This is a genomic window from Microbacterium sp. NPDC006705, assembly GCF_044903545.1.
GTDB classification, from domain to species: Bacteria; Actinomycetota; Actinomycetes; order Actinomycetales; family Microbacteriaceae; genus Microbacterium; species Microbacterium plantarum.
On the sequence record NZ_JBJDQQ010000001.1, the window covers coordinates 1,297,668 to 2,186,845 of the forward strand.

Here is an 889,178-nt window from a genome sequence, read left to right on the forward strand (position 1 = left end):
GGACCCGGCCGATCGCGTCGCGCACGCGGCTGCGCGCGCCGTCGCATCCCGCGACGTACTTCGCGCGGATCGTGCGCTCCTCACCCGCCCGGGCGCCCCCGACATGACGCACCCGCACCTCGACCGGGAACTCGCCCTCCTCGCCGACGGTCAGCCCGAGGAACTCGACGCCGTAGTCGGGCACGACGCGCCCCGGTCCCTGCGCCGCGGCCTCGGCGAAGTAGTCGAGCACGCGCGCCTGGTTGACGATCAGGTGCGGGAACTCGCTCATCCGCAGCGCATAGTCCTCCGTGCGCATGGTGCGCACGATGCGCGTCGGATCCTCCGGGTCGGGTGCCCAGAAGTTCATCCAGCCGATGTTGTAGGCCTCCGCCATGATGCGCTCGGCGAATCCGAACGCCTGGAAGGTTTCCACGCTCCGCGGCTGGATGCCGTCTGCCTGCCCCAGCTCGAGACGCCCCTCGCGGCGCTCGATCAACCTCACGTCGACATCGGGGAACTGCGACAGCTGCGCCGCCAGCAGCATCCCCGCCGGTCCCGAGCCGACGATGAGGACGTCGGTCTCGTCGGGCAGCTCGGCGGGGCGGTGCAGCCCGCGACCGGCCGCGGGCTGCACGCGCGGATCTCCCGAGACGTAGCCGTGATGATGGAACTGCATCGTGCCCTCCTCGCCGCCGCGGTCAGCGCCGGCCGGTGCCGACGATCGGGCTGACCGACTGCTCGGCCTCGTGGTCGGGGTCGAGCGGGATGCCGCTGCGGTCGCGCAGCAGCAGCGTCGCGACGAGCCCGAGCACCGTCATCCCCGCCAGGTACCAGGTCACCGACATGGTCGATCCCGTCGCCTGCACGAGCGCGGTGGCGATCGTCGGCGCGAACGCGCCGCCGAGGATGGCGCCGATGGCGTAGGAGATCGAGACGCCCGAGAACCGGATGGATGCCGGGAAGAGCTCGGCGTACAGGGCGGCCTGCGGACCGTACGTCAGGCCCAGGCCGATCGTCAGGATCGCCAGCCCGGCGAAGAGGAGGCCGATGCTTCCGGTGTTCACGAGCGGGAAGAGAGCGAACACGCCCGCGAGCTGGAGGATCCAGCCGGCGATGTAGGTCGTGCGGCGCCCGATGCGGTCGGAGAGGAACCCGGCGATGAGCGTCGTGACGAGCCAGGTGACCGCCGAACCGGCGACCGCCCACAGGACCGGTTCGCGGTCGAACCCGAGCGGTCCGTCGGGGTTGGTGGCGTAGTTCTGGATGTAGCCGCCGGTGGTCATGTAGCCGACGGCGTTGTTCCCCGCGAAGACGAACGCGGCGATGATCACGAGAGCGGCGTGCTTGCGGAAGAGCTGCACGATCGGCATGTGGGCCTTCTCGCGCCGCTCGGCGAGCTCGGTGAACACGGGGCTCTCCTCCACGCGGCGACGCACGTACCAGCCGACGAGGATGAGCACGACGCTCAGGAGGAACGGGACCCGCCAGCCCCAGGCCAGGAACGCCTCGCCGGGAGCGATCATGGCCATGAGCGCCATCACTCCGGACGCGAGGAGGAGGCCGAGCGGTACGCCGATCTGCGGCGACGCGCCGAATGCGCCACGGCGCGTCTTCGGGGCGTGCTCGACGGCCATGAGCACGGCACCGCCCCATTCGCCGCCGGCCGAGATGCCCTGGACGATGCGCAGCAGCACGAGGATGACCGGCGCGGCGAGGCCGATCGTCTCGTACGTGGGCAACAGGCCGATCAGTGCCGTCGCGACGCCCATGAGGATGAGCGTCCACATCAGCACGAGCTTGCGCCCGAGCCGGTCGCCGAGATGGCCGGCGAGGAAGGCGCCGAGGGGCCGGAAGAGGAAGCTCACCCCGACGGTGGCGAAACCGATCAACGCGCTGTTGGCGCCGAGCGGAGCGAAGAAGAGCTGGCCGAAGACCAGCCCGACCGCCGTGGCGTAGATGAAGAAGTCGTACCACTCGACCGTCGTCCCGACGACGGTGGCGAAGACCACGCGGCGGCGGTCGGCGGCGGTGGCGATGGTCCCGGTCGGAGTGAAGCCGCTGCGTGCGGCCGGACCGGGGGTGGATGTGGGGGTGCTCATCTTCGTGCTCCCGAGGTGTCGACGACGTTGTCTGCAGACGTTGTTCTGCTGGCAATGATCATATACGATTTCGAATATGAGACAAGAGCGAGGAAGCTCCGGTCGACCGGGCAAGATCATCGCGGTCCACCTGAGCTATGCATCCCGGGCCGCGCAGCGCGGGCGCACGCCCGCCGCCCCCTCATACTTCCTGAAGGCGTCGAGCTCGATCGCCGGGAGCGGCGACACGGTCGAACGCCCGGCGGGTACCGAGCTGCTGGCGTTCGAGGGCGAGATCGCGCTCGTCATCGGGCGCGACGCGCACCGGGTCGGCCTCGCCGAGGCCTGGGACCACGTCGCCGCCGTCACCGCGGCCAACGACCTCGGCGTCTACGACCTGCGCGCCGCCGACAAGGGATCGAACCTCCGCTCGAAGAGCCGCGACGGCTTTACTCCCCTCGGCCCCGACCTCATCGACGCCCGGACCGTCGACCCGCACCGTCTCCGCGTCCGCGCCTGGGTCAACGGCGACCTCGTGCAGGACGACACCACCGGCGGCCTGCTGTTCCCGCTGGCGCAGATCGTCGCCGACCTCTCGCAGCACCTGACCCTCGAGACCGGCGACGTCATCCTGACCGGCACGCCGGCCGGATCGTCGGTCATCGTCCCCGGCGACGTCGTCGAGATCGAGGTCGACGCGCTCGACACCGGCGCCACGTCGGGACGACTCGTGACGACCGTCGTCGCCGACGAGGGCGCCGCGTTCGATCCCGCGCTCGGCTCGCTTCCCACGGTCGACGACATCCAGCGCGAGGAGGCCTGGGGATCGCGCGAAGCTGCCGGGCTGCCGGACGAGCCGGCATCCGGCCTTACCGACGATCTCCGGGCCAAGCTCGAGCGCGTGCCCGTCGCGGCACTGTCGCAGCAGCTGCGCAAGCGCGGGCTCGACGACGTGACGATCGACGGCGTGCGGCCGATGCACCCCGCCAGCAAGCTCGTCGGAACGGCCGCCACGCTGCGGTTCGTGCCGTTCCGCCCCGACCTCTTCGCCCGGCACGGCGGCGGCTTCAACGCGCAGAAGCAGGTGTTCGACGCGGTCTCGCCCGGCGAGGTCATCGTCATCGAGGCGCGCGGCGAGACCGGATCGGGCACGCTCGGCGACATCCTGGCCCTCCGCGCCCGGACCCGGGGAGCCGCCGGCGTCGTCACCGACGGCGGCGTGCGTGACTACGCCGCCGTCGCCGAGATCGGGCTGCCCGTCTATGCCGCGGGCGCGCATCCGGCCGTGCTCGGGCGCAAGCACGTCCCGTGGGAGGCGGGCGGAACCATCGCCTGCGGCGGCGCGACCGTCCAGCCCGGAGACGTCATCGTGGGCGACGCCGACGGGGTCATCGTCGTCCCGCCGCCTCTCGTCGCCGAGGTCGTCGATGCGGCCCTCGCTCAGGAGGACGAGGACGCCTGGATCGCCGCGCGCGTGGCGGAGGGCGCCTCGGTCGACGGGCTGTTCCCGATGAACGCGGCCTGGCGCGCCCGGTACGACGGCGAGCGCGGCGCATGACCTCCCCGACGCCTCCCCTGCCCGAGACGCAGAGCAAGTCGCAGCGCGCGTATCACTGGATCCGCGAGCGCATCGCCGAGCAGGAGTTCACCCCGGGGTACCGGCTCGTGCTCGGGACGATCGCCGGCGAGCTCGACATGAGCGTCGTCCCGGTGCGCGAGGCGATCCGCCAGCTCGAGGCCGAGGGCCTCGTGACCTTCGAGCGCAACATCGGCGCCCGCGTGGCGATGGTCGACGACTCGCAGTACCGCTTCAGCATGCAGGCGCTGTCGATCCTCGAGGGCGCCGCGACGGCGCTCGCGGCGCGCGCGCTGAGCGTCGACGACATCCGGCGTGCGCGCGAGATCAACGCGCTGATGACCGAGTCTCTCGATCACTTCGATCCGCGCTCGTTCACCCGGTTGAACCAGGAGTTCCACGCGACGCTGTTCGAGCAGTGCGCCAACCCTCGAATGCTCGAACTCGTGCAGGCCGAATGGGCACGGCTCGGACACCTGCGCGACTCGACCTTCAGCTTCGTCCCGGGCCGCGCGCAGGAGTCGGTGCGGGAGCACGAGCACATCCTGGCGCTGATCGAACGAGGGGCGCCCCTCACCGAGATCGAGCACGCCGCGCGGCGCCACCGCTCGGCCACCCTCGACGCCTACATGACGCACGAGCACCCCGATCAGGCGCTCGGCCTGCCCAACTTCTGACCGCCCCCTGCTGCAAGGACGCACGAGATGACCGACACGACGCTCACCGCCCCCCACACGCCCGCGGACCTGCCCGGCGCCATCCGTCACTACATCGACGGGTCGCTCGTCGACTCGGTCGACGGCGCGACGTTCGACGTGCTCGACCCCGTCACCGGACGCGTGTACCTGCAGGCGGCCGCCGGCAAGAAGGCCGACGTCGATGCGGCCGTCGCGGCAGCCCGCCGCGCGTTCGCCGAGGGGCCGTGGCCGCGGATGCTCCCGCGCGAGCGCTCGCGCGTGCTGCACCGCATCGCCGACCTGGTCGAGTCTCGCGACGCCCGCCTCGCCGAGCTCGAGTCGTTCGACTCCGGACTCCCCATCACGCAGGCGCTCGGCCAGGCCCGGCGGGCCGCCGAGAACTTCCGGTTCTTCGCCGACCTGATCGTCGCCCAGGCCGACGACACCTACAAGGTGCCCGGCCGTCAGATCAACTACGTCAACCGCAAGCCCATCGGCGTCGCCGGCCTCATCACGCCGTGGAACACCCCGTTCATGCTCGAGTCGTGGAAGCTCGCCCCGGCGCTCGCCACCGGCAACACGGTCGTGCTGAAGCCCGCCGAGTTCACGCCCCTGTCCGCGTCGCTGTGGGCGGGCATCTTCGAGGAGGCCGGACTGCCGCCGGGGGTCTTCAACCTGGTCAACGGCCTCGGCGAGGACGCGGGCGACGCGCTCGTGAAGCACCCCGACGTGCCGCTCATCTCGTTCACGGGCGAGAGCTCGACGGGGCAGCTGATCTTCGCCAACGCGGCGCCGCACCTCAAGGGACTGTCGATGGAGCTGGGCGGGAAGAGCCCGGCGATCGTCTTCGCCGACGCGGATCTCGACGCGGCGATCGACGCCACGATCTTCGGTGTGTTCTCTCTCAACGGCGAGCGCTGCACGGCCGGCAGCCGCATCCTCGTCGAGCGCGCGGTGTACGACGAGTTCGTCGAACGCTACGCCGCGCAGGCCCAGCGGGTGCGAGTCGGCTTCCCCCACGACCCGGCGACCGAGGTGGGCGCGCTCGTGCATCCCGAGCACTTCGAGAAGGTCATGTCGTACGTCGAGCTCGGAAAGAGCGAGGGCCGCCTCGTCGCCGGCGGCGGACGCCCCGAGGGGTTCGAGAGCGGCACCTTCGTCGCCCCGACCGTGTTCGCCGACGTCGCTCCGACGGCGCGGATCTTCCAGGAGGAGATCTTCGGCCCGGTCGTCGCGATCACCCCGTTCGACACGGATGCCGAGGCGCTGGACCTCGCCAACGACACGAAATACGGGCTCGCCGCCTACGTCTGGACCAACGACCTGAAGCGGGCGCACAACTTCTCGCAGGCCGTGGAGGCGGGGATGGTCTGGCTCAACTCCAACAACGTGCGCGACCTGCGCACCCCGTTCGGCGGGGTCAAGGCGTCCGGCCTCGGCCACGAGGGCGGCTACCGGTCGATCGACTTCTACACGCACCAGCAGGCGGTGCACATCACCCTCGGCGCGGTCCACAACCCGACTTTCGGCAAGAGCTGACCCGCCGCCCGGAACCGCCGGACCCACCCGACATCGAGAGCAAGGACGCTGTCATGACCCACCGCGACCAGATGACCCGGACCTCCTCGGGCTACTTCGTCAGCCAGGAGGCGCCGATCACCTGCGACGACCCGATCCCGACGCCGACGGCGCCGGCGCCCGACATCCTCCGCTGCGCCTACATGGAGCTGGTCGTCACCGACCTCGCCGCCTCACGGGAGTTCTACGTCGACGTGCTCGGGCTCTACGTCACAGAGGAGGACGACGAGGCGATCTACCTCCGTTCGACCGAGGAGTTCATCCACCACAACCTGATCCTGCGTCAGGGACCGGTCGCCGCCGTCGCGGCGTTCTCGTACCGCGTCCGGTCGGCCGACGACCTCGACCGCGCCGTCGCGTTCTACACCGAGCTGGGCTGCCGGGTGGAGCGGCGGCCGGGTGGCTTCGTGCGAGGCATCGGCGACTCTGTCCGCGTCGAGGATCCGCTCGGCTTCCCGTACGAGTTCTTCTTCCAGACCGAGCACGTCGAGCGCCTCTCGTGGCGCTACGACCTCCACACGCCCGGCGAGCTCGTGCGTCTGGATCACTTCAACCAGGTGACCCCGGACGTCCCGCGCGCCGTGCAGTTCATGCAGTCGCTCGGGTTCCGGGTGACCGAGGACATCCAGGATGACGCGGGCACGGTGTACGCGGCATGGATGCGGCGGAAACCGACCGTCCACGACACCGCGATGACCGGCGGTGACGGCCCCCGGATGCACCACGTGGCCTTCGCGACGCACGAGAAGCACAACATCCTCGCGATCTGCGACAAGCTCGGCGCGCTCCGCCGATCGGACGCGATCGAGCGGGGGCCGGGGCGCCACGGCGTCTCGAACGCGTTCTATCTCTACCTGCGCGACCCCGACGGACACCGCGTCGAGATCTACACGCAGGACTACTACACCGGCGACCCCGACAATCCCGTCATCACGTGGGACGTGCACGACAACCAGCGCCGCGACTGGTGGGGCAACCCCGTCGTGCCCTCCTGGTACACCGAGGCCTCCCTCGTCCTCGACCTCGACGGGAAGCCCCAGCCGCTCCGCGCCCGCACCGACGACTCGGAGATGGCCGTCACGATCGGCGCCGACGGGTTCTCGTACACCCGACCGGGCGACGACGGGTTGCCCGAGTACAAACAGGGCGAGTACAAGCTCGGCAACCAGCTCTGACCTCCAACCAACTCTGAGAGGACGCTCATGCTCTCCCCCGACGACATCGCCGCCATCGCGGACGACCTGGCCGAGGCCGATCGCACCCACGGCGTCATCCCGCGCATCACGGCACGGTATCCCGGCGCCACCGTCGAGGACTCGTACGCCATCCAGGGCGTGTGGCGCGACCGGATGATCGCCTCGGGCCGCCGGCTCGTGGGACGCAAGATCGGTCTGACCTCCCGAGCGATGCAACAGGCGACCGGAATCACCGAGCCCGACTACGGCGTCATGTTCGACGACACGGTCTACGGCTCGGGCGCCGAGATCGCCACCGAGCGGTTCTCGAACGTGCGCGTCGAGGTCGAGCTCGCCTTCGCGCTCGCCCGTCCCCTCGCCGGGCCGGACTGCACGCTCGACGACGCGCTCGACGCGATCGACTATGCCGTCCCGGCCCTCGAGATCCTCAACTCGCACATCGAGCTCGAGGGGCGCACGATCGTCGACACGATCGCCGACAACGCCGCTTACGGTGCGATGGTGCTCGGCACCGAGCGGCGACGTCCCGACGAGATCGACCTGCGGTGGGTGCCGGCGCTGCTCTCGCGCAACGGCGAGATCGAGGAGACCGGGGTGGCGGCGGGTGTCCTCGGCCATCCCGCGACGGGGGTCGCCTGGCTCGCCAACAAGGTGTCGCAGCACGGCGCGCGCCTGGAGGCGGGTGAGCTGATCCTCGCCGGGTCGTTCACGCGGCCGATGTGGGTGTCGCGCGGCGACGAGGTCCGCTGCGACTATGGCCCGATGGGAGTGATCGCATGCCGTTTCGTCTGACACCGACCTTCCGCGACGCCCTCGCTCGCGCGGACCGCCCGCTCGCGGGGATGTGGGTGTGCTCCGGGTCGCCGCTGGTCGCCGAGATCTGCGCCGGCGCCGGACTCGACTGGCTGCTCATCGACATGGAGCACTCTCCCAACGGAATCGAGTCCGTGCTCGCCCAGTTGCAGGCCGCCGCCGCGACACCGGTCACGACGATGGTGCGGGTTCCGACCGCTGACCCCGTCGTGATCAAGCAGGTGCTCGACCTCGGTGCGCAGAACCTGCTCGTGCCGATGGTGTCGTCGGTCGCCGAGGCCGAGGCGGTCGTGCGCGCGGTGCACTATCCGCCCCGCGGCATCCGGGGCGTCGGTTCCGCCCTCGCCCGTTCGGCCCGCTGGAACCGCGTCGACGACTACCTGGCCGAGGCCGAGCAGCACGTGTCGCTCGTCGTGCAGATCGAGACCGCCGCGGGGGTCGACGCCGCCGCGGGCATCGCTGCGGTCGACGGGATCGACGGCGTGTTCGTCGGCCCGAGCGATCTCGCCGCCTCGATGGGGCTGCTCGGACAGCAGTCCCACCCCGACGTGGTCGCCGCCGTCCGTCGCGTCTTCGCCGACGCCCGGTCCGCCGGCACACCGGCGGGCGCGAACGCCTTCGACCCCGCGCTCGCGCGCGGCTACGCCGAGGCCGGGGCGGACTTCCTGCTCGTCGGCGCCGACGTCGCGCTGCTGGCCCGCGGCTCGGAAGCGCTCGCGGCGGCCTGGGTGCCCGAGGCCGACCGCACCACCCGCGCCGGATACTGACGCGGGATCACCCCGGCACGGCGCGTGCGATGTGGAGAGCGAGGTAGGCGACCTCCTCGTCGGTGATCTCGATGTCGTGCTGCGTCCGCACGAGCGCACGCACGCGTTCGGCCGTCGCCGTCGCCCGAGGATGCCGCCGGCTCATGCTCTCGAAGAGGAAGCCGTCGTCGCTGTCGAGCATGCGCCCCGAGAACACCCGCTCGGCGAAGAACTGCAGGTGCACGAGGAAACGCGACGAATGCAGGTCGTCGCCGAAGGCGATCCCCGTGGTGTTCGACACGATCGTGGTCGCCGCCGAGATGAGCCGTACGACATGCATCGTGTCGGCACCGGCCCGCCCGTTGGCGGCGTTCGCGAGGTGGAACGCGATGTTGGCGGCCTCTTCGTCCGGCACATCCACGCGCATGCGCGCCCGCAGCAGCTCGACACCGCGGGATCCGACGGCGTACTCGTCGGGGTAGACGGTGCGTAGTTCCCATGCGAGCCGGTTCACGACGACGAGACCGCGACGGTGACGCTCGACGGCGAAGTGAAGGTGGTCGGTGAGCGTGAGGTAGATGTGCGGATCGAGATCGAGCCCCGAGGCCACGGCGTCACGGACGATCTCCCGGGTGAGCTCGACGAACTCACCCGGGATCTGCGCGAGCAGCTCGACGAGGTTCCGCTGATCGGCGTCGTCGAGCGCGACGAACACCCGATCGGTCGCGCCCTCGTCGACGACGTCGCCGGGTTTGGCACCGAATCCGATGCCCTTGCCCAGCAGCACCCGCTCGACGCCGCGCTCGTCATCGACGAGCACGACGCTCGAGTTGAGCACCTTCTTGATGATCTGCATGCCCGTCCTCATCGACCCGGCCTCACGCTCGTGGAGCAGGAGGGTCACCCGAGATCTGCGCCGTTCGTGGCGATCACCCGCTGGTACCACCAGAACGAATCCTTGCGCCGACGCTCACCGCTGCCCTGACCGAGATCGTCGAGGTCGACGTGAATGAAACCGTATCGCTTCGAGATCTGCGACGACGACGCACTGATGATGTCGATCGGCGCCCAGCTGGTGTAGCCCATCAGCTCGACGCCCTCGTCGACGGCCCGGATCATCTCGCGGAAGTGCGCCCGGAAATAGTCGATGCGGTAGGGGTCGTGGACGCGCCCGTCGGCGGTCAGCTCATCGCGCATGCCCAGCCCGTTCTCGACGATGAACAGCGGCTTGCCGTAGCGGTCGTACAGATCGATGAGCGAGATCCGCAGCCCGACCGGGTCGATCTGCCAGCCCCACTCGCTGGACTCGAGGTAGGGGTTCTTGACCCCGAGCACCGTGTTCCCCGGGGTCCGCTCGGCATCCGGGTCGACGGACTCGGCGAGGGTCATGTAATACGACAGCGAGATGAAATCGACGGGGTGCTCGCGCAGCAGCTCGGCATCCCCCTCGGCGAACGGGATCTCGACGCCCTGTCGCGCGAGCGCGTTCAGGGCGAGGCGGGGGTAGGCGCCGCCGGCCTGGACATCCGTGCAGAGGTAGAGCAGCCGGTCCTTCGCCTGGGTCGCGGCGATGTCGTCGGGGTGGCACGTCAGCGGGTAGGTCTTCAGCATGGTCAGCATGCAGCCCATCTGCGACTCGGGCCACATCTCGTGCAGCATCCGCGTCACCGAGGCCGAGGCCACGAACTGGTGATGGAGGGCGGTGTAGCAGGCCTGCAGGATGCTGCCTTCGACGGTCTCCTCGATGATGCCGCCCGAAGTGAGCGGATGCCGCACGATGCCGTCGATTTCGTTGAACGACAGCCACAGCTTGACCAGGTGCCCGAAGCGCTCGAAGCACGTGCGGGCGAAGCGCTCGAACAGGGCGATCGTGCCGCGATCGACCCAGCAGTTGTTCTTCAGGGCGAGGGCGAGCGGCGGGTCGTAGTGCGAGAGCGTGACGAGCGGTTCGATGCCCAGCCGCCGCATCTCGGTGAACAGCCCCTCGTAGAAGGCGATGCCGTCCTCGTTGGGTTCGGTCTCCTCGCCCGTCGGGTACAGCCGCGTCCACGCGATCGACACGCGCAGCACCGTGAACCCCATCTCGGCGAACAGGGCGAGATCCTCGGGATACCGGTGGTAGAAGTCGATGCCGCGGCGCTTGGGGTAGTACGTCTCGTCGTCATCGGCCATGGCGGCGGTGATGCTCTCGACCGTGTGCGCGTGATGGATCGCGTATTCGCGGGGGTCGACGTTCGGACGATACTTCGCGATGTCCGAGACGGCCGGACCGCGGCCGCCCTCGCGCCACGCGCCCTCGGCTTGATTGGCGGCGAGCGCGCCGCCCCACAGGAACGAATCAGACAGTGCCACGAGCGGCCTCCTTGGTACGAGCGGTGAAGATGCCGGTGCCCGCCTCGACGGGCCCGGTGAGGGCTTCGACGACCTCGAACGCGTCGCCGTTGAGGACGACGACCGGGGTGATCGTGTCGAAGCCGGCGAGGTGGATCGCCTCGAGGTCGGCCTCGAGGATCAGCTGCCCGCGTTCGACGCGATCGCCCTGCGCGACGTGGGCGACGAAGGGAGCTCCGTCGAGCTTGACCGTGTCGAGCCCGACGTGGACGAGGATCTCGACGCCGTCGTCGCCGGTGATGCCGAAGGCGTGCTTCGAGGGCAGCAGGCTCGAGACCACTCCCGACAGCGGCGCGTACACGGCGCCCGCACTGGGGCGGATCGCGACGCCGTCGCCGAGGATGCCGCCGCCGAAGACCGGGTCGTCGACGCGGTCGAGCGGGACGACCTCGCCCGCGACGGGGGCGACGAGGCGGCCGTCGCCGACCGGGTCGGGCGCGATCCCGCCCGCCGGGCCGGTCTGAGCCTCGAGGGCGCGGATCGTGCCCGAGTCGGAGTCCTTCCAGATGACGAGCGCGACGACGAAGGCGGTCGCGAAGGCGACGAGCGCCCCGATGACGGCATGGATGAGGTTCCACGGGTTGAGCACGTCGATGAACATCGAGATGCTCGCAGCCCCCGGGCTGACGAGCGCGAAGGCGCCCACGGCGGCGATGCCCAGGTAGACGCCGCCGGTCAGCGAGCCGGCGATCACCGCGAACAGCGCACGGCGGTTCTGCAGCGTCACGCCGTAGAGCGCGGGCTCGGTGATGCCGAAGAACGCGGAGATGCCCGACGAGATGGCCGTGCCGCGCAGAGTCTTGTTGCGGGTGCGGATAGCGACGGCCAGGCTCGAGCCCGATTCGGCGATGTTGTGGGCGAGCGAGGCCACGAGGTAGAAGGGGTCACGCCCCTGCTGTGCGACGGTGGCGATCGTGGGGGGGATGAACGCCTTGTGCATGCCCACCGAGATGATGAAGGGGAGCACGGCTGCCAGCAGCGCGATAGCGACCCAGCCGAGCGTGCCGTACAGCCAGAGCATGCCGCCGGTGAGCAGCGATCCGAGGCCGTAACCGAGGGGCCCGAGGGCGAAGATCATGATCGGCGAGACCACGATGAAGCACAGCAGCGGCACGAAGAAGGTGCGGATGGGCCCGGGCGTGATCTTCGTCGCCAGCTTCTCGACGGGCCACAGCAGCAGCACCGCGAGGATCGGCGGGAAGACCTGGGCGTTGTAGGAGATCGCGGGGATGGCGAGGCCGAAGAGCGCGACACCGCCCTCCTGCGTCAGCAGACCGGAGAACGTCGGGAACACCAAGAGCCCGACGATGCCGAGAGCCAGCGGGATGTTGACGCCCAGCTTCTTCGCGGCAGTGTAGGTCACCAGCAGCGGCAGGAAGAAGAACACCGCGTCGGGGATCGCCGAGAGCACCTGGTAGCTGGGGTCGGTCGTCTGCATCCACCCGAGCGCCGAGGCGAGGATCAGGAACGACTTGAAGATGCCCGCGCCGGCGATGGCCGGGATGATCGGGGTGAACACCGCGACGACGAAGTCCATGATCGCCGAGCCCGCGCGCTTCCATGTCAGCTTCGGACGGGTCTCCCCCGCCGCACGTGCCGCCGCACGCCCGCCGCGCAGCTTCTCGATCTCGGTGAAGTAGTCGCCCACCTTCGACCCGACGATGATCTGGGTCTGCGGACCGCGCACGACGCCGATGACGCCGGGCACCGCCTTCAGAGCCGCCTCATCGGCGCGGGCGTCGTCGACGAGATTGAATCGGAGCCGCGTCGAGCAGTGCTGCAGGGCGGCGATGTTCTCGGGTCCGCCGACGTGCTCGAGGATCGCGCCCGCGGCGTCCTTCGTGGTGGTCATCTTCGTTTTCCTCCTGTGGAATCCCGGACCGTACCGCCGGAGCGGCTCCGCTCCGGCCCCGGTCGGAGGCAATAAAAAAAGGACCCGACCGCCGTGCGATGCACGTACGTTCGGATCCTGCCTGCATGACCAGTCACATGTCCGAGATGATCGTCGCACGTTCCACGGCGGCACGCAAACGAGCACGGCGGGGCCGTCGCGCGGATGCGACGATGGGTGCATGACGCAGACGCATCTCATCACGGGCGCGGGCTCGGGCATCGGACTCGCGATCGCGCGCCGGCTCGCCGACCGTGGCGACCGGCTCGTGCTCCTCGGCCGGAACGAGGCCCGCGCGGCCGAGCTCACGGAGCTCCTCCCGGACGCCGTCGGCGTCGCCGCGGACCTGCGCGAGCCCGCGGCCCTCGCCGGCGCGCTCGCGGACCGGCTGCCGGAGGCGATCGACACCGTCATCCACGGCGCGGGCGTCGTCGAGCTGGGTCCTGTTGCCGAGCTGCCCGTCGCCGCATGGACCGATCAGCTCACCGTCAACCTCATCGCCGCCGCCGAGCTCACCCGCCTCGCTCTGCCCGCGGTACGGGCCGCGCGCGGTCAGATCCTGTTCGTCAACTCCGGCGCCGGCCTCACGGCGCACCCGGCGTGGAGCGCCTACGCCGCGTCGAAGCACGGACTCAAGGCCCTCGCCGACGCGCTGCGCGGCGAGGAGGCCGCCCACGGCGTCCGCGTGACGACGGTATACCCGGGGCGGACCGCCACGCCGATGCAGGCGGAGGTGCACCGCCAGGAGGGCCGCGACTACGACCCCGCCGCCTTCATCGATCCCGAGTCGGTCGCGACGACCGTGCTCGCCGCCCTCGACCTGCCACGAGACGCCCTGGTCCCGGACGTGTCCGTGCGTCCCGGCCCCCGGTGACGTCGACGTGGCCGGCTCCGACCTTCCTCCCGGGCGTCACCTCGCACTGACCTGGGGCATCGCCGTTCCCTACGGGGGCATGACCACCGCCCTGCTCGATCGCAGCCGCCTCTTCGCCGAGGCCGGAACTCCGGTCGACGTGCTCACCCTCGACGACCGCGCGTTCCCCCTGCCGCCGGTCACCGACCCCGACGCCACGACGCCCGTGACGATTCGCAACCTCTACGACTGGCCACGGACCGGCGGCGTGCATCCCGGCACGGGGCTCCCCGACGCACCGCCCGCGCTCGATCCCGCGGACGACGGCGTCATCATCGATGAGGCGAACGACGTCATCCTCCGCCGCCTGCGGCTCGGCGCCGACGGCAAACCGGTGGACATCGACCACCTCCGCCCCGATGGCACGATCGCGCTGTCGGAACGACGGGTCGGCGCCCGGGGCCGCCTCCTCCTGGCCCGCGACGCCGACGGCCGACCGGTCCGCGCCTGGCGCCGACGCTACGACTTCTACGCCGACTGGCTCGACCACCTCGTGGGCGACGGCGAGGCGTTCCTCATCGTCGACAGCAAAACCGTTGCGCCCTTCGCGGCGGGATACCGGCGACGCCGGGTCACGACCGTGCACGTCATCCATGGCTCGCACCGGGGGCCGAAACCGGGCTCGGTGCGAGCATCGCGCCAGGCGGTGTTCTCGCGACTGACCGATTTCGACGCCGTCGCATTCGCCACCGACGCCCAGGCCGCCGACGTGAGGGCGATCGTGGGGCCGCGTCCGTTCCTGACGAGCGTCGCCCACCCGGTCTCGCTCATCGACGCCGCGACCCTGCCGACGGAGGCCGCACGAACCGGCGCCGTCGTCATCGCCCGGCTCGAAGCGATCAAGCGGGTGGAGGATGCCGTCGCGGCCATGCGCCTCGTGCACAGCGACGACGGACCGCGCGTCCCCCTCGACATCTACGGCACGGGTTCTCGCGCCGCCGAGCTCGCCGTCCTCGCCGAGGACGACGACGCGATCCGCTTCCACGGGCACACCGATGAGCCGGCAGCGGCCATGGCCACCGCCAGCGTCCTCCTGCTCACGAGCAGATCGGAGGCGTTCGGTCTGGTCCTCCTCGAGGCGATGGCCGCGGGCTGCCTCCCCATCGCCTACGACATCGCCTACGGACCGGCCGAGCTGATCCGCCACGGCGAGAACGGATGGCTCGTCGCGGACGGCGACGTCGGCGCCCTCGCGGACGCCGTGCGAGCCGCGGCCGAGCTCGACCCCGCCCGGCGGGCCGCGATGCGGGAGAACGCCCGAGCGACCGCATCCGAGTACAGCGACGCGCGCATCCGCCGCCGCTGGGCGAGCATCTTGCGCGCGGCTCGCCGCCGGGGGCGCACCCGCGGCGGACTGCGCCGGTTGTCGGCGGCGGCGCGTCGCGTCGTCGGCGACGTGCGGCGACGACTGCACCGCCCCGCCCGTTAGCCCGCTCTCCACCGGCTCGTCAAGGGGCACTCGGAAAAGCGGACGGCTGTTGCACCCTGTCGTGGCACGAGGGGAGGCGAGCGCCGCGATGGGAGAACTGAGATACGGATCGGACCTCATCGCCGTTGCCATGCCCGACGACATCCTCGCCCACCTCCAGCTCGTGGTCGCCGCCAAGCTCGGCGCGGGCGAAGGGTTCACGGTGAGCTGGAGACACAGCGACGGACAGGGGCGCAGCACGCTGTGGCTCGAGCGGTCGATCCCCCTCCGGTTCGACTTCGCGTCGCCTCATCCCGTCGCCACCGATCCGCGGCGGGTGCGGGCGATGCTCACCGAGGCCGCCGCGGTCACCGGGGTCTCCCTCGGCACGCTGCCGCTCGAGGCCCCATGACCGGCCTGCTCACCTCGCGGACCGGAACGCGCTGGCTCGTTGCGACTCCCGAGTACGCCGGCGTCACCGCCTACACCGGCGGGATCGGTCGCCACTACGCCGCGCTGCTCCCGGCCCTGGCTCGCCAGGGGGTCGCCGTCGACCTCGCGCTCGGGCTGAGGGACGATCTCGTGTCCGACGACCCGGGCGACGGGGTCAGGCTGGTCGATGGCGGCGTGCGTCGCGCCTACCGCGCTCATCACCATGACGTCGTCTTCGCTCCCGAGTGGGGTGGCCTGGCCGCGCCGCTCCCCCGCACGGCACCCCTGCTGACGAATCTGGCGACCGGCGTCCGCCTCGCCGACCAGGTGTCCGGGCTCACGCCGGGAGACCTGCCGATCGGGCAGCGGCTCGCCCGCCTGCGGCAAGCGTCGGCGGAACGGCATCAGCTGTACCGGTCCGCCGGTCTCATCGCCATCTCGCGGGCGATGCTCGAGCGCACCAGCGACCTGTACCCGGGCCTGCCGCCGGCTCGCGTTGTCCGCAACTGCATCGACGTCGACGCGGTCGCGGCCGCAGCGACGCGCGCGGCCGCACCCGACGGCTGGCCCGACGATGACGCGCCGGTCGTGCTCTTCCTCGGCCGTTCCGAGCGACGGAAGGGCGTCGAGGACGCTTTCGCGGCGTTCCGGCTCGTGCATGACGACGTGCCGGGCGCGCGCCTCGTCCTCGCCGGCGCGGGTGGGGATGCCCGGTACGAGCCGACGCGCGCCGCACTCCTCGAGATGCTGCCGCCGACGGCGCGCGACCGCGTGATCTGGCTCGGGCACGTGCCGGGCGAGGAGCTCTACGGAGCGATCTCACGAGCGGATGTCGTCATCTGCCCCTCTCGCTGGGAAGGCTTCGGCAACGTCGCCCTCGAGGTCAAGGCGATCGGCACGCCGCTCGTGGTGACTTCCGGCAGCGGATACGACGACTTCTGCACCGACGGCCAGGACTGCCAGAGCGTGCCGGCCGCCGACCCGGGACGTCTTGCCGCCGCGATCACCGTCGCCGTGCGGCATCCCGCCTGGGCACGGACACTCGCCGAGCATGCGCGCGCGCAGGTCGCCGATTTCGCCCCCGACCCCGTGGCCCGCGACCTGCTCGCTGCCGCGGCCGAGTTGCTCGCCGGCGCGGTCAGACCGAGGCTCGACGCCAGCCGTCGTCCTCGCGGGTGATCGCTCCGGCTCGCTCGAAGGCCTCCAGCCAGCCCGTCATGGGCCACTCGCCCCACTTCTCAGCGAAGAGGGCGCCGTTGCGCAGGATGTCGTCGAGGTGCTGCCAGGGCGGCGACGAGGTCTCGTGATGCTGGTGATAGGCGTCGGCGCCGCCGACCCAGATCATCGGGACGCCGGCGCGACGCAGGGAGAACGCGAAGTCGGTGTCTTCTCCCCCGTAGCCCTCGTACCGCTCGTCGAACCCGCCGACGGACCGCCACACGGCGATCGTGGTCGCGAACGAGAGCGACCAGAACAGCGGGTACTCCGCGGGCTCGGCACGTTGCAGGGTGCCGGCGGGCGGAGCCGGGCGCGCCGCGTGGGGCGCAGTGGCCGCGCGGAGGGACGCCGCGTCGAGCGCGGCCCTCGCGGGCAGATACGTCACCGGCCCGCACAGGACCGCATCGGGGTGCTGGGTCGCCGCGTCACGGTAGCGATCGACGAGCTCGGGCCCGGGGACGCAATCGGCGTCGAGAAAGACAAGCAGGCGCGCCCCGAGCGCCTCGGCTGCACGGGCGCCGGCGTTTCGCGCCGCCGCGAGCCGCAGACCGGCCGCCCCCGGGGGAACGCGCACCACGGACTCGGCGTCGAGGAGGGGCGCATCGTCGTCGCCGATCCAGACGACGACCCGCGGCACACCCGCCGTCGCGCGCAGCTGATTGCGCAGGTGCTCGAGGCGCGGTGCCGAGCAGAGCGTCACGATCGCCATGTCGCTCATGCACCGGCTCCCGCCGCCGCTTCGGCACGGACGATCTCCGCCGCGCGCTGCGCCGCTCCGTCGGCGCGCCACGCGGTCCATCCCTCGCCGCAGGCCGAGGCCTGGTCGAGCAGATCCGGCCAGCGCGCCGGCTCGGGCCACCGGGGCACGGCGACGGCGAGGCCCGACCGCCCGAGCGCCAGGGCGGTCGCCCGCTGCTCGGAGAACGGACGTTCCTGCGGGATGACGATCGCAGGTGCGCCCGCGGCGGCGAGATCGGCGACCGCGTTCTGACCGCACCACGACACGACGACGGCTGCCGTCGTCAACGCATCCCAGGGGTCGGCGGCCCACGCTCCGGAACCGGCGCCGAGCACACGCCACGGACGCCCCGACGCGCGCTCCGCGGCCGCGATGTCGTCGGCCGAGACGTCGGCGCCACCGCCGCCGCCGAGCAGGACGACCTCGTCGCCGCGCGGCTGCGCGGGCCGACGACGACCGGCGAACCGCGAGATCCCGCCGACGAACGCGACGCGGTCACCGAGCGAGGTCAGGTGCTCGGGAGCATAGATCTCCTCCGGCCAGGGCGCGATGACCCGCCGCGCCGCGGCATAAGCCAGCCGGTGCGGCTCGTCCGTGCGGTCACCGGGCTGCGTGATGATCACCACGGGCACGCCGAGGAGCCGGACGAACAACGTCACCTCGGCCGAGACGTCGACGACGAACGCGTCGATGTCGCCCGCCCCGACCGCTGCGGCGATGACCGCGAGCCGCGAACGGTGGCCGACGTGGTGCAACGGAGCCCAGTGGAGCAGGCCGCCCGCCGTCGGGTCATCGGCGGGGACGGCCGGTGCGGGCACGTCATCGCGGGCGAGCTCGACCCACGAGACGTTCGCGGGCAGCTCGGAGGGAGCCAGCATCGAGCTGAAACAGACGACGTCGACATCGAGGTGGGGCGCGATGGCGAGCATACGGGTCAGGTGGCCGCGACCATGATGGTGCACGTACCAGCCGATGCGCCCCGTCATGCCGGCAGCTCGGCTGGCGCCGCGCGCGTGCTCAGCGACGCGAAGATCTCCTCGAGCGCACTCGTTCGCGCGTCGAGCGAGAACCGCTCCACCGCCCGCCCCCGGACCGCGCGACGGAAGCGCGGATCACGGGCCTGCGGCCAGATCTCCGCCACGGCATCCGCCATCGCGGCGACGTCTCCGGCGCCCACGAGGCGCATCCCGACGGAGGCCGCCGCGATCTCGGGCACGCCGCCCACCGCGAAGCCGACGACGGGCGTCCCGCACATGAGGGCTTCCGGACCGACGAGCCCGAACGGCTCGGCCCACGCGGGAGTCGCGAGCGCGACGGCCGACCGACCGACGAGCGCGGCGAGTTCGTGAGGGGTGAGCTCACCGGCCAGCGTGACGTCGTCGCCGAGCAGCGGGCCGAGCACGTCGTCGGCGTACGCGCGGTCGCCGACACGACCGGCGATCGTGAGCCGTCGCCCGAGCGATCGGGCGACGGCCACGGCCAGGTGCGGGGCCTTCTCGGGAACGATGCGGCCGAACCAGACGAGGTCGTCGCCGCCCGGCCCTGCGGTCCAGACGCGGGGGTCGACGCCGTTGGCAAGCAGGGTCGAGGCGACACCCGCGTGCTGCCACTCCCGACGCGTGTGCTCGCTGACCGAGAGGAACGTGCTGCCCCGGCCCGCCGCGGCACGGTGGGCCCGCACGAAGTCATCGTCGACGGGCGTGTGCAGGGTCGTCACCATCGGCACGTCCAGCTGCGGTGCGAGCTGCAGCGGGAGGGCGTGCAGGCAGTGGTTCGAGATCACGTCGAAGTCCGCGGCCCGCGCGCCGATCGTCTCGAGGGCACGCCGGAGCATCGGCACGCTGAGGGTTTCGTAGGCGGGCGGATACGTCTTGTCGGTGCGCACCGCGTCGGCGTCCCAGCCCAGCTCGGGCATCTCCCAGATGCTGCCGGGCTCGACGTGGTCCGACCCGGTCACCGCGACGACGGTCACCTCGTGGCCTCGGGCGCGCAGAGCCTCGACCTCCGACCACACGGCGGCCTCGAGCCCGCCGGCGTGAGGCCTCCGGATCGGAAACCGGAGCGGCGCGATGACCGCGATGCGCAGCGGACGCCCCGTCACGAGGCACGCTCGCTGCGAAGACGGCGGTACAGCGCGGCATGCGCTTGCGCCGTCCCGGCATCCTGCTCGCGGCGACTGTCGCGACGCGCCTCGATGAGATCAGCCCGCGCGACCGAACCGGGACGGGCCGCCTCGTCGCACGACAGCAGCGTGCGCAATGAAGCGGTGAGCGTCTCCACATCGCCCGGGTGGAAGCTCGCGATCGAGTCGTCGTCATGCTGATCGGCGAAGTGGCCGACATCGGGGACGGCGACGGGGACGCCGAGGTCCCAGCAGAGCTCGAGCCAGCCGGAATGACTGCCGAAGCGGTAGGGCAGCACGCAGACGTCGAGTCCGCCGAGCGCCGTGTTCAGCGCGGCGTCGGGAAGTCGGCCCTGCTCGACGAGGACCGCGTAAGGGTGGCCGGCCACGGCCGCCCGCACCTCGTCGCGGGCGTCGTGATCGCGGACCGACCGGTGCATGCGGATCTCGGCGACAGCGTGATGGCCCTCATCGCGGAGGCGCTCGACCGCGGCGATCAGCGTTCGCGCGCTGGTCGGCCCATCGGTGCCGGGGCGGAGGTCCTTCAGGTGCATTCCGATCCGCAGCTCTTCGCTCACCGCGACGACCGACGGGGTCTCGCCCTCGCGCAGGATGGCGGGATGCGGCAGCACGACCGCCTCGCGTCCCCAGCGCTCGCGCACCTCGGCTGCGGCGCCTGCGGTGAGCGTCACGAGAGCGTCGACGCGCGGAATGAGCTCGTCGAGCTGGGCGGCGTACGGACCCTGGTCCGCGAGCTGGGGGTGAGTCAGATCGTGGACGGTGAAGACGACCGCCCAACCGGCGGCATGGGCCGCGTCGATGCACGCCGTCAGATGGCCCGCGGGGAAAGACTCGGTGCCGAAGTGCACGTGCAGGATGTCGGCACGATCGGCGTGCTGAAGAATCCAGTCGGGGTCGAGGGCGACGGGGGGCCACCACACGCCTTCGGCCGCGCCAGCCACCGGCGGGTCGGGCAGAAGCTCGATGCCCGCGGCGTGCGTGACACGCTGCACGTAGGGATGCCCGGCGGGCACCGCGACGACGCGCACGTCGGGCGCACCGGACATCTCGTCCAGGGGCGCACTGGCGGTGACGATGGTCACGGTCCTCCTTGCTGAAACCGCCGAAACGGGGGCGATCCGAGTCGGACGCTAGCCGAGCGGGACGCCCGGCGCCTCGCACTTGCGCGAACCACAGGCGACCGGTAACGATGACCGGATGCCCGTCGACACCCCTCCCCTGTGCCTCGTCTGGGGTCCTGCCGGACACGGAGTGACCGACTACGGCTCTGACGTCGCCGCCGCCGCGCACCGTCTCGACCCGGCCGTGCGCGCCACCGCCGTGACCGACCTCAGCGCCGTGCTGACAGCGGTCGCTCCCGACGAGCCCGTGCATCTGCACGCGACCGACCGCCTGCTCGGAGCGAGCCTGGAGGATGCCGCCGACGCGGTCGAAACGCTCTCGCGCGCCTGCCGGCTGACCCTGACACTGCACGATCTGCCGCAGCCGTCAGACGGCACGAAGTACGACCGCCGGGTCGCCGCCTATCGCCGTTTCTTCGCCGCCGCCGACGCCGTGGCCGTCAACAGCGAGCACGAGCGGCTGCTCGTGTCGGAGCACCTCGGCGACGACCTGCGGCCCGAGGTGATCCCGCTCGGAACCCGGCTCGCTCGCGCTCCTGAGCCGGGTCCCGCCGACGCCCCGGACCGACCCGGCGCCTCCGCCGACCTCATCGTGCTCATCGCGGGGTTCGTGTACCCCGGAAAGGGGCACGAGCCGGCCCTGCGCGCCGCCACCGCGGCAGTGAACGCGCTGCGTGCGTCGGGCCGACCGGTCGGCGAAGCGGTCGTCCGCGCTCTGGGTGCCGCCTCGCCGGGCCACGAGGGCGACGTCGCGACGCTCGAACGCTTGGCCGCCGACCTCGGCGGCCGCTTCGAGATCACCGGATTCCTCGACGACGCCGAGTTCGCCCGGCGGCTGCGCGAGCCCGGCATCCCGGTCGCCGCGCACGAGCACGTGTCGGCTTCGCGATCGATGCTCGACTGGATCGAAGCCGGACGTCGTCCGCTCGTCGTCCGGTCGCGCTACAGCGACGAGATGGACGGCCTGCGCCCCGGGACGACGGTTCTCTTCGACCCGGCGGAGCTGACCGGCCGCCTCGCGGAGGCGTGGGAGAACCCGGCCTCGACTCGTCTGGCCCCCGGGCATCCCCTGCGTCCCGACCTGGCCGACGTCGCTGGGTCGTACCTGAACTGGTGGCGCGGGATGTCGCGATGAGCTCGGGCCCACTGCCCGGCGAAGCCCTACCCGGCAACCGGTGGGACCTTCTCGACGGCCGATGGCCCGAACAGCCGCCGACCGTCTCGGTGATCGTCGCCCACTACCGCCAGCCCGAACAGCTCGCTCGGACGCTCGCCGCGCTGCGGTCGCAGGATCACCCGGCCGACCGGCTGCAGATCATCGTCGCGGACGATGGCTCGCCCGAGCCGCCCTCCGTTCCGGACGGGGTCGAGCTCGTCCGCCACGAGGACCGGGGCTTCCGGCTCGCGGCCGTCCGCAACCTCGGTGCCGCGGCGGCTCGCGGAGATGTCCTCGTGTTCCTCGATGCCGATACGGCCCCCGAGCCCGCCTTCATCCGCGAGCTGACCCGGCTGCCCGCACTCGCGCCGGACTGCGTCACGGTCGGGCGGCGCCGGCACGCAGACCTGCGCGGCGTCGACGCCGCCCGGCTCGCCGAAGAGGCGGCGCACACGGCCCTGCCCGAGCCGGAATGGCTCGCGGCGGAGTATCGCCGAACCGCGAACCTGCTCCGCGCTGACGACCGCAGCTATCGCCACGTCATCGGGGCTGTCATCGCGTGCTCGCGGGTGCTGTTCGACGCGACGGGAGGCTTCGACGAGTCGTTCACGTCGTATGGCGGGGAGGACTGGGAATGGACCTATCGCGCGTGGCTGCGCGGCGCGCTGCTCGCCCACGTGCCCGCAGCCGTGGCGTGGCACGACGGACCGGATGCCGCCGGACGCGATGAAGGCGCGGTGGCGCGCCGCAACGCGGAGACCATCCGGCTCAGCGACCTCATTCCCGTCGCCGGTTCCGCCGGCCGGGGCCTGCGGCCCACCCACCCCGACATCGCGATCACCGCGCCGCCGCGCGCGAGCGACGGGCAGCGGTTCCTCGCCATCGACAGCGTGCTCGCGGCTCTGGGGCCGGCTGCGGGGCGCGCCGCCGTGCTTCCGGAGGAATCCGAGCCGGATCCCGCGTTCGATCGCGTCCGGATCATCATCGAGCTGCTCCGCCCGGTCCGCATCGACGCCGACGACGACGTCCTCACCGCCGCACTGGCTCGCGTCGACGGCGAAGGCCTCGGCGAGCTGACCCTGTGCTCCCCCGACAGCGAGCCCCTCCTGCGGGTCATCTCGGTGCGCGCCCGCGCGCGGAGCGACCGCTGGCGCCGTGGGGATCTCTTCCCGACCGCGTCGGTGACGACGCGTGCGATCCGCGTCGTCACCGACGAGCCCGATCTCGCCGCCTACCTGGGCGGCTGGGGCTGACCCGGGCTCACTCCGCCGGGTAGCGGGCGGCGCGCAGCACGCGCGCGAGATGCGCCGCATTGCGTGCGAGAGTGGCGGTCGTCGAGGCGACCGGGTCGGGGGTCTTCTCCAGATCCTTGAAGTCGACGGTCTGCATCGCCTCGCCGTTCCAATACGTGCCGCCCTGTGCGGGGATCGTGAACCCGACGTCGTTCAGCCCCTGGAAGAGGTCGGCGGTGGCCTTGTGCGCGCCGTCCTCGTTGCCGACCACGGCCACCACGGCGACGCGGTCGAAGAGGATCGGCCGACCGGCGTCGTCCGTCTCGGAGAGTTCGGCGTCGAGGCGCTCGAGCACGCGCTGCGCGAGGCTCGAGGCGTGTCCCATCCAGATGGGCGTCCCGACGACGAGGATGTCGGCGGCGAGGATCTGCTCTCGAACGGAGGGCCACTCGTCTCCGTCCCCCATGTCGGTCTCGACGCCCGGCGCGATGTTCAGGTCGGCGATGCGCACCTGCGTGCCCGAGGCGCCGTGCTCGGCGAGGGCGTCGAGCACCTGCTGCAGCATGAGCTGCGTGCTCGACTCCGCAGGCGCGGGCTTCAGCGTGCAGTTGAGGGCGACGACCCGGAGCGGGGCGTCGGAAGCGGGCATGTCTGTCGTCATGGCGAGTCCTTTCGTCTGCCGCCATCGTCGGCGACGCCCCGCGGTGGGCGACAGGCTGTTGACAGCGCGACGTCAGGCCGGAACAGCGGCATCCCACCACCGCAGCACGCGCAGGGCGACCATCGTCAGCCAGGGCGACGGCTCGCCCGCGGCGACATCGATGTCGAACCAGATGCGTCCCGCGAGCGGCGTCCCCTGATGCCAGGTGCCGTCGGCGGCGCGCGCATTCCGCACCATGTCGATCGCCTCCGCCAGCCGCGGATCGGGTGCGGCGTTTTCGAGAAGCGCGGCGGCGCGGAAATGATCGAGGGCGACGAGCGCGCTGTAGCGGTGGCGATTGGGATAGACGAACTCCGTCACGAAGTCGCCGACGGGCTCGCCGGTCGAGGCGCGGAAGGCGAGCCGGCGCGACAGCAGGTACTCCTCCCCGCGGTGCCGGCTCTCGCGGAGGGCCGGGTCGCCCGTGATCTGCTCCAACGCGAGCATGCCGCGCAGAGCGTTGAGCGTCGAGTGGAATGACCCGCGCACCGATCGCCCCTCCTCCGCCTCGCAGTTCCACCCGCCGTCGGCCAGCTGGTGCTCGCGGAACCACCGCGCCAGGCCGCTCATGTCGACGCCGAGCCAGGCGCCCGTCGCGAGCGTGAAGGAATTGATGCAGACGTCGATCTCGCCGTCCCAGTACGGCAGGTCGTCGTACTCCCACCGGCTGTTACGTCGCAGCCGTTCCGCGGTGTCGCCGAGGACGGCGGCATCCAGACCCCACTCCCGCAGATCCTTCAGGGTCCAGGTGGTCGCCGTCCAGGGCTGTCCCGGCGCGCGGGCCTCCGGACTGTCGAAGAACCCCGCGGGGAAGTACGCGCCGCCCTCCCACTGACCGTCGTCGCCCTGCTCCCGCAGGAGGCGTGCGCCGTTGCCCTCTGTCGCGACGCGAGCCCGCGTGGCCTGCCACACGGATGGCGGAGCGTCGGCGAGATCACGCTCCACCTGCCAGCGCAGCGACGGGTCGGTGTCCAGAAGCCACGCCAGCGTGCCGTCCGTGTCGGTCATGCGGTCATTGTCGCGCGGCTCAGCCCTCCTGCGCGAGCACCGCGACACCGCGCGGGGCGATCGCGACGGCATCCGCGGAACCTCGCTCGGCGGCACCCGCGATCAGGTCACCCGCTGCGGCCACCACCACCTCGGCGTCGGTGCGGTTCGCGAGGAACACGAAGCGCCCACCCTCGTGGCGGCGGATGATCACGTCGACGTCGCCGTCGGCCGCGAGGGGGTCTGCCGCGAGCGCCGGGATGTCGCTGGCCAGGCGCCGCACGACGTCCGCGGCACCGGCGCGACCGATCGCAGCCGACACGTACGTCGCGCTGCCTCCGCTGCCCTGGCCGCTTCGGCGTCGGGTCACGGCCGGGGCGCCGTCGAGGTCGCCGCTGGCATAGGCGTCGAGCACCTCGACATCGGGTTCGACGCGCGCGATGCGCTCGCTCCAGTCGCGGACGACCGTGCCGGAGGCGAGGGATGCCGTCTCCCCCGGCAGCATCGGCACGAACTCCTCGATCGTGATGCCGAGCAGGTCGCGCAGCGCGCCAGGGTACCCGCCGAGCCACACCCGGTCGTTCTCGTCGACCACACCCGAGAAGTACGTCGTCACGAGGTGCCCGCCACCGGCGACGAAGGCGGTCAGGCGCTCGCGCAGCGCCGCCGGCACGACGTGGAGCATCGGCGCGACGACCACCTCGTAGTCACCGAGGTCGGCCGCGACGGGCACGACGTCGACGCGCACGCCGAGGTCGAGGAGCGCTCGGTACCACAGCAGCGTCTCGTCGTCGTAGGCGGGCGACTCGGAGGGGTGCGAGTCGCGTCCGCTGACCCACCACGACTCGTAGTCGAACACGAGCGCCACGCGCGCCCGCTCGCGCCGGCTGCCGGTGACCGGCGCCAGGTCGCGCAGCTGCGAGCCGAGGTCGACCACATCGCGGAACACCCGGCTCTCGGCGCCGGCGTGCGGGACCATGCCGGAGTGGTAGCGCTCACCCCCGGCGCGGGACTGCCGCCACTGGAAGTAGCAGACCGCGTCTGCCCCGTGCCCGACGTGGGTCAGAGCGTCGCGGACCAGCTCGCCGGGCCGCTTGGGCGGATTCACGGCGCGCCAGTTCACCGCGCTCGGCGCGTGCTCCATGAGGAACCACGGCCGGCCGCCGGCGATGTTGCCCGTGAGGTTCGACCAGAACGACAGGTCGTCGCGCCCGAGCTCGCTCGGGCGCAGGTAGTGGTCGTTCGACACGAAGTCGACGTCGCCGACCCACGAGGGGTAGTCGATGTCGCGGACGTTCTGGGCGACCATGAAGTTCGTCGTGCGCGGGATGCCGGGCGTCACCTCGGCGAGCACCGCGTTCTCGGCGCGCAGGTGGTCGCGCACGGCATCCGACGAGAAGCGCTCGAAGTCGAGCTGCTGTCCGGGGTTGCGCTGCGTCGGCGCGGCACGCGGGGGCAGGATCTCGTCCCACTCCTCGTAGTGCTGCGACCAGAACGCCGTGCCCCAGGCCTCGTTGAGCGCGTCGAGGGTCGTGTAGCGCGCCTGCAGCCACACCCGGAAGGCCCGGGCGGCGTCATCCGAGAAGTCGTAGAGGTTGTGGCAGCCGAGCTCGTTCGAGATGTGCCAGGCGACGAGAGCAGGGTGATCGGCGTAGCGCTCGGCGAGCGCACGCGTCAGCCGCAGCGCGTACTCGCGGAAGACCGGCGACGTCGGCCGCCAGTGCTGACGCGACCCCGGCCAGAGGGTCGTTCCGTCGATCGTCTGCGGCAGGATCTCGGGATGCCGCTTCGCGAGCCACGGCGGCGGGGACGCGGTCGCCGTGGCGAGGTCGACGTCGATGCCGTTGGCGTGCAGCAGATCGATGATCTCGTCGAGCCAGCCGAAGTCCCACTCGCCCGGGCGCGGCTCGAGCAGCGCCCAGGAGAAGATGCCGAGCGAGACGATGTTGACGCCGGCCTCGCGCATGAGCCGGACGTCCTCGTCCCACACCTCGCGGGGCCACTGCTCGGGGTTGTAGTCGGCGCCGTAGCGCATCCGTCCCGGGCCGAGCGCCCCGTCCTTCACCCAGCGGTAGGTCGTGTCATCCGTTGCCATGCGATCAGCGTAGACCGAAACACGTGCAGATGCACGGGATTGATGTGTTCTACGCTCGGGTCATGCCATCCGACGCCCCTCACCCCCGTGGGCCGTACGCGAAGAGCGCGGCCCGGCGTGCGGAGATCGTGGCGTCGGCGACCGTCGTGTTCGGCACCCACGGCTACCGCGGCGGGTCGCTCCGGCAGATCGCCAAGCAGCTCGATCTGAGTCTCACCACCGTGATGCACCACTTCCCCACGAAGGTCTCGCTGCTGGCGGCCGTCCTCGAGCAGGAGGATGCCGCCGACACCGACTTCCCCGCGCGCGCAGCCCGCGACGGGTTCATCCCGAGCGTGCTGGCGATCGTCGAGCGCAACCTCGCCCGGCGCGAGCTCGTGCGCATGTTCTCGATCGTGTCGGCCGAGGCGACGCACCCCGAGCACGAGGCGCACGCGTGGCTGCTCGAGCGCTACCGCGCGGTCACCGAGACGTACGCCGCGGCCATCGCCGACGATCGCGCCCGCGGCCGACTCGATGCGGACGACGACCCTCGAGCCCTGGCCGACCTCGTGATCAGCGGGTGGGAGGGCATCCAGATCCGCTGGCTGACCGACGACACCGACCCCGTCGCCGCGATGCGCCTGCTGCTCGTCGGCCTGCTGCGGCCCCGCGCCTGAGCCGATACATTCGTCGGACTGGCGGGGCTGATGTGGCCTCGGCGCCCGCTGCAGGCGACACCAGCACCACCGGTCCGACGGCTGTATCGCCGCTTCTGGGTTCGGCGATCAGCCTCGATCGGCGATCATGCGCCCGTAGCCCTCGACGAACGTCGGGAACGTCAAGTCGAGCATCGCCGCGAGGCGCGAGCCGTCGAGCACCTTGCCGCGGTCAGCGTCGGGTTCGACCTCCGCGCGCGGCGGAGCGTCGACCCCGAGGCGATCCGCGATGAACTCGACCACCTCGCCGAGGGTCGCGGGTCGCCGGTCGACGCCGTGCAGAAGCGCAGGCGGCGCGTCCGCGTCGAGCAGCTGCGCGATCGCGCGCACGAGGTCGACCTCGTGGATGCGGTTGGTGCGACGCTCGTAGTCGACCGGCTCACCCGCGAGCACCTGCCGGATCAGCCGCTCACGTCCGGGGCCGTAGATCCCGGCGGGCCGCACGACGATCGCGTCGAACATCTCGCGGGCCGCATGCTCGCCGTCGACGAGCTGTTCGCCGCGCGTGCTCGTCGGCCGGGGCTCGTCGTCCTCGTCGAGGGGACGCTCCGGACCCCACCCCTCGAAGACCCGCGTCGACGACACGAATACGGTGCGCTCGGGCGGCTTCGGCAGCGCTCGCGCGATGCGCTCCAGCGCGGCGCGGTAGAAGCCGGGGTCATCCCCCGGTGGAAGGGTGACGACCATCGCGTCGACCGCGGGCAACGTCGTGTCGAGGGGCGCTGCGAGGTCGGCGACGATCGGCGTGAACGCAGGCCGGATGCCGCCGGCGCTCCGCCGGATCGCGACGACCTCCTGCCCCGCATCGACGAGACTCTCGCCGAGGCGAGTGGCGACCTTGCCGGATCCGACCAGGAGCGTACGTCGAGCAGTCATGCCCCCCATCCTCCCAGGGTGCGCCGGGGCCGGGGCCGGGGCCGGCTCGGGCTGGGGCCTCACAGATCCACGCCTCGCGACCCGAGGTCGCGGGTCAGGATCCCGACCCCCGCGGCGGAATCAGATCTCATCCCGCGGTTCGCTAGTCTGCGAGCGTGGCACAGAGCGCATCCCGAAACGAAATCGGATATATCGACCTTCCCCTGGACCCGTCGAGCGGCAGCGACCAACTCGGAATCGGTCATTACTACGATGGGCTCGCGGATTTTGTTCGACGCTGCCAAACCCCGATGACGATCGCCGTTCAAGGAGACTGGGGAACCGGCAAGACGACGGCGCTCAATTTCATCAGCAACCGCCTCGCCGGTTCCCGCGACGCCGCCGCCGGTGCCGTGAAGGTCATCGAATTCAACACGTGGCTCTACTCTCAGTTCGATCTCGGCGACTCGCTCGTCTTCTCGCTCGCACACGAGATCCTCCGCCCTATCGCCACGGCGTCTCAGAAGGCCAAAAAGCTCTTGCCGTTCCTGGGCGCCCTCGCCACCGGTGTGGCTGTCGGCGGCGCGAAGTCCATGGCGAAGTTCGCTCAGGTGGAGGGCGTGATGGATGCCGCCCTAACGGTACTCACCGACGCCGCAACTCCTGACGGGGAACCCGACTACATCTCTCGGCTCAAGCGCATCCGCGCGGATTTCGGAGACGCCGTCGAGCAGTACTGCAAGAGCGAGAAGGTCGATCGCATTGTGATCCTGATCGACGATCTGGATCGCGTGGAGCCGGGGCGCGCCATCGAGATCCTGGAGAGTCTGAAGCTCTTCTTCGAGGTCAAGCAGTGCGTTTTCGTGCTCGCCGTCGACTTCGAGGTGGTTGTCCGGGGAGTCCGCGTCAAGTACGGAAACGACGTCGATCCTCGCAAAGCGCGACAGTACTTCGACAAGATCATCCAGGTGCCCTTCTCGATGCCTGTCGGGTCGTATGACGTCCGCGGTCTGATTGGAGACGCACTTCAGCTCGAACCCGGCGCATCCGAAGAGGTCGTGCAGATCGTGCGGGCCACCATGGGCACAAACCCTCGTGCGATCAAACGACTACTCAACTCCTTCGAACTCTTGAAGCTCGTCTCGCCCGCACATCGTACGCACGAGCTGGAGCAGACGATGGTGGTCATGCTGTGCGCTCAAACCGCGTATCCGAAGCTGCACGATCGCATCGTCGACGCGGTGTACTCGACAAACATCGAGATCGACACGGAGGAATCCGTTCAGCTCGACATCCTCAGCGAGAGCCTGCTGTCAGACCTGGACGACGAGCAACGCGCGCGCCTCTTCGAGGACCTCGAGATCTCGCTGCGAGAACAAGCCGCCTTCATTCATTTCCATGCTCTGCTCGCGCGGCACCTGAGCGACACCGACGGCTTCACCGACTTCGTCCAGCTCCGAGACGCGGTGCAACTGACGCAGGTGACGGCGGTCGAGACGCCGCGGCGGGTCGACCGCGCCGACGGGGCGGCCCTACGCCCGGCGTCCATGGAGGAGATCGAGGCGCTCGTGAAGAAGCGCTCGCGCGCCACGACCGCCACCGCGGTAACCGACATCCTCGCGAACCTCGAACAACGCCTACAGCAGGCCGAGAAGCCGGTCTGCTGGCTCGTCCAGCCGGAGCTCCGCTACCTCGTGCTCTACGCGTCCGGTGACGCTTCGGAGATCATGAGTGCCGCACCTCGCGTGCGGCCCCGTGTGGCGGCACTGAGCTACAGCCGCAAGGGCTTCAGGCTGAGCTTCGGACGTCGTGTCGCGCTGAGGGACGGCGGTGCGACACACGGAGCCGAATGGGACGCGTTGGTCCGCGGGCTCGGGCCGGCACACGTCCGTGATGCGGGAATGGTCCTGCGCGAATCTCCGTCAGGGTACCCACTGAACGTTGAAGTGACCGCGCTGGCATCGTCCGACTCCGTCGTCGAACTGTTGACCGAGATCTACGACATCTCGCGATCGCTGCGGTGATTCCGACACCCGATTCGCTGCGCGAACGAAGAAGCCCCGGCGGACCGGGGCTTCTTTCGTGGCGGAGACGGAGGGATTTGAACCCTCGGTCCCCTTACGGGGACTCCACCTTAGCAGGGTGGTGCACTAGGCCTGACTATGCGACGTCTCCACGGCATCCGACGCGAGACGGCGCGGATGCACCCGGCAATCATAGCCCGGACTGCCTCAGGCTCCGAATCGAGGGCCGGAGAGCACCCCGGCTCACCGGGAGCTGACGGTACAGGTGACCTGCGCCGCCGTCTGGCCCGTGACCGACTCCGGCAGCACGACCGGTCCGCCCGCCTCGGGCGCGTCCGTCGCGGGCGCGTCCGGCGTCGCCGCCGGGTCGGCGGGCGCTGCGGAATCGGTCGGAGCGGGCGTGGGAGGAGCCGCCTCGCCGACGACCTCGGTGCCGTAGCCGTCACTCGTCGACCCGCTCAGCTGCACCGGCTGGTTCGCGGCGAGCGCGTCGAACAGCACCTTGGCGGCGCTCTCGACCGGCTGCACACGTGATCCGCCGTTGACGTAGGCCGTGGGGTACTGCACGAACACGATGTCCTCGTAGGGCACGCTGCGCATGGCGAGGGCGATCTGTACCATCCGCTGCGGGCTCGACAGCGACGAGCTCAGCTTGATCTGCCCGCTGGCGACCTGGTCGACGGCGGTGGTGGCGAGATTGAGCAGCGCCGTGGGGTTTCCGAGCACCCCGTCGGACTGCAGCTTGCGCACCATCGAGCTCATGAACTGCTGCTGGTTCGAGATCCGGCCGAGGTCGGATCCGTCGCCGATCGCGTACCGCGTGCGGAGGAACTGCAGCGCTTCCGTGCCCTGGAGGGTGTGGTTGCCCTTAGTCAGGCTCAGCCCCGTGTGAGAGTCGTTGACGTCATCCGACACGCAGACGTCGACGCCGCCGATCGCGTCGGACATGTTGATGACGCCGGTCCAGCGGGTCGCGGCGGCGAATTGGATGTCGATCCCGGTCAGCTCTTCGATCGTGCTGACGGAGCACGCGAGACCGCCGTACATGTACGAGACGTTGAGCATCTGCGCACTCATCGCCGAGTACTGGGTGCCGTCCTCACCGGTGCAGGCGGGGATGGGAACGATCATGTCGCGCGGGAACGAGATGACCGTCACGCGCCGCGGCTCGTCGCTGATGTGCACGAGCATCGTCACATCGTTGCGCTCACCGTCGGTGTCCTTCGCCTGGCAGGCGGACGAGAGCTCGGCGTTCGCGCCCTCGCACGAGTCGGTGCCGACCACGAGCATGTTCACGCCGCCCTCGATCTCGCCGATCGTCGGGGGGAGCTGCGAGTCGTCGTCGCCGATCGAGACGCCGGCATCGGCCACGACCTGCGTGGCGTTCCACACGTAGAAGCCGCCGACGGCGACACCGCTCACGACCACGACGGCGACCATGACGCCGAGCACCGCCAGGATCTGGGTCAGCGGGTTCGGCGACCGCAGCTGGCCGTGCCGGGCGACGGGACGACGACGGCGCCGCGACGCCTTCGCATCGGAACGTGCGCTCACGGGTGTCCTCTCGACGAGCCGGCGAGGAGTGCGTTCGGGTGCGCGCTCTTCGCGTCGCGCAGGCACTCCCGGTGACCGACTCATCATAGGGACGGATGTCTGGAAAGTCCGTGAGCGCCCCGGACATGCGAGGCGGTGACGCCCCCCATTCAGCCGCCACCGCCCGACATGTCGCCGTGCTCACCTGCACGCTAACCAGCCGCGAGCGGGCAACCGGCCGGAACGGGACGAGACTGGTAACCGCTCCCAGGGGCGAGTCGCGACCGGCGGTCAGGCGGGTTCGAGCAGACCGCGCTCGGCGACGAGCTCCGTGGCGAGCACCTTGTACCCCTGCGATTCGAAGAACACGGTGACACGGTCGTCCTCGACGGCCATCACGGTTCCCTCACCCCACTCGTGGTGGCGCACGACGTCGTCGACGCGGAAGGGACCGTCGGCGTGATCACCCCGTTCCTCCGAGGTTTCCTCGCGCGCCGCTCGGTCGTTCGCGGATGCCGCGCACGTGTCGCAGTTCTCGCACGGCTCGACGTAGTCCTGCCCGAAGTATCCGAGCAGCGTCGCCCGCCGGCACCGACGGGTCTCGGCATAGCTGCGGAGCATCTCGATACGGGAGGCGTCGATGCGTTCCCGCTCGGCCGACCTCTCCAACGCAGCGTCGACGGCGCGCTCCACGGTCATCCCCCGCCGCAGCGCGACCCCGGCGCGACTCGTCCGCATCGCGCCCGCATCGACGAGAACCGTCAGCAGCGCGGTCACGCGACGGGTCGACAGCCCGCCGGCCGCGGCGATCTCGGCGCGCGACCGCGTCGCGCCGGCGATGGCGTCGACGAGTCGCTTGAGCTCGCCCCGCTTCGGTGCCGACGCCGCGAAGAAACGTCGCAGCGACAGGTCTTCGGGCCGATAGTGAAGCGTCGCCGTCGCGGGCTCGCCGTCGCGGCCGGCGCGACCGAGCTCCTGGTAGTAGGCGTCGATGGAGTCGGGGATGTCGGCGTGGACGACGAAGCGCACGTCGGCCTTATCGATCCCCATCCCGAACGCGGAGGTGGCGACCACGACCTCGACCTCGCCGTCGTGGAACGCCTCGTGCACCCCGTGCCGCTCCTTCGCCGACAGGCCGGCGTGGTACGCGACGGCGTTGATCCCTCGTTCCTGCAGCGCCTCGGCGTACTCCTCGGTGCCGCGCCGGGTGGCGGTGTACAGCAGCCCCGGCTTGGGCAGCTCCACTACCTCGTCGATCACGGCGTCGCGCTTGCCCGACTTCTCGGAGTGACGGCGGACGTTCAGCTCGATGTTCGGCCGGTCGACGTCGCCCACGAGGATGGCCGGGTCGTCCATGCCGAGCCGCTCGATGATCTCGGTGCGGACGGGGCTGGTGGCCGTCGCCGTCATCGCGAGGATCGGCGGTCGCCCCAGACGCTCGGAGACCTCGCCGAGCATCAGGTAGTCCGGGCGGAAGTCGTGTCCCCAGGCTGCGATGCAGTGCGCCTCGTCCACGACCAGCAGCGAGACCCCGGCCTTGGCGAGCTCGGCGACGACGTCATCCTTCGCGAGCTGTTCGGGCGCGAGCAGGACGTACGAGGCCTCTCCCGACCGGATCGCGTCCCAGGCCTCGCGCTGGGCGCGCGCGCCACGGCTCGAGTTCAGGGCGACGCCGTCGGGCGCATCGGGTGCCTCCTCGATGCGCGCGAGCTGGTCCTCCTGCAGCGCGATGAGGGGCGAGACGATCGCGGTCAGGCCGGGCCGGAGAGCCGCAGCGACCTGGTAGACGGCCGACTTCCCCGCACCCGTCGCCCAGACGACCAGCACGTCTCGCCCGGCGACCGCCGCCTCGATCGCATCGAGCTGCTGCGGGCGCAGCTCCTCGATGCCGAAGGACTCTCGGGCGACACGGGCGATCTCGTCGGGCTGCACCGATTCAGTCCATCGCGCCCGCTGCCACAGCGCACGCCGGTTGCGCCGGCGCTTCCGGTGTGGAAGGCGCGTCGTCGGCGGGCAGCCCGCGCCGCTGCACACGGTCATAGGACGGCTGGCGCAGCGCGCGCACCCAGGGGTAGACCCGCGCGCCGGGCAGCACCCGCCGTCCGGCGTCGAATCGAGGCTGATCGCCGGGCCATGCAGCGCGCGTCAGCCGCAGGAGCACGAACGGACGCCACGGGCCGAGCGGTGAGGCGAACGAGAGCACGAGCCGCCAGTCCGCGGCATCCGGGCCGCCGTCCACGGTCGTCGCCGAGAGCAGCACCGGACCGCGACGACCGCGGTAGGGCAGCAGGATGCCGAAGCGTGCGCGCTCGGGCCGGCGCAGGGGCAGCAGCGCGTAGCGCAGCGGCACGCCCCGTCCTGTCGAGGCGAACTCGATGTCGCCGGCGTCGACCTCCGGTGATGCGGATTCGCCCGAGAGGCGCAGAGCGAGCCCGAAGATGTCGGGCAGGGCGTCCGGCAGCCCCACGGAACGCGACAGTCGGGCGACGACCCTCGCCTCACCCGACTGCGGTGGCTCGTCGATCCACGAGATGCCCGACCGGCGCTCGGGCCCGACCCAGCGGACCGTGCCCGTCAGCATCGTGCCGCGCACGTGGATCGGGCGCGGTCGACGCAGCATCAGCAGAGCGCCGAAGAACCCGCGGAGCAGCATTCCGGCGCCGCGGGCGAGAGGTGCTCGAGGAAGAGCTGTCATAGCACCACCGAACCCGATTTCCCGCATCTTGCGCACAGGGGTTGCGTTCGGACGTCGATGCGCTATGAGATCGCTCCCACTACACTCGGGGACGCCCTTCCGGACGCCATGTGAACAGCCCCACGCTCTCCCACCCGACGCCGCGACGCGACATCCAGGGCCTCCGGGCCCTCGCCGTCCTCGCGGTCATCGGCGCGCACGCGGTCGGCTGGTCACGTGGCGGATTCGTCGGGGTCGACGTGTTCTTCGTCGTCTCCGGCTTCCTCATCACCGGCGCGCTGCTGCGCGAGGCGCAGCTGACGGGCGGCATCCGCCTCGCCGCCTTCGCCGGTCGGCGCGCCCGCCGCATCCTGCCCCTCGCGGTCGTCGTACTCATCGCCACAGCGGCGAGCGCCTTCGTCGTCTTCAATCGCCCGCGCGCCGAGCAGACGCTCCTCGACGCCCTCTGGTCGGCGGGGCTCGCCGCGAACTGGCGATTCACCGCGGTCGGCACCGATTACTTCCACGCCGACGACGCGGTCTCGCCGCTTCAGCACTTCTGGTCGCTCGCGGTCGAGGAGCAGTTCTACCTCGCCTGGCCGCTGCTCCTCCTACTGACCGTCTCGCTCCTGCCTGCCGCCCGCCGTCGCGGTGCGGCGGCGACCGGGGCCGTGGCCGTGCTCGCAGCGGTCGTCGTCGCCGCATCGTTCGCGTGGGCGCTGCTGCAGAGCGCGGATGCCGCCGTCCCGGCCTACTTCTCCACCTTCACCCGCGCGTGGGAGCTGGCCGTCGGGGCGCTCATCGCCGCGGCGGTGCCGCTGCTGCGCCGCATCCCGCCCGTCGTCGGCGGACTCGTGTCGTGGATCGGTGTCGGGGGCCTCATCGTGGCCTTCGCCGTCATCGATCCCGAGGCGGGCGGATTCCCGGCTCCGTGGGCCGCCCTTCCCGTCGCCGCGACGGCGCTCGTTCTCGCCGGCGGCGTGCCGGGCGACCCGCGGCACCGGCATCTCTTTCCGCTGACGAACCCGGTGAGCGTCTTCGCGGGCGACGTGTCGTACTCGCTGTATCTGTGGCACTTCCCGGTCATCGTGTTCGCCGCGGTGCTGCTGCCCGCCCGAGAGGCCACGACGGCGCTCGTGCTGGCGATCACCCTCGTCCTGGCCGTGGCGTCGTACCACCTCGTCGAACGGCCGTTCCGGTTCGCGCCGTACGGCCGGCCGGTCGGCGGCGAATCGGCCGAGACGCCGCCCGAGGATGCCGCCGCCGCGCTGGTGCCCACAGCGGTGCGCGCTGCCGAGCTGGTTCGGGATGCCGCTCCAGCACCGGCTCCACGCGCGCTCAGCACCCGCCCCGCGGGCTGGACTCCCGGGACGCGGTACTACCCCGGGGCGCCCTCGGCCACGTCTACGAGCCCGTCGAGCGGCGCTCCTGAGTTGAGCCGCGCGGACCTCGGCGACGGCCCGGGCGTTCCGGAGGTTCCAGCGCCGCGCGCCATCGCAAGCCCCGAACCCGCCCCCGCCGCCGCGCCCGAGCCGGTGCCCGCTTCTGCGCCCTGGGCCGCGTGGCGCGCCCGCTTCGGCCCGCCGGCGCTGCTCGCGGCATCCGGGCTCGGCATCGCCGCCCTGGCCGTCGTGCTCGTCGTCCAGAACGTCTTCGGCGGCCTCACGGCATCGCTCGTCGCCTTCCCGCCCGCGGGCGCCGCCGACGCCGCGAGCGACGCGGCGGACGCGGACCCCGGCGACCCGATCGCCGCCCTGCAGGCCGAGCTCGCCTCGGCCGCGACCGCGACCGAGTGGCCCCAGCTGCATCCCTCGCTCGACGAGGTCATGACCCGGTCGTCGGCGAGCAACCCGGCTCGCGACTGCTTCTCGCCCGAGGTGTCGCCGACCGCCGCGGGCTGCTCCACGGGCAGCTCCGACGCCCCGGTCCACGTCTATCTCGTCGGCGATTCGACCGCGATGGCCTACGCCCCGGCGTTCCGCAAGCTCGCCGACGACAGCGACGGCGGCATCCGCGTGACGACCGTCGGCCTCTACGGATGCCGTTTCACCGACGTCGCGGTGCAGAACGACGGCGCCGGCGTCATGACGGCATGCCCGCAGCGCAAGGCCGATGTCCGCGCCATGATCCTCGCCGACGCGCCCACCCTCGTCGTGATGTCGAACGCGTACACGCTCGGCCACACCCCCGACGGCGCCGACCTCTCGGCCGATGCGCTGCTCGCCGCCCAGGAGGCCGAAGCCGACACCTACGGGATGCCGGGCCGCATCGTGCACCTCGCGCCGCCGCCGGAGGGCGCCGATCTCGGGCGCTGTTACTCCCCCGCCGCCTCGCCGTACGGATGCGCGGCCGGCGTCTCGAGCACGTGGGGCCAGATGGAGTCGGCGGCCGAGCAGGTGGCGGCCGCATCCGGCAACCACGCGGTGAGCTCACTGCCCTTCACCTGCTGGGAGCTCGTCTGCCCCGCTTTCGCGGGCGACATCCCGACGCGGTACGACCGCACGCACCTGACCGTCGCGTACGCGGAGCACATCGTGCCCGCGCTGCGCGCCGAACTCGCCGCTCGCGGGCTGCTCTAGCCCGCGGAGCGAGACGCGGACGGGAGCCTTCATCCGTTTGGATGAACTTCGGGCCGTAATGCGCGGGGCACGTGCCACGGACGGCAGATCCTTCGCCCGACGCCGGTCGTGGTTTCGCCCGCGTTTCCGGGCGTCGGCAGCACCGGATCGTCGCGTCGGAGGCGGCCGCCAGCGACTCGCGCGTCCAGAGCAGCGCGAGCGGAGGACTAGCTTGAGGTGCCCGCTCGACGTGGCTGCTCTGGGGGCGCCACCTGACGACGCTCGTCGTGTCTGCGTGGCATCACACCGTTCAATCTGGAGATCCGCATGACCACCACTCCGCCGCCCTTCGGCGCGCCCGAAGCGCAGCCCGCCCCTTACTACCCGCCTCAGCCCGCGGGGGTGATGCCGACGAAGCAGCGCAACATCGTCGGCATCGTCGCGCTCGCGATCTCCGCCGTCGGATTCATCTTCGCGTGCGTGCCCGCTGCACTGATCCTGGGCTGGATCCTCCTGCCGGCCGGCTTCATCCTGGGCATCGTCGCCGTCTGCCTGTCGGGCCGCGTCAAGTGGCAGGGGCTGACGGCGATCATCGTCTCGGTCGTGGGAACCATCGTCGGCTTCCTCGTCTTCACCTTCGTCGTCGCCACCGCGCTCTCGGACGCTGTCGATGAGGCGACGGGCGGAAGCACGACCGTGAACGAGGCCCCGGCAGGTGCCGCGCCGCAGGACGAAACGGCCGACGAGGCCACGAGCGACGCCCCTACCGGCACGCGCGAGGACCCCCTGCCGTTCAGCGCCTCGATCAGCAACAACGACTGGGACGTGATCCTCAACTCGTTCGAGCGCAACGGAAACGACGCTGTGATGGCCGGGAACTCGTTCAACACGGAACCCGGCGAGGGCACCCAGTACGTCATCCTCGACATGACAGCCACCTACAAGGGGAGCGGCGACGGTAGTTCTGCACTTGTCCAGGTCGAGTACGTCGCGGCGGACGGCACCGTCATCTCGACCTGGGACAACTTCGTCTCCGGTGTCGAGCCCACCTTCGGCACGGCGAGCTTGCTGGCAGGCGCCTCAGACACCGGCAAGCAGGTGTACCTCGTACCGTCCTCGCTCGATGGCCTCATCCGCGTGACGCCGGGAATCCTCGCCGACGAGGTCTACTTCCAGCTTCCGTGACCGTCAGCTGTTCGGCTGGGTACGTCGCCGTGCCCGGCCGAACGGGGCTATCCGCGGGCAGAGCCCCAGCTCTCACGCGAGGGGGAATCCGGCGGCGGCCGCGTCCCGCTCAATTCACGCGTTCGTCTCGCCGTGTCGACAACGAGCGACAGCCTGTCCAGCCCCGCCGATCCGGCCTCCACATGTCGCCAGGTTCGCGGGTCGGCGCGCGCATGCCCGATAGCGTTCATCATCAGCTCGAGCTCGCGCTTGTCCAACCCGGGGTGGCCGTCAACGTCATCCGGTCCCAGCAGCGTCGCGAGGAGAGCGAAGTCGCCGAGATGTCGGGCGCGGTTCCGGTCGAGCGGGACGGTGTAGGCGGCCGCCTTCGCGATCAAGGCGCCGAGAAGAGACGGCCGCGGCGCGCTTCCCACACGGTCTCCGATTCGCACCTGCACCGTTTCTGTTCGATTTACGGCCTTCTGTGCGCCAGGCGTTTCGATCGTCCGGCCGCCACCAACGCCAGTTCTGTTTGCCGCAACCGGCCCGAGATGCCGAGGGATGAGCACGTCGACAGCCGCTGCACCCTTGCGCCACCGGTGCTGAACTCCTGAACCGGTTGTCTCTGCTTCGAAACCGCGTCGGCTCAACGCGGCGGTGAAGACGCGAAGGATTTCCGGCTCCGACCGCACATCGAGGACAGTGTCTGCGTCGTCTGTAGGTCGCGCCATCGCAACACCTCGTTCGGCGCACCAGAGGTGCACCATTTGGCCTCCGACGATGGTCCAACCCGTCGCGAGCTCCTCATAGATGTCGAGCAAGGTCAGCCACGCTTGCTCCTGCGCCACAGTCATTGTCGGCAAGTCGATCATGTCAACCGTCGCCCACCTGTTTCCTGAAAAGCACGAGAGCTTGCTGCGCTTCCCGCGCTCCGCCTTCAGATAGGTCGGCCACGACGGCGAGCCAGGGCAGAGGGCGAGGCACTGGACCATCTACTGCTCGAAGAACGACATTCTCCGGGCCGACTGCAGGCAGCAGCAGGTGCTTCCTCTTGACGCTTTCAAGATCGAGCGAGTGAACGTACCCTTCTGCGAACTGGGCCGTGGACATCCCCGCCCGCGGATCGCTCGCCCCCGTCGCGATGACACGAGGGTCACCACCCACTCGGCTGGGCTCGGGGCCGGACAACCGCGACCGAACCGCCCGTCGCGCGAGGCTGGAGCGTATGACCGGCAGCGGGTCGGGGCTGTCCCGCAACTTTCGCCATCGCGATCGCAGACGGGAGAGTTCGGAAGGCGAGACCCAGTCCGGAGTCTTGCCTTCTGCCACAGCGATGAAGGCCCACGCCACCCGTGGACTGAAAGGCTGTCCCGCGCGGCGTCCGAACGAGGGAAGGCTCGCTGATTCCACCATCCACTGCGTACCGATGCGCTCGCCGCTGATGTCCTGAGAAGCGAGCATCGCGCGGACACGCCGCGGCGAGACGCCGAGTTGTGAGGCGGCATCAGCCACGCTGATCAAGCCCATGAACAGTATTATTCCACCGCCGGAATAATACTGTCAACGCGGCCTGGTCTGGCATGGCGGAGGGTGTGGGATTCGAACCCACGGGACATTGCTGCCCACCAGTTTTCAAGACTGGATCCTTCGGCCGCTCGGACAACCCTCCCAGCGGCGTGAACCGCTGAGCTTCGATCCTAGCCGCCCGCGGCCCCGGTCAGAGCGAGCGGAGGATGGCCGCGACGCCGCCCTCCTGAACCGACACGGTGGTCTCGGATGCCTCGGCCAGCAGTTCGGTCGCGCCCTGCGCCATCGCGATCGCCCGCCCGCCGCGCTCGCGCGCCCAGCGGAACATCCCGATGTCGTTGCGGCCGTCGCCCATGACGAGGACGTCGGCCGGCTCGATGTCGAGCCACGTGCGCACCCGCTCGAGCGCCGTGGACTTGTCGACGCCCTGCGGCGCGATGTCGAGCCAGGCCGACCAGCCCACCGCGTACGACACCTTGTTCAGGCCGATGCGGTCGACCAGCTCGACGAAGTCGGAGTCGGTCTCATCAGGAGAGACCACGACGACGCGGCACACCTCCTGCTCCGACAGCTCGGCGAAAGCGACCTTGTCGGCGTCGTGCAGGTTCCAGTCGTGGAGCTCCTCGGTGTAGAGGCGGCGCCCGTCGGGCAGCTCGACCATGTAGCGGGCGTGCGGCAGGTGCTGACGCAGCAGGCCGAGCACCTCGCTCGGGTCGAACGTCTCGATGAAGAAGCGCTCGTAGGCGAGCACGTCGGCGAAGTCGTCGTCGATCCGCTTGAGGATCACGGCACCGTTCGAGCACACGACGTAGTCGGGGTTCAGCGCGAGCGAGCCGAGGATGCCATGCGTCCCCTCCCACGAGCGTCCTGTCGCGAGCATCACCTCGTGACCGGCCGCGTGCGCGTCGGCGACCGCCTCCACCACGCCGGGACTGAGCGTCTCGTCCTCGAGCAGCACGGTGCCGTCGATGTCGAGCACGATCATCAGGCGCGAGGCGCCGGCGACCGCCGGCATGACCTCGGCGACGTCCTCGACGATCTCGGCCGCATCGCGCGGCGCGACGACCTCGATGCCGCCCTCGTCGGGAAGCGCGTCGGGCGCCTGCGTCATCCCGCCGTCGGCGCCGGTCATGCGATCGGCTCCGCGACCTCGAGGCCGCCGAGATAAGGCCGCAGCACCTCGGGGATCACGACCGAGCCGTCCTCCCGCTGATGGGTCTCGAGAAGAGCGACGATCCACCGGGTCGTGGCGAGCGTGCCGTTGAGGGTCGCCACCGGCTCGGTCTTGCCGCCGTCGGGGCGGTGACGGATGTCGAGGCGACGCGCCTGGTACGTCGTGCAGTTCGAGGTCGACGTGAGCTCGCGGTACGCGCCCTGCGTGGGCACCCACGCCTCGATGTCGTACTTGCGCGCCGCGCTCGAGCCGAGGTCGCCGGCAGCGACGTCGATGACGCGGTACGACAGCCCCAGGTCCTGCAGCATCCGCTCCTGCATCTCGACGAGGCGCAGGTGCTCGGCCGCCGCGTCGGCGGGCGTCGTGTAGACGAACATCTCCAGCTTGTTGAACTGGTGCACCCGGATGATGCCGCGCGTGTCCTTGCCGTACGAGCCGGCCTCGCGCCGGTAACAGGTCGACCATCCGGCGTAGCGCTTGGCGCCGCGCTCGAGGTCGAGGATCTCGTCCATGTGGTACCCGGCGAGGGGGACCTCGCTCGTGCCGACGAGGTAGGCGTCGTCCTCCTCGAGGTGGTACACCTCGGCGGCGTGCTCACCGAGGAACCCGGTGCCCCGCATGACCTCGGGACGCACGAGCGTCGGCGGGATCAGCGGCGTGAACCCGGCGGCGAGGGCACGGTCGAGGCCGAGCATCATGAGCGCGATCTCGAGGCGCGCGCCGATGCCGCTGAGGAAGTAGAAGCGGCTGCCGGCGACCTTCGAGCCGCGCTCCATGTCGATGGCGCCGAGCTTCTCGCCGAGGGCGAGGTGGTCGAGCGGCTCGAAGTCGAACGACGGCGGCTCACCGTGCGTGCGAAGCGTGACGAAGTCGGCCTCGCCGCCCGCGGGCACATCATCGATGACGATGTTCTCGATGCGGGCGAGCGCGGCGTCGGCGGCCTCCTCGGCGGCGGTGACGGCCTGCTGGGCCTGCTTGACCCGTTCGCTGAGCTGCTTGGCCTCGGCGACGAGCGCGGCCTTCTCGTCCTTCGGCGCTTGCGCGACCTTCTTGCCGTGGGCGTTCTGCTCGGCACGGAGCCGCTCGAACGTCGTGATGGCCTCGCGGCGCTCGCGATCGGCGGCAATGGCGTCATCCACGCTCTCCGACGAGTTCCCGCGCTTCACCTGCGAGAGTTTCACCAGGTCGGGCTGTTCACGGAGCAATGCGAGGTCGATCACGCGTCAAGTCTAGGGTCGCCCGCATCCGCGCAGCCGGATCAGCGCACCCCGTACCGCCGCGGCCGTCCGGCGCAAGGGGCAATCCGCCACGGGCGGCCACCCCTAGGGTGTAGCCATGGCGACCGAGTCCGACGACACCTCCTCGCGGGAGCGCTCCGACGATCCCACCTCCCAGACCCCCGACCCGGAACAGGCGGCGGCTCCCGACGACGTCATCCGCGAGCCCGAGGACGTCGCGCCCGACACGACCGACGGTGAGACCGGCGAGGCACGCCGCGTCGGCCCCGAGGGCGAGACGGAGCCGATGTCGGGCGGCTCGGAGAAGCCCAATCCCAAGGCGGCCCTCGTCTACAACCCCATCAAGGTCGACGGCGACGCTCTGCGCGAGCAGGTGCTCCGCGCCGCCGAGGCGGCCGGGTGGGAGGAGCCCCTCTTCTACGAGACGACGGTCGACGACCTCGGCGACGACGTCACGCGTCAGGCGCTCGAGTCGGGCGTCAACGTCGTGCTCGTGGCCGGCGGCGACGGTACGGTGCGTGCCGTGTCGGGAGAGATGAGCGGCAGCGGCATCCCGCTCGCCATCGTCCCCAGCGGAACGGGGAACCTGCTCGCCCGCAACCTCGGTCTGCCCCTCACCGAGCCCGAGACCATGATCGAAGCGGCCTTCAGCGGCGACCGGACCGCGATCGACGTCGGCTGGGCGCGGATCACCCGCGAGAGCGGCGAGGTCGAGAAGCACGCGTTCGTCGTCATGGGCGGCATGGGGCTCGACGCGGCGATGATCGCCAACACCAACCCGCAGCTGAAGAAGTCGGTGGGCTGGGTCGCATACGTCGACGGCGCGACGCGCTCGCTCGTCAACGCCAAGCCGTTCCGCGTCGTCTACCAGCTCGACGGGCACCGCATGCACGCGGCTCGCGTGCAGAGCGTGCTCTTCGCGAACTGCGGGTCGCTGCAGGCCGGCATCGCCCTCATTCCCGAGGCTTCGATCACCGACGGCCAGCTCGATGTCGTCATCATGCAGCCGAAGGGCTTCTGGGGCTGGCTGCTCGTGTGGCGCCGCGTCGCGTGGGATAACAGCTTCCTGCGGAAGTTCCGGGCCGGACGCCGTGTGCTCGCGCTGCGGACGAAGGACAACGCGGTCGTCTACTCGCGAGGCCGCGGCGTCGCTCTCGCCCCGCAGGAGCCGCACCCGGTGCAGCTCGACGGCGACGAGTTCGGCGAGGCGAAGCACGTGCAGACCCGCATCGACCCGCGCGGTCTCGTTGTCGCCGTGCCGGCCGGGCATAAGCTGCCCGGCGGCTGAGCCCCCGCGCGTCCGCGCTGTCAACCGCTCGCTGACGCCGGGGTGGCCCGACAGGATGACGGGATGAGCTCGCCTTCGATCGTCTGGTTCCGCGACGACCTGCGCCTGGCCGACCACCCCGCGCTGCGCGCCGCCCTCGACCGCGGGGAGCCCGTCGTCGGCCTGTACGTGCTCGACGAGGAGTCTGCGGGCATCCGCCCGCTCGGCGGCGCCGCACGGTGGTGGTTGCACCACTCGCTCGCATCGCTCGCCGACGATCTGCGCGCTGGCGGGTCGCATCTCGTGCTGCGCCGCGGAGCTGCGGCATCCGTCGTCCGGTCACTCGTCGACGACATCGGTGCCGGAGCCGTCTACTGGAACCGCCGGTACGGCGGAGCCGAGCGTGCTGTCGACACCGACCTGAAGGACGGTCTGCGCGCCGACGGCGTCGAGGTCGAGTCGTTCGCGGCGAACGTGCTGTTCGAGCCGTGGACGGTGAAGACCGGGAGCGGCACTCCGTTCTCGGTGTTCACCCCGTTCTGGAACGCGGCACGCAACCTGCCCGCCCCGCGTGAGCCGCTCCCCCGGCCGGACGAGGTCCCCGGCCTGCGCTCATCGCCCGCCGGCGACGACCTCGACGATTGGGAGCTGCTGCCCACCCGGCCCGACTGGGCGGGCGGTCTGCGCGAGCGCTGGCAGCCCGGCGAGGCGGCGGCGCGCGCACGCCTGCGCGAGTTCCTCGACGACGACCTCGGCACCTACGACGCGGCCCGCGACGAACCCAGCGCGGGAGCGACCTCGCTGCTCTCGCCGCGCCTGCGATGGGGCGAGCTGAGCCCGCACACCGTCTGGCACGCAGGAGTCGAAACCGGCGGCGGCACCGGCGCCCATGCGACCTCCGCCTCGCGCTTCCTCTCCGAGCTCGGCTGGCGCGAGTTTGCGTCGCACACGCTCTACCACTTCCCCGATCTCGCGACGAAGAACTGGCGGAGAGGCTTCGACGCCTTCGCCTGGCCGGCCCTCGACCCCGCACACCTGACGGCGTGGGAGAAGGGCGAGACCGGCGTGCCGATGGTGGATGCCGGGATGCGCGAGCTCTGGCACACCGGATACATGCACAACCGGGTGCGGATGGTCACGGCATCCTTTCTCACCAAGAACCTGCTCATCGACTGGCGACTCGGTGAGCAGTGGTTCTGGGACACCCTCGTCGATGCCGACGGTGCCAGCAACGCCTTCAACTGGCAGTGGGTCGCGGGGTCGGGCGCGGACGCGTCGCCGTACTTCCGCATCTTCAACCCCGAGCGCCAGGCCGAGAAATTCGACCCGAGAGGGCTCTACATCGGCCAGTGGGCACCCGACAGCGCCGCGCGCGAGCCGATCGTCGACCTCGCGGCGACCCGCAAGGCGGCGCTGCAGGCGTACGAGGCGGTGAAGCGGGCGCGGTGAGGCGGGCGCGGGAATGCCCGCGGCGGCCGCACGGTTGACAGAGGCGATATGACTGATGCATCCCGCCCCGCCCTGTCCGTGCTCGACCTCGTGCCCGTGCGCACGGGACAGACCAGCGCGCAGGCCATCGCGGCGTCGCTGACCGTCGCGCAGCGGGCGGACGAGCTCGGCTACCGCCGCTACTGGTTCGCCGAGCACCACAACATGCCCGCCGTCGCCTCGACGACCCCGCCGGTGCTCATCGCAGCCGCGGCAGCGCGCACTTCCCGCATCCGGGTCGGCTCCGGCGGCGTCATGCTTCCCAACCACTCGCCCCTCGTCGTCGCCGAGCAGTTCGCGGCGCTCGAGGCGATCGCCCCCGGACGCGTCGACCTGGGCATCGGGCGCGCCCCCGGCAGCGATCCCGTCATCACGCAGCTGCTGCGTCAGTCGGGCACGACGAGCGACGTCGACCGGTTCCCCGACAACGTCCGCGACATCCTGGCCCTCGTGACCGGCGACGGCGCGACGGTGCGGTTCACGTCGGGCGGGACGTACGACGTCCACGCGACGCCCGCCGCCACGACGACGCCGGATGTCTGGCTGCTCGGATCGAGCGACTACTCGGCGCAGCTCGCCGCCGCCCTCGGCCTGCCGTACGTGTTCGCGAACCACTTCTCGGGTGAAGGCCTCGACCGTGCGCTCGGGCTCTACCGCGACCAGTTCCGACCGTCCGAGACCCTCGATGCGCCGCGGACGTTCCTCACCGCGAACGCCGTCGTCGCCGACAGCGATGCGGAGGCCGAAGCCCTCATGCTGCCGCAGGCCCGCATGATGGCACGCCTGCGGGGAAACCGTCCGCTCATCGCCCTCGAGACCGTCGAGGAGGCCGCCGCCGCCGAGGCGACCGACCACCTCGCCGCACCGCTGCTGGATGCCCTGCGCTCGCGCTGGTTCGTCGGCACCGGCCCCGAGGCCCAGGCCGCCCTCGCCGCGTTCGCCGCGCAGCACGGCGTCGACGAGGTCATGGTCTCGCCGGTGTCGGCCGCGCACGACGGCGAGCAGCCGGATGCCGCTCCCGCCCGCATCCGCACCCTCGAGCTCCTCGCCGCCTGACCCTGACCCGGCCCCGGCCCCGGCGGTCGTGGGGAGGCGGTGGGTCAGGCCTCGGGCTCGCCGGAGATCAGGGCCCGCAGCCAGTCGCGCGCCTCGACGAAGACGTCGTCGGAGTACCGCTGCGGGTAGCGGACGATCGCCCGGTCCGCGCGCGGGTACGACCCGAGGAACAGCACCTTCGGGCTGAAACGCCGCACGCCCATGAGGGCGTCGGCCATGCGCTCGTCGGCGACGTGGCCGTCGGCGTCGATGACGAACCGGTACCGTCCGAGCGCGTCGCCGATCGGCCGCGACTCGATCAGCGAGAGGTTGATGCCGCGGGTCGAGAACTGCTCGAGCAGCTCGAGCAGCGCACCCGGGTGGTCATCGGGCAGCTCCGCGATGAGCGAGGTCTTGTCGGCCCCCGTCGGCGACGGCGGGGCGACCGTGCGGCTCACGAGGACGAACCGGGTGACCGCGTGCTCGTTGTCGCCGATGTCGGATGCGAGCAGCTCGAGGTCGTGATGCTCGAGGATGCCGGGGGGCGCGATCGCCGCGTCGGCGTCGCTGACCCCGTCGATGAGGCCGACCGCGGCGGCGACATTGCTCGCGGCGGGCAGGTGCGCGTGCTCGGGGAGCGTCTTGAGCAGCCACTGCAGGCACTGTGCGTAGGCGACCGGGTGCGCCGCGATGAGCGACACGTCCTCGATTCGAGTGCCGGGCCGCGCCACGAGCACGAAGTTCACGGGCACGAGGTACTCGCCGACGATCCGCAGACCCGGCATCGTGGCCAGCGCGTCCTGCGCCGTCGAGACTCCGCCGTCGACGGAGTTCTCGATCGCGATCATCGCGGCATCCGAGCGTCCGTCCACGACATCCGCGAGCGCTTCGCCGACGTTGCGCACCGACCGCCAGATCTGGTCCCGCGCCTCGGGCACCTGGGCGAGGGCGGCCTCGGTGAAGGTCCCCGCCGGCCCGAGATAGCTGTAGGTGCGGCGGGCGGGCTGGTCGTCGTGCTCGGGCGTCACGCAACGAGCCTAGACCGGCGCGCCCACGGCACGCGCACGCTGGTCACGAGCACGCCGAGCACGAGCACCGCTCCGCCGACGATCTCGGCGGGGGCGGGGATCTGTCCGAGCAGTGCCGCGGCCGCCGCCATCGCCACGACGGGGGCCAGCAGCACCCACGGCACGACGGCGGCTGACGGATTGCGCGCCAGCAGACCGTTGAAGATCGCGTAGCCGACGAGGGTGCAGAGCCCCGCGGTGTAGACCGTCGAGACGAGGGCGCGGATGCCGAACCCGGCAAGACCCGCGCCGATCGCTTCCGGGCCCTCGAACACCAGCGCCAGCACGAGCGCGGGCACCGGCACGACGAGGGCGGACCAGACGGTGAGCGAGAGCGCCCCGAGCGGACCGCGCCCGGTGACCACGCCGGCGCGGCGGGCGATCACGTTGCCGACGGCCCACGACAGGGCGGCGCCGAGCGCGAGCACGACGGCGAGCGCCGGAGCGTCTCCCCCACGGCCGGCGGCGACGGTCGCGAGCCCGGCGATCCCGAGGCCCACGCCGATCACCTGCCCCGGTGTGGGGCGCTCGCGCAGCACTCCGGCCGCGATGACGACGGTGAACACCGCCTGGGCCTGCATGAACAGCGCGGCGAGACCCGGCTGCAGCCCGAGCCCGAGAGACAGGTACAGCAGCGCGAACTGGCCGAGGCTCATGAACAGCCCGACCCCGATCACCGACCCCCAGCCGGCCCGAGGGCGCGGCACCACGAGCGCGAAGACGGCGACGGCGGCGAACCGGATCGCCACGAACAGCAGAGGCGGGATGCCGGCCATGCCCCAGTCGATGACGAGGAAGTTGAACCCCCACAGGGCCGCCACCGCAGCCGCCAGGATCATGTCGCGTCGAGTCACGAGGCTCAGTCCACCGCGCCGGACCATCAACGACAAGCGATGCTTTCTCCACTCGAATCGGTAGCATCACTTCATGATCGATCTGGATGCCGTCCACTCGCTGCGAACCGTCGCACGGGAAGGCAGCGTCGCGGCCGCGGCATCCGCTCTGGGATTCACACCCTCGGCGGTATCGCAGCAGATCAAGCGTCTCGAGCGCGAGACCGGTGTCGCGCTGCTCGAACGCGTCGGCCGCGGTGTGGCCCTCACGGCCGCCGGAACGCAGCTCGTGGTCGGGTCGACCCCGATCCTCGCCGACCTCGAGCGACTGCGCGCCGACCTGCACGCCGGCGTCGGTGCGGACGGAGACGGCCGCGTCACCGGCGAGCTGCGCCTCGCCGCGTTCTCGACCGTCGTGCGCGGGCTGCTCGCTCCCGTGCTCGTGGGTCTGGCCGCCGCCCACCCCGACCTGCGGCTGCCGGTGCGCGAGAGCGAGCCCTGGGAGACGGTGGCGCTCGTCGCCTCGGGCCAACGCGACCTCGGCATCGTCCACCAGTGGGGCGGCGTCGCCCTCGCGATCCCCGAGAACCTGGTCGTCACGCCGCTGTTCACGGATGTCGCCGACGTCATCCTCCATCGCGACCATCCGCTCGCCGGCCGCGACGTCCTGCACCCGGCCGACCTCGCGCGTGAGCAATGGGTCGCCACCTTCGACACGACCATCTGCCGGCAGTGGCTGCGGCGGCTGTTCGACGGCATCGGCGGCGCCCCCCGCGTGCTGTACGAGTCGATGGAGTTCGAGAACCACATCGAGCTCGCCCGAACCGGAGCGGTCGTCGCGCTCGTTCCGCGCCTGGGACGCGGCGATCTCGGCCCGGATCTCGTCGCGGTGCCGACCGAGGCTCCCGCGTCGACGCGCGATATCTCCGCGGTGCATCGGCGCTCGCAGGCCGACTCCCCCGCGCTCAGAGCAGTCCTCGCCGCGCTGCTCGCCGCGACGAACGCGCACGATCGGCCGTGAGTGCCGTGTCAATCCGTCACCGCCGCGCCCGGAAACGGGCAGACTAAGCACTATGAGCCGTGCAGGAGCGCCCGCAGAAGCATCCGACCTCATCGACATCGATGAGCTGATCGCCGCCTACTACGACCGGAAGCCGGATGCCGCGGTCCCCGGGCAGCGCGTCGCGTTCGGAACGAGCGGCCACCGCGGTTCGTCGCTGTCGACGAGCTTCAACGAAGACCACATCCTCGCCACAACCCAGGCGATCGTCGACTATCGGCGCGCTCAGGGCATCGAGGGCCCGCTCTTCCTCGGGCGCGACACGCACGGCCTCTCCCTTCCCGCAGAGCGCAGCGCCATCGAGGTTCTCGTGGCCAACGGAGTCGACGTACGCGTCGACTCCCGCGACTCGTGGGTGCCGACGCCCGCGCTCAGCCACGCGATCCTGACCTACAACCGGGGCCGCGCGCTCGACGACGCGGGCCGCGCCGACGGCATCGTCGTGACGCCCTCGCACAACCCGCCGCGCGACGGCGGCTTCAAGTACAACCCCCCGCACGGCGGACCCGCCGACACCGACGCGACCTCGTGGATCGCCGACCGCGCGAACGAGCTCATCGCCGCAGGTCTCGAGGGCGTGCACCGCACCCGTCACGCCGACATCGACCTCGACGCGCTCGGCCAGTACGACTTCCGCGACGCGTACGTGCGCGACCTCGCCACGATCATCGACGTCGACGCGATCAAGGCGTCGGGCGTGCGCATCGGGGCCGACCCGCTCGGCGGCGCCTCGGTCGAGTACTGGGCGCTCATCGCCGAGGTCTACGGCCTCGACCTGACCGTCGTGAACCCCGAGGTCGACCCGACCTGGAAATTCATGACGCTCGACTGGGACGAGAAGATCCGCATGGACCCGTCGTCGCCGTCGGCGATGGCCGCGCTCGTGGCGCGCCGCGACGAGTACGACATCCTCACAGGCAACGATGCCGACGCCGACCGCCACGGCATCGTGACGCCCGACGCGGGTCTGATGAACCCGAACCACTACCTCGCCGTCGCGATCGACTACCTCTTCGCGAACCGCCCCGGCTGGCCGGCGGATGCCGCGGTCGGCAAGACCCTCGTCTCGTCGATGATCATCGACCGCGTGGCCGAGTCGCTCGGCCGCGAGCTGCTCGAGGTCCCCGTGGGCTTCAAGTGGTTCGTTCCCGGCCTGCTCGACGGCTCCGTCGCCTTCGGCGGCGAGGAGTCGGCGGGGGCCTCGTTCCTCCGCAAGGACGGCAGCGTGTGGACCACCGACAAGGACGGCATCCTGCTGTGCCTGCTCGCCGCCGAGATCCTCGCGGTCACGGGCAAGACTCCGTCGCAGCGCTACGCCGAGCTCGAGGCCCAGTTCGGGTCGTCGGCCTACCAGCGCGTCGACGCCGCGGCGACGCCGGAGCAGAAGGCCGCGCTCGGCAGGCTGTCGGGCGACGCCGTGACCGCCACGGAGCTCGCTGGCGAGCCGATCACCGCGAAGCTCTCGCACGCGCCGGGCAACGGTGCAGCGATCGGCGGCCTGAAGGTGCAAACCGAGCACGCGTGGTTCGCCGCGCGCCCGTCGGGCACCGAGGACGTCTACAAGCTCTACGCCGAGAGCCTGCGCGGACCCGAGCACCTCGCCGAGGTGCAGGCCGAAGCGCGCGCCGTGGTCTCGGCCGCGCTCGGCGCCTGACCCCGCGGCATCCTCGCATCACACGCCCAATGCACGGCTGAGCGCCGGTTGCACGACCTTCGAGCGTGAGCGGGCCGTGCGCTCGCGGCGAAGCCGTGCGCTCGGGCGCGTACCGCGGTCAGGACGGGCGGCGCCGGGATGCCGAACGGGGCGGCGCCGAGCGCAGGTGCGTCGTCACGCTGCCGAGGATGCGCGCGAGGTCGGCGGCGTCCGCGTCCGACAGCCGCGCGAACAGCAGCCGATGCACGGTCTCGATGTGACCGGGGAACACGGCGGCGAGCACCTCGCGCCCCGCGTCAGTCAGCACGACCACGGTGCTGCGCTCGTCCTCCGGAGACGGTGAGCGCGTGACGTATCCGCGCTGCTCGAGCAGCGTGGCCTGATAGGTCAGCCCGCTGCGGCTGTACACCACGCCGTCGGCGAGGTCGGTCATGCGCAGCGTGCCGCCCGGGGCGTCATTCAACCGCGCCAGCAGCTGGAACTGGACGTAGCTGAGACCTCCGGCATCCTTCAGCTGCGCCTCGACGGCGGGACGCAACAGGCTGCCCACCTCTGTGAAGGCGAGGTAGGCCGCGAGCTGCGTCGACGTCAGGGAGCGTGGCGCGTTCGTCATGGTTTCGATCATACCTATTGCTTCACATTCGAAGCAGTGCTACGTTCTCCATATCGCTTCGAATTCGAAGCACTTGAGCGTAAAGGATCACATCATGAAGGCAGTGCAGTTCTCTCGGACCGGTGGCCCCGACGTCCTGGAGGTCGTCGACATCGACCGCCCCGAGCCGGCCGCGGGGCAGGTCCGCATCCGAGTAGCCGCATCCGCGTACAACGCGGCAGACGGCGGGATGCGCGCGGGCTTCCTCCCCATCCCGATCGAGTTGCCCCACGTGCCCGGGTACGACGTCTCCGGGCACGTCGACGCGGTCGGCGCGGGCGTGAGCGACCTTGCCGTGGGCGACGCCGTCATCGCGTTCCTCCCCATGGAGCACGACGGCGGAGCGGCGGAGTTCGTGCTGGCTCCCGCCGACGCCGTGGTCGCCGCGCCCACGAGCATTCCCCCCGCCGATGCCGCCGCGCTGCCCTCCGTCGCGCTGACCGCATGGCAGGCCCTCTTCGACGACGGTCGCCTCGAACCCGGCCAGCGGGTGCTGATCGTCGGCGCCGGCGGCGTCGTCGGAAAGTACGCCGTCCAGCTCGCCAAGCGCGCCGACATCCACGTCATCGCCACCGCGAGCCCCCGCAGCGTCGACGCCGTCCGCGCTGCCGGAGCCGACCAGATCATCGACCACACTACGACCGACGTGCTGGGCGCGATCGACGGACGAGTCGACGTGCTGCTGAACCTCGCCCCGATCGAACCCGAGCTGTTCGAGGCCTACGTCGGGGCCGTCGCCGACGGCGGCGCGGTCGTCAGCACGACGGCGTTCATGGCCACGCCGAGCGACGAGGCGCGCGGCGTCCGTGCCGCGACGGTGTTCGTCCGCCGCGATAGCGACCGCCTGGCCGAGCTGGTCCGCCTCGTCGACGAGGGCGCGCTCACCGTCGAGGTCACGCGGCGCATCCCCCTCGCCGAGCTCCCCGCGCTGCACGCCGAGGCGGCTGAGAGCGGCATCGCGGGCAAGGTCATCGTCCTGCCCTGAGCGGCGCCATCCTCGCATCACCCCCCATGCACGGCTGCGCGCCGAGTGCACGACCTTCGAGCGTGAGCAGGCCGTGCGCTCGGGGCGAAGCCGTACGCTCGGGCGAGTCAGCGGGCGAGGAGCTCGGCCAAGCGGGGCAGCTGCGACTCGTCTTCCAGCGCTGAGCCGACGGCCACCACGCGTACGCCGGCGTCGAGGAAAGTCGCGGCGTTCGCGGCATCCATCCCGCCGGTCGCGACGAAACGCACACCCGGGAACGGCCCGCGGATGTGCTTGAACCAGTCCGCGCCGAGCCACTGGGCGGGGAACGCCTTGAGCCACGTGAGGCCGAGTGCCACCGCCCGCTGCACCTCACCCGGGGTCGCGACGCCGGGCAGGATCGGGATGCCGTGTCGCTGCGCCGCCCGCACGACCTCGGGATCGAGCCCCGGCGAGACGACGTAGGCCGCGCCCGCGTCGACGGCGAGAGCGACCTGGTCGACGGTGACGACGGTTCCGGCGCCGACGGCCTTGCCGCGCTCAGCGCCGAGACGCACGACCTCGCGCAGCGCGCGTTCGTCCTCCGCGGTCTGCAACGGCACCTCGACCGAGTCGATACCCAGGTCCCACGCGGTGGTCGCGAGACGCACGGAGCGTTCGAGACCCATCCCCCGCAGGATCGCCATGAGCGGGGCGCCGGCGAAGATGTCGTCGAGCGCCGTGTTCGCGTCGGTGTGCAGGGTGGTCATGAGACAGTCCTCTCGAGGGGTGGTTCGTTCTGGTCGGGCGCCGGGGCGGGGTCGGGGAAGTCGCCCGTCGTGGCCATCGTGAGCGCCGCACGCTCGTGCCCCGACCGCAGCCGGTCGTAGGGCGGGGCGCCAGCGAGCAGCGCCGCGAGGTACCCCCCGGCGAAGGCGTCGCCGGCCCCCACGGGCTCGACGACGTCGACGACGAGAGCAGGCTCGAAGACCGCGCCGTCGCGCGTGAACAGCGTGGCACCGACGGCACCGTCCTTGACGACGAGCTGCGGGACGTCCGGCAGCAAGGCGCGGGCGGCGTCCGCTGTCGCGGCATCCCACAGCGTCTCGGCCTCGTCGCGACCGACGAAGACGATGTCCGCGCGGCGTGCCAGGTCGAGCAGCGGGTCGGCAGCCGCAGCCGCGGCCCACAGCGGCGCCCGGTGATTGACGTCGACGCTCACGGACACGCCCGCCGCGCGCGCCCGATCGACGATCCGACGCAGGAACGCCGGGGCCGTTCCGCCCAGCGCGGCCGTGATCCCCGAGACGTGCAGCACCGCGACGCCGTCCCACGAAAGCGCGTCGGCGTCGGCTTCCGAGAGCTGCGCGGCCGCCGACCCGGCCCGGTAGTAAGTGACGCCGTGACCGGGGTCCTTCAGGTAGAGGCCGGTCGGGTAATCGGCGTCGATGACGACCCGCGAGACGTCGACTCCGCGGGCACCGACCCGCGACAGGACCCGTCGACCGAGGGCATCGTCGCCGACGCGGGAGAACCACGCGGCGGGCTGACCGAGCGCGGCCGCGTGCGCGGCGACGTTCGACTCCGCTCCCCCGGCGTCGATGCGGAACACCTCGGCGTGCTCGAGGCGCTCCGCCGCAGCGGGCGCGACCATCGCCATGGTTTCGCCCGCCGTCAGCAGCGCCCCACGCAGCTCCCCCCGCATGGCCACGCTCACTTCAAGGTCGTGACGGGTGCGGCATCCATGTCGTCGAACGTCTGGTTCTCGCCCGCCATCGCCCAGATGAACGAGTACGCCGCAGTACCCACTCCGGAGTGCAACGACCAGCTCGGCGAGATGATCGCCTGCCGGTCGGCGACGACGAGGTGCCGGGTCTCCTCGCGCTCACCGAGCAGGTGGATGATGCGGGCGTCCTCGGGGACGTCGAAGTACAGGTAGCACTCGGTGCGACGGTCATGGGTATGGGCGGGCATCGTGTTCCACATCGAGCCCTCGTGCAGCGTCGTCACGCCCATGACGATCTGACAGCTCTGCACGCCGTTCTCGTGGATGTACTGGTTGAGCGTGCGGCGGTTGCTCGTGGCCTGGTCGCCGAGCTCGCGCACGGTGCCCTCGCCGGGCGACACGAGCGCCGCCGGGTAGGCGGTGTGCGCGGGCGCCGAGAACAGGTAGAACTGCGCGCCCCCCTGGCCATCGGCCGCGTCCGCGTCGGCGAAGACGACGTCGCGGATGCCGCGGCCGAGGTACAGGCACGCGCCCGTCACGAGCGTGTAGACCTCGCCGTCGGCGGTGACCGTGCCGGTGCCACCGACGTTGATGATGCCGACCTCGCGGTGCTCCAGGAAGTAGTCGCTGCGGATCTCGGGGTAGCCCGGAAGCACCAGCTCGCGTCCGGCCGGCACGGCGCCGCCGAGGACGATGCGGTCGTGGTGGGTGTAGACGACGGTGATCTCACCCGGCACGAACACCTCGGGCACGAGGTACTGCTCGCGCAGGTCGGCGGTGGTCATGCCGGGGATCTGCGCGGGGTTGGTCGCGTAACGCTGCTGCATGGGGGTTCCCTTCTGGGGCGGTTCGGCGGGATGCCGGTGATGGAACGGGGAGGACCGGGGCCGGCTCAGCGGACGAGCCAGCCGCCGTCGACGGGCACGATCGCGCCGGTGACGTACGCCGCGGCATCCGAGGCGAGGAAGACGAAGGCACCCTGCAGGTCGCCGGGGGTGCCCCACCGGCCGGCGGGGATGCGGGCCAGGATCGATGCCTCGCGGTCGGCGTCGGCCCGGATCGGCGCGGTGTTGTCGGTCGCCATGTACCCGGGCGCGACCGCGTTGACGGTCACCCCCGACGCGGCCCACTCGTTCGCGAGCGCCTTGGTGAGGCCGGCGACCGCGTGCTTCGACGCCGCGTAGCCGGGCACGAGGATGCCGCCCTGGAACGACAGCATCGACGCGACGTTGATGATGCGCCCCGAGCCCTGCGCGATCATGCGGCGCCCGGCGGCCTGCGACAGATGGAACACGGCGTCGAGGTTGACCGCGAGCACGTCGTCCCAGTCGGCGGCCGGGTGGTCGGCGGCCGGGGCACGACGGATGATTCCGGCGTTGTTGACGAGGATGTCGATGCCGCCGAGCTCGGCGACCGTCTCGGCGACCGCTTCGGCGAGCTGCTCCGGCGTCGCGGTACCGAGATCGAGGCGGATGCGGTGCGCGCGGCGACCGAGCGCGGTGATCGCCTCCGCCGTCTCGGCCGCGTCGCCGCGGTCGAGTAGCGCGACATCCGCGCCTGCCTCGGCGAGAGCGACGGCGGCGCCCTGGCCGAGGCCGCGAGTGGAACCGGTGACGAGGGCGACGCGGCCGTCCAGCCGGAAGGAGTCGAGGATCATGCGGGGCCTCCGATGAAGGTGGTGGTCAGTTCGCCGAGACGCTCGATGCGCACGGTGACCGTGTCGCCGGGACGCAGCGGGCGGTGGCTGGCCTGCGCGTCCGGCAGCTTCTGCGGCGTGCCGGTCGAGATGACGTCGCCGGGTTCGAGCGTCATGACGCTGCTGAGGTACGACACGACGCGCGCGACCGAGAAGATCGTGGTGGCGGTGGACTGCGAGACGGTCACGACGCCGTCGCGGACGACCTCGACGAGCATGTCCTGCGGGTCGCCCGCCTCGTCGGGTGTGACGAGCCACGGCCCGAGCGGCGCGAAGCCGTCGAAGCACTTGCCCATCGCCCACTGGCTCTGCCGCCGCTGCCACGAGCGGTCCGACACGTCGTTGAGAATCGTGTAGCCGGCGACGTGCGAGAGCGCCGTCGCCTCATCGACATCCTTGGCCCGCCGCCCGATGACGACGGCGATCTCGCCTTCGTAGTCGACGTCGTCCGCGACCGCGGGCACCACGACGGGGTCGGCCGGTCCGGCGAGGGTGTTGGGGGTCTTCACGAAGATATCGGGGAACGCGGGGTCGTCGGCGGTCGGGTCGGCGCCGTCGGGCACATGCCCCCGGTAGTTGTAGCCGAGGCACAGGATCTTCCCCGGACGCACCGGCGCCTCGAGCCGCGCTGCCGACAGCTCGAGGTCGGCGACATCCGCACGCGCTGCGGCGCGGTCGAGCGCGTCGCGGTCGGCCGCGAGCAGGTCGGTCAGCGCCGCGGGTCCGAGGTCGACGACGCGGTCGACGCCGTCGACCGTCACGACGACGCCCGACCGGACGGCCCCCTCGGCATCGGCCGCGCGGACCGCGCGGTAACGGACGAGCCTCACCAGTACGGCTTCCAGTCGGGGCGCGCCGCGCGAACCAGAGCCTCGAGGTAGAAGTAGTCGCCCCACAGCGTGCCCTCGTCGACGCCGACGGACTTCGGCAGGTCGTAGACGCTGTGCAGCAGCACCGCGTCGGCGGCTTCGGGGCTCTCGGGCGTGTAGTTCTCGATGAGCGACGCGAGGATCTCGTGAGCCGCCGCACGATAGCGCGAGGCGGCCTCGGTATCGGCATCCGTCCCCGCTTCGAGCACGCCGGCGAGTTCGAACAGCCCCGACACCGCGATCGCGGCCGACGAGCTGTCGCGCGGAGCGTCGGCGCCGTCGGTGTAGACCATGTCCCAGAAGGGCACGCGGTCGCTCGGGAGGTGCGAGAGGAAGCGTTCGGCGCAGCGACGCGACGCGTCGAGCAGCGCCGGGTCGCCGGTCGCGCGGTGGTTCATCGCGAAGCCGTAGATTCCCCACGCCTGACCGCGCGCCCAGCACGAGTCGTCGAATGCACCCTGCTCGGTCGCTCCGCGCAGCGGCTCACCGGTCTCGGGGTCCCAGTAGAAGGTGTGGAAGGTCGTGTCGTCGTCGCGCAGGATGTGCGTGCGCAGCTGCGTCGTGTGGCGCCGCACCGCGTCGGCGAAGCGCTCCTGCCCGGTCTGCTCGCCCGCCCAGGTGAGCAACGGCATGTTCATGAGGCTGTCGACGATCGTGCGTCCGCGCTGCGCGGGGTCGGAGAGATCTCCCCATGCCTGGATGATGCCGGCGGGCTCGAGGAAGCGGCGCATGAGGTGATCGGCGGCCGCCAGGGCCGTCTCACGCGCGTCCTCGTCGCCGAGCAGCCGGTAGGGCGCGACCGAGGCGAGGCTGTACAGGAACCCCAGGTCGTGCGTGTCGAGGTCGTCCTCGTCGCGGATCCGTCGCGCGAAGTCCGCGGCGTGGGCCAGCCCGGCGTCGCGGAAGAAGGCGTCGCCGGTGATCTCCCACGCGATCCACATCATCCCCGGCCAGAAGCTGGTCGTCCAGCCGCGGTTGGCGCCGGCCGGGAACCCGTTCGCCGCGGGGCGGATCGGGTACCGGTCATCGTGCGTCGTGTCGTCGGGGTAGCTCAGCCCGAAGGTCTCGATGTTGCGGCGGAGCGTGCTCAGGGCGTCGGCGATCGCCGCCTCGATGGCGCCGCTGTCGCGCGCGAGGGCCGCGTCCGCGGGTACGCCGAGGTCGGTGCCGGGGAGGGATGTCATGTCGAGGGGTTCCTTCGGGGTTCAGACGGTCTGAGGCTCGGGATCACCGAGCGCCGGACGGAGGATGTATCGGGCGTTGGCCCAGGCGAGGTAGAGCGCCGGCGCCGAGGTGAGACCGATCGCGATGGCCGGCATCGAGACGAACAGCCCCGCCTGCAGCGCGATGACGGCGAGCGAGACGAGGCTCAGCCACCACCGGCGCACGCTCAGGAGCACCGCCGCTCGGGCGATCGAGCGCAGCGAGGCGTCGGGCTCTTCGGCGAGGGCAGCGAACGCGACGAGACCCGATGCGAGCAGGAGCACGGTCAGCACGCCGAGCACGGGGACGACCGCGACCCCCGCCTGCATCGGTGCGAAGAAGCGGACGTCGACCAGCACGACGACGAGGGCCGCCACGACGATCCCGCCCAGCACGATGGCCTTGCGCCACGAGCGCTTCCAGCTGCGGACGAAGGTCCGGACGACCTGGTTCTCACCCTCGCCGTGGGCGCGGAAGGTCGCGAACGCCGCCGTGATGCCCGGTGCGCACACCGGTGCCACGACGGCGAGCATCGGCCACGACAGCGCGGGGTCGGTGATCACCAGCAGCACGACGAGCGGCAGGCACGATGCCAGCAGCAGCAGGTTCGTCATGAGCCCGAGGTAGACGACGCCGAAGACGGTCGCGTAGGTGTTGTGCGAGATGCGCTTCACGGCCTCAGCCCTTCATCCCGCTGGTCGCGATGCCCTCGACGAAGTACTTCTGCCCGACGAGGAAGATGATCGCGATCGGCACCACCGAGATGACGAGTCCGGCGAACAGCAGGGCGTAGTTGGTGTCGTAGAGGTTGCTCACGAAGCTCTTGAGTCCGAGCTGGATGGTCCACAGGTCGGGGTTGCGCAGGTAGATGAGCGGCCCCAGGTAGTCGTTCCAGGTGTTCACGAACGTGAGCAGCGTGAGGCTCGCGAGGGCGGGCACCGAGAGGGGCAGCATGATGCGGCGCCAGATGCCGTACTCGCTCAGGCCGTCGAGGCGCGCGGCCTCCGAGAGCTCCTCGGGGATGGTCTCGTAGAACTGCTTCATGAGGAACACCCCGAAGGCGCCGAACGCCTGGATGAGGATGATGGCCCACAGCGTGTTCGAGACCTTGACGTTGGAGAGCAGGATGAACTGCGGGATCATGTACGACTGCCACGGCACGGCGATCGTGCCGATGTAGGCGAGGAACAGCACGTCGCGGCCGGGGAAGCGGATGCGGGCGAAGCCGTAGGCCGCGAACGACCCGGTCAGCACCTGCAGGAAGGTGACGACGACCGCGAGCACGAGCGTGTTGCGGATCCAGGTCAGCATCCCCGACTGGTTCCAGATGTCGACGTAGTTCTGCCAGACGAACACCTCGGGGATCCACTGGATCGGCACCGAGAAGACCTCGTTCGCCGTCTTGAGCGAGCTCATGATCATCCAGAAGAACGGCAGCAGCAGTGCCGCCGCGGCGATGATGAGCGCGACGTAGCCGGCGAGGCGTCCGACGCGGCGCAGCGGCGACACGGTGTCGGGGCGGTGTCCCTCGGGCAGGCCGTCGGCTGCGATCTTGCGCAGCGCCCGGCGGTCGTCCTGGGGTACGAGAAGATTCGTCATCAGACGTTCCTCCGCTTGTTCCAGATGAACTGGAGGATGGTCACGAGGATGCAGAGGAAGAAGAGCGCCACGGCGGCCGCGGAGGCGTAGCCGAACTGGTTCTCCTCGAACCCCTTGCGGTAGATGAACTGCGAGATCACGAGCGTCGACTGACCCGGCCCGCCCTCGGTCATGACGAGGATCAGGTCGAAGATCTTGAACGAGTTGATCGTGAGCATCACGGTGACGAAGAACATCGTCGGCCGCAGGCACGGCAGGGTGACGTTCACGAAGCGCTCCCACGCGTTCGCGCCGTCCATGCGGGCAGCTTCGTAGAGCTCGCGGGGCACGGTCTGGAGCCCCGCGAGGAACAGGATCATGTAGTAGCCCATGTCTCGCCAGGTGCTGACGATGACGACGGCGGGCATCGCCCACTCCGACGAGGTGAGCCAGCCGGGCGGGTTGGCGATGCCCACGGCGCGGAGGATCTCGTTGATCGGGCCGTACTCGGGGCTGAAGAGCAGGTTCCACACGACCGCGATCGCGACGATCGAGGTGATGTAGGGGAAGAACGCGGCGGTGCGGAAGAACGCGACGCCGCGCAGCTTGTTGTTCAGCAGCAGCGCGAGACCGAGCGACGCGATGATCGTCAGCGGGATGTGCAGCGCGGCGTAGTACAGAGTGTTGACGAACGAGATGCGGAAGCTGCCGTCACCGAGCAGCCGCTCGAAGTTGGCGAGGCCCACCCAGTTCGCCGTGCCGAAGATGTTCCAGTTCGTCAGCGACATGTAGAACAGGGTGATGACCGGCACGAGGGTCAGCAGGGCGAAGCCGACGAAGTTCGGCAGGATGAAGCTCCACCCCAGCAGCGTGTTGCGCAGGGTCAGCTTCGATCGCCTGCGGCGCTGCGCCGGCTCGGGGCGGCGCGCCTTCGGTGAGGCGGCAGTGGTGGTCATGGTGTCTCCTGGGGAGGACGGCGGGGGATGCGGCCGGCGCGGGGTGCCGCGCCGGCCGCGGGGTGCCGTCGGCGAAGCGACGGCGCGCGGGATCAGTCGAGACCGACCTCGTTGGCGACACGGTCCTCGGCCTCGGTGATGGCCCGCTCGACCGGGGTCGAGCCCGACAGGATCGCGCTGTGCATGTCGTTGAGGATGTTCTGGATCGCCGCCGTCTTGTTCGACGTCGGGTTCTCGGGGTGGACGTCGCCGGTCGACCACGCGAACTTCGACAGCTCGTCGGTCGGAGCGCCCTCGACGGCGAAGTACGCCTCGGTGACGGCGTCGTTCGACGCGGCCGGGGTGATGCCGATCTTCGCCAGCTCCTCGGCGGCCTCCAGGCTCGCGGCATAGGCGAGGAAGTCCTTCGCCGCCTGCACCTTGGCGCCGTCGATGTTGGCGTTGATCGAGAAGCCGGTCGGGTCGCCGAACGTCACGGGCGTGTTGTCCATGCCGGTCGTCGACGCGTCGAGCTGCGGGATCGGCGCGATGCCCCACTCGAAGTCGTTGGCCTCACCGGAGGCCTGCTGCGAGATCAGGGTCGCGACGTACCACGTGCCCATCGGCAGCATGGCGGCCTTCTGCGTGCCGAACTCGCCCTGGTAGGTGAGCTGGTTGGCCGTCGAGGTGTTGAAGTCGACCTGCGCGCCGGCACCCTGGAGCGCGAGCACCCGGTTGTAGTAGTCGGCGAAGTAGCCGTAGTCGCCCGAAAGCACGTCGGTGTCCTCCTGTGCCGAGGCGAAGCCCTGCACGGTCGACTGCCAGCGGTGCTGGTAGGTGCCCTTCGCGACTCCCGCGGTGTTGATCGCCTCGGCGGCCGCGTCGTAGTCCTCCCACGTCCACGAGCCGTCGGGGTACTCCTGGCCCGCGGCGTCGAAGAGCGTCTTGTTGTAGAACAGCACCCAGCGGTCCTGGCGGTAGGGCACGCCGTAGGCGGTGCCGTCGACCTCGTACGACGAGGCGCCGCCGACGCCGTCGGGCAGCTCGACGTCGGAGACGTCCATGAGCTGGCCGCCCTCCTGGAACGTCGTGACGAACTTCACCTCTTTCTGGGTGATGATGTCGGGTCCGACGCCCGCGGCGAGGTCGGCGGTGACCAGCGTGTTGTACTCAGCCGCGTCGTACTGCTTGAGCTCGACCGTGACGTCGGGGTTCTTCTCGTGGAAGGCGTCGGCGAGCACCTGGAACTCGGGGGTGGTGTCGAGGCTCCACCCCGACAGGGTCAGGGTGACGGGGCCGTCGGCGGTCTGGGCGGGCTCGGATCCCCCGCCGCAGGCGGCGAGCGACAGGGTGGCGACGACCGCCATTCCTGCTGCGGCTGCGAATTTGCGCTTCATGCGTGCTGCTCCTTTGCGATTGCGTGCGAGGTCCCACGTCGGACCTCGTGATGCCGAAGCGCCGGGGCAGGCGATTCGGAGTCGATGAGACGGCTCACGGTCCGGGCCCCGTCGGGCCAGGTGACCGTGACCGAGGCGCCGTCGACGGCGACGGCCGCGTGCGGTGCGCTGCGCTCGCCACCGGCGAGATCGAGCAGGGCGACGACGGGCTCGCCGACGCGCACCGCGTGCTCGATGACGGGCACGAGCGTGCGGACGCCGAGCGGATCGGCGTCTGCACGAGACACGAGTCCCGCGACCCCGCCGGTGGTCAGGGCGCGGATGCCGCTGCTGCGGCCCCGCGATGACACCCACGCTCCGGTGTCGTCGGTACCGCCGACCACCTCGTCACCCGAGAGCGGCCAGCCGCCGAGGCGGAGTCGCAGCGATGCGGCATCCTGCCCGGGCGCGAGTGCGTCGACGACGATGACACGCACCTCCGACGATCCGCGGACGATCGAGGTGGTCGTGACGGTGCCCACGGACGTGGCATGTCCGACCAGCCCGGATCCGTGACGATGCGCGCTGGGGACCGGGTCGACGAGGTGCGCGTCCCAGCGGGATGCCGCGATCCCGACCCGCCCGTCCGCGTCATCCTGCACGCGCACGTCGCGCAGGGTCATCGCCGTGCGGTGCGTCGCACGTCCGTCCGAGTCGACGAGTGCGACCGACTGCTCGAGCGGCTCGAGCCAGCCACGCTCGTCGACGATCGGCGAGGTGGCCGTGGAGTAGCCCAGTCGCGCATAGAGCGGTGAATCGGTCGTGCGGTCGCCCGGGAACGCGTGGTCGGTGCCGTGGTTGACGATGCGGACGATTCCGTCGGCGACCGTGCCCGACACGATCCAGCCGGGCGATGCGATCGCGCGCAGGTCGTCCCCCGCCTCGATCGGCAACGGCTCGGCCGGGGCCGTCCAGGCCGGGTGGTCGGCGGGCAGCAGCAGACCGAGGAAGCCCTTGACGGCCCAGTACGGCGAACCCGGGCCGGAGTACGACTGTGCGAGCCCGCGCCAGGTGCCGTGCCAGCCCATCGTGAGCAGGCCGTCGGCATCGGGGGCGCCGTGTTCGGCGAAGTGCGTCACGATCCGGTCGGCGGCGTGGCGGAGGCGGCCGGGGCTGTGTGAGGGCACATTCGCGATGGCGCCGGCCCAGAACGGCGCGGCGGCGGCGAAGCGGTAGATGAGGCTGCGCCCCTGGATGAGGGGCGAGCCGTCGCCGCCGACGAGCGCGAAGGCGTCGTGGAGGAACGCGTCGAGTCGGGCGACGTCGGCGCCCGTCCGGCCCCCGGCGAGATCGGTGGCCCCCGTCATGCGCGCCCACAGGATCGGATAGACATGCAGAGCCCACCCCACGTAGTGGTCGTAGGAGCGCTGGGCACCGTCGGAGAGCCAGCCGCCCTCGCGGACGAACGAGTCGTGACGGGCGAGGTCGGCGGCGATGTCGTCGGCCGACCAGGGGCCGCCGACCGAGCGCAGGAAGGTCTGCACGACGATGCGGAACCAGACCCAGTTGGTCTGCGGATAGGTGTCGTCGCCGACGACGGGAGCGAGGTAGTCGACGACGCGCTGCTGCGTGAGGTTGTCGAGACGCTCCCAGATCCAGGGGCGGGTCAGATCGAGGACGAGGGCGAGGGATGCCGCCTCGACCTTGGCCTGCGCGTGCTCCTCCATCCGAACCCACCGGTCGGGTGCGTTCGGGTCGACGCCCGAGACGATTCCGCGCGAGTAGTGCGCGATGAGCTCGTCTACCCCCTCGCCTCGTGCGCCCGCGATCCGGAATCCTGCGAGCAGGAAGGTGCGCGCGAAGCCCTCGAGCCCATCGACGGCGTGACCGTAGCCACCCTCGGCGCCCGGGAAGTGGATGCGGCCCGCGCCGGGCGTCGCGTGACGGAGCGCGGCATCGAGCAGAACGTCGGCGCGGGCGACCCAGGTGTCACGCTCGGTCGCGCCGTGTGGCGGGTTCGGGTGCTCAGAAGTCACCGGTTCTCCTTCGAAGGGCTTCATGGTCGTCATCGTTGATCGCGACCGATTCGGAGATTAGCAACCCGATTCGATCATTGCAAGATCTTCTTCGTTTTCTTATGATCGATACTGATCGATTTATTCGTCTGGACTGGTGACACCGCCGTCACCCGAAGGAGCAGCCGTGCTGTGGAACACCGAGGGATTCGCCGGCCCGCTCGCGGCCGTCTGCGGCGATGTCCCGGCTCGCCTCCGCCCGCCCGCCGACGCCCTGCCCGTGCCCGACGCCGACCACTGGGCCCGACTGGTCCCGTCATCCGCCGTGCGCCCGCTCGTCGACCGGGCACGCGCGGACCTCGACGCACCGTGGCCGCAGCCCCGCGCGAGCGCGGCAGCGCGCGTGCATCGCGACGGCGACCGCGACGGCTACGAGCAGCAGGTCTTCACGCGGCAGCGGCGGCTGAGTCGGGCGGTGGTCGCAGCACTGTCGGACCCCGACCCCCGATACCTCGATGAGGTCGCGGACGGCGTCTGGCTGCTGTGCGAGCAGTCGACGTGGTGCTGGCCCGCCCACGACGACACCTTCTCGCGGCACGGGTCGGTGCTGGCGACCGTCACCGACCCGTTCCTCGATCTCGGCGCGGGCGAAGTCGTCGGACAGCTCGCGTGGATCGACCACGTGCTCGGGCGACGACTCGACGACCGGTACCCGGGACTGCGGCAGCGCATACGTCACGAAGCCCGAGCGCGCGTCATCGACCCGTTCCTCCGGCGACGCGACTGGCACTGGCTCGGACTCGACGGTCACGTCCACAACTGGAACCCGTGGATCCACGGAAACGTCCTGGTCGCCGCGCTCGTGCTCTGCGACGACGGCCGCGAACGCGACGAGCTCGTCGCCCTCGTGGCGCAGGGTCTCGACCGCTACGTCGCGGCTCTGCCCGCCGACGGCGCGATCGACGAAGGCTACGCGTACTGGTGGAACGGCGCGTGCCGGGCGCTCGAGGCCCTCGACCTGCTCGCCTACGCCACCGACGGCGCGTGGGATCCCGTGCCCGAGGTGGACTCCTTGCGTGAAACGATCGCGTTCCCGCATCGCTCGCATCTCGGCGGCCCCTGGTACGTCAATCTCGCCGATGGCCCCGCCCGTCCGCCGGCGGACCAGCCGTGGCACGCCCTGCACCGGGCGGCTCTCGCCGTCGGCGACGACGACGCCCGCCGACATGCCGCCGCGCATCGCGCCGACGACGCGCCCGCCACCGAGGACGCCGGGCTCGGTCGCCTGCTGCGCGCCCTGTCCGACGACGCGTGGCTCGCGGAGCCGCGCGAATCCAGCCCGTTGCCCCCTGGGGTCTGGCTTCCGTCCACGCAGGTCTGGCTCGCCCGCGGCCACGCGGGCAGCGCCGCCGGACTCACCATCGTGATGAAGGGCGGCCACAACGACGAGAACCACAACCACAACGACGTCGGCTCGATCATCGTCGCGTCCGACGGCGTGCCGGTGATCGTCGACGCCGGCCGGCCGACCTACACGGCGCAGACCTTCGGCCCCGGCCGATACGACATCTGGACCATGCAGAGCGACTGGCACAGCGTGCCCCGCATCTCGGGCTCGGCGCAGCCGCATGGCGCGGCGTTCGCGGCATCCGATCCGGTCATCGTCCGAACGGATGAGATGGAGGCGCTGGATCTCGAGATCGGCGGCGCCTACCCCGCCGGCTCGGTACGCTCGTGGCGACGCCGGGCTGCGCTTCACCGCTCGGGACACGTCACGATCGACGACCGCTGGGAAGCCGCCGGACCGGATACCGAGGTGCGCCTGCTCCTCGCGGGCTCGGTGACGACGGGCGACGGATGGGCTCGCGTGACACCGCTGGACGGCGCGACCCCGGTGCGCATCACGTGGCCCGCCGGGGCACCGCACACCCTCGTCGTTCGCGAACTCGACGATCCGATGCTGACCGACGTCTGGGGCGACCGCCTGAGCCGCCTCGCGATCAGCGCCGGTGGTCGTACCGAGCTGCGTGTCACGGTAGAACAGGAACGGAACGAGGACGAGCGACCATGACCGACCCCACACCGGCGCTGCTGGCGGCCGAGCGCCGCGCGCACATCCTGGCGACGATGGAGCGCGAGGGCGCCGTGCGCATCTCGCAGCTGACCGACGAGCTGGGCGCCGCCACGGTGACCCTGCGACGCGACCTCGCGCAGATGGAGCAGGAGGGGCTGCTGCAGCGCGTGCACGGGGGCGCCATCCCCGCCACCGGTCAGCACACGCACCCGCCGGTCGCGGGCAGCGGCCCCGAGTCTGCCGCCGGCTCGATCGCCGTGCTCGTCCCCTCGCTGAACTTCTACTGGCCCGGGGTCGTGCGAGGCATGGAGGCCGCCGCACGCCGCCACGGACTCAAGGTCCACCTCCGGGGAGCGTCGTACGAGCTTCAGGACGAGCGTCCCGTGCTCGAGCGTCTCGTCGCGAGCGGCGACATCCGCGGCCTGATCGTCGCGCCGAACACCGACACCCCGCATTCGCAGGACGTCGTTCAGTGGCTCGCCGACTGCGGCACACCGAGCGTTCTCGTCGAGCGCGACGCGATCGTCCAGCCCGCCGGGGTCCCCGTCGAGGCGGTGACGACCGACCACGCGCTCGGCGCGGTCCTCGCGGCGCGCCACCTCGCCTCGCTCGGACACCGCAAGGTCGGGCTGGTGCTCTCACGCAACTCACCCACCTCGCGCAAGATCGCCGCCGGCTGGCAGGCCGCGTGCGAGGAGCTCGGGCTCACGCCCGCCCAGCACATCGAGACGACCCTGCCCGACCGGGCGAGCGCGGAGTTCTCCGCCGCGGTCGACACGACCCTCGACCGGGCGCTCGGAAGCGGTGTCACCGCCCTTCTGGTGCACTCCGATCCCGAGGCGATGGCGTTCGTCGACCTCGCGCTCAACCGCGGCATCTCCGTGCCCGACGACCTGTCGATCATCGCTTACGACGACGAGGTGGCGGAGCTGTTCACGCCCGCGCTCACCGCCGTCGCACCGCCCCGCGTCAGCGTCGGCGAGACGGCGGTCGAGCTGCTCGTCTCGCGGATGGCCGACCCCGGCCGGCCCACCCGTCGCGTGATGCTCAACCCCACCCTCGTCGTGCGCGAGTCCACCGTCGCACCGCGGGCGGACGGCCCGGCGTGATCGACCGTCACGACTACTCGCCGTGGGACTTCTGGTCCACGGCATCCGCGGAGAGCCGGCGCCGCCAGCGCGAGCATCAGGCGGCGCTGGCGAACCAGCACGCGGACTGGTCGTTCGGCGATGACTGCTTCGTCTCGGAGCTCGCGGCGCTCGACGCCGACACCCTCGACCTGGGCGATCGCTCGTACATCGCCGCGGGCGCATATCTCACCGGCACCCTGCGCATCGGCGCGGACTGCTCCGTGAATCCGTCGACCGTGGTCCGCGGCGACGTCGTCTTCGGCGACGGCGTCAGGATGGGCGCGCACAGCTCGGTGCTCGGCTTCAACCACTCGATGGAGCCCGGGACGCCTGTCTTCCGGCAGCCGCTGACCAGCCGCGGCATCCGCATCGCCGACGACGTCTGGATCGGCTCGCACGTCGTCGTCCTCGACGGGGTCACCGTGGGCGCCTCGGCGGTGCTCGCAGCCGGTGCCGTCGTGACGAAGGACGTGCCCGCCGGCGCGATCGTCGGCGGCAACCCCGCTCGTCTGCTGCGGTGGCGCGTACCGCCCGGGGACGAGGCCGCGGCGCCGAACCGTCTGCGGGTGCGTCTGACCGACTTCGCCGACCGGGCTCGCGCCGAGGCCGGCGAGGTGCTCCGGCGTTCGCTCGACCCGGATACCGGGCTGTACGCCGACCGGCCGGGCGCCCCGCCGACGGTGCGGGCGCAGGGCGATGCCGTCGAGATCGCCGACCTCCTGTTGGGGTCGACGCCGCCGGACAGCGACCGGTCCGAGCTCATCGCCCGGCTGCGCGGCTGGCAGGATCCGGAGACGGGCGCGGTGCCGCCGCTCGGCGCGGTCGGCGTCCCCGGCTGGGATGACGGCGACACGGCCTATCACGTGCTCTCGACCGGCTACGCGCTCGACCTGTTGGGGTCGGAGTTCGCCCACCCCATCGGACTGATCCGCGACGCCACGGCCGATTCCGTGATCGCACGGCTCGATGCATTGCCCTGGGACACCGATCCTTGGAACGCCGGACATCACGTCGACGCGATCGGGACGGCTCTGCTCTGGGCCCGGCGCCGGGGCGACCGGATCGCGCCGGGCTTGGCCGAGGCCCTCTTCGGATGGCTCGTGACGCATGCGGATGCCGCGAGCGGCATGTGGGGCCGGCCTTCCGCCGACCGCGGCCTGCTGCTCGTCGTCAACGGCTTCTACCGGGCATCGCGCGGGACCTTCGCGCAGCACGGCATCCCCGTGCCGCATCCGGAGGCCGTCATCGACACGGTGCTCCGCCACGCCCGTGACGACCGCTGGTTCGACCCGGCACGGCTGGATGCCTGCAACGTGCTCGACGTCGCCCATCCCCTCTGGCTCACGCGGGCAGCCGGATACCGCCGCGCCGAGGTCGAGAACCTCGCGGCGCGCCTGCTCGACCATGTGCTCGACGAATGGCGAGCGGGGTCGGGCATGAGCTTCCACCTCGCCGGTGCAGAGCCGGGACTCCAGGGCACCGAGATGTGGCTCGCGATCGTCTGGTACCTCGCTGACCTGCTCGGCCTCTCGGACGCGCTGGGGTATCGACCACGGGGCGTCCACCGCCCCGAGCCCCCGGCATCCTCGCATCAGTCACTCAATGCACGGCCAAGCGCCCAGTGAACGACCTTCCTACGTGAGCAAGCCGTGCGCTCGCGGCGAAGCCGTTCACTCGGGCGAGTCAACGCGCGGGCAGGCTAGATACGGGCCAGCGCGGCGCCGGCGGCGCGGAGCCAGCGAGCGGGGTCGGCGAGTGAGGCCGCGGCGGATCCCGCGAGGTCGGTGAGCGAGACGGATGACGCGAACGCTGCGATGTCGGCGTCAGCGGCGATCCGCCCCGCGACGAGGGCGACCGGCACCCCGGCGCCCGCGGCGAGCTCGGCGACGAACGCGGGGACCTTGCCTGCCGCGGACTGCCCGTCGAACGAGCCTTCGCCCGTGATGACGAGGTCGGCTCGGGCGATGGCGTCGGCGAGGCCGATGAGCGCGGCGACCTCGCGGGCGCCCGGGCTCAGGCGCGCGCCCCACGCGAGCAACCCGAACCCGGTGCCGCCGGCGGCTCCGGCCCCCGGCGTGGCAGCAAGCGACGCCCCATCCGGCACGAGGTCGGCGAGCCCGCTCAGCGCCGCGTCGGCTGCGGCGACCTGAGCCGTGTCGAGCCCCTTCTGCGGTCCGAACACGGCGGCAGCGCCACGCGCACCGAGCAGCGGGTTCGACACGTCACTGAGCACGTCGACGCCGCCCGGGGGAAGCGGTCGGAGCTCCGACAGGTCGACGTGCGCGATGTCGGCGAGGCCGCGCGCGCCGGGCACGACGTCTCGTCCGGCGGCATCCGTGAACCGGGCGCCCAGCGCGCGCAGCATCCCGGCTCCGCCGTCGGTCGACGAGCTCGATCCGATGCCGAGCACGAGGCGGTCGACTCCGGCGTCGAGCGCGGCGGCGATCGCCTCGCCGAATCCGGTGGTGTCGGCGTCGAGGCCGCGTCGCTCGTCGCCCAGCAGCTCGATCCCCGAGGTCGAGGCCAGCTCGACGACTCCCACGGAGCCGCGACCCGACGGCGCGGACCGGTCGCCGGATGTCGGGGGAAGCAGCAGCCAGGACGCATCGACGGCTGTCCTCGCGGGGCCCGTGACGGTCACGGGCATCGGGCGCGCCTCGGGGATCGCCGCGGCGAACGCGTCGAGCGTGCCCTCGCCGCCGTCCGCCATCGGGCGCAGTTCGAGAACCGCGTCGGCGTCGGCGGATGCCCACCCCGCGGCGAGCTCACGCGCAGCCTCAGCGGCCGCGATGGACCCCTTGAAGCTGTCGATCGCGACGACGACGCGCGTCACGTCACGCGCTCCGCGGCGGGGTGCTCTCGCGCACGAGCACCTCGAGGGGCAGCGCAGCCGCGGCCCCGTCAGCATCCGTGTCGACGGCGGCGCGGAGCGCGCTGTACCCGACATCGGGGAGCGGCACCCGCACGGTCGTCAGGGGCGGTGTCACGTCGCGACCGGTCGGGATGTCGTCGAAGCCGGCGAGCGCGATGTCGGTGCCGGGCTCGCGTCCTGCGGCACGCACCGCGGTGAGGGCTCCGATGGCGACGACGTCGCTGATGCCGAACACGACGGTTCCCGGCTCGACGCCGTCGGCGAGGGCCGCTGACATCGCCTCGGCACCGGACTCACGGCTGAAACCACCGCGGTACACGCGGGGCTCGGCTCCCCCGCCGCTCGTGAAGCCGTCGGCGAAGCCGGCGAGACGGTCGTCGCTCGTCACGACGCCCTCGGCGGCGGCGAGCACGATGGCCGAGCGGTAGCCGCGCGCGGCGAGTGCGGCCCCGAGCTCGCGGGCGCCGCCGCGGTTGTCGATGGCGACGCTGCGGATGCCGGGGGCGCCCGGGCCCAACGCGACGACGGTTCCCCCGCTCGCGGTGATGAGGTCGAGCTCGGTTCTCAGCTCGTCGGACATCTCGCGCGACGTGCGCGAGGCGGCGAGGATGATGCCGCGAGGGCGCTGTCCGCGCAGCGCACGGACGAGCCGCAGCTCACGCGCGGGATCGCGCTCGGTGATGGCGACCGTGACGACGAGCCCGGCTTCGTCGGCGCCGCGCGCGACGCCTGCCGCGAGCTGCCCGAAGTACGGGTCGGCGATGTCGGCCACCAGCAGCGCGACGATCGCGGACGTGCCGCGCGCGGTCGCCTGCGCCGACAGGTTGGCCGTGTAGCCGAGCCGGGCCGCGGCCTGCTCGACGCGTTCGCGATAGGCGTCGGCGACCTTGCGGGTCGAGCCGTTCAGCGCCCGCGAGGCGGTCGCGAGCGACACCCCGGCTTCTCTCGCCACATCGTGCAGCGTGGCCGAGCCACGCGGCGACATCCCCGTCTGTCCCACGAGCCGAGTCTATGCGGTGGGGGTGCGCGCGCCCGAGAGGTGCGGCGTCACAGCGGCACCGAACGCCTCGGCGGTGCGGCGCACGACCTCGGCGGGATCGGCGGCCCAGATGTCGGCGTTGAAGATCTCCACCTCGATGTCGCGGTCGTACCCCGTCGCCTCGACGGCCCGGGTCAGCGATGCGAAGTCGATGACCCCGTCGCCCGGATAGTGGCGGCTGAGCAGGACGTCCGCGGGCAGCGGCGTTCGCCAGTCGCACACCTGGTAGGTCGCGATGCGCCCCTCGCGCCCGGCCCGATCGATGGCGGGCAGGACGTCGGGGTCCCAGAAGATGTGGAACGTGTCGACCGTGGCGCCGACGACCTCGGGCTCGAAGTCGGCCGCGATGTCGAGGGCCTGGCCGAGCGTGGAGACGACGCAGCGGTCGGAGGCGAACATCGGATGCAGCGGCTCGATCGCCAGCGTCACCCCCGCCGCCTTCGCGTGGGGGGCGAGCTCGCCGATCGCGTCGCGCACCCGCTCCCGCGCGCCGACGATGTCGCGCGACCCCTCGGGCAGTCCGCCGGCGACCAGCACGAGGATCGCGGTGGAGCCGGGCGCACCGGCGGCGGCGAGCGCGGCGGCCTCATCGATCGCGACCCGGTTGTCATCGATCGAGGAGCGCCGGGCGGGACCCTCCGGCATCGTGAAGAAGCCCGCCCGGCAGTGCGTAGTGAACCGCAGGCCCGAGTCCGTCAGCATGGCGGCGGCGGTGGCGAGACCGACCTCCTGCACGGGCTCGCGCCACAGTCCGATCGCCTCGATTCCGGCATCCGCGGTGACCCGCAGCGCGGTCGCGAGGTCGGCGTACTTGATCGTGGCCTGGTTGATCGACAGGCGCGGGTCGACGACGCTCATGCCCGGACTCCGTTCAGGCGCAGCATCGCGTGCCAGCGGTCCGCGGTCAGTTCCGGCTGTTCGAGCGCGTACGACGCGTTCGCGAGCTCGACGATCCGCGAGAGGTGCGGCAGGCTGCGCGCCGAGTGCAGTCCGCCGACCATCTGGAACGCAGCCTGATGGCCGTTGAGCCACGACAGGAACGCGACGCCGGTCTTGTAGTAGAACGTCGGTGCCGCGAAGATCTGCCGGCTGAGCTCCTCCGTCGGTCCGAGGATCGCGAGATACCGGTCGGCATCCCCGGCGTCCAGAGCCTGGATGGCGGCGGAGGCGACCGGAGTGATCGCCGCAAAGGCGCCGAGCAGCGCGTCGGAGTGCTGCCGCGGCGAGGCGAGGTCGCGCTCGGGCTGGGTCGCCTGGGGCACGTCTGCGCCGCCGATGAGGCCGACGTAGTTGAAGTCGTCGCCGGTGAACATGCGCACGCCCTCGGGCAGCCGCTCGCGCACCGACACCTCGGACGCGGCGTCGAGCAGGCTCATCTTCACGCCCGCGACCCTGTCGGCGTTCTCGCCGATGATCTCGACGAGGACGTCCGATGCCGCGCGCCAATCGGGCGAGCCGAAGTAGCCCGCGAGGATCGGGTCGAAGGCGGTGCCGAGCCAGTGCAGGACGACGGGACCGGATGCCGCGGCGAGCACCTCGCGGTACACCCGGCGGTAGTCGTCGGCCGATGACGCCGCACGGGCGAGGTGCCGCGACGCCATGAGCACCGGACCCGCACCCTGGTCCTCCGTGAACGCGAGCTGGCTCTTGTAGGCGTCGATGACCTGATCGAGCGAGATGTGCTCGTCGTCGACGTGATCGGTGTTGACGCCGACGACGACCGAGCCCCCCTCCTCGCGCGCGACCTCGGCGGAGCGAGCGATGAGCTCGCGCGTCGCGGCGGCGTCGAGCCCCATGTTCCGCTGCGCGGTGTCCATGGCGTCGGCCACGCCGAGACCCCAGGAGTACACGGCGCGGCGGAAGCCGAGGGTCGCGTCCCAGTCGATCTGCGCCGGCTGGCCCGGGGTGTTGTCGGCCGAGACGACGGGAACGACATGGGCCGCCGCGTAGGCGACCCGGCTGCGCAGCGCGCTCGTCGGCCGGGCGAAGCCAGGCGCGTCGTTCAGCGGGACGGAGGTGAGGGCGCCGTCGGCGCCGAGGAGGGTGAGGTCGGTCATCGTGCGGCGCTCAGATGCTCAGCGCCGGAAGCTCGACCTTGCGGCCCTCGCGGCTCGACTGCAGGCCCGCCTCGGCGAGCTGCACTCCGCGGGCCCCTGCGAGGAGGTCGAACTCGTACGGGGTCTCGGTCACGTACGAGGTGAGGAACTCCTCCCACTGCTGACGGAAGCCATTGAGGAAGACGTCGTTGGTGGGCACGTTCTGCCAGTCGGCGTCGTAGTCGTGCGTGTCCTCGAGGTCGGGGTTCCACACCGGCTTGGGGGTCGCGTTGCGGGGCTGGATCTTCGCACCGAACAGCCCCACGACGGCGGAGCCGTGCGTGCCGTCGACGTGGAACTCGACGAGCTCGTCGCGGTTGACGCGCACGGTCCACGACGAGTTGATCTGCGCGACGACCCCGCCCTCGAGCTCGAAGACGCCGTAGGCGGCATCCTCGGCCGTGGCGGTGTAGTGCTCGCCCTTCTCGTCCCAGCGGTCGGCGATGTGCACGGCGGCCTGGGCGTAGACGGTCTTGACGTCGCCGAAGAGGTTCTCGAGCACGTAGTTCCAGTGCGGGAACATGTCGACGATGATGCCGCCGCCGTCTTCGGCGCGGTAGTTCCAGCTCGGGCGCTGCGCGGGCTGCCAGTCGCCCTCGAACACCCAGTAGCCGAACTCGCCGCGCACCGAGAGGATGCGGCCGAAGAAGCCCGAGTCGATGAGGCGCTTCAGCTTCTGCAGGCCCGGGAGGTAGAGCTTGTCGTGCACGACACCGGTCTTCACCCCCGCCTCGGCGGCGAGCTTCGCGAGTTCGAGCGCCTCGTCGACCGACTCTGCGGTGGGCTTCTCGGTGTAGATCGTCTTGCCGGCGGCGATCGCCTTGCGCAGCGCCGACGCGCGGGCCTTCGTGACGAGGAAGTCGGCGTAGATCTCCCAGCGCGGGTCGGCGAGAGCGGCGTCGAGGTCGGTCGTGTAGTCCTCGATGCCGTGCTTGGCGGCGAGGTCGGCGAGCTTCGCCTCGCTGCGACCGACGAGGAGCGGCTTGACCGTGACCTTGGTCCCGTCCGGAAGCTCGATGCCGCCCTGGTCGCGGATCGCGAGGATCGAGCGGACGAGGTGCTGGCGGTAGCCCATCCGGCCCGAGACGCCGTTCATGATGATGCCGATCTCGCGGACCTGCGGGGCGGTCGCCGTCTCCGGCGCGGGGCTGAGGGTGGTCGTCTCTGACACGGGCGTTCCTTTGCTTCGTCCGCTCACCGGTGGGGTGGTAAGCGCTTTCCCATACTGTAGATGGCTGTCACCCGCGGGCGCAACCCTGTGCTCGCGGGGTGCCGGAGCGGCTCAGCCCAGGCGGATGGCCGCCCACGAGATCGGGGGCAGCGACAGCGACAGAACGTCGTCGTCGAGCGCGATCCCGGGCACCGGAACCACGCCGACCCGGTCGGGGTCGTCGAGCGTGTTCGCGGCATATCGGTCGTCGTCGTGGAGGAGGTGCGATTCAACGATCGACACCGCTGCACCGGGATCGGTCGCGAGAGCCGACACGTCGATGCGCAGGTCCTCCGCGTCGGTTGTCGAACGGTTCACGACGAACAGTGTCGCGCCGTCGTCGTCCACGGTGGCGACGGCGTTGACGTTCGGCACCGCACCGAAGCGCTCGCTCTCGAACGTCCCGGACTCGACGGCGACCGAGATCGCGCGCTCCCCCGCGAGGCGCGACGTGAGCGAGAACGGGAAGAACGTCGTCTGTCGCCATGCCGGGCCGCCGGGCTCGGTCATGACCGGGGCGATGACGTTGACGAGCTGCGCGAGAGATGCCGACCGCACGCGGTCGCTGTGCTGAAGGAGCGTGATGAGCAGGTCACCGAAGACGACGGCATCCAACGCGTGGTACTGGTCTTCGAGCAGCCGCGGCGCGACCGGCCAGCCCGGCTCGCGCGGCTTGTCGTCCTGGCCGCCGTCGTCGTTGTGGAGGTACCAGACGTTCCACTCGTCGAAGGAGATCATGATGCGCTTGTCGCTCTTCTTCGTCGCCGCGACCGCGTCGGCGATGGCGACCACCGACTCGATGAAACGCGACATGTCGACGCCCGACGCGAGGAACTCCCGCGCGTCGCCGAAGCGCTCCTGGTAGTAGGAGTGGCACGAGATGAAGTCGACGTCGTCGAACGTGTGCTCGAGCACCGTGCGCTCCCACGATCCGAACGTCGGCATGCCGCTGCCCGACGAGCCGCAGACCACGAGCTCGACGTCGGGGTCGAGCATCCGCATCGCCTTGGCCGTGCGCGAGGCGAGCTTGCCGTAGTCGTCGGCGTTGCGGTGACCCAGCTGCCAGGGGCCGTCCATCTCGTTGCCGAGACACCACATCCGCACACCGAACGGGTCGCGCCGCCCGTTCGCGACGCGCTTTCGGGTCCACGCGGTGTCGGCGTCGGCGTTGACGTACTCGAGCAGGTCGATCGCCTCCTGCGTGCCCCGCGTTCCGAGATTGACGGCGAGCATGAGATCGCTGCCCACGAGCTCGAGCCAGCGCGCGAACTCGTGCAGGCCCACCTCGTTGGTCTCCGTGGAGTGCCAGGCGAGGTCGAGACGTCGCGGCCGCTCCTCGCGCGGCCCGACACCGTCCTCCCACCGGTATCCCGAGACGAAGTTGCCGCCGGGATAGCGGATGGTCGACACCCCGAGCTCGCGGACGAGCTCGACGACATCCGACCGGAAACCGTCGGCGTCCGCGGACGGATGACCGGGTTCGTGGATGCCGTCGTAGATGTGACGGCCGAGATGCTCGACGAAGCCGCCGAAGATACGGCGATCGATGCGGGAGATCTCGAAACGGGGGTCGATGGCGGCGTTCGTCGGCGTCATGTCATTCCTTGGGTCAGCGGGGATGCCGCGCTTCCGCGCGCGGCATCCCCGACGTGGCGGTCTTCCTCAGCCGAGCACGACCTCGGCTTCGGAGAAGAACTGGTCGACAGCCTGGTCCACCGACGTGGTTCCGAGCCCGAGCGACTTGCCGAGCTCCCAGAACGTCTGCTCGAGCGATCCGTATCCGGCCACCGGCACCGGCGGCGCATCGCCGATGCGGTCCGCGGCCGACTCGATGTAGTCGGCGACCTGCTTGTCGGCGCCCTCGAGGGTCGCGCCGGCGAGTTTCGAGGTCGACGCGGGGAAGCCGAGCGTCGTCCCGAAGACCTGACCGGCGGCCTCGGAGTTCACGACGAAGTCGAGGAACAGGGCGGCCGCCTGCGGGTGCTCGGTCTTGGCCGAGATCGCGACCTGCAGGCCGGCCTGGCGGTAGAGGTCCTTCGAGCCCTCCTTCGCCGTCGGCGGTGCGACGATCGAGATCGACGAGGCGCCCGAGTCGGCGAGGTAGCCGCCGAGGAAGTTGCTCCAGCTCATCTCGCTGGCGGTCAGCGCGGCCCCGAAGCCCGACTTGGGCGACAGCTCTTCGAGCCGCTGCTGCGGCACGGCCGCACCGTCGCGCAGGCCGGCGCCGCTCTCCCAGAACTCGCGCAGCTGGTCCTTGGTGAACCCGAGCTCGCCGTCGTCGGTGTAGAGGTTGCCGCCGTCTGCGCGGAGCACCAGCTCGAAGGCCTGGATGCGCTGGGTGTAGTCCGTGCCTCCGTAGACGGCGCCTCCTGTCTTCTCGGTGACCTCGGCCATCCATTCGTCGAACTCGGCGAAGTCGGTGCCCCCTTCGGGCGCCGCGACCCCGGCCTGCGCGACGAGGTCGTCGTTGACGAAGTTCGCCCACAGGCTGTACCCGGTCGGCAGCGAGTACTGCGTGCCGCCCAGCGCGCCGGTGCCCAGGAGCCCGTCGTCGAAGGTGGTCATGTCGATCTGGTCGGCGACCTCCGCGAGATCGAGCAGATTGCCCGACTCGCCGTACTGACGCAGGTAGCTGTCGGAGAACTGGAAGACATCCGGCAGTCCCCCGCCCGCCGCCTCCGTCTGCCGCTTCTCCCAGTAGCTCGGGAAGTCGGTGAAGCTGACGTTGACGGTGATGTTCGGGTATTCCTCGTTGAATGCCGCGATCAGCTCGTCATAGCGCTTCGCCCGGTCGTCGTTGCCCCAGAACGCGTAGGTCAGCGTGACCTTCTCGTCGGGGTCGAATGCGGCTGCGGGAGGCGTCTGCGCGCCGCCGCATCCGGTCAGTGCCAGCGCACCGGCGGCGACGATGCCGACGGTGGCGAGCAGGCGGTGTGCCTTCATGGGAGTCCTTTCATCGGGAGCGGGCCCGGGGGGACGGGTCTCAGGTGCGGCGGGGCCGGGCGGGGATCGCCACGACCGCGAGCGCGGCGCAGCCGATGCCGGCGACGAAGAGGGGCGGCAGCGCCCACGTCACGATCACGACGAAGGCCGCCGTGGCGAGGAGGTAGAGGCTTCCGACGACGTCGCCGCGCGCGGCATCCGGGATCGCTCGGACCGCTCCGCGCCACCCGAGCTCGGGGCTCCAGGAGCCGGCCGCGGTGAGGAGGGCGACGGCGAGCGCGGCGAGGCCCGCCCAGCCGACCGCTTCGATCACGACGCCGCCCGGGAGGAATCCCGATCGGGCCAGGTCGATGTCGAGCAGCAGGATGAGCGCCACGACCAGGGCCGCGAGACCGACGACCGCCCCCGGCAGCAGCCCTGCGCGGACATCCGCCCAGAACAGCGACAGCCGCGAGTCGTCGGCGGCGACGTAGCGGCGCAGATGCCGCACCCCCGCCGCGAGCGCGACCGGAAGAGTGACGACGGCGAGCGAGACGGCGCCGATGAGGAGTCCGATCAGCAGCACTTCGCCGAGCAGCGCGAACGCCCCCGCCGCACCGGGATGCCGCAGCTGCGGACGGCCCTCGAGTGTCGGTCCGCTGCCGGAGCGGTCGGCCCGCACCGCGGCGCGCTCCTCGCGCCGCGTGCGGGGACGCTCGTCGGTCGGCATCGCTAGCCCTTCAGACCCTGGGTGGCGACGCCGTCGACCAGGAACTTCTGGAAGACGATGAAGAACAGCAGGATCGGGACCAGGGCGATGAAGGATGCCGTCACCGTCGCGCCGTAGTCACTCGACGAGGTCTGGTCGTTGTAGAGGCGCAGCGCGATCGGCAGCGGGTAGTTCTCGGGGCTCGTCAGGTAGAGGAGTGGGCCGAGGAAGTCGTTCCACGCCCAGATGAAGCTGAAGATGGCGCACGTGATGAGCGCCGGCTTGATCAGGGGCAGGATGATCGACCAGAAGATGCGGAGGTGTCCCGCGCCGTCGATCTTCGCGGCCTCGTCCATGTCGCGGGGCATCTGCCGGATGAACTGCACGAGGAGGAAGACGAAGAACGCCTCGGTCGCGAGGAACTTCGGCAGCAGCAGCGGCCAGTACGTGTCCACCATCCCGAGATTGTTGAAGATGATGTACTGCGGGATGATCACGACGTGGAACGGCAGCAGCAGCGTGCCGATCATCGCGGCGAACAGGATGCCGAGCCCTTTGAACTGCAGGCGGGCGAAGGCATAGGCCGCGAGAGCCGACGACAACACGGTTCCGATCACCGAGACGCCGGCGATGAGCAGCGAGTTGGCGAAGAACCGCCACATCGGGACGCCCGCGATGCCCTCGGCGACCTTGATGTAGTTCTCGATCGTCGGCGCGTTCGGCAGCAGGCCCATGTTCTGGCCGAACTCGCTGTTGGGCTTGAACGTCGACAGCAGCAGCCAGACCAGCGGGTAGAGCACGACCGCGGTGATGACGATCAGCACGGCGAACCAGATGATCGTCTGCCAGGTCTTGCGCTTTACGCGGCGCCGGGCAGGCGGCATCGGCGTGGTCTGCTGCTCGGCGAAGATGGCCTCGCTCGTCAGCGGTGAGGTGGGTGACGTGGTCATCGGTTGTCTCCCGAGTAGTGCACCCACGACTTCTGGGTGCGGAAGAGGATGAGGGCGATGATGGCGACGACGACGAGGAGGACCCAGGCGATCGCGGCGGCGTAACCCATGCGTCCGTCGGCGAATCCGGTCTTGTAGAGGTACACCGTGATGAAGTTCGTCATGCCGGCGGGGCCGCCGGTGCCGTTGGAGATGATGTAGGCCGATCCGAAGACCTGGAACGCCCCGATGAGCCCGAGCAACAGGTTGAAGAAGATCACGGGCGAGAGCATCGGCACCGTGACCGCGCGGAAGCGGCGGAGGGCGTTGGCTCCGTCCATCTCGGCCGCCTCGTACAGCTCCTTCGGGATCTGCTTGAGGCCGGCGAGGAAGATGACCATCGTGGCACCGAACTGCCAGACCGCGAGCAGGATCATCATCGGCAGGATGAGGCCGGGGTTGCCGATCCAGCCGCCGAGCTCGATGCCGAACACGTTCAGGCCGTTGTCGACGGGACCGTCCGTGGCGAACATCGCGCGCCACACGATCGCGACCGAGACCGACGCCCCGATGAGCGACGGGGCGTAGAACGCCGACCGGAAGAAGGCCGCGCCCTTGTCGCGGTAGTTCAGCAGCAGCGCGATCAGAAGTGCGGCGATGAGCGAGATCGGGGTGCCCACGAGCACGTAGATCAGGGTGATCTGCGCCGACTGCATGAAGCTCGGGTCGTTGGTGAAGAGTCGGATGTAGTTGTCGATGCCGACCCACTTGGGCGGCGAGAAGATGTTGTAGCTCGTGAACGACAGGTACAGCGAATACGCCATCGGCACGAGCGTGAGTCCGAAGAATCCGACGAGCCACGGCAGGAGGAAGCCGTAGCCCGCGATGTTCTCGCGGACGGCGCGCTTGCGAGCGCCGGGGCGATCGAGATGTTCGGGCCGCTGCTTCCGGACCAGGCCGCGACGCGACGAGTCCTTGGTGACGATCACCCGTGTGGCGGTAGTGGTCACGATGCTCCTGAGGATGCGGGGAGGATGCGGGGCCCGCGGGCCGGCGCCGTGCGCCGGCCCGCGGGATCGGGTCATCCGTTGAGGGTGATGTCCATCTGCGAGAAGAAGCGTTCGACGGCCTCATCCACGGTGATGGTGCCGAAGGCGAGCTCGGTGCCGAGCTTGCGGAACTCCTCCTCGATCGTGCCGTAGCCGACGATCGGGACCGGCGGGGCGTCGCCGAGGCGGTCGGCGATCGACTCCTCGTACTCCTTCACCTGCTGGCTCAGCGGGTCGAGGTCGGCCGCGTCGAGGGCGGTCTGCGAGGCGGGAAGGCCACGGTTGGTGCCGAAGATCTCACCCGACTGCGGCGAGTTCACGAGGAAGTTGACGAGCGTCGCCGCGGCCGCGGGGTGCTCGGTCTTCGCCGAGATCGTGTGGAGCATCGAGGGCTTGAGGTAGAGGTCCTTCGCGCCCTCCTTCGTCACGGGCGGCGCGACGAGACCGAGCTCGGTGTAGCCCTCGCCCAGGTTGCCCAGGTAGCCGCCGCCGAAGTTGTCCCACGTGAGCTCGCTCGCCGTCAGCGCGGCGTCGAAGCCCGAGAGCGGCAGGGCCTCTTCGAGGCGCTGCTGGCCGATCACGGCTCCGCTCTCGCGGAGCTCGGCGCCGTCCTCCCAGAACTGCGTCAGCCGCTCCTCGTCGAACCCGGGCTCGCCGTCCTCGTCGAACAGCTGCGACCCCTCGGCTCGCAGCTGCAGCTCGAAGTTCTGGATGCGTCCGGTGTAGTCGGTGCCACCCCAGTAGGCGCCGCCCGACGCGTCCGTGACGCTCGCCATCCACTCGGAGTAGTCGTCCCACGAGCCGCCGGCGAAGTCCTCCACGCCCGCCTGCTCGAGCAGCTTCGGGTTGGTGAACATGCCCCACGCGTTCGTCGAGGTCGCGATGCCGTAAGTCGTGTCGCCGACGACACCGATGTCGAGGATGTTCTGCGGCAGGGCATCGGTCTCGATGATCTCGCCGAGGTAGGGGTCGAGGTCGAGCAGGAGGTTGTTCTCGGAGTACTGGCGCAGGTACGAGTAGTCGAACTGCATGACATCCGGCAGCCCGCCGCCCGCGGCCTCCGTCTGACGCTTCTCCCAGAACTCCGGGAAAGTCAGGAACGTCGCGTTGACCGTGATGTTCGGGTACTCCTCGTTGAACGCGGCGATCGCCTCGTTGTAGAGCTGTGCGCGAACGTCGTTGCCCCAGAACGCCAGGTTCAGGGTGACCTTCTCATCCGGGTCGAATGTGGCATCCGCGGCCGGGGTCTCTCCGCCGGCGCAGCCCGCCAGGGTGAGCGCGGCGCCTGTCGCGATGGCGACCGTGGCCAGTGCCCGCTTTCTGTTGAACATCGTTGTCCTCTCTGCCGAACGTCGTCGTCTCGGTGCGCGCGAACGTCCATTGTCCGTGTGTGCAGGTGCGCGCCTCCGATGGTTGGGAAAGCGCTTGCCGGCAACGGTACTACGCGATGAAACGTTTCGCAAGGAAGTCGGGTCAACCGATTCCGACCCGTGATCTCGCGACTGTTACCGGTCTCAGTGCGTCGACTCAGCCTCGCACACCAACCGACCCGCGTCGACACGCAGCCGCACTCGGTAGACGGCGCACCGGCGGGCCTCGACGTCGTACGCACCGGCCCCGTCGCCACCGGCATCCGGGGTCGTGGCCGGCTGTGCGAAGAAGTAGTACCAGAGGGAGTCGTCGTCGCGAACGGGGGCGCCGTGGTGCCCGAACCCTCGGCCGGGCACGGCCCCCGCGCCGAGGACGATGTCGTCGGGACCGCCTTGGCGCACCCAGTGGACGGTGTCGTCCGAGACGAAGACACCCATCCCCCGCCACTCGTCGACGATCATCCACCAGCGGCCGTCGAGCTCGAAGACGCTCGGCCCCTCGTGCGGGCGTCCGCCGATCGCGACCCCGCCGTCACTCCACGACTCGAGGTCCTCCGACACCGCTACGCGGGTGACGGAATCGGCGGCTTCATCCTTGTACCAAAGCCGCCACTTCTCGTCGGGACCGCGGGCCACACCGGCGTCGATGACGCGGTCGCTCGCGAGATCGAGCGGTCCGAGCCGGTGCCACGACACGAGGTCGGTCGAGCGGTAGGCGACGATCGTGCGGGCATGACCCGGCCAGCGATCGGGCACACCGTCGATCTCGGTCAGATACATCCGCCATCCGGTGCCGTCGAAGACGACCTCGGGGGCCCAGTGGGTGCGGTCGACGTCGGCCGGAGGCTGCCCGGCGGTCAGTTCGAGCCCGCCGACATCCGGTTCGAGGGTGCCCGCGTACTGCCAATCGACGCCGTCTCGCGAGCGCGCCACCCCGATGCGCGAGCCGTGCACCCAGGAGACGCCCGGCCCCGGGTCGGGATGCGTCGCCCGCCGCTGCGTGTAGAACATCCACCATCCGCCGTCGCCCGGCTCGATGACGACCACCGGATCGGTCGCCCCGTCGTACACCGGGTCGCGATAGATCTCCCTGAGCATGAGTTCTCCTGTCTTATACCCGTCGACTCGCCATGAAATGCGGATCCGGGGGCACCGGCATCCGCACCTTCTGGCGAGTCGACGGAGGGGTGAGGGGGGAGGGTCAGGACTGGGTGGCGTGGAGGTGGGCGTAGCGGCCGGCGGCGGCCAGCAGGTCGTCGTGCGAACCCTGCTCGACGATCCGCCCGCGCTCGAGCACGATGATGCGGTCGGCACGCCGGATCGTCGACAGCCGGTGAGCGACCACGAGGGTCGTGCGGCCGGCCATGAGGCGCGCGAGCGCGTCCTTCACGAGCTCCTCCGACTCGGGATCGAGCGCCGAGGTCGCCTCATCCAGCAGCAGGATGCGGGGATTGCGCACCAGCGCCCGCGCGATCGCGAGCCGCTGCCGCTGCCCTCCCGACAGGCGCGCGCCCCGCTCGCCGACCACGGTGTCCCACCCGGCCGGCTGGTCGCTGACGAACTCCCACGCGTTGGCGTCGCGCAGCGCCCGCTCGATGCGCTCGTCGGAGACGTCGGGCAGCCCGTAGGCGACGTTCTCGCGGATCGTGCCCTCGAAGAGCACCGACTCCTGCGGCACGACCGACACCGCGCGGCGCACGGTCCGCAGGTCGAGCTCCTGCACGTCGGCCCCGTCGATCGTCAGCCGCCCGCTCGTCGCGCGAACGAACCCGAGGACGAGGTTCAGCAGCGTGGACTTTCCTGATCCGGACGAGCCGACGAACGCGTAGGTACGGCCCGCGGGGATGTGCAGATCGATCTCGTGCAGCGCGTCGTCGCTCGCCCCCGCGTACCGATGGCTGGCGCGCTCGAGCCGGATGTCGCCGACGACGCGATCCACGCGGCGCTTGCCCTCGTTCTGCTCGAGGTCGGGTTCCTGCAGCACCTCGGCGATGGAGCGCACCGACTCGAGCCCGCGCGCTCCGACCGGGATCAGCATGAGGAGCTGGGTGAGCCCCTGCGTGAGCAGCGTGAAGTAGGTCGAGAGCAGCACGACCTCGCCGGGCGATATCGGCAGGATGCCGGTGAGCGAGAAGATCGCGGCGAGCACGAGGCATCCGACGCCGAGCAGCTGCATCGCCACCCACGAGATCGAGGCGACGTGACCGTTGAGCATGTCGAGGTGAAGACCCGCGCGTCGCACTCCCTCGGCGCCGCGCGAGACGCGCGTGACGGCCGTCTCCTCGAGGCCGTGGGCGCGGGTGACCGGGATGAGCGAGGCCATCTCACCCACGCGTGCCGAGAACACCTCGACCTCGCGGCGGAAGACCGCGTTGCGCTCGCGCGAGCGGTTGCGCATGCCGTACCGGATGCCGATCGCGATCGGTACGGCGAGCGCGTAGACCGGCAGGAACTGGGGCACCGCGATCGCGGTCATGGTGAGGGCGCCGATCATCACCATCGTCGCCGACAGCAGCGGATGCGTGACCTGCTGCAGCATGAGCTCGACGTTCTCGACATCGCGCACCACCTTGGTCTGCACGATCGAGGAGCTCACCCGCGAGTGGTATCCGATCGACAGGCTCTGCAGCCGCGCGGCGAGCGCGTTGCGCAGGTCGGCCCCGGTGTCGCGCACGACGGTCATGAAGCTGCGCGTGTAGAGGATGTGGTTCGGGTAGTTCTGCAGCAGCAGGGCCGCGGCCAGCAGGAACCAGCCGATGACCGCCGAGACCTCACCCCCGCCCGCGACGATGTCGATGATCGCCGCGGTGATCACCGGGAGGAACCACATCGGGATCTCCTTCAGCGCGAAAGCGCCGACGGCGACGCTCATGCGCCCCGGGCGACGGGCGAGCAGCCGCAGGACGGATCGCGCCGGATGAGCGCCGTCGATCAGGCCCGCGGGATGGGAAAGCGGTTTCCGTGCCACGCGACCATGCTAGGCGCCCGTCGCGACCGTGCACACCCCCTCGGCGCGAATCAGCCGGCCGCCTGCGCGATGCGGTCGACGAAGAGCTGCGTCGCCTGCGGCACGTAGTCCGCGCTCGCCTCGGGATCCCAGCCCACGAGCGCGAGGACGTTCTGACCCGTGCGGACCGTCGCGCCGACGAGCGCGAACGGAGAGCCGCCCACGTCGCCGGTCACCCGCCACCCCTGGACATCGTCCGCGCCGCTGACGGGGAGATCGAACGGCTCGACCGAGGTCGTGACCGGCACCCCCTGCATGGCGAACAGCTCCTGCCCGTCCGCGCAGCGCGCGATGGCATCCTCAGCCTGAGCCACCAGCGCCTCGGCGGCTGCGTCGTCGGCCGCGGAGGCCACGACCGCCGTCATCGATCGGTCGTTGCTCGTGCCCCATTCGACAGCATCGCCGGCCGATTCCCACCCGGCGCCGAAGGGAGCGAGGCACCCGGCGTCCGAGACCGTCAACCCGGGATAGATCGACTCGAGCATCGCGGCGATCGTGTCGTACTGGGCGGGGCGGAACTGGATGCCGCTGAACAGGTCGGCGAGCTCGGTGCGGTCGAGCGCACCGGATGCCGCAGCGGGCGCCGACGCCGAGGGCGACGCCGCGGTCGTCTCGGGCGCAGCGCTCGAGGCCGCTCCGCTCGGTCCACCCGCCGGCGTGCAGCCCGTCAGCGCCGCCAGGCCGAGGGCCGCGACGACGAGCCCGGCGTTCAGTCGCGTGCGCGGGGTGCGGGATGCGGGTGATGCCATGGCGGTTCTCCTCGGATCGATGTGCCTCGACGCTAATGCCTGGCACCCGGGCCCGTCGCGGGCAGCGCTCCCCATCGACGGCCGGTGGCGCCTGCCGTAGGGTGTCGCTTCACCGCTCCCACCCGAAGACGTCAGCGCGCGTCGCGAGACCCATGGGAAAGCGCTTGCTGGCATGATGGGAGCGACGTCAGGAGAATCGGATGCCACGCACCACCACCATCGCCCTCGTCGGCGTCCACGGCTACGGAACCGTGCACCTCGACAATCTCCGCCGTCTGGGCGATCGCGTGCGGCTCGTCGCGGCGGCCGACCCCCGCCCGCCGGCACCGGGCACCCTGCCGGAACACACCCGCGTCTTCCCCGACCTGCCGACCCTGCTCGCCGCGACCGACGACGTCGATGTCGTCATCGTCGCCACGCCGCTGCATACCCACCTCGAGCTCGCGCGCACCGTCGTGGACCGCGGTATCGACCTGTACCTCGAGAAGCCGCCGGTGCTGACCCTCGCCGACCTGCGCGTGCTCGAGGACGCCGCCGCGCGGTCGGGCGCGCGGGTGCAGGTGGGCTTCCAGAGCCTCGGGTCGCGGGCGCTTCGAGCCTTCGCCGACGACCAGTTCGACCTGGGCCCGGTCCGCGCGATCGGAGCCGTGGGACTCTGGGCGCGCGACCGCGCGTACTGGGAGCGCAGCCGCTGGGCCGGGCGCCGCGAACTCGACGGTGTCGCCGTCGTCGACGGGGTCACGACCAACCCGCTCGCCCACGCGACCGCCACCGCTCTCGCGATCGCCGGCACGACAGCCGTCGCCGACATCACGCAGGTCACCGCCGATCTCTACCGCGCCAACGCCATCGAGGGCGACGACACGAGCCTGCTGCGCGTGTCGACGACGCGCGGCATCCGCGTCACCGCGGGGCTGACGCTGTGCGCCGACGAGCAGGTCGACCCGTACGTCGAGGTGCATGGCCGCCGCCGCTCGGCACGCTTCTTCTACACGGAGGACATCGTCGAGGTCGACGGGCGCAGCGAACGCTTCGAGCGTGACGACCTGCTCGAGAACCTCCTCGATCATCGCGACGAGGGTGTCGCGCTGCTGTCGCCCCTGTCAGCCTCGGGCGCGTTCGTCGCGGTCATCGATGCCGTGGGACGCACCGCGCCGCACGAGATCGACCCCGCGTTCGTCACTGCGCGCGGCGAGGGCCCCGCCCGGCGGCTCATCGTGGACGGCATCGAAGACGCCGTGGTCCGCGCCGTCGACGCCGAGGCGACCTTCGCCGAGCTGCACCTTCCCTGGGCTCGGCGCACGGCTCGCGACATCGTGCTGACCCTGCCGGGCGACGGCTCGCCCCTGGCGGAGCTCGTCGACGGCGCTGGCACCGCGCGGTCGTCGAGCCCGCGCCCGTACCTGCATCCGCTCCGCACCCCCGGCGGCGTGACCGTGACCGACCACCATCCCGCCGACCACGACTGGCACCTCGGTGTCAGCGTCGCCCTGCAGGATGTCGACGGCACGAACTTCTGGGGTGGTCGCACCTACACCCCGGGCGAGGACTACATCTGGCGCGACGATCACGGGCGCATCGAGATCGCCGGCGTCGAGCGGATCGCCGACGGCGCGGTTCTCGATCTGCGCTGGATCGGCCCCGACGGCAGCGTCGTCATGCGCGAGCGCCGCGAGGTGCGGCTGATCCATCGCGACGAGCGCGCCGCTGTCATCACCCTGTCGTTCGAGCTGTCGTCATCGACCGACCGCACCGTGATGCTCGGGGGTCCGGGCAGCAACGGTCGCGTGGGCGGCGGCTACGGCGGGCTCGCGTGGCGCCTCCCCGCCTGCGTCGGCGTCGACGTGCGCACGTTCTCGGCCCGTGGCGAGGAGGCGGTGCACGGAACGGTCGCGCCGTGGCTCGCATGGTCGGCGGCCTTCGCAGGCCCGACCGGCGGCGCTGCTGCGGAGGCCACCGTCGCACTCGCTGCGGCAGACGAGTCGTCTGCCGGCGATCCGTGGTTCGTCCGGGTCGCGGACTATCCCGGCATCGGAGCCGCGCTGGCCTGGGACCGCGCGGTCGCGGCATCCCCGGGCGCTCCAGTACGGCGCGCCTATCGGCTCCTCGTCGCCGACGGCCGGCTGACCGACGCGGAGGTCGCGGCGCTCCTCGCCTGACCCGAACGCGTCAGCACGCGTCGTTCCAGCGGCGCTCGAACTCGTCGGCGGTGATGGGCGTCGTGAGCTCATCGTCGTCGAGTTCCGACGCGGTCGAGGGCTGATCGGAGAGCATCCCCCAATCGTCGACGACGACCGCACCGGCGCCGTATCGCCGGGCACCCGCGGGGTGCTCATCGATCTGCCGCACGACCCACCAGAGCCCATCGGCATCCGCCTCAAGCTGCTGATATTGCGCGAAACCCGCCAGGTCCGCGTCGACGACAAGGTATCGAGGCATGGCTCCATCATCCCGAGTCGCGATGGCGATGCGGCGCGGGGCGTGGGATGGGGGCTGTGGAGAGCCGCGGGGTGATGTCGGAGGTTCGTGACAGTGTTCGAACATGCATTCGAATGGCGGGCTCGGTAGCCGGGCGGGCGGTGGGATGGGCAGCGACGGCGACGTCGACGCGCTCGCCGTTCTCGTTGCGGATGCTGAGCGGGTTTCGGATGCCGCACGGGCCGTGCAGGTTCGGGAGGTTCGGGTGCTCGCCGCGGCTGGGGTTCTGGCCGAGAGGCAGGCGGCTGGCGCGTCCGAGCGCGTGAAGGCCCGGGAGATGGCGTTACGTGGCATCGCCGCCGAGCTGGCCGGGGTGTTCGTGGCGACCGACCGGACGTTGCAACGCCGGATCGACGAGGCCCGAGACCTGGTCGAGAACTATCCGGTGACGATGGCCGCCTGGGAGGACGGACGCATCGTCCGGGGGCACGTGCGGGTGATCCAGGAGATCGGATGCCTCGTCCCCGCGGCCGAACGGGCTGAGTTCGAGCGGGTCGCGATCGAGCGGTGCGAGGGCGAGACCCCGAACCGCGTGCGGGACGCGCTGCGGATGCTGGCCGAGCGGACGCACCCGCGCTCGTTCACCGAACGACACGCGGAGGCCGCGGCGGGGCGGTGCGTGCGGGTGCAGGCCGGGCCGGACGGGATGTCCGACCTGATCGCGACGCTCCCGACCGTCATCGCCGACGGAATCGTCGACGACCGGCTCACCCGACAGGCGCGCGAGATCATCAACGCGCGCGCGCACGCCGATGCCGCCGGTGCCATGCCGGACGGTGCTCGAACCGACGCGAACGGCGGCATAACCGACGCCGATACGACCCTTTGCGACGGGTCGACGTTCAACGACGATGTGCGAACCATCGACCAGGTCCGCGCCGACGTGTTCAGCGACCTCCTCCTCGCCGGCGCGCCCGCCCTCGACCCCACCGCGACCGGTGACGGCGACGGAACCCTCGGCAAGATCCGGGCGCACGTGCAGGTCGCCGTGTCCGCCCTCACCCTCATCGGGCAAGACGACGGGCCTGCCGGTCTGGCGGGGCGCTCGCCCATCGACGCGGCCACCGCGCGAGAGCTCGCGGGCAACGCGACCTCCTGGGACCGGCTGCTGACCCACCCGGTCACCGGCACCGTCCTCCAATGCGACAGCTACCGGCCCACCGCCGCCATGATCCGGCTGCTGCGCGCGCGGGACCGGCACTGCCGATTCCCCGGATGCCGGCAACCCGCCATCCGCTGCGAACTCGACCACACCATCGCCGCATCCGACGACGGGCAGACGCACGTGCGTAACCTCGCCCACCTCTGCAAGAGACACCACGACGTCAAACACCACACCCGATGGCACGTCCGACAACTCCCCGGCGGGAAGCTGGTGTGGAGCTCACCGACCGGACGGATCTACCGCGAAGACGCACCACCACCACTCGTCGCGTTCACGGTCGCCGTCACGACCGATCGACCACCGGGTAGGCGGGACGATGGACGATCGCCCGGCGCTTTGTCCCCGGCACAGCGGCGAGAGCGGCGATTCCATACCTTCCTCGGGTCAGAGCCGCCGTTCTGACGTGTTCATCCCCTTGCCGCACCCCGTGCGGAGGCCCCTCCGCGCCTGCCCGAACGACACACGCGCACATGCGCACGCGCGAACCCACGCTCAGGTTCGAGCGGAGCACAGGTCGGCACGGCGCGCTTCAGAAGAACGGGCGCGCGACGGGCCGGGCGATTCCGCCGACCGTGGTCGTAGGCCACCTCGGGTCGACCGTGAGCACCTCGACGCCCGCGTCCGTGACGACTACGGTGTCTTCGACCTTCGCCCCGGGCGCGCTCGGATTCCACGCGAATGCGTGCGGCGAGCGCACGAGATCACGGGTCCCTGCCGTCGCCCGCGGATCGCGCCCGGCATATCCGGTCGGCCCTCCCTGATGGTGGCGCTCCCACTCGTCCGGATCGAACCCCGCATCGGCGTAGCCTCGACACCCCGCAGCGAACACTCCGTCCAGGTGGGCGCCGGGCCGAGTCGCCGCGAAGAACGCCGCTTCGACCTCGAGGATGCGTGCGTCATCGCCACCGGCCGCACCCACCCAGCGGGTCGCGTTGGCGATGAGCCCGCGGCGACGTCCGCAGACGACGAGCATCGCACGTGCGCCGAGCGGCGACTCCGTCGGAAGGGGATGCCGGTGGGCCAACCGCCCCTCTCCCGCCACCAGCACCACCAGAGGATCGATACCGCGTGCCACGAGTCCGGCAGCCAGCCCGGCAGCCGCGGCACGCTCGGGTATGAGGGGAGAGAGTTCCGCGGCGACATCCGTCAACACCTCGGCCACCTCACGACCGAGCGTCCGATAGCGATCGACTTCCTCCGGCACCAGCGCGGCACGCGCCGCCCGAAGATGGGCGCCGACCTCCGCCTCGCCGACCACGAGTTCCCCGCGCGCCTCCGAGGCCCCGCCGGGAGCACCGGCCCGGGCGTGCGCGACGACCGACTCGAACCACGGAACCCGGACGACGCGCGTGGCATCCGCCGGCGCGAGCTCCTCCGCGATCAGCCGGTCGGCCTCGTTCGCCGAGACGAAGAGAGTGTCGCCGCCCTCAGCGACGCGGACGGCCAGCACGGGCGGACCCGCGAACGAGACGTGCGTCCGAATACCGCCGAGGTACCACGAGAGCGCCTCATGCGACGAGAGCACGAGCGCATCGGCGCCGGCATCCTCACGAACGGCTGCCAGGCGACGGCGCTTGACGTCGCGCTCCGTCGTCGCGGTCGTGATCGCAGACATCGTCGTCTCCCGTCATAAAACGTTTCCTCGCATAGTATGGCCGGACGAAGGGCGGGGGAACGATGGCCGGAGCGAAGCAGACCACGATCACCGACGTCGCCGCGCACGCCGGCGTCTCACTCGCCACCGTCTCGCGCGTCATGAACGGCAACGCCACCGTCGATCCGGCTCTCGCCGAGCGGGTGCGCGCTTCGGCCGCGCAGCTCGGTTACTCGGCGAATCCGCTCGCGCGCAGCCTCGTGCTCGGCCGCACTCAGACCATCTCGGTCGTCGTGCCCGACCTGGCGAACCCCACCTTCCAGGGGATGCTGCGCGGCCTCAGCCGGGCCGCGGTCGCCGACGGCTACCACGTGCTCATCGCCGACTCCGACGAGAACGTCGACGAGGAGCGCCTGCTCGCGCTGGAGTCGCGGCGGCGCTCGGACGGACTGATCCTGTGCGCGCCACGCATGAGCGACGACCAGCTCGCCGACGTCGTCGCCGACGTCGCCCCCGTGGTCCTGGTCAACCGCACGGGCGACGCTCCGAGCGTGGCGGCCGACTATCGCACGCCTCTGCGCGCCATCATCGACCACCTCTACGCGCAGGGACACCGCCGATTCGCGTACCTCGCCGGCGCGGCGCGCAGCGCCTCGAGCGGGCAGCGACTGTCTGCACTCGAAGACGCGCGACGCGAGCTGGCGGACTGCGAGATCGCCGAGATCCCCGCCGGGGTCGACTTCGCCAGCGGCGCCGGCGCTCTCGACGATGTTCTCGCGTCAGGGGCGACGGGGGTGCTGGCATTCAACGATCTGTCGGCGATGGGGCTGCTGAGCGCGGCGACCGAACGCGGCATTCCGGTGCCCGGCCGACTCTCGATCGCGGGGTTCGACGACATCCCCTTCGCGCGGTACACCTCCCCCGCACTCACGACCGCCGCCGTGCCGATGGGCGAGCTCGGCGCGCGAGCGTGGTCGGCGCTGCACGACCTGCTGACGGGCCGCACGCCCGAGCCCGCCGTGACGGTCTCGCCCGACGTCATCGTCCGCGGCAGCACCGGCGCTCCCGCGGCCTGAGCCGCTCACCTTCGGCCTGAGCCTCGCGTCCGGAGGAGGGCTCGTGCTAGGCTGAGAAAACGTTTCCTGAGAGCGCTTTCCCACATAGACGGCCTCTCAGCTCTTGGCACGAAGGAGAGCCATGACCCGCACGCGGTACGCCCTGGTGGGCGCGGGACACCGCGCCCAGATGTACGTCGACGCCATCACCGGGACCCACGCCGATCGGGCGGAGCTCGTCGCGATCTGCGAGCCGAACCCGGTACGCGCCGAGCACTACCGCGATCAGCTGGTCGAGCGCGGCGTGCCCGCCCCGACGCTGTGGTCGCCGGACGACCTCGAGCAGATGATCCGCGATTCTCGCGCCGAACGCGTCATCATCACCGCGCGTGACGACCTGCACGCATCCCTCATCGTGCGCTCGCTCGATGCCGGCGCGGACGTGGTGGTCGAGAAGCCCCTGACGATCGACGCGCCGAGCGCGGCGGCGATCGAGGACGCCGTCGAGCGCACCGGTCGATCGGTCGTGCTGACCTTCAACTACCGCTACTCGCCGCGCAACAGCGCCCTCCGCCAGGTGATCCAGGACGGCCGCATCGGGCGGGTGACCTCGATCGACTTCTCGTGGATGCTCGACACGAAGCACGGCGCCGACTACTTCCGCCGCTGGCACCGCGAGAAGGAGCACTCGGGCGGCCTCCTCGTCCACAAGGCGAGTCATCACTTCGACCTCGTCAACTGGTGGATCCGCGACGAGCCGCGCCGCGTGTTCGCCTCGGGCGGCCTGCGGTTCTACGGGGCGGAGAACGCCCGGGCCCGCGATCTCGGCGAGCGGCCGCAGCGCGGCACGCACGACGGCCGCCACGACCCGTTCGAGCTCGACCTCCGCGACGACGAACGCCTGCGCGCGCTCTACCTCGAAGCGGAGAGCCACGACGGCTACCTTCGCGATCGCGACGTGTTCGGCGAGGGCATCACCATCGAGGACAACCTCGCGCTCGTCGTCGACTACGCCGGCGGGGCGACGATGTCGTATTCGCTGAACGCCCACGCCCCGTGGGAGGGCTACCGCGTCGCCGTCAACGGCACCGAGGGCCGCGCCGAGCTCGAGGTGGTCGAGCGCGGCGCCGTCCTCGAGGACGAGGGTCTGCACCCGGTGCTCGACCCCTCGGCCGTCGACTCCGCCGGCCCCGCCTCCCTCCGCCCGCAGGGCGAACGACTGATCGTCCAGCGCCACTGGGAGGACGCCGTCGAGATCCCGATCGAGGCGGGCGAGGGCGGCCACGGCGGCGGAGACGACCTGCTGCTCGCCGACGTCTTCGTCGGCCCCGGCGATGACCCGCTGGCTCGACCCGCCGGCTGGGCCGACGGCGTCCGCTCGATCGCGGTGGGCATCGCGGGCAACCTGTCGCTGGCGTCGGGTCTTCCCGTGCACACCTCCGAGCTCCGCATCCGACTGCTCGACGGCCGGCGATGAGCCGGGTCGTCGTCACCGGCGGCTCCGGCCGCCTCGGTCGCAGCCTCGTCGGCGGCCTCGTCGCCGCGGGGCATCGGGTGGTCTCCTTCGACCGGACGGTCTCGGACGCCCCCGAGCTGCAGGGCGCCGACCAACTCGCCATCGACCTGCTCGACGCCGAGGCCACCGCCGCGGCGCTCCGCGCGCAGCGGGCGACCGCCGTCATCCACCTGGCCGCGATCGCCGTCCCCTTCAGCGCCCCCGAAGACGTCATCATGCGCACGAATGCGGCCCTGGCCGTCTCGGTGCTCGGCGGTGCCGTGACCGCAGGGATCCCGCGGATCGTCGCCGCCTCCAGCCCCACCGTGCTGGGCTACGGGGCGCCGCGCGGCTGGGTGCCCGACCGCTTCCCGCTCGATGAGGACACGCCGCCACGGCCGTGGAACAGCTACGCCCTGTCGAAGCTCGTGATCGAGCAGACGATGCGGATGCTGCACCGACAGACCGGCGACGCCGTACGCTTCGCCGCCTTCCGCCCGTGTTACGTGATCGCACCCGAGGAGTGGCGCGGAGCCCCCACGCAGCAGGGCCACACCGTTCGCGAGCGCCTCGACGATCCGAGCCTCGCCGCTCCCGCGCTGTTCAACTACGTCGACGCGCGCGACGTCGCCTCCTTCGCCGACGCTCTCCTGTCCGCTCTGCCCACGATCCCGAACGCCGAGACCTTCTTCGTCGGAGCCGACGACGCCCTCGCCCGCCGCCCGCTCGCCGAGCTCATCCCCAGCTTCCACCCCGGCACGGAGAAGGCTTCCGCCGTCCTCACCGGCACGGCGCCCGCGTTCTCGAACGCGAAGGCGCGTCGCCTGCTGGACTGGGCGCCCCGCTACTCGTGGCGCGACGCCCTGACCGAAGAACCCTCCCGCACCGACACCCGAAAGGACGTGCCGGTATGAACTTCGACGGCATCCTCTTCTTCCCCGTCACCCCGTTCGACGCCTCCGGCGCCGTCGACCACGAACTGCTCGCATCGCACGTGAGCCGCGGTGTCGAGGAAGGAGCCGGCGGTGTCTTCCCCGCGTGCGGCACGGGCGAGTTCCACGCGCTCTCGACCGCCGAAGCGGCCGCGGTCGTCCGCACCGCCGTCTCGAGCGTCGCGGGCGCCGTGCCCGTCGTCGCCGGGACCGGGGGTCCGCTCGGCCACGCCCTCGAGACCGCCCGCGCTGCCGCGGATGCCGGGGCCGACGCCCTGCTCGCCCTGCCGCCCTACCTCGTCGGCGGGCCGCAGGAGGGACTCGTCGCCTACGTCGAGGCGATCGCCGCGGCATCCGATCTGCCCGTGATCGTCTACCACCGCGCCAACGCGCAGTTCACGCCCGAGTCGATGCGCCGTCTCGCCGAGAACCCGCGGATCGTCGGGTTCAAGGACGGCACCGGCGACATCGGCACAACGCAGCTCATCGTCCGCGCGATCGCCGACGCCGGTCGCGACGACTTCGCGTTCTTCAATGGGCTCCTCACCGCCGAGCTCACGCAGGCCGCATATCGCGGCATCGGCGTGCCGCTGTATTCGTCCGCAGCCTTCGCCATGGCGCCCGAGGTCGCGAACGCGTACTACCGGGCCTACGTCGAGCACGACGAGGAGCGTCGCCTGGCACTGCTCGACGCGTTCTACACACCTCTTGTCGCGCTCCGCGACGAGACGCCCGGGTTCGGCGTCTCGCTCATCAAGGCGGGCCTGCGCCTGAGCGGGCAGGCCGTCGGCGGGGTTCGCGCCCCGCTCGTCGACCCCACCGCCGACCAGGAACGCCGCCTCGCGGCGATCCTCGATGCCGGGCGCGCCCTGCTGTGACGACGATCGCCGCGCTCGCAGCGCGCCTGATCCGGGTCCCGCTCACCCGCCCGTGGGCCGCCGACGTCACCTCGGTCGGCGTCATCGCGACGCACGTGCAGCGCAGTGACGGCGCCGAGGGGTGGGGCTTCTCGTGGACCCCGCAGATCGGGGCGAACGCTGTGCTCGCCCTGCTGCGACACGACGTCGCACCGGCCGCCGTGGGACGTTCCGCCGAGCCGGGCGGCGCATGGCAGGGCCTCTGGGAGCACCTGCACGAGGCGGGCGGTGGTGGCGTGACGACGATCGCCCTCGCGGGCCTCGACCTGGCGCTCTGGGATGCCGCGGCTCGCGCGGCCGGCTCGTCGGTCTCGACGCTGATCGGACGGCGCCGCGAGAGCGCCCGCGTGTACGGAAGCGGCGTGAACCTCCACTACTCACTCGATGAGCTCGTCGCTCAGGTCGAGCGGTGGGTCACGCGCGGGTTCACCGCCGTCAAGGTCAAGGTCGGCAAGCCCGACGTCGCGGAGGACCTCGACCGCCTTCGCGCCGTCCGCTCGGTGCTGGGCCCGGACCGGGGCCTGATGATCGACGCGAACCAGCGCTGGGACCTGGCCCGCGCGACGCGGTCGCTCGAGGTCCTCGCCGAGGTCCGACCCGACTGGATCGAGGAGCCCCTGCGCGCCGACGACCTCGACGGACACGCCGAGCTCGCACGGCGCCTCGGCGGCGGACCGCGCATTCCGATCGCCGTGGGCGAGAACCTGCACACCGCGTACCGCTTCGCCGAGGTGCTGCGACGCGGCGCCGCGCAGATCGTCCAGCCCAACATCGTGCGCGTCGGGGGGATCACGCCGCTGCAACGCATCGCCGCGATCGCCGAGGACGCCGGCGCCGAGCTGCACCCGCATCTGCTGCCCGAGCTGTCGGGCCAGCTCGCACTGACCCTCCCCGGCGGCGCGGCCGAACCCTGGGTCGAGGACGTGGAGGATGCCGGCTTCGCCGAGCTGGGCGCCCTCCGCGGCCCCTCCCCCGTCGTGATCCGCGACGGACGGCTCCGCGAGACCGACCACCTCGGCCTGGGCCTGCGCTTCACCGACGGACACTTCACCACTGACGACCGCGAGGAACACCGATGACCACCACCCCTGATCGCATCGACGAGCTGGCCGCCGCGGCGTCCGCCGCAGCCCCGATCTGGCGCGATTCGGATGCCGCGACGCGCGCCACCTGGCTGCGCGCTCTCGCCGACGCCCTCGACGGCGCTGCTGACGAGCTCGTCGCGATCGCCGATCGCGAGACGCGACTCGGCGAGGCGCGCCTGCGCGGCGAAGTCGCCCGCACCACGGGACAGCTGCGACTCTTCGCCGACGTCGTGACGGAGGGCTCGTTCCGAGAGATCACGATCGACGAGGCCGATGCCGCGGCGACGCCGCCCCGGCCCGAGCTGCGTCGCCTGCTGGTGGGCGTCGGACCCGTCGCGGTGTTCTCCGCCTCGAACTTCCCCTTCGCGTTCTCGGTGTGCGGCGGCGACACGGCGTCCGCTCTCGCCGCCGGCAACCCGGTGATCGTCAAGGCGCATTCCGGGCACCCGGAGCTCTCTCGCCGCACGGCCGAGATCGCCGTCGCCGCGCTCGACGGCGCCGGAGCGCCGGAAGGCTCCTTCGCGCTCGTCGAAGGTCGCGAGGCGGGCAACGCCCTCGTGCAGCATCCCCTCGTTCGGGCGGCGGGCTTCACCGGCTCGGTGTCGGGCGGCCGCGCCCTGTTCGACCTCGCTTCCGGGCGACCGGACCCGATCCCCTTCTACGGCGAGCTGGGCAGCGTGAATCCCGTGGTCGTGACGCCCGCGGCGGCCGAGGCCCGCGGCGACGAGCTCGCCCGCGGACTCGTGACATCGTTCACCCTGGGGGCGGGTCAGTTCTGCACCAAGCCCGGCGTCGTCTTCGTTCCCCGGGGCAGCGGATTCGTCGAGTCCGTCGCCGCCGCCGCCCACGGCGCGACCGGCGGCCCGCTGCTGACCGACCGCATCACCGAGGCCTTCCCGGCAGGGATCGCCGCGCTCGAGGCCGACGCGTCGGTGCGGGTGGCGGCAGAAGGCGTCCCGGGCGACGGCGCGCGACCCGTCGTCCTCGTGTCGGACGCGTCCGCGGTCGCCGCCCGTCCGGAGGTCCTGCTCGAGGAGTGCTTCGGCCCCGTCACCCTCCTCGTCGAGTACGGCGACGAGGGCGACGTGCACGCGGCCCTCGCCGCCGTGCCCGGCAGCCTCACCGCCACCCTGCACTCCGAGCCGGGCGACGACGTCGCCGCGACCCTCGCGCTCCTGCAGGAGCGCGCCGGACGCGTGCTGTTCGCGGGCTGGCCGACCGGCGTCGCGGTGACCTGGTCGCAGCACCACGGCGGGCCCTGGCCTGCGACGACCTCGCTGCACACCTCCGTCGGGGCCACCGCCATCCGCCGATTTCTCCGGCCGCTCGTCTTCCAGGACGCGCCGGCCGCGCTGCTGCCGCGCGAACTGCGTGACGAGTCGCTCGAGAGAACCCCGCACCGACGTAACGGCGTGCTCGTGCTGCCGTAACGGCCGGATGCCGGCGCGAACGGAAAACGCTTCCCGTAGGCTGGGGCGATGACATCGAGCTTCACCGCTGCGTTCGACTGGGCCCGCCGGCATGTGGCGGACGGCCGCCTGCCGTCCGCGGTCGTCGGGGTCGCCGATGCGAACGGCGTCCTCGCCCTCGACGCCGTCGCGGCGGACATCGACGATCGGTACGCGCTCTTCTCGATCACGAAGCCGCTGCTGGGCATCTCCGCTGCCCGCGCCATCCAGCGCGGCGAGCTCACGCTGCAGACTCCGCTGACCCGCGCCCTGCCCGAGTTCGGCCGCGACCGGGACGACATCGTGCGGCTCTCGCATCTTGTGAGCCACACGAGCGGCATCAGCGAGCCGCCACTCGACACCCGACTCCCGCTCCGTACCGAGCTGCTCACCCGCGGCCGTGACTTCGTCGCCGGCACGGCCTCGCGGTACTCCACGCTCGCCTTCGAGGGCGTCGCCGCACTCGTCGAGAGCGTGAGCGGCCGCATCTGGCACGACGACATCGCCGACTGGGCATCGGGCATCGGCGCCGGCGGCCTGTCGGCCGACCTCGACGGCACGGCGCCGATCGCGGATGCCGCCGCCGCGGGCGCCGACATGGCGGCCTTCGCCGCGCAGCGCAACCCCGGGGCCGGCCTCGCCGGGAAGGCGCACGACCTGCTCGCGCTCGGGACCGAACTGCTGCGGATCCACGCCGGCGCCCGCGACGGCATCCTCGCCCCGGCGACGCTCGCGATGATGCGGCGACCCCTGACCGGCGACATCCCCCGATTGGAGCCGTACCCTGCCGAGCGCGGGCAGGACTGGGGTCTCGCCTGGAACCTCCGCACCCGAGCGCCGGGCCTGATCGACCGCGACGTCTACGGCCACGGCGGCTGGGCGGGAACGGAGTTCTGGGTGCACCCGACCGCGGGCATCGCGTGGGTGCTGCTGACCAACCGGGCGTTGCGCTCCGGCGTCGACATCGACGAACTCGACAACGCGATCGTCGGCGCGCTGTGAGCGAGCTGCTCCGCGTCGAGCATTCCGCGTGGCCGCAGCCCGAACGGCCCGCACCGCTGCCCGCTCCCCACGAGCGCGCCCGCGGCATCTCGGTCACCGACCGCGCCCTGTACCGGCACGGTGAAGGCTGGGTGCCGGTGTCGGGCGAGGTGCACTACAGCCGACTGCCGCGCGATCGCTGGTCCGAGCGGATGCGGCAGCTGCGCGCCGCCGGCGTCACGGTCGCATCGACCTACGCCTTCTGGAACCACCACGTCGCCGAGCGCGGGCACCCGCTCTTCGACGGGAACCTCGACATCGGGGCCTTCGTCGACGAGGCGGCTGCGGCGGGACTCGATGTCGTGCTGCGCATCGGACCGTGGGCGCATGGCGAGTCCCGCAACGGCGGCTTCCCCGATTGGGTTCAGGCTCTGCCGGTCATCCTCCGCAGCGATGACCCCGGCTACCTCGACCTCGTCCGGGAGTGGTTCGGCCAGCTCGCCGCGTCCCTGGGCGGCCGCGCGCGACCAGGCGGGCCGGTCATCGGCATCCAGCTCGAGAACGAGTTGTACGACCGTCCGGAGCACCTGGTCACGCTCAAGCGCCTCGCCCGCGAAGCGGGCATGGCGGCACCCCTGTGGACGGCGACGGCCTGGGGCGGGGCGCAGCTGCCCGACGGTGAGGTCATGCCGCTCTTCGGCGGGTATGCGGACGGATTCTGGGTCGACCCGGGCGCACCCTGGGACCCGACGTTCCGCGCGCATTACTTCCCCTCACACGACTGGGACGACCCGGGGGTCGGGGCGGACGTGCGCGCGAGCCAGGGCTTCGCGGCGGCGAGCGCGACGGCCGACCTGCACGGCTTCCCCCCGGCGACCTGCGAGCTGGGCGGGGGGATGGCCACCGCGTACCACCGTCGCCCGGTGCTCGGGGGACGCGATGTCGCCGCGCTCGCCCACATCAAGATCGGCAACGGGTCGGCCTGGCAGGGCTACTACATGTTCGTCGGCGGCCGGAACCCCGGACCCGATCTGCAGGAGACGATCGACACCGGGTATCCCAACGACCTCCCCGAGTTCGGCTACGACTTCCACGCCCCGATCGGGCAGTCGGGCGACCTCGGCGACTCCGCTCCGCTGCTGCGCGCGCAGCACGCCTTCCTCACCGCGTTCGGCGACCGCCTGTCCGGCATGTCGTCTGCTCTTCCCGACGTCCGCGCCGCGTCGCTCGACGACCGGACCACCCTCCGGTGGGCGCTGCGTTCCGACGGAGCGGAGGGCGTCGTCGTGATCTCGCACCACCAGCCGTACGAACAGGTGGAGGACGTCGCCGACGTCCAGCTGCGCGTCGTCGTCGGCGACACCGAGACCGTGCTCCCGTCACGTCCGGTCACGGTCCCCGCGGGGACGCTCGCTCGATGGCCGGTCGGGCTCACCGTGGGTCGGGCACGGGTCGCCTGGGCGACGGCCACCCTGATCACGGTCCTCTCGGGCGGCCCGCGTCCGACGCTGGTGCTGCTCGAAGATCGCGGCATCCCCGCCGAGATCGCGATCGGCCAGGCCGGACCGCAGGTCGCCCGGCCGGGACGCGCTCCGCTCCGCTTCGACGACCTCGATGTCGTGGTGTTGCCGGCCGCCGACGCCGACCGGCTCTGGGTGCGCCCCGGGTCGCGCCCGGAGCTGTGGCTGACCGATGGCGAGCTGGCGTGGGATGCCGACATCGCGATGCTCCGTGGCGCTCGGGAGGCTCACCGCTACGACCCGCACACCGGCGAGTGGTCGATCGTCACGGGCGCGCCCGGCGCGCCCGGCGGGCCCGGCCGCGTTACCGCGATGGGCAGCGCGCCGGTGGGAGTCGAGCTCGTCCGCCCGCCGGCCGCTCCGGCGACGGACTACGGCTTCGGCGGCCCGCGTCACCGCGCGCCGTCGGACGAGACGTTCGCCGAGCGGGCCGCCCGGTACCGGGTGCAGCTCCCCGCGACCTCGCTGGACCCCGAGGCGGACGCGGTGCTCGACCTCGACTGGGCGGGCGACGTGGGACGGTTCCTGGTCGACGGCCGCATCGTCGACGACCGCTTCTGGGACGGCACGCGCTGGTCGCTGTCGCTTCGGGACGCCGGTGCGACACCGACGAGCGAGATCACCGTCGAGGTGCTGGCGTTGTCTCCGGCCTCGACGATCGCGCTCGCGACGGATGCGGAGTCGCGGCGAGCCGATGCCGTGGCGACATCCCTACGCGCGTCGCTCCGGCTGCGCGGTCCCTGGCAGCGCCTCGCGTGATGCTGCACACGGCGCGCGGCGCGCGGCGCCAGCGAACTCGGAGAATGACGCGTAGATCGGATGCCGCGCGGGCTGAAGCTCCGAGAAGCGTGGGATTCTCCGAAGACGGCGAGGCCGTGCCGATCGTCACATCGATCGGCACGGCCTGCGTCGTCGGGCGCTCAGGTCCTCAGGCGCTCAGGCCTGCGCGCGTCGGCGACGCAGCACGAGCGCTCCGGCGCCGAGCATGAGCAGCGCGAGCGCGCCCATCACCGTCGCGGTGATGCCGCCGGCATCCCCTCCCGTGCGTGCGAGATCGCGCGCGTCCGTCGAGGCAGCCGAGCCGTTCGCTCCGGCCCCCGTCGCCGAGCCGCTACCCGAACCCGAACCCGAGCCAGCGCCCGAACCCGGAGTGCCGGTGCCACCGTCGGTGCCACCATCGGTGCCGCCGCCCGTTCCCGGGTCGACGACGGCGGCGGTCGGGACGATCGCCGCTGAGCGGGCGGTGCCGTCGATGAAGCCGGCCGCCTCGGCGGCCACCTCGACCGAGATCTCCCGGCCTTCGTCGGCGGCGGTCAGCGCGTAGGTGTCGGCGGTGGCGCCATCGATCGCCGCCCCGTCGCGCAGCCAGACGAACGCGCGTGCCGCGTCCGCGGGATCGGTGACGGCCACCGCGCGCACGGTCGCGCCGACGCGCGGCTCGCCCGACACGACCGGCGTCTCGACGCCGACGGCGCGGTTCACGGTCACCGAGTAGGTGCGCGAGGCGCCGTCGGGAGCCGTGACCGTCACGGTTCCGGTGCTGCTGATCACGTCGTCGGCCGCAGGCGCGGCATCCGCCGCCATGCGCTGCACGTCGCCAGCCTGGTCCTCGCCAGGCTGGGTCACGACGACCGTGGCATCGTCGTCGACCGCGAGCGCGTGGAGCATCGGCCACGCGGACCCCGTCGTCGTGACGGTGTACTCCAGCGTGTCGGGCGCGAACCCGTCGACGGGCTCGTCGCCGACCGTGAGGCGCGCGAGATCCGCGATCCCGGCCGGCGCCGGTGCTGCGGCGAAGATCTCGACCTCCGACACGATCATGTGCGTGTCGGGACGGGCGTTCAGCACGACGCGCACCTCGTCGGCGGCGCCGGTGACCGGCACCTCGACGCGCGGCGCACCCGCGGTGGGCTCCGGCACCGGAACGAGGTCGCCCTCGACCCAGTCGCCGCCGCTCACGCGGTGGTCGACCCGCATGGTCGCGGGCCAGCTCAGCGAGCTGCCGTCGCGGTAGAACTGCACGGCGACACGCGTCAGGGTCTCGCGCTGCGCCAGGGCGTAGCTCAGGGTGTCCTGCGCGTTCTTCGTGCCCGAGCGCCAGTTCGACCAGCCCTTGTCGGTCGAGCTTCCGTTGATCGTGTTGCTCACCGCGTACTGCGCGCTCTCGGTGAAGGTCGCGCTCGGGCGGCTCTCGGGGGCGACGTTGCGCTCGGACGCGGCCGTGACGATCACGGTCAGCCGCGCGTCGAGCTTCTCGCCGCTCGGGCCCGTGGCCACTCCGGGCACCGAGACCGTGCCGGGCTCGGCGAACGCACCATCGGCGATGCCGTCCCACGCCCACTCGACCGGGACCGGGAAGCCCGCTCCCGAGGGTCGCAGCTCGGCCTCCACGGTGTCGTCGGCCTGGCTCCTGACGGCGTCGAGGGCGCTTCCGGCCGGGACGGTGACGGATGCCGGCCGCGTCGCGGTGTAGGCGCCGATCTCGACGGTCGCAGTCGCTTCGAACGAGCCGCCGAACAGCTCGGTGCCCGTGCCGGTGACCTCCACCGCACCGGGGCGCGAGAAGTCGACACCGTCGAGCTGCCACGTCACCGGCGCCTGTCGCACCGTCCCTCCGACGTAGCGCACGCTCACGGACGCGGGCAGCGTCGGGGCGACGCCGACAGCGGTCGCGACCGTGACGGGCTCGGTGCCCGCGACGCTCGTGCTCGCGATGCGCCACTGCTGGTTCCCGCCGCCGTTCGAGGTCCACAGGCCCACCGCAGCGCCGGACGTCGTGCTGCCGCCGTTCACGTCGAGCACGCGCTCCGCGGCGACGTTGAGCACCGAGTAGTACGTGCCGTCCGTCGTCGAGGCCATCCACTGCAGGGCGGGATCGGCCGCGGCTGCCCCGGGGTCGGCATCCACGAGCGCCGTGGCCGTGCCGCGCGAAGCGAGGAACTGCCCGGAACCGTTCTGCAGCGTGAAGCGATGGCGGTTGGTGCCCGCGCCCTCGATCGTGCGGACGGTCCAGGCCTGTCCGCGGGCGGCCTCGGCCGTGGTGGCGAGTGAACGGACCGCGAGGCTCGAGCTGCCGTCGAGGGCGAGTCCGCTCTGAAGGCCCGTGAGCTGCACCGTCTCGCCGTCGCGGAAGGCCGCGGCATCCGATGACACGCCCGAGACACCGTCGATGACGAAGGTCACGACCGACTTGGCGGGCACCGTCAGCGTCGCGGTGCGGGATGCCGCGTCCACGGCGACCGGCTGCCCCTGCCGGAGCGCGTTGACCGAGGGCTCCGCGGCGGTCGACTGCGTCGTCACGATGGGGGCCACGGTCGCCCCGGGGGCCACCGTGCCGAAGTCGCTCAGGTCGATCTCCACCGTGCGTTCGGCGGCCTCGGCGTTGACGTGCACGATCGTTGCGCCCTCGCCGTCGGCGTCGATCGCCGCCGTCGACTGCGCGTTGTCGGTCGCGATCAAGCGGTCGCCGGGGGTGATGTAGTGCGTGAAGTTGCGCACGGTGTTGAACTTCTCGTTCGTCAGCACCTTGCAGGATGGGTCGGCGTCACCGTCGCGGAGCCGGCGCTCGGACTGCCCCTCGTCGTTGCAGTCGAAGTCGATGAAGACGCTGCCCCAGTTCAGCTTCTCGACCTTCTCCATGTTGTAGAGGTCCTCGACCGGCTGCCAGAACACCCAGGCGTCGGGCTCGAGCTCGCGCAGGTCACCGACGATGTGCTGGGCCATGCCGAGGCCGTTGTCGATGTCGTCGGTGACGAACCCCTTGCTCTGATCGGTCCAGTTGCCCTCGACCTCGCTCATCCACAGCGGCTTGTCGGCGGCCTTGGCGATGTCGCGGACGACCTGGCGCCCGCCGGTGCCGTACGTGTGGACGTTCAGCTGGTCGACGAGGCCCTTCGCCTCCGCAGACCACGTGTTCCAGTTGGTGGCGAAGATGCCGGGGTTGGTCTCGTCCATCGCCGAGATGACCGCGTCGGTGGTCGTCCCCGGCTGCGCGAGGCGGTCGGCGAGGGCGGCGATCATCGCGTCCTGCGCCTCCGGCCCGATGTGCGCACCCTCCTGGCGTCCGCCGGTGGGCCACGTGGCACCGTCGGGGATCTGCGTCGACCAGTAGTTCGTGTTGGGCTCGTTGAACGGGTCGATCGTGTCGAACGAGATGCCGTGAACCCGCTCGAGCTCGTCGACGACGTTCACCAGATAGCCGGCGAACTTGTCCATGTCCGCCGGGGCGAGCTGCTCGCTCGTGGCGTTGTTGATCCCGCCCGAGACGTAGCCGCTCTGGGTGAGGAAGTAGGGCGGGGAGTTGCTGAACGCCTCCCAGTGCGTGACCTTGTCCTTCAGCGCGTCGAGCCACCAGCGCTGAGCGGAATCCTGGGAGAAGTCGAAGGCGTCGGGATCGTCGGGGTCCCAGGCATCCCGGTACCGGTCGCGGTCAGCGAAGGTCGAGGTGATCGCCCCTTCGTCATCGGTCGCCGGCAGGTTCGGATTCCAGAAGCCGGGAACCGCGCCGCCCGGCCGCAGGTACGGCGGGACGTCGGAGGCGTTGCCGCCGCCGATGTTGTAGCGCGCGATGTTGAGGTTCAGGCCTTCGTCGCCGAAGACGGCGTCGAAGAGGTCCTGCCGGACGTCGTCGGGATAGTCGCCGGTCGCGTTGGCGAACCAGACGAGGCTCGTGCCCCATCCCTCGAACGGCTTCTCCGAGGCGGTGGCGGGATTCGGAGTGATCCGCACGGCAGCGGCGTCGGCGGCATGCACCGGCGGGGGCGCGACGGCGGTCGCAGCGGTGAGCCCACCGGACGCGAGCGCCACCGCGCAGGTCATCGACATCAGTCGAGCTGACTTCATCGTCATTCCTATCCGGTCGCAACGATGCGACCTCAGGGGGGGTGATGTTGACGTAAACATGTTGACGTCAACATCGAGCCTACGGGACGCCTCTGTCCCGGTGCAACGGTTGATCAGCGGCGCGGGCCGGAACTCGCACGCACGACGAGCTCGGTGGGGACGAGCGTGCGCTCGGCCGGCACCTCTCCCCCGTCGATCTCGGTGAGCAGCGACCGCACGGCGGCCGCGCCGATCCGGTCGAAGTGCTGACGTACGGTCGTCAGCGGGGGCCAGAAGTTCGCCGACTCGGGAGCATCGTCGTACCCGACGACGCTGACGCTCGCCGGCACAGGGCGATCGGCCTCGTGCAGCGCGCGCAGCAGCCCGAGCGCCATGCGGTCGTTGGCGACGAAGACCGCCGTCACGCGGTGGTCGCCGGCGAGCGCCCGACCGATCTCGTAACCCGACTCCGCGGTCCAGTCCCCGACGTGCACCTCGGGCACAGCCGCACCGCGGGCGACGAGCGTGTCGTGCCAGGCGGCTCGCCTGCGCTCGGCGGCGAACGACTCCCGCGGCCCTGAGATGTGGCTCACCGTCTCGTGCCCGAGGTCGAGCAGATGCTCCGTCGCGAGACGGGCACCCAGCGTCTGGTCGTTGTCGACGACGGGATACGGGTAATCGGCGCTCGAGTCGACCACGACGACGGGGAGTCCGGTCGGCAGCGCCAGCTCGCGTTCGCCGAGACGATGCGTCTCGATCAGGATGATGACACCGTCGACGGCATGCTCGGCGAGGCGCACGAATGCCCCCGAGACGTCGGACTGCGTCGCCGACTGCGCCGTGATGACGGTGAGGGAGTACCCCGCCTCGGCGGCGACGGATGCCACGGCGTCGAGCGTGCGCGTGTTGCCGTAGCTCGCGAGCGAGAACATGATCACGCCGATGCTGCGGAAGCGCCCCGAACGCAGTGCACGCGCGGCACTGTTGGGTCGATAGCCGAGCTGCGCCATCGCATCCTGGACGCGCGCCCGGGTCTCGGGGTCGACGTTCTCGCGGCCGTTCGCGACCCGCGAGACGGTCTGACCCGACACGCCGGCCATCGCCGCCACGTCGGCCATCGACACTTCCCGACGCCGCGGTCGAGCGTCCGGGCGTACGGCTGGCCCTGCTTCACCCATGCCCGGATCCTCCTTGATGTTGACGTTGACATGCTAGCGTCTCCGAGTTATGTTTACGTCAACATCCGCGCTCAATCGGCGAGCGCCTGCATCACAGAAGAGGCACGGACGATGACGACCACAACGGCACCCCCTCCCGCCGTGCGCACCGCGCGGAAGCGGCGGCGCGTCAGCGTCGAACAGCGCGGATGGCTCTTCGTGGGGCCCTTCGCGATCGTGTTCGCCCTCGTCTTCCTCGCACCCCTCGCCTACGCGCTCTACCTCAGCTTCTTCCGTGAGCAGATCGTCGGCGGCAACGCGTTCGTCGGCTTCGAGAACTACCTGACGGCCTTCGCCGACCCGAAGCTGTGGGACGGCTTCCTCCGCGTGCTGCTGTTCCTGCTGATCCAGGTGCCGATCATGCTCGTGCTCGCCCTCGCTGCGGCCCTCGCGATCGACAGCGCGCGCCTGCACGCCTCGGGCTTCTACCGGATCATCATCTTCCTGCCCTACGCCGTGCCCGCCGTCGTCGCGGTCCTCATGTGGGGCTACATCTACGGCGACCAGTTCGGCCTCGCCGGCAACATCAACGATCTGCTCGGTGCCCAGGTCCTGCGACCCTTCCTCCCCGAGTGGATGATGGTCTCGATCGGCAACATCGTGACGTGGCAGTTCGTCGGCTACAACATGCTGATCTTCTACTCGTCGCTCAAGACCATCCCCGGTGAGCTGTACGAGGCGGCATCCCTCGACGGCGCCGGCGCCTGGCGCACGATCCTCTCGATCAAGATCCCCGCTCTGCGCGGCTCGATCGTCATCGCCACGATCTTCTCGATCATCGGCAGCTTCCAGCTCTTCAACGAGCCGAACATCCTCAAGCCCCTGGCCCCGAACACGATCACGACGTTCTTCACGCCGAACATGTACGCGTACAACCTCTCGTTCGCCGGCCAGCAGTACAACTACGCCGCCACCGTCGCGATCATCATGGGCGTCATCACGGCGGTCATCGCCTACGTCGTCCAGTTGCGCGGATCCCGTCAGGAGATGCGATGACCGCTCCCGCCCTCGCCCGCAGCACGCCGTTCGCCCGGCGGAAGTCCGTCGTGCTCACCGTCGTGATGAGCCTGTTCATCCTCTACACGCTGCTCCCGCTGTTCTGGCTGATCATCAACGCGACGAAGACCCAGGGCGACCTGTTCACGACCTTCGGCCTCTGGTTCGGCGACAGCTTCAACCTGTGGAACAACATCGTCGACACCTTCACCTACCGCGACGGCATCTTCCTCCGGTGGCTCGGCAACACGCTCCTCTACGTCGTCGTCGGCGCGGGCGGTGCAACGGTGCTCGCGACGATGGCGGGCTACGGCCTGGCGAAGTACAACTTCCGGGGGCGGAAGGCGGTCTTCGCGGTCGTCATCGGCGCCGTCGCCGTTCCCGGCACCGCCCTCGCGGTCCCCACGTTCCTCATGTTCAGCCAGCTGGGCCTGACGAACACCCCGTGGGCGATCATCATCCCCTCGCTCATCAGCCCCTTCGGCCTGTACCTGATGTGGGTGTTCGCCAGCGACGCCGTTCCCACCGAGCTGCTCGAGGCCGCTCGGATGGACGGCGCCAGCGAGATGCGCACGTTCTTCACCATCTCGACCAAGCTCCTCATGCCCGGCATCGTCACCGTGCTGCTGTTCGCGGTCGTCGCCACGTGGAACAACTACTTCCTCCCGCTCATCATGCTCAGCGACCCCGCCTGGTACCCGCTCACCGTCGGGCTCAACCAGTGGAACGCCCAGGCCACCGGAGCCGCGGCGCAGCCGATCTACAACCTGGTGATCACCGGATCGCTGCTGTCGATCATCCCGATCGTGGTGGCCTTCCTCATGCTGCAGCGCTTCTGGCAGTCCGGTCTGAGCGCCGGCAGCGTCAAGCAGTGAGCACACCCCCGAAGACCCTGTATTCCGCACCACCTGAATCCACAACAACCCGAATCCACAACAACGAAGTGAAGGAACTCCCATGACACCCATGCGCAAGGGATCGGCGCTGCGTCGCGCCGCATCCGTCGTGGCCCTGACCGCAGCCGCCGGCCTCGTGCTGGCCGCCTGCTCGTCCTCCGGCCCCGCCGCGGGCAGCGGCAACCCCGACGACCTCGACGCGGCCCTGAAGGCCGGCGGTGAGATCACCTACTGGTCGTGGACCCCGTCCGCCGAGGCGCAGGCCGAGGCGTTCATGAAGAAGTACCCCGAGGTCAAGGTCAACGTCGTCAACGCGGGCACCAACACGGAGGAGTACACCAAGCTCCAGAACGCGATCAAGGCCGGCTCGGGCGCCCCCGACGTCGTGCAGATCGAGTACTACGCCTTCCCGCAGTTCGCCCTCACCGACGGGCTGCTCGATCTCGCGCCCTACGGCTTCGGCGACCTCGAGAGCGACTACACCGCCTCGACGTGGAACTCCGTCGACTTCGACGGCAAGATCTACGGCCTCCCGCAGGACTCGGGTCCCATGGCGCTGTTCTACAACAAGGCGGTCTTCGACCAGTACGGCCTGACGGTCCCGACGACGTGGGACGAGTACATCGCCACCGCGCGTCAGCTCACCGCCGCCGACCCGACGAAGAAGATCACGAACGACACCGGTGACGCCGGCTTCGCCACCAGCATGATCTGGCAGGCGGGCGGCCAGCCGTTCTCCGCCGATGGCACCGACGTGACGATCAACGTCGCCGACGAGGGCTCGAAGAAGTGGGCCGACACCTGGAACACGCTCGTCGAGGACGACCTGATCGCCAGCACCCCGAGCTGGAGCGACGAGTGGTTCAAGGGCCTCGGCGACGGCTCGATCGCGACCCTCGTCATCGGCGCCTGGATGCCCGGCAACCTCGAGTCGTCGGTGGCCGACGCGGCGGGCGACTGGCGCGTGGCTCCCATGCCGACCTACGACGGCACCCCGGTCTCGGCCGAGAACGGCGGCGGCGGCCAGGCGGTCACGAAGCAGAGCGAGAACCCGGCCCTCGCCGCCGCGTTCCTGAAGTGGCTGAACAACGACGAGGAGAGCCTGACGATCTTCGCCGAGAGCGGCGGCTTCCCCTCGACGACCGCGCAGCTCGAGTCGGATGAGTTCCTGAACAAGGCGCCCGAGTACTTCGGCGGCCAGAAGATCAACGAGGTGCTCGTGCAGGCGGCCAAGGACGTGCGTCCGGGCTGGCAGTACCTGCCCTTCCAGGTCTACGCGAACAGCATCTTCAGCGACACCGTCGGGCAGTCCTACGCCTCGAAGTCCGACCTGAACGAGGGCCTCGCCACGTGGCAGGACCAGCTCGTGCAGTACGGCAACGACCAGGGCTTCACCGTCAACAAGTGACGCCCGACGAGGGGCGGGTCGCATCGAGCTTCGGTCCGGCCCGCCCCTCGCCATGTCCCCCCAGGAGAAGAGCAATGACCTCCCCCACCCGCATCTCGCTCGACACGGCCGCACCCGGGCCCGTTGTCCCGCGCCGACTCTTCGGCACCTTCGTCGAGCACATGGGCCGCTGCGTCTACGACGGCATCTTCGAGCCGGGTCACGCCACGGCCGACGACGCCGGCTTCCGCGCCGACGTCCTCGAGCTCGTGCGCGAGCTGGGCGCGACCGTCGTGCGCTATCCCGGGGGCAACTTCGTCTCGGGCTACCGGTGGGAGGACGGCGTCGGCCCGCGCGGCCAGCGCCCCGTGCGCCTGGATGCCGCATGGCACAGCACCGAGACCAACCAGGTCGGGCTGCACGAGTTCGCCGCGTGGGCCGAGCAGGCGGGGCTCGAGCTCATGGAGGCCGTGAACCTCGGCACGCGCGGCGTCGCCGAGGCCGCCGACCTGCTCGAGTACGCCAATCACCCGGGCGGCACCGCCCTGTCGGAGCGCCGCCGCGAGAACGGGCGCGCCGAGCCCTTCGGCATCCGGCTCTGGTGCCTGGGCAACGAGATGGACGGCCCCTGGCAGATCGGCCACAAGACCGCCGACGAGTACGGCCGCCTCGCCGCCGAGAGCGCCCGGCTCATGCGGTTCATTCATCCCGACATCGAGCTCGTCGCCGCGGGCAGCTCGAACCACGAGATGCCGACCTTCGGCGAGTGGGAGCGCACCGTGCTCCGTCACACCGCGGGGCTCGTCGACCACATCTCCGTGCACGCCTACTACGAGGAGACCCCGGGCGACCCCGCGAGCTTCCTCGCCTCCGGCGCCGCCCTCGACGCCTACATCGGCGAGGTCGCCGGCATCATCGACGAGGTGCGCGCCGAGCGCGGCATCACCGACCCCATCGGCATCAGCGTCGACGAGTGGAACGTCTGGAACCAGACCCGCTGGAACGAGGTCGACAAGCCCGAGGTGTTCACGGGCGACTGGCCCGTCGCCCCGCGCCTCATCGAGGACGACTACACCGTCACGGATGCCGTCGTCGTCGGGTCCCTCCTCATCACGATGCTCCGCCGCGCCGACCGCGTCTCGATGGCGAATCTCGCGCAGCTCGTCAACGTCATCGCGCCGATCCGCACCGAGCCTGGCGGCGCGGCCTGGCGGCAGACCACCTTCTTCCCCTTCCAGCTGACCGCGTCCGCGGCATCCGGCCACGTCGTGGTGCCGGTCATCGACACTGGCGTCATCCCGACCGCGCGCTACGGCGACGTGGGCGCCGTCGACGCCGTTGCGACGATCGCCGGCGACGAGCTGTCGATCTTCCTCGTGCACCGCGGACTCGACGCCGAGACACCCGTCACGATCGATCTCGACCGCTCGGCCGCGAGCGCGGAGGCGCTCGTGCTGACCGTCCCCGCCGACGGCGACCGGCACACCGTCAACAGCGCGTCGTCGCAGCCCGTCGCGCCGGCATCCCTCGCCGTCGACATCCGCGACAGCGCCGTGACCCTGACCCTTCCCCCGCTCTCCTGGGCGCGCGTGACCGTGCGCCTGAACCCCGGAACGAATCGAGTGACCGCGTGACGACCTTCAGCATCGGCGAGACCGACTTCCTCCTCGACGGGCGCCCCCACCGGGTCATCGCGGGAGCCCTGCACTACTTCCGCATCCACCCGGACCACTGGGCCGACCGCATCCGCAAGGCGCGGCTCATGGGGCTCAACACCATCGAGACCTACGTCGCCTGGAACGCCCATGAGCCGGTGCGCGGCGAATGGGATGCCACGGGCTGGAACGACCTGGGGCGCTTCCTCGACCTCATCGCGGCCGAGGGCATGCACGCGATCGTCCGCCCCGGCCCGTACATCTGCGCCGAGTGGCACAACGGCGGACTTCCGGTGTGGCTCACCAGCACGCCCGGCATCGGGCTGCGCCGTTCCGAGCCGCAGTACCTCGAGGCGGTGAGCACCTACCTGCGCCGGGTCTACGAGATCGTCGCCCCGCGTCAGATCGATCGCGGCGGCAACGTCGTGCTCGTGCAGATCGAGAACGAGTACGGCGCCTACGGCTCGGACCACGACTATCTCGGCACGCTCACCGAGCTCACCCGCGCCTGCGACATCACCGTGCCGCTGACGACCGTCGACCAGCCCGAGCCTCACATGCTCGCGGCCGGAACGCTGCCCGACCTGCACACGACCGGATCGTTCGGCTCGCGCGCCACCGAGCGCCTCGCGACGCTGCGCGAGCATCAGCCGACCGGGCCGCTCATGTGCTCGGAGTTCTGGGACGGCTGGTTCGACTGGTGGGGCGGGGTGCACCACACCACGGATGCCGCGGCTTCGGCATCCGAGCTCGACGCGTTGCTCGCCGCCGGAGCGTCGGTGAACATCTACATGCTCCACGGCGGCACGAACTTCGGCACCACGAACGGCGCGAACGACAAGGGCCGCTACGCCCCCATCGTCACCTCGTACGACTACGACGCTCCGCTGGACGAATCGGGCCACCCGACCGAGAAGTACCACGCGTTCCGCGAGGTCATCGCCCGGTACGCCCCGGTGCCCGACGAGGTGCCGCCCGCGCGGCCTGCGGCTCCCGTCCTGTCGGTCCCGCTGCGGACCACGGCTGACTGGCTGCCCGCGGCGGATGCTGACGGCGGCGCGGTCGACCTTCCTCCCACGTTCGAAGAGCTCGGACAGCTCGGACCTCTCGTGCGTTACGACATCGCGCTGCCCGCCGAGCCGTTCGGTGATTCCGACAGCGCCGTGCTCGCCTTCGCCGAGGTCCGCGACCTCGCCTGGGTCGCGGTCGACGGCGCTCCGATCGGCCGTCTGCAACGCGCGCTGCACGAACGGTCGCTGCCGATCCCGCGCGGGTCGCAGCTCACGGTCCTCGTCGAGGACCAGGGCCGCGTCAACTACGACGTCCGGCTCGGCGAGTCCAAGGGGCTCGTCGGCCCCGTGACCCTCGCCGGTCACGAGCTGACCGGCTGGTCGGCGCAGCCCGTCGACCTCGCGGCCGTCGCCGCCGGCATCCCGGGCGCCTCCGAGCAGCCGACCGCGGGCCGCACCGGCCTCGTGGGCACGTTCGACCTCGACGCACCCGCCGACCTCTTCCTCGACACGGATGCCTGGAGCAAGGGCTTCGCGTTCGTGAACGGCTTCTTCCTCGGCCGGTACTGGCGCAACGGCCCGCAGCGCACGTTGTACGTGCCCGCACCCGCCACCCGCGCCGGGGCGAACGAGATCGTCGTCGTCGAGCTCGAGCACGTCGTCGAGCCCGTCGCCGCGTTCGTCGCCGCGCCCGACCTCGGCCACCGCGAGGAGTGAGCGTGAGGGAGCCCCGCCGCGATCGGGCAGGATGGATGTCATGAGCTGGATGGTCACCGGTGGTGCTGGATACATCGGCGCGCATGTCGTGCGCGCCCTCGCCGCGGCGGGTCTCGACCCCGTCGTCCTCGACGATCTGTCGAGCGGGCACGCGGGGTTCGTCCCCGAGGGCGTGCCGTTCGTCCGCGGCTCGATCCTCGACCGTCCGCTCGTCGAGGGCGCGCTGCGCGAGCACGGCGTCGAGGGCGTCATCCACGTCGCCGGCTACAAGTACGCCGGAGTCTCGGTGACCCGCCCCCTGCACACCTACGCGCAGAACGTCGAGGGCACGCGGATCGTGCTCGAGGCGATGGAGACCGCGGGCGTCGACAAGATCGTCTTCTCCTCCAGCGCCGCCGTCTACGGCACCCCCGACGTGCCGCTCGTCACGGAGGACCTGCCCAAGCGTCCCGCGTCGCCCTACGGCGAGTCGAAGCTCATCGGCGAGTGGCTCCTGCGCGATCAGGCCGTCGCGACCGTGGACTCCCCCGCACCCCTGCGCCACACCTCGCTGCGCTACTTCAACGTCGTGGGCTCGGGCGACCCGTCCGTCTACGACACGAGCCCCCACAACCTCTTCCCCATCGTCTTCGAGAAGCTGATCGCCGGTGAGACCCCGCAGATCAACGGCGACGACTACGACACCGAAGACGGCACGAACGTGCGCGACTACGTCCACGTCGCCGACATCGCCGCGGCCCACGTCGTCGCCGCCCAGCGCCTCGCCGCCGGTGAGAGCGTCGAGCCGGCCTACAACCTCGGGTCGCAGAACGGCCTCTCGGTCCGCGAGATCATGGACGCGATGGCCCGGGTGACCGGCATCGACTTCACGCCGAGAGTCGGCCCCCGCCGGCCCGGCGACCCCGACCGCATCGTCGCCACCGGAGAGCTCGCCGCCCGCGACCTCGAATGGGCGAATCGCTACTCGGTCGACGAGATGGTCCGCACCGGCTGGGAGGCCCGCCGCGCGGCATCCGTCTGACCCGCTCGCCGAGCGCGGGGATCAGGCGCGGTTCCGGGGATGACGCGCGGTTCGAACCGCGTCGGACACCCGAAACTGCGCCTCATTCCGCCGCGAAACCGCGTACCGAGCTCGCGCGGACCACGAGTTCCGTGGGAACGGTGCGCAACGCGGCCGTTGAGCCCGACTCGATGACCTCCACGAGCGCCTCGACGGCGCGGGCGCCGAGGGCGTCGAAGTCCTGGCGGACGGTCGTCAGCGGAGGCCGGTACTCCGCGGCATCCACGACGTCGTCGAACCCGACGATCGCGACGTCGTCCGGCACAGCGCGACCGGCGTCGCTGAACGCCCGCAGCAGGCCGAGCGCCATCTGGTCGTTGGCGGCGAACACCGCCGTGGCGCCCGCGAGCCCCGCTCCCGCCGCGTGACCGCCGCGCGAGGTCCAGTCGCCGCGGACGACCTCGGGCGCGACGGCATCCGCGTCGATCAGCGCCTCGCGCCAGCCGCGTTCGCGCTCTTGCGCCGCGAACGACGCCTCGGGCCCCGCGAGGTGGTGCACCGTCGCGTGCCCCAGCTCGAGCAGATGCCGCGTCGCCAACCGGGCGCCGCCCGCGTGATCGGTCTGCACGATCGCGAAGCGCTCGTCGGGCGGCGAGTCGACGACGACGAGACGCAGGTCGGCGGGCGGTGCGGTGTCACGAGCGAGCCGCGTCGCCTCGTTGAGCACGACCGCCCCGTCGACGCCCTGGTCGCGCAGCTGCGCGAAGGCCTCCGCGATGTCACGCGCCCCGGCGACCGTCACCACGGCGAGGGCGTAGTCGCGCTCGCTCGCCGCGTCGGCGATGGCCTGCAGCATGCGGGAGTTGCCGACCGAGGCGAGCGTCGAGACGACGAGGCCGATCGTGCGGGTCTGGCCGGTGCGCAGGGCCCGGGCGGCGCGATGCATGCGGTAGCCGAGCGCCGCCATGGACGCCTCGACGCGGGCCCGCGTCGCGGGGTCGACGCGCGGGCTGCCGTTGGCCACGCGCGAGACGGTCTGCGCCGAGACGCCCGCGTGGGCCGCCACCTGGGCCATCGACACGCGCATGCCGGTCCTTTCGTCGGGTGTGTTGACGATAGCACGGCCGGAATGTAGCGTGTTATCGTGAACATCAGCGCTCCTCCCGCCGTGCCGCTCGGCGCGGGCGTCGTCAAACGCTCCACGCGACTCGACGACGGCCGCGAGCTCATCTACTACGACGACCCCGAGACAACGCTCGGCCCCGAGCGAGCGGTCGACGCCCGCACCCTCGACCCGCGCCCCGAGACCGCGACGATGCGGCAGGACGTCCTGACGGGTGACTGGATCTCGATCGCCGCATCACGGCAGAACCGCGCCTTCCTGCCCCCGGCCGAGCTCGACCCGCTCGCCCCGCAGACACCCACCAACCCTTCCGAGATCCCGTCGCGCTACGACGTCGCCGTCTTCGAGAACAAGTCGCCATCGTTCGGTCCCGCCCTCGCCGAGGCGTTCGGCGGCGCGCCCGCGGCATCCGATCCTCCCCGCGGCATCGATGACCTCGCCCACCTCGGCCTCGGCCGCACCCGCACGAGCGTCGGACGCACCGAGGTCGTGTGCTTCTCTCCCGAGCACGCCGGATCGTTCGGCACCCAGACGGTCACCCGCGCCCGCACCGTCATCGAGGCGTGGGCCGACCGCACGGCCGCGCTCTCGACGCTCCCCGGCATCGAGCAGGTGTTCCCGTTCGAGAACCGCGGCGAGGCGATCGGCGTCACCCTGCCGCATCCGCACGGGCAGATCTACGCCTACCCGTACATCACGCCCCGCACGACCCGCTTGCTCGACTCGATCGACCGCACGGCTCCCGACCTGTTCCAGCGCATCCTCGAGTTCGAGCAGGCCGGCCCGCGGGTCGTGCTCCGCGGCGAGCACTGGACGGCGTTCGTCCCGTTCGCCGCGCGCTGGCCGATCGAGGTGCACCTGCTCCCCCACCGGCACGTCGCCGACTTCGCCGAGACGAACGACGCCGAGCGAGACGAACTCGCCCCGCTCTACCTGCGCCTGCTGCGCGGCATCGACGCGCTGTACGACACCCCGACGCCATACATCGCCGCGTGGCACCAGGCTCCGGTCCGCCATGCGCGCGACACCGCGCGTCTGCACCTGCAGCTCACGAGCCCGCGCCGCGCCGCCGACAAGCTCAAGTTCCTCGCCGGTTCCGAGGCGGCCATGGGCGCCTGGATCGGCGACATCCCGCCCGAGACCGCGGCCGCGCGTATCCGCGAGGCCGTAGAAGGAGTGACCCTGTGACCGACACCGATCCGCGCACCGATGCGCGCGACCTCCTGACCTCGCTCGGCGCGACCGCGACGAGCGAGTGGTCGGCGCCCGGCCGCGTCAACCTCATCGGCGAGCACACCGACTACAACGACGGCTTCGTGTTCCCGTTCGCCACGCCCCACCGCACGCACGTGGCGCTCGCTACCCGCGACGACGGCCGGCTGCGCGTCATCTCGACGTTCGACACGGTGCCGGTAGAGGTGGCGATCGCCGACCTCGACGCGATCTTCCCGACCACAGGTGGCGAGCACGCCGTGCCCGAGTGGTCCGCATACCCGCTCGGCGTCGCCTGGGCATTGATCCAGGCCGCCGGCGCAGACCCGACCGCGCTGACCGGCGCCGATCTCGCGTTCGCGTCGAACGTGCCGGTCGGCGCAGGCCTGTCGTCGTCCGCGGCGATCGAGGGCGCCACCGCCTCAGCACTCAACGAGCTGTGGAACCTCGGACTCGACTCCGTCGCGCTCGCGCAGGTGGGCCGTCGCGCCGAGAACGAGGCCGTCGGCGCTCCCACCGGAATCATGGACCAGATGGCGTCGATGCTCGGCGAGCCGGATGCCGCCACCTTCCTCGACTGCCGTTCGCTCGAGACCGATGAGGTCGAGCTCGGCTTCGCCGCCACGGGGCTCACGCTGCTGGTCATGGACACCAACGTCAAGCACGCGCACTCCACCGGTGGCTACGGCGAGCGCCGCGCTTCGTGCGAGAAGGGCGCGCGGGTCATGGGCGTCCCGATGCTGCGCGACCTGTCGGTCGGCGACCTCGACCGTGCCGCCGAGCTGCTCGACGACGTCACTTTCCGCCGGGTCCGCCACATCGTCACCGAGAACCAGCGTGTGCTCGACACGGTGCAGACCCTCCGGGAGCAGGGGCCACGAGCGATCGGGTCGCTGCTGGACGCCTCGCACGCCTCGATGCGCGACGACTTCGAGATCTCCGTCCCCGAGCTCGACCTCGCCGTCGAGACCGCCCGCGCGGCCGGCGCCATCGGCGCGCGCATGACCGGCGGCGGCTTCGGCGGTGCGGCGATCGCACTCGTCGAGACCGCCGCCGTCGACGACGTGGCTGATGCCGTCGAGAAGGCGTTCGCTGCCGCCGGGTACGCGACCCCGACGATCTTCCCCGTCAGCCCGTCGGCCGGCGCGCGCCGCGACAGCTGACGCGACGAGACCACAAGAGGGGGATGCCGACACGGCATCCCCCTCTGCAGTCACGCGGCTTACTTGAAGGCGTCCTTGACGTCTTCGCCCGTCTTCTTCGCCTCGGCCTTGACCTGATCGGCCTTGCCCTCGGCTTCGAGCTTGTCGTTGTCTGTCGCCTTGCCGATGGCTTCCTTCGCCTTGCCGGCGATGTCCTGGGCGGCGTTCTTGATCTTGTCGTCGAGACCCATGATGGGCTCCTCTCTTTCGGTGGTGGCGCCCCGCGGGCGGGGCTGTGGACGTGCGCGATTCAGGACAGGCGGCGCTGGTCGTGCGCCAGCTTCGCGCGCAGCCCGGTGTGGATGGAGATGTAGGTCGTGAGCTGCTGACCCGTCAGCGTGCCGAGGTTGCCGACGAGACGTTCGACGGTCTCGGCCACGTGCAGCGGCGAGGTGTTCTGCCGCGGGGTCACGCTGACGTGCAGCACGGGCTGCTTCTTGATGTCGTTCGCGGTGACGCGGGCACTGAGGATCTCGTCGCGGTCGGCCAGCGCGTTCTTCAGCGCATCCGCCGCGAAGCCCTCCGTGACCGTGATGCGGCCGAGGTCGCTCTCCGCCCCGGTCGCCCGGAGCGCGGTCCGGCGGCGGCCGTGGATGCTGCGCACGACCAGCACGATCAGCAGCACGACCAGCAGCGCGAGCGCGGCGAGCACGCCGACGGCGAGCCAGGTGAGGCTCGTGGCCGCGATGACGGTGGCATCCCACGCCTGCTTCGCCCAGTCCTCGGCCCCGGATCCGACCGAGGTCCAGGTGTCGGCGGCCGCCGGCCACACCGCGCCGGCGATGATTCCGCCGCCGACGACGACGAGCACCAGTCCCAGGATCAGGAGGATCGTGCGGTTGACCGCGCGATTGGTGTTGTTCATGCGTTCTCCTCCTGTTCGCGGGGCCGCTCGATCCGCACCGCCGTGCGCAGCTTCGACGCGAGTCGATACGACTCCAGCTCCGCATCCGCGAGGGCGCGGACCTGCGTCTCGTCGACGGGGACTCCCACCGCAGGGGTGAGGGTCACGTCGACCGAGCGGTGTCCGACACCGACCCGCACCTGGTCGCGGGGCAGTCCGCTCTCGTCGCTGACCCGCTGCGCGATCGCCGAGGCGATCACGCCGTTGTCGGCGACGACGGCGCTCTCGCCGACGACGAGCTGGTGCTTCGACAGGCGGCCCGGGGCGACGGCGAGCACCACGAGGACCACGCCGAGCACCGCGATGACGGCGCCGATGGCGACGCTGACGCCGACCGGTACCTCCGTCGGGAGACCGACGACCCACCCGAAGGCAGCGGCGGGTCCGAGGAGAAGCGCCGGCTGACCCGCGAGGTTCAGCACGATCTCCGTGCCGACGTAGATCAGCGCGAGGATGACGAGGACGACGGCGACGATCATCGCGACGGTGCGCGGCGAGTGCGTCTCACGTCGCACGACGCGGCGCAGCACGGGACTGCTCATCGGACTCTCCTCCTTGCGGGTGTCGTGGCACCGGTGACGGTGATGTCGACGCGGGTGACGGGTTTACCCAGCACGCGGCCGAGCTCTTCCTGCACGCGGTGCTGGGCCTCACGGGCGATGTCGACGACGACTCCGGCGGCTCGTACCGCTTCGGTGTCGTCGAGCGACGGGACGGGGAACGGCGCCTGGATGCGGACGGCCACCCCACCCCGGTGATCGGATGCCGTGACCGACACGCGGTCGACGTCCACTCCGATGACCTGGGATGCGATCTGTTCCGAGACCTTCCGCACCACGCGCTCGCGCACAACGACCCGTCCGGCGAGACCGGACGCCCCGCCGGCGGCGGCCGTGACGCCGCCACCGGGACGGATGGCCTCTGCAACGGTCATGACGAGGTGCGCCGACCTGTCAGCACGTCGGCCAGCCCGCGGACGTCGAGCTTGCCGGACGCGATGCGACCGACCGCCGCGCCGATCGCCATGAAGAGGGCGACGAGGAGGAATCCCCAGAAGCCGAACAACAGGGCGGCGGCGGCGAGGATGGCGCCGATCAGCGCACCCGAGACGGTGGCACTCATGCGACGCGCGACTCGGACTCGTTGTCGTCGTCGTCAGCGCCGGCGATGTGCACGTCGTTGACCTCGACGTTGACCTCGACGACCTCGAGGCCCACGAGACGGCTGATGGCACCGGCGACGGCGGCGCGGACGTTGTCGGCGACCTCCTGGATCGGCGCCGGGTACTCGACGACGATCGTGAGGTCGGCGGCGGCCTGGGTCTCGCCGACCTCCACCTTCACGCCCTGCGACAGGTCGGTGGCGTTGATGGCGTCGCGGATCGCACCGAAGGCGCGTGCTCCGCCGCCACCGAGCGCGTAGACACCGGCGACCTCACGCGCCGCGATGCCGGCGACCTTCGCCACGACGCCGTCGGCGATCGTCGTCTTGCCCGCGGCGTCGGTGTCGGCCGGGACGCGCGACGACGAGAACGTGCGGTCGACGCGCGAAGCCTGCGGCGCGGCAGCCTGCGACTTCGTGGTCTCAGCAGCGGGGGCGGTGTTCTTCTGGTCCTCAGCCATGACGTTTCCTTATCTGTCTGCGTTGTCCGATGCAAGCTCTCGGCTCGTCATTCGGTGAGCGTTACGTTCGCTCTACAGATAAGAGGGCGGCTCATCCGGATTCGTCACAAAAAAGTTCGAGAAGTTTTCTAGGGGAACGATGCGAGCCGAAGACAGCGGGTCGGACACCGACCTGCAGGCCGCGCCCGACGGCATCCTGGCTGCCCGCGCGGCATCCGGCGACGCCGACGCGTTCGATGTCCTCCTCCACCGTCACTCCCGCCTCGTGCGCGCCTACGTGTACCGCATCGTCGGCACCCTCTCGGAGACGGACGACGTCGTGCAGGAGGCGTTCCTCACCGCGTGGCGGCAGCTGTCCACCCTGCGTGACCCGAACGCCGTGAAGGCGTGGCTCATGAAGATCGCGAGCCGCGAGGCGTACGCGCATCTCAGGAAGCGCCCCGACCATGACACACTGGACGGATTCGACAGAGCCGCGGAGGCGAGCCTCCTCCCCGAGGCGGCCGCCATCCGCAACGCACAGTTGCAAGCGCTCTCTCTTGCACTCGATGCGCTGCCGGAAGCCCAACGCCGCTGCTGGCTGCTCCGAGAAGTCGGGTCGCTCAGCTATACCGAGATCGCAGAAGAGATGAACCTCCCTCTCAGCACCGTTCGAGGAAACCTGTCCCGCGCCCGCGCCAGCATCACGATCCAGATGGCGGGGTGGCGTTGATGGATGCCGCCGACGTGACTCTCGAGTGCGGCAAGACGATCGACGAGATCAGTGACTACCTCGACAGCGGTCGCTCGCCGTACGACCCCGAGATCGAGACCTGTCCCGACTGCCTCAACGCCCTCGATGCCCTCGAACGGGCGGGGCGGTTGTCACGTGATCTCATCGCGGCGGATGCCGCCGAGATGCCCGAGCCCTCGGAGAACTGGTTCCACGGTGTGATGGACGCCGTACGCGCCGAGCTGCGAGCCGGTCGCTCGATCCCGCTGTCGCATCCCGATCCGCGGGTCTCGATGACCGTCACCGAGGGAGCCGTGCAAGCGCTCATCCGAGCCAGCGGCGACGCGATCGACGGCGTCTTCATCGGCCATTCGCGCATCGTCGGCGACGTCGAGGTGCCCGATGCGCCGATCGCCGTCGACATCACCGCGTCGGTCGCCTGGGGCGAGTCGCTGCCGACCGCCGCCGGAGCGGTCCGCCGAGCGGTGTCCGAGGCGCTCGCCCAGCACACCGAGCTGAACATCACCGCCATCGACGTCACCGTCGAAGACCTCCACCGTCCCTTCCCGCCCAAGGACATCGCATGATCGAGCCCGTCTCCGTCGTCGGCCCGTCGGCTCCGCGCCCCCTCGTCGAGGTGCCCGGGGTCAGCGCCGTGCACGATCCGCGCCCGCCGCTGACCCGCGTGCTCGGAGCGGCGGCCACGGCGCTCCGCCGAGAAGCGGCGGCTCCGACGAACGACATCCTCGTCTCGGCCGACGGCGAGGTGGTGACCGCGGCAGCCGCCATCTCCGTCGCCGCATCCGCGCGCACTCCCGAGGTGGCCCGCGCCGTCGCCGACGAACTCCGCGTGCAGTATCCGACCGTCGACCGGATCACGGTGCAGGTCCGCCGCATTGCCTGACCCGCAGCCGCCTCACCGAGGCGCCGCCGAGTCCGCTAGCTTCGGATCGTGACAGCGAGCGTCTCGGCATCCCTCTCCAGCGGTGAGGTGCGCGGCACGCGTCGCCCCGACGGCACTCTCGCGTTCCTCGGCATCCCGTACGCGAAGGCCCCGACCGGCACGCTGCGGTTCGCCGAGCCCGCGCCCGTCGAGCCGTGGGACGGCGTCCGCGACGCGACCGCCTACGGACCGACGCCGCAGCGCGGGAACGACGCCGACACCCTCATCCCCGAGCCGTCGATCCCGGGCGACGACACCCTGTCGGTCAACGTCTTCGCGCCCGACTCGCCCGCGCGGGCGGGCGGCGCACGGCATCCGGTGCTCGTCTACATCCACGGCGGAGCCTTCGTGCAGGGTTCGCCCGCGAGCCCCTGGTACGACGGCGGCTCGTTCGCGCGGGCGGGCATCGTCGTGGTGACGGTCTCGTACCGGCTGGGCTTCGACGGCTTCGGCCTCCTTCCCGGAGCCCCGACGAACCGCGCGGTGCGCGACTGGATCGCCGCCCTCGAATGGGTGCGGGCGAACGTGTCCGCCTTCGGCGGGGATCCGGATGATGTCACGATCGCCGGGCAGTCCGCGGGCGGCGGCGCGGTGCTCACCCTGCTCGGGATGCCGGATGCTCAACACCTGTTCCGCCGTGTGCTGGCGATCTCGGCGGCCCTGACGAACGTGCCGCCCGCCCGGGCCGCGACGGCGACAGGCCGGCTCGCCGCGCGCCTCGGCATCGCCCCGACACGCGAGGCGTTCGCCGGCGTCGACGAGCTCACGGTGCTCACGGCGCAGCAAGCTCTCGAGTCGGAGCGGCACGGCAGCATCATCGCCTCGGTGCGCTCGCGGCTCGCCGAAGGGCTCACGTGGGGTCCGGTCGTCGACGGCGAGCTCATCCCGCGCCCCACCCTCGACGCACTCGCGGCCGGCGTCGGCGCGGACAAGACGCTCGTGCTCGGCACCACCGACGACGAGTTCACGATGATCACCGACGGGGTCGCCGGCCCGTTGCGTTTCGTCCCGCCGGCGCTCGCGCTGGCTGCCCTCGGGGTCGGCCACGCGATGCGCTGGCGCTACATCCGCGACAACCGCGCGCAGCGACGACTCGGCACCGCCGCGTTCCTCGGCCGTTACGCCACCGACCGCATCTTCCGCGACACCGTGCCGCTCGTCGCCCGGGCACGAAGCGGCTCGCCGACGTGGGCCTACCGGTTCAGCTGGCCCTCCCCGACCAAGCGCTGGGCGCTGCACTGCCTCGATGTGCCGTTCTGGTGGGACGTCCTCGACGCCGACGGCGTCGCGAGGCTCGCGGGGCCGCACCCGCCGCAGGAGCTGGCCGATGCGATGCACGGCGCCGCCGTGTCGTTCGTGCGGACCGGCGACCCGGGCTGGCCGCGATGGACGCCGGACGAGCGGGCGACCCGCATGTTCGGCGCCGCGCCGTCGGTGCCGACGGTCGCGGCCGACGGCTACGCGTCGGTGCGGGCGCTCGTCGACTGACGGGGTACGGGTGAGAGCAGAAGACGATGCGTGAGAGCTCCGCCGCCTCCGCGGCCCGCGAACTCGTGGAGTCCGGGCGCGGATTCGACGCCGCGCTGATCGAGCGCGCCGCCTTCGCCGACGAACCGGCGGTCCAGGATCTGCTGGACGCGTCGGACGAAGAGCGCCGCCGCCCGGTCGGCCGCGGGTCGATGTTCCGCTCACTGGGCGTCGCACTGCTGGAGTTCCTGCCGATCATCGCCGCCGGGGTCGTCGTGATCCCCGCCCGAACGGCATCCGACCTGACCGTGCCGACCCTCGTCGCCGCTGCGCTGGCGATCGTGGCGGCGGCATCGCGTCCGGTGCTGTGGCGGCAGCTGGCGAGCGGGCGCGCCGAGGCGAACGGTTCCCAGCTGTCCATCAATGCCATCTCGGTGCTCTTCGCCGCGTTCGCGATCCTCATCGTCGCGCTGCGCTCCGATGACGCCGGTGCCCCCGGCCTCACCATCGGCGCCTTCGCCGTGCAGGGCATCGCGTCCGCCGTCACCGTCGCCACCATCGTCCGAGCCGGGCGTCGCGCCGGAGGGTCTTCGACTCCGCGCACGGGAGTCGAGGCCCTGCGCGCCGCCGTCGGCGCGCTGCCGGCCGCGCGACAGGAGCGGGCACGGGAAGACATCGCCACCGCATTGCGCGTGGCGGTCGACGGCGGCATCCTGAGCGAATCGGATGCCGCCATCCTGACGCGAGCGCCGCTCGGCGGTCTCACCCGAGCCCACTGGGCCCTGTCGCAGACGCGCCGCTGACGACGCCGCGGCTCAGGGAACGCGCTTGAGCCAGGCGTCCGTCGCGAACTTGGACTCGACGAGCGCTTCGGCCTCGGCGTACTCCTCGTCGGAGATCGTGCCGGGCACGGCGCCGTAGCGCTTCGAGAACACCTCGATGAACCGCTCGATGATCGCGTCGCGAGGCAGACCCGTCTGGCTGCGCAGCGGGTCGACGCGCTTGGCGGCCGAGACGGTTCCCTTGTCGCTGAGCTTTTCGCGGCCGATGCGCAGCACCTCGGTGAGGACCTGACCATCCATGTCGTACGACAGGGTGGCGTGGTGGAGCACCCCGCCGTTCGCGAGACGCTTCTGCGCGGCGCCGCCGATCTTGCCCGACGGTGAGGCGATGTCGTTGAGCGGCTGATACGTCGCCTCGATGCCGAGTGAGCGGAGTGCCTCGAGCACCCAATCGTCGAGGAAGGCGTACGAGTCGGCGAAGGTCAGCCCCGCAACGAGGGATGCCGGCACGTACAGCGAGTACGTCACGATCGAGTTGGCCGCCATCATCATCGCTCCCCCGCCGGAGATGCGGCGCACGACGTCGAACCCGTGCTTCGCGGCACCCTCGGGGTCGACCTCGTTGCGGTACGACTGGAACGACCCGATCACGACGGCCGATTCGTTCCACTCCCAGATGCGCAGGGTGGGGTTCCGCCGGCCGTCGCCGACGCGGGTGGTCAGCACCTCGTCGAGCGCGAGGTTCATGCTGGGCGACACGGCTCGGTCGTGGACGACCTCCCAGTCGAACTCGCGCCAGCCCGGGGCCGTGATCATGGCGCGCCGCACCGCAGTGCCCACCGACTCGGGCGTGAAGCCGAGCAGCTGGGCGCCGTCGGGCAGCGCCGAACGGACGGCGGCGGCAATGGTGGCGACATCAGACTCCTCGGGCAGGCCCGTCACTGCCGCATCGATGTCGGCGAGCGCGTCGTCGGGCTCGAGGAAGAAGTCGCCCGCCAGGTGGAAATCGGCGATGCGGCCGTCGCGCACCTCGAGGTCGACGACGACCAGCTTTCCTCCGGGGACCTTGTATTCGCCGTGCATGCGTCCAGCCTAGGACCGGGCGGAGGATCGGTCGCCCGACGGATGCCGTTACACCTCGCGACGGACGACGGCGCGGGCCCCGCTCGGAAAAGTGGATGACATGAACCCCACCATCGATTCCGCCCCCGTCCTCGAAGCCCGCGGGCTCGTGAAGCGCTACGGGGCGCTCACCGCGCTCGACCGCGTCGACCTGACCGTGCGCGCCGGCGAGGCCGTCGCGATCATGGGCGCCTCGGGGTCGGGCAAGACGACGCTTCTGCACTGCCTCGCCGCAATCATCTCGCCCGATGCCGGCTCCGTCCGCCTCGCCGCTCCCGGCGCCCCGGCGCAGGAGCTCGTCGGCATGCCCGACGCCGACCGCTCCGCCGTACGTCGCAGCAGCCTCGGCTTCGTCTTCCAGGACCACCTGCTGCTGCCCGAGCTCACCGCCGTCGAGAACGCCGCCCTTCCGCTGCTCCTCGTCGGCACGGCGCGAGCTGCTGCCGAAGCGCACGCCGCCGCCTGGCTCGGCGCCCTGGGCCTCGCCGGCATGGAGAACCGGCGCATCGGCGAGCTCTCCGGCGGGCAGGCGCAGCGCGTCGCCATCGCGCGCGCCCAGGTGACCGGAGCCCCCGTGGTGTTCGCCGACGAGCCGACCGGCGCCCTCGACTCCACCACCTCCGCGGAGGTCCTCGATGCGCTGCTGCACGCCACCACCGGCCAGGGCCGCAGCCTCGTCGTCGTGACCCACGATGCGGAGGTCGCGCGCCGCTGCGACCGCGTCCTCCGGATGCGCGACGGACGCATCGTCGATTCGTCCGTCGCGCCCGCGCGTGGGGCCGCAGCCGCCGAGGTGACCCGATGAGCGTCGTCGCGACCGGTTCGCTCCCGCAGCCTCCGACCCCGCTGGCCCGAGCGACGGAGACACCGGGCAGTGTGCGCCGCGTCGCGGCTCTCACGGTCCTGCTCTCCCGGCCGGCGCGGCAAGGGTCTGCGGCCATCGTCCTGCCACTGGTCGCCTTCGCGGTGACGACGATGCTCATGCTGATCGTCGCGGGCGGCACCCGCATGTTCCTCACCGACCCGCGCACGGGCCAGATGGCTTTCCTCTACGGCGTGCTCAGCGTCCTCGCGCTCATCCTTCTCGCCGTTCCGACAGCAACCCTCGGGGCTGCCGCCGCGCGCCTGTCGAGCCGGCGCCGCAACGACCGGCTCTCGACGCTGCGCCTCCTCGGCGCCACCAACACCGAGGTCGGAGCGATGGCGGTGGGTGAGGCATCCGCCGTCGCGTTCGCGGGAGCACTGGTCGGCGCCGCCGCCTACGGCATCGCCCTGCCGCTGGTCGGGCTGCTCCCCTTCTTCGGTGGCCCCGTCGGTGCCGCCGCCGTGTGGGCCGGATGGCCGATCGTCCTGGCCGTCATCCTGGGCGTCGGGCTCATCGCGACGGTGAGCGCGGCAGCGAGCCTGCGACGCGTGCGGCTCACTCCACTGGGCGTGCGCCGCCGCACCGAGGCGCCGCCGCGACGCACCCGCACCCTCGTGATCTCCGGGATCGCGATCGTCGCCGTCGGCACGATCGTGGCCCAGTTCAGCAGCGTGAGCGCGGTCCTCGCCCCCGCAGCGTCGATCGCCCTCCTGCTGGCTCTGTTCGCCGGGGCCCTCGCTCTGGTGAACCTCATCGGTACGCCCATCGTCGCCGCACGCGGCCGCTCGATGGCACGCCGCGCCCGGACGGCTGCTCAGCTCATCGCCGGCCGGGAGCTCGCCGCACATGCCCCCACCGCCTGGCGTCGAGTCTCGAGCATCGCGATGATCTCGTTCATCGCCGTCGTCGGGGGCAGCGGCATCGCGCTCACCGAGATCGCCGGCGACGAGCCTGGAATGACGCTGTTCGCCGACATCCGCACCGGCGTCCTCGTCACCCTCGGGGCGGGCTTCGTCCTGCTCGCCGCCTCGGTGGGCGTCAGTCAGGCGGCGTCGGTGCTCGACGACCGCGAGCTCATCGTGGGCCTCGACCGGCTCGGCATGGAGCCCGCGGAACTCGCTCGGGCACGTCGCATCACGGTGATGCTGCCCCTGCGCTGGGCTGCCGCCGGCGGAGCGGTCGTCGGCGTGGCGCTGGCTCTCCCGGTCGTGGGGATCAGCCTGGTCGTCGCGCCGCTGACGATGGCCGTCATCGCGGCGACCTTCGTCGCGGGCTTCGGGGCGGTCGCGCTGGCGCTCCTCGCGTCACGCCCGCTCGTCACGGCAATCCGACGCGGTCTCGCCGGGTGACACCGACGCTGCTTCCCGCGATTCAGTCCCGCGGGAAGCGGGCGTCGAGCCAGGCGAGCAGATCGGCCTGCACGTCGCCCCGGACCGCCTCGTTGAAGATCTCGTGACGAGCACCGGGGTAGACGAGCGTCGTCACATCCGTCAGGCCCGATCGCGTGCGGTAGGCGTCGGCGAGGCGATGGACGCTGCGAGGCCCGCCGACGGTGTCGTCCCGGCCGACCATGAGCAGCACCGGGACGTCGACACCGAGGTCGCGTCGGGGTCGGCCGATGAGCTTGAGCGTCTCGACCGGCCCGAACAGGCGGGGCAGCGCGGTCGTCGTCGTGAGCGGGTCGTCCAGGAAGCTCTGCTGGACGGCGGCATCCGTGCTCAGCCACTCGACGCCGTTCGCGCCGGGCGCCTTCCACGGCGCGTTCAGGTCGCCCGAGTTGAGCGATCCGGGCCAGCGCAGCGCCGACCCCGACAGCACGAGTGCCGCGTATGCCTCGGGCCGGTCGTCGAACAGCATCTGCGCGAGGAATGATCCCCACGAGTGGCCGAGGAGCACGATCGGCGCCCCGGGATGGTCGCGCTCGATGATGCGGGTCAGCTCGGCGCAGGCGTCGCGCGCGGCATGCAGCCCTCCCCGACCGAGCTTGCCGAGCTTGCTCGGATCACCGTGCTGCCGGATGCCGGTGCGGCCATGACCCCGGTGGTCATCGGCGTAGACGGTGAAGCCCGCTGCGGTGAGGATCCCGGCGAGTTCGGCATACCGGCCCGCGTGCTCGCCGACACCGTGCAGCAGCTGCACGACGGCCCGCTGCTCGCCATGCGCGGGATGGATGTCGTAGACGATCGCGACCCCGTGCGCGTCGATGAACTCGGGCATGCGGCGAGTCTACGTTTCCGGCCGTCGCATTCCGGACACCACAGACCGTTAGCAAGACTAATGAGCTAAGCTAAACATCACAGATGAGCACCTCTTCCCCCGCTTCCGCCCCACCGACCGCCATCGATCTCGCGCACGACGCGACCGACCTCCGCATGGCGACCTTCCGCCTCGCACGGCGGCTCCGCGCGCAGCGTGCCGTCGATTCGATGAGCGACGGGCAGTACGCCGTGCTCGCGAACCTGCACGTGCACGGTCCGCACACGCTCGGCGAGCTGGCCGACCGCGAGCGCGTATCGGCACCGTCGATGAACCGCACCGTCAACCACCTCGAAGAGCTCGGGTACCTGACCCGGACACCCGACGACGGCGACCGCCGCAAGGTGAACATCGCCCTCACCGACGAGGGCCGCACCGTCGTGATCGAGACGACCCGCCGTCGCGACTCCTGGCTCGAGCACGCGCTGGAAGAGCTCGAACCGGCCGACCGTGAGACTCTCGCGGCCGCCGCCGTCATCATGCGGGCGGTGGCCGACCGATGAGCTCCGCAATGTTCCGCTCCTTCTCGGTGTTCAACTACCGGGTGTGGTTCTTCGGCGCCCTCGTGTCGAACGTCGGCGCGTGGATGCAGGCCACAGCGCTCAGCTGGGTCGTCCTCACCGGCCTCACCGACAACGACGCGGGAGCGATGGGCGTCACGATGGCGCTGCAGTTCGCCCCGCCGCTCCTGCTCGTGGGCGTCACCGGGTGGGTCGCCGACCGTTTCGACCGGCGCCGTCTGCTCGTGGTCACGCAGAGCTCGCTCATGCTCGTCGGGCTGGTCATCGGCACGCTGCTGCTCACGGGCGTCATGACGCTCCCGCTCATGTACGTCTTCGCGTTCACGCTCGGCATGATCTCGGCCTTCGACAATCCGGCGCGCCAGGCGTTCGTCTCCGACATCGTCGCGCGCGAGATCGCGGCCAATGCGGTCGCGCTCAACGCGGCATCCTTCAACGGAGCGCGCATGATCGGCCCCGCTGCCGCGGGAATCGTCATCGTCGCGGTCGGCACCGGCTGGGTGTTCTTCATCAACGCGGCGACGTTCCTCGCGATGATCGTGGCGCTGTTCCTCATCCGACCCGGCGAGCTCATCCCGCGGGTCACCTCTCCCGGCGCGGCGCGCCTCGCCGACGGCTTCCGGTACGTGCGCGGACGCCCCGACCTCATGGTGACGTTCGCGATGGTGTTCCTCCTCGGCGCCTTCGGTATGAACTTCCCGATCTTCGCCTCGACGATGGCGATCGAGTTCGGACGCGATGCCGACGGGTACGGCCTCCTCAGCTCGATCCTGGCGATCGGATCGCTCGCGGGCGCCCTGATGGCAGCACGTCGCGATCGCGCCCGCATCCGCGTCGTGATCTTCGGCGCCGGACTCTTCGCGCTCGCCGCAGCGGTGTCGGCCTTCATGCCGGACTACTGGCTGTACGCGGTGACCCTGATGTTCACCGGGTTCGCGGTCGTGACCACCCTCACGACGGCCAACGGGTACGTGCAGACCACGACCGACCCGGCGCTGCGCGGCCGCGTGCTCGCGCTGTACATGGCGATCCTCATGGGCGGCACGCCCATCGGCGCGCCGATCGTCGGGTGGGTCGCCGACCAGTTCGGGCCGCGCGCGGCCATCGGCCTCGGTGCCGTCGCCGCCTTCGTCGCGTTCGGGGTCGGGGTGACGTGGATGCTCGTCTCCGGACGCGTGCACCGCTCGAGCTCGCGCCGGTTCGCCCTCTCGCTCGACGAGACGCGTCCGATCTCGGTCGTCGCCCCGGAGGAGTTCAGCGACGAGGTCGCGGGCACGACGCCCATCTCCCTGCCCGACGCCACGTCCGACCGCCCCCGCCGCTCCCGCTGACGCCCGCGCCCGCGCCCGATACATCCGTCGGACGGGTGGGGCCGGTGAGCATTCGCACTGCCTCACCGGCCCCACCCGTCACTCCGGCCCTGCAGATGTATCAGGGCATCAGGCCTGAGCGGGACGCCTCAGCACATCCGGGCGAAGTAGGGCACGTCGTAGGTGGCGTGGTAGCCGACACCGTCGACCCACTGATACGCCGTGACGGTCGCCGACCCGGGCACGAGCGAGTCGCGGCCCGAGTCGAAGAGCCGGTACGCCGCGTCGGCCGCCGCGACCTTCCGCTGCGCGTGCTCGCCGCCGACCGCGGCCAGCCGCACGTCGACCGGCGCCCCCGCCTGATTCGCGGCATGGACCGCGACGTGCACCGCGCCGTTGACGCACTGCGACCGCGCGCTGACTCGGAGTGGCACCGGCTGCCCCTCTCGCACTGTGGCCGTCGCCGACGGCTGCGACTGCGCCGCCGAGCCGAAGGTGCCCGCAGGCGTGACGGTCGCGGTCCACTCCCCCGGCGGGACCGTCGCGAACCGCGCAGAGCGAGCCTCGGTCCCGACCTGCTGCTCGATCATGTCGCCCGCCTCCGAGCGGAGGATGACGGTGAAGCCGGTGACCTCGGCGCCGGCATCCGTCGTCTTCCAAGTGACGTTGACGCCGGTCGAGTCGACCCCGATGCCGGGCGTCGCGACGGGCGCGGGAGCAGGCCGCAGCGGCACACCGGCGAAGTCCATGCCCGAGGCGAGGTGGAAGCCGGTGTAGCTCGGCTGGTTGTAGGTCGTCTGCTGACGGGCGACCTCGGCGCGGTACTGCGGATCGTGCATGAGCGTGTACAGCTTGTGCTCGGTCACCTCGGTCGAGACGTACACCCGCAGCGCCGACGAGTCGGCCGTGCGCACGACCAGCTCTTCGCGCCAGTCTCCCAGCACGTCGGCGACGAGTCCGGGGTTGCCCTTCGTGCCGTTGTTGGCGAGGGTTCCGGATGCCGTCAGTACGGTGCCGCGCGCCCAGTCATCGATCGTCGGGGTGACGTCACCGCTGCCGTTCACGATCTGCGTCGTGAGGTCGCCGCCCCAGCGGATCGAGGCGTTGGTGCCGGGCGTCGCCGCCGAGAGCACCTCGCCCTGGGCGGTCAGCAGGCCCGAGGCATCCGTTCCGCCGGGCATGCTCGACCAGACCTCCATGCCGGGCACATCGGGGCGGACGTCGCCGATCATCCCGCGCCCGGTGTCACGGCCCGAGTAGGCGCCGAAGATGACCTCGCCGGTGGCGGCATCCCGCAGTGCCGTACCGTACGGCGCGTACGCTCCGCCCTCGTGCACGGTGAAGATCTCCAGACCCGGGCGGGACGGGTCGATGTCGGCGACGTGCATCGCGTCGCCGTGACCGAGGCGCGCCATCTCGCCCGGCGTCGCCGATCCCTCGGGCATCTCGGCGAACGAGCTGTAGAGCAGGCTGCCGTCGTCGTCGAGCGTCGCCGATCCGTAGACGATCTCGTGGCGGCCGTCTCCGTCGACATCCGCCGCCGACAGACTGTGGAAGCCCTGCGTCGTGATCGAGCCGTACACGGGATCGGTGCCGTCGACCCCGTGGGGACCGTCGTTGAACGGGTTGGTCATCGGGGCATGCCCACTGTCGACGAACCACCGTTTCGAGAGGTTCTCGCCGTCCCAGTCGTAGGTCGCGATCGTCGTGCGGGTGTAGTAACCGCGAGCGAACACCGCCGACGGGCGCTCACCGTCGAGATAGGCGACGCCCGCCAGGAACCGGTCGACCCGGTTGCCGGGCTCGATGCGCGACATCGCGTAGTCGCCCCACAGCAGGCCGTCGTCGCCGCGGTCCGGCTCGTAGCGCACGGTCTGCAGTTCGGCTCCGCTCTCGCCGTCGAAGACGGTGAGGTACTCGGGCCCGTCGAGGATGAAGCCCTCGAAGTTCCGCAGGACGTTGCGGGCGCTGCGGCTCGGCGCGTACACGTCGATGAAGTGATCGACGAGGGCGCGGGCGTCGGCATCCGACAGCGGGTAGTCGTAGCGCGGCTCGATGCCGAAGGCCTCTTCCAGGGTGGCCGGCCACTGGCCCGAGACGACTTCGTCGCGCGTCGACCATCCGCGGAACATCTCCTCGAGGTGGTCGGCGTAGTCGGCGGCGCTCATGCGGTAGTCATCGGTGTGGGCGTAGCCCGCCGCGACATCCTCGTCCGGCATCGTGACGTACTGCTCCGAGGCCACCGAGCCGTCGTCGGCGTAGGTGATCGACTTCGTCCCGGGCGCGGTCTTGAGCATCGTCTCCGACCGGCCGTCACCGTCGAAGTCGTAGACGAGGAACTGCGTGTAGTGCGCGCCGGCACGGATGTTCGGACCGAGGTCGAGCCGGTTCAGCAGGCGCCCCTCGAGGCTGTAGGTGTCGATGTAGACCCCGCCGGTGTACCCGACCTGCGAGACATCCTTGGAGTTCGAGGGATCCCACTTCACGATGAACTCGTAGCGCCCGTCACCGTCGACGTCACCGACGGAGACGTCGTTGGCCGAGTAGGTGTACTCCTCGCCCGCCGGGGTCACGCCGCCTTCGGGCCGCTGCAGCGCGATGTCGAGGAAGCCGGCATCCATCGCGATCGCGGCCTCGCTCGCCGCCGCCTCGACGCCCGCCGTGACCGGCGCCACGCGATAGACGGATGCCGCCGTCCCGGCGTCGTCGCGGTAGTTCGTGCTGTCGGTGACGGTGGCGATCGGAACGTCGTCGCGGTAGACGACGAAGTCGGTGCCCGAGAGGCCGGTCTCGCCGGCACCGCTGGCCTCGCCCGCGAGCAGACGCCAGCTGAGGAAGACGCCCTCGTCCGTCGGCACGGCGACCAGGCCGCGATCGAGGGTCTCGAGCCGCGGTATCGGCGCGGACGGCGGCGCCTCGACCCCTGCCGCGGGAAGCGTTGCGACGCCCCCGACCGTGAGGGTCGCCGTGGCGAGCGTGCCCGCGGCGAGGCCGGCGAGCAGCGAGGAGCGGAGTCTGTTCTTCATTGAATGGATCCCATCGGAATGCGCTTTCCTGCGTTCCGATGAGCCTAGGCGCACCTCCCCCGCGCGCCGATGAGTCTTCTCTCATCCGGTCCGCGCGGCCTCCACCCGATGGTGCCGAGGTCCCACTTGGGCCGGTAAAGCGGCGCGCAGAACCGGCCGAACGGGGACCTCGCGGGGCGACAGGGCCCCGCGAGGCGACGGTGCCTCGCGGGGCGACAGGATGCCGCGGTCAGCCGGTCGAGTCGCGGACGACGAGCTCGGGGCGGAAGCGCACGCGGCGCTCGTGCTCGCCGGCGGGATCGTCGAGGCCGCGCAGCAGGAGGTCGACGGCGCGGTATCCGATCTCGTGGGCGGGCTGGCGGATCGAGCTGAGCGGCACGACGGTGGCCGACGCGAAGTCGATGTCGTCGTAGCCGATGAGCGCGACCTCCTCGGGCACGCGAAGCTGCCCGAGGACCGCGAAGGCCTGCAGCACTCCGACGGCGAGCAGGTCGTTCGCCGCGAACACGGCATCGACGCGGTCCTCTCCGCGGCGGTCGCGCAGCTGCTCGCCGGCAGCACGGCCGTGCAGCACCGACAGGGCGGGCACGGCGAGCTCTTCCAGGTGGGCACCGGCGACTTCGGCCACCGCGCGCCGCGCACCCTCGAGACGATCGGCGACCTGACGGATCGACACCGGTCCGCGGACGAACGCGATGCGCCGACGCCCGCGGGCCAGCAGGTGCGACACGGCGAGATAGCCGCCCTCGACGTCGTCGACCGACACCGAGGCGAAGACGTCGTCGGGCACCTCGCGGTCGACGAGGACGACCGGGACCCCCGCCGCCTGCAGCCCACGCAACCGGTCCAGGCCGTCGCTCGCGGGGGTCACGAGCACGCCGTTGACGCGCTGCTCGCGGAAGAGGTCGAGATACGCCGACTCGCGCTCGGGCTTCTCGTCGCTCGTGCTGAGCAGGACCGCCATGCCGCTCTCGGCAGCACGCTCCTCCGCGCCCCGCGCGACCTCGGCGAAGAACGGGTTGCCGATGTCGAGCACCACGAGGCCGATCGACCGGCTGCGTCCGGCCCGCAGCTGTCGGGCCGCATCGTTGCGGACGAACCCCAGATCGGCGATGGCCTGCTGCACGCGCGCGACCATCTCCGGCGACACGCGCGTCGGGTTGTTGAGGACGTTCGAGACGGTCCCCACCGAAACGGATGCCGCGACCGCGACATCCCGCACGCTCACTGCCATGCACACCACCGTAGCGCGAGCACGACGGCAACGGCAGGATGTGGGTAAGCGCTTGCCGTTTGTGCCCGCGCGCACAACCCGCTACGCTCGTGAAACGATTCACACCAGCTCACCAAGGAGCCTCGACGATGAGTGCATCTACCCACCGGGTCTGCTTCTCGCTGCAGATCCATCCGGACCTGCTCGACGAGTACGTCGCCCGGCACACCCCCGTCTGGCCCGAGATGCTGGCGGAGATCGCCGCGTCCGGCCGCCGCAACTACTCCCTGTTCCTCGGTGAGGGCGGCCGGTTGATCGGCTACTACGAGGTCGACGACGACACCGCGGCTCAGGCGTACCTCGCCGCGTCGCCCGTCGCAGCCCGCTGGGAAGCCGAGATGGCCCGCTTCTTCGTCGGACTCGAGGGGCGTCCCGATCAGGCCGCCACGCCCCTCACCGAGGTCTTCAACCTGCACGACCAACTCGCGGCGACCGCCATCGGCGCGGCGACCGCCACCGGCACGGCCCCGACGACATCCACCGAAAACCCCGACGAAAGCGACGACGCATCGTGAGCACCCTTTCCCCCGACCACTTCGCCCTGCTCGAGCGCCAGGGCATCGAGCTGCCCAGCTGGGCGTTCGGCAACTCGGGCACGCGCTTCCGCGTGTTCCCCACCGCGGGCACGCCGCGCGATCCGTTCGAGAAGATCGCGGATGCCGCCGAGGTGAACCGTGTCACCGGGCTCGCCCCGGCCGTCGCGCTTCACATCCCGTGGGACAAGGTCCACGACTTCGGCGCCCTGCGCCGCCACGCCGAGGATCTGGGCGTTGCGCTCGGCACGATCAACTCGAACACGTTCCAGGACGAGGACTACAAGTTCGGGGCGCTGACCCACGAGGATGACGCGATCCGCCGCAAGGCCATCGACCACCACCTCGAGTGCATCGACGTGATGGATGCCACGGGCTCCCGCGACCTGAAGATCTGGCTGGCCGAGGGGTCGAACTACCCCGGGCAGAACGACATGCGCGCGCGTCAGGACCGCCTGGCCGATTCGCTGCAGCGGATCTACGACCGCCTGTCGGGCGAGCAGCGCCTGGTGCTGGAGTACAAGTTCTTCGAGCCGTCGTTCTACCACACCGACGTCCCCGACTGGGGGACGAGCTACGTGCAGGTGGCGGCGCTCGGCGAGCGCGCGATGGTCTGCCTCGACACCGGGCACCACGCCCCCGGCACGAACATCGAGTTCATCGTCATGCAGCTGCTGCGCCTCGGCAAGCTCGGCTCGTTCGACTTCAACTCCCGCTTCTACGCCGACGACGACCTCATCGTGGGCGCGGCCGACCCGTTCCAGCTGTTCCGCATCCTCGTCGAGGTGCTGCGCGGCGGCGGCTTCGACAACCCCGATGTCGTCTTCATGCTCGACCAGTGCCACAACATCGAGGCGAAGATCCCGGGCCAGATCCGCTCGGTGCTCAACGTCCAGGAGATGACCGCCCGCGCGCTGCTCATCGACGCCGACGCCCTCGCCGCCGCCCGCACCGCGAACGACGTCCTCGGGGCGCAGGCGGTGTTCATGGACGCGTTCTACACCGACGTCCGCCCGGCCCTGGCCGAGTGGCGCGAGTCGCGGGGTCTTCCCGCCGACCCGATGGCCGCCTACGCGGCATCCGGCTACCAGGAGAAGATCGAAGCCGACCGCGTCGGCGGCACCCAGGCCGGGTGGGGCGCATGAGCACGACCCGCACCCGCCGCCCGCTGAGCGCCTGGAAGGCGACGATCGCCGTCGCCATGTCGAACTACATCGAGGCCGGCGCGATCATCGCGCTCGCCACGAGTCTGACGCTGTGGCAGGAGGCCTTCGGCTTCGACGACGGGGTCGTCGGCATCGTGGCCGCCCTGTCGGCCAACGCCTTCGGCGCCGCGATCGGCGCTGCGATCGGCGGTCCCCTCTGCGACCGCCTGGGCCGCAAGTTCATCTACACCTACGACCTGATCGTGTTCATGCTCGGAGCTCTCGCCGTCACGTTCGCACCGAACCTCGGGGTCCTGCTCGTCGGCGTCATCCTCATGGGCATCGCGGTCGGCGCGGGCGTTCCGGCGTCATGGACCTACATCGCCGAGGAGGCACCCAACGAGCACCGTGCCGCACACGTGGGCACGGCGCAACTCGCCTGGTCCATCGGCCCGGCGGTCGGGTTCCTGCTCGCGGTCATCGTCGGCCCGCTGGGTCTGCTCGGTTCGCGCCTGATCTTCTTCCACCTCTTCGTCATCGCCGCCGTGACGTGGTGGGTGCGCCGCGGACTCCCCGAGTCGCGCCGGTGGAAGAGCCAGCGCGAGGCCGCGCTCGTCGCGGGCGAACGCCCGTCGTTCTTCTCCGGCATCGTGGGCTTGCTCAAGGAACCGAATAACTGGGGCGCCCTCGCCTTCCTCATCGGCGTCTACGGCCTCTGGAACACCGTCGCGGGCCAGGCCGGCATCTTCCAGCCGCGTGTGTACGACGCCGCGGGCCTCCACGACCCGATGCAGCAGAACCTGCTGCAGGTGCTCGTCTGGAGCCTCACGGCAGCCGCGACTTTCTTCGGCTTCATGCGCTTCGGCGACCGGGTGCGCCGCAAGTGGCTGTACCTCGGCGGTGCGGCGCTCGGCGTCGTGGCGTGGGCGGTGCTGATCTACGCTCCCCCGGGCCTGTTCTCGCTGCTGTTCTTCGCCGTCGCGTGGGGTGTCTCCGCCGGCGTCGGGGCGCAGGCGTTCTACGGTCTGTGGACCGCCGAGCTGTTCGCCACCCGCTACCGCGCGAGCGCGCAGGGCGTGCTCTTCATGCTCGCCCGGGTCATGGTCGGGCTCCTGAGCCTCGTCTTCCCCGTCCTGCTGTCGGGACTGGGACTCGCCGGACTCGGCGTGATCATCCTCGGGCTGCTCGTCGCCGCGCTGCTGATCGGAACCATCTGGGCGCCGAACACCGAGGGCAAGTCACTCGAGGACATCGAGCTCGAGCGCTACGGCCGGCATGTCCCGACTCCCGCGGAAGAGCGGGTCGCCCGGTGAGCGCCCCCTCCCCGGCCGCGCCCTCGCCCACGTCCGAGGCGGGCGGGCTCATCCGGCTCTACCGCGCGGCCGAACCCGACGGCACCGGATTGGTATGGATGCACGGCGGCGGCTTCGCGTTCGGCGACCTCGACATGCCCGAAGCGGATGCCGTCGCTCGCGGGCTCGCCGCGGCGGGGACGACGGTCTTCTCCGTCGACTACCGCCTCGCCCCGGTGCCGCCCGCGTGGGACGGCGCCGACCAGCAGACGGACGACCGCAGCGGCAACCGCTACCCGGCGGCATCCGACGACGTCCTGCGGGCTTGGCAGTGGGCGGCGTCTCACGCCGAGGAGCTCGGTGTGACGCGCCTGGCGATCGGAGGCGCGAGCGCGGGCGCGAACCTCGCGACGGGCGCGACTCTGCGCCTGCTCGGCGAGGGCGGCATCCTGCCCCGCCTCGTCGTGCTGGCCTACCCCACCCTCCTCGCCGTGCAGCCCGCCCCCGGGCCCGCGCTGCGCGCCGCTCTCGCCGCTCACCCCGAGCACGACCGGTTCGGGGCCGACATCGTCCGTGAGATGTACGAGAACTACCTCGGCCACTCGGTGATCGGCGCGCCGATCGCGGCCGTTCCGGGCCTCGCGTCGACCGACGAGCTGCGTGGCTTCCCTCCGACGCTCATGATCAACAGCGAGATCGACGAGCTGAGCGTCTCGGGCGACGTGTTCGCCGCGACGCTGCGGGCCGCCGGCGGCGATGTCGACGTCGTCGTCGAGCCGGGCACCGATCACGGCCACCTCAACCGGCCCGAGCATCCGGGTTTCGCCGCATCGATGGCACGCATCGTGCAGCGATTCGCTGCCCTCGCCGCATCCTGACCTCCCCTCCCTACCCCGAAGGAAAGCCATGACCTCCGCCGCAGCCGCCGACCTCATCGCGCGCAGCAACCGCCTGGGCTCCGACCCGAAGAACACCAACTACGCCGGGGGCAACACCTCCGCCAAGGGCACCGACATCGACCCCGTCACCGGTGAGCCCGTCGAGCTGCTGTGGGTCAAGGGATCGGGCGGTGACCTCGGCACGCTGACCGAGTCGGGGCTCGCGGTGCTGCGCCTCGACCGGATGCGGGCGCTGGTGAACGTGTACCCCGGTGTCGAGCGCGAGGACGAGATGGTCGCCGCGTTCGACTACTGCCTGCACGGCAAGGGCGGGGCGGCTCCCTCGATCGACACCGCGATGCACGGGCTGGTGGATGCCGCGCACGTCGACCACCTGCACCCCGACGCCGGCATCGCCATCGCGACCGCCGCGGACGGCGAAGAGCTGACCGCGAGGATCTTCGGCGACGGCACCGGTTCACAGCGCGTGGTCTGGGTGCCGTGGCGGCGACCGGGCTTCCAGCTCGGCCTCGACATCGCAGAGATCAAGGCGCAGAACCCGCAGGCGATCGGCTGCATCCTCGGCGGGCACGGCATCACGGCGTGGGGCGACACCTCGGATGAAGCCGAGGCGAACAGCCTCTGGATCATCGAGACCGCGCAGGCATACATCGACGAGCACGGCGCGGCCGAGCCCTTCGGCGGCGTGCGCGCCGGGTTCGAGGCGCTGCCCGAGACTGAGCGCCGAGCCCGCGCAGCCGCCCTCGCGCCCACGATCCGCGGCATCGCCTCGACCGACAAGCCCATGGTCGGCCACTACACCGATGCCGACGTCGTGCTCGACTTCCTGGCATCCGAGAAGGCTCCCGCCCTCGCTGCTTTGGGCACGAGCTGCCCCGACCACTTCCTGCGCACGAAGGTCAAGCCCCTCATCCTCGACGTTCCCGCGACGGCAACGGCCGAGGAGCAGATCGCCCGCCTGCACGAGCTGCACGCCGAGTACCGCGCCGACTACCAGGCGTACTACGACGCACATGCCGACGCGGACTCGCCGGCGATCCGCGGCGCCGACCCGCTCATCGTGCTGGTTCCGGGCGTGGGCATGTTCTCGTACGGGGCGAACAAGCAGACCGCACGCGTTGCGGGTGAGTTCTACATCAACGCGGTCAACGTCATGCGCGGCGCCGAGGCCCTCTCAACCTACGCGCCGATCTCGGACGCGGAGAAGTTCCGCATCGAGTACTGGGCCCTCGAAGAGGCCAAGCTCCAGCGGATGCCCAAGCCCAAGACCCACCAGGGACGCATCGCGTTCGTCACGGGAGCGGCATCCGGCATCGGCAAGGCCATCGCCACCCGGCTCGCCGCTGAAGGTGCATGCGTCGTCGTCGCCGACCTCGACCTCGAGAAGGCGCAGGCCGCGGCCGCGGAGCTCGGCGGCACCGACGTGGCGATCGGCGTCGCAGCCAACGTCGCCGACGCGGACGGCGTGCAGGCGGCGATCGACGCGACGCTGCTGGCGTTCGGGGGCATCGACCTCGTCGTCAACAACGCCGGTCTGTCGCTGTCGAAGCCGCTGCTGGAGACGACCGAGAAGGACTGGGACCTTCAGCACGACGTCATGGCCAAGGGCTCGTTCCTCGTCTCGAAGGCCGCGGCGAAGGCGCTCATCGAGCAGAGGATGGGCGGCGACGTCATCTACATCTCCTCGAAGAACTCCGTCTTCGCCGGGCCCAACAACATCGCGTACTCGGCGACGAAGGCCGACCAGGCCCACCAGGTGCGGCTGCTGGCGGTCGAGCTCGGCGAGCACGGCGTGCGCGTCAACGGCATCAACCCCGACGGCGTCGTGCGCGGCTCGGGCATCTTCGCCTCCGGCTGGGGCGCCAACCGCGCCGCAACCTACGGCGTCAACGAGGAGGACCTCGGCCAGTTCTACGCCAACCGCACGATCCTCAAGCGCGAGGTCGTCCCCGAGAACGTCGCCGATGCTGTGTTCGTGCTCACCGGCCCCGAGCTCTCCCGCACGACCGGCCTGCACATCCCCGTGGACTCCGGCGTCGCCGCCGCCTTCCTCCGATGAGGGCAGGCATTCGAATGCACGGCTTCGCGCCGAGTGCACGGCATCCGCACGCCTCGAAGTCGTGCGCTCGGCGACAGGCCGTGCACTCGCGGGAAGGATGCCGCGGATGAGAGCATCAGGGAATGTGGTGGCGGTTGACCTCGGGGCCACCAGCGGGCGGGTCATCGTCGGGCATGTGGGGGCTGACGCGCTCCGCACCGAGACGGTGGCGCGGTTCGCCAACGATCCGGTGCACGCGGGCGACGGCCTCCACTGGAACCTCGTGGGGATGTACGGATCGGTGCTGGGCGGTCTGCGCGAGGCCTTCCGCGCGACGCCCGAGATCGCCTCGATCGGGGTCGACTCGTGGGCCGTCGACTACGCGTTGCTGCGCGGCGGGCGGATGCTGGGCGAACCGTTCCACTATCGCGACGAGCGCACCGCCCGCGGGGTCGAGAGCGTGCACGCGCGGTTTCCGCACGCCGAGCTCTTCGAGCGGAACGGCCTACAGTTCCTGCCGTTCAACACGCTGTACCAGCTCGCCGCTGAGGACCCGAAGGTGCTGGCGTTCGCCGACACCGCCCTCCTCGTACCCGACCTCGTCGGGTACTGGCTGACCGGCGAAGCCCGTGCAGAGCAGACCAACGCGTCGACGACCGGACTCCTGCGGGTGCTGCGGGCCTCGTGGGACGGCGCCCTCGTCTCGGCGCTCGGCATCCCCCGCGGCATCCTCCCTCCGCTCATCGCGCCGGGCGATCGGCTGGGCCCGCTGCGTGCGGACGTCGCAGCGTCGATCGGGGCGCCGAGCGACACGCCCGTGACTGCCGTCGGATCGCACGACACCGCCTCGGCCGTCGTCGCCGTGCCGATGCAGCCGGATGCCGCGGCCTACATCTCGTGCGGCACGTGGGGTCTCGTGGGCGTCGAGGTCGACCACCTCGTGCTGACCCGCGCCGCTCTCGAGGCGAACTTCACGAACGAGGGCGGCGTCGACGGCCGCGTGCGCCTCCTGCACAACGTCATGGGCCTGTGGGTCCTGAGCGAGGCCGTGCGGCAGTGGGAGCGCCGCGAGGGACACCGCATCGATCTGCCGACCCTGCTCGACGCCGCACGCGAGGCGGACGGCGTCGTCTTCGACGTCAACGACCCGCGTTTCCTCGCGCCCGGCGAGATGACCTCGCGCATCGACGCCTGGTGCGCCGAGCACGACGTCGCGCCGCCGCGCACGCGAGCGGAGTACACCCGGTCGATCGTCGAGTCGCTCGCGCAGGCGTTCGCCGACGCCGTGGCCGATGCCGCGCGCCTCGGCCGCGTCGACGTACGGACGATCCACATCGTCGGCGGCGGGGCGCTCAACGAGCTGCTGTGCCAGCGCACTGCCGACCGCGCCGGGATGCCGGTGCTCGCCGGCCCCGTCGAGGCGACGGCACTCGGCAACGTCCTGGTGCAGGCCCGCGCCGCGGGGTTCGTCTCGGGCTCGCTCGAGGCGCTGCGTGACCTCGTCGCCCGCACGCACGCGCCGCGTCGCTACGAGCCCCGCGCCTAGCCGCGGAGCCCGTTCGCGATACATTCGCCGGACCGGCGGTGCGGGAGTGGCCTCAGGCGGCCGCCGACACCACTCCTGCCACGCCGATCCGACGGATGTATCGGCACCACGGCCGGATCGCGTGTCAAGGGGTGCCGCGCGCGGCGACCGCGCGCGTAACGTCGCGGCCATGAGCAGCCACGACACCCCGGCCGGCGGCGCCGGCGACAGCGCGATCCCCTCCGAAGAGCCCACCGGCGACCGTCACCTCGACGATCCCAGCGCCGAGCAGTCGATCACCGATGACGCGCCCCGAGGCGGCGACGAGACCACCGAGGACGAGCTCACGGCCGACAACGCCGCCGAAGAGGACATGCTGAAGACCCTCGACCCGGGCGACCCGCCCGCCTGATCCACTTCTCCATCGAGACGGCCGGTTCCCCGCGGGACCGGCCGTTTTCGCGCTGCGCGAACCTCATCTTGTGTCCGCAATTTTGCTAGCTATTCTAGCAATCATGGAAACTTCGGCACGCCGCCGGTGGGCGGGACTCGTCTTCATCAGCATCGCCGTCGCACTCATCATCGTGGACTCGACGATCGTCAACGTCGCCGTCCCCTCGATCGTCGACGACCTCGGCATCACCTCCACTCAGGTGCAGTGGGTCCAGGAGGCGTACACCCTCGTGTTCGCCTCCCTGCTGCTCGTCTTCGGCAGCGTCGCCGATCGGGTGGGTCGACGACGGATGCTGCTGACCGGCGTCGTCGTCTTCGCGCTGGCCTCGGTCGGCGCGGCGCTCGCGTCGAGCGGTGACCTGCTCATCCTCGCCCGCTTCGTTCAGGGCGTCGGCGGCGCGATGATCCTCCCGACCACCCTCTCGCTCCTGAACGCGACGTTCCGCGGCCGCGAGCGCGGCATCGCCTTCGCCGTCTGGGGCTCGACGATCGGCGGCATGGCCGCCGTCGGGCCGCTGCTCGGCGGCTGGCTGACCACGACGTTCTCGTGGCACTGGGCCTTCGGCATCAACATCCCCCTCGGCATCCTCATCGTCGTGGGCGTCCTGCTGACGGTCGCGGAATCGCGCGGCGGCGCCGCAGGCGTCGACGTCGTCGGAGCCGTCCTGTCGGTCATCGCCATGGGCACCCTCGTGTTCGGCCTCATCGAGGGACGCACCTACGGCTGGTGGACGGTCGACCAGCGGCCCGAGCTCTTCGGTGCGTCGTGGCCATGGGACCTCTCCCCGGTCCCGATCGCGTTCGCCGTCTCCGCCGTGACGATCGCGGTCTTCATCGCCTGGGGCGTGCGCCGTCGCCGGGTCGGCAAGCCCACTCTTCTGGCCTTCGGGCTCTTCGGCATCCCGTCGTTCCGCAACGGCAATCTCGCCGCCCTCGTCGTCGCGCTCGGCGAGTTCGGCATCATCCTGGCCCTTCCCCTGTGGCTGCAGTTCGCGCTCGGATTTGAGGCGGTCCAGACGGGCCTCGTGCTGCTCGCCCTGGCCGCGGGCTCGTTCGTCGCCAGCGGGCTCGCCGGCGCCCTGTCGGGCAAGGTCTCGCCGGTCTGGATCGTTCGCGCGGGCCTGGCCGCCGAGATCGTCGGCGTCGTCGGCGTGGCCCTCGTCATCGCCCCCGATGCGACGTGGGGCCCGCTCGTCCCGGCGCTGTTCGTCTACGGGATCGGCGTCGGCCTCGCGACGGCGCAGCTCACCGGCGTCGTCCTCGCCGATGTCCCCGTCGCCGAGGGAGGGCAGGCGTCCGGAACCCAGTCCACCGCACGCCAGCTCGGCGCCGCGCTCGGCATCGCGATCCTCGGGACCATCCTGTTCTCGACGACCTCCGGCGCCCTCACCGCCAAGCTCGACGATCGCGGCATCCCCGCCGAGCAGCGCGATCAGGTCGTCAGCGCGGTCGTCGAGAGCGCGGGCGGCGCGATCGCGGGCCTCGAGGCCTCGCCGCAGACCGCCGACGTCGCGACCGACGCGAAGGCTGCCCTCTCCGACGGTACGCGCGCCGCGAGCTTCGCCGCGGCCGGCTTCCTCGTGCTGGGCCTCGCGGCGACGGCATCCCTCGGCCGGGGCGCCCGCCGCGAGCCGGTCGAAGCGGATGCCGCGGAGGTCACGCCTCGCGCGTGATCGTCACCGTGACGTGCAGAGCGCTCTTGTACGGGCCCGCGAAGACCCCGCGCAGCGGCGGGACGTCGTTGTAGTCTCGGCCGCGCCCGACCAGCACGTGCCGGTCGCTGATCTCGACGTTGTTGGTGGGGTCGAAGCCCTGCCAGTCACCGGCGAACCACTCGATCCACGCGTGCGACTCGCCCGTCACCGGCACGCCGACCTGAGCGTCGGGATCGGGATGCAGATAGCCCGAGACGTACCGCGCCGGGATGCCGACGCTCCGCAGAGCGCCGAGCGTGATGTGCGCGATGTCCTGGCACACGCCCGTGCGCTGGGGCCACGACTCCGCGGCGGTGGAGTGCACCCCGGTGACGCCGGGCATGTACTCGACGGCATCCCCGATCGCGATCGCGATCGCGTGGGCCGCCGGCCCCGGCTCGTCGTGCGACGCCGCGATCTCGCGCGCCAGCGCCACCACCTCCGGATGCGGCGCCGTGCGCGCCGTCTGCCCGAGTTGTTCAACCGTGTGGATCGAGCGCTCCGTCTCCGCGGCGAGCTCCTCCCACGAGATCTGCCGGTGCTCGATGGGGCGCGGCCGAACCTCGACCAGCGAGCGGGCCGTGATCGACAGCGCGTGATGCGCGGCGAGCACGTCGAACGCGGCGACCCGGGTGCCGAAGTAGTCCACGTAGTGGTTGACGGCCGTCGTCGGGTCGATGTCGAGCTGCGAACTCAGCACGAACTGGCTGTCGGTCGAGCCCGGCAGCATCCGCGCCTCGTTGTACGACGCGGCGACGTCGCCGGGATAGGTGAATCCGGTCGCGTGCTCGATGCGCAGACGCTTCACGAGGTCTCTCCGATCCAGTTCGGTTCCGCCGCCGTGGGGAAGAATCGACCGCGGATCGCTTCGGAGGCCTCGCGGGTCACCTTCTGCACGTTGTCCATGTGCTCGGGCAGCTCGGAGAGGATCTCGCCGAGCGGCCGGTACTCGAGGTCGTTGCGGATACGGCCGAGGGCCCGCAGCACCGCATTGGAGTGCCCCACCCGGTCGGCGACGGGGTCGATCGCGCTCATGCACTCCTCGGCACGTTGGATCGAGTGGATGATCGAACGCGGGAAGAGACGGTCGAGCAACAGGAACTCCGCCGCGTTGCGCGCGCTCGGCATCCCGCGATACGTGCGCAGGTACGCCTCGTACGCACCGCAGGAGCGGAGGATCGTCGTCCACGAGGGGCCGGACTCCTCCGTCAGCGAGCGGGTCGCGAGCAGCCGCGCGGTCATGTCGGTGCGCTCGATCGAGCGGCCCAGCGTGAAGAACTGCCAGGCCTCGTCGCGACTCGTCGACGAGTCGGTGACCCCGACGGCGAGCGCCGCGCGCTCGCGCACCCAGTGGAAGAACTCGTGCACCTTCTCGGCGTTGAGTCGCCGCGGCATCCGCGAGTAGGTGGTGTTGAGGGTCTCCCACAGCTCGGTCGAGACGATCTCGCGCGCGCGGCGGGCGTTCTCGCGCGCCGACTGCAGCGAGTACGCGATGCTGGACGGATTGGTGCGGTCGACCGCGAGCCGGGTCAGCACGTCCTGACGGGTGACGGTATCGAGCCCCTCGGGCGGGAACGACCCCATGACCGACAGGAGCGACCGGCAGGCGGTGTCCTCGTCGATCCAGGGGTCCTCGAGCAGCAGCTGCAGGTGGACGTCGAGGATGCGGGCGGTGCCGTCGCTCCGCTCGATGTAGCGTCCGATCCAGAAGAGGCTCTCGGCGATGCGGCTCAGCACGTCGCACCTCCGGTCTGCTGCTGCTGCTCCTGCTGCTCGCTCAGGCCGCCGGGGTGGTCCTGCGGCGAATGGGCCGGCTCGTCCTGCTCGTCGTAGATAATCGGGATCGCCTGCGTCGACGCCTGATCGGCGACGAGGCCGGCGAGGTTGCCCTGGCTGTACTCGACCGTGCGCGGCGCCTCACCGCCGACGACCCACGTGTCCTTCGATCCGCCGCCCTGACTGGAGTTGACGACGAGCTGCCCCTCCGGCAGCGCGACGCGCGTGAGGCCGCCCGGCAGCACCCACACCTCTTCGCCGTTGTTGACCGCGAACGGGCGCAGGTCGGCGTGGCGGGGGCGCATGCCGTCCTCGACGAGCGTGGGGATCGTCGAGAGCATGACGACGGGCTGCGCGATCCACCCGCGCGGATCGGCCAGCAGCTTCTTGCGCAGCTTCTCGAGCTCGGCGGGCGAAGCGTCCGGGCCCACGACGAGTCCTTTGCCGCCCGACCCGTCGACGGGCTTCACGACGAGCTCGTCGAGCCGGTCGAGCACCTCTTCGAGCGCGCCCGGGTCCTCGAGCCGCCAGGTGTCGACGTTCTTGAGGATGGGCTCCTCCGCGAGGTAGTACCGGATGAGGTCGGGCACGTAGGTGTAGAGCAGCTTGTCGTCGGCGACGCCGTTGCCCACGGCGTTGGCGATCGTGACGTTGCCCAGGCGTGCGGCGAGCATGAGGCCCGGGGCGCCGAGCATGGAGTCGGCACGGAACTGCAGCGGGTCGAGGAAGTCGTCGTCGACTCGGCGGTAGATGACGTCGACGCGCTGCGGACCCCGGGTCGTGCGCATGAACACCTTGCCACCCGAGCAGACCAGGTCGCGGCCTTCGACGAGCTCGACGCCCATGAGACGCGCGAGCAGCGTGTGCTCGAAGTACGCGGAGTTGTAGACGCCCGGCGTCAGCACGACGACGTTGGGGTCGTCGACTCCGGGGGGCGAGGAGGCCCGCAGGGCCTGGAGGAGCTTGTTCGGGTAGTCGCCGACGGGTCGGACCCGCATCGAGACGAACAGCTCGGGCAGGGTCTGCGCCATGACGCGGCGGTTCGAGATGACGTAGCTGACCCCCGAGGGGACGCGCACGTTGTCCTCGAGCACGCGCATCTCGCCGTGCTCGTCGCGGATGAGGTCGATGCCCGAGACCTGGATGCGCACGCCGTTGGCGGAGCGGATGCCGGCCGCCTGACGGTAGTAGTACTGCGACGAGGCGATGAGCTTCGCGGGCAGCACGCCGTCGCGGACGCAGAACTGATGTCCGTAGGCGTCGTCGAGGAAGGCCTCCAGCGCACGCACGCGCTGCTTCACGCCCGACTCGACGTGCGACCACTCGTCGTAGTCGATGACGCGGGGAACGGCATCGAGCGGGAAGGGGCGCTCCTCCCCCGCGAAGTCGAACGTGACGCCCTGCGCGAGGTACGAGCTCGCGAGCGATTCGGTGCGGCCGCGGAGCTCCTCCTGGGTCATCTGCGCGAGCGCCTGATACAGCTCGCGGTACGCCGCGCGCGAGCTGCCGGGGGCGGGCATCGTGCCCGAGACCTCGAACATCTCGTCGTACGGCGGCACCCCCGATACGGTCTTGCGCGGCGTCAGCGTCGAGCCGTATCCGTCGAAGAGGTCACCCATGGATGCGAGCCTAATCCGGGCTGTGTTGCGTCAGTATTTCCCGACCTGTTTCCCCCGCCGTGTTGACATCCGGCGCGCGGGCCGGGCCGGCGGGATCAGGCCGCGAGCACGACGCGCAGCTGCTCGATCGCCCAGTCGAGCTCGGTCGCCCGGATGACCAGCGGCGGAACCAGCACGATCGTCGCGTCGCCGACGACATCGACGAGGACGCCGCGCGCGACGAGGCGCCGGGCGACCTCGGCTGCGGTGACGACCGTCGGGTCGACGTCGACGCCCGCCCAGACCCCCGCGGTCCGGACGGCCACCGCGCCCGCCCCGACGAGGGCCTCAATGCGTCCGGCGAGATGTTCGGCGAGAGCACGGGCCCGGTTCTGCACCTCGCCCGCCTCGATCATCTCGACCACGCGGTGCGCGATGGCGCTCGCGAGCGGAGACACGGATGCCGGGTCGGCGGCCTCACCGAGCAGCGTGCGACTCCCGACGACGGCGGCGACGGGGACGATGCCGCCGCCGAGCGCCGGGCCGATCACACGGAGGTCGGGCGCCGCTCCCGTCCCCGCGAGCGCGACGGTGTCGCCGAGCCTGCCGAGGCCGCTGCGCGTCTCGTCGAGGATCAGGGCGATCCCGCGATCGGCGGTCGCCTGCCGTGCGGCTTCCAGGTATCCCGCGGGCGCGCCGACCACCCCCGCCGCGGCCTGCACGGGTTCGAGGACGACGGCGGCGACCGTGTCGTCGAGCGCCGCGGCGAGCGCGTCGATGTCGCCGAACGGCACCGTGACAGCACCCGACGCCGCAAGCTCGGGGTGGGAGCCCGCCGCGACCACGACGGTCGTCCGGAGCGCTGCGCCGAGCGCCGCCTCGACGGCGGCGCGCAGTGCGTCCCGTCCGGTGGCGGCCGGCAGCACCGCCTCAGCCCCCAGCAGCGCAGCCAGCGCGTCGGCGAATCCGTCGGCGCGGTCGTCGGCGACGACGGTGCTCGTGCTGGTCAATCGGCCCAGCTGCTCGGTGGCGACGGCGAGCAGAGCGGGATGGCGGTGCCCGAAGGTGAGCGCCGGATCGGCGGTCAGGTCGAGGTATCGGCGCCCCTCGACGTCGGTCACCCACGCTCCCTCGCCCGTCGCGACCATGACCGGCAGGAGCGGCGGCGCTCCCGCGAGAGCGCGCTTCGCGCTGTCCATGTTGTTCGCGTCCGGCGTCGGGTGGTGGTCGGCGATCGTCATTCGGACTCCTGGCTTCGGCGGTCGCGCACGCGGCGGCGGGTCGCCGCGCGGCCGGCATCCATTCTCCCCCGGCACGCTCTGGGGCCGCTGAGGACTGCGACGACGACCCGCGGTAGCCCCCTGACCCGATTGCGCAAGGTCCTGCCCGTTCGTCGTCGCGCCTGACAGGCTGGAGCCACACCACCGCGAATCGTCGAAGGAGACCCATGCAGCAGCGCACCCTCGGACCGTTCACCGTCTCGGCCATCGGCCTGGGCGGGATGCCCGTCTCGATGAACAACGACAAGCAGATCCCCGACCGGAAGGATGCCGTCGCGACGGTGCACGCCGCGCTCGACGCGGGCATCACCCTGCTCGACACCGCCGACATCTATGCCCCGAGCTGGGACACGATGGGGCACAACGAGGAGATCATGGCCGAGGCTCTGGCCACGTGGGGCGGCGACCGCTCTCAGATCGTGGTGGCGACGAAGGGCGGCATCACCCGCAGCGACGGCGAGAAGTGGGGCCGGGACGGCTCGCTCGACTACCTCCGGAAGGCGGTCGAGGCCTCGCTCCGGGCGCTCCGAGTCGACGTGATCGACCTCTACCAGTACCACCGCCCCGACCGCTGGATGGTCTACGGCGAGGTCATGGAGAACTTCAAGACCTTGCAGCAGGAGGGCAAGATCCGCGCGATCGGCATCTCCAACGCCAGCGTCGAGGAGATCGAGATCGCCCAGCAGGTGCTCGGCGAGGGCAACCTCGCGAGCGTGCAGAACGAGTTCTCGCCGCGGCATCCGGGCAGCTACGACGAGCTGCGCTACTGCGCCGACCGCGGCATCGCATTCCTCCCGTGGAGCCCCCTGGGCGGAACGGGCGGTGGCGCACGGTCGATCGGTGATCGCTTCGCGGTCTTCGGCGAGGTCGCCCGCGCCCACGACGTGAGCCCGCAGCAGGTCGTGCTCGCGTGGGAGCTGGGGCTCAGCGACACCGTCATCCCGATTCCGGGAGCGCGCCGCGCCGCGTCGATCGTCGACAGCGCGAAGGCCGTGCACCTCGAGCTCTCGGGCGACGAGCGCGCACGCCTGTCGCACTCGGTCGGCATCGACGCCTGATCCGGCGCACGCCGCTCACGGCCCGAGGCGATCTCAGGCCGTGAGCGGATGCTCGCCGACGACGGCATCCGGGTTCATGGGAATCGGCCCGTGGATGCGGGGCCGCCCGTCGACCCGCGTCACCTCGACGCCGTGGCGCGCGAGGCCCGCGACGCTGCAGTCGATCCGCAGGAGCGGCAGCCGCACGTCGGCGTAGACGGTTGCGACGACGTCGGCGACGTCGGCGGGGTCGCAGGCCCGGATGTACTCGCCCGGTTCCCACGGCACGCCCCGCGTCGCGACCTCGTACTCGCCGAACTTGCGGCTCATGCCCCAGTCATCGGCGATCGCGATGTGGCAGACGATCTCGTCCATGGCGCCTCCTTAATGAAACGCCACCGTATCATTCTGCTAGCCTGTCGTCATGCCCTCGACCGGAGATCGACGCCGCGGCCGCCCGCCCGCCCATGAACAGGCCGCGCGCGACGCCCGCATCGTCGCGGTGGCGGCAGACGTCTTCGTCGAGGTCGGCTTCCACGCCGCCTCGCTCGACGCGATCGCGCAGCAGGCGGGCGTGACCAAACGCACGATCTACGAACGCATCGGCGACAAGTCGGCGCTGCTGGGCGCCGCGGTGACCGATGTGCACGGCTACCTCGATGTCGCGGCCCGCGACCTCCGGCACGCCTGCACACTCATCGCGACGGCGCTGTTCGCCGACCGTGCGATCGGCCTGCACCGCGCGGCCGTCGCGGTCGCGCTCGACGACCCCGCGGTCTCGCGTGCGTTCTACGACGCCGGCCCGATCGCGGCGCAGCGTTACCTCGCGTCCCACCTGGACGGCGACGACCGTCGCGCCGAGCATCTGTTCGGTGCCCTGCTCGGCGAACCGCACCGTCGACGCCTCCTCGGCCTCGACCCCGAGCCGGCGGCCGCGTCGCTCGACGCCCACGTCGACGCCGTACTCGCCGCCTTCGTCTGAGGCGCCGAGCAGCGCTCAGCTCGGCTCGGCTCGGCTCGGCTCAGCGAGAGACGGAGGCCGGAGCGGACTCGAGCCGGTCGAGGGCGGCCGCGGCACGGGCGGCAGCCGAGCGGCGCAGGATGCCGTGGACGAGCAGCACCGTTCCCGCGCCGACACCAACGAGCACGGGCAGGTTGAGCCCCGGCGAGAGCGCCAGCGCGATGACGGTGATCGCGAGCGCCACCGCCCCGAGCCCGATGAACAGGCCACCGAGGAGCGACTCGCGCTCGACCGACAGGCGGGCGAGGATCAGCGTGGGTGCAGCGGCTGCGTCATCCGTCATCCCGCCACGCTACCGAGACGGCACCGCGGCCGCACGTCAGATGACCGCCTCGGACCAGTCGTCGGGATTGCCGAAACGGTGCGCGGTGATCGTGATGGACTGCTCGTGCACGAAGGGCAGCAGCTCGATCCGCGCCGCGGTCGTGACCTCGTCGGCGTAGACGGCGACATCCGGGTCTCCCTCGGTCGCTGCCGCGATGGCCGTCCGCAGCTCGGCCACCGTCTCACGCGAGCCGACCAGGCGGATGCGTCCCGGTCGACGCTCGGGGGCGGCGATGCGCTGCAGCCATTCGCCGTCGGTCTCGACCGAGACCGCGATGTCGACCTCGCCGAGCGCCCGCCGCACGTCGGCGGGAAGACCGACCGGCGAGCTCAGCGTCACGGCCGATCCGGCCCGCACGCCCGCGACGAGCACGCGGAGCACCGCCTGCCAGGTCGCGTCCGACGACGCTCGCACCGCCACGTCGACCGGGCGATACCGGAACAGGTTCCGCTCGACGCCGAGGCCGGACACGTCGCGCACCTGGCCGAACTCGCGGTCCCAGGCGACGGCATCCGAGAGCGCGCCGCGCCGCAGCCATTCGAACGATTCGTAGTCGAGGGTGGGCTGGGCCGACTCGATGATGGTCGTGATGCGCGAGTCGAGACCGCGCAGATGCAGCGTGCTGGATGCCGAGCCGTTCGACGCACGCCAGGAACCGAGCCCGACGAGGTAGTTCGGTCCGCCGGCCTTCGTGCCTGCGCCCACCGACGACCGCTTCCAGCCGCCGAAGGGCTGACGCTGGACGATGGCCCCCGTGATGCCGCGGTTGACGTAGAGGTTGCCGGCCTCGACCCGGTCGAGCCAGGTCGCCAGGTCGGCGGCGTCCTGGGTGTGCAGGCCCGCGGTCAAACCGTAGGCGACCGCGTTCTGCAGTTCGATCGCCTCGTCGAGAGTGCGCGCGTGCATGACGCCGAGCACGGGTCCGAAGAACTCCTCGAGGTGCGTGCGCGACCCGGCGCTCACCCCCACCTTCACGCCCGGAGACCAGAAGCGCCCAGCGGTCGCGTCACCGAAATCGAGGGGACGAGGCTCGACGAGCCAGCGCTCACCCTCCTCGAGTGAGGTGAGAGCCCATTCGAGCTTGCCCTGCGGCGGCTCGATCACGGGCCCGACCTCGCTGCGGGGATCGGTGGGCGGTCCGACCCGCAGCGACCGCGTGGCGTCGACGAGTTGACGCGCGAACCGCTTCGACCGCCCGACCGGCCCCACCAGGATCGCGAGCGACGCGGCGGAGCACTTCTGACCCGCATGACCGAAGGCGCTCTTGATCAGGTCGGACGCCGCCAGATCGAGGTCGGCGGAGGGCATGACGATGATCGCGTTCTTGCCGCTGGTCTCGGCAAGCAGCGGCAGCTCGGGCCGCCACGACCGGAACAGCGCCGCCGTCTCCCACGAGCCGGTGAGGATGACGCGGTCGACCGACGGGTGGGTGATGAGCCGGCGGCCGAGATCGCCCTCGTCGATGTCCACGAGCGCGAGGAGATCGCGGGGCACCCCGGCATCCCACAGCGCCTCGGCGACGACCGCCGCACAGCGACGGGCCTGCGGAGCGGGCTTGAAGACGACGCCCGATCCGGCGGCGAGGGCCGCGAGCACGCCGCCGGCGGGGATGGCGAGCGGGAAGTTCCACGGCGGAGCGACCACCGTGACCGACGCCGGCTCGAAGACGGCGCCGCTGACCCGATCGAGCTCGCGCGCCGTCGCGGCGTAATAGGCGGCGAAGTCGACCGCTTCGCTGACCTCGACGTCGGCTTCGGCCAGCACCTTGCCGGTCTCGGATGCGGCGACCTCGATGAGCTCGGCCCGACGTGATTCGAGTGCGCGCGAGGCGGCGAGCAGCACCGCACTGCGGTCGGCCGCGGCCATCGAGCCCCAGGCGGATGCCGCCGATCCCACACGCGCCACGATTCCATCGAGCTCTCCCGCGTCATCGACCCGGGCGGCGGCGATCGTCTCGTCACCGGCCGTGCTGCCCTCGATCCGCGACAGGATGCCGCGGGCCCACTCCCGGTTGACGGCGAGCGCGGGGTCGGAGTCGGGAGTGTTGGCGAACCCGGGCGCTCCGAGCGCCGGGGCCCGGCGCGTCTCGCGCGGGGCGTAGACGGCGGTCTCGACGAAGTGCTCACCGCCGAACAGGACATCGTCGGGCTCGCCCAGAGCCGTGGTCTCGTCGGACCGGCCCGCGGCGTCGGCGATGCCGAGCACCGCCTGCGTCAGCCCGTCGTCGCCCTCGGCGGGGTCGCGCGTGATGCGTTGCGGCGCGATGGGCCGCAACGACATCGTGCGGTCCTGCGTGCGGTTCGGCCCGCTGGGCAGAGCCGGGTCGGCCGCGCGCTCGAGGGAGGCGAGGAACCGGTCGCGTTCGCGCTCGAACAGGCTCGCCTCGGTCGCGAGGTCGAACGCCGCCGAGAGGAAGTTCTCGCTCGAGGCGTTCTCCTCGAGCCGCCGCACGAGGTAGCTGATGGCGACGTCGAACTCGTCGGGGCGGACGACCGGGACGTACAGCAGCACGTGGCCCACGTCGGCCGTGACCGCGGCGACCTGACCCTGCGCCATGCCGAGGAGCATCTCGATCTCGATGTCATCGCGCACACCGCGCTCGCCGGCGAGCAGCCAGGCGTAGGCGATGTCGAAGAGGTTGTGCCCGGCGACGCCGAGCCGCACCGCGGCGCTCCGCTCGGGGCGCAGGGCACGGTCGAGGCATCGCAGGTACATCGCGTCGGCGTCGAGCTTGCTCGCGTGGGTCGCCAGCGGCCAGCCGTGGATCGTGGCGTCCACGCGCTCCATCGCGAGGTTCGCGCCCTTGACCAGCCGCACCTTGATGCGGCTTCCACCGGCCGCGACGCGGGCCTGCGCCCAGGCGGTCAGCTCGTCGAGGGCGTCGGCGGCGTCGGGCAGATAGGCCTGCAGCACGATCCCGGCCTCGAGCCCCCGCAGCCGCTCATCTTCGAGGATGCGGGTGAAGACGGCGATCGTGAGATCGAGGTCGCGGTACTCCTCCATGTCGAGGTTGATGAAGGTGCCGTCCTCAGCCGCGCTCAGGTAGAGCGGCAGCAGCCGCTCGACGACATCGGCGACGACCTCGTCGAACGCCCACATCGAGATGCGGCTGACGATCGCCGAGACCTTCACCGAGACGTAGTCGACGTCGGGCCGGCGGATCAGCTCGTGGATGCCTTCGAGCCGGCGGCGTGCTTCTTCCTCGCCGAGCACCGCCTCGCCGAGGAGATTGAGGTTGAGGCGGGCTCCGGACTCGCGGATGCGGGCGATGGCGGGGCCGAGCTTGTGCGGTCGCGCGTCGACGACCAGGTGCCCGACCATCTCGCGCAGTGCCGTGCGCGCGATCGGCACGACCGGGGTCGGCAGCACGGGGGCCACGGCGCCGCCGATGCGCACGGCACCGCGGAGATACCAGGGCAGGAACTCCGGGACCAGCGGGGCGACGTGGTGCAGTCGGGTCGCGGCGGCGGTCACGCTCTCGGGGCGCATGACCCCGTCGACGAAACCGATCGTGAACGGCAGGCCGTTCGGGTCGCGAAGGACTCCCGCGAGGCGCTGCGCTGCGGCATCCGCGGGGAAATCGGCCGACGTGTGCACCCATTTCTGGGCCAGGTCCACCGCCTGATGGGCGAGGGAATCGTCGGCGGGGAAGCCCGGCGGGGTGGTGCCGGACGAAACGGTGTCGGACATGCCGTCAGCCTATGTCGCAAGCGCTCTCGAAGGGCGGCGCCTCGCCCGGGGATCACTCCCAGACGCTGGGCGCCTCGGCACGCGTCGACGGCAGAGCGGTCGCCGCAGCCCACTCGGTCATCCACGGCTCGAGCTCGGGCAGATCGTCGCGCCGGCCGAGCACCGCGAACAGCTCGTCGAGCGGCACGATGCCGCCCGTGCGACGCAGGAACCGCGAACGCACCAGCATCTCGGCGTAGACCTCGCCGCGGACGACCGCACGATGCACCATGTACACCGACTTGTCGTCGTGTCCGTGCAGGCGCGTCTCGATCGTGAAGCGCTGCCAGAGGTTCAGCGACTTCCGGAAGGTGATCGTGCTGCTCGCGACGACGCCGTACCAGCCCTTCTCCTGGAAGGTGTCCCAGATGCCGTTGCGCACCAGCAGGTCGAACCGGCCGAGGTCGAACAGCGAGGCGTACCGCCCGTTGTTCATGTGCCCGAGCAGATCGATGTCGGTGGGCAGCGTCCGGAGCTTCACCCGGCCGACCGCCATAAGCGGCCGCGGGCCGTTCCTGCGCAGCTGTCGCTTCGCTCGCCAGATCGTCAGCAGGGTCCGGAGCCACACGTTCACGAGGGCCGACGCTATCGGATGCCCCATGCCCCCACCCGCATCCGTTGTGCGCCTTCCACAACTCCGCGCCCGCCGCCCCGCGCGCAGGAACGGAGAATCGCGCGAACATCGGAGGATCTCGCGGGATCCGTCCGACGTACGCGCGATTCTCCGACGTACGCGACGCGCGGTCAGGCGCGGGCGGTGTCGAGCACGATCACCGCCCACGACAGCGCGGGCAGGGTCGCCCGCAGCGTGCCCTCGTCGAGTCCGACGCCGCGCAGGGGCACGAGGCCGACGGCATCCTGGTCGTGCTCGGTGTTGGCCGACCGCCGGTCGCCGCCCTCGGGCACCGTCAGCACCTCGGCCGAGACGACGCCCGACGCCCCGAGTCCGCGCAGCTCGAGCGACACCTCGGTCTCGGACTCGAGCGAGCGATTGGCGACGAACAGTGCGACGCGGCCGGTCGCCTCGTCCCACGTCGCGGCCGCGTCGACGACATCCACGTCGCCGAACTTCGCCGTCGGCGTCTGATCGGAGTCGATCGCGAGCCGCAGCACGCGCCCCTGCGCCAGCTGCGACATGCGGGCGAACGGCCAGAAGATCGACTGCCGCCAGGCCGGCCCGCCCTCCTCCGAGCGGATGGGTGCGATCACGTTGACCAGCTGCGCCTGGTTGGCGATGCGCACGCGGTCGCCGTGGCGCAGCAGGCTGTGCAGGAAGGTCCCGACCACGACGGCGTCGGTGACGTTGTAGGTGTCCTCGATGAGGCGCGGGTGGGCGCGCCACTCCTTCGCCGCCGAGACGATGTGCGGCTGGTCCTCGGTGTCGAGGCCCCGCTGGTACCAGACGTTCCACTCGTCGAACGAGATGTCGACCTGCTTGCGATGCTTGCCCGCAGCCTTGACCGCGTCGATCGTCGAGACGACGCCGTCGATGAAGGCGTCCATGTCGACGGCCTCGGCGAGGAAGGATGCCGCGTCCCCGCCGTCCTCCTGGTAGTAGGCGTGCATCGAGATGTAGTCGACCTCGTCGTACGCGTGCGTGAGGACCGTGTGCTCCCACGAGCCGAAGGTCGGCATCTGCCGGTTCGACGATCCCACCGCCACGAGCTCGATGTCGGGGTCGACCAGGCGCATCGCCTTCGCCGTCTCCTGCGCGAGCCGGCCGTACTCGTGCGCGGTCTTGTGGCCGATCTGCCACGGGCCGTCGAGCTCGTTGCCGAGGCACCAGAGGCGGATGTCGAAGGGTGCTGCGGCCCCGTTGCGGCGACGCAGGTCCGACCAGTACGTGCCGCCGGCGTGGTTCGCGTACTCGACGAGCGCGCGGGCCTCGTCGACACCGCGCGTGCCGAGGTTGACCGCCTCCATGACCTCGACCTCGGCCTCGCGCGCCCAGTCGACGAACTCGTGGAGCCCGAACGCGTTGGTCTCGACCGTGTGCCAGGCGCCGTCGAGCCGGTGCGGACGGTCGGCGACCGGCCCGACGCCGTCCTCCCAGTTGTAGCCCGAGACGAAGTTGCCGCCGGGGTAGCGGATCACGGTGGCGCCCAGCTCCTTCACGAGCGAGAGGACGTCGCGACGGAAGCCGCGTTCGTCGGCCTGCGGGTGACCCGGCTCGTAGATGCCGGTGTAGACGCAGCGGCCCATGTGCTCGACGAACGAGCCGAAGAGGCGGCGCGGCACGTCGGCCACGGTGAAGTCGCGATCGAGGACGATGCGGGCGCGGGGCATGATGCTCCTGTTCTTTCGGGGTGAGGGGATGCGGACGACGCGTGCCGGGCGGCGCCGGTCACTGACCGCCGAAGCCGGTCGTGGCGACGCCGCGGACGATCTGCTTCTGGAACACCAGGAAGACGATGATCAGCGGCACCGAGGCGAGGACGGCCTGAGCCATGACCTGCGCGTACTGCACGCCGTAGGCGCTGATCACGGTCTGGAGTCCCACCGGCAGGGTCATGAGGGTCGTGTCGTTGATGATGAGGAACGGCCAGAGGAAGTTGTTCCACGCGCCGATGAACACGAAGATCGCGACGGCACCGAGGATGGGCCGCGACAGCGGCAGCACGATCGACCAGAACACCCGGAAGCGTCCGGCGCCGTCGACCCGCGCGGCATCCTCGAGCTCGATGGGCACCTGGTCGAAGAACTTCTTGAGGATGAACACCATCGCCGGCGCGACGACCTGCGGCAGGATCAGGCCCCACGGGGTGTCGACGAGGTTGAAGGCGAGCATCTCGTAGAACAGCGGGATGATCAGCACCTGCGGCGGAATGACGATCGAGGCGATGACCGCGCCGTAGAGGAACTTCTTGCCGCGGAACTCGAGCCGTGAGAACGCGTACGCGGCCACGGCCGAGATCGCGACGGTGAGCAGGGTGATCACGGCGGAGGTCCAGAGGCTGTTGCCGGCCCAGACCCACACGTTGCCCTGCGAGAGGATCGAAGTGAAGGCCTCCGTCGTGGGCCCGCTCTCGCCGATCCAGCCGCCGGCGCCGGAGGCGGCATCCGTCTCGGTCTTGAAGGCGGTCGCGACCGCCCAGAGGAACGGCAGCAGCCACCCGATCGCCAGGAGGGCGAGGGCGACGAACGCGACGATGTTGAGCGCGCTCAACCGGCGCTGACCGGGTTTGCGGCTCCGCGGATCGGGGGCGACCCCCGGGGCGACGACGGCGCGCGTGGCCGTGGAGCTGGCGGTGGCGGCGCTCATGAGTGCTCCTTCCGGCGACGGGTGGCGAGGGCCTGGATGACGCCGATCAGCACGATCACGGCGAAGAAGACGTACGAGATCGCCGCCGAGTAGCCGAAGCGGTACCCGACGAAGCCGGACTCGTAGATGTACTGGACGATCGAGCGGGTGGTCTCGCTCGCGATTCCTCCGAGCATCTGGTACGCCTGGTCGAACAGCTTCAGCGACGCCAGCACCTGCAGGATGACGATGAGCACGGTGACCTGGCCCAGCTGCGGGATCGTGATCGAGAAGAGCTTGCGCCACTCCCCCGCGCCGTCGATGGACGCCGCTTCGTACTGCGTCTCGGGGATGTTCTGGAGGGCCGCGAGGTAGAGCAGGAAGTTGAAGCCGATCGTCCACCACACCGTCGCGACGACGATCGCGAGCATGTTGGTGTCGGGGTTCTGCAGCCACGCGATCGGCTCGAGACCGAACGCCTCCAGGATGCCGTTGGCCGCGCCGATCTGCGGGTTGAAGATCCACACCCAGATCTGCGAGATCACCGTGGAGGCGAGCAGATAGGGCATGAAGAACGACAGCCGCCAGAGCCACTGTCCGGGCAGTCCGCGCTGCACGAGCAGAGCCATGACCAGGGCGAGGACGACCAGCGGCACGGTCGAGAGCACCGTGAACCAGGCGGTGTTGCCGAGCGATCGCCACATGACGGGGTCGCCGAGCGCTTCGACGTAGTTCGCGATGCCGATGAACGATCCGCCGGCGCCCGTCAGCGACTGATCGGTGAAGCTCAGATAGAGCCCGTGCAGGAGCGGCCAGACGAGGAAGAGCAGGAAGGCGGCGAGGAACGGCGCGAGGAAGGTCCAGGCGATGCGCTGCTCGCCGCGGTCGCCGGCGTGCCGGCGTCGCCCCGCGCGGTCGCCGGTGACGATCGTGCGCGTCGCGGCGGTGTCGGCGAGTCCGGCGCGGCCGGATCCGGTGTCGAGGGTCATGCGCGGGCTCCGTCCGGTGCGGCGGGGTTCGGCGTCTGCAGGCGCAGGTCGACGCCCGCGCGGAAGCGGGAGACCGCGGCGGCCGGATCGGCGCCCTGCAGCAGGACGTTCTGCACCGCGGCGCCGAAGTCGGCCTGGAAGCGTGAGCCCGAGCCAGTGAACCAGGCCGGCGGGTCGTACCGGACGAGCTCGGCGGCCTCGGCGTAGTGCGCCTGCGGCAGCAGATCGGCGTAGGCGGGCGACTGCGTCACGGGAAGATACGCGGGGATGTGGCCGGCCCCGGCCCAGTCGAACGACCCCTTCAGGATGTCGGCGACGAAGCGGTAGACGAGGTCGCGGGTCTCCTCGTCGGGCGCGCTCTGGTGCGGCAGGGTGAACGAGTGCGAGTCGGCGTAGACCGACGGGGTGCCGAACACGGGCGGGATGATCGCGGCGTCGATCGGCAGGTTCTGCTGCTGCATCGAGCGCAGCTCCCAGACACCGGTGAGGAAGAGCCCGCTGCGCCCGGTGGCGAACTCGGCGATCGCGCTCTGGTAGTCGGCGCTGCGCGACGCGATCTCGTCGTCGAGGAGCTGCTGCATGAAGGTCAGCGCCGCGACCGCGGCATCCTCGTCGATCTCCGCCTTGCCGCCCTCGGGAAGCTCGATCTCTAGCCCGTGCTGCGTGTAAAGCGTGTAGAAGAGGCGCCACATCTGCGCGCCGTCGCCGAGATAGCCGAAGGACAGCCCGTGAGACTCCGACACGGCCGCCACGGCTCGCCCGAGCTCGAGGAAGTCCTCGGGCGAGGTGATCGGCGGCAGCTTGCCGTCGCTGTCGAGCACACCCGCCTCGGCGCAGATGTCGGTGTTGTACATCAGGATGAACGGGTGCGCGTCGAGCGCGACGCTGTAGAGGTCGTCGTTGATGAAGCCCTTGCGCCAGATCGCGTCGGTGAAGGTGCTCGCGTCGACGCCGAGGTCGGCCAGGCGCGCGGTGTCCCACGTGTCGAGCAGCCCGCCCGGCGCATAGCCGACGACGCGCGAGGCGTGCATGACCGAGACGTCCGGCGCCCGCCCGCCCGCGGCCGCCATCGCGAGCTTGGTGTAGTACGGCTCACCCCAGGCGAGCACGGTCGGACGCACGCGATAGTCGGACTGCGCCGCGTTCACGCCGTCGATGAGCCCGGACATCGTCACGCCGTCGGCACCGGAGAGCAGGTGCCAGAACTGGAGGGTGCGGGCGCCCGTGCCGCCGGGGAGACCGGCGCACGAGGCGAGGAAGGCGGTTCCGGCGAGGGCTGCGGCTCCCGTGAGGAATCGCCGTCTGCTGAGTTCTATGGGTGGGGCCATCGGTCACTCCTTTGTGACGGCACGACATCGTGACAACCAGGGACCCTCATACTTTTACATCGATGTAATCAATGCGCAAGGAAAATCCGGATGTCGTCGATGCCGACGGTCAGCGGCCGGGCGATACGCCTCGCGGCACCGCGTCCGTGCTCGCTCGAGCGACCACCCGGTGCTCGATCGCCACCGCTCGCACCGGAACGTCGCGCGCCGCGATGCGCTCCTCGAGGAGCGCGATCGTCGCACGCGCGAACTCGTTCCGGTCGAAGGACACGGTCGTCAGCTGCGGTGTCGTGAAGCGCGACTGCTCGATGTCGTCGAAGCCGCACACGAGCACGTCCTCCGGCACCCGGATGCCCGCACGCGCCAGTTCGTGCAGCGCGCCGACGGCGATCGAGTCGGTGAAGCAGAGGAGGGCGTCGACCTCGACCCCGCGATCGAGCAGTGTCCGCACGCCCAGCGCGCCCGCCTCCATGTTCCAGGGCAGCAGGTTGACCTCCCGGCGGCGGTCGTGCTCGAGCCCGGCCGCGGCGAGCCCGTCGCGCACGCCCGCGAGGCGCAGGCGACTGGTCGCCGTGGCGAGCTCGGGCTGATCGTCGCCGCCGATCGCGGCGATCCGCCGCGCCCCGCGCGCCACGAGGTGAGCCACGGCATCGCGCGCGCCACCCCGGCTGTCGACGAGCACCCGGTCGGTGACGTGCTGCTCGACCTCGCCGATCAGCACGACAGGCGGCAGCCGTTCGTCGCGATCGACGACGCTGTCCTCGATGCGGATCGGGTTGAGCACGACACCGTCGACGAGATGCTGACGCGCCCGCGAGACGAGGTCGCGCTCACGCTCCGGCTCGAGCGCGGTCTCCTCGATCTGGACCGCGTAGCCGCGCTGGTGAGCCGCGTCGACGAGGTGATGCAGCATCTCAGCGGAGAACGCCGTCGCGAGGTCGGGGAGCGCGATGGCGATCACACCGGAGCGGCCGTTCCGCAGGCCCCGGGCGCTGAGGTTCGGCACGAAGTCGAGCTCGCGCATCGCCGACTCCACGCGCTGCTGCGTCTGCGGCCGGACCGCGGCAGTGCCCGTCAGCACGTTGGAGACCGTCTTCGCCGATACCCCGGCGAGCGCCGCCACATCCTTCATCGTGGCTCGGCCGGCTCTCTCCTTCGGCATGAGCACAGACTAGGCCCCGCGCGCAGGCCCTCTCGCCCGTGTTGCGCCGGCCAGCGCTGCGATGGGCGCCTCGAAGAAGGCGAGCTCGTGGCGCATCGATCGCGCGAACGCGACGCTCATCCGCGCGCGCTCTGCCGCCGACGCGTCCGCCGCCGCCCGCTCGACGATCTCGATCGCGGCGCGGGTCGATGCGGCGAAAGCGGGGTCGGCGTAGGTCGAAAGCCAGTCCCGATACGGATGGTGCGGGTGCGACGCCGCCGCGAATCGCTCGCCCACATCGGAGTACAGCCAGAAGCACGGCAGGAGGGCGGCGACCAGCTCACCGTACGAGCCGCGAGCGGATGCGGCGTGGAGGTGATCGGTGTAGGCGAGCGTCGCGGCGGCAGGGTCCGCGGCGTCCGCGCCGACCCGCGAGCGGTGGAGCTCGGATTCGACCGCGATCGCCGAGGCGGCGGCCTCCGCCCAGAACACCTGTTCCTCGCCTCGCGGGGCGAGCGCGCTGGCTCGGGCGAGGACACGGGCGTACTCCGAGAGGTACAGCGCGTCCTGCTGGAGGTACCAGGCGAAGACCGGCTCATCGAGCTCTCCCGTGCGCAGCCCCTCGACGAAGGCGCAGGAGTCGACGGCGGCGCGGAGCGGAGCGGCGCCGGCCCAGGCGCGCTCTGTCCACGACACGGGCGACGGGAGGTGCGGGCGCAGCTCGTGCAGGTGGTCGACGGGGCCGTTGCCTCGCCCGACGCCGAGCGCCGCGCCCGCTGTGATCGAACCGGCCAACCATTCGGTCGCACGCGCGAGGGCAACGGTCCAGCCGATGCCACTCGCGCCGAGCGTCGCCATCGCCGACGACAGGGAGCACCCGGTGCCGTGGGTGTTGGTCGAGGCGATGCGGCGGCGCGACACCTCCGCCGCGACCCCGTCCGGCGTCACGATCGCGTCGGGGCAGTCGTCGCCGTCGAGATGCCCGCCTTTGACGAGCACCGCCGCACCCGATGTGCGCGCGAACCGCTGTGCCTGGGCGAGGGCGGCGAGCCACGTGCGTGCGACCGGCTCCTCCGCGAGCACGGCCAGCTCGGGGAGGTTCGGCGTCACGAGGGCGGCGCGCCCGCAGAGGGCGCGGATCGCGTCCTCTGCGGCGGGATCGAGCAGGCGATCGCCGCTCGTGGCCACCATGACGGGGTCCAGCACGACGAGGTCATGGCCCCGCCGAGCCAGCCAGTCGTCGACGACCGCGACGAGCGGCTCGGAATGCAGCATCCCGATCTTGATCGCATCGATCTCGACGTCATCGCCGACCGCGTCGAGCTGCGTACGCAAGAACTCCGGCGGAGGCACGTGCACGGCCCGCACACCACGAGTGTTCTGCGCCACGAGGGCCGTGACGACGGCCATGCCGTAGCCGCCCATCGCCGCGATCGACTTGAGGTCGGCTTGAATGCCCGCGCCGCCCGACGGGTCGGTGCCCGCGATGCTCAGCACCCGCGGCACGCGCGGCGCCCGCGCCTCCGCGGTCACCGGACCGCTCCGTCCGCAGTGTCGGAACCGCGCCCGCTCGCTGCGACGGCGAAGGCGCGCGCGGCCGCGGCGGGGTCCGCGGCACCGCTGATCGCCGAGACGACGGCGACCCCGGCCGCCCCCGCTCGGCGGAGGGCGGCGACGTCATCGGGACCCACGCCCCCGATCGCGACGCACGCGAGCGGCGTCGCCGCGGCCCGTTCCGCGAATCCCTCGATGCCCAGCGCGGGCGGGTGATCGGCCTTCGTGATCGTCGGCCGGATCACACCGACCCCGAGATAGTCGAGGGTGCCGTCCGGCATCGCGTGGGCGGCCTGCAGATGCGCCGCCGTGTTCGCCGTCCACCCGATGACGGCGTCCGGCCCGAGGACTCGCCGCGCAGTCGTGGGCGGGATGTCGTTCTGACCGAGATGCACGCCGTCCACGCGGGCCCCCGCATCGATGGCGGCGAGGGCGACGTCGACCCGGTCGTCGATGAGCAGCGGAACCCGCCCCGCGATCACATCCGACAGCATCCGGGCGCGGCGGATCAGCTCGGCCGCGGTCACTCTCTTGTCGCGCAGCTGCACCACCGTCACGCCCCCGTCGACGGCGGCGTCGACGATCGACAGCAGCGTGTCGGCGTTCAGCCGGTCATCGGTGACGAGGTGCAGGGCGAGGTCGACCCGGCGGGTCACCGGACGCCCTCCGCCGCCATCGCGCGGGTCGCGACGCGTGCGGCATCGAGGTCGCCGGGAGCGAGCGTCGCGAGCGCGTCGAGGAAGGCGACGGCGAACGAGCCGGGACCGGACGACACGGATGCCGCAGCCTCGGCGGCCTGCTTGTGCACGAGCGACGCTGCGACGGCTGCCGAGAAGGGCTCGACGACGCCGAGGAAGGCCGCCATCGTCGCGCCCAGCGAGCAGCCTCCGCCGGTCACCCGGGTCAGCAGCGGGTCTCCCCCGGGAACCCGCGCGACCCGTTCTCCGTCGGTGACGAGGTCCGTCGCGCCCGACACCGCGACGACCGCGCCGGACCGGCGGGCCAGGGCCGCCGCGGCCGCGTGCACCGAGTCCGGGTCGTCGATGCTGTCGACGCCGCGGCCGCCCGCGCCGGTTCCGGCGACCGCCGCGATCTCCGAGGCGTTGCCGCGGATGATCGCGGGGCGAGCAGCGACGAGCTCCGCGGCGAGGGCCGTGCGGATCGGCAGCATCCCGACCGCGACGGGGTCGAGCACCCAGCGCCGCGTCGCCGCCACGATCTCGCGGGCGCTGGCCTGCTGCTGCGGATTCGGGGTGCCGAGGTTGATCAGGGCACCGTCGGCGACGCCGGCGAAGATGCCCGCCTCACCCTCGATGTCGACCATCGCCGGACTCGCCCCGAGCGAGAGCAGCGCGTTCGCGGTGAACCCGGTGACGACGGCGTTGGTCACGCAGTGGGTGAGCGGAGCGGCATCCCGCAGCGCTCGGAGCGCCGCTTCCGGTCCTCGGACGGTGGGCACGACATCGCGCATTTTCGACATCCCTTCGCCAGCATTGCACTGGAGCAGGTTCGACGGGTCTGATCTCAGCTCGCGGTCGCGGGCACCCCGTGTCGGAACACGACCATAGCAGGCCGGTTTGCACGCTCTGGGCCGCTGTGCTTTTCTCCCGGCCCCCGAAGCGCGTAGGTTGCGAGTGAGCGCGCTTCACGGGCCGGCGCGCGAGGGGGTGGGGCCGTGCTGACAGCGGGATGCGCGCTGGTCTTCGCGTGCCTCATGACGATCATCGGTCTCGTCGTGCTGTTCACGCTGCGCCCGAGCTGGCGTCGGCGCGGCGCGCTCCTGCGCTTCGGGATCGTCGGCGCGCTCTCGGCCACCACGTCCAGCCTGCTGTACCTCGTCCACACCCAGACCGGCGATCCGGCATCGCTCGTCATCAGCGACATCGCCATGGTCCTCGGCCCGGGACTGATCTTCGCCGGGCTCGGCTCGCTCGGCGGCGGCGTCCTCGCCCGCGGCGGCATCGCCGTCTCGCTCGCTGCTGTCGTCGGCGTCGTGTCCGCGGCGATCGGGCTGCCCGTCTCGCTCGCGGTGAAGGTCCTGATCATGGCGGTCATCTGCGGGTTGACCAGCGTCGCCGCGAGGCACCCGGCCATCGCGGCGCGACGCGGGTCGTGGCTCCTCGCAGCGACCATGGCGGTCTACGCGCTCTTCTCCGTGTGCCGCGCCGGCGTGGGGCTCACGCTCGGATGGGATTCAGCGCTCTACCGCCTCGGGTTCTCGGTCGTGCCGACGACCATCGCGGGGGCCGTGCTCGTCCTCCTGAGCGGCGCTGCCCTCCTGATGATCCTGTCGGACCGCAGCGCCGCGCTGGCCGCGCAGCGCTCGCGCGGGGCCTCGGGCGACGACCGGGGGCCGGCGTGGACGGTCACGCTGGGTTCGTACGAGATCGTCCGAACCGCCCTCGGGGCCGCGCGCGCCGATCGGATGCGGGAGGACCTGATCGCCGCGGCGCGGACTATCGATCCCGGCGCCGTCGTCGAACCCGCGGGGGCCGGTGCACGGCTGCACAGCCCCAGCGAGCAGAGGGTCATCGAACGAGCGCTGCGGGCTCGACTGGTCGCGGCGGGCTGGAGCCCGGGCGAGGTCGGCCTGGTCTCGGTCGAGGTCGCCGTGGTGGACGGTGTCGGCGCATGACGGCAGGCGGCGCAACCCCGACTCCCCGATTTCACGCCGTCGCCGGCCGCGCGTAGAGTCTGGCCATGGAAGCCGAACTGCAGACCGACATCGTCGTCCGTCCGGTGCGGGATGTCGACGCCGAAGCCCTCGGGCGGGTGCACGCCACCTGCTGGCACGAGACCTACGACCACCTCATCAGCACCGCCGCTCTACAGAGCGTCTCGCCGCGACGACTCGCCGAGCTGTGGACCCACTGGGCCGCGCAGGGCGAGGACTTCCGGATGTACGCCGCGCTCGTCCGCGGCGAGATCGTCGGCTTCGTCGGGTCGGGCCCGGCGCGCGATCGCGACGCCCCCCGGATGCGCGAGCTGTACTTCATCTACCTGCTCGACGCCTGGCACGGCACCGGCATCGGTCAGCGGCTCTTCGACGCGGCCGTCGAGAAGGACGAGGGCGTCTACCTGTGGGTCGCGGAGGACAACCCCCGCGCGCACCGCTTCTACGAGCGAAATGGCTTCACGCTCGACGGGCAGACCCACACCGAGCCGTTCCTCGGCGAGACGCTGACCGAGGTCCGCTTCGTCCGCTGACCCGGCGCCGGCCGGGTGACGGCGGCGGAGCGATCGGCGCCGCTCCTCCCCCGCCGGTCTTCTTAGCGAGTTGCCCACATTCGCACCTCTGTTCGACTTCGATGTCGTACTCCACTGCCATCATGGGAACATGACAGCGAATGGCGCGGGTGGCGAGGTGGGACGCGAGGCACCCACGCCGTCGCAAGCGCTTGTTTTCTCGCGTTACGCCGAGGCGCTCGACCTCTCTCACGCCGCCGATATCGCCCGCACCCGGGCGCTGGCGGACCTGGGCCACGCTGCACTGCACGACGCGCGGCGCGACGGGGTTCGTGGGATGGCGTCGGACATGGAGCTGCGGTCGGTCGCAGCCGAGGCGGCCGGGATGGCGCGGCTCACCGATCGGCGCCTGCAGGGCGAGATCGACCACGCGATGACCGTCATCGACGACTACCCGGCCGTGTTCCAGGCGTGGGTGCAGCGGCGGATCGAACGCGGACACGTCGATGTGGTCGTGCGGGTCGGCGCGAGGGTTCCTGACGAGGTGCGGTCGGCGTACGAGGCAGCCGCGATCACGGTGTGCGAGCGGGATGTGCCGTCGCGGGTGCGGGGTGCGCTGGATGCGTTGGCGGCCCGGTTGCATACGCAGACGTTCGCCGACCGACACAAGGCTGCCGCGGCGGAGCGGTGCGTGCGGGTGTTCCACGGGTCGGATGGGATGTCGAACCTCGTCGCGAACCTCCCGACGGTCATCGCCGCGGGGATGCTCGACCGGCTCACGCAGATGGGGCAGTCGGTGAAGGACGCGCGGGCGGAGAGTAACGGGGCGGAGAGCGATGGGGCGGATGCCGCTGGGTCGGGGGAGCCCGCCGACACCAGGACGATGGATCAGCTGCGCGCCGACATCCTGGGCGACCTGGTGCTCGGCGGGGCGCCGGTCGTTGACCCGACGTATGGGATCGACCGGGCTGGTGGGCTCGGGGCGATCCGCGCGCGGGTTCAGGTGGCGGTCACCGCCGAGACGTTGATGGGGCGTGACGAGAACCCGGCCGAAGCCGTCGGGGGCGCGCTGATCGATGCGGATACGGCGCGCGAGCTCGCCGGGCAGGTCAGCGAGTGGGACCGGCTGTTCATCGACCCCGTCACCCGCACCCCGGTCGAGATCGACACCTACCGGCCGACCGCTTCGATGAAGAAACTTCTGATGGCACGGGACCAGCACTGCCGATTCCCCGGATGCCGCAGAGCCGCGATCCGCTGCGAGATCGACCACACGATCGACTACGCCCTCGGCGGGCACACCCACATCTTCAGCCTCGCCCACCTCTGCCAACGACACCACTCGATGAAGCAATTCACGAAGTGGGAGGTCAGGCAGATCGGCGGCGGCGTTCTCGAATGGACCTCACCCCTCGGCCGGGTCTACCGCGAAGACGTACCCATACCCGCGGTCTGCTTCACCATCGACACCACGGATCCGCCACCGGATGCGACACGCGGCGGACCACCGCCGGACGAACCGCCACCCTTCTGACACCGCCTGATCGCGCGGGCGTGATCTCCGACCGGCCGACGACGGTCAACGGGTGATGGTCGTGCCGAACAAACGCGCGATCGGTACGAGGACAGCGGGGCGAGCGGCGACGCACGCCCCGACGATGACGGCGAGCGACAGGACGAACAGCCAGAAGCCGGTCCAGTTGTCGGCGTAGGCCGTCGGGTCCGCCGATCCTTGTGCGGCGTACATGTGGTTGAGGTTGCGGAGCGCTCCCGTAGCCAGGACGAGAGCGACATGGGTCACGATGAAGACGACGAAGAAAAGCATCACCAGCACGTGCAGGCGTCGTGCCCACTCGAGCGGGTACAGACGGTTGATCCGCCCGTCGCCCCGCGGCCAGACCGTGCTGAGCCGCGCGCCGGTGACGACCGCGAGCGGTGCCGCGACGAACACGGTCGTGGCGTACGCGAGCTGCTGCAGGCTGTTGTAATTCACCCAGCCGTTCTCCGTCGGCCAGTCGAGCGACACGTACTGCAACGCCGCCGAGGCAGCATTCGGCAGCACGTCCCAGCTCGTCGGCACGATCCGCATCCACTGTCCGGTCGCGAAGAGCAGGATGACGAACACGATGCCGTTGCCGATCCAGATGACGTCGAGCGCCTGATGGAACCAGATCGTGAGGCTCGTCCGGCGCTTCGGCCTGCCCCGCGGTGACCAGAACACCCTCGGACGCTTCTCCTTCCGCGCCTGCAGACCCGTGCGAATGATCAGCACCATCAGGAAGGCATTGAAGAAGTGCTGCCAGGCGAGCCACGGCGGAATCCCGACCGGCGCCCCCGCCGGCAGCGGGTATGCGCCCGGGTACCGCTCGACGAACCCACGCATCGCATCGAGGCTCAGCACCCAGCGGGCGAACGCGACGGCACCCGCCGCCGCGAGCACCAGTGCGACGCCGACGGCCACGATCACCGTCACCCGTCGGCGTGCGGCGGCCCCGCGTTCGACCAACACCGCGGCAGGTCAGCGGTGGCGGAACTCGGGGGCGCGCTTCTCGGCAAAGGCGGCCATGCCTTCCTTCTGGTCCTCGAGCGCGAACAACGACGCGAAGAGCGTGCGCTCGAGGCGCAGCCCCTCCGCGGCACTCGTCTCCTGCGAGGCGCGTAGCGCCTGCTTCGCCGCATAGGCGACCGGCAGCGATCGCGACGCGATCCGCTCGGCGACGGCACCGGCTTCGTCGAGCAGCTGCGCCGCCGGAACCACACGAGACACGAGCCCCGCACGCTCCGCCTCCTCCGCCGGCATCCGCCGTCCGGTCAGCACGAGCTCCGCGGCCTTGTAGTAGCCGACCGCGCGCGTCAGCCGCTGCGTCCCGCCGATGCCCGGAATGACGCCGAGGTCGATCTCCGGCTGCCCGAACACCGCGGTGTCGGCGGCCAGCACGATGTCGCACATCATCGCCAGCTCGCACCCGCCGCCGAGCGCGAACCCGGCAACCGCGGCGACAACGGGGGTACGCACCCGCGCGAAGTCCTCCAACGCGGCGAAAGGGTTCTCCATCGACATGTCGCGGGCACTCTTGCCCGCCATCTCTTTGATGTCCGCGCCGGCCGCGAACGCCCGCTCCGAGCCGGTCACGACGATCGCGCCGATCGCCTCGTCGCGGTCGAACGCCATGGCCGCGTCGGCGAGCTCGGCGACGAGCGTCGAGTTCAGGGCGTTCAACGCCTCCGGTCGGTTCAGTGTCAGCCAGCCGACGCGCCCTCGCGTCTCGCTGACGATGGTCGTGTAGTCGCTCATCCCCTCATCGTGCCACGCGCCTCTCCGCGCGTCTCCGATCGGTTGCCGGGCATTCACATGCCGGACACGTGCGGAGAGTACTCACGACCTGCACCCGTTCACCCGACCAGAGGACACCTATGCCTTCGCCTGCCCGGAGCCGCACGGTTCCCCGCGCGCTCGCCGCCGTCGCGACGGCCGCACTCACCTGCACGCTGGCACTGACGCCGCTCACCACGGCATCCGCCGCGATCGTCAGCGAACCGATCACCGACTCCGCTCCCGGCGCGACGCTCGCGCTCACACCCATCGGCACCCACGAGACCGGCGTCTTCGATGAGTCCGCCGCCGAGATCGTGCAGTCGTACCGCGACCGCCTCTACGTCGTCAACGCGCAGGCCGGCTCGGTGACGGTGCTCGACAACAGCGACCCGACGGCTCCCGTCGAGCTGTTCACCATCGCCGATGCCGGCACGGCGAACTCCCTTGCGATCCGCGACGACGGTCTGGGCATCGTGGCGTTCGAGGCCGAGGACAAGACCGCGAACGGGTCACTGGTCTTCTTCGACGCGAACGCCGGCGACGCGGCAGCCGCTCGCCTCGGCTCGGTCACCGTCGGCGCCCTGCCCGATATGGTCACGATCTCGAAGGACGGCGCGTACGCGGTCGTCGCGAACGAGGGCGAGCCCGCCGACGACTTCTCGGTCGACCCGGAAGGATCCGTCGGCGTCGTCGCGCTCCCCAAGACCGTCTCGGCCCCCGCGCCGGCGGCCGTGCGCATCGCGGGCTTCGGCGCGTTCGAGCCCGGCGGCTCGAAGACGCTTCCGGCCGGCGTGCGCGTGTTCGGACCGGACGTCGCGGCACCGGACCAGGGAGACAAGCCCCTCACCGCCAATCGTGTGAGCCGCAACCTCGAGCCCGAGTACATCACCGTCGACGGCACGACCGCTTACGCGGCGCTCCAGGAGGCGAACGCGATCGCCGTCGTCGACCTCGCCAAGGCCGAGGTCACCAAGGTCGTCCCGCTCGGGTTCAAGGATCACGGCGCGGTCGGCAACGGGCTCGACGCGAGCGATAAGGACGGCGCGATCAACATCGCCGAGTACGCCGGGCTGAAGGGCATGTACATGCCCGACGGCATCCAGTCGTACTCGGCCACGGCGGGCGGCAAGGCCACGACCTACCTCGTCACCGCCAACGAGGGCGACGCCCGCGAGTGGGGCGACTACGCGGAGGCCGTCCGCGTGAAGGACCTCGGCAAGAAGGGGCTCCCGGCCGTCTGCGCCGATTCTCCCCTCGCGGCGCAGCTCGGCGATGCAGCCCTCGGACGTCTGAACGTCACGACCGAGAACGGTCTGCGCGCGGACGGCAGCTGCTACGACGAGCTGTACTCCTTCGGCGGTCGCTCGTTCTCGATCTGGGGCACCGACGGCTCGCTGGTGTTCGACTCGGGCGACCAGTTCGAGCAGATCCTCGCGCGCGTCGCGCCCGAGTACTTCAACTCGAACCACACCGAGGCCAACCTCGAGGGACGCAGCGACGACAAGGGCCCCGAGCCCGAGAACCTGTCGATCGGGACGGTCGGCGGCCGCACGTACGCCTTCATCGGCTTCGAGCGCGTCGGCGGCGTCATCGTCTACGACATCACGGATCCGAAGGCGGCGACGTACGTGACGTACGTCAACAACCGCGACTTCAGCGCCGCTGCCGACTCCCCCGCCGCGGGCGACCTCGGCCCCGAGGGCATCCAGTTCATCGGGGCGCACCGCTCCCCCACGGGCCAGCCGCTGCTCGCGGTCGGCAACGAGGTGTCGGGAACGACGACGCTGTACAGCATCGAGCAGCTCGTCGGCGGCGCTCCCGTCGCGCAGCCCGACATCCGCGTGCTGACGATCAACGACTTCCACGGGCGGCTCGTACAGGAATCCAGCGGCGTCGCGGGTGCCGCTGTCCTCGCGGGCGCGGTCGACACGTTCCGCCAGCAGAACCCGAACACCCTGCTCGTCTCGGCCGGTGACAACATCGGCGCGTCGGCGTTCGAGTCGTTCATCGATCAGGACACCCCCACGATCGACGCACTGAAGACGGCCGGCCTCGACGTCAGCGCAGTCGGCAACCACGAATTCGACCGTGGTTTCGACGACCTGACCGGTCGCGTCATCCCTCGATTCGAGGAGGACGCGGATGCCGACGCCTTCAGCGACTTCGCACTCGGTGCGAACGTCTTCGTGAAGGGCACCGACGAGCACGCGCTCAAGCCGTACACGATCAAGGAGGTCGACGGCACGCAGATCGCGTTCGTCGGCACCGTGACCGAGCAGACCGCGGGCATGGTGAGCCCACAGGGCATCGCGGGCATCGAGTTCCGCGACCAGGTCGCATCGGCCAACGATGCAGCGACCGACGCGGTCGCCGAGGGCGCGGACGTCGTGGTGCTGCTCGCGCACGAGGGCTCCGCGGGCTCCGACTGCACCGCGATCGCCACCGAGACCGGCGACTTCGGCGACCTCGTCCGTGGCGCGTCCGACGACATCGACGCGATCGTCTCCGCTCACACGCACCAGAAGTACGCGTGCGAGATCGGCGGGCGCCCGGTGCTCCAGGCGCACCAGTACGGCACGACGCTCGGCGCGCTCGACATCGAGCTGACCGACGCGGGCGAACTCGAGTCGATCACCCCCAGCACGGTGTCGCTGTACAACGCCACGCTGGGGCAGTACATCGCCTATCCCGACACCGAGACGGCCCAGGTCGTCGCGAACGCGGTGCGCATCGCGGACGAGAAGGGCCGCGTGCAGGTCGGCTCGATCACCGCCGACATCCTGCGCGGCAAGACCGCGTCGGGCTCGGAGGACCGCGGCGTGCACTCGACGCTCGGCAACACCGTCGCCGACGTCTACCTGTGGGCCACGTCGCAGAACCCGGCCTACGGTGGGCGCGACGCCGAGGTGGCGTTCATGAACCCGGGCGGCCTGCGCGCCGACCTGCTGTTCGGCGACGACAACGGCGCTGTGTCATACCGTGAGGTCGCCAACGTCCAGCCGTTCGCGAACACCCTGGTCACGCTCGAGCTCACCCCGGCACAGATCAAGCAGGTTCTCGAGGAGCAGTGGCAGCCCGACGGAGCGTCGCGTCCCAAGCTCGCGATGGGCGTGTCGAAGGGCTTCACCTTCGAGTACGCACCCGAGGGAACGAGGGGCTCGCACATCCGCTCGATGCAGCTGAACGGTGGACAGCTCGCGCTCGACGACACCACCACGAAGATCCGCGTCGTCACCAACTCGTTCCTCGCGGGCGGCGGCGACAACTTCGGCACCTTCGCGACGGGCACCGGCGCGGCGGACTCCGGCCAGGTCGACCTGCAGGCGACGGTGGAGTTCTTCGCCGCCGTGGGCCCGGTCTCACCGGCGCCGGCGAACCGTGCCTACGTCGCCGGCGAGCAGCCGCCGGTCGAGCAGCCCGGCTTCCCCGGCCCCGGCGCGCCCGGTGACGGCGAGCCCACGGAGCCCGGCGAGCCCGGCGAGCCCGCCGAGCCCGCACAGCCGTGGGCGACGGTCGAGCTCGGCGGCAGCACGGTCGCGCAGGGCGGCACGCTCGATGTCACGGTGACCGGCCTTGAGCCGGGCCAGCGGATCGCCGCGACGCTGTTCAGCGAGCCGATCGTCGTCAGCGGCATCCCCGCGGCCGACGCATCCGGCCGCACGGCGTTCTCGATCGCGATCCCGCGTGACTTCGAGGTCGGCGCGCACCGCCTCGTCGTGACGTCGGGGACGCTCACGCCGATCGAGGTCGCCGTGACGGTGACGGCCGCCGCGCCGGCGAGCACGATCGCCGTCACCGGCGGGACGGCTCCGATCGGGTTCGCGGTGGCGGGCATCCTCGCCCTCGCGCTGGGCGGCCTCCTGGTCGCCGCGCGTCGCCGCCGGACCGCCTGACCCGTCCGAGTCCGCCCCGAGGGAGCCGTCAGCCGGCGGCTTCCTCGGGGCGCTCTGCTGCCTCGACCTCGGCCTCGTCGGCGACATATCCGTCGACGTGGCGCTCATCCGGCCCGTCGTACGCCGACAGCGGCCGGATGAGCGCATTGGCGGCGTACTGCTCCACGATGTGCGCCGTCCATCCGACCACGCGGGCCGCGACGAACAGCGGCGTGAAAGTGACGGTGTCGAAGCCCATGAGGTTGTACGCGGGGCCCGACGGATAGTCGAGGTTCGGGTAGATGCCCTTGCGCTGGGTGAACTCGCGCTCGAGGGCGTCGTAGAGCTCCGCGACATCCGGCCGGTCGTAGTGGGCGACCAACGCGTCGAGCGCCGCCTTCATCGTCGGAACCCGCGAATCGCCGCGCTTGTAGACGCGGTGACCGAACCCCGTGATCTTTCGCTTCTCGGCGAGCGCCCGGTCGAGCCAGGCCTCGACGGCGGCGGCATCCCCGATCTCGTCGAAGACGTGCATCACCGCCTCGTTCGCTCCGCCGTGGAGCGGCCCCTTGAGGGCTCCGATCGCCCCGACGACAGCCGAGTACAGGTCGCTCAGGGTCGAAGCGATGACCCGAGCCGTGAAGGTCGAGGCGTTGAACGAGTGCTCGGCGTAGAGGATCAGCGACCGGTTGAACGCGTCGGCGACGACCGGATCGGGCTCCTCGCCGAAGGTCATCCACAGGAAGTTCGCCGCGTCGTCGAGGTCGTCGCGCGGCTCGATGGGGCCGAGCCCGCGGCGGCGACGCTGCCCGTAGGCGACGACCGCCGGCAGCACCGCGAACAGGCGCAGGCTTCGCTCCAGGTTGCGCTCGGGCGTCCCGACGGCGTCGAGCACGGATGCCGCGCCGGCGGTGTCGAGCGCGCCGAGAACGCTCACGGCGGTCCGCACCTCGTCCATCGGGTGCGCGTCCACCGGCATCCGGTCGATCGCCTCCCGCAGCTCCGGCGGCAGCGCCCGCTGCGGCCGAGCCCGCCGGCGCTGCTCGGCGAGCTGGTCGTCGGTCGGCAGTTCGCCGTGCCACAGCAGATGCGCCACGGCGTCGACCGGCTGCGTCGCGGCGAGCTCCTGCACCGGGTAGCCCCGGTAGAGCAGTGAGTTCGTCTCGGGGTTCACCTTCGAGATCGCCGTCACATCGGCGACAACCCCCACGAGCCCCTTACGGATGTCTTGCTCGGTCATGTTCTGTTCCCTCTCCGTCGAGTAGCCAGAATCCGCGGGTCTCAGCCCCGGTCGATCGACTCATTCTGGCGAGTCGACAGGGTGAAGTCGAAGACCGACGAGTCGAAGCGCGTGTAGCCCTCGTAGTCGACGAGGTCGTACAGGTCGGCGCGGTGCTGCATCTCACCGAGCTTCGCGGTCAGGTTCCCGGCCGCCGTGAGCTCGTCGAGCGCGCGGCCCGCCGCCCCCATCGCGATGCGCAACAACGAGACGGGCCAGATCACGATCCGCACACCCGCGTCTCGTAGCTGGTCCACCGTGAACAGCTCCGACTTCCCGAACTCGGTCATGTTCGCCAGGATCGGCACGTCGATGGCCGACGCCATCGCCTCGAACTCCGCGAGGTCGCGCATCGCCTCGGGGAAGATCGCGTCGGCCCCCGCGTCGACAAGCGCGCGGGCGCGGTCGACGGCGGCATCCATCCCCTCGATCGCCCGCACATCGGTGCGCGCCATGATGAGGAAGTTCGCGTCGCGCCGGGCGTCGACGGCAGCCCGGATGCGGCCCACGGCCGTGTTCTCGTCGACGACGCTCTTTCCGTCGAGGTGCCCGCAGCGCTTGGGGTTGACCTGGTCCTCGATGTGGCATCCGGCGAGGCCGGCATCCTCGAGCGTCTGGATCGTGCGGGCGACGTTCATCGGCTCGCCGAAGCCCGTGTCGGCGTCGATGATCGCCGGAAGCTCCGTCATCCGCGCGATCTGCTGGCCGCGCCCGGCGACCTCGCTCAGCGTCGTGAGGCCCACATCGGGCAGCCCGAGGTCAGCCGCGATGACCGCACCCGAGACGTACACGCCGTCGAAGCCGTGCCGCTCGATGAGCCGGGCCGAGAGCGGGTTGAACGCTCCCGGAAAGCGCAGCGTCTCTCCGCTGGCGAGTCGTTCCCGGAGGATGCGGCGCTTGTCGGCGGCGGTGGTCTGCGAATACAGCATCAGAACAGCCCTCGCGGGTTCGGCGCGGACGCGATGACGCCGTCACGTGCGACGATGTTCAGCTCGCGCACCTCGTCTGCCGTGAGATCGGGCAGACGCTGCGCGAGGTCGAGGAAGCGCTCGATCTGGGCCGGTTCGAGCACGGGCTCGGCGAGGATCCGGAACTTGCGGATGTAGTCCTCGCGCGCGAACGGGCGAGCACCGAGCGGGTGGGCGTCGGCGACGGCGATCTCGTCGACGATCGTCGAGCCGTCGGCCATCCGGATCTCGACGCGCCCGCCGAAGGCCTTCTCCGCCGGATCCTCCGAGTGGTAGCGCCGCGTCCATTCGGCATCCTCGGCCGTCGTGATTCGCTGCCACAGGGCGACCGTGTCGGGGCGGGCGGCGCGCTCGGGCGTGTACGAGTCGACGTGGTGCCAGCCGCCGTCCTGCAGTGCGACCGCGAAGATGTACGGGATCGAGTGGTCGAGCGTCTCGCGCGACGCGGTCGGGTCGTACTTCTGCGGGTCGTTCGCCCCCGAGCCGATGACGTAGTGCGTGTGGTGGCTGGTGTGGAGCACGATGCTCTCGACGTTCGCGGAGTCGAGCAGCTCGGGGTGCTCGCCGTGCAGCTTGCGCGCGAGGTCGATCCACGCCTGCGCCTGATACTCGGCCGAGTGCTCCTTCGTGTACGAGTCGAGGATGCCGCGCTTGGGCTCTCCCGGCGCCGGCAGCGGCACCGTGTAGGCGGCATCCGGTCCGTCGAGCAGCCACGCGATGACACCGTCCTCACCCTCGTAGATCGGGTTCGGGCTCGTCTCGCCGCGCATCGCGCGGTCGACGGCCTCGACCGCGAGCTTGCCGGCGAAGGCGGGGGCGTGGGCCTTCCAGGTCGAGATCTCGCCCTTGCGCGACTGGCGCGTCGCGGTGGTCGTGTGCAGCGCCTGGCCGACCGCCTGGTAGATCGTCGCGGTGTCGAGGCCGAGCAGCGTGCCGATGCCGGCGGCGGCCGAAGGCCCGAGGTGGGCGACGTGGTCGATCTTGTGCTTGTGCAGGCAGATGGCCCGCACGAGGTCGATCTGGATCTCGTACCCGGTCGCGAGGCCCCGCACGAGCGCCGCACCGTCGGCACCGACGTGCTGAGCGACCGCGAGGATCGGCGGGATGTTGTCGCCGGGATGCGAGTAGTCGGCGGCGAGGAAGGTGTCGTGGTAATCGAGCTCGCGCACCGCGACGCCGTTCGCCCACGCGGCCCACTCGGGGCTCGTGCGGTCAGTCACGCCGAACACGCTCGCCCCCGCGCCGCCCCGCGAGACCGGGTGGTCGAGCGCCTGCGCGCGGGCCGAGCTGACGGGCGCCCGGGTGAGGGATGCCGCCGCGACGGCGGCGTTGTCGATGATGCGGTTCACGATCATGTCGACCACGGCGGGCTCGACCGCCACGGGGTCGACGGCGACCTCGGCGATCTTCCACGCGAGCTGGTCCTCGCGCGCGAGCTCCTCGTCGCTGCGGTGGACGCGGACGTGATGGCTGACGGTCATGCGGATGCCTCCAGGGAGTCGAGGATGCTGGTCAGGGCGTTGTGCAGGTGCACATGGGTCGCGTGGGCGGCGAGGTCGGCGTCGCGGGCGGCGATGGCGCTCGCGATGAGCCGGTGCTCCTCGATCGACGCCGCGAGCCGCGCCGGGTTGTCGCGTGCGAGGCGGCGAACCCGCACGAGGTGAGCGCGGACCTTCGTCAGCGCCGACGTCAGATAGGCGTTGCCTGCGGCGTCGTCGAGCGCCGCGTCGAAGCGAGCGATGAGCGCGTAGTACGCGTCGGGGTCACCCGCTGCGGGCGCATCGGCCTGCGCGGTGCGGTCGAACGCCGCGGCGAGCTCGGCGAAGAGCGCGGCGTCGCCCCGGGATGCCGCGAGCCGTGCGGCGGTCTCCTCGAGCGCTCGCCGCACCTCGAACAGCGAGCGGATGTCGTCGCGATCGATGTCGGCGACGACAGTCACCCGCGGCGAGGCCTGGCGCACGAGGCCGTCGGCCGCGAGTCGCCGGAGAGCCTCGCGCAGCGGAGTACGGCTGACGCCCAGTCGCGTCGCCTGCTCCACCTCGCCGAGCACCGCCCCGGGAGCGAGGTCGCCCTTCTGGATCTCGGCCAGCAGAGCGGCGTAGGCGCGCTCTCCCGCCCGTGCTCCGCCCTCGGCCACCATGCGACGATTGTATACACAGAGCCCGCTTCGGCGGGCCAAAACCGCGGAATCGGACTCCAACGTATACAGAAACCGCATCGCACGACTCCCCGGGTACCCTTGCCCGAGTGAGTTCCGACCGATACACCGTGGCCACCGACGGCGCCTGCAAGGGCAATCCCGGACCGACCGGCTGGGCCTGGGTCGGCGAGGACGGCCACTGGGCCGCCGGAGCGATCCCGCAGGGCACGAACAACATCGGCGAGCTGCTCGGGCTGCTGAAGGCGATCGAGGACCACCCCGACGTCCGCGAGCTCGTCGTTCAGGCCGATTCCAAGTACGCGATCGACACGTACGCATCGTGGATGGACGGCCATCGCCGCCGCGGCTGGAAGACCTCGACCGGCGCGCCGACGAAGAACCGCGACATCCTCGAGCAGCTCATCGCCGCCCGCGACGCCCGCCGTGCGCGCGGCCTGCCCGACGTCATCCTCGAGCACGTCCGCGGGCACCGCGGCCACGTCCTGAACGAGTGGGCCGACGAGCGAGCGGTTCGCGGCGCCGAGCACGCGGCGAAGGGAACGGCGAGCGCCTGGTCATCGCTGGGTGGGCTGCACGACAAGCTCGACGTGGCGGAGGCCCCGAAGAAGAAGCGCTGACGGGACGGCGAGACCGGTCAGCCGTCCCGATTGTCGGGATGCCGCGGATCGTCCGTGGTGTACGCCGACCGCGCGAGCGCCTCCGGCATCCAGGTGAGCGGATCGGCGAAATCCGCGATGATGACACCGCCCGCGCCGTGCGCGTCCCCGTGCCGCGCGAGCCTTCTCCGCGCCCGCTCGGGCACGCGCTCGTCGGCCCGCACTCGTTCGAACACGGCGGCGCGGACGCGTTCGACGAACCGGGCTCGCTCCGGCGGCAGTGCAGCGCTCGTCTCGCGCTCGAGACGCTCGACATGAGCGGGAAGGTCCGCGATGACCGCCCGGTAAGCGGCGGTCAGACTGTCATCCACCTCGCGGGCCTGCTGCGGCTTGGCGCCCCGGATGATCATGCCTGCGACCAGGGAGGTGACGACGATGACCGGGGCAGCCACCAGCACGGCCATCGCGGAGGCGGTGGCACCGTTGCCGACGAGGACGGCGGCAACCGCCGTCCCGACGAGGGCGACAGCCTGCGGCCGCCACAGCGCACGATCGAGCGGGCGTCCTCGCGCGCCCGCGGCCGCCACCAGCACCGCCATCGCCGTCGCGGCGGAGAACGCGGCTGTGAGCACCACGTCCTTCGTCTGCAGCGCGACGGCGAATGCGAGTCCGGCGGTGAGGGCGGCGAGCACCAGCACCCACCCGATCCAGCCAATGCTGGATGCGCGACCGCCGAAGCGAAGCCGAGCCGACGACCGGGCGCGTGCGTTCGCTGACTCGCCGAGCCATCGGGCTGCATGCCAGATGCGCACGCCGTCCGCGCTCATGCCGCACGCGTCGAAGATCACCATCTCCGCTTGCCGCGGCGCGAAGTCCGCGGCGGCCGAGGCCCGGACGATGCGATCCGTGGCGACGGGGATGACGCGCGCCAGGTGCTCATCGGAGAACGGCTCCCACCGGTCGGCGGGAAGCATGCGATGCTGCGCCACCCTCGACTACCTCCCGCTCGCTTGAACGAGTTCATCGAGCCGGTCGAGGGCCGGTCGCTGACCCTTGACGAGCAGCTCGCGAGCGCGCCCCACCTCGACCCACTCGACCCGGTCGACCTCGGGGAACGACGCCGTGCGCCCCGACCGCGGCGGCCACTCCATCTCGAACTCGCCGAATGCCGCGTTCGAGGCATCGAACCCGCTGCCGTCGACGACGAACACCGTGATGCGCTTGCCCGACGAGTACGAGAAGGTGCCGAGCTCGGCGTACTCGCCGTCGGGCGGCTCGAGCCCGAGCTCTTCGCGGAACTCGCGCCGCGCGGCATCCAGGGCCGCCTCGTCGTCGGGGTCGTACTCGCCCTTGACGATCGACCACGCCCCGGCGTCCTTGGCCGCCCAGAACGGTCCGCCCATGTGGGCGACGAGCGCCGACACCGTGCCGTCCGCAGCGATGCGGTAGGGCAGGATGCCGGCGCTCGTTACCGCCACGATCAGGCCGGGCGGGTCTTCGGCGAGACCGTGTCGGTCTCGGCCGGGTCGGTCACCGCGACCCCGCCGAGGGCATCGTTGATCGCGTCGTACGCCGACTGCTCGAGCTTCACACCCGAGGCCTTCACGGTGTCCTCGAGCTGCTCGGGACGCGAGGCGCCGACGAGCGCCGCAGCGATGTTCTCGTTGTGCAGCACCCACGCGAGCGAGAGCTGCGCGACGGTGAGGCCCGCCTCATCGGCGATCGGCTTCAGCTTCTGAACGGCCGTGAGCACCTCGTCGTTCAAGAAGCGCTTGATGAAGTTCGCGCCGCTCTTCTCGTCGGTCGCGCGCGATCCCTCGGGTACGGGCTGGCCCGGCTGGTACTTGCCCGTCAGCACGCCCTGCGCGAGCGGCGACCAGACGATCTGCGAGATGCCGAGCTCCTGCGAGGCGGGAATGACCTTGCCCTCGATGACGCGCCACAGCGCCGAGTACTGCGGCTGGTTCGACACGAGCTGGAACCCGAGCTTCGTCGCGAGGGCGTGCCCCTTGCGCAACTGCTCGGCGGTCCACTCGCTGACGCCGATGTAGAGCGCCTTGCCCTGGCGGACGATGTCGGCGAAAGCCTGCATCGTCTCTTCCAGCGGCGTCTCGTAGTCGTAGCGGTGCGCCTGGTAGAGGTCGACGTAGTCGACACCGAGACGGCGGAGCGACCCGTTGATGCTGTCGAAGATGTGCTTGCGCGAGAGGCCCTGGTCGTTCGGCCCCTTGCGGCCGGTCGGCCAATACACCTTCGTGAAGATCTCGAGCGTCTCGCGCGGCTGACCCTTCAGCGCCTCGCCGAGCACGACCTCCGCGGCCGTGTTGGCGTACGCGTCTGCGGTGTCGAACGAGGTGATGCCGAGGTCCAGCGCCTTGTGGACGGTCGCGATGGCCGCGTCGTTCTCCACCTGCGACGCATGCGTCACCCAGTTGCCGTACGTGATCTCCGAGACCTTGAATCCACTGTTGCCGAGGTAGCGATACTCAACCATGGGAAAACGCTACCTCGCGGTGGGCCCCGGCGGGCCGGAGTTGCGTCTTATGACCTCAACCCGCGGGAACCGTGTCGGCCGCGCGCTGGTCGTCCTCGGTCGCGACGAGCTGACCGCACGCCCCGTCGATCTCCTTGCCGCGCGTGTCGCGAAGGGTCGTCGGGATGCCGGCCTCGTTCAGCCGTCGCACGAACTCGTCCTGCACCTCGGGCTCGGACGAGGTCCAGATGGAGCCGGGCGTCGGATTGAGCGGGATGGGGTTGACGTGCACCCAGCCGCGTCCGCGGGCGTTCAGCTTCTCGGCGAGGAGGTCCGCGCGCCACGCGTGGTCGTTCATGTCCTTGATGAGGGCGTACTCGATCGACACCCGCCGGCCCGTCTCGTCGAAGTAGGCCTTCGCCGCGTCGAGCGCCTCGTCGACCTTCCACCGCGAGTTGACGGGGATGAGCTCGTCACGCAGCTGGTCGTCGGGGGCGTGCAGCGAGAGTGCGAAGGTGACGGGAATGTCCTCCTTCGTCAGCTTCTGGATCGCCGGCACGAGACCGACCGTGGAGACGGTGATGCCCCGCGCGCTCATGCCGATGCCGTGATCCTTGTCGACCATCGTGCGCACCGCCTGCATGACGCGGGCGTAGTTCGCCAGCGGCTCGCCCATGCCCATGAAGACGATGTTCGTGACGCGCTCGCCCTCGTGCCCGACCTTGCGCGGGTCGCCGAGGCCGCCGTCGGCGATGAGACGGTTCGCCCGGACGACCTGCTCGATGATCTCGGCGGCCGACATGTTGCGGGTCAGGCCCGCCTGGCCGGTCGCGCAGAACGGGCAGTTCATGCCGCATCCGGCCTGGCTCGACACGCACAGCGTGATGCGGCCCGTGTAGCGCATCAGCACCGACTCGACGAGGGCGCCGTCGTGGAGCTTCCACAGGAACTTGATCGTGTCGCCGCGGTCGGTCTCGAGCCGGCGCACCTCGGTCAGGAGCGGCGGGAGCAGACCGGCGACGAGCTCGTCGCGCCCCGCGGCGGGCAGGTCGGTCATCTCCGCGGCATCCGAGGTGAAGTGCCGAAAGTAGTGCTTCTCGAGCTGCTTCGCCCGAAAGCCCGGCATGCCGAGCTCCTTGACCTTCTCGACGCGCTGCTCGGGCGTGAGGTCGGCGAGGTGGACGGGCGGCTTGCCGCGCTTCGGGCTCGCGAACTGCAGCAGCGGACGACCGGACTCGTCCTTCTGCTGCGACCAGCCCTCGGTCGCCGGGCGCACCTGACGCGGCTTGGTGGAGCGCACGGGCGACGAGGTCTCGCGCACGGACGACGCGGTCTCGCGCACGGGATCTGAATCGGTCATATGATCCAGGGTACCGGCGCCGCCTGCGCGAAGGCTGGCCGCCGGCGTTCGCCGCGCCCGGCGGCCCCCGCCCTGCTCCGCCCTAGACTGCAGCCATGAACCTCGACGACGTCGCTCCGCCCCCGCGGGGCACCGTCGTGCACAAGGTGCTGAACAACAACGTCGTCATCACTCTCGACGAGCATGGCCGCGAACGCGTGCTCATGGGACGCGGGCTCGGGTTCCAGCTGAAGCCGTCCGACACCCTCGACCCCGACAAGGTCGAGAAGACCTTCATCCTCGATGCGGGGGATGCCGGCGACCGCGAACGCCAGCTCCTCACCGACGTGCCCTACCCGGTGGTGGAAGCCGTCACTCGCGCCGTCGACGAGGCCGAGCGCCGTCTCGGCCACCACCTCGACCGGTTCTTCACGATGGCCGTCATCGATCACATCCAGTTCGTGCTCGAGCGGCTCGACAACGGCATCCAGATCCCCGCGACCAACATGCCCGAACTGCGCGTGCTGCATCCCCACGAGTTCTCCGCGGCGCAGCGCATGGCCACCGCGATCTCCGAGTCCCTCGATCGCGAGCTGCCCGCCGAGGAGGCGGTGTTCCTCACGATGCACCTGCTCAACGCGACCCGCGACGAGCCCAACGGCACGGCGGCGCTCCTCTTCCGCCGCCTGCAGCACGTCGTCATGACGGTCGAGAACGGCCTCGGCGTCAAGCTCGACACCGACAGCCCCGATTACGCCCGATTCATCCTGCACATCCAGTTCCTGCTGCAGCGCCTCGTCTCGAAGACGATGCTGCGCAGCGCCGACACCTCGTTCTTCGAGTTCGCCAAGCACAGCTACCCGCGCTCGTACGCGATCGCGGAGGAGGTGAAGGCCTACGTCCGTGCGGCGACGGAGTCGGAGCTGACCGACGAGGAGCTCCTGTACGTCATCGTGCACGTCGAGCGCCTCGCGACGCAGGTCGGTGCGAACGAAGCTGGCCAGAACCCCGGTCCCGTGCTACCGTGACCCTCGCAGGGCGTCGCTGCCCTGCGGAAGTCTCCGGATTGTTACCGCGGCAGCGGGCAAAACCTGAACTCACATCGTCTTGATCGGCGGTGAACGAGTTCAGGTTTTTTTGTTGCCCGGAAACAGGGATGCGGCGGCTTCCTCCACCCGAGTGCCGCGATGCTGCGGCAGAAAGCGAGCAGTCCCGATGGATTACTCGAAGACCGCGGCCGGCGTCCTGGCGGGCGTCGGCGGCGAGGAGAACGTCACCTCCCTCGTCCACTGCGCGACGCGTCTGCGTTTCGTGCTGAAGGATGAGTCCAAGGCGAACACCGCCGCCGTCAAGGCCGTGCCCGGTGTCGTCACCGTCGCCCAGGCCGGCGGCCAGTACCAGGTCGTCATCGGCAACGACGTCCCCGACGTGTTCGCCGAGATCGGCAAGATCTCGAAGTTCGGCGCCGGCTCCGACGCCGCGGCATCCGAGGGCCCGAAGGGCAACCTCTTCAACCGCTTCATCTCGATGATCTCGGCGATCTTCACGCCGCTGCTGTGGGCCCTCGCGGGCACCGGTCTGCTGAAGGCCTTCCTCGCAGCCGCGGTCACCTTCGGCTGGATCGGCACCGACAACTCGACCTACGCGGTGCTGAACGCCCTGTCGGACGGTCTCATCAACTTCCTGCCGATGGCGCTCGCGTTCACCGCGGCGCGCTACTTCAAGGCCAACGAGTTCACCGCGTTCGCGATCGCGGCCGCGCTGCTCTACCCGACCATCACCCCGCTCGTCGGGGTCGAGGGGCTGACGTTCTTCGGCATCCCCTTCACGATGGTCACCTACGTCTCGAGCGTCATCCCGATCATCGTGATCGTGTGGCTGCAGAGCCACGCCGAGAAGTTCCTCTACGCGAAGCTCCCGGGCGCGGTACGGCGCTTCGTCACCCCGATGATCGTCGTGCTCATCGCCGTCCCGATCGTCTTCGTCGTCATCGGCCCGATCTCCGCGATCCTCAGCGGCGCGCTCGGCAACGGCATCGGCTGGGTCTTCGAGAACGCCCCGTGGGCCGGCGGCGCCATCATGGGCGGCTTCTGGCAGGTCTTCGTCATCTTCGGTCTGCACTGGGGCCTCGTGCCGCTGTTCACGCTGGAGTACCAGACCACCGGTCAGATCCTGCTCATCGGCCCCGTGTTCGCAGCCGTCCTCGCGCAGGCTGCCGCCGTCGCCGGTGTCTGGGTGCGCGCCCGCAACAAGAACCTCAAGTCGCTCGCGGCTCCCGCGACGCTGTCGGGCTTCCTCGCCGGCATCACCGAGCCCGCCATCTACGGCATCAACCTGCCGCTCAAGCGCCCCTTCGCCTTCGGCATCGTCGGCGGTGTGGTCGGCGGCGCGATCATCGCGATGGGCGGCGTCTTCTCGACCGCCTTCGTCGTCCCCTCCGGACTGGCGCTTCCGGCCCTGTTCGGCAACGGGAACATGGTCATGCTCATCATCGGCCTCGCTGCCGCGATCGCCATCCCGTTCCTGCTGACCGCGATCGTCGGCTTCAAGGAGCCCGAAGAGGATGCCGCACCGGCGGCCACCCCGGCGGCATCCGGCAACGACGTCGTCGTTCTCAGCCCGGTCGACGGCACGGTCGTGCCGCTCAGCGAGACCCCCGACGCGGCCTTCGCCGAGGGCAGCCTCGGTGACGGCGTCGCGATCAAGCCGCGTTCCGGCGCCGTCTACGCCCCGTTCGACGCGACCGTCGCAGCTGCGTTCCCGACCGGACACGCGATCGGCCTGCGCCACGCCGACGGCGCCGAGGTGCTCATCCACATCGGCATCGACACGGTCAAGCTCGCCGGCGCTCACTTCGACGTCAAGGTCACCACCGGCCAGGAGGTCAAGGCCGGCGATCTGCTCGTCGAGTTCGACGGCGACGCGATCGAGCGGGCGGGCTACGACCTGACGACGCCCGTCATCGTCACCAACGGCGAGCTGTACCCCGCTCTGACCGACCAGGCGTCCGGCCCGATCGCGCACGGCGAGCCGCTGTTCACGGCGGTCTCGGTCGAGTCCGCGCTCGCGAGCTGACCGACGCACCCGAACGGAGGGGGCGGGCAACCCGAACCCCGCCCCCTCCCCCACCCGTCCCGCCATCCGCGGGACCAGCGATACACAGTCCCGTCACCATCGGGACAAGCGATACGAAACGAGAGAGTCATGAGCACCATCACCTTCCCCGACGGATTCCTCTGGGGCGGCGCGACCGCCGCGAACCAGCTCGAGGGCGCCTACGACGAAGGCGGCAAGGGCCTCTCGGTGCAGGACGTCATGCCCCGCGGCATCGTCGGCGCCCGCACCGACGCACCGACCCCCGACAACCTCAAGCTCGTCGGCATCGACTTCTACCACCGCTACGCCGAAGACATCGCCCTGTTCGCCAAGATGGGCTTCAAGACCTTCCGCTTCTCCATCGCGTGGAGCCGCATCTTCCCGAAGGGCGACGAGACCGAGCCGAACGAAGAGGGCCTCGCCTTCTACGACCGCGTGCTCGACGAGCTCGAGAAGCACGGCATCGAGCCGCTCGTCACGATCTCGCACTACGAGACGCCGCTCCACCTCGCCGAGACCTACGACGGATGGACCGACCGCCGGCTCATCGGCTTCTACGAGAACTACGCGCGCACCCTCTTCGAGCGCTACGGCGCACGGGTGAAGTACTGGCTGACCTTCAACGAGATCAACTCGCTCCTGCACGCCCCCTTCATGTCGGGGGGCATCAACACCCCGAAGGACGAGCTGACGGAGCAGCAGCTGTACCAGGCGATGCACCACGAGCTCGTGGCATCCGCCCGCGCGACGCGCATCGCGCGCGAGGTCGCCCCGAACGCGCAGATCGGCTGCATGGTGCTGTCGATGCCCGTGTACCCGCTCTCGCCCTCTCCCGCCGACGCACTCGAGGTCATGTCGTTCGATCACTCGAACCTCGTCTACGGCGACGTGCACACCCGCGGCGCCTACCCCGGGTACTTCCTGCGCACGCTCGCCGAGAAGGGCATCGAGCTCGACATCACCGACGAGGACCGCGACGACCTCACCAACACGGTCGACTTCGTGTCGTTCAGCTACTACATGTCGGTCGCCGCGACCGCCGACCCGGCGAAGAAGGTCACCGGCGAGGGCAACATCATGGGCGGCGTGCCGAACCCGACCCTCGAGGCGAGCGAGTGGGGCTGGCAGATCGATCCCGTCGGCCTGCGACTGGTGCTCAACCAGTTCTGGGATCGCTGGCAGAAGCCGCTGTTCATCGTCGAGAACGGCCTGGGCGCGAAGGACCAGCTCGTCGAGGTCGACGGCGTCAAGACGGTCGTCGACGACTACCGCATCGCCTACCTCAACGACCACCTCGTGCAGGTCGGCGAGGCGATCGCCGACGGCGTCGAGGTGCTCGGCTACACCTCGTGGGGCTGCATCGACCTCGTCAGCGCCTCGACCGCTCAGCTGAGCAAGCGGTACGGCTTCATCTACGTCGACCGCAACGACGACGGCTCGGGCACGCTCGAGCGCTTCGAGAAGAAGTCGTTCGGCTGGTACGCCGAAGTCATCCGCACCAACGGCGCCTCGCTGACCCGCTGAGACGCTGACCCGACCGGGCGCGGTCGCGGGGCCCTCCTTCTGGCCCGCGGCCGCGCCCTTCTCCGCATCCGAGAGGGGATCCGCATGACCTCGTCCGACTTCCGCCGCCGCGCCGTCTTCCTCGACGTCGACGGCACGCTTTTGCAGGACGGCACCCACCTGCCCGAATCCGCCGTCGCCGCCGTCCGCCGTGCCCGCGAGAACGGTCACCTCGTGCTGCTGAGCACCGGACGCGGCATGGCCGAGCTCCGCGGCCGCATCCTCGACATCGGCTTCGACGGTGCCGTCACCAACGGCGGCGCGTTCGCCGGGGTCGGCGACGAGCTGATCGTCTCGCGACTCATGACCGCCGCCGAGGTCGCGCGCCTCAGCGCCGCGTTCGAGGCCCGCGGCATCCACTGGTACTACCAGTCGTTCGACCGCATGTTCGCGAGCCCGGGACTGCCGGCTCTGCTCGCGGACCGTCTCGAGCGCGACCGCGCCCGCCACATCGAGGACGCGCGGGCCGCCGGGGCCGACCCGGAGGAGCTCGAGTTCTTCAGCGTCGGGATGAAGACCTTCGACGACGAGGTCCACTTCTCGGATGCCGAGGTCGCCAAGGCCGTCATCCTCGGGCACGACGCGGACGCGGTCGCCGACCTGCTCGCGGAGCTCGCCCCCGACTTCGCCGTCGTCTCGGGCACGATCCCCCTGCCCGAGGGCAGCTCGGGCGAAGTGGCGCCGCGCGGCGTGAACAAGGGCGCCGCGATCCTCGAGGTGCTCGCCCACCTGGGCGTCGACCCCGCCGACGCGATCGGCATCGGCGACAACTGGAACGACGCCGAGATGTTCGAGGTCTGCGGCACCGCGATCGCGATGGGCAACGCCGCGCCCGAGGTGCAGGCCCTCGCCGACGAGGTCACGACCGCGATCGACGACGACGGCATCCACAACGCCTTCGTCCGCCACGGCCTGCTGTGAGCCACCCGCATTACGCTGGAGGGGTGACGTCGGATTCTCGCATCATCTTCCTCGACGTCGACGGCACCATCCTCGCGCACGGCGAGACGATCGCCCCCTCGACGATCGCAGCGGTTCGCGCCGCCCGCGAACGCGGGCATCTCGTCTACCTGTGCACGGGACGCGCCGCCGGCGACATCAACCCCCGCGTGCTCGACATCGGCTTCGACGGCGCCATCTCCAACGGCGGGGCCCTCGCGGTCTCCGGCGACGAGACGGTGCTCGCCGAGCTGATGCCCCGCGCCGCCGTCGAGCGGGTCATGGCCTACTTCGACGAGCAGGGCACGAGGTACTTCATCCAGTCGCACGACGGGGTGTACGCGAGCGAGGGCGTGCGGTCCTTCATCGCCGAGTTCATCAGCGAACGCCGACGCCGCCACGCCGAGGACCTCTCGACCGTCGCCCTCGCCGAAGACGTCGTGGCCGCGCCGCGCTTCGCTCCCGTCGAAGAGGCCGATCTCGACCACATCGCGAAGGCGGTGTTCGTCAGTTCCGATCCCGACGCCGTCGAGAAGACCCAGCGCGCGCTCGGCGACGAGTTCCACGTCATCCCGGGCAGCATGCCCCTGCCCACCGGGGCGAACGGCGAGGTCGGGATGCGCGGCACGAACAAGGGAACCGGCATCCAGGCGATGCTGACGCACCTCGGCCGTGACGCCGCCGACGCCGTCGGAATCGGCGACAGCTGGAACGACGTCGAGATGTTCGAGGTCTGCGGCACCGCCATCGCGATGGCCGAGGCCGACCCCCAGCTGCAGCGCATCGCCGGCGAGGTCACCACCGGTGTCCTCGACGACGGCATCTGGAACGCCTTCGTCCGCCACGGCATCATCGACCCCGAGACGGCCGTCTGATGTCCCGCGAGGCCGGCGACCGCGACATCCGCCCCATCGACCCCGCTGACGCGGGCGAGGTGCTGACCCTGCAGCGCGCGGCATTCGTGTCCGAGGCCCTCATCTACGACGCCGCCGACATGCCGCCCCTCACGCAGACCCTCGATGAGCTCCGTGCGGAGCTGCAGGAGAACCTCGGCTGCGTCGCCGTCGACGACGGTCGCATCGTCGGAGCGGCGCGCGCCCGCCTCGACGGCGAGCTGCTGCTGATCGGCCGCATCGCGATCGCCCCCGACCAGCAGGGGTCCGGACTCGGCACGGCACTGCTCGCCGCTGTCGAGGCCCGCGGACGGGCGGCCGGAGCGCACGAGGCCGAGCTGTTCACCGGCTCGCTCAGCGAGGCCAACCTGCGCCTCTACGAACGCGAAGGCTACAGCGAGTCCGAGCGCGTGCCGCAGGGCGACGGCACCTTCCAGATCTTCCTGCGCAAGCCTCTCTGATCCCGACCCGTCAGTCGAGGAAGACGTCGGGGAACAGCTCGGCGTCGGGCGTTCCCGGGACGGCGGCGTAGCTCGAGAAGTCGGTCACGCCGGCGGCTTCGAGCACATCCTCGACGATGAGGGTCTGCCCCGTGTACTCGCGCGAGGGCTGGACGAGCACGTGGTAGGCGGCATCCGCGTAGATCTCCGGAGTGCGGCTCGCGGCCATCATGCGGTCGCCGCCGAGGGAGTACTTCACCGCCGCCGTCGCGATCGTCGTCCGCGGCCACAGGGTGTTGGCGGCGATGCCGTCGCCGGCGAACTCCGCGGCGACGCCGAGGGTCGCCATCGTCATGCCGTACTTCGCGAGGGTGTAGCCGGTGTGCGCGCCGAGCCACTTCGGCGAGAGGTTGAGCGGGGGCGACAGCGAGAGGATGTGCGGGTTCTCGGCCTCTCGCAGGATCGGGATGGCGGCCCGCGAGAGCAGGAACGTGCCGCGCACGTTGACCCCCTGCATGAGGTCGAAACGCTTCGTGGCGAGCTCCAGCGTGCCCGAGAGATCGATCGCCGATGCGTTGTTGACGACGATATCGATCCCGCCGAACTCGCCCTGCGTCTTCAGCACCGCCTCGGTGATCGAGTCCTCGTCGCGGACGTCGCCGACGATCGGCAGGGCCTGGCCGCCGGCCGCGACGATCTCGGCGGCGGCAGTGTGGACGGTGCCCTCGAGCTTCGGATGCGGCTGGTCGGTCTTGGCGAGCAAGGCTATGTTCGCACCGTCGCGCGCAGCGCGCAGCGCGATGGCCAGACCGATGCCGCGGCTCCCGCCCGACATCAGCAGCGTCTTGCCCGCCAGGGGCTTCGGGTCGGTCATGACTTCTCCTCGGGTCGGGTCCGGCGGGCGGATGCTGCGGCGAACGCGTCGATGCGGACACGCGCCTCGTCGCTGTCGAAACGCGCGCCGATCGTCCGCGCCTCGTCGTCGAGGTTCTGCGCGAAGGTGCGCCCGGCGCCCTCGCGCACGAGGCGCTTGGCCTGACCGAACGCGGTCGTCGCGCCGTGCAGCCACGATTCGGCGAGCGCCTGCGCGCGGGCGGCCGGGTCGTCGATGACCTCGGCGATCAGGCCCCAGTCGCGTGCGGTCGCGGCGTCGAGCGCCGTGTCGTCGAGCAGCAGCTGCAGCGCCCGGCGCTGGCCGATGGCGGCCGGCAGCAGAGTCGACACACCGAGATCGGGAGTGAGCCCGATGTTGGCATACTTGCTGACGAAGACCGCCGACGGCGACGCGACGATGTAGTCGGCGACCAGCATGATCCCGAGCCCTCCCCCAGCGACCGCGCCCTGGACCGCCGCGACGATCGGCACCGCCGCCTCGGTCAGCGAGGTGATGCCGTCGTGGATGACGCGGGCCGTCTCGGTGACCGCGGTGCCGCCCATGCCCGACGTAGACATCGACACGACGTCGCCGCCCGCGCAGAAGGCACGGCCCGCAGCATCCAGGATCACGGCCCCGATCGACGCGTCGGCCGCGACCTCGGCGGCGACCTCGCGCCAACGGGCGGCCATCTCGGCGTCGACCGCGTTGAGGGATGCCGGACGGTTCAGGGTGATGCGCGCGAGCGCGCCCTCGCGCCGCAGCAGAACGGTGTCGGATGCAGTGTCGGGTGCGATGTCGGATGCAGTGTCGGTCATCGTGGTGCCATTCTGATCGCGCCGTCGAGACGGATCGTCTCGCCGTTGAGGTAGTCGTTGTCGACGATGTGGGCGGCGAGCGCGGCGAACTCCTCCGGCGCCCCCAGCCGCTGCGGATACGGCACCTGCTCACCGAGCGAGCGCTGCGCAGCATCCGGCAGCCCCGCCATCATCGGCGTATGCATGATCCCGGGGGCGATGGTGCAGACGCGGATGCCGTAGCGCGCGAGCTCGCGCGCGATCGGCAGGGTCATCGCGTGCACTCCCCCCTTCGATGCGGCGTAGGCGGGCTGGCCGATCTGGCCGTCGAAGGCGGCGACGGAGGCGGTGTTGACGATCACGCCGCGGGCTCCCGAGTCGGTCGGCTCGGTCCGCGCGATCGCCGCCGACGCCTGAGCGACGACGTTGTAGGTGCCGACGAGGTTGATGCGTATGATCCGCTCGAAGTCCGGGAGCGGCGTGGGCGCGCCCTCGCGGTCGAGCACCTTGGCGGGCGGTGCGATTCCGGCGCAATTGACGACGATCCGCAGCGGCGCGGCACGGCCGGCTGTCTCGACGGCATCGGTGACCTCGTCCGGGTCGGTGACGTCGGCGGGGGCGAACCGCCCGCCGAGCTCGGCGGCGACCTCCCGGCCGGGCGACCCCGGCAGGTCGACGATCGTGACGTGCGCACCGTCGGCGGCGAGGCGCCGCGCCGTGGCCGCGCCCAGTCCGCTGGCGCCGCCCGTGATGAGGGCGGAGACTCCCGCGATCTGCATGTGTTCTCCTTCGAACTCGCCCCTCCACCCTAGAACGCCCGCGGCCGGCTTCCCGCCGGTCGTCGCGCGTGCCGTCGACAGGCTGAGCTGCAGGGGCAGGATGGGGCTGTGACCCTGCTGCCGCCGGATGCGCCGATCCCGCCCGACATCGCCGCACGGCTGCGCCGACTCACCCGCGGCGCGAGCTCGACGCCGCTGTGGCGCAACGCGATCGGTGGCCTCACGTTCCGCACCGACGACGGCCGCGTCGTCAAGATCGGCCCGCGGAATCTCGAGACCTCGATGCACGACGAGTCGGGGCGCCTGCGATGGGCCGCACAATTCACACCGGTGCCCGAGGTCATCGAGACCGGTGAGGACGGCGACATCGAATGGCTCGTGACCCGCGCGCTGCCCGGCCGGTCGGCGGTCGATCCTCGCTGGGTCGCGGATCCCGCCACCGCCGTGCGCGCCGTCGGCGAGGGGCTCCGCGCCCTCCACGACGCCCTGCCCGTCGCCGGCTGCCCGTTCGACTGGGGCGTCGAGCACCGGCTGCGCACCGCAGCGGCCCGCGGCATCGCCGTTCCGACATCCCTCCACGAGGCGCCCGAGCCCGATCTCCTCGTCGTCTGCCACGGCGACGCCTGCTGCCCGAACACCCTCATCGACGACGGCGGACGGTGGCTCGCGCACGTCGACCTCGGCGCGCTCGGCGTCGCCGACCGCTGGGCCGACATCGCCATCGCCTCGATGAGCACCGAGTGGAACTACGGTCCCGGCTGGGAAGACACGCTCATCGCGGCCTACGGTGTCGACCCCGACCCCGAGCGACTGGCCTACTATCGGTCGCTGTGGAACGAGACCTGACCTGGCGGATCGTCGACGTCGCCTACGACGATGCCCGCGCCCGCGACCTGCGCCGCCAGCTCGACGACGACCTCGGCGCGCGTTACGACGGCTTCCACGGCGACGAGCCGGACGAGCGACGCCGCGCCCGCGCCCGTGCACTCGCGACGCACCCCGACGAGATCGTCGCGACGCTGATCGCCCTCGCCGCCGAAGCCGGCGCCGACGAGGCCCCCGCGGGGCACGTCATCCTGCGCCGGCTCGGCGACGAGTGGGAGATCAAGCGCCTCATCGTGGCACCGGGCTTCCGAGGGCTCGGCATCGCCCGCGGACTCATGTCGGCCGCGCTCGAGGCCGCCCGCGCGGACGGCGCGGAGCGCGTGATCCTGCAGACCGGACTCCAGCAGCCCGAGTCCATGGCGCTCTACGCGTCGATGGGCTTCAGCCGCATCCCCGTCTACGAGCCCTATGTCGAGACGATGCCGCGCTCGGTCTGCTTCGCCCTCTCCCTCTGACCTCAGCGGACGTCGTCGTCGACCCAGTCCATCGACTTCGTCACGGCCTTCTTCCACAGCCGCAGCTGGCGCTCGCGCTCCTCGACGTCGTCGTTCGGCGTCCAGCGCTTGTCTTCCTGCCAGTTGGCCCGCAGCTCGTCGAGGTCGCTCCAGAAGCCGACCGCGAGGCCGGCTGCGTAGGCGGCACCGAGCGCCGTCGTCTCGGCGACGACCGGCCGCACGACGGGAACGCCCAGGATGTCGGCCTGGAACTGCATCAGCGTGTCGTTGGCGATCATGCCGCCGTCGACCTTCAGCTCGGCCAGGTCGACCCCGGAGTCGGCGTTGACGGCATCCAGCACCTCGCGGGTCTGGAAGGCCGTGGCCTCGAGCGCTGCGCGGGAGAGGTGGCCGCGGTTGGCGTAGCGCGTGAGCCCGACGATCGCGCCGCGGGCATCCGGCCGCCAGTACGGTGCGTACAGACCCGAGAAGGCGGGGACGAAGTACACGCCGCCGTTGTCTTCGACCGACAGCGCGAGCTGCTCGACCTCGGGAGCGGTCGAGATGATCCCGAGCTGGTCGCGCAGCCACTGGATGAGCGACCCGGTGACGGCGATCGAGCCCTCGAGCGCGTAGTGGGTGGGTCCGTCGCCCAGCTTGTAGCCGACTGTCGTGAGCAGGCCGTTCTCGGACTTCACGATCTCGGTGCCGGTCTGGAAGATCAGGAAGTTACCGGTGCCGTAGGTGTTCTTGCTCTCTCCGGCGTCGAAGGCCGCCTGGCCGAAGGTCGCGGCCTGCTGGTCGCCGAGGATGCCGGCCACCGGCGTCTCGCGCAGCAGAGACGTGTCGCGCGCCTCGCCGTAGACCTCGCTGGACGAGCGGATCTCGGGCATCATCGAGCGCGGCACACCGAAGTCGGCCAGGATGTCGTCCCGCCATTCGAGGGTCTCGAGGTCCATGAAGAGCGTGCGCGACGCGTTCGTGACGTCGGTGGCGTGGATGCCGCCCGACGGGCCTCCGGTGAGGTTCCACAGCACCCACGTGTCGGTCGTGCCGAAGATGAGGTCGCCGGCCTCGGCCTTCGCGCGTGCACCCTCGACGTTCTCGAGGATCCAGACGATCTTCGTGCCCGAGAAGTACGTCGCCAGCGGCAGCCCGACGATGTCCTTGTACCGCTCGACGCCCTCGTCGCCCGCCAGACGGTTGACGATCGACTGCGTGCGGGTGTCCTGCCACACGATGGCGTTGTAGACGGGGATGCCGGTGTTCTTGTCCCAGACGACGGCGGTCTCGCGCTGATTGGTGATGCCGATCGCGGCGATGTCGTGACGGGTCAGGTTCGCCCGGCCGAGCGCGATGCCGATGACCTCGCGCATGTTGTCGCGGATCTCGATCGGGTCGTGCTCGACCCAGCCGGCCCGGGGCATGATCTGCTCATGCTCCTTCTGCCCGACGGAGATGATCGACCCCTTCTTGTCGAAGATGATGGCGCGGCTCGAGGTCGTGCCCTGGTCGAGGGCGATGATGTAGTCGGTCATGATGTGACGTCCTTGTCTGTCAGCGTTGTCGGTTCGGGGGTGGACGGATCAGGCGAAGCCGAGCAGGGCGCCGGCAGCGAGTGCCGCGAGCGTACCGCCGATGAGGGGTCCCACGACGGGAACCCACGCGTACGACCAGTCGCTCGAGCCCTTGCCCTTGATGGGGAGCACGGCGTGAGCGATGCGGGGTCCGAGGTCGCGGGCCGGGTTGATCGCGTAGCCCGTCGGTCCGCCGAGCGAGGCGCCGATGCCGACCACGAGGAGGGCGACCGGGACGGCGGTCAGGGGTCCGAGCGAGCCCGGGGTGCCGATCTCGATGTCGCCGTAGTCGGCGAAGCCGAAGATCACGAACACGAGCACGAAGGTCGCGATGATCTCGGTCACGAGGTTCCAGCCGTAGGCGCGGATGCCGGGGCCGGTCGAGAACACCCCGAGCTTGTTGGCCGGGTCGGGCTCGGCGTCGAAGTGGTCGTGGTAGGCCAGCCAGCAGAGCACGGCGCCGAGGAAGGCGCCGACGAACTGGGCGGCGATCGCGACGAGGAACTGGACGAACTCGATCTTCCCGCCCACCAGGAGCCCGATCGACACGGCGGGGTTCAGCTGCGCGCCGGAGTACGACGACACGAGCACACCGGCGAAGACCGCGAGGCCCCAGCCCCAGTTGATCATCAGCGTCCCGCCGCCGAGACCCTTCGACTTGGCGAGGATGACGTTGGCGACCACGCCACCGCCGAGCAGGAGCAGCATCGCTGTTCCCACGAGCTCTGACACGAAGTAGAGCCCGAGATTGATGTCGTGCATGTCAGCGTCGACCTTTCTGCAGAATCATCGCGGGCGACGTCGCCGCGCGAGAGGGTGACCCGAGGGTGATCCGGCGTCGGGCCTCGCCGGGTCTGCGAGCGTCAGGCGTCGAGCGGCGCCAGGTGCGAGGTCCGCACGTCGATGCGGTGCGCCTCCTCGAGGGCCTGCGCCGCCTCCTCGACCTGGGCGCGCACGGCGTCATCGTCCCAGTCCAGCGCCGACGCAGCCGCCTCGGCGACCTCGGAGAGCGTCTCCATCGAGACGCCGCCGACGAACGCGATCGACGTGCGACGCAGCAGCAGGTCCATCAGCGACACGACCTCCTCGCGCTCCGCGAGGAAGGCGATCTCCTCGACCGAGTAGCCGGGCGCGTGCGCGAGCTCCTGCTGAGCGACAGGGAGGGCAGCGAGCACCTCCTGGGCGTAGGTGCCGTAGCGCTCCAGCATCCGATCGGCGAACTCCGCCGAGTGCGCACCGCGATGGGCGTCGATCCAGCGACGGCGCTGCGCGACGCTGCGGGGGTACCCGGCACCGCCGCCGATCGCGAGGTCGGTGGTGGCGACCCGGCGCGGACGCCGCATCAGACCGAGCACGTCGGTGGCGAGGTGCTCGGCGAGCGCCCGGAACGTCGTCCACTTGCCGCCGACGAGGCTCAGGACGGGCACATCGCCCAGACGGTCCTTCTCGATGCGGTAGTCGCGCGAGACGAAGCCCGGGGCGAGGTCGTCGTGCCGCGGGAGGGGACGGATGCCGGAGAAGGTGTAGACGATCTGCGATCGATCGACCGAGATGTCGGGGAAGACCTGCCCGATCAGATCGAAGAAGTAGTCGATCTCGTCGTCGGTGCAGACCGTCGCGCTCGCGGGGTCGGCGTCGATGTCGGTCGTGCCGACCATGACCCGGCCCTTGAGCGGGTAGATGAGGACGATGCGGCCGTCCGCGGCCTCGAAGAAGATCTCGTTGCCGCCCGTGGCCTCCAGCAGCGACGTGTTGTCGAGGACGATGTGCGAGCCCTTCGTGCCACCCATGAAGCGCGTCGGGGTGCCGAGTGCGGTGTTGGTCAGGTCGGTCCAGGGTCCGCTCGTGTTCACGATGACGTCCGCCGAGAAGGGGAACTCCTCGCCGGCGACGGCGTCGCGGATGATGACCGACGATCCGTCGGCACCGACCACCGGGGCGTAGTTCGCGGCCCGAGCGGAGTCCTCGCGCGCTCCGTCGCGCAACACGTCCAGCGCGAGGCGCTCGGGGTCGTGCATCGAGGCGTCGTAATACGTTGCGGTGTACCGGAAACGCTCGTCGAGTTCGGGGAACTGCGTCCGCGAGCTGCGGCGGCCGCGGAACCGGTGACGAGGCACCGATCCGCCGTCGCGCGAGAAGGTGTCGTACATGATCAGACCGACCTTGATCAGCAGAGCGCCGCGCTCGCGGGGCTTGCCGCGGCCGTGCGTCACGAGCAGCCGGAACGGGGCCGCGAGGATGCCCGAGAAGGTGCGGTGGATCGGGATCGTCGTCGGCAGCGGCTTGACGAAGTGGGGGGCGTTGCGCACGAGGCGGTTGCGCTCGGTCACCGACTCTTTCACGAGGCGGAACTCGCCGTTCTCGAGGTAGCGCACGCCGCCGTGGATCATGTGGCTCGATGCCGACGAGGCGCCGCTGACGTAGTCGCCGCGCTCGACGAGGGCGACGTCGACGCCCTGGAGCGCGAGATCGCGGAACGTCGCGATGCCGTTGATACCGCCGCCGATCACGAGGACCTCGGCATGGGGGCGCTCACGCAGGGCTCGGATGTTCGCTCGGGTGGTCGGCGTCGACTCGGTCATACATGCATCCTTTTCCACGGCTGTCCCGATCTACACTGGGGTCCACCGCACGGATGCGCAACGGTCGTGCACAGATGTGCACCGGCGCCGCGGCTATGCACGAACGTGCAGAACGGACGACGATGAGCGCGGATGCCGAAGCCGAAGCCCGGACGCGCGACGCATTGCGCGCCGCGCAGCTCTACTACGTGCAGGACCGGACCATGGATCAGATCGCGGCCGAGATGAGCCTGTCGCGGTCATCGGTGTCGCGTCTGCTCTCGCACGCCCGCGACATCGGTCTCGTGGAGATCACGGTTCACTCCCCGCACGAGGCGAACTCGGTGGTGGCACGGCGGCTCTCCGAGCGCTTCGGCATCTCGGTGCACGTCGTGAGCACACCGCCGCGCACGAATGACGCCGAACGGCTCGAGCGCACCGCACGGACGGCGGCCCACGTCCTGTCGTCGACGCTCGATCCCGACGCCAGCATAGGCATCGCCTGGGGAGCCACGGTGTCGGCGATCGCCCGCCACCTGCCGACGAAACGGCTGCACGACTCGCAGATCGTGCAGATGAACGGTGCGGCGAACGAGTCGACGTCGGGCATCTCGTACTCCGGCGCGATCCTCGAGCGGTTCGGGCAGGCGTTCGGCACCGACGTCCAGCAGTTCCCCGTGCCGGCGCTGTTCGACGACCCGCTGACCAAACAGCTGCTGTGGCGCGAGCGGTCGATCCGGCGCGTCCTCGACGCGCAGTCGCGCGTGCAGGTGTTCGTCTTCGGGCTCGGCTCCCCGCACGCCGACGTCCCGTCCCATGTGTACGCGGGCGGCTACCTCACCGGCGAGGACCTGCGCTCGCTTCTCCGCGACGGCGTCGTCGGCGACTGCGCGACGGTGTTCTACCGCATCGACGGCTCGGCGACCGGCATCGAGCTCAACGCCCGCTCGAGCGGACCCTCGCTCGAAGCGATCCGGCGCATCCCCCGCCGCCTGTGCGCGGTCTCCAGCCTGACCAAGCTCGACGCGCTGCGCGGGGCTCTCGCCGCCGGGCTGATCACCGAGCTCGTCGTCGAGGAGGCGCTCGCCCGGCGCCTGGCGGAGACGACGGTCGGGAGCCTCTGAGCCCCGATCTCGTGTCCTGATCTCAGGACGGGCCGAAGATCGGGTGAAAGGCTCCCACCGCGACCGACACGGCCACTGCCGTGACCGAGATCGCGAGCCCGCCCGCCATGACCGCGACATCGGATGCCGCGAGCCGCGACTCCCGCGCCCACGTGCGGCGCACCGGCGCACCGAAGGCCCGAGCCTCCATCGCGGTCGCGAGCGCCGAGCCCCGTCGAATGGCCAGCACGAGAAGCGCGAAGGCCATCCCCAGCGTGCGCCGCAGCCGGCCGGCGTCGGCCACGCCACGGGCCCGCCGCGCGAGGGCGAGCGCGCGCCAATCCTCCGCGAGCAGACCGAGCATCCGCATCCCGGCGAGTCCCCCGATGACGAAACGGGCCGGAAGGCGCAGGATCTGCGCCAGCCCGTCGGCGAGGTCGGTCGGGTCCACCGTGATGAACAGCACGACGGCCGGCAGCCCGATCGCGAGGACGCGGAGCGCAGCCGCCAGCCCCAGCGCGAGCGAACCCTCGCTGACGTGGACGAATGCCCAGGAGAAGACCTCGGCGCCGCTTCGCTCGCCGTAGAGCGAGATCGTCACCGCGGCCGCCGGCGCGGCGATCCACAGCGGCAGTGTCCGCATCCAGAACCGGCGCCACCCGACGCCCGACGCGAGCAGGAGCGGCAGCTCGAGGAGCAGGGCCACGCCGGCCGAGACCGGGTCGATCGTGATGACCAGCGGAAGTGCAATGAGGAGCGCCGCCAGCAGCTTCGCCACGGGGTTGAGCGTCGCGACGCCGCGCGGCGCAGCTTCGAGATGCACGGGAGCGCTCACGCCCGCACCCCCGCCGGCGCGAGCGCGAACCGGCGCGCCGCGAGCGCGTCGAGCACGGCATCGTCGTGGGTGATCGTGACGACGCCGAGCGGGCCGCGGTCGTCGACACCGTCGCGCAGGGAAGCGATGATCGCGACCAGCTCCGACCAGGTGCGCGCATCCTGGCCGAAAGTCGGCTCGTCGAGGACCACGACCCGGGGACGCGCCGCCAGCATCGCCGCGACAGTGAGGCGACGCTTCTCGCCGCCCGACAGTGTGTACGGGTTGGCCCCGGCGAGCGGGGCGAGCCGAAGCCGCTCGAGCAGTTCGTCGACGCGAGCAGTGATCTCCGTCTCCTCGAGACCCAGAGCGCGGGGCCCGACCTCGAGCTCGTCGCGCACCGATGCGCGCAGGATCTGGTGCTCGGGCTCCTGCAGGACCGTCCCGATCCGCGTCAGCAACGCCGTCGACGTCCACGCCGCGGGGTCGGCGGGGGCCGCGGCGACACGTCGCCGCGGCCGGCGGACGAGCGCAGCCCCGGCAGCGAGTCCGTCCGCCGCGCGCACGGCGCCGCCCTGCGCCCGGAGCAGTCCCGCAAGAGTGAGCCCGAGAGTCGACTTGCCGACGCCGTTCGGCCCGACGACACCGAGCACCTCGCCCGCGCGCACGTCGAGGTCGAGTGGCCCGGCGGCCGTCGAGCCGGCGGCACGTCCGACGACGAGATCCGCGGCCGACAGCAGCACATCGCCGGGCGCAGTGGCGGGCCGCGGCGGGAAGGAGGGGCGGATGCCGGGCACCCACACGCCCGCCGCAGCGAGCTCCTCGCCCCGTTCGGTCAGCACCATTCGAGGATCGCCGTCAGCGATGACCTCGCCGCCGGGCGCCAGCACGATGACCCGATCGACGACGGGAAGCCACGCCTCGATCCGGTGCTCGATCACGACGAGCGTGGCCCCGGTCGCATCGAGCGCGCGGGCGACGGCATCCCGGACGTCGACGACGCCCGCAGGATCGAGGTTCGCGGTCGGCTCGTCGAGCAGCACCGCACCCGGCTGCATCGCGACGATGCCCGCGAGGGCGAGGCGCTGCTTCTGCCCGCCCGACAACGCCGCGGTCGAACGATCCAGCGGGACGTCGAGTCCGACCGCATCCAACGCAGCCCGTACCCGGCGCCAGATCTCGTCGCGGGGCACGCCCAGGTTCTCGCAGCCGAACGCGACGTCGTCGCCCACCCGCGCGAGGATCGTCTGGCTGTCGGGGTCTTGCAGAACGAGCCCTGCTCGGCCACGGGCCTCCGCGGCCGGCTGCCCGTCCACGAGCAGCGTCCCCTCCTGCTCGCCTTCGTCGGCTCCGCCGAGGACCCCTGCGAGGCCTTGCAGCAGCGTCGATTTGCCCGACCCCGAAGCGCCGAGCAGCAGCACGCGCTCGCCGGCATCGATGCGGAACGTCGTCTCTCGTGCAGCCCACGCGCGTCGCGTCGCGTAGCGCCACCCCCACCCGCGGGCCTCGAGGGTCGCGGGCCGCGGAGCCCCGGCGTCGCCCACCGTCAGACGCGGGCGGTGGCTTCGCGCCCGGCCGCGAACCGGCCGAGGGCTCCCGTCCGCGCCAGCGCGCGCGTGATGAGCCATCCGCCGAGACCGGCGATGACGGCGCCCGAGATCGTCGTCGAGGCGATGTAGACCGACGTGAAGAGAGTGTCGGCACCGGGGTACCAGAGGATGCGGTCGTTGATGCCGCCGGCGAGACCCGCCCCCGCACCCGCGAGGAGCGCGACCGGAAGACGCCACGATGCGTAGAGGAACACCAGGAAGATCAGTTCCGCGCCCAATCCCTGGACGAGACCGGAGACGATCGTGAGGGGGCCCCACTGGTTGCCGACCAGCGCCGAGATCACAGCCGCGAGCAGCTCGGTGTAGAGCGCGGCGCCCGGCTTGCGGATGATGAGGCCGCCGAGAACGCCGGCGATGAGCCAGGGCCCGGCGAGCAGGCCCTGCAGTCCAGGAAGCAACGGCGTGAGCGCGGCGGACGGGCCCTGATAGGCGACGTTCCACAGCAGGAACACCGCGGCGCAGGCGACGCCGATGACGCTGGCGATGACGATGTCGACGACGCGCCAGCGGAAACGGCCGGGCGTGCGGCCAGTACGACGATCGGACTCGGTGGTGGACGCAGCAGCGTGCATTCTCTCTCCTCCCTGCGCCGGCATGATCCGGATCAGGTTCGACGGTCGAAGCGTGGATCGCTTCCTCTCAGCCCGGCTCACCGGACTCCCGTGGTTGTCGCTGAAGTATAACGTCGCGCGGGCGATGTACGTTGGGCGGGTGAGTTCTCCCGACGCGCGCGTCGCCCTCGCGTGGGTCGACGAGGACGCCGTCGCGCGCGGCGGCAGGCGAAACGAAGCGGCTGCCTCAGCAGGCCCGTACACGGTCGCGCACGCCGACCTGCTCACCGAGCCGCCGCGACGCTCCGCGGCGCCGGCCGCCCTGTCGACGCTGGGAATCGCCGCCCTCACCGTGGGCGGCTACGCGGCGGCGACGCTTCTCTGGCCGCTCGACGCCGTCGCGCCCGACATCCTCCCCGCCGCCGTAACCGCCCCCGCCGCAGCCGTCGCACAGCCGGCGTGGCCCCTCGAAGGCGCCGGCGCGACCGGCGTCGAGGGCTTCGCGAACGTCTCGACCTCGTCGAGCGAGCCCGAGTCCATCGCGAGCATCACCAAGCTCGTCACGGCCCTCGTCGTCCTCGACCGGATGCCGCTCGCCGACGGCGAGCAGGGTCCGGAATTCGCTTTCACCTCCGCCGACCGCCGGGAATACCGCGCCTACCTCGCCGACGACCAGTCGGCTCTCGACGTCCCCGTCGACGGCGTACTGACGCAGTATCAGCTGCTGCAGGGCGTGCTGATCGGATCGGCGAACAACTACGCCGACCGTCTCGTGTTCGACCTCTGGCCCGATGAAGACGCCTACGTCGAGGCGGCGAACGCCTGGCTGCAGGCCCATGATCTCGGCGGCGTCACCGTCGTCGATTCGAGCGGGATCGATCCGGAGAACACGGCGGCACCGGCATCCGTCATCGCCCTCGCCGAGACCGCGATGACGAACCCGGTCATCGCCGGTATCGTGGCGCAGCGCTCCGTCGAGCTGCCCGGCGCCGGTTTCGTCGAGAACACCAATGCTCTGCTGGCCGACCCCGCGGTCGTCGGCGTCAAGACGGGCAGCCTGTTCGGGTCGTACAACCTCGTCGCCGCGAAAGACACCGCCATCGACGGGGTGAACGTCCGCGTGTACGCGACCGCTCTCGATCAGCCCGACGACGAGACCCGCCACTCGGCGACGGCCGAGCTGCTCGATCGCACGATCACCGAGATCGGCGCCTCACCGGCCCTGCCCGCGGGAACCGTCGCGGGCACCGCGACCACCGCGTGGGGTGCGACAGCCGAGATCGTCACCGACGCCGACGTCCGGGTCGCGCTCTGGAACACGCAGTCGTCTCAGGCTGCGGCGAACGTCGAGCTCGGCGATTCCCGCGACGCCGGCGACGAGGCGGGCGAGCTGACGCTCACCGGCCCGCTCGGCTCGGCGACCACGACCCTGCGCCTGACCGCGGACATCCCCGACCCGGACATCTGGTGGCGCCTCAGCCACCCGCTGCAGCTGTGGGGTCTCGCGGACTGACCTCGCGACGCGCGAGCACGAACCCCTGCGCATGGCGCTCTCCGTCTCGCGCGGGACGCTCGAACTGCTCGAGCACCTCGAATCCGAGAGCCGCGAACGTCGCCGCGACGTCGCGCGGTTCGTGCAGGACGGCGTCCAGGGAGACATCGTGACCGTAGGCGCGCTCGATCCGGCGGGTTCCGCTCCCGCTCTGGAACCCGAGGAGGACGAGGCCGCCCGGCATCGAGACGCGGGCGAACTCGGCGGCGATCACCGCGAGCTCGTCCGGCGTCGCGTGGATCACGGAGTACCAGGCGAGCAGGCCGGCCGCGGACCGCTCAGGCAGCGGCAGCTCGCCGAGGTCACCTACGGCGAGGTCGGCGATCGGACAGCCCGCGCGCGCCTGTTCGATCATCCGCGGCGAGAGGTCGATGCCGGCCGTGCGCAGATCCGGGCGGCGGTCGTGCATGAGGCGAAGCATCCGACCGGCACCGCACCCGGCGTCGACCACCCGGGCGCCGCTCGGGAGCAGGTCGAGGAACCGATCGATCAGGGCGACATCATCCGGGGCCTCGAACGACGCATCAGGCAGGAGGGCCGCGTAGTCGGCCGCGACGGTGTCGTACGCCGCGCGCGTCGCACCTCGCGAGATCATACGAAGCGGACGGTCTGCTGCAGGCGGGTGCGGACGTCGAAGAGCTCGTTCCCGCCGATCTCACGCGCACCGGCGACCCCGCGACGGAGCACCGTGGCCAGCGCCGAACGTCCCACCACCGCGACCGCGAGACCGCGCACACGGCCGAGTTCCTCGATGGCCTGCACCACATCGTCGTCGGGGAGCACCACGATCGCGCCGCTGAACTTCACCCGCGCGGCGCGGCTGAGTGCTCGCGCTCGATGCACGAGCGTCGCGATCGGCGAGTCGACGCCCTCGCCGATCAGCTCGCCGCGCCGAGTGCGCACCGGAGCGCCGAAGTCCTCCGACAGCACGGCGTAGAGCCCGGAGGGCCCGAGCACCACGTGGTCGAGCTTCACGTCGGGATCGCGGGGGTCGGCCGCCACGTCATGCCAGACGGTGTACCCCATTCCGAGGTCCGCGACCACGCGAGCTGTCGCCTCCTCAGCGAGGGCGTCGGCCAGCAGCCGCCGGATCTCGTGGGGCGCGGTCCGGACGAGCGCGGGGTCGTACGGGTCGTCGACCGCTGCGCCACGTCCGACCCACTCCCGGATGAGGGTCAGGTAGCGCTCACGGCGCCAGCCGCCGGGCTGCCCGAACGACCGCGCCCGCGGGCGGGTGTCGGTCGGGCGCTGCGGCGGCCGCCACGTCGGGGCGTCGGGAGAGAAGGTCGGGGCGTCCGCGAAACCGTGTCCGCGGTCGTAGGCGGCGCGGGCGGCGGACGTGCCGACCAGGTCCCAGGCACGCTGCACCTGCACGAACTTCACGGCGTCGCCCCCGGTGTCGGGATGCGTCTGCCGCAACCGGAGTCGGTAGGCGCGGCGAAGCTCCTCGTCGTCGACGTCGGGCGCGACCCCGAGCACGTCGTACGCCGAGGCGGACAGCGGACTGTCGAACACGAACCCTCCCTCGCGCGGCGCAGCCCCGGGACGGCGCGGACGCACAGCATCCCGAGACTATTACCTCGCGGCCGGGCGGAGCCCGGGCGTCCGACGGAACTCAGTCAGTCCATAGGGCCGGGACGGGCTCGAACCCGAACGCCCGCGCGACGACATCGGGAGCGAGGTCGTCTCGAGACCCGGGCGACCACGACGGCGCCCCGTCCTTGTCGACGAGGCGGGCTCGGATGCCCTCGACGAGGTCGGGCTGCGTCGTGGCGAACCACAGCACCAGGCCGTACTCCTGCGCCAGGACCGTTCGCAGCTCGTCCTGCTCGCGCGCTGCGCGGACGGCCGCGAGGGTGACGGCAAGAGCGGTCGGCGGAAGCGTCTCGAGCAGCTCAGCGGTGGCGTGGGCCTCCTGCTCGGCGCGCCCCCGCAACCGGCCGATGATCTCGTCGACGGAGTCGGCGGCGAAGGCGCCGTCGATCCAGGGCCGGGCGGCCTCGAGGCGGGCAGGACCGGCCGTCTCGTCGAACAGGAGGACGAGCTCGGTCGCGGTCTGGGGGTCGGCGCGACTGACGAGGGCGTCGCGTAGATCATCGAGCCGCTCGGAGGGAACGAGGTGGTCGGCGAACCCGGCGTAGATCGCGTCAGCGGCATCCATCGACTCACCGGTCAACGCGAGGTACTCCCCCACGCGCCCCGGCGCCCGGGCCAGCAGCAGGCTGCCGCCGACGTCGGGAGTGAAGCCGATCCGCACCTCGGGCATCGCCAGGCGCGACCGTTCGGTGACCACCCGCACCGCCGCGTGACCGGCGAGCCCGATCCCGCCGCCCATCGTCACACCGTCGGCGAACACGACCACGGGCTTGGGGTACGCGGCGATCCGTGCGTTGAGGGCGTACTCGGCCCGGAAGAAGTGCGCCGTCTCGGCGACATCGCCCGCGACGATCTGGTCGTACAGCCCGCGGACGTCGCCCCCCGCGCACAGCCCGCGGTCGCCCGCGCCATCGAGGAGGACGGCGTCCACACCCGGGTCGTCCTCCCACGTGTCGAGCGCTGCGGCGAGGCGCTGGATCATGCCGAGGTCGAGGGCGTTGATGGCGCGCGGCCGGTCGAGAGTGAGATGTCCGAGTGCGCGATCGACACGGACTCGGACACGCGGATCGGATGCAGCGGCGTCGGTCACCCTCGCCACGCTACCGCTCGGAGTTCGCGGTGAACGCGGCGTGTCGGGCAGGATGGGAGCGGAACCACCCGGCGAGAGGGGGCGCGATGGCGGACGGACAGGTGCTGGAGTTCACCGACGTGGCCAAACGTTTCGGCACCGTCGCGGCGGTCGACGGCCTGACGGCGCGGGTCGAACCGGGCGCCGTCACCGGCTTCCTCGGACCGAACGGTGCGGGCAAGACCACGACGCTGCGCATGCTCCTCGGGCTCATCTCCCCCACGTCGGGCTCCGCCACGATCGGTGGCCGCCGCTACCGCGACCTGAAGCACCCGCTGCAGACCGTCGGCGCCGTCCTCGAGTCGTCCAGCTTCCACCCGGGCCGATCGGCCGCCGCACATCTCCGGGTCTACGCCCATGCGGCGGGGATCCCGACGTCGCGCGTCGACGACGCCCTGGGCATCGTCGGTCTCGGCGATGTCGCCGGCCGCAAGGTGGGCGGGTTCTCACTCGGGATGCGGCAGCGCCTCGGTCTCGCCTACGCCCTGCTGGGCGACCCCGGCGTCCTGGTCCTCGACGAGCCGACGAACGGGCTCGACCCCGAAGGCATCCGCTGGATCCGCCGCTTCCTCCGCGACCTCGCCGCGGAAGGACGCACCGTCCTGGTCTCGTCGCACCTGCTGGCAGAGGTGCAGCAGTCCGTCGATTCGCTCATGATCATCACGCGCGGGCGCCTCGTTTACCAGGGCGGCATCGAGCATGTCGTGCCGCAGGACGAGATCGCGACCGTCGTCGACGCCGAAGATCGCGACGCGCTCCGCCGCGCCCTCTCGGCCGCCGGCTTCGAGAGCGACGAACGCCGCACGGGCCTTGCCGTACGCGGTGCCGACGCCCCGACGGTCGGACGCATCGCCGCCGACGCCGGCATCGCCCTGACCGCGTTGCAGCGGAAGGGTCCGGCTTTCGAGGAGGTCTTCCTGGAGCTCGTCAGCGGCACCCGCGTGCACCCGTCGGCCGTGACCGGGGAGGAGACGCGATGAACCTCGTGAACGCGACCCGATCGGAACTGACGAAGCAGTTCTCCACCTCGGTCTGGTGGATCCTCCTGATCGTCCTCGTCCTGTACATCGGCGGAACGGCCGGCGGCATGGCCGCCGTCTTCGCGGCGGGCGAGAACGGCTCGCTCCCGGGCACCACGTCGCTGCCGACGGGGCTCGGCGATCGGCTGCCGAGCCTCATCTACGGGCTCGCCACGGCGATGGGATACGTGTTCCCGCTCGTCGTGGGTTCACTGCTCGTGACCGGCGAGTACCGCCACAAGACCCTGACGCCGACCTTCCTGGCCACCCCTCGACGTGGCGTCGCGTTGTCGGCGAAGATGCTCGCGGGCGTCGTCATGGGTCTCGTCTTCGGCGTCGCCGCCGTCGGCTCGACGGTCGCCGCAGGCGGTGGGATGCTGGCGCTGTTCGGCGTCGACCCGCAGCTCGGACGCCCCGAGACCTGGGCGTTCCTTGGACGGATGCTGCTCGCCCTCGTGCTCTGGGTGCTCGTGGGCATCGCGCTCGGCACCCTCATCCGCAACCAGATCGCCGCCGTCGTCGGCATCCTCGCTTTCACCCAGTTCGTCGAGCCGATCGCCCGCGTGGGCGCGAGCATGGTCGACGGGCTCGCCGACGTGGTGCGCTTCCTCCCGGGTGCGGCCTCGGATGCGCTCGCGGGCGACAGCGTCTACGCCGCCATGGGCGGGAGCGCCGGCCAGCCCCTGGAGTGGTGGGCGGGCGGGCTCGTGCTCGTCGGCTACGCCGTCGTGTTCGCCGTGATCGGCTACGCGGTGTCGTGGCGGCGCGACGTCGCCTGATCGACCAGATCCGCCACGTCAGCCGGCTCGTCCTCGACGTCGAGGCGCAGGGCGCGCACGAGCGCCACCCCGTGCCGCGTCGTGAGGATCAGACGCTGGAACTCGTCGTCGCCCTCGAGGTCGACGACGACCGACGGGCGGCGACGCCGGACCAGGACGAAATCGGTGCCTCCCGCTGACTCGAAGGAACCGGCCGCGATGACCGCAGGAACCAGCAGTCCGGGGCGCGGCACGCCGCGGAGCCACGACCACGCGTCATCCGTCAGCTGCACCCGCGCGATGTGCTCGCGAGACACCAGGACATTCCGCTGACGGAATGCTGCGGCGCGCTCGGTCGCCGAGAGCACGACTTCGAGCTGCGCGGAGTCGAGCAGAAGCGTCACCATGCGTCTCAGTCTGCCAGTCGGACACTCACGAAATGCTCACAGACCGGCAACGATCACCGCCGCGATCGCGTCAGGACGCCGATGCTCCCGATGCCGGGGCAGGCTGGCGGGCGATCGCATCGAGGAGGGACGAGATCGTGGTCTCAGCGGCCACCACATCGACGGTGAGACCGAGCTTGCGTGCGTCGCGGGCCGTCCGCGGGCCGATCGCCGCGATCAGGGTCGACGCCGGGAGATCGGGGAACTGCTCACTGACCTGCTCGGCGACCGAGCCGCTGGTCACGAGCACCGCGTTGATGCGCCCGCTGGCCACGTCGGCTGCGATGCGTTCGGTCACCGGGACGCCGACGGTGCGGTACGCCACGACGCTGCGGACGTCGTGACCGGCCTCGACGAGCATCCTGGTGAGGACGGGCTTGGCGACCTCGCTGCGCAGCGCCAGGACGCGTGTCGGCTCGGGCTCGATGGCGAGGATCTGCTCGGCGAGCCCGGCCGCCGAATCGTCCTCGTCGGGAACCAGGTCGACGCGGTACCCGACCGCCGTCAGTGCCGCAGCCGTCGTCTCACCGACCGCAGCGACGCGCGTGCGCGCAGGGATCTCCGCGCGATAGGCGTACAGGACATCGACGGTCGTGGCACTCGTCAACGTGATCCAGTCGAAGGCCCCGGCCGCGAGCTCGGAGAGCGCGCCCTCGAGATCGGCGACGTCCGTCGTGGGGGCGAAGTTCACCAGCGGTGCGATGACGGGCGTGGCACCGTGCGATCGCAGGAGCGCCGCCACCTGGTCGCCCCAGGGACCGCCGCGCGGCACGAGCACGCGCCACCCCCGAAGGGGCTTCTGCGGCTCTGGGTGGCCGGGCTCGACATGCATATGGTGGCTCTCATGAGGCGCGGCCACCCCCGGAAGAGCGGCCGACGCACGTTCCTTCTCCGGGCGGTGCAGACCCGGATGCGCAACATCGGCAGCATTCGCTCCATCGCCGCTGCCTCGTTTCCGAGCATACTCCGATGCGGGCGCGAGGCGAGGGCGGGAGGTATCGATCCGGACTCGGTTGGCCGAGAACGGACGGGTCAGCGGGCGATCAGCCGGGCGATGCCCCAGACCGCGGCGCCCACGGCGACCGCGACGCCTACTGCTGCCGCAGCAGCTCCGGCCGGGTTGCGCTGCGCATAGGCGCGCGCCTCGCGGCTGGCGCGGTCGGTGGCGATCACGGCCCTCTTGGGCAGGTTCGCCTTGTGCTCGATGGCCGCGAGCGCGGCCTTCAGCTCGGCGCGCGCCTTCTCGACCGGGTCGGAGATGCCCAGCGGGACAGCGGTGTCAGGGAGCTCAGAACTCATCGGCCACTTCCTTCACGATCTTGGCGTCGGTGGAGATCGCCTGGGCGGGGTTCTGCCGTGAGCTCAGACGCTTGAAGCGGAGGAGCCCCAGCACCGCGAACACGGCGGCGATCACCAGGAGGATTCCGATCACGATCAGCGACGCGGCCCACGCGGGCAGCCAGGACGACAGCCCGATGATCGCGAAAGCACCGATGGCGGGGATCGTCCAGAAGAGGAAGAACAGCGCGACGATGAACCAGACACCGCCGAGGCCGGCATCCTTTCCCGTCTTCTTGGCCCAGGCCTTCGCCGACTCGATCTCGGCGACGACGAGGTTGCGGACCAGCTCGGGGATCTCGCCGATCAGAGTGAACAGGCTGTCGTCGGCGCGATCGCGGAATCCGCGGGGCGTGCTCATCTCAGCTGTCCGCCACGGCGCTCGCGTCGGCGACCTTGCGCGCGTCGCGCTCGGCGGCCTTGCGCACGTCGCCGGCGGCCTTCTCGCCCTCGGCCACGGCCGCGTCGAGCTTCTCGCCGGGGGTGCCGCTCTTGCTCGCGGCCTTGACGACCTTCTTCGCGCTGTCCCAGACGACGCTGGGGACGGCGAGGGCAGCGGACTTGCCGAGCTCGGTCACCTTGCCGACCTGCTTCTGCACGGGGTCGAGCTCCCAGACCTGCTGGGCCTTCTCTTTGATCTGCTCGTAGCGCTGACGCCCGGCGCGTGCCCCGAGCACGTAGCCCGCGGCGAGTCCGACGGCGATGCCAATCTTGCCCCTCATGGGGTCTCCTCACGTTCGACGTTGCTGCGTGGTCCCAGGCTATCGCCGTATGCCGCCTCAGGTATCCACTCCCGAAACCCGGCTGAGCCGACTATCATGCCGGATCGACCCCTCGCCAGAGCACCGCGCGGCGAGCGGCGTCCGCCTCGGCGATCGCGTCGGCGGCGACCCGATCGAGGCTGTTGCCCGACAGCCACCCGCCCACGAGCGCCAGGGCGGGCAACTCACGCGCCCGCACCCGGACAGCCCGGACCGCCTCGTCATGACCCAGCAGCGACGCCGGAGCCGCGCGGGAGTACCCGACGCGGGCCGCCGCGCGTACGGCGCCCGCCGGGATCTCCACGCCGCACAGATCGGATGCCGCCGCGCGCGCGGCCGCGACGACGTCCGCGTCCGACCCGGCGGTGTGCGGCAGGGTCACCCGGATGACGTGCTCGTCCTCGGCCAGCGCTTCGCCGATCCATGGCCAGGTCCGCGAGATCGGACGCACGGTGGCCGGCTCGGACCCGGGCCCGATCACGAGCGACCCCCGCTCGGGCAGGTCGACCCCCTCGATGCGGAGCAGCACCACGTCGAGCGGCGCTGGCCGGGGCTCGGCGCTCGCGGGAAGCTCCACGTGCGGGGACAGCAATCGGCGGGCGGTGTCTTCGTCCGCGGCGACGATCAGCAGATCGGAAGGTACCGGCTCTTCGACGCTGTCGGCACGCACGAGCCACGTGTCGCGCTCGCGACGGATCTCCGTCACGTCCGCGCCGGTGCGGATGTCGACGTCGAAGTCCCGCAGGCGCGCCTCGAGCGCATCGATCAGGCGGAACAGCCCGCCGCGCGGCGCGCGGCGCTGCGCGGAACCGGGGCGCACGGTCTGCGCGACCGCGCCGCTGAGCGAGCCGGTCCGCGTGAGCGCGGGGTTGAGCGACGGCGCCGCGGCGTCGACGTCGATGAACTCGGGAGCGACGCCGTGGACGGCGAGCACATACGGGGCTACGAGCCGGTCGCGCACCCGCTCGCCCATGCGCGACGAGACCAGCTCGCCGAGACTGCGGTGACGCCCGACCGTCAGCGGCGGGCGCACGCGGTCGAGATAGGCACGCCAGGCGCCACGCCCCTCGATGTGTCGTCGCACATCCTCGGCCCAGGGGTTGGCGGGGATGCCCAGCACCGTCCCCGCGGGCGCGGGAGCAGGTCCGGCCGGACCGGCGCCGAGCCACAGCTCGTCGTCGCGGGCGGTCTCGAGTTCATCGCTCAGCCCGACCTCGTCGATGAGCTTCGCGAGCGTCTTCGCGGACGCCGGGATGCCGTCGGCCGCGGCATCCACCGTCAGGTCGCCCAGCGTCGCCCGGTCGAGGGAGCCGCCGAGCTGCGGCCCGGCCTCGATCAGGGTGACCTGCAGTCCGAGGCGCGCACATTCGAGCGCCGCGACGATGCCCGCCATACCGCCGCCGACGACGACGACCCGGGTGTCGTGGGCATGCGTCACGAGATCCGTCATGCCCCCATCCTGCCGTCTCGCCGATGAGAACATGGAGAGCATGAGCCTGCACATCACCGACGACTCCGCCGCCGACCAGCTGCTGACCGAGAATCCGCTCGCGCTGCTGATCGGGATGCTGCTCGACCAGCAGATCGCCATGGAGACGGCGTTCACCGGGCCGCTGAAGATCCGCGAGCGCGCGGGGTCGGTCGACGCGGCGACGATCGCGGGCTACGACCCCGACGAGTTCGTCGAGGTCTTCCGCCAGACGCCGGCCGTGCACCGCTTTCCCGGGTCGATGGCGGGCCGGGTGCAGACGCTCTGCCAGACGATCGTGGACGACTGGGACGGCGACGCGTCGGCGATCTGGACCGCCGGCGACCCGGACGGCCTCACCGTCTTGAAGCGGCTCAAGGCGCTGCCGGGGTTCGGTGAGCAGAAGGCGAAGATCTTCCTCGCGCTTCTGGGCAAGCAGTACGGCTTCACCGGCGACGGTTGGCGGGAGGCCGCTGGCTCGTACGGCGACGAGGGCTCGTTCCGCTCGGTGGCCGACATCGTCTCACCCGAGTCGCTGACGAAGGTCCGCGAATACAAGCGCGCGGCGAAGGCGGCAGCGAAGGACGCCTCTGCCTCCTGAGTCGCGGTTTTCGAAAAGACTGGCGGACGACACCGAATATGTTTGAGTAGTCGACATTCCGTACCCCCGGTCTGCGCAAAGGAGCGCTCGAACCATGCGAATTCGTCGACCCCGTTTACTGGCAGCCGCGGCGACCGCGGCGCTCGCCGCACCGTTACTCGTCGCGACGGGAGCCGCCGCGGCCCCCGGGGCGACTACCCCCGTCGTCGCCAACGACTTCTCGAGCCCGACGCTCGGTGACGCGCTGACGCAGAGCGGAGGCGACGGCTCCACGCTCGACTACGTCGACGGCGCTCTCGTCGTGCGGGACCGCGACGCCGACTACGTCGGCATCCAGACGGCGCTGGGCATCCTCGAGCCCGAGACCGAGTACACCGTCAGCGCCCGCGTCCGGCTGGCCGCGGGCACGCCCGACACGCAGGCGCGCTGGGTCGGCGTCCCGGGATACACCTGGATCGGGAACACGACCATCACGGCCGGCGACTGGACGACGGTCACCGGCACCTGGACGTCGCCGCAGACCACCGAGGACGTCCGGCTCTACCTCGGCACCGGCGACATCGCCGGCACGGCCGCGTACACCTACCTCGTCGACGACGTCACCGTCACGGCGACGGACGGCGATCCGGGCACGAATCCGGGTACCGGCCCCGACGCCCCGGGCACCGTCCTGATCGAGAGCACGTTCGACGACGGCGCCCTCGGCGCCTGGCAGCCGCGGGCCGGGTCGAGCGGTGCCGGCCCGACCGTGGAGGTCGTGCCCGGCGGAGCCGACGAGTCGTCGCACGCGGCTCTCGTCACCGATCGGACGCACGAAGGCGACGGCATCCTCCTCGATGTCACCGACACCCTTCTCGCGGGACAGACCTATGCATTCTCCGCGGCGCTGCGCTTCGCGCCCGGCGCGGACCCCGGCCAGGGCCTCACCGTCTCGATGCGCACCGACGACGGCGGCACGGTCGCCTATACCAACCTCCTGCAGGCCGAGAGCGTCTCGGCGACCGGATGGACGACCGTCGCCGGCGACATCACCATCCCCGGGTACGACGCCGCGGCCGAGCTCTACATCGAGGCGCGGTACAACTCCGGCAACACCTCGCCGTTCCTCGTCGACCAGGTGCGGGTCGCGGTGCCCGAAGCCGGCCAAGGCGACCTCGATCTCACTCCGCTGAAGGACACGACCGACTTCCCCGTCGGCGTCGCGATCGATCAGCGCGAGACCAGCGGCGCGGCATCCGATCTGCTCCGGCACCACTTCGACCAGATCACACCCGAGAACCACATGAAGGTCGAGGCCTGGTACGACCACCAGCAGCAGTTCCAGCGCCACCCGCAGGCCACCGCGCTGCTCGACTACGCGGCCGCGAACGGCCTGCGGCTCTACGGGCACGTGCTGCTGTGGCACGCCCAGACCCCCGACTGGTTCTTCCAGGATGCTTCCGGGCGAGAGCTCACCGACTCGGAGGCCGACAAGCAACTGCTGCGCGACCGGCTCGCGACGCACATCGACGACGTCGCCCGGTCGATCGCCGACGACTACGGCCTGTTCGGGTCCGAGACCAATCCCCTCGTCGCGTGGGACGTCGTCAACGAGGTCATCTCCGACCAGGCGACGCCCGACGGCCTGCGAACCAGCCGGTGGCACGACGTCCTCGGTGAGGAGTTCATCCACCTCGCTTTCCGGCTCGCCGACCAGGCGTTCAACCGCGACTACGCGGCCCCGGACTCGGACCGCCCCGTGAAGCTGTTCATCAACGACTACAACACCGAGCAGGACGCCAAGGGAACGCAGTACGAGGCCCTCGTCGGCCGGATGGTCGCCGCCGGAACGCCCCTCGACGGCGTCGGCCACCAGTTCCACGTCTCGATCAACACCCCTGTCAGCGCTCTCGCGAGCACGCTCGACCGGTTCGCCGGCCTCGGCCTCATGCAGGCGGTCACCGAGCTCGACGTCACCGTCAACCCCGCCACCGCGGCGAACCTCGCGCGTCAGGGGTACTACTACCGCGACGCGTTCGAGGTGTTCCGCGACTACCACGCCGGGGCGCCGGCATCCGAGGACCTCTACTCGGTCACCGTGTGGGGTCTCACCGACGCCCGCTCGTGGCGCTCGGAGCAGGTTCCGCTGCTGTTCGCGGGCGACCTGAGCGCGAAGTCGGCGTTCTTCGGTGCGATCGGCCAGGACGACGGTCTGCCGCCGCTGGTGACGACCGCCGATGTGTTCCGCGGCGATGTGGGGCTCGACGGCGCGATCGCCGATGCCGCCGAATGGCGCAACCTGCCCGAGCACCCGCTCACCGGCGACGCGGGCGGTTTCCAGACGCGCTGGAGCGACGATCACCTCACGGTGCTCGTTCGCTCGAACGTGCGGCCCAAGCGGATCGAGTTCACCTACCGTGACGAGCAGGCCGCTTTCGGCACCGGCGGCGACCTCGCCGGCCGGACCGTCGAGGCCGACGGCGCGTTCTACTCCGTCGTTCAGCTGCCGCACGAAGCCCCGGCCGTAGGCGCGACCGCCGCCTTCGACGTGCGCGTCTTCGGTGCCGACGGGCTCGTGGGATCGTGGAACTCGGCGGGTGCCATGGGTCAGCTGACCTTCTACGAGGAGCTGTCGTACCTCGAGATCCCCCGCGCTGACACGATCACGGTCGACGCGGTCGTGGATGACGCGTGGGCCGACGCTCCGCGGATCGAGACGGCCAAGCGCGTCGAGGGCGACGCGACCGGCGCCACGGCGACGGTCCGGACGCTCTGGCGCGACAACGTGCTCTACACCCTTTTCGAGGTCGTCGATCCCGAGATCGACACGTCGAACAGCGATCCCTGGAACCGCGACGGCGTCGAGATCTTCCTCGATCTCGGCAACACCAAGAGCGGCGCGTACGGTCCCAACGACACGCAGATCCGCATCACGGTCGACGGCGACGTCACCTTCGGCACCGGCAACGAGGCGCTCCAGCGGTCACGACTGCTCGAGAGCGCGACCGCGCGCACCGCGAACGGGTACATCGTCGAGGCGGCCATGGACCTCGTCGGTCAGTCCGGCGGGCAGAGCGACGTTCCGCTCGGTGGTCCCGGCACCTTCCAAGGCTTCGACGCGCAGGTCAACGACGCTCGCGGCGGCTCGCGCTTCGCCGTGCACACGTGGGCCGAGCCGACCGGCACCGGCTACCAGACCACCTCGCGGTGGGGCGTCGTGCACCTCGTCGACTCGCTGACCACGCCGGGCGAACCGGGCGGTCCGGGTGAGCCCGGCGAGCCCGACGCGTGGGCGACCGTCGACATCGGCGACGGCCGCGTGGCCCAGGGCGGATCGCTGCCCGTGCGGGTCTCGGGCCTCGAGCCGCAGCAGCAGATCGGCGCCACGCTGTACAGCGATCCGATCGTCGTCAGCGGCATCCCCGCGGCCGATGCGTCAGGCGAGGTGCGCTTCGCCGTCGCCGTCCCCCGTGACCTCCCGACCGGAGAGCACACGCTCGTCATCACGTCGCCCGGGTTCGACGACATCCGCGTGGCCGTGACGGTCGTGAGCGGCGCCTCGAGCGGCAGCGGCGCCGCGGGCGGCACGGCCAGCGGGAGCGGCAGCCTCAGCGCGACCGGGGGCGAACTGCCGTGGGGCGCGGCACTCGCGGCGGCGGCGCTGCTCACCGCGGGCGGACTGTTCCTGGCGCTGCGGCGACGCCGCACCCCCTGACCCGCGGGTCTGCTCTCGGGCGCGAACGTCGGAGAAAAGCGCGAACCTCGGAGTCCATCGCAGGATGGCTCCGAGGTTCGCGTCGTTCTCCGCCCGAAGGTGCGTCAGGCGCCGCGCAGGCGCTCGGCGAGATAGCCCTCGAGCGCGTCGAGCGCGATGCGCTCCTGCGCCATCGTGTCGCGGTCGCGCACGGTGACGGCCCGGTCGTCGAGCGAGTCGAAGTCGACGGTGACGCAGAACGGCGTGCCGACCTCGTCCTGACGGCGGTAGCGGCGCCCGATCGCACCGGCGTCATCGAAGTCGATGTTCCAGCCGCGGCCGCGCAGCGTGTCGGCGACCTCGCGCGCCAGCGGCGAGAGACGCTCGTTGCGGCTGAGGGGCAGCACGGCCACCTTGACGGGCGCCAGGCGCGGGTCGAGGCGCAGCACGGTGCGGGTGTCGACGCCGCCCTTCGCGTTGGGCACCTCTTCTTCGTCGTACGCGTCGACGAGGAAGGCCATCATGGCCCGCGTCAGGCCGAACGAGGGCTCGATCACGTACGGCGTGTACTTCTCGCCGGATGCCTGGTCGAAGTAGGTCAGTGACTGGCCGGATGCCTCGGAGTGGCTGCCCAGGTCGTAGTCGGTGCGGTTCGCGACGCCCATGAGCTCGCCCCACTCCTTGCCCGGGAACCCGAAGCGGTACTCGACGTCGATCGTGCCGGCGGAGTAGTGGGCGCGGTCGTCCTCGGGGACGTCGAAGCGCCGCATGTTGTCGGCGTCGATGCCCAGCTCGATGAACCAGTTCCAGCACGCCTCGACCCAGTGCTCGAACCACTGCTGCGCCTCGGCGGGCGGCGTGAAGAACTCGATCTCCATCTGCTCGAACTCGCGCGTGCGGAAGATGAAGTTACCCGGCGTGATCTCGTTGCGGAACGCCTTGCCGACCTGGCCGATGCCGAACGGCGGCTTCTTGCGGCTCGCCGTGAGGACGTTCGAGAAGTTCACGAAGATGCCCTGCGCGGTCTCGGGGCGCAGGAAGTACAGGCCGGTCTCGTCGTCGACGACGCCGAGGTAGGTCTTCACGAGGCCCGAGAACGACTTGGGCTCGGTGTACTGGCCCTTGGTGCCGCAGTTCGGGCACGGGACGTCGGCGAGGCCGTTCTCGGCCTTGCGGCCCTTGCGCGCCTCGAAGTCCTCGATGAGGGTGTCTTCGCGGAAGCGCTTGTGGCACTGCAGGCACTCGACCAGGGGGTCGGTGAAGGTCGCGACGTGGCCGGAGGCCTCCCAGACGCGCTTGGGCAGGATGATCGACGAGTCGAGGCCGACCATGTCGCCGCGACCGCGCACGAAGGTCTGCCACCACTGGCGGCGGATGTTCTCCTTGAGCTCCGTGCCGAGGGGGCCGTAGTCCCACGCGGAGCGCGAACCGCCGTAGATCTCCCCCGCCTGGAAGACGAACCCGCGGTGACGGGCGAGGGCGATGACTTTGTCGAGGCGGGACTGCTCGGCCACAGGTGGCTCCTCATGGTCGTTTTCGGGATGCGCCGGCGGCGCGGATGCCGCAGACAACGGCATCCTCGATTCTAGTCGCGCCGCGCAGGTCGACCCCGATACGGTCGAAGGACACATCGTTACGCACGGGAAAGGTCAGCATGGAAGCTCTATTCGCCGGAGGCGCGCTCGTGATCGGCGGCATCGCCGTGATCGCCGTCATCATCCTTCTGATCTTCCTGCTGATCATGGTGCGGGCCTGGTACAAGGTCGCCAAGGCCGACCAGGCACTCGTCGTCGTCGGTCGCAGCCAGAAGAACGCGGCGGGAGACTCCTCGCGCATCTCGGTGATCACCGGCGGCGGCGCCCTCGTCAACCCGCTGACCCAGCGCGCCGAGATGATCTCGCTGCGCGCACGTCAGATCAAGATGGAGCCCACGGCTCAGGCATCCAACGGCGTCACCGTGTCGGTGGCAGGCGTGGCCCTCGTGAAGATCGGCTCGGACCCCGAGTTCGTGCGTCGTGCCGCCGAGCGCTTCCTGTCGCAGGACGGCGCGATCGAGCAGTTCACGACCGAACAGCTCGAGGGCGCGCTCCGCGGCGTCGTCGCAACGCTGACCGTCGAGCAGCTCATGAAGGACCGCCAGAAACTGTCGGACCAGATCGCCGAGGGCATCAAGAGCGACCTGCTGGCCCAGGGCCTCATCCTCGACTCGTTCCAGATCCAGGGCATCACCGACAAGAACGGCTACATCGACGCCCTCGGCGCGACCGAGGTCGAGCGCGTTCGCCGCGAGGCCGAGGTCGCCCGCATCAACGCCGCCCGCGAGGTCAAGGCGCGTCAGCTCGCGACCGACGAGGCGAACCTCATCGAGCAGACCGCGTACGACAAGAACTCCGCCGCCGCCTCCGCCGAGGTCGGCCGCGCCCGCGCCGAGGCAGAGCAGGCCGAGGCTCTCGCCCGCGCGCAGCGCGAGCAGGACGTGCTGCTGCAGGCCGCCGAGAACCGGCAGGCCCAGCTCGACGCCGACATCAAGAAGGTCGCCGACGCCTCGCTCTACGAGCGCCAGCGCAAGGCCGACGCCGATGCGTACGCCGAGGTCAAGGCCGCCGAGGCCCGCGCACAGATCGCTGCCCAGGAGGCCGAGGCCACGCGCCTGCGCGCCCAGGCCGAGGCCGACGCCGTGCGCCTGGCCGGTGAGGCCCGCGCCGAGGCGATCGAGGCCGAGGCCGCCGCCATCGCCCAGAACCAGGAGGCCCTGCTCGCCCAGCGTGCGATCGAGGCCCTCGTGCCGCTGATGACCGAGTTCGCCCGCGGCTTCGACAAGGTCGGCTCCATCACGGTGCTCGGCGGCGACGGCGCATCGAGCCACATCGCCTCCGAGAGCGCGTCGAGCATGCGCGCCACCTTCGACGCCGTGCAGGCCACGACCGGCATCGACCTGCGCCAGATCATCCAGGGCCAGGCCACCGGCCGCGGTGTCGCCCAGGGCCTGCGCGAGGACGACGCCGCCGCGGCTTCGGCGCCGGCTCCGGCTCCGGCTCCGGCTTCGGAGGAGACCTCGGCGGAGTGACCCCGCGCTGACTCCTCAGATCCGACGACGCCCCGTCTCACCTCTCGCGTGATGACGGGGCTTCGTCGTTTCCGGGCGCCGGGATCTGAGGAGTTCCCGCGCGGGATTGTCAACCGGGTGCGACACCGCGCCGGGGGTTCGTAGCGTCGGGGCATGACGTTCACTCCTCGCCGTGCCATCGTGACCGCTTCCGACTCGGGGATCGGCCGTGCGACCGCCCTCGCCCTCGCCGACGTGGGGATGGACGTCGGGGTCACCTGGCACTCCGACGAGGAGGGCGCGAACGAGACCGCAGCGGGCGTTCGGGCCCGGGGCCGCAAGGCCGTCGTCGCCCAGTTCGACGCGACCGAGTTCGAGAAGGTCCCCGGTGTCATCGAGCACCTCGCCGAGGAGCTCGGCGGCCTCGACGTCTTCGTCAACAACGCCGGCGGCGGCACCGGCGGGCCCGTGCTCGACCTCGACCTCGACGGGTGGCGGACGGTCGTCGCGCTCAACCTCGACGGCGCCTTCCTCGGAATGCAGACCGCCGCGAAGCTCATGGCGGATGCCGGTGACGGCGGGCGCATCATCGCGGTGACGAGCGTCCACGGCTCGCAGCCGCGGGTCGGCTCGGCCGCCTACGTCGCCTCGAAGCACGGCCTCGAGGGCCTCGTGAAGACGATGGCGCAGGAGCTCGGCCCCCGAGACATCACCGTCAACTCGGTCGCGCCCGGCGAGATCGCGACCCCCATCAACGACATGGAGGGCGACGAGGCCGAGAAGACCCACCGCCCCGGCATCCCGATCCCGCGCCCGGGCAAGCCCGAGGAGATCGCCGCGGTCGTCGCGTTCCTGGCGTCGCCGGCGTCGTCGTATGTCACCGGTGCGACGTGGGTCGTCGACGGCGGGATGCTGCAGATGGGCCCGCAGGCCGGCTCTCACCTCGAGTCCGACGACTGGCGCGACGCCGGCGCGGAGTAACCACGCCGCGCGCGGCGCAGGTCAGGGTCGGACGAGGAGGTAGCCGCGCTCGTCGTCGAAGCCGCCGACGGTGAGCCCGGCCGCGAAGTGCTCGAGGAACTGCGCGCGCACGCGGTCGCGCCAGGCGGCGGCGTCCGCGGGAGAGGCGGCGCGGATGGCGTGGATGTCGGCGGGCACCTCGATCGTCGCGACGATCCGGTCGTCGGACGGACGCTCCTGCGGCGGCGCCGCGAGCGGCCACGTCACCATGAGCCGGTCGGTGACCTCGCCGCGATTGATGCCGTCGTCCATGAGCCCGTACTGGTCGACGAGGTAGTCGCTGATGCGGGCTCCGAGTACCTGCAGGTTGAAGTGCGCGTTGCGCGCGAAGAGCGGGTCGAACGTCCACGTGATGGTGCCGACCTCACGGGCGAAGGCCCACGCGCGCTGGTGCTGCTTGAGCACGCGCCCAAGTCCCTGCTGCTGGTACTCCGGCAGCACACCGGTCACGTGCGAGTGCATCGACCGCGCACCCGGCTCGGCGAAGAACGCCACCGACGCACCGACGACCCGGTCGCCGTCGAAGAGTCCGACCACGTAGTTGCCGGAGTAGGCGAGGGCGCGCATGAGGTTCGTGGGCACCGAATCGCGGTCGCCGCCCCACACCTCGCGCAGCACCGCGGCGCCGGCGAAGATGTCGGCGACGGTCTCGAGGGGGCGGATGTCGATCCCCGCGGGCACGTCGGCTGGGGTCGGGGGAACGCTCTCGCTCATGAGCCCACCCTACGCCGCCGCGGATAGCCTGAAGGGATGGCATCGGGTGAGAGCGGACGACGACGACTCACCCGGATGCCGCGACAGGGCGCGATCGTCACGGTGCTGGCGATCGCGGGACTGGCCTCGTCGTTCATGTTCACCCTCGTCGTCCCCATTCAGTCGAAACTGCCCGAGCTGCTCGACGCGAGCCGCGAAGACACGGCGTGGGTCGTCACCGCCACCCTCCTCGCCGCCGCGGTGTTCACCCCCATCGCGGGGCGCCTCGGCGACATGTACGGCAAGCGCCGCATCGTGCTCGTACTGCTCGGCCTGCTCATCGCCGGGTCGGTCGTCGCGGCGCTGTCCACGGACATCGTCGGGGTGATCGTGGGGCGCGCGCTGCAGGGTGCGGTGACCGGCGTCGTGCCGCTCGGGATCTCGATCATGCGCGACGTGCTGCACGAGAACCGCGTCGACGCGGCGATCGCACTGATGTCGGCGACCCTCGGCGTCGGGGGCGCCGTCGGCATGCCCGTGAGCGCGCTCATCACCGAGACGAGCGACTGGCACGTGCTGTTCTGGATGTCGGCGGGCCTGGGCGCGATCGTGCTCGTGCTGGTCGTGCTCGTCGTTCCCCCGAGCGTGCTGCGGACGCCGGGGCGCTTCGACCTCATCGGGGCGATCGGCCTCGCGGTCGGTCTGACCGGAGTGCTCCTCGCGGTCTCGCGCGGGAACACTTGGGGCTGGACGTCAGCGGCGACCCTCGCGTGCGGCCTCGGCGGCATCCTCGTCCTGCTGGTGTGGGGCCGGTTCGAGCTGCGCATCGCCGACCCGTTGCTCGACCTGCGCGTCGCCGCCCGCCCGGCAGTGCTGCTGACAAACCTCGCGTCGGTCGCGATCGGCTTCTCGCTCTTCGCCTCGAACGTGTCGTACCCGCAGATGCTCGAGCTTCCCGAGACGGTCGGCGGCTTCGGACTGACGCTGCTGCAGGCGAGCCTCATCATCATGCCGGCGGGTCTGGTGATGATGATCCTCTCGCCGTTCTCGGGGCGACTGGCCCGAACGGTGGGGCCGCGCCTGCTGCTCGTCCTCGGCTCGATAGCCCTGATCCTCGCCTACGGCTTCTCGCTGCTGTGGGCCTCCGAGGTCTGGCACCTGCTCGTGGCGAACCTCCTCATCGGCGTGGGCATCGGATTCGGCTACGCCGGCATGCCGATGCTCATCATGCGCTCGGTCCCGCCGACCGAGACCGGCGCGTCGAACGGCCTGAACGCCCTCTTCCGCTCCCTCGGGACGAGCACCGCGGCCGCTCTCGTCGGCGCCGTGCTGGCTGCCCTGTCGATCGAGCGCGACGGCGTCGCCGTGCCGACACCGGCCGCGTTCCAGGTCTCGTTCGCCCTCGGCCTGGGCGCCGCCGTGATCGCCCTGGCCGTGGCGCTGTGCATACCGCAGCGCCGCGATCCGCACGAGTCGCGCCCGTCGCTGCCCTGAGCGGCGTATCGTCGGCATCCATGAGCCACGAGGACGCAGACACCACCGCATCCCGCCCCCACTCCCCCGACGACAGCCGGAACGACCGCCGCTTCTTCGGGCAGCCGTGGGCGCTCACACACATCTTCGGTGTCGAGCTGTGGGAGCGGTTCAGCTTCTACGGCATGCAGATCGTCCTGGTCTACTACCTCTACTTCTCGGTCTCGGAGGGCGGGGCGGGCCTGCCCGAGGCCACAGCCGTCGGCATCGTCGGCGCCTACGGCGGAGCGGTCTACCTCTCCACGATCCTCGGAGCCTGGATCGCCGATCGCCTGCTCGGCTCCGAGCGCGTGCTCTTCTTCAGCGCGATCATCATCGTCGCGGGCCACGTCGCGCTCGCCGTGCTCCCGGGGCTGCTGTCTGTCGCGGTCGGACTCGTGCTGGTCGCGCTCGGCTCGGGCGGGCTGAAGGCGAACGCCACGGCGGTCGTCGGATCCCTCTACTCGGAGCACGACCCCCGCCGCGACGCCGGATTCTCGCTGTTCTACCTCGGCATCAACCTCGGCGCCTTCGCGGGGCCGCTGCTCACCGGCTTCCTGCGCACGAGCCTCGGTTTCCACTGGGCGTTCGGAGCCGCGGCGGTCGGCATGACCATCGGCCTGATCCAGTACGCGATCGGACGCCGGTCGCTGCCCGAGGCCGCACGTCGCGTTCCCAACCCGCTGCCCCGGTCGCGCTACCCGCTGGTCATCGGCATCGCGGTCGCAGCCGTCGCGGCCATCGCGCTCCTGATCGCCCTCGGCGTCATCCGGGCCGACAACCTGTCGCTCGTCGTCGTCATCGTCGTCATCGTCGCGACGATCGCCTACTTCACCGTGATCATCTCGAGCTCGCGGATCACCTCGACCGAGCGGTCGCGCGTGTACGGCTTCATCCCGCTCTTCATCGTCAGCGTCGCCTTCTGGTCGCTGTATCAGCAGCAGTTCACCGTCATCCCGATCTACGCCGAGAAGCGGCTGGACCGGAACGTCCTCGGGTGGGAGATGCCGCCGGACTGGGTCAATTCCATCAACCCCGTGTTCATCATCATCCTCTCGGGGGTCTTCGCGGCCCTGTGGACGAAGCTCGGAACACGTCAGCCCTCGACGCCGATCAAATTCGCCGCGGGCGTCATCGTCATGGGACTGGCGTTCCTGCTGTTCCTGCCATTCGCCGGCGGCGGCCCGGCCGCGACCCCGCTGCTCGGCATCGTCGGCATCCTGTTCGTCTTCACCGTCGCCGAGCTGCTGATCTCGCCCGTCGGGCTGTCGGCCGCGACGAAGCTCGCGCCGGCGAGGTTCCAGACGCAGATGGTCGCGCTGTTCTTCCTCTCGGTCTCGCTGGGAACGGCGATCTCGGGACTGCTCGCGCCGCTCTACAATCCCGAGAACGAGGTGCCCTACTTCTCGATCCTCGCCGCCATCGCGATCGGCCTCGGCCTCGCGCTCGCAGCGGCCCGCAAGCCCGTGCTCGCTCTCATGCGCGACGTCCGCTGACACACGCGAGAGGATGGACACATGTCCTCTTCCGTCGCGCGTCGTTCCAACCCCACCGCCTGGGCCGCCTTCTGGGTCGGCCTCCTCGGGCTCATCCTCATGCCGATCCCGCTGTTCATCGGCTTCGTGCTCGGGGGCGGTCTCTCGCTCGTGGCCGCCGTGCTGGTGGTGATCGCCCTGCTCAAGGGCCTCGCGCGCAGCGGCGCGGGTATCGCTCCGGTCGTCTTCGCGGGCATCTTCGTGCTGCTCACCTGGGGCGGCATCTCGCTCGGCGGCGGCATCGTCTGGTGACCCACCCCCGCGGGCTGTCGGGCCGCGATGCACCCGCGACCGCGGGCGCCCAGCTGATTCGGCTAGCGTGAATGGTCGCAGGACACCGCGAGAGGGAGCCATGACCGACACACAGCCGCAGATCTTCGAGCCCGAGGGCCGCGCCATCCCCTACGTCGAGGATGCCGGCAGCGAGCCGGTCCTGGTGCTGATCCCGGGCTACAGCAACATCGCGGCGCTCGGAACGCTCGCCCACGTGCTGGCCGAGGAGGACTTCCGCATCCTGCGGGTCGGCTACCGCACGGCGCAGACCGAGGGCGTCACGCTGCACGACCTGGCACAGGATGTCGTCGACGTCATGGACCACGTCGGACTCGGCGACGCCTGGGTCGGCGGTCACGCCTTCGGCGGCGCCGTCGCGCGCACCGTCTCGATCGACCACACCGACCGCGTCGACGGCGTGCTGCTGCTCGGCGCCGAGGGCGACGAGCCCCGCACCGACCTCGAGCCGCTGCAGGCGGCGGCCGCGACGTCCGTGTCGCTCGACGAATGGCGCGCGCTCGCCCCGACGGTTCCGGTCATGCTCATCCAGGGCGCCGACGACGAGGTGCTGCCGCCCGCGAACGGCGAGCGCCTGCAGGCCGCCGCTCCCGGCCTCGTCAGCCTCGTGACCCTCGAGGGTGGCGGGCACCTCTTCCCGGCGACGCACGCCGGCGAGGCCGCCTTCGTCATCGAGGACTACCTCGACGTCGACTGACCCGGGTGCCGAACCGGGGGCTGGGACAGGGCAGAATCGAAGGATGACCGATTCGTCGACTGCGCTCCACCCCGCCCACGCCTGCCTCATCGTGCACGGGCAGGACCAGCCGGGCATCATCGCCGCCCTGTCGGCGATGGTCACCCGCGTGGGCGGCAACATCGTCGCGTTCGACCAGTACTCCGACGACCCGACCGGTGGCGCCTACTTCTGCCGCGTGGTCTTCCACCGCCCGAACTTCGCCGTCGACCGCCCGTCGATCGAAGCCGAGATCGGCGAGACGCTCGCCGGGTTCGATCTGCAGTGGTCGCTGACCGACCAGTCGGTGCCCAAGCGCATGGCGATCCTGTCGTCGAAGCAGGACCACTGCCTGCTCGACCTGCTGTGGCGCCACCGCCGCGGCGATCTGCCCGTGACGGTACCGATGGTCGTGTCGAACCACACCACCTCGGCCGAGGACGTCCGCTCGTTCAACGTCCCGTTCTTCCACGTCCCGTCGACGCCCGGCCCCGACAAGTCGGCGTCCGAGGCCGAGATCCTGAAGCTGCTCGTCGGCAACGTCGACTTCGTCGTCCTGGCCCGCTACATGCAGATCCTGTCGTCGGACTTCCTCGAGAAGCTCGGCGTGCCCGTCATCAACATCCACCACTCGTTCCTCCCCGCCTTCATCGGCGCCGAGCCCTACAAGAAGGCCAAGGAACGCGGCGTCAAGCTCATCGGCGCGACGAGCCACTACGTCACGACCGACCTCGACGAGGGGCCGATCATCGAGCAGGACACGATCCGGGTCACCCACGCCGAGACGGCGGCCGAGCTCGCCCGCCGCGGCGCCGACGTCGAGCGTCAGGTGCTCTCGCGCGCGGTGCTGTGGCACGCGCAGGACCGCGTCATCCGACACGGCAACCACACGATCGTCTTCTGACCGCGGGCCGCGCGAGCTCGCGGGCCGGGTCTCAGCTCGCGGGCTGCACCGGCTCGAAGTCGTCGGGGCCCGTCGCGCCGGTCGGCGACAGGAAGATGCGCGTCGTGTCGCCGGGATCGGCGGGATCGAATACGAGCGGACGCGTGTCACCGATCGCCGGCACCTCGCGCGGCGCGATGAGCACCATGGTCGTGACCCAACGATCCGTGCCCACGGCGTCGGTGAACTTCGCCACCAGCGACGCGGCCATCCGCGACGCGTCATGCGCGGGAAGGGGTGCCTCGACGATCTCCGCGTCGACGCGCGAGCCGGAGGCCAGGAGGCGTGAGATGACCGCGTTGTTGCGGCGGCGCGTCGCGAGGGAGCGCACCCGCGCGATGTAGCTCAGCACGGCGAGGAGCGTGAAGAGCCCGGGCAGCCACCATTGTCCGGCGTACAGGATCCACTCGCCGACACCCCAGGTCTCGTTGCCGCCGAATGTCGGGTCGACGGCGACGCCGACGGCGTCGGGCTCGATCCACATCGTCGTCGCGATCCACGTGCCGATCGCCAGCCCGGCCAGGATCATCGTGAGCGGGCCGATCGCCGCGTAGCCCTTCTCGCGGGCGCTGAACCGGTGGTTCCACTTGCCGTACTGGCCGATGCAGACGATCAGCAGAAGGATGCCGACGGGCAGGCCCCACCCGCGCGCAGCCATGGGGACGCCGGTGTCGCGCGTGCCGAACACACTGTTGATGTTCACGACCCGGAGCTGCTCGAAGATGCCGCCGATAGCGAACCCGACGACCGCCGCAGCGGCGACCGACAGGATGCCCCAGATCAGGCTCGCGGCCAAGGCGGAGGTGGTCCCCCGATACTTGGCCTGTTCACGTCGTGCGGCTTCTCGGGGATCCAGCAAACTCACTCCCCCAGGCTAGCGCTGCCCGCGCCGGCGCTCAGGACACGGGCTGCTGCAGGTCGATGACCCATCGGTCGCCGTCACAGGGCGTCTGCAGGTAGATCTCGCGGCACGCGCCGTCGGATCGCAGTCCGCGCCGCTCCGCTTCGGCGACCAGCGCCTGCCACGCGCTCTGGATGCCAGCGAGATCGTCGGCCTCGTAGCGAAGGGTGAGCGCTCGCGGTTCGGCCGAGACGACCGCCCGCTCGAGGCCGTCGGGCACCGGAGCGTCACCGATCTGCTCAGCCGCGGCGGCGATCATGCCGTCGCTTGTTGTCATGTAGACCGCGACGCCGGGGCCCAGCCGTCGCGCACCGGCGGCATCGATGCTGTCGTTCACGCGTTGGAACATGACGCTGATCTCGTCTTCGATCTGCGCCATCTCGTCGATGCGGACCGACAGCTGAGTCAGAGTCAGCTCGGGCAGTGCGGTCTCGATGAATGTGGACACGGGTATCTCCTTCTCGATCGATCGGAGCCTCGCCTCGACCTCGTGCAGCCGCTGTACGTCCGCGGTGATCTGACCGCTCAGCTCAGCCCTCCGCTCCCGCAGGAGCGCGGCCACCGATGCCGACGACATACCGTCGTCGAGCAGCCGGCCGACCTGTTCGAGGGTGAAGCCGAGGTCCTTCAGCGCGATCAGCCGGTTGGCTCGATCGAGCTGCGACGCGGAGTATGAGCGGTAGCCCGAGGCCGGATCGACGCGATGCGGATGCAGCAGACCGAGTTGGTCGTAATGGCGCAGCATCCGCACCGACACGCCGGCCAGCCGGGCGAACTCTCCGATACTCAACATGGTGATCCCACTCGACAGCCTGACACGGTGTGAGAGTCAAGCGAACAGCGGGATCGGATCAGAAGACGTACTCCATGAGATCGAGCCCGAACGCGCGGAACGCCTCATGAGCGCGCAGGCGGTCGCTCATCGACAGGTCGTCGAACGCGACCAGGAGCGCGTACGACACCCCGGCACGGGGGCCGGCGAGCACGCCGGCCTCGGCGCGGATGCCGTCGGCGCGGCCGGTCTTGTTCACGAACAGCAGCTCGTGCTTGTCGTCGTCGTGCGCGAAGGGGTCGAGTCCCGTCACCGAGCCGACGAGCGACAGGTCGTGGTTCAGGCTCAGCCACTCCGACACCTGGGCGCTGACGCCGGGCGAGACGACGTCGGTGTTGACGAGGGCCGCGAACATCGCGGCGAGCTCGCGTGCCGTGCCGAGCGCGTAGTGCGGGGCATCGTCGGGCCCACGGGTGTCACGGAACCGGTCGAGCAGCGCCGTGCGCGGCATCCCCAGGCTCCCAATCCGGGCGCGCACCGCATCGAGACCGACCCGCTCGAGCAGGGCGTTGGCCGCGAGGGCGTCGCCCGTCGAAGCCGCGAGCACGGCGAGGTCGCCGAGCGGGAGGGCCGGTGCCACGAGGTGTCGCCAGAGTCCCGCGACGGCGACGTCGCCCACTGTCGAACGATCGACGATCTCGAGCGGGTCGAGGGTCCCGGCGTCGAACCGCGTGGCCACCTCGATCAGCAGCGGGACGATCCCCATCCCCGCGACGGGCAGCGTGACGAAGTCGTCGCCCGCGAGCACCGGTGTGCCGCGGTCGAGGTCGCTGACCCGCACGGACACCCGTGCTCCTGAAGCCGCCAGCGTGTCGAGCGCCTTCTCGGTCGACGCGAACCCCCGGCGCGGCACGCTCGAGCGACGTCGCGGACGCGCGGCGCCCCGTCGCTCCGCGCGCGAGCGGGCGGTCCCGGAGGAGGACTCGGATCCATCCACCGTCATGTTCTCGTCTCCGTCGGAGTCAGTCTGAGCGATTCGGTTCGGGTGATCACCAGATCGTGACGCGGCGATCAGGGGCGAGCCACAGCTCGTCTCCCTCGGTGACGCCGAATGCGTCGTAGAACGCATCGATGTTACGGACGATCTGGTTGCAACGGAACTCGTTCGGAGCATGAGGGTCGATCGTGAGCAGTCGAATGGTCTCGGCGTCGCGGCCCTTCTGCTGCCAGATCTGACCCCAGCTCAGGAGCAGCCGCTGCACACCCGTGAAGCCGTCGATCACGGGACCGTCGGGCGCTTCGGCCAGCTCCTCCGGCGACATCGTCGCGGCGAGGTGGAGCCGGTAGGCCTTGAGGGCGATGCCGAGGCCACCGAGGTCGCCGATGTTCTCCCCGATGGTCAGCGCCCCGTTCACGGTGTGCTCGTCGCCGAGGCCCCGCGGCACGAGGGCGTTGTACTGCTCGATCAGGGCGCCCGTGCGCTCCTCGAAGGCAGCACGATCAGCGTCGGTCCACCAGTCGTTGAGCGCGCCGGTGCCGTCGTAGGCGCTGCCCTGGTCGTCGAACCCGTGCCCGATCTCGTGACCGATGACCGCCCCGATGCCGCCGTAGTTCGCCGCGGCATCGCGCTCGGACGAGAAGAAGGGCAGCTGCAGGATCGCCGCGGGGAACACGATCTCGTTCATCAGCGGGTTGTAGTACGCGTTGACCGTCTGCGGCGTCATGTGCCACTCGTCGCGGTCGATCGGCTGACCGAGCTTCGCCAGCTGACGCTCGTACTCCCACTCGGTGGAACGCAGCACGTTGCCCAGGAGGTCGGTGGGGTCGATCTCGAGCGCGGAATAGTCCTTCCAGCGGTCGGGGTAGCCGATCTTCGGAGTGAAGGCGGCGAGCTTCTCGAGCGCGCGCTCGCGGGTGGCCGGCGTCATCCACTCGAGCCCCGTGATCGACTGCCGGTACGCCTCGATAAGGTTGTCGACGAGGGCATCCATCTCGACTTTGGCCTGCGGCGGGAAATGCCGCTCGACGTAGATCTCGCCGACAGCCTCGCCGAGCGCCGCCTGCACGATGCTCACGCCGCGCTTCCAGCGCTCGCGGTTGACGGGCACGCCGGTGAGCTGGGTGCCGTAGAAGTCGAAGTTCTCGGCGACGAAAGCGTCGGGCAGGAACGGCGCCGAGGCGCGAACGACCTGCAAACGCAGCCAGGCCTTCCAGTCCTCGAGGTGCTCGTCGGTCAAGAGCGTGCCGAGCCCGGAGAGGAAGCTCGGCTGATTGACGTTGATCTCGGCGAAACCGTCACGGTGCCGCGGCGCGAGCCCCTCCAGCCACGGGTCGAGGTCGACGCCGGCGAGGGCCGTCACCTCGTCCCACGTGTGCAGGTTGTAGGTCGCGACGGCGTCGCGGTTTCGCACGTTGTCCCAGTGGTGCGCGGCGAGCTCCGTCTCGAGCCGTGCGATGCGCTCGGCCTGCTCCGCGGCGTCTGCGACCCCGGCGAGCTCGAGCATGCGCTCGGCGTATCCGCGGAAGGCCGTGCGCGTCGCGGCGAAGCCGTCGAGGCGGTAGTAGCTCTCGTCGGGGAGCGACAGCCCGCCCTGCACGAAGAACACGACGTAGCGCTCGGGATTGCCCGGGTCGGGCTCGATGAAGGTACCGATCATGCCGCCGATGCCCTCGCGCTCGAGCTCGCCGACGGTGCGCAGCAGCGCCGGGATCGAGTCGACCGCGTCGACGCGCGCCAGCTGCGGTCGGAGCGGCTCGGCACCGAGCTCGTCGATGCGAGCCGTGTCCATGAAGCTCGTGAACAGGTCGCCGATCTTCCGCTGCACCGTGCCCGGCTCGGCGGTCGTCGCCTCGTCGATGATGGCGCGGACGTCGCTCTCGGCCTGCTCGGCGATGACGTGGAACGATCCCCAGCGGGCCTTGTCGTCGGGGATCTCGGTGCGCTCGAGCCAGCTGCCGTTGACGTGCCGGAACAGGTCGTCCTGCGGTCGGATCTCGGGACTCAGCTCGGCGATGTCGATGCCGGAGGGAAGGACGGGGTCGGTCATGGCACCCATGCTAGGCCGACCGGACGACACGAACTTCTGAGACCATTCAGCGTTCCGTGGTGGTACACCCCTCGGCAACCGGGATGCCGGCGAAACGATCCCTCGTCCAGTCGAACAGCTCGTCGATGAGGGGCGACGGTCGCTCGACGACCCCCGCATGCTCGAACCCCGCGTACGTGCGGAAGTCGACGTCCTGACCGGCTGCGCACATGCGGTCGACGAATGCGGCCTGGGTCTGCACCGGGATGACGCTGTCGGCCCCGCCGTGCGCCAGCAGCACGGGCGCGGTGGAGCGCAGCGGCGCCGTGTTCTCGCGCAGGTGCCGCCCGAGCACTCCGGATGCCGGCGACCGCGAGAACAGCGCCGGGTCGCGGCTCATCCCGAGAGCCGCGGCGACGGAGAGCACGATCGTCGGGTCGGACAGGCACCGCTCCGACATCTGCCGCAGCACGGTCTCCGCGCCGGGACGCACATAGTCGCGGTACTCGATCTCGGGATAGATCGACGAGAACGAGGCGAAGGCGTAGGACGCGAAGATGCTGCCGCCGGTGACACTCGAGATGCCCTGCACGAGAGCTGCGGGGTCGCTCGCCGGCGCGAGGGCGGCGACGCCCTGCACCCAGACCTCGGGAGCGTACTCACGGGCGACCGCGCCCGTCCACAGCGCCGCCGCACCGCCCTGCGAATGCCCCCACACGACGGTGCGGGCGCCGAGGTCGGCCTCCTCGAGCTCGCGCGCAGCCCGAACGGCGTCGAGCGAGGCGTGGGCGCTCGGCAGCCCGACGAGATAGGGATGCGGCCCCTCGGTGCCGAGTCCGATGTAGTCGGTGCCGACGACGGCCCAGCCCTCTTTGATGGCTCGCGGCAGCATGTAGAAAGCGCCCGCCCACAGTCCGCGCGGCTGCAGCGAGGGGGCGCAGTGCTGCGCGAACCCGGTGGTCCCGTGGTTCCAGTCGATCACCGGCCATTGCCCGTCGCCCTCGCGCGGCACCGCGACGATGGCGCTCGCGACGCGGACATCTCCGTCGACGCCGGTCGTCGTGTAGAGGATCCGCCACCCTTCCGCGCTGGCCGGGATGCCGGCGTCGAACGGCTCCGCCCGCACGAGACGCCCGGGCTCGTCGGGCAGGTCACGCGGCGCCGCATAGAAGTCGTCGACGACGGTCGAGCCGTCGCGCAACGGCGCTGTCACGATCGTCGTGGTCACGGCCAGCGCGACGGAGGCGATGGCGACCACCGTCCGTCCCCAGCGCCGGCGGGGCCTGCCGTCCGGCCCCACGCGTTCGGCCACGCGGTCGTCGCGACGGCGGCGGAGCCGCGTCCAGAGGTCGACGACGCCGCTCATGATCAGCCGGGCGCCGAAGACGACGGCGGTCACGAGCAGGGTGATGTCGGGCCAGAACAGTGCGAGCGCGCCGAAGATGACGCCCGACGCGCCGAAAGCGGCGTCGGCGATGCGCGCGTCCCAGGTACGGCCACGCCCGAAGGCTGCGATGACGCCGAGGATGCCGCCACCGAGGAGAAGGATGCCGACGACGACCGCGACGACACGCACCGTCAATCCCGGCGCGAGGAGGACGATCGCGCCGCCGAGAAGCCAGGCGACCCCCGTTGCCGTGCGCCAGCGCGGGCGGTGCGCCTCGCCCTCGCGCCCGGTGAGCTCGAGGAGGCCTGTCAGCGCCATTCCGCCGCCGATCAACCAGGCGAGGACGTCGAGAGCCGTCGTCGGACGGATGACGATGACGACGCCGAGCACGACGGCCGCTGCGGCCACGACGACGCGGACCCACGTCGGCAGCCGAGCGTGCAGGCGCGCAATCGCCAGGCGTTCGAGCAGCCGCATCCGGCGTCCTCTCCCTCGGTCGATGATCAACGGTAACCGTCGTTGCGGTGGCGTTCCGCGCGCTCGACAGCGACCCGGCGGTCGTGCAAAGGCGGGTCCGCCGGCGTCACGCCTCTAGGCTCGAGTCATGGCGCCCACGCTCAACCGCGAGATCCTGCGGCTGGCCGTTCCCGCCCTCGGCGCCCTCATCGCCGAGCCGATGTTCCTCATCGTCGACGCCGCGCTCATCGGCCACCTCGGCGTCGTGCCGCTCGCGGCGCTCGGCATCGCCGGCGCCGTGCTGCAGACGATCGTGGGGCTGATGGTGTTCCTCGCCTACGCCACGACCCCGGCGGTGGCCCGTCGCTTCGGAGCGGGCGATTCGACCAGCGCCGTCAGCGCGGGGATCGACGGGCTGTGGCTCGCGCTCGGCCTCGGCGCCGTGCTCGCGGCCGCGGGCTCGCTCGCCACGCCGCTGCTGGTCGGCATGTTCGGAGCCGGCGAGGCCGTCGCGACGGATGCCGAGACCTACCTCCGCCTGTCGATGTGGGGTCTTCCGGCGATGCTCATCGTCTTCGCCGCGACCGGGCTGCTGCGCGGCATGCAGGACACCGTCACCCCGCTGTGGATCGCCGGCCTCGGCTTCGGCGCCAACGCGGTGCTGAACGTCCTCTTCATCTACGGGTTCGGCTGGGGCATCGCCGGGTCGGCGATGGGCACCGTGATCGCCCAGTGGGGCATGGTCGGAGCCTACGTGGTCGTGATCGGCCGCCTCGCTCGCCGGCACTCGGCGTCGCTCCGGCCCCGCGCCGACGGCATGCGCGGGTCGGCGCGTCTCGGCGGCTGGCTGTTCCTCCGGACGGTCTCGCTGCGCGCGGCGCTGCTCGCGACCGTCGCCGTCGCGACCGGCCTGGGCACGAGCGAACTCGCCGGCTGGCAGGTCGCCTTCACGATCTTCTCCACCGCGGCCTTCGCGCTCGACGCGCTCGCGATCGCCGCGCAGGCGCTCATCGGGCGTGGCCTGGGTGCCGGCGACGAGGCCTTCGTCCAGCGCGTCCTCGGTCGCACCGTCGCCTGGGGCGCCTGGTTCGGCGTACTCGTCGGGGGCGTCATCGCCGCGACGTCGGGGGCCATCGGGTTGCTGTTCACCGGCGACCCGGCCGTGGCCGCCCTGATCCAGCCGGCGCTGCTCGTCCTCGCGATCGCGCAGCCCGTCTGCGGCATCGTCTTCGTCCTCGACGGGGTGCTGATGGGCGCCGGCGACGCGCGCTATCTCGCGATCGCCGGAGGCCTGAACCTCATCCCCTTCATCCCCGCTCTCCTGGTGATCGGAGCGCTGCACCCGGGCGGCGCGGCAGGCCTCGCCTGGCTCGCCGTGGCGTTCTTCGGCGTCTACATGATCGCCCGGCTGGTCACGCTGGGGTGGCGCGTGCGGCGCGGCGCGTGGCTGCGCATCGCCGTCTGAACCCCGGAGACGCGAAGCCGAACTGTGATCGGGTCGAAACCCCATTCACGTGCGAACCTCAGATTCCGCGCTTAGCGTGGCGGCATGCCGAAGCTCACCTCTGCCGCCGCCGCCGGTGCCGCCGTGCTCGTGGTCGGGATGCTCGCCTCCGGCTGCGCGCAGGAGACAGCGCCGGTCGAGATCCCGACGCGCTCCGACGACCCCCGGACGCTGCCCCGCCCCACCGCCGACGACGCCCGGCAGTGGGCTGACACCGTGATCCCCGAGAACGGGCTCGGCGGGGCGTCTTGGACCCAGCGCGAGGCCGGTGTTCTCGAGCCCGGCAGAGAGCCGATCATCACCGTCACCGCCGGCGAGGCTCCCGCCGTCGTGACGATCGCCTGCGTCACCGGATCGGGAAGCGAGCTGACCTACACCGTCACCGTCGACGGCACGAGCACCGAGAGCGGAAAGGTGCCGTGCGCCGCCGTCGACGGGAACGCCGAGCCGCACGGCATCCAGGATGTCCCGGCCGGTGCGACGGTCGAGCTCAGCGCCTCGGCGACGGGCCTGTTCGTCTACGCCGTCACCCCGGACCGCCACCCGGAGCGGTGACCTCTCGCCGGTCGGGTCTCATCGAGCCCAGCGACGGCACCACTCGTACATCACGACGGCGCCCGCGGCCGATGCGTTGATGGAACGGGTCGAACCGTACTGCGTGATCTCGACGACGACGGATGCCGCAGCCACGGCCTCGGGCGACAGCCCCGGCCCCTCCTGACCGAACATCAGGACGGCCCGCTCGGGCAGGTCGGCGCGGTCCACCGGCACCGACCCCGCGACGTTGTCGACGGCGACGATCGGGAGGTCGTTCTCCTGCGCCCACGCGGCGAAGGAGGCGACATCCTCGTGGTGGCGGACGTGCTGGTAGCGGTCGGTCACCATCGCGCCCCGGCGGTTCCACCGCCGGCGTCCCACGATGTGTACCTCCGCCGCGCCGAAGGCGTTGGCGCTGCGCACGATCGAGCCGATGTTCATGTCGTGCTGCCAGTTCTCGATCGCGACGTGGAAGGGATGCCGATGCTCGTCGAGGTCGGCCACGATCGCCTCGAGCCGCCAATAGCGGTAGTGGTCGACGACGTTCCGGCGGTCACCGTCGGCCAGCAGCTGCGGGTCGTACCGGGGGTCGTCAGGCCACGCGTCCGGACCGCCCGGCCACGGCCCCACGCCGACCGGCAGCTGCGGTTCCGCGTCGACGCCGTCGCGGTCGCCGCTCGTGTCGGCGGGGTCGGGGCGGGTCACCGGGACAGGCTATCCCGCCGCCGCGGATAATCTGGAGTGTGCCCTCCCCCGCCGTCGACGACTACCTGAAGACGATCTACCACCACACCGAGTGGCAGCCGGCGCCGATCACCCCCTCGCAGCTCGCGGCGACGCTCGGGCTCGCACCATCGACGGTCACGGAGATGGTCCGCAAGCTCGCCGCTCAGGACCTCGTGTCGCATCGCCCGTACGGACCGGTGGCCCTGACCGAAGCCGGCCGGCGGCGTGCGGCATCCATCATCCGGCGTCACCGCCTCATCGAGACCTGGCTCGTCCGCGAGTTCGGCTACGCCTGGGACGAGGTCCACGACGAGGCCGAGGTGCTCGAGCACACCATCAGCGACCGGCTGCTCTCGGGCATCGCCGAACGGCTCGGCGATCCCCGGTTCGATCCGCACGGCGACGCGATCCCGGACGCCGACGGCGAGGTCCATCGCGAACCGTTCGTGCTGCTCGCCGAAGCGGCGATCGGCCACGAGGGCCGCATCCTTCGCGTGAGCGACCGTGATCCCGCCCTGTTGCGCACGCTCGAGGGCCACGGCGTCGACGTGGGCCACACCCTGACGGTCAGCGGACGCGACAGCGTGCGGCTCGACGGCGGCGGTTCCGTCGTGCTGCCACCCGGTGCCGCCGCGGCCATCTGGGTCACCGCCTGAGCGCGATCAGCTCTTCGCGCGCGTCCGGCTCGCCTTCAGATACGGCCACGGCGTGCGCGTCGTGTGCTCGCAGTACGACCACAGGCGCGCGGCGATGTCCGGATCGCGCGTGATCGCCGCGGGCGTCGCGACGCGCGGCTCGCCCCGAAGCACACCGGCCGGCCCGTAATACTCGCCGCCCGCGGCATCCGGGTCGACGAGTGCGCGCACGAGCGCCCACGCCCCCCGTTCCTTGGACTGCGTCACGGCGACCTGCAGGTTGTCGGTGAAACGCGTCATGCGCGAGGGCTCGTTGATGCCGGCGATGCCACGGGTGCGCCCGCTCGTGGAATAGCCGGGGTGGGCGACCAGGCTCGAGACCGGCACGCTCGCCGCCCGCAGGCGCTCGTCGGCCTCGAGGCCGAGTGAGGTCGTGGCGACCTTCGACTGCACGTATGCGCGCCAGGGCGAGTAGTCGCTCTCGAGCTCGATGTCGGTCGGGTCGTACTTCCAGATCGATGTCGACACGGAGCCGACCCAGACCATGCGGCCGCGGCCGGCGGCGAGCGCGATGAGCAGCTCCCCCGCGAGCGCGTAGTGGCCGAGGACGTTGGTGGCGAACACCAGCTCGTGACCGTCGGGCGTCGTGCGGCGCTGACGCGGCGGATGCACCACCCCGGCGTTCAGGAGCAGGCCGTGGAGGGGCTTTCGGCCGCGAGCGGTCGCCGCCGCTGCCCGCACGGAGCCCAGGTTGCTCGTATCGAGCAGCAGCGTCTCGACCGATCCCACCCCGTCGGGCAGGGCTCGCACGACCGAGGCGCGCGCCGTCGCGAGCCGCTGCGGGCTGCGGCCGGTCATGATGACGTGGGCCCCGGCCGAAGCGAGCTGCAGACTGGCGAAATACCCGAGTCCCGCGTTGGAGCCCGTGACGAGATACCGCTTGCCCGACAGGTCGGGCAGCTTGCGGGGATTCCAGTCGTCGTGGGCCACGAGTGAAGACTACGGCCGGATCGCCACAGCTAGGCTGGGGCCATGCGGACACGCGCCGATATCGAGTGCTGGCTCACGGACATGGACGGCGTTCTCGTCCACGAGAACCACCCCATCCCGGGGGCGGCGGAACTGCTCGCGCAGTGGCGCGAGACGGGCACGCCGTTCCTCGTGCTGACCAACAACCCCTTCTTCACGCCCCGAGACCTCAGCGCGCGTCTCGCGCGGTCGGGGCTGGAGGTGCCGGAGGACCGCATCTGGACGTCGGCGCTCGCGACGGCGGACTTCCTGCGTTCGCAGCATCCGGGCGGCTCGGCGTTCGTGATCGGCGAGGCGGGCCTCACCACCGCCCTCCACGAGGCCGGCTACATCATGACCGAGACCGACCCCGACTACGTCGTGGTGGGCGAGACGCGCAACTACTCCTTCGACGCCATCACGAAGGCGATCCGGTTCATCAACGCCGGCGCGCGGTTCATCATCACCAACCCGGATGCCACGGGCCCGACCCCGGAGGGCGTCGTTCCGGCGACCGGTTCGTTCGCGGCCCTGATCTCGCACGCGACCGGGAAGAGCCCGTACGTCGTCGGCAAGCCGAACCCCATGATGTTCCGTTCGGCGATGAACCGCATCGGAGCGCACTCCGAGAACACCGGCATGATCGGCGACCGCATGGACACCGACGTCGTGGCGGGCATCGAAGCGGGTCTGCACACCGTGCTCGTGCGCACCGGCATCTCGGACGACGCCGAGATCGAGCGGTACCCGTTCCGCCCCGACGAGATCCTCGACTCCGTCGCCGATCTGCTTGAGACGGAGCCGTACGAGACCGAGGATCCGGGCATCCTGTGAACGAGTTCGAGCAGAACCTCCTGCTGATCAGCGTCGCGCTCATGCTCACGACGACCCTCGTGGTCGTCATCGTGCAGTTCGTCCGGCGGCGCCGCGACGGGGACGACGACTGATGTCGATCGTCCTCGCGCTCACCGGTCTCGCGATCCTGCTGATCGCGCTGATCATCTTCGTGCGCAACCAGCAGATCGGCACCGACGGCACCAATCGCGGGTCGACCCGTCGCGGCATCATCCTGCTCATGTTCTTCGGCCTGCTGCTCGGCCTCGCGTCGCAGCTGCCCGTCTTCCAGAGCTGAGCCCGGATCGGCCGCCGGGAGTCAATCGAGGACCGCGGTCGCCTCCACCTCGACGAGGACGTCGGGCTCGAAGAGGTAGTCCACCCCGATGAGCGAGGCCGGCGGCATCGGTGTGGGCAGCCCGATCTCCGCGGCCACATCGTGGACGCCCGCCATGAAGTCGGCGATGCGGTCGGGCGCCCACCCCGTGACGTAGAAGGTCAAGCGGACCACATCGGCGAACCCCGCGCCGGCGCTCTCCAGCGCGGCGTGGGTGTTGCGGAGGGCGTGCGCGACCTGACCGGTGAGATCGCCGGGAGCCACCGACCTGCCGTCGGCGGTCCGGGCGATCTGGCCGGCGACGTGGACCTGGCGCGCGCCGGTGGCAACGGCGACGTGGTGGTACGGAACGGGCTGCATCAGCGAGTCGGGCGACGACAGGTGAACGGTCATGGTGAAGCTCCTTGCATCGTTATGGGTATCTCATGGATACCTGGTGCTCGGAAGTCACTTCAACGAGACTGGGTAGCGTGACCGATACCACCCCCGCCGACGCAGACCGATTCGAGATCGCGGCCCCGCATCGCGACCTGCTCGACCAGGTACTCGACAGGTGGTCGCTCGCGGTGCTGAACGAGCTGTGCGACGCGCCCGCCCGGTTCAGCACCCTCAGGCGCGCGATCCCCGCCGTCACGCAGAAGTCGCTGACCGCGACTCTGCGGCGGCTCGAGCGCAACGGCATCGTGGAACGCGTCGTGCTCAGCACCCGGCCGGTCGCCGTGGAGTACCGGATCACAGCGCTCGGCAAGACCCTGCGCCCGCCCGTCGACGTCATCCTCGCGTGGGCGCAGGAGCATATGCCGCGCATCGAGGACGCACGTCGCCGCTTCGACGAGGCGATGGATGCGACGCTCGGGTTCGGGTCCGGGGTCGCTCAGACCGCGCCGGCTGGCACCTCGTCGAGGAACGGGTAGTCGATGTAGCCCTCGGCGGTCGAGCCGTAGAAGAATTCGGGGCGCGCCTCGTTGAGCTCCGCCCGCTGCTCCCACCGGGCCGCCAGATCGGGGTTGGCGATCACGGGGCGACCGACGGCGACGGCATCCGCCCAGTCCGACGTCACGAGCGTCTCGGCCTCTTCGCGGGTCGTGGGCGACCCGAAGCCCGAGTTGAGGATGAAGGGGGCGGCGGCCGTGCGACGGATGTGCTGCACGAGCTCGCCCGTCGGGTCGGCGCTGAGCACATCGACGAACGCGAGCCCGAGGGGGGCGAGCCCCTCGGCGACAGCCGTGTAGGTCGCGCGGGCGTCGGCGTCGTCGTGCTCGAGCACACCCTGGATGTTGTGCTGCGGCGAGAGCCGGATGCCGGTGCGGTCGGCGCCCACGGCAGCGGCTACGGCCCGGGTGACCTCGACCGCGAAGCGCGCGCGGTTCGCGGGCGATCCGCCGTACTCGTCGTCGCGCACGTTCGAGACGGGCGAGAGGAACTCGTGCACGAGGTATCCGTTCGCGCCGTGGACCTCGACACCGTCGAGCCCCGCCGCGAGCGCGTTGCGCGCGGCCTGCGCGAACTGCTCGACGACCTCGAGCACCTCCGCCGCGGTCAGCGCGTGCGCGATCGGCATGTCGGCCTTGCCCTTCGGGGTGCGGGTCTGCCCGGGCGCGGCCAGCGCGCTCGGGCCCACGACCCGGTCGGCGCCGGTGATGTCGGGGTGCGACACGCGTCCGCCGTGCATCAGCTGCATGACCATGGTGCCGCCGGCCTCATGGACGGCGTCGGCGATGCGTCGCCAGCCCGCGATCTGTTCCTCGGTCTGGATGCCGGGTTGCCCGGGGTACGACTTGCCCTCCACGACAGGCCACGTGCCCTCGGTGATGATGAGGCCCTGCCCCGCGCGCTGGCGGTAGTACTCGACCATGACGTCGGTGGGAACACCGTCCTCGCCCGCGCGGGTGCGCGTGAGCGGCGCCATGACGACGCGGTTCGACAGGTTCAGGGCACCGAAGACGGCGGGCTCGTACAGGCTCATACTGAACCGCAACCGCCCAGGCCCCGCGCGCTATTCCTCGGCGGCTGCGGTTCACCTGGCAGTTCATGCCCCCTCACGCAGCCCGAAGCGGCGGATGCTGCCAGGTGAAGCGCCTTACTGCGGGGCGAGGCCCAGGTCGTCGAGGTCGATCGCGGCGAGCCACTGCAGCCCGGCCTCCTCGACCGCTGCCTGGGCGCCGGTCTTGCGGTCGACGATGACGGCCACCGCGACGGGCTCAGCGCCCTCGCGCCGCAGCGCCTCGACGGCCTTGAGTGCGGACTGGCCGGTGGTCGAGGTGTCCTCGACGACGACGACGCGCTTGCCTGCGACATCCGCGCCCTCGACCTGCCGACCGCGGCCGTGGTCCTTGGGCTCCTTGCGCACGACGAACGCATCGAGGGGGCGGCCCGCGCGCACCGACTCGTGCATGACGGCGTTCGCGATCGGGTCGGCGCCGAGGGTGAGGCCGCCGACCGCGACGACGCCGTCGACGTCCGAGATGAGGTCGAGCATGATGCGGCCGATCGCCGGCGCGGCGCGGTGGTCGAGCGTCAGCCGACGCATGTCGACGTAGTACGTCGCCTTCTTGCCGCTCGAGAGGGTGAAGTCGCCGTGGAACACCGCCTCGTCCTGGATCAGCCGGATGAGATCCTGGCGGTCGGCTTCGAGCTCGGGCGTGCCTGCGACGGTCATGACCCCGATTCTACGAGCGGGTCGCCCCGGCCCGACGCCGTCGCTCAGACCACGACGAGGTCGACATCGCGCAGCTCGCCCGCGTCGACCGTGAGCGTGAGGAACGTCTTGTGAGGCTGGCGACGCCGGTCGGTGGGCGAGCCCGGGTTGAGCAGCCGGAGTCCGCGCGGGGTCGTCGTGTCCCACGGGATGTGGCTGTGGCCGAAGACGAGCACGTCGTCATCGGGGTAGACGGCGTCCATCCGTCGCTCGCGCCCCGCCGCGGCGCCGGTCTCGTGCACGACGGCGAACCGCACCCCCTCGATCGTTCGACGCGCCACCTCGGGCAGTCGCGACCGCAGGTCGGCTCCGTCGTTGTTGCCCCACACCCCCAGCACCTCGCCGTGCCGCTCGAGCTCGTCGAGGACGGATGCCGCGACCCAGTCCCCCGCGTGCACGATGAGGTCGGCCGCGTCGGCCGCGGCGAGCACGGCATCCGGCAGGGCCCGCGCCCGCCCGGGGACATGCGTATCGGCGATGAGCAGCAATGTTGTGGCCATCCCCCGACGGTATCCGGATGCCGCGCAGCGGGCGAGGTCCGAGCCGCCGAATAGGCTGGGGGCATGCGTCTTGCCACCTGGAACGTGAACTCGATCCGCGCTCGCGTCGACCGGATCGTCGGCTTCGCGGTGAACGAAGACATCGACGTCCTGGCGATGCAGGAGATCAAGTGCAAGCCCGAGCAGTTCCCGATGGAGCAGTTCGAGGCGGCCGGCTACCACGTCGAGCTCCACGGCCTGAACCAGTGGAACGGCGTCGCGATCGCCAGCCGCGAGCCGATGACCGACGTGCAGATCGGGTTTCCCGGGATGCCGGGATTCCTCAAGGGCCACGAGGGCCCCGACGCGCCGCAGGAGGCGCGGGCCATCGCCGCGACCGTCGGCGGCGTCCGCGTCTGGAGCCTCTACGTCCCGAACGGCCGGTCGCTCGATGACCCGCACTACGTCTACAAGCTCCACTGGTTGCAGGCGCTCGAGCAGTACACGCGCGACACCCTGGCCGCATCCCCCGGCCTCCCCCTGGCGCTCACCGGCGACTTCAACATCTGCCCCACCCCCGAGGATGTCGGCGACCCGACCCTCGTCGAGGGCGTGACGACCCATGTCTCGCCGCCCGAGCGCGCCGCGTTCCAGGCGCTGCTCGACGCCGGCCTCTCCGACACCGTGCGCCCGCTGGTGCCGACCGGCTTCACCTACTGGGACTACAAGCAGCTGCGCTTCCCCCGCAACGAGGGCCTGCGCATCGACTTCATCCTCGGCTCGTCCGCGTTCGCCGATGCCGTCACCGGCGCCGCGATCCACCGCGATCAGCGCAAGGGCGAAGCGCCGAGCGATCACGTCCCCGTCGTCGTCGACCTCGACCTCGACGGCGACGACGATGACGACCGTCCGATGATCTTCTGATCGTCGCGATGACCGTCCGGCTCCCCCGCTCGGGGGATGTCGCACCCCTGCGCGCACCGTAGCGTGGAGGTCATGTCCGTGGCCTCCCCCGTACCCGACGAGCGTCTCGCCGCGACCCCCGAGCAACTGCGCAACGACCTGTGGCTCGCCGCCGCGCTGCTCGTGAGCGCGATCCTCAGCACCTGGCTCGGCAGTGTCGCGCAGGTCTGGGGCGACGACTCACCGCACCTCGGCTGGGGCCTGCTCTACAGCGTGGCGCTGACGGCACCGCTCGCGCTGCGTCGCCGCATCCCCGAGGTCGCGCTGATCGTCGTCGCGGTCGTCTACTTCGTCGGCATGTCGGCGCACATCCCCGAGATGTACGTCGGCAGCATCGCCCTCTTCATCGCGATGTACTCGGTCGGCGCGTGGGTGGTCGACCGGCGGCGGGCCCTGATCGTCCGCGTCGTGGTCATCATCGGCATGTTCTTCTGGCTGCTCGCGGCGATGTTCCAGGCGGCCAGCGAACAGGGCAGCGACAGCGCCGCGGAGTTCTCGCTGTTCTCCCCCGTCGCGGCGATGATGATGCTGCAGTTCCTCTTCAACGTCGTCTTCTTCGCCGGCGCCTTCGCGTTCGGCGAGCGCGCCTACGCGGGCGCGCTCAGCCGCGAGGAGCTCGAACAGCGCACGCGTGAGCTCGAGCACGAGCGCGAGATCACCGCGGCGCAGGCGGTGGCGCTCGACCGCGTCCGCATCGCACGCGAGCTCCATGACGTCGTGGCGCACCACGTCTCGGCGATGGGCGTGCAGGCCGGCGCCGCGCGCACGGTGCTCGATCGCGATCCCGAGGCGGCGCGACGCGCGCTCACCGTGGTCGAGGAATCGGCACGGGCGTCGCTGACGGAGCTCCGCCAGCTGCTCGAGACGCTGCGGACCCCGGATGCCGCGGCACCGCATGATTCGACGCTGCGGCTCGACGCGATCGCCGAGCTGGCCCGGTACTCGGAGGAGAACGGGATGCCGACCACCTTCACCGTCGTCGGCGAACCGGTCACGGCGTCCGAGGTCGCTCAGGTGAACCTCTACCGCATCGCCCAGGAGGCGCTCACGAACGCGCGCCGCCATGGCGGGCCCGACGCGCGCGCCGACGTGCGGCTGCGCTTCGACGGCGACGAGATCGAGCTCGAGATCGCCAATGACGGCCGCGTGCGCTTCGGGGCGACGCCGGGCCTCGGCCTCGTGGGCATGCGCGAGCGCGCGGCGGCATCGGGCGGCTGGCTCGAGGCGGCACCCCGTCCTCGCGGCGGCTTCCTCGTCCGGGCCCGTGTTCCCGCGAGCGCGCGGTCGTCCCACCCGAGCACCCAGGGGGTTCTCGCGTGAGCACGCCCACCTCGCCCGCGCCCTCCACGCCCACCTCGGTGGTGCTCGTCGACGACCATGCCGTCATGCGGGCCGGTTTCCGCATGATCCTCGAGGCGAGCGGCGACATCGCCGTCGTGGGCGAGGCCGGCGACGGCGCGGAGGCCGTCGAGACGGTCGCACGCCTGCAGCCGGACGTCGTCTTCATGGATGTCCAGATGCCCGTCCTCGACGGACTCGAGGCGACCCGCCGCATCGTCGCCGACCCTCGCAATTCCAGCGCGGTCGTCGTCGTGACGACCTTCGACCGCGACGACTACCTGTTCCAGGCGTTGCAGGCCGGAGCCAGCGGCTTCCTGTTGAAGAACGCGGGACCCGAGGAGCTCGCCGCCGCCGTGCGGGTGGCTGCCGCCGGTGACGCCCTCCTCGCTCCGGAGGTCACCCGACGGGTCATCGAGCGCTTCGCGGGCGGCCCACCCGACGCGACCTCCGCGGCCACCGAAGCACCCGCCGCGCCGCAGGCGTCGACTCCCGCCGATCACGGCCTCACCGAGCGGGAGGCGGAGGTGCTGCGCCTCCTCGCGCGGGCGCTCAGCAACGCCGAGATCGCGCGAGAGCTCTTCATCGGCGACGCCACGGTGAAGACGCACGTGTCGAACATCCTCATCAAGCTCGGCGCACGCGACCGCGTGGCCGCCGTCGTCCTGGCCCACCGCAACGGCTGGGCCTGACCAGCCGCGAGCTCAGGCCGGGTCGGAGACGGGCGAGAGCGAGGGGCGCGGCACGGGCATCGAGAGGGGCCGCACCGCGCGCGGCATCGCGATGCGCCAGAGCGCCTGGATGCTCCAGATGAACAGTGCGACCAGGAGCACGTTCCGGGCGAGAAGCAGGCTCGCCGCGAACGGGTCGGCGTGCACGAGCGGCATGTAGAAGATCGGGAAGACGAGCGTCGTCAGGAAGCTCGTCACGGCCATCCACTTCGCGGGCGTCCGCCACCGCTCGGGGTCGATGAGCAGCCCCACGACGACGATCGGGGCGAGCCACAGCATGTACTGCGGAGAGCCGACCTTGTTGAAGACGATCAGCGCGGCGGTGAGGGCGAAGGCGCCCAGCACCATGAGGCGACCCTCCGCGCGCTCGACGCGCTGGGCGCCGGCGACCCAGGTCATCCGGGCTCGCACGAGCAGCAACGCGATCGCGGCGAACGCGGCGATCATGAGCCAGCCGACGACCTCGCCGGCAGCCATCGCCCCGTGCCCGATCACCTCGCGGGTGGCGAGCTCGTAATTCTGCTGGATGCGGGCTCCGGGCAGCTCCCAGATCGTCGCCCACACCCACGGCGTCGCGACGGGCGCTTCGAGCTGCGGGGCACGAGTCCCTTGGATCGTGAGGAAGCTGAAGAGGTTCGATGCGCCCCCGGCGAGAACCACCGCGATCATGATGACGACGCTCGCCACGCCACCGCCCACGGCGATCCACCAGCGGCTCCGGCACACCGCGACCACCGCAGCCGCGATGGCGGCCGGCCACACCTTGATCCAGGTGGCGAGCGCGATGAGCGCTCCGGCGACGACGGGGCGCCGCGAGACCCAGACGAGCCCGGCGATGGCGAGCGGTGCGGCGAACCCCTCCAGGCGCAGCATCGACACGGGGGCGAGAAGGAGGATACTGAGCAGCCAGTACCAGGCTGCGGGGTAAGCCGAACGCCGCTGCAGCCGCGCGCCGGCGATCGCGACGAGTGCGAGCCAGTTGGCCCCGGCGAGCATGAGCAGCCAGACGAGCTGGTACAGGTAGGGGCCGAGCGCGATCGGCGCGACGATCGGCAGCAGCGCGCCCGCCGGATACACCCACTCGAAGTCGATGATGGGCCAGGTTCCCTGCACGGCATCCTGCGCCCACTGCCGGTACAGCGGGAGGTCGCCCTCCGTGCCGCCCGCGATGATCAGCGGCAGGAGGGCGAGGATGTAGGCCGCGTGGAAGGCCACGAAACCGGTGACGAGACCCCGACGGGTTCGGCCGAATGCCGCCAGTCGCTGGCGGCGCGTCGGGCGGCGGGGGGATGCCGGAAGAGACGTCACCCGGGCATCATAGGCCCCGCGCATATCTGCCCGATGAACGCCGAGGTGGCCGCTGTGGCGTACCGCCGGCCGGCTCAGCGCCGGTGCGCCGCGCGCCCGCCGTGCCCCGCCAGCGCATCGGCTGCGCCCACCAGCGCGAGGTGCGACAGCGCCTGCGGCGTGTTTCCCGCCTGGCGCCCGTCGGTGACGTCGTACTCCTCCGACAGGAGCCCGACGTCGTTGGCGAGTCCGCACAAGCGGTCCATGAGCCGGGTGGCGTCGTCGATGCGTCCGGTCGCCGCGTACTGCTCGACGAGCCAGAACGAGCAGGCGAGGAAGGGATGCTCGGTGCCGGCGAGACCGTCGACGCCGGCCTCGGTGCGGTAGCGCATCACCAGGCCCTCTCGCAGCAGCGTGCTCTCGATGCGCGCGACGGTCGCGAGCATGCGCGGATCGTCGGGAGCGCAGAACCCGACGGCCGGAAGCAGCAGCAGCGACGCGTCGACCTCGTCGGTGCGGAAGTGCTGCGTGAAGTGCCCGCCCGCGGCATCCACGCCCTGCTCGTCGATCTCGGCGCGGACGCGATCGCGCAGGGCCCGCCAGCGATCGGGATCCCCGTTCAACCCGTGCTCCTCGACGGCACGGACGCCCCGATCGAGGGCAGCCCAGACCATCGCCCGCGAGTGGGTGAACATCTGCGGTTCACCCCGGATCTCCCAGATACCGTGATCGGGCCGGTCGAGCCAGGCGACGACCTGATCGAGCAGCGCCCGCTGCAACGCCCACGAGAACGAGGTCTCGGTGACGCCGGCGAGCCGGGCGGCCTCGAGGGCGACCATCACCTCGCCGATGACGTCGGCCTGATACTGGTCGACCGCGCCGTTGCCGACGCGCACCGGCGCGGATCCCGCGTAGCCGGGCAGGCTCTCCAGCTCGCGCTCGGGCAGGTCGCGCTCGCCCGCGATGCCGTACATGATCTGCACGTCGGCGGGATCGCCCGCGACCGCCCGCAGCAGCCAGTCGCGCCAGCGCGCGGCCGCCTCGAGATAGCCGTGCGAGATGTAGGCCTCGAGAGTCAGGGCAGCGTCACGCAGCCATACGTACCGGTAGTCCCAGTTGCGCGAACCACCGAAATCCTCCGGCAGAGAGGTCGTCGCGGCGGCGACGATGCCGCCCGTCTCGGCGTGGGTGAGCGCCCGCAGCACGAGCATGGAACGCAGCACCCGGTCGCCCCACCGCCCGCCGTCGCGGATACGCCGCGCCCAAGTCGTCCACCACCCGCGCGTGCGCTCGAGGGCGCCGTCGACGTCGAAGGGCTGCGGGATGTCGCGGTACGAGGCCTCCCAGCGCAGCACCGAGTCGACGGTGCGCCCCGCCTCGACACGGAACTCGCCCCGGTGCATCGTGTCCCGGGCGACGAGCCGGGGCCCGCGCAGCGTGACGGCATCCGGCCCGGCCACCGCGAGCAGGACGCCCATCGGGCGGGCATCCGACGTGTCGGCCGCACCGATCTGCCGCACCCAGGGCACCGCCCGCGCATAGTCGAACCGCAGCCGCACCTCGCTCACGAAGTCGACTTCGCCCGCGACACCGACGACGCGCCGGACGACCGCATCGACCCCGTCGAGGACCGGCATGAACTCGTGCACCTCGGCGACACCGGCGGCGCACTCCCACCGGGTCACGAGCACGAACGTGTCGCCGTCGTAGCGCCGCGTCGCGGTCGCGTCCGGGTCGCGTGGCCGCAGGCTCCAGCATCCGTGCGAGCTGTCGCCGAGCAGGGCGCCGAAGATGGAGCCGGAGTCATAGCGGGGAAGGCACAGCCAGTCGAGGTCGCCCCGGTCGGACACGAGCGCCGCACTGCGGCAGTTGCTGAGGAGGGCGTAGCGCTCGATCGGTGCGGGCATGCTCGCATCATCGCGGTCGGGGGTCGGATCCGCCAACACGGCGATTCGCGGATGCTGGTTAGGCGAGGCTATCCTTCTGCGGTGCGTCATCGTCTCCTCGCCAGTCTCGCCATCGTTCCGCTGGCCGCTCTCGCTCTCGCGGGCTGCGGCGCATCGGAGGTCGTCCCGGCCGGCGCGGCCGCCCCGGCCGGCAACGGAGAGACGTCCTACCCCCTGACGATCGAGAACTGCGGCCGCTCCATCACGGTCGACGCGGCGCCCCAGCGCATCGTCTCGCTGGACCAGAACTCCACCGAGATCCTGCTCTCGCTCGGGCTGGAGGACCGCATCGTGGGCACGGCGTCGTGGACCGACCCGATCCTTCCCTCGCTCGCCGAGGCGAACCAGAACGTGCCCCGCCTGGCCGACAACGCCCCCACCTACGAGGTCACGCTCGGCGCCGACCCCGACTTCGTCACTGCCTCGTTCGGACGACACTTCGCGCAGGGCGGCGTCGCGACGCGCGACCGGTTCGACGAGACCGGGATCGGCAGCTACCTCTCGCCGACCGACTGCGACACCGGCGTCAGCATCAACGGCGGTGGCACCCGCACCACCCCGCTCACCGTCGACGCGCTCTATCAGGAGATCACCGAGCTGGGTCGGATCTTCGACGTCTCCGATCGGGCCGAGAAGCTCGTCGACGATCTGCGCTCGCGCGCTGCGGCCGCGACGGAGGGCATCGACGCCTCGGGCGCCACCGTCGCCTTCTGGTTCGCCGACACCAAGACCCCGTACGTCGCCGGCGGGCTCGGTTCGGCTGCGCTGCTCGCGGCGACCATCGGGTTCACCAACGTGTACGCCGATGCCGCCGACGACTGGCCCGCGACCACCTGGGAGGACCTCGTCGACCGCGATCCGCAGGTGCTCGTCCTCGGCGATCTGCAACGCGATCGCTTCCCCGGCGACCGGCTCGACGACAAGATCGCGTTCCTCGAGTCGGATCCCGTAACGCGCACGATCGATGCCGTGCGCAACAAGCGCTACATCGCGCTGCATGGCGCCGAGCTCAACCCTTCGATCCGCTTCGTCGACGGGCTCGAGAAGATCGAGAGCTGGATGGACGAGCACCGGGACGAGCTCTGAGCGTGCGCACCCGCGGCCCCGTCGCCACGGCCGGGTTGCTCGGGGGCGGCATCCTGCTGCTCGTCGTGTCGGTCGGCGTCGCGATCACCCTCGGCCCGGCCGACATCCTGCTCGTCAACGTCCGCGACATCGTCACCAACCACCTGGGCCTCACCGACATCCCCGTCAAGACCGCGAAAGACGCGATCGTCTGGGAGGAGCGACTGCCCCGCGCGCTGGTCGCCGCGGCGTGCGGTGCGGGGCTCGGGCTCTGCGGCGTCATCATGCAGTCGCTGCTGCGGAACCCCCTCGCCGAGCCGTTCATCCTCGGCATCTCGTCCGGCGCCTCGACCGGTGCCGTCGCGATCGGCGTGCTCGGCCTCGGCGGCGCCGCGCTCGGCCTCTCCGGCGGGGCCTTCATCGGAGCGCTCGTCGCTTTCGCGGTGGTGCTGCTGCTCGCACGCCTCGCCGGGGGCGGGAACGACCGTGTCGTCCTGGCCGGAGTCGCGAGCACGCAGCTGTTCTCGGCACTCACCTCTCTCGTGATCTTCGCGTTCGCCGACGCCGATGAGACGCGCGGGGTCATGTTCTGGCTCCTCGGCTCGCTCGAAGGCATCCGCTGGGACGACGTCGTGCTGTGCACCGTCGTCGTGGCGCTGGGCTCCCTGCTGTGCCTGCGCTACGCCTCGGCCCTCGACGCCTTCGTCTTCGGCGATGAGGTCGCGGCCTCCCTGGGCATCCACATCGCACGCACGCGCGGCATCCTGCTCGTCACGACCGCGCTGATCACGGCCACCCTCGTGAGCGTCGCCGGCGCGATCGGCTTCGTCGGCCTCGTCCTGCCCCACATGGCACGCCTGCTCGTCGGGTCGCGCCACGGGCGCCTCATCCCCACCACGATCGTCGCGGGGGCGATCTTCATGGTGTGGGTGGATGCCGGCTCGCGCGTCGCCTTCTCGCCTACCCCGCTGCCCGTCGGCGTCGGGACCGCCCTGGTCGGCGTGCCCGTCTTCATCGTTCTGCTCGCCCGCCGGAGGAACCGCGCATGACCCTCGCCGCACGCGACGTGTCGTGGACGCGCTCGGGCACGCTCGTCGTCGACGGCGTGAGCGTGCGCCCCGATCCGGGGCAGACCCTGGGCCTGCTCGGGCCCAACGGATCGGGCAAGTCGTCGCTTCTCCGGCTGCTGCACGGGCTCGTCCGCCCGACCGCGGGACTCGTGACCCTCGACGATGAAGACCTCGCCTCCCTCGGTCGGCGCCGAGTAGCGCGCACCGTGGCCGCCGTCACGCAGCACGCCGACACGGAGGTCGACATCACCGTGCGCGAGATCGTGCGCCTCGGGCGCATCCCGCACCGGACGACCTTCGGCGGCGACCCGGCGGCCGATGCCGCGGCGGTCGATCGCGCCCTGGAGCACGTCGGCCTCGCCGATCGGGCCGACCGCATGTGGCACACGCTCTCGGGCGGCGAGCGCCAGCGCGCGCAGATCGCCCGCGCGCTGGCGCAGGAGCCCCGCGAGCTGCTGCTCGACGAGCCCACCAACCACCTCGACATCCGTCATCAGCTCGACCTGCTCGAACTCGTCTGCGACCTGCCGGTGACGTGCATCGTCGCGATCCACGATCTGAACCTCGCCGCGATGTACTGCGACGCCGTGATGGTGCTGCAGTCGGGCCGGGTCGTCGCCGCGGGCGCCCCCGCCGAGGTGCTGACCGCCGAGCTCATCGCCGACGTCTACGGCGTGGCCGCCGAGGTGCGCCCGGACGCCCGCGACGGGCATCCGGTCATCACGTTCCTGCGCCGCTGACGGGGCCCACCCACCCCGCTCCCCCCGCGCGGCTCCCCCGCCGGGCGGGGCGTACTCCGCCACGATCCGCCGTACGGGGGATCCGCCCGACCCCGCCCGCTCCCTAGCGTGGAGTCATCGGCTAAGGAGGCGGAATGCTCGAACTGAGCGGCATCACCAAGAACTACGGCACGCACCGCGTGCTCGACGACGTGGGGTTCCGGGTGCCCGATGGGCGCCTGACCGGTTTCGTCGGCGGCAACGGGGCGGGCAAGACCACCACGATGCGCATCATGCTCGGTGTCCTCTCGCGCGACCGGGGCGAGGTCACCCTCGACGGATCACCGGTGACCGCCGCCGACCGCCGCCGCTTCGGGTACATGCCCGAGGAGCGCGGGCTGTATCCCAAGATGAAGGTGCTCGAGCAGATCGTCTACCTCGCCCGGCTGCACGGCTTCTCGAAGCCCGAGGCCACGTCGCGGGCCCGCGGCCTGCTCGAGGAGCTCGGTCTCGGCGAGCGCCTCAACGACAACATCGAGACGCTGTCGCTCGGCAACCAGCAGCGCGCGCAGATCGCCGCCGCCCTCGTGCACGATCCCGAGGTCCTGATCCTCGACGAGCCGTTCTCGGGGCTCGACCCCCTCGCCGTCGACGTCGTGGCCGGTGTCCTGCAGACCCGTGCCGCTCAGGGCGTCGGCGTGCTGTTCTCGTCGCACCAGCTCGACGTCGTCGAGCGTCTCTGCGACGACCTCGTCATCATCGCCGGCGGCACCATCCGCGCCGCCGGCACCCGCGAGGGGCTCCGCCGCCAGCACCAGGGTCACCGCTACGAGCTCGTCTCGACCGGAGATGCCGGCTGGATCCGCACCGAACCGGGGGTCGAGGTCGTCGAGTTCGACGGCGGCTACGCCCTGTTCGACGTCGATGCCGACGAGACGGCTCAGCGTGTGCTGCGCCGGGCCGTCGAGCACGGCGACGTCGCGAGCTTCACGCCGCGGCATCCGTCCCTCGCCCAGATCTTCACCGAAGTCATCCAGGAGGTCGCCCCGTGAGCGCCGCATCCCCCTCATTCGCCCAGAGCACCTGGCTCGTCGCCGAACGCGAGATCGGCTCGAAGCTCCGCAGCAAGTCGTTCGTGATCTCGTTCGCCATCCTCTTCCTCGGCGCGCTCGCGCTCGTGATCTGGGGCGGCTTCTCGGCGGGGAACGACAGCGGCTCGCCCGTCGCGGTGACCCCGGACGCGGCCTCGTACGTCCAGAACGCGCCCGGCCTCGACGTGAAGGATGTCGCCGACCGGGCGGCCGCCGAGAGCGCCGTGCGCGACGGCGACGTCGACGCCGCGGTCGTCGCCGACGCGTCCGCGCCGAGCGGATACGTCGTCATCGGCGACACGTCGGTGTCGAACACCATCCTCCTGTCGCTCGCGCAGCTGCCGAAGGTCGAGCTGCTCGACCCCTCCGGCGACGCCGGCTTCCTCGGCTACATCGTCGCGATCGGGTTCGGCGCGATCTTCTTCATCTCGGCGCAGACCTTCGGTGCCACGATCGCCCAGTCGGTCGTCGAGGAGAAGCAGACGCGCGTCGTCGAACTGCTGATCTCGGCCGTACCGGTCCGGGCGCTGCTCGCGGGCAAGGTGATCGGCAACACGGTATTGGCGATGGGGCAGATCCTCATCCTCGCCGCGGTAGCGGTGATCGGGCTGACGGTCACGGATCAGACGGCGCTGCTGACGGGCATCGGCGCCCCCATCGCCTGGTTCGCAGTGTTCTTCCTGTTCGGCTTCGTGCTGCTCGCCGCGCTCTTCGCCGCCGCCGCCGCGATGGTCTCGCGGCAGGAGGACATCGGAGCGACGACGACGCCCCTCATCCTGCTCGTCATGGCGCCGTACTTCCTGGTCATCTTCGCGTGGAACAACCCGCTGATCCTCGGGATCATGTCGTACGTGCCCTTCTCGGCACCGGTCGGCATGCCGATGCGCCTGTTCCTCGGCGACGCGCTGTGGTGGGAGCCGCTGCTGTCGCTCGCGATCCTGCTCCTGACCTGCGTCGGGGCGATCCTCGTCGGCGCCAAGATCTACGAGAACTCGCTCCTGCGCATGGGAGCCCGCGTCAAGCTCGGCGAGGCCCTGCGCCGCTGACCCGGCCGCTGCGGGGCCGCCCGCCCTCCCGCCGCATCGCCGTCCTCCGGGTTCACGCCCGGAGGACGGCGATGAGTTTCTCGTGACGGGGAATGCCGGCGAACGCGCCGTCGTTCGCACGTGGCGGGACGATGGAGTCCGACGCTGTCCGCACGAACCCGGGAGAATCCCATGTCCCTCATCGAAGAGCGCGTCGCCGAGACCGACGCCCCCGTCCTCGACATCCTCGCCGCCCGCTGGAGCACGCGCCTGTACGACGAGGTCTCCCCCGTCGACGAGGACGCCCTCGCCAGCGCCCTCGAGGCGGCACGCTGGGCCCCGTCGGCCTTCAACGCACAGCCCTGGCGCTTCGTCGTCGCTCGTCGCGGCACCCAGACCCACGAGAAGGTCGTGTCGACGCTCGTCGAGTTCAACCAGGCCTGGGCCGGCCCCGCGGGCGCCCTCATCGTCTTCATCGCGCAGACCGAGAACGACGGCAAGCCCGTGCCCACCGCGCTCTACGACCTCGGCCAGGCCGCCGCGCACTTCACCGTCCAGGCCCACGCCGACGGCCTGTACACCCACCAGATGACCGGGTTCGATGCCGCAGCCCTCGCCGAAAAGCTCGGCATCGAGGCCCCGTTCACGCCCGTCACCGTCATGGCCGTCGGCGACCTCGGCGACATCGACGCCGCCCCCGCCGCCGTGCGCGAGCGCGAGCTCTCGCCCCGCACCCGCCGGCCCGTGGCCGAGTCGGTCGTCATCGACGACTGAGCCCGCCGGCAGCGGTTCGCACGGCGGCGGCCGCACCATAGACGAGGTCTGTGAGGTGCGACACCCCGGCGCCGCGGCGGTGCCGCACCGGTTATCGTCAAGCATGACCGCCCGCATCCTGTCGATCGGCACCGCCGTGCCGCCGGCCGTGCTTCACCAGAACTCCGTGCGCGACCTGTTCGCCGCACAGCCCGGCATCGGACGGCTGTCGCAGCGTCTGGTCCGCGCGGCGTTCGACGCCTCGGCCATCGAGACCCGGCACACCGTGCTGACCGATCTCGCCGAGGCGCTCGAGCCCGGTGGCGCGCGATCGGATGCCGCGGCCTCGGCTCCCGGCGACCCGGCATCCCTTCCCGTGATCTCCGGCGACGGAGCGCTGCTCTCGCCCTCGACGGGCACGCGCAACGACACCTATATCGCCCTCGCCCCCGAGCTGTCGGCGCGCGCGGCGCGGGAGGCCCTGTCTGCGGCATCCGTCGCGCCGGCGGAGATCACTCACGTCGTGACCGTCTCGTGCACCGGCATGTACGCGCCGGGTCCCGACTACCGGCTGGTGCGCGACCTCGGCCTTCCCACGACCGTCGAGCGCTACCACCTGGGGTTCATCGGCTGCGCGGCCGCCGTCCCGGCCCTTCGGGCAGCGGCACGCATGTGCGCCGCCCAGCCCGACGCCATCGTGCTCGTGGTCTGCGCCGAGCTGTGCACCCTGCACTTCCGGGTCGCCGACGACCCCGACCAGATCCTCGCGGCATCGCTGTTCGCCGACGGCGCCGCGGCGGCGGTCGTCAGCGCAGACCCGGCGCGTCGCGGAGAGCGGTGGCTCGACCTCGATCGGTTCGCGACCGCGGTGACCGGCGACGGTGAGCGCGACATGACCTGGACGATCGGGGACGCCGGCTTCGAGATGGTGCTGACGGCCGAGGTGCCGCGCATCATCGGGCGCGAGATCCGCGCCGCGGTGGCCGAGGTGATCGGCGACGGCCGGGTCGACACGTGGGCCGTCCACCCGGGCGGCCGAGCCGTCCTCGACCGCGTCGAATCGGGCCTCGACCTGCCGTCGGATGCCCTCGCGGCATCGCGTGCCGTGCTGAGGGACTACGGGAACATGTCGAGCGCGACGATCCTCTTCATCCTCCGCTCGCTCCTCGACGCAGACACCCTGCGCGACGGCGAGACGATCGCGACGCTCGCGTTCGGCCCCGGACTCACGATGGAGGCCGCGCTCCTCACGGCCGGAGTGGCCGCTGGAGCCGAGACCGGCGCTGCGGAGACCGCGTCGACGGATGCCGTGCGGGCGGAACCCGTCGCATCGTGGACCTGAGTCGTCGCGACGTCGAGCTGCGCGAGCTGATGGACGACCCGGACTGCGATCCGGAGGCCCTCGCGCAGACGCTCCGCCGCTTCGACCTCGTCAATCGCGCCGTGAGCGGCTGGGGAACGGTGTGGCGGCGGCATCTGCGGCCCGCCCTGGCGCGTCTGGATCGACCCGCCCGCGTGCTCGACATCGGGTCAGGCGGTGGCGACGTCACCGCGCGGCTCGCGCGGCTCGCGGAACGGGATGGCCTGGACGTCGGCTGGGTCGGGATCGACCCGGATCCCCGCGCCCTCGCCGTCGCGCGCGAGCGCAGCCGGCCCGACCTGGAGTTCCGCAGCACCGACTCGACGGCGCTGCGGGCGAGCGGCGAGCGCTTCGACGCCGTCATCTCGAACCATGTGCTGCATCACCTCGGCGAGACCGAGCTCGACGCCTTCATCGCCGACTCGCTGGCGCTGTCGCGCGGCATCGTGCTCCACGCCGACATCGAGCGGGGGCGCGCCGCCTACGCGCTCTACGCGGCGGCCATCCTGCCGGTCCAGCACGGGACCTTCCTGCGCACCGACGGGCTGCGCTCGATCCGCCGCAGCTACCGTGCCCGAGAGCTGCGGACGACGCTCGCGAGTCGCGGCGAGTGGCACGTCGTCCGCCCCGCGCCGTTCCGCGTGCTCGCCGTGGGAGCGGGGCGTGGCTGACGTCATCGTCGTCGGCGCCGGCCCGGTGGGGATGCTGCTGGCGGCCGAGCTCACGCGGCGGGGGGTCGACGTCACGGTGCTCGAGCGCCGCGAACGCAGCGGCGACGGGTCGCGGGCGATCGGGCTGCACGCTCCCGTCCTCGCCGCGCTCGAGGAGGGCGGTGCGACCGACCGCATCCTCGAGGACGCGGTCCGTGTCTCGCGCGGCGAGGCCCGCAGCGACGGAACACTGCTCGGCGTCGTCCGATTCGATCGCCTGTCGGTGCGGCATCCGTATGTCGCCACCCTCCCGCAGGCCCTCACCGAGCGCGCTCTCGCCTTCGGTGCACCGTCGCCGCTGCGTGGGGTCGCCGTCACCCGCGTGACACCGGGGCCGGCCGACGTACGGATCGAGACGTCCGGTGCTCGCGGGGCCGGCGAACTGTCGGCGCCGCTCGTCGTGGTCGCCGGAGGCGTCGGCGCACGCGAGCTCGTGTTCCGGCCGAACGCCGTGAGACGCACGAGCTACCCCGACCGGTACCTCATGAGCGACGCCGACGTCCCCGGGAGACCCGATGCCGACGTCGCGGTGGTTCACCTCGCGCGAGCGGGGGTGCTCGAGTCCTTCCCCCTGCCGGGAGGCCGACGCCGCTTCGTCGCCTGGGACGAGCCGCCCGGGCAGGATGACGGCGGGTTCGACGAGCCGGATGCGCGGCTGCGGCGGCTGCGCACGGCGATACGGGAACGGGGCGAAACGGATGCCGCAGAGGCACTGACCGGCGCGACGGGGTTCCGCGTGCGACGTGTGCTCGCACCGGCCCTGCGTCGCGGCCGGGTGACGGTGATCGGCGACACCGCACACGAGATCAGCCCGATCGGAGGACAGGGGATGAACCTCGGCCTCCTCGACGCGGCGACCCTCGCGCCGCTGCTCGCTGCCTGGGTCCGCAGCGGCACCGAGCCCGCTGCTGCCCTCGCACGATGGGAGCACGATCGGCTGCGTTCGGCCCGCACGGCGGGACGGCTGGCGGCGGTCAACATGCGTCTCGGCCGCCCGGTGAGTGCGGGCGCGGACGCCGTGCGCACTCGGATGCTCGGGCGCGTGCTCGCCGCGACCGGCTCCCTGGTCCCGAACGCCTATGCGATGGGGCTCGACGCCGCTGCTCGCTGAGTTCTCAGCGCAACGAGCCCGCAGCCACCACCAGCTGCGCGGCGAGCACGAGAGCCGCGGCCATGACGAGGCGGAAGCCGGTGCGGTCGGGACCGCGGAGCCGCATCCGCACCACCACCGCGACCGCGAGCACCAGCACCACGCCGAAGAACAGCCACGGCAGGACTCCCTCGCTCCGCCCGCCGATGAGCACGGCGATCGCGGCGACGACGATCCCGGCGACAGCGATGATGATCGATACCGGCGCTCCGAGGCGATGCGGCAGCCCCCGCACACCGGTGTCGCGGTCGTCGTCGAGGTCGGGCAGGACGTTGGTCAGGTGCACCGCCGCCCCGAGCGCAGCACCCGCCACAGCAGCGAAGGGCGCCGCGAGCGTCGGATCGGGTGACGAGAGCGTCGCCAGCGAGGGGAAGAGACCGAAGCTCACGAGGAAGGGCACGACCGACACCGGCGTCGACTTCAGCCCGAGGTTGTACGACCAGGCCGACACGATCGTCACGGCGTGCGCGAGCAGCATCCCCCATCCGAGCGCCGCCGAGAGAGCGAGCGCGATGACGGCGGAGCCCCCGGCCGCGATCCAGGCCGCACGATTCGAGACCTCACCGCGGACGAGAGGCTTGTCGGTGCGGCCGACGGCGCGGTCGCGTTCACGGTCGATCGCGTCGTTGGAGATGCCGATCGAGAGCTGACCGAAAAGCACGGATGCCACCAGCACCGCGAGCCGCCAGGGCTCGAGCCCGGCCGCGAGTCCGAGCGCCAGAGCCAGAGCCGTCACGACGACCGAGGGCCCCGGGTGTGAGGCGCCCCACAGGGCCCGGATCGCACGCATGCGTCCACACTCTCACGTCAGGGTCATCGGCTCCGACGGGGTTGCGCGCCTCGGCGTCGTGGGCAGGCCGCCGCCGCGATCAGTCGTCGAGCAGCTCGGCCTCGATCACGTCGTCGTCCCCTCCGGCGGCTGCCGGCGCGGCAGGCTCCGCCGCGGGACCGGCACTCGTCAGCACGAGCGCCGAGCCGTCGGCGGCCACGTCGACCCGGACGATGTCGCCGTCGCGCACCCCGCCCGACAGGATGGCCATGGCGAGGCGGTCCTGGATCTCGGACTGGATGAGGCGGCGCAGCGGCCGGGCTCCGAACACCGGGTCGTAGCCGCGCTCGGCCAGCCACGCGCGCGCATCGGGGGTGACCGCGAGCGAGAGACGCCGGTCCTTGAGGCGCCGCTGCAGCGCGTCGACGGAGAGCTCGACGATCTGTGCGAGGTCGTCCTGGCTCAGCGCCTCGAACATCACGGTGTCATCGAGACGGTTCAGGAACTCGGGCCGGAACGCCTGGCGCAGCAGGATCTGCACCTGCTCGCGCTTCTGCTCGAGGCTCAGCGTCGGGTCGATGAGGATCGGCGATCCGAGGTTCGAGGTGAGGATCAGGATGACGTTGCGGAAGTCGACCGTCCGGCCCTGGCCGTCGGTGAGGCGGCCGTCGTCCATGACCTGCAGCAGCACGTCGAAGACCTCGGGGTGCGCCTTCTCGACCTCGTCGAGCAGCACGACGGAGTACGGGCGGCGGCGCACGGCCTCGGTGAGCTGGCCGCCCTGCTCGTAGCCGATGTACCCGGGAGGGGCACCGACGAGCCGCGACACGGAGTGCTTCTCGCCGTACTCCGACATGTCGATGCGCACCATGGCGTGTTCGTCGTCGAAGAGGAACTCGGCCAAAGCCTTGGCGAGCTCGGTCTTGCCGACACCGGTCGGCCCCAGGAACAGGAACGAGCCCGTGGGCCGGTTCGGGTCGCTGATGCCCGCTCGCGAGCGACGCACGGCGTCGGCGACGGCCTTGACGGCGGTCTTCTGCCCGATGAGGCGCTTGCCGAGCTCGGACTCGAGGCGCACAAGCTTCTCGGTCTCCCCCTGCAGCAGGCGCCCGACGGGGATGCCGGTCCAGGCGGCGATCACGGCGGCGATGTCCTCGTCGGTGACCTGTTCGTTGACCATCCGCTCGGGCCCGTCGACGGCGGTCTCGGCGCGCTCCGCTTCGACGACCTCGCGTTCGAGCGCCGGGATCTCGGCGTACAGAAGCCGCGATGCCTTCTCGAGGTTGCCCTCGCGCTGCGCGCGCTCGGCTTCGACACGAGCCGCGTCGAGACGCGTCTTGAGGTCGCCGACGCGGTTCAGCGACGCCCGCTCGCGCTCCCAGCGCGCCTGCAACTCGTCGAGCTTCTGCTGCTCGTCCTTCAGCGTCGCACGCAAGGCGTCGAGACGCTCGCGCGAGGCGGCATCCTTCTCCTTCTTGAGCGCGAGCTCCTCGAGCTTCAGCCGGTCGACGTGCCGGCGCAGCTCGTCGATCTCGAGCGGCGCCGAGTCGATCTCCATGCGCAGGCGCGACGCGGCCTCATCGATCAGGTCGATCGCCTTGTCGGGCAGCTGGCGGGCCGGGATGTAGCGGTTCGAGAGGGATGCCGCGGCCACGAGCGCACCGTCCGAGATGGCGACCTTGTGGTGGGCCTCGTAGCGCTCCTTGAGCCCGCGGAGGATGGCGATGGTGTCCTCGACGCTCGGCTCGCCGACGTAGACCTGCTGGAAGCGGCGCTCGAGCGCGGCATCCTTCTCGATGAACTCGCGGTACTCGTCGAGGGTGGTCGCACCGATGAGGCGGAGCTCACCGCGGGCGAGCATGGGCTTGAGCATGTTGGATGCCGCGACCGAGCCTTCGCCGCCGCCCGCGCCCATGAGCACGTGCAGCTCGTCGATGAAGGTGATGATGCGGCCGTCGGACTCGGTGATCTCCTTGAGCACGCTCTTCAGGCGCTCCTCGAACTGACCGCGGTACATGGCGCCGGCCACGAGCGCGGAGATGTCGAGCGAGACGAGCTCTTTGTTCTTGAGGCTCTCGGCGACGTCGCCCGCGACGATGCGCTGAGCGAGGCCCTCGACGACGGCGGTCTTGCCGACGCCGGGCTCGCCGATGAGGACGGGGTTGTTCTTCGTGCGGCGGGTGAGCACCTGGCTGACGCGGCGGATCTCGCTGTCGCGCCCGATGACCGGGTCGAGCTTGCCCTGCCGGGCACGGTCGGTGAGGTTGATGCCGAACTGCTCGAGGGCGCTCTGCGCCTCCTCCTGTCCGGGCTGCTGTGTGGCGTTCATATCTCTCCTGAAATCTCTCGGCTCAAACTTGAGCCTGTGTGACTCAAGTTTATCACCGTGTCGTTCAGGACGCTACGGCCTCTGCCGCAGCCCCGGCCACCGACGCCGCCTCGGGCGTACAGGCGAAGCGGGCGCGGTACGCCGAGGGGCTGAGCCCGAGGGCGCGCGCGAAGTTCTGCCGCAGGACGGAGGCCGAGCCGAATCCGCTGTCGGCCGCGATCTGGTCGAGCCCGAGGTCGGTCCGCTCGAGCAGCCGCTGCGCCCGCAGGATCCGCTGCCGCCCGAGCCACGCCGCCGGGGTCGTCCCGTAATCGGCCTTGAATCGGCGCGCGAACGTCCGCGGTGACATGTGCGCGCGCGACGCGAGCAGATCGACGGACAGATCGAGGTCGAGGTTCGCGATCATCCAGTCGGTGATGGGCGCGAGCGACAGCGATGCCGCCTCGGGGAGCGGACGCGCGATGAACTGGGCCTGCCCGCCGTCGCGGAGGGGCGGCACGACCATCCGCCGGGCGATCGTGTTCGCCGCCTCGGCCCCGAGCTCGATGCGCAGCAGGTGCAGGCAGGCGTCGAGCCCCGCCGCGGTACCCGCAGACGTGATGATCCGGTCCGACTGCACGTACAGCACGTCGGGGTCGACCTCGATGCGCGGGTACATCTGCGCCATGGTCTCGGCGTAGCGCCAGTGCGTCGTGGCGCGCTTGCCGTCGAGCACACCGGATGCCGCGACCACGAAGGCTCCGCTGCAGACGGTGAGCACCCATGCGCCGCGCTCGACCGCACGTCGGACGACGGCTGTGACGCGGTTATCCACGGAGTCCCAGGCCTCGCGCGGGATGGGAGTGATGACGACCAGATCGGCCTCGTCGGCGAACTGGAGTCCCGCGTCGACGTTGAGTGAGAACGGGAGATTGGCGGGGACCGCCCCCGGATCGGGTGCCACCACCCGGAAGTCGAAGTTCGGGATGCCCTCGTCACTGCGGTCGAGACCGAACGCCTCGCACGCGAGACCGAACTCGAAGGGCGCGAACCCGGGCTGGATGACGCAAGCGACCGTGTGCATGGCAGGATTCCTCCGAATACCGTCTCATCCGCCAGTATCGGCAGGATAACGCTCATCGTAGCGTTTCTGCCATGCCTTCCGACATCCTTCTTCTCGCACTCGTCCTCCTCGTGATCGCCGCCGTGACAGGCACGCTCGCGGTGGTCGCACGCGACGGCTACCGCCGCGTCCCCACCGACCCGACACGCGTGCCGCCGGCAGAGGAATCGGCGCCCACACACCGCGAGCGCGAGCGGTCACCGCGCCGGAGCGCGGTCGCCGTCAGCGGTCGCGGCGCGCGCGGGCGCGACGGGATGCCGCGAGCAGTCGCGACGCCGATTCCGCCCAGGTGAATCGGGAGATGTGCGCACGACCCGCCGCGACGAGCGCCGCGCGGGCGGCATCGTCATCGAGTGACTCGACGGCCGCGGCGAAGGCTCGCGGGTCGCGCGGCGGCACGTAGAGCGCGCCGTCGCCGCCGACCTCATGGAAGATCGCCATGTCGCTGACCACCGCGGGCACCCCGAGCGCCAGGGCTTCCGCGATCGGCAGCCCGTACCCCTCGTCGAGGCTGAGTGTCGCGAGCATTCCCGCATCGGCGAGGAGCGCGGCGTACTCGGCATCCGTCACTCCGCCGTGGAAGATGATGCGGGCACCGCCGGGCGCGAGCTCCTCGAGCTCGGCGCGTCGACCGTCGGAGATCCGACTCAGCAGGTGCAGCGTGCGGCCGGGCAGCCACTGCATCGCCCGGACGAGCGTCTCGACGTTCTTGTAGGGCATGAACGAGCCCATGTAGACGATGTTCTGCGGCTTCGCAGCCCCGGGCATGGCCGTCGCGGGCGCCAGCTCGGCGAGACGCTGCGGGGCGTTGGGCAGCACCACCACCTCGCGCTTGGTCAGCTTGACGTCGGCGAACTGACGCTTGCTCGTCTCGCTGACCGTCGCGACGACGTCTGCGGCGTTCAGCGTCGCCCGCTGCGGCGCATACGAGAGGTGGAAGAGCCGCCAGCCCAAGCGCACGAACCACGGCAGATCGCGGGGCGGTGTGCGGTGCCGGTAGTAGATCGTGTCGTGCAGCGTGAGGATCAGCGCGAACCGCCGACCGAGGGCCCCGATCGTCTGCATCGGCGAGTAGACGACGTCGGGTCGGTGCCGGTTCAGCCGCAGCGCCGCGAACGGCTCGAGCATGGAGGTCGGCGCGTGCAGCGTGACGTGCGGCGCCCCTGCCGGGAGGAACGGCAGCTGCGCGGGGTCGTGCACGATGAACGTGACCTCGACACCCTCGGCGGGCGCCGCCGCGAACAGCGCGTGGGCGAGCTCATGGGAGAAGCGGCTGATGCCGTCGTGGAAGTCGGTGCGGATGTAGCGCGCGTCGAAGAAGAGCCGCATCGTCACGCGTCGAGCGGCTCGCCGCGGTAGAGCTTCTCGAACGTGTCGAGGGTGCGCTCGATGTCGTGGATCTCGACGCCGTCGAGTGAGGCCTGCTGCATCCGCAGGTACTCCGCGGGAGAGGCGGTCAGCACGCGCCGCAGCTTGTCTGCGAGGTCGTCGACGTTGCCGGGCTCGAAGAGGTAGCCATTCCCACCCGATTGGACGAGGTGCGGCAGGGCGACGGCATCCGCCGCCACGACGGGCAGGCCCGAGGCCATGGCCTCCATCGTCGCGATCGACTGCAGCTCGGCGATCGAGGCGATCGCGAAGACGTCGGCCCGCGTGTATGCCGCGCGGAGGTCGGCCTCGTCGGTGCGCCCGTAGAACGTGACGCGGTCGGTGATGCCGAGCTGCTGCGCGGTCTGCTCGAGGTTCCGACGCTGGTCGCCGCCGCCGACGATGTCGAAATGGACGTCCAGCTCGGGGGCGAGCTTGGCGACGGCCTTCAGGGTGACCTCGACGTGCTTCTCGGTCGTGAGGCGCCCGACGAACAGGATGCGGCGGTGCTCGCGCGGAGTCAGGTCGGGGGTGTAGTTGCGCTTGTCGATGCCGCAGCTGATCGGGATGACGCCCGAGATGTCGATCGTGTCCTCGAGGAACTGCGCGGCCTTGCGCGTCGGGGTGGTCACGGCGCGCGACATCAGGAACGTGCGCTTGGCGTCGTCCCAGCAGAGCTTGATGATGATCTTGTCGAGGAACGGCGGCAGCGTCGTGAAGTCGATGACGTTCTCGGCCATGACGTGGTTGGTCGCGACGACGGGGATGCCGCGCTTCTTCGCCTCGCGCGTGAGTCCGCGGCCGATGACGATGTGCGACTGGCTGTGGACGACGTCGGGCTTGACCGAGTCGAGCACGCGCCGGGCGTAGTGCTTCGAGCGCCAGGGCAGCACGAAACGCAGCCAGTCGTGCGGGTACCAGCGCCACCCGGGGAGGCGGTGGACGGTGAGGTCGGCACCCTCGATGTTCTCGGTGAAGACTCCCGACTGGGAGTGCTTCACGCTGGGGGTCACGACGTGCACGTCGTGACCGCGGGCGGCGAGGCCGGCGGAGAGGCGTTCGGCGAAACGGGCGGCTCCGTTGACATCGGGGGCGAACGTGTCGGCGCCCATCACGATGGTCAGGGGCGCGCGAGAACTCTCGGCGGGAACACCCTCGGTCGTCGTGGATTCGGTCACGGGTCAGGCCCAATCTGTACGGCGGCGTGCCGCCGGCTGTGGCCGACGCGGCGGCCCCGAGCTTACCCGAGCGGTATAGGGGCTCCCGGGAGGCGGCACGGCGTTGGGGGAAACCGACTCGGGCCGCGTCGGACGCTGCGCGCGACGCCCCGCGCGCACCCAGGCGGCATCCCTAGGCTGGGGTCATGGCCCGACTCGAAGCCGATGCCGATCCCGCCCGCTGGGTTGCCGTCACCGAATCGTTCGGATTCTCCGGACGCCGCGCTCGCAAGCGCGCGATCGGGATGCTGCTGAGCCAGGCGAACGCCGCGATAGGAGCGGCGCCCCGCCCCGGTGGACGCTTCGCCGCGTGGGCGGCGAGCCAGGCGGTGCCGATGCTCATGCGCCGAGCCGACGGGCGCGTGCGAGCGTGGATGTGGAAGGCCGACCCCGAGCTGCTCGTCGTCCTCGCGCAGATGCAGGAGGCGACCCCGAAGGTGCGCACCGCGCGAGCGATGATGCCGATGGAGTACGACGACACCGAGGACTTCCGCTCCCCCTACCTCGGGGCGGGCGAGAAGCTCGTCATGACGCTGCCGCCTGACCCGCGGACTCCCCCGTTCGTCTCGTACACCTGGGACACGGGAACCCATCTCGTCACGCTGTCGGCCGTGTGCAGCGACCGCGAGCGCGTGGGGACGGTTCTGGAGGAGCTCGATCACCTCGCCCGCTCGCTCCGCGTCGTCGACGACCTGACCCTCGACGAGTCCGCCAACACGCTGCGCCTCCCACCCGCCTGACCGCGCCCACTTGCCCCCGCCGACTTGCCCCCCCCCCCCCCGCCTGATCGGCGGCCGTACTGCGCGTCGTCGAGCCGGTGCTGCTGACCGTCGTACTCCAGGAGCACGCGCCGCTCGACGTCGACGAGGTCGCCATAGGCCACGAAGCGCCCGGCCTCATCGCGGATGACCGCGTTGACCTCGAAGGTGGTCATTCCGAGGTCTTCGGCGTCGAGACGCAGCTCCGTCTCCGCAACCGAGTCGGTGCGTTCCCGGCAGCGTTCGTACGCGAGTCGGAGCGCGCGTACGCCGCGCCGACCGGACCACTCCGCCACCGCTCCACGGAGCTGCTCGATCGACAAGACAGGAGCATGCCTGCGCATAAGGGAGTCTGCCGAGATGACGAGCTCGCGTTCGTCCATGAGCTCGGCCGATTGGCACCAGGCGACGGCCGGGTGCGCGATCGGAACGGGTCCGAATCGCCACAGACTCGCCGCGGCAGCTTCGTGCCCGCGCACCCCGACACCACGGGCACGCCCGAGCGGTCGCGGCGCTGCGACATCCACCTGCGCGCGCAGCCGCCCGGGGATCCAGCCGCCGACGAGAGCCACTGCCGTGGCATGACTGATGTGCTCGCCCGCGCGCAGTTTCGGCAGATAAGCGGTCACCAGCGCGCGCACGTCCGTCACGGGCGCACGCGAGCGGATGCCGTGGAAGGGCGCGGCCAGGTCGGCTGAACGGAGTCTGCCGCGCGTCACTCCGGTCGCGCGCGCCCTCCCGACCGTGAAGGCACCCGGCAGCGCCTCGGGGAGTTCAGCAGGAGTGCGTGCCACCCGTCCAGGCTGTCGGCCCTCCGCACCCACCCCGAGATCTCCCCAGCCCGTTCGACATCCGACCTCCGTCGCGCCGCCTGTGCAGGACCCCTGCCCACATCCCCGCCCCACGCTCGAACCGACCCGAATGGTCGGTGCGCGCGTCGGATAACGCCCCTTCGCGTCGGGTCGGCTACGACTGCGCGGGCGGGTCGGAGGGGCGGCGGTAGAGCACGACCTCGGTCGCCCGGCGCACGCGCGCACCGTGACGCAGGGTCACGACGGCACCCGTGGCGCCGGCGGCGAACACTCGCGCGCCGGGGCGCTGCTGCATCTCGTCGCGCAGACGCTGCTCGAGGTCTCGCACCTCGCGGCGGAGTCCCGCGACCTCGTTCTCGAGCTCCAGGATGCGTGCGATGGCGGGCAGGCTGATGCCTTCCGCCGACATCCGCGCCACTTCTCGCAGCTGCCGGATGTGACGCAGCGAGTATCGACGCGACCCTCCCTGCGTGCGCCCAGGCACCACGAGGCCCAGCCGGTCGTACTGCCGGAGGGTCTGCGCGTGCATGGCCGCGAGCTCCGCCGCGGCCGCGATCGCGAAGATCGGGGCGTCCTCGTCGATGTCGTCATCAGCCATGGTTGGTCACCTCCTGGGCGTCGAGAGTGTCGTCGGGCGACCCGCCGCGTCCGCCCGTGGGGATCGGATGCGACGGGTCGAGACGAATGTGTCAGCCGCGCGCCTTGTTCATCAGGTCGGCGCGGGGGTTCTCGCGGGGCTCGACCTCCGCGAATCGTTCGAGGGCCGCTCGGGCCTCTTCGTCGAGGTGCGCGGGAACGGCGACCTGGACCTCGGCCAGCAGATCGCCCGTGCCCTTCGACGTGCTCACGCCGCGCCCCTTGACCCGCAGGACGCGGCCCGACGGGGTGCCGGGCGCGACCCGGAGCTTGACGGGGTCGCCGCCCAGCGTCGGCACCTCGATCGTGGCGCCGAGGGCCGCCTCGGTGAAGGTCACCGGGACCACCACGCGAAGGTTGAGTCCGTCGCGCGTGAAGACCGGGTGCGGCCGGACCGTGACGCTCACGACGATGTCACCCGATTCACCGCCGTCCGGCGAGGGACGCCCGCGACCGCGGAGCCGGATCTTCTGCCCGTCCTTCACACCCGCCGGGATCTTCACCTTGAACGGCTTGCCGTCCTCGCCCTGGAGCGTGACGGTGTCACCGCGGACCGCGGTGGCGAAGTCGAGCGTCGTCCGTGCGGTGACGTCCGCACCGCGCTGCGGGCCGCCGAAGCCCTGGAAGCCCCCGGTCGAGCGGCCGAAGCCGCCCGACCCGAAGCGGCTCGACCGCCCCGTCTGCTGGTTGAACATCGCGAAGATGTCGTCGAAGTCCGCGCCGCGAGCTCCGGCACCGCCTCGCGCACCCTGGTTGAAGGCGCTGAAGACGTCCTCGAAGCCACCGGCGCCCTGGCCACCCGCGGTGAAGCGGGCACTGCCCGACCCCATCGCCCGGATCTGGTCGTACTCCGCGCGCTGCTCCTTGTCGGAGAGCACGGAGTACGCCTCGCTGATCTCCTTGAACTTCGCCTCGGCCGCGGGGTCTCCCTGCGTCGAGTCGGGGTGGTACTTGCGCGCGAGCTTGCGGTAGGTCTTCTTCAGGTCGGTGTCGGAGACGTCTTTGGAGACGCCCAGCACCTTGTAGAAGTCCTTGTCGAACCAGTCCTGACTGGCCATGTCGTTGCCTCCTATTCGGCCGGCACCGCGACGACGACCTTCGCCGGACGCAGCTCGATGCCGCCGAGGCGGTAGCCGACCTCGACGACCTCGAGGATCGTCGGCTCGGCCGTGCCCGGGGTGGGCGCCTGGAAGATCGCCTCGTGCTGCTGCGGGTCGAACGCGTCGCCGGCGGCGCCGTAGGACTCGACGCCCAGTCGTGCCACCACCCCGCGGAGCTTGTCCGCGATCACCGCGAGCGGCGATCCCTCGACGAGGTCGCCGTGCTTGTCGGCACGGTCGAGGTCGTCGAGCACGGGCAGCAGGCCCTTCGCGACCGAGCCCTTGGCGCGCTCGATCTCAGCCTCGCGCTGGTCCTCGGTACGCCGACGGTAGTTGGCGTACTCGGCCTGCACGCGCTTGAGGTCGAGCAGCAGGTCGTGCTCTTCGGCGGGTGCTTCCGCGACGGCGGCCTCGTCGGACTGCGTCGCGCCGAGGATGTCGTCGATGGTCAGTTCGTCGTCCGCAGCCGCGGCATCCGATGCTCCGGGGGCCCCGTGCGCGTCGGGGCCGGACGCCTGGGCGTCCGACCCCTCCTCGCCGAGGACCTCGTCATCGCCGTGCGGCTCTTCGAAGTCCTTGTCGGTCATGATTACTTCTTGTCTTCCTCGTCTTCGACGACCTCGGCGTCGACGACGTCCTCATCGGATGCCGTCGCGCCGGCGTCGCCGGTCGGAGCGTCGGTCGGGGCGCCCTGCGCCTGGTCGGCCTGACCCTGCGCGTAGATGGCCTCGCCGAGCTTGCCCTGCGATGCGTTGAGCTTGTCGAACGCGGTCTTCACCGCTTCGTCGTCGTCGCCCGCGAGTGCGGTCTTCAGCGCGTCGACGTCGCCCTGGACCTCGGACTTGACGTCCTCGGGGAGCTTGTCGGCGTTGTCGGCGATCAGCTTCTCGATCGAGTACGAGAGGGTCTCGGCCTGGTTGCGGACCTCGGCGGCCTCGCGGCGCTTCTTGTCCTCGGCCGCGTGCTCCTCGGCCTCGCGCACCATGCGCTCGATGTCGTCCTTGGGCAGCGACGAGCCGCCGGTGATCGTCATCGACTGCTCCTTGCCGGTGCCCTTGTCCTTCGCCGAGACGTGCACGATGCCGTTCGCGTCGATGTCGAAGGTGACCTCGACCTGCGGGATGCCGCGGGGCGCCGGTGCGATGCCGGTGAGCTCGAACGTGCCGAGCGGCTTGTTGTCGCGCGTGAAGTCGCGCTCACCCTGGAAGACCTGGATCGCGACCGACGGCTGGTTGTCGTCGGCGGTCGTGAAGGTCTCGCTGCGCTTGGTCGGGATGGCGGTGTTGCGCTCGATGAGCTTCGTCATGATGCCGCCCTTGGTCTCGATGCCGAGGCTCAGGGGGGTGACGTCGATGAGGAGGACATCCTTGCGCTCGCCCTTGAGGACACCGGCCTGCAGGGCGGCGCCGACGGCGACGACCTCGTCCGGGTTCACGCCCTTGTTGGGCTCCTTGCCGGCTTCCTTCTTCACGAGCTCCGAGACGGCGGGCATGCGGGTGGAACCACCCACGAGCACGACGTGGTCGATGTCGCCGACCTTGATGCCGGCCTCACGGATGACGTCCTCGAAGGGCTTCTTCGTGCGGTCGAGCAGGTCCTTGGTGAGGTCCTCGAACTTGGCACGCGAGAGCGTCTCGGACAGCGAGACGGGGCCCGAGTCGGTCAGCGAGAGGTACGGCAGGTTGATCGACGTCGACTGCGAGCTCGAGAGCTCCTTCTTCGCCTGCTCCGCAGCCTCCTTGAGGCGCTGCAGGGCGATCTTGTCACCGGAGACGTCGACACCGGTCGTGTCCTTGAACTGCTTGATCAGGTACTCGACGATGCGCTGGTCCCAGTCGTCACCGCCGAGGCGGTTGTCACCGGCGGTGGCGCGCACCTGGATGGTCGAGAAGTCGTCGTCCTTGCCCACTTCGAGGAGCGAGACGTCGAAGGTTCCGCCACCGAGGTCGAAGACGAGGATGAGCTCGTCCTCCTTGCCCTTGTCGAGGCCGTAGGCCAGGGCGGCTGCGGTGGGCTCGTTGATGATGCGCAGGACGTTCAGGCCCGCGATCTCGCCGGCCTCCTTGGTCGCCTGACGCTCGGCGTCGTTGAAGTACGCGGGGACCGTGATGACGGCGTCGGTCACTGTGTCGCCCAGGTACTGCTCGGCGTCGCGCTTGAGCTTCTGGAGGATGCGGGCCGAGATCTCCTGCGGCGTGTACGCCTTGCCGTCGATCGCCTGGGTCTTCCAGTCGGTGCCCATGTGACGCTTGACCGAGGTCAGCGTGCGGTCGACGTTGGTGACGGCCTGGCGCTTCGCGGTCTCACCGACGAGCACCTCGCCGTCCTTGGTGAACGCGACGACCGAGGGGGTCGTACGGAGCCCTTCGGCGTTGGCGATGACCTTGGGCTCGCCGCCCTCGAGGACGGCCACGACGGAGTTCGTCGTGCCCAGGTCGATACCCACTGCACGTGCCATGAGTTGTCTCCTTACTTGCGGTTCTATGGGATCGGAAGTCTGCGGCGGCCCAACCTGAGCCGCGATGACTCAACTGTACTCCCGGCCCGAAATGGTGTCAAGCGAACTTGAGTCAAGGCGTATCAAGTTCCGCATCGCGCCGCGCTGCACAATTTCGTGCGCCTGAGCCAAACCTGAGAAAGACTGAGGCACGATCATCGGTTCCTCCCAGGGGCGCGCTATATGTTGAGTCCACCCATGACAAGAAGCGTGATCCCGAACTCGCCTCTCGTCGACCTCGGACCCGCAATGGGCGGTCGTCGAGCGTTGCGTCGCGCCCGGAGACGACCATGACCCGCACCGCTGTCGTGATCGAGGATGACGACGACCTTCGCAGCCTGCTCACCCAGACCCTCGAGCAGCACGGCTTCGCCGTTCACGCTTTCGCAGACGGGCATGCCGGCGTCAACGCGGTGCGCGCCGTGCGTCCAGACCTGACCACCGTCGATGTCAAGCTCGACGGCATCGACGGGTTCGAGGCGGTCCGCCGCATCCGCGCCTTCTACGACGGATACGTGCTGATCATCAGTGCCGTCGACGACGAGACGGCGACCGTCGAGGGATTCCGCAGCGGCGCCGACGACTACGTCATCAAGCCCTGGCGCCCGTACGAGCTCCGGGCCCGCATCGACGCCCTCATGCGGCGCCCGCGGACGCTCCAGGCGAACGAGGCGGCACCGGGCGCATGGCTCGAAGCCGGCGGCCTGCGACTGAGCCCCGGCTCGCGCCGCGTCGAGCTCGACGGACGCTCCCTCGATCTGACGCGTTCCGAGTTCGATGTCCTGCAGGCCCTGATGCAGCGTCCCGGTGACGTCGTCGAGAAAGCGTGGATCGCGCTCATGCTCCGACGGCAGAGCGGCGCGCACGGCGAGCACGTCAGCCCCCACGACCTTCACGCGGTCGAGGTCCACCTGATGAACCTGCGCCGCAAGCTCGGCGACGACGGCCGGACCGGCCGCTGGATCGAGACGGTGCGCGGCATCGGCTATCGGTTCGCGCGTCGCGACTGAAAAGGGCGTCGACCCCCTTCCCGACGGATACGCTGGCCCCGTCGCGATGACGCGACGTGACGCCGCCGGCCGGCGGCACCGAGTGTTCACGGAGAGGTTCTAGCGTGCCCGGCATGTCACCCGAGACCGATCCGCCCCGTGGGCCCAGCTCCCCGATGTCTTCCGCGCGCGGCGTGCCCGCGCCGCCGACCGCAGCCGACACGCAGGCGCTCGGACGCATCGCCGCCATGCAGGGTCGCGATGTCGACGAGCAGCCGGTCCCCCGCAAGGCCGTCATCTCGTGGGCGCTGTGGGACTGGGCGACGCAGCCGTTCAACTCCGTCATCCTCACGTTCGTGTTCGCGTCGCTGTTCCTCGTGTCGGACTCGTTCCTTCCCGCCGACATCGCGGCACTGCCCGACACCGACCCGGTCAAGGAGGCGGCACTCGCCGAGTTGGCGAGCGGCTACGGCGTCGCCTCGACGGCCGCCGGCATCCTGATCCTGCTGCTGGCCCCGGTGCTCGGCCAGACCGCCGACCGGTCGGGACGCAAGAAGCGCTGGCTCGGGGTCTTCACCGTCGTCCTCGCGCTGCTGCAGTTCGCCCTGTTCTTCACCTTCGCCGACCCGGCCTTCTTCTGGTACGGCGCGATCGTCCTCTCCCTCGGCGCCGTCGTCTCCGAGATCGCGGGCGTCAACTATAACGCCATGCTCGTGGAGGTCTCGACGCCCCGCACGATCGGCCGGGTCAGCGGCCTGGGCTGGGGGCTCGGTTACATCGGCGGCATCATCGCCCTCGCACTGGTGGTCGCCCTCACCTTCGCCGATTGGTTCGGGATGGACACCAGCAACGGTCTCGCCTACCGGCTCATCGCCGTGGGCTGCGGCGTATGGACGATCGTCTTCGCCATCCCCCTGCTGCTGAACGTGCCCGAGCGCACCGCGCCGCACGACACCGAGAAGGTCGGCTTCCTCGCCGCGTACGCTCACCTCGTCACGGACATCGTCCGCCTCTACCGGACCGAGCGCCCGACATTCTGGTTCCTGCTCGCGAGCGCGGTCTACCGCGACGGGCTCGCAGGCGTCTTCGCCTTCGGCGGCGTCCTCGCCGCACGCGCCTTCGGGTTCTCCGCGACCGAGGTCATGGTCTTCGGCATCGCCGCGAACCTCGTCGCCGGCGCCTCGACCATCGTCGCGGGACGATTCGACGATCGCTTCGGCGCGCGCTCCGTGATCGTGGCCACCCTGTCGGGCCTCATCGCCGTCGCGGTGCTGCTGTTCGTCCTGCGAGATGCCGGCTCGATCGTCTTCTGGATCGCCGGGCTCATCCTCTCGGGCTGCGTGGGGCCGGCCCAGGCCGCGAGCCGCTCGCTACTCGCCCGGGTGACGCCGCCGGGGATGCAGGGCGAGATCTTCGGCCTCTACGCCACGACGGGACGCGTCGCGAGCTTCCTGTCGCCCGCCATGTGGTCGTTGTTCATCGCCTGGTTCGGCAGCATCATCTGGGGCGTGCTGGGCATCGCCGTCGTGTTGCTCTTCGGGCTCGTGCTGCTGCTCTTCGTTCGACTGCCGAAGCAGGCCGGCATCCGCTGACCGGGCTCAGGCGGGGCGGCGCATGGGGACGTGCGGGATGTCGTCCTCGGAGAACTCGGGTCCGTTGACCTCGAACCCGAAGCGCCCGTACCACCCGGCGAGGTGCTTCTGCGCGTCGAGGTCGATCGCGGTGCCGGGCCACCGCTCGACGGCGCGCTCGACCGCCGCGCGCATGAGCTGGGCAGACAGACCGCGGCCTCGCGCGTCGGCCGCGGTCGCCACTCGGCCGATGCGGGCGTTTCCCGAGACGTCGCGAAGCAGCCGGAGCGTCGCGAGCACGCGTCCGCCGTCTTCGATCCAGAAGAGTTCGGTGTCGGGCTCGAGGTCGCGGCCGTCGAGCTCGGGGTAGGCCGCGGCCTGCTCGACGACGAAGACGCTCACGCGCAGCCAGAGGAGGCGGTAGAGCGTCTCGGCGGGGACATCGGTCAGACGGGCGGAAGACACCGGAGGCATCCGCCCAGCGTACGACGAAGGCGCCGGACGGTCGTGCCCGGCGCCTTCGCGACGATTCGCTGCAGCGGTATCAGCCGCGCCTGCCGCCGATCCACGGGAAACGCACTCCCCGTTCGTTCGGCTCTTCGACCTCGAGCCCGTAGTGGTCGCCGATCCGCTCGATGAACTGAGCCCGCTCCGCGCGGGCGTACGCACGACGTTCGCGCTGGAAGGCCAGAACCGTCGACCAGCACATCAGCAGCATCACGATCGAGAACGGCAGGGCGATGAGGATCGCCGCCGTCTGCAGCGCCTGCAGGCCTCCGGCCAGCAGGAGCGCGCTCGCGAGGGCGGCGGTGATGACGACGAAGAAGGTGCGCACCCAGCGCGGCGGCTCGGGATTTCCGCCCGTCGCGATCATGCCCATGACGAGCGCACCCGAGTCAGCCGAGGTGATGAAGAAGACGGCGATCAGGACGATGGCACCGATGGTCAGCACACCACCGGCGGGCAGCCCCTCGAGCAGCTGGAACAGGGCGCCCTGCAGGTTCACCGACCCGTCGGCGGCGAGCATCGATCCGGGCTGCTCGAGCTCGCGGTACAGCGCCGAGCCGCCGAGGACGGCGAACCACAGGATGCCGATCAGCGTCGGGACGAGCAGCACGCCCGCCACGAACTGGCGCACCGTCCGCCCCTTGCTGACGCGCGCGATGAAGATGCCGACGAAGGGCGCCCACGAGATCCACCAGCCCCAGTAGAACGACGTCCACTGCGCCTGCCAGGCCTCGCCGGCCGCCCCCTGAAGCGCGCTGACGGTGAAGGAGAGACCGATGAAGTCCTGGATGTATGCGCCGATCGACTGCACCCACTCGCGCAGCAGGAACTGCGTGGGTCCGACGAAGAGCAGGAACAGCAGCAGCAAGCCGGCGACGATGAGGTTGAAGTTGGAGAGCCACTTCATCCCCTTCGTCACTCCCGACAGTACGGAGAAGAGGACGAAGACGGAGACGATCGCGATGAGCCCGATGAGCATCGCGTCGTTCATGGGCGGGAGGCCGATGAACTCGAGCCCGGATCCCATCTGCATGACACCGAGCCCGAGCGAGGTCGCGACGCCGAACAGGGTGCCGACGAGGGCGACCGCGTCGATGACGTTGCCCGCAGCACCGCGAACCCGGTTCCCCAGCAGCGGCTCGAGCGCCCAGCGGATCGAGATCGGGCGGCGGCGGCGATGGATCGCGTAGGCGAGGGCGAGGCCGACGACGACGTACATCGCCCAGGCGTGCACGCCCCAGTGCAGGTAGGTCTGGGTCAGAGCGCTCTGCGCCAGCTGCTGCTCGGTGCCCGTGACGCCGGGACGCGGGTCCACGAAGTGGCTGAGCGGCTCACTCACGCCGTAGAAGACGAGGCCGATGCCCATGCCCGCGGCGAAGAGCAGCGAGAACCACGATCCCGTCGAGAACTCGGGCTCGTCGTCGTCGCGTCCGAGCTTGATGTCGCCGAAGCGGCTGAAGCCGACGAAGATCGCGAAGCCGACGAAGAAGGCGGCGATGAGGACGTAGTACCAGTTGAACGAGTCGACGATCGACGTCTGGATGGCGCCGAAGAACGACTCGGCTGTGGTGGGGAAGATGATCGCGAAGGCGCTGAACCCGACGATGACGACCGCAGCCGGCCAGAACACCCAGCGGGCGATCGTGCCCGGGGTGGACACCGCGGCTATGCGTTCTGCGGGAGAGGGCTGATTCTCGGTGCTCACCGATACAGGGTGTCAGGATACCGACGCGACGCAAAGCGGGGAAGGGCAGTTGCCTGCCGCGATGACACCGGGTATGGCTCAGCCGCGCGGCCAGGCGTCGGCGAGTTTGGTGAGCAGCCGAGCCAGCTCGGCCCGCTCGTCATCGGTGAATCCGCCCAGCGCGCTGCCGAGGGCCGCCCGACGCTCGCCCCGCACGCTCTGTGCGAAGCTGCGCCCCTCGCCGGTCAGCGCGATGCGCGTGCGGCGGGCGTCGTCGGGGTCGGCCTCCCGACGCACCAGGTCGAGCTCGACCGCCTGCTGCACCAGCCGCGAGGCGCGTGGCTGATCGACGCCGATCGCCTCACCGATCTCGCTGACGCTGAGCGGATGGGATGCCGCGGCGAGCGCCTCGAGCATGCGGAGGCGGGCGAGCCCCGCCATCCTGCCGCGTCCCTCGGCGAACGGGCCGCCGTGATGGCCGTGCGGGCCGTGTCCGCCGTGAACGCCGAACGGTTCGTGCGCCTGCGGTCCGCGCTCGACGCCCGGCGCGGGCCGCCGCCGTCCGCGCAGGCGCCCCAGGGCGTCCGCGATGGCATCGATCCGCGGGTCGTCGTCGGCCGTCATGCTTCGAGAATACATGCGACTTGACATGCACCCGCGGTACATGTCATAGTGCATACACATGACAGATGACATGCATCAGAGGCCGGATAGGCCGGCCCACGAAGGGAACACCATGAACAACCACGACAGCACCCCCGAGACGCCCGACACCCGCCCGCGGTCGCTGCCCTTCTGGATGCGCGCGGCCGGAACCGCCCTCGCCGGCGAGATGAATCGGACGCTCGCCGCCGAGGGACTCGACCGCCGAGACTGGGCCGTGCTCGACGTCCTCGCGGGCGAGCGCGACATCCCCGGCCTCGCCGAGCGCGTGCAACGCGGCGGCAAGCGCGTCCACTCCCTCGCGGCTCGCGGCTGGGCCGTCGAGCGCGACGGCGCCTGGACCATCACCGAGGACGGACGTCGCGAGCGCGACCGCATCCACGGTCTCGTGAGCGGTGTCCGCGATCGCGTGCGCGGCGCCGTGACGGACGCGGACTACGCGACGACCCTCGCCTCGCTCGAGGCGATCGCCCGTGAGCTCGGCTGGGACGAGAGCTCACCGCGCCGATTCGGCCCTCGCGGCCGGCACGGTTTCGGGCGCGGCTTCGGTCACGGTCACGGCTGCGGCCCTCGCTTCGGCGAGCACCCGCACCACGGCGACCACCCGCACCGCGGTGAGCACCCGCGCCGCGGTGAGCGAGCCTTCGAGCGCGGCTTCACCGCGGGCTTCGCGGCCGGGCGCAACGCCGCCTGACCCGCGACATCCCGAACGGCGGCCCCGAGGTTCTCCACCTCGGGGCCGCTGTGCATCCCGGAACGGGCGTCAGGCGCCGCGCGATCCGGCGTCGATGGTGCCGACGTCGGTGCGGTGGAAGTTCTGGAAGGAGCGGGATGCCGTCGGCCCGCGCTGTCCCTGGTAGCGGTTGCCGTAGGGGCCCGACCCGTAGGAGTTTTCGCTCGGCGAGCTGAGCTGGAAGAAGCAGAGCTGCCCGATCTTCATGCCCGGCCACAGCTTGATGGGCAGAGTGGCCACATTGGCGAGCTCGAGCGTCACGTGACCCGAGAACCCCGGGTCGATGAATCCTGCCGTCGAATGAGTGATCAGGCCGAGGCGTCCGAGCGACGACTTGCCCTCCAGACGCGCGGCGACGTCGTCGCCCAGGCGCACCTGCTCGAAGGTCGACCCGAGCGCGAACTCCCCGGGATGCAGGATGAACGGCTGATCCGGCTCGACCTCGATCAGACGGGTCAGTTCGGGTTGGTCCTGGGCGGGATCGATGAAGGGGTACTTGTGGTTGTCGAACAGCCGGAAGTACCGGTCGAGGCGCACGTCGACGCTCGACGGCTGCACCATCGAGGCATCCCAGGGATCGAGGCCGATGCGGCCCTGGTCGATTCCGGCACGGATGTCGCGATCACTCAGCAGCACGGACACAGCCTAGAGCGCGACGCCGCCGCTGCCGGCATCCGCGACAGCGTCATCCGGCCCGACGCCCCGCGGGCGGTGCCGTGGTCTGCCGGGCGACCAGCTTCGTCGGAAGCCGCAGGTGCGTGGCCGGCGGCGTCTCGCCGCGCATGAGGGCCAGCAGCATCTGGACCGCGGCCGCCCCCAACCGCCCCATCGGCTGACGCACCGTCGTGAGGGGAACCGGGAGCCGCGTCGCCTCGGGGATGTCGTCGAACCCGACGATCGACAGATCGCGCGGCACCTCGAGCCCGAGCTCGGCGGCGACCTGCAGGATCGCGATGGCCGACACGTCGTTCGCCGCGAACACCGCGGTGGGGCGATTGTCAGCGGAGAGCATCTCGATCGCGACCTCGCGCACCGTCGCCTCGCGATACCGGCCGGCGCCGACGTAGGTCGCATCGAACGGGATGCCGGCGTCGGCGAGCGCTCGGCGGTATCCGGCGTCGCGCGCGATCGACGATCGCAGGTCGGCGCGCCCCGCGATATAGCCGATGCGCGTGTGGCCCATGCCGATGAGATAGGCCGTCGCCTCACGGGCGCCGCCGTAGCTGTCGCTCTCGACGATCGGCACGTCGGCCGGACCCGTGTGCGGGTCGATCGCGACGAGCGGCACGTCGGCGCTCGCCCTGACGACGGTCGGGGTGACCATGATGGCGCCGTCGATGAGCGTTCCACTCAGCCGCGAGAGCGATCGGCGCTCCCACCCCTCTTCGTCACCGCGCGAGCCCGAGTACGCGAGCAGGTCGTAACTGGTGTCACGCAGCGCCTCCCCCACGCCCTTCAAGATCTCGGCGCTGAACGGCTCGAAATCGGCGACGAGCACACCGATGACACCCGTCGAGCGCGAACGCATGCTGCTGGCGATGAGACTCGACTCGTAGCCGAGCTCGGCGACTGCCGCCATGACGGCATCCACGGTCGCCGTCGCGACGCCGTAACGCCCGTTGACGGCCTTCGACACGGTCGACACGGAGACGCCGGCACGCTCCGCAACGTCGTGGATGGTGGGTCGTCGTCGGTCCATGACCGCATGCTAGCCCGAAATGGAAACCGTTTTCGAAAACGTTTGACACCTCTTTGTTGCCCGCGCAAACTTTCGGTGTCCGACAGCACCAGCGAATGTCCGACGACTCCGAGCATCGCCGCTCGGCGGTTCGAGCAGCCCAGCCCGGGCCCGACGCGGCGCGCTCGGCAGATGTCCACTCAACGAAGAGAGAAGGAATCACATGGCACGCACCATCACGGCTCGCCGCAAGGCTGCCGTCACGGCTGCCGTCCTGGCGGTGGGGGCGCTCGCGCTCACCTCCTGCAGCGGCAACGGCGACGGAGGCAGCGCCGACGGCACCGTCGAGATGACCCTGTGGCAGAACTCCACGACCGGCCCCGGCCAGGAGTTCTGGAAGGACGCGATCGCCGCGTTCGAGGCCGAGAACGAGAACGTGAAGATCTCGATGCAGTCCGTGCAGAACGAAGACATGGACGGCAAGCTCCAGACGGCGCTCAACGCGGGCGACCCGCCGGACATCTTCCTGCAGCGCGGTGGCGGCAAGATGGCCGCCATGGTGCAGGCCGGGCAACTGATGGACCTCACCGACCTCATCGGCGACACCGCCAAGGAAGAGATCTCCGAGGGCTCGTTCAAGGCCGAGACCTATCAGGACAAGGTGTGGGCGATGCCGCTCGCAGTGCTCCCCAGCGGGTTCTGGTACAGCTCCGACCTGTTCACCCAGGCCGGCATCACCGAGGCCCCCGCGACGGTCGAGGATCTCGAGGGCGTCGTCGACCAGCTCAAGGCCGCCGGCATCGCGCCCATCGCGCTCGGCGCGAAGGACGCCTGGCCCGCCGCGCACTGGTTCTACAACTTCGCCCTGCGCGAGTGCAGCCCGGAGACGATCGAGAAGACCGGCGACTCGAAGGATTTCAGCGATGAGTGCTGGCTGAAGTCCGCCGAGGACCTCGCCGACTTCGCCGAGCTGCAGCCGTTCAACGAGGGCTACCTCACGACCTCGGCTCAGCAGGGCGCGGGCAGCAGCGCGGGCCTCATCGCCAACCACCAGGCGGGCATGGAGCTCATGGGCGCCTGGAACCCGGGCGTCATCGCGTCGCTCACGCCGGACGAGCAGCCTCTCCCCGACCTGGCGTGGTTCCCCTTCCCCGAGTTGTCGGGTGGCGAGGGTGAGCCCGGCTCGATCATGGGCGGCGTCGACGGATACTCCTGCTCGGCGAAGGCCCCGAAGGAGTGCGCCGACTTCCTGAACTTCCTCGCCAGCGCCGAGCAGCAGGAGGCCTACTACCAGGCCTTCAACGCACCGCCGGTGAACTCGGTCGCGCAGGAGGCGGTCGAGGAGGAGTACCTCCAGGAGGTTCTCGCCGCATACAACAAGGCGCCCTTCGTCTCGCAGTGGCTCGACACCGTCCTCGGACAGAACGTCGGCAACGCGCTGAACGTCGCCGTCGTCGATCTGCTGGCGGGCAAGAGCACGCCCGAGCAGATGATCAAGTCGGTCTCCGACGCAGCGAAGAAGGGCTGATCCGCATCATGTCGCTCAGCGAGACAGCCGTGGCGGACTCCGCCGGCGGCGTGGATCTCGCGGCCCGGGGCGAGGGCGTCACCACGACGCCCTCGCCCTCCCGGCGCCGCCGAGGCCTGGGCTGGTCGGGTCGCCTCGAGATCGCGGTGCTCGTCGGCCCCGCCCTGGTGATGTTCGTCGGGTTCGTCATCTTCCCCGTCGTGATGGCGGCCTACTACGGCTTCTTCCGGTGGCAGGGCTACGGGCCGCCCACCGAGTTCGTCGGCCTGCAGAACTACATCACGATCCTCACCGATCCGACCTTCGTCGAGGCCCTCGGCCACAACGCGATCATCGTCGTGGCATCCCTCGTCCTGCAGGGGCCGGTCGCGATCCTCCTCGCCCTGCTGCTCAACCGCCGCATGCGGGGGCAGTCGCTCATCCGGGTGCTGATCTTCGTGCCCTACGTCATCGCCGAGGTCGTCGTCGGCACGGGCTTCGGGCTCATGCTGCAGACGCAGGGCGCGCTCAACGGGGCCCTCGAGCAGCTCGGGCTGGGCGCGCTCACGCGCGACTGGATCGCCGATCCCTCGATCGCGATCTGGACGCTCATGGCCATCCTGACCTGGAAGTACGTCGGCTTCGCCGTCATCCTCTTCCTCGCGGGCCTCCAGGGAATCCCCGACGAGCTCTACGAGGCCGCCGCCCTCGATGGTGCGGGCTACTGGCAGATGCACTGGCGGATCACCCTGCCGCTGCTCGCCCCCACCCTGCGCATCTGGGCGTTCCTGTCGATCATCGGCGCACTGCAGCTGTTCGACCTCGTGTACATCATCTGGGGTCAGTACGTCGCGTCGACCGCGGGCACCTCGACGATGGCCACCTACATGGTCGTCAACGGCCGCAACGCCGGCAGCTACGGCTTCGGAAACGCCGTCGCCGTCGTCATCTTCCTCATCTCCCTCGTCGTCGCGATCGTCTACCAGCGCTACGTGCTGCGTCGTGACACCGCCGGGGCCATCACCGAAGGGAAGCAGGAGCGATGACCGCCCTCACCTCCCCCGCCACGCGCGCGATCGTCGCGCCGGCACCCACCGGCCGTCGCGGCCGCCGCACGGAGCGCCTGCCCTGGGGCAGCCCCGTCGTGTATTTCGTCGCCCTCGTGGTGATCGCGCTGATGCTCGCGCCGGTGCTGTACATCATCATCGGCGGCTTCCGCAGCAACGCCCAGATCACCGTGGACCCGGCCGGCTGGCCGTCGCCGTGGAACATCGAGAACTACCTGGCGGTGCTGACCGGCTCGCAGTTCTGGCAGCAGGTGCTCAACTCGACCATCGCCGCCGGCGCGACGACGATCGGTGCCGTGCTGCTCGGCCTCATGGCGAGCTACATCCTCGCCCGGTACCGGTTCCGCGGCCGCGGAGTGCTGTACGCCGTCTTCGCCTCGGGCCTGATGTTCCCCATCACCGTCGCGATCACGCCGCTGTACATCGTCATCCGCGACCTCGGCCTGATGAACTCGCTCGCGGGCATCATCCTGCCGCAGATCGCCTTCGCGCTGCCGATGACGATCATCATCCTGGTGCCGTTCCTGCGGGCGATCCCCGACGAGATCCAGGAGGCGGCGTTCATCGACGGATGCGGGCGCCTGTCGTTCTTCTGGCGGATGGTGCTTCCCCTGTCGGTGCCCGGCGTCATCACGGTCGGCATCCTCGCCTTCATCGGCAGCTGGAACAGCTACCTGCTTCCCCTGTTCATCCTCAACAACGAGGCGACCTTCACCCTGCCGCTCGGCGTGCAGGCGTTCTCGTCGCAGTACTCGGTCGACACGGCGAAGGTGCTCGCCTTCACATCCCTGTCGATGCTTCCCGCCCTGGCGTTCTTCAGCCTGTTCGAGCGCCGCATCGTCGGCGGTCTGACCGGCGCCGTCAAGGGCTGATCCCCCGTAGAGAAAGCACGAACTGTGACCCTCACCGATATCTCCGTCTCGACGCGCGTCTCCGACCTGATCGCGCGCATGACCCTCGACGAGAAGCTCGCCCAGCTGGTCGGCTTCTGGGTCGATCAGGGCGACGAGGTCGTCGCGCCGATGGCCGGCGAGATGGCGTCGTCGACCGCGTACGCCGATGCGACCGTCCACGGCCTGGGGCAGCTGACCCGCGTCTACGGCACGCGGCCCGTCGACCCGATCGAGCGGGCGGCATGGCTGTGGGAGGAGCAGCGCCGACTCATTCGCGAGACGCGCCTGGGCATCCCCGCCCTCGTGCACGAGGAGTGCCTGACCGGCCTGGCGGCGTGGCAGGCGGCGACCTTCCCCACTCCCCTCGCGTGGGGCGCGGCGTTCGACCCGGAGCTCGTCGAGGAGATGGGAGCGCTGATCGGCGAGTCGATGCGCGAGCTCGGCATCCACCAGGGGCTCGCGCCGGTGCTCGACGTCATCCGCGACCCCCGCTGGGGACGCGTCGACGAGTGCATCGCCGAGGACCCGTACGTCGTGGGCGTCATCGGCACCGCGTATGTGCGGGGCCTGCAGAGCACGGGCGTCCACGCGACGCTGAAGCACTTCGTCGGGTACTCGGGCTCGCAGGCGGGCCGCAACCACGCGCCGGTCCACGCGGGACCGCGCGAGATCGCCGACGTGTTCCTGCCGCCGTTCGAGATGGCAGTCCGCGACGGCGGCGTGCGGTCGGTGATGAACTCGTACGCCGAGATCGACGGGATGCCGGTCGCGGCGACGCCCGCCTACCTCACCGACCTCCTGCGCGAGACGTGGGGCTTCGACGGCACCGTCGTGTCGGACTACTTCGCCGTCGCCTTCCTCCACACGATGCACGCCGTCGCCCGCGACCGCGGCGAGGCCGCGCAGCTCGCCCTCGAGGCCGGCATCGACGTAGAGCTGCCCACGGGCGACGCCTACGTCGGGCCGCTCGCCGAGCGCGTCCGCGCGGGCCAGGTCGACGAGGCGCTCATCGACCGCGCCGTTCGTCGGGTGCTGATCCAGAAGGAGGAGCTCGGGCTCCTCGACGAGACCTTCGAGGAGCCGCCGACGAGCATCGACCTCGACTCGCCCGCGCACCGCGCGGTCGCCCGGCGCCTGGCCGAGGAATCGGTCGTGCTGCTGACCAACGACGGCGTGCTGCCGCTCGCATCGCCCCGCCGCGTCGCCGTGATCGGACCGAACGGCGACAGCTCGGAAGCCCTCATGGGCTGCTACTCGTTCGCCAACCACGTGCTCGCCCACCACCCGGGCGTGCCGATGGGATTCGAGATCCCGACGCTCGCGGCATCCGTCATCGACGCCATGCCGGACGCCGAGGTCACCGTCGTGCGCGGCTGCGAGGCCGAGGGCGACGAGCGGTCGGGCTTCGCCGAGGCGGAGGATGCCGCACGCGCGGCCGACGTCGCGATCGTCGCCGTCGGCGACCGGGCCGGACTGTTCGGCCGGGGCACCGTCGGCGAGGGGAACGACGCCGACTCGCTCGAGCTGCCGGGCGTGCAGCGCGAGCTCGTCGAGCGTCTCGTTGCGACGGGGACGCCGGTCGTGCTCGTCGTCCTGTCGGGGCGGCCGTACGCGATCGACTGGGCGCTCTCGGGCGAGGGGGCCGTCGCGGCAGCGCTGCAGACGTTCTTCCCGGGCGAAGAGGGCGGACCGGCGATCGCGGCGGTTCTGTGCGGCGAGGTCTCGCCGTCGGGCCACCTGCCCGTCTCGCTCCCCCGGTCGTCGGGCTCGCAGCCCTACAGCTACCTGCATCCGATTCTCGGCGGTCCGAACGAGATCACGAGTGCCGACAGCACCCCCGCGCTGCCTTTCGGGCACGGGCTCAGCTACACGTCGTTCGAGCGCTCCGGCCTGTCGGTGACCGCGTCGGTGGCGACGGGCGGCTCCTTCACGGCGAGCGTGCGGGTGCGGAACACCGGCGAGCGCGCCGGCACCGATCTCGTGCAGCTCTACGCCCGCGACGTGCACGCGAGCGCCACCCGCCCCGTCGCGCAGCTGCTCGGCTTCGCCCGCGTGCAGCTGGATGCCGGAGCCGAGGCGACCGTCTCGTTCGACGTGCCGACCGCGCGGCTGGCCTTCACCGGGCGCGAGGGGGTGCGCATCGTCGAGCCCGGCGACATCGAGCTGTGGGTTGGACCCTCGTGCGCGGAGCACGAGACCGAGGCGGCGACCGAGATCGTCGGCGACGTGCACCGCATCACGGCATCCGACCGGCGGATCGTAGAGGTCTCGATCGAGCGGTGATCGGGGGTCGTGCGCGGAGGGCGCGAGCGATAGTGTGCGGGCCATGTACAACGACTACGCAGGGCCCGCGGCGGCCTTCGGCATCGGCTTCGTCGTCCTCGGTATCGCGATCTACCTCGGGACGATCGCACTCGTCCTCTGGGTGAGCTACCTGCTGATGCGCACGGCGGTGAAGAACGGGATGCTGCTCGCGATGCGCGAGAGCGGCGGGCAGTTCCCGGGTGGGGGTGTCGGTGGTTATGGTGCCGGTCCGCGTCCGGCGGCGCCGCCGTACCCGCAGGCTCCGCCCGCGCCGGGCGGGCACGGGCCGGCTGCGCCGGGCGGGCCGGGCACCCACGGTGGGCCTGCTGCTCCTGGTGCACCAGGTGGTCCGGCTTCGGGCGGTCCGGGCCCCGTGGGGTAAGCTGACCGAGCACCTCCGGGTGCGTGGGGCTGTAGTTCAATGGCAGAACATCTGCTTCCCAAGCAGATAGCGCGGGTTCGATTCCCGTCAGCCCCTCCACAGCCCCGACGGGCGGCCACCGGCCGCGCGGCGGGGCTTTCCCGATGTTGCCGTCGGAACCACCCCGCCCCGCCCGCGCCGCGATGCAAGGGTTCTGGCCCGACACCCCGCTCAGCGGCATCCGGCCCGGGGTGTCGTGTCGGATCCCTTGCATCCCGGTCCACGCCGCCCGAGGCTCCGCAGAAGAGGCGCACCCGTCATCCGGGTGCGCCTCTGAGCTGATGCCGCGATTACTTCTGGATGAAGGCCAGCAGGTCGGGGTTGATGACGTCCGCGTGAGTGGTCAGCATGCCGTGCGGGTAGCCGGCGTAGATCTTCAGCTCGGAGTTCTGCAGCAGCTCGTGCTGCAGCAACGCGGCGGCCTTGTAGGGGACGACCTGGTCGTCGTCGCCCTGCATGACGAGGACGGGAACCGTGATGGCCTTGAGGTCCTCGGTCTGGTCGGTCTCAGAGAACGCCTTGATGCCCTCGTAGTGGGCGAGGGCGCTGCCCGTCATGCCCTGACGCCACCAGTTGGCGACGACCGGCTCGGACACCTCGACACCGTCACGGTTGAAGCCGTAGAACGGCCCCGAGGCGACCGCCTGGAAGAACTCGGCGCGGTTGGCGGCGAGAGCGGAGCGGAAGCCGTCGAAGACCTCGATGGGCGTTCCCTCGGGGTTGCTGTCGGACTTGAGCATGATCGGCGGAACCGACGAGACCAGGACGGCCTTCGCGACGCGCCCCTGCGGCTGACCGTACCGAGCGACGTAGCGGGCGACCTGGCCACCGCCGGTGGAGTGGCCGATGTGGATCGCGTTCTTCAGGTCGAGGTGCTCGACGACCGCGTTCACGTCGCTGGCGTAGTGGTCCATGTCGTGGCCGGTGCTGATCTGCGAGGAGCGACCGTGGCCGCGCCGGTCGCTGGCGACGACACGAAAGCCCTTGGCGAGGAAATACAGCATCTGCGCGTCCCAGTCGTCGGACGACAGCGGCCATCCGTGGTGGAACACGATGGGCTGGGCGTCCTCGTCACCCCAGTCCTTGAAGTAGATCTCGGCGCCGTCTTCAGTGGTGATGTATCCCATAATGAGTCCTTTGTCATGTCGTCGAACGAGTGGGCCCGACCGACGGGTGAATGGTGCGCGCCTCGACGATGTGGCGACGGGATTCACGGTAACTTTCGGGTCTGCGCGACGCCTCCGACAATTGCCGACTCCCGTTGCTACGTCTATCCAAGCCGGGTACGTCGCCGCGAAGAGGGGATACGGATCCCCCGGAGAGGTGATGTGAGCACACCCTCGTTCTCCTTACGGTGAAGTCTCTCCCCCGGCTCGGCACGAGTCGGGAGGACGGTTCGTGACAGTCAGGGAGCTCGGTGAGCGATAACAAGAGTGTTCTCGGGAGCTTTCTGCGTGCGCGGCGCTCGCGCGTCCGCCCGACGGACGTCGGCCTCCGTCCGACTGACGGCAGACGAGTCTCCGGGCTGAAGCGCGACGAAGTCGCGATGCTCGCAGGCATCAGCATCGAGTACTACACCAGGCTCGAGCAGGGACGGGGAGCCGACCCCTCCACCACGGTGGTCCGCGCTCTCGCGCGCGCTCTGAATCTGGACGACGTGAGCGTCGAGTACGTCAACCGTCTCACCGGAAGAGTCGACGAGCAGCGACGCATGATCCCGCCCGAGAAGAGCTACATCATGCGCGAACTGCTCGACACGTGGGCGCACATTCCGGCGTACATCACCAATGGCAACCTCGACATCGTCGCGGTCAACGAACTCATGCGTTCCCTGAGCTCCGGCACCATCCGCCCCGGCGCCAACGCCCTCATCGCGCACTTCGCGGCCGGGAACAAGCGCCAGATCGTGAACTGGGAGGAACTGGCGGCACGCGGTGTCGCGACCCTGCGGTTCCTCGGAGATCGAACGTCCACGCGGTATAACGAGATCATCCGTGAGTTGTCGACGGATCAGGACTTCGTGAGGCTGTGGGAGCTGCACGAAGTCGCTCGCCCGTCGGACTTCGATTCTCACCTGCGGTTGGACGGGATCGGCGAGATCCAGATGCGGGTACATAATTTCGAGGTCCCCTCCCTGCCGTTCCACACGTTGACGACCCAGTCCCCGAAACCCGGGTTCACCGCTCTCGCCGACACCCCCGTCAGCCGCGAAACGAGCTTCGCCTGAGCCCTCGAACGAAAGGCCGCCCATGCCGAGCATCCGCATCAAGCGCGCATATGACGCAGCTGCCGCAGACGACGGTTACCGGATCCTCGTGGACCGCCTCTGGCCACGGGGCGTGTCGAAAGAACGCGCTGCTGTCGACGAGTGGTTGAAGGACATCGCGCCCTCGCCCGATCTGCGCACCTGGTGGGACCATGACTCCGCGCGAATGACGGAATTCACCCATCGGTACGAGGCGGAATTGGAAGCGAATCCCACGGCCGTTCAGCACCTGCTCGAGGTCGCCCACGCGCAGGGCACGGTCACCTTGATCTACGCGGCGCACGACCCGGCGGTGAATCATGCCGTGGTCCTCCAGCGTTTCGTCCAAGAGCGGCTCGCCCGCACCGGGTCATAGCGGCAACTGCTCGCCGAGCCTCACCCCGTAACGCGCGATGCTCGTCGCCACCGGGAGCCGCTGCTCGTCGTACGAGGCGAGGGCTGCGTCCACGGTCGACGAACGCAGGAGGCGGGCGAGAGCGAGCGCGTCGCCCGCCGCTTTCGCGGCCCCCATCGCGGTGTGCGGACGGACCACCGCTGCCGCATCCCCGAGGAGCAGTGCGCGCGTCCGGGTGAGCCGAGGGGCGACGTAGTCGAGCACACCCTGGAGGAATGGCCGAGGCTCCATCGCGATCACGTCGGCGAACGGGGGCGGGAGGCGATGCTGGGCCGCCTCGATCAGGTGCGTCCTGACGTCCTCCGGCGTCTGCCCGGGCGCGAGGGACGTCGACAGGGGGAGGCGTCCCGCGGCGGTCATCAGCGCCGACAGGTCGCCGGAGCTCATCGACCGGTACCAGACCCAGTTGTATCGCCGACGCCCCGGCTGGGTCTGTCCGTCCGCCCCGGGGACGAGATAGCCGAGCGCGTGCTCCCCCGGTCCCGTGAAGAAGGTCATCCGACGAAACAGGGTGTCGGCGGATGCCCCGGGGACGAGGTCTTCGGGGATGAGGCCGCGCCAGATGGCGTAACCGGCGTAGCTGGGTTCGCCGCCGTCGGGTGCGACGAAGCGGCGCACGTGCGAGTGGGCTCCATCCGCTCCCACGAGGAGCGAAGCCTCCTCTCGTTCCTCGCCCGCAGTGAAGGAGAGGACGCCGGCTCGCGCGTCGACATCGGTGACCGGACTGTTCACGACATATCGAGAGTCGGGGATCGCATCGCGGAGACCGTCGTATAGGCGGTCCCACGACAACTGCGTCTGCTCGGCCCGCTCTCGGTAGCGAACGGCACCTCGCAGGTCGAGCGCGATCCGCTCGACGGATGTCACCCCGGGGACAGCGCCCGCCGGGACTCCGGCGACATCGAGTGCGGCGAAGACCTCGTCCTGGGCGACCAAGCCGGCGCCGCGCGCTCGGAGACCGTGCACCGACTTCTCGTACACCGTGACGTCGTGTCCCAGCCGGTGCAGCATGGCCGCCGCGAACAGCCCGCCGATGGAACCGCCGGCCACCGCGATGCGGTGCGCGGACGACGCGAAGCCGCTCATGCGGTCAGCGGCACGGCGTTGGCAGCGTCGACGATAAAACGTGCGATGTCGCCGGGGTGCGTGTGCAGGACGAGGTGCGGGCCCGGCAGCTCGAGCACCATGCGGGCCGAGGCTCGCTCGAGACCGAAACGGACGGCGTCCGGGTTCACGATCTGATCCGCCGTGGCGACGATTCCCCAGGTCGGGCGGGTATGCCACGCTGCGTGCGTGGCTCGGTCGCTGAGCACCGCGGCGTCCAGCGGGCGCTGGGTGACGGCGATGACGGCCGCCTCGTCGGAGGGAATCCCCAGGGCGGCGAGGAAGGGGAACTCGTCGATGGCGACGGATACCTCCTGCCGGGTCGCGCCGTCGGCGGTGGCGTATCGCCGGTAGTCGAAGTAGTCGGCGGCGTCGGATGCGGGGAAGCGCTGACTCAGGTCGTCTGCACTCTCGTCCACGTCGAGCACGAATCCCGCCACGAAGACGAGCCCGCGAACGTTCTGCGCCGTTCCTGCACCGGAGGCCACGGTGGCTCCATAGGAGTGGCCGACCAGGAGCACCGGTCCGTCGATGTTCTCGACGAACGATCGCACATACGCGACATCCTCCGCGAGACTTCGATTGGAGATGGCGGGAACGCGCACCTCGATACCCGCACCCATCACGCGCATCGCCACCGGTGACCAGCTCGCTCCATCAGAGAACGCGCCGTGCACCATCACAACGGTCGGCGTCTCGCGCATATCCCACTCCCTCGTTCCCGGAGATGACCCGGCCACGTCTCACGGTAGGAGCAGTGTCCGCGCCCTCCCTCCGAAGGTTGTCGCTACCTGACTGGACGGATGTCGGAAACCGCGTTCGCATCGAGGAACACTCGGACGACCTCGTTGAACGCCTCCGGATTCTCCAGGAACGGGAAATGCGAGCTGGCGACATCGCGCGGGAAGATGTGCACGAGCGCTCCGGGGATGCGCGAGGCGACGTAGCGTTGCGACTCGGCCGACACATGGCTGCCGTCGCACCCCAGCACGAGGGTGGGCTTGGCGATGGTCGGCAGGAGTTCCCGCCAGTCCTGCGCGCCGTGGTCGAACAGCAATGGCGCGGCGACACGGCGCGGTGTCTGAGCGACCTCCGATGACACGAACGACCAGAGGCCGTCGTCGACGGGCCCGGTGAACATGCTCCGCACGAAGGCGCGCACCGTGGCGTCTCCGCCAGTATCGTCGGCGATGGCGTTCGCGAGGGTACCGAGCCCATCCGCGGGCAGGATGCAGCCTGCGGACTGCTGCTCGATCGCACTCATCCACAGCTGCGCGGCGACCGCGGCGGGCTGGTCCACCAGCACGAGGCTTCGCACTCTCCTGTCGCCGAAGAGTTCGAGATACGACCAGATGACCGAGACCCCCATCGACCAGCCGAGGAGATGGACATCCCGGATGTCGAGATCTTCCAGGATGTCGCGGACGTCGGCTGCGAGACGAGCGATGCGGTGGCCCCGCCCAGGCTTCTCCGACCTGCCGTGTCCACGCATGTCGTACGTGATGACACGGCGTTCTCCGAGTCCGTCACGCTGGTGCCGGAACATCTCCTGCGATTGCGACCACCCATGGAGCATCAGGACCGGGGCGCCGTTCCCGCCCGTGTCGTACACCTCGAGGGTTACGCCGTCGCTGGTCTGGACCTGCCGGCTTTGCGCCCTCATTGGATGTGTCCCGCGTTCTCCCAGTACGAGGCGAGTTTCAAACCGAGGTGCAGTGCACTGCGCTTCATCCCGTCATCCATCGCGTCTTTGACCACCTGTGGCATGTTTTCCAATCGGTAGTACAGCGTCGTGCGGTGAATGTGCAGTTCTTCGCATACGACTTTGATCTGGTGGGCATGGTCGAGGAGGGTCTCGATGGTCTGGCGGCGCAGCGGGTCCGCATCGTGGATCAGGGCGTATGCGGCGGGTGAGTACCACTGCAGTCGGTTCGGATCCGAGACGACGTCGGCGATGAGCAACCACGGGCCGACGTCTTCGGCGCGCAGGCTCGTGCCCAGATCCGGCAAGAGCTCCGCGACCGCTGCCGTCGCGACAGCTCGCTCGGCGACCGGTCGCACGTCGATGTCGGTTCCGGTGAGATAGGCGGACCCGATTGCGCGCAGCGGCACACCCGCGCGCGCCGCCGTGGCCGCGATGAGGTCATCCGTTCGCGTGTTCTCATGTGAACGCTCCAGGAACAGCAAGGCAGCTCCGATCTCGCCCATGAACATGAACGTCGCTGTGGCCAGGCTCTCCACAGCCCGACCGAGCGAAGCGCGCTGGACCACGGAGGTGTCGTGCCCGACGGCCACGGCGCGAACGACGGTCGCCGAGCTGCGAGACACGCCGTAGGCGCGGACAGCAGTGCTCAGCGCATCCCGTCTGACGATCGGATCCGGGGCGAGGAGTCCTCGGAGGACCATGTCGCGCGTCGATCGGCCCGGTATCTCGTCCTGCGCGGCGGCGAGATACTCGCGTGCGATCTCCACCGCGGCGTCGACTGCACGAAACTGCGATGACGTCAGCGGGGGGAGCCCGCCCGTGATCAGCCACAGGACCCCGAGCAGTGCGTCACGGGAGCGGATCGGCACCGCCAGGCGTTCCCGTGCGCCGAATCGATCGAGGTTCACGGTCTGCGGTCGTTTGGCGGAGGACAGGTGGATGCTCTCCAGATACGCGCGCTCACGCGGAGGTGTCGCGCGTCCCAACAGTCCACGGGCGCGGAGCTCATCGATCTCCTCGCCCTGTGCGCTGGAAACGATGGGGCGGTACTGGGCGTCGTTGATGACGACGGAACGGCCGAGGTCTTCCGCGAGGTCATCCACGAGTGTCTGCAGGTTCATCCCCGTCCGCTCCCTTCTCGGCCGCACCCGCGCCCTCGGCTTGAGCGTAAGAACGGCCCTCCCGGGCGAGGAGGCCCAACTTGTACTACTCAGGCGGCGGCGACCTCCGCGGCATACGTCGCCGCGGAATAATGAGGGGATGCACGACCGGCACTCCGGCTTCGCCGTTGCGTCAGACCGCGCCTTCCTGGCCGGGTCTTCCACCGCTGCCAGCACCCCCCTGCGCGGGCGCGGCGACATCATCTCGTCCCTCACCGCGTCCATCGAGCGGTCTCTCTCGGGCGAGCCCACGCCCGCGCTCATCCGCGGGCGCGCGGGCATGGGAAAGACCCGCCTGCTCGCGGAGGTTCTCGCCGTCGCCGAGCAACGAGGCTGGCCCACCCTCACCATCACCCCGGACGTCGACTCCGGAGCAGTCCCCTTGGGGGCACTGACCGAGGCGATGCTGCGCGGCACACCGCGCCTGGTGACGGAGGAGGAGCTGCGGCCGGCCCTGGGCGCGGGAGAACCGCAGTACTGGATCGCGCGCCTCCTGACCGACCGATTGGAGTCGACGGCTACGACGGCGGGCGGTGCGATCGTCGTCGTCGACGACCTGCAGTGGTTGGACGCCGCGTCCGTCGGGATCCTGTTACGGTCAGCGGCCGCCCTGGCGGATCAGCCTGTCGCCTGGGTGCTTGCCAGCCGCTCCGGACAGTTCCGGGCGGCCCATGCTCGAGTCGCCGAGTATGTCGAGCGCACCGGCACGGTCCTCGATCTCGAGCCTGTCGCGGCGGATGCTGCGCTCGAGATCGCGGCAGACCTCACCGGCGCCACCCTCGGACCCAAGCTCGAGGCGGCCCTCGAGCAGACCTCGCACATCCCGCTGCTCATCGTCGAACTCGTGCGCGGGCTGCAGGAAGAAGCGCTCCTGGCGGCCCGTGGTGGCGTCGTCGACGCCATCGGCTATGCCGTTCCCGCCAGATTCGGGGCGGCATCGCGACAGCGGGTGGCGCACCTCTCCGACGACGCACTGACCTTCGCCCAGGTCGCGAGCTTGTTCGGCAGGCGGTTCCGCCTCTCCGACGTCTTGACCGCGACCGGCGGCACCGCGGTGGCCTCGATGACCGCGGTGCGCGAACTCCTCGGTGCCGATTTCCTGATCGAGGACGGGGCAACCCTCGCCTTCGTCCACGACACGATCCGGGAAGCGGTGGAAGCGTCGATCCCGGCATCCGTCCGTAAGGCGATGCTGCGCGAAGTCGCACAGCTGCGCCTCGCCTCCGGCGAACCAGCCTCCGCCGTCGCCGCGGCACTCGTGGAGGCTGCCGAACCCGGCGATCAGCAATCGTTCGCACTGATCCGCGACGCCGCGCAGCAGTTGGCTGCGTCCGACACATCGCAGGCCGCGGACCTCGCCGCAGCGGCACTGCGCCTCGCGAACAACGTTCCGGCTCTGGCGGAGGCCAGTACCGAGCTCCTTCCGTACCTCTGGGCCGACGGGCGCGACACCGAGGCGGACAACGCGACCCAGGCACTCGCGCCCTATCTCTCACCGGAGTCGCGGGCACGTGTCCTCCTCGGTGCCGCCCGTCGCCAGACCGAATCCTCCTTCGATCGCGCCATCGCCACCTGTGATCAGGCGCTCGCGCTCGCAGGCATCGAACGCGCGACGCGAGCGGACCTGCTCGCCGTACGCGCCCTGAACTGTGCGAACAAGGCGGACTTCGTCGAGCTGACCCGCACCCTGGCGCTCGCACGCGAGGTCGCCGACCCCGATGCGGACCACGAGGCGCTCGCCACCGTGGACGCGACAGAGTCGGTGTACGCGTTCAACAGCAACCGGTTCGACGACGCGGTCGCCCTCATGGAATCCGCGTCGAGACGCGCCGCTCTCGCGGGGCTGGATCCGGCGCGATGGGTGCCGGAAGGATTGTGGGACGCATTCCTCCACAACTCGAAGGGCGACGTCACGCGAGCTCTCGAGCTGGTGGACGAGGGGCTGAGCTCGGCGATCGCATCCCGGGCCGCTGTCGCCGAGGCGTATTGGATGATGGTCCGCGCCCGCGTTCTGCATGACCTCGGCCGGCTGGATGACGCGAGGCTGCAAGCGGAGTCGGTGCTCGCTCTTGCTGATGAACTCGGACTCGGCGATTTCGCGAATGCGACCGCCGGCATCGTATTGTTCCGAATCGCTCTTCGCACCGGTGACACCGCTCTCCGAAAGCAGACCGAACCGCTCGTCGAGACTCTCGCGTCCGGCGGCGGTGTCGTCCGAGCGGGTCAGTGGATGCTCGTGCTGCGAGCGCTCAACGACGGAAAAGTGGATGACGCTGTGGCGCACAGCGTCCTCGCACGGGAATCACTCCACGACCCGATCCCCACGATGACGACACCCTCGGACTTCGCCGACGACCTTCTGCTCATGGAGGTCGCGATCCGCTCCGAGGATGACGAACTCGCTCGTGAGGTCATCACGCGAGCCCGCATCCGATACGACGCCAATCCTGAGAATGCCTACTGCCGGGCCATTCTGCGGACCGCGGAGGGCTGCCACGGACGTGATGCGGACACGCTGACTGAGGCCGCGATGATCCTCCGGCAGTCGGATCGCCCGCTCATCCTCGCTCTCGTCCTCGAGTTCCTGGGCGTTGTGGCGCCCGACGCGGAACGCTCGGTCCCGGCGCTCGACGAGGCACTCGCCATCTATGAGACCGCGGGCGCGCATCGCGATGTCAACCGTGTGCTGCAGTCTCTCCGACACCTCGGAGTTCGCCGTCGCGCGCACGCGCACGGCGATCCGCAGATGCTCTCACCGCGTGAGCAGCAAGTGCTCGAGCGCGTCGCCGCCGGCGCGACGACGCAGCAGATCGCGGACGCACTGTTCATGTCGCCCCACACCGTCGTGTCCCACATTCGCCACATCTACGCGAAGTCGGGACTCAATTCGCGAAAGGACCTGCGCGAGTGGCACGGAAAGCGCGCGGCGCGCGCCCCGTCACAGCTCACGCGTGAATCTGGTTCCATGCGCTGATCTGGGCGCCCGCGACGCGGAAGCTCGCGAACCCCATCACCTCGACCGTCGACGTGCCGGGGAGCCTCAGCCGCAGCCGCTGCTCGGTCAGCACCGTGTCGCCGCAGACCGCCACGGACTCGAGGTGCGTGGTCCACTGGTCGAACTCCTCGTGCAGCTCGGCGATCATCCGTGTCACGGCGGGTCGCCCCCACACGCGCTTGTTCGCAGACGGACGATAGACGACATTTTCAGCGAGGAACGGATGCAGTTCGGCATGCGCGCGGTCGTTGAGGAGCGCGATGAAGTCGCGCACGACGAGTTCGCGTTCGAGTTGGTGGATCCCGGTGAGTGCCTCGCGGCCGATGGCGTCCATGGTGTCTCCGTCCAGGTCAGGTGGCACTCACGGTATGGCGGGTCGCGACCAGCGCTGTGCGACGTCCGTCCAGTCCGCGAAGGACACTTCGTGCAGATCGGCGACCCCGATCACCGGGCGATGCACTCGTCGCACGCAGTCTCGTCACGTGTCGGAAGCACATCGCTCCGGATAACGCGATGGTGGTGCCGTCAGACGAATGCGAGAGCGAGCGGACACCGGATGAACAACGTCGAGACAGGACCGACACAGGCACCAGGAGCACCTCTCACCGCGAATGCGGTGTTCCTGGTCGTGACCATCGCGCCAGGCGGCGTCGACATCGTGCGCGACGTTCTCGCCGATCTCTCCGATTCGATGAAAGCCATCACCTTCCGATTTCCGGAGGCGGCGTTGACGTGCACGGTGGGAGTCGGCAGCCGCGTGTGGGCGTCGCTCATGCAGAGCGCTCCCCCCGCGCAGCTCCGCCCCTTCACGCCGGTCGTCGGGGCGAGGCATACGGCACCCGCGACACCGGGGGATCTGCTCTTCCACATCCGCGCGGAACGCACGGACGTCTGCTTCTTCTTCGAGAAGCGCCTGCTGAGTGATCTCGGTGCGGCGGTGCACGTCGTCGATGAGACGGTGGGCTTCCGCTCTTTCGATCGTCGCGACCTGTTGGGTTTCGTCGATGGAACGGCGAATCCGGTTGAACCGGCCATCGATGCCACCGTCCTCGTCGCCGACGAGGACCCCGTACACACCGGAGGCACCTATGTCGTGACGCAGAAGTACGTGCACGCGATGGCCGAGTGGGATTCGCTGCCCGTCGAGACACAGGAGCGGATCCTCGGACGCACGAAGGTCGATGGGATCGAGCTGGATGACGCCCCCAGCGGCCAGCAGTCACACAAGTCCCTGGCGACCATCGAGGACGACCACGGTGTCGAGCACGACATCGTCCGCGACAACATGCCGTTCGGCAGGCCCGGAGCGGGAGAGTTCGGCACCTACTTCCTCGGGTACAGCCGCAACCTCTGGGTCATCCAGCAGATGATCGAGCGGATGTTCATCGGACATCCTCCGGGGATGCACGACCGGCTGCTCGACTTTTCCACCGCGTTGACCGGCACCGTGTTCTTCGCCCCGTCCGCCGCCGAGCTCGACGCGCTCGGCAGCGGATGAGCAGGCGCGTCTGGCGTCAGCTGTTCGCCCTCCGACCGGCTCCGCGCCAGTGGCCGGCCGCACTGCAGGCTGCTCTGGCCGTCGCCGTTCCCCCGCTGCTCGGACTCGTCATCGGCGAACCACGTTGGGGGTCGGTCGGTTCCCTCGGCGCTCTCATCGTCCTGCACCTCCCCGACCGGTCGCGCAGAGAACGTGCTGTCGCGCTACCGATCATCGCCGGCGCTCTTCTGGTGGCCGCGTGTGTCGGTGCGGCGCTGGGTACAGCGCTCATTCCCGGCCTCGTGGCCATGTCCGTCATCGCCGTCGGCGGGTCGTTCCTCGCGCAGGCGCTGGCGGTCGGTCCGCCCGGGGCGCTCTTCCTCGTCCTCATCACCGGCTCTGCCGGCCAGCTCGTGGCCCCCGCGGCTGCCGGCGGTGCCGGCATGAGCTGTCTCGAGGTCGTGGCTTCACTCGCCGGCGGTGCGCTCCTGGGGTATCTGATCGTGGTGCTGCCGCTGCTCGCGCCCACGATCCGAGCCCGCGACCGGATGATATTCGCGCAGCGAACGCCCTGGCGCTTCGCAGTCCCCGCATCCGCTCGCCTGATCGTCGCTCGGATCGCTGCGTCCGCGGTGCTCGCTGTACCGGTCAGCGCGACCCTCGGCCTGCATCATGCGGCGTGGGTCATGTTGGCGTGCCTCGGAATCCTTCAGAAAGACGCGGACGTCTATTCAGCAGTCCTGCGGGGTACGCAGCGCCTCATCGGCACCGGACTCGCCATCCTCCTCGTGATCGTCCTGGCGGCCATCGAGCCCCGGGGGTGGGAGCGCATCGCCTGGGCGGCCGGGTTGATCTTCCTCTTCGAGCTCCTGCTCCGACGGAACCTGACCTGGGCGCTCGCCGTCGTCACACCGATGGCGGTGCTGCTCGCCTCAACCGCAGGGCAACCCATCAGCGAGGTCGCGGCCGAGCGCGTCGTCGACACGATCGCTGGTGCCGGAATCGCGGGAGTCGTCCTTCTCGCCGCCGTGACAGGGGAGCGCCGGCGCAGCACGACCGGTTCGACACATGTCGGATGACGTTCGAACGCGCGGCCTACGGGAGCCCCATCTCACCCGAGCACAGTGAGGGTACGTTCAGAAAGGGCCGATCATGCGAGACATCCTGCAACCGGGGAACCATGCGCCGCACTTCAGTCTCCGGGTGACCGCCGACCAGTCGCTGAGTTCAGATGAGCTCCTCGGCAGCCCCGTTGTCCTCGCGTTCTACCCCGCCGACTGGAGTCCCGTCTGCGGCGACCAGCTGTCCGTCATCAATGAGGCTCTGCCGCTGATCCGCGCCCGGGGCGCGCAGGTGGTCGCCGTGTCCGTCGACAACGTGTGGTCGCACGAGGCGTTCACGGCAGCTCACTCACTGCACTTCCCGCTGCTCAGCGATTTCGAGCCGAAGGGGGCGGTCGCACGACTCTTCGGTGCGTACGACGACGCCGTGGGCGAAGCGCGCCGAGCGCTCTTCGTCATCGACCCCGCCGGCGTCATCGCTTGGAGCTACCTCGCGCCCGTCGCCGTCAACCCCGGCGTCGACGGCGTACTCGATGCCCTCGACACCCTCACCCACAACTGAAAGGAGAGGACCATGTCCTCACTTCGCGTTCCCGTCTCCTCACACGACCACAGCTCGGGTCCCGCCGACGCGGCGGTGGTTCTCGTCGAGTACGGCGACTATCAGTGCCCCTATTGCGGTGCCGCGTATCCCGTCGTCGCGAAGCTGCTCGCCGCATACGAGGGGCAGGTGCGTTTCGTCTTCCGGAACTTCCCGCTCGCCGAACTGCACCCCGAGGCGGTCGATGCAGCGTTCATCGCCGAGTTCGCGGCCGAACACGGCAAGTTCTGGGAGGCTCACGACCTGCTGTTCGAACACCAACGACAGCTGGGCCCCGACCTCTATGCGACGATCTGCGAGCGCCTCGGCCTGCCGATGGACGAGCTCCGCGCGGCGGTGGCCGAGGGACGCTACCTGTCGCGAATCCGCGCCGACGAAGAAGGCGGCATCCGCAGCGGCGTCAACGGGACGCCGACGTTCTTCCTCAACGGCCATCGCGTCGACTCCGGTACGGACGGCCTCGCCGACGCCCTCGCGGATGTTATTCGTCGCTCTGCGTGAGCCATGGCGATAGCGAAGGGCCGCCGGGAGCATCTCGGCGGCCCTTCCCTGTTGCTCAGCGCGCGGCGCGACGCATCCGCAGTGCCGCAGTCACCGTCACGACGCCCACCAGGACGACGAACGCCAGAAGCACGGTGGTCTGGGGCAGCACGGTCAACGCTCCCCCGATAGCGAGCACCGGAAGCGCCAGACCGCAATACGCGACGAGGAACATCGCGGCGAGCGTCTCACCTGTGCGACCCGGTTCCGCGATCTCCGAGGCGGTGGCCAGCGCACATCGGAACAGCGCGCCGACGCCCGCCCCGCCGACGATCCCGCCGAGAAGGAAGAGAGCGAGCGACGGCGCGAGAGCCCCGCCGGCGATCACGAGCAGACCGACTCCACAGGCGATGGCGGCGAACAGCAGCTGGGTGCGATACGCGACGCGGGCCAGAAGCCCCTGAGCGGCGGCGGCGGACCCGAAGACGAGGAAGACGGTAATCCCGGCCACGAGGTGGCCGTGCTCGTCGAAGATGCCGACGAGGATCGACGGGGCCAGAGAGGTGAACAGCCCGAAGAGCGCGAAACCTGCGAAAGCCGCGAAGGCGGCAGCCACGAAGCGGTCGCGGGACGCCGCGGGGACCGCGACCTTCTGCGGACGATATGTGCGCCGAGCCGCGGTGACGGTCTCCGGAACAAGCGCGACGGCGATGGCCAGGAGAATGAGGACCACGGCGAACACGGTGTGCGGAAGGTGCAGCGGGTCGGGCAGGAAGTCGGCGAAGAGCCCGCCGATGAGGGGGCCGAGGGCGAGACCGCCGAGGTTCGCTCCCCCGGCGACGGATGCCGCGACGACGGCGTTCTCGTCTGGTCGCGCCCGAGCCCGCAACTCGCCGAGGTGCGCAGTCGCGGTCGCCGTGAGCACGCCGATACTGACGCCGTTGACGATTCGGGCGATCAGCAGCCCCGGGACGTCGGTGAATACCGTGAACAGCATCGCGGACAGCGCGGAGATGACGATGGCGATGACGAGCATCCGTCGTCGCCCCATCCAGTCGCTGACGTGCCCGAGCAGGAACAGGCTCGCAACCACCCCGGCCGCGTATGCCGCGAACACGACGGTGACGACGGAGACGGGGAACCCGTCGAGCTGCTGATAGAGCGGGTACAGGGGTGTGGGGACGGTGGAGTACGCCATCACCAGGAGGAACGCGACCGCGACCACCCAGAACGGCGTGGTGCGGCGTGTGACGTGTGAGTGTGTGGGGGCCAACGCGTGCAGCTTTCTCGGGGAGCGTGCCGTTCATCGCCTCGGGCATGAACCCGAGGCGATGTCGCGGCTCATCGCAGCGGTGTGATGCCCTGCGAGCCGCGCGGGAAGGTCGCGAGAACCGCAGGGTCGATGTTGAGGTGCGCCGAGACGAGCTGCGGCGGCACGTGGGACAGCCAGTTCGCGAGGGAGATCTCCTCGTACTTGTCGGTGCGGAACACCTCGAGGAACTGCAGCACGTCGTCACCGGTGTTCTCGATGTAGTGGCCGAAGTTTTTGCGGACCACGCCCACGTCGCCGGCACGGAAGTCCGTGGTGTTCGCATGCGGTCCGGTGTTGAACACCGTCATGCGGGCAGAACCGCGAAGGTAGTACTGCCACTCATCGGCATTCGGGTGCCAATGCAGCTCTCGCATGGAGCCCGGCTCGACGGTGACGAGTGCCGCGGCGACCGTGGATGAGTACGTGTAGTTGGTCGAGTCGGCGATCTGGATGGAGCCGCCCGTGTTCTCGTAGAGCGGCTTCGATCGCGAGAGGCGGAAGATGACCGGCTCCATGCCCCACTCGACGCCGGCCGCGGCCTGGTCGGCCTCGAGCGCCGGCGGCTCGTCACCGGGGAAGATCCACAGGTTGTGCAGAGGGATGTCGGAGAAGACCTCCTGGGCAACGCCGAAGTTCTTCGCCAGGACCTCCGGCGGCGTGTGAGCGAACCAGTCGGTGAGGAGCAGCGTGTTCGACTCGGACTGGTCGCCGTCATCGAAGGCGAGGACGAACTCGGCCCCGTCGGGTCCGAGACCCTGGAGCGAGTGCGGCGTACCGGCGGGGAAGAACCACAGATCGCCCTCCTCCACGTCTTCCACGGCGGGAAGACCGGAGCGACTGAGGGTCGTGACGCGCGCTTTGCCCCGGGTCATGACGGCCCACTCGGCAGTCTGGTGCCAGTGCAGCTCACGAATGCCGCCGGGCTCGAGGTACATGTTGACGCCGGCGATCTCGTCGGAGATGTGGAAGTCCTGCTTCGTCAGCTCCCGCGCCCAGCCGCCCCGCTGGACGCGGCGCGGCGAGATGTTGAACGAGGACCAGAAGAACGGCTGGGTGCTGATGTCGGTCGCCGGCGCGTGAATCTGGTTGGGGAACTGCGAGGTGATAGCCGTGTTCTGCGGGCCGGTCATCGTGTTGCTCTGCGGGCGATCGGCGATGTTGACCTCGCCCTCCTGCGGCAAGTCGGGGTTGCCCAGCGTGGGAACCTCGTGCCCGACGGGGACGTTCTCAGACGAATCCATGGCTTGCTCCTTCGTGACGGATCCGGACGGTATTCAGGAGTCTGGCGATGCCCCGCGATGCGTCACAGGGATAGCTGACGAACGGGTATTCGACACTCGTCGGACGCCGTCGATCGCTCCGTTCGCTTGGGTGGAAGGCCCCGGGAGGTTCCATGTCGCTCGCCCACGCCTCATCGATTCGTCGCTACCCGCTCCTGGAGACGGTGTGGGCGTCGGCATCTCTCGCGTTCGTCTCCGGACTGCTCGACGCATGGACGTTCGGCCAGGTCGGCACGTTCGCGACCGTGCAATCCGGCAATCTCATCTCGCTGGGCTACGCCACCGCGGAGGGAGACGTCGACCGCGCGCTCCTTGCGGCCAGTTCCGTTCTCGTCTTCGCGGCCGGAGCCTTCGCGTGCAGCATCCTCATCCTCGGGCTCGCTCGCCGGGGGAAGTCGTACTCGGCGCCCGTCCTTCTCGGCGAGGTCGTGATCGTCACGGTCCTCGCCGTGCTGAGCGTCACCCGCGGATCGGAACCGATGTGGATCGCCGGGGCCGTCAGCTTCGTCGCCGGCGTTCAGGGCAACGCCTTTCACCGCGAGACGGGGATGCTCTATGGCAACATCGCCGTCACCTCGGTCATCCAGATGGCCGCCGGCCTGCTGGGACGCGCGGTCGCACGCCGCATCGCCGACGACGGTGAACAGCACCTCCGCCCGGCAGGGGCGTACGTGGCCGTGCTCGTCGCATTCGCTGCGGGAGGCGGGCTCGGCTTCAGCGCGAACGCGGTCCGGTCCGGCTTCTCGTTGATTCTCGCCGCTGCGGTTCTCCTCGGGCTGTGGACGTGTGCCGTCCGCGGACGCGGGGCCGTCGACCCGGCGCAGAACGCGCCGACGCCGTAGAAGCTCCCGCCGCCGACATCCCGGCTCAGCCCTCGAGCACCAACCCCGTACCGCGCTGCAAGGCGCCGCGACCGACACGCCGCTCAGCGGCATCCGTCCCGGGGTGTCGGTCGGGAACACTTGCATCCCGGCACCCACGAACGGATGCCGCCACCCGGTTCAGCCCTCGACGACGACCTCGTCGCCCACCCGCACCACTCCCCCGCCGTCGGCGGGGAGGAGCAGGATGCCGAGGGTCGGCTCGGCCTGATCGAACTCGGTCGTCAGCACGCGCAGCAGCCGCGCGTCGCGCTCGCCCGTGTCGGGGTTGGCCATGATCGCGGCGCACCGGCCGATGGGGCGCTGCACGTCGAACGCGACCTCACCGATGCGGGCGCGGCCGCTCCAGCCGAGTTCGTCCCACGCACCGACACCCGAAACGACGATGTTCGAGCGGAACCGGCGGCTGTCGACGGGCGCGGCCACCGCAGCATCCACGTCCTCGACCGAGGCGGCACCGTGCAGCGAGACGTAACCGCGGGCGCGGTCCTGGAAGCGCGAGGTCGCGCCGTCGCCGACGAGCCGCAGCGGCAGCACGCCGTCGCGGTCGAGGCGTCGCGCGTCGCCCGAGCCCCGCACGAATGCGGTGATCGCGTCCTCGAGCTCGCGCCGCCCGGCGTCGTTGAGCCCCGCGTCCGCGAGCACCGCGCCATCGACGCTCAGCCGCAGCCGCCGCGCGTCGGCGTCGAAGTCCAGCGCCACGCGCGCGAGCGCCGGGAAGTCCATGAGCGCGAGGCCGCGGCTCTTCGGCCATGACTCGAGGCCGTCGGCGTCCTCCGGCTCCACCGCGTCGGCGAAGCGGAACGCGAGCACCCGGTCGCCGGCGATCCGGCCGTCGGGCTGGACGACGAGCTCGTCGCGCGCTTCGGGAGTGAACCCCTTGACGGGATAGCGGTACAGGGCGGAGACGACGGGCACACCGCTACTCTGCACCACCCCGCCCGAATCGCCACCAGCGCGCCCGCGATCTCACAATCGCCGACGGCCCGAAGAGAGAAAGAGGTAACGGAACGGACGATCAGCGAGACCGCCGGGGAAACACCCCGCCTCTAGCGTCGAGCACCATACCCACCGGCTCTCGACCGAAGGAGGACGCGATGTCCTACGTCAAGCCCACCGAGCTCGTTCAGACCGTCATCGACGCGGGCGCGTCGAAGGTCATGCTCTCGACCCGCGACACGCTCATCCGCTCCATCATGGGCGGCGCCGTCCTCACGATCGCCGCCGCCTTCGCCGTGACCATCACCGTGACGACGGGGATGCCGCTGCTCGGCGCCGTGCTCTTCCCGATCGGCTTCATCATGCTGTACCTGCTCGGCTACGACCTGCTGACCGGCGTCTTCGTGCTCGCGCCGCTCGCCTGGCTCGACCGGCGGCCGGGGGTGACGCTCGGCGGCATCCTGCGCAACTGGGGGCTGGTGTTCCTCGGCAACTTCATCGGCGCCTTCACCGTCGCCGTGCTGATGGCGATCGTCGTCACCTACGGCTTCTCGACGCCGCCGAACGAGGTGGGCCAGGCGATCGGCCACATCGGCGAGGGCCGCACGGTGGGCTACGCCGAGCACGGCGCGGCGGGCATGCTCACGCTCTTCGTCCGCGGCGTCCTGTGCAACTGGATGGTCGCGACGGGCGTCGTGCTGGCGATGATCTCGAAGGATGTCATCGGCAAGATCTTCGCGATGTGGATGCCGATCATGCTCTTCTTCTTCATGGGATTCGAGCACTCGATCGTGAACATGTTCCTGTTCCCCTCGGGGCTCCTCCTCGGCGGCGACTTCACGATCATGGACTACCTGATCTGGAACGAGATCCCCACCGTGCTCGGCAACCTCGTCGGCGGCCTCGTCTTCGTCGCGATCCCGCTCTACTTCACCTACGGCCGGCCGACTTCGCCGCGCCGCGTGCGCGCGCCGAAGCGAACCCGCGCGACCGGGACCGCCGAGCCTGTAGCCACCGAGCCCGCCGCCGCGGAGCCGGCAGCCGTCGAGCCCGCGACCGCCCGGGTGTGACGCATGGTCCGCACCGTAAACAGCCGGAAACACGCCGCTGACGGCGCCGCAACCTCGCCCGCGTACGGTCACGACATGAGCTCCACCGGCCCCACCCGACACGTCGTCGTGGTGGGTGCCGGGATGGTCGCCCACCGTTTCGTGGAGAGCCTGCTGAGCCGCGCAGACGACACCTGGCGCGTGACGGTCGTCGGCGACGAGCCCCGCCACCCGTACGACCGGGTCGGGCTGACGTCGTTCTTCGCCGGCGCCTCCGCCGACGACCTCGAGCTCGACCGCTCTCCCTTCGGCGACGAGCGCGTCCGGTTCCTCCGCGGGCGCACCGTCACCGGCATCGATCGCGACGCCGGCGAGGTGCTCGTCGATTCCGGCGAGCGCATCGGCTATGACCGGCTCGTGCTCGCGACGGGCTCGTACGCGGCCCGGCTCGCCGTGGACGGATACGACCACGAGGGCTGCTTCGTCTACCGCACCCTCGACGATGTCGAAGCGCTCGAGGCGTTCGTGCAGCGCCGGTCGGCTGCGCTCGGCCGACGGCTGACCGGAACCGTCATCGGCGGCGGCCTGCTCGGCCTCGAAGCGGCGGGCGCGTTGCAGGGACTCGACGTCGACTGCACCGTCGTGCAGTCCTCCGACAGGCTGATGTCGGCTCAGCTCGATCTTCCGGCCGGAGATGCCCTGCGCCGCCTGATCACGGCACGGGGGATCGGGGTGCGCACCTCGTCACTGACCACACGGCTCGACGCCGATCGCAGCGGACAGGTCGTGGGCCTGGAGTTCCACGACGGCACGTGGGAGCGCACCGACGTCGTGGTCTTCACCGTCGGCGTCCGCCCCCGCGACGAGCTCGCCCGCGATGCCGGCCTCGCCGTCGACCCGCGCGGCGGCGTCGTGATCGACCAGGGGTGCGACACCTCGGATGCCCGAATCCTGGCGATCGGCGAGGTCGCCAGCTTCGGCGGGCAGTGCGTCGGGCTCGTCGCTCCCGGCTACGCGATGGCCGAGGTCGCCGCGACGCGCCTGCTCGGGCTCGAGGCCAGCTTCGGCGGCTTCGACGTGTCGACGAAGCTGAAGCTGTCGGGCGTGGATGTCGCGAGCTTCGGCGACGCGTTCGCCGAGACGCCCGGAGCGCTCGACGTCGTGTACGCCGACCCCGTGGCCGGGGTCTACAAGAAGCTCGTGCTCTCCGACGACGCGAAGACACTGCTCGGCGGCATCCTCGTCGGAGACGCGTCGGCCTACGGGGCGCTGCGTCCGCTCGTGGGCGGCGCGCTCGGCGGCGACCCGGTCGCCTACCTGATGCCGGACGGCGGCGTCGCGGCCCCGACCGGCGAGCTGCCCGATGCGGCCCTCGTCTGCACGTGCAACAGCGTGACCGCCGGTGGCATCCGTTCGGCCGTCCACGACGAGGGATGCACGGATGTCGCCGCCGTCAAGGCCTGCACGAAGGCGGGAGCCGCGTGCGGCTCGTGCGTCCCGATGATCAAGAAGCTGGTCGGCGCCGAGCTCGCGAAGTCGGGGGCGACCGTCAGCAACGCCCTCTGCGAGCACTTCGACCTGTCGCGCCGGCAGCTCTTCGACGCGGTGCGGGTGTCGGGCCTGACGACGTTCAGCGCCGTGATCGAGCGCTTCGGCTCGGGGCGCGGATGCGACATCTGCAAGCCCGCGCTCGCCAGCATCCTGTCGACCCTCACCGGTCGCCACGTGCTCGATGGCGAGAACGCGACGCTGCAGGACACGAACGATCACGTCATGGCGAACATGCAGAAGGACGGCAGCTACTCCGTCGTCCCCCGCATCCCGGGCGGCGAGATCACCCCGGGGAAGCTGCTCGTGATCGCGCAGGTCGCCCAGGACTTCAACCTGTACACGAAGATCACCGGCGGCCAGCGGATCGACCTCTTCGGGGCCCGGTTGGAACAGCTGCCGGCGATCTGGGGGCGACTCGTCGAGGCCGGCTTCGAGTCGGGTCACGCGTACGGCAAGTCGCTGCGCACCGTGAAGTCGTGCGTGGGGTCGACCTGGTGCCGGTACGGGGTGCAGGACTCCGTCGGCATGGCGGTGCGCCTCGAGCTGCGGTACCGGGGCCTGCGCGCTCCGCACAAGTTCAAGCTCGGGGTCTCGGGATGCGCCCGCGAATGCGCCGAGGCCCGCGGGAAGGACGTGGGGGTCATCGCGACCGAGACCGGGTGGAACGTCTACGTCGGCGGAAACGGCGGGTTCACTCCGCGTCACGCGGTGCTGCTGGCCGAGAACCTCGACGACGACGCCCTCCTGACGACGATCGACCGCTTCCTGATGTACTACATCTCGACGGCCGACCGACTGCAGCGCACGGCTCCGTGGTTCGAAGACCTCGAGGGCGGCATCGACGGGCTGCGGGAGGTCATCTTCGACGACTCGCTCGGCATCTGCGCCGACCTGGATGCCGCCATGGCGCGCCACATCGACGCCTACGAGGACGAGTGGGCGGCGACCCTCGCCGACCCCGAGAAGCTGCGGCGGTTCGCGTCGTTCGTCAACGCGCCGACGACGCCGGACCCGTCGCTGGCGTACACAGTCGAGCGAGGTCAGCCGCGCCCCGCGACCGCCGACGAACGCACGGACGACCGCGTGCTCATCGCCGGCACGACCCTGGAGGTGCGGCGATGACCCTGGTGGACGACACGATGAGCGAGACCGGCAGCGCACCCCGCGCGCGGAGCCGCAGCTCGGCGTGGACGGCGGTGTGCCGGCTCGACGACCTCGAGGTCGAGCGTGGCCGTGCGGCGTTGCTCGGAGACCGGCAAATCGCCCTGTTCCTCCTGCACGACGGTCGTGTTCACGCGACGGCCAACCTCGACCCGTACAGCGGCGCGAACGTCATGTCGCGCGGGATCGTCGGCACCCGCGGCGACGCCCCCACCGTCGCGTCGCCGATGTACAAGCAGGTCTTCGACCTGCGGACGGGCGTGTGCCTCGACACCCAGGGCAAGGAGCAGCGGATGCTGCCGGTCTGGCCGGTGGCCGTGAACGGCGAAGGCACCGTCTTCATCCGCGACGGAGGTGCGGCATGACGACGATGCTCGGGCTCTCGCTCACCGGCCGCCGCGTCGTCTTCGTCGGCGGCGGCGCCGTCGCCGCCCGCAGACTCGGCCGATTCCTCGACGAAGGGGCCGACGTCCGCATCGTCTCACCGGAGCTCGGTGACGCGATGCGCGCCGCAGTCGCCGCCCACGGGCTGACGTGGGCGTCCCGCGAAGCGCGGCGCGACGACATCGCCGACGCCTGGCTCGTGCACACAGCCACCGGCATCCCTCGCGTGGATGCCGCGGTCGCGGCCTGGTGCGAATCCGAACGGGTCTTTTGCGTCAACACGTCCGACGGCGCGCACGGCACCGCGCGACTGACGGCCGAGACCCGCAGCGGCGACGTCATCGTGGGGGTCGCCTCGGACGCGGGCGTCGACCCGCGGCGCGCCGTACGCCTGCGCGATGCAATCGCCGCCGCCCTGCGTGCCGGAATGCTGCCGCTGCGCCGACGCCGCCGCGGCGGCGGCCGCGTCGACCTCGTCGGCGGCGGCCCGGGTCCGGCCGACCTCATGACCGTACGGGGTCGGCGCCTGCTCGCCGAAGCGGATGTCGTCGTGGCCGACCGGCTCGGCCCCGTCGACGTCCTTCACGAGCTCGAGCCCGGTGTCGAGGTCATCGACGTCGGCAAGCAGCCCGGCCACCACCCGGTGACGCAGGACGAGATCAACGCCCTGCTGGTCGCTCATGCCCGCGCCGGCAAACGCGTCGTGCGCCTGAAAGGCGGCGACCCGTTCGTCTTCGGCCGCGGTGGCGAGGAGGTCGCGGCCTGCCACGCGGCCGGCATCCCGGTCGAGGTCGTCCCCGGCCTCACGAGCATCGTCTCGGTGCCGCAAGCCGCCGGCATCCCGGTCACCCACCGCGGCGTCTCGGGCGGGCTCCACGTCGCCAACGGCCAGGGGCCGATCACGCCGTCGACACGGGCGGCGCTCGGCGACGACGCGATCACGACCGTCTTCCTGATGGGCGTCGCCGCGCTGCCGCGCATCGTCGAGGCCGCGCGGGCCGGGGGCGCTCCTCTCGAGCGTCCGGTCGCCATCGTCGAGCGGGGGCACACGCCGCAGCAGCGCACGACCCGATCGACGCTCGCGACGGTGCTCGCGGATGCCGCAGCCGCCGGTGTCACGAATCCCGCCGTCATCGTGATCGGCGAGGTCGCCCGAGCGGGCCTGCTGCTCGCGCCGGCTGAGGAGCGGGAGCGCGTCATCCGGTGAACCAGTCCGTCCGTCCCGCGCTCTCGGCCGCCCTCGGCGGCTGCACGATCGTCATCGCCGTCGATCGGCGATCGAACGAGCTCGCGACGGCGCTCGAGAGACACGGAGCGACCGTGCGCCATGCCCCGGCGCTGAGCATCGTGCCCCACATCGACGACGAGGCACTCATCTCGGCGACGCGCTCGCTCATCGCCGATCCGCCGGATGTCGTCGTCGTGACGACGGGCGTGGGATTCCGGGGCTGGATGGAGGCTGCCGACGAAGCGGGACTCCTCGACGATCTGCACGACGCCTTCGCGGGTGCCCAGATCGTCGCCCGCGGGCCCAAGGCGCGCGGCGCGATCCAGCAAGCGGGTCTGCTGGCGGACTGGGTCGCCGAGTCGGAGACCTCGGGTGAGCTCGGCGAGTTCCTGCTCGCCGAAGGCGTGCGCGGTCGCCGCGTCGCGGTGCAGCATCACGGTTCGGGAGCCGATGGCCTCGACGAACTGTTCACGGGGGCGGGCGCGGAGGTCGTCAGCCTCACCGTGTACCGGTGGGGGCCGCCGCCGGATCCGGCCGCCGTCGCGCGCTCGGTCGTCGCGACCGCGCAGGGTGAGGTCGACGCGGTGCTGTTCACGTCCGCTCCGGGCGCAGCGGAGTGGATCGCGACGGCCCGGCGCGAGGGTGTCATCGACGAGATCGTCCGGCGGGCGCGGGGCCGGCGGCTGCTTCTCGCGGCCGTCGGGCCGATCACGGCGGCTCCCCTCCGCGGCGCCGGAGCGGAACCTCTCATCGCCGAGCGCGGGCGGCTGGGCTCGCTCGTCCGTGCCGTGGTCACCCACTTCGGCGGCGGGCACGCACCCTCGCTTCCGACGCCGGCGGGGCTGCTGGAGCTGCGCAGCTCGGCCGCCGTTCTCGATGGCCGCGTCATCCCGCTCTCGCCGACCTCGGCCCTCATCCTCGAAGCGCTGTTCACCGCGGCGGGTGGCGTCGTGAGTCGCGCCGATCTGCAGCGGTCGCTTCCGCGTTCGAACGCCGGCGACCACGCCCTCGACGTCGCGATCGCCCGCACGCGCGAAGCGCTCGGGTGCTCCGGCCTCATCCGGACGGTCGTCAAGCGCGGCTACCGCCTCGACCTCACGACGACGGGAGCGACACCATGACGCCGGTCCTCATCGCCTGCTCCCACGGCACGAGCTCCCTCGAGGGGCGCGCCGCGATCGCCGGCGTCGTGACGCGAGTCCGACAGATGCTTCCCGGAGTGCAGGTCGAAGAGGCGTTCGTCGACGTGCAGGAACCCGAGATCGACGCCGTCGTGGCGGGCGTGCCCGCGGGGGCGGCATCCGTCGTGGTGCCTCTCCTGCTCTCCACCGGCTTCCACACGCGGGTCGACATCGCACGTGCGGTCGCAGCGGCTCCCGGCCCGTGCGTCGCGACTCCCGCGCTCGGTCCGCACGACCTGCTGGCCGGTCTGCTCGCCGAGCGGCTGCGCGCCGCCGGCCTGGGCGCCGCCGACGCGCCGCCCGGCGCCGAGGCCGTCGTGCTCGCGGCGGCGGGATCGTCCGATCCGGCGGCCGAGGTCGACGTCGCGGCGATGGCCGACCTGCTGGCCGCCCGCCTGGGGATGCCGGTGTCGGTGGGTTTCGCCGCGGGCGCCGGCATCCGCATCGACGCGGCGGTCGCGGCCGCGCGCTCCGCCGGAGCGACACGCGTCTTCGCCGCGAGCTATGTCCTCGCGCCCGGGCACTTCGCGGGCGTGATCGCGGGCGCCGGCGCCGACGTCGTGACCGACCCCCTCGCGCCCGACGAGGCGGTGGCAGCCGTCGTCGTCGAGAGGTACCGCGCCTCGCTTCGCTGACGCGTCGGGTACCGCTGGCACGCGATTCAGCTGCCGGCGACCGCCCAGGCCGCGAGGGCGGCGACCAGCGTGCGATGGCCCGAGGCCTCGAAGGCTTGCGCGTCGTGGCCGAGCACATCGACCGCGATGCGCCCGCCGCCGTACTCCCGCACCCACGCCGCGGCCTCCTTCGCGCCGTCGCCCTCGTGCCACGCCACGACGGTGCGCTGCCCGAGCCGCTGCAGCGCGCAGTAGCGCTCGTCGTGGGTGTGGAAGGTGGTCGGCACCTCGGCGGGCACGGCATCCGGCTCGACCTGGACCGTCATCTCGCCCGCCTCCGGGTGGAACGACAGCTCGGGCAGCCAGATCGCGCCGAGCGCCGGCGCCCACTCCGGGTAGTCACGCAGCGATGAGACCGCCGAGTGCACGGCAAGGACGCCGATGCCGCGCTCGAGCGCCGCGGCGAATCCGGCCACGGACGACGGCGGAGCACCCCGCGTCAGGCTGGTGCCGCTGCGCCACGGGTCGCCCGCGCAGACCGCGACGAGGTCGTATCCGTCGAGGTTCGCCATGCCCTGGTCGACGTCGTCCGAGACGGCGACATCCCAGTCGCGGTGGCGAAGGATGTCGGCGACCTGCGCCCCGACCTCAGCGAAGGGGTGCCACGGATCGGCGTACCGACCCGATCCGGTCAGGACGAGTGCTCGATGTGCCATGGCGGTGTCCCCCTCGCTTGTGTGCTCCCCACCGTAGGGCGACCACCGGAGACGTCGCAGACGGGTTGAGATTGGACGCCGCCTGTGACAGCGACGTGGTCACGCGGCGGTGAGCTCCCCGGGCCGGAGTCCGAGCATCGCCTCGACGGCGGTCGACATGAGGCGGATGCGCGCATCGGCGTCGTGCCACGAGACGAGAGCGTGCGCGTTGAGCCCGTCGATCATCCCGAGCACCTGGGCCGCGACGGCGGCGGGGTCGTCGACCCGGAACGATCCCGCGCGGACGCCGTCGCGGATGATGCCCTCGAGGAAGGCGGTCCAGGCATCCATCTGCGCGCGCACCCGCTCGGCGAGCGCTTCGTTCCGGCGACCGAGCGCCCACGACTGCACCCACACGAGGGTGACGTCGGAACGGGTGCCGTCGAGGAGCGTGCGCAGCAGCTCGCGGACGAGGGCGACGGCATCGGGACTGCCCGCCCGCAGGTGCTCGAGGTCGCACAGCTCCGCCGCGACGATCGTCTCGAAGGCGGCGGCGACGACGTCGTCCATGCTCGGGGCGTGGTGCGCGACGAGCGCTGGCCCGACGCCGACGGCCGTCGCGACGGCGCGCAGAGTCACCGCGCTCAGGCCGTGCTCGCGGGCGATCCGCTCGGCGGCGGCGGCGATCTGCGCGCGACGCTGCTCTCCGCTCAGTCTCGCTCGCCCCGCAGAATCCTTTGACGCCATGCCCGCCAGTCTGTACGCTTCCCAGAAATTGATCAACTGATCAACTAGTCCGGGAGGACCGCGATGGCCTGGAGGATGCCGGCCGAGACCGCGCCGCACGATCGCACGTGGATGGCGTTCCCGCGCGTCGGGTTCACCCTCGGAGACACCGATGCCGACCGGGCCGACGGATACGCCGCCTGGACGGCCGTCGCCCGGGCCGTCGCCGAGTTCGAGCAGGTCTCGATGCTCGTCGATCCGACCGAGACCGCGCGGGCGCGCGACCTGCTGGGCAGCGGGATCGAGCAGCACGAGACGCCGGTCGACGAGTTCTGGATGCGCGATCACGGGCCCACCTTCGTCGTCGACGACGAGCGGCCGGGCATGCTCGGTGCGGTCGACTGGATCTTCAACGGGTGGGGCGCTCCCGACTGGGCTGACTGGCGCCTCTCGGCCGAACACGCGCGCATCATCGCCGCCCACGTCGGAGCAGAGCTGGTCAGCTCGATGCTCGTCAACGAGGGCGGCGGCATCCACGTCGACGGCGAGGGCACGGTGCTGCTGACCGAGACCGTCCAGCTCGATCCGCGCCGCAATCCCTTCGCCGACCGGGCGCGCGTCGAGGCCGAGATGCTGCGCACGATCGGCGCCGACACGGCCATCTGGCTGCCGCGCGGACTCACGCGCGACTACGACGAGTTCGGCACGAACGGCCACGTCGACATCGTCGCGACCTTCGCCGCGCCCGGACGGGTGCTCCTGCACGCGCAGCCCGACCCCGCGCACCCCGACCACGCCGTGATGCCCGAGATCCGCGCCGCCCTCGAGCCCGCGACGGATGCCGCGGGCCGGCACCTCGAGATCATCGACCTGCCCGGCCCCGCGCAGCTGCGCGACGCCGAGGGCTTCGTCGACTTCAGCTACGTCAACCACCTCGTCGTCAACGGCGGGGTCATCGCGTGCGGCTTCGGCGACCCCGCGGCCGACGACCGGGCCCGCGGCATCCTCGCCGACGCCTACCCCGGCCGCCGCGTCGTGACGGTCGACGCGCGCCCGCTCTTCGCCCGCGGCGGCGGCATCCACTGCATCACCCAGCAGCAGCCCGCCCTGCCCTCCCCCGCCGGACACGCACTTCGTGGCGACTCGACGGGAAGAGCAGCGGGGACAGAGCGGTGATCGAGGTCTACGAGGCCTCCATCGGCGAGCTGGGGGCGGCGCTCGCGAGCGGCGAGGCCACTGCGGTCGAGCTCGTCGAGGCCTACCTCGCCCGCATCGACGCCTACGACGGCCCCGATACCGCCACCGCACTGAACGCGATCGTGGTCCGAAACCCCGATGCCCTCGCCGAAGCCCGCGCGTCGGATGAGCGTCGCGTGCGCGGTGAGAGCCGGGGGCCGCTCGACGGCATCCCCTACACCGCGAAGAACAGCTACCTCGTGCGCGGCCTGACCGCCGCTGCCGGAAGCCCCGCGTTCGCGGACCTCGTCGCGCGACGCGACGCCTTCACGATCGAGCGACTGCGGGATGCCGGCGCCATCTGCCTCGGGCTGACCAACATGCCGCCGATGGCCAACGGCGGCATGCAGCGCGGTCTCTACGGGCGGGCCGAGAGCCCGTACAACGCCGACTATCTGACCGCCCCGTTCGCATCGGGATCGTCGAACGGCTCGGGGACGGCCACCGCAGCGAGCTTCGCCGCGTTCGGGCTCGGCGAAGAGACGTGGTCGAGCGGGCGCGGCCCGGCCTCGCACAACGCCCTCTGCGCCTACACCCCGTCGCGCGGCGTGATCTCGGTGCGCGGCAACTGGCCACTGGTGCCGACGATGGATGTCGTCGTCCCCCACACCCGCACCATGGCCGATCTGCTCGCCGTGCTCGACGTCGTCGTCGCCGACGATCCCGACACGCGCGGCGACTTCTGGCGGATGCAGCCCTGGGTCGAGGTCCCGGCCGCCTCGACCGTCCACCCGCCGAGCTACCGCGACCTCGCGGTCACAGGCCCCGCCGACGCCCGCGCCGTCCTGGCCGGTCGGCGCATCGGCATCCCGCGCATGTACATCGACGCCGACCCGGATGCCGGCACCGCCGACTCCCCCGGCATCGGCGGGCCGACCGGGCAGCGCATCGAGACGCGACCGGGCGTGATCGCGCTCTGGCGGTCGCTCCGCGCCGATCTCGAGGCCGCCGGAGCCGAGGTCGTCGAGACCGACTTCCCCGTCGTGTCGCGCTACGAGAACGACCGGCCCGGCGCGGGGTCCATCGCGACGAACGGCCGCGTGAACCCTGAGTACCTGCGCCGCGAGATCGTCGACCTGTCGGCCTGGGCCTGGGACGACTTCCTCCGGGCCAACGGCGACCCCGCCTTCCCCGGTCTCGCGGACGTCGACGGAGCACGGATCTTCCCGCATCCCGACGGCGCCCTGCCCGAGCGCTACGACGGGTTCGACGACGACATCGCCGAGTACCCCGCCTGGGTCCGCGCACATCCGGGCGTCGCGCTCACCGACATCCCGCATCTCGAGGCCGGGCTTCGCGGCCTCGAAAAGACCCGGCGCGTCGACCTCGAGGAGTGGATGGATGCCGCGGGCCTCGACGCCGTCGTCTTCCCCGCCGTCGCCGATGTCGCTCCCGCAGACATGGACGTGAACCCCGCTTCGGCCGACATCGGGTGGCGCAACGGCACCTGGATCGCCAACGGTAACCTCGCCATCCGCCACCTCGGCATCCCGACCGTGACGGTACCGATGGGGCTCCTCCCCGGCATCGGGATGCCGGTCGGCCTGACGATCGCCGGACGCGCGTACGACGACAGTGCACTGCTCCGCCTCGGCGCCGCCGTCGAGGCACTCGCCCCTCGCCGGGTCGCGCCACCGCGCACCCCGCCGCTGACCTGACCAGACCCGACCCCGCCTCGGGCCCTGCCCCGCCCGAACTACCCTCGACGCAAGGAGGACCCATGACCGAGCGCTTCCCCGCCCGCATGCACGACGTCACCGATGAGACGCGCGCGATCGTCGATCTCGTGCTCGAGTACTCGCGCGGCCGGCTCCTCGCCGAAGACACGCCGCTCGACAAGCCCCTGCCGCCGACCGAACTGCGCCGCCTGGCCGGGCGCACCATCGACGCGGACGGCATCGGCGCCCGCAAGGCCATCGGCGTCTTCGAGCACATCCTCGCCCCGTCGTGCATCTCGACCGACGACCCCCGCTACCTCTCCTTCATCCCGAGCGCGCCGTCGAAGGCCGCCGCCGCGTTCGATCTCGTCGTCTCGGCGAGCGCGCTCTACGGCGGGTCGTGGCTCGAGGGCGCCGGAGCGGTGCACGCCGAGAACGAGGTGCTTCGCTGGCTCGCCGACGAGTTCGGGCTGCCCGCGAGCGCCGGTGGTGTCTTCGTGCAGGGCGGCACGCTTGGCAACCTTTCGGCGCTCGTTGCCGCTCGCGAGACCGCTCGCGCGCGCGGCATCCGTCCCGACCGCTGGCGCGTGGTGTGCAGCGCGGAGGCCCATTCGTCGATCGCGTCGGCCGCTCGGGTCATGGATGTCGAGGTCGTGGCGGTGCCCGTCGCGGATGACGGCGTGCTGCGCGGCGACGCGGTGCGGGCTGCGCTCGCGGAGCACGGCGAGAGCGTCTTCGCCGTCGTCGCGACCGCCGGGTCGACCAACTTCGGCATCGTCGACGACATCGCCTCGGTGTCGGCGGTCACGCGCGAGCACGGCGTCTGGCTGCACGTCGACGGGGCGTACGGTCTCGCGGCGATGCTCTCCCCGGTTGCGCGCCACCGCTTCGCCGGTGTCGAGAGCGCCGACTCGGTCATCGTCGACCCGCACAAGTGGCTGTTCGCGCCGTTCGACGCGTGCGCCCTGATCTACCGCGACCCGGAGCTTGGACGGCAGGCGCACACGCAGCACGCCGAGTACCTCGACACGCTGACCGAGACCTCCGACTGGAGCCCGTCGGACTACGCCGTGCACCTCACGCGCCGGCCGCGCGGCCTTCCGCTGTGGTTCTCGCTCGCGACCTACGGCACCGACGTGTACCGCGACGCCATCACCCGGTCGATCGAGCTCGCCGAGCGCATCGCCGCCGAGATCGAACGCCGCCCGGAGCTGACGCTGGTGCGCCGCCCGCAGCTCGGCGTCGTCGTCTTCGAGCGCGTCGGGTGGGAGCGGTCCGATTATGCGCGCTGGTCCTCGGATCTGCTCGAGCGTCAGCACGCGTTCGTCACCCCGAGCAGTCACGCCGGTCGGACGAACGCCCGCTTCGCGATCCTCAACCCGCGGACGACGTACGACGACCTCACCGGCATCCTCGACACGATGGCCTGACCGGCACGCGGGCGCTGACGGCCGCAGGGGCCGGCGTCAGCCGATGATGGAGATCCGCTGCTCGTCGCCCGCGGGCGACACCAGCACGATCTCGCCCGGGCGAGCGTCGTCCGAGACGCCCTCGACCGCGACCACGCTCAGCCGGGGCGCGTAGTCCATCGTGCAGACCTGGTCGGCGGCGGGCGTCGCCTCGGTGGCGCGCACCGCGTCGCCGTCGAGGGCGACGGTCTCGAACACGGGCGGGCAGCTCGACGAGCCCCAGGTCAGCAGAACGAGGCCCGCGTCGTCGAACCAGCCGGCGCTCGGCAGCATCTCGTCGTTCACCTCGCCCGTCGGACCCTCGAGACCGGCGACCCCGTCGAGGTCGGCGTCGCCGGTGTAACCGCCGGACACGACGATGTCGACGTCCTGCGTGGGGTCGACGCCCGTCGGCAGCCCGACGTACGACGCGCGCGGCGCATAGTCGCGCGTGCAGGCCATCCCTTCGGGATCGCTCAGCTCGACCGTGACCGTCTGCCCCGAGGCTGTCACCTCGCCGACGACGGGCTGACACGAGGAGCTGCCGTAGGTCACGAGGCCGACAGCACGCCCGCCGTCGAGCCACGCCGCCTCGACGTCGGCGTCCTGCGACGGCGCCGCGGAGCCGGCATCCGATCCGCTGGAACCCGTGTTTCCGGACGCGGCCGCGCCGGGGGTCGTGGCGCAGCCGGCGAGCGCGAGCGCCGAGAGGAGCAGCAGTGCGGATGCCGCGGTCGTGCGTGTCGTCGTCATGGTCTCATCCTTCCGTCATCCCGAGAGTGTCGCGTCACCGCGCATCGTCTCAGAACCCGATCACTGCAGGGCGGAGGTCAAGCGAGCGAGGTTGTCGAGCACCGTCGACCTGAGCGGCTGCTTCATCCACTCCTCGAGCGTGAGCTCACGCGAGAGCGACCGGTACTGGTCTTCGACCTGGCGCAGCTGGGCGATGAACTCCTCACCGCGCACGAGCATCGAGATCTCGAGGTTCAGACCGAACGATCGCATGTCCATGTTGCTCGAGCCGATGATGGCGACATCGTCGTCGATCGTCAGGCTCTTCGTGTGCAGGATGTAGGGCTTGCGGTACATCCAGATCTTCACGCCCGCGCGCAGCAGCGCCTCGTAGTAGCTGCGCTGGGCGTGGTAGACCATCGCCTGATCGCCCTCTTCCGAGACGAAGAGCTCGACCTGCAGGCCACGTTGGCAGGCTGTCTGCACCGCCAACAGCAGCCCCTCGTCGGGCACGAAGTACGGGCTCACGATGATCACGCGCTTCTGAGCGGCGAAGAGGAGCGCGGTGAACAGCTTGAGGTTGTTCTGGAACTCGAACCCGGGTCCGGACGGGACGATCTGGCAGTCCAGGTCGCCCGGCCCGCTCTCGAGCTCGAACAGACCCACGTCCTCCGATGGCGCCGAGCCGGTCTCGCTGTACCAGTCGGAGAGGAACACCGCGTCGATGCTGGCGACCACGGGACCCTGCACCCGCACCATCAGGTCGACCCAGTGCAGGCCGCGCTTGATGTTCTTCTTCAGGTTGTAGGTCGAGTCGGTCATGTTCTGCGACCCGGTGAACGCCACGCGGCCGTCCACGACGATGAGCTTGCGGTGGTTGCGGAGATCGGGGCGCTGGTACTTCCCCCGCAGCGGCTGCACCGGGAGCATGTGGTGCCAGTCCGCGCCCATGGCCGTGAGGCGCTTGACCGTGGCGCGATAGTTCGGCTTGCCTCGGTTGGCCCAGTAGTCCAGGAGTACGCGCACAGTCACGCCGCGGGCTGCGACCTCCTCGAGCGCTGCGAAGAAGACGTCGGTCGTCTCGTCGGACTGGAGGATGTAGAACTCGACGTGCACGTATCGCTCGGCCGTGCGCACCTCTTCCGCCATCCGGCGGATGCTCTCCTCGTAGTCGGAGATGATCTCCGCGCCGTTGTCGCCCGCGAGCGGCATCGCGCCCAGATTGCGGTTGAGCGTGACGACCGAGGTGAACCACGCGGGGGCGTCGGGTCGGAGGGTGCCGAAGTCGAGCCCCTCGCTGGTCTCGCGGATGTACTGGTTGATCTCGCGCTGCATCCGGCGCCGCTTCCGCGGCAGGCGCGGGTTGCCGATCAGGAGGAACAGCAGCACACCGACGAACGGGATGAAGTAGATCGCGAGCAGCCAGGCCATGGCCGCCGTGGGGCGCCGGTTGCGCGGGACGACGATCACCGCGGTGATGCGGATGATGAGGTCGGCGATGAACACCAGGACGAGCCACCAACCGGGGAACTCGAACGCGGTGAACTCGATCGTCACGCCGCCCCTCCGATCTCCTCGGAATCAGCGTATCGGGCGCGACCGCTCATCCCACGGGTTCAGGGGGTCGAGCTGTCGGGCGCCGGAGCGGCGAGCCCACGGGCCGCACGCTCTTCCGCCTCGATCTTCGCGTACGCCCGGCGCTCGGTGCGATCCATGCGCAGGATGCCGCGGAGGACGAAGACGAAGAGCACCGAGACCACGAGGGTCGGCAGCAGCGACCAGATGACCGCGCTCACGTATTCGTCCATGCCCCTATCGTACGGGTCCCCGCTGATGAAAGGTCCAGTCGGGCAGGTGACCGATCTGCGCGAACGACAGCAGGATCTCGGCGAGCCCGTGATCGGGATCGATCTCGAGGGCGCGCTCGGCGTACGACGCGGCATGCGACGATCGCCCCAGCGCCCAGGCGAGCCACGCGCACAGCGCGAGCGGTCCGGGCCGCAATCGGCGCGGAGCCAGCGCGGCGACCTCGCGCACGACTGCGAGCGCGGCGAGCAGGCGCTCGGGATCGGGCCGGTCGCCGTCGCCCCACATGATCCGGCCGAGCCGCTCGGGATACTCCTCGCCCTCCTCCCACCGCCGCTGCGCATCGAGGGCATCGTCGCCGCGGCCGGCATCGGTCGCCCACTGCACGAGGGCCACGTCGCGCAGCGAGGGACGCGAGAGGCACCACACCAGCAGCGCCACGACGAAGGGCTCGAGCTCGGCGGGATCGCCGTCGAGGACCCGTTCGAACAGTCGCGGCGGGTCGTCGAGTTCGCAAGCCGCCTCGAGCGCGGCGGGGTCGACGCCGCTCCCACCCTCTGCCCCCGTGCCTCGCGCCCGCCGCCGGCCGCCGCCCACCCGCGGGATGCCGCACAGCACCGCGAGGGCCGTCTCGAGCGAGCGGAGCGCGCCGCCCACCACGCGGCGCTCTGCGGCGCTGCGCCGCGGCAGCTCGGCGCCCGACGTGTGATCGCGATCGATCGCCGGCCCCGGGCCCGGATCGTCGTCGCGCGCGGCGGCCCGTTCGATCTCGCTGAGCGGCCTCCCGCCCGCCGGGCACGACGCGTCGAGATGCGACCCCCAGCCGTCCTCGGCGACGCTGAGCAGATCGACGACCCGCACGCCGCAGACGTCGGCCGCCCGGCTGACCGCCGCCAGGACGGCAACCGCCGGCAGCCCGTCAGCCGCGGACTCCGGAGCGTACGCGATCGCCGTCAGGGCATCGGCATCCGGAATGCGACACACCATTCCCACGATGGTCGCGGCGGCGCTGTCGAGGTCACCGAGCGCGCCGGTCGGCAGGTCGACGCGCATCGCCCCGAGGCTCCGTGACCCCGCGAAGGGCACCACGACAAGGCTGCGGCTCGGAGCGAATCCGAGCAGACGAGGAACGAGAGAGAGGAAGTGCGCGGCATCCGCGGCGCGAACAGTCGTGGTCATGCACACCAGGCTGGCGCCGGGCCGAGTGGTGCAGAGCCCGGCCGGGGCAGGATGTGGAAACCCGGACGGCCCCCTGGCCCTCGCAGGAACCGCCGGTTACTTGACGAGCGGGAAGAGGATCGTCTCGCGGATGCCGAGGCCCGTGATCGCCATCAGCAGGCGGTCGATGCCCATGCCCATGCCACCGGTGGGCGGCATGCCGTGCTCGAGGGCGCGCAGGAACTCCTCGTCGACGCGCATCGCCTCGTCGTCGCCGCGCGCGCCGAGCTTGGCCTGCTCGACGAAACGCTCGCGCTGGATGACGGGGTCGACGAGCTCGGAGTAGCCGGTCGCCAGCTCGAAGCCGCGGACGTAGAGGTCCCACTTCTCCACGACGCCCGCGATCGAGCGGTGCTCGCGGACGAGCGGCGACGTGTCGACCGGGAAGTCCATGACGAAGGTGGGGCGCTCGAGCCCGCCCTTGACGAAGTGCTCCCAGAGCTCTTCGACGAGCTTGCCGTGCGTCGCGACCTTCTCGGGTACGACGACACCCACCTCCGCGGCGAGGGCCTGGAGCTCCTCGAGCGAGGTGGCGGGCGTGATGTCGCGTCCCGCGGCGGCCGAGAGCGAGTCGTACATCGAGATGCGGTCCCAGTCGCCGCCGAGATCGAACTCGGTGCCGTCGGCCCACGTGACGGTCGTCGATCCCGCGACGGCGATCGCCGCGTTCTGGATGAGCTCCTGCGTCAGATCGGCGATGCCGTTGTAGTCGCTGTACGCCTGGTAGGCCTCGAGCATCGCGAACTCGGGGCTGTGGGTCGAGTCGGCACCCTCGTTGCGGAAGTTCCGGTTGATCTCGAACACGCGGTCGATCCCGCCCACGACGGCGCGCTTGAGGAACAGCTCGGGCGCGATGCGCAGGAACAGCTCGGTGTCGAAGGCGTTCGAGTGCGTGATGAACGGGCGCGCGGCGGCACCACCGTGCTGCACCTGCAGCATCGGGGTCTCGACCTCGAGGAAGCCGTGCTCGTCGAACGTGCGACGGAGCGAAGCGTTGACCTTGGCGCGGGCGACGACCGTCTCGCGTGCGGTATCGCGCACGATGAGGTCGAGGAAGCGCGAGCGCACGCGGCTCTCCTCGCTCAGCTCGGAGTGGAGGTTCGGCAGCGGCAGCAGCGCCTTCGACGCGATCTGCCAGGCGGACACCATGATCGACAGCTCACCGCGGCGGCTGGAGATGACCTGGCCCGTGACCGAGACGTGGTCGCCCAGATCGACGAGCTCCTTCCACGCCTGCAGCGACTCGTCGCCGACCTCGGCGAGCGAGACCATGGCCTGGATGCGGCTGCCGTCACCAGACTGCAGCGACGCGAAGCAGAGCTTGCCGGTGTTGCGGCTGAACACGACGCGCCCCGCGACCGAGGCGGTCACGCCGGTCTCGGCACCGGCCTCGAGGTCGGCGTAGCGCTCGCGCAGCGCCGGGATGGTGTCGGAGACGGCCACGGCGACGGGATAGGCGCCGCCCGCGGCATCCTCTCGCTCGCTCAGCAGCCGCTCGCGCTTGGCGAGGCGCACGGCCTTCTGTTCGATGACGTCGTCGGCGTCGTCGACGGGGGGCACGGGCGCGTCGCTCATGGCAGAAGAACTCCTCGGGATTCGACGTGCCAGTCTACCGAGCGTGCCGCGGGCGCTTGACGATACAGCCGTCGGACCGCTGGTGCTAGTGTCGCCTCGGCGGCGTCGCGGCACTACTCCAGCACCGCCGATCCGACGAGTGTGCACCTACCGGCCACCCGACGACCCCGAGCCGGGCCGCTAAGCGACGGCGCCGCGGGCGACGCGCAGGCCGATGTCGTCGTGAGCGCTGTCGGGGCGCGCCCCGCGGCGCGTTCCCGCCCGCACGGACGTCGCGGCATCGGCGAACCCGCCGCCCCGGAACACCCGGTCGCGCGACCCGGCATCGGGGGCGAAGAGGTCCCAGCACCACTCCGAGACGTTGCCGAGCATGTCGAAGAGGCCGAAGAGGTTCGGATGCCGCCCGCCCACGTTCTGCGGCGACGAGAGGTTGTCAGCGGCGGTCCAGGCGATCTCGGCGAGCGGGCCGTAGTGCGCGGCACGCGAGCCCGCACGGCAGGCGTACTCCCACTCGCGCTCGGTCGGCAGCCGATACCCGTCGGAGTCGTCGTACCAACGCACCTCGTCGCCGTCGACCGCGTAGGCGGGGTCGAGCCCCTCCCATTCCGACAGCGCGTTGCAGAACCGCACGGCTCTCAGCCACGACAGCTGCACCGCCGGACGCCGCGGGTGCGCGGCGGTCACCCCGAGCACCTCGCCGAGTTGCTCCTCGGTGACGGGATACACCCCGATCTCGAAGGACTCGACCCGCGGGCCCTGGCCCGCGCCCGCGACGGGCAGCTCTCCGGCCGGGATGCGGGCCAGCTCGACGTCGCTCACAGCAGTTCGTCGTCGGGGGTCGCGCCGCGGCCCGCCTCGGTCAGCGCCCGCTCGACGGTCGAGTGCACAAGGGTCGAGAGGAAGCGACCCGGGGCCGGCACTCCGGCGTCCTCGAGCAACGCGGCCGACTGCTGCACGATCGAGGCGGCGAACTGCGTCGCGGTCGCGATCGCCTCGCCGTAGGCCGGACGGTCGGCGTCGGCGACGACGACGGGCTCGCAGCCCAGCTCGACGGCGAGCGCCTGCCCGATCGGCAGGACGGCGGCCGGCGCGGTCACCGCGGCGTAGGCGCCCGTGAGCTGGCGGAGGTCGAGGGTCGACCCGGTGAACGCGATCGCCGGGTGCACGGCGAGCGGGATGGCTCCTCGTGCGGCGGCCGGCGCCAGCACATCGAGCCCGTGCCCGGGGTCGGTGTGCAGCACGAGCTGCCCGACCTGCCAGGCGCCGAGCTCGGCGAGACCGCTGACCAGCGGGCCGAGCTCGTCGTGCGGCACCGCGATCACGACCAGTTCGCTGCGACGCACGACCTCGTCGGCGTCGAGCACCGGCACCCCCGGGATGACCGCGTCGACCCGTTCCCGATCGGATCCCGCGGTGACGCCGGTCAGCGCGTGGCCGGCGCCCGCGAGCGCCGCGCCGATGACGGGTCCGACCCGGCCTGCGCCGATGATGCCGACGCCCAGGCGCGAGCTCGCGGTCATCGTTCGCTCTCCGGCGAGGTCTCCCCCGCGGGAGGCACATACGGCGGGGGCGGCACGGCGCCCGGCGGGAGCTCGGTCACGCTCGGCGGGGGCGGCACCGGGCTCGGGCCCGCGTTCGGGCTCGGCACGGGAACGGGCGCCGCCGGCACGGGAGGCACCGACTCAGCGACATCCGCCACCTCGGCCCAGCGGTGCGAGCGGTCGGATGCCGCGGCCGAGACGGCTACGTGGGCCACCCGCTCGAACGCTGCGATCACGTCGTCGCGGTCGATGCCCGCGACCGCGGTGAGCACCGGGCCCGAGACGGTATGAGCGCGCAGCGTCGCGACGCGCAGCGCGCGCGACACCGGCCCCTGGTGCAGCGCGACGGACTGCAGCCGGGCGAGCGGCAGCACCGCGAGCATGCGCCAGATCAGCCCGCGCCGCAGCATCAGCAGGTCACCCTCGATCGCGAGGCCGTTCCGCCGCCACGACAGCGGGCGCACGATGCGTGCCCGCCGCGGTGTCGTGACGTATCCCCCGGCGGACGAGCCGCCGAGCACACCGTTCCGGACGATCGCCGCGCGCTCCTCCTCGCTGACCGATGGCAGGATGAGGCCGAGCACCCGCTCGACGTCGGCGAGCGTGCCGACGGGAAGGACCGTGGTGAACTGATCGGTCGTCGTGTCGGAAGCGCTCCGGCCGGTCATGCGGTTGATCCGAACCGTCCACCACCCGAATCCGCGCCAGAGGATGGACTGCGTGATCTCTACGGCATGGATGCGTCCGGGAGGCAGGATCTCCGACACGGTCGTGAGCAGGCCGAACGTCACGCGCACGCCGTCGCGCGTCGGCGCGATCGAGTAGCGCAACGACTTCACGATCGTGCGCACCCAGTACGCGCCGAAACCGAGCAGCGCCGGGAAGTAGGCGAAGAGCACCCAGTACACGCCCTGCGACAGGGCGATCGCGAGCGCGGTAGCGCCCGCCAAAATCACGACGGTGCCCCAGCTGGCGAGCTGCGACCCGATGAGCCGCCCGGGTGGAATCCGGACGACCGACTCGGGCTCGGCGGCATCCGCGTCGTCGCCCTCGATGAGACCGGTGATGCCCCGGGCGACGGCGACGGCGACGGCGACGCGCGACCCGCCGGCCGCGGCCTCGGCGGCTCGCTGTTCGGCCAGACGCTGCCCCGAGGCCAGCCTCAGGATGTCGGCGCGGATCGTCTCGGCATTACCGGTGGAGAGGTATTCGAGCTTGACGTTCGCGTCGGCACCCGCACCCACGATCTCGAGCTTCGCCGCGCCCAGAAGCCGCGCGACGGCGGGGCGGGTGAGGTTGACGCCCTGCACCCGGTCGAGCGGTGCGCGACGATGCGTGCGCGAGAGGATGCCGCTGCGCACCTCGACGTCGTCGTCGGTGATGCGGAAGGTGTGGAAGCGCCACGACAGGTAGAACGCGCCGATGATGAGCGCGAGCACGCCGACGGTGACGAGCAGGGCGATCTGGAGGAGGTTGTTCGCCAGCACCCACCCGATCGGGTCGCCGGCGGCCTCGTACTCCTCCCACTCGTCAATGGGGGCGTCGGGAGCGAACGCCGGCACGAAGATGCTGATGAGCCGGTCGCGCATGTTCGCGACCACGATGCCGAGCACCACGAGCAGCGCCAGCCCGCCGCGCAGCAGCGGCGTCAGCGGATGCAGCCGGTGCCACTCACCGTCGCTCAGGGGTGAGCGGACGAGCTCGGCCGGCGGAGCGGAGACGGTCGCGTCGGCCGGGGGCGGGGTCGGTACGGGGTCGGTCACAGCCCGGTCCGCCGCGATTCAGCCACCGACATCAGGTGGTCGCGCAGCGCCTCGGCAGCCTGCTGCGTGAGGCCCGGGATCACGACGCCCGTCGCTGCCGCGGCCGTGACGAACTTCAGCTGCGCGATGCCGAACCCGCGGTCCATCGGCCCGTGCGTGATGTCGACGAGCTGCATGCGGCCGTACGGCACGGCGACCATGCGCTGCCACAGGATCCCGCGGCGGAAGACCAGGTCGTCTTCGCGCAGCTGGTATCCGATCGAGCGCACCTGGCGCGGCAGGATCGCCATGCCCGCCAGGGTCAGCACGATGAGGATGATGCCGGGGATCAGCAGCCAGGGCAGATCGAAGACCAGAAGCGCCACGAGCAGCGCGGCGACGATGATCGCCAGGATGAACCCGTTGCTGATCAGCTGCACGGTGAGGTATTTGCGCGAGATCTGGTGCCAGACGCCCTGCTCGAGGGCGAGACGCCCGGCTCCGCGGGGCTCGCGGATGCGGTCGTACGTGCCGGCGTCGAGGGTGGCGTCGATCGCGCCGGACTCCGCAGCGTCAGTGGTGGGAGGGAGTGGCGTCGGGCTCGGGTGGTCCGGGCTGGTCGTCATCGTCGTCCTTCCGAATGGTGCAGAGCTGTTCTGCGATCACACCGGCCGCCACGAGCACGACGGCTCCGACGATCGCGGCGACGACCGCTCCCGTCGAGCCTACTGACGGCGGGACCGGCCGTGTGAGAAGGAAGAGCAGGAGGCCGACGCCGATACCGCCCACGAGCGCTCCGACGATGCTCGACGCCTTCGCCAGCATCGCGACGCGCACGGCGCGGAACGGGTCGACCCGCGGAGCCTGACCCCGGGTCGCCCGACGGATCGGCAGCGCGAGGGCGATGACCGAGACCGCCAGCAGCACGAAAAGCACCGGGAGCATGACCGACGGGGTGAAGGTCGCGCGCCCCGCCCCCGTGAGCACCTGATCGATGACGAACCCCGCGGCGATGCCGAGCACCGCCGACACGATGAGGGTCGCGGGAGACGTTCGTCTCACGGCGTGCTCCCGGGCAGCGCGGCCAGCAGCGCGTCGACGCGCCCGCGTCCGGGGAGCACGGCGTCGGGGTCGACCGCGAGCCACGGCCGGAGCACGAAGTCGCGCTCGTGCGCACGCGGATGCGGCAGGACAAGCGTCGGGGTCTCGCAGACGACGTCGCCGTGCGCGATGAGGTCGAGATCGAGCGTGCGATCCTGCCACCGGGCCTGGTCGGCCGAGCGCGGGGCCCGGCCGTGACGCTCCTCGATCGCGTGCAGGTAACCGAGCAGCACGCTGGGCGCCAGCCGCGTGTCGACGAGGGCGACCGTGTTGAGATAGGCCGGGGCCGCGGCATCCGGTCCGTCGAGGGTCAGCGCGACCGTCTCGATCGGGCCGGCCGACCGCAGGACCCGGGTGAGCGGCAGCCGGTCGAGCTCAGCGATCGCTCGCGCGACCGTGTCGGCCCGGTCGCCGAGGTTCGCGCCGATCGCGACGACGGCTCGACGCGCGGGCGCGCTGTCGGCCGGGCGGGGCTCGGGCGATTCTTGGGCGAGGCGGCGGCTCATCGGTTCTCCCGTCGTCGGGTGAGGGTCACGCTGACATCGCCGAAGGGCACCGCGATGGGCGCCTGCGGCTTGTGCACGGTCACGGCGACGGCATCCACGCGATCGAAAGCGAGGGCCGCGCTGGCGATACGGTCGGCGACCGTCTCGATAAGGTCCGCGGGCTCGCCCGCCAAGATCGCGGCGACCTGCTCGGCCAGCTCTCCGTAGTGGACGGTGTCGGCGACGTCGTCGCTCGCGGCGGCGTCGGCCAGCGACAGGTCGAGCTCGACGTCGGCGATGAACTCCTGGCCCTCGCGTCGTTCGTGCTCGTAGACGCCGTGGTACCCGACGGCCCGGATGCCGCGCACCGTGATGCGGTCGCTCATGGGGCCTCCCGCCATCGCGCACGCACGGCCAGCGCGTCGCGGGTCGTCGCGACATCGTGCACGCGCACTCCCCATGCTCCTGCATCGGCCGCCAGCACGCTCGTGACGGCGGTCGCGAGATCGCGCCGGTCGATATCGGTGGCGCCCGCGTCGGTGCCGTCCGCGCCGGGGGCGTCTCCGATCGCCTCGCGCAGGAAGCCTTTGCGGCTCGTGCCGACGAGCACGCGCTTGCCGAGCCCGGCGATGCGTTCGAGGTGGCGCAGCACGGTCCAGTTCTGGTCGCCGCGCTTGCCGAAGCCGATGCCCGGGTCGAGGACGATGCGCGAGGGGGCGATGCCGGCCGCGGCTGCGGCGCTGACGCGGTCCTGGAGCTCGGCGATCACTTCTCCGACGACGTCGTCGTAGCGGGCCGTGGCGTACATGTCCGTCGAGTGTCCGCGCCAGTGCCCGATGACGACCTCCGCATCGGATGCCGCGACCGCCGCGAACATGTCGGGATCGGCCAGGCCGCCCGAGACATCGTTGACCATGCGGGCCCCCGCGGCGACGGCGGCCGCGGCGGTGCCGGCGTTCATGGTGTCGACGCTCACGGCGATGCCGCGCGCCGCGAGCGCCTCGACCACCGGGACGACCCGCTCGCGCTCGACATCGGGGTCGACGCGCTCGGCGCCCGGGCGGGTCGACTCGCCGCCGACGTCGACGATGTGCGCGCCGCTGCGACGCAAGGCCTCGGCGTGACCGACGGCGGCGTCGAGGTCGAGGTAGCGCCCACCGTCGCTGAACGAGTCGGGCGTGACGTTGAGGATGCCCATGATCGCCGTCATGCCGCACCGCCCGAGATGAGGGCGATGAGCTCGGCCCGCTCGGCCGGCCCGGTGTAGACGCCGCGCGCAGCGACCGTCACGGTCGAGGCATCCGTCTGGCGTCCGCCGCGCATCGTGACGCACTCGTGGGCGGCATCGAGCACGACGAGCACGCCGCGCGCGTCGAGTGCGCCGGCGATGGTGTCGGCGATCTGCTCGCCGAGGCGCTCCTGCACCTGCGGCCGCGCGGCGAGGGTGTCGACCACGCGCGGCAGCGCGCCGAGCCCGACCACCTGCTCACCCGGCAGGTACGCGATGTGAGCGTGCCCCGCGAAGGGCAGCAGGTGATGCTCGCAGAACGAGCGGAACCGGATCCCGCGCACCATGACCGCGCCCGACGGGAGCGTGTCGGGCGCCGGGCCCCGCGCGACCGAGATCGTGTGCGCGAGGGGTTCGGCGGCGTCAGCGCCGACTCCCGAGAAGAACTCCGCGTACGCGTCGGCGACCCGCTGCGGGGTCTGCTTCAGCCCGGGACGGTCGGGGTCCTCCCCGATCGCCTCGAGCAGGTCGCGCACGAGGGCGGCGACGCGTTCGCGATCGACGGCCACGCCCCGAGCCTACGCGGTCGCGGGTCGCGCCTGCCCCGAGGGGCGACGGTGCGGAGCCCGCTCGGCGGCGGTCTCGGCTTCGGTCTCGGCGACGGTGGATGCCGCCAGCCCGGCCTCCTCGCGACGCTTGGGGACGTCGATCGGGGGCAGGCTCGACACCGGGCGGTCCTGGCTCGAGAGCCACTGCGGGCGCGGCGGGAGCTTCTTGATGTCCTTGAAGATCTCGGCGAGCTGCAGGTGGTCGAGGGTCTCCTCTTCGAGCAGCGCGAGCGCGAGCTTGTCGAGGATGTCGCGGTTGGCGTTGATGACCTCGTACGCCTCGTTGTGAGCCTGCTCGATCAGCAGCCGGACCTCGGCGTCGACGCGCTCCGCGATGCGCTCGGAGAAGTCGCGGCCGTGACCCATGTCGCGGCCCATGAACACCTCGCCCGACGACGACCCGAGCTTCACGGGGCCGACCTCGGTCGTCATCCCGTACTCGGTGACCATCTTGCGGGCGATGCCCGTGGCCTTCTCGATGTCGTTGGAGGCGCCGGTCGTCGGGTCGTGGAACACGACCTCTTCGGCGACGCGTCCGCCCATCGCGTAGGTGAGCTGGTCCTGGAGCTCGTTGCGCGTGACGGAGTACTTGTCTTCGAGCGGCAGCACCATCGTGTACCCGAGCGCCTTGCCGCGCGGAAGGATCGTGACCTTCGTGACCGGGTCGGAGTGGTTCATCGCCGCAGCGGCGAGGGCGTGGCCGCCCTCGTGGTACGCCGTGATGAGCTTCTCCTTGTCCTTCATGACGCGGGTGCGGCGCTGCGGACCGGCGATCACGCGGTCGATCGCCTCGTCGAGCGCGCGCATGTCGATCAGCTGCGCGTTGGAGCGCGCGGTCAGCAGCGCGGCCTCGTTCAGCACGTTCGCCAGGTCGGCACCGGTGAAGCCCGGGGTCTTGCGAGCGATGACGGCGAGGTCGACCGAGGGCGAGAGCGGCTTGCCGCGTCCGTGCACCTCGAGGATCTTCTGACGGCCCTTCAGGTCGGGGGCGTCGACGCCGATCTGCCGGTCGAAGCGGCCCGGACGCAGCAGCGCCGGGTCGAGGATGTCGGGACGGTTGGTCGCCGCGATGACGAGAACCGAGACCTTCGGATCGAAGCCGTCCATCTCCACCAGCATCTGGTTGAGCGTCTGCTCGCGCTCGTCGTGACCGCCGCCCATGCCGGCGCCGCGGTGGCGGCCGACGGCGTCGATCTCGTCGATGAAGATGATGGCGGGCGAGTTCTCCTTCGCCTCCTTGAAGAGGTCGCGAACGCGGCTCGCGCCGACGCCGACGAACATCTCGACGAAGTCCGAACCCGAGATCGAGTAGAACGGGACGCCCGCCTCGCCCGCGACAGCGCGTGCGAGGAGCGTCTTACCGGTTCCGGGAGGGCCGTACAGCAGCACGCCCTTCGGGATGCGGGCGCCGACGGCCTGGAACTTGGTCGGGTCCTTCAGGAAGTCCTTGATCTCCTGCATCTCCTCGATGGCCTCGTCGGAGCCGGCCACGTCGCCGAAGGTGACCGTCGGGGTCTCCTTCGTGACGAGCTTGGCCTTCGACTTGCCGAACTGCATGACGCGGCTGCCGCCGCCCTGCGCGCTCGACATCAGGAACCAGAAGAGCAGGCCCAGCAGCACGAGCGGCAGCATGAGCGAGAGGAAGCCGTCGAACCACGTGGCCCGCGGCACGACGTCGTTGTATCCGTCGGCGGGGTTCGCCGCGTCGACGGCCGCGACGACCTCGTCGGCACGTGCGGAGGTGTAGTAGAACTGCACCTGCTTCGAGCCCTCGAAGTCGTCGGAGAGCGTCAGATCGACGCGCTGATCGCCGTCCGTGGTCTGCACCTTCGTGACGGTGTCGCCCTTGAGCAGCTCGAATCCCTGCTGGGTCGTGATCTGCTTCGCGCCGGCGAGGCTGGAGATCAGCATGAAGCCGATCAGCAGCAGCGCGCCGATGAGCAACACGTACATCAGCGGGTTGCGCGTGACTTTCTTGACGTCCATGGTGCGATCAGGCTACCCCGCGCCGACTATGCGGGCTCTGTGCGTTCGTTTTGGGCGTACCGGGAGCCGGCACGCGAAGCCCGTTCAGCTGTAGACGTGGGGCGCGAGGATCGCGACATCCCGCAGGTTGCGGTACTTCTCCGCATAGTCGAGGCCGTAGCCCACGACGAAGTCGTTCGGGATGTCGAAGCCGACGTACCGGCAGTCGATCTCGACCTTCGCGGCCTCGGGCTTGCGCAGCAGCGCGAGCACTTCGAGCGACTCGGCACCGCGCGACTGGAAGTTCTCGAGCAGCCAGCTGAGGGTCAGGCCCGAGTCGATGATGTCCTCGACGATGAGGACGTGCTTGCCGTGCAGATCGGCGTCGAGGTCCTTCCGGATCTGGACGACACCGCTCGACTTCGTGCTCGCGCCGTAGGATGACACCGCCATCCAGTCCATCGTGATGTCGCGCTTGAGCGCGCGGGCGAAGTCGGCCATGACCATCACGGCACCCTTGAGCACGCCGACGAGGATGAGCTCCTTGCCCTCGTAGTCGGCCTCGACCCGGGCGGCGAGCTCGGCGAGCTTGGCCTGGATCTCCTCCTCCGTGACGAGGACGTCGGTGAGCTGGTCGGCGATCTCGGCAGCACGCATGCGACGAGTTTAGGCGCCGCTCCCGCCCGCCGAGAACTCGACGAGTCGGCCGACGCGGCGGGCGCGGCATCCGGGAAGGTCGATCGGCCCCTGGCCGGAGTAATCGGTGACGAGCCGGGCGACCTCGAGGGTCTGGGTGCGGGTCAGGCTCTCGTGGAACTCGCTCTGCACGACGTGGCGGATGATGCGGTGGCGCAGCGCCGGCGGGTTGGCGGCGAGCGCGGCGACCGAGATCGCGATGCCCGCCTCGGCCGGCTCGACGATGTCTTCGATCGTCTCGGCGATCATGTCGTCGAAGGCCTGCGCGTCCTCGCGCAGATGCTCGGCGGTGCGCGCGAGCGCCTCGGCCACGCCGGGGCCGAGCTCGGCCTCGAGAAGCGGAAGGACGCGGTCGCGGACCCTCACCCGGCTGAAGCGATCGTCACGGTTGTGCGGGTCGAGCCAGGGCTCGAGCCCAGCCGCCGCGCAGGCCGCGACGGTGGTCTCGCGCCGCACCGCCAGCAGTGGACGGAGCCAGCGCACCCCGGAATCGTCGTCGGTGCGGTCGGGCGCCATGCCCGCGAGGCTCGTGGCGCCGGAACCTCGAGCGAGCCCGAGCAGCACCGTCTCGGCCTGGTCGTCGAGCGTGTGACCGAGCAGGACCGCGACGGCGTTCGCGTCGCGCGCGGCATGCCGCAGCACCCCGTAACGCGCGTCGCGGGCCGCAGCCTCGGGGCCGCCCGCGGTGCCGACCTCGACGCGCACCACCAGCGGGTCGAGGCCGAGGCCTGCCGCGGCCCGCGCGGCAGTGAGCGCGACCTCGTCGGAACCGGGCTGCAGCCCGTGGTCGACCGTCACCGAAGCCGCGCGCAGGCCGAGCTTCGGAGCCTCGAAGGCCGTCGCGGCGGCGAGGGCCAGCGAGTCGGGCCCGCCCGAGAGCGCGACGATCACGGTGCTGCCGGCAGGCAGCGCCGACAGCGATGCGCGCACGGCGCGACGGACCTCGGCGATGGCGGGGCTGAGCGACGGCACGCCCCTACGGTAGCCGTGCTCGTGCCGTCGCCAGGCTGGAGCGGCGCAGCGCGGCCCCGTCGCGGGCGCGAAACCCGGGCTGAGCCTTGTATAGGGCGCGGCGGGCGGCGCAAGTAGGCTGGACGGCGGCATCCCACCGTCTTATCGAAGGAGCACACGTATGGGCGCGTACGACGCCGTCATCGAAATCCCCCGCGGCAGCCGCGTGAAGTACGAGGTCGACCACGGCACCGGCCGGGTCTTCCTCGACCGCGTGCTGTTCACGCCGATGGGATACCCCAGCAACTACGGCTTCTTCGAGAACACTCTCGGCGAGGACGGCGACCCGCTCGACGTGCTCGTGCTGCTCGACCGCGACATCTACCCCGGCGTGCTGGCGAAGGTCCGCCCCGTCGCCGTGCTGAAGATGAGCGACGAGGCCGGTGGCGACGACAAGGTCGTGGCCGTGCTCGCGAAGGACCCGCGCTGGGCGCACATCCAGGATGTCGGCGACATCGACGACTGGACCAAGAACGAGATCGGCCACTTCTTCGAGCACTACAAGGACCTCGAGCCCAACAAGTGGGTCAAGGTCGACGAGTGGGCCGGCGCCGCTGAGGCCGAGCGTCTCGTCTCCGAGGCGTTCGAGCGCTTCGAGGAGCACGAGGGCCAGACGAAGACGCAGGGTGAGGGCGAAGCGCCCAACTCGCTCTGACGCTCAGACGAACGCGAGGAGGGGCGGATGCTGCGGCATCCGCCCCTCCTTCGTCGTTCCGGGCTCGCGAGCGCTGAGGCTCAGACCGAGATGCCCCGATCGCGCAGGAACGGCGCGGGGTCGATGCGCTCGCCGTTGCGGTAGATCTCGAAGTGCAGGTGGCAGCCCTGCGAGATGCCGGTATTACCGGCATAGGCGATGACCTGTCCGGCCGAGACGCGCTGCCCGTATCCGACGTTGAAGCCGCCGTTCTGGATGTGCGCGTAGCCCGAGATGATGCCGCCGCCGTGGTCGACCTTGATGTAGTTGCCCCAGCTGTTCGTGTACGCCGCGAAGACGACGGTGCCGGATGCCGCGGCATAGATCGGGGCGCTGCATCCGCCGGCGAAGTCGATGCCGCGGTGCCCGCTGGTGCACACACCGCCAGAGCAGATGGTGCCGCGATTGCCATACCAGGAGCTGATGTAGCCGGGACCGGGGCGCACCCAGCCGGAGGGCTGGACCTGTCCGGCGCCGCCACCGCCGCCGCCACCGCCGCCGCCGCCGCCACTGTTGCCGCCGCCACCGCCACCGCCGCCACCGCTGTTGCCTGCGGCGGCTGCCGCTGCTGCGGCCTCCTGGCGACGACGCTCTTCCTCGGCGGCACGACGGGCTGCCTCTTCTCGCTCGCGGCGACGACGCTCCTCGTCGCGACGGCGCTGCTCTTCGACTCCGGCCTGGTAACCGGCGACCGTCGTCGCCGTCTCGTCCTTGAGCGCCGCGAGCTGCGCCTGCAGGGTCGCCATGTTCGCGGTCTGCTCTTCGAGGGCCGCCTGAGCCGCCGTCGCAGCTTCCTGCGCGGCGATCATCTTCTGCTCGGCTTCGACCTTGAGGCGGTCGCGCTCGTCGCGCGCGACGCCGGCCTGGTCGCTGAGGCTCTGTGCGGTCTCGCGGGCGGCGACGGCATCCGTGTATACGCCTCGGTTCGCCTGCAGCAGCTTGTCCATGGTGCCGAGACGGGCCAGCAGATCGTCGGCGCTGGCCGCGGAGTCGGAGAAGAAGAGCTTGAGGCTCGTGTCGTCGCCACCGTTCCGGTAGAGCTGGGCGGCCAGCTTGCCGGCGCGGCGCGCGGCCTCAAGGGCGGCGGCGGACTGCGCGTCCGCCTGCTCCTGCAGCGAGGTGGCGCGGGCACTGGCGTCTTCGAACGCGGCTTGGGCCTGCGCGTACTCCTCGCCCAGGCGCGCGGCCTCGGCCTGCTTGTACGCGACATCTGCGGCGAGGTCGGAGATCAGCTTCTCGATACGCGAGATCTCGGCGGCCTTCGCCGCCTCGTTGCCCTTGGCGCGCTGCACGTCATCCCACGACGGATAGCCCTCGATACCGAAGGCCGACGGGATGCCGGGGGCGAGAAATGCCGTCGCTGCGACGAAGCCGACGGCGCCGAGGCCGAGGGCGCCACGGCGCGAGATCAGCTGGGAGAGCTTCTTGCTCTCTGCGGGCGTCGGGGCGCAGCCGCAGTCTTCCGGGGAGTCGAGGCTCTCGTATCGCACGCGGGTGATCCTCCATATCGCGTGAGCAACTTCGTTCACAGTAGCAACACACGTCACAACACCGGAAGCGTCGTCGACGACGTCCGGAGCGTGCGAACCCGGCCATTGTGACCCGGAGACACGCCCGGGCGGCGGACGCCACGCCCCCGATTCGCACATCCGCGCCGGATCGCATATGCTTGTCCCTCGGTAAGCGTGAACGTTTGACTCCCGGGTCTGGGTTCGCTCGGCCCCATCGTTTAGCGGCCTAGGACGCCGCCCTTTCACGGCGGTAGCACGGGTTCGAATCCCGTTGGGGTCACTCCCACAACTTAATAAGCATGGCCCTGTAGCGCAGTTGGTTAGCGTGCCGCCCTGTCACGGCGGAGGTCGCGGGTTCAAGTCCCGTCAGGGTCGCTCTAAAGCGACGGGCCCTTTGGTTTCCAGAGGGCCTTTCGTCTAGGACATGGCATCTCTGACGCCATGCGGCTCTGTAGCTCAGTTGGTAGAGCGCACGACTGAAAATCGTGAGGTCACGGGATCGACGCCCGTCGGAGCCACACGGACCGTCATTACAACGGTCCCAGAAACCCTCGCCTAGCTTCTACATGGCGGGGGTTTTGCTTTGGGCTGGCGCCGCAGCGCGTCGCGCCGGCCGGGCCGGCAAGCGCCGACGGCCGCTATCGTCTTGGCATGAAGGCGTCGCTCCAGCTGCAGAGTCCCCGCACGCAGCGCCTGCGCCGGTGGGCGGTGGTGCTGGCCGCATTCAGTGCCGCCGCGTTCATTGCGTCGATTGTTTTCGCGGGCCTGCTTCCGGATGCCCCGGCACTGGTTTACCCGGCACTGCACCTCGTCGGGCTCGCGACCGCACTCGCCGGATACATCCTGTGGCAGCGGTCGGACCCCGCGTACGACTACCGGCAGGAGCCGACAGCCGACGAGTGACGTCGCCGGACGGCGCGCCAGCGCAGGCGTCACGACGCCCCCCGCACGCCACCGGCACGACAACCGCCACCGGCTAGGCCACCGGGTCCAGCAGCGTCGGGTCGGCGGGATCGACCGTGCGGGAGTTGCTGACCTTGCGGTCGACGACGTGCTCGCGGATCGTCGAGGCGACCTGACCGGATGTGTGCTCGAGCATCGCGAGCGTCTCCGCCTTGCGGTCACCGGTGAGCTTCTCTGGGCTCAGCCAGGCATCCCAGGTATCCGGTGTCAGCAAGGCCGGCATCCGGTCGTGCACCTGTCCGCTCGCATCCCGCGCCTCGCGGGTGATGACGACGAAGCAACGCGTCTTCTCGCCGGTCGGCAGTTCCATCGACCAGGTGAGCCCGGCAGCCGAGAGCAAGCGGTCGCCGTGGAGGAAGTGCGGGGTCTTCGGGGTCTTCTCACCGGTCCACTCGAAGTAGCCCCGCATCGGAACAATGCATCGAGCCGCGCTGAATGCCGGCGCCCAGAATCCCTGGGCCAGCTTCTCCATCCGCGCGTTGATGATCGGACCGCCCCGCGGGCGATTCGCCGGCTTCTGCCAGTCCCAGCGCACGAGCTCCAGGACCCGCCCTTCGCCCCGGTCGCGGACGATTGGCGCATCCTCGGTCGGCGCGATCGAGTACGCACCGGCCCACGACTTCACCCAGTCCTCGGGGTCGCCGCCCTCGGCGACGTACTCCCGGATCAGCTCGTCCGTCTTGGCGTCGTTCGCGAATCGACCGCACATGTCAGCGACCCTACGGCCCGGGGCGGACGGCGTCGAGCAGATACCTCTGCACCTTGGCCGAGGTACGGAGGCCCGACAGGCTCAGGCCGGCTCGGTGACGCGGACGAGTCCGCAGTTCAGACACGACCACGCCACGAGGAACGCCTCGTCGTCGAGGATCTCGAAGCGCAGCGGCTCGCCGCAGGTCGGGCAGACCCACGGTGCCGGCTGCGCGCTCACGCGCCATCCCGATCGGTCACCCGCCGAGCCTAAACGCCGCATCGCACCGTCGGGCGAGAGCGACGGCATCGTGCGGCGCCCTCCCCCGGGCGTCGTTGTCGAAGTACACCCACACGTCACGCGGACGGCCATCGGATGCCGCCGAGCCGTCGGCCCATCCGCGGATGCGGTCCGCCCACTCGTCGAGCTCGGCGTCGGTGTACCCGCTGGCGTACAGGTCGGTCGCACCGTGCAGCCGGACGTACACGTGCCCCGCGGTCGTGACCTCCTCGAACCGGGGGAAGCGTCCGGCGGTGTCGGCCACCACGAGAGCGATGTCGTGCGCACGCAGCAGCGCGAGCGCGGCGTCCGAACCGAACCCGGCCGACCGAGGCTCGAGGGCGTGACGGATCGGACGGTCCTCCTCGATCTCGAGCCACGCCCGTCCGTCGAGGCGTTCGTCGTGCCGCTCGGCGAGCGCGAGGGCCTCGCCCGTCGTCCGCGGCAGGAGGGCGAGGAACTCCTCGAGCACATCGGCGTCGAACTCCTCGCGTTCGGGGAGCTGCCAGAGCACAGGTCCGAGCTGCCGTCCGAGCGCGAGCACCCCTGAGGCGAAGAAGTTCGCCAGCGCCGTCTCGACTCCGCGCAGCCGCAGCATGTGCGTGACGTAGCGCGAGCCTTTGACGGCGAAGACGAACGACTCAGGCACCTCGCTCCGCCACCGCTGATAGCTCGACGGGCGCTGCAGCGAATAGAACGACCCGTTCAGCTCGGCCGTCGACATCCGCTCCCCGACGTATTCGAGCTCGCGTCGCTGCGCGAGTCCCGTCGGGTAGAAGTCGCCGCGCCACCCGGCATACCGCCAACCCGAGATGCCGACGCGCACCCGGCCGGCGTCGGCTCCTGCAGGTGGCGCGTTCATGATTCCGCAGTCTCCGCCCGCGAACCAAGCATGAAAAGGGGGTTGCCCTCGGGGCCGCATCCCAAAACACCGGCGCGTACCCGCATAGCCGAGCGCCCTAGGATTCGACGGACGCACCGGGCACCACAGGGGGAGTAACGATGGGCGCAACGCGACGTTCGAACGCGGGAGGACGGCGCAAGCGCCGGGCGATCGGCATCGGGGCAGCCCTCACCGGGGTTCTGCTCGTTGCAGCGGTCGGGGGCTGGTTCGCCGTCGACGCGATGCAGCGCGCGAGCACGACGCCCGACCCGGCGGCATCCGAGCCCACCCCCGCCCCCACGACCGACGCCGCGACCCCGACGCCCGAACCGCTGTCGCCGGCGGAGCAGCTCATCGCCGATGCGGACGATCCGAACGCGTGCGCCGTGTCGTTCACGGGCGATGCGATCGACATCGCCCCGGTCCTCGAGACGCAGGGGAAGCCCTACGCCTCCCTGCCGCTCCCCTCGCGGGAGGGCATGGTGTTCGCCGGCTGGTACGACACCGCCGAGCATGCCGCGGCTCTGTCGATTCCCGGCCGCCTGAACGGCGCGGATGCCGTCGCCTGCGACGCCCGGCAGCGCACCGTGCACGCCGCATGGATGAGCGCCGCCGACAACGACGGTGCGAAGACGCGCGTCCCGATCCTGATGTACCACCAGTTCACGACGAAGCCGGAAGGCGAATCGGGCTGGCTCCGCGGCAACTACGCCTACATCGGCGACTGGGAAGCTCACCTGAAGTACATCTCCGAGCAGCAGTTCTACCTGCCGACATGGCCGGAGCTGAGCGCCTTCATCGACGGCCGGCTCTTCCTGCCCGACCACTCGGTCATCATCACCGACGACGACGCCGACCCGACGTGGCTCGAGCTCGCCGTGCCGCTCGTCGAGAGATACCGCGTGATGACGACATCCTTCGTGATCACCTCCAACGGGCCCGGGCCCGAACTCACCCCCTACGTGCTCAAGCGCTCGCACACCCACGACATGCACTCCGCGGGAGCCGACGGGCAGGGGCGCATCGTCAACTGGACGCACGACGAGATCGTCGCCGACCTCGAGACCTCGGCGAGCGTGCTCGGCGGCGCGAAAGAGGTGATCGCGTACCCGTTCGGCCACCACAACGACGCGGCCAAGCAGGCGGTCGCCGACGCGGGCTTCGAGATGGCGCGCACCATCGAGCCCGGCTACGTGTCGATTGGAACCGACAAGCTGGCGCTGCCGGTGGTCCGCGTCAACTACGGGATGACCGTGGATGACATCAAGAAGTCCATCGGGTGAATCTCAGGCGATATCCAAAGAGTCAACGGGTTGTACGCATATGAATCCTCAGTACTGTGTGAACTCCCCCGTCCGTTTCCACTTGCGAGCGATTCATGGATCTGACGATCGTCGTCCCGACCTTCAACGAAGGCCCGAACGTCGTGGAGCTGCTGCGGCGGATCGATGACGCGGTCGACGACCGGATGATCGAGGTCGTCTTCGTCGACGACTCCACCGACGACACCCCCGCCATCATCGAGCGGGCGGCGAAGACGGCCGACTTCCCGGTGCGACTGATCCACCGCGACGAGCCGGTGGCGGGACTCGGCGGGGCCGTGGTCGACGGCATCCGGGCCGCGAACTCGTCGTGGTGTCTCGTGATGGACGGCGACCTGCAGCATCCTCCTGAGGACATCCCGCGGCTGCTGGCGCGAGCCGACCGCGGCGACGTCGATGTCGTCGTCGCCTCGCGCTACATCGCCGGCGGCGACTCGAAGGGCCTCGCCGACGCCACGCGAACGACCGTCTCGCGCGCGTCGACACTGCTGACCAAGGCGATGTTCCCCCGCAAGCTCGGTGAGTGCAGCGACCCGATGACCGGGTTCTTCCTGGTTGACCGCGACACGATCGACATCGACGCTCTGCGTCCGCGCGGCTTCAAGATCCTGCTCGAGATCCTCGCTCGCCGGCACATGCGCGTCGCCGAGGTGCCGTTCGCCTTCGCGCCCCGCTACGCCGGATCGTCGAAGGCGACCTTCACGCAGGGCATCCGGTTCCTCACGCAGCTGCTGATGCTCCGCTTCGGGCGGATGTCGGCGTTCGCGCTCGTCGGCGGCGTCGGCGCCATCGCGAACCTGGTGATCATGTGGGGCCTCATCCGGCTCGGCATGGACTATCTGCCGGCATCCATCATCGCGAGCGAGATCACGATCATCGGCAACTTCCTGTTGCTGGAATACCTCGTCTTCAGCGATATGCGCTCGGAATCGGGCAGCATGACGCAGCGGTTCGTGAAATCGTTCACCTTCAACAACGCCGAGGCGATCATCCGGATCCCGGTGCTGTGGGTGCTCGTCGAGAACGCACACATCCCGAGCGTCATCGCCGCGGGACTGACCCTCATCGCCGCGTTCGTCGTGCGCTTCGTGTTCCACGCGCTCGTCGTCTACGCACCCAAGAAGCAGCGCGTCGCCCCGGTGCTCGAGGCCGCCCCCGAGCGCGCCCGGGCCGCCGAGTACTGAGCGGACGTACCCTGGAAGCATGACCGCTTCCACCGACACGATCACGATGTTCGGCGCCGACTGGTGCCGCGACTGCCGCCGCACGAAGGCTCAGCTCGAGGAGCTCGGCGTCGACTACACCTACATCGACCTCGAGGCGGAGCCCGCCGCGGCCGACGTCGCGCGCGAGATCTCGGGCCGCACCCAGATCCCCGTGGTGGTCTACCCCGACGCGACCCACCACGTCGAGCCGAGCAACGACGACGTGGCAGCCAAGCTGCGCGAGCTCTCGCTCATCTGACCTGCGCGCGTTCCGTACGCTGTGCGCGTGCGCGGATGCAAGACATCCGGTCCGACACCCCGTGACGGATGCCGTCCGGCCGGGGTGTCGGGCCGAATCCCTTGCATCGCGACGCGCAGGCCCCGGCCAGGGACCGGACCGTCATACAGGCGGGCACTGGTAGGCTGGGGGTTCTTGTGGCGCGCTCGCGCCGCACGCGTCGTAGAACGCCTTCCGCCCACCGGGTCACGACCGGCATCCCGCGGACTCTTTCGTACGGCGACCCCGCATGCGCACCCGCATCCGGGCCACCGATCAGGGCGCCGACGTGCGCCCGGAGACACACTCCCTCATGACTGACACCACTTTCCGCACGCTCGGCGTGCCCGCTCCCCTCGTCGAAGCGCTCGCGAAGGACGGCAAGACCACCGCCTTCCCGATCCAGGTCGATACCCTGCCCGACACGCTCGCCGGACGCGACGTGCTCGGCCGCGGCAAGACCGGCTCGGGCAAGACTCTCGCCTTCTCGATCCCGATGGCCGCGCGCCTCGGCGGCGAGCTCGCCGGCGGCAGCCGCCGCGCTGCCCGCATCCTGGGCCTCGTCCTCGCCCCGACCCGCGAGCTCGCGACGCAGATCAACGCGACCCTCGAGCCGCTCGCGGCGGCCTACGGCATGAAGACGACCACCATCTTCGGCGGCGTCAACCAGAACCGTCAGGTGCAGGCGCTCAACGCCGGCGTCGACATCGTCGTCGCCTGCCCGGGCCGCCTCGAAGACCTGCTGCAGCAGCGCCACCTGACGCTCGACTCGGTCGAGATCACGGTCATCGACGAGGCCGACCACATGGCCGACCTCGGCTTCCTCCCCGCCGTCACGCGCATCCTCGACAAGACGCCGCGCGACGGACAGCGCATGCTGTTCAGCGCGACCCTCGACAACGGCGTGGACAAGCTCGTCAAGCGCTTCCTGCAGAACGAGGTCCTCCACTCGGTCGACGAGGCCCACTCCCCCGTCGCGGCGATGACGCACCACGTGTTCCACCTCGCCGGCGCGGAGGAGAAGAAGGATGTCGTCAAGGCGCTCGCCTCGGGCATGGGCCGCCGCATCCTGTTCACCCGCACCAAGCACGCCGCGAAGAAGCTCGCCAAGCAGCTGACTTCGCAGGGCATCCCCTCGGTCGACCTGCACGGCAACCTCTCCCAGCCGCAGCGCGACCGCAACCTCGCCGCGTTCTCGTCGGGCGCCGCGAAGGTGCTCGTCGCGACGGATGTCGCCGCGCGCGGTGTCCACGTCGACGACGTCGAGCTGGTCGTGCACGTCGACCCGCCCATGGAGCACAAGGCGTACCTGCACCGTTCGGGTCGCACCGCCCGCGCGGGCGCCGAGGGCGCCGTCGTCACCCTCGTGATGCCAGGCCAGGAGCGCGACGTCAAGGACCTGCTCCGCAAGGCCGCCATCGCGGTCACCCCGATCACGGTCACGGCCGAGTCGCCCGAGGTCGTCGCCCTCGTCGGAAAGGTCGCGCCCTACGTGACTCCGGCGCCGGTCGAGGTCGCACCCCGCGGCACGAGCCAGGGCGCCAACGCGCAGCGCAAGCGCGCCGCACGTGACGCTCGCGAGGGCGGTTCGTCGAACGGCGGCGGTCGCTCCGGCGGTGGCCGCGGTCGCGGCGGACGCACCCAGGGTCAGGGCCAGGGCGCTGCCGGTGGTCGCGACGGCCAGGGCGCACGCTCGGGCGGTCAGCGCGACCAGCAGCAGAGCCGCGGCGGGCAGCAGTCCTCGCGCGGCGGTCAGACCAGCGACCGCGCGCCCCGCGAGACGCGCGACGCCGCTCCCGCGGGCAACCCGCGCCGCACCGGCCGTCGCGCCTCGTCGAACGGCGGTGCCGCCGGCGGCAAGCTCATGGTCGGTTCGGTCGTGCGCCAGAACAGCGCCGGCCGCCGCGGCGGTCGCTGACCCGCAGCATCCGGCTCACCCCGGCATTCGGCGCTGCCCCGCCCGCCGAGAACGCACGCTCGCCGCGAGAACGCACCCTCAATCGTGCGTGCTCGCAGCGACGGTGCGTTCTCGGCGCAACCCGGCGCCCGGCCGGGGGCCGGGGCTCAGACGGAGAGCGCGAAGTCGGCGTCGAGCGCGTCGATCTCGGCGGTGACCTCGGCGACGCGACGCGCACGCTGCTCGCCGGGCAGCCAGGATGCCTCGAACGACGAGATCGCCATGCGGCGGACCTGCTCGTGCGTGGCGCCGATCTGGTCCGCGACGATGCCGTACTCGGCGGCGAGCGTCGTGGGGAACATGCCCGGGTCGTCCGAGCACGGGATGACGTTGAGCCCGGCCTCGAGCATCGCGGCGATCGACGCGCGACGCCAGGGCCGCCACGAGCGGCGTGACGTGGTCGAGGCGACGGTGAACGCGACCTGGTCCTCGCGCATCCGCTCGACGACGGCGTCGTCCTCGAGCACGTAGTAGCCGTGGTCGATGCGGTCGCAGCCGAGCAGGTCGAGGCAGGTGATGGTGTTGACCGCAGTCGGCGCGTGCTCGGACGAGTGCGCCGTACGGCCGAGGCCGGCCTCGCCCGCCAGGCGGTACGCGTCGACGAAGCGCTCGGGCGGACCGGCCGTCTCGAGGTTGTCGAGGCCGATGCCCGCGACGTACGGGTGCGGGTTGTCGACGACGCGGCGGACGACCGCGAGGGCCTCCTCGCCGCTGCGGCTGCGGTCGATGCCCTGGATCATCAGACCCGTCATCCCGAAATCGCGCTCCGCCATGCGGATGCCCTCGGCGTACGCCTCGACCGCGCCGAGATATCCGAGCGACTCGAGGTGCGGCGGCAGCGCGTCGAAGAACAGCTCGAGGTGGCGGGTGCCGCTGCGGCGGTGCGCGTCCTCGAACGCCTCGTAGACGATGCGGGTCAGGTCGTCGGCATCCCGGAGCACCTCGACCACCCAGTTCGACACCTGGAAGAGCGAGTACGACACCTCGGGCTCGTCGGCGCTGCGCTGCTGCGGGACCGGGATGCGCGTGTTGCGGTACAGCGCGGGGTCGGGCGGCAGCGAGTTGATGTCGGCGAAGATGCGCTCGGGGTCGGCGGGCAGCTCGAGCGACTCCCGGCGGGCCAGCTCGGCGAACGTCGACGCGCGCACGGTCCCGATGAGGTGGCAGTGCAGGTCGGCCTTCGGCAGGCGCTGGAGGTAATCGACGGGGAGGGATGCTGCGGAAGTCATGGTGCCGTTCGTACTCGTGGAGCGATGCGGTCGGGGAACCGCGAGAAGAGGCCCGGCCACCGAGGATGGGGGGGTGCTCGGCGGCCGGGCGGTCTGGATCAGCGCGAGGCGACCTCGCGCGCGAACCGCTCGACCCACTGCGCGCGGTTCGGGACGACCTCGGCCGGGTCGAGCGTGGCGTAGCCCGCCGCGATCGGGTCGGCGGCGATGTCGCCGACGACAGCGGTGATCTCGGCGGGGATCGTCGCGTCGAGGGCGACGGGGAGGTCGCCGACGATCTCGGCCGACGCGGTCTGGGCCTCGACGGACAGCAGGTAGTCGATGAACGCGTACGCACCCTCGAGGTTCTTCGCACCGCTGGGGATCATGGCCCGGTTGGTGGCCATGTAGCGGCCCTCGGCCGGAGCGGTCCACGCGACGGGCTCACCCGAGGCGACGAGCGTCGTGGCGAAGCCGCTGAGGGCATCGGCCGCGACGATCTCGCCCTGGGTGAGGAGGTTGGTGACCTCCGTCGACGACGAGTAGAACTGCAGGATGTTCGGCGCCCATCCGCCGATCGTCGTGTATGCGGTATCGATGTCGTACGGGCCGTCGCCGAAGGTCGAGGCGACGCCCGAGACGGCGAGCTGCCCGGCCGTCACGGCGATGTCGGGGAAGGCGAGACGACCGCTGTAGGCGGAGTCGGCGTAGAGCGACCAGTCGGCGGCCTGCGCGGCATCCAGCTCGTCGGTGTTGTACAGCGTGCCGTTGAGCTGGTAGCTGTAGGCCGGGCCGTCGTAGCCCTCCTCGACGGCGAAGTCGGCGATCTTCGCGAGGTTGGGGACGTCGGACTCGTCGAAGTCCTGGAACAGGTCCTGCTCCTGCCCGGATGCCGCGAAGGTGTCGGAGATCAGCATGACGTCGATGCCGGCGTCGCCACCCGCGAGCTGCAGCTGCGACAGACGGTCGGCGTTCGAGCCGGTCTCGATCTCGACCGTGATGCCCGTCTTCTCGGTGAAGGGGTCGACGATCGCCTCCTGGAACTGCTCGACCCCGAACGGGAACGCGCTGACGACGATGGAGTCGCTCGAGCCACCGTCGCCGGAGTCTCCCGAGCCGCCGGAGCAGCCGGTGACGACAAGGGCCGTGGCGACGACGGCGGCGGATGCCGCGAGGACGCGGCTGGTGCGGGTGCGGATCATGCGAGTTCCTCTCGGGGCTCTGCGGGCGGGCCGCAGGGGCGCGGGTGCTGGTGCGGGTGCGGGTCGGGCGGGACGGCGGATGCGTTCAGGCGGCGAGGCGGATGAGCCGGGCCGCGGGAGCGGTGACGGTGACCCGGTCGCCCGGGCGTGCAGCGACGGCCTCGTCGCGAACGTCGGCGATGAGACGCACGGCCGCGCCGGTGGCGTCCGCAGTCTCGACCGTCACGAGACGGTCGACCCCGCGGTAGGCGACGTCGAGCACGACTCCGTCGAGCGCGAGCCCGGTGCCGTCGGCGGGGAGTCCGAGAGCGAGATGCTCGGGGCGCACGGTCGTGAACGAACCGTCAGCGGCGGCGAGGAAGTTCTCGTAGCCGAGGAACTCCGCGACGAAACGATTGGCCGGATCGGTGAAGACCTCAGAGGGAGCACCCTCCTGCATGATGCGGCCGTCGCGCATGAGGACCATGCGGTCCGACATCTCGAGCGCCTCGTCCTGATCGTGCGTGACGAGCACGACGGTCAGGCCGGTCTCGGACTGGATGCGGCGGATCTCGGCGCGCATCTGCACGCGCAGGCGCGCGTCGAGGTTCGACAGCGGCTCGTCGAGCAGGAGCAGGGTCGGGCGGATGGCGATGGCGCGCGCGAGAGCCACGCGCTGCTGCTGCCCGCCCGAGAGCTTTTTGGGCCGGCTCGCCGCGAGGTGTCCGAGACCGACGAGATCGAGCGACTCCTCGACGCGGCGGCGGCGCTCCGCTGCCGGGACCTTGCGCAGCTTCAGGCCGTATCCGACGTTCTCGGCCACGCTCATGTGCGGGAACAGGGCGTACGACTGGAACACCATGCCGAGCCCGCGCCGCTCGGGCGGGGTGCGGGTGGCGTCCTCGCCCGCGATCATGATGCGGCCCGAGGTGGGCTGCGTGTAACCCGCGAGCATCCGCAGCGAGGTGGTCTTGCCGCATCCGCTCGGCCCGAGCAGCGTGGTGAGCTGCCCCGACGGGATGGCGAGGTCGATGTCGTCGACGGCGGTGAAGTCGCCGAAGCGCTGGGTCACCCCGACGAACTCTGCTGCGGTGGTCATCGGTTGATCCCTCCGAAGATGCGGGCGAAGCCGACCGTGCGCTCGGCGATGACGGCGATGACGACGGTGCCCGCGAGGATGATGGTGCTCGTGGCCGCGACCATCGGGTCGTAGCTCTGCTGGACGTAGTCGAGCATGGTGACGGGGAGCGTGCGGAAGTCACGGCTCTGCAGCAGCAGCGACAGCGGCACGTTGTTGAACGAGGTGACGAAGCTCAGCAGCCCGGCCGAGAAGATGCCGGGGCGCAGCAGGGGCAGCGTGACCGAGAAGAAGGCGCGCAGCGGCGAGGCGCCGAGGCCGCGCGCCGCCTCTTCGATGCCGGGATCGGCGAGTGCGAGCGACGCCCCGGTGACCCGCACCGCGTAGGGCAGCATCAGCACGGTGTGGCCGATGAGCAGCACCGGGAAGTTGTCGAGGCGCAGGCCGATCATCAGCTGCTGGTAGAGCGCGAGGCCGACGACGAGCTCGGGGACGATGAGCGGCGAGAGGAACAGCCCCTCGACGAGCCCCTTGCCGGGGAGCCGGCCGCGGTGGATCGCCAGCGTCACCGGAACCCCGATGAGCAGCGCGAGCACCGTCGCGATGAGGGCGAGCTGGAGGCTCGACAGCAGCGCGCTGATGAACGGGTCGTAGTTCAGCGCTGCCTCGAACCACTGCAGCGAGAAGCCCTCGGGCGGGAAGCGCAGGGTGCGTCCGCCCGTGAACGCCGTGGCGACCACGAAGAGGATCGGCACGATCATGATGATGTAGCCGGCGACGGCGAGGGATGCCGCGACGGGACGACTCGTCTTCACGCGGTGGCCCCCCGTCGTCCGACGACGGCGGACAGGCCCGACACGGCGAACACGAGGACCGTCATGATGATGGCCGTCGCACTGGCCGCCGCCCAGTCGATCGTCACGCTCGAGTACGAGTAGAGCTGCGTCGACAGCATCCGCTGGCTCGATCCGCCGAGCAGGTAGGGGGTCGTGTAGGCGGTGACGCTCCCCGCGAAGACGAGGGTCGACGCGACGACCATGCCCGGCGCCGAGAGCGGCACGACGATGCCCCAGAAGGTACGGGTGCGGCTCGCGCCGAGACCGCGCGCGGCGTCGTCCAGTCCGGGGTCGACCTGAGCGACGGCGGAGTAGCAGGAGATGATCGCGAGCGGCAGGAAGAGCTGCGTCAGACCCAGCACGATCGCGAGCTCGGTGTAGAGCAGCTGCGGCGCGCGGTCGACGAGTCCCAGCCCCGTGAGCAGCTGACCGATCGCGCCGTTCGACCCCAGCAGCACGAGCCAGCCGAAGGTGCGCACGACATTGCTCAGCAGCAGCGGGAAGATCGCGAGGGCGAGCAGCACACCCGACCAGCGCGAGCTCGAGCGGGCGAGCAGGTAGGCGATCGGGAACCCCAGCACGATGCAGATCACGGTGACGATGAGGCCCAGCCCGACCGTGCGCCCGATGATCGCGAGATCGAACGGGTCGGTCAGCATCCGGCCGAGGCGTTCGAGGATGTCGACCAGGCTGACACCGGGAGGGGCGAACAGCATCGCGATCGACGGGATGAGGAACCCCGCCAGCAGGAGCGCGAGCCCGGGAAGGGCCAGCAGTCCGGTGCGGCGTGAAACCACGAGCGAACTCCGTTCGTGCGAGGGGGTGCGGGTGCAACCGGTTGCGCAACCGGTTGCTCCTACCGTAGAGCCCACTCGGGGAGGCGCGCGACAATTCGTGTTAACACCGTGTAAAACCGGCGTTCATCGGCGGCGCAACCGGTTGCTCCCGCTCAGTAGGATGAGCGGACCGTCGCGCCATGCGGCGGCGGGACGAAGGGGGCGCGGTGACGACACTCGCCGATGTCGCCGCGCATGCGGGTGTGTCGAAGTCGACGGCATCCCGGGCGCTCAGCCGCCCCGACCTCGTCGCCCCCGAGACGGTCGCGCGCGTGCGCGCCGCGGCCGAGACGCTCGGCTTCATCCCGAACCGCGCCGCCAGCCACCTCGCTCGCGGGCGCAGCGGCATCGTCGCCCTCGTCGTGCCGACGCTCGACAACGCCTTCTTCACGCCGATCATCGCGGGGGCTCAGGAGCGCGCCCGCGAGTCCGACCTGCAGCTCACGGTCGCCGTGCACCGGCTCGACGACGTCGACGGGCTCGACGAGCTCGAGCGCCTCGCCCGGCAGGTCGACGGCTGCATCCTCGTCGCACCGCGCGGCCCCGACGACATCGTCCGTGCCGCCGGCGCCTTCGGGCCGACGGTCCTCGTCGACCGTGAGATCGACGGCATGACCTCGATCGTGGCCGACACCGCGAGCGCGTTCGCCGAGCTCGCGACGCGCCTGGCCGACGCGGGGCACCGCGGAATCGTGTACCTCGGAGGTCCGGAGGGATCATGGCAGGACCGGCAGCGCTCGGCCGCGATCGAGTCCGCCGTCGGCGAGCGCGTCGAGCTGACCGCGCTCGGTCCCTTTCCGGCGACGTTCGCGGCGGGTGTCGCGACCGCCGACGCGGTCATCGACTCGGGCGCGACGGCGGCTGTGCCTTACGCGACATCCATCGGGCTCGGTCTCGTCTTCGCCCTCCGCGCTCGCGGCGTCGCCTCGCCCGGAGAGATCGTCGTCAGTGCGGAACGCCTGGTGGCCGAGGCGATCGGAGCCGACGACGTGCCCGCGATCGACGTCGACGGTGACGAGCTGGGCCGCGAAGCGATGGCCGCGCTCCTCCCGATGCTCGTCGCCCCCGGGTCCGGCCCGACCCGCCGTCGCCTCGACGTGTCGGTGCACTGGCCCGCGGCTCGACCCGCCGAGACCGCACTCTCCCCGCGATAACGCACCATCCGCGGTGCGCTCTCGCGGCGACGGTGCGTTCTCGGCGCCGGCGCGGCACCGGCGCGCGCGGCGCGGCGCGCGTCAGCGGGCGAAGCGGTCGGTCGCGGCGACGAGGGCGGCGGCGATGCCGGGCTCACCGGCCGAGTGGCCGGCGTCGTCGACCATGACGAACTCGGCCTCGGGCCAGGCCCGGTGCAGGTCCCATGCGGTCATCGGGGGCGTGCACGCGTCGTAGCGGCCCTGCACGATGACACCCGGGATGCCGCGGAGGCGGCCCGACGCGGCATCCTCGATCAGCTGCCCTTCACGCAGCCATCCGCCGTTGAGGAAGTAGTGGTTCTCGATCCGCGCGAACGCGGTCGCCGACTCCGCCTTCGTCATCCCGGCCACCAGCTCCGGGTCGGGACGCAGGGTCACGGTCGAGGCCTCCCAGCGCGTCCAGGCCTGGGCGGCGGGAACGTGCACCGCCGGATCGGGGTCGGTCAGCAGCCGGTGGTACGCCTCGATCAGTCGGCTCCGCTCGATGACCGGAACCGGGGCGAGGTAGTCCTCCCACAGGTCGGGGAACAGCGCTGCCGCCCCGCCCTCGTAGAACCACTCGAGCTCATGGCGCCGCAGCGTGAAGATCCCGCGCAGCACCAGCTCCGAGACGACATCCGGGTGCGACTGCGCGTAGGCGAGTGCGAGCGTCGAGCCCCACGAGCCGCCGAAGACCTGCCACCGGTCGATGCCGAGGTTGCGACGCAGCAGTTCGATGTCGGCGACGAGGTGCCACGTGGTGTTGTAGCGCAGGTCTGCGGCCGGATCGCTCGCGTGCGGCGTCGACTTCCCGCAGCCGCGCTGGTCGAACAGGATGATCCGGTAGGCCTCGGGGTCGAAGAAGCGGCGGTGCCAGGGCGAGGTTCCGCCGCCGGGGCCGCCGTGCAGGAACACGACCGGCTTGCCCTCGGGATTGCCCGACTGCTCCCAATAGACGCGCTGGCCGTCGCCGGCGAGCAGGAAGCCCGTCTCGTAGGGCTCGATCTCGGGATACAGGATGCCGGCCAGGGCGGCCGACACGCTCACCGTGCGGCTCCGCGGTCGCGTTCGTTCATGCGCTTTACCGTACCTGCGGCGCGTCGCCCATCACGTCGCCGCACGGAGACGAGCCGGGATGCGCCGCCTCGGGCCCTCCGTCCGAAACGCCGCTCGCGTCGACCAGCTCGCGGGGATCGCGGATCGAGCGCAGCGGCGACAGCACGACCCAGACGACCGTCAGCATGACGCCCGCACCCGCGATGGCCATCCCGGCCCGGGTGCCCACCAGCTCACCGAGCCCGCCGCCGATCGCCGCGCCGATCGCGACCACCCCGTACGAGACCCAGCGCATCGTCGCGTTCACGCGCCCGAGGACCTCGTCCGGCGTCCGCAGCTGACGCAACGTCACGGCGACGACACTCGACAGCGACGTGCCGGCTCCGTTCAGCGCGAACGCCGCGGCCAGCACCGCCACCAGCACCGTGGGCGACCAGGATGCGGGCACGAGCGGCAGCATCGACAGCGCGATGTTCTCCGCGACTGCGCATGCGATCAAGACCGACCCCGCCCCGAAGCGGCGCACCGCTGCCGGGGCACTCGCCGCGGCCGCCACGGCACCGACGGCACCGAGCCCGAAGATCAACCCGAGCTGCCCCGCATCCAGCCCGAGCTCGCGGACGGCGTGCACCGTGAACAGCACCGTGATCGCCTGAGCGAACAGGTTGTAGATGGCGGCGAATGCGACGAGGGCGATCAGGAAGCGATCTCGCCGCACGAAACGCAAGCCCTCGCGCAACTCCGACAGCGCACCGCGGCCGCTGGGGACGGGGCGGTGTTCCCGGGTGGAGATGCTCGTCAGGGCGAGTGCCGAGACGAGGTACGTGGCCGCGGGAGCGATGAGGGCCCAGGCGGCGGTCAGCGTCTGGACGAGCAGCCCCGCCATCCCGGGGCCGCCGATCTGAGCTACGGCGGCCGTCGCCTGCAGGCGACCGTTCGCGCGCTCGAGGTGAGACCGGCCCGCGACGGTGGGCAGATAGGACTGGTAGCTCACGTCGAACGCCACGGTGAAGGCGCCCAAGAGCAGGACAAGCCCGACGAGAGCGGGCAACGTCAGCACCCCGGCGACGGCGAGGCCGACGATCACGACCGTCAGGAAAGCTCGGGCGAGGTCCGCGACGATCAGGATGCGGCGGCGACGGGACCGATCGACGAGCACGCCGAGCGGCAGCGCGAGGAGCAGGAACGGCATCCATTTCGCCGCGCCCAGCAGCCCCACCTCGCCGGCGCTCGCCCCGAGCACCACGACGGCGAGCAGCGGGAGAGCGAGGTCGCCGACCTGCGCTCCGACAGAGGAGGCCCCCTGCGCGACCCAGAGACGGCGGAAGTCCGCGCCGAGACCGTCCGCGGAGTGTCTAATGGGTGCTCTGGCTTTCATGCGTTACACACTCTCAGCCCTGAACTAATGGCACAAGCTGACGACGAGCGTTAGCATTCATTCGTGGCGCAGTCCGACGCAGCGGCGTTCCCCCGGGTCGCGGGGCACCCCGCTCTCGATCTGGTCGACACGGTGCACTGGCGGCTCGACCCGCAACGCGCGATCGACACCCTCCGCGACTTCGACGACGTCGTGTCGTGGTGCCACCAGATGGATGTCGGCGCCGCGACGGGCGCCGCGAGAAGCGCACTGCCCCGGGCCGAATCGGACGTGGCGGCCCGGGAGCACCGCGCGGTCGTCGCGCTTCGCGAGGCGGTCTACGAAGCGGTGTTCCAGCATTCCTCGGCAGCCGCCGATCTCATCGCCCGCGAGCACGTCGACGCCCTCGCCCGCTCGTCGCTGAGCTTCGACGAGCCCGCCTCGGCGTGGGTGTGGGTGCCGCCCGCTGATCTCTCCGGACCGCGCGCGGCGGTGGCCATGAGCGCCCACGACCTGCTGACATCCGATCTCACCACCGCACGGCAGTGCGCCGACGACGCCTGCGGGTGGGTCTACCTCGACCGCTCGCCTCGACGCAATCGGATCTGGTGCACCGCCGCCGGGTGCGGCAACCGCAACCGTGTGGCCCGGCACCAGGCGAAGCAGAAGGGCTGACCGCGAGGTCGATTCTCCGGTCCGGCACCCCGTGCGGCCGCGACGGCGGGAATAGGCTCGGCACATGGACGCCACCACCGTCACCGTCACCGGCGCGGCCGGCCAGATCGGCTACGCCCTGCTGTTCCGCATCGCCTCCGGCGAGATGCTCGGCCCCGACCGGCCCGTGAATCTCCGCCTCCTCGAGATCCCCGACGGGGTCCGAGCCGCGGAGGGAACGGCGCTCGAGCTGCAGGACTGCGCGTTCCCGCTGCTGCGCTCGGTCGAGGTCACGGATGACGCGCGCACGGGGTTCGCGGGTGCCAACATCGCGATGCTCGTGGGTGCCCGGCCCCGATCGGCCGGCATGGAGCGCGGCGACCTGCTCGCCGCCAACGCGGGCATCTTCGGCCCGCAGGGCGCGGCCATCGCGGCATCCGCGGCATCCGACGTCCGCGTGCTGGTCGTGGGCAATCCCGCCAACACGAACGCGCTGATCGCGGCGTCGGCGGCCGAAGGCGTGCCGCCCGAGCGCTTCAGCGCCATGACCCGCCTCGATCACGAGCGCGCCGTCGCTCAGCTCGCCGCGCGGCTCGAGGTGCCCGTCAACGACATCGAGGGCGTGGTGATCTGGGGCAACCACTCCGCGACGCAGTTCCCCGACATCGCCTCCGCGACCGTCGCCGGGCGCCCCGTGGCCGACGCCCTCGCCGACCGGCTGGGCGGAACGGATGCCGCACGGGCCTGGCTCGACGACGAGTTCGTGCCTCGCGTCGCGAAGCGCGGCGCCGAGATCATCGCGGTGCGCGGGGCGTCATCTGCCGCATCGGCCGCCAACGCGGCACTGCGGCACGTGCGCGACGACGTGCTCGGCACCCACGGCCGGCGCACCTCGGCCGCCGTCGTCTCGCGCGGCGAGTACGGCGTGCCCGAGGGTCTGGTGTGCTCCTTCCCCGTCACGAGCGACGGCTCGGGTTATCGCGTCGTAACCGGGCTCGAACTCGACGAACGCGGCCGAACCCGGCTCGACGCATCGGTCGCCGAGCTCATCGACGAGCGCGACGCCGTCCGGGCCCTCGGCATCCTCTGACAGGCACCCGGACGCGTGGAACTGCTGCCCGGACTCATCCTCGGTGTTGTCGCGATCACCGTCTCGACCTCGCTGTCGAAACGTCTCGGTGTCGCGGGGCCGCTGATCCTCGTCGCGGTCGGACTGGCCGCGTCGTGGCTGCCGATCCTCGACGACTTCGAGGTCGACCCCGAGCTGATCCTCGTCGGCGTGCTGCCTCCCCTGCTCTATGCGGCGGCGGTGCGTCTGCCCGCGGTCGAGTTCCGGCGCGATCTGCCGTCGATCTCGGGGCTCGCCGTCGCGCTCGTCGTCATCAGCGCGCTCGCGATCGGCGGCTTCCTCACCCTCGTTCTGCCCCAGCTCGGGTTTCCGCTGGCGGTGGCGCTCGGGGCGGTGCTGAGCCCGAGCGACGCCGTCGCGACCTCGATCGTCAAGCGGCTCGGCATATCCCCGCGGGTCGTGACGATCCTCGAGGGTGAGAGCCTCATCAACGACGCCACCGCCCTCGTTCTGCTGCGCAGCGCGATCGCGGCGGTCGCCGGCGGGTTCGCATTCGCCGACACGGTCGGAACCTTCGTCTGGGGAATCGTCGCCGCCGTGATCGTGGGGGTCGTCGTCGGCGGACTGAACCTGCGCGTCCGGGCGCGCATGAACACGGTCGCCGCCACCGCCCTCGGATTCATCGTCCCGTTCGTGGCGTACCTGCCGACCGAGCACCTCGGCGGCTCGGGGCTCGTCGCCGCCGTCGCGGCGGGCATCACCACGGGTCAAGGTGCCGCACGACGCTTCACCGCCGAGCAGCGAGTCTCCGACGAGATCAACTGGCGCACGGTCGAGCTCGTCCTCGAGGGCGGGGTTTTCCTCGTGATGGGGCTCGAGCTGCGCGGCATCCTCGACGACAACTTCCGGCAGCAGAGCGGCCCCGGAAAGGCGATCCTGCTCGCCCTCGGCTCGCTCGCGATCCTGCTCGCCATCCGCGCCGTCTACGTCGCGGGGCTCATCTTCTTCCAGGGGCGTCGTGCACGCCTGCGCCAGCGCGACCGCCTCGAGCAGATCTCGGAGCGCCTCGACAGCCTGCCGCCTGATTTCGCCGGGCGCGGCCGCAATCCCGGGGCCACGCGCCGGCGTCTGGAGAGCATGCGCACCCGGGTGACCCGGGCGTTCAACGACCTCGACTACTACGAGGCGTCTCCGCTGGGCTGGAAGCACGGCACGATCATCGTGTGGGCCGGGATGCGCGGGGTCGTCACCCTCGCCGCGGCGCAGACCCTTCCCCGTGAGACCCCGGAGCGCGAGCTCCTCATCCTCACCGCGTTCCTGGTCGCCGTCATCAGCTTGCTCCTCCAGGGCCTCACGCTGCCGGCTCTGGTGCGGGCGCTTCGTATCCCGAGCAGCACCGCCGACAGCTCGCTGCTGCGCGAGGAGGAGGAAGCGCTCGACGCCGAGCTGCGCACCGCGGCGATCGACCGGCTGGCCGACCCGACACTCGCCGTCGAAGAAGGCGGCAAGTGGGACGCCCGGACGCTGACGATCGCGCGCCGCCGGCTGGAGCACGCGGCAGACGAGGACGCCGGCGCCCTCGCCCGCGAGCTGCAGCTGCTGCTCATCGGTGCGATGCGCGCGCGACTGCTCGAGCTGTCGAGCGAGGGCGCGTTCTCGTCCGAGGTGCTGCGCGAGTCGCAACGCCGGCTCGACTCGCAGCAGGTGAGCCTCGAGATGCGCCAGAACGACCTCTGACGCGAACTCGTGGTGGAAACCGTTCTCGCGTCGGCGACAATGAGAGGGTGAGCACCCCGACCGACGACGACCGGACCATGCGCCCGGCGGCGGACTACGCCGAGACGCGTACGATCGCGCTGCCCGACTCCCCCGTCGACGAGCTGCCCGACAGCTTCGCGGCCCTGCAGCCGAGCCCGGAGTGGTGGGCAGCCCGCCCTGCCGGCGCTCGCCTCGTCGGTCTGGTCGTCTCGCGCGACGACATGCCGAGCATCGTGGCGCAGCGCGACGCCCTGGCCCAGTTCGGCGTTCCGATCGAGGGCTTCCGGCATCCCGCCCCCGAGACCGGAGAAAGCTGGCAGGAGCGCCTGTCGCGACTGTTCGGCCATCTGACGGCGGGCGATGTCGTCGTGGTCTCGGACGTGCACGCGCTCGGCCGCGACGCCGACGAAGAGACCCGGACGATCGCCGAGCTGCGCCGACGTTCCGTGATCGTGAAGGTGCTCGGCTCGCGCCAGACCTGAGGCCGGTCAGGCAGTCAGCGACGCCGTCGACTCGCCCGCCACGAGGTCGCCGGCGATCCGGTGCAGGCCCGGCTCGTACGGCTGTCCGTCGATGACGTCGGCCAGGTGGGCGGCGGCCCGGGCGCCCAGGTCGGCGAGGCGGAAGTCGATCGTGGTCAGGCTCTCATCGTCCTGGCCCGTGAGGCCCGAGATGTTGTCCATCCCGGTGATGGCGACATCCTCCGGCACGCGGACACCGGCCTCGGCGAGCGCAGCGATCACCGCGCGGGCGATCGTGTCGTTGCCGCAGCAGACGGCGTCGAACCTCTCGCCCGACGCGATCAGCCGCTCGGCGGCCTCGCGACCCCAGCCCCGTGACCAATCGCCGCGCAGCACGAGCTCGGGCGCGAGGTCGGCGCCGGCGGCCGCGAGGGCCGCGGCGAGGCCGTCCGCGCGCTCGCGCGCCGAGTGGTCGTCGGCAGAGGCCGTGATGTGCGCTATGCGCCGACGACCGGAGGCGATGAGATGCTCGCCGGCGCGCTTCCCGGCGGCGTAGCCGTCGTGGACGAACGATGCGTCGGCGGCGTCGTCGGAGATGCCGTAGACGTAGACCACCGGCGCGGGGAACCCCGCGGTGACGGAGCGGATCTCCGACCCGGAGCCGTCGCCGACGACGAGCAGCCCGTCGATGCTGCGGGCGCGGAGCTTGCGGACCGTGGCTGCGAGCACTGTGCGGTCGAGATGCGAGTCGGTCACGAGAACCGACAGGTCACGCGTGCCGAGGGTCGTCGTGGCACCGGTGAGAACGGGCATCGTGAAGGCGCCCGGGGCGTTCATGGTGAGCACGCCCACGGTGGCGCTGCGCCCCTGGACGAGGAACTGGCCCAGCGCGTTGGGCTGGAAGTCGAGCCGCTCGGCAGCCTCGAAGATGCGCTCGCGCGTGGCATCCGACGCCTTGCCCTGTCCGCGCAGCACCTTCGACACGGTCGACACCGAGACGCCGGCGACAGCCGCAACGTCACGGAGGGAAATCGCTTTTCTCGCCATCTCGCTTCGAGTCTATGACGTCGCCCCCGGCGCCACATCGCCCGATCGGTCGACACGTAGCGAGACGACGGATTCCCGGCTCTCCCCGGGCTCGAGCTTCAGCGAGCCGAGCGCGTCTAGAGGTGTGCCGTACGGGTCGGCGGCCGGCTCGAGCCCGACGGCATCCATCGCACCCCACCACGGGAAGCCGGTGCTCCCCCGCTGTTCCTGCCACACGTAGAGTCGCGGCATCAGGCCCGCGTCCCAGGTCAGCGCGACCTCGACCCCGGCCTCGGGCGCGGTGATCGTCACGTCGCCCGCGGGCGCGGCGAGGTCGGTGAAGGATGCCGCGGGTGCCGGGTCGAGCGGCACGACGCGGTCGCCCGTACGCACCGTGGAGGAAGGACCGAACAGTTCGCCCGCGAACGCCGGGTGCTCGGCCCATCCGTAGCTCACCGGCTCACTGCCCACGTTCCGTACCGCGGTCTCGATCACGAGCATGTTCGCGCGCACCGACATCCACCGGTCGATCGCGAGCGGGACGGTGCGAAGGACGACCGACGCGCGGCAGGCGTTGCGGCTGCCGGTCAGGCGCCACGTGCGCCAGGCCGCTTCGCCGTGAAACGGCTGGGGCGGAGACGCCGTTGCCGGGCTGTCGCCCGCCCGCGGCAGCAGCAGATGCCACCCGCCGCGGTAGGCGCGATGCCACTGCGCGCTCGAGTCGGCCATGACGAAGGCGTCGACGGGGTCGTCGGCCCACGGCGTCGACGCGAGCAGCTCACGCTCAGTGGGCAGGTGGCGCAGCGACGAGATGCGAGCCCCGTCGGCCTCGACGACCGCGACGAGGTCGTCCGACCCGATCCGGAACCGGGTCACGACGTCCGCCGGAGCGACCCGACGAGCCTGCGCACGCGGTCGACGGGCTCGCGGAAGAGCCCGCCGCCGATCCCGACGGCGATCGCGCCCGCGGCGATCCAGTCGGCGGCGTCGTCGACGCCGATGCCGCCGGTCGGCATGATCCCGACGTCGGGCAGCACGTCTCGAACCGCGCGCAGGTGCCCGAGACCGCCGCTCGCGGCGGGGAAGAGCTTCGCCATGCCGCTCGTTGCGGCAGCGGCGCGGAGCTCCGTCGGGGTGAATCCGCCCGCGATGAATGCTGCTTCTCCGGCCGCCGCGCGTACGGCATCCTCGACGATCGTCGGCGACACCAGGAAGCGTGCCCCGGCATCCCGCGCCGCCTCAGCCTGGGCCACCGTCGTGACGGTTCCCGCACCCAGCAGGATGCGATCGAATGCGGTGTCACCGGCGATCTCCGCCAGCACGCGGTCCCACCCCGGGGTGGTCGTCGTGATCTCGAGCACCGGCAGCTCGGCGTCGACGGCGAAGTCGATCTGCCGACGCAGTTCCGCCTCCGACGGCGCCCGCAGCACGGCGACGACGGCAGCGGCGCGGAGCGCGGCGCGCACGTCCGCGGTCATCGTCCCGCCTCCGCGAGCTCGCGCCGGGCCGCTTCGAAGGCGTCGAGCTCGGCACGCCGCGGAAAGCCGTCGTGATCGCCGGGATCGGCCACGACCCGGGCCGCGCACCACGCGGCGATGGGCAACGCGACATCGACGGTGTCGCCGCGCAGCGTGCACGAGATCCACGCGGCGGCGAACGCGTCGCCTGCGCCGACGGGGTGCGTCGGCTCGGCGACGACGGAGGCCGGGGTGAAACGCCGACCGTCGGCGTCTCCGGCCAGCGCGCCGCGACCGCCGAGCTTGACCACGACGACGCGGGGGCCCCGGCGGGCGAGATCGTCGACGGCGGCTTCCGTCGAGGTGGTGCCGGTGAGGATGCGTGCCTCGTCCTCGTTGCAGAAGAACGTGTCGACGACGTCGATCCAGTCGTCGACGACCGCTCGGAGCTCGTCCTCCGACATCAGCTGGGGCCGGTGGTTGGCATCGAGCGAGATGGGGATGCCGCGCATCGACGCGTCGTGCAGGACGTTCTCGAACAGCCCCTTCGGGCCGGCACCGAGGGCCGGCGTGATGCACGTCGCGTGCAGCCAGTCGGCTCCGTCGAGCGCCGCTGCCGGAAGATCATCCGAGCGCAGCCGGCTCGCGGCGCTCGTGGCGCGGTAGTGCTCGGAGCGGATGTCGCCGTCGTCGAGGCGATGCTTGACGATCAGCCCTGTCTGCTCCCCCGGCGCCGCCACGACGAGATGATCGTCGATGCCCTCGGCCCGGAGTGTCTCGCGCACGAGCCCGGCAAAAGCGTCGTCGCCGAGCCGCGAGGCCCACGCGACGTCGTGCCCGAGCCGCGCGAGCCCGACCGCGGTGTTCAGCTCGGCACCCGCGACCGTCGCCCGGGTCAGAGTTCCCGCCTCGTCGACGGTCGCGGTGGCGAGCGCCTCGCCGAACGTCACGATCCGGGCGCTCATCGTTCGCCGCCGCTGCGAGCGGGGCGCAGCACGAACAGCGCGTCGCCGGTGAACTCGGGCTGCTCGAGCCGGATGCCGCCGTCCACCGCGGTCCATCGCGCGGCATCGGGTCGCCGTGCCGCCAGGTCGCGGACGGTGACCTCCAGGCCGGCAGCCTCGACGTCGCCGAGAACGAGGGTGAGCGCGAAGGGGGTGGGCGCGTAAACGGCGATCGTGCCGTCGGGAGCGCGCCCGGTGACGGCCCCGGAGGGCTCGGCGACGAGCAGATCGGGAGCCGCATCGAGTCCCCACAGCCGTTCCGCGTCGACGACCCGGCGGAGGTACGCGACATCGTCGGCGCCGGGGAACGCCGCGGCGACCGAGAAGGGGAAGGGCGCCCCGTGCACGTCTTCGGCTGAGAATCCCTCGCCGCGACGATGCCACGACCAGACGCCGTGCGCGCCGTACCCCAGGCCTGCGGCAGCGCCCGAGACGACGCCGGTCCAGCTGGCGCGACGGACGTCGGCGGCCGAGTGCCGCGCGGCGCCGCGGAAACGCCCGAGTCCCTCGTAGCAGGGCTCGAGGTTGATGATCGGTCGAGCGACATCGAGCGCGCGGTAGTAGTGGGTCAGGTCGGCAGGCAACGTGTCCCAGGCCTCGTTGTGTCCCGACTGCAGCGCATGGAAGTCGACGAGTTCGCTGTCGGCCAGCGGCTGCGGCATCCTCGCGGTCGGAGTGTCGTGCCACGTGACCAGCTGGCCGGGTGCGACCTCGCGCAGCAGCGCCGCCACCGAGCTGTACCGCTCGAGTGCGACGTCGTCGTCGAGGTCGTCGTCGCCCGACACGATCCAGATCGGATCGAAGCGGCGGAACCTCGCGACCGTTTCGCGCACGTAGGTCTCGGTCTGGTCCGCGCTGAGCACGTGCTCGGGCGTGAGGCGGGAGCCCCACGTACCCGGGACGAAGTTGTTCCACAGGAGCACGAGCATCGGCGTGAAGCCGCGCTCGCGAGCCTGCTCGAGCAGCCGCTCGGCCTCGGTCCAGTAGTCCGGATCACCGGCGCCGAAATCGACGGCACCGTCGCGCAGCGCGTACGGCGACCGGGTGCCCGTCGATCGGTCGTGCTCGATGGGCAGGACGCTGATCAGCAGGGCGTTGAAGCCCTGACGCCGGCGGAGTTCGAGATGGTCGAGCCATTCGTTCTCGGTGGGCCCGCCGAAGGCCGCCCAGACGGTGTCGGCCAGGAGGAACGTCGGTTCGCCGCCGTGCAGCAGCCAGCGCCCCGAGGGCGCGATCGACCAGGTGGTCATGGATCTCTTTCGGGTTCGGGTTCGGGTTCGGAGGTTCGAGAAGCGGACGCTCAGGGCGCGATGAGGGCGCCGTCGGGCGCGCGGACCCCCGCGGCCCAGGCGTCGTGCCCGGAGAGACCGGCGGGGAAGCGGGCGGCGGCGGCCTCGTCCATCTCGATCCCCCAGCCGGGGGCGTCGTTGGGCGTCAGCCAGCCGTCGACGATGTCGATCATGCCGGGGAAGACCTCGTGGGTCTCGTCGTTGTAGACGTGACCCTCCTGGATGCCGAAAGCCGGCGAGGTCACATCGAGCGCGACCGCCGCGGCCTCGGCGAACGGCGAGGCGTCGCCGGGCGAATGCCAGGCCGTGCGCACACCCTCGATGTCGGCGAGGACCGCGAGCCGGCGCGCGGCGCTGACGCCCCCGACATCCGAGAGGTGGCTGCGGATGTAGTCGACGTGATGCTCGCGGATGAGGCGGGCGGCGTCGGTGAAGGATGTCGCGAGCTCGCCGACCGCGATCGGCACGGGTGACGCGGCCCGCACCTCGGCGAGGCGGTGCCAGTGTTCGGGTGCGAGCACGTCCTCGAGGAAGAAGGGCCGGTACGGCTCGAGCGAACGGGCGAGGGCGATCGCGGTCGCGGGGGTCAGTCGCGAGTGGACGTCGTGCAGCAGCTCTACGCCGTCGCCGAGCGCCTCGCGCACGTGGGCGAACAGCTGCGGCGTGCGGACGAGATAGTCCTCGACCCGCCAGCCCGCGGGGTTCTTCGCCCACGCGAAGGAGCCCGCGACGGGCGGCGCGCCGTAATGTCCGACGCCCTGCTGGCCGGTCTGGATGCGCACGTGACGCTGGCCGGCGGAGATGAGCTCGCGCGCGTGCGCCGTGGTCTCGTCGAGATCGGCACCCTCGGCGTGCAGATAGGTGTCGGCCGCGGCACGCACCCGCCCGCCGAACAGCTCGTACACCGGCATCCCGGCGCGCTTGCCGGCGATGTCCCACAGCGCCATGTCGATGCCCGAGAGCGCGTTGTTGCCGACCGGTCCCTCGCGCCAGTAGCCGGTGAACCGCACCAGACGCAGCAGGTCTTCGATGTCGCCGGGGTATCGACCGACGAGCAGCGGGCGCAGGTGGTCGAGGAAGGCGACGACGGCCTGCCAGCGCTGCGTGAAGGTCGCGCAGCCGTATCCCCACAGTCCGTCCTGGTCGGTGTCGATGCGGACGACGACCAGCGGAATGCCCTCGGGCGCCGTCACGATCGCCCGCACGTCCGTGATGCGGACGTTCTCGCGCGGCATCCAGGGCTGATCGAAGGTCGTGGGCTCTGTCGTCATCGGTCGCTCCTCACGAGTGCCGGGTAGGGGGTGGCGGTGCCATCGTGGATCGACTCTCGGGGCTCGAAGCCGAGCACCGTCCGCGCCGTCGTCAGGTCGACGAGCGCGTCGTGCCCGGCGAGGTGCGCCGGCGGCTCGACCGCAGGCGCGTAGCGGCGCAGGAGCTCGGCCGTCGGCACGTCGAGGAGGGTGTCGCGGGCACTGAGCGGCACCACTTCGGCGCCGGCGACATCCGCCCAGAGCGCCCGCTCCACCGCGCGCACGGCGTCGGTCATGGTCAGGTACGCCCAGCCCTCGCGGGCCATCCGCACGGGATCCGCGCGGACCTCGTCGGCGACGTCGCGCAGGACGTGCGGCCATTTCACCAACGGGAACCGCAGCGCGACGACGTCGATGCCGTACCGCCGGTGGGCGTACCGGGCCGTCGCCTCGTCGGCCAGCTTCGACAGCGAGTAGGCGTCGGCGATGTCGGGCGGCGTCCCGGCGTCGAGCGGGAACGCCGGCGGGAACGTGTCGTGCGGATTGTTCGGGTAGCCGATGGCGTTGATGCTGCTGGCGATGACCGCCCGGTGCACACCCGCCTCGGCGGCGCGCGTGAGCACGTTGAACGTCGCCGAGGTGTTGACGCGGAAGATGTCGTACGGGGTGCCAAGGCTCGGATGCGGGATGGCGGCGAAGTGCGCGACCGCGTCGGCGTCGCGCATCGCTTCCTCGACGTCGGCCCGCGAGGTCGCGTCGCCCGTGATCTGCCGGTCCGCGGGGTGTTCTCCGCCGAATGCGAGGGACAGCGCAGTGACCTGGTGGCCGCTCGCGACGAGATGGTCGCTGACCGCACGACCGATCTCGCCGTCGGCGCCGGTGACGAGGATGCGGCTCATCCCTTCACCCCGCCCGCCATGCTCGCGCCGCGCAGGAACTGGCGCTGGAAGATGAGGAACAGCGCCACGGGGATGATCAGCGAGAGGAACAGGGCCGCCATCTGCACGCTCAGCTCGGTCTGGTCGGCAAGGCGAGGCAGCGCCACCGACACCGGCTGTTTGTCGGGGTCGGGCAGCACGAGGAGGGGCCACAGGTAGTCCTTCCACGACGCGACGACCGTCAGCAGGCCCACGACCCCGAGGATCGGTCGCGACAGCGGAAGCACGATGCTCCAGAGGATGCGGAGCGGGCCGGCGCCGTCGATGCGGGCCGCCTCGTAGAGGTCGGCGGGGATCGCCTCGAGGAACCGGGCGATGATGAGCACGTTGAACGCCGCTGCGCCCGCGGGCAGCCACACGGCCCACCAGGTGTTGATCAGCGAGACGCCCAGCACCGGCAGCTCGCGCACCGTCAGGTACAGCGGCACGAGCGAGACGATCGACGGGATGAACAGCGTGGCGAGGATGGCTCCGGAGAGCAGCTTGCCCCACCGCGGCCGGAGCACCGTGATGACGAAGGCCGCCGTCGTCGAGACGACGAGGGTCACGACGACCGATCCCGCCGCGAGGATCGCCGTGTTGGTGAGGTAGTGGCCGATGCGGCCCCGCTCCCACGCGATCGCGAGGTTCTCCCACTGCACGGTCCCGCTGGCGAAGAACGAGAACGGGCCGCGGATGAGGTCCTGCGTCGGCGAGACCGCGGCGAGCGCGAGCCAGATGAGCGGGCCGAGTCCGGCGATCAGCAGACCAGCCAGCACCACGACCTGTCCGATGCCGAGCCACACGCGCACCGAGGGTCGCTGGCGGTCGCTGTCGGAGATGTTGGTGCGTGTGAGCGGATCGGGTGCGACGTCGCGACGCCGGGCGAGCCGCCGGGTGGGAAGAAGGGCGCTCATGCTCGGCTCCAGCGTCGGGTCAGTCGGAAGTAGAGGAGCGACAGCAGGCCGAGCGATGCGGCGAGCAGCACGCTCAGCGCGGTCGCGGCGCCGTAGTCGACGCGCACGAAGGCGTAGTCGTAGATGGTCATGAGCAGCGTCTTGGTGGCTCCCTGCGGCCCGCCGCCGGTGAAGAGGAACGGCTCGGTGAAGATCTGCATCGTGCCGATGATCTGCAGCAGCAGCATCGTCGCGATGATGCCGCGCATCTGCGGCAGGGTCACGTGCCAGACGCGACGCCAGATGCCAGCGCCGTCGAGCTCGGCGGCCTCGTAGAGCTCGGAGGGGATGCTCGTGAGGGCCGCGATGTAGATGATGATCGCCGTGCCCGCGCCGGCCCACGTCGTCTCGAGGACGATCGAGGGCATGGCGGTCGCCGTCGAGTTCAGCCAGGGCAGCGGCCCGATGCCGACCCAGCCGAGCACGGTGTTGAAGAGGCCGTCGGCGTCGGGGGCGTAGAAGAACTTCCACAGCAGGATCGCGACCACCGGCGGCACCATGACCGGCAGGTAGGCGAGCGCACTGAAGTACCAGCTGCGCGAACGCATCTCGGAGATGAAGACGGCGAGGGCCAGCGGCACCGGGAATCCGAACAGCACGGCGAGGACCGTGTAGTAGATCGTGTTCAGGGTCGCCTGCGGCAGCCCGGGGTCGGAGAGGACGTACGCGAAGTTCTCCCACCCGACGAAGCTGCTCTCGCCGCCGATGACGACGCGCTGCACGCTCATGGCGAGCGAGCTGACGATCGGTCCCCACGAGAAGTACAGGAAGACGAGGATCGCGGGCGCCGCGATGGCGAGCGCCGTCAGGCTGGGACGCCAACGGCGGCGCCGCCGCGGCGGGGCGGGCTCGGGGGAAGCGGACGCGGATGTCGTCGTCCGGGTCCGCGGTCTCACGTCGGTCATGGGGTCCTCCGGTCGGGGGCGAGCCGAGGTCGTCGGCCCGCCCCGTCGGGTCAGCGGCTCAGGCGGGACTGGACGTCGCTCTGAGCGGTGGAGAGAAGAGCGGGGATGTCGGCGCCCTTGTCGGTGAGCACCGTCTGGACGACGGTGTCGAGCGCGCCGTAGACCTCCTGCGCGTTGTTCACGGGCTCGGGCACGATCGGGATGTCGGCCGAGGCCTCGAGGTAGGGCGCGAAGTTCTCACTCGGAACGTTGATGTAGTCGGCGATCCAGGTGAAGTACTCGGAGTACTGATCGGCGTTGACGACCGGCAGTCCGGGCAGGCCCGTGACCGAGCCGGCCTCGTTCGAGGCGCGCGCGTCGTCGACGGCGGTGTCCTCGTCGAGGAAGCGCTGGAGGTAGAAGAACTCCACCCACTTCACGGCGGCGGCCTTCTCGGCGTCGCTCGCGTTCGGGTTGACGACCTGCACCGTGCCACCGCTCAGCGTGCCCTGCGTGCCGCTGGACTGCGGCATCCCGCCGATGCCGAACTGCTCGGCGGGCAGCTTCAGGTTCTGGACGACGTTGTAGTACGAGTCGCTCGCACCGAGGATCATGCCGATCTTGCCGGCGGCGAAGTCCTGCCCCTGCGACTGGACGTCGTAGAGGGTGTTCTCCGGGAGCGTGCCGTCCTCCCAGCGCATCGTCTGCAGCAGATCGAGCGCATCGGTCGACGGGGTGTCGTCGAAGGTCGCCTTCGAGCCGTCCTCGTTCTCGACCGTCCCGCCGAACGAGTAGGTCATGCCGGTGAACTGCCACCCGCCGGTGTTCGCGGTCGTCAGCACGGAGAAGCCGGCGGCGTCGGTCGCGTCGCTGATCTTCTTCGCCGCCTCGCGGACCTCGTCCCAGGTCTTCGGCGGGTTCTCGGGATCGAGACCCGCCTGGGCGAAGAGATCGCGGTTGTAGACCAGCCCGAACGAGTACGCGTTCGTCGGGATCGCGAAGACACGGTCTTCGCTGTTCTTCGTGAGGGCGAGGATGGTCGGGTTCAGCGCGTCGAGCAGGCCCTCGCTCTCGAGCGCGTCGGTGATGTCGGCTGCCTGGTTGCGCTTGATGAGCCCTTGCGGCTCGGTGAGCGGGACGCTCATGACATCGGGCAGGCTGCCGCCGGCGGCGAGCGCCTGGAACGTCGAGGCGTCGTAGCCCGTCTCGACGGGCTGCAGGTCGATGTCGGGGTTCGCCTTCTCGAACGCGGCGACGCGCTCGTCGAAGTAGGCGCGGTCCTCCGGCCGGTCGGCGGTCGGGCGGTCGCCGATCTCGATCGTGACGGTGCCGTCGGCGGGCGCCGAGGCGTCGCTGCTGCAGCCCGCGAGGGCGGCGACGGACAGGCCTCCGACCGCGATTGCGGCCGCGACGGAACGGAAACGTTTCGTCATTGAAACTCCTAGGTGTGAGTGGCAAGCAGGAAAAACGATTGCTCTCCGATGTCTAGCACCTCTCGACCCGACACGTCAAAACAAAAGTGTTCGAGCGTGTCGATGCATTGAAGATCCGAGATTCGTCTCGGCGCACGTGTTGACAGACGACTCGCCTGGCGGCCAGACTGCCCGCTGGACAAACGATTTTCCTCCCGTCCACCATCCGCGAACACTCGATGAGGAGCACCGCGTGCCGAAGCATCCGTCCCCCCGTCCCGTCCCGCGGCTCGTCGCCGCCTCCGCCGCGCTTGCCCTCGCTGCCACAGCCAGCGTCGCGCTCGCCGCGCCGGCATCCGCAGACGCACCCGCGCTCTCGATCGAACCCGACGCGTGGGGCAACCTGTTCCACGCCGGCGACACGGTGTCGTTCCGGTACGACACGACGGCCCCGACGGTCGCGTGGCGCGTGGTCGACGGCTGGGGCGAGGTCGTCGACGACGGTACGGAACCGGCCGATGGCGCGCTGACGCCCGACGTCACCGAACGCGGCTGGTACCGCCTCGAGGTGACCGCGACCGGTGACGAAGTGGCAGACGCCGCGACGACGTTCGCGATCCTCCCCGACGCGGATGCCGCCGCTTCGGCGACCGGCCGGTTCGGTGCCGCCACGCACTACGGGCAGTCCTGGGATCCGGCGTCGATGCAGGCGCTGACCACGGGCGGCTTCGCCCAGCTGCGCGACGAGGTCTATTGGAGCGAGGTCGAGACGCAGCCGGGCGTCTACGACTGGTCGCGGGCCCGGGCGGAGTTCCTCGACCCCGCCCGCGAACAGGGGATCCGGCCGCTGCTGCTGGCCGGCTACGGAAACCCCCTGTACGACGCGGGCAACGGCCCCGTCAGCCCCGACGCGGTGGCCGCGTACGCCGACTATGCCGCGGCGATGGCCGCGGAGTTCGGCGACATGTCCACCGGCATCGAGGTGTGGAACGAGTGGGATCTCGGGCTCGGTGGCAACACCAACGTCTCGCCCGAGAACTATGTCGCCCTGCTCTCCGCCGCGGCGCCCGCGATCAAGACGGTCAGTCCCGATCTGCCGGTCATCGGCCCCGCGGTGGCCAACCTCAACACCGACTGGCTCGAGCGGACGTTCCAGCTCGGCGCGCTCGATCACCTCGACGGCATCGTCCTGCACCCCTACAGCTACCCCGTCGGAGCCGACGCGCTCGACGACACGCTGACGCGCATCGACGCCCTGGTGCGGCGCTACAACGGCGGCGAGTCGAAGCCGCTGTGGATCACCGAGCACGGCTGGCCGACCGGCACCAACGCGCGGGCGGTGCCCGAGCGCCAGCAGGCGGCCGACATCGCGAAGTCGGCCGTGATCGCGGCAGCCCATGACGCCGCCCGGTACTACGTGTACGACCTCGTCAACGATGGCGTCGACGACGCCGAGACGGAGGAGAACTTCGGCCTGCTGCACCACCCCGACGACGAGCTGGGGGCCTTCACCCCCAAGCCCTCGTTCACCGCCTACTCCGTGGCGGCCGACGTCCTCGCGACGGCGGCGTTCGCCGAGCGCGACGAACCGCTGCCGGGACTGCGCCGGGTGCGATTCGACACCGCCGACGGACCGCTCCACGTCCTGTGGTCGGATGCCCCGCAGACGGTGGCACTCGAGGTAGCCGGGTCCGCCGAGCTGACGACGATGTACGGTGCCGCTGAAACCGTCACCGGCGGTGCCGGCGCCCCGGTGCTGGCGTCGACGGGCACGGAACCGCTGTACGTCCGCGGTGAGGTCACGTCCATCGCGCAGACCGATGCCGGGCTGACGCTCGACCCGGGTGTCGTCGGAGCCCCGGTCACGGGCTCGTGGACCGTGCAGGGCCGGGCGGATGCCGCGTCGTCGTGGCGGCTCGTCCTGCCGGACGGGTCCGAGGCGGTCCAGACGACCGCTCCCGGCGAGACCGCGACCACGACGGCCTCGTTCCCGGCTCCCGCGACCGCGGAGACGTACGAGACGAGCGCACGCGTCTACGAGGGCGACCGCTACGCCGGCACGCTGCGCGCCGCCACGTCGGCGAGCGAAGCCGTGACGCTCCAGGCGGCGCAGGCCTTCACCGAAGAGGGGGCCTCGGTGCTCCGCATCCGTGTCGCGAACGCTTCGGCCGCGCCCCGCGCGCTCGACTCGCTGTCGTACACGCTGGGCGACGACGGCGGAGAGCCGGAAGCGCCGGCGACGATCGAGCCGGAGGCGGATGTCGTCATCGACGTCCCGCTCGATGCGCTCGCGGGGCCCGCGCCCTTCACTGCGACGGCGGTCGTCGACGGGGTGACGCTGACCGCTTCGGGGCGCGTCGCGCCGGTCGAGCAGGCGTCCGTTCTGCCGGCCGCTCATCGCACGATCACCGTCGACGGCACGCTCGACGACCTCGACGGCGTCACGCCGATCGCCTTCTCCGCCAACCCGGAAGCCGACGACGAGGCCGACCAGTCCGCTGTCGCCTGGCTCACGTGGGACGAGGAGTACCTGTACTTCTCGGCCGATGTCACGGACGACGTGCACGACCAGCCCGCGCAGAGCGCGAACATCTGGCAGGGCGATTCCATCCAGTTCACCGTCGCAGGCGGCGCCCCCGGCGCCGCGACCACCTGGCACGAGTTCGGCATGGCGCTCACGAGCGCCGGTCCCCAGCTGTACCGCTGGCTCTCCGTCGACGCGGGGGCGGGGCCGGTGCCGGGCGCTCCGGTGGCCATCTCGCGCGACGACGCCGCCGGGCGGACGGTGTACGAGACGGCGATCCCCTGGACCCTGCTGCGCGGCGTCGACAGGGCGACATCCCTCCTCAGCAGCGCCGCGATCGTCAACGAGGCAGACGGCACCGGGCGCGCCGGCTTCCTCTCCTGGGGCGGCGGCATCGCGGGCGAGAAGGACTCGGGCGAGTTCACCGCCGTGCGGCTGCTCGCGCCGGCGCCCGTCGTCGAACCACCTGTCGAACCGACGCAGCCCGTGACGCCGGGCGACGGGGGTTCGGCGGCACCCGGCACCCCCGCCGGCGGCAACGGCACCGCGGCCGGAGCCACCCACGCCCGCGCGTTGGCGAGTACGGGCGGCTCATCCCCGCTCGCGTGGCTCGCCGCCGCGTCCGCGACCGGGGCCGCCGGCATCGCACTGCTCGTCACGCGCCGCCTGACCCGCCGATCGTGACCGTCGCCAAGGAGCCACGCATCGTCGGCCTGCGCGTGGGGCGGCGGCGGGATCTGTCCGTCGCCGCCTCACCGCGGCCGCCCGTGTCGTGGCTCGTCGAGGCGCCCGCCGCGTGGGAGGCGACCCGAGCCGAGCTGCGGCTCGACGGTGGGACGACCGTGGCCACGCGCCCCTACGGCATCCTCGAGGACTGGCCGTTCGCACCGCTGCGAGCCGGCGCCGCGCACCGACTCGAGGCCCGCGTCATCGGCGCCGACGGCACGGCGAGCGCCTGGTCGGAGCCCTGCGAGATCCGCGCGGGGTTCCCCGCCGAGGCGTGGAACGCTCCGTTCCTGCGCCTCGCCAGCCCCCGCCGTACCGCCCAGCCGTTCCTCGCCCGGCGCGACTTCGAGGTCGCCGAGACGGTCGTCGCCGCGGAGCTCCAGGTGACGGCGCACGGCGTCTACCGCGCGCGCCTCAACGGTGTCGAGGTCGACGACGCCGTGCTGAACCCCGGCTGGACGGCATACCAGCACCGACTCCCCCTGCATCTGACCGATGTCACGCCCCTCGTCCGCGTCGGCGCGACGAACACCCTCGCGGTCGAGGTCGCCGGCGGCTGGTACACCGAGGCGTACGGGTTCGGCGAGACGGCGGAACGCTTCTACGGCGACCAGCCCGCTGCCTCACCCCTTCTCCGCCTGCGGCACCGCGACGGTCACGTCCAGGAGATCCGCCCCGATGACCGATGGCGACTCTCCGGTGATGGCGAACTCGTCTCGAGTGGGCTCTACGCCGGTGACGAGATCGACCTCTGCCGGCGGCCGCGCGGGTGGGAAGCCGCCGGCTTCGACGATGCGGCGTGGGAGACGCCGGCCCTGTCCGAACCCGGTCGGCAGCCGGAAGCCATCGACGTCGAGCCGGTGCGGCGCATCCGGTCTCTGCCCGTCGCAGCCATGCCCGCGAGCGATGACCCCGAGCGCGTCCTGCTGGACTTCGGCCAGAACCTCGTCGGGCGCGTGCGGTTCCGCGTCTCGGGCCCGGCCGGTACCCGCATCGTTCTGCGCCATGCGGAGGCGCCCGAGGGCGGACGGCTGAACACCCGGCCGCTGCGGGCTGCCGCTGCCACCGACACGTTCATCCTCGACGGCGCCGCCGACACCGTCTGCGAGCCGCGCTTCACCTTCCACGGGTTCCGCTACGTCGAAGTCACCGGCTACCCGGGTGAGCTCGACCCGGCGGATTTCACCGCCGTAGTGCTGCACACCGACCTGAGGCGAACAGGGTGGTTCTCCTGCTCCGACGAGCGCCTCACGCGCCTGCACGAGAACATCGTGTGGAGCTTCGCCGGCAACGCCCTCGCGCTGCCCACCGACTGCCCGCAGCGCGACGAGCGGCTCGGCTGGACGGGCGATGCCCAGGTGTTCGCCCCGACGGCGGCATCCCTCTTCGACGCGGACGCGTTCTTCGCGTCCTGGCTGGAAGACGTCGCGGCCGAGCAGCGCGCGCGGGGCGGCCGCGTGCCGACGGTGGTGCCGCAGACGCTCGGGCGTCTCGGCGAGACGATGGCCGCCGGCTGGGGCGACGCGGTCACCGTCATCCCCACCGTTCTGCACGAGCGGTTCGGCGATCAGCGGGTGCTCGAGCGGATGACGGACGCGATGCGGGCGTGGGTCGATGCCGTGGCGGATGCGGCAGGACCCGAACGACTGTGGGAGCGCGGGTTCCAGTACGGCGACTGGCTCGATCCGACCTCGGCCCGGCCCGATAAGGCCAAGACCGACCCGGGGCTCATTGCCACGGCCTACTTCGCCCGCTCGGCTCGGCTGACCGCAGACGCGCTCGCCCGCTCCGACGACGCACCGGCGGCCGGCCGCTACGCCGCGCTCGCCGCCGAAGTGCGCGATGCGTTCGTCGCGTCGTACGTCACCCCGCGGGGCCGCCTCGCCTCCGATGCCCCGACCGCCTACGCCCTCGCCCTCGAGTTCGACCTACTCCCGGTGTCGTTGCGTTCCGCCGCGGCCGAGCGGCTCGCCTTCCTCCTCCGCGCCGGCGGCTACCGGATGGCGACGGGGTTCCTCGGGACCCCGCTCGTCCTCGACGCACTGCTGTCGAACGGACAGGAGTGGGCGGCCGAACGATTGCTGCTGCAGACCATGTGCCCGTCCTGGCTCTATCCCCTGTCGCAGGGAGCGACGACGATGTGGGAACGCTGGGATGCCGTCCGCCCCGACGGCTCGCTGCATCCCTCCGGCATGACATCCCTCAACCACTACGCTCTCGGGTCCGTCGGCGATGTGCTGCACCGACGCGTCGGCGGGCTGGCGTGCGCGGAACCCGGTTGGGCGCAGGTACGGATCCAGCCATGGTTCGTCTCTGCTCTCGAGCACGCCGACGTCGCGCACGACACCCCCCGGGGACGCGCCTCGGTGTCGTGGGAGCGGGATGCCGACATCCGAGGGCAGATCCGCGTCCGGGCGCAGGTTCCGCACGGGGTGACGGCGATCGTCGACCTCGGCGACCGCGCGCCGTTCCCGGTGGGCGCCGGAACCCATACGTGGGACGCGACCACGCCGGTCCGCACCCTCGCCCCGATCGGTGTCGACTCCGACCTCGCCCTGATCGCCGACACCCCGGACGCCTGCGCCGTCGTATCCCGATCGATCGCTGGACACTCCCCCGAAATGGCAGCGGAGTTCGACGCCTACATCCGGTGGGTCCCGGGCAGCCGTCTGCGCGACGAGCTCGCCGCCGTCTCGGCGCCCGACGCGCTCGTCACCTACATCGATGGGGCGCTCGCAGCGCTCACGCATTGAGCTGCGGCATCCGCCCCGCCCCGCCGCCCGGTGTCAAGACCCTGGCACCCGGCCGGACGATCTCTACCGTGGAGCCTGGCCGAGCCGTCCCGGGGCACGGTCGCCGGAGGACGCCATGGCCACGAACGAACCGCCGCCCACAGAGGCGATGCTCGACGGTCGCTACCTGCTGGGCGAATGCGTCGGCCAGGGCGGCATGGCTCGCGTCCACCGAGCCGAGGATGTGCTGCTCGGTCGCACCGTCGCCATCAAGCTGCTGCGTCCCGAGCTGGAAGGGGCGACGACATCCGCCCGCGCCCGAAGCGAGATGACCGTGCTCGCCTCGCTCAACCACCCCGCACTGGTGACCCTCTACGACGCCCAACTCGCACCGGGTCGCGCCGAGTACCTGGTCATGGAGTTCGTGGACGGCCCGACGCTCGCCGCCCGTATCGCCGGCGGCCCCCTCCCCGCGGGTGACGTCGCTGCTCTGACCGCCGACCTCGCCGAGGCGCTGCACGTCGTCCACGACGCCGGGATCGTGCACCGCGACATCAAGCCCTCGAACGTCCTTCTGTCGCAGTCGCCGATGCTCGGCAGCCGGTCGGGTGCGAAGCTGGCCGACTTCGGGATCTCCGTCCTCGTGGATGCCGCTCGGCTCACTCAGCCCGGAACCGTCATCGGAACGGCTGCCTACCTTTCCCCGGAGCAGCTCACCGGCGCGCCGCCTGCTCCGCCCGCCGACATCTACGCGCTCGGCCTGGTCGTGCTCGAGGCTCTCACCGGGCAGCGGGGCTTCCCCCGCGCGGAAGGATTCGGCGAGGCGCTTGCACGACTCACCATCGCGCCCGAGATCCCCGACACGCTCGACCCCGCCTGGGCCGCGCTGCTCCGGGGTATGACAGCGATGCGTCCGGAAGACCGGCCGAGCGCGGCCGAAGTGTTCTCGGCGGCGAACGACCTCGCGGAGCGTCCAGCAGCGCCGGCCCTGCCTCCCGTTCCCGCATCGGTCGCGGCGGCGACGCCCGTTGCCGCAACCGGCACCGCGACGCGTATCCTCCCCGCGACTGCCGCGGGAACCGCGCGAGCGCCGGCCCGCGAGCGCCGGCGGCCCTCGCGGGCGCGGATAGGACTCATCGGGGGCGTGGCCGCCGCGACTCTCGCGGCCACCGCGCTCGGCGGCATGTGGCTTGCCGGTTCCACCGGCGAGACCGCTCCGAGCACGCCCGCCGACACCGAGCAGTCCGCCGTTCCCGAGCCGACGATCACCGAGACAACCGAGCCGGTCACCGTCGTGGACGAGCAGACCGCCGAGTCGGAAGAACAGCCTGCCGCGCCCGTCGAGAACACGACGGAGCAGGACGGACCGGCCTCCGAGGCCGACCGGAAGGCCGCCGAAGAGGCGGCGAAGAAGGCAGAGCGAGAAGCTGAGAAGGCCGCCGACGAGCAGAAGAAGGCCGAAGAGCGCGAGAACAAGCGGGATCAGGACAAGCCCGGCCGCGGCTGACGACCGACGTCAGGGCGTGCAGCCTCGCACGGCATCCCCCGCCCCGCCGTTCGCGCGCACGAGCTGGACTTCGATGCAGGTCCGGCCCGACGGGTCGGCGGGAACGGTGACGGTCTCGTCCTCCACACGCTGGGGCGCGGCGGCGCCGTCGAGCGTGACGGGGTACCAGAGATACGAATCGCCCTCGGCCGGATTCGGATTCGTCCAGGTGAACGTCACGTCGGCACCGGCCGCCGTGCCCGCGAGGTCGCCGACGCGCGGCACGAAACCGGCGAGCGGATCCTGAGGGGCGCTGGAGGGAGACTCGCTCGCTCGAGGTTCCGCGGGCGCGGTCGGCTGAAGCATGCTCGCCACCACGACGACGGCGACCACGAGCGCTGCCGCGACGCCGCCGAGGGCGATCCACAGCCAGGAACGCGAACGTCCGGACGAGGTACTCTCGGCCGGACCCGCGGCCGAATGCCCATCGGGCTCGGCGTGTGCAGCATCCGGGTTCGGCGAGCTCGCGGCGGTGCCGTGCGCCGCGGCTGCGCGCTGCACTGTCTGGTCGGCGACCGGCTCGACCGTGCGCGGTCGGCGGACCGTCGAGTCCTGCCCGGCACGCGCCGACGGTCGGAGCATCGTCTCGTCGGGCGCCGACGGCGCGAACGGCGAGCCCGATGCGGATGGGGCGAACGGCGACGACGCCTCCGCGCCGCTCTTGCGACGGGTCGACCCCGCGGGAGGCGCGGTGGTCGGCTCGATGCTCACGATCCCGCGAACGCGAGTCAGCTCGCCGTCGGCATCCTCTTCCTCCTCCGCGTCGGGCGAATCATCGAGGATGTCGATCGGCGTGACCGAATGGGCCAGCTCGATCTGAACGCGCTGCAACGCGCGGGCGAACGACACGGCGCTGTCGAAGCGAGCTGCCGGGCTCTTCGCCATCGCGCGTGCCAGTGCCTGCTGCAGCGAGGGCGGAACGTCGGCACGGTCGAGTGGCGCGAGCGGCGCGGTCTCGATGCGCTGGATCAGGTCTGCGGCGCCGTTGCGGCCGCCGGGCTGCTCGAACGGCGAACGACCGGCCAGAAGCGTATAGATGGTGGCGCCGAGCGCATAGACGTCCGACCGCACGCCCGAATCGGGACCGTCGCCGAACGCCTCGGGCGGCGACCACGGAATAGACATCCCGGCGGTCTCGTCGGCCCCCTCTGTCGTCGTCGCGATGCCGAAGTCGGTCAGCGCCGGGCGGTTGTACTCCGTCACCAGGATGTTGGCGGGCTTGATGTCGCGGTGCAGGATGCCGGCGCGATGCGCGGTCTCGACGGCGGCGGCGACTTGGATGCCGACGCGGAGGGCCTCGGCGACCGAGAACGCAGCGGCGCGATACCGCACCTGCAGGTTCGGCCGCGGACAGTTCTCCATGACCAGGTACGGACGCTGGTCATCCGACAGGCCGGCCTGATAGATCGTGACGATCGCCGGATGCGTCGACAGCATCGCCATGACGTTCGCCTCGGCGGTGAACTGCTCGACCGAGCCACCGGCCATCCTCTCGGGAAGCAGCACCTTGACCGCGACCTTGCGCCGGGGCAGGTGCTGCTCGTAGAGGTAGACGTCGGCGAAGCCGCCCGAGCCCAGAAGCTCGAGGTAGGTGAAGCCCGGCAGCTGGGGCGGCGGCGCCGGGGGTCGCTTCGCGCTCACGGGAGATCCTCGAAGGCGATCGTCACACCGTCGCCGATGTCGAGCACGTCGCCCGAGACGACCATCGTCGGCTCGCTCGGATGCAGCCGCACCGGGTCGTTGCCGCCGCGAAGCAGCACCGATCCGTTCGTCGTGTCGAGGTCGACGACGAGGACGTGCTCGCCCTCCGCGCGGATCTCGACGTGGTTGCGCGAGATGTCCTGCTCGGGGCTCTCGACAGCGACGAGCGTGGGCAGCATGTCGCCTGTCGAGCGCGAGGAGCGCGGACGCCGACCGATGATCACCGTGTTGTCGAGTTCGACGACCTGCCCGTCCGACACGCGGATGCGTCCCCGCGCGAGACGGCGTGCGGGGACGATCTCCGTCGACTCGTAGACCGCGGGCTCGGTCCGCCGCGCACTGCGGATGTCGGCGACCGCGATGGTCTCGCCGTCGTGATCACCAGCGGGGGCGAGCGGCGACGACACGACGGTGGCGTCGTCGGCGGGGGTGGCTGATTCGGCTGCTTCCGCGTGCTCGACGGACAGCGTCGGACGCACGACCGTCTCACCCCAGATCATCGCGTGCTCATCGGCGGCTGCCGTGTCGCTGAGCGGGACGAAGGTCTGCGCCCCAGGCGACTCGTCGAACGGGAGTTCGCTCTCGTCCTCCGCCGGGGCAGCCGGGGGCGCCGGCGACGCGGGAGCAGCAGCGGTGGGGGGCTCGACGGAGGACGGTGCCGGCGACTCCGGTGCGGGCACGGCCGGTGTGGTCGGCGCCGCGACGAACGGACTCGCGGGGCGAACGCCCGGTCGCGCGCCCGTCAGATCCACCGTGACCGAATCTGCCGCGACGACACCTTCGACGAACGGAAGCGATGCGGCCTCGTCCGCCGCGTCGGCGAAGAGCGCCGACGCGCGCTGCACGCCGGGGATGTGGCGCTCGACCCACGTCGAGACCCCCTGGCCCGAGACCGACAGCGGGCCCGACTCCGTTTCGACGACGAGCTCGACCGGGCCGCGGACGGCGACGCGGAGCCCGTCGCCCTCGACGATCGCCAGGATGAAGTCGGGAATGGCGGCCAGCGACGTGCCGAACGCGCCCGTCAGGGCCTCGATCACCGCCCCGATGCCGCGCTCCTCCAACCGGCGCCACACGGCCTCGACCGTCGGGATCGAGACGTTCGCGGGCAGGGCGACGGCCGCGGCGGGCGCGAGTGCGACGCGCCACTGCTCCGCGCCCGTTGCCGGAACGTAGCGGACCTCGACCATCAGGCTCTCCCCCCTGCGGCCGCTGCGCGCGGCCGGGTGTCTATGTCCGCGTCATCCGGCTGGGCGGACGGCACGGTGTCGTACGCGTCGTCACCGCCGTCTCCCAGCGCATCGACGACGATGACCGTGACGTTGTCGCGGCCTCCGTGCAGCAACGCCTCGTGGACGAGCCGCTGCGCGGCTTCCTGCGGCTCGGTCTCCTCGTCGAGGATACGGGCGATTCGCTCGTCGTCGAGCTCGGTCGACAGGCCATCGGAGCAGACGAGGATGCGGTCGCCGCTCTCCGCCGGCAGCATCCAGAAATCGGCCTGGCCGACGCTGCCTGCGCCGAGCGCCCGCGTGATCTCATTGCGCCGAGCGTGGCGCGCGGCGGTCTCGGCGTCCATCTGGCCCGAATCGACGAGCTCCTGCACGACGGAGTGGTCGACGCTGATCTGCTCGAGGCGTCCGCGCGCCCACCGGTATGTGCGCGAGTCGCCGATGTTCAATGCCAGCCAGTAACCGGCGTCTCCGACGCGCGTGAGCACGACACCGGTGAGGGTCGTGCCCGCCGCACGCTGGCCGGTGGCGAGCGCGTCGATGTTCACGCGGGCTCGCTCGATGGCGGCGCGGACCTCGCCGTTCGACACCACGGCGGCCCCCACCAGGGACTGGAACTCTGCGACGGCCGCGGCACTCGCACGCGCTCCGGCCTCGTGTCCGCCCATGCCGTCGGCGACGACGAAGACGGGCGCTGCGGCGAGATACGAGTCCTCGTTCGCGCGACCGCGCAGGCCGGCGTGAGTCGCCGCCCCGTGCCCCACCCGTAGCGACATGGGGCTCACCGCATGACCTCGACGACGAGCCAGCGGTCACCGAGATCGAGCCGGTCACCGCTGTGGAGCACGGTCTCCGCTCCGGGCACGACCGGAACGCCGTCTCGCCCGCGCGTCACGACGACTCCGTTGGTCGAGGCCCGATCGATGACCGCGAGGCCTCCGGCGTCGAGGGGCACGAGTTCGAAATGCGTCCGAGAGAGGGTCAGCGTCTCGTCGCGCAGCACGATCGCATCGGCGCCGGCGGCACGCGACGGGTCGCGGCCGAAGACCGTCCGCCCGTAGACGGCCGTGCGGGTGCCGTCATCCCACAGGAGCAGCGCCCGGGTGCCGGTGCGGATGTCGGGGACGCCCGCGAGCGGTTCCGTGTCGAAGATCATCGCGCTCATGCGTCCCCTCCCCGGGCGCGCCGGGCACGGCCGCGCAGCAAGGAGCGCAGGCTGAGCCGGGCTCGCAGGCGGCGCCACACCGACACCCGGCCGCTCATGCCGACGACGATCGCGTCGACCTCGCGCCAGAAGGCGTCGACGTCCTCGGCCGTGGGCTCTCCCGGACCGAAGACGCGGGCATCCGCCGACGTCGCGAGGGCGGTCACGTCGGGCTGCTCCATCGTCGCGGCGACGACCTGTGCGCTCTCGGTGCGCGTCGCACCCGAGGCGACGGGCGCGTTGAGGTCGACAGCGCGGTCGATCAGTTCGTCCCAGCCGCCCGAGATGCGGTCGGCGGGCTTGTCGGCGTTGCGCCGCTTCGTCCGTCGAGCGGTCTTCACCGCCCCCATGATGACGAAGGGAGCGAAGATGATCGCGAGGACGCCGATGCCGATGCCCACGGGCGCGAGGATGGCGCCGATCCAGTCGAAACCGGGATCCTCCTCGTCTTCCTGATCGCGGTCATTGGCGATCGCGGGCGGCAGCTCGGCCGGCTCCTGAGCCGGGGGCGGCGGCTGCAGCACCTGCGGCTTCGGGTTGGCCCGCGGCGTCGTGGTCTGCTCATTCGGCTCGTTGTCCTCGTCGGGCGTCGGGTCGAACGGGATCCACCCGTACCCCTCGAACGCGACCTCCACCCACGCGTGAACGTTGTCACCGGTCGCGGTGAACTCGCCGGCGGTGTCGCCCTCTTCCGGGTGCCACCCCATGACGACTCGCGCCGGGATGCCCAGCTGCGCCGACAGCAGTGCCATCGCGACGGCGTACTGCTCGTCGTCGCCGATGATCTCGTCGCCGCCGAAGAAGCTCGTGATGCGGGCCGCGCCGTGACCGGACGGCGAATACGGGTCGTCCTCGAGACCGTGGCTGAAGTATCCATCGGTCGAGAGCCAGTCCGCCAGCGCCTGCACCTGCTTGATGGGAGTCTCCGCGTCGCCGACGGCATCGGTGGCGATCTGAGACAGCCCGTCGGGGATGCCCTCCTGCTTCGGCATCTTCACCGGCGCGAAGGCGACATCGGCGAGCGCTTCGTTCGTGGGCCGGACGGGGAACACGGTGTCGACGGTGTAGGTCGTTCCCGGTGCGAGACCCGCGGTGACGGCCGCCGTCCCGGTGGCGTCGTTGTAGTGGGCGGTGCGGCGCAGCTCGTCGGCTCGTTCGCCCTCGAACTCGATCGACCGCACGGCACCGGCGTCGGGCAGCCACACGCCGCGCAGCTCGTCGATCTCGAACTCCACCCGAGCGGGCACACCTTCGGCGTCCGGCGACATGTTCGAGCGCAGGGGCGTGAACGAACTCGACGAGCCGGCGCCCTCGTCCGAGACGTTGAACACGATGCCGTTGTAGGCGTCCATCGTCGCCAGGCGGATGCGGCCGTCCTCCGGGAGGCCCTGCACCGTGAAGAGCGGCGTCTCCGCGTCATCCCGGACGAGTCCGCGGAAGCCCTGCAGCGGGCTCGGGTACTGCTTGACGTCGAAGGGCGGGATGACGATGTCGCGCAGTACGTAGCGCGTCGACGGCGGGCTCGCCACGGCGGCGGTCGCGACGCCGGCGCCCACCGCGACGGCGACCACGGCGGTTCCCGAGATCAGACGGCGCAGCCGCGTGTGCCGCAAGGTCGCGGCATCCGACGTCGCGGCCGGCTCGATGCGCACGGCGGCGTTGTCGGGATCCCACGCCTGTCGCAGCGCGAGCCACACCGACGCCACGACGGCGAAGACGACACCCTGCAGCACGGGCACCGCGGGCTCGGTCATCCCGAGCAGGATCTGCGTGACGAGGAAGGCGGTCACCGGGATCAGCGCCCACGCCGCCTGGCGCAGACGGAGGGCGAGCGAGGCCGTGAGCACCGCCGCGACGAGCGTCAGCAGGAACGGAACGATCAGGTGTCCGTCGTACGGCGCCACCGGAGCCACCGTGGTGAGCAGGCGCTTCCACGACTGCACGGAGCCGAGAGCGAGCTGCGTCCAGGTGTCGAGCGTCGGGATGACACCGAACAGCGCCGTCTGCGGCAGCGCGAGGGCACCGCCGAAGATGAAGTAGGCGGCGACGGTCAGGCCCGCCGTGGGCAGCACGCCCCAGCGACGGCGGGCGCACAGCCAGGCGATGCCGACGCCGATGACCAGTGCGCCGAATCCCGCGAGGAGGTAGGCCGGGCCGTCGAACGTCGGCCCGAAGCCGACGATCGCCACCGCGAGGAGCAGCACGACGGCGATGAGGTCGAGCACGAGCCGGCGGCGCGCGGGCGACATCACGACAGCACCTTCCGCATCGCGGGGGCGAGCTGATCGAGCGCGCTGATCGAGATGACGTCGGCATCACCGACGCGGCGCAGCACCGGGACCTCGGCTGATCGATCGGCGACGACGGCAAGCACCCGCACGCCCTGAGGCAGTCGCGAGCACGCGAGCTTGAGCTCGGCCGGGTCGGCGCCCGACCCGCAGAACAGCACGACGATGGCGATGCCGTGGGAGTTCATCGCGATCGTTCCGGCCAGGGCCACGACGCCGCCGTCACGCTGGCGCGAGTGCTCGAGAGCCGACAGGTTGTCCAACAGCCGACGCGGCCCCTGCGTGCGGAGCGGGCCGCGCTGCGTACGCGCCTCGAGCATGCGGGAGTCGCGCAGCGCGCGCAGGCCGATCGAGCCGGCCGCGGAGATCGCGAGCTCGAACTCGTCGGAGTCGGCGTAGTCGCCGGCGTACGTGGAGAGCCCGAGCACGAAGTGCGACCGACGGGTCTCCTCGTACTGGCGCATCATGAGATTGCCGACGCGTGCGGTGGACTTCCAGTGCACATGACGCAGGTCGTCGCCGGGCTGGTACTCGCGCAGGGCGTGGAACGACACGTCGTCGGGTGCCAGCTGCGTCGAGGGGAGCCCTTCGAGGTCGCGCAGGCGCCCAAGCGAGAGCCCCTCGAGGGGCACGGTGCGCGGGTGCACGTAGAGGTCGACGGCTTGGCGGCGGTCGCTGCTGCGCTCGAAGAGTCCGAGCGGGTCGCCGCGGAGCACGCTGACCGGTCCGACCGCCAGCACTCCGCGGGCGGTCGTGGGGATCGCGAACAGCTCTTCGTGGGCGGCCCCGGGTGCGAGCCGGGGCACGTCGAACTCGCCGCGCCCGGAGCCGACCGGCAGGACGACCCGCGAGGGCAGGATCGGCCGCGACGTGCCGTTGACGAGGGTCAGCCCGCCGATCGCGCGCTCCCCAACGACGACGTGGGTGCGTGTCAGGTCGAGGTCGACGTCGTAGGCGGTGCCGCCGAAGAGGAACGGCACGCTGATGACGACGATCGCGGTGAGGATGACGGCTGCGATGACCATCTCCTGCCAACCGAAGCTGAGTGCGACGACCCACAGCAGCACGGTCGCGAACAGCAGCACCCACCCGAGCGGGCGGATGGTGCGGGTGACGAGGCGGATGCCGCGGCGCGCAACTGCCCACCACGACTCGAGCCGCTCGCGCCAGACGACCAGCCGCGACGGCGCCTCCGCGTTGACGGGGGCGGCATCGGCCGACAGTGTCGTCGTCCCCACCCGGAGGGTCGCGTCCGCGTCGCGCGTGGTGTCACCGACGGTCCGGGTGTCAGCCGTGGTTCCGGCCGTGCTCTCGGCGACCGCCTCACCGCCGGCAGCACCTCGGCCCCGGCGCGTGCGACGCGTCGGGGTCGGGGCGGCAGGGGGTGTGGCCATCAAGCGTCCGCCCGCGCGAGCGGCGCCTCGACGTCGGCGAGGGCGTTGTTCATGACCGTCTCGGCGGTCGTGCCGGTGAACTCGGCCTCGGGGTCGAGCACGAGGCGGTGGGCCCACACCGGCAGCGCGAGCAGCTTGATGTCGTCGGGCACGACGTAATGGCGGCCCTGCGCAGCGGCGTAGACCTTGGCGATGCGGATCATCGCGATGGCCCCGCGCACCGAGACGCCGAGGCGCGTCGCCGACGCTTCACGCGTGGCCTCGACGATCTGCGCGGCGTAACGCGCGACGACCGGATCGATGTGGACGGTCGCGGCCAGGTCGGCCATCTCGCCGACGGCGCGCGTCGTGATCACGGGCTTGAGGTTCGCCGACGGGTTGCGGTCCACGGCGCCGACGAGGATGCGCTCCGAGACCGCGAGGGTCGGATAGCCGATCGACGTCTTGATCATGAAGCGGTCGAGCTGAGCCTCGGGCAGCTTGTAGGTACCGGCCTGCTCGATCGGGTTCTGGGTGGCGATGACGAGGAACGGGCGGCCCACCTCGTGCGCGACACCGTCGACGGTGACCCGCGACTCCTCCATCACCTCGAGCAGGGCCGACTGCGTCTTCGGCGAGGCGCGGTTGATCTCGTCGGCGAGCACGATCGAGGCGAAGACCGGACCGCGGTGGAACTCGAAGCGCTTGTTCGCCTGGTCGTAGATCGTGACACCGGTCACGTCGGAGGGCAGCAGGTCGGGCGTGAACTGGATGCGTGTCGAGGTGCCCTGCACGCTCGCCGCGATCGCCTTCGCGAGGCTCGTCTTGCCCGTGCCCGGCGCATCCTCCAGCAGCACGTGCCCCTCGGCGATCATCGCCGACAGCACGAGCGCCACGACCTCGCGCTTGCCGAGGAGAGCGGCGTCGACGTTGTCGACCAGGCGCGCGAAGGTGTCGCGGAACCACGCTGCCTGCTCGGGTGTCATGCTCATTCGTTCGTTCTCGTTCCTCGTGGTGAGTGGATGCGGGGGGCGGATGCGGGGACTACCAGCGCGTCGTGCCGGTTCGTCCCCAGCCGATGATCTCGGCCGAGATGTCGCGTCCATCGGCGCCGATCCAGCAGTCCAGCTGGATCGACCCATTGGCCGGGACGTTGTACGACGACGGGTAGGTGTTGAACTTCCGGTTTCCGTCGTAGCAGTCGATGCGGTAGTTGCCGGCCGGGAAGTCCTGCGTGTTCAGCTTCAGGTGGAAGCAGCCGTTGACGCAGCCGCCGACCGGCGATCCCTTCTCGACCGAAGCGCGGGGCTGCGGCGGGGGGGGCGGGTTCGGCGTCGTCACGCTCGCCGAGGCTTCACGCGCCTCGCTGCCGGCGGCGCTCACGCGCACCCGGATGGACTGCGTGCTGCTGTAGCCGACGTCGCCCTGCGAGCGCGATCCGCTCGCGTCGACGCGCTGCCAGCCGCCGCCGTTCACGCTGATCTCCGTGGTGATGTCGCGACCGTTGCGGGCGGGCGACGACCACGACAGCGTGACGCGGTTGCCGTCGCGGCTGGCGTTGGCCGACGGGTTGCCGATCTGGCCGTACGGCGCGACCTGGTTGGATGCCGCCGAGGGCTCACCCTCGTACCGCGATCCGTCGGCCGTGGCGACGGCACGAACGCGCACCGTGTATGTGCCGTTGTTGTTGACCTGACCGTTGCCGATCGTGCCCGATCCGCCGTTGCCGCCGCCGATCCAGTCATTGCGCCAGCCGCCGTTGTTGACGGAGTACTGGTAGCTGACCTCACCCGGGTTCGCACCATTGAGCGGCCCGGCCGTCCACGACACGGTGACGCGGTTGTCACCTTCGCTCGCGCTGATTCCGGTCGGGGCGCCGGGAGGCGTGAAGGCGCGTCGAGGTGCGGACGCCGCACTCCACTCGCCCCAGCCCGCCTTGTTCTGAGCGCGGACGACGAACGTGTAGTCGGTCGTCGAGGTGTCGACGGTCACGGCCTGGCTGGTCTGACCGGCGGGCACGCTGATGGTGTCGACGGTCGCACCGCCGCGGCGCACCTGCAGCTGGTATCCAGCGATCGCGTCGCCGTTGTTCGCCGGCTGGTTCCAGCTCACCTGCATCTGCGAGCGATTGCCCACCGGGTTGAGGCGCTGTGTCGACGGCGCTCCGGGCGCGTCCGGCTTGCCGGCGGGCACCATCGCCTGCGACCAGACGCTCCAGCTCGACGGCTCGGGCGCACGGTTGTGGGCTCGGACGCGCACCTGGTACTGGACGCCGTTCTGCAGCCCGTCCCACGTGATGCGGGTACCGGTCACGCCGGTCTTCTCGGCGACCCCGGACGGCGGTGCGGGCGAGATCTGCAGGCTGTAGCTCTCGACGGGCGAGCCCTCGGTGCGCGGAACCGTCCACGACACGTCGAGGCTGCGGTCGCCGAAGGCCAGGCTCGGCGGGTTCGGCGTGTCGGGCCGCTGATCGGGACGCGCGGTCTCGGACGGCAGCGACGGGTCGGACTCGCCGACGCGGTTGGTCGCGGTGACCACGAAGTTGTACTCGACGTTGTTCGTCAGTCCGTCCAGCGTGCACGTCGTCGAACGGCATTCGCGGGTGTACGAGCCGGCGGTCGAGCGGACGGTGTAGCCCGTGATCGAGGCGCCGTTGTCGACGGGCGGCGACCACGACATCACGACCGTGCGACTCTCGACGCTCGTCACTGTCGGCTTGCCCGGCGCATCCGGTCGCCCCTGCACCGTGATGCGGATCTGGCCCTCGACCTCGCGGTCGGGGTCGCCGGTCGCATCCTGGATCCGGTAGCGCACGACCAGCGTGCCCACGAAGTCGGCGCGGCTGGTGACTTCGACGCGGTCGCCGGCGACGGTCGCCGAGGCTCCCGAGGTCTCGGTGAACGCGCCGACCACTTTGAGCGGCGTGCCGGGGAAGGGGTTCACGTCGTTGTCGAGCACAGCGACCGAGATGGTCTTACCCTGGTCGGCCTGCTCGATGACATCGGCGTTCGCGGTGGCGAGCGGGCGCGTCGAGGCGGTCACGGTGACCGTGATCGTCGCCGTCACCGGGTCCGATTCGCCGTCGGTGACGCTCACCTGCACGGGCAGCGAGGTCCCCTTGGCGACGTCCGTGCTCGCCTCCACCGAGAGCACCGAGCCGTCGATGCGCGCGGTCAATCCGTCGGGCGAGCCGCCGACGATCGCGAACCGCAGCTTCTCGGCATCGCCGGGATCGGGGTCGGTCGCGAGCGCGGCGAGATCGAGGGTCCGCGCATCCTCGCCCTGCGCGACCTCCATCTGCGCGCCGATCATGCTCGGCGGGCGGTTGTCGGGCGGCGTGACGGTGATCGGGATCATCAGGGTCGCTTTGCGGCCCTCGGGGTCGTCGGGCCCCGAACCGTCGGTGACTTCGAAGGTCAGGGCGTCCTGACCGAAGTAGTCGGCAGCGGAGGTGTACTCGAGCGTCCGCTCGTCCTTGACGAGGGATGCACCGTTGGAGTGGGCCGCCGTGACCTTCTCGGCCTCGGTGATGACGACATCCCGTCCGCCCGAGGCGCGCACGTACTCCGACAGCGGCAGCTCGACGGTCTCACCGCTCTGGACGACGAGAGGCTCGGTCGAGATGAGGCTCGGCGGCAGCTCGGCGAGCGAGGGCACGTGGATGAAGGCGGCCGCGGTGAGCTCGTCCTCGTCGGTGATGAAGTAGGTGATGAGCTGGCGCTCGTCGGTCAGCGGCACCGACACCGTGCCGTTGGGGCGCACGGTGGCGTTCTCGCCGCCGGCGCCGAGGGTCACGCGCAGCGCACTGCGTGTGCCGTCGGGGTCGTCGTCGTTGTCGAGCACCGCGACCTCGGCCACGCCGTTCTCGTCGACGTCCTCGGCGCGCACGCGATCGTCGCGGGCGATCGGGCGCTGCAGCGGCACGTCGGGGTCGACGGTGATCTGCACGGGGGCCGTCGCGGTGAGGCCGCGGGCGTCCTCGATCGTGTACTGGATGCTCGTGTTCATCGGCACGTCGGGCGCAGTGATGACGATCTGCTCGCCCGACACCTCGGCCGCGAGACCGTCGACGTCCGGCACCTCGAGCGCGTCGGCAGCGAAGCCGAACTGGTCGCCGTCGGGGTCGGAGTCGTTCTCGAGCACCGAGACCGCCACCTGGCGTCCCGGCCGCATGATGACGGCATCCTTCACGGCGTACGGCGCCTGATTGGTCGTCTCGGGCGGCGCGACGCCGACCTGGATACGCGCCGTTCCCTCCTTGCCGAGGCGGTCGCGCACCCGGTAGGTGAACGAGTCGGAGCCGACGCTCGTGTCGAAGGCCTCGTAGACGAAGGTGTTCGACCCGGTCTCGACGATGCGACCCTTGCTCGGCGAGCTCGCGATGCCGATCAGCTCGACGGAGTCGCCGTCCTCGTCGATGCCGTCGAGGGGCACCGGGATCGTGACCTTCGAGCCGCTGAGGGTTCGCGCGGTGAGGTCGCGCGGACGGGGCGCGGCGTTCGCGTCATCCTGACGCGGCAGGATCTGGATCGTCACATAGGCGCCGGCGCGCTGACCCGAGCTGTCGACCGCCTCGTACGTGGCGTTGACGGTCTTGGGCTCGTCACCGGCACGGAACCGGAGCTTGTCCTCCGAGACGAACACCTGGCCGTCAGTCTCGTCGACGAGCGGCGGAACGAGCTCGGGAGACACATGCAGGGTGTCGCCGTTGGGGTGGGTGTCGTTCGCGAGCACGTCGATCGTGACGACATCGCCGACGCGCACGACCGCCGTGTCGTTGTTCGCGACCGGTGGCCGCAGCCGGTCGGGCGCCGGGATCGGGATGACGACGATCTCGCCCGTGGCGGATTGGTCGCCGTTGGAGATCGTGTACGACACCCGCGTCTGCTCGCTGAGCGAGCCCTGGTCGGTGATCCGGACGGTCTCATGGCCGAGCACGGCCGCCGTCACCCCGCCATCGGGGTCGGCCGTCACCGACTGGACGACGAGGATGCCGCCGGCCGGATCGGTGTCATTGCCCAGGACGTTGACGAGCACGTCGCCGCCCGTCGGCAAGAGCGCGACGTCTCGCACCGCGACGGGCGGAAGATTGGTGTCCGCCGCCGGCAGAACGTCGACGCGCACGAGTCCGGGAACGCTGTTGGGTCCCGCCGACACCAGGTAATCGACGTAGTAGGTGTTGACGGCGTCCGAGCTGAAGGTGAAGGTCTGCTCGGCGAAGTCGGGTTGGATCGTCGCGCCCTCGACCTCGTCGACGCGCGTCAGGCGCAGCGGCTCGCGTCCCGCGCTCGTGTCGTTCGTCAGCGGCGACACCGTGACCGATTGACCGACACGGGTCACGACGTGGTCGGCGTTGGTGACGGGAACAGTCGTCCCGGGAGGGCGAACGTCGATCCGGAGCACGCCGGCGCCGTCATCCGTGCCGTCCGAGACGATGATGGGCACGTCCTTTCGGCCCTGCACCGCACCGATCGCGCGATACGTGATCTGGCCGTCGGACGTGAAGTCGGCCTCGTCACCGCCGTCGGGCTGGACCGACTTGAGGAAGATGTCGTCGCCGTCCGGGTCGATCCATTCGCTCAGCACGTTGTACGAGGTGGTGCCGCCGGCCTCGACGGTGACCGGCGTGACGCGCTGCTGGACGGGCGGGGAGTTCTCGTTGTCGCCGCGCACCGAGAGCCGCACCGTCGCGGATGCCTCGCCGCCGCGGCCGTCGTCGGCGGTGTAGGTGAACGACGTCGAGCCTGACGCATCGTCGGGCACGGCGATCTGGAGGGCGCCACCGTTCTGGATCTGCGAGATCTCACCGAACGCGGGATCGCTCGTGGCCTCGGCGACCAGCACGTCGCCGTCGGCATCGGTGTCGTTGAAGAGGACGGGCAGCACGGTCGTGCGACCGGGGCGCACACCGAACGAGTCGTCTACGGCGATCGGCGGCGTGTTCTCCTCGGTCCGCTCGGGCAGGGCGGTCTCGACCGTCTCCTCGGTCGTCTCCTGCTCCTCGTCGCCGGTGCCTTCCGGCGGGGTGATGTCGGTCCAGTTGTCGACGCGCTGCATGTTCTCGCTCGCGAGCCAGGCCGCACCGCCGAACACGTCGTTGAGCACGACGACATCCCGATTCACGCGGAACTCCAGTTTCGCGGCGGGATCGATGCCCTCGATCTCCTGCACCAGATCGTCGGCGTCGTTCGCACAGTCGCGGACGAAGACTCCCGATCCCGACCACGCGCCGTAGGCACAGCCGCCGACGTAGACGGGGTCGGCGGGGGTGCCCTCGGCACCGGCCTCGATCGTCGTCGTCTGTCCCCCGGGCTGCACGCGCAACAGGGCGCTGCGCGTGCTCACGGTGAGGGTATCGGCGGAGTTGGACGGACGCTGCAGCAGCGCATCGGCGGGAAGATCGGTCTGCGAGCCGTCGCCGCCATAGAGCACATTGGTCTCGCGGTCGAGCACGAACGGCGTCTGCCCGAGTGAGGTGATGGCCAGCTCGTGATCCTCGGCGATGCCCTCGAGGCTCCGCTCGGCGGTCTGCGCGACGGTGCCGTCGCCGATCGGCGCGTAGGCGTACAGCGACGCGCCGGCCGCGGACGCGGCATAAATCGTGCCGTCTGTGCCGACCGTCGCCGTCGCGTTCTCCCCGAGCTCGGCGATCGGCTCGTTGCCTTCGAAGCTGAAGCCGTTCACACCGGCGAACTGGACGGTGCGCAGGTCTCCCGCGGCGTCGAGCACCGAGACGGTGTCGGATCCGAGGGCGATCTGCGCGCCCGGCTGCACCTCAGCGGTTCCCGAAAGCACGACCTTCGCGGGATCGACGGCCGACATCGCCGATCCGTCCGCGTCGACCACGACGACGCGGGGACCGGATTGGAGCACGTCGTACTCGGCGGATGTCGTGCGCAGGCTGCCGTCGAGCACGCGGGACTCGTTGTTGTAGTGCCCCACGAGCAAGCTGGACTGCTTCGTCACCCACACGCCGCCGTCGTGGAGATCGACCTCGGTCGTGGGCTCACCCTCGTAGGCGACCGCGAGGGTTCCGATGGTCAGTGCCGCGACGGTGACGATACCGGCGGAGATGAACGTTCGCGGGCGTGCCCGCAGCCACGAGGTCGACGTCATTGGGCTCGGCTCCCCCCGGGGCGACGGTGATCGGCCCGGCTTCCGGGCTCGCACTGGTTGAACTGCGGAACCACCCTATGTCAGGAGAAGTGCCGGATTTGTCGGTTGACATGGGGAGTTCTCCCCATGTCGACCATCGCGATGGTGTGCATCATCTCTCCGATCCGGCGCGGGTGCCGATGTAGCGGCCGAGATGCTCCGCTGTGAGGGTGCCGCCAGCCGCGACGAGGTCGGCCGGTGTCCCCTCGAACACGACCCGCCCGCCGTCGCGCCCGGCACCCGGTCCGATGTCGATGATGTGATCGGCGTGCGCCATGACGGCCTGATGATGCTCGATGACGATGACCGAGTTGCCGGCGTCGACGAGCCGGTCGAGCAGCGCGAGCAGATTGTCGACATCCGCGAGATGCAGACCCGTCGTCGGCTCGTCGAGGATGTAGACCGAGCCGGACGTGGCCATCGAGATCGCGAGCTTCAACCGCTGCCGTTCTCCGCCCGAGAGGGTGCTCAGCGCCTGTCCCAACGTGATGTACCCGAGGCCGACGTCGATCAGGCGCGACAGGACTCCTCCCGCCACCCGCGGCGGAAGCGCCTCGGCGGCCTCCGTCGCACTCAGGGCGAGCACCTCGGCGATGGTGCGCCCGTCGAGGGTGTACTGGAGGACGTCGGGACTGAACCCCGACCCCTCGCATACGTCGCACTCCGTCTCGACGGATGCGGTGATGCCGAGCTTCGTGACGATGACGCCCAGCCCCTTGCAGGCCGGGCACGCGCCCTGCGAGTTGGCGCTGAAGAGAGCGGGCTTGACCCCGTTCGCCTTGGCGAACGCCGAGCGGATCGGATCGAGCAGGCCCGTGTAGGTCGCCGGACTGCTGCGCCGGTTGCCCCGGATCGGCGACTGATCGACGACGACCACCCCGTCCCGCCCTGCGAGGCTGCCGTGGATGAGCGACGATTTGCCCGAGCCGGCCACACCGGTGACGACGGTGAGAGTCCCGAGCGGGATGTCGACGTCCACCGACTTGAGATTGTTGGCGGTCGCACCCCGGATCTCGAGGATGCCGGACGCCGTGCGCACCGCCGGTTTCAGCTGTGCCCGGTGGTCGAGGTGCCGACCGGTCAGCGTGCCGGATACCCGCAGCTCGGCGACCGATCCCGTGAACTGGATCCTCCCGCCGTTCCGTCCTGCGCCGGGCCCGAGATCGATGACGTGATCGGCGACCTCGATGACCTCGGGTTTGTGCTCGACCACGAGCACCGTATTGCCCTTGTCGCGGAGCCCGCGGAGCAGATCGTTCATCCGCTGGATGTCGTGCGGGTGAAGACCGGCTGTCGGCTCGTCGAAGACGTACGTGACGTCGGTCAGGCTCGACCCGAGATGCCGGATCATCTTCGTTCGCTGGGCCTCGCCGCCCGACAGTGTTCCCGAGGAGCGGTCGAGCGAGAGATAGCCGAGGCCGATGTCGATGAACGACTGCACGGTGGCACGCAGTCCCGCGAGCAACGGCTCGACGGAGGGGTCGTCTATCGAGCGGAGCCAATCGGCGAGGTCGGTGATCTGCATCGACGCGGCATCGGCGATGTTCACTCCGGCGATCCTCGCCGAACGTGCCCCGTCGTTGAGCCGCGTCCCCCCGCATGCCGGGCAGGGCATGAACTTCACCGCCCGCTCGACGAACGCCCGGACGTGGGGCTGCAGCGACTCGCGGTCCTTCTGCAGCATCGACTTCGTGACCCGCGGGACGAGTCCCTCATAGGTCATGTTGATGCTCTGGATCTTGACCTTGGTGGGCTCTTTGTAGAGGAAGTCCTCGAGCTCGGTATCCGAGTAGTCGGCGATCGGCTTGTCGGGATCGAGCAGTCCCGACTCGCTGTACCCGCGCACCATCCAGCCGTCGGCGCTGTAGCCCGGAACCCGGATGGCGCCGTCATTGAGAGACTTCGACCGGTCGACCAGCTCATCGATGTCGATGTCGCTGACCTCGCCGAGCCCTTCGCAGTCGGGGCACATGCCGCCCGTCACCTGGAACGACCGGCGTTCCGCACGGCCTTCCTCGCCTCCGACGGCGATCATGATCTCGCCGGCACCCGACACCGACGGCACGTTGAACGAGAACGCCTGCGGCGACCCGACGAACGGCTGGCCGATACGGCTGAACAGCACGCGCAGCATGGCATGCACGTCGGTCGCCGTGCCGACCGTCGAGCGGGCGTTCGCGCCCATCCGCTCCTGGTCGACGATGATCGCCGGACTGATGTTCTCGAGCGCGTCGACATCGGGGCGCCCGATCTGCGCCATGAACTGCTGGACGAAGGTCGGGTAGGTCTCGTTGATGAGACGCCGCGACTCGGCGGCGATCGTGCCGAAAACGAGCGAGGACTTGCCGGAACCGCTCACGCCCGTGAAGACGGTCAGCCGTCGTTTCGGGATGTCGACGTCGACACCGTTCAGATTGTTCTCACGCGCACCGCGGACGCGGATGAGCTCGTGCGAATCGGCGGCGTTCTCAGCGGATGCGGCGGCCATCGGACATCCTCTCGGTACGAACCTCCCCATTGTGGGGCTTCGTGTCGTCGAGGGCGAGAGCTCGGTGGCATCCGACGACGTGGTCGTCGACCATGCCGGACGACTGCATGAGCGCGTACATCGTCGTCGGCCCGACGAACCGGAACCCGCGGCGCCGCAGGGCCTTGCTCATCGCCTCGGATTCCGCCGTCACCGGGGGCACGTCGGCGAGCGTTGCGGGGCGTGGCCGGTCAGCCTCGGGCGCGAACGACCACATGAGCTCGTCGAACTCGCCGTCGGAGAAGCCGAGCAGCAGCCTCGCGTTCGAGATGGTGGCCTCGATCTTCGCCCGATTGCGGATGATGCCGGCATCCGCCATGAGGGCCGCGATCTCGTCGGCGCCGAATGCGGCCACGCGCACCGGCTCGAATCCCGCGAAGACTTCGCGGAAGCGCGGGCGTTTGCGCAGGATCGTGATCCAGCTGAGCCCCGCCTGGAACCCCTCGAGGCTCAGCTTCTCGAACAGCGCGCGGTCGCCGTGGAGCGGGCGCCCCCATTCTTCGTCGTGGTAGCGCCGGTACTCGACGTCATCGCCCACCCAGCCGCATCGGTCCAGGCCGTCGGGTCCGGTGATGAGGTCGAGCGCCATTCCGCCAGGCTAGCGAGCGCCGCCGACATGCCGCGGTTCGCCACCGCCGCAGCCGGTCTCACGAGCCGCGCTTGCCCGACTTCGCGAGCGTCTTCTCCGAGACGGGCGCGGTACCCGACGCGGCGAGGTCGGCGAAGTACTCGCGTGCCTCGCGCTGCCGCTCCGCCTCCGCGCCCGACGCGATGGGCGCGCGGACGTGCTCGGGCGCGAAGCCGAAGGCGTCGACGAGGTCCTGGGCATGCGGGCGCAGACGCGTGCACAGCCGGTCGATGTAGCTCGTGACGGCCGCCGCGCGCTGGGTCGAGAGGCGACCGTTGATGAGGTACCACGCGAGATGCCGCTCGATGAGGGTCAGACCGAAGAGGTCGCGCAGCCACACGAGCACCTGGCGGGTGCCCTCGTCTTCGATGCGCTCGACACCCTGTGCGAACGCTTCCCACTGGAGGAGCTCACCGTGAGCGCGGGCGGCCTCGATCAGCTCCGACTGGTGCTGGTTGAAGACGGCAGCGGCATCCTGCTGCGACATCTTCGATGCGGGCCGCAGCGCGGCGGCGATGTCGGCGATCATCTGCTCGACCCGGCCCGTCAGCAGCTCGTGCTGCTGCTCTGCCCGCAGCCCGAGCTGCACCGATCGTGCCGTCTGCCCGAAGTCGGCGACCGACTGACCGAGCCGACGCAGCCCGGCACCGTGGAACACGCGCTCGGCGGTGGAGACGGCGGCGAACTTCGCGAGCGCCTTCGCGTCGGCTCCCTTGAACTGCTTCGCGTAGTCGCTGAGCAGACGCTTGCCCACCAGCTGCAGGAGCACGTTGTTGTCGCCCTCGAAGGTGGCGAAGACATCGAGGTCGTGGTGCAGGTCGACCATGCGGTTCTCGGCGAGGAAGCCCTGGCCTCCGCACGCCTCACGGCACTCCTGGATCGTGTCGAGCGCATGCCACGTCGACAGCGGCTTGAGGGCGGCGGCGAGCGTCTCGAGGTTCTCGCGCCCCTCCGGGGTGTCGGTGCGCCCCGAGAACACGCCGTCGAAGGACTGCAGCAGCTCGTCGTGCGAGAAGAACTGCGCGTAGGTCTGCGCGATGCGCGGCAGCAGGCGGCGCTGATGCCGGCCGTAGTCGAGCAGGGTGACCTCGTCGGTGCCGGCACCGGAGTCGAACTGACGACGCTGGTTGGCGTACGTCACGGCGATGTACTCCGCGAGCGCCGAGGCGGTCGTGGCGGAGCCGTCGAGCGATACACGCCCCTGCACGAGGGCGCCGAGCATCGTGAAGAACCGGCGGCCGGGGCTCGCGATGTCGGAGCTGTAGGTGCCGTCCGCAGCGACGTCGCCGTACCGGTTGAGCAGGTTCGTGCGCGGGATGCGGACGTGATCGAAGTGGAGACGGCCGTTGTCGATGCCGTTGAGCCCGCCCTTGACGCCGTCGTCCTCGCCGCCGACACCGGGCAGGAAGTTGCCCTCGTCGTCGCGGAGCGGCACGAAGAAGCAGTGGACGCCGTAGTTCACGCCGCCCGTGATCAGCTGAGCGAAGAGGGTGGCAGCCTTGCCGTGCACCGCCGCGTTGCCCAGGTAGTCCTTCCACGCACCGCGGAACGGCGTGTGGATGACGAACTCCTCGGTCTCGGGGTCGTACGTGGCGGTCGTGCCGATGGCCGCGACATCCGATCCGTGCCCGGTCTCGGTCATCGCGAACGCGCCCGGCAGGCGCATCTCCATCGCGTCGCGCAGCCAGGCGTCGTGGTGGGGCTTCGTGCCGAGCTGGTGGATGGCCGAGCCGAAGAGGCCCCACTGCACGCCGGATTTGATCTGCAGGCTGGGGTCGGCCAGCACGAGCTCCTGGAAGCCGGCGAGGTTCGCACCGTTGTCGCCGTCGCCGCCGTACTCCTTGGGGTAGCCGCGTCCGGAGGCGCCGCGTTCGACGAGCAGGTGGAGCTGCGTGAGCACGCGTTCGCGGTGCTCGGCCATCGGCTCGCCCGGGATCTGCCAGAACACGGGATCTTTGATCATCTCGCGTGCCTCGCGCCGCGTCGCCGCCCAGGTTCCGAGCAGCATGTCGGTGACCGCGTCGATGTCGATGCGCGCCTCGTGCGCCTCCTCCGCGGTATGGGGCGCGGTCGGGGCTCCCCCGGCGGGGGTGCGGTCTGCGGTTGCGGGCTTGTGGGGACGAACAGCGGCGTCGGTCATCGCGTGCCTTTCGACGTCGGAAGGATCGGAGTCAGTATTCACGGTAGGACTTCCACAACGCCTCGCCAAGCGAGTTGGTCGGTCAGCACAACCGGATGCCGGTACGTCGGCGACCCGCATTGTGCGACGGCGACATCCACGCTCGCCTCTGCGATCAGCGCGCGCCCTGCATCCGCGCCATCGCGGACTGGATCGCCACCGCCGCCGCGCCCCGGGCCCACGCTCGGAAGCCCGTCTCGTCGACGTGGATCGTGATCTCGGCGGCATCCGCGGACCGCCCCGCGCGGATCGCGTCGCGGATCTCGGTCTCGGCGAGCGCGAACAAGCCGATACCTTCGCCCGCGAGGACGACGTCCGCCTGCAGCGAGAGGTTCGCCGCGAGCGCGATCATCCGGCCGAGAGCGATACCGGCGCCGGCGACCACGGCGCGCGCCGCGGGCTCTCCCGCACTGGCGAGCCGCAGCGTCTCGTCGTAGTCGACGGGCCGGCCGAGTGCCGCCGAGACCTGCGCTGCGATCGACCCCGACGAGAGCATCGCCTGCGAGCAGCCGCGGTGCCCCTCGGAGCACAACGGACCATAGGGATCGAGCGGCAGATGCCCGCCGGTGCCGACGATGGCGTCGAGCGTGCGCACGACCCGACCGCCGACGACGAGGCCATAGCCGACGCCGGCGCCGATCGTGATCGTGATGAACCCCGGCAGACCGCGACCGGCGCCGAACCACCGCTCGGCCTCGGTGAGGGCGACGAGGTCGTTCTCGACCGTCACGGGCGCGCCGATCGCCTGTTCCAAACGCGCGCCGAGGTCGACCTCGCCCCACCCGAGGAACGGCGCGTGGCGCACGACGCCGTCGTGGACGTTGCCGCCGAGCCCGAGACCCACGCCGACGAGCCCGTCAGCGCCGAGCGCCGTAACGGCCGCGGCGACCTCGACGACGACGGCATCCGGGTCGCGATCGGGGATGGGTCGCTCGTGTTCGGCGAGAAGGTCGGCACGGATGTCGGTACGCACGGCGTACAGGCCGTCTCCGGTGAGCTTCATGCCGATGAAGCAGCCCGAGTTCGGGGCGATGTCGAGCGGGCGCGACGGTCGGCCGATCGAGCCGTCGGCGATGTCGTCGAGCTCGACGAGCAGGCCGCTGTCCAGCAGCGGTTTGGCGAGCCGGGTCAGGCTCGCCGGCGACAGACCGAGTCGCGTCGTGAGCTCGCGTCGCGACAGCGGACCGTGAATGAGGACGGCGCGGGCCAGGGCGGCTTCGTTGTCGCTCATCGTCACCCCTTATCGAGTTGGTTCCAGTGTGACACAAAAGTGGGTGCTGGCTGGCGCAAATGGCGTCGAATCATCGCGCTGGGTGATCCTTTATTTTCATGGTAGAACTAACCCCATGCCCGATTCCGACAACGATGTCCTCCACGATCCGACCGACACGACGGCACCGGTCGGCGCGGTCGCCCACCTGCGCCGCGACGGCACGAGCGTCGTCGTCGACCTCGCGGCACAGCCGCATCCTGCGATCGTGCACTGGGGCGAAGACCTCGGCGACGCCTCGGAACGCACGCTGCAGTCGCTCGCGATCGCGGCGCGGCAGCAACGCGTCTCGGGCGGCCTCGACACGACGGCCCGACTGACCCTCGCGCCGACCGAGGCATCCGGCTGGCTCGAGACCCCCGCCGTGGAAGGACACCGCGACGGCCGCGGCGCGAGCGCCCTGTTCACTCTGCGCGACGCCGTCGTAAACACAGACGCAATGCGCGTCGACCTGGCCGACGACGAGGCCGGGTTGGCCCTGCGGGTCGATCTCTCGGTCGGCGCCGGCGGGCTGCTGCGCGGCCGCCTCACCCTGCGCAACACCGGCTCGACCCCGTACACGGTGCTGACGCTGCAGGCGATGCTGCCGTTGCCGTGGGATGCCGCCGAGATCCTCGACACGACGGGGCGACACCTGCGCGAGCGCTCCGCCCAGCGCCACGATCTCACCTTCGGATCGCACGTGCGCGAGAGCCGGCGCGGCCGTCCCGGCGCCGACGCCACGCTGCTCCTGGCCGCCGGACGCCCCGGCTTCGGCTTCGAGCACGGGCGCGTGCACGGCGCACACGTCGCGTGGAGCGGCAACCAGCGACTGCTTGCCGAGCGCACCCCGACGGGCGATGTCTTCCTCGCCGGCGGCGAGCTCTACGGACCCGGCGAGATCATCCTGGCCCCGGGCGAGGAGATCGCCTCGCCCGAGCTCCTCGGGTCGTGGGGCGACGGCCTCGACGAGCTCGCGGCGCGGTTCCACGCCGGCGTGCGTGCCCGCCCGCAGCACCCGCACCGTCCGCGCCCCGTGACCCTGAACACGTGGGAGGCGGTCTACTTCGACCACTCACTCGAGAAGCTCCTCGCGCTCGCCGACCGGGCCGCCGAGCTCGGCGTCGAGCGGTACGTGCTCGACGACGGCTGGTTCCGGCTGCGCCGCGACGACACGGCCGGACTCGGCGACTGGTACGTCGACGACACCGTGTGGCCGCAGGGACTGCACCCCCTCGCCGACCACGTCGTCGCCCGCGGCATGGAGTTCGGCCTGTGGTTCGAGCCCGAGATGGTCAACCCTGACAGCGACCTCGCGCGGCAGCATCCGGAATGGCTGTTCCGCGGGCGCGCCGGACTGCCACCCTCGGCCCGCCAGCAGCAGGTGCTCAACCTCGCGCATCCGGGCGCCTACGACTACATCTCCGAGCGCATCCACGCGATCCTCGCCGAGTACCCCATCGCCTACATCAAGTGGGACCACAACCGAGACCTCGTCGACGCGGCATCCGGTCCGGGAGGCGCACGCCAGGTGCACGCGCATACCCTCGCCGTGTACCGGCTGATCGACGAGCTCAAGGCGACCCACCCGGGGCTCGAGATCGAGAGCTGCGCGTCGGGTGGCGCCCGCACCGACCTGGGCATCCTCGACCGCACCGACCGGATCTGGACCAGCGACTGCCTCGACCCCGTCGAGCGCCTCGAGATCCAGCGCTACACCGCCCTCGTGGTGCCGCCCGAGATGATGGGCATGCACCTGACCACGCCCCATGTGCACTCGACGGGGCGCACCGTCTCGCTCGCCCTGAGCGGCGCCGTCGCCCTGTTCGGACACTTCGGGATCGAGTGGGACGTCACGACGATCTCGGATGCCGACGCGGTCGCGGTCGCGGAGTGGGTGGCTCTCGCCAAACGCGTACGCCCGCTCGTCGCGACCGGGCGGCTCGTCAACGTCGACGTCACCGACCCGGGGCTCGACGTGCGCGGCGTCGTCGGCGCCGACCGGGACGCGGCGTTCTTCACGATCGCCCAGACGCAGACGCTCATCTCCTCGCCCGCCGGCCGCGTCCGGTTGCCGGGACTCGACGACGCGACGGAGTACCGCGTGCGACTCATCACTCCGTGCGGCCTCGTGCAGACCCCGGCGCAGTCGCCGCTGGACTGGGCGCACCACGACACGGTGCTCACCGGACGCCAGCTCGCCGTGACGGGGGTACGTCCCCCCGTGCAGAACCCGCAGCAGGCCGTCGTCGTCGAGATCACCCCGGCCTGACCGACCCATCCCCCCAGCGCAAGGAGGCGCGCCCCATGAGAAGACGAACCATCCGCACCGCCGCCGCCGTCGTCGGGCTCACCGCCCTGATGATCGGAGCCGGCGGATGCGCGGCGAACCCCGGCGACGGGGTGACGACTATCGACTTCTTCCAGTTCAAGGGAGAAGCCCTCGAGGACTTCACCGAGATCATCGCGCAGTTCGAGGCCGAGAACCCCGACATCCGGGTGGTCCAGAACCAGGTCGCCGATGCCGAGACGCTGATCCGGACGCTGCTCGTGAAGAACCGCACGCCCGACGTCATCACACTCAACGGCAACGGGAACTTCGGCAAGCTCGCCGAGGCCGGGGTCTTCTACGACTTCTCGGACGAACCTGTGCTCGACACGATCAACCCCGGGGTGCAGCAGATCCTCGAGCAGCTCGGCAACGCCCCCGGCGAGGTCAACAGCCTCGGCTACGTCAACAACGCCAACGGGATCATCTACAACCGCGCCATCTTCGCCGAGCAGGGCCTCGAGGTGCCCGAGACGTGGGACGAACTGATCGCGCTGTGCGACACGCTCGTCGAGCGCGGCATCCCGCCCTTCGCCACCTCGCTCGCCGAGAACTGGACCGCCATGCCGTCGTGGAACGGCATCGGTGCGTACGCCGCGCAGGACGGCTTCTTCGACGCGATGCGCTCGGAGGGCGAGAACGTCGGCCCGGACGCTCCGGTGTCGTTCGAGCAGGACTTCCCCGAGATCATGGAGCGTCAGGCGCAGCTGTTCGCGTATTCGCAGGAGGGCTACCGCGGGGCCTCGTACGACGACAGCACGGCGCTGTTCGCGCGGGGCGGTGCCGCGATGATGCTGCAGGGCATCTGGGCCCTCAGCCCGGTCAAGGCCGTCAATCCCGACATCGACGCGGCAATCTTCCCCTACCCGGTGCCCGAAAGCCCCGACGACCGCATGCTCGTATCGGGTGTGGACGTGACGGTGACGATGGCTCGCGACACCCCGCGCAAAGAAGAGGCGCTGCGCTTCATCGAGTTCCTCTTCCGCCCGGATGTGATCGAGCGGTTCGCAGCAGCCCAGACCATGGTGCCGTCCGTCGTCGGCGCCGAACTGGGCGACGACCCGGCCCTCGAGTCGATCGCGCCCTACTTCGACAGCGGCCGGATCACCGGCTTCATCGACCACCAGGTGCCGACGGCCATTCCGCTGACGGGCATCGTGCAGCAGTTCCTCTACGACGGCGACGTCGACGGGGCCCTGCGCACCCTCGACAACGAGTGGCGCAAGGTCGCCGCCCGCACCATCACCCCGGTCGAGGAGGACTGAGATGGCCACCACCGTCGCCCCCGCCCCGCGCTCGCGATCGAAGCTCGCTCCCCGCGCCTACTACTGGTTCGTGTGGCCCGCCGTCATCGCGTTCGCCGCGTTCCACACCCTGCCGGTCATCATCGGCGTGTTCTTCAGCTTTACGAACTATGCCGGCTACGGCACGTGGGACTTCGTCGGCATCGCGAATTACGTCAACATCTTCCGAGACGACCGCGTCCTGCAGGCCTACACCTTCTCGTTCCTGTTCGCGATCGTGGCCACGGTGCTCACCAACGCCATCTCGCTCGCGATCGCGCTCGGCCTCAACGCCAAGATCCGAGCCCGGAACTTCTGGCGCGGCGTGTACTTCGTGCCGTACATCCTCGCGGTGCTGGTCGTGGGCTACGTGTTCCAGTTCGTGTTCTCGAACTCGCTGCCGAAGATCCTCTCGGGCATCCCGCTGTTCCGCGACAACATCCTCACCAACCCCGACTGGGCGTGGACGGCGATCGTCGTGCTGGCCGTCTGGCAGGCCTGCGCCTTCTCGATCATCATCTACCTGGCGGGGCTGCAGACCATCCCCGCCGACATCTACGAGGCGGCATCCATCGACGGCGCCACCCCGGCCCGCCAGTTCCGCTCGATCACCTTCCCCCTGATCAGCGCCTTCTTCACCATCAACGTCGTGCTCAGCCTGAAGGGCTTTCTGCAGGTGTTCGACCCGATCATCGCCCTCACCAACGGCGGCCCGGGAACCTCGACCGAGTCGGTGACGATGCTGATCTTCCGCGGCGGCTTCACGGGCGGCGAGTTCGCCTACCAGACCGCCAACGCCGTGATCTTCTTCATCGTCATCACGATCGTTTCGCTGCTCCAATTCCGGGTCCTTCAGCGCAGAGAGGCCGACTTCTGATGTCCAGCTCCACCTCCACCCCGGTCGAGGCCGGCCCCGCCACCACCGCCGTCGTCGTCCCCCGCCGTCGTCGCGGCGGTGGCGACCCCGGAGACACCCGCCCCACGAACTGGTGGGCGACCGCGCTCATCGCGGTGTGCTCGCTCACGGTCATCATCCCGCTGTACCTCGCCGTCGCCGTCGCCCTCAAGACGCCGGCGCAGCTCGCCGACGGCACCGGGTTCGAGCTGCCGTGGCCGATCAACTGGGACAACTTCGCCGTCGCGTGGGAGCGCACCGACTTCCCGCAGGCGCTGCTGAACACCGCCATCATCACCGTGGGCTCGGTCGTGTTCACACTGTTCACGAGCTCGCTGGTCGCCTACGCGCTCGCCCGAAACCTGCACCGCCCGTTCTTCAAGGGCGTGTTCTACTACCTGCTGGCCGCGCTGTTCGTGCCGTTCCCGATCATCATGCTGCCCCTGGTGAAGCAGACGTCGCTGCTCGGGCTCGACAACCCCGGCGGCATGATCGTCCTCTACACGATCTACGGCCTGAGTCTGAACATCTTCATCTACACCGCGTTCATCCGCTCGATCCCCATCGAGCTCGAAGAGGCGGCGCGGATGGACGGCGCCTCGACGTGGCGCGTGTTCCGGCAAATCGTCTTTCCGCTGCTCATGCCGATGAACGCCACCGTCGGCATCCTGACGTGCGTCTGGGCCTGGAACGACTTCATCATGCCGCTGGTCGTGCTGACATCGCCCTCAGACCGCACGCTGTCGCTCGCGCAGTACGTGTTCCAGGGGCAGTACAACACCGACTACACCGTGGCCTTCGCCTCGTACCTCATGGCGATGGCGCCGCTGCTGATCATCTACATCTTCTCGCAGCGCTGGGTGATCTCCGGGGTGATGCGCGGCTCGATCAAGTAGCCGCGGCGGGAGCCGGCGAAGCGCGGTGCTCGTCGTCAGTGGGATGCCACGACGGCGAGCACCGCGTCGCCGTAGGCCTCGCGCTTCTTGGCTCCGATGCCGGTGATGCCCTCGAGGTCGGCCGAGGTGCGCGGCCGGCGATCGGCGAGCGCGCGCAGCGTCGCGTCACCGAAGACGATGTAGGCCGGAACGCCCTGCTCGCGCGCCTGTTCGGCACGCCAGGCACGCAGCGCCTCGAACAGGTCGCGATCGCTCTCGGCGACCTGCTCGACCGCGGCCGACTTGCGCACGCGAGAGCCGCCGCTGTTCTGGCCCCGCCCGAGCACGTCGCGGCGCAGGGGGACGTTAGCCTCGCCCTTGAGCACCGGCGCTCCGGCCTCGCCGACCGCGAGCACGCCGTACTCGCCGCGAGCGACGAGGATGCCGCGGGCGAGCAGCTGCCGGATGACACTGCGCCAGTCCTGGTCTGACAGATCGGAGCCGAGGCCGTACGTCGCGAGTTCGTCATGACGCTGCTGCCGGATGCGCTCGGTCGACGCTCCGCGCAGGATGTCGACGAGGTGGCCGGCGCCGAACGACTGGTTGCGCTCGCGCTGCAGCCGCACGATCGTCGAGAGCAGCTTCTGCGCCGGGATCAGGCCGTCCCACGTGTCGGGCGGCGTGAGGCAGGTGTCGCAGTTGCCGCACGGCTCGGAGTCCTGGCCGAAGTAGCCGAGCAGGTTCCGCCGACGGCACGCGACCGTCTCGCAGAGGGCGAGCATCGCGTCGAGGTGCTGCCCCATGCGCATCTTGAACGTGCGGTCGCCGGGGCTCTGATCGATGAGGCGCCGCTGCTGCACGACATCCCCCAGGCCGTAGGCCATCCAGGCGATCGACGCTTCGCCGTCGCGTCCGGCGCGCCCGGTCTCCTGGTAGTACCCCTCGACAGACTTCGGCAGATCGATGTGAGCCACGAACCGGACGTCGGGCTTGTCGATGCCCATGCCGAACGCGATCGTGGCAACCATGACGACACCGTCTTCGCGGAGGAACCGCGACTGGTGCTTGGCGCGCATCTCGGCCGGAAGACCCGCGTGGTACGGCAGGGCGTCGAGACCCTGTGCGGCGAGGTAGTCGGCGGTCTGCTCGACCGACTTGCGGCTGAGCGCGTACACGATGCCGGCGGATCCCTCGGGCATCGAGCGGATGAAGGTGACGAGCTGCCGCCGCGGATCGACCTTCGGCTCGATGCGGTACTGGATGTTGGGTCGGTCGAAGCTCGCGACGAAGTGCCGTGCCTGCGGCAGGCGCAGCCGCTCGGTGAGCTCCTGGTGCGTCGCGCGGGTCGCAGTGGCGGTGAGCGCCATCCGCGGCACCCCGGGGAATCGCTCGTCGAGGTCGCCGAGGGCGAGGTAATCGGGACGGAAATCGTGGCCCCACTGCGAGACGCAGTGCGCCTCGTCGATCGCGATGACGCTCAGGGCGCCCCGCTGGAGCAGCTGCGTCGTCTGCGGCACGCTCAGACGCTCGGGGGCGACGTAGAGCAGGTCGAGCTGACCCGCGAGGTACGCCTGCTCGACACCGGCGCGCTCACCCGGAGACTGTGTGGAGTTGAGGTAGGCCGCCCGCACGCCGTTGGCGATCAGCGCATCGACCTGGTCGTGCATGAGCGCGATGAGCGGGCTGACGACGAGTCCCGTTCCCGGGCGCACGAGCGCGGGCACCTGGTAGGTGATCGACTTGCCGCCGCCGGTGGGCATGAGCACAACGGCATCCCCGCCGCCGATGACGTGCGAGACGATGTCGCCCTGGTCGCCGCGGAAGTCGTCGTAGCCGAAGACCTCCTTGAGCACGGCGCGCGGGTCGGCGCCGGTGAAATCGCGACGCTCGAGCGAGAGGACGGCGGCGGGGGCCGCGTTCGGCGCGGCACGCGGAGGCGCGGCGCCGGCGGATGCGCGGTCGCGGGTGGCGCGAGCGACGGCAGCGCCGTATCCGTCGAACTCGGGCGGCGGCGGCGCGTCGAAGTCCTCGGGCGGTGCGAACTCGTCGGGGTTCCAGTCGAGGTCGGCGTAGGGATCGGCATCCCAGGACTGCTGCTCTCGACTCACTCGATTCACGATAGCCGCGGCATCCGACAGCCCGCTCCGTGCGTTCACAGGCGGGGTCGCCTCCCGCCTCGTCAGCACCACCGTTCGGCGAGCGTCATGACGACGTTGAGGTTGCGGTTGGTCGCGATGCCGAGGAGCTTCGCCGCGCCCAGGGGATCGACCGTCCCGTCCTGATACCCGGGTTGCAGGAGCGCGTGGACCGCGCGGCCGCGGACCAGCATGCGGCCCGCGGCGGTCGCGAGCGCTTCGACCCGGGCGGCCGTGTCGGCGTCGAGCTCGTCCTTGAGCAGGTAGACGTAATGGCGGGCCAGGCCGGGGTTCGCCTCGCTCAGGGCGAGTGCCTCGGCGGCGAGCGCGGCGAACTCGTCGGCGCGGAACGTGATCGCCGGAACCTCGAACCCTCGATCGGCCGCGTATGCCCGCTCGAGCGTCTGCTCGATCTTCGCGCGGGAGCGCATGCGAGTGTCGAAGCGGATGTTGCCGGTGTTGATGTGCGTCGCGACGTCCTCGAAGCCGACGGCCTCGGTCACGCGGCGGATGTCGTCCTTCGGGAAGACGCGCGTCGCGCCGAGGTTGATCGCCCGCAGGAACCCGAGATGTGTGGCCACCGGCTCATCCTGCCCCAGGCCCGCGACATCCGGCATGGCCCCGCCCGGCCACTCACGTCCCGGAGTCAGAGGCGGACGACCTCGGTCACGCGCACAACCGCCGTGCCTGCCTCGACGGACTGCTCCAGGTCGACGTCGGCCCGGATGCGCCAGTCGTGGTCTCCGGCGGGGTCGTCGATGACCTGCTCGACGCGCCAGAGTCCGTCGCGGGCCGCGGACTCGTCGATCACGCAGAGCGACGGCGAGCGCGCGGCACCCCCGGTGAGGACCTCGTCGTGGTCGTCGTAGTAGCGGTCGAGGACCTCCGGCCAGTCGACCTCGGGGTCGAGGGCTTCGAGCGCTTCGTCGTCCTGCAGCGCTGCGAGCTGTACGCGGCGGAACATCTCGTTGCGCACCAGCACCGTGAACGCGCGCCGGTTCGCCAGCACCGACGGCGGCGCGGGCGGAACGACGGGAGCGTCGGGGTCGTCGGTGGGGTGCGCGAGCGACTCCCATTCGTCGACGAGGCTCGAGTCGACCTGGCGCACGAGCTCGCCGAGCCACTCGATGAGGTCCATGAGGTCGTCGGTGCGGGCCTCGGCGGGCACCGTCTGGCGGATCGCCCGGTACGCGTCGCTGAGGTAGCGCAGCACGAGGCCCTCGCTGCGACCCAGTTGGTAGAACGACACGAACTCGCCGAACGACATCGCCCGCTCGAACATGTCGCGCACGACCGACTTCGGCGACAGCTCGAAGTCGCGCACCCACGGCTGGCTCGACGCGAAGGTCTCGAACGCCTGGGCGAGCAGGTCGGCGAGGGGCTTGGGCCAGGTGATCTCCTCGAGCAGCGCCATCCGCTCGTCGTACTCGATGCCATCGCGCTTCATCGCGCCGACCGCCTCGCCGCGCGCCTTGTACTCCTGCTGCGACAGGATCGCGCGCGGGTCGTCGAGCGTCGCCTCGATCACGCTCACGACGTCGAGCGCGTAGTGCCCGGTGCCGGTCTCGGCATCATCGGGCGACAGCAGCTCGATCGCTGCGAGCGCGAACGGCGACAGCGGCTGGTTGAGCGCGAAGTTCGGCTGCAGATCGACGGTGAGCCTGATCGTCGACTCGGCCGGAGAAGCAGAAGACGCGGGGCGCACGACCTCGACGATGCCGGCGGCGACCAGGGTGCGGAAGATCGCGAGGGCCCGGCGGGCGAGGGCATACTGACGGGCGCGAGGCTCGTGGTTGTCGAAGACGAGCGAGCGGACGTTGCCGAACACGTCACCCCCGCGGCCGATGACGTTGAGCAGCATCGCGGCGGACAGCTGCAGCTGTGGCGTGAGGGGCTCGGGCTGCGCCTCGACGAGCCGCTCGAACGACCCCTCGCCCCAGTTGACGACGCCGGTGGGCGCTTTCTTGCGCACGATCTTCTTGCGCTTGGCGGGGTCGTCTCCGGCCTTCGCGAGCGCGACGGCGTTCTCGATCTCCCACTCCGGCGCCATGACCACGACGTTGCCGTGCGGGTCGAACCCGGCGCGACCCGCACGGCCCGCGACCTGGTGGAACTCGCGGGCCGTGAGCTGCCGCATCCGGGTCCCGTCGTACTTCGACAGCGCGGTGATGACGACCGTGCGGATCGGGACGTTGATGCCCACCCCGAGCGTGTCGGTGCCGCAGATGACCTTGAGCAGCCCGCGCTGTGCGAGCGTCTCGACGAGGCGCCGGTAGCGCGGCAGCATTCCGGCGTGGTGCACGCCGATGCCCGCCCGCACGAGGCGCGAGAGGGTCTTGCCGAAGCCGGTCGTGAATCGGAACCCGCCGATCGCCTCGGCGATGGCATCCCGCTGCTCGCGCGTCGTGATCTTCACGCTCGACAGCGCCTGCGCACGCTCGAGCGCCGCGGCCTGCGAGAAATGCACGATGTACACCGGGGTCTCGCGCTCCTCGAGCAGCCGCTCGAGCACGTCGTGCACGGGGCGCCGCTCGTACGAGAAGTGCAGCGGCACCGGCCGCTCGACGCCGGTGACAAGAGCGGTCCGCCGGCCCGTACGACGTGAGAGGTCGTCGGCGAGGTCGGTCACGTCGCCGAGCGTGGCCGACATCAGCAGGAACTGCGCGCGCGGCAGCGTGAGCAGCGGCACCTGCCACGCCCAGCCGCGATCGGGGTCGCCGTAGAAGTGGAACTCGTCCATGACGACCTGGCCGACGTCGGCGTCGGCTCCCTCGCGCAGGGCCAGGTTCGCGAGGATCTCGGCCGTGCAGCAGATGATCGGCGCCTCGGGGTTGACCGACGAGTCGCCCGTCACCATGCCGACCCTCTCGGCCCCGAAGATCTCGACGAGCGCGAAGAACTTCTCGCTCACGAGCGCCTTGATCGGAGCCGTGTAGTACGTGCGTCCACCACGGGCGACGGATGTCGCGTGCGCCGCGACCGCGACGAGCGACTTGCCCGTGCCCGTCGGCGTGGCCAGCACCACGTTCGCCCCCGAGACGAGCTCGATGACCGCTTCGTCCTGCGCCGGGTAGAGGGTGAGGCCCCGCCCTTCCGCCCACGTCGTGAACGCGTCGTAGATGGCGTCGTCGGAGGGATCCGGGCCGATGAGGTCGAGCAGCGGCGCGGAGGTCATCCCTCGAGTCTGCCCTACGCCCGCGGAGCGGTGGCCGCCGCGTCGACCTGCGGCCCACGGCCGTTGCGTCGCACGCCGATCACCCGGCCGTGCCGGCATCCTTCGCCTCGAGCACCCGGCCGCACGACTCGTCGACTCGCGCGGCGAACGCCGGATCGGACTGCGCCCGGGCGAGCACCGCGTCGTACATCGCGGGGAGCACCGTCGGATCGGCCGACGCCAGCACGATGTCGACCCCGGCCGACAGCGCCTCGACGGCCCGATCGCCGGGGGCGACGATCTCCGCTGCCGCCGCGGCCGAGAGGTCATCGGTGATCACGACGCCGTCGAAACCGACGCGATCGCGCAGCAGGTCGAGCACCGCCGGAGAGAACGCGGCCGGGTGATCCGGATCGATGTGCTGATACCGCGCCGTGCCGACCATGACGAGCGACGGACCGGATGCCGTGAGCTCGCGGTACACGTCGACATCCGGCGAGTCCGCCGAGACCACGCTGTCGAGCACTTCGGCGGTGTAGTCGGTGTTGGCATCCACCCGGCCGAGCCCGGGGAAGTGCTTGAACGTCGGCAGCACGCCCGATGCGCGCATTCCGTCTGCGAATGCGCCGGCGCCCGCGGCGACGGCCTGCTCGTCGTAGCCGTACTGCCGCCCGAGCGCGCCGATGGGCGGGTTGTTCAAGCGGGTCTCGGCGCTCGTGACGATGTCGGCCACGGGGGCGAGATTGACGTCGATGCCCGCGGCGGCCAGCTGCCCGCCCCAGGCGGTGGCGGCCGTGCGGAGCGCGTCGGGGCCGAGGTCGGCCTGCCGGATGGCGTAGGGGATCTCGTCGAACCCGGGTCCGCTCAGCACCTGCACCTCGCCGCCCTCCTGGTCGGTCGCGACCCAGAGCTTCGGTGATCCGTCGATGGCGAGGTCGCGGAACTGCGCGACGAGGGCCGCCGTGGCCTCGACGCCCGAGCTCGAGCGGCCGTGGAGGAAGAGGCCGCCCACGCCGCGGTCGCGGATCGCGGCTGCGGCATCCGGCGAGACCGTGTCGACCGGCGTGCCCACCATGAGCATCTGACCGACGCACCCTTCGAGCCCGAGGGCCGCGGCGGGGTCGGGGGAGGCTGTGGGAGTCGGGGGTGCCGGAGCCGTCGCGGTCGGGCTCGGGGCGGACGTCGTCGGGTCGGCCGGTGCGGGCTCGGGGGCGCAGCCGACGGCGAGCGCCAGCACCCCGACCAGGGCGGCGGCGAACGCGGAACGGGCGGCGCGCGAGGAGGAGGGAGTGCGGGTCACCCCTCCATGGTCACCCGGTCAACAGCAGCGCGCACCCGGGTTGCGGTCCTGGTCGTCCATGCGCTGGCGCCAGAACTGCCGCTCGGTGAGGGGCGGGGTGTCCGGGTGCGTCCGGCGCTGGTGGGCGAGGTACGTCGCGTACGCGTTGTCACCCATGAGCGAGGTGACGTACCAGTGCAGCGCACGCGCGGCGCGGAGGACGGCCCGACCGGCGCGCGCGCACAACTCCTTCGATCCGGGGCGCGGCGGCGCGGAAACAGCGGTTCGCGGTTCGCGAGGCCCCGATTCTGAGGAGTTGTGCGCGAGCGCCATCGGTCAGTGCCCCCGGCGAGCGGTCTCAGCCCGCTCCTCGGCGAGGAGCGGCTCCCACTCCTTCTCGAGCTCGCGCTCGGGGGCGGTGGGGATGAGTCCGGCGGGCGCGAAGCGGCGAGACGGGACGGCGGGGTCTTCGGTGTCATCTCCCCCGCCGCGCACGATGGCTCGCACCGCGACGATCACGGCCGAGACGATCACGATGATCGCGAGGACGACGAAGATGATCGACAGCGTGCCCTGCACCCCCGTGTTGCGGATGACCGCCTCCACCGTCGCAACCGGCCCCAGGCTCGCGTCTCCCGAGGCGAGGGCATCGCGGTAGCGGAAGTGGTTCGCCCAATAGCCGATCGCCGGCACCGGCGAGAAGATCTTGTACGCCGAGGCCGTGATCGTCACGACCGCGGTGAAGGCCAGCGGGACGGCGATGATCCAGATCCACTTCACGTACGAGCGCCCGCGCTTCGCGACGATCGCGAGGACGACGGCGAGCGCGATCGCCGCGAGCAGCTGGTTGGCGATGCCGAACAGCGGGAAGAAGGTGTTGATGCCGCCGAGCGGGTCGGTGACGCCGAGGATCAGGATGGCGCCCCACCCGGCGACCATAATGGCCGTGGTGATCCAGACACCCGGACGCCACGACACGTCGCGGAATCTCGGGATCCAGGCGCCGATGGAGTCCTGCAGCATGAAGCGGGCGACGCGGGTTCCGGCATCCACCGCCGTCAGGATGAACAGCGCCTCGAACATGATCGCGAAGTGGTACCAGAACGACATCATCGCCTGGCCGCCGAGGGCCTGCTGCATGATGTGCGCGAGCCCGAGCGCGAGAGTCGGCGCGCCGCCGGTGCGCGAGACGATCGACTCCTCGCCGACGTCGGCCGCCGTCGAGATCAGCAGGTCGGGCGTGATCTCGACCCCGGTGAGACCGAGCGAGTTGACGAAGGCGACCGCGCCTTCGACGGTGCCGCCGGTCGCGGCCGAAGGAGCGTTCATGGCGAAGTAGATGCCCTGGTCGATCGAGATCGCGGCGACGAGCGCCATGATCGCGACGAACGACTCCATGAGCATGCCGCCGTAGCCGATGAAGCGCGTCTGGCGCTCCTTCTCGACGAGCTTCGGCGTCGTCCCCGAGGCGATGAGCGCGTGGAATCCCGAGAGCGCGCCACAGGCGATCGTGACGAACAGGAACGGGAAGAGCGGGCCGGCGAACACCGGACCCAGTCCGTTCTCACCGAAGATGGTGACCGCCGGCACCGAGATCTCGGGGCGGACGAGCACGATCGCCCCGGCGAGCATGACGATGACGCCGATCTTCATGAACGTCGAGAGGTAGTCGCGCGGAGCGAGCAACAGCCACACCGGCAGCACCGCGGCGATGAAGCCGTAGATGATGATGCCCCACGCGATGACCGTGCGGTCGAGGTGGAAGATCTCCTGCCCCCAGGCGGTGTCGGCGACCCATCCGCCCGCGATGATCGCGCCCATCAGCAGCACGAACCCGATGATCGACACCTCGGTGACCTTGCCGGGCCGGAGGTAGCGCAGGTAGACGCCCATGAAGAGCGCGATCGGGATCGTCATCGACACCGAGAAGACGCCCCACGGGCTCTCGCCGAGCGCGTTCACCACGACGAGCGCGAGGATCGCGACGATGATCAGCATGATGAGCAGGGATGCCACGATCGCGGCGGTCCCGCCGATGCGCCCGAGCTCCTGACGGGCCATCTGCCCGATCGTCCGGCCGCCCCGGCGCATCGAGAAGAAGAGCACGGTGTAGTCCTGCACGGCGCCCGCGACGACGACCCCGACGATGATCCAGATCGTCCCGGGGAGGAATCCCATCTGCGCCGCGAGCACCGGGCCGACGAGCGGACCGGCGCCGGCGATGGCCGCGAAGTGGTGGCCGTAGAGCACGCGGCGGTCGGTCGGCACGTAGTCCTTGCCGTCCTGCTTGACCTCGGCGGGCGTCGCACGCCGGTCGTCGGGCCGCAGCAGGTAGCGCTCGATCACCTTCGAGTAGAAGCGGTAGCCGATGAGGTACGTGCAGACGGCGGCGAAGACGAACCAGATCGCGTTCACCGTCTCGCCGCGGACGACGGCGAGCATGACCCATGCGAGCCCGCCGAGCAGCGCGATCGCGATCCAGATCACGACCTTGAGCGGTGTCCACCGGGCGGCGGCGCGGTGCTGCTCGTCGGAGACGGCGACCGGCGGCAGTTTCGGATCGGTGACGATGTCGGACGAGGATCGAGGCATCGGTTCTCCTGGGGGAAGGCGCTTCATTGCGTTTTCTCAGCTTAGGCGGACGCACTGCGGCAATCCCGGTATTCGGTCGTAATGGTCTCGGACGGCCTTACCGTGGAGGTGATCGAGAGGAGATCACCATGACCGACGAGACCCCCACCGTGATCCGCAACGACGAGCAGGACCGCTACGACCTCCACGTCGGCGACGTGGCCGCCGGTTTCGCCGCCTTCCGGCGCGACGACGAGGGGCGCCTGGTGTTCGATCACACCGAGGTCGACAAGGCCTTCGGCGGGCGCGGCCTCGGCAAGGCGCTGGCCGCCGATGCGCTCGCCGACGTCGCGCGCCGTGGCGAGACCGTCGTTCCCGAGTGCCCGTTCATCGTGAAGTTCCTGCGCGAGAACGAGGTCGCCGGTCTGCAGGTCGACTGGCGCAACGAGACGTGACTCGCTTCGACGCCGAGACGGCGCCCGTCGACGAAGACCCAGGGACGGGTTCTCCCGGTCCCCGACGGGCGTTGCTCGAGGCGCGCGAGGTGCCGCTCGGCGGCGTGCGGGCGATGTCGGTGTACCGCTTTCTGCCACAGCGCGATCTGCCGCTCGTCGGCGCCTGGTGCTTTCTCGACCGCTTCGGCCCGCAGCGCACGCGGATGCGGGTTGAGCCGCATCCGCACATCGGACTGCAGACCGTCACCTGGCCACTCGCCGGCGAGGTGCACCACCGTGACACGCTCGGCAGCGATGTCGTCATCGAGCGCGGCGCACTGAACATCATGACCAGCGGTGCCGGCATCGCCCACTCCGAGTATTCAGTCGGCGACGAGCCCGTCCCCCTCGACGCGCTGCAGCTGTGGGTTGCCCTCCCCGAGGAGCGCCGCCACGGCGCCCCCGACTTCGAGCGTCACGTCGACCTGCCCGAGCTCGACCTCGGCGGCGGGGCCACGGCGACCGTCGTCGTCGGCGAACTCGCCGGACGCGTCTCGCCCGCGACGATGCACACGCCGATCGTTGGCGCCGAGCTGCGGCTGCCCGCCGGGTCGGTCGTCGACCTACCCCTCGAGACCGCGTGGGAATACGCCGTCGTACCGGTCTTCGGATCGGTCCGGGTCGACGGCACGGATGCGGCGGCCGAGGCCGAGGCAGACGCGGATGCTGGGGCGCAGGGTGCCGTCGCACCCGGCGCCCTGCTCTACCTCGGTGACGGTCGTCGTGGCATCCGCCTGACCGCCGGCGAGGAGGAGGCGACGGTGTTCCTCCTGGGCGGCGAGCCGTTCGGCGATGAGATCGTCATGTGGTGGAACTTCGTCGGCCGCAGCCACGACGAGATCGAGGTCGCGCGCGAGGAGTGGGAAGCGGCATCCGATCGATTCGGTCACGTCGCCGGCCACGGCGACGAGCGCATCCCCGCGCCGCCGCTGCCGCACGTGCGGCTGACGCCCCGCCGCCGGCGGCTCTGACCCATCCGCTGATGGAGGCGTGGCCCGGTTCGAGCCACGCCCCCGACCCGACGTGGCCCGTCAGACGGGTTCGGTGTGCAGGAGCGTCTGCAGCATCGACCTCGCCCTGGCGTGTCGGCTGCGCACCGTGGCGGCGTTCATTCCCAGGTGCCGCGCGGCCTCCACCAGCGTGAATCCATCCCAGTAGACGAGGCGGATGATCTCCTGATCGACCACCTGGAGCTTGGTGAGCGCAGCGCGCACATCGGCGGCATGATCCTGCTCCTCGGTCGGCGCCACCTCCACGAGGTGTCGTGCGAGCTTGTTCGTGAGCGCATGCCGACGCGCATGCGATCGCCAGCCTTGAGAGAGAACGCGGCGAGCGATACCGAACATCCACATCCGCGCCTCGACGGCATCGGAGGGAACCGACCGCGCCTTGCGCCACACAACGACGAGGGTTTCACCCAACAGGTCTGCGGCATCTTCGCGATCGGGCACACGCCGGACGAAGTAGTCGAGGAGTGCACCGGCGTGATCCTTCACGAGCTGGGCGACGCGCTGGTCGTTCGTCGGGGCGGGCTCAGATGCGCCCGTCAATGCAGCTGTCCCGTGCAGTCGGTGTCGGTGCCGACACCACCGTCGCCGGCCAGGATGTGAACGTCGGCCCCGGCGAAGATCACATCCTGAGCCGCCCCGAAGAACGGCGCGAAGTCACCGGCCGCGTCGCGCTTGAGAGCCTCCTCGTAGATCTTCTGGCCGACACCATCCCAGTTCTGAGCCGCGATGTACTCGACGGCCTTCGTGTTGGTCTCGACGTGGTCGAGTTCGCCGTTGAAGAGCCCGATCGAGCAAGAGATCTCACGACCGGTGTCGGTGACGTATGAGACGGGGATCTCGAAGTCTGGGATCATTCGCGGGTCGGTGCCGGCTGTAGACGCGAGCGCGATCCCCGGCAAGGCGAGCACCGGCACAGCGACCCACGACAGCCGGCGGACACGCCGCCGACGCGCGGCATGAATGCGCGCTGCGATCCCGACGCGTTCTACTTCAGCTGCGACCATTCCGTCCGTTGATACGCGGCGCGGGGCACTTGCCCGCAACAGGTCATCAATCGATGTGTCCATGGATTCCTCCTCGGTGCTCACCACGTACATGGCCGGACCTCGGTCGAACGTTGCACGGCAGAGAGAAGTCGTCGCCGACAGCTTCGGCCGCGCGCCAGGAGAAGTGAATGGTCTAGCGGACGGCGGCGAGGACCTCCTGCTCCTCGTCCGTCGTCAGCCCGGAGCGCCGGGGCCGGTCGAGGCCGCGCGAGATCTCGTCCGTGAGCACACGGGTCAGGGTGTCAGCGAGCGGTCGCGACCGACCTCCTGTAGCAACGAAGGCGCTTCCAGCTCGCTGAGCGAAGCCCACGGCCTCGATCGGCAGCCACAACGGGAGAGACCGAGGGCCGGCCCAATAGTGCACGTCGAGAGCGAGGAGCTCTTCGTCGTCAACCGTGATGAGTTCGCCGTCGAACCCGGCGACTGACCGCGCGGCACGAAAGAAGTCATGCATCGTGTGGGCCTCACCGACGGCGTTGACGACGCCGGTGATCCCGGCCGCACCCGCGCTGACGATCCAGTCCGCGAGGTCCTCGACGTCGATGAACTGGACGAATCGCCGGCTCATCGTCGGAGCGAGCACGTTGCCACCGCGGTGCAGCCGAGCCGGCCAGTAGCCGAGGCGGTCGCTCGGATCACCCGGACCCGCGATCAAACCGGGCCGGGCGATGAGCAGGCGGTCACCGAGCGCTGCCGCGGAGGCCCGTTCGGCGGCCACTTTCGCGTCGGGATACTCGGCGAGGTTCTGCGGTTCGACCAGCTGCGCCGTTTCGTCGGCGCCCGGCGTGCTGTTGTCCGCGTACACCGACACGGTCGAGACGAGAGTCCAGTGCGCCGCTCGGGCGGCGAGCGCCTTCAGTGCGGACTCGACGAGCTGCGGCTCGGAGGCGAGCTCGACAACGTCATCCCATTCACCCCCGAGACCCTCGTAAGCCCCGGCGAGCGATCGGTCGGCACGCACGAGCTGCACACCATCCGGCGCCGATCCGGACTCGCCGCGCGCCAGGCAGACCACCTCGGCTCCGCTGTCGCGCGCCTGTCGCGCGATCTCGCGCCCCAGCCATCCGGTTCCGCCCAGCACCAGAGTCCGTCTCATGCCCGCCAGTCAACCGGCACCGGCCGGCGCGAAGGGGTCACCTTCGCTGTGGGCGCAAACTGCGCCCGGGTGCCCGCGGGCGAAGCGCGGTTGTTGAATGGTCGGATGAGCGCTCTCACCGACTACATCGCAGCCTGGAAGACCAATGACACCGAGCGGATCGTCGAGACCGTCACGGAGGATGTCGTGATCACCGAGAGCTTCGGTCCGGTGTACTACGGCCGGGAGCGCGTGCGGGAGTGGTGCGAGAAGTGGAACGAGGAGGGGTCGCGCGTTCTCGACTGGACGATCACGAACGAAGCCCAGGCCGGAGATCTGCTCGTGGCGGAGTGGCGGTTCGAGTACCACCAGGACGGTGAGGACCGGACGCTCCTGGGGGCGACGATCGCGACCCAGCGCGACGGCAAGATCGCGCAGCTTCGCGAGTACGCCGTCACCGCCGATCTCTACACCTGGGAAGGCGAGTGGAGATAGTCGCCAGCCTCACAGCCGGGCGCGGGGCACGACGTCATCCGCGAGGCTGATGCGTGGTCATCCAACCGAGCGACGACGCAGACCGCAGGGGTCCGTAGCGTCGGTCTCATGACGAAGCCCCGCCTTCCCCGCGACCTCCCGCCCGGCGCCGCCGCGCTCGGCATGGCAGCCATCCTGCTGACGCTGTCCGGTTGCGCCGCCGTCGACAACGTCGCCTACGGGCGCGCCGAGAGCACTTACGCGACAGCGAAGGAGTTCGCGCAGGCACGCGGCGAGGCTCCCGCGTGGCTGCCCGCCGACGCACGCGAACTCACGCGCGTCGTCTCGACCCGAGCTGAAGCCGAGTCGATCGTGTTCTCGAGCGAGACCGGCCTTGCGGCGGACTGCGCCGAGGTCGAGCGCCTCTCGGCCCCCACCATGGAGATCACGTCCGGGCCCGATATCTACGCGATCGACCGCGTCGCCGTCTGCGGCGAGTGGGCGGTGGCGGGGAGTAACGGCACCTACTACGCCTGGACTCCGGCCAAGGAGGTCGAGTAGCCCTGATCGACGGGACAGATGCCGGATGCCTCACGACCCGCTCAGACGACGCGACCCGTTGGATCGAGCACTTCTACCTGCCCGCGTCCTTGCAGGGGCGGGGCATCGGAAGCGCTGTCCTGCAGTCGGCGATCATCGAACCGTACGACGGACCGACGCGCCTGAACGTCCTGCAGGGCAGCGCCGCACGGCGCTTGTACCAGCGGCATGGCTTCGCCCTGGACAGCGAGGACGACGTCGACGTGTGGCTGACCCCGCGACCCTCCGCCTGATCAGAGTGCCGGCCCGGCGGGCACGGCGTACTTGAACCCGACGTGCGAGTCGGCGAAGCCGAGCCTGCGGTAGAAACGGTGCGCGTCGACGCGCGCGGCATCCGATGTCAGCTGCACGAGGGCGGCGCCGAGCTCGACCGCCGCGGCATCCATCACCCACCGCATGAGCGCCGTGCCGATGCCGGATGAGCGTTCGGCGCTCGCGACGCGCACGGCCTCGACGAGGAGACGGGTGCTCCCCCGCCGCGCCATCCCGGGGATCAGGGTCAGTTGCATGGTCGCCGTGACTCGACCGGCCTCGTCGACGGCGACCAGCAGCTCGTTCGCGGGGTTCGCGACGATCCGCTCCAGAGCATCTGCGTACGCACCGCGGTCCTCGTCGCGGGCGGCGTCACCACGCCCCGCGCTGATCGGGTCATCCGACAGCAACCGCACGATCGCATCGAGATCATCGGGCGTCGCGCGACGGATGACGACATCTGCCGAGCGGGAGCGGACGGATGCCGGGAGGTTCAGGCCTTCGATCACGGTTCTACTCTCCGGCCGGCTCCGGCACGCGCTCAGCGCCGCGTGAGGTTGCCGTCGGCCCACTCGCCGAGCTGACTCAGGATCGGCACCAGGCGCGACCCGGCATCCGTCAGTGCGTAGGTGACCGCGACCGGCGGTCCCGCCTCGACCCGCCGGACGACCAGCCCGACGTCGGAGAGCTCGGTGAGCCGGTCGGAGAGAACCGCATCGCTGATGCCGGCGACGGCCCGACGCAGACCGACGAACGAGAGCTCGCCCTGTCCGAGCACGTCGACGATCATGCCGTTCCACCGCTTGCCGAGCACCGAGAACGCGTGCGACACCGCGGCGTCGCACTGTCGCGCGTCGTGGGGCTCGGACATGCCTCCATCGTACGTGTGCTAGCGTTCCCGAAGCCGCTTTGTTTTTCATAGTTCCTCTGATCGGAGAAGCGCATGACCCTCTTCCGTCTGGATGCCAGCATCCTGCCCGCCACCTCGGCCAGCCGTGAGCTGGGCGACCTCGTCGAGGCCGAGTGGCTCGCCGCCCACCCCTCGAGTGATGTCGTGCGCCGCGACATCGCCGCCGACCCGGTTCCGGCGACCGCTTGGCGGGATGCCGTGACCGCCGGGTTCACGCCCGCCGAGCAGCAGACCGCTGGTCAGCGCGACGCAGTCGCCCTGCGCGAGCAGCTGGCCGACGAGCTGATCGGCGCCGACGCCCTGCTCTTCACCGTGCCGCTCTACAACTACGGCGTCTCACAGCACGTGAAGACGTGGTTCGACCTGGCGTACACCGACCCGCGGATCGACCCCCAGGGAACGGCGTTGCGCGGCAAGCCCGCAACGCTCGTCACGGTGCTGGGCGGCAACTACGAGCCCGGCAGCCCCAAAGAGGGCTGGGACCACTCCACCGGGTGGCTTCGGCGCGTCTTCGAGGACGTCTGGGGGCTCGACCTCACGGTCGTCCACCGCCCCTTCACGCTCGTCGGCGTGAACCCCGCACTCGACGCCTTCACCGAGGCTGCAGCCGAGCTTCGCGCGGCGGCCGAGCGGGATGCCGTCACGGCCGGCCGCACGCTCGCGGCATCCCGCACCGCCTGAAACATGACGACGGGGCGCCCGGACCGAAGTCCGAGCGCCCCGCGCGTCCGCGCCGCAGCGCGTCAGCCGGTCATCACCACAGCACGAGGAAGCCGCTGAGTCCCAGCGATCCCTCGACCGTGTCACTGCCGTTGTAGGTGGCGACGACGACCTTCAGCCCGCGCGACTGCCGGGGCAGTTCGACACGCGCCGTACCGTCGACGACATCCGCGCTGTACCGGGTCGAGTTCACCCAGATGTCGACGGTGCCTGTCGCGGGGGCGCCGCCGGTCGGCGTCACCTTCACCGAGACCACGTAGGGCTGCGAGGCCGTTCCGACGTAACGGTTGAGCGAAACGCTCGTCGCCGAGGCGAACTTCACGAACACCTCGTTCGACACCGCGGTTCCGACCTGGGGGTTGCCCTCCGCCGTCGCGGTGACCCGCACCGACAGGGCGGTGCCCACATCGGCGCGCGTCACCTTGTACGACGCCGAGGTAGCACCCTCGATGGGCTCACCACCGCGAAGCCACTGGTACGCGACGCTGACCTCGGCGGGATCCCACTCACCGGCGGTCGCCTTCAGCGTGCCGCCGACCTTCGCCGAACCCGACACCTCGGGAGCGACGACCGCGACCGGCGCACCCTGACCCGACTCGACCTCGACGATCGTCCGGATCGAGGAGTCGCCGTAGCGAACGACGCCGAGGTACGACGTCTCGGGCTCGAGGCCCGCCCACGACAGGGTGTAGGTCGCCTTCTCGCCCTGCACCGTCGGCAGCGGATCGGGGGTGGCGGTGAACTCGCCGCCCGATGCCCCCGCTGCGACGACCGCAGTGGTGAGGTCGTAGGTGAAGGGCTCGCTGAACGAGTACCGGTTGACCTTGACCAGGTAGGTGCCCGCGGTGGGTGCGGTGAGCGAGACGGCCTCGTTGGCGGATGCCGTCGCCGACGACCACTGCTCGTAGTAGCGCAGGTCGTCGGGGCTGACCACGCGGTACACGGTCATGTCGAGGTCGGTCGTCTCGGTCGCTTCGGTCTCGACGGCGAAGCGCGCGTACTCCGTGCCCTCCGGGACGTCGACGATCTCGTAGGTGTTGAAGCCGGCCTCACCCTCGTCGTAGAACGAGTCCTGGTCACCGGAGTGTCCGGGCACCTCGGGGAAGTCCGGGTTCACGCGCAGCTCCTGCGGCACGAGGCCCGAAAGACCGAGGTCGATCTCACCCGTCAGCGACGGCGCCACCGTGACGTCGACCGAGCCGGTGGTACCGGTGCCCGACACGGACTCCGGGGCATCGACCGGCACCGGAAACACCGCGATCGGCGAGCGCACGTCGTTCGCCCCGCCCGTCCAGGTGAGGAAGCCGGTGGCCCACTCGCCCATCGGAGCGTCGACGCGCGACAGGGTGATCTCGACCGTCGCCGACTCACCCGCCCCGAGCGTCACGGACGACGGCGAGACCTGCACGTCGACACCGGGAACGGATGCCTGCGCCTCGTACGTCCCGGCCTCGGTCGCCGTGATCGTGCGGGTCACCGTCTGCGGCGCGCCGAGCGCACCGACGCCGATGGACGGCAGGTTGAGGTCGCTCGGGTCGATGGGGTCGACGCCGAAGTCGCGCAGCCCCAGACCCTGCAGGTACGCGGCCCAGTCGGCCGGACCGTTCAGGTAGAGGAGCCCCGGCTCGAAGTACTTCGTCGGGTCGGTGTGACCGGCACCCTGCGTGAACGGGTCGGTGACGGCGTCGCCGGCGGCATCCACGGTGTTGTACGCGGTCGTCATCATCGCCGACTTCACCTCGGCGGGCGTCCCCTGCGGGTGCTCGCCGAGGTACAGCGCGGCGAGCCCGGCGACGTGGGGCGACGACATCGAGGTGCCCGAGAGGATGCCGAAGGTCGGGTCCTCGTCGATGCCGTTCTCGGTGGCCGCGAGGATCGCGACACCGGGAGCGGTGATGTCGGGCTTGATGACGTCGCTGCCATCGGCGAGCATCGGTCCGCGGCTCGAGAAGCCCGCGACCTGCGGGACCGGGGTCTCGGTGCCCGTGACGTTCTCGCCGATGAGGGTGACGACGCGGTCGGTGCCGCCCTGGACGTACTCGAGCACGGCCGGCCGGGCGGTGTCGGAGACGTGCACCGTGGGAACCGAGTGGAAGTCGTTGTCGAGCGAGGCGGGCGTGACGTTGGTCAGGATCATGCCGATGCCGCCGGCCTCTTCGACCGCCTGAGACTTCTCGACACGAGCGTTCGATCCGCGGTCGCAGACGACGATCTTGCCGGTGACCTTGGCCGGATCGAGCGAGCCGAGCAGGCAGAGCTCGGGCGTCGCAGCACCGGCCAGGCCGGCGTCGCCCGCGAAGACCGACGGGCCCGAGATCGTGTCGCCGAATCCGACCGACACCGACGCGCCGGGGAACTGCGCGGCAGACGTGTCGCCCTCCTCGCCGAGCCGGACGGTGCCCTCCCAGGTCGGGATCGTGGATGCCGCGACCGTGGCGTACCACGGCGACGCGTGGTCGGCCGTAACCGGGTCGGGGCCGGAGTTGCCGGCGCTCGTCGCGACGAAGACACCGGCCGCAGCCGCGTTGAAGAACGAGATGTCTTCCGGCGCGAGCACGGTCGTGGCCGAGCCGCCGCCGATCGAGTAGTTGATGACGTCGACGCCGTCGGCGACGGCCTGGTCGATCGCGGCCAGCAGGTCGCTCAGCGCGCAGATGTCGTCAGTCGTGACGAGCGGGTCGGGCCCGACGTAGCAGGCCTTGTACGACGCGACCTTGGCAGCCGGTGCGACGCCGGAGATCGAGCCGAAGTCGACTCCCTCGACGGACGCCTCGACGCCGTTATTGCCCGCCGCCGTGCTCGCGGTGTGCGAGCCGTGGCCGTCGCCGTCGCGGGGCGACAGGTGGTCGTCTGCGAACGAGAACCCGTTCGCCGCGGCGCCGTCGCTGAAGTAGTGGGCTGCAATGAGCTTGGTGTTCAGGAGCGACGGGTCCCAGGCATCCTTCGTGCCGGCGCCCTGATCGACGACCGTGCTGCGGAACTCGCCGCCGTCGGCCTTCGTGAACACGACCTCGTCGCCGTCGCGGTAGGGCTGGTCGCCCGCCGAGGCGCCGAGCGCGTCGCCGGCGAACGCGGGGTTCTCGGGCGCGATGCCGGTGTCGACGACGCCGACGACGACGCCTTCGCCCGCCGCATCGATGCCGCCGACCTTCTCCCAGACACCACCGGCGCCCTCGAGCCCGAGGAACTCGGTCGAGGGCACGGCGTCGACGTGACGGATCTCGTCGGGGAAGACGCCGAGCACGCCCTTCTTGGCGGCGAGCTTGCCCGCCTGGTCGGCGCTCAGCTGGGCCGCGAACCCGTTGAGGGTGGTCTGGTAGGTCGCGTCGGGAGTCGCGCCGACCTCGCTCGCGACCTCTTCTTGACGCTGCTCGAGGAAGCCGGAGTAGTCGGTGACGGCGCGGGACTGGGCGTCGAGACGCTCGCCCTCGTCGGGCTTGGTCGGCGCGAGGCCGGCCTCGCCGCCCTCGTAGGTCGCGACAGGAGCCTCATCGAGCAGGACGATGTAGCGCCCGCTCTCGCTCTCGATCGGAACCGGGATGTTCACCCCCTCTCCCGTTGCAGCAAAGGATGCCGTTGCGGCAGAGCTCGTGAACAGTGCAGCCAGGGATACAGCCGCGACTGTTCGCAGGGTGGTGCGAACCATGTGCGCTCCAGTGGGGGGATGGATGAGCAGTCCGCGCGGCGTCGGCGGCGCGCGGTGAAGTCAACCTAGCTCACAGTTCCGACACAAGGAACCCTCGGCTTTCATTCAGGTCACGGAAGCGCCACCCCGACCGAGGCATTTCTCACGGCCCACGAGGGAACCGCCCTGCGCGCGTCCCATAGGCTGGGCGGGTGGCCCCGGCATCCCGCCTTTCGACGCGCGTTCTGCTCGTCTGCGCTGCCATCGGCGTCGCCACAGGTCTGCTCGGCGGCATCGAGGGATGGCTCGCCGTCCCCGTCATCACGGGTCTGCCGATCGTCTACGGCTTCCTCCTCGGCATCCACGTGCTGCCCGGAATCGTCGCGCAGGAGACCCTGCGGCTGCCCTGGGTCGCGCTCATCACGCACCTGATCGCGGCGCTCGCATCGTCGGCCGTCGCGCCGCCGTACACGTTCCAGTTCCTGGGGACCGCCGTGCTTTTCGGAGGCCTGCAGGAGGGCGTCGCCGCTCTCGTCCGCTATCGCTCGTGGGCGCCCTGGCGGTTCTTCGTCTCGGGTCTCGTGATCGGCGTCGTCGTCGCCCTCGCGGTGTTCTTCGCCGCTCACCTCAGCGCCCTCCCGCTGTGGGCTCAGGTCACCTACCTCGCCCTGGCCGTACTCGGGCCCGTCGCCTGGACGGCCATCGGCCTGTGGATCGGCGTCGGCCTGCGCCGCGCCGGCGTCGCCCGTCGCTGAGCACCCCCGCCGGCCTTTCCGGGCCAAGTTAGGGTCGGCTAAGCTAAGCGCATCCGATCCGATCCGAGGACGCCCGTGACATCCGCCGCATCCGGTGCCGCCACGGCGGGAACGCCGGTCGCCGCGACCGCATCCGCGCCGTTGCTCGCCGTGCGCGATCTCGCGGTGACCTACGAGGGATCGGATGCCGCAGCTACCCGCGGCGCCGCGTTCTCCGTCACCCCCGGTGAGGTCGTGCTGCTCCTCGGGCCGAGCGGTTCGGGCAAGTCGACGGTCGCACTGACGCTCAACGGGCTGATCCCGCAGTCGATCCCGGCGACGACCGAGGGCACGGTGCTCGTGTCGGGCGAGGATGCCGCGGCCACCCCGATCCCCCGGCTCACCACGCGCGTCGGCATGGTCTTCCAGGACCCCGACGCGCAGCTGGTCACCGGCACCCTGCTCGACGAGGTGGCCTTCGGCCCCGAGAACCTGCGGCTGCCCGTCGACGATGTCCTCGCGCGGAGCGAGCGGGCGCTGCGCCGGATGGGGCTCTGGGACCGGCGGCACGAGAACCCCGACCGCCTCTCGGGCGGCGGACGCCAGCGCCTCGCGATCGCGTGCGCGCTCGCGATGGAGTCGCCCCTGCTCGTGCTCGACGAGCCCACCGCGAACCTCGACCCCGAGGGCATCGAAGACGTCTACGCCGCCCTGGGCGAGATCGCCGCCGCGGGCGACCGGGCGATCCTGCTCGTCGAGCACAATCTCGACGCGGCGATCGGCTTCACCGACCGTGTCGTCGTGCTCGACCATGGCGGTCGCACCATCGCCGACGGTCCGATCGACGCGGTGCTGCGCGAACGGGCGGCCGAGCTGCACGCGATCGGCGTGTGGCTGCCGGTGTCGACCATCGCGGCGCTGCGGCTGCGCGAAGCGGGCTATCCGTTCGACCCACTCCCCCTGACGCCGGACGAGCTGCGCGCGGGGCTCGAGGCCGCGGCATCCGGTAGCGAGAATCGGAACATCGCGGCATCGTCGGGGGCAACCTCCGATTCGGTCCGAGTTTCGCGCGATTCTCCGGCGCAGGCGCAGGCGCACGCGCCGACGCCGGCGGTCTCGGTGCGCGATCTGACGCTGCGTCGAGGTCGGACGACAGTGCTCCACGACGTGGACCTCGAGGTCGCGACCGGCGAGTTCGTCGCGATCGTCGGCGCGAACGGCGCGGGCAAGACGAGCCTCATCCAGGCGATCGCCGGCGTCGTCCGCGGTCCGCGCGGGCGCATCGACGTGGGCGGGCTCGACCCGAGTCGGGCGGACCCTCGTGCGGTCGCCGAGCGCGTCGGGTTCGTCTTCCAGAACCCCGAGCACCAGTTCGTCGCACCCACGGTCTTCGACGAGCTCGCCCATGGCCTGCGCCGCCAGCGGACGCCCGAGGACGAGGTGCGTGAGCGCGTCGACGGGATGCTGCGCCGCTTCAGCCTCGAGGCGCACGCCGACCGGCATCCGTTCCTGCTCTCCGGCGGTCAGAAGCGCCGACTGTCGGTCGGCACGGCCCTCATCGCCGGCGCACCCGTGCTCGCCCTCGACGAGCCGACGTTCGGCCAGGACCGCGCCCGCGCCGACGAGCTGCTGCACGTGCTGCGCGACCTCAACCGCGACGGCACGACGATCCTCGTCGTCACCCACGACATGCAGCTGGTGAGCGAGTACGCCCAGCGCTGCGTCGTCGTCGGAGATGGCCGCATCGTCGCCGACGGAGCGACCGCCGACATCCTCGGCGACGACGAGCTGCTGCGCTCCGCCGCCCTGCGGATGCCGCCGCTGCGCCGCGCCCTGCACGGGCTCGACGGGTACCCCGAGCTGTCGGGCATCGCCCGCCTCCGCGATCTGCCGGGGAGCGATCGATGAGCGCGACGGCGAGCATCGCGCTCGATCCCTACGCGGCCGCGCCGCCCTCCCGTCGGCTGCTGTTCCGGCTCAACCCGCTGGCGAAGCTCGCGGCCCCCGTCCCCGCGATGGTCGCTCTCATCTTCACGCGCGATCTCGTCACGCCGCTCGCTCTGCTCGCACTCGCGTACGGCGTGCTCATCGTCGGAGCGCGTTGGACGCTGCGTACCGTTCTCCTGCTCGCGGTCGCCGTGCCCATCGGCATCCTGATGGTGGGGGCCGGGATGTCGCTGTGGGTCGATGCGGCGCGGGTGGCCGACACCCCGGTGCTGCTTCAGCTCGGCGCCTGGAGTCTGCACGCAGGGGCGCTGGAGACCGGGATGGCGACCGGGTTGCGGCTCGGCGCGATCGCCGCACTGGCGTTCATCGCGGGGCTCACCACAACGGGGCCGGACCTCGTGCGGGCGACCGTCCAGCAGCTGCGCGTCCCCTACCGCGTCGGCTACACGGCGCTCGCCGCGTTCCGGTTCGTGCCGCGGTTCGGCTACGAGCTCGACCTCATCCGACAAGCGCATCGGGTGCGCGGTGCGCACGGCGGGCGGGGACCGTTCTCGGCGATCGCACGGTGGGGCGGTTACGTCGTTCCGCTGCTGGCCGGCGCCATCCGCCATGCCGAGCGGGTCGCGCTCGCGATGGACGCGCGCGCCTTCGGGGCCCATCGCGACCGCACCGAGCGGCACCTGGTGCCGTTCCGGCGGCGCGATGTCGCCTTCGTCGCGCTCTTCTGGCTCGCCTCCGCCGCGATCCTCATCCCCCTCTTCCCCTGGACCCCCTGATGCCGACCGCACCCCGGCGAGCCTGGAAAGGATGCTGCGCATGACCCGCAACATCGTGAAGCCCATGACGCCCGGTCTGGTGCGTCTGGAGGTGCTGCGTGCAGAGCGCCTCGCCCCGCACTGGATGCGGGTCACCTTGGGGCGCGGCGACATCGACCGGTTCGTACCGCTGGGCTACGACCAGTGGTTCCGCCTTTTCCTGCCGCTCGGCGGCGATGAGGCCCTCGACCGCATCCCGGCCAAGGCCAACAAGCTGTTCGGCTACCTGAAGTACCTCCGCATCCCCGAGGGCGAACGGCCGGTCATGCGCAACTACTCGGTGCGGGCGTATCGGTCGTCGGGGCCGGCGGGCGGTGCGGAGATCGACGTCGACTTCGTGCTGCACGGCTCGGGGCCGACCGCCGGACCCGCCTCCCGCTGGGCGTCGCAGGCCCACGAGGGAGAGAGCGTCGTCATCATCGACGAGGGGCTGCGATTCAACCCCGAGCGAGGCATCGATCATGTGCTCCTCGTCGCCGACGAGACGGGGGCACCGGCCGTCGCCTCCATCTGCGCTTCGCTGCCGGCAACGGCATCCGGAACCGCGTTCATCGAGGCCCCGTCGAGCGACGACGTGCTCGAGATCGATGCACCCCCGGGGGTCGAGGTCCGCTGGCTCGTCCGGGCGCCCGACGCGAAGCCGGGGTCAGCCGCCCTCGCAGCGCTGAGCGGATTGGCGCCCGGCGCGTTGCCCGCGCAGCCCCTCCACGCGTTCATCGTCGGCGAGCAGTCGCTGCCGACCACCGCCCGGCGGATGCTCGTCGCCGACCACGGCATCCCGAAGGAACAGATCAGCTTCGTCGGGTACTGGCGCGAGGGCGCGAGCTCGCCGACCCCGAAGCCCCAGGCGGCATCCGAGCACGCGCCGGATGATGAACGCCGAGCCACGACGGAGCGGGAGACGCGAGCATGACCGCGGCACCCCGGTCGCGCGCCGCGCGTGTCTCGACGGCATACCTGTTGACGTGCGCCGCGATCGGCGTCGCGGCGAGCGCGTTGCTCGCGCCCGCGTGGGTCGCGTCGACGACCCTGTTCCTCACGGTGCCGTTCGCAACGGTGGCGATCGCCGGGCTGTGGGTTCTGCCCGCCGTCATCGCCCTCAGGCTGCTGCAACGCCCGGGAGCGGGGCTGCTCGTGGGGCTGATCTCAGGACTCGTGCTTGCCCCGTTCTTCACGATCGGATCGGTCGCGACGATGCTCTACTGGTCGTTCTTCCCCGAACTGCCGTTCCTCGCGACGCTCTACCGGCGCTGGAACACATGGCTGCACTATGCAGGCGCCGCGATCATCGGCGCGACGTATCCCGTGTTCGCAGCGCAGTCGTTCGATCTGTGGAGCATGACCGCGCCCGTGCTGATCGGATTCGTCGCCCTCTGCATCGTCAGCTGCGTCGGAGCGACGTGGCTCGGCATCCTGATCGGCGATCGCCTGCGTGCCGCGGGCGTCGCGACCCTGGCCCGCCGCCGCACCCCCGCCTGACCCCTCTCCCCCTTCCCTCCCCCGTCGACTCGCCGAGAAATGCGGATGCGCCCGGTGCGGGATCCGCAGAACCTGGCGAGTCGACGGGCCGGGCGCCGGGGGCAGGGCGGTGTCAGTCGACGTAGGTCGGGGCCGGCGGCATCCCGAAGAAGTCTTCGAGGGTGCGGTAGCCGCCCTCGGCGTAGAGCGCCGCCAGTTCGGGGCCGATATATCGCAGGTGCCAGGGCTCGTAGTCGTACCCGGTCGTCTCGGTGAAGCCATCGGGGTACCGGATGATGAACCCGAAGCGATGCGCGTTGGCGGCGACCCAGTCCGACTGCGCCGTGCCGCCGAACTGTTCGATCGCCCCGCACCCACCGTCGCATGCGACCACATCGACGGCGAGACCGGTCTGATGCTCGCTGTGCCCGGGGCGGGCGCTCGTGAGGTCGGCGTTGCCCTGGCCGAGCTGACCGACGTAGTTGCGGTACGTCGACACTTGGAAGTCGTACGACCGGAACCCGCTGTTCACTCCGATTGTGCCCGCGCCCTCAGCCTGCGCGGCGGCCGCGAGCTGCGAGAGGGCCGCCGCGACGTCCGCACGCATGTGCCCCCCGCTGGTTCGCTCGACGCCCTCGGCGCGCGCTTGCGGCTCGGGCCAGTAGTCGATCGGATCGAGCGCGTTCAGCTTGTTCACGACGACCCACGTGCGGCCGGCCGTGTGCAGATCGATGCACGGGGCCGCACCGCCCGCGATCGCGGCCCGGAAAGGCTCGGCTCCCCCGGCCGCGGCGATGACGTCGGCGTCAGAGCCCGACGCGAGCGCCTGCTGGAATCCGGGATCACCGCAGATGTCGCCCGCGGCCGCGGCATCCGTCGTCGCATCGTCGGCCGGCTGGGCGGCGGCAGCATCGCCGGACTGCGCGGGCGCAGGAATGGACGATGCGTTGGGCGCGCCCGCCGCGGCGTCACCGACGAGCGCGGCGACGGGGTCGACGGGAGCCTCATCCGGTCCGCTGAGTGCCGACGTGAAGCCGGCGGTACCGGCGACGACGAGGCCGACGAGCGCGAGTGCAGCCGTGGCCGCAACGGCGCGGCGGCGGACGTAGACGGCTGCCGGCAGACGCACGGATGCCGACAGGGCGGCGGCATCCGGTGATCGGCCCTCCGCCGACGAAGCCGAGGCGACCTCGCCACCAGCACCGCTCGCCGCGGAACCGGAAGCGCCGGCCCGCTCACGCAGCTCGCGCCGCGAGGGGAGAGGGCGCGCCTCCGCCGATCGCTCGCGTCGCGAGCGACGCGTCTCGGGCTCGGTCGGGTGCACCACGACCCCATTCTGCCCTGCGGGTCCGGTTGAGTTCCCGTTCGCAGCGCGGTTCACCCGCGACCCGGGCTGGTCCCCTCGCCGAACACGGCATCGGGTCCGGCGGGCGATGCCCCCGGGCTCACGCTGCCCGCGCGCCCTTCCGCAGCCGCCGGAGCGAGCAACTCTCGCGCGATCACCTTCACGGAGGGGAACGTGTCGAGCTCGTCGATCTCGATGCTCGAGAACCAGCCCGCGTCGTGGACCTCTCCGGCCGCGGGCGACAGGGCGCCGCGCTCCGAAGTGTGCAGCACGAAGGCCATGTCCATATGGATGTGCGCGGGTTCGCCGGGGCGCTCGGGGATGAGCTGATAGCTCATGCTGATCGGGAGGTCGAGCTGAGCTTCGGTGCGACCGTCCGCGGCGAGGTCGACGCCCGCGTGCGGCGCAGCACGGCTGCCACGCCGGTCTCCTCGAACACTTCTCTCACGACCGCCGCCTGGGGCGTCTCGTCCTCGTCGACATGACCGCCCGGCGGAAGCCACTTCGCGAGCTTCTTGTGATGGATGAGGAGGATTCGGTCCTCTGCGGGATTGAGCACGTAGCCGCTGACGGTGAACTGTTTGGCGTACGACGCGGTTCGATCGATGATCGTCATCGTGCGGCACCGTTCACACCGGCACCGACAGCGCGGCGGATTTCATCCATTCGGACGAGCCGGGGGCGCACCCTCGTCGTCGGGGGGCGGGTGCGATCCGGCTCGCAGAAACCGACCACGTCGGCTACCCCGGCGTATCTCACCCTCTCCCCAGCTGACGTCAGAGTCACAGCGCACTCCCCCATCCGCTCGCAGCGTCCTCGATCCCCGGTGAAACGATCTGCCTGTCACCACACCGGCACCCGAGCATACGAGGGTTCGCGCTTTCATGTTTGACAACACTTCGAATTTCTGTTCGAATCTTCTCATGCGATGGCAGGGGCAGCAGATGGGCGTGGCGGATGCCGCTGCGCTGCCCGGCCTCGAGACACTCAACGGCCTCGTGCGCTCGGTGACGACGCCCGAGTTCGCAGGAGTTACCTTCCACGAGGTCATGTCGCGCTCGGCGCTCAACCGGGTCCCGGGCCCCTCGGCGATACCCTTCGACTGGACGGTCAATCCCTACCGGGGATGCACGCATGCCTGCGTCTACTGCTTCGCCCGCGGCACGCACGAGTACCTCGACATGGACGCGGGAGCCGACTTCGACTCGCAGATCGTCGTCAAGCTGAACGTCGCCGACGTACTGCGCCGCGAGCTCTCGAAACCGACCTGGGCGCGCGAGCAGGTCGCTCTCGGTACGAACACCGACCCCTACCAGCGTGCGGAGGGCCGCTACCGGTTGATGCCCGGCATCATCACGGCGCTGGTCGACAGCGGCACGCCGTTCTCGGTGCTGACGAAAGGCACCCTGCTGCGCCGTGACCTACCGCTGCTGGCCGAGGCGGCACGTTCGGTGCCCATCGACCTCGCGATGTCGATCGCGGTACTCGACGAGCCGCTGCGGCAGCTGCTCGAACCCGGCGCGCCGACATTCGCCGCTCGCCTCGACACGGTGCGAGCGGCAAGCGCCGCGGGGTTCCGGGTGACGGTGTTCCTGATGCCGATCGTGCCGCACCTCACCGATTCGACCGAGGTGCTCGACGATGCCCTGAGCCGGATCGCGGATGCCGGCGCCGCCCGCGTCGTCTACGGCGCGATGCACCTGCGACCGGGCGTCAAACCCTGGTTCCAGCAGTGGCTCGCGCGCGAACGCCCCGACCTCGTGCCGGTGTACCGCGGCCTGTACCCCGGGGCCTCGGTGCAGGCACCGCAGGGCTACCGGCGCATGCTCGCGACGCGCGTTCGACCTCTGCTCGCGCGGCATCGCCTTCGGGGAGGGCTCGAAGAGGAAGAGGCGCAGCCCGCCACGCGACGATTCCGCCCCGGACCGGTGGTCACGACTTCGCGCGGCCGCGCCGCTGCAGCGGCATCCGTTCCCACGCTCTTCTGACACAAGCAGCACAGTGGCCCGAGTTTCGCGGCCCGGGGCGCTGCGAACCGGAGCCGGGAGTGCGAGCCGGGACACTCTCGCGCGCTGCCGGGGTATGGTCCCGAGATCAGGCTCAACGCGCGGCCGGCTCCCACCGCTCAGCCTCTCAGGGCCCTCAGCCCGCGCACGGCACGGCGAACCGCGAGCGCCCCGCCAACGGAAGCGCCCCGCCGAACGCCACGACCGTCGGGTCGCAGCGTGCGGCGGGGCGTCAGAGCGGCGTCGGCTCAGGCGTCGACGTTCGCGAGCTGTCGGCCCGAGACCTCCTCGAGGATGTCGTCGCCGGGGCGGACATCGTCGAAGGGGGCGTCGATCTCGGCACGCTCGAGCATCTCGGTCATGCGACGGCGACGCTGACGCGTGATGAGAGTGACGACCGCACCCGAGCGACCGGCGCGGCCGGTGCGCCCTGCGCGGTGCAGGTAGGTCTTGTACTCGTCGGGAGCGTCGGCCTGGATGACCAGGTCGATGTCATCGACGTGGATGCCGCGGGCTGCGACATCCGTCGCGACCAGCACCCGCACCTTGCCGTCGGTCAGGCGCTGCAGGTTGCGCGTGCGCTTGCCCTGGTTGAGGTCGCCGTGGAGCGCGACCGCCGCGATCCCGGCATCCTCGAACTGCTCGGCGAGCATCTCGGTGTAGGCACGGGTACGCGCGAAGACGAGCGTCTTGCCGTCGCGGTCGACGAGGGAGTTCAGGATCTCGGCCTTGTCGCGGTGGTCGAGGACGAGCACACGGTGATCGATCGTCGAGGTGTCCTGGCTCTCGCCCGCGACCTCGTAGACGGCCGGCTCGACGAGGAACTCGTCGACCAGAGCGGCGACCTCGCGGTCGAGCGTCGCCGAGAACAGCAGCTTCTGCGCGCCGTCCTGCACGAGGCGGAGGATGCGCTGCATGGGCTCGAGGAACCCGAGCTCGCTCATGTGGTCGGCCTCGTCGAGCACGACGATGCCCACCTCGGAGAGGTCGAGCTTGCCCTGGTTCTGCAGGTCTTCGATGCGGCCGGGGGTGCCGATGATGATGTCGACGCCCTTCTTGAGCGCACCGACCTGACGCGCCTGCGGCACTCCGCCGTAGATCTGCGTCGTGAAGAGCCCGACGCTGCGCGCGATCGCCTGGACGGTGCGGTCGATCTGCAGCGCGAGCTCGCGCGTCGGAGCGAGGATCAGCGCCTTGGGTGAACGCCCGAACTCGCGACGCTTGCCGGCCTGGCTGCGCAGGATCGACTCGACGAGCGGAGCGCCGAACGCGATGGTCTTGCCCGAGCCGGTGCGGCCGCGGGCGAGGACGTCCTTGCCCTCGAGGATCGGCGGAATGGTGGCCGCCTGGATCGGGAACGGGGATGCCGCACCCAGGGCGTCGAGCTGACGAACGATGTTGTCACCGAGGCCGAGGTCGGCGAACGACGACTGGGCGACGGATGCCGCATCCACGGCCTCCGCCTGCAGGCGCTCGTGGACGGTGTCGACGTGGTCCTGGTGGGCCTTCGACTTCGTCTCGGCGTTCCAGTCCGAACGGTTCGGACGGTCGCCGAAGTCACGGCGCGGGCGGTCATCGAACGAACGCGCCGGGCGGTCGTCGCGACGCGGACGGTCCGAGAAGTCGCGACGCGGACGGTCATCGCGGTTCGGGCGGTCGGCGAAGTCACGGCGCGGGCGGTCATCGAACGAACGCGCCGGACGGTCGTCACGACGCGGACGGTCCGAGAAGTCACGACGCGGACGGTCATCGCGGTTCGGGCGGTCGCCGAAGTCACGACGGGGACGGTCATCGAACGAACGCGCCGGACGGTCGTCACGACGCGGACGGTCCGAGAAGTCACGACGCGGACGGTCGTCACGGTTCGGGCGGTCGCCGAAGTCACGACGGGGACGGTCATCGAACGAACGAGCGGGGCGGTCGTCGCGGCGGGGCCGGTCGCCGAAGTCACGACGCGGCCGGTCATCGAACGAACGCGCCGGACGGTCATCACGACGCGGACGGTCGTCACGGTTCGGGCGGTCGCCGAAGTCACGACGGGGACGGTCATCACGGTTCGGGCGGTCGCCGAAGTCACGACGGGGACGGTCGTTACGGAAGGAGGGACGCGCATCACCGAAGGTGCGGCGATCGTCGCGGGGCTGCGCTTCGTAGGGGCGGCGGCCGCCGGCATCCGATCGGCGGTCGTTCCCGTAGCCGCGCTGCTCGCGCTGACCGCGGTCGTCGCGTCCGCCGCGGTCGTCGCGGGCCTGCGAGCGGATGCCGCGCGCTTCGTCACGACCCGCACGGTCCTGCGAGGACCAGCGGTTCTTGCGACCGGTGTCTTCGCTCTCGGCACGGTAGCCGCGGTGACCGGGGCTCTTGCTGCCGGGGGTTCCGGCCGAGGACTGGCCGGGGCGACGCTTAGCGTCCTGGTACGACGTCTTCTTGCCGTAGCGGGGCTCGAAGTTCTGCGCGCGGCCGCCGGCCGGCTTCTTGTTCTTGGGCATGGGTGTGTCCTTCTGGGTTCTCTGCACGAGAACAGCGCCCGCGCGCACGCGGGCAAACCCGGACATCCGTCGGCCGGGGGCCATTCACATGATGGTCATGCGCGCCGATCGGCGCTCACCATCGGCCCCATGGACTCACAAAACCTGTCGCGATCACGCGCTGCCCAGAGCCGACCCGCCCACGATACGGCATCCGCCTGAGAAATCGCCCGCCGCGGCGCCGGGGCCCGGGTGCAAGGGCCGGGTGCGAGGGCCGGGCTCGAGGGCCGGGGCGGGGGCAACGCGTGCTGCGATGCAAGGGTTCCGACACCCCGGCGCCTCGCTCCCGGCCACGGCGCGCCGCGGGCAATCCCTTGCATCGCGGCAAGCCGGCAGCCCGCCGCGAGCCCGCCGCGAGCCCGGCGCGAGCCGCAATCAGGCCAGGCGGCGGCGACGGGGTCCGCGAGAAGGCCCGGGAATGCGCTGAGCCTGTCGACGGGACGACCCGGCCTCCGGTTCACCGGAATCCACCGGCCGTCCAGCACCAGCATGGGCGTCGCCGACCTCGTGGTCATCAGGCGCGACCGGGATGACCAGGTGCGTGGGGGCATCGGGTGAACCGTCCACCGGCACGACGAGGTGGGTCGGCTCGGCTGTGGCCGCCTCCGCGAGGCGCCGCTCGCGCCGGGTCATCGGCGCCGCAGACACCCCGTCTCCCGCGGAACCGGCTGTCAAACCAGCATCCGCACCGGCACCCGCGCCGGCACCGGCACCCGCGCCGGCACCGACGTCACCGCGCCGCCGCGCCGCGCGGCGCTCGCGCGCACCCTCGACGAGGTTGTAGAGGGTCGGCAGCACGAGCAGGGTCAGCAGGGTCGACGAGATGAGCCCGCCGATGACGACGATCGCCAGCGGCTGCGAGATGAACCCGCCGTGGCCGGTGATCCCGAGCCCCATGGGCGTCAGCGCGAAGATGGTCGCGAGCGCGGTCATCAGGATCGGTCGCAGACGACGCGATCCGCCGGCGATCGTCGCGTCGTGGGCCGACAGCCCCTTCTCGCGGTACTGGTTGACCAGGTCGATGAGCACGATCGCGTTAGTCACGACGATGCCGATGAGCATCAGCACGCCGATGAGCGACGCGACGCCGAGCGGCACGCCCGTCGCGATCTGCAGCAGAATCGCTCCTGTCGCGGCGAACGGCACCGAGATGAGCAGCAGCAGCGGCTGCCGCAGCGACTTGAAGGTCGCGACCATCACGATGTAGACGATGAGGATGGCGGCGAGCGCGGCGAGTCCGAGCTGCGCGAAGGCGTCCTGCTGCTGCGTGAGAACACCGCCGATCTCGGCGTCCGCGCCCTGCGGCAGCTCGACCGTGTCGAGGGCGTCGGCGACCGTCGCGGATGCCGCGTTGAGGTCGTCACCCGAGGGCGTCACGGTGACCGTCGCGGTGCGCTGACCGCGCTGCGTCGTGATGGAGGTCGGGCCCTCGCTCTGCTCGACGGTGGCGACGTCCTGCAGCGGGATGGGGCCGCCGGCCGTGGGGATCGTCAGCTGCCGCAGCTCGTCGATCGACGCGGGCGCCTGCGACGCCGCGAGGTAGACGGTGAGCGAGGTGTCGTCGATCTCGACGGTTCCGATCGACTGCGGCTGCATCGTTCCCGAGACGATGCCGCCCACCGCGACCTCCGACAGGCCGCGGGATGCCGCCGCGTCGCGGTCGACGGTCACGGCGATGTACGGCAGCGAGGCCGAGAGGTTCGACGTGACCTGGCTGACGCCGTCGGCATCCTGCAGCGACGCCACGACGGCGTCGGTCGCTTCGCGCAACGCGGTCTGGTCGGGCGCGGTGACATCGATCTCGATGTCGCTCGAGCCGAATCCGCCGCCACCGGCGGCGATCTGGATGTCGCCGACGCCCTCGAGGTCGGCGACGGCGCGCTGCACGCGATCGCGCACGTCGAGCTGATCGGCCGAGCTGTCGGTCGTGATCGAGTAGGTCACCCCGCCGCCCCCGCCCGAGAAGGCGTCGCGCAGCTGCGATCCGGACGAGCCGATCGAAACCTGCACGGCGTCGATTCCCTCGAGGCCGGTGACCGCGTCCTCGACGCGCTGGGCGGCGGCATCCTCCGCCTCGAGGGATGCCGCAGGCCCGAGCGTCTGCGTCATGGTGAAGGTGTTCTGACCGGAGTCGCCGAGGAAGTTCGTCTTCATCAGCGGCACGGCCGCGAGGGTGCCGCCGAGCACGAGCACCGCCAGCACCAGCGTGACGGCGGAGTGGCGGAGGGTCCAGCGCAGGACCGGCAGGTAGGCCTTCTGCAGTCGCGACGGCGGCGCCTCGGGGTCTTCGGGGTCGATGCGCCGGCCGTCGGGCGTCACGACGGGCTTACCCGGCCGCAGGAACCAGTACGCGAGCACCGGGACGATCGTGAGCGAGACGAACAGCGAGGCCGACATCGCGATGGTGACCGTCAGGGCGAAGGGACGGAACAGCTCGCCGGTCAGGTCTCCGACGAAGGCGATAGGCAGGAACACGGCAACGGTCGTGATCGTCGACGCCGTGATGGCGGCGGCCACCTCGCGAACGGCCAGGGTGATGGCCGCGAGCTTGTCGGCTCCCTCGACGTAGTGCCGCTTGATGTTCTCGATGACGACGATCGAGTCGTCGACGACTCGGCCGATCGCGATCGTGAGGGCACCGAGGGTCAGGATGTTGAGCGAGTAGCCGAACGCCTGGATACCGACGAAGGTGATGAGCACGCTCGTGGGGATCGAGATCGCGGTGACGATGGTCGAGCGGACCGAGAGCAGGAACACGAGGATCACGAGCACCGCGAACACGAGGCCGAGCAGGCCCTCCTGGGCGAGGGCCTCGATCGACTGCTCGATGAACGGCGCCTGGTCGAAGACGACCGTGAACTGAGCCTCGCCGCCGAGGTCGTCTTCGAGCGCGGGCAGGGCGTCGAGCACGCCGCGCGAGACGTCGACGGTGTTGGCGGCGGGCAGCTTCGTGACCGCGATGGTCAGGGCCGGCTCGCCGTCGACACGCGAGATGGAGGTGACCGGTGACGGTTCCTGCGCGACGGTGGCGACGTCGCCGATCGTGGTCGTGCCGCCGGTGAGCTGAGCGGCATCCGTCGGCACGAGCGGCAACGCCGACAACTCGTCGACCGAGGCGATCTTCGCGCCGGTCTGCACGGTCAGCGACTGGTCGCCCTCGGTGATCTCGCCGCCGGGGAACAGGACGCCGTTCTGATCGAGCGCGTCGCGGATGGCCTGCTGCGTGTACCCGGCCTCGGCGAGCGCGGTCTGGTCGGGGGTGATCGTGATGCGCTCGACGCGGCCTCCGACGACCTGGGCGGCGTTGACGCCGTCGACGTCTTCGAGGTCGGGGATGACCGTGCCCTCGAGCCGGGCCTGCACCGATTCGGCGTCGTCGTAGCCGGTCACGGCCAGCTGGATCACAGGGAGGTCGTCGAGCGAGAAGCTCAGCACGTTCGGGCTGACGCCGTCGGGGAGCTGGCTGTCGATGCGGTTGATGGCCTGCAGGATCTTCTGCTCCGCGGTCGCCAGATCGGTGCCGTAGGTGAACGACGCCTGGATGATCGAGGCGTTCGTCGAGCTCGTCGCCGTCGTCGACTCGAGCCCGGGCACGCCCTGGATCGCGGTCTCGATCGGGGTCGAGACGTCGGTGTTGACGACCTCGGGCGAGGCACCGGGGTAGGTCGTGACCACCGAGAGCTGAGGCAGCTCGATCGAGGGAATGAGCTCCTGCTTGAGGTTCGTGAGCGCGAGGCCGCCGAACACCGCGGCGACGATCGTGATGAGCGCGATGAGAGCGCGGTTCTTCAGGCTCAGGACGGCGAGTTTCGACACAGGTTCCCTCGGGCGCACCGGACCGGCGCAGGTAGGTGTGATGCAGGCGAACGGGATGCGCTCGTCGATACATGGATGTATCGACTTCAGTATCCCACGCGGGCGCCGCGCGAGCGTGGGCTCAGCCTGGGAGCAATCCCCCGATGACGATGCCGATCGCCGCAGCGATGACGGCCATGGCGAAGGTGCCGACGAGATTGACGATCGCCCAGTCGCGCCGGCCGCGCCGCATCAGCTGGACCGTGTCGACCGACACCGTGCTGAACGTCGTGTATCCGCCCAGCAAGCCGATGCCGAGGACGGCCAGCCAGTCGGGCGCGACGAGCGCGCCGAGTCCGGTCAGGAGCCCCAGCAGCCCGGAACCGGTGACGTTGATCACCAGGATGCCGACGGGGAAGGCATCGCGGCGCCCCCGCGTGAGGAGGACATCGAGGACGTACCGGATGCCGGCGCCTGCCCCGCCCGCCACCACCAGGGCCACGAGCATCCCGGCACTCACCCCGTTCATGCGGCATCCCCGTCGCGGCGGATGCCGAGGGCGAGCCCGAGCGCCGCGGCGACGGCACCGCCGGCGAGGCTGATGGCGATGAGCGCGAGCCCGACGATGGGCGCGGCGGTGGCGACCTGGATCGATTGCACAGCGAAGGCGCTGTACGTCGTGAAGCCGCCGAGCACGCCGGTGCCGACGAACGCGCGGAGCCGGGGCCGGCTGACCGCCCAGCGACCGACGACGATGCCGAGCAGGAAGGACCCGAGCAGATTGCATCCGAGCGTGAGCGCGGGCACCGCGAGGGGGTGGGTCCATCCGGTGAACGGAAGAGTGAGCGCGGCTCGCACGGCGACGCCGGCCGCACCGCCGATCACGACGAGGACCAGCGTGAGCGGCGAGATGCGCGCCCGCTCGACCACGTCGCCACCGTAGACCCCGGGATGGGTCGGCGGATGCCGCCACTCCGGGTCGCACCGCGACTCGTTTCCTATAGGATCGACGAAAGGTTCGCTCCCCCATCGCAGAGGAGAACGCAATGACGCGTCTGTTCAACGACCCCGACGAGTTCGTCGAGGACTCCGTCGCCGGTTTCGTCGCGGCATCCGGCCGGTGGGTCCGCCCCGTCACGGGGGGTGTTGTCCGCTCGACCCGCGGCGCGGAGCCCACGGTCGCTGTCGTCGTGGGGGGCGGCAGCGGCCACTACCCCGCCTTCGCCGGGCTCGTCGGTCCCGGGCTCGCGCACGGCGCGGTGATGGGCAACCTGTTCGCGTCGCCGTCGGCCCATCAGGTGCGATCTGTGGCGAAGGCCGCGCACGAGGGTCGCGGAGTGCTCCTCAGCTACGGCAACTACGCCGGCGACGTCCTGCACTTCACCCAGGCTCAGGACCGTCTCCGCGAGGCGGGCATCGACTGCCGTACCGTGACGGTGACCGACGACATCTCCAGCGCTCCCCCGCACGAGCGTGAGAAGCGCCGCGGCATCGCCGGCGACCTCGTCGTCTTCAAGATCGCCGGCGCGGCCGCGGAGCAGGGCCACGACCTCGACGACGTCGAGCGACTGGCACGGCTCGCCAACGACCGCACCCGCTCTCTCGGTGTCGCCTTCGGCGGCTGCACCCTTCCGGGCGCGACCGAACCGCTCTTCACCGTGCCGCAGGGACGCATGGCGGTAGGCCTCGGCATCCACGGCGAACCCGGCATCGACGAGGTCGACATCCCCACTGCGGCCGAGCTCGCGCAGCTGCTCGTCGAACGGCTGCTCGCTGAGCGGCCCGACGACGCCGCCCCGACCGGTCGCGTGGTGCCGATCCTGAACGGACTCGGCTCGGTGAAGTACGAGGAGCTCTACGTCGTTTACGGCGCCGTCGACCGGTTGCTGACCGAAGCGGGAGTCGAGGTCGTTTCGCCCGAAGTCGGCGAGTTCTGCACGAGCTTCGACATGGCCGGCGTCTCGCTCACCCTCCTCTGGCTCGACGACGAGCTCGACCGGCTGTGGCACGCGTCGTGCGATACCCCCGCATTCCGTCGAGGCTCGGTCGACGGCCGCGTCGCGGTGACGACCGTCGCCGACGACGACGATGAGACCGAGGCGATCGGGCCGGCCGGGGAAGAGTCGCGTCGCGCAGCCACCGTCGTCGCCCACGCGCTCGACGCCGTCGCGGCGATGCTCGATGACCAGGCCGACGAGCTCGGACGCATCGACCGCATCGCGGGCGACGGCGACCACGGCATCGGCATGCAGCGCGGCAGTCGCGCGGCCGCGGCCGCCGCCTCACGTGCCGTCACCGCCGGCGCGGGCGCGCGAACGGCACTGCAGCACGCAGGCGAGGCGTGGGCTGACAAGGGCGGCGGCACGTCGGGCGCGATCTGGGGCGAGATGCTCGTCGACCTCGGCGCCGCCCTCGGCGATGACGACGCGGTCGACGCCTCGGCCCTGTCCGCGGGCGTGGGACGCATGAAGGATGCCGTGATGTCGTTCGGCAAGGCCACGGTCGGCGACAAGACGATGATCGACGCGATCGTTCCCTTCGCCGACACGCTCCGCGACCGACTCGCTCAGGGCGATGCACTGCTCGACGCGTGGGCGACGGCCGCCGACGCCGCACAGGCCGCCGCCGAGGCGACCGCCCAGCTCACCGCCCGACTCGGCCGCGCCCGTACGCACGGCGACCGCAGTCTCGGCACCCCCGATCCCGGCGCGGTCTCGTTCGCGCTGGTCACCCGCACGGTTCTCGATGTCCTGAAGGAGGACGCCTGACATGGCACTGCGACTGATCGTCGGCTCGGATGACGCCGGCTACGAGTACAAGGAACGCATCAAGGCCGACCTGGAGGCGAACCCCCTCGTCGCCGAGGTCATCGACGTCGGTGTCGACGCCGACAGCCACACCAACTATCCGGCAGTCGCGACCGCCGCCGCGGAGCGTGTGCGCGACGGCGAGGCCGATCGCGCGATCCTCATCTGCGGCACGGGGCTCGGCGTCGCGATCGCGGCGAACAAGGTCACCGGCATCCGCGCCGTCACGGCGCACGACTCGTACTCGGTCGAGCGCTCGATCCTGTCGAACGACGCCCAGGTGCTCTGCATGGGCCAGCGCGTCGTGGGGATCGAGCTGGCGCGGCGCCTCGCGGCGGAATGGCTCACCTACACCTTCGACACCTCGAGCGCCTCGGCCGAAAAGGTGCGCGAGATCTGCGCATACGAAAAGGGGTGAGGTCTGCCCGATGATCATCGGCGCGAGCCTCAAGACCTATTTCTCGCACGCCCGCACGCTGACCTGGGTCTCGGAGGTCGCGGCGATCCTCGACGAGCACCCTGCACGCGATCGCGTCACCGCTTTCGTCGCGCCGCAGTTCCCCTCGATCCCCGGCGCTCTCGAACGCGCAGGGCGCCTGGCGGTCGGGGCGCAGGACCTCGCCGTTCATGACACCGGCGCTTACACCGGCGAGGTCTCGGGAGCCGTCTTGGCTGAGCTCGGATGCCGCTACGCCGAGGTCGGGCATGCCGAGCGTCGTCGCCTGTTCGGCGAGACCGAGAGCGTGGTGTCCGCGAAGACTCATGCGGCGCTGCGGAACGGTCTCACCCCGGTCGTCTGCGTCGGCGAGGAGGACGAGGCGGGGATCGACGCGGCGATCGCGACCTGCGCGCAGCTGGTGCGCAGCGCCCTCCGGGATGCCGACGGCGCAGGCGCCGCCGGCGCAGTGGTGATCGCCTACGAGCCGCTCTGGGCGATCGGGGCGCCGGCGCCCGCGACATCCGAACACATCCGGTCGGTCTGCTCGGGACTGAGATCGCGAATAGACGCCGCCGACCGCGAGGTCTCGATCATCTACGGCGGCAGTGCGGGGCCCGGTCTGCTCTCGACCATCTCCGACGCCGTCGACGGCCTGTTCCTCGGCCGGTTCGCGCACGACCCGCGCGCAGTTCGTGACATCCTCGATGAGGTGGAGGCCCTCTCGGGGTGAGGCGCGCTCCGTGCGAACCGGAAGAGGGACGATGACCGCATCACGGGATGGCAACCTGCGGGGACTCGATGCGACGATCGAGCGGCGGGGCCTGCGCGACCACGTCTACGAGCGCATCCTCCAGCTGCTCCTCTCCGGCGAGGCGGTTCCCGGCCGCCGCCTGTCGATCGACACAATCGCGCGTCAGCTGGACGTGTCGCAGACCCCGGTGCGCGAAGCGCTCGTGCAGCTCGAGCGCACGGGTCTCGTCACGCGCGAGGCGCTGCGCGGCTACCGAGTCGCCCCGCCCCTCGGACTCGATCAGCTGCGCGAGCTCTTCGACGCCCGCATCATGCTCGAGACGCATGCCACGCGCCTCGCGACGCCCGCCTCGCCCCAGATGATCGGCGAGTTGCGCGCCGCGGAGGAGGAGCACCGCAGCATCGGCAAGCGTGTCATCGAGGCCCTGAACGCCGGCGCGGCCGACCTCGAGCTGACTGCGGCCTACTTCGTCGCGGACGCCGCGTTCCATCGGGTCGTGTTCGACCACTGCGGCAACCGGTATCTCACCGAGATGTCCGAGACCCTCGGAGCCCAGCTGCACCGGATGCGGCAGTCGGTCCGACACGGTGTGACCGACGTGCGCGAGGCGATCGCCGAGCACGAGGCTCTCGTCGACGCGTTCGCAACGGGCGACCCCGACGCTCCCGAACGGTCGATGCTCCATCACCTCGAGCAGGTGCGCCAGCGATCGCTCGGGCTCGAGCAGGCCTGAGCTCCTCGCCGCGAACTCCCTCTTGCAGCGTTCTCTATTTCCTATAGGATCTACGGGAGTCCTCGTCGGACACGCTCGCCAATGGAGTCGTCATGAACGCAACGTCGCACCCGTCCGCCCCTACGCCCGGCCCGATCGCGGTCTGCATGCACGGCTTCTCCCCCGTCGCCGCGGACGGGACCCGTCTGCACGACGCCGACGCCGAGACCTGGGACGGCGTGTTCTCGCAGGTCGAGCGGCTCGGCTTCACGGCGATCGAGATCGCGGACAGCCACATCCGCCCGTCCGAGCTGACAGCCTCTCGCCGGGCCGAACTGAAGTCCATCGCGACGAGCCACGGGGTCGAGCTCGTCTCGGTCCACGTGCAGCGCCAGAGCGTCATCCAGCCCGGTCGGGGTGAAGAGAACCTCGCGTACGCGCACCGCGCGATCGACGCGGCGGCCGAACTCGGCATGCGCGTCTTCTCGACCGGCCTCCACCAGCCCTTCAACGAGGCGCAGCGCGCCGCCCTGTGGTTCTGGACCGCGCCGGGCCCGGTCGACCCCGATGACGCCGACACCCGCGCACTCGCGGTCCGACGCCTGCGCGAACTCGGCGAGCACGCGGCATCCGTCGGCCTGCCGATGTCGCTGGAGATGTATGAGGACACCTACCTCGGCACCGCCGACAGCGCGGTGCGCCTCATCGAGGAGATCGGGCTCGACAACGTGGGCCTCAACCCCGACATCGGCAACCTCGTGCGCCTGCACCGCCCCATCGAGGACTGGCGCGAGATGCACGAGAAGACCCTCCCCTACGCGAACTACTGGCACATGAAGAACTACGCACGCGACGAGTCCGCCGACGGCAGCTGGCAGACCTCGACGCCGACGAGCATGGAGCTCGGCCTCATCAACTACCGGGCGATGGTCGCCCGCGCGCTCGAGCTCGGGTTCCGCGGCCCGTTCCTCATGGAGCAGTACGGCGGCGACAGCCTCGGGGTGTGCGCCCGCAACCGCGACTACCTGACCTCCCTGCTTCCGGCGACCGCCGGAGCCTGACCGACACCGACGAGGAGAACGTCATGACCGAGAACGAACGCCCCGTGTACGCGGTGGTGGGCAGCGGCTACATGGGCGGCGGCATCGCGCAGTCGCTCGCCCTGTCGGGCGCCGACGTGCGCATCGCCGACGTCGACATCGAGGTCGCCCGCGGCAACCGCGACCGCCTCATCGCCGAGGCCGCGCAGTTCGCCGCCGACGGCCTGTTCCCCGCCGACGCCAGCGCCGTCATCGCCGAGCGCATCACGGCGATGACGATCGAGGATGCCGTCGCCGGCGCCTCCTTCATCGAGGAGGCCGTGCCCGAGAAGATCGAGATCAAGCACGCGACCCTCCGCCGCATCTCGGCTGCGGCCGCGCCCGACGCGATCATCGGCAGCAACACCTCGACGATCCTCATCGGCCGCCTGGCCGAAGCCGTGACCGAGCCCGGCCGGTTCCTCGGCGTGCACTTCTCGAACCCCGCCCCCTTCATCCCCGGCGTCGAGCTGATCCCGCACGCCGGCACCGACGAGTCGGTCCTCCCCGTCGTCGAGGCCATCGTCGCCGCGACGGGCAAGGAGACCGCACGCGTGAAGGATGCGACCGGGTTCGTGCTCAACCGCCTGCAGTACGCGCTCTTCCACGAGGCGACGCAGCTGGTCGAGGAGGGCGTGGCCACGCCGGAGGACATCGACACCATCGTGCGCACGACCTTCGGCTTCCGCCTGCCCTTCTTCGGGCCGTTCGCGATCGCCGACATGGCCGGACTCGACGTGTACGCCTTCTGCTACGCGTCGCTGCAGACGGAGTTCCCCGAGCGGTTCGCGACACCGCCCATCCTCGACCAGCTCGTCTCGGCCGGCAAGCTCGGCACGAAGTCCGGCGCCGGGTTCCTCGACGTCCCCGCCGAGCGCACGCCCGAGCTCATCGCCTACCGCAACAAGGCGTACGTCGCGATGAAGAAGCTCATCGACGAGCTCGGCCCCGCCCCCATCCACCCCGCACAGGACTGAGAGAACACGCCATGGCATCCGTCTTCCCCGCTGAGCGCACCGTCATCCTGACCGGCGCCGCGAGCCCCCGGGGCATCGGCCGCACGACCGCCTTCCACCTGGCCGAGCGCGGCTGGCACATCGGCATCGTCGACGTCGACGCCGCGGCCGCCGAGCGCACCGCCGCCGAGGTCGCCGAGGCCCATGGCGTGCGGGCCGTCGGCGTCGGCGCGAACGTGGCCGACCGCGAGCAGGCCGTCGCCGCGATCGACGCGCTCGAGGCGTCGCTGCCGCAGATCGTCGCCCTCGTGAACTTCGCCGGCGTCTCGTCCCCGATCCCCTACCTCGAGGTCACCCCCGAGGAATGGCACCGCGTCGAATCGATCAACCTCGACGGCGTGCACTGGGTCACGCAGCGCGTCGCCCGGACGCTCGTCGCGAACGGCGTGGGCCGCCTTGTGGGCATCTCCTCGGTGTCGGCGCAGCGAGGCGGCGGCACCTTCTCGAAGACGCCCTACTCGGCGGCGAAGGCGGGCGTGATCGGTCTGATGCGCTCCGTCGCGCGCGAGCTCGGTCCGCTCGGCATCACGGCGAACGTCATCTCCCCCGGCCCGATCGACACCGACATCATGGGCGGAACGCTGACGGAGGAGCGGAAGACGGCGATGGCCGCCGACGGCGTTCTGCCGCGCATCGGCACCCCGACCGACATCGCCGCCGCCGTGGCCTACCTGATCAGCGAGGACGCCGGATTTGTGACGGGCCAGACCCTGAACGTCGACGGTGGCCTCTACATGCACTGAGGCTCCCGTGAACCGCAACTGGACGCGCGGGCGCCTCGGGTTCCTGGCCATCGGGGTGATCTGCGTGGTCGTCGGCCTCGTCCTGATCATTCCCTCACTCGGCGGCTGAGCCGCTACCTCGTCACCCCGTAACACCTCACACGAACTCGAAGGAGAGTCACTGTGTCCTCATCGGACTACGGTCCCGCGACGCGGGCCAACGTCACGGTCGCGAATGAGCTGCTGAGCAGCCCGCACCTGGCGAGCGGCATCAAGAAGGCCACCTACCGGCTCATGCCGATGCTGATCATCCTGTACTTCGTCGCGTTCCTCGACCGCACGAACGTCGGGTTCGCCGAGTCCGCCCTCGAGGTCGACCGAGGCATCTCGGCGGGTGCCTACGCCCTCGGAGCCGGCATCTTCTTCATCGGATACGCCCTCTTCGAGATCCCCTCGAACCTGCTGCTCGACAAGTTCGGCGCGCGCTTCTGGCTCGCCCGGATCGCCGTCACCTGGGGCATCGTCGCCTCGCTGTTCGCCTTCGTCAACGGCGAGACGATGTTCATCGTGCTGCGCTTCCTCCTGGGCGTGACGGAGGCCGGCCTGTTCCCCGGCGTGATCATGTTCCTCGCGCAGTGGTTCCCCAACAAGCGCCGCGTGCAGATGTTCGCGCTGTTCTACCTCGCGCAGCCGTTCTCGCAGATGCTCGGCGCCCCGCTGTCGGGCGGCCTGATCAGCATCGGCGACCAGGTCACCCCCTGGGCCGGCTGGCAGGTGATGTTCTTCGTCGAGGGCATGATGGCGGTCGTCGCCGGTATCGCGGCTCTGTTCTTCCTCGTCGATTCGCCGCAGAAGGCGAAGTTCCTCGACGACGACGAGAAGGCCGCACTGAAGGCGGTGATGGAGCACGAAGACACGGTGAAGGAATCCGATGGGCCCCGCGGCATCGGCGCGGCGCTCATCAGCTGGAAGGTCTGGTACTTCACGGTCATCTACTTCTGCCTGCAGATCGCCGTCTACGGCACCACGTTCTACCTGCCGCAGCAGGTGTCGAACCTCATCGGAGAGTCGGTCGGCTGGCAGGTGGGCCTCGTGTCCGCCATCCCGTGGGCGGTCGGCCTGTTCGCCTGCTACTACGTCGGCAAGCACGCCGACACGGTTCGCCGGCGTCGCGTCTGGGGTGCGCTGTTCTTCCTCGTGACGGGCTCGGCCATCCTGGTCTCGGCGTGGGCCGGGGCCAACGGACAGGGCCTGCTCGGCATCATCGCGATCACCGTCGCGGTCGCGGCGTTCCTCTCGACGGGCCCTATCACGTGGTCGTTCCCGACCTCGTTCCTCACCGGCGCGGCCGCCGCGGCCGGTATCGGTCTCATCAACTCCCTCGGCAACCTGGGCGGATTCGTCGCCCCGATCATGCGCACGGGGATCAACGAGGCCGTCCCGACCGAGAGCGGCGCGTGGGGCGTGGTGTCGCTGGGCCTGTTCGCGTTCCTCGCCGCCGTCATGATGTGGGCGACCCGGTTCTTCAGCTCGAAGGCCGACGCCCTCCTCACCTCGGGCGAGAGCAAGCGCCGCTGACGCATCGCCCGCTCTCGAACGGCCCGGTGTCGCCTCGCGCGGCCCGGGCCGTTTCGGCGCTGCGGTTGGATGTTGCGGTTCGGCGTGCTCGCGCGAGCCGCGCGTCAGCCGAGGACGAGCGAACGGATGGCCGTCTCGGGTGAGACCGTCGTGTCGAGCAGCATCCCCGAGCGATATCGTTCGAACACGCGCGGGTCGATGTACGAGCTGCGCGCGACCGCGGGGGTGTTCCCCAGCGCCGTCGCGGCGGCGCGCACGGCTTCGACCTCGGCCTGATGCACGGCCCGGGCCGTCTCAGCGACGCCGATTCGTGCGAGGGCGTCCGCCGCGATGACGGTGCCGCGAAGAGTGCGGAAGTCCTTGGCGGTGAACGGGCCGCCCGTCAGCGCACGCACGTATGCGTTGACGTCGTTCGGGGTGAGTGGAACCCGCCGGCGCTGCCGCTGCCACGCGAGCAGCGGCGACGAGGGGCGCCCCTCGATCAGGAGCATGATGGCCGTGGCGAGGTCCGGGTCGGGGATCTCGAGCGCCTGGCGCTGTCCGCTCTTGCCCGAGAATGCCAGGCTCACGACGGTGTCGGCCACGGAGGCGTCGCGACGTCTCAGCGTCGTCAGCCCGCGGCTGCCGTGCTGCAGCAGGTAGCGCTGCGAACCGATGCGCAGCGCCGACCGGTCGAGCAGCCGGAATGCCGCGGCGAGGACGCGCTCGCGATCGAGGTCGGCGCGTCGCAACGACGCGGTCGCACGCGAGCGGGCACGTGGCAGGGATCCGGCGAGCTGCAGCGCCCGGGCGTACTTGCCCTTGTCACGACTGCGCGTCCAGTCCGGGTGGTAGATGTACTGTCGACGACCCGCATCGTCGGTTCCGACGACCTGGATGTGCCCCTGCGGATCCGCGCAGATCCAGACGTCCTTCCAGGCGGGCGGGATGACGATGCTGCGGATGCGGGCGAGGTCGCGCCGCCCGACCGCCCCGCCGTCGGCATCCGTGTACCGGAAGCCCTTGCCTGAGCGGATGCGCCGGATGCCGGCATCGACATCGGGCCGGACCCGGACGAGTCGGGCCACCTCAGTGGTTGCGCAGCATCAAGATGATCTGCGCCTTCTTCTTGCCGGAGTACCCGGAGATGCCGAGTTCCTTGGCGCGCTTCTTCAGCTCGTCGACGGTCCAGTCCTCGTAGTCGCCGGACTGTCCGCCCCGGCTGCCGACCTTCTTACGGCCGTCACGGGCGGCGGCGTTCGAGATGCGGGCAGCCTTCTCTTTCGAGGCGCCGTCCTCGCGCAGCTCCTCGTAGAGCTCGGGGTCTTTGAGACTGTTCGATCCGCGTCCCTGTGGCATGGCGGTCTCCCCTCTTCGTCAGGCTGACGCTACGACCGTCGCGAGGGTCGCCGCAGGTGCTTGACAGGCGTTCGCGAGAGGCCCTAACCCCACCCCACCCCACCCGCCGTTCGACCGCGACCCGACACAAAGGGCGCCTTCCTCGCCGCCGAGACGACCATGTGCGTCGGGTCGGCGCCTGGTGGAATACCACCACGGCGAATCCGTCGTCAAGGCCTCGGCACTCACGCTCGGCATTCTCTAACGTTGCGGTCAGCCCTTCACGGGGTCGGAACGTCTCGCAGTGGGACGGACATTGGGAGACAGACAAGGAGCCCCCATGAACATCTTCCTCATCATCATCATCGTCGTTGCGATCGTGCTCGCGATCGTCAGTGGCCTGAACAGCGCACTGAGCTGGCTGCTCTGGGTCGCCCTGATCGTCGGTGTGATCGCGCTCATCGCGTTCCTCTTCCGAGTGATCAGCGGCAACAAGCGCGTCTGACCGCCGCGCTGCGCGAACGCCTCCGCCTTCGGGTGGGGGCGTTCTGCATTTCCCGGAGCAGCGAACGAACGGCCCGTCGACTCTAGACGAGTCGCGATATATCGTGTTACCGTCAGCAGACGCGATATATCGCGATCATGCGCGACGACCGTCGCCAGAGGAGAGGGAACGCCATGACACTGCAGAAATGGATCGTCCACCCGGATGACACCCGGGTGATCGACATCGACGACATTCGGAAGCTCAAGGTGAGCATGGTCGGGGGCCAGATCGACATCGTCGCCCACGACGAGCCCGGCGTCCGCATCGAGGTGCACGCCGTCACCGGCAAGGACCTGCGCATCGAGGCGACCGGCGACGTCGTGGAGATCGACCACCCGCAGTTGCGCTGGGACAACTTCACGCAGGTGTTCCGCAACTTCGGCTCCTCCGGCCCGAAGGCCGAGATCAGCGTCGCCGTCCCCCGCGGCACGGACCTCACGCTCGGCGTCGTCAGCGCGAGCGCGCTCGTGTCGGGCCTCACGGCCGATGCGCGGGTCAACACCGTCTCGGGCGACATCATCATCGACGGGATCACGGGTGATGTGAACGCGAACGCGGTCTCGGGCGACGTGCAGGCGCGCGAGCTGACCGGTGCGCTCACCGCGAAGTCCGTGTCGGGCGACGTGTCGGCTATCGGCGCCCTGCGCGCGGCCGACATCGACACGGTCTCGGGTGCCATGCTCGTCGACTCGTCCGGTCCGATCCAGTCGATCACGCTCCACACCGTGGGTGGCGACGCCACGGTTCGCCTCGAGGAGAGCCTGCCCGCGAACTACCAGGTGCGCAGCGTCAGCGGACGCGTGCTCATCGACGGCGTCGTGCGCTCCGGGCAGGGCGCCGGCCCGCTCACGAGCTTCACCGGTTCGACCGGTGAGCTCAGCGGCTCCTTCGTCGATGTCCGCACCAACTCGGTCTCGGGCGACCTCACCGTCCTGCGGCGCTCCGCCCCCGCGGCCACCGACGTCGCCGGCACCAGCGCGCCCGAGGTCGCAAGCGAGGCAGCACCCGAAGCCGCCCCGGTCGAGGACGCCGCGGACCGTCGCGAGGATCACTGACCATGCCGCCCGTCTTCTCACACGGCGACCTGCGTCTTTACCTGTTGTCGCTGCTCGACGAGTCGCCGCGGCACGGGTACGACCTCATGCAGGCCCTCACCGAGCGCACCGGCGGCACCTACTCGCCCAGCGCCGGCACGATCTACCCCCGCCTCGCCAAACTCGAGGACGAGGGACTCGTGACCAAGACCGTCGACGGTCGCAAGACGGTCTACGAGATCACGGATGCCGGTCGCGACGAGCTCTCGGCCCGCCGCCATGACCTCGACGGCATCCAGGCCGGCTTGGCGGACAGCATCCGCCTCATCGCCGACGAGGTCCGGGGCAGTGTGCGGGCGGCGATGAAGAGCCTCCAGGCCGACCTCGCCGCCGCCGCGAACGTCGACCACGAGACCGCCACGCGTCCGTCGCCGCCCGAGAACCCGCGCGCAGAGGCCCGCTCGCAGGCGCAACGAGCGGATGCCGCGATCGCCGAGTTCCGCGCGAACGTCAAGGCCGACCTGCGGTCGCACATCGCGCGCGACGGCGACGTCACGGCATCTGCCGTCGACGACCTCGTCGCCGCGCTCACCCGGACCCGGGAAGAGATGCTGCGGGCCTTGCGGGGCTGACGACGCACGGTGGCGCGCCGCATCGCGCCGAGGACCTCTGCTCCGGGCCGCTCAGGGCTCGGGCCAGAGGTCCTCGTCGTCCGCGGCGGTCTCACCCTGCGGCACGACGAGGATGGGCCGCCGCTGCCGATGCGCCAGCCGCGCCGCGACCGAGCCCGTGAAGAACTCACGGATCGACTCGCCGATGCCCCGGCGACGCGTGCCGACCACGAGCAGCTTCGCGTCCAGCCGGTCGGCGAGGTGCTTGATGGCGAGCGCGGGATCCCCGACCAGCTGATGCACGGTCCACTCGACGGTCGACGACGCGAGCGCCTCAGCGGCGGCGGCGCGGATCTGCTCGAGCTGCGCCGCGCTCGAGACCGCCCCGAGGTCGATGGGAGCGGTGTGGACGTAGCCGTCGGGGTCCTCGTAGGTCACGAATCGCGTGACATCGACGTGCACCACGATGAGTCCGACACCGAGCATCGACGCATACCGGGCCGCCTCGACCACGACGCGGGGCGACTGCCCGGGAATGACTCCCGCGATGACGGGCGTCGACGGAAGACGACTTTCGTCGCCTGCGAAGTGCTGATCGGCCATGGTCGCCCCCTGTCTCAGCGGCGGCACCGGCGATGGCTCGGGGCCCCCGTGTTATTCTTGATGCTACTCTTCCCCGGCCCAGCGCCGGATCGTGAAATGCTCCGGGCACCGCTGAACAGCCCGTGACTCAGAAATGAGGGGGTCTCGCATGGGGCGTGGCCGTCAAAAGGCGAAGCACACCAAGATCGCGCGTGAGCTGAAGTACGACACCTACAATGTCAACTTCTCCTCGCTCGAGAAGGAGCTCGCTCATTCCGACGACGATCAGTACGTCGACAAGTGGGCTGACCAGTACTCCGACGAGTACGAGGACGAGAAGGCCTGACCGGGCTCATCACCATGCGCCGTGACGCTGCTCCCACTCGTCTTCGATCGTGTGGGGGCGTGTGACGACGATCCCCGCGGGGATCGCAGCGAGCATCAGCACGCCGACCATGATCAGCGGGGCCGTCCATTCCCCCGTCGCCTCGTGCAGCAGCGCGAACGAGATGGGGAAGACCGCAGCAACGGCGTAGCCGACGCTCTGCGCGAATCCGCTGAGCGCGACCGTGCCCTCGTGCGTCCTCGTCTTGCGCTGGATGAACACCAGCGCAGCCGGGAACAGCATCTGCGGCGTGCCCAGCAGCACGACCCACAGCACGACGGCCGACCCGGGCGCGATGAGCAGTCCCGCGACGGCGACGAGCCCGGCCGACGCCGCGACGGCGTAGATCACGCCGAGCCGCTGCCAGCGCGTGATGACGAGCGGCACGATGATCGACCACGGCAACCCCATCGCGCCGAACAGTGCGAGGAGCGAACCGGCGGCGGCATGGGATACGCCCGCGAGGTCGACGAGGATGATCGGCAGCCACGCGAACGACGCGTAGACGCTGGATGCCGACACCGCGAAGGTGACGGCGACGGCCCACGCCATCGGCAGGCGCACGAGGCGGCTGAGCACGTTCGGCGACGGGGTCGGGGCGATGACGGCATCCGCCGTGGCCGCCGCGATGCGCGACCGGCGCAGCGTCACGAGCCAGGGGATGACCGCGAGCACGGCGAACACCGACCACAGCCCGAGAGAGAACCGCCATCCCGCGGTGTCGGCGATCGGCACCGCGACGAGCGGCGGCACGAAGGCCGCCACAGCGAGCATCGTCGAGTAGACCGCCGTCATGGTCCCGACGCGGTCGGGGAAGTACGTCTTGATCAGCGGCGGCAGCACGACGTTGCCGATGCTGATCGCGGCGAAGAGCACGGTCGTGGCGATGAGCAGGATGCCGGCATCCGGCGCCAGCGCTCGACCCAGCAGGGCAGCCGCAGCGACGACCATCGCGGCGACCGCGAGTCGCTGCAGGCCGAACCGCCGCTCGAGAATCGGAGTGATGACGCCGAAGACCGCGAAGCACACCGGCGGCGCCGCGCCGATGAGGCCGGCCACCCACGACGGCACGCCGAGGTCCGCGTCGATCTCGGTGAGGATCGGCGACAGCGACGCGACGGCCGAGCGCAGTGAGAAGGCGACGAGGATGACGCCGAGGAACGCGAGGACGCGTCCTCGCCAGAGCGAAGTCACGACTGCTGGGTGCCCTCGACCCAGTTCAGATACTCCTCGCTGACCGTCCCGGTGACGTAGCGCCCGTCGAAGCAGCTCATGTCGAGGTCGACGATGTCGGTGCCCTCGACGATCGCCGCCTTCAGGTCGTCGATCTCCTGGTACACGAGATAGTCGCAGCCGAGCTCCTCGGCGATCTCGGGGATCGTCCGGTCGTGGGCGATGAGCTCGTGACGCGAGGGCATGTTGATGCCGTAGACGTGCGGGTAGCGCACCGGCGGCGCGGCGGACGCGAACGTGACGCTCTTGGCACCGGCATCCCGGGCCATCTGGATGATCTCCTTCGACGTCGTGCCGCGCACGATCGAGTCGTCGATGAGGAGGACGTTCTTGCCCTTGAACTCGCTCGACATCGCGTTGAGCTTCTGGCGCACGCTCTTCTTGCGCACGGCCTGGCCCGGCATGATGAAGGTCCGGCCGACGTAACGGTTCTTGTAGAAGCCCTCGCGGTACTCGATGCCGAGCTTGCGCGCGACCTGCATCGCCGCCGGACGCGATGAGTCGGGGATCGGCATGACGACATCGATCGCACCCTGAGGGGTGTACTTGGCGATCGTGTCGGCGAGACGCTCGCCCATGCGCAGACGAGCCTCGTAGACCGAGATGCCGTTCATGATCGAGTCGGGACGGGCGAGGTAGACGTACTCGAACGAGCACGGCGCGAGCTGCGTCTGCTGCGCGCACTGACGCGTGTGCAGAGTGCCGTCGGCGTCGATGAAGACCGCCTCGCCGGGCTCGACGTCGCGCACGACCTCGAAGCCGCCGTTCTCGAGCACGAGCGACTCGGATGCGACGGTCCACTCGTCGCGGCCGTTCTCGGCCCGGCGAGTGCCGAGGATGAGCGGACGGATGCCGAACGGGTCGCGGAAGGCCAGCAGGCCGTGACCGGCGATGAGGGCGATCGCGGCGTACGAGCCCTCGACGCGCTCGTGGACGCGTTCGACGGCCTGGAACACCTGGTCGGGGTCGAGGTCGAGGCCCGAGATCGTAGTCTGCAGCTCGTTGGCGAGCACGTTCACCAGCAGCTCCGTGTCGGAGCTGGTGTTGAGGTGGCGGCGGTCCTTGCGGAACAGCTCGTCGGTCAGCTCGCGCGTGTTGGTCAGGTTGCCGTTGTGCACCAGCACGATGCCGTACGGCGCGTTGACGTAGAAGGGCTGCGCCTCTTCTTCGCTCGACGCCGTGCCCTTCGTGGCGTAGCGGACGTGGCCGAGCCCGATGTTGCCGAGCAGCGAACGCATGTCACGCGTGCGGACCGCCTCGCGCACCTGGCCGTTGGCCTTGAAGATGTGGAAGACGCCGCTGTTCTCAGCGGTCGCGATTCCGGTCGAGTCCTGGCCGCGGTGCTGCAGCAGCAGGAGGGCGTCGTAGATCTCCTGGTTCGCCGGGGACTGCCCGACGATTCCGACGATTCCGCACATGGGGTGTCAGTTCGCTCCTGCTTCGCGGTACCCGCCGACGAGACGCACTGCTCCGCCGTCGACGCCCTTGGCGCCCTGTTCGTAGTCGCCCGCGGGACGCGGACCCGTCGAGACGACGCCGACCTGCCAGGTGTCGATGCCGTCCGCGCCGAGGGCCGCGATCGCGGCATCCGCTGCCGCCGGCGACACGACGGCGAAGAAGCCGATGCCGAGGTTCCAGGTGCCTTCGGTGCGCTCGAGCTCGAGGCCGCCGAGGTCGGCGAGGACGCGGAAGACCGGCGACGGCGACCAGGTCGCGCGATCGACGTCGACCCACGTGTCCTTCGGCAGGACGCGCGCGAGGTTCGCCGCGATACCGCCGCCCGTGACGTGGCTGAGGGAGTGGATGCCGTCGCCGAGCTCGCCGATCAGGCGCAGCAGCGGCGAGGTGTACAGGCGCGTCGGCTCGAGCAGCTGCTCGCCCCACGTGCGGCCGAAGTCGGCGGCCTGGTCGCCGTAGCCGATGCCCGCACCGGTGATGATGTGACGGATCAGCGAGTAGCCGTTGGAGTGCGGGCCGCTCGAGGCGAGCGCGAGCACGACGTCGCCGTCCCGCACCCGGTCGGCGCCCAGCACCTGCTCGGACTCCACGACTCCCGTCGCAGCACCCGCGACGTCGTAGTCGTTCACGCCCAGAAGACCCGGGTGCTCGGCCGTCTCGCCGCCGACGAGCGCGGTGCCCGTCGCAGAGCAGCCGTCGGCGATGCCGCGCACGATGTCGGCGATGCGCTCGGGCACGACCTTGCCGCACGCGATGTAGTCGGTCATGAAGAGCGGCTTCGCGCCGACCACGACGATGTCATCGACGACCATGCCGACCAGGTCCTGCCCGATCGTGTCGTGCTTGTCGATGGCCTGCGCGATCGCGACCTTCGTGCCGACGCCGTCGGTCGAGGTCGCCAGCAGCGGCTTCGTGTAGCCGAGCAGCGCGCTCGCGTCGAAGAGGCCGGCGAAACCGCCGACACCCCCGAGGACTTCGTCGCCGTGGGTTCGCCGGACCGCCGACTTCATCAGTTCGACGGCGAGGTCTCCCGCCGCGGTGTCGACGCCGGCTTGGGTATAGGGATCAGTGGGACTCGAGGCCACGGCATCCAGAGTACCGGCCCGTGGAGCGCCCGAGCGCCGGGCGTGTCTCGCGGTCCCGAATCGGCCGGCGGCGTGCCGCAAACAGGCTCAGGTGAGCCAAGGGTTGCCAGCTGGGCGGTGGGGCGCAGTTCAGCCTGTTCGCGGAACCGCGGGCTGGGTGACCGCGGCGTCCCGCCGACCGGCGGAGCGCCCGCCCGCAGATAGGCCGCTCCGATGACCCGAACCGCCGCGCAGGCGCGACACACGCGCCGCAGACAGGCCCAGACGCGCCGAACCCCGCCCGCGCGGGCAGCGCGCCACCGCTCAGCCTGTTCGCGGCACAAGAGCCGGGCCCAACCGGGCACGGTCGGTGGGGCCCAACCGGTGGGCCCCAACCGGCGGGACCCAACCGGCGGGGCACGGTCGGTGGGGCACAGTCGGTGAGGCACGGCCGGACAGTCAGCTCCGGCGCTCGAGATCGGCGAGGGCACGCGGGTGTGCCGTCAACAGGCTCAGGTGTGCCGCACACCGCCCGGCGGGCGAGGTTGCACCGCTCAGCCTGTTCGCGGCACAAGGCAGGGGCTCTCCTGGGCGGGACTACGCCCGTGCCCGCGGGTCAGATGCCCTGCCAGGCGGGCTTGTTCGCCCACGCGTGCCGGTAGTAGGGCGTCTGAGTCAGGGCGCTCGCGGCGGCCTCGTCGACGACGACCGTGACATGGGGATGCAGTTGCACGGCCGAGCCGGGCGCCGAGGTGCTGACCGGTCCCTCGACGGCGGCGGCGACGGCATCCGCCTTGGCCTCGCCGAAGGCCAGCAGCACGAGGTGGCGCGCGCGCAGGATGGTCCCGATGCCCTGGGTGATGCAGTGCATCGGCACATCGTCGGGCGAGTCGAAGAAGCGGGCGTTGTCGGCCCGAGTCTCCTCGGTGAGCGTCTTCACGCGCGTCAGCGAGGCGAGCGAGCTGCCCGGCTCGTTGAAGCCGATGTGCCCGGTGCGGCCGATGCCGAGGATCTGCAGGTCGACCCCACCGGCGGCGCGGATCGCGGCCTCGTACTGCTCCCCCGCGGTCTCGATGCCGTCGAGGTCACCGTGCGGCACCTCGATCCGGGCCGGGTCGAACCCGACGGGCTCGACGACCTCTCGCTCGATGACGCTGCGGTAGCTCTCCGGGTGCCCCGCAGGCAGTCCGACGTACTCGTCGAGCGCGAACCCGCGCACACGCGACACGTCGACGCCCTCGCTGCGCACACGTTCCGCGAGATGCCGGTAGACCGCGAGCGGGGTCGACCCGGTCGCCAGTCCGAGCACGGCATCGGGGCGTCGCTGGATGAGGTCGACGATCGCGTCACCGACGAGACGGCCCGCCTCCTGCTCGCTGGGGACGATGACGACTTCGGCCATGACTCTTCCTTCTTTCGATTCGGTCGGGAGGGCGGATGCCGGGGCTCGGCTCAGGCGAGCCCGAGGGTCTCCGACAGCACGAGGGCTGCGGCTCCCCGCAGTCGGAGGTCGCCGTGGGTCTCGGCGAGGCGCACGGTCAGGTCGTCGAAGAGGATCGGCAGGACCCGGGCGGCCACCGCATCGCGAGCGGCGTCGATGAGCTCGCCCTCGATCAGCTCGGCCGGTCCGCTCAGCACGACGTCCGTCAGCCCGAGCGTCGCGACGAGGGGCGACAGCGCGACGCCCAGGCACCGGCCCGCCTCGCGGCGAACGAGCAGCGCGGCCTCGGCGTCGGGCGCCGCTGCGAGCCGAGCCTCGAGCTTCGGCACCGACAGCCAGGCCTCGAGGCATCCGGTGCGGCCGCACGCGCAGACGGGGCCCGCGCCCTCCGTCACGACGACGTGGCCGATCTCGCCCGCGGCCCAGTTGCGTCCGTGGACGACCGCGCCGTTCACGATCGCGGCGGCTCCGACGCCGGCGCCGATCCGGACGAGCAGCAGATCGTGATCGACCTTGCCGAAGCTCAGCTCGCCCATGCCTGCGGCGTTGAGACCGTTGGTGACCGAGACCGGCAGACCGGTGCGGTCGAACAGGATGCCGCGGAGCGCGACGTCGTGCCAGTCGAGATGCGACGACTCGCGGACGATGCCCGCGCCGTCGACGACGCCCGGTGTCGAGACGCCGATCCCGAGGATCGGGGCCTCCGCCGTGCGGACCAGCCGATCGATGAGGTCACCGAGCACGGCGAGCGCCTCCGGCCCGGTCGACCCGCCGCGCTCGACGACCTCGCGCGCGATGACGGTTCCCCCGAGGTCGACGACGGCGCCCTCGATCGTGTCGCCGCTCGAGATCGACACGGCGACCACGTTGCGCGACGACCGCGCCAGCGCGAGCGCCCGAGAGGGCGCGCCCGGACCCGACCGGTGACCGCGACCGCTCTCGACGACGAGCTGCTCGTCGACCAGCTCGCCGACCAGATCGGAGATCGTCACGCGCGAGAGTCCGGTCGCGCGTGCGATGTCGGCCCGCGACAGCCCCTCCTCGTGATGAAGAGCCTGCAGGACGAGGCGCCGGTTGTTGCTGCGGGCATCCTCGGGACGGATGCGGCGGCCGCGCGCCCTCCGCGAAGCAGCGCCTTCCGCTGACGTCGTAGTCATACGTTCCCCGATCGAGTACAGTTCCCGAGAAATAATTCGGAAACGTTCTTAACCAATACTGTCAGAACCCCGTTCCCTCGCGCACATCGGAGTGACCCGTGAAATTCTTCCAACGACTCGGCCGGTCGATCATGCTGCCGGTCGCCGTGCTTCCCGTCGCCGCCATCCTCGTCGGGATCAGCTACTGGATCGCCTCTGCCGCAGGCCCCAACATCATCGCGACGTTCCTCGCCGCCGCGGGCGGCGCACTGATCGACAACATGGCCCTGCTCTTCGCGATCGGCATCTCGATCGGCATGGCCAACAAGTCTGACGGGACCTCAGCGCTGGCCGGGCTCGTGTCGTGGCTCACGATCACGACCCTCCTGAGCCCCGCGACCGTCGCCGGCTTCCTCGGCATCGAGGATGTCGCCGAGGTCGACCCCGCCTTCGGCAAGGTGCAGAACGTCTTCATCGGCATCATCTGCGGCCTCATCGGCGCGTGGGCCTACAACCGGTTCAAGGACGTCAGGCTCCCGGACGCGCTGTCCTTCTTCTCGGGAAAGCGCTCCGTGGCGATCGTCACGGCCGGCATCTCGCTCGTCGTCGCCGCGGTGCTGTTCTTCGTCTGGCCCATCGTCTACACGGGCCTGGTCATCTTCGGCGAGTGGATCTCGACCCTCGGCCCCGTCGGCGCAGGGCTCTACGGCTTCTTCAACCGCCTCCTGATCCCGCTCGGGCTGCACCACGCTCTGAACTCGGTCTTCTGGTTCGACGTCGCCGGCATCAACGACCTCAACAACTTCCTCGCCGGCTCCAACGGCGACGGCGTCTTCGGGGTGACCGGTCAGTACATGACCGGCTTCTTCCCGATCATGATGTTCGGTCTGCCCGGCGCCGCCCTGGCGATGTACGTCACCGCCAAGACCAAGCGCAAGAAGATGGTGTCGGGCATCCTCCTCTCAGCCGCCGTCGCCTCGTTCTTCGTCGGCGTCACCGAACCGCTCGAGTTCACCTTCATGTTCCTCGCGCCGTGGCTGTACCTCGTCCACGCCGTCTTCACCGGCATCTCGGTCTTCATCGCCGCGCTGCTCCCGACCCGCATGGGCTTCGGCTTCTCGGCGGGCTTCATCGACCTGGTGCTCGGCTGGATGAACCCGCTGGCTCAGAACCCCTGGATGATCCCGATCATGGGCCTGTTCTGGTTCGCGGTCTACTTCGTGGTGTTCCGGTTCCTCATCCTGAAGTTCCGGCTGAAGACGCCGGGCCGTGAAGACGACGACGAGCTTGCAGCCGACATCGGCCCGGGAATCAACCGCGACGCGGGCTACGGCCCCACCGCGGAGAAGATGATCGCGGGTCTCGGCGGCAAGGAGAACATCGTCCAGCTCGACAACTGCGCGACCCGCCTCCGCCTCGAGGTCGCCGACACGTCGCGCGTCGACAGCGACGCGCTCAAGCGCGCCGGCGCCGCGGGCACCATGATCTCCGGCGCCAAGTCGGTGCAGGTGGTCTACGGTCTCAACGTGCAGTTCGTGAAGGATGCGATGGACGACGTGCTCGCCGGACGCGAGGTCGAGCCGCCCGCGGCATCCTCGGCGCCGCAGGGTGCGGGCGCCGTGACGACCACCGCTCCCGCGATCGTCCGACTGCGTCAGCCCGTCGCGGGCAGGGTCGTGCCGCTCGCGGAGGTTCCCGACCCGATGTTCTCGCAAGGGACGATGGGCCCGGGCCTCGCGATCGATCCGACCGGCGACACCGTCGTCGCGCCCGCCGACGGGACCGTGACCACCGTGTTCCCCACGGGCCACGCCGTGGGGATGACCCTCGACGACGGCACCGAGCTGCTGATCCACGTGGGCATCGACACCGTCGACCTCAAGGGCCGTGGGTTCCAGGCGCTCGTCCAGCAGGGTGAGGGCGTGCATGCCGGGCATCCGCTGCTCCGCATCGACACGGGCGTCATCCGCGGGGCGGGCTACTCCCCCATCACGCCGGTCATCGTGCTGAACAACGAACACGCGTCGATCGAGTTCGAGTGACGTCTCGGCCGGTGCCGAGCGTCATCTCCTCGGCACCGGCCGCACCCCGCCACCCCCGCTCTAAACTGGCGCCATGAGTGCGCCGAAGACTCCCGAATGGGTGGTGCGGGAGGATGCCGCGCCCTCGGTCATCGTCGCGCTGTACCTGCGTCAGGTGCTCGGCATCCGCACTCCGGATGAGCTGCCCCACCTGCGTGGGATCGAGCCGACACCCGTCGAGCGCGACCCCGAGACGCAGGCCGAGCTCGAGCGGCAGTGGCGAGCGTACTGGGAGATGACGGTCGAGCCGCTCGCGCATCCCTCCCCCGTGCCGCTCGACCTGGTCGAGGGTTTCGACACGCTCGTCGCGTTGCCCACCGAGGGATTGGAACAGCTCGAGCACGCCATGCGTCCGCATGCGGCCGAGGCGGTCGCCTTCGCGCGTGACGTGCACGCCCGGTACACGGCGCGCTCTTCGGGCGCCGGCGCCGTCGCCTACCGCGCGTACGCCGGGGCGCTCGCCCAGCACGAGCGCCGCATCGGCCGGCGGGCGCACTCGTTCGAGCTGAACGTGCAGGTGCTGCCGTTGAGCCAGCGCGGCGTGTGGTGGATCGGCGCGCTCACGATCGCCGTCACCGACGGTCTGCGCAGCGACGTCGTGGCCTTCGACGCCGCGATCGCGCCGATCATCGCCGAGATCGCCTGACCTCGCGCGCGCGAGCCCGGGTCAGGCGTTGTCGACGGTGCGGACGCGCTCGTGGAGGATGCGCACCTCGCGCGTGCGGCGACGTGCGGCGCGGTCGAGCACGAGGGCGATGACGCCCGCGATCGCCATGCAGACCGGGATGGCGCCGAGCGCGATGAACCCGAACACCTGACCCGCGGAGTACTGCAGGCCGGTGTTGGTGCTGACTCCCTCATCCGGGATGCCGAACGTCAGGGCCAGCGCGACGATGATGCCCGCGGCGGCCCCGAGCAGGAGGAACACGCTGTACTTGGGCACACGACGCACGCGCGCCGACTCGACCCGTTCGGTGATCTCCTCAGCCATGACTCCATTGTCGCACCGCCCGAGCAATGCCCGGGCGGTGCGACGAGAGGGCTCAGCGAGTCGTCAGAGCGCGCTGCGACGGCGACGCGTGAACGACACGGCGAGCGCGCCGATCAGCAGCATCCCGGCACCCAGCCACAGGGTGTCGACGGGCGCCTGTCCACCGGTCGCGGCGAGGGTCGCGTCGGTCGATGCGTCGCACGGCACCTTGGCGCCGAGCGGGAACGTGATGCTCACCGGGTCGAGCGCCTCACCCGCCGAGTAGAAGCCGGCGAAGGCCTCGGCCCCCGCGGCCGTCAGCGTGGCCGATGCGCCTGTCCAGCTGATCCGATTCGCCGTCGTCGTGGCGGCGGGCAGCGAGAGCGTCGCGAAGACGACGCCGTTCGCGTTCACGTCGGGCGACCCGTTGTATCCCTTGGACTGCACGTTCACGATCAGCGAGGCGATGTTCGCGCCGGTGATCTGCACGCGCGGGTTCGACAGGGTCATGTCGAGCAGACCGCTGTGGCCGGTGTAGTGCACCGAGCCGCCGAAGCTGACACGACCGCGATCGTTCTCGGGGCTGTACGCACCCGAGCCGGTGCCCCAGCCGCCGGAGATCTCTCCCTTGGCGATCGGGCCCGTGATGTACGAGCGGTACGACTCCTTCACACCCCAGTCGATCGTCGCTCCCGAGACCGACCGGGCGACGCACGACGGTGCGGCCGGCGACTCGACGGCTGCGGCGACAGCGGCAGCCGTGACCCGGAAGGGTGCGGATGCCGCGACGACGCCGCCGACGCTGAGCTCGAGCGTGTGGTCGCCCGTCGCGAACCCGGCGGGAACCGCCCACGAGAACGACACGCGTCCGCCGGCATCCGCCGTCGCCGTGCCGATGGTGACCGGCTCGGAGTGCGCGACGGCCGTCACGACGTCACCGGGCGCGAAACCGCCGCCGGTGAACTCGAGTACTCCGCCCTGGGCGACGGTCGCCGAGCCCGCGAACGCGACGAACGGAGCTGTCGGCTGAGCGACGGTGACGTCGGCGAAGGCGTCGAGCGTCCGGTCGGTCATCGACAGCTCGTGCGCCGCGGATGTGGCGACGTGGTAGCTCTTCGTCGGGTCGAGCGAGCCCGCGGGAATCGTCAGCTCGACGGTGAAGGCACCACCGACGATCGAGCCCGGGCGCACCCAGGCCAGCTGCACCCAGCCCTCGGCGGGCAGGGGCCCTGCCCCGGCCCAGAGCGACTCCTCGCCGAAGACGACGTACGCGCCGTTGACGGCGCTGTCGCCGACGAAACCGCTGCCCGCGACCGTGAGCGTGTTGGCCACGGCCGGGTCGAGGTCGGCGTTCGGGGTGACCGTGATTCTCGGGCTCTTCGTCGGCTCGGGCTGCGGCGCGACCTCGGCCCACGTCACCGGGACGAAGAGCTCGTTGTCGGGCTGCAGACCCTGCGACTTCTCGTTGCCGAAGGTGAAGACGCCGAGGCGGTAGTCGTCGCCGGGGCGCTTCTCGTTCGCGGACTTCTCATCGACCCGGACGGTCCACGTGAAGTCGACCGTGCCGTCGGCGTTCTCGGTCCACGGGAGGTTGGCGGCGCCGGTCGGATCGCCCGACACGCGGACGTATGAGACCGACGGGCGCGCGGCATCCGCGGCACCGTCGGTCGGCTTCCAGGTCTCGGCGACCCAGCCGAAGCGCAGCGCGAATCCGGCTCCCACCTCGCTCTGGCGGTAGTTGCGTCCCTCAACGGTCAGCGTGGCACCGCTCGGGTCGACATCCGTGTTCGGCGTGACCGTGAGGGTGGGGGCGGGGAGCGGCTCGGCCGGCGTCGTCGCGAACGACACGACCACCTTCGCGTCCTGGGTGCGGTTGGTCATGCCGCTGTGATTGGCGATCGTGTAGACCGCCGTCGTCTCGCCCTTCGGCGCGACCGTCAGCGTGGTCTCGAACGAACCGTCCTCGGTGAAGCTCACCATCGTCGGGGTGAGGGGAGTCGACGTGACGACCTTCGCGCCGTTCGTGCACCCCGCTGCGATGAAGGCGAAGTCGACCTCTGCGAGCGGGCGGTCGGTGCAGGTCGTGAGGTAGATCGGCTGGGCGGGGTCGTAGCCCGTGCCCGTGACGGTGATCTCCTCGCCCGCGGGGTCGAGCCCCGTCGACTTCGAGAGCGTGAGCGTGGGCACCCGCGCCGGAGTCTCGGGCTCGCTCGCCTTCGCGGTGACCGCGTAGCTCAGCGCCGGTGCGGTCGAGGCGGAGTAGGCCGTGGCGTCGGCCGGGGTGAACGCGGCCGCGATGCTGTGCGTGCCGACGGCGAGCGACGAGGTGACGATGCTCGCGACGCCCCCGTCGACCGGAGCCGAGCCGAGCGACGCGTCACCGGCCGTGAACGAGACCGACCCGGATGCCGCCGGCGAGACCGTCGCCGTCAGGGTGACGTCGGCGCCCTCGACGGCCGTTCCATCGGGTGAGGCCGACAGGGTCGTCGTGGTCGACTCGGCGACGACCGGGAAGAGCGCGGCCCAGTCGATCGAGACGTCGGCGCGGGCGAGGAGGTTCGCCTCGGTGGGGAACGAACGAGACGGCCACGAGATGACCTCATAGGCCTTCGTGCGATCGAGCTCGCTCGCGATCTGCTCGAGGCTTCCGGTGATCTCGCCCGCGGCGGAGACGTCGAGCGAGGCGTTGGGCGTGGTCGCCTGGTCGACCGTCAGGTCGCCCTTCTCGACGAGGGCGACGTAGGCGTGCCGGCTCGGCTGACCCGGGTACTGGGGAGCGACCTCGAAGCCGGTGCCGGTGACGGCGACCGTGATCTTCTCGTTCGCGACGACGGTGGTCGACGTCGTCAGGGTGGGGCCGGCGGCCGTTGCCGGCGCGGCGACGCCGACGACGGCGGCCATGGCGACGAGCGCGCCGGTCAGCACGCTCGCGAGCGGACGCTGCAGCGCCGCCCTCCTGGTTCTCAGCATGGGAACCCTCCGAATCTCGATGCAGGTGAAGCTCGCGCGTCGGGCACGCGATGAGAGTTAGCTTAGCCTTACCTAATCGAAGTTTGTGAAGTCCCTGACAGTCATCGCTCGGCGTGACGGCGCGGCAGGATGACCGGACGGCCGGTGTCGGGGTCGTCGAGCACGCGCACCGGGGTGCCGTAGACGGCCTCGACCCGGTCCGCGGTCAACACGTCGCGCGGGTTCCCCCGAGCGACGAGCCGGCCGCCGTCGATCATCGCGACCTCGTCGGCATATGCCGCGGCGAGCGACAGGTCGTGCAGCACCACGACCACCGCGCGCCCATCCCGCGCGAGCCGCCGCGCGACGCGGAGGACCTCTTCCTGGTGCCGGAGGTCGAGGGCCGCGGTCGGCTCATCGAGCAGCACGACGGGGGTGTCCTGCGCGAGTACTCGAGCCAGCGAGACACGCGCCTTCTCGCCACCCGAGAGCGACGGGTAGGCGCGATGGAGCAGGTGTGCGACATCCGCTCGCTCGACGGCTTCGGCGATACGAGCGTCGTCGAGGCGGGCGCGCTCGGTTCCGATCCAAGGAGTGCGCCCCATCGCGACCACCTGGCCCGCGGTGAACGAGAAGGCGACCTGGTTCGACTGCAGCAGCACCGACCGTCGCCGCGACAGCTCGCGGGCCGACCACTCGCCCGCCGGACGCCCGTCGAGATGCACCGCGCCCGAGGTGGGCGCGCGGTCGCCTGTCAGCAGGGAGAGCAGGCTCGACTTTCCGGCGCCGTTGGGCCCCACGAGAGCGAGCAGCCGACCGTAGCCGACATCCGTCGTCACGTCGTCGAGGATCGTCGCCTCACCCAACCGCAAGCTCGCATGCCGCACCTCGACGGCCACGCCCGTCACGACCAGCCCCCGGCGGTGCGGCGGGTGCGGCGGATGAGCCAGAAGAAGAACGGTCCGCCCACGAGCGACGTGAGGATGCCGATCGGCAGGTCTGCAGAGACGACGATGGTCCGCGCCAGGAGATCGGCGTAGACGAGCACGACGCCGCCGCCGAGCGCCGAGAGGGCGATGAGCCCCCGGTGCGCGGGCCCGACCAGCATGCGGATGATGTGGGGCACGACGAGGCCGACGAACGCGATGATGCCGACGAACGCGACGGCGACGCCGGTCAGCAGGGCGACGAGGACGATCGACCCGACCCGCAGCGCCTCGACGCGCACACCGAGGTGGGCGGCGGTGCGATCGCCGAGCGCCAGAAGGTCGTAGCGGCGTGCGAGACCGAGGGATGCCGCTGTGCCGAGCGCTCCGACGAGCGCGACGATCGCCACCTCCGACCAGCGCGAACCGTTCATCGAGCCGAGCTGCCAGAACACGATCTGCTCGCGTGACGCGGTGTCGCCGACGAACATCAGCAGTGCCAGCGCGGCACCCGCGAACGCGTTGACGGCGATGCCCGTCAGAATGAGCGTGATCGACTCGGTACGCCCGTGCGCGCGTGCGGCGGCGTAGACCACGAGGGTCGCGACGAGGCCGCCCGCGAACGCGCAGACCGCGATCGACCACGGGCCGAGGAACGAGACGCCGAGCGTGATCGCGGCGGCCGCGCCGACGGCCGCGCCCGACGAGACGCCGACGACGCCCGGCTCGGCGAGCGGGTTGGCGAAGATCGCCTGCATGACGGCACCGGCGACCGCCAGCAGCGCGCCGACGAGCAGCGACATCGCGACACGGGGGAACCGGATCTGCCACAGCGTCTGCTCGATCAGCGGCTCGGTCGGCGCCCACGAGCTGGGCATGCCGATGGCGCGGAGCAACGACCCGACGACCTCGGCGGGGCCGACCGGCAGCTGACCGAGTCCGGCCGACAGCACGACGCCCACCGCGAGCAACGCCGCGGTCACGGACCCGACGAGGACTGCGCGGCGCCCAGCGGCACGCCCGCTCACGAGGCGGGATCGGGCGCGTAGACAGCGCGTGCCAGCGCATCGAGCACCCCCGCACTGCGCGGCCCGAACGACAGGATCTGCCCGTCCGCCATGTCGACGAAGCGGCGATGCTGGCCGGCTGCGGTCAGCGCGATCGCGGGCTTGTCGGCGAGCAGGCCATCGACGCCGCCGACCGATTCGAGCCCGGCGGTCATCACGAGGATGAGGTCGGGGTCGGCGGCGACCATGGCTTCGTCGTTGAGGGGCTGCATCCCGCTCCAGCCGAGCTCGCCGGCGACGTCGACCCCGCCGAGGGCGGTGATGAGCTGGTCGGCACCGGACTCGGACCCGAACAGGTAGTAGACACCCGCGGTGCCGCGCAGGTAGAGGAAGACCATTCGCAGACGCTCGCTCGCGGCCTCCGGTGCGAGCGCGGCGATCTGCGCACGCGTCTCGTCGACCTCGCTCACGATCCGCTGAGCGAGCTGCTCTCGCGCCTCGGCGACGCCGAGCACCTCGCCGACCGAGCGCGCCAGGTCGGCGGCGCCGTCGAACGACGCCGAACGCTCGACGAACACGACCGTGATGCCGACATCCCGCAGCTGCTGCACGACGTCGACCGGCCCGATGCTGCCGTCGGTGATGACCAGCGTGGGGGCGAGGCCGATGATCGACTCGGCGTTGACCGTGTGGCCGTTGCCCGTGACAACCGGCAGGTCCGCCGCACCGGGGAACGTCGTCGAGACGTCGCGGCCGACGAGCTCGCCGCCGAGGCCCAGGCCCCAGACGGTCGCGGCCAGCGAACCGGAGAGGTCCATCGCGATGATGCGCGAGGTGTCCGTCACCGTCACCTCGACGTCGCCGGTGAGATCGTGCGAGGTCACGGTGACGGGCAGGCTCTGGGTGGGATCCGTCACGACCGGCGCGACCGCAGCGTCGGCGAGGACGGCGGTCGAGGGGCCCTCGAGCGAGCGCGGGTCGGTCACCGGCGCCAATTCGCTCAGCGGGGGTCGGTCGATCACGACCTGGCCCGCGGCCTCGCCGTGAGACGTCGCAGCCGGAGCGCAGGCGCTGAGCGACAGGGCCGCAGCGGCGAGCGCCGCGACGAGGAGTCGCCGCATCTTCACGCGGCCGGCCCGTCGTCGGCGTGATCGGCGGGCCCGCCGCCGGCACGCACCTTCCGCTGCTTGCGACGCGAGGCGACGATCGCTGCGGTCGACCCGCCGATCGTCGCGACGAGCGCGCCGCCGATCGCGGCGATGAGCGCGACGGGGAGGGCACCGCTCGATCCGCTCTCGTCGTCGCCCGCCTCTGCCGCATCCGCGGCGGGAGACGCGTCGACGACGGGCGACGGCTCGGCCGTCGGGGTAGCAGCCGCGCACACCCCGCTCGCGGTGAACGAGAGCGGGTCGAAGGCGGTGCCCGTCTCGTAGTTGCCGAAGGCGGCGTACCCCTCGTCGGTGATCGCGGTGGCGGCATCCGTCGCGGCGAGGGTGAGGGCCTCGCCCGAGACCGTGCTCTCCAGACCCGCCAGGTCGACGGTCACGAACGGCACCTGGGGTGTCGTGACGACGGTGTCGTCGCCGGCGAGCGCGCTCTCCATCGAGACTCCGGCGAGGTCGACGAGAACACGCCCCGCCGCCGGCGCGATCTCGAGCGTGACGTTCTGCGCCGTCGAGTCGAGCAGGCCGCCGTGCCCGGTGAACCGGATGCCGCCGGGGAAGGCGATCGAGCCGGTACCGGTCGCCGGGTCGTAGCTGCCCGTGCCACCGGTCCAGGTGAACGCGGGCGTCTCGTAACCCACGCCGCCGAACGGCTCCCACGCACCCTTTGCGATGGAGCCGGAGATGTACGAGCGGAACGACTCCTTGAAGCCCCACGTGATGGTCGCGTCGGTGATGTCGCAGGCGGCCGGCGAGGTCGCGGCGGTCCGCTGCTCGACGGGCGCGGCGTCGCCGATCGCGAGGGCGGGGCTCGCGACACCGAGGACGATCGACGCAGCGGCGAGCGCCCCGAGAGACGCTCGAGGCAGAAGGGAAGAGCGCACAGCAGACTCCAGAGGTAAGGTCAGGCTTGCCTAACCTTACCGGAGTCGGCGTCAGGGCCGCAGCGGCAGCAGCGCTCCGAGGTCGGCGCGGGTGCCCGACGCTCTGAGCCGGCCCGCGGTGGCGGCATCCGCCCAGGCCAGCTCGCCGAGGGCGAGGGCGATCCAGGTCGCGGCATCCGTCTCGACGACGTTGGGAGGAGTGCCGCGCGTGTGTCGCGGACCCTCGACGACCTGCACGGCACCGAAGGGCGGCACGCGCATCTCGACCGAGTTGCCGGGCGCCTTCTCGACGAGCAGCTGCAACAGGTAGCGCACGGCCGTCGCCAGGTCGGTGCGCGCAGGTTTCTCGCCGGAGGCGTCGGCGGCGGCGACCGCGGCGAGCGCGGCGCGGCCATCGGCGGTGAGGATGCTGCGGGCCATGGGTTCCACGCTAGCCCGGTCGGTAGGCTGGCCGGGTGAAGATCCTGGTCCTCGGCTCGGGCGCGCGCGAGCACGCCATCATCCTCGCTCTCGCCGCGGAAGGCGCAGGTCACGACCTGCTCGCGGCCCCCGGCAACGCCGGCATCGCGCGCGATGCCGAGATCGTCCCGGGCCTCGATCAGAACGACCCGGTCGCGGTGACCGAGTTCGCCGGCAGCGCCAACGTCGACCTCGTCATCGTCGGCCCGGAGGCCCCGCTCATCGCCGGTGTCGCCGATGCACTGCGGGAACGCGGCATCCCCGTCTTCGGGCCCGGAAAGGTCGCCGCGCAGCTCGAAGGGTCGAAGGCCTTCGCGAAGCGCGTGATGGACGAGGCCGGTGTGCCCACCGGTCGGGCGGTGCGCGCGCGGAGCCGCGCCGAGGTCGAGGCCGCGCTCGACGAGCTCGGCGCCCCCCACGTGGTCAAGGCCGACGGTCTCGCTGCCGGCAAGGGCGTCATCGTCACCGATGACCGTGACGCGGCGCTCGCCCACGCCGACACCTACCTCGCGAGCGGCCCGGTGCTGATCGAGGAGTTCCTCGCCGGCCCCGAGGTGTCGCTCTTCTTCGTCTCGGACGGCGACACCGTCCGAGCCCTCAGCCCCGCGCAGGACTACAAGCGCGCCTACGACGGCGACGCCGGCCCGAACACCGGGGGCATGGGCGCCTACTCGCCGCTCCCTTGGCTCGCCGACCGGTTCGGCAGCGAGGCCGAGTTCGTCGCCGAGGTCACGCGCGACGTGGCCGAGCCCGTCATCCGCCACCTCGACACCGAGGGCACGCCGTTCATCGGCCTCCTCTACGCGGGCCTCATCCTCACCGAGTCGGGCATCAAGGTGATCGAGTTCAACGCGCGGTTCGGCGACCCCGAGACGCAGGTCGTGCTCGCGCGGCTGACCTCGCCGCTCTCGGAGCTGCTGATGGCCGCGGCGAGCGGGCGCCTCGAGTCCGAGCCCGAGCCGACGTTCTCGGGCGACGCCGCCGTCACGGTCGTGCTCGCGAGCGAGGGCTACCCCGAGAACCCGGTGACCGGCCGGGCGCTCACGGGGCTCGACGCCGCGGCATCCGTCGAGGGCGTGCACCTCGCGCATGCCGCGACCGCCGAGACGGTCGACGGGCTCGTCGCCACCGGCGGGCGCGTGCTGAACGTCGTCGCGCGCGGCACCGACTTCGCCGAGGCCCGTGACCGCGCCTATCGCGCGCTGTCCGAGATCAGCCTCGACGGCTCGCACCACCGCACCGACATCGCCGCCCGCGTCGCGGACTGAATCCACAACGCGGGCGGTCCCGTTCGGTCGCGGCCGGGGTCAGCGCCGGACGAGGTGGGCGGGGCGCTTGAGGAAAATCACGACGATCACGGCGACCCCGATGACGATCGCCGGCAGGATCATGGCCTGCGCCATCGCGGCGGAGAAGCCCTCGGCGATCGCGGGAGGCATCGCGCCGCCGCCGCCGAAGTCGCCGCCCGCGGCATCCCCGGCACCCGGCAGGTTCGCCGTCAGCCGCGACTGCATGTAGGCCGCGATCGCCGCCGAGCCGATCACCGAGCCGACCGTGCGGGTCGTGTTGTAGATGCCCGAGCCGGCCCCTGCCTGACGCGGCGGCAGGTTGCGGGTCGCCGTCGTGGCGAGCGGACCCCACATGCCGGCGTTGGCGACGCCGATGATCGCGGCGGGGATGAGCAGCAGCAGGACGGGCGCCTCGGTGTTCATGAGCAGCGCGTAGCCGACGAGGCCCAGGACCATCAGCGTCAGGCCGGGGACGAGCAGCAGGCGCGGGTCGACGCGGTCGAGGATGCGGCCGGCCAGCGGTGCGAGCGCGCCCGAGAGAACCGCCATCGGCACGAGCAGCAGCGCCGACTGCGTCGGGGTGAGCCCGCGCGCGAGCTGCGTGAAGAACGCCATCGGCAGCGCCATGCTCGTTACGGTGAAGCCCACCGCGGCGATCGCGAGGTTCGAGATCGCGAAGTTGCGGTCGCGGAAGAGCTCGAGCGGCACGAGGGGCTCGCTCTTCGTCCGTCCCTGCGTCCAGACGAACACCGCCATGACGACGACACCGGCCCCGATCATCGCCCAGATGCCGGCGGCCCACTCGTAGTGCTCGCCCTCCTGCAGGCCGAACACGATGAGGAAGAGCCCGATCGCGCTCAGCACGACGCCCACGACGTCGAAGCGGTGGGGGTGGGTCTCGAGCTGCGGCACCAGGCGCCACGCCAGCACGAACGCCACGACGCCGACGGGGATGTTGACGAAGAAGATCCACTCCCACCCGAAGCCGTCGACGAGAAGGCCGCCCGCGAGCGGTCCGACGAGGGTCGCGACACCGGCGGTCGCACCCCACAGGCCCATGGCCGCGCCCCGGCGCTCGGCGGGGAAGGTGCGGGTGATGACGGCCATCGTCTGCGGGGTCATGAGGGCGGCGCCGAGACCCTGCACGGCGCGCGCGATCACGAGCACGGCGAGCGAGCCCGAGAGCCCGCAGGCGAGCGAGGCGATCGTGAAGATCGCGAGCCCGATCAGGTAGATGTTCTTCGGCCCGAACCGGTCGCCGAGGCGGCCCGTGACCAGCAGGGGCACTGCGTAGGCGAGCAGGTACGACGAGGTGACCCACACCACGTTGTCGAGGTTGCCGGTCGACGGGTCGAGCGCGGCCTTGATCGCCGGGTTCGCGACCGAGACGATCGTGGTGTCGACGAGGATCATGAAGAATCCGATGACCATCGCCCACAGGGCGGGCCACGGGTTGACGGCGGGGGCGCCTTCGGGGACGCGGACGGTGCTGGTTCTCTCGCTCATGCGCGGGCGGCTTCTCTCTGTGCCAGGTAGCGGTCGGTCGGGGCGAGGTCGGTGACCCCCCACACGGTGTCGGGACGACGGATGTACTCGACCGCTTCGTCGAGCCAGGCGACATCCGCCGACAGCAGAGCCGTCTCGCGGTGCACCTCGATCCAGAACTGGGGATAGGAACCGCGCTCGATCGCATGGTCGCGCGCCTGGCGATGCGCGTCGAGGGATGCCGCGAGGGCGTCCCGTCGCTCGCTGAGGAGCGCCACCACTTCGGCGCGGTCGAGGTTGTGCGACTCGGCCAGCGCGACGCGGAAACGCTCGGGCCGGTCGACGGCGGGGAGCTCGCGCCGCACCCACGCGATCATCATGTCGGCGCCGGCGTGCGTCAGCGTGAACGTCGTCCGCTCGGGACGGTTGCCGTCGCGAGCGGTGCCGACGTCATCGATGAGGCCCTGCCGCTCGAGACGCGCGACGGTGTGGTAGATCGTCCCGTGCGTCAGGGCGACGAGGCGGTCGGCCTTCCGTTCGCGCAGCAGGCGGACCATCTCATACGCGTGCATGTCGTCCTCGTGCAGCAGCGCGAGCAGCATCAGCCCCAGCGGGGTGAGCCGACCGACGGCATCCGGCATGGCACCCCCCTCTCGATTAGTCCATGTGGACTATACGCCCTTTTTCACGGGTCGGCGCGGCGTTCCCCGCTCCGGGATAATGGCCGGGTGAGCGCCCTCGATCTGCCCGGCTGGAAGCACGTCTACTCCGGCAAGGTCCGCGACCTGTACCGTCCGGCGGACGGCCCGGCCGACCGGATGCTCGTCGTCGCGAGCGACCGCGTCAGCGCTTTCGACCACGTCCTTGAGCCCGGCATCCCCGGCAAGGGCGAACTGCTGACGCGCCTGAGCCTGTGGTGGTTCGCCCAGCTCGCCGGTCGCGACGGCGGCCACCCGATCCCGAACCATCTGCTGGGGCTCCAGCCGCCGGCAGCGGTCGCCGCGCGGGCGATGATCGTGCGCGAGCTCGACATGCAGCCGATCGAGTGCGTCGTCCGCGGCTACCTGACCGGCACCGGCTGGGCCGAGTACTCCGAGAGCGGCACGGTGTGCGGCATCCCCCTCCCCGCGGGCCTGCAGAACGGCGACCGCCTGCCCGAGCCGATCTACACCCCCGCGTACAAGGCTCCCCTCGGCGAGCACGACGAGAACATCTCGTTCGAGCGTTCCGTCGAGCTCGTCGGCGCCGAGACCGCCGCCGCGCTGCGCGACGCGTCGCTCGAGATCTACCGACGAGCCGCCGCCCTCGCCGAGAGCAAGGGGCTCATCCTCGCCGACACGAAGTTCGAGTTCGGCCTCGATGCCGATGGCGTGCTGACCCTCGCCGACGAGGTGCTCACGAGCGACTCGTCGCGCTACTGGGATGCCGAGGCCTGGCGCACCGGCACGACGCCCGCCGAGCGCATGGCCAGCTACGACAAGCAGATCGTGCGCGACTGGCTCGCGGCGGCCTGGGACAAGACCGGCACTCCCCCGGCTCTCCCCGACGACATCGTCGAGCGCACCGCCGCGAAGTATCGCGAGCTGCTCGAGACGCTCGCGGGCTGAGGGCGGGCCGTACGCGCGCTCCGCGGAGCGCCGACGCGGCATGCAGGGATCTCACAGGTAGGGTAGGGCCGCTCTCGCGCTCCATCCCGAATCGTTCATCCTTTCCGAGGAGTCCCATGCCCATCTGGTCCCTCCACGGCGACGGTCGCACCGTCGCGCGCGGCGCCGTCGTCAAGCCCGGCGAGCGCCTGAACTGGCCCGGCACCATCGCGATCGGCGCGCAGCACGTCGTCGCCATGTTCGGTGCGACGTTCCTCGTGCCGATCATCACCGGCTTCCCGGTCTCGACGACCCTGCTCTTCTCGGGTCTCGGCACCCTCGTCTTCCTGCTGATCACGCGCAACAAGCTGCCGAGCTACCTGGGCTCGTCGTTCGCTTTCATCGCCCCCATCACGGCGCTCAACGGCGGCAACCGCCTCGAGACCGCCGAGCAGATCACTCAGGCGCTCCTCGGCGTCGTCGTCGCGGGCCTCCTGCTCGCGGCGGTCGGCTTCATCGTGCAGGCCTTCGGCACGGGCTGGATCGAGAAGCTCATGCCGCCCGTGGTCGCCGGTGCGATCGTCGCGCTGATCGGGTTCAACCTCGCACCCGCCGCCTGGAACAACTTCCAGCTGCAGCCCGAGGTCGCCACGGTGACCCTGTGCGCCGTCATCCTGTTCAGCGTGCTGTTCCGCGGGTTCCTCGGTCGCATCTCGATCTTCCTCGGCGTGATCGTCGGCTACGTCGTGGCCGCTGTCACCGGGCAGGTCGAGTTCGAGGCCGTCGAGGCCGCCGCCTGGTTCGGTCTGCCCGACTTCCACCTCGTGGCGATCGGGGATGCCGCGGCCTGGTCCATCGTGCCGATGTTCCTCCCCGTCGTGCTCGTGCTGATCGCCGAGAACGTCGGCCACGTGCGCGGCGTCGCGACCATGACCGACGACCCCTCGATCAACAAGCACACCGGCCGCGCGCTCATCGCCGACGGTGTCGCGACGACCCTCGCGGGCGGCTTCGGCGGCTCGGGCACCACGACCTACGGCGAGAACATCGGCGTCATGGCCGCGACCCGCGTCTACTCGACCGCCGCGTACTGGGTGGCCGGCATCGTGGCGATCCTGCTCGCCTTCTCGCCCAAGGTCGGGGCCGTGTTCAACACGATCCCCGCGGGCGTGCTCGGCGGCGTCACGACGGCCCTCTACGGCCTGATCGGCGTCATCGGCATCAAGATCTGGGTCGACAACCGCGTGGACTTCTCGCGTCCCGTGAACCAGTACACCGTCGCGGTGTCGTTCGTCATCGCGATCGCGGGGTTCGCGATGAACTTCGGTTCGCTGCAGTTCGGCGCGATCGTCCTCGGCACCATCGCGGCACTGGTGATCTACCACGCCGGCAACGCGATCGCCCGCTGGCGCAAGACCGGCGCCGACGACGGCGGCCCCATCCCCGCGGTGGGCCCCCTGGGAGGAGACCCGCAGTAAGCGCAGCGCGCCGAGTGCACGGCATCCCGTCGACTGAACGACTTTCAGACCCGAGGATGCCGTGCACTCGGCGCTTCGCCGTGCACTCGGCGTCGCTCCGGGGGGGAATGACATGGGGGGGTGAGGGGTTGTGTATGTGTGTGAATGAGAAGCTCGCAGGTGCCACGACGATGGGCGCCGTCACCCTGCTGGTCGGCGACCTCGACGGGATGACGCGTTACTACCGCGATGTCGTCACGCTGCAGGTGCTCGCCGCAGGCGGCGACACCGTCACCCTCGGGCGCGCCGGCCGGCCGGTCGTGATCCTGCGCCACGAGCCCGCGCTCCGCCATGCGGCCGCCGGGTCGGCTGGCTTGTTCCACACGGCCATCCTGTTCGAGACGCAGGCAGCTCTGGCGGCCGCGCTCTACAGCGTCGCCCGCCACGCGCCCTCGACCTTCACCGGCAGCGCCGACCACCTCGTCAGCCAGGCGTTCTACTTCACCGACCCCGAGGGCAACGGCATCGAGCTCTACTGGGACCGCGATCGCAGCACCTGGTCGTGGACGCAGGGACAGGTCGAGATGGACACGCTCTTCCTCGACCCCAACGCCTTCTTACGCGAGCACCTCGATGCCGCGATGCTCGACAGCGCGGGCAGCGCCGGCTCCACGCCATCCGATCCCGCCCGCGTCGGCCACGTGCACCTCTCGGTCGGCGACGTGGTGACGGCACGGGCGTTCTACGTCGACGCCCTGGGGTTCGACACGACCGCGGCGCTCGGCGATCAGGCCCTCTTCGTCAGCGCGGGCGGCTACCACCACCACATGGCGATGAACGTGTGGAACTCCCGAGGGGCAGGGCCGCGCATGCCGGCGCTCGGGCTCGGCCGCGTCGACCTCGCGCTGCCGACGTCCGACGATCTGGGGGCTCTCACCGAACGTCTGCGCCATCATGGCGTCGCGGTGCGCGACGACGGGCGCACGGTCGCGTTCGACGACCCCTGGAACAACACGCTCCACGCCGCCCTGGCCTGAGCACGACGCGCCCTGACCCGAGCGTCAGGCCCGCGTCAGGCCGAGCCGCGGACGATGAGCTCGGTGTCGAGGATCGTCACCTCGGGGGGCGACATCCCCGCGAGCCGCGCGAGCAGGACATCGGCCATGCACTCGCCCTGCGCGAACGACGGCTGCCGCATGGTCGTCAGCTGCGGCTCGGTCGTCAGCGCGACGGGCGAATCATCGAAGCCCATGACCGCGACCTCGTCAGGGACCCTGATCCCCTCGGACGCGAGCACCTGCATGGCGCCGCGCGCCATGAGATCGCTCGCCACGAAGAGGCCGTCGAGCGGCTCGCCCGCCGCGAGGATGGCACGCATCGCCACAGCTCCGGACTCGGTCGTGAAGTCGCCCTGCACGACGGGGGCCGGCGTGAGTCCCGACTCCGCGAGCGCCACGCGGTAGCCCTCGGCGCGGTCGACACCGGCGGGCATGGACGGCGGGCCCGTGATCGCGCCGATGTGGCGGCATCCGCGGCCGATGAGGTAGGCCGTGGCATCCCGCGCACCGGCGACGTTATCGACGTCGATGTAGTAGTCGCCCATCCGCGAACGCACCGGTCGACCGCCGTAGACGACGGGAATCGCGGCCGCGATGCGCTCGATGAAGGTGTCGCTCGTGTGGTGCGACACGATGATCGCGCCGTCGACGGCCCCACTGCGCACGTACTGGGCCGTCTTGTCGCCGGGGTCGGCGCTGGCCATGATCAGGTTCAGCACATAGTCGCTGCGGCTGATGCGCGAGTTGATGCCCGACACGACCGCCGCGAAGAACGGATCGCCGAACACCCGGCTGGTGTCTTCGGGCACGACGAGCGCGATCGCCATCGTCGACCGGCTGGCGAGCGAACGCGCCGCGCGGTTGGGAACGTAGTTGAGCTCGGCGATCGCGCGGCGCACCGACTCGAGGGCGGCGGGGCTGACGGCGGTCGAGCCGTTGACGACGCGCGACACCGTCGAGCGCGATACACCGGCGACGGCCGCGACCTCTTCGATGGTCGCGGCCGTCCGGTTCTGGTCGGAGATCACAGGTGGGCTACCTCGGGACGGCGGTCCGGGCGGCGTCCGCCGGAGCGGGAACGTCGATCGCACGATCTGCGATGACCCGACGATACTCCTTCGCGCTGTCCTTCAACGTCCGCTCCTGCGTGTGGTAATCCACGTGCACGATGCCGAAGCGCTTCTCGTAGCCCCAGGCCCATTCGAAGTTGTCGAGCAGCGACCAGTAGAAGTAGCCGCGGACGTCGGCACCGGCCTCCTGGGCGTCGAGGATGGCGCCCAGGTGCACCCGCAGGAACTCGGTGCGCTCGGCGTCCGGCACCGACTTCTCGCCGTCGACCTCGACGAGCTCGTCGTCGTAGGCGGCGCCGTTCTCGGTGACGTAGAGGATCGTGCCGACGGGCTGGGCGTACTCGGTCCACACGCGCTCGAGCAGCTGGGTCAGCCCCGCGGGCTGCACCTCCCAGTGCATCGACGTGCGGGGCAGACCCCGCTCGTGCCAGTAGATGTCGTGACCGGCGGGCCACGGCGAGCCGGTCTTGCGATCGGTGGGCGCGTCTCCCGGGGTCGGCGGGTTGGGGTCGGGACGACCGCCCACGAACTCGCCGTGGTAGTAGTTCACCCCGAGGGCGTCGAGCGGCTGCGCGATAATCGTCTCGTCGCCCGGGCGCACGGCATCGCGCCAGCGCTCGACCGCCGCGGCATCCACCTTCTCGATGTCGGCGACGATGTCGCCGGGGTAGGCGGCCCGGAAGATCGGGTCGAGGAACCAGCGGTTGAACTGGCCGTCGATGCGCCGCGCCGCGTCGACGTCGGCGGCATCGGCCGGATCGGCCGGTTCGGCCACCGTCAGGTTCAGCGTGATGCCCAGCGACAGCGACGAGTCGCGCTCGCGCAGGGCGGCGACGGTCTGCCCGTGACCGAGCAGCAGGTGGTGCGCCGCGAGCATGCCGTCGCCGATGTCGAACCGTCCGGGAGCGTGGATGCCCGCGGTGTAGCTGAGGAACGACGAGCACCACGGCTCGTTGAGCGTCGTCCAGTGGTGCACGCGGTCGCCGAGGGCGTCGTGCATGTCGAGGGCGTACTCGGTGAAACGATCGGCGGTCTCGCGAAGGGTCCACCCGCCCCGGTCCTCGATGGCCTGCGGCAGATCCCAGTGGTAGAGGGTCAGCCACGGGATGATCCCGGCACCGAGGAGCTCGTCGACGAGCCGCTCGTAGAAGTCGACGCCCTTCGGGTTGAGCGCGCCGCCGTCGGGACGCACGCGCGACCACGAGGTGGAGAACCGGTACGTGTCGAGACCGAGCTCCTTCATGAGCGCGACGTCGTCGCGGTAGCGGTGGTAGTGATCGCACGCGACGTCGCCGTTGTCGGCGTTGATCACGGCACCGGGAACACGGGCGAACGCATCCCAGATCGACGCGGTACGACCGTCTTCGAAGGCCGCGCCTTCGATCTGGTACGCCGCGGTGGCTGCTCCGAAGAGGAAGCCGGTGGGGAAGCTGCGCGAAGCGTTCATGTTCTCCTGCTGAGTGCGGTCGAGGTTCAGGGTCATCCCTTCACCGCCCCGGCCATGATGCCACTGACGAGCTGCTTGCCCGCGAAGATGAACAGCAGCAGCAGCGGGATGGTGGCGAGGATGACGCCCGCGAGCACGACCGAGTAGTCGACGAAGTAGTTCGACTGCAGCAGCGACAGCGCCACGGGAAGCGTCGGGTTTTGCCGGTCGAGCACGATGAACGGCCAGAAGAAGTTGTTCCAGGCTCCGACGAAGGTGAAGAGGAACAGCATCGCCGCGGCCGGACGCGCCGCGGTCATGCCGACGGTCCAGAACGTGCGGATCATCGAGGCTCCGTCGACGCGCGCCGCCTCGATCAGCTCGTCGGGCACCGCCTGACGCAAGTACTGCGTCATCCAGAACACGCCGAAGGCGCTGGTGAGCGCCGGGATGATGATGGCGCCGATCTGCCCCGTCCAGCCGAGCTCGGAGAACAGGATGTAGAGCGGCACGACGCCGAGCTGCTGCGGCACGGCCATCGTCGCCACGACGAAGACCAGCAGCCCGGGTCCGCCGTGGAAGCGCAGCTTCGCGAAGGCCCAGCCGGCGAGCGTCGAGGTGATCACGACGGCGGCGGCGATGAGGAACGAGCTGTAGATGGAGTTCCACAGCGCCGGCCAGAAGTTGACGGCCGGGTTGGAGATGACCGACAGGGCGTTCTCGATGAAGTTGCCGCCGGGGATCCACGGGAAGGGCTTGCGGAGCGTGGACGAGTCGCCCGAGCCGATCACGAACGACCAGTAGAGGGGGAACACGGCCGAGAGGAACACGGCGCCGAGGATGGCGTAGGTCCAGAACCCGGGACGGCTGCCGCGGATGCGCCGGGCGCGGCCACCCCGGCGCTGCTTGCGCGCGTTCGGGATGCCCTCCTCCACCGTGGCGAGGGGGACGGGAGTGCCGATGGTGCTCATGCCTGGTTCTCCTTCAGCGCGCGCTGCGCCTGCTTCGACTGCTTCTTCTGCTCCCGTTTGCTGAGCTCACGGCGAAGTCCTTCGTCGCGGACGAGGGTGCGCGTCACCACGAGGTTCACGAGTCCGATCAGCACGATGATGATGAACAGGATCCACGCCATCGCCGCGGCCCGGCCGAAGTTCCACTGTCCCCAGCCGACGTCGTAGAGGTAGAGGGTGATGGTCAGCCACTGCTGGGCGGATCCACCACGGCCGAACTGGTCGAACACGCGCGGCTCGTCGAAGATCTGCAGGCCGCCGATCGTGGCCGTGATGATGACGAAGATGAGCGTCGGCTTGAGCGAGGGCAGCGTGATCGAGAAGAACTGGCGCACGGGGCCGGCGCCGTCGACGGTGGCCGCCTCGTAGAAGTCGCGGTTCACGGCCTGCATGGCCGCGAGCAGGATGAGGGTGTTGTAGCCCATCCAGCGGTAGTTCACCATCGTGGCGATCGCGACATGGCTCCAGAACGGCTCGACGTGCCAGGGGATGGCGCCGATCCCGATCGCTTGGAGGATGCCGTTGATGAAGCCCGACTGGTCGGCGAACATCGCGTTGAAGATGAGGCCGACGGCGATGGGGGCGACGACGTAGGGGACGAGCACCGCCATGCGCCAGAAGGTCTTGGCGCGGATGTTCCGGTCGAGCACGGCCGCGATGAAGATCGCCAGCACGAGCTGCGGGACGCTCGAGAGCAGGAAGATGCTGAACGTGTTGCGCAGCGCGGTCCAGAAGTGGGGCTGCGACAGGATCCAGATGTACTGGTCGAATCCGATGAACTCACCCTCGCCGCGGATGAGGTCCCAGTCCATGAACGAGATCACCGCGGTGTACGCGATGGGGAAGAGCCCCACGATCGCGAACATGATGAAGAACGGCGAGATGTAGAGGTACGGCGAGAAGCGGATGTCCCACTTGCTGAGCTTCTGCGAGAAAGAGATGACTCGCGGAGGACGACCGCCGTCGTCGTTTCGGGGGGCGCGCGTCACTGGGCGCTGCTGAGTCGTGGTCACGATCGTCCTTCGGGTCCGAGAGGGGGACGCCGGGGCGCACCGATGATCCGATGCGCCCCGACAGGGTGGGTCAGAAGGCTCCGACCTCGGTCACCCAGGTCTTCCAGGAGGTCTCCTTGTCCTCGATGCCGTCGAAGACGCGCGTGATGGCGTTTCCGAGGGCGTCGTGGAACTGGAAGTACTTCGGGCCCTTGAAGGTCGTGACGGTGATCGCGTTGGCGCGGTCGATGCCGATCTGACCCGAAGGAGCGTCGTTGAAGTACTCGTTGACGAACCCGGTCAGGTCGGGGCTCGACTGCGCCTCGGGCTGGCTCGGGAACGTACCGGCGTTGTTGAAGGCCTTGATCTGCGTCTCGGGAGACGTCAGCCAGTCGGCGAGCTTCTGCGCGTTGGTCACGTTCTTGCCGTTGGCGGGGACGACGAGGTACGAACCGCCCCAGTTGCCGCCGCCCTCGGGGAAGGCGTTGGCGATGTCCCATCCGGCGATGTCGGGGGCTTCGCCCTCGATGATGCCGTGCATCCACGGCGGGCACAGCATCGCGGCGAACTTGCCACTCGCCATGGCCGCGTACCAGTCGTCGGACCACTGTCCCGGGTAGGCGGCGATCGGGATCGCCTTGTCGACGACGGTGTCGTAGGCCGCGCGGATGTCGGGGTTCTCGGTCGCGATGACCGTGCCGTCCGGCTCCTCGTAGGCGACGTCGAGCTGGTTCACGACGCCCTGCAAAACGGAGTTCGCCGAGTCGATGAAGGGCTCACCCGTCTTGGCGACGTAGTCACTGCCGACCTGGAAGAACGCGTCCCATGTCGGGAAGAGCTTGGCGACCTCTTCGCGGTCGGTGGGCAGGCCGGCTGCCTCGAACAGGTCGGCGCGGTAGCAGATCGCCTGCGGTCCGACGTCGGTGCCGTACGCGACGAGGTTGCCCGCGGCGTCGGTCGCCGCCTTCTCCTTCCAGTCGAGCCAACGGCCGGCGAGCTCGTCCGGCACCGGGGCGACGAGGTCGGAGTACTGCATCATCTCGGGGAACCAGTCGACCTCGACGCCTTCGACGTCGGCGAGGCCGGTCTTGCCAAGCTTCTGGAAGAAGTTGGTGCGGGCGTCGTTCGAGGTCGCCGCCTTGGTGTGTACGACCTTGATGCCGGTCTCCTCGGTGAACTCGGCGAGCAGTTCGTCGGTGTAACCGAAGTCGTTGAACGTCGCGAGCGTGACGGTGTCGGAGTCGCCCCCGGATGCGGCCTGGTCACCTCCGCCCGAGCATCCGGCGAGGACGATGGCCGAGGTGGTTGCGACGCCGGCCACGAGGCCGATCCGCCGCAGTGCGCGTGAATTCACGTGTCACTCCTTCGTGATTGCGGTATCTGGTGCGCGGCGGTTCGCACCCGACTATGGGAGCGCTCTCACCGATTGCCCATGACCATACGGGAGCGCTCCCAGGAACTCAAGAGAGCGCTCCCGAAGTGGATGGTCACGATCGGGTCACGACACCGGCCGGATGCGGCGGACGAGCGGCGCCTTCCCACCCGTAGACTGGTCGCGCACCCATCCCGCGACCTCCGGAGCGAGCAATGCCCACCATCGTCGTCGACGTCATGCCCAAGGCCGAGCTCCTGGATCCGCAGGGCAAGGCGGTGTCGGGAGCTCTCACTCGTCTCGGCGTGGCCGGCTTCTCCGACGTCCGCATCGGCAAGCGCTTCGAGCTCACCGTCGACCGCGCCGACGACGCGACCCTCGAGACCGCTCGCCGCATCGCCGACGAGATCCTCTCGAACTCGGTCATCGAGGACGTCGTGAACATCGAGGTCGTGGAGTGACCGCGCGCATCGGTGTCATCACCTTCCCGGGCTCGCTCGACGACCGCGATGCGCAGCGCGCCGTCCGTCTCGCGGGCGCCGAGCCCGTCGCGCTGTGGCACGGCTCGCACGACCTCGACGGTGTCGACGCGCTCGTGCTGCCCGGCGGCTTCAGTTACGGCGACTACCTCCGCGCCGGCGCGATCGCGGCGCTCGCGCCGATCATGGCCGAGGTGAAGGATGCCGCAGACAAGGGCATGCCGATCCTCGGCATCTGCAACGGCTTCCAGATGCTCGTCGAGGCGCATCTGCTGCCCGGCGGCCTGATCCGCAACGCCCACCAGCAGTTCATCCGCCGCGACCAGCGCCTCGTCGTCGAGAACGCCGACACCGCCTGGACGAGCGGCTTCGAGAACGGCCAGGAGATCGTCATCCCGCTGAAGAACGCCGACGGTGGCTTCACGTGCTCGGCCGAGACGCTGAAGCGGATCGAGGGCGAGGGTCTCGTGGCGTTCCGCTACCGCGGAGTGAACCCCAACGGCTCGCTCGACGACATCGCCGGTCTCACGAATGAGCGCGGCAACGTAGTCGGGCTCATGCCCCACCCCGAGCACGCCGTCGAGCCCGGATTCGGCCCGAACACCAGCGACGCGATGCGCTCGGGCACCGACGGGCTCACGTTCTTCACGTCGGCCGTCGCGGCGGTGCTCGCCCGCGTCTGAGCACCGGGTCGGTAGCGTGGGGGCATGATCGAATCCCCCCGCCCCATCGTCGTCAGCGTGCCCACCGACGAGCTGGCAGCCGACATCGGCGCCGTGCCCGAGGGGGTCGACCTCGTGGTATGGGACCTGCGGTCCCCCGCGCCCCGAGACGCGTTCGACATGGTCGTTCCGCCGTACATGTCGGGCAAGCGACTCCTCTCGGCTCTCGAGAACATCAGCGTCGGGATGCTGCAGAGCCAGTCGATCGGCTATGAGGGCATGGGGCGTTACCTTCCCGAGGGCACGAAGCTGGCGAATGCGTCGAGCGTCCACGAGACGGCGACCGCCGAGATCGCGGTGGGCCTCGCGATCGCGGCGCAGCGCGACCTCGCCGACTACGTGCGCAACCAGGAGTCCGCGCGCTGGGCACCGCAGTTCAGCCGCAGCGTCGCTGATCGCACGGTGCTCGTCCTCGGCTACGGCGGGGTGGGCAAGGCCGTGGCATCCCGGTTGCTGCCGTTCGAGACGACGATCGTCCCGGTCGCGTCCCGAGCCCGGGACGAGGACGGCGTCCACGTGCACGGCATCGACGAGCTCGACGAGCTGCTGCCGCGCACCGACATCCTCATGATCACGCTGCCCGGTGGCGAGACGACGAAGGGCCTCATCGGCGCCCGTGAGCTCGCGCTGCTGCCCGACGGCGCGCTCGTCGTCAACGTCGGACGCGGCACGGTGCTCGACACCGACGCCCTCGTGTCCGAGCTGCAGTCCGAGCGCCTGCGCGCCGCCCTCGACGTCGTCGATCCCGAGCCGCTGCCCGAGGACCACCCGCTCTGGGGTGCTCCGGGCGCGCTCGTCGTGCCGCACGTGGGCGGCGCGGCCGACGCCATGCGTCCGCGGATCGCGAAGCTCGTCCGCACGCAGATCGAGCGCCTCGCCGCCGGCGAGGAGCCGCTCAACATCGTCGAGCCCTGAGCCGCCGGGCCCTGATGGGGCCCGGCGGTTCAGACGCGGAAGATCGTGTGGACCGGGCCGCAGACGTCCTGGCCGCCGAGCTCGACGAGCTCCATGAGAACGGCGGTGCCGACCGTCCGGTGCCCGAGGCCTTCGAGCAGGCGCTGGGCCGCGCGCAGCGTGCCACCGGTCGCGAGCACGTCGTCGACGAGGAGCACGCGCGTACCGCGTGGCAGATCGTCCGCCATCTCGATGGTCGCCTGACCGTACTCGAGGTCGTACGAGACGGATGCCGCCGGGCGCGGCAGCTTGCCCGCCTTGCGGATCGGCACCATGCCGACACCGCTCGCCGCCGCGACGGCGCCGGCGATGAGGAATCCGCGCGCCTCGACGCCGGCGACGACGTCGAACTCACGGGCGAAGGGCGCGACGATCGCGTCGACGACGGTGCGCAGCGCGGTCGCGTCGGCGAGCAGCGGCGAGATGTCGCGGAAGAGGATGCCCGGTTCGGGGAAGTCCGGGATGAGCGCGATGAGCGACTCAGCGTGCTCGAGGGGGTCGGAAGTCACCGAACCACCCTAGGCCCGTTTTGATGCTCCTCCGACGGCGAGGTCGCGACTGCAAGCGCTTGCACTAGAGTGAGCGCCATGACCTCCTCTTCCGTGGACACGGCGGCATCCACCCTCGCCCCGATCGGGATCTCCCGGCCCGGCGCCGAGTGGTGGCGCACCGCCGTCATCTATCAGATCTATCCCCGCTCGTTCGCCGACGCCTCGGGAGACGGCATCGGCGACCTCGCCGGCATCACCTCGCGCCTGGGCGACCTCGCCGACCTCGGCGTCGATGCCGTCTGGCTGAGCCCCTTCTTCCGGTCGCCGCAGAAGGATGCCGGCTACGACGTCTCCGACTACTGCGACGTCGACCCTCTCTTCGGCACCCTCGCCGACTTCGACACGATGCTCGACGAGGCGCACGCCCGCGGCATCCGGGTCATCGTCGACCTCGTCCCGAACCACTCGTCCGATCAGCACGCCTGGTTCCAGGAAGCGCTCGCGGCGGAGCCGGGCAGCGCCGAGCGCGCGCGCTACATCTTCCGCGACGGCAAGGGCGAGAACGGCGACGAGGCGCCCAACAATTGGGAGTCGGTCTTCGGCGGCCCCGCCTGGACGCGCACGACGAACCCCGACGGCACGCCGGGCCAGTGGTACCTGCACCTGTTCGACTCGACGCAGCCCGACTTCGACTGGGCCAACCCCGAGGTGGGCGACGAGTTCGAGCGCATCCTGCGGTTCTGGCTGGACCGCGGCGTCGACGGATTCCGCGTCGACGTCGCCCACGGCCTGGTCAAGTCGGACGGCCTGCCCGACTTCGTGCCGGCCGAGGACGCTGGATCGATGGGCGGCGACAGCCTCGACGTGCCCTACTGGGGCCAGGAGGGCGTGCACGACATCTACCGCCGCTGGAACCGCATCCTCGCCGAGTACGAGGGCGACCGGGCCCTGTGCGCCGAGGCGTGGCTGCCCACCGTCGACGAGACCGCCCTGTGGGTGCGCCAGGACGAGATGCACCAGGCGTTCAACTTCCCCTACCTGCAGACCGAGTGGGACGCCGACCACCTCACCGAGGTGATCTCCGAGTCGCTGCGCGCCTTCCCCGCGGTCGGCGCGCCCGCGACCTGGGTGCTGTCGAACCACGACGTCGTCCGCCACGCCTCACGCCTGGCGCTGACCGCGGAGAACCCGCAGGGCCACGGTCTCGGCCCCGACTCCCCCGGTCAGCCGGACGCCGTCGTGGGCCTGGCCCGCGCCCGCGCCGCGACGACCCTGATGCTCGCCCTGCCCGGCTCGGCCTACCTCTACCAGGGCGAGGAGCTCGGGCTGCCCGAGGTCGTGCACCTGCCCGATGACGCCCGTCAGGACCCGACCTGGTTCCGCACCGACGGTGAGCGCTACGGCCGCGACGGATGCCGCGTGCCGATCCCGTGGGAGGCCGACGCCCCCGGATACGGGTTCAGCCCGACCGGGGCCTCGTGGCTGCCGCAGCCCGAGGAGTGGCACGGCCTCGCGCGTTCGGTGCAGGACGGCGACCCCGCCTCGACCCTGACGCTCTACCGCGAGCTGCTCGCCGCACGTCGCCGGCACGACCTCGGCGCCGGATCGCTCGAGTGGGTCGATCTGCAGCTGGGTGACGACGTCGTGGCGTTCCGCAACGGCGACGTGCTCGTCGTCGCCAACACCGGCACGGATGCGGTCGCACTGCCCGCCGGTGAGATCCTGGTCTCGAGCGTCGCCGATCTCGCCGAGAGCGCCGGTGACGTGGCCGAGCTGCCCGTCGACGCGGCGGTCTGGATCCGCGTGAGTTGACGAGAGGAGCGGGAGATGGTCGGCATCGACGACGTCGCGCGACGCGCCGAGGTCTCGACGGCGACCGTCTCCCGCACCCTGAGCGGCCGGGGTCCGGTGTCGCCCACGACGCGCGAACGCGTGCTGCGGGCGGCATCCGATCTCGGCTACGTCGTCTCGTCGGCGGCCTCGAGCCTCGCGTCCGGACGCACCCGCAACATCGGCGTACTCGTGCCGATCCTCGACCGCTGGTTCTTCTCGCGCGTGCTCACGGGCATCGCCGCGACCCTGCAGCGCGACGGCTACGACGTCGCGCTGTACGCCCTCACCGCCGAGGCCGACGAACGCCGCCGGGTGTTCGCGACCTCGCTGCGACGGCAGCGCGTCGACGGCGTCATCGTCGTGTCGATGGCACTCGCAAGCGACGAGATCGCGCAGCTCGGCGACCTGGGCCTGCCGGTCATCGCGATGGGCGGGCAGCTCGCGGGCCTGCGGTCGCTCACCGTCGACGAGATCGAGGTGGCCCGGACGGCGACCGAGCACCTGCTCGACCTCGGGCACCGCGACATCGCCCACATCGGCCTGCATCCGCAGTTCGAGGGCGACTTCCACATCCCCACACAGCGTCGCCGGGGCTTCGAGGCCGCCCTGTCCGAGGCCGGCGTCGCCCCGCAGACAGATCGCTTCGCGGCGGCGGACTTCACGATGGCCGGCGGGCATGATGCCGCGACGCGGTTGCTCCGCGACGCCGAGACCCGCCCCACCGCGATCTTCGCGGCCTCGGACGAGATGGCGATCGGGGCGATGCTGGCGGCGCGCGAGCTCGGGCTGCGCGTTCCGGAGGACGTGTCGATCATCGGGGTCGACGGCCACGACCTCGGCGAGTTCTTCGGCCTCACGACGGTCGACCAGTTCCCGGGCCGACAGGGCGAGCGCGTGGCCTCGGCGATGATCGCGGCGCTTCGCGGGGTGGCGTCCGAACCCCCGGCCGACCTCGACTTCGCGCTCGTCGAGCGGTCGAGCACGGCCCCGCCGGCCTGAAACCGACGCAGCGACCCCCGGGCAGCGCGCAGGCGCCCTCCCGTAGGCTCGGAGCATGGCCTTGGACCTCGACGCCCTCTACACCGACCTGCACCGGCACCCGGAACTGTCGTTCCAGGAGACGCGGACGGCCGCCGTCATCGCGGCTCGGCTCAGCGAGCTCGGTCTCGAGTACCAGGAGGGCATCGGCCGCACCGGTGTCGTGACCGCGATCCGCAACGGAGACGGTCCCGTCGTGTGGCTCCGCGCCGACATGGACGGCCTCCCGGTACCCGAGCAGACCGGCCTCGAGTACGCCTCGACGGCGCGCGGCGTCGACCCCGCGGGCAACGACGTGCCCGTCATGCACGCCTGCGGCCACGACATGCACGTCACCGCGCTTCTCGGAGCCCTCGAGCAGCTCATCGCCACGCAGCACGAGTGGTCGGGAACCGTGGTCGCCGTCTTCCAGCCCGCTGAGGAGTACGGCGCGGGCTCGCAGGCGATGATCGCCGACGGCGTGCTCGACCGCTTCCCGAAGCCCGACATCGTGCTGGGCCAGCACGTCACGCCCCTGCCCGCCGGCGTGATCGGCGTGCGGCCGGGCACCCAGATGGCGGCATCCGACGGCCTCAGCGTCGTGCTGCACGGTCGCGGCGGCCACGGCTCGCGCCCGCACTCCACCATCGATCCCGTCGTGATGGCGGCGGCGACGGTCATGCGCCTGCAGACGGTCGTCTCGCGCGAGGTCGACCCGCGCGACGTCGCCGTCGTGACGGTCGGCTCGATCCACGCCGGCCTGAAGAACAACATCATCCCCGCCGAGGCGAAGCTCGAGCTCAGCCTGCGCTACCCCGACGACGCCGCGCGCGAGCGCGTCATGGCAAAGGTGGAACGCATCGTGCGCGCCGAAGCGGCGGCATCCGGTGCCGAGACCGAGCCCGCGATCACCGTCGACCACACCCTGCCCCCGACGATCAACGACCACACCGCGACGGCCCGTCTGACCGCCGCATTCGAGCGCGCCTTCGGCGAGGGCAGCGTCGTCGACCCCGGCATGTTCACCGGCAGCGAGGACGTCTCGTGGTTCGCGCGCGAGGCCGGCGTTCCCCTCGTGTTCTGGTTCTGGGGCGGCGTCGACCCGCAGAAGTTCGCGGATGCCGTCGCAGCAGGCACCGTCGAGCGCGACATCCCCACCAACCACTCCCCGTTCTTCGCGCCGGTCATGCATCCGACGATCGAGCGCGGTGTCGAGAACCTCGTCGTGGCAGCCAAGGAGTTCCTCGCATGAGCGACCCCAACGACCCGTTCGCCGATTTCGAGCCCTACGAGCCGCCGGCCAAGCCCGAGCGCGCGAAGCGCGAGAAGGCGCCGCGGGAGCCGCGTCAGCCGCGCGAGCCGCGCGAGAAGAAGCCCCGCGCGTCACGTGAGCCCGGCCCCAAGCGCGAGAAGGCGTCGGGTATGCCGCCAGTCATGGCCGGCTGGCCCGACGAGCCCCTCGCGCCGCGTCCGGTCGAGCACGTCGACGACGGGGGTGGCGGCGACCGCCGCCTGCTCGTCATCCTGTCGAGCATCGCCGGCCTGCTCGTGGTCGCGGTCATCGTGGTGTTCGCGATCTACCTGACGCAGCAGTCGCAGCGGCAGGAGCCTGCGGCCGACCCGGTGCCGACGGCTCCGGCGACGCAGTCGGTCCCGCAGCCGTCCGGCACCCCGCAGCCGTCGGAGAGCCCGAGCGCCCCGGCGGCGACTGCGGGCGTCGCGGTGACCGCGGACGGGTTCACCATCACCGACGCCGGCGGATCGACGACGTTCACCCACGCGTGGGCGGATGACGCGGATCCGGCCGTGGCGGCGCTCACCGAGCTCTTCGGCGCGGCCCCGACCGAGGACTTCCAGAACGGCGACGCCGAGAACTACGCGTACAAGATCTACGCCTGGGAGGGGTTCCGGCTCTACGACGTCTTCTTGAGCGAGGGCAACCGTCCGCGCGCCGAGGTGCCCGCGCCGACCTTCATCTCGTACGACTCCGACGTCGACGTTCCGGTGACCGACGACTTCGGCATCGAGCTCGACATGTCGGCCGACGAGGTCGCCGCGCTCGGTCCCGACTCCGGTCAGGGCGGGTCGTTCGTGTTCGGCTCGGACCGCAACACCTTCTACCAGGACGGTCAGCGCCGCTTCGGTGCCGCTGTCACGGTCGAGGGCAGCAAGGTCACCGTCACGTACACCTTCCGCGCCGGCCGCTGAGAGGGTCTCCGTACCGGGCCGGGATGCCGCCGGCGGTGACTCCCCTGCCAGGATGGCGGGTATGACCACAGCGACACCGCGGCGGCCCCTCATCGTGCTCTCGATCGTGGCGGGGGTGCTGCTGGTCGTGGCGGCGGTGGTCGTGTTCCTGCTCGCGCAGCGCGATGCCGCACCCGCGGCTGCGCCGTCGTCCCCGGCCCCGACTCAGACCAGCGCGGCATCGGGGCCGACCCCGACGCCCACGCCGACACCCACACCGGCGGATGCCGCACCCGTCGCAGCCGAGGTGGTCATGGCCGCGACCGGTTTCACGATCGTCGCCGATGACGGATCGACGCTGCTCGAGTTCCGCTGGCGCGATGAGGTCGGGCCGGCCGTCGCCGCACTGACCGAGGCGTTCGGAACGGAGCCCGAGCTCGGCGTCCAGACCGGAGACGGCACCCACTTCCCCGACTACACGATCTACGACTGGGCCGGCTTCGCGCTGTACGACATGATCTTCGTCGACGGCAACAAGCCGCGGGACGAGTACGGCATCCCGACGTGGGTCAGCATCGGGGCGAACGAGGTGCAGGAAGTGCCCATCACACCCGAATTCGCGCTCACCATCGGCTCGGCCGCGGATGCGGTGCGCTCGAACGGTCCCGACGACGAATGGGCGATGCCCGGCGACGGCGAACTGCGCTTTGTCTTCGACATCGACCGAACTGATTTCCTCTCTCCCGACGGTCCGGTGCGAGACCTGTCGTACAGCGTCTTCGCGGACGCGACCGAAGGCCTCGGCGTCACCGACATCCTGTACCGCCCCTACAGCGGGCTCTGAACCGAACGCAGAAACCACGGTTCGACAACGCTCCGGTGACGCTCGGCGCGGCGAGATTGCGCAGGATGCCGCGCCAGGCGTAATGTCGCCCGCCGTGACCACTGACAGTCGCGAACCGGGCGAGGAAACCACGCCGATCGCGAAGCGCATCCTCATCGGCGACCCGCTCGATTCCGAGAAGCTCGACGACCAGCTCCTCCCCAAGCGCCGGGCCCTGCCGATCTTCGCCTCCGACGCCCTGTCGTCGGTCGCGTACGCGCCGCAGGAACTGCTGATGATCCTGGCGATCGGCGGCACGGCGATGCTCGCCTTCAGCCCGTGGGTCGCGCTGGCGGTGGTGGCCCTGCTCATCGTCGTCGTGCTGAGCTACCGACAGCTGATCAAGGCCTATCCCTCGGGCGGCGGCGACTACGAGGTCGCGCGCACCAACCTGGGCGAGAAGGCCGGGGTCGTCGTGGCCGCGGCGCTGCTCGTCGACTACATCCTCACGGTGGCCGTGTCGGTGGCATCCGGCGTCGACAACATCATCTCGGCGTTGCCCGGCCTCGCCCCCTGGCGGGTCGAGCTGGCGGTCGGGTTCGTCGTCCTCATCATCATCGTCAACCTCCGCGGGGTGCGCGAGGCCTCGTCGGCATTCGCGGTGCCGACCTACATCTTCATCGGCTCGGTCGGCGTCATGGTGGCGACCGGGCTCATCCGCACGCTGCTCGGCGACGCCCCCGTCGCCTCGAGCGCGCAGTTCGCGATGGAGGCCGAGAGCCTCAGCCAGGTCGCGCTCATCCTGCTGATCCTGCGCGCGTTCTCGAGCGGCTGCTCGGCCCTGACCGGAGTCGAGGCGGTCTCGAACGGTGTGCCGGCCTTCCGCGCCCCGAAGATCGCGAACGCGCAGAAGACCCTCGTCATGATGGGCACGATCGCCATCCTGCTGTTCTCGGGCCTGACGGCTCTCGGACTCATCGCGGGCGTCCACTACGCCGAGGACCCCTGCGCCCTCGTCGGCTTCGACTGCGTCAACCAGCCGCAGCCGAGCCTCATGGCGCAGATCGCCGCCGCGACGTTCGGCATGGGGTCGATCCCGTTCTTCATCATCCAGGCCGCGACCGCCTGCGTGCTGCTGCTCGCCGCGAACACGGCGTTCAACGGGTTCCCGCTGCTGGGCGCCGTGCTCGCCCGCGACGGCTACGCGCCGAAGTCGCTGAACACCCGCGGTGACCGGCTCGTCTTCTCCAACGGCATGATCATCCTCGGGCTCGCCGCGATCCTCGTGCTCGTCGTGTTCCAAGCCGACCTGACCACCCTCATCCAGCTGTACATCATCGGCGTGTTCGTGTCGTTCTCGCTCGGTCAGGTCGGGATGGTCAAGCACTGGCGGCGTGAGTTGCGGCTGCTGCATCCGACCGCCGCCGCCGACCGCGCGGAGGCCCGCCGCGGACTGATCATCAACGGGATCGGGGCGACCTTCACCGTCGCGGTGCTCGTCATCGTCACCGTGACGAAGTTCACCCACGGCGCCTGGCTCGTGTTCATCGCGATCCCGATCCTGGCGTTCCTCATGGTCGGGGTGAGCCGCTACTACCGCGACGTCGAGCACGAGATCGCGATGGATGACGACGTGCACTACGGCTCGACGGGCGACGTCGCCCTCGTCCTCGTGAACCGCCTGCAGAAGCCCGTCGCGAAGGCCGTCGACTACGCCCTCTCGGCGAAGCACGACAAGACCATCGCCGTGCACGTGGCGGTATCGAAGGAGTCGGCGCAGGATGTGCAGACCGACTGGGAGGTGCACCGGATGCCGGTGCCGCTCGTGATCATCGAGTCGCCCTACCGCCAATATGCGGCTCCCCTCGCGGCGTTCATCCGCAAGTACCGCGAGAAGCACGGCTCATCCGTCGTCACGGTGTACCTGCCGCAGTACATCGTCGGACACTGGTGGGAGACCTTCCTGCACAACCGACGCGCCCGCCGCATCGCTCAGCAGCTGATGATGGTGCACGGCGTCCAGATCACCCTCGTGCCGTGGCTGCTCGATTCGTCCGAGATCGTCTACGGCCGACGCTCGCGCCCGATGCCCGGCGACGACCGCGCCGGCCGGGCCTCCGCGACCTACGGCCTGGTGGCGCACACCGATTCGCCCGACGAGCGCTGAGCCCGGCGCGGCGGTCTCGCGCGAACGCGCGCAGTAACTCCTCAAGCGCGGGCGCAGCACCGCCGCCAGCAGGCCGGTCCGGCCCTCGATGGCACGGGTTTGAGGAGTTACGGCAGGCTGACGGAGGCGGAAGCTCGGATCCGCGGCCCCGAACCGCTCCGAGCACGCGCCGCCGCCCCGAGCGACCCGAGCCCGGGCCGGCGGGCGGGCGTAGCCTAGAGGAGTGAGCTCTCCCGCCGTTCCCGCCGCTTCGCCGCGCGTCAGCCCGCTCGACGCGGTGTCGTTGCGCGCCGACTTCCCGATCCTCTCGGAAGAGGTCAACGGGCACCGGCTGGTCTACCTCGACTCCGCCGCGACGAGCCAGAAGCCCACGGCGGTCCTCGACGCCGAACGCGACTTTCTCACGCACGCCAACTCCGCCGTCCACCGCGGTGCCCACACCCTCGCGGCCGAGGCGACCGATCTCTTCGAGGATGCCCGCGCCGCCGTCGCCGGTTTCGTCGGCGCCCAGCCCGAGCAGCTCGTCTGGACGAGCGGCGCGACAGCCGGCCTGAACCTCGTCGCCTACGCGATCGGCAACGCCACGCTCGGCCGCGGCGCGCCCGCATCCGCACCGTACGCGCTGACCCCGGGCGATGAGATCGTCACGACGGCGATCGAGCACCACGCCAACCTCATCCCGTGGCAGGAGCTCGCCGCCCGCACCGGCGCAGTGCTCCGCCACATCCCCGCACGGGCAGATGGCACGCTCGACCTGGATGCCGCGGCATCCATCATCGGTGAACGCACCCGGATCGTCGCCTTCACCCACGTCTCGAACGTGCTCGGCATCGTCAACCCGGTCGCCGAGATCGTCGCCCTCGCGCAGGCGGTCGGCGCTACGACCGTGCTCGACGCGTGCCAGTCGGCCCCGCACCTGCCGCTCGACCTGCCGGCGCTCGGCGTCGACCTCGCTGTCTTCAGCGGTCACAAGATGCTCGGCCCCTACGCGATCGGCGGACTGTACGGCCGCGCCGAGGTGCTCGACGCGCTGCCGCCGTTCCTCACCGGCGGATCGATGATCACCACCGTGACGCTCGACCACGCCGAGTACTTGCCGGCTCCCCAGAAGTTCGAGGCCGGAACGCAGGCGGTCGGACCCGCGATCGGTCTCGCCGCGGCCGTGCGCTACCTGCAGGACGTCGGACCCGAGAACATCCACGCGCACGAGGTCGCCCTGGCCGAGCGCATGGGCGCGGGCCTCCGCGAGATCCCCGGCGTCCGCCTGCTGGGCGACGCCCCGGGCGCGGAGCGCGTCGGCCTGTGGTCGTTCGACGTCGCCGGCGTGCACGCGCACGACGCGGGCCAGTTCCTCGATGCCCAAGGCATTGCGGTGCGGGTCGGGCACCACTGCGCCGCTCCGCTGCACCGGCAGTTCGGGATGACGGCATCCGTCCGCGCCTCGACGGCGCTGTACAACACCGAGGACGACGTCGACCTGTTCCTCGACGCGGTGCGCGGCATCCGCGGCTTCTTCGGCGTCAGCGATCAGGCCGAAGGGGCGCACGCATGACCGGGCTCGACTCCCTGTACCAGGAGCTCATCCTCGACCACTCGAAGCACCCGGTCGGCAACCCCCTCCACGACGTCGGCGATGCGGCGCACGCCGACTCGCACCAGAAGAACCCCGTCTGCGGCGACGAGATCACGCTGCGCGTCGCCGTCGACGGCGACCGCATCACCGGGGTGTCGTGGGAGGGCACGGGCTGCTCGATCTCGCAGGCCTCGGCCTCGATGCTCGCCTCGCTGGTCGAGGAAGAGGTCGAGGGCGACGGGATGACGCGGGCCGACGCGGCCGCCCTCATCGAACGCTTCCGCGAGGCGCTGCGCTCGCGCGGCAGCATCCCCCTGGACGAGGAGACGTTCGGCGATGCCGCGGCGCTGTCGGGCGTCTCGAAGTTCTCGGCGCGCGTCAAGTGTGCGATGCTCGCCTGGGTCGCCCTCGAAGACGGCCTCGGCCGGGCCTGAGCCCCGGCTCACCGCGGATCGGCCGCAGAGGTCGGTTCAGGCCGAGGGCCGAGCGCCGGTCAGGCCGAGGGCCAGGCGACGGATGCCGCGGGCCAGTCCGATCGCTGCAGTTCCGCGAGCGTCTCGCGCTGGCGCTGCACCGACTCGAGCGAATCCGTGCGGAACGCCGTCGCGATGACGACCTCGCGCCAGTACTCGTCGCGACCCTGGTACGTGGCGAACGCGCGCGTCGCCAACGGCTCGAGCAGCGCCCACGCCTCGTCGGCGGTCAGGTATCCCGCGACGTAGGCGTAGCGGACGCCGCCGATCGCGCGCTCGATGTCGGCGGCCAGCAGCAGCCGGGGCGGACGCTCCTCATCGCCACGCGCGAGGTCGTGGATGTCGAAGACCGGCAGGTCGGTGAGGGCCGCGATGCGCGACATCATGTGCTCTGCCGCATCGCTCTGCGCGACCTCGGCGAACCGCGTCGAGAGCACGCCGCGGGCGAGCGTGTCCGCGACGAGAAGCTCGGCGTCGGAGCGCGAGACGATCTTGAACTGCTCGTCGAGCGCAGCGCGGAGCTGCTGCATGCCCGGCAGCGGCATCGCGAACCAGGGTGACCCGTCGGCGCCGTCACGGTGCTTGGCGCGTAGGTCCTGCGGCAGCTCGGCGAACGTCGGCGTGAATGCGAGCGAGGAGTTCCACCCGCGCATCGCGAAGTCGCTCGCGGCGTCGAGCGCCAGGATCTGCTGCTGCCGCGGCGTGAGCGGACTCCGCGCCGCGAGCGCGAGGTACTGCCGCTGCGCGTTGCGCGGAGCGCGGGCGTCGCGCACAGCGAGGACGATCGACGCGACGAGCAGGCCCGCGCACATCCCGAGGAAGAGACCGAACAGGTTGTTCCCGAAATCCTCGCTGCCCACCCACACGTACGACAGCACGAAGCCCAGGATGCCGATCGGCACCGCGATCGCCGTCACGGGGAGCGCCCGCTTGCGCATGGCCTTGGGGTCGGTCTTGCGCCGGGCGTCCAGCATCCGTGTGTACCGCCGCCGAGGGCGGACGGGGAACTCCACGTCGCCGGGATGGTTCTGGAGGGCGATCACGGGTTCCGTCACCCCATCATTTTGACAGCACCTCCGCCTCGAGGCGGGCGTAGGAGTCTTCCATGCCGTCGGCCATGCCGGTAGCGAGGACCGTGTCGCGCGTCTCCTTGTCGGGATACTCGATGAGGAGCGTGAGCAGGGTGGCGCCGTCCTCTTCGTAGAGCTGGAGGTCGTTGACCGTGCCGGGCCCCTCGACTCCCGACATCCGCTCGGTCGTGACCTCGCGGCGCGGCGCGTCGAGCTGCAGCAGCTCGCCCTCGAACCCGAACGCCGTCTCGGGGGCGCCCTCCTGCTCCCACGCGTACCGGAACGTCCCGCCCACCTCGGTGGCGGGCTCGGCGACCGTCATCGACCAGCCGTCCGGACCCAGCATCCACTTCTTCAGCAGCTCGGTCTCATGGTGCGCGCGCCAGACGAGCTCACGCGGACCGTCGATGAACCGGGTGATGCGCACATGCGTGTCGTCGAGCAGTTCGACGCGCGTGCCCTGCCCCTGCGCGTAGGCGCGGAGGTCCTGCACGACCGCGTCGAGCTGGCCCATCGCGAGGCGCGAGCCCTCGATGGCGCCCATCGCGATGACCTGCTCGAGCCCCTCGGCCGAGGTGAAGTAGGTGACGTTCGTCAGGCGCGAGCCGGTCTCGGTCGTCTCGAACGAGAACAGCATGCGCATCGCGGGGAACTGCTCCATCGGCTCGCCGTTCTCGTCGGCGAACGCGTCGAGCACCTCGAAGCTGCGGCCCTCGTCGATCGCGATGAACTCCCAGGTTCCGCGCGACTTCTCGCCCTGCGGGCTCGACATGGCGTACTGCGCTCGTCCGCCCGGGGTGAAGTCGAACCGCGTGAAGGTCGCGGGCCAGCCGGGAGGGCCCCAGAAGCGCTCGAGCTGCGCGGGCTGCGTGAACGCGCGCCAGAGGCGGTCGACGGGCGCGGCGACATCCGCCACGAGCGTCATCGTGAGGTTCTCGGCATCGGTGGTGATGTCGGTGACGGGCATCGAATTCTCCTTCGAACGGATGGTGCGCGTGGGGTGGGTGTGCGGACTTGCGGGTCTGCGGGTCTGCGGGGGTCAGTCTTCGGGCTCGGCGAGCAGGGCGTCGAGGCGATCGACGCGGGCGCGCCAGAGGTCTTCGTAGCGGGCGAGCAGGGCCCGCGCCCGGGCGATCATGGCGGGGTCGGCGCGGACGAGGCGCTCGCGCCCCTCCGCCCGCTTGACGATGAGGCCGGCCGTCTCGAGGACGCCGACGTGTTTCTGCACCGCGGCGAACGACATGTCGTAGTCGGCCGCGAGCGCCGACACCGACTGCTCGTGCTCGATCGTGCGGCGGAGGATGTCGCGACGCGTCGCCGTAGCGAGCGCGTGGAAGAGACGGTCGATGTCGTCATCGCTCAGCTCGCTCCGCTCACTCGCCCGGGGATCGTTTCGTGCAACCATTTGGTTGTACGTTAGGGCTCGGGGTGGCGGGTGTCAACACCCGCGGCGGAACGAATTTCGGAGATCGGCGCGAAACTCGGACCGGGATGCCACATCCGTCCGAATCTCGCGCGATTCTCCGAGGTTCGGCCGGATGCGGGCGGCGTGAACAGCTACGGGCGCGGCTAGCGCGAAGCGCAGGCGACGCACATCGTCGCGTGGGGGCGGACATCGAGGCGCTCGACCGGGATGTCGCGGCCGCAGCTCGCGCACACACCGTAGGTGCCTGCGGCGACGCGGGCGAGGGAGGCCTCGACCTCGGCGAGCTCTGCCCGCGCGGCTCGACGTAGAGCCTCAACCCGCTGCCACTCCCCCGACAGCGTCGACCCCTCGGGGTCGTGCTCGTCGTCGGCGGTGGCGTCGGCGCGGTCGTGACGAAGGCTGTCGTCGTCGGCATCCAGCCGGTCGAGCTGCACGGTGAGCTCACGCTTACGCTCGTGCAGTCGCGCTTCCGGGTCCATCCCGCGACCCTACGCCCGCAGGAGGTCGTCGTGGCGACGCGGCTCGCGCCAGCTGTGTCTCACGACGACACCGGCCAGGATGACGGTCACGGCGAGCGCATGGAGGGCGATGATCGACGGCCCGAAACTCGGCCCGACGAACACCGACTCTCCCGTGGGGGCCGTGTAGCGGCATCCGACGCCGGGGGAAAGAGTTGCCAGGCGCCCTGGGCCGCGACGGATTCGGGCACCACGGATGAGTCGAACACGAGACGGTTGCCCGCAGCGTGCGCGCAGGCGCCGCTCGGCCCGTCATTGATGCCGGGGGGGCATCGCTGCCAGCAGGGCTCCAGCCCACAGCACCGCAGCCACGAAGGCGAACAACAGTTTCAGCGCGCGGGTGCCCGTCCGGGACGTCATGCGGGAACCCTACCGATGGGCCCCGCGCGGTACGGGCCCGGCCCCTTCGGCCACACGAGTCGCTACGTCAAGCCGGTGACATGGTCGGCCGGATCGGCGCACGCTGGGAGTGGAAGGGAGAACGACATGACCGATCACCACGACAACGAGGCCGAGCACGCCGACGAGGGTGCCCAGCACGCCCCCGACGAGAACCCCTCGACGGAGGAGCTCGAAGAGCCCAGCGTCGCGAAGGAGCCGGGCGAAGAGCCCAAGGCTCCGGAGCAGAAGGACGAGGAGCCGAGCCACCACGCCGTCGGCATCGGGGTCATCGACGACGAGTCCTCGCCCCTCGCGCCCTGACCCCGCCCCTGATCCGGCCGGGAGGCCCGGCCTGGCGATACATCTGCAGGACCGGTGGTGCTGGTGTCGTCTGGGCGCACGTCGGAGGCGACAGCAGCACCGGCCGCCCGACGGATGTATCGCCACCGGGCGCCGAGCCGGCACCAGAACCGTGAGGGCGGCGTGAGGAGCGGGCGCGGGGCCGTATGGATTCCGTGAGGACAGCGGGCGCGGCATCCGACGGGGTGTTGCATCGGATCTCGTGCTCGACCTCATCTATCTCGCCGCGATCCTCGCGCTCTTCGCCGTCGCCGGCCTCATCGCCCGGGGGGTCGAGAAGCTGTGATGGTCTTCTCGCTCCTCGCGGCGGTGCTGGCCGTCGCCGCCATCGTCTACCTCGTCGTCGCCCTCGTGCGGCCCGAACGGTTCTGACGTGGATGCCGCGCAGATCGGGTTCGCGTCGTTGCAGATCGCGACCCTCGTCCTCATCCTCGTCCTGCTGTACCGGCCCGTCGGCGACCACATCGCTCGCGTCTACACGTCGCCGCGCGACCTCGCCGTCGAACGGGGCGTCTACCGCCTGATCGGCGTCGATCCACGCGCCGAGCAGACCTGGCAGGCCTACGCCCGCGGCGTGCTGCTGTTCTCGCTCGTCGGCGTCGTGATCGTCTACGGACTGCAGCGCCTCCAGCCGCTCCTGCCGTTCAGCCTCGGCCTGCCCGCACCGAGCGAGCATCTCGCGTTCAACACCGCCATCTCGTTCGTGGCCAACACGAACTGGCAGTCGTACTCCCCCGACACCACGCTCGGCTACACCGTGCAGTTCGCGGGTCTGGCCGTGCAGAACTTCGTCTCGGCCGCGGTCGGCATGGCCGTCGCCATCGCCCTCGTCCGCGGCTTCGCGTATCGCCGTTCCGGCACGATCGGCAACTTCTGGGTCGACCTGGTGCGCGGGCTCGGCCGCATCCTCCTCCCGATGGCGATCGTCGCGGCCGTCGTGCTGCTCGCGGGTGGGGTGATCCAGAACTTCGCCGGCTTCACCGACGTGCAGACGATCGCCGGCGGGGCGCAGTCGATCCCCGGCGGACCGGTCGCCAGCCAGGAGGCCATCAAGCTGCTCGGCACGAACGGCGGCGGGTTCTTCAACGCGAACTCCGCCCACCCGTTCGAGAACCCGACGCCGTGGACGAACCTGTTCGAGATCCTGCTGCTCCTCGTCATCCCGTTCGCCATGCCGCGCGCCTTCGGCCGGATCGTCGCCGACGATCGCCAGGGCTACGCGATCGTCGCGGTCATGGGCGGGATCTTCCTGGCCTCGATCGCCCTCGGCTCGTGGGCCGAGGCGTCGGGCGGCGGCACGGCGACGCAGCTCGCCGGCGCCGCGATGGAGGGCAAGGAGACCCGGTTCGGCGTCGCCGCATCGGCGCTGTTCGGCGGCGCTTCGACGCTCACCTCGACCGGCGCGGTCAACGCGATGCACGACAGCTTCACACCGCTCGGCGGCATGATGCCGATGCTCAACATGATGCTCGGCGAGATCGCTCCCGGCGGGGTCGGTTCAGGGCTGTACGGGATGCTGGTGCTCGCGATCCTCGCCGTTTTCGTCGGCGGCCTGCTGATCGGACGCACGCCCGAATACCTCGGCAAGAAGATCGGGCCGCGCGAGATCAAGCTCGCGAGCCTGTACATCCTCGTGACGCCGACGCTCGTGCTCGCGGGAACGGCGCTGAGCTTCGCGATCCCGGCCGTGCGCGCCGACGTCGAGGGCACCTCGATCTGGAACCCGGGCGTCCACGGCCTGAGCGAAGTCCTCTACGCGTTCACCTCCGCGGCGAACAACAACGGCTCGGCTTTCGCCGGCCTCACCGCCAACACCCCGTGGCTCAACACGGCGCTCGGCGTCGCGATGCTGCTCGGCCGGTTCATCCCGATCGTGCTCGTCCTCGCCCTCGCCGGATCGCTCGCAGCTCAAGACACCGTGCCGTCGAGCGCTGGCACCCTCCCGACGCACCGCCCGCAGTTCGCGGGCCTGCTCGCCGGCGTCGTCGTCATCATCACCGCGCTCACCTACTTCCCGGTCCTCACCCTGGGCCCCCTCGCCGAAGGACTCTCCTGATGTCTGCCCCTCTGACCGAAACCCGGCCCTCATCCGGCCCGTCGTCCGCGGACCCGGACGCCAGCCCGGCACCGCGCCCGCGCAGCGCGTTCAGCCTCGAGCAGGTCGGTGCCGCCCTCCCCGGCGCGGTCCGCAAGCTCAACCCCGCCGCCCAGTGGCGGAACCCCGTCATGTTCCTCGTCTGGGTCGGCGCGGCCCTGACGACGGCGATCGCGATCGCGGAGCCGTTCCTCGGCGGTCCCGAGACCTCGGGTGGCTCGGCGGTTCCGGCCGGGTTCACCTGGGGCATCGCGGTCTGGCTGTGGCTCACGGTCCTCTTCGCGAACGTGGCGGAGTCCGTCGCCGAGGGCCGCGGCAAGGCGCAGGCCCAGGCGCTGCGCAAGACCCGCACGACGACGACCGCGCGCCGGGTGGTCTCATACGACGAGCGGACGGATGCCGCGGCCCGCGGCTCCGCGACCGAGGAGGTGCCCTCGGCCGACCTGCGGCTCGGGGATGTCGTGCTCGTCGAGGCCGGTGAGCTCATCCCGGGCGACGGCGACATCGTCGACGGCATCGCGACGGTCGACGAGTCGGCCATCACGGGCGAGTCGGCTCCCGTCGTCCGCGAGTCCGGCGGCGACCGCAGCGCCGTCACGGGCGGCACCCGGGTGCTCTCCGACCGCATCGTCGTAAGGATCACGTCGAAGCCCGGCGAGACCTTCGTCGACCGGATGATCGCCCTCGTCGAGGGCGCTGCGCGTCAGCGGACGCCCAACGAGATCGCCCTCAACATCCTGCTCGCGAGCCTGTCGATCGTCTTCGTCGTGGTCGTGCTGGCGATGAACCCCATCGCGTCGTACAGCGCCTCGCCCGTCAGCATCCCGGTGCTCGTCGCGCTGCTCGTCTGCCTGATCCCGACCACGATCGGCGCCCTGCTGTCGGCCATCGGCATCGCGGGCATGGACCGTCTCGTGCAGCGGAACGTCCTGACCATGTCGGGCCGTGCGGTCGAGGCGGCCGGCGACGTGACGACCCTGCTGCTCGACAAGACCGGCACGATCACCTACGGCAACCGCCGCGCGTCGGAGTTCGTCGCGATGACCGGCGTCGACGGCGCCGAGCTCGCCCGCGCGGCATCCCTCTCGTCGCTGTCGGACCCGACACCCGAGGGCACCTCGGTCGTCGAGCTCGCGGCCTCGCAGCACGTGGTGGGCGAGCTGCCGCGCGACGCCGTGGCGGTCGCCTTCACGGCGCAGACGCGCATGAGCGGGGTCGACCTGCCCGACGGCACACAGGTGCGCAAGGGCGCGTCGGGGTCGGTGCTCGCCTGGCTCGACGCATCGGCACGACCGGTCTCGGCCGAGGCCCGCGCCGAGCTGCTGCACCACGCCGACGCGATCGCGCAGTCCGGCGGCACGCCGCTCGCCGTCGCGACCCTCGACCCATCCGGTGCCGGGACGCTGCTCGGGGTCATCCACCTGAAGGATGTCGTCAAGGACGGGCTGCGCGAGCGCTTCGACGAGCTGCGCTCGATGGGCATCCGCACCGTCATGATCACCGGCGACAACCCGCTGACCGCTGCCGCGATCGCGAGAGAGGCGGGTGTCGACGACTTCCTCGCGGAGGCGACGCCCGAAGACAAGCTCGCCCTGATCCGCAAGGAGCAGGAGGGCGGTCACCTCGTCGCGATGACCGGCGACGGCACGAACGACGCACCCGCCCTCGCGCAGGCCGACGTCGGCGTGGCGATGAACACGGGCACGTCGGCGGCGAAGGAGGCCGGCAACATGGTCGACCTCGACTCGGACCCGACCAAGCTCATCGACATCGTCCGGATCGGAAAGCAGCTGCTCATCACGCGCGGCGCCCTCACGACGTTCTCGCTCGCGAACGACATCGCCAAGTACTTCGCGATCATCCCGGCGATGTTCATGGGGGTGTTCCCGGGGCTCGCGGCGCTCAACGTCATGCAGCTGTCGTCGCCGGCGTCCGCTGTCACGAGCGCCATCGTCTTCAACGCGATCGTCATCATCGTGCTCATCCCGCTCGCGCTGCGCGGCGTGAAGTACCGCGCGGCGAGCGCCTCGTCGATCCTGAGCCGCAACCTCGTCGTGTACGGGCTCGGCGGGGTCATCGCACCGTTCGTCGGCATCAAGCTGATCGACCTCGTCGTCAGCCTCATCCCGGGCTTCTGAGCCCCCCTCCTGGAGACCTGTCATGTCCACCGCTCGCGCCTCGTTGCGCACCTCCGCCGTCGCCGTCCGCGCGATGATCGTCCTCACCCTCGTCCTCGGCGTCGGATACACCCTGCTGATCTCACTGGTCGGGCTCGCGCTGCCGTCGCAGGCGAACGGCTCGCTGCTGCGCGATGCGGAGGGCGAGGTCGTCGGCTCGTCGCTCATCGGCCAGTCCTTCACGGATGCCGACGGCGAAGCGCTGCCGCAGTACTTCCAGTCACGCCCCTCGGCGGCCGGCGACGGCTACGACGCGGCGGCGTCGAGCGGGTCGAACCTCGGCCCGAACAACGCCGACCTCGTGACCGCGATCGAGGAGCGCCGCACGGCGATCGCCGACCGCGAGAGCGTCGACGTCGCCGACGTGCCCGCGGATGCCGTCACCGCCTCGGGCTCGGGCCTCGACCCGCACATCTCGCCCGCCTACGCCGCGCTGCAGGTGGCCCGCGTGGCTGCCGAGCGCGGGCTGCCCGAGGCGGAGGTGCGCGACCTCGTCGCCGCGCACACGGCGGGCCGCGACCTCGGGTTCCTGGGCGAGCCGCGTGTCGACGTCGTCGAGCTGAACCTGGCGCTGGACGGTCTCGCGCCGTGAGCTTCCGACCGGGCGCGGATGCAAGGGATGCGGGGCGGCACGCCGGGGAGCGTGGCCTCTCGGCGGGGTGTCGTGCCCGATCCCTCGCATCGCGGCGCACACGAGCGGGGCGAGCGGGGCGAGCGGGCGGGGAGAACTAGGGTGATGCCGTGAAGCGGGGACGGCTGCGGGTGCTGCTGGGTGCGGCGCCGGGCGTGGGCAAGACCTACGAGATGCTCGAAGAGGGCCGCCGGCTGCAGGATGCCGGGGTCGACGTCGTCGTCGCGATCGTCGAGACCCACGGTCGGGCCGCGACCGCCGCGATGACCGCCGGCCTGCCGATCGTTCCACGGCGCCGCCTCGAGCACCGCGGCGTCACGCTCGACGAGATGGACCTCGAGGCCGTGCTCGCCCGAGCCCCGCGCGTCGCCCTCGTCGACGAGCTCGCCCACACCAACGTCGGCGGCTCGCGCAACGAGAAGCGCTGGCAGGACGTCGAGGAGCTCCGGGATGCCGGCATCGACGTCATCACGACCGTCAACGTCCAGCACATCGAGTCGCTCGGCGACGTCGTCGAGCAGATCACCGGCGTCGCGCAGCGCGAGACGGTGCCGGATGCCGTCGTGCGCTCGGCCGACCCGATCGAGCTGGTCGACCTCGCTCCGCCGTCGCTGCGTGACCGCCTCGCCGCCGGCCTCGTCTACCCCGCCGAGCGCATCGACGCCGCCCTGTCGAACTACTTCCGGCTCGGCAACCTGACGGCGCTCCGCGAACTGGCACTGCTCTGGCTCGCGGACGAGGTCGACAGCGCCCTGCAGGACTACCGTGCCGAGCACGGCATCCGGGGCACGTGGCAGGCTCGCGAGCGCGTCGTGGTCGCGCTGACCGGCGGGCCCGAGGGCGAGACGCTCATCCGGCGCGGCGCCCGCATCGTCGACCGTTCGGCCGGCGGCGAGCTGCTGGCCGTCCACGTGTCGGGCCAGGACGGGCTGCGCACCGCCGACCCGGCGGCCCTCGCCGCTCAGCGAGCTCTCGTCGAATCGCTCGGCGGCAGCTACCACCAGGTCGTCGGTGACGACATCCCCGCCGCCCTCGTCGAGTTCGCGCGGTCGGTCAACGCGTCGCAGCTCGTCGTCGGCGTCAGCCGTCGCGGCCGGCTCGCTGCGGCCCTCAGCGGTCCGGGCATCGGCGCCACCGTCATCCGCGAGTCGGGCGATATCGACGTGCACGTCGTGACGCACGCCGCTGCCGGCGGCCGCTTCACCCTGCCCCGTGTCGCCGGCGGCGCTCTCAGCGTGCGGCGCCGGATCCTCGGTTTCGTCGTCGCGCTGACCGGCGGTCCGCTGCTCACGTGGCTGCTCGTCGCGCTGCGGAGCCCCGAGTCGATCACGAGCGACGTGCTCGCGTACCAGCTGCTCGTCGTCGTGGTCGCGCTCGTCGGCGGACTGTGGCCGGCCGTCTTCGCCGCGGTGATGTCCGGGGTGACGCTCGACTTCTTCTTCGTGGCTCCGCTGTACACCGTCACGGTCTCCGATCCGCTGCACGCGTGGGCGCTGATCCTGTACGTCGTCATCGCGCTCCTCGTGAGCGTCATCGTCGACCGCGCCGCCCGGGGCACGCGGTCGGCCCGGCGAGCAGCCGCCGAGGCCGAGCTGCTTGCGGCGGTCGCCGGCAGCGTGCTGCGGGGCGATGGCTCGATTCCGGCCCTCGTCGCGCGGGCGCGCGAGGCCTTCGGGATGTCGGGTGCGCGCTTGGTCGCGTCGGACGGGACCGTGATCGCCGCCGACGGCGAGCCCGTGCGCGACGACCGCCACCTGCGCGTCGACGTCGGACGCGAGGCCGTGCTCGAGCTCCACGGCAGCGAGTCGGAGCAGCTCGACGGCTCGGAACGCCGGCTGCTGGATGTCGTCGTCGCGCAGCTCGCCGCCGCGCTCGAGCAGGCCGACCTGCAGCGGGCGGCGAGCTCGGCGTCGGTGCTCGCCGAGACCGACCGGGTACGCAGCGCCCTCCTCTCGGCGGCGAGCCATGACCTGCGGCGCCCTCTGGCCGCTGCCGTCGCGGCACTCGGGGGGCTCCGCGCGGCCGGCCCCGCGCTCGACGACGCCGACCGCGACGAGCTGCTCGCGACCGCCGACGAGAGCCTCGGCACGCTGACCTCGCTCGTGACCGACCTGCTCGATGTGAGCCGCATCGAGGCCGGCGCTCTCGCCGTCGCCCTGCGACCGGTCGACACGGCCGATGCCGTGCTCGCCGCGGTCGACGAGCTCGGTCTCGGGCCCGCTGCGGTGGAGCTGGCGCTGGACGAGGCGATCGGGCCGGTGCTCGCCGATGCGGTGCTGTTGCAGCGGGTGCTGGTCAACGTGCTGGCCAACGCCCACCGCCATTCGCCTGCCGGAACGCCGGTGCGCATCAGCACGAGTTCGCTGGGCGGGCGGGCCCAGGTCCGCGTGATCGACCACGGACCCGGCATCCCGCCCGAGCGTCACGGCGACGTGTTCACGCCCTTCCAGCGGCTCGGCGACACCGACAACACGACCGGGCTCGGGCTCGGGCTCGCGCTGTCGAAGGGCTTCACCGAGGGGATGCGGGGCCAGCTCGTGCCCGAGCAGACCCCTGGCGGCGGCCTCACCATGGTGATCGAGCTGCCCCTGGCATCGGCGGCGGCGCAAAACGGCAGGATCGAGGGGTGAAGGTCCTCCTCGCCGACGACGACCCGCAGCTCGTGCGGGCGCTGCGCATCACGCTCGCGGCCCACGGGTACGACGTCGTGGCGGCCGCCGACGGGGCGGCGGCGATCGCGGCGGCCGCGTCCGAGCATCCCGATGTGATCGTGCTCGACCTGGGGATGCCGCGCCTCGACGGCGTCGCCGTGATCGAGGCCGTGAGGGGATGGAGCGCCGTGCCGATCATCGTCGTCTCGGGGCGCACCGGGTCGGCAGACAAGGTGGCGGCGCTCGACGCCGGGGCTGACGACTACGTCACCAAGCCCTTCCAGATCGACGAGCTGCTCGCGAGACTGCGCGCGCTGACCCGGCGGGCCGGCGGTGCCGCATCCGTCGCCGTCGTGCGGTTCGCCGATGTCGAGATCGACCGCGCCGCCAAGACCGTCACGCGCGGCGGCGAGCGCGTGCACCTCACGCCGACCGAGTGGCGGATGCTCGACTTCCTCGCCCGAACCCCCGGGGCACTCGTGACCCGGCAGGACCTGCTGAAGGAGCTGTGGGGCACCGAGCAGGTCAACGACACCGGGTACCTGCGTCTCTACGTCTCGCAGCTGCGGAAGAAGCTCGAGGCCGATCCCGCGCATCCCGAGCACCTGCTCACCGAATCCGGCATGGGCTACCGGCTCATCGTCGAGTGAACGCCGCTCGATACGATCGGGCCGTGCCGCTCGACATCCGCCCGCCCAGCCCCGGGGAGCTGAATCTCCTCGAAGACATCGAGAACGACGCCGACGCGCTGCTGCGCGATCTGCTCGACCCGCCCACCTGGTGGCCGGCTCCGCCCGGGTCTTCTCGCGCTGCGGAGCCGGGATTCCTGCTCGTCGCCCACGTCGGTGACGGGGTGGTCGCGGGGTTCGTTCATGTGCTCGAGCTCGAGGGTCATGCCCACCTCGAACAGCTGTCGGTGTCGCCCGAGCACGCTCGCCGCGGGTACGGCCGCAAGCTCGTCGAGGCGGCGATGGCGTACGCGCGCGACCGCGGCCACGATCGGATGTCGCTCCGCACCTTCGCCGACGTGCCCTGGAACGCCCCGTTCTACGAACGCCTCGGCTTCGCGGTGACCGACCCGCGTTCGGAGTTCGAGCTCATGCTCGTCGAGACGGAGGAGCGCATCGGCCTCGACGCCCTTGGCCCGCGCGTGCAGATGACCGCGAAGCTGTAGGTCGCGTCTGTATGAGACTGGGACCCATGGCAGGTTTCCATCACGTCGAGCTCTGGGTCAGCGACATCGAGAGCGCACGCTCCGACTGGGGCTGGCTGCTTCGGCGGGTCGGCTTCGACCTCGAGAGCACGTGGCCGCAGGGCGAGTCGTGGGCGGCGGGCGGGGCCTACCTGACGCTCACCACCTCGCCGAACACGGTCGGCACCGAGCACGACCGTCGGCGCCCGGGGCTGAACCACTTGGCCTTCCACGGCGGCTCCCCCGCCGAGGTCGACGCGATCATGGCCGACGCCCCGACCGCGGGATGGATGCCGCTGTACCAGGAGCGCTACCCGCACGCCGGCGGCCCGCAGCACTACGCCGGCTGGCTCGAGAATGCGGCGGGCTTCAAGGTCGAGGTGGTCGCAACGGGGACCAGCTTCGTCGCGGAGATGAACCAGCACGCAGGCATCTCCTCGTCGCTGTGACCACGTCAGCCTGATCGGGGCTGCCCGGCGAGCACTGCCCGAGGGATGCCGCCGTGTCAAGCCACTGGGGAACCGCTTCTCGCTTCTTCTAGCTTCGGCCCCACAGGACGGCATCCATCAGGTCCTGCGGGTTCGAGGCCTGGAGGACGACATAAGCAGTACCGCTCGCGCGCGACCGACGACGGTCGGCGCCACACGGCCGGGGCGCATCCGGCAGAAGTACAACAAGCGCGAAGCGCTCGCGGGCTACCTCTTCCTGACGCCGTGGATCATCGGCTTCCTCGTCTTCACCGTCGGGGCGATGATCTACAGCCTGTACATCTCGTTCAGCAGCTACAACCTCGCCACGAACTCGTCACGCCCCATCGGCTTCGACAACTACGCCCGGCTGTTCGAAGACCCCCGCGTTGCCGTATCCCTGGCCAACACGCTGTTCTACGCCGTCATGGCCGTGCCGCTCGAGATCATGTTCGCGCTCGTGCTCGCGCTGCTGCTGAACCGGATGGGTCGCGGCGCGGGGATCTTCCGCACGCTCTACTACCTGCCGAAGATGACGCCGGCCGTCGCGACGGCCGCGGTCTTCTTCCTCCTGCTCAACGGCAACTCCGGCGCGATCAACCAGGGGCTCGCCGCCATCGGCATCCAGGGTCCCCAATGGCTCGTCGACCCGGCGTGGGTGAAACCCAGCATCGTGATCATGGCGCTGTGGACCGTCAGCGGCACGATGGTGGTCTTCCTCGCCGCGCTGAAGAACGTCCCCGTCGAGTTGTACGAGGTGGCATCCCTCGACGGCGCCGGCCCGGTGCGGAAGTTCTTCTCCATCACGCTGCCGATGATCTCGGGCGCGATGTTCTTCAACGTCATCGTGCTGTCGATCGCAGCCTTCCAGGTCTTCGACCAGGCGTATCTGCTCTTCTGGCGGGATCAGAGCAACGCGTCGCCCGAGGCGTCGCTGTTCTACGCCATCTATCTGTTCCAGCAGGCGTTCCGGCAGTTCAACTTCGGGTTCGCGGCGGCCATGGCCTGGCTGCTGTTCGTCATCATCATGGCCGTCACGGTCATCCAGGTGAAGTTCGGCAACCGCTTCGTCTACTACGAGGGCGACCGCTGATGGCGACGAGGTTCCGCACCCCGAAGACCGTCGTCGGCCGCGTCACGCTCGCCGCCATCTCGACCGGCTTCGCCCTGCTGTTCCTGTACCCGTTCGCGTGGCTGCTCGCGGCGAGCTTCAAGCCCCGCGGCGAGGTGTTCGACAACCGCCTCATCCCGCAGACCTTCGTGCCCGAGAACTACGCCGAGGTGTGGAACCAGCTCCCCCTGCTCAGCTGGATGTTCAACAGCGTCGCGATCGCGCTGCTGGCGGCGACGGCGGTGTCGATCTCGAGCTCGATCGTCGCGTTCGGGTTCGCCTACTTCTCCTTCCCCGGACGCAAGCTCCTGTTCGGACTGGTGCTCGCCACGATGATGCTCCCCGGCGCCGTGACGATGATCCCGGTCTACCTGATCTGGAAAGAGACGGGCCTGCTCGGCACCTGGGTCCCGCTATGGGGCGCGAACCTTTTCGGGTCGGCGTTCTACATCTTCCTGCAGCGCCAGTTCTTCCTCGGCCTGCCGCGCGAGCTCTTCGAGGCGGCGCGCATCGACGGCGCCAGCTACTGGGGGCTCTTCTGGCGCATCGCGATGCCGTTGTCGGTGCCCTCGTTCGTGATCGTGTTCCTGTTCGAGTTCCAGGCGAGCTGGAACAACCTGCAGTCCGCGCTCATCTACCTCAACGCCGGCTCGGTCGACGAGTTCACCGCACCGCTCGGCATCGCCTACGCGATGACCAAGTACAGCCCTACCGCCGGCGGCCAGGGCGACTACCAGTACGTGATGGTGGCCTCGCTCATCGTCACGCTGCCCATGCTCATCCTCTTCGCCTTCGGGCAGCGCTACTTCATCGAAGGCGTCGCCACCCAGGGCCGCAAGGGATGATCCGCGTGCTCGCGCGGGACCACGACAGGAGGAATCACATGCGCAATCGACTGATCGGAACGACCGCGGTGGCCGCGGCATCCGTCATCGTGCTGGCGGGATGCAGCAACGACGCCGGCACCGCGGACGACGTCGACTTCTCGGCGACGCCCACCGGAACCCTCGCGGCGTGGGGCTTCGAAAACGCCGACGACGTCGGCACCGCGCGACTCGACTATGCGGCGGAGCAGCTGTCGGATGTCGAGGTGCAGCTGGATGCCACGGCCTTCGACTCGCAGAAGTTCACGACCCGCATCGCGAGCGGCGACGTGCCCGACGTCGTGCAGATGGATCGCCGCTACGTCACGCAGTACGCGGCACAGGGCCTCATCATGCCCCTCGACAGCTGCTTCGAGGCACAGGACGTCGACGCGGACGACCGGTGGTACGAGTCGGTCGTCGACGACGTGCGCTACGAGGATCAGGTGTGGGGTGCGCCGCAGTTCTACCAGCCACCGGCCATCATCCTCAACAAGCGGGTGATGGACGCCGCGGGCGTGACGGCGGACGAGATCGACACCTCGCAGCCCGACGTCCTGCTGGCCGCCATCGAGAAGATGTACCAGGAATCCGGCGGAGTTCCGACGCGACTTGGCCTCGACCCGGTGTCGACCGGTCAGTCCGCGCTGTGGATCCTCGGCGCGGGCGGCCAGCTCACCGATGACGACGGCGTGCCGACCCTCGACGACCCGAGCAACCTCGCGGGCATGGAGCTGCTGCAGCGGATCAACGACGCGCAGGGCGGGTTCGCGCAGGTGAAGAGCTTCACCGACGCGTTCGACACGTTCGGCGATGCGAACCAGTACGTCACCGATCAGGTCGGTGCGCAGGTCAACGCGCAGTGGTACCCGAACGTCCTCTCGCCCTACCTCGAGCAGATCGACATCGAGGCGGTGCCGTTCCGCGACAGCGACGGTGAGCCGTTCTCGGTGTCCGGCGGCCAGGCTTTCGTCATCCCGGCCGGAGCGAAGAACCCCGGCGCGGCCTGCGCGTGGGTCTCGGCTCTGACGAGCGGCGAGGCGTGGAACGCGGCGGGCGAAGCACGCGCTGCGACGCGTGCCGCCGACGGCGGCGCCAACACCGGCCTGTTCACGGGATCGCCGCAGCCCGACCAGGAGATCCGCGAGAAGTGGGTCACGCCGTCGGGCAACGAGGGCTTCGACCAGGTCGTCGCGACCTACTACGACGTGGTCGATTACGGCACCTCGTTCGGGTCCTCCCCCGCCGGGCAGGACATCCAGAACGAGCTGAACAACGCGGTGACGGCGGCCCTCCTCGGCGACAAGACCGCCGAGGAAGCGCTCGCGGACGCACAGGATGCCGCCATGCGGGCCTACGAGAACGCCGTAGCGTCGCGCTGACGGTGCGGTACCTGGTCACCACCCGCCGATAATGGGCAGGTGGAGCCGTGGGAGATGCACGCCTGGTACGCCGATTACCTGGAAGCCTGCAACCGCCACGACCTCGACGCCATTCGCTCGTTCATCGACCCGAACGTCCGGCGAGCGCACCTGCCGGGCGGAGCCGACGCCTGGATGACCGACGTCGTCGAGGTGCTCGATGCCTTTCCCGATTGGCAGGTGCGCCGCATCCAGCTCGTCGTGGAGGACGACCGCATCGCCGCGCATGTGCGCGCCAGCGGCACGCACATCGGGCCGTTCCGCGGTATCCGGCCCACCCGACGGCACGTCAATGTCGCGGAGTTCGGCTTCCTGCGGCTGGCGGGAGGCCGGATCGTCGATTTCGCGGGCACCACCGACCACGCCGCCCTGCTGGCCCAGCTGCGCGACTGACCCGAGAGGAATCGCATGACCGACATCGACTGGTCCGCGGGCTCGTGGACGAACGAGCCCGCCGAGACGGCGCTCGACGGCGACGACCTGTTCGTGACGGCACGCGAGGGGAGCGATGCCTGGCGCGTGACGTCGTATGGGTTCGTCCACGACGACGAACACGCTCTGCTCGCCCCGATGCAGCCCGACACCGCCGTCGAAGTAGCGTTCGTCCTCGACTTCGCCGCGCAGTTCGATCAGGCAGGCGTCTTCCTGCGCGTCGACGACGAGACGTGGATCAAGGCCGGGATCGAGCACAGCGACGGCGCCGACAGTCTGGGCGCGGTGGTGACCCGCGGGATGTCGGACTGGTCGCTCTCGCCCGTAGCCGACTGGGCTGGTCGCGTCGTCACCGTGCGCGCGAGCAGGTCGGGCGACGCCGTCACGATCAGGGCCCGCGTCGACGAGGAGGACTGGCGGCTCGTCCGGGTGGCGCCGCTCGATCCTCGGGCGGAGGTCGCGGCCGGGCCGTTCTGCTGCGCGCCGACGCGCGCCGGTCTCACGGTTCGATTCGTGTCGTGGCGGAGCGTACCCGCCGACGCGTCGCTGCATCCCGACCACTGAAGCGCCGACGCGCCCACCGGTCGACGCCCGCCGCCGCCCACACCGCGGCCAACCCTCCGACGACGACGATGCCCTGCATCGCCAGCGCGTAGCCGCCGCTCGTGACGTTCGCCTCGACCAGCCGCGGACCGACGATGGGCGGCACGAGCGCGATGACGACGACGACCCACGACAGCGGATGCCGCCCCCGCGCGATCACCCAGCCGCCCACCCCGGCGAGCAGCGCGATGAACCCCTGGTTGAGCACGACCTCCCACAGCGGGTCGAGGTGTGCGAGGTGGCCCGCACCGCGCAGCAACCCGAAGGTGGCCCACAGGAACAGCGCGACGCACGCGACGGTCACGCCGCCCACGCGACGCATGGCCGAGGTGGGCAGCAGGGCGAACGCGACGACGAGGGTCGCGACCACGAGCACGAACTGGAGCGTGTCGACGTACGGCATGTCGTTGGTGATGGTGCCGGCGTACATCTCGGCTTGCACGATCGCGGAGAAGTCGGAAGCGACGGCGAGGTAGGTCGCGAACATCGCCGCGACGATCGCGGCACCGTACCGGGCTCCTCGATCGAAACGCAGGCCGTCGTCCATGGTGTGAGAGTAGCCTGATCGCCGAGGACCGAGGGAGGGGACCCATGGCCGACGCGGATCGCGATGAGACCGACGCCTCCTGGGCCAGCCGACGCCCGTCGCGCCGCGACTTCCTCCGCCGCGCGGGCCTGGGAGCCGCGGGCCTCGCGATCGGGGGCTCAGCCGGTGCCGCGGTGACGGCGGCGATGACCGCGCACCCGCCCGAGTTCGCGCCCCTCGCGGCGCGCAGCGTTGCCGGGTTCGACCACGTCGTGGTGCTCATGTTCGAGAACCGCAGCTTCGACAACCTGCTCGGCCACCTCTACACGGCCGATGAGAAGAGCGCGGCCGAGTTCGACGGCATCCTGCAGGGCGACTACGCCAACACCGCACCCGACGGCACGGCCGTGCCCGCGCACGTATACACGGGCGCGACCGACCACATCATGCAGCAGCCGCAGCCCGACCCCGGCGAGACCTACCCCCACGTCAACACCCAGCTGTTCGGGACGATCGACCCGCCCGCCAACGCCGACATCGCCCGCAACGGACTGCAGCCGCCGTACAACGCACCCGCCGCCGGGAGCGCACCGCGTAACGACGGCTTCGTGCACGACTACATCGTCAACTACCGCCTCGCCAAGAAGCGCGAGCCGACCGCTGATGAGTACACGACGGCGATGGGCGGCTTCGCGCCCGAGATGCTGCCGGTGGTGTCGACCCTCGCCCGCGAGTTCGCGGTCTACGACCGCTGGTTCGCCGGGGTGCCGTCGCAGACGTTCTGCAACCGTAGCTTCTTCCACGCCTCGACCTCGCACGGCTACGTCGTCAACCACACCGGCGACAACTACGACAAGTGGATCGACGCCCCCGCGGCACCCACGATCTTCAACCGGCTCGAAGACGCCGGCCTGTCGTGGCGCGTCTACTACGACGCGACGCAGCTCGTCTCGCTCACCGGCATGCTCCACGCGCCCGTACTCGAGCGCTACTGGAAGACGAACTTCCGCGTCATGGAGCAGTTCTACGAGGATGCCGCGAACGGCGAGCTGCCCGACTACGCGTTCATCGAGCCGCGGATGGTCTTCAACCACAACGACATGCACCCACCATGGGGCGCGACCCGCGAGGGCGAGCTCGAGTTGCCCGACGGCAGCCGCATCCGCATCGCCAACAGCGCCGACAGCGATGTCCGCGCCGGCGACAAGCTCGCGCAGGACGTCTACGACGCGATCCGCACGAGTGCGTCGACCTCCGGCTCGAACGCCATGAACACCGCGCTCGTCATCACCTTCGACGAGCACGGCGGCACCTTCGATCACGTCGCCCCGCCGTCGGCAGCGCCGCCCGACGCGAGCGGGCCCGGTGAGATGGGCTTCACGTTCGATCGCCTCGGTCTGCGGGTGCCGGCCATCGTGGTGAGCGCGTACACCGCCGCGGGAACAGTGATCCACGACGAGATGCACCACGGCTCGGTGACCAACACCCTGTGCCGACTGCACGGGCTGCGGCCGCTCAACGTCCGCGACGAGACCGCCAACCCGATCTTCAACGCGGTCAACCTCACGACGCCGCGCCAGCCCTACACCTGGCCGCAGCCGCAGTCGCTGTATGTGCCACCCAATCCCGAGAAGGGCACGGCCAAGGCCCCCGACGAGAAGCACCACAAGCGCCCGCTCACCCCACCGGCGCGCGGACTGCTCGGGCTCCTGGCCGCCCGATTCGACCCCGGCAGCACGTTGCCATCCACATACGGCGAGGCCTACGACGCCCTGGTCGAGCACGGCACCGGCCTCTTCGGCGCGTACAACCCCTGACCCCCCAACTAGACTGATCGCGTCCGGCATCCCGAGTCCTGGAGTCCAGCCGCGTGAGCACCCCTGTCGCAGATACCGTCGAGAACGCCACCGCCACTCCGGAGCGTGATCAGCCCTACGGAGCCCTGGGCCTCAAGCCCGACGAGTACGCGAAGATCCGCGAGATCCTCGGCCGACGTCCCACTTCGGGCGAGCTGGCGATGTACTCGGTCATGTGGAGCGAGCACTGCTCCTACAAGTCGAGCAAGAACTACCTGCGCCGCTTCGGCCAGAAGGTCTCCGACGAGATGAAGACCCGCCTCATGGTCGGCATGGGCCAGAACGCGGGCGTCGTCGACGTCGGCGAGGGATGGGCGGTGACCTTCAAGGTCGAGTCGCACAACCACCCGAGCTACATCGAACCGTTCCAGGGCGCCGCGACCGGTGTCGGCGGCATCGTCCGCGACATCATCTCGATGGGAGCGCGTCCTGTCGCGGTCATGGACCAGCTGCGCTTCGGCGCCATCGACCACCCCGACACCGCCCGCGTCGTGCATGGCGTCGTCAGCGGCATCTCGTTCTACGGCAACTGCCTGGGCCTGCCGAACATCGGCGGAGAGACGGTCTTCGACTCGGTCTACCAGGGCAACCCGCTCGTCAACGCCCTCGCAGTGGGCGTCATGCGCCACGAGGACATCAAGCTGGCCAACGCCACCGGCGCCGGCAATAAGGTCGTGCTGTTCGGCGCGCGCACGGGCGGCGACGGCATCGGCGGCGCCTCCATCCTCGCGTCCGACACCTTCGCCGACGGCGGGCCCACCAAGCGCCCCGCGGTGCAGGTCGGCGACCCGTTCGCGGAGAAGGTGCTCATCGAGTGCTGCCTCGAGCTGTACGCGGGCGAACTCGTCGAGGCGATCCAGGACCTCGGCGCCGCGGGCATCTCGTGCGCCACGAGCGAGCTCGCCGCGAACGGCGGCTCGGGCATGCGCGTCGACCTCGAGAACGTGTTGCTGCGCGACCCCTCGCTCACGCCCGAGGAGATCCTCATGAGCGAGAGCCAGGAGCGCATGATGGCGATCGTCGCTCCCGAGAAGCTCGATGCGTTCCTCGCCGTCGTCGGCAAGTGGGATGTCGAGACGAGCGTGCTCGGCGAGGTGACCGGCGACGGCCGCCTGCAGATCTTCTGGCACGGCGAGCAGATCGTCGACGTCGACCCCTCGACCGTCGCGGTCGACGGCCCGGTCTACGACCGCCCGGTCGCCTACCCGACCTGGATCGACGGCCTGCAGGCCGACTCGGCGGCATCCCTCCCCCGCGCCACCGACGGCGACGCGCTGCGCGACCAGTTCCTCCAGCTCGTGGCGAGCCCGAACCTCGCCGACACGTCGTGGATCACCAACCAGTACGACTACTACGTGCTCGGCAACACCGCCCTGAGCTTCCCCGACGACGCCGGCATGATCCGCGTCGACGAGGAGTCGGGCCTCGGCTTCGCGATCGCGACCGACTGCAACGGCCGCTACTGCCAGCTCGACCCGTACGCCGGCGCCCAGCTCGCCCTCGCCGAGGCGTACCGCAACGTCGCCGTCACCGGCGCGAACCCCACCGCCGTCACCGACTGCCTCAACTTCGGCAGCCCCGAGAACCCCGAGGTGATGTGGCAGTTCGGTCAGGCCGTCGACGGCCTCTCCGACGCCTGCCTCGAGCTCGGCGTGCCCGTCACGGGCGGCAACGTCTCGTTCTACAACCAGACCGGCGACCAGCCGATCTTCCCGACCCCGGTGGTCGGTGTGCTCGGCATCGTCGACGATGTCGCCCGCCGCATCCCGTCGGGCTGGCAGGACGCCGGCGAGAACATCTACCTGCTCGGGACGACCGCCGAGGAGCTCGACGGCTCGGCGTGGGCCGACACCATCCACGGCCACCTCGGCGGACGGCCCCCGAAGGTCGACCTCGCCGCCGAGAAGCGTCTGGCCGGCCTCATCCAGGCCGCCTCGCAGCAGGGACTCATCTCGGCCGCGCACGACCTGTCGACCGGCGGCCTCGGCCAAGCCCTCGCCGAAGCGACGACCCGCTTCGGCGTCGGCGCACGCGTCTGGCTCAGCGAGATCGTCGAGCGCGACGGCGTCGACGTCGCGACCGCGCTGTTCAGCGAGTCGACCGGCCGCGTGATCGTGTCGGTGCCACGCGAGGAGGACGTCAAGTTCCGCGGGCTCTGCGAGGGACGCGACTACCCCGTCATCCGCATCGGCGTGACGGATGCCGCCGAGGGCGTCGAGTCCGTGCTCGACGTCCAGGGTCTGTTCTCGGTGCCCGTCGCCGAGATCCGCGCCACGTCGCGCGCGACGCTGCCGGCCGCCTTCGGCGAGATCGTCGACGAGGTGCCGACGTCATGAGCGCGTCATGAGCGGGCGCGACCTGACGCCGCCGGGTGAGGACGACGAGTACGCCGGCTTCGCGCGCGGACGCTCGCGTCGCATGCGCGTGACCGCGTGGGTCGCGATCGTCTCGCTCATCCTCGTCGGCGGCGGCTCCACCGTCTTCGCGCTGCTCTTCGGCTGATACAGCTGCAGGACTCGTGGGGCTGCTGTGGCCTCACAGCCGGTTCGACCGCGCACCAGCACCACCGATCCGACAGGTGTATCCCCAGCCGGGACGAAGACGGGACTCGGCGAGGTGCGTAGGCTGAAGGGGTGGATCCGATCCTCATGCTCGCGGCCGAGTGGTGGTGGATCGCGCCGGCGGGAGCCAGCGCGGGCGCCCTCGGCTGGGCTGGCCTGCGCCGGGGACGACCGTCGCAGCGTCGCCTCGAGCTCGATGCCGCGCAGCTCGACCTGCGCCGGGCGCAACAGGCTGTGACGCACGCTCGCGCGCAGCTGAAGGTGGCCCGCGCGGAACTGATGCGCGCCCAGGCCGAGAAGGCGACCCCGCGCGCGACAGCCGGAGCGGTGCCGGAGGCCCGTCGCCGCCTGCAGATCGCTGAGCGTCAGGCGCGCGCCGCCGTGGCCGAGCTGAAGGCGCGCCGCGCGGGCGTGCAGGCGGCGCGAGCGATGATGCCGACCTCGCGCAAGGAGGTCGACCGGATGCCGCTGGCCCGGCTGATGGCCGAGCACGACGTGCTTCTGGCGCGGTGGATGGACTACGAGACGGATGCCGCGAAGGCGATCGGGTTCCCCATGATGCTCGATGCCCGCTGGCCGCCGATGGACCTCTTCCTTCGCGAGCACCAGCAGGCGTCGTGGCTGCGACCCGCCTCGCGCGATGTCCGCATGTCCCCGGCCGATTACAGCGCCTACCGCGAAGCGGTCCGTCGGGCGACCCAGGCGTTCGACGCCGCGGAGCGCGCCGCCCGGCAGGGCACGCCGCGCGAGCTGCCCGAGCCCGACGACCGTCCGGGCGATTGGGCGGAGGTCGCGCAGGACCTTCTCGACAACGCCCAGCGCGCCATCACCCGGTCGACCGAGATGTGGAACCGGATGCGGCGCGATCGCCCCGACCGCCCCCGGCGTCCCTCATCACCCGAGTGACACAGCGCCCCGGGGCTAGCATGGCGGTGTGGATGGATTCTGGTCCGGACTGTGGCAGTTCGCCGGCAACTACTGGTGGCTGATCTTCATCATCGGACCCGCAGCCGGCGGCGCGGCGAAGGCTCTCGAACAGTCCGCGCGGCGACGGCACAAGCGCCGTCTCGAGATCATCCGCGCCAAGGCCGAGGCGAAGAGCATCGTGCGCTCCGGTGCCGTCCGAGCTGGCGACGCGTCGCCGGTCGCCGCGGATGACGAACAGCTGAGCACCGGCGCTCGCCTGCAACAGCTCTTCGACGCCCATGACGACCTGACGCACCGCTGGCTCGAGTACGAACTCGATGTCGCGAAGCTCATCGCCTTCCCGGCCATGAGCGACGGACGGCAACCGCTCACCGCCGCGTTCCTGCGCGCGAAGAAGGTCGCTGACGGCCTGCGCCCACCGACGACGTCGGCGCGCATCGGTTCCGCCGACCTGACGGCCTACCGCGATGCGCTCACCGACGCCGAGGTCGCCTTCGACGTCGCGGAACGCGACGCCCGCCGTCAGCGCGATCGGGCCTTCAGCGAGCCGGAGCGCCGCCGACTCGACACGGCCAAGCGTCTGCTCAACGTCGCGGTGGACGAAGCTGCCACGCCCGCCGAGCGCCGAACGGCGTACGAGCGCGTGCGAGCCGAGCTCGACGGGCTCATCGCGGTGTCGGATGCCGCGATGGAGCGTCTGGCCGAGAAAGCTGCCCTGCAGCTGCCGCCGACGGCATCCTGACGCACGAAACCCCCCGGGGAGGCCCCGGGGGGTTTCGTTGTCCGTCAGACGGGATCAGCTGGTCTGGAGACCGTCGACCTTGCTGCCGTACTCCTCGAGCCAGGCGGTGATCGCCTCGGCTTCCTTGCCCTCGCCGTACTGGTTGACGACCATGTCCTCGAGCGCTGCGTACTGCTCGTCGTCCAGCTTGATCTTTCCGATCAGCTCGGCCGCCTCGGGGTGCTCGTCGGCGAAGCCGGACGTGGCGAGGAAGTGCAGTGCCTCGGTGTCGCCCATCGCACCGCGCGGGTCTTCGAGGTCCTTGAGGCCGTAGCGCTCGTTGGCCCAGAACGGACGCCACGAGGTCACGACGATGTCGCGCTGCGCCGCGATCGCGGTGTCGAGCTCGGTGAGCATCGCCGCGGTCGACGAGGTGACGAGCTCGTACGTGCCGTCGAGGCCGTACTCGGGGATCATCGACTCCTGCGTCTGCTTGGTCAGACCCGCGCCCGGCTCGATGCCGTAGATCTGGCCGCCGAAGCGGTCGGCGTTGGCGGCCAGGTCCTCGATCGAGGTGATGTCGACGTACTCGGGCACCGCGATCGTGAGCTTGGCGTTGTCGTAGTACGCGCCGAGGTCGTCGATCTGGTCGCCGTAGCGCTCCATGTACGAGGCGTGAGTGAGCTCGGGCCAGGCCGACGGGTAGATGTCGACGTCGCCCTGCGCGAGACCGGCGTAGAGCGGGCCCGCCTCGGTGAGCTCCTGCATCTCGACGGTGTAGCCGAGCTGCTCGAGCTGGTTCTCAAGCAGGTACGCGGTGCTGAGGCCGTCGGTCCACGAGGGCAGATAGCCCAGCGTGATCGTTCCCTTGCTGTCGCCGTTCTCGCCAGAGCCGCCTTCGGCCTGGTTACCGCTCGCGCATCCGGCGAGGGCGAGGGATGCCGCGGCGCCGAGCGCCACGATCCCGGTGAGGTGTCGCTTGTTCATCGTGTGCCTTCCGTATGGATTCATTTCGTTCCGTATGGGTGGTGCAGGGAGGATACGTTCGGATGCCGCGGGGTCAGGCGGCGGGGGCGAGCTCGCGCTTCTCCGCGGCGGTGGCGGCGGCCGCGGCTGTCCGGCGACGGCCGATCACGCCGAGGATCGACCCCTTCTGGCCCTTCATGTCGCCGAGGGCGGAGGTCAGGCGATCGAGGTAGATCGCGAGGATGACGACGCTGAGGCCCGCCTCGACACCGGTGCCGATGTTGACGGTCGACATCGCCTGGACGATCTCCTTGCCGAGCCCGGGCGCACCGGCGATACCGGCGATGACGGCCATCGAGAGCGCGAGCATGATCACCTGGTTGACGCCGGTCATGATCGTCGGCATCGCGAGCGGCAGCTGTACGCCGCGCAGGATCTGCCCCGGCGTCGCGCCGAACGCGTGCCCGGCCTCGACCGTCTCGGAATCGACGCTGCGGATACCGAGCTCGGTCAGGCGCACGCCCGGGGGCAGCGCGAAGATCACGGTCGCGACCAGACCCGGTACGAAGCCGATGCTGAAGAACACGATCGCGGGGATCAGGTACACGAACCCGGGCATCGCCTGCATGAGGTCGAGCACGGGCTTGATGACCGCGCTGAAGCGGTCGCTGCGGGCGGCGAGGATGCCGAGTGGCACAGCGATGACGACGGCGATGACCGTCGCGATGACGACGAGCGCGAGCGTCTGCATCGCGGTGACCCACTGGCCGACGCCGAGGATGATCGCGAACGAGATCGCGGTGCCGATCGCGAACTTCCACGACCGCAGGAACCAGCCGAGCAGTGCTGCGACGACGATGACGACGACGATCGGGGCGCTCAGCAGCAGGTCGGCGAGCGAGCCGACGAGCCAGCCGACGGCGGTGGAGATCGCGCCGAGCAGCCACGAGACGTTGTCGCGGATCCAGTCGACCGCGACCTCGGCCCACTGGCCGAGCGGAATGCGGAAACCATCCATCAGCGCACCTCCCCGTTCTGGAGAGCGGCGCCGTCGACGGCGGTCGCCTCCGCGAGCACCTCGTCGATCGCGGCCTGCGGCATCGGCTGCAGCGGGATCGTGATCTCCTCCGTCGCGCCGGGGCCGGGGCCGAGGGCGGCGAGCAGGGTGATGCGGGGGATGACGCCGACGAGGCGCCCGTCCGCATCGGTGACGGCGAGCGGCAGCGGCGACTCGACGGCCGGGACGAAGAGGTTCATGAGGACCTCGTCCTGGCTCACGGTCTGCGGCGCGGGCTTGATGACCGACGACAGCGCCGACTCGCCGCGGCGGACGAGCTTGACGGCGTCGCGGTCGGTGACGACACCCAGCAGCTTGCGGTCGCGGCCCACGACGTAGGCGGCCGACATGAAGGCATCCCGCATCTGCTTGAGGGCGACGCGCGGTCCGGCGGACTCGGCGACGACGGGACGCGGCCGCTCCATGACGTTCGCGGCCGTCAGCACACGGGCACGGTCGACGTCCTGCACGAACTGCTCGACGTAGTCGTTGGCCGGGTCGGTGAGGATGTCTTCGGGCGTGCCGATCTGCACGATGCGGCCGTCACGCATGACCGCGATGCGGTCGCCGAGGAACATGGCCTCGTTGAGGTCGTGCGTGATGAAGATGATCGTCTTCTGAAGCTTCTGCTGCAGTTCGAGCAGCTGCTCCTGCATCTCGCGGCGGATGAGCGGGTCGAGTGCGCTGAACGCCTCGTCCATGAGCAGGATGTCGCTGTCGGCGGCGAGCGCGCGAGCGATGCCGACACGCTGCTGCATCCCGCCGGAGAGGGCGGACGGGAGCTTGTCGCCCCAGCCCTCGAGTCCGACGAGGGAGAGGATCTCCTCGGCCTTCGCGAGGCGCTCGGTCTTCCCGACGCCGCGCAGCTCGAGCGGGTAAGCGACGTTCGCGGCGACGCTGCGATGGGGAAGCAGCGCGAAGTGCTGGAAGACCATCGCGATGCGCTCTCGACGGATGCTGCGCAGGCGAGCGGGGGCGACGTCGGTGATCGAGTCGCCCTTCACCGTGATCGTTCCGGCGGTGGCGTCGTGCAGCCCGTTGAGCATGCGGATCAGAGTCGACTTGCCCGAGCCGGAGAGGCCCATGATGACGAAGATCTCACCGGGCTGGACGGTGAAGGAGGCATCGATGACGGCGGCGGTCCCGGCGTCGGCGATCTCGTTGCGCTGGGCTCCGGCCCGGAGCTTCTCGACGACGGACTTCGGGTTGCGCCCGAAGACCTTGTACAGATTCTTGGCTTCCAGAGCGGGGGAAGTCGCTTCCCCCGGAGAAGACGGACTGGTCACAGGTCACCTCGGCAGCCGGTGCAGGCTGCATCGGTTACGCCCGGGTGGCGACCTCCTGGCGCGCGTCTCGCGACGGCGTCTCGGCTGCGGATGTCGGATCCACGAGCACAGGCCGCCGACCATACGTTCGCCGGTCTGGCACCCCCAGGGTTGCCACCAGCGACCGCGGACTGGTCGGGTAGTGGCCCGCGGCGGGCCTCATCCAACGTTTCACGTTCGGGGGTCAGTCGCAAATCGGATTCGGGATTTGACCTCTGATCGGCCATTCCGATATTCGCGCGCGCACGCGCAGGTGTCGTCGAAGCGACTGAGCCTCAGTCCGCGATGTCCTCGGCCGCGATGCGGTGATGCCGGATGACCTCGGCGACGACGAACCCGAACCACTTCTGGGCGAACTCGGGGTCGAGGTCGGCCTCTTCGGCGAGACGCCGCAGGCGAGCGATCTGCCGCTCCTCCCGGCCGGGGTCGGAGGCGGGCATGCCGTGAGTCGCCTTGAGCTCACCGACCTGCTTCGTGCAGCGGAACCGCTCGGCCAGCATGAAGACGAGCGCGGCGTCGATGTTGTCGATGCTCGCCCGCAGTCGGTGGAGTTCGGTCGTGGCGTCGGTCATGGTGGCTCCTTCCCTCGCCGACCCTATCTGCTCGGCAGGCGCTCGCGACCCCACCGCGAGCCGTGAACCCCGCGCCTAGAGTGTGACCATGACGAAGCCTCGCTCGAACAGCCCAGCTCCCGCGGCGCCCTCCGCTCCGGTGGCCGGGCCGGCCACGCGTGATCAGCCCATCTGGGGCGCGCTGTCCCGGCCGTTCGCGGCCGGCTTCTTCCTGGCGCTGGGAGCCCTCGCGGCGATCGTCCTGGGGCTGGCGGTCTCCAGCCTGTCGACGGTTCTCATCTACGTCGCGATCGCACTGTTCGTCGCCCTGGCGCTCGACCCCGTGGTGCGGTTCCTCGTGCGGCGCGGCATCCCGCGCGCCTGGGGCATCGTCATCACGTTCGCCGCGCTCGCGCTCATCATCGCCGGCATCCTGTGGGTCGTCCTGCCGCCGGTCGTCCGCCAGGTCGAACAGTTCGCGAAGGACGTGCCGTCGATCGTCAACGACATGTTGCGCAGCGACACCGTGCGCTGGTTGGAGAGCACCTTCGGCGACAGCCTGAGCGACGTGCTCAACGAGGTGCAGAGCTTCGTGACCAACCCGTCGAACATCGCGGCGATCGGCGGGGGTCTGCTGCAGGTCGGCGTGAACGTCGTCACGGCCATCTCGGGTTCGATCATCGTGCTGGTGCTGAGCCTGTACTTCCTCGCATCGCTGCCCCGCATGAAGAACGCGCTCGTTCGCATCTCGCCCGCGCGTTCGCGCGCGACCGTCGCCGACATGACCCGGCAGATCACCGAGTCGATCGGTGGCTACCTCTCGGGCATGGTGGTACTCGCGCTCATGAACGCGACCTTCGCGTTCATTCTGCTGACGATCCTCGGGGTTCCGTTCGCGGCGCTGATGGCCGTGCTCGCATTCGCGATCACGCTCATCCCGCTCGTCGGAACCGTGATCTTCTGGGTGGGCGCCTCGGTCATCACGCTGCTGACGAACCCGACCGCCCCACTGCCGGCGATCATCTTCGCCGCGGCCTACCTGCTCTACATGCAGGTCGAGGCATACGTCCTGACGCCGCGCGTCATGAACCGGACGGTGTCGGTCCCGGGGTCGCTCGTGGTCATCGGAGCGCTCGTCGGCGGCACCCTTCTGGGCCTGCTGGGCGCGCTCGTCGCGATCCCGGTCACGGCGTCGATCCTGCTCATCATCAACCAGATCGTCATCCCGCGTCAGGACGCGAAGAAGCTGCCGCACTGAGCCCCGCGGTGGGGGCACGCGATCACGCGACCGGCAGGATGCAGGTCGGGCTCGGGGCCGCTACACGATGGCGCACGCGGCCGGGAACCCCGGTACGCGGGTCGCGCGTCATCGAGACCACCTCGCTCGAGAGCTGTCCCGCGACGAGCAGGGTGTCGCGCACGACCACGTGGTGGCGCGGCCAATCGACCCCCGCATCGACGAGCGCGAGCTGCTCGAGTCGATCACCGGCACCGCGGACGCGGAGCACCCCGAGGGTGTTGCTGCCGCGGACGCCCGCGTAAACGGTCTCGCCGTCGGGTGTCATGGCGATCTCGGCCGCCGTGTCGTCGTCGAGGGCTCCGAGGAGGCCCGTCGCCGACAGCATCCGCCATTCACCGGCGCGGTCGGCGCCCAGCACGAACACCTCGCGCGAGAGCTCTGTGAGCACGTACAGGTGGCCGCTCGGGTGCCAGAGGGTGTGACGGGGGCCGCTCCCGAGCGGCAGGGCGACCTGCTGGACGAGCCGGAGCCCCCGCGGGTTGTCACGCCAGAACCGCACGAGGTCGAGACCCATGTCGGTCGTCACGATCAGACCGCCCGGAAGGTGTCGCGCCTGGTGCGAGCGCGAGGGGCGTGCGGCCTCGGCATCCTGATCGGGACCGGGATGCGGCGGCGCCGGCACGTCTGAGCCGGGCACCAGGTGCGCGAACTCGGGTCCGGCCGCCTCTCGAAGCGCCCGCGCGGCGGCGGCGAGGTCGAGGTCTTCTGCGGCCGGCTCGGCGGAGGCGTCGGGTCCGTACGGGTCGACGGCCGCTGGCGCGATCACCGGAGCCGACGGGATGCCGGCGTCGTCGAGGCTCATGCGGACGACACGTCCGTCGCTCCAGCAGCTCGCGATGAGCGATGCTCCGTCGGGCGCGACGGCCACGTGGCACACGGCCTCGCCCGCCGGGACGGGACGCCCGAGCGGCGCCCACGCGTCGGGGCCGGTGCGCCGGTAGGCCTGCACCTCGCCGCGGAACTCGAGCGCGGCGTAGACGACATCCCGGCGCGGATGGCGGGCCACCCACGACGGCGACGACGCGGCGACGACCTCGGGCCGCAGCGAGAGCTGACCGTCGGCGGTGGCGCCGTCGGGATCGCCGGCGTGCAGCAGGCCGATGCCCGCGGCCTCGCCGCCCATGTCGGCGGTGTAGCCGCCGAGCAGCAGCCGCACGTCAGTCGACGAGGTCGTGGCGGACGATCACGGCGTCGCGGGCGGGCCCGACGCCGATCACCGAGATGCGCGTGCCGCTCATCTTCTCTAGCGCCAGGACGTACTCCTGGGCCGCGGTGGGGAGATCGTCGAACGTGCGAGCCGTCGAGATGTCGTCCTTCCACCCGGGGAAGTACTCGAGGACCGGCTTGGCGTGGTGGAAGTCGGACTGGTTGACCGGCACCTCGTCGAATCGCTGACCGTCGACGTCGTAGGCGACGCAGACCGGGATGCGGTCGAGGCCCGTGAGGATGTCGAGCTTCGTGAGCACCAGGTCGGTGATGCCGTTGATGCGCGTCGCGTAGCGCGTGATCGGGGCGTCGTACCAGCCGACGCGGCGGGGGCGGCCGGTCGTCGTGCCGAACTCGAAGCCACGCGAGCGGAGGAAGTCGCCGTTCTCATCGAACAGCTCGGTCGGGAACGGACCAGAGCCGACGCGCGTCGTGTACGCCTTGACGATTCCGACGATGCGGTCGAGGCGGTTGGGGCCGACGCCCGATCCGGTCGCGGCACCACCGGCGGTGGCCGACGACGAGGTGACGAAGGGGTACGTGCCGTGATCGACGTCGAGCATGGTGGCCTGACCGCCCTCGAAGACGACCACGTCGCCGTTGTCGAGCGCCTCGCTCAGCAGCAGGCCGGTGTCGCAGACCATCGGGCGCAGGCGTTCGGCGTACGAGAGCAGGTCTTCGACGATCTCGTCGGCGGTGATCGCGCGGCGGTTAAAGACCTTGACCAGCAGGTGGTTCTTCTGGTCGAGGGCGCCCTCGACCTTCTGCCGCAGGATGTTCTCGTCGAACAGGTCCTGCACGCGGATGCCGACGCGGTTGATCTTGTCGGCGTAGGCCGGCCCGATGCCGCGGCCGGTGGTGCCGATCTGACGCTTGCCGAGGAAGCGCTCGGTCACCTTGTCGAGCGTGCGGTGATACTGCGTGATGAGGTGCGCGTTGGCGCTCACCTTGAGCCGGGAGATGTCGAGCCCGCGCGCCGACAGCGCCTCGAGCTCGGCGAACAGCACCTCGAGGTCGACGACGACGCCGTTGCCGATGACGGCGTTGACGCCCGGCGAGAGGATGCCGCTCGGCAGCAGGTGCAGGGCATACTTCTCGTCACCGATGACGACGGTGTGCCCGGCGTTGTTGCCGCCGTTGAACTTGACGACCCAGTCGGTGCGGTCGCCCAACAGGTCGGTGGCCTTGCCCTTGCCCTCGTCGCCCCACTGGACGCCGACGATGACGATTCCCGGCATGCGGATCTCCCTTTCTGTCGAGGAGGGATTGCACCCCATCCTATCGACACGGACGCAACCCCCTTACGGAGATCGCGGCGCGCACGCCAGGGTGATGACGCAGATCGGATGTATCGATCGAACGCGCACGGAGGAGGGTCTCATGCACCACCGGCTCGCCGCAGCGGTCGGCGCGGTCCTGTTGCTGCTGACATCGTCGTTCGCGCTCACGGGGTGCGGGCTGTCGATCCCCACCGACCCGTCGGGCACGCTCGCCACGGTCGAGGGCGGCACACTGCGGGCCGGGGTCTCCCCCGACGGTGAATGGGGGCAGGTCGACGGCGACGAACCGCAGGGCAGCGAGCCCGATGCGATCCGAGCGTTCGCCGACTCGCTCGACGCCGACGTGGAATGGACGGTCGGCTCGGAGGAGGCACTGGTGCGCGAACTCGAGGACGGCGGGCTGGACCTCATCGCGGGCGGCATCACCGACCAGACGCCCTGGACCGACAAGGCGGGAGTCACGCGCCCGTATGCCGAGGCCACGGCGAAGGACGGCAGCACGCTCAAGGTCGTCATGCTCGTGCCGCTCGGCGAGAACGCGTTCCTCTCGCGCCTCGAGACCTTCCTCTCGGAGCGGGCGAAGGCGGGCGAGCTGTGAACCGGTCGGAGGTGCGATTCGGGCAGACGGAGCTGCCGCAGCGTCAGGTCGAGGTGCTGCGTCGCGCCGTGCGGCTCGAATGGGTCACGATCGGATTCCTCGCGGTGACGGTGACCCTCGTCTTCCTCGTGCTCGGCAATTCCCAGGCGATGAAGGCGGCGTGGATCGAGGATCTGCTGTCGTTCATCCCGCCGCTGGCTTTCCTCATCGCGATCCGGGTCAACCGGCGCCGGCCGACGCTCAAGCATCCGTACGGCTATCACCGCTCGGTCGGGGTCGGCCACCTGGTGGCGGCCGTCGCCTTGACCACGATGGGCACCTACCTGATCGTCGAGTCGGCGATCGGGCTGCTGAGCGGCGAGCACCCGACGATCGGGACGGTCGAGCTGTTCGGCGCGTCGATCTGGCTCGGGTGGCTCATGATCGGCGTCATGGCGATGACCGCCGTGCCGCCCGTCCTCCTCGGGCGCGCGAAGCTCAAGCTGGCGCGCGAGCTGCACAACAAGGTGCTCTACGCGGATGCCGATATGAACAAGGCCGACTGGATGACGGCCGTCGGCTCGATCGTCGGCGTCACCGGCATCGGTCTCGGCCTCTGGTGGCTCGACGCGGCAGCGGCGCTGTTCATCGCGGCGGGCATTCTGCGCGACGGGCTGAAGAACCTGCGGGCCGCGATCGTCGACCTCATGGATGCGCGGGCGACGACCTTCGACGACGCCGAGCCGCATCCTCTCGCGGGCGAGATCGACGCGTACCTCGCCGGCCTGCCGTGGGTGTCGGCCGCGGGCAGCCGGGTGCGCGACGAGGGCCATGTGTTCCACGTCGAGTCGTTCGTCGTGCCGCGGGACGGGCGGATGCCGAGCCTCGGTGAGCTGGAGGCGGCGCGCGAAGGCTGCGTCGAGCTCGACTGGAAGGTGCAGGACATCGTGCTGGTGCCGGTGCGCGAGCTGCCGATCGTCGTGCCGGTCAGCGAGTGACGAGCTTGCGCAGCGCCAGACAGCGAGAAGATGCCGGAATCGGCGGACCAGTTTCCACCGCTGTCTGAATCCATCGGGTCACTGACAGTATCGAGTTCGTGAGGCGCGACTATCTGGGGCGTGCCGCGCTGGCGGCATCCGCGATGTTCCTGCCGGGGATCGGCAGCGTCGTCATCCTGCTGATCATGGCGACGGCCTACTCCGACGACGTGCAGGCGGCGATCGGCCTGGGCGGTTCGACCGCCGCGATCGTGACGGTCGTGGCATCTGGTTTCGTGGTCACCACCATTCGTGCACGCACGGCGGGACGCTCCCTCCAGGGCGAGCTGACGGGGGCCGTCGGGGCAGCGATGCTCCTGCTGCTCGCATCGATCGCGATCGCCTTGCTCAGCCCGGTGCTCTCCCGCTCGGACGCGGGCGGGTTCTTCGCCGCCTACTGGATCGCCACCATCCCGGCGACGGTGCTCACCCCGATCGGCTTCGTCTTCAACGGAGCGTTCCAGGCGCTGCACCGCGACGGCACGAACCTGATCACCGCGGTCACCGGGACGCTCGTGAAAGCGGCCGTCGCGGCGGTCGTCGTCGTGCTCGGCGTCTCCCCGCTTGCTGCCGTCGCGGCAGTGGGGGCCACGACGTCGGTCGCGTCGATCCTGGGGGCGCTGGTACGGGGATCTCAGCTCGCGCGGGCGGACATGATCTCGTGGCCCATGTTCGCGGCGGCGACGCGCGAAGCTCTCGCGCACCCCGTCGCGGTGGTCCGCTCGCTCGGCGAGCGTGCCGCGGCGTCGGTCGACGGGCTGGTCTTCCTGGTGACCTTCACCGCGGCGATCCTGGTGGCCACAGCGCACTCCCCCGCAGACGGTGCTGTCGTCGCGCTCTCGGTGGCCGTGATGCGCTCGGTCATCGTCCCGCTGAAGCAGTTCGGCGTGGTGGGCGCGAGATTCGTCATCGCCGAGCGCGGTCGCGAGCGCGCGGACGCCATGCGTCTGTCGACGGTCCAGACGAACTGCTTCGTCCTGCTCGCGGCGATCGCGGTGGCGCTCACGATCTCGCGCCTCGCTCTGCCGGTCTTCGACCAGCTCGGCTGGCTGGTCATCGCGATGATGGCCGTGCAGCTGCTCATCGAACCGTGGGCAGGCGTCCTCTACTCCTACCGGAAGATCGCGCTGTCGACGGCGGCCGGGCTGCCCGCCCTCGTCATCGCGTACGGGGCGGTGGCCGGCCCCGGGTTGACGCTGCTCGCCGTCACGCGTTCCGGCTCGGCGGAGGCCATCTGGGCGGTCCTGCTCGCGACACGCGTCGTCTTCGCCATCCTTTTGGCCTGGACTCCTCGCATATCGATGCCCGCAGGTCCAGACTGGCGTCGCGGCGTCATCCGCCGCAGGCGGGATGCGACATGAGACCTCTCCGGTACTCGATCAACGTGACGCTCGACGGCTGCTGCCACCACGAAGCGGGGCTGCCGCCCGACGAAGAATCGATGGACTTCTGGACGGCGCAGATGGCGGGCGTCGACGCGCTGCTGCTCGGGCGGGCGACGTACGAGATGATGGCGGCGGCCTGGCGGCGGCCGCCTTCGGGCGAGTGGCCCGACTGGATGGATGACGCCGAGGTCAGGTTCGCCGAGGCCATCGACGGCGCGCGGAAGTACGTCGTGTCGTCGACCCTCGCGGACGCCGACTGGAACGCCGAGCTGATCTCGGGCGACCTCGAGACAGCCGTTCGCGCGTTGAAGGCCGAGCCGGGCACCGGCCTCTGGGTCGGCGGCGTCACCCTGCCGACCGCCCTGGCGAACCTCGGCCTCATCGACGAGTTCGAGTTCCTCGTGCAGCCGGTCGTCGCGGGGCGTGGACCGACCCTGCTCGCCGGCTTGGACCGGCAGATCCAACTCGACCCCGTCGACCGTACGGCGTTCCGGTCCGGTGCCGTGGCGACGCGATATCGGGCCCGGAACCCGTAAGGCGCGCGCCGACGCGAACCCCTGTTACGACAGGTGTCGCCGGATGACGCGCGGCCTTGGCGCCGCTCGGGCCGAGGTCGACAGTGGGCTCATGTCTCACCGCATCCATCTCGCCGTCGCCCTCGAGCGGGCCGGCTGGCACCCCGCCGCATGGCGTGATTCCGGCCTCTCGCCACGGTCACACACGACACCGCGGCACTGGGCGGACCAAGTGCGTCTCCTCGACGGGGCGGGCGTCGCTTTCGCGACCATCGAGGACGCGCTCACCCTGACCGACCGATTCGAGGACCCGAACGCCCCCGACCCGCGACGCCTGCACGGGCGCATCGACGCGGTGCTGCTGGCCTCGGCGCTCGCGCCGCTCACCCAGCGGATCGGCCTCATCCCGACGGTCACGACGACGCACACCGAGCCGTTCCATGTGGCCACCGGCATCCAGACGCTCGACTTCGCCAGCCGCGGCCGCGCGGGCGTGCGCCTCGTCGTCGGCGGCTCGGCCGCCGAGCGGGCGAACTTCGGGCGCCGCGGCGAGATCGACCTCGAGACCGGGTTCCGCGAGGCGGGCGAGGTCGCCGACGCGCTCGGGCGCCTCTGGGACTCGTGGCAGGACGACGCCATCATCCGGGATGCCGCGAGCGGACGCTTCGTCGATGCCGACCGCATCCACAACATCGACTTCGCGGGCGCGTTCTTCTCGATCACCGGCGCGTCGATCGTGCCCCGCTCGCCCCAGGGCCGCCCGATCATCTCGGTGCTCGCGCACCAGACCGTGCCGTTCCGCCTCGCGGCCGAGCACGCCGATGTCGTGTTCATCACGCCTCACGATGCGGCCGCGGCGACCGGCATCCTCGCCGAGCTCGACGGAGCAGCCGCCGAGCTGCGCCGCGCTCGCGAGCGGCTGCGAGTGTTCGCCGACGTGATCGTGCTGATCGAGGAAACGTCGACCGCCGCCCGCGAGGCGCTCGCGCGGCTCGACGACCTGGCTGGGGCCGAGTTCCACTCCGACGCGCGCATCGTCGCCGGCACGCCGACCGAGGTCGCCGAGCACCTCCGCGCCCTCGCCGAGACCGGCGTCGACGGCGTGCGGCTGCGTCCCGCACGTCAGCCCGACGACGTCGTCGCGATCGCGGAGCGCCTCGCCCCGCTGCTGCGCGCGACCCGCGTGCTGCGCGACGACGACGCGGCCACCCTGCGGGGCCGGCTCGGCCTGCCGCGGCCCGACAGCCGGTACGCCGCCCCGACGCACGATTCCGCCCCGGCACGAGAGAAGGTCGCCCTGTGAGCCGTTCGCCCCGCCAGATCCACCTGGCCGCCCACTTCCCCGGCGTGAACAGCACGACGGTCTGGACCGATGCCGCCTCGGGAAGCCAGATCGACTTCGCGGCCTTCGAGTACTTCGCCCGCACGGCCGAGCGCGGCTTCTTCGACTATGTCTTCCTCGCCGAGGGCCTGCGGCTGCGCGAGCACAAGGGCCGCGTGCACGAGCTCGACGTGCTCGGACGGCCCAACACCCTCGCGATCCTCGCTGCGCTCACCGCGGTCACCGATCACGTGGGTCTCGTCGGCACGCTGAGCACGACGTTCAATGAGCCGTACGAGCTCGCCCGCCAGCTCGCGACGCTCGACCACCTGTCCGGCGGCCGCGCCGGCTGGAACGCCGTGACGAGCTCCGACGCGTTCCATGGCGCGAACTTCCGCCGCGGCGGGTTCCTCGACCACGCCGATCGGTACGAGCGCGCGAAGGAGTTCGCCGCGCTGTCGAAGAAGCTCTGGGACTCGTGGGACGAGGGTGATGCGCTGCCGCGCCGCATCCGTCATTCCGGCCCGCAGTTCGACGTCGACGCCCTCTTCGATGTCCCCCGCTCGCCGCAGGGGCGCCCCGTGATCGTGCAGGCCGGCGACTCCGCCGACGGGCGCGACTTCGGGGCCGAGCACGCGGAGGTCATCTTCTCGCTGCACCAGGACTTCGACACCGCCCGGGTGTTCTACGACGACGTCAAGGGGCGCCTCGCCGCCTGGGGTCGCGACGAGGACTCGCTGAAGATCCTGCCCGCCGCGACCTTCGTCATCGGCGACACGGACGCCGAGGCGCGCGAGCGGTCGCGTGAGATCGCTCTGCAGCAGGTGCGGCCCGAGCAGGCGCTGACCTACCTCGAGCAGGTGTGGGGTCGCGACCTCAGCGACTACGACCCCGACGGTCCGCTGCCCGACGTCGAACCCGACACTGGCTCGGAGACCGCGCGCGGCTGGGCGAATCGCCACAGAGCCGTGCAAGCGCGCATCGCGTCGCTGCGGGAGCTGTCGGAGGCCGAGGGGCTGAGCGTGCGCGAGCTCGTCATCCGGCTGACGGCGAAGCACACGTTCGTGGGCACGCCCGAGCACATCGCGGGCGAGATCGACCGCTACGTGCAGGAGCGGGCGACCGACGGCTTCACCGTCGTCGGCCACCTGACCCCCCACGGCCTCGACGAGTTCGCCACGCGCGTGGTGCCGCTGCTGCAGGAACGTGGGTCGTACCGCGACTCGTACGACGAGGGCGCGACGCTGCGCGACCTGCTCGGGCTGCCGGCCACGGTGCCCGCCGCTGCGCCGGTGCGATGACGCGGCGGTTCGCGTGAGCGTCCATCGGCTCGTCTTCGTGGGCGCCGGCCCGCGCGCGATCATGCTCCTCGAGCGGATCGTCGCGCGGTTCGGCGTCACGGCGGGCGCGGCCGACGCACGCGCGGTCGGCGCACCACGCCTGCACGTCGAGCTGATCGACCCGCATCCCCCCGGTGCCGGCCGGATCTGGCGGCGAGCGCAGTCGCCGCTGCTGAAGCTCAACTCGATGGCGCGCGACGTCACGGTCTTCACCGACGACAGCTGCGCGATCGATGGACCGATCCGTCCGGGGCCCTCGCTCATCGAATGGGCCGGACTCTGGCGCAGCGGCGAGCTGGCCGCGACCGGACGGGGCATCGAGATCGACGACGAGGTGGTGGCGGCCGAGGCGCGCGGTCTGCGCGGCGACAGCTTTCCCACGCGGCGGCTGCACAGCTACTACCTGGAGTGGTTCTCCCGCCGCACGATCGCCGAGGCGCCGGCAGGGGTCACCGTCCGCTGGCGCCGCGACACGGTGGTGCGGGTGAGCGAGGCGAACCGGGTCACGCTGGCGAGCGGTCTCGAACTCGAGGCCGACGCGGTCGTCTACGCGGTCGGTCACAACGGACGCGAACCGGATGCCGCGACCGCGCAGCTCGCGGACGCCGCACGGCGCGCGGGGCTGCAGTACGTCCCGCCCGCGTTCACCGCCGATGCCGACCTCTCGCACCTCGGGGCGGGCGAGGACGTGATCGTCCGGGGCATGGGACTCGCTGCGGTCGATCTCGTCGTGCTGCTGACACAGGGCCGCGGGGGTCGCTTCCTCGAGGAGGGCGACGGGCTGCGGTACGTGCCGTCGGGAAGCGAGCCGCGCCTGCATCTCGGGTCGCGGCGGGGCGTGCCCTACCGCTCCAAGGTGTCGTCGACGCTGCGGGGCGAGGCGCCCCAGCGCGAGGTGCTGACGCCCGCGGCCATCGAGGCGCTGCTCGCGCGGCCCGGCGAGGTCGACTTCGAGGCGGACGTGTGGCCGCTCATCGCGGGCGAGCTGCTGCACGGGCACTACCGAGAGCTGTTCACGGGGCACCCCGACCGCGTCGTGGGTGACTGGGCGTCGTTCCGCGCGGTGCTGCATTCCCACGCGTGGGACGACCCCGCGCTGCTCGACGCGATCGCGGCGGCGGTTCCCGACCCCCTCGACCGTTTCGACGTCGCGTCGCTGGATCGGCCGTTCGCCGACGCGACATTCGAGGGCCGCGACGATGCGCACGGGCGCGTGCGCGAGCACATCGTCACCGACCTGCATCTGCGCACGGCCCCGGAACGCAGCGCCGCGCAGGGCGTCTTCCTCGCCGCGCTGCTGTCGTTCCTCGCCCTTTCCGAGATCCCTGCGGAACGATGGAACGAGCACTCGCGGACGGTGTCGCTGCCGGTGCGGTGGCACACCTTCTTCAGCTACGTCGCCAGCGGCCCGCCCCCGCATCGCCTCCGGGAGCTCTTGGCCCTCGCGGATGCGGGCGTCGTGCGGTTCCTCGGACCGGGAGTCGACGTGCGCGTCGAGCCGGGGCGCGGCTTCATCGCGTCGAGCCGTCGTGTTCCCGGCGAGACGGTCGCCCGCAGCCTCGTCGACGCGTGGCTGCCCGGGCCGGGGGCTGCCGCCAGCGACAATCCGGTGCTCCGCGCGCTCGTGGAACGGCAGGGCTCCGCGCTGCGGGTGCTGACCGACGCCGACGGCCGGGTGCTGGAGCGGGACGGCGTGCCTGCGGCATCCGTCTTCGCGATCGGCCCTTTCACGTCGCTTCCGGAGGGCGGGGCGTTCACGCGCCCGAACTCGAATGCCCTGTCGATCCGCCAGACCGACCGCACGGCCGGGGCTGTTCTCGCGGCACTGGTGTCGCTGGTTAGGGTAACCTAACGTTCGGTCGGGCTCCCGGCCGAACACCCTCCAGCGTTCAGGATCACGCATGCGCACCGCTCTCTCCCGTTCCGGGGGCCGCCTCGCCGCGGCCGCCGCCGCCCTCGCCATCGCCGGAGCCGGGCTGGTCGCCTGCTCGCCCGCTGAGTCGGGAACGAGCGCGTCGCCCTCGACGGCAGGCGACGCCTCGGGGGCCTTCCCGGTCACGATCACGTCGGCGCTGGGCGACGCCGTGATCCCCGAGAAGCCCGAGCGCGTCGCGACGTGGGGCTGGTCGGCGCAGGATGCCGTGCTCGCGCTCGGCGTCGTGCCGGTCGCGATGCCCGCCTTCGCCTACGGCGGCGTCGACGGCGTGCTCCCGTGGGACGCCGATGCGATCGCCGAGCTCGGGGGCGAGACGCCGACCCTCCTCACCGGCGGCGACACGAGCGAGCCGAACATCGAGGAGTTCGTCGAGGCCCGTCCCGACGTCATCCTCGCCCCCTACTCGGGCCTGACACAGGAGCAGTTCGACGCCCTGAGCAAGGTCGCGCCCGTCGTGGCCTACCCCGACCAGCGCTGGGCGACCTCGTGGGAGGACCAGACCGCCATCGTCGGACAGGCGCTCGGGATGTCGGATGAGGCGGCCGACCTCGTCGCTCAGGTCGACTCGGACATCGCCGACCTGGCATCGCAGCATCCCGCGCTCGCAGGGAAGTCGTTCGCCTACGGGGCGAACAACCAGCCCGAGATCCTCAACGTCTTCCGTGACGACGACCCCCGCGTGCAACTGCTCACGCAGCTGGGGATGACGGTCGCGCCCTCGGTCGAGGAACTCGCCCCTGACGGCGACGACAGCTACTTCTACCAGCTGGGCTTCGAGAACCTGAACGCTTTGAAGTCCGACGTCCTCGTGGCGTACTTCGGCACGCAGGCCGACGTCGACGCGTTCGTCGCCGACCCGCTCGTCGCCGCGATGCCGCAGGTGCAGCAGGACCGCTTCGCCCCGATCGTCGGCGAATCGTTCGTCATGGCCTCGAGCGCCCCGACGGTGCTGTCGATTCCGTGGATGCTCGACCAGTACGTCCCCCAGCTCGCAGCCGTCGCCGAGCGTGTCGGCTGACACCCTCGCGCTCTCCCGGGGCAGGGACCGCTCCTCGCGGTCACTGCCCCGTCGGCGTGTCTGGGCCGGGGCCGCGGTCGCCCTCGCGCTCGCGGGTGTCGTCTTCGCGAGCCTCGCGATCGGGACATCCGAGATCCCGCTCGACACCGTCTGGCACGCGCTGACGGCGTATGACCCCGCCGATCCGGAACACATCGCGATCATCGAGAAGCGCCTGCCGCGGACGATCGTCGGTATCGTCATCGGCGCTGCGCTGGGACTGTCGGGCACGATCGCCCAGGGGCTGACCCGCAACCCGCTCGCCGATCCCGGCATCCTCGGTGTCAATCAGGGCGCAGCGCTCGCGGTCGTCACGGCCATCACCGTCTTCGGCGCCACGGGCCCCGGCTCGTACCTCTGGTTCGCAATCGGCGGCGCCGCGATCGCGGCCGCCGTCGTCTGGGTGCTGTCGTCGCGGGGACGCGACGGGGCGACCCCCGGCAAGCTCGCGCTCGCGGGAGCAGCCGTGTCGGCGGCGCTGTTCTCACTCGTCTCGGCCGTCCTCATCGTCAGCCGCGAAGCGCTCGACGCCATGCGGTTCTGGCAGGTCGGCGCCCTGGCCGGGCGCGGCCTCGACGTGCTCGTCCCGGTGCTGCCGGTCTTGATCGTCGCGGCCGTCGTCGCCCTGTCGGCCGGGCGGACCCTCAACCTCTTCGCGCTCGGCGATGAGACGGCTGCGGCGCTCGGCTTGCGCGTGAACCGCGCACGCCTGCTGCTCGCGGTGGTGCTCGTCGTCCTCGCGGCGGCGGCCACGGCCGTTGCCGGCCCCATCGCGTTCGTCGGCCTCGTCGTCCCGCACGTCGTCCGCGGCATCGTGGGTGCGGACTACCGGTGGATCCTGCTGTTCGCAGCGCCGGTCGCCGCGATCCTCCTCGTCGCGGCAGACGTCGTGGCCCGGATCGTCGCTCGACCGGGCGAGCTGCAGGTCGGCATCGTCGTCGCGGCGATCGGTGCACCCTTCTTCATCGCGCTCGTGCGGCGCGGACGGATGGTGGGACTGTGACGACGGCGACGGGCACCGGCCCCGCGGCGATCACACGGCCCCTCCGCCTGGCCTCCGTTCGCCGCGTCGCGATCGTCTCGGCGAGCGCCGCCGCTGTCGTGGCCGTCCTGTTCGGGATCGCGCTGCTGCTCGGGCCGGCCGCGCTCGCACCGGCGGAAGTGATCGAGGCGATCACCGGCCGAGCCCAGCCGGTCGTCTCGTTCGTCGTGTGGGAGTTGCGGATGCCGCGCGCGCTCGCGGCCGTCGTCGTCGGCGCCTGCCTGGGGGCAGCCGGCGCCGTCTTCCAGTCGGTGCTGCGCAACCCGCTCGCAAGCCCCGACGTGCTCGGCGTCACGGCTTCGGCCGGTGCCGTCGGTGTCGCCGGGGTACTCGGGTTGGGAGCCAGCGGCATCGCGCTGACAGGTCTCGTCGCCGGTGGGTCGGTCGTCGCCGCGGTGATCATCGGCGTCCTCGCCTGGCACCGCGGGCTGCACGGCATGAGGCTCATCCTCGTCGGCGTCGGATTCTCCGCGTTCGCGACGGCGCTGACCGGAACCGTACTCACCCGCGCCGAGATCCGCGACGTGAGCGTCGCATACACGTGGCTCGTCGGCAGCCTGGGCGGCTCGTCGTGGGAGGTGGTCGGCACGAGCGGGGTCATCGCTCTCGCGGTCTTCGCCCTGCTGGGCCTGCAGGCGCGGGGTCTGCGGGGGCTGGAGCTCGACGACGCAACCGCCGCGGCGCTGGGCGTGCGCGTGCAGCGGGTGCGCGTCGGCGTTCTGCTCACCGCCGTCGTCCTCGCTGCGATCGCCGTCGGCGCGAGCGGACCGATCGGCTTCGTCGCCCTGATGGCGCCGCAGATCGCGCGGCGCCTCGTGGGGCCGGGGTCGATCTCAATCGTGGCCTCGGCCGCCGTCGGCGCCGCCCTCGTCAGCGCGGCGGATCTCATCGCGCAGTACGCCGTGCCCGGCATCCCTTTCCCCGTCGGTGTCGTGACGGGCGCGATCGGCGCACCGTATCTCGCCTGGCTGCTCACCCGTTCCGATCCCGCTCGCCCTGGAGGCATCCGATGACCGCCGCCGACCACCGACTGAGCGCCGAGTCGATCACCCTCGGCTATGACGGACGCACTGTCGTCGACGAGCTGTCGCTCGTCGTGCCGACCGGACGGATCACGGCGATCGTCGGGGCGAACGCGTGCGGCAAGTCGACGCTGCTGCGCGCGTTGGCGCGGCTGCTCGCTCCTGCAGCCGGAACCGTCCTGCTCGATGGCGCAGACATCCGGTCGCGCCCGACGGCCGAGGTAGCGCGGGTGCTGGGACTTCTGCCGCAGTCGCCGGTCGCGCCGGAGTCGATTCTCGTGGCCGACCTCGTCGCCCGCGGGCGGTACCCGCACCAGAGCTGGCTCCGCCGGCGCGCGTCGGAGGACGACGCGATCGTCGATGCGGCAATGCGCACGGCGGGGGTGAACGACCTCGCCGACCGTTCCGTCGACACGCTCTCGGGCGGTCAGCGTCAGCGCGTCTGGATCGCGATGGCCCTCGCGCAGCAGACCGACCTCATGCTGCTGGACGAGCCGACGACCTACCTCGACATCAGCCACCAGATCGACGTGCTCGACCTCCTCGTCGACCTCAACCGCGAGCGGGGGACCACGGTCGTGATGGTGCTGCACGAGCTGTCGCTCGCGTGCCGTTACGCCGACCATCTCGTCGCGATGTCGGGTGGCCACATCGTCGCCGAGGGAGCGCCGTCGGACATCGTCACCGCGGACCTCGTGCGCGAGGTCTTCGGGATCGACGCGATCGTCATCCCCGACCCGGCATCCGGTACACCGCTCGTCTCGCCGCTCGGTCGCCACCGCCGCTGACCTGCCCCTTTCGGCCGGGCGCGCCGGAGCCGGGGTCAGGCCGAGACCGTCACCAGGACGCGCTGCCAGCCGCTCGAGCCGTCGGGAGCGATCGGGGCGCGCTCCTCGATCTGCGTGTCGCCGTCCTTGTTGACGGCGCGCACCTCGACGTAGTGGGTTCCCGCCTCGGCCTGCCACTCGAGCATCCACTGCACCCACGTGTCGGCGTTGATCGGGTTGGAGAGCGTCGCAGCCTGCCAGTCGCCGTCGTCGATGCGGACCTCGACACGTTCGATGCCCACGGTCTGAGCCCAGGCCATTCCCGCGATCGCGACGCTTCCCGCCGCCACCGGGGTGCCCGTGCGCGGCGTGTCGATGCGGGAAGAGAACTTGATCGGCGCTTCGGCCGCGTAGCCGCGCGGGGTCCAGTACGCCTCATCGGCCTCGAACGTCGTGACCTTGAGCTCGGTGACCCACTTCGTCGCGGAGACGTAGCCGTACAAGCCGGGAACGACCATGCGCACGGGGAATCCGTGCTCGAGCGGAAGCGGCTCGCCGTTCATCTTCACGGCGAAGATGGCGTCCCGCGCATCGTCGGTCAAAGCTTCCAGCGGAGTGGATGCCGTGTAGCCGTCGACGCTCTTCGAGAGCACCATGTCGGCGCCGGACTGCGGGCCGGCCATGCGCAGGATGTCGCGGATCGGGACGCCCTGCCAGATGGCGTTGCCCACCAGCCCGCCGCCGACCTCGTTCGAGACGCAGGTGAGCGTGACCGCATACTCGTCGAGGCCCATGCCGACGAGGTCGTCGAAGCTCAGCTCGACGCGCTGATCGACCATGCCGTCGATGACGAGGCGCCACGTGGTGGGGTCGACCGAGGGGACGGTGAGCGCCGTGTCGACGCGGTAGAAGTCCGCGTTCGGGGTGATGAGCGGCGAGATGCCCTCGACCTCGAGCTCGGCGCCGTCGGGGATCGTGACCGTCGACCGGGGTTCGGGGATGCGCAACTCACGGCGGAGCGCGTCGACCGAGGCCGTCGTCGCATTGAGCAGGCGGGCTCCGACGCCGACGATCACGGCCGCGAGGCCCACGCCGCCCGTCGCGACGAGGAACGAACGACGGCCGAGGCCGCGCTGCTCAGCGGCCGGCGCGGCCGGGGTGTCGGCCTCCGCGGCATCCGTAGCGCCCGCCCAGCGCCGGAGGCGCGTGATGAGGAGAACGAGGACGAATACCCCGACCAGCGTTCCGATCACCGGCGGAACGAACGCCAGCGGGCTGGCTCCGGTGCGGGTGATGATGGCAGCGGTCGAGATCACCCCGGCGAGGGCGATCACGATGACGCCGAACGGCCGCACGAAGAACTGCAGGATGCCGGCGACCGCGGCGGCGATCACGACGGCGAGCGCGAGACTGCCGAGCAGGACGACCTTGTCGGCCGAGCCGAAGGTCGCGATCGCGAACTCCTTGAGCGGCTGCGGCACGATGTCGATGACGAAGGCACCCACCGCGAGGATGGGGCTGCTCTCGCGCGCGACGAGGAGCGCGATCAGTTCGGCGACGGCGAGGAAGGCGGCCGCGCTGACGATGCCCGCGAGGGCGCTCCACAGGCCCCAGACCCAGCGCCGACTCTTCACCTGGTTCGCGGATGCGGTTGATTTCGCCATCGCTGTCGCCTCTCGATCGGCAGATCACTCGTACCGTGCATAGTTCTTCGTCGCCGAGCCCGCAACGGATGGAAATCCGGCGGAAACGGTGCGTGCTCGGCGGCGGGGACGGGGTGGGGCGGAGGCTAGAGGGGCTTGGCGAAGCAGCGGGAGAACGCGTACTCGGTGTACGGCGCGTAGATCGGGATGGGCGTGTAGCCGAGGCGTCCGTAGAGCTCGACGGCGTCATGCTGGCGGTCGCCGGTCTGCAGGATGACGCGTTCCGCGCCTCGATCGAGAGCGATGCGCTCGAGCTCGGCGAGCAGCGCCCGGCTCGCGCCGAGACCGCGGGCACGGGGGTGGACGTACACGCGCTTGATCTCGAGATCCCGGATGCCGTCGTGCTCGAGGTCGCGGAGTGCGCCGTGGCCCACGGCCTCGCCCGCGGCATCCGTCACGAGCACCGTCGCGACGATCGTCGCGGGGTCGATCGCGAAGGCGCGAGCGGACCGGGCGGCCGCCTCGGGATCGGCGTCGTCGAAGCGGTCGGCGTAGCGCGGACCGACCTCGCGGTCCATCTCGGCGCGCAGGGCCGCGGCACGCGGGTCGTCGTAGTCGATGTGCTCGAACAGCCACGTCATGGCCGAGACGCCGGCAGTGGTGCGGGTTCCCGCGCGGGGCTCCGGTGCGAGGTCGTATCCGAACGCGAGCAGGTCGACGAAACGGCCCGGCTCGACCTCGATCCGGCCCTCCCGCTCGGGCAGGCGCGTGAAGCCGAGCTTGGCGTACAGCGCGTGCGCGGCGGTCATCTCGGGCCCGCTGTTCATGACGACGCGATGCGATCCGCGCTGCCGGGCCAGCTCGATGACGTGCCGGGTGAGCGCCTCGCCGACTCCTCGGCCACGGGCTTCGGGGGCGACGGCGAGCTGGCGGAAGTCCGTCTCGCCGGGCCGCGCGACGCCGGCGAGCGGACGGTTGGGCCGAGCGACCCAGACGGTTCCGAGGATCCCGCCGTCATCCACCGCCACCCACACATCTCCGATCCGCACGCGGGCGGCGACGTCCCTCAGCGAGTCGAGGTACTGCTCCGAGAGCCGGTCGTAGCTGTGCTGGTAGGCGCGTGCGGTCAGCTCGCCCGCCCGAGCGAATTCCTCGGTGCGGACGAGCCGGATGGTGAGCGCTGTCGCGGTCGATGTCACGAGGCGACGCTACCTTTCACCGCGACCTGTTCACGACGCATACCCGTTCACGACGCGGGGAGTCCGGGCGGGTTGATCTCGCTCTTCTCGATGCGCTCCGACTCGAGGCCCCACGTCTCGAGGACCTCGTCGTACTGCCCGCCCTCGATGATGGCGTTGATCGCGATCGACACCGGCTCGATCAGGCCGTTGCCCTTGGCGGTCGCCGCGGCGATGTTGGCGGTCTGCGGCCAGCCGCCGGGCACGAGTCCGACGAGCTTGGTGTCGCCGGTCTCCCGGGCCGACCAGGCCGAGGTTGCGTTGGGGCCGAAGGTCGCGTCGACGCGGCCGGACTGCAGCGCGAGGACGGCGGCGGCGTTGTCGTCGTAGTACTGCAGCTCGGCGGGAGCCTCGCCGGCAGCTTCGAGCTCCTCGTTCCAGGCGAGCAGCACCTGCTCCTGGTTGGTGCCCGAGCCGACGACGATCTTCAGACCGGAGATGTCGGCGGACTCTTCGATCTTGTCGATGTCGCTGTCGGCGCGGACGTAGAAGCCGAGCAGGTCCTCGCGGTAGCTCGCGAAGTCGTAGAGCTCCTTGCGCTCTTCCGTGACGGTGACGTTCGAGGTGATGAGGTCGTATTTGCCCGACTGGATGCCGAGGGGCCAATCGGCCCACGCGACGACCACCGGGTTGTACTCGAGCCCGAGCGCTTCGGCGATGAGCGATCCGATGTTCGGCTCGGTGCCCGCGGCCTGGGTCTCGCCCTCGGGGATGTAGCCGAGCGGCGGCAGGTATGCGGAGTGCGCGACCGTCAGCTTCCCCTCTTCGACGGGCTCGAACCCGCTCACCTCGAGGGCGGCGACGGCCTCGGCGACGGGTTCGTCGAGGTGCACCCAGTGGATGTCGTCGGTCGCGACGTTGGCCGTGGCGGGTGCGGGCGCCGCGGCCTCGGCTTCGGCGGGTCGGTTGAGGTTCACGGCGGTGACGATGCCGCCGACGATCGCCGCGACCGCGACGACGCCGAGTCCGGCGGCGATGCCCTGCTTCTTACTGATGGCCATGCTGTGGGTCTCTCTCGAAAAGTGGGGTGCGGGTGGAGGGGTGGGATGGGATGTCAGGCGAGGACCTTGGCGAGGAACTCCTGCACGCGGGGGTGCTTCGGCGCGACGAGCACCTCGGCGGGCGGGCCCTGCTCGATGATCCGGCCGCCGTCGAGGAAGACGACGCGGTCGGCGACCTCGCGGGCGAAGCCGATCTCGTGGGTCACGATGATGAGCGTCGTCCCGAGCTGCGCCAGGTCGCGGATGACGTCGAGCACCTCGCCGACGAGTTCGGGGTCGAGCGCGCTCGTCGGCTCGTCGAACAGGATCACCTTGGGCTTCAGAGCCAGCGCTCGCGCGATCGCGACGCGCTGCTGCTGCCCGCCCGAGAGCTGGCGCGGATAGTGACCGGCCTTGTCGCCGAGCCCGACGCGGTCGAGCAGTCCGAGCGCGAGCTCGCGGGCGTCGTCCTTCGACAGCCGGCCGAGCGCGATGGGCGCTTCGGTGACGTTCTCGAGGGCGGTGAGGTGGGGAAAGAGGTTGAAGTTCTGGAAGACGATCCCGATCTGGGTGCGGCGTTCGAGCACCGCCTTCTCGCGCAGCTCGTAGAGCTTGCCGTTCCGCTGCTCGTAGCCGATGAACTCGCCGTCGACCGTGACCGATCCGCGGTCGACCGTCTCGAGGTGGTTGATGGTGCGCAGCAGCGTCGACTTGCCCGAGCCGCTCGCGCCGAGGACCGCGACGACCTCGCCCGGCTCGACCGTGAGGTCGATGCCGCCGAGCACCTCGACTCCGGCGTAGCTCTTGTGGACGTTGTGGATCTCGACGAGACCGATGGTCATGACTTTCCTCCGGGTGCGAGGGGGCGGGGTGCCGGCGCGTCGTCGCCGAGGCGAGCCCATTGCGCCGCGATCCAGCGGCGCGCGCGCTGGACGGGCGTGGGCGGCAGAACTCGTACGGATCCCCGCGCGTAGTGACGCTCGATGTAGTACTGCAGGATGCTGAGCACCGTGGTGATGATCGTGTACCAGACCACCGCGACGAGCAGCAGCGGGATGACGCGGCTGTTGCGGTTGTAGATCACCTGCACCGCGTAGAACAGCTCGGGGATCGCGATCACGAACAGCACCGACGTGCCCTTGACGAGGCCGATCACCTCGTTCGTGGCGTTGGGGATGATCGATCGCATGGCCTGCGGCAGCACGATGCGGCTGAGTCGGCGACGCGGCGGGATGCCGAGGGCCGCGGCCGCCTCGAGTTGGCCCTGGTCGACCGAGAGCAGGCCGCCGCGGATGATCTCGGCGGAGTAGGCCGCCTGGTGCAGGCTCAGGCCGAGCACGCCCGCCGCGAACGCGCTGATGAGCTGCACCGTCGGGAACTCGACGATCCAGAAGTCGGTCGTGAAGGGGGTGCCCAGCCCGAGCGTCGGATACAGGTAGCCGAGGTTGTACCAGACGACCAGCTGTACGACGAGGGGGACCGAGCGGAAGAACCAGATGAAGCTCCACGCCGCCGCGTTCAGCAGCGGCGACTTGGCGAGCCGAGCCAGCGCCAGCACCGTCCCGAGCAGGAATCCGATCGTCGCCGACACTGCCGTGTAGGCGAGGGTGAGGCCGAGTCCCTGCAGCACCGGGTCGGAGAAGAAGTACTGCGCGAAGTAGCCCCACTCGTAGTTCTCGTTCGTCACGAGCGACCACAGGAACTGTGCGACGACGAACACGATGATCGCGGCGATCGCCCACCGGAACCAGTGCCGCGTGCGGACGACGGGGATGTCGCCGAGGTCGACGCGCTGCGCGGTCGGCGCAGTGTCGCCGACGCTGCGGTCGACGCGCGAGACGGTGTCGGTCATGCGGATCTCCTCGGAACGGCGCGGATGCAGCGGATGCTGCGGATCGCCCGACAGTAGAGCGGCGCGGGCGCCGCTGTCGCGGCGCCGCCACACACGGCGACACGCACGGAGACATGGCGTAATACAGGCGACTCCTCGGGCCGATAGCGTTCGTTCGTGATCCCGTTCGAGAACCTGCTGGCGTTCCTCCTCGCGGCTGTCGTCATCATCGTGATCCCAGGCCCCGGTGTGCTGTTCGTCATCGGCCGATCGATCGCCCTCGGGCGTCGCGCCGGCGTGCTGAGCGTGCTCGGAAACGCGCTCGGGAACGTCCCTGCCCTGCTCGCGGTGGCGTTCGGGGTCGGCGCGATCGTCGCGTCGTCGGTCGCCGCTTTCACGGTCATCAAGATCGTCGGCGCCGCGTATCTCGTGTGGCTCGGGGTGCAGGCGATCCGCCACCGTCACGCGCACGTGCGCACGCCCTCGAATGTGCGTACGTCGCCGATGCGCCTGCTTGCTCAGGGGTTCGTCGTCGGTGTGACGAACCCGAAGACGATCGCGTTCTTCGTGGCTGCTCTCCCGCAGTTCGTCGCCCCCGGCGCTGGTCCGATCTGGATGCAGCTCCTCGCGCTCGGCCTGATCTTCCAGGTGCTCGCCGTGGTGAGCGACAGCCTGTGGGCGCTCGCGGCGGGAACGGCCCGCGCGTGGTTCGCCACCTCACCGCGCCGCATGGCGACGCTCGCAAGCGCGGGAGGCGTGATGATGATCGGGCTCGGCGGAACCCTCGCGTTCGCGGGCGCGAAGGGCTGACGACGGCGCGCACCGCGCGAGCGTGGGACTCGGGCTGTGCGCGGGCGCGCCATCGAGGGCGCGCGGCCGGATTCAGAAGGGTGGCGATTGTCCCGGCGGCGGTCCGCCGAGTGCGGCATCCGGTGGCGGGTCCGCGGTGTCCATCGTGAAGCAGACGGCGGGTATGGGGACGTCTTCGCGGTACACCCGGCCGAGGGGTGAGGTCCATTCGAGGACCCCGCCGCCGACCTGCCTGACCTCCCACTTGGTGAACTGCTTCATGGAGTGGTGTCGTTGGCAGAGGTGGGCGAGGTTGAAGATGTGGGTGTGGCCGCCGAGGGCGTAGTCGATGGTGTGGTCGAGCTCGCAGCGGATCGCGGCTCTGCGGCATCCGGGGAACCGGCAGTGCTGATCCCGTGCCATCAGGAGCTTCTTCATCGACGCCGTGGGTCGGTAGGTGTCGATCTCGACCGGTGTGCGGGTGAGGGGGTCGATGAAGAGCCGGTCCCACTCGCTGACCTGCCCGGCGAGCTGCCGCACGGTGTCAGCATCGACGAGCCCAGCACCCACGGCTTCGGCGGGGTTCTCGTCACGCCCCATCAACGTCTCGGCGGTGACCGCCACCTGCACGCGTGCCCGGATCGCCCCGAGCCCACCGGCCCGGTCCGTCCCGTACGTCGGGTCGACCACGGGCGCCCCGCCGAGGACGAGGTCACCGAGGATGTCGGCGCGCAGCTGATCCATCGTTCGCGTATCGGCCGGCTCGCATGCGCCTGCGGCATCCGCCCGGGCGTCCTTCACCAACTGCCCCATCTGCGTGAGCCGGTCGAGCATGCCCACCGCGATCACGGTCGGGACGGTCGCGATGACATCCGACATCCCGTCCGTCCCGTGCGAGACCCGCACACACCGCCCGGCGGCGGCGTCGCGGTGCCGGTCGGTGAACGTGCGCTCGTGCAGCTTCTCCGCGAGGGCACGCAGGGCCGGTTTCACCCGGGTGGCGATGTCGCGCTCGCACACCGCGATCGCCGCGACCTCGAACTCGCCCCGCACCTCATCGGGCAGCCCGGTTCCCGCTGTGACGACCGCGTCGACGTGGTCGCGGGTGATCCGCCGCTCCTCCCACGCCGAGAAGACGGTCGGGTAATCGTCGACGATCGTCAGCGCATGGTCGATGTCGGCCTGCAGGCGCCTGTCGGTCCGCCGGGCCAGCCCCGCAGCTTCAGCCGCGACCGACCGCAGCTCCATGTCCGAGGCCATCCCACGCACTCCGTCACGGCGCGCCTCACGCAACGCGGACCGGCCCAGCTCGGCCAGAGCCCGCACCGAAGCGACATCCGCGTCATGCACCAGCGCGAGCGCCTCGCCGTAAGCCGCGATCGCGGGGCCGTGCGGCGAGACCTCGATCTCGTCCGAGCCGCCACCCCTGTTCGCTGACATGTTCCCATTGTGGCAGCGGGGTCAGACATTTACGTCGAACAAACATACGAAGAGCGAAACTCGTCAGAGCGCACGACTGGGGAGGAATCGCCGACCGGGAACCGCCGGTCAGGGCACGCGCACGCCCGTGAAGTTCGTCCGCTGCCGCAATTCGAACCCCAGCTTCTCGTAACCGGCGATCGCGTTCACGTTCGACGCCGCGGCGTGCATCATCGCTCGGCCACCCCGCTGCTGGATGTGGAACGCGACATCTAGCACCAGCCGCGACGCGAGCCCCTGCCGCCGGTACGCCTCGTCGGTCGCGACGGCGCTGATCTCGGTCCATTCGCCCGGCTGCAGCCGCTCCCCGGCCATCGCGATCAGCCGGCCGTCGCGCCGGATGCCGATGTACCGGCCGAGCAGGTGGGTGCGCGGCCGGAAGGGACCGGGCCGGTTGCGTTCGACGAGCGCGAGCATGTCGGCGACATCCGCCTGCCCCAGCTCGACCGCCTCGTCGTCCGGTCGCGGCTGCAGGCGATCCGTCTCGACGAGCTGCACTCCCGCGCCACCGAACGTGCGCACCCACCCGTCAGGCAGCACCGGCCCAGCACCATCACTACCGCCAACGTCCGCACGGTCGGGCGTACTGATGCTGAACTCATTGCCCGAACCCACCACGGTCGTGAGCGAGTCCCACACCGCGGGGTCCTCCCACGTGCGCACGCCCACGAAGCCGGCCACGTCGTCGGGATACCGGCGGACGAGGTCGTCGCCGATGGCGAGGTGCGCGTGCGCCCCGGTCAGCGAATGCCATGCGGCGTTATCGCGGACGTCGGGGCCGCCCAGAACAGGAGGGGTGGTGATGGTCATCGGGTTCGTCCTCTCGCGCGCCGCGTGCTGCCTTCGCCGCGGTCGCCGTCGGACCCAACGCGTCGACGCGCCGATCCATGCCCGCGGATGCCGCATCGCGACGCTATCCGTGACCGGACGCGACATCCCGGACCGCCGCCACATGCGTTCACGTACGGCAGTCGAGCGATAGTGTGCCCACGTGCAGAGCTCGAGGCAGGCGACGGTGTGGTCGCTCCTGCGGCTGGCGATGGCCGTCGTCATCCTCGCCGCCGTCATCACCCAGCTGACCGTGTCACTGACGCGAACCGCCGAGTCCGGCGGCGACGTCGCGACCGTGTTCGCGAACTTCTTCAGCTTCTTCACGATCCTCTCGAACGTCATCGCAGCAGTGGTTCTCGTGACGGCGGGCGTCCGCGCACTGATCGGCCGCGCCGGGCCGGAATCATCGCTCGGGCTCTCCGCCGCGCTCACCTGCGCCACGGCGTACATGGTCATCACCGGAGTCGTCTACAACGCACTCCTGCGCGGGATCACGCTCCCGCAGGGATCCGAGCCGGTGCCGTGGTCGAACGAGGTGCTGCACCTGATCGGCCCGATCTTCCTCGTGCTCGACCTGCTGATCGGCGCCCGGCGCCGCGCCCTTCGCTGGCAGGTCGTATGGGTCGTGGTGGCGTTCCCGCTGCTGTGGGTGGCCTACACGCTCGTCCGAGGCCCGCTCGTCACGAACCCCACGACGGGCGAGCCGTACTGGTACCCCTACCCGTTCCTGAATCCGAACGGCCCTGGCGGATGGGGGTCGGTCGCGGCGTACGTCGTCGTCATCGCGATCGGCTTCGTCGCCGTCGGCTTCGGAGCGGTGTGGGTCACCCGCCGCCGCGCCCGCGTCCTGCCGACGGAGGTCACCGCGGCAGGGTGAGGATCTCGGCCGCTCCGTCGGTGATGGCGATCGTGTGCTCGGCGTGGGCGGTGAGGCATCCGGTCGAGCTGCGGAGCGTCCACCCGTCCGCGTCGGTCACGAGCACATTCGTGTCTTCCATGACCCACGGCTCGATCGCGATGAGCAGCCCCGGCCGCAGGATGTAGCCCCGCCCCGGCCGCCCGGTATTGGGGATGTGCAGGTCGCCGTGCATCACCGACCCGATGCTGTGCCCGCCGAACTCGGTGTTGATGGAGTATCCGGCACCGGAGAGCACATTGCCGATCGCGCGCGAGATATCGCCCACCCGGTTGCCCGCGCGTGCGACCTCGATGCCGGCGGCGAGGGCGCGTTCGGTCGCGTCGATGAGGGCTGCCGCTCCCTCCGGGCGCCGATTCCCGACGACGAAGCTGATCGCGGCGTCGGCCGCAAGGCCGCCCTTCGTGACGGCGAGGTCGAGCGTGAGGAGGTCCCCGTCGGCGAGGCGGTAGTCGTGCGGCATCCCGTGCAGCACGGCGTCGTTGACCGCCGTGCAGATGTAGTGCCCGAAGGGGCCCCGCCCGAACGACGGCGCGTAGTCGACATAACACGACGTCGCCCCGTTGTCAGCGATGAGCTCGCGCGTCCACTCGTCGATCTCGAGGAGGTTCGTACCCACCTGCACCCGCGAGCGGATATCGCGGAGGATGCCGCCGACGATGGCCCCCGTCTCGCGGGCGCGATCGACCTCGCGCGGTGTGAAGATCTCGATCATGGTGCGCTCCTCCGGTATAAAAATACCGGTCAAACTATACCGCTACGATGAGCGCATGATGGTTCGTCGCGCGCTCACGCCCGAAGCCGTCGAGCGCGGCCGTCGCCTGGGCGCCCAGCTCCGGCGAGCGCGGGGAGACCGGTCGATCACGGAGGTCGCCGCAGCCGCCGGCGTATCACCCGAGACACTGCGCAAGATCGAGACCGGCCGGCTGGCGACCCCGTCGTTCGCGACCGTCGCCGCCGTCGCCACGAGCCTCGGCCTGTCGCTCGACGCGCTGGCCGCCGAGGCGCTGCTCACGGACATCGCCTCGACGACGACCTGATCAGCGAGACCGCCGGCGCCCGGCCCCGCCTCGCTGAGGAGAAGCCGGACGCCGGGTGCGGGGCGGCTCAGGCGCCGTCGCGCAGATCGCGGAAGAACGCGTCGACGTTGGCCCGCAGCGTCGCGATGCGGCGATCGCGCGCCGCTGCCGCGTCGAACCCGAGGTAGGGCGGCGGGTCGAGGCGCCGGACGTTCCGCGAGCACTCGAACCCCGAGCACAGGAGCGTCCCGACGGTGTTTCCGGCACGACCGGCCTTGCCCGCCCGCTTCGCGGCGAAGAAGACGACCTCGTTGGGGAGGGTGACATCGCAGCACCACGAGCATTGCGGGCGGGTGCGCGTGGCCTGATCTGCCTGACGCAGCTGCAGGCCGACGGCCTCGCCGTCGACCTCGGCGACGATGAACCCGAGCAGCGGAGTCTTGGGGTCGCGCCACCCGTAGTAGTCACGGGTAGACCAGTCGACGTCCCCGAGGTCGGCGGGGACGACGAGCGAATTGCGCTCGCGGAGCGAGACGTTGATGAACGAGGAGCGGATGGCTTTCGCGGTGAGGGCGAACATGGAAAGGGTCCTGTCTGAGTACGCGTTCGCGCACCACCGTCGCGCCGGCGCCCGGAACGGGCTGCGAGCAGACGGTCGTGAGCGGATCATCCCGGAACGACGGAGTCGTCGCCCGGGACCGGGAGAGCGCGTCGCGGACATGGGTCGACGCGACGCGCGCCGGATCAACCGGCGAGGAGGACGAAGGATGCCGCGCCTGTGCCACCGGCGCTGAGCGCGCCGGAGACCCCCTCACGCCCAGAGGGCATCGGCAGACGGACGGTACTCACGCGTCCAGGCTACTCCCTGCACACCGGCCGGTCACCGGCGATAGCATCCACCCGTGACGACGAACGATCGGGGACGACGGCTCGTCGAACGCGCCAGCGCCCGCCTCGAGGAGCATCATCCCTCCTTCGTGACCTCCCACCCCACGGCCCTCGGCCTGCTGTGGATGATCATCGTGGTCGCCCTGCTCGTCATCTGCGATCTGCTCGGCGGCCCGCACTGGCTGCGCGCGACGCTCACCCTCACGGCAGCACTGCCTCCGCTCGTGGCGACGCTCATCGTCCTGTCACAGACGCCGAGGTCGCACTTGGAGTACGAGCCGTCGATCCTGACCCATTTCTTCGCGCGGTTCCTCGCGCTCTTCAGCGCCTTCGTGTTCTGGCTGGGCTCGGTCGTGATCGGCGGCGCGATCGCGGTGCAGCTCGCCGACGAGAGCGGCACCGACATCGAGACGGCCTGGATCGCCGCCGGTGACCTCTTCGCCCGCATCGTGCCTCCGGTCACCGTGCTGCTCTACTGCGTGCTGATCATCCGCTACGCGAGCTACCTGGTGCGACTGCGCGGGTGGTCGGCCGTGCCCACGCGCCACCGCATCCCGGAGCACTTCCTCGCCGACGCGCCGCGCACACGTCAGATCGTGATCGGCCTCGCGCATCCGGGTCTGCTCCTCGCCTCGGGCCTGCTGTCGACACTCGTCGCGATCGCACTGACCCTGCGGGCAGAGGCGCTGCTCTCCTGAACGAGGAATACACCTCGGGGAGGATGCGTGTGCGCCTGAGAGCGGATGCCGCGCGGCCGCGCGCTTCCTAGCGTTGCTGGGGTGAGCACCGCCATCCCCCGATCGTCGATACTCCCCGTGTCCGCTGTCGCCGTCATCGCGGCGGCCGCACTGCTCATCCCGTGGTGGGGCGTCAGTCTCAGCGTCCTGGCGACACGCGGGGCGATGACCGCGGGCCTCGCGCTTCCGGCGACCGCGTACCTCTCGGACGTGTTCCTGTCGCTGCTCGCCGTCGGCACGGTCGTCGCGTTGGCCGTCGCGCTGCGAGGCGGGTCACGGCACCGCATCCTCTCCATCGCCGCAGCGGGCGGAGTCGTCATCGCCTACGCGACCAGCGAGATGGTCAAAGTGGCCCTCATGCAGGCACGCCCGTGCACCCGCTGGGCAGCGCTGTCGGCCTGCGACGCCACCGACTACTCCTTCCCCTCGAACCACGCCGTCCTCGCGATGGGCGCGGTCTGGGTCATCGCCACCGCGGCGCGCCGGACGTGGGCGACGTGGGCGGCCGTGGGCGCAGCGCTCATCGTGCTTTCGGGTCGACTCTTCGAGGGCGCGCACTACCTGCACGATGTCGCCGCCGGCGCTCTGCTGGGTCTCGCTGTGCCGGCGCTGCTGACGATCGTCGCGGTCGCCGTCACGCGAGAACCCCGGACGATGCGGTCGGCGCCGGAGATCAGTCGACGGCGGCGCGAACCAGCTCCCGCACGCGACTCTCGACCTGGGGAGTGACCTCGACGATCGCGAACGACGTCGGCCACATCGACCCGTCGTCGAGCGTCGCCGTCTCGTCGAAGTTGAGCGTCGGGTAGCGGGTGTCGAACTTCGACTTCGGCTGCACGAAGATCACGACCTTCCCGGCGCGCGCATAGGCCGGGAACCCGTAGAACGTCTTCGGGTCGAGGTCGGATGCCTCCTCCGAAACGATCCGGTGGACCATGCGGGCGACCTCGCCGTCGATCCCCTCGAGCGCGTCGATCGCGTCCACGCAGGCCTCGAGCTCCTTCGCGAGCTTCGCGGCGCCCTTCAGACCCTTCGTCGAGCGGAGCTCCTCGGCCCGCTGCTTCATCGCCGCCTTCTCCTCGTCGGAGAACCCGGCACCGCCCGCCGTGCTGTCAGCCATCGCCACCCCTTCCGCGGCCCGCGGCGCGGGCATCACGGTCCGATCGTGCCACTCGCGGCGCGTGCTGACCAGGTTCCGGCATCCGGCTCCGCTCGCGACAGCGAACCGCGTCGATCCGGGTACCCGACCGGCGGCATCCGAGACCGTAGGCTCTGAACATGCGTGCTCGTCTCGGTTCCGCCCTTCTCGTCCTGTCGGCTCTCGCTCTCGCCGGATGCGCATCGTCGCCCACGCCCGCCGAGCCCGACACCATGCCGACCGCCGAGACCGTTCCGGAGGGCGCCTGCGCCTACGTCGAGGCTCCCGGCGGCGTGCGCGACGTCGAGCTCCCGCCGGCCGAGTCCGAGGTGACGGGCCAGGTCTCGGCCGTGCTGCAGACGTCGGCCGGCGACATCCCCATGACCCTCGACGCCGACCGCACGCCGTGCACGGTCGGCAGCTTCGTCTCGCTCGCGGAGCAGGGCTACTACAACGACTCGCCCTGCCACCGCCTCACCACCTCGGGCATCTTCGTGCTGCAGTGCGGCGACCCGTCGGGAACCGGACGCGGCGGCCCCGGATACAACTACGCCGATGAGCTCGACGGCAGTGAGACCTACCCGGCCGGAACGGTCGCGATGGCCAACGCCGGCCCGAACACGAACGGCTCGCAGTTCTTCCTCGTGTACGAGGACACCCCGCTGCCCGCGAAGTACACCGTCTTCGGCACGCTCGACGAAGCGGGCCTCGCGATCGTGCGCGAGGTCGCTGCCGCCGGCGCCGAGGGCGGTGCCCCCGACGGCGCCCCCGCCACCCCGGTGACGATCACCGGTGTCTCGCTGGGCTGAGCCCGGGGGCGTCGGCCCGCCGAGAACGCACCCTCTCGGCGAAAACGCACCGTGCGGGGTGCGCGCTCGCGGCGACGGTGCGTGCTCGCGCGTCGGCAAGCGACGGCGACATCTGGGGTAACGGGAATTCGGTGCGACGCGTGAAGGACGGGAAACTCGGGGTTACGCCGGCGACCCGACGGCGCAGACCTCCGAAAGGCCCGACCGTGATCGCGCTCGAGCACGTATCGAAGACGTACGGCGGATTGACCGCCGTCGACGACGTCTCGCTGCAGATCCCTTCCGGGGAGATCTACGGCATCGTCGGCCAGTCCGGCGCCGGCAAGAGCACCGTCGCCCGCATGGTCAACCTCATCGAGCGGCCGGATACAGGCCGCGTGGTCGTCGACGGGGTGGATCTGACCGCCCTCGACGCGAACAGCCTGCGCGCGGCACGCCGTCGCATCGGGATGGTGTTCCAGCGGTTCAACCTCCTCGGCAGCCGCTCGGTGCGCGGCAACGTGGAGCTCGCCCTCGAGCTCGACGGCAGCCCCCGGACCCGGCGGCGCGACCGCGCGCAGGAGATGCTCGACCTCGTCGGCCTCGGCCACCGGGGCGACGCCGGCGTGCACGAGCTGTCGGGCGGGCAGCAGCAGCGCGTCGGCATCGCCCGCGCCCTCGCGAGCGGCCCGAGCGTGCTGCTCTCCGACGAGGCGACGAGTGCCCTCGACCCCGAGACCACGACCTCGATCCTCGACCTCTACCGGCGCATCAACGCCGAGCTCGGACTCACCGTGCTCCTCATCACGCACGAGATGGATGTCGTGAAGTCGACGTGCCACTCGGCGGCGCTCATCGAGCACGGCCGCGTCGTCGAGAGTGGTCGCCTCACCGACGTCATCCGCACGCCGGGCTCGCGCCTGACCTCGCAGCTCTTCCCGCTGGGGCCGATCCCCACGGGAGCCGACCCGAGCGCGACGGTCATCGACATCACGTTCGCCGGCGGCACGGCCGACCGTCCCGTCATCGCGCGGATCGCCCGCGACCACGACGTCGACGTGTCGCTGCTCGGCGCCCTTGTCGAGCAGATCGCCGGCACGCAGGCCGGCCGCACCCGTCTCGAGGTTCCCGCGGCCGCGGCATCCGCCGTCATCGCCGACCTGCGCGGCCAGGGTCTCATCGTCGACGTCCTGCAGGGAGGGGATGCCGCGTGAACGAGCAACTGCTCAATCTGCTGCTGGTCGCCACCGGCCAGACGCTCTACATGGTGGGCGTCGCGCTGCTGGCGACGATCGTCGTCGGCCTGCCGCTCGGCGTGGTGCTCGTCGGCACCGAGCAGGGGCGCTTCCTCGCGACCCCCTTCGGCTCGCGCCGCGTCGGCATCGTCATCAACCGCGTGCTCGACTTCATCGTCAACCTCGGCCGGTCGGTGCCGTTCATCATCCTGATGGTCGCGCTGATCCCCTTCACCCGGCTCATCGTCGGCACCTTCATCGGACCGACCGCGGCGATCGTGCCCCTGTCGGTCGTGGCCATTCCGTTCTTCGCCCGCATGGTCGAGATCGCGATCAAGGAAGTCGACGACGGCCTGCTCGAGGTCGCCGCATCGCTGGGCGCGAGCCGCTGGCAGCTCGTGACGAAGGTGCTGCTGCCCGAAGCCGCGCCCGCGATGCTGCTCGGCCTCTCGACGACCGTCACCTCGATCATCAACTTCTCGGCGATGGTGGGCACCGTCGCCGGCGGCGGTCTCGGCGACGTCGCGATCCGCTACGGCTACCAGCAGTACAGCTGGATCCACATCGTCAGCGTCATCGTCGTGATCTTCGCGATCGTCATGGTGCTGCAGGGCCTCGCGAGCTGGGGTGCCCGGCGCCTCGCCCGCCGCTCGCCCCGCGCCCGCACGGCCGGGTCGAGCGCCCGAATGCAGCGGGCCGACGCCCGCGGCACAGCCTGACGCCCCCGCACCGCCCCTCCAGCCACGCACCGCCCGACCGCACCGTCATCCCGAGAGGAACCCTCCATGTCCCGCACGGCCCGCACCGCCCGCACCCCGCTCCTCCTCGCCGCCGTCGCCTCGGCGGCCCTCCTGCTCGCCGGATGCGCCGGCTCGCCGGCATCCGAGTCGGGCGGCGCCGACGGCGACGGCCTCGGCACGCTCAAGGTCGGCGCGCTGCAGACACCCGCCGGCGACATCCTGAACCACATCGCCGAGAACGGCGCGGCCGAGCTCGGACTCACGATCGAGTTCGTGCCCTTCACCGACTACAACACACCCAACACCGCGCTCGTCGACGGCTCGATCGACGCGAACCTGTTCCAGAACTCGACCTTCCTCGAGAACTTCAACACCAACACCGGGTCGGATCTCATCAGCGTCGGCGAGGCGTACCTGCCCTCGGCCGCGTTCTACTCGAGCAAGGTCGACAGCCTCGACGACCTGAAGGACGGCGCGACGATCGCCATTCCGAACGACCCGACGAACGAGGGGCGCGCGCTCAAGCTCCTCGCACAGGAGGGCCTGATCGAGGTCTCCGACGACGTCGCCGACCTCACCGGAATCACCGACAACCCGCGCGACTTCCGGTTCCAGGAGATCGAGAACGCGACGCTGCCGCAGGCCGTGCCCGACGTCGACGCCGCCTTCGTCACGATCAGCTTCGCGCTTCCGGCGGGCCTCACCGCCGACGAGGCGATCCTCACCGAGGGCGAGGGCAGCCCGTACTACAACGTGCTCGCGACGCGTCCCGACCTGAAGGACGACCCCCGCATCGTCGCGCTCTACGACCTGCTGACCTCGTCGGAGGTCGCCGACTTCGAGAACGAGACCTGGGGCGGCCTCGTCGTCCCCGTCACGAAAGACTGACCCCCGCTCAGTAGGATTGTCCCCATGTCGAAGGTCCTCCAGTCCCTGCCCGTCGGCGAACGCGTCGGCATCGCCTTCTCGGGGGGTCTCGACACCTCCGTCGCGGTCGCGTGGATGCGCGACAAGGGCGCCGTCCCGTTCACCTACACCGGCGACCTCGGCCAGTACGACGAGGACGACATCGCCTCGATTCCCGGCCGCGCGCTGCAGTACGGCGCGGAGGGCTCGCGCCTCATCGACTGCAAGCCGATGATGGTCGAGGAGGGCCTCGTCGCCCTCTCGTGCGGCGCCTTCCACATCCGCTCGGCCGGCCGCACCTACTTCAACACCACGCCGATCGGCCGTGCCGTCACCGGAACGATGCTCGTGCGCGCCATGAAGGAGGACGGCGTCGACATCTGGGGCGACGGCTCCACCTACAAGGGCAACGACATCGAGCGGTTCTACCGCTACGGCCTGCTCGCAAACCCTGCCCTGCGCATCTACAAGCCGTGGCTCGACGCCGACTTCGTCACCGAGCTGGGCGGCCGCACAGAGATGAGCGAGTGGCTCGTCGCGCACGGGTTCCCGTACCGCGACTCCGTCGAGAAGGCCTACTCGACCGACGCCAACATCTGGGGCGCGACCCACGAGGCCAAGACCCTCGAGCACCTCGACGTCTCGCTCGAGATCGTCGAGCCCATTATGGGCGTGCGCTTCTGGGATCCTGCGGTCGAGATCGAGACCGAGGACGTCTCGGTCACGTTCGAAGCGGGCCGCCCCGTCGCCATCAACGGCGTCGAGTACTCCGACATCGTCCAGCTCGTCATGGAGGCGAACGCGATCGGCGGCCGCCACGGTCTCGGTATGAGCGACCAGATCGAGAACCGCATCATCGAGGCCAAGAGCCGCGGCATCTACGAGGCGCCGGGCATGGCGCTGCTGTTCATCGCCTACGAGCGCCTCGTCAACGGCATCCTGAACGAGGACACCCTCGCGACCTACCACGAGCAGGGTCGCCGCCTCGGCCGCCTGATGTACGAGGGCCGCTGGCTCGAGCCGCAGTCGTTCATGCTGCGCGAGTCGATCCAGCGCTGGGTGGGCTCCGCGATCAGTGGAACGGTCACGCTGCGCCTGCGGCGCGGCGAGGACTACACGATCCTGAACACCGAGAGCCGCAACCTGTCGTACTCGCCCGAGAAGCTCTCGATGGAGCGTGTCGGCGACTCGGCCTTCGGTCCGACCGACCGCATCGGCCAGCTCACGATGCGCAACCTCGACATCGCCGACTCGCGCTCGCGCCTCGAGCACTACGCCGGCATCGGCCTCATCGGCGGCCCGACGGCCGAGCTCGTGGGCGACCTCGAGCGCGGCGGGGCGGCCGAGATCACCGGCAACGTCGAATCGACCGATCAGCATCTCGCCGAGCGGGTGGATGCCGCGGGCGAGTCCGCGTCGTTCGACTTCGGCGCCGACTGACCCGCAGCACGCGTTCTTATAACTTGCACATGTGTGTGCAGGTTCGTATCATCGACGGGTGACCGACACCGTCTCCCCCCGTCGTCCGCGGAAGGATGCCGCCGCCAATCGCGCCGGCCTGCTCTCCGCCGCCGCGCGCACGCTCGCGCTCGACCCGAGCGCGTCCGTCGACGCGATCGCCCGCGCCGCCGGGCTCAGCCGCCGCGCCCTCTACGGTCACTTCGACGACCGTGACGCGCTCGTGCGCGAGCTCGTCGCGTCGGGCGCCCAGCGTTTCAACGCCATCGCCACAGACCCCGAGCTGCGACTCGACACCGAGCCGGTTCCCGTCGCGCTGGCCCGCCTGACCGGTCGGCTCTGGGGCGAGGCATCCCACGTGCAGGTGGCCGCCGCCGTCGCCCTCGATGAGCGGCACGTCGAAGACTCCGCCGCCGCGCTCGCCCCGCTTCGCCGCGCACTGATGAACCTGGTGCGCCGCGGGCAGGACGAGGGCGCGCTGCGGACGGATGTCGCCGCGCCGACTCTCGCTCGCCTCATCGAGGAGACCGCGCGCACCGTCATCGTCCGGCTCGACGCGTCCTCACCCGAGGCGCGGTCGCTCGTCGTGCGCGCGGTCCTCTCGATCGCGGGGCTCTCGTGGCGCGACGCCGCCGCACTCATCGACTCGCACCCCGACGTCGTGGGGGCGGTCTCCTGATGCGCGTCGAGCTGCGTGCCGTGGCGAAGGGTCGCAAGGACCTCGCTCTGCCGCCCACGACCCTGTCGTTCCGCACCGGCCGCGCCACCCTCGCGATCGCCGAGACGGAGCAGCGCCCGACCGTCCTGGGCCTCATCGCGAGCGGACGGATGCGGCCCGACGGCGGCACCGTCCTGCTCGACGGCGCCCGCGCCTCGCGCACGCTGCGGCACAAGACCGCACTGATCGACGCGCCGGACGTGAGCGACCCGCCCCCGAACATCTCCACGGTCGGCGTCGTCAGCGAGGAGCTGATGTTCGCGGGCCGCCTCGCCGACCCGATCTCCGCGCGGCGGTGGCTCGACGAGCACGATCTGCGCTCGTACTCGCGCGTCCCCATCGGGGACGTGCCCGCGACCGACCGCATCCGGATGCTGCTCGAGCTCGCGGTCCTGCGGCCGGGCGTCGAGGGCATCGTGCTCGTCTCCCCCGACCGCCACGGCGGCGATCCGCACGACTGGTGGACCCTCGCCCGGGAGTTCGCGGGACGCGGCCTCGCGGTGCTCGTGATCGCCGGCCAGGCCGCTGCGACGCTCCTCACCGAAACCGATCCCCTCGCGCCGCATCGACGCCTGGTGCCCAGCGGCATCCGGCTGCGCGGCACCCGTCCGAAGGCCTCCCGATGAAGATCCCCGCCCTCATCACCGCCGAACTGCGACGGCTGACGGCCACCCGGATGTCGGTGGTCGCGCTCATCGCGCTCATGCTCGTCCCCGTCCTCTACGGCGGCCTGTACCTGTGGGCAAACCAGGACCCGTACGGGAAGTTCGCCGACATCCCGGTAGCGCTCGTCGACCTCGACTCGGGGGCGCCCAAGAGCGACGGCAACGGCACGGTCAACTACGGGTCCGACGTCACCGACAAGCTCGTCGAGGGCCGGGCCTTCGGCTGGAAGGACATGACCGCCGCCGAGGCTCAGGAGGCGCTGCGTACCGGCGATGTCGACTTCTCGGTGACCATCCCCGAGGACTTCTCGCTCGCCCTGACCAGCGCCGCAGGCGACGAGCCCCGCCAGGCGACGCTCGTGCTCGCCACCAATGACGCGAACAACTACCTCGCTTCGTCGATCGGCTCGCAGGCGGTCGAGCGGATCCGCTCCTCCGTCGCCGAACTCGTCGGACGGGAGGCGGCATCGCGGCTGCTCACGGGCATCGCCGACATCCGCGTGCAGTTGCAGAACGCCACCGACGGGGCGAACCAGCTCGTCGACGGGGCGGGGCAGGCGCTCGACGGCGCCAACCAGCTCGCCGACGGAACCGGGCGGCTGTCGAGCGGTGCCGTGCAGCTGCGCGACGGGGCGAACCAGCTCGCCGGCGGCGCGTCGCAGCTCGCCGACGGCACCCGCACGCTGGCTCAGGGCTCGTCAGACCTGGCGTCCGGCGCAGCCCAGGTCTCCGACGGCACGGCCGAGCTCGCGGGCTACGCCGACCGCGTTCGCGCAGCCGTCGACGATGCGGCGGGTCAGCTGCCGCAGGTGCGCACAGACATCGCCGCGCTGCTCGCCGACGGAGGTCTCGATCAGACGCAGATCGCGGAGGTCCTCGCCCGCCTCGATCCCATCGGCGACCGTCTGCAGTCGGGCGCGACGCGCGTCGACGAGGCGACGGGTCAGATCGACCGCCTCGCCGCGGGGGCGGCCCAGGTCAGCTCGGGCGCCGCACAGCTCGCCACCGGTGCTGCGCAGGCCGCCGACGGTGCGGCATCCGTGTCGTCGGGTGCCGGCCAGCTCGCCTCGGCGACGGACGAGGCCGCGACCGGCGCCGCTCAGCTCGACGAGGGCGCCCGACAGCTCGCCTCGGGACTCGGGACGCTCGACGGCGGGCTCGTCACCCTGCGCGACGGGCTGAGCTCCGGCGTGGCCCAGCTGCCCGTCTCTACTCCCGAGCTGCGCGAGCAGCAGGCGCAGACGATCGCCGACCCGGTGGCGGTCGACTCCGGCAACCTCGCGAAGGCCGGTGATTACGGTGCCGGCCTGGCGCCCTTCTTCGCCGCCCTCGCGGGATGGATCGGCATCTACGCCCTCTTCCTCATCGTGAAGCCGGTATCGCGCCGGGCGGTGACCGCGCTGCGTTCACCCCTCCGCGTAACCCTCGCCGGCTGGCTCACTCCGGCGATGCTCGGCGGAATCGGCATGATCGTCCTCTTCGGGGTGCTGTCGATCGCGCTCGGATTCAACTTCTCGAGTCCGGTCGGCACCCTCGGGATGCTGATCACCGCGTCGTTCACGTACGCCGCGATCATCCTGGCGCTCAACGTGTGGCTGGGATCCGTCGGTCAGTTCATCGGACTCGTGCTGATGGTGCTGCAGCTCGTCACCGCGGGCGGGACCTTCCCCTGGCAGACCCTCCCGGCACCGCTCGCCGCACTGCACCATGTTCTGCCGATGGGGTACGTCGTCGACGGCATGCGGCAGTGGATGTACGGGGGCGACCTGAGCCGGGTCAGCCTCGACCTCGCGGTGCTGTTCACATGGATGGCCGGAGCACTCATCCTCGCCGCGATCGGCGTGGCCCGGATGACGCACGGCCGCACGCTGCGCGACCTGCAGCCGAGCCTCATCGGCTGAGCGTCGCTAGGCACGCACCCCGTCGACCGGTCGCGCGTGCTCCGGCGGCTGCCCGACCTCGGCGACGCTGTGGCCCTCGCACTCCGCCGCCGTGACGTGCGCCCGCTCGACGCGATCGACCGCGAACCACCGCATCGCGTCGCGCAGTCGACACCATCCGATGAGGTACCACCGACCGCCGTTCGACGCGAACAGCACCGGCTCGACGTCGCGCGTGGTGGTGGCTCCGCTCTCGGCTGTGTAGCGGATGCGGACGACGCGCTGCTCGAGCATCGCCTCCTCGAGCGCTGATCGGACGGCTCGCGAAGCCGCGGGCGCCCCGTCGACCCAGACGCGTCCGGCGAGGTCGACCGCGCGCTCCCGCGTCCGGGGGTCGAGCACGTCGACGATCTTGCGCACCGCGGCCGACGCGAGGTCGGCATAGGGCGCATCCGGCGCAGCGGCGACGGCCGCCATCAGTGCCACCGCCTGGGAGGGCGACAGGCTGACGGGCGGCAGCGAGGACCCGGCGGCGAGCCCGTAGCCGCCGCCCGGACCGGGCCGCGACCAGATCGGCGCACCGCTGCGTTCGAGTGCATCGAGATCGCGCTTGACCGTCCGGACCGAGACCTCGAACTCACGTGCCAGACGCTCGGCCGACACACCACGCGTCCCGCTGCGCCGCAGCGTCTCGGCGAGGGCGTGCAGGCGCTCCGCGCGCTTCATCGTCGAAGCCGCGGCGAATTCATGACATAGATGATGACACACCGTTGTCCAACGCGCGACGGATGCTGATCTCATGACCGATCACTTCACGCCTCCCCCACTCGTCCTCGTTCCCGGCCACTGGCTGGGCGCCTGGGCGTGGGACGATGTCGCCGCCCATCTCTCCCCCATCGACGCGCGTGCACGAGCGCTCACCCTGCCGGGCCTCGACGCCGACGACCCCGAGCACGCGACGCGCACGCTCGAAGATCAGGTCGGCGCGATCCGCGACACGCTCGACGAGCTCGGAGCGTCGCGGGACGATCCAGCCGTCCTGGTCGCCCACAGCGGCGCCAACGGCCCGGTGAGCATCATCCTCGACCGGCATCCGGAACTCGTCCGACGTGTGGTGTGGGTGGATTCGGGCCCGATGGCGAGCGGTGCCGCGTTCGCACCGGGACTCCCGGAGGCCGTCTCGGCGCTGCCGTTGCCGCCCTTCGACGAGCTCGCACAGCAGGCGAGCCTCGACGGCATCGAGCCCGAGGGCCTGGCGCGGTTCCGAGCCCGGGCGGTCGCCGAGCCGGCACCCGTGGTGCGGGAACCAGTGATCCTCACCGATGGCGCCCGCTACGCCGTGCCGACCACCCTGGTGTGCTGCTCGATCTCCGGCGAGCAGGTCATGCGGATGGCCGACAGCGGTCATCCCATGTTCGCCGAGGTCACCCGGCTTCGGGACGTCGACCTCGTCGACCTCCCCACGGGCCACTGGCCGATGTGGAGCAGGCCGCGCGAGCTCGCCGACATCATCCGGGCGGAGGTCGCACGAGGCTGCTGACGAGCGCGCGGCATCCCGGTAGTCTCGGGGCACCGTTGCAAGGAGGTCGATCATGCGCAGCGTTCCACGGATCTTATCGGCGCTCGCGGCGGTGCTCGCTCTCGCCTTCGCCGCCGGAGTCGCGCATGCGGCGCCCGCGAGCGCGCACGAGGAGGCGCGCCGCGGCGCCGGACCAGCGGTCGCCCCGACCTCGGGCCCGAATCCGCTCTCTCGGGGTGCCGCGCTGCCGACCCATTCGGCTGCGGCCCAAGCGGCGTCGGACGCGCGAGCTCAGGGACGCACGGCGGTGGCCGATGCCTTCGACGTGATCGCGCGCATGCCCACCGCGACCTGGCTCGGGGAGTGGTACAGCGATGCCGAGCTCGTGCAGGTGCTGCGGGCCGAGACCGCCGCGGCGGCCGCGCAGAACAAGGTGGCGACGTTCGTCATGTACGCGATCCCCGCCCGCGACTGCTCCGCGTACTCGCAAGGCGGGCTGCCGGTCGAACGCTATGGGGAGTGGGCACGGCTGATCGCGCAGACGCTGCGCGGCACGGCATCCGCCGTGATCGTCGAGCCCGACGCCCTGTCGATGCTCGGCGACTGCGCGGGTCAGGGGCCCCGGACGACGCTGATCCGCGACGGCGTCCGTGCCCTCACCGAGGCCGGCGTCACCGCCTACATCGATGCGGGGAACGCGAACTGGGTGCCGCCCGAGACGATGGCGCAGCGGCTGCGGGATGCCGGCGTCCTCGACGGCCGCGGGTTCTCCACCAACGTGTCGAACTTCTCGCCGACCGCCGACGAGCAGCGGTACGCGGAGCGCCTGCGAGCATTGCTGGGCGGCAGCCCGCGGTACGTCATCGACACGTCGCGCAACGGTCGCGGGTGGCAGGGCACGTGGTGCAACCCGAGCGGCGTGGGCCTGGGGACGCCGCCGAGCGTCGGCGCGGATGGCCCCGGACTCGACGCGCTGTTGTGGATCAAGCGACCCGGCGAGAGCGACGGGACCTGCAACGGCGGTCCCGCGGCGGGCAGCTGGTACGAAGAGGCCGCCCTCGAGTTGGTGCGGAACCGCGCATTCTGAGGCCGACGCCGGCGATCAGGCCGTGCCCCAGGTCACGGCGATGACGGTGGCGTCATCCTCCTGTTCGCTTCCGGCGGCCCGAGCGACGAGTTCGCTGACGACGGTGTCGATATCGGGCCGGCTGCTGACGAAATCGCGATAGCGGTCGATGGAGTCGAGCGATCCGCCGAACAGATCGAGCACGCCGTCGCTGACGCTGATGACGCTGTCACCGGGGCGCAACGAGAGCTCATCGCTCGTCCAGCTGGTCCCGACGCCGATCGGAAGGTGGCCCGAGCGGAGGAACTCGCTGGTGCCGTCCGCGCGACGGATCACGGTGAGGCCGTGGCCCGCATCGACCCACCGCAGCATCCCATCGGGGCTGATGCGCGCGTGGAAGCACGTCGTGAACTGGGCTCCGATCGTGTCGGTCGGACCGGTGTTGAGACCGATCGCGGCGCGGCGGAGTGCGGCGGCGGGGTCGGGATCGTCGACGTTGCTCCGAATGACCGTGCGGACGGCGGCGGCGATCATCCCGGGACCGACCCCCTTGCCCATGACGTCGCCGAGGGTGAAGGCGGTGCCGCCGTCGGGGGTGGCGTACCAGTCGTAGAAGTCGCCGCCCACGGTGCGGGCCGGGACGCACGCGCCGGCCACCCGGAAGCGCGCCGGCAGATCGGACCCGTCGACCGGCTGCAGAGACCGCTGGACGACGGCAGCCTGCGACACCTCGGCCTCGGCCAGACGCCGGTGCCACTGCGACGCCGTGAGCTTCTGCAGCGAGCGGCGCGACAGCTCGTTCACGACGGCGCCCGCAGCCGCGTAGACGAGTACGGCGATGATCAGTCGAACGAGCTCACTCACGGTGAGCACTTGGTCGGGCGCGAGCACCAGCGGCAGCAGCAGCGTGACGCACACACCGACGAGCGGGAGCACGATGCGCCAGCGCCCCGGTCCGGCAGCGATCCAGATGACGGGGAGGACGACGATCGCGAGGAACACCGATTGCGTGTCACCCGTGCCGAACCGCAGCAGGCCGATCGCGATGAAGTCGCCGATCGGGATGACGAGCTCCGCACGCCGCAGCGCCGGCCATCGCGCCATGAGCGCGCCGAGGACGAGGAGCAGGACGGCGAGCGCCGCGCCCTGCCACATCCTCGCCGCATCCGTCACGGGAAGCCACGGCATGGCAGCGCTCGCGATGGCCGCTCCGACGACGAACGCCGCGACGATGGCCTGCCGCGCGAGGTTCTCCCACGATCGGTGCACGGGCACCACGACCACGGGAGCGGCCTCGACGGATGAGACCCGGGCGTCAGGCGGGGCGTGCGTCATGTCTTCAGTCAATACGACTTCCGGCCTCTGTGGGCGACGAAGGGGCACCGGTTTTAGTAACACACGCGTGCTAACATCGCCCCATTCGCCGAATCGAGAGGACTCGACCATGATCCTGGCCGCCATCATCGCCTGCGAGGTGGGATTCTGGGTTGCGATCATCGCGGGCCTCGTAGCCCGCTACGCGTTCAACCGACCCCGCCTCGGCGCGATGCTGCTCCTCGCCGCGCCGCTGATCGATCTCGTCCTGCTGCTGCTCGTCGCGGTCGACCTCCTCGGCGGCGGGACGGCCTCCTGGCACCACGGGCTGGCGGCGCTCTACATCGGCATCTCGGTCGCCTACGGACACCGGATGATCACCTGGGCCGATGCGAAGGTCGCCACGCGTTTCCGGGGCGCGGCGCCGCGCCCCGCGCTGTACGGCACCGCATACGCGATCGCTTGCTGGAAGGATGTGCCGCGCACGCTGCTCGCGTCCGCTATCGCGGCTGCGATCCTCGGCGGGCTCATCCTGCTCGTCGGCGACGCCGACCGCACCTCGGAGCTGCTCGGGTTCTTCCCGATCCTCGGGGTGATCGTCGGAATCGACCTGCTCTGGGCGATCAGCTACTCCGTGTGGCCCAAACGCGCTCCGGTCGCTGCGGGATGATGATGAGATGCCCCGCCTGATCGACCACGACCACCGCAACGACGAGATCGCCGCGGCCGCGTTCCGAGTGCTCGCCCGCGACGGGGTCGCAGCGCTGTCGGTGCGGCGGGTGGCCGACGAGGCGGGGATCGCGACGGCATCCTTTCGTCGGGCGTTCCCCACGCAGGATGAGCTACGCCGATTCTGCTTCGAGCGCCTCCAGCAGAACGTTACGGCCCGTCTGCTCGCCGTGACCGGTCAGGGGCGCGAGCGGGCGATGCGCTGGATGCGCGAGCTGCTGCCGCTCGACGATTCGCGGCGCACCGAGCTCCTGGTTCAGCTGCAGCTGAGCCGGCTCGCCCTCACCGACGACGGCTTACAGGGCCACGCCCGCGACCTGCATGACGGCGTCCATCGGGTCTGTGCCGCCGTGATCGGCGAGCTCGGGGAGACGGGAGGCCTCAGCGCTGACATCGATCCGGTGCTCGAAACGGAGCGCCTGCACGCTCTCCTCGACGGGCTGGCGCTGCACCTCATCTGGACGTCGTCGACCGAGCCGGCCGTCGATGTCGACCGGGTGCTCGACCGTCACCTCGACTCGCTCGCCGGTTAGCGGGTCAGTCGCGGGTGTCGCTCGGAGCCGGGGCGTCGGCGAACTCGTCGACGAAGAGCGACTCACCGTCGAGCGTCTTGTTGCGGTACGCCTGACGTCCGACCATGTGGGCCGACAGCGGCGCCGTCGCGAGCTGGATCAGGGCCACCGGCACGAGGAAGGCCACGACCGGCCACGAGTGCAGCGAGACCCCCACGGCGATGCAGATGAGGATGAAGCCGAGGACCTGGGGCTTCGTGGCGGCGTGAAGGCGGGTGGGTACGTCGCGGAAACGCAGCAGCCCGATCGCCGCCGTGAGGCACAGCAGCGCCCCGATGAGGACGAGTACGAGGGCGATGACGTCGGTGATGCTCATGAGGCGTCCGTGTTGTCCTTTCGCGCGACGAAGCGCGCGATCGAGATCGAACCGAACACGCCGACCGCGGCGACGATCAGCAGCACGGGCAGGGTGCGGGTGTGATGGTTGATCGCCATCTCGGCGCCGAGCGCGCAGATCACGAGCGTCAGCAGCACATCCGAGGCGACCGCGCGGTCGAGGATCGACGGGCCGACGATGATGCGCCACAGCGTCAGCAGCGCGGACACCGCGAACACGACCGAGATGACGACGACGAGCCAGGTCATGAGCGCTCCCTCCGCAGGTCCGACAGCTGGTGCGCCTGTTCCTTCGATCCGACCGCTCGGACGATGCGCTCCTCCCAGTGCTGGATCTCGCGCCGCTGGTGCTCGAGCTGCTCTTGCGAACGGATGCCGATGGCGTGCACGTACAGGATGCGGCGGTCGCGGTCGATGTCGATGATCAGCGAGCCGGGGATGAGGGATGCCGTCACCGCGACGTGCGTCATGATCAGGTCGTCGTCGGTGCGCAGCGGCACGGCGATGATCGCGGCGCCCGGCTGGCGGCGCGGATCGATGACCTGCCAGGCGACCAGCAGCGACCCCTTGACGAGCGAGAACAGGAACTCGAGGAAGAAGACGACGCCCCACCAGATGTTGACCCGGCCCGACAGCTCGACCGGCGGCAGCCGGAACACGCGCGTCACGAAGAGGGCCACCACGATGCCGGTCAGCGCCGCGAGCACGGTGAACTGACCCCACAGCAGCATCCACAGCGCGACGAGCCAGACGAAGAACGGCAGCTGTCGCCAGAGCGCGGTCGCAGCGTTGCGTTTGGCGTCGCCCATCATCACTGCACCTCCTGCTCGAGCTGACTGATCGTGACCGGCTGCAGGAGCGATTCTCCGATGGCGGCGCAGAGGTCGTACAGGGGTCCGGCGAACACGGTCAGCGCGACCGTGACGGCGACCATTCCGGCCGTCGCGGTCGTCATGATGCGCGGGATGACGCGCTTCTCGGTCTGAACGTCGGCCCCTTCGGCATCCCCGAGGTAGGCGATGCGCGCGTCGGTCTCGCTCTCGCCCTCTCCGACCTCGTCCTTCTCGCGCCAGAACGACAGGTTCCAGGCGCGCATCAGGGCGTAGAGCGTGAGGAGCGAGGTGATGATGCCCGCGACGATCAGCACGTACATCAGCGGACTGCCCTCGTCGGCGGCCGCGTCGAACAGCGCGTACTTGCCGATGAAGCCGGAGAAGGGCGGGAGACCGCCGAGGTTGATCGCCGGGATGAAGTAGAGCACGGCCAGCAGCGGCGCCGCGCGCATGAGGCCCTTCACCTTCAGGATCGAGGTCGACCCGGCCCGTCGTTCAACGAGACCGACCGCCAGGAAGAGGGTCGTCTGCACGACGATGTGGTGGACGATGTAGTAGATCGTCGCGCCGACGGCGGCCGGCGTGGCTATGGCGAGGCCGAAGATCATGTAGCCGATGTGGCTCACCAGCGTGAACGACAGGATCCGTTTGAGCTCGGCCTGCGCGACGGCGCCGAGCACCCCGACGATCATCGTCGCCAGCGCGACGATCAGCAGCAGCGTGTTGACGCTGTTGTCCTGGAAGATCTCCGTCTCGGTGCGGATGATCGCGTACACGCCGACCTTCGTCAGCAGCCCCGCGAACACCGCGGTGACGGGAGCGGGCGCCGTCGGATACGAGTCGGGCAGCCAGAACGACAGCGGGAAGACGGCGGCCTTGATGCTGAACGCGAGCAGCAGCAGCAGGTGCAGGACGAGCTGCGTCTCCTGCGGCAGCTCCGTCATCCGCTGCGAGAGCTGCACCATGTTCACGGTGCCCAGCGCGCCGTAGATCGCCGCGATCGCCGACAGGAACAGGATCGACGACACGAGCGAGACGACGATGTAGACGACGCCCGTGCGGATGCGCGACTCGGTCGACCCGAGCGTGATGAGCACGTACGACGCGACGAGCAGGATCTCGAATCCGACGTACAGGTTGAACAGGTCGCCCGCGATGAAGGCGTTGAAGATGCCCGCCGAGAGGATGAGGTACGACGGGTGGAAGATCGAGACCGGTGTCTCGTCGTCACCGTCTGCGGCGCCCTGGCCGACCGAGAAGAGCAGGACCGCGAGCAGGACGACGCTCGAGACGACGACCAGCAGCGCGGCCAGCCGGTCGACGTAGAGCACGATGCCGAACGGGATCGGCCACCCGCCGACCGAGACTGCGATCGGCACGCCGGTGGCGTTGATGACGTTCAGCAGCACCGCCGCGATCACGAGCGTCGCGGTGAGCGTGACGATCGAGACCCCGACCTGGATGCGGCGGCGGCGACCGAAGATGAGGGCGACCGCGGCCCCCAGCAAGGGCAGCGTCACGAGGAGGGGAACCAGGGCGCTCATCGGTCTCCTCCGGGGCGATCGGTGGGCGCGTCGTCGCGCAACGCGTCGAAGTCGCGCGAGTGCAGCACGGTGATGGGTGACGTCTGGTCGCCGACGAAGTCGGTCGTCGCGTCGTCGTCTTCGTCGGTGATCTCCTGCTCCATCGCCTCCTCGTCTTCGGCCATGCGATCGCGCACGGCGAGGTCGGCCTCGTCATCCTCGACCGTGTCGGCCTGACCGAGCTGCCAGGAACGGTAGATCAGGGCGAGCAGGAAAGCCGAGACGGCGAAGGTGATGACGATCGCCGTGAGGGTCAGCGCCTGCGGCAGCGGGTCGCTGAACTCGGCAGGGTCATCGGCCGAGCCGTAGAACGGCGCGACACCGGGCGCCCCCATGACGACGAGGAGGAACAGGTTGGCCGCGTTGCCGAGCAGCAGGAAGCCGATCAGCACGCGGGTGAGGCTGCGCTCGAGCATCGCGTAGACGCCGGCGGCGAAGAGCACGCCCATGATGATGATCAGGATCAGTGAGACGTTCATCGGGCGAGCTCCTCTCGCTCCTTGCGCTGCCGGTCGACTTCCGCGCCCAGCGAGCGGAGCACGTCGAGGACGAGCCCGATGACCACGAGGTAGACGCCGACGTCGAAGATCGTCGAGGTGACGAACTCCACGTGGCCGAGAACGGGCAGCTCCGCCTCCCAGAACGTGCTCGTCAGGGCGGGCGCACCGAAGAAGAGGGGCACGACCGCGGTACCGACAGCCAGCGCCATCCCGACGCCCAGCAGTCGCCCGGCATCCGTCGGAGCGGCAGCCCCGAGCTCGTACGGTCCGCCCGCGACGTAGCGCATGACGAGCGCCATCCCCGCGACGAGTCCGCCGGCGAAGCCGCCGCCCGGCAGATTGTGGCCGGCGAAGAGCAGATACAGCGACACGACGATGATCGTGTGGAACAGGATGCGGACGATCACCTCGAGCATGATCGAACGCGTCTCGGGGCGGAGCTTCTGCCCGCCCACGAGCCAAGCCTGCCGCGACGATCCCGATCCGGCGCGGGGCCGCGGCCCCTCTGACGTCTCGACGAGCGGACGGCGCGTGCGCAGCGCGCCGGTGGGCAGCGACGAGATCGCACGAGAGAGCGTGTCGGAGCGATGCGTCACGAACACGAGCGAGGCCACACCCGTCGCCGCCAGGATCAGCACCGACAGCTCGCCCATCGTGTCCCAGCCGCGCAGGTCGACGAGGGTGACGTTGACCACGTTCTTGCCGTGACCGATCTCGTACGCGAGGTCGGGGAACGCGGTCGAGATGGGCTCGGCGACACGGGCGCTGGTCGCGACGATCGCCACGAGCGCCATCGTCGCGCCGACGCCGATGCCCAGCAGCGCGCGCCCGATCGGCCAGACCGAGGCATTGTGGTCGCCCATCCGCGAGGGGATGCGGCGCAGCACCAGCGCGAAGGCGATGAGCGTGACCGTCTCGACCAGGATCTGCGTCAGCGCGAGGTCGGGCGCACCGGCCGACGCGAAGAGCGCGACCATGCCGAGCCCCGTCACCGACACGAGCACGACTCCGGTGTAACGCTTGCGGGCCCGCACCGCGATGATGCCCGCGATGATCATGATGGGCGCGACGAAGACCTGCATCGGCGAGTGCCACGCGGCGAGATCGGCCTGCCAGCCGCCGTGCGCGATGAGCGCCGTGCCCTCGGCCGCGACGAACACGACGAAGATCGTGCCCACGTAGACCGGAAGCGACCCTCGCTGGGTGAGCGACGTCGTCCACACCGAGGTCCGCACGATGGCGCGAACCGTCCCGTTGTAGGCGTCGACGGCGGTGAAGGGGAGCCAGCGACGCTGCGTGCCGGGGCGCCGCCCGACGAACCAGAACAGCACGAGACCGGCGAGGATGCTGCCGACCGAGAGGAACAGCGCGGGTTCGAAACCGTGCCAGAGGGCGAGGTGGTACTCGTAGCCGTCGGCTCCCGCCGCCTCGGGCATCGTGGCGGCGTAGCCCGAGAACGCGGCATCGAGCAACGGTGCGGCGATGCCCCCGACGACGGTGAGGCCGCTCAGCAGCACCGGGGCAGCGAGGAAGCCGATCGGCGGATCGGGCCACTCCGTGCGAGGCAGGGTCGCGCCTGCGGCATCCTTCTTCGTGAAGAACGCGCCCCACACGAAGCGTGCGCCGTAAGCCGTGGTGAGCAGCGAGCCGAGCACGATGCCGATCAGCGGTGCGAGGGCGAGCGGATCCGTGCCCCCCTCGAGCAGCGACGAGAGCGCGGCTTCCTTCGCGACGAAGCCGATGGTCGGTGCCACGCCCACCATCGAGGCGATCGCGATGATCGAGAAGACTGCGAGCGTCGGCGCCTGGCGCCCCACTCCCGAGAGCTCACGGATGTCGCGGGTCGACAGCTGTCGGTCGATGACGCCGACCACGAGGAACAGCGACGACTTGAACAGCGCGTGGCCGACGAGCAGCGCCAGGCCGGCCAGGGCGGAGTTGCGCTCGCCATAGCCGAGAACGACCGTCAGCATGCCGAGCTGGCTGACGGTGCCGAAGGCGAGGATGCGCTTGAGGTCGGACTCGCGCAGGGCCTGCAGACCTCCGAGCAGCATCGTGAAGACGCCGAGCCCGATGACCATGGGACGCCACGGGTCCTCGTGCGCGAAGGCGGGCGCGAGACGGGCGATCAGATAGATGCCGGCCTTCACCATCGCCGCAGCGTGGAGGTAGGCACTGACCGGGGTGGGCGCGGCCATGGCGCCGGGCAGCCAGAAGTGGAAGGGGAAGACCGCCGACTTGCTCAGGGCACCGACGAGCGTGAGAGCGATCGCGATGCTGAGGAGCGCACCTTCCGGTGCTGGGGAGGAGACGATCGTGCTCAGGCTCGTGGTGCCGTAGAGCACGACCAGCATGACGACCCCGATCAGCATCACGAGACCGCCGAGGGTGGTGACGAGAAGCGCCTGGAGCGCGGCACGGCGGCTCGCTCCTCGGCCGTTGTAGAACCCGATGAGCAGGTAGGAGAGAACGCTCGTGATCTCCCAGAACATCACCAGCACGACGATGTCGTCGGTGAGAACGAGTCCGTACATGGCGCCGGCGAAGGCGAGCAGCACGGCCGCGAACTGCCCGACGCCGACCTTCTTGCCGTCGAAGTACCAGCGGCAGTAGATCATCACGAGCGCACCGACGCCGGTGACGATGAGCGTCATGATCCACGCGAGGGTGTCCATCCGCATCGACAGAGCGATGTCGAGCTGAGGGATCCAGGCGTATGACTCGAACGGAATGCCGCCGCTCAGAACCTCAGGAGCGCGACGGGCCGCGTCGACGAACGCTGCGATGGGCAGGAGTGCTGCGACGAAGAATGCGCGGGCGCCGATCCGCTTGATCAACCACGGCAGAACCAACGGAAGAACCGCGAACGCACCGAGGAAGATCAGCAACAGGCCTCCTCTGGGCGTGGGGGGTCGTGTCACCCATCTTACCGACAGGATGCCGGTCTACGGTCGATCGGCTAAGACTTGACAGCAACCGGCCCCGTCGTGTTCCCCACACGGAACGTACTCGTGAACCATTGCGAGTCGGGCGTGTCTCCGGCTAGGAGCGCTGCCACAGCCTCGCCGGCGGCTCGCCCCTTCTGCCACGCCGGCTGCACGAGTGTGGTCAGTTCGTAGGGCGCGAGACCGTCGACCACGATGCCGTCGAAGCCCGTGATGCTGACATCCTCCGGTACCCGCAGCCCGGCCTCCTCCGCAGCGCGCAGCACACCCACCGCGAGCAGATCGCTCTGCGCGATGACCGCCGTCGGATGCGGGCCGTCGCCCGCGAAGAGCGCGCGTCCGACTGCCGCGCCGGCGTCGATCGAGCTGTCCCCGGCGGCGTAGGCAGCGGCATCCGGAAACACGTCGCGGAATCCGGCGAGCCGGTCGGCCACCACGTCGACCGACGTCGTGCTCTCGTCGTCGCGCGACAGCCAGCCCGACTCCGATCCCCACCGCACCGGCATCGTCACCGCGACGACGTTCGTGTGCCCGAGATCGCGCACGTGCTCGGCGGCGAGGCGCTGCGCCTCGCGGTTGTCGAGCGCGATCCGGGGCACCCCCTCGCCCCCGTCGCCTTCGATGACGACGACCGGGATGCCGCGGGCGCGAACGCTCGCGAGGTGGTCGCGCAGCAGCGCGCTGCATCCGATCAGCACGGCGGCGTCGATGGGAGCCGTCATGAGCGTCGGCTCGCCCGCGACGACGCTGCCCTCGCGTAGCAGCAGCAGTCCGGCGCCGATCGGGGCGACCGCGTCGGCGAGCGCGTCCATCGTCGTCCGCATGACGGGGTCGCCGAAGACGCTGCCGAGCCGCCCGCCGCTGACCACCCCGATGATCCCGCTGCGTCCGCGCCGGAGCGACGCCGCGCGCGGGTCGGGTCCGAGGTATCCGAGCTCGGCGGCGGCCGCGAGGACCTTCGCGCGGGTCGCTTCGCTGACGGGCGTCTTGCCGCTGAAGACGACGGATGCCGTCGACGGCGAGACCCCGGCCGCATGCGCGACGTCCGAGATGGTGGGCCGACGTGCGTTCACGCCCCGATCGTACCTGGCCGTAGTGCAACGTCGAATCGATTCGGTACGCTGACCCGGTGACCGATGTGCTCTCCCGTTCCGTCTACCTGCGCTGGCGCAACGCCGTCTTCGCGATCTTCGCCGCGAGCGGCCTGAGTATCGCCACCTGGGCCGCGCGCGTACCCACGATCAAGGAAGACCTCGGCATCGAGAACCGCGAGATCGGACTGGCGCTGCTCGCGATGGGGATCGCCTCGATCCTCGGGCTCTCCGCGAGCTCCGTCATCATCGCCCGGCTCGGCACCCGCACCGGCATGTTCGGGGTGCTGATCACGCTGTCGATCGGCCTCGCGATCCTCGGGCTCGGCAGCGGTTTCTTCCACTCGTACGCGATGCTCATCGTCGGGCTCGCGCTGTTCGGATTCGGCAACGGATGCCTCGACGTCATGATGAACGTCGACGGAGCCGCCATCGAGACGCAGTCGGGCAAGACGATCCTGCCGCTGTTCCACGCCTTCTTCAGCTTCGGGACCGTGATCGGCGCAGGGCTCGGCGCGATCGCCGCCAGCCTTCGCATCGGCGTCGCCATCCACGCCGTCACCATCGCCTCGCTCATCGTCGTGCTCGCGATCGTCGCGATCGCGAACGTCCCCCGCCGGGCGGTGACCGACGCCGTCGCCGCCGATTCCGCGTCGGCGGAGACGGCCCCCGCCGACGGCCCCGCGCCCGGGTGGCGTCAGCGCCTCGCGGTCTCGCTGTCGGCCTGGCGCGAGCCGCGGACCTACACGCTCGGCATCATCATGCTCGGCATGGCCTTCGCCGAGGGCGGTGCGAACGACTGGCTCGCGCTCGGCGTGGTCGAGCACGAGGGCGGAACCGCCGCCATCGGCGCCGCGGCGCTCACCGTCTTCAGCGTTTCGATGACCGTCGTGCGCGTCTTCGGCGGTCCCCTCGTCGACCGCTTCGGCCGGGTCGCGACGCTGCGCGTGCTCGCCGTCGCCGCGACCGCCGGCATCCTGCTGTTCATCCTCGCCCCGAACCTGCCGCTCGTCTTCGTGGGAGCCGCACTGTGGGGCATCGGGGCGTCGCTCGGCTTCCCGCTCGGGATGTCGGCCGCCGCAGACGACCCCGCCCACGCGGCCGCCCGCGTGAGCGCCGCCGCGACGATCGGTTACGTCGCGTTCTTGTGCGGACCGCCGATCCTCGGATTCATCAGCGACCACATCGGCCTGCTGCCGACGCTGTTCATCCTGGTGGTGCTCGTCGCGGCATCCGGTCTCGCCTCGTCGGCCGCGAAGCCGCTGCCCGGAGCCAAGGTCGGCGCCGGCCGCCACTGACCCGTCGCGCGAGGTCCGCGCCGCTTCACCGCGCCGCGAGGTCCCAGTTTGGCCGCGTATCCCGTCGCCATTCCCGGCCCAACTGGGACCTCGGCGGAGCGGTGAAGCGGGCGGGGGCAGATGGCCTGACGGACGAGTCGGGGTCGTGTGAGCCGAGCCGGTCCCGCCCGGTCAACAGACTCAACCGTGCTCGCTGACGGCCCGCGGGGCTTCAACGGCAGGTGAGCCTGACGACGGGACAACCGGCAGATGCCGGCGCGGTAGCTCAGAACCGCGGCAGCGGCACCCCCATGCCGCGAAGCAGGGCGCGCACCGCGTCGACAAGCAACCCGGTGGGGACGGGCGCGGCGAGCGCGTCGGCTGCGGCTCCGTCGAAGAGCCAGCGGATCGCGCGAGCCTGGCCGGTGCACCTCGCCGGGTCTGCATCGAGAGCCTGCGCGAGGTACTGCGTGAGGAAGTCGTCGATCGCCGCGGTCTCGGCAGCGAGCGATTCGCGGACGGGCTCGAGCCGTTCGACGTCGCCGATCGCCCGGACGAGCCCGGGGTACAACTCGTCGGCGAGCTCCGCCTCGAGGTGCGCGGCATAGGCCAGAACGGCATCCATACCCGCTGCCCGCTCAGTGATCTCGGCGAGTGCCCGTTCCGTCTCGGAGCGCCCGGCCTCGAGCACTCCGACCAGGAGGTCGAGCTTCGTCGGGAAGTAGTGGAACAGCGTGCCCGACGACACGCCCGCGCGACGGTGGATCGACGCAGTGGTGGCGGCCGCGTATCCGGATGCGGCGAACTCGGCGGCCGCCGCATCCAGGATCACGGCACGCCGCTCCTCAAAGCGTTCAGGATCGCGACGGCGTGGCACGGGAGCCACCCTAGCCCGCGAAGCTTTACTAGAGCAGCAACTCTAGAGCGGTTACTCTGATGTCGTGGAATCGGAATCGAACCCCGCCACGGCACCGACGAACGCGACACCGCCAGAGCCCCGGCACCAGCCGCAACGGCCGCAACCGCCCCGCCCCCGCGCGCTCGCCTGGACGACCGTCCTGGTCGGCATCGGTCTCGCGTGGTCACCGATGTGGCTACCGGAGGTGCTTCGCGCCGTCGGAGCCGACCCGCGCCCCCCCCGCTCGCGGCGATCGGGCTCGCGGGACCGGCGGCCTCGATCTTCTGGAACTGCCTAGCGACGGCGCTCGTCCTCGCGTGGGTGTTCGGTGTCGAGCGGCGCGGGCTGTCGTCTCTGCGCATCGTGCGGCCGACTGGCAAAGACCTCGAGTGGGCACTCATCTTCTTCGGTGGCGCCATGGCCTGGAGCTGGCTCGCGCAGCTCATCCGTCCGCAGAACGCACCCGACACCGGCTCCGCCACCATCGCGGCGCTCCCGATCCTGGTGGTCGTCGCGATGATCCTGAGCGCCGCGATCTGCGAAGAGATCCTGTTCCGCGGCTATCCCCTCGAACGATTGACCGAGCTCACGGGGCGACGCTGGGTCGCGGTCGCCACGACGCTTCCGTTCGTCGTCGTGCCACATCTGTTCACCTTCGGACCCGAGTGGCTGCTCTACCACGCGAGCGGAACCGTGGCGATCTACGTGCTGTACCTCTGGCGCCGCAACCTCGTCGCCTGCATGGTGCTTCACGCCGCCGTCAACGCGCCGATCCTCATCCCGACCGTCGCTGCGCATATCGGCTGAACACGCGGGCGCGCGCCCGCGCCGGCACTCTGCCAGGATCATCCGCGATGACGATCTCCACACAGCCCTGGTACCTCCCGGCATCCGACACCGGCGTCCACCTCGACATGATCCCCGAGCAGGTTCTCCATGCCCTCGGGGCAGGTGACACGGCGAACCTCGACCCGATCTACGCCAACCCGTTCCTCACAGGCCCGGAATGTGACTGGCTCTGGCGGCACCGCAGCGCACAGGTCGGGAACGCGCCTGGTGACGCTCCGTGGATCACCCGGCTCATCATCGATCCCCAGCGCGACGCCGCCGTCGGCGTGGCCGGCTTCCACGGCCCGCCGGATGCCAGCGGCATGGTCGAAGTCGGGTATCGCGTCGACCCCGCGCTGCGGCGCCGCGGTTATGCACGACAGGCTCTCGAGACCCTGCTCGACGTGGCACGCAGCCACCCCGATGTGCGCACGGTGCGCGCGACGATCAGCCCTGACAATGTCGCGTCACGAGCGCTCATCGACGGTTACGGGTTCGTCGAGCGCGGCGAGCAGTGGGATGACGAGGATGGTCTCGAGATCATCTACGAGCTCTCCGTCGCCGATGCGGTCGCCGACGCCGACGACGCCGCCGCCGCCGCCAGCGATAGCGCTTAGGCTCGACGGGTGCGTCTGGTCATCGCCCGCTGCTCCGTCCAGTACACGGGGCGCCTCAATGCTCACCTTCCGCTCGCCACCCGTCTGCTGGTGCATAAGGGCGACGGAAGTTTGCTCGTGCACTCCGACGGCGGGTCGTACAAGCCGCTGAACTGGATGAGCCCGCCGTGCACGCTCACGGTCGAGACGCCCGAGGACGACCCGGATGTCGAGGAGCAGGTCGTCGAGCAGTGGCGGGTGACCCACGCGAAGTCGGGCGACACCCTCGTCGTGCGCATCTACGAGATGATCCACGACTCGTCCCACGAGCTCGGCGTCGACCCCGGTCTCATCAAGGACGGCGTCGAGGCCGATCTTCAGCGCCTGCTCGCCGAGCAGGTCGAGGTGATCGGTGAAGACCTGACGCTGGTCCGCCGCGAGTTCCCGACCGCGATCGGACCGGTCGACCTGCTGCTGCGCGATCCCGCGGGCGGAACGATCGCCGTCGAGGTCAAGCGCCGCGGCGACATCGACGGTGTCGAGCAGCTCACGCGCTATCTCGAGCTGCTCGGCCGAGACCCGCACCTCGCGCCCGTCACCGGGGTGTTCGCGGCGCAGGAGATCAAGCCGCAGGCGAAGGTGCTCGCCACCGACCGCGGCATCCGCTGCGTCACGCTCGACTACGACGCCATGAAGGGCATCGAGTCGGGCGCGCCGCGCCTGTTCTGACGCGACGCGCCCGCAACCGCGAGCCGTCAGGAGCCGAGCTTCGACAGCTCCTCGAACTCGTCGTCGGTCAGCTCGATCTCGGCGGCGCGGAGGTTGTCCTCGAGGTGCGCGACGCTCGAGGTGCCCGGGATCGGCAGCATGACCGGCGAGCGCTTGAGCAGCCACGCGAGGGCGATCTGGGCGGGGGATGCCTGCTTGCGCTCGGCGAGCTCGCTGAGCGGCGAGTCGGCACCGGTCAGGCCGCCGGTCGCGAGCGGGAACCACGGGATGAAGCCGATGCCCTGCTCCGTCGACCAGTCGAGGAGTTCCTCGGCATCCCGCTTCTGCAGGTTGTAGAGGTTCTGCACCGACACGATCGTGGCGATCTGCTGCGCGGCCTTCACCTGATCGACGGTGACCTCGGAGAGTCCGATGTGGCGGATCTTGCCCTCGTCCTGGAGCTTCTTCAGCTCGCCGACCTGGTCCTCGAGGGGAACCTGCGGGTCGATGCGGTGCAGCTGGAAGAGGTCGATGCGGTCGAGTCCGAGGCGGCGAAGGCTCATCTCGGCCTCCTGGCGCAGGTACTCGGGGCGCCCGAGCGGCGGCCACTCGTTGGGCCCAGTGCGCGTGAGGCCGGCCTTCGTCGCGATCACGACGTCGTCGCCGTAGGGGTGCAGCGCCTCCTTGAGGAGCTCCTCGGCGACGTAGGGGCCGTACGAGTCGGCGGTGTCGAAGAAATTCACGCCGAGCTCGACGGCGCGCTTGACCACGCGGATCGCCTCGTCGTGATCCTTCGGCGGACCCCAGACGCCGGGGCCGGTGAGCTGCATCGTGCCGTAGCCGAGGCGGTTGACCTCGAGGTCGCCGCCGATGCGGAAGGTGCCGGAAGCGTGGGCTGAGGACGTGCTGGATGTCGTCATGAGGATGTCAGCGTGCGGGAGCCGCGAGACATTCCCGCCACCCGCATAGCCACCCCGGCGGGCCTCATGAGCGAGACCCATAATGGGGCGGTGCCGAAGATCACCGCTGCGACCGTCGCAGAGCACCGCGTCGCTCAACACGGAGCGCTCCTCGCCTCGGCGAAGGCGATCATCGCCGAGGCCGGCGTCGCCGCCATCACTCCGCGTTCGGTGTGCGAAAGGGCGGGCCTGTCCCGGTCGAGCTTCTACGAGTACTTCCCCTCCAAGGACGACCTCCTCGCCGCGATCGCGATGCAGGCGTTCGAGGAATGGGGTGCGGAGCTCGAGGCCGCGATGGATGCCGCAGCCCCCGGCCGCGCTCGCCTGCACGCCTACGTCACCGCGACGATCCGGATGACGGCTGACGGCAAGCACACGCTCGCCACCGGGCTGCAGCAGACCGACATCTCGCCGAAGAACGTCGAGGCGATCATGGCGATGCACGACGCGCTCACCGCGCCGCTGCGCCACCTCCTCGAAGAGCTCCAGATCCCGGATGCCGCGACCCACGCGGCCCTCGTGCAGGGAGTGATCAACGCCGGGATGCAGCTCGTGGAGCACGGGGTCGACGCCGACGATGTGATCGCGGGAGTCATCGGGGTACTCGACAGGGGCGTGCACGGCGACCTTTGACCTCGTCCCCCGTAGGTGACAGCCCGCCGGCAAGACACTGCGACCGCGTGCTGGAGATGGTCGACGGCACCCTCACGCCGTACTCCGTGTCATCGCGCACGTAGGGTGGGACCTATGACCCGATCGCCGTTCTCCTGCGTGCTGTGGGACATCGACGGCACGGTCGTCGATGCGTCCGAAGGCATCCTCCGCCGCCTCACGATCACGCTCGCGCACTTCGGCCACCCGGCCCCGACGCACGACGAGCTCATCCACTGGATCGGCCCGCCGATGCACGAGTCGTTCCAGACGAACCTCGGGATGACGCCCGAGAAGGCGACCGAGGCGGTGTCGTTCTACCGCGTGCTCGGCAAGGCCGACGGCTACACGACCGGCGCACGCCTCTACCCCGGCGTCGCCGACCTCATGGTCGAGCTGGATGAAGCAGGGGTGCCGCAGTCGACGGCGAGCTCGAAGCCCGAGATCCAGGTGCGCGCGCTGATGGAGCACTTCGGCCTCGCACCGCGCCTGCGCGAGATCGTCGGGGCCACGAGCGACGAGAAGACGCTGAGCTCGAAGTCGGACATCGTGGCGGAGGCTCTCCGACGCCTGGCCGCCGACGGTATCGACGTCTCGCGGCCGGTGCTGATCGGCGACCGTCACCACGACGTCGAGGGCGGCGCCGCGAACGACGTGCCGGTCATCTTCGTGTCGTGGGGCTTCAGCACTCCCGAGGAGGCGAACGGCGCGATCGCCGTGGCAGCTGACATCGACGAGCTGCGTACGCAGCTGCTTCCTGCCGGCTGAGCGTCGGGGCACTCCCCCATTCGACGCCCGGGCTGCGTGCCAGAAATGCAGCGCCCGGGCGTCGACGGATCCCCCCGGATACGTCACGCGATGCGTGACGGGATAACTGTACTGATCTTCGCCGCGCACCGATACCCATAAATGAGACGGATTTCATCCGCGTAGCGTGCCGGTGTGACTCACGTGGATCTCCGCCCCTTCGATGACGACGACGCGGATGCCGTCTTCGAGATGATGCGCGACCCGGATGCGGTCGCCCAGGCCGCGTTCACAGCCGACGACCCCTCCGACCGGGCAGCGTTCGACGCCTGGCTCGAGCGCCACCGCGCCGACGATCGCGTCTCGATGCTCGTCGTGACCGATGACGGTGGCTTCGCCGGCACCGCGGCGGCGTTCACCGTGGACGGCGACCGCGAGGTCACCTTCTGGATCACCCGAAACGCGCAGGGCCGCGGTGTCGCCTCTGCCGCCCTGCGCCTGCTCGTCGCCCGCGAGGCCGAGCGTCCGCTCTATGCGCGGGTCGCCGCCGACAACGCGGCATCCATCGCCGTCCTCGCCAAGAACGGCTTCAGTGAGATCCGCCGGCAGCGCGCCTACGCCCCCGCTCGCGGCGAGGAGATCGACGAGCTCGTGTTCGCCCTGCCGCCGACGCTCGACGGGATCTGACCGAACTTCGCTACAGGCCACCAGCCCGGCTGGACTTCGAGAGGGACGCTGAAGTTCTCGCCTGCTGCTCTCGTGTTGTGGGCAGCGAGCCGGCGGCGGCAGCTTCGAAGAGCAGCTTCGAGAAGCTTGTGTGACCCGACATGATCTCGATGGCCTGCGCGTGTAGGAGGCTTGCAGTCTCGGCTATCTCGTCGGCTGATGCGCCATCCAGAACCGCCTGAGCAAGAACGGCGTCCACCTCGAACGCGAGCTCCGCGGCAACTGCAGCAGCCTCTCGCGCTCGTCTCGGGAGCGAGTCCTTTGTGGGCGGGAGGTCAGATTCGTCCTTTTGGCGCACTCGACACTCCTTTGCGGGGCTGCAAGCCTACCCGCGGAGGACGATGCACTGGAGATGCACGCGGCCCGGCGAGCTTCGTGACCGCCACCGACACGCTGATTCTGCTGACGCAGGAGAAGGCCGGCCGCTGGCGGCTTTCGTCTCGCCGTTGGTGACGAAGATCGCGGAGGCCGCGGTGCATGAGGCCGCCACCTGGGCGTCGACCCGCTAGTACCGAACGTCAACGTCATGGAGCTGAAAGCCGCCACTGTGGGAATCCCTGTCCGCGATCTCGACGCTGCCACGTCCTGGTACCGGTCTGCGCTCAGCCTGAAAGCCGTTGACCTCGCGCTTCTGGAGGGCCTTGTCGAGTTCAACCTTGGACCCATTTGGCTTCAACTCGCACTCGACCCGGATCACGCCGGCGTGGAAGGCATCTCGCTGAATCTGAGCGTGCCGGACGCGTCCGCCGAGCGTGCGCGGTTCGCTGGTCTCGGCCTCGATGTATCCGAGGTGCAGCGCTTCGAGGGTGTCGTAGAGTTCTTCACCCTGACCGATCCCGACGGGAACAAGCTGGGGTTCGTCACCGAACTGGCGTGACTTCGGGCGCTCCGCGGGCGCTGCGGGCGGATACCCGCGGATAGAAGCTCCCGGTGCGAAACCGATTGTTTCCGGCACGCAGGTTAGGCGCAGTCTGTGCGGTGCGCGGTTAGGTCCAGGTGTGAATGAGATATCCGATGAGTGGTGAGAGTGCGGCGATGATTCCCGCCGATATCGCGAGGATTCGTCCCACGCCTTCTACGATCGGCCGGTAAGCCAGGATCAGCACGGTCGCCGTCAGTAGAAGCGCTCCGACGCATGCCCATGGTTGCGCCGTGGGGGCTCCGGGCATGTTCTCTTCGGCGAAGAAGCTTGCGGCCAGGAGGTAGTAGAGCGCGACTGTGGCGAGGGCGAGCGCAGCGGCAATGCCGCTATGCACCGAAGCCTGGGTTCTCGTGATCGGCTTGGGTGCGCTGACGTGGCGGCGGCCGGCGTTGGTGGTGGTTGTGTAGCTCATCGGCCGGTGAGGAGGTTGTCGACTTCGGTTGCAGCTCGCTGGCCGGAGAGGATGGCGCCGTTCATGGTGCCAGAGAACTGGTCGGCTGTTTCGGTGCCAGCCCAGTGCACCAGGCCTACGGGCTCGCGCAGGTATGGCCCGAAGGTGGTCCACGCTTTCGGCGCGACGGCGGGGTTGGGGCCTCCGGGGGCGAAGTTGTCGTTACCCCAGGAGAAGTCCTCGTATCCGATGATGCGGCTGGCGCGATTGCCGTAGAGGTGCGTGAGGTGGCGGATGACGCGGCGTGAGCGATCTTCCTGGTCATACGCGTCGAAGCCTCGGGCGTCACAAAACACCATCAGAATTCCTGGCCCCTCTGGGCTGGGGCTGACGTCGAAGGTGAGGAAGACGGCGTCATCGTCGGAGACTGCTTCGCCGGAGAGTCCTTCGTCGCGCCAGAAGGGACGGTCGTAGGCGACGAACGCTTTGCTGAGTGCGCCCAGGCGCCAGCTGCGGGCGAGCCCGTAGTGGTGGTCGGGTAGCGCGGGGATGTATTCGATGGCTGCACGGTGGGCGGGCGAGGCGGTGACGATGACTCGGCGAGCGTGCACTGTTTCGTTGCCGGCTTCGATGGTGACGCTGTCCCCGTCGGTGGTGATGCGTCGCACGGGCGCATCGACGATGATTCGGTCTCCCAGGGTCTCGGCGAATCGGGTAACGAGCGAGTGGGTTGTGCCGAGGATGCGGTCCTGTTGGTCGCCGCCTTCGACAGCGAGCATGTGCTCGAGCCCGCCGAGCGTATTGATGTACCGCAGTGCGTGCAGGAGCGAGAGGTCGCCGATGGGGGCGCCCCAGTGGACCATGCTGACCATCCCGATGAACTTTCGGGTGCCTTTGAGTGCGCGCTGGGAGGTGAGCCACTCACCGAGCGAGATCGCGTCGTACTCGGCGGCTTTGGGGTGGTTCCACGGCTCGGCCATCGGCAGGGTGTCGACGATCTTCTGCAGCTTGTTCATGACTCGTGCGATATCGAGTGCAACCCAGGGCGCGAGCGCGGTGAGGCTTTCGGGCTTGCGACGGCCGTTGAACGAGATGATCCCTTTGCCGGTGTGGAACTGCGGCACGGTCTGCCCACCGAGCCGCTCGATAAGGGCGTGCATCGCGGCGTGGTCGGGGGCGGCCCAGGTGGCTCCGGCGTCGACGTCCACTCCGGCAATCATGGTGGTGTGAATGCGGCCACCGACACGGTCTCGGCCTTCCAGGACGATGACATCGTGGCCGTGCTGGGTGAGCTGGTCTGCGGCGGACAGGCCAGCAAGGCCGGCACCGACGATGGCGACGTCAACGGTTCGGGTGGGTGTGGCGGTCATGGCTGCTCCGTTCGTCTGCGGCCAACAAGCCGCGGGGGTGAGGTGATCAGATGAAATCGGTGGTCATCGCCTGAGCGATGGTCTGGCCGGTGAGGTCTTCGAACCGGACAATCGCCTCGTTGGCGAGGACGCTGCGGCGTGCGGCATGTTCGCTGAGGCGGCGGCCGAGCAGGTCCTGGTCGTATCCGACTGGCAGTTCGATGCCGTTCATGGAGAAATCGATCCCACGTTCGGCGGCGCGTGCCTGGAACCGGTGGAGCAAACTACCCATCCCGGCGCGGATCTCTGCCCGCTCGGAGCGGACGGTCGTCGCGCTCAAGCCGAGAAGGATTCCGTTGGAGGACGGCGCGAGGTGGGGCAGGACGGTTTCGAAAGCGTCGCGGTTGTGTGCATCGCGCTCCCACCAGGTGCCCCATTCCATACCTGGGGCGAAGCGGGCGACGATGAGGAACGACGTCACCGGGATGTCATCACTGCTGTCGGTGTAGCTGCCGATGGTGACGGTGACGCCGTTGTGTCGCAGGGAGGCTGCGGTGGCGCGGAAGTCGTCGCTAGCGTCGCCGGTGATGATGATGTGTCGGTTGTTCATGGGTGTCCTAGAAATCGAACTGCGCGAAGTCGCGGGCAAGGGCGCCGTCGTCCATGGGGATCAAGGCGCCGGCGACGCGTCGACTGACGGGGGAACACAGCATCGCGATCATGGCGGCGGCGTCCGGGTCGACGCCGCCGGGCCCGACGAGGATGCTGTTGACCCGGGCGCCGGGGAGGGCGCGCTTGAGGATGGCCGACATGGTGCGTTGCAGCCAACGAGACGCGGACGCGAGTTCGGCGTGATGGTTGAGCTGGTACAGCAGCAACAGTGAGCGGTCCTTGGAGGGGGTAGCTCCGCTGAGAACCTCGCTGGCTGAGCGCATCACACTCTTGGCCTCGGATCGGAGCCGCCACCATCGGATCGGTCCGCGGGAGCCGAGGGCGCTGATGACGTCCACGTGGAGGATGATCGAGGTCGCGGGGCGGCCTCGTGCGGTGAGGAAGTTGTTGATCCGGCCGACGGTGAACGCGTTCACGTCGTCTTCGACCGCGACCCAGTGACTGGCTGTGTCGCTGTGCTGGGTGAGGTCGGTTGTGGAGGCGCTGACCGTGGTTGCGTAGGTCCAGGCGCCCTCGGAGGCGAGTGCGCGCAGGATTGCCCGGTCGAGCTCGTCTCCGGCGCCGAGCAGCAGCACGGTCGAGTCGGCAAGGTGCAGATCCATCCGATTCCTCCTTTCTGCGTGTTACCGCTGGCGGCGAGGGCGGCCCGTGACCGGACGGCGCGGAATGTACGAGCGTTGCGGGACGTCCGCGGGGCGGGTGGCGAGAGCGGCGCCGAGGAGTGAGAAGTCAGCGGAGAGTCGTTGCGGGATGCCATGCGCGGTGGCTCGTTGCACGATCCCCGCCGTCAGGAGCTGAGCGGATCGGACGAACGGACGCAGCCGTCGGGTGTATCGCCGCGCGGCGCCGGCGATGTCGGCGGGGGTGCGCCGGAGCTCCTCGGCGAAGATCGCTCCCCCAACCAGCCCTCCGTGCGCTCCGGCGCCTGAGAGCGGGTCGATGCAGTGCGCGGCGTCGCCGACGAGGACAACGTTGGGTGCATGCCACTGCGATGCGCGGATCTGCGCGAACTTCGTCATTCGGATCTGATCCGGGACCGCGCTTCGCACGTGCTCTACGAACGGCGCGAAACGCGGACCGGCGGAGGCAAGGAGATCCGCGGCTCGAGGCGGAAGCGCGGTCCCGTCGTGACGGCCGTGCCCGAGGTTGAAGGACGTGAGAACGAGAGTCTCGTCGCGATCGGTGTAGGGGAACACTTGCGCGCCGACACGATCTCCAAGAAGAATCGCCGCCTCCGTGGTTCCCGCGACTCGTCCCGGGACGTTGACCCAGAGGTTATGGCGACCGTTCTCATACAACGGTGACCGGTCCACCTCCACCGTCAGCCGGCGGACGGTGGAGTTCAGGCCGTCCGCGCCGATGATCAGATCGAACGTCTCCGACTCCCCGTCGGCAAAGTGCGCCCTGACTCCCGCCAGGGTGTGCTCGATCCCGGTCAGCTCGCGGCCGTACTCGAAAGGAACCCGGGTCGCCGCGTGGCGCGCGATCGCGCCGACGAGGTCGCCGCGTCGAGCGGACCGGTACCCCTCTGTTCTGATCGTGGCGAGAATCTTCTCGCCACGCGCGACGGTGATCGTCGCAGTCGGAGTGCTCAACTCACTGACGACGTTCAACGCGCCGATCTGGTCAACAACCCGCATCGCGGTGCGATCGAAAAGGATCTGGTAACCGCCGCTGTAGGGCTCGTCGACGGCGTCCACGACACGAACCTCGTGACCGTCGTGGGCGAGCATGTACGCAACTCCGCTGCCAGCGATACCGGCACCAACGACAAGAATCTTCATGAGTCTGTTACTCCGATGTCAGTGGTCAACGCCGGCCTGTTCCTTGTGGGACGGAATTGCGATCCAGGCGATGACGGCGGCGATGGCGAGCAAGATCGCGGCGATCACCGAGGTCCACTGCATCCCGACCGTGAAAGCGTGCTGTGCCTGCTCGATCGCGGCCAGTACCGCGGGGTTTGTGGTGTCCAGCTGTGACACAGCGGTGGCGAGGGACTCATTCACGCTGCTATCGATACCCGGATCGGTGATCGCGGGCAGGTTCCACCGGTACAGGGCGAGCTGAACCGAGCCGAGCACGGCGATCCCCAGCGCTGCGCCGAGCTCGTAGGCGGTCTCGGCGATCGAGGAGGCGGCACCGGCACGCTCCCGGGGCGCAGCGCTGACGACCGCGTCGGTGGTGAGAGTCATGGCCAAGCCGGCACCGAACCCGACGATCGCGAAGCCGATGATGATCCCGACGAGGCCCGACATGCCTTCGGCGAGGGCGAGGACGGCAAGTCCCAGCGCGCCGAAGCCGAGGCCGACGCTGATGGCGCGTCCGCGGCCGAGCTTGCCGAGCATGAATCCCGCGAAGGCGATGACCACGATCGATGCGATCGTCGCTGAGAGCTCCGTCAGACCCGCTTGCAGAGGGCCGAGGCCGCGCACGAGTTGGAGGTACTGGGAGAAGAAGAACAGCAGCCCCACGAACGCGAAGATCGACACGGTGTTGGCCATCACCGCACCACTGAACGCCGGGGACCGGAACAAGGAGATGTCGATCAGCGGCCGGGTGAGGCGGCGCTGACGGCGCAGGAACAGCCATCCTGCCAGCAGGCCGAGAACGACCGCGACAGGGACGGTCCAGTCGAGGCCCTTCGCGAAGACGTGCTTGATGGCGTACACGATCGACACGATCGCGATAAACGACAGCAGCGCCGAAAAGAGATCGATTCGTGCGCCGTTCGGGTCTTTCGACTCCGGCAGCAGGATCAGACCGCCGATCAGGACGAGCACCATGATCGGAACGTTGATGAGGAACACGCTGCCCCAGTGGAAGTGCTCCAACAGCGCCCCACCGACGATCGGGCCCACCGCGGCACCGGCAGTCGCACCAGCTGCCCACACCGCGATCGCGCGGGTGCGAAGCGCCGGGTCGGAGAAGATGTTGCGCACGATCGCGAGGGTGGAGGGCATGATCGTCGCTCCGCTGATACCGAGGATCGCGCGAGCGATGATCAGCATCTCCGGGGTCGGAGCGAACGCCGCCAGGACCGACGACAACCCGAAACCGACGGCGCCCATCAGCAACAACCGCTTCCGGCCGATCCGGTCCGCCAGGTTCCCCATCGTCACCAGCAGGCCAGCCAAGGCGAACGAGTAGATGTCACCAATCCACAACAGCTGCGTCGCGGTCGGATTCAGATCGGCCGTGAGCGCCGGAACCGCCAACGCGAGAACGGTCCCGTCGATCGCCAGCAACAGCACGGCAAGGGTGAGGATGCCGAGCGCGGCCCAGCTGCGCGCCGTCACCGGCTGAGAAGTCGTCGAAGTCACAAACGCCACTGTACCGACTATTTGGTCTGTTAGACGACGTGAGTAGACTGCTTACGGGGATTCGACAGGATCAGCCTGAACTGCCAGCCCGTCAGGCACGATTGTCGACGGGGATGCCCGACAAGAACGGAGTTCGCCGTGACAGAAGCAGTCAGCGCAGAGGAGCGACCCACCCGGAACGCCGAACGCACCCGTGCAGCCGTGCTCGCGGCCGCGACGGAGGCGATGAGCGAACGAGGCACCGGGGTGTCGCTTGATCACATCGCCAAGAGTGCCGGCGTCTCCAAGAGTGGGCTCCTACACCACTTCCCCAACCGTGAAGCTCTCCTCGTCGCGCTCGTCGACGACGCACAGCAGCAGCTCCGTGAGAACGTGATGAACCACCTCGACCTCTCCGAGAACACCCCGGGGAAGCTTTTGCGCGCCTACGTTCGCGCGATGACCTCCGGCTCCGAAGCCACCGTTCAGTACTTCACCGCCGCCCCCACCTGGGCCGGGGTCTACCAGATCCCGCGGGTAGCCGAGATCGCCGCAGCGGACACCCAGTGGTGGAACGAGAACCTCGCCGCAGACGGCCTCGACCCAGCCCGCATCATGATCATCCGACGCGCCGCCGAAGGCCTCGCCGCAGCCGCCGCATACGGAGACGAAACACCGGAAGCAGTGGCGCAAGCTCGCGGCATCCTCCTCCACCTCGCCAACGGCGGCGAGATCAACGGCAGATGACCCGACCGCGCCTCAGAATCGGCGCCGGGTTACCGTGGACACTGCCCGCAAGCCCCTGAGACCTGCCGAAAACCATCGTTTCTGACGCGTCGTGGATAGCTGCCTCTGCGTGTGCGGTCAGTGCGCGGAGAGCAGGAGGGTGTTGCGGCTGTGGTCGCGGACGAGGAACCCGCCGTCGGTCTCCTGGATGGGAGCATCGACGGTGCCGAGGACGTGGTCGAGGCGTGCGGGGGTGTCCAGGCGCAGGGTGAAGGCGCGCATGCGGGCGGTGCCGGCGGGAGATTGCGGGGCGCCGATGCCTTGCCAGGTGTTGACGGCGATGCGGTGGTTGAATCCGCCGCCGGCGCCGAGGTCGCCCATGTGGAAGCGAGGCGCCCATACGGCCTGGTTGAAGCCGAACGCGCGGTAGAAGTCGTAGGCGGCTTGGAGGTCACCGACGTAGAGGTGGACGTGGCCGATCTTGGTGCCCTCGGGCACGGGGAGGCTGGTGTCATCGTCGGGCAGGGTTTCGAGCACGGCGCGGACGTCGAGGGGTTCGCGGCCGTTGGAGCGAGACCCGTCGCGGCGGACGACGTAGGGGGCGTCGCTGTCGAAGTTCGCTTCGAGGAGCCGCTCGGGGGTTTCGAGGGTGATCTCCACCGTGATGCCGTCAGGGTCCAGCAGGTAGATGGCTTTGGACATGATGTGGTCGGTGGGCGAGATCTGCCAGCCGATGCGGATCAGGCGCAGCAGGATCCGGGCGAAGTCGGCCTCTGTGGGCGGGTGCACGGCGAGGTGGTACAGGCCGCTGTGGCCCTGGAGGAATCCGGTGCGGGCGCCGGGGTGCAGGGTCACGAGGGTCTCGGCCTGCGTGCCGAGCTGGATCTCTTCGGCCGTCTCGGAGCGCAGGACCAAGCCGATGACGTCGGTCCAGAACGCGGAGGAGCGGGGAAGGTCGGTGACCTCGAGATGCACGGAGCCGAAGTCCGCGATCTCACGCGCCGGAGTGTCGGGGGTGGAGGTGGTGGTGTCGGTCATGGGGTGCTCCGGGGGAGGTTTGGGGTGGCGACGTTGGGTGGGCGGCGTCAGGCGTCGCGGGCGGTGAGCAGGATCGTGTTGCCGGAGGGGTCCTGGACGAGGTGTCCGCCGTCGGCTTCGAGGGGGTCGCGGGTGGTGCCCAGCGCCTGGTCGAGGTTGGCGGGGTGTCGAAGCGCATCGTGAAGTGGCGCATGCGGGCGGTGCCTTCGGGGGCGGGCGGTGCGCCGGCTCCCTGCCAGGTGTTCACGCCGATGCGGTGGTTGAACGCGCCGCCGGCGCCGAAGTCGACCGCGCCGAGGCTGGGGGCGTAGATGCCGTCGCTGAATCCGAGGCCCTTGTAGAAGGCGTGGGAGGCGTTGACGTCGGCGCCGTAGAGGTGCACGTGTCCGACACGGGTGCCGTTGACGACGGGTGCACTGTCGTTGCCGGGCAGGGATTGCAGGACGGCGTCGAGGTCGAGGCGGTCGCGGCCGCTGCGGGGCACACCGTCCTTATCGATGACGAGCATGGTGCGTCCGCCGTACTGCACCGATTCCATCCGCTCGGGCGTCTCGAGCGTGATCTCGACGGTGATGCCGTCGGGGTCGAGGAGGTAGATCGCTTTGGAGAAGACGTGGTCGGTGGGTGAGATGTGCCACCCGGCCTGCAGGAGCCGCAGCACGATGCGTGCGAAGTCCGCTTCGGTGGGGGCGTGGATCGCGGGGTGGTAGATGCCGCTGAAACCGTTCTGGAACCCGGCTTTCGCTCCCCCGTAGAGCGAGATCAGGGTTTCCTCGGCGGTGCCGAGTTCGACGTGGTCACCACCGGAGGACCGCTCGACGAGGCCGACGACGTCGCGCCAGAACGCGGTCGAGCGGTTCAGGTCGGTGACATCGAGGTGCACTGCGCCGAAGGTGATCTTGTCGGCAGGCGCCTGGGCGGGGTTGGGCCAGGTGAGGACGTTGACCATGTCACCAGTTAGGGGACTGCGGACGAGCTGGGTGGCCACGGTGGTTCTTTCTGTCAGGGCTGGGCAAGGGGCGGTGCGGGGTGGGTGCCTCGCGGGCGGGCGTCGGGCGCAGCCGCCCGCGCGGCAGTCAGGTGGGTCTGCGGGAGTTACTTGATGACGCCGAGCGCGTCGGTCCACTCCATCTGTCCGCCGACGACCAGGCCCATCTGCAGGAAGCCGACGGCTTCGAGCTCGCGGGCGCGAACCAGGGGGCCGGCGTCGACCGCGTTCACGCCACCGGCGGTGATCGCTGCCGTGAGCTCAGCCTTCGTGTCCGCGTCGTCACCGGCGATGATCACGGTGGTGGTGCGGTCCTTGACCGTCTTTGTGGTGAGGGTTGCGGCGAGATTCGTGTTGAACGCCTTCACGACCTTCGATTCCGGCAGCTTCGCGGCGAGGTCGGCAGCGCCGCTGCCGGCATCGAACTCGACGGGGGTGAAGGTGGCGAAGTCGACGGTGTTGGTGATGTCGACGACAGTCTTACCGGCCAGCTGGTCGCGGTACTTCTCCGCGATCTCCGGCAGGGCGGTGAACGGAACGGCCAGGACGACGATGTCACCGAACGAGGTCGGCTCGTCGGAGTGCTTGATCGACTCGACCTGTGCGCCGCCGTCGCTGAAGATACCTGCGATAGCGGTTCCCATGTTTCCGGTACCGAGGACGCTGATGGTGGTCATGATGTGCTCCTAGTGATGTTGTGGTGGTGAGGTTCAGAGGACGACGAGGAAACCGAGGATCGCGCTGACGATCGCCAGCACAGCGAGCACGATCGTGGGAAGCACGCTCTCCTTGCGGCGCGCGTGCACGGCGGTGGCCACGAGCATCGTGACGGCCAGGCCGACGGCCGCCAGCGGGGTGAGCACCGGAGCGATGTTCAGCAGCAGCGGCAGGATCAGGCCCACAGCACCGATCACTTCCACCAGACCGATGAGCTTGACCTGGGTCGCGGAGAAGTCCTCGACATAGGCCATGCCGCTGCTCGCGAGCGCGGCCTTCGGGCGGGCCAGCTTCATCAGGCCCGCGGCGACAAACACCAGAGCGAGCAGTCCGTTGAGGATCCAGAGGGCGATGAACATCGTCTTCCTTTTTGGTTGAATCGGAAAGTAACGAGTCCGACTCTACACCGTTTACTTTCCGTGTCAACTAATTGCTGGTAGCCTGTTCCCATGGACAGCAGCACCGCCATCCCGGGCCTCGACCAGGAGGAGAGCGACGCCTGGCGAGCCCTCATCGGCACGACTGTGTGGCTGCCCGCGGCGCTCGACCTGCAGCTGCAACGCGACGCCGGCATCACCCACTTCGAGTACGGCGTGATGTCAGCCCTCGTCCACCAGCCCAAGCAAGCCATGCGCATGAAGGAACTCGCCCGCGTCACCAACAGCGCGCTATCGCGGCTATCGAAGGTCGTTGACCGCCTCAGTGCTCAAGGCTGGGTCGAACGCCAACCCGACCCCGACGACGGCCGCGTCACACAAGCAGTCCTCACCAAAGCCGGGCGCCGCAAAGTCGCCGCCGCCACACCCGGCCACATCGCCACCGTGCGCTCGCTCGTCTTCGACCGCATCACCCCCGCCCAGGCCCGCGAAATGCAAGCCGTCCTCAGCGGGATCGTCGACGCTGCCGGCCCGGACGGTGCGTGCGTCAGCCGAAAGAACTGACCCTCCCCCAGCGCACGGACGGCGGCCCGAAACTGTGTCCCGAAACCACTCGTCCCGTATCCCAGGTTTCGAGACGGCCCCGAGTTTCGGTCGACCCCGAATGGTCTGACGGGCACCGTGCCGAAAACCATCAGTTTCGGTCGGTTGAGGAAACCTCCAAGGAGCGGACGGGATCACGAAGCTTCGAAGTCGCCTGGACTTCTGTGTCGGCCGCGAGGGGAAGCCGCCGGTGTCGGACATATGAGGGATCGTGGTGACTATGAACTGACCAGGATCGCGAGGACGCCATGACCGGTAACGACGAGCCCGATGAGCATTCGTCTCCCGATGGCGTTCCCACTCTCAGCGAGTGGGCGACGAGCCTGGCTTCCTCCGCGGATGAAGAACGCCTACGAGCGGAGGAGAAGTTCGATCGGCTCGCTGGCGACCGCGAGTTGGCGGCTGCCCTTCGGTCCAGCGGGTTCCGCGGTCGCAATTATGACCTGTTCGCGAACGAGATCGCTAAGTACGGGTGGGCGGTTATCCGCGGTTGGATCTACAAGGGCCAGATCCGCGGTGAGGTGAAGCGGAAGGGGTTCGGCGCACTCGACCCGGAGCCTCGCCCGGGCGCGATGATCGAGGATGCTGAGAGCCTCGCGGATGAGACGGTTGTCCGGGCGCTCATCGCGTTCCGCGATAAGGTACTCATCCCCGGGAGATGGGATCCCGCCAAGGGGGCCTCCCTGCGAACGTTTTTCGTGGGGCAGTGCCTGTTCCAGTTCAGCAACGTCTACAAGCGGTGGCTCCGTGAAGAGGTGCGGTCCTACGTTGAGCCCGAAGCGCCGCCGGCCACGTTGGACTGGGTGGACGATTTCGAAGACAGCCCGTCGACGGCCACGACGCCGGATGCGGGTGAAGCAGCGCAGGTCAAGAATGAGCTGCGGAGGGCTTTCGGGAAGATTGCCGATGGGCGGGTCCGGTCGGCGTTCTACCTCCACGCGGTTCACGGCTATACCCACGCTGAGATCGGTGAGAAGTTGAGCATGACCGCGAAGGCGGTGGAGTCTGCGATGGCGCGGGCTCGCCAGCAGCTACGAGAGAGCAAGGAGTCAGCATGAGCGATCAGTTCAGAGGCAAGATCGAACGTTCCTCGTTCGGGACGCAAAGCGCCAAAGCCGCGCGGCGATCGGTGCCGAACGCCAAGGCTCAGTCGCTGGTATCCCGGTCCGTGAAGGGCTCAGCTGCAGGAAACTTCAGATCCGGCGGGGGGAAGTGAGCTTCGGCGGATATATACCGAGATGTCGGGACCACAACTGAAAAAAGCCGCCCCGCTGCAACGGGACGGCTCACAAGCCCTGAGAAGTCAGGTCTCATCCAGAGCACTGACTGTACCGGAGTCAACAGCCGCGAACCAGCGGCACTCCTCCTCACGGCACCTGACACCGAAGAGAAGGAGTTCTCATGGGAACCGTTCACCGCTCCGCCAAGACCGGCCGTTTCGTGTCAAAGGCAACCACCGCCCGCTGGCCCGGTAAGACCACCACCGAGCGTGTGGGCTCCGGGACCAGCAACTCGACGACGGTGCACCGCTCGGCTTCGTCCGGCCGATTCGTGACCGAGTCGACTGCCAAGCGCAACCCGGATGGCACGATCAGCCAGCGCGTCTGATCCCGCTCGGAGGCCCGCACGCTCCGGCGTGCGGGCCTCCGTCATGTATGGGGTGCTGCTACGTCAGACGAGCTCGCTGACCAGCTGCACGATGCGCGCGCGGATGTCGTCGCGGATGGGGCGAACGGCGTCGATGCCCTGACCGGCGGGGTCGTCGAGCTTCCAGTCCTCGTAGCGCTTGCCCGGGAAGAAGGGGCAGGCGTCGCCGCATCCCATCGTGATGACGACGTCGGAGGCCTGCACGGCCTCGGTCGTGAGCACCTTGGGCTGCTCGGCGGTGATGTCGATGCCGAGTTCGGCCATCGCCTGGACAGCGACGGGGTTGATCTGGTCGGCGGGCATCGACCCGGCGGAGCGGACCTCGATGCGGTCGCCGGCGAGGTCGCGGAGGAATCCCGCGGCCATTTGTGAGCGGCCGGCGTTGTGGACGCAGACGAACAGGACGGAGGGCGTGGTGTCGGTCATGGTGGCTCCGGTCAGCGGGTGGGGGTGAGTGTGGAGAGCAGGGAGTCGACGCGTCGGGCGATGTCGTCGCGGATGGCGGCGACGCCCTCTGCGGAGGCGAGGGCGGGGTCACCGACGGTCCAGTCCTCGTAGCAGACGCCGGGGATGATCGGGCACACGTCGCCGCATCCCATCGTGATGACAACATCCGCCGCGCGTACCGCGTCATCGGTCAGCGGCTTGGGGAACCGTGGCTCGTCGTTGCCCGCAGTCAGCTCGTCGATGAGGGGCTGCACATGGGGGTGGATCTCGGCGGCCGGGGTTGATCCGGCCGAGCGTGCCACGACGGCGCCGCCGGAGCGTTGATTCACCAGTGCCGCAGCCAGTTGCGACCTGCCGGCGTTCGCGACGCAGACGAACAACACCTGCGGCTTCCCGTGCGTACGGTCGCGCGTAATGTCGGTGAAGCGTTGTCGGGCGAACCGCTCGGTGAGCGCCAGGAGGTGGTTCTTCACCCGGGCGCTCTTGGCCAGGGACGTGTACGACTCCCGGACGATCGTCGCCACGAGACTGCGGTCGAGCTGCGGGTAGTCCTCACCGAGAGTGTCGGCGAGGTGGGTGAGAGCGTCGTCGACGTTCTCGAGGCCGGCATGCTCGGCACGGGCGGGGGCGATCGCGGCGGGGGCGAACGAGTCCAGCAGCGTCGTCACGGCTGGACGGAGAGCGGGCGCGATCCGGTACCACACCCAGGTGCCGCGCCGCTCAGAAGTGAGCACCCCGGTGTCGCGGAGCACCTTGAGGTGATGCGACACGGTCGGCTGTGACACGTCGGCCAGCTCGGCGAGGTCGCACACGCATGATTCCCCTCGCGCGTCGGTCGCGATCGCAGACAGCATCCGTAGCCGCAGCGGGTCTGACAGCGCCTTCAACGTGGTTGCGATCGCCGTGGCCGCCTCATCCCCGATCGCGTGTGTGGGGGCCGCGGCGCAGGTGTCGTCTGCGGTGGTGATGGTGGCGCTCATTCATCGAGTCCTCTCGAGGGCGGGTTCGGGTGTTGCGTAGGGGTCGGTGTGGAACCATGCTCGCGCCGCCCACAGCGAGACGTAGACCAGGCCGACGAGCACGGGCACCTCGATCAGCGGACCGACGACACCGGCGAGGGCCTGCCCGGACGTGGCGCCGAACGTGCCGATCGCGACGGCGATGGCGAGTTCGAAGTTGTTGCCCGCCGCGGTGAACGCGAGCGTCGACGAGCGGGCGTAGCCCAGGCCGAGGGTCTTGCCGGTGAGGAGGCCGGCGAACCACATGACGGCGAAGTACAACAGCAGCGGGACCGCGATCCGCACGACATCGAGCGGCCGGGAGGTGACCTGTTCGCCTTGCAGGGCGAACAGCAGCACGATCGTGAACAGCAGCCCGTACAGCGCCCACGGTCCGATCTTGGGCAGGAATGATCCCTCGTACCAGGCGCGGCCCTTGCGGCGCTCCCCGATGAGACGGGATGCGAACCCGGCGATCAGGGGTACCCCGAGGAACACGAGCACGTTGAGCGCGATCTGCCAGATCGACACGTCCAGGCCCTGACTGTCGAGGCCCAGCCATCCGGGCAGGACGGTGAGGTAGAACCAGCCGAGGAGTGAGAACGCGATGACCTGGAACACGGAGTTGATCGCGACGAGCACGGCCGCCGCTTCCCGGTCGCCGCAGGCGAGGTCGTTCCAGATCACGACCATGGCGATGCAGCGGGCGAGGCCGACGATGATCAGTCCCGTCCGGTACTCGGGCAGATCAGGCAGGAACACCCACGCGAGGGCGAACATCAACGCGGGGCCCGCGATCCAGTTCAGCGCGAGCGACGAGATGAGGAGTCTCTTATCTCCGGTGACGGCGGCGACCCTGTCGTAGCGGACCTTCGCGAGTACCGGGTACATCATGACCAGCAGCCCGATCGCGATCGGGATCGAGATCCCACCCACCTCGAGGTGTGACAGCGCTTCGGATAGGCCTGGGACGAACCGGCCGAGGAGGATGCCGCCGGCCATGGCCAACCCGATCCACAGCGGCAGCCACCGGTCCAGGGTCGACAGGCGGCGGGTTGCGGGCGCTGCGCTGGTCACGCGAAAGCCTCCGCCGAGGCGAGGGCGGGCATATCGAGCGCGGCGAGGTAATGCTGCGCGTCTTGGGCTGCGGCGCATCCCGTCCCGGCGGCCGTGATCGCCTGCCGGTACGTGTGGTCAACGAGGTCGCCGGCAGCGAACACTCCGGTGAGTGAGGTGCGGGTGGAGGGGTGGTCCACCAGCACGTACCCATCGGTATCGGTGGCTACCTGTCCGGTCACGAGCTCAGAGCGAGGGTCGTGACCGATCGCGACGAACACGCCCGTCACAGGAAGGTCATGCTCAGCACCGGTGGCAGTGTCGCGGAGGCGAACCCCATCCACCTTCTCTTCGCCGTGGAGGGCCGCGATCTCGCTGTTCCATGCGACATCGATCTTCGGGTGCTCGAGCACACGCTCGGCCATGATCCTCGATGCCCGGAACGAGTCACGGCGGTGAACGACGGTGACCTTCCGCGCGAACCGCGTCAGGAACAGGGCTTCCTCCATGGCCGAATCCCCGCCACCGACCACGACAATGTCCTGGTCCCGGAAGAAGAACCCATCGCACGTTGCGCACCACGACACACCGTGGCCCGACAGGCGCTCCTCGTCGGGAAGCCCGAGCTTCCGGTACGCCGACCCCATGGTGAGGATGACGGCGCGGGCGCGGAACGTCTCCCCCGCGCCTGTCTCAATGACCTTCATCTCAGGTGCGAGGTCGACGCGGATCGCGTCATCGAGAAGGATGCGGGCGCCGAACCGCTCGGCTTGACGGCGCATCGTGTCCATCAGCTCCGGCCCCTGAACCCCGTCGACGAACCCCGGGAAGTTCTCCACCTCCGTGGTCGTCATGAGCGCGCCGCCAGCGGTGACCGAGCCCGCAATGACGACGGGGGCGAGTCCTGCCCGTGCTGCGTACACCGCGGCCGTGTAACCCGAAGGGCCCGATCCGACGACGACCAGCTCAACCTCTTGAATCGACATGTATCTATATTGATAGATGGCTATGCAGTCCGCAATCCTGATTGATGCAAGCAACACGCACCGAGGAGCGCGATATGAAGCCGACCGTCTTGTTCATCTGCCAGCACAACGCTGGCCGATCGCAGCTGGGCGCTGCGCTCCTGGAGCATGTCGCCGGAGATCGCTTCACTGCCACCTCGGCAGGTCTCACTCCAGCCGAGGTGGTGAACCCGGCCATAGCAGCGACCGTTGCTGAGCTGGGGATCGACATCAGCGGGCGTGTGCCGCGGGCGGTTACCCCCGCTGACCTCGACGCCGCCGACGTCGTGGTCCTCATGAAACCCGGTCTCGCCCTCCCCGCTACTCCGCACGGCGAGGTACTGGAATGGGAGTTTCCCAACCCCGAGTCCTGGGATACCGATGCCGTCCGTCCCCTGCGCCAGGCCGTCTCGGACAAAATCCAGGCGGCTCTCCTTCGCCCATGACCGCAGTCACCGTGCGGGCAATGGCCGCGAATGATTGGCCCCAGGTCGAAACGATCTACCGCGACAGCATCACCATGGCCTACGGACCCTGGGCAGGCACCTGGCGCGTCACGATCCTCATCGAGCGCCGCCACCCCTAATCTGCGTCAAAACCCCCTACCGAAACCATTCGTCCCGAAACCAGGTTTCGATACGGCCCTAGGTTTCGGCGGGCCCGCAGCGAAGCGCGAGCCGGCGTGCCGCAAACGATCGTTACTGGCAGGCGCTGCCGGTGTGCTGGCCCGTAGGGTTGCCGCCATGACAGCCGACCGGAAGAACCTGCTTACTCGACGAGAGATCGTCGCAGCCTACGTCGCGGTGTTGGACCGGCTTGATGAGTTCGTCCAGATCTGCGCCACGACCCAAGGCGGACGTGACCAGGTGAGAGCGGCCGTGCAGGACGCCTTCGGCCTTACTGAGATTCCTTCTGAGGCCGTCTTGACGATGCAGATGCACCGGCTGTCGCCGCCCGAGCGACAAAAGGTCAGAGATGAGCTTGCCGCTCTAGACGCAGAGATTGAGCGCAACGGGTACTGACCTCGGCGTTCTCGCCGGAATCGATCGTTTCCGGCAGCCGCGGCTAGACCGACGCCTGCCGGCGTACTGCCACGGTCGCCTCGATGCGGCCGCTCGATCCACCGAGGTCGACGACAAGAGAGGTCGCTTCGTCGAGGAACAAGACTTCAGCCGGGGCGAGTCGGGCCGACCTATGGAGACACTCTCTGTCAGCCGCCTCAACGAACAACCAGGCACCGGGAATGTAAGGCAGGCAACGACCAGAGCCAGCGAAGAACCCACGAAAATCGTCCACTGGCGCGCTCGTCGTGAACTCATGCGCACACTCTAAAGCGGTCTTAAGGCGCGGAAGAAGCACCGCTCGGCCTGGCGCGGTGTCCGATGTGGGCAGCCATACCGCCTAGGGCGGCCCTCCTTGAAAAGAAGGACAAGGCTAACTGCTGAGTCTTCTAAGCCCCTCAGGCGCGGAGTTCTGTCTCAACCGCGAGGGCTGCTCGAGCTCGCGTGATCGCCCGCGGCTTGTGGCGTCTCGGCGGCAGGAAGCCGACGGCGTCGCGCAAGAAGGAGGGCGCTCACCGCGCCCGTCGTGATGGTGCTATAGATCACCAGGGGGCTCTGCGAGCCGTGGAGTAGAAGGGCGCGGAAGTCGTCCGGAATGGGTTCTACCCAGAGGTAGGGACCGTCGCTAACGATCACCCCAGCAGCTATAAGCACGATCATTGCGAGCGATGCGATTAGCGCCACGGCGGAGAACCGCGCGATAGTCGTCGAGAGAAGAGCCGATGCAACGAGGGTGAGGACAAGTGCCAACGCGTAGTCGTTTGTACCGTCTCGGTGCGCTGTCCAAAAAGCAGACGAGAGACTCAGGAGGTAGAACGCAAGAATCGCCAGCGGCACGCCAAACAAAGAGTAAGTCTTCTTCACTCTTCTCCTCCTACTTCGAAATCAGAAGGGTCTGCAAGCGAGAGTTGCGCTCGGTCCGGAGGTTACGCCACCGCTGGTCCAGCTTGACTTTCCTGACCAGCCTTTGCTGTCGTTCGTGTGGCAGTTCTTGCCGATTCCCCAGCTAACCGTGTAACCGTCGTTGCTGACGGACCCATCGTTCTTGGCTTGGAGCGTGCTCTGGTAGAGCGCGACGCGTGCCCCCTTGCTCCCCGCGCAGCCAGTTGACCTAGTGAACGACCCGTTCACCCGGGCCTGGTTCCCCGACTTATACGGTGTGAAGGCGGTCATCGACTCGGTGCAGGATCCAGCAGCAGCGGCAACGACATCGGTCACAGCGTCGGTGTAGATGACTCGAACCGTCTCGCCTGGTTCGGGCTGGACGGGGAACTCGACCACTGGTGAAGTGCGCACTTCCATATTTTTAGTCGAAAGACTGCGGTCCAGAGGGATCTCGTTCGAAAGGCGCGGGGCGGGACCATCGATGTATATCACGCGGTCCGGCTTGATTTCCAGGTCGGAGTCATTTTCTGGCGATGCAACTGCACCGGTCGCGGATGTTACAACTATAAGAGCCGCCGCTACTGCCGAAAATGCCACCGTGCGTTTCCGTCGCAAGACACTTCCCCCTGTTTGTCCCTCGAAGCAATCAGTTTCAAGCACACTATCTGTCCGGATCGGCTGTGTCCAGCTTTCCTGAGACTAAGGGCCGTCGCAGCGAACACCCGTGAGGCGTTGATGATGCATGCGCGGGATCCCAAGCGGTTGGAATGAGCGACGAGCCCATCGGAAACGATCGTTTTTGGCGGATTTAGTGTGTGAGGAGTTCGATGGTCTTCTCGGTGAGGATGAGGGCGCCGATACCGGTCATGGCGACGCCTGCGATCTTGGTCACGATGACGCTCGCCCGGGGGCGGGCCTTCAGGAGCCGGCGGGCGAGGTGGGCGACGGCGAAGTAGACGACGGCGCAGTTGAAGACGTGCAGCCCACCGAGGATGAGCATCTGCACGGTCGATGGCCAACCATCCGTTGTGGTGAACTGCGGAAGCAGCGCGAGGAGAAGGAGCAGCCCCTTGGGGTTGATCGCGCTGATGCCGAACCCGCGGAAGAACTGCGACACCGGCCGGTCCCCGATCGGCTTATCACTAGCCTCGATGTGCCCCACGCGGGCGACGAGGGTCGTGATGCCGAGGTAGATGAGATAGCCCGCCCCCGCGACCGTGAGGACAGTCAGCGCGACCGGGTACCGGGCGATGAGCGCGCCAAGGCCGAGGGCAACAGCGGTCACCACGACGACGTACCCGGCGATCATGCCGGCTACCGAGGGCACCACCGATCGGGCCCGCAGCCCCGCGGCGATCGCGTAGGCCCAATCGGCCCCTGGCGTCAGCGCCAACAACGCCGCGACCACCCAAAACTGCACCACCAACGCGAAATCCACCGCATACCCTCCGTCTCGCGCAAGACACTACGGAGAAGTGCGCACAAAGTGCTCCGAGATGTGCACACCAACGGCCGTGAACGCGAGAAGATTGCCCCCATGGACGCACTCGACCGGGAGATTCTTGCGCAGCTGCAACAAGACGGCCGCCTCACGGCCACCGAGCTCGCCTCCCGAATCGGGTTGAGCCTGTCGGCATGCCATCGCCGGGTGAAAGACCTCGAACGGTCAGGGGCGATCGAACGCTACCGGGCCGTTGTCCCCCCGGCCGCGGTCGGGCTGACCTTTGAAGCCCTCGTGTTCGTCACGATGGGACGCACCGACCTGGCCACCATCGAAGCATTCGAGCAAGCCGTCATCGACGCTCCCGGAGTGGTCACCGCGCAACGCCTGTTCGGGGAACCCGACTATATGCTCCGCGTCCTGACCACCAACCTCGCCGGATACCAGCGCCTCTACGACGAGCGGCTATCCAACCTGCCAGGGGTTCAACGACTCACCTCAACCATGGTCATGAAGAGCTTGTCCCACAACGACGACATACCCATCCCCTGACCCACCGAAAACACCCGCCAGAACGGGATTGCGGACCACCTTTCAGCCGATGCGTTCTACGCTGCCCTGCCGAGCGCGCCACAACGCTCTGTCTAGAGCGAGCGTCTCGCTAGGCTCACCTCGTGGGGATCAGGTGGGGCGATCGAGAGGTCGCGAACCGTGCGCTTCTGGTGTTGTCGGCCGTGTTCTTCGTCGGCGGTCTCGCTCTCGTCGTGACGGCGCTCATCCGTGGCCAGGCCAGCGGCGTGAGCGCTGGGCTCGTCCTGATGACCAGCAGCGCGCTTTTATTTCGAGTGACCTACCGTGCAGACGATGGCGGTGGTGATCCTGAGCGCTGACCCGGCCCGCGCTGCCTGAGCATCGCGATGTCCAGAGTCATAGGCGACACGGGCGATTAGTGGGACTGATGGGTTGCGAGCCAGTAGGCGACCCCGCCCCCGATGATGAGGGTCGCGGCTCCACCCAGTCCAGCCCAGTACCCCATGATTGCTGCCGCTACGCCGAGAACCAGACCAGCGGCTGCGAGGAGTATCGCGCCGAGGAGGATCACTTTCGACAGGGTCCTGCGCTCGCTCCACCTCACTGCGTACTCGGATCGGTGTTCAGGTTCCACAGGAACAAATCCTGCTCGAAGCGGTCGAGCAGGGAAGCTGCGTCCAAGCCATGCGTCCCCGCCAACTCGTCGATCAGCGCCGCAGACATCCGCGCGAGCGCAAACACGGCCCTCTCAGGCGTCACATACGCCGCAGCGTCGAGAAGGGATCGTGCGGCTTCCTGAGCGCGCGCTGTCGCAAGAGCATGTGCCTCCGTGCCAGGAGCAGTCCGAGCCTGCTCAAGAGCGGCTCGGAGCAGCGGCGCCGCCGCCTCGTTCGCTTTCCGTGCCGCCTCTGCGCCGAGACGGTGCGCCTCGTCCTCGGTCATCGCGCACGCGTAGCGCCCTCCCCGTTCGGCCCGACAGCGGGTTACCGTGGCGGCATGGGACGTTTGACCTACACCGGCATCGAGAACAACTTCGAGATCGAAGAACGAACCCTCGCCCACCTGCGCCTGGTGATCATGAACAAGCTCCGGCGAGACGAGTCGTTCATGATGCACCTCCCCCACGGCGACGGCATCCGCTCGCTCTGGGTCGACGCCAGCATGCCGATCATGCTGACCTTCCATGGCAGCAAAAACCCCACCATCAACCCGGCGTGGATCGAAGCGCTCATGGCATCGGCAAGCAGCCCCCACGGTCTACAACTCGTCCGCGAACCCGACAACGTCGTTGTTCACGACCCGGTGTCTCGCGCATGACCACGTTCAGCGACTCCGCCGAAACCGTCCATCGGAGCCCTGTTACAACCCACGCTCAAGGCGCGACCTCGAGACCCACTCGATGTGAACCACCGGAATCGATCGTTTATGGCCGGCCATCGCCAGGTACTTGGTTTGCGCTATGGAGCCCGCTGACCCGGCCGGCATCCCGGCCGCCACGGCAGCCGCCTGACCTGCGCCTGCCGTGGCGCTACGCACCCAGGGGGTAGACGCCTATCGAGAAACAATCTATCGTTTCTCGATAGTCAGTGAAGGAGCGCGATATGAGCCGGACCCTGATCGCCACCGCCAAGATCGTCTTCGCCGTACTTGCCCTCATCGGGCTCGCGCTCCAGCTCTTCATCATCCCCGCGAACGTCGCCGGCCTCGCCAGCGCATACGCGGAGGTCGCCAGTATCGCGCCCGCCATCATCGGGTGGGGAGCCTTCGTCATCGCCTGCGGTCAGGCAGCGGTCATCGTCACGTGGCGCTTGCTCGATCTTGTGCGCGACAACAGCATCTTCACGACCGACGCCTTCACGTGGGTGCGCGCGCTGACGTGGTGCCCCGCCGCGATCGGGCTCAGCACCCTCGCGATGTTCGTGGTGCTCAACGCCGCGCATGTCACGCCGCCGGCGCTCATGCTCGGCATGCTCGCCGCGATCGGAGTCAGTGCCGCGGCGACGTTGATCCTGGCCGTGCTGTTCACGCTGCTTCGGCAGTCCGCCTCCATGCAATACGACCTTGCGGAAGTCATCTGATGCCGATCGTCGTCGACATCGACCGGCTCATGGACGAACGCGGCATGACCGTCGCTGAATTGTCCGCGGCGATAGGAATCACGCCAGCGAACCTTGCCGTGCTCAAGAACGGTCGCGCGAAGGCCGTCCGCTTCTCCACGCTCTCTGCCCTCTGTGAGGCGCTCTGCTGCCAGCCCGGCGACATACTCCGATACGACAACGCCCCAGCCGTCACGTAGGCTCGGGCACCCGCCGGTGTCTTGCATCCGGTCGCCGGACGTGCGGATGGCGAGATCCGCCGACGCTCGACTGGATCTGACCGACAGTTTGATGTCGGCGCGCCGGATACTGTTGCATGGATGGGAAGTACTCGCGCTGAGGCCGCATATGTGCGTGCGTTGTCGGCGTTCCGTACCCCCACGCTCGATCTCCTCCACGGCCGCTACGCGCCGTTCGTGGTCGCAACGCTCTCACTCGTCTTCTCCGTCGACCGGCCGTCCGTCGAGATCTCGGATGCGCACGCCGAAGTCGCCGAGATCCTCGACGAGCTGCGTGCGGCCGGATACGACGAGGACGATCGCGCACTCCCGGCGGGCACGGCCCGTGAGATCTGTCGCTATTGGGTGCGGGTGGGATGGCTCGTCCCCCAGATCGATGGCGACGTCGAGGTCTACCGGCTGACGGCCCACGCGGTGGGCGCCCTGGAGATCACCGGACGCACGACCGGCGGACGCACCCGAGTCTCGAACTCCCGTGTCCGCACCCTCCTGGAAGCCGTCGAACGACTCTCCGACCACGCCGAAACCGACCCGGAGGTGCGCCTCACGCGCCTCATCCGCGAACGCGACGCGCTCGACGCCGAGATCGCGCGCCTTCAGCTCGGGGAATCCGAGCCGATCGACGATGAGCAGCTCCTCGAAGAGGCTGAGAACGTGCTGCATCTCGCGCGCGAGCTGCCCGCCGACTTCACGCGCGTCGCGGAGTCGATCAAGGCCATGCAGCGCGATGTCATCGCCGACCTCCGGCGCGACGTGCGCCCCACCGGCGAGGTACTGCGCGAGTACCTGCAGCGCGGACAGTACGTCATGCAGTCGACGCCGGAAGGCCGGGCGTTCGCCGGCGCGCTCCGGCTGATCGGCGATCCCGAGCGCATCGACAGCCTCACAGACCAGCTGCACACCCTGCTCACACAGCCCTTCGCGCGTCTGATGGACGCCGAGCAGCGCGCCGAGCTCGACGCGATCTCGAGGCGCGTCGAGCTCGGCGTCGAAGAGGTTCTGACCGCCCAGCGCCGTGCGTCGCGGGTCATCACCGCGCAGGTGCGCACGCACGACCCCATCCGCGATCGCCACGTCGACGATCTGCTGCGCGATGTCATGGCCGGTCTGCAGGCCTGGACGCACAGCACGTCATCCGAGGCCACCGTCGACATGATCCGCAGCCTGCCCACAGCCGACATTCGCCACCTGCGGCAGTCGACGACCGACATCCGCCCACCGCGTGCGCCGGCACCGCTGTCGGCGTCCGACGGAGACGCGGAGATTCTGGATGCCGATACACGCGCGTGGGGCGGTCCGCGCTACGCCGAGCTCGAGGCTCACGTCGCTGCCCTCGGCGAGGAGTTCGATCTGGGTGAGGCCTTCCTCGCCGCGGACGACGACGTGCGCCGTCCGGTCGACCTGGTCGGACTCCTCGAGATCGCCCACCGCAACGGCATGCGCGAGAGCGACGACCTCTCGGTGGTCGAGGCGCGCCGCCCCGACGGGACGACACGGCGCTTCGCGTTCGGATCCGTGACCGCCCGCACCTCGAAGGAGCCCGACGATGACTGACACCGCCACCCTCGGCACAGCTGACAGCGAGGCTCCGGTCGACGGCGCGTTCGTCGAGCCCGCTGCGATGGAAGACGACCTCGGCGAGCTCTTCCCCGGCGATCGTGGGGTGCTCGATCCCGCGGTGCGCCGCGTGCTCGTCCACCTGCTGCAGCGGCGGTTCGTGCTCGCCGACCGCAACCGCGAGGAGTGGACGGCCCTGCTCGACAATCAGCAGCTCGTCGAATCTCGCCTCAATGACCTGTTCGTGCGGCTCGTGATCGACCACGACCGCGGCGTCGCGTACAAGCAGCAGGTGCGCTCGGACGAGCTCGATGTTCCGATCCTGCTTCGGGACGCCGCATACACGCGGTCCGAGACCCTCGTCCTCGTACACCTGCGCACGGTGTATCAGCGGGAGTCGGCGGCCGGGGAGCCGGCCGCCCGGGTCGACATCGAGGACGTCGAGCAGACCGTGATGAGCTACTTCGCGGATGCCGACGGCGACACCGCGAAGCGGCAGAGACTGATCCGCAAGGCGATGGACCGGCTCGCTCGCGACGGCATCGTCGACGAGGAGACGACGGGACGCTTCCGCATCAGTCCGCTCGTCGAGATCGTCCTCAGCGCCGAGAAGCTGCGCGAACTGCGCGATTGGCTGCGCGACCGGTCGGAGGCGGACGACACCAGTGGCATCGCCGCCGACGAAGACGACGAAGACGACGAACCTCAGGAGGAGCAGCTGTGACGATGCTCGAGACGCTGTTCGGGCTCATCCCGGCGGCATCCCGCGGCCAGCAGTGGCTCGCCGAAGACCTTCAGCTCATCAACTGGGGCGGCTACGAGGGCGCCCATCGTGTGCGCTTCTCCCCCGGCGCCACGCTTCTGTGCGGCGGCTCGGGGTCGGGCAAATCGACGCTGATGGACGCGTACATCGCGCTCATGATGCCCCACACCACTCCCTTCAACGGCGCCTCGAACGGTGGCGTCACCGGGCGTCCGCGCGGCTCCGAGCAGCGCAACATCCTGTCCTACGGCCGCGGCAAGATCGACGAGTCGCGCACCGAGGACGGCACGAAGATGACCGTCCTCCGCGGCGACGGCGAAGACACCTGGACCGCGGTGTCGATGACGTGGATCGATCACGACGGGTCGCAGTTCACGGCGGTGCGAGCCTGGTACATCCCGGCGAGTGCACGCGTGCTCGAGGACACCGTGCGTGTGCGGGCGACGACCGATCGGGCCTTCGATCTCCGCTCGCTCGAGCCGGCCGCCGCGCAGCGACTTTCCGATTCCGCCGTGCGCGCTGCGGGCCTGGAGCCCGTCGGAACGGACCGCGAGTTCTCGGCCCGCCTGCATGCCGTGCTGGGCATCGGCGCCGCGGGGGCCGGGGCCAAGGCTATGAGCCTGCTCGCGCGCATCCAGGCCGGCCAGCAGATCACGACCGTCGACGACCTCTACAAGCGTCTCGTGCTCGAAGAGCCCGAGACGATGGAGACCGCCGACGCCGTCGTGGCGCACTTCGACGGACTCGAGAGCACCCGCATGCGCATGCTGACGGCCCGGCAGCAGGTCACTGCGCTCACGCCCATCCCCCAGCTGCGCGCCAAGATGGCCGCCGCGACCGAGCGCGTGAACCTGATCGACGAGGTCGGCTCCTTCTCGGATGCCGGTTCGCTCGCCACACTCTGGCGAGCGGACAGACGCCTGGCGATGCTGCGTGAGGTCGAGACCGAGCTGCGCGAGCGCAAGACCGCGGCCGAGGTCACGCTGCGCGAGAAGCGCGCCCTCGCGGATGGCGCCGAGGCCGAACGCGACGGCCTGATCGACGTGCTCCGGCTCTCCGGCGGGGATCGCCTGGCCACGGCGCAGCGCGAGCTGCGAGAGGTGGAGCGACGGCTCGCCGACGTCCGGCGACACCGCGAGGTGTTCGACACCGCCGTCAAGAGTCTGGGCGTCGAACTCTCGAACCGCGACGAGTTCACCGCGTTCATCTCCCGCGCGCGGGCAGAGCTCGCCGACTCCGATGCGAAGGCGCGTGCCCGCTCCGCCTTCGCTGAAGCCGCGTCGACAGCGAAGGCCGCGCGGATCGAGGTCGCAGAACTGGAGGCGGAGGCTCAGCGCGTGGCCTCACGCCACGGCAACATCCCGCCCGCACTGCACGAGTCGCGCGAGCGGCTCGCGGAGGCCGCGGGACTCACGACCGCGGATCTCCCCTTCGTCGGCGAGCTCGTCGAGGTGCGCACCGAGTTCGAGCCGTGGCGCGAGGCGTTCAACCTCGCGCTCGGCGGCTTCGCGACAACGGTGCTGATCGACACCGCTCACCTGGGACGCTTCCGGGCGGCGATCGAATCGGTCCACACCCCCGTGCGATTGCGCTTCGAGGGCGTGCACGCCGGCATGGAGCCGGTCGCCAACCTCGATCCGCGGACGCTCCCGGGCCGCCTCGACTACCAGAGCTCGCCGTTCACCGGTTGGCTGCAGGAGCGGCTCGAGACCCGTCACGGATACGTCTGCGTCGGTTCCAGCGCCGAGCTGCCGAAGCATCGTATGGCGCTCACGATCACGGGTCAGGTCGCGCAGGGCAACCGCGGCGCGCACGGTGGCCACGGTCGCGAGAACGTTCTCGGGTTCTCGAACGAGCGACGCCGGCACGACGTGGCACGTCTCATCGACGACGCTCGCCGCCGTCTCGACGACGCCCTCCGAGAGCGGAAGGCCGCCGAGACCGCGCTCGACACCGTCGACTCGCGCCTTGCCGTCTACGCCAAGATCACGGACCTGACCTGGGAAGAAGTCGACGTCGAGGCGGTCACCGCGGAACGGGATCGCTGGATCGGCGTGCAGAGCGACGTCACAGCCGCCAACCCCGAGATCGCCGATGTGCAGCGACGGATCTCCGACATCAAGGACCGGATCTCCCACCTGCGCGACGAGATCGCCCGCGTGTCGATCGAGCGTGATCAGATCGAGGCGCAGTGGGCCGAGGTGATCGACGACGTCGATTCGGATCAGTCCGTGCTCGACGACGCCGAGCGGGCAGAGCGCACCCTCACCGCCGCGCAGTCCGCGTTCCTCGACGAGCGATTCCACCTCGATGGGCCGACCTCTGACGGCACTCCGTCCGAGGCGCTGCACCGCTTCTCCGCAGCACTCGCGACCGCCGCGCAGCGCCTCGCAGAAGACCGACGCGCGGCTGTCGACGCGCTCGACGAGAGCCGGGAGAGCCTGCGACGCATCATGGCGAGCTTCCTCGAGCGGTGGCCGAATCCGAATCTGCTGCCGGACCCCGACACGTCGATCGACGACTTCGAACGCGCTCTGAAGGCGCTCGAGATCAGCGGACTGCACGAGCTCGAGGCCGAATGGCGCGACAGCCTGCTCAAGCTGTCGGGCAACGACCTCACGAACCTCGACTCGACGCTCAGCCGGTCGATCCGCGAGATCCGTGATCGCATCGAGCCGATCAACCGCATCATGCAGGACCTGCCGTTCTACGACGACGACCATCGCCTGCAGATCACCACGCGCGAGAACCAGTCCGAACCCCGCCGACGCTTCCGACGCGAGCTGCGCGAGGTGCGCGGGCTCATCGAGAACGCCACGACGGATGACGAGCGCGAGCACGCGTACCGCCGGATGTCGCGCCTCATCGGGCACATGCGCCGGTCGGCGCCCGACTTCGGCGACCTCATCGACGTGCGAAACCACGTTCGCGTGAGCGCCGAGCGCGTGGACGCCGTGACGAAGAAGCACGTCGCGCTGTACGACCACATCGGCGAGAAGTCCGGCGGCGAGTCGCAGGAGCTCATCGCCTTCATCGTCGGCGCCGCCCTCCGCTACCAGCTCGGCGACGCCAGCGCCGAGCGACCCCGCTACGCCCCCGTCTTCATGGACGAAGCCTTGATCAAGGCCGACGCGCACTTCACCAAGCGTGCGATCGGAGCGTGGCGCGGACTCGGCTTCCAGCTCGTGATCGGCGCCCCCAACGACAAATACAGCGCCATCGAACCGCACGTCGACGTCGAGTACGACATCCTCAAAGACACGCGCGGCCGCTCATGGGCCAAGCCGAAGGTCGCCCTGGAGGCCCCGGCGTCCTGACGGCGCGCGGCATCACCTTGTCGAACCGGAACATCAGCTCCGCTACGTCCTCGTCCCCCTCGATCGCAGGGCTTTCTCCTGCCGGCGCCTCGCCGGGGTGTTCGAGCGGATGCCCGGGGTGGAAGCCGCACACGTTGACGTAGAAGTGGCGCACCGTGTCCAGCAGACGTCGAGCACGGGTGACGCGATCGGCGCAGGGGCGCGAGTCGAATCGCTCGCTCGCTCGCTCGTGAAACGGTTCCGGTGACGGCCAGCACGGGCGGCATCGTCCTGGTTCGCACTCGCGTCACCGACGCGCAGGTGCGACGCAGCCGGGTCGACGTCGACGTGCACGCACAGCGGCGCGTCGCACCGATGCAGCAGCATCACGTCCGGGGAGAGATCCACGCCGGTGAGGTGTGGGTAGAGGAACAGCTTCCACATCGCCTGAGGGAAGTCCTCGATCGACGAGTGCCTCAGCACCACCTCGTCGGACCCCTCACGGGTGGTCACCGACATGTACCCGGTCTCCACACCGTCCGTGCGCTCGATGATGACTCGCGTCTTCGCGACCGGGCTCCACAGCAGCTCGGCCATGTCCTGGTGCTTCGGGTCCATGCCGCCTTGGAAGTAGGGGATCGGCTCGGGAGTCGGGGCCTCGTAGGCCCAGTAGCGGAGGGCGTCGCCCAGGGTGCGGGACGTGTTGTTCATGGTGAGTCTCCTTCGTTGTTCTTGGTCGGTGTCAAAGCAAGAGAACGAAGCGACGGAACGAAGTGCCACGACGCAGCGGTAAGCGGACTGAGGAGCGAAGCGACGAGGGAGCATTAAGGAGCGGAGTCGTGGCACGCAGAGACAGAGCGTAGTTATCGTGGCGAAGCACCGAACCAAGAACAACGAAGGAGACGGGACCTCCCCACCACAACATCAGCAGCGGTGGAACCGTCTTCGCTGTCCCCCAAGACATCGCATGAAGCGGCCCGTTCGGGCTGTCTACCCAGTAGAGGGTCTCCTCGTGCTGGAAGCGTTCGTTCAGACGACGAGATGAGTACCGTTACGACTCAGCGCGATGGTGAGGAGTCGCATCAGATACTGAAGAGCGATCTGACAGGTGCCGGCTGCCGCGCCGAAGCTTGACGTCATCCAGACCGTCGCGCCCGTCTCGCTCGTGGCCACGACCTCGCGGTCGAGCAGGTGGTACATAGCTGACCTCCTGCCATGCGCAATCCCACTCGTGAGCTTCCAGCTCACGAGCAGAGAGAAGGGGTAGTCCCCTGCGGGTTCCTGGGCTGCTCGTAGGCGTTCGGAGATGCGCGGGGGATTGAGGCTCCGCCCCTTTATGCCGGAGCGGGCATCGCACAACTCGCGCAGTCTCATGACGGTGGCGTCATCGGAAGTCAGCCTCGCCTCTGAGCCTTGAATGACTGAGTTCAGACCGTGTTCGTCTCTGCGGTTCTCGTAGGAGAGCTGAAGGGTCCGAAGAACGCGAGTGTCGCGTGCCCTCGAACCGATCATCCAAAGGCCGACTCCGGCTGCCTCGAGCGCGTTTCGAGTGAGCCCAAAGTGGGCCGACATAGGCATGGTCTGCGCGTCCTGGATCACGAGCTTCACCGTTCGCAGGTTGTCGAAAGCCACGCCTACGAAGGTGCCGAGCCACTGGGAAGTGGGCTCGTAGGGCGTGGCTCTGTCGTCCCCTGCAAGAGCCGTACCCGGGCGAACCTCGAAGCCACTCCACATAGCGTGCAGCGCCTCGATCTGCGCGAACGAGGCGAAGAGCGCGGACTGCAGCTCGTGCTCTTGTTCCGGGGATTCACGACGATGAAGGTCGTCATACCCACTCGGACGCGCCATACCTGCAGCGTTCCGGCGCGAAACAGTTTCGGCAGGGGGTTTCGCCGGATCAACCCTCCGCGTGTGGGGCCCTGCGTCCTTCAATTCGTGCTCCTGGACAGGTGGCGTTGTTGCCGGCAAGTGGGCGGGCGCGGCGAAGTGATGGGTTCGCCGCGACGGGGCGACTCAGCCGTCGATCTGCCCGGTGGCGATGGCCATGGCGCGGCCTACGATTTGGAAGGCCATGTTGAAGCCGAGGAGAGCGCGCGTGCTGCTCCTTTTCATGCACGCGTGGCGACGGACTATCTCGCGGCCTCACAGAGCTGCGGTCCGTAGGGGGTCCTGGCAGATTCCTCAAGACCGTGCGGACTGTATCCTCGCCCCCAGGGGCGGTGATCAGAGCGCGATCGAGCCGCTAGTAGCGCTCTACTCGCACACTCTTCTTGCCACCGAACAGGCCTCGAGTATTTACCACGCTAGTTCTGACAAGCTGAAGGCAGGAGCCTGTACCTCGGTTCCGTAGGTAATCCAATGGAGGACACCGTGACAGTTCAAAACTGCCGAAGACCGCTCGCGATCGTGAGCGTCGCTATCCTGGGGGGCGCATTCCTCACGGGATTCGTCGGGTCTGCCGCGCAAGCGAACAATGACCAGGCCGGAGAGATTGTGGATGCGGTCGCTGCCGAGCGGGGCGTCTTTCGCACCATCAGCGGAGACCCTATCACCGTGGAGAACGACGACCACGAGTTGGGCGAGCGGGTAGTCACCGGGGTGACGGACGAAGAGACACCCGTCCAGATATTCATCCAGTCCAGCGCGATCGCTGAAGCGGACCGCGCAAAGGTTGAAGAAACGATGTCGGCTGTACCTGAACCCGCGGACTTGACCTTCTCAGAGGAACCACCTGGTCCCGTTTCCGGCGAAATCGAGACAGATCCACTTAGTGACGACCCCATGGATTGGGAGGTCGTGAGTGTTATCGCCTTCACCGATTCGACCGCATCGTTCGCGTGGCCCGAGAAGGAAACCTTCTCCGTGTACGAAGGTGACTCGCTCCTTGGCGTCAGCGAGGACGGACTGTTCGTGACGCATCGTCTTGAACCAGAGAAGTCGTACACCTTCAGCATGATCGCGGCCTCACCGACCGCCAGATCCTCGGATGACCAGGTGAGTACGGCGTCCCGGACTATCACGTTCCAGACCTTCACGGGGGTTGCAAGCGAGGATCAGGAGCGCCTCATCGAACCTCGCACATACCAGCCGTGGTACAACCAGTACGTGCACAAGACGTTCATCCCCGATCTGCGGGTGGGCGGGCTCCAGTGCAATCTGAATCATCCGTTCGACGAATGGCACTTCGGTGGTGATTTCCGGACCTACGAGTTCCCGGCGCCCGAGACTCCCTGGGGGGTTGCCAACTACCGAACAATGATGTTCGTCAACGTCAACTGGGACAACCCCGCGCCCTACAACATGAGCTGGGTGAAGGATGTGGGATCTACGAGAATCTATAAGAATGGCAACCTCGACCGAACTCTATACGCGAACATGGACTCGATGACGTTCCACGACGCGCAGGCGAACTCGAGTTACGCTAAGATTCGCCTCCAGCACTATGGAAGCAATCCCGGGTGCGCGCTTCTCGATTTTGAGTACAGCGGGGCGATCACCTACGGCGAAACCGTCGAGTTCTACCGCAGCGGCACGATCTCTGTCGATGGAAGCAGGTTCCGCGCTCCGGCACACGAGATGTACGGCGGGTTTACGCCTCCTAACGGCAGCCACACCATCTGGAAGACGATCGCGCGGTTGCCGAACGATGGGTTCGAGTGCCTGCTTGGGCCACTCGCTTGCTCCCCCGGCTTCTACGAGCAGAGCGCGTCCTACTAGTCTCAGATCATGGAACGTGAGGTCGCCACCGCGAGGGGCGTGAACATGCTTTGCATGGGCATGGTTCTCGCAGTGGCGACCTTGCTCTTAGTGATCGCAGACTGGATCGTTGCCGGCGTCAATATCAACTCGATACGAGTTGACGTTCTCCATCCGGTGGCGATGTTCACGGTTGGAGTCGGAGTCAGATTTCTCGGGTCGATCATCACGCGCAACGCCACCAGGGTGCTGCATGTGATGGTCGGAGACGTCGCCGCGGTCTTCGTCGGGTTGCTCGCGTTCTTTCTCGTCGCCGCAGCGCACGATCAGGCGAACATCGTCACGCTCGCAGCGATCATCCTCACGATCATCGCTCTCCCGACCGCTGCCATCACATCATTGATCGCAAGCAGCGTCGCCCGGTCCCGTTCAGCGGTGGCCGTCATGGGTAGCGTGAGCTTGTGTTTACTTCTCTGCGCTGTAGCCGCACAAGGCATTGTCTACTGGGCATAGCGCGGAGCGCGGCGAGTTCGCGAAGTACGCCGCGACGGCGGCGGCGGATACCCCAGTGCCTCGGTACCCTCACGCCCGAGGAGGCGGAGTGCTAGGCGAGCCTCCCGACGTCGGGCGCTGTCACCGTCCGACGAATCGAACAGGAACGCATCCCCGTTGCGGATGCCCGGACCGCGTCGCTTCAAGTCCTAGCGAAACAACGCTGAGCCCATACGAACGCCGAAGGCCTCCGCCGGTTTCCCGGTCGGAGGCCTCCGTCTCACTGTGCGCGAGGGGGGACTTGAACCCCCACGCCCTTGCGGGCACTGGCACCTGAAGCCAGCGCGTCTACCTATTCCGCCACTCGCGCGAGAACGTGTTTCCACGAACTCAACTTCCCGAGGATATCACGCCGATGGCGGCTCCTGAGCCGCGATCCGAGCCCCAATGCATGGTCCGTTCAGCCTCGCTGACTACGATGAAGCAACCATCCGCCTGCCTGAGGAGCCCCGTGGGACTACTTGACAGCTTCGAGAAGGGTCTCGAGCGTGCCGTCAACGGCGCGTTCGCCAAGACCTTCCGCAGCGGCGTCCAGCCAGTGGAGATCGCCTCCGCCCTCCGCAGCGAACTCGACAAGAAGGCCGCCGTCGTCAGCCGCGACCGCATCCTCGTTCCGAACGCCTTCACGGTGCGCCTCTCCGACAACGACGCCGAGCGCATGAACGCGATCGGGCCCGCTCTCCTCGACGAACTCCGCGGCCTGGTCGAGAAGCACGCCAAGGCTCAGGGCTACTCGTTCTCGGGTGCCGTCTCGGTCTCCCTGCAGGACGACCCGCAGCTCTCGACCGGCACCGTCCGCGTCGACTCCAACTCCGATGCGGGTGCCCGCGTGTCGTGGCAGGCCGTGCTCGACATCGACGGCACGCGGCATCCGATCGTCGCAGCGCGCACCGTCATCGGACGCGGCAGCGACGCCGACATCACCATCCCGGATGCCGGAACCAGCCGGAAGCACGTCGAGATCCTCTGGGACGGCGAGCGCGCCATGGTGCGCGACCTCGGTTCCACCAACGGCACCCAGCTCAACGGCGCGCGGGTCAGCGAGGCCGCCCTGCCGTCGGAGGGCGTCGTGCGCATCGGTCGCACCGACATCGTCTTCCGCGTCGTCCCGCAGGCGCAGGCTCCCGCGCGGCCCCGGATGTCGGCGGCCGACGCGACCCGCATGTACGACACCCGAGGTGAAGCCCGATGAGTCCGCTCACCCTCCTGCTGCTGCAGATCGGCTTCCTGGTCCTGCTGTGGTTCTTCGTCTTCGCCGTCGTGTACTCGCTGCGCGCCGACCTGTTCGGCGTGAAGGTGCGCAAGCTCCCCGAGCCGGCGGCAGCCGGTGCTGCCCCGGCTGCGAGCCCCGCGGTCACCCGTCCGCCCACGTCGTCTCCGGATGCCGCGACCGCCGCCGTCGGCGCGGTCGGCACCCCGGCCCCGGCAGGCAAGGGCGGAAAGGCGACGACCGACGCCGTGTCGCGCATCGTCATCACGAGCGGCCCCAAGGCCGGCCTCGAGCTTCCGCTCGGCTCCGAGCCGCTGACCATCGGCCGCTCGAGCGAGTCAGGCCTCGTCATCCGCGATGACTACACGTCGAGCCACCACGCGCGTCTCGTGCTGTGGGGCAATCAGTGGATGATCCAGGACCTCGACTCGACCAACGGCACGTGGCACGACGGCGAGCGCGTCGCTTCTCCGGTTCCGATCGTCGTGGGTGCGCCGATCAAGGTCGGCGCAACGACGTTCGAACTGCGGAAGTAGCCCGCACGTATGGTCTTCCAGGGCTCCAGCGCCGCCATCTCGCATACCGGGAAGGTGCGCTCCAACAACCAGGACTCGGGCTTCTGCGGCTCGAACCTGTTCGTCGTCGCCGACGGCATGGGCGGGCATGCCGGTGGTGACGTCGCCTCGAGCCTCGCGGTTCGACGGCTCGAGAGCCTCGACCAAGCCTTCTCCACGACCACCGAGGCCGAGGCCGCCCTGCGCGAGGCGCTGGCCGACACCGCGGCAGAGCTGATCAGCACCGTCAAGGTGCGCCCCGAGCTCGCCGGCATGGGCACGACCGTCAGCGCGCTCGTCATGGTCGACGAGTACGCCGTGATCGCGCACATCGGCGACTCGCGCCTGTACCTCTTCCGCGACGGGGCACTGACCCAGATCACGACGGACCACACGTTCGTGCAGCGTCTGGTCGACTCGGGCCGCATCACCCCCGAAGAGGCTCGCTACCACCCGCGCCGTTCGGTGCTCATGCGTGTGCTCGGTGACATGGACCCCGATCCCGAGATCGACACGTTCATCATGCCCACGCAGCCCGGCGACCGGTGGCTGCTGTGCTCCGACGGACTGTCGGGCGTCGTCGACGACGCCCACACCGCGAAGGCGCTCGGGCAGGGTTGGGCTCCGGGCCGCACGGCCGACAGCCTCCTCAAGCAGGCCCTCGACGGCGGTGCGCCCGACAACGTCACGATCGTCATCGTCGACGTCGGAGGCCAGCACCCGCTGTTCAGCGGACCACCGACGGTCGTGGGGTCGGCGTCGCACCCGCTCGGTATCGAGGTGCCCGCCGCTCGCCCGCAGCGCAGCAGCTGGCTGCATCCTGCTCGCCAGGCCGCGAACGAGCCCACGCACTTCGAGCCTGCCGCGGAGTTCCTCGAGGAGCTGATCGAAGAGGACCGCCGCCGCGCACGTCGCCGCCGGATCACCTGGTTCGCCGGCTTCATCGTCATCCTGGCCGCGATCGGGGTCGTGCTCTTCGGTGCCTACAGCTGGACGCAGACGCGCTACTTCGTCGGCGTCGACGAAGACACGGTCGTGATCTACCGCGGCATCCCGCCGAGCATCGGACCGATCTCGCTCTCCTCGCCCGAGGAAGACACCGGAATCCCCCTCGCCGACCTGGCTCCCTACCAGCTCGACCTGGTGAAGCAGACCATCTCAGCCGACTCGCTCGCCGAGGCCCAAGCCATCGTCGAGAATCTGCGCGTGGACGGAGGATCATCGTGACCGGCACCGCCGTCTCGGCCGACACCTCGGTCATCAAGGCGCTGCGCAAACTGCGGATGCCGCAGACGCAGCGCAACCGCGAGCTGGGCCTGCTCCTGTTCGCGTTCGTCATCAACGCCGCGGCCCTCGCCCTCGTGCAGCTCGGAAAGAACGGGGCGATCGACTCGTCGTTCCTGATCTACTGCGCCGTGCTCGACGCGCTCGCACTGGCCATCCACGTCGTGCTGCGCCTCCGGGCGCGCGACGCCGACCCGTTCGTGGTCCCGATCGCCACGCTCCTCTCGGGCATCGGCATCGCCATGATCTATCGGATCGACCTGGAGGGCACCTCAGCCGGCTGGGACATGCTGGCCGTGCGTCAGATCGTCTGGTGCGCGATCGCCCTCGTGGCAGCCCTCATCGTCGTCATCGCCCTGCGCAACTACCGTGTGCTGTTCCGGTACACCTACGTGTTCGGGTTCGCGGGCATCGCGCTGCTTCTCCTTCCGTTCGTCCCGGGCCTCGGCGTCGAAGCCGGCGCCGACGTCTGGGTGTCGATCGGCGGCATCGTGTCGTTCCAGCCCGGCGAGCTGGCGAAGATCGCCCTCGCGATCTTCTTCGCGGGCTACCTCGTCCGCACGCGCGAATCCCTCACATCGGTCGGAACTCGATTCCTCGGGGTCACCTGGCCGCGAGCTCGCGAGCTCGGTCCGGTCCTCGTGATCTGGGCGATCTCGCTGGGCATCATCGTGCTGCAGCGCGACCTCGGCACCGGCACCCTGATCTTCGGCATGTTCATCGCGATGCTCTACGTCGCGACCGGTAAGACCAGCTGGGTCATGATCGGCCTGAGCCTGGTTCTCGCCGGCGTGATCCTCGCCTCGCAGGTGCTCCCCTACGTCAACGGCCGCTTCCAGAACTGGCTGAACCCGTTCGACCCGAACAACGTCGACGCCGCCGGCGGAAGCTTCCAGCTCATCAACGGCCTGTACGGCCTCGCCAAGGGCGGCTTCATCGGCACGGGGCTCGGCCAGGGTCGCCCCTGGATGACGCCCTTGTCGCAGAGCGACTACATCTTCCCGAGCCTCGGTGAGGAGCTCGGCCTCATCGGCGTCTTCGCCCTGCTGTGCCTCTACATGGTGTTCACGAGCCGCGGCGTGCGCATCGGCCTCGCCGGTCAGGACGACTTCGGCAAGCTCCTCGCGACGGGCCTGTCGTTCACGATCGCGCTGCAGGTGTTCATCATGGTCGGCGGTGTGACCCGCGTCATCCCGCTGACGGGGCTCACGACACCGTTCCTGGCTGCCGGCGGCTCGTCCCTCGTGGCCAACTGGATCATCGTGGCCCTCCTCCTCCGCATCTCGGATGCAGTTCGCTCTCGACCCCGGGTGGTGATCGGATGACCAAGGAACTGCGACGACTCAGCTTCGTGATGCTGGCGATGTTCCTCGCCCTGTTCGTCTCGACCAGCTGGATCCAGGTGATCCAGGCCCAGGCGCTCAACGAGAACCCGGGCAACCGGCGGACGCTGTACGACTCGTTCGAGGTGCAGCGCGGTTCGATCATCGCGGGCGGTTCGGTCGTGGCGGCATCCGTGCCGAGCGGCGACATCTACTCCTGGCAGCGCCAGTACACGGATGCCGCGATGTGGGCGCCCCTCACCGGCTGGATCAACCCGGTGCTCGGGTCGTCGTCGGGGATCGAGCAGATCATGAACCAGTCGCTCTCCGGCACCGACGACACCCAGTTCCTCGCTCGTCTCGAGCAGATCATCTCGGGCGCACCGGCGCGCGGATCGAACGTCCTGCTCACGGTGGACCCGAGAATCCAGCAGGCGGCCTTCGACGCACTCCAGGGCTACGAGGGCGCCGTCGTCGCGAGCGACCCCTCGACCGGACGCATCCTCGCCATGGTCACGAGCCCGAGCTTCGACACCAACCTGCTCGCGTCGCACGACTCCGCCGGCGTCAACGCCGCGTACGACGAACTCGCGGCCGACCCGCTCAAGCCGCTTTTCAACCGGGCGATCGACGGCGATCTCAACCCGCCGGGATCGACGTTCAAGCTCGTCGTGGCCTCCGCCGCGCTGTCGTCGGGCAAGTACACGCCCGAGTCGACGTTCCCGAACCCGGCGACGTGGACGATCCCCGGCACGAGCAACACGCTTCACAACTTCGACCTCGGCACCTGTGGCCCCGGCGACACGGTCACTCTCGCGACCGCGCTGCGGCTCAGCTGCAATATCCCGATGGCCGAACTGGCTGTCGAGCTCGGCGACGACGCCATCCGCGAAGAGGCCGAGAAGTTCGGCTTCAACAGCGAGATGGAGATCCCGCTCGCGACCGCCGCGTCGCAGTACCCCCGCGGGCTGAACGACGCCCGCACGGCGCTCTCGGGGTTCGGTCAGGGGGACGTGACCGCGACGCCGCTGCAGATCAACCAGGTCTCGGCCGGCATCGCGAACGGCGGCATGGTGATGAAGCCGCAGCTTCTCGACTCCGTCGTCGCACCCGATCTGACCGTGCAGGAGAAGTTCGAGCCGAGCGAGTTCGGCCGTGCTCTCAGCAAGGATGTCGCCGAGCAGATGCGGACGCTCATGGTCGCCAATGTCCGTGACGGAGCGGCGAGCGGTGCAAGAATAGACGGCGTCGATGTCGCCGGAAAAACGGGCACTGCGGAGCACGGTCCAGGCGATCCGTACACGTTGTGGTTCACCGGCTTCGCGCCGGCGGACAACCCCCAGGTGGCCGTCACTGTGATGGTCGAGAACGGGGGCGGCCAGGGGCAGGCCGGGACGAGCAGCGGGATCGCAGCCCCCATTGCGAAGAAGGTTATCGAGGCGGTGCTGAACAGATGAGACCCATGCAAGGCGTGAGCTTCGGCGGGCGTTACGAACTGGATTCGCGGATCGCGATCGGCGGTATGGGCGAGGTGTGGGAAGCCACTGACCACGTCATCGGCCGCACTGTCGCGATCAAGATCCTCAAAGACGAGTACATGGGCGACCCCGGGTTCCTCGAGCGCTTCCGCGCCGAGGCCCGTCACGCGGCGCTCGTGAACCACGAGGGCATCGCGAGCGTCTTCGACTACGGCGAGGAGAACGGCAGCGCCTTTCTGGTGATGGAGCTGGTGCCCGGCGAGGCGCTGTCGACGATCCTCGAGCGCGAGGGCTCGCTGTCGTCCGACAAGACGCTCGACATCGTCGCCCAGACCGCCTCGGCGCTGCAGGCTGCGCACGCCGCGGGCCTCGTGCACCGCGACATCAAGCCCGGCAACCTGCTCATCACGCCCGACGGCCGTGTGAAGATCACCGACTTCGGTATCGCGCGTATCGCCGACCAGGTTCCGCTCACCGCGACCGGTCAGGTCATGGGCACCGTCCAGTACCTCTCCCCCGAGCAGGCCTCGGGGCACCCGGCCTCGCCGGCCACGGACATCTACTCGCTCGGCATCGTCGCGTACGAGTCCGTGGCGGGCAAGCGTCCGTTCACGGGTGAGTCGCAGGTCGCGATCGCCATGGCGCAGATCAACGAGCAGCCGCCGCCGCTGCCCGCCACGGTCTCCGACCCGGTGCAGAAGCTCATCCTCGCGATGATCGCGAAGAAGCCCGACGACCGTCCGGCATCCGCCTCGGCCGTCGCGCGCGCGGCATCCGCTCTTCGCCGTGGCGATCTCGCCGCGGCGCATGCCGCGGTGCCGGCGATCGCGGCCGGTGCGGGCACGAGCGACGTCACGCAGCTGATGCCCTCCGCAGGCGGAGACACGGCGACGTTGCTGCTCCCGGCCGGAGCCGCCGCTGCCGGGGCCGGCCTCGCGGCCGCGGGTGCGGCGGGCGCTGCGTCCGAACTCGCTGCTGCGGACGACAACCTCGCCGAGACGCCGAAGCGCAAGCGCAGCCGGTGGACCTGGCCGCTCGTCGCGCTCATCGCCCTGCTCGTCATCGTGCTCGGCGGCACGCTGTTCGCCCTGCTCTCCGGCAACGGCGACCCCGAGCCTGCGCCCTCGAGTCCGACGAGCTCGGCACCGTCGACCCCGACGGACACTCCCTCGGCGCCCCCGAGCCCGAGTGGCCCCTCGACGATCAATGTCGACGGTCTCGGACTCACCGGCCGCTCGTGCGAGGACGCCCTCGCCGTCGCGGCACAGGCGGGCCTCGAGAACGTGACCTGCGCGCCGGGCAACCCGGCCCCGAGCGAGGACCAGATCGGCCAGGTCTACGAGGTCGTTCCGCTCGGCAACGTCAAGCCGACCGACTCGGTGACTCTGACCTCGTACGCCGAGCAGAGCCCCCTCGATGCGCCGGCGGCGCCGACGATCCAGTCGAACGGCCAGACCGTCACGAGCGTCACCGCGCGATCCAGTGTGCAGGTCATGTGGTCGAGCTACTCCTGCCCGGCTGGGCTCACGCCCTCGGAGTACCGCTTCACCGTATCGGGCGGCACCTTCGCCAACGGCCAGACCACCTCGAGCTTCAGCCTCAACCAGCGCCCCGCCACGGTCACCGTGGGCGACTCCGGCGCGCTGTCGGTGACGTACACCGTGACGTGCGCAGGCGAGAGCGGCGACCGGACGTCCCCCGTCTCCTCGGAGGCTGCCGCTACGATCCAGCCGGCTCAGTCGCCGCAGCCCAGTCAGCCGGGCAACGGCGGCAGCAACGGCGGTGGAAACGGGAACGGCAACGGCGGCGGAAACGGCAGCGGAAGCGACGACTGATTCCGGTTCGACCATGAGTCCAACATCCGAGTACGAGTCGAACGCAGGGAGTGACGTGTCGGCAGAGCAACGTGTGCTGTCAGGGCGCTACCGCATCGACGAGCCCATCGGGCGCGGCGGAATGGCGAGCGTGTACCGGGGGTACGACGTCACCCTCGGGCGCGACGTGGCGATCAAAGTGCTCAAGCGCGAGCTGGCCGACGACCCCGGCTTCCGCATGCGGTTCCGCCTCGAGGCGCAGGCCGCGTCGCGGATGGCCCACCCGTCGATCGTCCGTGTGTTCGACGCCGGTGAGGACACCGAGACCGACCCCGACGGCAGTGACCACTCCGTGCCGTACATCGTCATGGAGCTCGTGACGGGTCGGCTGCTGAAGGACATGGTCGAAGCCGGCCCCATCGCCGAATCGGATGCGGTGCGCTACATCGACGGCATCCTCGAAGCCCTCGAGTACTCGCACCGCGCCGGCGTCGTGCACCGCGACATCAAGCCGGGCAACGTCATGATCACCGACGCCGGCACCGTGAAGGTCATGGACTTCGGTATCGCCCGGGCCGTTTCGGACTCGTCGTCGACGGTCGCGGAGACCACGGCGATCATCGGCACGGCGGCCTACTTCTCCCCCGAGCAGGCCAAGGGCGAGCCGGTCGACGCGCGCGCCGACCTCTACTCGACCGGTGTCGTGCTGTACGAACTGCTCACCGGGCGAGCGCCGTTCCGCGGCGAGACGCCGGTGGCCGTCGCCTACCAGCACGTCAGTGAAGCGCCCCTGCCGCCGTCGGAGATCGTCGAGAACGTGCCCCGCGCGCTGGATGCCGTCGTGCTTCGCGCTCTCGCGAAGAGCCCGTTCCAGCGATTCCAGGACGCGACGGAGTTCCGGGCCGCGCTCGACCAGGCGGTCGGCGGCAAGCAGCCGACCAAGCGCCAGATGGGGGCCCTCGCGAGCGAGCTGTACGGGCCGGATCCGCGGCACGCGGCCGAGACGGCACGATCCCTGCGTCAGCTCAGCACCGACAACACGATGCGCCGCACGCAGTCCGGCCCGCCCGTCAGCTGGATCTGGGCCGGAGTGGCGGTGCTCGCCGCCCTACTCATCGCGGTGCTCATCTGGGTCCTGGCATTCCGTGACACGACCACGACCGTGCCTAGTACGTCGCGGGTCGTGCCGGAGGTCGCCGGCAAGTCGTGGGACCTGGCGGAGAATCTCATCGAAGAAGCCGAGCTGGATCCGGTCCGTTCCGACCGCAGCGACGACGCGGTGCCGCCGGGCGACGTCATCAGCACCGAGCCCGCAGCAGGCATCACCCTCTCGCCGGGCCAGCGCGTGACCGTCTACGTCTCGACGGGCCAAGAGATGGCTACCGTCCCGACCCTCCAGAACCTCTCACGCACCGAGGCGACCGAAGCGCTGCAACGTGCCGGGCTGCAGCTGGGCACCGTTCGATCGCGCAACGATCCGACCCTGCCTGCCGGCACGGTCATCGAGGCGTCGGCGCCCGAGGGCTCGGCTCTCGCCATGGGATCGTCGGTCAACCTCGTCGTCGCCAGCGGCACCGTGACCCTCGTCGACCTGACCGGGTACACCGTCGAGGCCGCCGAGCGCGAGCTGCAGCAGGAATCGCGTCAGCTGATCCCCGAGGTCGTCGAAGATCCGGGCTGCGCGGCAGCCGCGGGCGGTCGCACCGTCTCGTCGCAGTCGCTGGCACCGGGCGAGGTCCCGATCGGATCGACCGTCACGCTCCGGGTCTGCACCGGCAGCTGAGACCCGCGCCTCACCGGCTCCGGCGCACCGGTTCAGGTGACGGTTGCATCCCGTCGATGCGGGTGCAACCGCGCTCCGCGCTCCCGCGCGCCGTTCAGTCCGACCGACGCCAGCCAGTTACCCAGCATCCGGTAGCCGCCATCGGTCAGCACGGATTCGGGATGGAACTGCACGCCGACGACGGGTGCGTCACGGTGGGCGATCGCCATGACCGTGCCGCCCGGCGCGCGTGCGGTGACCCGCAGCTCGGCGCGCACCGTCGCGGCGTCGACGGCGAGAGAGTGGTACCTGCCCGCCGTAAATGTCGTCGGCACGCCCTCGAACAGGAAAGACCCGTCGTGTCGCACGTCCGACGTCATCCCGTGCATGAGTTCCGGCGCCTCCCCCACCGTCGCGCCGAACGCGACCGCGATGGCCTGATGCCCAAGACACACCCCGAGCAGCGGAACCGCGGATGCCGCAGCTGCGCGCACGACGTCGATCGAGGCGCCCGCATCCTCTGGAGTGCCCGGTCCCGGCGACACGAGGACGCCGTCGAAGCCCGCCATCACGTGTGAGGGGTCGCTCACGGCATCCGACTCCACCATCTCGGTCACAGCGCCGAGCTCATGGAGATAGCCGACCAGAGTGTGGATGAAGCTGTCGTGATTGTCGATCACGAGGATCGCGGTCACCCGACCGTCGACTCCTCGCCCGGCGCGAAGAACGGCGCGATGGCAGGGAACACCCAGAAGAACAGCGCATAGACGACCGCAGCCGCGAGGATGAGCAGGAAGAACAGCCGGAGCCACCAGGGTCCGGGGAGAACTCGCCACAGTGCTCCGTACATCAGGCGGAGACTCCCTCTGTCAGCGACACCGGCGGACCCGCCGAGGTCGGGGTGAACTCTTCGAAGACCGCGTACGAGATGATGCGCTCGAGCATGTTGAGTTTCGGGGCGCAGCTCGTGAGGGTGAGGTACTTGCCGTTAGCGCTGAGGTCGACCTGCTGGGGAACCGGGTTGAGTACCTCGATCGCCGTGTCCTGCACGTACTCGACGTTGCGGAATCGGTAGGTGTACCAGCCGTCCTGGGTCTGGATGACAATGGCGTCGCCGACCACGAGCCGGTCGACCGGGTCGAAGGGCGCACCCGAGGTCCACCGGTGCGCGGCGACAGCCATGTTGCCGTCGGCGCCCGGCATCGCGGAACCCTCGTAGTGACCGATGTGGCCCTTGTCGAGGATCGCCTTCTTCGCCGTGCCGTTCGCGATGGTGAATTGCCAGTCGGGACCGAAACGCGGGATGTACATGATGCCGAACTCCGCACCCGGCTCGGGCTCGGCCAGCACGGGAATCGCGGCGGGGTCCGCCGGCTCGGGCTCACCGGTAGGCGTCTCGGCCGGCGTCGGAGCCTCTTCGGCCTGGGTCTGCCACTGCTGCGCGAGCGCCGCGGCCTCCGCCTGCTTCTGCGATCCGATGATCATGTCGCCGAACCACATCTGCCAGCTCACGAAGAGCAGCATCACCACACCGGCGGTCAGAAGGAGCTCGCCGAAGACGCTGATCACACTCACGCGTCGCCGCGGGCGCGACGGCGAGCGACGTGAGCGTCGGGACGACGTGCGAGTGCTCTCCACAGTCGCAGAGTTTAGCCCGCAGCCCTGGAAGAACTCACTGTGGCGACGAGACGGCGCACCGCGCTGGATGTCGGCAGATCGACCCAGAGGCGGATGCTGCCGGTCCTGACGCCTGCGCCGTTGACAACCGCGGCACCGCCGAGGTCGTCGAGCAGCGGATGCATCTCGGCCGCGACCGACTCCGGGAGATATCCCACACCGCGACCGTTCGAGAAGGCTGCGATGTTGCCGCGGCCCCGAGACGCGTCCACTTCGGTACGCAGGACATAGGCACGAGGATGACGGCTCTGTCGCTCACGGTCGTTCACGAGATAGTGAGTGCGTTCGAGTCTGACCGCGCGAGACGGGAGCTCCCGCAGATCCGGCAGGTCGTCGTGCCGGCTGACGCGGCCGGTCACTGCGTGGACGATCTGTTCCCACCATGCGGGCATCTCGGCCCCTCTCGATTCGGCATGCCATCACCGAGGCGGAGCACTCCCCTACTGTCTCACGGCCGGCCTGTGGGAGTCCTGACGGGTGAGCCCGGGCGACTCGAGGTCCGACGGCTAGGATTCTCCCATGGCATCTTCCAGCGACCACGACGACCCGACCGTGGAGCGACGCCCCGCAGATGACGCACCTAACCCGGTCTGGTTCAAGCCGATCATGCTGGGGCTGATGCTCATCGGACTCGTGTGGGTGCTCGTCTTCTATCTCAGTAACTCCACGCTTCCCGTGCCCGGCATCGGCGGTTGGAACCTGGTGATCGGTTTCGGCATCGCTTTCGTGGGCTTCCTCATGACCACGCGGTGGCGCTGACCGGTTGTCCACATGGGGTGAATCACACCGGTGTGATTCCATCCCCACCTGGGGATAGACCTGTGGATAACTTTCGTCAGTAGAGGGCGAGCGGCACCGCAAGCAGAGCGATCAGCCCCGCGGCGGTGGCGCCGAGCAGCCAGACCTGCAGGCGCTGACGGCGGATCGTTCGCGTGCGCGCGAAGATGAAGCCGACGAGCGCGCCCACCGCCAAGCCGCCGACGTGCGCCTGCCATGAGATCTGCGTGCCTGCGCTTCCGCCGAGCCCGCTCAGGAGCAGCGGCAGGAACGTGATGACGAGGTTGATCCCCAGAACCACGGCGATTCCCGTGATGTTCGCGCCGATATGACGACCGATCACGAGCAGGGCGCCGAAAAGGCCGAAGATCGCGCCCGACGCACCGACGACAGCCGATGAGAACCCGAACAGCACGACCGCGACCGATCCCCCGAGGCCGCTGAGCAGATAGAGCGCGAGGAAGCGGCCGCGACCGAGCATCGGCTCGAGGCTGCGCCCCAGCATCCAGAGCGCGAGCATGTTGAGCCCGACGTGCCAGAAGCCGCTGTGGACGAGCAGCACCGTGAACAGCCGCCACGGCTCGAAGGTGCCGCTGAACTCCGGGTAGAGCAGCGGGGGGTACATCGCCAGAGTCGACGTGACCACGGACCCCAGGCCCGGGATGAGTCCGACGATGAACACGAAGAACGTCACGCCGATGATCCCGTAGGTGACCAGCGGCCGTGAATCGTCGGAGCGCACCGCACGCAGGACGCGCGGCGCGCGGCGGGGACGCGGCGCGTCCGAGCTCTTCTGCTGATCACGCAGACATTCGGGGCAGATCACTCCGACGGGCATCTGCGTCTGGCACTCCGCGCAGATCGTGCGCAGGCACCGCTGGCAGAGCACGAAGCTCTGCCGATCGGGATGCCGGTAACAGAAGTTGTCGGGGTTGCTCCGCAGCTCGGACGCGCTCACGTACCGCTCAGACCGTGACGACGTCGATCGACGAGATGACCACCGGGTCGACGGGACGGTCCTGTGCGCCGGTCTTCACCGAGGCGATCGTGTCGACGACCTGGCGCGACGCGTCATCCGCGACCTCGCCGAAGATGGTGTGCTTGCCCTGCAGCCAGGGGGTCGGGTCGGTGGTGATGAAGAACTGCGAGCCGTTCGTGCCCTCGGCCTTGCCCGTGATCGCGTTGCGGCGCAGGCCCGCGTTCGCCATCGCGAGGATGTACGGCTTCTGGAAGTCCAGCTCGGGGCTGATCTCGTCGTCGAAGTTGTAGCCGGGGCCGCCGATGCCCTGACCGAGCGGGTCGCCGCCCTGGATCATGAAGTTCGGGATGATGCGGTGGAAGATGACGTCGGTGTAGAGGGGGCCCTCGCCGGGCTTGCCCGTGGCGGGGTTGGTCCACTCCTGCGAACCGTCGGCGAGACCGATGAAGTTCTTCACCGTGCGGGGGGCCTGGTCGCCGAAAAGGTTGACGACGATGTCGCCGTGGTTGGTGTGGATCGTCGCTACTGCAGTGTGCTGAGGCATGTGTGCCATTCTCGCACCTGTCAATGCCCTGCTGGCTGGAGCGCTCTCTGGCAAGATGAGGGAAAACGTCCCACGATGCAGGGAGGGCCCACGTGAGCCTCAGCCGCAAGCGCAAGAAGCAACTCCGCAAGCTCCAGAAGCAGGCGAACACCCTGTGGGAGTCGCAGCAGGTCCTGATGGGAGAGGCCGCCAAAGTCGCACGCGACGCCGGCCACCAGCTGGGCAACTACAACCGCGAGCACGTCAAGCCCGCCGTTCAGAACACCTATGAGCAGTACGCCGCGCCGTACGTCGACAAGAGCGTCCGCGCGACCCGCAAGGTCTACAACGGCGCTCTCATCCCCGCCGCCGGAGCCGTCGTGGGCGGCGCACTCTCCGTGTGGGATGCGGCGAACGACACCCGTGGACGCCTCGCCCACGGACGTGGTGTCGACCTCGACCTGTCGTCGGTGAAGAAGAACGCCGCCAAGTACGGCAAGAAGGCGACGAAGAAGTTCCAGTCGCGTGCCGCACTGCCGGAGCCGAAGAAGAAGCGCGGCGCCGGTGGCGTCATCGCTCTGATCCTCGGCGTCACGGCCGCAGCCGGCGTGCTCTACGCCGCCTGGCAGACGCTCCGCGCGGACGACGAGCTGTGGGTTGCCGACGACCCGCTGCGCGCTCCCGACGCCTGAATCGGATGACCGAAGATCTCGAGCCCACGTCTCGGGTTCGCCTCGCGGCGGCCGAGCGTGGGCTCGATGTCGTCGTTCGGCCGCGTCCGGATGCCGCCAGCCTCGATGAGGCCGCCGCGCTCCTCGGTCTCGAACCCGACGACATCGTCAAGACACTCGTGGTCAAGCGGAGCGACGACACCTACCTGTTCGCGCTCGTCCCGGGCGACCGGGTGATCTCGTGGCCGAAGCTCCGCGCCCTCGTAGGGGTCAACAAGCTGCGCCTGCCCGAGCCCGAGCTCGCCCTCGCGGCGACCGGGTACGAACGCGGCACGATCGTGCCGATCGGCAGCACCCATGACTGGCCGGTCTTCGCCGATTCGTCCATCGCGGGCCGACGCATCGCGATGGGCGCCGGCGCGCACGGCTACAGCCTGTTCGTCGACGCCGACGCTCTCATCGCCGCCTACGGCGCAACCGTCGCCGACATCACGGAGCAGCGTTCGCGCTGACGGGTCGCTCCCGATCGTCGCGCGGGGTCACCGCGTGAGAGAACGTCTGGCACCTAAGCGCAGGACGACGTGGACGCGCAACTCGTCGACGTCGTACTGCAACACGACGACGTCGAGCACGAGCAGGTCGAGGTGGTGCTGCACGCGCTGCTCGTCGTGCTCGTCGAAGCCGCCGAGAGATCGTCGGTCATGGCGAGGTCGAGTACCTCGAATGTCTCGACCTCCAGCGCCGCCACTTCGGCCCTCAGCATCGTCATGGTGCCATCCTTTCGTCGTCGCGATCTAAGAGAACGTCATTCCGAATACAGTCGACGAGGCGATCAGACACAGCACGGCGATGATCGCGAAGACCGCCTTCTGACCGCTCGACCTGCTCGTGACCGCGGCGACACCCGCCGCAAATGCGCCGATCATCCCGACGAAGGCGAGCGTGCGGGCCGCTCCGACGTCGGCGAAGCCGAAGTGCAGCACAGACGCGGCGACGGCGCTCGCAACTCCGATCACAGCGCCGACGGCCGCGAATCGCTGGAGACCGCGCGGGTGGATAGATTCTTCAGTCGTCATTTCGGCTTTCTCCCTGTCATCGGATGTCACGCGCACGGAACACCACCGCCGCCACGCCCGCGCTGAGGATGCACCATGCGACGAGCACGAGGATCGCGATCCCCAGGGGTGCGTCGGGGACGCCGCCCGGCATGGTGGCGATACCGGCGGCGTCTGCGAGGACCGCGGACGCCCCGCTGATGAGCCCGACGCGCACGGGCGCCAACACGGTGGCCACCGCCGCAAGCCCGTGAACCATCTGCTCGACGACAAGCGCCCACAGCACGCCGATCGCGATGCTGGCCGCGAGCGAACGGGTAACGATACCCAGCATGAAGCCGAACATCGCCCAGGCCACGGCAATCAGCCAGGAAGCCGCGGTGTCGGCGACGATCGCGACAGCGTTCCATCGCATCGACGCTCCGTCGATGGCCGAGAAGACGACGGCGCACACGGCGGCCGTGACCATCGACAGCACGATGACGACGGAGACCAGCAGGAGGAGCGCCGTGAGCTTACCCACCAGCACGGTAGCGCGCTCGGGCACGCGGCTCAGAGTGAGACGGAGGATTCCCGATCTCTCGTCTCCGGCTGCCATGAGCGCGCCGAGGATGATCAGCACCGGGGCTCCGTACATCGGAAGCGACCCGAGGACGGCCGCAGACACTGCGTCCGTGCCCAGGCTCGCTTTCATCGCGGCGCGTTGCTCCTCGGTGAGTCCGTCGACGGTCATCGCGACGATGAAGTTCGCGAGATAGGCGAACAGCACGATCTGGAGAAGCCAGACGATGGGCAGGACGGTGAAAGCCCTACGGTGCCGCATCCCGTACAGCTCTGCATCCACCGTGGACATCATGAGCTCCTCCGTTCGTCGGCCGCGGTCATCTGCAGGAAGACATCTTCCAGGGAGCGGTGGTCCCGCCGGACACCCGTCACATCCACTCCGGCCGAAACCAGGGCCACCGTGACCGACGCCGAGATGTCCTTCGCCGCGACGACCTCGACGCCCTCGCCGGTAGGCCGGACCTCGTCAACCTCCGCGTGCGAGCGCAGTACGTCGAGCGCAGCCTCGACGTCGGTGGTCGTCACGATGATTTTCGGCGCCTCCCCGTGCGCAGCTTCGATCTCGGCAGGGGTGCCGATCGCGATGATCCGCCCGTGGTGGAGCACCGCCACGCGATCGCACACGTGGGCGACCTCGCCGAGCAGATGGCTGGACAGCAGCACCGAGCGGCCCCGCTGCGACTGCGCGCGGATCAGATCGCGCATCGCCGAAATACCGGCGGGATCGAGCCCGTTGGTCGGCTCGTCGAGAATCAGCAGCTCTGGTTCTCCGAGCAGCGCGGCGGCGAGTCCGAGGCGCTGCTTCATCCCGAGCGAATACGTCCTGAAAACGTCATCCCCGCGATCACCCAGCTCGACCGCCTCCAGCGCGGTGTCGACGGCTGTCCGGGCGAGGCCGGCGTACTTGGCGATGAGCACGAGGTTCTGGCGTCCCGTCATACCGGGGTAGAAGGTCGGGCCCTCGATCATCGTGCCCACTCTCCGCAGCACGTCGTTGCTCAGCGTCGCACTCCCGAGTACCGAGAACGAACCGCTGCTCGGTCGCGCGAGACCGACGAGCATCCGCATGAACGTCGTCTTCCCGGCGCCGTTGAGACCGACGAACCCATAGACCTCGCCCCGTCTCACCTGCAGGCTGACGGCGTCAACCGCGGTCCCGCGGCGGAAGGTCTTCGTCAACGCGGTCGTGCTGATCGCGTTGTCCGTGTCGCTGATCGTCATGTCTGACCCCATCTCTTCGATATCGGTGTCCTGGTGCCCGTCTGCGCCCTGCGCTTGGCCCGCGTCCGCCGCGTCGCCAGCACCCCGATGGCGAAGGTTGCCAGCACCCCGCTGCACACCACGACTACCGCGGGCCACGGACCGAGCAGCGGTTGGAGGGCCAGATATCCCGCGACCGCGAATCCGAACACCATCGCGCTCATGAACAGGAGCGAGAAGAGGCCGTACACCAGCGACGCGGTTCGGTGGCCGGATTCCCGACTGCCCGCTTCGCGGCTGCGACGTGCGAGGCCGACCAGCGCCGCTCGTGAGGAAGCCTCGAGATCGAAGGCGCCGAGAGCGTGCATGAGCGCGTAGTAGCCGTCCATGTGAAAGAGCGGGACGAGATTGATCAGGCCGGTGAGCAGACCGAACGTCATCATCGCCGCACAGACGGTGGCGAGCGTCCCGTCGGCGACGAGCGACAGCGGCCAGAACGGTAGACACACCGCGACGGATACCGTCACGCCCGCGAGAGCCACCCTCACCCTGCGGGAGCGATCGTGGAAGAGCATCGTGTCGTCGACCTTGCAATAGGGCGAGATGAACGGAAATCGCCACATGACGCCGATCTCGATGTCACGCGCCCCGTAGGCCCACGCCGTCGCGCCGTGAGCAAGCTCGTGAAGAACGAGGGAGGCCCACATGACGACGATGAAGACGGCGATCGCCACCGGATCCGTCCAGAGCGACCGGGCGGCGGGCCAGAGCACATCCCAGTTGGAGCTGACATGAACAACCAGCGCCGCCGCGGCCACCCAGACCAGCAGCCAGACGGCGAGATGATCGAGCACCCGCACCGCGACGGCCATGCGGCGAAGGATCCGATCCGCCTTCACGATCGGCATCCGGGCGTGCAGCCACGTGCGAGCCTCTCCGCGTTCTCGCTCTCGGGCGTCTCGCAGGCTCTGCAGCTGGACCGGCGTAGCCGACCCCACCAGGAGGCCTCGCTGAGCGAGCAGTCCGAGCAGGGAATTCCACAGCGGCTCGGTGAGTCGCCGTTCGTAATGCTCGATGAACTCGTCTTCCAGCTGGTCGACGGTGCGCACGCCGTCCATACGTGAAACAAGGAATTGCTCGTGCTCGCCGATGCGGAAATACCATCCCGTCCGCGCATCGTGCATCACGAAGCGTGTCGACGGAACATCCCAGAGGCCGGGACCGATGCGCACATCATCGACCAGCTGCGGGCGCGCATCGCGCAGCAGGTCGAGAGTGTCGCCGCCATTCATCGGTCGGCCCCTGTCCCCCCGAACATGAACTGCAGGTCGGTGCTGGCGGAATCGGCTCCACCCTGAGTGAGGGCATGCTCGATGAGGTAGGCGATGTAACACTCGTCGATGATGCTCACCCCCAGACGGTTGTTCGTCATGTGCAGATACCCACTGAGGAGAGCCTGTGCCCCCGTCGTGATGTCGACGGGGATCGTGCCGCCGTCCGGGCCGAGCGGGAACGTGAGCTCTCCCCTGTCGGCGACAGCAGAAAGCGTGTCGTGAAGGTCGATGCAGTGCTCGGCCCATTCCTTCAAGAAGCCGTTCAGTTCATCGGTATCCCTGCGAGCGGCAGCCTCGTACACCGTGCCGAGGTGTTCGCGCAGACCGCCCTGCATGGTGTCGAACGCTCGAGCGTATGCATCGTGGCGCGGCGCCGCCTCGCCCGAGCCCGATCGCTCCCAGTACGTGCGGTATGCCGACAGGAAGAGCGCCGATCGGTCGATGTCGTCCTGGAACACGCCCAGCATCACCGTCATCAGCTGCGCGGAAAGCCCGAACAGCACCGATCGCACGTGCACATTCGTCGTCTCCACGAGCGTGCGCACCAGGTCGCTGGATGCCTCGAAGTGCTTCTCCGCCACGCTGATCGCCTCGGTACCCCCATATCGTCCGACTTCGGGCTCGTAGCGCATGACGACGTAGCTGTTGTTCGGGCGCATAGGCATGGAGCCGGTCTCTCCGTACAGCTCATTCCACTGCTGCTCGTCGTATTCGCCGAGGAACATCTCCTTGAACAGGCCGGACGTCTCACGCTCGTCCATCTCGTAGAGAGCAGGACGGTCGTCGAGGAACGCGTCGAGAGCCGAGAACAGCCGGTCGACGACCATCTGCTGATCGCCCATACGTCTCGGCTTGAGTCGCACGCGCAGATGCGGCCCTTCCATCCAGTACCTGATGAAGAACCACGATTCCAGCAGCCCGTCTCGGCGAAGCCCGTCGATGACAGGTCCAACGGCGTCGACGAGCAACGGGTGGTTGTTGCTCGAATAGTAGACGTGCACGGCAATCCATTCGCCGGCGGCATCCGGATCCACCACGGGGGGCAATTCGGCCTCGACGGCGACGGGCGATATCGGACGAACCGCGGTCATCGTGTCACCGCCGGAGCGTTGAACTCGAAGGTGATCTCCGAGACGAAGCGTTCCCCAGCCGCATTCCGCGCGGGCAGGCTCTCCGGTACCGGCAGCATCTCGGTGAAGACCAGGCGCCGATTCGCGCGCTGGGCCAACTGGTCGAGGATGTCGAGACAGAAATGGTCCTCGAAGTCGACGAACTGCGGCTTACCGAAACGCACGGCGGAGTCATCACCCTCGCCCTCGTCCCCACCGGCGGCATCGGGCGTGACGAAGACGTAACGCGGTAGACCGTGCCTGCGCGTCCACCGTCTCCAGCCGAGCATCCGTTCCGCGCCATCCGCGCCTAACAGACCCTCGGGGAGCGAAGCCGGGTCCGTCTTCCACACTCGTCGGACGAGCACCAGGTCGCCTAGCCGCACCCGCGGATGGCCGCCTATCTCGCCCCCGCCCAGAGGTTCGTCGGTCCCCGTCCAGAGGTCGAGGCTCGCGATCCGACTCTGCGAGAACGCCAGGAGCAGCCGCTGCATCTCCGGCAGTGCCATGGGCATGAGGAAACCCAGATAGACCGGGATCACCTCGACGTCCAGTCGCCGTGAGCGGAGGAGAAGCCGGCCGCACGAGGGGTCACGGACGATCGAGAGATCCTCCACAGGCAACTGCTCGTCCGTGTCGCGGAACGAGACCTCACCGGGACAGACGATCTCGTACGGCGTGACGACGGAATGCAGGTTCAGGTTCGACGTGTCGTATCCCCCGGTGATCTCTGCGAAGACGGCGCCGGGCGGAGTGATGCTGCGCAGGTGCTCTCGCAACGCGTCGACGAGAGAGGTGTCGCCGGACTCCGCGAAGCAGTGGTGGAAACGCGAGAACAGCAGTGACAAGCCCGTATAGGTGCGATTCAGGACGCACCGATCGCGGCCGTCTATCTCGCCGATCTGGCCGAAGTAGGCGCGCGGGTCCAGCCGGTCGCCCAGATCGGGTAGCGCGGCCGCCACCTCCTCGACGAAGGCATCGTCGAGAACGAGGTCACCGGCACCATCGTGCGCGGCATACCGCGAGCGCATCGCACGAACCAGGGTGCGCCGTGCCTCATCGAGAGCGCGGACCTCGTCCATCTTGAACCAGTTCTCCTGGTCCTGATATTCGTTGTCGACGAAAGGCCGTCTGTTGGCCGAGTAGCGGAGGTACTGGTCGTAGACGTCGAGGTGGAAGTCGTGGGTGAACTTCACGATGTCGTCGCATGTTCCGCGTGCCCCGTAGCGGGCGTCGAAGAACCCGCGCACCATCAACCGGTGCGGGGTGAGGGAGTCGAAGACGGGCAAGATGCGAGCAAGCGAGGCGAAGTCGCCGGACAGCCCGCTTTCCCAGGCATCGAGCGACGCACGGACGCTGCCGCGCGGCAGCGCAGAGTCCTCGTAGACCACCGTGCGCAGCCGCTCCGGTTGCTGCACACCTATCCCGCGCATCATCGCGTCGTAGTGAGAGTGCAGATCGCGGATGATGAGCCGTCTCTCGTCAACGCTGGCCTGCGCGTAGGTCCCTACGAGGTCGGTCATCCGACGGATGTCGCTCGAAAGCGTGGAAGCCCATGGCGCCTCCAGTCCTGCGATCCTGTCCGCGAAGTGAACAGCGGGATCCGCCGCATGGATGTCCATCGTCAGCACAGGCGCGGTCAGCAGATTCAACCTCAGGAGATGCCGCAGGTAGTGCCACACATCGTCGAGGGGACGGTCGTGCGGAAGCTGGGAGTGGAGCGCGATCTGCAGGCGGCCCATGGTCATCATGCGGTCTCCGAGCACACGGAAGAGATCGTCGACGATGTCGCTGTGCGCAAGGAAGAACACGTTCTCGTCGAAGGTGTCGAGGGTCATCGCCGCATCGGCGTCACCGACCTTGCGCTGCCTTCGCATGTACCTGACGCGCCGACGATCGCTCGTCCATCCACGCGAGACCATCACGGGGAGGTCGACGAGATGCTCGTCGGACGCCAGGATGGCCTCGCTCACCCGTGCCAGCATGGCCATGTTCAACCGGGGATTGCTCCGGGCTGCTTGCGAGTCCAGAACCTCGGGATCGACCTCGAGCACACCGCCAGCATCGCCCGAGAAGTCGCCCAGCGCGACGTCGGTGAGTGTGCTGAAGGGACTCGTCTTGCAGACGGTCCGATAGACATAATCGCTCGCCGACCGCTCGATGCGCCGGGCGCGCTTCGACAGGCTGGCGGGATCGGCGGCCAGGTAACGCGGGATGGCCTCGTCGAGAGATGGAGACGCCAGAAGAATCCCGGAGCGCAGTACTGGTGTCGCGATAAGCCGTTGCAGGGCCGCTCTCCGCAGCGGGAGCTCGGCGCGGAACACGTCGGCGCCGCTTCGGCGCACGTCACGCGTCTGCTGCGCGAGATCGATCCACTCGAGGATGTCACCCGCCAGGCCATCGGGGAGAATCGCGAGCGCTGCGCGGGTCGCCTCGATGTCGCGCGGCACACGGGCGTTGAAGATGTCACGGCGGAGATTGATCAGTGCGTGACGGACCCCGTCATCTTCTTGGCCGCCGATGAACTCCTGCACGCGGTCCGGAAGGGTTCGGGCAGCATCGTCGAGTCGCGCCTCGGCGTCCAGCACGACGTCGGCCCATGCGACGGTCCGAGAGAATGCCAGTCCCTGCAGCCGTTCCCAGGGCAGCGGCGCGACTCGGAACATGAAGTGGGGGGGCGTCGACTTCGCGACGGAAGAGATCCGTGGGCGAGCGAGGGCTGAGAGGTTGGTCATGACTACTCCTTCGCGTCGAGATCCAGCGGTGCGGCGAAATCCGCCTGATCGACGCGATCGCGGCCGATCATGATCATGATCAAGGGCCATTCGCCGGTGTCGATCACGCGCAGACGCTCGGCGTACGCGACGTTGTCGAACCCCAGGGCAGCACCACACGCGAGCCCGAGGTCGGTAGCCGCAAGGTAGGCGGACTGGGTCGCCGCACCCACGACTGCGTTCAGCAGACGCACGGTCCGCGAGCCACCTGCGGCGAGCACGTCGTCGGCCGGCACGAGGATGGCGAGCACGGCTGCCGCCTGCTCGACGTTGTAGTTGTCGAGGAAGTACGTGGCCTGAAGGAAGAGCCCGGGATCTTCGTCGTCGATACGGACCAGGGCGTCCTGCTCGTGGTCGTACACGTATCCACCCGGCGAGATCCCCTCGACGTGGTTACAGAAAACGGCCACCCGAGCGAACTGCGCCCGTCCGGCGTCGGTGAGCAGCCGCGCACCTCGATCGGTGGTGCGAAGCACATGGGCAAGCTCCGCGAGACCCAGCGGGATGTTGGAGCTGAAGGTGCCGAAACTGGACCGCCTGGCGGCCAGAAGATCCGACAGTCCGAGCGCGGAGCTCGACTCCGCGCTCGGGGGCAGCGACGTCATCTGACCCGACGACGTCCGCGCGAGCACCACATCTATCGCAGGAGCGATCGTGTCCGCGAAGGAGTCGCGCATGACGTCGACCACCTGAGGGAAGCGCGTCGACCCGGGGAAGCGCTCCGCCTCCTCGAACCGCACCCCCGCCTCGGAGGTGACGGTCCCTCTTTTCAGGTCGCCGGCCCCCGGCGGGAGTGGCAAGACCGCCAAGGTCGTCTCCTCGAACGGGTCGAGGCCGAGCAGGCCGTCGAGACCCGCGGAGTCGAACCACAGGCGGGGAGTCCGCGCGGCCGAGTCGCCCGACAACCCGGACAGTGCGAGTGTGGCGAGCACCGTCCCGAGGTCCATGGTGACCACATGGTGGCTGAAGCTGTTGTATTTGAAAGCGTTCTTCCAGAGCTTGACCGTCACCAGCAGGAACTGGTCGGTCCCGCAGTCGTCGTCGATCGCGGCGCGAACCCTGTCGTGTGCATCGCCGACAAGAAGCCTTTGCATCGTTCCCGAGGCCGTGTTCCAGTGATACACACCGGGAAGCTGCCGCGCCGAAGAACCGCTCACCCAGTAGAACTCGAGCGGATAGAGACCGCCACCATTCGCCGTGCCCCGGGAGTACGTGCTCACCGCGCTCACCGTCTTGTTGACCGCATCATCGTTGCCGGTCACGCGCAGACGACGCGAGAGGAGACCATATGTGTCGTGGAGGGCGCGGCCCAAGCTACCGACGTCCAGCACATCGCTCGGCGACGTCGACGGGGATGAGAGCGCATCCGACAGCCGTGTACGGCACTTCTCGCCGACGGGCATCTCAAACTGCGCGGCGTCGGAGAAGACCTTGTGGCGCCGGGGCTGCTGGTCCCACAGCACCACGTGGTCGAGCGGTGGCATCGGCGTACGGGCGCGCCGTACGACATCATCGACGTACTTCCTGACGCGTGTCGTCGTGGGCATGTGGGCTCCTGTCGGAATGACGGCGGTCATCAGGGGAACGGGTGCGGTACCGGGTTGATGTCCTCGAACCGCAACGCGGTGGCGCGAAGCCCCGCGTCGCGGTGAGCGGTGCGGGTCCGGTCCATGTGGAAGGCTCGCTGTTTGTGCCAGCCGAAGTCGATCGGGATCAGCCCCGGCGCGACCGTGGCATACGTGTTCAGACCCATCGACCGTTGCTCGGGCGACGTTTGATCCACCGCGAGGAGATCGAACCCCCTGTCGTCTAGCGCGGCGATGACCCACCGCAGGTCGTCCGAGAGGTCGAGGTTCCGGGGACGTGTCCTGTTCCATTCCTCGTAGACAACCCCCATCGGCTGCGCGCGGCGCTCGCTGAGCAGAAAGTCTGAATGCTCGACCATCTCGTCCATTCCGTGGAGGAGAGCATGGTGCTTGAGCTCGCGAACCAAGCCGAAGTCATTCAACATCGCGCGAGCCTCGGCAGCGCCGCTCGTCATCCGCCGGTCGAAGCTCGGGACATACGATGCGACCTCGCACAGCGCCGCCCGCATCGCCTGCACCGGGTCCAGCGACGAGCCGGCGGCGAAGCACAGTGCGCCCGGACGTCCGTCGGTCCGCACGGCGACGGCGGTCACGACGGGAACCGGCAAGTCGACCCTGGTGTCGAACATGCGCACGTCGAAGCCCTCGAGCGCCATCCGCGCCACCATGATCGAGATGTCCGAAGCGCCGCTGCTGAGCGGATCGATCTCGACCGCAGGATGACGAGCGAACCAGGTCAACAGGAAGGAGTCCCGTTCGATGAGCTCGAGGACTCCGTGCAGGATGGCCTCCTCAGGGCTTCCCCCGGTAGCGCAACCGTTCGAGCATTCATCGACGAATGCCGGGCCCGTCTGATCCAGATAATGCACGAGTCGCTGCGGCACGAACGTATCCGTGCCGGTGGTGAGGTTGCGACCCCAGACCCAGGGGATCTCGAGGTCCTCGGTGAACTCGACGAAATAGGGCGTGTTGAAGTCGTAGAACTCGCGCGGATAGAGGGTGCACGCACGAGGATCGAGAGCGGGCACGTCCAGGTCGCGAAGCGCAGCCCAGACGGGTTCGGGCAGGCCGCGGGCCAGGAGGCCGGCATACCGCTCGAGACCCTCCAGCACAGCGAGCCGCCGCGAGTCCTCGATGTTGTCGGCGTGGCCGCTCCAGAAGAACTCGTAGAGGTGCGCTGCCCCGCGCACGTAGCTGTAGCCCGTGACGGGGATCGTCGTCGGGTTGTCGAAAGCGGCGGGAGCCTGGGGGCCCAACACGCCACACACCGGGTTCGCGAACACGTCGATGTCCATGGCGTAGTCGCGCAGCGAGGTCAGACGGTAGGTGTCGACGTCGGGTTTCGGGCGGGGTGCGAACGGGACCGCCGCCCGCGACGGCGAGTTGGCCGGGGTCATGCCGCATGCGGGACAATCGGGGTCCGCCAGGAGGGGGAATGTCCGGGTCGCGAGAGTGTCGAGCTGCAGCCTGCGCACGGGGGTCTCCCCCATGGTCGAGGGACGGACACGGGTATCGTCTTCCACCATCAGCTGCAGCGCGTCGAGCACCAGTGGCGTCAGCCAGACGCCCGACGGCAGCGCGCAGGAACTTCCCGCCATCTCGAGAGCGTCGCGCTCGTCCTCCCGACGAATGGCTTGCCAGCGGCGATGGAAGCAGAGAGCACAGGCAGCTCGTTCAGATTCGACTCCTGTCATCACGTACGCGTCACGCCCGTGGAGGTGCACCGTCGTGACCTCCTTCTCGGGGAACAGCGTCGTGTCGACGGCACCGTGGATTTCCAGGACATCGGTTGCACCAAGTTCCAGGACACGTGCACGTGGGCGATCGCTCCGTCGCGGCTGGGCGTCGAGATACGCCTGTACCGTGTCCGCGGCTCGCACTGTTGCCGGTGCCGTCATTTCTCCTCCATCGCCGCCGGGGCGGCCTAGATCACTTGCTGGTCGACCCGCAGCTGGACGAACACCCGCAGCAGCTGCCGCAACTCGAACTCGAGCAACCACAGCAGCTCGAGGTCGAGCAGCTCGACCACTGGAGCGCTTCGTCCTGTGACAGCTGGGCGAAATCGTCTATCTCGAAGGTCTGCGCCTCGAGATCGGCGATCTGTCGTGCAAGGGGATTCATGGTCACCCCTCCTCTCCGTTGGTCAGGGTCGTCACGCACACGACGACGTAGAGCTGCAGCTCGAACTGGTGGTCGAGCAGCACGACGAGCACGAACACGAGCACGTCGATGTGGTGCTGCACGCGCAGCTGGTACTGGTCGAAGCCGCCATGTCTTCGGCGGGTGTGAAGTCGAGCACCTCGAAGGTCTCCGCCTCGAGGACCGCGATGTGGGCTTTCAACTGGGACATTCGTTCACCTCCTTTCCGGTTGTGAGTGGGCGTCTGGCGCCCGGTCGGGTCAGCCGATATGGCTGCAGCTGGTCGTCGAGGTCGAGCTCGTGGCGCTGCAGCTCGTCGAGCTGCAGCTGCAGGTGGTGCATCCACAGCAGCTGGACGTCGAACAGCTCGACCATGCGAACCCCTGCTGGTCGATCAGCAGCTCGGCACTGTCGAGGATCTCGAACGTCTCGGTCTCGAGGGCTGCGAGGGCCGCCCGCAATCCGTTCTCCATGTCTTCCTCCCTTCTCGCAGATCAGCCGTCAGCCGGAAGCAGAACTCGCACGGTGTGGAGCGCCCCCGTCGCCCGGATATCGGCGGTCGTCGTATCGACCACCACCGTGTCGAGGGACGCCTCGGTCGACCCGGCGAAGGGCTCGGACACCGTCCGCCACGCAAGAGTCGACACAGCGAGATCCGGGATGAGCATCCGGTCCGGTTCGGCCCCGGTCGGAGCCACGAGCACGCGGCCGAGGAGTCGGAGCAAGGCATCCTGGGCGGCCTGATCGACGTCCCACCCGGAGCCGAGCGTGTGCTCGCCGGACCGCAGGTCTCGCGCGAGCAACACGGTCCCCACCGCGGTGTGCGGCAGCTCGACGAGAACCGGGTCCAGACCCTTCAAGCGAGCCGCGTCGAGCAGGTACGCATTCTGCGCGTTGAGACCGTCGGCGGGGATGTCGTGCAGGTCGCCCTCGCGCACCAGCGAGGACAGCGCGCGGAAGGCTGCGGCTGACAGCAGGCCGGCGGCCACAGCTTCGGCAAGGGTGGCACCCGCTCCCTCGCCGGCAGTGGTGCGTTCGAACGCGCCGCGTGAGTTCACTGCATGGCGCGACCACACCGCTGCCTGGGGGACGAGAACTCGCTCGCCACCGAGGGTGATTCCGGGGACGAGAGGCATGTCGTCGGCCTCGACGGGGCCGAGACCCGTTGCGATCTCGAGCTCGGTGGCGAGAATGCGTCTGAATGCGGACGACTCCTGCGGCTCACGCGGACCGACGTTGCTGACATGGAGGAGCGCGGCGGCCTCCATTGCGCGCCGACGAGCGTCTCCGAGGTTGTCCAGCGAGAACCCCAGCACCGTGGTCGACGTACCCGACCGCCGGTGCACGGCGCGCGCGATCTTGATCGGCGACTGGTCGACCAGCTCGTCGCTGAATCCCGTGACGACGCCGACCTTCTCGCCGACGAGGCGCAGATAGCGCTGCAGCCTGTCGGAGTCCACGTCGTTGTCGACGCTCTCCCTCGCTGTTGGCCATGATCGGACCTCGGCGGCATCCGGTGGCCGGATGCCGGATGATCGCGGGTCTGGAAGGACCGCTTCGCGAGAGGTGTCACCGGTGGTGAGGTCGACGATCACGATCGCGTCGTCTGCTTCGGCCGGTGGGGCCGCCGTGAGGTAGCGGAAAGCGTCGTAGGCCACCGTGGTCCCGAGGATGCCCAGCTGCACGCGCGTGAGGGACGCCACAGACACACGATGGGCGGGATCTGAGATCGCCCGCCACATCTGGAGGGAGCCGGGTGTCTCGTCGTTGTCGGTCAGCCGGGCCATCGCCGCAGCCCAGTTGATCGCGGAACCGGGACGGGTGATCGGGCCGAGGATGACCTGGTCTCCGATCCGCGTCACGGGGTAGACGGCGCTGCCGGGCTCACGAGTGGCTCGGGCGATCGCCGAGGCGTCGCCGGTGGTGTCAATGACGATCCGCAGTGCGGCGGCGCCGGGCGCGGGTGTCTCATCCGCGTCCGCCGTGCGGAGCAGGCCGTTGCGCTGCAGGCCCCGTCGGACGACGTCGCTGACTTCTGGGTCGCCCTCGACGGTGACATGCGCAGCGCGGAAGCGACGAAACCGCTCGAGACCATCGTTCGCGTAATGGTCGATGTAGGCGATCTGTGCTCGAAACGGGGCAAGAGGCCCCGTCGGGTCGACCGGGTCTCCGTCGATCAGTGACACCGCGTCATGGTCGCGGAGAACGGCGAGAAGACTGTCGACCATCTGGGATCGAGACTCATCAAGTCCGGCCACCAGCTCCTCGGCCGTGCGTGAGCCGTCGAGGAACGGGGCGAGGCTGGCGAGCCACCGATACGTCGTCTGCCCGCGCAGAACGAAACCTCCGTCGGAGTGCCGGACCAGGGCTCCGCCGGGCACCTGCGCGAAAACCAGATCATGGCGCAGCCGCAGCCTGCTCGCCGCCTTCTCGGACTGCATTGCGATATTCATCGGCCCCCCACTCGATCTCGACCACACGCGTCGTGTCGACCTCGACGGTGGTCTCGCTCGAACACATGCTCATCTTGTGGGAGAAGGATCCGCACAGAAGTGCCGATTAGATGGCACGAAAGTACGACCGCAGGAGAGGCCCGCGGGTCGGGTCACTCGCTCTCGTGACCCGTCGGCACACGGACCGACAGCGTCCACACCCCCGAGGACGCGGCGGCGGAGAGATGTCCGCCCACCCTCGAGACACGCTCACGCATCCGGACCAGGCCGAACCCGCCGGATGGTACGCGTTGGATTCTGCGTCCTTCCTCGACGGAATTCGTGATCTCGAACTCGACGGCGGCCCGCGACGTCCGCACCGCAAGGGCGACCTCCGTGCCGCTCGAGTGCTTCAGCACGTTCGTGGTCGCCTCGCGCACGAGCCGGGACAGGGTCAGGTCCACGATCCGAGGCAGCTGTGTCCCGTCGACGGCGTCGACATCCGCACGTACGGTCATCCCGGCGCGTTCCAGCGTGTGACACCCGTCTGCGATGGCGCCCCGGAACTCGGAAACCGACGCGGAGGGCGTTTCTGTGGGCTGAACGTGCGATTGCCCCACAACGCGCCTGAGGTCCTCCAGCGCGCGACGCGAAGAGGAGCGGATCGCGTCGAGTGACGTGCCGTGCGCATCGCATTCGACGATCAAGTCGACGTGCATGGCGATGATCGTCAGATCGTGTGCAACCACGTCGTGCAGCTCATCCGCTATTCGCAAACGCTCCGCCATCACGGACTCGTGCTCCGCCCGCGCACGCTCCGCCAACTGCTCACGCAGTCGGCGCGACCCCGCCTCGACTCTGCGCATGATGAGCCCGCTGGACGCCGACACCACCCCCACGGCCATGAGGACGATCGCCTCGGTGACAGGCATCGCGTCAGCGAGGATGCTCCACGCGAGCCCGCCTGACCACACCATGGCGTACACGAGTATGACGCGAAGGTCGCACGTGCGGACCACGAGGGCCAGCGCCACAGCGGCTACCACGAGGGCGAGTGCTTGCGTATCCCCCAGGAAGGCGCCGAGGAGGAGAACGACGATGACCGCAGCCGAGAGTCGGGGCGAGAAAGCGAACCCGGCCAGGGAGACGGTCAAAAAGGACTCGAAGATGGCCGTCGACAACGGATCCCCGGCGGTCGCGTGCATGGCGATTCCGGCGACGAGCAGCACACCTGCGAGAGTGAGCAGCGTGATGCGCTCGGGACGACTGAGAGGCGAGACGTGGCGGAGCCCGTGACCGAAGCCGTCGCTACGCTTCACCGTCCCCACGCTCACAGGACCATTGTGCGTCGCTGAGGCCCGGGCGAGTCAACCGCCACATCGCGCCAGTGTCAGTGTCAGTGGCACACTCCGAGCATCTTGCAGAGTTCGGACCAGAAGCCGCCCGCCATCATCCCGTGAATCACGCACATCACCTCCCCCGGTGTCGTCGCCTCCAGCATCACGCGAAGAGAGCGGCCCATTCGTCTCGATCCGTCGCACTTTCGTACCGAAGAATCCCCGATATTCTCGACGACGTGACCGAGATCCGCGTGCTGATCGCTGATGATGAGGAACTCATGCGCAGCGCTCTGGCGATCTTCGTGGAACGCTCGCCGTCGATGACGGTTCTCGGGACCGCCGAGGACGGTGCCGTCGCGGTCGACATAGCCGAGCGTCTTCGTCCCGATGTGGTGCTCATGGATCTGAACATGCCGCGAATCGACGGTTTCGAGGCGGCACAGCGTCTGCAGCGCGCAGGAAACCCCGCACAGATCATCGCGATCACGACGCTCGGCACCACCGACGCCATCACCCGTGCACTGAGAGGTGGATTCGCCGGCTACCTGTTGAAGGATTCCCCGCCGGATGCGGTCGTTGCTGCGATCGCGGCGGTGCACAGCGGTTCGGGCGTCCTGTCCCCCGAAATGACCAAGCGTCTGGTACTCGACGTCAAGCGGCACGACGTCATCGATGCGCACTCGGTCGAGAGCCTCAACGACCGCGAAGCGGCGATACTCCGCGAGCTCGCGCTCGGGAAAAGCAACAGCGAGATCGCGGATGCGCTCCATCTGTCCGAAAGCACCGTCAAGACCCACCTCGGCGTCGTCATGAAGAAGTGGGATGTACGAGACCGAGTGCAGGTCCTCATCACGGCGGTCAGGGCCGGACTCGTCGATCTGTTTCCGGCGGACTGAAGCGGACTATCGTCGCCGTCGTGATGGACGGGATCGCAAGCACGGCCGCAGGCACCAAGCGAGCAGATCACGCGCACGCCTGAACTCCCGCGTCTCGTTGCGGCTCGAACTTCCCGGCGCCGACGAAAAAAGTGACGCCGGGTATCCGTAGGAACGGATACCCGGCGTTGCGTCTGTGGAGCCTAGGAGATTCGAACTCCTGACATCCTGCTTGCAAAGCAGGCGCTCTACCAGCTGAGCTAAGGCCCCGAGGGGTTCGGGGTGGGGCTACCAGGACTTGAACCTGGGACCTCTTCATTATCAGTGAAGCGCTCTAACCGCCTGAGCTATAGCCCCGTACCGACGCGCTTCACGCGCCGGCAACCTCCAAGACTTTACCCGATGATCCGGGAATCTACTAATTGGAGGTGAAGCCGACCAGCAGTCCGCCGGTGACCTTGACCATCACGTTGTAGATGCCGGCGACGACAGCGCCCAGCACCGTGATGACGATGAGGTTGAGGATGGCGACGACGGCCGCGAACGCCATGACCTGCGGCAGGTCGAGGAACTGCTTGATGGAGAAGTCACCGTTCGAGAACGCCACGAACAGCTCGTCCACCCGGTCGATGAGACCGGTGGTGCTGAGCACCATGAAGACGAGGAAGGTGGCGACGACCGTCACGATCGCCAGGGCCACCGCGGCGAGGAACGACAGCTTCACGGCCGACCAGAAGTCGACGTAGACGAGGCGCAGGCGGACCTGCTTCGCGCTGGTCTTGCTCGTGGACTTCTTGGCGAGTTTGTCGGCGACCGTGCTCATGCGTCAGAACCACTCTCTTCGGTATCCGCGGACGGGGGTGCATCCGGGGCGGAGGCATCCTCGGATGCCGCGTCTTCGGTCAGTCCACGCTCACCGTTGCGGGCGATGGCGAGGATGCGGTCGTCGTCACCGAACCGGGCGAAGACGACGCCCATGGTGTCGCGACCCTTGGCCGGGACCTCGGCCACGGAGGAGCGTACCACCTTGCCGCTGGCAAGAACCACGAGGACCTCGTCGGTCTCCGACACGATGAGGCCGCCCGCGAGCACCCCGCGATCGTCGTTCAGCTTGGCGACCTTGATGCCCAAGCCGCCGCGGCTCTGGGTGCGGTACTGGTCGACCGACGTGCGCTTGGCGTACCCGCCGTCGGTGACGACGAACACGTAGCCCTCGTCCCGCACGACCGATGCCGACAGCAGGCTGTCGTCCTCACGGAACGAGATGCCCTTCACACCTTCGGTCGATCGGCCCATCGGACGCAACGCGTCGTCGGTGGCCGCGAAGCGCAGCGACATCCCCTTGCGCGTGATGAGAAGGATGTCGTCGCCCTCGTCGACGAGCAGCGCGCTGACGAGTTCGTCGCCGCCGGCCTCGTCGTCCTGGCCGCGCAGGCGGATCGCGATGACACCGCCCTGGCGGTTGGTGTCGTACTCGGTCAGCGCGGTCTTCTTGACCTTGCCGTCGCGGGTCGCGAGTACCAGGTACTGCGCCGCGGCGTAGTCGCGAATGTCGAGGATCTGCGCGATCTCCTCGCCCGGCTGAAGCGCGAGGAGATTGGCGACGTGCTGGCCCTTCGCATCGCGGCCGGCCTCGGGAAGCTCGTACGCCTTGGTGCGGTAGACGCGGCCCTTCGTCGTGAAGAACAGCAGCCAGTGGTGCGTCGTCGTGACGAAGAAGTGCTCGACGACGTCATCCGCGCGCAGCTGGGCGCCCTTGACGCCCTTGCCGCCTCGGTGCTGCGAGCGGTAGTTGTCGCTCCGCGTGCGCTTGATATACCCGTCGCGGGTCACCGTGACCACCATCTCCTCTTCGGGGATGAGGTCTTCCATCGACATGTCGCCGTCGAACCCGTGGAGGATGTGCGTGCGCCGCTCGTCGCCGTACTTGTCGACGATCGCGGTCAGCTCTTCGCCGATGATCGAGCGCTGACGCGCGGGGGTGGCGAGGATGTCGTTGAGGTCGGCGATCTTCAGCTCGAGCTCGGTCGCCTCGTCGATGATCTTCTGACGCTCGAGCGCCGCGAGGCGGCGCAGCTGCATCGACAGGATCGCGTCGGCCTGCAGATCGTCGATGTCGAGAAGGGCTTTCAGTCCCTCTCGCGCTTCCTCGACCGTGGGGGAGCGGCGGATGAGCGCGATGACCTCGTCGAGGGCATCGAGCGCCTTGAGGTATCCGCGCAGGATGTGCATGCGCTTCTCGGCCTCGTTGAGGCGGTAGCGCGTGCGGCGGACGATGACCTCGATCTGGTGGGTGATCCAGTACGAGATGAATCCGTCGAGCGGGAGGGTGCGGGGCACGCCGTCGACGATCGCCAGCATGTTGGCGCCGAAGTTCTCCTGCAGCTGCGTGTGCTTGTACAGGTTGTTCAGCACGACCTTCGCGACGGCGTCGCGTTTGAGCACGACGACGAGGCGCTGACCCGTGCGGTCGCTCGTCTCGTCGCGGATGTCGGCGATGCCGGTGATCTTGCCGTCACGAGCGAGGTCGCGGATCTTCAGCGCGACGTTGTCGGGGTTGACCTGGTACGGCAGCTCGGTGATCACGAGGCAGTTGCGGCCCTGGATCTCCTCGACCTCGACGACGGCGCGCATCGTGATCGAGCCGCGACCGGTGCGGTACGCCTCGCGGATGCCCTTCGTGCCGAGGATCTGCGCCCCGGTGGGGAAGTCGGGGCCGTGGATGCGCGACATCAGCGCTTCGAGGAGTTCCTCGCGCGACGCATCCGGGTTCTCCAGCGACCACAGTGCGCCCTCGGCGACCTCGCGCAGGTTGTGCGGCGGGATGTTCGTGGCCATACCGACCGCGATACCCACCGAACCGTTGACGAGCAGGTTCGGGAAGCGCGAGGGCAGGACGACCGGTTCCTGGGTCTTGCCGTCGTAGTTGTCCTCGAAGTCGACGGTGTCTTCGTCGATGTCGCGGACCATCTCCATGGCGAGGGCCGCCATCTTGGTCTCGGTGTACCGGGGGGCCGCAGCACCTTGGTTGCCCGGCGAGCCGAAGTTTCCCTGCCCGTCGGCGAGCGGGTACCGCAGCGACCACGGCTGCACGAGGCGGACCAGCGCGTCGTAGATCGCGCTGTCGCCGTGCGGGTGGTACTGACCCATGACCTCACCGACGACGCGGGCGCACTTCGAGTAGCTCTTGTCGGGGCGGTAGCCGCCGTCGTACATGCCGTAGATGACACGGCGGTGCACCGGTTTGAGGCCGTCCTCGACGCGGGGGAGCGCACGCCCCACGATGACGCTCATCGCGTAGTCGAGGTAGCTCCGCTGCATCTCGACCTGGAGGTCGACCTGGTCGATGTTGCCGTGGTTGTGGGCAGGCGTGAGGTCGGGACGTTCTTCGTCAGACATACGTTCTCAGTTTCTCGATGTCGCTCGGCTCGATCAGATGTCGAGGAAGCGGACGTCCTTGGCGTTGCGCTGGATGAAGGTGCGGCGGGACTCGACGTCTTCGCCCATGAGCACCGAGAAGATCTCGTCGGCGGCGGCCGCGTCGTCGATCGTCACCTGGCGCAGGGTGCGGGTGCTGTGGTCCATCGTGGTCTCCCACAGCTCTTTCGGGTTCATCTCGCCGAGACCCTTGTAGCGCTGGATGCCGGATTCCTTGGGAATGCGCTTGCCGTTGGCGAGCCCGTCGGCGAGAAGAGCGTCGCGCTCCTTGTCGCTGAACACGTACTCGTGATCGGCATTCGTCCACTTCAGGCGGTACAGCGGCGGCATCGCCAGATAGACATAACCCGCTTCGATGAGCCCGCGCATGTAGCGGAACAGCAGCGTCAGCAGCAGCGTCGTGATGTGCTGCCCGTCGACATCGGCATCCGCCATCAGCACGATCTTGTGGTACCGCGCCTTCTCGACGGCGAAGTCCTCGCCGATGCCGGTTCCGAACGCGGAGATGATCGCCTGGATCTCGTTGTTGCCGAGAGCACGATCGAGTCGCGCCTTCTCGACGTTCAGGACCTTGCCGCGCAGCGAGAGGATCGCCTGCGTCTCGGGGTCACGGCCGCGCACAGCCGAACCGCCGGCCGAGTCACCCTCGACGAGGAAGATCTCGGAGATCGACGGGTCCTTGCTCGTGCAGTCCTTGAGCTTGTCGGGCATCGACGCCGACTCGAAGACGCTCTTGCGGCGGGCGGTCTCGCGGGCCTTGCGCGCGGCGAGACGCGCGGTCGCGGCATCCACCGCCTTCATGATGACGCGCTTGGCCTGGGCGGGGTTGCGGTCGAGCCAGTCCGTCAGCTGGTCGCCGACGATCTTCTGGACGAACGCCTTCGCCTCGGTGTTGCCGAGCTTCGTCTTGGTCTGACCCTCGAACTGCGGCTCGGAGAGCTTGACGGAGATGACGGCGGTGAGTCCCTCGCGGATGTCGTCACCGGTGAGGTTGTCGTCCTTCTCCTTGAGGAGGCCCTTATCGCGCGCGTAGGCGTTGACGCGCGTCGTCAGCGCCGCCCGGAAACCCTCTTCGTGGGTACCGCCCTCGTGCGTGTTGATCGTGTTCGCGAAGGTGAACACGTTCTCGGTGTAGCTCGTGGTCCACTGCATCGCGAGCTCGAGCGAGATGTGGCGCACGGTGTCCTCGGACTCGATCTCGATGATCTCGTCGTTGACCACCTCGGTCTTGCGCAGCTTGTTCAGGTACTCGACGTAATCGACGAGGCCACGCTCGTAGTGGAAGTCGTCGTGACGCTGCTGCGACTCGGAGCCACCCTCGTCGAGGTCGACGACCACGGCCGCCTCGGTACGCTCGTCGGTCAGCGTGATCCGCAGCCCCTTGTTGAGGAATGCGGTCTGCTGGAAGCGCGTGCGAAGAGTGTCGTAATCGAACGAGATCGTCTCGAAGATGTCGCCGTCGGGCCAGAAGGTGACGGTCGTTCCGGTCTCGTCGCTGTCCTCGCCCTTCGCCAGGGGAGCCTGCGGCTTGCCGCCGTCGGCGAACGTCTGGCGCCAGACCGATCCCTGACGCTTGATCTCGACCTCGAAGCGCGTCGAGAGCGCGTTGACGACCGACGATCCGACGCCGTGCAGTCCACCGGAGACGGCGTAGCCGCCGCCGCCGAACTTTCCACCGGCGTGCAGGACGGTCAGCACGACCTCGACGGTCGACTTCGTCGGATCGGAGGCGTGGGGATCCACCGGGATGCCGCGGCCGTTGTCGACCACCCGGAGTCCACCGTCTTCGAGGATCGTCACGTGGATCGTGTCGCAGTAGCCGGCCAGCGCCTCATCGACCGCGTTGTCGACGATTTCGTAGACGAGGTGATGCAGACCACGCTCACCCGTGGATCCGATGTACATTCCCGGACGCTTCCGCACCGCCTCGAGGCCTTCGAGCACCTGGATCGCGTCGGCGCCGTACTCGTTGGGCACCTTCGCCGAGGTCTCCTCAGCCGAATCGGGGGTTTCGGGGTCTTCGGGAACGCTGTCGGGATTCTGAGACGTCATAGGTTTCGAGCGCTCCACATCGGTTCGGTCAGTCCCGCTCAGTCTACCCGTTCGGGCGCTCTCACGCGGCCCTCAGCGCCCGTATGGCGAACGAAAGTCGGATTCGATGACTGGGGACGTGGCTCATCCGTAGGTATCGCGAGGGCCACGGCCTGGAACGGCTCTGGGGCCCCATTTCCAGGAGGGGACGTCCGGGCCTACAAAACGCACCGACTCGACCCCCGATTGTGGGAACGCTTTCACGAGCTGCGTCGTGATGACCGTCCGCATCAGGTGGAGGTTCTTCGCCCACGCCGTCGAGTCGCACTGCACGGTGAGCACGCCGTCGGAGAGCGCGACGGGGGATGCGTGGCGCGCGGTCTCCTCGCCGGCGACCTCCGCCCAGCGCAGCACGAGATCCTCGCGGGAGAGCTGGGCGTCCCACCCGGCCTGACGAGTGAGGTCGGCGATGACGTCACCGAGTCCCTTGGGGTCGCGTCCGGACGTGAAGGGCTGGTTCTCGTCGTCGTCCGTCCGCTGCCGACGGCGCTTCTTCCACCGGCCCGAGGGCTCGAGCCCGCGCAGGCGCAGATACGTGGAGATCGTCTCCGGCGCTTCGTCAGACGGCAGCATCGGAATCCTCGTGCAGCGTGCCCGCCTCGACCCGAACGGTGCGCGCACGCAGACCGAGCGGAACGTCTTCGGAGACCGCCGCCGTCACGATGACCTGTTCGTAGTCGGCGACGATGCCGGCCAGGCGCGCGCGCCGATCAGCATCGAGCTCGGCGAAGACGTCGTCCAGGATCACGATGGGGTCGCCCAGCGTCGACTCCGCGCGCAGCAGCTCGGCCGACGCGAGGCGGAGGGAGAGGGCGACGGACCACGATTCGCCGTGCGACGCGTAGCCCTTCACCGGAAGATCGCGGATGCGCAGGATCAGGTCGTCGCGGTGCGGGCCGACGAGCGTGATGCCGCGGTCGAGCTCCGCGCTGCGACGATCGGCGAGGGCGGTGCGGAAGAGCTGCTCGATCGCCGCCGCGTCGGCGATGCCGGCGTCGGCAGGCGAGTCGTCCTCTTCCGGATCGGCTCCGCCGACGGAGAGCGCCCACTGGAGTTGGGGTCGATGGTCGGCACCGGCGATGGCGGTGTAGGCGCGGGCGACGGGGCCGGCGAGTTCGGATGCCAGTCGCAGACGGGCCCGGATGACGTCGGTGCCGAGCGAGACGAGCTTGTCGTCCCATACCTCGAGTGTCGAGAGCCCGTCTCCACGGACACCGCGGGCGCGGGCGGATTTCAGCAGGGCGTTGCGTTGCTTGAGCACGCGGTCGTAGTCGGCGAGGACGCCCGCAAGCCGCGGGGCACGCTGAATGAGGAGCTGATCGGCGAATCTTCGGCGCGCCGACGGATCACCGCGCACGATCTGCAGGTCTTCCGGTGCGAAGAGGACGACCTGCGCGTAGCGGGGGAGTTCCGCCGTACGCACGGGCGAACCGTTGACGCGAGCCTTGTTGGAGCCGGTGCGATTGAGCTGCGCTTCGAGCTGCACCCGTCGCTGACCGTGAGCGAGCCGGGCTCGGACGAAGGCGGCATCCGCGCCGTCGCGCACCATGGGTGCGGCCTGCGACACTCGGTGGGAACCGAGCGTCGCGAAGTAGCCGATCGCCTCGGCGAGATTCGTCTTTCCCTGACCGTTGCGCCCGACGAACACGTTCGCCCCGGGAGCGAGAGAGAGCTCGGCAGCCGCGTAGTTGCGGAAGTCCACCAGGCTCAGCTGCTCCACGATCATCAGATCACCCTAGTTCTCGTCTCCGACAGTCCCACCGAGGTGGTCGTGATCGGGGCGATCAGCGCAGGAGGAGGTTGGGCTGCAGCAGGTACTTGAACGACTCCACGCCGCCCGAGGTCTGCGGGGTGATGAGAATCGGGCTGAGCTTGTTCGCGTTCTCGCTCGAGGTGAAGGTGACGCGGGTGAACTCGCTCTTCACGGCCGCGAGCGCCTCGAGCAGGTACTGCGGGTTCAGGCCGATGACGACCTCCTCGCCCGTCAGCGTCGCGTCGACCGACTCGGTCGCGCGTGCCTGCTCGGTGCCCGACGCATCCATCGAGACCCCGTCGGCGCCGAACGTGAAACGCAGCGGAGCCGAACGGTCGAGCACGAGGGCGACACGCCGCACGGCTTCGATGAGCTCACCGGTGTTGACGACGGCGTGGTGGTCGGTCGCCTCGGGGAACAGGCGGCGGACCGGCGGGAAGTTCCCCTTGATGAGCAACGACGTGACCGTCTTGTTGCCGGCGGTGAAGGCGATGATCTCGCGGTCGCCGGAACCGGAGAACGACACCGTGATGTCGCCGGAGTGGGCGAACGTCTTACCCACCTCGGTGAGTGTGCGTGCCGGGACGAGCGCGGTGGTGGTGTTCTCGTCGGCGACGATCCCGCTGTCGAACGGGATGTCGCGGAGCGCCACGCGGTAACGGTCGGTGGCGACGAGGCTGAGCTGGGTGCCGCTCACCTCGAGCTGAACGCCGGTTAGCACAGGAGTCACGTCATCGCGCGACGCCGCGAAGGCGACCTGCGAGATCGCCGTGGCGAAGTCCTCGGCCGGCACGACACCCGATTCGCCCGAGACCTCGGGGATCGCGGGATATTCCTGTACCGGCATCGACGCGAGCGTGAAGCGCGCAGATCCACAGGTGAGGAGGATCCCGTCGTCGTCGACGGCGATCTGGATCGGCGCGTTCGGCAGGCGGCTGGCGATCTCCGACAGCAGACGACCGTGCACGAGGATCGTGCCCGGGTCGTCGACGGTGGCCTCGATCGTCGTGCGTGCGGACGCCTCGTAGTCGAACGCCGACAGCGAGAGACCCGCCTCGGTGGCTTCGATCAGCACACCCGCGAGGATCGGCTGCGGGTTGCGCTGGGGGAGGAGCTTCACGACGAACGACACAGCCTCGCTGAAGACGTCGCGATTGACCTGGAACTTCACTGGCGCTCCCTTGTCGTGGATGAAAGCTCTCCCATGCTAGTGCCCAACCCGAGCGGTTCCCGAAGCACGGTTGCGACCGGCCTCACCGCCGTCGAGGTGATCGAATCGCAAATTCTCTAGATGTAACTGTCTTCTTCATCTCCGCTGTGGAAACTGTGGACAACTCGGTGGATACCAGTCGGGACACGGGAACCACACGGATGTAACTTGTGAGCCGGCTGCGGATGATCGTGGGATGACGTCGGCCGCGCTCGGATCGCTGTCGAGCGGCGATCCACAGGAGATGTGTGATTCGTTCACAACTCTTCGACGACGAATCGAAGTTATCCACAGGTTTTCCACACTGTGCAGAACGGCATGATCGGGCGTCGCGCGACCCCTGTCAAGCTGAGCTCAGCGTCGGCCGAGCTGCGACGTGATCTCGGAGACCTGGTTGTAGATCGAGCGGCGCTCCTTCATGAGCTCGCTGATCTTCTTGTAGGCGTACATCACGGTGGTGTGGTCGCGGTTGCCGAAGAGCTGACCGATCTTGGGCAGCGACAGGCTGGTGCGCTCGCGGCAGAGGTACATGGCGATCTGTCGTGCGGTGGCCACGGCCTGCGAACGGCTCGAACCGTACAGATCGTCGACGGACAGTCGGAAGTACTGCGCGGTCGCCGTGATGATGTCGGTGGGGGAGATGACGTTCGCGTCATCCTGATCCACGATGTCGCGCAGCACGGTCTGTGCGAGGGAGATGTCGAGGTTCGACCGGTTGAGGCTCGCGAACGCCGACACGCGGATGAGCGCGCCTTCGAGCTCGCGGATGTTCGACGAGACCTTCGTGGCGATGTACTCGAGGACGTCGTCGGGGACGAGGAGCCGCTCGGACTGCGCCTTCTTGCGCAGAATCGCGATGCGGGTCTCGAGGTCGGGTGCCTGCACGTCGGTGATCAGGCCCCACTCGAAGCGACTCCGCATGCGGTCCTCGAAACCGGTGAGGTGTCGAGGGGGCACGTCGCTCGTGATCACGACCTGCTTGTCGTGATCGTGGAGGGTGTTGAACGTGTGGAAGAACGCTTCCTGCGTCTCGGCGCGACCCTGCAGGAATTGGATGTCGTCGATCAGCAGGATGTCGACCTCGCGGTATCGCGCCTGGAAGGCCGAGCCGCGGTTGTTGGCGATCGAGTTGATGAAGTCGTTGGTGAACTCCTCGCTCGACACGTATCTGACACGGATGCCGGTGTACAGGTTGAGCGCGTAGTCACCGATCGCGTGGAGGAGGTGCGTCTTGCCGAGCCCCGAGTCGCCGTAGATGAACAGCGGGTTGTAGGCCTTGGCGGGAGCCTCGGCGACGGCGACCGCGGCCGCGTGGGCGAAGCGGTTGGACTGCCCGATCACGAAGTTGTCGAACGTGTACTTCGGGTTCAGCCGGGTGTCGTGGCGCGAGGTGGAGACGGGCGCTTCGACGTATTCCTCGCCGGCCGGCCGCAGCGGTGCCGGCGCAGCCGCGGACTGAACCGGGATCGGCGCCGTGAGGTGCGCGTCGGCGAGCTCCGGGTTGACGACGACGCGGTAGCTCGAGGCACCGGGCTCGACATGGACGTGTGCGAGCGCTTCCATGATCGGCTGGCGCAGGCGCTTGTTGAGCTGGGCGGCGGTGAGGTCGTTCGGAACGTCGAGGTAGAGCGTTCCCCCCATCACGCCCTGAGCCACAGCGAGACTCAGGAACCCCTGCATCTGCGGGGTCACCCGGTCATCGTCGGCGAGCAGGTCGAGGACCGCGTTCCACACCGGTACGTCCGGGAGATCGTGCTGAGCCAAGAGTTCCCCCGCGGATGATCGATGCTTTTCCACACAGCTACGCGCCAAACTGGGGATAGCTGTGGATAACTGCCCGTGACACGCTAGTCATGCGGTGTCGGGAGCGCCAAATCCACTGTAGTTCCGGCCCGCGTGTCGCCGCCAGGGCCTGTGTACAGCGGTGGATAATTGCGGGTTCCCGTCGCTCCGGTTTGAGTTACCGGGCATCGCGACGTACCCTTAGTCGGTTGACTTATGCCCGCGAGGGCAGTCCTGTACCCCCGTGTCCCCGGTCTGAAGCGTTCCGGTGACCGCCGATCCGGAGTGATCCCTATGAGCAAGCGCACGTTCCAGCCCAACAACCGCCGCCGCGCCAAGAAGCACGGCTTCCGCGCCCGCATGCGCACCCGCGCCGGTCGCGCCATCCTGTCGGCTCGCCGCGGCAAGGGCCGCACCGAGCTGTCGGCCTGACACAGCCTCTTCTGTGCTGGCGCGCGGAAACCGGATCACGCGCGGGGCGGATTACAAGGCCGTCGTCCGCGGGGGTGCTCGCTGTGCCGGTGCGCACACCGTGACCTACGTGGTGTCCACCGGTGCGAGCAGAGCTCCCCGGTTCGGTTTCATCGTCAGTAAGCAAGTCGGATCAGCCGTCGTGCGCAATACAGTGCGCCGACGGCTGAAGGCCGTTTGCGCGCAAGCGCTTCCCGACGTCCGTGAGGGCGCCGACATCGTGATCCGAGCGCTCCCCTCAGCGGCGCGCTCGGATTTCGCTGATCTGAGAGACGAGGTGGAACGGTGTCTGCGACGGCGAGCGGCGGTATGAGCTGGTCGACGCTGCCCACCGCTTCCGTCGGTGAGGGACACCTGGCCGCGGCATCCGTGCTCCGCGCGGCGCCGCTCGTTCCGCGTAATGCCGGGATCGCGCTGCTGCACGCCTACCGTTCCGTTGTCTCGCCGCTGTACGGCGACGTCTGCAAGTACTACCCGAGCTGTTCCGCGTACGCGGTGGGGGCCGTGCAGCAGCACGGGCTCGTGAAGGGCTCCGCCCTCGCCGCCGCTCGGCTCGCCCGATGCCACCCGTGGGCGCAGGGGGGCGTCGATGACGTCCCCGCCCATCGGGACTTCCGCCACACGCTGACCAGGCACGGCTTCGTCGTGCCGCCGAGAAAGGACTGATCCCGTGCTGGATCTCTTCCTCGCCACGCCGACTCCCGTCGTGCCGACCCCGACGACTCCTCCTCCCGGCGGTGCTGACTTCTTCAGCACGATCATGTGGCCGTTCAAGTTCCTGGTCGAGGCGATCCTGGTCTTCTGGCACTGGGTTCTCACCGCTGTCGGCATGCCGGCCGCCGCGGGCGCGACCTGGGTCATGTCGATCATCGGTCTGGTCATCGTCGTGCGTTCGGCCCTGATTCCGCTGTTCGTGCGGCAGATCAAGAGTCAGCGCAAGATGATGGAGCTCGCGCCCGAGATGCGCAAGATCCAGGAGAAGTACCGCGGTAAGCGCGATCAGCTGTCGCGCGAGGCCATGAGCCGCGAGACGATGGCTCTGTACAAGAAGCACGGTACGACGCCAGTGTCGAGCTGCCTTCCGCTGCTGGTGCAGATGCCCATCCTCCTCGGCATGTTCTACACGCTGAGTGACGTAAAGAAGCACGCCGAGTGGGGCGTGGGCGGTGTCGGCCTCCTCAACGTCGACCTCACGAAGCAGTTCTACGACGCGCAGCTGTTCGACGTGGCGCCGCTTCACACGAACATGATCGAGGCGATCAACCTCGGTCAGACGGCAACCGTCACCATCCTCGTGATCCTCGTCGTGCTGATGATCGCGTCGCAGTTCATCACCCAGCTGCAGATCATCTCGAAGAACCTGTCGCCCGAGGCGAAGACCGGCCAGGCGTACCAGATGCAGAAGATCATGCTCTACGTGCTGCCGCTGGCGTTCATCTTCTCCGGTGTCTTCTTCCCGCTCGGCGTCGTCATGTACTGGTTCACGTCGAACATCTGGACCATGGCGCAGCAGTTCATCGTCATCCGCAACCTGCCGACCCCCGGCTCGGAGGCGGCGAAGGCTCGCGAGGAGCGCCTCGCACGCAAGGGCAAGGCCCTCGACGCCAAGGGTCGCGTCGTGTCCATGGAGAAGTACCAGGCTGAGCAGCAGCGACTCCTCGAAGAGGCTGAGCGTGCCCGCGCGGCTCAGCCGAAGCGTCAGCAGCCGATGAGCAAGCAGCGCGCGAAGAAGCAGTCGAACAAGGATGGCTCGCAGGGCTGACCCTGCCGGCATCCCTCATCGCACAGATCGAACCACGCGAGGAATCATGACGAACCCCACGGAGTCCCCGGCGGCTGAGCGCGCTGACGCGACGGTCGAAGAGCTCGAGCACGAAGGCGACATCGCCGCTGATTACCTCGAGGGCCTGCTCGACATCGCCGACATCGACGGCGACCTCAACCTCGACGTGCGCGCCGGACGGGCATACGTATCGGTAGAGGCGGACGACCCGAGCGCGCTGCGTGTGCTGTCGGACCCCGACGTCGTGCAGGCGGTGCAGGAGCTGACGCGGATCGCCGTTCAGACGAAAACCGGACGCTTCTCGCGCCTCATCCTCGACATCGGGGGATCGCGCGACGCGCGCCGGCGCGAGCTCGAGCGTCTCGTTGACCGTGCCGTCGAGCGTCTCAACGACGGAGCATCGCAGGCATCCCTGCCGGCGATGTCCAGCTATGAGCGCAAGCTGGTTCATGACATCGCGTCTGAGCGTGGTGTCGTCTCGGAGTCCTACGGCGAAGGCGCAGACCGCCACACCGTCATCCGACATGGCTGATGTTTCACGTGAAACACCCGTGACCGAGCCGGAGCCGACGAGTGCCGTGGAGGCGCTGTTCGGCGCTCGGGTGGACCTGGCCCGGCATTACACCTCTGCGTTGGCAGCGCACGGCGAGGAGCGCGGCCTGATCGGCCCGCTCGAGTTGCCGCGGCTGTGGACTCGACACGTTCTCAACTGCGCGGCCGCGGCTCCACTTTTCACGGGCCGTGTCGGAGATGTTGGATCCGGCGCGGGTCTGCCTGGGCTCGTGCTCGCGATCGCGCGACCGGACGTCGAATGGGTGCTCATCGAGACGATGGAACGACGAGTCACCTGGCTTACCGAGCAGGTAGCGGATCTCGGGCTCGACAACGTCGAGATCGTTCGATCCCGCGCCGAAGAATGGAACGGCGCTGGAACGCTGGATGGCGTCACAGCTCGCGCTGTCAGCGCCTTGCGGACACTCGTCCCGATCACGGCACCGCTGGTTCGGGATGGGGGAGAGCTCTTCCTGCTGAAGGGCGCGAATGCTGAAGCAGAGATCGCCGCTGCCGACAAGGTGATCCGCCGCTTCAAGCTGCGTGATGTGCGCGTGGAGATGGTGGGAGAGTCTGTCCTCGCTGAGCCCACGCGCGTCCTGCGCGCGACGGTGCGGTGATGTTTCACGTGAAACAGCGGATCCAGCACGTTGCCACCTCACGTTTCACGTGAAACATCGCGGGCGGCCGTTTCACGTGAAACGTCAGAGGCCGTCCGTAGAGTGAGACCACGAACCGAGGAGTTGAACGAATGGCAGAACCCGAATCGGGCCGCGCGTCCTTGACGTTCGATTCTCCCCTCGCACGCGAGCTGGCGGATCTGTCTTCGCGCCGCCGGGCCCTGGACGCCGTTTCGGTCGACTTTTCCGGGGATCCGCGAGTCATCACCGTCTCTAATCAGAAGGGTGGCGTCGGGAAGACCACCACCGCGGTGAACCTCGCTGCTGCATTGGCTTCGCTAGGCGCCCGCGTGCTGGTGATAGACCTCGACCCGCAAGGGAACGCCTCGACCGCCCTGGGCGTGCCGCACAGCGCTGACGTTCCCAGCGTGTACGACGTGCTGATCGACCAGTTCCCGCTCTCGGACATCGTGCAGGTGAGTCCCGAGTCGCCCAATCTTCTCTGCGCGCCCAGCACGATCCACCTCGCGGGCGCTGAGATCGAGCTGGTCCCGCAGGTCGCACGTGAGCACCGGCTGCGTACGGCGGTCGAGGACTACCTCGCTTCCACGGATGACCGCATCGACTTCGTCGTGATCGACTGCCCGCCGTCGCTCGGGCTCCTGACGATCAACGCTTTCACGGCCGCGCACGAGCTGCTGATCCCCATCCAGTGCGAGTACTACGCGCTGGAAGGTCTGAGCCAGCTTCTCGGGAGCGTCTCTATGATCCAGAAGCACCTGAACAGCCGTCTTCACCTGTCGACCATTCTGTTGACGATGTACGACGGACGTACCCGTCTGGCGCAGCAGGTGGCCGAGGAGGTGCGGTCGCACTTCCCGAATGAGGTCCTCCGCACGGTGATTCCGCGCTCGGTTCGCGTCTCGGAGGCGCCGAGCTTCGGTCAGACGGTCATCGCCTACGATGGGCAATCGGCTGGCGCGGTGGCCTACCGCGAGGCAGCCGTCGAGATCGCGCAGCGTGCATCTGCGGCGGCACAAGGAAACAAGGGAGAAGCCTGATGGCCAAGCGCACCGGATTGGGCCGAGGAATCGGCGCACTCATCCCCACGTCCGAGGCAACCGAGGCTCGGCCCGTCGATGTCTTCTTCCCCGGGGGCAAGACGACGACAGCTGCCACGGAGGCGCCGGCGCCCGCAGAAGTGAAGGCGGACGGGGGCCCCGCGCTCGTCTCGATTCCCGGAACCGCACTGATCCAGGTCGATCCGAACGAGATCGTGCCCAACCCGCGGCAGCCCCGTACCCACTTCGACAGCGAAGACCTCGCCGAACTGGTGCACAGCGTTCGCGAGTTCGGCGTGCTCCAGCCGGTCGTCGTCCGCACGAACGAGGACGGCAAGTACGAACTGATCATGGGTGAGCGCCGCACCCGCGCCGCTCGCGAGGCCGGTCTCACGGCGATCCCGGCCGTGTTGCGCGACACGTCGGACGAGAATCTCCTCCGCGACGCGCTCCTCGAGAACCTGCACCGCTCTCAGCTGAATCCGCTCGAGGAGGCGTCCGCCTATCAGCAGCTCCTCGAGGACTTCGGGATCACCCAGGAGGAGCTCGCGACTCGTATCGGACGTTCACGCCCGCAGATCAGCAACACCATCCGCCTTCTGCGCCTGCCGGTACCGGTCCAGCAACGCGTTGCGGCCGGTGTGCTCAGCGCCGGCCACGCGCGCGCGATCCTCTCTGTCGACGGTGCGGACGGTATGCAGCGCCTCGCCGACAAGATCGTGAACGAAGATCTCTCGGTACGTGCTGCGGAAGCAGCGGCGAAGACGATCGAGGCGGCGGGGACTCGACGCCCCGCGCCGAAGGCCGGGGGAGTCCGCGCGCACCTGGACGAGGTCGCCGGGCGTCTCGGCGACCGCCTCGACACAAAGGTGAAGATCTCGCTCGGCGCGCGCAAGGGGCAGATCGTCGTGGACTTCGCGACCATTCAGGATCTGAACCGTATCCTCGCCGAGCTGGGCGAGGACGCGTACGGCGCACGCTGACCCTCATGTCGGTGGCGCGACGTAGGCTTGTTCGGTGACAAACGAGCGGAACGCGAGGCGCGCGAGCGTCGAGCTGCTGCGGGCTGAAGCAGCAGATGAACTTTCCGTCCTCGTCGAAGAGCGGCTCCGCGCTGGCGAAGACCCATGGGAGTTCATGGAGGAGCTGCCCTCCGTCGACGAGCTCGTCGTTCTCATGCTGCGCGCCGAGAACATCGCCGCTTACGGCGGGGGTCGCCCCAGCTCGTCCCGCAACTATCGCCTCCTTCGTCAGATCGCGATGGATCACCCCGAACTGACCCGAGCCGTATGGCGCCTGCTGGGCAGTGAGCCCCACCGTCGGTGGGACGCAGCGACGCGCGCCGACGCCTCCTGACGAACCGCGACAGCAGAGCGCCGACACGAAAAAGCCCCGGTCAGATCAGTGATCCGACCGGGGCTTCTTTGTGTCTGGGGGTCAGCCGATGTAGGAGGCGAGGTCCTGCTCGAGTGCGAACTTCGGCTTCGCGCCGATGATCGTCTTCTCGACCTCGCCCTTGTTGAAGACCTTCATCGCGGGGATGGAGGTGATCTGGTACTGCATGGCGAGGTTGGGGTTCTCGTCGACGTTCAGCTTGAGCACCGTGATCTTCTCGGGGTGCTCGGTGGCGATCTCGTCGAGGATGGGTCCGACCATGCGGCACGGACCGCACCAGGCGGCCCAGAAGTCGACGAGGACGGGTCCATCGGCGTCGAGGACGTCCTGCTGCCAGGTGCTCTCGGTCGTGGCCTTGGCGGTCATGGTGATCTCCTTCGAAAGGGTGTCGCCTACGTCAACGACGTGGGCGGGTGAATTGTTCCGCGGTGCGGCCGTCAGGCCGCGTCGCTCTCGTCGTTCGTCTCGGTCTCGGCGACGAGTGACTCGAGGCCCTCGTCAGGGCGACCGCGGAGCGGGGAGCTGTCGGCCGCGGGCTCGGACGCTTCGCCCAGGGCGGCGAGGTAGTGCTCGACATCGAGTGCAGCGACGGTTCCGCTGCCCGCGGCGGTGACCGCCTGGCGGTACGTCGGGTCGATGACGTCGCCGGCCGCGAAGACGCCGGGGACGGAGGTGCGCGAGGAGCGACCGTCGACCCAGACGGTGCCGTGCTCCGTGAGGTCGAGAGATCCGTGCACGAGGTGCGTGCGGGGGTCGTATCCGATCGCCACGAAGATGCCGTCGAGCGCGAGCTCACGCGTCGAGCCGTCGACCGTGTCGCGGAGGACGACGCCTGTGACGGCATCCTCGCCCAGGATGTCGGCGACCTCGCTGTTCCAGACGAACTCGATCTTGTCGTTGTTCATCGCGCGGTTCTGCATGATCTTCGAGGCGCGCAGCTCGTCGCGACGGTGGATCACGTAGACCTTCGACGCGAACTTCGTCAGGAACGTCGCCTCCTCCATGGCCGAGTCGCCGCCACCGACGACGGCGATCGTGCGCTCGCGGAAGAAGAAGCCGTCGCAGGTGGCGCAGTACGACACGCCACGGCCCGACAGGCGGCTCTCGCCCTCGATGCCGATCTTGCGCGGGGCCGACCCGGTCGCGAAGACCAGGCTGTCAGCCTCGTGGGTGGCGCCACTGCCGAGGGTGACCTTCTTGACCGGTCCGTCGATGTCGAGCTCGACGACATCGTCGTAGAGGACCTCGGTGCCGAACTTCTCGGCCTGCTCCTGCATCTTGGTCATGAGGTCGGGCCCCATGATGCCCTCGGGGAAGCCGGGGAAGTTCTCGACCTCGGTGGTGTTCATCAGCTCGCCGCCCGCTTCGACCGAGCTCGCGATCAGCAGCGGCTTCAGGTTCGCGCGCGCCGCGTAGATCGCGGCCGTGTAACCGGCGGGGCCGGATCCGATGATGATGACCTGTCGCACGTCGACATCCCTTTCTGGGGTCTGGAATCCGCGTCGCGGATACCCCGACACGTCCAACCCATGGTAGCCGCGAGGCATTCCCCGGCGGCCGTGGGGGAGGGGTGTCAGCGGCCGAGGATGCGGCGCACCGCGCGCACGGCTGTGCCGAGCTCCGGGGCACGGAGGAGTGCGAGGAGGATGACGTAGACGACGAGGGTCGCCAGGCCGATGACGGCACCGCCGAACAGGGCTCCGAGGTAGCCGCCGGCGACCCAGCCCGCGCTACCGCCGAGAAGAGCGAAGACGAGCCAGCCGACGGCGGCGGCGGGGATGCCGGCGACGACGAAGCGGACGACGGCGCGGACGGCTCCGCCGAGGCCGAGCGGACCGATCTTGCGTCGCAGCAGGATGACGGCGAGAGCGAGCTGGACGACGTTCGCGAGCGACTGCCCGAGGGCGATGCCGACAGCGAGGTGCTCGAGGGGCAGGATCGCGGCGGCGATGAGGGCGGTGACGACCACCAGCACCGCTTGGGCGAGAGTGAAGAAGAAGGGAGTGCGAGTGTCCTGGTGGGCGTAGAACGTCCGCTGCAGCACGAACTGGAACGACAGCGGCAGGAGGGCCACCAGGTACGCTGCGAGGACCCAGGCGAAGGCCTGGGCGGCATCCGGGGTCTTCGTGAAGACGCGGGAGATCGGAACGATCGCCGCCACGATCGCCGCGAGGGCGCCAACCATGAAGATCCCGATGGTGCGGGTCGCCGAATCCAGGTCGGCCCGCAGTGCGTCGGGCCGGTTCGCGGAGACGTGTTCGCTGAGGCGCGTGAAGTACGGCGTGCCGATCGACAGCACGATCACCGAGAAGGGGAGCATGAAGACGAGCCAGGCGTATGACAGGACGGCGATCGACGGGCCGCTCGATGACGCCGAGCCGACGATGTTGGTCTGGATGAGCCCGGCGATCTGACCGACGACGACCATGAGGAACGTCCACCCGGCCAGTCGTCCGATGTGGCGGAGCCCGATGCCGCGCCAGTGGAAGTCGGGGCGGACGCGCAGCCCGGCACGGCGCCAGAAGAGCAGCAGGACGAGGGCCTGGAACACGATGCCGAGCGTCGCTGTGCCGCCCACGATCGCGACCATCGTCGGGGTCCAGCCCGCGGCATCCTCACGGACGCCGAACATCCAGATGAACAGCAGGAAGCCCGCGATCGAGACGACGTTGTTGATGATCGGCGACCACGCGAACGGCCCGAAGACCCGGCGGGCGTTCAGGATCTCGCCGAGCAGCGCGTACAGGCCGTAGAAGAGCAGCTGGGGGAGGCACCAGTACGCGAAAGCCAGCGCCAGCGCCTGCGTCTCGGGCGCGAGTTTGTCGCCGTATGCGATCACGAGCAACGGGGCGGCGATGACGGCCAGCGCCGTCGTCACCGCCAGGGCGATCACCCCGAGGGTCAGCAGCTTGGACACGAAAGCGCTGCCGCCGTCGCGGTGCTTGGCCGCCTGGATGATCTGGGGGACGATCACGCCGGCCAGGAGGCCGGAGGAGATGATCGCGTAGATGTTGTTGGGCAGCTGCGTGGCGAGCGTGAAGGCGTCCGCCGCACCGGCGCCCACGGTCCCCAGCGCCGCGGCGAGCACGATGTTGCGCACGAGGCCCGTGACCCGGGAGACGAGTGTTCCCGCGGCGACGACCGCTCCTGCCCGGCCGATTCCGCTCACTCGGTGTTCTCCTGCTGTTCGGGGATGTCGTTCTGTCCGGAGGGGGTCTCGCTCCGCCGACGTCGGAGCTTCAGAATCGTCCGGATCACGCCGCCTGCGATGAGGACGACGACGATGATGACGATGGCGGTGATGCCGACCGACTCCCACTCGGCGCGCACGGTGAGGCCGATGCGCTCCGACGCGCCGATCGGCACGGCGGCCGTGCTCCGCAGCTGCAGGCTGAGGGTGGTCTCGCCGCTTCCGACGCGTGCCTCGACCGGCACGTCGACGCGGGTGTTCTGCTGCGCGCCCGCTTCGACGACCGTCGCGTTCTGCACGATCAGGCGGGGGTCGCCGGTCTCGGCGAAGAGCACGAGCGAGACCGGCCAGGGCAGGTCGTTACGCACGGTGACGGGGATCGGGGCACTCGTCGCGAGGAAGTTGATCGTGCCGGGGTTGGCGATGCCGACCGCGTCCAGCGTGCTCTCGGTGTTCTCCTCGTGCTGCGCCACGGCCGCTGCCCAGCCGATCGGCTCGGCCAGCCAGGCGTCGCCGATCAGCTGGAGGATGGCGGTGCGTTCCCGCGCCGTCAGCTGCGCGGGTTCGACCAAGGCCGTGGCGAAGGTCGCGAGCCGTTCCTCGTCGGCGAGGAAGCGCTGCAGGGCTGCGACGCGATCGTCATCGGCGGGGATATCGGCAACGGTGACCTGGGCACGGTCGGCGGCGCGGAGATCCTGGAGTGAGGTCGGCGTCGCTCCCGGGCTGCCGGTGACCGCCGTGATGGCCGCTCGGACGCTGGCGCGTGAGCTCGTCGCGGGACGGTCGATCGTCGCCACGATCGGACGGTCGCCGCTCAGGGCGACCTGCGCGTTCGCCGCAGCGAGCTCGGCGTTGCGAACCGGTGCGTCGTCGGATGCCGCGGCGACGCGCGCCAGCTCGGCCGACACCACCTGGTCGTACACGAGCAGGTCGGCGTCACCGATAGCGGCGCGAACCCCGCTATCGCCCCCGGAGACGGTGTCGGACGGCACGAGAGTCAGCGCGTCGGCATCCGCTCCGGCCTGAGCGTCGACGGTCGTGACGACGTTCGCGCCGGCTGTGCCGCTGGCGGGCCAGAAGACGTCGCGAACGGTGTTCGCCGCGGTTCCGACCGCGAGGAGCTGACGCGTGTCGGGCACGCTGGCGGGAGCGGTGGAACCCGCTGCGGCGCTGAAGTTCGCCGGGTCCGCGTACGGCTCGAGCGTCGTGGGTTCGAGCGGGGCTGTCAGGCCGGCGTGCACCTGGGTCGCGAGGTCGGCGTCGCCGAACTGCAGGGCGAAGCGCTCGTTGGGAAGCGCCATGAGGCTCGTGAGCCAGCCCACGGCATCTGCCGGCGCGCCCGAGCCCAGCACGCGGATCGACGCCACGATCGCGGGATCGATCGCGAGAACCGCAGTCGTCCCGGTGACGGCGTCGAGAACCGCGCTGAGCGCCCCGTCTTCGGCGGTGAGCTCCGTGAGCTCGGTCGCCGTGAGCAGGCCTGTGGTGCGGGCCCCTGCGGTGATGGGGACGATGACGGTCGCCGTGCGTGCCGGGGCGTCGGGACGGGGCACGGTGATGACCGTGCGCGCCGAGCCGCCGGGGCCCGACACGGCGATCGGGTACACGCCGGGGGCGAGACCGACGAGGTTCTTCTCGGTCGCCGGGATCGATACGTCGGTGGCGCGCTCGTCACCCGCGGGGAGCTCGGCGACGTCGGCGCGCGCGACCTCTTCGAAGGCCGGCAGGGCTTCTTCAGCGTCAGCGTCGGGCCGCAGCCAGTCGACGACCGCCTGTGGGGAGGTCAGGGCCGAGCGTGACAAGGTCACCGACAGCGCGCCGGCGGGCAGCGCGCGCGGCGATCCGTTGCGCTGGTCGACCGAGATGACGGCGTCCGCGCCGGTTGCGACGATGCCGCCGCTCGCGGGAGCGGCGATGAGCGAGGCGATGCCGGGGGATCCGGGCGTCGCACTGGCCGTCGGGGTCGGCGCCGGGCTCGGCGGGGAATCGGCGAGAGCGGCTGCCGGAGAGGCGAGAGGGGCCAGCGCGATCGCGGCAGCGGCGAGCCAGCCGAGCACGCGGGCACCGCGACGGCCGCGACGGGCGCGTGTGGTGGCAGGGGAAATGTCGGTCATGGCGGCTCTCGACCCGCTGCGATACCCGACCGCAGGGTCGCACAGAGTCTAGGGCGGCCCTGCTGTGCGTCATCCGAGGCGGGCCGGGCCTGCGGCTTTTCGCGCGTCGCAGGGTTGAATGGTCGAGTGACCCTGTACCCCGAGGCCGGCCGCTGCGCGGCTCTCCGTACCGACCTGGATGCCGCGGGATACCGCGCCGACGCCGTGCGAGCCCTCTGGGGAGGGATGGTCGACACCGCGGTGGGTCACGGACTCATCGAGCCCGCCCGTCGCGTGCTCACGGGGCGCTCCGATGCCCTGGCAGTGCTGGCGGGGCTGCTCTTCCTGGGCGGGCCGGCATCGCGCGCTGCGGTGGATGCCGCACTGCCGTCTCTGGGAGCCACCGGGCTCGCAGAGCTCGGACTCGCGCACCTCGAGGGTGATCTCGTGGTCCCCGACGCCCTGGTGCGCCCGCAGGACATCGCGGATGCCGCGGGCGAGGGCCACTGGTGGATCGCGAGCGATCTCGATGAGGCGGCAGTGGGCGGCCCGCTGCCCACGGGTCATGTTCTCGGCGTCGGCGGTGCGTCATTGACACTCGCGGGACTGCAGCTGACGTCACGGGTCGGGCGCGTGCTCGACATCGGCACGGGGTGCGGCATCCAGGCTCTTCGCGCGCGGCGCGCGGGTGACAGGGTCGTGGCCACGGACGTCTCTGAGCGCGCTCTCGCCTTCACGCGCTTGAACGCACTCCTCAACGACGTCGACGGGATCGAGACGCGGGCCGGCAGCCTGTTCGAGCCGGTCGCCGGCGAGCAGTTCGAGCGGGTCGTCTCCAATCCGCCGTTCGTGATCACGCCGCGCGTGGAGGGCGTCCCCGCGTACGAGTACCGCGATGGCGGGATGTCGGGCGACGACCTCGTGGCGGCTTTCGTGCGCGGCGTCGGTCCGGTGCTCGCTCCTGGCGGTGTCGCGCAGCTGCTCGGCAACTGGGAGTACCGCGCCGGCGAGGACGGCCTCGATCGCGTGCGCTCCTGGGTGTCGGAGTCGCCGGTGGCCCTGGATGCCTGGGTCGTCGAGCGTGAACAGCTCGACCCGCTCGCCTACGCCGAACTCTGGGTCCGCGACGGCGGCACCGCTCCGGGGTCACCGGCGTATGCGCCGCTCGTGCAGGCGTGGCTCGACGATTTCGCCGCGCGGGGGGTCATCGCCGTGGGGTTCGGCTACATCACGCTGCACCGCCCGACCGTCATCCCCACGCTCGCCCGATACGAGCGCATCGCAGGCAGCATCCCCGGCGCCCTCGGCCCGCATATCGGAGAGTCGCTCAGCGCGTGGCAGCGACTCTCGAGCATGACGGACGCCGATCTGGATGCGGCGGTGCTGCGGGTCGCGCCAGATGTGACCGAGGCCCGCCATCACGTTCCCGGAGCCGAGGACCCTCAGGTCATCGAACTGCGTCAGGGAGCGGGCTTCGGCCGGGTGCTCGACGTCGATCCCGCGCTCGCCGCCCTCGTCGGGGCCAGCGACGGTGATCTGCCGGTCGGTGTGCTCGTCGCGGCGATCGCCGACCTGCTCGACGTGGATGCCGTCGCCCTGCGTGCCGACCTGTTGCCGCGCGTCCGCGAGCTGCTGTTCACGGGTTTCCTGCGTTTCGCCGACTGATCGCGGACTCGGGAGCTGCAGGGGAGGGCCGGTAGGCTCGGAGGCATGCTGAACATGGCCGAGGGTGTCGCGCGCCTGGGTGCCCTGGCAGCGTCTCCCGTCGTCTCGGCGCTCGCCGACGCGTTCGAGCGCGCGGGCTTCGAGCTGGCCATCGTCGGGGGGCCCGTGCGTGATGCGCTGCTGGGACGCGCGACCAACGATCTCGACTTCACCACGAACGCCCGACCCGACGACATCCTTCGGGTCGTCGACCCTCTCGCCACCGCGACGTGGGACATCGGACGCGCCTTCGGCACGATCGGTGCGAAGGTGCGCGGTGAGCAGATCGAGATCACGACCTACCGCGCCGACAGCTACGACGGACTGACCCGGAAGCCCACGGTGGAGTTCGGCGACACCCTCGAGCAAGATCTCGCGCGCCGCGATTTCACCGTCAATGCGATGGCCCTGCGCGTTCCGGGACCATCCCTGGTCGACCCGACGGGCGGAGTCGAGGACCTCGTCGCGACGACGCTGCGCACGCCGAGTGATCCCGCGGTGAGCTTCGGCGACGACCCGCTCCGGATGCTGCGCGCCGCGCGCTTCGCCTCCCAGCTCGGCTTCTCGCTCGATCCCGCCACCGAGCAGGCGATGACCGAGCTGCGCGAGACGCTCTCGATCGTGAGCCCCGAGCGGGTGCAGGGCGAGTTGGTGAAGCTGCTCCGCACCGACGACCCCGCGCGCGGCATCCGACTGCTCGTCGACACCGGCCTCATGCAGCTCGTGCTGCCCGAAGTGCCGGCGCTGCGCCTCGAGATCGACGAGCACCATCACCACAAGGACGTCTACGAGCACTCGCTGACGGTGCTGCGCCAGACGATCGAACTCGAGCACGAACGGCATCCGGGCGCGGAGCCCGACGTGGTGCTGCGCCTCGCGGCGCTCCTCCACGACATCGGCAAGCCCGCGACGCGCAAGCTCGAGCCCGGTGGTGGAGTGAGCTTTCACCACCACGACCTCAAGGGCGCACGCATGGCACGCAAGCGCCTGCAGGCCCTCCGCTTCGACTCCGACACCATCTCGTCGGTGAGCCGTCTGGTCGAACTGCACCTGCGCTTCTTCGGGTACTCCGAGGGCGCGTGGACCGACTCGGCCGTGCGGCGGTACGTCCGTGACGCGGGCGACGAGCTGGAGCGACTCCACATCCTCACGCGCGCCGATGTCACGACGCGGAACAAGCGGAAGGCCGCCCGCCTGAAGTCGGCGTACGACGACATCGAGCGCCGCATCGACGAGCTGGCCGCGGCCGAGGAGCTCGGCGCCATGCGCCCCGAGCTCGACGGCAACCGCATCCAGGAGATCCTCGGGATCCGTCCGGGGCGTGAGGTGGGTGAGGCGTACCGGTTCCTCCTCGACATCCGCCTCGACGAGGGGATGATCGGCGAGGATGCCGCGGAGCAGCGTCTGCGCGAGTGGTGGGCCGCGCGCTCGGACGGCTGACGACCGCGGTCAGCCCTACCGCGACGGGTTCGTCCGGCTTAGGCTGAGGGCGCTCCTTCACCGCCGATCGGAGTCGTCCGTGTCCTCGTCGTGGTCCGCGAAATGGGATGTCGCTCCCGAGTCGTCCCGTCTGCTGATCGAACGCGCGCGGGACGAGCTGCTGGCCGGGGCTGACGCCGAGCGTCGACTGGACGACGTCCGGTCGCTCGTCCGCGAATCGTGGCGCCGTTCGATGGCGAACCTCGTCCGCGCCGAGGCACTGCCACCGCTCGAGTTCGACGAACGAGCGCTGGCCGCATACCGTAGCGCCCACCCGCTCGCCGGGGTCATGGACATGGTCCGTGCGCTGCTCGTGCCGAGCACTGATTCCGGAGTGGTCGTCGCCGTGGGGGATGCCGCCGGCCGTCTGCTGTGGGTCGAAGGCGACACCAGCGTGCGGACCCTCACCGGCGACATGGGCTTCGTGGCGGGCGCGAACTGGTCGGAATCCACCGTCGGCACCTCGGCGCCCGGGACGGCGCTTCAACTCGACCGGTCGGTGCAGATCCGCGGGGCGGAGCACTTCAACCGCCTCGTGCAGCCCTGGTCATGCACGGCTGCACCGGTGCACGACCCCGAGACCCGCCGACTTATCGGCGTCATCGACGTGACCGGTCGGGCGGAGGCGGCCACGCCGCAGGCGCGACTCCTCGTCGACGCGACGGCGCGGGCGATCGAGAGTGAACTCCTGGTGGCGCGACTGCGTTCCCGGGCCGACCCGCCACGCGGCTTCGCCCGGCAGCGTCGACGGGATGCCGCAGCACCGACCGCCTCGACCCTGCGTGTGCTCGGTCGCGATCGCGCTCTCCTGGAGACCACTGATGCCTCCGGAGAGCGGATCGTCGAGGTGTCGGCTCGGCACGCCGACATCCTGCTGATGCTCGCCACCTACCGTCAGGGGCTTTCGGCGGAGCGACTCGCCGAGCTCGTCTACGGTCCCGACGCGACGGACACTCTTCGACCCGAGATGGTTCGGCTACGGCGGGTGCTCGAGCAGGCCGCCCCCCACCTCGTGCCGTTGTCGCGGCCCTACCGCCTTCCGGCCGAGCTCGAGACCGACGCGCAACAGGTGGCGTCCCTGCTCGACCGCGGCGCTCACCGCGTCGCCCTCGCGGCGTACGCGGGCCCGGTCCTGCCGGACTCGAGCGCTCCCGGGACGGAGGAGGTTCGTGATCGGCTTCGCGCCTCTCTGCGTGAGGCTCTCCTGGCGGAGGCATCGGTGGACGTGCTGCTGGAGTACGCCGACACAGACGATGGCGCGGACGACGTCGATGTCCTGCGTCTCTGCCTGCAGCTGCTTCCGGCACGGTCGCCGAAACGGGCGGGCATCGTCGCACGACTGACCTCCCTCGGCAACCCCGCGGACTGACCGTTTCGTCGTGGCGCAGCCGCTGGGAGGATGGCCGGACGATGTTGCACGTGAAACATCGGAGGAGGCGACCGATGAGGACGACACGAATCTCATGGACGAGCATCGGATCCGTCGAGACGCTCGACCGGTGTACCGCGGAGTATTCCGATGACGGCATCCGCATCGTCGGAGAGGTCGATGGCGGAGACGGACCCTGTCGTTATGCGGTACGAATCGATGAGCACGGCCTGTTCCATCACGCGGCGATCGAGTCGGGCGGGCGGACACTTCACGTCGAACTCGTGGACGGCGTGTGGTCGGTCGACGGTGAGGAGCGTCCCGATCTCGCCGGTGCGACCGACATCGACATCACGGCCACGCCGGCCACCAACGCTCTTCCGATCCGAAGGCTGGGGCTCGCCGTGGGCGGCCGAGCCGACGTCGAGGTTGCGTGGGTGCAGGTGCCGTCGCTGGATGTCGCTCTGGGGCGCCAGCGCTACACGCGCGTCGGGCCGCGCGCTTACTGCTTCGAGTCGCGGGATCGCGACTTCCGGCGCACGCTCACCGTCGATGATGACGGCTTCGTCCTGAGCTACCCGGGAGTCTTCGAGCGGGTGACGGGATCGTGACCGACGTGGCGAAGAGGAGAAGACGATGACCGATGCGACCCCCGACGACGCCCCGACGCCGGCTCTCGTCTCGCTCGCCAGGGCATACGGCATAGCCACCGAATACTCGTCCTTCTCGGGCGAGCATGTCGATGTGCCCGCCACCACCCTCCGTGCGGTGCTGGCGGCCATGGGTGTGGTCGCGGATGACGACGCGGCAGCCGAGCAGGCGCTCGCCGAGTCGATAGCCGAACCCTGGCGGCGGCTCGTACCCGCCTCGACCGTCGTGCGCCGGGGTGGTGGGACGATCGAGCTGCATGTCGCCGACGGCAATGACGTCGAGGTGGCCATCGTGCTGGAAGACGGCTCGGTGCGTCCCCTTTCGATACCCGCTCAGCAGCCGGTCGCGCGCACGGTCGACGGCCGGACGCGCTGGCGGGTGCGCGTGCCCGTGCCCGAGGATGTCCCGCTGGGATGGCACACGGTCCAGGTGCGCCAGTACGGCGGGGAAGGCGATGTGCACGACAGTGGGGCGCTGATCGTCACGCCGGAACGCCTCACACCGCCACCCGCCGAACCGGGCCAGCGCTCGTGGGGACTCATGGCGCAGCTGTACTCGGTGCGGTCGCGGCGATCGTGGGGGATGGGCGATTTCGCGGACCTCGCCGACCTCGCTGCGATCGCGGGGGAGTCGGGCGCCGACTATCTGCTGATCAACCCGGTGCACGCCGCGGAGGTCACGACGCCTGTCGAGCCGTCGCCCTACCTGCCGTCGTCGCGCCGATTCCTCGCGCCGCTGTACGTCCGCCCGGAGCTCATTCCGGAAGCGGCATACCTCTCCGAGTCCGGTCTCGATCGCTTCCACCGGCTGCAGCGGGACGCAGCCGCCACCAACACGGACGCGGAGCGCATCGATCGGGATGCGGTCTGGAGCGCGAAACGAGAGGCGCTCGCGCTCGTTCATGACGTCGAGCTCTCTCCCGCCCGACGCGCGCAGCGTGACGCCTTCGCGCGGCGGGAGGGGTCGGCACTCGCCGACTTCGCCCTGTGGTGCGCGCTGCGCGAGCACGAAACGGAAACGGGCGACCGGCTCCCGGACGGAATCGCAATCGATGACCCCGCGGTGGGTGCGCTGCGGGAACAGCTGGCTGAGCGCATCGCGTTCCACGTGTGGCTGCAGTGGATCGTCGACGAGCAGCTCGGCGACGCGGCTGCCGCCGCGGCTGCCGCCGGAATGCGGATCGGCATCATGCACGACCTTGCCGTCGGCGTCTCGACGACCGGGTCGGACGCGTGGTCGCTCCGTGATCTGTACGCGCCGGGCGTCGTGGTGGGCGCACCTCCCGACATGTACAACCAGCAGGGCCAGAACTGGAATCAGCCACCGTGGCTGCCGCGTGCCCTCGCCGAGCATGCCTACGCGCCGCTGCGTGACATGCTCCGGTCGCTGCTGCGGCACGCGGGCGCCCTGCGGATCGATCACATCCTCGGATTCTTCCGCTTGTGGTGGATTCCAGAGGGGCTCGGGCCGGGCGAAGGCACGTACGTTCGCTATGACCACGAGGCCATGATCGGCGTGCTGGCTCTCGAAGCCCAGCGAGCCCGTGCGGTGATCATCGGCGAAGACCTCGGCCTCGTGGAGCCGTGGGTGCGCGATTATCTCGCCGAGCGCGGCATCCTCGGCACCTCGGTCCTGTGGTTCGAGAGCGACGACGACGGGGGACCGCTGCCTCCCGAGCGTTACCGTACCGACCTGCTCGCGACCGTCAACACGCACGACCTGCCGCCGACGGCCGGCTACCTCGACGGCGAGCACGTCGCCCTGCGCGCCCGGCTCGGCCTGCTGACCAGGTCGGTCGACGACGAGCTCGCCGATTTCGAGCGCGAGCGCGACCGGATGCTGGCGGAGCTGCGCTCTCGCGGGCTGATCTCCGCCGGCGCGAGCCAGCAGGAGGTCGTCGAGGCTCTGCACGTCTTCCTCGCCGCATCGCCCTCGCGCTTGCTGGGCGTCTCGCTCGTCGATGCCGTCGGCGAGAAGCGTGTGCAGAATCAGCCCGGCACCGACGACGAGTACCCGAACTGGCAGGTTCCGCTGGCGGATGCCGACGGCAGAGCCGTGCTGCTCGATGATCTCGCCTCATCACCGAGATACCGCTCGCTGGTGGATGCTGTCGAGCGGGCCCTGCGCGGCCGCCCGTAGAGGTCGCGCGCCGGGCTTGTCAACCCGGTACGTGTCGTACCCCGGGGAACCCGTACGGTCGGGGCGTCGGACGAGAGGAGACGCCATGGTCGACACCGCACCCCTGACGCGTGCGAAGTATCCGCGGTCGCTGATCGCGGGGCCCTACGGGCACCCATTCCACGCGATCGCGATCATCCTGCCGATCGGCGCCTGGGTGTCGGCATCCGTCTTCGACGTCATCGCCGTCATGAGTCCGGATGCCGCCGTCTTCGCCCTCGGCGCCCGCATCCTCATCGCGATCGGTCTTCTGGGCGCCGTCGTCGCGTCGGTGCTGGGGCTGATCGACTGGAGCAGCATCCCGAAGGGCACCCCTGCGCGGGCGACGGGGCTGACCCACATGATCCTCAACCTCATCGCGATGGCGGTGTTCGCAGGAAGCCTCGCGCTTCGCGTCGACGAGGAGACCGTGCCGACCCTGGCGATGATCGCGAGTTTCGGTGGACTCGCCCTTCTTTCGGTGTCGGGGTGGCTGGGCGGGAAGCTCGCCCACACCTACGGCGTCCGCGTCGCGACCGAGACGACCCAGGCCGAGGGCCTGGAACCGCTGCCCTGACCGAGGAGAGATCATGACCGACCTGGACACCCGTCCCGACAAGCGGCCCGCGAACCCCCTCGCCGGCCCCTACGGACACCCGTTCCACCCGATCGCCGTCACGATCCCGATCGGGGCGTGGATCGCGAGTTTCGTCTTCGACATCATCGGCCTGATCGTCGCCGACCCGACCCCGTACGCCGTGGGTTCGCGCGTCCTGATCGGGATCGGGCTGGTTGGCAGTGTCGTGGCTATCGTGCTGGGCATCTTCGACTACCTCCGCATCCCCGATCGGACGCGCTCGTCGAGCACCGCCACGATCCACATGGGGCTGAACTTCGTGGTGTGCGGCGCGTACCTGTTCCAGCTCTTCCTGCGGACGTCGACCGACGACATCCCCATCGCGGGCGTCATCTTCAGCGCCGTGAGCCTGCTGACCCTCAGCGCGTCGGGATGGCTCGGGGGCAAGCTCGCCTATCGCTACGGAGTCCGGGTGGCCCACGAATCGAAGCAGGCCGAGGGATTCGTCACGCGACGCAACCGGCACTGAGCGCGATCGAAACGGGCGGCGACCTTCTGGAGAAGGCCGCCGCCCGTTGGCGTCGGTGGGCGCCGGTGTCAGGCGGCGCTTGCCCGGCGTGCGGGCCGAACCGACCACAGCACGCCTCCCGCGACGAGCAGGAGCGCAGCCAGCAGCGCGCCACCGAGCGGCGCCTGAGCGCCGGTGACGGCGAGCTGCCCGGAGGCGACCACGGTGATCGCCGCGCTGCCGATCACCTGACCGTCGGCACCGAAGACCACGATCGTGTGGGCGCCCGTGGCCAGATCGGCGGGGATGCGGACGTCGAACGCGACGCGCCCGTTCGCATCGGCGGCCGGGATGCCCGACACCCGGATCGGGTCGCTCCGCAGCTCGGCGATGACCTGCTCGCGGGCCTCCAGACCGGTGACCGTCACCCGCACGGCCTGTCCGCGCTCGACCGTCGTGGCCGAGACCGACACGACCGGGGCCGCGGTGCCGGGCTCGGTCGGGTTCGGCTCGGTCGGGTTAGGCTCCGTCGGGTTGGGCTCGGTCGTACCGGGCACCTCGCGCGGGTCGACGCTCGCGAGCGTCGGCGTCACGGTCTGGAACAGCCCGTCCTCGCCGATCTCGAGGCGATCGATCGTCGTCTCGCGGTTGGTGCCGTTGCCGCCGGGGATGGCGAACCGGTGGTAGGCGATGTACCACTCGTCCGTTCCCGGGACGTTGATGATCGAGCTGTGGCCGGTGCCGAGGATCCCCTGCGACGGGTCCTTCTGCAACAGGAGGCCCCGGTAGGTCCACGGTCCGTCGATGCTGGTCGACGTCGCGTAACCGACGCGGTAGTTCTCCGAACCGGTGTCGTCGATCGAGTACGTCAGGTGGTACGTCCCGTCGCGGTAGTTCAGGAAGAGTCCCTCACGGAAGTCGACCAGTCCGTCGATCGGTGTGATCGTCCCGTCCTCGACGCTCAGCATGTCGTCTGACAGCTCGCCGTAGACGGGGCGTCCGTTGCCCCAGAAGAGGTACGACTTGCCGGTCTCCGGGTCGGTGAACGCGGCCGGGTCGATCGCCTGACCGCTGTTGACGGCCTCGTCGTTGGTGATCATCGGCTCCGCCTGCGCGGTGAACGGTCCTTCGGGACTGTCGGCGACGGCGACGCCGATCATCTTGCGGTTCGCGTTCGGCTCGTGACCGCTGAAGTAGAAGTAGTACTTTCCGCCCTTCTCGATGATCGTCGGAGCCCACGCATTCCCGGTGGCCCACGGAACGTTCCCGTTCGCGCCGTCGAGCGTCAGGATGGGCTCGTCCGACCGTGTCCAGTCGATCAGGTTCTTCGACGTCCAGACGTAGAACGTGTTGCCGCCCCAGCCGGGGGTGCCGTCGGTGGTCGCGTAGATGTAATAGGTGTCACCGAACACGGCGATGTTCGGATCGGCGTACAGCCCCGGCAGCACCGGGCTCTTCATCTCCACGGCCTCGAGCGTCCAGACGACGTCGGGCTGTCCGGGGGTCGTGAGCGTGACGGTGGCGGGCTTGCTCAGGTCGAGGACCGTGCCCGACGGGGGCGTGGCCGTCGTGCCGGATGCCGTGGTGAACACCGGGCGCAGCTGCGTCAGATCCGTGCCGCGGTTCACCGGGAACAGGACCGTGCGGGCGTCGGTGTCGACGATCGGCGCGACTTTGAGTGCATCGGCATCCTGCAGGCTGACGGCACCGAGCGCGCCGGAGTTGCCGGAGTTCTGCACAATCTCTTCGGGGGTCAACGCGCGGTTGTACAGCGCGAACTCGCGCATCTGACCGCGGAACAGGTTGTCGGCGTTGTAGACCGACTTGCCCAGGTAGTTCGCCAGCGTGCTGCCGCCGCCGATGTCACCGGGGCGCACCGTCACGTTCGTGTTCTCGGCGACCTGCTGACCGTCGAGGTACAGCCGTGCCGTGTTCCCGCTCAGGGTGTAGGTGAGGTGCACCCAGCGGTCGCGGGGAAGCGCCGCACCCGAGGTGACGTTCTGCTCGCCGCTCCAGTTGCCGGTGGTCAGTGCCGCGCGGTACTGGTCGCCGGTCGAGAACAGGTAGCCGTTGCCGGCACCGTCAGCGCCGGTGTTGCCGAAACCGTAGAGGAAGTACGGGGTGCGCTGGGCCGGGTCGATCCGCAGCTCGGCCTCGACCGTGATGTCGTCGACGCCGACGAGGACGTTGTCGGGCAGGTCGACGTAGTCGTCGGTGCCGTCGAAGGTGAGCGCGCCGTCGGTGAACGTCGCACCGCCGCGTACCTGGGCGTCACGCCCGGCGCCGGAACGGTCGTGAAGCACCGCGCCCGCGGCATCCGTGAAGTCGTAGCGCAGCAGCTCGCCCTTCTCGTTCGCCGCGAGGGGCTGCGGCAGGTTGGCGCGCAGCGCTTCGAGTTCGGCCGCGGTCACCGGCATCACTGTGCCATGGCGCGGGCTCGCGGGCAGGCGGTAGCTCGCGGGCACCTGCCAGTCCGGCGCGTCGAGGTCATCCGTTCCCAGGGGGATGTAGCCGCGTCCGCCGTATTCGTCGACGAAGAGGTAGTAGTTCGACCCGGAGGTGTCGCCGGGGTTGGCCGCGAAGATGGTGGGGCCTTCGACGGCGCCGAGTCCGGCATCGCGACCGATGCAGCTGTCGATCAGCTTCCAGGCGGGGTCGGCTGCGTTCCAGCTGGGATCGCTTCGGTCATCGACGGCGGTCAGGCTGGTCGAGGACTCCTGGATGATGTCGCGGCATCCGGTCGTGCTGGCTTCATCCTTCGTGAATCGGTAGTAGGTGCCGTTGTCCTTGAGGACCGTGGAATCGATGCGCGATGCTCCGAAGTCCTGCCAGACCTTCGGCTCGCTGAACGTCGTGAAGTCGCGCGTCGTCGCGTACATCATGGTCTGGTAGAAGCTGCCCGTGTGGTTCGGGTCGTCCTCGCCGAAGAGCGACGATGCCCAGAACACCACGTACTCGCCGAGTGCCTCGTCGTAATAGGCCTCGGGCGCCCATGTGTTGCCCGCGTTGTCGGGGGCGACGCGGACGTGGCGCTGCTCGCTCCAGGTGACGAGGTCATGCGATTCCCACACCTCGAGGTACTTCGAACCCTGCGTCTGTGCTCGACCCCAGTCGCCGTTGCGGCCGATGGAGAGGTCGGTGGCGATGAGGTAGAACGTGTCGCCCTCGGGCGAGCGGATGAGGAACGGGTCGCGCAGACCCCTCTCGCCTTCCGTGGAGGTGAGCGTCGGCTCGCCGCCGTTGAGCTCGGTCCACGACAGCGCGTCGTTGCCGTTGCTGGCGGCGAAGTAGATGTTCTCGCCCGCGACGGAGTTTCCCGTGAAGTAGGCGAACGTGTAGCCCTCGAAGGCTCCGATGTTCGCGGCCTTGCGCACCGCGGCCGGGAAGGAGCGGGTGAGCGTCGTCGCGCCCTTCGTGACGGATGCCGTCAGCGCGACGGTGGTGTTTTCAGCCGGCCGGGTGACCAGGCCGTCAGCGGTGATGACGCTGGTGTCGGCGGACGACCACGACACGTCGAGTCCCTGCGAGGTCGTCGGCAGCGTGAGGTTGCCGCGCACGTCGTCGATGTTCGTGACGGTTAGCGCGTCGAGCGCCGCCTGCGCGGCCTGACCGTCGGGGGTGTCGACGAGCGCGACCTGCCCGGAATGCTGGAGTGGGCCAACTGCCTGAGCTGCGGCGGGGACGATGAGCGGCGCGGCGACGAGTGCGGCGACGATCGGGACGGCGAGCGTCCAGGGATGGTGTCGGCGCCAGGGCGCCGGGCGAGCGGATGCGGGCACGGGGGAACCTCTCGTATGCGTCGTTGCATGGCCGTCAGCACTGACGACGCTCGAATGTTAGCGCTCACAATTCGCGTAGCGCTAGTGCGCGGCATCCTCCCCGCCGAGCCGTGCAACGCGTTGCAACGTAGCGGGGCGTAGCGTGCCCGGCACCACCGCAGCATCGGCGCTGCGGGGAGTCGAGGAGATGACATGACCATCGTCGAAGAGGGCGTCTCGAGCGTCTACGCCGCTCCCGGTCAGCGCGGAGCCGTTGCAGAGTACCGCGCCCGCTACGGGCACTACATCGGCGGCGAGTTCGTCGAACCCGTCAAGGGGCAGTACTTCGAGAACATCACGCCCGTCACCGGTAAGCCGTTCTGCGAGGTGGGTCGAGGCACCGTCGAAGACATCGACCGCGCCGTCGACGTCGCCTGGCAGGCGTTCGCGTCGTGGAAGAAGACCACGCCGGCCGAGCGCGCTGTGATCCTCAACAGAATCGCCGACCGCATGGAACAGCACCTCGAGAAGATCGCGGTGGCCGAGACGTGGGAGAACGGCAAGCCCGTCCGCGAGACGCTCGCCGCCGACATCCCGCTCGCGATCGACCACTTCCGCTACTTCGCCGGCGTCCTGCGCGCCCAGGAGGGCTCGCTCAGCCAGATCGACGAAGACACCGTCGCGTATCACTTCCACGAGCCGCTCGGTGTGGTGGGGCAGATCATCCCGTGGAACTTCCCGATCCTCATGGCGACGTGGAAGCTCGCGCCCGCGCTCGCGGCCGGCAACTGCGTCGTGCTGAAGCCCGCCGAGCAGACACCCGCGTCGATCCTGTTCCTGTTCGAGCTGATCGGCGACCTGCTGCCCGCCGGCGTCGTGAACATCGTCAACGGATTCGGTATCGAGGCGGGCGCGCCGCTCGCGCAGCACCGCCGCATCCGCAAGGTCGCGTTCACGGGCGAGACGACGACGGGGCGCCTGATCATGCAGTACGCCTCGCAGAACCTCATCCCCGTCACGCTCGAGCTGGGTGGCAAGAGCGCCAACGTGTTCTTCGAGGATGTCGCGCGCGAGCGCGACGACTACTACGACAAGGCCCTCGAGGGCTTCACGTTCTTCGCCCTCAACCAGGGCGAGGTGTGCACGTGCCCGTCGCGGGCGCTCATCCAGCGGTCGGTGTACGACTCGTTCCTCGGCGACGGCCTCGACCGCGTCGGCAAGATCGTCCAGGGCAACCCGCTCGATCCGGCGACGATGATCGGTGCGCAGGCGTCCAACGACCAGCTCGAGAAGATCCTGTCGTACATCGACATCGGCAAGGCCGGGGGAGCGAAGCTGCTCGCCGGCGGCGAGCGGGTCGACCTCGGCGGCGAACTGAGCGGCGGGTACTACGTGGCCCCCACCGTCTTCGAGGGCACGAACGACATGCGCATCTTCCAGGAGGAGATCTTCGGGCCGGTCGTCTCGGTGACGAGCTTCGACGACTTCGATGACGCCATCGGCATCGCGAACGACACCCTCTACGGGCTCGGTGCCGGCGTCTGGAGCCGCTCGGGTGACACCGCCTACCGTGCCGGCCGTGCGATCGAGGCCGGGCGCGTGTGGACGAACACGTACCACCAGTACCCCGCGCACGCCGCTTTCGGCGGATACAAGCAGTCGGGCATCGGTCGCGAGAACCACCTCAAGATGCTCGACCACTACCAGCAGACGAAGAACCTCCTCGTGTCGTACGCCGAAGGCGCGATGGGCTTCTTCTGAGCCGCATCCACTCATCACCATGTCGAACGACACGTACAGCAGGGTCGCGGTGACCGACGCCGCCGCGGCCCTGCTGCGCGACCTCACCGCCCAGCACGGGCCGTTGATGTTCCACCAGTCGGGCGGATGCTGCGACGGCTCCGCCCCCATGTGCTACCCGGTCGGGATGTTTCTGACCGGCCCCGCCGACGTGAAGCTCGGGGATCTCGACGTCGGCCTCGACGACGCGATCGAGGTGTTCATCTCGCTCGCGCAGTTCGAGTACTGGAAGTACACGCACATCACGATCGACGCCGTGCCGGGTCGCGGCGCCGGCTTCAGCGTCGAGGGACCGACCGGGATGCGGTTCATCATCCGGTCGCGCATGCTCGACGACGCCGAGCTGGCGGCGTTCGGGCTGGTGCCGGTCACCGCAGTTGATGACATCGTTGCGGCACCCCGGACTAGTCCCGCGCTCGGATCGCCGAGTCCAGATCAATCATGAGCTGCGAGATCCGGGAGGTGCCCGGAGACGCGACCGGATACCGACGAAGTATCTCGGGCAGGGGCGGATTCGCCCGATGGGCGAGAACGCGAACCGTGGCGCCGTCCGCAGTTCCTGTTCTCAGCTCGGTGACCAGCGCGACGCATGCGGCCGCGCGGAGGATGTGACCGACTTGCGAGGCCTTGGCGATCGGGTGAAGGTAGGCGGCCGCGGCAGCGTCGCCGCATGCGAGCGCCGCAAGTCGAGCGGTCTCCTCCGAGGCGTCCTTGGCTGCGCGATGCGAGGCGAACGCGGCCGTTCGTTGCAGGTTCGACCGTGGCGCGCCATCCGTGAACATGCGCGCCGCACGGATCGCTTCGCGCGGCCGTGAATCCTGGGGGTTGACCGCTTCGAACTCGGGAAGCAGATCCTGTGCGCAATCGGAGGCGAATCGGACGACCGCCCGTAGCTCACCCATCGTCAGTTCGAAGTCTCCCGCTCCCATGCGCCCATTGTTTCGCGTGGCCGTAGGTGCTCTCGACGACCAGGGATCGCTGAACCACGGAACCCGGGCGCTAGCATCCTCGGCATGAGCGATGACGTCGCGCCGGAGCCCGGCATCCGGGGACTCAGCGCCGAGCGCACGAAGGCGTTCGTCGATGCGGTCGTCGCGATCGCGATGACGTTGCTGATCCTGCCGCTCATGGAGAGCGTCGGCGAGAGCGCGGGGCACGACCACACGACGTGGGAGTGGCTCGTCGATCAGCGCGATCAGCTGCAGAGCTTCCTCATCAGCTTCGTGCTCATCGCGATGTTCTGGATGCTGCACCACCGGCTCTTCGTGTCGGTGCACCGCATCACCCCGGGGCTCATGTGGATCACGGTCGCGTGGATGCTCACGATCGTCTGGATGCCGGTCGTCACCGCCCTCACCGGCCAGGTCGCCGACGACGCGCTGCAGAAGGTGCTCTACATCGGAACGCTCGTCGTCACGAGCGGGATGCTGCTCGTGACGCGGATCTACCTGGTGCGGCATCCGGACCTGCACAGCGCGTCACGGGATGATCTGCGCCTGGGGATGTCGATCGATCTCTCGATGATCCTGCTGTTCCTGGTGGCGCTGGCGATCGCGCTCGTCTTCCCGGCTGTCGGCTACCTCGGGCTGTTCATCATGTTCCTCACCGGCACGGTGCAGAAGCTGATGGCCCGCACTCTGCGCTGACCCAGCCTCCCGGTCGCGGCGCGAGGTGAACGGGCGAAGCGGAGAACTGGGGTTGACAGGGGCGGGGTCGGGGTGAGAACGTTTACAACGTCCAGCTTTGGAAACGTTTACAACCGCTCGAGGGAGAGCCATGGTCCGCGTCACGATCACGCAGGTCGCCGCCCGCGCCGGCGTCTCCGTCGCGAGCGCGTCTCGAGCGCTGAACGGACTCGTCGCGAGTCCGGAGACCGCGGCGAAGGTGCGCGATGCGGCGCGCGAGCTCGGCTACGTGGCCGATGCCACGGCGCAATCGCTCAAGCGGGGCCGCACGTTGCAGCTGGGCTTCGCCGTCGCCGACATCGGCAACCCGGTATACGTCGAGATGATGGCGGCGGTCGAACAGGTGGTCTCGGCATCCGGATACCGCCTGCTGCTGTCGTCGACCGGCACATCGTCGTCTTCCGTGGATGTCGTCCGCGACCTCGGTCGGGGCTATGTCGACGGGCTGATCCTGTCGCCGCTGCGCGTCACCGACGAGCTGCTCACCGCGCTCGCCGCGGCTCCGATCCCGTTCGTCGTCCTCGGTCGGCTGCCCGCTTCGGCCGACTTCGACACCGTGCGCGCCGACTCTCCGACGGCGATGCGGCTCGTCGTCGACCACCTCGTCGACGAGGGACGCCGCGACATCGCGTTCATCAACGGCCCGACCGACACCACCCCCGGTGTCATGCGACGAGACGGTTTCATCGCGGCGGTGGGCCAGTACGACGACCTGCGGACGCGGCACGTCGACGCCGCCGACTTCACGATCGCCGCGGGCTACGACGCGGCGCTCCCGCTTCTCGAGCGGTCCGACCGGCCGGCGGCGGTGGTCGCGGCGAACGACCTGATCGGCGTCGGTGTCTTGCGTGCCGCCGAAGACCTCGGTCTGCGGGTCCCCGCCGACCTCGCTGTGACCGGCCTCGACAACACCGAGCTCGCCGAGGTCGTCCGCCCCGGGCTCACGAGCGTCGACCTCGGAGCGAAGGAGCGCGGTCGCGCCGCCGCCGAGATGCTCCTCGCCCGGATCGCCGACGACACCCGGCCGGCCCGCACCGTCACAGTTCCGCCCGCGCTGGTCGTGCGCGGCTCGACGTCGGCATCCGTCCCCGCGGCCCTCCGCCGCCCCGAGCCCATCGACGAAGAGAAGGCACACGGATGACCACGCTCGCAGAGACGAAGACGTCCTCGCGCCCACCCCGCGTCCGGCAGATAGGACCGCGCGCCCGCGCTCAGCGCAAAGAGGCGATCGCCCTCGTCGCCCCCGCGCTCCTGCCGATCATCATCTTCTCTGTCATCCCGCTCGTCAGCGGAGTGCTCCTCGGATTCACGGATGCCACCCTCGCCCGCAACGCGGAGATCTCGTTCATCGGGCTCGACAACTTCATCGAGCTCGCCGGTGATCGCCGGTTCTGGCAGTCGTTCGGGATCGGCATCGTCTGGGCGGGGTCGGTCGCCCTCCTCACCCTGGTGAGCGCGATGGGCCTTGCTCTGCTGCTCAACAGCAACCTGCGGCTGAAGGGCCTGACCCGCGTTCTCGCACTCATCCCCTGGGCGATGCCGCCGGTGGTCATCGCGATCGTCTGGCGCATGATCTACAACCCCAACTCGGGCCCGCTCAACGGCGTGCTCGGCTGGCTCGGCATCCCGGGTGTGAACTGGCTCGGCGACTTCTCGACCGCGCTGCCCGCCGTCATCGTCGTCGGCGTCTGGGCCGGTATTCCGCAGACGACCGTGCTGCTTCTCGCGGGCATGCAGTCGATCGCCCCCGAGCAGCACGAGGCCGCGGCCGTCGATGGCGCGGGAGCCGCCCGCCGGTTCTGGCACGTCACGCTGCCCGCCCTGCGGCCCGTGATCATCGCGGTCACCGCGCTCGACTTCATCTGGCAGTTCAACTCGTTCGGCCTCATCTACGTGCTGACCGAGGGCGGCCCGGGCGGCCGCACGATGATCCCGCCGCTGTTCACCTACCTCGAGGCGTTCCGCAACCGCGAGATCGGGTACGCGTCGGCGATGGGCAACGTCCTCGTCGTGGCGATCCTGGTGATCCTTTCGCTGTACCTGATCAACCAGTTCCGGCAGAACAAGGGGGCCCGCAAGTGACCACCAAGCGCCCCCTGTACGCGACCGTCCTGATGTACCTGGCGCTCGCGGGCTACCTGATCTTCCTGGGCTTTCCGCTGCTCTGGCTGCTGTCGGCGTCGTTCAAGTCGACCCGAGAGCTCAACTCGCTCGCTGTGAACCTCATCCCGCAGCAGTGGGACTTCGGCAACTACATCGCCGCACTCGAGCGGCAGAATCTGATCACCGCGGCCGGCAACTCGGTGCTCGTCTCGATCGTCACGATGATCGTCGCGGTGCTGCTGTCGATGCCGATGGCCTACGCCCTCGCCCGGCTGAAGGGCCGGCTGCGCGCGGCCGGCACGGTGTGGATCCTCGTCAGCCAGGTGTTCCCGACGATCCTCATCATCATCCCGCTGTTCCTCGTGCTGCGGAGCCTGCAGCTGAACGACACCCTGTTCGGCCTCATCCTCGTCTACGTCACCTTCACGATGCCGTTCACGCTCTGGATGCTGCAGGGGTACGTCGCGGCGATCCCGCCGGAGCTCGAGGAAGCCGCCGAGATGGACGGTGCCGGCCGGTTCACCATCCTCCGCACCGTGATCCTGCCGCTGCTGGTGCCGGGACTGGTCGCCACGGCGATGTTCACCTTCGTCTCGGCCTGGAACGAGTTCTTCCTCGCGCTCGTGCTCATCCAGAGCCCGGAGCTGTACACGCTGCCCATCGCGTTGCGCTCGTTCCTCGGTGCCGAGGGGCAGACCCAGCTGGGGCCGCTGGCCGCCGGCGCCATCCTCGCCACGATCCCGTCGCTCATCATCTTCGGGATCCTGCAGAAGAAGCTCACCGGCGGCATGCTCGCCGGTGCCGTCAAGGGCTGACCTCCCCGTGACGACGAAACCCGAAAACCAGAAAGGCCACACCATGAGAAGAATCCGCGGCATCGGCGCCGTCGCATTCGTGGGCATCGCAGCCATCACGCTCGCAGGATGCCAGCAGGGCAGCGCGAACAGCAGCGGGGGAGACGGCGACGTCGTGACCCTCCAGTTCCAGTCGCTGTCGGACCAGCCCGCGACCCAGGCAGCCATCAGCGAGATCGTCGACGCCTGGAACGCCGAGCACGACGACGTCCAGGTCAAGATCATCCAGGCCGGCTGGGATGGCACCTACGACAAGCTGATCACCCAGTTCTCGGGCGGCACCGCGCCCGACATCATCCACTTCGAGGCGAGCTCGATCGTGTCGTTCGCGGCAGACGGCTACCTCGCCGACCTGACCGACCTCATCGACCCCGAGCTGAAGTCGGACATCTCCGACGGCATCTGGGAGTCGGTGACCCACGACGGGCAGATCGTCGCGTACCCCTCGACCCTCCAGTCGTACATGGCGTTCGCGAACGCCGACCTGCTGGCCGAAGCGGGCGTAGAGGTGCCCACGGGCGACACGATGACGTGGGATCAGCTCCAGGAGATCGCGAGAGCGACGACCACGGCAGACCACTACGGCCTCGGCTGGGGTCTCGGTTCGCCCACCGCGACGATGATGAGCCTGTCGATGGGCTTCGACGGCGGCTACTTCGACGGTGAGGGCGACGACGTGACGATCGAGGTGGGCGACGACGAGCTCGCCGTGCCCGAGCGCATCCACGAGATGGCCTACACCGACCGGTCGATCGACCCGACCTCGCTCACGCAGTCGGGCTCGGACGTGCTGCCGTCGTTCTACGGCGGCAAGGTCGCGCTGACGGTGCAGGGCTCGTTCCAGGCGACGAACATCGCCGCGGATGCTCCCGAGGGCCTCAACTGGGTCGCGCTTCCGCCGCTCGAAGGATCGGCTGGCGCCATTCAGGCCGCGAACCCGCAGACGTACTCGGTGAACATCGACTCGGAGCACGTGGAGGAGTCGGCGGAGTTCCTGAACTTCTTCATGGACGGCGAGAACCTCGCGAAGATCGCCTACGCCGACGCGCTCATCCCCTCGTCGGGTGCCGCCCGCACGCAGGTCGCCGAGCTCGCCGGCGACGACGCCGCGTGGAAGCAGGTGCTCGCGTCGGGCGAGGGCCTGGAAGGTCCGCCGTTCCTGAAGGTGTCGAAGTACACCGAGTGGAAGGACACGATCGCGACGCCGGCGTTCCAGCAGTACCTGGCGAACCAGATCGACCGCGACCAGCTCGCCGCGCAGCTCAGCGACGGCTGGGCCGACGTCGCCGGATGACGATCCGCGGGGGCGGGTCGATCCGATCCGCCCCCGCCTCACACGCTCGAACGAAGAGAGGGACGTAATGGACGTGTTGCACGATCGGGTGGCAGCAGTACTGGCGGGAGCCGCCGTGGGCGATGCGCTCGGCGGTGCGACGGAGGGCTGGACCCCCGAGCAGATCGAGGAGCGCCACGGCGGACGTGTCGACGGGATCGTCGGTCCCTTCCTGCCCGACTGGCGCACGGCTCGCCCCATCGCGCCGTACCACAAGGGCGACGGGCACGTCACGGACGACACCCTCATGACCCACGCGCTCATCGAGGTGTACGCCAAGCAGCGTCGGCACCTCGACGCCTACGACGTCGCGAGCGACCTCGTGCCGCTCATGATGGGCGAGCGCCGTTGGATCCCCGAGCTCGAAGACGAAGCGCTCATCCTGCAGCGCGTCTTCCTCGCCGAGAAGTGGCTCGTCATGAAGCTGCACTACGGCCACGCCGACCCCCGTGAGGCGGGCGTCGGAAACGTCGTCAACTGCGGCGCGACGATGTACATGGCGCCCGTCGGCCTCGTGCACATCGGCGACCCGCGCGGCGCCTACGCCGAAGCAATCGACATCGCCGGCGCCCACCAGTGGTCGTACGGTCGCGAGGCCGCCGGCGTGTTCGCCGCCGCGGTCGCGGCATCCGCCACTCCCGGAGCGACGGTCGACGACGTTCGACGGGCGGTGCTGGATGTCGCGCACGACGGCACCGCCGCCGCCATCCGCGCCGTGTTCGAGGCCGTCGATGCCTTCCGTGCCGCTGGCGGGTCGGACGATCCGCGCGAGCTCGGTCGCGTCGTCCGCGAAGCGGTGCGGCCCTTCGACACCGTGGGCGAGGCATACCGGTCGCCGGCCATGGACGCGCGTCTTCCCTCGCGGACGAAGGCCATCGAAGAGCTTCCCGTCGCGCTCGGCTTCGTCGTCGCTCACGGCGGCGACCTGCGTGCTGCCGTCCTGGATGCGGTGAACTACGGCCGCGACGCCGACTCGATCGCCACGATGGCCGGCGCGATCTGCGGTGGCCTCCGCGGCAGCGCCGCCGTTCCCGAGGAGTGGCTCCACGAGGTCGTGACCGCGAGCCGCCTCGACCTCGATGGCGTCGTCACGACGATGGTCGAGGTCGTGCGCGACGTCGCCCGCGCCGATGCCGAGCGCGCCGCCGCCCGCGCGGAATCGCTGTCGTCGCTGCTGTCGGTGGGGGCCGGGGCGTGAGACTGACCTGGGCTCAGCCCGAAGACCTCGTCCCCGCCGAGCTCGTCGCCCTGCGCGAGCAGGGGGCGCCCGACGACGAACTGTCGGCGATCGAACGGGTGTGGACGCAGGCAGGCGGAGCGACGGTCCTGGCGCCTTCCGGGGCCAGCGCGACGCCGGCTTCGCCCGAACTGCGCGCGGAGGCGCGTCGCGTGCTCGATGAGCTGCAGGGGCTGCAGCGCCCGAGCGCGGACGAGCCCGACGAGTGGGATGCGATCGCGGCGCTGCTTCCCGCGCAGCCCGAGCCGAGCGTCGGCGACGCAGCTTTCGACCGCGTGCACGGCGCGTGGCTGGGGCGGTCGGCCGGGTGCCTGCTCGGCAAGCCGGTCGAGAAGATCCCGCGCGAAGGCAATTAGCAGATCGCCCGCGCCACCGGAAACTGGCCGATCCGCGGCTACTTCACCGCGCGCGGTCTGCCCACGGACGTGGCCGAGCGCTGGCCGTGGAACCGCCGCTCCGCGCCGACCTCGCTCGTGGAGAACATCGCCGGGATGCCGGAGGACGACGACCTGAACTTCCCGATCCTCGCCCTCGATCTGCTCGAACAGCACGGCTTCGAGCTGACGACCGACCACGTCGCCGAGGCCTGGCTCGCGGCCCTGCCGGCGGGTCGGGTGTTCACCGCGGAACGCGCCGCGTACCGCAACATCCTCGACGCGCGGCCGGTGCCCGAGACCGCGACCCACCGCAACCCGTTCCGCGAGTGGATCGGTGCCCTCATCCGCGCCGACGTGCACGGGTGGGCGAACCCCGGCGATGTCCGGGCCGCGGCGCACTCGGCGTGGATCGACGCGCGGCTCAGCCACACCCGCAACGGCCTGTACGGCGCCATGTGGGCGGCCGCCCTCTGCGCGGCATCCCTCGTCGCCGACTCGATGGATGCCGTGCTGGATGCCGCCGACACCGTCGTGCCGCCCGCATCCCGCCTGGCCGCGGCCGTGCGGTTCGGCCGTGAGACCGGTCGGGCGCTTGCCGCGGGCGAGCTCACGACGGCGGGTGCGCTCGACGCCCTGCACGCTGAGTTCGCCGGGATGCACTGGGTGCACACGCTGAACAACGCCGCGCTCACCGCGTGCGCGCTGCAGGCCCACGGTCGCGACTTCGGCGCCGCCGTCGCGCTCGCCGTCGCCGGTGGCTGGGACACCGACTCGGTCGGTGCCACGGTCGGCTCGGTGGTCGGCGGCCTCGTCGGTGCCGACGGCATCGGGCCCGCGTGGACCGCGCCCCTGAACGACCGCATCGCGACCTCGATGCCCGGCGGTCCGCAGCGGTCGATCCGCGAGCTCGCCGAGCGGACGATCGCCCTCGCGGAGGGAAGCTCGTGAGCGTCGTCGTCGTCGGCAGCATCAACCAGGACGTCGTCGCCCGGGTCGCCCGCATCCCCGCTCCCGGCGAGACGCTGCTCGCGTCGTCGCTCGTCCGCACCGGCGGGGGGAAGGGGGCGAATCAGGCCGTTGCCGCCCGGCGTGCCGGGGGAGCGGAGGTCGCCTTCGTGGGCGCGGTGGGAACGGATGCCGCGGGCGCGGCGCTGCGCGCGGCGCTCGAGGCCGACGGCATCGACGTCTCGGGTGTGGTGCAGGTCGACGAGGTGACCGGAACAGCGCTCATCTCGGTCGACGCGTCGGGTGAGAACGCGATCGTCGTCGCCGCCGGGGCCAATGCCGCGCGCGACTCCCTCACCGACGCGCAGCGGGCGGTGGTCGCATCGGCGTCGGTTCTGCTCACGCAGCTCGAGATCCCCGTGGCCCTGGTGCGCGACGCCGCCGCGGCCCGGGGTGAGGGCGCGTGGCACGTGCTGAACGCGGCGCCGTCCGCACCCTTCGCCTCCGCCCGCGACGCGCTGCTCGCGGCGACCGACGTGCTGATCGTGAACGAGCACGAGGCACTCGAAGCGGCGGGCGTCGAAGCCCTCGACGAGGCCGTCGCCGAGCTCGCCCGTACGGTGCGCGGACTCGTCGTCACACTCGGTTCTCGCGGATGCCTGGTCGTCTGCGGTGACGAGCGCACCGAGGTGCCCGCCCATGTCGTGACGCCGGTCGACACGACGGGCGCCGGCGATACCTTCTGCGGTGTGCTGGCCGCGGCGCTCGCCGCCTCCGGACGCCGCCCCGACGCCGTCGGTCTCGATCTGCTCGCGGATGCCGCGCGCGCCGGTGCTGCGGCATCCGCTCTTGCCGTCACGCGCCCCGGTGCGCAGGACGCGGTGCCCACGAGCGATGAGGTCGCCGCCTTCCGGAAGGAGAACCGACCGTGAGCGATGGATTCGATCCCCTGGTCCCGCGCGAGATCGATCGCCCGACGCCGGTGCCGCTCGACGCCGACGTGCGCTCGGGCGACGCCGCGACGGTGCTCGATGACGCGAAGATCTTCGTCGCGCCGACGGATCCGGCCGACCTCGGTGCGTGGCGTGCCCAGCTGACGGTGTGGCGCGAAGGCGCTCGCGAACGGCACGGCGCGCCGACCCGCTACGAACAGGCCGAGTCCGCGTGGGCGAGCCGGTGCTTCACCGTCGCCCAGGTATGGCTCTGGGACGAGCTGTTCTTCGACTTCGACGAGCAGCGCTTCACGCCGGAACGCTTCCTCGCCGACGCGCAGCGCCGGTTCGGCGGTCTCGACGGGATCGTGCTGTGGCACGCCTACCCCGTCATCGGCATCGACGGCCGCAACCAGTGGGACTTCTACGCGGTTCCGGGGCTCGTCGAAGCCGCCGAGGCTCTGCGCGCCGCCGGTGTCGCCGTGTTCGTCGACTACAACCCGTGGGATGTCGGCACGCGACGCTCGGGAGACGACGCCGCCGAGCTGGCCGCCACGGTTCGGCGTCTCGGGGCAGACGGCGTCTTCCTCGACACGCTGCGGAAGGCCGATCCCGATCTCGTCGCGGCCCTGGATGCCGCACGCCCGGGCATCGGACTCGAGGGCGAGTCGAAGCTCGCGACCGAGCGCATCGCCGACCACACCCTGTCGTGGGCCCAGTGGTTCGCCGACTCGGAGGTGCCCGGCGTGCTGCGCGCCCGGTGGTTCGAGCGCCGACACATGCAGCACCACATCCGCCGGTGGCACCGCGACCACGCAGAAGAGCTGCGCTCGGCATGGCTCAACGGCGTCGGGGTGATGGTGTGGGAGGTCGTCTTCGGCGTCTGGGTCGGCTGGAACGACCGCGACGCCGCGACCCTGCGGCGGATGCTGCCCGTGCAGCGCGGCATGCACCGCTGGCTGGTCGAGGGGGAGTGGACGCCTCTCGCCGTGCACGACGCACCGGTCTTCGGGTCGGCGTTCGAACTCGACGGCGTGACCCTGCTGTGCCTCGTCAACACGTCGGGGTCCGATGTCCAGTTCGAGCTCGAGTCCGGCGGTCGATACGTTCCGCTGCATGAGCCCGGCGATGAGGTGTCGTCGGTGACGGTGCCGGCCGGTGGGGTCGCCGCCGTCGTGCGGCTCACCGCGGATGCCGCGGGTACCCCTGTGCCGCCGGTCGTCGCCGAGGTGAAAGCCGCGCTGCGCGATGAGCCGCCGGTGGCGGACGTGTCGTTCCCGCACCGCCGAGCGCGGCGCCTCACCGCTCCGGCATGGACCGGGCCCGTGCGAGACGCTGCGGCGGATGAGGAGGAACCGACCGTCGCGGTGGCGCCCGGCACATATGCGCTGACCGTGCGCTTCCGCGCCCGCGAGACCGGGATGTACGAGGGCGCACCCTACGTCGACGAGTGGAAGCCGCTGCCGCCTCGCCTGCACGACCAGCGCACACTCGAACGCGTCGTCGAGGTGCGGCACCCCGTGCGCGTCGGCGCTGCCGAGGTGACCGAGGCCGAATACGCGCGGTTCCTCGACGCGATCGGTGAAGACGCGGATGCCCGTGACCCCGAGCGCCCGGCGACCGATGTGACCTTCGCGCGGGCTCGGGAGTACGCCGCATGGGTGGGCGGGCGGCTCCCCACCGAGGACGAGTGGCAGCTCGCGGCATCCCTTCCGTCGTTCCGTCGACGCGCGCCGGAGGTGTGGAACTGGACGGAGTCGGAGCACTCCGACGGCCGCACCCGGTTCGTGATGCTGAAGGGCGGCAGCGCCCACCGCAGCGAGGGGTCGGACTGGTACTTCGACGGCGGTGTGCGGTCGCCGGAGTTCGCGGCCAAACTGCTGCTGCCGGGGCTCGGACAGGACGCGTCGCCCTCGATCGGATTCCGCGTCTGCTGGGAGGAGCCCTCGTGACCCCGCTCGACGGACTGCGCGTCATCGACGCCTCGACGCTGTTCGCCGGTCCCATGGCCGCGATGCACCTCGGCGACATGGGGGCCGAGGTCGTCAAGGTCGAGCACCCGACCCGGCCCGACCCCGCGCGCGGCCACGGTCCGAGCAAGGACGGGCAGAACCTGTGGTGGAAGACGCTCGGCCGAAACAAGCGGACCGTGGCGATCGACTTGCACACCGCCGACGGGCGCGAGGCGTTCCTGCGCCTCGCCCGCACCGCCGATGTCGTCGTCGAGAACTTCCGCCCCGGAACCCTCGAGCGCTGGGGACTCGGGTACGACGAGCTGTCTGCGGAGAACCCCGGTCTCGTTCTCGCCCGCGTGACCGGATTCGGTCAGATCGGTCCGTACCGCAGTCGCCCCGGCTTCGGCACGCTCGCCGAGGCGATGAGCGGTTTCGCTGCCGCGACGGGCGAGCCCGACGGTCCGCCGACCCTTCCCCCGTTCGGCCTCGCCGACGGCATCGCCTCGCTCGCCACCGCCTACGCGATCATGACTGCGCTGCATGCCCGCGAGCGGGACGGGCGCGGGCAGGTGGTTGATGTGGCGATCATCGAGCCGATCCTCGCGATGCTCGGCCCGCAGATCACGCGCTGGGATCAGCTTGCGACCGTGCAGCCCCGCACCGGCAATCGATCGGCGAACAACGCGCCGCGCAACACCTATCGCACGGCCGACGGTTCGTGGGTCGCCGTGTCGACGAGCGCTCAGTCGATCGCCGAGCGGGTGATGGCCCTCGTCGGCCGCCCCGACCTCGCGGCCGAGCCGTGGTTCGCGAGCGGATCGAGCCGGGCGCAGCACGCCGATGAGCTCGACGAGGCCGTCGGCAGCTGGATCGCGCAGCGCACGCGCGATGAGGTGATCGAGGCGTTCGAAGCCGCGCAGGCCGCGGTCGCCCCGGTGTACGACCCCTCTGACATCGTCGCGGACCCGCAGTTCCAGGCGCTGGGCACGGTCCACCGCATCCACGACCCCGATCTCGGCGAGATGGCGATGCAGGGACCGCTGTTCCGGATGTCGCGCGACGAGTCGACGATCGCCTTCACCGGGCGGGCTCACGGCGCCGACACCGCAGAGGTGCTGGCCTCTCTCGGTTACGCCGACGACGACATCGCGCGCATGCGTGCGGAGGGATCGATCGCATGACCCGCCCGATCCTGGTCGCGCTGTACGCGCCCGCCGACCGCCCCGAGCGCTTCGAGAAGGCGCTGGATGCGGGAGCGGATGCCGTCATCGTCGACCTCGAGGACGCCGTGGCACTCTCGCGCAAGGCGCAGGCGCGGGCGGCGCTCGCCGAGTTCGCCGCGGTTCGGGCGTCGCGAGGGGCTGCCGCACCGGCGGTGCAGGTCCGGGTGAACGCGCGCGGGGCGGACGCGCACGACGAGGATGTCGCCGCTGTCGCGGATCTGCCCGCGGCCTTCGGCATCCGGCTGCCCAAGACCCAGTCGGCGGATGACGTCGCGGCGGTCCGCGCCGCCGCGCCCGGGCGCGAGGTGCATGCCCTGCTCGAGTCGGCGCTGGCGATCGAGCGCGCGTTCGAGATCGCGCAGGCCGGGGTCGCGTCGATCGCGGTGGGCGAGGCCGACCTGCGCGCGGAGATCGGCGTGCCCGCGGGGCGTGCCGGGGAACCCGGGCTCGCATGGTCGCGCGCGCGGCTCGTGAACGCGGCGGCTGCGGCCGGGCTGCCCCTTCCGCTCATGGCGGTCTGGGCCGATGTCGCCGACCTCGAGGGCCTGGAGCAGAGCTGCCGGGCCGGGCGCGCGCTCGGCTACGCAGGCCGCACCGCCATTCATCCGCGGCAGATCGAGGTGATCCGGCGGGCCTTCACCCCCGGCCCGGAAGAGGTCGAGCGAGCGCAGCGCATCGTCGAGCGGGTGCGCACCGCGGCGGCGGACGGGACGGGCGCGTTCGTGCTCGATGACGGCACCTTCATCGACATCGCGATGGTCAAGGCCGCCGAGCGCATCCTCGCCGCCGCGCCCTGACCCCCGGCATTCGCGGGGCCCGCTGCATCCGTCGCATGCGAGGTCCTGGTTGGGCCGGTTATCGAGCCGGGATTCCCGGCCGAAGTGGGACCTCGGTGGGGGATCAGCGGGTGATGAGGCGGTACGGCACCTGGTGGTGCACGCCGGTCTGCCTCGTCGCGTCGCTCAGGATGTCGAGGATCGACGCCGCCGCCTTCTCGACACCGTGGTCGACGGTCGAGAACGCGGGGATGTGGAAGCGTCCCTCTTCGATGTCGTCGAAGCCCATGACCTGCACGCGGTCCGGCACGGAGATGCCGTGCGTGCCGAGGGTGTACAGCGCGCCGAGGGCGAGGCTGTCGCTGAAGCAGAACAGGGCATCGAAGTCGGTTCCGCTCGCGATGAGACGCGCGACGGCGGTCGATCCTTCGGCGCGGTTGAACTGGTCGACCGAGGCGTAGAGCGCGGGGTCGTCGGCGATCCCGGCCGCGGCTAGCGCTCGCCGGTATCCGTCGAACCGCAGTCGCGAGGTGGCGGTAGGCCCGGATTCCTGAACCCCCACCGCAGCGATGCGCCGCCGACCCTGCTGGATGAGATGCGTGGTGGCGGCCGCAGCCGCTGAGATGTTGTCGATCCCGACGTGGTGCACGGACGGAGTGAGGAGCTCTTCGGCCTGCTCGCCGATCAGCACGAGCGGGGGGCCGTTCGGCCGGTCCCGTACGTCGTCGAGAGTAAGGGCGAGCGGGCTCATCACGATCCCGTCGAGCGCGGGGAAGCCCTCGCCGGCCATCATCGCCAGTTCCGCCGGACGGGCGCCGCCCGTCTGCGCAATGAGAACGGTCAGCGAGCGGGTCTGCGCGCTGGTGACGAACTGCGAGGCGAATTCGGCGAAGTAGGGCTCGCGCAGGTCGGGGAGCACGAGCGCGATCAGTCCGCTGCGACCGTTGCGCAGCTGTCGCGCAGCGAGATTGGGCCGGTACCCCAGCTCATCGATCGCCTCGAGAATGCGTCGCCGCATCTCGTCTCCGACCCATCCCGTCCCGTTCACGACGTTGGAGACGGATTTCGCGCTCACGCCGACGCGGGCGGCGACGTCGGCGAGTGTGACGCGGGTCATGGGGCTCCTGTCGAGCGGGTCTCGGGGTTCGATGTTGACTCTAGTTCAGCGTGGAACTATCGTGTAGTTCAACGTGGAACGGAAAGCGGTTTCCATGTTCGCCTGCGGGCGGGACAGACGACGAGGTCGGCATCGAAGCCGACAGAGGGAGCCATTGCAGTGGAGCAGGATGCCGGTCGAGAGCCCGACGCGATGCGTGCTAGCGCGCTGGAACCGGCGCGGCCGCGCCCGCAGCTCGTGCGGGACTCGTTCCTTCTCCTCGACGGCGAATGGGGGTTCGCCTACGACGACGACGATCGCGGTGTCGCCGCACGGTGGTTCGACGGTCGCGAGCTGGGCGGCAGCATCCTCGTGCCGTTCCCGCCGGAGTCGCCGGCCTCGGGCATCGGCGAGACGGGGTTCCACCCGATCGTCTGGTACCGCCGGACGCTGACCGACGCGGATCTCGCCGCCGCCGGACATGGGTCGGAGAAGCGCGCGATCGTGCGCTTCGGTGCCGTCGACTACCGGGCCACCGTCTGGGTGGACGGGCATATGGTCGGCAGCCACGAGGGCGGCCACACCCCGTTCGCCGTCGACATCACCGACGCGCTCGACGGTGAAGCTCGCGAGCATGTCATCGTCGTGCGCGCCGAGGACGACCCGCACGACCTCGCGCAGCCTCGGGGGAAGCAGGACTGGGAGGAACAGCCCCACTCGATCTGGTACCACCGCACGACGGGGATCTGGCAGTCGGTGTGGCTCGAGTCCATCGCGCCGCAGCACATCACCGCGCTCAACTGGACCAGCGACCTCACCGACGGCACGGTGACCCTCGAGCTCCGACTGAGCCGGCCCGGCCGCGCACGCGCGAGCATCCGGATCGCGCACGAGGGGCGGGAGCTCGCCGCTGCGACGATGCGCACGAGCGGCACGCGAGCGACGTTGACGATCGCCCTGGACGGGCAGCGAAACGGTCAGAACTACGAACGTCTGCTCTGGAGCCCCGACCGGCCCACGCTGCTCGACGCCTGGATCGAACTGACGGATGACGATGGCCGAACGGATGCCGTTGCGAGCTACCTCGGTCTGCGCAGCGTCTCATGGAGCGACGGCGCGCTGCTGCTCAACGACCGGCCGGTGACGCTGCGGTCGGTTCTCAGCCAGGGGTACTGGCCCGAGTCCCACCTCGCGGCCCCCTCGCCCGACGCGCTGCGACGCGAGGCCGAATTGATCGCCGAACTCGGCTTCAACTCGGTGCGCGTGCACCAGAAAGTCGAGGACGACCGGTTCCTGTATTGGGCGGATCGGCTCGGGCTCCTGGTGTGGGGCGAGATGGCCGCGACGTACACCTTCGACGAGCGAGCCGTGCAGCGCACGGCCGCGGAGTGGACCGAAGCCGTGCTTCGCGACCGGGCGCATCCCAGCATCATCACGTGGGTGCCGCTCAACGAGAGCTGGGGCGTGCAGCACATCGCCTCGCGCTCGGATCAGCGGGCCTTCGCGGAAGCGCTGTTCCACCTGACCAAAGCCCTCGACCCCACCCGGCCGGTCATCTCCAACGACGGATGGGAGCTCGGCACCTCCGACCTGTGGACCCTGCACGACTACGAGGCCGACGGCGATGTCCTCGCCCGGCGCTACGACGTCGACGCGGTCGAGCTGCGCACGCTCGTCTCCGGAATCGGCCCCGCCGGTCGCCGCGTGCGTCTGCCCGGAACGGCGGACGACGGACAGCCGGTCATGCTCACCGAGTTCGGCGGCGTGAAGTGGGCGGCCGATGCGAGCCCCGACGACTCCTGGGGCTACTCCGAGGCGCGCGGCGCCGAGGAGTACGGCCGGATGGTCGCGGCGATCCTCCGGGCCGTGCAGTCGGGCACGAGAGGCTTCCGCGGGCGACCCGACGGGCTCGCCGGCTGGTGCTGGACGCAGCTCACCGACACCATGCAGGAGCGGAACGGCCTGCTCACCGAAGGCCGGGAACCCAAGCTGCCCATCGAGACCATCCGGTCTCTCGTCCGAGGAACCGGCACCGACTGAACCTCCGCCGGTTCTCGGCCGGCCACCGCCACCGCCATCGACACCGACACCCCGGGCTCATGCCCGCTCAATGAGGAGAAACCATGATGAAGAGACTGCCCGCATCGCTCGCCCTCGTCGGAGCCGCAGCACTTCTGCTCGCGGGTTGCGGCGCTGGAGGAGGATCCGATGCCGCTCCCGAGGAGATCACGTTCGACGAGGACACATCGGCCAAGATCAGCTTCTCGTGGTGGGGAAACGAAGACCGCGCCGCTCGCTTCGAAGAGGTCGTGGCGCTCTTCAATCAGCAGTACCCGAACGTCGAGGTGGTGCGGAATTTCAACGCCTGGGGCGACTACTGGACCGCCCGCAACACCGAAGCGGCGGGGAAGTCGCTTCCCGACGTGGTGATGATGGATGCCGGCTACCTCGGCGAATACGCCAGCAAGGGTCTGCTCGCCGATCTCTCGCCCTACCGCGACTCACTGCTGCCGCTCGACGGCGTCGACGACCAGGTGCTCGGATCTGGAACGGTCGATGACGAACTCGTCGGCGTCCCGCTGGGCACGAACGCCTGGTCGATGATGTACAACAAGGACATCCTCGACTCGTTCGGTATCGACTATCCGACCGACGACATGACCCGGGACGAGTTCAACGACTTCGTCCTCGAGGTCAACGCGGCCGGGGCGTCATCCGAACCCCGGATCTACGGGGCGGAGGACTACACGGGCGGCCTTCCGAACTTCATCTACCACCTCATGCAGGACGGCAGTCCGGTCTTCGAGGAGAACGGTGCGCCCGCGTTCGACGAGAACGATGTGATCGAGTACCTCGACGGTGCCGCCGATCTCCGCGAGGACGGCGACTTCTACCCCGTCGAGCGCAGCGTCGCCCTTTCGCCCAGCGGGGGCTTCCTCGCCGGTGAGACGGCGATCTGGTTCAACTTCTCGACGACGGTGCTGCAGGGCATGACGGATGCCGGCACCGAGAACATCGGCATGGTGCAGCCGCCGCTCGAGAAGGGCCAGGACGAGCACGTGCTCGCACCCAAGCCGAGCATGCTCCTGAGCGTGGCGAAGAACTCCGACCAGCAGCAGGCCGCTGCCGCCTTCGTGAACTTCCTCACCACCTCGCCCGAGGTCGCGAAGATCTTCGGCACCTCGCTCGGCACCCCGCCCACGGAGGCCGGACGCGAAGCGATCGATCAGACCGCAGCCGACACCGTCAACCTCGACTACCTCGCGTCCATCGACGATGAGCTGACCGCGAGCTACCCGATCCTGCCCGCGGGCTACGGCACCATCGAGGCCAAATGGGGCGAGCTGCACGAGCAGCTGCGGTACGGCGATCTGACGACGAAGCAGTTCGCTCAGGAGTTGTTCTCCGAGATCTCCCTGGTGCTGGGCTCCTGATCGCTCCGCACGACCCTGCCGCACGGCCGAGCCGCCGGACCGCAGGAGAAAGGAACATCCCATGACTGCTCCTGCAGCCGTCGTCCCGGTTCGTGCGCGCTCGACCGTGCGGGCCCGGCGCGAGACGCGTGCCGGCTACCTCTTCCTGAGCCCGTGGCTCATCGGGTTCTTCGCCCTGACCGCAGGTCCGATGGTCGCTTCGCTGGTGCTGTCGTTCACCGACTACAACCTGTTCAACGATCCCGAGTTCATCGGCGTGGACAACTACACGCGCATGTTCGCCGACCCCAACTTCCTGCAGGCGGTCAAAGTCACCGGCATCTATGTCCTGGTCGGAACGCCGTTGAAGCTCGCTGCGGCGCTCGGGGTCGCGCTGCTGCTGAACGCGCCACGGCGGGGCCAAGGGTTCTACCGGTCCGCGTTCTACCTGCCCTCGTTGATCGGCGGCAGCGTCTCGATCGCGATCGTGTGGAAGGCGATGTTCATCGACGACGGCATCGTCGCGCAGATCGGCTCGTTCTTCGGGGGGCCGCCGGCCTCGGAGGGCGGATGGGTGGGAGACCCGGCGCGCACGCTGCCGCTGCTCATCCTGTTGACCGTGTGGCAGTTCGGAGCACCGATGGTGATCTTCCTCGCGGGACTGAAGCAGGTGCCGCCGGAGCTGTACGAGGCGGCATCCGTCGACGGCGCGGGTCCGGTGCGACGGTTCCTCTCGATCACGATCCCGATGCTGTCGCCGGTGTTGTTCTTCAACCTGCTGCTCGAGACGATCCACGCCTTTCAGGTGTTCAACTCGGCCTACATCATCTCCAACGGCAGCGGCGGACCCGCAGGTTCGACGCTTTTCTACACGCTCTACCTCTATCTGCGCGGATTCCGTGACTTCCAGATGGGTTACGCCTCGGCGATGGCCTGGGTGCTGGTGGTCGCCGTCGGCTTGGTCACGCTCATGCTGTTCCGCACATCGCGGGCGTGGGTTCACTATGCGGGGGACGAACGATGACCAACACGATCACTCAGACGGAGCTCATCACGACCGACCCGTCGTCGCGGCGACGCGGTCGCGGCGACGCGGGAGGGCGGCGTTGGGGCACGCGGGGGAGCGCGGTGGTCTTCCACCTGCTCGCGATCGCCGTGCTCGTCGTCATCCTCTACCCGGCGGCGTGGATGGTGATGTCGTCGTTCAAGCCGGGCAACGAGATCATCGGCTCGGTGAGTCTCGTGCCGGAGACCTTCTCGCTCGACAACTACGCCACGGCGTTCGCCGGGATCGGGGGAGTCTCGTTCTGGACGTTCGTCGTGAACTCGCTCATCCTCGCGGTCGCCTCGGTCGTCGGGGTGGTGCTCTCCTGTTCAGTCACGGCGTACGCGTTCGCCCGCATCCGTTTCCGCGGCAGCAAGGTGTTCTTCCTGTGCATGATCGCGACGATGCTCCTGCCGTTCCACGTCGTGATCATTCCGCAGTACATCGTGTTCAACCAGCTCGACATGATCAACACCTACTGGCCGCTGCTGCTGGGGAAGTTCCTCGCGGCCGACGCCTTCTTCGTGTTCCTCATGATCCAGTTCATCCGCGGTCTGCCCCGCGATCTGGACGAGGCCGCGCGCATTGACGGCGCCGGCCATGCGCGCACCTTCACCGCCGTCATCCTGCCCCTCATGCGACCCGCGCTCGTCACGAGCTCGATCTTCGCGTTCATCTGGTCGTGGAACGACTTCTTCGGGCCGCTGCTGTACCTGAAGGATCCGGGCATGTACACGATGCCGCTGGCTCTGCGCCTCTACGTCGACCAGACGTCGACCAGCGACTACGGCGCGCAGATGGCCATGGCGATCCTCGCCCTGGTGCCGGTGGTCCTCTTCTTCCTCGCCTTCCAGCGATACCTGGTGGCGGGCGTCGCGACGGAGGGGCTCAAGGGATGACCTCGGCGCGCAAGGCGGACGGATCGCCCGAGAGCCGCGCGGTCTTCGGCGGCTCGGGCGTCGCCGGGTTCGGCGAGATGTTCGTGGTCGGCATCGGGGTCGCTCTGCTTTCGCTGCCGCTCGTGACACTCGCCCCGGCGTTCGGTGCGGGGGTGCGGCACTTCCGCGCGCACCTCGACGACGAGCCCGACTCGATCGGTCTTCTCGCCACCCGGGGGCTCCAGGCGGTGCGTTCGGGCTGGTGGTTCGGCACGGCCAGCGTCGTGGTCATCGCGCTCCTCGTCCTGAACGCGATCGGGGCGGCCCAGGGGGTGCTTCCCGGCGGGGCGGTCTTCGCGATCATCAGCGGCGGCCTGGCGGTGGTCGTGGCCGTCGCGATGCTGCGGACCGCGGCGCTCTGGACGCCGGGCGCACGGTGGATCGACCTCTGGCGAGAGGGACGCGCGGTCGTGATCGACGACCCGATCGGAACGTCGCTGGTGCTGGTCGGGCTCGGGGTGAGCGCGACCGTCGTGTGGATGCTGCCGCCGCTCATCGTGATCGCGCCCGGGCTCGTCGTCGTGTCGCTCGTCGCTGCCGAACGCCGCCGCGCTGCGACATCATCGAGGAGGGCCGCGTAGGCGCGGCCCCGATCGGAGGAGAGCACGATGCAGTGGGATCTCGACGGCAAGGTCGTTGTCGTCACCGGAGCGGGCCGCGGCATCGGCCGCGCCATCGCCGAGACGTTCATGCGCGAGCGCGCCATCGTCGTCGCGACGGACATCGCCGAAGATGCGGTGGCTTGGGCCGACGACGCACGCCGCGATGCGGAACTCGATGGCGTCTCACTGGCGTGCGACGTGCGTTCGTCCGCTTCGGTGCAGCAGGCCGTGGATGCCGCGCTGAGCCGGTTCGGACGCATCGACGTGCTGGTCAACAACGCCGGCATCCTGGGCGACGGTCTCATCGAGGACGCCGATGCCGAGACCTGGAATCGCGTCTTCGACGTCAACGTCACCGGCACCTTCCGCACCTGCCAGGCGGTCATCCCCGCGATGAAGCGGCAGGGTGGAGGCCGCATCGTCAACGCGGCCTCGTTCGCGGCCATCATCCCCAGCGTCGGCGGGGCGGCCTATGCGGCATCCAAGGCCGCTGTCGTCCAGTTCACCAGAACACTCGCGGGAGAACTGGGTCCCTGGGGGATCACCGCGAACGCGTACGCTCCGGGGATGATCCCCACCGACATGAACGGCTTCGCCGACAAGCCGCACGATGAGCAGCGTCGCCTGCTCGACACGCTCACGCTACGGCGGTGGGGTGACCCGCGCGAAGTGGCGGACGCTGTCTGCTTCCTCGCGAGCGATGCCTCGCGCTACGTCACGGGCACCCTGCTCGATGTGAGCGGCGGCAAGTTCGCGACCCAGTTCCCGCAGCGGGCGTACGAGATGGCCGGCCGAGAATGACCGCGGCCGAGGCACGCGTCACGTGGATCACCGGCGCCGGCAGCGGAATGGGCCGGGCTGCCGCGCTGGCCCTGGCCCCCGACCGGCGTCTCGCGCTCAGCGGACGGCGTCAGGACGTGCTCGCGCAGACGGCGCGCGATGTGGCGGACGCGGGCGGAGAGGCCCTCGTGCTGCCGTTCGACGCCACTGACGCGGGGGCGGTGACGGAGGCTCGAGATGACCTTCTCGGCCGGTGGGGACGCATCGACGAGCTCGTCCTTGCCGCGGGCCTGAACTCGCCACGGCGGACGTGGGCGACGCAGTCGGTCGACGAGGTCGACCAGGTCATCGGTACGAACCTCCACGGGGTCATCCACGTGCTCGACGCAGCTTTGCCGGCACTCCGTGCCTCCGGCTCGGCCTGTGTGGTCGTGGTGTCGTCGATCGCGGCCTGGCGCTTCTCGCCCGTCGCCGGTGTCGCGTACAGCGCCAGCAAGCGCGCGCTCGCGGCTGTCTGCGAGACCCTGAACGCGCAGGAGTCCGCCGCCGGCATCCGGGTGTGCCACCTGTGCCCGGGCGACGTCGACACGGAGTTCCTGAGCCTGCGTCCCGAGGTGCCCGACGACGAAGCCCGCAAGCGGATGCTGACTCCCGACGACATCGGCCGCACGGTGCGCTTCGTGGTCGATGCGCCCCCGCACGTGCGCATCGACGAGCTGGTGATCAGTCCGGTCGCGCGCGGTTGAGGGTGCGCGGCTGAGCCGAGGTCCCAGTTCGGCCGGGTATCCAGGGCGGATTCCCGGCTGAAGTGGGACTTCGAGCGACTCGAGGCGCGAGACTGGGCCCATGTACTCGGAGGTGCGGTTGTCGGGCGCGGCGGCGCTGTGGTGTTCGGACCATAGCGCCGGGCATGCCGTCATCCCCGCGGACGGATGCGTCGACCTCATCCTCCGCGACGGCCGGGTCGACGTCGCGGGACCCTCGACACGCTGGCTCGAGACCGCGCCCGACGGCGCGGATGGGTCGACCGGTCTGCGGCTCGCGCCCGGCCGTGCCGCACACGTACTGCGAATCGACCTCGCCACGATCGCAGATCAGCTCGTTCCGCTCGACGATCTCGCCGCGGCCGGGCACGCACGCCGTCTGCGCGAGACGATGCTGCGAGTGGCGAGCCGGTCGGGGCGTCATGAGGCCGTATCGCGGATCGCCGCGCTCGGCGACGAGAGCGCACCCTGGATCGACGGCGCTCGCCGCTTCGCCTTCTATGCCGGCCCGGCCCGGGATGCCGCCGCGTCGCTCGGGATGTCGGAACGCACGTTCCGCCGGCGGATGCTTGCGACTTTCGGCTACGGCTACGCCACCCTGGTGCGCCTCGAGCGGGCCCGCCGCGCACAACGGATGCTGCGGTCCGGCTCTTCGATCGTGGATGCTGCAGCCGCGGCCGGCTTCGCCGACCAGCCGCACCTCTCACGCGAGTTCCAGCGCCTGGTCGGTCGCAGCCCCGCTCAGTTCGCGCTCAGCGCGGCGTAGAGGTCGACGGAGTTTCCGTCGGGATCGAGCAGGGTCGCGTAGCGCTGGCCCCAGACGGCATCCCACGGCGCCACGTGCCCAGCGAATCCAGAGGTGATCATCGTCGCGTACGCTGCGTCGACCTCGGCTGGCGTGCCCTTATCGAAGGCGAGCGCGATGCGGTGACCGCCCGACGCGGGCGTGTAGGCCGGATCGAACGAGCGGATCGTGTCGATGGTGTCCCACGCCAGCGCCGTTCCGTCGTCGAGCGTGGCGTCGACGTGAGGGCGGTCGTCCTGGCCCGCATCGATGTGAACGCCGAGGGCTCGATAGAAGGCCAGGGACGCCGCCATGTCCTTGGTCACGATTCCGATGAATCCGAGTGCGAGTGTCATGGGCCTCACCGTAGGGCCGGCCGGGCAGCCTCGTCGTGAACAAAACGGCCACCCTGTGCTCAGCCTGTTCGCGTCACGCCGGCCGGTCAGCGCATGGCGGCGAAGAGTCCGCCGATGAAGGCGATGACCGGACCGATGGCGCCGACCGTGACGATCAGCAGGACTACGACCACCGCCATCCACGGGACGCTCTTCTTCAAGCGCTGGCCGGGCGCGGCGACACCGGGCGGCGGGCGCAGCAGTCCCGGCGGCGGCGTGACGGGCAGCGCGGATGCGGCGCCGGCGGCCGCACCCGGTCCCGCCGTAGCCGGCCCCGCGGGACTCGGTTGCGCCGGTACGGCCGGCACCGCCCCCACACCGGACGCCGCGGGCGGCGCGAGCCGGTCGTCGCGCCAGCGCTCCCATTGCGCGAACTTGTCGATCATGGCGCCGACCGCACCGAACAGCCACGACCAGGTCGCGGGATCGAGCGTCGAGAAGTCGCGCTTTCCGTAGAAGAAGAGCCAGTCGTCGACGATCTCGACATCCAGTGCTGCGGCGTTGTCGACGAAGCGCGCCATGATGTCGGGCGTGAAGAGGTACAGCGCGTCGCGCTCGTATCCGCGCGGGCAGTAGAGGCGGAAGTACCGGTCGAAGTCGCCCTCGAGGGTCAGGTGCTGGTCGCGGTCGAACGCGACGGGGAGGTTCGAGCCGAACAGTCCGTTGTTGCCGAGGGCGTCGAGCACGATGTGCGGCAGGGGCGTCGACAGGTGCACCGCGACGTAGCCCCACGTGTGCGTCTGCTGGTTCTTGCCCGACCCGGTCGTGTAACGGTAGTTCGCGAACTCGACGAAGCGCGGCTGGTCGCCGCGGACGAGATTGGATGCCATCCGCCCCGACCCCTGCGAGAAGATCATCCCCGGCAGCGGGGGCTGGGGTCGCTGCGGCTCGAAGCTCATGCCGTTGGCCCGCGCGAACCGGTCGAGCCGGTACCAGACCGCGGCTTGCGCAGCGCGCTGCCGGCGGACGAAGAAAGGGATGAGCGCCGCGAGGGCGATGATGATGACGAGGGGGATGACGGGCGCCAGCGAGACCACCGCGCCGAAACCCGACTGCGTCCCGACGGCGAACACCAGGCCGCCGATGATGGCGGACAGGACGCCGCCGAACACGAGCACCACGAAGACGATGACGACGATGGCGATGATCACACCGGCGGTGCCCGACCCGCCGGGGAGCCGGCCGCTGTCGGCGAGCTGCTTGCGGAACGCGCGCGCCGTCGCGGGCGACACCGGCTCGAGCAGGGGTCGGGGGTCGAACGGAACGCTCATCGATTGACCTCGTCTGCTCCCCACGACAGGGATGCGTCGGCCGGAAGGGGCAGGGCTTCGAGCTCCGGGGACCGGCAGATCGCGTTCACGAGCTCCCGCGAGCCCCCGACGATCGTCGAGTCGAAGTCGACTTCCGAGACCATGACCCAGGCGCGGTCCGCGGGCCAGAGCAGGCTCGGGCTCTGCGACGTCGGCACGGCTCCTATCGCCTCGGCGGCGAGGTCGCGCCACGGCATCCGCAGCTCCCAGTCGTCGTCGGCGAACTCGTCGACAGCGCCGCGGAACAGGACGAAAGCCCGCTCCGGCAGCCTCAGCCGTGGTCCTTCCGAGATCTCGCGCGACAGGATGCCCTCCTGCCACGTGCGCTTGCGGAAGACGCTGTTGAAGCGGTCGCCGATCGACGACCCGAGCATGCGGTTGTGGCGGGCGAGGGTCGCGTCGTCGGGGTCGCCGGGCTGGAAGACCGTGCGCGACGGCGCGCGTCCGAGGTGCCCGAGCAGGCCGCCCCGGCCTTCCCAGAGGCCCGCGGTCACGTCATCCGGTGTCGACGTGTGCCTGATCAGCTCACGCGCGAGAACCGCCATGCGGTGCGGGTCGAGCTCGCCTATTCCGGGTGCGGCGAACCAGCGGCCGTCGGGCGCGCTGCGCTGGTTCGAGCCGAACTCGGGCGAGCGCACGATCGAATCCCACTGCGCCAGCGGATGCAGCGTCGTCCCGAAGGCGGCGGCGGTCTCGGCCCACGTGGCGGGATCGGTCACGAGGTCTGCCGTCACCTGCTGCGACTGCTGCCACGGCATCTCGACCCACGCGTCGAACGGGGGGAGGCGTTCGCCGCTCTCGCGTGACTGGACGGATGCCGGATGCAGGATGCGCGCGTACGCCTCGAAGCCCCGCGGCACGACGTCGTGGAACGTCCCCCGCCACGGATCGTCGACGCGTTCGCGCAGCCATTCGCCGGTCGAGACGTCCGCGGTCCACTCCATGCGCCCACGCTACCGGTAACCGGTCGGCGGGATCACGCGCGATCAGGTAAGCTGTTGTGGTTGTCCGACCTCGGTCGGGCACGTGCTACACACCCTCCTGCTTCCGGGAAACGCCCGGGAGCCGTTCTAGTCCGAAGGAGGTGGGTCAGTGACGCACACGTACCAGTACGAGCTCATGGTGATTCTCCAGCCCGAGATCGATGAGCGTCAGGTTGCTCCCAACCTTGACAAGTTCCTCAAGGTCATCACGAATGACGGCGGAACCATCGAGAACATCGACATCTGGGGCCGTCGCCGCCTGGCGTACGAGATCCAGAAGAAGAACGAGGGCATCTACGCCGTCGTCAACTTCACCGCGACGAGCGAGACCACGCAGGAGCTCGACCGCCAGCTGAAGCTGAGCGAGTCGATCATGCGCACCAAGGTCCTGCGCGCCGAGGAGGCCATCGCACAGGTCGCCGCCGAGAAGGCGCGCTCCGAGGCGAAGGCCGCTCGCAAGGCTGCCGCCCCCGCTAAGGCTGCGAAGGCGTAAGGCTCATGGCCGGCGAGACCGTCATCACCGTCGTGGGCAACCTCACGGCAGACCCCGAGCTGCGTTACACGCAGAACGGCCTGCCGGTGGCGAACTTCACGATCGCCTCGACTCCTCGCACCTTCGACCGTCAGGCGAACGAGTGGAAGGACGGCGAAGCGCTGTTCCTCCGCGCGTCCGTGTGGCGTGACTTCGCCGAGCACGTGGCGGGTTCGCTGACCAAGGGCATGCGGGTCGTCGCGACCGGCCGCCTGCGTCAGCGCTCCTACCAGGACCGTGAGGGCCAGAACCGCACCGCGATCGAGCTGGAGGTCGACGAGATCGGCCCCTCGCTGCGCTACGCGACCGCACAGGTCACGCGCGCCGCATCCGGCTCCGGTGGTGGTGGCGGCGGAAGCTTCGGCGGCGGTCAGCAGTCGCGCCCGCAGCAGCAGGTGCAGGAGGAGCCGTGGGCGACCCCGGGTTCTTCGGCTCCCGACGCGTGGAGCGCACCGGGTACCAGCGGCGCCTCCTACGGCGACGACACCCCGTTCTGAATCGGATTCCGGGTGCTGCGTGCAGCGGCATCCGATCATCACTCTCGTAAGGAAAAACAATGGCTGGAAAGGCAACCGGCGACCGCCGCAAGCCGCGGAAGGGCGCGAAGAACGCGGCCCCCGCGAAGGCGATCCGCGTCGGCGTCATCGACTACAAGGACGTTTCGACGCTCCGCAAGTTCATCTCGGAGCGTGGGAAGATCCGCGCCCGTCGTATCACCGGTGTCTCGGTGCAGGAGCAGCGTCTGATCGCCAAGGCGATCAAGAACGCGCGCGAAATGGCGCTCCTGCCTTACGCCGGCGCTGGCCGGTAAGGAGCACCGACATGGCAAAGCTGATTCTCACGAACGAGGTCGCCGGGCTCGGAAGCGCCGGTGACGTCATCGAGGTCAAGAACGGGTACGCCCGCAACTACCTCATCCCCCAGGGCTTCGCTGTGGCCTGGACCCGCGGTGGCGAGAAGCAGGTGGCGTCGATTCGCGCCGCTCGCGACGCCCGCGCGATCCACGACCACGAAGAGGCCGTGGCTCTCAAGAACAACCTCGAGTCGAACAAGGTCAAGCTGTCGGTCAAGGCCGGCGCCGAAGGCCGTCTGTTCGGTGCGGTCAAGCCCGCCGACGTGGCTGACGCCGTCAAGACCGCTGGTCTGGGCGACCTCGACAAGCGCAAGATCCACATCACCTCGCCGATCAAGGCCGTGGGCGAGCACGAGGCGACCATTCGCCTGCGTGACGACCTCACCGCCGTGATCACCCTGCAGGTGGTCGCCGCCAAGTAATCCCTGGCGCACCGTACGGATGCCGCGGACCTTCGGGTTCGCGGCATCCGTCGTTTTCGGGTGCGTGCCGCGGGCCGGGATGCAAGGTTTCCGGGCCGACACCTCGAGAACGGATGCCGAGCCCCGGGGTGTCGGTGCAGATCCCTTGCATCCCGGTGCGGTGGTGTGCGCGTCGGCGAGGTGCCCCGCGGGCAGGCCGGAGCGGATGCCGCAGGCCGAGGGCCCGCGGCATCCGCTGTGTCCGAGACTGACTCCTGTCGGGATCAGACCGTGGCGCGACGGCGCAGAGCGACGAGGACGAGCCCCATCAGCGTCAGCGCCAGGGCGCCGATGCCGAGAGCCACCGGGGTCTCACCGCCCGTCTTGGCGAGCATCAGCGGGCGAGCCGACGCTGCCGAAGCCGACGTGCCGACCACAGCGGTGTCCGTCATGCTCGACGTGGTCGGAACCGCGGGGGCTTCGCCGTTGCCATCCGTGCCGGGCGTGGTGCCGGGGTCGGTTCCCGGGTCGGTTCCGGGGTCGGTTCCCGGGTCGGTTCCGGGGTCCGTGCCGGGGTCGGTTCCGGGGTCCGTGCCGGGGTCGGTGCCCGGGTCAGTGCCGGGGTCGGTGCCGGGGTCGGTTCCCGGGCCGGCCGGGGTGACGACCTCGGTGGTCGAGTCGCCGATCACCGAGATCGCGTTTCCGGTCAGCGAGATCGGGGCAGTGATCGGGAGCACCAGCTGGGTGCCGCCGAGGATGCTGTCCGAGCCGCTGGTCGACGCGCCGGGCGTGGTGCCCGTCGTGCCGCCGTTGCTGCCGGTGGTGGCGTCTCCGATGACGGAGATGGCGGTGCCGGTCAGGTCGATCGGTGCCGTCACGGGTGCGACGACCTGGGTGCCGCCGAGGATGCCGTCGGTGCCGTCGGTGGTTGCCTCGGGCGTGGTGCCCGTGGTGCCGCCGCCGTTGCCAGCGGTGTTGTTGCCGGTGGTGGTGTCGGTGGTGGCGTCTCCGATGACGGAGATGGCGGTGCCGGTCAGGTCGATCGGTGCCGTGACCGGTGCGAGCACCTGGGTGCCGCCGAGGACGCTGTCCGAGCCGCCGGTCGACGCGTCAGCCGTCGAACCGCCGTTGCCGGCCGTGTTGCCGCCGGTGGTGGTGTCGGTGGTGGCGTCCCCGATGACGGAGACGGCGGTGCCGCTGACCTCGATCGGTGCCGTCACCGGGGCCACGACCTGGGTGCCGGAGGCGACGCCATCCGACCCGTCCGTTTCGGCAGCGGGTGCGGGAGCGGGCTGCGCCGGAGCGGGAGCCGACTCGGCGGGTGCGCTGCCGCTGTCCGTCGACGACGTGCTGTCGCCGACGACGGCGACGGAGGTGCCCTCGACCGTCACGGGCACGGAAACGCTGATGAGCGCCTGCGACCCCGAGCCGACGCCGTCCGAGCCGCTCGTCGAGCCGCTGGGCGCCGGTGCCGATTCCGGTGCACTCGAGCCTGACGTCGAGCTGTCCGCATCACCGAGGACGGCGACCGATGTTCCGCTGACCGTGATCGGAGCGTCGACGGAGACGATTCCTTGGGTGCCCGAGAGCAGCCCGTCCTCTCCCGTGGTGTCGGCCGCGTGGGCGACCGATGCGCCGAGGATCGTGATCCCCCCGGCGACGAGCGTGCCCCAGATGGCACGCGAGACGATGGTGTTCATGATTGTTCTCTCCTTGAGAATGACGAATGGATGGCGCTGCGCGCCGATGGTCGTGCCGCTCGAGCGCGGCCGGCCGTTCGTCAGTCAGGAGAGACGTCGGTGGGGTAGACGGGCGAGATCGGGCCCGTCGAGTTCGTGAGGCGTCCGCGGCGTCCGGGGAGCAGGAACGCTGCTCCGGCGAATGCGAACAGGGCTGCGGCGATACCGCCTCCGGCAGCGGCGGCGCCGGCCGAGGCCGCGCCCGGAGCGCTGACGGCGAGGCCACCCGACGCCGGTGCGCCCAGAGCGAGCGCATGACCCGCGACGGCGGGTGCCGCGCTGGCCGCCGCGGCGAACAGTTCGGATGAGGGCGCGAGAACCTCGGCCGACGTCGCCAGGACGCCGAAAATGCCGAATGGGCCGTCGGTCGACGTGGACGTAGCCAGGTCGCGTGCCAGACCGAGGGCGACGGCGGAAAGCGCGTCCAGCGGCGAGCTGGTGGCGATTCCGGGCTCCGGCGTCTCGCCGGGAAGCAGGGGGACGAACGGCTGCGAGCCGCCGGGTACAACGGCATCCGTGATCGGGACGATGACGGGAGTCAGCGCGTCCGTGACGGGCGCGAGGGCATCGGTCACCGGAGCGAGCACCGCCACGACGGGTGCCAGGGCGCCGTCGAGGATGCCGAGCACGGGAGTCACGGGGGCGCCGACGGCATCGGTCACCGGAGACAGTGAGCCGACGATCGGTGCGACGACAGGCGCGAGGTTCTCCGTGACGGGCGCCGCGACATCCGAAACGGGCTCGACCACGTCTGCGACCGGCTGCACAGCCGGTGCGACGACGTTCTGCGCGACGGGCTCGACCACCTCGCGGACGACCGGTTCGACGACCGGCGCGACGGCGGGAGGGGCCGACTGCACGACGGGGGCGACAGCCTGCACGACGGGATCTGCGACGCGGGCCACAGGCTGGACGACAGTGTCGAGCACCGGAGCGACGACGTCTTCGACGGCACGGTCGACCGGGTCGGTGACGGCGGAGACGATGCCCTGCAGGGGCCCAGTCTCTTCGTCGGCCGCGTAGCTCGCGGGCGCGAGTGCGAGGGAGAGCGCCGTCCAGGCGAAGGCGAGACCGACGCCGGTGCCGAGGATCGGCACCCAGCGAGGCGCACGGCGGTGCTGGGCCATGACGAGCGATCACCTCCCCCGAGAGCGTCGACATCGTTCGCACGGGAGACCCCGTGCCGTCGGGTACTGCTTGGCGAAGAAAGATACTCCTGTCTCGGGCGACTGTCTAGGGTTCCGCTGAGTTCGTCATGAGCCCGTCCTGAGGATGCTGCGCCGGGGGCGCCGAGTCGACTTGACAAGGCGGGCGTTTTACACAAGTGAGTCCCCAGATGAACAACCTTCAAGTGAGACTTCAACCACGATCTTCATCCACAGGTTGGGAAAACTTAAACCCCTGATCAACGGCAAATTACTCGTAGACTTTCCACGTATCCCCGGGCGTTTTCCACAGGACTTCTTCACAACCGTCGCGGCGTTTCCCGCATCCTCTCCACAGAGTTATCCACAGGCCGGTTTGCGGGTGTCGGACGCCCTCCATACCGTGTACTCCGGCTCGGTCACAGGCCAGGATGCGGGGGTGCGGATGTCGATCGCGGACATCTCTGACGACAGGCTCGGCGGACGGCGCGAACCCGATCGCACCCCGCCGCACGACATGCTCGCCGAGCAGAGCACGCTCGGCGGAATGCTGCTGTCGAAGGATGCCGTCGCCGACGTCATCGAGACGCTCCGGGGTACCGACTTTTACGTGCCGAAGCACGAGCTCATCTACGAGGCGCTGCTCTCGCTGTACTCCCATGGCGAGCCGACCGATGTCGTGGCCGTCACCGACGAGCTCATCAAGAACGGCGAGCTGCAGCGCGCTGGCGGGGCCGACTATCTGCACACGCTGACCTCCATCGTCCCGACCGCGGCGAACGCCGGCTACTACGCGACGATCGTCAACGAGCGCGCCCTGCTGCGCCGCCTCGTCGAGGCCGGAACCCGCATCGTCCAGATGGGCTACAACGGCCAGGGCGACGCGGTCGACCTCGTCAACAACGCACAGGCCGAGATCTACTCGGTCACCGGTGCGGAGAAGGCCGAGGACTACGTCCCCCTCGAGGTCGCCGTCACCGCTGCCATCGACGACATCGAAGCCGCACGTGGTCGCGATGGCCAGATGACCGGCATCCCGACCGGCTTCTCCGGGCTCGACCAGCTGACCAACGGCCTGCATCCCGGTCAGATGATCGTCGTCGCGGCGCGTCCCGCCATGGGTAAGTCGACGCTCGCGCTCGACTTCGCCCGCGCCGCCGCGATCAAGAACAACTCGCCCACGATCTTCTTCTCGCTCGAGATGGGGCGCAGCGAGATCGCGATGCGCCTCATGAGCGCCGAGGGCGCCGTGCCGCTGCAGTCGATGCGCAAGGGAACCCTCGACTCACGCGACTGGACCACCGTCGCCGCGACGCGTGGCCGCATCAACGACGCTCCGCTCTACATCGACGACAGCCCCAATATGACGCTCGTCGAGATCCGCGCGAAGTGCCGCCGCCTCAAGCAGCGCGTGGGCCTCAAGATGGTCGTGATCGACTACCTGCAGCTGATGACCAGCGGTAAGCGCGTCGAGTCGCGTCAGCAGGAGGTCTCGGAGTTCTCGCGTGCGCTCAAGCTGCTCGCGAAGGAGCTGCAGGTTCCCGTCATCGCGCTGTCGCAGCTGAACCGTGGTGCCGAGCAGCGTGCCGACAAGAAGCCGGCGATCAGCGACCTGCGTGAGTCGGGCTCGATCGAGCAGGATGCCGACATCGTCATCCTGCTGCACCGCGAGGCGGCCTACGAGAAGGACAGCCCCCGTGCCGGCGAGGCCGACCTCATCGTCGCGAAGCACCGCAACGGTCCGACCGACACGGTGACGGTGGCGTTCCAGGGTCACTTCTCGCGGTTCACCGACATGGCCGTGGGGATGGACTGAACGGTCAGCCGACGACCGTTATAGTCCAGTGCGCGGAATCACGCGCATCCGCCCTCGGCCCGTTGGGAGCCTGACGCCGTTCCGCAGTAAAGAGACGCTCGAGCGCTGGCTCGGCGAGTTCCACGAGCAGCGGGGAGCGGGTGAGCTCATCCGCGTCCTCGTGCAGGACGGTTCGGAGGGATCGGACACGGGGCTCGTCGTCGTGCCCCTCGCGAACTCCTCCGTGTCGGTGTTCATGGAACCGATCGAGATCGGCGATGCCCGCTGGCGGATCACCATCGAACCGCAGCCCGACTTCACCATTCTCAGCAGCTTCCAGATGCACTCGCTCGCGGCCGAGTTCACCGTCGCCGCCGAGCTCTGCACGTTCCTCGAGGCGAAGTCGATCGGTCACGACGAAGGCGACCTCGACGAGTCGTGACACCTCGCCATCATGGCGTCCGCTGGCGCGAGCGCAGCCGGCTGGTTCGGATGCTGCGCCTGTGGCGCACCCGCAATCCGATGACGTTCCGTGAGAAGGTGCGGTACAAGATGCTGCGCGACCGCCGCAGCCTCATCGTCACCTTCGCGGACAAGGCCGCTGTGCGCGACTACGTCGCCGCGGTCATCGGCGAGCAGTACCTGCCCCGCGCCTACGCGATCATCGAAGATCCGCAGAGCCTGCTGGACCTCGACTGGCCCGATGCCTACGTCGTGAAGCCGACGCACGGGAGCGGCGCTGCGATCGTCGTGTCCGCCGCCGCCTCCGCGGATGCCCGGCTTCCGGAAGCGCGCTGGGGCTGGGTCTATCGGCACGTGCGTCCGGAGTTCGCGAACCCGCACGACCTCGCGGCGATCGCCGCGGGCTGGCTCGCCAAGCTCTACGGTCAGGGCCCGAATCGCGAGTGGGTCTACGGACAGGTGCCGCGCCGAGTCATCGTCGAGGAGTTCCTGGTCGGTGCCGACGGCGGCATCCCGGACGACTACAAGTTCTTCGTCTTCCATGGGCGATGCCACTTCATCCAGGTCGACGGCGGACGCTTCGGCGGTCGCACGCAGGACTTCTTCCGACCCGACTGGAGCCGCATCCCGATGAGTGGCGGCCCGCCCTGGGCTGATCCCGAGCGCTCGCGGCCGGCGCATCTCGACGAGATGATCAGCATCGCCGAGCGGCTCGGCGAGGGCACCGACTTCGTGCGCGTCGATCTGTACGACGTCGACGGTCGCGTGGTCTTCGGCGAGCTCACGAGCTTCCCCGCCGGCGGCGACAGCCCGTTCGATCCGGAGTCGTACAACACCGAGTTCGGCCGCCCCTGGACAGTGCCGCGGCGCTACCGCTGACGTCGTGCCTCACCCGTGCGCCGGATGCTCGCGCGCGAGGGTTCCGCCGTACGGCGGAGGCGCGGCCCACTCAGCCCGCATAGCGTCGTATCCATGAGCACTGCCCTCGCCAACCAGCCCGCCGACCGTGCGACGCGAGAGGCGTCCCGCCTGCAAACGGCGAGGACCTGGCTGCCGGTCGGATCGGCCATCGCGCTGCTGGCTCTCATCGCCTGGGCCATCGTGGCCGGCATGAGCGGGTCGCCCGCCGGGATCATCGCGTCGACGTCGGGTGCCGTGGCCGTCACGGTCGCGTGGAGCACGGGCCTCGTCGGCATCACCGCGCGCCTGCGTCAACTCGACGAAGCGCGGGCTTCGTAGCCGACGAGTGAGAGCAGGCTGCGCAGCCCGGCCTCCGTTTCCGACGCTCGTGTGCGTCTGGGCACGGAGGTGAGGCTACCGCCTCGCCCGCGGTCGGCCGCGCGGTCGGGGTCTGGGCTCATCCGCGGGTCTGCTGTCAACCCGCTACGGGTTTCGGGATTCCGCGATCTAACGTTCGCGGAATGAGCAAGACCGATACCCCCGTGCCCACTCGCCTTCGGCGAGGAATCGGCGGACCGCTGCTGTTCGCTTTCATCCTCGGTGACGTTCTGGGCGCAGGTGTCTATGCGCTGATGGGGGTGCTGGCCGAGCGTGTCGGCGGAATGCTGTGGGCGCCCCTCCTCGCCGCCCTCGTGCTCGCGCTGCTCACCGCCGGGTCGTACGCCGAGCTGGTGACGAAGTACCCGCGGGCCGGCGGCGCGGCCGTCTTCGCCGAGCGCGCGTTCAAGAACAGGCTCGTGTCGTTCCTCGTCGGCTTCTGCATGCTGGCCGCGGGTGTCGTGAGCGCGGCGGGGCTGTCGATCGCCTTCGCCGGTCAGTACCTGCAGACGTTCGTCGAGGTTCCCGTGGTGCCGGTCGCCATCGTGTTCCTCGCCGTGCTCGCGGCACTCAATGCCCGCGGCATCCGGGAGTCGATGGGCGCGAACTTCGTCATGACCGCCATCGAGGTCTCCGGGCTGGTGATCGTCGTGGTCGTGGTCGGGTTCCTCCTCGCCGGCGGTGGCGGGGATGTGTCGCGCGTCACGCAGGTGCCCGAGGGCACCGGCGTCGCGTCGGCCGTGCTCGCCGGAGCGATCATCGCGTATTACTCCTTCGTGGGCTTCGAGACGTCGGCGAACATGATCGAAGAGGTCAAGGAACCCTCGAAGATGTACCCGCGAGCGCTGTTCGCCGCTCTCGGTGCAGCCGGGCTGGTCTACGTGCTGGTCGGCCTCGCGAGCAGCATCGCTCTGCCGCCCGAAGAATTGTCGAGCTCGAGCGGCCCCCTCCTCGCGGTCGTCGAGGCGAGCGGCGTCGCCATCCCCTCGTGGCTGTTCAGCCTCATCGCGCTCATCGCCGTCGCCAACGGTGCGCTGCTGACGATGATCATGGCGAGCCGTCTCACGTACGGCATGGCAGAGCAGGGGCTGCTGCCGCGCGCTCTGTCGCGGGTGCTGCCCGGGCGGCAGACGCCGTGGGTGGCGATCCTCGCCACGACGCTCGTCGCGATGCTGCTGACGCTCGTGGGCGACCTGGCGCTGCTCGCCGAGACGGTCGTCCTGCTGCTGCTCTTCGTCTTCCTGAGCGCGAACATCTCGGTGCTCGTCCTGCGCCGCGACCGCGTCGATCACGATCACTTCCGCGTCTGGACGTTCGTTCCCGTGCTCGGCGTCGCGTCGTGCCTGTTGCTGCTGAGCCAGCAGACCCTCCGGGTATGGATCTTCGGCGCCATCCTCATCGTGGTCGGCGTCGGGCTGTACTTCCTGGCCCGGTGGGCGCGTGGTCGCGGGGAGCTTCCGTCGTGACCGCAGCAGATCTCCTCGGCTGTAAGCCGGCTCAGGCCGGATGCCGCTTGAGCAGCTTCGACGCGACGATCATCGCGCCGCCGAGCACGGCGGGGATGCCGCCGCCCGGGTGGACCGAGGCGCCGACCCGCCAGAGCCAGGGTGCGCGGAGGTCGTGCTGCGCGGGCTGGTGCAGCGGGCCGCTCATCCACAGCGGTCGCGATGCGCCGTAGAGGGCGCCGTGGGGCTCGCCGAACGAGCCGAAGTAGCGGGGGTCGAGCACGGTCGTCTCGGTCATCGCGTCGGTGAGGAGTCCGTCGAGGCCCATGACGCCCGAGATGCGCTCGATCTCGCGCGTCACGAACGGGTGTTCGAGCGAGTAGCCCTGGCCATCGGCGGGGCTGGTCAGCAGCACGGCGAGGGTGCTGCGCTCGTTCGGGTAGATCTCGCCGGCACGGTAGTGGTTGACGAACGCCATCGTGTCGGCGGGCTCGTCGCCCGCGGCGAGACTGCGGTGCAGGGCAGCGGGCTTTGTGGGCAGGATGACGCTGTGCGCGGCGATCCGCTCGGGGAGAGGCTTCTCGAGCACACCGTAGACCGCGACGGCCGAGCACGACAGCGACGGCGAACCGGGAATGAGGCGCCGCTGCCCCAGCAGCCCGTCGAGTCGTGACGCGTCGAGACCGCTGACGACGACATCCGCCTCGTGCACATCGCGCTCGGTCGTGACCCGCCCGCGTTCGATGCGCGTGACGCGCTCGCCGGTGCGGATCTCGACGCCCGCGGCATCCGCCAGCCGCTGCAGGGCGACGACGATCTCGAACACCCCGCCACGGGGCACCCAGACCCCGTCGGCGGCCATGACGGCGGGCATGCTCGCGTACAACGCCGGGGTGCGGGAGGGGGAGACGCCGGCGTTGAGGGTGTGGATCGCGATGATCTCGCGCAGTCCCTCGGGCATCCAGGTGAGGCTGTCGAGGTAGGCGCGGGTGCTGAGGCGTCGACCGTACACGGCGAGCAACCGCTGCAGCGCGGGCAGCGACGCGCGATCGAGCGGGTCGGCGACGAGCAGCGCGGCGACGTCGCCCGCGAGGGGTGCGTGCTCGTCGCTGAATCGCTTCCATGCCGGGTACCAGGGGTGCCCTTCCGGCACGGGCAGCGACACCTCTTCGCCCCGGTAGTAGTAGCGGCCGACCTCATCGAGACGGACGAGGTCGAGCCCACCGGCATCCGTGCCCGTTCGCGGCCCGGCGCCCAACCGGCGCAGCAGCTCATCCCAGACGGACGGGAAGGTGACGAGGGATGGTCCCGTGTCGATGCGCTCGCCGTCGAGCTCGATGCGCCGGCTCTTGCCGCCGACAGTCTCGGCCGCTTCGAGCAGCGTCACGCGGTGGCCGGCGTGGGCGAGCAGGGCGGATGCCGCGAGCCCGCCGAGGCCCGCGCCGACGACGACGATGCGGCTCATGGATAGATTCCCAGGAACATGGCGGCGAGCAGCAGCCCGCTCGCGACCGATCCCGCGATGTACGGGAAGGCGACGGACAGCGGATACAGCCTGCGGCCGGTCGCGGGTGTCGGGCGCAGCAGCATCCAGGCGACGAGGGTCCCGGCGAGGGAGAGGTTGACGAGCGCGACGGGCACGCTGACGAGCGCGAAGAGCGCGGTCGAGATGAGCCAGCAGGCGCCACTCCACAGGGCGGTGCCGCGCGGGCCGAGCAGTACCGCGGTGGTGGTGATGCCCGCCTCGCGGTCTTCCTCGATGTCCTGCACGGCGTCGTAGGCGTGCTTCGCGACGCTCCAGGCGAGCAGCCCGACGACGGCGGGCCAGACCGGCGGTGCCTCGAGGGCGACCGGCAGGATCAGCAGCGGCAGGCCGTATGCGGCGTTGCTCAGCGAATCGAGGAACGGTCGCGCCTTGAACCGCAGCGGTGGGGCGGAGTAGAAGACGAACACGCCCGCGTAGAGCAGGATCAGCCCGACGGCGGCGAGCGGAAGCGCGATGACGAAATAGATCAGGAACGGGATGTTGGTGACCGCCACCGCCCATGCGATGAGCTTCACCTCGCGCGGCTCGATGCGCGCGCCCTCGATCGAACCCTTGCGCGGGTTCAGCGCATCCGTGTCCTGGTCGAAGATGTCGTTCACGCCGTAGATCAGCAAGTTGAACGGCAGCGTCAGCCAGATCAGCAGCGGGATCGCGGCGACGTCGATGAGCTGACCGGTCAGCCACATGCCGAGCGCGCCGGTGCCGATCGTGTTGATCCACAGAACGGGCCGTGAGATGTGGACAAGGCGCGCGAGCGTCGATGTCGGACGGGTGATGGCGTCGCTCCTGGGTTCGGGTGTCGTCACTATCTCACCATCGGCCGGATGGTCGTGAATCGGTGACGTCGCCGCGCCGGATGGCGTCGGCGCGGGCGCGGATCGCGGTGATCTCGTCGTCCTCGAGGCGGCCCAGGTTCTTCACCTGCAGCGCCATGCGGTGGTTCTCGGCGAGGGGCGCCTCGTGCCGGATGAGGTAGTCCCAGTAGAGAGTGGTGAAGGGGCAGGCATCCTCGCCGATCCGCTTCGCGGGGTCGAACGGGCACGTCTTGCAGTACGGGCTCATGCGATCGATGTACTTGCCGGTCGCGGCGTACGGCTTGCTGCCCATGAGCCCGCCGTCGGCGTACTGGCTCATCCCGAGCGTGTTCGGAAGCTCGGCCCACTCGACCGCATCGACGTACACCGCGAGGTACCAGGCGTGCACCTCGCGCGGGTCGACGCCGAGCAGCATCGCGTGGAGCCCGGTGACCATGAGGCGCTGGATATGGTGCGCGTACCCGTTCTCGAGCGTCGTGCCGATGGCATCCCTCAGGCAGGCCATGGGTGTGTCGCCCGTCCAGTACCAGTCAGGCAGCGGTTCGAACGCCTCGAAAGCGTTCCGTTGGATGTAGCCGGGCATCTGCGTCCAGTAGATCCCGCGCACATACTCGCGCCACCCGAGGATCTGCCGGATGAATCCCTCGACCGCCGCAAGAGGCGCACGCTGCGACCGGTACGCCTCCTCGGCGGCCGCGACCACCTCGCGCGGATGCAGCAGCTTCAGGTTCATCGACGATGACAGGTGCGCGTGCCAGAGCCAGGGCTCGCCCGGCCACATCGCGTCCTGAGCGTCACCGAAGCCCGGGAGCCGCTCGTCGATGAACAGGTCGAGCGCTTCGAGCGCCTGCGGGCGAGTGACCGGCCACGCGAACGTGTCGAGCGAACCGGGGTGCTCGGCGAACTCCGTGTCGACGAGCGCGATCACCTCGCGCGTGATCTCATCGGGCGCGAAGGTCGCGCGGGGCGGCACGAGACCGGGACCCTGCTTCGGGAACGCCTTGCGGTTGTCGGCGTCGTAGTTCCATTCGCCGCCGACGGGCTGCCCGCGCCCGGTCATCAGGATGCCGTGCCGCTTGCGCATCTCGCGGTAGAAGTACTCCATCCGCAGGGTCGCCCGGCCCTCGGCGTGCTCGGCGAACTCGGCGATGGTCGAGAAGAAGTGCCGGTCGATGCGGATGTCGAGCGGGATGCCGGCGGCATCCGCCGTCTGCTGCAGCGCTTCGCGCACGCGCCACTCGCCGGGCTCGGTCATCACGAGCGCCTCGGGCTTCAGCTTCTCCAGGTCGGCGGCGAGCTGGCCGGCGAAAGTGCCCGAGTTCCCCCGTGCGTCGAGCTCCGCGTAGTGCAGGGTGTGCCCGGCGTCGCGCTGGTCCTCGGCGAAGTGGCGCATCGCGGCGAGGAACACCGCGGTGCGCGGCTTCGAGCTCCAGACGTGGGTGGACTCTTCGGCGACCTCCGCCATCCAGACGGCATCCTGCGCCGGGTCGAAGTCGTCGAAGGCGCTCGCGTCGGGGTCGAGCTGGTCGCCCAGGACGATCACGAGGTTTCGGAGCACGGTGTCAGCGTAGGAAGGGCCTCGGATGCGGCCTATCGGTTGTGCGTGAGGCGGGGCTGCGCTAGTTGCGTGCTTCGCCGAGCAGTCCGCCGAGGAATCGGGCGATCTCGCCCGGCCCGGATGCGTGAGCCGAGGCCTCGACGTCGGGGTTGTAGTTCGTGTTCGTGTTGAGGTCGTAGGTGACGAGTCGCCCGTCGATCGTCTCGACGAACTCGATCCCGGCGATGCGGATGTCGACGGCGCGAAGGAAGTCGCGGTGCTGCACGACCAGGGGATGGTCGGCGGTGATCTCGTCGCGCAGCGCGAAGGGCGGATAGGCCGGGGTGGCGCCCGTGCCCGCGGCGGGGTCGACGACGCACGCATCGGCGGGGCAGAGCTCGAAGCTGCCGGCGCTCGTGTCGACGCGCACGGCGTAGACGAACTCGCCGCCGACGTACTCGGCGCGGGTGACGAACGGCTCACGGGCGAACAGGAACTCCTGGATGAGTGTGATGCCGTCGGGGGATGCCTCGAACTCGGGCCCGTCGACCCAGGCGTCGAACTCGTCGTGGGAGTCCCAGCGGCGGACGCCGAGACCCTTGCCGCCCTGGTTGTGCTTGCTGATGAACGGCACCGGGAACTCGCGTGCGCGCTCCTTCAGGTCACCGGTGCCGAAGACGGCGACGGTGTGCGGGACGTCGATGCCGCTCGTCCGCAGGGCGGCATGCTGGGCGACCTTGCTGACCTCGAACTCGAGGACGTGGCTGCCGCCGATCACCGTACGGCCCCACGACTCGAGCCAACGGAGCACCGCGCGGCCGTACTCCTTCGACTGCGCGTGATCGCGCGTGTGCGCCGATGCCGACAGCCGCGACCAGAAGACCCCCTGCGGCGGCTCGGCGGACAGCTCGATGGATCCGTCGGTGAGCAGCCACTGCTCGGCGGGGACGTCTTCGGCGGCGAACGCGGCCGCGAAGGGCGCCCACCACTCGGGGTTCTCGTGGATCACGTACACCTTCGGCGACAACGACATCCCGCCAGGCTAAGACGATCACCACGCGTGTGCGAGCCTGGAACGCGCCGGAGGTGATGCTCTCATGAGCGAGAGGCGAACGATCCTGGCCACGTGCGGCGGGTGGAGCCCCGCGCAGTGGGGCGATGTCGAGTTCAGCCCGCTGCAGCGGTACGCCCTCGACCTGACCGGTGTGACGGGACGGCGGCCCCGGGTCGCGTTCGTGAACACCGCCGCGGGGGACCAGCGCGTCGACGAGGGCCGCGAGCTGGCGGCCGCGCAGCAGCTCGGAGTGGACGCCGTCCACATCCGGTTGTTCGGGCGGAACCAGCCGGACCTCCGCGAGGCCGTGCTGGCGAGCGATCTCGTCTGGGTCGCCGGTGGCAGCGTCGCGAACCTGCTCGCCGTGTGGCGGGTGCACGGATTGCCCGAGGTGCTCGCCGAGGCGGCGGATCAGGGAACCGTGCTGGCGGGCACCTCGGCCGGCGCGATCTGCTGGCACGTCGGCGGCCCCACCACGACGTTCGGGCCGGTCGCCGTGATCGACGACGCGCTCGGTTTCGTCGACCGATCGGTCGGGGTGCATTACGACTCGCAGCCCGACCGGCGCCCCGCTCTGCAACGCGCGATCGCCGACGGGACACTGCCGAACGGGTTCGGCCTCGACGAGGGTGCCGCCGTGCTCTATGTCGACGGCGAGCCGGTCGAGATGCTCACCGAGTCGCGGGACGGCGCGGTGTGGGGCGTCGAACGCGACGGCGACGGTGTCGCCGAGACTCGCTGCGAGACGCGCCTGCTCACCTGAACGTGTCCGGGGCGCTTGTCAACGGCCCGACCCGAGGCCCGGAACGCGCGCAGACTGGACGCATGCCCCGAGCCGCCGCCGCCGCGACCCCGCCGCCGAAGACCTGCGCGTCGTGCGGTCGCGAGATGCAGTGGCGCGCGAAGTGGGCGAAGAACTGGGACGAGGTCCGCTACTGCTCGGATGCCTGCCGCCGTCGCGGCATCCGTCCCGTCGACGCGCAGTTGAGCGACACGATCCTCGAGCTGCTGAGCGCTCGCGCCGCAGGGGCGACGATCTGCCCCTCCGAGGCGGCGCGCGCCGTCGGCGGCGAGGAGTGGCGCGACCTGATGGAACCCGCGCGCCGTGCCGCGCGGCGGCTCGTCGCCGACGGTGAGGTCGAGATCACGCAGCGCGGTACCGTCGTGGACCCGTCGACCGCCAAGGGGCCGATCCGCATCCGTCGCGCCCGCTGACGTCGGCACGCCGAACCTCTGTCTCATATCGGTTCCGCGCGATATCATCGCTCTGTGGCGATGAATGAATCTCTCGGTGACGGTGTCCCGGTGGAGCTCGACGCGCGCGCGACCGAGGTCTACGCACACCTCTTCCAGGCGCTCGCCGACCCGACCCGGCTCGCCGTGCTGCAGCATCTGTCGTACGGCGAGCACCGGGTGCGCGATCTCGTCGAGCACGTCGGGCTCGCACAGTCGACCGTGAGCAAGCACGTCGCCTTCCTGCTCGAGTGCGGGCTCGTCTCGGTGCGACCCGACGGGCGATCGTCCTGGTACGCCCTCGCCGAGCCGGAGGCGACCGCGCGACTCATCGATGCGGCCGAGGCGTTGCTGGGCGCGACGGGGACGAGCGCGACGCTGTGCGGGCATCTCCGGCGGCCCCGCGCCGTCGCCGGCGGGGCCGAGGTCGGCTGATGGGCGCCGGACACGGCCACAGTCCCGTGAACGCGGCGCAGGCGGGGCAGCCCGCGGACTTCCGGGCGAAGCTCTGGATCGCCTTCGGGATCACGGCGGCGATCGTCGTGACCCAGGCGGTGGGTTCGATCGTCACAGGCAGCCTCGCGCTGCTCACCGACACCGCCCATGCCCTCACCGATGCCTCGGGTCTGCTCGTCGCGCTCGTGGCCGCGAACCTCATGATGCGGCCGGCCAACGCCCGCCGGACGTGGGGCTTCCGCCGTATCGAGGTGATCGCCGCTTTCGCCCAGGCAGCGCTGCTGCTCGTGGTGGGCGTGTACGCCGCGATCGAGGGCATCCGTCGCCTGTTCGAGCCGCCCGAGGTTCCCGCCCTGGAGCTGCTGGTGTTCGGCGTCGTCGGCCTCGTCGCGAACATCGTCGCGATCGCGGTGCTGTCCTCGAGTCGCGGGGCGAACTTCAACATGCGCGCGGCGTTCCTCGAGGTGCTCAACGACGCGCTCGGGTCCGTCGGCGTCATCGTCGCGGCGATCGTCATCGCGACGACCGGATTCGCGCAGGCGGATGCCGTCGCCGGGCTGTTCATCGCCGCCCTCATCGTGCCCCGCGCCGTGAAGCTCATGCGCGAGACGGCGTCGGTGCTGATGGAGTTCACGCCGCAGGGGCTCGATCTCGACGACGTCCGCGCACACATCCTGCGCCTGGACCACGTGACCGACGTGCATGATCTGCATGCGTCCACGGTCGCGTCGGGGCTTCCGACCATCACGGCGCACGTCGTCGTCGAGGACCGGTGCTTCACCGACGGCCATGCGGCCGAGGTGCTGCAGGAGGTGCGCTCGTGCGTCGCGGAGCATTTCGAGGTATCGGTGCTGCACTCGACGTTCCAGATCGAGAACGAGCGCATCCGCGACGAGGAGCCCGATTCGGTCCGGCACGACTGACGTCGGGCGTGGGGACCTCAGTCGTGCGCGTCCAGCACCGTCCGCGCCAGCCGGGTCGAGCCGGCGACGGCGGCCGGCATCGCGACGACGGCCCCGAGCGGAACGAGGAAGCACAGCTGCGTAGCCACGCCGAAGCCCAGGAACCGGGCGCGGTGCGTACGGCGGAGACGGCGCCGGTCGGCGGCCAGGATGCCGCGTGCGGACAGGGCGCGCGAGGTCAGCTCATCCGCGAGCAGCCAGCCGGTGAGCGACACCGCCGTGACCGACCCCAGCACGCCGCCGACGACGGGGATGAGGCCCACGAGGGCCGCGATGACCGCCGCGAGCAGACCGCGGGCGATGAGTCCGACCGCGTCGCCGACCGAGCGCCAGAATCCGCTCTCGCTGTCGGGAACGGGACCGCCGAGGTCGGCTTCGGCGGCTCGCCAGATGCGGTCGTAGAACGGCTCACCCACCATGAGGGCGAGCGCCGTGAACGACACCGCGACGAGCACGATCGCGCCGCCGAGCACCGCGGTGCCCGCGGCGACGCGCACGAGCGTCGCCCACAGCTCGGGCCATGCGTCGGCGAACGGGGTGAGGGCGTCGACGATCTGAGACAGAAAGGCGCCGAGCGCGATGAGGCCGCCGAGCAGCACGAGCCCGACGATCGCGGCGGGGATCAGGCCGAGCGCCATGACCCCCGGCCGGCGCGACCAGAAGCCGAAGCCGCGCGCGAGGTCGGCGGCGCCGCGGAGGAACGAGCGAGCGGGGGCATCGGACATGTCTCACATCCTGCCTGTATCGGGCGCCGCCCCGTGGCAGGTGCACAATCACAGATCACGCGCCGACGCCAGGGGTTGTCGGAATTCGGGGTGAGGCGCTGAAGTGATGCGATGACCAACGACACCAGTGCGCTGATCGCCGACGATCGGCCTGGACTGAAGCGGGCCATCGGAACCCCCCTCCTGTTCGCCTTCATCGTGGGCGACACCCTCGGCGCCGGCATCTACACGCTCGTCGGAACGATGGCGACGGACGTCGGCGGTGTGATCTGGCTGCCGCTGCTGATCGCGCTCGTCGTCGCGCTGCTCACCGCCGGCACCTACGCGGAGCTGATCACGAAATACCCGCACGCGGGCGGCGCCGCCCGTTACGTCGACAAGGCGTTCGGCATCCCGTTCCTGTCGTTCCTCGTGGGCTTCCTCATGATGGCGTCGGGCATCACGACGGCGGCGGCGCTCGCGAACGCGTTCGCGGGCGACTACTTCGCCGCGCTCTTCGACATCCCGCCGATCCCCGTGGCGATCGCCTTCATCGCGGTACTCACCCTCATCAACCTGCGGGGGGTGCGCGAGTCGCTCGCCACGAACTTCGTGGCGTCGATCATCGAGGTCTCGGGCCTGGTCATCGTCATCTTCGTCGCGGCGATGGTCTTCGCCGGGGGCGGTGGCGAGCCGGCGCGCATCTTCGAGTTCGCCCCGGATGTGCCTCCGCTGCAGGGGGCGTTCGCGGCATCCATCGTCGCCTTCTTCTCGTTCCTCGGCTTCGAGGCGGCGGCCAATATGGCGGAAGAGGTGAAGAACCCGTCGAAGTCGTACCCGCGAGCCCTCTTCGGCGCCATCATCACCGCGGCGGTCGTCTACCTGCTCATCGCGATCGGCGCCGTCATCGTCGTGCCGCCGGCCGAGCTCGCCGAGTCGACCGGCCCGTTGCTGGATGTCGTGACCGCGAGCGGCGTCGCCATCCCGCCGTGGCTGTTCAGCCTCATCGCCCTTGTGGCCATCGCCAACGGTGCCCTGCTGTTCATGGTCATGGCCAGCCGCGTGGGCTACGGTCTCGCCGAGTCGGGTCTGCTGCCGCACGCCTTCGGCCGTGTGCTGTCGAAGCGCCGCACGCCGTGGGTCTCGATCCTCGTCGTCGCCGGTGCCACGATGCTCCTCACGGTCCTCGGCGACATCGGAACGCTGGCCGAGACGACGGTGCTGCTGCTCCTGCTGGTCTTCCTGTCGGCGAACATCAGCGTCCTGGTGCTGAAGAAGGACAAGGTCGAGCACAAGCACTTCTCGGTGCCCCGGGTCGTGCCCGTGCTCGCGATCATCGCCAGCGTCGTGCTGCTCACCCAGCAGACGGGGCCGGTGTGGCTGGGCACCGCCGGTTACATCGTGGTCGGGACGATCCTGTTCTTCATCGCGCGGGCGGGGCGTCGCCGCTCGGACCGCAAGGCTCAGGCCGGGCCCTGATAGCCGAGGCCCGAGCTGATGCGGTCGGCGGTTTCGACGACCGTGCGGCCCAGCTCCGCGCCGCGGGCCTCGAGATCGATCGCCGTGAGCGGACCGGAGATGGATACGGCCGCGACGATCTTCCCGCTGCGGTCGAGGATCGGCGCGGCGGTCGAGGCCCGTCCGAGCACGAACTCCTCGACCTCGATCGCGTAGCCGCGTCTCGCGGTCAGCGCGACCTCGCGGTCGAGCGCTTCGTGCGTCGTGATGGTCGCCTCGGTGAAGCCGGGCAGCTCCGGCAGCAGTCGCAGGCGCTTCTCGCGATTCGTGCCGATGAGCGTGGCCTTGCCGATGCTGGTCGCATGCAGCGGCACGCGCTGCCCCATCAGCGTGTGCGACTTCGGTGACAGCGGCCCTTCGAAGTTGCAGAGGTAGACCAGCTCCGCGCCGCGGAGGAGGGCGATGTTGACGCCGAGACCGATCTCTCCGGCGAGGCTCTGCGCGATCTGACGGCCGACTCGGTGTACCCGGTTCTGATTGATCGCGATGCCCGCGAGGGTTATGAGCTCGGCGCCGAGGAAGTACAGCGACGTCTGCGGATCGCGCTCGACCAGCCCGCCGGCCTCGAGAGTCGCGAGCAGGCGGGACGCGGTCGACTGACCGATCCCGGCTTCGCGCGCGACATCGCTCACGCGCATGGGTTCACCCCCCGAGAAGGTCTCGAGAACCGTGATCGCCTTCTCGACGCTCTGATTGGCGCCCTTCTCCGCAGCCATGCTTCCTCGCTTTCGCCGCCGATGTCCGTCACCCCATTATGCACATAGTGCATGACAGTTGCGCACTATGCGCACGTCGTGCACTCTGAGTTCGGCGACGCGGATAGTCGCCACCCCCGGGAGTCGCAGACGACGGCCCGGACGACGAAACGAAGGACGACGATGACCTCTTCGAGCGTGACCGCTCACGAGAGCCCCGGGCGGGGCCGACTCGGCTCGCGGCTGAGCGAGCGCACCTTCCTGGTCTTTCTGCTGCTGCCCGGGTTCGTGCTGCTCTGCGCGATCGTGCTCTACCCGCTGCTGCGGTCGCTCGTCTCGGCGTTCTTCGACGAGAATCTGCTCTATCCGGGCATGGAGTTCGTCGGGCTCGAGAACCTGTCCGCCGTCCTCGCAGATGACTTCGGTCGGCTCGTCTGGCAGACCCTCATCTTCACCGTGGGAGCGACCATCGCGCCGTTCCTGATCGGGCTCGCGCTCGCGCTCGTGCTGAATCAGCGCTTCCCGGGCCAGCGCATCCTGCGGGGCGCCTTCCTCATCCCGTGGCTGATTCCCGGCGTCGTCGTCTCGTTCCTCTGGATGTGGATCTTCGACGCCAACTACGGTGTGCTCAACGGCATCCTCATGAGCCTCGGCGCCATCGACAGTCCGGTCGCCTGGCTCTTCCAGACCGACACTGCTCGCGGCGCGCTCATCATCGCGAAGACGTGGAACACCTTCCCCTGGGTGATGGTCATGCTGCTGGCCGCACTGCAGACGGTCCCCGGCGAACTGCACGAGGCGGCCTCGATGGACGGAGCCGGAGTCGTCCGCCGATTTTTCGCCGTGACGTGGCCGCACATCCGCGGCGTCGCCGCTCTGGTCGTGCTGCTCGAGTTCATCTGGAACTTCCAGCACTTCGACACGATCTTCGTGCTGACCGGCGGCGGTCCCGCGGGCACCACCAGCACTTTCGCCACCGAGGTGTACGACACCGCTTTCCGCGGTTACGACCTGGGTCACGCCGGCGCGCTCGGCATCGTCTGGATGGCGCTGCTGACGGTGCTCGTGGTGGTGTACGTCTGGCTCTCCGAGCGCGGCGAGAAGGAAGGCTCACGATGAGCACCATCACCCCCGTTCCCACGCCCGCACCCGCGGCATCTCACTCGGCCGCCCCGGCGCAGCCGGCTCCGACCCGCCGCCGACGCGGTCGCATCCGCTGGGGCATGTGGACCGCGCTCGCGGTGATCGTCCTCTTCGGCTTCGCCCCCGTGTACTGGCTCCTCGTGACTTCGCTCACCCCGAGCGACCGCGTGTTCGCCTTCCCGCCGTCCCTCTTCCCCACACAGGTGACGTTCGAGCACTACGCGACGGTCTTCGGCAACGAGCAGATCTTCGGCTACCTCCGCAACAGCGTGATCGTGTCGGTTGTGACCGCCGTGCTGTCGGTCGTGGTGTCGATGTACATGGGATACGCCTTTTCGAAGTATCGCTTCGCGGGCCGCAAGTCGCTGATGTACTTCGTGCTGTCGAGTCAGATGTTCCCGCAGGCGCTGCTGCTCGTCACGCTCTACCTCGTCTTCGCGCAGTTCGGTCTCCTGAACACCTACCTCGCGCTCATCCTGTCGTTCACGACCTTCACCCTGCCGCTGTGCGTCTGGATGCTGAAGGGCTTCTTCGACGCGCTTCCCGACGACCTCATCGAGGCGGCGCGCATCGACGGCGCCGGTCCGTGGCGCATCTTCCACTCGGTCGTGTTCCCGCTGGCGGCGCCGGGGTTGGTCGCGGCCGGCCTGTTCGCCTTCGTCCGCGGGTGGAACGACTTCATCTTCGCGCTCACCCTCGCCGGGCCCGATCGGCAGACGCTGCCGCCCGGCCTCGTGAACACCTTCATCTCCGAGGCCAGCACCTCGTGGCCCGCGCTCATGGCGGCATCCCTCGTGGTGTCGGTGCCCGTGTGCGTCGCGTTCATCCTGCTCCAGCGCTTCCTCGTCGGCGGCATCACCGCCGGCGCGGTCAAGGGCTGATCCACCCACCCGATTCGAAGGAGAATTCATGGTCCAGGACATCTCGCGGCGCACGCTGCTGCGGTACTCGGTGTTCGGCATCGGCGGCGCCGCCGTGCTCGGGCTCGCCGGCTGCGCCCCGGGAGATTCCGGTGCGCCTGCCGCGACACCCGGCGGCGGCACCGCCACCGACTTCACATTCTCGTCGTGGAGCCTGTCGGAGGAAGCGGCGAAGCCGGCGATCGAATCCGCCCTGTCGAGCTTCCGGCAGGCCGAGGGCATCGAGATCGACACGGTCGCCTATCCGTACAACGATTACCTCAATCAGCTGACGCTGCAGGTGCGAGGCGGTCAGTTCGCCGGTGCCGCGCAGCTCGACGTCGCCTGGCTGTCGGCGCTCGCCGCACTCGGGAAGCTCACCGACCTGTCCGCGTTCACGCAGGGCAAGGGGTACACCGACGCCGCACTGGGGGCGGGCAAGTCGGACGGCAAGCAGCTCGGACTGCCCTGGACGATCGGCGCCGTCGGCCTCATCGGCAACGCCGAGCTGTTCGACCGTGCCGGGGCGTCGCTCACCCCCGCCACGATCGAGGAGTTCGAGGAGGGCCTGCGTGCGCTCAAGGGGATCGGGGTGATCCCCTACGCGGCGAGCACGAAGGCCGCGCAGCTCAAGGACATCGTCGTGTGGATGCAGACCTTCGGATCGCCGATCGTCGACGGCGACGAGTCTGCGATCGGAGACGAGGCGTCGATCAAGGCCGTCGAGTGGTATAAGAAGCTCTACGACGAGGGGCTCATCGCCCCCGACGTCGACCGTGCCGCGGCGCGAACCCTCTTCGCCCAGGGATCTACCGCGATTTACGACGATGCCCCCGTGGGCAAATCCGCCGTGCTCTCGCAGTCGCCCGATGCTTCGCTCGGCGACAAGATGACCCCGATCGCCCGGCCGGTGCTGAAGGCGGGCCAGACTCCGCAGCACGTCCTCTGGGGGCACCTCATCGTCGTCGTCGACGGCGAGGGGGCGCAGACGGCGGCCGACTTCGCGTCGTGGCTCACGAGCGACACTGCGCAGAGCGAGACGTACTTCACCGCGCTCGGCCTACCGCCGACGACAGATGCCGCGCTGTCGTCGAATGCGGTGACCTCGAACGCCTTCGTCGAGGCGTTCACGTCATCGGTCACCGCGACGGCGAAGCCCAGTCCGTTGTGGAAGTACCCCGCCTACGGACAGATGGAGACCGCGATCGCCGAACAGGTGCAGGCGGTGCTCATCGGCCAGGCCCAGCCCGCCGCGGCGATGAAGAGCGCGGGGGAGGCGATCTCCCGCCTGCTCTGAGCCCGCCCTTCTCACCGCTCGATCAGACCGCCATCCGACCGGCGGGAGCCGTCTCGCTCCCGCCGGTGATCCCCCTGCCCTGAAGGAACCATGCGCACTCAGAACATCGAATCCGACATCACCGTCGTCGGCGGCGGCCTCGCCGGCGTCTGCGCGGCGATCAGCGCCGCGCGGCTGGGGAAGCGGGTGGCGCTCATCGGCAACCGGCCGGTGCTGGGCGGCAACTCGTCGTCGGAGGTGCGGGTCTGGGTCGTCGGCGCGACGTCGCACGGCATCCAGCGGTTCGCCCGCGAGAGCGGCGTGATCGGCGAGCTCTACGTCGAGAACCAGTACCGCAACCCGGAGGGGAACCCCATCATCTGGGACGAGGTCGTGCTCGACGCGGTGCGGGCCGAGCCCAACATCCGGTTGTTCCTCAACACGGATGTGCGCGAGATCGACACCGACGACGTCGACGGCGAGCGGGTCGTGACGGCTGTGCACGGGTGGACGATGGGCTCGGAGATCGCCACGACGTTCCGGAGCCCGTACGTCCTCGACTGCACCGGCGACGGTCTCATCGGGTACCTGGCCGGCGCCGACTTCCGGATCGGTCGCGAGGCCCGCGGCGAGTTCGGTGAGGCGTGGGCGCCCGAGACGGCCGATGACGAGCTCCTCGGCTCGACGATCCTCTTCTACACGAAGGATGTGGGACGACCGGTCGACTTCGTCGCGCCGGACTCGGCGAAGGACATCACGGCCACCCCGATCCCGACGTCGCGGATCCTGCGGTCCGGCGACTCGGGCGCGCACTACTGGTGGATCGAGTGGGGCGGCCACCTCGACACCGTGCACGACAACGAGGCGATCCGCGACGAACTGCGCTCCGTCATCTTCGGCATCTGGGACTACATCAAGAACTCGGGCCGCTTCGACGCCGACACCCTCGATCTCGAATGGGTCGGCACGATCCCGGGCAAGCGCGAGTACCGCCGATTCCTGGGGGACCATGTGCTGACCCAGAACGACATCCTCGATCAGGTCGACCACCACGACGCGGTCGCGTTCGGCGGCTGGTCGATCGACCTGCACCCGGTCGAGGGCATGTACGCCACCGAGGCCGGGGCTCACCAGCGGTACTCGAACGGCATCTACGGCATCCCGTTCCGCAGCTACTACTCGCGCAACGTCGCGAACTTGCTGGTGGCGGGGCGCGACATCTCGGCGAGCCATGTCGCGTTCGGCTCGACCCGTGTCATGGCCACATGCGGCGCGGGCGGCGAGGCGGCGGGAACCGGAGCCGCGCTCGCGCTCGACCTCGGGGTGCGTCCGCGCGCGCTGGCTGCCGACCACGCCGACGAGCTGCGCCAGGTGCTCCTACGCCAGGATGCCTCGGTGTTCGGCGTGCGCAACACCGATCCGGCCGACCTGGCGCGGCAGGCCCGCGTATCAGCGTCATCGGTGGCGACCACGCTCGACCCCGTCGAACTCGTGCCGGATGCCGCTGTCGCCGAGCACCCGCTCGACTCCGACCTCGGCGTGCTCGTCCCGGTGGACCCGCAGCTCGACGGCGTCGACGTTCTGCTGAAGGTGGCCCGCGCTGCCACCCTCACCGCCGGGCTGTGGACCACCGGGCGGCGGCAGAACGCGGTTCCCATCGACGAACGGATGCGGGTCTCGGTCGACGTGAGGGCAGCCGCCGACCCGCAGTGGGTGCGGTTGCCGCTCGTGTGGACTCCGGATGAGCCCGAGAACGTCGTCGTGGTCCTGGGCGCCGATCCCGATGTGAGCGTCGTCCTCGCCGAGGCGCAGGTGCCGGGAGTGCTGACCCTGCCGCACCGACCTCAGGCCGACGGTGATCAGAACGTCGCCGTCGACGAGTCCGAGAGCGTCATCGCGTGGCCGGCGATCCCGATGCGAGGACGCACGCCGCGCGTGCGCCTGCATCCCCAGACGTCGGCCTTCGCGGCCCAGCAGGCGGTCGGCGGCTATCAGCGGTTCTTCGGCGGTCCGAACCTGTGGATGTCGGGTCCCGACGACGCGGCGCCGCACCTCGCCCTCGCCTGGGATGACGAGCAGTCGATCACGGCCGTGCGACTGGTGTTCGATGACGACACCGACGTCGAGCTCAACACGCTGCATCACCACCGCACGCCCGACCGCGTGTTCCCCGAGCTGGTTCGCGACTACGTCGTGGAGACCTGCGGCGCCGACGGCGTCTGGGTCGAACGGGTCAGCGTGACGGCGAACCGCCGACGACAGCGTGTTCACGACGTCGAGGTCGACGGGGTCAGGGGCCTGCGGGTGCGGGTGGCGGCCACGAACGGTGCCGCGCAGGCGCGGATCGTGTCGCTGCGCGTGATGTGAACCCCGAAGACCCCGACGAAAGGTACGACATGAAGAATCGATGGAGATTCTCGCTCGCTGTGATCGGAGTCGTCGCGCTCGCGATACCGGCTCTGCCCGCGGTCGCCGCTGCGGCCCCGTCCGCGACGATCGAGGACGGGTTCGACGAGCTGACTCCCGACTGGCTGCCCGCAGCCGGGACGTGGGAGGCGGCGGACGGCGTCGCCAGAGTCGTGCAGCCGGGGGCGTCACGCGGGTCGATCCTCGCGCTGACCGGCCGCGGCCTCGACGGGGAGGCGACGGCGACGGTGACCTTCGCCTCTGCGGGCGGGGGAGCCAGCGCGTGGGCGGGCTTCACGGTGCGGCGCACCGGCACGGCCGATGACTACACGCAGTCCGGTTACACCGTTTTCGTCCGCAACAGCGGCGAGCTGGCGGTCATCCGCGCCGCCGGCGACGGGCAGGTCGCCGTGCTCGGCACAGCGCAGACCGATGCCCGCCCCGGGTCCGGCCCGGTCACGGTCACGGCGTCGCTCGACGGCGAGCGGATTCGGGTCGGCCTCGGCGACGTCGGCGAGGCGACGACGCTGATCGATGTCACGGACGCCGCCTTCTCGGGTAGCGGGTTCGCGCTCGCGGCGCATCGCGACGTCCGGATGTCGGTCGACTCCGTGCAGCTGTCGGGCGTCATCGACCGCGCTGAGCCAGTGCCGACCGACTGCGTCGGCTGGTCGGGTGCACCGGTGACGGATGCGGGTCGCGGCGAGGTGCTCGTCAGCGACGCACGCATCGAGGCGGTGTCGGCGCGCATCGCGGCGGGGGAGCAGCCGCAGACGTCTGCGTACGCGCGTCTGCTCACGGCCGCCGACGCGGGTCTCGAGCGAGCACCTGCTCCTCCGACGACCTTCTTCGTGCCGTTCTTCTACAACGATCCGACCGCGCACCGTGCGGCGCGGGACGGGCTGCAGAACGACGCGAACACCGCCTACGAGCTCGCATTGGCGTATCGCCTGTCGGGTGATGCCCGCTACGGCGCGCACGCCGCGCAGTTCATCGATTCCTGGACCACGACGGTCGAATGCGTTCGCACCCGTGAGGACTCCGCGCTCGCCTTCAGCTACCACTTCCCGGCCTTCGTTCACGCCGCGGAGCTGCTGCGCGGCACGTCGGTGTGGAGCGCGGCGTCCGAGGCCGTGTTCGCCGGCTTCCTGCGTGAGACGGCGGCGTCGGTCGCGGCGTCGATCTTGCATCGCACGAACAACTGGGGCAGCTGGGCCCTCGAGACGACGACCGCCGTCGCGGCCTACCTCGACGACGAGGCGGAGCTCGCCGCTGCGAACGCGCGCGCCGTCGAGCTGCTCGAGCACCAGATCGACGAGAACGGGCACCTTCCGGAGGAGGTCGACCGGAACAACGGCGTCGGCGATTACGGCATCTGGTACACGCACTTCTCCCTGCTGCCGCTCTTCCTCGTCGCCGAGACGCTGTCGGCGCACGGTTACGACGTGCACGATCACGTGAACGCTAACGGGCGCGGGCTCGCGGATGCCGCGGACGCCGCGACGGGGTGGGTCGCCGACCCGGCATCCTTCCCCTATTACACGGGCGACCCGGCGAAGCTCGCGAACGTGCGCACGATCGATTACCTGCGTGAGGCGGGGTTCACGGCGCACAGCATGAGCTACTTCGAGCTCGCGCAGAACCACTTCCCGACCGACGAGCGCGCAGCGCTGCTGGCCGAGGAGGGGCCCATGACGACGATCCACTCGGCGCCGTACCTGAGCCTCACCCACGGTGGACTCGCCGACGTCACGGCGGCTCCCGGCGAGGGTGAGCCGGGCGCGGGTGAGCCGGGTGCGGGAGAACCAGGAGGGGGAACCCCCGGCGACACGGGTTCGCCGGGAGGCTCGTCGGGAGGGTCGTCGGGCACCGGTCCGGCCGGGGCGCCGGGCGGTAGCTCGGATGCCCGGGCGGTCGGCTCGCTCGCGGCATCCGGTGGTGAGGTCTCGCCCGCGCCGCTGGCGCTCGCGGCAGGGCTGAGCCTCGTCGGCCTGCTCCTCATCGTCGCCCGGGTGCGCCGGCGAGCGGTCACGACGCGGCGCTGAGCCAGGTCTGCCGCGGTCCCGCATGCAAGGGATCGCGGCAGACGCGCCGTGCCGGCGGCATCCTCGACGGCGTGTCGGATCGGATGCCGTGCATCCCGGTACCGGTCAGAGGGTGAGCAGCACCTTCGTCGCGCGGCGCTCGTCCATCGCCCGGTAGCCTTCGGCGGCATCGTCGAGGGGCAGGGTGAGGTCGAACACGGCACCCGGGTCGATCGCCCCCGACATGATGAGGTCGATCAGCTCGGGCAGGTACTGCCGCACCGGGGCGGGGCCGCCGTGCAGGTGCACGCCCGATCCGAAGAGCTCGGCGCCGGGCAGCTCGACGTCGTGCGAGACGCCGACGTAGCCGACGTGACCGCCGGCGCGGGCGGAGCGGATCGCCTGCATCATCGATTCCTGGGTGCCGACCGCCTCGATGACGGAGTGCGCGCCGAGGCCGTCGGTGAGCTCTTTGACTCGCGCGACGCCGTCGGCGCCCCGCTCTTCGACGATGTCGGTGGCGCCGAAGCGGCGGGCGAGGGCCTGGCGGTCGGCGTGGCGGGACATCGCGATGACGCGCTCGGCCCCGAGCTGCTTGGCCGACAGGATGCCGAGAAGCCCGACGGCGCCATCGCCGACGACCGCGACGGTCTTGCCGGGGCCGGCCTGAGCGGCGACGGCGGCGAACCAGCCGGTGCCGAGCACGTCGGATGCCGCCAGGAGGCCGCGGATCTGGTCGTCGGTGGGCTCACCCGGGACGACGACGAGGGTGCCGTCGGCGAGGGGCACGCGCAGGCGCTCGGCCTGCGAGCCGAGGCGGCCCATGGGAACGCGGTCGACGCAGTGCGACTGGTAGCCGTCGCGGCAGATCTCGCACGTGTTGTCCGAGGCGATGAACGAGCCGACGACGAAGTCGCCGACCGAGAGCCCGCTGACGTCGTCCCCGATCTGCTCGACGACGCCGACGTACTCGTGCCCCATCGGGATGGGACGCTCGATGGGGTCCTCGCCGCGATAGGGCCACAGGTCGGAGCCGCAGATGCAGGCCGCGGCCACCCGGATGACGGCATCCGTGGGCTTCTCGATCGTCGGGTCGTCGCGTTCCTCGACGCGGACGTCGCCGGGGGCGTGCATGATGACTCCGCGCATGGTGGCTGTCCTTCCGTAGCGGTTCTCCCATTCCACCTCATGCGACGGCTGCCGGGGTGCTTCTGGCCTCCGGTGCGGCATGCTGGCATGATGCGGGCGCTCGCGGTGATCGAACGGCACCAAGCGGCGATGTTCCTGGTGGCGCTGGTCGTGGGTGGGGTCGTAGGGCTCGCGATGCCGCGCTTCGCTGAGGCGATCGAACCGGCGCTCACCCCCGTGCTGGGCGTCCTGCTGTTCCTCACGTTCCTCTCGATCCCGCTCGTCGGGCTGCGGGAGGCCGTCCGTGACGCACGGTTCATCGGGGCCGTGATGGTCGCGAACTTCGTCGCGGTCCCGGTGGTCGTATGGCTGCTGTCGCGGTTCGTCGCCCATGACGCGGCGCTTCTGCTGGGCGTGCTGCTGGTGCTGTTGACACCCTGCGTGGACTACGTCGTCGTCTTCGCGGGCCTCGCTGGAGGATCGCGTGAGCGGCTGCTGGCGGCGACGCCGCTGCTCATGATCACGCAGCTGCTGCTTCTGCCCGCGTACGTGTGGGCGATGGCCGGGGGCGAGTCTGTCGCAGTCATCGATCCGCGCCCGTTCGCCGAAGCGTTCGTTCTGCTCATCGTCGTTCCGCTTGCGCTCGCCGCCGTCGCGCAGGCGGCAACGCGCCGTTCGCCGCGCGTCGGGTCGGTGTCGTCCGGGCTGCTGCGTGCCATGGTGCCGGTGATGATGCTGACGCTATTCGTCGCGGTCGCCTCGCAGACGGCCGCGGTCGGGGATGCGATGGTGTCGCTGGCGCCCGTCGTGCCGATCTTCGTCGCGTTCGTGCCGTGCGCAGTGATGGTGGGGATTGTCGCGGGCCGTCTGGCCGGACTCGATGTCTCGCGCCGGCGGGCGGTGGTCTTCAGCACTGTGACGCGCAACTCTCTCGTCGTCCTGCCGCTCGCACTCGCCCTGCCGGCGTCATTCGCGTTGACTCCGCTCGTAGTGGTCACGCAGACGCTCGTCGAGCTCGTCGCGATGGTCGTGCTGGTCGCGGTCGTGCCCCGGCTCATGCGCGGCCGCGGCGCGCAACGGTCAGGGTCGGCGGGGTGAGACCCCGCCCGGAGCGGCGCCCGCCGCGGGGGTCGTCGTCGTGTCCACGCGAGCGGTGAGCGAGACGACGTATCCGGATGTCGTGTCGCCGGTGACGGTGGCCAGCTGGAGGGCGCCTGCATCGTCGCCGAACACGTTGTCGGAGGCGAGCGAGACCTGCGCAAGATTGCGCGCGGAACCGCTGTAGGCGGGGAGCGCGTAGACGGTGCTGCAGACGTCCCCGGGGAGGGCGACCTGTGACGTCGCGATGGCATTCGCGGCGTCGGTCATCGCCGCCGCGTCCGGGTAGACCTCGAAGTGGATGTGCGGCCACCGGCCCGTGTAGCAGGCGGGAATGATCGAGGTGAAGGTGACGACGCCGGACGCGTCGGAGACCTGCACCCCTCGCAGGTAGGTCTCGTTCTCGATCCCGTTCGAGTACATCGAGTACCCGCCGTCGGCGTCGCAATGCCACACGTAGACGGCGGCCCCGGCGAACGGCATATCACCTCGGGCGGTGTCGAGGATCGTGAGCCGGAGGGTCATCGGCACGCCGTCCGCGGTCGCGCCGCCCTCCAGGGACGATCGGATGTCGCTGCGGACGATGCCGGAGCGCTCGAGGACGTCAGGCCCGTTCGAGCCGTCGCCGGGGTAGGGGCCGGCGGTCTCGTCAGGGATCTCGCCGGCGGGCAGGCCCGAGTTCGCGGTGGCTGTCGCGGACGGTGTTGCGGTGGGTGTCGCGGTCGGTGTCGCCGTGGGTGATGCGGCGGGCGAGGCCGTCGCCGTGGGAGTGCAGGCCGCGAGAGCCGCGGCGCCCAAGCCGAGGCCGGCGAGGCTCAGCATGGAACGCCGGGTCATCAGCGTGCGGATGTCGAACGGGGCGCCCTGATCGACGACCTCGTCGTCGGCGCGGTCGAGCAGGCGGCCCTCGTAGGCCGGTCCCGCAGGCGTGTGATCGGGTTCGGGGATGCGGCTCACGTCTGACTCCTCGGTCGGTTGTGCACCGAGCATCGCCCGCCAGCCCATCCGTATCGTTGGATAGACCTATGCGCCGGATATGAGACCCACGCGAGACGGCCGCGCTGTCAGAAGGGTGGTCTCTCCGGTGGTCCACCCGTGTCGATGGTGAAGCAGACGGCCGGTATGGGAACGTCTTCGCGATACACCCGGCCGAGGGGTGAGGTCCATTCGAGAACGCCTCCGCCGAGCTGTCGGACTTCCCATTTCGTGAATTGCTTCATGGAGTGGTGTCGTTGGCAGAGGTGGGCGAGGTTGAAGATGTGGGTGTGCCCGCCGAGGGCGTAGTCGATCGTGTGGTCGAGCTCGCAGCGGATCGCGGCCCGGCGGCATCCGGGGAACCGGCAGTGCTGATCCCGCGCCATCAACAGTTTCTTCATCGAAGCGGTGGGCCGATACGCGTCGATCTCGACTGGTGTGCGGGTGACGGGGTCGATGAACAGCCGGTCCCACTCGCTGACCTGCCCGGCGAGCTCGCGCGCCGTATCGGCATCGATCAGCGCACCCCCGACGGCTTCGGCGGGGTTCTCGTCCTTGCCTATCAACGTCTCCGCGGTGACGGCGACCTGAACGCGGGCGCGGATCGCGCCGAGCCCACCAGCTCGGTCCGTTCCGTAGGTCGGGTCGACCACGGGCGCCCCGCCGAGGACGAGGTCACCGAGGATGTCGGCCCGCAGCTGATCCATGGTCCGCGTATCGGCGGGCTCGCCGGCCCCCGCGGCATCCGCCGCCGAGCTCTCCGCGGCATCCGCCCCGCCCGCCCCGGCGCCCTCCGCCCCGGCGCCCTCAACCCGCGCGTCCTTCACCGACTGTCCCATCTGCGTGAGCCGGTCGAGCATCCCCGCGGCGATGACGGTCGGAAGGTTGGCGACGAGGTTCGACATCCCGTCTGTTCCGTGGAACACCCGCACGCACCGTTCCGCGACCGCGGTCTTGTGTCGCTCGGTGAAGTTCTGCGGGTGCAGCCGGGCCGCCAAAGCCTCCAACGCACCCCGTACCCGCGACGGCACATCCCGCTCACAAACCGCGATCGCCGCTTCCGCGAACGAATCCCGCACCTCATCCGGAAGCCTCGCGCCGACGCGCACGACGACATCGACGTGTCCGCGTTCGATCCGCCGCTGGGCCCACGCCTCGAACACGGCCGGGTAGTCGTCGATGACCGTCATCGCGTGGTCGATCTCACCCTGCAACCTGCGGTCGGTGAGTCGCGCCATCCCGGCGGCCTCGGCCGCGACCGACCGCAGCTCCATGTCCGACGCCATCCCACGAACTCCGTCACGGTGCGCCTCACGCAACGCCGACCGGCCCAGCTCCGCCAACGCACGAACCCGCGAAACATCAGCCGCATGGAACTGGTCGAGCGCTTCCGCGAACACGGAGAACGCCTCGGCGTGCGGCGACGCAACTGCGGTGCCATCACCCGCGAGCCCCCGACCGCCGTTCGATGTCATGTTCCCATGATGTCAGCACCTTCCGACATCCTCGACGAACCTTTGTTCGATGGTGGATAAGTCGCTGAGGACGCGGACTGTGCAGGAAACGCCCAACCTGCCGACGACAAAAACCACGAAAAGGCGGCATAAACGCGCTGACTCATCGTGCTGTCAAGAGGATGCGGCCGGGCAGACGCCGCGGGCACCATCGCACCATGAGCGACGACGACGACCAGACGCGGCACGACTTCCGCGACGCCGTGAACATGAGCCCCGCCGAGCTCGAGAAATGGCTCGACACCGACGAGTCGAAGGAGGTCGGTCAGAAGGACGGCGGCGGTGAATCGACGGGCCACCAGTCGGGGCGGCGCATCGTCGACCTCCTGCGGACGAAGAAGGACGACCTCACCGAATCGGACCTGAAGCACATGCGCAAGGTCGTCGGCTACGTCAACCGGCACCTCGCACAGCGCCCCTCGGGCGACATCACCGAGACCGCCTGGCGCTACTCACTCATGAACTGGGGCCACGACCCCGCGAAGAAGTGACCGCCTCCGCCGAGCAGGCCTCCGCCGAGCAGGAGAATGGAACCGTGAGCATCCCCGCGTCCTCCGGTCTGACCGAGCTGCCCGAACCGCGATTCGTCCTCGTGGGCGAGGACGGCCACCGCATCGCCACCTACTCGTGGGGAGAGGACGACCTTCCGACGGTGGTCGTCGTGCACGGCTTCGCGTCGAACACGAAGGACAACTGGGTCTCGACCGGTTGGGTGCGCGACTTGCAGCGCGCCGGTTTCCGCGTCCTTGGCCTCGATCAGCGAGGACACGGTGCGAGCGACAAGCCGCATCGTGCCGCCGACTACGACCTGCACCAGCTCGCCTCCGACGTCGAAGCGGTGCTCGACACGTACCTCGTAGACACGGCGATGTACGTCGGATACTCCCTGGGAGCGCGCGTGGGCTGGGAGGTGCTGCAGGACTTCTCCGCGCGCATCACCCGCGGCGTGCTGGGCGGCGTGCCCGACGGCATCCCGCTCGCCCGCCTCGACATCGATCAGGTGCGAGCGCTCGTCGAGAACGGTACCGAGGTGACCGATCCGGTCACGCAGAACTACGTGCGGCTCACCGAGCGCGTTCCCGGCAACGACCTGCGCGCGCTGCTCGCGATCGCCGGCGGGATGCGCGCCTCGGGCACGGTGGACCCCGACCCCGCCAACGCGCCGGAGCAGCCCGTGCTGTTCGCCACAGGTTCTCGTGACGCGATCATCGAGGGATCGAAGGCCCTCGCCGCCGCCACCCCGCAGGGACGCTTCGTCGAGATCCCCGATCGGCACCACTTCAATGCGCCCGGCTCGCGGGTGTTCCGTCAGACCGCGATCGAGTTCCTCACCGGAGGATGACGCGGCGGCGGACGTCGCCTCACGACGACGCCCGTCGGTAGGCGTCGCCGAGCCAGCGGTCGTAGGCCAGCCACGGCTCGGATGCCGCTGCCCGCAGCGTCTCGATGTGCGCGGTCAACGGACCGGTGAGCGTGAACCACTCGCCGCCCTCTCGCAGTGCCGCGAACTCGCGGTGTCGCTGCTGTTCGAGGGGCCGACCGCCGCGCTCGAATGCGAGGAGCTCGTCATGTCGGATGGCGGCGAGCCGCTGCCGTGGCCGCTCGCTCGTACCGATCTTCACGCGGGCGCCGAATCGCAGGTAGTAGACGACGGCCACGACCGGGCGGGGCAGGTCGGCATCGAAAGCGTCGCCGAGTCGCCACCCGCAGCGCCCGCAGATCCAGTGGTCCGACGCAGTGCTGATCTCGCCCACGCGCCCGCCGCAGACGCGGCACGGAAACGGCATCTCGGATATCGAGGAGGCGGGCACGACTCCAGGATCGCGCCCGCCTCCGACATCCACGCCCGTCAGACCGTGACGACGATCTTGCCGCGGGTGTGCCCCTCTTCCAGACGCGCGTACGCCGCCGCGGCGTCGTCGAGCGGGAAGGTCTCGGCGACCTCGACCCGCAGCGAGCCGTCGGCCGCAAGACGCGCGAGCTCGGCGAGCTGGGAGGCATCCGGGCGCACCCAGATGTAGTTGCCGCCGAACTCGGATGCCGCGCGCGGGTCGGCGATCGAGGTGACGACGCCGCCCTCGCGCAGCAGGTCGTTCGTGGAGTCGAGCGAGCTTCCGCCGGCGAAATCGAGCACGACGTCGACGCCCTCGGGAGCGATCTCGCGCACCCGGTCGGCGAGGCCGTCGCCGTAGACCACGGGCTCGGCGCCGAGCTCGCGGAGGTAGTCGTGGTTGCGCTCCGACGCGGTGCCGATCACGCGCGCGCCGCGCAGGCGCGCGAGCTGCACGCCGAACGAGCCCACGCCGCCGGCCGCGCCGTGGATGAGCACGGTCGACCCCTCGCCGACGGCCGACCGCTCGATCGCCTGCAGCGCGGTCAGGCCGGTGAGGGGGATCGCGGCGGCCGCGGTGAACTCGAGACCCTCCGGCTTGCGCGTGGCGGTGCGCACGGGAACAGCCATGTATTCGGCGACCGATCCGCCGCTCACGACATCGGCGCGCGCGTAGGCCAGCACCGGGTCGCCGACCTGGAACTCGGGAGTGTCCAGTCCCACCTTCTCCACGACGCCCGCGACATCCCAGCCCGGCACCGCCGGCAGCTGAACGTCGAGCAGGCCCTGGAGGTATCCCTCACGCACCTTGTAGTCGACGGGGTTCAGGCCCGCGGCCACCACGCGCACCACGAGGGTGTCGGGTCCGATGTGGGGCATCTCCCGATCGGTGATCTCGAAGCGGTCGTTGCCGCCGAACTCGTTGTACGTCAGTGCCTTCATGCGCAGGACAAACGCCGGGGCGGCCGGCAGGATTCCCGACGGGATGCCGCTGACGGGCGCTCTCTCGGGGCGGACGCGTAGAATCGGGGGCATCCCGTTCTGAAACGCGAGAGTCCGCCGTGTCTGCAGCATCCGCCGCCCGCACCTTCGAGGTGCGGCATGTCCAGCTCGCGCGCGCCCTTTTCGCGGCCGTCGCCGCCGTCATGATCACGTTCTCGCCCGATCACTCCGCCGCCGTGGGCATGTCGGTGTTCGGCGGGTTCGCCACCGCGACGGCGATCGTCTTCTTCGTCGGAGCGTGGCTGACGCGCCGCGCGGGCCGCCGTGCGCTGCCGATCGCCCTCGGGGCGGTCACCCTCGTCGCCGCGATCCTCGCTGGCATCCCGCCGTTGCGGACGACGACCGGCTTCTTCGTCATCGTCATCTCGTGGGCCGCGATCACGGGGGCCATAGAGCTGATCGGCGGCATCCGCGGTCGCCGCTCCGGAGCTCCGGCCGCGCGCGACGAGGTGCTCATCGGTGCGATCACCCTCCTGCTGGTGGTCGGCCTGCTGCTGGTCAACCCGGCCTACCGCCTCGATTACGTCATCGAGGAGGCCGGCGCCTTCACGCTCACCGGCATCACCATCGGCGTCGGGCTGTTCGGCGGCTACGCCGCGATCGTGGCGGTCTTCCTCGGAATCGCCGGCTTCTCGCCGCGGCGCGAGGAGCTCGCGCCCGCGGCATCCGTCCCGTCATCCCCCTCGTCCGATCCGGAGGTCGCATCGTGAGCGGCGAACACCCCACCCGCCGCGAGATCATGCGTCCGGTCCAGCTGCTGGGCCTCGCGTTCGTCGCGGCGATCTTCTCGGGTGTCATCACCCTCGTGTCGATGGGCGCGTTCCAGGCGCTCCCGCGCGAGTCCGTCGAGCGTGCCGTGGTCGTCGCCCTGATCGTGGCGGGGATCGCCTTCATCGCGACGCTCGTGATCATCGCGCTGCTGATGCTCGCCGTCGATCCTGCTCAGGTGAGCAAGCGCGTCGACCGCCCCGTGCTGTACCCCGACGAGTCGGAGACCCCCGACGACTCGGCGTCCGGCTCGTCGCCCCGGCGCTGATTCAGCCGCCGAGCGCGTACCGTTCACACGAAAACGCACCGCCCCCCGAGCGTTCTCGGCGGGGCGGTGCGTTTTCGGCGTCAACCGAGGCGTGAGACCAGGTCGTCGGCGAGGCCGGCGTAGCCGGCGGGGGTCAGGGCGAGCAGGCGCTCCTTGGCGGCATCGCCGATGTCGAGGCCGCGCACGAACTCGGCGAGCTCCGGTCCGCCGACGCGGCGACCGCGGGTCAGGTCCTTGAGGAGCGCGTACGGGTCGGTGATCCGCGAGCGACCGGCGGCGATCTCGGCGCGGACGACGGTCTGGATCGCCTCGGCCAGCACCTCCCAGTTGGCGTCGAGATCGGCCAGCAGCACGTCGCGCGACAGCGAGATCTCGGTGAGCCCGCGCTGCAGGTTGTCGAGGGCGAGCAGCGAGTGGCCGAAGGCGACGCCGATGTTGCGCTGCGTCGTCGAGTCGGTCAGGTCGCGCTGCATCCGGCTCGTGACGAGCGTCTGCGCGAGCGTCGAGAACAGACCGCCGGAGATCTCGAGGTTCGCCTCGGCGTTCTCGAACCGGATGGGGTTGATCTTGTGCGGCATCGTCGACGACCCGGTCGCGCCGGCGACGGGGATCTGCGCGAAGAAGCCGAGCGAGATGTAGGTCCAGACGTCCGTGGCGAGGTTGTGCAGGATGCCGCCGGCGTGCCGCACCCGGTCGTAGAGCTCGACCTGCCAGTCGTGCGACTCGATCTGGGTGGTCAGGACGTTGAAGTCGATGCCCAGTCCCTCGATGAACGAGCGCGAGAGCTCGGGCCAGTCGACGTCGGGCTCGGCCGCGAGGTGCGCGGACCAGGTGCCGGTCGCGCCCGAGAACTTCGCGAGGTACTCGCCGCCCTCGATCTGCTTCGCGACGCGGGCGAGGCGCCACGCGAACACGGCGATCTCCTTGCCCATCGTCGAGGGGGTGGCGGGCTGGCCGTGCGTACGCGAGAGCATCGGGGCGTCGCGGTGCTCGCGGGCGAGGTCGCCCAGTGCGTCGATGACGGCATGCAGCTTCGGCAGCCAGACGTTCTCGACGGCGCGCTTGACGGTGAGGGCGTAGGAGGCCGAGTTGATGTCCTCGCTCGTGCACGCGAAGTGCGTCAGCTCGGCGATCGCGTCGAGGCCGAGGGTCGACAGCCGGTCGCGGACGAGGTACTCGACGGCCTTCACGTCATGGCGGGTGACGGCCTCCTTGGCGGCGAGCCAGTCGATCTCGGCCTGACCGAAGTCGCGGTAGAGCCCACGGAGCTGGGTTTTCTGCTCATCAGAGAGCGGTGAGCTGCCGAACAGGCTCCGGTCGGTGAGGGCGATGATCCACTCGACCTCCACCTCGACGCGGGCGCGGTTGAGACCGGCTTCCGAGAGGTAGTCGGCGAGGGATCCGACGGCGGCGGCATACCGGCCGTCGAGCGGGCTCAGGGGCTGCGGGGGCAGAGAGGTCACGAGGCTCCATTCAGTGTGAACGGGCGCTCAGGACGTGGTGCGGATCGCGGGTTCGAGCTGCCGGAAGAGCGCCCGGCTCGCGCTCTCGATCATAGCGAGCACCTCGTCGAACATTCCGGCGTCGCCGTAGTAGGGGTCGGGGACGTCCAGATCGCCTCCCGCTTGCGCGTCGAACGACATCAGCAACCCGAGCTTGTCGGTGTCGGCCGTCGTGCGCGCCCAGTTCGACAGCACGCGCTCGTGCGACCGGTCGAGCGCGACGATCAGGTCGGAGCGATCGAAATCCGTCAGCGTGAAGCGACGGGCCCGATGCCCCCGCCCGTCGTAGCCGCGGCGTTCGAGCGCCTCGAGCGTGCGTCCGTCGGCGGGCTCGCCGACGTGCCAGTCGCCCGTTCCCGAGCTCGCCGACACGACGCGGTCGCCGAGCCCGGACTGGTCGATGAACCAGCGGAAGACCACGTCGGCCATGGGGGAGCGGCAGATGTTCCCCGTGCAGACGAACATGACGCGGAAGGGCTCGGCGCGTCGGGTCACCGTCCCATTCTGGAGGATCGAGCCTTTCCTGCACAGACGTATCGGCGCACGCGCTCGTCCCCGGTGGCGTCGAATGAGGATGCCGCGTCCGCGCGGGCGGGCATCGTGGCGGGATGACCTCGCCTCTCGTCCTCTCCTCCGGTCTCGGACGCGAGTCCGCCGCAGCGCGGACCCTCGAGATGATCGCGTCGTTGCGGGCACGGCTTCCCGCTCTGCGCGACGAGCTCGACGTGATCCGTCGCGGCGCGGCGGATCTCGACCACGACACCGCCTGGCGCGCCCGCGCGGCCCGCGGCTACCGTGACCGCCTCGCCGACTGGCGCGCGCGAACGGATGACGCCTCCGCTCGAATCGAACGCCTCGACGACGAACTGCGCCATGTGCAGGCTCGCCTCGTGATGGGTGGCCCGTGAGCGATGACTCCCTCGACATCCGCGATGGCGGGGTCATCGCGGTCGACACGGAGCGGCTCCGGATGGCGGCCGCCGTGCTCGTGAGTCTGTCGACGGGCTGCGGTGGACTGTGCCGCGCCTTCGAGTCCACGACACGCGAGCTCACCGCGCACGAGGCGACCGCGTGGCCCGCGGCGGCGCTCGGCGCCGACCTCGCACGACTCCTCGACGAGCTCTCGGCCGAGGCATCCGCCCTCGCCGGAAAACTGCGGGATGCCGCAGACGTCTATGACATCGTCGAGCTCGAGGCGGCGCGTCGGGCCGCTGCCGGCGGTGACCGGCGGGTGACGGATTCGCTCGACCGGCGCATCGACGAGGCGCGCGAGCGTTCGTCCGGGGCGGCCGCACGCGCCGACCTGCTACTGGCGACGTGGCCGCTGCTGCGGCACGGTGAGCTCCAGCGCCAGATCGGCGGCGCTGTCGTGCCGCTCGGGCTGCTGGGCGGGGCCGCCGTCGCGGGCAGCGGCCTCGCGTTGACGGCGCTCGGCGCCCTGGGCCTGGGGCGTGCGACGCCCGACCGGGGCGGGAACGCGTCGCCGCCGCTCGTCGAGGTCACGCGATCAGCGGCGCCCGTGGCGGGGGCGGCTCCGACCACGCTCGCTGCTCTCGCTGCTCGCATGCCCCGAGAAGGCGACCAGATCCGTGTCGAGCGCTACGGAGGTGACGGAAGTGAGCGCCGCTTCGCCGTCTACGTCGCGGGGACCCGATCGCCGCTCGGGTTCGGCGGCCGCGAGCCCTTCGACATGTCATCGAACGTGCAGCTCTACGCGGGCCGCAGCTCGGCGTCGTATGAATCGGTCGTCAGCGCCCTCCGCGCAGCCGGCGCACGGCCGGGAGACGCCGTGCTCGCCGTCGGGTACTCGCAGGGCGGCGCGATCACGTCACGGCTCAGCGTCGGCGGACCTTTCCGCGTCGTCGGCAACGTGACCTTCGGCTCTCCCGTGCAGGCGGATCCCGGCGACGCCACGCTGCAGGTCACGGTGCGGCACACCGACGATCTCGTCCCGGCCCTGCAGTCGGGCGGCCACCCCGATCGTGCCGGCGCGGCGGGCAGCATCGTCGTCGAACGGGTCGCCGATCCGCCGCCCGGCATGGCGGACGTCGCGCTCGGCGCTCACTCGATCGACGCCTACGGCGACACCGCCGCCCTCGCCGACGCCTCGGGCGATCCCCGCGTCGATGACGTCCAGGAGCGCATCGCGGCCTTCGGGGGCGACGAGTCCGCCGAGGTCACGACCTACCGCGTGCGGAGGCCCGACTGATGGCGCGTGCGTGCGCTCGTGCGGGCGTCAGCGGCGGTCGCGGTCGCGGTCGCGACGAGGACGGAACAGGATGCCGGCGACCCAGTTGATCAGCGCGATGACGATGGCCGCGAGCACCGCGAGCCAGAAGCCGCCGATGCGCAGGCCCCAGTCCCAGCCCGAGGTGACCCAGCCGGTGAGCCACAGCAGGAAGCCGTTGATGATGAACGAGATCAACCCGAGGGTGAGGATGTACAGCGGGAACGCCAGCACCTTCAACACGGTGCCGACGATCGCGTTGACGAGTCCGAAGATGAGCGCGATCAGCAGCAGCGTGAGGACGAGCTGCAGGTCGCCGCCCGGCGGGAACGCCACGACCGACACCTCCAGCGCCGGGATCAGCGTCACGATCCAGACCGCGAAGGCGTTGACGATCAGGCGGATGATGAGGCTCATAGTGCCGACAGTCTCCCACGGGGCCTCCGATCCGTCATCCGGCGGAGGTGGCGGCATCCGTAGACTCGCATCGTGACCGACCTGCCCGTGCGCATCCGACCCGAGATCGCGGCGCTGCCCGCATACCGCCAGGGCCGTCAGGCCTCCGCCGACGCCTTCAAGCTGTCGAGCAACGAGAACCCGTTCGACCCGCTGCCCGGCGTCGTCGAGGCCGTGCGCGCGGCGACGACCTTCAACCGCTACCCCGACGCCTCGGCGGGCCGGTTGCGCGCGCGGCTCGCGGATCGCTACGCGGTCGCGCCCGACGGCGTGCACGTCGCCGCCGGTTCGGTGTCGATCCTCTACCAGCTCGCTTCGGCGACGAGCGGCCCGGGCGACGAGATCATGTTCGCCTGGCGATCGTTCGAGGCCTATCCCGGGCTCGCCGCCGTCGCCGGGGCAACCGCCGTCGCGGTGCCGCTGACCGCCGACGCCGGGCACGATCTCGACGCGATGGCGGATGCCGTCACCGACCGCACGCGGATGATCATCGTCTGCAGCCCCAACAACCCCACCGGTCCCGTCGTGAGCCAGGCGGCGTTCGATGCGTTCGTGGCGCGCGTCCGCTCCGACGTCCTCATCGTCCTCGACGAGGCCTACGCCGAGTTCGTGACCGATCCGGATGCCGTGACCGGCGCTGCCGTGCTCGCCGCGGGCCACGCCAACGTGGTGGTCCTGCGCACGTTCTCGAAGGCATACGGTCTTGCCGGACTGCGCGTCGGGTACGCCATCGGCGACCACCGCATCCTCGATGCGGCGCGCAGCACCGGCATCCCGCTCTCGGTCACGGCCCAGGCTGAGGAAGCCGCGCTCGCGAGCCTCGACGCCGAGGACGAGCTGCTCGAGCGGGTGCGCCACATCGCCGTGCGACGCGATGCGCTCGCCGACCGGTTGCGCGAGGCGGGGTGGGACATCCCGGTCGCGCAGGGCAACTTCGTGTGGCTGCCCGTGGGCGAGCGAGCCCTCGAGATCGCCGAGGCTTTCGATGCGGCCGGACTGATCGTGCGAGCGTTCGCCGGCGACGGAGTGCGCATCTCGATCGGCGAGGAGGAGTCGATCGAGCGGATCGTCGCGGCCGCGGCTCGCTAACGCCCGGTACGGCCGCCTCGGCTCAAGGCGCTGAGGTAGCGCGTTCGCACGATCACCTGCACGACGCGGACCGCCGGATAAGCGAGCCGCCAGAACCAGGTCGGCGCCGGCCGCGAGAGTGATCGCAGCGTGAAGAGCACCTCGTCGCCGCGCCGGGTGATGAGGAACGTCTCCTCGCCTTCGAGCGGGTGGCCGGGCAGCGCGAGGTAGACGTACCCGACTCGATCCGGCTCGTCGACGAATGCGACGACCTCGACCGGCTCGCGGAGTGTGAGAGGCCCGTATCCGACCTCGAGCCAGTGCCGCCCGCCGACCACGGCAGGAACGTCGGGCACCACCCGGAATCCGCTGCGGGTCTTGACGCGCCAAGCCAGGAGGTCGGCCCGGGCCTGCCGCCACGCGGCATCCCCCGATCCCACGCGCACGGTTCTCTCGAATCGACGGAAGCCTCGCGGGCCGGCGTTCCACTCATCGCGGTGCGACAGGCTCATGCGACCAGCATCCCACCCCACGCCCCCGGCGCCTGTGCGCGGATGCAAGACCCCGCCGGCGACACCCGGATCCGGATGCCGTGGCGGCGGGGTGTCGGTCAGGATCCCTTGCGACGGGGCACGCGCGCGACGCGGGTGCGCAGAGCCCCGGGTCAGCCGGACAGCGTCGTCGCGAGATGCTCGGCCCGCCGGGTGAGGAGCCGGCGCAGATAGGGCACCAGCACGAGGCGTTCGGCGAGTCGGCCGAGGACGGGCGACGCGAGGGTGACCCGGTCGGTCATGACCGTCATCCCGTCGCGCTCGACGTAGAGGTGCTCGTGCCGGAAGAGGCGGAACGGGCCGGCGATCTGCTCGTCGACGAAGCGGTGCGGACGGTCGAGCGCGGTGACCCGCGACGTCATCCGGAACGGGATGCCGAAGTGCCACGCGCGCCACGTCACCGTCTCGCCCAGGCCGATCAGGCCGCTCGTCACCCCATCGACCGCGCGCTCGCCGGTGCCGCGCATCGAGGCGACGTGGGCCCCGATGTCACGCGATGCGTCGAACAGCGCCTCCGCGGGCACCGCGGCGCGGGTCACGATCTCGAACGACGACGTCATCCGCCGATCCTCCCACCCGTGCCCGGATGCTCTGAATCTGGCGTGACACCCCGGTGCGGATGCCGCCGCCTCGAGGTGTCGTTCACGATCCCTTGCATCCCGGCACGGCAGTCGGACCGAGCGGAGACGGCGTCCGGGGTCAGTCGTCGAGCTCGGTGCGGAGGACCGAGCCGTCGGTGCCGACGGTGACGTCGACGACGCCGCGGTCGGCGGTGAGCACCGAGACGTCGAAGGGTGAGCGGGGGTCGTCGTCCGCGTCGACGTCGATGATGCGGCCGTCGGCCTCGCTCAGTGCCGCTTCGATCACGGTGCGCAGCGTCGCGACGTCGAGGACGTTCTCCGCCGCGGTGTCGTCGGCCTCGGCTGACTCGGTCGCCGTGACCGTCACGATGCCGTCGACGTCGACGCGGACGTCCGTTTCGGAGCCGTCTGCTGCGACGAGCTGCACGTCCCACGTGCCGTCGCGGTCCGCATCGAGTGACACGACGTCGCCGTCGGCGGCCGCGCGCGCCGCGTCGGCGATGGCGGTGAGCTCGTCCGCGGATGCCGCACCGTAGGCCTCGGTCGAGATGGACCCGGCCTCGCCGCCCGTCGGCGCGTCGTCGCGGTCACCGTCCGCGCGAGCGCCGGCGAGGCCGTCCGACGATGACAGGCTGGCCGCTCGGTCCTCGTCGTCATCGTCGTCGGCGATCGCCGCCCCCACGGCCGCACCGCCTCCGACGAGCAGCGCTGCCGCGACGACGGCTCCGCCGGCGAGCAGCGCTGTGCGGCGACCGCGCCGACGCGGCTCGGCAGGCACCGCGGCAGGCCCAGCGGCAGGCGCAGCGGAGGGCGCGTCAGCGGGCGCGGCGTCGGACGGCGAGAGGGGGAGGGTCGGTGCGTCGGCGGGGATCGGCTGGTCCTGGGGGGTGCGCTCGTTGTCGTTCATGCCTCGATGGTGTCGGCCGACCGCTGAAGCACGGCTGAAGCGACCTGAAGCCGCGTTCAGGGAACCTCGTGCTCCGCGCTCCGCGCTCCGCGCTCCTCGCTCCGCGCTCAGTCGCCCGCGCGCAGGATCACAGTGAACCGCGCGCCTCCGAGCGGTGATGCGGAGACCGTTACGGAACCGCCCGAGGCCTCCGCGATGCCGCGGACGATCGCGAGCCCGAGGCCGCTGCCGCCGGCATCCCGCGCGCGGGCCTCGTCCAGACGGACGAAGCGTTCGAACACCCGCTCGCGTTCCTCCGGCGCGATACCGGCGCCGTCGTCGTCGACGTGCAGCACGGCGTGACCGGCGTCGACATCGACGACCGTGGTCAGCGCGATCCGCGAGCGTGCGTGTCGCACGGCGTTGTCGGCGAGATTGCGCACCAGGCGCGCCAGCAGGCGGGGGTCGCCCATCGCGCGCGCTGCGCCGATCCCCGACGTGTCGACCGAGATCGCGTCCGCCCGGTCCCTGGCGGATGCCGCGCGGAGGCGCGCAGCCTCCGACAGGGCGAGGTCGTCGAGGTCGATGCCCTCGCGACGGGTCGGTGCGTGCTCGTCCAACCTCGCGAGCAGCAGCAGGCCGTCGACGAGATCCTGCATGCGGAGGCCTTCGGCCGAGACGACTTCCGCGAGATCGTCGAGTGACGTGGCCGCGGGGTGCGCTCGCGCGAGTTCGGCATGCTGGCGCATCGTCGCGAGTGGTGACCTGAGCTCGTGCGAGGCGTCGGAGACGAAGCGACGCTGCGCGGCAGCCGCGTCGTCGAGGCGCGCCAGCATCCGGTTCATCGTGCCCGCCAGGGCCGCGATCTCGTCGCCCGATGCCGGCTCGGCGATGCGCCGGTCGAGCCGGTCGGCGGTGATCTCGTCGACCTCGGCGCGGATGCGCGCGACGGGACGGAGCGCCCGACCGACGACCCACCACGTGACGCCGGCGACCAGGGCGATGACGAGGACGGTCGACGCCGCTAGCAGCGCGGCGACCGTCGCGAGGGTCTCGGCCGCGTCATCCGCGGGAACCGCCAACACGAGCCGGCGTCCGTCGTCGAGCTCCTCGGTCGCGATCAGCACCCGGTCGCCGTCGTACCTCGCTTCCTCCCCTTCGCGGTCTGCGGCGGGGAGCGGCCCGTCGTCGGCGTCGCTCGAGGCTACGACGACGACGCCCTCAGCATCCTGCAGCTGCACGATCTCGTCGTCGAGGGAGCGGACGGCTGCGGGTCCCTCGGCCTCGACACGTGCGACAATCTCCTCGACGCGCACCTCCGCCGCACGATCCGCGGCGGCGTGGATGCTGGCGTTCAGCACGGCGTGGAAGGCGATCGAGCCGAGCACCATCACGAGCGCGACCGTCGCCGTCGCGAGCAGTGTGATGCGTCCCCGCAGTCCGCGAGGCCGGCGCCGCCCTGCGTCGGACACCGTCAGCCCCCGTCCGCCGCGAGTCGGTAGCCGGCGCCGCGGACGGTCTCGATCGCCTCGCGCCCGAACGGTCGGTCGAGTTTGCGCCGCAGGTGTGCGACGTAGACCTCGACGATGTTGGGGTCGCCCGCGAAGTCGTCATCCCACACACCCGCGATCAGGTCCCGCTTGGAGATCACCTGACCGCGGTGCCGGATGAGGTGATGCAGCACGGCGAACTCGCGAGAAGTCAACTCGACCTCCGTCTCTCCCCTCCAGACGCGGCGCGACGCGGGGTCGAGGCGCAGGTCGCCCGCCTCGAGTGCCACAGGCCGCGCTACCCCGCCCCGACGGATGAGGGCACGCAGCCGGGCGACCAGCACGGGATACGAGAACGGCTTCGTGACGTAGTCGTCGGCGCCGGCCTCGAGCGCCTCGACCTGATCCCACTCGCCGTCCTTCGCGGTGAGCATGAGCACGGGCGTCCAGTTCTCCTCGGCCCGCAGCGTCTCGCACACCTTCCAACCGCTCATCCCCGGCATCATCAGGTCGAGGACGACCGCGTCGTACCGCGTCTCTCGCGCGCGCCAGAGTCCATCGACCCCGTTATGGGCGACGTCGACGGCGAAGCCCTCGGCCTCGAGACCCCGACGGATCCCGTCGGCGAGGCGGACTTCGTCATCGACCACCAGCACGCGCATCGCTCCCAGTGTGACGCGTCTCTGCTGAAGCGGGCCTGAAGCGAGCTCGAAGCGGGATCGAAGCGGGATGAAACGGTTTCGAAGCCGACCGGCAGCGCCGCGACGTCCCTGATGGGCCGCCCGGCTTGTGCCGCGCCCACCGCGAATCGCGGCATCCGTTGTCGACCGCATGCAGATGGGGCCATACCGGGGGCGTTAGCGTGGGAGGGTGACCGACGCAGAACTCGATCCCGCTCTCGTCCGCGTCCTCGCGGCCGACGGCTCACTCGACCCGTCGCCCGAAGCCGAACGCTACCTGCCGGTGGTCGAGGCGCTCTCCGAGGCCGAGCTCGAGACGTTCTACCGCGACATGGTGACGGTGCGGGCCTTCGACCGCCAGGCGACGAACCTGCAGCGCCAGGGGCAGCTCGCCCTCTGGCCGCCGTCCTTCGGGCAGGAGGCCGCTCAGGTCGGCTCCGCGCGCGCGGCCCGACCCCAGGACCACCTCTTCCCGTCGTACCGCGAGCACGTCGTGTGCACGATCCGCGGCGTCGATCCGATCGACATCATCCGGCTCATGCGCGGCCTCACGCACGGCGGGTGGGACCCGACAGAACCCAAGAACGGCAACACCCACATCTACACGCTGGTGCTCGGCTCGCAGACGCTGCACGCATCCGGCTACGGCATGGGCATGGTCTTCGACGGACGCACCGGCACGGGCGACCCCGAGCGCGACGAAGCGGTCATCGTCTACTACGGCGACGGCGCGTCGAGCCAGGGCGACGTGCACGAGGCGATGGTCTTCGCCACGAGCTACAACACCCCGCAGGTCTTCTTCCTGCAGAACAATCACTGGGCGATCTCGGTGCCCGTCTCGACGCAGTCCAAGGTCCCGCTGGTGCGGCGCGGCGCCGGATACGGGATGCCGTCGATCCGCGTCGATGGCAACGACGTGCTCGCCAGCTACGCCGTCACCAAGCTCGCCCTCGACGAGGCCCGCTCCGGCGAGGGGCCGCGCGCGATCGAAGCGCTGACCTATCGCATGGGCGCGCACACGACGAGCGACGACCCGACGAAGTACCGCACGAGCGACGAAGAGGCCTTCTGGGCGCAGCGCGACCCCATCGCCCGCATGCGCGGCTATCTCGAGGGCCGCGGCGCGTCGGCATCCTTCTTCGACGACGTGGATGCCGCGGCCGCGGCCTACGCCGACGACGTCCGGGTCCGCACGAACCAGCTCACCGCTCCCGAGGCCGACAGCATGTTCGCGCACGTCTACAGCGAGCAGCATCCGCTCGTCGACCGGCAGCGGAAGTGGCTCGCCGACTACGAGGCATCCTTCGAGGAGGGACGCGCATGAGCATCGAGACGCTGCCGTTCAGCAAGGCGCTCAACGCGGGCATGCGCGCCGCGATGCAGCAGGACGACCACGTCCTCATGATGGGCGAGGACATCGGCCGCCTCGGCGGCGTGTTCCGCGTCACGGAGGGGCTGCAGGCCGAGTTCGGCGACCGCCGCGTGCTCGACACGCCCCTCGCCGAGTCGGGCATCGTCGGCACCGCGATCGGCCTCGCGATGGCCGGCTTCCGCCCGGTGTGCGAGATCCAGTTCGACGGGTTCGTCTTCCCCGCGTTCGACCAGATCACGACGCAGCTCGCGAAGCTCACCAACCGGCACGACGGACGGATGTCGTTCCCCGTCGTCATCCGCATTCCCTACGGCGGTCACATCGGCGCCGTCGAGCACCATCAGGAGAGCCCGGAGGCGTACTTCACGCACACCGCGGGCCTGCGGGTCGTGTCGCCGTCGACGCCGAACGATGCCTACTGGATGATCCAGGACGCCATCGCCTCGAACGACCCGATCGTGTTCCTCGAGCCCAAGTCGCGCTACTGGTCCAAGGGCGAGGTCGACCTCACCGCACGCGCAGTGCCGCTGCACGCCTCGCGCGTGGTCCGGCGGGGCACCGACGTCACGCTCGTCGGGCACGGCGCGATGGTGAACGTGCTGCTGCAGGCCGCCGCGCTCGCCGAGGGCGAGGGCGTGTCGTGCGAGGTCGTCGACCTGCGGTCGCTGTCGCCGGTCGACTACGGCCCGATCGTCGAGTCGGTGCGCCGCACGGGGCGGATGGTCTACGGGCAGGAGGCCCCCGGCTTCACCTCGCTGGGGTCCGAGATCGCCGCGACCGTCACGGAGCAGGCGTTCTTCTCGCTCGAGGCTCCCGTGCTGCGGGTGTCGGGCTTCGACGTCCCGTTCCCGGCGGCGAAACTCGAGGGCGCCTACCTGCCCGATGCCGACCGCATCCTCGAGGCCGTCGACCGCGCCCTCGCCTACTGACCATCCGACGCGCCTGCGAGAGGATTCCCTCATGAGCACCCAGACCTTCCACCTGCCGGACGTCGGCGAAGGCCTCACCGAGGCCGAGATCGTGCAGTGGCGCGTGGCCCCGGGCGACGAGGTCGCGGTCAACGACGTCCTCGTCGAGATCGAGACCGCGAAGTCGCTCGTCGAGCTGCCGTCGCCGTTCTCGGGAACCGTCGGCGAGCTGCTCGTCGACGAGGGGACGACCGTCGAGGTCGGGGCCGCGATCATCACGATCGCCCCGGGGGGTGGGTCTGGAGGAGCGGATGCCGCGAGCAGCCCGGCCGTCCCTGCCGAGAAGCCTGCGGCAGCCGGCGACGCCTCGGAGGAGAACGGGTCGGTGCTCGTCGGATACGGCGGAGCCGGACAGGTGCAGTCGCGCCGCCGCAAGCCCGCCGAGCCCCCCGTGCGCGCGGCCGTGGGCGTCGTGGCGAAGCCCCCGATCCGCAAGCTGGCACGCGACCTCGGTGTCGATCTCGCCTCGGTCACGCCGTCGGGTGCCGCGGGCGAGGTGACGCGCGAGGACGTCGTGAACCACGCGTCGCAGGCATCCGTCTTCCGGAACCTCCAGACGCCCGCCCGACCCGAGGTGCGCGAGCAGACGATCCCCGTCCCGCCGGCCGTCATCTCGGCCGAGCCGGCCGACGACCGCGAGGAGACGATCCCCGTCAAGGGTGTCCGGAAGGTCACGGCCAAGCACATGGTCGACTCCGCGCACACCGCACCGCACGTGTCGGTGTGGACCGACGTCGACGCGACCCGCACGATGGAGGTCGTCAAGCGGATGAAGGCGTCGCCCGACTTCGCCGACATCAAGGTCTCGCCGCTGCTGATCATGGCGCGCGCGGTCGTGTGGGCGGTGCGCCGGACGCCGATGGTGAACGCCGCGTGGGTCGAGACCGAGAACGGCGCCGAGATCCGGGTACGCCACTACGTCAACCTCGGCATCGCCGCCGCGACCCCGCGCGGCCTTCTCGTGCCGAACATCAAGGACGCGCAGGACCTCAACATGCGCGGCCTGGCCCGCGCTCTCGAGAAGCTGACCCTCACTGCCCGTGAGGGCAAGACCGCGCCCGCCGAGCAGCAGGGCGGCACGATCACGATCACGAACATCGGCGTGTTCGGCATGGATGCCGGTACCCCGATCATCAACCCCGGCGAGTCGGGCATCGTCGCGATGGGCACGATCCGGCAGAAGCCGTGGGTCGTTGACGGCGAGGTGCGTCCCCGCTACGTGACGACCGTGTCGGGCTCGTTCGACCATCGCGTCGTGGACGGCGACGGCATGAGCCGGTTCATCGCCGACGTGGCATCCGTCTTGGAGGAGCCCGCGCTGCTGCTCGACTGAGCTGGATGCGCTCGAGAACGGTATGTTCTCGGCGGTGGGCGGGGGAGTAGCCTCGGCGCATGAGTGAGAAGGGGCCGGCGTCGTACTTCCCGAGCATCGAGAAGACCTACGGACTGCCGATTCAGCACTGGCTCGACATCGCGGCCGACGAGCTCTCGGCGGGGACGCCGCACATGCAGGTCGTCAAGTCGCTCAAGACCGAGCACGGACTCGGCCACGGACACGCGAACGCGGTCGTCGCGTACGCGAAGACGAAGCTCGCCGGCTGAGCCGCGGCATCCCTCCTTCGGAGAATGTCGCGAAGCTCGGATTGCTCGCGCGTACGGATCCGAGGTACGCGCGATTCTCCGAGGCCCGCGAGCGCGAGCCGCGAGACTAGCCGGCGACCAGGTGCTCGATGAGGATCTGGGTGCCGATGCCGATGAGGACGATGCCGCCGATGATCTCGGCGGGCTCGCGCCACCGCGTGCCGATGCGGTGGCCGATCAGCACGGCGACGAACGACAGGGCGAACGTGACGAGGCCGATCGAGACGACCGCGATCCACAGCGGCACGTCGAGGAAGGCGAAGGACAGCCCGACGGCGAGGGCGTCGATGCTCGTCGCGAGAGCGAGCAGGATGATCTCGCGCGCCGACAGGCCGGATGCCGCGTCCGCGTCGTCATCGTCGGGACGGAACGCCTCCCACAGCATCTTCGCGCCGATGGCGGCGAGCAGGACGAAGGCGATCCAGTGGTCGAACGGGGCGATGGCCTCCGCGAAGGTGCTGCCGAGCAGCCAGCCGATCAGCGGCATCACCGCCTGTGCGAGACCGAAGGCGCCGGCGATGAGGAGTGCGCCGCGCACGACGTGAGCCCGCAGCTGCAGGCCTTTCCCGAGAGCCACGGCGAAGGCGTCGGCCGAGACGCCGACGGCCAGGATGAAGAGCGCCCACGGCGACATGGCTCCTCCTCGAAGCGGGGATGACGGGATGGCGGGCGATCGTCCCGGGCACCGTCGAACGGAGATCGGCCGCTCTCGAGCTTGCCAGCCGCAGGCCGTCGAAAATGACGAAAAGCCCTGATTGACAGCATTTCGGGCGAGCGAATCCTTCGGTCGCCCGAAATCACGCGCGCCTCCTCCGGCCGTCAGATCACCCGGTCGTTGCCTCCGTCGACGCTCAGGTGCGCGCCGGTCGTCGCCGGCAGCCGCTCGCAGAAGACGGCGACGGCCTCGGCCACCATGGCGCTCGTGACCTCGACGCGCAGGAGGTTCCGCGTGCGGTACTCCTCGACGGTCAGCCCGTAGCTGGCGGCGCGTTCCGCGAGCAGCTCGGGCGTCCAGATCGCCGTGTCGAAGACCGCATCCGGCTCGACCTGGTTCACGCGGATGCCGTCGGCGGCCCACTCGAGGGCGGCGACCCGGGCGAGCTGTGCCGCCGCCGTCTTGCTCGCCGAATACGAGGCGACGCCCGGCCCGGGCGCCGCGACGTTCTTCGTCGACACGAGGACGACTCGGCCGCCCCCCGGCGAAACCGCGAGGTGGGGATGGGCCGCCCGCATCAGGCGCAGCGGCGCGGTGGCGTTCACGCGCAGGGCGCGCTCCCACGTCGCGTCGTCGACGTCGGCGATGGCCTCACTGCGCGGGAAGATCCCCGCGGCGACGACGAGCATGTCGACACCGCCGTAGGTGCGGACCGCCTCGTCGAGGATGCGCTCGATGACCGCCGGGTCGGCGACGTCGCCGACGACACCGCGCCAGGCGTCACCGGCGAAGGTGCGCCGCACGCCCGGGTCGAGGTCGACCCCGACGACGGCGGCGCCGTCGGCGAGCAGTCGTTCGGCGGTGGCCCGGCCGATGCCCGAGGCGGCGCCCGTGACGATGGCGACCTCGCCCGCGAGCGGCGCACGCCGGCGGCCCGCGAGCTTGGCCTGCTCGAGCGACCAGTACTCGATGTCGAACGTCTGCGCCTCGTCCAGTGACCGGTAGCCGCCCATCGCGTCGGCCGCTTCGATGACGGCCATCGTGTGCTCCGCGATATCGGCCGCGATCCCGACATCCCGCACGGTGTCGCCCGCCGTCAGCATCCCGAGCTCCGGGTCGAGCACGACGCGGGGAGCGGGGTCGAGGGGAGTCACCGGCCCGTCCTGGCGGTGACGGTTACGCTCGACGTAGGCCCGGTAGGCGCTCGCGTAGGCGGCGACATCGCGCCCGACGAGCGGATGACGCTTGGTGTAGATGACGTGCTCGGGGGTCGCGGTTCCACGAGTCGTCACTGCCTCGAGGTCGGGGCGCGCAGCGAACGCTGCGGCGCGCTGCGATCGGCTCTGCCGCAGCAGCATGGGCCGGCCGGCGGCCCGCGCGATATCGGCGCGCAGGCCCGCGATGGTCGTGAGGGCGCCCCGAAGCGGGATGCCGCCCTCGCCGGCATCCGGTTGTTCGGCATCCGCCCGGCCGGGGGCGACGATCCCCGAGAGCTCGACTGCCCGGGCGACGAGCTCACGGTGGCGGGCGAGCACGGCGTCGGCGTCGTCGCCGAAGGTGAACAGGCCGTGGTTGCGCAGGACGAGCGCATCCGCGTCGCCCAGGTCGGTGTCGGCCACGAGGCGCGCCAGCGGGAACCCGGGCATGACGTAGGGCAGCACGGCGACCCGCGGGCCGAGCGCCGCGGCGATCTCGTCGTCGGGCACGTCGCGATCGGTCACGGCGACGATCGCGTCGGCGTGAGAGTGGAGCGCGACGCGACCGGGGAGGTGCGCGTGCAGCAACGCCTCGATCGAGGCCGTCGGAGCCGATGCGTCGAGGGAGGCCTGGCGCAGCTCGTTCACCATCGTCGGGTCGTCGAGGTGCGGCAGGCGCAGCAGGCGCTCGAGCCGGTCGCGACGCAGTGGCGCGAATCCCGCGGGCTCGATCGTGGCGAGGTCCCACCCGCTGCCCTTGACGAGGACGAGGTCGACGGGCTCGCCCGTGACGTCCTCGCCCCGCGCGGTGATCGACGTGTTCCCGCCGCCGTGGAGGACGAAGGAGGGATCGCCGCCGAGCGCCCGGCTGACGCGCACGATGTCGTCGAGCGCAGCCGACGCCTCCGCTGACGGGGTCATGCGTAGGCCTCCCAGACGCTCGTCATCGACGAGACGACGCGGTCGAAGCGGGCGGCCTGCTGCTGGTACGCCGTGCGGCAGATGCCCGGCTGAACGACCAGCGCGGGGTCGGGCTCGACGCCCCACGGGGTCATGTCGATCCCGACGCCCCGTGCCGCGAGCGAGGCCACGCCGCGGGCGCCCAGCTCGGTGCCGAGCTGCCGGCGCATCGCGTGCCCGATGACGTCGGCGAACATCTGGGCCCACTGCGGGTTCTTCGCCCCTCCGCCGGCGAGGGTCCACGGCGCGTCGGTGACGACAGCGCCCGTCGCGACGACCTTCTCGAGCTGCACGCGGTGGTACTGCGTGATGCCTTCGGCGACCGCGCGGGCGACGTGCGGGTAGCCGTGGCTGCCCTTGATCCCGACGAACGTTCCGGAGGCGCCAAGGTGCTCGGGTGCGCCGTGGATGAACGGCAGGAAGAGCAGCCCGTCCGCCAGCGGCGGTGCGCCGTGCGCGGCCTCGAGCAGATCGCGCGGTGTCAGCGGAAGAGTGGCGCGCGCGCCGAGCAGTCCCGACGCCCACTCGATGCTCGCCGCGGACGTCGGTGCGACCTCCATGGCCAGCATGAGGCGGGGATCGGGGAGCAGCGCGTTGATCGTGACGCGCGGGGGGACGGCATCCGTCGGCACCACCACCGCGTTGATCGCCCACGTGCCCACGATCACCGTGACATCGCCGAGGTCGGTGGAGCCTGCCCCGAGCGGGCTCGCGACGCAGTCCATGCACCCGGCGACGACGGGCGTGCCTTCGGCCAGGCCGGAGCGTGCGGCGGCGTCGGCGCTGATCGTCCCGACGACCTCGTCGCTCGCGTGCAGCGGCGGCAGGATGCGCTGGAGGTCGCGCGGCAGACCGAGCATGTCGAAGACCTCGGGCTCGTACTCCCGCTCGCGAAGGTTGACCAGGCCGCACCCCGACGAGTCCGACGTGTCGGCGCTCGCGACGCTGGTCAGGCACGCGGTGATCCAGTCTTTGCAGGTCAGCGCCCAGCGGGCCCGGCCGAGCGATTCCGGTTCGTTGTCGAGCAGCCACCGCAGCAGCACGCCCGGCTGCGCTGCCCACGGGAGCGATCCGGTGAGCAGCCGCATGCGCTCGACCGCCGCGGGGTCGAGCGCGGCGACGACGTGCTCGGCCCGGCTGTCGGTCGAGGCGATGGCGGGCCCCACCGGCCGCAGCTGCTCGTCGACGAGGTACAGGCCGTTGCCGTGACCCGTCGCGCCGACGGCCGAGACGGTCCATCCGTCGGCCGCGAGCCACGCGGTCAGGTCGCCCAGGACGTCGGCCACGACGTCCCACAGCGTGTCCATCGCGATCTCCTGCCGCTCGCGCGAGACCGCGACGCGGGGGTTCGGCGCCGAGACCGTGCGGATCTCCCGCCCGGCGTCGTCGAACGCCGCTGCTTTGGCAGACGTGAGGCCCACGTCGATGCCGATGACGCAGATCTTCATCGATCCTCGTTTCTCGCTCAGGCGGCCGTCGGCTGAGCTGATGCCGGGCGCAGGGTTCGGGGTGCGAAGCGCCGAGCGGCTTCACGGTATCGCGCCAGCTCGGCTTCCGCGCGCTCGGCGCTCCAGTCGCCGTGCGCGACGAGCACGTCCGCCGCACGGGGCGCGCAGCCGAGGCCGACGTCGCTGTTCAGCGCGATCGCGGTGCGGCGGATGAGGACGTCCTCGAGCGTGTGGGCGCCTTCCTCGCGGACGGCGTACACGACTTCCGCCGCGATCGCGCCGCTGTCGTCGTCGATGACCTCCGCCAGCGACGGATCGGATGCCGCGAGCATCTCGATCGGGCGGCTGAGGGTGCCGTACAGGTCGGCGAGACGGCGGGCGCTGCGCTCGGGGAGGGCGCTGCGGGCGACGGTGTCGGCGATGAAGCGTCCGTGATCGCCGGCCGGCGCGCCGGGGAACCGGGCGGTGCGGGTCGCGGAGCGCCGGTGACCGAGCCCGAGCGCGGTCTCGATCCGGCGCAGCGCCTGCTCGCCTAGGGCGCGGTGGGTCGTGTACTTCCCGCCGATGACGGTGAGGAGCCCCGCGGTCTCGCCCGTGTGCACGACGATCTCGCTGTCGCGGCTGACCGAGGCGGGGTCGCTGAGATCGGCGACGTAGGGGAGGGGACGCACCCCCGAGAACGACCAGAGCACGGCGTCGCGGCGCAGCCCGGCTGCGGGGATGAGGCCGTTGACGGCCCGGAGCAGATAGTCGACCTCGTCGTCGTCGACGACGATCTCGTCGATCGACCCGTCGTAGGGCAGGTCGGTGGTGCCGATCATGTACTTGCCGTCCCACCAGGGCAGCACGAACATGGGCCGACCGTCGTCGGGCGACTCGAAGAAGATGCACGTGTCGGGTGCGCCGGGGAACGCGTCGACGACGAGGTGGCTTCCCTTCGTCGGCCCGATGCGGCGGGGGTGCTCGCCCTGCAGGTCGAGCACCGCATCGACCCAGGGGCCGGCGCAGTTGACGACGACCGGGGCGCGGAGCGCCCGCTCGCGCCCGTCCTCGCGGTCGAGGTAGCGGACGCCCGCGATGCGTCCGTTCTCGCGGACCAGGTCGGTGACAGGGGTGTGGGTGAGCACCGTGGCGCCGTGGTTCGCCGCATCGATGGCGAGCTCGATGCCGAAGCGCTCGGTCACCGGAACGTGCGCGTCCTGGAAGAGCCCGCCCCACTTCACGCCGCCCGCGGCCACCGACGGCCACTCGCGAGACAGGCGGCCCGAGAAGACGATGCGGTTGCGGGGCAGCTTCTTGCCGAACGAGAGGATGTCGTGCAGCAGCAGGCCGCAGGAGAGTAGCCATCCCGGCCGCGAGGCGCCCCTCGAGAAGGGGATGAGCATGGGGTAGGGGCGCACGAGATGCGGGGCCGCGCGCAGCAGGATGTTGCGCTCACGGATCGACTCGAGCACGAGCGGGATCTCCACACGCTCGAGGTACTTCAGACCGCCGTGGATCAGGCGAGTCGAGATCGCCGACGTGCGCGCGGCGATGTCGTCCCGGTCGATGACGACGACGTGGAGGCCGCGGCTGGCAGCCTCACGGGCGATGGCGAGGCCGTTGATCCCGGCGCCGATGACGACGACGTCGGCCGAGGTCGGCTCGGCATGGGTACGAAGCGAGGGCATGCTGCATCCTTCTGGTCTCGGGGCGCCCGGGGGCGCCCCGAGAGGGTTCAGTGGGAGAGGGTCTGGAAGAGGTCGAAGGCGTCGTCCGCGCTGAGGCCGTCGTGGACGACCCCGCGGACGGCCGCGAGCATGGCGGCCGGGTGCTCCGACTGGAAGACGTTGCGTCCCATGTCGACGCCCGCCGCGCCTTCCGCCATGGCGCGTGACGCCACGCGCAGGGCTTCGCGCTCCTCGACCTTCTTGCCACCGGCGATGACGATCGGGACGGGGCATGCGCTCGTGATCGTCTCGAAGCCCTCCTCGACGTAGTAGGTCTTCACGAATGCGGCGCCGAGCTCGGCGCTGATGCGGGTGGCGAGCCGGAAGTAGCGGGCGTCGCGCACCATGTCGCGGCCGACCGCGGTGACGGCCAGGACCGGGATGCCGGTGGCCTGGCCCGCGTCGACGAGGGTGGTCATGTTGCGAACGGACTTCGTCTCGTTGTCGCCGCCGATGAAGACCTGCACCGCGAGGGCGGCGGCATCCAGTCGCACGGCGTCGTCGATCGAGACGGCGACCTCCTCGTTGGAGAGCTCCTTGAGCACGCTCGGTCCGCCCGAGGCGCGCAGGACGATGCCCTTCGCGGAGTGCGGCGGGATGGTCGTGCGCAGGGCGCCGCGCGTGCACATCAGTGCATCGGCCTGGGGGACCAGCGGGAGGATCGAGCGATCAAGCCGCTCGAGACCCGAGGTCGGCCCCTGGAAGTAGCCGTGATCGAACGCGAGCATCACGGTCTTGCCGTCGCGGGGGTCGAACACGCGCGACATCCGCGCGCGCATCCCCCAGTCCTGGCCTGCTTGGCCCTTGATGGGGTAGCCGGTGCCGGCCGCCGCGGGGCCGGAGTAGTCGGTTCCCTCACGCAGGTCGTCGAGGTCAGCCATGGATGTTCTCCTTGTTCTTCGGGGTGGGGTCGGTGTCGGCTCGTCGGGCCGAGGGAGCGGGGGCGGGGCGCTGCAGGCTCGCCCGGAGCCGGTGCAGAGAGCTGCGGCCGGTTCCGGTGGCGGCCGATGCGATCACGACGACGAGGACGACGAGCACACCCTTGAGGACGTTCTGGGCGCCGACCGACCACCCCACGAGGTTGAGCAGTCCCGACAGCAGCACGAAGAAGAGGGCGCCGGTCCAGGCGCCGGCCGGTACGGGGCGGCCGCCCGAGATGAGGGTGCCGCCGATCACGACGACGGCGATCGAGTCGAGCATGTACGAGCTGCCGAGCACGGTGCTGGGAGAGATGAAGGCGGCGAGCAGGCCGCCGACGAGTCCCGCGAGTCCCGCCGACACGAGGTAGGCGGTGACGGTCACGCCCGCCACCGGAAGGCCCGCCCGCTCGGCCGCGCGAGCGCTCTGACCGACGGCGATGACGGCCACGCCGACACGGGTCCGCGTGAGGGCGAGCCACACGATCACGGTCATGGCCGCGACGACGAGCGCGATGACGGGGATGCCGAACGCCTTGGCCGTGACGAAGGCTCGCAGGCCCGCGTCGGCGCCACCGCGCGCGGCATCCGCCAGCAGGAGCGTCGCGGAGGTGACGATGAGGCTCGTCGCCAGCGTCGCGATGATTGGCGGCACCCGCAGGAGGAGGATCGCGGCGACGCTGACCGCGCCGGCGGCGAGCCCGGAGCCGACGCCGGCCGCGAGCCCGATCACCGGCCCCGCCGTCGCGCCCACGCCGACCGAGACGTACGAGGCCATCGAGATGACGGTGCCGACCGAGACGTCGATGTTGCCGGGGCCGAGGGTGATGACGAGCATCTGCCCGAGGGCGACCAGCACGAGGAACGGAGCGAGCGAGAGCGCCTGGGCCATCGGGTCGAGGGGTGATCCGGGCCGCACGGCGATGATGACGGCCCACACGGCGAGTACGCCGAGGAGCGACCAGCCCCAGGCCGGCCAGGCGGGGCCGCGGCGGACGGCGGGGAGCGGGATGGAGGCGGAGGTCATCGCGCGATCCTCTCGGTGATCATGCGGCCCGCGAGCACGGCGATGACGATGACGCCTTGTGCGGCCGATTGCAGGGCGGACGGGAGGTTGATGAGGCTGAGCAGGACGGTGATGAGGCCGAGGGTGATCGCGCCGAGCGTCGTCCCGATCGGCAGCGCCCGGCCACCCGAGAACGTGCCGCCGCCGAGGATCACCGCGGCGATCGTCATGAGGGTGTACTCGCCGGCGGCGTTGATGTCGCCCGACCAGGTCTGCGAAGCGAGCAGCAGGCCCGAGACGACGAGCAGCGCGGCTGCGGCGACGTACGCGGTCGCGCGGGTCGCCACGAGCGAGGCGCCCGTCTTCTCGAGGGTCGCGGCCTGCGAGCCCAGCGCCCGCATGCGGGCGCCGGCGAGCGAGCGCCGTGTGATCCACCAGCCCAGCGCCGTCGCCGCGGCGATGAAGATGAGCGGTGCCGGGAACCACGTCGGCCGCCAGGTCGACAGCGCCGAGAGCCAGTCGGGGGTCTGTCCGCCGGGGGTCGGCCGGATCTGCAGGCCGATCCCCAGCCACACGAACGACATGCCCAGCGTCAGGATGATCGAGGGCACCCCGCGGCGCTGCACCACCCAGGCGAGCAGGGCGTAGACGGCGAGGACGCCGGCGATCATGGCGACCGCGAGGGCCGGGGTCTCCCGCAGCAGCGTCGCGGCGATCACCGTGATGAGCCCGACGAGGTAGCCGACGCTCAGGTCGATGTCACCGACGGCCATCATGATCATCTGCGCCTGGGCGGCCAGCACGAGCGGGACCGACGACATCAGCATGAGGGTGAGGCCGGGAACGCTCAGGATGCCGGGCTGCAGCACCGCGGTCAGCGCGAAGATGGCGATGAGCGCGACGAGGGCGAGGAGCGCGGGCGACCCGTTGACAGCAGAGGCGCGCAGGCGCTGCGGCGCGGTGGGCGGGGCGAGCACGTCGGTGGTCATCGGTCCTCCTGGACTGTCTCGGCGTCGACTCCGAAGGAGTCGGCGATGATGCGCTCGTCGGTGATGTCGTCGCCGGAGAGTTCGCTCACGACGCGTCCCGAGCGGAAGACGTAGACGCGGTCGCAGTGGGCCATCTCGCCGTTCTCGGTGGAGTACCAGACGATGGAGCGGCCGCGTGCCGCCTCGACGCGCATGAGGGCGTAGAGCTCGTTCTTCGTGGTGACGTCCACGCCGCGGAAGGGGTCGTCGAGCAGCACGAGGGGCGCATCGGTCGCGAACGCCCGCGCCACGATCACCTTCTGCTGGTTCCCGCCCGACAGCGACGTGATCGGGGCCCGAGCGCCGCCCTTGACGTTCAGCCGTTGCACCCATTCCTCGGCGAGCCGTCGCCGTCGCGACGGCGGAACGATTCCCGCCGTCGTGAGATGGCGCGTGGCGGAGACGGTGAGGTTGTCGGCGACATTCCAGAGCGAGAAGATCCCGCTGGTCTGCCGGTCGCCGGGAACGTAGGCGCGCCCCCGGACGACTCGGACGCCGCGCGCGTTCGACCAGAGCCGGCGCAGCAGCTCGTCCTGACCGTGTCCGGCGAGGCCCGCGAGGCCCACGATCTCACCCGGCGAGACCGAGAACGGCACGTCGCCCCCGTCGATCCGGGCGACGGTGCCGGGGGCGTCGATCTCCGGCGGAGCGCCCGCGGCGCTGACCCGGCGCACCGTCGCGGTGTCGGCGTGGACTTCGCCGCCCATGGCCGCGAGCAGCGCGTCCTCGTCGGTCTGACTCGCCGAGACCACCTCGACCACGCGCCCGTCCTTCATGACGGCGATCCGGTCGGCGTGGGCCAGCACCTCCTGCATCCGGTGGGAGATGAGGACCATTCCGACGCCCTCGGCGGCGAGGTCGCGAAGGGCGGCGTAGAGCTGGCGAGTCGCGTTGATGCTGAGCGATTCGGTCGGCTCGTCGAGGATGAGCAGCGACAGCGACGGCGTGCACAGGGCGCGCACGATCTCGACCATCTGCCGCTGCGCCATCGTGAGGTCGCCGGCCCGCCGCAGTACCGAGACGCCGTGTCCGGGGAAGACCTCGTCGAGTCTCCGTGACACGCGTCGCTCGGCGCGACGGTTCCAGCCCGCTCCGCGAGTGCTGGCGTCGGAGAGGGCGATGTTCTCCGCGACCGTGAGATCGGGGCAGAGGGCGAGCTCCTGGTAGATCATCCGGACACCGGGCTGCTCGGTGCCGGGCTTCGCGGTGGCGGCGCCGGTCTGCCAGCGGATGCTGCCGGCGTCGGGCTGCTCGCGACCGGCGAGCACCCGCATGAGGGTGCTCTTGCCGGCGCCGTTGTGGCCGACCAGGCCAAGGATCTCGCCCGCGGCGACCGAGATGTCGATCCCGGCCAGAGCCGTCGTGTTTCCGTACCGTTTGGCGACGGCCTCGGCCGTGACGAGCGCCACGTCCGAGGGGTTGGTCGCGGGGGTGTGCGACAGGGTTGTCATCGGGTCTCCTGGTTCGAGCTGGTCGGCCACGGTGTCACCGGGCGTCAGGGCAGCGCGGGCACGGCGACGTCGTCGCCGGCGAGCAGAGCCGCGATCGCGGCGTCGGTGGTCTCCTCGTCCCAGGCGTTCGCGGCGTATTCATCGGTGCCGAGGGCGTCGACCCAGTAGTCGAGGTTCTCCTGCGTGACCTGCACGAGCGGCAGGACCACCTCGTCCGGAACCTCGTCGCCGCGCAGCTTCGCGATGGCGGCGTAGAGGGCGGCGACGATCTGTCCGGGGTCGGTCAGCGCGGCGAACGAGCCGTTGTCGATGCCGCTCTCCTTCCAGAACGACAGCGACTTGCCGTCGGTGTCGAAGACGACGACCGGGATGTCGCGCCCGGCCGACTGGAACGCCTGCACGACGCCCATACCGCCGATGCATCCGGGGACCGCGGCGATCGTCGGCATGGAGCCGAGGATCGCGACGATCTCCTTCTGCGCCGTCGCCGCGTCGCAGAATCCGTTCACCTCGGCAGCGACCTTCACATCGGGGTAGTCGGCGAGGATCTCCTGCTGGCGGGCGTAGAACGCCTCGTCGGGCTGCGAACCGATGACTCCGCGGTTGAGAATGATGTCGCCCTTCCCGTCGATCGCGTCGAGTGCGGGCTGAAGCGAGTCGGCGCCCCACTGCCCGTAGTCGTTGCGCACGACGATGCCGCAGCTGGTGTCCATGTCGGCGTCGACGATCACGACCGTGATGCCGGCGGCGCAGGCCTCCTCGACGACGGGGACGAGCGCGCTCGAGGACGCCGGGATGACCATCAGCACATCGGGGTTCTGCAGCATGAGGCTGCGGATCTGAGATGCCTGCTCGGTCGCGCTGTTCTCCCCCGGAGCGTTGACGACGCTGTAGTCCGAGACGACACCGTTTTCCTTGAGCTTCGCGGCCTCCGTCTCGAATTTGTCGATCAGGGTCAGGCGCCAACCGTTGACGAACCCGTTCGACAGGGCGACCTTCAGGCCCTGGGGTTCACCCCCGGCAGCGGTGTTGTCGGTCGGGCTGCCGGCGCAGCCGGCGAGCACGAGAGCGGAGATCGCTGTCGCGGCCGCTGCGGCGAGCATGCGGCGGGTGGTCGAGAACGTCATCGTTGTGCCTCCTGGTGTCGCATCGTTGCGAGGTGCCGATGTCACGAGGGCGTGCGGGCTGCCAAACTCGTAACAACCAACCTGTCATGACAAGTTGGTGATGACTAAGATAGGGAGCGGGCCGCCGGGTGTCAACACGGCGCCGATACGCTCGCCGTGACGGCCCGATCGAGGAGGCTCCCATGACCGCAGCGACGACGCTCGACCGCTCGTCCGATCTCCCGCTGTGGCAGCAGCTGTCGCTCGCGCTGCGCGGGGAGATCGAGTCGGGGCGCCTCCGGCCGGACCAGGCGCTCCCCTCCGAGTCGGAGCTGATCGATCGGTTCGGGGTCTCGCGCACCGTCGTCCGCGAGGCACTGGCCGACATGGTGCGCGCCGGTCTGATCTACAAGGTGCGTGCCCGCGGGTCGTTCGTCTCGCCGCAGCGCCCGGATCTCAGGTTCGTGGGCTCGATGGCCGGCTCGTCGGACGACCTGGCCGGAACCGGCCGGGTGGTCACGACGCGCGTGCTCGACTTCGCCGTCGAAACCGCGGATGCCGCGGACGCCGAGGCTCTCCGCATCCCGGTCGGGGCGCCCGTGGTGCGGCTGCGTCGCCTGCGGCGGGTCGACGAGACGCCCTGGCTGCTCGTCGACACGGTGCTGCCCCACGACCGGTTCCCCACGCTCGCGCGCGCCAACCTCGAGAACCGGTCGCTCTACGAGCACCTCCGGCGCAACTTCGGGGTTCAGCCCAGCGGCGCCGATCGCTGGCTCAGCGCGGTCGTCCCCGGGCCGGCGGACGCCGAGCTCCTCGAGCTCGCCCCGGGGCAGCCGGTGCTGTCGATCGAGTCGATCGCGTGGGATGCCGAGGGGCAGCCGTTCGAGCGTTACCTGGCCCTTCACCGCAGTGACGAATCGCGCTTCTACGTGGGAATCCGTTGATCTCCCGCTCCGGCGGTCGAGAGAACGATTATCAGTAACGTACAATCGACGGCATGACCCGTCGACTCCTCCCTGCCGCCGCGCTCGTGGCAGCGGCATCCTTCGCTCTCGCCGGCTGCGCCGGCACCTCGTCGCCGGCCGCGAGCGGTTCGGACGACGGCAAGATCAGCGTCGTCGCCTCGACCAACGTGTACGGCTCACTGGCCGCCGAGGTGGGCGGCGACGCCGTCGAGGTGACCTCGATCGTGACCTCACTCGCGCAGGACCCGCACTCGTACGAGGCGTCGGCGCGCGACCAGCTGACGGTGTCGCAGGCCGACCTCATCATCGAGAACGGCGGGGGCTACGACTCGTTCCTCGACGGGCTCGTCGAGTCGAGCGGCAGCACGGCTCCGGTGCTCACGGCGGTCGAGTTCTCGCACGACTTCCCCGGCGCCGAGGGCCACGACGACCACGCCGACGAGCACGCCGCGGATGAGCACGCCGCGGACGAGAGCGCCGAGGCCGAGCACGACCACGAGCACGACCATGAGGGTCACGACCACATCGAGGGCTTCAACGAGCACGTCTGGTACGACCCGCACACGATCGCTCACCTCGTCGAAGACATCGCGCACGAGCTCGGTGAGCTCGACGCGGCCCAGGCCGACACGTTCGAGGCGAACGCGAAGGCGCTCATCGAGCGGATCGACGGCCTCGAGACATCCCTCGACACCATCTCGGCGGCGCACCAGGGCGAGAAGATCTTCGTGACCGAGCCGGTGCCGCTGTATCTCGCCGCTGCGGCGGGTCTGGAGAACGCGACTCCGGAGGCGTTCAGCGAAGCCGTCGAAGAGGGGCAGGACGTGCCTCCCGCGACCCTCCTCGAGGCGCAGCAGATCCTGCGTTCGGGCGAGGTGCGCATCGTGATCGTCAACGCGCAGACGGGCGGCGCTGAGACCACGGAGATCACGAAGGTCGCCGGAGAGCTGAACATCCCCGTGCTCGAGTTCACCGAGCTCATGCCCGACGGCGTCGACTACGTCGGCTGGATGCAGCAGAACATCGACGAGATCTCGGGCGCCCTCGCGGGCTGACCCGCCGCCGTCATCCCTCTCAGTCCGCCGTCGGGGCCCCGCCCTGGCGGCGGACGAGTGCGTTCAGGAGCGCCGCCTGGTCGTCTGCGGACGTGCGGGCGGCCGAGACGTTCTCGGTCTCGACGGCCGCCACGATCTCGGCGCGCTGGATGCGGGTCGACCGCGGCGCTTCGATGCCGAGCCGGATGCTGTCGCCCTTGACCTCGAGCACCGTGAGCTCGATGTCGTCGCCGATGAGCACCTTCTCACCGACTCGTCTCGTCAACACCAGCACTCGATCACCCTACTTTCCGGAAGCCGTGCCCGCCCCGCGCGCTCGACGCGAGTCTCACGCGGGCGTGATGGCATGCGCGTCGCCGATCGTGTCTCGGACGACGCCCACCGTGTCGATCGCCAGGCCCCCGGCCGTCGCCTCGGTGTACGACAGCACCGGCAGCCCGTCGGTCTGCGACGAGATGAGGCGCCGCACGGCGGAACGCAGCGACGGCGCACACACGAGCACGGGCTCGGGGCCCGGGCCGGCCGCTTCGAGGGCGGCGCGAGCCGAGGCCACGACCGCCTCGAGCCGGTGCGGGTCCAGGGCGATGTGCGGACCGTCCTCGCTCGGTCGCATCGCCTCGAGCATCGACTGCTCGAGCAGCGGGTCGATCATGACGATGCGTAGCCGCCCCTGTTCGGCGAAGCGCGTCGCCACGGCGGGACCGAGCGCGAGACGTGCCGCCTCGATCAGGGCGTCGGGGTCGGTCGTCGTCTTGGCGCGCAGCGCGAGCGCCTCGTAGATCCGTGTGAGGTCGTTGATCGGGATGCGCTCGGCGAGCAGGCCCTGCAGCACGCGCTGCACCTCCGCCAGCGAGAGCAGCGCCGGCGTGAGCTCCTCGACCGCTGCCGGGCTGGACTGGCGCAGCGTCTCGGTGAGCTGACGCACGTCCTCTCGGCTGAGCAGCCGGGCGGCGTGGGCCTGGATGACCGCGGACAGGTGGGTGATGATGACGCTCGCGCGGTCGACGACGGTCGCTCCGGCGAGCTCGGCGCTGTGCCGCATCTCGAGGGGAACCCACTTCCCGTCGATGCCGAACACGGGGTCGGGCGACGCCCGCCCGGGCAGGGTCTCGAGGCCCGAGCCGAGCGCGAGGAGCGAGGCGCGGGGCGCGACGCCGCGACCCGCCTCGATCCCCGCGACCCGGATGACGTAGGTCGAGGGCGGCAGCTCGATGCTGTCGCGCGTGCGCACGGGCGGAACGATGAGTCCGAGCTCGAGCGCGGTCTTGCGCCGCAGCGACCGCACGCGTCCGAGCAGGTCGTCGGGACCGCCGGTGACGAGGTCGACGATGTCTGGAGCGAGCAGGATCTCGAGCGCGTGGACCCGCATCCGCTCGGCCAGCTCCTCGGGGGTGTCGACGGCGCCGCGCGGGTCGACAGCGGGGGCGTCCTCGGCCGCCTGCGTCTGCTCGCGCCGGCCGACCCGCTGCGCGATGAGCAGCAGGGTCGCGCCGATGACGAGGAAGGGCAGCATCGGCATCCCGGGGATGAACGACATCACGATCGCCGCGCCACCCGCGATCGACAGGGCGTTGCGCGACTGCGTCAGCTGCGCCGCGGCGGCCGAGCCCATGTCGGACTCCGCCCCCGACCGGGTGACGATCATGCCCGTCGCGACCGCCATCAGCAGCGCGGGGATCTGCGTGACGAGGCCGTCGCCGATCGTCAGGAGGGCGTAGGTGTTGAGGGCCTCGCCCGCCTCCATGCCCTTCGAGAGCATGCCGATCGCGACGCCGCCGACGAGGTTGATGATGATGATGACGAGTCCGGCGATCGCGTCGCCCTTGACGAACTTCGAGGCGCCGTCCATCGCGCCGTAGAAGTCGGCCTCCGCCGCGATCTCGGCGCGCCGGCGCCGCGCTTCGGCGTCGCTGATGAGGCCGGCGTTGAGGTCGGCGTCGATCGCCATCTGCTTGCCGGGCATGGCGTCGAGGGTGAACCGGGCGCCCACCTCGGCGACGCGCTCGGCGCCCTTCGTCACGACGACGAACTGGATGACGATGAGGATCAGGAACACCACGATGCCGATGACGAGCGATCCGCCCACGGCGATCGCGGCGAACGCGTCGATGACCTGCCCCGCGTGCGCCTCGCCCAGCACGAGCTTCGTCGAGGCGACGTTCAGGCCGAGCCGGAACAGCGTCGCCACCAGCAGCAGCGAGGGGAAGACCGCGAAATCGAGCGGCCGCTTCACGAACATCGCCGTCAGCAGGATGAGCAGGGCGAACAGGATGTTGGTGATGATCAGGACGTCGAGGATCGGCGGCGGCACCGGCACGATCAGCAGCATGATGATGCCGACGACCCCGATCGGCACGAGCGACCTTCTCAGGATGTTCATCGGGGTGCCTTCCTCTCGGGAACGGTGTGGACGCCGCGCGCCGCGCCGCGGCGCTTGAGCCCGTCGACGAAGACGAGCACGCGGGCGACGGCGGTGTAGAGATCGCCGGGGATCTCCTGGCCGAGCTCGCACGCGCCGTGCAGGGCGCGTGCGAGCGGGATGTCGCGGACGAGCGGGACGCCGGCCTCGTGCGCCCGCTCGCGGATGCGCTCGGCGATGAGGCCCTGCCCCTTCGCGACGACGCGCGGCGCCGACTTGCCCGGCTCGTAGCGCAGGGCGACGGCGATGTGCGTGGGGTTCACGAGCACGACATCCGCATCTCCGACGGCGGCGATCATGCGGTTGCGGCTCATCGCCATCTGCCGGGCGCGGCGCTGGCTGCGGATGAGCGGGTCGCCCTCGGAGTTCTTGTGCTCGTCGCGCGCTTCCTTCTTGGTGACGCGGGTGTGCTTGCGGTTGCGCCGCATGACGACGAGGACGTCGATCGCGGCCAGCAGCACGCCGACGGCGACCGCGGTGATGAGCAGCGCGGTCACGACGTTCGAGGCGATCTCGAGCAGCCGGGTGATCGGGTGGGCGCCGCTCATCGTCAGCACGGGCATGAGCCCGGCGACGACGAACCACAGGGCGAGGCCGATCGCGGCGGTCTTGAGCAGCGCTTTCGCGCCCTCCCACAGTGCCTGCACGCCGAACAGCCGTTTGACGCCGTTCAGCACGTTGAACTGCTCGAAGCGCGCCGGCACCCCGCGCAGATGGATGCCGCCCTGGGCGACCGACCCGACGATCGCGACGATCGCGACGGCGAGCAGCGCCGTGCCCAGGATGGCCGGGATGCTGCCGAGCGCCGACGACAGGACGGCGACGGCGTGCTCGGGGTCGGGGTGGCGGATGACGGCGGCGATCTCGACGAACTGCGCGGCCCCGGCATCCGCACCCGCTCCGATCATGGCGGGGAGGACCAGCGCGACCGTGCCGATCGCGAGCCAGGCGGACAGGTCCTGGCTGCGCGACAGCTTGCCCTTGCGGTGTGCCTCGCGCAGCTGCCGGCGGCTGGCCTGCTCGGTGCGTTCCCCGCTGTCGCTGCTCATGACGCGCCGCCGTTCATCGGGTTCCGCCGATCAGCAGCCCGGTCGCCTGGTCGGTGAGCGCCCCGACGACGGCGGGCAGGGCGAGGATGACGCTTCCCGCGAGGAGGAAGGTCAGGATGATCTTCAGGGGGAAGCCGAGCGCGAACGCGTTGAGGGCGGGGGCGACGCGGCTGACGAGCCCGAGCGCGATGTCGGCGAGGAAGAGGACGAGCAGCAGGGGACCGGCGATCTGCAGCGCGGCGACGAGCAGCTGCGACGCGGTGTCGACCAGCAACTCGGCCGGGCGGGCGAGGTCGAGGACCCCATCGACGGGGATCGCCGTGAAGCTCCGGGCGAGCCCCGCGAGGATGAGCTGGTAGCCGTTGCTCGCGAAGAGCAGGGCGAGGGCGATCATCTGGAACAGGCGCGTGAACTGGGCGCCGTTGACGTTCATCTGCGGATCGAAGGCCTGCGCGAGCTGAAAGCCGCCGAAGACGTCGATCAGCCCGCCGGCCGACTGCACGACGGCGAAGCACGTCATCACGAGGAATCCGAGCAGCGCCCCCGTGACGACCTGAGCGGTCAGGGCGAGGAAGAACGGGCCGGTGCCAAGGCTCTGGTAGCCCGGCGCCACCGTGCCGCTGAGAGCGAGGGCGACGCCGATCGCGACCATCGCCTTGATGCGCGCGGGGAAGGCGCCGTACGAGAAGGGTGGGGCGGTGAAGACGAAGGCGGTCGTGCGGACCGCGGCGAGTCCGGTGGCCTCGATCCAGGCGAAGTCGAGCAGCAGCTGCATCTCAACCGCCCGAGAGCAGGTGCGGGATGCGGTCGAACATGGTGTGGGTGAAGGCGATCGCCTCGGCGATCATCCAGTGCCCGCACACGACGAGTGCGATCGCGACGGCGACGGCCTTCGGCACGAACGAGAGCGTGACCTCCTGGATCTGCGTGATCGACTGCAGGAGCGAGATGGCGAAGCCGACCACGAGTGCCGTGATGAGCAGCGGAGCGGCGAGCTTCGCGGCGAGCACGACGCCCTCCATGCCGATGTCGAGGACGGCCTCAGGGTTCACGCGTACCCCCGATCATCCGCCCGCTCCGTAGCTCTCCATCAGGGTGCGGAGGATGAGTCCCCACCCGTCGACGAGCACGAACAGCAGGATCTTGAAGGGAAGCGAGATCATCACCGGCGGGAGCATCATCATGCCCATCGACATCAGCGCTGCGGCGACGACGAGGTCGATGACGAGGAACGGCACGAAGATGACGAAGCCGATGATGAAGGCCGCGCGCAGCTCCGAGATCATGAACGCCGGGATGAGGGTGATCATCGGGACGCTCGCCGGGTCCTCGGGGTTCTCGGCGCCCGCGAACCGGGTCATGAGCGCGAGATCCTCCTCGCGCGTGAACGACAGCATCCAGGTGCGCAGTGGGTCGGCGCCGACGCCCACGGCATCGGTGAACGTGATCGAGCCGTCGACGTAGGGCTGGACGGCGACCGTGTTGATCTCGGTCAGCACCGGCCACATCACGAAGAGGGTGAGGAACAGGGCGAGGCCGGCGAGCACCTGGTTGGGCGGGATCGTGGGCAGCGAGAGGGCGTTCCGGGTCATCGCCAGCACCACGAAGATCTTCGTGAACGACGACATCATGAGCAGCAGTGCCGGGGCCACCGACAGCAGCGTGATGCCGATGAGGGTCAGGACCGACGACGAGGGTGTGCCGTCGATGCCGTTGATGTCAACGGAGATGCCGCCGTTCGGCGGGGGCGTCGAGGCGGCGACGAGCACGAGCGCGCCGAGCGCGCCGCCGGAGATCACGCGCCCAGGGCCCGGCGCAGCACCTGTGCGGCATCACGCGCGGTCATGGTCGCCGGGCGGGTGGTGCGGGCAGTGCGTTCGGCGCGGGCCTGCGCACGGAGCAGGGGCACGGGCGGTGCGAGGGGCGCGTCGTCCGCGACATCCCGCAGGACCGGGCGCGCCGTGTCGTCGCCGTGCGCGGCATCCGCTGTCGCGTGGGGCCCCGTCGTGGTGCCCGGCGTCGGGTCGATGCGGTCGAGCATCGACACCCCGCCCTCGGTGATGCCGAGCACGTAACGGGCCCCATCGATCTCGACCACGGCGACCTGGGCCTTCGGCCCGATGCCGCGCTTGGCGACGACGGTGATGTCGGCGACGGCATCCGTACGTGTCGACTTGAGGCCTCGCGGCCGGTTCGCGCGTGCTCCGTTAGCGCTGCCGCGAGAGAAGCGACGCTGCAGCACCCACACGATCGCGAGCACGACGCCGAGGGAGACGACGACGCGCAGCGCGAGCAGCAGATCGTCGATCTCAGGCCTCCGCGTTCTCGATGATGCGCGTGATGCGCACCGCATAGTCCTGGTCGACGACGACGATCTCGCCATGGGCGATCAGCCGCCCGTTGAGCTTGACGTCGGCGGGGGCGCCGGCCGAACGGTCGAGCTCGATGATGCGCCCGGGCTCGAGATCGAGCACGTCGCGGACGGTCATGCGGGTGCGACCGACCTCGACGGTCAGCTCCATCTCGACGCCGGCGATGCGCTGCAGGCGGCGCGGCGAGGCCGCCGCGGGGTGCGACACCCGCACGGCGAGGCGTCCGATCACGCGGGCATCCTCGTCGACGAGGTCGAACACCTGCGCGGCGGGGTGCGCGAAGAGCGCCGAGGCGTCTCCGATCGTCGCCTCGCCGAGCACGCTCGGGCCGAAGGCGGTCGCCGCGGCGTCGAGCGCGTCGCGGAGTCGTTCGGGCAGCGGCAGGGCGGCGTCCGCGCCGAGGAGCGCCGACTCATCGAGGACCACGACCGCGAGCGCGGCGCTCGTGTCGCCGACCGACGAGACGATGACCGCGTCGCCGGTCTCGCCCGCGCTCGTCCCGGGGCGGGCGGTGATGCGCGAGGCGGTGGGCAGCCGGTCGGCGAACGCGGCTGCGGCTGCGGCCTCGTGGGTGGTGGTGCTGGTCATGGCGACTCCTCGGACAGTGCGGGGGAGAGATCGGATGCCGTCACGACGCACGCGAGCCGCGCGCCATGAGATCCCACGGCGGCGGAAGCGACGACCTGCTCGTCGACGGTGAGATCGAGGGGGCGGTCGGCGGCGTGCGCGAGCGAGATGACATCGCCGACGGCGAGGTCGAGCACCTCGGCGGGGCGGACGGCACGCGGCGCGAGCCGCAGCGTCACCTCGACGGGCGTCTGCTCGACGTGCCGGCGGACGAGGCCCGGGTCGTTCGTCGCCCGCGGCGCCGAGGCACTGTCGGACAGGCGCTCGAGCAGTGTCGCGGCGGGGAGGGCGATCGTCGCGGTCTCGGTGCGGTCGGCCAGACGCATCGAGAAGCGGGCCACGACCACGAGGTCCTGACCGCCGACGACCTGAGCGAAGGCCGCGTTGTACTGCACCGCGCCGACGCTCAGCTCGCGAGGCAGGAGGGAGCCGAGGGCTGTGCGCAGGTGGCCGAGGGTCTCGTCCATCAGCGACCGGATGAGCGCCTGCTCGATCGCCGTGAGGGCGCGGGCCTCGGGGCGCTGCGAGCCGTCGCCGCCGAGCATCTTCACGATCCACGACAGGGCCGACGGCAGCGGGAACTCGATGACCGCACGGTCGTCCGAGGTCGCATCCGAGCACAGCACGAGCGTCGTGGTCGGCGGGATCGTCGCGACGTACTCGTCGTAGGTCTCGAGGCTCACCCGTTCGAGGGCGATGTGCGCGCGCACGCGGGCCTTCGCGGCGAGGAGCATCGCCCACTGGCGCGCGAACGCGTCGAAGGCCCCCGCCAGAGCGCGCGTGTGCTCACGGGACAGTGCCGCGGGTCGCCCAAAGTCGTAGCGTTCCGGGGCCGCGGTCGCGGCATCCTCGGTTCGCACGCTCGGGGCGGTCGGCACGGTCTGCACGCCACGGACTATCGGTCGCGTGTCGCCCGCGGTTAGGCCCGGGCCTCGCGGGTGGGTGTGGGCTCAGGTGGGGTTGGCGGTTTGTGCCCACTCGGGGCACGGGATGGGGCGGGAACTGCCAGGTGGGTCCTGGCGGTGACGTGAGCTCAGGTTGGGTTGGCAGTTTGTGCCCACTCAGGGCTGGGGATGGGGCGAGTTCCGCCAGGTGAGACCCCGGGTGGGCGCGGGCCCAGGCTGGATGGGCAGGTTGTGCCCACTCAGCGCACGGGATGGGGCGGGAACTGCCAGGTGAAGGCCGAGCCCGGAGTCAGCCGTCGGCGGCGGCGAGAGCGGGGAGCTCGCCGCGCACCTGGGCGTCGGCGTCCGAGAGCACGACGATGTCGACGCGACGGTTCTGCGCGAGGGCCTCGGCGCTCGAGCCCTCGGCGAGCGGTCGCGACGACCCGAACCCGACGGAGCTGATGCGCTCCCTCGCGACCCCGCGTGCCTCGACGAGGTAGCCGAGCACACCGTTGGCCCGCGCGGTCGAGAGCTCCCAGTTGTCGACGAACGGGGCGATGGCGGGGCGGGCGTCGGCGTGGCCCTCGACCGAGATGAGGTGCGCGTCGGCGGCGAGGACGGTCCCGGCGGCGTCGAGCACGGCCCGGGCACGGTCGCTCAGGTCGGTGCTGTTGGTGTCGAAGAACGTCTCGGCGCTCACGAGACCGATGGTGAGGCCCCGGTCGTCGATCGTGAAGGTCGCGGCGTCACCGAGGCCCTGCTCGGCGAGAGCGCCCTCGAGGCGTGAGCGCAGGTCGTCGAGCGAGCTGTACTCTTGCTCGGCCGGGGTCGGGGCGGTCGGGGTCTCGACGAATCCCTCGCCCTCCTCCTCGACCAGCTCGGGCGGCACGACGACGCCCTCCGAGACGTCGCGGGTCTCGGAGATCTCCGAACCGAACCCGGTCGCGAGCGAAGCGCGCAGCTGCTCGAACTTCTCCTGGTCGACGTTGGACATCGCGAACATGACGATGAACATGCACATCATCACGGTGATCATGTCGAGGTACGACGCCATCCAGCGCTCGTCGGGGCCCTCGTGCGAGGACTCCATGACCCGGCGGCGACGAGGCGCGCTCATACTCCGGCGTCCGCGGGCTCGTCGGCCGCCGCCTTCGCGCGGCCGCGCCCGGGCTTGGTCTCGGGGGCGAGCGCCCGCAGACGCTCGGCGACGAGCATCGGCGGGTTGCCCGCCTGGACGGCGAGCATCCCCTCGGTCACGAGCGTCATGCGGTCGACCTCGATCTCGGCGAGGCGCTGCAGCCGCGTGCCGATCGGCAGCCAGATGAAGTTCGCCGACAGGAGGCCCCACAGGGTCGCGACGAAGGCGGCGGCGATGAGGGGCCCGAGCTGGTCGGGCTTGTCGAGGTACTCGAGCACGTGGGTGAGCGAGACGACCGTGCCGACGATGCCGACCGTCGGGGCGTACCCGCCGAGGGCCGAGTAGAAGCGCGAGGCCGTGCGGCGCTCCGCGGCGACGGTGGCGACGCGGTCTTCGAGGACGACGCGCAGGTCTTCGGCATCCGTTCCGTCGGCGATGCTCTGCAGGGCATGGCGCAGCAGCGGGTCCTTCTCGTCTGCCACGGCGCTCTCGAGCGCGAGCAGCCCCTGGGCGCGCGCCTTCTCGGCGTATCCCACGACGGTGTCGATGAGCGCCTCGGTCGATCCCTTGATACCGACGAAGGCCCGCGGCAGCGCGCGCACGGCGCCCGCGGCATCCCGCAGCGTGCCGCCGGCGATGCCGATCGCGATCGTCGCGCCGAAGACCAGCACCATCGGCGCGGGCAGGAGCAGGGCGTTGAGGCTGGCCCCCTCCAGCTGGATCATCGCCCACAGGCCGCCGAAGGCCAGCAGGATGCCGATGAGGAGTGACGGATCCATCAGCGCTCACCCTCCGGCGCGGCGGCGGCGGCCGTGGAGGCCGACTGGGATGCGGACCCGGATGCCGCGGCATGGCCGAGCGCCGTCGCCAGCACGCGGGCGCGGAACTCGACGATGCTCTGGATGACGGCATCCATCGTCTCGGCGACGACGAACGTCGCCCCGTCGACCAGGGTGAGCGTCGTGTCAGGGCTCGCCTGGATGCGTTCGACGAGGTCGGGGTTCACGGCGAACCGGTGACGGTTCAATCGTGTGAGAACGATCATGTCGCCCTTCTCGTCGGTCAGCGCGCGGGGGAACGGGTCGTCGCGGGTACGGCGGCTCCGAGGAGACTGTCGGCAGCGGGCGGCGGTCGGTTAGCGTTGCGCTCGTGTCAGCGTCGTCATCGGAGCCGTCGTTCTTCCGACCCGTCGAGCCGCGGGAGATCCCCGGCGACGACCATCCGCCGCTCGACATGCCGGCGTGGATGGGGCCGCCCTGGCATGTCGCTCCGGCGATCGTGGCGCTCGACCGCGAGGTGGGTCGCTCGTCCGACACGGTCGTGTCGCTGGAGCTCGCGCGCGTGTACCGCGAGGGCGTCGTGCTGCGGTTGGCGGTGCGCGTGGCCGAGACCGGCCGGGTCGCGCGGCAACGGATCTGGGGATACCTCGATCGTGCGCACGGCCGGGGGCAGCTCGATGACCGGTTCGATCCGACGGGCCTGCGCTGGGGCGTCCGCTTCGCCGATGGGCGGACGATCACGACGCAGGACGATTCGCCGTGGGCACGGGGAGACGTGACCGACGCGCAGGTCGAGGGGCCGGTGATCGAGGGGCTCGGCCGCCCGCAGGGTTATGCCGACAGCTGGGCGCGCGAGTTCTGGGTCTGGCCGACACCCCCGGTGCCGAGGTTCGAGGTCGGCGTCGAATGGCCGGCCCGCGGCATCCCCGAGACGGTGACGGCGCTCGACGCCGCTGCGCTCCGCAAGGCCACAGCGCGAGCGCTCCCGCTGTGGCCCTGACCGGCCGCGCACAACTCCTCAGAAACCGTCGTGACCGGCGCCGCGCGCGGGCCGCGAGGCCGAACCAGCGGGGATTCTGAGGAGTTGCGGGCCGCGCCCGCGATCAGCGCTTGAGGTTGGTCAGCTCTTGCAGCACCTCGTCGCTCGTGGTGATGATGCGGGCGTTCGCCTGGAAGCCCCGCTGAGCGACGATCAGGTTCGTGAACTCCTGCGAGAGGTCGACGTTCGACATCTCCAGAGCCCCGCTGACGAGCCCGCCGCGGTCGTCGGTGCCCGCGGTGCCGACGGCGGCCGCGCCCGAGTTGGCGCCGGCGCGGTACTGCGACGACCCGGCCTTCTCGAGCCCCTCGGGGTTGTCGAACGATGCGAGGGCGATCTGCGCGAGCACCGATGTCGCTCCGTTGCTGAAGGCGCCGACGAGGCTGCCGTCGGCCGACAGCGTGTACGACACGAGGCTTCCGGGCGCGCGGCCGTCCTGACCGCCGAGCTTGACGGTGCTGAGGTCGGCGTAGCCGGTGATGGCCGAAAGGTCGACCGCGACACCGCCCGAGGCGATCGTCGCGGGCGTCGTCGTCAGGCGTCCGTCGGCGAAGGCGAGCTGCGTCGTCGTGGCGCCGTCGGTGACGTCCCAGCCGCCCGCGGTGCGGGTGAAGGTGAGTGCGAGCTGGCGGGACTCGCCCTGCGCGTCGTAGACGGTGACGTCGCGGACGAGCTTCTCGCCGACCGCGGCGCCCGAGGGCAGGTTGCCGGTCACCGCGGCGGACGTCGTCGCGCGCCCGGGCGAGGTCGCGCCCACCGGGAGCGCGATGTTGCCGACCGGCCCGCCCGTCGGCACGACACCGTCGACCCCGGTCCAGCCCTGCACGAGCGCGCCGTCCTTGGTGGTCAGGCGACCCGCGGAGTCGAAGCCGAACGAGCCGTTGCGCGTGTAGAGCGTCTCGGCGCCGTTGCGGACGACGAAGAAGCCGTCGCCCGCAATCATGAGGTCGGTGGGCACGCCGGTGGCCTGCTGCGATCCCTGCGTGAAGTTCGTGCGAACCGCCGCGACCTGGGTGCCCAGACCCACCTGCGCGGCGTTCGTGCCGCCAGCGTCCGCCTGAGCGGCGCGGGAGTTCTGGACGATCTGCGAGAGCGTGTCCTGGAACTGCACCGAGCCCGCCTTGAACCCGACGGTGTTGACGTTGGCGATGTTGTTGCCCGTGACGTCGAGCATGGTCTGGTGTGAGCGGAGACCGGAGATTCCGGCGTAGAGCGAACGAAGCATGGGGTGTCCTTCGGTGAGGGGCTGACGTGGTCGTGGGGTAGCCGGAGTGGCCGTGGCTCAGGATGCGGATGCCGCGGGCGGCGCCGTCGCGGCATCCGACACCGCGATGCCCGAGACGACGTCGAGGGGGACCGCGGTGCCGCCGATCGTCACGAGCGGCACGCCCTTCTCGAACGACACCTGGGTCACGCGACCGCTGCGGGTCGTGCCGTCGGCGTCGACGTACGAGGCCTGCTGGCCGACGAGCGCGGCGGCGGTCTGGCGCATCGTGAGGGCGAAGTGCTCCGACGAGGTGGTGGTGAGCGCGACGAGCTGCTCCATCATGGCGAGCTGCGTCGTCTGCGCCATCATCTCGTTGGTGTCGAGCGGCGAGCTCGGGTCCTGGTTCTTCATCTGCGCGACGAGCAGCTGCAGGAAGACCTCGGAATCGAGGGTCTGCTTCGGCGCGGGCGGCGGGGCGGCTGCCGTGGGCGTGGCACCCACGACGCCGACGGGCGGAATGCTGCTCATGGTGGTTCTCCGATTCAGGCGTAGAGGTCGATGCGACCGGCCTCGAGAGGCGCGGGATGGGCTGGGTCGTCCGTGCGGTCCGCGGGAGCGGCAGGCCACGCGGGCCCGTGACCGGGGCGCCCGCCGCGGCCCGGATCGTCGGCGGTCTGCTGCGGCGTCCGGCCGGATGCGCCGCCGTCCGATGGGTGGCCGCCCGACCCGCCTGCTCCGCCCGCCGCCGCATGCTGTGCCAGGGCCGGGAGCGACGACGACGCCCGTGACGGATCGTCGCCCGGGGTCAGGCTCACGGAGGAGAAGGGGGCGAGCACGGCGAGCTCGCGGCGCAGGTCGCCGAGGACCGCCCGGATCGCGTCGTGCGCCGCCGCCGTGCCCGAGCTCAGCTCGACGGTGATGGAGGACCCGGAGATGTGCGCCGTGACGGTGATCGGTCCGAGGCTCTCGGGCGAGACCCGCAGCACCATGGTGTGGCGGCCGGGCTCGGCGGCGACGAGCGAGAGGACGGGGCCGCGCAGCTGAGGCGCGAGGGCCGGCGCGGATTGCGCATGAGCGCCTTGCGTGGGCGTGGGCGCAGGCGCGGACTGAGCCGGGCCGGGCTGAGCGGGCGCGGGCTGCGAACCGGGCGTCGGCGTCACGGATGTCGCTGCGGACACGTCCGCGGATCCCGGCACGGGCTCCGGTGCGGTCCGCGCGGTCGGCGCGGCCACGGCGGGGATCGTGCTCGCTGCGTCCGGCGGTGACGCGCTCATCGCTGCGGGTGTCGCCCCGGCGGACGTCGTCTCTCGCGCTGTTGTTCTCTCGGGTGCCGCCATCGGGGCTGCTTCGGTCGCCGTCGCCGTCGCCGTCGCGGTTGCCGTCTCCGCCGTCGCTGCCGTCTCCGGCGCTGTCGGCGCCTCTGCCGTCGCCCCTGCCGCCGGCGCGCCCCTCGTTCCTACCAGCGCTCCTCCTGCCAGCGCTCCTCCGGCCAGCGGTGTCGCGCGATCGGCGGCGACCGGCACAGTCGCGGTCGACGTCAGCGTCTCGGTACCGAGTTCTCTGCTCGTCATCCCCGCAGCCGGACCCGCATCATCCGAGACCCCGGTGCCCGACATTCCGCCCGTGGGCCCGGCGCCTGTGCCCGCACCCATGACCGCGAGCAGCGCTGCCGCATCGCCCGTTGCCGCGTCCGCGTCGTCGTCGAGAGCTGCCGCCTCCGCCGCGTCGGACGAGTCGACGCCGAACACCTCGCCGAATGCCCCGCCGCCCGCTCCGACGCCGGCCCCGGCCGCGTCCACTCCGCCCACGGGCACCGCGACCGCGGCCTGCCCGGCGAGCACGAGCGCGAAGGCATCCGATGCCGTCGCGCCGTCGCCCCCGTCGTTCGAGGCTCCGCCGCCCCGCGGACGCACCGCAGCGCTCGTCGTTCCGAGTGCGAGACCCCACAGACTCATGACGCCCCCTCTGTCCGGTCCGGCGCGTCCGGTGCGCCCGACGTCCCGCTCGCCGAGCGCAGCGCGATCTCGTCGAGAACGGCCTGCTCGGCGGCATCCCGTCTCGCGCGTTCCCGTTCGTGGAAGGCATCGGCCAGCCGCTCGATGCCTCGCTCGGCCCGGCGGGCGTCGTCGAGGCCCGCGCGAGCCGCGTCGACTTCCGCGCGCTGCGCTCGCCGGAGCGTGTCGAGGTCGGTCAGCAGGCTGCGCGCGGCCACACGGCTGGCGGCGAGGGCCGCGAGCGTGCGGATGTCGCCGGGCGTCTCGGCCGACGTCGTCAGGGCCGCGCGCAGCTGCCGATCGCGCGCCTCGGTGCGCTGCTCCTCCATCGCGGCGCGCGAGAGGTGCGCTGCCGCGGCACGCTGCTGGATGCCGCGGATGCGCAGCAGCCCGGCCAGGGGGAAGCCCCGCTTCATGAGACGTGCCCGAACGATGCGACGAGTTCCCCGAGGCGGCGCCACGACTCGGCTGCGGGGGAGCGGTCGTCGAGGTCTTGCCGGAGGAAGGCGTCGATCGCCCGTGCCGAGGCGACCGCGGCGTCGACCCGCGGGTTCGCTCCCGCCTGGTAGGCGCCGACGCCGATGAGGTCCTGCGCCTCCTGGCGTGCCGCGAGCACCGAGCGCAGCGTCGTCGCGAGGCGTCGCTGATCACCGGTCGCGACCTTGCCCGCGAGCCGGGACACCGATCCGAGTACGTCGATCGCGGGGTGGTGCCCGGTGACGGCGAGCGTCCGGTCGAGCACGAGGTGTCCGTCGAGGATCGAGCGCACGGTGTCGGCGACGGGCTCGTTGTGGTCGTCTCCCTCGACGAGCACCGTGTAGATCCCCGTGATCGAGCCGTGCCGGTCGGTGCCGGCGCGCTCGAGCAGCCGCGCGAGCACGGGGAAGGTCGAGGGCGGGTAGCCGCGGGTCGCGGGCGGTTCGCCGGCGGCCAGTCCGATCTCGCGCTGCGCCATGGCAACGCGGGTCAGCGAGTCCATCATGAGCACGACGTGCTGACCGTCGTCGCGGAACGACTCGGCGATGCGCGTCGCGGTCGAGGCCGCCCGCAGGCGCGCCATGGCGGGCTGATCGGAAGTCGAGACGACGACGACCGAGCGTGCGAGCCCCTCCGGCCCGAGATCGTCCTCGAGGAACTCGCGCACCTCGCGGCCGCGCTCGCCGACGAGCGCGATGACGTTGGCCGAGGCCGACGACCCCCGCGCGATCATCGACAGCAGGGAGGACTTGCCGACGCCAGATCCGGCGAACAGCCCCACGCGCTGGCCGCGGCCGAGCGGCGTGAGGGTGTCGATCGCGCGCACGCCCGTGACGAGCGGCTCGGTGATGCGCTCGCGTCCCATCGCCGAGGGAGGCGCATGGTCGAGGTCGACGCGAGGCGCGACGAGAGGGCCGCGACCGTCGATGGGTCGGCCGAGCCCGTCGAGCACGCGCCCGAGCACGGCGGCGCCGACCGGCACGCGGGCGCGGCCGGAAAGAGCGCGGGCCGTGTCGCCGACGCGCAGTCCGTCGGTGACGCCGAGCGGCATGCAGCGCAGGATGCCGCGGTCCGCGGCGACGACTTCCGCGGGGATGCCGGCGGCCCCGCGATCGGCCGTCCCGCCGAGTTCGACCAGGTCGCCGACGGCCCCGTGCACGCCGCGGATGTCGACACCGAGCCCGACGATGCGCGAGACCGTGCCGGTCCGCAGCGGACGCGCCGCCTCGATGACCGCCGGCCAGCCCCCGCTCACGCGCTCTCCTCGAGAGCCCGGCGGGCCCGCGCGAACGCGGCGGCGATCCGCAGGTCGATCGCGCCATCGGCGAGACGGATCGTCGCGTCGCCGGGCGCGAGTCCCGGGTCGACCTCGACCTCGACCGATCGCGGCAGCGTGGCGGTCTCGCTCTCGGCGGCATTCGCGGCGCCGGTGAGGATCGCCGCGTCCGCGGGGGAGAGCCGGACCACGGGCGCCTCCGCAGCCTCGAGATCCGAAACGGCGTTCCCCACGCGAGCCGCGGTCGTGAGCGCCGCGCGCACGGGGTCGGACAGCTCGCGCTCGACGATAGCCTGCGCCAGCTCGATCGCCATCGCGTGAAGCTCGGCGACGACGGGCGCCGTCAGTTCGGTCGCGCGCGCGTCGAACCGGGCGGACGCGCGCTCGAGCGCCGCGAGGGCGGCAGCCACGCGCGCCCGGGCGGCTGCGTCCGCCGCCTGCTCCCGTTCGGCACGTTCCGCTGCCTCGCGTTCGGCGTGGGCCGCGGCCTGCCGCATCCCCTCGGCGTACCCGGCGGCGTGACCGCGGGCGCGGGCCCGATCGCGTTCCTCGGTGAGAGCCGGGCCCGACAGTCGGGGGATCTCGAGGCGGGTGAAGGCGTCAGACGACATACTCCTCCTCGACCCGTTGCACTCGGATGTCGCCGGCGGCCTCGAGCTCGCGGATCGTCCGGACGATCGCCGCGCGCGCCTCCTCGACCTGCGAGACGCGCACGGTGCCGAGCAGACGCGACTCCTCCTGCAGCGCCTCGCGGTTGCGCTCGGTCATATTGCGGAGGATCACGTCGGCCACCGGGCCCGACGAGCCCTTCAGCGCCAGAGCGAGCACACGGACGTCGATGCCGCGCAGCACGCGCTGGGCGTCGCGATCGTCGAGCACGACGATGTCGGCGAAGGTGAACATGCGCGAGCGGATATCTTCGGCCAGGGCGCTGTCGCGCGCCTCGATGCTCGCGAGCAGGGCCTTCTCGACGGTCGCATCCGACCGGTTGATGATGTCGACGAGGGGCTGCACGCCGCCGAGGGTCTCGCGGGCGTCGCGAGTGGTCAGCGCCCCCGAGCGAGCGCGCAGCGCGGTGGCGACGACGGCGACGGCATCCTGTGTCGCGGTTCCCATCGTCGCGATCGCCTGCGCGACATCGGTGCGGGCGGGGTCGGCGATCTCGGCCAGGACGGCCGCGGCGCGCTCCACCGGCAGGTGCGCGATGACGAGCGCGACGGTCTGGGGCAGCTCGCCGTCGAGGATGCTCGCCACCTGGGCCGGCTCGACGGCGGTGAGGAACTCGAACGACGAGCTCGTCATCGACGACGACACCTTCGTCAGCACACCGGCGGCGCGCTCGGGGCCGAGCGAAGCCTCCAGCAGTCCCGTCGCGAGGTCTCGCCCGCCGCGGACGGGCGGCAGGTGTCCCCGCACGACCCGCTGGAAGTCGGTCAGGGCATCGCGCGTGGTCTCGAGGTCGAGGTCGCGCAGCCGGATGATCTCCGCCGCGATCGCCTCGGCCTCGTCGTCGGAGAGGTGCTTGAGGACTTCGACGGCCTGCGCCCGGTCGAGGTTCATGATGACGACGGCAGCCGTCTGTGTCCCGGTGAGCTCGCTCATGCGTCGGTCGAGTCCCGGACGAGCCGGCGCAGCAGGTCGGCGGTGCGGGCGGGGTCGCGGCGGGCGAAGTCGCCGATCTCGGCGCGACGGCGGTCGAGGGCGACCTGCACGGGCTCCGGGTCGGGCTCCGGCTCGGGATCGACCGACATCGCGGGCAGGGGGACCGTCGGCGCCTCGTCGAGGAGCGGGGTCGCGAGGCCCCGGGTGAGCGCGTCGAAACGGTCGAGCGGCTCGTCGACCGGCGTGAGCGTCATGACCGGCTCTTCCGCCGCGGCGGCGCGTCGGCGGCGGACGATCACGACGCCCGCGATCGTCGCTCCGATGAGCCCGAGCACCACCACGACGGCGATGATCGCGGTGCGGAGCGTCTCGGCGGCGCGCTCGGCTTCCTCCGTCTCGCGCGCGGCGTCGAGTGCCGCCTGGGCGGCCGCGGCGCCCTGATCGCTGAAGGCGACGAGCTCGACGGTCACCTGGTCGCCGCGGGCGCGGTCGATGCCGGCGGCCGAGGTCACGAGGGCCTCGAGCTGCGCGACGTCGACGACATCGGTGCCGTCGGCGTTGACCGCGACGGCGACGGTCTGCCGCGCGACGGCCCCCGCCGGCGTCGAGGTGCTCTCGACGGTCTTGTTCACGACGTTCGAGCGGTTCGTCTGGGTCGATTCGTAGGTGCCCGCACCGCCGACGCCAGCCGGAAGCTCGGTGCCCAGCACGCCGGTCTGTCCGCCGGTGCCCGTGTAGGTCTCGGTGCTCGACTCCTCGGTGGCCGGCAGGGCACCTTCGACCGGCGTGTAGGTCTCGTCGACGCGCTCGGTCGCGGCCTGCTGCATCTCGGCGGCGACCGACACGGTCGCATTGCCGGTGCCGAGCACGGTGTCGAGCATCTGCTGCACGCTCGCCGTCATGCGGGTCTCGTACGCCCCCGCCTGCTGGTCGGCGTTGCGCGTGCCATCGCCGCCGATCGCCGACAGGGTGCGGCCTGCGGCATCCACGACCGCGACGTTCTCGGGCTTCATCCCGCTGACGGCCGCCGAGGTGAGGTGCACGATCGCCTCGACCTGCTCGGGCGGCAGCGCGACTCCGCGGGAGGTCTCGATGAAGACGGATGCCGTGGGCTCGACCTTCTGCGAGACGAACACGCTCTCCTCGGGCAGCGCGAGCTGCACCGAGGCCGTCGTCACGTTCTCGAGGGCGCCGATCGTGCGGGCGAGCTCGCCCTCGATCGCGCGCTTGTAGGTGACCGACTGCTGGAACTCCGAGCTGGTCACGCCCATCTTGTCGAAGAGCGAGTACCCCGACGACTCGGCGCTGGGAAGTCCGGCCGCGGCCGCGGCGAGGCGCTGCTCGTACACCGCGGTCTCGGGCACGAGCACGGTCGAGCCGCCGTCGGTCAGCTCGTAGGGGATCGAGCCCGAGCGCAGCTGCTCGACCACGGCGCTGGCGTCCGAGGCCGACAGACCCGAGAACAGCGGGGTGAGGGTCGGACGCGACATCCAGCTCGCCAGGGCGAACACGCCCATCGCGAGCACCGCGATGCCGATGATCGCGATCGTGCGCTGAGCCAGGGTGAACCCGGCGATGGTCGTGCGCAGGCGCGTCCAGAGCGACGTGACGGCGGCGGGCATCAGGCCTGCATCCGCATGATGTCGTTGAACGCCTCGATGCCCTTGTTGCGTACGGCGGCGACGAGCTCGAGGGTCACCGACGCGCGCGACGACGCGATCATCGCGGAGTGGATGTCGTCGAGGTCACCGGTGACGGCCGCGACGGCCAGCTCGTTCGACGTCGACTGCATCGCGCGGAGCTCGTCGACGGCGCCGGTGATGCTCGCGCCGAAGTCGGCGCCGTCGGTCTGCTGGGGCGGGCGGGTGCTCGACGTGAGGGCGGATGCGGCCGCGCCCAGGGCGTCGATGCCCGACAGCGGCGGCATCAGCGGCGTCCGATCTGGAGGGCGGCTTCGTAGGTGGTCTTCGCACGGTCGACGACCGCCGCGTTGGCCTGATAGCCGCGCTGCGCGAGGATCAGGTGGCTCATCTGCTCGCCGAGATCGATGTCGGGGTAGCGCACGTAGCCGTCGGCGTCGGCGAGCGGATTGTTGGGCTCGTGCACGAGCCGGCCCTCCGTGCCGCCCCAGACGGCGCCCGCGACGCGCACGCCGCCGGGATCGCCGGCCGACTCGACCGCGATGTAGCGCTGGCGGAACGCGTCGTCGCCGGGCGCGACGGCGGTGTTGATGTTGGCGATGTTGTCGCTGAGCGCGTCGAGCCAGGTGCGGTGGGCCGTCAGGCCCGACCCGGCGATGCCGATGGCGTCGAAGGTCATGAGGTCCTCATCGCGGTCTGGAGCGAGCTGAAGGTGCCGCCCACGGCCTGCGCCGCGAACTGGTACCGCAGCACCGCCTCGATGTTGGCGAGCGTCTCGGTGTCGAGGTTGACGTTGTTGCCGTTGAGCCGGGTGGGGGCGGTCGACTCGCGGACGGTCGCCGTCACGGCGCCGTCGCCGCGCTCGACCGAGCGAGCCAGAGCGCTCTCGAAGCTGACGACCTTGGCCCGGTAGCCGGAGGTGTTGACGTTCGCGATGTTGTCCGCGATGGCGCGCTGGCGCTCGGCGAGGCCCGAGAGGGCGCTCGTGAGCGCGGTGGTGGTCACAGATTCGAGCACGAAGGCGTCTTCCGTCGAACGATGTGGCCGATCCCTGGCCGATGGATGAGCGATCCGTGCTCAGCATCCCCTATCGGCCGCCGCAGCGACGCCGTTAGACGGGCATCCGGCGATCCGCGCGCCCGGTCAGCCGTCGACGTCGAGGTAGACGGCGTCCGGCTGTGACTGCGGGATGCGATCGAGAGCGTCGAGGTGTCCGCGAAGGGCGTCCCGTTCGGCGCGCAACGCCCGCGCGCGATCGGCCTGCGCGCGCAGGATCGCCCGGGCCCGCTCTTCGAGGTGCGCCGGGATCGGGCCGAGATTCGCGGGCGCGTGCCACGGCTGAGCCGGGGAGGTTTCTGCAGCGAGCTCCGCCTCGAGCCCGTCGAGCAGGTCGGACCAGGTCACGCGGGCGCCGCTTCCGCCGCGCCGTGCCACGCCTCGCGCAGGGGAGCGATGAGATCGCGGCATTCGCGGGTGCGCTCGGGATCGCGGCCGATGTTGGCCCCGATGAGCGTGCGGGTGATGTAGTCGTAGACGGCCCGGAGCGCCGCCGATCCGCTCCAGCTGTCGTCGAGCGAGCCGGTCAGCTCGACGAGGATCCGCTGCGCGTGCTGCAGCTGATCGTTGGCCGTCTGCCAGTCTCCCGACCGCTGCGCCGCCTCTCCGCGTTCGACGTCGAGGAGCAGCCGGTCGAACAGGAGCGTGACGAGGCGCGACGGGCTCGCCGAGAGGATCGTCTCTTCGCGGTAGCGCTGCTGCGCGCGGAGGGCGGCGTTCACTTCTTCGCCGTTCCCGACAGGGCCGACAGCTGCGACTCGAGGTACGACGACTGGGTCTGCAGCCGCGAGAGCATCGTCTCCATTGCGGCGTACGTGCGTTCGAGTGTCGCTCGCCGCTGCTCGAGCCGCAGGTCCCAGCGCGCCAGCTGCTCGCCGAGCATCTTCACCTCGGACTCCTGCCCCGTGATGCGGGCCGTGAGCAGGCCCTCGTACTTGTCGGAGTAGCGCTCGGCGACATCCTGAACCCGCGCCGCGACCCCCGCGAAGACCTGCTGCACGCCGGCGGGGTCGTCGGCGAGGGCTTTCGTGAACGCGTCCTCGTCGAAGGTCAGCGCGCCCCACCGGTCGACGCTCAGGCCCATCGTCGAGGGGGCGACCCCGTCGAGCGGCAGCTGCACGGCGCCGGTGAGCGCCTGGTGGAGCGCGCGCACGGTGCTGTCACCCGTGAACACGCCGAGGGTCGTCTGCTGGCCCGGGGTCGTGGCGGCCGTGGCGGTGGACCCGCGGGCGATGCCAGCCAGCAGCGTGCCGATCTGGGTGACGAACGCCTTCGCGGCGGCCGCGCTGCCATCGGCGTCCGCGGCCACGGTGACCGAGACCGGCGTGGCCGCGGCCCGGGTCACCGTCACGTCGACGCCGGCGAACAGGGACCTGAAGGTGTTGCTCGCCGAGGTCACGGTCTGCTCGGCGGCGGTTCCCGCCCACAGACGCACCTGCGCATCCGCGCCCACCGTCACGATCGCCGATCCGGGTTCCGTGGCGAGGTCGCTCGCCGTGCCTGCCGCGACCGCTGCCGCGTCGCCGCGGAACACCTGGAACGTGTTCTCGGCGCCCGTCTCGGTCGCGGTGATCTGCAGGCGCCACAGGGCCTGGCCGTCAGCATCGACGCCCGCCGACACCGCCGACGCGGTGATGCCGGTGCCGGTCGCGCTCAGCGCGTGGGCGATGTCGGCTGCGGCGCCCGACGTCGGGCGGACCTCGACGGGCTTGCCGTCGGCGCCGAGCACCGTGAAGACGAGCGGATCGTCCGTTGCCGAGCCGAAGGCCCCCGTGACGACGCTGTGGGCGGTGGCGACGCGGTCGACGACGACGTCGGCGCGCAGGACCGGGGCCCCCGCGGATGCCGTCACCGTGAGGCTGTCGTCGGAGCTGGTCGCCGTCCGCTGCAGGAGCGCCGTCGGGCCGGCGGCATCCTTCGCCTTCGTCGCCAGGGACTGCAGCGACGCATTGAGTGACTGCAGCTGGGCGATGACGGCTTTGCGGTCGTCGGACTTGGCGCTGAGGATCGTCCGCGGCAGGCGCTCGACGTTCATGAGCGCGTCGATGATCGCCTTGGTGTCGAGTTTCGAGGCGAGGCCGTCGATCGAGATCGCCATGTGCCCGTCCTGTCGTTCGTCGGTGCGGCCGCGTGCGCGCCGTCCGTTCGCTCTATCGACCGTGCGGGCGGGATCGTTAGCCGGCGCGACGCGTCAGAGCGCGACGGATGCCGCCGGCGCCACGCCGCGGCCGCTGCGGGGCACCATCGCGGTGATGCGGGCGAAGTACGCCTCGCGCGTCTCGACCGAGACCCGTGAGATGGGTTCGGCCTGCTCCTCGGCCGCGAACCGCTCCAGGGCGTCGCGGAGCAGCCGGATGGCTTCGGCACGCTGCTGCGAGACGGCGGAGTGCGAGACGCCCAGCTCGGCCGCGATCTCCTTGACGGGGCGCTCGTCGATGTAGACAGCCTGGACGATGGTCCTCATGCGCTCGGGGAGAGCCGCCACGGCGCGCTCGAGCACGTCGCGCCGTTCGCGGAGCACGGCGGCCTCGTCGGGCAGGACCATCGGGCTCGGCACCTCGAGCGCCGTCGCGTCGTCGATGCTCGTGACCGTGCGCGCCGCGTCGTCGAGGGCTTCGACGACCGCGGCACGCGGCAGGCCCATCGTGGCCGCGATCTCGTCGACGCCGGCGACACGGCCGAGGCGAGCGGTCAGGGTGTCGCGGACGGCCGTGGTCTCCTTGATGCGCTTGCGGATGCCGCGCGAGGCCCAGTCCATCGATCGCATCTCATCGGCGAACGCGCCGAGGATGCGGCGCCGTGCGTACGCGCCGAAGGGGACACCGAGGGCGGGGTCGAACGCGTCGGCGGCCGTCACGAGGGCGAGGGCGCCGACCGACGCCAGCTCCTCCAGCGGCACGTGCGTGGCCCGCGAGTGCAGATCCCGCGCCAGATAGCCCACGAGGGGCAGGTTCTCTTCGATGAGTCGATTGCGTTCCGCGTGACCGAGGATGTGCAAGGGGGGCCTCTTTCGTGGCGTGCACCCGCTTCCGCGGCCCGAATTCGCGGAAGCCGTCACGCCGGCTGAGGCCATCATAAGCAAAATGAGAAACATCTCATACGGAATCCTGAGGAGATGTAACGGGATCGACTCATCGGCCGATAGACGAGGATGATCGCTTCAGAACGGTTCGTCGGAAGAGCGAGTCGTTCGATGCGGTCCATGGGGGGCTGCTCAGGTAAGGGGGACACCTTGGGAGCTAATGAACTGTCGATGCAGCTGTGGCGCGAACGCGAGCTGCTCGAGATGCTGATCTTCAAACTCGAGGAGCAGCGCCTGCTGCTCGAGGCCGGGAACACGCGCTGGATCCATCTCGCGTCGCGCGAGATCGAGCGCGTCCTGGAGGAGCTGCGCGAGTCGGGCCTCGGCCGCGACGTCGAGGTGGCCGCCGTCGCGCGCGAGTGGGGCGTGCCCGAAGCCGCCACGCTGTCGGAGCTGCTCGATTCGGCCCCGACCGGCACGTGGCGGGATGTCTTCGCCGAGCACCGCGCCGCGCTCACCGAACGCATGGCGGAGGTCTCGCAGCTGAAAGAGGCGAACGAGACGCACCTGCGCGCAGCCAGTCGCGCAGTGGACGAGACGCTCGCCGGACTCGAGTCCGGCACGGGCGAGTACACCACGGGCGGTGGGCGAGTCCGCGAGGACACCGCGCGCATCGTCGACCGGGAGATGTGAGGACGCAGATGTCGACATTCAGCGGGTTGGGGACGGCCGCGAGTGCGCTCGCCGCGGCGCGGCGCGGCATGGACCTCGCGGGACAGAACGTCGCCAACCAGCTGACGCCCGGATACACGCGGCAGCGGCTGGAGACGTCCGCGGTCGCGCCGCCGGCGGGCGCGACGCGCTTCGGACCGGTCGCCGGCCAGGGCGTCTCCGTCGACGGGATCGCGCGGCTGGGGGATGCGGTGCTCGATGCGCGGGTCCGCGACACCCTCGCGGCATCCGGCTACTGGTCCGCGCGTGCGCAGGCCGCGGTGCGCGCCGAGGCCTCGCTCGCCGAGCCGGGCAAGAACGGCCTGGCCGACCAGCTCTCGCAGCTGTGGACCGCATGGCAGGACCTGTCGAACGCTCCCGACTCCACGGCGGCTGCCGCCGCCGTCGTGACCCGGGGTGAGACGCTCGTCGCACGGATCGCCGACGGATACCGCTCCGTCGCCGAGCAGTGGTCGTCGGCGCGCGACGCCGCCGAGCTGACGGTCGATCAGATCAACGCCGCCGCGGCCGAGATCGCCGAGCTCAACGCTGGGATCCGCGAGGTCGGCGTGGCGGGCGGCTCCGCGAACGAGCTCATCGACCGGCGGAACCTGCTCGCGCAGACCGTCTCGCGGCTCTCGGGCGCCGTCGGCACGGTGGAGTCCGACGGCACCCTCACCCTGAGGGTCGACGGGAACGCCCTCGTCTCGGGCACGCGAGCCCGCGAGCTCGAGGTCATCGGTCCCCGCTCCATCGGCGCGGACGAGCCGGTCGTGCTCGCCTGGCGCGAGCCCGGTGCTCCGCCCGTCGGGGTCTCCAGCGGCGAGCTGGCCGGCACCCTGTCGGTGCTCGCGCCTGCCGAGTCCGGCGGAGTGCTGGCGGGGCTCGCGGCGTCGTACAACGACCTCGCGGCATCCCTCGCCACGACGGTGAACGCGCAGCACCGGCTCGGGTCGACCGCGTCGGGCGTGCCGGGCGGTGACTTCTTCGCCGTCGCGGCGGACACGCCCGCTGCGCTCGCGCTCAGCGTCGTACCCCGCGGCCGCGACGACTTGGCAATCGCCGCTCCCGGTGCGGGCGCTCTCGACGGCGGGAACGCCGACGCGCTGTCGGGCATCGGGAAGCGGTCCGACGGACCCGACGCGCGGTGGAGCGATGTCGTCTCGCGTCTCGCGGTCGCCACCGCCGCCGAATCGGGACGGGCCGCGCGCGCCGAGACGACGGCGGTGGCCGCGGCGGCCGCGCAGCAGTCGGTCGCCGGCGTCGACAACGACGAGGAGACCATGAGTCTGCTGACGTACCAGACCGCCTACCAGGCGGCGGCGCGTGTGCTCACCGCCGTCGACGAAGCCCTCGACATCCTCATCAACCGCACCGGCCTCGTCGGCCGCTGACACCCGGAGCGCCATGATCAGCCGAGTCACATCGCAGACGCTCGCGCAGTCCGCCCTGCGGAACCTGCAGTCGGGCCTGAACGACCTGTCCCGCCTCCAGAACCAGGCGACCTCGCAGCGGGCGTTCGCCGCCCCGTCCGACGACCCCGCCGCCGCGTCGGCCGCTCTCGACCTCCACGCGGCCCAGCACCGGAACGCCCAGTACGCGCGCAACATCGGCGACGGCCTCACCTGGGTGACGACCGTCGACAACGCCATCTCGGCCTCGACGTCACTGCTCGGGCGTGCGCGCGACCTCACCCTGCGCGGCGCGAACTCGGGGGCACTCGACGCCAACGCGCGCGAGGCGATCGCGCTCGAGCTCGAGACCATCGCCGATGAGCTCTTCGCCCAGGCGAACACGACGCTGCTCGGACGCTCCGTCTTCGCCGGCACCACCGAGGGCAGCGCCTTCGCAGCCGACTTCACGTTCGCGGGCGTGCCGGGCAGCGAGGTGCGCCGACGCGTCGCCGACGGCGAGACGGTGCGCGTCGACGCGAGCGGCGCGGAGGTGTTCGGCTCGGGCGAGGACTCGGTCTTCGCCCTGATCGGATCGATCGTCGCCGATCTGCGCGGCGGAGCCGACATGCGCGGCCGCATCGACCAGATCGACGACCGTATGAACGCGATGCTGGGGGTGCAGGGCACGGTGGGGGCGAGGCAGAATCAGATCATGCGAGCCAAAGACGCGGCGGCCGACGCGACGGTGTCCCTCGAGGCGCAGCGCGCGGCGGTCGAGGACATCGACACCGTCGAGGTGCTCGTCGCCCTGAAGTCGCAGGAGCTCGTCTACCAGTCCGCCCTCGCCGTCACCGCGCGGGTGATGCAGCCGACGCTGATGGACTTCCTCCGATGACCGCGCTCCAGTTCGTGACACCGCCCCCCGGGCTGTCGCCGCACACGTCGTTCTCCCTCGACGAGGTCGACAGCGCTGGAGGCCTCTACGCGCTGACGGCCGCCGACGACCCGGGGGTGCGGCTGTTCGCCGTCGATCCGGGGGCCGTCATCGACGACTACGCGCCGACGCTCTCCGACGCGAACGTCGCCGACCTGGGACTGTCCGAGCCGGCGGATGCCCGGGTGCTCGTGGTGGCGCGGATGACGGACGAGGGCATCGGCGTGAATCTCCTCGCCCCCGTCGTGATCAACCGGCGCACCGGCGTCGCGGCGCAGGTCATCCTCGAGGGGCAGGACCTGCCCGTTCGGGCCCTGCTGGCCTGACCCCGGCCCGGCCCGTCTCAGGCCGCGGCGCGCGCCGCGGCCGTCCGCGGAAGCGATGACGCCGACCCGGCGGCATCCGCATCGATCGCCGCGAGATAGCGCGGCTTGTGTCCCGTGCGGATGCCGGTCGCGCTCGGCTTGTTCTCGTAGACGCCCGCCGCCCAGTTGCCCTCGACGAGCACGGGGCCGGTCGGGGAGACCGCGATGTCCCAGCCGACGTAGCGCACCTGGGGCACGACGCGCGCGAGTCGGTCGACGAAATCGAGCACCTCGTCGAACATCGGCAGGCGGAAATCGGCGATGCGGATGCCGCTGTCGGGATGTGTCGGGTACACGCGGTCGTTCGAGTCGTAGCCGTCTCCCGTGGCGCGGCCGGTCTCGTCGAGCATTGCGTAGAAGCCGCCGAAGGCGTTCTGGTCGCTCACCGCGCCCCGGCCGAATTTCTGGGCCATGGCGAGCACGTGCGTCCGCTCACCGTCGAAGTAGGTTGTCACGCGCGTGGTGTTGACGGTGCCGGGGCAGAGGGCCGCGAGCTCGTCGTGCTGGCGGATGACCTCTTCGACGAGTGTCTCGCCCCGCTCCAGCAGTCCGCGGTGGAACAGCGTCCAGTCGGTGACGTCGTGGGCGACGTAGCGATGCACGCCGAGGCCTGCGCGTCCCATCGGCTCCTTCGTGACGATCGTGCCGTGCCGCAGTGCGAAGGCGCGCACGTCGTCGACATTGTCGGCAGTCACGACCAGCCACTCGCGCTGCAGGTGCGGGGCGAAGGTGTCGTTGAAGGCGATCTTGTCGTGGAAGAGGTGCCGGTAGGCCGGATCGTCGAACCGCACTGCGAGGCGGTGCGAGACGGGGCTCGTCATGTAGGTCGCGCGCTCAGCACGGGTAAGCATGGCGAAGTCGTAGTCGATGTAGTCCTGGAACCCGACGCCCCGCGCCCCGGCCTGCCAGAGCATGTCGACGACGACGCCGAGCGTGCTGCGGCCGTGCCGCTGTCCGGCCCGCCGCGCGCGGGCGACGAGGCTGCTCGGGTTGACGCGTCGAGCCCGCTCCCACAGGAAGGGGAGACCGGGCGTCAGGGTTCGGGGGGATGTCATCGGGTTCCTCGTGTGGTTCTCAGGCGCGTTCCCGCGGTGCGCCCGCGACGGCGATGGGTCCTGCGTCGGGCGGCGCAGGACCCACCGTCGCGAGGCTTACCGGAGCAGCTGGAGCACGCCCTGGTTGGCCTGGTTCGCCTGCGCGAGCATGGCGGTGCCCGCCTGCGACAGGATGTTCGCCGCGGTGTACTTGACCATCTCGGCCGCCATGTCGGTGTCGCGGATGCGGCTGTTGGCCGCCGACAGGTTCTCCGCCGACACGTTCAGGCTGTTGATGGCCGACTCGAAGCGGTTCTGCGCAGCACCCAGACCGGCACGCTGCGACGACACCGCCGTGATCGCCTTGTCGATGGCGGTGATCGCCGACGCCGCGTTCTCGGCGGAATCGAACTTCACCTCGATGGCGGCAGCCGCGGCCACAGCGGCGACATCGTCGCCGCCACCGGCGACACCGTCGGGACCGTTGCTGGCGGTAACGCCGTAGGTGAGGTCGACCACGCCGGCCAGGGCCGACTTGAGGTCGCCGAGCGTCACGCTGATCTGCGACGACGAGTCTCCGTCGGCACCGATCTGGAACGACAACGCCTTGGTGCCGTCGCCCTTCAGCAGGCTGATGCCGTTGAAGTTCGTCGACTCCGCGATGCGGCCGAGCTCGGCGGTCAGCTTGGTCGCCTCGTCGGTGATCGCGTTGCGCGAGGCCGGGTTGTTCGAGTCGTTTCCGGCCTGAACAGCCAGGTCGCGCACTCGCTGGAGGATCGAGTGGACCTCCGTCAGGGCACCTTCCGCGGTCTGGATGACCGAGATGCCGTCCTGAGCGTTGCGCGAAGCCACGTTGAGCCCGTTGACCTGAGACTTCAGGCCCTCCGAGATCGCGAGGCCGGCGGCGTCGTCCGCGGCGCGGTTGATGCGCAGACCGCTCGAGAGCTTCTCGAGCGACTTCGACACATCGTTCTGCGTGCTGGACAGGTTGCGGTAGGCGTTGAGCGCGCCCACGTTGGTGGCGATCTGCATTCCCATGGTTCATTCCTCCGTGATTGGGATGAGCGGGAGCCCGTCCTGGGCTCCCGGAGTCCGTCCGTGGACTCCTGGATGCCTCTATCGACCGCTCATCGTCATCGGTTAGGCGGGTACGCTGACCCGGTGAGCCTGCTCGATATCCGTGGTGCCGCGCTGCGGCGTTCGGGCCGCGAGCTGTGGAGCGGTCTCGACCTCACCGTCGAGCCGGGCGAGCTCATCGCGGTCCTCGGTCCGAGCGGTTCGGGCAAGACGACGCTGCTGCGCGCGATCCTCGGTCTCGAGCGTCTGAGCGAAGGGTCGATCACGGCGCTCGGCCGGCCCGTCAAGCACAAGGGCAACCGATCGATCGGCTACCTGCCGCAGGCGCGGCCCCTGCCGCGCGACACCGCGCTGCGCGCCCGCGACCTCGTCGCCCTCGGCGTCGACGGTCACCGCTTCGGTCTGCCGCTCCCGCGGAAGCGCGACCGCGAGCGCGTCGATCGCCTGCTCGACGGCGTCGGAGCGGCGTCCTTCGCCGATCGCCCCGTGGGGGTGCTGTCGGGAGGCGAGCAGCAACGCCTGCGCGTCGGCCAGGCTCTGGCCGACGACCCGCAGCTCCTGCTGTGCGACGAGCCGCTGACGAGCCTCGACCTGGCGAACCAGCAGGCCGTCGTCGGGCTCATCGATCAGCATCGGCGCTCGGGCGCCGGGGTGCTGCTCGTGACCCACGACATCAACCCGGTGCTCGGCAAGGTCGACCGCATCCTCTACATCGCGAACGGCCGCTTCACGCTCGGCACCCCGAAGGAGGTGCTGACCTCGCCCGTGCTCACCGACCTGTACGGCGCGCCGGTCTTCGTGCTGCGGGCGGGCGACCGGCTGGTCGTCGTCGGGGCCCCTGACGCCGACGCGTCGCACCACCACCACGACCACGGAGACCACGCATGAACTGGGCCGACGTCTGGGACGCGATGTTCGGCGGCCTCCCCGTCTACGGCGACATCCTCGCGCTCGTGCAGAACTCGGTCTGGGCCGGAGCCGTCCTCGGGCTCGTCGGTGGGCTCATCGGGGTCTTCGTGCTGCAGCGCGACATGGCCTTCGCCGTCCACGGCATCAGCGAGCTCTCTTTCGCGGGAGCCGCCGCCGCGCTCCTCATCGGCGTCGATGTGGTGACGGGATCAATCGTCGGGTCGATGATCGCCGCCGCCCTCATCGGGTGGCTCGGGTCGCGCGCCCGCGATCGCAACTCGATCATCGGCGTGCTCATGCCGTTCGGTCTGGGGCTCGGCATCCTGTTCCTCTCGCTCTACGACGGCCGCAGCGCCAACCGGTTCAGCCTGCTGACCGGCCAGATCGTGTCGGTGCAGTCCGGTCAGCTGGGGTGGCTCATCGGCATCGGCGCGTTCGTGCTCATCGCCCTGCTGCTGATCTGGCGTCCGCTGCGCTTCGACTCGCTCGACCCGCAGTCGGCCGCGGCGCGCGGTGTGCCGACGGTCGCCGTCTCGCTCGGGTTCATGCTGCTGCTCGGCCTCATCGTCGCCGTCGCGGTGCACATCATCGGCGCACTCCTCGTGATGGCGCTGCTCGTCACGCCCGCCGCCGCGGCCGTGCGGGTCGCGACGGGGTCCCTCGCCGTTCCGCTGCTCGCAGCCCTGTTCGGCGTCGTCTCCGCCGTCGGCGGCATCCTGCTGGCGGTCGCGGGAACGCTGCCGGTCAGCCCCTACATCACGACCATCTCGTTCATGATCTACGTGGTGTGCCGCATCGTCGGCGCGCGCCGCGGGCGGGTGCTGCGCACCCAGCCGACCCTGAGGCGCGCCGAGTAGACTCGCCGCCATGGCTCAGCGGAACACCTGGCAGCGCGAGCGCGTGCGCACGGCGCTGTCCGACGCCCGCGGGTTCGTCTCGGCCCAGGATCTCCACGCGTCGCTGCGCGACGACAAAACCGGCATCGGGTTGGCGACGGTCTACCGTGCCCTCGCGACCCTGGCCGCCTCGGGTGAGGCCGATCAGCTCCAGAGCCCCGATGGCGAGGCCATCTACCGCGCCTGCTCGAGCGACGGTCACCACCACCACCTCATCTGCCGGTCCTGCGGTCTGACCGTCGAGATCCAGGCGACGGATGTCGAGGAGTGGGCGCACCGCACCGCCGCCGCCAACGGTTTCACGCAGGCCGAGCACATCGTCGACATCTTCGGCGTCTGCGCCGCGTGCTCCGCGGCCCGAGCCGATGAGAAGCGTGGCGGGGCCTAAGACCGCACGGCTCGCGCCCTCTCCCGCGACGCGTTCCGCCGTCGCGCTCGGGATCGGTGCGGCCGTCGTCGTCGCCCTCGTCGCCCTGGCCGCGCTCACCCCCGGGCCCGCGCTGCCCACGCGTGCGCAAGACGGGGTCACCCTCGGGCTCAGCGTGCTCATCGAGTCGCTGCCGTTCGTCCTGCTCGGTGTCGCGCTATCGATCATCGTGCAGGTGTGGGTGCCGCCGGGAGTCATCGAGCGCTGGATGCCGCGCCGGGCGTGGGCTCGCCGCGCCGTGCTCTCGCTGCTGGGAATGCTCATCCCCGTCTGCGAGTGCGGCAACCTGCCGTTCGCGCGCGGCCTCATGATCCGCGGTTTCTCGGTGCCCGAGACGATGACCTTCCTCATCGCGGCGCCGATCGTGAACCCCATCGTCATCATCACGACCCACCAGGCGTTCGGATTCGACGACGGCATCCTCATCGCCCGGCTTCTCGGCGGGTACGCCGTCGCGAACCTCATCGGGTGGCTGTACTCGCGGCATCCCGATCCCGACGGCCTGCTGACCGATCGGTTCCTCGCGGCCTGCGAGCTCGCGGCCGAGGACCCGGGCGGGAAGGGCCGCCGGAGCCTCGCCCAGTTCGTGGTCGAACTGCGGGCCGTGATGCCGGCGCTGATCCTCGGCTCGGCGATCGCGGGCGCCGTCCAGGTGCTGGTGCCGCGCGACACGCTGCTCGCGATCGGGTCGAACCCGGCCCTGTCGATCCTCGCGATGATCCTGCTCGCGATGATCGTGTCGATCTGCTCGAACGTCGACTCGTTCTTCGCCCTGTCGTTCGCCTCGACCTTCACGCCCGGCTCGATCGTGGCGTTCCTCCTCGTCGGCCCGCTCGTCGATGTGAAGATGCTCGCGCTCATGCGCACGACGTTCCGCTCGCGGGTGCTCGTCGCGCTCGTCGTGATCGTCGTCCTCTTCGCGATCGCCGTCGGAGGGATGGTGAACCTCCTTGCCTAAGTCATCGGCCCTGCTGACCCGGCTCTTCGGCGTCGGGCTCGCCGCCGCGCTCGCCGCGATCACCGTCGCTCTCGCCGCCACGGGCCGTATCGGGCTCTACATCAACCCCGAGTCGGCCTGGTTCGCCGTCGGCATGTCGGTGCTCGGCCTCATCGGAGCCGTCGTGAGCTTCGCGCTGCCGCTCGGCGCCGAGGCCGATCACGGGCACGACCACGGCGAGCTGCACGGGCACGGACGCGAGCACTCGCACGAGCACGAACACATGCCGACGGATGCGGTGCCGACCTCCCGTCGCGCCGCCCGCGCCGCGTCGCTCGCCGACGCCGCTGCTCTCGCCGGTGACACCAGTGCGCCCGGCGCCGCGGTCGCACCGGTGCGTCCGCGCCCCGACTGGCGGCTCGTGCTGGGGTCCGCGGCTGCGGGAACCGGTGGGCTGCTCGCGACCGGCATCGTCGCGGTCGTCCTCGTGACGCCGCCGGCGACCCTGTCGGCCGAGCTCGCGATATCGCGCGACACGGGGACGCCGCCGCTGTTCCAGGGCGCCGACACGGTCGCGCTCGCGACGACCGGTGACACCTCGTCGTTCGGCGTCGGCGAGTGGGCGAGCGTCTTCGCGACGGCGACGAATCCGGAGGCCTTCGAGGGCGACGAGATCAGCCTGACGGGCTTCGTGACTCCGTCGAGCGCGGGAGGCTTCGGGCTGACGCGGCTCGTGATCACCCACTGCGTCATCGACGCGCAGCCCGCCAGCATCCCCATCGGCGACGCAGCCGACATCCCCGCGACGGGGGAGTGGGTCACCGTCACCGGCGTGATCCGCGACCGGGACGGCGCGCTCGTCGTCGAGGCCACGGGCGTGCAGTCCGTCGGCGAGCCCGAGGACCCCTATGAGTACTGATCGACGGGCCGGGGTCTCGCGCCGCGCGCGCACGCAGGAGCGCCGATCGCGGCGCTTCGTCGTCGCGATGGCGGCGGTGATCGGCGCGCTCGCGCTCGTCGGCGGAGCGAGCGGCGTGCTGACGACCGTTCAGGGGCCGCGGGCGACGGCGACGAGCGTCGACCCCGGGGCCGGGACCGAATCGGCGGGGTCGCGGCTGATCGTCACGACGACCCAGTCGCTCGAGGAGATCGATCCGGCGCAGGTGCACATCGCGCCGGCCGCGGACTTCACCGTCGACACATCGGGGCGGCAGATCGGCATCCGATTCACCCTGCCGCTGCGGGACGAGACCGACTACACCGTGCGGATCGACGGCGTGCAGGGCCTCGGCGGAGGGCCGGCGGCGACGATCGAGGAGTCGTTCTCGACGCCGGCGCTCGAGACCTACATCCTGCAGCGCGGCGGCGACGAAGACACCATCTTCCGCACCGGGATCGACGGTGAGAACGCGGTGCCGGTGTTCGCGGATCCGCATATCGAGGACTTCCGCGCCACGTCGACGCATCTCGCGATCGTGACCGCCGATGACGAGGGCGTCTCGACGCTGATCGTCACGGACCGCGACGGCGAGGGGGCGCGCGAGCTCGGCCTGCCGGGTCGCGGGTTCGTGACCAACCTGCAGACCGCCGACCGCGGCGACCTCATCGGTTATACCTACACCGACGCGGGCATCGGGTCGGCGGGCGGTCTCGAGAGCGCCCTGTTCACCGCGTCTCTCGCCGACGGTAGCGCCGACGATGAGCCCACGCAGCTGCAGTTCGCCGGCGGTGACGCGCGCGTCGACGACTGGCGCTTCGTGCCGGGGACGGATGCCGTGCTGCTGCTCGGCTTCGACGGGGCCCTGACGCTCGTTTCAGCTGCTGGAGGCGAGCCTGTCTCGCTCGGCAATGCGATCACGATCGACGGCATCGCCCGCGGCTCGACGGAAGCCATCGTGCAGCGGGCGACCGGCCTCGTCGCGATCGATCTCGCGACGGCGGAGGAGCGGCCGTTGAGCGCCGCGGATGCGGCAGCCGGCGAGACCCAGTCGGTCACGGCGTTGCCCGGCAACGCGGATGAGACGCTGCGCGTGCTCTCGCGGCTCGACGGGTTCACGGTGCTGTCGACGACGGCTGCCGTCGTCGGAGCCGACGGTGCGACCCGCGACGTGTTCACGGTCGCGCCGGATGACCTGCTGCTGCACACGTGCGTGTCGCCGAGCAGCCGGTACGCCGCGTTCCTCATCGCGCCCGACGCCGTCTCGAACTCGTATGACGCGTATGCGCTACCGCTGCCTGAACGCGTGCAGACCCACATCGTCGACCTCGGCACCGGCGAGGAGGTGTCGGCGCTCACCGGTTTCGACATCTCGTGGTGCCAGAGCGCGCCGCGGCCGTGAGCGCCGGGTTCCATCCCGCGGCCCGTGAGGAGCTCGCAGCGCTGCCCGTGCAGGTCGCGCCGCGCCTGCTCGGCGGGCTGCTCGAGGTCGCGGTCGACGGTGCGCGCGTCGTCGCGCGGCTGACGGAGGTCGAGGCGTATCACGGTCGCGATACGGGAGACCTGCCCGACCCCGGGTCGCACGCGCGCATGGGTCAGACCGCGCGCAACGCCACGATGTGGGGCGAACCCGGCCACCTGTACGTCTATCTCAGTCACGGCATCCATTCGTGCGTCAACGTCGTCTGCGGGCCGGCCGGGGTTGCCGGCGGTGTGCTGCTGCGCGCCGCGGAGATCGTGGAGGGCGCGGATGTCGCCCAGCTGCGGCGGGCTGCGGCTCGGACCCACCGGGATCTCGCTCGGGGGCCCGGGAGGCTCGGCGAGGCTGTCGGTCTGCGGCATCCTGCGCACGACGGCATCGACGCTGTTTCCGGGCTCGAGCGCGCCGGCGCCGTCGCCCGGCTGCTGCTTCGGGACGAGCCGGAGCGCGACGTTCTGACGGGCCCGCGCGTCGGGGTGGCCGGTGTCGCGGGAACGGAGGCGTTCCCGTGGCGATTCTGGATCGCGGGTGACCCGACGGTCTCACCGTTCCGCTGGGGGCGCGGCGCCGCCGAAGCAGCCGCAGAGGCCGGATCGTCCGCCCGCTGATCCCCGCGCTCTCGTGGCGCTTGCGGCGCTCGTGGCGCGCTCGCGATTGATCGCGGACCACTGACGACCGCAGACCGAACGGCAAACGCGGCAACGCGGCTCGGGCCGAGGCGTGACCTCGAGGGGTGCGTCGCCGCAGCACGGGGTGAGGGGCGGACCCCGTCAGAACGGCGGCGCAGATCCCGGAGGCGTATCGAGGCAACCCGGTGATCGCGGTGGTGGGGAGGGCGCGCCGGGCGGTTGTTGATCGTCCCGTCCATCGGGTGGACTCGCCGCGGTGAAGGCGACCGTGAATGCGACGAGGGGTGGTGGTGCGTCTTCGCGATAGATCCGTCCGGTGGGTGATGTCCAGATCAGCCTTCCGCCCGCGAGTTGTTGGACTCGCCATCGGGTGTGGTGTTTGACGTCGTGATGGCGTTTGCAGAGGTTGGCGAGGTTGCACACGTGCGTCGCGCCGCCGTCGGATGCGGCGATGGTGTGGTCGAGTTCGCAGCGGATGGCGGGTTGCCGGCATCCGGGGAACCGGCAGTGCCGGTCTCGGGCTCGCAGCAGCCGCACCATGGCCGCGGTGGGCCGGTAGCTGTCGCACTCGAGCACCGTCCCGGTGACCGGGTGGGTGAGAAGCCGGTCCCAGGAGGTCGCGTTGCCGGCGAGCTCGCGGGCGGTCGCGGCATCGATGGGGGAGCGCCCCGCGAGGTCGGCCGGCCCGTCGTCCTGTCCCATGAGCGTCAGTGCCGACACCGCGACCTGCACGTGCGCGCGGATCGCCCCGAGCGTTCCGTCGCCGTCACCGGTGCCAGTCGGGTCGAGCGCCGGCGTCCCCGCGAGGAGGAGGTCACTGAACACGTCGGCGCGGACTTGGTCGATGGTGCGGGCATCGTCGACGAACGACGACCCGTCGCGAATCGTCGTGTCGGCGCCGGGCGCGCCGCCGTTGGTGTCGGCTCGAACGCCAGGCGCCTCGGCTTGAGCGTCAGGGGCGTCGGCTCGAGCGTCAGCGCCGCCACCTGCCGCGTCAGCCTGGGCCCGCGCGTTGATGATCTCCCGCGCCTGCCGCGTCAGCCGGTCCACGATTCCGTCGGCGATCACGGTCGGCAGCGTCGCGATCAGGTCCGACATCCCATCCGCCCCGGCCTGCACCCACACACACCGCCCCGCCGCGGCCTCTTCATGGCGTTCGGTGAACGTCCGCGGATGCATCCGCTCGGCCAGCATCCGCAGCCCGTCCCGCACCCGATTCGGTGTTTCGCCCGCGCACCGCTCAATCGCGACCCGCTCGAACTCCGCCCGTCCCTCCGCGGGCACGATGCATCCGACCTCCTGGATCACCCGCACATGCCCGCGGACGATGCGCCCGTCCTCCCACGCGGCCATCGTCACGGGGTAGTTCTCGACGAGATCACGGGCTTCATCGATGCGTCGCTGCAACGTCCGGTCGGTCGCGATGAACACCCCGGCCAGCTCCGCGGCGATCCCGCGCAGCGCCATCTCGCGCGCCTTGACCTTCTCCGACGCACCCGCGGCCTGCCTCTCAGCCAGCACCCCGGCCGCGGCAAGCACCCGAACCTCACGGATCTGCGCCAACCGCGCAGCATCCGCCGCGCCCTCGGCATCCGCGACCAGCACCGCCAGGGCATCGACATCGCTGTCGCTGCCCATCCCGCTGCCGAGTTCGTCATTCGAATGCATGTTCTAATGTTGCCACGGGCCCCCGACATCGCGCCCCGACTCTCCACAGACGCGCGCGGGGCCCCGAACCCGCACGGTCAGCCCGACAATGCACCGTGCCCGAGCCCGCCACCGCGCCAAAACGTGCACCGCGTCAGAGTGCTCCACCGCGTCAGTCCCAGCGTTCGATGACGGCGAGATCGCCCGCCACCGCGCCCCCGCGACGAGCCTCTGCCAGGAGGGCGAGTGCTTCCGGGCTGTCGACGAAATGGAGCGTGCACGGACCGACGGTCCGCTGCCAATCCTCCGCGAAGGAGCGCAGACGCCCGCCGGCCATGCCGAACGACGCGGGCACGGCCAAGAACTGCGACCGGCCCTGCCCGCCACCCCCGCCGCGCGCACCGCTCCCAACACGGGCGCGCTTCAGCAGCCACCGTACGAGTGGCGACCGGCCGCCGGCATCCACCTGCAGCAGGAATCGCGGCGTGCGTATCGGTCCGAGCAGCTCCGACATCGCGCCGGCGAAGACGTGCTGCTCGGCGAGGGTGGCATGGGTCAGGCGCAGTTCGAGGTGCTGGAAGCCGCCGGCATCCGTCGGTCGCTCGACGATCACCTCCGGCGTCGCCCGGTCGCCGATGCGTCCCGCGCGCTGCAATGCGGCCACGACGGTGCGCGCGATGCGGCGATACAGCTCCGGCGCCTCAGCGTGGGCTCGACGGGAGCGCCACCAGGCGCGAGCGACCGGCGCACCGGCGGCCACGGCGCCGGTCAGCGCCACCGCCCCGGCCGCGACCCCGGCCACGCCGACCGCGCCGACCACGCCGGCGACCATGAGCGCGAGCGCCGCCGCGGCGACGATGCCCGCCGTTGCCGTGCCGGCCCCGAGCACGGCATCCGCTCGGCGCCGCGTTCGGAAGGTGGGGTCGGCGGCGCGCCGGACGATCACGGTCTCCGTCGACTCCCGGTCCAGATAGCCCGTTCCGATCTGCCATGACGCCCGCGAGAGCTCTCGCGGCTCGACGACCGTCAGGGAATCGAGCTCGTCCGCCGACGGGAGAGAACCCGGCGCGAGCAGGCGTCGCTGCTCGGCCGTCAGTGCGCCGGCGAGCCCGCGGACGATGCGGCGGGGATCGTCGCGGTGCACGCCCCACAGGCGCGCCTGCTTGCGCCGCAGTCGCGAGAGATCGGGGGCCGCGTCGATCGGCGACGACGGCGGAAGCAGCGCGGTGACCGTCCAGATATGCGCGACCTTCTCGGGCCAGTCCGGGTCGAGGCGCAACGCGCGTCCGCGCAGCTGCTGCGTCGCGGGGGCTGTCGCCACCGATGACAGATCGATGAGCGTGTTCACCGCGGGACAGTCCCACCCCTCGCCGAAGAGGCCGCGGGTGCCGACGACGACGTCGAGCTGGCCGCGGCTCAGCAGGGTCGCGGCGGCACGGACGAAGCCCGCGGCACCGACGCCGGGAGCGGAGATCTCGGTCACCGCCGGATTCTCGGCGACGGCCGCGGTCGCCACCTCGACCCCCAGGGCCGCCGCCCACGCTTCAGCCAACGAACCGGCGTGACGCGTCGCGATGCGCGTCGTCGATCCGGTGACCAGGGCACCACGCAGGTCGGCGGTCGCGGCATCCGTCGTTAGGACGTCGAAGGTCCGCAACGCGCCCGCGCGGCTGACGAGTCCACCGTGGCGGTTGCCGTGCTCGCTGAAATCGGACACGACCAGTGCGCGCAAGCGCGTGCCCATCCGGTCGCGTTCGAGGCGGAGGATGTCGCACACCGCGCGGTCCTTCGTCAGCGATGACGCCAGCATCGTGTCGATGGGGTCGCGCGTGCGGCGCAGGCCACGGTCGGTCAGCGAGAAGCCGAAGTCGGCGAGTGCCGACCGGATCCGATCCCACCGGTCTCGGGCGGCCGGGTCGGGCAGCACGCGGTCGAGCGCGAAACGGCCCAGCAGTCGCAGAGACTCCTCCGTCGTCGGCTTTCGTCGCGCTGCGGTGGGCAGGCGTGCGACGAGTGGATGGTCGGGATGGACGGTCGCGAGCATCGCCGCCGCAGCCTCAGCGCCCGCGAAATCGTCGGCGAAGGCTTGTGCGAGGCGGATGTCGGCGTCATTCGGCGCCGCGCGTGCGGATGAGGCCGGCGGCGGGGGAGAGAGCGCCGGCCCCGGCGTCTCGGCGTCGCCTTCCGCATCCGCGCCGGCCTTGGCCTCGGCCGGAGGCTGGAGCATCCCGATGAGATGTGCGGCCCCGTCGCCGTGGGCGAAGGTCGAGCGGATGAGCACGGCGAGGCCGGTGGCGGCGCCCGACAGGAACGCGAGCTCGTCCGTCGTCGGCTCGACGAACCGCACGTACTCGCGGTACGGGGCGAGATTGCCCTCGCGGACGACCGCAGGGATCGGCACCTCGTAGTCGACCTCGCCGAGGAGCGAGGTGTAGTTGTCGTACGCGTTGCCGTCGTCGGGCGAGGGGAGCGTCGCGGTCAGGCCGACCACGAGCGGAGACCTGCCCGCGTCGCGCAGCCGTGCCACCAGAGCCGCGACGACGAGCGCCCAGTGGTCGAGCAGGTGATGGCACTCGTCGAGGACGACGGTGTCGACGCCGTGGTCGACGAGGCGCTCGATCAGCGCGCGAGCATTGGGGTGCAGTGCGCGCGACAGGGCGCCCGGGTCCTCCTGGGCGATGCGGCGTCGCAGCGTGCGCGAGCGCCGGGCTATCCCGGCGGCGTACGCGCGGTGGTTGCCCGAGCGCAGAGCGTCGAGCCAGGCGGATGCCGCATCCGTCGACCGGCCGTCCGCCTCGAGTTCGCGCAGCCAGCGCTCGTGGGCGAGCGCTGCGAGGGGATTCCCGCCGTCGAGCACGCTCAGCGACTGGTATGTCAGCGCCGTCAGTTCGCCCGGGGCTTCGCTCGTGGTCGAGACGGCGCCGGCCTCGGGGGCCAGCCGCCGCGCCTCGGCGGCCCACTGGTCGCGAATGGTGATCGTCGGGGCGAGGACGAGGGTCCGCGTCCCGCGCCGCATCGCGAGCAGGAGCCCGAGCAGGGTCTTGCCCGAACCGGGCGGAGCGACGATGTGCAGCGGACCGGGGCCGGAGGCGTCGACCCGTTCGAGCGCGTCGGCCTGATAGTGCCGCAACCGTCCGTCGAAGAGCCAGCGCCGAAGGGGAGCCTCGACCTCCGGCGACATAGCGGCAGTATGGCAGACCGTGCCGACGCGGCATCCGCGGGTCCCCTCCGGCCGGTCGCCCGGTCAAGGCGACACGCCGTCGCGTGCTAGACTGACTGTTTGTCTGCGCGCACTCCAGCACGCAGTACGTACCCACTCCCCATCACAGGCCCGAAACGGCCGGATGAGGCGCGGGTGCAGACAAGGGATCTTGGGTGGCACCGTCCGGTGTCACGGTACTAAGGAGAATCACTATGGCAGCAGTGTGCCAGGTGACCGGAGCAGTTCCCGGCTTCGGTCACAACATCTCGCACTCGCACCGCCGGACGAAGCGTCGCTTCGACCCGAACGTGCAGAAGAAGACCTACTACGTTCCTTCGCTCGGTCGCAAGATCACGCTGAACGTGTCGGCTAAGGGCATCAAGGTCATCGACGCCCGCGGCATCGAGTCGGTCGTCAAGGACCTCATCGCGAAGGGTGTGAAGCTCTAATGGCGAAGAAGGCTCAGGACGTACGTCCGATCATCAAGCTCCGTTCGACCGCCGGTACGGGGTACACCTACGTGACGCGTAAGAACCGTCGCAACAACCCCGACCGCATCGTGCTCAAGAAGTACGACCCGGTGATCCGCAAGCACGTCGAATTCCGAGAGGAGCGCTGATCTCATGGCTAAGAAGAGCAAGATCGCGCGCAACAACCAGCGTGAAGAGGTCGTCGCCCGCTACGCCGAGAAGCGTGCCGAGCTGAAGAAGACCCTCGTCGACCCGAACGCGACCGACGAGGCCCGCGAGGCTGCCCGCGTCGGCCTGCAGAAGCTCCCGCGCAACGCGTCGCCGGTCCGCATCCGCAAGCGTGACGCCATCGACGGTCGCCCCCGTGGCCACCTCTCGAAGTTCGGCATCTCGCGCGTTCGCTTCCGCGACATGGCGCACAAGGGCGAGCTGCCCGGTGTGACCAAGTCGAGCTGGTAAGCCAACCCGCGTAGAGCACCGAAGCCCCCGTACCGATTCGTCGGGACGGGGGCTTCGTCGTTCCCGCGCGACGCCTCCTCGGGGAAGAGCCGTGCCGTCCACGGGAACGGGCGTCCGTGACAGCGGCTACGGTCGGAGGATGGACGTCAGCTCGATGATCATGGGTGGCGCGATCGCGTCGGTGATGTGGATCGTCTTCGTGCCGTGGTCGAAGCTCCGGCGGCTGCGCGAGCTCGAGCGCACCGGGCGAACGGACGGAGACTGACCGTGCCGCTCGATCCGTTCTTCGCCGAGCGGCTGCGCACGCACCGGCGGTACCTCCTGCGTCAGGCCTGGCGGTCGGTCACGTCGGCGGTGGCCGAGCGGATGCCGCGGATGCCGCGGTCTCCCGCCGCCGAGGGCGTGCCGGGCACCGCACCCGCGGCGACGTCCGCGGCGGCAGCATCCGCGTCAGCAGGGCGCCCCGAGCCCGCGCCGACCCCCGCGCCGACCCCGGCTCCCGCCAAGCCCGGCGGCAAGCGCCCGCTCACCCCGCGCGAGCGTCACCGCAAGGCGGCGCTCGCCTGGGACCGCCAGGAGCTCCGCACGGTCGGTACACCGGGACCCGGGATCGCCACGTCCGAGCACGTCGTCCCCGTGGCCGGATACCCCGACGTGCGCGTCCGGGTCTACCGTCCGAGCACCGTGGCCGAGGGACAGCCTGCGCCGGCGTGCCTCGTCTTCGGCGGCGGGGCGTTCCGTATCGGCGGCATCGACTACCCGACGGCGGATGCCGCGTGCCGACGCCGTGCCGAGGCATCCGGGGTCGTGCTGATCGCGGTCGACTACTCGCTCGCGCCCGAGCATCGCTATCCGACCCAGATCGAGCAGGCGTACGCCGCGTGGGAGTGGCTGCACGACGAGGCGGCGACGCTCGGCATCGACCCGGACCGCGTCGGCATCTCGGGGTCGTCCGCGGGCGGGAACATCGCCGCCGTGCTGACGCTCATGAACCGCGACCGTGCGCGGCTGCCGGTCGCCGTGCAGATCCTCGAGGTGCCGGTGACCGACCTCACCGGGCGGTTCATCGATCTGCGCGCGACCTACGCGCTCGGCATCCCGGCCTTCATCGCGCTGCGCGAGCTCGTCTCGGTCGCCCGCACGTACCTCGGCGACCGCTCGCGCGCGCACGAGTCGTACGCGTCGCCGATGCGCGCCGATTCGCTCGCCGACCTGCCGCCGGGGGTCATCCTCACGGCCGAGTACGACCCGTTGCGCGGCGACGGTGCGGCCTATGCCGCGAAGCTTCGCCGCGCCGGCGTGGCGGCGAGTGCGACCCGGTACCTGGGCGTCACGCACGACACCCCGATCTTCGTCGGAGCACTTCCCGCCGCGCGTCGCTGGGAGGCGGAGGTCGTCGCCGCCCTCCGGCGGATCTGACCCCCGCGAACGTCACATCCGTCCCACGCGCCCCGAAAACGGGCGACACGCCGGGTGAAAGCGGCGCCCGAAGCCGGTAAATCCGCGAAATTCCGCGGAATCCGCGTATATTCGGGACCGGTCGAACGACCAACCGTGGGACGCGAGTCCCCCGGGAACCACCCACGCTGTCGGCGGCGCGTCCGTCGTCCGCCGTCTGGAGGACAACCCTATGGCTGACAAGTCCATCACCAAGACCGAGCTCGTCGCGAGCATCGCCAGCGCCACCGGTCAGAGCCAGGCCGCCGTCTCGGGCGTGCTCGACTCGCTCTTCACGACCGTCTCCGAGGCCGTCGCCAAGGGCAGCAAGGTCTCGATCCCGGGCTGGATCGCCTTCGAGCAGGTCGACACCGCCGCTCGCACCGGCCGCAACCCGCAGACCGGCGAGGAGATCAAGATCGCCGCGGGCAAGCGCGTCAAGGTGACCGCCGGCTCGAAGCTGAAGGCCGCCGTCAAGTAATCGACGACGATTCACCGGAGGGGGATGCCGACACGGCGTCCCCCTCCGTCGTTCCCGCCCCGCCCGCCGGGGACCTCGCGCCTGCGAGGCTCAGACCTCCCGGCCGCCGTAGGCTGGTGGGGTGGAATCCCGAGCGCAGCGTCTCGCCGGACCGGCGATCCTCGCTGTGTCGGCTCTCATCGTCGTCCTCATCGGCCTCGCGGCCGGAGGCGGCGCCGCACCGCTGCAGCTGCTCGACCCGGGACCGGTCGTGCGCTGGGGCCTGCCGATCATCAAGCTCGTCGTCAATCTGGCGGCAGCCGGCATGGTCGGTTCCCTCGTCGTGGCGCTGTTCGCCCTGCGCGCGGGCGAGCGCCCGTTCGACACGGCCCTCGACACCGCGTCGATCTCGGCGGCGGTCTTCACCGTCGCGAGCGCCGGCACCGCGTTCTTCACCTTCCTGAACCTCCTGGGCGCAGCTCCGAGCGCGAGCGCGGAGTTCGGCCAGCAGCTCGGCCGGTTCCTCGTCGACACCGAGGCCGGGCGCGCCTGGCTGCTGACGACGATCGCGGGCGCGGTGCTGACGGTGCTGACGTTCGCCGTCCGCGGCTGGACCTCGACGCTGATCGTCGGCATCCTCGCCGCCGCATCCCTCATCCCGATGGCGACGCAGGGACACTCGGGCGAGGAGGCGAACCACAACATCGCGGTCACCGCCCTCGCCCTGCACATCGTCGCCGCGGCGGTGTGGCTCGGTGGGCTGCTGCTGCTCGTGATCATCCGGCCCGTCGTCGACCGAGCCGACATGGTCGCCATCGTGTCGCGGTACTCGAGCATCGCCCTCGTCGCGTTCGTCGTCGTCGCGGTTTCGGGAACGGTCCGAGCCGCCGTCGCGATCCTCTCGCCCGCGAATCTCTTCTCGCCCTACGGTGCTGTCCTGCTCGTAAAGGTCGTCGCCCTCATCGCGATGGGTGTCCTCGGTGCGTCGTACCGGGGCCGGCTCATCGCCAAGCTCGCGTCGTCGGGTGCCGCACGCGTGTTCTGGCTCCTCGTGACCGTCGAGATCGTCTTCATGGGCATCGCGAGCGGCGCGGCCGCGGCTCTCGCGCGGACGCCTCCGCCCGTCGACACGACTCTTCCCGAGCAGCAGACCCCGGCCCAGATCCTGACCGGCACCGTGCTGCCGCCCGAGCTGACGATCGAGCGCTGGTTCACGATGTGGGATGTCGATCTGCTCTGGGTCTTCGCCGTCGCGTTCGGTCTGTTCTTCTACCTCGCCGGGGTGCGGCGGCTGCGCAAGCGCGGCGACCGGTGGCCGATCTACCGGACCGCCCTGTGGGTCTTCGGCCTGCTCCTGCTGCTCTGGGTGACCAGCGGGCCCATCAACGCCTACCAGGACTACCTCTTCAGCCTGCACATGGTGGGGCACATGCTGCTCTCGATGGCGATCCCCCTGTGCCTCGTCGCGGGGGCGCCGGTGACGCTGGCGGCCCGCGCCATCCGCAAGCGCGACGACGGGACGCGCGGCGGCCGAGAGTGGATCCTCTGGGCCGTCCACACGCCCTTCTCGAAAGTCGTCACCCACCCCGCGTTCGCCGCGGTCATGTTCGTCGGCTCGCTCTGGGTCTTCTACTACACCGACCTGTTCCGCTGGACGCTGTACGACCACATCGGGCACGAGTGGATGGTCGCCCACTTCCTGATCTCGGGCTACCTGTTCGTGCTGTCGCTCATCGGCATCGACCCCGTGCCCTACCGTCTGCCCTACCCCTTCCGGCTCCTCACGCTCATCGCGGTCATGGCGACCCACGCCTTCTTCGGCATGGCGATCATGATGTCGTCCGGCCTGTTCGCCGCGGAGTGGTTCGGCTCGATGGGCCGCATGTGGGGGCCGACGCCGCTCGAGGACCAGTACATCGGCGGTGGTGTCGCCTGGTCGGTCGGTGAGATCCCGACGCTGATCCTCGCGATCACGGTCGCGATCCAGTGGAGCCGCTCGGACGACCGGATGCAGCGCCGCCGTGACCGGCAGGTCGAGCGAGCCGGCGACACCGAGCTCGACGAGTACAACGAGCGTCTCGCCGAGCTGGCCCGCCGAGACGCCGCGCGCAGCCGCTGACGCCGATCAGCCCTGGTCGGCCGACACCTGGATGGATGCCGTGCCGTCGGGGAGGATCGTGATCTTGCCGGTCAGGAAGAACTCGACGTCCTCCGAGACCTCGTTGAGTCGTCCGTCGTAGATCGAGCGGATGTCGACGTCGATGTGGGCGACCGCGCGGGTGCTCGGGATCGCCCACTGCGCGCCGTCGGGCACGACCTCGATCTCGGGATTCTGTGCGATCGACCACTGCGGGGCGCCCTCGACGCGGTTGCGGACGAAGTAGCCGAACGGGCATCCCGTCGGCTGCAGCACCTGCTGGGTCGCGCAGGAGGCGAGGAACTCGTCGACGCGGTCTTGCACGACCTCGATGAACTCCGGCGTGGGCTCGGTCTGCAGATCGACCGGCACGGATTTCTGCGGGGCATCCGAGAGCACGGCCACTCCGGGCGTCTGTGCCGTCGGGGTGTCGACCGAGATGGAGTAGGCGCCGGGAGAGAACACGAGCATCGACACGGGCACGAGCGGGTCGGCATCCACGCCCTCGGGCGCGACCTGCCGGGTATCGAGCTCGAAGCCGTTGACGGAGAACCGCGTGGCTCCTCGCACCGTGAGGTCGATCGCCGAGAGCGGGCTGTGCGCGAAGCGCCAGGCCGGGGCGACGCCGATCCAGCCGTCCTGCTCGACGTCGAACTGGGTGCGGCCGCGATGACCGTTCGCGAGGTAGGTGACGGTGATCTCGGTCACGTCACCGCGGACGCGCTCACCGATGACCGAGACCTCGGACAGCGGCGCGAGGGCAGCGCGGCGCAGCAGCACCTCGGATGTCGTCGACGGCAGCTCCGCCGCGGCGAGCTCGGCGGAGTCCATGGCGACGCCGGGCAGTCGCAGCGCATCGGCGGCGCTGCCGCTGCTCAGCAGCGACAGGTAGCGCTCGACGAAGGCCGCAGGGCTGTAGAGCGTGCGGTACACCGCGACACCGCCGACGCCGAGCGCGCCGAGGGCGAGCACCGAGAGGAGCCCGATCGCGGTGAGGTCGAAAGCAAGGCGTCGCCGGGCACGTCGCCGGCCCTGTCCGGTCCGTCGCACGCCTCCGGGCGCGCTCGACTCATCGTCGCCGATCGCGGCGTCCGGAGTCGTCTGCGCCTCGTGCACAGCACAAGTCTAGGAAGGCTCACCTGTGGCTACCATGAATCGGTGACCTTGCCGCCTCTCTCCGCTGAGCAGGAGGCGCTGTTCCGTCGCATCGAGACGACCCGAGACCACGTCTTCGTCACCGGACGCGCGGGCACCGGCAAGTCGACGCTGCTGCAGCACCTGGCGTGGAACACCGACAAGCAGATCGCGATCTGCGCGCCGACGGGGGTCGCCGCACTCAACGTCGAGGGTCAGACGATCCACTCCCTCTTCCGGCTGCCAATCGGTCTCGTCGCTGACAGCGAGCTGGAGCAGTCCGAGCCGACCCGCCGCATCCTGAACGCGATCGACACGCTCGTCATCGACGAGATCTCGATGGTCAACGCCGACGTGATGGATGCGATCGACCGGTCGCTCCGGCAGGCGCGCCGACGGCGCTCCGAGGCGTTCGGCGGTGTGCAGATCGTCATGTTCGGTGATCCGTATCAGCTGTCGCCGGTGCCGCCCCGCGGCGACGAGCTGAAATACATCCGCGACCACTACCGGTCGTTCTGGTTCTTCGACGCGCAGGTGTGGGCGGGGCCCAAGGCGGAGGCCGGCGCCATCCGCTCGGACGGACTGCTCGATCTCGGACGGGTCGGCGCCCCGCTGCACATCGCGGAGCTGGGGGAGATCCACCGTCAGGCCGACCCGGGCTTCAAGGAGATGCTGAACGCCGTGCGGTACGGCGTCGTCACGGCCGACATCGCCGCGGCGCTCAATGCGGCGGGAGCCCGCACGCCGCCGCCGCCCACCGGCGACGAGCCTCCCGTGATCACGCTCGCCACGCGCAACGACGCCGTCAACCGCATCAACCAGCGTCACCTCGACGCGCTCACCGGCCCGGTGCAGACGGCGAAGGCCGACGTGAGCGGCGACTTCGGCCGCGGCGAGACGTCGTACCCGGCCGACCCCGAGCTGCAGCTGAAGGTCGGTGCGCAGGTGATGTTCCTCCGCAACGACGTCGCGGGGTACGCCGGCGACGGCCCCCGCTGGGTGAACGGCTCGATCGGCACCGTCACCCGCATCGCGGGGTCGTCGGTGCGCGTCGAGCTCGACGGCGAGGAGCACGACGTCGAGCCCGCGGTGTGGGAGAGGTTCCGCTACGCCTACGATCCCGGCTCGCGCAAGCTGACGCGCGAGATCGTCGCGGAGTTCACGCAGTTCCCGCTGCGGCTGGCGTGGGCTGTGACGATCCACAAGTCTCAGGGCAAGACCTACGACCGCGCGATCGTCGACCTCGGATCGGGTGCCTTCGCGCCGGGGCAGACCTACGTGGCGCTCTCACGCCTGACCTCGCTCGACGGGCTCTACCTGTCGCGGCCGCTCCGGCCCAGCGACATCCTCGTCGATCACGACGTACGGCGGTTCATGGCCGCCGTCCGCGCGGCCGGCATGTGACCGGCAGGGTCACGCCACGACGGAGGCCCCGGATGCCGCTGCGGCCGCGTCCTTCGCCCGCGCGAGGTCGGTGAACAGGTCGGTGTTGAACTGGTAGGCGACGAGCACCTCGTCGATCACCCGCTGCTGCTCGGCCTCGTCCCACGGCGCGGCGTCGAGCTGCTCGCGATAGCGCTCTTTGAACGCGGCCGGATCGGCGATGTCGCCGAAGATGTAGAACCCGATGCCGTTGGTCTCGAACCCGAACTGGCGGGCCATGAGCTTGCCGATGAACAGCCCGCCCGACAGGTCGCCCAGGTACCGGGTGTAGTGATGCGCGACGAAGCCGCCGGCCCAGGTGGCCCCGACCTCGTCGATGCGGGCGACATACCGCTCGGTGGTCGGCAGCGGAGTGATCCGCTCGCGCCAGTCCGGGCCGATGAGGAACTCGAGGTCGGCCTCGAGGGCGGGAAGCCGGGTGAGCTTCTCGCTGATGAACGGAGCGGCGACCGGGTCGGCCGCCATGCGGGATGCCGCGCCCTCGAGCGCTGCGTAGATGAACCAATGCTGCGCGACCAGGGCGACGTAGTCGTCGCGCGTGCCCTTGCCGCGCATGAGGTCGGACATGAAGCCGGCGCCTTCGCTGCCGGAGTGCGCAGAGCTGGACCGCTCGCGCAGAGCGGTCGAGAACGGGATCGGTTCGAGCATGGCCCGACGATAGCACTTAGGTACAGCTAACCTGAAGGTTTTTCGTCGAGCTCTTAACGACTTCGTAACGCTCAGTCGTGCGGGCGCGGCTCCACACCGAGGCGCTCGCAGGCGGCGTCGTAGAGCGCGACGATCTCCCGGCGCACCTCGCGACGCTCCGTGATCGGGCCGCCGGGCCAGGCCACTCGGAGCTCCCGGGTGCCGCCGTCGGCCCGAATCGCCTGCCAATCCCCGCCATCGCCGTCGAAGAACGTCATCGTCGCCGCCGCGGCATCCGGTTCGCCGAACGCGCGCACGATGAGGAGATTGTCGGCGCGGTGATCGTCGTTCATGTGACCGAGCACACCCGAGATGGCGTCGGCGTCGAAAGCGTGTGTCATGCGTCCACCCTAGGTTCGCGGGTTCCACAGGAGCGGTGTGCTTCACTGGAGGCATACATCTCGGGGGGTGGCTCAGGAATGCGTGCGACTCGACGCCGTCGAAGCGCAGGGATCGCCGTTGCGGTCGCGCTCGCGCTCGGTCTTTCGGCGTGCGCTCCGGCGAGCGTCAGCAGTGTCGAGATGCCCCCGCAGGTCGACGGCGAGATCGGTGGCGACACGCGGGCGCAGCTCACCGCCGCGGTCGAGCGCGCGATGGCGATGACCGGCTCGGCCGGCGCGATCGCCGGCGTCTGGGTGCCGTGGTCGGGCGAGTGGGTGGCCGGCTTCGGCACCAACCCCGACGGAACCGAGGTCACCGCAGACGACTCCTTCAAAGCCGGCCCGGTCACGCGCGCGATGACGTGCGACGTGCTCTACGGCATGGCCGCAGACGGCACCGTCGAGCTCGATGACCCCGTGACGGAGTGGATCGTCGGATTCCCCGCCACCCCGGTCGTGACCCTCGAGCAGCTCTGCGACAGCACATCGGGACTCGGGTCGTACCAGCCGCGTCTGCAGGCCAGGTGGGAAGCGAATCCCGCGCGTCCGTGGGCTCCGCATGAACTCCTCGCCTACGGGCTGGCCGCCTCGGGCCCGACGGGCGGCACGTCGTTCGCCAACTCGGACGCCGGATATGTCCTCCTCGGCATGGCTCTCGAGCGGGCCGCGAACAGCACCGCCGCGGAGCTGTTCCAGCGCTACGTCTTCGAGCCCCTCGGCATGGGCGGATCGTCGCTGCCGGATCGGCAGGCCGACGTCGGCCTGCACGGCACGCAGTCGGTGCTGACCCCCGAGGGTGCGCCCGATTGCGCGACGGCTGCGGACCTCACCGCGTGGTCTCCCTCGGCTGGATTCACGTCGTCGGGCGTCGTCACGACGGCCGCGGACCTGGGGCGGTACGCGCGCGCACTCGCAACCGGCCTGCGCTCGTTCGACGACGACCAGCGGTTCGGCTCGCCCATCCCCGTCGGAGAGGGCGTCCCGACCTGGTACACCGTCGACGGCGGCGCGTACCAGGCGGGCACCCTCATCGGCCAGTACGGCTCGATCCCCGGGTATCAGACCGCGGCTTTCGCCGACCGTGAGACGGGCCTGACCGTCGTCGCCGTGCTGAACAACTCCCGCGCCTCGGCCGAGGCGATCCGCGTGCTCGGGTGGGAGCTCGCCGCGATCGCGTCGAAGGCGCCCGCCGCCTCGGGAGAGACCGCCCCACCGGCGGGTCTGCCCTGGACGCCCGAGCAGATGGACGGCGACCTCGCCTCGGTCGCGATCTGCCCGCTTCCCTGACCGCGGCCGCGCTGCCTCGCGAACGTCGGAGGATGTCGCCGGCGTCGGAGTGATGCCGCGAAGGCATCCGATATCGCCGTGATTCTCCGAGTCTCGCGCGCCGCGACCGACGCCCGTCGTGTTTCGGGCGTGTGAAAAGACGGCCGGATCTCGTGACGATCGTGTCACACCGCCCTCCCCGACCCGCTCGACTCGGTAGAACGGATGCAGCGTGATCGTGCAATTGCACATTGCACCGTGATGTTGTTTTATGGACAGCACTCGACGCAATGGAGCAGAGAAAGGGAAGGTCCACCGATGACCACCACCAGGAGATTCGCCGGCATCCTCGCCGCGGGAACGGCCATGGCACTCGCCCTCACGGCGTGCGGCGCCGGCGGCGGCGGTTCGCCGCAGCAGACCGGCACCGACGGCACGCCGCAGGCCGGCGGAACCGTCCACATGCTCCAGAACGCCGACTTCTCGTACCTCGACCCGGCCCGCGGCTGGGACGGCGGCGTCAACGCGTTCTACCGTCTGCTCTACCGCGGCCTCACGATGCAGGCCGCCGGCGACTCGGATGACCCGAACGCCATCGTGCCCGACCTCGCGACGGGTCTCGGCGAGGTCTCCGACGACGGACTCACCTGGACCTACACGCTGAAGGACGACCTCTTCTTCGACAACGGCGACCCGATCACGTCCGCCGAGATGGAGTTCGGCATCTCTCGCGCGTGGGACCCGCAGATCGGCATCGGCTCGCCCTACCTGAAGTCCGTCATCGACGCGCCCGCGGACTACCAGGGCCCGTACGTCTCGGGCGACCTCCCGACGATCGAGACCCCGGATGAGAAGACGATCGTCTTCCACCTCAAGGCCCCGTTCCCCGAGTTCGACAACGTGCTCGCCCAGCCCAATGCCGTGCCCTTCCCGATCGGTTCCGGCGGCGGCGACGAGTTCATCAACGACGTCATCGCCTCGGGCCCCTACACGCTCGACGCTTACACCCCCGGCAGCACCATCAAGCTCGTGCGCAACGAGCACTGGGAGCCCGAGACCGACGACGTCCGCAAGGCGTACCCCGATCAGTGGCAGTTCGACATCGGCATCGACGGCGCGACGATCGACGAGCGCATGATCGCCGGTCAGGGCGCCGACCAGAACGCGATCGCGGGCAAGATCGCGGGCGCCACGCTGCCCCGCATCCAGACGCCGCAGCTGCAGGAGCGTGCCATCACCGCCCCCGCGTACTGCACGACCTACATGTCGCTCAACACGTCGAAGCCGCCGTTCGACGACGTCCGCGTGCGCCAGGCCGTGAACTGGGCGCTCGACCGTGCCAGCATCCAGAACGCCTCGGGCGGGAATCAGCTGGCGGATGTCGCGACGACGATCATTCCGCCCGCCGTCAGCGGTCACCTGGACTACGACCTGTACCCCTCCGACGACAACACCGGCGACGTCGACGAGGCCATGGCGCTGTTGGAGGAGGCCGGGCTCGGCGACGGGTTCGAGTTCACGCTCGACATCCGCTCGAACCCCGTCGCGCAGGCGCAGGCCGAGGCGGTGCAGCAGGGCCTCGAGCGCATCGGGGCGAACGTGAAGCTCAACGTCATCGACACCTCGATCTACTACGAGACGATCGCGACGCCGTCGCAGCAGAACAACGCTGCGATCACCGGGTGGTGCCCGGACTGGGCCTCGAGCGCCAGCACCTTCATCCCGCCGCTGTTCGACGGCGCGGGCATCACCGAGAAGGGCAACCAGAACCTCGCCCAGCTCAACGATGCGGCCGTCAACGACCGGATCGCCGAGATCCGCGCGATGACCGACGTGGACGCCGCCAACGAGGCGTGGGGCGAGCTCGACAAGCAGATCATGGAGCTCGCGCCGATCGCCCCGATGGTGTTCGAGAACGGCATCTTCCTGCCGGGGTCGAACATCGCCGGCTACATCCCCAACACCAACATGACCGACCTCACGATCGTCGGTCTGAAGGACCCCTCGAAGGGCTGACATGACCTTCAGTTCGGCCCCCCTCGAGGTCGAGGCCACGCCGGGCGGTGATCCCACTCTCGATGAGTCGGTGGAATCCCGTCCGGCGTCCGGCCGGAAACTCCTCCGAGGCTTCCTCACCGATGTGCCCGCGATGCTGTCGCTGGCCTACATCGTGCTCGTGCTGCTCATGGCGGTGTTCGCTCCCCTCATCGTCCAGATCAGCGGCTGGTCGCCCTACCAGTTCGACCAGAGCGCGATCGATCCCAACATGGGCGCGATCCCGATCGGGCCGCTCGGCGGCATCAGCGCCGAGCACTGGTTCGGCGTCGAGCCCGGCAACGGCCGCGACATCTTCGCCCGCATCGTCTACGGCGCCCAGGTCTCGATGACGGTCGCCCTCTCGGCGACGCTGCTGACGACGGTGCTCGGAGTCGTGTTCGGGATGCTGGCGGGTTACCTCGGCGGCTGGGTCGACACGGTCATCTCGCGGGTCATGGAGTTCCTCATGGCCTTCCCGGCGCTCATCTTCATGATCGCGATCCTCTCGGCGCTCCCCGCCGACAATCGCGTGCTGCTGCTCGTCGTCGTGATCTCGCTGTTCGGCTGGCCCTACCTCGCCCGCATCGTGCGCTCGCAGACGCTCTCGCTCAAGGAGCGCGAGTTCGTCGAGTCGGCTCGTGCGTCGGGTGCGTCGAGCGTGCAGATCATCTTCCGCGAGATCCTGCCGAACCTCTCGTCGACGATCATCGTCATGGCGACCCTCGCGGTGCCGGGCTACGTCGGCACCGAGGCGGGGCTCTCGTTCCTCGGCGTGGGCGTCGTGCCGCCGACCCCCAGCTGGGGTCAGATGATCGCTTCGGCGGCGCCCTGGTACGCCGTCGATCCCATGTACTTCCTCATCCCGGGCGCCTTCCTCTTCCTCCTGGTGCTCTCGTTCACGACCCTGGGCGACCGCATCCGCGCGCTCGTCGGCAGCGCGGAGGTGCGCGCGTGACCCGCTTCGTCCTCTCGCGCGCGACCGGCATGGTCGTGGTGCTGTTCCTCGTGACGCTGTTCACGTTCGTGATCTTCTTCGTGCTCTCGCCCGACCCGGCGGTGCAGATCTGCGGCAAGAACTGCACGCCCGAGCGCATCGACCAGATCCGGGCGAACCTCGGGCTCGACCAGCCCTTCCTCACGCAGTTCTTCACGTACCTCTCGGGCCTGTTCGTCGGCCGTGAGTACGAGATCGCGGGCGCGACGGTCGCGTGCGGCGCCCCGTGCCTCGGGTACTCGTTCCAGACCGGGCAGCTCGTGGGCGACATGATCGTGCAGCGCCTGCCGATCTCGGCGACGATCGCGATCGGGGCGGCGGTGCTCTGGCTCGTCGGCGGCGTCGTCGGGGGCGTCCTCAGCGCGGTGCGCGAGGGGAAGTTCACCGATCGGTTCATCGCCGGGCTGACGCTCGGGTCGATGTCGATCCCGAACTACGTGCTCGCTCTCGCGCTGCAGTTCGTCCTCGTCGTCTCGCTCGCCTGGCTGCCGTTTCCGCAGGCCGTTCCCTTCGCCGACGATCCGGTGCAGTGGTTCCTGAACTTCCTCATGCCGTGGATCGTGCTCGCGGTCGGATATGCCGCCGTCTACACGCGGCTCACGCGAGCGAACGTGATCGACACCCTGCAGGAGAACTTCGTGCGCACGGCGCACGCGAAGGGGCTGCGGCCGAGCCTGGTGTGGCGTCGCCACGCGCTGCGCCCGGCACTGACCCCCATCGTGACGATCTTCGGGATGGACGTCGCGGGCCTTCTCGGCGGTGCGGTGATCACCGAGACCGTGTTCGGCATCAACGGCGTGGGAAAGCTCACCGCCGACTCGATCTCGTCGAACGACCAGCCGGTCATCATGGCGGTGACGCTGCTCTCGGCGTTCTTCGTCATCGTCGGCAACCTCGTCGTCGACCTGCTCTACGCGGCGATCGATCCTCGCGTGCGAACGGCGGCGAAGGCATGAGCGACGAAAGGATGCCGATGACGGATGACCTCCTGCGCGTCGATGACCTGACGGTGCAGTTCCGCACCGCCGGCGGCACCGCCCGCGTCGTCGACGGCCTGAGCTTCGCGATCCCGCGCGGCGGGGCCGTCGGCATCGTCGGCGAGTCGGGCTCGGGCAAGTCGATGACGAGCCTCGCGATCATGGGGCTGCTCCCGAAGGGAGGCAGCGCTACGGGCTCGGTCACCTTCGACGGACGCGATCTGCTCACCCTTCCCGGCCGGGAGATGCGTCAGGTCCGCGGTGACCGGATCGCGATGATCTTCCAGGACCCCCTGTCGTCGCTGAACCCCTATTACACCGTCGGCACGCAGATCGCCGAGGCGTACCGCTCTCACCGGTCGGGCGTCTCGCGTCGCGAGGCCCGGCGGGTCGCGATCGAGGCGATGGAGCGGGTGCACATCCGGGATGCCGCGAAGCGTGTCGACCACTACCCGCACCAGTTCTCGGGCGGGATGCGGCAGCGCATCATGATCGCGATGGCTCTCAGCATGGAGCCCGAGCTGATCATCGCCGACGAGCCGACCACGGCCCTCGACGTGACGGTGCAGGCGCAGATCCTCGACCTGCTCGCGGAGATCCGTCGCGACACGGGCGCCGGTCTCATCCTCATCACCCACGACCTCGCGGTCGTCAGCGAGGTGACGGAGCAGATCGTCGTCATGCGAGCCGGTCGCATGGTCGAGAGGGGCAGCGTCGAAGAGGTCTTCAGCGACCCGCAGGAGGAGTACACGCGGCGACTGCTGGACGCCGTGCCGCGCATCGACGACGCGATCGGCGAGCTGCGCACGACCGACATCGCGATCGTGCCGGACAGCGAGATCGAGGAGGAGACGGCATGACCGATCAGACCGCGCCGCTGTGCCGCGCGACGGGCCTCGTCAAGGAGTTCGCGAGCCCTGGCGCGACGATGTTCTCGCGCAGCAGTCGCTTCCGCGCTGTGGACGGCGTCGACCTCGACATCCGGCGGGGCGAGACCCTCGCGCTCGTCGGCGAGTCGGGCTCGGGCAAGTCGACCGCCGCGCGACTGATCGCCCGTCTCATGGACACCACGGCGGGGACGATCGAGTTCGAGGGACGGGATGTCACGCACCTGCAGGGGCGCGATCTCCTGGCGTTCCGCAGCGACGTGCAGGTGATCTTCCAGGACCCGTATTCGTCGCTCAACCCCAAGCACACCGTCGAGCGACTCGTGACGGCGCCGCTGCGGTATCAGAACCGGAAGATCCCGGGTGGGGCGCGCGCCTTCACGCGATCGCTCATGGACCGGGTGGGGCTCAATCCCGACCATTCCGACCGCTATCCGGCGCAGTTCTCGGGAGGTCAGGCGCAGCGCATCGGAATCGCCCGGGCGCTCGCGGTCGGCCCGAAGATGGTGATCTGCGACGAGGCCGTATCGGCGCTCGACGTCTCGGTGCAGGCGCAGGTCATCAACCTGCTGACCGCGTTGCAGCGCGACGAGGGCTTCGCGTACCTCTTCATCGCGCACGACCTCGCCGTCGTGCGCCAGATCGCTACGCGCATCGCCGTGATGAGCCGCGGTTCCATCGTGGAGACGGGGGAGCGCGACCGCGTCTTCGAGAGCCCTCAGCACGAGTACACCCGTACGCTGCTCGCGGCGGTGCCCCGCATCAACCCCGAGTGGGACCGCCGCCGGCGCGCCGCCGAGAAGGCCCGCCGGGCCCGCGCGGCAGCCGCGGCATCCGATACCCAGACGGAGGCGTCATGACGAACGAGTACCACCTGCCCGGCATCCGCGTCGCGGAGCGTCGCATCGACGTCCCGCTCGACTGGAGCGGCGGCACAGCAGCGGCCGGCACGATCGAGCTGCTCGTCCGCGAGCTCGTCGATCCCGACCGCGCGCGCGACGACCTCCCGCTGCTCGCGTTCCTGCAGGGCGGGCCCGGCGGGGCGAACCCGCGGCCGCTGCGCCGAGACGGATGGATCGACGAGGCGCTGCGGGACTATCGCGTGGTGCTCGTCGACCAGCGCGGCACCGGGGGCAGCACGCCCCTCGAAGCCGTCGACGTGGCGGGGCTCGACGCCGCGGCCGGCGCTGACCTCCTCGCCCTCCACCGGGCCGACTCGATCGTCCGCGACCTCGAGCACGTGCGCGAGACGCTCTTCGGCGGTCGGCGATGGGCCACTCTCGGACAGAGCTACGGCGGCTTCCTGACCCTCACCTATCTGTCGCTCGCGCCCCAGGCGCTGACGGCCTGTTACGTCTGCGGCGGCATCCCCGGCACCCCGCCGCGCGCGGCCGAGGTCTACGCCCGCACTTTCGACCGCGTCGCGGCGAAGACGGCTGAGCTGTACCGGCGATTCCCCGAGGACGCCACGGCGATCGCGCGCATCGCCGACCGGCTCGCCGAGGGCGACGTGAGGCTCCCGGACGGTGACGTGCTGACCGTGCGCCGCTTCCAGTCGCTCGGGATCGACCTCGGGATGAAGCCCGGCCACGAGCGCCTGCACTGGCTCGTCGAGAAGGCGTTCGCCCGGCCGGGGCGGCTGTCGGAGGCGTTCCTCGCCGACGTGCAGTCGCTCAGCTCCAGCGCCGGCAACCCGCTGTTCTGGACCCTGCAGGAATCGATTTACGGCGACCCGGCCAGCGGGCCGACCGCGTGGGCGGCGCAGGCCGAGCGCGACCGTCGTCCCGAGTTCGACGAGGACCGGCGGCCGCTGCTGTTCACGGGCGAGATGGCCTTCCCCTGGATGTTCGACGAGGTGCGTCTGCTGCGGGGATTCCGGGATGCTGTCCACGCGCTGGCCAGCCGTGCCTCCTGGACGCCGCTGTACGACCTCGACCGGCTCGCCGCGAACGACGTGCCGCTCGCGGCGGCGGTGTACTTCGACGACATGTACGTCGATGCCGGGCTGCAGCTCGACACGCTGTCGCGCATCGGCAACGCCCAGTCGTGGGTGACGAACGAGTTCGAGCACGACGGCATCGGCTCCGGTCGCACGTTCACGCGACTGCGCGAGCTGGTCCGAGACCGCGGAGGAGAGAAGCGATGACCGCTGCCGACACCACCCGTCCCCCCTACGCCGGCACACGATACCCGCGCCTCGCGCAGGTACCGGCGTTCACCGAGTTCGTCTCGCGCGACTGGGCCGACGTGCCGACCAGACCGCACCTGCCCGCGGGTACCGCGGCCGCGGCATCCGCTCATCGCGATCGCCTCAGCGCCGCCCTTCCCGGGCACGTGATCGTCGCCGCGGCGGGGCACGCGCCTGTCCGCAACGACGACGCGCACTACGGCTTCCGCGCCGACAGCGGCTTCGTCTGGCTGACGGCGTGCCAGGTCGAGGGCGCCGTGGTCGTGCTGTGGCCCGCCGCCGGCGGACACGACGCCGTTCTGTACCTGCCGCCGCCGTTCCGCCCCGGCGATGCCCGGTTCTTCTCGGATGCGAACCACGGCGAGCTCTGGGTCGGCCCGTCGGCCGGTCTGCCGGAGTGGGCCGACGCGCTGGGGATGACCGTCGAGCCTCTCGCTGCGCTGGAGCGCCGCCACTCCGAGCTGCGGGGCGCCTCGGCCGCGCGTTCGGCCGCCGCGCTCGCCGCCGAGGTCGGCGCGGAGGTGTCGGCCGAGCTCGAACGTGCGCTCGCCCGCTTGCGCATGGTGAAGGACGAGTGGGAGATCGGGCAGCTCCGCGCGGCCGTCGACGCCACGGTCGCCGGGTTCGGTGCGGTCGTGGCCGAGGTGCCGCGAGCGATCGCCGACGGCCTCGGCGAGCGGTGGCTGCAGGGGACGTTCGACCGGCACGCCCGCACGTTCGGGAACGGGCCCGGCTACTCCACGATCGTCGGGTCGGGAGCGCACGCGCCGATCCTGCACTGGGTGCGATGCGACGGCGACGTCGTGCCGGATGCCGCGCTGCTGCTCGACATGGGCGTCGAGGCCCGGTCGCTCTACACCGCCGACGTGACCCGCACGGTTCCCGCGAGCGGTACGTTCTCGGAGACCCAGCGTGCGGTGCACGACCTGGTCGAGAAGGCGCACCGCGCGGGACTCGACCGCATCCGCCCGGGCGTGGCGTATCTCGATTTCCACTTCGCCGCGATGGAGGTCGTCGCGCAGGGCCTGCACGACTGGGGGCTGCTGCCGGTCTCGGTCGACGAGGCCCTGTCGCCCGAGGGCCAGCAGCACCGGCGATACCTCGCCTGCGGGATCGGCCATCACCTCGGTCTCGACGTGCACGACTGCAGTCAGGCGCACTACGAGGACTACATGGGCGCGGCGCTCGAGCCGGGCGTCGTCATGACCGTCGAGCCGGGCCTGTACTTCCACGCGCATGACCTCACGCTGCCGCCCGAGCTGCGCGGCATCGGCGTGCGCCTCGAAGACGACGTGCTCGTGACCGACTCGGGCTCGGAGGTGCTGTCGGTGGCGCTCCCGATCTCCGCCGCCGAGGTCGAGGCGTGGACGCGCGCGCAGTGGACGGGCGAGCGATGACGGATGCCGCACCCCGCGCGCTGCCGTTTCCCTACGGGGCGGTGCGACTGCAGCCGACGAGCGCGTTCGCGCCGGCCCGTGACCGCATGCTGCACCTCGCCCGGGTCTACCCGATCGACCGGCTCCTCGCGGTGTTCCGGGCGGGTGCCGGGCTCGACACCCGCGGCGCGGAGCCCCCGGGCGCGTGGGAGGGTTTCGGCCATCCGGCGGAGGAGCCGTGGGGTGAGTACGACTATCCCGGTCGTGAGACCGCGCAGACGGCGAACCTGCTGCGCGGCCATTACGCGGGCCATTTCCTCTCGATGCTCGCGCTGGCCGCCGCGGGCGAGGACGACGACGAGCTGCGCTCGCGGGTCGACGAGCTCGTGGGCGGTCTCGCCGAGGTGCAGCAGGCGCTCGCCGCCACCGGGCGATATTCGCACCCGGGGCTGCTCTTCGCCTCGGGGGAGTGGCAGTTCGCGCGGCTGGAGCACTTCGCCCCCTACGGCGAGATCTGGGCGCCGTACTACACCTGTCACAAGCTCATGGCGGGGCTGCTCGACGCGTACGAGCTCGCGGGCAACAAGCAGGCGCTCGAGGTCGTCACGGGCATGGCGCACTGGATCTCGGGGCGACTCGAGAAGCTCGATCACGACCACCGCCAGCGCATGTGGTCGCTCTACATCGCGGGCGAGTTCGGCGGCATGAACGAGACCCTCGCGCGGCTCAGCGCCATCGTCGACGAGCCGCGCTTCCTCGCGGCGGCGCGAGCGTTCGATCAGGGAGACCTGCTCGAGGCGGGGTCGTCGGGCCACGACATCCTCGACGGCATGCACGCCAACCAGCACCTGCCTCAGCTCGTCGGCTACGTGCGCGAGTACGAACTGACCGGCGAACGCCGATATCTCGCCGCCGCGATCGGCGTCTTCGACCAGGTCGTGCCGGGGCGGATGTACGCGCACGGCGGCACCGGGGAGAACGAGCTCTGGGGCCCGCCGCGCACGGTCGCCGGCGACATCGGCCGGCGCAACGCGGAGACGTGCGCGACCTACAACCTCGTCAAGCTCGCCGAGGCGCTGTTCACTCATACGCTCGCGCCGCGCTTCCTCGACTACGCCGAGCGGGCGCGGCAGAACCACATCCTCGGCTCGCGGCGCGCGGTCGACTCCGACGACAGCCCCGAGGTGACGTACATGTTCCCGGTGCACGCCGGGGCGCTGCCCGAGTACGACAACGTCGGCACGTGCTGCGGCGGAACCGGGCTCGAGAACCACGTGGGTCACCAGACCGGGATCTTCTTCCGCGACACCGGCGCGGAGCCCGCGCTGTGGGTCGCCCGTTACACGCCCGCCGAGCTTCGCTGGGACGAGCGCGGCGTGAGCGTCGAGGTCGACCAGGAGCATCCCTTCGCTGATCGCGTCACCCTCCGGGTGCAGACGACGGCCGGCCGTCCGGTGCGGCTCGCGGTGCATCTTCGTGTCCCGGACTGGGTGGCCGGCGGGGCCGAGGTCGCCGTCGACGGACATCGGGTCGACGTCGATGCCGCGCCGGGCGGCTTCGTCACCATCGACCGGACCTGGCGGGGCGATGAGCGCATCGAGCTGACCCTGCCCGCCGTGCTTCGGTCCGAGCCGGCGATCGACGACCCGGGGCTGCGCAGCCTGAGGTACGGGCCGCATGCGCTCGTCGCCCGCGACGAGTCGACGACCCCGATCGAGCGAGCGTGGGATGCGCGTCGGATGCCGGGAGGCGCGACCCGAGCCGACCTCGACGATGTCTCCGCGGCGCTCGCCGCGACCGGCGCGGTATCGATCGCCGGGCTTCGCCACGAACCGGTCTGGAACGGCTCCGACGAGCGGTACCACCTGTACTCGCGAGCCGACGACCGCACGATCGGATTCGCCGGCGTCGAGACGGGGGTCCCTGCTCGGCGGCGCGCCGACGGGACCACACTGATCGACGCCCTGTGGGCCGAGCCCGCGCCGCAGGACGACGCCGAGCTGCTCGACCGCCTCGTCGCGGTGTGCCGCATCGGGATGGCGGACTCGCTCGTGAGTGCTTCCGAGGCGCGGGCCGTCATCGGCGCGGGGCTCGACGCCGGCCTCGGGATCGGCGGCGCGTCGGCCGCGACCGCGGATGCCGCGCGCCGCGCCCGGGACTTCGTCGGGGCGCTCACCACGACGCCGGATGCCGTCATGCCGCCGACCGTCGACATCGTGGTCTCACCCGCGCCGGCGGCCTCGGGCTGGTTCACCGCCCCGCCGACCGTCGAGGTGCGGGCCGCCGGCGTGACCAGCGACCGGTTGCGCCTCGAACTGCGCATCGACGACGGCCCCTGGCGCGCGGTCGACGGTCCCGTCGTCGTCGATCGCGAGGGTGTGGTGCGCCTCGCGGCGCGCGCGGTCGATGCCGACGGGCGGTCGAGTGCCGTACGACGCGAACTCGCGATCGACACCGAGCCGCCGCGGAGCGAGGCTCGGGTGAAGCAGCTCGGCGCCGCCGTCGAGATCACCCTCATCGCGGCCGACGACGTCTCCGGCGTCGATGCCATCCGCTGGGAAGGCGAGGGCACCTTCTGGGCGACGTTCCAGGAGGCCTTCGTGCGAGCGCTCACCGACCACGAGCAGGTGATCGAGTTCGCCGCGACCGACCGCGCCGGGAATGAGGAGGCCCGTCGCCGGATCACGCTTCCGCCCGCCTCGAAAATGGATACCATTGCAATTGCACTGAAATCGGCGCCTGATATCGCCAGATCGGAGAACGACTCATGACCGACCGCAAGCCCTGGCACGGCGTCAACCTCGCGACCACGCTGCCGTTCCACGACGACCTGTCCGTCGATTACGACGCCTACGCCGAGCTCGTGCGCTTCACGACGCAGAACGGCGTGACCGGCATCATCCCCAACGGCTCGCTCGGCGAGTATCAGACGCTCACTGAGGAGGAGCGCAAGCGCGTCTTCCTCACCGCCGTCGAGGCCGCGCCCGACGCCGCCGTCATCCCGGGCGTCGGAGCCTACGGCGCGCTCGAGAGCGTGCGCTTCGCCGAGCACGCCGCCGAGAACGGCGCGCCGGCCGTCATGCTGCTGCCGCCCAACGCCTACCGGGCGAGCGACGACGAGGTTGTCGACCACTATCGCCGGGTCGCCGCGGTCGGCCTGCCGATCCTCGCGTACAACAACCCGATCGACACGAAGGTCGACCTGCGTCCCGACCTGCTCGCGCGGCTGTTCGCCGAGGGGCTCATCGTCTCGGTCAAGGAGTTCTCGGGCGACGTCCGTCACGCCTACGAGATCCGCGAGCTCGCGCCCGGCCTCGACATCTCGATCGGGTCGGATGACGTCGTGTTCGAGCTGGGCCTCAACGGCGCCGTGGGCTGGGTCGCCGGTTACCCCAACGCGATCCCCGCGTCGACGGTCGAGCTCTACACGCTCTCCACCTCCGACGATCCGCAGGACTGGGTGCGGGCGCGCGAGATCTACCGCGACCTGCACCCGCTACTGCGCTGGGACTCGAAGACCTGGTTCGTCCAGGCGATCAAGCTCTCGCAGCAGGTCGCCGGCGTGCTGACGAGCACGACGACGCGTCCGCCGCGGCTGGCTCTGCCCGACGAGGTGGCCGCGCGTATCATCGCCGACACCGAGGCCGTGCTGAGCAAGGGCTACCGCTGACCCGCGGCATCCGCGCCCGCTGAACCCGCCGCCGACGATCGAAAGGCTCCTTCATGCGCACGAAGCGCGTCTTCCACGCCGTGGACTCCCATACCGAGGGGATGCCGACACGGGTGATCGTCGGCGGCGTCGGCACCCTGCCCGGCGCCACGATGGAGGAGCGGCGGCAGCGGTTCATGGCCGAGAACGACGGGCTGCGACGCCTGCTCATGAACGAGCCGCGGGGCCACAGCGCGATGAGCGGTGCGATCCTGCAGCCGCCCACCCGGCCGGATGCCGACTTCGGCGTGCTCTACATCGAGGTGTCGGGATGCCTGCCGATGTGCGGCCACGGCACGATCGGGGTCGCCACCGTGCTGGTGGAGACCGGCATGGTGCCCGTCGTCGAGCCCGTCACGACGATCCGGCTCGACACCCCCGCGGGACTCGTCGTCGCCGAGGTGGCGGTGTCGGACGGCCATGCCGAGCGGGTCACCATCCGCAACGTGCCCTCGTTCGCCGTCGGGCTCGGCCGCACGGTCGACGTCCCGGGGTTCGGTGCGGTGACCTATGACCTCGCGTTCGGCGGCAACTTCTACGCGATCGTGCGCCTCGACGACCTCGGTCTGCCGTTCGACCGGTCGCGCAAGGACGACCTGCTGCGCGCGGGGCTGGCGATCATGGCGGCGGTCGACGAGGCCGACAGCCCCGTTCATCCGGTCGACGGCACCATCCGCGGCTGCCATCACGTCTATCTCGAAGCGCCCGGATCGACCGCGCGGCACTCGCGGCACGCGATGGCCATCCACCCGGGCTGGTTCGACCGGTCGCCCTGCGGAACCGGCACCAGCGCGCGCATGGCGCAGCTCCACGCCCGCGGCGAGCTTCCGCTGCACACCGACTTCGTCAACGAGTCGTACATCGGCACCGCCTTCACGGGTCGCCTCGTCGAGCAGACCGAGGTCGCCGGCATCCCGGCGGTGATCCCGACGATCACCGGCCGCGCGTGGGTCACCGGCACGGCGCAGTACATGCTCGACCCGAGCGATCCGTTCCCCGAGGGGTTCGTCCTGTGAGCGCGGGATCGGTCGGCGTGCCCGTCGTCTCGGCGGCCGACATCGAGCGCGCGATGACGCCGGCCGCGGCCGTCGAGGCGATCGATGCGGCGCTGCGATCGGGGCTCGACGTCGAGGCCGACCACGAACGGATCTTCGCGCCGCTGACGGCGGGCGACTTCCTGCTGATGCCGTCGGAGTCACCGGATGCCGTCGGCATCAAGGTGGCGACGATCGCGCCCGGCAACACCCGGCTCGGGCTGCCGAAGATCAGTGCCTGGTACCTGGTGTTCGATCGCGAGACCTTGCAGCCTGCGGCGATCGTCGACGGCACGCGGCTGACGACGCTGCGGACGCCCGCGGTCACCGCCGTCGCCGTCCGCGACCTGCTCGCCGCCGACCCGCGCGGTGCCCGGCGGCGGATCGACCGTCTCGCGGTGCTGGGGTCGGGTCCCCAGGCGATCGAGCACGCGACGACGCTCGCGGCGATCCTGCCGGTCGGCGACGTGACGATCATCGGGCGGACGCCCGAACGGGTGGAGGATGCCGTCGTGACCCTTCGCGAGCGGGGTATCGATGCCCACGCCGGGACGCTCGCGGCTGCACGGGACGCGGATGTCGTCGTCACCGCGACCTCCTCGAGCACGCCGGTCGTCGATCTGGGAGACATCGCGCCGAGCGCCGTCGTCGCCGCCGTCGGGGCGCACGGGCTCGATCACCGTGAGCTCGGCGCCGACCTCGTGCGGGCCGCCGATGTCGTCGTCGAGGCCCGTGCCTCGGCCCGGCGCGAGAGCGGCAACCTCGCGGGCGCGGCTGGCGGCGCGCCGCTCGCCGAGCCCGCCAACCTCGCCGAGCTGGTCTCGGGCCGCGTCTCACGCCGGCCCGGAGCGCCCGCCGTGTACACCGGCGTCGGCATGGCCTGGGAAGACCTCGCCGTCGTGCAGGGGATCATGGAGGTCATGCGGCGGGGGTCCGCATCGGAGGAGACGACATGAGCACGCCCGAGTTCCGCAACGTGGTCCGGCTGGACAAGCAGCCCAGCATCCGCTCGACCGTCACGCGTGCGCTCCGCGCCGCTGTCATCAGCGGCGAGCTGCAGCCCGGCCGGGTGTACTCGGCGCCGAGCCTCGGTGAGCAGTTCGGCGTCTCGGCCACGCCCATCCGCGAGGCGATGCTCGACCTCGCCCGCGAGGGTCTCGTCGTCACGATCCCCAATCGCGGCTTCCAGATCACCGAGGTGTCCGAGCGCGACCTCCGCGAGGTGACCGAACTGCGCCTCATGCTCGAGCCGCCCGCCATGGAGCGCGCGACCCCGCTCATCCCGGCCTCGGCGCTGCCGGACCTCCGGCGCAAGGCCGCCGACATCGTCGCGGGCGCCCAATCGGGTGACCTGGTGGAATACCTCGCCGCCGACAGCGACTTCCACCTCGCGCTGCTGCAGTACGCCGGTAATGCCCGGCTCGTCGACCTCGTCGCGGGGCTCCGCTCGCAGACGCGCCTGTTCGGTCTGGCGAACCTGCACGAGCAGGGGCGGCTCGTCGCCTCGGCCCACGAGCACGACCTGATGCTCGACGCGATCGAGGCGGGCGATGCCGCGGGCGCTCGCGACCTCGTCCACCGCCACATCGAGCACGTGCTGACCGACTGGTCGGGCGAAGCCCCCGCACGCTCGGATGTCGCGGACGGCGGTGTCGGCACGTGACGGAACGTCCCGGGAATCCCGACGTCCTCGTCATCGGCGCGGGCATCGTCGGCGCGGCGGTCGCCCGTGCGGCGGCGGAGGCCGGGTTCTCGGTGACCGTCGTCGAGCGAGGAACGATCGCGGCCGGCACGACGAGCCGGTGCGAGGGCAACCTCCTCGTCTCCGACAAGGAGGTCGGACCCGAGCTCGAACTCGCTCTCCACTCGCAGCGCATCTGGCGCGGCGAGCTCGCCGAACACGCGTCGCGGTGGGAGTTCGAGGCCAAAGGCGGACTCGTCGTCGCGGCGAGCGAGGGCGGCAAGACGGCCCTCGACGCGCTCGCCGAACATCAGCGCTCGCTCGGCATTCGGGCCGACGACGTGCCCGACATCGCGGCGCTGCACGACATCGAGCCGTACCTGAACCCCGCGATGGCCGGTGGCGTCTACTACCCCGACGACGCCCAGGTGCAGCCCGTGCTCGCCGCGCATCATCTGCTGCGGCTCGCCCGCGACCGCGGCGCCCGATTGCTGACCGGCGTCACGGTCACCGGCATCCGCACCCGCGCCGGACGTGCGATCGGCATCGATTCCTCCGCGGGCGCGATGGACGCGGGTGTCGTCGTCAACTGCGCCGGGCCATGGGCGGGCGAGATCGCCGCGCTCGCCGGGCTCGAGCTGCCCGTCCTGCCCCGGCGCGGCTTCGTGCTCGTGACCGAGCCCGTCCCCGTGACCGTGCGACACAAGGTGTACGCGGCCGAGTACGTGCAGAACGTCGCGTCGTCGGATGCGGGGCTCCAGGTCTCTTCGGTCGTCGAGGGGACGCCGAGCGGCACGATCCTCATGGGGGCGAGCCGCGAACGCGTCGGCTTCGACACGTCGTTCTCGGCCGAAGCCGTCGGACGCGTCGCGCGCGCGGGCGCCGAGCTGTTCCCGGTGCTCGCCGACGTGCAGATCCTTCGCACGTACTCGGGTTTCCGGCCGTACTGCCCCGACCACCTGCCGGTCATCGGTCCCGACGCCCGGCTTCCGGGTCTCTGGCACGCCGCGGGGCACGAGGGCGCGGGCATCGGACTCTCCGTCGGCACGGCCGCCCTCATCGTGCAGGCGCTTCGCGGCGAGCCGACCGACCTGCCGCTCGACGCCTTCCGGCCCGAGCGCTTCGCGGAGCGGGTCGCGGCATGAGCGCGGACATCACGAGCAACGAGACCTTCCGCTTCGACGGGGCGCCGGTGCCGTTCCGCCCCGGCCAGACCGTGGGTGGCGCGCTCGCGGCATCCGGCGTCGTCTCGTGGCGGGCCACGCGGGGGAGCGGCGAGCCCCGCGGGCTCTTCTGCGGCATCGGCGTCTGCTACGACTGCCTGCTGAGCGTCGATGGACAGCGCTCGCAGCGCGCCTGCGTCACGCCCGCACGGGCCGGGCAGGACGTCCGCAGCGACAATCCGGACGCGCCCCTGCCGCTGCCCGCGCCGGAGGGGGCTGAGCCGTGAGCGTCGAGAATCGCGCCGACCTCGCCGTCGTCGGGGCCGGACCGGCGGGCCTGTCGGCGGCCGTCACTGCGGCCGAGGCCGGGTTGCGGGTCGTCCTCGTCGACGCGGGCACGCAAACGGGCGGCCAGTACTGGCGGCATCCCGACGAACGGCACCTCGATGCCTTCGCCGATCCCGAGCACACGGGGCACCACCACTGGGAGCACTATCGCGGGCTGCGCGATCGGCTGCGGCGTCAGGTCGAGACCGGAGGCGTCGTCCACCGCGCCGGCCGGCAGGTGTGGCGGATCGACCGCGAGGCGGCCGGCGGGTTCCTGATGCGGACGACCGCCGTGACCGGGGTGGATGCCGCGGCAGCGGCCGATCGCGCGATCCGCGCTGCGCGCGTGGTGCTCGCGCCCGGAGCCTACGACCGTCAGCTGCCCGTGCCGGGCTGGACGCTGCCCGGCGTCATGGCCGCCGGCGGCGTGCAGGCGATGCTGAAGGCGAACCAGGTCGCGGCCGGCCGTCGCGCCGTCGTCGCGGGAACCGGGCCGTTCCTCCTGTCGGTGGCGGCGGGACTCGCGCGAGCGGGCGTCGAGGTCGTGGCCGTCTGCGAGGCGAACGCGCTGTCGCGCTGGGCCGCGACGCCGCTGCGGGCGCTGCAGGAGCCGGGCAAGCTCATCGAAGGGGTCGGCTATGCGACGACCTTCGTCCGCGAACGCATCCCGCTCCGCACCCGCACGATCGTGACGTCCGTCGCGGGGGAGGGGCGAGTGACCGGCGCGACGGTCGCCCGGGTGGATGCCGCCGGGCGCGTGCGTCCGGGGACGGAGCGCACCCTCGACGTCGATCTCGTCGCCTTCGGCTGGGGCTTCACCCCGCAGATCGAGCTCGTGGTCGGTGCCGGGGCGGAGACCCGGATCGACGTCGACGGGTCGCTCGTCGCGGTCGTCGACGGCGACCAGCGCACGAGTGTTCCCGGTCTTTACGCAGCCGGCGAGGCGACCGGCATCGGCGGCGCCGTGCAGTCGTGCGCCGAGGGTGAGCTGGCAGCCCTCGCGGCGGCCGTCGACGCGGGTCTCGCGGTGCCGATGGCATCGGCCCGGCGTCTGCGGCGGCGGATCGCGCGCGGTCGGAGCTTCGCGGTCGGGATGCATCGGGCGAGCCCCGTGCCCGAGCAGTGGGCGACCTGGCTCCGCGACGACACCCTCGTCTGCCGGTGTGAGGAGGTGCCGGTCTCGGCCGTCCGCGACACGGTGACCGACCTCGCCGCCGACGACGCCCGGGATGTGCGCGTGACCGCGCGCCCCGGAATGGGGATGTGCCAGGGGCGCGTGTGCGGCTTCGCGCTCTCGTGCCTCGTCGGCCAGGAGACCGGACGTCCCCGGCGGGCCGCCGATGTCGAGCCCCTCGTGCGCCGGCCGATCGGTACGCCCCTCCGCGTCGCAGATCTCGCCGAGCTGGCCGAGCCCGCGGCGCAGGCCGAGCCCCCGGGTTCCGCCGACCTCGCGGGCTTCGCCGGTCCCGCCGGGTTCACCGCCGCCGCCGACCCCGCAGACGTCACCGACCCCGCAGACCTCCCCGACTCCGCAGACCTCTCTCCCCGGAAGGAACGCTCATGACCACCGCAGCATCCCCCGCCACGGCGACGCCCGTCGCCGACACCCCGATCGCCGAGGTCGACGCGTTCGTCGGGCTCGCCGCCGAGGCGTCATCGGCCTGGCGAGCGGCGTCGATCGCCGTCCGGGGCGAGGCGCTGCGCGCGGTGGCCGACGGGCTCGACGCGCGTGCCGACGACCTCGTGCTCCTCGCCGGCCGTGAGACGCATCTCGCCGAGGCGCGGCTGCGCGGCGAGCTGAAGCGCACGACGTTCCAGCTGCGCCTGTTCGCCGAGGTGCTCGCCGAGGGCTCCTGGCTCGATGCGCGCATCGACCACGCGGTCGCCGACTATCCGATGGGGGCACCGCGCCCCGACATCCGGCGTCAGCTCGAGGGCATCGGCACGGTGCTGGTGTTCGCGGCGAGCAACTTCCCCTTCGCGTTCTCCGTCGCCGGCGGCGACACCGCCAGCGCGCTCGCGGCGGGGAACGCCGTCGTGCTCAAGGCGCACCCGGGCCACCCGCACCTGTCGCAGCTGACCGGCGAGATCGTCACGGCGGCCCTCTCGGCGGCGGGCGCGCCCGCGGGTATCTTCACGGTCATCCACGGGACGGATGCCGGGGTGCACGCGCTGCGGCATCCCGAGGTCCGTGCCGCCGCCTTCACCGGGTCGATCGCCGGCGGCCGCGCGCTGTTCGACATCGCGATGTCGCGGCCCGAGCCGATCCCGTTCTACGGCGAGCTCGGCAGCGTGAACCCCGCGTTCGTCACGCGCGGTGCCGCCGAGTCGCGGCCGGCGGAGATCGCCGAGCAGTTCGTCGCCTCGGTCGTCGGCAGCGCGGGGCAGCTGTGTACGAAGCCCGGCCTGCTGCTCGTGCCCGCCGGGTCGGGAGTCGTCGACGCGCTCGCCTCGATCGTGCTGCCGGGGCCTGCGCCGCTGCTCAACGATTCGATCGCGTCGGGCTTCCGCCGGGCGTTCGACGGCGCCGCGCAGCACGACGGGGTCGACGTGCTCGTCGGGGCTCCCTCGTCGGACAGCGACACGCCGCCCGCGCCCGCCCTGCTGCGGACGACCGCCGCCGCGGTGATCGCCGACCCCGACGCCCTCGTGTCGGAGATGTTCGGGCCGGCGGCCCTCGTCGCCGAGTACGACGACGATGCCCAGCTCGTTGCGGTCGCGAAGCTGCTCGAGGGTCAGTTGACCGCGACGATCGTCGCCGAGGAGGGCGACGCGGTGGCGGCCGAGCTGCTGCCGGTGCTCGCGACGAAGGCCGGCCGCGTGCTGTGGAACCAGTGGCCGACCGGTGTCTCCGTGACGTGGGCGCAGCAGCACGGCGGCCCGTACCCCGCCACGACAGCGGTCGGGACGACGTCGGTCGGAACCGCCGCGATCACCCGCTTCCTGCGGCCGGTCGCGTATCAGAACGTGCCCGAGGCGCTGCTGCCCGCCGCCTTGCAGGAGGCCAACCCGCTCGGCATCCCCCGCCGCGTCGACGGCATCCTGCAGCCCTGAACCGCCCCTGCTCTTCCACGTCGAGTCGCCAGGGAATGCGGATGCTGGCATCCTCGCATCCGCACTCTTTGGCGACTCGACGGGGATGGGCCCGGGTCACCGGGTCAGGTGCTGGGTGCCGACGGCGGCGCGGGTGGCACTGAGGGCGGCGTCGAGGTCGGGGTAGCGCAGCTGGGCGACCCGGATGAAGACGAAGTCCGCGACGGCGAGCTGCGCCATCCGGCTCGCGAGCGCTGCAGCGCGCAGGGTCGCCTCTCGAGCGGGGGTGCGCAGGGTGGCGGATGCCGCAGCGGCGAGGGGCGAGTCGGTGTCGTTGGTGATCGCGACCGTGAACGCTCCGGCGTTCGAGGCGATCTCGACGGCGCGCAGTACATCGATCGTGCCGCCGCTGAACGAGAACGCGATCGCGGTGGTGCGTTCGTCGGCGAGCGCGGCGTGCACGAGCTGAACGTGCGTGTCGTGGGAGCTCAGGCACATGATGCCGATGCGCTGCAGCTTCTGCGCGAGGTCGGCCGCGGCGAGGCCCGACGCGCCGACGCCGAAGGTGACGACCCGCTCGCTGTCGGCGATCGCTCGGGCGATGCGTTCGAGGGCGTCGAGATCGAGCATCCGGCCGGTCTGCTCGATCGTCCGCGCCTCGTGGAACGCGACCTTCGCGACCATCTCGGCGGGGGAGTCCGACGGGTTCAGCTCGCCCTCAGCGATGTTCGAGCGCTCGAGCTCGATCGCTCGCCGTGAGACCTCCTGGGCGAGCTCGACGCGGAACGAGGGATACCCCGCGAATCCGAGGCTCTTCGCGAAGCGGACGACCGACGCCTGCGAGACCGACGCGCGCTCGGCGAGTGTCGTGACGGTCGCGGTCACGGCGAAAGCGGGGTCGTCGAGCACCGCGCGAGCCACCTGCACCTCGGCCGGGCGCAGACGGGGGATGATCGCGCGGGTCGCTTCGAGGACGTCGCCGTCCATGTGCCTCCTCGGGAAGTCGGTTCAGTCTTCCACAAATCTTGACAAAAGTTGCCGCCAAGAGCACCCTGTGTGAAACAAAGTGCCACGCGCCCATCGGCGTGCGCCGCACCCCGACGAGGAGCATCCGTGACCACCCCGCACCCGACCCCCGCCACCGAGACGCCCAACCCGCTGACGGGCGAGCTCGACGCGATGTCCGTCGATGAGATCCTCCGCGTCATGAACGACGAGGATGCCGGGGTGGCCGGGGCCGTCGCGGCCGCGATCCCCGCGATCGCCCGAGCCGTCGATCTCGCCGTCGCCGCGCTCTCGTCCGGCGGGCGCCTCGTCTACCAGGGGGCGGGCACGAGCGGCCGTCTCGGCGTCCTCGACGCGGCGGAGTGTCCGCCGACGTTCGGCACCGACCCCGCCCAGGTCGTCGGCCTGCTCGCCGGCGGTAACGAGGCGATGTTCCGCGCGATCGAAGGTGCGGAGGACTCCCGCGAGCTCGGCGCTGACGACCTGACCGGCATCGGACTCACCGAGCGCGACGTCGTCGTCGGCATCGCGGCATCCGGTCGCACGCCCTACGTCATCGGCGGACTCGACGAAGCCCGTCGAGTCGGCGCCGCGACGGTGGCGATCTCGTGCAGCCCGAACGCCGAGATCAGCGCCCACGCCGACGTCGCGATCGAGGTCGACAACGGTCCCGAGGTGCTCACCGGCTCGACCCGGCTCAAGGCGGGCACGAGTCAGAAGCTCGTCCTCAACATGATCTCGACGGCGACGATGGTGCGTCTCGGCAAGGTCTACGGCAACCTCATGGTCGACGTGCGCCCGAGCAACGAGAAGCTCGTCGCCCGCGCCGTCCGCATCGTCCAGGCCGCGACCGATTGCGATACCGCCACCGCCCGCCGCGCGCTCGACGAGGCCGATGGTCACGCCAAGACGGCGATCGTCGCGATCCTCTGCGACGTCGACGCGGCGACCGCCCGTGAGCGGCTCAGCGCGGGCGCGGGCTTCGTCCGCGAAGCCGTGCGCGGCCGCGCCTGACGCGCCGCCCGCCCGTACCCCCGAACCCAGCACCCGACACCCGAACCCCGTCCGCCGGAAGGAATCACCGTGGATTACCCCGAACTCAGCGAGGAGATCCTGCCGCTCGTCGGCGGCTCGCAGAACATCGCCTCGTACACGAACTGCATGACGCGCCTGCGGCTGAACCTGCACGACCCGTCGAAGGCGGATGTCGCGGCGCTCCGGCGCCTCGACGGCGTCATGGGCGTCGTCGACGGCCCGCAGCTGCAGGTCGTCGACGGTCCCGGTCACGCGCAGCGCCTGCGCGACGCCTTCGCCGAGGTCGTCGACGCTCCCGCCGAGGCTCCTGTCGACGATCCCGCGGACGAGGTCGCCGACATCGCGGCGGCCGCGGCGGGGAGCCGGGCCGCGGGCGCGCGAGCAGCCGGCGGCGGCGAGCCCGTCGACGCGGCGACCGACCTGCGCACGCTGCAGCAGCAGAACACGCAGAAGGTGAAGTCGCGGCACACCTCGCGGGTGCACGGGCTGTTCCGCCACATCGCGAACATCTTCGTGCCGATCATCCCCGGGTTCATCGCCTGCGGACTCGTCGTGGCGATCGGCAACATCTGGAAGCTCATCGACCCGAGCGTCACCGCCAACCCGTGGTTCCTGGTGTTCGCGGCCCTCGGCACGATCGTCGTCACCTCGCTCAACCTCATCGTGGGGCTCAACACGGCGAAGGAGTTCGGCGGCACCCCCGTGCTCGGCCTCATCGCCGGCGCCATCTCATACCTCCCCGCGCTCGCCGGCATCGCCGCGACGACGGCCGCCGACGGCACGGTCACTCCGGCTCAGCCGCTCGTGCTCCCGCTGTTCGGCGAACTCAAGCCCGCGCTCGGCGGCATCATCGGCGTCATGGTCACGGCGTGGCTGTTCACGGTCATCGAGAAGTGGATCCGCAAGCGCGTTCCCGCCTGGGCCGACCTCTTCGTCGTGCCGGTCGTGACGCTTCTCATCGGCGCCGTCATCTGCATCTTCGTGATCATGCCGATCTCGGGTCTGCTCATGCAGGGCATCAACTGGCTGCTCATCGACTTCGCCCTCGAGCGGGGCGGCGTCATCGGCGGATACCTGCTGTCATCGCTGTTCCTCCCGCTCGTCATGCTCGGCATCCACCAGGGCCTGACGCCGATCCACGCGCAGCTCATCACCGACCACGGCTTCACGGAGCTGCTGCCGGTTCTGGCGATGGCGGGGGCGGGCGAGGTCGGCATGGCGATCGCGATCTTCCTGAAGACCAAGAGCACCCGGCTTAAGAACATCATCCGTGCGGCGCTGCCCATCGGCGTGCTCGGTGTCGGGGAACCGCTCATCTACGGCGTCTCGCTGCCCCTCTTCTACCCCCTCATCACGGCCTGCCTCGGCGGTGGCTTCGGCGGCGCGTTCGTGGCCTTCGGCATTCAGGCCAGCGGCGGGTTCGGCGCCGGTGCCCTCGGGCTCTCGGGCGTGCTCATGACCGCCGTCATCACCAACGGCGCGTGGCTCTGGTACGTCGGCGGCCTCGTGATCTCGTACATCATGGGCTTCGTGCTGACCTGGTTCTTCGGCTTCAAGGAGCACATGGTCGAGCGGCTCGGCTGAGACAGGAGCGCCCCGATGCTGTTCTCCATCTACCCCACGGATGCCGCCGAGACGCGGCGGACCGTCATCGATCAGGTGCTCGCGACGGCGCCGTCGTCCTCGCCGGCGCCCGGCGCGTCCGGCGACTCCGGCGATGAGCGGATGCTGTTCACCTCGCTGCACATGGTCGACACCGGCGAGCTCGCCGCGTTCGGCGAGGTGCTGCGCGCGGCGCACGACGATGACGGCGTGACCTTCTGCGCCGACGTCTCGCCCGTCGCGCTCGAGTACGTCGTGGCCGGCGACGAGGGGTGGGGCTGGCTCGCGCGCCGCGGCATCACGATGCTGCGACTCGACTACGGCTTCGACGCCGATGAGATCGGCCGGGTCGCCGAGGCGTCGGGATGCCGCATCGCCGTCAACGCCAGCACGGTCGACGTGGCGTTCCTCGACGAGCTGGCGGGGCTGCCCGTCGTGGGCTGGCACAACTTCTACCCGCGGCCCGAGACGGGCCTGACGGCGTCGTTCCTCGTGGCGCAGTCGCGGCTGTTCCTCGACCGGGGGATGCCGGTGCTCGCGTTCATCCCCGGCGAACGGGAGCTGCGTGCGCCGCTGCACCTCGGCCTGCCGACGCTCGAGGTGCAGCGGCACCACAACGCCTGGCGTTCGTACCTTCAGCTGCGGCGGCTCGTTCCCGAGGCGGTCGTCGTCTGCGCCGAGGGCGCTGTGGCCGATGACCACGCCGCCTGGATCGCGGAGTTCGAGGCGACCGGCACGGTCACGCTGCCGGTCGTGGGACTGGATGCCGCGGCATCCGTGCTGCTGGAGCGGCCCTGGCGGCTGCGGGTCGAGGAGGCGGCGGCATCCTTCCGGCTGGACGAGACGCGCGGCGGCATCCGCCCCTCCCGCATCCGCAACGCCGATGCGCGTGAGCGCGGCAGCCTGCAGGTCGACCTCGACGCCTACGGGCGGTATCGGGGCGAGGTGCACCTCATGCGGGCCGATCGCCCGCTCGATGCAGGCCAGGCGCGCATCGGCGAGGTCGCCGCGCCGTACCGCGGCATCGTCGACGACCTCCGCCCCGGGCAGACCGTCCGCCTGATCCCGCTGCCTTCCTGACCCCTGCGACGGGGGCGGGGAGAGGGACCGATTCTTGCTACGTACTACTAATACGTAGTATCAATCGCAGGAGGCCGTCCGTGGGGAAGGTCGGTAAAGTCACATGCCAAGAAAGGCAGTCATGGGGAAACGGCCCACGAGCCGCGACGTCGCCGCCCGCGCGGGGGTCTCGCAATCGACGGTCTCGCAGGTGTTCACGGGGCGCGCGGGTATCTCCGCGGCCACCCGGGAACGGGTCTTGGAGGCCGCGCGCGAGATCGATTACCGGCCGAACCTGGCCGCCCGCTCGATGCGCACGACGCGAACGGGCCGTCTCGCCGCGGTGCTGCCGATCACCGCGTTCCACTCGGCTCCGCTGATCGCCGGCACGATCGAACGGGCCCGTGCCGCCGGGTACGAGGTCGAGGTTCAGAGCATTCCCAACGCGCCGGACCAGCGTCGACCGCGACTGCTCGAGATGATCGATTCCCGTCAGTTCGAGGGAATCCTCTGTTACGCCCCCGTCCCCGGTGACGACCTCGCGCGGGTCGACCCGAACGTGCCGGTGCTGACGCTCGAGGAGTTCGACGACGACATGCGCGTCTCGGGCGAGATGCTCGACGTCCATCCGCTCGAGAGCATGGTGGAGCGGCTCGCCGAGCTCGGGCACCGGAGGTTCCTGCACATCACCGGCGCGCGCAGCTACCCATCGGCGGATGCGCGACGTCGTGCCTATGAAGCGACGGTCGCTCGCTTGGGCGTGCAGTCCGTCGGCGTCGTCGAGGGCGATTGGAGCGCGCAGTCGGGCCTCGACGCCATCCGTTCGCTCGATGGCGACTCACTGCCGCTCGCCGTCATCGCGGCGAACGACTTCATCGCGACGGGCGTCGTCCGGGGCGCGCTCGAGCGAGGCTGGACCGTGCCGGGGGATGTCAGCGTGACCGGGTGGGACGATTCGCCGACGAGTGCGTTCCAGGTGCCGTCGCTCACGAGCGTGTCGATGGACTACGTCGAGCTCGGCCGCCGCACCGCCGACCGGCTCATCGCCCTCATGCGGGGCGAGCAGGCGCCGTCTCCCACCGAGCCGCTGCAGCACGTGGTCTGGCGGGAGTCGACCGCCGCTCCCGCCTCCGCCTCCTGACGTCGAGTCGCCACGATCTGCGGGTCCCGGGCCCCGGCATCCGCGTTCCCTGGCGAGTCGACCGCCGGCTACTCCTGGCCGGTCGGGGTGGTATCCAGCTCCCAGGCGGTGACGGCCACGGTGGAGCCCTCGACGATGTCGAGGTCGATCGGCCACGAGCCGCGCGTCATGCCCGGGCTTGCAGCGGCGTAGACCCGCTTCGTGACGAGCGCTCCGTGAGTCGAGGCGCCGTCCCAGCCGAGGAACGCCACGGCGTACCCGCCCGCCGGCACCTCGATGCGTTCTGGCCCCGGATCCTGCGCCATGAAGGAACTGCCAGGGGTGAGCTCGACCGTCAGCAGATGCTCGTTCTGGTCGCCGAACGCGACGTCGGGGTATCCCTCGATCACGCACGATTCCTCTGAGAAGTTCATCAGCCGGATGGGCATCCCGCGGTGACCGGTGGCGGCATCCGGTTCGCCCTTCAGGACCATGGCCCGGTCTTCCGTGCACCATCGCGGATCGGTCGGCGCGGAGGTCCCGGATGTCTCGGGTACCGGCACCCCAGGCGCGGCGGGATCGGGCATCGCCCCGAACGTCACGGCGGCCTCCGCCTCTTGCTGAGCGGCGACGTCGTCGTTGACGGCGGCGGTTCGTGCAGCATCGCTTCCCGCGCCGAGGCCGGCCGCCGCAATGGTGGCGACCGCGGCGGCGGAGCCGATCCACAGCAGGGGCCGCGATCGCGGTGTTGCGACGTCTGCCGGCATGCGAGCGTCCCATGTGCGGACGCCCCGCGTGCGGGCGACGAGGCCGGGCAGCCACCCGACCGCGAGCCCCCACAGAGCGCCGGATGCCGCGGCCGCGCCGAACTCGCCCACGACGAGCCCCCGTGGGCCGAACATCGCGAGCGAGCTCCACGTGGCACCGAGGTCGAGCGCGAGTCCGACCAGCGCCCCTGCCGTGACCGCCGCGAACCACGCCGCGAGGAGCAGGCTGCTGCGCGTGTGCATGAGGGTCGTGACCCAGAGGAACACGAGCCCGACGGCGACCGCGCCGATGGCGACGCTCAGGACCAGCCACGGACCGCTGTCGCCCCACATCAGACCCGCGGGCACGACGGGGGGCACGAGGTTCGCGAGTTGCGCGGCTCCGCTCGGGATTCGCGAGAAGCCCCAGCGGGTCAGCGCGACGGCCGCCCAGAGCGCCGCGGCGAGCCCGCCGGCGGCGACGAGTCGCCGGGTCATCGGCGGTCGTGCAGGTGGTCGCGGTGCTTGGCGGCCTGGCGTGCACGCACGGGCAGGTCGATGGGGCCGGTGACGGTGAGCTCGTCCTCCCAGCACTCGATGCCGCGCACGTCGGGCAGCCGTTCCCGCGTGAACACGGGGTCGAGCCCGGCGCGTCGCTGCTCGGTGTAGTCCTTGAGAAGGCGGAACGCGATGCCCGACAGCAACGCGATCGCGATGAGGTTCGTCAGCGCCATCAGCCCCATCACGCCGTCGGCGAAGTTCCACACGAGGTCGGCTCCGACGACCGATCCGCCGAGGACGGCGGCGACGACGAGCACGCGGTACCCCGTCAGCACGGCGCGGTTGGTCGAGATGAACTCGATGTTCGATTCGCCGTAGTAGTAGTTCCCGAGGATCGACGAGAACGCGAGCATGAAGATGATGATGCTCAGGGCGATGTTCGACCACTCACCGAGGGTGTCGACGAGGGCTCCCTGGGTCAGGTCGATTCCCCGTGTAGCTCCGGCCAGATCGGGGACGGAGACCAGGATGATGAACGCGGTCACCGAGCACACGAGGAATGTGTCGAAGTAGACGCCGAGGGTCTGCACGAGGCCCTGCTTCACCGGATGAGTCACGGCGGCGCTCGCGCCGGCGTTCGGAGCCGAGCCGAGCCCCGCCTCGTTCGAGAACATGCCGCGCTTGACGCCGGTGAGGACGATGTATCCGAACGCGGCCCCGACGACCTCGTTGAAGCCCCAGGCCGACGTGAAGATCTCGGCGAACACCGGCCCGATCCGATCGAGGTGCAGCGCGACGACGATCACGCCGAGCACGAGATAGGCGAGCGCCATGATCGGCACGAGCACCTGCGTCACCGAGGCGATGCGGCGCACCCCGCCGAACACCACGAGCCCGGTGAGGAGCGCGATGCCCGCCCCGATGATCCACGGCAGCCAGGGCAGATCGCCCCCGACACTCGAGCTGATGGTGGCCGAGATCGTGTTGGCCTGCAGCGAGCTGAACGCGAAGGGGAAGCAGACGATCAGGATGACGGCGAAGAGGACGCCGAGCCACCGGGCGCCCAGCCCGCGCTGCATGTAGTACGCCGGGCCACCGCGGAAACTGCCGCGGTCGCGCGTCTTGAACAGCTGCGCCAGCGACGACTCGATGAAGCTCGACGCTCCGCCGACGAACGCCATGACCCACATCCAGAACACCGCGCCCGGGCCGCCCACCGCGATGGCGGTGCCGACGCCGGCGATGTTCCCGACTCCCACGCGGGAGGCCGCGGAGATCGTGAAGGCCTGGAAGGCGGAGACCGACTGCGGCTTGCCGTCCGCGGTCTGCGGCGTCTTGTCGGTCAGCGTGCGGAACATCTCGGGGATCAGACGGAACTGCACGACGCCCGACCGAACGGTGAAGTAGAGCCCGAGGAGGACCACGACCGGGAGGACGATCCAGGTCCAGAGGTGGTCGCCCCACGTGAGCAGCCAGTCGTTCACGGCATCCATGCCCGTCGAATCCATGCTCGCCAGTATGACGACTCGACGACCCCGTGCGAGGCGGACGCGTCTGATCAGCTCGGAATGGCCGGTGAGAAATGACTCATGACCGCGTTGTCAAGCATCCGCGCGCACCTGATTTCCCCAGGTGGCCCCCGGTACGCTGTCAGCTGGTGAGCCGGGAAGTCTGGTCGGCACGTAGTCGTCGATCGAACCCGGAGAATCCGTGCTCACTGTCCTGCCTGCCCTCTGTTGCCGCGCGCCCGCGAACGCCCTGACCGGGCGGCGGCGCGCGTGACCCTCCTCGTCGCGGTCGCCGCAGCCTGGTTGCTCGTGGCGCTCGCCCCCGCGTTCGTGCGGCTGACCGGACGGCACGCGGGGTGGCCTCTGGCCGCCGGCATGCTCGCGGTGCTCGGGCTCGTCATCTCGGCGTGGAATCCGCAGCAGGTCGTCCGCGAATCACTGCCGTGGATCCCGGCACTCGATGTCGCGCTACGCCTGCGGCTGAACGGGCTCGCGCTGCTGTTCGCCGTGGTGGTGCTCGCGATCGGCGCGGTGGTGCTCGTCTACTCGTCCTCGTACCTGCGTCAGCCTCGCTCGCCGGGCTTCTACGGCCTGATGACGGCGTTCGCGGCGGCGATGCTCACCCTCGTCCTCGCCGACGACCTCGTCGTGCTCTTCGTGGCGTGGGAGCTGACGACCCTGTGCTCGTACCTGCTGATCCTCCGTTCGGGCCCCGCGGCGAAAGAGCCCGCGACGCGCACGCTGCTCGTCACCGCCGCCGGCGGTCTCGCCCTGCTCGCCGCCGTCGTGACCCTGATCGCGCGCACCGGCACGACCGAGCTCACCGCCGCCCTCGCCCACCCGCTGTGGCGCGAGGACCCGGGATTCGCGACCGTCGTCGCGGTGCTCGTCGCCCTCGCGGCCATGACGAAATCGGCGCAGTTCCCGTTCCACTCCTGGCTTCCGGATGCCATGGTGGCGCCCGCCCCGGTGAGCGCTTATCTGCACGCGGCGGCGATGGTGAAGGCCGGGATCTTCCTGCTCATGCTCTTCGCGCCAGCCGCGTCCGCGGCGGCGATCTGGTCGCCGCTCCTCGTGGGCGTCGGGCTCTGGACAGCTCTCATGGGGGCGTTCTTCGCGGTTCGCCGCGCCGACATGAAGGAGCTGCTGGCGTACTCGACAGTCAGTCAGCTCGGCCTCCTGGTCGCGGTGATCGGCGTCGGCACGCCGACGGCGATGCTCGCGGCGAGCGCGCATGTGGTCGCTCACGCGCTGTTCAAGTCCGCCGGCTTCATGGGCGTAGGACTGGTCGAGAAGCGCACCGGGACCCGGATCCTGACCGAGCTCCGCGGATCGTGGGGGATGCTGCGCTGGGATGCCGCGATGCTGATCCTCGCGGCGGTCAGTATGGCCGGCATCCCTCCGATGCTCGGTTTCATCAGCAAGGAGCTGCTTCTCGACTCGTTCCTCACGGCGGCTTCGCCTGCGCTGTCATGGACGCTCGCGATCGTGGCCACCGCTGGAGCCGTGCTGACGGTGGCGTACAGCCTGCGACTGGTGCTTCCCCTGCTGCCCGGTCGCCTCGGTGCCGCTCAGCCCGGTGAGCACGGGCCGCAGGCACGCGCCTGGCGCGACACGCGAACGATGTCGGTCGCGGTATCCGTCCCGGCGATCCTGGGGTTGGCTCTCGGTGCGGGCGCACCGCTGCTCGACCCCCTCGTGCGACCCGCGGCAGCGGGGGCGGCGCGCGTCGACGCGGTATCCGTCTCGGGCATCTACCTCTGGCACGGTGTGAACGCGGCTCTGCTGCTGTCGGTGACGGCGATCGTGCTCGGAACGCTGGTCGGCCTCCGGCTGCGCGGTACGCCCGTGCCGCCGACACCGCAGCGGTGGTCAGGCGTCCTCGCCGTCCAGTATGCGCAGCGGGGCATCATCGCGCTCGGCCGTCGTGTCGGCGACCTGACGCGCTCCGACGCCCCCGCCGCGAACCTCGTGGTGCCGATCGTGCTGATCGGTGCCGCCGCCGCAGCGCTTCCCGCGATGTGGCGCGGCTGGCCGCGCTACGACGAGCCGTTCCTCGTGCTCGATCTGCTCCTGCTCCTCCTCGTCGCGGCCGGGGTGATCGCGGTCTCGGTCGCCACCCGCCGCCTGACCGCGATCATCAGCGTGGGTGTGGCCGGGTTCGCCGTCGTGCTGTGGTTCCTGGTTCTGGGGGCCTCGGATGTCGCGGTGACGCAGCTCCTCGTCGAGATCCTGACCGTCGTCGTGATGGTGCTTGTGCTGCGCCGGATGCCGCGCCGCCTGCGCCCGTCGCGCCCGCGGCGACGCGTGCTCGCGGTCATCGCCGCGCTCGCCGCCGGGGCGACCGCGACGCTCGCCGCGCTCGTGTTCACCGGACACCGCGAGATCTCGGATGTCGCCGCCTTCTTCCTCCGCGAGGCGAAGGAACTGACCGGCGGCACCAACATCGTGAACACGATCCTGGTCGACTTCCGAGCGCTCGACACGCTCGGCGAGCTCGTCGTCCTGGGGATCGCAGCGGTATCGATCACCGCGCTTCTCGAGGCACGTCGAGCCGTTGACCGCCCGGTGCGGGAGGGAACCTCCGCCGCGCTCTCCAACGCCCGCGCCAACGCGGTCTTCCTCACCACTGTGGGACGCATCGTCGCCCCGGTGATGGTGGTCGGGTCGGCCTACGCGCTGCTGCGCGGTCACAACGACCCGGGCGGCGGCTTCATCGCGGCGCTCATCGGCGCCGCGGCCATCGCGCTGATCTACCTCGCCGCCCCGAGCGACGAGATCCCGCGGATCGAGCGTTCGTACCTGGCGATCGCCGGAGCGGGCGTCGTCATCGCGGTCGGCACCGGTCTGCTGGGGCTTCTCGACGGCTCGTTCCTCCGGCCGCTGCACTTCGACATCGGCAGCCTGCACCTCACCACGGCCCTCGTCTTCGACCTGGGTGTGTATCTCGCGGTCTTCGGGGTCATCCTCGCCGCCATCAATCGCCTCGGTCTGTCTCCCGCCGAAGCGGTCCGAACCGACCGTTCGTCAGAAAGGAGCGTCCGGTGATCCTCGCCCTCACCATCGGTGTGCTCGTCGCCGGAGCGGTCTACCTGCTGCTGCAGGAAGACCGGCTGCGCGTCATCCTCGGCTTCGTGCTGCTCTCGCACGCGGCCAATCTGCTGCTGTTCAGCGCCGGCGGCATCGACTCGCGCGAGGAGCCGCTCGGCGAGGCGCTGGATCCGGCGACCACGGCCGATCCGCTGCCGCAGGCGTTCGTCCTGACCGCGATCGTCATCGCCTTCGCGATCACCATCTACCTGCTCGTCCTCGCCGTGACGGGCAACCCGTCCGAAGACGCCGGGCTCGAGGATGCGGGCGTCGACGATGCAGGGCCCGACGATGCGAAGGCCGCGGCCCCGGCCCCGACCCGAGGAGGACGCCGATGAACGACGCTCTGCTTCCGCTCATCGTCGCGGTGCCGCTCCTCGCGAGCGGTGTCGCCGCGTTCGCGCGCCGTCGTCATCGATGGGCGATCGTCCTGCTCCTGATCGTGCTGACGGCGAACCTCATCGCGGCGGCTGCGCTCGTGTGGGCGACAGCCGACGGATCAGTCGTCGCCCACGGGATCGGCGGATGGCCCAACGGCATCGCCATCCCGTTCGTCGCCGACGCCTTCTCCGCCCTCATGCTCACGGTCGCTGGGCTGCTCACCCTCGTCTGCGTGGTCTTCGCGATCGTCGCGGACACCGGTCGCAACCGGCTCTTCCCCGCACTCGTCCTCGTGCTGACGGCGGGAGTGAACGGTGCGCTCCTGACGGCCGACCTGTTCAACCTCTTCGTCTTCATCGAGGTCATGCTGCTGCCCTCGTACGGGCTTCTGGTGCTCTCGCGTCGTGGTCGCGGCACGGACGAGTCGGTGACCGGCTCGAGGCTCTACGTCACCTTCAACCTGTTCGTCTCCACGGTCTTCCTGGCCGGGGTGGCGCTCGTCTACGGCGTGGCGGGCACGGTGAACCTCGCCGAGCTCGCCGGTGCCGCTCAGGAGTCGCCTCTGGTGGCGGCAGCGCTCGGGGTCTGCCTCTTCGCGCTCGCGATGAAGGCCGCCGTGGTGCCCGTGCACGGGTGGCTCGCCCGTGCGTACCCGTCGACGTCGCCGGCCATCACCGCGATGTTCTCGGGTCTGCACACGAAGGTCGCGATCTACGCCATCTACCGCATCTACGCCGTCGGCTTCGAGGGTGACCAGACCTACCTCTGGATCGGCGTCGCCGTCTTCAGCGCCACGATGCTGATCGGTGTGCTCGGCGCGGTGGGGGAAGACCGGATGCGGTCGATCCTCGCCTTCCACATGGTCAGCCAGATCGGCTACATCCTGCTCGGCGTCGCGCTGTTCACGCCCCTGGGACTGGCCGCCGGCATCTTCTACCTGCTTCACCACATGATCGTGAAGGCATCGCTGTTCCTGTCTGCGGGCGCCATCGAGACCCGATTCGGGACGGATCGCCTCGACGACCTGCGCGGTCGTGTCGGCCGGGAACCCGTGCTGATGGTCGCCTTCGGTGTTGCGGCGCTGTCGCTCGCCGGCATCCCGCCGTTCTCGGGCTTCTTCGCGAAGCTCATGCTGCTCGTCGCGGCGATCGAGGACGGACAGGTCGCGGCGGCAGTGATCGCGATCGTGGTGAGCCTGATCACCCTGCTGTCGATGCTGAAGATCTTCAACGCCGTCTTCGCGCGCACGGTCACCGGTGGTGAGCCGGGTGAGCCGGGCGATCCGGTCGGGCGCGGGGGGCTCGCGGTGGCGCAGCGAACCACGACCCGCGCAGCGCTCGCGGCGCCTGCTGTCGTGCTCGCCGCGGCGACCCTGGCCCTCGGGCTCGGTGCGCAGGGGCTGTTCGCCCTCGCGGAGGTCGCCGCCGCCGGCCTGCTCGATACGACCGCCTACGTCGGGGCGGTGCTGCCGTGATCCTCAGCATCCTCACTCTGCCCTTCCGGTTCGCGGCCTTCGTCTGCTGGTTCGCCGCGCAGCTGACGCTGACATCGGTGAGGGTGCTCGGCGACATCCTCAGCCCGGGGCTGGCCGCAACGCCACGCGTCGTGCGGCTTCCGCTGGGGCCTGCGGGTGACCTGCACGTCACCGCGATCAGCGTCCTCATCACGCTGACTCCCGGCACGCTGGCCCTCGGCGCGGCACGCGATGAATCCGGCGCGCGCTTCGTCATCGTGCATTCGCTGTACCACCGCGACCCCGATTCGGCGCTGGCCGACTTCGCCGACATGGACCGCCGGATGACGCGCGCGGTCGCACTGGGAGGACCGAGATGAACCTGCTGGACCTCGCCGCGGCGGGATGCGCGATCGCGATGATCGCGTCCGTCGTGCACATCCTGCGCGGCCCGACCCCCGCCGACCGCGTCATCGCCGCCGACCTGCTCACCTTCAGCCTGGTCGGGCTCGTGGCGCTCGTCGGCGTACGCCTGGCGCGTGAGGGCACGTTCGACCTCGTGCTGGTCGCGACCCTCGTCGCCTTCCTCGCCGCGGTCTCGCTCGCGCGCGCGCTGACGGGAGGACGTCGATGACGATCCTCGAGCTCATCGGTCAGATCATCGCCCTGCTGGGCGCGCTCATCTTCGTCGTCGCCGCCGTCGGCCTGCGGCGCTTCCCCGACCCCTACGCGCGCATCTCGGCCGTCGCCACCGCCGCCGGCTTGGGCGTCGCGTTCATCACGGTCGGCGCGGTGCTGCAGGTTCCGACCGTGGACAACGTCGTCAAAGTCGTGCTCGCCGTGCTCCTGCAGCTGATCACCTCGGCGGTGGCGGCCATCGTCATCGCCCGCGCCGCGGTCAGCTCAGGGCATCGGTTCACCGAAGGCACCGATACCGCGGCTCTCGATGAGGACGGATGACACGCGCGGTGCGGCGGCCCGGGGTGCGGGCGCCGTGGCATATGGTGAGGGAGTTCGGCCGCGAGGCCGAGCAGGTGCGCCGGGAAGTCTGGTCGGCAAGACGATGACCGCTACCCGAAGGGCCCCCGTGAACCCCCGCATCGCTGTCGCCGGTGACCGACCAGAACCGATGGCGGCAGCTATCGCGTCCCTCGCCACGGAGGGGGAGCCCACCTGCCTGGTGTGGACGGTGGATCTGGAGGCGGAGCCGACGGTCCGCCGCTCGCGCGCTGAGCTCAAGCAGCGCTACGAATCCCTCCTCGCTCACGCGTCGGGTCTCGTCGCCCTGCGCAACCTGGTCGTCCTGCTGCGGCACGCCGACCGCATCCCCGAACGCAAGATGCATGCCGCTGCTGCCGCGCTCGCCACCCGGCTGCACGCCGACCTCGAACGGGCGCGCGGCCGCTACGTGGATGTCGCGGTCGTCGACATCAGCTTGTGCACCGACACCCGGCGTCTGCTCGACCGCGTCGAAGAGGTCGCGGGAACGGCGGCCGGCCCGGTCGGGAACGTCGCGCTCACCTGGCACGAGATCCGCGACCGCAGCATTCACGCCGCCGCTGCCGCGTCGCAGTTCTGAGCGCCGCCACCGTCCGTCGAGTCGCCACGATGTGCGGATCCGGCACCCCGCGCATCCGCAGCTTTTGGCGAGTCGACCGCTCGGCGGAGGGGTCAGCCGTCGGCGACGACGTCCATGCCCGGGCCATCTGCCGGACGCGGCGCGAAGCCGTGGCGCTGGTAGAACCCCGCGCGGCCGCGCGCGGCGAAGAGCTGGATGTCGTCGACGCCGCGCCGCCGTGATTCGGCGACCAGCATGCGCAGGATCTCGCTCCCGATGCCGCCGCCGCGCGCGGATCTCGCGACGATCATCTCGGTGACGAACGCGTGCAGCGCACCGTCGCTGATGAGGCGCCCGATGCCGACGAGCCTGCCGTCGTCGGCACGCGCCGAGCACACGACCCAGCTGCCCGCGAGGGCCCGTTCGAAGGTTTCGAGCGGCCACTCGGCCCAGCCCGTCTCGGCGTAGAGCGCGGCGAACTCGGCGGCCGTGGGCGGCGTGAGCGAGTAGTGGAGGGTCACGCTGCACCTCCGAGGAGCGTGTGCCGCCAGGTCGTCCCGTCGGGTTCGTAGACGACGCGGGTGTGACGACGGTCGAGCGATCCCTGCCAGAACTCCACGCGGGTCGCCTCGATGCGCCAGAGCGCCCAGTCGCCTTCCGCGATGTCCCGGCGTGCCGCCTCCGACCGTGCCGCGAGGTCGGCTGCGGTGTCGTCCGCGCTCGCCTCACAGACCGACCCGCGCACGCGCACCGCCCGCATGACCGGCTGCCACCAGAACGCGAGGGCTGCTGCGGGCTGCGCTGCGAGCTGCCCGCCCTTCGCGGACGACCGTGTGCTCGCGAACGCCCAGCCGCGGTCGTCGACGTCTTTGACGATCAGTGTGCGGGCATCGGGGATGCCGTCGGCGTCGACCGTCGCGAGGGTCGCGGAGTGGGGCTCGGCGACACCCGCGGCCGCCGCCTGGTGGATCCACTCCTCGAACAGCGTCACCGGCGATGCGGGGAGCCGGTCGGTGTCGAACACCGGAGGTGCGCCCGTCAGCGAGGGCTGCGAGCGCAGCCACTCCCGCAACGCGCTCATGCCGCGAGCCACGCGACGTCGGCGAAGAGCTCGCGCAGGTCGGGATGCCGCCGGCGCGGCCAGGTGTCGAGGTCGATGGGGATGGCGTCGTCCATGACCTCATCCTCCCAAAGTGGCCTGTCGCGGCGCAGATGCGGGAGAGTAGGGGCATCATGACCGACGCCACGCCCTCCGTCCTCTTCGTCTGCGTGCACAACGCGGGACGCTCGCAGATGGCCGCGGGGTTCCTCCGCGACATCGCGGGTGATCGCATCGAGGTCCGCTCGGCCGGGTCCATGCCCGCCGATCGGATCAACCCGGTCGCGGTCGAGGCGATGGCCGAGCTCGGCATCGACATCACCGCCGAGCAGCCGAAGGTCCTCACGACAGAAGCCGTGCAGGCGTCCGACGTCGTCATCACGATGGGATGCGGGGATGCCTGCCCGTTCTTCCCCGGCAAGCGCTACGAGGACTGGAAGCTCGACGACCCCGCGGGGCAGGGGATCGATGCCGTCCGCCCGATCCGAGACGACATCCGCGAGCGCATCCGCCAGCTGGTCGACGAGCTCATCTGACGGCGCCCTCCCGCCGGAAACGACGATCGCCCGCCAGGGACGGATGTCCACAGCGGGCGATCGCGCCGGCCGCTTCGAGGGCGGTGGCGGAAAGCGTCAGCGCGCGGCGCCGGCGAGGGTGCCGGTCACCTGGCCCTGCGGGTCGCCGATGAGGCAGAGGATCTCGCGGTCGCCGGCGTCCCAGCTGCCCTGGGTGGGGACGTAGTAGTTGTACCCGAGGACCGACTCCTCGTACGAGATGCCGACGAACGGCGCGAACGCGTCGTAGCAGACCTGCTCGGCTTCGGTCTGCGCCGCCTCGATGCCGGGGAACTCGTCGGCCTCGATGTCCTGCGCGTGGTAGGCCTCGAGGTCGTGGGCCTCGCCGCAGGGGACGGTCGGGGTCTCGGTGACCTCGGTGTCGGCCGTGCCCGAGTCGAGCATGCAGTCGCCCACGCGGATCGCGAAGACATCGGTGCTCTCGTTCGACTCGGCGATCGCGCCCGACTCGTCGCGGACGGGGGCGGCGGCTCCGCCACCGGTGAAGGCGTTGAGCGTGGAGCAACCGGTCGCGAGCAGAGCGACGGTCAGTGCGGCGGCGGGCAGGACGAGGAGTCGACGAGTAGCGTTCACGTCGAACGACTCTAGCCAGTTTCGGATGTTTCTGGGAAACCCTGATGATTTTCCTGAGTGTTCATCCGGGGGATGCATGAAACGCTTCACGCCACGCCGGGCACATCGCGGAGGGCCGTGTAGACCGGGATGCCGCGCTCTCGGGCGATCGCGACATCCTGATCCGCGCCGCGCGACTCTCCGGGCAGGCGGAGAACCGCGTCGCAACGCTGCAGCAGGCGATGGGCGACCGGGTACATCACCTTCTCGGCGAGCGGGTCGGTGGGGCCCAAGGCTCCCGCGTTCGCGAGGACGGGCAGCGCGACCCACTCACCGATCATCGGGATGTGTCCGGCCTCGAAGAGCGGCCATGCCGCCTCTTCCAGGCGGTCGAGGTTGCGCCGCATCAGGGCGGGATCGCCGCCGGTGCCCGAGGCATAGGGTCCGGCGATGACGGCCGCATCGTCGCGAAGGAACTGGCAGCCGAACTAGGGGTGTCCGAAGACAGCATCCGCCGCGACCTTCGGGAGCTGGATGCTGCCGGCCTCGCCGTGCGCGTCTACGGGGGCGCAGTTCCGGCGTCGCCGGCCGTCGCCGACTACGCGTCTCGCCAGGCGGTCGCTACCGAGAGCAAGCAGCGCATCGCCCGCTTCGCCGCGAGCCTCATCGAACCGGGCAGCACGGTGATCGTCGATGGCGGCACGACCGCACTCGCCACGGTGCGGGCGGTCGACCCGGCGCTGGCCTGCACCATCGTCACCCACAGTCCGACCGTGGCAGCGGCGCTCCTCGATCACGCAGCCGACGTCATCATCATCGGCGGGCGGCTGTTCAAACACTCCGCGGTCGCGAGCGGCGCCGCGGCTGTCGAGGCCGCACGCATGGTGCGGGCCGACCGCTTCCTCCTCGGTGTTACCGGCATCCACGCCGACGCGGGCCTGACGACCGGCGACGCGGACGAAGCGGCGATGAAGCGCGTGCTCGCCGAACGCGCTGCCGAGACCTACGTCCTCGGCAGCGAGGAGAAGATCGGTGCGGTGTCGCCGTTCGCGGTGCTGCCGTTCGACGAGGTCACGGGGGTCATCGTCGATCTCGCGGCTCCGGCCACCAGCCTGGAGGCCCTCGACCGCCGCGGCGTTCCGTTGCTCCGCGCCGGGTGACACGCGCCGAGTGACGCCGTCGCGGCTGCTCGCTAGGCTGAGCCGCATGCAATGCCGGTGAACCGCTTCCGATCCCCATCCACGCGTCGAGGACGACGCGATCGAAAGGTTCACCCATGCACGCTTCTTCTTCTGCACGCGCTCTTCCACTGAGCGGTAAGACCGCCCTGGTCACGGGCGTCTCTCGCCGTCGGGGCATCGGCTTCGCCGTCGCCACGACTCTCGCCGGGCTCGGCGCGAACGTGATCGCGCACCATCACCGGCCTCACGACCTCGACCTACCGTGGGGTGGCGACGACCTCGACGCCGTGCGCGCCGGCATCCGTTCCCACCTCGTGGGCGATGCTCGCTTCGCCGACATCGCCGGGGATCTGAGCGTCGCGACGGCAGCGGCCGACCTGATCGACGAGGCGGCTACGGTGACGGGCGCGCTCGACATCCTCGTCTGCAACCACGCCAAGAGCGGCGGTGACGGCAGCATCCTCGATATGACGCCGGAGCGTCTCGACGCGTTCTGGGACGTCAACACCCGCGCCACCCTCCTCCTCACCGCGGCATTCGCGCGCCGCTTCGCGGAGACGCCCGCGACGCCGCGCCGGCCGGGTGACCGGATCGCGGGCGCGAAGCCCTATGACGCGCCGCAGGGGCACGTCGTGTGGATGACGTCCGGACAGGTCCACGGGCCGATGATCGGCGAGGTGGCGTACGCCACGAGCAAGGCCGCCCTCGCCGGCGTCACGAAAACGGTGGCCGCCGAGCTGCTCGAGCTCGGCGTCGTGCTCAACACCGTGAATCCCGGACCGGTCAACACTGGCTACCTCGATCCCGACACCACCGACCGCTCGCTCGACGACTTCGACGCCTGGCTGAGCACGACGGCGTTCGGGCGCGTGGGCCGTCCGCAGGACCCCGCGGAGCTCATCGGGTGGCTGTGCAGCCCCGCAGGCGCGTGGATGGTCGGTCAGGTGCTCACGAGCGACGGCGGCTTCAGCCTGAGCTGACCGGCCACGGACGGCGGCGGTGTCCGCGGCCCCCTTTGTTGCCCCTAACGCGCCGGGATACCGTCGGCCCCGAGGGGACAGGCAACACGAAACGAGGGATTTCATGGCCGATTTGATCGTGATTGCATTCGACAGCGAAGCGGACGCCGAAGCCGCGTACAACGAAATCCAGGTGCTCCAGAATGACCTCGTGGTCGAGCTCGCCGGGCTGGCTCTGGTGAAGGTCGACGACGAGGGAAAGACGAAGGTCGAATACCCCGGCGTCGTCGGCAAGGTCGGCGCGGGCGCGGCGGGCGGAGCGCTGTTCGGCGCTCTGATCGGCATCCTCTTCTTCGTCCCGATCGCGGGGCTCGTCTTCGGCGGGTTGTTCGGGGCCCTGTTCGCCGGCCTCGACAAGACGAACCTGGATGCCGAATTCCGCGACCGCGTGAAATCGGCGGTGTCCGCCGGAAAATCGGCGGTCGTGCTCTATGCCACCAAGATCACGACGGACAAGTTCGCATCGGCGCTCGCCGGTTACCACGGCACCGTCGTGCAGACCTCGCTCTCGGAGAAGGACGAGCGGGAGCTGATCCACGACCTCAGCGGCACGCGGCAACCGTGAGCAGAGGGCCGGGGTGCAGTTAGCCGCACCCCGGCCCTTTCGCTGCTCAGTCGGCGCGCACCAGCAGGTCGCCGATCTCGCAATCGAGCGCTCGGCAGATCGCCGACAGCGTCGAATAGCGGATGGCGCGGGCTCGGTCGTTCTTGAGCACCGAGAGGTTCACCACCGAGACTCCGACGATCTCGGAGAGGCGGGTCAGCGTCATCCCGCGCGCGGCGAGCAGCTCGTCGAGGCGGCAATGGACCCCGCTCGGTCCGTCATCGTCGGCCGCGCTCATACGAGTCCCTCGGTGTCGCGCTGCAGTCGTACGCCGCGGCGGAACGCGATCGCGATCAGGCCGACGGCCACGCCGATCGCCCAGGCCGGCGCGTAGGCCCAGAAGTCGAGGAAGTGCAGCGGCTCGACGTCATCGACCCCGAGAGCGGCGAGGATGCCGTTGCGCCCGATGTTCTCGAGGACCAGGATGACCAGCGCGCCCGAGACGATCGACCACCCGATGACGTCGAAGGCCCGTGCCGTGGCGGGAACGAAGAGCCGCCCGCGCAGGAAGCTCCGCGCGACGTACATCACCGCGGCGATCACGACGAGCGATGCGACGCCCCACGCGATGATCGAGCCGGCGAGCGCGACTGCCGTGCCGCCGTCGACCTCCCGTGCGATGACGAGCGCGTTCTCGACGATGCCGTCGACGTATCCCGCGCCCGACCCGACGGAGGCGGAGAACGGCTCGTCGTCGATGTCGATCCTCCAGGCGACGCCCGCTTCGCGGAAGACGTTCATAAAGCGCGCGATGACCGTGAGCACGACGGTGATCGCGGCGCCGAGGCCGAGCATCAGGACGGCGATGGCGTCGGCGGCATCTGAGCGGGGTCCGCGGGTGAGGGGCATCAGACCAGTCCTTCCGTGTCGCGCTCGAGACGTTCCATCCGTCGCAGCAGAAATCCCAGGCAGATCACGCTGACTCCCACGATGGGCAGCGCCATTCCCCAGGTCGAGGCGCTGAATCCCGGGAGGAGGAGGTCGTCGAAGGCCGGACCGAACTGGAACGCCGCCTCCATGGATGCGAAGCCGGCGAGCGACGTGCTCACGGCGGGGCCCAACAGCAGCGCGCACCCGGCGATCGTGCAGAAGCGGCGGAGGGCCGGGCGCAGTGGACGCTCGGCGCTGATCGAGAGGAGGAACCAGGAGAGCGCCGCCGCGACGAGGACCGCGGTGATCCCGAGGGCGATCGAACCCGCGGCGAAGAGGGCTCGCGTCGACGATGCGAGTTCGCTTGCCTGGAGTGTGACGCTTGTGATGTTCGCCGTCGCGACGCCTCGGCCGGCGACCACCGGGAGCTCCTGCTGGGCGAGGAGGGTCAGCGTGACGTCGGGCGACCAGGCGTACGTCACGGCCGCACCGATCTGACCCGCCGCGAGTGCGACACCCATCAATCCGGCCAGCACCGCCATCGTCCGCGTCGCCCACCGATCGCCGCGCGGCATGTCGTACATCGACGTGGTCGGCGGCATGTTCCTCTTCCCGATGGTGCCTGCCATCAGACCAGTCCCTCCGTGTCGCGCTGCAGTCGTGAGCCGTATCGGAACACCGCGGCCAGCCCGGCGAGGCCGAGGCCGGCAGCGATCGGCCAGAACGGCAGAGTGACGTTGAGCGTCGCTTCCGGCCACCAGGCGAACGGATCGTCGACTCCGGGGATCTCGGTCCACCGCGCGCTTTCCCGGGCGAAGAGCTCCTGCGAGACCATGCTCCCGGCGATGTCCGAGAGCAGCTGTGCGGCCGTCCCGCCGGCAGCGACGATGACGGCGGTCGCCATCGTCATGCGAACGATGATCCGATCGAAGGTGCGCCCGGCGAGCAGCTGGAAGCAAGCCACGGCGATGAGCGCCGCGATCGCCGCGGGGATCAACGACCACAGCGCCTGCCCGGTCGTCCACAGCGCTCGCGCCAGCGGACTGACCCCCGCCACGTCCACCTCGGCGACCACGAAGCCGCCGCCGACGACCTCGGCCGTCGGACCGGTGTCGATCGTGACGCCCGGAAGCAGGTCCGGCCAGAACGGCGCGACCGGAACGCTCATGCGCGGGGCGTCCGCGGCGAGGTTCTGAATCACCGAGACGGCGGCGCCGAGCAGGCTGAATGCAGCCCAGGCGGCAGACAGCGAGAGCGCGAGGCTCACGACCGGCGACGCGTCCCCGCGACTGCGCGCGCGGCGCGTCGCTCTGATGAAGAGCACCGCGGCGACGACGAGCGCCACCGCAGCGATGATCACGATCTGACCGACCGCCCACGTGTTCGACATCGGCATCCTCTACTTATCGATAATCGTTGTTATCGACAAACGTTATGGTCTGGCCCTGCCGCGCGCAACCCCGCGTAACGCTATGCCGACGGCGAACACGGGCATACCCGTATCCGTGCCTGGTTACTCTCTTTCGTAAGCGCCCGGAGTCCCGGCGCTCAAAGGAGGCTGACGATGTTCGAGAGATTCACGGATCGTGCCCGTCGCGTGGTCGTGCTCGCCCAAGAAGAGGCGAAGATGCTCAACCACAACTACATCGGGACCGAGCACATCCTCCTGGGTCTGATCCACGAGGGTGAGGGCGTCGCGGCCAAGGCCCTCGAGAGCCTGGGCATCTCGCTCGACGCGGTGCGCGAGCAGGTGCAGGACATCATCGGTCAGGGGCAGCAGCAGCCGACCGGTCACATCCCGTTCACGCCGCGCGCGAAGAAGGTCCTCGAGCTGTCGCTGCGCGAAGCGCTGCAGCTCGGACACAACTACATCGGCACCGAGCACATCCTCCTCGGCCTCATCCGCGAGGGCGAGGGTGTGGCGGCTCAGGTGCTCGTCAAGCTCGGCGCCGACCTGAACAAGGTCCGCCAGCAGGTCATCCAGCTGCTCAGCGGCTACCAGGGCAAGGAGCCCGCCGGCGCGACCGTCGGCGCGGGCGAGCAGGCCCAGGCGCCGCAGGGCGGTTCGGCCGTGCTCGACCAGTTCGGGCGCAACCTCACGCAGGCCGCGCGCGACAACAAGCTCGACCCGGTGATCGGCCGCGAAAAGGAGATCGAGCGGGTCATGCAGATCCTCTCGCGTCGCTCCAAGAACAACCCGGTCCTGATCGGCGAGCCCGGCGTCGGCAAGACCGCCGTCGTCGAGGGTCTCGCCCAGGCGATCGTCAAGGGCGATGTGCCCGAGACGCTCAAGGACAAGCAGGTCTACTCGCTCGACCTCGGATCGCTCATCGCCGGTTCCCGCTACCGCGGTGACTTCGAGGAGCGCCTGAAGAAGGTCACGAAGGAGATCCGCACCCGCGGCGACATCATCGTCTTCATCGACGAGATCCACTCGCTCGTCGGTGCCGGTGCGGCCGAGGGCGCGATCGACGCCGCGTCGATCCTCAAGCCGCTGCTCGCCCGCGGCGAGCTCCAGACGATCGGTGCCACGACCCTCGACGAGTACCGCAAGCACTTCGAGAAGGATGCCGCCCTCGAGCGCCGGTTCCAGCCGATCCAGGTCGGCGAGCCCAGCATCCCTCACGCGATCAACATCCTGAAGGGTCTGCGCGACCGGTACGAGGCGCACCACAAGGTGCAGATCACCGACGGCGCGCTCGTCGCCGCGGCGAACCTCGCCGACCGGTACGTCAGCGACCGCTTCCTGCCCGACAAGGCCATCGACCTGATCGACGAGGCCGGCGCCCGCCTGCGCCTGTCGATCCTGTCGTCGCCGCCGGAGCTGCGCGAGTTCGACGAGAAGATCGCCAAGGTCCGCGAGGACAAGGAGCGCGCGAGCGAGGAGCAGGACTTCGAGAAGGCCGCGTCGCTCCGCGACGAGGAGAAGTCGCTGCTCGCCGAGCGCCTGCGTCTCGAGAAGCAGTGGCGCTCGGGTGACGTCGCGTCGCACGCGGTGGTCGACGAAGGCCTCATCGCCGAAGTGCTCGCCCAGGCCACCGGCATCCCGGTGTTCAAGCTCACCGAGGAGGAGACCAGCCGTCTCGTCTTCATGGAGAAGGCGCTGCACCAGCGCGTCGTCGGTCAGGAAGAGGCCATCGCGGCGCTCTCGCGCACGATCCGTCGTCAGCGTGCCGGTCTGAAGGACCCCAAGCGCCCCTCGGGCTCGTTCATCTTCGCCGGCCCCACCGGTGTCGGAAAGACCGAGCTGGCCAAGGCGCTCGCCGAGTTCCTGTTCGACGACGAGGGCGCGCTGATCTCCCTCGACATGTCGGAGTTCGGTGAGAAGCACACCGTCTCGCGTCTGTTCGGTGCCCCTCCCGGATTCGTCGGATTCGAAGAGGGCGGCCAGCTCACCGAGAAGGTGCGCCGCAAGCCGTTCTCGGTCGTGCTCTTCGACGAGATCGAGAAGGCCCACCCCGACATCTTCAACTCGCTGCTGCAGATCCTCGAAGAGGGTCGCCTGACCGACGGTCAGGGCCGCATCGTCGACTTCAAGAACACCGTGATCATCATGACGACGAACCTCGGTTCGTCGGCGATCGCCGGTGGTCCGGTCGGCTTCCAGGTCGAGGGCAACGCGCAGACGAGCTACGAGCGGATGAAGGGCAAGGTCGACGAAGAGCTCAAGCGGCACTTCAAGCCCGAGTTCCTCAACCGCGTCGACGATGTCATCGTCTTCCCGCAGCTGAACAAGGCCGAGCTTCGCCAGATCGTCGACCTGTTCACGAAGCGGCTGAGCGACCGGCTGCTCGACCGCGACATGACGGTGGAGCTGTCGGATGCCGCCAAGGACCGCCTCATCGAGATCGGGTTCGACCCGACGCTCGGCGCCCGGCCGCTGCGCCGTGCGATGCAGCGCGAGGTCGAGGACCAGCTCAGCGAGAAGATCCTGCACGGCGAGCTCAACGCGGGCGACCACGTGAAGGTCGACACCGAGGGCACGAAGTTCGTCTTCGAGACCGCTCCGCGTGAGGGCAAGGTCGCGGTCGGCGTCGGCGCTGCCGGCGAGATCGCTGCGACCCCCGACATCGCTGCGAGCGGCGACTGACCGGGATCGCGCGAGCGACGAGTCGTACGGAGGGGCGGATGCTGCGGCATCCGCCCCTCCGGCGTTTCCGGGGCCCGTCGGCGGGACACGCCGCACGACGCAGCCGGAGGGCTGTGGGCTGCTGGGGCGTGTGATCGACGCGAAACACGACGGCTCTACGATCGGCGCGTGAGCAGCGAAGACGCGACGACGGCGCCCCGACCCGTCATCGGCTTGACGACCTATCTCGAGCGCGCGCAGCAGGGGGTGTGGGACGTGCGGGCGAGCTTCCTACCGCAGCAGTACTTCGACCGGGTCGCGTCCTCGGGCGGCGCGGCGGTGCTGCTGCCGCCGCAGCCCTCGCCGGGGCCCGCCGCCGACGTCGTGCTCGACCGGCTCGACGGGCTCGTGCTCACGGGCGGCCTCGACGTGCAGCCCGAGCTGTATGGGGCCGCGCGGCATCCTCTGACGGATCCGGCGCGGCCTGACCGCGACGACTGGGAGCTCGCTCTGCTGCGGGGTGCCCGCGAGCGCGGCATCCCTGTCCTCGGCATCTGCCGCGGATTGCAGCTCATCAACGTCGCCGCGGGCGGCACGCTCCATCAACATCTTCCGGACGTGCTGGGCACCGACCGGTACCAGCTCGGCGGCGGTGTCTTCGCGCGGAACGAGGTCTCGGTGTCGGCCGGCACGATGCTGTCGGAGCTCGTCGGCACGGGTTCGCTCACCGTGAGCAGCTACCACCACCAGGGCATCGACCGACTCGGCGACGACCTCGTGGTCGCTGCACGCAGCGGCGAGGGGCTGCCGCAGGCGATCGAGTCGCCGGGTTCGGACTTCCTCGTCGCCGTGCAGTGGCATCCCGAGGAGGAAGCCGCCGACCGACGGCTCTTCCTCGGCCTCGTCGCCGCCGCGACGGAGTACGCCGCACGCCGCTGATCCCGCTGGCATCCGTGGTCGGTCGGCGTCCGCCGGCGTGCCGGGATGCAAGCGATCGTGGCCGACACCCCGGAGATGGATGCCTCGACCCGGGGTGTCGCCGCTGAGCCCTTGCATCCGCGCACGGCGCGCGCAGCTCACCCGGCGGGTCAGGGCTCGAGCGGGGCGACGTCGACCGAGACGCGGAGGGTCGAGGTCTTCGCCTCGGTGAAGATGATGCCCTTGACGGGCGAGACGTCGCCGTAATCCCGGCCCCAGGCGACCGTGACGTAGCGGTCGTTGGCCCACTGGTCGTTCGTCGGATCGATCGCGAGCCACTGGTCGGTGCCCGGGAGCCAGACCGCGAGCCACGCGTGCGAGGCGTCGGCGCCGAAGACCCGCTCCTTGCCGGGCGGTGGCTGCGTCGCGAGGTAGCCCGAGACGTAACGGGCCGCGACGCCGTGCGAGCGCAGGCACGCGAGGGCGACGTGGGCGAAGTCCTGGCAGACGCCGGCCCGCTTCTCGAGCGCATCGGCGACGGTGCTGGTGACGGTGGTCGCGGTGCTGTCGTAGTCGAAGTCGGTGTAGATGCGGTGCATCAGGTCGGTCGCGGCTTCGCCGATCGGGCGCCCCGGGGTGAGCGAGATCGCGCCGTAGGCGGCGGTGGCCTCCGACTGCGCGACGCGGGGCGAGGGCATCGCGAACTCCGCCGCGCGCCACGCTCCCTCCTGGTCGGGATGCCGCAGCGGCCGCGCCGTCTCCCAGGGAAGCGCGAGCGCAGCGGCGTCGTACTCGGGAGCGGTGACCGCGACCTCGCTCGACGCCTCGATCGACAGCGCCTCATGCGCGTCGGTGACGTGGAAGTACGTCGACCAGTTGCCGAAGTAGTCGGAGTCGCGGCGCATGTCACCCGGGGCGGGGGAGACGACGACCTCCGCCTCGCGCACCCGCTGCCCGGGCAGCTCGCGAGGGATCAGGTGGAACTGCCCGACGCTGTCTTCGACGGGATCGCTGTAGGTGTAGGCGGTGCGATGCCAGACGCGGTACTGCTTCACGCGCGAGCCTCCATCAGTTCCTCGAAGAGGGCGAGCGACGAGAGTGCCACCGGGGGCGGTCCGCTCTCGAAGTGCAGCTCGTCGATCGCGTCGCCCAGCTGTTCGAGCTGCGCCGTGAGGTCGTCGAGCAGCTCGGCGAGGGGCGAACGGATGCCGTCGACGGCATCCCCCAGTGCATCCGTGTCGATCGCACCGACGAGGTTCTCGAGGTCGTCGACCAGGCGCTCGGGGCGTGTCGACCCCGTCGACGCGGGGGCTGCGGCAAGGTGCGTGCGCAGCTCGGCGAGGCAGAACGCGAGCGAGCGAGGGTTGTCGGGGTCGCGCAGCAGCAGGTCGAGCACGTCGCCGAGGCGCACCGCGCCACGGAACCGGCGCCGGTGGGTGACGATGCTCTCCGACGCGGTGAGCAGCGCCTCGAGCACGGCCCGCTCGGTGCGAGCGTCGCGGCGGTCGACGACCACCCGCAAGATGTGGCACACCTGAAGCGCGCGCTCGAGGAAGCGTCCCGCCTCGATGAAGTGCCAGCCGGTGTCGCGCATCATGTTGGCGGTCACGCCCTGCAGCGACAGCACGACCGTGAGCATGCGTCCCGCCGACTCGGCCGTGCGGTGGACGTGCGGCGACGCCCGCAGGGCGCGGGAGGCGCGTTCGATGCCGGCGAAGACGCGCCACGTGTCGCCGGACAGCTGGTCGCGGACACCGTCGAGCGCGTCGCGCAGTCGGCTGAGCGCGTGGGCGGTCGACCCGACCCGAGCCGCGTCGAGCAGCAGCGACCGGAAGTCGGCGTCAGCGGCATCCGGTCCGGGACCGGCGAGCCGGTGGATGGCGTCGCGCAGGACGCGGGCGCTCGTGTGGCTGGCGCGGCCGGCGCCCGCGAGGTCGAGCTGCTGCTGCGCCGTGAGCACGAGCCGCAGCAGGTCTTCGGCCCGTTCGGCGTATCGCCCCGACCAGAACATGTCGTCCAGGGCACGCGGTGCGATGCTCGGAGCACTGCGGCCGCCCGGGAGCGGACCGATCTCGACGAGGCCCTGGTCCGCGTCGCCCTCGGCGGCCTTCAGCACCCAGACGTCCTTCGTGGTCGGGGCTGCGTCGGGGCTCTCTCGCACCGTCGCGAGGCCACCCAGAAGCGGGCGATAGGCCGAGCCGTGGCGCAGGGTGAACGCACGGAAGATCAGAGCCCGGGCACGCGCGCCCTCGCCGGTCCAGACCGGGGCCTGCGAGAGGGGCAGCAGTTCCTGACCGACGTATCGGTGCGGGTTCGCCTCGATGCGGCCGGCGATGGCCGCGGCATCCAGCCCCGTGAGATCCCGGCGTGAGCCGTCGAGCGTACGCACGAGCACGGAGTCATCGCCCGTGCGGACGCGTTCGAGCACGACGGCGCGCGCCGCCTCGTCGCCGCACCACCACGTCGGGACCGCCGAGAGGCGGAGCTGTTCCCCGAGCAGGGCTTCGCACGCGGCCGGGAGGTAGGGCAGGAGCGCCGGGTTCTCGAGGACGCCCGCCCCGAGCCCGTTGACCAGTCGCACGGTTCCGCGGCGCACCGCCTCGGTGAGACCGGCGACGCCCAGGCGCGAGTCGGACCGCAGCTCGAGCGGGTCGCACCATTCCGCGTCGACGCGCCGCAGGATGACGTCGACCTGCTCGGTCGGTTCGCGGCGGGGCCACCCGGTGGGCTTCATCCACACCCGCCCCCCGCGCACGACGAGGTCGCTGCCCTGCACGAGCGACAGGCCCAGGCCCCGGGCGAGGAAGGCCTGGTCGAAGGCGGTCTCGGAGTGCGGCCCCGGCGTCAGGACGACCACGCGCGGCTCGGTGACGCCCTCGGGCGCCGACGCGGCGAGCGTCGCGTGCAGCGCCGAGAAGTAGGGCTCCATGCGGTGCGGATCGCTCTGCTGGTACAGGTCGGGCAGCACCTGCGAGATGACGCGGCGGTTCTCCATCGCGAACCCGAGCCCAGACGGGGCCTGCACGCGGTCGGCGAGCACCCGCCATTCGCCGTCGGCGTCGCGTCCGAGGTCGGTGCCCGACAGCAGCAGCGGATGCCGGTCGGCCGCGGTCGCTCGCGCGAGGGGGCGGAGGAATCCCGCGTGACCGAGCACCGCGGCGGCGGGGACGATCCCCGACGAGAGCAGGGTGTGCGGTCCGTAGAGGTCGGCGAGGACGGCGTTCAGCAGCTCGGCGCGCTGCGCGAGGCCCGTCTCGAGCGGGGCCCAGCTGGCCGCGTCGACGACGAGCGGAACGGGGTCGAGCTGCCAGGGCTGGGCGCCGCTGTCGGGCCGGACGTAGGTCACACCGTCGTCGGCGAGGAAGCGGGTGATCTCTCCCTCGACGCGCGAAAGTTCGGACGGCGTCAGGGCCAGCGTGAGGCCGGCGAGCGACTGCCACGCGGGGCGGAGGCCGCCGTCGGCATCGACCACCTCGTCGTACCGCGAGAGGTCGGCCGGGCCGTGGGGAAGCGACGACAGAGGCAGTGTCGGCTGGGACACTGCGGCGGCGTAATCACGGAGCACGCTCACGTCGGCACTCCAAGGCGGGAGGGATCTCGGGCTGAGGCAACCTTACCGGCGCGGACTATCGTTGAGGCGTGAGCTCCGACGACCCGGCCTTCGTCGTCCGCCCCGCGAAGGCGAGCGACGTCCGCGGCATCCGCGAGATGCTGGACCCCTGGGTGCAGCGACGAATCCTGCTCGGCAAAGACCTCGTGGTGCTCTACGAGTCGGTGCAGGAGTTCGTCGTCGCCGAGGCCGACGGGCAGCTGATCGGATGCGGCGCCCTTCACGTCATGTGGGAGGACCTCGGCGAGGTGCGCACCCTCATCGTCGTGGACGAGTGGCTGCACCGTGGGGTGGGCGGCGCCATCGTCGACCGGCTCGAGCAGGGCGCTCGCGAGCTCGGTCTCTCGCGCCTGTTCTGCCTCACCTTCGAGGTCGACTTCTTCGCGCGGCGCGGGTTCGAGGCGATCGGCGAGCAGATCGTCGACGCCGATGTGTACTCGCAGCTGCTGCGAAGCCCTGATGAGGGCATCGCCGAGTTCCTCGACCTCGCGCACGTCAAGCCGAACACCCTGGGCAACACCCGGATGCTCAAGCACCTGTAGGCGTGCCGCCGGGGCGGCATCCGACCTGCGGCCTACCCTGGCTTCATGACCGACACGCCGCCCCGACGCCGTCATTCGCCCGCGGTCTACCGCCGGCGACGTCTCGTGCTGCTGCTCGTCGTGCTGGTGCTCATCGCCGCTGTCGTGCTCGCGTTCTGGCGACCGTGGGAGGGATCGGCAGCGGACAGCACTCCCGCTCCGGCTGGGTCGTCGGATGCCGGTGAGGCACCGGCGTCACCGCCCGCGGATCAGCCCACGCCCGCGGCATCCCCCAGTGCGCCGCAGCCGTCGTCGGACGCGACGCCGGCCGAGGTCGAGGCGTGCTCCGCTCGTTCGGTCCAGGTCTCGGCGGTCACCGACAAGGAGTCCTACGGAGCCGGCGAACTGCCGCAGCTGTCCATCTCGCTCACGAACTCCGGCTCGGCTCCCTGCCTGCTCAATGTGGGCACGGCGACGCAGAAGCTCACGGTCGCGAGCGGACCCGACGTCTGGTGGCGTTCGACGGACTGCCAGAGCGAGTCGAGCGATCAGGTCGTGCAGATCGACCCTGGCCAGACGGTGTCGAGCGTGACTCCGATCACCTGGGACCGCACCCGCTCGTCGGTCGACACGTGCGACGCGGAGCGTCCGGCAGCGCCCGCGGGCTACTTCAACCTGGCGGTCGAGATCGGTGGGCTCGCGGCGCAACAGGAACGACAGTTCGTGCTGCGCTGACGCGTTCACCGACGTGAGACTTTTCTCACCGGAGAGAGGGCGACAGGTGGCGAGCTCGGCCGTAACCTGGATGCAGTTCCCCGAGGACCCCCGCTGTCCCCAGCAGCGAGTAGTCGCGAAACCCCCCAGAATCGCGACGACGGATCCCCACCTCGGGTGAGCGATGGGCCCTCTCGATTTCCTCAGTCCCCAATGAAGAGTTCGAGAGGGCCCGTTCTCTCTCTAGGCTGAGGTGATGGCTGGAAAGAAGCGCGGCGCGAAGAAGCCGCTGCCCGAGTTCCGCAACCCGCAGCTCGCAGACGCCCTGCAGACGCAAGACATGGCTGCCCTCGCATTCGCGTTGCGGCACGGTCCGACGGTGGTGCCGCTCATGCGACCCGGGAACCGTGACGATCCGCGCGACGTCGGTGAGATCTGGACGTATCGCGATCCGAACACCGGCGATGTCGCGCTGCTGCTGTTCAGCGACGCGGCGCACAAGCCGGCGGCGCTTCCCGCCCACGTGGCGTTGCAGTCGCCCGGGGGCCTGCGCGCCTTCCTCGGCGTGCACGAGGCCGAGATCAGCACCGTGTTCTTCGACATCGCCGGCCCGCACCCGATGCAGGCTGCCCCCCAGGACGTGATCGCCGCCCTCGACGCCTGACCTCGGGCTCGTGGTTTGGGCTCGGGCTGGGGCTGGGGCTGGGGCTCCGAGTTTGGGTTGGCGGTTGGTGCCCCCTCGGCGCGTGGATGGGGGCGTGAACTGCCAGGTGAGTCGGGGTGGGTTGGGGCTCCGAGTTCGGGTTGGCAGTTGGTGCCCCCTCGATGCGTGGGTGGGGGCGTGAGCTGCCAGGTGAGTCGGGGGGCCGGTCAGAAGCCGGCGTCGGCGGCGGATGCTACGGGCTGGCGCACCTGCAGGTCGCGCATCGCACCGCCGATCGTGCGGGATGAGGCATCCACCACGGCGGTGTAGCCCATGCGCTTCGCTTCGGACTGTCGCTGGCTCGACTGCGTGACCGGCCGGATCTCCCCGGCGAGGCTGAGCTCGCCGAAGGCCGCCACCTGTCGCGACACGGCCCTGCCGCCGACGGCGCCCGCGATGGCGATGGCGATGGCGAGGTCTGCGGCAGGCTCGACGAGGCGTACACCTCCCACGGTGGAGACGTAGACGTCCTGGTCGCTCGTGACGGCGACGCCGCGCTTCTCGAGCACGGCGAGGATCATCGCGACGCGGGCGCTGTCGACACCGCTGACGACACGGCGGGGGTTGGGTGCCCCGGTCTTGAGCGTCAGCGCCTGAACTTCTACCGGCAGGGCGCGACGCCCCTCGAGCGCGATCGTGACGCACGTGCCCGGCACGGGGTCGCCGTGCCCGAGGAACAGGGCACTCGGATCGGGCACCTCCGCGATGCCGTCGCCCGTCATGTCGAAGCATCCGACCTCATCCGTCGGCCCGAAGCGGTTCTTCAGCGCTCGGACGAACCGGAGCGAGGTCTGGCGGTCGCCTTCGAACTGGCAGACGACGTCGACGAGGTGCTCGAGCACCCGGGGGCCGGCGATCGACCCGTCCTTCGTGACGTGTCCGACGATGAGGACGGGGAGGTCACGCTCCTTCGCGACGCGGATGAGCGTCGACGCGACCTCTCGCACCTGGCTCGGCTGGCCCGCGACCCCGTCGGACAGCGACGACGACACCGTCTGCACCGAGTCGACGATGAGGAGGTCGGGGCGCACCTCGTCGACGTGACCCAGCACCGTGGCGAGGTCGGTCTCGCTCGCGAGGTAGAGGGCGTCGTGCAGCGCGCCGGTGCGCTCGGCCCGCAGGCGGACCTGGCCGAGCGATTCCTCCGCGCTGACGTACAGCACTCGCCGACCCGAGCGGGCGGACTGTGCGGCGACCTCGAGGAGCAGGGTCGACTTGCCGACGCCGGGCTCGCCCGACAGCAGGATCGCCGCGCCGGGGACGACGCCACCGCCGAGCACGCGGTCGAACTCGCCGACGCCGCTCGAACGTCGAGGCGCCTCGGTCGTGTCGATCTCGGTGATCGGACGAGCAGCGCGGGCAGCGCCGGGGCTCACCGCCGTCACGGTCGACGTGATGCCGGTCTGCGTCGCCGCCTCGACGACCGTGCCCCATTGCTGGCATTCACCGCAGCGGCCGACCCATTTGGCCGTCGTCCACCCGCATTCTGTGCACTTGAAGGCCGAGGTGGCGGCGGGACGTCGAGAGGCCATGCGTCCAGGGTAGGCGCGACCTCCGACATCCCTCGGTCACCGGCCCCTCGCGAGCCTCGCCCCGATACAACTGTCGGACCGGCGGTGCGGATGTCGTCTTCCCGGGGCTCCGGGACGACACCAGCACCGCCGGTCCGACGGATGTATCGGCGTACCGACTGATCAGCCGCGCAGGGAGGTCGCGACCTCGCTGAGCGCCGCTGCCGAGTGCTGGAACAGCTCGAGCTCGCGCTCGGAGAACTCGATCTCCCGCACGGGGAACGCGCCCCGGCGGTTGACGACCGACGGCACGGACAGCGCCATGCCGTCGACTCCGTGGAAGTCGCGCAGCACTGTGGAGACGGGCAGCACGGCATCCTCGTCACGCAGGATCGCCTCGACGATGCGCGCGCTCGAGAGGCCGATGGCGTAGTTCGTCGCGCCCTTGCCCTGGATCACCTTGTAAGCGGCGTCGCGGACGTCGATGGCGATCTGGTCGAGCTCCTCCTTCGTGAACTTGGGCTGACCGTCGAGCGGCACCCAGTCGAGGATCGGCACCGTGCCGATGGTGGCGTGCGACCACAGCGGGAACTCGGTGTCGCCGTGCTCGCCGACGATGTACGCGTGCACGCTCGAGATCGAGACGCCGGCGCGACGCGCGATCTTCCAGCGCAGGCGCGAGGTGTCGAGCACGGTGCCCGAGGCGAAGATGCGCTCGGGCGGCAGGTCGGTGGCCTCGTGCGCCAGGACGGTGAGCACGTCGCAGGGGTTGGTCACGATGACGAAGGTCGCGTTGGGGGCGACGTCGAGCAGCTGCGGCATCATCGAGGCGATGATGCCCGCGTTCACGCCCGCCAGCTCGGTGCGCGTCTGCCCGGGCTTCTGCTTCGCGCCCGCGGTGATGACGACGACGTGCGAGCCCTCGGCGACCGAGATGTCGGACCCGCCGATGATGTCGCTCGAACCCGTGAACTGTGCCCCGTGCGCGAGGTCGAGCACCTCTGCCTCGGTCTTCTCGGTCGCGATGTCGTAGAGGGCCACGTGACGGGCCGATCCCCGGATGAGGGCCGCGTAGGCCACGCTGGATCCGACGGCGCCCGCGCCGACGACGGTGAGTTTGGAGTTCTCGATCGCGCTCATGATCTCAGTCTGGCAGGGGCGAATGAGAGTCGCTACCGGCCCCCTCGCTGCCCCGCGTGCGGGTCGCTCGCGTTGAGTGCGCGCACGACGTCGGCGTAGTCGCCGCGTGCTTCGCCGTGGCGCAGGAACTCGACGCGCTCGACGAGCACCTCGCGCACGTCGGCATCCCGCTCGAGGATCGACATCACCTCGTCGACGAACTCGTCGAGCGGCTGCGCCTGCGGGTTCTCGGCGTGACCGGGCATGAGGTCGGTCTGCACGGCCGGCGGCACGAGCTCCACGATCGACACCGGCGATCCTGCGTACTGCAGGCGCAGTGATTCGCTCAGCATGTGGATCCCGGCCTTCGTCGCGTTGTAGCTGGGGGTGGCGGCGAGCGGAGCGAAGGCCAGGCCCGACGAGACGGTCATGATCGTGGCGGCGGGGCGTGTCAGCAGGTGCTCGATGAACGCGCCGATGAGCCGGATCGGTCCCAGCAGGTTCGTGGTGACGGTGCGTTCGGCGCTGTCGACGAAGCCCGCGGGAGAGGTCCAGTCCTCGGCGTTCATGATGCCCGCCATCGTGACGAGCACGTCGAGATCGGGATGCCGTTCCAGAACCTCGGCGGCGGCGCGTTCGATGGATGCGGCATCCGATGTGTCGATCTCGAGGCCGTCGATGCCCGGGTGCGACGAGCGTAGGTCGTTGATGAGCTCGCGACGGCGCCCGCCGACGATGACCGTGTTGCCGCGCTCGGCGAGGGCGATGGCGAGCGCCCGGCCGATGCCGCTCGTCGCGCCGGGGATGAAGATGGTGCGTCCGGTGATGTCCATGCCCCGACTCTCGTCGCGGCATCCTGATGCATCCAGGCACGCCCGAACGGGGGAGCGGCGGTCCCTGGCTCGGGCGGGTCGCCGCGTTCACAATGGATGCGTGGACCGTGCCGCTCTCGCCCGATTCCTCCGCGCGCGCCGCGAGCGACTGCGTCCGGAGGATGTCGGGCTGCCGTCCGGAGAGCGCCGCCGTGTGGCGGGGCTCCGACGCGAGGAGGTGGCGCAGCTCGCCCTGATGAGCGCCGACTACTACACGCGCCTCGAGCAGGAGCGCGGGCCGCAGCCGAGCCTGCAGATGCTCGCCTCGCTCACGCGGGCGCTGCGGCTTTCGCGTTCCGAGCGCGACCACCTGCACCGCCTCGCTGGGCACACGCCGCCCGAGCGTTCCGGAGCCGCCGATCACGTCGCGCCGGCGCTGCAGCGGGTGCTCGATCGGCTCGACGACATCCCGGCGCTCGTGATCACCGAGCTCGACGAGACTCTCGCGCAGAACGATCTCGCGCGGGCTCTGTTCGGCGCGCGTGAACGGCGCATCGGACCCGAACGCAGCGGTGCCTGGTGCTGGTTCGTGCATCCCATCAGCGAGCGGGCGGTGTACCCGGCATCCGATCACGACCGGCAGAGCCGGGCCATCGTGGCGAACCTGCGCGCCGTCGCGGGCCGGGGTGGCGCAGGGTCGCGGGCCGCGCGTCTGGTCGATGACCTGCGCGAGCGGAGCGCCGAGTTCGCGCGGCTCTGGGACCTCGAGGAGGTCGCCGAGCGCTTCGCCGATCACAAGGTCGTCGTGCATCCGGCCGTCGGCGAGATCGAGGTCGACTGCCAGGTGCTGTTCACGGAGGACCGCTCACAAGCCCTCCTCACCCTCACCCCGGAGCCCGGGTCGGAAGCGGCGGAGAAGCTGCGGATGCTGTCGGTGCTCGGGCCGCTCGCGGCGGAGCGCTCGCCGGCCTGAGCGTCAGTCAGCCGCGGACGGGGTTGCTGCAGCTGAGGGTGCGCTGTTCCGGATGCCGGTGAAGGCGATGAGTCCGCCCGCGGCCATGAGCGCGGCGGTGACGATCGCTGCTCGGTGGAATCCGTCGAGGTCGAGCGCGCCGCCCACGATGGGTGCGAGGAAGGCGATGACCACGAGGCCCGCGACCCGCGCGACGGCGTTGTTGACCGCCGAGGCGATGCCCGAGCGCTCGGAGTCGATCGCGCCGAGGATCGTCGAGGTCAGCGGCGAGACGGTCACGCCGAGCCCGAGCCCGAACACGACGAGGCCGGGCAGCACCTGCCACCAGTAGTCGAAGCGCTCGCCGACGAGCAGCAGCATCAGTGCGCCGCCGGCCATGACGAGCGGGCCGACGGTCATGAACAGGCGTCCGCCGAGGCGTTCCGCGAGCGAGCCGGCCCACGGGCTCAGAACGATGAGCAGCACCGTCGTCGGCAGGCTCGCGAGGCCGGCCAGCGTCGCGCTGAGGCCGGCGCCCTCTTGCAGGTAAACGCCGACGACGAAGCCGTTGAGCGAAAGGGCGGCGTAGACGAACAGCGTCGCGAGGTTGCCGGTCCAGTAGTTGCGCGCCCGGAAGAGCCCGAGGGGCAGGATCGGATGCCGCGACGTGCGCTGCCGCAGCAGGAAGGCCGCGAACATCACGGCGCCGCCGGCCAGCGGCATCCAGATCGCGGGGGAGGCCCAGCCGAGGTTCGGCTGCTCGATCAGTGCGAAGACCATGCCGCCCAAGCCCGCCGTGCACAGGACCGCGCCGAACCAGTCGATGCCCGCATCGGCTCGGCGTTCGTCGTGCACGGGGAGTCGTGCGACGAGCCACAGCGTGACGGCCACCGGCAGGACGTTGATGAGGAACGCGTAGCGCCAGGACAGCAGGTCGACGAAGAGACCGCCGAGCAGCGGCCCGACGAGCGAGGCACCGGTCGTGAAGGCCGTCCACAGGCCGATGGCGCGAGAGCGCTCGTGGCCCTGGAGGAGCGATGTGATGAGGGCGAGCGAGCTCGGCACGAGGAAGGCGCCCGCCGCGCCCTGGACGGCGCGCGCGGCGATCAGGAAGACCGGATCCTGCGCGAGTCCCACCGCGACCGAGGCGACACCGAAGCCGACCAGCCCGATGCGCAGCACGAGGAGGCGCCCGTAGGCGTCGCTCACGGAGCCCGCGAGCAGGATCAGCGACGACAGCGTCAGCAGGTACGCGTCGACCGCCCACTGCTGCGTCGCGAGACCGCCGCCGAGCTCGCGTTCGATCGCGGGGAGCGCGACGTTCACGATCGTGCTGTCGAGGAACGCGACGGATGACGCGAGCGACGCGATCGCGACGATGAGAGCTGTCTGCGGGGCCGATGATCGCGTCACAGACACACGCTACGCCCGGCCGGGGACGCCGTGGTTCGCAGCATCGCCTCGGATGTCGTAAGCTGGTCGGCGGTGACGTGTCCGAGCGGCCGAAGGTGCAACTCTCGAAAAGTTGTGTAGGGTAACCCCCTACCGTGGGTTCAAATCCCACCGTCACCGCCAGCGAAAACCCCCGGTTATCCGGGGGTTTTCTGCATGTTGCGGACGTGCGTGGTGCATTTTTGGTGCAAGTCTGGGTTCGTCGTTTCCACAGTGCACACTGCCGACGGCTTACCTGACTGGCTTGTCACGGAAGCTGGTCGAGGGTCAGGTCGTCGGCGGTGCTAGACACCAAGGGTGGCTCAGGGGGGGCGAGGCCCTCGACCCGCTGATCGTCTACCAGATCGGTTCCGCCGGCACGTACCCACTGCTGCACGCGATCCGCCGTATCGCGCGAGACGGTAAGCGCATTGACGAATGGGAAGCGAAGGCAGCTCGATCGGCCCTCACGCGGGCTATCGTGCAGTTCGGGGGCGGTCGTGCTCCCACAATGAGCGGCCCCCTGCCGCTGCTGGGCGACGTCGACGCGGAGGAGCTGAACGGCAGCGAGTCCGCCCGTGACCGGCTGCACCGGGTGGGCCTCGGCGTGCGATTCACCCTCGAAGGGCTCTTGGAGGAGCACGGCGGCCTGCTCGACGGCGACACCAGCAGAGAGGTGGCGCTGACCGGCAAGCTGACGAGCTTCGATATCTCTCAGCTCCCCGGCGAGGGCCCGTCCTCGCACCGTTGTCCGCGCGATCGGCAACCAGTGGATGCTGGGCCGGCTCCGTGCCGATCCAGGCTGGCAGACGACCTGCATCAACGAGGAAGGGTGTGACATGGTTCAAGGCCCCACCGCGCACCTGTTGAAGTCGAACCAGAAGCTCTCTCGTGGCCTCGGCCTGAGCAACGTCTTCGTGTTCCACAAGGGCGCCGATATCGCCGCTGATTCGCCCGGGCGAACCGTCATCAGCGAGGCGCAGAGCATCTACATCTTCCGGCAGGACCGCCAGGAGGATGCCGACTGGGCGGTTCAGACCTTCGGATTCGACCCGTCGACGGCCGAGACGTTGCAGAACCTCGCACCCGGTCACTTCGTGTTCAAGTACGGCAGCGTCCCCGAAACGCACGGGCAGCACGTGCGTTCATCCATCGAGGTCAGCCTGACTGACACCGACGAGGGAATGCGAGGAGACGGCGACCAGGACGCGGCATGAAAACCAAGCTGATCGCCGCTGTCGTGGCCGTCGCCGTGGCGCTCATGTTCGGGGCGACGTTCATCCTCTCCACCGTGCAGCGAGCCGACGCCGCCGGCATGTGCATGGCCGACACCGGCGGCTCGCTGCCGGCAGAAGTGAACGGGTACAAGCGCGACCAGCTCACCAACGCGGCGGCGATCGTCCGAGCCGGCATGGATCTCGGCATCAATCAGCACGGCCTGCTCCTCGCGGTCATGACCGCGATCGGCGAATCGTCACTGCGGAACATCACCTACGGCGATTGGGAGACCTCCGGCGTCACCAACCCCAACGGCACCCGCACGACCTCGATCGGACTGTTCCAACAGCAGGACTCATGGGGGAGCGTTGAGGACCGGCTCAACCCCGCACGCTCCGCAGCGCTGTTCTACGACCGGCTGACCCAGGTCGACGGGTGGGAGGACATGCCTGCCACGCTCGCGATCCACAAAACCCAGGTCAACGACAACCCCGAGCATTACGCCCGATTCGAGACGGACGCGAAAGCAATCGTGACGGCGCTGACCACCGCGTGCAGCGCAGGCACGGGGGAGTGGGTTGTTCCCGCCCGCGGGAAGGTCACCGACACGTTCGGAACCTGCACCACAACCGCCCCGGCGATGAATGCCATAAGGGCACCGACCTGGCCACCGGATCATGCGGGAGCCCCATCTGGGCAGCAGGTGGCGGCACCGTGACCTTCGCCGGCGTGCAGACCTACCGGGGAAACGTCGTATGGATCGACCACGGCAACGGCATCGAGTCCGGGTACTTCCACATGGAAAACGGCAGCCTGCGGGTCACCAAGGGGACCCAGGTCACCGCGGGAACCCAGATCGGCACGATGGGCGAGACAGGGTTCTCGTTCGGGTGCCACCTTCACTTTGAGATCCACAACAACGGCAAGCCGATCAACCCCGAGCCGTTCATGCAGAACGCCGGCGCGCCACTGCCGCGCTGACCACCGAGAGAGAGGAACCCCCATGTCCGTACGATTCGTCACCGGCCGGCTCTCTGCTGACCCCGAGGTGCAGCAGGCAGGCCGCATCCAGATCACCAAGTTCACGGTGCTCGAGAACGCTTACGAGTACCGCGGCGACGAGCGAATCGAGGGGCAGCAGCCCCTCGCTCACTACGTCGAGGCGAAGTTCGAGCTCGGCGCGAACGCCGCGAGCTCGCTGCACAAGGGTGACGCGGTGATCGTCATCGGCGCCGAGCGGGATGCGTCGTTCGAGGGCCGCGAAGGCACCGTGTACCGGCGCATCATCGACGCCTCCGCGATCGGTCCCGATCTCGCCCACGCGACAGCCACCGTCGAGCCCGTCCGTCGTGCCCCTGCTACAGCAGAGCTGGCGCCAGTGGGGAACTGACCCGCGATGGTTCCGCAGTCCGGCATGCCCGACATAAAGCCGCAGATCCCACCCATCCCCGAACTTATCAAAGCGCTCGCAGGTTTCGCGACCGTCGCCGCAGGCGTCGCATTCATTGCGGTCGTCCTCGCCGCGCTGTTCGCCGCCCTGGGCGGCTACACGCAGTGGGCGATCCGAACCGGCTTCGTGGCCTTCTTCGCTGCCCTAATAACGCTGCTGACGTGCGCGATCGCGGGGGAGTGGCGCCCCGCGATCGCTCTCCTCGGCGGGGTCGTCCTTGCCGCTTTCATCGCGCTGGCCGCGCGCTGGCAGCGCAGCCGGGTTTGACCACGATGAGCCCGCGACGCCAGATACTCGCCCCGATCCTGCTCGGGGCGAGTATCTGCGTCAGCGCATGCGTGCCACTCAGCGGCGCTGACGCCGGCAGCTCGTCGACGAGCGGCGTCGTGGTCGCAGTCGTCGACGGCGACACGATCGACGTCGACACCGGCGCCGGCGCGCAGCGGGTGCGGATCATCGGGATAGACACCCCTGAGATCGGCCGGGGTGGGAAGACAGACGAGTGTTTCGCGCAGGAGGCGCGGGCGATGCTCGACGAGCTGATCTATCGCAGCGACGTCGAGCTGATCGCGGACCCCACCCAGGCCGACGTCGACCGGTACGGCCGGCTACTGCGGCACGTCCACCACGAGGGTCACAGCGTCGCCCTGACCCTCATCAAAACCGGCGCCGGGTACGAATACACCTACGGCGCCGCCTATGACGGCCAGGACGCTCACAGAACCGCCCAGGACGCCGCCGAGCGCGACCGCCGCGGCCTATGGGCAGCGTGCGCGACGGGCGGCGTCAGATGAGCGCATTCGCACTCACCCGGCCGGCGGCTTCGCGCTGATAGGCGTCACCGCGGAGGCCCACACCCAGGTGCGATGTTCTGCCTCACCGACGAGGAACCGGATCGCCACGGCATCCGACGTCCACCGACACGCCTGCCCGTCGACCCATACCGGTGTTGCGCCGAACCGCACCCAGGCGCGGACGGGTTTCGGTTTCGGGTCGATCGTCACCGGCTCGGTGTCGAGGCCTATCTCTTCGCGGGAGAGGGATTGCAGCGGGCCGGCGTCGCGCGCGATGCGTTCCAGGATCTTCTGATCCATCCGACGGTCGACCGCGGCCGCGTATCGCTTGTTCGTTCCCACGGCCACACCTGCCCCTCTCGGAACTAGGGTAACCGTGTTCGAAGATATGTTCTATTCAGTGCGGCGGGGCAGGGGTGTCCGCTGCGCCGCCCCCAAGCCGCGCAGCGGACTACCGGCGGCGGGGCCATGGCGCCACCCGGAGGGGAACAAGCACCATGCGCCGGTACCCGCAGCATAGGCAGTTAGCCCCCCGTGTCCTCAAATTGCGGGCCCCTCGCGGGGAGAGGTGGGAGACGGTTGAGGGTGGCATCGATCAGTGCCGCTCACTGCACTCGATGAGGATTGGGTCGCGTCAGGATGGGCTGCGGTGTTCGACTCTTCGGCGCGGTGCCGAGGCGAATCCGCATGGAGACGCACCATGTGAATAACTCGGGGCGTCCAACCCGGAAAACCTGGCACTAGAGGGGCGAGGATGGGCCTTCTGGCGCCCCGGCGATCACAAGTCACCACGAAACCTCAAGGCTGGCGCAATTTATCCCCGTGGCCCACTGTGCCCACGGGGCGGTGTCGGAGGTCCACCTTAGAATGAGCTATGTACGAAGAAGCCCCGATCGGCTTAGGCCGAGAAGGACTTCTCGTGCACAGCAGATCGGGGCTGAGGTGTCTTTGAGCGGACCTCTCAACTCTAGAGGCTCAGTAGCCTCTACGCGTTCGAGACCGGGTGGTCTTGACCGGGTGACCTGCTCCACCCAAGTCAGAGAGGAACCACCATGGCGAAGGCATCGTCGCGGTCGTCCAAGCCCTCGAAGGCCACGCTGAGCAAGGCAGGAAAGACGCTCGCGTCCGACTCGTCGAGCAAGTCGGCCAAGTCGCAGGCCGGCTCGACCCTCGGCAAGGGATAACAGCAGAAGGGGCTGACAGAGAGCGTCAGCCCCTTCGTCCCTCACCCTCCGCCTGTGGTCCGTCTCTGCGTATCGTCCCAGTTCTGGGCGAGAAGGGGGCCCTATGCCTTCTGCAGATCACATTCCGTCGTTCAACCATCTCCGAGTCTTCGTCCGCGCGAAGTCTGCCGGTCGCGCTACCCGTGTGGCCTATGACCGCCAGCAGGTGGAGGCGCCCGCGGACGGGCGGATCTTCGCTCACGTGTACGAGAAATTCATCACCGCCATGCTCGCCTATGTCGCCCGCGGCTCTCGGGGAAGCGCGCTCGACGACGCAGTGCACAACGCCTCCGTTCGGATGCGTGCAAGCTATGACCAGGCCGCGCGCGGCATGACGGCGATCCTGGATAGCCACCCGGCTCGCGAGGCAGTCCGACACCAGCGAAGCACCGTCGTGAAGGACGCAGACGGGTACGAGCTAGTCAGCATCCGCATGCACGTCGAACTCGCCCTCGTCGACGGACGTCACCTCATCACCTACATGCACTTCCCGAGCGATGCCCTTCTCGAGGCCGAGCTCGCGGTGATGGAAACGACGGTCGCCCTGGCTGCTCGTCAGATGAATCCCTCCGCGATCCCCGCCATCGCGATGGTCAAGGCGGGCAAGCTCATCCTCGTCGACTCGACGCAGGCCCTCACGCCCGAACGGATCGCCTTCTTGCGGACGGCATCGGTCGCCTACCGGGCCGAGTGGGAGATCGCCGCCTAATCCTGTTGGGAGGGGAGGTTCTTCCTCTCCTCCCATCGAGGCCGCGCCCAAGACGTGGGTCTTAATCAGGGTTCCGGTGGACTGTGTCAGCGGAGGCGCTGAACGTGGTCATGCTCGGGGTGCGGGGTCGTGAACGATCGTGTTGTCGGGTTCCCGGACGAGTTGGAGACCGTAGGCGCTGTTTGCCGATGCCATGAGCGCTTCGATCCATGCCGGGTTGATGGTGGGGTTCTTGCTGCCGTGGAAGGTCAGCATGAGCGGCATGCTGGCGTCGACCCACAGCGATCGAATGCCGTCGCCGTGGGGGAGGTGCATCATGAACGACTCGTCCCGTCGGAGCTTGTTCATGATCACCAGGCGCAGGTGGGCGAGGGTTCGTTCCTCGATCTCGAAGTTGTTCTCGATGCCGGTGTAGGTCAAACGTCCCATACCGCCACGGTAACCCGCTGTCGGGCCGAACGAGGGGGCGCTACGCTTGCGCGATGACCGAGGACGAGGCGCATCGTCTCGGCGCAGAGGCGGCACGGAAAGCGAACGAGGCGGCGGCCCCGCTGCTCCGAGCCGCTCTTGAGCAGGCTCGGACTGTTCCCGGCACGGAGGCACATGCTGTTGCGACAGCGCGCGCTCAGGAAGCCGCACGATCACTCCTCGACGCTGCGGCGTATGTGACACCCGAGAGGGCCGTGTTTGCGCTCGCGCGGATGTCCGCGGCGCTGATCGACGAGTTGGCGGGGACGCATGGTTTGGACGCAGCTTCCCTGCTCGACCGCTTCGAGCAGGATCTGTTCCTGTGGAACCTGAACACCGATCCGAGTACGCAGTGAGGTGGAGCGAGCGCAGGACCCTGTCGAAAGTGATCCTCCTCGGCGCGATACTCCTCGCAGCCGCTGGTCTGGTTCTCGGCGTAGCGGCAGCGATCATGGGGTACTGGGCTGGGCTGGGTGGAGCCGCGACCCTCATCATTGGGGGCGGGGTCGCCTACTGGCTCGCAACCCATCAGTCCGGCGGTAGTTCCAAACTTCTGCGCCTCGGCGTGTTGACCGACGCCAGCGACCGCCTACCCGATTGGGGGTGCCGGGGTGGCACGTAGGGGCGGCGGGGCGTTACCGGGACTCCCTGGTTGGCGTAGACCTCCGCGCTAGCCACGACCTAGTCCTTCGTGCACTCGAAGGTTCCCTGCACATCGGTGAACTTGTATGTGCCGGAGGCAGCGTCATAGAACGGTGGGTAAAGAGTCGTGAGTGTCAGAGTGGTCGGGTTCACCACGTTCACATTCCCGAAGTCCACCGGGATGTCTTCTCCGTTGGTCATGTCGAAATAGCTTGCGGAGGTGACGTCACCGTCGATCACAGTGATCCCCGGGCCGCCCATCGCGCCAAGACCGTTCCCTCCCGGCTGCTCACAGGACCAGTCGCCGTCGTAGATGTCCTGCCCAACATCCCCAAAGCCAGGACGACCGATGGCCCACCAGATGAACACCGCAGAGGCGATTGCACCCATTGCGATCACCCAGTTGACAAGGCTGCTTCCCGGGCGGTTCTCACTCACAGCAGGAGAATAGCGAACCCTGCCGACGGGCTGCCGCCGGAGCTCGTCGTCGATCTCGCCAAGCCGCTTGGCTACCTGCTCAGTTGAATCTGCGCCACCGTCAGGGGTCGCCACGGCGCCATCGTATTGTCAGTTAGGCCAGACGACGACATAGTCGTCAGGATTCTGGCCAGCCATGAACTCGGCGATCAGCGCCGCGACTTCTTCGCGAGAACGGACAGTGTCAGTGGAAGGTGTCCGGTACGCACCAAGGGTCCAGTACCCCGTCACGGGGTTCTCGTAGTAGTCGAAACCGTCAGTCCTATTAACGAGAACTACCTGCTTGCCGGTCTGCGCACTGAGGTCGCTGATGAGAGCTGACCGCGCCGCCCCGGCTGCGGAACCGGTCGCATCCTCCACCCTCGGAAACTGTTGCATCAGTGCTTCGCCGCGCACATTCACATCTTGCTGCACGGCATCCGGCAGCGGCGCGGCGCGGTCCACGACGACGTACGAGCCGTCCGGCATCGGGTATCCCCGCTGAGGCCCGTCGTAGTCCGCTGCCATCACCTCGGCGGTCGCGGCATCGATTACTTCTCCCGAGACGTACGCGGGCGCGGTCGGGGACGGCGATACCGGGCTAGCGGCCATTCCCGCCGCCGCATCCGGCTCTGGCGCGCATCCCGCCACGGCGAGCAGAGTGAGCAGTGCGATGGCGGGAGCGGTTAGGCGTTTCACGCTCGGATGCTATCGGTCGCCGCGGTTGGGGTCATGGGTCAGCAGCAGAACGAGACTCAACGTCAACGAGCCGTGGTGCGAAACCGATCGTTTGCGGTGCAAGAACGCCCTACGCGAGTGGTCGCAGGGTGTCAGGGCTGACGGGAATGTGCGTTGAGTAGTACAGCTCCGTCGCAGAACTGTTTCCCCAGTCATCCTTCTGGAGGCGGATCGTGGTCGGTGAGACTTCCGCGATGCGCACCTTCAGCCACGAACCATCATCGAGACGGAGCTCGTACGTGTCGGCGAGGTAAGAGAGCCCTAGTGCGTCGAGCGATTCTTCTGCGGTCAACCAGTCCACAGCCTGCGTGTGGGTTCGGCCGAGTAAGTCCACAACGACGAAGCCGTCCCCGACGGGCTTCATCCATCCCAGTAGTTCACCGTCGCCCGAACGCCGGTGTTCAATCCAATCCGCTTCCATCCGCTCAGCCTAGAAACCCGAGTCCACGCAGCCAACTCTGAGCTCAACCGGACCACGAACGATCGTTTTCGGCGGTTCGCGTTCTGCCGCTCCGCAGGGCGTGCCTCATACGTCGTTCGTAACTCGGTTTCGGCGGGCAATTATGGCGCGGTCTGGAGTGGTTGAGCTCGGTTCGAGAACTAGCCTCGTCGTGTCCGGATGTTCGGACGAGTCGGGCCGGGTGCGGTGCTCTAGGGCTGCTGCACGTTGGCAGCCTCTACCGCAGTGGCGCAAGCGCCGACGAGAACTTGACCGATGACTGCAAGGGCCTGTGCGGCAAGTTTCTGCCCCGGCTCGGGCCGAATCGCCTCGCGCAGGTCAGAGGGCCAGCAGAGGATCGCAACGGTCAAACCTACTAGGCCCTTCTCTCGCTCACGCGCACGCTAGGGCAGCGGCTCCCATCAGGCCGGCGTCGTTGACGAGGTCTGCAATAGCGAACTGTGCTGTGGGCCGGTCGCTACGGCCCGGGATCGACGCCGAATACGCGGCGCGTACCGGTCGAAGGAACTCCTCACCCAGCTCCGCGACCCCTCCGCCGATGACGAAAAGTTCGGGGTCGAGCACGGCTTGAAGGCTTGCGCAGGCTTGGCCCAGAGCGCTCGCTACGCGGCGAATTGCTTCGGTAGCGCCGGGGTCGCCGGCAAGTAGCAATCGCGACACGGCGGGGCCAGATATTGATCCGTTCTCGGCGCGGTGGGCAGCGAGGGCCTGCCCGATGCCATCGGTGTCAGCAATCTGGCTCGCCTCGCGTTGTATAGCGCGACCGGAGGCGTACTGCTCGAGGCAGCCGTCCTGTCCGCATCCGCACGGTCGACCGTCACGGACAACCCGCAGGTGTCCAAGTTCAGCCGCCGCGCCATGGCCGCCTCGCAACAGTTCCCCATCGAGAACGATCGCGCCGCCCACTCCGGTGCCGATAGTGAGCATCACCATGTGCTGCACGCCGCGGCCAGCGCCAAAGCGGTACTCGGCCCAACCAGCGGCGTTGGCGTCGTTCTCGATCGTGACTGGCAAGCCTGTTCCGTGGCACAGGATTGCCTTCAGCGGCTCGCTGCGCCAGGCGATGTTCGGCGCGTGAATGACTGTCGTCCGCTCGCGATCAATAAAACCGGCAGCGGCGACCCCGACCGCTGCAATCTCGTGCGTCGCGCGGAACCGATCGATTATGTCGATGACGACCTGCGCGAGGGCTGCCGTGTCCTCGGGGGTGTCGACGCGTACCCTCTCCAGGATCTGACCATCGGCGTCGACGACGCCTCCGGCGATCTTGGTCCCGCCGATGTCGATCCCGGCCCTGAGCACCACGAGGGCTTCCTACTTTCTTGTCACGCGACGATTTTCAACCTCCGGGTCTCACCCCGGCGAGACCCGGGTGCTGGCTACTGCACGGCGGCGAGGGTGCCGAGCGCGAAGGCTTGGATAGCGAGGACAGCCGCGCCCCGAGCCCATTCGACGTTATCGCCGGATGAATAGTCGATCGGGGGGGTGTGAGCGCGTGGATCTCGCAGCTCCCGAGCTTTCCCCTGCACCGTGTCGTGCCCGACCACCGCGAGCCGCACTCCCTCGCCGGCGATGATGATGCGATCCGGAAGGGTGAGATTGCAGACGGCTGCGATCAAGACCCCGAGCCCACGGGCGGCGTCATGCACGATGCGCGAGGCGGCGGGGTGGCCCTCCGCGGCCAGCTCGACAGCTTCGTCGAAGGTGACGTCATGTCCGAGTGCTTCGGTGGCGTAGCGGGCGATGGCGTCGGAGTTGAGCAGTGCTGCTGCGCAGCCGCGGTGACCCTGGTGGCAGAGGGGGCCCGTCGGGTCCATGGGCCAATGGCCGACGAGGCCATAGCCGTAATCGTCGCCCACTATGGGCTGTCCGTTGATCACGAGGCCGAACCCGGTGCCGATTCCGAGCGTGATAACGGCGAATCGCTCGTCGTGGCTGGCGAATCCGAACCAGTCCTCGTACTCGCAGAGCGCGACGACGTCGTTCTCAACAAGAGTGGGGATCCGGGTTTCCTGTTCAATCAGATCAGCGAGAGCGATTTCTTCCCAGGCGAGGAAACCGGCACTGATAACGGTTCGACGGTCGTGGACGGCACCGCCGATGCCGATACCTATGGCAGTCACGGTGTGGCTGACTTCGAAGGCGCGATGCAGGTCCTTCACCTGCTGCACAACGGCGGCCGGGCTTCGATCGCTGAGCGGGACGGCGGTGCTCTCAACCACTTCGCCACGTAGGTCGGTCACGGCCGCGACGATCTCGCTCTCGCGGATCTTGATGCCGAGGAAGAAGTGGGAAGAGGCGTCGACATCGAGGAGGCGCGAAGGTCGCCCGACTCGTCCGTTGCTGTGTTCTCCAACGTCATGGATCACACCGCGTTCGATGAGCGGGGCGCTGAGGCGGCTCAGGGAGGCGTGAGAGAGCCCCAGGCGGCGCCCGATCTCCGCGCGCGAGATGGGGCCACGGCGCAGAACCTCGATCGCAACAGGGAGCGCAGCGCCGGCGTCGGAGCCCCATCCAGGCTCGAGCGTTGTGCTCATTCAGTCTCGCAATACGTCCATGTCGTGAGAAACATCTCCCCCTGAGCGTAACGCAACTGTGACTTGACGCCCTAATACGTTCGGCGTAAACATATTGTGGGCGTCCGATGAGGGACGCGGACCAGGACCATGGGAGGTCAATGTGATCAGCAACCGGAAGACGAAGGTGGCGATCGCTGTAGCAGCCATAGCCGTCGCAGGGCTCAGCCTCAGCAGCTGCTCCGGTGGGGGCGGGGGAGAGGCCGAAAGCGGCGACACCCTCAAGGTGTGGTGGTGGGAGAACGACGCCTCGGCGCTGTCAGCGGGATGGAACCGTGCGATCGAGATCTTCGAGGAGAAGCACCCCGACGTCACGGTCGAGTTCGAGCTGAAGACCTACGAGCAGATGCAGCAGTCCGGCCAGCTGCTGCTGGACTCCGACGACGCTCCTGACGTCCTCGAGTACCTCAAGGGCAATGCCACCGCTGGCTTGGTTTCGCAGGCGGGCTTGCTGACCGATCTGACCGAGGTTGCCGACAAGCGCGGCTGGGATCTGAGCAGCTCGGTGCAGGACGTCGGGCTGTATGAGAACGGTCTGATGGGTTCTGGGCAGCGTTACGGCGTCACCAACTACGGCGAGTACGTACCCGTCTGGTACAACAAGAACCTCTTCGAGCAGTACGGCCTCTCCGTCCCCACCTCGCTGGACGAGCTCGAAACCGTCATGCAGACATTTGTTGACAACGGCATCACTCCCCTCGCTCTTGGATCGGCGGACTACCCGGGCGTGCACCTGCTGTACGAACTGGCGCTGCAGAACATGGATGAGGCGGACTGGGCGGCTTACCAGCGCTTCGACGGCGACGTGAACTGGGATGCCTGGGAGACCGCTGCCGAGACCGTAGCGGATTGGACGGCGAAGGGGTATATCAGCACCGACTCCACCGGTATCCCCGCCCAGGATGCCGGCAACGCCTTCGTCGCGGGCACCTACCCGCTGTTCTTTTCCGGCACGTGGTGGGCGGGACCGTTCGTCGACGACATCACCAGCTTCGAGTTCGACCAGTTCCTCTTCCCCGGCACCGACTACGTGCCCGGCTCGGGCGGCAACCTCTGGGTCGTTCCGGAGAAGGCGAAGAACAAGGAGCTCGCCTACGACTTCATCGAGATCACGATGAGCGAAGAGGTCCAGAACTTCCTCGGCGAAGAAGGCCAGGTGCCCGTTGCAGCCGATCTCGATGCAATCGAATCCCCGGTCGGCAAGCTCGTGCTCGGCGAGTTCGCAAAGCTGCAGGACAGTACCGAGGGCGGACTGGCGTGGTACCCGGACTGGCCGGTGCCGGGTCTGAATGACGTTCTCATCCAGAACAACACGGAGCTCGTGCAGGGCACGAAGACGCCCCAGCAGGCGGTCGAGGGCATCCGCACCGCATACGAGCAGGGCCTCGCCGACGTAGGCCTGTGATCCGACGGTGTGCGGCGGCGCGGCATGCGTCGCCGCACACCCCGGACAAGAGAAAGCAGCATCATGACGTTACTGACCGCAAAGGCCACGAGAAGGTCCGGTCGTAAGAAGCTCGAGCCCGTAGGGGGCTACTGGGCGTATCTCATCCCCGGAGCGATCGGCTTCGCCGCTGTCGTGCTCATTCCGTTCGGGATGAACGTGTATTTGAGCTTCACCCGTTTTCGCGGCGTCGGGTCGCCCCAGTTCATCGGCATCGACAACTACACCCGACTGATCGGCGACCCCACCTTCTGGACCTCGTTCCTCAACAGCCTCGCGTTTATCGTGGCGATGGCCATCGTGCCGACCGCGCTCGGAGTGCTGGTCGCTGCGATCCTGTTCGACTTCATCGCTCCCCGATTTGGCGCCCGCATGTCGAGCCTGATGCGGGCCATGTTCTACCTGCCCCAGATCCTCCCGATCGCCGTCGCGGGCGTGTTGTGGAAGTGGATGTACCAGCCTGAGTACGGCGTCCTGAACAGCATCCTCGACGCCGTCGGCTTGGGGGCGCTGCGGCAGAACTGGCTGGGTGACTCTGACGTCGCGATCTGGTCGGTGATGAACGTGCTGATCTGGCTGCAGATCGGATACACCGTCGTCATTTTCATGGCCGGGCTCTCCCGCGTCGATCCGGCACTCTACGAGGCCGCCGAACTTGACGGGGCCGGATGGGTCACCCGATTCCGGGTCATCACCCTGAACCAGCTGCGCCCCGAGATCGCGGTGGTCATCATTACCACCAGCGTGGCCGCGCTGAAGGTGTTTGCACCGATCTTCGTCCTCACCCGGGGAGGCCCTGGAACCAGCACGATGGTCCCGGCGTACTTCTCCTTCTACAACTTCTTCACCACCACTCAGGTCGGTTATGGCGCGGCCGTTGCGACCGTCTTGGCACTGGTGGTCACCATCATCGCCGTTGGCCTGCTGCTGTTTCAGACGCGGAACGCGGAAGGGTTTGAGAAATGACCGCCACCAGCCTGGAAGTGGCCACCCCCGCCACGGTTCCTTCGTCCACCGCGCCACGCACCAAGAAGCGGCGCAGTCGCGCCCGCCGCGGTGTGAGCGGCTGGGTCGTACTGATCGTGGTGTTCGTGTGCGCCGTGCTGATGCTGTTCCCGTTCTGGCTGGCGCTGGTCAACGCATTCAAACCCGGTGCGGAGTACATCGAGACCGGTCCACTCTCCGTTCCCACGACACTCGATTTCACTGCGCTGATCAACTTCTGGCAGGGCGTGAACTTCAACCAGAAATTGTGGAACAGCGCGCTCATCAGCGGCAGCGTCGCCCTCATCGCCGCAGCAATCAGCCTGCTCAGCGCCTACGCGATCGGCATCGGCCGGATCAAAGGTCGGGTATGGATCCTCGCAATCTTCATGCTCGCCTTCACCATCCCGCAGGAGGCGCTGGTCTATCCGCTGTTCATCCTCACCCGCGACCTCGGGCTGTACGACACGCAGCTAGGCGTCATCATCATCCTCGCTGTGTTGCAAAGCGCATTCGGCACCTACATGCTCGCCTCGGTCCTGGGTTCTTTCCCGCCGGAAGTACTCGAAGCAGCCCGGATCGATGGTGCCTCCCGGTTGCAGATCCTCTGGAGCATTGTGCTTCCGCTGACCCGCCCGACATTGGCAGTGCTGGTGACGTTCTTCTTCATCTGGACGTGGAACGACTTCTTCCTGCCGCTCGTGCTGCTGCCCAGCGCGGCGAATCAGACGGTGTCCGTAGCGCTCGGAGCGCTCAGCGGCCAGTACACCAGTGACCCCACGGCTCTCGCTGCAGCCTCGCTAGCCGGCATTCTGCCCGCCTTCATCTTCTTCATCCTCTTCCAGCGCACCCTGATGCGCGGCGTCAACCTCGGAGCTGTCAAATGACCCTCAACAACACCACCGAAACGATTGCCGCGACAGCACCGGACTGGTGGAAATCGGCCGTCGTGTACCAGGTGTACCCGCGCAGCTTCGCCGACTCCAACGGTGACGGCGTCGGGGACATCCGCGGGATCATCGGCAAGCTCAACCACCTGCAGCGGCTAGGCGTGGACGTGATCTGGCTGTCGCCCGTGTACACGTCCCCGCACGCCGACGCCGGTTACGACATCAGCAACTACCAGGCCATCGATCCGCTGTTCGGCACCCTCGACGATCTCGACGCCTTGATCGCCGACCTCCACGGTCGCGGAATGAAGCTCGTCATGGACCTGGTCGTCAACCACACCTCCGACGAACACCCCTGGTTCATCGAGTCGCGCTCGTCGCTCGATAGCCCGAAGCGTGACTGGTACTGGTGGCGCGACGCCCGCCCCGGGCACGAGCCGGGAACGCCCGGCGCAGAACCGACCAACTGGGAGTCGTTCTTCTCCGGACCGACCTGGACCCTCGACAAGCAGACGGGTCAGTACTACCTGCACCTGTTCGACGCGAAACAGCCCGACCTGAACTGGGAGAACCCGGCAGTCCGCGACGCCGTGTACGCGATGATGCGGTGGTGGCTGGACCGCGGCATCGACGGGTTCCGCATGGACGTGATCAACCTCATCTCCAAAAACACCACTCTCCCGGACAGCACCCCCAACCCCCTCACCGGTCTCGGCGACGGGTTCCCGCACTACGCTCACGGACCCCGCCTACACGAGTACCTGCAGGAGATGCGACGGGAAGTCTTCGCCGGCCGCGACGCGCTGCTCACCGTGGGAGAGATGCCGGGCGTCAGCGTTGATGAAGCACTGCTGACCACCGACCCCGCCCGCGGTGAGTTGAACATGGTCTTCCAGTTCGAACACGTCGGACTGGACCACGGCACCTCGAAGTTCGACCCGCGGTCGCTCAGGCCAGGGGCGTTGGCCGACTCCCTCACGAAGTGGCAGGAGGCGCTGGGGGAGACGGGGTGGAACAGCTTGTACCTGTCCAACCATGACCAGCCCCGGACGGTGTCACGGTTCGGCAACGACCGCGACTACTGGCGGGAGTCCGCAACAGCGCTTGCGACGATGCTGCACCTGCAGCGCGGCACCCCGTACATCTACCAGGGCGAAGAAATTGGGATGACCAACGGGTTCTTCCCGGAGTTGGCCACGTTCCGCGACGTAGAGAGCCTGAACTACTACGCCCAATCCCAGTCGCTGGGGCTCGCCGCCGAGCAGGTGCTCGACGGCATGCGCAGCAATGGGCGCGACAACGCCCGCACCCCGGTCCAGTGGGACGCCACCGACCACGCCGGTTTCACTACCGGCACACCCTGGATCGGGGTGAACCCCAACCACACCTGGCTCAACGCCGAAGCGCAGTACGCCGACCCGCGCTCCGTCTTCAACTACTACCGGCAGCTGATCTCATTGCGGCACGACCGTGACGTCGTCGCCCACGGCGACTTCGCCCGCCTCGACGTTGGAGATCCGGCGGTGTTCGCGTACGCCAGGACGCTCGACGCTGACCAGTTGCTCGTCGTAGTCAACCTCTCCGACGACCACCGCAGCGTCAAGCTCCCTCAGGCCTGGGAGCACGCCGCCCTCATCCTCGCCAACTATCCCGAACCGGCCGGGCTGGGACTGCGGCCCTGGGAAGCGAGAGTGGTCGCGGCCCAGACCGACTGAACGATCGCCGCCACGCTCCACCCCTCGCCATCACGACAACGACGTTCTGAAGGGACACCACCATGAATCGCACGCGCCTCGGGGGGTGGAGCATGGTCGGCGTCACCGCCGTGCTCGCCTCCGTCCTCACCGCCACCACGGCGGCTGCCGCCGGGCCAGGTGCCGCCGCCACGGTGCCGTCGGTGGCGGCCGCACCCGCCGCGATCACCGAAGACTTTACGACCTGGGATCACGACAACGCGGTCGCCACCACCGACCCGGTGGCCGGCGACCAGGTGCGCCAGTCGCTCTTCTACGAAGCGTCGGTGGCTGCGCCTGGCGACGCGGGGTCCGGGCACGAGTCATTCGTATACATGAGCGTGCCGCGGAGCGGGAACGACAAGATCGGCTACACCGAAGACGACGGCGCCGAGTTCGCCTCCGCCGCAGACCTCACGATGAGTTGGTCCAGCTTCGAGTACGCCACCGATGTGTGGGTGAACGTGACCCTGAAGACGGGGCAGACGATCACCTCAGCCGACCAGGTCACCATCCGACCTACCGACCTCGGCCTCGAAAAAGAGCTTGTCGACCCGTCCACCATCCGGGTCAAGGTGCCCTACAGTGCGGACGGGTCCCGGTTCTCCGTCGAGTTCGACCCGCAGCTGATCACCGCCTACAACGACCTCAGCGGTAACAGTGGCGCGCTCACCACAAACCCGGATGGCAACCGGGCAGTGCACACCGAACCGCAGAACTCGATGATGGTCTTCGCCAACCCCAAGCCCACCGCCGACGAGGCTGAACGGCTGATCCCCACCGAGCGCTCCGGCAGCATCTATCGGCCTGAGCCAGGCCTGGTGAACAACCTCAACGACGTCACGGCGGAGATCCTGTACTTCGGCCCCGGTACCTATTACATGGGCTCGGACTACCATGCTGTCCTCCCGGAGAGCGTGAAGTGGGTCTACCTCGCCCCCGGCTCGTACGTGAAGGGCGCGTTCCGCTTCCTGCACGACACCCAGAGCGCCTACAAGGTCACCGGCCTCGGGGTGCTGTCGGGGGAGCAGTACGTCTACGAGCCGGACACCCGCAACGGGTACCAGCACAACGTCAGTGACAACTGCCACGTCGACTGCGTGAAGATGCTCCAGTTCGAGTCCGCCAACACCGGGCAAACCTTGGAGATGCAAGGCATCACGATCAACGAACCTCCGTACCACTCCTTTGTCGTCTACGCCCACGACGGTGACACGGAGATCGGGGTCGAGAACTTCCGGATGAACGTCGCCAATTACAAGCAGGTCGGCAGCTGGTACTGGCAAACCGACGGCATCGAGCTCTACGACGGCGGGCGAATGAGAAACACGTTCTTCCACGCCAATGATGACGTGCTGAAGATGTATCACAGCGACGTGCGGATCGATAACACCGTGATTTGGAAAAACGAGAACGGCCCCGTCATCCAATGGGGGTGGACGCCCCGAGAGATTGACGGAGTAACGGTCACCAACACCGACATCATCCACAATCGGATGTACTGGAAGGACGTCAAGTACAACACCTGCATCTTCAACTCCTCCTCGCACTGGGAGGACATGGGCGCCACCGACCGGGCAGACATCACCACCACGGTGCGGAACATGACCTTCACCGACACCCGCGTCGAAGGAGCGCTGAACTGCGGCATCCGGGTGTTCGCGCTCTCCGACACCGAGAACGTCAACATCGACGGTTTTGCCGTTGATGAGTGGAACGACCTCGACGTGAGCTCGCAGGCCAGCCTGCTCAAGCGGTACACCGACCGCGCCGGCGCCAAGGCCACCATCGGCAACGAGACTAGCGACGGCAACGGCATCCGCCTGCACAACTACACCGTCGGGGGAACTCCGATCCTCAAGGCAGGAGACAACTGGTCCAGCGAAGAACTGGGCCGGCTGAACTTCGACGGCGACACCTGGGACAGCTGGAACGCCACCAGCGACGACCAGCCCACCGGGCCCGCGCCCACCCTCACCCTCGACGGGCTCGCCGACGGCACCGTCGCAACCTCGCGGGAGATGACCGTCAGTGGCACCACCGACGCCGCGACCGTCACCGTCCGAGTCAACGCGGAGGAAGTGAACGCGCCCATCACCGACGGCACATTCACCGTCCCGGTGGCCCTGCCGGCGATCACCAACCGCATCGTGATCACCGCTACCGGCAGCAACGGGGTGATGACCGTCGAACGACGCAACATCACCGCGCTAGGCACCAAAGTGGGACAGATCTCCGACCCGGCCGGGGACGACAACGGTCCAGGCAGCTACACCTACCCCACCGACGGCGCATTCAACCCGGGCAGCTTCGACCTCACCGGCCTCGAGGTGTACACCGACGGTGACGTCGTCCGATTCGTCACCAGCACCGCCGGCGTCATCAACAATCCCTGGGGCGGGAACGGGATGAGCACCCAACGGGTCAACATCTATCTCCGTGACGGCAACTCCACCACAACCACCTCGCTCCTGCCCGGCACCAACACCTCGGCTGCCGGCGCCTGGAAGTACGCGATCGTGGTCGACGGGCGCTACGAGTCGTCCCGCTTCGGCGGGGGAGTATACGGCGCAGACCTGCAGCGCATCGTCGCGGTCGCCCTCGATGTGAACCCGGCGGGGAAGATCATCGCCAGCGTTCCCACGAGCGCTCTCACCGGGGTCGACCTCCGCGACGTCGGGTACCAGGTATCGATGTTCAGCGGCGCTGAAGAGGGCGAAGGCATCGGTAACGTGCGGCCGATCTATAGCAAGGAATGCGCGCAAGGCACGGGGTGCCCGTCGTTCGTCGGCCCCTACCGAGGCGGAGGTGGCGCGGGTGAATGGACTGACGCCCTGGAAAGCCGTGACACCGACGTGACCGATTCCAACGCTTTCGACCTGATCACCGGCACTGCCAACCAGGCCGAAGTCATGGATTGGACAAGGGGGACCGTCACAGCCCCCTACGTGACGCTCCATCTCAATGCGATTCCCACACCGGTTCCCACCCCCTCGCCCGCGGAGGAACCCACCTCTCCGCCCGCCCAGGGGGACTCGCAGCCGTCGTCCGGCTCGGGCGAGCCCGGAGCTTCGGGAGCGTCGGGGGACCTCGCATCAACAGGGAGCACCCCTGGTCTGTTGTTCCCGATGACAGGCGTAGCTCTCCTTCTCGCGGCCGGAGGGGCACTCCTGCTGCTTCGCCGGCTTCGTACCCGCTCCGCCGGCTCCGACATCGAGGGGAAGTAGACGCACCCGCCCACCGCTCGATCCCAGAACGACTTGTGATGGGGGGACACTTGATGTCCCCCCCATCGCTCCCCCCTTCCGCCGTGGGAATCGGATAACGGCGCAACAAGACACCTGCGTGGAGATGGCAGCGCGCCATAAACGATGGCGGTCTCAACCGGTCAGCGCACCATCTGTCGTGTTGAGCGTACGAGGATGCGGCGCTCGCTTCGAGGGGCGAGCGATCAGCTCGCCCCTCGGCGCATTGCGCTCAGGCGGTGCGCTGGGCTGCCATGTCGACGAGTCGTCCGTCGACGATGGTGACGACTCCGTGCATGCGGGGGAGGTGGACGAGGTCGTGGGTGACGAGCATCGTAGAGGTGTTCAGCTCGTCGGTGAGGCGGAGGATCAGGTCGATGATGCTGGCTCCTCGCTCCTGATCGAGTGCGCTGGTGGGTTCGTCGACGAGCAGGACGCTGGGGTCGTTCATGAGCGCTCGGGCGATGTTGATGCGTTGACGCTGCCCTCCTGAGAGCTGGTGGGGTCGCTTGTCCTTGCTGCCAGCGAGGCCGACGGAGTCGAGCAGTGCTTCGGCTCGCGCGGTCGCGGTGCGTCGGTTGCGGCGTGCGTGGCCACCGCCGAGCTCGTTCATGACGGCCAGCTGCTCGGTTGCCGTCAGAGAGGGGACGAGATTCGGCTGCTGGAAGACGATGCCGATCTTCTCTCGTCGCAGGTCCGTGGCCTCGTTGACGGTGAGCTGGGTGGCGTCGATGTCGTCGATGAGGACGCGTCCCGAGTCGGGTCGGATGAGGGTGGCCGCGACGGCCAGCAGGCTCGACTTGCCGGATCCGCTGGGGCCGGTGATGCCGGTGACGGTGCCGGGGCGTGCAGTGAGGGTGACGTGGTCGACCGCGGTGATGCGGCTGTCCCCGTCGGGGAACGTGAGGGTGATGTCGTCGAGGTGGATCATCGGTTACTCCCAAGGGCGGAGAGAGGGTCTGCAGAGGTGACGGAGCGGAGCGCGAACGCGGCTCCGGCGAGGCCGAGCGCGGTCATGATCGCGCCGGGCAGGAGGGTCGTGATGGGGCTGAGCATGAACGGCAATGCGTTGCCGGCAAGGGCGCCGAGGCCTGTGACGAGCGCGAGTCCGCCACCGATGCCGACAAGCAGCACGATGAGCGCCTGCCCGAGGGCATCGCGGATGAGCGAGCGGGTGCTCGCGCCGAGGGCCTTGAGCACGGCGATGTCGCTCTTACGTTGCATGGTCCAGACGGTGAAGAACGCGCCGATGACGAGGCCGGAGATTCCGAAGAGCATGCCGACCATCAGCAGCAGCGAGCCGATCTCGGACCGGAAGGCGCTGAGTGCGGTGAGGGATCCGAGGGTCGTTTCCGAGATGGTGGTCGCGGCGGTGTCGGTCGCGTCCCAGTCGGGTGTGCCGGTGACGGCGAGGACGGTGGCGTAGGCGTCGGGTGCGCCAGTCGCGGCGGAATAGCCCTGCCAGTCACCCAGGGTCATCTCGATCACGGGTGTGTGGCTGTACCAGTCGTCGCCGGCGATGGTCTCGACGGTGTAGTTGGTGCCGGCGATCTGGATCTCGTCGCCGACGGCCACGTCCAGGTCCGCCGCTGCTGGGGTGGAGAGGGAGACGAACCCGTCCTGCGTGGGCGCGGTGTCGTCGAACGTCGGCTGCACGCCGAACACTGCGACGGCGATCCGGGTGTCGCCTGCTTCGGCGCGGGTCTGGCTGATGCCGATCGGCTCTACCGATGTGACCTCGTCGGCAGCCGACCACGTCTCGCTCTGCTGCTCGGTGACGGTGGAGTCGGCGTAGCTGGCGGCCGAAGTGCCGTCGGTGGGGGCAGAGAACACGATGCGGTCGCCGGGGATCGCGAGGACGGCCGAGATGTTCTGGGTGGCGAGCCCGCCGGTGAGTCCGCTGAGGAACCCGACGAGGATCGTGATGAGGGCGACGACCGAGCCGATGAGGATGAAGCGGCCTCGAGCGAATCGCAGGTCGCGCAGCGCGACGAACATGGATGGTCCTTCCTTGTCACCGATGCGGCGACCTTCCCACTCTCGTGCGCCGAGGCTCGTCGATCATCGGCCGGCCGAACGGTGCTGGACGCCGCAAAGGTGGGTCGCATCGTCGTACTTTCGGACGATGACCTCGGGTGGCTGACGCGTAGGGTTCGGTGAGTGGCACATTCCGCGCTGACCCCCGTGTTCGTCGGGCTGCGCACGGGGCTGCACGTGCTGTTCGCCGCCCTCACGGTCTTGGTCGTCGTGCGCGCCGTGTTCGCGCCGTCGGCGTCTAGCGTCGTGACCCTCGTGCTCGCGGGCGTCCTGATCGGCACGTATGCGCTCGGCGGTCTCTTCGTCGGCGCCGGTGCCGGTCGTGGTCCGATGCTGCGGAGGGTGTGGCTCGGCGTGCTCACCGTGGAGTGGGTGGCGCTGCTTTGGCTGACGTCCGAGGCGGCCTACCTCGTCTTCCCGTTGTTCTTCCTGTTCCTGCATCTGCTGGGTCGGGGATGGGGGTCGCTCGCGATCGCGGCCGCGACGGCGATCGCGATCGCGGCGCTCGGCATCCACGGCGGGTGGAGCGTGGGCGGCGTCGTCGGACCACTCGTGGGTGCGGGCGTCGCCTTGCTCATCGGCCTCGGCTACCAGGCGCTCGCCCGCGAAGCCGCACAGCGGGAGGCGCTCATGCGAGAACTGCTTGCGACCCGCGGGCAGCTCGCGGCGTCGGAACATGAAGCCGGCGTCATGGCAGAGCGGTCCCGCCTTGCCCGCGAGATCCACGACACCCTCGCGCAAGGGCTCTCCAGCATCCAGATGCTGCTGCACGCCGCCGAGCGGACGGATCCCGAACGGCCAGGCGTCGAGCACATCCGGCTGGCACGCGAGACCGCGGCGGCGAACCTCGCCGACGCGCGCCGCTTCATCCGAGAGCTCACACCCCCCAACCTCGACGACGAGGGTCTGGGCGGGGCGCTCCGACGGCTCGCCACCTCCCAATGGGCCGCGCGAGGACTCGACGTCGACATTCGCGTGTCCGACACCGTCGAGCTGCCAATGCATCTGCAGACCGCACTGCTGCGGATCGCGCAGGGCGCGATCGCCAACGTCATCCAGCACGCCGACGCCAGCACCGCGACGATCACCCTCACCGTGCACGACGACCGCTTGGCGTTCGAGATCACCGACGACGGTCGCGGGTTCGAGGCCACGACCGCGGTCACCGCACCACCCCGACGATCCGACTCCTTCGGCATTCGCGCGACCCGAGAACGCGTGGACCAGCTCGGCGGCACCGTCACCATCGACTCCGCACCAGGAAAGGGCACCACCCTCATGGTCGACCTCGCGCGAGAGCCCACGTCATGATCCGCATCGTCATCGCCGACGACCACCCCATCGTGCGCGCAGGCCTGAGGGCACTGTTCAGCCCGGAGGACGACATCGAGGTCGTCGCCGAGGCGGCGACACCCGACGAGGCAGCCGAGGCTGCCGAACGGGAGAACCCCGACATGGTGCTGATGGACCTGCAGTTCGGTGCCGCAGCCACCACCACCGGTGCGGATGCGACGCGCCGCATCCGAGCGCTCGACGCAGCACCGTACGTCCTCGTACTCACGAACTACGACTCCGACGCGGACATCCTCGGAGCCGTCGAGGCAGGCGCCAGCGGCTACCTCCTCAAGGACGCACCACCCCACGAGCTCATCGCCGCCGTCCGAGCCGCCGCAGCAGGCGAGAGCGCACTCGCACCCGTCATCGCCTCACGGCTGCTGAGCAGGATGCGGGCGCCGCAGGTCAGCCTCAGCAGCCGCGAGATCGAGGTGCTCGAGCGTGTCGCCGCCGGCCAGTCCAACACCGACGTCGCCGCCAGCCTCTTCGTCAGCGAGACGACCGTGAAGTCCCACCTCGCCCACATCTACTCCAAGCTCGGCGTCTCCTCACGCACCGCCGCGGTCGCCGCTGCGCGCCACAGCGGCATCCTGCGCTGAGCTTCAATCGCGGTCCGAATACATTGCCGTCTCGCATGCCTCGAGATTCGAGACGTCTCACGCCGCCTCGAGAGAGGTCGGGGGGAGTTGCGAAGTTCGGCTCCACGGCGAGTCTCGGAACTACGTCTCGCAACTGTCTGCTTGAATCCGACTACTAGCAGTTGGTTTCGAGACACCGGAGTAGCCCGTGGGCAAGCTGATCGGCTACGCACGCGTCTCTACGCGGCAACAATCGACGGATCGCCAACAGGCGGACCTCCTTACCGCTGGCGTGCGCCGCGACGACCTGTACGTCGACCACGGGGTGTCCGGGGCTCGGGCGTCACGGCCGCAGTTCGATCGAGCCATCGATGCGCTGATCGATGGGGACACGCTCGTCATCACGACGCTCGACCGGCTGGGTCGGTCGACGCAGAACATGCTCGCGTTCGCGGAGCAGCTGCGCGGCCGCGGTGCCGGCCTGCGCGTGTTGAACCTCGGCGGCGGCGACGTCGACACGTCGACACCGATGGGGTCGATGGTGTTCACGATCATGGCTGCGCTCGCGCAGATGGAACTCGAGATCAAGCGGGAGCGCGTCACGGACTCGATCGCGAAGCGTCGCGCCGCCGGGCAGAGCCTGGGTGGTCGGCCCCAGCGCGTCACGGACAGTCAGGTCCGCAGCGCGCTCCGGCTCGTCGAAGGTGGGACGCCTGCGGCGCAGGTCGCCCGTGACCTCGGCATGTCTCGCGCCACCTTCTATCGACGCTCCGCAGCGCTGAGGTCAACTGAGGACTGACCGCGCGTCGTCGATAGTTCGAGCGGCCGACGCGCATTCGGGCTGACGTTGCGGAGGTGCGGCAGGAACGACTCGGCGGCGGTCGCCCAGCCCAGCACGCGGCGTGGACGCGTGTTGATGCGGTCGGCGATGCGAGCGAGGTCTGAGGCGGTGAATCGTCGGAGATCCGCACTCTTGGCGAGGTACTGCCGTAGGAGCCGGTTCGTGTTCTCGTTGCTCCCGCGTTGCCACGGCGATCGCGGGTCGCAGAAGAACACGCCCATGCCCAGGTCGGCTGCGAGCTCCTGATGTTTGGCCATCTCCCGCCCTCGATCCCAAGTGAGCGTCCGCCGCAGCGCCGATGGCAGCTGCACGAGATCGGCAGCGATCGCGGCGCGCACCTGGGTCGCCCGGTATTCGTTGGGCAGCGGGATGACGCGGACGTAGCGCGTCGAGCGTTCCACGAGCGTCGCGACGGCAGACGGTCGAGCACCCATCACGAGGTCGCCCTCCCAGTGCCCGAGTTCGACGCGCTCCGCGACGGTCACGGGCCGGGTGCGGATCGAGTTCATGTTGCGCAGGACACCACGCCCATGCGAACGTTTCGCCACCCTCGCCCGCCGCACCGACCGCCCAGAGCGCAGATGCCGGGCGGCATCGCGACCGAGCTCGCGGCGACCCGCGACGTAGATCGAGCGGTAGATCGTCTCGTGCGAGATCCGCATGCGTGTGTCTGTCGGGTGCTGCCGTCGCAGCCAGTGCGCGATCTGCTCGGGAGACCAATCCGCCTCCAACCGGTCTCGAACAACGCGCAGCAACTCGGCGTCGGACGCGAGACGCGATGGCTTCGGCCGGCTCGCGCGTCGCCACGCAGCGGCATCCGCCGACGTCGCACGATAGGCATCGCGGCCGCCGTTGCGGGCGGGCTCCCTCGACACCGTCGACGGAGCCCGGCCGATCGACGCCGCGATCGTTCGACTCGACAAGCCGGCAGCGATCCCGCGCGTCACCTCCTCACGCTGCTCAATGGTCAGTTGCAGGCGACTTCGTTGCCGTGCTGCGGGCGGCACACCGCCATGCTTCGCGAGATTTCTAGTGACCGCCGACGTGTTCGTGCGAAGTGAGCGAGCGATGAGCCTGGTCGGCTCGCCTCGTCCCCACAGCTCCCACACCGTGTCCTCTTGCTCGCTCGTGAACGCCACACGCACCTCCGGGTCGATCCTCTACGGGTGGTGCGTCGACCGGTTGAGACCGCCATCGGTTACGGTGCACTCGCGATGGGGGCCCACGGCTCGCGCCGAGAATGTGCATCAGAACCTGGTCTCGGTGGGCGTTCCCGGCTCGATTGTCACATCGTCTGCTTCGGGCAAGCCCCTTGACGCGTGGCCCGGGGGGGGGGGGGGCGTTCGCTGTCTCGAGTGGGGCCGGCGTCGCCGAGGACCTGCCAGTAGAACATCGAGCAACACCATCGGATCGGAGTGGACAATGAAGGCAGTGGTGTACGAGGGACCCCGTCAGGTCAGCACGAAGGACGTCCCGGACGCGAAGATCGAGCGACCCTCCGATGTGCTGGTCAGGGTGACGACAACGAACATCTGCGGCTCGGATCTGCACATGTACGAGGGGCGGACCTCCTTCGAGGTAGGCCGGACGTTCGGTCACGAGAACATGGGGGAGGTCATCGAGGTCGGTAGTGGCGTTGAGAAGGTCAGGGTCGGAGACCGGGTTGTGCTCCCTTTCAACATCTCGTGCGGATTCTGTAAGAACTGCGAACGCGGCCTGACCAACTACTGCCTCACCACCCAGCCCAACCCATCATTCGCCGGTGCGGCCTACGGGTTCGCCGACATGGGTCCCTACGGCGGTGGCCAAGCGGAACTGCTCCGTGTGCCTTTCGGTGACCACAACGCGCTGCGCTTGGGCGAGGATGCGGAGGAGAAGGAGAACGACTACGTCATGCTCTCCGACATCTTCCCCACCGGCTACCACGCCACCGAGATGGCCGGGGTGGTCCCGGGCGACAGCGTTGTCATCGCCGGGGCGGGTCCGGTCGGGCTGATGGCCGCCCTGTCCGCGATGATCAAGGGCGCCGCGAAGGTGATGGTGGTCGATCGTCACCCTGACCGGCTGGCGTTGGCCGAGCAGATCGGCGCGATCGCCATCGATGACTC

Annotated in this window: 840 protein-coding genes, 10 tRNA genes, 1 pseudogene and 2 riboswitches (1 of these 853 only partly in view); of the genes and pseudogenes, 431 read left to right on the forward strand and 420 right to left on the reverse strand. The window is 70.2% G+C overall.

The window, feature by feature from the left end; genetic code table 11:
* Both ACI2K6_RS06260 and ACI2K6_RS06265 read right to left on the reverse strand, forming a co-directional pair.
* On the reverse strand, positions 1-658 hold the 5' end (the start) of the coding sequence (locus ACI2K6_RS06260) for an FAD-dependent monooxygenase (RefSeq protein ID WP_282502075.1). It extends 1,232 nt beyond the left edge of the window; the window shows 658 of its 1,890 coding nt (coding positions 1-658); its start codon is at positions 656-658; its stop codon lies off the left edge, out of view.
* Positions 659-680: 22 nt separating this feature from the next.
* Positions 681-2,081 carry an MFS transporter gene (locus ACI2K6_RS06265; RefSeq protein ID WP_023952395.1) on the reverse strand — a complete coding sequence of 467 codons (1,401 nt, stop codon included), beginning with the start codon at positions 2,079-2,081 and terminating at the stop codon, positions 681-683.
* Positions 2,082-2,157: 76 nt separating this feature from the next.
* Between ACI2K6_RS06265 and ACI2K6_RS06270 the strand changes: the two genes are divergently transcribed.
* The 6 genes from ACI2K6_RS06270 to ACI2K6_RS06295 are packed head-to-tail and all read left to right on the forward strand — an operon-like array spanning position 2,158 to position 8,667.
* Positions 2,158-3,618: a fumarylacetoacetate hydrolase family protein gene (locus tag ACI2K6_RS06270; protein ID WP_282502074.1), complete on the forward strand. Its 1,461-nt coding sequence runs from the start codon at positions 2,158-2,160 to the stop codon at positions 3,616-3,618.
* Complete coding sequence (locus tag ACI2K6_RS06275; RefSeq protein ID WP_114589260.1) at positions 3,615-4,313, forward strand: GntR family transcriptional regulator; 699 nt, start codon at positions 3,615-3,617, stop codon at positions 4,311-4,313. Before ACI2K6_RS06270 ends, ACI2K6_RS06275 begins: the two co-directional genes overlap by 4 nt.
* Before the next feature lie 27 nt (positions 4,314-4,340).
* Positions 4,341-5,852, forward strand: coding sequence for a 5-carboxymethyl-2-hydroxymuconate semialdehyde dehydrogenase (gene hpaE / locus ACI2K6_RS06280; protein WP_282502073.1), 1,512 nt, complete (start codon positions 4,341-4,343; stop codon positions 5,850-5,852).
* A gap of 53 nt (positions 5,853-5,905) precedes the next feature.
* Positions 5,906-7,066, forward strand: a complete 1,161-nt coding sequence (gene hpaD / locus ACI2K6_RS06285) for a 3,4-dihydroxyphenylacetate 2,3-dioxygenase (protein WP_114589187.1) — start codon at positions 5,906-5,908, stop codon at positions 7,064-7,066.
* A gap of 27 nt (positions 7,067-7,093) precedes the next feature.
* Complete coding sequence (locus ACI2K6_RS06290; RefSeq protein ID WP_282502071.1) at positions 7,094-7,879, forward strand: 2-keto-4-pentenoate hydratase; 786 nt, start codon at positions 7,094-7,096, stop codon at positions 7,877-7,879.
* Positions 7,864-8,667, forward strand: coding sequence for an HpcH/HpaI aldolase/citrate lyase family protein (locus ACI2K6_RS06295; protein ID WP_282502070.1), 804 nt, complete (start codon positions 7,864-7,866; stop codon positions 8,665-8,667). The genes ACI2K6_RS06290 and ACI2K6_RS06295 overlap by 16 nt, the downstream gene beginning before the upstream one ends.
* Positions 8,668-8,674: 7 nt before the next feature.
* Here ACI2K6_RS06295 and ACI2K6_RS06300 read toward each other — a convergent pair whose 3' ends face one another.
* The 3 genes from ACI2K6_RS06300 to ACI2K6_RS06310 are packed head-to-tail and all read right to left on the reverse strand — an operon-like array spanning position 8,675 to position 12,889.
* On the reverse strand, positions 8,675-9,502 hold the full coding sequence (locus ACI2K6_RS06300) for a PRD domain-containing protein (RefSeq protein WP_112616976.1): 828 nt from the start codon (positions 9,500-9,502) through the stop codon (positions 8,675-8,677).
* 44 nt (positions 9,503-9,546) lie between these two features.
* Positions 9,547-10,998: a family 1 glycosylhydrolase gene (locus ACI2K6_RS06305; protein WP_282502069.1), complete on the reverse strand. Its 1,452-nt coding sequence runs from the start codon at positions 10,996-10,998 to the stop codon at positions 9,547-9,549.
* On the reverse strand, positions 10,985-12,889 hold the full coding sequence (locus ACI2K6_RS06310; protein ID WP_269267232.1) for a beta-glucoside-specific PTS transporter subunit IIABC: 1,905 nt from the start codon (positions 12,887-12,889) through the stop codon (positions 10,985-10,987). The genes ACI2K6_RS06305 and ACI2K6_RS06310 overlap by 14 nt, the downstream gene beginning before the upstream one ends.
* Positions 12,890-13,109: 220 nt before the next feature.
* Between ACI2K6_RS06310 and ACI2K6_RS06315 the strand changes: the two genes are divergently transcribed.
* The 4 genes from ACI2K6_RS06315 to ACI2K6_RS06330 all read left to right on the forward strand — a co-directional run bounded on the left by ACI2K6_RS06315 (position 13,110) and on the right by ACI2K6_RS06330 (position 16,860).
* The gene (locus ACI2K6_RS06315; RefSeq protein ID WP_323987250.1) at positions 13,110-13,802 is read left to right on the forward strand and encodes an SDR family oxidoreductase; all 693 of its coding nucleotides are present in this window, start codon (positions 13,110-13,112) and stop codon (positions 13,800-13,802) included.
* Positions 13,803-13,881: 79 nt separating this feature from the next.
* Complete coding sequence (locus ACI2K6_RS06320; RefSeq protein WP_404568278.1) at positions 13,882-15,270, forward strand: glycosyltransferase; 1,389 nt, start codon at positions 13,882-13,884, stop codon at positions 15,268-15,270.
* A gap of 88 nt (positions 15,271-15,358) precedes the next feature.
* Positions 15,359-15,661 (forward strand): hypothetical protein, encoded by a 303-nt coding sequence (locus ACI2K6_RS06325; RefSeq protein ID WP_404568279.1) that lies wholly within the window; start codon positions 15,359-15,361, stop codon positions 15,659-15,661.
* Complete coding sequence (locus ACI2K6_RS06330) at positions 15,658-16,860, forward strand: glycosyltransferase family 4 protein (RefSeq protein ID WP_404568280.1); 1,203 nt, start codon at positions 15,658-15,660, stop codon at positions 16,858-16,860. The genes ACI2K6_RS06325 and ACI2K6_RS06330 overlap by 4 nt, the downstream gene beginning before the upstream one ends.
* Here the strand turns inward: ACI2K6_RS06330 and ACI2K6_RS06335 are convergent.
* From ACI2K6_RS06335 to ACI2K6_RS06350, 4 genes are read right to left on the reverse strand one after another with little or no spacing between them, the layout of a single operon-like run.
* Positions 16,820-17,617 (reverse strand): galactosyltransferase-related protein, encoded by a 798-nt coding sequence (locus ACI2K6_RS06335; protein WP_274178378.1) that lies wholly within the window; start codon positions 17,615-17,617, stop codon positions 16,820-16,822. The genes ACI2K6_RS06330 and ACI2K6_RS06335 overlap by 41 nt on opposite strands.
* Positions 17,614-18,624 carry a glycosyltransferase gene (locus tag ACI2K6_RS06340; RefSeq protein WP_404568281.1) on the reverse strand — a complete coding sequence of 337 codons (1,011 nt, stop codon included), beginning with the start codon at positions 18,622-18,624 and terminating at the stop codon, positions 17,614-17,616. The genes ACI2K6_RS06335 and ACI2K6_RS06340 overlap by 4 nt, the downstream gene beginning before the upstream one ends.
* Positions 18,621-19,739, reverse strand: a complete 1,119-nt coding sequence (locus tag ACI2K6_RS06345) for a glycosyltransferase (RefSeq protein ID WP_323987247.1) — start codon at positions 19,737-19,739, stop codon at positions 18,621-18,623. The genes ACI2K6_RS06340 and ACI2K6_RS06345 overlap by 4 nt, the downstream gene beginning before the upstream one ends.
* Positions 19,736-20,863: a hypothetical protein gene (locus ACI2K6_RS06350; protein ID WP_274178375.1), complete on the reverse strand. Its 1,128-nt coding sequence runs from the start codon at positions 20,861-20,863 to the stop codon at positions 19,736-19,738. Before ACI2K6_RS06350 ends, ACI2K6_RS06345 begins: the two co-directional genes overlap by 4 nt.
* A gap of 115 nt (positions 20,864-20,978) precedes the next feature.
* Here ACI2K6_RS06350 and ACI2K6_RS06355 point away from each other — a divergent pair, with 115 nt between their 5' ends.
* Together ACI2K6_RS06355 and ACI2K6_RS06360 are read left to right on the forward strand one after the other, a co-directional pair.
* Positions 20,979-22,037, forward strand: coding sequence for a hypothetical protein (locus tag ACI2K6_RS06355; protein WP_354451296.1), 1,059 nt, complete (start codon positions 20,979-20,981; stop codon positions 22,035-22,037).
* Positions 22,034-23,311, forward strand: a complete 1,278-nt coding sequence (locus ACI2K6_RS06360; RefSeq protein ID WP_404568282.1) for a glycosyltransferase family 2 protein — start codon at positions 22,034-22,036, stop codon at positions 23,309-23,311. Before ACI2K6_RS06355 ends, ACI2K6_RS06360 begins: the two co-directional genes overlap by 4 nt.
* A gap of 7 nt (positions 23,312-23,318) precedes the next feature.
* Here the strand turns inward: ACI2K6_RS06360 and ACI2K6_RS06365 are convergent, their stop codons facing one another.
* From ACI2K6_RS06365 to ACI2K6_RS06375, 3 genes are all read right to left on the reverse strand, one after another.
* On the reverse strand, positions 23,319-23,951 hold the full coding sequence (locus tag ACI2K6_RS06365) for a flavodoxin family protein (protein WP_282502058.1): 633 nt from the start codon (positions 23,949-23,951) through the stop codon (positions 23,319-23,321).
* A gap of 72 nt (positions 23,952-24,023) precedes the next feature.
* Entirely contained in the window at positions 24,024-24,998 is a 975-nt protein-coding gene (locus tag ACI2K6_RS06370; RefSeq protein ID WP_404568283.1) for a squalene cyclase, read from the reverse strand.
* A 19-nt stretch (positions 24,999-25,017) separates the two neighbouring features.
* A complete protein-coding gene (locus tag ACI2K6_RS06375; RefSeq protein ID WP_404568284.1) occupies positions 25,018-27,072 on the reverse strand; it encodes a beta-galactosidase in 2,055 nt (684 codons plus the stop codon).
* A gap of 62 nt (positions 27,073-27,134) precedes the next feature.
* On the opposite strand from ACI2K6_RS06375, the gene ACI2K6_RS06380 reads away from it, so the two are divergent.
* Complete coding sequence (locus ACI2K6_RS06380) at positions 27,135-27,731, forward strand: TetR/AcrR family transcriptional regulator (protein WP_274178369.1); 597 nt, start codon at positions 27,135-27,137, stop codon at positions 27,729-27,731.
* A gap of 108 nt (positions 27,732-27,839) precedes the next feature.
* Here the strand turns inward: ACI2K6_RS06380 and ACI2K6_RS06385 are convergent, their stop codons facing one another.
* Complete coding sequence (locus ACI2K6_RS06385) at positions 27,840-28,646, reverse strand: sugar nucleotide-binding protein (RefSeq protein ID WP_274178368.1); 807 nt, start codon at positions 28,644-28,646, stop codon at positions 27,840-27,842.
* Positions 28,647-28,801: 155 nt separating this feature from the next.
* On the opposite strand from ACI2K6_RS06385, the gene ACI2K6_RS06390 reads away from it, so the two are divergent.
* Positions 28,802-30,649, forward strand: coding sequence for a P-loop NTPase fold protein (locus ACI2K6_RS06390; protein WP_404568285.1), 1,848 nt, complete (start codon positions 28,802-28,804; stop codon positions 30,647-30,649).
* A 59-nt stretch (positions 30,650-30,708) separates the two neighbouring features.
* On the opposite strand, the gene ACI2K6_RS06395 is transcribed toward ACI2K6_RS06390, so the two are convergent.
* From ACI2K6_RS06395 to ACI2K6_RS06410, 4 genes are all read right to left on the reverse strand, one after another.
* Positions 30,709-30,800 (reverse strand) — tRNA-Ser (locus tag ACI2K6_RS06395).
* Positions 30,801-30,892: 92 nt separating this feature from the next.
* The gene (locus tag ACI2K6_RS06400) at positions 30,893-32,203 is read right to left on the reverse strand and encodes an LCP family protein (protein WP_282502054.1); all 1,311 of its coding nucleotides are present in this window, start codon (positions 32,201-32,203) and stop codon (positions 30,893-30,895) included.
* A gap of 270 nt (positions 32,204-32,473) precedes the next feature.
* Positions 32,474-34,114 (reverse strand): RecQ family ATP-dependent DNA helicase, encoded by a 1,641-nt coding sequence (locus ACI2K6_RS06405; protein WP_282502053.1) that lies wholly within the window; start codon positions 34,112-34,114, stop codon positions 32,474-32,476.
* Positions 34,115-34,118: 4 nt separating this feature from the next.
* Entirely contained in the window at positions 34,119-34,877 is a 759-nt protein-coding gene (locus ACI2K6_RS06410; protein WP_282502052.1) for a hypothetical protein, read from the reverse strand.
* Positions 34,878-34,987: 110 nt separating this feature from the next.
* Here ACI2K6_RS06410 and ACI2K6_RS06415 point away from each other — a divergent pair, with 110 nt between their 5' ends.
* On the forward strand, positions 34,988-37,435 hold the full coding sequence (locus ACI2K6_RS06415) for an acyltransferase family protein (RefSeq protein ID WP_404568286.1): 2,448 nt from the start codon (positions 34,988-34,990) through the stop codon (positions 37,433-37,435).
* A 306-nt stretch (positions 37,436-37,741) separates the two neighbouring features.
* Positions 37,742-38,599: a hypothetical protein gene (locus ACI2K6_RS06420; protein ID WP_282502050.1), complete on the forward strand. Its 858-nt coding sequence runs from the start codon at positions 37,742-37,744 to the stop codon at positions 38,597-38,599.
* 47 nt (positions 38,600-38,646) lie between these two features.
* On the opposite strand, the gene ACI2K6_RS06425 is transcribed toward ACI2K6_RS06420, so the two are convergent.
* From ACI2K6_RS06425 to serS, 4 genes are all read right to left on the reverse strand, one after another.
* Positions 38,647-39,450, reverse strand: coding sequence for a hypothetical protein (locus ACI2K6_RS06425; protein WP_274178361.1), 804 nt, complete (start codon positions 39,448-39,450; stop codon positions 38,647-38,649).
* A 709-nt stretch (positions 39,451-40,159) separates the two neighbouring features.
* Positions 40,160-40,247 (reverse strand) — tRNA-Ser (locus ACI2K6_RS06430).
* 48 nt (positions 40,248-40,295) lie between these two features.
* A complete protein-coding gene (locus tag ACI2K6_RS06435; RefSeq protein ID WP_103841269.1) occupies positions 40,296-41,237 on the reverse strand; it encodes an HAD family hydrolase in 942 nt (313 codons plus the stop codon).
* Entirely contained in the window at positions 41,234-42,499 is a 1,266-nt protein-coding gene (gene serS, locus ACI2K6_RS06440) for a serine--tRNA ligase (RefSeq protein WP_274178360.1), read from the reverse strand. The genes ACI2K6_RS06435 and serS overlap by 4 nt, the downstream gene beginning before the upstream one ends.
* A 115-nt stretch (positions 42,500-42,614) precedes the next feature.
* On the opposite strand from serS, the gene ACI2K6_RS06445 reads away from it, so the two are divergent.
* From ACI2K6_RS06445 to ACI2K6_RS06455, 3 genes are all read left to right on the forward strand, one after another.
* Complete coding sequence (locus ACI2K6_RS06445; RefSeq protein WP_323987231.1) at positions 42,615-43,805, forward strand: diacylglycerol kinase family protein; 1,191 nt, start codon at positions 42,615-42,617, stop codon at positions 43,803-43,805.
* A gap of 63 nt (positions 43,806-43,868) precedes the next feature.
* Positions 43,869-45,233 carry a deoxyribodipyrimidine photo-lyase gene (locus tag ACI2K6_RS06450; RefSeq protein ID WP_282502048.1) on the forward strand — a complete coding sequence of 455 codons (1,365 nt, stop codon included), beginning with the start codon at positions 43,869-43,871 and terminating at the stop codon, positions 45,231-45,233.
* 48 nt (positions 45,234-45,281) lie between these two features.
* A complete protein-coding gene (locus ACI2K6_RS06455; protein WP_269267208.1) occupies positions 45,282-46,328 on the forward strand; it encodes an LLM class flavin-dependent oxidoreductase in 1,047 nt (348 codons plus the stop codon).
* A 44-nt stretch (positions 46,329-46,372) separates the two neighbouring features.
* Here ACI2K6_RS06455 and pheA read toward each other — a convergent pair whose 3' ends face one another.
* Positions 46,373-47,335 carry a prephenate dehydratase gene (gene pheA, locus ACI2K6_RS06460; protein ID WP_112616472.1) on the reverse strand — a complete coding sequence of 321 codons (963 nt, stop codon included), beginning with the start codon at positions 47,333-47,335 and terminating at the stop codon, positions 46,373-46,375.
* Positions 47,332-48,228, reverse strand: a complete 897-nt coding sequence (locus ACI2K6_RS06465; protein WP_282502047.1) for an EamA family transporter — start codon at positions 48,226-48,228, stop codon at positions 47,332-47,334. The genes pheA and ACI2K6_RS06465 overlap by 4 nt, the downstream gene beginning before the upstream one ends.
* Positions 48,229-48,301: 73 nt before the next feature.
* On the opposite strand from ACI2K6_RS06465, the gene ACI2K6_RS06470 reads away from it, so the two are divergent.
* Both ACI2K6_RS06470 and pgm read left to right on the forward strand, forming a co-directional pair.
* Positions 48,302-49,228 carry a LysR family transcriptional regulator gene (locus ACI2K6_RS06470; protein ID WP_323987226.1) on the forward strand — a complete coding sequence of 309 codons (927 nt, stop codon included), beginning with the start codon at positions 48,302-48,304 and terminating at the stop codon, positions 49,226-49,228.
* Positions 49,229-49,280: 52 nt separating this feature from the next.
* Positions 49,281-50,921: a phosphoglucomutase (alpha-D-glucose-1,6-bisphosphate-dependent) gene (gene pgm / locus ACI2K6_RS06475; RefSeq protein ID WP_112616468.1), complete on the forward strand. Its 1,641-nt coding sequence runs from the start codon at positions 49,281-49,283 to the stop codon at positions 50,919-50,921.
* Between the two features lie 118 nt (positions 50,922-51,039).
* Here the strand turns inward: pgm and ACI2K6_RS06480 are convergent, their stop codons facing one another.
* The gene (locus ACI2K6_RS06480; RefSeq protein WP_282502045.1) at positions 51,040-51,534 is read right to left on the reverse strand and encodes a MarR family winged helix-turn-helix transcriptional regulator; all 495 of its coding nucleotides are present in this window, start codon (positions 51,532-51,534) and stop codon (positions 51,040-51,042) included.
* Between the two features lie 94 nt (positions 51,535-51,628).
* Here ACI2K6_RS06480 and ACI2K6_RS06485 point away from each other — a divergent pair, with 94 nt between their 5' ends.
* Positions 51,629-52,558 carry an NADP-dependent oxidoreductase gene (locus ACI2K6_RS06485; protein WP_282502044.1) on the forward strand — a complete coding sequence of 310 codons (930 nt, stop codon included), beginning with the start codon at positions 51,629-51,631 and terminating at the stop codon, positions 52,556-52,558.
* Between the two features lie 107 nt (positions 52,559-52,665).
* Here ACI2K6_RS06485 and ACI2K6_RS06490 read toward each other — a convergent pair whose 3' ends face one another.
* From ACI2K6_RS06490 to ACI2K6_RS06540, 11 genes are all read right to left on the reverse strand, one after another.
* On the reverse strand, positions 52,666-53,286 hold the full coding sequence (locus ACI2K6_RS06490; protein ID WP_269267200.1) for a bifunctional 4-hydroxy-2-oxoglutarate aldolase/2-dehydro-3-deoxy-phosphogluconate aldolase: 621 nt from the start codon (positions 53,284-53,286) through the stop codon (positions 52,666-52,668).
* On the reverse strand, positions 53,283-54,221 hold the full coding sequence (locus ACI2K6_RS06495; RefSeq protein WP_269267199.1) for a sugar kinase: 939 nt from the start codon (positions 54,219-54,221) through the stop codon (positions 53,283-53,285). Before ACI2K6_RS06495 ends, ACI2K6_RS06490 begins: the two co-directional genes overlap by 4 nt.
* Positions 54,222-54,229: 8 nt before the next feature.
* Positions 54,230-55,069 carry a 5-dehydro-4-deoxy-D-glucuronate isomerase gene (kduI, locus tag ACI2K6_RS06500; protein ID WP_274178352.1) on the reverse strand — a complete coding sequence of 280 codons (840 nt, stop codon included), beginning with the start codon at positions 55,067-55,069 and terminating at the stop codon, positions 54,230-54,232.
* A gap of 65 nt (positions 55,070-55,134) precedes the next feature.
* Complete coding sequence (gene kduD, locus ACI2K6_RS06505) at positions 55,135-55,899, reverse strand: 2-dehydro-3-deoxy-D-gluconate 5-dehydrogenase KduD (protein WP_269267195.1); 765 nt, start codon at positions 55,897-55,899, stop codon at positions 55,135-55,137.
* A complete protein-coding gene (locus tag ACI2K6_RS06510) occupies positions 55,896-56,768 on the reverse strand; it encodes a fumarylacetoacetate hydrolase family protein (RefSeq protein ID WP_323987222.1) in 873 nt (290 codons plus the stop codon). Before ACI2K6_RS06510 ends, kduD begins: the two co-directional genes overlap by 4 nt.
* A complete protein-coding gene (locus ACI2K6_RS06515) occupies positions 56,765-57,991 on the reverse strand; it encodes a glycoside hydrolase family 88 protein (protein ID WP_323987220.1) in 1,227 nt (408 codons plus the stop codon). Before ACI2K6_RS06515 ends, ACI2K6_RS06510 begins: the two co-directional genes overlap by 4 nt.
* Positions 57,992-58,012: 21 nt before the next feature.
* Positions 58,013-58,684 carry a DUF624 domain-containing protein gene (locus ACI2K6_RS06520; protein WP_269267190.1) on the reverse strand — a complete coding sequence of 224 codons (672 nt, stop codon included), beginning with the start codon at positions 58,682-58,684 and terminating at the stop codon, positions 58,013-58,015.
* Between the two features lie 4 nt (positions 58,685-58,688).
* Complete coding sequence (locus ACI2K6_RS06525; protein ID WP_269267189.1) at positions 58,689-59,609, reverse strand: carbohydrate ABC transporter permease; 921 nt, start codon at positions 59,607-59,609, stop codon at positions 58,689-58,691.
* Positions 59,609-60,544 carry a carbohydrate ABC transporter permease gene (locus ACI2K6_RS06530; RefSeq protein WP_269267188.1) on the reverse strand — a complete coding sequence of 312 codons (936 nt, stop codon included), beginning with the start codon at positions 60,542-60,544 and terminating at the stop codon, positions 59,609-59,611. The genes ACI2K6_RS06525 and ACI2K6_RS06530 overlap by 1 nt, the downstream gene beginning before the upstream one ends.
* Positions 60,545-60,636: 92 nt before the next feature.
* Complete coding sequence (locus ACI2K6_RS06535; RefSeq protein WP_274178349.1) at positions 60,637-61,920, reverse strand: ABC transporter substrate-binding protein; 1,284 nt, start codon at positions 61,918-61,920, stop codon at positions 60,637-60,639.
* The gene (locus ACI2K6_RS06540; protein WP_274178348.1) at positions 61,917-63,935 is read right to left on the reverse strand and encodes a DUF2264 domain-containing protein; all 2,019 of its coding nucleotides are present in this window, start codon (positions 63,933-63,935) and stop codon (positions 61,917-61,919) included. The genes ACI2K6_RS06535 and ACI2K6_RS06540 overlap by 4 nt, the downstream gene beginning before the upstream one ends.
* A 166-nt stretch (positions 63,936-64,101) precedes the next feature.
* Here ACI2K6_RS06540 and ACI2K6_RS06545 point away from each other — a divergent pair, with 166 nt between their 5' ends.
* From ACI2K6_RS06545 to ACI2K6_RS06555, 3 genes are read left to right on the forward strand one after another with little or no spacing between them, the layout of a single operon-like run.
* Positions 64,102-65,985, forward strand: a complete 1,884-nt coding sequence (locus ACI2K6_RS06545; RefSeq protein ID WP_323987217.1) for a heparinase II/III family protein — start codon at positions 64,102-64,104, stop codon at positions 65,983-65,985.
* The gene (locus tag ACI2K6_RS06550) at positions 65,982-67,097 is read left to right on the forward strand and encodes a substrate-binding domain-containing protein (RefSeq protein WP_269267185.1); all 1,116 of its coding nucleotides are present in this window, start codon (positions 65,982-65,984) and stop codon (positions 67,095-67,097) included. Before ACI2K6_RS06545 ends, ACI2K6_RS06550 begins: the two co-directional genes overlap by 4 nt.
* Complete coding sequence (locus ACI2K6_RS06555; protein WP_404568287.1) at positions 67,094-68,743, forward strand: acyltransferase; 1,650 nt, start codon at positions 67,094-67,096, stop codon at positions 68,741-68,743. The genes ACI2K6_RS06550 and ACI2K6_RS06555 overlap by 4 nt, the downstream gene beginning before the upstream one ends.
* A 74-nt stretch (positions 68,744-68,817) precedes the next feature.
* Here the strand turns inward: ACI2K6_RS06555 and ACI2K6_RS06560 are convergent, their stop codons facing one another.
* The 14 genes from ACI2K6_RS06560 to ACI2K6_RS06625 form a co-directional block, all read right to left on the reverse strand.
* The gene (locus tag ACI2K6_RS06560) at positions 68,818-69,951 is read right to left on the reverse strand and encodes a glycerate kinase (protein ID WP_404568288.1); all 1,134 of its coding nucleotides are present in this window, start codon (positions 69,949-69,951) and stop codon (positions 68,818-68,820) included.
* Position 69,952: 1 nt separating this feature from the next.
* Positions 69,953-70,990 (reverse strand): LacI family DNA-binding transcriptional regulator, encoded by a 1,038-nt coding sequence (locus ACI2K6_RS06565; RefSeq protein WP_274178344.1) that lies wholly within the window; start codon positions 70,988-70,990, stop codon positions 69,953-69,955.
* A 9-nt stretch (positions 70,991-70,999) separates the two neighbouring features.
* A complete protein-coding gene (locus ACI2K6_RS06570) occupies positions 71,000-71,887 on the reverse strand; it encodes a sugar phosphate isomerase/epimerase (protein WP_274178343.1) in 888 nt (295 codons plus the stop codon).
* Complete coding sequence (locus ACI2K6_RS06575; RefSeq protein WP_274178342.1) at positions 71,884-73,086, reverse strand: dihydrodipicolinate synthase family protein; 1,203 nt, start codon at positions 73,084-73,086, stop codon at positions 71,884-71,886. The genes ACI2K6_RS06570 and ACI2K6_RS06575 overlap by 4 nt, the downstream gene beginning before the upstream one ends.
* Before the next feature lie 10 nt (positions 73,087-73,096).
* The gene (locus ACI2K6_RS06580) at positions 73,097-74,221 is read right to left on the reverse strand and encodes a Gfo/Idh/MocA family protein (protein ID WP_269267530.1); all 1,125 of its coding nucleotides are present in this window, start codon (positions 74,219-74,221) and stop codon (positions 73,097-73,099) included.
* A 186-nt stretch (positions 74,222-74,407) separates the two neighbouring features.
* Complete coding sequence (locus tag ACI2K6_RS06585; RefSeq protein WP_282502036.1) at positions 74,408-75,931, reverse strand: alpha-N-arabinofuranosidase; 1,524 nt, start codon at positions 75,929-75,931, stop codon at positions 74,408-74,410.
* Between the two features lie 66 nt (positions 75,932-75,997).
* Complete coding sequence (locus ACI2K6_RS06590) at positions 75,998-77,278, reverse strand: ABC transporter substrate-binding protein (RefSeq protein ID WP_274178340.1); 1,281 nt, start codon at positions 77,276-77,278, stop codon at positions 75,998-76,000.
* Positions 77,279-77,318: 40 nt separating this feature from the next.
* A complete protein-coding gene (locus tag ACI2K6_RS06595) occupies positions 77,319-77,987 on the reverse strand; it encodes a hypothetical protein (RefSeq protein ID WP_274178339.1) in 669 nt (222 codons plus the stop codon).
* Positions 77,988-77,989: 2 nt separating this feature from the next.
* On the reverse strand, positions 77,990-78,916 hold the full coding sequence (locus ACI2K6_RS06600; RefSeq protein ID WP_120263486.1) for a carbohydrate ABC transporter permease: 927 nt from the start codon (positions 78,914-78,916) through the stop codon (positions 77,990-77,992).
* On the reverse strand, positions 78,913-79,905 hold the full coding sequence (locus tag ACI2K6_RS06605; protein ID WP_112616385.1) for a carbohydrate ABC transporter permease: 993 nt from the start codon (positions 79,903-79,905) through the stop codon (positions 78,913-78,915). Before ACI2K6_RS06605 ends, ACI2K6_RS06600 begins: the two co-directional genes overlap by 4 nt.
* 71 nt (positions 79,906-79,976) lie before the next feature.
* Positions 79,977-81,275 (reverse strand): ABC transporter substrate-binding protein, encoded by a 1,299-nt coding sequence (locus ACI2K6_RS06610; protein WP_274178338.1) that lies wholly within the window; start codon positions 81,273-81,275, stop codon positions 79,977-79,979.
* Positions 81,276-81,458: 183 nt separating this feature from the next.
* The gene (locus ACI2K6_RS06615; protein ID WP_404568289.1) at positions 81,459-82,412 is read right to left on the reverse strand and encodes a hypothetical protein; all 954 of its coding nucleotides are present in this window, start codon (positions 82,410-82,412) and stop codon (positions 81,459-81,461) included.
* 103 nt (positions 82,413-82,515) lie between these two features.
* Positions 82,516-84,282 carry an ABC transporter ATP-binding protein gene (locus ACI2K6_RS06620; RefSeq protein ID WP_404568290.1) on the reverse strand — a complete coding sequence of 589 codons (1,767 nt, stop codon included), beginning with the start codon at positions 84,280-84,282 and terminating at the stop codon, positions 82,516-82,518.
* Between the two features lie 50 nt (positions 84,283-84,332).
* The gene (locus ACI2K6_RS06625) at positions 84,333-85,070 is read right to left on the reverse strand and encodes a hypothetical protein (protein WP_404568291.1); all 738 of its coding nucleotides are present in this window, start codon (positions 85,068-85,070) and stop codon (positions 84,333-84,335) included.
* Positions 85,071-85,270: 200 nt separating this feature from the next.
* Here ACI2K6_RS06625 and ACI2K6_RS06630 point away from each other — a divergent pair, with 200 nt between their 5' ends.
* Positions 85,271-87,229 carry a DUF6807 family protein gene (locus ACI2K6_RS06630; RefSeq protein WP_404568292.1) on the forward strand — a complete coding sequence of 653 codons (1,959 nt, stop codon included), beginning with the start codon at positions 85,271-85,273 and terminating at the stop codon, positions 87,227-87,229.
* A 10-nt stretch (positions 87,230-87,239) separates the two neighbouring features.
* Here the strand turns inward: ACI2K6_RS06630 and ACI2K6_RS06635 are convergent, their stop codons facing one another.
* On the reverse strand, positions 87,240-87,509 hold the full coding sequence (locus ACI2K6_RS06635) for a hypothetical protein (protein ID WP_282502031.1): 270 nt from the start codon (positions 87,507-87,509) through the stop codon (positions 87,240-87,242).
* 103 nt (positions 87,510-87,612) lie between these two features.
* On the opposite strand from ACI2K6_RS06635, the gene ACI2K6_RS06640 reads away from it, so the two are divergent.
* A complete protein-coding gene (locus tag ACI2K6_RS06640) occupies positions 87,613-89,115 on the forward strand; it encodes a DUF222 domain-containing protein (protein WP_404568293.1) in 1,503 nt (500 codons plus the stop codon).
* 127 nt (positions 89,116-89,242) lie between these two features.
* On the opposite strand, the gene ACI2K6_RS06645 is transcribed toward ACI2K6_RS06640, so the two are convergent.
* Positions 89,243-90,328 carry a M24 family metallopeptidase gene (locus ACI2K6_RS06645; RefSeq protein ID WP_404568294.1) on the reverse strand — a complete coding sequence of 362 codons (1,086 nt, stop codon included), beginning with the start codon at positions 90,326-90,328 and terminating at the stop codon, positions 89,243-89,245.
* Positions 90,329-90,390: 62 nt separating this feature from the next.
* On the opposite strand from ACI2K6_RS06645, the gene ACI2K6_RS06650 reads away from it, so the two are divergent.
* The 8 genes from ACI2K6_RS06650 (at position 90,391) to ACI2K6_RS06685 (ending at position 100,499) form a co-directional block, all read left to right on the forward strand.
* On the forward strand, positions 90,391-91,383 hold the full coding sequence (locus ACI2K6_RS06650) for a LacI family DNA-binding transcriptional regulator (protein WP_114589134.1): 993 nt from the start codon (positions 90,391-90,393) through the stop codon (positions 91,381-91,383).
* 121 nt (positions 91,384-91,504) lie between these two features.
* Complete coding sequence (locus ACI2K6_RS06655) at positions 91,505-92,839, forward strand: Gfo/Idh/MocA family protein (protein ID WP_274178332.1); 1,335 nt, start codon at positions 91,505-91,507, stop codon at positions 92,837-92,839.
* The gene (locus tag ACI2K6_RS06660) at positions 92,836-93,771 is read left to right on the forward strand and encodes an NAD-dependent epimerase/dehydratase family protein (protein ID WP_404568295.1); all 936 of its coding nucleotides are present in this window, start codon (positions 92,836-92,838) and stop codon (positions 93,769-93,771) included. Before ACI2K6_RS06655 ends, ACI2K6_RS06660 begins: the two co-directional genes overlap by 4 nt.
* Positions 93,768-94,667 carry a 5-dehydro-4-deoxyglucarate dehydratase gene (locus ACI2K6_RS06665; protein WP_404568296.1) on the forward strand — a complete coding sequence of 300 codons (900 nt, stop codon included), beginning with the start codon at positions 93,768-93,770 and terminating at the stop codon, positions 94,665-94,667. The genes ACI2K6_RS06660 and ACI2K6_RS06665 overlap by 4 nt, the downstream gene beginning before the upstream one ends.
* A complete protein-coding gene (locus ACI2K6_RS06670) occupies positions 94,664-95,785 on the forward strand; it encodes a mandelate racemase/muconate lactonizing enzyme family protein (protein ID WP_323987200.1) in 1,122 nt (373 codons plus the stop codon). The genes ACI2K6_RS06665 and ACI2K6_RS06670 overlap by 4 nt, the downstream gene beginning before the upstream one ends.
* On the forward strand, positions 95,782-97,221 hold the full coding sequence (locus ACI2K6_RS06675; protein ID WP_404568297.1) for an aldehyde dehydrogenase (NADP(+)): 1,440 nt from the start codon (positions 95,782-95,784) through the stop codon (positions 97,219-97,221). Before ACI2K6_RS06670 ends, ACI2K6_RS06675 begins: the two co-directional genes overlap by 4 nt.
* Positions 97,222-97,269: 48 nt before the next feature.
* Positions 97,270-98,241: a serine hydrolase domain-containing protein gene (locus ACI2K6_RS06680; protein ID WP_404568298.1), complete on the forward strand. Its 972-nt coding sequence runs from the start codon at positions 97,270-97,272 to the stop codon at positions 98,239-98,241.
* Positions 98,238-100,499 carry a beta-galactosidase gene (locus tag ACI2K6_RS06685; RefSeq protein ID WP_404568299.1) on the forward strand — a complete coding sequence of 754 codons (2,262 nt, stop codon included), beginning with the start codon at positions 98,238-98,240 and terminating at the stop codon, positions 100,497-100,499. The genes ACI2K6_RS06680 and ACI2K6_RS06685 overlap by 4 nt, the downstream gene beginning before the upstream one ends.
* A gap of 177 nt (positions 100,500-100,676) precedes the next feature.
* On the opposite strand, the gene ACI2K6_RS06690 is transcribed toward ACI2K6_RS06685, so the two are convergent.
* Together ACI2K6_RS06690 and ACI2K6_RS06695 are read right to left on the reverse strand one after the other, a co-directional pair.
* On the reverse strand, positions 100,677-104,582 hold the full coding sequence (locus ACI2K6_RS06690; RefSeq protein WP_404568300.1) for a glycoside hydrolase: 3,906 nt from the start codon (positions 104,580-104,582) through the stop codon (positions 100,677-100,679).
* A gap of 113 nt (positions 104,583-104,695) precedes the next feature.
* The gene (locus tag ACI2K6_RS06695; RefSeq protein WP_404568301.1) at positions 104,696-105,679 is read right to left on the reverse strand and encodes a LacI family DNA-binding transcriptional regulator; all 984 of its coding nucleotides are present in this window, start codon (positions 105,677-105,679) and stop codon (positions 104,696-104,698) included.
* 171 nt (positions 105,680-105,850) lie between these two features.
* On the opposite strand from ACI2K6_RS06695, the gene ACI2K6_RS06700 reads away from it, so the two are divergent.
* From ACI2K6_RS06700 to galE, 6 genes are all read left to right on the forward strand, one after another.
* Complete coding sequence (locus ACI2K6_RS06700) at positions 105,851-106,774, forward strand: carbohydrate ABC transporter permease (RefSeq protein ID WP_112616347.1); 924 nt, start codon at positions 105,851-105,853, stop codon at positions 106,772-106,774.
* Positions 106,771-107,649 carry a carbohydrate ABC transporter permease gene (locus tag ACI2K6_RS06705; protein WP_112616345.1) on the forward strand — a complete coding sequence of 293 codons (879 nt, stop codon included), beginning with the start codon at positions 106,771-106,773 and terminating at the stop codon, positions 107,647-107,649. Before ACI2K6_RS06700 ends, ACI2K6_RS06705 begins: the two co-directional genes overlap by 4 nt.
* Before the next feature lie 82 nt (positions 107,650-107,731).
* The gene (locus tag ACI2K6_RS06710; protein ID WP_269267155.1) at positions 107,732-109,078 is read left to right on the forward strand and encodes a sugar ABC transporter substrate-binding protein; all 1,347 of its coding nucleotides are present in this window, start codon (positions 107,732-107,734) and stop codon (positions 109,076-109,078) included.
* A 74-nt stretch (positions 109,079-109,152) separates the two neighbouring features.
* Complete coding sequence (locus ACI2K6_RS06715) at positions 109,153-110,691, forward strand: alpha-N-arabinofuranosidase (RefSeq protein WP_404568302.1); 1,539 nt, start codon at positions 109,153-109,155, stop codon at positions 110,689-110,691.
* Entirely contained in the window at positions 110,688-112,439 is a 1,752-nt protein-coding gene (locus ACI2K6_RS06720) for a beta-galactosidase family protein (protein ID WP_404568303.1), read from the forward strand. Before ACI2K6_RS06715 ends, ACI2K6_RS06720 begins: the two co-directional genes overlap by 4 nt.
* A 40-nt stretch (positions 112,440-112,479) precedes the next feature.
* Positions 112,480-113,460: a UDP-glucose 4-epimerase GalE gene (gene galE / locus ACI2K6_RS06725; protein ID WP_282502018.1), complete on the forward strand. Its 981-nt coding sequence runs from the start codon at positions 112,480-112,482 to the stop codon at positions 113,458-113,460.
* Positions 113,461-113,542: 82 nt separating this feature from the next.
* Here the strand turns inward: galE and ACI2K6_RS06730 are convergent, their stop codons facing one another.
* Entirely contained in the window at positions 113,543-114,526 is a 984-nt protein-coding gene (locus ACI2K6_RS06730) for a LacI family DNA-binding transcriptional regulator (protein WP_323987193.1), read from the reverse strand.
* 63 nt (positions 114,527-114,589) lie between these two features.
* On the opposite strand from ACI2K6_RS06730, the gene galT reads away from it, so the two are divergent.
* A complete protein-coding gene (gene galT, locus ACI2K6_RS06735; RefSeq protein ID WP_114589247.1) occupies positions 114,590-115,750 on the forward strand; it encodes a galactose-1-phosphate uridylyltransferase in 1,161 nt (386 codons plus the stop codon).
* A complete protein-coding gene (gene galK, locus ACI2K6_RS06740; protein WP_404568304.1) occupies positions 115,747-116,937 on the forward strand; it encodes a galactokinase in 1,191 nt (396 codons plus the stop codon). The genes galT and galK overlap by 4 nt, the downstream gene beginning before the upstream one ends.
* A gap of 59 nt (positions 116,938-116,996) precedes the next feature.
* Here galK and ACI2K6_RS06745 read toward each other — a convergent pair whose 3' ends face one another.
* Genes ACI2K6_RS06745 through ACI2K6_RS06770 form a run of 6 tightly spaced genes read right to left on the reverse strand, consistent with a single transcriptional unit; the run spans position 116,997 to position 119,502 of the window.
* The gene (locus tag ACI2K6_RS06745; protein ID WP_023952533.1) at positions 116,997-117,167 is read right to left on the reverse strand and encodes a CsbD family protein; all 171 of its coding nucleotides are present in this window, start codon (positions 117,165-117,167) and stop codon (positions 116,997-116,999) included.
* 59 nt (positions 117,168-117,226) lie between these two features.
* On the reverse strand, positions 117,227-117,841 hold the full coding sequence (locus tag ACI2K6_RS06750) for a hypothetical protein (protein WP_323987191.1): 615 nt from the start codon (positions 117,839-117,841) through the stop codon (positions 117,227-117,229).
* Positions 117,838-118,422: a DUF6286 domain-containing protein gene (locus ACI2K6_RS06755; RefSeq protein ID WP_112616331.1), complete on the reverse strand. Its 585-nt coding sequence runs from the start codon at positions 118,420-118,422 to the stop codon at positions 117,838-117,840. Before ACI2K6_RS06755 ends, ACI2K6_RS06750 begins: the two co-directional genes overlap by 4 nt.
* Entirely contained in the window at positions 118,419-118,814 is a 396-nt protein-coding gene (locus tag ACI2K6_RS06760; protein WP_323987189.1) for a hypothetical protein, read from the reverse strand. The genes ACI2K6_RS06755 and ACI2K6_RS06760 overlap by 4 nt, the downstream gene beginning before the upstream one ends.
* Positions 118,811-119,002: a DUF2273 domain-containing protein gene (locus ACI2K6_RS06765; protein WP_023952539.1), complete on the reverse strand. Its 192-nt coding sequence runs from the start codon at positions 119,000-119,002 to the stop codon at positions 118,811-118,813. The genes ACI2K6_RS06760 and ACI2K6_RS06765 overlap by 4 nt, the downstream gene beginning before the upstream one ends.
* The gene (locus tag ACI2K6_RS06770; RefSeq protein WP_114589121.1) at positions 118,999-119,502 is read right to left on the reverse strand and encodes an Asp23/Gls24 family envelope stress response protein; all 504 of its coding nucleotides are present in this window, start codon (positions 119,500-119,502) and stop codon (positions 118,999-119,001) included. Before ACI2K6_RS06770 ends, ACI2K6_RS06765 begins: the two co-directional genes overlap by 4 nt.
* A gap of 139 nt (positions 119,503-119,641) precedes the next feature.
* On the opposite strand from ACI2K6_RS06770, the gene ACI2K6_RS06775 reads away from it, so the two are divergent.
* The 5 genes from ACI2K6_RS06775 to ACI2K6_RS06795 are packed head-to-tail and all read left to right on the forward strand — an operon-like array spanning position 119,642 to position 123,427.
* Positions 119,642-120,214, forward strand: a complete 573-nt coding sequence (locus tag ACI2K6_RS06775) for an RNA polymerase sigma factor (RefSeq protein ID WP_282502011.1) — start codon at positions 119,642-119,644, stop codon at positions 120,212-120,214.
* Positions 120,214-120,801 carry an Asp23/Gls24 family envelope stress response protein gene (locus ACI2K6_RS06780; RefSeq protein ID WP_323987187.1) on the forward strand — a complete coding sequence of 196 codons (588 nt, stop codon included), beginning with the start codon at positions 120,214-120,216 and terminating at the stop codon, positions 120,799-120,801. The genes ACI2K6_RS06775 and ACI2K6_RS06780 overlap by 1 nt, the downstream gene beginning before the upstream one ends.
* Positions 120,798-121,118, forward strand: coding sequence for a hypothetical protein (locus ACI2K6_RS06785; RefSeq protein WP_282502009.1), 321 nt, complete (start codon positions 120,798-120,800; stop codon positions 121,116-121,118). Before ACI2K6_RS06780 ends, ACI2K6_RS06785 begins: the two co-directional genes overlap by 4 nt.
* Positions 121,119-121,166: 48 nt before the next feature.
* A complete protein-coding gene (locus tag ACI2K6_RS06790) occupies positions 121,167-122,645 on the forward strand; it encodes a carboxylesterase family protein (protein WP_354451344.1) in 1,479 nt (492 codons plus the stop codon).
* Between the two features lie 26 nt (positions 122,646-122,671).
* Positions 122,672-123,427 (forward strand): hypothetical protein, encoded by a 756-nt coding sequence (locus ACI2K6_RS06795; protein WP_404568305.1) that lies wholly within the window; start codon positions 122,672-122,674, stop codon positions 123,425-123,427.
* Positions 123,428-123,439: 12 nt separating this feature from the next.
* Here ACI2K6_RS06795 and ACI2K6_RS06800 read toward each other — a convergent pair whose 3' ends face one another.
* On the reverse strand, positions 123,440-124,489 hold the full coding sequence (locus ACI2K6_RS06800) for a biotin/lipoate A/B protein ligase family protein (RefSeq protein WP_023952552.1): 1,050 nt from the start codon (positions 124,487-124,489) through the stop codon (positions 123,440-123,442).
* A gap of 100 nt (positions 124,490-124,589) precedes the next feature.
* On the opposite strand from ACI2K6_RS06800, the gene ACI2K6_RS06805 reads away from it, so the two are divergent.
* Together ACI2K6_RS06805 and ACI2K6_RS06810 are read left to right on the forward strand one after the other, a co-directional pair.
* Positions 124,590-125,333 (forward strand): ABC transporter ATP-binding protein, encoded by a 744-nt coding sequence (locus ACI2K6_RS06805; RefSeq protein ID WP_274178309.1) that lies wholly within the window; start codon positions 124,590-124,592, stop codon positions 125,331-125,333.
* A complete protein-coding gene (locus tag ACI2K6_RS06810; RefSeq protein WP_404568306.1) occupies positions 125,330-126,742 on the forward strand; it encodes an FtsX-like permease family protein in 1,413 nt (470 codons plus the stop codon). Before ACI2K6_RS06805 ends, ACI2K6_RS06810 begins: the two co-directional genes overlap by 4 nt.
* 22 nt (positions 126,743-126,764) lie before the next feature.
* On the opposite strand, the gene ACI2K6_RS06815 is transcribed toward ACI2K6_RS06810, so the two are convergent.
* The gene (locus ACI2K6_RS06815; protein WP_274178307.1) at positions 126,765-127,610 is read right to left on the reverse strand and encodes an alpha/beta fold hydrolase; all 846 of its coding nucleotides are present in this window, start codon (positions 127,608-127,610) and stop codon (positions 126,765-126,767) included.
* An 83-nt stretch (positions 127,611-127,693) separates the two neighbouring features.
* On the opposite strand from ACI2K6_RS06815, the gene ACI2K6_RS06820 reads away from it, so the two are divergent.
* Together ACI2K6_RS06820 and ACI2K6_RS06825 are read left to right on the forward strand one after the other, a co-directional pair.
* Positions 127,694-128,152 (forward strand): MarR family winged helix-turn-helix transcriptional regulator, encoded by a 459-nt coding sequence (locus tag ACI2K6_RS06820; protein WP_112616303.1) that lies wholly within the window; start codon positions 127,694-127,696, stop codon positions 128,150-128,152.
* A gap of 8 nt (positions 128,153-128,160) precedes the next feature.
* On the forward strand, positions 128,161-129,501 hold the full coding sequence (locus ACI2K6_RS06825; RefSeq protein WP_274178306.1) for an MFS transporter: 1,341 nt from the start codon (positions 128,161-128,163) through the stop codon (positions 129,499-129,501).
* Between the two features lie 128 nt (positions 129,502-129,629).
* On the opposite strand, the gene ACI2K6_RS06830 is transcribed toward ACI2K6_RS06825, so the two are convergent.
* Positions 129,630-132,506, reverse strand: a complete 2,877-nt coding sequence (locus ACI2K6_RS06830) for a rhamnogalacturonan lyase (protein WP_404568307.1) — start codon at positions 132,504-132,506, stop codon at positions 129,630-129,632.
* Positions 132,507-132,735: 229 nt separating this feature from the next.
* Positions 132,736-133,740 carry a LacI family DNA-binding transcriptional regulator gene (locus tag ACI2K6_RS06835; protein ID WP_274178305.1) on the reverse strand — a complete coding sequence of 335 codons (1,005 nt, stop codon included), beginning with the start codon at positions 133,738-133,740 and terminating at the stop codon, positions 132,736-132,738.
* Positions 133,741-133,868: 128 nt separating this feature from the next.
* Here ACI2K6_RS06835 and ACI2K6_RS06840 point away from each other — a divergent pair, with 128 nt between their 5' ends.
* The 8 genes from ACI2K6_RS06840 to ACI2K6_RS06875 all read left to right on the forward strand — a co-directional run bounded on the left by ACI2K6_RS06840 (position 133,869) and on the right by ACI2K6_RS06875 (position 143,337).
* Positions 133,869-134,294: an L-rhamnose mutarotase gene (locus ACI2K6_RS06840; RefSeq protein WP_404568308.1), complete on the forward strand. Its 426-nt coding sequence runs from the start codon at positions 133,869-133,871 to the stop codon at positions 134,292-134,294.
* A complete protein-coding gene (gene rhaI, locus ACI2K6_RS06845; protein WP_378717170.1) occupies positions 134,291-135,457 on the forward strand; it encodes an L-rhamnose isomerase in 1,167 nt (388 codons plus the stop codon). The genes ACI2K6_RS06840 and rhaI overlap by 4 nt, the downstream gene beginning before the upstream one ends.
* Entirely contained in the window at positions 135,454-136,770 is a 1,317-nt protein-coding gene (locus tag ACI2K6_RS06850) for an MFS transporter (RefSeq protein WP_404568309.1), read from the forward strand. The genes rhaI and ACI2K6_RS06850 overlap by 4 nt, the downstream gene beginning before the upstream one ends.
* Complete coding sequence (locus tag ACI2K6_RS06855) at positions 136,767-137,627, forward strand: alpha/beta hydrolase fold domain-containing protein (RefSeq protein ID WP_404568310.1); 861 nt, start codon at positions 136,767-136,769, stop codon at positions 137,625-137,627. Before ACI2K6_RS06850 ends, ACI2K6_RS06855 begins: the two co-directional genes overlap by 4 nt.
* Before the next feature lie 28 nt (positions 137,628-137,655).
* Positions 137,656-139,707 carry a bifunctional aldolase/short-chain dehydrogenase gene (locus tag ACI2K6_RS06860; protein ID WP_404568311.1) on the forward strand — a complete coding sequence of 684 codons (2,052 nt, stop codon included), beginning with the start codon at positions 137,656-137,658 and terminating at the stop codon, positions 139,705-139,707.
* 106 nt (positions 139,708-139,813) lie between these two features.
* On the forward strand, positions 139,814-141,232 hold the full coding sequence (locus ACI2K6_RS06865; RefSeq protein ID WP_404568312.1) for a rhamnulokinase family protein: 1,419 nt from the start codon (positions 139,814-139,816) through the stop codon (positions 141,230-141,232).
* Positions 141,233-141,401: 169 nt separating this feature from the next.
* Complete coding sequence (locus ACI2K6_RS06870; protein ID WP_112616291.1) at positions 141,402-141,623, forward strand: hypothetical protein; 222 nt, start codon at positions 141,402-141,404, stop codon at positions 141,621-141,623.
* Positions 141,624-141,726: 103 nt separating this feature from the next.
* Positions 141,727-143,337 (forward strand): DHA2 family efflux MFS transporter permease subunit, encoded by a 1,611-nt coding sequence (locus ACI2K6_RS06875; RefSeq protein ID WP_404568313.1) that lies wholly within the window; start codon positions 141,727-141,729, stop codon positions 143,335-143,337.
* Here the strand turns inward: ACI2K6_RS06875 and ACI2K6_RS06880 are convergent.
* From ACI2K6_RS06880 to ACI2K6_RS06895, 4 genes are all read right to left on the reverse strand, one after another.
* Positions 143,321-144,166 (reverse strand): transglutaminase family protein, encoded by an 846-nt coding sequence (locus tag ACI2K6_RS06880; protein WP_112616287.1) that lies wholly within the window; start codon positions 144,164-144,166, stop codon positions 143,321-143,323. The genes ACI2K6_RS06875 and ACI2K6_RS06880 overlap by 17 nt on opposite strands.
* Positions 144,163-145,095 carry an alpha-E domain-containing protein gene (locus tag ACI2K6_RS06885; RefSeq protein ID WP_112616285.1) on the reverse strand — a complete coding sequence of 311 codons (933 nt, stop codon included), beginning with the start codon at positions 145,093-145,095 and terminating at the stop codon, positions 144,163-144,165. Before ACI2K6_RS06885 ends, ACI2K6_RS06880 begins: the two co-directional genes overlap by 4 nt.
* Positions 145,089-146,753: a circularly permuted type 2 ATP-grasp protein gene (locus ACI2K6_RS06890; RefSeq protein WP_404568314.1), complete on the reverse strand. Its 1,665-nt coding sequence runs from the start codon at positions 146,751-146,753 to the stop codon at positions 145,089-145,091. The genes ACI2K6_RS06885 and ACI2K6_RS06890 overlap by 7 nt, the downstream gene beginning before the upstream one ends.
* A 95-nt stretch (positions 146,754-146,848) precedes the next feature.
* Positions 146,849-147,973, reverse strand: a complete 1,125-nt coding sequence (locus ACI2K6_RS06895) for an aminotransferase class III-fold pyridoxal phosphate-dependent enzyme (protein ID WP_404568315.1) — start codon at positions 147,971-147,973, stop codon at positions 146,849-146,851.
* Positions 147,974-148,179: 206 nt separating this feature from the next.
* Here ACI2K6_RS06895 and ACI2K6_RS06900 point away from each other — a divergent pair, with 206 nt between their 5' ends.
* A complete protein-coding gene (locus tag ACI2K6_RS06900) occupies positions 148,180-149,070 on the forward strand; it encodes an aldo/keto reductase (protein ID WP_404568316.1) in 891 nt (296 codons plus the stop codon).
* Between the two features lie 33 nt (positions 149,071-149,103).
* On the opposite strand, the gene ACI2K6_RS06905 is transcribed toward ACI2K6_RS06900, so the two are convergent.
* Positions 149,104-149,424 carry a hypothetical protein gene (locus ACI2K6_RS06905; RefSeq protein WP_404568317.1) on the reverse strand — a complete coding sequence of 107 codons (321 nt, stop codon included), beginning with the start codon at positions 149,422-149,424 and terminating at the stop codon, positions 149,104-149,106.
* A gap of 49 nt (positions 149,425-149,473) precedes the next feature.
* Between ACI2K6_RS06905 and ACI2K6_RS06910 the strand changes: the two genes are divergently transcribed.
* Positions 149,474-150,031, forward strand: coding sequence for a TetR/AcrR family transcriptional regulator (locus ACI2K6_RS06910; RefSeq protein WP_274178295.1), 558 nt, complete (start codon positions 149,474-149,476; stop codon positions 150,029-150,031).
* 40 nt (positions 150,032-150,071) lie between these two features.
* Here ACI2K6_RS06910 and ACI2K6_RS06915 read toward each other — a convergent pair whose 3' ends face one another.
* The 11 genes from ACI2K6_RS06915 to thiM all read right to left on the reverse strand — a co-directional run bounded on the left by ACI2K6_RS06915 (position 150,072) and on the right by thiM (position 163,857).
* Complete coding sequence (locus ACI2K6_RS06915; protein WP_274178294.1) at positions 150,072-150,353, reverse strand: hypothetical protein; 282 nt, start codon at positions 150,351-150,353, stop codon at positions 150,072-150,074.
* A 36-nt stretch (positions 150,354-150,389) separates the two neighbouring features.
* Positions 150,390-154,085, reverse strand: a complete 3,696-nt coding sequence (locus tag ACI2K6_RS06920; RefSeq protein WP_274178293.1) for a proline dehydrogenase family protein — start codon at positions 154,083-154,085, stop codon at positions 150,390-150,392.
* Between the two features lie 52 nt (positions 154,086-154,137).
* A complete protein-coding gene (locus tag ACI2K6_RS06925) occupies positions 154,138-154,698 on the reverse strand; it encodes a thioesterase family protein (protein ID WP_112616269.1) in 561 nt (186 codons plus the stop codon).
* Between the two features lie 170 nt (positions 154,699-154,868).
* Positions 154,869-156,410, reverse strand: coding sequence for an alpha-N-arabinofuranosidase (locus tag ACI2K6_RS06930; protein ID WP_282501995.1), 1,542 nt, complete (start codon positions 156,408-156,410; stop codon positions 154,869-154,871).
* Between the two features lie 58 nt (positions 156,411-156,468).
* Complete coding sequence (locus ACI2K6_RS06935; RefSeq protein WP_274178292.1) at positions 156,469-157,386, reverse strand: carbohydrate ABC transporter permease; 918 nt, start codon at positions 157,384-157,386, stop codon at positions 156,469-156,471.
* A complete protein-coding gene (locus ACI2K6_RS06940; protein WP_274178291.1) occupies positions 157,383-158,354 on the reverse strand; it encodes a carbohydrate ABC transporter permease in 972 nt (323 codons plus the stop codon). Before ACI2K6_RS06940 ends, ACI2K6_RS06935 begins: the two co-directional genes overlap by 4 nt.
* A complete protein-coding gene (locus ACI2K6_RS06945) occupies positions 158,351-159,682 on the reverse strand; it encodes an extracellular solute-binding protein (RefSeq protein WP_274178290.1) in 1,332 nt (443 codons plus the stop codon). The genes ACI2K6_RS06940 and ACI2K6_RS06945 overlap by 4 nt, the downstream gene beginning before the upstream one ends.
* Positions 159,683-159,791: 109 nt before the next feature.
* Entirely contained in the window at positions 159,792-160,844 is a 1,053-nt protein-coding gene (locus ACI2K6_RS06950; RefSeq protein ID WP_114589098.1) for a LacI family DNA-binding transcriptional regulator, read from the reverse strand.
* Between the two features lie 9 nt (positions 160,845-160,853).
* Positions 160,854-162,356, reverse strand: coding sequence for a bifunctional hydroxymethylpyrimidine kinase/phosphomethylpyrimidine kinase (thiD, locus tag ACI2K6_RS06955; protein ID WP_282501994.1), 1,503 nt, complete (start codon positions 162,354-162,356; stop codon positions 160,854-160,856).
* Positions 162,353-163,033, reverse strand: coding sequence for a thiamine phosphate synthase (gene thiE / locus ACI2K6_RS06960; RefSeq protein ID WP_282501993.1), 681 nt, complete (start codon positions 163,031-163,033; stop codon positions 162,353-162,355). The genes thiD and thiE overlap by 4 nt, the downstream gene beginning before the upstream one ends.
* Positions 163,030-163,857: a hydroxyethylthiazole kinase gene (thiM, locus tag ACI2K6_RS06965; RefSeq protein WP_274178288.1), complete on the reverse strand. Its 828-nt coding sequence runs from the start codon at positions 163,855-163,857 to the stop codon at positions 163,030-163,032. Before thiM ends, thiE begins: the two co-directional genes overlap by 4 nt.
* A riboswitch (TPP riboswitch) is annotated at positions 163,840-163,936 on the reverse strand. (Overlaps the previous gene by 18 nt.)
* 116 nt (positions 163,937-164,052) lie before the next feature.
* Between thiM and ACI2K6_RS06970 the strand changes: the two genes are divergently transcribed.
* From ACI2K6_RS06970 to ACI2K6_RS06980, 3 genes are all read left to right on the forward strand, one after another.
* Positions 164,053-165,012: a hypothetical protein gene (locus ACI2K6_RS06970; RefSeq protein WP_282501992.1), complete on the forward strand. Its 960-nt coding sequence runs from the start codon at positions 164,053-164,055 to the stop codon at positions 165,010-165,012.
* 65 nt (positions 165,013-165,077) lie between these two features.
* Positions 165,078-165,584, forward strand: coding sequence for a GNAT family N-acetyltransferase (locus ACI2K6_RS06975; protein ID WP_112616251.1), 507 nt, complete (start codon positions 165,078-165,080; stop codon positions 165,582-165,584).
* 130 nt (positions 165,585-165,714) lie between these two features.
* Positions 165,715-167,097: an HNH endonuclease signature motif containing protein gene (locus ACI2K6_RS06980; protein WP_282501991.1), complete on the forward strand. Its 1,383-nt coding sequence runs from the start codon at positions 165,715-165,717 to the stop codon at positions 167,095-167,097.
* A 45-nt stretch (positions 167,098-167,142) separates the two neighbouring features.
* Here the strand turns inward: ACI2K6_RS06980 and ACI2K6_RS06985 are convergent, their stop codons facing one another.
* Both ACI2K6_RS06985 and ACI2K6_RS06990 read right to left on the reverse strand, forming a co-directional pair.
* Positions 167,143-168,072, reverse strand: coding sequence for a cytochrome b/b6 domain-containing protein (locus ACI2K6_RS06985; protein ID WP_282501990.1), 930 nt, complete (start codon positions 168,070-168,072; stop codon positions 167,143-167,145).
* A gap of 9 nt (positions 168,073-168,081) precedes the next feature.
* Positions 168,082-168,858, reverse strand: a complete 777-nt coding sequence (locus ACI2K6_RS06990; protein WP_274178284.1) for an enoyl-CoA hydratase-related protein — start codon at positions 168,856-168,858, stop codon at positions 168,082-168,084.
* Positions 168,859-168,977: 119 nt separating this feature from the next.
* Here ACI2K6_RS06990 and ACI2K6_RS06995 point away from each other — a divergent pair, with 119 nt between their 5' ends.
* The gene (locus ACI2K6_RS06995) at positions 168,978-172,772 is read left to right on the forward strand and encodes a choice-of-anchor I family protein (protein ID WP_274178283.1); all 3,795 of its coding nucleotides are present in this window, start codon (positions 168,978-168,980) and stop codon (positions 172,770-172,772) included.
* Positions 172,773-172,800: 28 nt separating this feature from the next.
* On the opposite strand, the gene ACI2K6_RS07000 is transcribed toward ACI2K6_RS06995, so the two are convergent.
* Genes ACI2K6_RS07000 through ACI2K6_RS07015 form a run of 4 tightly spaced genes read right to left on the reverse strand, consistent with a single transcriptional unit; the run spans position 172,801 to position 177,138 of the window.
* On the reverse strand, positions 172,801-173,991 hold the full coding sequence (locus ACI2K6_RS07000; protein WP_404568318.1) for a bifunctional 2-methylcitrate synthase/citrate synthase: 1,191 nt from the start codon (positions 173,989-173,991) through the stop codon (positions 172,801-172,803).
* 41 nt (positions 173,992-174,032) lie between these two features.
* On the reverse strand, positions 174,033-174,959 hold the full coding sequence (prpB, locus tag ACI2K6_RS07005) for a methylisocitrate lyase (protein ID WP_274178281.1): 927 nt from the start codon (positions 174,957-174,959) through the stop codon (positions 174,033-174,035).
* Positions 174,959-176,479, reverse strand: a complete 1,521-nt coding sequence (locus ACI2K6_RS07010; protein ID WP_274178280.1) for an MmgE/PrpD family protein — start codon at positions 176,477-176,479, stop codon at positions 174,959-174,961. Before ACI2K6_RS07010 ends, prpB begins: the two co-directional genes overlap by 1 nt.
* Positions 176,476-177,138: a GntR family transcriptional regulator gene (locus ACI2K6_RS07015; protein ID WP_274178279.1), complete on the reverse strand. Its 663-nt coding sequence runs from the start codon at positions 177,136-177,138 to the stop codon at positions 176,476-176,478. Before ACI2K6_RS07015 ends, ACI2K6_RS07010 begins: the two co-directional genes overlap by 4 nt.
* A 107-nt stretch (positions 177,139-177,245) precedes the next feature.
* Between ACI2K6_RS07015 and ACI2K6_RS07020 the strand changes: the two genes are divergently transcribed.
* Positions 177,246-177,776 carry a ribonuclease H gene (locus ACI2K6_RS07020; RefSeq protein ID WP_274178278.1) on the forward strand — a complete coding sequence of 177 codons (531 nt, stop codon included), beginning with the start codon at positions 177,246-177,248 and terminating at the stop codon, positions 177,774-177,776.
* Positions 177,777-177,793: 17 nt separating this feature from the next.
* Here the strand turns inward: ACI2K6_RS07020 and ACI2K6_RS07025 are convergent, their stop codons facing one another.
* Genes ACI2K6_RS07025 through rlmN form a run of 4 tightly spaced genes read right to left on the reverse strand, consistent with a single transcriptional unit; the run spans position 177,794 to position 181,588 of the window.
* The gene (locus tag ACI2K6_RS07025) at positions 177,794-178,744 is read right to left on the reverse strand and encodes a hypothetical protein (RefSeq protein WP_274178277.1); all 951 of its coding nucleotides are present in this window, start codon (positions 178,742-178,744) and stop codon (positions 177,794-177,796) included.
* Between the two features lie 6 nt (positions 178,745-178,750).
* Complete coding sequence (locus ACI2K6_RS07030) at positions 178,751-179,233, reverse strand: NUDIX domain-containing protein (protein ID WP_282501986.1); 483 nt, start codon at positions 179,231-179,233, stop codon at positions 178,751-178,753.
* Positions 179,234-179,235: 2 nt separating this feature from the next.
* Positions 179,236-180,249, reverse strand: coding sequence for an aldo/keto reductase family protein (locus ACI2K6_RS07035; protein WP_404568319.1), 1,014 nt, complete (start codon positions 180,247-180,249; stop codon positions 179,236-179,238).
* Positions 180,250-180,304: 55 nt separating this feature from the next.
* Entirely contained in the window at positions 180,305-181,588 is a 1,284-nt protein-coding gene (gene rlmN / locus ACI2K6_RS07040; RefSeq protein ID WP_112616219.1) for a 23S rRNA (adenine(2503)-C(2))-methyltransferase RlmN, read from the reverse strand.
* Positions 181,589-181,683: 95 nt separating this feature from the next.
* Here rlmN and ACI2K6_RS07045 point away from each other — a divergent pair, with 95 nt between their 5' ends.
* From ACI2K6_RS07045 to ACI2K6_RS07070, 6 genes are all read left to right on the forward strand, one after another.
* A complete protein-coding gene (locus ACI2K6_RS07045; RefSeq protein ID WP_274178274.1) occupies positions 181,684-182,595 on the forward strand; it encodes a PRD domain-containing protein in 912 nt (303 codons plus the stop codon).
* Between the two features lie 187 nt (positions 182,596-182,782).
* Positions 182,783-184,642, forward strand: a complete 1,860-nt coding sequence (locus ACI2K6_RS07050) for a beta-glucoside-specific PTS transporter subunit IIABC (protein WP_274178273.1) — start codon at positions 182,783-182,785, stop codon at positions 184,640-184,642.
* Between the two features lie 129 nt (positions 184,643-184,771).
* Positions 184,772-186,187, forward strand: coding sequence for a glycoside hydrolase family 1 protein (locus ACI2K6_RS07055; RefSeq protein ID WP_274178272.1), 1,416 nt, complete (start codon positions 184,772-184,774; stop codon positions 186,185-186,187).
* 84 nt (positions 186,188-186,271) lie between these two features.
* A complete protein-coding gene (locus ACI2K6_RS07060; protein ID WP_274178271.1) occupies positions 186,272-187,147 on the forward strand; it encodes a Cof-type HAD-IIB family hydrolase in 876 nt (291 codons plus the stop codon).
* Positions 187,148-187,170: 23 nt separating this feature from the next.
* Complete coding sequence (locus ACI2K6_RS07065) at positions 187,171-188,040, forward strand: Cof-type HAD-IIB family hydrolase (RefSeq protein WP_274178270.1); 870 nt, start codon at positions 187,171-187,173, stop codon at positions 188,038-188,040.
* Positions 188,040-188,519: a GNAT family N-acetyltransferase gene (locus ACI2K6_RS07070; RefSeq protein ID WP_274178269.1), complete on the forward strand. Its 480-nt coding sequence runs from the start codon at positions 188,040-188,042 to the stop codon at positions 188,517-188,519. The genes ACI2K6_RS07065 and ACI2K6_RS07070 overlap by 1 nt, the downstream gene beginning before the upstream one ends.
* Positions 188,520-188,529: 10 nt before the next feature.
* On the opposite strand, the gene ACI2K6_RS07075 is transcribed toward ACI2K6_RS07070, so the two are convergent.
* From ACI2K6_RS07075 to ACI2K6_RS07085, 3 genes are read right to left on the reverse strand one after another with little or no spacing between them, the layout of a single operon-like run.
* Positions 188,530-189,372: an NAD(P)-dependent oxidoreductase gene (locus ACI2K6_RS07075; RefSeq protein ID WP_269267089.1), complete on the reverse strand. Its 843-nt coding sequence runs from the start codon at positions 189,370-189,372 to the stop codon at positions 188,530-188,532.
* Complete coding sequence (locus tag ACI2K6_RS07080) at positions 189,369-190,190, reverse strand: enoyl-CoA hydratase/isomerase family protein (protein WP_274178268.1); 822 nt, start codon at positions 190,188-190,190, stop codon at positions 189,369-189,371. The genes ACI2K6_RS07075 and ACI2K6_RS07080 overlap by 4 nt, the downstream gene beginning before the upstream one ends.
* On the reverse strand, positions 190,187-190,948 hold the full coding sequence (locus tag ACI2K6_RS07085) for an SDR family NAD(P)-dependent oxidoreductase (RefSeq protein WP_404568320.1): 762 nt from the start codon (positions 190,946-190,948) through the stop codon (positions 190,187-190,189). The genes ACI2K6_RS07080 and ACI2K6_RS07085 overlap by 4 nt, the downstream gene beginning before the upstream one ends.
* 108 nt (positions 190,949-191,056) lie before the next feature.
* Here ACI2K6_RS07085 and ACI2K6_RS07090 point away from each other — a divergent pair, with 108 nt between their 5' ends.
* Together ACI2K6_RS07090 and ACI2K6_RS07095 are read left to right on the forward strand one after the other, a co-directional pair.
* Positions 191,057-191,794, forward strand: coding sequence for an aminoglycoside 3'-phosphotransferase (locus ACI2K6_RS07090; RefSeq protein WP_274178266.1), 738 nt, complete (start codon positions 191,057-191,059; stop codon positions 191,792-191,794).
* The gene (locus tag ACI2K6_RS07095) at positions 191,779-192,288 is read left to right on the forward strand and encodes a GNAT family N-acetyltransferase (protein ID WP_240309802.1); all 510 of its coding nucleotides are present in this window, start codon (positions 191,779-191,781) and stop codon (positions 192,286-192,288) included. The genes ACI2K6_RS07090 and ACI2K6_RS07095 overlap by 16 nt, the downstream gene beginning before the upstream one ends.
* 2 nt (positions 192,289-192,290) lie before the next feature.
* Here the strand turns inward: ACI2K6_RS07095 and glpK are convergent, their stop codons facing one another.
* From glpK to ACI2K6_RS07110, 3 genes are all read right to left on the reverse strand, one after another.
* Positions 192,291-193,805 carry a glycerol kinase GlpK gene (gene glpK, locus ACI2K6_RS07100; RefSeq protein ID WP_274178265.1) on the reverse strand — a complete coding sequence of 505 codons (1,515 nt, stop codon included), beginning with the start codon at positions 193,803-193,805 and terminating at the stop codon, positions 192,291-192,293.
* A 48-nt stretch (positions 193,806-193,853) separates the two neighbouring features.
* Positions 193,854-194,606, reverse strand: coding sequence for an MIP/aquaporin family protein (locus ACI2K6_RS07105; RefSeq protein ID WP_274178264.1), 753 nt, complete (start codon positions 194,604-194,606; stop codon positions 193,854-193,856).
* A gap of 101 nt (positions 194,607-194,707) precedes the next feature.
* Positions 194,708-196,426: a glycerol-3-phosphate dehydrogenase/oxidase gene (locus tag ACI2K6_RS07110; RefSeq protein ID WP_274178263.1), complete on the reverse strand. Its 1,719-nt coding sequence runs from the start codon at positions 196,424-196,426 to the stop codon at positions 194,708-194,710.
* A gap of 122 nt (positions 196,427-196,548) precedes the next feature.
* Between ACI2K6_RS07110 and ACI2K6_RS07115 the strand changes: the two genes are divergently transcribed.
* Positions 196,549-197,529 (forward strand): sugar-binding transcriptional regulator, encoded by a 981-nt coding sequence (locus tag ACI2K6_RS07115; RefSeq protein WP_112616956.1) that lies wholly within the window; start codon positions 196,549-196,551, stop codon positions 197,527-197,529.
* Between the two features lie 22 nt (positions 197,530-197,551).
* On the opposite strand, the gene ACI2K6_RS07120 is transcribed toward ACI2K6_RS07115, so the two are convergent.
* The 3 genes from ACI2K6_RS07120 to ACI2K6_RS07130 form a co-directional block, all read right to left on the reverse strand.
* Complete coding sequence (locus ACI2K6_RS07120) at positions 197,552-198,343, reverse strand: energy-coupling factor transporter transmembrane protein EcfT (RefSeq protein ID WP_114589073.1); 792 nt, start codon at positions 198,341-198,343, stop codon at positions 197,552-197,554.
* A complete protein-coding gene (locus ACI2K6_RS07125) occupies positions 198,340-199,950 on the reverse strand; it encodes an ABC transporter ATP-binding protein (RefSeq protein WP_404568321.1) in 1,611 nt (536 codons plus the stop codon). The genes ACI2K6_RS07120 and ACI2K6_RS07125 overlap by 4 nt, the downstream gene beginning before the upstream one ends.
* Positions 199,869-200,504 carry an ECF transporter S component gene (locus ACI2K6_RS07130; RefSeq protein WP_112616187.1) on the reverse strand — a complete coding sequence of 212 codons (636 nt, stop codon included), beginning with the start codon at positions 200,502-200,504 and terminating at the stop codon, positions 199,869-199,871. The genes ACI2K6_RS07125 and ACI2K6_RS07130 overlap by 82 nt, the downstream gene beginning before the upstream one ends.
* A riboswitch (TPP riboswitch) is annotated at positions 200,497-200,606 on the reverse strand. It overlaps the preceding gene by 8 nt.
* A gap of 37 nt (positions 200,607-200,643) precedes the next feature.
* Here ACI2K6_RS07130 and ACI2K6_RS07135 point away from each other — a divergent pair.
* Positions 200,644-201,996: a D-alanyl-D-alanine carboxypeptidase gene (locus ACI2K6_RS07135; protein ID WP_282501980.1), complete on the forward strand. Its 1,353-nt coding sequence runs from the start codon at positions 200,644-200,646 to the stop codon at positions 201,994-201,996.
* On the opposite strand, the gene ACI2K6_RS07140 is transcribed toward ACI2K6_RS07135, so the two are convergent.
* The 3 genes from ACI2K6_RS07140 to ACI2K6_RS07150 form a co-directional block, all read right to left on the reverse strand.
* Positions 201,959-202,630 (reverse strand): class I SAM-dependent DNA methyltransferase, encoded by a 672-nt coding sequence (locus ACI2K6_RS07140; RefSeq protein WP_404568322.1) that lies wholly within the window; start codon positions 202,628-202,630, stop codon positions 201,959-201,961. The two genes, ACI2K6_RS07135 and ACI2K6_RS07140, sit on opposite strands and share 38 nt — an antisense overlap.
* On the reverse strand, positions 202,627-203,550 hold the full coding sequence (locus ACI2K6_RS07145; RefSeq protein ID WP_274178260.1) for a DnaJ domain-containing protein: 924 nt from the start codon (positions 203,548-203,550) through the stop codon (positions 202,627-202,629). Before ACI2K6_RS07145 ends, ACI2K6_RS07140 begins: the two co-directional genes overlap by 4 nt.
* Before the next feature lie 100 nt (positions 203,551-203,650).
* Entirely contained in the window at positions 203,651-204,721 is a 1,071-nt protein-coding gene (locus ACI2K6_RS07150) for an enoyl-CoA hydratase/isomerase family protein (RefSeq protein ID WP_274178259.1), read from the reverse strand.
* Positions 204,722-204,807: 86 nt separating this feature from the next.
* Here ACI2K6_RS07150 and ACI2K6_RS07155 point away from each other — a divergent pair, with 86 nt between their 5' ends.
* Positions 204,808-205,740: an ATP-binding cassette domain-containing protein gene (locus ACI2K6_RS07155; protein WP_274178258.1), complete on the forward strand. Its 933-nt coding sequence runs from the start codon at positions 204,808-204,810 to the stop codon at positions 205,738-205,740.
* Positions 205,737-206,558, forward strand: a complete 822-nt coding sequence (locus ACI2K6_RS07160; RefSeq protein ID WP_274178257.1) for an ABC transporter permease subunit — start codon at positions 205,737-205,739, stop codon at positions 206,556-206,558. The genes ACI2K6_RS07155 and ACI2K6_RS07160 overlap by 4 nt, the downstream gene beginning before the upstream one ends.
* On the opposite strand, the gene ACI2K6_RS07165 is transcribed toward ACI2K6_RS07160, so the two are convergent.
* The 6 genes from ACI2K6_RS07165 to ACI2K6_RS07190 all read right to left on the reverse strand — a co-directional run bounded on the left by ACI2K6_RS07165 (position 206,525) and on the right by ACI2K6_RS07190 (position 210,673).
* Complete coding sequence (locus ACI2K6_RS07165; protein ID WP_114589068.1) at positions 206,525-206,944, reverse strand: hypothetical protein; 420 nt, start codon at positions 206,942-206,944, stop codon at positions 206,525-206,527. The genes ACI2K6_RS07160 and ACI2K6_RS07165 overlap by 34 nt on opposite strands.
* 70 nt (positions 206,945-207,014) lie before the next feature.
* Positions 207,015-207,815 (reverse strand): uroporphyrinogen-III synthase, encoded by an 801-nt coding sequence (locus ACI2K6_RS07170; RefSeq protein WP_274178256.1) that lies wholly within the window; start codon positions 207,813-207,815, stop codon positions 207,015-207,017.
* Between the two features lie 200 nt (positions 207,816-208,015).
* Positions 208,016-208,282 carry a hypothetical protein gene (locus ACI2K6_RS07175; RefSeq protein WP_274178255.1) on the reverse strand — a complete coding sequence of 89 codons (267 nt, stop codon included), beginning with the start codon at positions 208,280-208,282 and terminating at the stop codon, positions 208,016-208,018.
* Positions 208,272-208,682: a phage holin family protein gene (locus tag ACI2K6_RS07180; protein WP_274178254.1), complete on the reverse strand. Its 411-nt coding sequence runs from the start codon at positions 208,680-208,682 to the stop codon at positions 208,272-208,274. Before ACI2K6_RS07180 ends, ACI2K6_RS07175 begins: the two co-directional genes overlap by 11 nt.
* 1 nt (position 208,683) lies before the next feature.
* Positions 208,684-209,043, reverse strand: a complete 360-nt coding sequence (locus tag ACI2K6_RS07185; RefSeq protein ID WP_112616169.1) for a hypothetical protein — start codon at positions 209,041-209,043, stop codon at positions 208,684-208,686.
* A gap of 94 nt (positions 209,044-209,137) precedes the next feature.
* Positions 209,138-210,673 (reverse strand): protoporphyrinogen/coproporphyrinogen oxidase, encoded by a 1,536-nt coding sequence (locus ACI2K6_RS07190; RefSeq protein ID WP_404568323.1) that lies wholly within the window; start codon positions 210,671-210,673, stop codon positions 209,138-209,140.
* On the opposite strand from ACI2K6_RS07190, the gene ACI2K6_RS07195 reads away from it, so the two are divergent.
* Positions 210,573-211,151 (forward strand): HhH-GPD-type base excision DNA repair protein, encoded by a 579-nt coding sequence (locus ACI2K6_RS07195; protein ID WP_274178253.1) that lies wholly within the window; start codon positions 210,573-210,575, stop codon positions 211,149-211,151. The two genes, ACI2K6_RS07190 and ACI2K6_RS07195, sit on opposite strands and share 101 nt — an antisense overlap.
* Positions 211,152-211,245: 94 nt before the next feature.
* On the forward strand, positions 211,246-214,845 hold the full coding sequence (locus tag ACI2K6_RS07200) for an endo-1,4-beta-xylanase (protein ID WP_404568324.1): 3,600 nt from the start codon (positions 211,246-211,248) through the stop codon (positions 214,843-214,845).
* 104 nt (positions 214,846-214,949) lie between these two features.
* Here the strand turns inward: ACI2K6_RS07200 and ACI2K6_RS07205 are convergent, their stop codons facing one another.
* Entirely contained in the window at positions 214,950-216,338 is a 1,389-nt protein-coding gene (locus ACI2K6_RS07205; RefSeq protein ID WP_112616161.1) for a glycine--tRNA ligase, read from the reverse strand.
* Positions 216,339-216,478: 140 nt separating this feature from the next.
* On the opposite strand from ACI2K6_RS07205, the gene ACI2K6_RS07210 reads away from it, so the two are divergent.
* Positions 216,479-217,891: an SPFH domain-containing protein gene (locus ACI2K6_RS07210; RefSeq protein ID WP_404568325.1), complete on the forward strand. Its 1,413-nt coding sequence runs from the start codon at positions 216,479-216,481 to the stop codon at positions 217,889-217,891.
* 153 nt (positions 217,892-218,044) lie between these two features.
* On the forward strand, positions 218,045-218,851 hold the full coding sequence (locus tag ACI2K6_RS07215; RefSeq protein ID WP_274178250.1) for an SDR family oxidoreductase: 807 nt from the start codon (positions 218,045-218,047) through the stop codon (positions 218,849-218,851).
* Positions 218,852-218,872: 21 nt separating this feature from the next.
* Here the strand turns inward: ACI2K6_RS07215 and ACI2K6_RS07220 are convergent, their stop codons facing one another.
* A complete protein-coding gene (locus ACI2K6_RS07220; protein ID WP_404568326.1) occupies positions 218,873-219,604 on the reverse strand; it encodes a GNAT family N-acetyltransferase in 732 nt (243 codons plus the stop codon).
* A gap of 75 nt (positions 219,605-219,679) precedes the next feature.
* On the opposite strand from ACI2K6_RS07220, the gene ACI2K6_RS07225 reads away from it, so the two are divergent.
* The 5 genes from ACI2K6_RS07225 to purU all read left to right on the forward strand — a co-directional run bounded on the left by ACI2K6_RS07225 (position 219,680) and on the right by purU (position 224,540).
* On the forward strand, positions 219,680-221,077 hold the full coding sequence (locus tag ACI2K6_RS07225) for an MFS transporter (RefSeq protein WP_274178541.1): 1,398 nt from the start codon (positions 219,680-219,682) through the stop codon (positions 221,075-221,077).
* 20 nt (positions 221,078-221,097) lie between these two features.
* On the forward strand, positions 221,098-222,591 hold the full coding sequence (locus tag ACI2K6_RS07230) for a peptide MFS transporter (RefSeq protein WP_404568327.1): 1,494 nt from the start codon (positions 221,098-221,100) through the stop codon (positions 222,589-222,591).
* 21 nt (positions 222,592-222,612) lie between these two features.
* On the forward strand, positions 222,613-222,882 hold the full coding sequence (locus ACI2K6_RS07235) for a hypothetical protein (protein ID WP_112616153.1): 270 nt from the start codon (positions 222,613-222,615) through the stop codon (positions 222,880-222,882).
* 100 nt (positions 222,883-222,982) lie between these two features.
* A complete protein-coding gene (locus tag ACI2K6_RS07240; RefSeq protein WP_404568328.1) occupies positions 222,983-223,618 on the forward strand; it encodes an alpha/beta fold hydrolase in 636 nt (211 codons plus the stop codon).
* Between the two features lie 43 nt (positions 223,619-223,661).
* Entirely contained in the window at positions 223,662-224,540 is an 879-nt protein-coding gene (gene purU, locus ACI2K6_RS07245; protein ID WP_114589060.1) for a formyltetrahydrofolate deformylase, read from the forward strand.
* A gap of 31 nt (positions 224,541-224,571) precedes the next feature.
* Here the strand turns inward: purU and ACI2K6_RS07250 are convergent, their stop codons facing one another.
* The 5 genes from ACI2K6_RS07250 to ACI2K6_RS07270 are packed head-to-tail and all read right to left on the reverse strand — an operon-like array spanning position 224,572 to position 231,142.
* Positions 224,572-225,444, reverse strand: a complete 873-nt coding sequence (locus ACI2K6_RS07250; RefSeq protein WP_269267066.1) for a hypothetical protein — start codon at positions 225,442-225,444, stop codon at positions 224,572-224,574.
* A 31-nt stretch (positions 225,445-225,475) separates the two neighbouring features.
* Positions 225,476-226,273: a MerR family transcriptional regulator gene (locus ACI2K6_RS07255; protein ID WP_404568329.1), complete on the reverse strand. Its 798-nt coding sequence runs from the start codon at positions 226,271-226,273 to the stop codon at positions 225,476-225,478.
* A 58-nt stretch (positions 226,274-226,331) separates the two neighbouring features.
* Positions 226,332-227,255, reverse strand: coding sequence for a serine hydrolase (locus ACI2K6_RS07260; protein ID WP_404568330.1), 924 nt, complete (start codon positions 227,253-227,255; stop codon positions 226,332-226,334).
* A gap of 46 nt (positions 227,256-227,301) precedes the next feature.
* Positions 227,302-229,299 (reverse strand): M13-type metalloendopeptidase, encoded by a 1,998-nt coding sequence (locus ACI2K6_RS07265; protein ID WP_323987155.1) that lies wholly within the window; start codon positions 229,297-229,299, stop codon positions 227,302-227,304.
* 46 nt (positions 229,300-229,345) lie between these two features.
* Positions 229,346-231,142, reverse strand: a complete 1,797-nt coding sequence (locus ACI2K6_RS07270; RefSeq protein WP_112616139.1) for an alpha/beta fold hydrolase — start codon at positions 231,140-231,142, stop codon at positions 229,346-229,348.
* A 127-nt stretch (positions 231,143-231,269) separates the two neighbouring features.
* Here ACI2K6_RS07270 and ACI2K6_RS07275 point away from each other — a divergent pair, with 127 nt between their 5' ends.
* Both ACI2K6_RS07275 and ACI2K6_RS07280 read left to right on the forward strand, forming a co-directional pair.
* Positions 231,270-232,586: an MATE family efflux transporter gene (locus ACI2K6_RS07275; protein WP_354451442.1), complete on the forward strand. Its 1,317-nt coding sequence runs from the start codon at positions 231,270-231,272 to the stop codon at positions 232,584-232,586.
* An 84-nt stretch (positions 232,587-232,670) separates the two neighbouring features.
* On the forward strand, positions 232,671-233,180 hold the full coding sequence (locus tag ACI2K6_RS07280; protein WP_354451444.1) for a hypothetical protein: 510 nt from the start codon (positions 232,671-232,673) through the stop codon (positions 233,178-233,180).
* Between the two features lie 18 nt (positions 233,181-233,198).
* Here ACI2K6_RS07280 and ACI2K6_RS07285 read toward each other — a convergent pair whose 3' ends face one another.
* On the reverse strand, positions 233,199-233,867 hold the full coding sequence (locus ACI2K6_RS07285; protein ID WP_404568331.1) for a TrmH family RNA methyltransferase: 669 nt from the start codon (positions 233,865-233,867) through the stop codon (positions 233,199-233,201).
* Positions 233,868-233,905: 38 nt separating this feature from the next.
* Here ACI2K6_RS07285 and ACI2K6_RS07290 point away from each other — a divergent pair, with 38 nt between their 5' ends.
* Positions 233,906-234,544, forward strand: coding sequence for a metal-dependent transcriptional regulator (locus tag ACI2K6_RS07290; protein WP_114589053.1), 639 nt, complete (start codon positions 233,906-233,908; stop codon positions 234,542-234,544).
* Between the two features lie 6 nt (positions 234,545-234,550).
* Here the strand turns inward: ACI2K6_RS07290 and ACI2K6_RS07295 are convergent, their stop codons facing one another.
* Entirely contained in the window at positions 234,551-235,513 is a 963-nt protein-coding gene (locus ACI2K6_RS07295) for an SDR family NAD(P)-dependent oxidoreductase (protein WP_112616129.1), read from the reverse strand.
* A gap of 42 nt (positions 235,514-235,555) precedes the next feature.
* Between ACI2K6_RS07295 and ACI2K6_RS07300 the strand changes: the two genes are divergently transcribed.
* The gene (locus ACI2K6_RS07300; protein ID WP_112616127.1) at positions 235,556-236,365 is read left to right on the forward strand and encodes an HAD-IIA family hydrolase; all 810 of its coding nucleotides are present in this window, start codon (positions 235,556-235,558) and stop codon (positions 236,363-236,365) included.
* Positions 236,366-236,477: 112 nt separating this feature from the next.
* Positions 236,478-236,663 (forward strand): hypothetical protein, encoded by a 186-nt coding sequence (locus ACI2K6_RS07305; RefSeq protein WP_112616125.1) that lies wholly within the window; start codon positions 236,478-236,480, stop codon positions 236,661-236,663.
* Positions 236,664-236,684: 21 nt separating this feature from the next.
* Here ACI2K6_RS07305 and ACI2K6_RS07310 read toward each other — a convergent pair whose 3' ends face one another.
* Positions 236,685-237,095 carry a RidA family protein gene (locus tag ACI2K6_RS07310; protein ID WP_114589051.1) on the reverse strand — a complete coding sequence of 137 codons (411 nt, stop codon included), beginning with the start codon at positions 237,093-237,095 and terminating at the stop codon, positions 236,685-236,687.
* 77 nt (positions 237,096-237,172) lie between these two features.
* Here ACI2K6_RS07310 and ACI2K6_RS07315 point away from each other — a divergent pair, with 77 nt between their 5' ends.
* Complete coding sequence (locus ACI2K6_RS07315) at positions 237,173-237,616, forward strand: winged helix-turn-helix transcriptional regulator (RefSeq protein WP_404568332.1); 444 nt, start codon at positions 237,173-237,175, stop codon at positions 237,614-237,616.
* Here ACI2K6_RS07315 and ACI2K6_RS07320 read toward each other — a convergent pair.
* The 3 genes from ACI2K6_RS07320 to ACI2K6_RS07330 form a co-directional block, all read right to left on the reverse strand.
* Positions 237,577-238,668, reverse strand: coding sequence for an alkene reductase (locus tag ACI2K6_RS07320; RefSeq protein WP_404568333.1), 1,092 nt, complete (start codon positions 238,666-238,668; stop codon positions 237,577-237,579). The two genes, ACI2K6_RS07315 and ACI2K6_RS07320, sit on opposite strands and share 40 nt — an antisense overlap.
* A 114-nt stretch (positions 238,669-238,782) precedes the next feature.
* On the reverse strand, positions 238,783-239,361 hold the full coding sequence (gene pyrE / locus ACI2K6_RS07325) for an orotate phosphoribosyltransferase (protein WP_112616119.1): 579 nt from the start codon (positions 239,359-239,361) through the stop codon (positions 238,783-238,785).
* Positions 239,362-239,405: 44 nt separating this feature from the next.
* Positions 239,406-239,900 carry a metallophosphoesterase family protein gene (locus ACI2K6_RS07330; RefSeq protein ID WP_269267055.1) on the reverse strand — a complete coding sequence of 165 codons (495 nt, stop codon included), beginning with the start codon at positions 239,898-239,900 and terminating at the stop codon, positions 239,406-239,408.
* Between the two features lie 63 nt (positions 239,901-239,963).
* On the opposite strand from ACI2K6_RS07330, the gene ACI2K6_RS07335 reads away from it, so the two are divergent.
* The 3 genes from ACI2K6_RS07335 (at position 239,964) to ACI2K6_RS07345 (ending at position 242,872) form a co-directional block, all read left to right on the forward strand.
* The gene (locus tag ACI2K6_RS07335; protein ID WP_404568334.1) at positions 239,964-240,803 is read left to right on the forward strand and encodes an exodeoxyribonuclease III; all 840 of its coding nucleotides are present in this window, start codon (positions 239,964-239,966) and stop codon (positions 240,801-240,803) included.
* Between the two features lie 72 nt (positions 240,804-240,875).
* Positions 240,876-242,162 carry a sensor histidine kinase gene (locus tag ACI2K6_RS07340; protein WP_404568335.1) on the forward strand — a complete coding sequence of 429 codons (1,287 nt, stop codon included), beginning with the start codon at positions 240,876-240,878 and terminating at the stop codon, positions 242,160-242,162.
* Positions 242,159-242,872 (forward strand): response regulator, encoded by a 714-nt coding sequence (locus ACI2K6_RS07345; protein ID WP_404568336.1) that lies wholly within the window; start codon positions 242,159-242,161, stop codon positions 242,870-242,872. The genes ACI2K6_RS07340 and ACI2K6_RS07345 overlap by 4 nt, the downstream gene beginning before the upstream one ends.
* A gap of 12 nt (positions 242,873-242,884) precedes the next feature.
* On the opposite strand, the gene ACI2K6_RS07350 is transcribed toward ACI2K6_RS07345, so the two are convergent.
* Both ACI2K6_RS07350 and ACI2K6_RS07355 read right to left on the reverse strand, forming a co-directional pair.
* On the reverse strand, positions 242,885-244,219 hold the full coding sequence (locus ACI2K6_RS07350; RefSeq protein WP_404568337.1) for a hypothetical protein: 1,335 nt from the start codon (positions 244,217-244,219) through the stop codon (positions 242,885-242,887).
* A gap of 74 nt (positions 244,220-244,293) precedes the next feature.
* Complete coding sequence (locus ACI2K6_RS07355) at positions 244,294-246,105, reverse strand: glycoside hydrolase family 15 protein (protein ID WP_404568338.1); 1,812 nt, start codon at positions 246,103-246,105, stop codon at positions 244,294-244,296.
* An 81-nt stretch (positions 246,106-246,186) separates the two neighbouring features.
* On the opposite strand from ACI2K6_RS07355, the gene ACI2K6_RS07360 reads away from it, so the two are divergent.
* The 9 genes from ACI2K6_RS07360 to ACI2K6_RS07400 all read left to right on the forward strand — a co-directional run bounded on the left by ACI2K6_RS07360 (position 246,187) and on the right by ACI2K6_RS07400 (position 255,048).
* Positions 246,187-247,230: an ABC transporter substrate-binding protein gene (locus ACI2K6_RS07360; RefSeq protein ID WP_404568339.1), complete on the forward strand. Its 1,044-nt coding sequence runs from the start codon at positions 246,187-246,189 to the stop codon at positions 247,228-247,230.
* A gap of 2 nt (positions 247,231-247,232) precedes the next feature.
* Complete coding sequence (locus tag ACI2K6_RS07365) at positions 247,233-248,258, forward strand: iron ABC transporter permease (protein ID WP_258524604.1); 1,026 nt, start codon at positions 247,233-247,235, stop codon at positions 248,256-248,258.
* The gene (locus ACI2K6_RS07370; RefSeq protein WP_404568340.1) at positions 248,255-249,019 is read left to right on the forward strand and encodes an ABC transporter ATP-binding protein; all 765 of its coding nucleotides are present in this window, start codon (positions 248,255-248,257) and stop codon (positions 249,017-249,019) included. Before ACI2K6_RS07365 ends, ACI2K6_RS07370 begins: the two co-directional genes overlap by 4 nt.
* Positions 249,020-249,153: 134 nt before the next feature.
* Complete coding sequence (locus ACI2K6_RS07375) at positions 249,154-250,050, forward strand: ABC transporter ATP-binding protein (RefSeq protein WP_274178235.1); 897 nt, start codon at positions 249,154-249,156, stop codon at positions 250,048-250,050.
* A complete protein-coding gene (locus ACI2K6_RS07380; protein WP_274178234.1) occupies positions 250,047-251,135 on the forward strand; it encodes an ABC transporter permease in 1,089 nt (362 codons plus the stop codon). Before ACI2K6_RS07375 ends, ACI2K6_RS07380 begins: the two co-directional genes overlap by 4 nt.
* A 171-nt stretch (positions 251,136-251,306) precedes the next feature.
* The gene (locus ACI2K6_RS07385) at positions 251,307-251,888 is read left to right on the forward strand and encodes a nitroreductase family protein (protein ID WP_112616103.1); all 582 of its coding nucleotides are present in this window, start codon (positions 251,307-251,309) and stop codon (positions 251,886-251,888) included.
* Between the two features lie 103 nt (positions 251,889-251,991).
* Positions 251,992-253,209 carry a type III polyketide synthase gene (locus ACI2K6_RS07390; RefSeq protein WP_404568341.1) on the forward strand — a complete coding sequence of 406 codons (1,218 nt, stop codon included), beginning with the start codon at positions 251,992-251,994 and terminating at the stop codon, positions 253,207-253,209.
* Positions 253,200-253,898, forward strand: a complete 699-nt coding sequence (locus ACI2K6_RS07395; protein WP_274178232.1) for a methyltransferase domain-containing protein — start codon at positions 253,200-253,202, stop codon at positions 253,896-253,898. Before ACI2K6_RS07390 ends, ACI2K6_RS07395 begins: the two co-directional genes overlap by 10 nt.
* A complete protein-coding gene (locus ACI2K6_RS07400; protein WP_274178231.1) occupies positions 253,891-255,048 on the forward strand; it encodes an NAD(P)/FAD-dependent oxidoreductase in 1,158 nt (385 codons plus the stop codon). Before ACI2K6_RS07395 ends, ACI2K6_RS07400 begins: the two co-directional genes overlap by 8 nt.
* Before the next feature lie 4 nt (positions 255,049-255,052).
* Here the strand turns inward: ACI2K6_RS07400 and ACI2K6_RS07405 are convergent, their stop codons facing one another.
* From ACI2K6_RS07405 to ACI2K6_RS07425, 5 genes are all read right to left on the reverse strand, one after another.
* On the reverse strand, positions 255,053-255,877 hold the full coding sequence (locus tag ACI2K6_RS07405; protein WP_274178230.1) for a UbiA family prenyltransferase: 825 nt from the start codon (positions 255,875-255,877) through the stop codon (positions 255,053-255,055).
* Positions 255,878-255,956: 79 nt separating this feature from the next.
* The gene (locus tag ACI2K6_RS07410; protein WP_269267039.1) at positions 255,957-258,185 is read right to left on the reverse strand and encodes an ATP-dependent Clp protease ATP-binding subunit; all 2,229 of its coding nucleotides are present in this window, start codon (positions 258,183-258,185) and stop codon (positions 255,957-255,959) included.
* A gap of 64 nt (positions 258,186-258,249) precedes the next feature.
* On the reverse strand, positions 258,250-259,248 hold the full coding sequence (locus ACI2K6_RS07415; protein WP_404568342.1) for a helix-turn-helix domain-containing protein: 999 nt from the start codon (positions 259,246-259,248) through the stop codon (positions 258,250-258,252).
* 261 nt (positions 259,249-259,509) lie between these two features.
* A complete protein-coding gene (locus ACI2K6_RS07420; RefSeq protein WP_282502629.1) occupies positions 259,510-260,616 on the reverse strand; it encodes a glycosyltransferase in 1,107 nt (368 codons plus the stop codon).
* 2 nt (positions 260,617-260,618) lie between these two features.
* Positions 260,619-261,767: a glycosyltransferase gene (locus ACI2K6_RS07425; protein WP_404568576.1), complete on the reverse strand. Its 1,149-nt coding sequence runs from the start codon at positions 261,765-261,767 to the stop codon at positions 260,619-260,621.
* Between the two features lie 251 nt (positions 261,768-262,018).
* Between ACI2K6_RS07425 and ACI2K6_RS07430 the strand changes: the two genes are divergently transcribed.
* Positions 262,019-262,612, forward strand: coding sequence for a hypothetical protein (locus tag ACI2K6_RS07430; protein ID WP_274178228.1), 594 nt, complete (start codon positions 262,019-262,021; stop codon positions 262,610-262,612).
* 77 nt (positions 262,613-262,689) lie between these two features.
* Positions 262,690-263,328, forward strand: coding sequence for a hypothetical protein (locus ACI2K6_RS07435; protein ID WP_404568343.1), 639 nt, complete (start codon positions 262,690-262,692; stop codon positions 263,326-263,328).
* 268 nt (positions 263,329-263,596) lie between these two features.
* Here ACI2K6_RS07435 and ACI2K6_RS07440 read toward each other — a convergent pair whose 3' ends face one another.
* The 4 genes from ACI2K6_RS07440 to dnaK all read right to left on the reverse strand — a co-directional run bounded on the left by ACI2K6_RS07440 (position 263,597) and on the right by dnaK (position 267,636).
* Positions 263,597-264,040 (reverse strand): heat shock protein transcriptional repressor HspR, encoded by a 444-nt coding sequence (locus ACI2K6_RS07440; protein WP_282501948.1) that lies wholly within the window; start codon positions 264,038-264,040, stop codon positions 263,597-263,599.
* A gap of 91 nt (positions 264,041-264,131) precedes the next feature.
* On the reverse strand, positions 264,132-265,136 hold the full coding sequence (locus tag ACI2K6_RS07445) for a DnaJ C-terminal domain-containing protein (protein WP_112616079.1): 1,005 nt from the start codon (positions 265,134-265,136) through the stop codon (positions 264,132-264,134).
* An 11-nt stretch (positions 265,137-265,147) separates the two neighbouring features.
* Entirely contained in the window at positions 265,148-265,765 is a 618-nt protein-coding gene (locus ACI2K6_RS07450) for a nucleotide exchange factor GrpE (protein ID WP_274178225.1), read from the reverse strand.
* A 2-nt stretch (positions 265,766-265,767) separates the two neighbouring features.
* On the reverse strand, positions 265,768-267,636 hold the full coding sequence (gene dnaK, locus ACI2K6_RS07455) for a molecular chaperone DnaK (RefSeq protein ID WP_274178224.1): 1,869 nt from the start codon (positions 267,634-267,636) through the stop codon (positions 265,768-265,770).
* 329 nt (positions 267,637-267,965) lie between these two features.
* On the opposite strand from dnaK, the gene ACI2K6_RS07460 reads away from it, so the two are divergent.
* Together ACI2K6_RS07460 and ACI2K6_RS07465 are read left to right on the forward strand one after the other, a co-directional pair.
* Positions 267,966-268,685, forward strand: coding sequence for a response regulator transcription factor (locus tag ACI2K6_RS07460; RefSeq protein WP_114589032.1), 720 nt, complete (start codon positions 267,966-267,968; stop codon positions 268,683-268,685).
* A gap of 113 nt (positions 268,686-268,798) precedes the next feature.
* The gene (locus tag ACI2K6_RS07465; RefSeq protein ID WP_282501947.1) at positions 268,799-270,256 is read left to right on the forward strand and encodes an MFS transporter; all 1,458 of its coding nucleotides are present in this window, start codon (positions 268,799-268,801) and stop codon (positions 270,254-270,256) included.
* Between the two features lie 6 nt (positions 270,257-270,262).
* Here ACI2K6_RS07465 and ACI2K6_RS07470 read toward each other — a convergent pair whose 3' ends face one another.
* The 3 genes from ACI2K6_RS07470 to ACI2K6_RS07480 all read right to left on the reverse strand — a co-directional run bounded on the left by ACI2K6_RS07470 (position 270,263) and on the right by ACI2K6_RS07480 (position 273,050).
* Entirely contained in the window at positions 270,263-270,709 is a 447-nt protein-coding gene (locus ACI2K6_RS07470; RefSeq protein ID WP_282501946.1) for a GNAT family N-acetyltransferase, read from the reverse strand.
* A gap of 70 nt (positions 270,710-270,779) precedes the next feature.
* Complete coding sequence (locus ACI2K6_RS07475) at positions 270,780-272,447, reverse strand: BCCT family transporter (RefSeq protein ID WP_378716914.1); 1,668 nt, start codon at positions 272,445-272,447, stop codon at positions 270,780-270,782.
* 78 nt (positions 272,448-272,525) lie between these two features.
* Entirely contained in the window at positions 272,526-273,050 is a 525-nt protein-coding gene (locus ACI2K6_RS07480; protein ID WP_282501945.1) for a MarR family winged helix-turn-helix transcriptional regulator, read from the reverse strand.
* Between the two features lie 112 nt (positions 273,051-273,162).
* On the opposite strand from ACI2K6_RS07480, the gene ACI2K6_RS07485 reads away from it, so the two are divergent.
* Positions 273,163-273,783 carry a hypothetical protein gene (locus ACI2K6_RS07485; RefSeq protein ID WP_354451461.1) on the forward strand — a complete coding sequence of 207 codons (621 nt, stop codon included), beginning with the start codon at positions 273,163-273,165 and terminating at the stop codon, positions 273,781-273,783.
* Positions 273,784-273,852: 69 nt separating this feature from the next.
* Here ACI2K6_RS07485 and dcd read toward each other — a convergent pair whose 3' ends face one another.
* Positions 273,853-274,458, reverse strand: a complete 606-nt coding sequence (gene dcd / locus ACI2K6_RS07490) for a dCTP deaminase (protein ID WP_023952839.1) — start codon at positions 274,456-274,458, stop codon at positions 273,853-273,855.
* 49 nt (positions 274,459-274,507) lie between these two features.
* A complete protein-coding gene (locus ACI2K6_RS07495; protein ID WP_112616065.1) occupies positions 274,508-275,521 on the reverse strand; it encodes a LacI family DNA-binding transcriptional regulator in 1,014 nt (337 codons plus the stop codon).
* 202 nt (positions 275,522-275,723) lie between these two features.
* Here ACI2K6_RS07495 and ACI2K6_RS07500 point away from each other — a divergent pair, with 202 nt between their 5' ends.
* The 6 genes from ACI2K6_RS07500 to ACI2K6_RS07525 all read left to right on the forward strand — a co-directional run bounded on the left by ACI2K6_RS07500 (position 275,724) and on the right by ACI2K6_RS07525 (position 281,752).
* The gene (locus ACI2K6_RS07500) at positions 275,724-277,028 is read left to right on the forward strand and encodes an ABC transporter substrate-binding protein (RefSeq protein WP_282501943.1); all 1,305 of its coding nucleotides are present in this window, start codon (positions 275,724-275,726) and stop codon (positions 277,026-277,028) included.
* An 8-nt stretch (positions 277,029-277,036) separates the two neighbouring features.
* On the forward strand, positions 277,037-278,053 hold the full coding sequence (locus tag ACI2K6_RS07505) for a carbohydrate ABC transporter permease (protein ID WP_274178216.1): 1,017 nt from the start codon (positions 277,037-277,039) through the stop codon (positions 278,051-278,053).
* A complete protein-coding gene (locus ACI2K6_RS07510; RefSeq protein ID WP_023952842.1) occupies positions 278,050-278,946 on the forward strand; it encodes a carbohydrate ABC transporter permease in 897 nt (298 codons plus the stop codon). The genes ACI2K6_RS07505 and ACI2K6_RS07510 overlap by 4 nt, the downstream gene beginning before the upstream one ends.
* Before the next feature lie 78 nt (positions 278,947-279,024).
* Complete coding sequence (locus tag ACI2K6_RS07515) at positions 279,025-281,250, forward strand: beta-glucosidase (RefSeq protein WP_282502628.1); 2,226 nt, start codon at positions 279,025-279,027, stop codon at positions 281,248-281,250.
* Between the two features lie 43 nt (positions 281,251-281,293).
* Positions 281,294-281,653, forward strand: coding sequence for a hypothetical protein (locus ACI2K6_RS07520; protein ID WP_282501942.1), 360 nt, complete (start codon positions 281,294-281,296; stop codon positions 281,651-281,653).
* A 25-nt stretch (positions 281,654-281,678) separates the two neighbouring features.
* Positions 281,679-281,752 (forward strand) — tRNA-Gly (locus ACI2K6_RS07525).
* A 230-nt stretch (positions 281,753-281,982) separates the two neighbouring features.
* Here ACI2K6_RS07525 and ACI2K6_RS07530 read toward each other — a convergent pair.
* Positions 281,983-282,819: an alpha/beta fold hydrolase gene (locus tag ACI2K6_RS07530; RefSeq protein ID WP_282501941.1), complete on the reverse strand. Its 837-nt coding sequence runs from the start codon at positions 282,817-282,819 to the stop codon at positions 281,983-281,985.
* 290 nt (positions 282,820-283,109) lie between these two features.
* On the opposite strand from ACI2K6_RS07530, the gene ACI2K6_RS07535 reads away from it, so the two are divergent.
* Together ACI2K6_RS07535 and ACI2K6_RS07540 are read left to right on the forward strand one after the other, a co-directional pair.
* The gene (locus ACI2K6_RS07535) at positions 283,110-283,919 is read left to right on the forward strand and encodes a helix-turn-helix transcriptional regulator (RefSeq protein ID WP_354451463.1); all 810 of its coding nucleotides are present in this window, start codon (positions 283,110-283,112) and stop codon (positions 283,917-283,919) included.
* A 22-nt stretch (positions 283,920-283,941) separates the two neighbouring features.
* A complete protein-coding gene (locus ACI2K6_RS07540) occupies positions 283,942-284,313 on the forward strand; it encodes a DUF488 domain-containing protein (RefSeq protein WP_282501939.1) in 372 nt (123 codons plus the stop codon).
* Here the strand turns inward: ACI2K6_RS07540 and ACI2K6_RS07545 are convergent.
* From ACI2K6_RS07545 to ACI2K6_RS07560, 4 genes are all read right to left on the reverse strand, one after another.
* Positions 284,308-285,438, reverse strand: coding sequence for an FAD-dependent monooxygenase (locus ACI2K6_RS07545; protein ID WP_282501938.1), 1,131 nt, complete (start codon positions 285,436-285,438; stop codon positions 284,308-284,310). The two genes, ACI2K6_RS07540 and ACI2K6_RS07545, sit on opposite strands and share 6 nt — an antisense overlap.
* Positions 285,435-286,160, reverse strand: a complete 726-nt coding sequence (locus ACI2K6_RS07550; RefSeq protein ID WP_269267018.1) for an alpha/beta fold hydrolase — start codon at positions 286,158-286,160, stop codon at positions 285,435-285,437. The genes ACI2K6_RS07545 and ACI2K6_RS07550 overlap by 4 nt, the downstream gene beginning before the upstream one ends.
* Before the next feature lie 83 nt (positions 286,161-286,243).
* Positions 286,244-287,119, reverse strand: coding sequence for an alpha/beta fold hydrolase (locus ACI2K6_RS07555; protein WP_282501937.1), 876 nt, complete (start codon positions 287,117-287,119; stop codon positions 286,244-286,246).
* Positions 287,116-288,282, reverse strand: coding sequence for a helix-turn-helix domain-containing protein (locus ACI2K6_RS07560; RefSeq protein ID WP_354451468.1), 1,167 nt, complete (start codon positions 288,280-288,282; stop codon positions 287,116-287,118). Before ACI2K6_RS07560 ends, ACI2K6_RS07555 begins: the two co-directional genes overlap by 4 nt.
* Positions 288,283-288,421: 139 nt before the next feature.
* Here ACI2K6_RS07560 and ACI2K6_RS07565 point away from each other — a divergent pair, with 139 nt between their 5' ends.
* Positions 288,422-291,295, forward strand: a complete 2,874-nt coding sequence (locus ACI2K6_RS07565; RefSeq protein ID WP_354451470.1) for an AAA family ATPase — start codon at positions 288,422-288,424, stop codon at positions 291,293-291,295.
* On the opposite strand, the gene ACI2K6_RS07570 is transcribed toward ACI2K6_RS07565, so the two are convergent.
* Positions 291,267-291,650 (reverse strand): nuclear transport factor 2 family protein, encoded by a 384-nt coding sequence (locus ACI2K6_RS07570; protein ID WP_282501935.1) that lies wholly within the window; start codon positions 291,648-291,650, stop codon positions 291,267-291,269. The genes ACI2K6_RS07565 and ACI2K6_RS07570 overlap by 29 nt on opposite strands.
* 222 nt (positions 291,651-291,872) lie before the next feature.
* On the opposite strand from ACI2K6_RS07570, the gene ACI2K6_RS07575 reads away from it, so the two are divergent.
* The 4 genes from ACI2K6_RS07575 (at position 291,873) to ACI2K6_RS07590 (ending at position 294,956) form a co-directional block, all read left to right on the forward strand.
* On the forward strand, positions 291,873-292,814 hold the full coding sequence (locus ACI2K6_RS07575) for a Dyp-type peroxidase (RefSeq protein WP_282501934.1): 942 nt from the start codon (positions 291,873-291,875) through the stop codon (positions 292,812-292,814).
* The gene (locus ACI2K6_RS07580) at positions 292,811-293,872 is read left to right on the forward strand and encodes an FUSC family protein (protein ID WP_282501933.1); all 1,062 of its coding nucleotides are present in this window, start codon (positions 292,811-292,813) and stop codon (positions 293,870-293,872) included. Before ACI2K6_RS07575 ends, ACI2K6_RS07580 begins: the two co-directional genes overlap by 4 nt.
* Positions 293,873-293,945: 73 nt before the next feature.
* Entirely contained in the window at positions 293,946-294,416 is a 471-nt protein-coding gene (locus ACI2K6_RS07585) for a redoxin domain-containing protein (RefSeq protein WP_404568344.1), read from the forward strand.
* A gap of 12 nt (positions 294,417-294,428) precedes the next feature.
* Positions 294,429-294,956 carry a thioredoxin domain-containing protein gene (locus tag ACI2K6_RS07590; RefSeq protein WP_282501931.1) on the forward strand — a complete coding sequence of 176 codons (528 nt, stop codon included), beginning with the start codon at positions 294,429-294,431 and terminating at the stop codon, positions 294,954-294,956.
* A gap of 55 nt (positions 294,957-295,011) precedes the next feature.
* On the opposite strand, the gene ACI2K6_RS07595 is transcribed toward ACI2K6_RS07590, so the two are convergent.
* A complete protein-coding gene (locus tag ACI2K6_RS07595; RefSeq protein ID WP_282501930.1) occupies positions 295,012-296,208 on the reverse strand; it encodes an MFS transporter in 1,197 nt (398 codons plus the stop codon).
* Between the two features lie 68 nt (positions 296,209-296,276).
* On the reverse strand, positions 296,277-297,488 hold the full coding sequence (locus tag ACI2K6_RS07600) for a cupin domain-containing protein (protein ID WP_404568345.1): 1,212 nt from the start codon (positions 297,486-297,488) through the stop codon (positions 296,277-296,279).
* Positions 297,489-297,640: 152 nt separating this feature from the next.
* Here ACI2K6_RS07600 and ACI2K6_RS07605 point away from each other — a divergent pair, with 152 nt between their 5' ends.
* Positions 297,641-298,369 (forward strand): YoaK family protein, encoded by a 729-nt coding sequence (locus ACI2K6_RS07605; RefSeq protein WP_282501928.1) that lies wholly within the window; start codon positions 297,641-297,643, stop codon positions 298,367-298,369.
* 159 nt (positions 298,370-298,528) lie between these two features.
* Here ACI2K6_RS07605 and ACI2K6_RS07610 read toward each other — a convergent pair whose 3' ends face one another.
* The gene (locus ACI2K6_RS07610; RefSeq protein WP_282501927.1) at positions 298,529-299,326 is read right to left on the reverse strand and encodes an MOSC domain-containing protein; all 798 of its coding nucleotides are present in this window, start codon (positions 299,324-299,326) and stop codon (positions 298,529-298,531) included.
* Positions 299,327-299,505: 179 nt separating this feature from the next.
* Here ACI2K6_RS07610 and ACI2K6_RS07615 point away from each other — a divergent pair, with 179 nt between their 5' ends.
* The 6 genes from ACI2K6_RS07615 (at position 299,506) to ACI2K6_RS07640 (ending at position 306,536) form a co-directional block, all read left to right on the forward strand.
* On the forward strand, positions 299,506-300,417 hold the full coding sequence (locus ACI2K6_RS07615; protein ID WP_112616051.1) for a formate/nitrite transporter family protein: 912 nt from the start codon (positions 299,506-299,508) through the stop codon (positions 300,415-300,417).
* Positions 300,418-300,492: 75 nt separating this feature from the next.
* On the forward strand, positions 300,493-303,069 hold the full coding sequence (nirB, locus tag ACI2K6_RS07620) for a nitrite reductase large subunit NirB (RefSeq protein ID WP_282501926.1): 2,577 nt from the start codon (positions 300,493-300,495) through the stop codon (positions 303,067-303,069).
* Positions 303,066-303,473 (forward strand): nitrite reductase small subunit NirD, encoded by a 408-nt coding sequence (gene nirD / locus ACI2K6_RS07625; protein WP_404568346.1) that lies wholly within the window; start codon positions 303,066-303,068, stop codon positions 303,471-303,473. Before nirB ends, nirD begins: the two co-directional genes overlap by 4 nt.
* Positions 303,470-304,699, forward strand: a complete 1,230-nt coding sequence (cobA, locus tag ACI2K6_RS07630) for a uroporphyrinogen-III C-methyltransferase (RefSeq protein ID WP_404568347.1) — start codon at positions 303,470-303,472, stop codon at positions 304,697-304,699. Before nirD ends, cobA begins: the two co-directional genes overlap by 4 nt.
* Positions 304,696-305,841, forward strand: a complete 1,146-nt coding sequence (locus tag ACI2K6_RS07635; protein ID WP_112616045.1) for a uroporphyrinogen-III synthase — start codon at positions 304,696-304,698, stop codon at positions 305,839-305,841. Before cobA ends, ACI2K6_RS07635 begins: the two co-directional genes overlap by 4 nt.
* A complete protein-coding gene (locus tag ACI2K6_RS07640; protein WP_112616043.1) occupies positions 305,838-306,536 on the forward strand; it encodes a sirohydrochlorin chelatase in 699 nt (232 codons plus the stop codon). The genes ACI2K6_RS07635 and ACI2K6_RS07640 overlap by 4 nt, the downstream gene beginning before the upstream one ends.
* A gap of 26 nt (positions 306,537-306,562) precedes the next feature.
* On the opposite strand, the gene ACI2K6_RS07645 is transcribed toward ACI2K6_RS07640, so the two are convergent.
* Complete coding sequence (locus tag ACI2K6_RS07645) at positions 306,563-307,231, reverse strand: ThuA domain-containing protein (RefSeq protein ID WP_112616041.1); 669 nt, start codon at positions 307,229-307,231, stop codon at positions 306,563-306,565.
* A gap of 99 nt (positions 307,232-307,330) precedes the next feature.
* On the reverse strand, positions 307,331-307,957 hold the full coding sequence (locus ACI2K6_RS07650) for a TetR/AcrR family transcriptional regulator (RefSeq protein WP_274178206.1): 627 nt from the start codon (positions 307,955-307,957) through the stop codon (positions 307,331-307,333).
* Between the two features lie 63 nt (positions 307,958-308,020).
* Between ACI2K6_RS07650 and ACI2K6_RS07655 the strand changes: the two genes are divergently transcribed.
* The 3 genes from ACI2K6_RS07655 to ACI2K6_RS07665 all read left to right on the forward strand — a co-directional run bounded on the left by ACI2K6_RS07655 (position 308,021) and on the right by ACI2K6_RS07665 (position 312,260).
* Positions 308,021-309,112: an agmatine/peptidylarginine deiminase gene (locus tag ACI2K6_RS07655; RefSeq protein ID WP_282501925.1), complete on the forward strand. Its 1,092-nt coding sequence runs from the start codon at positions 308,021-308,023 to the stop codon at positions 309,110-309,112.
* On the forward strand, positions 309,109-310,830 hold the full coding sequence (locus tag ACI2K6_RS07660; protein WP_282501924.1) for an amidase: 1,722 nt from the start codon (positions 309,109-309,111) through the stop codon (positions 310,828-310,830). Before ACI2K6_RS07655 ends, ACI2K6_RS07660 begins: the two co-directional genes overlap by 4 nt.
* A 62-nt stretch (positions 310,831-310,892) precedes the next feature.
* Entirely contained in the window at positions 310,893-312,260 is a 1,368-nt protein-coding gene (locus tag ACI2K6_RS07665; protein WP_282501923.1) for an aminotransferase class V-fold PLP-dependent enzyme, read from the forward strand.
* Positions 312,261-312,296: 36 nt separating this feature from the next.
* Here the strand turns inward: ACI2K6_RS07665 and ACI2K6_RS07670 are convergent, their stop codons facing one another.
* From ACI2K6_RS07670 to tilS, 17 genes are all read right to left on the reverse strand, one after another.
* Positions 312,297-313,031: a hypothetical protein gene (locus ACI2K6_RS07670; RefSeq protein ID WP_404568348.1), complete on the reverse strand. Its 735-nt coding sequence runs from the start codon at positions 313,029-313,031 to the stop codon at positions 312,297-312,299.
* 60 nt (positions 313,032-313,091) lie between these two features.
* Positions 313,092-314,561 (reverse strand): cardiolipin synthase, encoded by a 1,470-nt coding sequence (gene cls, locus ACI2K6_RS07675; RefSeq protein ID WP_258524646.1) that lies wholly within the window; start codon positions 314,559-314,561, stop codon positions 313,092-313,094.
* A 65-nt stretch (positions 314,562-314,626) separates the two neighbouring features.
* Positions 314,627-314,818 (reverse strand): hypothetical protein, encoded by a 192-nt coding sequence (locus ACI2K6_RS07680; protein WP_112615987.1) that lies wholly within the window; start codon positions 314,816-314,818, stop codon positions 314,627-314,629.
* Positions 314,819-314,822: 4 nt separating this feature from the next.
* Positions 314,823-315,995 carry a DUF4192 family protein gene (locus tag ACI2K6_RS07685; protein WP_404568349.1) on the reverse strand — a complete coding sequence of 391 codons (1,173 nt, stop codon included), beginning with the start codon at positions 315,993-315,995 and terminating at the stop codon, positions 314,823-314,825.
* A 96-nt stretch (positions 315,996-316,091) separates the two neighbouring features.
* Entirely contained in the window at positions 316,092-317,609 is a 1,518-nt protein-coding gene (gene lysS, locus ACI2K6_RS07690) for a lysine--tRNA ligase (RefSeq protein ID WP_282501920.1), read from the reverse strand.
* Positions 317,610-317,789: 180 nt separating this feature from the next.
* On the reverse strand, positions 317,790-318,428 hold the full coding sequence (locus ACI2K6_RS07695; RefSeq protein ID WP_282501919.1) for an SUMF1/EgtB/PvdO family nonheme iron enzyme: 639 nt from the start codon (positions 318,426-318,428) through the stop codon (positions 317,790-317,792).
* Complete coding sequence (locus ACI2K6_RS07700) at positions 318,425-319,129, reverse strand: DUF2520 domain-containing protein (protein WP_282501918.1); 705 nt, start codon at positions 319,127-319,129, stop codon at positions 318,425-318,427. Before ACI2K6_RS07700 ends, ACI2K6_RS07695 begins: the two co-directional genes overlap by 4 nt.
* A complete protein-coding gene (locus ACI2K6_RS07705) occupies positions 319,126-320,913 on the reverse strand; it encodes a PH domain-containing protein (protein WP_404568350.1) in 1,788 nt (595 codons plus the stop codon). Before ACI2K6_RS07705 ends, ACI2K6_RS07700 begins: the two co-directional genes overlap by 4 nt.
* Entirely contained in the window at positions 320,910-321,518 is a 609-nt protein-coding gene (locus ACI2K6_RS07710) for a PH domain-containing protein (RefSeq protein WP_274178197.1), read from the reverse strand. The genes ACI2K6_RS07705 and ACI2K6_RS07710 overlap by 4 nt, the downstream gene beginning before the upstream one ends.
* A complete protein-coding gene (locus tag ACI2K6_RS07715) occupies positions 321,466-321,954 on the reverse strand; it encodes a DUF3180 domain-containing protein (protein WP_112615975.1) in 489 nt (162 codons plus the stop codon). The genes ACI2K6_RS07710 and ACI2K6_RS07715 overlap by 53 nt, the downstream gene beginning before the upstream one ends.
* Positions 321,951-322,499 (reverse strand): 2-amino-4-hydroxy-6-hydroxymethyldihydropteridine diphosphokinase, encoded by a 549-nt coding sequence (gene folK, locus ACI2K6_RS07720; RefSeq protein ID WP_274178196.1) that lies wholly within the window; start codon positions 322,497-322,499, stop codon positions 321,951-321,953. The genes ACI2K6_RS07715 and folK overlap by 4 nt, the downstream gene beginning before the upstream one ends.
* Positions 322,496-322,864, reverse strand: a complete 369-nt coding sequence (gene folB / locus ACI2K6_RS07725) for a dihydroneopterin aldolase (RefSeq protein ID WP_274178195.1) — start codon at positions 322,862-322,864, stop codon at positions 322,496-322,498. Before folB ends, folK begins: the two co-directional genes overlap by 4 nt.
* A complete protein-coding gene (folP, locus tag ACI2K6_RS07730; protein ID WP_274178194.1) occupies positions 322,861-323,688 on the reverse strand; it encodes a dihydropteroate synthase in 828 nt (275 codons plus the stop codon). The genes folB and folP overlap by 4 nt, the downstream gene beginning before the upstream one ends.
* Positions 323,685-324,275, reverse strand: a complete 591-nt coding sequence (gene folE / locus ACI2K6_RS07735) for a GTP cyclohydrolase I (protein WP_112615969.1) — start codon at positions 324,273-324,275, stop codon at positions 323,685-323,687. The genes folP and folE overlap by 4 nt, the downstream gene beginning before the upstream one ends.
* Before the next feature lie 9 nt (positions 324,276-324,284).
* The gene (gene ftsH, locus ACI2K6_RS07740) at positions 324,285-326,300 is read right to left on the reverse strand and encodes an ATP-dependent zinc metalloprotease FtsH (protein ID WP_404568351.1); all 2,016 of its coding nucleotides are present in this window, start codon (positions 326,298-326,300) and stop codon (positions 324,285-324,287) included.
* Between the two features lie 84 nt (positions 326,301-326,384).
* Entirely contained in the window at positions 326,385-326,936 is a 552-nt protein-coding gene (hpt, locus tag ACI2K6_RS07745; RefSeq protein ID WP_023952935.1) for a hypoxanthine phosphoribosyltransferase, read from the reverse strand.
* A 9-nt stretch (positions 326,937-326,945) separates the two neighbouring features.
* The gene (gene tilS, locus ACI2K6_RS07750; protein ID WP_274178192.1) at positions 326,946-327,947 is read right to left on the reverse strand and encodes a tRNA lysidine(34) synthetase TilS; all 1,002 of its coding nucleotides are present in this window, start codon (positions 327,945-327,947) and stop codon (positions 326,946-326,948) included.
* A gap of 160 nt (positions 327,948-328,107) precedes the next feature.
* Here tilS and ACI2K6_RS07755 point away from each other — a divergent pair, with 160 nt between their 5' ends.
* Positions 328,108-328,641 (forward strand): inorganic diphosphatase, encoded by a 534-nt coding sequence (locus ACI2K6_RS07755; protein ID WP_120263697.1) that lies wholly within the window; start codon positions 328,108-328,110, stop codon positions 328,639-328,641.
* An 80-nt stretch (positions 328,642-328,721) separates the two neighbouring features.
* Here ACI2K6_RS07755 and ACI2K6_RS07760 read toward each other — a convergent pair whose 3' ends face one another.
* Positions 328,722-330,170 (reverse strand): M23 family metallopeptidase, encoded by a 1,449-nt coding sequence (locus ACI2K6_RS07760; protein ID WP_404568352.1) that lies wholly within the window; start codon positions 330,168-330,170, stop codon positions 328,722-328,724.
* A 228-nt stretch (positions 330,171-330,398) separates the two neighbouring features.
* Between ACI2K6_RS07760 and ACI2K6_RS07765 the strand changes: the two genes are divergently transcribed.
* The 4 genes from ACI2K6_RS07765 to ACI2K6_RS07780 all read left to right on the forward strand — a co-directional run bounded on the left by ACI2K6_RS07765 (position 330,399) and on the right by ACI2K6_RS07780 (position 331,094).
* Positions 330,399-330,471, forward strand: a tRNA-Glu gene (locus ACI2K6_RS07765).
* Positions 330,472-330,492: 21 nt separating this feature from the next.
* Positions 330,493-330,566 (forward strand) — tRNA-Asp (locus ACI2K6_RS07770).
* 70 nt (positions 330,567-330,636) lie between these two features.
* A tRNA-Phe gene (locus ACI2K6_RS07775) sits at positions 330,637-330,709 on the forward strand.
* Between the two features lie 133 nt (positions 330,710-330,842).
* Complete coding sequence (locus tag ACI2K6_RS07780; RefSeq protein WP_404568353.1) at positions 330,843-331,094, forward strand: hypothetical protein; 252 nt, start codon at positions 330,843-330,845, stop codon at positions 331,092-331,094.
* A gap of 73 nt (positions 331,095-331,167) precedes the next feature.
* On the opposite strand, the gene ACI2K6_RS07785 is transcribed toward ACI2K6_RS07780, so the two are convergent.
* The 3 genes from ACI2K6_RS07785 to ACI2K6_RS07795 form a co-directional block, all read right to left on the reverse strand.
* Positions 331,168-331,863, reverse strand: coding sequence for an SOS response-associated peptidase (locus tag ACI2K6_RS07785; protein ID WP_404568354.1), 696 nt, complete (start codon positions 331,861-331,863; stop codon positions 331,168-331,170).
* Between the two features lie 81 nt (positions 331,864-331,944).
* Complete coding sequence (locus ACI2K6_RS07790) at positions 331,945-332,082, reverse strand: hypothetical protein (RefSeq protein ID WP_404568355.1); 138 nt, start codon at positions 332,080-332,082, stop codon at positions 331,945-331,947.
* A gap of 16 nt (positions 332,083-332,098) precedes the next feature.
* Positions 332,099-332,983, reverse strand: coding sequence for a DUF72 domain-containing protein (locus ACI2K6_RS07795; protein ID WP_274178188.1), 885 nt, complete (start codon positions 332,981-332,983; stop codon positions 332,099-332,101).
* A gap of 140 nt (positions 332,984-333,123) precedes the next feature.
* Here ACI2K6_RS07795 and ACI2K6_RS07800 point away from each other — a divergent pair, with 140 nt between their 5' ends.
* From ACI2K6_RS07800 to ACI2K6_RS07815, 4 genes are all read left to right on the forward strand, one after another.
* A complete protein-coding gene (locus ACI2K6_RS07800) occupies positions 333,124-334,287 on the forward strand; it encodes a polysaccharide deacetylase family protein (protein ID WP_404568356.1) in 1,164 nt (387 codons plus the stop codon).
* A gap of 95 nt (positions 334,288-334,382) precedes the next feature.
* Positions 334,383-335,510, forward strand: coding sequence for a glycosyltransferase (locus tag ACI2K6_RS07805; protein ID WP_404568357.1), 1,128 nt, complete (start codon positions 334,383-334,385; stop codon positions 335,508-335,510).
* 19 nt (positions 335,511-335,529) lie between these two features.
* Positions 335,530-335,790 carry a glutaredoxin domain-containing protein gene (locus tag ACI2K6_RS07810; RefSeq protein WP_282501907.1) on the forward strand — a complete coding sequence of 87 codons (261 nt, stop codon included), beginning with the start codon at positions 335,530-335,532 and terminating at the stop codon, positions 335,788-335,790.
* A gap of 331 nt (positions 335,791-336,121) precedes the next feature.
* On the forward strand, positions 336,122-337,726 hold the full coding sequence (locus ACI2K6_RS07815) for a DEAD/DEAH box helicase (RefSeq protein WP_378716834.1): 1,605 nt from the start codon (positions 336,122-336,124) through the stop codon (positions 337,724-337,726).
* Positions 337,727-337,872: 146 nt separating this feature from the next.
* Here ACI2K6_RS07815 and ACI2K6_RS07820 read toward each other — a convergent pair whose 3' ends face one another.
* From ACI2K6_RS07820 to ACI2K6_RS07840, 5 genes are all read right to left on the reverse strand, one after another.
* On the reverse strand, positions 337,873-338,994 hold the full coding sequence (locus ACI2K6_RS07820; RefSeq protein WP_404568358.1) for an adenosine deaminase: 1,122 nt from the start codon (positions 338,992-338,994) through the stop codon (positions 337,873-337,875).
* 98 nt (positions 338,995-339,092) lie between these two features.
* Positions 339,093-340,175: an extracellular solute-binding protein gene (locus ACI2K6_RS07825; RefSeq protein ID WP_282501904.1), complete on the reverse strand. Its 1,083-nt coding sequence runs from the start codon at positions 340,173-340,175 to the stop codon at positions 339,093-339,095.
* Between the two features lie 85 nt (positions 340,176-340,260).
* On the reverse strand, positions 340,261-341,253 hold the full coding sequence (locus ACI2K6_RS07830) for an ABC transporter ATP-binding protein (protein ID WP_274178183.1): 993 nt from the start codon (positions 341,251-341,253) through the stop codon (positions 340,261-340,263).
* Positions 341,250-342,047: an ABC transporter permease gene (locus ACI2K6_RS07835; protein ID WP_023952964.1), complete on the reverse strand. Its 798-nt coding sequence runs from the start codon at positions 342,045-342,047 to the stop codon at positions 341,250-341,252. The genes ACI2K6_RS07830 and ACI2K6_RS07835 overlap by 4 nt, the downstream gene beginning before the upstream one ends.
* Positions 342,044-342,865, reverse strand: a complete 822-nt coding sequence (locus ACI2K6_RS07840) for an ABC transporter permease (protein ID WP_274178182.1) — start codon at positions 342,863-342,865, stop codon at positions 342,044-342,046. Before ACI2K6_RS07840 ends, ACI2K6_RS07835 begins: the two co-directional genes overlap by 4 nt.
* A gap of 206 nt (positions 342,866-343,071) precedes the next feature.
* Between ACI2K6_RS07840 and ACI2K6_RS07845 the strand changes: the two genes are divergently transcribed.
* Positions 343,072-344,058: a LacI family DNA-binding transcriptional regulator gene (locus ACI2K6_RS07845; RefSeq protein ID WP_404568359.1), complete on the forward strand. Its 987-nt coding sequence runs from the start codon at positions 343,072-343,074 to the stop codon at positions 344,056-344,058.
* A gap of 81 nt (positions 344,059-344,139) precedes the next feature.
* Here the strand turns inward: ACI2K6_RS07845 and pip are convergent, their stop codons facing one another.
* Positions 344,140-345,117 carry a prolyl aminopeptidase gene (gene pip / locus ACI2K6_RS07850; protein ID WP_181574197.1) on the reverse strand — a complete coding sequence of 326 codons (978 nt, stop codon included), beginning with the start codon at positions 345,115-345,117 and terminating at the stop codon, positions 344,140-344,142.
* A 40-nt stretch (positions 345,118-345,157) separates the two neighbouring features.
* The gene (locus ACI2K6_RS07855) at positions 345,158-346,510 is read right to left on the reverse strand and encodes an MFS transporter (RefSeq protein WP_404568360.1); all 1,353 of its coding nucleotides are present in this window, start codon (positions 346,508-346,510) and stop codon (positions 345,158-345,160) included.
* Positions 346,511-346,573: 63 nt separating this feature from the next.
* On the opposite strand from ACI2K6_RS07855, the gene ACI2K6_RS07860 reads away from it, so the two are divergent.
* The 4 genes from ACI2K6_RS07860 (at position 346,574) to ACI2K6_RS07875 (ending at position 350,452) form a co-directional block, all read left to right on the forward strand.
* On the forward strand, positions 346,574-347,164 hold the full coding sequence (locus tag ACI2K6_RS07860; RefSeq protein ID WP_282501901.1) for a CGNR zinc finger domain-containing protein: 591 nt from the start codon (positions 346,574-346,576) through the stop codon (positions 347,162-347,164).
* A gap of 64 nt (positions 347,165-347,228) precedes the next feature.
* The gene (locus ACI2K6_RS07865) at positions 347,229-348,233 is read left to right on the forward strand and encodes a malate dehydrogenase (protein WP_404568361.1); all 1,005 of its coding nucleotides are present in this window, start codon (positions 347,229-347,231) and stop codon (positions 348,231-348,233) included.
* A gap of 15 nt (positions 348,234-348,248) precedes the next feature.
* Entirely contained in the window at positions 348,249-349,949 is a 1,701-nt protein-coding gene (locus ACI2K6_RS07870) for a cation:proton antiporter (protein WP_354451515.1), read from the forward strand.
* Between the two features lie 77 nt (positions 349,950-350,026).
* The gene (locus tag ACI2K6_RS07875; RefSeq protein WP_404568577.1) at positions 350,027-350,452 is read left to right on the forward strand and encodes a recombinase family protein; all 426 of its coding nucleotides are present in this window, start codon (positions 350,027-350,029) and stop codon (positions 350,450-350,452) included.
* A gap of 6 nt (positions 350,453-350,458) precedes the next feature.
* Here ACI2K6_RS07875 and ACI2K6_RS07880 read toward each other — a convergent pair whose 3' ends face one another.
* From ACI2K6_RS07880 to ACI2K6_RS07925, 10 genes are read right to left on the reverse strand one after another with little or no spacing between them, the layout of a single operon-like run.
* Complete coding sequence (locus ACI2K6_RS07880; RefSeq protein WP_112615933.1) at positions 350,459-351,478, reverse strand: LacI family DNA-binding transcriptional regulator; 1,020 nt, start codon at positions 351,476-351,478, stop codon at positions 350,459-350,461.
* 12 nt (positions 351,479-351,490) lie between these two features.
* Positions 351,491-352,333 carry a hypothetical protein gene (locus ACI2K6_RS07885; protein ID WP_282501896.1) on the reverse strand — a complete coding sequence of 281 codons (843 nt, stop codon included), beginning with the start codon at positions 352,331-352,333 and terminating at the stop codon, positions 351,491-351,493.
* Positions 352,330-352,935: a bifunctional 4-hydroxy-2-oxoglutarate aldolase/2-dehydro-3-deoxy-phosphogluconate aldolase gene (locus tag ACI2K6_RS07890; protein ID WP_282501895.1), complete on the reverse strand. Its 606-nt coding sequence runs from the start codon at positions 352,933-352,935 to the stop codon at positions 352,330-352,332. The genes ACI2K6_RS07885 and ACI2K6_RS07890 overlap by 4 nt, the downstream gene beginning before the upstream one ends.
* Positions 352,932-353,879 (reverse strand): sugar kinase, encoded by a 948-nt coding sequence (locus tag ACI2K6_RS07895; RefSeq protein WP_282501894.1) that lies wholly within the window; start codon positions 353,877-353,879, stop codon positions 352,932-352,934. The genes ACI2K6_RS07890 and ACI2K6_RS07895 overlap by 4 nt, the downstream gene beginning before the upstream one ends.
* On the reverse strand, positions 353,876-355,168 hold the full coding sequence (locus ACI2K6_RS07900; protein ID WP_404568362.1) for a DUF4038 domain-containing protein: 1,293 nt from the start codon (positions 355,166-355,168) through the stop codon (positions 353,876-353,878). Before ACI2K6_RS07900 ends, ACI2K6_RS07895 begins: the two co-directional genes overlap by 4 nt.
* A 50-nt stretch (positions 355,169-355,218) precedes the next feature.
* Positions 355,219-356,478 (reverse strand): enolase C-terminal domain-like protein, encoded by a 1,260-nt coding sequence (locus tag ACI2K6_RS07905; RefSeq protein WP_404568363.1) that lies wholly within the window; start codon positions 356,476-356,478, stop codon positions 355,219-355,221.
* Positions 356,475-357,356 (reverse strand): NAD(P)-dependent oxidoreductase, encoded by an 882-nt coding sequence (locus tag ACI2K6_RS07910; RefSeq protein WP_114588988.1) that lies wholly within the window; start codon positions 357,354-357,356, stop codon positions 356,475-356,477. Before ACI2K6_RS07910 ends, ACI2K6_RS07905 begins: the two co-directional genes overlap by 4 nt.
* The gene (locus ACI2K6_RS07915; protein WP_112615917.1) at positions 357,353-358,291 is read right to left on the reverse strand and encodes a carbohydrate ABC transporter permease; all 939 of its coding nucleotides are present in this window, start codon (positions 358,289-358,291) and stop codon (positions 357,353-357,355) included. The genes ACI2K6_RS07910 and ACI2K6_RS07915 overlap by 4 nt, the downstream gene beginning before the upstream one ends.
* On the reverse strand, positions 358,288-359,235 hold the full coding sequence (locus ACI2K6_RS07920) for a carbohydrate ABC transporter permease (RefSeq protein ID WP_282501890.1): 948 nt from the start codon (positions 359,233-359,235) through the stop codon (positions 358,288-358,290). Before ACI2K6_RS07920 ends, ACI2K6_RS07915 begins: the two co-directional genes overlap by 4 nt.
* Positions 359,236-359,285: 50 nt before the next feature.
* The gene (locus ACI2K6_RS07925; protein WP_404568364.1) at positions 359,286-360,647 is read right to left on the reverse strand and encodes an extracellular solute-binding protein; all 1,362 of its coding nucleotides are present in this window, start codon (positions 360,645-360,647) and stop codon (positions 359,286-359,288) included.
* Between the two features lie 232 nt (positions 360,648-360,879).
* Between ACI2K6_RS07925 and ACI2K6_RS07930 the strand changes: the two genes are divergently transcribed.
* From ACI2K6_RS07930 to ACI2K6_RS07940, 3 genes are all read left to right on the forward strand, one after another.
* Complete coding sequence (locus ACI2K6_RS07930; protein ID WP_404568365.1) at positions 360,880-363,834, forward strand: sugar-binding protein; 2,955 nt, start codon at positions 360,880-360,882, stop codon at positions 363,832-363,834.
* Positions 363,831-366,629, forward strand: a complete 2,799-nt coding sequence (locus tag ACI2K6_RS07935; protein ID WP_404568366.1) for a family 78 glycoside hydrolase catalytic domain — start codon at positions 363,831-363,833, stop codon at positions 366,627-366,629. Before ACI2K6_RS07930 ends, ACI2K6_RS07935 begins: the two co-directional genes overlap by 4 nt.
* 115 nt (positions 366,630-366,744) lie before the next feature.
* Positions 366,745-368,115 (forward strand): serine/threonine-protein kinase, encoded by a 1,371-nt coding sequence (locus ACI2K6_RS07940; RefSeq protein ID WP_274178167.1) that lies wholly within the window; start codon positions 366,745-366,747, stop codon positions 368,113-368,115.
* Between the two features lie 9 nt (positions 368,116-368,124).
* On the opposite strand, the gene ACI2K6_RS07945 is transcribed toward ACI2K6_RS07940, so the two are convergent.
* The 12 genes from ACI2K6_RS07945 to ACI2K6_RS08000 all read right to left on the reverse strand — a co-directional run bounded on the left by ACI2K6_RS07945 (position 368,125) and on the right by ACI2K6_RS08000 (position 389,669).
* Positions 368,125-369,795: a protein kinase gene (locus ACI2K6_RS07945; protein WP_404568367.1), complete on the reverse strand. Its 1,671-nt coding sequence runs from the start codon at positions 369,793-369,795 to the stop codon at positions 368,125-368,127.
* A complete protein-coding gene (locus ACI2K6_RS07950; RefSeq protein WP_404568368.1) occupies positions 369,792-371,045 on the reverse strand; it encodes an FHA domain-containing protein in 1,254 nt (417 codons plus the stop codon). Before ACI2K6_RS07950 ends, ACI2K6_RS07945 begins: the two co-directional genes overlap by 4 nt.
* Positions 371,045-371,860, reverse strand: a complete 816-nt coding sequence (locus tag ACI2K6_RS07955) for a PP2C family serine/threonine-protein phosphatase (RefSeq protein WP_114588980.1) — start codon at positions 371,858-371,860, stop codon at positions 371,045-371,047. The genes ACI2K6_RS07950 and ACI2K6_RS07955 overlap by 1 nt, the downstream gene beginning before the upstream one ends.
* Positions 371,861-371,865: 5 nt before the next feature.
* Positions 371,866-372,249 carry an FHA domain-containing protein gene (locus tag ACI2K6_RS07960; RefSeq protein WP_282501885.1) on the reverse strand — a complete coding sequence of 128 codons (384 nt, stop codon included), beginning with the start codon at positions 372,247-372,249 and terminating at the stop codon, positions 371,866-371,868.
* Positions 372,246-374,537 carry a transglutaminaseTgpA domain-containing protein gene (locus ACI2K6_RS07965; RefSeq protein WP_404568578.1) on the reverse strand — a complete coding sequence of 764 codons (2,292 nt, stop codon included), beginning with the start codon at positions 374,535-374,537 and terminating at the stop codon, positions 372,246-372,248. The genes ACI2K6_RS07960 and ACI2K6_RS07965 overlap by 4 nt, the downstream gene beginning before the upstream one ends.
* Entirely contained in the window at positions 374,537-375,970 is a 1,434-nt protein-coding gene (locus tag ACI2K6_RS07970) for a DUF58 domain-containing protein (RefSeq protein ID WP_269266950.1), read from the reverse strand. The genes ACI2K6_RS07965 and ACI2K6_RS07970 overlap by 1 nt, the downstream gene beginning before the upstream one ends.
* Positions 375,970-376,941: a MoxR family ATPase gene (locus tag ACI2K6_RS07975; protein ID WP_269266949.1), complete on the reverse strand. Its 972-nt coding sequence runs from the start codon at positions 376,939-376,941 to the stop codon at positions 375,970-375,972. The genes ACI2K6_RS07970 and ACI2K6_RS07975 overlap by 1 nt, the downstream gene beginning before the upstream one ends.
* A gap of 52 nt (positions 376,942-376,993) precedes the next feature.
* Positions 376,994-383,065 (reverse strand): Ig-like domain-containing protein, encoded by a 6,072-nt coding sequence (locus ACI2K6_RS07980; protein ID WP_404568369.1) that lies wholly within the window; start codon positions 383,063-383,065, stop codon positions 376,994-376,996.
* Between the two features lie 151 nt (positions 383,066-383,216).
* Entirely contained in the window at positions 383,217-385,592 is a 2,376-nt protein-coding gene (locus ACI2K6_RS07985; RefSeq protein WP_404568370.1) for an ATP-binding cassette domain-containing protein, read from the reverse strand.
* Positions 385,573-386,220: a DNA-3-methyladenine glycosylase I gene (locus ACI2K6_RS07990; protein ID WP_112615889.1), complete on the reverse strand. Its 648-nt coding sequence runs from the start codon at positions 386,218-386,220 to the stop codon at positions 385,573-385,575. Before ACI2K6_RS07990 ends, ACI2K6_RS07985 begins: the two co-directional genes overlap by 20 nt.
* 58 nt (positions 386,221-386,278) lie before the next feature.
* Positions 386,279-388,399, reverse strand: a complete 2,121-nt coding sequence (locus tag ACI2K6_RS07995) for an acyl-CoA dehydrogenase (RefSeq protein WP_404568371.1) — start codon at positions 388,397-388,399, stop codon at positions 386,279-386,281.
* Between the two features lie 154 nt (positions 388,400-388,553).
* On the reverse strand, positions 388,554-389,669 hold the full coding sequence (locus ACI2K6_RS08000; RefSeq protein WP_404568372.1) for an ROK family protein: 1,116 nt from the start codon (positions 389,667-389,669) through the stop codon (positions 388,554-388,556).
* A 115-nt stretch (positions 389,670-389,784) separates the two neighbouring features.
* Here ACI2K6_RS08000 and ACI2K6_RS08005 point away from each other — a divergent pair, with 115 nt between their 5' ends.
* The 4 genes from ACI2K6_RS08005 to ACI2K6_RS08020 are packed head-to-tail and all read left to right on the forward strand — an operon-like array spanning position 389,785 to position 395,090.
* Positions 389,785-391,959: an alpha-galactosidase gene (locus ACI2K6_RS08005; protein ID WP_274178158.1), complete on the forward strand. Its 2,175-nt coding sequence runs from the start codon at positions 389,785-389,787 to the stop codon at positions 391,957-391,959.
* A gap of 35 nt (positions 391,960-391,994) precedes the next feature.
* Positions 391,995-393,281: an extracellular solute-binding protein gene (locus ACI2K6_RS08010; protein WP_114588971.1), complete on the forward strand. Its 1,287-nt coding sequence runs from the start codon at positions 391,995-391,997 to the stop codon at positions 393,279-393,281.
* A gap of 1 nt (position 393,282) precedes the next feature.
* Positions 393,283-394,176, forward strand: coding sequence for a carbohydrate ABC transporter permease (locus ACI2K6_RS08015; protein WP_404568373.1), 894 nt, complete (start codon positions 393,283-393,285; stop codon positions 394,174-394,176).
* Positions 394,176-395,090: a carbohydrate ABC transporter permease gene (locus ACI2K6_RS08020; protein WP_114588969.1), complete on the forward strand. Its 915-nt coding sequence runs from the start codon at positions 394,176-394,178 to the stop codon at positions 395,088-395,090. Before ACI2K6_RS08015 ends, ACI2K6_RS08020 begins: the two co-directional genes overlap by 1 nt.
* Before the next feature lie 35 nt (positions 395,091-395,125).
* On the opposite strand, the gene recQ is transcribed toward ACI2K6_RS08020, so the two are convergent.
* The 6 genes from recQ to ACI2K6_RS08050 form a co-directional block, all read right to left on the reverse strand.
* Positions 395,126-397,177, reverse strand: coding sequence for a DNA helicase RecQ (gene recQ, locus ACI2K6_RS08025; RefSeq protein ID WP_404568374.1), 2,052 nt, complete (start codon positions 397,175-397,177; stop codon positions 395,126-395,128).
* A gap of 71 nt (positions 397,178-397,248) precedes the next feature.
* Positions 397,249-397,785, reverse strand: coding sequence for a DUF1697 domain-containing protein (locus ACI2K6_RS08030; RefSeq protein ID WP_274178153.1), 537 nt, complete (start codon positions 397,783-397,785; stop codon positions 397,249-397,251).
* A 65-nt stretch (positions 397,786-397,850) separates the two neighbouring features.
* Positions 397,851-400,379 (reverse strand): DEAD/DEAH box helicase, encoded by a 2,529-nt coding sequence (locus ACI2K6_RS08035; protein ID WP_404568375.1) that lies wholly within the window; start codon positions 400,377-400,379, stop codon positions 397,851-397,853.
* Positions 400,380-400,458: 79 nt separating this feature from the next.
* The gene (locus tag ACI2K6_RS08040) at positions 400,459-401,658 is read right to left on the reverse strand and encodes a glycoside hydrolase family 3 N-terminal domain-containing protein (protein ID WP_274178152.1); all 1,200 of its coding nucleotides are present in this window, start codon (positions 401,656-401,658) and stop codon (positions 400,459-400,461) included.
* 18 nt (positions 401,659-401,676) lie between these two features.
* On the reverse strand, positions 401,677-401,883 hold the full coding sequence (locus tag ACI2K6_RS08045) for a YbdD/YjiX family protein (protein WP_274178151.1): 207 nt from the start codon (positions 401,881-401,883) through the stop codon (positions 401,677-401,679).
* 90 nt (positions 401,884-401,973) lie between these two features.
* Entirely contained in the window at positions 401,974-404,229 is a 2,256-nt protein-coding gene (locus ACI2K6_RS08050) for a carbon starvation CstA family protein (protein ID WP_274178150.1), read from the reverse strand.
* Between the two features lie 128 nt (positions 404,230-404,357).
* On the opposite strand from ACI2K6_RS08050, the gene ACI2K6_RS08055 reads away from it, so the two are divergent.
* Complete coding sequence (locus tag ACI2K6_RS08055; RefSeq protein WP_274178149.1) at positions 404,358-404,663, forward strand: GNAT family N-acetyltransferase; 306 nt, start codon at positions 404,358-404,360, stop codon at positions 404,661-404,663.
* Positions 404,660-405,673, forward strand: coding sequence for a pirin family protein (locus ACI2K6_RS08060; protein ID WP_274178148.1), 1,014 nt, complete (start codon positions 404,660-404,662; stop codon positions 405,671-405,673). Before ACI2K6_RS08055 ends, ACI2K6_RS08060 begins: the two co-directional genes overlap by 4 nt.
* A 60-nt stretch (positions 405,674-405,733) precedes the next feature.
* Here ACI2K6_RS08060 and ACI2K6_RS08065 read toward each other — a convergent pair whose 3' ends face one another.
* The 3 genes from ACI2K6_RS08065 to ACI2K6_RS08075 all read right to left on the reverse strand — a co-directional run bounded on the left by ACI2K6_RS08065 (position 405,734) and on the right by ACI2K6_RS08075 (position 407,854).
* Positions 405,734-406,252, reverse strand: coding sequence for an RNA polymerase sigma factor (locus tag ACI2K6_RS08065; protein WP_274178147.1), 519 nt, complete (start codon positions 406,250-406,252; stop codon positions 405,734-405,736).
* The gene (locus tag ACI2K6_RS08070; protein WP_404568376.1) at positions 406,249-406,716 is read right to left on the reverse strand and encodes a hypothetical protein; all 468 of its coding nucleotides are present in this window, start codon (positions 406,714-406,716) and stop codon (positions 406,249-406,251) included. Before ACI2K6_RS08070 ends, ACI2K6_RS08065 begins: the two co-directional genes overlap by 4 nt.
* Positions 406,717-406,891: 175 nt before the next feature.
* Positions 406,892-407,854, reverse strand: coding sequence for an NAD-dependent epimerase/dehydratase family protein (locus ACI2K6_RS08075; RefSeq protein ID WP_404568377.1), 963 nt, complete (start codon positions 407,852-407,854; stop codon positions 406,892-406,894).
* A 105-nt stretch (positions 407,855-407,959) separates the two neighbouring features.
* On the opposite strand from ACI2K6_RS08075, the gene ACI2K6_RS08080 reads away from it, so the two are divergent.
* The 3 genes from ACI2K6_RS08080 (at position 407,960) to ACI2K6_RS08090 (ending at position 409,140) form a co-directional block, all read left to right on the forward strand.
* Complete coding sequence (locus ACI2K6_RS08080) at positions 407,960-408,328, forward strand: nuclear transport factor 2 family protein (protein ID WP_404568378.1); 369 nt, start codon at positions 407,960-407,962, stop codon at positions 408,326-408,328.
* Positions 408,329-408,436: 108 nt separating this feature from the next.
* Complete coding sequence (locus ACI2K6_RS08085) at positions 408,437-408,868, forward strand: hypothetical protein (RefSeq protein ID WP_404568379.1); 432 nt, start codon at positions 408,437-408,439, stop codon at positions 408,866-408,868.
* Between the two features lie 5 nt (positions 408,869-408,873).
* Positions 408,874-409,140 (forward strand): GNAT family N-acetyltransferase, encoded by a 267-nt coding sequence (locus ACI2K6_RS08090; protein ID WP_404568579.1) that lies wholly within the window; start codon positions 408,874-408,876, stop codon positions 409,138-409,140.
* On the opposite strand, the gene ACI2K6_RS08095 is transcribed toward ACI2K6_RS08090, so the two are convergent.
* Together ACI2K6_RS08095 and ACI2K6_RS08100 are read right to left on the reverse strand one after the other, a co-directional pair.
* On the reverse strand, positions 409,141-409,668 hold the full coding sequence (locus ACI2K6_RS08095) for a GNAT family N-acetyltransferase (RefSeq protein ID WP_282501870.1): 528 nt from the start codon (positions 409,666-409,668) through the stop codon (positions 409,141-409,143).
* 32 nt (positions 409,669-409,700) lie between these two features.
* Complete coding sequence (locus ACI2K6_RS08100) at positions 409,701-410,030, reverse strand: winged helix-turn-helix transcriptional regulator (RefSeq protein ID WP_404568380.1); 330 nt, start codon at positions 410,028-410,030, stop codon at positions 409,701-409,703.
* A 72-nt stretch (positions 410,031-410,102) separates the two neighbouring features.
* On the opposite strand from ACI2K6_RS08100, the gene ACI2K6_RS08105 reads away from it, so the two are divergent.
* Positions 410,103-410,750, forward strand: a complete 648-nt coding sequence (locus tag ACI2K6_RS08105) for an FMN-dependent NADH-azoreductase (RefSeq protein WP_404568381.1) — start codon at positions 410,103-410,105, stop codon at positions 410,748-410,750.
* 73 nt (positions 410,751-410,823) lie between these two features.
* Here ACI2K6_RS08105 and ACI2K6_RS08110 read toward each other — a convergent pair whose 3' ends face one another.
* Positions 410,824-414,435 (reverse strand): S8 family serine peptidase, encoded by a 3,612-nt coding sequence (locus ACI2K6_RS08110; RefSeq protein WP_323987035.1) that lies wholly within the window; start codon positions 414,433-414,435, stop codon positions 410,824-410,826.
* 191 nt (positions 414,436-414,626) lie between these two features.
* Here ACI2K6_RS08110 and ACI2K6_RS08115 point away from each other — a divergent pair, with 191 nt between their 5' ends.
* The 5 genes from ACI2K6_RS08115 (at position 414,627) to ACI2K6_RS08135 (ending at position 419,389) form a co-directional block, all read left to right on the forward strand.
* Positions 414,627-415,169, forward strand: coding sequence for an ECF transporter S component (locus ACI2K6_RS08115; protein WP_274178140.1), 543 nt, complete (start codon positions 414,627-414,629; stop codon positions 415,167-415,169).
* A gap of 75 nt (positions 415,170-415,244) precedes the next feature.
* The gene (locus ACI2K6_RS08120; protein WP_404568382.1) at positions 415,245-417,056 is read left to right on the forward strand and encodes an ABC transporter ATP-binding protein; all 1,812 of its coding nucleotides are present in this window, start codon (positions 415,245-415,247) and stop codon (positions 417,054-417,056) included.
* The gene (locus tag ACI2K6_RS08125; RefSeq protein ID WP_282501867.1) at positions 417,053-417,871 is read left to right on the forward strand and encodes an energy-coupling factor transporter transmembrane component T; all 819 of its coding nucleotides are present in this window, start codon (positions 417,053-417,055) and stop codon (positions 417,869-417,871) included. Before ACI2K6_RS08120 ends, ACI2K6_RS08125 begins: the two co-directional genes overlap by 4 nt.
* A 40-nt stretch (positions 417,872-417,911) precedes the next feature.
* Positions 417,912-418,823, forward strand: a complete 912-nt coding sequence (locus tag ACI2K6_RS08130) for a siderophore-interacting protein (protein ID WP_404568383.1) — start codon at positions 417,912-417,914, stop codon at positions 418,821-418,823.
* Positions 418,820-419,389 (forward strand): ECF transporter S component, encoded by a 570-nt coding sequence (locus ACI2K6_RS08135; RefSeq protein ID WP_269266918.1) that lies wholly within the window; start codon positions 418,820-418,822, stop codon positions 419,387-419,389. The genes ACI2K6_RS08130 and ACI2K6_RS08135 overlap by 4 nt, the downstream gene beginning before the upstream one ends.
* Positions 419,390-419,501: 112 nt before the next feature.
* On the opposite strand, the gene ACI2K6_RS08140 is transcribed toward ACI2K6_RS08135, so the two are convergent.
* Genes ACI2K6_RS08140 through ACI2K6_RS08150 form a run of 3 tightly spaced genes read right to left on the reverse strand, consistent with a single transcriptional unit; the run spans position 419,502 to position 421,329 of the window.
* Positions 419,502-420,695, reverse strand: a complete 1,194-nt coding sequence (locus tag ACI2K6_RS08140; RefSeq protein WP_404568384.1) for a M15 family metallopeptidase — start codon at positions 420,693-420,695, stop codon at positions 419,502-419,504.
* A 50-nt stretch (positions 420,696-420,745) separates the two neighbouring features.
* Positions 420,746-421,051 carry a hypothetical protein gene (locus ACI2K6_RS08145; protein WP_323987027.1) on the reverse strand — a complete coding sequence of 102 codons (306 nt, stop codon included), beginning with the start codon at positions 421,049-421,051 and terminating at the stop codon, positions 420,746-420,748.
* Entirely contained in the window at positions 421,048-421,329 is a 282-nt protein-coding gene (locus tag ACI2K6_RS08150) for an NUDIX domain-containing protein (RefSeq protein ID WP_323987026.1), read from the reverse strand. The genes ACI2K6_RS08145 and ACI2K6_RS08150 overlap by 4 nt, the downstream gene beginning before the upstream one ends.
* 307 nt (positions 421,330-421,636) lie before the next feature.
* On the opposite strand from ACI2K6_RS08150, the gene ACI2K6_RS08155 reads away from it, so the two are divergent.
* Positions 421,637-422,701, forward strand: a complete 1,065-nt coding sequence (locus tag ACI2K6_RS08155; RefSeq protein WP_323987025.1) for an Rv2578c family radical SAM protein — start codon at positions 421,637-421,639, stop codon at positions 422,699-422,701.
* Positions 422,702-422,967: 266 nt separating this feature from the next.
* Here the strand turns inward: ACI2K6_RS08155 and ACI2K6_RS08160 are convergent, their stop codons facing one another.
* From ACI2K6_RS08160 to ACI2K6_RS08175, 4 genes are all read right to left on the reverse strand, one after another.
* The gene (locus ACI2K6_RS08160) at positions 422,968-425,208 is read right to left on the reverse strand and encodes a DEAD/DEAH box helicase (RefSeq protein ID WP_323987023.1); all 2,241 of its coding nucleotides are present in this window, start codon (positions 425,206-425,208) and stop codon (positions 422,968-422,970) included.
* Between the two features lie 414 nt (positions 425,209-425,622).
* Entirely contained in the window at positions 425,623-429,063 is a 3,441-nt protein-coding gene (locus ACI2K6_RS08165) for an efflux RND transporter permease subunit (RefSeq protein WP_323987022.1), read from the reverse strand.
* Positions 429,064-429,184: 121 nt separating this feature from the next.
* Positions 429,185-429,571 carry a CrcB family protein gene (locus tag ACI2K6_RS08170; RefSeq protein WP_323987021.1) on the reverse strand — a complete coding sequence of 129 codons (387 nt, stop codon included), beginning with the start codon at positions 429,569-429,571 and terminating at the stop codon, positions 429,185-429,187.
* Positions 429,568-429,972, reverse strand: coding sequence for a CrcB family protein (locus ACI2K6_RS08175; protein ID WP_323987020.1), 405 nt, complete (start codon positions 429,970-429,972; stop codon positions 429,568-429,570). Before ACI2K6_RS08175 ends, ACI2K6_RS08170 begins: the two co-directional genes overlap by 4 nt.
* Before the next feature lie 116 nt (positions 429,973-430,088).
* On the opposite strand from ACI2K6_RS08175, the gene ACI2K6_RS08180 reads away from it, so the two are divergent.
* The 8 genes from ACI2K6_RS08180 to ACI2K6_RS08215 all read left to right on the forward strand — a co-directional run bounded on the left by ACI2K6_RS08180 (position 430,089) and on the right by ACI2K6_RS08215 (position 438,146).
* Positions 430,089-431,810 (forward strand): dihydroxyacetone kinase family protein, encoded by a 1,722-nt coding sequence (locus ACI2K6_RS08180; RefSeq protein WP_354451576.1) that lies wholly within the window; start codon positions 430,089-430,091, stop codon positions 431,808-431,810.
* 1 nt (position 431,811) lies between these two features.
* The gene (locus ACI2K6_RS08185) at positions 431,812-432,267 is read left to right on the forward strand and encodes a ribose-5-phosphate isomerase (protein WP_404568385.1); all 456 of its coding nucleotides are present in this window, start codon (positions 431,812-431,814) and stop codon (positions 432,265-432,267) included.
* Between the two features lie 10 nt (positions 432,268-432,277).
* Positions 432,278-433,018: a triose-phosphate isomerase family protein gene (locus tag ACI2K6_RS08190; protein ID WP_404568386.1), complete on the forward strand. Its 741-nt coding sequence runs from the start codon at positions 432,278-432,280 to the stop codon at positions 433,016-433,018.
* Positions 433,019-433,049: 31 nt separating this feature from the next.
* The gene (locus tag ACI2K6_RS08195) at positions 433,050-433,772 is read left to right on the forward strand and encodes a GntR family transcriptional regulator (protein ID WP_274178127.1); all 723 of its coding nucleotides are present in this window, start codon (positions 433,050-433,052) and stop codon (positions 433,770-433,772) included.
* A gap of 92 nt (positions 433,773-433,864) precedes the next feature.
* On the forward strand, positions 433,865-434,812 hold the full coding sequence (locus ACI2K6_RS08200; RefSeq protein ID WP_274178126.1) for a sugar phosphate isomerase/epimerase: 948 nt from the start codon (positions 433,865-433,867) through the stop codon (positions 434,810-434,812).
* 23 nt (positions 434,813-434,835) lie between these two features.
* Positions 434,836-435,807, forward strand: coding sequence for a 3-hydroxyacyl-CoA dehydrogenase family protein (locus ACI2K6_RS08205; RefSeq protein ID WP_274178125.1), 972 nt, complete (start codon positions 434,836-434,838; stop codon positions 435,805-435,807).
* Positions 435,808-435,818: 11 nt separating this feature from the next.
* Entirely contained in the window at positions 435,819-436,589 is a 771-nt protein-coding gene (locus tag ACI2K6_RS08210; RefSeq protein ID WP_269266904.1) for an SDR family NAD(P)-dependent oxidoreductase, read from the forward strand.
* 162 nt (positions 436,590-436,751) lie between these two features.
* Positions 436,752-438,146: an MFS transporter gene (locus tag ACI2K6_RS08215; RefSeq protein WP_269266903.1), complete on the forward strand. Its 1,395-nt coding sequence runs from the start codon at positions 436,752-436,754 to the stop codon at positions 438,144-438,146.
* A gap of 104 nt (positions 438,147-438,250) precedes the next feature.
* Here ACI2K6_RS08215 and ACI2K6_RS08220 read toward each other — a convergent pair whose 3' ends face one another.
* Together ACI2K6_RS08220 and ACI2K6_RS08225 are read right to left on the reverse strand one after the other, a co-directional pair.
* On the reverse strand, positions 438,251-439,213 hold the full coding sequence (locus ACI2K6_RS08220) for a DNA topoisomerase IB (RefSeq protein ID WP_274178123.1): 963 nt from the start codon (positions 439,211-439,213) through the stop codon (positions 438,251-438,253).
* A 1-nt stretch (position 439,214) separates the two neighbouring features.
* Positions 439,215-439,484 carry a Rho termination factor N-terminal domain-containing protein gene (locus tag ACI2K6_RS08225; protein WP_274178122.1) on the reverse strand — a complete coding sequence of 90 codons (270 nt, stop codon included), beginning with the start codon at positions 439,482-439,484 and terminating at the stop codon, positions 439,215-439,217.
* Between the two features lie 319 nt (positions 439,485-439,803).
* On the opposite strand from ACI2K6_RS08225, the gene ACI2K6_RS08230 reads away from it, so the two are divergent.
* From ACI2K6_RS08230 to ACI2K6_RS08240, 3 genes are all read left to right on the forward strand, one after another.
* Positions 439,804-439,968: a hypothetical protein gene (locus tag ACI2K6_RS08230; RefSeq protein WP_023953086.1), complete on the forward strand. Its 165-nt coding sequence runs from the start codon at positions 439,804-439,806 to the stop codon at positions 439,966-439,968.
* A gap of 173 nt (positions 439,969-440,141) precedes the next feature.
* On the forward strand, positions 440,142-441,065 hold the full coding sequence (locus ACI2K6_RS08235) for a DUF4097 family beta strand repeat-containing protein (protein WP_404568387.1): 924 nt from the start codon (positions 440,142-440,144) through the stop codon (positions 441,063-441,065).
* A gap of 2 nt (positions 441,066-441,067) precedes the next feature.
* Positions 441,068-441,676 carry a PadR family transcriptional regulator gene (locus ACI2K6_RS08240; RefSeq protein ID WP_274178120.1) on the forward strand — a complete coding sequence of 203 codons (609 nt, stop codon included), beginning with the start codon at positions 441,068-441,070 and terminating at the stop codon, positions 441,674-441,676.
* Positions 441,677-441,727: 51 nt separating this feature from the next.
* Here ACI2K6_RS08240 and ACI2K6_RS08245 read toward each other — a convergent pair whose 3' ends face one another.
* A complete protein-coding gene (locus ACI2K6_RS08245) occupies positions 441,728-442,258 on the reverse strand; it encodes a universal stress protein (protein WP_323987014.1) in 531 nt (176 codons plus the stop codon).
* A gap of 148 nt (positions 442,259-442,406) precedes the next feature.
* Between ACI2K6_RS08245 and ACI2K6_RS08250 the strand changes: the two genes are divergently transcribed.
* On the forward strand, positions 442,407-442,583 hold the full coding sequence (locus tag ACI2K6_RS08250; RefSeq protein ID WP_023953093.1) for a DUF3073 family protein: 177 nt from the start codon (positions 442,407-442,409) through the stop codon (positions 442,581-442,583).
* 9 nt (positions 442,584-442,592) lie between these two features.
* On the opposite strand, the gene ACI2K6_RS08255 is transcribed toward ACI2K6_RS08250, so the two are convergent.
* From ACI2K6_RS08255 to ACI2K6_RS08275, 5 genes are all read right to left on the reverse strand, one after another.
* The gene (locus tag ACI2K6_RS08255; protein WP_269266897.1) at positions 442,593-443,816 is read right to left on the reverse strand and encodes a CynX/NimT family MFS transporter; all 1,224 of its coding nucleotides are present in this window, start codon (positions 443,814-443,816) and stop codon (positions 442,593-442,595) included.
* On the reverse strand, positions 443,813-445,273 hold the full coding sequence (purF, locus tag ACI2K6_RS08260; protein ID WP_112615803.1) for an amidophosphoribosyltransferase: 1,461 nt from the start codon (positions 445,271-445,273) through the stop codon (positions 443,813-443,815). Before purF ends, ACI2K6_RS08255 begins: the two co-directional genes overlap by 4 nt.
* 6 nt (positions 445,274-445,279) lie before the next feature.
* On the reverse strand, positions 445,280-446,398 hold the full coding sequence (purM, locus tag ACI2K6_RS08265) for a phosphoribosylformylglycinamidine cyclo-ligase (RefSeq protein WP_274178118.1): 1,119 nt from the start codon (positions 446,396-446,398) through the stop codon (positions 445,280-445,282).
* Positions 446,399-446,993: 595 nt separating this feature from the next.
* Positions 446,994-447,779 carry a glucosamine-6-phosphate deaminase gene (gene nagB / locus ACI2K6_RS08270; RefSeq protein ID WP_282501842.1) on the reverse strand — a complete coding sequence of 262 codons (786 nt, stop codon included), beginning with the start codon at positions 447,777-447,779 and terminating at the stop codon, positions 446,994-446,996.
* A gap of 50 nt (positions 447,780-447,829) precedes the next feature.
* On the reverse strand, positions 447,830-448,975 hold the full coding sequence (locus ACI2K6_RS08275; RefSeq protein ID WP_404568388.1) for an ROK family protein: 1,146 nt from the start codon (positions 448,973-448,975) through the stop codon (positions 447,830-447,832).
* A 98-nt stretch (positions 448,976-449,073) separates the two neighbouring features.
* On the opposite strand from ACI2K6_RS08275, the gene nagE reads away from it, so the two are divergent.
* On the forward strand, positions 449,074-450,996 hold the full coding sequence (gene nagE / locus ACI2K6_RS08280; RefSeq protein ID WP_404568389.1) for an N-acetylglucosamine-specific PTS transporter subunit IIBC: 1,923 nt from the start codon (positions 449,074-449,076) through the stop codon (positions 450,994-450,996).
* A 73-nt stretch (positions 450,997-451,069) separates the two neighbouring features.
* The gene (locus tag ACI2K6_RS08285; RefSeq protein WP_404568390.1) at positions 451,070-451,681 is read left to right on the forward strand and encodes a zinc-binding alcohol dehydrogenase; all 612 of its coding nucleotides are present in this window, start codon (positions 451,070-451,072) and stop codon (positions 451,679-451,681) included.
* 21 nt (positions 451,682-451,702) lie between these two features.
* Here ACI2K6_RS08285 and ACI2K6_RS08290 read toward each other — a convergent pair whose 3' ends face one another.
* The 7 genes from ACI2K6_RS08290 to ACI2K6_RS08320 form a co-directional block, all read right to left on the reverse strand.
* On the reverse strand, positions 451,703-452,026 hold the full coding sequence (locus ACI2K6_RS08290) for a potassium transporter Trk (protein ID WP_404568391.1): 324 nt from the start codon (positions 452,024-452,026) through the stop codon (positions 451,703-451,705).
* Positions 452,027-452,089: 63 nt separating this feature from the next.
* On the reverse strand, positions 452,090-454,975 hold the full coding sequence (locus tag ACI2K6_RS08295; protein ID WP_404568392.1) for an HtaA domain-containing protein: 2,886 nt from the start codon (positions 454,973-454,975) through the stop codon (positions 452,090-452,092).
* A 101-nt stretch (positions 454,976-455,076) separates the two neighbouring features.
* Positions 455,077-455,868, reverse strand: a complete 792-nt coding sequence (locus tag ACI2K6_RS08300; protein WP_404568580.1) for a heme ABC transporter ATP-binding protein — start codon at positions 455,866-455,868, stop codon at positions 455,077-455,079.
* A complete protein-coding gene (locus ACI2K6_RS08305; protein WP_404568581.1) occupies positions 455,859-456,863 on the reverse strand; it encodes a FecCD family ABC transporter permease in 1,005 nt (334 codons plus the stop codon). Before ACI2K6_RS08305 ends, ACI2K6_RS08300 begins: the two co-directional genes overlap by 10 nt.
* Before the next feature lie 41 nt (positions 456,864-456,904).
* Positions 456,905-458,008, reverse strand: a complete 1,104-nt coding sequence (locus ACI2K6_RS08310) for a hemin ABC transporter substrate-binding protein (RefSeq protein WP_404568582.1) — start codon at positions 458,006-458,008, stop codon at positions 456,905-456,907.
* 2 nt (positions 458,009-458,010) lie between these two features.
* Positions 458,011-458,934 carry an HtaA domain-containing protein gene (locus ACI2K6_RS08315; RefSeq protein WP_404568393.1) on the reverse strand — a complete coding sequence of 308 codons (924 nt, stop codon included), beginning with the start codon at positions 458,932-458,934 and terminating at the stop codon, positions 458,011-458,013.
* Positions 458,935-458,985: 51 nt separating this feature from the next.
* Positions 458,986-459,354, reverse strand: coding sequence for a sterol carrier family protein (locus ACI2K6_RS08320; protein WP_274178110.1), 369 nt, complete (start codon positions 459,352-459,354; stop codon positions 458,986-458,988).
* A gap of 35 nt (positions 459,355-459,389) precedes the next feature.
* On the opposite strand from ACI2K6_RS08320, the gene purD reads away from it, so the two are divergent.
* Positions 459,390-460,661, forward strand: coding sequence for a phosphoribosylamine--glycine ligase (gene purD / locus ACI2K6_RS08325; RefSeq protein ID WP_354451596.1), 1,272 nt, complete (start codon positions 459,390-459,392; stop codon positions 460,659-460,661).
* A 39-nt stretch (positions 460,662-460,700) separates the two neighbouring features.
* On the opposite strand, the gene ACI2K6_RS08330 is transcribed toward purD, so the two are convergent.
* Together ACI2K6_RS08330 and ACI2K6_RS08335 are read right to left on the reverse strand one after the other, a co-directional pair.
* A complete protein-coding gene (locus ACI2K6_RS08330; protein WP_404568394.1) occupies positions 460,701-462,188 on the reverse strand; it encodes a DHA2 family efflux MFS transporter permease subunit in 1,488 nt (495 codons plus the stop codon).
* A complete protein-coding gene (locus tag ACI2K6_RS08335) occupies positions 462,185-462,808 on the reverse strand; it encodes a PadR family transcriptional regulator (RefSeq protein WP_404568395.1) in 624 nt (207 codons plus the stop codon). The genes ACI2K6_RS08330 and ACI2K6_RS08335 overlap by 4 nt, the downstream gene beginning before the upstream one ends.
* 87 nt (positions 462,809-462,895) lie before the next feature.
* Between ACI2K6_RS08335 and ACI2K6_RS08340 the strand changes: the two genes are divergently transcribed.
* From ACI2K6_RS08340 to ACI2K6_RS08350, 3 genes are all read left to right on the forward strand, one after another.
* Positions 462,896-463,774 carry a phosphoribosylaminoimidazolesuccinocarboxamide synthase gene (locus ACI2K6_RS08340; protein ID WP_114588923.1) on the forward strand — a complete coding sequence of 293 codons (879 nt, stop codon included), beginning with the start codon at positions 462,896-462,898 and terminating at the stop codon, positions 463,772-463,774.
* Positions 463,775-463,890: 116 nt separating this feature from the next.
* Positions 463,891-465,231, forward strand: a complete 1,341-nt coding sequence (locus ACI2K6_RS08345; protein ID WP_112615783.1) for a uracil-xanthine permease family protein — start codon at positions 463,891-463,893, stop codon at positions 465,229-465,231.
* A 134-nt stretch (positions 465,232-465,365) separates the two neighbouring features.
* Positions 465,366-466,247, forward strand: a complete 882-nt coding sequence (locus ACI2K6_RS08350; protein ID WP_404568396.1) for a VOC family protein — start codon at positions 465,366-465,368, stop codon at positions 466,245-466,247.
* A gap of 35 nt (positions 466,248-466,282) precedes the next feature.
* Here ACI2K6_RS08350 and ACI2K6_RS08355 read toward each other — a convergent pair whose 3' ends face one another.
* The 5 genes from ACI2K6_RS08355 to ACI2K6_RS08375 form a co-directional block, all read right to left on the reverse strand.
* Positions 466,283-467,296: a LacI family DNA-binding transcriptional regulator gene (locus ACI2K6_RS08355; protein WP_274178105.1), complete on the reverse strand. Its 1,014-nt coding sequence runs from the start codon at positions 467,294-467,296 to the stop codon at positions 466,283-466,285.
* A gap of 7 nt (positions 467,297-467,303) precedes the next feature.
* Complete coding sequence (locus tag ACI2K6_RS08360; RefSeq protein WP_274178104.1) at positions 467,304-468,821, reverse strand: GH1 family beta-glucosidase; 1,518 nt, start codon at positions 468,819-468,821, stop codon at positions 467,304-467,306.
* Positions 468,818-469,735, reverse strand: coding sequence for a carbohydrate ABC transporter permease (locus ACI2K6_RS08365; RefSeq protein ID WP_112615779.1), 918 nt, complete (start codon positions 469,733-469,735; stop codon positions 468,818-468,820). The genes ACI2K6_RS08360 and ACI2K6_RS08365 overlap by 4 nt, the downstream gene beginning before the upstream one ends.
* Entirely contained in the window at positions 469,732-470,787 is a 1,056-nt protein-coding gene (locus ACI2K6_RS08370) for a carbohydrate ABC transporter permease (RefSeq protein WP_282501831.1), read from the reverse strand. Before ACI2K6_RS08370 ends, ACI2K6_RS08365 begins: the two co-directional genes overlap by 4 nt.
* A gap of 70 nt (positions 470,788-470,857) precedes the next feature.
* Positions 470,858-472,120, reverse strand: coding sequence for an ABC transporter substrate-binding protein (locus ACI2K6_RS08375; RefSeq protein ID WP_282501830.1), 1,263 nt, complete (start codon positions 472,118-472,120; stop codon positions 470,858-470,860).
* Between the two features lie 233 nt (positions 472,121-472,353).
* On the opposite strand from ACI2K6_RS08375, the gene purS reads away from it, so the two are divergent.
* The 3 genes from purS to ACI2K6_RS08390 are packed head-to-tail and all read left to right on the forward strand — an operon-like array spanning position 472,354 to position 474,254.
* Complete coding sequence (gene purS / locus ACI2K6_RS08380; protein ID WP_023953132.1) at positions 472,354-472,599, forward strand: phosphoribosylformylglycinamidine synthase subunit PurS; 246 nt, start codon at positions 472,354-472,356, stop codon at positions 472,597-472,599.
* Complete coding sequence (purQ, locus tag ACI2K6_RS08385; RefSeq protein WP_274178101.1) at positions 472,596-473,300, forward strand: phosphoribosylformylglycinamidine synthase subunit PurQ; 705 nt, start codon at positions 472,596-472,598, stop codon at positions 473,298-473,300. The genes purS and purQ overlap by 4 nt, the downstream gene beginning before the upstream one ends.
* Before the next feature lie 24 nt (positions 473,301-473,324).
* Positions 473,325-474,254, forward strand: a complete 930-nt coding sequence (locus ACI2K6_RS08390) for a 2-hydroxyacid dehydrogenase (RefSeq protein WP_274178100.1) — start codon at positions 473,325-473,327, stop codon at positions 474,252-474,254.
* A 29-nt stretch (positions 474,255-474,283) separates the two neighbouring features.
* Here ACI2K6_RS08390 and ACI2K6_RS08395 read toward each other — a convergent pair whose 3' ends face one another.
* Entirely contained in the window at positions 474,284-474,802 is a 519-nt protein-coding gene (locus tag ACI2K6_RS08395) for an adenine phosphoribosyltransferase (protein WP_112615769.1), read from the reverse strand.
* Between the two features lie 78 nt (positions 474,803-474,880).
* On the opposite strand from ACI2K6_RS08395, the gene ACI2K6_RS08400 reads away from it, so the two are divergent.
* The 8 genes from ACI2K6_RS08400 (at position 474,881) to sufU (ending at position 484,818) form a co-directional block, all read left to right on the forward strand.
* Positions 474,881-476,596, forward strand: a complete 1,716-nt coding sequence (locus ACI2K6_RS08400; RefSeq protein WP_114588919.1) for a glycoside hydrolase family 13 protein — start codon at positions 474,881-474,883, stop codon at positions 476,594-476,596.
* Positions 476,597-476,611: 15 nt separating this feature from the next.
* Entirely contained in the window at positions 476,612-477,616 is a 1,005-nt protein-coding gene (locus ACI2K6_RS08405; protein ID WP_323987002.1) for a LacI family DNA-binding transcriptional regulator, read from the forward strand.
* 55 nt (positions 477,617-477,671) lie between these two features.
* The gene (locus tag ACI2K6_RS08410; protein ID WP_323987001.1) at positions 477,672-478,886 is read left to right on the forward strand and encodes an amidohydrolase; all 1,215 of its coding nucleotides are present in this window, start codon (positions 477,672-477,674) and stop codon (positions 478,884-478,886) included.
* Positions 478,883-479,842, forward strand: coding sequence for a hypothetical protein (locus ACI2K6_RS08415; protein ID WP_274178097.1), 960 nt, complete (start codon positions 478,883-478,885; stop codon positions 479,840-479,842). The genes ACI2K6_RS08410 and ACI2K6_RS08415 overlap by 4 nt, the downstream gene beginning before the upstream one ends.
* Before the next feature lie 61 nt (positions 479,843-479,903).
* Positions 479,904-480,665: a hypothetical protein gene (locus ACI2K6_RS08420; RefSeq protein ID WP_404568397.1), complete on the forward strand. Its 762-nt coding sequence runs from the start codon at positions 479,904-479,906 to the stop codon at positions 480,663-480,665.
* Between the two features lie 82 nt (positions 480,666-480,747).
* Complete coding sequence (locus tag ACI2K6_RS08425) at positions 480,748-482,811, forward strand: APC family permease (protein WP_274178095.1); 2,064 nt, start codon at positions 480,748-480,750, stop codon at positions 482,809-482,811.
* Positions 482,812-483,034: 223 nt separating this feature from the next.
* Positions 483,035-484,363, forward strand: coding sequence for a SufS family cysteine desulfurase (locus ACI2K6_RS08430; RefSeq protein ID WP_282501823.1), 1,329 nt, complete (start codon positions 483,035-483,037; stop codon positions 484,361-484,363).
* Positions 484,360-484,818, forward strand: a complete 459-nt coding sequence (gene sufU / locus ACI2K6_RS08435; RefSeq protein ID WP_282501822.1) for a Fe-S cluster assembly sulfur transfer protein SufU — start codon at positions 484,360-484,362, stop codon at positions 484,816-484,818. Before ACI2K6_RS08430 ends, sufU begins: the two co-directional genes overlap by 4 nt.
* A gap of 59 nt (positions 484,819-484,877) precedes the next feature.
* Here the strand turns inward: sufU and ACI2K6_RS08440 are convergent, their stop codons facing one another.
* The 5 genes from ACI2K6_RS08440 to ACI2K6_RS08460 form a co-directional block, all read right to left on the reverse strand.
* Positions 484,878-485,912, reverse strand: a complete 1,035-nt coding sequence (locus ACI2K6_RS08440) for a DUF1266 domain-containing protein (protein ID WP_404568398.1) — start codon at positions 485,910-485,912, stop codon at positions 484,878-484,880.
* Positions 485,913-485,916: 4 nt separating this feature from the next.
* A complete protein-coding gene (locus ACI2K6_RS08445; protein ID WP_269266862.1) occupies positions 485,917-486,894 on the reverse strand; it encodes an SRPBCC family protein in 978 nt (325 codons plus the stop codon).
* Positions 486,895-486,966: 72 nt separating this feature from the next.
* The gene (locus ACI2K6_RS08450; RefSeq protein ID WP_112615751.1) at positions 486,967-487,332 is read right to left on the reverse strand and encodes a helix-turn-helix transcriptional regulator; all 366 of its coding nucleotides are present in this window, start codon (positions 487,330-487,332) and stop codon (positions 486,967-486,969) included.
* Positions 487,333-487,496: 164 nt separating this feature from the next.
* A complete protein-coding gene (locus ACI2K6_RS08455) occupies positions 487,497-487,832 on the reverse strand; it encodes a TraR/DksA family transcriptional regulator (RefSeq protein WP_404568399.1) in 336 nt (111 codons plus the stop codon).
* Between the two features lie 9 nt (positions 487,833-487,841).
* Positions 487,842-487,976 carry a hypothetical protein gene (locus ACI2K6_RS08460; RefSeq protein ID WP_404568400.1) on the reverse strand — a complete coding sequence of 45 codons (135 nt, stop codon included), beginning with the start codon at positions 487,974-487,976 and terminating at the stop codon, positions 487,842-487,844.
* A gap of 381 nt (positions 487,977-488,357) precedes the next feature.
* Between ACI2K6_RS08460 and ACI2K6_RS08465 the strand changes: the two genes are divergently transcribed.
* The 14 genes from ACI2K6_RS08465 to ACI2K6_RS08530 all read left to right on the forward strand — a co-directional run bounded on the left by ACI2K6_RS08465 (position 488,358) and on the right by ACI2K6_RS08530 (position 502,216).
* Positions 488,358-488,573, forward strand: a complete 216-nt coding sequence (locus ACI2K6_RS08465) for a hypothetical protein (RefSeq protein ID WP_023953215.1) — start codon at positions 488,358-488,360, stop codon at positions 488,571-488,573.
* Positions 488,574-488,897: 324 nt separating this feature from the next.
* Positions 488,898-488,984, forward strand: coding sequence for a K(+)-transporting ATPase subunit F (gene kdpF, locus ACI2K6_RS08470; protein ID WP_064955215.1), 87 nt, complete (start codon positions 488,898-488,900; stop codon positions 488,982-488,984).
* 1 nt (position 488,985) lies between these two features.
* Positions 488,986-490,668: a potassium-transporting ATPase subunit KdpA gene (kdpA, locus tag ACI2K6_RS08475; protein WP_404568401.1), complete on the forward strand. Its 1,683-nt coding sequence runs from the start codon at positions 488,986-488,988 to the stop codon at positions 490,666-490,668.
* Positions 490,668-492,845 (forward strand): potassium-transporting ATPase subunit KdpB, encoded by a 2,178-nt coding sequence (kdpB, locus tag ACI2K6_RS08480; protein ID WP_404568402.1) that lies wholly within the window; start codon positions 490,668-490,670, stop codon positions 492,843-492,845. Before kdpA ends, kdpB begins: the two co-directional genes overlap by 1 nt.
* A gap of 22 nt (positions 492,846-492,867) precedes the next feature.
* Positions 492,868-493,476, forward strand: coding sequence for a potassium-transporting ATPase subunit KdpC (kdpC, locus tag ACI2K6_RS08485; RefSeq protein ID WP_274178087.1), 609 nt, complete (start codon positions 492,868-492,870; stop codon positions 493,474-493,476).
* Between the two features lie 149 nt (positions 493,477-493,625).
* On the forward strand, positions 493,626-496,145 hold the full coding sequence (locus tag ACI2K6_RS08490; protein WP_404568403.1) for an ATP-binding protein: 2,520 nt from the start codon (positions 493,626-493,628) through the stop codon (positions 496,143-496,145).
* Complete coding sequence (locus tag ACI2K6_RS08495; RefSeq protein WP_282501815.1) at positions 496,142-496,816, forward strand: response regulator; 675 nt, start codon at positions 496,142-496,144, stop codon at positions 496,814-496,816. Before ACI2K6_RS08490 ends, ACI2K6_RS08495 begins: the two co-directional genes overlap by 4 nt.
* 23 nt (positions 496,817-496,839) lie before the next feature.
* Positions 496,840-497,340: a GNAT family N-acetyltransferase gene (locus tag ACI2K6_RS08500; protein WP_404568404.1), complete on the forward strand. Its 501-nt coding sequence runs from the start codon at positions 496,840-496,842 to the stop codon at positions 497,338-497,340.
* Between the two features lie 26 nt (positions 497,341-497,366).
* The gene (locus ACI2K6_RS08505; RefSeq protein WP_404568405.1) at positions 497,367-497,807 is read left to right on the forward strand and encodes a VOC family protein; all 441 of its coding nucleotides are present in this window, start codon (positions 497,367-497,369) and stop codon (positions 497,805-497,807) included.
* A 208-nt stretch (positions 497,808-498,015) separates the two neighbouring features.
* Positions 498,016-498,918, forward strand: a complete 903-nt coding sequence (locus ACI2K6_RS08510; protein ID WP_404568583.1) for a carbohydrate ABC transporter permease — start codon at positions 498,016-498,018, stop codon at positions 498,916-498,918.
* Entirely contained in the window at positions 498,918-499,781 is an 864-nt protein-coding gene (locus tag ACI2K6_RS08515) for a carbohydrate ABC transporter permease (RefSeq protein ID WP_404568406.1), read from the forward strand. Before ACI2K6_RS08510 ends, ACI2K6_RS08515 begins: the two co-directional genes overlap by 1 nt.
* Positions 499,782-499,819: 38 nt before the next feature.
* The gene (locus ACI2K6_RS08520) at positions 499,820-501,181 is read left to right on the forward strand and encodes an ABC transporter substrate-binding protein (protein ID WP_404568407.1); all 1,362 of its coding nucleotides are present in this window, start codon (positions 499,820-499,822) and stop codon (positions 501,179-501,181) included.
* A 39-nt stretch (positions 501,182-501,220) separates the two neighbouring features.
* Complete coding sequence (locus tag ACI2K6_RS08525; RefSeq protein WP_404568408.1) at positions 501,221-501,613, forward strand: ester cyclase; 393 nt, start codon at positions 501,221-501,223, stop codon at positions 501,611-501,613.
* A gap of 15 nt (positions 501,614-501,628) precedes the next feature.
* Positions 501,629-502,216, forward strand: coding sequence for a DUF1349 domain-containing protein (locus ACI2K6_RS08530; protein ID WP_282501812.1), 588 nt, complete (start codon positions 501,629-501,631; stop codon positions 502,214-502,216).
* On the opposite strand, the gene ACI2K6_RS08535 is transcribed toward ACI2K6_RS08530, so the two are convergent.
* Positions 502,152-502,802, reverse strand: coding sequence for a hypothetical protein (locus ACI2K6_RS08535; protein ID WP_274178078.1), 651 nt, complete (start codon positions 502,800-502,802; stop codon positions 502,152-502,154). The two genes, ACI2K6_RS08530 and ACI2K6_RS08535, sit on opposite strands and share 65 nt — an antisense overlap.
* A gap of 44 nt (positions 502,803-502,846) precedes the next feature.
* Between ACI2K6_RS08535 and ACI2K6_RS08540 the strand changes: the two genes are divergently transcribed.
* The 5 genes from ACI2K6_RS08540 (at position 502,847) to ACI2K6_RS08560 (ending at position 508,867) form a co-directional block, all read left to right on the forward strand.
* A complete protein-coding gene (locus ACI2K6_RS08540; RefSeq protein ID WP_274178077.1) occupies positions 502,847-504,598 on the forward strand; it encodes an alkaline phosphatase family protein in 1,752 nt (583 codons plus the stop codon).
* 53 nt (positions 504,599-504,651) lie between these two features.
* The gene (gene purL / locus ACI2K6_RS08545; RefSeq protein ID WP_404568409.1) at positions 504,652-506,973 is read left to right on the forward strand and encodes a phosphoribosylformylglycinamidine synthase subunit PurL; all 2,322 of its coding nucleotides are present in this window, start codon (positions 504,652-504,654) and stop codon (positions 506,971-506,973) included.
* Positions 506,974-506,980: 7 nt separating this feature from the next.
* Positions 506,981-507,139 (forward strand): hypothetical protein, encoded by a 159-nt coding sequence (locus ACI2K6_RS08550; RefSeq protein WP_162815495.1) that lies wholly within the window; start codon positions 506,981-506,983, stop codon positions 507,137-507,139.
* A 131-nt stretch (positions 507,140-507,270) separates the two neighbouring features.
* Positions 507,271-508,104 carry a hypothetical protein gene (locus ACI2K6_RS08555; RefSeq protein ID WP_404568410.1) on the forward strand — a complete coding sequence of 278 codons (834 nt, stop codon included), beginning with the start codon at positions 507,271-507,273 and terminating at the stop codon, positions 508,102-508,104.
* 28 nt (positions 508,105-508,132) lie between these two features.
* Complete coding sequence (locus ACI2K6_RS08560) at positions 508,133-508,867, forward strand: hypothetical protein (protein ID WP_274178074.1); 735 nt, start codon at positions 508,133-508,135, stop codon at positions 508,865-508,867.
* Positions 508,868-508,921: 54 nt separating this feature from the next.
* Here ACI2K6_RS08560 and ACI2K6_RS08565 read toward each other — a convergent pair whose 3' ends face one another.
* From ACI2K6_RS08565 to ACI2K6_RS08580, 4 genes are all read right to left on the reverse strand, one after another.
* Positions 508,922-509,833 (reverse strand): glycine betaine ABC transporter substrate-binding protein, encoded by a 912-nt coding sequence (locus ACI2K6_RS08565; RefSeq protein ID WP_112615699.1) that lies wholly within the window; start codon positions 509,831-509,833, stop codon positions 508,922-508,924.
* A 73-nt stretch (positions 509,834-509,906) separates the two neighbouring features.
* A complete protein-coding gene (locus tag ACI2K6_RS08570) occupies positions 509,907-510,830 on the reverse strand; it encodes a proline/glycine betaine ABC transporter permease (protein WP_114588893.1) in 924 nt (307 codons plus the stop codon).
* Positions 510,830-512,155 carry a glycine betaine/L-proline ABC transporter ATP-binding protein gene (locus tag ACI2K6_RS08575; RefSeq protein WP_269266842.1) on the reverse strand — a complete coding sequence of 442 codons (1,326 nt, stop codon included), beginning with the start codon at positions 512,153-512,155 and terminating at the stop codon, positions 510,830-510,832. Before ACI2K6_RS08575 ends, ACI2K6_RS08570 begins: the two co-directional genes overlap by 1 nt.
* A gap of 314 nt (positions 512,156-512,469) precedes the next feature.
* Complete coding sequence (locus tag ACI2K6_RS08580) at positions 512,470-512,766, reverse strand: chorismate mutase (RefSeq protein ID WP_023953263.1); 297 nt, start codon at positions 512,764-512,766, stop codon at positions 512,470-512,472.
* Positions 512,767-512,854: 88 nt separating this feature from the next.
* Between ACI2K6_RS08580 and ACI2K6_RS08585 the strand changes: the two genes are divergently transcribed.
* A complete protein-coding gene (locus ACI2K6_RS08585) occupies positions 512,855-514,003 on the forward strand; it encodes an AI-2E family transporter (protein WP_274178072.1) in 1,149 nt (382 codons plus the stop codon).
* 22 nt (positions 514,004-514,025) lie between these two features.
* Here the strand turns inward: ACI2K6_RS08585 and ACI2K6_RS08590 are convergent, their stop codons facing one another.
* Positions 514,026-515,201, reverse strand: coding sequence for a beta-propeller fold lactonase family protein (locus ACI2K6_RS08590; protein WP_274178071.1), 1,176 nt, complete (start codon positions 515,199-515,201; stop codon positions 514,026-514,028).
* Between the two features lies 1 nt (position 515,202).
* Complete coding sequence (locus ACI2K6_RS08595) at positions 515,203-516,489, reverse strand: adenylosuccinate synthase (protein ID WP_274178070.1); 1,287 nt, start codon at positions 516,487-516,489, stop codon at positions 515,203-515,205.
* 142 nt (positions 516,490-516,631) lie between these two features.
* Between ACI2K6_RS08595 and ACI2K6_RS08600 the strand changes: the two genes are divergently transcribed.
* The 11 genes from ACI2K6_RS08600 (at position 516,632) to ACI2K6_RS08650 (ending at position 528,551) form a co-directional block, all read left to right on the forward strand.
* Positions 516,632-517,129: a transporter substrate-binding domain-containing protein gene (locus tag ACI2K6_RS08600; RefSeq protein ID WP_404568411.1), complete on the forward strand. Its 498-nt coding sequence runs from the start codon at positions 516,632-516,634 to the stop codon at positions 517,127-517,129.
* On the forward strand, positions 517,126-518,106 hold the full coding sequence (locus tag ACI2K6_RS08605) for a cation transporter (protein ID WP_274178068.1): 981 nt from the start codon (positions 517,126-517,128) through the stop codon (positions 518,104-518,106). The genes ACI2K6_RS08600 and ACI2K6_RS08605 overlap by 4 nt, the downstream gene beginning before the upstream one ends.
* Positions 518,107-518,204: 98 nt before the next feature.
* Positions 518,205-519,506, forward strand: a complete 1,302-nt coding sequence (locus ACI2K6_RS08610) for a hypothetical protein (RefSeq protein ID WP_274178067.1) — start codon at positions 518,205-518,207, stop codon at positions 519,504-519,506.
* Positions 519,503-520,066, forward strand: coding sequence for a dihydrofolate reductase family protein (locus ACI2K6_RS08615; protein ID WP_404568412.1), 564 nt, complete (start codon positions 519,503-519,505; stop codon positions 520,064-520,066). The genes ACI2K6_RS08610 and ACI2K6_RS08615 overlap by 4 nt, the downstream gene beginning before the upstream one ends.
* 91 nt (positions 520,067-520,157) lie before the next feature.
* Positions 520,158-521,348 (forward strand): LLM class flavin-dependent oxidoreductase, encoded by a 1,191-nt coding sequence (locus ACI2K6_RS08620; protein ID WP_404568413.1) that lies wholly within the window; start codon positions 520,158-520,160, stop codon positions 521,346-521,348.
* Positions 521,345-522,667 (forward strand): NtaA/DmoA family FMN-dependent monooxygenase, encoded by a 1,323-nt coding sequence (locus tag ACI2K6_RS08625; protein WP_404568414.1) that lies wholly within the window; start codon positions 521,345-521,347, stop codon positions 522,665-522,667. The genes ACI2K6_RS08620 and ACI2K6_RS08625 overlap by 4 nt, the downstream gene beginning before the upstream one ends.
* 13 nt (positions 522,668-522,680) lie before the next feature.
* The gene (locus ACI2K6_RS08630) at positions 522,681-524,558 is read left to right on the forward strand and encodes an FAD/NAD(P)-binding protein (RefSeq protein ID WP_404568415.1); all 1,878 of its coding nucleotides are present in this window, start codon (positions 522,681-522,683) and stop codon (positions 524,556-524,558) included.
* 49 nt (positions 524,559-524,607) lie between these two features.
* A complete protein-coding gene (locus ACI2K6_RS08635) occupies positions 524,608-525,660 on the forward strand; it encodes an iron-siderophore ABC transporter substrate-binding protein (RefSeq protein WP_404568416.1) in 1,053 nt (350 codons plus the stop codon).
* Positions 525,650-526,702 carry an iron ABC transporter permease gene (locus ACI2K6_RS08640; RefSeq protein WP_274178061.1) on the forward strand — a complete coding sequence of 351 codons (1,053 nt, stop codon included), beginning with the start codon at positions 525,650-525,652 and terminating at the stop codon, positions 526,700-526,702. The genes ACI2K6_RS08635 and ACI2K6_RS08640 overlap by 11 nt, the downstream gene beginning before the upstream one ends.
* Positions 526,699-527,754, forward strand: coding sequence for an iron chelate uptake ABC transporter family permease subunit (locus ACI2K6_RS08645; protein ID WP_274178060.1), 1,056 nt, complete (start codon positions 526,699-526,701; stop codon positions 527,752-527,754). Before ACI2K6_RS08640 ends, ACI2K6_RS08645 begins: the two co-directional genes overlap by 4 nt.
* Positions 527,751-528,551: an ABC transporter ATP-binding protein gene (locus ACI2K6_RS08650; protein WP_274178059.1), complete on the forward strand. Its 801-nt coding sequence runs from the start codon at positions 527,751-527,753 to the stop codon at positions 528,549-528,551. The genes ACI2K6_RS08645 and ACI2K6_RS08650 overlap by 4 nt, the downstream gene beginning before the upstream one ends.
* Positions 528,552-528,586: 35 nt before the next feature.
* Here ACI2K6_RS08650 and ACI2K6_RS08655 read toward each other — a convergent pair whose 3' ends face one another.
* From ACI2K6_RS08655 to ACI2K6_RS08675, 5 genes are all read right to left on the reverse strand, one after another.
* Positions 528,587-530,194: a molybdopterin-dependent oxidoreductase gene (locus ACI2K6_RS08655; protein ID WP_274178058.1), complete on the reverse strand. Its 1,608-nt coding sequence runs from the start codon at positions 530,192-530,194 to the stop codon at positions 528,587-528,589.
* 125 nt (positions 530,195-530,319) lie between these two features.
* A complete protein-coding gene (locus tag ACI2K6_RS08660; RefSeq protein WP_354451656.1) occupies positions 530,320-531,372 on the reverse strand; it encodes a GNAT family N-acetyltransferase in 1,053 nt (350 codons plus the stop codon).
* Between the two features lie 47 nt (positions 531,373-531,419).
* Entirely contained in the window at positions 531,420-532,412 is a 993-nt protein-coding gene (locus ACI2K6_RS08665) for an ABC transporter substrate-binding protein (RefSeq protein WP_274178056.1), read from the reverse strand.
* Positions 532,413-532,465: 53 nt separating this feature from the next.
* Positions 532,466-533,233 (reverse strand): amino acid ABC transporter ATP-binding protein, encoded by a 768-nt coding sequence (locus tag ACI2K6_RS08670; RefSeq protein ID WP_274178055.1) that lies wholly within the window; start codon positions 533,231-533,233, stop codon positions 532,466-532,468.
* Complete coding sequence (locus tag ACI2K6_RS08675; RefSeq protein WP_354451659.1) at positions 533,230-534,243, reverse strand: amino acid ABC transporter permease; 1,014 nt, start codon at positions 534,241-534,243, stop codon at positions 533,230-533,232. Before ACI2K6_RS08675 ends, ACI2K6_RS08670 begins: the two co-directional genes overlap by 4 nt.
* Before the next feature lie 156 nt (positions 534,244-534,399).
* Between ACI2K6_RS08675 and ACI2K6_RS08680 the strand changes: the two genes are divergently transcribed.
* Positions 534,400-535,032 carry a LysE family translocator gene (locus ACI2K6_RS08680; protein WP_354451661.1) on the forward strand — a complete coding sequence of 211 codons (633 nt, stop codon included), beginning with the start codon at positions 534,400-534,402 and terminating at the stop codon, positions 535,030-535,032.
* Positions 535,033-535,104: 72 nt separating this feature from the next.
* Here the strand turns inward: ACI2K6_RS08680 and ACI2K6_RS08685 are convergent, their stop codons facing one another.
* On the reverse strand, positions 535,105-536,451 hold the full coding sequence (locus ACI2K6_RS08685; protein ID WP_404568417.1) for an HNH endonuclease: 1,347 nt from the start codon (positions 536,449-536,451) through the stop codon (positions 535,105-535,107).
* A 108-nt stretch (positions 536,452-536,559) separates the two neighbouring features.
* Entirely contained in the window at positions 536,560-537,300 is a 741-nt protein-coding gene (locus tag ACI2K6_RS08690; protein ID WP_274179040.1) for a GNAT family N-acetyltransferase, read from the reverse strand.
* Between the two features lie 181 nt (positions 537,301-537,481).
* On the opposite strand from ACI2K6_RS08690, the gene ACI2K6_RS08695 reads away from it, so the two are divergent.
* Positions 537,482-538,198: a Pr6Pr family membrane protein gene (locus ACI2K6_RS08695; protein ID WP_274179041.1), complete on the forward strand. Its 717-nt coding sequence runs from the start codon at positions 537,482-537,484 to the stop codon at positions 538,196-538,198.
* On the opposite strand, the gene map is transcribed toward ACI2K6_RS08695, so the two are convergent.
* Entirely contained in the window at positions 538,182-538,952 is a 771-nt protein-coding gene (gene map, locus ACI2K6_RS08700) for a type I methionyl aminopeptidase (RefSeq protein WP_274179042.1), read from the reverse strand. The genes ACI2K6_RS08695 and map overlap by 17 nt on opposite strands.
* Before the next feature lie 58 nt (positions 538,953-539,010).
* Here map and ACI2K6_RS08705 point away from each other — a divergent pair, with 58 nt between their 5' ends.
* Positions 539,011-539,277 carry a helix-turn-helix transcriptional regulator gene (locus ACI2K6_RS08705; protein ID WP_274179199.1) on the forward strand — a complete coding sequence of 89 codons (267 nt, stop codon included), beginning with the start codon at positions 539,011-539,013 and terminating at the stop codon, positions 539,275-539,277.
* 67 nt (positions 539,278-539,344) lie between these two features.
* Here ACI2K6_RS08705 and ACI2K6_RS08710 read toward each other — a convergent pair whose 3' ends face one another.
* On the reverse strand, positions 539,345-539,836 hold the full coding sequence (locus tag ACI2K6_RS08710) for an FBP domain-containing protein (RefSeq protein ID WP_112615653.1): 492 nt from the start codon (positions 539,834-539,836) through the stop codon (positions 539,345-539,347).
* Positions 539,837-540,158: 322 nt separating this feature from the next.
* Here ACI2K6_RS08710 and ACI2K6_RS08715 point away from each other — a divergent pair, with 322 nt between their 5' ends.
* Positions 540,159-540,842 (forward strand): hypothetical protein, encoded by a 684-nt coding sequence (locus ACI2K6_RS08715; RefSeq protein ID WP_269266817.1) that lies wholly within the window; start codon positions 540,159-540,161, stop codon positions 540,840-540,842.
* Positions 540,843-540,923: 81 nt separating this feature from the next.
* On the forward strand, positions 540,924-541,610 hold the full coding sequence (locus ACI2K6_RS08720) for a phosphatase PAP2 family protein (protein ID WP_404568418.1): 687 nt from the start codon (positions 540,924-540,926) through the stop codon (positions 541,608-541,610).
* Here the strand turns inward: ACI2K6_RS08720 and ACI2K6_RS08725 are convergent.
* Positions 541,555-542,001: a hypothetical protein gene (locus ACI2K6_RS08725; protein WP_354451667.1), complete on the reverse strand. Its 447-nt coding sequence runs from the start codon at positions 541,999-542,001 to the stop codon at positions 541,555-541,557. The genes ACI2K6_RS08720 and ACI2K6_RS08725 overlap by 56 nt on opposite strands.
* 158 nt (positions 542,002-542,159) lie before the next feature.
* Between ACI2K6_RS08725 and ACI2K6_RS08730 the strand changes: the two genes are divergently transcribed.
* From ACI2K6_RS08730 to ACI2K6_RS08765, 8 genes are all read left to right on the forward strand, one after another.
* Positions 542,160-542,828, forward strand: coding sequence for a peptidylprolyl isomerase (locus tag ACI2K6_RS08730; protein ID WP_282501789.1), 669 nt, complete (start codon positions 542,160-542,162; stop codon positions 542,826-542,828).
* 206 nt (positions 542,829-543,034) lie between these two features.
* The gene (locus ACI2K6_RS08735; RefSeq protein ID WP_404568419.1) at positions 543,035-544,021 is read left to right on the forward strand and encodes a methionine ABC transporter ATP-binding protein; all 987 of its coding nucleotides are present in this window, start codon (positions 543,035-543,037) and stop codon (positions 544,019-544,021) included.
* Positions 544,018-544,761: a methionine ABC transporter permease gene (locus ACI2K6_RS08740; protein ID WP_404568420.1), complete on the forward strand. Its 744-nt coding sequence runs from the start codon at positions 544,018-544,020 to the stop codon at positions 544,759-544,761. Before ACI2K6_RS08735 ends, ACI2K6_RS08740 begins: the two co-directional genes overlap by 4 nt.
* Positions 544,762-544,827: 66 nt before the next feature.
* Positions 544,828-545,670, forward strand: coding sequence for a MetQ/NlpA family ABC transporter substrate-binding protein (locus ACI2K6_RS08745; protein WP_404568421.1), 843 nt, complete (start codon positions 544,828-544,830; stop codon positions 545,668-545,670).
* 24 nt (positions 545,671-545,694) lie between these two features.
* The gene (gene argG, locus ACI2K6_RS08750) at positions 545,695-547,128 is read left to right on the forward strand and encodes an argininosuccinate synthase (protein ID WP_404568422.1); all 1,434 of its coding nucleotides are present in this window, start codon (positions 545,695-545,697) and stop codon (positions 547,126-547,128) included.
* A 58-nt stretch (positions 547,129-547,186) separates the two neighbouring features.
* The gene (locus tag ACI2K6_RS08755; protein ID WP_112615629.1) at positions 547,187-547,825 is read left to right on the forward strand and encodes a TetR/AcrR family transcriptional regulator; all 639 of its coding nucleotides are present in this window, start codon (positions 547,187-547,189) and stop codon (positions 547,823-547,825) included.
* Positions 547,825-548,490, forward strand: coding sequence for a hypothetical protein (locus tag ACI2K6_RS08760; RefSeq protein WP_112615627.1), 666 nt, complete (start codon positions 547,825-547,827; stop codon positions 548,488-548,490). Before ACI2K6_RS08755 ends, ACI2K6_RS08760 begins: the two co-directional genes overlap by 1 nt.
* The gene (locus ACI2K6_RS08765; RefSeq protein ID WP_274179050.1) at positions 548,487-550,430 is read left to right on the forward strand and encodes a YhgE/Pip domain-containing protein; all 1,944 of its coding nucleotides are present in this window, start codon (positions 548,487-548,489) and stop codon (positions 550,428-550,430) included. Before ACI2K6_RS08760 ends, ACI2K6_RS08765 begins: the two co-directional genes overlap by 4 nt.
* Positions 550,431-550,436: 6 nt before the next feature.
* Here the strand turns inward: ACI2K6_RS08765 and ACI2K6_RS08770 are convergent, their stop codons facing one another.
* The gene (locus tag ACI2K6_RS08770) at positions 550,437-551,135 is read right to left on the reverse strand and encodes a helix-turn-helix transcriptional regulator (protein WP_404568423.1); all 699 of its coding nucleotides are present in this window, start codon (positions 551,133-551,135) and stop codon (positions 550,437-550,439) included.
* Positions 551,136-551,208: 73 nt separating this feature from the next.
* Between ACI2K6_RS08770 and ACI2K6_RS08775 the strand changes: the two genes are divergently transcribed.
* Both ACI2K6_RS08775 and ACI2K6_RS08780 read left to right on the forward strand, forming a co-directional pair.
* A complete protein-coding gene (locus ACI2K6_RS08775) occupies positions 551,209-551,949 on the forward strand; it encodes an alpha/beta fold hydrolase (RefSeq protein ID WP_404568424.1) in 741 nt (246 codons plus the stop codon).
* A 52-nt stretch (positions 551,950-552,001) separates the two neighbouring features.
* Positions 552,002-553,015, forward strand: coding sequence for a glycoside hydrolase family 6 protein (locus ACI2K6_RS08780; protein ID WP_404568425.1), 1,014 nt, complete (start codon positions 552,002-552,004; stop codon positions 553,013-553,015).
* Between the two features lie 15 nt (positions 553,016-553,030).
* Here the strand turns inward: ACI2K6_RS08780 and ACI2K6_RS08785 are convergent, their stop codons facing one another.
* Positions 553,031-554,329 carry a PP2C family protein-serine/threonine phosphatase gene (locus tag ACI2K6_RS08785; protein WP_404568426.1) on the reverse strand — a complete coding sequence of 433 codons (1,299 nt, stop codon included), beginning with the start codon at positions 554,327-554,329 and terminating at the stop codon, positions 553,031-553,033.
* Positions 554,330-554,438: 109 nt separating this feature from the next.
* Between ACI2K6_RS08785 and ACI2K6_RS08790 the strand changes: the two genes are divergently transcribed.
* Both ACI2K6_RS08790 and ACI2K6_RS08795 read left to right on the forward strand, forming a co-directional pair.
* Positions 554,439-554,978 carry a hypothetical protein gene (locus tag ACI2K6_RS08790; protein WP_404568427.1) on the forward strand — a complete coding sequence of 180 codons (540 nt, stop codon included), beginning with the start codon at positions 554,439-554,441 and terminating at the stop codon, positions 554,976-554,978.
* 7 nt (positions 554,979-554,985) lie between these two features.
* Complete coding sequence (locus ACI2K6_RS08795; protein ID WP_404568428.1) at positions 554,986-555,570, forward strand: TetR/AcrR family transcriptional regulator; 585 nt, start codon at positions 554,986-554,988, stop codon at positions 555,568-555,570.
* Positions 555,571-555,574: 4 nt separating this feature from the next.
* On the opposite strand, the gene mnhG is transcribed toward ACI2K6_RS08795, so the two are convergent.
* The 7 genes from mnhG to ACI2K6_RS08830 all read right to left on the reverse strand — a co-directional run bounded on the left by mnhG (position 555,575) and on the right by ACI2K6_RS08830 (position 562,879).
* Positions 555,575-555,925, reverse strand: coding sequence for a monovalent cation/H(+) antiporter subunit G (mnhG, locus tag ACI2K6_RS08800; protein WP_112615611.1), 351 nt, complete (start codon positions 555,923-555,925; stop codon positions 555,575-555,577).
* Positions 555,922-556,194 (reverse strand): monovalent cation/H+ antiporter complex subunit F, encoded by a 273-nt coding sequence (locus ACI2K6_RS08805; RefSeq protein ID WP_114587494.1) that lies wholly within the window; start codon positions 556,192-556,194, stop codon positions 555,922-555,924. Before ACI2K6_RS08805 ends, mnhG begins: the two co-directional genes overlap by 4 nt.
* Complete coding sequence (locus ACI2K6_RS08810; RefSeq protein ID WP_404568584.1) at positions 556,191-556,754, reverse strand: Na+/H+ antiporter subunit E; 564 nt, start codon at positions 556,752-556,754, stop codon at positions 556,191-556,193. The genes ACI2K6_RS08805 and ACI2K6_RS08810 overlap by 4 nt, the downstream gene beginning before the upstream one ends.
* 2 nt (positions 556,755-556,756) lie before the next feature.
* Positions 556,757-558,322: a Na+/H+ antiporter subunit D gene (locus ACI2K6_RS08815; RefSeq protein ID WP_274179060.1), complete on the reverse strand. Its 1,566-nt coding sequence runs from the start codon at positions 558,320-558,322 to the stop codon at positions 556,757-556,759.
* Entirely contained in the window at positions 558,319-558,840 is a 522-nt protein-coding gene (locus tag ACI2K6_RS08820; protein WP_269266802.1) for a Na(+)/H(+) antiporter subunit C, read from the reverse strand. The genes ACI2K6_RS08815 and ACI2K6_RS08820 overlap by 4 nt, the downstream gene beginning before the upstream one ends.
* Positions 558,837-561,749, reverse strand: coding sequence for a Na+/H+ antiporter subunit A (locus ACI2K6_RS08825; RefSeq protein ID WP_404568429.1), 2,913 nt, complete (start codon positions 561,747-561,749; stop codon positions 558,837-558,839). The genes ACI2K6_RS08820 and ACI2K6_RS08825 overlap by 4 nt, the downstream gene beginning before the upstream one ends.
* 71 nt (positions 561,750-561,820) lie before the next feature.
* Positions 561,821-562,879 carry a LacI family DNA-binding transcriptional regulator gene (locus tag ACI2K6_RS08830; protein ID WP_404568430.1) on the reverse strand — a complete coding sequence of 353 codons (1,059 nt, stop codon included), beginning with the start codon at positions 562,877-562,879 and terminating at the stop codon, positions 561,821-561,823.
* A gap of 56 nt (positions 562,880-562,935) precedes the next feature.
* Here ACI2K6_RS08830 and ACI2K6_RS08835 point away from each other — a divergent pair, with 56 nt between their 5' ends.
* Entirely contained in the window at positions 562,936-564,195 is a 1,260-nt protein-coding gene (locus ACI2K6_RS08835; RefSeq protein ID WP_404568431.1) for an MFS transporter, read from the forward strand.
* Positions 564,196-564,460: 265 nt separating this feature from the next.
* Here ACI2K6_RS08835 and ACI2K6_RS08840 read toward each other — a convergent pair whose 3' ends face one another.
* Positions 564,461-565,051 (reverse strand): TetR/AcrR family transcriptional regulator, encoded by a 591-nt coding sequence (locus ACI2K6_RS08840; RefSeq protein WP_323986953.1) that lies wholly within the window; start codon positions 565,049-565,051, stop codon positions 564,461-564,463.
* Positions 565,052-565,252: 201 nt separating this feature from the next.
* Between ACI2K6_RS08840 and ACI2K6_RS08845 the strand changes: the two genes are divergently transcribed.
* Genes ACI2K6_RS08845 through nucS form a run of 3 tightly spaced genes read left to right on the forward strand, consistent with a single transcriptional unit; the run spans position 565,253 to position 567,225 of the window.
* Positions 565,253-565,879 (forward strand): CPBP family intramembrane glutamic endopeptidase, encoded by a 627-nt coding sequence (locus tag ACI2K6_RS08845; protein ID WP_404568432.1) that lies wholly within the window; start codon positions 565,253-565,255, stop codon positions 565,877-565,879.
* Between the two features lie 47 nt (positions 565,880-565,926).
* Positions 565,927-566,517, forward strand: a complete 591-nt coding sequence (locus ACI2K6_RS08850) for a GNAT family N-acetyltransferase (RefSeq protein ID WP_404568433.1) — start codon at positions 565,927-565,929, stop codon at positions 566,515-566,517.
* A gap of 9 nt (positions 566,518-566,526) precedes the next feature.
* Complete coding sequence (gene nucS, locus ACI2K6_RS08855; RefSeq protein ID WP_091501312.1) at positions 566,527-567,225, forward strand: endonuclease NucS; 699 nt, start codon at positions 566,527-566,529, stop codon at positions 567,223-567,225.
* A gap of 26 nt (positions 567,226-567,251) precedes the next feature.
* Here nucS and ACI2K6_RS08860 read toward each other — a convergent pair whose 3' ends face one another.
* Complete coding sequence (locus ACI2K6_RS08860) at positions 567,252-568,124, reverse strand: aldo/keto reductase (RefSeq protein ID WP_404568434.1); 873 nt, start codon at positions 568,122-568,124, stop codon at positions 567,252-567,254.
* 90 nt (positions 568,125-568,214) lie between these two features.
* On the opposite strand from ACI2K6_RS08860, the gene ACI2K6_RS08865 reads away from it, so the two are divergent.
* The 4 genes from ACI2K6_RS08865 (at position 568,215) to ACI2K6_RS08880 (ending at position 571,164) form a co-directional block, all read left to right on the forward strand.
* Positions 568,215-568,796: a TetR/AcrR family transcriptional regulator gene (locus ACI2K6_RS08865; RefSeq protein ID WP_404568435.1), complete on the forward strand. Its 582-nt coding sequence runs from the start codon at positions 568,215-568,217 to the stop codon at positions 568,794-568,796.
* Between the two features lie 114 nt (positions 568,797-568,910).
* On the forward strand, positions 568,911-569,582 hold the full coding sequence (locus tag ACI2K6_RS08870; RefSeq protein WP_282501784.1) for an HAD hydrolase-like protein: 672 nt from the start codon (positions 568,911-568,913) through the stop codon (positions 569,580-569,582).
* A gap of 174 nt (positions 569,583-569,756) precedes the next feature.
* Positions 569,757-570,248, forward strand: a complete 492-nt coding sequence (locus ACI2K6_RS08875; protein WP_404568436.1) for a GNAT family N-acetyltransferase — start codon at positions 569,757-569,759, stop codon at positions 570,246-570,248.
* Positions 570,249-570,813: 565 nt separating this feature from the next.
* A complete protein-coding gene (locus tag ACI2K6_RS08880; protein WP_274179071.1) occupies positions 570,814-571,164 on the forward strand; it encodes a VOC family protein in 351 nt (116 codons plus the stop codon).
* Between the two features lie 109 nt (positions 571,165-571,273).
* Here ACI2K6_RS08880 and ACI2K6_RS08885 read toward each other — a convergent pair whose 3' ends face one another.
* The 6 genes from ACI2K6_RS08885 to ACI2K6_RS08910 are packed head-to-tail and all read right to left on the reverse strand — an operon-like array spanning position 571,274 to position 576,941.
* Complete coding sequence (locus ACI2K6_RS08885; protein ID WP_274179072.1) at positions 571,274-571,621, reverse strand: hypothetical protein; 348 nt, start codon at positions 571,619-571,621, stop codon at positions 571,274-571,276.
* Positions 571,618-572,970, reverse strand: a complete 1,353-nt coding sequence (locus ACI2K6_RS08890; protein WP_404568437.1) for a flavin monoamine oxidase family protein — start codon at positions 572,968-572,970, stop codon at positions 571,618-571,620. Before ACI2K6_RS08890 ends, ACI2K6_RS08885 begins: the two co-directional genes overlap by 4 nt.
* A gap of 46 nt (positions 572,971-573,016) precedes the next feature.
* A complete protein-coding gene (locus tag ACI2K6_RS08895; protein ID WP_404568438.1) occupies positions 573,017-573,598 on the reverse strand; it encodes a hypothetical protein in 582 nt (193 codons plus the stop codon).
* Positions 573,567-574,223, reverse strand: a complete 657-nt coding sequence (locus ACI2K6_RS08900) for a hypothetical protein (RefSeq protein WP_274179075.1) — start codon at positions 574,221-574,223, stop codon at positions 573,567-573,569. The genes ACI2K6_RS08895 and ACI2K6_RS08900 overlap by 32 nt, the downstream gene beginning before the upstream one ends.
* 21 nt (positions 574,224-574,244) lie before the next feature.
* A complete protein-coding gene (locus ACI2K6_RS08905) occupies positions 574,245-575,405 on the reverse strand; it encodes an FAD-dependent oxidoreductase (RefSeq protein ID WP_404568439.1) in 1,161 nt (386 codons plus the stop codon).
* Positions 575,406-575,423: 18 nt separating this feature from the next.
* Entirely contained in the window at positions 575,424-576,941 is a 1,518-nt protein-coding gene (locus tag ACI2K6_RS08910) for an MFS transporter (protein ID WP_274179077.1), read from the reverse strand.
* 138 nt (positions 576,942-577,079) lie between these two features.
* Here ACI2K6_RS08910 and ACI2K6_RS08915 point away from each other — a divergent pair, with 138 nt between their 5' ends.
* The gene (locus ACI2K6_RS08915) at positions 577,080-577,667 is read left to right on the forward strand and encodes a TetR/AcrR family transcriptional regulator (RefSeq protein ID WP_274179078.1); all 588 of its coding nucleotides are present in this window, start codon (positions 577,080-577,082) and stop codon (positions 577,665-577,667) included.
* A gap of 117 nt (positions 577,668-577,784) precedes the next feature.
* On the opposite strand, the gene ACI2K6_RS08920 is transcribed toward ACI2K6_RS08915, so the two are convergent.
* The 4 genes from ACI2K6_RS08920 to ACI2K6_RS08935 all read right to left on the reverse strand — a co-directional run bounded on the left by ACI2K6_RS08920 (position 577,785) and on the right by ACI2K6_RS08935 (position 580,748).
* Positions 577,785-578,684, reverse strand: coding sequence for a VOC family protein (locus ACI2K6_RS08920; RefSeq protein WP_404568440.1), 900 nt, complete (start codon positions 578,682-578,684; stop codon positions 577,785-577,787).
* Positions 578,641-579,672, reverse strand: coding sequence for a VOC family protein (locus ACI2K6_RS08925; protein ID WP_404568441.1), 1,032 nt, complete (start codon positions 579,670-579,672; stop codon positions 578,641-578,643). The genes ACI2K6_RS08920 and ACI2K6_RS08925 overlap by 44 nt, the downstream gene beginning before the upstream one ends.
* 107 nt (positions 579,673-579,779) lie before the next feature.
* Positions 579,780-580,349, reverse strand: coding sequence for an NADPH-dependent F420 reductase (locus ACI2K6_RS08930; RefSeq protein ID WP_404568442.1), 570 nt, complete (start codon positions 580,347-580,349; stop codon positions 579,780-579,782).
* Positions 580,350-580,382: 33 nt separating this feature from the next.
* The gene (locus tag ACI2K6_RS08935; protein ID WP_274179082.1) at positions 580,383-580,748 is read right to left on the reverse strand and encodes a DoxX family protein; all 366 of its coding nucleotides are present in this window, start codon (positions 580,746-580,748) and stop codon (positions 580,383-580,385) included.
* A 90-nt stretch (positions 580,749-580,838) separates the two neighbouring features.
* Between ACI2K6_RS08935 and ACI2K6_RS08940 the strand changes: the two genes are divergently transcribed.
* From ACI2K6_RS08940 to ACI2K6_RS08955, 4 genes are all read left to right on the forward strand, one after another.
* Complete coding sequence (locus ACI2K6_RS08940; protein WP_274179083.1) at positions 580,839-581,330, forward strand: MarR family winged helix-turn-helix transcriptional regulator; 492 nt, start codon at positions 580,839-580,841, stop codon at positions 581,328-581,330.
* Between the two features lie 287 nt (positions 581,331-581,617).
* On the forward strand, positions 581,618-582,427 hold the full coding sequence (locus ACI2K6_RS08945; protein ID WP_404568443.1) for an RNA polymerase sigma factor: 810 nt from the start codon (positions 581,618-581,620) through the stop codon (positions 582,425-582,427).
* On the forward strand, positions 582,424-582,585 hold the full coding sequence (locus tag ACI2K6_RS08950) for a hypothetical protein (RefSeq protein ID WP_404568444.1): 162 nt from the start codon (positions 582,424-582,426) through the stop codon (positions 582,583-582,585). Before ACI2K6_RS08945 ends, ACI2K6_RS08950 begins: the two co-directional genes overlap by 4 nt.
* Positions 582,586-582,770: 185 nt before the next feature.
* Positions 582,771-582,977: an ABC transporter ATP-binding protein gene (locus tag ACI2K6_RS08955; protein WP_174520552.1), complete on the forward strand. Its 207-nt coding sequence runs from the start codon at positions 582,771-582,773 to the stop codon at positions 582,975-582,977.
* Between the two features lie 63 nt (positions 582,978-583,040).
* On the opposite strand, the gene ACI2K6_RS08960 is transcribed toward ACI2K6_RS08955, so the two are convergent.
* From ACI2K6_RS08960 to trxB (ACI2K6_RS08975), 4 genes are read right to left on the reverse strand one after another with little or no spacing between them, the layout of a single operon-like run.
* Complete coding sequence (locus ACI2K6_RS08960; RefSeq protein WP_274179086.1) at positions 583,041-583,442, reverse strand: arsenate reductase ArsC; 402 nt, start codon at positions 583,440-583,442, stop codon at positions 583,041-583,043.
* A gap of 11 nt (positions 583,443-583,453) precedes the next feature.
* Positions 583,454-584,443 (reverse strand): metalloregulator ArsR/SmtB family transcription factor, encoded by a 990-nt coding sequence (locus ACI2K6_RS08965; protein WP_274179087.1) that lies wholly within the window; start codon positions 584,441-584,443, stop codon positions 583,454-583,456.
* A complete protein-coding gene (gene arsB / locus ACI2K6_RS08970; protein WP_404568585.1) occupies positions 584,444-585,508 on the reverse strand; it encodes an ACR3 family arsenite efflux transporter in 1,065 nt (354 codons plus the stop codon).
* A 26-nt stretch (positions 585,509-585,534) separates the two neighbouring features.
* The gene (trxB, locus tag ACI2K6_RS08975) at positions 585,535-586,503 is read right to left on the reverse strand and encodes a thioredoxin-disulfide reductase (protein WP_404568445.1); all 969 of its coding nucleotides are present in this window, start codon (positions 586,501-586,503) and stop codon (positions 585,535-585,537) included.
* Positions 586,504-586,577: 74 nt separating this feature from the next.
* Between trxB (ACI2K6_RS08975) and ACI2K6_RS08980 the strand changes: the two genes are divergently transcribed.
* The 3 genes from ACI2K6_RS08980 to ACI2K6_RS08990 all read left to right on the forward strand — a co-directional run bounded on the left by ACI2K6_RS08980 (position 586,578) and on the right by ACI2K6_RS08990 (position 587,543).
* Positions 586,578-586,967 (forward strand): low molecular weight phosphatase family protein, encoded by a 390-nt coding sequence (locus ACI2K6_RS08980; protein ID WP_274179090.1) that lies wholly within the window; start codon positions 586,578-586,580, stop codon positions 586,965-586,967.
* Entirely contained in the window at positions 586,964-587,107 is a 144-nt protein-coding gene (locus tag ACI2K6_RS08985; protein WP_274179091.1) for a hypothetical protein, read from the forward strand. Before ACI2K6_RS08980 ends, ACI2K6_RS08985 begins: the two co-directional genes overlap by 4 nt.
* Positions 587,108-587,264: 157 nt before the next feature.
* Entirely contained in the window at positions 587,265-587,543 is a 279-nt protein-coding gene (locus ACI2K6_RS08990) for a DNA gyrase subunit A (RefSeq protein WP_181405611.1), read from the forward strand.
* Positions 587,544-587,999: 456 nt separating this feature from the next.
* Here the strand turns inward: ACI2K6_RS08990 and ACI2K6_RS08995 are convergent, their stop codons facing one another.
* Together ACI2K6_RS08995 and ACI2K6_RS09000 are read right to left on the reverse strand one after the other, a co-directional pair.
* On the reverse strand, positions 588,000-588,446 hold the full coding sequence (locus tag ACI2K6_RS08995) for a hypothetical protein (RefSeq protein ID WP_274179092.1): 447 nt from the start codon (positions 588,444-588,446) through the stop codon (positions 588,000-588,002).
* A gap of 829 nt (positions 588,447-589,275) precedes the next feature.
* Positions 589,276-589,905 carry a LysE family translocator gene (locus ACI2K6_RS09000; RefSeq protein ID WP_274179093.1) on the reverse strand — a complete coding sequence of 210 codons (630 nt, stop codon included), beginning with the start codon at positions 589,903-589,905 and terminating at the stop codon, positions 589,276-589,278.
* A gap of 99 nt (positions 589,906-590,004) precedes the next feature.
* On the opposite strand from ACI2K6_RS09000, the gene ACI2K6_RS09005 reads away from it, so the two are divergent.
* The gene (locus ACI2K6_RS09005; RefSeq protein WP_274179094.1) at positions 590,005-590,460 is read left to right on the forward strand and encodes an Lrp/AsnC family transcriptional regulator; all 456 of its coding nucleotides are present in this window, start codon (positions 590,005-590,007) and stop codon (positions 590,458-590,460) included.
* Between the two features lie 122 nt (positions 590,461-590,582).
* Complete coding sequence (locus tag ACI2K6_RS09010; protein WP_274179095.1) at positions 590,583-590,798, forward strand: hypothetical protein; 216 nt, start codon at positions 590,583-590,585, stop codon at positions 590,796-590,798.
* A gap of 241 nt (positions 590,799-591,039) precedes the next feature.
* Here ACI2K6_RS09010 and ACI2K6_RS09015 read toward each other — a convergent pair whose 3' ends face one another.
* Positions 591,040-591,381, reverse strand: coding sequence for a hypothetical protein (locus ACI2K6_RS09015; protein WP_404568446.1), 342 nt, complete (start codon positions 591,379-591,381; stop codon positions 591,040-591,042).
* 54 nt (positions 591,382-591,435) lie between these two features.
* Between ACI2K6_RS09015 and ACI2K6_RS09020 the strand changes: the two genes are divergently transcribed.
* The 6 genes from ACI2K6_RS09020 to ACI2K6_RS09045 all read left to right on the forward strand — a co-directional run bounded on the left by ACI2K6_RS09020 (position 591,436) and on the right by ACI2K6_RS09045 (position 598,411).
* Positions 591,436-591,756, forward strand: a complete 321-nt coding sequence (locus ACI2K6_RS09020; protein WP_274179097.1) for an ATP-dependent DNA ligase — start codon at positions 591,436-591,438, stop codon at positions 591,754-591,756.
* 284 nt (positions 591,757-592,040) lie between these two features.
* Positions 592,041-592,517 (forward strand): DUF2975 domain-containing protein, encoded by a 477-nt coding sequence (locus tag ACI2K6_RS09025; RefSeq protein ID WP_282501765.1) that lies wholly within the window; start codon positions 592,041-592,043, stop codon positions 592,515-592,517.
* Positions 592,517-592,735, forward strand: a complete 219-nt coding sequence (locus ACI2K6_RS09030) for a helix-turn-helix transcriptional regulator (protein WP_023953394.1) — start codon at positions 592,517-592,519, stop codon at positions 592,733-592,735. Before ACI2K6_RS09025 ends, ACI2K6_RS09030 begins: the two co-directional genes overlap by 1 nt.
* Before the next feature lie 120 nt (positions 592,736-592,855).
* Positions 592,856-594,328 carry a DUF3375 domain-containing protein gene (locus ACI2K6_RS09035; RefSeq protein ID WP_404568447.1) on the forward strand — a complete coding sequence of 491 codons (1,473 nt, stop codon included), beginning with the start codon at positions 592,856-592,858 and terminating at the stop codon, positions 594,326-594,328.
* Positions 594,321-595,055, forward strand: a complete 735-nt coding sequence (locus tag ACI2K6_RS09040) for a DUF4194 domain-containing protein (protein ID WP_404568448.1) — start codon at positions 594,321-594,323, stop codon at positions 595,053-595,055. The genes ACI2K6_RS09035 and ACI2K6_RS09040 overlap by 8 nt, the downstream gene beginning before the upstream one ends.
* Positions 595,052-598,411 carry an ATP-binding protein gene (locus ACI2K6_RS09045; protein ID WP_404568449.1) on the forward strand — a complete coding sequence of 1,120 codons (3,360 nt, stop codon included), beginning with the start codon at positions 595,052-595,054 and terminating at the stop codon, positions 598,409-598,411. The genes ACI2K6_RS09040 and ACI2K6_RS09045 overlap by 4 nt, the downstream gene beginning before the upstream one ends.
* A 42-nt stretch (positions 598,412-598,453) precedes the next feature.
* On the opposite strand, the gene ACI2K6_RS09050 is transcribed toward ACI2K6_RS09045, so the two are convergent.
* Positions 598,454-599,101, reverse strand: coding sequence for a hypothetical protein (locus ACI2K6_RS09050; RefSeq protein ID WP_404568450.1), 648 nt, complete (start codon positions 599,099-599,101; stop codon positions 598,454-598,456).
* Positions 599,102-599,419: 318 nt separating this feature from the next.
* Entirely contained in the window at positions 599,420-600,238 is an 819-nt protein-coding gene (locus tag ACI2K6_RS09055; RefSeq protein ID WP_404568451.1) for a hypothetical protein, read from the reverse strand.
* A gap of 510 nt (positions 600,239-600,748) precedes the next feature.
* Between ACI2K6_RS09055 and ACI2K6_RS09060 the strand changes: the two genes are divergently transcribed.
* On the forward strand, positions 600,749-602,107 hold the full coding sequence (locus ACI2K6_RS09060; RefSeq protein ID WP_282501759.1) for a hypothetical protein: 1,359 nt from the start codon (positions 600,749-600,751) through the stop codon (positions 602,105-602,107).
* Positions 602,108-602,116: 9 nt separating this feature from the next.
* Positions 602,117-602,599, forward strand: a complete 483-nt coding sequence (locus ACI2K6_RS09065; protein ID WP_282501758.1) for a hypothetical protein — start codon at positions 602,117-602,119, stop codon at positions 602,597-602,599.
* 265 nt (positions 602,600-602,864) lie between these two features.
* Here ACI2K6_RS09065 and ACI2K6_RS09070 read toward each other — a convergent pair.
* Positions 602,865-602,948 (reverse strand) — tRNA-Leu (locus ACI2K6_RS09070).
* Positions 602,949-603,089: 141 nt separating this feature from the next.
* Between ACI2K6_RS09070 and ACI2K6_RS09075 the strand changes: the two genes are divergently transcribed.
* Genes ACI2K6_RS09075 through pknB form a run of 7 tightly spaced genes read left to right on the forward strand, consistent with a single transcriptional unit; the run spans position 603,090 to position 612,083 of the window.
* Complete coding sequence (locus tag ACI2K6_RS09075; protein WP_112615553.1) at positions 603,090-603,830, forward strand: DUF3662 and FHA domain-containing protein; 741 nt, start codon at positions 603,090-603,092, stop codon at positions 603,828-603,830.
* On the forward strand, positions 603,827-604,384 hold the full coding sequence (locus tag ACI2K6_RS09080; RefSeq protein ID WP_269268443.1) for an FHA domain-containing protein: 558 nt from the start codon (positions 603,827-603,829) through the stop codon (positions 604,382-604,384). Before ACI2K6_RS09075 ends, ACI2K6_RS09080 begins: the two co-directional genes overlap by 4 nt.
* A gap of 9 nt (positions 604,385-604,393) precedes the next feature.
* Entirely contained in the window at positions 604,394-605,629 is a 1,236-nt protein-coding gene (locus ACI2K6_RS09085; protein ID WP_112615549.1) for a PP2C family serine/threonine-protein phosphatase, read from the forward strand.
* Positions 605,630-605,685: 56 nt separating this feature from the next.
* Positions 605,686-607,011 (forward strand): FtsW/RodA/SpoVE family cell cycle protein, encoded by a 1,326-nt coding sequence (locus ACI2K6_RS09090; RefSeq protein ID WP_112616917.1) that lies wholly within the window; start codon positions 605,686-605,688, stop codon positions 607,009-607,011.
* The gene (locus ACI2K6_RS09095; RefSeq protein ID WP_282501757.1) at positions 607,008-608,465 is read left to right on the forward strand and encodes a penicillin-binding protein 2; all 1,458 of its coding nucleotides are present in this window, start codon (positions 607,008-607,010) and stop codon (positions 608,463-608,465) included. Before ACI2K6_RS09090 ends, ACI2K6_RS09095 begins: the two co-directional genes overlap by 4 nt.
* Complete coding sequence (locus ACI2K6_RS09100) at positions 608,462-610,321, forward strand: serine/threonine-protein kinase (RefSeq protein WP_404568452.1); 1,860 nt, start codon at positions 608,462-608,464, stop codon at positions 610,319-610,321. The genes ACI2K6_RS09095 and ACI2K6_RS09100 overlap by 4 nt, the downstream gene beginning before the upstream one ends.
* A 13-nt stretch (positions 610,322-610,334) precedes the next feature.
* Positions 610,335-612,083, forward strand: a complete 1,749-nt coding sequence (gene pknB, locus ACI2K6_RS09105) for a Stk1 family PASTA domain-containing Ser/Thr kinase (RefSeq protein WP_404568453.1) — start codon at positions 610,335-610,337, stop codon at positions 612,081-612,083.
* 32 nt (positions 612,084-612,115) lie between these two features.
* On the opposite strand, the gene ACI2K6_RS09110 is transcribed toward pknB, so the two are convergent.
* From ACI2K6_RS09110 to ACI2K6_RS09125, 4 genes are all read right to left on the reverse strand, one after another.
* On the reverse strand, positions 612,116-612,757 hold the full coding sequence (locus ACI2K6_RS09110) for an anthranilate synthase component II (RefSeq protein ID WP_404568454.1): 642 nt from the start codon (positions 612,755-612,757) through the stop codon (positions 612,116-612,118).
* Positions 612,754-612,912, reverse strand: a complete 159-nt coding sequence (locus ACI2K6_RS09115) for a hypothetical protein (protein WP_181574158.1) — start codon at positions 612,910-612,912, stop codon at positions 612,754-612,756. The genes ACI2K6_RS09110 and ACI2K6_RS09115 overlap by 4 nt, the downstream gene beginning before the upstream one ends.
* Positions 612,912-613,637: a class E sortase gene (locus ACI2K6_RS09120; protein ID WP_404568455.1), complete on the reverse strand. Its 726-nt coding sequence runs from the start codon at positions 613,635-613,637 to the stop codon at positions 612,912-612,914. The genes ACI2K6_RS09115 and ACI2K6_RS09120 overlap by 1 nt, the downstream gene beginning before the upstream one ends.
* Before the next feature lie 74 nt (positions 613,638-613,711).
* Positions 613,712-614,131 carry a hypothetical protein gene (locus tag ACI2K6_RS09125; RefSeq protein ID WP_282501753.1) on the reverse strand — a complete coding sequence of 140 codons (420 nt, stop codon included), beginning with the start codon at positions 614,129-614,131 and terminating at the stop codon, positions 613,712-613,714.
* A gap of 127 nt (positions 614,132-614,258) precedes the next feature.
* Between ACI2K6_RS09125 and ACI2K6_RS09130 the strand changes: the two genes are divergently transcribed.
* A complete protein-coding gene (locus ACI2K6_RS09130; protein WP_023953414.1) occupies positions 614,259-614,498 on the forward strand; it encodes a cell division protein CrgA in 240 nt (79 codons plus the stop codon).
* Between the two features lie 76 nt (positions 614,499-614,574).
* Here ACI2K6_RS09130 and ACI2K6_RS09135 read toward each other — a convergent pair whose 3' ends face one another.
* Positions 614,575-615,474 (reverse strand): rhomboid family intramembrane serine protease, encoded by a 900-nt coding sequence (locus ACI2K6_RS09135; RefSeq protein ID WP_274179108.1) that lies wholly within the window; start codon positions 615,472-615,474, stop codon positions 614,575-614,577.
* 7 nt (positions 615,475-615,481) lie between these two features.
* Positions 615,482-616,039 carry a peptidylprolyl isomerase gene (locus tag ACI2K6_RS09140; protein WP_181574157.1) on the reverse strand — a complete coding sequence of 186 codons (558 nt, stop codon included), beginning with the start codon at positions 616,037-616,039 and terminating at the stop codon, positions 615,482-615,484.
* A 92-nt stretch (positions 616,040-616,131) separates the two neighbouring features.
* On the opposite strand from ACI2K6_RS09140, the gene ACI2K6_RS09145 reads away from it, so the two are divergent.
* The 3 genes from ACI2K6_RS09145 (at position 616,132) to ACI2K6_RS09155 (ending at position 617,831) form a co-directional block, all read left to right on the forward strand.
* A complete protein-coding gene (locus tag ACI2K6_RS09145) occupies positions 616,132-616,710 on the forward strand; it encodes a DNA helicase (protein ID WP_112615535.1) in 579 nt (192 codons plus the stop codon).
* A 5-nt stretch (positions 616,711-616,715) separates the two neighbouring features.
* Entirely contained in the window at positions 616,716-617,201 is a 486-nt protein-coding gene (locus ACI2K6_RS09150; protein WP_274179110.1) for an aminoacyl-tRNA deacylase, read from the forward strand.
* A 69-nt stretch (positions 617,202-617,270) separates the two neighbouring features.
* Positions 617,271-617,831 carry a hypothetical protein gene (locus tag ACI2K6_RS09155; RefSeq protein ID WP_274179111.1) on the forward strand — a complete coding sequence of 187 codons (561 nt, stop codon included), beginning with the start codon at positions 617,271-617,273 and terminating at the stop codon, positions 617,829-617,831.
* Here ACI2K6_RS09155 and ACI2K6_RS09160 read toward each other — a convergent pair.
* The 11 genes and pseudogenes from ACI2K6_RS09160 to ACI2K6_RS09210 all read right to left on the reverse strand — a co-directional run bounded on the left by ACI2K6_RS09160 (position 617,782) and on the right by ACI2K6_RS09210 (position 632,201).
* Positions 617,782-618,597, reverse strand: a complete 816-nt coding sequence (locus ACI2K6_RS09160; RefSeq protein WP_274179112.1) for an ABC transporter permease subunit — start codon at positions 618,595-618,597, stop codon at positions 617,782-617,784. The two genes, ACI2K6_RS09155 and ACI2K6_RS09160, sit on opposite strands and share 50 nt — an antisense overlap.
* Positions 618,597-619,529 (reverse strand): ABC transporter ATP-binding protein, encoded by a 933-nt coding sequence (locus ACI2K6_RS09165; protein ID WP_274179113.1) that lies wholly within the window; start codon positions 619,527-619,529, stop codon positions 618,597-618,599. The genes ACI2K6_RS09160 and ACI2K6_RS09165 overlap by 1 nt, the downstream gene beginning before the upstream one ends.
* Entirely contained in the window at positions 619,526-620,800 is a 1,275-nt protein-coding gene (locus ACI2K6_RS09170; RefSeq protein WP_274179114.1) for a metalloprotease, read from the reverse strand. Before ACI2K6_RS09170 ends, ACI2K6_RS09165 begins: the two co-directional genes overlap by 4 nt.
* Positions 620,797-621,933 carry a lantibiotic dehydratase C-terminal domain-containing protein gene (locus ACI2K6_RS09175; RefSeq protein ID WP_274179115.1) on the reverse strand — a complete coding sequence of 379 codons (1,137 nt, stop codon included), beginning with the start codon at positions 621,931-621,933 and terminating at the stop codon, positions 620,797-620,799. Before ACI2K6_RS09175 ends, ACI2K6_RS09170 begins: the two co-directional genes overlap by 4 nt.
* Complete coding sequence (locus ACI2K6_RS09180) at positions 621,930-624,686, reverse strand: lantibiotic dehydratase (RefSeq protein WP_282501752.1); 2,757 nt, start codon at positions 624,684-624,686, stop codon at positions 621,930-621,932. The genes ACI2K6_RS09175 and ACI2K6_RS09180 overlap by 4 nt, the downstream gene beginning before the upstream one ends.
* 2 nt (positions 624,687-624,688) lie before the next feature.
* On the reverse strand, positions 624,689-626,272 hold the full coding sequence (locus tag ACI2K6_RS09185) for a nitroreductase family protein (RefSeq protein WP_282501751.1): 1,584 nt from the start codon (positions 626,270-626,272) through the stop codon (positions 624,689-624,691).
* A gap of 29 nt (positions 626,273-626,301) precedes the next feature.
* Positions 626,302-628,209, reverse strand: coding sequence for a TOMM precursor leader peptide-binding protein (locus ACI2K6_RS09190; RefSeq protein WP_404568456.1), 1,908 nt, complete (start codon positions 628,207-628,209; stop codon positions 626,302-626,304).
* Positions 628,210-628,648: 439 nt separating this feature from the next.
* Positions 628,649-628,825, reverse strand: a complete 177-nt coding sequence (locus ACI2K6_RS09195; protein ID WP_404568590.1) for a hypothetical protein — start codon at positions 628,823-628,825, stop codon at positions 628,649-628,651.
* Positions 628,826-628,827: 2 nt separating this feature from the next.
* Positions 628,828-628,923, reverse strand: a pseudogene (locus tag ACI2K6_RS09200) (hypothetical protein); the annotation flags it as partial.
* A gap of 21 nt (positions 628,924-628,944) precedes the next feature.
* Positions 628,945-630,891 carry a hypothetical protein gene (locus ACI2K6_RS09205; protein WP_404568457.1) on the reverse strand — a complete coding sequence of 649 codons (1,947 nt, stop codon included), beginning with the start codon at positions 630,889-630,891 and terminating at the stop codon, positions 628,945-628,947.
* Positions 630,892-631,055: 164 nt separating this feature from the next.
* Positions 631,056-632,201: a sensor histidine kinase gene (locus ACI2K6_RS09210; RefSeq protein WP_282501749.1), complete on the reverse strand. Its 1,146-nt coding sequence runs from the start codon at positions 632,199-632,201 to the stop codon at positions 631,056-631,058.
* A gap of 80 nt (positions 632,202-632,281) precedes the next feature.
* Between ACI2K6_RS09210 and ACI2K6_RS09215 the strand changes: the two genes are divergently transcribed.
* Positions 632,282-633,118 carry a response regulator transcription factor gene (locus ACI2K6_RS09215; RefSeq protein ID WP_323986935.1) on the forward strand — a complete coding sequence of 279 codons (837 nt, stop codon included), beginning with the start codon at positions 632,282-632,284 and terminating at the stop codon, positions 633,116-633,118.
* 176 nt (positions 633,119-633,294) lie between these two features.
* On the opposite strand, the gene ACI2K6_RS09220 is transcribed toward ACI2K6_RS09215, so the two are convergent.
* The 9 genes from ACI2K6_RS09220 to dnaA all read right to left on the reverse strand — a co-directional run bounded on the left by ACI2K6_RS09220 (position 633,295) and on the right by dnaA (position 643,269).
* Positions 633,295-633,367: transfer RNA gene (locus ACI2K6_RS09220), tRNA-Ala, on the reverse strand.
* Between the two features lie 13 nt (positions 633,368-633,380).
* Positions 633,381-633,454: transfer RNA gene (locus ACI2K6_RS09225), tRNA-Ile, on the reverse strand.
* A 61-nt stretch (positions 633,455-633,515) separates the two neighbouring features.
* Positions 633,516-633,920, reverse strand: coding sequence for a DUF3566 domain-containing protein (locus tag ACI2K6_RS09230; RefSeq protein ID WP_112615523.1), 405 nt, complete (start codon positions 633,918-633,920; stop codon positions 633,516-633,518).
* Positions 633,917-636,496, reverse strand: a complete 2,580-nt coding sequence (gyrA, locus tag ACI2K6_RS09235; protein WP_112615521.1) for a DNA gyrase subunit A — start codon at positions 636,494-636,496, stop codon at positions 633,917-633,919. Before gyrA ends, ACI2K6_RS09230 begins: the two co-directional genes overlap by 4 nt.
* 33 nt (positions 636,497-636,529) lie before the next feature.
* Complete coding sequence (gene gyrB, locus ACI2K6_RS09240; RefSeq protein ID WP_404568458.1) at positions 636,530-638,587, reverse strand: DNA topoisomerase (ATP-hydrolyzing) subunit B; 2,058 nt, start codon at positions 638,585-638,587, stop codon at positions 636,530-636,532.
* Positions 638,588-638,710: 123 nt separating this feature from the next.
* Positions 638,711-639,199 carry a DUF721 domain-containing protein gene (locus ACI2K6_RS09245; protein ID WP_112615518.1) on the reverse strand — a complete coding sequence of 163 codons (489 nt, stop codon included), beginning with the start codon at positions 639,197-639,199 and terminating at the stop codon, positions 638,711-638,713.
* On the reverse strand, positions 639,186-640,352 hold the full coding sequence (gene recF, locus ACI2K6_RS09250; protein ID WP_404568459.1) for a DNA replication/repair protein RecF: 1,167 nt from the start codon (positions 640,350-640,352) through the stop codon (positions 639,186-639,188). The genes ACI2K6_RS09245 and recF overlap by 14 nt, the downstream gene beginning before the upstream one ends.
* Before the next feature lie 58 nt (positions 640,353-640,410).
* On the reverse strand, positions 640,411-641,550 hold the full coding sequence (gene dnaN / locus ACI2K6_RS09255) for a DNA polymerase III subunit beta (protein ID WP_112615514.1): 1,140 nt from the start codon (positions 641,548-641,550) through the stop codon (positions 640,411-640,413).
* 393 nt (positions 641,551-641,943) lie between these two features.
* Positions 641,944-643,269: a chromosomal replication initiator protein DnaA gene (gene dnaA, locus ACI2K6_RS09260; protein WP_240309637.1), complete on the reverse strand. Its 1,326-nt coding sequence runs from the start codon at positions 643,267-643,269 to the stop codon at positions 641,944-641,946.
* A gap of 396 nt (positions 643,270-643,665) precedes the next feature.
* On the opposite strand from dnaA, the gene rpmH reads away from it, so the two are divergent.
* From rpmH to ACI2K6_RS09305, 9 genes are all read left to right on the forward strand, one after another.
* Positions 643,666-643,803, forward strand: a complete 138-nt coding sequence (rpmH, locus tag ACI2K6_RS09265; protein WP_036304730.1) for a 50S ribosomal protein L34 — start codon at positions 643,666-643,668, stop codon at positions 643,801-643,803.
* Positions 643,804-643,816: 13 nt separating this feature from the next.
* Positions 643,817-644,155 carry a ribonuclease P protein component gene (gene rnpA, locus ACI2K6_RS09270; protein ID WP_023953438.1) on the forward strand — a complete coding sequence of 113 codons (339 nt, stop codon included), beginning with the start codon at positions 643,817-643,819 and terminating at the stop codon, positions 644,153-644,155.
* Positions 644,152-644,508, forward strand: a complete 357-nt coding sequence (gene yidD / locus ACI2K6_RS09275; protein WP_354452220.1) for a membrane protein insertion efficiency factor YidD — start codon at positions 644,152-644,154, stop codon at positions 644,506-644,508. The genes rnpA and yidD overlap by 4 nt, the downstream gene beginning before the upstream one ends.
* 7 nt (positions 644,509-644,515) lie before the next feature.
* Entirely contained in the window at positions 644,516-645,604 is a 1,089-nt protein-coding gene (gene yidC / locus ACI2K6_RS09280) for a membrane protein insertase YidC (protein WP_112616914.1), read from the forward strand.
* 46 nt (positions 645,605-645,650) lie between these two features.
* The gene (locus ACI2K6_RS09285; protein WP_274179125.1) at positions 645,651-646,157 is read left to right on the forward strand and encodes a R3H domain-containing nucleic acid-binding protein; all 507 of its coding nucleotides are present in this window, start codon (positions 645,651-645,653) and stop codon (positions 646,155-646,157) included.
* Positions 646,150-646,797, forward strand: coding sequence for a 16S rRNA (guanine(527)-N(7))-methyltransferase RsmG (gene rsmG, locus ACI2K6_RS09290; protein WP_354451729.1), 648 nt, complete (start codon positions 646,150-646,152; stop codon positions 646,795-646,797). Before ACI2K6_RS09285 ends, rsmG begins: the two co-directional genes overlap by 8 nt.
* A gap of 131 nt (positions 646,798-646,928) precedes the next feature.
* Positions 646,929-647,858 carry a ParA family protein gene (locus ACI2K6_RS09295; protein WP_404568460.1) on the forward strand — a complete coding sequence of 310 codons (930 nt, stop codon included), beginning with the start codon at positions 646,929-646,931 and terminating at the stop codon, positions 647,856-647,858.
* On the forward strand, positions 647,858-648,841 hold the full coding sequence (locus ACI2K6_RS09300) for a ParB/RepB/Spo0J family partition protein (protein ID WP_404568461.1): 984 nt from the start codon (positions 647,858-647,860) through the stop codon (positions 648,839-648,841). The genes ACI2K6_RS09295 and ACI2K6_RS09300 overlap by 1 nt, the downstream gene beginning before the upstream one ends.
* A 34-nt stretch (positions 648,842-648,875) precedes the next feature.
* Positions 648,876-649,214 (forward strand): tryptophan synthase subunit alpha, encoded by a 339-nt coding sequence (locus ACI2K6_RS09305; RefSeq protein ID WP_404568462.1) that lies wholly within the window; start codon positions 648,876-648,878, stop codon positions 649,212-649,214.
* Positions 649,215-649,295: 81 nt separating this feature from the next.
* On the opposite strand, the gene trxA is transcribed toward ACI2K6_RS09305, so the two are convergent.
* The 4 genes from trxA to ACI2K6_RS09325 form a co-directional block, all read right to left on the reverse strand.
* On the reverse strand, positions 649,296-649,619 hold the full coding sequence (gene trxA, locus ACI2K6_RS09310) for a thioredoxin (RefSeq protein ID WP_023953450.1): 324 nt from the start codon (positions 649,617-649,619) through the stop codon (positions 649,296-649,298).
* 71 nt (positions 649,620-649,690) lie between these two features.
* On the reverse strand, positions 649,691-650,722 hold the full coding sequence (gene trxB, locus ACI2K6_RS09315) for a thioredoxin-disulfide reductase (RefSeq protein ID WP_269268411.1): 1,032 nt from the start codon (positions 650,720-650,722) through the stop codon (positions 649,691-649,693).
* 104 nt (positions 650,723-650,826) lie between these two features.
* Positions 650,827-652,422, reverse strand: coding sequence for a murein biosynthesis integral membrane protein MurJ (gene murJ, locus ACI2K6_RS09320; protein ID WP_404568463.1), 1,596 nt, complete (start codon positions 652,420-652,422; stop codon positions 650,827-650,829).
* Entirely contained in the window at positions 652,419-654,557 is a 2,139-nt protein-coding gene (locus ACI2K6_RS09325; protein WP_404568464.1) for a DUF6049 family protein, read from the reverse strand. Before ACI2K6_RS09325 ends, murJ begins: the two co-directional genes overlap by 4 nt.
* A gap of 126 nt (positions 654,558-654,683) precedes the next feature.
* Here ACI2K6_RS09325 and ACI2K6_RS09330 point away from each other — a divergent pair, with 126 nt between their 5' ends.
* From ACI2K6_RS09330 to ACI2K6_RS09360, 7 genes are all read left to right on the forward strand, one after another.
* A complete protein-coding gene (locus ACI2K6_RS09330) occupies positions 654,684-656,201 on the forward strand; it encodes a methyltransferase (RefSeq protein WP_404568465.1) in 1,518 nt (505 codons plus the stop codon).
* A gap of 45 nt (positions 656,202-656,246) precedes the next feature.
* Complete coding sequence (locus tag ACI2K6_RS09335; RefSeq protein WP_323986928.1) at positions 656,247-657,680, forward strand: CCA tRNA nucleotidyltransferase; 1,434 nt, start codon at positions 656,247-656,249, stop codon at positions 657,678-657,680.
* Positions 657,681-657,759: 79 nt separating this feature from the next.
* Positions 657,760-659,088 carry a GAF domain-containing protein gene (locus ACI2K6_RS09340; protein ID WP_354451738.1) on the forward strand — a complete coding sequence of 443 codons (1,329 nt, stop codon included), beginning with the start codon at positions 657,760-657,762 and terminating at the stop codon, positions 659,086-659,088.
* Positions 659,089-659,162: 74 nt separating this feature from the next.
* Positions 659,163-659,699: a putative glycolipid-binding domain-containing protein gene (locus tag ACI2K6_RS09345; RefSeq protein WP_274179134.1), complete on the forward strand. Its 537-nt coding sequence runs from the start codon at positions 659,163-659,165 to the stop codon at positions 659,697-659,699.
* A gap of 25 nt (positions 659,700-659,724) precedes the next feature.
* Positions 659,725-661,878 (forward strand): 4-alpha-glucanotransferase, encoded by a 2,154-nt coding sequence (gene malQ, locus ACI2K6_RS09350; protein WP_404568466.1) that lies wholly within the window; start codon positions 659,725-659,727, stop codon positions 661,876-661,878.
* Between the two features lie 85 nt (positions 661,879-661,963).
* Positions 661,964-662,473 (forward strand): DUF2231 domain-containing protein, encoded by a 510-nt coding sequence (locus tag ACI2K6_RS09355; RefSeq protein WP_112615451.1) that lies wholly within the window; start codon positions 661,964-661,966, stop codon positions 662,471-662,473.
* Positions 662,474-662,486: 13 nt separating this feature from the next.
* Positions 662,487-663,002 carry a DUF2231 domain-containing protein gene (locus ACI2K6_RS09360; RefSeq protein ID WP_114587537.1) on the forward strand — a complete coding sequence of 172 codons (516 nt, stop codon included), beginning with the start codon at positions 662,487-662,489 and terminating at the stop codon, positions 663,000-663,002.
* A 68-nt stretch (positions 663,003-663,070) separates the two neighbouring features.
* Here the strand turns inward: ACI2K6_RS09360 and ACI2K6_RS09365 are convergent, their stop codons facing one another.
* Positions 663,071-666,760: a family 43 glycosylhydrolase gene (locus tag ACI2K6_RS09365; protein WP_274179136.1), complete on the reverse strand. Its 3,690-nt coding sequence runs from the start codon at positions 666,758-666,760 to the stop codon at positions 663,071-663,073.
* Between the two features lie 192 nt (positions 666,761-666,952).
* On the opposite strand from ACI2K6_RS09365, the gene ACI2K6_RS09370 reads away from it, so the two are divergent.
* Both ACI2K6_RS09370 and ACI2K6_RS09375 read left to right on the forward strand, forming a co-directional pair.
* On the forward strand, positions 666,953-668,500 hold the full coding sequence (locus tag ACI2K6_RS09370) for an aldehyde dehydrogenase family protein (protein WP_112615445.1): 1,548 nt from the start codon (positions 666,953-666,955) through the stop codon (positions 668,498-668,500).
* Between the two features lie 19 nt (positions 668,501-668,519).
* Positions 668,520-668,984 (forward strand): DUF779 domain-containing protein, encoded by a 465-nt coding sequence (locus tag ACI2K6_RS09375; RefSeq protein WP_274179137.1) that lies wholly within the window; start codon positions 668,520-668,522, stop codon positions 668,982-668,984.
* Here ACI2K6_RS09375 and ACI2K6_RS09380 read toward each other — a convergent pair.
* Positions 668,944-669,468 carry a putative immunity protein gene (locus ACI2K6_RS09380; protein ID WP_337994963.1) on the reverse strand — a complete coding sequence of 175 codons (525 nt, stop codon included), beginning with the start codon at positions 669,466-669,468 and terminating at the stop codon, positions 668,944-668,946. The genes ACI2K6_RS09375 and ACI2K6_RS09380 overlap by 41 nt on opposite strands.
* Before the next feature lie 84 nt (positions 669,469-669,552).
* Here ACI2K6_RS09380 and ACI2K6_RS09385 point away from each other — a divergent pair, with 84 nt between their 5' ends.
* The 12 genes from ACI2K6_RS09385 to ACI2K6_RS09440 all read left to right on the forward strand — a co-directional run bounded on the left by ACI2K6_RS09385 (position 669,553) and on the right by ACI2K6_RS09440 (position 681,980).
* Complete coding sequence (locus tag ACI2K6_RS09385; RefSeq protein WP_274179138.1) at positions 669,553-670,185, forward strand: TMEM175 family protein; 633 nt, start codon at positions 669,553-669,555, stop codon at positions 670,183-670,185.
* 130 nt (positions 670,186-670,315) lie between these two features.
* A complete protein-coding gene (locus tag ACI2K6_RS09390; RefSeq protein WP_112615439.1) occupies positions 670,316-671,365 on the forward strand; it encodes a LacI family DNA-binding transcriptional regulator in 1,050 nt (349 codons plus the stop codon).
* Positions 671,362-672,306: a carbohydrate ABC transporter permease gene (locus tag ACI2K6_RS09395; protein WP_112615437.1), complete on the forward strand. Its 945-nt coding sequence runs from the start codon at positions 671,362-671,364 to the stop codon at positions 672,304-672,306. Before ACI2K6_RS09390 ends, ACI2K6_RS09395 begins: the two co-directional genes overlap by 4 nt.
* A complete protein-coding gene (locus tag ACI2K6_RS09400) occupies positions 672,303-673,142 on the forward strand; it encodes a carbohydrate ABC transporter permease (protein WP_220118278.1) in 840 nt (279 codons plus the stop codon). The genes ACI2K6_RS09395 and ACI2K6_RS09400 overlap by 4 nt, the downstream gene beginning before the upstream one ends.
* Before the next feature lie 43 nt (positions 673,143-673,185).
* Positions 673,186-674,475 carry an ABC transporter substrate-binding protein gene (locus tag ACI2K6_RS09405; RefSeq protein WP_112615435.1) on the forward strand — a complete coding sequence of 430 codons (1,290 nt, stop codon included), beginning with the start codon at positions 673,186-673,188 and terminating at the stop codon, positions 674,473-674,475.
* A gap of 88 nt (positions 674,476-674,563) precedes the next feature.
* Positions 674,564-675,712, forward strand: coding sequence for an ADP-ribosylglycohydrolase family protein (locus ACI2K6_RS09410; protein WP_274179139.1), 1,149 nt, complete (start codon positions 674,564-674,566; stop codon positions 675,710-675,712).
* Positions 675,709-676,107 carry a hypothetical protein gene (locus tag ACI2K6_RS09415; protein ID WP_404568467.1) on the forward strand — a complete coding sequence of 133 codons (399 nt, stop codon included), beginning with the start codon at positions 675,709-675,711 and terminating at the stop codon, positions 676,105-676,107. Before ACI2K6_RS09410 ends, ACI2K6_RS09415 begins: the two co-directional genes overlap by 4 nt.
* A 69-nt stretch (positions 676,108-676,176) precedes the next feature.
* On the forward strand, positions 676,177-677,076 hold the full coding sequence (locus tag ACI2K6_RS09420) for an ADP-ribosylglycohydrolase family protein (RefSeq protein ID WP_404568468.1): 900 nt from the start codon (positions 676,177-676,179) through the stop codon (positions 677,074-677,076).
* On the forward strand, positions 677,073-678,005 hold the full coding sequence (locus ACI2K6_RS09425; protein ID WP_269268391.1) for a ribokinase: 933 nt from the start codon (positions 677,073-677,075) through the stop codon (positions 678,003-678,005). Before ACI2K6_RS09420 ends, ACI2K6_RS09425 begins: the two co-directional genes overlap by 4 nt.
* Positions 678,002-679,957: an SUMF1/EgtB/PvdO family nonheme iron enzyme gene (locus ACI2K6_RS09430; protein WP_274179141.1), complete on the forward strand. Its 1,956-nt coding sequence runs from the start codon at positions 678,002-678,004 to the stop codon at positions 679,955-679,957. Before ACI2K6_RS09425 ends, ACI2K6_RS09430 begins: the two co-directional genes overlap by 4 nt.
* Positions 679,954-681,141: a CaiB/BaiF CoA-transferase family protein gene (locus ACI2K6_RS09435; RefSeq protein WP_274179142.1), complete on the forward strand. Its 1,188-nt coding sequence runs from the start codon at positions 679,954-679,956 to the stop codon at positions 681,139-681,141. The genes ACI2K6_RS09430 and ACI2K6_RS09435 overlap by 4 nt, the downstream gene beginning before the upstream one ends.
* Positions 681,138-681,980 (forward strand): CoA ester lyase, encoded by an 843-nt coding sequence (locus ACI2K6_RS09440; protein ID WP_274179143.1) that lies wholly within the window; start codon positions 681,138-681,140, stop codon positions 681,978-681,980. Before ACI2K6_RS09435 ends, ACI2K6_RS09440 begins: the two co-directional genes overlap by 4 nt.
* Positions 681,981-682,083: 103 nt before the next feature.
* On the opposite strand, the gene ACI2K6_RS09445 is transcribed toward ACI2K6_RS09440, so the two are convergent.
* Entirely contained in the window at positions 682,084-683,076 is a 993-nt protein-coding gene (locus ACI2K6_RS09445) for a LacI family DNA-binding transcriptional regulator (protein WP_274179144.1), read from the reverse strand.
* A 192-nt stretch (positions 683,077-683,268) separates the two neighbouring features.
* Between ACI2K6_RS09445 and ACI2K6_RS09450 the strand changes: the two genes are divergently transcribed.
* The 8 genes from ACI2K6_RS09450 to ACI2K6_RS09485 all read left to right on the forward strand — a co-directional run bounded on the left by ACI2K6_RS09450 (position 683,269) and on the right by ACI2K6_RS09485 (position 691,363).
* A complete protein-coding gene (locus ACI2K6_RS09450; protein WP_274179145.1) occupies positions 683,269-685,095 on the forward strand; it encodes a glycoside hydrolase family 2 protein in 1,827 nt (608 codons plus the stop codon).
* A gap of 83 nt (positions 685,096-685,178) precedes the next feature.
* Positions 685,179-686,489: an ABC transporter substrate-binding protein gene (locus ACI2K6_RS09455; protein ID WP_404568469.1), complete on the forward strand. Its 1,311-nt coding sequence runs from the start codon at positions 685,179-685,181 to the stop codon at positions 686,487-686,489.
* Between the two features lie 61 nt (positions 686,490-686,550).
* A complete protein-coding gene (locus ACI2K6_RS09460) occupies positions 686,551-687,492 on the forward strand; it encodes a carbohydrate ABC transporter permease (RefSeq protein ID WP_274179147.1) in 942 nt (313 codons plus the stop codon).
* Positions 687,489-688,412: a carbohydrate ABC transporter permease gene (locus ACI2K6_RS09465; RefSeq protein ID WP_274179148.1), complete on the forward strand. Its 924-nt coding sequence runs from the start codon at positions 687,489-687,491 to the stop codon at positions 688,410-688,412. The genes ACI2K6_RS09460 and ACI2K6_RS09465 overlap by 4 nt, the downstream gene beginning before the upstream one ends.
* Complete coding sequence (locus ACI2K6_RS09470; protein ID WP_274179149.1) at positions 688,409-689,032, forward strand: hypothetical protein; 624 nt, start codon at positions 688,409-688,411, stop codon at positions 689,030-689,032. The genes ACI2K6_RS09465 and ACI2K6_RS09470 overlap by 4 nt, the downstream gene beginning before the upstream one ends.
* A gap of 27 nt (positions 689,033-689,059) precedes the next feature.
* Positions 689,060-689,854, forward strand: a complete 795-nt coding sequence (locus tag ACI2K6_RS09475; RefSeq protein WP_323986905.1) for an SDR family NAD(P)-dependent oxidoreductase — start codon at positions 689,060-689,062, stop codon at positions 689,852-689,854.
* The gene (locus tag ACI2K6_RS09480) at positions 689,851-690,579 is read left to right on the forward strand and encodes an SDR family oxidoreductase (protein ID WP_274179151.1); all 729 of its coding nucleotides are present in this window, start codon (positions 689,851-689,853) and stop codon (positions 690,577-690,579) included. Before ACI2K6_RS09475 ends, ACI2K6_RS09480 begins: the two co-directional genes overlap by 4 nt.
* A 100-nt stretch (positions 690,580-690,679) precedes the next feature.
* A complete protein-coding gene (locus ACI2K6_RS09485; RefSeq protein ID WP_323986901.1) occupies positions 690,680-691,363 on the forward strand; it encodes a helix-turn-helix transcriptional regulator in 684 nt (227 codons plus the stop codon).
* Here the strand turns inward: ACI2K6_RS09485 and ACI2K6_RS09490 are convergent.
* The 3 genes from ACI2K6_RS09490 to ACI2K6_RS09500 form a co-directional block, all read right to left on the reverse strand.
* Entirely contained in the window at positions 691,339-691,737 is a 399-nt protein-coding gene (locus ACI2K6_RS09490) for a VOC family protein (protein WP_282501723.1), read from the reverse strand. The genes ACI2K6_RS09485 and ACI2K6_RS09490 overlap by 25 nt on opposite strands.
* 86 nt (positions 691,738-691,823) lie before the next feature.
* Complete coding sequence (locus ACI2K6_RS09495; protein ID WP_323986899.1) at positions 691,824-693,047, reverse strand: hypothetical protein; 1,224 nt, start codon at positions 693,045-693,047, stop codon at positions 691,824-691,826.
* The gene (locus ACI2K6_RS09500) at positions 693,044-694,030 is read right to left on the reverse strand and encodes a hypothetical protein (RefSeq protein ID WP_404568470.1); all 987 of its coding nucleotides are present in this window, start codon (positions 694,028-694,030) and stop codon (positions 693,044-693,046) included. Before ACI2K6_RS09500 ends, ACI2K6_RS09495 begins: the two co-directional genes overlap by 4 nt.
* Before the next feature lie 175 nt (positions 694,031-694,205).
* Between ACI2K6_RS09500 and rpsF the strand changes: the two genes are divergently transcribed.
* From rpsF to rplI, 4 genes are read left to right on the forward strand one after another with little or no spacing between them, the layout of a single operon-like run.
* Positions 694,206-694,562 carry a 30S ribosomal protein S6 gene (gene rpsF, locus ACI2K6_RS09505; RefSeq protein ID WP_036305492.1) on the forward strand — a complete coding sequence of 119 codons (357 nt, stop codon included), beginning with the start codon at positions 694,206-694,208 and terminating at the stop codon, positions 694,560-694,562.
* Positions 694,563-694,567: 5 nt separating this feature from the next.
* Positions 694,568-695,098, forward strand: coding sequence for a single-stranded DNA-binding protein (locus ACI2K6_RS09510; protein WP_023953543.1), 531 nt, complete (start codon positions 694,568-694,570; stop codon positions 695,096-695,098).
* Positions 695,099-695,157: 59 nt separating this feature from the next.
* Positions 695,158-695,412, forward strand: coding sequence for a 30S ribosomal protein S18 (gene rpsR, locus ACI2K6_RS09515; protein WP_023953545.1), 255 nt, complete (start codon positions 695,158-695,160; stop codon positions 695,410-695,412).
* An 11-nt stretch (positions 695,413-695,423) separates the two neighbouring features.
* Positions 695,424-695,876 (forward strand): 50S ribosomal protein L9, encoded by a 453-nt coding sequence (gene rplI / locus ACI2K6_RS09520; RefSeq protein WP_023953547.1) that lies wholly within the window; start codon positions 695,424-695,426, stop codon positions 695,874-695,876.
* A 263-nt stretch (positions 695,877-696,139) separates the two neighbouring features.
* On the opposite strand, the gene ACI2K6_RS09525 is transcribed toward rplI, so the two are convergent.
* A complete protein-coding gene (locus tag ACI2K6_RS09525; protein ID WP_404568471.1) occupies positions 696,140-697,555 on the reverse strand; it encodes a chaplin family protein in 1,416 nt (471 codons plus the stop codon).
* Positions 697,556-697,635: 80 nt separating this feature from the next.
* The gene (locus ACI2K6_RS09530; protein WP_323986892.1) at positions 697,636-698,721 is read right to left on the reverse strand and encodes a hypothetical protein; all 1,086 of its coding nucleotides are present in this window, start codon (positions 698,719-698,721) and stop codon (positions 697,636-697,638) included.
* A 463-nt stretch (positions 698,722-699,184) separates the two neighbouring features.
* Here ACI2K6_RS09530 and dnaB point away from each other — a divergent pair, with 463 nt between their 5' ends.
* The 5 genes from dnaB to ACI2K6_RS09555 all read left to right on the forward strand — a co-directional run bounded on the left by dnaB (position 699,185) and on the right by ACI2K6_RS09555 (position 703,740).
* A complete protein-coding gene (gene dnaB, locus ACI2K6_RS09535) occupies positions 699,185-700,555 on the forward strand; it encodes a replicative DNA helicase (RefSeq protein ID WP_036304736.1) in 1,371 nt (456 codons plus the stop codon).
* 28 nt (positions 700,556-700,583) lie between these two features.
* Complete coding sequence (locus ACI2K6_RS09540) at positions 700,584-700,976, forward strand: hypothetical protein (protein WP_404568472.1); 393 nt, start codon at positions 700,584-700,586, stop codon at positions 700,974-700,976.
* A complete protein-coding gene (locus ACI2K6_RS09545; RefSeq protein ID WP_323986891.1) occupies positions 700,973-701,875 on the forward strand; it encodes an ATP-grasp fold amidoligase family protein in 903 nt (300 codons plus the stop codon). Before ACI2K6_RS09540 ends, ACI2K6_RS09545 begins: the two co-directional genes overlap by 4 nt.
* Before the next feature lie 93 nt (positions 701,876-701,968).
* Positions 701,969-702,235 carry a hypothetical protein gene (locus ACI2K6_RS09550; protein ID WP_274179160.1) on the forward strand — a complete coding sequence of 89 codons (267 nt, stop codon included), beginning with the start codon at positions 701,969-701,971 and terminating at the stop codon, positions 702,233-702,235.
* Positions 702,236-702,417: 182 nt separating this feature from the next.
* A complete protein-coding gene (locus ACI2K6_RS09555; protein WP_274179161.1) occupies positions 702,418-703,740 on the forward strand; it encodes an APC family permease in 1,323 nt (440 codons plus the stop codon).
* Positions 703,741-703,771: 31 nt separating this feature from the next.
* Here the strand turns inward: ACI2K6_RS09555 and ACI2K6_RS09560 are convergent, their stop codons facing one another.
* The 4 genes from ACI2K6_RS09560 to ACI2K6_RS09575 all read right to left on the reverse strand — a co-directional run bounded on the left by ACI2K6_RS09560 (position 703,772) and on the right by ACI2K6_RS09575 (position 708,650).
* Entirely contained in the window at positions 703,772-705,184 is a 1,413-nt protein-coding gene (locus ACI2K6_RS09560; protein ID WP_404568473.1) for a phytoene desaturase family protein, read from the reverse strand.
* Positions 705,181-706,071: a UbiA family prenyltransferase gene (locus ACI2K6_RS09565; RefSeq protein ID WP_404568474.1), complete on the reverse strand. Its 891-nt coding sequence runs from the start codon at positions 706,069-706,071 to the stop codon at positions 705,181-705,183. Before ACI2K6_RS09565 ends, ACI2K6_RS09560 begins: the two co-directional genes overlap by 4 nt.
* Before the next feature lie 4 nt (positions 706,072-706,075).
* A complete protein-coding gene (locus tag ACI2K6_RS09570) occupies positions 706,076-707,638 on the reverse strand; it encodes a cryptochrome/photolyase family protein (protein WP_404568475.1) in 1,563 nt (520 codons plus the stop codon).
* A 61-nt stretch (positions 707,639-707,699) separates the two neighbouring features.
* Entirely contained in the window at positions 707,700-708,650 is a 951-nt protein-coding gene (locus ACI2K6_RS09575; protein WP_404568476.1) for a RimK family alpha-L-glutamate ligase, read from the reverse strand.
* A 64-nt stretch (positions 708,651-708,714) separates the two neighbouring features.
* Here ACI2K6_RS09575 and ACI2K6_RS09580 point away from each other — a divergent pair, with 64 nt between their 5' ends.
* From ACI2K6_RS09580 to ACI2K6_RS09595, 4 genes are all read left to right on the forward strand, one after another.
* The gene (locus ACI2K6_RS09580) at positions 708,715-709,434 is read left to right on the forward strand and encodes a Type 1 glutamine amidotransferase-like domain-containing protein (RefSeq protein ID WP_404568477.1); all 720 of its coding nucleotides are present in this window, start codon (positions 708,715-708,717) and stop codon (positions 709,432-709,434) included.
* A 62-nt stretch (positions 709,435-709,496) separates the two neighbouring features.
* On the forward strand, positions 709,497-709,886 hold the full coding sequence (locus ACI2K6_RS09585; RefSeq protein ID WP_404568478.1) for a DUF3253 domain-containing protein: 390 nt from the start codon (positions 709,497-709,499) through the stop codon (positions 709,884-709,886).
* 60 nt (positions 709,887-709,946) lie between these two features.
* Positions 709,947-710,339, forward strand: coding sequence for an ArsR/SmtB family transcription factor (locus ACI2K6_RS09590; RefSeq protein ID WP_404568479.1), 393 nt, complete (start codon positions 709,947-709,949; stop codon positions 710,337-710,339).
* Positions 710,339-711,283 carry a cation diffusion facilitator family transporter gene (locus ACI2K6_RS09595; protein ID WP_404568480.1) on the forward strand — a complete coding sequence of 315 codons (945 nt, stop codon included), beginning with the start codon at positions 710,339-710,341 and terminating at the stop codon, positions 711,281-711,283. The genes ACI2K6_RS09590 and ACI2K6_RS09595 overlap by 1 nt, the downstream gene beginning before the upstream one ends.
* 17 nt (positions 711,284-711,300) lie before the next feature.
* Here the strand turns inward: ACI2K6_RS09595 and ACI2K6_RS09600 are convergent, their stop codons facing one another.
* Positions 711,301-712,047 carry an EI24 domain-containing protein gene (locus tag ACI2K6_RS09600; protein ID WP_323986870.1) on the reverse strand — a complete coding sequence of 249 codons (747 nt, stop codon included), beginning with the start codon at positions 712,045-712,047 and terminating at the stop codon, positions 711,301-711,303.
* Positions 712,048-712,158: 111 nt separating this feature from the next.
* On the opposite strand from ACI2K6_RS09600, the gene ACI2K6_RS09605 reads away from it, so the two are divergent.
* Positions 712,159-713,505: an APC family permease gene (locus ACI2K6_RS09605; RefSeq protein WP_323986868.1), complete on the forward strand. Its 1,347-nt coding sequence runs from the start codon at positions 712,159-712,161 to the stop codon at positions 713,503-713,505.
* Here ACI2K6_RS09605 and ACI2K6_RS09610 read toward each other — a convergent pair.
* Positions 713,490-714,260 (reverse strand): IclR family transcriptional regulator, encoded by a 771-nt coding sequence (locus tag ACI2K6_RS09610; protein ID WP_323986866.1) that lies wholly within the window; start codon positions 714,258-714,260, stop codon positions 713,490-713,492. The two genes, ACI2K6_RS09605 and ACI2K6_RS09610, sit on opposite strands and share 16 nt — an antisense overlap.
* Before the next feature lie 162 nt (positions 714,261-714,422).
* On the opposite strand from ACI2K6_RS09610, the gene ACI2K6_RS09615 reads away from it, so the two are divergent.
* The 5 genes from ACI2K6_RS09615 to ACI2K6_RS09635 all read left to right on the forward strand — a co-directional run bounded on the left by ACI2K6_RS09615 (position 714,423) and on the right by ACI2K6_RS09635 (position 722,008).
* Positions 714,423-715,358: a carbohydrate ABC transporter permease gene (locus ACI2K6_RS09615; protein ID WP_023953611.1), complete on the forward strand. Its 936-nt coding sequence runs from the start codon at positions 714,423-714,425 to the stop codon at positions 715,356-715,358.
* Complete coding sequence (locus ACI2K6_RS09620; RefSeq protein ID WP_269268368.1) at positions 715,355-716,263, forward strand: carbohydrate ABC transporter permease; 909 nt, start codon at positions 715,355-715,357, stop codon at positions 716,261-716,263. The genes ACI2K6_RS09615 and ACI2K6_RS09620 overlap by 4 nt, the downstream gene beginning before the upstream one ends.
* Before the next feature lie 28 nt (positions 716,264-716,291).
* On the forward strand, positions 716,292-717,578 hold the full coding sequence (locus tag ACI2K6_RS09625; RefSeq protein ID WP_404568481.1) for an extracellular solute-binding protein: 1,287 nt from the start codon (positions 716,292-716,294) through the stop codon (positions 717,576-717,578).
* A 90-nt stretch (positions 717,579-717,668) separates the two neighbouring features.
* Entirely contained in the window at positions 717,669-719,924 is a 2,256-nt protein-coding gene (locus ACI2K6_RS09630; protein WP_404568482.1) for an FAD-dependent oxidoreductase, read from the forward strand.
* Positions 719,925-719,953: 29 nt separating this feature from the next.
* Positions 719,954-722,008: an alginate lyase family protein gene (locus ACI2K6_RS09635; RefSeq protein WP_404568483.1), complete on the forward strand. Its 2,055-nt coding sequence runs from the start codon at positions 719,954-719,956 to the stop codon at positions 722,006-722,008.
* 105 nt (positions 722,009-722,113) lie between these two features.
* Here the strand turns inward: ACI2K6_RS09635 and ACI2K6_RS09640 are convergent, their stop codons facing one another.
* Positions 722,114-723,136 carry a zinc-dependent alcohol dehydrogenase family protein gene (locus ACI2K6_RS09640; RefSeq protein ID WP_404568484.1) on the reverse strand — a complete coding sequence of 341 codons (1,023 nt, stop codon included), beginning with the start codon at positions 723,134-723,136 and terminating at the stop codon, positions 722,114-722,116.
* Between the two features lie 87 nt (positions 723,137-723,223).
* Between ACI2K6_RS09640 and ACI2K6_RS09645 the strand changes: the two genes are divergently transcribed.
* Positions 723,224-724,213 carry an arsenic resistance protein gene (locus ACI2K6_RS09645; RefSeq protein ID WP_404568485.1) on the forward strand — a complete coding sequence of 330 codons (990 nt, stop codon included), beginning with the start codon at positions 723,224-723,226 and terminating at the stop codon, positions 724,211-724,213.
* On the opposite strand, the gene ACI2K6_RS09650 is transcribed toward ACI2K6_RS09645, so the two are convergent.
* Entirely contained in the window at positions 724,196-725,170 is a 975-nt protein-coding gene (locus tag ACI2K6_RS09650) for an intradiol ring-cleavage dioxygenase (RefSeq protein WP_404568486.1), read from the reverse strand. The two genes, ACI2K6_RS09645 and ACI2K6_RS09650, sit on opposite strands and share 18 nt — an antisense overlap.
* A 107-nt stretch (positions 725,171-725,277) precedes the next feature.
* On the reverse strand, positions 725,278-726,663 hold the full coding sequence (locus ACI2K6_RS09655; protein WP_404568487.1) for a DUF222 domain-containing protein: 1,386 nt from the start codon (positions 726,661-726,663) through the stop codon (positions 725,278-725,280).
* 197 nt (positions 726,664-726,860) lie between these two features.
* Here ACI2K6_RS09655 and ACI2K6_RS09660 point away from each other — a divergent pair, with 197 nt between their 5' ends.
* Both ACI2K6_RS09660 and ACI2K6_RS09665 read left to right on the forward strand, forming a co-directional pair.
* Entirely contained in the window at positions 726,861-727,193 is a 333-nt protein-coding gene (locus tag ACI2K6_RS09660) for a DUF3140 domain-containing protein (protein ID WP_269268357.1), read from the forward strand.
* 44 nt (positions 727,194-727,237) lie between these two features.
* The gene (locus ACI2K6_RS09665; protein WP_269268355.1) at positions 727,238-728,044 is read left to right on the forward strand and encodes an alpha/beta fold hydrolase; all 807 of its coding nucleotides are present in this window, start codon (positions 727,238-727,240) and stop codon (positions 728,042-728,044) included.
* 19 nt (positions 728,045-728,063) lie between these two features.
* On the opposite strand, the gene ACI2K6_RS09670 is transcribed toward ACI2K6_RS09665, so the two are convergent.
* Both ACI2K6_RS09670 and ACI2K6_RS09675 read right to left on the reverse strand, forming a co-directional pair.
* On the reverse strand, positions 728,064-728,456 hold the full coding sequence (locus tag ACI2K6_RS09670; protein ID WP_404568488.1) for a GIY-YIG nuclease family protein: 393 nt from the start codon (positions 728,454-728,456) through the stop codon (positions 728,064-728,066).
* Positions 728,457-728,551: 95 nt separating this feature from the next.
* Positions 728,552-729,475, reverse strand: a complete 924-nt coding sequence (locus ACI2K6_RS09675) for an NADP-dependent oxidoreductase (RefSeq protein ID WP_282501708.1) — start codon at positions 729,473-729,475, stop codon at positions 728,552-728,554.
* Between the two features lie 119 nt (positions 729,476-729,594).
* Between ACI2K6_RS09675 and ACI2K6_RS09680 the strand changes: the two genes are divergently transcribed.
* Both ACI2K6_RS09680 and ACI2K6_RS09685 read left to right on the forward strand, forming a co-directional pair.
* Positions 729,595-730,245: an acyl-CoA synthetase gene (locus ACI2K6_RS09680; RefSeq protein ID WP_269268352.1), complete on the forward strand. Its 651-nt coding sequence runs from the start codon at positions 729,595-729,597 to the stop codon at positions 730,243-730,245.
* Entirely contained in the window at positions 730,242-730,571 is a 330-nt protein-coding gene (locus ACI2K6_RS09685) for an amino acid transporter (protein ID WP_112615279.1), read from the forward strand. The genes ACI2K6_RS09680 and ACI2K6_RS09685 overlap by 4 nt, the downstream gene beginning before the upstream one ends.
* A gap of 80 nt (positions 730,572-730,651) precedes the next feature.
* Here the strand turns inward: ACI2K6_RS09685 and purB are convergent, their stop codons facing one another.
* Entirely contained in the window at positions 730,652-732,034 is a 1,383-nt protein-coding gene (gene purB, locus ACI2K6_RS09690) for an adenylosuccinate lyase (RefSeq protein WP_274179515.1), read from the reverse strand.
* A 27-nt stretch (positions 732,035-732,061) separates the two neighbouring features.
* A complete protein-coding gene (locus ACI2K6_RS09695) occupies positions 732,062-732,538 on the reverse strand; it encodes a low molecular weight protein-tyrosine-phosphatase (RefSeq protein ID WP_112616901.1) in 477 nt (158 codons plus the stop codon).
* 143 nt (positions 732,539-732,681) lie between these two features.
* Here ACI2K6_RS09695 and ACI2K6_RS09700 point away from each other — a divergent pair, with 143 nt between their 5' ends.
* Both ACI2K6_RS09700 and ACI2K6_RS09705 read left to right on the forward strand, forming a co-directional pair.
* A complete protein-coding gene (locus ACI2K6_RS09700; RefSeq protein WP_274179514.1) occupies positions 732,682-732,981 on the forward strand; it encodes a hypothetical protein in 300 nt (99 codons plus the stop codon).
* Positions 732,978-734,282, forward strand: a complete 1,305-nt coding sequence (locus ACI2K6_RS09705; RefSeq protein WP_282501706.1) for a hypothetical protein — start codon at positions 732,978-732,980, stop codon at positions 734,280-734,282. Before ACI2K6_RS09700 ends, ACI2K6_RS09705 begins: the two co-directional genes overlap by 4 nt.
* 27 nt (positions 734,283-734,309) lie before the next feature.
* Here ACI2K6_RS09705 and ACI2K6_RS09710 read toward each other — a convergent pair whose 3' ends face one another.
* Positions 734,310-734,717: a phage holin family protein gene (locus ACI2K6_RS09710; protein ID WP_274179512.1), complete on the reverse strand. Its 408-nt coding sequence runs from the start codon at positions 734,715-734,717 to the stop codon at positions 734,310-734,312.
* Between the two features lie 72 nt (positions 734,718-734,789).
* Between ACI2K6_RS09710 and ACI2K6_RS09715 the strand changes: the two genes are divergently transcribed.
* Positions 734,790-735,845 carry a histidinol-phosphate transaminase gene (locus ACI2K6_RS09715; RefSeq protein WP_282501705.1) on the forward strand — a complete coding sequence of 352 codons (1,056 nt, stop codon included), beginning with the start codon at positions 734,790-734,792 and terminating at the stop codon, positions 735,843-735,845.
* Here ACI2K6_RS09715 and ACI2K6_RS09720 read toward each other — a convergent pair.
* From ACI2K6_RS09720 to ACI2K6_RS09740, 5 genes are all read right to left on the reverse strand, one after another.
* On the reverse strand, positions 735,842-736,336 hold the full coding sequence (locus ACI2K6_RS09720) for a DUF1990 family protein (protein WP_112615267.1): 495 nt from the start codon (positions 736,334-736,336) through the stop codon (positions 735,842-735,844). The two genes, ACI2K6_RS09715 and ACI2K6_RS09720, sit on opposite strands and share 4 nt — an antisense overlap.
* Before the next feature lie 152 nt (positions 736,337-736,488).
* Entirely contained in the window at positions 736,489-736,935 is a 447-nt protein-coding gene (locus tag ACI2K6_RS09725; protein WP_274179510.1) for an SRPBCC family protein, read from the reverse strand.
* A 139-nt stretch (positions 736,936-737,074) separates the two neighbouring features.
* Complete coding sequence (locus tag ACI2K6_RS09730; protein WP_282501704.1) at positions 737,075-737,863, reverse strand: hypothetical protein; 789 nt, start codon at positions 737,861-737,863, stop codon at positions 737,075-737,077.
* Positions 737,864-737,970: 107 nt separating this feature from the next.
* Positions 737,971-739,314: a sensor histidine kinase gene (locus tag ACI2K6_RS09735; RefSeq protein ID WP_404568489.1), complete on the reverse strand. Its 1,344-nt coding sequence runs from the start codon at positions 739,312-739,314 to the stop codon at positions 737,971-737,973.
* 2 nt (positions 739,315-739,316) lie between these two features.
* Complete coding sequence (locus tag ACI2K6_RS09740; protein ID WP_274179506.1) at positions 739,317-739,994, reverse strand: response regulator transcription factor; 678 nt, start codon at positions 739,992-739,994, stop codon at positions 739,317-739,319.
* Between the two features lie 208 nt (positions 739,995-740,202).
* Between ACI2K6_RS09740 and ACI2K6_RS09745 the strand changes: the two genes are divergently transcribed.
* Genes ACI2K6_RS09745 through ACI2K6_RS09760 form a run of 4 tightly spaced genes read left to right on the forward strand, consistent with a single transcriptional unit; the run spans position 740,203 to position 743,954 of the window.
* On the forward strand, positions 740,203-741,336 hold the full coding sequence (locus tag ACI2K6_RS09745; RefSeq protein WP_404568490.1) for a thiamine pyrophosphate-dependent dehydrogenase E1 component subunit alpha: 1,134 nt from the start codon (positions 740,203-740,205) through the stop codon (positions 741,334-741,336).
* Complete coding sequence (locus ACI2K6_RS09750) at positions 741,333-742,313, forward strand: alpha-ketoacid dehydrogenase subunit beta (RefSeq protein ID WP_404568491.1); 981 nt, start codon at positions 741,333-741,335, stop codon at positions 742,311-742,313. The genes ACI2K6_RS09745 and ACI2K6_RS09750 overlap by 4 nt, the downstream gene beginning before the upstream one ends.
* Before the next feature lie 31 nt (positions 742,314-742,344).
* Positions 742,345-743,685: a dihydrolipoamide acetyltransferase family protein gene (locus tag ACI2K6_RS09755; protein WP_282501700.1), complete on the forward strand. Its 1,341-nt coding sequence runs from the start codon at positions 742,345-742,347 to the stop codon at positions 743,683-743,685.
* Positions 743,686-743,744: 59 nt separating this feature from the next.
* On the forward strand, positions 743,745-743,954 hold the full coding sequence (locus ACI2K6_RS09760; protein ID WP_274179502.1) for a DUF4287 domain-containing protein: 210 nt from the start codon (positions 743,745-743,747) through the stop codon (positions 743,952-743,954).
* Between the two features lie 106 nt (positions 743,955-744,060).
* On the opposite strand, the gene ACI2K6_RS09765 is transcribed toward ACI2K6_RS09760, so the two are convergent.
* The 9 genes from ACI2K6_RS09765 to ACI2K6_RS09805 form a co-directional block, all read right to left on the reverse strand.
* Positions 744,061-744,627, reverse strand: coding sequence for a manganese efflux pump MntP family protein (locus tag ACI2K6_RS09765; RefSeq protein ID WP_404568492.1), 567 nt, complete (start codon positions 744,625-744,627; stop codon positions 744,061-744,063).
* Between the two features lie 185 nt (positions 744,628-744,812).
* Positions 744,813-746,765, reverse strand: a complete 1,953-nt coding sequence (locus ACI2K6_RS09770) for an SDR family NAD(P)-dependent oxidoreductase (RefSeq protein ID WP_404568493.1) — start codon at positions 746,763-746,765, stop codon at positions 744,813-744,815.
* Positions 746,762-748,252 carry an FGGY-family carbohydrate kinase gene (locus ACI2K6_RS09775; RefSeq protein WP_404568494.1) on the reverse strand — a complete coding sequence of 497 codons (1,491 nt, stop codon included), beginning with the start codon at positions 748,250-748,252 and terminating at the stop codon, positions 746,762-746,764. The genes ACI2K6_RS09770 and ACI2K6_RS09775 overlap by 4 nt, the downstream gene beginning before the upstream one ends.
* A 17-nt stretch (positions 748,253-748,269) precedes the next feature.
* Positions 748,270-749,922: a glycerol-3-phosphate dehydrogenase/oxidase gene (locus ACI2K6_RS09780; RefSeq protein ID WP_282501696.1), complete on the reverse strand. Its 1,653-nt coding sequence runs from the start codon at positions 749,920-749,922 to the stop codon at positions 748,270-748,272.
* Between the two features lie 47 nt (positions 749,923-749,969).
* Positions 749,970-750,842, reverse strand: coding sequence for a 3-hydroxy-5-phosphonooxypentane-2,4-dione thiolase (gene lsrF, locus ACI2K6_RS09785; RefSeq protein WP_282501695.1), 873 nt, complete (start codon positions 750,840-750,842; stop codon positions 749,970-749,972).
* Complete coding sequence (locus ACI2K6_RS09790) at positions 750,835-751,905, reverse strand: ABC transporter permease (protein ID WP_282501694.1); 1,071 nt, start codon at positions 751,903-751,905, stop codon at positions 750,835-750,837. Before ACI2K6_RS09790 ends, lsrF begins: the two co-directional genes overlap by 8 nt.
* Entirely contained in the window at positions 751,902-752,873 is a 972-nt protein-coding gene (locus ACI2K6_RS09795) for an ABC transporter permease (protein WP_282501693.1), read from the reverse strand. The genes ACI2K6_RS09790 and ACI2K6_RS09795 overlap by 4 nt, the downstream gene beginning before the upstream one ends.
* Positions 752,870-754,363 (reverse strand): sugar ABC transporter ATP-binding protein, encoded by a 1,494-nt coding sequence (locus ACI2K6_RS09800; protein WP_323986847.1) that lies wholly within the window; start codon positions 754,361-754,363, stop codon positions 752,870-752,872. The genes ACI2K6_RS09795 and ACI2K6_RS09800 overlap by 4 nt, the downstream gene beginning before the upstream one ends.
* 44 nt (positions 754,364-754,407) lie before the next feature.
* Positions 754,408-755,490, reverse strand: coding sequence for a substrate-binding domain-containing protein (locus tag ACI2K6_RS09805; RefSeq protein WP_282501691.1), 1,083 nt, complete (start codon positions 755,488-755,490; stop codon positions 754,408-754,410).
* 182 nt (positions 755,491-755,672) lie between these two features.
* On the opposite strand from ACI2K6_RS09805, the gene ACI2K6_RS09810 reads away from it, so the two are divergent.
* Both ACI2K6_RS09810 and ACI2K6_RS09815 read left to right on the forward strand, forming a co-directional pair.
* A complete protein-coding gene (locus ACI2K6_RS09810) occupies positions 755,673-756,413 on the forward strand; it encodes a GntR family transcriptional regulator (protein ID WP_404568495.1) in 741 nt (246 codons plus the stop codon).
* Between the two features lie 53 nt (positions 756,414-756,466).
* Positions 756,467-757,489 (forward strand): metal ABC transporter solute-binding protein, Zn/Mn family, encoded by a 1,023-nt coding sequence (locus ACI2K6_RS09815; RefSeq protein WP_404568496.1) that lies wholly within the window; start codon positions 756,467-756,469, stop codon positions 757,487-757,489.
* 19 nt (positions 757,490-757,508) lie between these two features.
* On the opposite strand, the gene csrA is transcribed toward ACI2K6_RS09815, so the two are convergent.
* From csrA to ACI2K6_RS09875, 12 genes are all read right to left on the reverse strand, one after another.
* Complete coding sequence (gene csrA, locus ACI2K6_RS09820; protein WP_323986845.1) at positions 757,509-757,757, reverse strand: carbon storage regulator CsrA; 249 nt, start codon at positions 757,755-757,757, stop codon at positions 757,509-757,511.
* Positions 757,758-757,817: 60 nt separating this feature from the next.
* On the reverse strand, positions 757,818-759,869 hold the full coding sequence (locus ACI2K6_RS09825; protein ID WP_282501688.1) for a flagellar biosynthesis protein FlhA: 2,052 nt from the start codon (positions 759,867-759,869) through the stop codon (positions 757,818-757,820).
* Positions 759,866-760,957: a flagellar biosynthesis protein FlhB gene (locus ACI2K6_RS09830; protein WP_269268335.1), complete on the reverse strand. Its 1,092-nt coding sequence runs from the start codon at positions 760,955-760,957 to the stop codon at positions 759,866-759,868. The genes ACI2K6_RS09825 and ACI2K6_RS09830 overlap by 4 nt, the downstream gene beginning before the upstream one ends.
* A gap of 13 nt (positions 760,958-760,970) precedes the next feature.
* Positions 760,971-761,732 (reverse strand): flagellar biosynthetic protein FliR, encoded by a 762-nt coding sequence (locus ACI2K6_RS09835; protein ID WP_112615241.1) that lies wholly within the window; start codon positions 761,730-761,732, stop codon positions 760,971-760,973.
* 1 nt (position 761,733) lies between these two features.
* Complete coding sequence (gene fliQ / locus ACI2K6_RS09840) at positions 761,734-762,009, reverse strand: flagellar biosynthesis protein FliQ (RefSeq protein ID WP_023953659.1); 276 nt, start codon at positions 762,007-762,009, stop codon at positions 761,734-761,736.
* 12 nt (positions 762,010-762,021) lie between these two features.
* Positions 762,022-762,756, reverse strand: coding sequence for a flagellar type III secretion system pore protein FliP (gene fliP / locus ACI2K6_RS09845; RefSeq protein WP_114588711.1), 735 nt, complete (start codon positions 762,754-762,756; stop codon positions 762,022-762,024).
* Positions 762,753-763,310, reverse strand: a complete 558-nt coding sequence (locus tag ACI2K6_RS09850) for a flagellar biosynthetic protein FliO (protein WP_274179499.1) — start codon at positions 763,308-763,310, stop codon at positions 762,753-762,755. Before ACI2K6_RS09850 ends, fliP begins: the two co-directional genes overlap by 4 nt.
* Entirely contained in the window at positions 763,267-763,917 is a 651-nt protein-coding gene (fliN, locus tag ACI2K6_RS09855; RefSeq protein WP_269268333.1) for a flagellar motor switch protein FliN, read from the reverse strand. Before fliN ends, ACI2K6_RS09850 begins: the two co-directional genes overlap by 44 nt.
* A complete protein-coding gene (locus ACI2K6_RS09860) occupies positions 763,914-764,843 on the reverse strand; it encodes a flagellar motor switch protein FliM (protein ID WP_112615233.1) in 930 nt (309 codons plus the stop codon). The genes fliN and ACI2K6_RS09860 overlap by 4 nt, the downstream gene beginning before the upstream one ends.
* 307 nt (positions 764,844-765,150) lie before the next feature.
* Complete coding sequence (locus tag ACI2K6_RS09865) at positions 765,151-765,960, reverse strand: flagellar motor protein MotB (protein WP_404568497.1); 810 nt, start codon at positions 765,958-765,960, stop codon at positions 765,151-765,153.
* Positions 765,957-766,760, reverse strand: coding sequence for a motility protein A (locus ACI2K6_RS09870; protein WP_274179497.1), 804 nt, complete (start codon positions 766,758-766,760; stop codon positions 765,957-765,959). The genes ACI2K6_RS09865 and ACI2K6_RS09870 overlap by 4 nt, the downstream gene beginning before the upstream one ends.
* The gene (locus tag ACI2K6_RS09875) at positions 766,760-767,026 is read right to left on the reverse strand and encodes a flagellar FlbD family protein (RefSeq protein ID WP_269268331.1); all 267 of its coding nucleotides are present in this window, start codon (positions 767,024-767,026) and stop codon (positions 766,760-766,762) included. The genes ACI2K6_RS09870 and ACI2K6_RS09875 overlap by 1 nt, the downstream gene beginning before the upstream one ends.
* Positions 767,027-767,130: 104 nt before the next feature.
* Here ACI2K6_RS09875 and ACI2K6_RS09880 point away from each other — a divergent pair, with 104 nt between their 5' ends.
* Positions 767,131-767,760, forward strand: a complete 630-nt coding sequence (locus ACI2K6_RS09880) for a hypothetical protein (protein ID WP_274179496.1) — start codon at positions 767,131-767,133, stop codon at positions 767,758-767,760.
* A 103-nt stretch (positions 767,761-767,863) separates the two neighbouring features.
* Here the strand turns inward: ACI2K6_RS09880 and ACI2K6_RS09885 are convergent, their stop codons facing one another.
* From ACI2K6_RS09885 to ACI2K6_RS09955, 15 genes are all read right to left on the reverse strand, one after another.
* A complete protein-coding gene (locus tag ACI2K6_RS09885) occupies positions 767,864-769,024 on the reverse strand; it encodes a flagellar hook protein FlgE (protein ID WP_354451849.1) in 1,161 nt (386 codons plus the stop codon).
* 57 nt (positions 769,025-769,081) lie between these two features.
* Entirely contained in the window at positions 769,082-769,534 is a 453-nt protein-coding gene (locus ACI2K6_RS09890) for a flagellar hook capping FlgD N-terminal domain-containing protein (RefSeq protein WP_323986839.1), read from the reverse strand.
* A 14-nt stretch (positions 769,535-769,548) separates the two neighbouring features.
* On the reverse strand, positions 769,549-770,961 hold the full coding sequence (locus ACI2K6_RS09895) for a flagellar hook-length control protein FliK (protein ID WP_404568498.1): 1,413 nt from the start codon (positions 770,959-770,961) through the stop codon (positions 769,549-769,551).
* A complete protein-coding gene (locus tag ACI2K6_RS09900; RefSeq protein ID WP_269268327.1) occupies positions 770,958-771,416 on the reverse strand; it encodes a hypothetical protein in 459 nt (152 codons plus the stop codon). Before ACI2K6_RS09900 ends, ACI2K6_RS09895 begins: the two co-directional genes overlap by 4 nt.
* Positions 771,413-772,732, reverse strand: coding sequence for a FliI/YscN family ATPase (locus ACI2K6_RS09905; protein ID WP_404568499.1), 1,320 nt, complete (start codon positions 772,730-772,732; stop codon positions 771,413-771,415). The genes ACI2K6_RS09900 and ACI2K6_RS09905 overlap by 4 nt, the downstream gene beginning before the upstream one ends.
* Positions 772,729-773,364 carry a FliH/SctL family protein gene (locus ACI2K6_RS09910; protein ID WP_404568500.1) on the reverse strand — a complete coding sequence of 212 codons (636 nt, stop codon included), beginning with the start codon at positions 773,362-773,364 and terminating at the stop codon, positions 772,729-772,731. Before ACI2K6_RS09910 ends, ACI2K6_RS09905 begins: the two co-directional genes overlap by 4 nt.
* Complete coding sequence (fliG, locus tag ACI2K6_RS09915) at positions 773,354-774,355, reverse strand: flagellar motor switch protein FliG (RefSeq protein WP_274179490.1); 1,002 nt, start codon at positions 774,353-774,355, stop codon at positions 773,354-773,356. Before fliG ends, ACI2K6_RS09910 begins: the two co-directional genes overlap by 11 nt.
* The gene (gene fliF, locus ACI2K6_RS09920) at positions 774,352-775,977 is read right to left on the reverse strand and encodes a flagellar basal-body MS-ring/collar protein FliF (protein WP_282501680.1); all 1,626 of its coding nucleotides are present in this window, start codon (positions 775,975-775,977) and stop codon (positions 774,352-774,354) included. The genes fliG and fliF overlap by 4 nt, the downstream gene beginning before the upstream one ends.
* On the reverse strand, positions 775,977-776,282 hold the full coding sequence (gene fliE / locus ACI2K6_RS09925; protein WP_269268323.1) for a flagellar hook-basal body complex protein FliE: 306 nt from the start codon (positions 776,280-776,282) through the stop codon (positions 775,977-775,979). The genes fliF and fliE overlap by 1 nt, the downstream gene beginning before the upstream one ends.
* On the reverse strand, positions 776,282-776,674 hold the full coding sequence (locus tag ACI2K6_RS09930; RefSeq protein ID WP_023953675.1) for a flagellar basal body rod protein FlgC: 393 nt from the start codon (positions 776,672-776,674) through the stop codon (positions 776,282-776,284). Before ACI2K6_RS09930 ends, fliE begins: the two co-directional genes overlap by 1 nt.
* Complete coding sequence (locus ACI2K6_RS09935) at positions 776,671-777,012, reverse strand: flagellar basal body protein (RefSeq protein WP_023953676.1); 342 nt, start codon at positions 777,010-777,012, stop codon at positions 776,671-776,673. Before ACI2K6_RS09935 ends, ACI2K6_RS09930 begins: the two co-directional genes overlap by 4 nt.
* A 126-nt stretch (positions 777,013-777,138) precedes the next feature.
* Positions 777,139-777,399 carry a hypothetical protein gene (locus ACI2K6_RS09940; protein ID WP_404568501.1) on the reverse strand — a complete coding sequence of 87 codons (261 nt, stop codon included), beginning with the start codon at positions 777,397-777,399 and terminating at the stop codon, positions 777,139-777,141.
* Positions 777,396-777,773 (reverse strand): flagellar export chaperone FliS, encoded by a 378-nt coding sequence (gene fliS / locus ACI2K6_RS09945; RefSeq protein ID WP_274179487.1) that lies wholly within the window; start codon positions 777,771-777,773, stop codon positions 777,396-777,398. Before fliS ends, ACI2K6_RS09940 begins: the two co-directional genes overlap by 4 nt.
* Positions 777,770-779,149 carry a flagellar filament capping protein FliD gene (fliD, locus tag ACI2K6_RS09950; RefSeq protein WP_404568502.1) on the reverse strand — a complete coding sequence of 460 codons (1,380 nt, stop codon included), beginning with the start codon at positions 779,147-779,149 and terminating at the stop codon, positions 777,770-777,772. The genes fliS and fliD overlap by 4 nt, the downstream gene beginning before the upstream one ends.
* Before the next feature lie 93 nt (positions 779,150-779,242).
* The gene (locus ACI2K6_RS09955) at positions 779,243-780,043 is read right to left on the reverse strand and encodes a sigma-70 family RNA polymerase sigma factor (RefSeq protein ID WP_404568586.1); all 801 of its coding nucleotides are present in this window, start codon (positions 780,041-780,043) and stop codon (positions 779,243-779,245) included.
* 240 nt (positions 780,044-780,283) lie between these two features.
* Between ACI2K6_RS09955 and flgN the strand changes: the two genes are divergently transcribed.
* From flgN to ACI2K6_RS09975, 4 genes are read left to right on the forward strand one after another with little or no spacing between them, the layout of a single operon-like run.
* A complete protein-coding gene (gene flgN / locus ACI2K6_RS09960; RefSeq protein WP_036304750.1) occupies positions 780,284-780,766 on the forward strand; it encodes a flagellar export chaperone FlgN in 483 nt (160 codons plus the stop codon).
* Positions 780,767-780,774: 8 nt separating this feature from the next.
* Positions 780,775-782,178, forward strand: coding sequence for a flagellar hook-associated protein FlgK (flgK, locus tag ACI2K6_RS09965; RefSeq protein ID WP_282501677.1), 1,404 nt, complete (start codon positions 780,775-780,777; stop codon positions 782,176-782,178).
* A 13-nt stretch (positions 782,179-782,191) separates the two neighbouring features.
* Complete coding sequence (locus ACI2K6_RS09970) at positions 782,192-783,073, forward strand: flagellin (RefSeq protein WP_112615201.1); 882 nt, start codon at positions 782,192-782,194, stop codon at positions 783,071-783,073.
* Complete coding sequence (locus ACI2K6_RS09975) at positions 783,070-783,438, forward strand: flagellar assembly protein FliW (protein ID WP_112615199.1); 369 nt, start codon at positions 783,070-783,072, stop codon at positions 783,436-783,438. Before ACI2K6_RS09970 ends, ACI2K6_RS09975 begins: the two co-directional genes overlap by 4 nt.
* A gap of 17 nt (positions 783,439-783,455) precedes the next feature.
* On the opposite strand, the gene ACI2K6_RS09980 is transcribed toward ACI2K6_RS09975, so the two are convergent.
* Both ACI2K6_RS09980 and ACI2K6_RS09985 read right to left on the reverse strand, forming a co-directional pair.
* A complete protein-coding gene (locus ACI2K6_RS09980; RefSeq protein ID WP_404568503.1) occupies positions 783,456-784,532 on the reverse strand; it encodes a sugar-transfer associated ATP-grasp domain-containing protein in 1,077 nt (358 codons plus the stop codon).
* 96 nt (positions 784,533-784,628) lie between these two features.
* Positions 784,629-785,549, reverse strand: coding sequence for a flagellin (locus tag ACI2K6_RS09985; RefSeq protein ID WP_404568504.1), 921 nt, complete (start codon positions 785,547-785,549; stop codon positions 784,629-784,631).
* Positions 785,550-785,621: 72 nt separating this feature from the next.
* Between ACI2K6_RS09985 and ACI2K6_RS09990 the strand changes: the two genes are divergently transcribed.
* The 7 genes from ACI2K6_RS09990 to ACI2K6_RS10020 are packed head-to-tail and all read left to right on the forward strand — an operon-like array spanning position 785,622 to position 791,782.
* The gene (locus tag ACI2K6_RS09990; protein ID WP_114588855.1) at positions 785,622-786,476 is read left to right on the forward strand and encodes a metal ABC transporter ATP-binding protein; all 855 of its coding nucleotides are present in this window, start codon (positions 785,622-785,624) and stop codon (positions 786,474-786,476) included.
* A complete protein-coding gene (locus ACI2K6_RS09995) occupies positions 786,473-787,354 on the forward strand; it encodes a metal ABC transporter permease (protein WP_354451865.1) in 882 nt (293 codons plus the stop codon). The genes ACI2K6_RS09990 and ACI2K6_RS09995 overlap by 4 nt, the downstream gene beginning before the upstream one ends.
* Before the next feature lie 10 nt (positions 787,355-787,364).
* Positions 787,365-787,781, forward strand: a complete 417-nt coding sequence (locus tag ACI2K6_RS10000; RefSeq protein ID WP_404568505.1) for a Fur family transcriptional regulator — start codon at positions 787,365-787,367, stop codon at positions 787,779-787,781.
* Positions 787,759-788,778 (forward strand): permease, encoded by a 1,020-nt coding sequence (locus ACI2K6_RS10005; protein ID WP_112615189.1) that lies wholly within the window; start codon positions 787,759-787,761, stop codon positions 788,776-788,778. Before ACI2K6_RS10000 ends, ACI2K6_RS10005 begins: the two co-directional genes overlap by 23 nt.
* Positions 788,771-789,676, forward strand: coding sequence for a DUF1980 domain-containing protein (locus ACI2K6_RS10010; protein WP_404568506.1), 906 nt, complete (start codon positions 788,771-788,773; stop codon positions 789,674-789,676). Before ACI2K6_RS10005 ends, ACI2K6_RS10010 begins: the two co-directional genes overlap by 8 nt.
* Positions 789,666-791,096, forward strand: a complete 1,431-nt coding sequence (locus ACI2K6_RS10015) for a hypothetical protein (protein WP_404568507.1) — start codon at positions 789,666-789,668, stop codon at positions 791,094-791,096. Before ACI2K6_RS10010 ends, ACI2K6_RS10015 begins: the two co-directional genes overlap by 11 nt.
* The gene (locus ACI2K6_RS10020; protein WP_404568508.1) at positions 791,069-791,782 is read left to right on the forward strand and encodes a DNA-3-methyladenine glycosylase; all 714 of its coding nucleotides are present in this window, start codon (positions 791,069-791,071) and stop codon (positions 791,780-791,782) included. Before ACI2K6_RS10015 ends, ACI2K6_RS10020 begins: the two co-directional genes overlap by 28 nt.
* A gap of 162 nt (positions 791,783-791,944) precedes the next feature.
* Here the strand turns inward: ACI2K6_RS10020 and ACI2K6_RS10025 are convergent, their stop codons facing one another.
* Entirely contained in the window at positions 791,945-793,471 is a 1,527-nt protein-coding gene (locus tag ACI2K6_RS10025) for a DUF222 domain-containing protein (RefSeq protein ID WP_404568509.1), read from the reverse strand.
* Positions 793,472-793,622: 151 nt separating this feature from the next.
* Positions 793,623-796,631, reverse strand: coding sequence for a DEAD/DEAH box helicase family protein (locus ACI2K6_RS10030; RefSeq protein ID WP_404568510.1), 3,009 nt, complete (start codon positions 796,629-796,631; stop codon positions 793,623-793,625).
* Between the two features lie 233 nt (positions 796,632-796,864).
* Here ACI2K6_RS10030 and rpmB point away from each other — a divergent pair, with 233 nt between their 5' ends.
* The 7 genes from rpmB (at position 796,865) to ACI2K6_RS10065 (ending at position 801,597) form a co-directional block, all read left to right on the forward strand.
* On the forward strand, positions 796,865-797,101 hold the full coding sequence (gene rpmB / locus ACI2K6_RS10035) for a 50S ribosomal protein L28 (protein WP_005051771.1): 237 nt from the start codon (positions 796,865-796,867) through the stop codon (positions 797,099-797,101).
* Positions 797,101-797,271, forward strand: a complete 171-nt coding sequence (rpmG, locus tag ACI2K6_RS10040; protein ID WP_005051772.1) for a 50S ribosomal protein L33 — start codon at positions 797,101-797,103, stop codon at positions 797,269-797,271. The genes rpmB and rpmG overlap by 1 nt, the downstream gene beginning before the upstream one ends.
* Before the next feature lie 4 nt (positions 797,272-797,275).
* Entirely contained in the window at positions 797,276-797,581 is a 306-nt protein-coding gene (rpsN, locus tag ACI2K6_RS10045; protein ID WP_112617610.1) for a 30S ribosomal protein S14, read from the forward strand.
* Positions 797,582-797,720: 139 nt separating this feature from the next.
* Positions 797,721-797,846, forward strand: coding sequence for a hypothetical protein (locus ACI2K6_RS10050; protein WP_269268305.1), 126 nt, complete (start codon positions 797,721-797,723; stop codon positions 797,844-797,846).
* A gap of 2 nt (positions 797,847-797,848) precedes the next feature.
* Positions 797,849-799,000 carry an alpha/beta hydrolase gene (locus ACI2K6_RS10055; protein ID WP_404568511.1) on the forward strand — a complete coding sequence of 384 codons (1,152 nt, stop codon included), beginning with the start codon at positions 797,849-797,851 and terminating at the stop codon, positions 798,998-799,000.
* 211 nt (positions 799,001-799,211) lie between these two features.
* Positions 799,212-799,499, forward strand: a complete 288-nt coding sequence (locus ACI2K6_RS10060; protein ID WP_036304753.1) for an HU family DNA-binding protein — start codon at positions 799,212-799,214, stop codon at positions 799,497-799,499.
* Between the two features lie 121 nt (positions 799,500-799,620).
* On the forward strand, positions 799,621-801,597 hold the full coding sequence (locus ACI2K6_RS10065; protein WP_404568512.1) for a cytochrome c oxidase assembly protein: 1,977 nt from the start codon (positions 799,621-799,623) through the stop codon (positions 801,595-801,597).
* Positions 801,598-801,603: 6 nt separating this feature from the next.
* On the opposite strand, the gene ACI2K6_RS10070 is transcribed toward ACI2K6_RS10065, so the two are convergent.
* The gene (locus tag ACI2K6_RS10070; protein ID WP_404568513.1) at positions 801,604-802,731 is read right to left on the reverse strand and encodes a hypothetical protein; all 1,128 of its coding nucleotides are present in this window, start codon (positions 802,729-802,731) and stop codon (positions 801,604-801,606) included.
* A 42-nt stretch (positions 802,732-802,773) separates the two neighbouring features.
* Here ACI2K6_RS10070 and ACI2K6_RS10075 point away from each other — a divergent pair, with 42 nt between their 5' ends.
* A complete protein-coding gene (locus tag ACI2K6_RS10075; protein ID WP_112617618.1) occupies positions 802,774-804,153 on the forward strand; it encodes an ATP-dependent RecD-like DNA helicase in 1,380 nt (459 codons plus the stop codon).
* Between the two features lie 9 nt (positions 804,154-804,162).
* Here the strand turns inward: ACI2K6_RS10075 and ACI2K6_RS10080 are convergent, their stop codons facing one another.
* Together ACI2K6_RS10080 and ACI2K6_RS10085 are read right to left on the reverse strand one after the other, a co-directional pair.
* A complete protein-coding gene (locus ACI2K6_RS10080) occupies positions 804,163-804,840 on the reverse strand; it encodes a heme oxygenase (biliverdin-producing) (RefSeq protein WP_112617619.1) in 678 nt (225 codons plus the stop codon).
* Between the two features lie 71 nt (positions 804,841-804,911).
* Positions 804,912-805,220 (reverse strand): DUF2470 domain-containing protein, encoded by a 309-nt coding sequence (locus ACI2K6_RS10085; protein WP_274179474.1) that lies wholly within the window; start codon positions 805,218-805,220, stop codon positions 804,912-804,914.
* Positions 805,221-805,400: 180 nt separating this feature from the next.
* On the opposite strand from ACI2K6_RS10085, the gene ACI2K6_RS10090 reads away from it, so the two are divergent.
* The 17 genes from ACI2K6_RS10090 (at position 805,401) to ACI2K6_RS10170 (ending at position 825,952) form a co-directional block, all read left to right on the forward strand.
* Positions 805,401-806,546 carry a serine hydrolase gene (locus ACI2K6_RS10090; protein WP_282501668.1) on the forward strand — a complete coding sequence of 382 codons (1,146 nt, stop codon included), beginning with the start codon at positions 805,401-805,403 and terminating at the stop codon, positions 806,544-806,546.
* 297 nt (positions 806,547-806,843) lie between these two features.
* Positions 806,844-808,541 carry an ABC transporter substrate-binding protein gene (locus ACI2K6_RS10095; protein WP_269268297.1) on the forward strand — a complete coding sequence of 566 codons (1,698 nt, stop codon included), beginning with the start codon at positions 806,844-806,846 and terminating at the stop codon, positions 808,539-808,541.
* A gap of 1 nt (position 808,542) precedes the next feature.
* The gene (locus ACI2K6_RS10100; protein WP_274179472.1) at positions 808,543-809,517 is read left to right on the forward strand and encodes an ABC transporter permease; all 975 of its coding nucleotides are present in this window, start codon (positions 808,543-808,545) and stop codon (positions 809,515-809,517) included.
* Entirely contained in the window at positions 809,514-810,512 is a 999-nt protein-coding gene (locus tag ACI2K6_RS10105; RefSeq protein WP_274179471.1) for an ABC transporter permease, read from the forward strand. The genes ACI2K6_RS10100 and ACI2K6_RS10105 overlap by 4 nt, the downstream gene beginning before the upstream one ends.
* 17 nt (positions 810,513-810,529) lie before the next feature.
* On the forward strand, positions 810,530-811,393 hold the full coding sequence (locus tag ACI2K6_RS10110) for an ABC transporter ATP-binding protein (protein ID WP_404568514.1): 864 nt from the start codon (positions 810,530-810,532) through the stop codon (positions 811,391-811,393).
* The gene (locus tag ACI2K6_RS10115; RefSeq protein WP_112617626.1) at positions 811,390-812,280 is read left to right on the forward strand and encodes an ATP-binding cassette domain-containing protein; all 891 of its coding nucleotides are present in this window, start codon (positions 811,390-811,392) and stop codon (positions 812,278-812,280) included. Before ACI2K6_RS10110 ends, ACI2K6_RS10115 begins: the two co-directional genes overlap by 4 nt.
* Positions 812,277-813,566 carry an alpha/beta fold hydrolase gene (locus tag ACI2K6_RS10120; RefSeq protein WP_404568515.1) on the forward strand — a complete coding sequence of 430 codons (1,290 nt, stop codon included), beginning with the start codon at positions 812,277-812,279 and terminating at the stop codon, positions 813,564-813,566. Before ACI2K6_RS10115 ends, ACI2K6_RS10120 begins: the two co-directional genes overlap by 4 nt.
* Entirely contained in the window at positions 813,563-815,005 is a 1,443-nt protein-coding gene (locus ACI2K6_RS10125) for an aminopeptidase P family protein (RefSeq protein WP_404568516.1), read from the forward strand. The genes ACI2K6_RS10120 and ACI2K6_RS10125 overlap by 4 nt, the downstream gene beginning before the upstream one ends.
* The gene (locus tag ACI2K6_RS10130) at positions 815,002-817,755 is read left to right on the forward strand and encodes a beta-L-arabinofuranosidase domain-containing protein (RefSeq protein ID WP_404568517.1); all 2,754 of its coding nucleotides are present in this window, start codon (positions 815,002-815,004) and stop codon (positions 817,753-817,755) included. The genes ACI2K6_RS10125 and ACI2K6_RS10130 overlap by 4 nt, the downstream gene beginning before the upstream one ends.
* Positions 817,752-818,654: a dihydrodipicolinate synthase family protein gene (locus tag ACI2K6_RS10135; RefSeq protein ID WP_112617629.1), complete on the forward strand. Its 903-nt coding sequence runs from the start codon at positions 817,752-817,754 to the stop codon at positions 818,652-818,654. The genes ACI2K6_RS10130 and ACI2K6_RS10135 overlap by 4 nt, the downstream gene beginning before the upstream one ends.
* 53 nt (positions 818,655-818,707) lie before the next feature.
* Complete coding sequence (locus ACI2K6_RS10140) at positions 818,708-819,709, forward strand: proline racemase family protein (RefSeq protein WP_274179465.1); 1,002 nt, start codon at positions 818,708-818,710, stop codon at positions 819,707-819,709.
* Entirely contained in the window at positions 819,706-820,683 is a 978-nt protein-coding gene (locus ACI2K6_RS10145) for an ornithine cyclodeaminase family protein (protein ID WP_282501663.1), read from the forward strand. The genes ACI2K6_RS10140 and ACI2K6_RS10145 overlap by 4 nt, the downstream gene beginning before the upstream one ends.
* On the forward strand, positions 820,680-821,390 hold the full coding sequence (locus ACI2K6_RS10150) for a GntR family transcriptional regulator (protein ID WP_112617632.1): 711 nt from the start codon (positions 820,680-820,682) through the stop codon (positions 821,388-821,390). Before ACI2K6_RS10145 ends, ACI2K6_RS10150 begins: the two co-directional genes overlap by 4 nt.
* Positions 821,387-822,553, forward strand: a complete 1,167-nt coding sequence (locus tag ACI2K6_RS10155) for an NAD(P)/FAD-dependent oxidoreductase (RefSeq protein ID WP_404568518.1) — start codon at positions 821,387-821,389, stop codon at positions 822,551-822,553. The genes ACI2K6_RS10150 and ACI2K6_RS10155 overlap by 4 nt, the downstream gene beginning before the upstream one ends.
* Positions 822,550-822,858 (forward strand): (2Fe-2S)-binding protein, encoded by a 309-nt coding sequence (locus ACI2K6_RS10160; protein WP_404568519.1) that lies wholly within the window; start codon positions 822,550-822,552, stop codon positions 822,856-822,858. The genes ACI2K6_RS10155 and ACI2K6_RS10160 overlap by 4 nt, the downstream gene beginning before the upstream one ends.
* Positions 822,855-824,462, forward strand: coding sequence for an FAD-dependent oxidoreductase (locus ACI2K6_RS10165; protein WP_404568520.1), 1,608 nt, complete (start codon positions 822,855-822,857; stop codon positions 824,460-824,462). Before ACI2K6_RS10160 ends, ACI2K6_RS10165 begins: the two co-directional genes overlap by 4 nt.
* Positions 824,459-825,952 carry an aldehyde dehydrogenase (NADP(+)) gene (locus ACI2K6_RS10170; RefSeq protein ID WP_404568521.1) on the forward strand — a complete coding sequence of 498 codons (1,494 nt, stop codon included), beginning with the start codon at positions 824,459-824,461 and terminating at the stop codon, positions 825,950-825,952. Before ACI2K6_RS10165 ends, ACI2K6_RS10170 begins: the two co-directional genes overlap by 4 nt.
* 96 nt (positions 825,953-826,048) lie before the next feature.
* On the opposite strand, the gene ACI2K6_RS10175 is transcribed toward ACI2K6_RS10170, so the two are convergent.
* The gene (locus ACI2K6_RS10175) at positions 826,049-826,918 is read right to left on the reverse strand and encodes a MurR/RpiR family transcriptional regulator (RefSeq protein ID WP_274179459.1); all 870 of its coding nucleotides are present in this window, start codon (positions 826,916-826,918) and stop codon (positions 826,049-826,051) included.
* Between the two features lie 126 nt (positions 826,919-827,044).
* On the opposite strand from ACI2K6_RS10175, the gene murQ reads away from it, so the two are divergent.
* The 4 genes from murQ (at position 827,045) to ACI2K6_RS10195 (ending at position 831,773) form a co-directional block, all read left to right on the forward strand.
* Positions 827,045-827,950, forward strand: coding sequence for an N-acetylmuramic acid 6-phosphate etherase (murQ, locus tag ACI2K6_RS10180; protein WP_404568522.1), 906 nt, complete (start codon positions 827,045-827,047; stop codon positions 827,948-827,950).
* 69 nt (positions 827,951-828,019) lie between these two features.
* Positions 828,020-829,555, forward strand: a complete 1,536-nt coding sequence (locus tag ACI2K6_RS10185) for a PTS transporter subunit EIIC (protein WP_404568523.1) — start codon at positions 828,020-828,022, stop codon at positions 829,553-829,555.
* Between the two features lie 15 nt (positions 829,556-829,570).
* Positions 829,571-830,653 (forward strand): MupG family TIM beta-alpha barrel fold protein, encoded by a 1,083-nt coding sequence (locus ACI2K6_RS10190; protein WP_404568524.1) that lies wholly within the window; start codon positions 829,571-829,573, stop codon positions 830,651-830,653.
* 121 nt (positions 830,654-830,774) lie between these two features.
* Positions 830,775-831,773: a LacI family DNA-binding transcriptional regulator gene (locus tag ACI2K6_RS10195; RefSeq protein WP_112617644.1), complete on the forward strand. Its 999-nt coding sequence runs from the start codon at positions 830,775-830,777 to the stop codon at positions 831,771-831,773.
* A gap of 68 nt (positions 831,774-831,841) precedes the next feature.
* On the opposite strand, the gene ACI2K6_RS10200 is transcribed toward ACI2K6_RS10195, so the two are convergent.
* A complete protein-coding gene (locus ACI2K6_RS10200; protein WP_282501656.1) occupies positions 831,842-832,996 on the reverse strand; it encodes a DUF4232 domain-containing protein in 1,155 nt (384 codons plus the stop codon).
* Complete coding sequence (locus ACI2K6_RS10205; RefSeq protein ID WP_354451896.1) at positions 832,993-834,507, reverse strand: alanine/glycine:cation symporter family protein; 1,515 nt, start codon at positions 834,505-834,507, stop codon at positions 832,993-832,995. The genes ACI2K6_RS10200 and ACI2K6_RS10205 overlap by 4 nt, the downstream gene beginning before the upstream one ends.
* Before the next feature lie 270 nt (positions 834,508-834,777).
* Here ACI2K6_RS10205 and mbhE point away from each other — a divergent pair, with 270 nt between their 5' ends.
* The 7 genes from mbhE to ACI2K6_RS10240 all read left to right on the forward strand — a co-directional run bounded on the left by mbhE (position 834,778) and on the right by ACI2K6_RS10240 (position 841,010).
* Positions 834,778-837,555: a hydrogen gas-evolving membrane-bound hydrogenase subunit E gene (gene mbhE, locus ACI2K6_RS10210; RefSeq protein WP_282501654.1), complete on the forward strand. Its 2,778-nt coding sequence runs from the start codon at positions 834,778-834,780 to the stop codon at positions 837,553-837,555.
* On the forward strand, positions 837,552-837,935 hold the full coding sequence (locus ACI2K6_RS10215; protein ID WP_282501653.1) for a sodium:proton antiporter: 384 nt from the start codon (positions 837,552-837,554) through the stop codon (positions 837,933-837,935). Before mbhE ends, ACI2K6_RS10215 begins: the two co-directional genes overlap by 4 nt.
* On the forward strand, positions 837,932-839,452 hold the full coding sequence (locus ACI2K6_RS10220) for a monovalent cation/H+ antiporter subunit D family protein (protein ID WP_282501652.1): 1,521 nt from the start codon (positions 837,932-837,934) through the stop codon (positions 839,450-839,452). The genes ACI2K6_RS10215 and ACI2K6_RS10220 overlap by 4 nt, the downstream gene beginning before the upstream one ends.
* Positions 839,449-839,811 carry a Na+/H+ antiporter subunit E gene (locus ACI2K6_RS10225; protein ID WP_282501651.1) on the forward strand — a complete coding sequence of 121 codons (363 nt, stop codon included), beginning with the start codon at positions 839,449-839,451 and terminating at the stop codon, positions 839,809-839,811. The genes ACI2K6_RS10220 and ACI2K6_RS10225 overlap by 4 nt, the downstream gene beginning before the upstream one ends.
* Entirely contained in the window at positions 839,808-840,065 is a 258-nt protein-coding gene (locus ACI2K6_RS10230; protein ID WP_023953776.1) for a monovalent cation/H+ antiporter complex subunit F, read from the forward strand. The genes ACI2K6_RS10225 and ACI2K6_RS10230 overlap by 4 nt, the downstream gene beginning before the upstream one ends.
* On the forward strand, positions 840,062-840,391 hold the full coding sequence (locus ACI2K6_RS10235) for a monovalent cation/H(+) antiporter subunit G (RefSeq protein WP_282501650.1): 330 nt from the start codon (positions 840,062-840,064) through the stop codon (positions 840,389-840,391). The genes ACI2K6_RS10230 and ACI2K6_RS10235 overlap by 4 nt, the downstream gene beginning before the upstream one ends.
* Positions 840,392-840,518: 127 nt before the next feature.
* A complete protein-coding gene (locus ACI2K6_RS10240) occupies positions 840,519-841,010 on the forward strand; it encodes a hypothetical protein (protein WP_282501649.1) in 492 nt (163 codons plus the stop codon).
* Between the two features lie 92 nt (positions 841,011-841,102).
* Here the strand turns inward: ACI2K6_RS10240 and ACI2K6_RS10245 are convergent, their stop codons facing one another.
* Together ACI2K6_RS10245 and ACI2K6_RS10250 are read right to left on the reverse strand one after the other, a co-directional pair.
* Positions 841,103-841,510, reverse strand: coding sequence for a GNAT family N-acetyltransferase (locus ACI2K6_RS10245; RefSeq protein ID WP_404568525.1), 408 nt, complete (start codon positions 841,508-841,510; stop codon positions 841,103-841,105).
* Positions 841,507-842,070, reverse strand: a complete 564-nt coding sequence (locus ACI2K6_RS10250) for a pyridoxamine 5'-phosphate oxidase family protein (RefSeq protein ID WP_274179452.1) — start codon at positions 842,068-842,070, stop codon at positions 841,507-841,509. Before ACI2K6_RS10250 ends, ACI2K6_RS10245 begins: the two co-directional genes overlap by 4 nt.
* A gap of 152 nt (positions 842,071-842,222) precedes the next feature.
* Here ACI2K6_RS10250 and ACI2K6_RS10255 point away from each other — a divergent pair, with 152 nt between their 5' ends.
* Positions 842,223-842,624 (forward strand): arsenate reductase ArsC, encoded by a 402-nt coding sequence (locus ACI2K6_RS10255; RefSeq protein WP_274179451.1) that lies wholly within the window; start codon positions 842,223-842,225, stop codon positions 842,622-842,624.
* A gap of 96 nt (positions 842,625-842,720) precedes the next feature.
* Here the strand turns inward: ACI2K6_RS10255 and ACI2K6_RS10260 are convergent, their stop codons facing one another.
* Both ACI2K6_RS10260 and ACI2K6_RS10265 read right to left on the reverse strand, forming a co-directional pair.
* The gene (locus ACI2K6_RS10260) at positions 842,721-843,236 is read right to left on the reverse strand and encodes a septum formation family protein (protein WP_181574245.1); all 516 of its coding nucleotides are present in this window, start codon (positions 843,234-843,236) and stop codon (positions 842,721-842,723) included.
* Between the two features lie 86 nt (positions 843,237-843,322).
* Positions 843,323-843,622, reverse strand: a complete 300-nt coding sequence (locus ACI2K6_RS10265) for a DUF4406 domain-containing protein (protein WP_404568526.1) — start codon at positions 843,620-843,622, stop codon at positions 843,323-843,325.
* Positions 843,623-843,676: 54 nt separating this feature from the next.
* Here ACI2K6_RS10265 and ACI2K6_RS10270 point away from each other — a divergent pair, with 54 nt between their 5' ends.
* The 3 genes from ACI2K6_RS10270 (at position 843,677) to ACI2K6_RS10280 (ending at position 845,980) form a co-directional block, all read left to right on the forward strand.
* Positions 843,677-844,375 (forward strand): DeoR/GlpR family DNA-binding transcription regulator, encoded by a 699-nt coding sequence (locus ACI2K6_RS10270; protein ID WP_404568587.1) that lies wholly within the window; start codon positions 843,677-843,679, stop codon positions 844,373-844,375.
* A 116-nt stretch (positions 844,376-844,491) separates the two neighbouring features.
* Positions 844,492-845,376, forward strand: a complete 885-nt coding sequence (locus ACI2K6_RS10275; RefSeq protein WP_404568527.1) for an SDR family oxidoreductase — start codon at positions 844,492-844,494, stop codon at positions 845,374-845,376.
* A 103-nt stretch (positions 845,377-845,479) separates the two neighbouring features.
* A complete protein-coding gene (locus tag ACI2K6_RS10280) occupies positions 845,480-845,980 on the forward strand; it encodes a DUF1269 domain-containing protein (RefSeq protein ID WP_404568528.1) in 501 nt (166 codons plus the stop codon).
* Positions 845,981-846,026: 46 nt separating this feature from the next.
* Here ACI2K6_RS10280 and ACI2K6_RS10285 read toward each other — a convergent pair whose 3' ends face one another.
* The 4 genes from ACI2K6_RS10285 to ACI2K6_RS10300 are packed head-to-tail and all read right to left on the reverse strand — an operon-like array spanning position 846,027 to position 848,279.
* Positions 846,027-846,257, reverse strand: a complete 231-nt coding sequence (locus ACI2K6_RS10285; protein ID WP_404568529.1) for a helix-turn-helix domain-containing protein — start codon at positions 846,255-846,257, stop codon at positions 846,027-846,029.
* On the reverse strand, positions 846,254-846,868 hold the full coding sequence (locus ACI2K6_RS10290) for a hypothetical protein (protein ID WP_404568530.1): 615 nt from the start codon (positions 846,866-846,868) through the stop codon (positions 846,254-846,256). The genes ACI2K6_RS10285 and ACI2K6_RS10290 overlap by 4 nt, the downstream gene beginning before the upstream one ends.
* The gene (locus ACI2K6_RS10295) at positions 846,868-847,518 is read right to left on the reverse strand and encodes a hypothetical protein (RefSeq protein ID WP_274179445.1); all 651 of its coding nucleotides are present in this window, start codon (positions 847,516-847,518) and stop codon (positions 846,868-846,870) included. The genes ACI2K6_RS10290 and ACI2K6_RS10295 overlap by 1 nt, the downstream gene beginning before the upstream one ends.
* Complete coding sequence (locus tag ACI2K6_RS10300) at positions 847,518-848,279, reverse strand: hypothetical protein (protein ID WP_404568531.1); 762 nt, start codon at positions 848,277-848,279, stop codon at positions 847,518-847,520. The genes ACI2K6_RS10295 and ACI2K6_RS10300 overlap by 1 nt, the downstream gene beginning before the upstream one ends.
* 174 nt (positions 848,280-848,453) lie before the next feature.
* Between ACI2K6_RS10300 and ACI2K6_RS10305 the strand changes: the two genes are divergently transcribed.
* Positions 848,454-850,979: an ATP-dependent Clp protease ATP-binding subunit gene (locus tag ACI2K6_RS10305; RefSeq protein WP_112617660.1), complete on the forward strand. Its 2,526-nt coding sequence runs from the start codon at positions 848,454-848,456 to the stop codon at positions 850,977-850,979.
* 168 nt (positions 850,980-851,147) lie between these two features.
* The gene (locus tag ACI2K6_RS10310; protein WP_404568532.1) at positions 851,148-851,897 is read left to right on the forward strand and encodes a gamma-glutamyl-gamma-aminobutyrate hydrolase family protein; all 750 of its coding nucleotides are present in this window, start codon (positions 851,148-851,150) and stop codon (positions 851,895-851,897) included.
* A gap of 149 nt (positions 851,898-852,046) precedes the next feature.
* Here ACI2K6_RS10310 and ACI2K6_RS10315 read toward each other — a convergent pair whose 3' ends face one another.
* Entirely contained in the window at positions 852,047-852,931 is an 885-nt protein-coding gene (locus ACI2K6_RS10315; RefSeq protein WP_282501640.1) for a transglutaminase family protein, read from the reverse strand.
* Complete coding sequence (locus ACI2K6_RS10320; protein WP_404568533.1) at positions 852,928-855,447, reverse strand: circularly permuted type 2 ATP-grasp protein; 2,520 nt, start codon at positions 855,445-855,447, stop codon at positions 852,928-852,930. The genes ACI2K6_RS10315 and ACI2K6_RS10320 overlap by 4 nt, the downstream gene beginning before the upstream one ends.
* A gap of 68 nt (positions 855,448-855,515) precedes the next feature.
* Here ACI2K6_RS10320 and ACI2K6_RS10325 point away from each other — a divergent pair, with 68 nt between their 5' ends.
* The 3 genes from ACI2K6_RS10325 (at position 855,516) to ACI2K6_RS10335 (ending at position 857,385) form a co-directional block, all read left to right on the forward strand.
* A complete protein-coding gene (locus tag ACI2K6_RS10325) occupies positions 855,516-856,028 on the forward strand; it encodes an amino-acid N-acetyltransferase (RefSeq protein WP_269268250.1) in 513 nt (170 codons plus the stop codon).
* Between the two features lie 45 nt (positions 856,029-856,073).
* Positions 856,074-856,742 carry a hypothetical protein gene (locus ACI2K6_RS10330; protein WP_282501638.1) on the forward strand — a complete coding sequence of 223 codons (669 nt, stop codon included), beginning with the start codon at positions 856,074-856,076 and terminating at the stop codon, positions 856,740-856,742.
* 235 nt (positions 856,743-856,977) lie between these two features.
* On the forward strand, positions 856,978-857,385 hold the full coding sequence (locus ACI2K6_RS10335) for a dehydrogenase (RefSeq protein ID WP_323986785.1): 408 nt from the start codon (positions 856,978-856,980) through the stop codon (positions 857,383-857,385).
* Between the two features lie 206 nt (positions 857,386-857,591).
* On the opposite strand, the gene radA is transcribed toward ACI2K6_RS10335, so the two are convergent.
* The 3 genes from radA to ACI2K6_RS10350 all read right to left on the reverse strand — a co-directional run bounded on the left by radA (position 857,592) and on the right by ACI2K6_RS10350 (position 860,887).
* Positions 857,592-858,956 carry a DNA repair protein RadA gene (gene radA / locus ACI2K6_RS10340; protein WP_282501636.1) on the reverse strand — a complete coding sequence of 455 codons (1,365 nt, stop codon included), beginning with the start codon at positions 858,954-858,956 and terminating at the stop codon, positions 857,592-857,594.
* A gap of 162 nt (positions 858,957-859,118) precedes the next feature.
* Positions 859,119-860,075 (reverse strand): L-lactate dehydrogenase, encoded by a 957-nt coding sequence (locus tag ACI2K6_RS10345; RefSeq protein WP_114588768.1) that lies wholly within the window; start codon positions 860,073-860,075, stop codon positions 859,119-859,121.
* Positions 860,076-860,107: 32 nt separating this feature from the next.
* On the reverse strand, positions 860,108-860,887 hold the full coding sequence (locus ACI2K6_RS10350; protein WP_282501635.1) for an SDR family oxidoreductase: 780 nt from the start codon (positions 860,885-860,887) through the stop codon (positions 860,108-860,110).
* 100 nt (positions 860,888-860,987) lie between these two features.
* Between ACI2K6_RS10350 and ACI2K6_RS10355 the strand changes: the two genes are divergently transcribed.
* A complete protein-coding gene (locus ACI2K6_RS10355) occupies positions 860,988-861,839 on the forward strand; it encodes a helix-turn-helix transcriptional regulator (protein ID WP_282501633.1) in 852 nt (283 codons plus the stop codon).
* Positions 861,840-861,842: 3 nt separating this feature from the next.
* Here ACI2K6_RS10355 and ACI2K6_RS10360 read toward each other — a convergent pair whose 3' ends face one another.
* A complete protein-coding gene (locus tag ACI2K6_RS10360; RefSeq protein WP_282501631.1) occupies positions 861,843-863,231 on the reverse strand; it encodes an MFS transporter in 1,389 nt (462 codons plus the stop codon).
* Between the two features lie 71 nt (positions 863,232-863,302).
* Between ACI2K6_RS10360 and ACI2K6_RS10365 the strand changes: the two genes are divergently transcribed.
* The 8 genes from ACI2K6_RS10365 (at position 863,303) to ACI2K6_RS10400 (ending at position 866,711) form a co-directional block, all read left to right on the forward strand.
* A tRNA-Ser gene (locus tag ACI2K6_RS10365) sits at positions 863,303-863,393 on the forward strand.
* Between the two features lie 121 nt (positions 863,394-863,514).
* On the forward strand, positions 863,515-864,087 hold the full coding sequence (locus ACI2K6_RS10370) for a hypothetical protein (protein WP_404568534.1): 573 nt from the start codon (positions 863,515-863,517) through the stop codon (positions 864,085-864,087).
* A gap of 1 nt (position 864,088) precedes the next feature.
* The gene (locus ACI2K6_RS10375) at positions 864,089-864,466 is read left to right on the forward strand and encodes a hypothetical protein (RefSeq protein WP_274179434.1); all 378 of its coding nucleotides are present in this window, start codon (positions 864,089-864,091) and stop codon (positions 864,464-864,466) included.
* Positions 864,463-865,185, forward strand: a complete 723-nt coding sequence (locus tag ACI2K6_RS10380) for a hypothetical protein (protein WP_404568535.1) — start codon at positions 864,463-864,465, stop codon at positions 865,183-865,185. Before ACI2K6_RS10375 ends, ACI2K6_RS10380 begins: the two co-directional genes overlap by 4 nt.
* The gene (locus ACI2K6_RS10385) at positions 865,158-865,448 is read left to right on the forward strand and encodes a M23 family metallopeptidase (RefSeq protein WP_404568588.1); all 291 of its coding nucleotides are present in this window, start codon (positions 865,158-865,160) and stop codon (positions 865,446-865,448) included. Before ACI2K6_RS10380 ends, ACI2K6_RS10385 begins: the two co-directional genes overlap by 28 nt.
* Before the next feature lie 22 nt (positions 865,449-865,470).
* A complete protein-coding gene (locus tag ACI2K6_RS10390; RefSeq protein WP_404568536.1) occupies positions 865,471-865,857 on the forward strand; it encodes a single-stranded DNA-binding protein in 387 nt (128 codons plus the stop codon).
* Positions 865,858-865,881: 24 nt separating this feature from the next.
* The gene (locus ACI2K6_RS10395) at positions 865,882-866,184 is read left to right on the forward strand and encodes a hypothetical protein (RefSeq protein WP_404568537.1); all 303 of its coding nucleotides are present in this window, start codon (positions 865,882-865,884) and stop codon (positions 866,182-866,184) included.
* 119 nt (positions 866,185-866,303) lie between these two features.
* Positions 866,304-866,711, forward strand: coding sequence for a thermonuclease family protein (locus tag ACI2K6_RS10400; RefSeq protein ID WP_404568538.1), 408 nt, complete (start codon positions 866,304-866,306; stop codon positions 866,709-866,711).
* 12 nt (positions 866,712-866,723) lie between these two features.
* Here the strand turns inward: ACI2K6_RS10400 and ACI2K6_RS10405 are convergent, their stop codons facing one another.
* On the reverse strand, positions 866,724-867,053 hold the full coding sequence (locus ACI2K6_RS10405; RefSeq protein ID WP_404568539.1) for a hypothetical protein: 330 nt from the start codon (positions 867,051-867,053) through the stop codon (positions 866,724-866,726).
* Positions 867,054-867,763: 710 nt separating this feature from the next.
* On the opposite strand from ACI2K6_RS10405, the gene ACI2K6_RS10410 reads away from it, so the two are divergent.
* Positions 867,764-867,895, forward strand: a complete 132-nt coding sequence (locus ACI2K6_RS10410; protein WP_261580534.1) for a hypothetical protein — start codon at positions 867,764-867,766, stop codon at positions 867,893-867,895.
* A 103-nt stretch (positions 867,896-867,998) separates the two neighbouring features.
* Positions 867,999-868,643: a hypothetical protein gene (locus ACI2K6_RS10415; protein ID WP_404568540.1), complete on the forward strand. Its 645-nt coding sequence runs from the start codon at positions 867,999-868,001 to the stop codon at positions 868,641-868,643.
* Positions 868,644-868,751: 108 nt separating this feature from the next.
* Here the strand turns inward: ACI2K6_RS10415 and ACI2K6_RS10420 are convergent, their stop codons facing one another.
* Positions 868,752-869,072 (reverse strand): ATP-dependent DNA ligase, encoded by a 321-nt coding sequence (locus ACI2K6_RS10420; protein WP_404568541.1) that lies wholly within the window; start codon positions 869,070-869,072, stop codon positions 868,752-868,754.
* A gap of 53 nt (positions 869,073-869,125) precedes the next feature.
* Here ACI2K6_RS10420 and ACI2K6_RS10425 point away from each other — a divergent pair, with 53 nt between their 5' ends.
* A complete protein-coding gene (locus ACI2K6_RS10425; protein WP_404568542.1) occupies positions 869,126-869,467 on the forward strand; it encodes a hypothetical protein in 342 nt (113 codons plus the stop codon).
* Positions 869,468-869,792: 325 nt separating this feature from the next.
* On the opposite strand, the gene ACI2K6_RS10430 is transcribed toward ACI2K6_RS10425, so the two are convergent.
* The 5 genes from ACI2K6_RS10430 to ACI2K6_RS10450 all read right to left on the reverse strand — a co-directional run bounded on the left by ACI2K6_RS10430 (position 869,793) and on the right by ACI2K6_RS10450 (position 873,944).
* Complete coding sequence (locus ACI2K6_RS10430) at positions 869,793-870,305, reverse strand: hypothetical protein (RefSeq protein WP_404568543.1); 513 nt, start codon at positions 870,303-870,305, stop codon at positions 869,793-869,795.
* 15 nt (positions 870,306-870,320) lie between these two features.
* Complete coding sequence (locus ACI2K6_RS10435; RefSeq protein WP_404568544.1) at positions 870,321-870,908, reverse strand: hypothetical protein; 588 nt, start codon at positions 870,906-870,908, stop codon at positions 870,321-870,323.
* A 109-nt stretch (positions 870,909-871,017) separates the two neighbouring features.
* A complete protein-coding gene (locus tag ACI2K6_RS10440; protein WP_404568545.1) occupies positions 871,018-871,368 on the reverse strand; it encodes a hypothetical protein in 351 nt (116 codons plus the stop codon).
* A 411-nt stretch (positions 871,369-871,779) separates the two neighbouring features.
* Positions 871,780-872,709: an ROK family glucokinase gene (locus ACI2K6_RS10445; protein WP_404568589.1), complete on the reverse strand. Its 930-nt coding sequence runs from the start codon at positions 872,707-872,709 to the stop codon at positions 871,780-871,782.
* Between the two features lie 77 nt (positions 872,710-872,786).
* Positions 872,787-873,944 carry an ROK family protein gene (locus ACI2K6_RS10450; protein WP_404568546.1) on the reverse strand — a complete coding sequence of 386 codons (1,158 nt, stop codon included), beginning with the start codon at positions 873,942-873,944 and terminating at the stop codon, positions 872,787-872,789.
* 142 nt (positions 873,945-874,086) lie between these two features.
* On the opposite strand from ACI2K6_RS10450, the gene ACI2K6_RS10455 reads away from it, so the two are divergent.
* The 5 genes from ACI2K6_RS10455 to ACI2K6_RS10475 all read left to right on the forward strand — a co-directional run bounded on the left by ACI2K6_RS10455 (position 874,087) and on the right by ACI2K6_RS10475 (position 882,261).
* The gene (locus ACI2K6_RS10455) at positions 874,087-875,388 is read left to right on the forward strand and encodes an ABC transporter substrate-binding protein (protein WP_404568547.1); all 1,302 of its coding nucleotides are present in this window, start codon (positions 874,087-874,089) and stop codon (positions 875,386-875,388) included.
* Positions 875,389-875,451: 63 nt separating this feature from the next.
* Positions 875,452-876,393, forward strand: coding sequence for a carbohydrate ABC transporter permease (locus ACI2K6_RS10460; RefSeq protein ID WP_404568548.1), 942 nt, complete (start codon positions 875,452-875,454; stop codon positions 876,391-876,393).
* Positions 876,390-877,298, forward strand: a complete 909-nt coding sequence (locus ACI2K6_RS10465; RefSeq protein ID WP_404568549.1) for a carbohydrate ABC transporter permease — start codon at positions 876,390-876,392, stop codon at positions 877,296-877,298. The genes ACI2K6_RS10460 and ACI2K6_RS10465 overlap by 4 nt, the downstream gene beginning before the upstream one ends.
* Entirely contained in the window at positions 877,295-879,016 is a 1,722-nt protein-coding gene (locus tag ACI2K6_RS10470; protein ID WP_404568550.1) for an alpha-glucosidase, read from the forward strand. Before ACI2K6_RS10465 ends, ACI2K6_RS10470 begins: the two co-directional genes overlap by 4 nt.
* A 62-nt stretch (positions 879,017-879,078) precedes the next feature.
* Positions 879,079-882,261, forward strand: a complete 3,183-nt coding sequence (locus ACI2K6_RS10475) for a glucodextranase DOMON-like domain-containing protein (RefSeq protein ID WP_404568551.1) — start codon at positions 879,079-879,081, stop codon at positions 882,259-882,261.
* Between the two features lie 250 nt (positions 882,262-882,511).
* Here the strand turns inward: ACI2K6_RS10475 and ACI2K6_RS10480 are convergent, their stop codons facing one another.
* Both ACI2K6_RS10480 and ACI2K6_RS10485 read right to left on the reverse strand, forming a co-directional pair.
* Complete coding sequence (locus tag ACI2K6_RS10480) at positions 882,512-883,210, reverse strand: ABC transporter ATP-binding protein (RefSeq protein WP_404568552.1); 699 nt, start codon at positions 883,208-883,210, stop codon at positions 882,512-882,514.
* Positions 883,207-884,277 (reverse strand): ABC transporter permease, encoded by a 1,071-nt coding sequence (locus ACI2K6_RS10485; protein ID WP_404568553.1) that lies wholly within the window; start codon positions 884,275-884,277, stop codon positions 883,207-883,209. The genes ACI2K6_RS10480 and ACI2K6_RS10485 overlap by 4 nt, the downstream gene beginning before the upstream one ends.
* A gap of 162 nt (positions 884,278-884,439) precedes the next feature.
* On the opposite strand from ACI2K6_RS10485, the gene ACI2K6_RS10490 reads away from it, so the two are divergent.
* The 3 genes from ACI2K6_RS10490 (at position 884,440) to ACI2K6_RS10500 (ending at position 887,028) form a co-directional block, all read left to right on the forward strand.
* Complete coding sequence (locus ACI2K6_RS10490; RefSeq protein WP_404568554.1) at positions 884,440-885,627, forward strand: sensor histidine kinase; 1,188 nt, start codon at positions 884,440-884,442, stop codon at positions 885,625-885,627.
* Positions 885,624-886,250: a response regulator gene (locus ACI2K6_RS10495; protein ID WP_404568555.1), complete on the forward strand. Its 627-nt coding sequence runs from the start codon at positions 885,624-885,626 to the stop codon at positions 886,248-886,250. The genes ACI2K6_RS10490 and ACI2K6_RS10495 overlap by 4 nt, the downstream gene beginning before the upstream one ends.
* Positions 886,251-886,437: 187 nt before the next feature.
* Complete coding sequence (locus ACI2K6_RS10500; protein WP_404568556.1) at positions 886,438-887,028, forward strand: recombinase family protein; 591 nt, start codon at positions 886,438-886,440, stop codon at positions 887,026-887,028.
* Here the strand turns inward: ACI2K6_RS10500 and ACI2K6_RS10505 are convergent.
* The gene (locus tag ACI2K6_RS10505) at positions 886,989-888,215 is read right to left on the reverse strand and encodes an IS30 family transposase (protein ID WP_404568557.1); all 1,227 of its coding nucleotides are present in this window, start codon (positions 888,213-888,215) and stop codon (positions 886,989-886,991) included. The two genes, ACI2K6_RS10500 and ACI2K6_RS10505, sit on opposite strands and share 40 nt — an antisense overlap.
* 277 nt (positions 888,216-888,492) lie before the next feature.
* Between ACI2K6_RS10505 and ACI2K6_RS10510 the strand changes: the two genes are divergently transcribed.
* Positions 888,493-889,178 (forward strand): alcohol dehydrogenase catalytic domain-containing protein (locus tag ACI2K6_RS10510; RefSeq protein ID WP_404568558.1); only part of this gene is annotated, 686 nt, incomplete at its 3' end.

Coding starts and splice junctions, on each gene's coding strand:
- ACI2K6_RS07130 (WP_112616187.1), bottom strand. CDS start 200,504: ATGCACGCTGCTGCGTCCACCACCGAGTCCGATCGTCGTACTGGCCGC.
- ACI2K6_RS08705 (WP_274179199.1), top strand. CDS start 539,011: ATGGTTCGTCGCGCGCTCACGCCCGAAGCCGTCGAGCGCGGCCGTCGC.
- ACI2K6_RS08665 (WP_274178056.1), bottom strand. CDS start 532,412: ATGGCCATCAGTAAGAAGCAGGGCATCGCCGCCGGACTCGGCGTCGTC.
- ACI2K6_RS06915 (WP_274178294.1), bottom strand. CDS start 150,353: ATGACGGATGACGCAGCCGCTGCACCCACGCTGATCCTCGCCCGCCTG.
- ACI2K6_RS07585 (WP_404568344.1), top strand. CDS start 293,946: ATGCGAGACATCCTGCAACCGGGGAACCATGCGCCGCACTTCAGTCTC.
- ACI2K6_RS08795 (WP_404568428.1), top strand. CDS start 554,986: ATGCCCCGCCTGATCGACCACGACCACCGCAACGACGAGATCGCCGCG.
- ACI2K6_RS10125 (WP_404568516.1), top strand. CDS start 813,563: ATGACCGCTGCCGACACCACCCGTCCCCCCTACGCCGGCACACGATAC.
- ACI2K6_RS08670 (WP_274178055.1), bottom strand. CDS start 533,233: ATGACCATCGGTCTCGTCGAGATCCACAACGTCCACAAGAGCTACGCC.
- galE (WP_282502018.1), top strand. CDS start 112,480: ATGAGCTGGATGGTCACCGGTGGTGCTGGATACATCGGCGCGCATGTC.
- ACI2K6_RS09615 (WP_023953611.1), top strand. CDS start 714,423: ATGACCTCTTCGAGCGTGACCGCTCACGAGAGCCCCGGGCGGGGCCGA.
- ACI2K6_RS06600 (WP_120263486.1), bottom strand. CDS start 78,916: ATGACCACGTCACCCACCTCACCGCTGACGAGCGAGGCCATCTTCGCC.
- ACI2K6_RS07225 (WP_274178541.1), top strand. CDS start 219,680: ATGCCGCGACAGGGCGCGATCGTCACGGTGCTGGCGATCGCGGGACTG.
- ACI2K6_RS07370 (WP_404568340.1), top strand. CDS start 248,255: ATGACCCTCGCCGCACGCGACGTGTCGTGGACGCGCTCGGGCACGCTC.
- ACI2K6_RS09115 (WP_181574158.1), bottom strand. CDS start 612,912: ATGTACGGAGCACTGTGGCGAGTTCTCCCCGGACCCTGGTGGCTCCGG.
- ACI2K6_RS06990 (WP_274178284.1), bottom strand. CDS start 168,858: ATGAGCGACTACACGACCATCGTCAGCGAGACGCGAGGGCGCGTCGGC.
- ACI2K6_RS08010 (WP_114588971.1), top strand. CDS start 391,995: ATGAGAAGACGAACCATCCGCACCGCCGCCGCCGTCGTCGGGCTCACC.
- ACI2K6_RS08520 (WP_404568407.1), top strand. CDS start 499,820: ATGCGCAATCGACTGATCGGAACGACCGCGGTGGCCGCGGCATCCGTC.
- ACI2K6_RS09795 (WP_282501693.1), bottom strand. CDS start 752,873: ATGACCACCGACGTGCTCGCCCCGCCCACCGCGCCGCAGCGCCTGCGC.
- ACI2K6_RS08100 (WP_404568380.1), bottom strand. CDS start 410,030: ATGTCCGAGCCCCACGACGCGCGACAGTGCGACGCCGCGGTGTCGCAC.
- ACI2K6_RS06455 (WP_269267208.1), top strand. CDS start 45,282: ATGACTGATGCATCCCGCCCCGCCCTGTCCGTGCTCGACCTCGTGCCC.
- ACI2K6_RS07875 (WP_404568577.1), top strand. CDS start 350,027: ATGCGCCCGGCGGCGGACTACGCCGAGACGCGTACGATCGCGCTGCCC.
- ACI2K6_RS06805 (WP_274178309.1), top strand. CDS start 124,590: ATGAACCCCACCATCGATTCCGCCCCCGTCCTCGAAGCCCGCGGGCTC.
- mnhG (WP_112615611.1), bottom strand. CDS start 555,925: ATGAGCATCACCGACGTCATCGCCCTCGTACTCGTCCTCATCGGGGCG.
- ACI2K6_RS08200 (WP_274178126.1), top strand. CDS start 433,865: ATGAACGCAACGTCGCACCCGTCCGCCCCTACGCCCGGCCCGATCGCG.
- ACI2K6_RS06730 (WP_323987193.1), bottom strand. CDS start 114,526: ATGCGCGTGTCGATGGCCCAGGTGGCGGCCCACGCGGGCGTCTCGGCG.
- ACI2K6_RS08225 (WP_274178122.1), bottom strand. CDS start 439,484: ATGCCACAGGGACGCGGATCGAACAGTCTCAAAGACCCCGAGCTCTAC.
- ACI2K6_RS07905 (WP_404568363.1), bottom strand. CDS start 356,478: ATGACGACAGAGCCCACGACCTTCGATCAGCCCTGGATGCCGCGCGAG.
- ACI2K6_RS07795 (WP_274178188.1), bottom strand. CDS start 332,983: ATGAACGCGCCACCTGCAGGAGCCGACGCCGGCCGGGTGCGCGTCGGC.
- ACI2K6_RS09760 (WP_274179502.1), top strand. CDS start 743,745: ATGAGTGAGAAGGGGCCGGCGTCGTACTTCCCGAGCATCGAGAAGACC.
- ACI2K6_RS07440 (WP_282501948.1), bottom strand. CDS start 264,040: ATGGCTGATGACGACATCGACGAGGACGCCCCGATCTTCGCGATCGCG.
- ACI2K6_RS07355 (WP_404568338.1), bottom strand. CDS start 246,105: ATGCCCGCACCGATCGAGCGCTACGCCCTCCTCAGCAACTGCCGCAGT.
- ACI2K6_RS08155 (WP_323987025.1), top strand. CDS start 421,637: ATGCGATGGCAGGGGCAGCAGATGGGCGTGGCGGATGCCGCTGCGCTG.
- ACI2K6_RS09730 (WP_282501704.1), bottom strand. CDS start 737,863: ATGAACGACAACGAGCGCACCCCCCAGGACCAGCCGATCCCCGCCGAC.
- ACI2K6_RS09865 (WP_404568497.1), bottom strand. CDS start 765,960: ATGAGCGCGCCTCGTCGCCGCCGGGTCATGGAGTCCTCGCACGAGGGC.
- ACI2K6_RS09180 (WP_282501752.1), bottom strand. CDS start 624,686: ATGACCAACCTCTCAGCCCTCGCTCGCCCACGGATCTCTTCCGTCGCG.
- ACI2K6_RS09085 (WP_112615549.1), top strand. CDS start 604,394: ATGGTCTTCCAGGGCTCCAGCGCCGCCATCTCGCATACCGGGAAGGTG.
- ACI2K6_RS09035 (WP_404568447.1), top strand. CDS start 592,856: ATGGGAAGTACTCGCGCTGAGGCCGCATATGTGCGTGCGTTGTCGGCG.
- ACI2K6_RS08690 (WP_274179040.1), bottom strand. CDS start 537,300: ATGACCATCACCACCCCTCCTGTTCTGGGCGGCCCCGACGTCCGCGAT.
- ACI2K6_RS10205 (WP_354451896.1), bottom strand. CDS start 834,507: ATGGATTCGACGGGCATGGATGCCGTGAACGACTGGCTGCTCACGTGG.
- ACI2K6_RS06905 (WP_404568317.1), bottom strand. CDS start 149,424: ATGGACGAGATCGTCTGCCACATCGCGATCGCCGATGACTGGGGCATG.
- ACI2K6_RS10475 (WP_404568551.1), top strand. CDS start 879,079: ATGAATCGCACGCGCCTCGGGGGGTGGAGCATGGTCGGCGTCACCGCC.
- ACI2K6_RS08145 (WP_323987027.1), bottom strand. CDS start 421,051: ATGAGCTATCAGCTCATCCCCGAGCGCCCCGGCGAACCCGCGCACATC.
- ACI2K6_RS09285 (WP_274179125.1), top strand. CDS start 645,651: ATGACGAACCCCACGGAGTCCCCGGCGGCTGAGCGCGCTGACGCGACG.
- ACI2K6_RS06650 (WP_114589134.1), top strand. CDS start 90,391: ATGGCCGGAGCGAAGCAGACCACGATCACCGACGTCGCCGCGCACGCC.
- ACI2K6_RS06640 (WP_404568293.1), top strand. CDS start 87,613: ATGCATTCGAATGGCGGGCTCGGTAGCCGGGCGGGCGGTGGGATGGGC.
- gyrB (WP_404568458.1), bottom strand. CDS start 638,587: ATGACGTCTCAGAATCCCGACAGCGTTCCCGAAGACCCCGAAACCCCC.
- radA (WP_282501636.1), bottom strand. CDS start 858,956: ATGGCCTCTCGACGTCCCGCCGCCACCTCGGCCTTCAAGTGCACAGAA.
- ACI2K6_RS06425 (WP_274178361.1), bottom strand. CDS start 39,450: ATGATCGACTTGCCGACAATGACTGTGGCGCAGGAGCAAGCGTGGCTG.
- ACI2K6_RS08390 (WP_274178100.1), top strand. CDS start 473,325: ATGATCGAATCCCCCCGCCCCATCGTCGTCAGCGTGCCCACCGACGAG.
- ACI2K6_RS06945 (WP_274178290.1), bottom strand. CDS start 159,682: ATGGCCCCACCCATAGAACTCAGCAGACGGCGATTCCTCACGGGAGCC.
- fliN (WP_269268333.1), bottom strand. CDS start 763,917: ATGACCAGCACCACCACCCACGAGGCCGCAGCCGCAGCCGCGTTCGCC.
- ACI2K6_RS08765 (WP_274179050.1), top strand. CDS start 548,487: ATGAAGATCCCCGCCCTCATCACCGCCGAACTGCGACGGCTGACGGCC.
- ACI2K6_RS10110 (WP_404568514.1), top strand. CDS start 810,530: ATGACGGATGACCTCCTGCGCGTCGATGACCTGACGGTGCAGTTCCGC.
- ACI2K6_RS07060 (WP_274178271.1), top strand. CDS start 186,272: ATGACCTCGTCCGACTTCCGCCGCCGCGCCGTCTTCCTCGACGTCGAC.
- ACI2K6_RS06530 (WP_269267188.1), bottom strand. CDS start 60,544: ATGACCACCACTGCCGCCTCACCGAAGGCGCGCCGCCCCGAGCCGGCG.
- ACI2K6_RS06450 (WP_282502048.1), top strand. CDS start 43,869: ATGAGCTCGCCTTCGATCGTCTGGTTCCGCGACGACCTGCGCCTGGCC.
- ACI2K6_RS06840 (WP_404568308.1), top strand. CDS start 133,869: ATGAGTGCATCTACCCACCGGGTCTGCTTCTCGCTGCAGATCCATCCG.
- ACI2K6_RS10095 (WP_269268297.1), top strand. CDS start 806,844: ATGACCACCACCAGGAGATTCGCCGGCATCCTCGCCGCGGGAACGGCC.
- kduD (WP_269267195.1), bottom strand. CDS start 55,899: ATGATCCTCGACTCCTTCCGGCTGGACGGCCGCGTCGCCCTCGTCACC.
- ACI2K6_RS09675 (WP_282501708.1), bottom strand. CDS start 729,475: ATGAAGGCACTGACGTACAACGAGTTCGGCGGCAACGACCGCTTCGAG.
- ACI2K6_RS08725 (WP_354451667.1), bottom strand. CDS start 542,001: ATGGCTGACAGCACGGCGGGCGGTGCCGGGTTCTCCGACGAGGAGAAG.
- ACI2K6_RS08160 (WP_323987023.1), bottom strand. CDS start 425,208: ATGCCCAAGAACAAGAAGCCGGCCGGCGGCCGCGCGCAGAACTTCGAG.
- ACI2K6_RS10195 (WP_112617644.1), top strand. CDS start 830,775: ATGGGGAAACGGCCCACGAGCCGCGACGTCGCCGCCCGCGCGGGGGTC.
- rpsN (WP_112617610.1), top strand. CDS start 797,276: ATGGCTAAGAAGAGCAAGATCGCGCGCAACAACCAGCGTGAAGAGGTC.
- ACI2K6_RS08410 (WP_323987001.1), top strand. CDS start 477,672: ATGGCCTTGGACCTCGACGCCCTCTACACCGACCTGCACCGGCACCCG.
- ACI2K6_RS06270 (WP_282502074.1), top strand. CDS start 2,158: ATGAGACAAGAGCGAGGAAGCTCCGGTCGACCGGGCAAGATCATCGCG.
- ACI2K6_RS08850 (WP_404568433.1), top strand. CDS start 565,927: ATGACGATCTCCACACAGCCCTGGTACCTCCCGGCATCCGACACCGGC.
- ACI2K6_RS09165 (WP_274179113.1), bottom strand. CDS start 619,529: ATGACGATCAGCGACACGGACAACGCGATCAGCACGACCGCGTTGACG.
- ACI2K6_RS07655 (WP_282501925.1), top strand. CDS start 308,021: ATGGCCTGGAGGATGCCGGCCGAGACCGCGCCGCACGATCGCACGTGG.
- thiM (WP_274178288.1), bottom strand. CDS start 163,857: ATGTCGAAAATGCGCGATGTCGTGCCCACCGTCCGAGGACCGGAAGCG.
- ACI2K6_RS06930 (WP_282501995.1), bottom strand. CDS start 156,410: ATGCCCCGCGCCCGCATCGTCCTCGATCGCGACTTCACCGTGGCCGAC.
- nagB (WP_282501842.1), bottom strand. CDS start 447,779: ATGGCCGAAGTCGTCATCGTCCCCAGCGAGCAGGAGGCGGGCCGTCTC.
- ACI2K6_RS08675 (WP_354451659.1), bottom strand. CDS start 534,243: ATGACCGACACCGTCTCGCGCGTCGACCGCAGCGTCGGCGACACTGCG.
- ACI2K6_RS09815 (WP_404568496.1), top strand. CDS start 756,467: ATGACCCGTCGACTCCTCCCTGCCGCCGCGCTCGTGGCAGCGGCATCC.
- ACI2K6_RS07980 (WP_404568369.1), bottom strand. CDS start 383,065: ATGACGTCGACCTCGTGGCTGCGGGCACGCCCGCGAACGTTCATCTCC.
- ACI2K6_RS09470 (WP_274179149.1), top strand. CDS start 688,409: ATGACCTCGGCGCGCAAGGCGGACGGATCGCCCGAGAGCCGCGCGGTC.
- ACI2K6_RS07605 (WP_282501928.1), top strand. CDS start 297,641: ATGTCGCTCGCCCACGCCTCATCGATTCGTCGCTACCCGCTCCTGGAG.
- ACI2K6_RS09160 (WP_274179112.1), bottom strand. CDS start 618,597: ATGTCCACGGTGGATGCAGAGCTGTACGGGATGCGGCACCGTAGGGCT.
- dnaK (WP_274178224.1), bottom strand. CDS start 267,636: ATGGCACGTGCAGTGGGTATCGACCTGGGCACGACGAACTCCGTCGTG.
- ACI2K6_RS09590 (WP_404568479.1), top strand. CDS start 709,947: ATGAATGAATCTCTCGGTGACGGTGTCCCGGTGGAGCTCGACGCGCGC.
- ACI2K6_RS09390 (WP_112615439.1), top strand. CDS start 670,316: ATGGTCCGCGTCACGATCACGCAGGTCGCCGCCCGCGCCGGCGTCTCC.
- ACI2K6_RS07270 (WP_112616139.1), bottom strand. CDS start 231,142: ATGCGGCTGCTCGAACGCCTGGCGATTGCGCGCCTGCACGCTCGGCTG.
- ACI2K6_RS10375 (WP_274179434.1), top strand. CDS start 864,089: ATGGTTCAAGGCCCCACCGCGCACCTGTTGAAGTCGAACCAGAAGCTC.
- ACI2K6_RS06295 (WP_282502070.1), top strand. CDS start 7,864: ATGCCGTTTCGTCTGACACCGACCTTCCGCGACGCCCTCGCTCGCGCG.
- ACI2K6_RS07545 (WP_282501938.1), bottom strand. CDS start 285,438: ATGAGCGGCTTCGCGTCGTCCGCGCACCGCATCGCGGTGGCCGGCGGT.
- ACI2K6_RS06745 (WP_023952533.1), bottom strand. CDS start 117,167: ATGGGTCTCGACGACAAGATCAAGAACGCCGCCCAGGACATCGCCGGC.
- ACI2K6_RS07900 (WP_404568362.1), bottom strand. CDS start 355,168: ATGACCACCTGGTCGATCGCGCCCTCGGGGCGCTGGCTGCTGCACGGC.
- rpmG (WP_005051772.1), top strand. CDS start 797,101: ATGGCGAAGAAGGCTCAGGACGTACGTCCGATCATCAAGCTCCGTTCG.
- ACI2K6_RS08450 (WP_112615751.1), bottom strand. CDS start 487,332: ATGGTTGCACGAAACGATCCCCGGGCGAGTGAGCGGAGCGAGCTGAGC.
- ACI2K6_RS07220 (WP_404568326.1), bottom strand. CDS start 219,604: ATGAGCGAGAGCGTTCCCCCGACCCCAGCCGACGTGCCCGCGGGGATC.
- ACI2K6_RS09485 (WP_323986901.1), top strand. CDS start 690,680: ATGTACTCGGAGGTGCGGTTGTCGGGCGCGGCGGCGCTGTGGTGTTCG.
- sufU (WP_282501822.1), top strand. CDS start 484,360: ATGACCGGGCTCGACTCCCTGTACCAGGAGCTCATCCTCGACCACTCG.
- ACI2K6_RS08035 (WP_404568375.1), bottom strand. CDS start 400,379: ATGACCTCCGCGCCGCTGCTCGACCTCATCGGCCCGGATCCCTCCGAC.
- ACI2K6_RS08250 (WP_023953093.1), top strand. CDS start 442,407: ATGGGGCGTGGCCGTCAAAAGGCGAAGCACACCAAGATCGCGCGTGAG.
- ACI2K6_RS09490 (WP_282501723.1), bottom strand. CDS start 691,737: ATGACACTCGCACTCGGATTCATCGGAATCGTGACCAAGGACATGGCG.
- ACI2K6_RS07785 (WP_404568354.1), bottom strand. CDS start 331,863: ATGTGCGGTCGATTCGCGAACGACGCCAAGACGGACGAGCTGATCCGG.
- ACI2K6_RS09335 (WP_323986928.1), top strand. CDS start 656,247: ATGCTGAACATGGCCGAGGGTGTCGCGCGCCTGGGTGCCCTGGCAGCG.
- purU (WP_114589060.1), top strand. CDS start 223,662: ATGACCGATTCGTCGACTGCGCTCCACCCCGCCCACGCCTGCCTCATC.
- ACI2K6_RS10120 (WP_404568515.1), top strand. CDS start 812,277: ATGACGAACGAGTACCACCTGCCCGGCATCCGCGTCGCGGAGCGTCGC.
- ACI2K6_RS09510 (WP_023953543.1), top strand. CDS start 694,568: ATGGCCGGCGAGACCGTCATCACCGTCGTGGGCAACCTCACGGCAGAC.
- ACI2K6_RS07710 (WP_274178197.1), bottom strand. CDS start 321,518: ATGACGACCAGCCCGGACCACCCGAGCCCGACGCCACTCCCTCCCACC.
- ACI2K6_RS08965 (WP_274179087.1), bottom strand. CDS start 584,443: ATGAGCGCCACCATCACCACCGCAGACGACACCTGCGCCGCGGCCCCC.
- ACI2K6_RS09550 (WP_274179160.1), top strand. CDS start 701,969: ATGAGCACTGCCCTCGCCAACCAGCCCGCCGACCGTGCGACGCGAGAG.
- dnaA (WP_240309637.1), bottom strand. CDS start 643,269: ATGCAGGGGTTCCTGAGTCTCGCTGTGGCTCAGGGCGTGATGGGGGGA.
- ACI2K6_RS08210 (WP_269266904.1), top strand. CDS start 435,819: ATGGCATCCGTCTTCCCCGCTGAGCGCACCGTCATCCTGACCGGCGCC.
- ACI2K6_RS08900 (WP_274179075.1), bottom strand. CDS start 574,223: ATGGATCTGCACCTTGCCGACTCGACCGTGCTGCTGCTCGGCGCCGGA.
- ACI2K6_RS06360 (WP_404568282.1), top strand. CDS start 22,034: ATGAGCTCGGGCCCACTGCCCGGCGAAGCCCTACCCGGCAACCGGTGG.
- ACI2K6_RS07825 (WP_282501904.1), bottom strand. CDS start 340,175: ATGATCCGCACCCGCACCAGCCGCGTCCTCGCGGCATCCGCCGCCGTC.
- ACI2K6_RS10300 (WP_404568531.1), bottom strand. CDS start 848,279: ATGTCGAACACGTGGGCGGTCGGTCAGATCGTGATCATCGCTGCGGTG.
- ACI2K6_RS07615 (WP_112616051.1), top strand. CDS start 299,506: ATGTCCTACGTCAAGCCCACCGAGCTCGTTCAGACCGTCATCGACGCG.
- ACI2K6_RS06300 (WP_112616976.1), bottom strand. CDS start 9,502: ATGCAGATCATCAAGAAGGTGCTCAACTCGAGCGTCGTGCTCGTCGAT.
- ACI2K6_RS08455 (WP_404568399.1), bottom strand. CDS start 487,832: ATGGACCCGGAAGCGCGACTGCACGAGCGTAAGCGTGAGCTCACCGTG.
- ACI2K6_RS07275 (WP_354451442.1), top strand. CDS start 231,270: ATGGCGCCCACGCTCAACCGCGAGATCCTGCGGCTGGCCGTTCCCGCC.
- lsrF (WP_282501695.1), bottom strand. CDS start 750,842: ATGGCTGACCTCGACGACCTGCGTGAGGGAACCGACTACTCCGGCCCC.
- ACI2K6_RS10190 (WP_404568524.1), top strand. CDS start 829,571: ATGCTGTTCTCCATCTACCCCACGGATGCCGCCGAGACGCGGCGGACC.
- ACI2K6_RS06825 (WP_274178306.1), top strand. CDS start 128,161: ATGTTCCGCTCCTTCTCGGTGTTCAACTACCGGGTGTGGTTCTTCGGC.
- hpaE (WP_282502073.1), top strand. CDS start 4,341: ATGACCGACACGACGCTCACCGCCCCCCACACGCCCGCGGACCTGCCC.
- ACI2K6_RS10295 (WP_274179445.1), bottom strand. CDS start 847,518: ATGGCAGGCACCATCGGGAAGAGGAACATGCCGCCGACCACGTCGATG.
- ACI2K6_RS06315 (WP_323987250.1), top strand. CDS start 13,110: ATGACGCAGACGCATCTCATCACGGGCGCGGGCTCGGGCATCGGACTC.
- ACI2K6_RS09205 (WP_404568457.1), bottom strand. CDS start 630,891: ATGCAGTCCGAGAAGGCGGCGAGCAGGCTGCGGCTGCGCCATGATCTG.
- ACI2K6_RS10470 (WP_404568550.1), top strand. CDS start 877,295: ATGACCCTCAACAACACCACCGAAACGATTGCCGCGACAGCACCGGAC.
- ACI2K6_RS09640 (WP_404568484.1), bottom strand. CDS start 723,136: ATGCGCGGAGTCATCATGCACGCCCCCGGCGACGTCCGCGTCGAGGAA.
- ACI2K6_RS08345 (WP_112615783.1), top strand. CDS start 463,891: ATGCCCATCTGGTCCCTCCACGGCGACGGTCGCACCGTCGCGCGCGGC.
- ACI2K6_RS06320 (WP_404568278.1), top strand. CDS start 13,882: ATGACCACCGCCCTGCTCGATCGCAGCCGCCTCTTCGCCGAGGCCGGA.
- ACI2K6_RS08985 (WP_274179091.1), top strand. CDS start 586,964: ATGACCGCAGTCACCGTGCGGGCAATGGCCGCGAATGATTGGCCCCAG.
- recF (WP_404568459.1), bottom strand. CDS start 640,352: ATGATCGTGGAGCAGCTGAGCCTGGTGGACTTCCGCAACTACGCGGCT.
- ACI2K6_RS07830 (WP_274178183.1), bottom strand. CDS start 341,253: ATGACCACCGCAGCAGAGTTCGTCGGGGTGACCCAGCGCTTCGGCGAC.
- ACI2K6_RS07190 (WP_404568323.1), bottom strand. CDS start 210,673: ATGGCGATCTGCTGGTCGAGCAGCATCCCGATCAGCAGCGCGAGCGGA.
- ACI2K6_RS06380 (WP_274178369.1), top strand. CDS start 27,135: ATGCCATCCGACGCCCCTCACCCCCGTGGGCCGTACGCGAAGAGCGCG.
- ACI2K6_RS10160 (WP_404568519.1), top strand. CDS start 822,550: ATGAGCGCGGACATCACGAGCAACGAGACCTTCCGCTTCGACGGGGCG.
- map (WP_274179042.1), bottom strand. CDS start 538,952: ATGATCGAGATCTTCACACCGCGCGAGGTCGATCGCGCCCGCGAGACG.
- ACI2K6_RS09835 (WP_112615241.1), bottom strand. CDS start 761,732: ATGCAGCTGCTGCTCGACTTCGCCTGGATCGAGGCCACCGGACTCGCC.
- ACI2K6_RS06995 (WP_274178283.1), top strand. CDS start 168,978: ATGCCTTCGCCTGCCCGGAGCCGCACGGTTCCCCGCGCGCTCGCCGCC.
- ACI2K6_RS07920 (WP_282501890.1), bottom strand. CDS start 359,235: ATGACCGACGTGAGACCGCGGACCCGGACGACGACATCCGCGTCCGCT.
- ACI2K6_RS10390 (WP_404568536.1), top strand. CDS start 865,471: ATGTCCGTACGATTCGTCACCGGCCGGCTCTCTGCTGACCCCGAGGTG.
- ACI2K6_RS08015 (WP_404568373.1), top strand. CDS start 393,283: ATGGCCACCACCGTCGCCCCCGCCCCGCGCTCGCGATCGAAGCTCGCT.
- ACI2K6_RS06445 (WP_323987231.1), top strand. CDS start 42,615: ATGGCGACCGAGTCCGACGACACCTCCTCGCGGGAGCGCTCCGACGAT.
- ACI2K6_RS07180 (WP_274178254.1), bottom strand. CDS start 208,682: ATGAGCACGCCCCGCGGATTCCGCGATCGCGCCGACGACAGCCTGTTC.
- ACI2K6_RS08980 (WP_274179090.1), top strand. CDS start 586,578: ATGAAGCCGACCGTCTTGTTCATCTGCCAGCACAACGCTGGCCGATCG.
- ACI2K6_RS07485 (WP_354451461.1), top strand. CDS start 273,163: ATGAACAACCACGACAGCACCCCCGAGACGCCCGACACCCGCCCGCGG.
- ACI2K6_RS07800 (WP_404568356.1), top strand. CDS start 333,124: ATGGGCGCAACGCGACGTTCGAACGCGGGAGGACGGCGCAAGCGCCGG.
- ACI2K6_RS09140 (WP_181574157.1), bottom strand. CDS start 616,039: ATGCCTCAGCACACTGCAGTAGCGACGATCCACACCAACCACGGCGAC.
- ACI2K6_RS09405 (WP_112615435.1), top strand. CDS start 673,186: ATGAGAAGAATCCGCGGCATCGGCGCCGTCGCATTCGTGGGCATCGCA.
- ACI2K6_RS09875 (WP_269268331.1), bottom strand. CDS start 767,026: ATGATCGTTCTCACACGATTGAACCGTCACCGGTTCGCCGTGAACCCC.
- ACI2K6_RS08885 (WP_274179072.1), bottom strand. CDS start 571,621: ATGAGCTACACAACCACCACCAACGCCGGCCGCCGCCACGTCAGCGCA.
- ACI2K6_RS08415 (WP_274178097.1), top strand. CDS start 478,883: ATGAGCGACCCCAACGACCCGTTCGCCGATTTCGAGCCCTACGAGCCG.
- ACI2K6_RS09375 (WP_274179137.1), top strand. CDS start 668,520: ATGTCGAACGACACGTACAGCAGGGTCGCGGTGACCGACGCCGCCGCG.
- ACI2K6_RS06515 (WP_323987220.1), bottom strand. CDS start 57,991: ATGACATCCCTCCCCGGCACCGACCTCGGCGTACCCGCGGACGCGGCC.
- ACI2K6_RS07195 (WP_274178253.1), top strand. CDS start 210,573: ATGAGCCTGCACATCACCGACGACTCCGCCGCCGACCAGCTGCTGACC.
- ACI2K6_RS06635 (WP_282502031.1), bottom strand. CDS start 87,509: ATGCCTCGATACCTTGTCGTCGACGCGGACCTGGCGGGTTTCGCGCAA.
- ACI2K6_RS07470 (WP_282501946.1), bottom strand. CDS start 270,709: ATGCCTCCGGTGTCTTCCGCCCGTCTGACCGATGTCCCCGCCGAGACG.
- ACI2K6_RS09970 (WP_112615201.1), top strand. CDS start 782,192: ATGATCAGCCGAGTCACATCGCAGACGCTCGCGCAGTCCGCCCTGCGG.
- ACI2K6_RS08310 (WP_404568582.1), bottom strand. CDS start 458,008: ATGCGGCGACTCCTCGTCGCGGCGCTCGCCGCTGCGGCCCTGTCGCTC.
- ACI2K6_RS07820 (WP_404568358.1), bottom strand. CDS start 338,994: ATGACTTCCGCAGCATCCCTCCCCGTCGATTACCTCCAGCGCCTGCCG.
- ACI2K6_RS06610 (WP_274178338.1), bottom strand. CDS start 81,275: ATGTTCAACAGAAAGCGGGCACTGGCCACGGTCGCCATCGCGACAGGC.
- ACI2K6_RS06940 (WP_274178291.1), bottom strand. CDS start 158,354: ATGACCCTCGACACCGGATCCGGCCGCGCCGGACTCGCCGACACCGCC.
- ACI2K6_RS09345 (WP_274179134.1), top strand. CDS start 659,163: ATGAGGACGACACGAATCTCATGGACGAGCATCGGATCCGTCGAGACG.
- ACI2K6_RS08000 (WP_404568372.1), bottom strand. CDS start 389,669: ATGAGCGACAACGAAGCCGCCCTGGCCCGCGCCGTCCTCATTCACGGT.
- ACI2K6_RS09295 (WP_404568460.1), top strand. CDS start 646,929: ATGGCAGAACCCGAATCGGGCCGCGCGTCCTTGACGTTCGATTCTCCC.
- ACI2K6_RS09380 (WP_337994963.1), bottom strand. CDS start 669,468: ATGGGAGCGGGAGACTTCGAACTGACGATGGGTGAGCTACGGGCGGTC.
- ACI2K6_RS08195 (WP_274178127.1), top strand. CDS start 433,050: ATGACCGCATCACGGGATGGCAACCTGCGGGGACTCGATGCGACGATC.
- ACI2K6_RS09185 (WP_282501751.1), bottom strand. CDS start 626,272: ATGCCCACGACGACACGCGTCAGGAAGTACGTCGATGATGTCGTACGG.
- ACI2K6_RS06630 (WP_404568292.1), top strand. CDS start 85,271: ATGCCACGCACCACCACCATCGCCCTCGTCGGCGTCCACGGCTACGGA.
- ACI2K6_RS06775 (WP_282502011.1), top strand. CDS start 119,642: ATGCGAGCCGAAGACAGCGGGTCGGACACCGACCTGCAGGCCGCGCCC.
- ACI2K6_RS09990 (WP_114588855.1), top strand. CDS start 785,622: ATGCCTCTATCGACCGCTCATCGTCATCGGTTAGGCGGGTACGCTGAC.
- ACI2K6_RS07385 (WP_112616103.1), top strand. CDS start 251,307: ATGTCCCTCATCGAAGAGCGCGTCGCCGAGACCGACGCCCCCGTCCTC.
- ACI2K6_RS08050 (WP_274178150.1), bottom strand. CDS start 404,229: ATGCCTCGATCCTCGTCCGACATCGTCACCGATCCGAAACTGCCGCCG.
- ACI2K6_RS07755 (WP_120263697.1), top strand. CDS start 328,108: ATGGGCGCGTACGACGCCGTCATCGAAATCCCCCGCGGCAGCCGCGTG.
- ACI2K6_RS09360 (WP_114587537.1), top strand. CDS start 662,487: ATGACCGACCTGGACACCCGTCCCGACAAGCGGCCCGCGAACCCCCTC.
- ACI2K6_RS07300 (WP_112616127.1), top strand. CDS start 235,556: ATGCGGACACGCGCCGATATCGAGTGCTGGCTCACGGACATGGACGGC.
- kdpF (WP_064955215.1), top strand. CDS start 488,898: ATGGTCTTCTCGCTCCTCGCGGCGGTGCTGGCCGTCGCCGCCATCGTC.
- ACI2K6_RS07685 (WP_404568349.1), bottom strand. CDS start 315,995: ATGACCACGACTGTTCGCGCCGCGGATGCCGCGCACTTCCTCTCTCTC.
- ACI2K6_RS07390 (WP_404568341.1), top strand. CDS start 251,992: ATGACCGCCCGCATCCTGTCGATCGGCACCGCCGTGCCGCCGGCCGTG.
- ACI2K6_RS09620 (WP_269268368.1), top strand. CDS start 715,355: ATGAGCACCATCACCCCCGTTCCCACGCCCGCACCCGCGGCATCTCAC.
- ACI2K6_RS09395 (WP_112615437.1), top strand. CDS start 671,362: ATGACCACGCTCGCAGAGACGAAGACGTCCTCGCGCCCACCCCGCGTC.
- flgK (WP_282501677.1), top strand. CDS start 780,775: ATGTCGACATTCAGCGGGTTGGGGACGGCCGCGAGTGCGCTCGCCGCG.
- ACI2K6_RS10335 (WP_323986785.1), top strand. CDS start 856,978: ATGGCTGGAAAGAAGCGCGGCGCGAAGAAGCCGCTGCCCGAGTTCCGC.
- ACI2K6_RS10450 (WP_404568546.1), bottom strand. CDS start 873,944: ATGAGCACAACGCTCGAGCCTGGATGGGGCTCCGACGCCGGCGCTGCG.
- ACI2K6_RS09775 (WP_404568494.1), bottom strand. CDS start 748,252: ATGAAGATCTGCGTCATCGGCATCGACGTGGGCCTCACGTCTGCCAAA.
- ACI2K6_RS09440 (WP_274179143.1), top strand. CDS start 681,138: ATGACCCGCCCGATCCTGGTCGCGCTGTACGCGCCCGCCGACCGCCCC.
- ACI2K6_RS06275 (WP_114589260.1), top strand. CDS start 3,615: ATGACCTCCCCGACGCCTCCCCTGCCCGAGACGCAGAGCAAGTCGCAG.
- ACI2K6_RS09500 (WP_404568470.1), bottom strand. CDS start 694,030: ATGGAGTGGACCGCGGACGTCTCGACCGGCGAATGGCTGCGCGAACGC.
- ACI2K6_RS08320 (WP_274178110.1), bottom strand. CDS start 459,354: ATGGCCCGCAGCATCCTCACCGCCGATGGCCGCGCCGCGCTCGCCGCG.
- ACI2K6_RS06765 (WP_023952539.1), bottom strand. CDS start 119,002: ATGAGTGCCACCGTCTCGGGTGCGCTGATCGGCGCCATCCTCGCCGCC.
- prpB (WP_274178281.1), bottom strand. CDS start 174,959: ATGCTGTATTCGCAGACCACCGCCGCCGACAAGCGCCGCATCCTCCGG.
- ACI2K6_RS09025 (WP_282501765.1), top strand. CDS start 592,041: ATGAGCCGGACCCTGATCGCCACCGCCAAGATCGTCTTCGCCGTACTT.
- ACI2K6_RS09790 (WP_282501694.1), bottom strand. CDS start 751,905: ATGACCTCCGCCTCCATCCCGCTCCCCGCCGTCCGCCGCGGCCCCGCC.
- yidD (WP_354452220.1), top strand. CDS start 644,152: ATGAGCTGGTCGACGCTGCCCACCGCTTCCGTCGGTGAGGGACACCTG.
- ACI2K6_RS09610 (WP_323986866.1), bottom strand. CDS start 714,260: ATGGCTGCGGAGAAGGGCGCCAATCAGAGCGTCGAGAAGGCGATCACG.
- ACI2K6_RS06290 (WP_282502071.1), top strand. CDS start 7,094: ATGCTCTCCCCCGACGACATCGCCGCCATCGCGGACGACCTGGCCGAG.
- ACI2K6_RS06495 (WP_269267199.1), bottom strand. CDS start 54,221: ATGCGGGGGGAGCTGCGTGGGGCGCTGCTGACGGCGGGCGAAACCATG.
- ACI2K6_RS09695 (WP_112616901.1), bottom strand. CDS start 732,538: ATGTTCGTCTGCACGGGGAACATCTGCCGCTCCCCCATGGCCGACGTG.
- ACI2K6_RS07670 (WP_404568348.1), bottom strand. CDS start 313,031: ATGACGACGACACGCACGACCGCGGCATCCGCACTGCTGCTCCTCTCG.
- ACI2K6_RS09700 (WP_274179514.1), top strand. CDS start 732,682: ATGACCTCGCCTCTCGTCCTCTCCTCCGGTCTCGGACGCGAGTCCGCC.
- ACI2K6_RS10495 (WP_404568555.1), top strand. CDS start 885,624: ATGATCCGCATCGTCATCGCCGACGACCACCCCATCGTGCGCGCAGGC.
- kdpB (WP_404568402.1), top strand. CDS start 490,668: ATGTCTGCCCCTCTGACCGAAACCCGGCCCTCATCCGGCCCGTCGTCC.
- ACI2K6_RS06435 (WP_103841269.1), bottom strand. CDS start 41,237: ATGACCGGCGCCGACGGCGGGATGACGCAGGCGCCCGACGCGCTTCCC.
- ACI2K6_RS08775 (WP_404568424.1), top strand. CDS start 551,209: ATGACCGATCACTTCACGCCTCCCCCACTCGTCCTCGTTCCCGGCCAC.
- ACI2K6_RS09445 (WP_274179144.1), bottom strand. CDS start 683,076: ATGACCCGCGTCACACTCGCCGACGTCGCCGCCCGCGTCGGCGTGAGC.
- ACI2K6_RS08020 (WP_114588969.1), top strand. CDS start 394,176: ATGTCCAGCTCCACCTCCACCCCGGTCGAGGCCGGCCCCGCCACCACC.
- ACI2K6_RS10100 (WP_274179472.1), top strand. CDS start 808,543: ATGACCTTCAGTTCGGCCCCCCTCGAGGTCGAGGCCACGCCGGGCGGT.
- ACI2K6_RS09575 (WP_404568476.1), bottom strand. CDS start 708,650: ATGTCGTTGTCGCCGAAGGTGTACGTGATCCACGAGAACCCCGAGTGG.
- ACI2K6_RS07600 (WP_404568345.1), bottom strand. CDS start 297,488: ATGGATTCGTCTGAGAACGTCCCCGTCGGGCACGAGGTTCCCACGCTG.
- ACI2K6_RS08920 (WP_404568440.1), bottom strand. CDS start 578,684: ATGACCGACACCACCACCTCCACCCCCGACACTCCGGCGCGTGAGATC.
- ACI2K6_RS08425 (WP_274178095.1), top strand. CDS start 480,748: ATGTCGCCCGCCGTGACCACTGACAGTCGCGAACCGGGCGAGGAAACC.
- ACI2K6_RS08070 (WP_404568376.1), bottom strand. CDS start 406,716: ATGGTCGCAGCTGAAGTAGAACGCGTCGGGATCGCAGCGCGCATTCAT.
- ACI2K6_RS07965 (WP_404568578.1), bottom strand. CDS start 374,537: ATGTCGCCCGCGCGCCGCCGGCTCGTGCTCGACCTCATCGCCGTCGTG.
- ACI2K6_RS08360 (WP_274178104.1), bottom strand. CDS start 468,821: ATGACCCTGAACCTCGACCGCACTCAGCAGGAGAACATGAACGCTTCG.
- ACI2K6_RS10080 (WP_112617619.1), bottom strand. CDS start 804,840: ATGCTCGAACCGATCCCGTTCTCGACCGCTCTGCGCGAGCGGTCCAGC.
- ACI2K6_RS07815 (WP_378716834.1), top strand. CDS start 336,122: ATGACTGACACCACTTTCCGCACGCTCGGCGTGCCCGCTCCCCTCGTC.
- ACI2K6_RS08420 (WP_404568397.1), top strand. CDS start 479,904: ATGACCACAGCGACACCGCGGCGGCCCCTCATCGTGCTCTCGATCGTG.
- ACI2K6_RS10465 (WP_404568549.1), top strand. CDS start 876,390: ATGACCGCCACCAGCCTGGAAGTGGCCACCCCCGCCACGGTTCCTTCG.
- ACI2K6_RS06485 (WP_282502044.1), top strand. CDS start 51,629: ATGAAGGCAGTGCAGTTCTCTCGGACCGGTGGCCCCGACGTCCTGGAG.
- ACI2K6_RS09480 (WP_274179151.1), top strand. CDS start 689,851: ATGACCGCGGCCGAGGCACGCGTCACGTGGATCACCGGCGCCGGCAGC.
- ACI2K6_RS07995 (WP_404568371.1), bottom strand. CDS start 388,399: ATGACCGACGCCGCTGTTCGTCCCCACAAGCCCGCAACCGCAGACCGC.
- ACI2K6_RS06375 (WP_404568284.1), bottom strand. CDS start 27,072: ATGGCAACGGATGACACGACCTACCGCTGGGTGAAGGACGGGGCGCTC.
- ACI2K6_RS06710 (WP_269267155.1), top strand. CDS start 107,732: ATGACACCCATGCGCAAGGGATCGGCGCTGCGTCGCGCCGCATCCGTC.
- ACI2K6_RS09605 (WP_323986868.1), top strand. CDS start 712,159: ATGACCAACGACACCAGTGCGCTGATCGCCGACGATCGGCCTGGACTG.
- ACI2K6_RS06335 (WP_274178378.1), bottom strand. CDS start 17,617: ATGAGCGACATGGCGATCGTGACGCTCTGCTCGGCACCGCGCCTCGAG.
- ACI2K6_RS07210 (WP_404568325.1), top strand. CDS start 216,479: ATGGAAGCTCTATTCGCCGGAGGCGCGCTCGTGATCGGCGGCATCGCC.
- ACI2K6_RS08930 (WP_404568442.1), bottom strand. CDS start 580,349: ATGACCACCATCAGCGTCCTCGGTACCGGAAACATGGGAACCGCTATC.
- pyrE (WP_112616119.1), bottom strand. CDS start 239,361: ATGACCGTCGCAGGCACGCCCGAGCTCGAAGCCGACCGCCAGGATCTC.
- ACI2K6_RS09595 (WP_404568480.1), top strand. CDS start 710,339: ATGGGCGCCGGACACGGCCACAGTCCCGTGAACGCGGCGCAGGCGGGG.
- ACI2K6_RS09125 (WP_282501753.1), bottom strand. CDS start 614,131: ATGCCCGCATGGTGGGAACAGATCGTCCACGCAGTGACCGGCCGCGTC.
- ACI2K6_RS07590 (WP_282501931.1), top strand. CDS start 294,429: ATGTCCTCACTTCGCGTTCCCGTCTCCTCACACGACCACAGCTCGGGT.
- ACI2K6_RS06795 (WP_404568305.1), top strand. CDS start 122,672: ATGCGTGAGAGCTCCGCCGCCTCCGCGGCCCGCGAACTCGTGGAGTCC.
- ACI2K6_RS08085 (WP_404568379.1), top strand. CDS start 408,437: ATGACGAAGCCCCGCCTTCCCCGCGACCTCCCGCCCGGCGCCGCCGCG.
- ACI2K6_RS08230 (WP_023953086.1), top strand. CDS start 439,804: ATGAACATCTTCCTCATCATCATCATCGTCGTTGCGATCGTGCTCGCG.
- ACI2K6_RS06330 (WP_404568280.1), top strand. CDS start 15,658: ATGACCGGCCTGCTCACCTCGCGGACCGGAACGCGCTGGCTCGTTGCG.
- nirD (WP_404568346.1), top strand. CDS start 303,066: ATGACCCTGGTGGACGACACGATGAGCGAGACCGGCAGCGCACCCCGC.
- ACI2K6_RS06535 (WP_274178349.1), bottom strand. CDS start 61,920: ATGAAGCGCAAATTCGCAGCCGCAGCAGGAATGGCGGTCGTCGCCACC.
- ACI2K6_RS06780 (WP_323987187.1), top strand. CDS start 120,214: ATGGATGCCGCCGACGTGACTCTCGAGTGCGGCAAGACGATCGACGAG.
- ACI2K6_RS07960 (WP_282501885.1), bottom strand. CDS start 372,249: ATGAGCGCGATGATCTTCGACACGGAACCGCTCGCGGGCGTCCCCGAC.
- ACI2K6_RS07200 (WP_404568324.1), top strand. CDS start 211,246: ATGCGAATTCGTCGACCCCGTTTACTGGCAGCCGCGGCGACCGCGGCG.
- ACI2K6_RS06975 (WP_112616251.1), top strand. CDS start 165,078: ATGGAAGCCGAACTGCAGACCGACATCGTCGTCCGTCCGGTGCGGGAT.
- ACI2K6_RS09325 (WP_404568464.1), bottom strand. CDS start 654,557: ATGACCGACATTTCCCCTGCCACCACACGCGCCCGTCGCGGCCGTCGC.
- fliG (WP_274179490.1), bottom strand. CDS start 774,355: ATGAGCGAGCTCACCGGGACACAGACGGCTGCCGTCGTCATCATGAAC.
- ACI2K6_RS08540 (WP_274178077.1), top strand. CDS start 502,847: ATGGCCGACGCGGATCGCGATGAGACCGACGCCTCCTGGGCCAGCCGA.
- ACI2K6_RS09885 (WP_354451849.1), bottom strand. CDS start 769,024: ATGCTTCGTTCGCTCTACGCCGGAATCTCCGGTCTCCGCTCACACCAG.
- ACI2K6_RS07335 (WP_404568334.1), top strand. CDS start 239,964: ATGCGTCTTGCCACCTGGAACGTGAACTCGATCCGCGCTCGCGTCGAC.
- ACI2K6_RS07975 (WP_269266949.1), bottom strand. CDS start 376,941: ATGAGCATGACACCCGAGCAGGCAGCGTGGTTCCGCGACACCTTCGCG.
- ACI2K6_RS07310 (WP_114589051.1), bottom strand. CDS start 237,095: ATGACCGTTCACCTGTCGTCGCCCGACTCGCTGATGCAGCCCGTTCCG.
- ACI2K6_RS08245 (WP_323987014.1), bottom strand. CDS start 442,258: ATGGCCGATCAGCACTTCGCAGGCGACGAAAGTCGTCTTCCGTCGACG.
- ACI2K6_RS09725 (WP_274179510.1), bottom strand. CDS start 736,935: ATGACGTCGTCGTTCGAGATCGTGACCCGCGCCGCGGTGCCCGCGGAG.
- ACI2K6_RS09870 (WP_274179497.1), bottom strand. CDS start 766,760: ATGGATCCGTCACTCCTCATCGGCATCCTGCTGGCCTTCGGCGGCCTG.
- ACI2K6_RS08290 (WP_404568391.1), bottom strand. CDS start 452,026: ATGGCTGAGGAGATCACCGAACGGGTCGAGTCGGCGCGCGTGCGTCGT.
- ACI2K6_RS09175 (WP_274179115.1), bottom strand. CDS start 621,933: ATGACCGCGGTTCGTCCGATATCGCCCGTCGCCGTCGAGGCCGAATTG.
- ACI2K6_RS08550 (WP_162815495.1), top strand. CDS start 506,981: ATGAGCGGGCGCGACCTGACGCCGCCGGGTGAGGACGACGAGTACGCC.
- ACI2K6_RS10130 (WP_404568517.1), top strand. CDS start 815,002: ATGACGGATGCCGCACCCCGCGCGCTGCCGTTTCCCTACGGGGCGGTG.
- ACI2K6_RS10230 (WP_023953776.1), top strand. CDS start 839,808: ATGAACCTGCTGGACCTCGCCGCGGCGGGATGCGCGATCGCGATGATC.
- ACI2K6_RS09020 (WP_274179097.1), top strand. CDS start 591,436: ATGGGACGTTTGACCTACACCGGCATCGAGAACAACTTCGAGATCGAA.
- ACI2K6_RS09755 (WP_282501700.1), top strand. CDS start 742,345: ATGAGCACCCAGACCTTCCACCTGCCGGACGTCGGCGAAGGCCTCACC.
- ACI2K6_RS07855 (WP_404568360.1), bottom strand. CDS start 346,510: ATGAAAGCCAGAGCACCCATTAGACACTCCGCGGACGGTCTCGGCGCG.
- ACI2K6_RS07990 (WP_112615889.1), bottom strand. CDS start 386,220: ATGGCGCTCGACCTCATCACCGGACCCGACGGCCTGGACCGATGCGGC.
- ACI2K6_RS06615 (WP_404568289.1), bottom strand. CDS start 82,412: ATGCTCAGGGAGATCTATCGCGACCCGGTGTACGACGGGGCGACCGAT.
- ACI2K6_RS09560 (WP_404568473.1), bottom strand. CDS start 705,184: ATGAGCCGCATCGTCGTCGTCGGCGCGGGCCTCGGCGGGCTCGCGGCA.
- ACI2K6_RS09980 (WP_404568503.1), bottom strand. CDS start 784,532: ATGACATCCCCCCGAACCCTGACGCCCGGTCTCCCCTTCCTGTGGGAG.
- ACI2K6_RS07080 (WP_274178268.1), bottom strand. CDS start 190,190: ATGACCGACACTGCATCCGACATCGCACCCGACACTGCATCCGACACC.
- ACI2K6_RS09985 (WP_404568504.1), bottom strand. CDS start 785,549: ATGGGAATGCAGATCGCCACCAACGTGGGCGCGCTCAACGCCTACCGC.
- ACI2K6_RS06830 (WP_404568307.1), bottom strand. CDS start 132,506: ATGAAGAACAGACTCCGCTCCTCGCTGCTCGCCGGCCTCGCCGCGGGC.
- ACI2K6_RS09130 (WP_023953414.1), top strand. CDS start 614,259: ATGGCATCTTCCAGCGACCACGACGACCCGACCGTGGAGCGACGCCCC.
- ACI2K6_RS09630 (WP_404568482.1), top strand. CDS start 717,669: ATGCGCACTCAGAACATCGAATCCGACATCACCGTCGTCGGCGGCGGC.
- ACI2K6_RS10090 (WP_282501668.1), top strand. CDS start 805,401: ATGCCCCCGCAGGTCGACGGCGAGATCGGTGGCGACACGCGGGCGCAG.
- ACI2K6_RS07000 (WP_404568318.1), bottom strand. CDS start 173,991: ATGACCGAGCAAGACATCCGTAAGGGGCTCGTGGGGGTTGTCGCCGAT.
- ACI2K6_RS07445 (WP_112616079.1), bottom strand. CDS start 265,136: ATGGCCAGTCAGGACTGGTTCGACAAGGACTTCTACAAGGTGCTGGGC.
- ACI2K6_RS06950 (WP_114589098.1), bottom strand. CDS start 160,844: ATGCCGAAGGAGAGAGCCGGCCGAGCCACGATGAAGGATGTGGCGGCG.
- ACI2K6_RS07505 (WP_274178216.1), top strand. CDS start 277,037: ATGTCGCTCAGCGAGACAGCCGTGGCGGACTCCGCCGGCGGCGTGGAT.
- ACI2K6_RS09765 (WP_404568492.1), bottom strand. CDS start 744,627: ATGTCGCCGTGGGCGCTCTTCATCCTGGCCGTCGGCGTCTCGGCCGAC.
- ACI2K6_RS08150 (WP_323987026.1), bottom strand. CDS start 421,329: ATGACGATCATCGATCGAACCGCGTCGTACGCCAAACAGTTCACCGTC.
- ACI2K6_RS09005 (WP_274179094.1), top strand. CDS start 590,005: ATGGACGCACTCGACCGGGAGATTCTTGCGCAGCTGCAACAAGACGGC.
- fliD (WP_404568502.1), bottom strand. CDS start 779,149: ATGGCGATCTCGATCGACGGCCTCGCCTCGAAACTCGACACCAAGGCG.
- ACI2K6_RS07330 (WP_269267055.1), bottom strand. CDS start 239,900: ATGGCCACAACATTGCTGCTCATCGCCGATACGCATGTCCCCGGGCGG.
- ACI2K6_RS08580 (WP_023953263.1), bottom strand. CDS start 512,766: ATGACCGACGCCACGACCGAACTCCACCGACTGCGGGCGAGCATCGAC.
- ACI2K6_RS10140 (WP_274179465.1), top strand. CDS start 818,708: ATGCGCACGAAGCGCGTCTTCCACGCCGTGGACTCCCATACCGAGGGG.
- ACI2K6_RS08295 (WP_404568392.1), bottom strand. CDS start 454,975: ATGCTGAGAACCAGGAGGGCGGCGCTGCAGCGTCCGCTCGCGAGCGTG.
- pknB (WP_404568453.1), top strand. CDS start 610,335: ATGAGTCCAACATCCGAGTACGAGTCGAACGCAGGGAGTGACGTGTCG.
- ACI2K6_RS07650 (WP_274178206.1), bottom strand. CDS start 307,957: ATGGCGTCAAAGGATTCTGCGGGGCGAGCGAGACTGAGCGGAGAGCAG.
- ACI2K6_RS07410 (WP_269267039.1), bottom strand. CDS start 258,185: ATGAACGCCACACAGCAGCCCGGACAGGAGGAGGCGCAGAGCGCCCTC.
- ACI2K6_RS06865 (WP_404568312.1), top strand. CDS start 139,814: ATGAGAGCATCAGGGAATGTGGTGGCGGTTGACCTCGGGGCCACCAGC.
- ACI2K6_RS07515 (WP_282502628.1), top strand. CDS start 279,025: ATGACCCTCGACGAGAAGCTCGCCCAGCTGGTCGGCTTCTGGGTCGAT.
- ACI2K6_RS10485 (WP_404568553.1), bottom strand. CDS start 884,277: ATGTTCGTCGCGCTGCGCGACCTGCGATTCGCTCGAGGCCGCTTCATC.
- ACI2K6_RS06550 (WP_269267185.1), top strand. CDS start 65,982: ATGACCGACCCCACACCGGCGCTGCTGGCGGCCGAGCGCCGCGCGCAC.
- argG (WP_404568422.1), top strand. CDS start 545,695: ATGTCGAAGGTCCTCCAGTCCCTGCCCGTCGGCGAACGCGTCGGCATC.
- ACI2K6_RS08570 (WP_114588893.1), bottom strand. CDS start 510,830: ATGGATGGTTTCCGCATTCCGCTCGGCCAGTGGGCCGAGGTCGCGGTC.
- ACI2K6_RS07580 (WP_282501933.1), top strand. CDS start 292,811: ATGAGCAGGCGCGTCTGGCGTCAGCTGTTCGCCCTCCGACCGGCTCCG.
- ACI2K6_RS09850 (WP_274179499.1), bottom strand. CDS start 763,310: ATGCGGTGCGCATCACGCGCATCATCGAGAACGCGGAGGCCTGAGATC.
- ACI2K6_RS06470 (WP_323987226.1), top strand. CDS start 48,302: ATGATCGATCTGGATGCCGTCCACTCGCTGCGAACCGTCGCACGGGAA.
- ACI2K6_RS09555 (WP_274179161.1), top strand. CDS start 702,418: ATGAGCAAGACCGATACCCCCGTGCCCACTCGCCTTCGGCGAGGAATC.
- ACI2K6_RS08445 (WP_269266862.1), bottom strand. CDS start 486,894: ATGCCCGTCACCGACATCACCACCGATGCCGAGAACCTCACGATGACG.
- ACI2K6_RS06325 (WP_404568279.1), top strand. CDS start 15,359: ATGGGAGAACTGAGATACGGATCGGACCTCATCGCCGTTGCCATGCCC.
- ACI2K6_RS07890 (WP_282501895.1), bottom strand. CDS start 352,935: ATGACCGCGGACGTGCGCGCCGCGCTCCGCGCCGCTGCCGTCGTCGCC.
- ACI2K6_RS07160 (WP_274178257.1), top strand. CDS start 205,737: ATGAACCTCGTGAACGCGACCCGATCGGAACTGACGAAGCAGTTCTCC.
- ACI2K6_RS08105 (WP_404568381.1), top strand. CDS start 410,103: ATGACCCTCTTCCGTCTGGATGCCAGCATCCTGCCCGCCACCTCGGCC.
- ACI2K6_RS06410 (WP_282502052.1), bottom strand. CDS start 34,877: ATGACAGCTCTTCCTCGAGCACCTCTCGCCCGCGGCGCCGGAATGCTG.
- ACI2K6_RS07970 (WP_269266950.1), bottom strand. CDS start 375,970: ATGGCCACACCCCCTGCCGCCCCGACCCCGACGCGTCGCACGCGCCGG.
- ACI2K6_RS07260 (WP_404568330.1), bottom strand. CDS start 227,255: ATGACGGTGGATGGATCCGAGTCCTCCTCCGGGACCGCCCGCTCGCGC.
- ACI2K6_RS07265 (WP_323987155.1), bottom strand. CDS start 229,299: ATGACCGACCCCGTCCTTCCCTCCGGCATCGACATCGCCGAGCTGAGT.
- ACI2K6_RS08350 (WP_404568396.1), top strand. CDS start 465,366: ATGTGTGTGAATGAGAAGCTCGCAGGTGCCACGACGATGGGCGCCGTC.
- ACI2K6_RS09810 (WP_404568495.1), top strand. CDS start 755,673: ATGACCGCAGCGACGACGCTCGACCGCTCGTCCGATCTCCCGCTGTGG.
- pgm (WP_112616468.1), top strand. CDS start 49,281: ATGAGCCGTGCAGGAGCGCCCGCAGAAGCATCCGACCTCATCGACATC.
- ACI2K6_RS10255 (WP_274179451.1), top strand. CDS start 842,223: ATGACCGACGCCACGCCCTCCGTCCTCTTCGTCTGCGTGCACAACGCG.
- ACI2K6_RS09030 (WP_023953394.1), top strand. CDS start 592,517: ATGCCGATCGTCGTCGACATCGACCGGCTCATGGACGAACGCGGCATG.
- ACI2K6_RS07565 (WP_354451470.1), top strand. CDS start 288,422: ATGCACGACCGGCACTCCGGCTTCGCCGTTGCGTCAGACCGCGCCTTC.
- ACI2K6_RS10420 (WP_404568541.1), bottom strand. CDS start 869,072: ATGGGACGTTTGACCTACACCGGCATCGAGAACAACTTCGAGATCGAG.
- ACI2K6_RS09095 (WP_282501757.1), top strand. CDS start 607,008: ATGACCAAGGAACTGCGACGACTCAGCTTCGTGATGCTGGCGATGTTC.
- ACI2K6_RS08815 (WP_274179060.1), bottom strand. CDS start 558,322: ATGAGCGCCCTGGTTCCCCTCCTCGTGACGCTGCCCTTGCTGGGGGCC.
- ACI2K6_RS07510 (WP_023952842.1), top strand. CDS start 278,050: ATGACCGCCCTCACCTCCCCCGCCACGCGCGCGATCGTCGCGCCGGCA.
- ACI2K6_RS08180 (WP_354451576.1), top strand. CDS start 430,089: ATGACGCGTCTGTTCAACGACCCCGACGAGTTCGTCGAGGACTCCGTC.
- ACI2K6_RS08515 (WP_404568406.1), top strand. CDS start 498,918: ATGGCGACGAGGTTCCGCACCCCGAAGACCGTCGTCGGCCGCGTCACG.
- ACI2K6_RS07700 (WP_282501918.1), bottom strand. CDS start 319,129: ATGACCGCGAGCTCGCGCCTGGGCGTCGGCATCATCGGCGCAGGCCGG.
- ACI2K6_RS08655 (WP_274178058.1), bottom strand. CDS start 530,194: ATGGCGAAATCAACCGCATCCGCGAACCAGGTGAAGAGTCGGCGCTGG.
- ACI2K6_RS09830 (WP_269268335.1), bottom strand. CDS start 760,957: ATGAGCAGCGACAGCGGGGAACGCACCGAGCAGGCCAGCCGCCGGCAG.
- ACI2K6_RS06850 (WP_404568309.1), top strand. CDS start 135,454: ATGAGCACGACCCGCACCCGCCGCCCGCTGAGCGCCTGGAAGGCGACG.
- ACI2K6_RS06585 (WP_282502036.1), bottom strand. CDS start 75,931: ATGACGCCGACGAACGCCGCCATCGACCCCCGTTTCGAGATCTCCCGC.
- ACI2K6_RS10410 (WP_261580534.1), top strand. CDS start 867,764: ATGGCGAAGGCATCGTCGCGGTCGTCCAAGCCCTCGAAGGCCACGCTG.
- ACI2K6_RS06695 (WP_404568301.1), bottom strand. CDS start 105,679: ATGGCCGACGTGGCGGCGATGGCCGGCGTGTCGGGTCAGACCGTCTCG.
- ACI2K6_RS10220 (WP_282501652.1), top strand. CDS start 837,932: ATGAACGACGCTCTGCTTCCGCTCATCGTCGCGGTGCCGCTCCTCGCG.
- ACI2K6_RS07950 (WP_404568368.1), bottom strand. CDS start 371,045: ATGGTCGAGGTCCGCTACGTTCCGGCAACGGGCGCGGAGCAGTGGCGC.
- ACI2K6_RS09710 (WP_274179512.1), bottom strand. CDS start 734,717: ATGAGCCTCATCATCCGCCTGATCGTCAACGCCTTCGCGGTCTGGATC.
- ACI2K6_RS06715 (WP_404568302.1), top strand. CDS start 109,153: ATGACCTCCCCCACCCGCATCTCGCTCGACACGGCCGCACCCGGGCCC.
- ACI2K6_RS06490 (WP_269267200.1), bottom strand. CDS start 53,286: ATGACCACCCTGCACACCGACGCGAACACGGCGCTCGACGACATCTTC.
- ACI2K6_RS10285 (WP_404568529.1), bottom strand. CDS start 846,257: ATGAGCGCGGCCGACGATGACGGACCGAGCGGGGTCCATTGCCGCCTC.
- ACI2K6_RS06900 (WP_404568316.1), top strand. CDS start 148,180: ATGCAGCAGCGCACCCTCGGACCGTTCACCGTCTCGGCCATCGGCCTG.
- ACI2K6_RS10000 (WP_404568505.1), top strand. CDS start 787,365: ATGGCTCAGCGGAACACCTGGCAGCGCGAGCGCGTGCGCACGGCGCTG.
- fliF (WP_282501680.1), bottom strand. CDS start 775,977: ATGCCCGCCGCCGTCACGTCGCTCTGGACGCGCCTGCGCACGACCATC.
- ACI2K6_RS06920 (WP_274178293.1), bottom strand. CDS start 154,085: ATGTCCGACACCGTTTCGTCCGGCACCACCCCGCCGGGCTTCCCCGCC.
- ACI2K6_RS09910 (WP_404568500.1), bottom strand. CDS start 773,364: ATGTCGTCTGACGCCTTCACCCGCCTCGAGATCCCCCGACTGTCGGGC.
- ACI2K6_RS07550 (WP_269267018.1), bottom strand. CDS start 286,160: ATGCGCGAGACGCCGACCGTTGTGATGGTGCACGGCGCGTTCTCTGAT.
- ftsH (WP_404568351.1), bottom strand. CDS start 326,300: ATGGACGTCAAGAAAGTCACGCGCAACCCGCTGATGTACGTGTTGCTC.
- ACI2K6_RS06365 (WP_282502058.1), bottom strand. CDS start 23,951: ATGACGACAGACATGCCCGCTTCCGACGCCCCGCTCCGGGTCGTCGCC.
- ACI2K6_RS09230 (WP_112615523.1), bottom strand. CDS start 633,920: ATGAGCACGGTCGCCGACAAACTCGCCAAGAAGTCCACGAGCAAGACC.
- ACI2K6_RS09660 (WP_269268357.1), top strand. CDS start 726,861: ATGAGCGACGACGACGACCAGACGCGGCACGACTTCCGCGACGCCGTG.
- ACI2K6_RS07540 (WP_282501939.1), top strand. CDS start 283,942: ATGCCGAGCATCCGCATCAAGCGCGCATATGACGCAGCTGCCGCAGAC.
- ACI2K6_RS08890 (WP_404568437.1), bottom strand. CDS start 572,970: ATGACCGCCACACCCACCCGAACCGTTGACGTCGCCATCGTCGGTGCC.
- ACI2K6_RS08205 (WP_274178125.1), top strand. CDS start 434,836: ATGACCGAGAACGAACGCCCCGTGTACGCGGTGGTGGGCAGCGGCTAC.
- kdpC (WP_274178087.1), top strand. CDS start 492,868: ATGTCCACCGCTCGCGCCTCGTTGCGCACCTCCGCCGTCGCCGTCCGC.
- ACI2K6_RS09170 (WP_274179114.1), bottom strand. CDS start 620,800: ATGAATGGCGGCGACACTCTCGACCTGCTGCGCGATGCGCGCCCGCAG.
- ACI2K6_RS06340 (WP_404568281.1), bottom strand. CDS start 18,624: ATGACGGGGCGCATCGGCTGGTACGTGCACCATCATGGTCGCGGCCAC.
- ACI2K6_RS10175 (WP_274179459.1), bottom strand. CDS start 826,918: ATGGACGGCGACGTCCTCGAAGCGACCCGCGCGATCATCCCCCGTCTG.
- ACI2K6_RS09460 (WP_274179147.1), top strand. CDS start 686,551: ATGACTGCTCCTGCAGCCGTCGTCCCGGTTCGTGCGCGCTCGACCGTG.
- ACI2K6_RS09190 (WP_404568456.1), bottom strand. CDS start 628,209: ATGACGGCACCGGCAACAGTGCGAGCCGCGGACACGGTACAGGCGTAT.
- ACI2K6_RS06580 (WP_269267530.1), bottom strand. CDS start 74,221: ATGAACGGCGTCTCGGGCCGGATGGGCTACCGCCAGCACCTCGTCCGC.
- ACI2K6_RS08535 (WP_274178078.1), bottom strand. CDS start 502,802: ATGGACGACGGCCTGCGTTTCGATCGAGGAGCCCGGTACGGTGCCGCG.
- ACI2K6_RS07910 (WP_114588988.1), bottom strand. CDS start 357,356: ATGAGCCGCATCCTCGTCACCGGCGCCGACGGCGAGATCGGTCGTGCG.
- ACI2K6_RS09150 (WP_274179110.1), top strand. CDS start 616,716: ATGACCGAAGATCTCGAGCCCACGTCTCGGGTTCGCCTCGCGGCGGCC.
- ACI2K6_RS07555 (WP_282501937.1), bottom strand. CDS start 287,119: ATGAGGGCGCAAAGCCGGCAGGTCCAGACCAGCGACGGCGTAACCCTC.
- ACI2K6_RS07425 (WP_404568576.1), bottom strand. CDS start 261,767: ATGGGCGCCGACACGTTCGCCCCCGATGTCAACGGAGCCGCCCGTTTC.
- ACI2K6_RS10460 (WP_404568548.1), top strand. CDS start 875,452: ATGACGTTACTGACCGCAAAGGCCACGAGAAGGTCCGGTCGTAAGAAG.
- ACI2K6_RS09050 (WP_404568450.1), bottom strand. CDS start 599,101: ATGAACAACACGTCCCGCACCCTGGGCGACGCCCTCCGCTACTGGGCC.
- ACI2K6_RS08620 (WP_404568413.1), top strand. CDS start 520,158: ATGTCTCACCGCATCCATCTCGCCGTCGCCCTCGAGCGGGCCGGCTGG.
- ACI2K6_RS09465 (WP_274179148.1), top strand. CDS start 687,489: ATGACCAACACGATCACTCAGACGGAGCTCATCACGACCGACCCGTCG.
- ACI2K6_RS08710 (WP_112615653.1), bottom strand. CDS start 539,836: ATGTTCGCCCTCACCGCGAAAGCCATCCGCTCCTCGTTCATCAACGTC.
- ACI2K6_RS09065 (WP_282501758.1), top strand. CDS start 602,117: ATGGAACGTGAGGTCGCCACCGCGAGGGGCGTGAACATGCTTTGCATG.
- dnaB (WP_036304736.1), top strand. CDS start 699,185: ATGTCGATCGCGGACATCTCTGACGACAGGCTCGGCGGACGGCGCGAA.
- ACI2K6_RS07235 (WP_112616153.1), top strand. CDS start 222,613: ATGTCCTCTTCCGTCGCGCGTCGTTCCAACCCCACCGCCTGGGCCGCC.
- ACI2K6_RS07805 (WP_404568357.1), top strand. CDS start 334,383: ATGGATCTGACGATCGTCGTCCCGACCTTCAACGAAGGCCCGAACGTC.
- ACI2K6_RS07085 (WP_404568320.1), bottom strand. CDS start 190,948: ATGCAGATCGCGGGAGTCTCCGCCCTCATCACGGGCGGCGCCAGCGGA.
- ACI2K6_RS06355 (WP_354451296.1), top strand. CDS start 20,979: ATGCCCGTCGACACCCCTCCCCTGTGCCTCGTCTGGGGTCCTGCCGGA.
- ACI2K6_RS09750 (WP_404568491.1), top strand. CDS start 741,333: ATGAGCATCGAGACGCTGCCGTTCAGCAAGGCGCTCAACGCGGGCATG.
- ACI2K6_RS09055 (WP_404568451.1), bottom strand. CDS start 600,238: ATGGCGCGTCCGAGTGGGTATGACGACCTTCATCGTCGTGAATCCCCG.
- ACI2K6_RS07640 (WP_112616043.1), top strand. CDS start 305,838: ATGACGCCGGTCCTCATCGCCTGCTCCCACGGCACGAGCTCCCTCGAG.
- ACI2K6_RS08820 (WP_269266802.1), bottom strand. CDS start 558,840: ATGAACGTCTCACTGATCCTGATCATCATCATGGGCGTGCTCTTCGCC.
- ACI2K6_RS06860 (WP_404568311.1), top strand. CDS start 137,656: ATGACCTCCGCCGCAGCCGCCGACCTCATCGCGCGCAGCAACCGCCTG.
- ACI2K6_RS09015 (WP_404568446.1), bottom strand. CDS start 591,381: ATGACCGAGGACGAGGCGCACCGTCTCGGCGCAGAGGCGGCACGGAAA.
- ACI2K6_RS06895 (WP_404568315.1), bottom strand. CDS start 147,973: ATGACGATCGCCGACCACCACCCGACGCCGGACGCGAACAACATGGAC.
- ACI2K6_RS09455 (WP_404568469.1), top strand. CDS start 685,179: ATGATGAAGAGACTGCCCGCATCGCTCGCCCTCGTCGGAGCCGCAGCA.
- ACI2K6_RS06785 (WP_282502009.1), top strand. CDS start 120,798: ATGATCGAGCCCGTCTCCGTCGTCGGCCCGTCGGCTCCGCGCCCCCTC.
- ACI2K6_RS07240 (WP_404568328.1), top strand. CDS start 222,983: ATGACCGACACACAGCCGCAGATCTTCGAGCCCGAGGGCCGCGCCATC.
- ACI2K6_RS07035 (WP_404568319.1), bottom strand. CDS start 180,249: ATGGTTGAGTATCGCTACCTCGGCAACAGTGGATTCAAGGTCTCGGAG.
- ACI2K6_RS07165 (WP_114589068.1), bottom strand. CDS start 206,944: ATGGTGACGCTTCTGCTCGACTCCGCGCAGCTCGAAGTCGTGCTCTCG.
- rsmG (WP_354451729.1), top strand. CDS start 646,150: ATGGCTGATGTTTCACGTGAAACACCCGTGACCGAGCCGGAGCCGACG.
- ACI2K6_RS08905 (WP_404568439.1), bottom strand. CDS start 575,405: ATGAAGATTCTTGTCGTTGGTGCCGGTATCGCTGGCAGCGGAGTTGCG.
- ACI2K6_RS07925 (WP_404568364.1), bottom strand. CDS start 360,647: ATGACGAAACGTTTCCGTTCCGTCGCGGCCGCAATCGCGGTCGGAGGC.
- ACI2K6_RS08170 (WP_323987021.1), bottom strand. CDS start 429,571: ATGAACGGGGTGAGTGCCGGGATGCTCGTGGCCCTGGTGGTGGCGGGC.
- ACI2K6_RS07405 (WP_274178230.1), bottom strand. CDS start 255,877: ATGCGTGCGATCCGGGCCCTGTGGGGCGCCTCACACCCGGGGCCCTCG.
- ACI2K6_RS06875 (WP_404568313.1), top strand. CDS start 141,727: ATGGAAACTTCGGCACGCCGCCGGTGGGCGGGACTCGTCTTCATCAGC.
- ACI2K6_RS09770 (WP_404568493.1), bottom strand. CDS start 746,765: ATGACCCCGTCAGCGGAGGCGTCGGCTGCGCTCGACGACATCGTGCGC.
- ACI2K6_RS10235 (WP_282501650.1), top strand. CDS start 840,062: ATGACGATCCTCGAGCTCATCGGTCAGATCATCGCCCTGCTGGGCGCG.
- ACI2K6_RS07865 (WP_404568361.1), top strand. CDS start 347,229: ATGGACGCCACCACCGTCACCGTCACCGGCGCGGCCGGCCAGATCGGC.
- ACI2K6_RS10280 (WP_404568528.1), top strand. CDS start 845,480: ATGGCCGATTTGATCGTGATTGCATTCGACAGCGAAGCGGACGCCGAA.
- ACI2K6_RS08940 (WP_274179083.1), top strand. CDS start 580,839: ATGGACAGCAGCACCGCCATCCCGGGCCTCGACCAGGAGGAGAGCGAC.
- ACI2K6_RS08565 (WP_112615699.1), bottom strand. CDS start 509,833: ATGAACAAGCGACACCTCACCGGGATCGTGGCGCTCGGCGCCGCGGCA.
- ACI2K6_RS07170 (WP_274178256.1), bottom strand. CDS start 207,815: ATGCATGTCGAGCCCGGCCACCCAGAGCCGCAGAAGCCCCTTCGGGGG.
- ACI2K6_RS08770 (WP_404568423.1), bottom strand. CDS start 551,135: ATGAAGCGCGCGGAGCGCCTGCACGCCCTCGCCGAGACGCTGCGGCGC.
- ACI2K6_RS06910 (WP_274178295.1), top strand. CDS start 149,474: ATGCCCTCGACCGGAGATCGACGCCGCGGCCGCCCGCCCGCCCATGAA.
- ACI2K6_RS06420 (WP_282502050.1), top strand. CDS start 37,742: ATGACCACCACTCCGCCGCCCTTCGGCGCGCCCGAAGCGCAGCCCGCC.
- rpmB (WP_005051771.1), top strand. CDS start 796,865: ATGGCAGCAGTGTGCCAGGTGACCGGAGCAGTTCCCGGCTTCGGTCAC.
- ACI2K6_RS10200 (WP_282501656.1), bottom strand. CDS start 832,996: ATGACCCGGCGACTCGTCGCCGCCGGCGGGCTCGCCGCGGCGCTCTGG.
- nirB (WP_282501926.1), top strand. CDS start 300,493: ATGAGCTCCACCGGCCCCACCCGACACGTCGTCGTGGTGGGTGCCGGG.
- ACI2K6_RS08285 (WP_404568390.1), top strand. CDS start 451,070: ATGAGTGCGCCGAAGACTCCCGAATGGGTGGTGCGGGAGGATGCCGCG.
- ACI2K6_RS07940 (WP_274178167.1), top strand. CDS start 366,745: ATGGCCACGAACGAACCGCCGCCCACAGAGGCGATGCTCGACGGTCGC.
- ACI2K6_RS07375 (WP_274178235.1), top strand. CDS start 249,154: ATGCTCGAACTGAGCGGCATCACCAAGAACTACGGCACGCACCGCGTG.
- ACI2K6_RS06680 (WP_404568298.1), top strand. CDS start 97,270: ATGACATCGAGCTTCACCGCTGCGTTCGACTGGGCCCGCCGGCATGTG.
- ACI2K6_RS07780 (WP_404568353.1), top strand. CDS start 330,843: ATGAAGGCGTCGCTCCAGCTGCAGAGTCCCCGCACGCAGCGCCTGCGC.
- ACI2K6_RS06525 (WP_269267189.1), bottom strand. CDS start 59,609: ATGACGAATCTTCTCGTACCCCAGGACGACCGCCGGGCGCTGCGCAAG.
- ACI2K6_RS06480 (WP_282502045.1), bottom strand. CDS start 51,534: ATGACGAACGCGCCACGCTCCCTGACGTCGACGCAGCTCGCGGCCTAC.
- ACI2K6_RS09625 (WP_404568481.1), top strand. CDS start 716,292: ATGGTCCAGGACATCTCGCGGCGCACGCTGCTGCGGTACTCGGTGTTC.
- ACI2K6_RS09900 (WP_269268327.1), bottom strand. CDS start 771,416: ATGAAGCGGGGCTTCCCCCTGGCCGGGCTGCTGCGCATCCGCGGCATC.
- purF (WP_112615803.1), bottom strand. CDS start 445,273: ATGTGCGGAATCGTCGGAATCGTCGGGCAGTCCCCGGCGAACCAGGAG.
- ACI2K6_RS06310 (WP_269267232.1), bottom strand. CDS start 12,889: ATGACCACCACGAAGGACGCCGCGGGCGCGATCCTCGAGCACGTCGGC.
- ACI2K6_RS09300 (WP_404568461.1), top strand. CDS start 647,858: ATGGCCAAGCGCACCGGATTGGGCCGAGGAATCGGCGCACTCATCCCC.
- ACI2K6_RS09805 (WP_282501691.1), bottom strand. CDS start 755,490: ATGACGTTCTCGACCACCCGCCGCATGCTCGCCGCAGCGGCCGCGACA.
- ACI2K6_RS09825 (WP_282501688.1), bottom strand. CDS start 759,869: ATGAACATCCTGAGAAGGTCGCTCGTGCCGATCGGGGTCGTCGGCATC.
- gyrA (WP_112615521.1), bottom strand. CDS start 636,496: ATGTCTGACGAAGAACGTCCCGACCTCACGCCTGCCCACAACCACGGC.
- ACI2K6_RS10060 (WP_036304753.1), top strand. CDS start 799,212: ATGGCTGACAAGTCCATCACCAAGACCGAGCTCGTCGCGAGCATCGCC.
- ACI2K6_RS09245 (WP_112615518.1), bottom strand. CDS start 639,199: ATGCTGCCGTCTGACGAAGCGCCGGAGACGATCTCCACGTATCTGCGC.
- ACI2K6_RS07075 (WP_269267089.1), bottom strand. CDS start 189,372: ATGACCGACCCGAAGCCCCTGGCGGGCAAGACGCTGCTGATGTCGGGC.
- ACI2K6_RS06570 (WP_274178343.1), bottom strand. CDS start 71,887: ATGAGCGTCGTCGACCCGCGCCTGTCGATCAACCAGGCCACGATCAAG.
- ACI2K6_RS07880 (WP_112615933.1), bottom strand. CDS start 351,478: ATGGCGAGAAAAGCGATTTCCCTCCGTGACGTTGCGGCTGTCGCCGGC.
- ACI2K6_RS07185 (WP_112616169.1), bottom strand. CDS start 209,043: ATGAGGGGCAAGATTGGCATCGCCGTCGGACTCGCCGCGGGCTACGTG.
- ACI2K6_RS08945 (WP_404568443.1), top strand. CDS start 581,618: ATGACCGGTAACGACGAGCCCGATGAGCATTCGTCTCCCGATGGCGTT.
- ACI2K6_RS06265 (WP_023952395.1), bottom strand. CDS start 2,081: ATGAGCACCCCCACATCCACCCCCGGTCCGGCCGCACGCAGCGGCTTC.
- ACI2K6_RS09060 (WP_282501759.1), top strand. CDS start 600,749: ATGGAGGACACCGTGACAGTTCAAAACTGCCGAAGACCGCTCGCGATC.
- ACI2K6_RS07955 (WP_114588980.1), bottom strand. CDS start 371,860: ATGTCGCTACGGGTGGGGCACGGGGCGGCGACTCACGCCGGCCTGCGC.
- ACI2K6_RS07215 (WP_274178250.1), top strand. CDS start 218,045: ATGACGTTCACTCCTCGCCGTGCCATCGTGACCGCTTCCGACTCGGGG.
- ACI2K6_RS08005 (WP_274178158.1), top strand. CDS start 389,785: ATGCCCGATTCCGACAACGATGTCCTCCACGATCCGACCGACACGACG.
- cobA (WP_404568347.1), top strand. CDS start 303,470: ATGACGACGATGCTCGGGCTCTCGCTCACCGGCCGCCGCGTCGTCTTC.
- ACI2K6_RS09525 (WP_404568471.1), bottom strand. CDS start 697,555: ATGAACACCATCGTCTCGCGTGCCATCTGGGGCACGCTCGTCGCCGGG.
- ACI2K6_RS08505 (WP_404568405.1), top strand. CDS start 497,367: ATGGCAGGTTTCCATCACGTCGAGCTCTGGGTCAGCGACATCGAGAGC.
- ACI2K6_RS09655 (WP_404568487.1), bottom strand. CDS start 726,663: ATGACATCGAACGGCGGTCGGGGGCTCGCGGGTGATGGCACCGCAGTT.
- ACI2K6_RS07560 (WP_354451468.1), bottom strand. CDS start 288,282: ATGAACCTGCAGACACTCGTGGATGACCTCGCGGAAGACCTCGGCCGT.
- ACI2K6_RS09585 (WP_404568478.1), top strand. CDS start 709,497: ATGCCCCGAGCCGCCGCCGCCGCGACCCCGCCGCCGAAGACCTGCGCG.
- ACI2K6_RS10015 (WP_404568507.1), top strand. CDS start 789,666: ATGAGTACTGATCGACGGGCCGGGGTCTCGCGCCGCGCGCGCACGCAG.
- ACI2K6_RS06770 (WP_114589121.1), bottom strand. CDS start 119,502: ATGGCTGAGGACCAGAAGAACACCGCCCCCGCTGCTGAGACCACGAAG.
- ACI2K6_RS08595 (WP_274178070.1), bottom strand. CDS start 516,489: ATGCCGGGAATCGTCATCGTCGGCGTCCAGTGGGGCGACGAGGGCAAG.
- ACI2K6_RS08600 (WP_404568411.1), top strand. CDS start 516,632: ATGCACCACCGGCTCGCCGCAGCGGTCGGCGCGGTCCTGTTGCTGCTG.
- ACI2K6_RS06760 (WP_323987189.1), bottom strand. CDS start 118,814: ATGACCGTTGCAGAGGCCATCCGTCCCGGTGGCGGCGTCACGGCCGCC.
- ACI2K6_RS10480 (WP_404568552.1), bottom strand. CDS start 883,210: ATGATCCACCTCGACGACATCACCCTCACGTTCCCCGACGGGGACAGC.
- ACI2K6_RS10275 (WP_404568527.1), top strand. CDS start 844,492: ATGCACGCTTCTTCTTCTGCACGCGCTCTTCCACTGAGCGGTAAGACC.
- ACI2K6_RS07155 (WP_274178258.1), top strand. CDS start 204,808: ATGGCGGACGGACAGGTGCTGGAGTTCACCGACGTGGCCAAACGTTTC.
- ACI2K6_RS06815 (WP_274178307.1), bottom strand. CDS start 127,610: ATGCCCGAGTTCATCGACGCGCACGGGGTCGCGATCGTCTACGACATC.
- ACI2K6_RS07460 (WP_114589032.1), top strand. CDS start 267,966: ATGACCCGCACCGCTGTCGTGATCGAGGATGACGACGACCTTCGCAGC.
- ACI2K6_RS08365 (WP_112615779.1), bottom strand. CDS start 469,735: ATGAGCACCATCGGCACTCCCGTCCCCCTCGCCACGGTGGAGGAGGGC.
- ACI2K6_RS08135 (WP_269266918.1), top strand. CDS start 418,820: ATGACCGCGGCACCCCGGTCGCGCGCCGCGCGTGTCTCGACGGCATAC.
- ACI2K6_RS09090 (WP_112616917.1), top strand. CDS start 605,686: ATGCCGCAGACGCAGCGCAACCGCGAGCTGGGCCTGCTCCTGTTCGCG.
- ACI2K6_RS06625 (WP_404568291.1), bottom strand. CDS start 85,070: ATGGCATCACCCGCATCCCGCACCCCGCGCACGCGACTGAACGCCGGG.
- ACI2K6_RS07230 (WP_404568327.1), top strand. CDS start 221,098: ATGAGCCACGAGGACGCAGACACCACCGCATCCCGCCCCCACTCCCCC.
- ACI2K6_RS07575 (WP_282501934.1), top strand. CDS start 291,873: ATGAACAACGTCGAGACAGGACCGACACAGGCACCAGGAGCACCTCTC.
- ACI2K6_RS10025 (WP_404568509.1), bottom strand. CDS start 793,471: ATGCATTCGAATGACGAACTCGGCAGCGGGATGGGCAGCGACAGCGAT.
- ACI2K6_RS08650 (WP_274178059.1), top strand. CDS start 527,751: ATGACCGCCGCCGACCACCGACTGAGCGCCGAGTCGATCACCCTCGGC.
- ACI2K6_RS06750 (WP_323987191.1), bottom strand. CDS start 117,841: ATGAACAACACCAATCGCGCGGTCAACCGCACGATCCTCCTGATCCTG.
- ACI2K6_RS07125 (WP_404568321.1), bottom strand. CDS start 199,950: ATGGCTCATCACGCGCGCGCTGGCGCGGACGGGAGCCCTCGGCCGGTT.
- ACI2K6_RS08405 (WP_323987002.1), top strand. CDS start 476,612: ATGGTCGGCATCGACGACGTCGCGCGACGCGCCGAGGTCTCGACGGCG.
- trxB (WP_404568445.1), bottom strand. CDS start 586,503: ATGTCGATTCAAGAGGTTGAGCTGGTCGTCGTCGGATCGGGCCCTTCG.
- ACI2K6_RS08935 (WP_274179082.1), bottom strand. CDS start 580,748: ATGTTCATCGCCCTCTGGATCCTCAACGGACTGCTCGCTCTGGTGTTT.
- fliE (WP_269268323.1), bottom strand. CDS start 776,282: ATGCCGCCGCTGTCGGGCATCGACGCCCTGGGCGCGGCCGCATCCGCC.
- lysS (WP_282501920.1), bottom strand. CDS start 317,609: ATGAGCGACGCGCCCGTGCCCCCCGTCGACGACGCCGACGACGTCATC.
- ACI2K6_RS07415 (WP_404568342.1), bottom strand. CDS start 259,248: ATGCACACGGTCGCTTGCGTCATCCAGCCCGGGTTCGCGCCCTTCGAG.
- ACI2K6_RS07530 (WP_282501941.1), bottom strand. CDS start 282,819: ATGGGATACATCACCACTGAAGACGGCGCCGAGATCTACTTCAAGGAC.
- ACI2K6_RS08055 (WP_274178149.1), top strand. CDS start 404,358: ATGACCGACGAGACCCCCACCGTGATCCGCAACGACGAGCAGGACCGC.
- rplI (WP_023953547.1), top strand. CDS start 695,424: ATGGCAAAGCTGATTCTCACGAACGAGGTCGCCGGGCTCGGAAGCGCC.
- ACI2K6_RS08790 (WP_404568427.1), top strand. CDS start 554,439: ATGATCCTGGCCGCCATCATCGCCTGCGAGGTGGGATTCTGGGTTGCG.
- ACI2K6_RS08870 (WP_282501784.1), top strand. CDS start 568,911: ATGACCCGATCGCCGTTCTCCTGCGTGCTGTGGGACATCGACGGCACG.
- ACI2K6_RS08275 (WP_404568388.1), bottom strand. CDS start 448,975: ATGACTACGACGTCAGCGGAAGGCGCTGCTTCGCGGAGGGCGCGCGGC.
- ACI2K6_RS09355 (WP_112615451.1), top strand. CDS start 661,964: ATGGTCGACACCGCACCCCTGACGCGTGCGAAGTATCCGCGGTCGCTG.
- ACI2K6_RS08235 (WP_404568387.1), top strand. CDS start 440,142: ATGACACTGCAGAAATGGATCGTCCACCCGGATGACACCCGGGTGATC.
- ACI2K6_RS07305 (WP_112616125.1), top strand. CDS start 236,478: ATGTCGATCGTCCTCGCGCTCACCGGTCTCGCGATCCTGCTGATCGCG.
- malQ (WP_404568466.1), top strand. CDS start 659,725: ATGACCGATGCGACCCCCGACGACGCCCCGACGCCGGCTCTCGTCTCG.
- ACI2K6_RS06700 (WP_112616347.1), top strand. CDS start 105,851: ATGACGACCACAACGGCACCCCCTCCCGCCGTGCGCACCGCGCGGAAG.
- ACI2K6_RS10350 (WP_282501635.1), bottom strand. CDS start 860,887: ATGGACATCACCGGACGCACCATCTTCATCCCCGGCGCGACGAGCGGC.
- ACI2K6_RS07500 (WP_282501943.1), top strand. CDS start 275,724: ATGGCACGCACCATCACGGCTCGCCGCAAGGCTGCCGTCACGGCTGCC.
- ACI2K6_RS10265 (WP_404568526.1), bottom strand. CDS start 843,622: ATGCGGCGCAACCTCGACCGCCTGGAAGAGGCGGCATGGCCGCTCTTC.
- ACI2K6_RS08330 (WP_404568394.1), bottom strand. CDS start 462,188: ATGAGCGAGAGAACCAGCACCGTCCGCGTCCCCGAAGGCGCCCCCGCC.
- ACI2K6_RS09720 (WP_112615267.1), bottom strand. CDS start 736,336: ATGAGCCTGTCGCACCGCGATGAGTGGAACGCCGGCCCGCGAGGCTTC.
- ACI2K6_RS07105 (WP_274178264.1), bottom strand. CDS start 194,606: ATGCACGACATCAATCTCGGGCTCTACTTCGTGTCAGAGCTCGTGGGA.
- ACI2K6_RS07915 (WP_112615917.1), bottom strand. CDS start 358,291: ATGAGCGCCCTTCTTCCCACCCGGCGGCTCGCCCGGCGTCGCGACGTC.
- ACI2K6_RS06820 (WP_112616303.1), top strand. CDS start 127,694: ATGAGCACCTCTTCCCCCGCTTCCGCCCCACCGACCGCCATCGATCTC.
- ACI2K6_RS06665 (WP_404568296.1), top strand. CDS start 93,768: ATGAACTTCGACGGCATCCTCTTCTTCCCCGTCACCCCGTTCGACGCC.
- ACI2K6_RS06705 (WP_112616345.1), top strand. CDS start 106,771: ATGACCGCTCCCGCCCTCGCCCGCAGCACGCCGTTCGCCCGGCGGAAG.
- ACI2K6_RS07010 (WP_274178280.1), bottom strand. CDS start 176,479: ATGACCGTCAGCCATCACGTCCGCGTCCACCGCAGCGACGAGGAGCTC.
- ACI2K6_RS07340 (WP_404568335.1), top strand. CDS start 240,876: ATGTCCGTGGCCTCCCCCGTACCCGACGAGCGTCTCGCCGCGACCCCC.
- ACI2K6_RS10050 (WP_269268305.1), top strand. CDS start 797,721: ATGGACGTCAGCTCGATGATCATGGGTGGCGCGATCGCGTCGGTGATG.
- ACI2K6_RS09600 (WP_323986870.1), bottom strand. CDS start 712,047: ATGTCCGATGCCCCCGCTCGCTCGTTCCTCCGCGGCGCCGCCGACCTC.
- ACI2K6_RS08240 (WP_274178120.1), top strand. CDS start 441,068: ATGCCGCCCGTCTTCTCACACGGCGACCTGCGTCTTTACCTGTTGTCG.
- ACI2K6_RS08785 (WP_404568426.1), bottom strand. CDS start 554,329: ATGACGCACGCCCCGCCTGACGCCCGGGTCTCATCCGTCGAGGCCGCT.
- glpK (WP_274178265.1), bottom strand. CDS start 193,805: ATGACCGACTACATCATCGCCCTCGACCAGGGCACGACCTCGAGCCGC.
- ACI2K6_RS10425 (WP_404568542.1), top strand. CDS start 869,126: ATGACCGAGGACGAGGCGCATCGTCTCGGCGCAGAGGCGGCACGGAAA.
- ACI2K6_RS10330 (WP_282501638.1), top strand. CDS start 856,074: ATGACCGACACGCCGCCCCGACGCCGTCATTCGCCCGCGGTCTACCGC.
- ACI2K6_RS09895 (WP_404568498.1), bottom strand. CDS start 770,961: ATGAGTCTGTGGGGTCTCGCACTCGGAACGACGAGCGCTGCGGTGCGT.
- ACI2K6_RS09195 (WP_404568590.1), bottom strand. CDS start 628,825: ATGGTCGAGCTGTTCGACGTCCAGCTGCTGTGGATGCACCACCTGCAG.
- ACI2K6_RS10305 (WP_112617660.1), top strand. CDS start 848,454: ATGTTCGAGAGATTCACGGATCGTGCCCGTCGCGTGGTCGTGCTCGCC.
- ACI2K6_RS06655 (WP_274178332.1), top strand. CDS start 91,505: ATGACCCGCACGCGGTACGCCCTGGTGGGCGCGGGACACCGCGCCCAG.
- ACI2K6_RS07070 (WP_274178269.1), top strand. CDS start 188,040: ATGTCCCGCGAGGCCGGCGACCGCGACATCCGCCCCATCGACCCCGCT.
- ACI2K6_RS07895 (WP_282501894.1), bottom strand. CDS start 353,879: ATGAGCGCCCGGATCGTGACGTTCGGCGAGGCGCTCGCCACCGCGACC.
- ACI2K6_RS09040 (WP_404568448.1), top strand. CDS start 594,321: ATGACTGACACCGCCACCCTCGGCACAGCTGACAGCGAGGCTCCGGTC.
- folK (WP_274178196.1), bottom strand. CDS start 322,499: ATGAGCCGCCGCCTCGCCCAAGAATCGCCCGAGCCCCGCCCGGCCGAC.
- ACI2K6_RS08960 (WP_274179086.1), bottom strand. CDS start 583,442: ATGACCGACACCACGCCCTCCGTCCTGTTCGTCTGCGTCCACAACGCC.
- ACI2K6_RS08075 (WP_404568377.1), bottom strand. CDS start 407,854: ATGAGACGGACTCTGGTGCTGGGCGGAACCGGATGGCTGGGGCGCGAG.
- kduI (WP_274178352.1), bottom strand. CDS start 55,069: ATGCAGCAGCGTTACGCGACCAACCCCGCGCAGATCCCCGGCATGACC.
- ACI2K6_RS09100 (WP_404568452.1), top strand. CDS start 608,462: ATGAGACCCATGCAAGGCGTGAGCTTCGGCGGGCGTTACGAACTGGAT.
- ACI2K6_RS08530 (WP_282501812.1), top strand. CDS start 501,629: ATGACCGACATCGACTGGTCCGCGGGCTCGTGGACGAACGAGCCCGCC.
- ACI2K6_RS09475 (WP_323986905.1), top strand. CDS start 689,060: ATGCAGTGGGATCTCGACGGCAAGGTCGTTGTCGTCACCGGAGCGGGC.
- ACI2K6_RS09645 (WP_404568485.1), top strand. CDS start 723,224: ATGATGCGGGCGCTCGCGGTGATCGAACGGCACCAAGCGGCGATGTTC.
- ACI2K6_RS06645 (WP_404568294.1), bottom strand. CDS start 90,328: ATGTCTGCGATCACGACCGCGACGACGGAGCGCGACGTCAAGCGCCGT.
- ACI2K6_RS09370 (WP_112615445.1), top strand. CDS start 666,953: ATGACCATCGTCGAAGAGGGCGTCTCGAGCGTCTACGCCGCTCCCGGT.
- ACI2K6_RS08465 (WP_023953215.1), top strand. CDS start 488,358: ATGACCGATCACCACGACAACGAGGCCGAGCACGCCGACGAGGGTGCC.
- ACI2K6_RS10380 (WP_404568535.1), top strand. CDS start 864,463: ATGAAAACCAAGCTGATCGCCGCTGTCGTGGCCGTCGCCGTGGCGCTC.
- ACI2K6_RS10290 (WP_404568530.1), bottom strand. CDS start 846,868: ATGCCCCTCACCCGCGGACCCCGCTCAGATGCCGCCGACGCCATCGCC.
- ACI2K6_RS10115 (WP_112617626.1), top strand. CDS start 811,390: ATGACCGATCAGACCGCGCCGCTGTGCCGCGCGACGGGCCTCGTCAAG.
- ACI2K6_RS07570 (WP_282501935.1), bottom strand. CDS start 291,650: ATGGACGCCATCGGCCGCGAGGCACTCACCGGGATCCACCAACTCGAA.
- ACI2K6_RS09800 (WP_323986847.1), bottom strand. CDS start 754,363: ATGACAACCCTGTCGCACACCCCCGCGACCAACCCCTCGGACGTGGCG.
- ACI2K6_RS10415 (WP_404568540.1), top strand. CDS start 867,999: ATGCCTTCTGCAGATCACATTCCGTCGTTCAACCATCTCCGAGTCTTC.
- ACI2K6_RS06660 (WP_404568295.1), top strand. CDS start 92,836: ATGAGCCGGGTCGTCGTCACCGGCGGCTCCGGCCGCCTCGGTCGCAGC.
- ACI2K6_RS09890 (WP_323986839.1), bottom strand. CDS start 769,534: ATGAGCAGCATTCCGCCCGTCGGCGTCGTGGGTGCCACGCCCACGGCA.
- ACI2K6_RS08110 (WP_323987035.1), bottom strand. CDS start 414,435: ATGGTTCGCACCACCCTGCGAACAGTCGCGGCTGTATCCCTGGCTGCA.
- ACI2K6_RS07320 (WP_404568333.1), bottom strand. CDS start 238,668: ATGAGCCTGTACGAGCCCGCCGTCTTCGGTGCCCTGAACCTGTCGAAC.
- ACI2K6_RS06575 (WP_274178342.1), bottom strand. CDS start 73,086: ATGACCGACCTCACCCTCCTCGGCGCCGACGGCGCCCTCACCTCCGTC.
- rlmN (WP_112616219.1), bottom strand. CDS start 181,588: ATGACCGATTCAGATCCCGTGCGCGAGACCGCGTCGTCCGTGCGCGAG.
- rpsF (WP_036305492.1), top strand. CDS start 694,206: ATGGTGATTCTCCAGCCCGAGATCGATGAGCGTCAGGTTGCTCCCAAC.
- ACI2K6_RS06800 (WP_023952552.1), bottom strand. CDS start 124,489: ATGCACGGCGAATACAAGGTCCCCGGAGGAAAGCTGGTCGTCGTCGAC.
- rpsR (WP_023953545.1), top strand. CDS start 695,158: ATGGCTGGAAAGGCAACCGGCGACCGCCGCAAGCCGCGGAAGGGCGCG.
- ACI2K6_RS08615 (WP_404568412.1), top strand. CDS start 519,503: ATGAGACCTCTCCGGTACTCGATCAACGTGACGCTCGACGGCTGCTGC.
- ACI2K6_RS08185 (WP_404568385.1), top strand. CDS start 431,812: ATGGCACTGCGACTGATCGTCGGCTCGGATGACGCCGGCTACGAGTAC.
- purS (WP_023953132.1), top strand. CDS start 472,354: ATGCCCACCATCGTCGTCGACGTCATGCCCAAGGCCGAGCTCCTGGAT.
- ACI2K6_RS06590 (WP_274178340.1), bottom strand. CDS start 77,278: ATGAAGGCACACCGCCTGCTCGCCACCGTCGGCATCGTCGCCGCCGGT.
- ACI2K6_RS06810 (WP_404568306.1), top strand. CDS start 125,330: ATGAGCGTCGTCGCGACCGGTTCGCTCCCGCAGCCTCCGACCCCGCTG.
- ACI2K6_RS10030 (WP_404568510.1), bottom strand. CDS start 796,631: ATGTCGCCGGAGGTCGAGGCTCCCCTTCGGCGCTGGCTCTTCGACGGA.
- ACI2K6_RS06595 (WP_274178339.1), bottom strand. CDS start 77,987: ATGCCGACCGACGAGCGTCCCCGCACGCGGCGCGAGGAGCGCGCCGCG.
- ACI2K6_RS08745 (WP_404568421.1), top strand. CDS start 544,828: ATGTCCCGCACGGCCCGCACCGCCCGCACCCCGCTCCTCCTCGCCGCC.
- ACI2K6_RS09530 (WP_323986892.1), bottom strand. CDS start 698,721: ATGGCCCAGCACCGCCGTGCGCCTCGCTGGGTGCCGATCCTCGGCACC.
- ACI2K6_RS07985 (WP_404568370.1), bottom strand. CDS start 385,592: ATGGCCGCCGCATCCGCTGAGAACGCCGCCGATTCGCACGAGCTCATC.
- ACI2K6_RS09580 (WP_404568477.1), top strand. CDS start 708,715: ATGAGCGAGAGGCGAACGATCCTGGCCACGTGCGGCGGGTGGAGCCCC.
- ACI2K6_RS10345 (WP_114588768.1), bottom strand. CDS start 860,075: ATGAGCGCGATCGAGAACTCCAAACTCACCGTCGTCGGCGCGGGCGCC.
- ACI2K6_RS10135 (WP_112617629.1), top strand. CDS start 817,752: ATGACCGACCGCAAGCCCTGGCACGGCGTCAACCTCGCGACCACGCTG.
- ACI2K6_RS10250 (WP_274179452.1), bottom strand. CDS start 842,070: ATGAGCGCGTTGCGGGAGTGGCTGCGCTCGCAGCCCTCGCTGACGGGC.
- ACI2K6_RS07810 (WP_282501907.1), top strand. CDS start 335,530: ATGACCGCTTCCACCGACACGATCACGATGTTCGGCGCCGACTGGTGC.
- ACI2K6_RS06675 (WP_404568297.1), top strand. CDS start 95,782: ATGACCACCACCCCTGATCGCATCGACGAGCTGGCCGCCGCGGCGTCC.
- ACI2K6_RS07115 (WP_112616956.1), top strand. CDS start 196,549: ATGAGCGCGGATGCCGAAGCCGAAGCCCGGACGCGCGACGCATTGCGC.
- ACI2K6_RS09740 (WP_274179506.1), bottom strand. CDS start 739,994: ATGCGCGTGCTGGTGGTCGATGACGAAGTCCGCCTCGCCGACGGGATC.
- ACI2K6_RS09930 (WP_023953675.1), bottom strand. CDS start 776,674: ATGACCTTCGACGCCATCGGCATCGCCGGGTCGGGCCTGACGGCCCAC.
- ACI2K6_RS10395 (WP_404568537.1), top strand. CDS start 865,882: ATGCCCGACATAAAGCCGCAGATCCCACCCATCCCCGAACTTATCAAA.
- ACI2K6_RS06870 (WP_112616291.1), top strand. CDS start 141,402: ATGAGCAGCCACGACACCCCGGCCGGCGGCGCCGGCGACAGCGCGATC.
- ACI2K6_RS07015 (WP_274178279.1), bottom strand. CDS start 177,138: ATGGTGGCCGAGGGCGGAGCACGGGCGGGAGAGCGCGCCTACGCCGCT.
- rpmH (WP_036304730.1), top strand. CDS start 643,666: ATGAGCAAGCGCACGTTCCAGCCCAACAACCGCCGCCGCGCCAAGAAG.
- ACI2K6_RS07420 (WP_282502629.1), bottom strand. CDS start 260,616: ATGCGGCTCTTCTTCGACGCGCGCTACATCCGCACCGACTTCCACGAC.
- ACI2K6_RS08635 (WP_404568416.1), top strand. CDS start 524,608: ATGCGCACCGCTCTCTCCCGTTCCGGGGGCCGCCTCGCCGCGGCCGCC.
- ACI2K6_RS10440 (WP_404568545.1), bottom strand. CDS start 871,368: ATGGAAGCGGATTGGATTGAACACCGGCGTTCGGGCGACGGTGAACTA.
- ACI2K6_RS08950 (WP_404568444.1), top strand. CDS start 582,424: ATGAGCGATCAGTTCAGAGGCAAGATCGAACGTTCCTCGTTCGGGACG.
- ACI2K6_RS07450 (WP_274178225.1), bottom strand. CDS start 265,765: ATGACCGACAAGGACTTCGAAGAGCCGCACGGCGATGACGAGGTCCTC.
- ACI2K6_RS06690 (WP_404568300.1), bottom strand. CDS start 104,582: ATGAAGTCAGCTCGACTGATGTCGATGACCTGCGCGGTGGCGCTCGCG.
- ACI2K6_RS09080 (WP_269268443.1), top strand. CDS start 603,827: ATGAGTCCGCTCACCCTCCTGCTGCTGCAGATCGGCTTCCTGGTCCTG.
- ACI2K6_RS07110 (WP_274178263.1), bottom strand. CDS start 196,426: ATGACCGAGTCGACGCCGACCACCCGAGCGAACATCCGAGCCCTGCGT.
- ACI2K6_RS07045 (WP_274178274.1), top strand. CDS start 181,684: ATGAACCTCGACGACGTCGCTCCGCCCCCGCGGGGCACCGTCGTGCAC.
- ACI2K6_RS09780 (WP_282501696.1), bottom strand. CDS start 749,922: ATGCCCTCGCTTCGTACCCATGCCGAGCCGACCTCGGCCGACGTCGTC.
- ACI2K6_RS06935 (WP_274178292.1), bottom strand. CDS start 157,386: ATGAGCGCCGCCACCGCCAGCTCCACGGCCACGCGCGCCGTCGTCGCC.
- ACI2K6_RS08880 (WP_274179071.1), top strand. CDS start 570,814: ATGGAGCTGAAAGCCGCCACTGTGGGAATCCCTGTCCGCGATCTCGAC.
- ACI2K6_RS07465 (WP_282501947.1), top strand. CDS start 268,799: ATGTCACCCGAGACCGATCCGCCCCGTGGGCCCAGCTCCCCGATGTCT.
- ACI2K6_RS08730 (WP_282501789.1), top strand. CDS start 542,160: ATGCGTGCTCGTCTCGGTTCCGCCCTTCTCGTCCTGTCGGCTCTCGCT.
- folB (WP_274178195.1), bottom strand. CDS start 322,864: ATGAGCGACCGCATCACGGTGCGCGGCATCCGGGCCGTCGGGTACCAC.
- ACI2K6_RS07140 (WP_404568322.1), bottom strand. CDS start 202,630: ATGATCTCGCGAGGTGCGACGCGCGCGGCGTACGACACCGTCGCGGCC.
- ACI2K6_RS10005 (WP_112615189.1), top strand. CDS start 787,759: ATGAGAAGCGTGGCGGGGCCTAAGACCGCACGGCTCGCGCCCTCTCCC.
- ACI2K6_RS07430 (WP_274178228.1), top strand. CDS start 262,019: ATGGCCCGACTCGAAGCCGATGCCGATCCCGCCCGCTGGGTTGCCGTC.
- ACI2K6_RS08860 (WP_404568434.1), bottom strand. CDS start 568,124: ATGACGACATCCAGCACGTCCTCAGCCCACGCTTCCGGCACCTTCCGC.
- ACI2K6_RS09975 (WP_112615199.1), top strand. CDS start 783,070: ATGACCGCGCTCCAGTTCGTGACACCGCCCCCCGGGCTGTCGCCGCAC.
- folP (WP_274178194.1), bottom strand. CDS start 323,688: ATGACGGCGATCATGGGCATCCTCAACGTCACGCCCGACTCGTTCAGC.
- ACI2K6_RS07680 (WP_112615987.1), bottom strand. CDS start 314,818: ATGGACGAATACGTGAGCGCGGTCATCTGGTCGCTGCTGCCGACCCTC.
- ACI2K6_RS08130 (WP_404568383.1), top strand. CDS start 417,912: ATGACCCGCAACATCGTGAAGCCCATGACGCCCGGTCTGGTGCGTCTG.
- ACI2K6_RS09495 (WP_323986899.1), bottom strand. CDS start 693,047: ATGAGCGTTCCGTTCGACCCCCGACCCCTGCTCGAGCCGGTGTCGCCC.
- ACI2K6_RS07280 (WP_354451444.1), top strand. CDS start 232,671: ATGCCGAAGCTCACCTCTGCCGCCGCCGCCGGTGCCGCCGTGCTCGTG.
- ACI2K6_RS08760 (WP_112615627.1), top strand. CDS start 547,825: ATGCGCGTCGAGCTGCGTGCCGTGGCGAAGGGTCGCAAGGACCTCGCT.
- ACI2K6_RS08810 (WP_404568584.1), bottom strand. CDS start 556,754: ATGGGCGACGCCAAACGCAACGCTGCGACCGCGCTCTGGCGACAGCTG.
- ACI2K6_RS08585 (WP_274178072.1), top strand. CDS start 512,855: ATGACGAAGCCTCGCTCGAACAGCCCAGCTCCCGCGGCGCCCTCCGCT.
- ACI2K6_RS07050 (WP_274178273.1), top strand. CDS start 182,783: ATGGATTACTCGAAGACCGCGGCCGGCGTCCTGGCGGGCGTCGGCGGC.
- ACI2K6_RS06370 (WP_404568283.1), bottom strand. CDS start 24,998: ATGACCGACACGGACGGCACGCTGGCGTGGCTTCTGGACACCGACCCG.
- ACI2K6_RS06890 (WP_404568314.1), bottom strand. CDS start 146,753: ATGGGTGACCTCTTCGACGGATACGGCTCGACGCTGACGCCGCGCAAG.
- ACI2K6_RS06755 (WP_112616331.1), bottom strand. CDS start 118,422: ATGAGCAGTCCCGTGCTGCGCCGCGTCGTGCGACGTGAGACGCACTCG.
- ACI2K6_RS08990 (WP_181405611.1), top strand. CDS start 587,265: ATGACAGCCGACCGGAAGAACCTGCTTACTCGACGAGAGATCGTCGCA.
- ACI2K6_RS10170 (WP_404568521.1), top strand. CDS start 824,459: ATGACCACCGCAGCATCCCCCGCCACGGCGACGCCCGTCGCCGACACC.
- ACI2K6_RS09995 (WP_354451865.1), top strand. CDS start 786,473: ATGAACTGGGCCGACGTCTGGGACGCGATGTTCGGCGGCCTCCCCGTC.
- ACI2K6_RS07480 (WP_282501945.1), bottom strand. CDS start 273,050: ATGACGGCCGACGACGACCCGCGGATCGATGCCATCGCGGACGCCCTG.
- ACI2K6_RS07255 (WP_404568329.1), bottom strand. CDS start 226,273: ATGTTGAGTATCGGAGAGTTCGCCCGGCTGGCCGGCGTGTCGGTGCGG.
- ACI2K6_RS06385 (WP_274178368.1), bottom strand. CDS start 28,646: ATGACTGCTCGACGTACGCTCCTGGTCGGATCCGGCAAGGTCGCCACT.
- hpt (WP_023952935.1), bottom strand. CDS start 326,936: ATGCGTGCTGCCGAGATCGCCGACCAGCTCACCGACGTCCTCGTCACG.
- ACI2K6_RS08955 (WP_174520552.1), top strand. CDS start 582,771: ATGGGAACCGTTCACCGCTCCGCCAAGACCGGCCGTTTCGTGTCAAAG.
- trxA (WP_023953450.1), bottom strand. CDS start 649,619: ATGACCGCCAAGGCCACGACCGAGAGCACCTGGCAGCAGGACGTCCTC.
- ACI2K6_RS07645 (WP_112616041.1), bottom strand. CDS start 307,231: ATGGCACATCGAGCACTCGTCCTGACCGGATCGGGTCGGTACGCCGAT.
- ACI2K6_RS07520 (WP_282501942.1), top strand. CDS start 281,294: ATGTACAACGACTACGCAGGGCCCGCGGCGGCCTTCGGCATCGGCTTC.
- ACI2K6_RS07175 (WP_274178255.1), bottom strand. CDS start 208,282: ATGAGTTCTGAGCTCCCTGACACCGCTGTCCCGCTGGGCATCTCCGAC.
- ACI2K6_RS10150 (WP_112617632.1), top strand. CDS start 820,680: ATGAGCACGCCCGAGTTCCGCAACGTGGTCCGGCTGGACAAGCAGCCC.
- ACI2K6_RS08685 (WP_404568417.1), bottom strand. CDS start 536,451: ATGTCAGCGAACAGGGGTGGCGGCTCGGACGAGATCGAGGTCTCGCCG.
- ACI2K6_RS08080 (WP_404568378.1), top strand. CDS start 407,960: ATGAGCGCTCTCACCGACTACATCGCAGCCTGGAAGACCAATGACACC.
- ACI2K6_RS09385 (WP_274179138.1), top strand. CDS start 669,553: ATGAGCGATGACGTCGCGCCGGAGCCCGGCATCCGGGGACTCAGCGCC.
- ACI2K6_RS07495 (WP_112616065.1), bottom strand. CDS start 275,521: ATGGACCGACGACGACCCACCATCCACGACGTTGCGGAGCGTGCCGGC.
- ACI2K6_RS08400 (WP_114588919.1), top strand. CDS start 474,881: ATGACCTCCTCTTCCGTGGACACGGCGGCATCCACCCTCGCCCCGATC.
- ACI2K6_RS08190 (WP_404568386.1), top strand. CDS start 432,278: ATGATCATCGGCGCGAGCCTCAAGACCTATTTCTCGCACGCCCGCACG.
- ACI2K6_RS08335 (WP_404568395.1), bottom strand. CDS start 462,808: ATGCCGGATGCCGTCGGTCGGCTCACCCCGCTGGGGCTGATGCTGCTC.
- ACI2K6_RS09635 (WP_404568483.1), top strand. CDS start 719,954: ATGAAGAATCGATGGAGATTCTCGCTCGCTGTGATCGGAGTCGTCGCG.
- ACI2K6_RS10085 (WP_274179474.1), bottom strand. CDS start 805,220: ATGACACACGCTTTCGACGCCGACGCCATCTCGGGTGTGCTCGGTCAC.
- ACI2K6_RS07055 (WP_274178272.1), top strand. CDS start 184,772: ATGAGCACCATCACCTTCCCCGACGGATTCCTCTGGGGCGGCGCGACC.
- ACI2K6_RS06980 (WP_282501991.1), top strand. CDS start 165,715: ATGACAGCGAATGGCGCGGGTGGCGAGGTGGGACGCGAGGCACCCACG.
- ACI2K6_RS08780 (WP_404568425.1), top strand. CDS start 552,002: ATGCGCAGCGTTCCACGGATCTTATCGGCGCTCGCGGCGGTGCTCGCT.
- hpaD (WP_114589187.1), top strand. CDS start 5,906: ATGACCCACCGCGACCAGATGACCCGGACCTCCTCGGGCTACTTCGTC.
- ACI2K6_RS08805 (WP_114587494.1), bottom strand. CDS start 556,194: ATGACCTGGCTCGTCGTCGTCATCTCGGTCGTGTTCGCGGTGTCCGCG.
- ACI2K6_RS09450 (WP_274179145.1), top strand. CDS start 683,269: ATGCGTGCTAGCGCGCTGGAACCGGCGCGGCCGCGCCCGCAGCTCGTG.
- ACI2K6_RS07665 (WP_282501923.1), top strand. CDS start 310,893: ATGACCGAGCGCTTCCCCGCCCGCATGCACGACGTCACCGATGAGACG.
- ACI2K6_RS08125 (WP_282501867.1), top strand. CDS start 417,053: ATGAGCGCGACGGCGAGCATCGCGCTCGATCCCTACGCGGCCGCGCCG.
- ACI2K6_RS06835 (WP_274178305.1), bottom strand. CDS start 133,740: ATGGCAGTGAGCGTGCGGGATGTCGCGGTCGCGGCATCCGTTTCGGTG.